This is a genomic window from Paenalcaligenes sp. Me52 (genome assembly GCF_050487965.1).
Taxonomy (GTDB): domain Bacteria; phylum Pseudomonadota; class Gammaproteobacteria; order Burkholderiales; family Burkholderiaceae_B; genus Paenalcaligenes.
The window spans coordinates 978,913-1,901,658 of sequence record NZ_JBKQFO010000001.1 but is presented as its reverse complement, the minus strand read 5'-3'; the positions used below and the strand labels follow the sequence as shown (position 1 = coordinate 1,901,658).

Here is a 922,746-nt window from a genome sequence, read left to right as displayed (position 1 = left end):
AATACTTTTCGCAGTGCTAGCTATGGCAGCCAATTGCTGGCGAGTAGTAGCTCTGTGGGCGTAAGAGTATGTTGGCAGGTTAGTGCTCATTGCATTCATCGCATGCGCTGGGGGACTGCAGGAAAGCTTTTTGTGATTTGAGACACCAAATCAAAAAAGTTTCCTCTCCGTCCCCCGGTTGTGTTGAACGTGGTGAGGTTTACAGCCCTTTCTTTAGGACTGTATGTTCTCAGCTGTTAGTTGAGCCAGAAATTGCTCAAATGATTCCGCTACTACGTCTACCTTCTCGAACTCCGGCTCTAGTCCCATGACAACACGGCCAAAGTGTTCAACGGAGGTATCAATCGCGTAATAGCCATACCCATCAGAGACTGAAAGCATAAAGGGGAAGTGACGGTCCCAGAACGAAACAACAGCAGACCTCAGTACGCAGTCGTCACCAGCGGACTCTAGCGAGATCAGTTCCCACTCATTCCACCGGAAGGTGGATGCATCTGTGTTGTGGAAGTCAGCTTCGCATAAGAACCAAGCCGTTTCTGCGTGGTTCACGCATGAGACTAGGCTACCCAGGAAGTGCAGCAATGCGGTAGGTAACTGAGGATGCCTAGCTGAGATTTCTTTAGGGAGCTGAAATTGTTGGGCGTGTCGTTCTTCAATAGCCCAACCAAGGCGCGTTAATTCAGCAATAGGGTTCATGGGTTGTGGCGTAGACATATAGCTTTGTGATTGGATGCACTGTGGTGACGCGATATCGTATCGCTCAGACTGCAGCATCACAAATAAAAAACCCTTCGTACATACGAAGGGTTTAAACGATACACCAATCCCTGTACTCAAACAGGGAAGTCGTAAAGTCGCTTAGTTTGCCACCAACGCGAGCACACGCAATGGGCTACCTGAGCCTGCCTCAATCTTCAATGGTGCAGAAATAATCAGTGCTCCTGTAGGAGGCAACTGATCAAGGTTTTGCATGCATTGCAGACCGTAGCGGTTGGCGCCGTGCATCAGTGTGTGGCAGGGGAAGGGCATAGGCCACGCGTAAGATTGTCCGGCGTCGGTATTGATGGTTTCTACCCCAAAACCGTGCACGTTACGTTCTTTGAGCATCCACTCCACTGCTTCTTGGCTAGGGCCTGGCGTGTGGGGGCCGTCTTCTTTCATGTTGACGTAGCTGGCAGGATCTTTGGCTAGACGTTTGTACCAGTCGGTACGTAAAAATACCCAACTGTGTTCTGGAATACGGCCATGTTTGGCTTCCCATGCTTTAAGGAAGTCGCTAGTCAGTACCCAGTCTTCATTCGCGGCAACTTCGGCAGATGCGTCGATCACGACCGCAGGGCGTATGAAGTTTTGCGCAGGAATGGTGTCTACGGTGTTTTGTGGCTGATCTTTGCCCGACACCCAATGCACAGGTGCATCAAAGTGTGTGCCGGTATGCTCACCACAGGTGAAATTGTTCCAATACCACGCCGGGCCTTGCTCGTTGTATTGGCTGATGGTTTGTTTGCTGAACCCTGCTGTTTGGCCAAACTCAGGTGGCAATTGTAGGGCAGGGAAGCTTTCGCTTAGTGTGTGGGTGAGGTCAATGACCTTTACCTGTTGGCTATTCAGCGCTTGTACAAGCTGGCTGATGCTGTTCTGTGTACTCATCCCGGTGTCTCCTCGTTGTACTCGTACCTGCCGCTATTACTGGAATAGCGACAGGTAGGTACAGATCATTCTTTAGTTTTCGGGTTGTTCATCCAGACCTGCGGGTGCCGGGTTGAGCTCGGCGGCGCAGAAGTCATCATTCACAAAGGTGGCAGCACTTAAGGAACGTCGATTGACTTGCAGATTGAAGATGTCAAAACGGTTGTAGTGGCCGGTGATGTCATGCATTTGTCGTGGCTGTATGCAGCGTGACAAATCAATCTCACCGTAAGCAATACCGTCATCATCAATCAGCGGTGTGCCTATAGTGCGACCATCAGGCCCGATCACACCAGAGAACGCGCTGTTTTTACGTTCCAGCAAAGCACGGGCATCAGGGTGTACGGTGCTCATTTGTTCGATGATTTCTTCCGAAATCGTAGAGCACGCAATCACTGTAAACACTTTGCCTTCAAAGCAGTGGGCCGCAGCACGCAGACGGATGGCTTCAGCCATGTCGTAGTCTTTAGGTGCCACAGGCAAACCAATGTAGTTAGCCACGTGTACCAGTTCACCTTGTGACAGCAAGCTAAAGCGTGCCAAGGTGTTGGTGTTCTCACCGCAAGCCAACGCACCCAATGGACCAACGCTGGTTTTGTGTACGCGTAAGGACGACGCATCGCCAGGCGACCATGTCAGTTTTTCAGCCCATGTAGGTACCAGCTTACGATGGCGGCCCAACAGGCGACCTTCGTCGCTGATAGTCACTACCGTGTTGTAGATGGTAGCGATACTGTTTGGGTTGCGTTCGTTAACACCAATCACCACGTTTACTTTGCGCTGACGAGCTACTTCGGCGATTTTCTGGATTTCAGGGCCTGGTACTTCAATGGCGGACTTCACCAGTTTTTCAAACCAAGGGCTACCGTCTACTGGATTCAGAATCCAGCTCCAGTAAGGGTAGGCCGAAATAAACACTTCAGGAAAAGCCACCAGTCGGGCACCGTTATCGGCAGCTTCGTGGATCAGCTTGCATGCTTTTTCTACGGTGGCATCCGTATTCAGGAATACAGGTGCTGTCTGTACGGCAGCAGCCTTGAACACTGGAAGATCTAGCATGTGACTACTCCTTAGTTGTTGGGCGTAACGTCAACAATAGGGTGACGCAGTGTACCGATGTGCTCTACGTAGGCTTCTACTACGTCGCCTGGCCACATCCATTCTTGTGGGCTACGGCCTGCGCCTACGCCTTCAGGCGTACCGGTTGCGATGATGTCGCCGGGTTCCAGTGTGATGCCTGCGCTGATGTCAGCAATCAGGTGGTTCACGTTGAACAGCATGTGACGTGTGTTGGAGCTTTGTTTGGTCACGCCATTCAGTGTCAGGCTCAGGTTGATGTTGTGTGGGTCTGGCAGTTCGTCAGCAGTAATGATGACTGGGCCAAATGGTGCGTAGGTGTCTTGGCCTTTGGAGTAAATCCACTGACCAGCACGACGGCAGTCACGTGCGCTTACGTCAATCATGGCGCTGTAGCCAAACACGTATTTCAGCGCATCTTCTTTGCTGACACGTTTAGCGCGTGTACCCATGATTACGGCCAACTCAACTTCCCAGTCCATTTGTTGGGTGATGTTTTTGTTGTGCTCGATAGCATCGCCAGGGCCTACAACCGTGGTTGGTGGCTTGGAGAAAATGACTGGCTCTTTAGGCAGCTCTTTGGAGGTATCCAAAGTGCGGCTGGATTCGGCTACGTGTTCTACGTAGTTCAAACCAATACCAAAGATGTTTTTGCGTGGGCGAGGAATAGGGGCCAGCAGTTTTACGTTAGCCAGCGGTACGGCGATGCCAACAGGCATGTCGTCGCTGTATTCGTTCAGCAAGCGGGAAACGGCTGTGACTGTAGCAGGACCCATGTCGATGAAGTCCAGCATGTTGTCTGGCAATGGGGTGCCAGTCACAACGCCAAAATCGTGCAGGTCAACAACCAAGTCGTTAACGATAGCGCCTAAACGGCCTGCTGCTGCGGGTTCACTGCGGTAAGTTACGAGACGCATTTTCTTCTCCAGAGTTACGAACATGCTTCATGGAGCATGTAGTGATGCAAAGGTGTTAGTTAGTAATGATTTGATGCCCGCCGTTATCGGCCAAGGCTTCTTCACGATAAAGATTCAGTGCACGCATGGTAGGTAGATCATGGAACGAGAACAAGCAGGCGTCTTCACTGCTAGAGCCGTTGACGTGCTCGTGGAACATCCATGAAGGCACGCAGAAAATGTCGTGCTCGTTCCAGTCATAGCGTTTGCCATTGATGATGGAGTGACCATGACCTTTGGCAACGTGATAAATGATGCTACCGGTGTGGCGGTGGGCTTTGGTGTGTTGACCAGGCAGCAGCATCTGCATGCTGGCACCCATCGTGGCCATCACTGGGCCGCCTGTCAGCGGGTTCAAGTAATCCATGATCAGGCCATCAAATGGGCTGCCTTCAGATGCTTTGGCATAACGCTGCAAGGCTTCGTACGTAGGCTCCCATTCGTATTTCAACAAAGGTGAGTATGGTTTTTGCCAGTCGTGCAACGTAGGTCTTAAACCTGGGCCACCCCAAATGTTGGTGGCATCATTCACTGGATAGGTCACGGCTTGCTGCAAGTCTGGATGCACAGCGTAAAAGCCGGCTTCCAGCGCATTCACCAGAGGAATATCCAAACCGTCTTGCCAGATGCAGGTAGTGCCGTCTGAGCTAACACCGTGTTCGTGCCACGAGCCATTGGGTGTGAGGACGAAGTCGTTCGCACCCAGTGTCATTTTGTGGCCATCTACCACGGTGTAAGCACCAGAACCTTCCATGATGAAGCGCAACGCTGACGATGAGTGAGCGTGAGCAGAGGCGGCTTCACCTGGATGCATGACTTGCAGGCCCGAGTACAGCCAACCCACGGCGGCTGCGAAATCGCGGCGACCAGGGTTGTTCAGGTAAATTACACGGCGACCTGCTTGTTCTGGGGTAACCAAGTCTACAGAGCGCAGTACGTAGTCACGCAGGTCTTTAAAGCGCCATACCACGGGTACGGAATCAGACTTAGGTTCCCACGGCTCAATTTTATTGGCTACGTTCCACAGCGCACCCGTCTCGAACTTTTCCAGCTCACGGTAGTACGCCACCAGTTCTGGTGTGTCGGTGACGTTGGCTCGGCCAATCACATCTTCGCGGTAGGCGTCATAGCGTTCTTGTGTCATTGTTGTCTCCTTTGATCTTCTGCCATGTTGCTTAGTGTGGGGTGTCTAGCGTGTAAGCCAGTCCTTTCCCCACTGATAAGGGGCAGGCCATGGCATGTCTTGATAGCCTAGCTTGGCGGCTTCATGTAAGGGCCAAGCGGGGTTAGCAAGGAAGCCACGGGAGAGCGCACATAAATCGGCACGGCCTGCGGCGATAATGCTGTTTGCATGGTCTGCTTCAAGAATCGCACCCACTGCCATGGTAGGGATGGATGCTTCATTACGGATGCGGTCAGCAAACGGTGTTTGGAACATACGGCCATACACCGGTTTTTGATGAGCAACGACCTCACCACTGGACACATCCACCAGATCTGCACCTGCTGCCTTGAAGTGGCGAGCAATTTCTACGGCATCGTCTGGGGTAATACCGCCTTCAGCCCAATCATGTGCTGAAATGCGTACCATCAACGGTTTGTCTGCAGACAGTGCAGCGCGCATGGCTTTCAGCACTTCTACGGGGTAACGCAGACGGTTTTCTAAGCTGCCACCAAATTCATCGGTGCGCTGGTTTGTTAGCGGAGAGATAAAACTGGACAGCAAGTAGCCGTGACCGGCTTGTAGTTCAATGCAGTCAAAGCCAGCAGCATCAGCACGTTTGGTTGCCGACACAAACGCATCGCGTATGGTTTGCATTTGTGCTGCAGTGATGGCGCTAGGGGTAGCGCTATCTGCGTTATAGGCAATAGCAGAGGCCGAGACTAGATCCCAGTTGCCGGATGCTAAAGGTTTATTAGCCTTTTCCCAGCCTACTTGGGTAGAACCGCGACGACCAGCGTGACCCAACTGAATACCAATGCGAGCATCTAAGCTGTGCACGTGGTCTACGACTTTTTTCCAAGCAGATGTTTGGTCGTCATTCCACAAACCAGCGCAACCGGGGGTTATGCGGCCTTCAGGAGTGACGGCAGTCATTTCTGCCATCAGCAAGGCTGCACCGCCCAAGGCTCTGGCACCGTAATGCGTGTGATGGAAGTCGTTAACCAGACCGTCTTTAGCGGAATACATCAGCGTAGGCGCAAAGACGATACGGTTTTTCAATGTCATGTTACGCAGTTTGAAGGGCGTAAACATAGGTGGGGGCGCTTGTTTGCCTGTTTCCAGTTTCAGACCAGCGTCGGTAGCAAACCAGCGTTCAAACTCGGCAATGCCTTCAGGATCACGCAAACGCAGGTTCTCGTGGGAGATACGCTGTGAGCGGGTGAGCATGGAGTAGGTGAATTGCTCCGGAGCCATATCGGCATAGCGGGCAACGTTTTCGAACCACTCGGTAGAGTTACGGGCAGCATTCTGGATGCGCAGCACATCAATACCGCGAGCTGTTTCGTACTCTTTCAGGGCAGTTTCTAGATTGATGTCATGTTTCAGGTGCTGGGCTAAAGAAATAGCATCCTCCAAGGCCAACTTGGTGCCTGAACCAATAGAGAAGTGGGCTGTATGAGCCGCATCACCCATCAATACAAACGGTGTTTGCTTGCCGTCTACATTTTCCCAATGTACCCAGTTACGGCAGATTACACGTGGGAAACGAATCCAGATGGCAGAGCCACGTAGGTGGGAGGCATTGCTGATCAGCTTGTTGCCATCCAAATGAGGGGCAAAAAGTTTTTCGCAGTAGGCAATGCCTTCTTCCTGGCTCATATTCTCGATGCCAGCTTTTTCCCATACTTCATGCGGTGTTTCTACGATGAATGTGGAAAGCCCGTTTTCAAAACGGTAAGCGTGAGCTTGGAACCAGCCATGCTCGTTCTCAACAAAAATGAAGTTGAAAGCATCGAATTTTTTCTCTGTACCTAGCCATACAAAACGGCATTGGCGTTCGTCAATGTCTGGCTGGTAGCTTTGCGCGTATTTTGTACGAATGCGGCTATTAATACCGTCGGAAGCGATGACTAAATCGGCTTGGTATTTGCGGGCGATTTCAAGTTCATCTTCGACGAAGGTTTCAAACACCAGTTTGACGCCGATTTCTTCGCAACGTGCTTGCAAGATATTCAGCAGTTTTTTACGACCAATACCAACGAAACCATGCCCACGGCTGCGCAGTGCGCTGCCTTTGAAGTGCGTTTCTATGTCGTCCCAGTGGTTGAACGCATCACCGATGGTTTGAGCGGAAACTGGGTCAGCTTCGCGCAGGTTTTCCATGGTGGCATCTGAGAAGACCACACCCCAGCCAAAGGTATCGTAGGGGCGGTTACGCTCCACCACAATGATCTCGTTGCTAGGGTCTTGCAACTTCATAAGTAGACCGAAATACAGGCCGGCGGGGCCTCCTCCTATGCATACGATCTTCATGTCTGCTCCCTTATTGGTATGTACCACGCTGAATTAGATGCAGAGTAGTATGTTTATTAATAAATAATATACAAATAAAGTATTTAGGTACAGGAAAAAACGCGATTTATTTTGCGCTATCCATTACTGCGGCTTCTTTCTGAACGTAAGCCTGCATGGGTGTACGTAAAAACTCTGGAATATCAATGGCTTTGTGCGTTACCAATGATGTGGTCACAATAACTTGGTTGATCTCCATGCGTAGCTGACCCTCCAAGTCGGTGCACTGCAAATGCAGCTGTATGGAGCGTCCACCTAAGCGTTCAATGCTGAGGCTAAGAATGACGTCGTCCCCCATTTTGCTGATGGCACGGAAGTCGGCATCCAAATGCACGGTAGGCAGGCCAACTTTACGATCGGCAATAACGCCGTGAAAACCAATGGTGGGGACGATGTCGTCAATCCACTTTTCGAGCAGATCGTTAAACATCACAAAGTACTGCGGATAGAACACAATGCCTGCAGGGTCGCATTCCGAGAAACGGATTCGGTGTTTTTGCATGTATGGCTTTGATTCCATGCGTTTTCCTTTTTATTTATAGTGACGCCATAAAGCGCTAGGTCTAGGTGGAGCCAGACTGGATGCGTGTAGTGTCTAGTCTGGCCTGTTTAGGATTATCTGTAATTAGCCGAGGTTCTTTTGCAAATGCACACGCAATTGCCCCAGTTGTTGCAGTGCTTGTACGATCACGTCGTGGTCCAGACCTTCAAACAACTCGCTTAGCCACTGGTTATGTTGGCTAGCCATTTTTTCAAACGCCGTTTTGCCTTTTGGGGTCAGGTGCAACAACCAGGTTCTGCGGTCAGTTGGGCTACTAACACGTGAAACCAGACCTTCGCGGGATAGCTCGTCGGTGAGGCCTGTAATATTGCCGCTGGTGACCATCAGATAACGGGATAGCTCACCCATTTTCAGGCCTTGGGGATAGCGGTATAGCTGAGCCATGTAATCGAAACGTGCCAACGAAATATCGAAATTGGTACGTAGGCGTTTACGTATTTCGTCCTCAATCTGCTTGGTGCAGGTCATGAGTCGTAGCCATAGCCGCACAGTGGCAGGATCTTTAGGGCTAATGCGTCCTTCGTAGCCGCTGTCTTGTGCTAATTCAGTAGACAGATCTAAGTCTGTGGTTGGTTGCATTTTCTGATTCCAAGCGCACCCTTAAATGAGGACGCAGTACGTTAACAATAAAGACCAAGCCGTCGCATACGCACGTAGTCAAATTACATTCTACACTATATTGTTTAGTAGTAAAGTATCTGACACCGACTTACCATAATTGCTCACATAAAGTGCTTAAACTAAGGCGTACGCCTGTCTAGTTTCGTCTAGTTTCTTCCCATGTTCATCAGCAAGCGCCGCATCACGTAGGGCATGCAGCATCTCAGGCGAAACGCGATCAGCGTGTTGATCCAGAATTTGCATTAGGGCCGAGAAATTGCGCAAGCCGCGTTGATGGGTATCGCCGTAACCTTTCACCAAGCGTTGTGTACGGGTAATTTCCAGTGCCAAAGCAGGGTGGCTAGAGGCTTGTTTAGCAATACGTTGCAGCCATTCATCAATGCGCAGTTGTTCTGCTTCGTAGCGCAAGGTTTTGCGACGCCAGCGTTTCATGCCACTTAAAGTGTTCAGCAATAAGAAACCACGTAACGAGCTGGTTTGGACGATTCTGCCTTTGCCAGTCATACTGCGCAGCAAACGATGTCCCCATGATTTACTGTTTAATAACCAACGGGCAAGACGTTTACAGGGCAAGATCTCGCTGATTTCTTCTACACGAGGGTGCATGTATTCGTTGATGGCCAATATTTGACCGGACTCAAGCTGTACCTCTTGGCTGACGCGCTCAAAACGTGTGGCACGGGTTTTGAGTTCAGCAACACGTATGGCGTCCTCAAAAGACATCCATAGCGCTAGGTAACGAGCAGCTTCACTCAATAGCAAGTGATCATCAGCACGCATGTTCTGTTGCAATGCGGCCAGCCTGTCTACATACAGTTCACCGTACTCCACGTCTTGGAAGTCGATGAGTCGTCGTGTGCCTTCCAGAATAATGGGTTGGGTACTGGCAGGGAATGTCTGACGAATGCGTTCTACCAGTGTGGCCACACGAGGGTGCTTTGGATTGACGGTGGCAGGGTCGGGTAGAGCCGGTTTGTCGTCATCTGTGCTTTCTTCTTGTGCAGCATTAACGCGGCTGTAGGCAGCATCAAAGGCGCGTAAGCTAGGTTTGACACCTACGCCACCGCGCTCAATGGTTTGTTCAAACTGTTCGCGACTAAAGGGCAGTACGCCTGCGGCAGATAGCGCACCAAACATGACAGCGCTGATCACACTACCAGCATCTTCTGCGGCTTTGGCCATATTGAAATGGATAAAGCGCTTTGCTGCCTTCTTAGCGTGCTGAATCAGAGTGTCACTGTCTACACGGCCATCGCCCATGGCTGTTTTTTCAGCAATGGAATAGACACGGTGTGTGGAGGCAATCAGGGTGGTGCGGTCATCGGTCACAATACCGCGTTGTACCGCACGACCAGCTTCCATCAGCTCAGAGGCCAAGACTATATCAACATCGCCGGGCATAGGCATGAGCGATAGCACCGGTTTTTTGTCTTGTGGCGCAGCACTAATAGGAAATAGCTCTACATAGTAGATAGTGGCGCCGGTACGTTGAGCTACGCCAGGTACCGACGTGGTTTGTGCAAAATAGCCGTTGTGTTCGCCTAGGCTGACTACCCAGTCGGCCAACACGCCACCACCTTCACCGCCCATCGCCAAAATAGCAATTTTTATGGGTTTTACTTGCATGATTCTTTATTCCCTAATGTTCAGAATGCGTAACGCTCGCGCTTAGCGGCGCTACGACGCTGGAACCAACCGATCACGTTGCGGCGTAGTTTTTCGCGCCAACGATCCCAGCCAGTAGGGTTGTTAATGATTTGTGCGCGGTAGAACGATGGGCACAAAATGGCAGCGTGTGATACTTCACCACACAGGCCACAGCCCACACAACTGTTCATCACCGTTGCTACGGGGTCAGTACGCAGTGCATCAGGGTTGGGGCGAATAGATAAAGAAGGGCAGCCCGATAACCGTATGCAAGAGTGATCGCCCGTGCAGGTATCTGAATCTACGCCAAAGCGTTCACGCACTACACGTTGGCCATCAGACAGGGCTTTACGCACTTGGCCACGCTCGCGACGCTGTCGGTTCAGCATGCACTCACTTTGTGCAATCAGTACTTTGGGGCCTTTTTCTTCTGTAGTTAAGGCATCACGTAGCGTTTCCGTCATGGCCTTGAGGTCATAGGTGCGACGAATAGTACGCATCCATTCCACACCTACACCTTTAACGGCTTTTTCAATAGGATGGTTGGTGCTGCGAGTGATGTTCTGCGCACGCGATGACAAGATATCTTGCCCGCCAGTGGCCGAGGTGTAGTTGTTGTCGATAATGATGGTGAGGTTATCGCTCTTGTTGAACACCGCATTCGCCACGCCGCTGGTTAAACCGTTGTGCCAGAAACCGCCATCACCCATGACAGAAATAGCGCGCTTGTTGCTGGCGCTGGTGTTTAAGGCGGCGGCACCGGCACCACCCAAGCCGTAGCCCATGGTGGTGTTGCCTAGATGGAATGGCGGCAGAATAGAGAACAAGTGACAGCCAATATCAGCACTCACGTGGTGAGGGCCTAGTTCACGCTCTACCAGTTTCATCGCTGTGAAAATAGGGCGCTCAGGGCAACCAGTACAAAAACCCGGTGGTCTTCCGTGCACGTTGTCATTCAACGAACCGGCGGGTAGCACTTCGGCGGCTACAGCAGTTGTAGTAGCTGGTTGCTGTTGTACGTTTTCTGCTTTAAGTGGAATAACGCGTGGTTTACGAGCGGGCTGCGGCTCAATGCGACCATAGTGCTCTAAATACGCACGTAGGCCTTTTAGCATGGTGAGGGTGTTGTACTCACCAGCCATAGGCAGAAAGTCTTTGCCATGCAGTTCGGTTGTGCTTTTGGCTTTACGCAAAATAGCCGAGATGTTTTGTTCTACGAAGTTAGGTTGGCCTTCTTCTAACACCAGAACGGCCCGCTTGCCTTCACAGAAACGCAAGATTTCAGACTCTATCAGTGGATAGGCCACGTTCATTACGTACATAGGAATCTTGGATTCGCCAAATACGTCAGCCAGATCCAAGTGTTCTAGCGCGCGGATGACGTTGTTGTAGCCACCTCCTTGAACGATCAACCCTATATCGTCGTGGTTGTCACCGAAGAACTCATTTAGTTGACGCGATTCAATGAACTGTACCGCAGCAGGCCAGCGCTGTTCGATTTTTTCTTTTTCATGCAAGAAGCTAGCAGGAGGCAGCACAATGCGATCCAAGTCGCGTTGTGGGTTTTCCATGGCTTCTTTAAGCGAAAATTTGGCGCGTTTATTGTCAGAGGCAACGAATTGGCCGTGTACGTGACAAGCACGTATGCGCAATTGCAGCATCACGGGCGTATTGCTGGCCTCAGACAGATCAAAGCCATCTTTTACCGCTTGCACAATACAGGGCAGGTTAGGGCGCGGGTCTAGCATCCACATTTGCGACTTCATCGCAAAGGCGTGGCTACGTTCTTGCATAATAGAAGAGCCTTCACCGTAATCTTCACCCACGATGATCAACGCGCCACCTTTCACGCCGCCAGAAGCCAAGTTTGCTAAAGCATCAGAGGCCACGTTAGTGCCTACAGTGGCTTTAAACGTGACAGCACCGCGCAGCGGGTAGTTAACAGAGGCGGCTAAGGACGCAGCAGCAGTGGCTTCACTGGCGCTGTTCTCAAAACGTATGCCGTTTTCGGTCAAGATATCTTGGGCATCTGCCAACACGTCCATTAAATGGGAAATGGGTGCGCCTTGATAACCGGCCACGTATGAGACACCGGACTCTAATAGTGCTTTGGTAACGGCAAGAATACCTTCGCCGCTAAACACATCGCCTGCGCCTAAACGTAACAGCTCAACCTCTTTGACAAATGAACGCTCTGCCATTGTGTCCTCCTAGTGCTACTGCTTATGTATATTGGAATATTATTATTTTCATATGAATATGTTTAGTTCTCAATATATTATTTGTGATGGTTTTCCCTGATAAGGAAAACGGCATACCGCGGTGCGATGAGTAAAGTTTGGTATATTAGGCGAACTTTTAGACTCTATTGGCCACGTAATGACCGCCTCTACAACCGATAAATTTGTATTCGTTGATGATTATTTGCCTGCCTTACTGGCGCAAGCGAGTTTGATTATTTCAACGGAATTTCACCAAGTCGTACTGAAAAAGGGTTTGTCCATTACTGAGTGGCGCGTGCTGTCTACGCTATCAGGTGCGGGTGTGGTGAGCGTAGGGCATTTAGCACGTATTGCGACCAGTAAGCAGCCTACAGTCACGCGTGTGGTAGATAAGATGGTGGGGGCGGGCTATATATGTAGGGTGCCGCATTCGGGCGACAGGCGTGTCACATTAGTGGAAATCACTGAGGAAGGGCAGGTGCTGATTTCGGGCTTGATTCAAGAAGCTAAGCACCACGAGTCTGAAGTGATTCGACGTTTGCAGCCTTTAGATATAGATATGCTCAAAGACACGTTGCGTAGCTTGATTGCGGAAACGCGTAATGATGATTGATGCGGTATTTATCGCCCACGCTGGGGAACTGCAGGAAAGCTTTTTGTGATTTGAGACACCAAATCAAAAAAGTTTCCTCTCCGTCCCCCTGATACCTCTGAATCTGGCGGGTTCACAGTGCTTTTTTTTGTGGCATGTTAGGTTCATACAGCGAAAACATACTTTCTCACGTGTTCATCTTGTAGGCCGAATTTGTCTGGGCACACCTGAGAGGTACTAGCAGGAAATCTTTGTTTTCTGCTAACCAAGTTGAGCTGTTTCTGGCTTGTCACAGAAGTAGAACAACCATCAGTAATTATCAAAACAAATCCCTTTATATCCGCCTTGGGCTACGACAGACAGTCGTTGAACAGTGGGCTTTTGCGAGCATACACAACTATAGCTACGCTGCTGCGCTACTAGAGAAAGAGGGAGTCTGAAACCGCTTGAAATCATCCAAGCGGTTTTCAAGCATGATTAAGCTTCAGGAGCCTGTTTTTGCTGTTCGGCAATTTCAGCATGCACTTGCTGCATATCTACCGCTTTAACTTGAGAAACCAATTCTTCCAATTGTGACTCAGACAGAGCACCAGAGTGGGAGAACAGCAGTACGCGTTCACGAAATACCATGATGGTAGGAATAGAACGAATGCGCAATGCGGCGGCCAGTTCTTGCTCTTCTTCGGTGTTTACTTTGGCGAAAACGATATCATCGTGTTTCTCGGACACCTTTTCAAAGGTTGGGCCAAATTGGCGGCAAGGGCCACACCATGGCGCCCAGAAATCGATAATCAGTGGCTTTTCGCCTTCGATGCTGGATTGAAATGTGTTTTGCGTGAGTTCTACAGTGCTCATGAGCCGGACCTTCTAAAATGAGAGCAAACAGTCGCTGGGACAGTGAGTAAGGTTCCAGTGTAGCGCGTTTAAGTGCTATTGCAACGCCTTGCAGTTACAAAAACGGCAACAGAATATAAGCTTCTGTTGCCGTTAGAGACCGAGGAATAAAGGACTTATTCGAAGGTGTATTTCGCGATAAACAAGGCCGCTACGATGATGGTAGCAGGGTGCATGTCACGGAATTTGCCGGTGACAGCCTTAATCACGACGTAGCTGATAAAGCCAAATGCCAAGCCGTTTGCAATGGAATATGTAAATGGCATTGCCAGTGCAGTCAGTGCAGCAGGAGCCGCTTCAGTGACGTCATTCCAGTCAATATCGCCCAACTCACGTAGCATCAAACATGCGACATATAGCAATGCTGGGGCAGTAGCGTAAGCAGGTACGACACCAGCCAGTGGTGAGAAGAAGAGCGCCAGTAAGAACATGGCGGCGATCACCAAGGCGGTCAAACCTGTGCGACCACCAGCCTGTACGCCAGAGGCGCTTTCTACGTAAGCCGTTGTACTGCTGGTACCGATCATGGAACCGGCCACAATCGCGGTACTGTCAGCCAGCAAGGCACGGTTCAAACGGTTAGGTTTACCTTCTTGAATCAGGTTGGCGCGTTTAGCTACGCCAATCATGGTGCCGGTGGCATCAAAAATCTCTACTAACACCAATACCAGAATCACGTGAACTACACCCATGGACAGTGCGCCCATGATGTCTAGTTGCAGGAAGGTAGGAGCAATGCTGGGTGGCAAGGACATCAGGCCATGAAATTCACTGTGACCCAACTGGATGGACAGTAGCGTAATCACCAAAATACCGATCAAGATGGCGCCGCGTACTTTCAGGGCATCCAACGCAGCGATGATGAAAAAGCCCAAAATGGCGTATAGCGCAGCAGGCTCAGTCAAGCTACCCAAGCCTACTTTGGTGGCAGGGTTGGCAACCACGATTTGGGCGTTGGACAGTGCAATCAAACCCAAGAACAAACCAATACCCGCCACAATGGCAGAGCGTAAGGAGCGGGGGATGCCATCTACAATCCAGCTACGTATGCCGGATACCGTCAGAATCAGGAAGATAATCCCCGATATAAATACGGCCCCCAGTGCTTGTTGCCACGTAAAGCCTAGCGTACCGACGATAGTGAAGGCAAAGAAGGCGTTTAGCCCCATGCCTGGTGCCATACCAATAGGCCAGTTGGCGACAAAAGCCATAATCAGCGAACCAATGATGGCGGCCGCACAAGTTGCCACGAAAATGGCGTTGCGGTCCATGCCGGTGGAGGACAGAATCTCCGGGTTCACAAAAATAATGTAGGACATGGTCAGGAAGGTAGTCACCCCTGCCAGTATTTCTGTTCTGATATTGGTTCCGTGCTCTCTTAGTTTGAATAGCTGTTCAAACATAAGGCTCCCCTGTGAAATAAAAATGTGTGTTGCGCTTGAGCAATTTGCTGCGAGGCAGATTTTAGACCTTTTGGCCGCATTATGGTTGGGAATGCAGGGTATATCATCATGTGGGGATACTGATAAGGCTTATGTGCCTCAATAGAGAAGCGTGACGGAGCAGTACGCTTTCGCAGTACAATAGAAGGCTATGAAAATACTTGGTTATGAAAGCTCTTGCGATGAAACGGGCGTCGCAATAGTCTGCACAGAAAAAGGGCTGCTGGGCCATGCGCTGCACAGCCAAATCGCTATGCACCAACATTATGGTGGCGTGGTGCCTGAGCTCGCCTCTAGAGACCACATTCGTCGTGCGTTACCGCTCACACAAGAAGTGTTGGATCAAACCGGCTTGAGCTTGTCTGATATTGATGCCGTAGCGTACACCGCAGGGCCGGGCTTGGCTGGTGCGTTGTTGGTAGGTGCCAGTGTGGCGCGATCCTTAGCGTGGGCGCTGGATTTGCCGGCTATCCCTGTGCACCACTTAGAAGGCCACTTGTTGTCGCCATTGCTGGCTGAGCCTAGACCAGACTTCCCCTTTGTGGCGCTGCTGGTATCAGGCGGTCACACACAGTTGATGCGAGTGGATGGCGTGGGTCAATACGAACTACTAGGCGAAACACTGGATGATGCTGCAGGCGAGGCGTTTGATAAAAGCGCCAAGCTGATGGGCTTGGGGTATCCCGGTGGGCCTGCTCTGTCCAACATGGCACAAAAAGGCAATGCCGACGCCGTTGTGCTGCCGCGTCCTATGTTGCACAGTAAAGACTTAGATTTCAGCTTCAGCGGTCTGAAAACAGCCGTGCTGCTCAAGATGAAAGAATTAAAAGCACAGTACGACGAGGTTCCAGAAGAGCAGTTGGCCAATCTGGCCGCCGGTACCGAGGCTGCTATTGTGGATGTGTTGGCAGCTAAAGCGATACGCGCTTTAAAAGAAACAGGCTTGAAGCGTTTAGTGGTGGCTGGGGGAGTAGGGGCTAATTTGCCGTTGCGTAACCGTTTGCTGACACAAGCAGCCAAGCTCAAAGCGGAAGTGTTCTTTCCACCTGTGGCGTTGTGTACGGATAACGGTGCAATGATTGCGTTTGCGGCAGCGATGCGAGCTAATGCAGGGTTGTTGCCTGAGAACCTGAAAAAGCCCGGCTTTACGGTGCGCCCGCGTTGGGAGTTAAGTAAGGCGGGCGAGCTGTACTAGGTAGGACTGGTTGGAGTGCGAACAGCTCAGAGAGTAGGCCGCTGAGAGATTCATCGCCCATGCTGGGGACTGCAGGAATACTTTTTGTGATTTGAGACACCAAATCAAAAAAGTTTCCTCTCCGTCCCCCGGTTGGTCTGAATGGGGCTAGGTTTACTACTCTTTCTTCTGACCCACTTTAGGTTCAGTGCCCTGAATTAGTCTGCGAATGTTGGCACTGTGACGCCAGAGCAACAATGCGCAAATTAAAATTAAGCACAATGCGATCACGCCGTTCAGTGGCCACAAGGTGCCAGCCCCTAGGAAGTAATACATAGGGCTAAGCACAGCAGCAGTCAGGGCAGACAGTGACGAATAACGGCTGGCATAAAACACTACTAACCATGTAGCCGCCGTGAGCAATCCCAACCAAATATTCAACGCCAACAGCACACCTAGTGCCGTGGCAACCCCTTTGCCGCCTTTGAATTTCAGGGTGCAAGGGAAAATATGTCCCAAGAAAGCAGCCAGCGCGGCAATGCCAGGTAAGCCGGTAGACAGTCCCCAGTGACGCACGGCATACTGAGCCAGAAGTACAGCTACTACGCCTTTCAGCATGTCACCCAATAAGGTGTATATCGCGGCTTTCTTATTTCCCGTACGTAAAACGTTGGTCGCTCCTGGGTTTCCGGAGCCGAAGCTGCGCGGATCCGCTAGCCCCATGAACTTGCTGACAATCACAGCAAAAGGCAGTGAGCCCAGAAGATAGGCAATAAGAGCGGTCAGAATAACGCTGGGTAACATGGTTGTTTTGGGAAATGGTTGAAGAAGAAAATACTAAAATGGTGATTCTACTGGCTTGATGATAAAAAACCAAAGCAGCAGGTACAATGTGAGCTGTGCCTCACTCTGTTTTTCGGGTTGAACAATGAAAATACTAATTTCCAACGATGATGGGTATAACGCAGAAGGCATTGAGGCTTTGTATGCGGCCCTGAAAAACTTGGGAGAACTGGTGGTGGTGGCACCAGAAACCAACTGCAGCGCATCGTCTAATGCGCTGACGCTAAATAGGCCACTGTTTGTGCGCCAAGCCTCTAACGGCTTTTACTACGTCAATGGTACTCCGTCAGATAGCGTGCATGTTGCGCTAACGGGCTTACTGGATTTCAAACCTGACTTAATCGTATCTGGCATTAATAACGGTGCCAATATGGGTGACGATACCTTGTACTCAGGCACGGTAGCTGCCGCAATGGAAGGTCATTTGTTTGGTATCCCGTCTATTGCTTTTTCGTTGATTGAAAAAGGCTGGCAACATCTGGATAGTGCTGCGCGCGTTGCTCGCGATATCGTAGAAAAAGTTGCGAAACAACCGCTGGCAGCCGGTACGTTGTTGAACGTGAATATTCCTAATGTGCCTTACGAGGCCCTAAAAGGTACACGTGTGACGCGTTTGGGTAAGCGTCATCCATCAGAACCCGTGATCAAAAGCGCCACACCTTATGGTGAGCCGGTGTACTGGATTGGGCCAGTAGGTAAAATCCGTGACTCTGCTAGCGATACGGATTTTGGTGCGGTAGCCGATCTGGCTGTGTCATTGACACCATTACGTTTCGATCTGACTAGTTATGACAGCATCGAAGCCATGAAACGTTGGGTGAGCGATGAGCAAGAATCCCAATAACAACCGATTTTCGTGGGCAGATGGCACTACCAATAGGTTTGGTCGTTCCAGACTAGGTAAGGGCTTAACTACCTCGAACAGTAATGCAAAGGTCATCCAGCCTGGCCAATTGCGTGTGCCACTCAGCACACCTATAGAAACAGTGGCAAGGAATGTAAATCTGGGTTTGAACTCAGAGCGTTCGCGTGGCATGATGATCGAACGTTTGCGCAGACAGGGCATAAAAGACGAGCGCGTGCTGCAAGCCATGATGGCTGTACCACGACATTTATTCGTCGATGAAGGCTTGGCAAGCCGAGCCTATGAAGAAGATGCTCTACCTATAGGCTACGCGCAAACTATCTCGCAACCTTGGGTGGTGGCACGCATGATTGCCACCTTATGTGAGGTGCGCGTTCCTACCAAAGTTCTGGAAGTGGGTGCTGGTTGCGGCTATCAGACGGCTGTGCTCGCCCAATTGGCAAATGAAGTGTATGCCATAGAACGAATACAGGGACTATACGATCTCGCTCGTATTAAAATGCGTGATTTAGGCTTAACAAGCCGCGTAAGATTGAACTTTGCGGACGGTATGCTGGGTGTGCCCCATGCCGCGCCGTTTGATGGAATTATTGTGGCAGCAGCCGGACTGAAAATTCCTCAGGCTTTACTGGAACAGTTAGCCGTGGGAGGGCGCTTGATCGCCCCGGAAGGCTCTGCCTCACAACGATTGGTATTGATTGAGCGTACCAGCATGAAAACGTGGCAACGTAAGGAGTTAGAATCCGTACGTTTTGTGCCGTTACGTGCCGGTACTCAGCTTTAAAAAACTCAGGAGAGGGATATGCAGCATTCAGGCGGTAGGTTGATGGCCGTTGCTGAAAATGGCTTGAGCAAGTCGGCAAGCCGTAGTGTAGTAAGCGTTGTCTTGCTATCAGTAGTGTTAGCAGGTTGTGCTTCCAGAATGGATAAAGCACCCATAGTGGATGGTTCCGCTGGTGGTCCTACTGGTACCATGCAAACTGCACAAAATGCTGGTGGTACGTATCAAGTAAAAGCCGGCGATACGCTCTACAAAATTGCACAAGCTCATGGGATGAGCGTGTCTAATTTGAGCCGTATCAACAACATTACTGATCCTTCGCAATTGCGTGTGGGGCAAGTATTGCAATTGGGTGAGGGTGCTACACAAGTGGCCGTTACTACTCCAGTAACCCCACCGCCTACAAAAGCACCTGCACAACCAGCGCAAGTACCGCCAACTAGCGGTACCACGACTACACCAGCCGCCACAGGCACAGTACAGCGTGCTAGTGACGCTAACCTGGTTTCGTGGGCATGGCCTGCTAATGGTCCTGTGATTCAGTCCTTTACGACCGCAACTAAAGGTATAGACCTGTCCGGTGCTATCGGCGATCCTATTCGTGCCGCTGCAGATGGTAAAGTGATGTACGCTGGTAATGGTGTGCGTGGCTTGGGTAATCTGATCCTGTTAGGTCATAGCAATGGCTTCATTACTGCCTATGCACACAACGACAAGTTGTCCGTAAAAACTGGCGATGAAGTGAAAAAAGGCCAAACTATTGCATCGTTGGGTGAAAGTGATACAACGTCCCCACGCTTGCACTTCGAGATTCGCCGCAGAGGTACTCCGGTCAATCCACTGGCATATCTGCCCGCACGCTGATATGATTTTCAGCCGAATGGCATAACGTGAACGAATGCGTTGCTTGTTCATACAGGCAGCGCATTTTTAATTTAGACATCCTCATGACAACAGCATACGAGTTGGAAATAGAGTCTCTCGATATAGAGGGACGTGGTGTAGGCCACTACGATGGAAAAGTGGTATTTGTAGATGGTGTATTACCAGGTGAACGCGCGTTAGTGGAAAACGTACGCAGCAAATCATCCTATGACAAAGCTCGCGTGGTGCAGCTGTTGACGCAGTCCCCTCAACGACAAACGCCTCCCTGTCCTAGCTTTGGTGTGTGTGGCGGCTGTGCCATGCAACACCTAGAGCCATCGGCGCAGGTGGCGGTTAAACAGCGCGTGCTGGAAGATGCGCTGAACCATATTGGTGGTGTCAAAGCAGAAAGCTACTTGGCACCTATGCATGGCCCGTATTGGCAGTATCGCCATCGAGCCCGTTTGTCCGTGCGCAATGTGATGAAAAAAGGCACAGCGTTAGTGGGTTTCCGCGAGAAAGGTAGCCACTACGTTGTAGATATGGCCGATTGCCATATTCTGCCTCCGCAGGTGTCGGCGTTGTTATTGCCGCTACGCGAACTGATTAGCGGCATGTCTATTCCCCACCGCATTCCACAAATCGAAGTGTCGGTGGGTGAAGATTGTTTGTCTTTGGCATTGCGCCATATTGAGCCGTTGCAAGACAGTGATATACAGAAATTACGAGAATTTGCTAAACGCTATAACGTGAGCTGGTGGCTGCAACCCAAAGGGCCAGAAACCATGCACCCATTAGAGCGCGAAGACGAAGATAGCTTGTATTACGACCTGCCAGATTACGATCTGCGCATGCCGTTTAAGCCTATTGATTTCACACAGGTGAATCCTAGCATCAACCGTAGTTTGATCCGTTTGGCACTGAACCTGCTGCAGATTAAACAAGGCGAGCGTGTGGCAGACTTGTTCTGTGGTCTGGGTAACTTCAGCTTGCCATTGGCGCGTGTGGCATCTTCAGTGGTGGGTATTGAAGGTAGTTCTACCTTAACTAAGCGTGCGGGCGAAGCAGCGGCGTTACATGGCCTGCAAGATAAAGCCAGCTTTACGACCTTGAATTTGTTTGAGGTGGACGTATCGTGGTTGCGTCAGTTGGGCTATTTTGATCGTATCCTGATTGACCCACCACGTGATGGTGCACAAGCTGTAGCGCAAGCACTAAGCGAGTTAAGCGAGCACGAAAAGCCTAAACGTATTGTGTACGTATCCTGTAACCCCGCAACCTTGGCACGTGATGCCGGTATCTTGTTGAAAGAGGGTGGTTACCGTTTGCTGAATGCAGGCGTGTTGAACATGTTCCCGCACACCGCACACGTAGAATCTATTGCTGTGTTTGAGCCGGTTTCAGCCGGCGCAGTACAAAGCACCGTAGAGGCGTAACAGCACGATCGTTGTGTTGCCGTGTGGGTGGAATGGCTACTGTTGAGTTTCTCACAGTAGCCATTGTTTTATGTGTTGCCGCGGCGTTTACAGCGCTAGTGTAGCGAGGCGGCCCGCCGTGTAGTTTTGTCGGCAGTAAGCCTAGCTATTTGCTAATAAGGTTGCATTCCACTGTGCTACAGCCGTCTTGCTGCTGTGCGCAGCACTCTGCCATCAAGAAGTTCACTAACCCCATCATTTCGGTCAGGTTCGCTCTATAACGCTGGTAGCGTCCTTCTTGGGTAGCAGTAATCAGCCCGGCATGGTTAAGGGCTTTGAGGTGAAAGGACAGATTGGTAGAGGGAATTTGCAAGGTGGTGGCAATATCGCCTGCGACCAAACCATCTTCGCCAAACTTCACGAGTAGCTTAAATACATCTAACCTGACTTCTGAGGCTAGGGAATCGAACATTTGTACGGCTGTTTTGGTGTCCATAAATTGACTATTCAATTATAGTTGAACTATTGTAATGATATCGTTAATACGGAATCTGATCTACTCATGGATACTACCATCACCATCTATCACAACCCTAATTGTGGGACGTCACGCAACGTACTGGGGCTAATTCGCAATAGTGGGAAAGAGCCTCGTGTCATTGAGTATTTGGTGAATACGCCTAGCAAAGCAGAGTTGCAGGGGCTTATAGAAAAAATGGGCTGTAGTGTTCGTGACCTGTTGCGTACCAACACGGCGCCTTATGCAGACTTAGGGCTAGAACATGCGACGTTGAATGATGATCAGTTACTCGACGTGATGCTGGAGCATCCTATCTTGATCAATAGGCCGATCGTGGTCACGCCCTTAGGGGTTAAGTTGTGCCGACCCTCAGAAACAGTGCTGGATATCTTGCCTGATCCGCAGATTGGAGCGTTTAGTAAAGAAGATGGCGAAGTGGTGGTCAATGATGCGGGCCAACGTGTGAGTGCCGCAGTTTTGCCATCGCAAGTCATACCAGAACTGTTTGACGTACCCGATTTACAGCGTTTATTGCAGCCAACGCAACGAAAGACACACGCACCACGCTTTTTACTGCTTTATGGCTCGTTGCGAGAGCGCTCATATAGCCGCTTCGTGATAGAAGAAAGCGCACGTTTGTTGCAGGCGTTTGGCGCTGAAGTACGTATTTTTAACCCCAAAGGCTTACCGCTGGTGGATGACAGTTCGGAGCAACACCCTAAAGTGCAAGAGCTACGATCCTTAGCGCAGTGGGCAGAGGGAATGATTTGGTGCTCTCCTGAGCGACACGGCGCTATGACGGGGGTGATGAAAACACAAATAGATTGGATTCCGCTATCCGAAGGTGCGGTGCGACCTACACAAGGTAAAACATTGGCCGTGATGCAGGTTTCAGGAGGTTCGCAATCCTTTAATGCGGTGAATCAGATGCGGGTGTTAGGGCGTTGGATGCGCATGCTGACTATTCCAAATCAGTCTTCTGTGGCCAAAGCGTATTTGGAGTTTGACGAGGATGGTCGTATGAAGCCGTCGGCGTATTACGATCGCATTGTGGATGTCGTGGAAGAACTGGTGAAATTTACACTGCTTACACGCGATGTAGGGGCTTACTTGGTGGACCGTTATAGTGAGCGCAAAGAAAGTGCTGAAGCACTAAGCGCTAGAGTCAACCAACGTTCTATTTAAGGGCGTAGATCATGTTTACTGCAGTAGGTATTTTTATCCTTACATTAGTACTGGTGATCTGGCAGCCTAAGGGGTTGTCCATAGGGTGGAGTGCGAGCATTGGTGCTGTGTTGTCCTTGCTGCTCGGTACCGTCAGTGTGGCTGATATTCCAGTGGTATGGAGCATAGTATGGAATGCAACCGCTACATTTATCGCCATTATTATTATCAGTTTGCTTTTAGATGAGGCGGGCTTCTTTAAATGGGCTGCCCTGCACGTGGCTCGTTGGGGGAGGGGCAACGGCTTAGCCTTGTTTGTGTTGATTATCTTGCTAGGGGCAGCGGTTGCGACGTTATTTGCCAATGATGGCGCGGCGCTGATTTTGACACCCATTGTGATGGCAATGCTCTTAGCCTTAGGTGTGAATGCAGGGGCAACATTAGCGTTTGTGATGGCCGCGGGGTTCATAGCAGATACCGCCAGTTTGCCTTTGGTCGTCTCCAACTTAGTCAACATTGTTTCGGCTGACTTTTTTGCCATAGGTTTCACCGATTATGCGGCGGTAATGGTGCCTGTAGCTATTGTTGCTGTAGTGGCATCTTTAGTGATGTTGGTGCTGTATTTTTGTCATGCTATTCCTAAACACTATGGCCAAGAGTCATTGCAACAACCCCACGAAGCTATCGTTGACCCCATTACCTTCCGCTTTGGTTGGCTAGTATTACTGTTATTGCTGGTGGGCTTTTTTGCATTAGAGCCTATGGGAGTACCCGTGAGCGCTGTGGCGGCAACGGGGGCGTTATTGCTCTATGCAGTGGCAACGCGTCAGCACATCATCAATACGCATAACGTTATTAAGGCTGCGCCGTGGGCCATCGTTATATTCTCTTTGGGTATGTACTTGGTAGTCTATGGCTTACGTAACCAAGGCCTAACAGATTATCTGGTACGCCTACTGAATTACTTCGCTGAGCAAGGGCTGTGGGTAGCGACATTGGGCACAGGGCTGCTGACAGCACTGTTGTCTTCAATCATGAATAACATGCCTACAGTCTTGGTGGGGGCACTGTCTATTGAGGCATCCAGCGCCACAGGTGTGGTGAAAGAGGCCATGATTTACGCCAACATCATAGGCAGTGATCTGGGCCCCAAAATCACACCCATAGGTTCACTTGCGACACTGCTGTGGCTGCACGTGTTGGCACGTAAAGGTATGGTGATTAGCTGGGGCTATTATTTCCGCGTAGGTATAGTGCTGACGCTTCCCGTATTGGTGCTGACGTTAGTGGCGTTGGGGCTGCGGCTTAGTGTTGGGGGTTAGTGGTAACGGCTAGCAGCTCGGAGATTTCGGTAGCGGCTTGCGACATCATGGCTCGGTATGACAGCAGTTTGCGCAGGTCGGTTCTAGCCGTCACCGCGTGACAGGCTATGGCAGCAATAACTTGAGAACTGTCTGTAGCAGCAAATATGGGTACAGCAATAGCGATCATGCCTGTCACGAACTCTTCATTGTCTACGCCAAATCCTTGCCTACGTGTGCTTTCTAGTTCTGTTTTTAGACGTTGCATGTCGGTGATAGAGTTCTCGCCATAGGTAGCGAAATTCAGCCTATTTAAGTATTTTTTCTGCTCTATATAGGGTAAATAGGCCAAAAATAACTTACCACTTGCGGTGCAGTGCAAGGGTACAGGGGCATTGGGCTGTACATGCAGGCGCAAGCTCCACGGCGCATTGCTGTCTTCCCGCACTAGATATTGCACAGAGTCCTCGGACAGCATCGTGAGGTTGCAGGCCTCACTGGTACTTTGCACCAGTCGTTTTAGGGTTTTACGTGCTGCATTCAGAAACCACGATGAGCGTAATGCATTGACGCTTAGCCGTAGACTGCGTGCGCCTACGGTATATCCCAATTGCCCGGGTAAGCGGATCACGTAACCCGCTTGTACCAGCAGTGAGATATTCCTCAATAAGCTGGTTTTGGGAATTTTTGAGTAGTGCATTAACTCCGTTAACGTCAGTGGCTCAGTAGAGTTGGTTAACGTTTCCAGTATGCATAATGCCCGCAATGCACTAGGTGTGCTGCCCATGTCTATGTCTCCGGTGGTAGGGGCTGATACCGCTACGATGTTTTTATGTGCTCTTGGCGTTATTCGGTGCTAAGTGGATCTTAAAATAGCATAAAAACAAAACCATTTTTGATACTGTAAGTTCCGAAAATGGTTTTTCAAGCGAAAACCCTATGCCGATTAGGTACACAACTCCCTACATTGTTTAGAACAAAAACAGCGAGGAGTTGAACGTGCAGGAAACTTATGACTACATCATTGTGGGTGCAGGGTCTGCGGGTTGTGTCTTGGCAAATAGACTCACGGAAAACGGTAAATACTCTGTATGTTTGATAGAGGCAGGTCCGGCCGATAAGAATATATGGATCCATATTCCTATTGGCTACGGCAAAACCATGTTCAACAAAAAATTGAACTGGGGCTTTGAAACGCAAGCCGATCCGCACATGAACCAGCGCCAGTTTTATTGGCCCAGAGGTAAAACACTAGGCGGAAGTAGTTCCATCAATGGACTGATCTACATCCGTGGTCAAAAAGAGGATTATGACCGTTGGGGTGCCTTAGGCAATGAAGGCTGGAGTTGGGAAGACTGCCTACCGTATTTTCGCAAACTGGAATCCAATGATTTACCAGAAGCCGATACACGCGGCAAACATGGGCCACTGAGTGCAACGTCTATTCCTGCCAAGCATGAGCTCGTTGACGCGTTTATCCATGCAGCGCAAAAAGAGCATATTCCCTACATCAAAGACTTCAATACGGGTAATCAGCATGGCGTGGGCTACTACCAGCTCACTACCAAAAATGGGTTGCGCCAATCTACAGCAGTCGCGTATTTGAATCCTGCTCGACAACGCATGAATCTCACAATCAAAACTGAGCATTTAGTGCATCGTGTGTTGTTCAAGAATAAAAAAGTGGTGGGTATAGAGCTGAGTAACAAAGGTGGAGAGCCGTTTGTTATTCGTGCTAATCACGAAGTGATTTTGAGTGCAGGGGCTATTCAAAGCCCTCAGGTCTTGATGCTTTCCGGTATAGGGCCTGCAGATCACCTGCAAGCAATGGGTATTCCTGTGCAACAACACGCACCAGGTGTGGGCCAGAACCTTCAAGATCACTTGCAGTTGCGCTTGATTTATGAGGTCGCGAAGCCCATCACCAATAATGACCAACTGCGAACGGTCTGGAGCAAAAGCAAAATTGGGTTGCAGTGGTTATTTACGCGCTCAGGCCCGTTGGCTATAGGCATTAATCAAGGGGGTGCATTTGCCTATGCCTTGCCCGAAGAGGCTAAGACTCCCGATGTGCAATTTCACTTTGGAACGCTATCTGCCGACCAAGCGGGCGGACAAGTACATGAGTTTTCTGGCTGCACGATTTCCGTGTGTCAGCTAAGACCAGAGTCGCGGGGTTATATGCATCTGCAAAGCACAAATCCCGCTCAGCCTATGGCGATACAGCCCAATTATTTGAGTACCGATTTAGATCGGCGTACGGCGGTAGCATCTATTCGCTTAGCCCGACGTATCGCGAGCACGCAACCTTTAGCAGATTTGTTGGTGAAGGAGTATAGGCCGGGCTTGGATCAGCAAAGCGATGAGGAAATTTTAGAGTTTTGTCGCAATTACGGTGCCACGATTTTCCATCCGGCAGGCACAGCAAAGATGGGAGTGGAAAGCGACGAAATGGCAGTGGTGGATGAGCAATTACGCGTCTATGGCGTGGAGGGCCTACGGGTAGTCGATGCTTCCATCATGCCTACCTTGGTATCCGGAAATACCAATGTGCCAGTAGTCATGATTGCTGAAAAAGCGGCAGACATGATTCTTCAACATCAAAAAACACAATCAAAAAATGTAGCGCTCACCTAACTCAGAAATGAGGAGACAAGCAATGAGTACGACGCATAAACAAGAAGTGTCCAGAGTCATACGAGCCTCAGTCATAGGAGCCACCATAGAGTGGTATGACTTCTTTTTATACGGTGTGATTGCTGGACTGGTATTTAACAAACTGTATTTTCCCAGTGATGATGCCTTTATTGGCACCATGCTGGCGTACACCACTTTTGCTATAGGTTTTGTAGCACGGCCTTTAGGGGGCGTAATTTTCGGCCACATCGGCGATAGAGTAAGTCGCAAAGGTGCACTGATCGCTACGTTGGTCTTGATGGGGGCCTCCACCGTCGCCATAGGGTTGATTCCTTCCTATGACAGCATAGGCGTTTGGGCACCTATTCTTTTGCTGCTATGCCGTATTTTGCAAGGTATAGGCTTAGGTGGGGAGTGGGGTGGTGCTGTATTGATGGCCTATGAATACGCTCCAAAAGAGAAGCGCGGACTTTATGCTTCATGGCCACAAGTGGGCTTGGCCCTAGGCTTATGTTTGGCCTCGGGTGTGGTCGCCATACTCACGGCTGTACTCACACCAGAGGATTTCTATACATGGGGTTGGCGCGTGGCCTTTTTGTTATCGGCATTATTGGTCTTTCTTGGGCTGTATATACGGGTAGCTATTAAAGAAAGCCCTGAGTTTGAGAAGCTCAAAGCCAGTAACGCAGAAAATAAGCAGCCTTTTGTGAGCATGATTAAGCAGTACCCCGGCAATATTATTAGGGGGATGGGTGCGCGTTATATAGATGGTGTGCTGTTTAATATCTTTGGTGTGTTTAGTATTAGTTACCTAAGCAACGATCTGAACATGGACAGAACCACCGCTTTAACCGGGGTGTTGATCGCATCGTTCATTATGTGCTTTTCTATCCCTTTCTTTGGGGCGTTATCGGACAAAGTAGGGCGCACTAAAACCTATTTCTGGGGTTCAATCATCACTGGGTTCTCTGCTGTACCCGCCTTGTATTTTATGACGGCGCACTCAGACAATACCTTGGTGGTGTGGCTGTCTATCATCATTCCTTTCGGCATTCTGTACGCATCAGTTTATGGTCCCGAGGCAGCCTTGTTTTGCGAGTTATTTGATACGGATGTGCGTTATACCGGTATCTCGTTTGTGTACCAATTCTCGGGTATTTTTGCCTCGGGCATTACACCTATGATTGCTACTGCGCTGTTGCATGCCAACGATGGACAGCCTTGGTACGTGGCAGGTTATGTGGTGTTTGCTGGGCTGGTATCGGCGTACAGTGCGTGGTCTATTAAGAAGTCTAAGCAGCAAAAAGAAAGCGTGCCAACTCCGGTTTTGCGCAGTCGGTATTCGTAAGATAACAGAGTCATCGTAGCGATTTGGCCATGCGTGGATGCATGGCCTTTTTTGCATAATCCTCTAGCAGTAACTGTGGCCACCGTACCTTTAGGATATCTATCACCTGCCGCCTATCTAGGATTGGTAGTATGAGGGTGAGCCATACAAAAAGGGGTAGAACATCACTGTTCTACCCCTTTATCAACGCTGTCTATGCTACTTATTCAGCCAGAATGCGCTCTGCTTCAAAGCGTACACGTTCGGGGGCTGTGCCACCGATGTGGTTACGCGAAGCCACAGAACCTTCCAGAGTCAGTACACCGTAGATGTCTTCTTCAATGCTGGCGTGGAAAGCTTTAAGCTCGTCCAAGCTCAGGTCAGCTAAGTCGCAGCCTTTTTCTTCGCATTTACGTACAGCCAATGCCACGGTTTCGTGTGCATCACGGAAAGGCAGGCCTTTTTTCACCAAGTAGTCAGCCAAGTCAGTGGCTGTGGCAAAGCCTTGCAGTGCAGCAGCACGCATGGCTTCTGGGTGAACGCGAATGCCATCAACCATGTCTACAAAAATAGTCAGTGTGTCGCGAATGGTATCAGCGGAGTCAAACAGACCTTCTTTGTCTTCTTGGTTGTCTTTGTTGTAAGCCAAAGGCTGGCCTTTCATCAAGGTTAACAAAGCCATCAGGTGACCGGTTACGCGGCCTGTTTTACCACGAGCCAACTCAGGCACGTCTGGGTTTTTCTTCTGAGGCATGATGGAGCTACCTGTGCAGAAGCGGTCAGCAATGTCGATGAAGCCTACGCGTGGGCTAACCCATAGCACTAACTCTTCGGAGAAGCGCGAGATGTGAGTCATGACCAGTGCAGCGGCAGCGCAGAATTCGATGGCGAAATCGCGGTCAGAGACTGCATCCAGAGAGTTGCGGCACACGCCATCAAAGGCCAACAGGCTGGCAACTTGCTCGCGGTCTATAGGGTAGCTAGTACCAGCCAAGGCGGCAGCACCCAAAGGTAGGCGGTTTACACGCTTGCGGCAGTCAGCCAAGCGCTCGGCATCACGACCAAACATTTCAGCGTAAGCCAACAAGTGGTGACCGAAGGTCACAGGCTGAGCCACTTGCAGGTGGGTGAAGCCGGGTAGAATAGTGTCTGCATGTTTGAGCGCCAAGGTAGCCAAACCTTTACGCAACTGTTGCAGCAGTGTAATTGCAGTGTCGATTTCTGCGCGCAGCCATAGGCGAATATCGGTGGCAACTTGGTCGTTACGTGAACGGCCTGTGTGCAGGCGTTTACCGGCATCACCGATGATTTCTACTAAGCGCTTTTCGATGTTCAGGTGCACGTCTTCTAGGTCGATGGACCATTCAAACTGCTGTTGTTCGATTTCGCCCAGAATTTGTGCCATGCCGCGCTCAATCGCTTGCAGGTCGTCTTTGCTGATAACACCAACCGTGGCCAGCATAGTGGCGTGAGCCAAGGAGCCTTGAATATCAAAGGCAGCCAAACGTTTGTCGAAATTGACGGAAGCCGTGTAGCGCTTGACGAGATCAGACACTGGTTCTGTAAAGCGCGCCGACCAGGCTTGGGCTTTGTTCGCGAATTGGTTTTGCATGGAAGATGAAGAGTTATCAGACATAATTGATTGCTTTTGTAGGTCAGCCAGGCTTACGTGTAGCCAGGTCAATAGGCTATATTAAACGGTTATTTAGGACGTGATGGCAAGTTTGACGATCAACGCGCTCTGGCGTCCGACAAGATTATAGAAATAAGGTATACATGATTATGTTAGACGAATGGGTAGATCAAAGTTTATTAACGCAGTATTTGCCAGAGGTTTGGATGCGAGTTCTGGCAGGGCTGCTACTGTTGATCGTGCTCTACAGTATTATAAGCTGGGGTGTGCGTGCAGGGATGGCCGTTATTGTTGGCAGAGCCTTGCAAGCAATACGTAAAGGGTCGTGGCAGGAGCCATTGCGCAAACGTCGTGTGGCGGCCTATCTCAGCCACATGGTGGCACTGTTGTTCTTGGCCCTAAATCTGCAGTTAATGCCCATGAGTGAGACCGTCACCGAGGTCTTGCAACGTATTGTGCTGACGCTGTCATGTTTTTATGCCTTGCGCTGTTTGAGTGCTGCGTTGTCAGCGACTCAAGATATCTACGAAGAAAGCACTCGTTCTGGCCGCGCTTCGATTAAGGGCTACATCGAAGTCGCACGCAGCATTATGTGGGCGCTAGGTACGGTGGTAGGGGTTTCCATTCTGCTGGATAAATCACCTATCCTGATGCTGTCTGGTCTGGGGGCGATCTCAGCCGTACTGCTGTTGGTGTTTAAGGATACGTTGCTGTCCATGGTGGCCAGCGCGCAAATTAGTAGCAACGACCTGTTGCGTATCGGCGACTGGATCAGCATGCCGCAGGCCAATGCAGACGGTACGGTGATTGATATTTCTTTGCACACGGTAAAAGTAGAGAACTTCGATAAAACCGTGACCAGCGTACCGACATACAAGCTGTTTTCTGAAAGCTACAAAAACTGGCGTCATATGTTTGAGTCGGGTGGTCGTCGTATCAAACGTACGTTGAGCATTGATGCTTCTACCATCCGTTTCCTGAATGATGAAGAGGTAGAAGGATTGCGTAGGTTTTCGCTGCTGGACGAGTATTTGGTGGAAAAGCAGTTAGAACTAGAAGAAAGCAATAGACAATTAAAAGCGGAAGGGCGTGATGTGATTAATCGCCGTCGCTTGACCAACATTGGTACTTTCAGGGCGTATGCCATGCAGTACTTGAAGCACAAGAAAGGTATTCATCATCAGATGTTGATGATGGTGCGCATGATGGAACCCAGCAGCGAAGGTGTGCCCGTCGAAATCTACTGCTTTACCGATGATACAGCGTGGGTAAATTACGAGCGTATTCAGGGCGATGTGTTTGACCACTTCTTGTCTATCTTGCCTGAAATGGGTCTGCGCTTGTACCAGTCGCCGTCTGGCGTAGACATGCGTGAAGCCTTTGCGCAGGGAGCAAACCTTAAAGAGGTGTTGCAGGCAGAGCGTTCAGACACCGAAAAACGTGCAGGTAGTGCGTTGGACAGTTAAGATGTAGCGGGTGGCAATTTTCAGAGTTATCGCTTTGGTTATATAGATGAAACAAATTACCGCAATTATTAAGCCTTTCAAATTGGATGAAGTGCGTGAGGCTCTAGGCGAGCTGGATGTAAACGGGCTGACGGTTACCGAGGTGAAAGGCTTTGGCAGACAAAAAGGGCATACCGAGCTGTACCGTGGCTCCGAGTATGTAGTGGATTTTTTACCTAAAATCCGTATTGATATTGTGGTGCCAGCAGACCGCTGTGATGCTGTGATCGAAGCCATTATCAAAGCCGCTCGTACCGGAAAAATTGGTGACGGCAAAATCTTCGTTACCAACGTAGAGCAAGTCGTGCGTATACGTACTGGCGAAGCCGGAGCAGCAGCGATCTAAGGAGTACAGGGTGCAGTCGTATTTTTCACTGGATAATTCTACGTTCTCTAGAATTGGGCAGGGTTCTTGGTATTTAGATAATGCAGCCGATAGAGCGCAAGCCATTCGTGCCGTACAAACAGGTCTAGATGCCGGGTTGACCCACATAGATACCGCAGAAATGTACGGTGATGGCGATGCTGAAACCCTGTTGGGCGAGGCGTTACGTGATCGTAGAGACGAAGCATTTCTAGTGTCTAAGGTGCTGCCGTTTAATGCCGGATACGACGACACTATTGCTGCCTGTGAACGCAGTTTGCGGCGTTTGCAAACCGACTACTTGGATAGCTACTTGTTGCATTGGCGTGGGCAAGTCCCGCTGGAAGAAACCGTTGCAGCGATGGAGCAACTACAGCAGTCCGGTAAAATCCGTAGCTGGGGCGTTAGTAACTTCGATGTGAATGACCTGGTAGAGCTGTATGCCATCACTGGCGCAGGCAAAATCGCCTGTAATCAAGTGCTCTACCATTTAGAAGAGCGCACCATTGAGCACGAGCTTATAGGTTGGTGCGCTGCTCACGGTATCAAAGTTGTAGCCTATAGCCCGTTTGGGCATGACCAGTTTCCATTGGAAAACAGTGCAGAAGGCCAGTTGTTAGTGCAGATAGGCCAGCAGTACGATGCCAGTGCGCGTCAGGTGGCATTAGCGTTTTTATGTCGTAGGCCAGACGTATTTGCGATTCCTAAGGCATCTACGATGCGGCATGTGTTGGATAATGCTGGCGCGCTGGATTTAACCCTTAGCCAAGACGATATCGCCAATATTGATGCAGCGTTTCCGCTGCAACCTCATCCGGGTTATTTACCCATGATCTAAAGGCCGCAGCGGTAGGCGCTTAGTCTGCCGCTACGCCAGCTTGGCTGCGCTCATGAAACCACAGCCACATCAATGCAATCACTACCACCCCTACGATAGGGAAGGTCCAGGTGTTGATGCCATCCCAGCCATGCGTGACCAGTAATTGGCCCGAAGAAAATGATGAAATCGCGACCGAGCCAAACACTAAGAAGTCGTTAAAGGCTTGTACGCGGTTACGTTCTTCGTTGCGGTAGCAGTCGGTGACCATAGCGGTGGCACCAATAAAGCCAAAATTCCAACCCAAGCCCAGTAGAATTAGGCTGATCCAGAAGTGCTCTACTGATAAGCCGCCTAGGGCGACTACGCTAGCCAAAGCAATCAAGAGCAGGCCGCTGAGCGTGACGGCAATTTTGCCGAAACGACGAATGAGCGTACCCGTGAAGAAGCTAGGGCCAAACATGGCCAGAATATGCCACTGAATACCTAGAGTAGAGTCGCGCATGCTATGGCCGCAGCCCACCATCGCCAAAGGGGAGGCGGTCATCATGAAGCTCATCAAGCTGTATGAACTGGTACCAGCAATTACTGCCACGATGAATTTGGGTTGTTTGATGATCTCTAACAGAGGGCGCCCGTGAGAAGCATTGGCCTGTGCCGCTGGCGTGCTGTGTGTGACAGCAGGGTCATTGCGCAAAAATGCAATTAACGGAAGAGCGCACAGGGCCAGTATAGCCTGAGCGATGAATGTGCCACCAAAGGGGAGGCTAGGGATAATTTCGCTGGTATGAAGGATGACTTGGGTCGCCAGTACGGCAGCTACCAACCCCCCAATCATGACCCAAGAGATGGCTTTAGGCTTGAGAGGGCCTTCTACAGAGTCAGCCGCTGCAAAGCGGTAGCTCTGCACGTAGGAGGCGTACAGCCCAGCCAGAATAGTACCCAGACAAAATAGCAGGAACGAGCCGATGGCGATGCCGTAGAAGGCAATCATGCCGCCAGAAGCACCTAACAAGCTGCCTAATACATACCCGAATCGGCGGCCTTTTTGACGCATGACAAAAGCAGCGGGTAGCACACCTAACGCCAGCCCAATGTTAAACAAGCTGACAGGCAGTGTTGCCATCTCAGTAGAAGGTGCCAGCTGCGAGCCCACCAACCCCCCCAGAGCCACAACAACGGCAGGGTTGGCACCTCCAAGAGCTTGCAGTCCGGACAGCACTAGGGCGTTACGACGCCCGTTGCCTGTAAGTGAGGAGTTCATGCGTTAAGTACTTTGTTAGTAAAATTAATTGTTACGAGGAATATACAAAGAACTTAACGTAATTTATCTTTTTAAGCTAGAAGCTGGCTGTTGGGGTAACGCGTCCAAAACTCGGGATGAAAGCACTCAATCACAATCAAAGCCTGATTTTGTCTCATAAAACGTGAGCATCGCGCATACAGCGGTTGTAGGGCTTGAGTGTGAAAGGTGTGTTGCGCTAAAGGTGCAAGTGCACTATCTGTTTCGGTATTTAAGCGATAGCAGAAGTTAGAGCGGCTAACTTCTGGATCGTTGTATAGAATATCGGCCAGTGGTTTAGTACCTAGATTCTTAATGCTGCCCCACTGGTCGTCAGAGGCTGCTACAGTACAGAAGCTGCGCGCGCAGACCATGGGCTGTTCATCCAAACTCATGACAATTTCTCTCACCCACGCTTGTGGTTGATCCAACATCCAGCTTTCCTCTTCATGCAGCGTAGTAGCACGTTCGGCTTGTACGGCCAGCGTGAGCTGACCTAGGTTACGCAGCGACGCTGTCAAAGCGCCGGGCTTATCTAGCCAGAAGGCAGGCAAGGGAGCCAAGTCGGAGGGCAATTGGGATGTCCAGGAGTTCTCAGCAGGCGGACAGAATTTCATAGGGAATTACGCAAACAACGCTTAAAATAGCAAAACTATGGAACAGATCAGAATTTCAAAACTCATGGCAGAGCGCGGCCTTTGTTCGCGCCGGGAAGCCGATGCTTTTATAGAGCGTGGCTGGGTAAAGGTTAACGGCCGCGTTGCGGTATTGGGACAAAAAGCATCACCAAACGACAAAATTGTACTGGATAAAACCGCTCAACAACGTCAAACAGAGCGTGTAACCATTATTTTGCATAAACCGGTAGGTATTGTCTCCGGTCAGGCAGAAAAAGGGTATAGGAACGCGGTGTCGTTGATTCAGGCCAGTACACAGTACAAGCCAGGTGTCTCAGGGCAAGGTAAATTTAGCCCTGCGCACTTGCGTGGTTTGGCGCCGGCAGGTCGTTTGGATATTGATTCGCAAGGCTTGTTGGTACTGACTCAGGATGGTCGTATCGCCAGACAACTGATTGGTGAAGACTCACCTATAGATAAAGAATATCTAGTGCGTGTGAGTGGCAAGCTGGATGACCGTAATTTGGCTATGTTGCGTCACGGCTTAAGCTTGGATGGCAAGCCCTTGCTGCCTGCAGAAGTGCGCTGGCAAAACGACGATCAGCTGCATTTTGTGCTGCGTGAGGGTAAAAAACGTCAGATTCGCCGTATGTGTGAGATGGTGGGGCTGAAAGTTGTAGGCCTGAAGCGTGTACGTATGGGACGCGTTGTACTGGGTGATTTGCCTCCAGGCAAATGGCGCTACCTGCGCCCCGGTGAGAAGTTCTATTAATCTGAATTCTTGTCAGCACAGAGATGTGTATACGCTGCCGAGTTGTATTGCATGGGGTGTTGTTACACCCCATTTTTTGTATTAGGCCTGATGTCTAGCGTAGATAGGGTTCAAAGCCATGTTGGCAGCAGAGCATCAATGATGCCCCGCATGAACTGGTAAAACGTTATTCGTATTCGTTTTGTGTAGTGCGACGCACAGGTTTAGCGGCTTGGTGGCGGAAAGTAAACGAGGCATCTTTATCTTGTGCCAAGGTTTTAGCCAACCATTTCATGGTGGATGGTAGCTCTTTAGTCAGCACCCAAGGTGGGTTGATCACAAACATACCACTGCCATGTAAACCAAAGCCGTCCTTTTGTGGTGCTTTCACGGTTAGTGATGCGTGTAGCCATTCCACTTTCAGCTGTTCTAAGCGACGTTGCAGACTGCGCACTTCTTCGCGCTGAACAATGGGATACCAAATGACAATGCAGCATTGCGCAAAGCGTTTCAGTATTTCCGTGAGGCTATCAAAGACCTTTTTGTAATCGGTTTTTGCCTCATACGATGGGTCGATAATCACAATGCCGCGACGTGTATGAGGTGGCATCAAACGCAACACTTCTTTAAAACCATCTTCAGCATGTACGTGCACGCGACGTTTTGCTGGTGTGCGTATTAATTGAAGGTTGTGTTGCAGCAAAGGGTATTCGTTAGGGTGTAGTTCAAAACCGTGAAAGCTGTCTTGCTTACGAAGTTTGCTAACGGCTAGCCATGGTGAACCAGGATAGTAGCGGGCTAAACCATCAGGGTTTAACTCGGCAATCGCATCCAAATAGCCTTCCACCATCTCAGGCACGTTTTCGGCCTCAATAACTCTATCCAAACCATCTACACACTCACCGCTTTGCTGTGACCATTCATGCTCCAGATCGTAAAGTCCGGCGCCGGCGTGTGTATCGATAACGGTAAAGCCGGTTTCCTTTTGCAGGTAATAGTCCAGAATGCGTGTGTAAATCACATGCTTCAGTACATCTGCGTGATTGGCGGCGTGAAAAGCGTGTCTATAGCTGAACAAAGTACTATCCGATGGAAGTAAGCGGTTAATCGATGAAATAGAAGGTGAGGGTAGCATTTAACGCTTCAGAAAGCTAAGTGCTTGTGCTAGAAGAGTTTTATACCGCATTTCTAGGTAATAAGGCGTAGACCAATCTATGATTTTAAAGGTTTATGCAGGCTAGAGGCGATTCAGCAATGAAAGCAGACCAAAAGTTCAGTAGAATAGGGGATTATTTTATTCTCTGGCCAGCAGTCCGGTCTTTGGTTTTGATCATAGATTAGGCCGTTGTGCTGTTCTAAACACGCAAGAATAGGTGTTTAATGTTCAATTTTTTCCGAACGCATCAACGTTTGATGCAGGTGGTTTTGCTGATCCTGGTTCTGCCTTCTTTTGTGCTGATCGGGGTGAGTGGTTACAGCAGCTATACCTCTAATGACACCGAATTGGTGAAAATTGGGGATACAGCGCTTACTGTTGAAGAGTTTGATCAAGCTCGTCGTGTACAGCTACAAAACATGCAGCAAGAGCAAGGCAGTGCCTTTGACTTAGCTGCGGTGGATTCACCTGAAGCGCGTCGCAAGTTGTTAGACGCTATGGTGAACCGTAATGTCTTGGTAGAAATAGCCACCAAAGAAGGGTTGAGTGTATCGGATGGTGTTCTGCGCCAAGCTATTGCTGCTATTCCTGACTTCCAAGTAAATGGTGTGTTCTCGCCTGAGCGCTACAACACATTGTTAAGCACATCTGGCATTTCCCTGCGTGCGTTTGAGCAGTCTCAGCGTGCCGATCTGACCTTGGGCCGCGTATTGGGCCCTGTCGCTCAAACAGCTGAGCTGCCTGCATCTGTTGCAAACCTGGTAGATAAAGCCCTGACTACAACTCGCAAAGTTGAGCTGCTGAATTTCGAAGTCGCTGACTATGTGAAGCCAGAGTCTATTACTGATGAAGAAGTACAAGCATGGTACGAGAAAAACCAAGATGCATTGCGTTTGCCTCAGTATGTAGATGTGTCGTACTTGGTTCTGGATGAAGACGCAGCACGCAAAAGCGTACCAGCGCCTTCTGCTGAAGATGTGCAGAACTATTACGACCAGAACAAATCTCGTTTTGGCCGTGCAGAGCGTATCAACCTGAGCCATATCTTGATTGCCGTGAAATCGGATGCCTCAGAAGAAGAGCGCAATGCTGCACGTGAGCGTGCTGAGAAAATCGCTGCAGAAGCTAAACAAGACGGAGCAGACTTTGCTGCTTTGGCACAGCAGAACTCCGACGATAAAGGTACAGCGCGTAACGGCGGTAACTTAAGCTGGATTAGCCGTGGTGCATTGCCAGAGATGGAAACCGCAATTTTTGCTTTGCGTACTGGTGATGTATCGCCAGCCGTACAAAGTGTAGACGGTTACCACATCTTTAAAGCTAATGCCTACGAAGAAGAGGCGGTGCAGCCTTTAGAAGAACTGGCAACGCAGCTTGATCAGGAAATCCGCCAGCAACTGGCAGCACAACGATTTGCTGATATGGCAACACAGCTGACAAGCTTGGTGTATGAAAGTCCAGAGTCCTTGCAAGCTACTGCAGATGCGTTGGGCCTGACTATTCGTCAGGCTAAGGGTGTATCTCGCGAAGGTTTGTTGGATGCCGTCATTATTGGCGAAGGTTCCGCTCAGAACTCGGCGGATGCTGAGTTGTTGAATGATCCTCGCGTGCGTCGTGCTTTGTTTAGCCCGCAATCGTTGTCACAGCGCCAAAACGCTGGTGTGATTGAAGTAGCTGCTGACAACATCGTGGCAGTTCGTGCTGAAGAAATTCACGAGTCTTCTGTACCAGCATTGGCTCAGGTGAAAGATGCCATCGTTGAACGTTTGGCTGTAGAGAAAGCTCGTCAGCAAGTGAAAGACGCTGGCGAAAAAGCACTGGCTAGCCTGAAAGTAGGCCAAGAAGTGGCTGATGCTACATTCGGTTGGGAGCGCTCCATTAACCGCCTGAATAACGCTGGTTTGCCTGAAGTGGTTGTGAACGCAGCGATGTCTGCCGATATCACGACACTGCCTGGCTACGCTGGCGTCAATACAGATACCGGTTACAGTGTGATCAAAGTAACAGGTGAAAGCGTTGCTGATCTGGACCCAGCGCTGAAAGACTTCATGCAGCAGCAAATGCGTGCATTGCTAGCTAATGCTGAAGAGCAAGCTGCAATGACGGCTCTACGCACTGAGTTGAAAGTGGCGGAACAGCCTGCAGTGCAAGAGGCTTTGCAAAGCAGTGACGAAGAAGAGCAGTAATTTTCATCTATGATGTAAATAGCCCCATCTGAGCAGTTAGGTGGGGCTTTTTAATATGTGACGCAATGATAAAAAAATACGTAAAACTGATGATGGTGGGCTGCGCATTCTGGGCGGGTGCAGCGATGGCGCAAGAGACAGGCTATATACAGCGACAGTTGCATAATGCTGTACCAGGTGGGGTGGCAGTATTGGCGCTGGGTAACCAGGAGGCAGCGCCTAAGGCTAGTTATGAAGGCAAACCTGTATTGGTGGTTCGTGATAGTAACGAGCAATGGATTGCTATCGTGGGGTTGGATCTTAAAACCTCACAAGGCCCGCATGAGGTGGTAACGGATCAGGGGCAAAGCTTGGGTTTCAACGTGGGTCATAAGCAGTACCGCGAACAGCATATTAAGCTGAAAAATAATTCGCATGTGAACCCTAGCGCCGAGCAGTTAGCTCGTTACGAGCGTGAATATAACGAACAGATAGATGCGTATCAGCAGTTTAGTGATCGTTACCCTAGTAACGTGATTTTCGACTTACCAGTACAAGGGCGGTTCAGCAGTCCTTTTGGTTTACGTAGATTCTTTAATGGCGAAGAGCGCAACCCACACTCTGGTTTGGATATCGCTGCAGCCAGTGGCACGCTAGTGCGTGCACCTGCTAATGGCAAAGTGATACTAGTGGGTGATTACTTTTTTAATGGCAAGACGGTGTTCCTAGACCATGGACAAGGTTTGATTACCATGTACTGCCACCTGTCCGAAATTATGGTGCAACCTGGTGATGAAGTCGCTCGTGGTTCATCTTTTGCCAAGGTAGGGGCGACTGGCCGTGCGACTGGCCCGCACTTGCATTGGAACGTTAGTTTAAATAATGCGCGCGTAGATCCTCAGATCTTTATTGCTAAGCCATGAGTAAAGCGTTATGTAGAGGCTTGAAAGATAGCCTATCCATAGCGGTTGGCTATGTGCCTGTTGCGATCTCGTTTGGTTTGGCGGCTGTGGCTGCAGATGTACCAGCATGGGCCGCCATCATGTTTTCGGTACTGGTTTATGCCGGAGCTAGTCAATTCGTACTGGTAAGTTTAATTTCGCAGCAAGCGTGGTTTCTTACCGTGGTGGCAGTGGTGTGGCTGATGAACTTACGGCACTTATTTTATGGGCCTGCGCTATTGAATGCCGCCCAGCCTTGTCAGCCTAAACGTCCTACGCTGTTGTGGGGAGCAGGCCTAACGGATGAGGTATTTGCTACAGCAGTGGGGCGGTTGGCTAAACAGCCAGATAGCGATAAAGAAGATTGGTATTTAGGCTTGCAGTTGGGAGCCTACTTGTCATGGGTGGGCGGTACAGCCATTGGTGCATTGTTTGGTGCAGATTGGCTAGGGCGTTGGGAAGTGTTGGATAAAAGTTTGGGTTTTGTTTTGCCGGCTTTGTTCTTTACGTTGCTGCTAGAAATTGCCGATGCAGTACCTCGCCCGGTGTTGTGGGCGGCCGCGCTTGGAGCCGGGCTAAGTTTACTTGTGGTGCCTGTGTATATGGCCATCATTGTAGGTATGTTCACCGGATGTGTGGCCGTCTTGGTTGGAGCTAAACATGAGCACAACTGATTTTATTCTTGTGGCAGTGTTGGGTGGCTTGGGTACGCTATTAATACGTTACGTGCCATTACGGTTGCATGGTCAGCGGCGTTCAGGACAAGGGCGTAGGGTATTGCATCAAATGCTTGCAGCAATAGGTCCTGCGGCCATTGTGTCGCTATTAACAGTATCGCTCATTGCTGAAGTAGCCCCCGACGCACCTATACGTAGCTTGCTGCCGGGCTTGTGCGGATTGCTGGGGGTATGGTTAGGCCGCAAACTGTTTAGGAACAGCATTGCCGCCGGTACCATCATGGGTGTGCTAGCGTATGCTGCTTGTACTGCGGTAGTAGGGTAGAAATGAAAACCGCCTTGTAGAATACAAGGCGGTGATGAATGCAATTACGAGTTTGCGCCTTTCACGCGTACGATTTTCTGTACTTGCGGAATCTGGCGTATAGCGCGAATCACTCTGGCTAAGTGAGTACGGCTATCTACCTGTACGGTAAGGTGTAGCAGGTTTGTGGCTGCACCTTCGTCAGGCATGGTTAGGTGCAGAATGTTAGAGTCTGCATCGTTAATGGTGGCGGCTAGTCGGCCCAATACGCCACGCTCATTCAGTACAGTAACGTCTAACTTGGTGTTCAAGTGGCGTGCTGTATTGGTATCCCATACCACTGGAATCCAGCGCTCAGGCTCTTTTATTTGCTGACGTTGTGCAACCTGACATTCCGCCATGTGCACGACTAGGCCGTGACCCATACGAATACCGCCAATAATGGCATCGCCAGGAAGCGGGCCGCAACATGGAGCCAACTGTACTGCTTGACCTTCGTTGCCATGAATCACAATGGGTGCAGCGCCACTAGAGGTGTAGTCATCCACTTGCGCGGCAGTCGTGGCCAGAATCGCATGTTCAGGCGCAAATCGGCGAGCCACTACGGCTGCCAAACGTTTACCTAAACCAATATCTGCCAAAATTTCTTCACGCGAAGCCGCGCCAGAGCTCTTGGCCAGTTTTTCCCATTCTGGGTGGTCGTCGTCAGGGTAAGGAATGTGAATGCTTTCAAACGCTTGTTTCAGCAGACGCTTACCGAAGGCAACAGACTCTTCGTATTTTACGGTGCGCAAGTAATGGCGAATCTCAGAACGGGCGCGACCGGTGCGTACGTAGTTCAGCCATTGGATGCTAGGTCTAGCGGCAGGTGAGGTGACAATCTCAACCGAGTCACCACTCTTCATCTCGGTGCGTAGCGCAACAAACTCGCCGTTGATTTTGGCGGCCACAGCTTGGTTACCGATGTCGGTATGGATGCTGTATGCAAAATCAATAGGTGTAGCACCACGTGGCAACGAGATAATTTTGCCGCGAGGGGTATATACATAGACCGCGTCGGGGAACAGATCCACCTTAACGTGATCCAGAAATTCACTGGAGTCTCCAGTTTGGCTTTGAATGTCTAACAAAGACTGCAACCAGTGGTGGGTGCGTTTTTGTAGATCGTTCAGTGTGACGTTTTCGTCTTTATACAACCAGTGCGAAGCCACGCCTTCTTCCGCTACGTGATCCATTTCATGGGTGCGGAACTGGAACTCTATAGGGGTTCCATAAGGGCCAATCAAGGTGGTGTGCAGAGATTGGTAGCCATTGATCTTAGGAATGGCAATATAGTCTTTGAACTTACCAGGAATAGGGCGGTACAACTGGTGCAGGGTGCCAAGTGCTAAATAACACTCAGGCAAGGTGTTCACGACTATACGAAAACCGTAAATATCCAGCACATCAGAAAAGGACTTTTTCTGTTCCTGCATCTTACAGAAAATGCTGTACAGCGATTTTTCGCGGCCACTTACCTCGGCTTCTATGCCGGCAGCAGGTAAGGCAACCGTGACGGCCTCTGTGATTTTGCTTAGCACCTCTCGTCTGTTTCCACGAGCAGCCAACAAAGCCTTATGGAGCACTTGGTAGCGGTTTGGGTGTATAGCTTTAAAGCAGCGGTCTTGCAACTCGCGAAACAAGGCATTTAGCCCCAAGCGATGAGCAATGGGAGCATAAATCTCTAAGGTTTCTTGAGCAACACGGCGACGTTTTTCTGGGCTAACAGCATCCAGTGTGCGCATGTTGTGCAGACGGTCGGCCAGTTTGATCAGGATGACCCGAACATCTTTGGACATAGCCAAAAGCATTTTTCTGAAGCTTTCGGCTTGTTGCTGGCTTTTGGTCTGGAATTGCAAACGCTCTAGCTTGGAAACCCCATCCACGATTTCAGCAACGTCAGTGCCGAATTTTTCCGCTAATTCTTGCTTAGTGACATCTTGGTCTTCAATGACGTCATGCAGCAAAGCAGCCATTAGTGAATCGGCGTCTAGCTTCCAGCCAGCGCAGATTTCAGTAACTGCTATAGGGTGAGTGATGTAAGGTTCGCCGCTAGTGCGAAATTGCCCCAAGTGAGCGTTGTCAGCCAGTTTATAGGCTTCACGTACACGTTCTACGTCCTTGGGGTCAAGGTAGGTGCTGATGATCTTGTTCAGCGGAGCGAGTGAAGCGATGGGAGCTTTAGCAGGTTTTAGCGTAGGAACCGTAACTACATCTTTATTCCTGCGCCCAAGACGGGAGCCTTTTTTAAGCACGGCCAACAGGCCGGATGAAGCGCCACGTAAACCTGTAAATGCCATAAAACTTCCTCGCTAGATCATTGCTTATCAGGTGGGTACTTTACGCAACATTTCTACGCCAGTTGTACCGGCAGCAACTTCACGCAGCGCAGTAACGGTAGGCTTGTTACGGCTGTCTACGCGAGCTTCGTGGCCTTGGGCCAGTTCACGTGCGCGGTAAGCAGCAGCAAGAGTCAGGTTAAAACGATTGGGGATTTTATCCAGACAATCTTCAACAGTAATACGTGCCATAAATAGAACCTGTATGACTAAAATTTAGGAATTGAATTCAGTGCGAATGCCCAGTTGGCTAAACAACTCGGCGTGCCTATGCGCTTGTTTTGGCAAGCTTAAGCGGCTGGCTTTTACTACAGCGGCAAGCTCTGCAAGTGCAAAGTTAAATTCTTGATTAATAATAACATATTGAAACTCGGAAATATGCGACATTTCGCTGCCAGCAGCTAGCAGGCGGCGAGCAATTACCTGAGCGGAGTCTTGACCACGCTGGTTTAGACGACTTTCCAAAGCTTCAATAGAAGGGGGAAGGATAAAGATGCCAATGGCTTCAGGGAAGAAGCGACGCACTTGACGTGCCCCTTGCCAATCAATTTCCAACAACACATCGCGACCTGCCTCTAGGGCTTCATGAATGGGTTGTACTGGTGTGCCATAAAAATTGCCATGCACTTCAGCCCATTCCAGCAACTGATCGTCTGCGCGCAATGTCTGGAAATCCTCAACAGACACAAATCGGTAGTGCTCACCATCTTGCTCACCTGGGCGCGGAGCGCGCGTAGTGCAAGAGATGGAAAGTTGGATATCGGGTTCTTGTGTCAGCAAAGCGTTGATCAGGCTGGATTTGCCTGCACCGCTAGGCGCGGCGACAATGAAAATATTGCCGGGATGTTGTGTGCTCATGATGATCTAATAGCTAATCAGCGGGTTGAAAGCATAACAAAAAAGCGCTGTAACGAGGCAAAATATTGCAGGCTACTTAGGCCAGTTTGTCGAAATCCAGCTCCACAATCACGGGAGTGTGGTCAGAAGGCTGCTCATTGCCGCGCGGTTGTCTATCTATAGTGCAAGCAACGGTAGCAGGCTTTAAGGCATCAGAAACCAAAATATGATCAATACGTAGCCCCGCATTACGGCGGTAGGCCATGCGTCGGTAGTCCCACCAGCTAAAGCTTTTCTCTTCTTGGGGGAAAAGCCGGAACGAATCGTGTAAACCCAAACCTAGCAGTGTTTGGAAGGCGGCGCGTTCTGGCTCGGAAACATGTACTTCACCTTCCCAGCGGGCGGGATCATGCACGTCTTCATCAGCAGGGGCAATGTTGTAATCACCAACCACAACTAAGTTAGGGTAGCGCTCTAGCTCGGTTTTCAACCATGTAGTCAACGCTTGAAACCATTCCAGCTTATAAGCGAATTTGTCGCTGCCAATAGCTTGGCCATTAGGGCAGTACAGGTTGATGACACGTACAGGGCCTGCGGCCGTGTCAAAGGTGGCTGCAATAGCGCGTTGTTGTGGGTCTTCATACGTAGGCAGGTTGCGTTGTATATCTTGGCCTTCCAGCTTGGTAATGAGTGCCACGCCGTTATACGTAGGCTGCCCAGCCCATTGTGCATCCCAGCCTGCTTCACGCAGTTCCTCAATAGGGAATTTATCTTGCGCCAATTTGAGTTCTTGCAGGCACAGCACATCAATAGGATTTTGCTCTAACCAGTCCAATACTTGCGGCAAACGTACGCGCAGAGAGTTCACATTCCACGTGGCAATTTTCATTGTTAAAGCATTCCCTTTATTTATGCAGCTTACAAGGGGTGGGTTTGGTTTTTTGTGTTCTAGGCTACCCACCTGACTACCCAAACACAACATTGTATAGGTAGTGTACCCCGGGCAATGGTGTAGCCAAAGTTAACACCTGACAACTTCAAGGTGGCGAAGCTATGTGCGGCTTGTACACGTAAGCAGACGCGCTCATAAAGCCAAAGCAAAGGCCGTTATTTTTGCAAAGTAGTTCAGTTTGTCGGCATAGTTTGCTCAAATAGCACATTCATCTCTTCACGACGGCAGGGGGCTCTCTTAACAAGACAGGCCCGCCGCTTATTACTCGCGCTAGAAATCTTCATTCCCTATGAACGCTCAAGACATAGATACACTCATCGCCAGCCACCCAATACTCAGCGAACATGCCGATTTTGTGCGCAGTTTGGTGCGCCCTAACGTGAGAATCACCATTAGCCAAGACGCTGCTACCGGCGTGCAAAGTAAGTTTGGTGGGCCTGCGATGGTTCCTGCTGATTTTGAGTGGCCAGAACACGATGTGGGTTTGTATTATTTTCTGGGGCAGATCAACTTTGCTGAAATTGAGAATAGACCAGACTCATTACCCGCTACCGGGCTATTAGCGTTATTTAATGCAGATTACGATCCTAAGTCTGAAAGCGACGAGGAAGTGTTTTGGGGTGACGAGGGCTATCTGAAAGCTTGGTACTTTGAGGACGTCGATACCTTGAGACCCATGGCAGCACCTCACGGTAGGGATGTGCAAGGGAAACGCCTCACATTGGTAGGTGAGTTGGATATCCCCCGTCATCAGGACATGCTGAAAGGGTGCCCGTTTGATTCGGAGATTCTTGAGGATCTATTGGACGTAGAGGGCGAGTGTCCAGGGCCATCGGCCACGGTGGATATGCTGGCTACGGATTATTTGTTGGGCTATCCCTCGTATTACAGCCTTGGCTACAACCCAACACCAGGGCCGGAGTGGGTCTCTTTGCTGACGGTGGACTCGTACGAGCAGTTCAACTGGTGTTGGCAAGATGGGGCTAAGTTGATGGTGTTTATTGAGCAAGAAAAATTGTTGGCTCGCGATTTTAGCAATTTAATGTGTGATGCTGGTTAAGTGAATGCTGCAGTGTGTATAGGACGCACTATAGTAGGACGGCGGTCAAACCGGGCAGGGTTTGGCAAAAGCGCTTATGATGCAGGGCGGGCGTCTAACGACGTGATAGATCAAGCTGGGAAATAGAGGGCCATGGATCAAGAATGGGAAGACGATAGTCTGTACGACGAAGATGATGTGACGATGTCGGAAAGTGACGGCATCCGTTATTTGCACTTTGGAACAGAGTGGATTCAAGGTGCGATGCGTATGTCAAAACCACATGATTTGGTATTGGCGTATACGCAGCAAATGATGACATGGCTCTTATTTCATGAACCGCACGAGTCTGATCGTATTGCCATGTTGGGATTGGGGGCAGGTTCGTTATTGCGTTATTGCCTGAGGCAAACCCCTTCTTATTGCGTCACGGTAGAGATTAATCCCCAAGTAACAGCGATGTGCCGTGCCTTCTTTAGACTGCCAGATCACGTGCGCTCTGAAATAGTGCATGAGGATGCTGCTGACTGGGTAGAGAATACCGAAAACCATAACCAGCATGCTGTGTTGATGGTGGATATATACGATGCTGCCGCTCAAGGGCCGGTATGTTCGTCAGTGGAGTTTTACGAAGGCTGTAAGCAATGCCTAGATCAAGACGGCATTATGGTTGTGAATTTGTTTGGCTCTCACCCGAGTTTTGAGTTAAACCTACGTAACATTCGTCAGGTATTTAATGGGCAGGTCTTGGTGTTACCTGAAATTGATGAGGGCAATACCATTGTTGTGGCGTTTAAAGGGCGCGGTTTAGAAACCACCACACAACAGCTATTAAATAGGGCAGAGTCAGTGCAAAGCCGTTATAAATTGGAAGCGCGTCGTTGGGCTAAAGCGCTTTTGGCTACACGGTCTGTTGATACTGCGTTTACAATTAGTGAAATCTAGCAGGGAAATTCACTAGAGTTTTTTTCAGGCCTGTAGTTCAGACTACTCGTTGTCTGGTTTATTGATTCTTTTTTCCAGGAGCTTCGCATGAAGTTAAGAAATACAACGGCACTTCTGGCCAGCGTTCTGGCTGGTATCAGCATGATGGGTGCGAGTGTGGCAGGTGCGCAAACGGTTTCTGTCTCCTCCATTGTCGAACACCCAGCGCTGGATTCTATCCGTGATGGCGTGAAACAGGCTCTGGAAGAGGCCGGTTATACCGAAGCAAACGGTCTGAAATGGCAGTTTCAAACCGCTCAAGGTAATACTGCAATCGCCTCGCAAATTGCCAAAAAATTCGTAGGTGATAATTCGGATGTGATTGTTGCTATCTCTACGCCTTCTGCTCAAGCAGCAGTAGCCGCAACTAAATCTATTCCTATTGTGTACTCAGCCGTGACTGATCCTGTGGCTGCACAACTGGTTCCTTCGTTTGATGCTAGCGGTACGAACGTGACAGGTATGTCTGATGCATTGGCATTAGAAAAGCAAGTTGATCTGATCAAGCGTATTGTTCCTGACGCTAAAAACGTAGGTATGGTGTACAACCCAGGCGAAGCTAACTCTGTGGTAGTAGTAGAACGCATGCGCGAACTGCTGTCCGAGCAAGGCATGAGCTTGGTAGAAGCGACAGCGGCTCGTACCGTAGACGTACGTGCTGCAGGTAGCAGCTTGATTGGCAAAGTGGATGTGTTCTACACCAATACCGACAACAACGTTGTGTCGGCATACGAAGCTCTGGTGAAAGTGGCTAACGACGCCAAAATTCCATTGATTGCTTCTGATACGGGCAGTGTTGAACGTGGCGCTATTGCGGCATTGGGTGTGAACTATTTCAATCTGGGTAAACAAACCGGTGAGAAAGTGGTGCGCATTCTTAAAGGTGAGAAGCCGGGCGATATTGCTTCCTCTACCAGTGAAAACCTGGAGTTGTTTGTTAACCCAGGTGCAGCCGCCAAACAAGGGCTGACGTTAGATGATGCATTCATCAAGTCAGCCACTACCATCGTTGAGTAATTTTTAATCACGCTAGCGGTGCCCTAAACAGGCACCGCTTATTCTTGTCTGACTACGCATGTCCTTATATTCTCTGTGGGGCGCTCTAGAAATCGGCCTAATTTTTGGTCTGGTTGCACTGGGAGTGCTGATCTCGTTTCGTATTCTTCGTTTCCCTGATTTAACGGTTGATGGCAGTTTTCCTCTTGGGGGCGCCTGTGCAGCAGTGCTGATTAGCCAAGGGGTAGATCCATTTATCTCTACGTTTGTTGCCATGTGCGCAGGGGCGTTCGCGGGGATGATTACTGGCTGGTTGAACGTACGACTGAAGATCATGGATCTGCTGGCCAGTATTTTGATGATGACAGCGTTGTACTCCATTAACTTGCGCGTGATGGGTAGACCTAACGTTCCGTTAATTAACGACGATACTGTCTTTACGATTTTGCAGCCTTCTGGCTGGTCAGACGACTATATTTTCCGTCCATTGCTGCTGGTGTTGATTGTGATCATCGCCAAGTTGCTGTTGGATTGGTTTTTCTCTACCCAAAAAGGTTTGGGTATGCGTGCTACTGGTTCTAATCCACGTATGGCCAGAGCGCAGGGCGTTGCGACTGGCGGCATGATCTTGCTGGGTATGGCTATTTCCAATGCATTAGTAGCCTTGGCTGGCGCGTTGTTCGCACAGTCACAGGGTGGTGCTGATATCTCTATGGGTATTGGGACTATCGTGATTGGTTTGGCCGCCGTAATTGTGGGTGAAAGTATTTTGCCATCACGCCGTTTGGTGTGGGCAACGCTGGCAGTGATTTTAGGTGCGATCCTGTATCGCTTCTTTATTGCGCTGGCGTTGAATGCAGATTTCATTGGCCTGCAAGCGCAGGATCTCAACTTGGTGACGGCGGTTCTAGTAACCATCGCACTGGTGATCCCGCTGTTGAAGAAACGTAAAAAAGCTATTCGTAAGTCGTAGTACTAAAGGGAAGAGTCATGCTTGAAGCAAAAAACCTGCAATTAACTTTTAACCCTGGTACTCCGATTGAAACTCGTGCGTTGCGCGGGGCGTCACTGACTATTCCTAGCGGTCAGTTTGTGACAGTGATTGGGTCTAATGGTGCTGGTAAATCCACATTTTTGAATGCGGTGTCCGGCGACCAAAGCGTAGATGATGGTCAGATTCTCATCGATGGTAAGGATGTGACCCGACTGCCTGTATGGAAGCGTGCCGACATGGTGGCCCGTGTATTCCAAGATCCTATGGCGGGTACGTGTGAAGACTTAACGATTGAAGAAAACATGGCATTGGCCTCTAGACGAGGTCTTAGCCGTAGTTTGTCGCGTGCCGTACAGCTCAGTATGCGTGACGAATTTAAAACCAAACTAGAAACTCTAGGGTTGGGTTTAGAGAACCGTCTGACGGATCGTATTGGGTTGTTATCGGGTGGTCAACGACAGGCTGTTAGTTTGCTGATGGCAGCATTACGCCCTTCGCGTATTTTGCTGCTGGATGAGCATACGGCTGCTTTAGACCCACGCACAGCCGATTTCGTGTTGGAGCTTACTGCACGCATCGTGGAAGAGGGCAAACTCACTACCATGATGGTCACGCATAGTATGCGTCAGGCCTTAGATGTGGGTGACCGAACTGTGATGCTGCACCAAGGGCAAGTAGTGTTAGATGTGAGTGGTGAAGAGCGTAAAGGTATGGAGGTAACCGATCTACTCCATATGTTTGAAAAAGTACGTGGAGAAAAAATCACCGACGACGCTTTGCTTCTAGGGTGATGGGTTAAGTTTTTGTTGCAAAAGACCCTATACGACTGTGTGGTCGTTTTTGTGAAAAACAAATAATCCATATATACTTTACGTCTCACTATCCACGTCTACTGGCGCGGTGTGTCTATAGTCTATTGAGATTCAGGAGTTTTTCATGCTGAAATCCCGCCCTAAGGCGTGGCGTCCGCTACGAGTATTATTCTTAACTAGTGTGGTTCTGCTTGCAGCATGCGGTGATAAAGAACCACAACAGCAAGCCGGAGGCGGCATGAAGGTTCCAGTCAGCGTCGTTACGGTGAATACAACACCAACGACGCTGTATCAGGACTTGCCAGGCCGTGTGGAAGCCATCAAAGAAGCACAGATCCGTGCTCGAGTAACAGGTATTCTTGAGGAAATTAACTTCAAGCAAGGTACTGACGTTACTGAAGGCCAACACCTATTCAGTATTGACCCGGACACCTATCAAGCATTACGTGACCAAGCTGCTGCACAATTGCAAAACGCACAAGCTGATGCAAAAGCAGCCGCCTCATTGGCACAACGCTACCAGATCCTGATTAAAGAAAACGCGGTCAGCCGCCAAGAGTACGATAACGCGATGGCGCGTAACGCTCAGGCACAAGCGGCTATTGCTGCTGCGCAAGCGAACCTGAAAACAGCTGAAATTAACCTAGGTTACACCAAGGTGACATCACCGATTAACGGACGCATTGGTAAAGCCATTGTGACTGAAGGTGCTTTGGTGAATGCGAATGAAGGTACGCAATTGGCTGTGGTTCAACAGTTGGATCGCGTGTATGTAGATATTCGACGTCCTGCTAGTGAATTGATGTCCTTGCGTAATGCCATGGCCGCCGGAGAACTGACGCAAGACGCTGAAGGCGCCAAAGTGACAGCCTTGTTTGATGACAATACGCAATACGACCAAACAGGCGAACTCTTGTTCTCTGGTGTGTCGGTAGATCCATCTACAGGCCAAATTAATCTGCGTGCTGAGTTCGCTAACCCAGATAATATTTTGCTGCCAGGCATGTTTGTGCGTGTGCGTTTGCAAAACGGGGTAGATGAAAAAGCGATTCTGGTGCCTACACAAGCGGTTCAATACTCTAACGCTGGTGCGACCTCTGTGTTCGTAGTGAAAGAAGGTGTTGTTGCTGCAGTTCCTGTGAAAGTAGGAACTACATACGGCGACAAAATTCTGGTGAACACTGGTTTGGCTGAAGGTGACGAGCTTATCGTTGCTGGTTTCCAGAAAATTGGCCCAGGGGTACCTGTAGAGCCAATGCCTTGGAACTCAGGCCCTACCAGTACTGAAAACGCAGAAGAGTCTGCTGAAGCTGCACCCGCAGAAGATAGCGGTGCAGAGCAAGCTCCAGCTCAGGATGACGCTAAAGCAAGCGAGTAAAGTTTATGCCACAGTTTTTTATTGAACGCCCCATTTTTGCATGGGTGGTAGCGTTAGGGATAACGCTGCTCGGGCTACTGTCGCTACCGCTAATGCCGGTTGCACAGTACCCGGATGTCGCGCCACCTTCTGTCACTATTAGTGCTACTTACCCAGGTGCAACTGCAGAAGACGTGGCCAGTAACGTTGCTAACGTTATTGAAAACGAGCTGAACGGTGCCAAAGGTCTGTTGTACTACGAGTCTGTTAGTGACTCCTTTGGTCAAACCCAAATTACAGCGACCTTCAAACCTGGTACCGACCCTGACATGGCTCAGGTGGACGTGCAGAACCGTATCTCCAACGTACAGGCAGCCTTGCCTACGGCGGTGGTTCAGCAAGGTTTGAAAGTAGAGCAGGGTAATGACAGCTTCTTGCTGGTGGTTACGCTGTCGTCGGAAGACGGTAGCTTGGACCAAACAGAACTGGCTGACTACATCAAACGTAACGTGCAAAACACTATTTCACGTGTACCAGGTGTAGGTAAGTTCCAGCTGTTTGCGTCTGGTAAAGCCATGCGTATTTGGGTAGACCCCGAAAAGCTGGTTAGCTATAACTTGAGCATGGCTGAAGTGAATGCTGCTGTTGCTGCGCAAAACAACCTGATTTCAGGTGGTATTTTGGGTGCTCCACCAAACCCAGATAGTCAGCGTGTAGCATCGCCTATCATCGTTAATGGTCAGCTAAGCAAGCCAGAAGAGTTTGAGAACATCATTCTGCGCGCTAACCTAGACGGTTCTAGCGTGAAAATGTCTGACATTGCTCGTGTAGAAGTAGGCTCTGATAACTACCAGTTTGGTGCTAGGCTGAATGGTAAATCTACGGCAGCGTTTGCGGTGTCGTTGACACCAGATGCTAACGCGCTGGAAACAGCTGAAGGCATTAAATCTCAGATGAAAGAACTGTCTCAGTTCTTCCCTGATCAAGTTAGTTATGCCATCCCTTACGATACCTCCCCCTACATTCAAACCTCTATTCAGCAGGTGGTCGAAACACTGCTAGAAGCGATGTTGCTGGTGTTTGTGGTGATGTACGTATTCTTGCAGAACATTCGCTATACCGTCATTCCTGCTTTGGTGGTGCCTGTTGCTATTCTGGGCTCACTGGGTGTGATGAATGCCATGGGCTTCTCCGTGAACGTACTAACCATGTTCGCGATGGTGCTGGTGATTGGTATTCTGGTGGATGATGCGATCGTGGTGGTTGAAAACGTCGAACGTATCATGGCGGAAGATGGCTTGTCTCCTAAAGAGGCGACCGAAAAAGCCATGCCGCAGATTACTGGCGCGATTGTAGGTATCACACTGGTTCTGACCGTGGTGTTCTTGCCGCTGGCCTTTATGTCCGGTTCGGTAGGGGTGATCTACAGACAGTTCTCCGTCGCGATGGCGGTGTCCATTGCCTTCTCTGCGTTCTTGGCATTGAGCTTTACGCCTGCGCTTTGTGCAACCATTTTGAAACCTGTGCCTAAGGGTGAGCATGGCGATAACCGTCGTGGTTTCTTCGGTATGTTTAACCGTGGCTTTAACAAGCTGACGAACGGTTACGAAGGCTTTATTAAAGGCAGCTTGAAACGTACAGGTCGCATGATGCTGGTGTATCTGGCATTGGTAGTGGCTGTAGTGTTTATGTACATGCGTATGCCTACTGCTTTCTTGCCAGAAGAAGACCAAGGTTTTGCATTTGCGAACATCGAGTTGCCAGCAGGTTCTACTGCGAACCGTACGATGGATACCATTAAAGAAGTGGAGGACTACTTCTTTAAACAGCCACAGGTAGAAAACCTGGTGACTGTGCGTGGTTTCAGTTTCAACGGTAACGGTCTGAATGCTGCATTGGCATTCGTAACGCTGAAAGACTTTAAAGAGCGTAAAGGGCCAGAAAACTCAGCACAAGCGGTAGCAGGTCGTGCAACCGGTGCATTGTTGATGGGCTTGCCTGACTCTATCGTGTTCTCTATTGTTCCTCCAGCCATTATGTCGTTGGGTAACTCCTCCGGTTTTGATGTGCGATTGGAAGATCGTGCAGAACTGGGCACGAGCGCACTGTTAAATGCGACCCAAGAGTTGTTGGACAAAGCAGGTAAAAGCCCAGTCTTGAAAGATGTGCGCTTGACAGGTTTGTCACCTGGCCAACAGTGGCAAGTGACTATTGACCGCGAGAAAGCAGCAATTCAAGGTGTGGACTTCGAGGAAGTTGCTAACTTGCTAAGTACTGCACTGGGTTCTTCGTACTTGGGTAAATACACCAGCGAAGGTTGGGTGCAAAACGTCTGGGTACAGGCTGATGAACGTTTCCGTATGAATATCGAAAACGTGATGAGCCTACAAGCGAAAAACAACAAAGGTGAAATGGTACCGCTGCGTACTGTAGTAACTGCTGAGCCTATTAAAGGCCCAGTACAGATTGTTCGCTATAACAGTTACCCTGCAACACGTATCAGTGGTGCCGCTCAAGAGGGTTACACCAGTGGTGACGCGATGGCTGAAATCGAGCGTTTGATTTCTGAGTTGCCAAGTGGTTTCGGTTACGAGTGGACAGGTTTGTCCTACCAGGAAATTCAAGCTTCAGGTCAAAGCATGATCTTGATGGGCTTGTCGGTACTGGTGGTGTTCATGGTGTTGGCGGCATTGTATGAAAGCTGGGCTATCCCGCTGTCTGTAATGTTGTCTGTGCCGTTAGGGGTGCTGGGCTCAGTACTGTTAACGAGCGCTATGGGCATGGCAAATGACGTGTACTTCCAGGTGGGTATTGTGACCATTATTGGTTTGGCGGCGAAGAACGCGATTCTGATTGTGGAGTTTGCTAAAGATGCGGTCGCCCGAGGCGACGATCTGATCGAAGCCACGGTGGAAGCAGCGCGCCTACGTTTCCGTCCAATTCTGATGACCTCGTTCGCCTTTATTCTGGGTGTAGTACCTCTGGCTATTGCTAGTGGTGCAGGTGCAGCCAGCCAGAACGCGGTAGGTATTGGTGTGCTGGGCGGTATGTTGGCCGCTACCCCATTGGCCGTGCTGTTTGTGCCTACCTTCTTTGTTGTGATTCTGAAATTGTTTAAAACGCAGCCCAAGTTATTTGGTGCAGCAGCTGCAGCCGCAGCGGCAGAAAAAGCCGCACACGCTCAGCCTAGTACCGGGGAGCAAAAATGATAAAAGCTAAGCTCAGTACACTTAGCGCAGCATTGCTGCTGGCAGGGTGCTCCTTCGCTCCTAAATATGAGCAACCTGAAATGCCTGTTTCTGTTGATTACCCTGCCTATGTGCAGGGTGCCGCAGAGGCAAGTTCCGACGCTAGTTTAGAAACGTTGGGTTGGAAAGAGTTTTTCAACGACCCACGTTTGCAAGCGTTGATCGCTCTATCGCTGGAAAATAACCGCGATATGCGTATTGCAGTAGCGCGTGTTGATGAAGCGCGCGCGCAGTACGGCATCGCCAGAGGGGAGCAGTTCCCCTCTATAGGTGCTGCGGCAAATGGTCAGGTAACACGCAATCCAGAAAATATGCGTTTGCCTGGCTCATCTTCAGTCAGCAAAACTTTCCAGACAGGGGCGGCTGTGACCTCCTTTGATCTGGACTTCTTTGGCAAGTTGCGCAACTTAAGCGAAGCCGCTTTTGAGCAATACTTGGCAACAGAAGAAGCGCAACGTGCGGTACGTATTAACGTTGTAGCTCAAGTGGCTGAAGCGTATTTCCGCTTGCGCGCCGCACAAGAGCTGCAGAGCGTGATGCGCAGCACTGAAAAGAGCCGTTTAGAAAGCCTGCGTCTGACCAAAGTGTCGTTTGACGCCGGTAGCACATCTGAGCTGGACTTAAACCAAGCTACTTTGCAGTTGGAAACAGTACGTGCCGACCTAGAAGAAGCTAAGCGTAACGAAATGCAGGCATTGAATGCCTTGACGCTGTTGGTAGGTACACAGTTGCCAGAGGATCTGCCTAAAGAAAAGGCATTTGGTCACGAGCAGTTGGTCAGCAATATCCCAGTGGGTTTGCCTTCAGACTTACTGCAACGACGCCCTGATATTATCGCGGCTGAACACGTATTACGTGCGTCTAACGCTAACATTGGTGCAGCTCGTGCCGCATTCTTCCCCTCTATTTCCATCACAGGTTTGCTAGGTTTTGCTAGCCCATCTTTGGATAATCTAGTGGGTTCATCGCACCGTTTCTGGCAGTACTCACCACAAATTTCCTTGCCGATTTTTGCGGGTGGTAGCATTCAAGCTGCCTTGGACGTAGCTGAAGCTAGAAAAATTATCTCGGTAGCTGAGTACGAGCAAAGTATTCAAAACGCGTTCCGTGAAGTGGCTGATGCATTGGCGGGTGAGGCAACCTACAGTTCACAGTTAGATGCGACTAAACGTATGATTGCTTCGGCAGACCGTACGCTAGAGTTGGCTAACCTGCGCTACAAAACAGGTGTAGATAGCTTCTTGCAAGTGCAGAGTGCGGAAGTGAATTTATATGGTGCCCAACAAGCTGGTATTCAGATTAGCCTAGCTTCGTTGATTAACCGCATTTCGCTGTACAAAGCGTTAGGCGGTGGCTGGCAGTTGGACGAGGAGGTTGTAGAAGCCAATGATTGAGTTGGGTGTAAATATTGATCATGTGGCAACGCTGCGTCAGCAGCGTTTGACCACATATCCTGATCCGTTACTCGCCGCGCAACGCGCCGAAGATGCAGGTGCAGACTTGATTACCTTGCACCTGCGCGAAGACAGACGTCATATCCAAGATGCCGATGTATTTGCAATGCGTCCATTGCTGCGTACCAGGATGAATCTGGAATGCGCGATCACTACAGAAATGCTAGAGATCGCCTGCAAGGTTAAACCGGATGACGTGTGTTTGGTACCTGAAAAACGCCATGAACTGACTACTGAAGGTGGTTTGGATGTGGTGGGGCATTTTGAGCAGGTGAGTGCAGCGGTTAAACAATTGCAAGACGCTGGTATTCGCGTGTCCTTGTTTATTGATGCCGACACAGCACAAATTGCAGCAGCTCAGAAATCAGGGGCAACCGTTATTGAATTGCACACCGGCGCGTTTGCAGATGCAGTGGGCCCTGAAGAGCAAGCTATACAGTTGCAACGTATCCGTGAAGGGGCAGCGCAAGGTGTGGCATTGGGATTGCGTGTGAATGCGGGCCACGGTTTGCATTACGGTAATGTACAAGAAGTTGCCGCTATTCCTGGTATTGCAGAGCTTAATATTGGCCATGCCATTGTTGCCCAAGCGGTATTTGATGGTTGGGAAAAAGCAGTACGTGATATGAAAGCATTGATTATCACAACCGCCCAGCAACGCCCTTAAGCGCTGCGGTGTATTGAGTTTTTGTAAGGAGCTGATGTGTCTGTCATCTCAACACTTTTGAGCCGTAATTCGGTAAAAATGGTGCAAGGCCCAGGCCCTAGCCAAGAACAGCTAGAGCAGATTTTGCAAACGGCAATGGTGGCACCTGACCATGGTAAGTTGCGCCCTTGGCGCTTCAAACTGATTCGTGGTGAGGCTGTTGAACAGCTAGGCGATTTGTCAGTGCAGGCAATGGCCGAAGAGGGCATGGCTGTGGCGCCTACAAAAGAGGCATCTATTCGTGCATGGCTGAAAGATGTGCCGTTATTGATTGCAGTGGCTTGCCATTTGGATCACAGCAACGAGCGTATCCCAGAGCATGAGCGTTTGCTTGCAACGGGCGCAGCAGTGATGAATATGCTGAATGCTGCTCACGCTTTAGGTTTAGGCGCGTACTGGAGCACTGGTTTAGGAACGTACACGCACAAAGTGCCTGAGGCCTTGGGTTTTGACTCCTTAGACTACAGCTTTATGGGTTTCGTTGTAGTGGGTTCTTTGCCTGATAATGTACCTGTGAAAGAGCGTCCTAATTTCAGCGATTACGTAGGTGAGTGGAAAGGGCTATAACGCCAACGGACTTCTGACTTGCTAAAGCATGAAAGAAAAACAGCCCCTGATGATTCAGGGGCTGTTTTTTTATGCGTACGGTTTGTGTCACAGTACTGTATCTGTCTGGAGCGTGCGGCGCGTCGGGTAGAGCTAGAGTGCCAAGCACGTATTGGCTAGCTGTGGCTTTAACAGGGTAGTTGATGATGAGCCGATTAACTAGCTTGAGAGCCTAAATTATCCAAAATAGGGCATTCAGGACGTTCATCGCCGTGACAGCACTGGGTTAAGTGTTTAAGCGTGTTAGCCATGTCTTGCAGCTCTGCTGCTTTACGTTCTAGTTCATCTATATGTTGCTGCGCCAATTGTTTGACTTCAGCGCTGCTGCGGTCTTGGTTATGCCAGAGGGCGAGTAGTTCTTTTATCTGCGCCAGCGAAAACCCTAAACTTCTGGCTCGTTGAATAAAGCGTAAGCCATGGAGGTCGCGTTCTGTGTACAGTCTGTAGCCGCCTTCTGAGCGTGCACTAGGCTGCAGTAAGCCCTCGCTTTCATAGTAGCGAATCATTTTGCTGCTGAGTTGGCTGCGTTCTGCAGCAACGCCTATGGTGACTGCGTGATTCATAGTTGAACTCCTTGTACTGGCAGCCTTGTAAGGTATGCCGCTATAGAGTTATGCGCCTGCTGTGTAAGCTCGTTGATCGCTTAATGTAGGATGGCGAGTCTGTGGCAGCGCAGAGGGTAGTGGGGCGATAAAAAGCTGTTCTGAATAGAGTATGAACCTTACCATAATGTTAAGGTCAAACCACAAAGCCGTTGTGCTGCGAAATGCCATCAAAGCACTGGTTCAGGCTGTGATGTCACTATTTTTACAGTACTCTACAGTAGTGTAGAACAGCTTTTTTATATATCTTGGAGTCAGTTATGAAGCATGAGTTCACAGTAGCCGACATGACATGTGGTCATTGCGTGAAAACTATTACTACAGCGATCCAGAAAGAGTGGCCAGCTGCGGTAGTCGTGGCAGATACAGCAACGCATCGTTTGAGCGTTGACGTAGAGGCTGATAGCGCCGCCGTTGCAGCAGTGGTAAAAGAAGAAGGTTATACCCCTGTTGCAGCATAAAAGGGCTAGTCAGATGTAGTGAGCAGTATCTTAGGATGGCGATATAACAGCAGAGGAAAGCATGAATATACTGAACGTTGATGTGGCAATCATTGGTGCAGGAACCGCAGGCATGACGGCATACCGTCAAGTGCTACGACGGGGTAAAACCGCTGTGCTTATAGAAGATTCGCATTACGGTACTACCTGCGCTCGAGTGGGCTGCATGCCTTCTAAATTGCTTATTTCTGCTGCTGATCATCGCCATGCTATTGATGAAGCTCCAAAATTTGGTATTAACGTAGATACCACTACCGTCGAAGTAGATGGTGTGGCGGTCATGGATAGGGTAAAACGCGAGCGAGATAGATTTGTGTCGTTTGTGGTAAGCGATGTGGAAGGTTTTGATGCTGATACCAAGTTATGGGGTACGGCTCGCTTTATAGATACTAATACGCTAGAAGTGGGGGATCACTCGCAGGTGAAGGCTAAAGCCTTTGTGATTGCTACAGGTACCAGCCCACGCACACCGGCAGCTCTGAAAAGCTTAGGCGATAAGCTTTTAACCACGGACGAGATTTTCTACTGGAATGATTTACCCAAAAGCATTGCTATTTTAGGCACGGGCGTGATTGGTATGGAGATAGGTCAAGCCTTGCACCGTCTGGGTGTGAAGGTGACGATCATCAACCGTAGCCAACGTATCGCAGGCATTCAAGACCCTAAAGTGGCCGAGAATGCACGTAGTGTATTTGCCGAGGAAATGGACATACGCTTCAATACGCAAATCCAGCATGCAGAGCGTCAAGGCAACGATGTGCAATTGACCTTGCAAGACGAGCAGGGTGTAGAGAGTTTACTGACGGTAGAGTGCGTGCTCAATGCAGCAGGCAGGCAGCCAAATGTTGAAAAGCTGAATCTGGCCGCGGCAGGTGTGACAGAAGATGCCAAAGGCAAGCTTAGCTTTAATGAGCAAACCCTACAGGTAGAAAATAAGCCTATCTTCTTAGCTGGTGATGTGAATGGTTTACACCCCATTTTGCACGAGGCGGCTGATGATGGGCGTATTGCTGCCGATAATGCTGTGAACTGGCCTATAGCGCCTCAAGCGCCCGCTAGACGTTGTCCTATGAAGGTGGTGTTTAGCAACCCACAAGTAATGTCGGTAGGGCTGGCGTTTTCGCAGTTACCCGCTGATGTGCGTATAGGCGAGGTTAGCTTTACAAACCAAGGGCGCTCACGTGTGATGTTAGAAAACAAAGGTATGCTACGGGTGTACGCGGATAAAAACAGCGATGTGTTTCTAGGTGCTGAAATGGTGGGGCCTTCTGCCGAGCATTTGGCTCACTTGTTGGCATGGTCTGCGCAACAGCAACTCACCATCAAAGAAATGCTGGGAATGCCGTTCTACCATCCGGTGGTAGAAGAGGGCTTGCGTACTGCATTGCGCAATACGCATTCCGCCTAATAGTTACAGCAGCTTGCGTACGGCTTCGGTCAAGTCTTCTACAGATTCGGAGTCGGACGCCAGCACACGTGCTTTGCCACGTTTATCAAAAATATAAACCCCACGGCTATGGGCTACTTCGTAGTAGTCAGAGTCGGCTTCTGTGGGTTTTTCTATTTGGAAAGCTACGCGATAACGTCTAGCGAGATCAGCAATGGTTTTCTCGTTGCCGGTCAACCCTATGGCATTGGTGTCGAAAGCATCTACGTAAGCTTTGAGAATTTCCGGTGTATCGCGGTGAGGGTCTACGCTCACAAATACCACCTGTACTTTCTCGCCATCATCGCCCAAGTTGTCTACCACGGCAGAAAGCTGTGCCATGGTGGTAGGACAGATGTCAGGGCAATTCGCATAACCGAAAAACATGAGCACGACTTTGCCTTTAAGGTCATCTTGCGTCACGTGTTGATTATCTACGGATTGCAGATCAAATTTCAGATCGGGCAGAAAGCCCGTCACGGGGTGAATTTGTGATTCGGCAGCCAGTAAGGGGCCAGCAAAAAGTACGCTGCTGCCTAATACTAGGCTTGCTGCTACGCGTTTGCCCAGAGAACGAAGAGTGAACTTTGTCATAAGCCTATACAAACACCCCCACCAAAAGGTGGGGGATAAAGGGATTAGGATTGTGCCAACATACCACTGTGGCGCAGCAAGGCGTCAATAGACGGATCGCGGCCACGGAAAGCTTTGAATGAATCAGCAGCTGGGCGTTCGCCGCCTACAGCCAAGATTTCATCCAAGAACTTGCGTCCGGTTTCCGGGTTCAGCGTATTGCGGCTATCACCCTCTTGCAGTGCAGTTTCTTCAAACGCGCTGTATGCATCAGAAGACAATACCTCAGCCCATTTGTAGCTATAGTAGCCTGCGCCATAACCACCAGCGAATAAGTGTGAGAACGCATGTGGGAAACGGTGCCATTCTGGTGGGAAGATTACCGCTACTTCTTTGCGTACCTGATCCAATGTACCCAATACATCTTTAATGGATAGGCCTTGATCTTGCTGGTGAATCAGCATGTCAAACAGCGAGAATTCGATCTGACGCACCATTTGCATACCGCTTTGGAAGTTCTTAGCGGCAAGCAGTTTGTCGTACAGTGCGCGTGGCAGAGGTTCGCCAGTTTCTACGTGGTGAGACAGTTTCTGTACTACCGGCCATTCCCAGCAGAAGTTTTCCATGAACTGCGAAGGCAGCTCAATGGCATCCCACTCTACGGCAGAAAAAGCAGACACAGCAGGCTCATCTACACGGGACAGCAAGGCGTGCAACGCATGGCCACTTTCGTGGAAGAGGGTGATCACTTCATCGTGTGTCAACAAAGATGGTCTACCTTCTTGCGGTTGTGCGAAGTTGCACACCAAGTAGACAACGGGTACTTGGGTAGAAGCACCCAACAGTTTGCGGTCACGTTCGCCGTTTACCCATGCACCGCCTTGTTTGCCAGCACGCGCATACAAGTCTACGTATAAGTAGCCAAGAGTATTGGCCTCTTTGTCTTGTACAGCATAGGCCTGCACATCAGGGTGCCAACCGGGTTCTTGCGTAGGTACAAACTGTACGCCGTACAGGGTATGCACAACGTCAAACAAGCCTTTCATGACTTGTGGCTCGGTGAAGTACTGACGCACTTCATCTTCGGAGTAAGCGTAGCGGTTTTCGCGCAGGCGTTCGGCTACAAATGCCATATCCCACGGCTTCAGTTCGTCCATGTGTAAGCTGACACGAGCAAATTCTTTCAGTTGCTCTAAGTCAGTGCGGGCAAAGCTGATGGATTTTTGTGCCAGAGTACGCAGGAATTCCAACACTTGCTCTGGGGTGTCGGCCATGCGTGTTTCTAGGCGCATGTGCGCGAAACTGTCATAGCCTAGCAAACGTGCTTCTTCGGCACGCAAGCTCAGCAATTGTTCGATGGTTTCCGAGTTATCCCATTCAGGCTTGCTGCTTTGCTCGGAAGCAATGGTGGCATAGCCTTTGTACATTTTTGCACGCAGGTCTGCATTTTTAGCGTATTGCATTACAGGTAGGTAGCATGGCATTTTCAGCGTCAGCAACCAGCCTGTTTTACCTGCTTGAGTCGCGGCATCCTTAGCTGCTGTCAGTACATCTGCAGGGATACCTTCTAACTCGCTTTCGTTTTCTACTAGCAAGCTCCAGTGATCAATACTATCCATCACATGTTCAGAAAAACGCTGTGATGCGGCAGCTTGCTGCTCAGAAATTTCGGCGTAACGTTCACGTTTTTCGCCTTGCAGCTCTACACCACTCAGGCGGAAATTACGCAGCGCGAGTTCGATGACGCGTTGGCGTGCAGGGCTAAGGGTAGCGAACTCAGCACTGGCGGCCAAGTTCTTGTATTGCGTGAACAACTGCTCGTTCAGCCCCAACCACGTGGAGAACTCCGTCACTTTGGGTAGGCACTGATTGTAGGCCTCACGCAGTTCTGGCGTGTTCACGACAGAATTCAGGTGTCCTACGATAGTCCATGCGCGCCACAGCGGTTCTACGGCGTCTTCCAAGGGGGTAACCACGTTATCCCAAGAGCTGTCGCTCACGTGCTCTACAGCTTGCACAGCGCTTTTGGCGCTTTCCAGCAGTTGATCAATAGCGGGTGTAACGTGTTCGGGCAGAATGGCCGAGTAGTCAACCAGTTGGTTGACTGGCCCAAGCAGGGGATTCGTCATTTAACTCTCTTTGTTTGCGCGGCGCTCAGCAGCTTCCAACGTATTGACCAGCAACATCGCAATGGTCATTGGGCCCACACCACCTGGTACAGGGGTGATAGCAGAAGCAACTTGGCTAGCACTAGCGAACTCTACGTCGCCGGCCAGTTTTCCGTCGTCTAGGCGATTGATGCCCACGTCGATGACTACGGCGCCAGGTTTGATCATGTCACCCTTAATCATATTGGGTCTACCTACCGCAACTACAAGTACGTCGGCTCGGCGAGTATGTGCAGCCAAGTCACGAGTCTTGGAATTACAGAGGGTTACGGTCGCGCCAGCTGCCAGCAGCATCATTGCCATGGGTTTGCCAACAATGTTGCTAGCACCCACGATTACCGCTTCAGCACCACGCAAGGAAACCTGTTCGGATTCCAGCATTTTCATGACACCGTAAGGGGTGCAAGGGCGAAACAGTGGTTGGCCAGTCATAAGCAAACCGGCGTTGCTGATGTGAAAACCGTCTACGTCTTTAGCGGGCGAGATACTTTCAATCACCAGATGCTCATCTAAATGAGCAGGCAGGGGCAATTGCACCAAAATACCGTCTACGCCATCGTCTTGATTGAGTTTCTCAATCAATGCCAGCAGCTCGTCTTGAGTGGTGCTGGCAGGTAAGCGGATGACATCAGAGTTGATACCGGCTTTTTCGCAAGCCAGAGCTTTGTTGCGTACGTAGACTTGAGAGGCAGGATCTTCACCAATCAATACTACGGTCAGGCCAGGATGAATGCCTTTGGCTTGTAGCTGCTTGACGTTCTCGGCAACTTGCTCGCGAACGCTTTGTGCTAAGGCTGTGCCCGAAATGATCCTGGCTGGTGTACTGCTCATGCTAGTTTTCTCCGCTTTGTACCAAGGCAATCTTCATTAGATCTGCCACAGTGGTAACTTCAAGTTTTTCCATAATATTTGCCCGGTGTGCCTCAACAGTTTTGATACTAATGTTCAGGTCTCCGGCGATTTGTTTGTTCAGGCGGCCTGCCACAATGCGCTCTAGCACTTGTTGTTCGCGAGCAGTCAAGCGTGACAGTACCTCAGCGTGTGTGCGTTTAGCGTGTGCCTGATCGGCCATAAGGCTGGCTTGCTCCATCATGCGTACTACAACGGCACGCAGGTCAGCTTCGTTAAACGGTTTCTCTAGGAAGTCTACGGCACCTTTTTTCATGGTGCTGACAGCCATAGGTACATCACCGTGACCGGTGATGAATACGATAGGAATAGGGGAGTTGCGTGCAATCAGCGCTTCTTGTAGCTCAAGACCGCTCATGCCAGGCATACGTACGTCAGCAATCAGTACGCTAAGTTGTGTGGTGTCGTATGAACTGAGGAATTCTTCAGCAGACGCAAAACACTGCACTCGGTAACCATTAGCCTCAAGCAGCCACCGCAAGGAGTCACGAACGGCTTCATCATCATCCACAATAAAAATCGTGCAGGGAATCGGGGTACTACTCATGCTTGTATCTCCTTGGGACTATCGGTGGTTGGTTGCACTACGTCTTGCGCACAGGGCAAAGAGAATCGGAAGATTGTTCCACCCTCTGGATTCTCCACTGCCCACAAACGACCATGGTGTGATTCTATAATGGTTCTACAGATGTTTAAGCCCATCCCCAGACCTTCTGACTTGGTGCTGTAGAAAGGCTCGAAAAGTCGCTCGGGGTTTTTGAGTCCATAGCCCCTGTCGATGACGGCGACCTCTAACATTTGATCGTAAAGTGAAATGTTCACATGAAGGATATGATAATCGCTTCCTTCCATCGCTTCTACGCCATTTTTTAGCAAATTGAGTAGTACTTGCTCAATAAGGATGGGGTCAGCTAACACCATAGGAAGGTGCTCAGGAAGCTCAACGGCTATTTCTATACGACGTTTGCGCGCATCTATGTCTGCAAAGCTTACCGCATTATCAATGATTTGCGTAATGGGAACCGCTTGGCGACGTGGTTCGCTGCGTTTCACAAACTCGCGTATACGGCTAATAATTTTGCCAGCACGTTCAGCTTGGGCAGCGGCTTTTTCTAGTGCCTCTAGTAACTGTTCTGGTTTGGCTTTGCCACTACGCACCATCGCTACAGCACCCATGCTGTAGTTATTAATAGCTGTCAATGGCTGATTAAGTTCATGTGCCAACGATGACGCCATTTCACCCATGGTGGTTAACCTACTGGTGAGTTGGATTTTATCTTGTTGTACACGCGAAGCTTCTTCATGTTTGCGACGTTCGGTGATGTCTCGGGCCACCTGCAATCGCACACGACGACCATCCGTCCAAGCCAGCATACGGTGATGTACTTCGAACCAGCGTTGAGCTTGTGCTGAATAGGTTTCTACCGTTTCGTCGGTGAAGCGCCCTAAGCGACCACCCAATAGCTCTTCGTGTCCATGTCCTTGGGCACCGAAAAAGCGTCGGTAGGTGCGGTTAGCAAATAGCAGCTCTAGACCCTCAGGCGTATCGGCAGTCACCGAGATCGCATCATCCAGACCTTCTAGTACGGTCATAAAGCGTTCGTGGGCAGCCGTCATGGCTTCACGTATACGCTTAGGTTCGGTGATGTCTGTCATGGACGTCATCCAACCTATTTGTTCACCATTAGGGTCGCGTAAAGGGGATACGTACATGCGGGCTGTAAAGCGCGAGCCATCGCGGCGCTGTGCTTCCACTTCTAAGCCACTATTAGGTGTGCGCCCAGACAAGATAAGGTCCAGCACCTCTTGATGATGAGAGTGTCGCCCAGGTACCCAGTACGGGAAGGGGGCGGTGCGTCCTATTAAGTCGGCCTCGTTCCAGCCTATCATTCGGCAGAAAGCAGGGTTGACGTAAGCAATGCGTCCGCTCAGATCAAATACACGCATGCCCGTAGACATGGAGTTTTCCATGGCTCGTCGGAAACCGGTTTCTGCAATCAGTGCGGCTTCAGCACGCGTACGAAAGCGTGTATAGCGCCATAGGGCTAGCAAGCTAAATACAATCACTAGAGATAGTGCGGCAATCACCATAGTCAGGCGCTGCTGGCGAGTCTCTTGGTCTATAGGGACCACCATCACACTATCGTGCTGCAGGCGTTGCAACCAGATAAATACGCCCATCACACATAAGTAGAGAATCAGTACGATTACAGGCGTGAGCCAGTATAGGCCGCGTCTATTTTGACGTGCCTGATCGTAAAACGTATTAGGTATAAGTGATTTTTTTACGGAGTTTGCCATAACAGTAATCGTAAAAAGCTGGGAGCATTGTAAACCTTAACGCTCGATGATATTTTTCACATTATAAAAACTATTACCATAAAATGAAATTTTGCTTGAGATAACCTTTTTTCTTTCCTAGAATAGAATTGATAAATAGGCATGATCTGCCTAAAAACTGTACGGGTCCGGTCAATCTGTTATGGTCTGAAAAGCAAACATTACAACGCAGATGAACATCGCAGCACGGACTTCTATCAATAAAACTGGAGACGCTATATGTCCTCTCTTGACCAAAACAGTAATCCAGCCAGCGCCAATCCCGACGCAGCTCTTGAAACACAAGAATGGCTAGAAGCTTTAGAGGCCGTGCTTGATCGTGAGGGCCCACAACGTGCCCATTACCTGTTGGAACGCCTAACTGACTTGGCGCGCCGTTCAGGTTCTAACATCCCTTACTCTCCGCACACGGCTTACTTGAACACCATCCCTGTAGGGTTGGAGCCAAATAATCCTGGTGATTTGGCGATTGAGGAACGTATTCGCTCGTATATTCGCTGGAACGCGATGGCAATGGTGGTAAAAGCCAACCAAGAAACGCCTGCCGATGGCGGCAGCTTGGGTGGTCACATTGCATCGTTTGCTTCCTTAGCAACCATGATTGAGTGTGGTCAGAACCACTTCTGGCACGCTGAAAACGAAAACCACGGTGGCGACTTGGTGTACTTCCAAGGTCATACCTCTCCTGGTATGTACGCCCGTGCGTTTTTGGAAGGCTCTTTGACTGAAGAGCAAATGGATAATTTCCGTCAAGAAGTAGACGGCAAAGGTTTGTCCTCCTATCCTCACCCTAAATTGATGCCAGAGTTCTGGCAGTTCCCTACTGTATCCATGGGTCTTGGCCCGCTGATGGGTATTTATCAGGCTCGTTTCCTGAAATACCTGCATGCGCGCGGCATTCAAGACACTAGTGGCCGTAAAGTATGGGTGTTCTTGGGTGATGGCGAGATGGACGAGCCAGAATCCTTGGGCGCTATTGGTGTAGCAGCGCGCGAAGGTCTGGATAACCTGATCTTTGTAGTGAATTGCAACCTGCAGCGTCTAGATGGTCCTGTGCGTGGTAACGGCAAGATCATTCAAGAATTGGAAGGCACCTTCCGTGGTGCTGGCTGGAACGTGATCAAACTGATCTGGGGCGGCTACTGGGATCCATTGTTGGCTCGCGACAAAGAGGGTGTGTTGCGTCAAGTAATGGAAGACACCATCGACGGTGAGTACCAAGCGTACAAAGCCAATGATGGTGCTTACGTTCGTGAGAACTTCTTCGGTAAAGATCCTCGTCTGCTAGAAATGGTAAGCCGTATGAGCGACCAAGATATTTGGCGCTTGAACCGTGGCGGTCACGATCCAAACAAAGTGTATGCCGCATTTGACGCTGCCGTGAAACACGAAGGTCAGCCTACTGTGATCTTGGCCAAAACCATTAAAGGTTACGGTATGGGTCATATTGGTCAGGCTAAAAACCCGACTCACCAGCAAAAGAGCTTGGATATCGATTCCATCCGCGAATTCCGCGATAGATTCAATATTCCTATTTCTGACGACAAACTGGAAGACTTGCCGTACTTCAAACCTGCAGACGATTCTCCAGAAATGCAGTACATGCAAGCTCGTCGTAAAGCGTTGGGCGGTTACTTGCCTAAGCGTCGTGCAAAGGCTAGCGAACAACTGAAAGCGCCTGAGCTGGAAGTATTCAAAGCGGTATTGGAGCCTACAGCCGAAGGCCGTGAAATCTCCACTACACAAGCCTTTGTACGTGTACTGAACCAGTTACTGCGCGATAAAGAATTGGGCCCACGTGTAGTACCTATTTTGGCTGACGAATCCCGTACATTTGGTATGGAAGGTTTGTTCCGTCAGATCGGTATTTACTCGGCAGTAGGCCAAAAGTACACACCAGTCGATAAAGACCAGGTGATGTACTACCGTGAAGACAAAAAAGGTCAGTTGTTGCAAGAGGGTATCAACGAACTGGGCGCGTTTAGCTCCTGGGTGGCTGCTGCTACGTCGTACTCCAGCAATAACAAGATCATGATTCCGTTCTTCATCTACTACTCCATGTTCGGTTTCCAACGTTTTGGCGACTTGGCATGGGCAGCAGGTGATATGCAAGCTCGTGGTTTCATCTTGGGTGGTACCGCTGGTCGTACTACGCTGAACGGTGAAGGTTTGCAGCACGAAGACGGTCAAAGCCATATTCAAGCTTCTGTGATTCCAAACTGCGTGTCTTATGACCCTGCGTTTGCTCACGAAGTGGCAGTAATCATGCGTGACGGTCTGCGTCGTATGGTTCAAGAGCAAGAAGATGTGTACTACTACATCACGCTGATGAACGAAAACTACGCACAACCAGGTCTGAAATCTGGCGATGAAGACGGCATCCTGCGCGGTATGTACAAATTCAAGTCTGTTGATGCAGGCAAACTGAAAGTACAACTGATGGGTTCCGGTACGATCTTGCGCGAAGTGATCGCTGCTCAAGAGCTGCTAGAAAAAGACTGGGGTGTAGGTTCCGATGTATGGAGCGTGACCAGCTTTACAGAATTGCGTCGTGAAGGTTTGGATTGTGAGCGTTACAGCTTGCTGAACCCTGCTGATAAGAAAGCACCAGTACCTTACGTGACACAGAAGTTGGCTGAAACCGATGGTCCAATCGTCGCTTCTACTGACTACATCAAAGCATTTGCTGACCAAATCCGTGCCTTTGTACCTGAAGGTCGTATTTACCGTGTATTGGGTACTGACGGTTACGGTCGTTCTGATTATCGCTACAAACTGCGTGAGCACTTTGAGGTTGATCGTCATTTTGTTGTATTGAGCGCGCTGCGTGCATTGGCCGATGAAGGCAAACTGCCACGCGAGAAAGTGCTGGAAGCAATCAAAAAGTACGGCATCAATCCCGAGAAAGCCAATCCGCATCACGCCTAAGGAGTAGATAAATGAGCAATTTGATTGAAGTCACTGTTCCTGACATTGGCGACGACGGTGAAGTGGATGTGATTGAGCTGCTGGTTGCCGTTGGCGACACCGTAGAGGTTGAGCAAAGCTTGATCACCGTTGAGTCCGATAAGGCTTCGATGGAAATCCCATCGTCACACGCTGGTGTGGTGAAGTCGCTGAAAGTAAAAATCGGCGATAAAGTAAAACATGGTTCCTTGATTCTGGAGCTGGACGCTGCGGGTGCTGCTGAAGCACCTAAGGCAGAAGTTGCCGCTGCGCCAGCGGCGGCTCCTGCAGCCGCAGAAAAACCTGCTGCAGCACCAGCTGCTCCAGCAGCGCCTGCCGCTGCAGAAGCGACCACATCCATCATTACTGTGCGTGTGCCAGATATTGGCGATGCACGTGATGTAGACGTGATTGAAGTGCTGGTTGCTGTGGGTGACACCATTGAAGCGGATCAAAGCCTGATCACACTGGAAACTGAAAAAGCGTCTATGGAAGTACCTTCCAGTCACGCTGGTGTGATTACTGCGCTGAAAGTGAAAGTGGGCGACACAGTTAGCGAAGGCTCCGACATTCTTGAGCTGCAAGTAAGCTCTGCTGCTCCAGCCGCTGCGCCTGCAGTGCAAGCGGCTCCAGCAGCTGAAGCTCCTAAAGCGGCAGCGGTTGCCTCTACAACGACAGAAGTGGTGAGTTCTGCTGCTGGTGTGGCTGCATCTCAGTCACCAGTGCGTGAATCGCCTACAGCTGCTTTTGCTGAAGCGGCTGTGCCTCTGCGTAATTTGCCTCACGCATCCCCATCCGTGCGTAAATTTGCACGTGAGTTGGGCGTGAACCTGACTAAAGTGAATGGCTCTGGTAACAAAGGCCGTATCACTGCTGACGACGTACGTCAGTTTGTGAAAGCGGCGTTGGCCGGTGGTGCTGCGCCTGCAGCAGCGGGTGCATCGTTGTCTGGTGGTGGCTTGGATCTGTTGCCATGGCCAAAAGTCGATTTCAGTCGCTTTGGCGAAGTGGAAGCGGCTCCGCTGTCACGCATCAAGAAAATTTCTGGTGCAAACTTGCATCGTAACTGGGTCATGATTCCTCATGTCACCAACAACGAGCAAGCAGATATCACTAGCCTAGAAGAGTTCCGCAAACAGCTGAATGAAGAAGGCAAAAAAGCAGGTACACGTGTGACCATGCTGGCGTTCTTCATCAAGGCAGTGGTTGCCGCACTGAAGAAATTCCCAGAATTCAACGCATCGCTGGATGGCGATAACCTGATTCTGAAGAAATACTTCCACATTGGTTTTGCTGCCGATACGCCAAATGGGTTGGTAGTTCCCGTAATCCGTGACGCTGATAAAAAAGGCGTACTGGAAATTGCTAAAGAAACCGGTGAATTGGCTGGTTTGGCTCGCGAAGGCAAACTGGGCGCTGCTCAGATGCAAGGTGGTTGTTTCACCATTTCGTCCTTGGGCGGTATTGGTGGTACAGACTTCACACCTATCATCAATGCCCCTGAAGTGGCCATCATGGGCTTATCACGCTCTAGCGTACAGCCTATCTGGAATGGCAAAGAGTTTGAGCCACGCCTGATGTTGCCAATGTCGCTGTCTTATGACCACCGTGTGATTGATGGTGCATCGGCTGCTCGCTTCAACGCTTACATAGCGACATTGCTGGCAGACTACCGTCGCATCTTGCTGTAAGGAGCCGCTATGAGCATGATTGATTTGAAAGTGCCTGATATCGGTGATTCCGGTGAAGTGACAGTGATTGAACTGTTGGTGAACGTTGGCGATACCATCGAACTGGAACAAAGCCTGATTACGGTTGAATCCGACAAAGCATCTATGGAAATCCCAGCTGCAGAAGCTGGGGTGGTCAAAGAAGTGTTGGTCAAACTGGGCGACAAAGTAAAAGAAGGCTCTGCCATCGTACGTATAGAAGCGACAGGTGCAGCAACTGAGGCAGCGCCTGCTGCCGCTGCAGCACCTGTAGCAGCGGCTCCGGCCGCCGCGCCAGCGCCTGTACAAGCTCCTCAAGCTGCGCAGCACAGCGGTGCTGCCGATGGTGAGTACGATGTAGTGGTGTTGGGTGCGGGCCCTGGCGGATACTCCGCTGCGTTCCGTGCTGCTGACTTGGGCATGAAAGTAGCCTTGGTTGAGCGTTACAGCACCTTGGGTGGCGTTTGCTTGAACGTAGGGTGTATTCCATCTAAAGCATTGCTGCACAGCGTGGGTGTGTTTGAGGCGGCTAAAGCCTTGGCTGATCATGGTATTCGTTTTGGCGAAGCCAAGATCGAGCTAGACGCACTGCGCGACTACAAAACATCCGTCATTGGTAAATTGACAGGTGGTTTGGCTGGTATGGCTAAAGCCCGCAAAGTCACTGTAGTGAACGGCGTGGGTGAGTTTGTAGACCCTCACCACATTGCAGTGCGTGCTGCTGATGGTAAAGAGCAAGTGTTGAAATTTGCCTCGGCCATCATTGCTGCAGGTAGCCAGTCTGTGAAACTGCCATTCTTGCCTGAAGACCCACGCATTGTGGATTCCACAGGTGCGTTGGAGCTGCCATTCCTGCCTAAGAAAATGCTGATCGTTGGTGGTGGCATTATTGGTTTGGAAATGGGTACGGTGTACTCAGCGTTAGGCGCACGTTTAGACGTGGTAGAGATGCAATCCGGCCTGATGCAAGGTGCAGACCGCGAAGCCGTAAAAGTTTGGCAGAAAATGAACGAACATCGTTTCGATCACATTATGCTGAACACCAAAACGGTTTCTGCTGAAGCGCGCGAAGACGGTATTTGGGTCAAGTTTGAGGGTGATAAAGCCCCTGCAGAAGCTCAACGCTACGACCTGGTATTGCAAGCCGTAGGCCGTACGCCTAATGGCAACAAGATTGGTGCAGACAAAGCAGGTATCGCTGTGACTGACCGTGGTTTCATCAACGTAGACACTCAGCAGCGCACCAACGTGCCGCACATCTACGCGATTGGTGACATCGTAGGTCAACCAATGTTGGCGCACAAAGCTGTACACGAGGCGCATGTGGCAGCAGAGGTCATTCATGGCGAAAAAGCCTTCTTTGATGCACGTGTGATTCCTTCTGTTGCGTACACTGACCCAGAAGTGGCTTGGGTAGGTATGACTGAAGAAGAAGCCAAGAAAGAGGGCATTGCCATTGAGAAAGGGCATTTCCCATGGCAGGCTTCTGGTCGTGCGATTGCTAACGCACGCGACGAAGGCTTCACTAAGCTGATTTTCGACGCAGAAAGCAAACGTATCCTGGGTGGAACCATCGTAGGTACGGGTGCTGGCGATTTGATCAGCGAAGTGGCGTTGGCCATTGAAATGGGTGCGGATGCTGTTGATATCGGCAAAACCATCCACCCACATCCTACCTTGGGTGAGTCTGTGGGTATGGCGGCAGAGGCTTCATTGGGTGCATGCACCGATTTGCCACCTGTACGTCGCAAGTAGTTTTTTCGTCATTAACCTGACGTCAGTAATGGCAGGTGCTATCATTAGCACCTGCTGTTTTTTTGTGTGCTTTGACCATGTTGAATCATTCTTTGACAGCCACCAGCTCGCTGGAACAATGGCTGACATATCTGGAAACCCTACATCCTACCGAAATCGACTTAGGGTTGGATCGCATCAAACAAGTCGCAAAAAATCTTGCACTGCAAACACCGTTTGTCACCATCACGGTAGCAGGCACCAACGGTAAGGGTTCTACCTGTACCATTTTGGATGCTATTTTGCGTGCTGCTGGTTATAAAACTGGCCTCTATACTTCCCCCCATCTCGTGCATTACAACGAGCGCATTCAATTGAATGGCGAGTTGGCAACTGACGCGCAGATTACCCAGCAATTTTTCCGCATTGAACAAGCCCGTGGCGAGGTATCGCTGAGCTATTTTGAGTTCGCGACCTTAGCGGCGCTGTTAATGTTTGAACAAGAAAAAGTAGACGTAGCTATTCTGGAAGTAGGGCTGGGCGGCCGTTTAGACGCCGTGAACATGGTTGATGCTGATTGCTCTATCCTCACCAGCGTAGACATTGATCACATTGCTTATCTGGGTGATTCTCGCGAGGCCGTAGGCTGGGAAAAAGCGCACGTATTCAGACCAGGTAGGCCTGCTATTTGTGCAGATCCTTTGCCGCCAGAGTCTGTAGAGCGCTACGCCAGCGAAATTGGTGCTGACCTGTGGCTGTTTGGAAAAGATTTTAATTACTCTGGCGATAGCCAGCAGTGGGCCTACGGTGGCCGGGAGCAACGTCGTGCGGGCTTAGCCTACCCATCGCTGCGCGGTGTGAACCAACTGTTGAATGCATCGGCAGCCCTGGCGGCCCTTGAAGCGTTGAACATGAAGTTGGTGGTTTCGGCCCAAGCCGTGCGCAGCGGCTTGAACCGTGCTTCCATTCCTGGTCGTTTGCAGATTTTGCCAGGTGAGCCATTGGTAGTGTTAGATGTAGCTCATAATCCGCATGCAGCGGGTGCGTTGGCGCAGAATCTGGATCAAATGCCATGCACAGGTCGTACATTGGCCGTGTTAGGTATGTTGAATGACAAAGATGCAGCGGGTGTATTGCGCTTGCTGATCGATAGAATTGATAGTTGGTATGTTGCCTCTCTAGAAGGCCCTCGCGGCTTAAGTAGCCGTGATTTGGCAGCGCTACTTAATGGCGTGAAAAAAATGGGGGCAGTACAGAGTAATCCTCAAGAGGTTGGTGCATCAGATGGTGATCGTAAGCCCGGTGTGCGTCCCGCAGCCGGTAAACGTGTAAACTATTTTGAAACAACTGTTAGAGAGTGTGAAAATCCGGTTAAAGCCTTCGAGCAAGCACTAACAGATGCCCAACCGAATGATAGAATTCTTGTATTTGGTTCATTCGCCACAGTTGGCCCGGTTCTCAAGCATTTAGGTAGAGATCCTCGCTAATTGTGTAGTGCAAGCGGTTCTTACTTAGTGGGTTTCAGATACATGGGGTTGTTCTCAAACAAAGAAACAGGTGGTGCATCACGACGTCAGTCCAGTGATGCGCAATTGCGCGAAATGCGTACGCGAGCACGCCGTCGATTAGTAGGCGCGTTGGTTCTTGTATTGGCAGCGGTGGTGATTGTTCCGTTTCTCACCAGTAACGATTCTGAGAACATGCCTGAACCGGTGATGGCTGTGATTCCAGCTATTGTTCCACCCGTGATTGAAGCTGAGCCCACACAAGGTACTGCAGGCGAGCAAGATACTGGTGAAGCAACTGGCGACGAAGGTACGGTAGTTGCTATGCAGCAGCCTACGCCTGTGACACCAGGTAATACAGCTAGCCAGCCTCCTGCAGCAGGGTCTTCTACACCTGCTACGCAGCAGCCTGCGGCTGTAGAGCCTCCTAAGCCGGTAGTGGCGCAGCCTACACGTCCAGCAACACAGCCTTCTACACCTCCGCCACCACCTCCTCGTCGTGACAATAATCAGCGTACTGATGATGGCGCGGTAGCGTTGGCATTATTGGAAGGGCGTACCCCGCCTAGCAGCAATTCAGCAACTGCATCGGGTAGCAATAATGCACAGCGTGGTAACTTTATCTTGCAGATTGCAGCCTATTCGTCGGAAAATGATGCACAGACACGTCGCAGACAGTTAGTAAACGCAGGTGTTACTAACGCTTATGTGGAAAGCACCACATCTGGCGGCAAAACTGCGTACAGGCTGCGCGTAGGGGCTTTCCCTACACGAGAAGCCGCGCAGGCAGCCCAAACGCGCTTACGCTCGTTAGGGTATGCAAATAGTTTTATTTCTACCAAGTGACAAGCTTTGATTATTTACTGTTAGCACTACTAGGACTCTCCAGTATCCTAGGATTAATCAGGGGGCTGCTCAAAGAGCTGCTCTCCTTGATTGCTTACATCGCTGCATTTCTGGTTGCTATATGGTGGGGACCTTCGCTCTCCGTCTTGCTAACCGACTATCTGAATAACGATTTGCTTCGCACCGCTGTGTCCTACGCGGTGCTTTTTATTGCTGCTTTATTGACCCTTGGCCTATTGAATATGATGCTGGCGACCTTGATAGATCGCAGTGGCTTGGGGTCTGCTGATCATGCATTTGGCGCGCTCTTTGGCCTCTTGAGGGGCGTGGTATTTGCATTGTTGCTGGTCATATTGGCCGGCTATACCGAGTTGCCTAAAGAGCCCTGGTGGCAAGAGGCGCGACTATCAAAAGCCTGCGTGAATGCCGTGCAGCAGTTAAAGCAGTTACTGCCACCTTCTTTAGCATCTTGGTTACCTTACTAAACTAGCACTGGAACATTATTATGTGTGGAATCGTTGGGGCGTACGCGTACAGTCCCGTAAACCAATTGATCTACGATAGTTTGCTGCTTTTGCAGCACCGTGGTCAGGATGCCGCTGGCATCACTACTTTTAACGATAGCTTTTTTCACACACACCGGGGCAAGGGACTAGTTAGAGACGTGTTCCGCACACGCAATATGCGTGCGCTGCCAGGTAATAGTGGTCTAGGGCATGTGCGTTATCCCTGCGAAGGTGATAGCGATAGCATCGAAGAGGCACAGCCTTTCTATGTGAATGCTCCATTTGGTATCAGTTTTGTGCATAACGGCAATCTGTCCAACTGGCGTGAGCTGCGTGAGGAATTGTTCAGCGTAGACAGACGCCACATGAACACGCGCTCTGATTCCGAAGTGTTGCTGAACGTGTTTGCGCACGAGGTACAGCAAGCATCCAACCAAGGCTCAGACGCTGAAAGCATTATTTTTTCAGCGGTAAATGCGGTGTATACCCGTGCCCGAGGCTCCTATTCGGTGATTGCTCAAGTTGCTAGCTTGGGTATGGTGGCTTTCCGTGACCCTAACGGCATCCGTCCGTTGTGTATGGGTAAACGTGAAACCGCACAAGGTACAGAATGGATGTTTGCTTCGGAGTCGGTAGCTCTTACAGGCTGTGGCTTTGATTTGGTGCGCGATGTTAAACCTGGCGAAGCCATTTGGATCGACTTAAATGGTGAGCCTCACAGCCGCCAATGCATGGAATCCGCTAAGTTGATGCCATGTTTGTTCGAATTCGTATACTTTGCACGTCCTGACTCTACGGTTGACGGTATTTCTGTCTACGATGCTCGTTTGAATATGGGTGAGTACTTGGGCGATAAAGTGGCAAAAACCGTGCGCCTAAGTGATATCGACGTGGTGATGCCTATTCCAGACTCCTCACGTCCATCGGCTATGCAGTTGGCTGACAGACTGAACCTGCCATACCGCGAAGGCCTGATCAAAAACCGTTACATTGGTCGTACCTTCATCATGCCAGGTCAGGCTGTACGTAAGAAATCTGTACGCCAGAAGCTGAGTCCTATTCCTATGGAGTTCAAAGGCAAGAACGTCTTGCTGGTGGACGACTCCATTGTGCGTGGTACTACCAGTAAAGAAATCGTCGAAATGGCGCGTTCGGCTGGCGCAAACAAGGTGTATTTGGCGTCTGCTGCGCCACCAGTACGTTATCCAAACGTATACGGTGTGAGCATGCCTACTTATGGTGAGTTGATCGCACATAACCGCGATGTAGATGAGATCGCCAAAGAAATCGGCGTAGATGGTCTAATTTTCCAAGATTTGGAAGATTTGGAACAAGCCTTGCGTGATTTGAACCCTGAAATTAAAGAGTTCGAAGGTTCTTGTTTCCACGGCGAGTACGTAACAGGCGACATTGACGAGGCCTACTTGCTGCGTTTGTGCCAAGAGAAAGAAGAGGCTAAAAAGCGTAAAAGCTCTATGCCAGCAGACGATTAATGCACATCTAATGTGCAGTAACGACTGACAAAGTGCCATAACCTTGAAAGGGGTTATGGCACTTTGCTTTTAGTCCATGCCTTTTAGCAAAATACAACCTTGATTGTATTTTTCAATAGATCTTAGCAATAGGTTTTTGTGTATGCCGAACTTGGTAGATAGTCTATTGAGAATATCGTCGTTAAGCTTGAACGGCTGATTTTCTATTTCTAAGTACTCAGCGATGTCCAGATTCATTTTCTTGGCCATGTATTCGCTGCTTAAGTACAAATACTCTCGCCAAGCGCGTATAGGGTTCCAAAAATGCTTTTCCATGCTGGTGGAGACTTCTACGGGTATATCCATACTGGGCTTGGGCAGTTGGATAATTTCGTTCAGTACTTTACAGACTCTGCTGTCTAATAATGCACCACTGGTCAAAAAGCCGGTTTTCTTATCTTTGGTAGATAAATTTTTACTCTTAAGCAACTGCGAGGGCGAGTAGAAGAAGCCATCAATGTCATGAATGCTGGTTTGGGTATGAGACACAGTAGTACTCCGAACATGGTCATGCCGCCCAGAATAGCAATCGCCTAGACGCAGTGGTATCAGAGCTGTCTGTATCAGCTTCAGATAATTCTCATAGTCGTGTTTGTTTGCGCCTGCGGTGCCTCTTTTACGTTGAGAGCCTACTGTTCAGGATGAGTGTGGCTCCTCATGCTCATCAGTGATGTGGGGGCTGATGAGCATGAGGTGCACATTACTGTGGGTTTATACCTTTCATAAAAGCCCAGGCATGGTTGTATTTTTCTATGGATTTCATCAGTAATCGTTTGTGAATCCCAAGCTTGGCAGAAATGTTATGTATAGCTTCGTCATCAAGCTGAGCAGGCTGATCTTCGATCTCAAGATATTCGGCTACATCCAAATTCATTTTCTTAGCCATGCATTCGCTGCTTAGGCACAGATACTCTCTCCAGGCGCGTATAGGATTCCACAGATGTTTCTCCATGCTGAAGGGCACTTGTGCAGGGATAGCAGAACCAGGTTTGGGTAATTGTGTGATTTCATTTAACGCTTGGCAGACCCTGCTATCTAATAGAGCGCCGATGGTCAAAAAGCCTAGTTTGTTATCTGTGCTCAATATGTTTTTATTTTTGAGCTCTGCCGAAGGTGAGAAGAAAAAACTGTCAATGTTGTGCATGCTGATTTGAGTTTGGGTCATAGGTGTACTCCGAACGTGGTTTATGTGTTCCAGAATAACCAGCACAGCCGCTCGTCTATATCAGACGCGTCCTTATCTACTTCAGACAAGTCTCATAGGATTTTTCTATTTGTAAATACAATGCATTAGCTCTCTATAAGGGCTGCTCAAGCAAGGCGTTGCAGACGCATGGTGGTGGGGTGAAAAAAGCTTAATGAGCATGGAAGGAACTCAAACAAGGCTGATCTAGTAGTTGGGCTAAAGCATCGTGACGCAAGGCTGGTGAGATCAGAAAGCCCTGAATAATGTCACCACCCATGTGGTGAAGGAACTCGGCTTCTTGCTGGGTTTCTACGCCTTCGGCAACCACCGTTAATCCTAGATCATTTCCTAAGCGGATAAGGCTGTGTAAGGCTGTATGAAAGTGTTCATGCTTAAGAGCGTTGTGGAGCAGGGTGCGGTCTAGTTTGAACTCGTTAAACGGCGTAGAAAGTAGTCTATAAAATGAGCTGTAGCCTGTGCTGAAGTCATCTTGTGATAGCGAGAAGCCCATCATACGTAACCGGGTGGTGCCACTGTAGTAGTGCCCGGCCTCGGCAGTGGTTGTGTTTTCGGTTAACTCAAAAGTTATAGCGGCCGGTTTGGCATTGCGCGAGAGGGTCAACTCGTAAAGCCGCTCGGGCAGTGTTAAATCGTTCAAAAGGTGGGTGTGTAGGTTGATGGACACGTTTAGCTCATGGCCTAATGTGTGCCAGTACTGCTGGGCGGAAATGACTTGCTGCAGCATGTTGTACAGCAGTGTTTCGTGTAAAGCTGCGCGTTCTATATCTGCTAGGAAGGCGCTAGGGGGAAGTAGCCCAAGATTGGGATGCTCCCACCGTGCCAGTGCTTCTACCCCCACAATTTTTTGTTCAACCATAGAGTACTGGGGTTGATACCAGGCCTGAATAGCATGGGAGGCGAGTGCCGTTTGCATTATTTGATTGGTATGTGTGTGGCAAGGTGGGCAAACGACGGGTGTGAGCTGCTGTTGATATGCATGTAAGTCGCGTAAAAGCGAACTGGCACAGCATTGGGTAAAGGGTTTGGTATAGGTGCCTAGTACGTTAATTCCCCGTGCTTTAGCCGCTTGGGCAACCCCAGACAATATCGCTAAAGTATCGCCGCTAATGAGGGCAAGTGCTGGATACGGTGAGTGTGTTGTAGGCCATTGCTCTACCAATGAAAGCCCATCTACATCAGGCATATGCAAATCGCTAAGCACTAGATCATAGGCAACCTCTGAGAGCAGGCATAATGCCTCGCCACCGCTACTCACGCCCTCAACGAGATGAGGGCCTAAGCTGGCCAAGGTATGGGTAATGTCAGTGAGTAAGAGAGGGTGGTCTTCTACGACCAGAATGCGGTAGTGCATTGATATGACTCCAGCGCGCGTTGCGCCTTTCTAATAGGTGTGTCACCACGAAAACAGTGCGTTATGACAGTAGAAACGAAATCAATTACGTCATGTGGCCAACGTAATGTGTTCGTCATAGAGTAGAAATGCGGAAGGATCAGATGGCGCTGTGGTTTTGTCTGTAATCTTCGTGTAGTGCCTAACCCCACAGAAACATAGCTAAGAGCCACAAGACGGTTTTAGCGCATCGTAGCGGTGCGAATAGCGAAGGGGCTTTGTGGGATGTTATGAAGTTATAAGAAGTATCTGACACAGTGGGTGTGTGATTTCGGTTGGAACGCGAGAGAAATCTGATCTGGTTTAACTCCTGAATCAGATACATTGAAAGCTTCTGGAGGGTAGCGAATGCACTGTGTAGCGTGCTCGGTGGCGAAGCCTGAGTAGAAGAGTAGCGCGATGTGATCTAGCGTTCTGTGGGTAGTAACGAATGTGGCCGACTCTATAACAGCGACAGTACTGGAGAATCTTGAAAGCTCATGCACACTGGTATTGCCCAGTATTGCAGGGATAGTTGTGGCTGTATTTGTGGCGTGGGTACTGTACTTGCGTAAGCAGGTGGCCAAGCGTATTGCCTCAGAAAAAGCCTTAAATGATCAGCTAGAGTTTTTTGACACCTTAAGTGAGGCCACACCCCAACCTATTTATGTGCGGGATATCACCGGGAAGTTTATTAGTGGTACGCGCAGCTATTTGGAAGCCGTAGGGGCTAAAGCAGAAGACTTGTATGGGAAAACTGTTTTGCAAGGGCCTCCAAAGTTTGGAGCGGCGCAAGCCATGCATCAGGCCTATATGCACGCTATCGCAAGCAATCAAGCGTTACGTATGCGGCGTGCCACTGTCATGAATGGAGAAGAGCGCTGGATAGATCATTGGATTCAACCGTTTCACGATACGAATGGCGTGATGCAAGGTGTGATTTGTGGCTGGTTGGATGTCACTGAGCAGCAGCGACTGATTGCCGAGTTAGAGCAGGTGGTCACAGAATTAGAGGTTGCTCGTAAGCAAGCAGAGCAAGCCAATAGAGAAAAGACCAGTTTCCTAGCCACGATGAGTCATGAAATCCGCACCCCACTGAGTGCTGTGATTGGGACCTTGGAACTCGTGCAATATCAAGCGGAACAAGGGGTATTAGATAAAAAGGGCATACAGATTGCGTATAGCTGTGCCCATGGTGTGCAAGATCTGATCGGGGATGTGCTGGATATCTCCCGAATAGAGTCGGGCAGGGTGGTATTCACTCCTGAACGCATGAGCTTCAAAAGCTTGATAGAGTCCGTAGCCTTGTCGTTTGAGGGATTAGCCAAAGAAAAAGGGCTAGCACTGCTGCTGGAGTTAGATACGTATGAGTCTAAAGCTGTGCTGTCAGACCCTGTTAGGGTGAGGCAAATGCTGTTTAATTTAGTGAGCAATGCCATCAAGTTCACCGTAGCTGGTCATGTAAAGATTAGTGCCGTGGGGCAGAGTGTAGGCAACGACACATTGCGTATGCAATTAACGGTGAGTGATACGGGTATAGGGGTATCTGAAAATGAGCAGAAACGTTTGTTTTTGCCGTTTACACAGTTAAATAAAAGCGCAGACTCGTCAGGCTCTGGGCTGGGTTTAGCAATTACGCGTTCATTGTGTGAGTTAATGGGCGGTACTTTAACTATGCGTAGTTCGCTGAATGTGGGTACCAGTATGGTGATAGCGCTAGAGGTACCTCTAGCGCAGGGGAAGGAGACAACCGTACAGAACAAAGCACTAGGTTCCTTAACACGGCACGCATCCGTACAGCCTTTGCATGTTTTAGTGGTAGATGATTACGCTATACACCGTCAATTACTGTGCCAGCAATTGGAGTTTCTGGGCCATACCTTTAGCGAAGCTATCACAGGGCAGCAGGCGCTGACGCTATGGCGCACCACGGCGTTTGATGTGGTGATTACCGACTGTAGAATGCCTGGTATGTCAGGCGTGGAGCTTACCGAGGCCATACGTCGCGAAGAGCACATGATGCAACAATCCCCTTGTTTGATTTTGGGTCTAACGGCTGACGCACAGCGCGAAGAAATGCAGCGAGCCTTAGCGGCGGGTATGGATGACTGCATGGTTAAGCCTTTAGGGCTAGAGGCATTGCAAGAGAAGCTCGCATCATTATCCCGTGTGTATAGCGAACGTCTAGCATCAGGCAATCCTGACGAGGCATGTCACGTAAGCGGAGTGCATGCTGTAGAAGCAGCATGGGAGGCTAAAGACTTTGCGACCTTGCTGTCGTTGACGGGCGGAAGCAGAGAAAAAGCCTGGCATTTAGCTAGGGAAGTTCTAAAGTCAGTCAACGATGCTAGGCAGCAGTTACAACAGCCTCGTGAGCAACAAGATTGTCGCCATCTGGCTGAGCTAGCCCATCAAATCTTAGGTGTGGCACGTATGTTGGGCTATCAAGAGTTAGTACAGGCTTGTCAGCAGGTAGAGTTGGTATGTCAGTGCTATAGGTTGGATGATAGTAGGGCGCTGAACTCCATACAAAAATTAGATAGTGTTTTAGATGAAATGAGCAACCGTTATAGACAATTGTTTGCAGTGCTCCCTTGCGTATAGAGTGCGGATTAGGTTGTGGCAATATCATTGCGTTGAGCTATTTTTACCAACTCAACCATATTGGGGGCATTCAGTTTATTCATCAGCCGTATTTTGTAGGTGCTGATGGTTTTGTGACTAAGCATCAAGGTATGACTAATTTCTTGGTTGTTCATGCCTTTCACCAGCAGTCCAAATACCGTGAGCTCTCTGTCGGTTAAGAGTGATAACTCAGAGGCATGTGTTGAGGTGGTTTTGCGGGCAGTCATGAACGCATTTTCACGTAGCTGGTCGGTGACCTCTTTTTGGAAGTAAGAATACCCTGCAAGTACCGCTTTTACGGCTTGGGTTAACTCTTCCAGCTTATCGTCTTTACACACAAAGCCCGAGGCACCCGCTTGCAGACAACGGAAAGCATAGTGGTTAGAGTCACTAGAGGTCAGAATCAGAATACTGGTTTTGACGTTAGAGCTACGCAGCCTATCAATAACAGAAAACCCATCCAGTTTGGGAATGCTTAAATCCAGTACCACTAAGTCTGGTTCTAAGCTACGTACTGTTTGTATGCAGTCAGCACCGGTATGGCATTCGGCAACGATCTCATAGCCTTCGCGTTCCAGAACAAGACGTACAGCGATGCACATTAATGGGTGGTCATCAACAATTACAATGCGCGGTTGCATGCGTTAATCCAGTGTAAAAAGTACAGTTAGCCTATGTGGTGCCAGGCTTATCTCGGCGGGCGTAATGAGTGAGCGTATGATTGGCACAGATGGAGATTACCAAAAAATGATGAGAGCAATGGTGAGGACCGCAGAGCGAAATATTCAGCAGAGTCAGGGGCAGAGTTTTTGGCATGATCCTATGCTTCCGTTCGTGGAAACACGCCGTGCTTGCCATAGTAGAGCCTGCTATAAACCGCATTCTCACCCTACGTTTTCTATTGGAGCGGTAGATGGCGGCAGCAGTGTGTTTACGGGAGCAGAGGGCGGCCCGGTAGCCTTACGTCCCGGCTCATTGGTGTTTGTGCCAGCAGAGCGTGTGCATGCTTGTAATCCAGCGCCTGACAGCGCGTGGAGCTATCAGATGTTGCATCTGGATGTGCAGTGGTTGTGTACGGTGCGACAAGAGTACGTTGATGATGGCTCTCGTAAGGTAGAGCCAGTTCGTGTGGTGTCGGATGCGGCGTTGTACGTGCAGTTCTGTCAGCTTAATGATGTCTTGTTTTCGGTGGCAACAGCGGATGAAAAAGAGGCTGCACTCATAGAGTTTGTGGGGGATTACGACGTATCACAAAGTGTGTGGGTAGAGTCGGTTAGCGATACGTCACTTGTTGCGAAGAAAATCCAACCAGCACTAGAGTACCTACGCAACGTACCTACAGAAAAAGTGTCGTTAGTAGAGTTGGCTACGTTAACTAGCATGAGCCGGTATCAGCTCATCCGTGCATTCAGAACGGTAACGGGTATGACACCGCACGTATGGCAACTGAATTTGCGTATTAATGTTGCTCGATCACTGATGCATCAAGGCGATAGCTTAGCTGATCTGGCCCAGCATTTAGGGTTCGCCGATCAGGCGCATTTCCAACGTGTATTTAAAGCCTATACCGGAGTGACGCCAGGTTGTTATAAGGCGTGATGCCACAAGGCATGAGCACTGCAATTTTCTTCAATACACCCATCAGGCTCTTAGGCAGACTACACCTAACTTTTTTTAAGGTGTGTTTCTGTCAATGCAGCTGTTTTTAGTGATAGCCGCAGCGCATTTTTTGGCGCTGCTTTCTCCTGGTCCTGATTTCTTTCTTGTTGCACGAACCTCGTTAACGGCTGGGTGGAAGGTTGCCAGCGGGGCAAGCCTAGGCATAGCGTTAGCAAATGGTGTGTTCATCGTTGTAGCCTTTGCCGGTGTAGAGGCCATGCACCCAGACAGCGTCTGGTTTGTGATCTTGCAGATGGCAGGGTGTATTTACCTGTTTTACTTAGGCGTACTGTTTATCTGCTATGCAGGAGATGGTACGTTACATGTACCGATGTCTACACAAAAAACATCGGCAACGACGGCATATAGGGCATGGTGGCGAGCGCTAGGCATGGGGTTTTTGTCAGGTATTCTGAACCCTAAGAATGCTTTGTTTTACGCCAGCTTAGTGAGCCTTCTCACAGAGCCCTATGCCATCAGCGTAGGCTGGAAAGTGTTTTATGGCCTATGGATGTTTAGCATCGTGGCGCTATGGGATACGCTGGTGGCTGTGCTCATCGGTAATCAACGTGTATTACAGCGTTTTGCCAGAATACAGCCGTGGTTAGAGCGTGTGTCGGGTGTGATGCTGATTCTGCTCGCGATGGCCGTGTTGGGCGCCATGATATTGCACAGGTAACCAGCTACCTACCTAGACTGACAGGATTAGCGTTTTAGGAAAGGTGGCCGTAAGGAGCCCTCAGCTACCTTTAAGGCTTGTTGGACGAAACCAGTAAAACGTGGCGCATCGTGACGCAGCCCCGTCTGTTGACCACCTATTAAACAAAGATGCGCTGCTTGGCCTATAAGGTTAGCGAGGGCTGGAGAGGCTCCCCAGCGTTGGCTGGTGTTCACAGCAAAATCTAACCTAGTTTGGTCTACACGTTTCTGAAAGCTGGCAACTAAAGGGTCTATTAATGACCACGCTCTAATCGCCACTTCTATGTGTGGGCGTTTTTCTGACGCAATGTCTACATAACGTAATAGGGTGTCTGCAGAATTAGTGCCCTGTGAGGCATAGGCCAGCATCCTGTGTGTGTAGTCTTCTTCCCAGTAGCTAAGCAAGGCTGTCACGTAGTCTGACTTACTGCGAAAGTGGTGGTAAAACGAGCCACGCGTCACATTTAAACGGCGGGCTAGGTTTTCAGCTGATACACCAGCGTGGCCGTTGTGTTCTAACGCATGAAAGCCAGCTTCTATCCAGTGGTGACGAGTGAGAGTAGTCATGGCGAGTGACCATACAGGCTGTGTATGGCGTTATCCGTGTTGATAAATTGCGAATTCTACCTACGTATTATCACCGCATTTAATGTGCGGTGAGTGGACTAAGGAGTTCGTTTTGAAAACTATTGCGCTAGTAACATTTGATCAATTTACCGATCTGGATCTGTTTTTGATGTGGGATGTCTTGGGTCGTAATCAGCAAGATTGGTCGGTACGTATTTTGGCAACCAGCCCTACGATTACCTCTGCTCATGGGCTGAAAATTGACGTGCATGGCCCAGTGTCGGAAGCCAATACAGCGGATGCCGTGCTTTTCTCTAGCGGTAAACAAGGTATACCTGCTGCGTTACAGAATCCCGAATTTTTACCGTCGCTAAAATTAGATAGTCGTAAGCAATACATAGGCTCTATTTGCGCAGGGGCCTTTATTCTTGAACGTTTGGGTTTGCTGGCACAGTCACAGGCCACTACGCATCCAGAAGCGCAAGCAGCTTTGCACGCACGTGGTGTAGAGGTTGTAGAGCAGGCGTTGGTATGCCGTGAGAGGGTAGCGACAGCTGGGGGCTGTTTGGCTGCGATGTATTTAGTAGGGTGGCTGGTAGAGTCTTTATTTGGTGTGACCAAGCGTCAAGAAACCTTGTTGCCTGTATTACCTGCTGGGCAACAAGAGCACTATGAGCAATTGATTTCAAAGAGTATTCAGCAAGCTAGGGGATTGCTGTAGTAAGGATTGGATAGGTCATACAATTCATCTGTATACAGGCCGTCAGCATCTTCTACAATGGCGCATGGTAATGCAAGGTAGCAGAGAAAAACTATGCAGATTTGGGTAGATGCCGACGCCTGTCCGGTGGTGGTTAAAGAGATTTTATTCAGAGCCTCACAACGCTGGCAAAAACCATTAACGTTGGTAGCGAATCAAATGCTGCGTACACCGCCTTTTCACTTGATCAAGGCAGTACAAGTACCACGAGGTTTTGACGTGGCTGATGATTACATTGTGCAGCATGCTAGTGCTGGTGATTTGGTTATTACGGGTGATATTCCGTTGGCGGCACAATTGGTAGAAAACGGTGTGCATGTGCTTAGCACGCGTGGCGAGCGTTTTACACCTGACAACATACGTGAACGTTTGTCCATGCGCGATATGCTGGAAGAACTGCGTAATTCAGGTGTAGAGGTAGGTGGGCCTGCGGCGTTTAGTCAGTCAGATCGACGAGAGTTTGCCAATGCCTTGGATGCCTTGATGATGCGGTTGGCACGAACACCAGCAGTTGGTTAATGCTTTTCATGATTTTCAGTGTGGCAATGCCTGCATTTTTAGCAAAATTGCGTTAACCTTTCAGGTCGATTGTTTAGGAGCATACTATGGCACAAGCATCCGCAAGCCACATCTTGGTGAGCAGCGCAGAAAGAGCGCAAGAACTGAAAACTGAAATTGAAAACGGCGCAGATTTCGCGCAGTTGGCACAAGCTAACTCTAGCTGCCCTTCATCCCGTCAAGGTGGTGCTTTGGGTACATTTGGCCGTGGTCAAATGGTTCCTGAGTTCGACGCAGTGGTATTCAGCGCCCCCGTTGGTGTTGTTCAAGGCCCAGTGCAAACACAATTTGGCTACCACTTGGTTCTAGTGACCGAGCGTAACGACTAAGATAGTTGTTATCCGTAGTCTGAAAAAAGCCAGCATTATGCTGGCTTTTTTTGTGGCTATAGGGGTAGGGGAGTTACAGGTCTTCCTGCATGACTCCCCACCACGCTAAGGTTTGTGAGAAATGGTGCTGCACCATACTGGCAGCCGCGGTTTCGTCTCCAGAGGCAATGGCATCCAAAATAGCGATGTGTTCATTCATGGCCAAGTTAATACGTGTATTCAGTGGGGGGCGGTATTTCTGCAATACATGTATGCGATCACAGTTCTCGCTGTAGTTCTTGGCAACGATGGGGTTTTTGAGGGTATTGGCCAAATAGTGATGCAGGCGCCAGTCTAGCTCCATCGCCTCTAACTGCAATTGGCGCGTCAGCGGCGTGTTTTGCAGTTTTTCTATGACGTCTACGTGTGCTTGTTTTAGTGCTGATAGAGTGGTTTGATCTGGTTGTTGTGCCGTGAGCCGAGCGCCTTCTACGTCAATCAAATAACGAAAATGAAAGTTGGCGTAGAGTTCTTGAGGGCTAAGTTCTAGCACCACAATGCCCCGCTGAGGGTACACCGTGACTAAGCCTACAGCCGCTGCTTTTTTGATGGCATCGCGTATGGGGGCGGTAGCGAAGCCTAGTTTCTCGCATAGTTCAGAAATAGACACCATTTGCCCTGAGCGTATTTCGCCTGAGATCAGTATCTCGCGTAACGCTTCAAAAGCTTGTTCACTTAGCAGGGCGTGACTGCGGTTTGTTTTTGTTGTCACTAAGAGGCCTCGTTGTTGCGGGTGTTCTACCTTGGTTGATAAGGGTAAGTGCCCTGTGTGTGCTGATTCGCAAATCACTTATATTAGGAATGCCACATCTAATATTAACTAAGATTTCAGTTGTATAACTTTTGCTTTGTAACTGAAATTTCAGTTGGAATTTTAAATAATAAAACAAGTGAGAGAGGTGACTATGCGGTTCTTTAAAAGTTTATTTGGGCAGGTGATTATTGCCTTAGTGTTGGGTGTGATTGCTGGCGTTGTATGGCCAGACACTGCGGTAGCGTTAAAGCCTTTTGGCGATGGTTTTATCAAACTGATCAAGATGATTATTGCGCCCTTGGTGTTTTGTGTGGTGGTGCATGGTATTTGCGGCACGAGCGACATCAAGAAAGTAGGGCGCGTGGGTGTCAAAGCACTCATTTATTTTGAGGTGGTCACTACTTTTGCGCTGGTATTAGGTATTAGCTTGGCGTATTTCTTTGCGCCTGGCGGTGGCATGAATGTGGACCCTAGCACCTTAGATGCGAGTGCGATGGATGCATACACATCACGCGTAGCGGGGGCGACAGACACCACAGGGTTCTTGATGAACATCATTCCTACTACCTTTGTGGATGCCTTTGCTAGTGGTGATATTTTGCAGGTGCTGTTGATCGCCATCTTGTTTGGTTTGGCAGTAGCCATGTTGGGTGAGAAAGGTCGTCCCATCGCTCAGCTTATAGACTTGTTGTCGCATGTGTTCTTTAAGCTGATTGGCTTTATTGTGCGTTTAGCGCCAGTGGGCGTGTTGGGGGCCGTCGCCTTTACCGTTGGTAAGTATGGAATTGGCACCTTAGGCAAGCTGGGCATGTTGGTGGCGCTGTTCTACGTGACCTGCTTTATTTTCGTAGTGGTAGTGTTGGGTGCTATTTTGCGATTGGCCGGCTTCAATATCTTCAAATTCATCCGCTATTTGCGTGAGGAGCTGTTGGTGGTGCTAGGCACCGCCTCGTCTGATGCCGTATTACCGCAGGTGATGCGTAAACTTGAGCGTTTGGGCGTAAAAAACACCACGGTGGGTTTGGTGATTCCTACAGGCTATTCCTTTAACTTGGATGGTTTCTCTATCTACTTAACGTTAGCCGCTGTGTTTATTGCCCAAGCCACCAATACGCCGTTAAGTTTTGTGGATCTGATGACTATCTTGCTGATTTCTATGCTGACATCCAAAGGTGCGCATGGTGTACCCGGGTCGGCCATTGTAATTTTGGCGGCAACGCTTAGTGCAGTGCCCGCGATTCCTGCTATTGGCTTGGTATTGGTGCTGTCTGTGGACTGGTTTATGGGCATGGCTAGAGCGTTGACCAACATGATCGGTAACTGCGTAGGTACGGTAGTGATCGGTGCGTGGGAGGGCGACGTAGATAAAGAACGTGCTCATGCGGTCTTAAATGGTGAGTTGATCGTGGATTTGAGTAAAGCTGAAGACTAATCATTTGTTATTGATACAGCCATAGCAGCTAGAGAATAAAGCCCCAATAGGCTCTATTGGGGCTTTTTGCCGCGTGGATTCCTACAAAGGGTGGACGTGATTTCCAGCATGTTTGACTGTGATGCGCGACAATAATGCAGTTGTAGGTGATGGCTGTGTGTCATCAGCACCGCAACGAAAAACAGATAGATCTAGATAACCAGAAGCATCAAGGAGCACGCATGGCACGAAATGTAGAAATCAAAGCATATATAGACAGTATTGCTGCCGTGCTGCCCAAAGCATTGACGGTAGCAACGGCTGCTCCAGTCGAGATACAGCAAGACGATACGTTTTTTCAGTGCGCAAATGGGCGATTGAAATTGCGGGCTTTTGATGCTCAACGGGGTGAGCTGATTTTTTATAGTCGTGCTAATCAGGCTGGCCCTAAAGAGTCTTTTTACCTAATCAGTACCACCACGCAACCCCAGCAATTACGAGAGGTGTTGGCAGCGGCACATGGCGTCGTGGGGCGAGTCATTAAGCACCGTACATTGGTGATTGCCGGCCGTACTCGTATTCATTTGGATCGCGTAGAGAATTTAGGTGAGTTTTTAGAGTTGGAAGTGGTGTTAGAAGACGGTGAGACCTCTGAAGCAGGCATGAAAGAAGCCTATACGTTGATGCAGCAGTTGGGCGTAGGGGAAGAGCAGCTTATTGAGGGTGCTTACGTAGATTTGTTAGCACAGAAACCCTAGCAATATGGCATAGCGGTAGGGCCGCTAGGCCTTTAAAATAAGGCGTTACCACTTTCTGATCAGAGTAATTTATGGCGACATCAGCAGAGATTATGGATTTTTTGCTGGATCAACTTTCTAGTGTGAACCAGCTCAGCACCAGACGTATGTTTGGTGAGTACTGCGTGTATGTGTCTGGCAAGCCTGTGGGGTTTGTGTGCGATGATCAGCTGTATATGAAAATCACGCCTGCAGGTCGTCATGTTGCACCACAATTGGAAGAGGGGTTTCCGTATCCCGGTGCTAAACCATACCTACTGGTTACCGCAGATAGGTGGGAAGATCGAGACTGGTTGATTGAGCTTGTTCTGGCAACGTATGGTGATTTACCCGATCCTAAGCCACGTAAAAAACGTAAGGCTTGAAGGTGCATTAATGAGGTTTAGGGATAGCCCCCAGATGCGTCAAGAGGCTTTGTAGTGGCGGGCCTAAAGCATCCCAGTCCTGATAGCACACACACAGTTGGCGTGTGGCCCACTCATCGGTCAACGCCAGTTTTTTATAGGTATAACGACGCTGGTATTGGGTGGCAATCGCTTTGGGTAGAATAGCGACGCCTATGCCGTGTTGCACCATCTCGCACATGCCCTCAAACGTTTTCATCTGTATGCGCGATTGCAGCACATGACCTAAGGTTCGTGCTTGCATGTCTATGTGATCTTGTAGTGCATTGCCGGGGCTAAGACCCACAAAGGTTTCAGTGACCACATCAGCAAACGACAGTTTTGTGTGTTGAGCCAATCTATGGTCAGGCGGCACAATCAGCAGCAGATGATCGGCAGCTACGGGCTGCAAGTGTAGGTGAGGGGCCGCTATGGCATCAGACACAATACCAGCGTCCGCCACACCTACCGTAATACTCTGCACGATTTCTTCACTGGTGCGCTCTTTGAGTTCTACACGTAATTGCGGGCGTGAGCTTAGCCATACTGCTAAGCGTTGCGGCAGAAAGTGGCTGAGTGCGGCGGTGTTGGCATACAGCGTTAACGTCCCACGCGTACCCGTCGCAAAATCGTGCAGCTCACCTTTGAGCAGATCTTGTTGGCGCAGTATCAGACGAGCGTGGTGCGCTAAGGCTTCACCCGCTTCGGTGGTGATGACTCCGCGAGGCTGGCGTATCAACAAGGGCACGCCTACTTCATCTTCGATTTTACGCAGCCGTTCACTGGCAGAGGCCAGTGCTAAGTGTGCACGTATAGCCCCTTGAGTGATGCTTCCTGCATCAATAATGCATAAGAAAAGACGTAAGTCAGAGAGATCAAGGCGCATTTTATAGTTTCCTATGCTTCGGGTTTTCCGAAGGCTGCTGCGAAGAATCCTCATTGTGCACCAGGGCTGGATTGGCTTCAATACAGTCATGAATACAGAACTTTCTTTTTACGTTTTAATCACGGCTACCTTCTTTGCCGCGGGCATGGTGAAGGGTGTGACCGGTATGGGGCTGCCTACGGTAGCGATGGGTATATTAGGTACCACGATGCCTGCTTCCATGGCGGCGGCAATGCTGGTGTTGCCTTCGTTTATCACGAATGTCTGGCAGTTGTTAGCAGGGCCAGCCATGCTGAAGCTGCTGCGTCGTTTGTGGCCATTGTTAGCGACTATTTGTGTGGGGACGGTAGGGGGCTCACTGCTGCTGGTGCATGTAAACCCATTGTGGTCGGGCTTCGCTTTGGGCGTAGCGTTGATGGTGTATGCCGTCTATGCATTGGTGGCGCCAGTGTTCGTCGTACCTGTTAACACAGAGCGCTGGGCGTCGCCGCTAGTCGGACTACTGACGGGAATCATCACGGGGGCAACGGGTGTGTTTGTGATGCCTGCGGTGCCGTACATCAGTGCCTTGAACCTTAACAAAGATGAGCTAGTGCAAGCCTTGGGGCTGTCGTTTACCGTGTCTACTGTGGCATTAGCTGTAGGGCTGCTTGTGCACGGGGCATTTAGGTTAGAGCAATTAGGCCTATCTACGTGGGCTGTATTTCCTGCCTTGCTGGGTATGTGGTTAGGAGGGCATGTGCGTGCGCGCATTAGTCCCAAGCGTTTTAAGCAGTTTTTCTTGGTGTTCTTGGTGGTGCTAGGCGTAGAGTTGGCTTCGCAGCCTTTTTTCTAGCGTGTTATAAAAAAACGGCACTTTATAGCAAGTGCCGTTTTGTTTACGAAGACGCCAGGTAGGGCTTAGAACTTCGCGCGTAGGTTCAGCATAAAGCTGCGTGGTTCACCGTAGATCAAGCCATCATAAAACCCGAATTGTCGGTAGTAGGTTTTATCAAAGAGGTTATTGATGTGAGCGCTCACGCTGAAGTTTTTGTTCAGATCGTAGCGGGCCATGACGTTGGTAAGCATGTAGCCAGACTGGCGTATGGGGCTGTTGTCAAACTTGCCATTACCTAACGGACGACCGGGCATGGGTGTGCTCGTAGTAGCGCTGTTGTAGCTGATGCTAGTACCTAAGGTCAGTTTGTCGGACAGTATGTCAGGTCGGTAGGTGGTGCTTAGGCGAACACTGTGTCGTGGGTCTTCGCGTGGGCTACCGTTAGCGTTGGGGTCTACAACGTTCATATAGGTATAGCCTGCGTAGATATTCCAGCGACTGCTCAGCGCACCCGCTACTTGCAAATCTATACCAGTAGACTTCACGCCTGTTGCATTGGCTACATAGGCTTGGTCGCCGGTATCCAATACCGTGTTGTCATCATCTGCTTTTGCAACGTTTTTCTGTTGAGCATGGAAAATGGCGACTGTTGTAGACAGCTTGTCATCTAACCAGCTGCTTTTGATACCAGCTTCATAGCTAGCGCCACGTATAGGCTTAATAATGTTGCCCGACACATCGCGTTGGTTTTGCGGTTTGAAAACGTCTGTGTAGCTGGTGTACAGCGTGTGATTAGGGGTGATGTCAAAGGTCAAGCCTAGGTATGGCGTCCAGACTTTTTTGTCTAACTCAGCACGGCGGGCACTACGTAGGTTGTCTTTGTCGTAGTCGTGGGCGTAGGTTTTGTAGTAGCTGTAGCGAGAGCCTAGGATCACTTTGAGTTGATCCGTAAGTTCTAGCCTAGTAGCAAGGTACGCGCCATAGTTGCTAGTGGTGGTGACGCCGCGTGCGTTGGTTCTGAAGGTTTGTGGTGCACCGTATTCGTTCCCGCTCCAGGTTTGCCAATTGGCTGGCAGGTCTAGACGGTACTGGCAACCACGAGCAGGCACGATGCCATCAATATTGCAGTTGCCTAAAGCACCGCTAAATTGGTATGAGGTTTCCTCGGTGCGTTGGCCGTTAAACCCTACAATCAGTTCATGTTCTCGACCCAATAACTGGAAGGGGCCATTCACGTTTACCGAGAACGCATGTTGTCGGGTTTCACTCTCAGAATGCAGGCTATTGAGGTAGGCAAGGCCAGTATCTTTATCAAAAAAGCCCCACGTGGAACCAGCACTGTTCGCTTTCAGAACCCCAAAGTTGTTGACGCTGTCTAAGTGGCTGTAGCTGTAATTGGCGCCCAGATTCCAACCGCCCCCTAAGTTTTGATCTAGGTTCGCAAACCACGTCGAGCTTTTACGTTGGGTGTAGCTCCAGTCTGCAACGGGATGAAAGCGTCTATCAAAGTTGGTTTCGCTGCCATCCGCAAACCAAATAGGGACGTTAGTGCCCCATGAGGTGCCTTTGTGTTTTTTGTAATCGTACTCATAACCGGCAGTGATGCTGGTGTTGGGTGATAAATCGTAGGTCAGCGTGGCTAGTACACCCAGAGTTCTGGGGTTTTCGTTATTACGGAAGGTGTTGCTGTCATCGCCACTAACAATTAAGCGTGCTCGCAAGTCACCGTCTGTAGACAGCGGGGTGTTGATGTCCCCCATGACGCGCTGCTTGCGCCAGCTACCTACTTCTATCTCACCGATGACTTGGAAGTCTCGTAGGGCTTTTTTACGCGATAAGCTCACCGTTGCTGATGGATCACCTGTGCCACCCAATAAGCCATTAGCCCCACGTAGGATCGTGACATTCTCGTAGAGATCCATGTTGATGGTGCCGCCAATGCCAGAAAAGCCTGACTCGCCATTAAACTCCAACCCATCAATGCGGTAGTTGGTGATGTTAAAGCCGCGTGCTCTGTAGGTAGTACGCGAACCAATATCGACTTCATTGACCGAAATACCCGATACAGAGAGTAGGGCGTCATCCAAGGTTTGGATGTTTTCGTCTTCGATTTGCTGCCTAGTGATATTGGTGATGGCCTGAGGGGTTTCTTTTTCTTCTAACTTCAAACCTATAGCGCTGCGGCTGTAGGTTTGTTGGTAGCTGTCTTCCGCATCAATAGTCTCATGCCCTTTAACAGTAATGCTTTTAAGGGTGTGCGTAGACTCTTGAGCCAGAACGCTGTGGCCAGACATGGCCAACATAACCAAGGCGGCCAGTGGTTTTAGCGTAGTGCTAGATAAGGGTGACGGCAAAGCTAAACTCCTAATTTAATAATGAGAATAATTCTTGTTTGCCGTAAGATTAGCGTGTATGGTTTTAGGCTGTGTTTTGTCGTGTGTTGAGAAGCAGCAGAATTGTATTGGTATGTAATGGACGAGCAAAAAAAACTACCGCGTAGCGTATTAATTATTGAGGATGATCTGGAGTTAGCCGAGTTAGTGGCGCAAGAGCTTCGAGTTGGAGGCTTCACAACCTATATTGCGCAAAGTGGCAGGGAAGCGGCCAAGATACTAAAAGAATCTACCATTTCGTTGGTGTTGCTGGACTTGATGCTGCCAGGAGAAGATGGCCTAGAAATATGCAAACAGATTCGTCGCCACGAACACTCGCCGGCGATCATTATGGTGACGGCGCGTGGGGAACTGGCCGACAAAGTAGCTGGTTTAGAGCTGGGTGCTGATGACTATGTAGTCAAACCTTTTGAAGCGCGTGAGTTACTCGCACGTTGCAAGGCAGTGATGCGCAGGCAGGGTGGGGCCTCTACTAACCAAGTTATATCGGCACCGCACATGGCTGAGCCTGTGCGTTATGGCTTTCTGGGATGGCAGTTAGACATGAAGGCAAGGCTGCTGTATTCGCCAGAAGGGGTAACAATTTCATTGCCCAATTCAGACTTTCACGTTTTAGTTACACTGATCGAGGCACCTAACAAGGTGCTGCCTAGGGCTTTGCTGTTAGAAAGAGCTTTTAGCCGTAGCATGAGTTATGAAGACCGTGCGGTGGACGTATGTATTAGCCGCTTACGTCAGCATTTAGAAAAAGATAGGTCCAAGCCAGAACTCATACGCACAGTACGTAATGAGGGTTATGTACTGTATGTAGACCCTGCACAGGTGTCCGTGCAGTAATGGGTTCTACCTTGTCAGCAAAAGCGAGAAGCCTAGGGGCTGTGCTGTATAAAATCGCCTACTTCTTTTACCCCGAGCGTCTACGTAGCAAGATTACTGTGGTGGCTGTGATGGGTTTGTTTTTGGCTCAGGCACTCACCAGCACTATGTGGTCGCAGATGCGGCATCAAGCGCTGGTAGAAACGCCTGCACGCATTGCAGCTGTACGTTTTTCTGACTGGTACTTACATGCAGAGTCACAGCTAAAGCTTGGGCAATCTATTAGCCACGAATGGTTAAATGGCGTCTATGCCGTAGAGCGTAACCAGCCTGTCTCACCCAATTATGAGTCGAACATACACGATGATCTGGTGTCATTCTTTGGCAATATCATCCAGGAAAGAACGGGCGCGTGTGATGATTTTCGCCTGATTTCTGCCAACAAAATACAGACTACTAAAGCCGATAGTAATGGCTTTTTTGCACTGTTCTCTGACGGGCTAGCTCTGGTAGATGTGTCCTTTGTGGCGGTGTTTAGGTTATCTAATGGGCAATTGTGGCAACTGCAGGTGACCGAGAACCAGGGTTGGAGCTCTATAGGTACGGTAGAACTTATCTACGATTACTTTCTGCGTATCTATTTTGTTAGGCTGATTCTGGTCGTGCTGGCATTGACGCTGTGTCTGAACTTCATCTTTAGACCCTTAAAAAAGCTAGAAAAAAGCGTCAAGGAAATGGACGTAAACAGGCACCAGGAAACCATCCAGCTAGGAGGCTCTAAAGAGTTCAAACACTTAGGAGATGCCTTTAATAGCATGGTTGAGCGCTTACAGAAGCATATAGAAGAGCGTTCGTATTTCTTCAGTGCTGTCTCGCATGATCTACGTACTCCCATCACACGCTTAGGCTTACGGGTGCAACAAGTGGATGATGTGGTGCTACGGAAAAATCTCAGCCGCGATATTGAGCAGCTCAATGAACTGGTGAACTCTACGCTAGAACTGATGCGTTTTCAGACCTCTACAGAAGAAGCCGTGGCCGTGGATGTAGGGGCGTTGGTGACGGCAGTGAGCGTGAATAGGCAAGATCTAGGTGAGCATATTGTGTTGGGTGAGGTGGAGCCGGTTACGCTGAAAGTACAAATTCAACGATTACGACGTTGCGTGGAAAACCTGATCTCCAATGGCCTGCGCTATGGGTCTACAGTACATGTGTATGCGCATAAACGTGCGCAGGAATATGTCATTACAGTAGCCGATGAAGGGCCGGGTATTCCGCAGGACGAGTACGCTAAGGTACTGCGTCCGTACTATCGTGTTGAGACCTCACGAAACCGTGAGACGGGTGGTTATGGATTAGGGTTGAGCATTTGCGATGAGGTCATGCGAGCGCATGGCGGGCATATTCAATTCACCCACGATAACCAGCGCTTTTGTGTGTGTTTGCATTTACCCTTGCCCTAGCCAGAGCGACAACCGTACACTGAATTTCTATAACCCTTTTTGCTACTTTCATTATGATCGTCCGCCCAGCCTCTCGTTCACCGTGGTTGCTGCTTTTTACCTTAAAAGGCTCCATCGTTTCCATTGTTTGGCGACGTGTAGTAGCGATGATGCTGCTCGCAACCTTAGTGGTGTTTTTCGAATATAAATACTCTATGGATGCCGCTGGCTTAGGGGCTGTTCCATTGATGTTGGTGGGTTTGACGCTAGCGATTTTCTTGGGCTTCAGAAACAGTGTGGCCTATGAGCGTTGGTGGGAAGCACGCACCTTGTGGGGTGAGCTGCTGATCGTGACGCGCAATCTGACACGTCAAACCTTAAGCTTTACCGATAATCTCCCCGAAGATCAAAAACGCGTATTAGCACACCGTTTGGTAGCTTTTTCCCATGCCTTGCGCCATAAGCTACGTGGCAGTAATGCGACTGCGGATTTAACCCGTTGGTTGGGGGAAGATAATGCGCAGCGTTGCTTGGCGTCGTCTAACCCACCTAATGTGCTGTTAGGCGAGCTAGGGCAGGCCTACGCGCAACTACGACGTGATGGGCAGATAGATAACATCTTGTTTGCTGACATCGATAAACAGCTAAATAGGCTGTCTTACATTGCGGGGGGCTGCGAACGCATCACCAGCACGCCTATGCCTTTTGCCTATATTTTGCTGCTGCACCGCACAGTTTATATCTATTGCTTGTTACTGCCGTTTTGCTTGGTGGGTAGTTTGGGCTGGATGACACCTATTATGGTGGGCGTGTTGTCGTATACCTTCTTTGGGCTAGATGCCTTGGGCGAGCAAATTGAAGAGCCGTTTGGCCTGCAAGCAAACAACCTGCCTTTGGATGCGCTATGCCGCAGCATAGAGATTAGTGTGGCAGAGTTATTAGGCGATGAAGAAGTGCCTGCACCTATACGTCCATTTGATGGCGTGTTGATGTGAGTTTGGCGGCGCGAGTACTGGGTGCGTTGCGGCTGTCTTAGTTAGGCTGTGTTTTTGCTTCACTTAGTAGCCATTCTTTAGCCCAGCGCTTGGGTGGCATACCTATTTGTTGGCTGAAGGTTTTACTGAAATGGCTGATATTAGAAAACCCCACACTTTGCGCGGTGTGGGTGACAGAAAAGCCATGCGCCAACATCGCCAAGGCCACATCTATGCGTATGCGCGTAAGACACTCGTGCACAGAGTAACCAAATAAGGTTTGAAAGCCTGCTTGCAAGCGTTTCTCGTTGAGCCCTACGGCTTGCGCCAATGCGGCGACGGTCCACGTATCGGTGTAGGTGTTTTCGAGTAAGGCTTTGGCGCGTACCAGTTTGGGTCTGTCGGTAGGTAAGGCACGCTGTGTACTGATGTTGCCGTTGCTCGTGATCTTGCTATGAATGATGGTGGCTAAGGCTTCGGTCGCTTTGGCACACAAAAACATGTTTTTGAGTGGAGAGTCTGCATAGCGGTGTTGGCAGTGCACGATCTCTGCAGCTAAGCGGCGCAAGCTGCTGCTTAGGGGCAGGGTACTCATGCATACATCCAAATGCGGCATGTCAAGTTTGGCAGAGCGCATTTGTTGCAATATGTCGGACATGGCTAAGCCGGTTAAGCCTTCCAGTGCACTGGCGGTGATATGCACATTGACCAATTTGAAGTCTTTTTCTGCTGAGAATACATCCCAGCCACTGATAGGCTGATTCGATGCCATCAACAACACCTGCTCATTGCTCAGGCGTAGGTCAACCCCATCCTCAATGGCGGCTTCTATGCGTCCTTCTAGCAAAAAGCTCATGGACAGCGCTTGCTCAGTTTCGGATTGGAACACCCATTGGTCGCTAGGGCTGCCGTACATGCTGCAAATATTGACCCCAGCGTTGGGGCGTTCTAGCAGCATGGTTTGACGCCAGGTGTCGGGCACGCCATCTAGCTTGCTTTCCACCATCTTGGCCGGGTTGTGCGAGAGCACGCTTGATGGTCTTTCTAAAGACAGCCCATTCATACAAAAAATTCCGTATTTGACAAGTTTTGTCCGTAAAGCGTGAGCCTTAAACCGCGCTATCGCTCATGCTTACACTCTTATTGTATCGCTAAATGATAGTGATAATGATTGTCAATTATTATGACTGACTGTGTACTGATATGGGTCAGTAAAGACCATTCATATTCCCTGATTTTTCTCGTAGAAGGTTTGAGTTTCAATGGCTACCCACATGGCTGATCGTGCTGCCCGTTTAGGTTTACGCCAGTTATTACCGGCAGTGGCGGGCATCTATGTGACCCAGTCCATCATCACGGTGTTAATTACCCAGGCCTTACCCACGTTACTACGTGACCAAGGGGCATCCTTAGAGATCGCAGGGTTGACCGCATTGTTGTGGTTACCGTGGGGCGTCCGCTTTCTGTGGGCGCCGTATATAGAGCGGTGGCGTTTGCCATTAGGTACAGCCGAAAGGCAGTCCAGAAAAATTGTGCTGTTAGGCCAGTGGATGATGGCATTTATCTTATTTGCCATCGGGGTGGTGTGTTGGTACGAACAACTGTCACTGGTCACGCATATAGGGTGGATTTTAGGCACGCTATTGTTGGCAGCACTGGTAGCTGCAACGGCCGATATTGCCTGCGATGGTTTTGTGGTGGATCAACTGTCTGAAGGACGACGAGGCTGGGGCAACAGCATACAAGTAGGGGGCGCTTACGTAGGAGCCATGCTGGGTTCAGGTGGCTTCTTGTTGTTGGTGCGCTGGTGGGGATGGGAACAAGCACTTATGGCCACGGGGTTGGTTATTTTGTTGTTGACGGTGCCCATGTTGATGGTGAAAGAGCCAGCCAGAGCGCACAGTACAGAAAAAGACCACCATCCCAGTTTGTGGTACGCCTTTCGCCGACCCGAAGTGCGCTTGGGGTTAGTGATGCTCTTGCTATCCAGTGTGGGCATACGGTTGTCCTTAGGCATGTTCGGACCCTTTCTGCTGGATAAAGGTATGGACCTAGATCAGGTGGGTTGGTTGTTTGGCTCGTTGTACATAGGGGCTGGGTTGGGTGGGGCCATCGTGGGTGGATTTGTTGTGCGCGTTGCGCCAGGTTGGCGTGCAGTATGGATAGCTGTAGCGCTTAAAGCCTGCATTTTGGCATTGTTGGCGGTGGCGGCTCCCGTGGCGTCTTTGTCGGTGGTGACTTTCTTGATTGTGGCAATGTTTGCCGTGATGGGTGTGCTGTGGGTGGCGTTGTATTCCAAACTGATGAGTTTGGCGTCCCCGTTGCAAGCCGGGGTGGATTTCACCTTGTTCCAAAGTGGTGATGCGTTGTTGGCTGGTGTGGCCGGCGTGCTGGGTGGCTGGTTATCGCAGCATTTTGGGTATGCCACCTGCTTTGGCTTGGCGGCTGTGTTGACGCTGATCGCAACCGTGTTGGTACGTCATCAAGATCAATCAGGCCGTGCCACAACGGCGGCTACGCCTAGTCAGGGTTAAGGGTCTGGCATGTCTACCAAAATGAGTAAAAAACCTGACAGTGCTTGGGCCATTATGGACCCAGTTCGCGGACAAATACGCGTGTCTATGGTGTTGGCCGGTATTAGTGCGGCAGCGGCATTAGGTGTGGCGGTGGCATTGGCGTGGGCCGCACAGGCGTTGTTGCAAGAGACAACGCAGTATCCGTGGTGGCCTTTATCGTTGGCATTGGTTTTGACGGTGCTGGCACTAGTATTGCGACTGGCGGCTTTTAACCAGTCGCACTTTGCTGCCTTCAGACTGGAAACCTTACTGCGTACGCAATTGGCTACTCATTTAGCTAGCGTGTCGTTAGGTTATGTACAGAAAATGGGGGCGGGGGCTTTGTCTAAAGTCATGATGGAGGACGTCAAAGCCTTACATGTGTTTGTCGCCGACTCTTCGCCGTTGTATGCGCGTGCCTACATTTCGCCCATTCTGACGTTTGTGTTGCTGTGTGCGTTGGACTGGCGGTTGGCGCTGGCAGCAACTGCAGTATTAGTCATCGGTGTTGCCGCGGTATCGCTAGCGTGGCGCGGTGGTGACGAAATGATGCGCCAGTATAACGAGGCTACAGAAAACGTCAGTGCAGCGGTGGTGGAGTATGTGCAGGCCATGCCGGTAGTACGTACTTTTGACAGTGGAACGGCTACCTTTGGGCGCTATCAGCGTGCGTTAGAAGCCTATAGAGATGTAGTCACGCGCTGGTACAAAAGCGCGGGAACGTCCTCCAGGCTGTCGCAAATTATTCTAAGCCCGCTACCTACCTTGGCTGCTTTGCTGTGGCTAGGTGCATGGATGTTTAGCCAGTCATGGCTAGACGCTGCAACGTGGATCGCAGTGTTGCTGGTGGGTACGGGTATGGCGGAGTCCTTACTGCCGTTGATGTCGTTAAAACACTTGGTGGGTAAAACCCAAATTAGCATCCAGCGTATTCAAGAGGTCTTGGCGGAGCCTGCGTTACCTACCGTCAATGAGGCACACAGTGCTACGCCTGCAGACGCGAGCTTACGCTTTAATAACGTGAGTTTTTCTTATGCGGAAAATGAAGCCTTGGTGTTAACCGATGTGAGCTTTGACGCCCCCCAAGGCAGCGTAACGGCATTGGTGGGTGCCAGTGGTGCCGGCAAAACGACGGTGGCGCGTTTGATCTTACGTTTTTGGGACGTTAGCGAAGGCAGCATACAGATAGGTGGTGTCGATATACGTACTATGTCGCCACACACCTTAATGCAGCAAGTCGCATTTGTATTCCAAGACACGTTTTTGTTTTCTGGCAGCATCGCCGACAACATACGTTTAGGTATGCCAGAGGCGAGCATGGATCAGATTGTGGCGGCGGCTACAGCAGCGCAAGCACATGAGTTCATCATGAGTTTGCCGCAAGGCTATGACACACCTACTGGTGAGCGTGGTGCTTTTTTGTCTGGAGGGCAGCGTCAACGTATCACCATTGCGCGCGCTATTTTGCAGAACCGACCTATTTTGGTGCTAGACGAAGCCACTGCTTTTGCTGATCCTGAGAACGAAGCTGCGCTGATTGCTGCCTTGTCTCACTTGATGCGTGGCAAAACAGTGGTGATGGTGGCGCATCGATTAAATACCATCCGCCATGCCGACCAGATCGTGGTGTTTGAACGTGGGCATGTAGTGGAAAACGGTAAGCACGACGTGTTGGTAGAGCAGGGTGGTATGTATGCACAGTTATGGCAGCACTACGAGCAAGCGCAGCAGTGGGCATTTAAAGGAGCGGCGCGATGAGCACACCAGCATCTCGTACACAAACAGTGACGTCATTACGCGAAACTTGGCATCAATTACTGCGCAGTGCTCGCAGTCGTGCTCCCCGTTTGCGGGCAAGTTTGATAGGTTTAGCGGTATCTGCGGCAGTACAAGGGTTGGCGTTGGCGTGTGTACTACCGCTATTTCAGGCTTTGATTCCTAGTAAAAACTGGGTAACAGCCTGGCCGTGGCTGGCTGCTTTATCACTGTTAATGTTGTTAAGCATGGTGATACGTTGGTGGGCAATGGGTTTTGATTACCGCGGCGACATGGTGCAAAACACGCACGAATTGCGCTCTGCGTTGGGCGAGCAATTACGTCGTATTCCGTTGGAGAAGCTACAAGACAAACGTGCGGGCGAAATCAACGCAACATTGCTGGGTGGGGTAGACGAAAACCTAAGCTATTTGCTCACGGTAGCCAACATCATGGCGAATGCCTTGATCATGCCACTGGTAGTAGCGCTGGTAGTGTTATGTGTGCAATGGGAAGTAGGGGTAGTGTTGCTGTGTGTGTTCCCGTTGCTGATACCTTTGTATCGTTGGCGACGTCCGGCCTATGGTCGTGGCATGCGTATCTTGGCTGAAGCAAATGAGCGCGTGAGCGCCGATATTTTGGAGTACACCCAGGGGTTACCTGTACTGCGCGCGGCATGTTGTACCGGCGAAAAAGCGCAGCACTTACATGATAGTTTCGCCTATGTAGAAGCTGTGCAAACCATAGGGCAGAAAAAAGGGGCGAAGCCTAATCTGGTGTTGTCGGCCGTGATGGAACTAGCCATTTTGGTGGTGGTGTTTGTGGGGGCATTTCTGGTCACACAGGGCCACGTAGACAGTGCTCTATTTGCGGCGGTGATGGTATTGGTAGTGCGCTTTGGGGAACCGCTGGGCGTGTTCATCCTGAGTACCAAAATGCTAGACATGGTAGAGGCATCGCTACATAAGATCACGGCGTTGATGCAGACTCAGCCTTTAGCGCAACAACAGCCAGCAGCCGCACCTACACGCTACGACGTGCAGTTTCAGGATGTGCATTTTAGCTATGCCGGGGGTAACAAGCCTGTGGTGGATGGCGTTTCTGCTACCTTTTCGGCTCGTAGCTTAACGGCATTGGTAGGCCCTTCTGGCAGTGGGAAAAGCACCTTAACGCGTTTACTGATGCGCCATGCTGATCCACAAACTGGAAGCATTCAGATTGGCGGTATAGACCTACGTGCGATAGCGCCAGAAAAACTCAATGCACTGATTTCTATTGTGTTCCAAGACGTGTACTTATTTGACGATACCGTGTTGGCCAATATACGTATGGCTAAACCCGAGGCTTCCGATGCCGAGGTAGAGGCTGCTGCGCGTGCGGCGCATTGCCATGATTTTATTAGCTGCTTGCCACAAGGCTATATGACCCGCGTGGGGGATATAGGAAGCCGTTTATCGGGTGGTGAGCGTCAACGTATCAGCATTGCGCGCGCCATGCTGAAAGATGCCCCTATTGTGATCTTGGACGAGCCTACTGCAGCGTTGGATACGCAAAGTGAAGTTGCTGTGCAGGCCGCCATTGATGCTTTGGTAAAAGAGCGCACCGTCATTGTGATTGCGCATAGGCTATCCACGATAGTGGGGGCAGACCAGATAGTAGTGATTAACGAGGGAAAGGTGGCTGAAAAGGGTACACATGCCGAGCTAATCGCTCACCAAGGTGTGTATGCCTGTATGTGGCAGGCCAGCGAAAGCGTTAAAGAGTGGCATGGCGTATGAGACCACATCACCACGGCTTTTATTAAACAGGGTATTACTTCATCATGAATCCTATGATTCCATCATTCAAGCTATGTTGCTTAAGCGTGGCGTTGATGTCCGTGCAAGCGGCTTACGCTGCAGAAAATGAGACGAACGACAATGACGTACAGTCGCTTTCGGCGATTGTGATCTCAGCATCCAAACAAGGCGAAAAACTAGAGAAATTCAATGGCGCGGCAAGTGTGGTCGAGCGCTATGAATTAGACGATGCGCAAGTCAACGATACGGTAGATTTGGGTCGAGTATTCCCCGATTTGCAGATGTCGTACAGTGGCTCGCCTTTGTTTCCGCAGGTCACTATTCGTGGCGTTACCTCAGCACAAGATTTCTATAACCCAGCGCTGACGGTGTATGTGGATGGTGTGCCGCAACTACCTGTGGCAGCGTTGCAGTCCTTGGTGGATGTAGAGCGTGTAGAGCTACTAAAAGGTCCGCAAGGTACCTTGTACGGTAAAAGTGCTCAAGGTGGCGTGCTGAATATTGTGACGCGCCAGCCAGATAACGATTTTCAAGCGCAGATTAAAACGGGCATCTCTAACCGTCATGGTTACCAAGTACAAGCCAACGTATCGGGCCCGTTAGTGGAAGACCTGTTGTATGGCTCAGTGTCGCTGCTGAAGAACCAAACACCATATTGGTTAGAAAGCGATGTGTTGGGCAATAAACTGGGCCGTACGCAAGCCGAGGCAGGTACGTTTAAGCTTAGGCTGGCGCCTACTGGCAGCCCTTGGGAAATGGGTATCGCGGGTGGCCGTGATTGCGCTAAAGGAGCGCACGATGTGTACACGCCCTACGATAATATTGATGATAGAACCGCCTTTGCTTGGTCTGATTTGCCTGAGGCCTATCGCGAGGTATACCAGCGCCGTTGTGTTAACTCATTAACTGGGTCGGGCCAATATCAATGGGACGATTGGCAGCTAAACGTCATTCTGAACACGCAGCATTTGCGTTTGGAGCGCGAGTATCCCTTTGCCATGCAATACTCTTGGCAGCCTGAACAGTGGCGTCAAGACGTACAAGAGTTGCGCCTATCAACGCGCCCGCAAGAGGCCGGTACCCTGCACAGTCGTAACTGGGATGGGGTATTCGGCTTATATAGACAAAAAGTGAAGCAAGCACGCCAGTACAAAATTGACATGGTAGTGCCTAACTACATGCCCTATCTGGAAAGTAATTCTAGGAATGAAAGCGAGTCCTTAGCGGCCTACGGTAACGTGACATGGCATGTGACGCCCAAGCTAGATCTGACAGGTGGTTTACGCTTGTCGCGTGACTCGGCTAAAACGGACTTTGGTGGCCACATGGGCGGTGTGCCTGTGCGCGGGGATAAATCCATACACGAAAACACATGGCTGACGCATGTGGCGGCAGGGTATCAATTTACCGATGCGTGGCGTGGTTATGTGAACGTGGCGCAAGGTTATAAACCAGCAGGTTATAACTTGGCACCTACCAGCATGGCAGATGCTGAAGGCTTTGGTAGAGAGCGTTCTACTAGCTACGAAATTGGCGCTCGTTATACCACTGACGATGTACGCTTCAGTGTGGCGGCGTACCGTGTGAACAGCAAAGATACACAGTTGTATGGTGATAGCCAGATGGGGTACCAAACACTGAAAAACGTCGGTAAAACACGCTCTACCGGTTTGGAGTTTAATGCTGAGTGGGATGTGTCACAGTCCTTAACGTTGGCAGCCTCAGGCTTTATTAACGATGCCAAGTTTGTGAAGTATGTGGCGAACACCTGCACGGGTTGCGAGAACAATCGCGTACCTTTCACGCCTAGCCATGGGCTGACGATTGCGGCGAAAGGCAACGTGCGCGTGGGCAATACTAGCTTGCGTCCACAAGTGGCTGTACGTCGTACGGGTTCACTGTATTTCGATAGTGCCAATACACTGAAGCAAGAAAGCTATACCTTAATTGACACGTCGATAGCGTGGAACGTGAGCGATAACGTAGAGCTAGCCGCGTATATCCATAACCTGACTGATAGAAAATACCGCACTTACGGTTTTTCCTACGGTGCGTTAGGGAATTTTGCTCAGGTAGCGCCAGGCCGAGTGTTTGGTTTGACGGCTACATGGATGTACTGATGAACATGTAGCGTTAGGTCGGGGTTGCAGCCTAACTGTTTATCATTACTAATAAAAAAAGGCCGCACTGAGCCATACAGTACGGCCTTTTTACTACTGTGAACGTGCTTAGAAACGAATGCGTACTACGCTTTCTTTAGCGCCTTCAGGTGTGTCAGCCTCATTTTTGATGGTGACATACAGGTCGCCCGTGGCAGGGTTGAGTGCCAAGCTATTGGGGTGAGCAGGTAGGGCGATGGTTTGCAGCAGTGTATTGTCAGTGCTGTTATATACGGTTAGGGTTCCCTCGCCGCGGTTGGTGACATATAAGCGTTGGCGCTGTTCATCAACCAACAGATCCAAAGGCTCTTTGCCGGTAGCGATGCTTTGTTCTACGTTACCGGTTTCAGGGTTAATGACCACAACGCGATTTCCAGCCCCTCTGGGTGTGTAGTCCACTAATTTTCCGGCGTTTTTACGCATGCCATCAGTGCGTTCGTCACCTACATCGGTGGCAAGCAGTCGCTTGCTTTGTGCGTTAAAGGCTAAGTTAATAAGCTGATCTGCTTGTACTTCAGCCGTTTTCGTAACGTTAAGTGTTGCTGTGTCTACGGTGATGACTTGGCCTTGGAAATTGGACACATACAGCTTGTTGTCTTCGCTATCCAGTGCTGCACCCCTAGCGACGAAACCAAACCCAGGAATTGTTTTTTCTACGGCTAGTGTGTTGAGGTTAACCACGTACAGCACACTGTCTTGGAACCATAAACCCGGCGCAAAAATACGCTGATTTTTTTTGTCCAGCACTAGCTCTCGGGGGTAATGCGTATAGAACTCTCGCTCCGTGCCATCAGGCGCTTTGCGCATGATTTTCTCAGCTAACTGAACGGTGGTGAGCACTTTATTGCTAGCGGTATCCACTACAGTGATAGAGCTGTCTACGGCATTACCCACATAAAGGCGATTGGCTTCATCGTCTAAGGTGAGCGCAAATCCTTTGCGTTCTAGAGGAATTTCACCTTTAACAGTGAGGGTGGCGGGATCTAACAGGAAGATGGTGCTGGGGGCAGAGCCTTCCTCAAAACTGCCCGCAGATGCGACGTAGAGCGTGTTGTGACGCGGGCTGAAAGTCAGTTGATACAGACCCTGTGCCAGTTCTACGCGTTGAACGTCTGGGGTTGAGCGTTGTGCGGAGGTGGCAGCAGCAGTAGTCGTGGAGGCTGACGTACTGTTATGGCTACTTTCTAAGGTGTTGCAGGCACTCAGAAAAAGTACGGCACATAACACGGTATTGAGTTTGAAAAGTGTGCGTTTCACAGAAGACTCCTTGATAAAAGACGAATGATTCAATAACGAACTAGCGCGAGTTCTGTATACGGCCCAGTACGACTAGGCCAAGAAAAACCAGACCAGCAGCAAAGCTGGTGTGCCCGCTGTAAGCGACAAAGCCAAACCCAACTCCCATGGTGTAAATGGCCACTGCTAGGCTGACGAGTAATAGCATCCACCCCAACATGCGTAGGGCGCGTAGGGTGAAGGATGAAAACTCTTTGTCGAAGACATCCATTTGATGCCTATAGAGCGAAAAGGCGAGGCAAGCAAAGCCCAATAGTGCGGGTAGAAAAATTAGGCAGTGCGCAAGCACATCACTACTTGCAGGGCTCATGAGGCCTCTCCTTGCGACCCACTGGTAGTTGGAATATTCACGTCGGCAGTTTTGGCCACCATGCTGTGGCGGGAGCTGGCGGGCTTGGATGATGGCACCGCTTTATGCTTGCTGCGGTGGTGCGTGACACGCCATGCTAAATAGCCGTGCAGCACAGCCAATAGCCAGAGGCTGATGTCAAACCAGAAGAACAACCAATCTCCTGTTGTGATGCTGTGTAACAAGTGCTTATCGGTAATAAAGAAGTTGAGTACCGGCAGCAAGACTAGCAGCAGGGTGGCGGTGTAGAGCAGCTCTACCCAGGCGCGTTTAGCTGGCCGTACGCAAGCCCATACCAGTGTGAGTAGCCACGTGATAAAAAAGCCATGTATTTCCCAGCTAGCTCGTTGTGCCATGTCTAGTGGGAGTAAGCGGTTCAGCCATAGGAATGCCGTCATGGCGATAGAAAGTCCAGCAATACTGGCAATGTTGAGCCGCTCTACCAGAGCAAAACCAAAGTAGGGCTGAGTAGGATTAGGAAGTTTGGTGCGGCGCTTTACCGTCCAGAGCACTAAGCCAGTGCCTACCATAGCGGTGCCTGCTAGACTGACCAAGAAGTAAAACCAACGCGTCACAATGTCGGCAAAACGTCCTAGGTGTAAGCCATAGAGCACCCCTTGGGTGGTGGCTGCCGCGCCGGAGGACTCTTTGGCGAATAACAGCTCTCCATTCGTACCATCAAATAACAAGTATTGAGGGGTGATGGAAATTCGTTGAGATTGCTGTCTTGCAACGGCTACGCGAGCATTACTGTCATTGGCAAGGTTGACTTGTACGGCCCCCACGCTATTTGGCCCCCAGCGCTCTTCGGCTTGCTGCACCAGTTGACTAATAGGCACTAAGGTGGCGGGTGTACCTGAGGCTTCGCCCATAGGTAGGAAGAAACGCATTTCACTGTTGACCGCAGCGCGGTCGGACATTGAAGGCAGTTGCTGCATACCCCAAGGCATGTAGAGCAGCATTAAGGTGATGAGTCCGCTCCACGTAATCATGAAGTGAAACGGCAGTCCTAATACGGATAAAGCGTTATGGGCATCTAGCCACGAACGCTGTCCCTTGCCCCATCTGAAGGTAAAGAAATCTATAAAGATTTTCTTATGCGTAATCACGCCGCTGATGATGGCCACCAGCATGAACATAGCGCAGATGCCTGCTATCCAACGTCCCCATAAGGGTGACATGTAATGCAAGTTAAAGTGAAAACCAAAAAAGAAATCTCCGCCCTCGGTATCTCGAATAGCGAGACGTTGGCCAGTTTCTGGATCAAAAATGGCACGCCCAAAAGCAGGAGAGCCAGGGGCTGCGGTAGGTGGGTTACGCCAGAAGGCACTGGCAAGAGGGTTGCGGTCGGTAGGCAAAGTTAGCAAGGCTAACGGTGCATTGGGTGCTTCCTCAAAAATAGTGTCGACTATACGTTGACTGACTGCGGGGGCAGGAATCGCAGAGTCAATCTGCAGCTCTGGACGCATATAGGCCGAGATTTCATCCCTGAAATACGAGACCGTACCGGTAAGGAAAATAGCGTAAAGAATCCAACCCGCCAGTAATCCCGTCCAGATGTGTACATTGGACATGATTTGGCGTACACCTTGGGGCTTGCTGGTGGGAGGGCGTTTGGCAGTTTTTACAGCAGTGTTCATAGGGCGCTACCATTCAAGTAGTGCCACAAAATGGCGCTTAAACATAACAGACTAGAAAGCACTAAAAAAACCCATGCACGAGTGGCGGTACGTGCAAGAAAAACGCCAAGCACAGCAATACCCCAAACGAGAAAGCTGAGTTGTGCGCCCCACAGCACCGCTTCGGAGGACGCAATGGGCAGTGCCAACGTGGCGACGGAGAAGAGGGCTGCCAGTACATAGCAGCCCACTGTGGCGGCAAGAATTCTAGAGAGCAACGGAAGTTGCTCTCGTAATGAAGTCCATTGCCGCACAAAGAAAGAAGAGTGCTTCATGGCTGGCAATTAGAAGTCTATTTGCATAGACAGTCTGAAGCTTCTTGGTGCGCCAATAGAGGCGGAGCCATTCCAGACGCTAGACCAATAGCGTTTGTCGGTAGCATTAATCACGTTTGCTCTGAATGTGACTTTGTTGCTGGCGATTTTGGTAACGTATCGCAAGCCCAGGTCTAGGCGTGTCCAGCTGGGGATTTTCTGTGTGTTTTGCACATCTACCCATTGGGAACCGGAATACAGCGCCGAGGCAGACAGCGTCAGGTTATTCACCCACGGGGTATCCCACTCTAAACCTAGAGTAGAGTTCCAGCGGGGTACACCAATAGCCTTTTTGCCATTGAGCAAACCACCATTGGATTTAGTGGCTACGGCATCGGTGTACACCACCCCTCCTAGCACACGCAGTCTAGGGTGCAGTTCGCCAGCTATAGCCCACTCAATACCGCGGTTTCGTTGTTCGCCATCAGGGCTGTAGCTGTTGGTGGCAGCATTCTTTATCAGGCTAGGTTTAGCAATCTGAAAAAAGCTGATTGTATTGAGCAGGGTGTCGGTATCCCATTTCAAACCTACTTCGTACTGTTTGGTTTTATAGGGAGCAAACATCTCTCCGTAGTTGGCCGCTGATGCGTCGGACACTGTACCGCCTTGAGACAAGCCCTCTATGTAGTTAGCGTAGAGGGAGATAGGGGCTTCCCACGGTTTGACGACTACAGCGATAGCAGGAGTTAGCGCTTGTTCGTCGTAGTTGTCGGTGACTTGTCCTGCTGCATTAAAGCCTTTTTGCTGTACGCGCTGTAAACGCATACCTAAGGTCAACAGCACACGATCGTCTAAGGCAGATAGGGTATCGGCTAAAGCCACACTGCTTAAAGTGGTTTCCCCCGTTTTGTATACGTCGGGCTCAGCAACGTCTAAAGGGGTTGCAGGGTTATACAGATTGGATTGCCACGCTTTAGAGGCCGCTACCGCACCTGACTTTTGAGCAATAGCATTGGCGCTTAGCACCACATTATGGTTAATAGAGCCTGTAGAGAAATCACCTCGTATACCGAGATCTACGGCATTAACATCGAAATAGTTGTTGATAGCCATGCCCAAGGCGGTGAAATCACCATTAGGTTGGGCACGTTGTCCAAACGCATTATTCAAATAGCCGGAGCCCTTTTGACGTTTGGTGCCGCCCATAATAAATGCGGTCCATTGATCGGTGAGATCGTACTCCACAGAGCCAATGATCGCTTTGCTGGATGAGTTGCTGTAGGCATTGGTCAGTTGATTCAGAGTGGGGTCTGGTGGGCGTGGGATGTCGGAAGAGGCGAAGCTGGTGAGCAAGGGTGCACCACCACGTTGCTTTTCACGTATGTCGTATAAGTCTAGCGACGCACGCAGGCGTTCACCTTGGTAGTCCAGTGCAACGGAACCCAGTGTACGGTCTTCCTTTTGGCCATCTATATCTAAGTCGCCATGCGCTTTGGCCGCGTTTACGCGTATACCAAAACTTTGATCTTCACCAAAGCGTCGACCTAGGTCTATGTGTCCGCCTACATTGCTATCAGATTTCAATGTGGCAGTGAAACGCGTGATAGGGTCGTCGGTCGCTCGTTTAGGAACTAGGTTAATCACGCCGCCTATAGAACCACTAATAGACATGCCGGTTAACAGAGCACCAGGGCCCTTAATAATTTCTACCCTGTCTAGCAGTTCTGTTGACGTACGATTATGCGGTACTAAACCAAACAAGCCATTCCATGCCAGCTCATGGCTTTGCGTCCAGAAACCACGTACATAGGTGTGTTCGCCTACACCTCCTTGGGGAAAAACGCTGCGTACAGCAGGGTCATTGCGCAGTACTTCAGCGACAGACGTGGCTTGCTGGTTTTCAATGTACTCAGAGGTAAAGCTGGTGGTGCTAAAAGGGGTGTCCATCACGTCCTTATTGCCCAGCAAGCCAAGGCGGCTTCCCGAAGCAATTTGACCGCCAGCATAGGCCGCTGGCATAGCATGCTTAGTACCTGTGACTGTTACTACCCCCAATGTGGTGGCCGCACTCTCAGAGTCAGCGGTGTTGCCACGTAGGGTGTAAATGTTATTGCCAGAAGGCACGATCTGAATGTTTGAACCAGCCAGTATTTTTTCTAACGCAGCATAGGCTGTATAGGTTCCTGTGACAGCGGTTGACTGCTTGCCTTCCACGATACTGTCCGAAAACAGTAATTGGCTGCCTGATTGTTGTGAAAAGGCTTGCAGCGCGCTGGATAGAGTTTGCGCTGGGATCGTAAAGCTGTGTTGGCTTTCTTGTGCGATAACAGGCTGCATAGCAGCTATGGCACACAAAGCACTGGCTACCAAGCTGTTGGCGAGGGTAGGTCTATTGCCTAATAAGGGTTGGGCAGGCGACATGGCTGTACTGACGGCGGCACGCCACAAATGAAATGACTTCATGTGATCTCAACTATCAAAATGAACGACACAGTAACGCCGCGTAGGGCGAAGCTTCTTATTTTTGTATGGCACTAGCCAAGAACAGGGAGGGCATCTACGTTATTCGTAAACGCACCGATCCGCCTGTGTATGGGCTAGTGCCAAATACAGGGAGCGATAGTGGAGATGACAGCCATTTATATATTCTCTATAGGTAATAAACAGTCTTCTTGGTGCGTGATAACACCAAGCCGTACCGAAGGCCAAAAAAGTAGGCCATATCTATAAAGAGTGGTTCTAGCGAAAACAGGCTACAGCAATACCCTGTTTAATTGTAACTAGATGTTATTTTGGGGTGATCAAATAGGTATTTTGTTCGGTTTCACGCACGTCCACGGGCAGTAGCTGGGTGAGAGCATTGAGAAAACCAACGGGGTTAGTGGTGTTAGCAAAGCCTGAAACTTTGTGGTGGCCTAAGCGCGGGTTAGCCAGTGAGATGGGTTTATCCGCATAGGGTTGTAGCGCCTCAATTACTTCGTATAGCGGCGTGTTCTTGAAGCTTAGCTGTCCTGTTTTCCATGAGCCTACAAGCTCTGGGGGTAGGGTGCTGTGTTGCTGTTGGCCGGTTTGTAGATTGATGGTTACCGCATGGCCTGCTCGCAATGTCGTGGTCTGGTTAGGGCTACTAACTTCAACAACCCCTTCGTTGACAGCGATGTAAGTGTTAGAGGGGGCTGCACGTACATTAAAGGCTGTGCCTACCACACGTATTTCGGTATTTGCTGCTTTCACGATAAAGCTGTGGTCACCTTGGGGAGCCACTGCAAAATAGGCTTCCCCTTGCAGTAGTTGCACTTCACGCTGATGCGGATAAAACTGCACACGTAGGTTACTGTCAGTGTTCACCGTTACGACCGTGCCATCCGGCAGTGTGACTGCTCGCTGTTCTGCACGAGCCGTTTGTATGGATTCACTAAATTCGGGCATAGAGGCGTACCAATAGTAGCCAGCTACACCAAGTATGACTGTTAGCGAGAGGGCGGCACCCATTGTCGTTCGTACGGGCAGTCGCAGGCTTGCACACCACTGACGCAAGCGCTGCCCAAGGCCTGTATTTTGGCGTGGATGGGAAAATGTGAGAGATGGCTGCGGTTCAGTTTGCAGGGAGGTAGATGCCGTCAGAGGTTCTGGACGTGGCACGTAGTCAAATAGTTGCCATGTTTGAGTGACTTCCTCATACGCCTTTTGATGGCGTGGGTCGGCATGTAGCCATTGTTCCAGTGCATGCTGATCATGGGCGGACCAGTGTTCGCTGTCTTGTTGACGAGCTAACCATTCAGAGGCTATTTCGTAGAAGTCCGCTACAGAAGAATCATGCGTCATCGTCTGTGCCTTTGGAGGAAAGAATGGACATCGCTTGCTCTGGGGAGTGCTCGATCCGTAATCGGCAATAGGCCACTGTTCTTGCTATATATCGGCTGACTAATGCACGGGATATGTTCAATTTTATTGCGATTTGTTCGTAGGTTAAGTGATCAAAGCGATGCAAAGAAAATGCCTCGCGCTGACGAGCGGGCAGCTCTTGTAGCGCCTGTTCTATTCGACTAAGCAATTGAGTGTTTTCCGCATGCTGTTGTGGGCATGAGTTACTGGGCGCAGCCGCGTACTGATCTTCAGACGCATCGTCAGAAAGAGAGAGTAGCACAGGAGCTTGCGCACGTTTTAGCCCTGTTTCACGTACGATGTTGACGGCAATTTTTGTAACGTAGGCTTTTGCGTTATCTGGTGGGGTTTCGTTTTTAGAGGCTGACCAGCGGGCAAAGGACTCTTGAGTGATGTCTTCTGCATCAGCATCATTACCTAATCTACGTTTTAAAAATCGAAATAACGGTAGTCGTAGCTTTAGGTAGGCTTGCTCTATGAACTCGTCACGCATGTCTAGTACTGAGCAGTAGAAACCAATATGGCGTTTCTTCGTAGGCAAAGTAACAGAGTAAAGCGGCTGAAAACAGAGGCTCTGCGTGTAGAGAACATGTGAGGGAGTGTGATGATAGAGGAAAACGAGAATTGTTTAATAATAACAATTATTCTCATTTCTATATAGAGAAATTCATCAACATCACATAGCACTCATTGCACGTTCACTTACGGAACTTACTTAATGCTGAATATCAGGCTCTTTAGCGGCGGCGTCAAACCATTCCTGCATCGCAGCTAAGGCTAAGATGCGATCAATCCATGCTTGGCATGCAGCGCTAACTGGCAGTTTATAGCGATGAATGCGGATAGCAACAGGAGCAAAAAATGCGTCCACAATAGTGAAGCTATTTCCAGCTAAGAAGGGGCCAGAAAAGCGCGTTAGCCCCATTTCCCAGAGTTGGTTGATGCGTTCCACGTCTTTAGTCAGCGCAGCATCCATGTGCTGCACAGGTGATTGTGGTTTGCAGTTCATGGGGCACTGATTACGTAATGCATGAAAACCTGAATGCATCTCGGCAGCAGCACTTCGTGCCCAGGCGCGAGCAACTTTGTCTTGTGGCCATGCAGCGGGATGGGACTCAGCAATATATTCGCAAATCGCTAAGGAGTCCCAAATTAGGGTGTCGCCGTCTTTCAGGCAGGGTACTAGACCTGTAGGTGAGAATTTTTTGAATCTCTCGTAGCTGCTTTTGCCGTGGGCGTCAAAACTCTCTACCGTTTCCTGAAAAGGAATGCCTAATGCTTTCAATAAAATCCAAGGGCGTAGTGACCAAGAGGAAAAGTTCTTGTTAGCGATATAGAGAGTCAGCATCATTACCTTTGTGCAGTGCAAACAGAAAGACGAATTTCAGTATAAAGTGCTCAATGCTGAAGAACGATGCGCTTTTTGCGTGAGTGTCAGACATCCAACAAAATGCGCTAGAACGCCTGAGTTCATAGCAGGTGTTCTAGAGCATTTTGGATGATGGCAGCATGTCTTACGATTACTTGCCTTGGTGTGCTTTGAGCTGCTGGTCACGCTCAATAACTGCTTGTTTTTGATTGTCAGGGTTACGGGCGTACTCTAACCATTCGACAATAATGGGGTGGTTGTCTAAGGCTTGTGCTTCGCGGGCTAATTGCAGTGCTTTTTCTACATTGATAGGCCCACAGATGCCGTTGAAGTAATGCTGAGACAGCGCAACCTTAGCATGCGGTAAGTTTAAATCACTACCGCGTTGTAGCCAGTTTTGGCCGGTGCGAACCACACTGCAATTGGTGTAGTAATGGCCTATTTCGTAATAGATGCGTCCCAGCGCCATAATAGAACCTTCGTCACCATTTTCTGCCGCTTTAGCTACTTCCAGCAGTTTTTCCTGACTAATAGGCATATCAGGATAGAAACTTTGCATGGCCGTTAAATAGCGAATGTCAGCGTTGCCACCCGTCAGCTCACGGCTCAAGACTATTTCACCCGTTGGCCCTTTATAGTTTACCCCGCAGGATGCCGGGTAAGGACCTTGTGGGTTTAAGCACTCGGCTTGTTCATTCACATAATCAGGAAGCGAGCAGCCTGCTATGGTGAAGAGCGTAAGGGCGGTGACTAAGGCGAATCTAGATAAAGAATGGCGCACAAGAATACGGTGTTATGAAGACGTAGAGACCAACTAGTCTACAGGCCTTAGGCTGATAGGGGATGGTATTTTTAATACCAGTCAGTGGTAATAAAGAGAGCTGGGCTAGAATGGCGATCACTTCAGGCAGGTTATCAGGGAGCAGAAATGAAAAATAGTAAAAACGTTTTGTATTCCGGGGTAGTGGCAATAGCGGCCATGTGTTTTAGTGTGAATGCTCATGCACTCGATATGTGGCATTCGAATACGGTATGGGCAAATCAAGGCATGTGCGCTGCTAATTTCACGTTTGATAGCGGGATGGAACTCGTAGGTAATTTAAAGGTTTCTATTGTTGCCGTAGAGAAAGGCACCAATAAAATAAAGGGCCAAGGAGTCATAGAACTAGAAGACTTCGGTGAATCCAGCGCTGATCGTTACGCTATAGGGTATTGGGAAAGTGAACTAGCGTGTGACGACAATTTATATTTGGTAGTGACTGAAGCCAAGGCAGATATTGATGGGGTTAGAGAGGATCTGCTAGAAAAAGGGCTGCTGAGAGCACGCGAATTTGCCCCTTACCAAATTAGAATTGAACGCTAAGCGAGACAAAGAAAAAGCCCCTAAAAGGGGCTTGTCGCACGCACAGTAATCTTGCTTACGCTCTGGCGGTTAGGCTCGCGTTTGCCTGCACCTCACGCTGACGCTGTTCGAACTCACGGCGTAATTCGCGTCGTACTTGCGCCGCTAAAAAGCGGCGTTTCTCGTCATCGGTTTGAGGCTGTAGAGAGGGTACGGCAATAGGTTTGCCATTTTCAACCGCGACCATCGTGAAGAAGCAGCTATTCACGTGACGTACAATGCCGCTGCGTATGTCTTCGGCAATCACCTTGATACCAATTTCCATAGACGATGTACCGGTGTGATTCACGCTGGCTAGAAAGGTCACCAGTTCGCCCACATGAATAGGCTGTTTAAAGGTTACTTGATCCACGCTCAGTGTCACGACGTAGCTTTTGGCGTAACGGCTAGCACAGGCGTAGGCCACTTGGTCCAGCAGTTTAAGAATGGTGCCACCATGCACGTTTCCGGAAAAGTTCGCTGTATCGGGAGTCATCAATACAGTCATGCTTAATTGGTGGGCGGGCAAATCCATTGTGTAACGTCCTTGTTTGGATACAAATAACGATGCCATACACAAGAGTAAAGGCACCGTTGAAAGAAATCAGTAGTAGGGTAAAACGCAGAAAGCAGGCTACGTAGTAGGCTGCTTCGTGTTGCTCATTATATGCCACGGCTTGAGTAGACTGGCTTGAAATGGCCGTTATAAGCAGATGAGTGATGTGAAAAATCCTCAGCAGGGCTGAGGATTTCCATAAGCTGATAACCAGTAGCGTTACGGTATTAGTTTTCTACGATCAATACGGTGCTTTCTACTGTCGTTGCTTTGATGTCATCCACGGTTGAGCTGACAGGTTTGCAACCAAAGTTTTGGTATAGGGCGAGTTGATCATCGTAGTGCGGGCTTTTCTTACCATGCCTGTCGATGAAACCGCTTTGGCCCGGAGGCATCGCGTCGCAAAACTCGACTTTGTCCTCATAGAACACAATGCGGTTGTTCTCTGTGCCTCGGTTTTGATAACCCGTGAAGCTGAACGTATTACCCGCTGTGGTTTGTGGGGTGCCGGTAAAGTTGCGATCGCTAAACTTATGAACTGAACTGCTCATTTTCCAGTTAGCCATATCGTCACCTTGCTCCGCTTTTAAGCGTTGGTAGGTATTTTCTAAGGCTTGCTGCATGACCTCGGTAGAGGGTTTTTGCGCAAAGAAGTTATGGCGTTGTGGGTCGGGGTTTTGTTCTAAATCCAGTGCGCGCAGCAGGACTTTAGTACCCATGCTGAGGTTGATAGAGCCTGGGTTAGGGCCATTGGTGCTCGCAAAGCCGGTGTTGGTGTAGCTGGCTTGATGGGCTTCTGGCAAGACTGGTACCAGCACTAGCTTGTACATTTCCTCCAGCCACGTTTTGAAAATCAAACGTTCAGGGCCAACGTTAACGCCGTTGCCGTCATCCGTTTCCAAACCATCCCACTGCAGCAGAAGCGCTGTCATGTCGTGCGTAGGTGTATTGGTTGCCTGTTTGTTGGCAGCCGCTTGTAAGTGCGGCTGGAAGTAGCGCCAGTTCACGTCGTGGTAGGAAGCAGGGCGATTGAAGTCCCAAATTTCTTGCAGCGTGAATTTATCTTTTTGCGCAAACTGCACATTTAATTCGTTGACCCTATCACCGTAGGTCCAGTAGTAGGCATCGGTATTGGTCTTGTCGGGTGCGGGGCGATTATTCCAGTTGCTTAGGTAGCCTTGCTGAGGGTTGTAAGCCTTAGGCGTGGCGCTAAAGTCATGTATACCTTCCCATTCCATGCTGCCATCGCCCAAGGCGGGAATGCGCATGTCTTGGTTTGCGGGGCGTTTAGGCAGAAAGCCGGGCGATACATAGCCTATGTTGCCGTTTTTGTCGGCGTAATACCAGTTGATGGAAATGGCCATTTTCTCGGCTTGTGCTAAGAAATCTTCCCAATTTTGCGCTTTGGCGATATTCAGCCATGCCAATAAGGATTGCACTTCGTAGCCGTCCCAACTGCGTTTCTTACTGTATGCCACCTTGTTTTGATTATCTACAGCCATAACGGGGCCATGCACCGTGCGCTGTAACGTCACGACGGTATCTGGCTGGCCTTTTACTTTAATGGTTTCTTGACGCTCTTCTATGTCTAGGTATTCGTTGTTGTAGCGATACTGAGCAGGATTATTGGGGTTTAGTTGCTCTTGGTAGATATCAACCACATCTTGCGGGCCGGCGGTTGCTCCCCAAGCGATTTGGTTATTGGTACCAAACAGCACGATAGGGTATGCAAAGGGTGTGTTACCCGACACGTTGAAGCCCGCACCGTGTAAGCCTATGCCATAGGTGTAGCTAGGGTTATACCAGCCGAACTGAGGGCCATTAATCAAAATGGTGGCGTTCTCTTCTACGCGATGCGGTTGGGTAGACCAGAGGTTACTGGCTTTGGGTACAAAGTCTGGCCCTGTACCGCCCCAGCGTGTAGCGGTGTCTTGCAAAATGGATTGCGCTGTTTCTGTGGAGAGGGCAACCAATTGTTGTGGCGCAGGCTGGTGGTAGGACACCGGTTTTTCAGTGGCTGATTTAGGCACTGTAGTGGGGGAGTTGGGATCATTCACCCACAGCAGTTCATTGAAAATGCGTTCAGCCTCGGCTTTGTCGTGTTTGGCTTCCAGATCGTTTAGCAAACTTAACGACCCCATTTCCAAGTTCACGTCAGAAAAGCGGTTCGCCATAGAGCCTACCCAAATCATGGCCACATCAAAGGCCGAGATAGGCGTAGGAGCAAAGTCGAAGTCTACATACTCTTTGGGCAGCAGCTCTGGCTTTTTGAGCACTTGAGCCAGATACGCGTTATAGCCGTCGGCGTAGCCTTTGAAAATGCTGGCATCCTCTTCGGGCAAGGCAGCAAGCTGTTTGTTGATAGATTCGGGGTTGAAGTTGCGGCGTACATTGATGTCGTAATTCAAGTAGACGTTGTTATCACCAGCACCTAATACTTCTGCAGTCGTCCCTACAAAGGATCGGCGTGCCATGTCCAATTGAAAGAGGCGATCTTGTGCGACCGCGTAGCCATAGCCGTAAAACAGACCGTAGTTACTGTCGGCGAACACGTGAGGTACGCCGTAGGCATCCCGATTTATTTCTACCGTTACGGGGGCGGCATGGGCCACAGAAAGTAGGGCACTGGCTAATAAACTCAAACTAAAAGCTGTTTTTTTCAAAGCAGAGGATCGCACTCGTTGTCTCCTGGCGCTATACGCATATAGCGGTTAATACATTACTTATTTTTGATTTATTAGAGTAATTCTGTAATGTTTAAACTTGAAATAAGGGCTTGTCCTAGTTGTTCAACGATTGTGTGTCGCGTGGTGGTTTGTGTTTGCCGCCTTTTAGAAGCTGGATTAAGCTAGTGAATCAACCCCTTACTGTGTTACGAGCACCCTATGAGCCACGCCTATTTCGCCCGCGTTCACTGGCAACGCCAGCCTGATGAAGATTTTCTGATAACAAATACAGCAGATTGCATCAATGGACCTTCGATGAGGGGGTGAGCATTCCTGCTTCATCGTCTGTACATTCTGTTCCGCTACCATACTCAACCTTAGCGGCAGTGGACCCAGAAGAGGCCTTGGTGGCTGCGGTTTCCAGTTGTCATATGTTGTGGTTCTTGGGCTTAGCGGCCAAGAAAAGATGGGTGGTAGAGAGTTACGATGACAACCCGCAGGGCACGATGGGAAAGAACAGTCACGGTAAAATGGCCATCACGGAAATAGTCTTAAAACCGAAGATTGTGTTTTCGGGCAGTCACCAACCTAGCGAAGATGAAATTGCTAAAAATCATGAGCAGGCGCACGAGAACTGCTATATTGCGCACTCTATTTTGGCAACCGTTACCGTGGATGGTGAAAATCACTACGCAGGCTAAGGAAGCTAAATACCTATTCTGTAGGTTGTATAAGTGGGGGCGAACGGCGCTTTCGCATTAGGCAATAGGGTCTAGTATCAACACAGTTATGTCTGAATCTAAAAAAACGGCGCGCCCTATGTGCGAGCGTTGTGCACGGCCTGTTTCACATTGTTTGTGTGCACACATAAGCGTAGTGCCAAATCGCATTAGCGTACTGGTACTACAGCACCCAGATGAGCAAAAACATCCCTTAAATACTGCACGTTTGGCTGTATTAGGCTTAGAGCAGGCCGAGCTGTGGGTAGGAGAGCATTTCCCCCAATTGGAAGAAAAGCTTGCAACGGTGGATGCGGCGTTTCTACTGTTCCCAGCAAAGGAACACAACGTGATGCAGCCTTTAGTGGCTATAGATGCAACGAAGGCTGCATTGCTGATTGTGCCCGATGGCACGTGGCGTAATGCGCGGAAAATCATTCAGTCCAACCCCTTGTTAAGCGGCTTGCCGCATCTTAGCTTGCCAGTTGGAGAGCCGTCTTTGTATAGAGTGCGTAAAGCAACAGAAGTGGCAGCGGTAGCGACCATCGAAGCTATTGTTCGCTCATTGACGGTATTAGAGCCAGAAAGTGATTTTCAGCCTTTATTAAAGCCGTTCAACGTTTTGGTAGAGCAGCAGATTGAGGCGATGGGGGCAGAGGTGTACGCGCGTAACTATGGGCGCAGAGGCAGCTGAAAACAGAGCAGTAGTATATAAAAAGGACTTATAGCCATGACGCTGTAAGTCCTTTTTTACTAGCAAGGTCACGTGCGAATGCTACGCATGGGCCTCATAGTCTTATTTCTGATGTTTGCGTACCCAGTCGGCGTAACGATTGACCCAGTTTTGCAGGAAGTCTTTGCTTGCCGGCCCAATGTTGCCATCCGCATCGAAAAAGCCATCTTTGTGCTGGAGGAAAATCTCAGGTTGTTGAAGCGTCGGGACGTCAAGGAACGTGAGCACGTTACGTAGGTGCTGCTGCGCTAAGGCTGTACCAATAGCACCAATGGAGATCCCCAAAACACCAGCAGGTAGGCCAGCCCAGACGTTCTGACCATAAGGGCGTGAACCTTGGTCTAGCGCGTTCTTCAATACACCAGGTATGGAGCGATTGTATTCAGGGGTGACAAACAGCAGCCCATTGGCAGCCTGTATTTTTGCTTTGAACGCCAACACAGCGTCTGACGGTTGAGCGTCAGCATCTTGGTTGTACAGTGGCAGGTTACCAATATCTATAAATTCACAAACGAAATCGGCAGGAGCCAAACGAACAAGCGCTTGAGCGAGCTGACGATTAAAAGAGTCCTTTCTCAGGCTACCTACTACTACTGCAATTTTAAATTGATTCATATTACTGGTATCCATGTTCTGAGTGCTCGCCTAGCGATGCTAAACACTCTGGGTTAAGAAATGATGTGCTTATGTTTGGAAAATATACGTTAAAGAATGTGTTGTTTAGGTTTGTTAATTATGGACGATCTTGGCATTCAATGCGTTGAGATAATGCATAAAAGAATGGTTTTGCCTTATTCTACCTTGCCCTAGATGACATTTTTTAGAACTGTGAACGGACAATGGGCGCTAGTTGCGAAGGCGCTTTTACAATGGTAGGTGACAAGGCTGCTGTGTCGTGGGGCAGCAGCCTTGTGTGGCGAGAGCCTGCTTGTTAGCGTGAACGTGTCACTTCCAACGTGGCAATACGTCGGTTAGCGATGCCCGTAATCGTGATATGTAGATCGTCTATTTCTGTTGTAGCACCAACCTCAGGCAAGTTACCAAAGACGTCTAGCAGTAGTCCAGCAATAGAGCTAAACCCGTTAGCCCGTGCCAGTAGCGTGTCACTTTCAAGCGTTTGGGCAAGGTAGTGTAAGTCGGTGGTGCCGTCTACACGCCATGTGTCGGGAGCTATGCATTCAATCGTCGGGTGTTCGTCTTCATCCGGGAACTCACCTGCAATGGCTTCAAGAATATCTATAGGCGTAAGCAAACCTTGAATGGTGCCGTATTCGTCGGTCACCAGTACTAACTGACCACGGGATTTCTTAAGTATATCCATGGCCTGCAAGACGCCTGTGGCCTCGTGAACAATAATAGGTTCGCGCAAAGAAGGCAGCTTTTGCAGATCGGCGTTATCAAGCATGTCGGCCATCAGATCCTTAGCCCGCGCAACGCCTAAGGTGTTGTCTAGTTGGCCCCGACTTACAGGGAAAAAGCTGTGTGGCGTTTCGCGTAAAAGCTGTTGTATGACGGTGGGGTCATCATCCAAGTTGATCCACGATATTTCAGCACGTGGGGTCATGATGGAACGAATGGAGCGAGCACCCAATGTCAGTACACCGCTGACCATATTTCGTTCCTCAGGGCCAAAGGCTGTTTGGCCGCTGTTTTGTTCGTCGTGGGCATCTTCTTCTGTACTTTCAGAGCGTTTGCGATCACCCAACAAACGTAGAACGGCGTCAGCGGTACGATCACGCAACGGTAGACGAGCTTCATTTTTAAGTGAACTGCGACGTGCCCATTGGTTGAAGAACTCAATCACAATAGAAAAACCGATGGCAGCGTATAAGTAGCCCTTAGGAATCTTGAAGCCCAAGCCTTCGGCGGTTAGCGTCAAACCTATCATCAAGAGAAAGCTTAAACACAGCACCACAACGGTAGGATGCGCGCTAACGAAACGTGTCAGTGGCTTAGAGGCCCACATCATCATTGCCATAGAAATCACAACGGCTGCCATCATGACAGGTAGCTCATCCACCATACCGATGGCGGTAATGACCGCATCTAACGAGAATACGGCATCCAACACAATGATTTGAGCCACGACCACGGCAAAGCTAGCATAGGTTTTAGAGCTACTTTGTTGATGGGGTGTGCCTTCTAAGCGTTCATGCAGTTCAGAGGTGGCTTTTAGCAAAAGGAAAAGGCCGCCTAACAGCAGAATTAAGTCTCGTCCTGAGAATGAATAGGACGCGATAGAAAATAAGGGCGTGGTGAGTGTCACCAACCACGAGACGATGGTGAGCAAACCCAAACGCATCACCAGTGCGAGCGATAGGCCTATTAAGCGTGCTTTATCACGTTGATGCGGGGGCAGTTTATCAGCCAGGATGGCGATAAAAATAAGATTATCTATACCCAGTACTATTTCTAGTACAACCAGAGTCAGCAGACCCACCCATATATTAGGGTCTAAAAACCATTCCATATTATGCCTACAAAATTAAGTAAAACCTGATGCAATACCATCGTCAGAAAAAGAGATGGGCAAAACCTACAACGCATACAAAATGCATGTTGAGTGGGGTTAAATGCGGGGCGGTTTTCGTCGTGGCGGATACGCTAACGGAGAGGCTTGAGCACTATAGCTAGGCCATTGCTCAAACAAGAGTGGAGTGTGTAAGTACAGTTCTGCACTGTTCACAGAATCACTAATATCAGCATGCACCGTTTGTTGGCCCTTAGGTTTATCTAAGAAAAGCGTGGTGCTTTTGATGATGCTTCTGTCTGTGGTGGTTGCCGTTTCAGCGACCTCGGTAGCCGTGCTGGTATGAGGTACCGTAGGTAAGTCTGCTAGAGACTCAGCTAATACTTGAATGGGCAGAATGAACAGTAAAAAGAGGACGATAAATCGTCGCATACGGGCAGAAAGAAGTTTTGATTTGTTCAGTATAACGTAAGAGATAGTCAGTTTTTGTTTTTTTATAGACTAGAGACGGGTGCCCCGTTTAAGGGGCACTCGCACGTCAAGACAATGCCAGCCAGAGACCAGCAACAATAACGATGGCGACAGTGGCCCAACCTAAGCGGTCTACATAGCGATGTAACAAGCCTTCCATACGAGGGCCGCCCCATGCGAGTAAACCTGCCACCAAAAAGAAGCGCATGCCCCTACCAATCATCGCCGCCAGAACAAAGGGGGCAAATGCCATGGCCATAGCACCGCCCGCTAGCGTAAAGACTTTAAAGGGGATGGGGGAGAAGCCAGCCACAAAAATAGCCCAGAAACCGTAGTCTTTAAACCAAGCAATAGCAGTTTCATAAGCAGGCCAGTAACTGCTGCTTTCTAACCAGGGCTGTATAGCACTAAAGGCATAGTAGCCAATCAAGTAGCCCAGTATGCCGCCTATAACAGACGCTAATGTCGTGATTAAAGCAAACCACCATGCACGCTTAGGTGTTGCCATACACATGGGGGCGAGCATGACATCCGGCGGGACGGGGAAGAATATGGACTCAAAAAAACTGAGTGTGCCAAGGATAAAAGGCGCTTTAGGGTCACGGGACCACGTCATTGCGCGAGCATACAACGGTGAGAATATCTTCATGCAAGAAGGTAGGGACGTAGGTCTATAAGTAAAGGTGGCATAGCGTAGCAGAAACTGCTTACGATGAGGCGTTCTCGGATAGTGTCTTGGCTAATTCGGATGGTGACATGGGGATATTGGGGTTGCACTGTATCAGTTCCCGCGACCAATCCACAAAGCAGCGCACACGTTTGGAAAGGTGCTTGTTGGTGGGGTACAGGATATGTATGGGGCGGGCTTTGAAACTCCAAAGTGGCAAGACAGGTATTAGAGCACCTGTTTGTATAAAAGTTCTGACGGCAAAGGGGGATCCTGGGCAGATGCCTGCGCCCGAGATGCACGATGTAATGGCAATGTCGGGGTCATCAAACAGCAGGCCCGCATTGTGAGGCACGTTAAACACGTCTGTGTCAGAGTAAAGCTCCCAAGCCAAGGGGTGACGTTGCCCAGCAAACCAAGAGAGTCGATGGTGAGCAGACAGTTCTTTGGGGTGTTTAGGTACGCCTGCTTTTTGAAGATAATTAGGCGCGGCATATAGCCCAAACTGTACATCAGCAAGGTGTATTCCGATGTGGCTGGAGTCTTCTAATGGCCCACCCCTAAAGGCGCAATCTATACCGTCTTCCAACAAATGGCTGACGCGGTCGCTGGCACCTAGCTGTATAGCAATATCGGGGTAGCGCGTTTGAAAGTCGTGCAAGTGTGGGGCAAGAATCCAACGTGCAACTGACACTAAGGCCTCAACGCGTAATTTACCTTTGGGCTCGGTATTGGCGACTTTTAGCGTGTTTTCTAAGGCGTCAATATCGCGCAGTATTTCTTGGCATTTGGCGTAATAGACTTTGCCATCTTCAGTGAGCCTTAATGACCTTGTAGTGCGATGCAGTAGCCTGACGTGTAGGTGGCGTTCTAAGTCAGACACCCGTTGTGATACACGCGCCTTAGGCAGAGCGAGAAGATCAGCAGCCTTGGTGAAGCTACCGGTTTCTACAACCAGCGCAAAGGCCTCCATAGCGGCAAGTTTATCCATATGTCATTAGTAATGAATATTGAACAATTACTGTATTTAAGCACACTCTAGCACTTGCTTTATTAGTTTGCAGATAGCTTGGTAAAGAGTTGTAATCCTTTATGGATAAAGCATTGAGTGGATATTTGAGTTTTTTTATTGTTCAGTATTATTGAACAATGAAATCACAATAAGCCTCTTACTGATTCAGGGCAGGTTGCGTAGACTGTACAGAGCTAATCCAGAAGGAGTCTGTACAAATGATGAATTGCGATCCTGTTACCGGTGCGTGTTTATTACCCGAGTTAGATACAGCCACCAGCGTGAAGCCGACGTTACGTCAAGGCTTAGCGGTGCGCTACGTTGGCGACCCTATGTGTTCATGGTGTTGGGGTATTTCACCTACGGTTAAAGTATTAGCTGATTTTTGTGCGGCAGAAGGTATAGCGTTTTCTATCACCATGGGTGGTTTGCGGGCCGGCGGCGGCGACCCATGGAGCCCGCAGTTCAAAGATTTTCTGCGTAATGAATGGCAGCACATTGCTAAGGTTACAGGCCAGCCTTTTGGCTTTACGTTGTTAGAGGCGCCGCATTTTAACTACGATACCGAGCCCGCCTGCCGTGCGGTGGCAACGGTAAAGCTGCTTCAAGCAAAACATAATCTGCCAGAAGCTGTAGTTCTGCAGTTTTTCTCTGCGATCCAACAGAAATTTTATGTAGAAGGGCAAGACACCACCAAGCTAGATTTCTACGCTGAAATTTGTGTGCGTTTAGGGCTGGATGTGGTTGAGTTCAATGCGTTGTTTGAGTCGCCAGAAGCCAAGCAAGCGGTACATCAAGAGTTCGTGCGTTGCAGGCAATGGGGAGTACGTTCTTTCCCTACGATTTTGTTGGAACGTAATGGTGAAATGTCTGCGTTAGCGGTGGGTATGGTGAAGGCAGACCAATTGCTGACGGCACTCAAACAAGCAATAGCCGCCTAAGCCTTTAGGCGGTACACGATACAAGGAGCACGCAATGCACTACATCCTTCAAGTTGATTTCCCGTACACCGGCCCGTGGGGCAACGACATGGTTCCCGCGATGGAAGGCTTGGCGCAGTCTATCGCCAAAGAGGCAGGACTGATTTGGAAAATATGGACTGAGAACGCCGCAGAGAATGAGGCAGGGGGGATCTATCTGTTTGCTGATAAAGCCAATGCTGAGCGTTATTTGGCATTGCATGCAGATCGTTTAAAGCAAGCAGGCATCCCTCATGTGAATGCCAAGATATTTGCAGTGAACGAAGCGCTTTCCAACATAGATGGCTGGAGCGCCTAAGCGTAGAAAACTACGTCACAACACATTCAATGGAGTATGAAATGCAGGACAATCACGAGCGTTATGGTTTGGTTTCTAGGGTATTGCACTGGGGAATGGCCGCTATCCTCCTATGGCAGTTCTTGGGTATGGTGCTATTGATTATCCTGGGCGAGACACCGCTTACGTATTTCTTCCTAGGTACACACGGGCCGCTGGGGGCTGTGCTTTTTGTGTTGATTGTGATCCGTTTGGGATGGGTTGGTCGTAATGCAAGCAACCGTCCTCAGCCAGAAGATTCCTGTAGTGGGAAGTTGGCCAGTATTGGTCACAAGCTGCTGTATATGCTGATGATTGTTGTGCCGTTACTGGCCTTGTTGCGTAGCTATGGTTCGGGTCGTGCTTTTGCCCCCTTTGGCATTTCCCTTTGGGAAGCCAGTGAACAGAAAATTGGCTGGATGATTTCCGTAGGTAATGCAGCACATGGTATTTTGGCTTGGGTATTGTTGGCCATGATTGCTGGGCATGTGGGTTTTGCCATCTGGCATAAAGCTATCAAGCGCGATCAGGTATGGAGTCGCATGGTGTAAATGCCTACCTACTGAGTGTGTAGAAAAACGGGTTGCCATCCGATTGCAGAGGCGTTTACTCAGGATTTACACTTGTCATGAATCACGAAGTAATGAACAGCTTGAGGATGTGGCTGTCAAAACAGTAGGAATGACATGAGAGTAAAAGCAGTAAGCAGTTCTGTAGTCGGATTATCTGCCGCGGTGTGTTTGTCGTTGATGGGAGCTACCGCTCATGCGAATGGTCACTCGCTGTTGCTAGATGGTGGGCCAGAGGCGTTAATCAGCACCATAGATACCTTCCACGTTAAAGTACAAGAGCAAGTTGCAGATGGGTGTTTGGCTAATGCTTCAGCCTTGAAAGACACGATGGAAGCCGAACTTAAGCAAAATGGTTTTCAAATTGCTGACAGCGTAGGGTCAAGAGCAAAAGGGCTGCTTGTTAGCGCAATTGGGTATCAACTGACGCCTGCTTCTCTGTGTGCGGTGAGTGTGACGGTAGCCATTGAGCTTCCGCTGGTAGTGCCCGTACCGTATGCTGACAGCACTCCTTCTGGGGATACTACTCTGGTTGTATATAAATACGATGTGCGCAAAGAGCTGTTAACAGGCCCTAAGAGTGATATGCAAAAACGCGTTGAAGGTGCGATGCAAGCAGCGGCAAATACGGTAGTCACCGATATATCACACGCTAGAAGCAGTATTTTCACGAAATTCCCCGAGATTAAGCAGGAGTTTGAGAATCAGGCTAGATAGCACGGTTTGTTCTCAGCTTGTCAGTAAACCGCCTTAGGGCGGTTTTTTGTTGGATGGTAACTAGAGAGGGATAGAAAGCCTATAAAACTCCCGAGCAGACTGCTCATAATGGGTATATTATACTGGTTAAATACACAGTTAATTTATCTGTAGGGGCTCAATCATGACTACGCGCTATTGGATAGGCGTTGCTTCTAAAGACCACGTAGGTGTTGGCGTTGGGGGCGGATTCAGCCAGCTATGTCACGGTAAGGCTCAACCGCTTAAACGCATGGCGGTAGGTGATTGGCTGATTTATTACTCGCCAAAAGAGAAGTTCGAGTCCACAGAACCTTGCCAGAAGTTCACGGCCATAGGCAGGGTAGTGGGTGAAAACGTGTATTCCTTTGAGATGTTCAAAGGTTTTGTGCCGTATAGGCGAGATATCGCGTTTTTAGATGCTAAGGAAGCACCCATTCGCCCACTTTTAGAACAGCTCTCTTTTATAAAAGATAAGAGCCGATGGGGATACTCATTTCGCTTTGGGCATCTGGAAATTCCCAAAGCGGATTTTGAAATCATTGCGGGAGCAATGTTAGGTAGTGGTTTTGTAGCGTAGATTACGGCACGATCACTTTCATTAGCGGCAACAAGCGTTGAGGGTCAACGCTTGAAGCGATTCGCCCTATAGTGGTGGCTCCCATTTTTTGATAAAAGCCTTCGGCATGTGGATCGGCATCCAGAGTGAATTCGATCATACCCTGGTGTTTAGCTGTTTCCAGTATGTGAGCCCACAATAGTTTGCCCAGTCCGTGGCCAATATAGGTGGGCCGAATAAACAGCGTATCCAGTTTTTGTTCGCGCACACAAAAACCATAAAAAGCCAGCAGCTCACAGTTATCTTCCACTACATATACGGGATTTTTTTTGATGAACTCGGCAGAAACTGTCAGATCTGCTTTGCAAGCTTGCAGAAATGCTTCGGAGTAATTCCAATGAGCTTTAGATTCATAAGCCAAGAGGCTTATTGCATCGCTGTCTTGAGGTATGGCTGCTCTGATTTTCATATTCGTTGTTTTGGGTTATTGCCCTAATTCAAAAACCAAGCGAGTAGCAGGAATGCGATCAGGTATGGAGCTGCATGGTCTAGTTATATAGCAGAGCATAAAGCATGAACAGTAGGTGAAAAGCGCATCGTTACAGTGCTATTTTGGTGATATGCTCGGAATCCAACGACTCTGCCTAGCAGATAACCAAAGGTTCATATTATGGAACACCTACAGCAGCTTTTGATGGTTTATACGGCCTATGTGATTGCAACAGCAAGCCCAGGGCCCAGTAATATGGCCATCATGGGGATAGCGATGAGCCAAGGCCGAGGCTCTGCTTTGCTATTGGCGTTCGGTGTGATCACTGGCAGTTTGTTTTGGGCGGTGATGGCGGCTACAGGGATTTCAGCAATACTTGCTACCTATGCTAATGCACTGTTCGTCATCAAAATAGCGGGTGGTCTGTACCTGCTGTATTTGGCTTACAAAGCCGCAAAGTCTGCACTCAGCGCCAAAATGCCTTCCTCGGTAGTGGCCCGATTACCTGCCAATAAGTGGCAAATTTATAGACGAGGTCTTTTACTTCATCTGACCAATCCTAAAGCGGTATTGGCATGGATAGCAATTATGTCTCTAGGGCTTAGACCGGACTCTCCCACTACTACATTGCTGGCGATAGTCTTGGGTTGCGCGATGTTAAGTGTAGTGGTGTTTGGGGGGTATGCCATGGTGTTTTCTACAGCACCTATGATTCGTTCGTATTTAAAAGCACGCCGTTGGATTGAGGGTGTGCTGGCGATAGCATTTGGTTATGCTGGTATACGGTTGTTGTTAGCTAAAGCTATATAATTGGTGGCATGTTTTTCCTTCCCCGTCTCTCGCAAAACCTAAGTTGGGTCACGCAACGTTCGTTGCTGTGGCTGCTACTGCTTGCGATTGTGGCGCGAGGGCTAGTGCCTGCAGGCTATATGCCCGATGCAGCAGCTGCTCAAAACGGGCAGTTGGCACTGACTTTTTGTACGGCTGATGGCGCAGTAAGCACACTGCGTTTTGCTCCCGAATCAGGTCATGATGACTCGTCGTCAGCAAGTGGCGACATGGATTGTGTGTTTGGTGTGTTGTCGCTGCAAGCAACGATGACGCCACCTGAGGGCGTAGTGCAGCCTAAGCCTGTATTGCGGCAGTCACCGCTGTTGGTGCGTGCTGAGCAGATACAGGCTCCTATTCTTCTTACTCAAGGGCCTCCTTTAGGTTCTAGAGCTCCCCCTGTTGTTCGCTAACGTTGCACATTTTGTGCAGCCTACGTTTTTGTGCCATCAGCGGTTGTTGGGGCACGCTTGGCGTACTGCCAACGCTAGAGAAAACGTGGCTGTCAGGTTGTGATGTATCCGTGTTTTACGCGTGTGCTGTTCGTCCTTGAGGGTGAGCAACTGGCGTAGGCGTGGCTATGTCTATTTCATACTGGATGACACCATCTTGTGGTGCATCCCTGCGTTGGCTACAACATGCAAAGATATATTCATCAAATTGGCACGGCGGCGATGCTGGCTTCGTGTCCGGTAGCGGCTGTTTATGCGGCTACCTCAGAACATCCACCTAATGCGGATCAAGGAGTGCAGGCATCCACACTGGCCCCTATACAGGTACGTGGCTTACAAACACATGTAGCGAATGGGCCTGTGGATTTTCAGGCGATTACTTCAACGGCGAGTCGATTAGGATTAAGCATCAGCGAAACACCCGCAACAGTGACGGTGATAGACCGAGAAACCATTGAACAGCGTGGGGCTGACAATACCCAAGAAATGTTGCGTGGCGTACCGGGTATCAGTGCGTCGTCGCCCCCTGGTGCGATAAATGTCAGCTACAGGGGCTTTACTTCTGGCCAAGTAGCCGTTTTGTATAACGGCATTAATCTTCAAGATACCAGCCAAGCTACACGTCCTGTAGATAGCTGGATCTATGACCGCGTAGAGGTTATGGGCGGGCCATCAGGCTTTTTGTATGGGGCTGGGGCAGTAGGCGGCACCATTAACTACATTAGCAAGCTAGCCCAGAGGGATGATTTCTATGACGCACAGTTGCGAGTAGGGTCGTATGGCTTACGCAGTGTAGGCATAGGGCTGAATAAACAGCTAAGCGGTCAAGAGGGTGGGCCTGCGCATTATGTGCGTATTGATGCGTTACACCGAGCAGGAGATGGTTGGGTGGATAGGAATGCAGCACGTGCCAATCAAGTGGCGTTATCGCTGTTGTCAGATTTCACCCCTAGGCTATCGCACACGTTGGCTTATGAATATCAAACAGAAGTAGAGCGTAGCCCTTACTTCGGTACACCCGTATTGAATCCCAAGGTAGGCGAACTCAAAATAGATCGCAAAACGCGCTATAAGAATTACAACAGTCGTGATGCTCGCTACGAACAGCGTGTGCAGTGGTTGCGGTCCATCGTTGATTACACTGTTTCAGATGCGTGGAAATTTCAAAACACGGCGTATTGGTATGACGCGAGGCGTGATTTTCGTAATCTAGAAAACTATAACTACACGCCAGATAATAGTGCTGTGATACGTAGTGGCCCCTATCTACAGCGGCATGAACATCAACTGTATGGCAATAGAATGGTAGCCACCTATAACGGCAATCTAGGCCAACTAAAAAGTGATTGGGCCTTCGCGTTGGATGCCAGTATGAGCTACCGGACTAATTTTCCCAGTAGTGCGACCTACGAGAGCATCGTGGACCCCTATGATTTTGACGTAGAGGATTTCTTCGATATACCGGGTATGTACGACAGTTTTCAACGAGATAGACGTACTCGGTTGCGCACGATAGCTGTATCAGCGGAAAACCGCACCGAGCTGTTGCCTAACCTACAGTTAATTACCGCCTTACGCTATGAGCGTTTGAAACTGGATCTGAATAACTACCGCACAGTGACTGTGACGAACCCTGCGCATTTTGGGCGTAGTTACTCGGCGACCACTGGGCGAGTAGGGCTAGTGTGGGACCCTGCGCCAGGTATTAATCTTTACGCGCAATACGCCACATCAGCCGATGCACCTGCGGGTGGTTTAACCACTACCAGCTACGCCAATCTTAATGATAACGCGAAGCTTAGTACGGGTAAGCAAGTTGAAGTAGGGGGGCGGTTTAGCTTTTGGGATGACCGTGTCACCGTAGGGTTAGCCGCGTATGAAATCCAACGTAAAAATGTAGCTACCCCTGATCCACAAAACCCACGTACAACCATTCAAGCGGGTAAGCAGTCTTCACGAGGTGTAGAGCTTTCCGTGGGTATGCAGCCCATTTCCGCGTTGAGGTTACAGGCCAATCTTGCTTACGTAGATGCTCAATACGACACGTTTAACCAAAAAGTGGGCAACGAGATTGTGTCTATGGCGGGGAAAAGGCCTGTAAATGTGCCTAACGTTGTGGCCAACCTATGGGTAGATTACGACTTTCTGCCGCAATGGACCGCCAGTGCAGCGGTACGTCATGTGAGTAAGGTGTATGGCAATGTGGCCAACACCTACTACGTCCCAGCCTACACGTTATTGGATGTGGGCGTGTCGTATAAGCTGAATTCCAGCCTGACGTTAGTGGGGCGTGTACGCAATCTAACCAATGAAACCTACGCCGTAGGCACCAACAGTATTTCCTACTATTACGCAGGTGCTCCTAGAACATACGAGCTCACATTGCGTGCAGCATTCTAGGGGCTAAGAATGCGGCTACGTAACCCAAAGGGTTTTGTGTATTGGTTGCACCGTTGGAGTGGGGTGGCGGTTGCCATCCTTATGGTGCTTTGGTTTTTTAGCGGCATAGTCATGCTGTTTGTGGGGTATCCCAAGCTGTATCCTTGGGAGCACATGGCTAGACTGCAGCCTTTGAGGCAAGCGTCGTGCTGTGTGTCACTGCATACGGCGTTAGATGCAGTACCGCACACAGATGGCACCGTGAGTAGTGTGCGCATCGTTGCAGTAGGAGGGAAGCCGCAATATCAGATCGTGCAGGGAGCAAACGTTTATGCGGTAGATGCGCAATCAGGTACCTTGTTAGCGCTTATAGGTGAAGAACAGGCGCTAGACTCCGTTGCTCACTATCTACAGGGCAGCTCACCCACGTATGAAGCCTTGGTTGAAGCAGATATTTGGACACGATCAGGTGCATTACACCCGCATCGGCCCTTGCATAAGGTGCGGGCAAATGATGCCGCCGATACCGTGGTCTATGTCTCGTCCCGCACGGGGGAAATAGTGTTGCTTGCGGACGCTCACACACGTAGTTGGAACTACGTAGGAGCATGGCTGCATTGGCTATACATGTTTAGAGGGCCTACGCCTGACCCTATCTGGCACTGGCTAGTGGTGGTGCTTTCAGCAGTGGCGGTGGTGAGCACTATAGCGGGTACGGTAGTAGGCATATGGCGTTGGCGTTTTCGTAAACCTTACCGCTCGGGTGCGCGAACACCGTATCCCTCCAGAGCAATGCGCTGGCATCATATTGCTGGTTTATTGTTTTGTGGTGTGACTTTAACGTGGATAGTGAGCGGATTACTTTCCATGAACCCATTTGGTGTGTTTTCACCAGGCCAAGTTGCCAATAAAGCTGCCTACCAAGGCAAAGCCTTAAGCGCTGCGTGGTTTGATAAAACCGCACAAGACTTTATTGCTGCGATGACACCAGATAGCCTACGAGAAATACAGTGGGTACTGATAGACAGCCACCCGTATTTGATTGGGCGTACAGCCGACAACCTCCCTGTAGTTATGCCTGCAGTAGAGGGATTGCCGTCAACGGTTGCTCACCACATAGACGAGCATCAATTGCTGGCAGCAGCCAAGCATATATTTGATTCCCCTATAGTGTCTGTTCAACGGTTAGAACAATACGACACCTATTACTACGCCAGAGCACCGCAAGCTATGCGTGGCGCACGAGAAAAACCACTGCCTATTTTGCGCATTCAGTTTGCGGATCCGGACAGCAACTGGGTACACCTAGACTCACGTACGGGCGCAATAGAAAGCATCATGGATAAGCATCAACGTTCAGGCCGGTGGTGGTTTGAGTTGCTGCATAGCTGGGATTTACCGGCAATGCTGCGGTTTGCAACGCTACGCGATGTAGTGTTGATCGTGCTGAGCGTGGGTGGATTGCTAGCCAGTGCAACGGGGGTGTTGATTGGGTATAGGCGTATACGCAGCACGATGGCAGCGAGGTGTGCGCGGGCGAGAAGAAAGGGCAAATAGTGTGGTTTTGCCTACGCAGTAAACACGGTGTGTGGCTGCACACATAAGAATTTTGGCTGACGTTGCTGTAAAGGCTCGTAGTGCTAGCGGCGCTACGGGCTTTTTTTCTGCTTTTTTGGGGTGATCCGTACATTCCCTAGTAGTTTCTAAATAAATACAAAACTACACTTCATGTACATTATTTATATTTTGTATACAAAACGATGGATAGCACACAAAAACCTCTTACGGGACAGTCCGTATACGAAGATGTCAGTGCGTTATTGCGCGACATGATGTCAGACCTTACTGAGCCAGTTCGACTCAGAGAAGAAGATCTGGCTAATCAGCTGGGCGTTAGTCGTACACCGGTGCGTGAGGCCTTAATCCGACTTGAAAGCACAGGCATGGTAAGCCTGCGACCAGGTCGCGGTGCGTTGCTCAGTCCAGTGACGGATGAGGAATACATTGAGTGGTTGCAACTGCGCGAAGTATTGGAAGGTTTTGCCACACGTGAAGCTGCACTGAATGCATCGCAGCGCGATGTTGAACGGCTTTATGCAATTTTCGAACCGTTTGTGAATATTGATGAGTCGGAGTTTTCTGCTGAAGCATACGCACAGGCCAATGTGGCTTTCCATAAAGAGATCATCACTCTTGCCAATAATCTGTTACTGGAGCGTGTATGGGCGGCATTTGGTCACCGTCAAACCACTTATAGACGACAAACCATTAAGCGCCTACATCGTTGTAGCGATTCTTTACGCGAGCATTTGGCCATTATTGACGCCATCCAACGACGTGATGCGGACTTAGCGGAAAGTCTAGCTAAAGAGCACGTACGTGAGTTGCATGTGGCATTTAGAAAATCCTTTACAGGCGCATAAGGCGTTTTGCCTCGTTACGCCCGTTACGTAACAACCCATATTTGAGTACGGTATGAAATTCTTAAGTTTTACTGACCATGGGCAGCCTCGCCTTGGCGTGTTGACTGACGCTGCAAAGGTAATAGATCTGAGCACGCTGCTGGCCACAAATCCAGATCATGGGTTGGCGTTCATTCCTGTGAACGTGAATCAACTGATTTGTTTGGGCGATGAAGCCTTAGCTCGCATAAGCGCTTGTCTGCAAGCACATCATATTGCAGAGCAAGATTTACCGTCACTGGATGACGTTGAGCTGCTTCCGCCTTTGCAGATGACTAAAAATGTCTTCTGTGTGGGACGCAACTATAGAGAACACATTATCGAAGGCAATCTTGCCCGCGGTAGGCCAGCTGAAGAGTTTCCTAAAGCTATAGAGTTTTTCTCTAAACCACCTAGTGCTGTGGTTGGGCATGGTGCGAATGTCTTGCGTCATGCTGACCTGACAAATAGTTTGGACTACGAAGTTGAGCTAGCCATTGTGATAGGGCGTCGCGGTTCAAATATCTCGCGAGAAGACGCACTTCAATACGTATTTGGCTACACCATCGTCAATGACGTGACAGCGCGTAACTTACAGCAACTCCATGGCCAGTGGTTAAAGGGTAAAAGCCTAGACACTACATGCCCAATGGGTCCAGTGGTGGTGCATCACTCAGCAATAGAAAATGCCAACGATCTAACTATTTCGCTAACCGTGAATGGAGAGCTTAGACAAAGTGATAACACGGCTTCCATGATTTTCAGCGTGCAAACCATTATTGAGCAGCTTTCAGCAGGAATGACATTGGAGCCCGGTGACGTGATTGCGACTGGAACACCTAAAGGCGTTGGCTTTGCACAGAACCCACCCCGTTGTTTGGACGTGGGCGATGTAGTGTCAGCATCGGTTCAACATATCGGCACACTTACTAACACCATCGTGGCTTGAGGCTGGCATACGCGTGTTTCAGCACTGATCGAGGAGACTTTTATGACTATACCTAAAGACCTTTTACCGTTTGCGAGTGGGGAGCTCGCCTCTCGCTATGTGAATGTAGAAGAGCTGCCTTGGAAGGCGACGCCTACACCGGGCATTGATATGAAAATTTTGCTGGATGTGCCAGAAACAGGGCTGTTAACGGCATTGTTTAGATGGCAACCCGGCACCGAGCTTCCATTGCATGAGCACGTAGAGATTGAACAAACCTACGTATTAAGCGGAAGTATTGTGGATGACGAAGGGGAGGTATGTGAAGGTAACTACGTTTGGCGTCCAAAAGGGAATAGGCATATTGCACGTTCGCCTAATGGTGCACTCGTACTGTCATTTTTTCTCAAACCTAACAAGTTTCTTGAAGGCCCATTAGCGGGTCAAGAACTGAAATAACGCGTCTTGCACGTTCATCATCTACACGCATAGAAAAAGCATAGAGGAGACATAACATGTCATTCAAAATGAAGACAGTTGCTACGTACACTGCAGCAGCATTGCTGGCCGGTTTGTCCTATCAGGTAGCGGCGGCGGACGTTCAAGAACGTCGTATGAAATTCAGTTACCCAGTCAGTCAGACTAACCCTATTGGTCTGGCCACAAAGAAATTTATCGAGATTGTTGATAAAAACACAGACGGTAAATTTAAGGTGACGGGTTATGCCGACGCTCAGTTGGGCAATGAAATCCAGGCCATGTCCTCAGCACAGGGGGGAACCATCGAACTGACCGTGGTTTCTACAGCGGGTGCGGCTAATAACGTCAAAGAATTGGGTGTGTTTGATTTGCCCTTTTTGTTTCAGACGGTAGAAGAGGCCGATGCGGTGATTGATGGCCCGGTAGGCAGTGGGTTGCTGGAGAAGTTCGAAGACAAGAACTTGGTAGGGCTGTGTTACTGGGATTACGGCTTTAGACAAGTCACCAACAGCAAACACCCCATCAAAACACTTGAGGATTTTCAAGGCTTAAAGCTGCGTGCTCTGCAGAACAGTATTTATCTGGATACCTTCAAAGCATTAGGTGCGAATCCGCTGCCATTGCCGTACCCAGAAACCTATACTGCGCTGGAAACTAAAGCCATTGATGGTCAGGAAAGTGCTTACTTAGTGACCCAAAGTAGTGGTTACCAAGAAATCCAGAAGTACTTAACTGAAACCCAGCATGTGTACTTACCAGCAGTAGTGATGGCAAGTAAGCGTTTTTGGGATCGCTTAAGTAGCGATGAACAGACCATCTTGCGTGAAGCCTGCACCGAGTCCCAAGCCTACCACCGCCAAGTGAGCCGTGAGATGGAGAAAGACGTTGTGCAAGAGCTGATTGCATCTGGTCTAGAGTTCAACACCATTACGCCGGAAGAGCGTGCTCGTATGGTGGCTGCTACGGAAGCGGTGACTGAAAAGTACAAAGCTGAGTTAGGTGCTGAATTAGTGGATCAAGTCTTTGCAGAAATTCAGCAGGTACGAGCTAAACAGTAATGAGGCATGGCGAGGGGTGTCACTTATCAACCCCTCGCTGCTTCAGCGTGCTGTCTCACGCCTCAGTATGACGGCGCACTTGCGTCATTAATGAAGGACATCAGAGATGTCAAAAATCGTTCAAGCCTATTTCAGGCTATTAAAAATAATTATTGTCACATGTTTGGCTGCCATGGTGGTCATGGTGTTTTCAAACGTTGTAATGCGCTATGCCTTCAATAGTGGGCTTCCGGTCTCTGAGGAGCTGTCACGATGGTGCTTTGTATGGCTAACCTTTCTTGGGTCCATTTTGGTCCTGCATGAACGCGCTCACTTAGGGGTGGATATCGTCATTCAGGCCTTAAAACCAACGGCTCGCAAGGCGTGCTTAATCCTTGCCACTTTACTGATGTTATATGCGACATGGCTGATTCTAGTAGGTAGCTATGAGCAGACCATGCTGAATATGGGGGCGACTGCGCCAGCAACGGGCTTTTCCCAAGCCTGGTTCTTTGGGGTAGGGGTGGTGTTTGCGGTATCAACGGGAGGCATTTTGCTGCATCAGCTTTATGTGCTCGTGAAAACACCGGCAGAGGCGATTGACACTATCGTCAGTACTACGCAGACGAGGGCCGAATAATGACTTTAGTGATATTTATTGCTGTGCTGTTTGGTAGCTTGGCGATTGGCTTGCCGGTAGCCTATGCACTGATATTGACTGGTGTTGCCATGATGTATCAGCTGGATTTTTTTGATGCGCAAATTGTGGCCCAGAACTTGCTCAATGGTGCAGACAGTTTTCCATTGATGGCCGTGCCATTTTTCATGCTGGCGGGTGCCATTATGAATGCGGGTGGTCTATCACGACGTATTGTCGATCTGGCGCTCGCCTTGGTAGGGCACATTAAGGGCGGGCTTGGCTACGTCACTATCTTGGCGGCCTGCGTCTTGGCAAGCTTGTCTGGTTCTGCGGCGGCTGATGCAGCAGCATTGTCAGCACTGTTGGTGCCCATGATGATGAAAGCAGGTCATTCAAGAGGCCGATCTGGTGGGCTTGTAGCATCGTCAGGGATTATTGCACTGGTGATTCCTCCCTCTATTGGGCTGGTGATTATTGGTGTGACAGGAAATATCTCGATCACACGTCTGTTTATGGCCGGTATTTTCCCGGGCATTTTGATGGGGTTGTCGTTGTGCGTGACATGGTGGTTGCTGTCGCGTAAAGAGCAGGTTCAGCCATTGCCCCGTGTGAAGTCTAGCGAGGTGCTGAAAACCGTACGCGAAAGCTTTTGGGCGTTGCTGTTGCCGGTCATTATTATCGTGGGCCTACGCTTTGGTGTGTTCACACCTACAGAGGCAGGGGTTGTGGCTGCCGTATATGCGTTGGTGATTGCTACCTGCGTGTATCGTGAGCTGCGTTTACCTGACCTGTATTCGGTGTTTTTAGAGTCCGCCAAGATGAGTGCCATGGTGATGTTTATGGTTGCCGCCGCATTGGTCTCCGGTTGGATGATTACTATTGCTGGTTTACCACAGCAAGTGACTGAAATTGTTGAGCCTTTTAAAGACTCACCTACGTTGCTCATGCTGGTGATTGCAGGCTTAGTATTGGTGATTGGTACAGCGATGGACATGATTCCCATCATTTTGATTCTGATCCCGGTATTACTGCCTTCTATTGTTGCTGCGGGTATAGACCCTGTGTACTTCGGCATAGTCTTCATGCTGGCATGTTCTATTGGCTTGATTACTCCACCAGTGGGCGCCGTACTGAACGTTGTGGCTGGGGTAACGCGTTCAAGGATGATTGAACTGATTGTGGGGGTATGGCCTTTTCTATTGACGCAGTGCATCACGTTGCTGATGTTGATCCTCTTTCCTCAACTGATCTTGACCCCCCTTAAATGGATCATGGGGTAAGTCATACACCAAGCCTTATGACTTGTAGTCATCAAGGCGTAGGGCTTGGAACGTTTTTGGTTTAAGGAAACTATCACCATGCAAAAGGATTTGGCAGGTTGCCGAGTAATGATTTCCGCCGGTGCTTCAGGTATTGGTCTTGCGATTGCCAGAGCCTTTGTGGAGGCTGGTGCACAGGTTCATATTTGTGATGTTTCAGAAGAAATGTTGCACACCGCTCAGGCTGATCTAGCGGGTATAGGCATATTCAAGGCGGATGTATCCGACGCAGCACAGGTAGATGCGTGGTTTACCCACGCTCTGGCGGAACTAGGGGGCTTGGATGTGCTGGTGAATAACGCCGGTATTGCAGGCCCAACAGCAGGTATTGCTGAGGTGTCGGTTGAGGATTGGGACCGTGTGATGGCAGTGAATGTACGGGGGCAATTTCTGTGCATACGCCGCGCAATGCCTGCCTTACAGGCATCAAGCAGGGCAGCCATTATTAACCTAAGTTCAGTAGCGGGTAGGCTGGGTTACCCCTTACGTACACCCTATGCAGCATCTAAGTGGGCAGTCATCGGCTTGATGCAAAGTTTGGCCATAGAGCTAGGCGAATACGACATTACAGTGAACGCAATCTTACCGGGAATTGTTGAAAGCGAACGCGTGAAAGAGGTGGTAGCCGCTAAAGCACGGACGCGAGGTATATCTGACGAGGCAATGCAAGCAGAGGTGTTATCACACGTCTCGTTGCAGCGCATGGTGCCCACCGCAGATATTGCAGAAACAACCTTGTTTTTAGCATCCCGAGCGGGTCGTAGCATTACCGGTCAGTGCATGAATATTTGTGCTGGTGTACAGACATTGCGCTAAGCCCGTCTTTTTATTTACAGATAATAATTACTTTGAGGAGCCAAGAAATGGCGGCTGATTATTTAACAGCGACGTTTGGGTTAGAAGGGCGCACAGCGCTGATTACCGGAGCAGCATCAGGTTTGGGCTACTCCATTGCTTGCGCTCTTGGTCAGGCAGGCGCTCGCATTATTGTGAATGACTTGTCCGAGGCATTGTGTACCGAGGCGGTAGAGAAACTGAACGCACAAGGCATTGCGGCGTGCGGTAAGGCGTTTGATGTCTCGGACGCCAACTCGGTGAATGCAGCGGTTGCGCATTTGGCCCAGGATGGCTGGCAACCCGATGTGCTGGTCAGCAATGCCGGTAATCAAAGTCGCATGCCTGTGGTGGAGCAACCCCCAGAAATGTGGCAGTCGCTCTTTAATGTGCACGTGAATGGCGCGTTTAACTGTGCGCGTGCTGTGCTGCCGAATATGATCGAGAAAGGGGATGGCAGGATTATTCTGATGTCGTCAGTTGCTGCCTTAGCAAGCATGCCAGGCATCTCGGCCTATGCGGCCGCAAAAGGAGCATTAGCTTCATTCACGCGCTCTTTGGCCGTGGAGTATGGTGGCAAAGGAATAACCACCAATGCGTTGGCTCCAGGCTTTGTACGTACAAAATTCACCGTAGCACTACAAGAGCGTGATCAGTTTAACGACTTCTTGCACGACTCTGTACCGTTGGGGCGTTGGGCACAACCCGAAGATATTGCTCCAGCCGTGGTGTATCTGGCGTCGCGTGCGGGCAGCTTTGTGAATGGCCACTTGCTCGCTATTGATGGCGGCTTGTTGGCACAGATGTAATGAATTGAGTGATTCGTGTCGTAGGAGTTTTTATGTTTCAGCATCTAGTCATGATGAAGCTGAATGATCGTGTGGATGCACACTTCTTCAGTAGGGTTCAGCAGTATGTTCAACGTGTAAAAAATGAGTGTGATGGCGTATTGCTGTATCACTTTGGTGAGAACATTTCTGATCGTTCCCAAGGATTTACGCATGCAACCAGCTCTTCATTTATTGACCCGGAAGCACATGATCGCTATCAGGTAAGCCCAGCGCACGTGGCCATGAAAGCGTTCATGACAGAGTATATTGAGCAAGTAGTTGTATACGATGGTGTTGTGGCAGAGTGATTAGGCAATGCAACCCTAAGGTTTAAGACGTAGTTGATGCTGGTTGAAAAAAAGGACTTAACGCTGCAAAGCGCTAAGTCCTTTTTTGTGGGAGGCGTTTTTAGCATAACAAGAGGGTGCGTGTATTCACACCCTTAGCTCTCTTATTTATGAGCCAAATGCTTTTAGACGAATCGCTCACATCCTAGGGCTTGTTATAAGGCCTAAGCGTAAGGCGCAAAGGAGAATCAGGCCGTAGCGTGACGCGAAGAGTCGGTTTTGGAGGCTTCGTAGTAGGGGGGATAGAGAACGTGCAGCGCTGCAAGATTATCGTGGCGACCGCTCTAATTTCTGCTACTGCTAGATGCTGTCCTAGGCACACACGTGGTCCCATACCAAATGGGGCGTATGCGCCACGCGGTGCATTGTTGTGATCTTTAGCAAAATGCGCAGGGCAGAATTTCTGCGGGTCGCTATACCATTTCTCATCCGTTTGAATATGCTGCAGTGGAATCATAAAAAGAGTGCGAGCAGGAAAATGCTATGGCCCTAAGCTCAAAGGTGGCACAGCGCGGCGTGTCATGAGTAACGGTGCAGCAGGATACAGACGTATAGTCTCTTCTATGGTTTGTGTAAGGTAGGGGGGGGCGGCTAGTCGATCGTACGTAGGCAGCACGCCTTGCAACACACGAGAAATTTCCTCTTGAGGTGTTGTCTGCTGTTCGGGGTTAGCAGCCATACACCATGCCCACCACGTTAATGTGGCGATTAATCAATTGCGTTAAGTGCTGTATCGCTTTCTTCTTCTTTCCGGGCATCCCGTGTGCTCACTACTGAGAAGCAGCCATCAACGGCTCTATATCTAGACAAGGACATAGGGTGTGATGCTGTTGTGGCAGTGGTTAGCCGAGACACTGACGATGTCATGCTTAGCGAAGCGCAGCGGCTATCTCACTTTCCTGCGTCTTCATTTGTCAGTCTTTCTTGGCACAATAATATTGCTATAAGCGTTTTCGATAGGCTGGAAAAGGGTGGCTCTTGGAAGGGAACTAACGAGAATGTTCAGATATCTGGAAGTCAGTCGCAGCCAACTGTAAGTTGGTCAGTACGTGGGGGCCGTGGAGGCATGATGTGCTTCACGGTCAGTGTGGCTCAGACGTTATTCGACTTTGACGTAACCACAATCAAAAATCAGCGGTCCTGGCGACATCTGGAAGTTGCTTGGCAAAACCTGCAGTCTTTATGTAGACAACGACGATGGGTTCAATCTTGCTGTCGATGCTTGCTGGAATCCCGAACATGGGCTGACTGTGACGGTCAAGCAGTGGTGCATCGAGCAGTAGCGCAATTTGAAGTCGGTTTTCTACGGTGATGAATTAATCCACTTTGAGGGTGTCATTGAACGAACAGAGTCACAACAGCCCCATTTGAGGGGCTGAAAGTTGCGTGCATAGAGGCAAGCTGTTTTTGCTAAATTATTTTATATGATTGAGCTCAACATAATCACCTTGAGTGTTTAGCGTAACGGTAACGTCTTGCTCGGTTCGATTGCGCCAAAACCAGCCATGGTTGCCATCGAAGGCTGCCACAAGCGTCCCATTGTCTGATGCTACACCTCTACCTTTCTCGTAAGAGACAGATTGGCCGCCGCCATCACCATGAGTGTCATAGTTAAGAATGGAACCATTTGCAGTCCATGAGAAGTTGGCCTGTGCACCTGCTTTCATAACCATTTTGACTTCTGTGCCTTGTCCTGGTGCGAGGGTGATACTAAGTTGGTCTGTTCGGTTCTGTAGCGCAGGGTTAATGTTGGATGGAGCGATAGCAGGAGGGTTAGCCGCTATAGGAGTGGGTTGTTGTATCGGAGTTGGCTGAGTAACTACTTGTGGTTGGGAGAGAGGCATAGCAGCAGCTTTGGCATCTGCAGCAGCTTCCTCAGCTAACTGCGCTTTAATTTCCCCCATTTGAGTGAGCCCCATAGCACGTCCTATACCTGTAGGATCGATTGAGTATTCAGAGGGCAAGACAACAGTTATGAGGATCACTAATGATGCTATGGCAGCGATAAAAGTAGACTTTCTTAACTGTTGAGAAGTTGGGAGTTCGGCGCGTGATGGAAGATCTGAGTTGTACATAAAGAACCTTTTACGAAACAAAATAACCAGTGACTTGGTAGCCAATTAGAGTAAAACCAGCGCACATCATCATGACGTTAGCTGTGTAGGCGTGATGCCAAAAGCTTGGTGTACGCCGCCAATAGCTCATAACAATAAGAATGGCACCTAAGGCAAGTAACTGGCCAATTTCGACGCCGACATTAAATGCAAGTAGGTTAGGGACTAGGCCATCAGGCGAGATGTTGTATTCGATGATTTTTGTTGATAACCCAAATCCGTGGAAGAAACCAAAAATCAGTGTTGCCACCTTTGTGTTTGGTTGAAAACCAAACCACCTTTGGTAGGCACCCATATTGTCTAAGGCCTTGTACACCACGGAGAAACCTATTATGGCGTCGATGATGTAGCTATTGATTCCTATGTTGAAATACACGCCTAGCAGCATGGTTGTAGAGTGGCCTATCGCAAACAAGCTTACATATAAGCCTATGTGCTTCATGCGATATAGGAAAAAAATGACGCCAAGCAAGAACAGGATGTGGTCGTATCCTGTCACCATATGTTTTGCACCTAGATAGATGAAGGGCAAGATATTTACGCCAGTGATTTCCTGAATATAACCTTTGTCACCTTCAGCTACGGCATGGGCAAGAGCCAGCTTGGGGAAGATAAACAAAAATAGCAGCGTAAGGCATACAGAGATGGTTATTCGCTTGGTGATAGGCGTGCGAATCCATCCCCACAAGGAGGGGTTGAACATGTGTTCTCCAGTAGTTATAGAGTTTGATCAATAAGTGATCTAGCTATGGAACTAGGAGAGCAGTTTGGGAGGGCGCTCAAGAGGCGCGTTAAGATTTATAGGTTTAGCTTGTGCGGGAGCTAATACCCAAAGCTGAGGTGTGCTTTTAGTTATGTAGCAAAATTCTGCCGCAAAACTTTTGGTTTCATGAGAATGGTCAGCAGGGTTATGTCCATGCTGATGCCCGGAGTATGTCTCTTCGTTGAGGCCTACCTCATGCGTGTGGGTTTCTTCACTGGCTGCTGTAGCAGCAAGTTCAGAGTGCCTTTGTTTTTCGGCAAAAGCTAATGCGAGAGGATTATGAGAGTTGGTTTGACCAACCGAGGGCACGGCGAGTAGGCTCAGTATAATTAAAAATACTGAAAACAATCTAAAAGTTGGTTTGTAAAACCAATTAAACATGTTTTTCTAAGCCTGACTACGGGTTGATGCAAAGGCATGGATGAGAATTTATACATCCACCCTAGGGGGATTATTATATCCCCTAATCGAGTGATTGCCTGCGTTTTTTATTCTAAAAAATGTTCTTGGATGGGCTTAGGGCCAGTGGCGATGCAAGTCATCAATGATCAGAGTGTGCTTGTGTTGGCCATCTTGAGAGTGTTGGCGTAGATGAGGATGGTCGTGAGGTAACTCTGGGTGCGTATGTACTAAATCGGAAGGATCACCAGCGGGCCAGAGTTTGACTGTTAGAAAGATGGAGAGCAATGTCATCATCGACATGATGATAAAAGTAGTAGGCATACCTAGTGCAGCGCCTAGTATCCCTACTAGGGGATAGCAGACAAGCCAGCATGCATGAGATAGCGCGAATTGGGCAGCAAAAAGAGCGGGACGATCTTCGGGGTGGGAGGATCTACGCAATAGACGGCCTGAAGGCGTTTGAGCAGTACTATAACCTACGCCGATGATGAACCATATGATGACTAGATGCGCGTAGCTGGACGTGATGGCACCTGCTAGGGTACCTGCAGTGAGTAGGGATACACCTGCAAGCATAACAGTACGGTCGCTCACCTTTTCTAGCAGCGGCGGCAGAGAAAATGCAGCAAGCATAGAGCCACCGCCGAAGGCGGCCAGAGCCCATGCAACTTCAGTTTGGCTAAGCCCCATATTTGCTTTCACAATGACTACAGTATTGATAATAACGATTGCACCAGCAGCAGCAACAGCGAGGTTTATGGAAAGTAATCCGCGTAGCCGAGGGGTTGCTAGGTAAAGCTGAAAGCCCCTGGTGGTCCGTTCCCATATGCTCCTGCGTTGTTGGGCGATGGGCGATGGGAGAGTGACGCTAATAACAAGCGCAGCAGAGAGTAGAAAGCCAATACCTGTACCAGCAAAAAGGTTCTCAAAGCTAATAACAGTCAGTAGTGCTGCGGCTATGACCGGTGAGACTAGACTCTCTATGTCGTAGGCCAGTCTGGATAGTGATAATGCTTTTGTATAGTCTTCTTCATTAGGCAGTATGTCAGGAATGGTTGCTTGGAATGCTGGTGTAAAACCTGCTGATGCAGACTGCAGCAGAAAGATTAATACATAGATCTGCCATGTTTCTGTTACGAATGGAAGGCATAAGGCAACACTTGCACGTACCAAATCTAGAAGCACTAGCAAAGTGCGACGTGGTAGGTGGTTAGCAAAGGCTTGGGCGATAGGAGAGATGCCTACATATGCAATCATCTTAATTGCAAATGCAGTGCCTAGAACAGTTCCCGCACTTTCACCTGCAAGTTCGTATGCAAGCAGAGCTAAAGCAACAGTCATTAAGCCTGTACCAAGCAGAGCAATTACTTGGGCTGCCAGCAGGTGGCGATAGGACCGGTTTTTTAGAATGCTGAGCATAGGAGGAAGGTCTTACAGTAATTTAGAGAGGGCTTTCATTTCTTCAAGAACTTGAGCAGTGTCGTGATTTAAACAGTGGTCAATATGGTCATGAATAAGTACTCGTTTAGCGGCTGTGATAGCGCTTTCAACGGCACTGAGCTGTTGAGCGATATTTAGACACGGTTGTTCAGTCTCTATCATGCTAATGACGTGTCGAAGGTGACCCTCTGCACGCTTGAGACGCTTGATGAGGGCAGGGTGTGTGGCGTGAGTGTGTGATTTATTCATATGCTGATATTATCCCCCTAGGGGGGATGTAGGCAAGTGAAAAAAATATGGCGATAACTGTTTCTATGGCTTTAGGTATCACTGTGAGGGAGTGTGTCTAAATACTCTTGATTGGTGCACGTTTGATAGACGTTGATTGTTCAACGGGTTTATGACACAGATAGGTAAAAATATAGCCCCATATATGGGGCTATATAGAGAGTCTGGAAAACTAACGTTTTCTAGACATAATGCTTATGTTGATTCTTACTGTGTAGTAGTCAGGAACTGTATGAGTCTTCAATTGAGGCAAGGATGACGGCACAAACTTGGGGGAGAAGGAAAAGGAAAATATTAACGCCCTAATTTTTTATCTAGGCTGTGAGCGAAGCATTTCAGAGTTAGCGAAAGGAGCTTAAAGTGACATTGTTTTAATGGCTACAAGTTTTTTCTTACATAGGGAACTTGAGCTGCTGTCATGATTGCTATGCAACGGTCGGCGAAGGCAGTTGGTACAGCAAGTGCGCCGAGCTGCTTGGCGCGAGTTAGCCCAACATAAAGTACCCGCTTGGCTTCTGCATCGGCAAGAGTTTCCCAAGATGAAAATAGAGCTTCAGTTCGATTTTTGGGAGCACGATTGGGGGGGATGACGAGGCATACGGCATCAAACTCATGGCCTTTGACTTCATGGATTTTCGCGCATTTGAGAGGGGAGTCTGTCGGGGTTTGAAGGTGTTTTGACCATTGAGCACTGGTTGGACGACGAAAAAAATTACGCACGGTCACACCAGTAGGTAGTGGAAGTGCTAACTGCTCGACTGTTTCATGCGCAGAAGCTATCCACGCAAGCCGATCTGCATCGCTGTCTTCGCACTCCTTAGGAAGACCCATAAGTAGACTCAGTGCCTGTCTTCGGTGTGCTCGACGATCAAGAGCAAGCCGCTCTACTGTTCTCAATAAGTGCTCATTAGGCTGGCGTAATCCCATGAGATCCAGTAATGTTGTCTCCGCAGCTTGAAGTATGGTCTCTCTGGATCGAGCTGTTGCTGCTGGCGACCAGAACGCCGCTACTTGCCGCGCCAGTAATTCAATACGTGAGCTTCCTTTGGAATCATTAATAGTTGCGCCAACAGCTCGCTGCGCAAATTTTCCTGAGTGTGCCAAGATAATTGCATTTTTAGCATCTAAGCCAAATTCAGTAACACTATCAAGGAAGGCCTGACCTATTGCCGCAGTTGGGCTTTGGCCTTTATATGCTAGAAGACATATTGGGTGTTCTACTGTAGAAGTGTCACCAACAGACTGATCTTCTTGGCCACTATTTCTAAGTGTGGCTGCTAGTCGGCAGATTACCGGGCTACTACGAAAATTACCGGTTAACTTTAGATGGGATTCAATAGGGTACGCTCCCTTGAATTCATGAATCCCCGCAGGATTGCTGTTACGAAACTCGTAAATAGCTTGATCTGGATCGCATACAAAGGTGATATTTACACCGTATGCTTTAAGCCAGGTGAGAATTTGCAGATCGAGAGGGTTGCAGTCCTGTCCTTCGTCCACCATGATTTCGTGGAAACGAGCTGCTAATGAACGACCTAAGGCTCCTCCAACTACTGGGTTCTGGATCAACTCTAGCGTTCGGGTGCGGGCATCATGAGCGCTCATGTAGCCTGCCTGCAATAAACCACGTCGCTTGTTTGCAGCAACTCGTTGGTATCGTGTTTGGTGCAAACGCACATGTTTTTTTAATTCAGAATGTTCGATTCTTTCTGGGTCAATGATATTGGTTTCAGGATCAAATAAGTCTAAACTTACAGCATCACCTCGAAAGGCGAATTCTCCAGCTAGCCTGATTTCAATACCAAGAGTGTCCCAGCTATCTAGGATGATTGGTCGTATGGTGCTTGTCGCTACACAGTTTGGTAAGACTACGAAATGTCTGACGAAAGAATCAAGGGTTCCCATAAAACTAGGATGTTTCAAGAGCTGGTCGAGTCCTGCTATTTGGCAGCGTTTACGAAACTCATCTACGGCTGAGTTTGTGAACGAGAGTATCGCAACACCATGGCGTGGTGGTAATGTAGTGGCTATTCTTGCTAGGCGTGCAAGAATCGTATGTGTTTTTCCAGCGCCGGGACATGCATGGACGAAGGTACCGCCAACGTGAGCGACGAATGCTTTCTGTTCTTCTGTCAGGCTTTGATAATCGCTCATAATTGTGATGCACCGCGGATTGCGTCAGCGAGGTAGGGCGGTACAATAAATGGTTCGCTAGCTTCAATATATGAAGCCATTGCTTGGGCTAAATCGCCTTTTCGGGTATTTTTTGCTTCAATTAATTTGAGAAAAGCATTAGGACGGTCTCGTTCTTCTACTCCCTCGATTCGACTTTCCCAGTCGCGACGCGAGTTACGATGTAGACGAAGAAAAACCTTCTTCAGAAAGGCCTCGTTCCCAGCGCTAAAAATCTCGTGTTCTAAGGTGTGTTGATTGGTTAGTACGGTTAGTGCTTGTGGTGCGCCGTATCTCGTGGCTAGGTTTTCTAGATCTACCTTCCTATTTCCCAACACGCTAGGATCAGCGTCTGTGACCACAATGAGGTGATCTGCTATACGTGCTTCTCTGTGTGGACGTAACAGCACCTCTACGTAGGGGCGGAAGTCAACACCGTCGATCGGCACAATGACGGCCCCCTTGAAACGGAGCCATTGATCGGCATTGTTGGCGAGAACGATTTTCTGTGCCAATATAGGTAACAGAAGAGCTTCTGCAATTCCTTCCACTAGAATGGCCCTGTTACCGAACAGCAGTGCTGAGCGAGTGACGTCTAGATAACGACTAATCTTGTCCAAAGTTTTTGGTTTGAGTCCTATTTCCGCAATAGGCACGCTTACCGACTCTGAAACTACCACTCCGTTTTGCTCACGACGACACGAGCGCATGACCACTAGATGGATTGGAGAGACCCATGCCGTTAAATTTGGCGAGTGGGTTGTCACAATAATCTGGATACGCCCTTCCGGCTTGCCAGACTCAATGGCGCGATCCGTTGATTGACGTGCTTGTTCTAGTAGAAATTCGAGTACCAGTACTTGTAATTGAGGGTGTAGGTGTGCCTCAGGCTCTTCGACGAGGAAAATCGTGAGGTCAGCCTCCTTGGCCTTGGCTAGCTCAACTACCACTGTGGCCATATATAGTAGGTTGGAGTAGCCTAGACCTGAGGCTCGGATGTCTTCAGGTATCAAGCCTGAGTCGGCTAGACGGAATCTTAAGTCGCGAGCGATATCAAATAGAGTCTCCTCACTAAAGTCCAATACTGCAGTTTGCGGTCGGACGCCATTAGTCAATAAACCTAAGGCAGTACCGATTTCTGCGTTCATTGTGTTTAAAATATCGGGCCGTTGATCGGCGCGCCTCACGTTGGTGAGAAAGCTTTCTTCTTGATCTTTTGGTAGAAAATTACGCAGTAGTGCCATGACACGTGTACCGCTACTTGTTCCCAGGGCTTGATGCGCATCTCGTAAAGCAGGTAGATAGACATGTCTAATTAACTCAGATGACCCGGCTTCTGGTTCGTTAGTATCGAAGCGACCAGCCCAAGAAGTGACTTTACCGCGTGGAGCACGTTCGGAACGCGACTCATAACGATAGCCAAAGATGGCTTCGTTCTTGTTGGGGTCTGGGACTGCTGAAATTAGTAGTCCTTTTAGAGTGTCACTTAGGTCTTGAAAAACACCTTCAATTTGGAAGTTGGGTGTCGTTGAGTGGCGTCGTATATCCTCATCCTCTGGATAACGTTCCCGTCGCCCGCTTAATGGCAAAGTTAGTAATCGAATTGCGTCTATGACATTGGATTTTCCACCGTTATTCTCACCAACTAAAACTGTTAAGTCTGGGCGTAAACTTACTGTGACGTTATCGCAAGATCTGAAACGCGAGATTGTCATGTCTTTTAGATACATACTCTACTCACTATATGTTGCATGCTTTGTACTTTATTCATGATGATTCGTAAAATGTATGTCTGCAGTATTTGCAACTGAGTCAATTGGCTCTTGCAATACATATTGATGCACACACATATATTCTCTTTTCAAAAGCTTAATAAGTAAGCATAGGAGCTATTTTTTGTTCTTCTGCTTATAGAAGTAATAGAGTTATGATAATCGAGATACCTTTCCGCGTCCCCATTATGGGATCGCTAGAGTTTATCTCCACCAACCTCATGAATTGTTGATATCAATCTTAATATTTACAACTAATGTGGATGGGTTGGCTATTTTTTTGATCTAGCATGTAATCTGGTTTTCTAAAAATGGGACTGAATTATTTGTCATTTTTGAAAACATTTAAGTTTATTAACTCAGGCCAAATCTGATCCCAGTCATTGGGACGAAGCATTTGGCGAGTCACAGTGCCTTTCGTCATTTTCTCAATTTCCACGCACCGAATGATAGGGACTTCTTGAGCGCCAGTGGCCCAGCGGTGGACGATAGAGGGGGATACGTTGAGATGCTTGGCTAGGTAAACAAGCCCCCCAGCAAGCTCACACGCTAATCGTACAGGTAGAAAATCGCTCATAGGATTCGACTATAGTTGTTAGTTATAAGTGTAGGAGTTGCATAATTTTCACTCGCAGTGAATAATAGCATCGAACACTGACTACCAGTGGATGCTCATTAACAACCTGGTCGATGAATACCGGCTCATGCATAGAGTTATTGATTTGTGCAGAGTAGGCCGGCTGCCCGATTACATAGGGGCAGAAGTAAATCCTATGAAAAACCAGTCAATCTTCAGGCATGTAGAGTATGCGTTAAGAGAAGATGTGGCTGGCGACCCTACGAAGGGCTGTCTCATTTCGATGTGACACCCAGAGGGCGCCCATTGTCGTGAGACAACCACCGCGGGGATGGCGGGTAATTCCCGACAAACAGCAGTAACTTGATCAGTGTTTTATGAACCTCATTGTTGACGCAATGAATCTCTTACTGAATCAAGGTTGATACAGCCGCTTAACCAGTAAGCTGTATCTCAAAGCGGGATGTTTTTACATCCTGCTTTGGTTAGTCATCTCTAGGGTAGAGGAGGCTAACCAAAGCATTTGATTTTCTGTCGCCCAAAACGGAAAAAGCCATGGTATTGCTACCATAGCTTTTTGCCTTAAAGGCGTGTTCTGAATCGTTAAAGAACCAGTACTACCTTGGGGAATTCTTTGGTCGGAACGGAAGGATTTGAACCTTCGACCCCTTGCACCCCATGCAAGTGCGCTACCAGGCTGCGCTACGCCCCGAGAGAAATAAACTATAGCCTATGTAACAGACTTTTGTCAACTAATCAGGGAGTGCTATACGCTGTTTGCTAGAGGCGATTTTCGTGTGATGCCTCAATGGTGAGATCTTTAATTAGTACCGCAAAACGGTCTGAAGCGGGCAGGTTACAACTGCCTATACGCACATTAACGGTTTCACCGTAAAGTTCGGATAGCGCCTGGGCGATGACTTGTTCGGTTTCAGCGATGGACTTGGACTTGAACAGTTTTCCTACTGCTGGTAATTCAACCAACTGATCCAAGATGCTTTGATTGGGCCTGTTTTCATACATAATTGTCTCCCGATAGCACAATAGGTTATGTAGCCTCATGGTAGGGGCTTATATAACGCGGTGATTTGTGTCACATCAATAAATGCGTATATTTCACGGACAATCTGTAGGGTTTTATAGAAATTCTGTACTCACCGTTAATACAGAGCTACTGCGATAGTGATTCGCACAGTAGAATAACGGCTGAGCTATTACAGGAGGTGAATTGCTATGAGGTTGGTGATTGCGCTGTTGTTGCCTTGGTTGGTGTTTTTTACGATCAAGCGCCCTGTTTCTGGCATTATTTGCCTGATTTTACAGATCACGATTATTGGTTGGGTGCCGGCTGCTATTTGGGCAGTATATGCACTAAGCCAATACGATACAGATAAGAAAATCGCTGAGGCGTTTGGACGTAAGTAATGAGTACTAAAGTTATGACAGAAGTGAAGTGGAATATTGGTGATGTGGTGCAGCTTAGAAGTGGCGGACCACGCATGACAGTGACTCAACTAGGGCTGACGCACGGAAGAGTAGAGTGTTCGTGGTTTGTTGCAGATACAGAATTACGTTCTGCCTTTATCCACTCGCAAGCCGTAGTCCGTGTGAGCGACGCGCAGTAGTGATAAAAATAGCCAGCAAATTGCTGGCTATTTTTTTGTCTAGAAATTGGCTTGTACCGCCATTTTGACATAAGGGTCTAGGCCGTCTTGGCGCAGCAGCCATGCTTTGTAGTCTGGTGGTAGATCAGCAATAGGCATGCCTCGGTGTTTGCCAAAAGGCATGATGGTTGGTACACGGGCTTGGTCAGAGTAACGCCAGAGTTCTTCCCAACTGTTGACTGGGGTAGGCATCGCGTTTAGCAAGGCGCGCAGTAGGTCTAGGCAGTTGCGTACATCGGCTAATGCGGAGTGCGCATTTTTTAGGCGTTCACGCGCGTTAGCTCTGTCTATGTAATAGATCAGCGCGGATTGGCTATGGCTGTCTAGCTGCGGAAATAGCTGCTTGCTTAACGCCAAGGTGCAGATACGTTTAACGTCAGGTTTGCCAGCGACTTCCCAGTCGTAGTCCACGTTGTGCCCAATGATGTATTGCGTATCAGCAGGTAATTGGAAAGTAGTGTGTGAAGGGCAGGAGGCCAGCTCTTCGTCGTAGATATGGTGCACAGCGAGTGCGCCTAAGGTGATGGCTTCGCTGGGTTTGTAGCGCTGCTCAAACTCTTCCAAGATGGTGAGGTTAGCTGGCGTATCCAGTTTGAGCCAGGCGGCTTCAATGACTTGCGGGGCGCGTGTGCCCGTGGTTTCTGTATCAAATAATAGCGCGCTCATCAGCCTTTTCCTGTGTGGTGATTCATTCAAAAGCACCGCCCCCGTAAGAGGGCGGCCTGATCAGGAATTGTAGACTGCTTATAGGTGCTTTTGCTAGGGCAGGTATTAACCCACTTGGAAGGGGGTTTCTGGGTAGCGGATGCGGCTACGTGTGCGTCTAGCAATGGTATAGACCAGTGTGAGCGGGCCTAGCCTACCTACGAACATCAGCACGGCCAACATGGCTTGGCTTGGTCTGGTGAGTTCAGGGGTAATACCGTGACCCATACCGGTAGTGGTAATGGCGGACATGACTTCAAACAGCACGCTGCGGAAGGGTTGATGGCCATCAAAAATGGTGACAAACATTACGCCAAACACAAACCAAACACTGGTAATGAAGGCCAAGGCCAAGGCTTTTTGTGTAATGGCAGGTGAGATGGTGCGCCCACCAATGACCACCTCTTCGCGGTGACGTATGTACGAAAATACGGCCGCCACTAGAACTATAAAGGTCCCTAACTTAATACCGCTGGCGGTACTGAGCGAACCGCCGCCAATGAACATATACATCATCATCAGCATGGTAGAGCTGTCGTGCATATCCACGACGCTCATGGTGCTAAAACCAGCGGTTCGAGTGGCAATGGCTTGGAACCAGGCAGCGGTAGCTTGTTCACCTATAGGCAGAGGCTCAAGGGTGGCGGGGTTATTGGCTTCAAAGGCCCAGATTGCTAAGAAGCCGACGACGTTCAGCGCCAAGGTGCCCAGCAGAATCAAACGGGTGTATAGCTGCAGTTTGGTCCAACGACGTTTTTGCAGTATGTCCAGTAGTACTGGGAAGCCTAAACCGCCCAGAATGATCATCAACGATAAGGTCAGAATGCTGAAGGTGTCAGGCACCATGCTGCGCAAGCTTTGATCGTAGAGCGAGATACCGGCATTGTTAAACGCCATGCTCACGTGAAAGTAGGCTTGGTAGAAAGCTTCTCTCCACGGATCATGACGCGTCCACCAAAGGCCTAGAATCAAAATGGTGATTATCTGTATGGCAGCCGATATCTTGATTACCGCCAGCGCCGTTTGGTGAATTTTCCCCACGTTGGTTTGGTTGAAGGCTTCTAAGGCCAATGCCTGCTGATTGAGGCTAATACGTTTTTGTATGCTTTGTGCGGCAAGCACAGCAAAAGTGATAATCCCTAAGCCGCCCAACTGAACCAAGATAGTCAGAATGACTTGGCCAGTGGTGGTAAAGGTGGTGGCAGGCTCAACGACCGCTAGGCCGCTCACGGTCACCGCTGATGTCGCCATGAATAGGGCATCAAACCAGCCTATGGGGCGTTGGGTGGAAACCGGCAGAGACAGCAGTACAGAGCCAAGTAAGATCAGCAACAAAAAACCTAATGCCAGTACTGCTGGAGGACTGGCATTCAGGGTGGTGCGACGATCTACCTGAAAGGGAAACCGGTCGCGAGAGGGACGTATTTTCATTAGATCAATTTAGGCGCAATCGTACGCAAGGCCGTTAATGGGCCAAACAATACAATCACGTCTTTGGCTTCTAGTAGAAACTCGTGTTCTGGCCGAATGGTGACTTGGCCACGTCGCTTGATCAGTAACACCTCTACATTCGGCTTGTTTTGCAGAATGGATTTGATGGCTACATCTTCCAAATTATCGCTGGCAATAATTTCAACGATAAATTCTCCATTTCCTAGAGAGATATAATCGTTTACCATTGGGTAGCTGAGCATTTGTGCGACGCGTATACCCATTTCTTCTTCTGGGTGCACAATGCGTTGAACACCTAGCTTGCCCAAGATAAGGTGCTGGGCATGAGATACGGCCTTCACCCAGATGTTTTGCAGCCCCATGGATTTCAAGTGCACTACGCACACCAGACAGGCTTGCACGTCATCGCCAATAGCAATGAGCACGGCATCGTAGTTTTCTAAGCCCAACTCTTCCAGCGCTGCTTTGTCGGTTACATCTACGATAACGGCGCGGGAAATGTCGTCGGCATAGCGCTCTACCAATTTGGGGTCATTATCTACGCCAAGGACGGCGTGCCCCATTTTTGTTAGCTCCAGCGATGCGGCGGAGCCAAAACGTCCCAGGCCGATGACGGCGAACTGTGCCATTTTTTGTCCTGAATGTTGCGGTTCTAGAAAAGATTTAGAATAAGAGATTGGTAGTCTACTCCAATTTCTGGTAAAAAAACCTTATACGGGAAACTACGGATATCATGTCTACAGCTGATATTTTTACTCTGTGGGTGGCAGTGTTGTAATGGTAAGTTTGTTTGATGCTTGTAAAGCAGGGGATCTAACGATGTCAAATCGCATCGTTATGGCCCCCATGACGCGTACGCGTGCTACCGATGCTCGCGTACCTAGCGATCTAATGCGCAATTATTATTGCCAACGATCCAGTGCGGGTTTGATTATTTCAGAAGCTACTTCTGTTTCACCTCAAGGCGTGGGCTATTTGCGCACGCCGGGCATTTGGAGCTCAGCCCAAGTAGAAGCGTGGAAAAATATTGTGCAAGCAGTGCACGCACGCGAGGGTAAGATCTTCTTGCAACTGTGGCATGTGGGGCGTGTTTCTGACCCTGAGCTGTTAAACGGGCAAATGCCGGTGGCACCTAGTGCTATTGCGTGCCAAGGTAATGTCAGCTTGCTGCGCCCACCTCGTGAATATGTGGTACCTCGAGCTCTAAGCGTAGAAGAAATTGCTGGTATCGTTAAGGATTTCAAAAATGCAGCGCAAAATGCCATGGTGGCAGGTTTTGATGGTGTAGAAATCCATGCGGCAAATGGTTATCTGATTGACCAATTCCTTAACGATAGCAGTAATCACAGACAAGACGACTACGGCGGCAGCATCGCAAACCGTAGTCGTTTTCTTTTTGAAGTCGTAGACGCGTGTGCCGAAGTGTGGGGGCATGGCAGAGTGGGTGTGCACTTATCTCCGCGCGGAACAGTGCATTCTATGCATGACTCTGCGCCTGCGAGTCTGTACACGCATGTGGCAGCAGAATTAGAGCGTCGTAAAGTGGCGTTTGTGTGTTGCCGTGAAGCGAACGGCAGCCAAGATATCACGGCTGTAGTGCGTCAAGCATACAGCGGGCTGTTGATCGTGAATGAAAGCTATGACTTAGAGCGCGCAGAACGTACGGTGAGTTCTGGGCGTGCTGATGCGGTTGCTTTTGGCCGCTTGTTTATCGCTAACCCTGATTTGGTTGAGCGCTTTAGACAGCGTGCCACCTTGTCCGAGGCTGACAGCAGTTCGTTCTATTCGGATGGCCCCAGAGGCTATACCGACTACTCCAGCTTGGAGCAGTAGCAATACACAGCAGCCCTGATTTCTCAGGGCTGCAGCGTTTTAGACGCGAGTGTTGCGGTCTCGTTTACGTACTACTTTGAAGCTGGCAGAGGCAGTGGCCACCAAACGCTGTTTGGCATCACGGGCTTCTGCAGTGCAATACGCAATCTCATCAATGATCTGCAAGCAGGTGGCAGTGAAATCTATGTCGCCCCTAGCAGGGTTCAGAAACTGCGTAGACATTTCAATGGTTGCCATGCCTGATTCAGGAATATGCGCACGAGCGGCAGCGCTTAAGGTGTAGTCCAGCGCACTCATTAATGCACCACCGTGTACATCGCCACGGCTATTGGTATTGTCTTCACGCCACGGCAGTCTAGTGACGGCGCTTTGGTGATCAGAGGTCAGCGAGAGCAAGCCAATGGCTTCCATAAATGGAATATGCAAGCCAAAGTGCTTACCCGTTAGTGGAGCAGCTACTACTTGGGTCATGCTTGCAAAGACTGTTTTACCTGTGCAGCAACGGCAGCCATGTCTGCTCGACCAGCCAATTTAGTGCGTACACCAGTCATCACAGCGCCCATCAGTGCAGGGCCTTGAATGCCTTTGGCAGTTGCTTCGTCCAATACGGCTTTAATAACCGCTTGGATTTCTTGCTCGTCAGCTTGGGCTGGCAGGTACTCTTGCAGAATCAGCAGTTCGGCCTGTTCTTTCTCGGCGTGTTCAGTGCGGCCGGCTTGTTCAAACGCAACGATGGATTCGCGGCGTTGTTTCACTTGCTTTTCGATAATGCTCTGAACTTCGCTGTCATTTAATTCGCTTTGGCTATCAATTTCACGACTTTTGATCGCGGCCTGCAAAAAGCGCAGGGTGCTTAGGCGCACTTGTTCGCGGGCGCGCATAGCGGATTTGATGTCATCGTTGATTCGTGTTTTAAGCGTTTGGCTCATGATGGTTTTGCTATAGAGGTGTGAAATCGGGATGGCGTTAAGGTTTTGCCGACCAGTTCAGATCAAGTGCTGTGTTTTTATTTTCTTGAATCGTGATCTTACGGGTTTGGGTAACGCCTTCATAGGTGCTGTGCAGTGTGTAGCTGCCAGCAGGAAGTTGGATCAGGCAGAAGGGGGCGTCACTGGTGATATTTAGTACAGTGTTGCTGTCATTTTGATCACGCACTACGACTTGTACATCGCTGACAAAGGCAGCACGGCCATCGTTAGTGTGGGCAGAAAAATTCAAGCTTAGCGAGTACTTAGAACGTACGCGTCGGAATGCCGCTGTTTCATCACTACCAATACCACCGGTCACATACACGATAGAACCGTGGTACTGAGGAGGAGGCAGGGCTGTAGGTGTTTCTTGTGCCTGAATAGCTGTGCTGGACAGTGCTGCAGAAAAGAACCAAGCAAATAACAGGGAGAATTTTTTCATGGTCGCAATAACACAGGAGTACAGGCAGGGGATCTGCCTGTGATGCGACTATTGTAGCGTCATCTTAGAGCATCGCTAGTTGTGAACTGCCTTCGACCAAATTGCGTAGTCGCACAGCATCACCAATGCGAGAGTAGCGACCCTGCGCATTCAACAAAACGATAGCTACATCACGACCATCAATTTTGGTGAGCATGACCAAGCATTCGCCAGCTTCATTGATAAAGCCAGTTTTAGAGATTTGGATATCCCATTTCTCGTTTTGTACCAGCCTATTGGTGTTATTAAACTGCAATTCGCGGCCACGACTAGGTTGCACAGAGTAGTGCTCGCTGGTGGTGTAGCGATGAATAATAGGATGTTGGGATGTGGCTTGTAGCAGCTTGACTAAGTCTTGCGGGCTAGACACGTTCTGGCTATTCAAGCCTGTAGGCTCAACAAAATGTGTTTGACGCATACCCAGTGCGCGAGCTTTGTCGTTCATGGCACGCGTAAATGCAGGTAAGCCACCAGGGTAATGACGACCTAGCGAGTTAGCAGCACGGTTCTCGGATGACATGAGAGCCAAGTGCAACATGTCAGTACGACTAAGTTTGCTACCAATAGCCAAACGAGAGCTAGAGTTTTTGAGGGTGTCTACGTCTTCGCGAGAAATTTCCAGCATCTCATCCATATCTTGACCAGACTCTGCCACGATCAATGCGGTCATGAGTTTGGTAATCGAAGCGATGGGGCGAATTTCTTCGCTGTTTTTCTCGTACAGAATCGTAGAGCTTTCCAAGTCTTGTACCAGCGCAATTTCAGAATGCAATGCAGCTGATTTGCTTTGGCTCAAGGGTAAAATAGATGGGAGCTCAGCAGGGGCCATCCCTACTGGGCGTAAATTTTGCTGGAAACTCAAGTAGGGCTGGTTGTAAACCAAGCTGTTCGCTGGGTTCATTGCTGTTTCCGCCAAGACTGCAACAGAGCTTAGGCTTAAACCAATGCATGTAACCAGAGAAGCTGGAAATTTGGTGAGGAAGCGGGCAGATGTTTTTAGTGTCATGGCCAGTCTGTGCGTAGAGCGTATGGTGCAGCAATAATAGCAGAGTTTTTTGATTTAAATTAGGGGCTTACGAGCTAAACTTGAAAAAAAATTCAAGTGACGTAACAAGGTGTTTTATATAATGAAAAAAGCTGATTTTTCATACAGTGGTTTTACGTTAAAAGAGGCTGTGGTTAGAAAAATTTTGGTAATCAGTGTTTTAGCGCTGCTGGTTCAGCCTGCAATCAGTTGGGCAAAAGATGCACGTGCGTACTCAGCCGTAAGCCCTGGCATAGAGCGCTTGGATTCTGTCATGGCATACCCTGTTGCGAATGACAACGAGGTAGGGAAAATCGCTGAGGTATACATAGACGTGTCGTATGCGGGTAATGCAGCGGTACACAGCGAGCTATGCCACGCCAGTGGTAGCCCATGTATACAGGTAGGCTCTGTAGGTAGGCAAAGCACCGTATTTGAGGGGTTGGATGCCGCCGTGGGCTTTGTCTTAAAGCACAACGTACAACGCTGGGGAAGCAGCCCGCGCCCGTTATTCATCCAAAGTAACCTTGGTGTGTGGACAGAGTAACTCGTTGTTTTTGTAGTATTCATTGATACAAATCAGACGGCAAACCTAAACTAAACGTAACAAATGCCGATACCAGAGGGTTGTCTTGTTGCCTGAATATTCTGTTTGGGCTGCTTTGGTGAGTATTATGAATCCCTCCACACTGATAGGAATTGTGGCCAGCGTATTGTTGTTGGCCGTTGTGTTGTTCTTTTCGGCAGAAGATGCATCACTGTTTCTGGATTGGCCAAGCTTAGGCATTGTGCTGATAGGTACGCTGGCAGCAACCTTTATTAGCTATCCATTAAGTGAAGTGGTGCGAATTTTTGGGTTGATTGGCACCGTTTTGCGTAACGAAAAGCTGTACACCCAACACGATATTGATGAGCTAGTGAACATTTCCCGTCTTTGGATAGCGGGTGATATACGCGCTGTAGAAAATGCGTTGGAGAACGTGTCCAACCCATTTCTCAAAACAGGCGTGCAACTGGTCATTGATATGACTCCTGAAGAAGAAATCATCGAATTACTACAGTGGCGCATTTCCCGTATGCGTGCGCGTGAGCATGCCGAGGCACAGCTATTTAGAGTGATGGCAAGCTATGCGCCAGCTTTCGGTATGGTGGGTACGCTCATTGGTTTGGTGAACTTGATGTTCTTGCTGGGCGATGGAGATATGACGGCCATTGGCCAGCAGATGGCATTGGCCTTGATGACCACGTTTTATGGTGTGTTGTTTGCCAACCTGCTATTCAAGCCTGTGGCGGTGAAGCTAGAGCGTCGTACCGAGCAACGTGTGGTGCTGATGAACATGGTGCTGCAAGGCATCTCGCTGATGAGCCAGAAACGTGGCCCTGCTGTGATGCGCGAAACGTTGAATTCATTTATGGCGCAATACCAAGATGAAATTAACGACTCCGATATACGCCATGAGTACGCAGAGTAATGATGAATCGCATAACGAATAGTCAGGAGCGTACCCATGAGTCAAGGTGATTCACTGAGCGTTAATCAACTGGCGGCGCGTGCTAAAGCGCTAGAGGCCGAGCTGCAACAAGCTAGACGCCTACAGGGCCATCATAAAGGTCCACGCAGTACTAAAGATTGGTTGAATGAAACCGCTAATCCCATCAAGGAAGATGAGGATGCATGGTTTGTGACCTATTTAGACATGATGACTCTGTTACTGGTACTGATGCTAGTGATGTTGGCGTTTGCAGGCAATTCCAGCGGTTCTGACGGCAAAGGATCAGGGGCAGGAGGCAGTGCCTCGGTGCAGGCGAATGGAGTGGCCACAGGCGGCGGTGCAGTGGGTGAGGGTGGTGCTGGTACGGGTGGAGCAGGAAGCGGTGGCTTATTGACAGCCGATGGCGAGCACTCCGGCAAGCCGGGGCGTAGTTTGGCTGATTTAGGTCTAGATGGGCTTGGTGACGATATTGATGTGCTGCTGAATGACCAATCTGTGAGCTTTAGGATCAACAGTGAAATTCTATTTCCATCCGGTCAGGCCGATTTAAGTTTGGCGGGTATGGGCGTGCTGCGTAAGCTGAGTCATGTGTTGAACCAGAATATCTATCCTATTGCTGTAGAAGGGCATACGGACTCCATTCCTATGCGTAGCTCTCGTTATCCGTCTAACTGGGAGTTATCTGGGGCGCGTGCAGGTAGCGTGGTACGTTATTTCGAGGCCAATGGTGTGGCGAAGGATCGGTTACGTGCAGTAGGCTACGCCGATACACGCCCCATCGCCGATAACGCCTCTGCGACAGGGCGTGCAAGCAATAGGCGGGTGGAGTTAGTAATGGATATACCAGCGGCTAAGCCCTAAGGCAGCAGAGAGAAAAAAAGACGTAGGGCGGAGAAGCCCTACGTCTAAAAAGGTGGTGTACTAAAATTCGCATTCGCGCTCTTGAGCAACCACCTTGCCACAACTGGTCAGGTGCAGATCGGTTATGTTAGATCCGCACTGCGATCAATACCTCTGATTTTAAACTTTAAACTGTCTAGATCAAATTGATGGTTGCTACTTATAGACTTTAGTATAAGCCACGTTACTCCAACGGGGACCATAGCAGCAAGCAAAAATGATTCTAAAAGATAGTCCATGGCAGCGCCTGGAGCCGGAAAAACCACGAGTCCAGCAACCAGTCCGCATAGCGTACTAATGGTGGCTGTCTTACCCGATATTTTTCGGCTATAAAGCCCGTAAAACACTGGAAAAGCAGCGGCAGAGCATAACAGATCAGCCAGAAGAAAAAGGTATAAAACGCTATATCCTTGCGCTGACGCAATAAAAACCGGAACCATCAACACAATAACCAGCCAACGTGATAGTTGTCTCAAAGTTTGAGCTTGCGTGTTAGGACGTAACCGTTGCAAATCTACAGCAATGATGCTCGCGATGGCACTAATTGCGGTGTCGGCACTGCTCATTACTAAAGATAAACCTAAAGGAATAAGCACAATAACGAACCATGTGGGTAGCACGGGCATAATCACATTGAACAGGGCTACAGAGCTGTCACCAGTAGGTGTGAAGGCCATGAAAGCCAAGCCAAATAAGCCCATGACGAAAATGAAGGGGGCTACTAATAAGCCGCCCAGCAGAAAACCACGCCGCATGGAGCGTGTGTCTTTCGCGGAATAAACCCGTTGCCAGTTGCCTTGATGGAAGAGTCCAGTCAGCAAAATAGCCACAAAAAAGGTTAAACCAGCTTTAATCCCCATAGGGTCAGTGAATGACAGTAATTGTGGGGCGCTTTGTTGCAATGCATTGACGGTGGGCGTAATGCCGCCAATAGCCTGCCAACCAAAAGCCACCAAAATCACTAATGCTGGAACAATGATCAGCATTTGTACCTTGTCGGTGAAAATGCTGGCACGTAAGCCGCCGTATGAGGTGTAGATCAGAGTAGAGACCAGCACGATCCCTGCTGTGACCCACAACGGTATGGGGGCGATGAGTTGTACTAGCTTTGCCATCGCGGTGAGTTCCGCTGTCAGGGCAATGAAAATGTAGAACAACATAATAAGTAAGGTCAGTGCATACATGGGCTTGCCATAGCGGCTGAGCACGAACTCGCTAAGCGTGTGGCCTTCAGGTATTAGTTCACGCATACGTTGACCCAAGGGGATCATTGCTAAACGCGGTGACATAGAGCCAATGGCGTAACCGGTGACAGCGGCTAACCCCCCCCACGTAGCAGCTTGAGCGGGAGAAAATAGAATCCATGCACCTAAAGACGATGCTAGCAAGGTAAGAATGGTGGCCGTTGAGCTTTGACTATTTCGTGCAACCACGAAATCTTCCAAACTTTCACGGGCATGGCGCGCATAGAGCACACCTGCTAATGCAAAGACGGCTGCAAAAGCGATAAGCCACAAGAGGGTGGCAGTAGAGGGTAACAACACGAAAACAGCTTCCTGTAACAGTGACTCCAGCATCTGGAGGGACCGGCAGGCAAGCGAATAGGAGAGGGCACAGAAAGAGTGCGAGGTGATTATCCTTCCCTTCGCCGGCATTACCCGGATCAGGTTCAAAGGGTTACGGTATAACCGAATCTCAGCCTACAAAAAGGCCCCCCTAGGAACAGCAGCTAGCTTAGTAGATGGTGCTTTATTCGTCAAATAATGCGGGGGTGTATTGTGTAAATACTAGAGTGTGCTAACCTTTCTAGTCTTGACGCGGGGTGCTTCGCTAACAGCGATGCTGAGATCATACCCGTATAACCTGAACCAGATAATGCTGGCGTAGGGATGTCTCTAGCTTTAGTCATAAAGCCTATAGCCTCCTCGCGCCGTAGTGGAGGCTTTTTCATGTCTGCAGTTGTTTCTCTTCCCTTGAATCAACAAGTTGTGCTGGTCACTGGCGGTGCTCGCGGTTTGGGCGCTGAGTTATCTAGAGCCTTCTTGGAGCAAGGTGCCAAAGTGGTGGTGAACTACTTTCAAAGCGCAGAAGCGGCGCGTGCTTTGGTGCAGGAGTACCCAGATAGTGCATTGGCATGGCAAGCAGATGTGTGCGACCCCAAGCAAGTCAAAGCCATGGTAGCGGCTGCCGCACTGCATTTTGGTCAGCCTGTCACCACTATTGTGAACAACGCGTTGCCTCAGTTTTCGTTTAACGGAGATGCTCGTCCCCATGCGGACACCATTAGCTGGGCGCAGATGCAGCAACAGTTGGAAGGCATCGTGGCTGGCGCTTTACATACAGTACAGGCGTGTTTGCCTGGCATGGAAAAACTGCGTTTTGGTCGCGTGGTGAATATTGGTACTAACTTGTTCCAAAACCCTGTGGTGCCGTACCACGATTACACTGCTGCAAAAGCGGCGTTGCTGTCCTTAACGCGTACGCTAGCAAACGATCTAGGCCCTAAAGGCGTTACGGTTAACATGATTTCAGGCGGCTTGCTGCGCACTACTGATGCGTCTGCTGCCACGCCCGAAGCAGTGTTTGATTTGATTGCGGCCAATACACCATTGCGCCGCGTGACTACACCGCGCGAATTTGCTGAAACAGCACTGTTCTTTGCGTCACCATGGTCTAGCGCAGTCAGCGGACAGAACCTGATTGTAGATGGCGGGATGGTGAAGAACTAATGAAGCGCCAACTGCATTTAAACCTGTTTATTTATGGCTGCGGGCATCACCGCGCAGCGTGGCGTCATCCTAACTCTAGCGTGGACCAGCTGGGTGATATCCGCTATTACCAGTCGTTAGCGCAATTGGCGGAGCGCGGTAAATTCGATGCGATTTTCTTTGCTGATGGCCAATACACCGATAGCGTGTCAGATGGTCCTCGTTGGTTTGTAGAGCCACTGACTACCTTATCGGCATTGGCGGTAGCGACGGAGCGAGTAGGGCTGATTACGACGGTGTCCAGCACGTTCTATACGCCATTTCATGCGGCTCGTATGCTGTCGTCGTTGGATCATATTTCCAATGGACGCATAGGTTGGAACGTGGTGACCTCTATGTACGATGCCGAGGCACGTAATCATGGTCATGAGTCTATGCCCGATCACGCATGGCGTTATGCGCGAGCAGCCGAGTTCATCGAGGTTACCAAACGCTTATGGGATTCTTGGCCAGATGCGGCGTTGAAAATAGACAAAGCAGGCGTGTATGCCGATGAAAGCTTGGTGCACCAGATTAACCACCATGGCGATCATTTCTTGGTGGATGGCCCATTGACGTTGCCACGTTCCCCACAAGGTCATCCGGTGCTATTCCAAGCGGGTGCATCAGAACAAGGGCGTAATTTGGCCGCTTTGGAAGCAGAAGCTATCTATGCTGTGGCGTACGACTTAGCCGCCTCGCAAGCCTATTACCGCGACATTAAAAAGCGTGTGAAAGCGGCAGGTAGGACTGTGGATATGCCCATCATGCCGGGTTTAGTGACATACGTTGCGTCTAGCCAAGCAGAAGTGTTGGCCAAGCAGCGTGAGTTGGATGTGTTGTTGCCTGCCGATGCGTCATTACGCCAATTAAGCATGTTCGTAGGGCAAGACTGCATGGACTGGGAGCTGGATGCCCCAGTGCCTGATCTACCACCCCTAGAAAGCTTTACGGGCCCTAAAGGGCGATACGGCACGATTCTGCGCATTATCGAGAAAGAGCAGCCCACCGTGCGCCAATTATTAGGCCGCTTAGCTGCTGGGGGCGGGCACTGCACCATGGTGGGTACCCCTGATGTGATTGCTGACCAAATGGAGCAATGGTTCCTTAATGAAGGGGCAGATGGCTTTAACTTGATGCCACCTGCATTGCCCAGCAGTATCGAGGATTTCATCGAGCAGGTAGTACCGATTCTGCAGAAGCGAGGATTATTCCGTAAAGAGTATCTAGGTCGCACATTGCGCGATCATTTAGGTCTAAATAGACCTGCTGCCTAAATGATTTGGCCGTCTTTAGGGAAAACCCCTAGGATGGCCTATCTGTAAACAGGATGAAGTCTATTTTTTTATTATTTATCATATAGTTAGTTGAGTATATAACGCTGTAATAGGTGTCTAAAAAATAGCGTTACATGGGTGCTGTGTGCCCCGTTAACGTTGATTTGCCCGCGAAACGCGGCAATAATTTCTGCTCGCGAAATTTCAGTTAGGCTTTTTTGCGCAAGCTGCTACTGATGATTTTCGCCTATCGTGTGGAACACTTTGCGCGTGTTTACCCACCGATTTATGTTTGTTTACCTACCGCAGAGTGGCATCTGTGTAGTGTGAGCACTTTCTCCTAGTGATACACGGACAACCTCCGTGCTTGATAGCGATCGGTCTTGATTGGGCTCAATCTGATCGTGAGGGTATGTTATGCAGTCTACAAATGTAGCAACTGCTGCCGAATCGTCGGCGGTAGAGGCAGCTCCTACACGTAAATCCCTAACCTTCTGGGAAGGGGTGGCAATGATCGTAGGTACCAATATTGGTGCTGGCGTTTTGTCTATCGCGTATGCATCGCGTAAATCTGGTTTTATGCCATTGTTGTTTTGGCTGATTCTAGCAGGGTGTTTAACCACCATTACTATGCTGTATGTCGCCGAAACCACCTTGCGCACCAAAGCGCATTTGCAGTTAAGTGGCTTGGCTAAACGTTACGTGGGTAATTTCGGCTCGTGGCTGATTTTTGCATCCGTATGCGTGAACTCGGTGGGTGCCTTGATTGCCTACATGGATGGTAGCGGTAAATTGCTGGCCTCTTTGTTGGGTATTTCTCCCATGTTGGGCAGTGTGCTTTTCTTCATTCCTGCTGCAGGGGTGTTGTACCTGGGCTTGAAAGCCATTGGTAGAGGCGAAAAATACATCAGTATCGGTATGGTAACCATGCTGACAGTGCTGATCATTGCCACAGCGTTACACGAGTACACCGACATCGCACGTGCGATGGATGGCGAGTGGAAGTACATGATCCCCGTGTTTAACGTCGCGGTATTTTGTTTCTCTGCACAGTACATCGTGCCGGAAATGGCTCGAGGCTTTACGGATAAACCAGCGAAGCTGCCTAAAGCCGTGATGACCGGTATGTTGATTACCTTCATCTTGCTGTCTTTGGTGCCGTTTTCGGTCATCACTCTGAACGGTCTGGACAACATCTCTGACGTGGCCACCATTAACTGGGGCCAAGCCTTGGGTGAGTGGGCATTCTTCTCAGCTAACATTTTCGCGCTGTGCGCGATGTTGACCTCGTATTGGGGGTTGGGTGGCAGTTTCTTCACAAATATTTTTGACAAGTTCAACTTGGGTGAAGAAGACAGAGCACCTGCTAAGCGTCGCTTTATTGTACTGATGATTGTGACCTTGCCACCATTTATCATGGCGTACAGTGGTTTGGTATCGTTTGTGAATGCGCTGTACATCGCAGGTACATTTAGTGGTGTGGTGCTGTCGATTATGCCTATTTTGATGTTGCGCGGTGCTCGTAAACGCGGTGACATCACTCCTGCATGGCAATGTGGTTGGATTACCCATCCTATTTTGCAAATCAGCATTGTGGTGTTGTACCTATGTAGCGCGGCCTATGCGATTGCGTCACTGTTTGGGTATTTGCCTGCAGGTTGGTAAGTAGTAGCTTGCGCAGATAACAAAAAAACCGCCTCATAACGAGGCGGTTTTTTTATGGGACAAAGCCCATTACACCGGGCTGTAAATATGGCTAATGCTTTGGTAGGCGGCTAGCCCCCATGGGCCTAGCTCTCTACCTATGCCGCTGCGTTTGTAGCCGCCCCAAGAGCCTGCTGCGGGCACAAACTGATGGCTATTAATCCATGTCACGCCACTGACCAATTGTTGGGCAATGTTGTGTGCGTTTTCTTGATCAGCGGAAATCACCGTTGCAGCCAAACCGAAGTGCTGTTGGTTAGCCAGATCAATAGCTTGATCGACTTCATCAAATTCCTGTACGCACAGAACCGGCCCAAAGATTTCTTTTTGCCATAGATCGTGTTCACTAGGCACGTTCAGGAAAATGCTAGGGCGTACATAGAAGCCTTCTTCAGGCACCGTAATAGGTACTAAAGCCAATAAGTCTACGATGCCATCCCGTAAGCCTTGATTCTGAAATGCCTGTACCTGTTTTTGCTGAATGGCACTAATTAACGGTGCTAAGGTGCTAGTAGGCACAGCAGGATCACCTAGCACAAAGTCATGGGCACGCTGTTTCAGCGCAGCGTACAAAGCCGGAGCAATACTGCTATGTACCAACAGCCGTGACGTGGCCGAACACATTTGCCCGCTATTGCTGAAAATCCCACTACATACCCAGTCGCAGGCATTTTCAATATCGCTATCTGCCATCACGATAATAGGGGACTTGCCACCCAGTTCTAACGACACGGGACGTGTACCTTGCGCCGCCGCTCGCATCACTTCCTCACCCACTTTATTGCTGCCCGTGAACGAGATCTTATTGACCAGAGGGTGTGCGCAGAGTGGAGCACCTACATGTAGGCCATCGCCATGCACAAGATTCAGGACACCAGCAGGCAAACCGCTAGCCAAGACGCAGGAAGCAATGTGTTGTTCAGGTAAGGGAATCAGCTCTGAAGGCTTCCAAACGACCGTACAACCGGCTGCTAGAGCGGGAGCAAGTTTCCATGCCGCCGTCACCAGAGGGAAATTCCATGGCGTAATCAGGGCAACCACGCCTAAGGGCTGGTGATAACAGTAGGCTTGAAAACCAGGTGCTTGAATGTCACGTAATTGGCCTTGTTGTGCATCCAACTGCGTAGCTAATTCAGCGTAGTATCTAAAGCAGGCCACAGCGTCTTCCACGTCTAGATAGGCTTCGGCTAGTAGTTTGCCAGAGAAACGTACGCTATCGGCTGCCAGAATATCAGCCCGTTCTTCTAGCTGGTCGGCGATTGTCAGCAGGTACTGAGCACGTTTGGTGCCGCTCAAGGCTTTCCACGAGTTAAAGGCAGTAGCAGCAGCTTGCACGGCCTTATCTACATCGCTGGCATCACCACGAGTGAGTACCGCATGCAGTTGTCCCGTTGCCGGGTGATAGAGGTTTAGCGTTTCCGAGGATGCGCTATCTACCCATTGGTTTTGAATAAAGTGCTTTTGTAGTGTCAGCATAGCTAAGGTTTACAACGTTGCGATCCACGCGTGAGCGTCGATTTCTATGATGAGCGGAGCAGCCTGCTGCCAGTGTTGTAGTTGTTCAGACAACTGGGCAGGGTTTTGTACATGTTCGTAGGCGGCACTAATGCTTTGGCTAAGTGCTTGGAAATCTGGTGGTGGAATGTTCACGCCTATTCTGGCAACGGATGCTCTATCCATGGCACGACGAATTTCGTCGTAGCCTGTGTTGTTCCAGATCAGTACCAGAACATTGAGCTGCTCATCCACCATCGTTGCTAACTCGGCGACGGTGAACATGATGCCGCCGTCACCCATCAAGGCAACCACAGGGCCATGAGGACGCCCAAGCTTAGCGCCTAAGGCTGCAGGCAGTGCGTAGCCCAACGTGCCATACCCCGTGGAGGCATTAAAGTAATGACGCGCCGCAGGCAAGTTGCAGATATGGTTGCCTGCATAAACAGTAGCCGTTGAGTCGCCTACGAACGTGGCGTTAGGCAAGTGCTGTTCCAGCGTTTTATACAGAGGGTAGAAAGGCGTGAAAGCGGGATCAGACTCTAGTGCTAGCGCAGCCCGTACTTCGGCCACGACGCTAGCGCCAGCGTTGGGTAATGATTGAGGGAAATGCGTGAGCAGTGCGCGAGCAAACTCTCCCGCATCAGACACTAAAGCGATATGAGGACGTTGATTGCCTACTAATTGTGACGCATCTATATCAACACGTATCAGCTTGCCTTGCAGGATAAAGCCGTCATCAAACACCACGTCATAGTCGGTTTCGCCCAACTCTGTGCCCAATGCCAAAATGACATCGGCCTGTGCTGCGAGTTTGCGCACGGCAGGGAAGGCCGCATTGGCGCCTAAATCTAACGGATGAGGTTGATGCAGGCTACCTGGCAATACACCTTTAGCATTGATGGTCGTGACTGTAGGGATATTCAGCGTTTCTGCCAAACGTTGAATAGTGTCAGCACTGTCCACGCAACCACCACCCACTAACAGTAAAGGCTGTTTGGCCGCTTGCAGCAGTTGTGCACAGTGGGCTACGGCGTCGGGGTGCGGGCCAGCTTTATAGAAAGTAGGCAAGGCTTGTACCGGCGTGTTGAGTGGCGCGGTGAGCAAGTCTATGGGAATCTCTAGGTGCACCGGGCCAGGTTTGCCCGAGCTAAAGATGGCCATCGCGCGTTCCAACGCATGAGGCAGTTGCAGTGGGTCCAGAATGGTTTGGCTAAAGCGTGCTACTTGGCTTACCAAGGCTTGCTGCGAGCTGAGCTCGTGCAGCCTACCTTGTTGGCTACCTAAGGTATCGCGTCGCCCCACGCTGGAAATCACCAGCATGGGAATGGAGTCTGCCAAGGCTTGCCCCATGGCCGTCAAAATATTGCTCATGCCGGGGCCGGTGATAATAAAACATACCCCCGGTTTGCCTGTGGCTCGGGCGTAGCCGTCTGCCATGAACCCTGCGCCTTGTTCATGGCGTGGGGTGACGTGGCGAACACGGCTATTTTCCAACCCTCTATACAACTCAATGGTATGCACGCCGGGGATGCCAAATACCTGTTCAACTCCCCAATGCTCCAATTGTCGAACCAGATATTCACTACAGCTTTGCATAATCATTATTCTCCAGAAACAGGGCTAGGGGTTGGCACAACGTTGGTACGGCGCGGGTTAGGGTCTGTAAGGCTAAACACAATAAAGGTAATTAGCCCGATGCTCAAACTGAAATAGATAGGGGTATTAGCGAGCAAGCCATCTTTAAGCATAAATACCGAGGCTGTAATTGCACCCGTTGCCATGCTCACAATGGCACCACGTGTCGTGGCACGCTTCCAGAATATCCCACCAATCAGTGGAATCAACATACCGCCAACCAGGAGGTTGTAAGCCATGGTCAGAGCACTAATCACATCACCAATGGTAGGAGCGATTGCCAGCATCAGTAAACCGAAGAGTAGAGTGAATACACGGTTTAAGGTCACAGAATCGCTTTCACGGTGATGTTTACCGCGTAGCAGTGGCCACAGGTCTTGAGCGACTGTTGTAGAGGCGGCAAGTAAACCTGCACTTGCGGTAGACATCAATGCAGCTAAGCTGGCAGCAATCACTAGACCACGCAAGCCTACAGGCAAGACTTCGTTGATCATGGCGGCAAAAGCGGTATCAGGGGCATCTAGCTCTGGAAGCACCAATCTGGCGGCCATACCAATTACCGCCATGGCGATACCGTACAAAATGCAGTACAACCCGCTAAGCATACCTGCACGTTTGGCAACGTTTTCGCTGCGTGCAGTAAACACACGCTGCCAAATATCTTGACCAATAAACACACCTAAAAAGTAGATGAGGAAATAGGTCAGAATAGTGTCGTAGCCTATGTTGCTGAACGAGAAAAACGCATCTGGCAATTGCTGTGTCATGGCAGACCAGCCGCCAGCGTTGTACACCGATGCAGGTAGCAAGATGAATACCAAGCCTACCGTCATGATGATGAACTGAATCATGTCAGTCAGCGTGAGTGACCACATACCGCCGATGGTGGCGTACAGCACGACCAAACCACCGCCCAGAATAATGCCGGTGATAAAAGGCAAATCAAAGATCACGGCCAAAATGGTGCCTGTAGCAATGGTGGAGGTCACACCAATCATCAAGGCATAGACCAGCATGATTACGGCGCTGGCATTACGGGTAGCAGGGCTGTAGTAGCGTTCTAGCACCTGGGTCACGGTGTACACACGCAAACGCAGCAACGGTTTAGCTAACAACCAGCTCAAGCCCATGATGCCTAAGCCTAGTGTGGCACAGAGCCAAAGCCCTGAGATACCATACAGGTAGCCTAAGCGTACCGAGCCTATGGTGGCGGCTCCACCTAATACGGTGGCCGCCATGGTGCCGGTATAGAAGCCTGAACCCAAGTTTCTACCCGCCACTAAAAAGTCGTCTTTATTTTGTATACGACGCATGCCTATCCAGCCAAACGACAGGATAAGCAGCGCATAAAGAATGACGACACCCAGATCTATACTGACTTCCATAGTTGTCTCCTTGTTATAGCTCTATTGATGCAGGAGTAAAGATTATTTGGTGGCGTAATGCACACCGGGGAACACGCACAGCATTTCGTAGGCCAAGTTAGCACCCAGCAACGCTGTAGTACCGCTTTGGTCGTAAGGTGGGCTAACTTCTACTACGTCAGCACCGATTAGGTTGACGCCACGTAGACCACGCACAATCTCCAACGCTTGAGGAACCGTTAAACCGCCAATTTCTGGTGTGCCAGTGCCTGGTGCGTAAGCAGGGTCAATGCCGTCAATATCAAAGGAGAAGTAGACGGGGCCATCACCTAAGCGGGCGCGTACTTCGGCCATGATGGGTTCCATAGTGCGGTGCCAGCATTCATGTGCTTGGTAGATGGTGAAACCTTGTTTGGTGCACCAGTCGAAATCTTCTGCGGCGTAACCTGTGCCTCGTAAACCAATTTGCACCACGCGATCGCAATCCAACAGGTCTTCTTCCGCAGCGCGTCTAAACGGTGTGCCGTGAGCAATCTTTTCACCATTCATTGTGTCGTTTACATCAGCGTGTGCATCGATGTGTACCAAGCCTACTTTGCCGTATTTCTTTTTAATGGCGCGCAAGATAGGCAATGTCATGGTGTGATCGCCGCCCAAGGCGATCAGCTTACAGCCCGATTCAATCAGTTTGCTGTAGCCTTCTTCGATCAACCGTACAGAGTCTTTCAGGTCGTAAGGGTTGATAGCGATATCGCCTACGTCAGCCACTTGCAGACTATCAAAAGGAGCGGCACGCGTAGCCATGTTATAGGGGCGCAGCAATGAGGACTCAAAGCGAATGGCTTTGGCACCAAAACGTGTGCCAGAACGGTTGGACGTACCAATATCCAGCGGAATGCCAGTGAAGGCTACATCTAGACCTTCAGTACTTTGCACGTAGGGCAGACGCATCATGGTGGCGATGCCGCCAGAGCGTGGCATATCGTTACCGCTAAGAGGCTGATTGAAGGTAGTCATAACCGGGTACTCCTAAAAATTAAAACAAATGTGATGGCTACCAGAGTAAATCGTAGAGCAGGGGGCTACCATGAGAAGCTGTGAATTGATACATTGATGTTTATCAATGTAATGATTTCAATATTAGGGTTTCTACTATGTTGGTCAATGTAAGAGATTTGGATTTACGACTGATACGGGTGTTCTTGGCCATTGTTGATGCCAATGGTATTTCAGCGGCGCAGGAGCGTTTGGGTATTAGTCAGTCCACCATCAGTACGCAGTTAGCGACCTTAGAGGTGCGATTGGGCTTTAAACTCTGTGAACGGGGTCGTACCGGCTTTAGGCTTACCGCCAAAGGTGAGCGTTTTACCAATTTAGCGCGTCGTTTGCTGTCTAATCTGAGCGAGTTTGCGGTAGAAACCCAGCATCTAGAGAAGAAGCTTATTGGCCAATTAAACGTGGGGTTGATCGGTCACTTGTCTCGCAGTGACAGCTGGCGTTTAAGCCAAGTAGTGGCTCGATTTAGAAAGCGCGATGAAGCTGTTCGTTTGAACTTCTATATACACTCGCCTGATCAACAAGAAGAAATGCTGCTATATGGCAGACTGCATTTGGCGATTGGGTATTTTCTGCGTCGCACGCAAAACTTGCGTTACACCACCTTGCTAAGCGAAAAGCAGGTGGCTTACTGCGGACGTGGTCATGCGTTGTTTGAGCAAGCGGGAAAGGTAGAGGTGAATGACGCGATTAACTACTCATGGGTGAGCCGAGGCTACACGCCACCTAAGGCGCACTTGCAAGTGCCGCAGCAAAACATCAGGGCGACGGCTAACAATATGGAGGCTGTCGCTATTCTGGTGATGTCAGGCGAGCATTTAGGCTATTTACCGCAAGAGGTAGGGGAGGAATATGTGCAGCAGGGGCTAATGCGGGCGTTGAATCCGGCACAAATGCATTACGACGTGACCTTACACACGGTAGTCAATAGGGTGACGGAGCATGATGACGAAGCGTTACAGGCGTTTCAGCAAGATCTCAAAGCAGTGTTTAGTCTGCCGCAGTCTGAGCCCTACCTGCTCTAAAAGCAGAAAGAAAAAGCGCCACGAGTGTGGCGCTTAGTGTGGTGATCTTAGTAGGTTTTATAGGGCAAAAATTTGCCGCTCATAGTGATCTTCACACGGTCGCCATTCGGGTCAGGCTGGCGTGACAAATCCATATTGAAGTCGATGGCGCTCATGATGCCATCACCAAACTCTTCGTGGATTAGCTCTTTAAACGTAGTGCCGTACACGTTGATCAGCTCGTAAAAACGGTAAATCAGCGGGTCGGTAGGGACAGAGGTAGGCAAGGAACCTTTGTACGGCACAACTTGCAGCAACTCTACCGCTTCATCGGGCAGTTCTAGCGCTGCTACGACTGCCTGAGCTTGTTTTTCATTGAGCGTCATTTGCCCGAGTAGCGCGGCTGTAGACCATTCTTTGCTGTGGCCGATAATGTCAGCCAGTTGTTGCCAACTTAGCTTATGACGACGTTTGGCGAGCAGAATTTCTTGAGTTAGCTCTTGGCGATTCATGGTGAAGCTCCTCTAGTAAAAGCAGTTCAGACAGTACTGTTGAGTATAGGCAAAAAGCCCTAGAGAAAGAAGTCGCCATCCTGACTAGATATAAAGAACTAGGATGGCGATCTCTATGAGGTACTAGCGTGTTATTGCTTGACAGCCTGGGCCAACTAAACGGCTGCGACCACCTGATTGGGGTAGCACTTGAATCTGTGTGCTAATACGTTCTTTAAGCACTGTTACGTGCGAAATAATACCGATGAGCTTACCGTGTTGCTGCAGTTCAGACAGGGTTTCTAAGGCCACATCCAAGGCGTCTTCATCTAAGGTGCCAAAGCCTTCATCCAAGAACAGCGAGTCCACACGTATACGGTGGCTGGCCATGTTAGACAGCCCTAGGGCCAAGGCCAAACTTACGATAAAGCTTTCGCCGCCGGATAAGTTTTTAGTGGACCGCACTTCGCCAGCTTGATCGTTATCGATAACGTTTAATTCCAAGGGCTGCTGCATATCGCGGATTAGCACATAACGACTGCTCATTTTTTGCAACTGCTCGTTGGCGTGTGCCACCATAATCTCAAAGGTTAAACCTTGGGCAAAGTTACGGTATTTTTTACCGTCTGAAGAACCTATAAGATCGTGCAGCATAGACCAGTGTTCACAACGTTGCTGTTGCGTACGTATCTGCTCCAGTTGCTGTGCTTGTTGCTGTAGATTCTTTTGATGGCTTTCTAATCTATTGTTTAGCGCCCCCAAGCGCTGTTGCAGTTGCTGTAACTGCGACTGAGTATCGTGTTCTTGGGCTTGTAAGGCTTGTATAGGTTCAGTACTAAGAGCACGAAGTTTCTCACGTTCCAGTTGTTGCTGCTTATTGCGTATCAGGCTGTGTAGGGCTGTGGTCTCTTCGTGCAGGGCTTGTGCCTGCTGCTCTAGACGTTGACGTTCGTGTTCAGGCAACAGCACCGCTAAGAAGCTGGCTTCATCCTCAAAGCCTTGTGCGTGGCAGCGTTTTATAAACTCTTGAGTAGCGAGTTCAAGGGCAGGGGTCAGTTGTTGCGTTTTTTGACTCAGCTCCTCAATACGCTGCTGCTGTGTGTGCAGATTGTGCTGTACGGTACGCCAATGCTGTTGCTGGGCCTCTTGCTCGTGTTGTGCGCTGTTTAGTGCTGCCTGTAGGGCTGCTTCTACTTGATCAGGCTGCTGCTCACCAAAGAGTGCCTGACGTTTCTCGTGCAAGGCTTGCAGGGCACCAGTTAATGTTTTGACATGAGCTTGTTGTTGCTCTTGCGTGCGCCACACGGTGTTTAGCTGTTCTGACAGCTCTTGCAATTGTATGTCAGTTGCTTGAATGGACTGGCTAAGCGTTTGTACGGCATGATTGCGCTCCATCCGTTGTGTACGGCGTTGGTGTAGTTGCAGGTACAGGCTTTCTAACGCGGTGGGGCTGCTATCTAATTCGTGAATGCCATAGGGCTGCAACTCTGTAAGCAAGCTGCGCTGAATCTGCTGTTGCTCTGCTTGTAGTGTCGCTAGATGGGTATTGGCTTCAGTCAGTCGCGTTTTTGCGTAGGTATATTCTTTTTCTGCTAGATCTTTGGCGTGGCTGTGTTGGGTACGTTCGTGACTGGCCAGTTCATGTTGTTTTTGTTGTTCTATAAGCTGGGCCTGCAACTGCTCCAGATGAACAACTTTATGGGAAAGCTCGGTCAAGCTTTGTGTATGAGCCAGTTGCAAGGCTTGGAATGCGGCTACAGTGAATTCAGGCAGCTCCTGCAAGGCTAAGCTGTGTGCTAGCTCTGTCACCTCAGCCACAATCTCCTGTTGCTGTTCGGTAATTTGGTCCAGCAATTGGGTCGCATGATGTGTTTTTTCTTGTAGCTGGCCTGCGAGTATACGTTGATCGGTATGCTGTTGACGCAAATCGCGTAGGCGCTGCTCGGTAGACGCAATGTCCGAGCTTAGGCTGTCATTTATGGTGGGCGATTGGTCGGCATAGGGGTGTTCGGTTGCACCACATAAGGGACAGGGTTCACCATCGTGTAGTTGAGTACGTGCCGCCTCTAAAGAAAGCAACTGTTGCTGCAGTTGCTGCTGTTTGAGCAACAAAGCATGGTGCGCTTCCTGCTCTATTACTTGTTGAGCAAGCTGTTGCGAGTGTGCTTGCGACTGGCTGAAGGCCTGTTGCTGCAAAGCGTGTTCATTTTGCAGGCTGTGTTGGCGTTGTGCTAAGTCGTTCTGTTTGTTCAGCCATTGCAAAATAGCGACGTAGCTTTGTCGATGCGCTTTGCTGTCAGCTAATTGTTGTTGCCAGTAAGCCAGCGTGTGACCAGACAAAGCGGTTTGCCACTGCTGCTCGTGGGCAGCTAGTAGCTTAGCGCTGTGTTCAATACGCTCTTGAGAGCGAATGTAGGCGTCGTGTTGTGTGGCTACCGTTGTTTTATGTTGCTGTACTTCGGTGTGTGCGGACTCCACCTGTTGCTTGGCTTGCTGCTGTAAGCGTAGCTGTGTGGTCAGCGCATCAAAGCGGCTTTTTAAACCAGCGAGCTCACCAATTAATGCTTCATCACACTGACTTTGTTCTTGTTGTGTGGCGAGCGTTTGCTGTTGCTCACGTTGCTGCGCTTGTGTGTTGGTAAGTGCTTGCTGTTTATCCTGCAAGTGTTTATGCAACTGCTGTTGCTCGGTGAGCGTTGCTTGTTCACGCGCTAGGGTAGTCTGGCGTTCACGGATTTGCGTATCTAGCTCACGTACCTGGCGCAATTCAGGCAAGGCCTTATGTTGTGCTGCACTGGCTTCCGTATACCGTTTTTTAGCAGCCTCTAGCGTAGCAGTAGCCTGTGCTAATTGAGCGTTTAGCTCAGGCAGTTGCTGCTGTCGTTGCGTTAGCTCTTGGGCAATAGCCTGTTGTTGCCCGCGTTGGCTGCTCAGTGCTGTATAGCCAGCGTGTAGTGTCAATGCGCGTTGCGCTTGTTGCAGTGTTTGCTGTTGGGGGGCGAAGGCAGTAGTGCGTTGCTCTAGCTGTAGTTTTGACTCAGCCAATTGAGTCAGTTCGGTTTCTAGGGTCTCTAGCCCTACACGCCATTGCAACTGCTGCCGTGTTTGGAGCAACTGTTGTTCAAGCATTTCAGCTTGTTGCTGAGCGTTTTTGTGTTCTTGCTTAAGTTCAGCCTCTTCATCGGCACTTAAAATTTGTAGGCCAGATACGCTGCTTTGTAATTGCTCTAACTCACGCTGTGCTTGGCCACGGGCCTCGTGCACACGAATAGATATTTGGCTGTAAATCTCTGTACCAGTAATTTGCTCCAGAATAGGGGCGCGCTCATCTGGGGGCGCTTGTAAGAACGCAGCAAATTGGCCTTGAGCCAGCATCATTGAGCGTGTGAAACGCTCAAAATCCATACCAGACAACGCTTCTACTTGTTCAGCTACGCCGCGCAAATTAGACGCCAAAATAGCACCGGTTTGGGCATTGGCAATCTCATGCTTAGGCGTCTGTAATTCTCCATCGGCTTTACGACGAGATCGGTGTTGACTCCAATGGCATCTAAACACCCCTTGCGAGCACTCAAAGGTGACCTCGGCAAAGCATTCACCTGTTTGGCGTGACAGTATTTCATTACTGCTTTTGCTGAGCTTTCCTAGTCTAGGCGTCTGGCCGTACAAAGCTAAACAAATGGCATCCAATAACGTGGTTTTACCAGCACCAGTAGGCCCGGTAATGGCAAAAATACCGCTGTTTTCATAGGCAGGATCGGTAAGGTCTATACGCCACTCACCCACCAGCGAGTTCAGGTTCTGGAAATGTATATGTAGAATTCGCATGACTAGCCCTTACGCACTGTGGTTATCGTTTTCTTCCAGCGATTGCACGATATGCTGGTAATGTTCCCGCAGCAGGGGGCGTTGTTCTTCAGGGATTTCATGCGCTGTTAAACAACGTTCAAACACTTCCGTCACGCTCATTTCTTCTAAAGTTTCAGTTTGATGGGTACGTTGCAATAGGCGCTCTATCACGCGTTGATTTTGCACGCGTAGTACGTCAACAGCAGACCCTTCAATGGTGTGATCTATACGTTCCCGTAAATTGCTGATCAACTCGTCGCCGTCATAGATTACTTCCACCCAAACAGGTAGCTCAGAAGGCGTAAGTTGTTGCAGTGCATTGTGTATGTGTGGCCAGTCGCCACGTATGGAAACCAGTTTTTGAAAGACGGGAATGGGCAGGAGCGACACTGTTGCTTGGCCAGCTAGCAGTTGCACTATACATAAAGATTTCTGCTGCCTTGCCTCACCAAAGCCCATGGGCAACGGTGAACCGCTATAGCGAATGTTAGGATTCTGATCCACCATTTGTGGCACGTGTAAGTGTCCCAGTGCTACGTAGGAAAAGGCCGGTGAAAAAGCTGCAGCCGGTACGCGGTTTAAGGAGCCTACGTATAACTCACGCACGCCATCGCCATCTATGGTTTGTCCGCCAGTCGCAAATAGGTGCCCTGTAGCGATGATGGGTGGGTGTGAAGCATGTTGGGCTTGTAGTTGCTCGGCACGCTCGGCAATCGCGTGATAGTGGGCATGAATGTTTTGCAGCAAGTGCTGGTTTTTTTCTTCTGGGCTTTCCCCTGCTTGCGTGGTGCGTATATCTTTATCGCGCAAATAAGGCACGGCACACACAATCAGTTCAGCCTGTTTATGGGCATCATAGAGCACCAACACATCGTCCTCTATATTGGCACTAGGGCTACCTACCACATGTATTTGCAGTGCTCTGAGCAGCGTTTTTGGTGCTTCTAAAAACGATGGTGAATCGTGGTTGCCAGCAATAATCACTACATGTCGGCAAGGTGACTGCGCTACTTGCTGTAGAAAATGGTAGTACAGCTCTTGAGCCTTATTGCTAGGCGTGGTGGTATCAAATACATCACCGGCAATTAACAATACATCTACCTGTTGCTCATGCAACTGCGTCAACATCCAGTTTAGAAAATCCTCAAACTCCTGATAGCGTTTCTTGCCATACAGTGACCGCCCCAAGTGCCAGTCAGAGGTATGCAAAATAGTTAATGGGGTAGAGGACATAAGCAGAGCACCAACGAGGTTTAGCTAGGAAAGTAGCTATGGTAACAAGCGGCAGAGAAAAGTGAAGCCTTGCTCAAAAGTACACTACTATTTCAACTCTACGTCACGACAATTAAGCACAGACTTTAAGGAAACATGTATGAAAACCATAGGGTTGATTGGGGGGATGAGCTGGGAATCCACCATTCCTTACTATAGGCAGATTAACGAAACTATTAAGCAGCGATTGGGTGGTCTGCATTCTGCAAAAATCGTGCTCTACAGCGTGGATTTTCAGGAGGTGGAAGCCTTGCAGCATGCAGGGCAATGGGAACAAGCCGGGCTATTATTGGCTGATGTTGCTCATCGACTGGAAACTGCTGGCGCTGAGGGCTTGGTGCTTTGTACGAATACGATGCATAAGGTGGCTGCGGCCATAGAAAGCGCAACCCGTGTTCCGTTGCTGCATATTGCTGATCCTACTGCTGAAGCGATCAAACGCGCAGGTGTATCAACCGTTGGGTTACTTGGTACTCGCTTTACGATGGAACAGGACTTCTACCGTGCTAGGCTGGAAGATAAGCATGGCCTTACAGTGTTGACGCCGAACACAGAAGACCGTGATACCGTGCATCGCATCATCTATGATGAGCTGTGTTTGGGGCGTATTGATGCCGACTCACGAGCTACCTACATTGAGATTATCAAAAGCTTAGTTGAAAATGGAGCTGAGGCTGTCATTCTTGGGTGCACAGAAATATCGCTGCTGATAGAGCCGCAACACGTCAATATTCTGTTGTTTGATACGACACAATTGCATGCGGTGCATGCCGCAGAATGGATGTTGCGCTAAGCGCAAGAAAACAACTACGGTGTGGATAGTGCAGAGCCTAAGGCGCACTTACTCTCAGGAGCTTTTATGTTAGTGACTATTTGCCGATACAGTTTTCCCTACGAAGCGCATGTGGCACGTGCGTTGTTAGAGTCCGAGGGGATTCCGGTTTTTTTAGCCGACGAACATACCATTAACATGCAATGGCTTTACTCAGATGCGTTGGGTGGAGTGCGTTTGCAGGTGCCTGAAGCCTTTGTAGAGAAAGCGGTGGCACTGTTATCAGAGCAGACTGATGATAAGGGCTCAAGCGACGAGCAGTAATACCTTGGTGGGGCAGAAGGCAGAGGTCTCAGGCCCGTTCCTCTAACTAGGCACGGTAGAAATCAGCGTGTAGAGCTATTTTCAGCTATATGCTAATTTTCTAACCGGTTATATAGCCATCAACTTTAAATGGTTTGGTTGTAGGCGGTCTCTACCTAGAATGCATTCAACAATGTTTGTTTTCGGGCTGTGAAGTAAGTCATCTGTTGACTTATATCGTAGTCATTGCACGTGACGCATAGCGGTCTGGTGGCAGTAGAAAACAGCACCAAGTAATAACGAGCGTGGTGTGTTGAATGCGACTATTTCTACAAAGTAAAGCAGTGTGGCGACGTAAGTTGATTGCCTTTCTGAAGTGGGCGAAAAGCGTGAACCTGCCGCATTATTAAAAAGAAAGGCCACCCAAACTGGATGGCCTTTTCTTTAGTCTTGCTCGTTGCTGGGAATGTTAACGAACGGAACCGGCGATGCTACTTACTTGGCTGGGCGTGACTGCGGTGGCTTGGCCACCCCATTGTGCTCGCATCCATGTAGACAGATCGGCGATTTCTTCATCGCTAAGTTCGTGAGCAAACGGAGGCATGGCGTACATGCGCTGATTACCCGTGAATGTCTGGGTAGGAATACCGTTTAGCACCACACGTATCAGGTTCTGGGCACTGTCCATCGCCAAGGTGGCATTGCCGTACATGGCGGGCGCTACATTAGGAATACCTTCACCTTTACTGCCGTGACAACCCGCACAAGCGGCTAAGTAGGTGCGTCTGCCGATGGCCATATTGCTGTCAGCAGTAGGGTTCTCAGCTTCAGGTAAGGGCGTGGGAGCCGATGCTGCAGGAGGAATTGAACCGTTAGCATCTGTGAGCAAGTAGGTAGCAACCGCTTCTACGTCGTCTACTTTCATCGCGCTAGTCGAGAAGTGCGTGACTGTATGCATGTCCGCAAATGACGTGCCTTGAGGTGCAATACCTGTGCTTAGGTATTGGGTCAGCGTGGCTACATCAAAACCATGCTTGGCTAAGGAGCTAGCCGTGATGTTAGGAATAGCCCAGCCGTTGATCTCACCACCTTGGAAATCACGCGCAAAGTCCACACCCATCATGAAATTCTGTGGGGTATGGCAGCTTGCGCAGTGGCCTACACCTTGTACCAAGTACGCACCACGCAACCATTGCGCAGAGCGTTCTGCGTTTTCGGGTACGCTGCGATCAGGGAAGTTCAGCAGGTTCCAGAAGTTCATGAACGGACGCACTGGCAACGAGAAAGCACCACTATTGCTCTTGTTCGCTACAGCAATAGGAGGAATGCTCATCAGGTAGGCGTACAGCGCATCAATATCTTCAGGCGTGGTGATGTGCGTGAAGATGTATGGCATGGCCGGGTACAAGTTGCCTTTAGGGGCTACACCATCTTTTAATGCACGGTGGAAGTCCGCACGCGTGTACTTGCCTATGCCGTAAGTAGGGTCGGGAGTAATGTTGGTGGAATACAGCGTACCAAAAGGCGTATCAATGGCCACACCACCGGCAGCTTTAGGGCCTTGAGGTTGAGAGTGACAGCCAAAACAGTCGCCCGCCATGGCCAGTTCGCGGCCACGAGGAATCAACTGCTGCATTTCATCCGCACTTAACGGCTTATCGACGCCGGGGGCAACGCTGGTGCTGCGAAATGCACCCAGCAAGATGGCTATACAGACCACCACAGCCACCAGAATCACGGTAATGATTACTTTACGTAGCATGTTGCCTCCTTAGTCAATCACACAGCCAGGCGTTGCCAGAGCAACTTCCTTCACGGCTTCGTAATAACGTACATAGCCAGTGCAACGACAGATGTGGTCGTTTAAGGCTTCTTCGATGGCACTTTCCAGATTGGCACGTTGCACGGGTTTGCGTTTGAGGCCATCTAAAAACACTGTGGCCCCAGCGACAAAACCGGGCGTACAGTAGCCACACTGGAACGAGAAGTGATCAATAAAGGCTTGCTGTACCGGCGTTAAGGCTTCTACCTTACCCAGCTTGTCGTATTTGGCTTGGCCTTCAATAGTTGTGATGGACTTGTTATTGAAGTAATGCGCGCTAAACACACAGGTGCGGCTCTCTGTTGTGGAACCATCTGGGTGGTTTTCTACGATGGTACAGGCGTGGCAAATGCCTTGGCCGCAGCCAAAGCGTGTGCCGGTAAGGTTTAAGTGCTCATGTAGAAAGTCGATCATGGGCATATCCAGTGGTACATCCACGGGGCCAATAGTCTTGCCGTTGATCGTGAGCGTGAGAGGTTGTTTTTCTAAGCTCATGCCAGGGCTTCCTTGATTTTTTTAGGCGTAATAGGGAATTCGTAAAAACGTTTGTCTACCGCATGCGTAATGGCATTGCTGATTGCTGCTACCACGGGAATCATGCCTAGTTCAGCCATCCCTTTAGGGGGAGAGGTTTCAGACAAGGGTGGTAGGTAATCTGCCGTTTGCTTCCATACGGCTACATCTTTAGCGCGTGGCAACATATAACGGTTGAAGTTCCACGTACCGTTACCGGGGCCATCTTCATAGAGCGGCAATTCTTCCATCAGAGCGTGGCCTATACCCATGGCAGCACCGCCTTGTAGCTGGCCTGAGACCAGTTCTGGAACAATCATCGTGCCAGGGTCCATCAGAGAGTGGTGATTCATCACTTCAACCTGTCCGGTGAAGGTGTTCACATTAAGCTCTACGATGTACGCGGCAGGTGTGTAGGTGGTTGGACCCGCGCTACTGCGTTGGGTAGGAGGGTAGGTGGCGCTATTACGTTTGATGAAGTCGTAGCCAGCCGTTGTCATTCGCTGCTTCAATGAGTCAGGGGCACCGTCACCGTAACGTATAGCCAAAGCATCTATAGGTAGAGTGCGTACCCCGATGCCGGGAATATCGAACTCAGCACTCGCCCATTCCCAACGGCTGAAAGTATGTAGCGCTACGCCTGTGATCAATCCCATTTCGTGCGCTTTTTTAGCAAGCTGCTCGAAAGCAATGGGCTTCATACCTGCACCGCCTAAGCCGTCAGGTCCAATGCGTAGATCAGAGAATTGCACATTGAAACTGGAAAGCGGGCCTCCGCCTGCTCCCTGACTCCAGATGGCTTGTGCAGCAGGCCAAAGGGTGAACTCCAGTAAAAAGCGTGCTGCTTGGCGTGTAGCAAAACCAATGTAATACACACTGGAAGAGGAACTCATGTCTGGAATAATGGACGGTACCCAATACGGGTCGTTTTTAGAGTACTCGTCTTGCAGTTTTTGATCGGCCCATGAGCTGGTCAATGGTAATTCAGGGAATTCAGTGACACCAAAGTCTACGTGATCAGGGGCTTTGCCTAAGGCCTGCCACACCATGACCTGTTGTGCCGTGGTGGCGCCTGTACCAATTTCTTGGGCGCAATGTCGCATGTTTAGTTTGCCGTCGCTGTCGAACTCCAGCACCAATAAACTAGGGTCACCACTGGAACCATAAACCTGCTGAACTTGTGCAAAACCTACGCCATAACGTTTGCCCGGATTAGCGGCATCGTATTCGGCTTTGGCTTTATCTCTATTGGCCCATAATGGGTGTTTGGCAGCTAAATCCAGCATTTCTTCGATGCGAGGGTCACCAGCCTGCACGCCACCTTGTGTATTCTGAGCGCCTTCGCGCAACGCGTTACGACGGCGTAGTTCGATGGGGTCTATACCCAGTTCGTCGGCAAGTTCATCTACCATGACTTCGGTGATGGACATGGATTGCAACGAGCCAAAGCCACGCATAGAGCCAGCTTCTACGGCCTGCGTAGCCATCGCCACGGTTGCCAAGTCAGACTTAGGGAAGTAGTAGACAGACTGCGCACCACGGGCGGCAACGTGAGAAACAGCAACCGATAAGTTTTCCCTGCCGCCGCCGTTACAGTTGTAGAAACCTTTTAGAATTTCAAACTGTCCCGTTTTTCTATCCGCCGTAATGCTGACGTCCATTGCAATAGAATGGCGTTTCATGCCTAGCTGAAACTGTTCGTAGCGGTCATTGGCAATACGAACAGGCATGCCACCACTGTATAAACAGGCGGCAATGGCGTAATAGGGGAATACGGAATAATCCTTGGAGCCATAACCCACGGTAGAGCCAGTCAGCAAGATGATGCGTTCTACCGGAACCTGGGTATTGTCTTTCACCATCGCTGCCGCAGCACTGGCCACACCTGCTGGCGACTGCGTAGCAGTCATAATATGCAGGCTACGGGTCTTTGCATCGTACCAAGCCGTACAGTTATCAGGCTCCATTGCACAGGGGTCAATAGATTGTGAAAAACCATGACGCTCTAGCACGATTTTATCCGGGTTATGACGCGCTTGTTCTATATCTTCGGCAATGATCATCGCCGCATCCATAGCTTGTTCTGGTACCGTAGGATCTAGGCTAGAGGCATGTAAAGAGTCTTCAAAGCCACTGCCGCGTTTGCGTTTGATGACTTCTGGAATGAAAAGCGCATTATCAGGCTTAAAGGGTGGCCAGACAACGTCATTGCCATGGAACCCGCCCTTAAGTGAACCATTCTGGAATGGTGCAAATTTAGGTGGGTCATAGGGGGTTTCTCCGCCTATACGCACAAAGCGGCCAGCACCGTAATTAGCCGGTGGCTTGGGGCCTGTAAACTCGCCGTACTTTACGACGGTAGTATCAAAACGCAGCTTGCGTTTAGCGGCTTGGAAACGGTCGTAGTCTTTATAAAAAAGAATAGCAACTGGATGCCCAAGAAGCGGCGCGGTTTCGCCTACAGGCAGCAGAATATGCTCACCATAAAAACCTTTACCCATACTCTTAGGTGCTTCTAGACCGTGTTCAGCCAAGTCTTTTTGCAGCAGTAGTCTGTCAGGCTGTAAGTCATCGCCTAAGATGGAAATGTCTACGCCTTCAAAGCGGTGTTCGGCATCGCTGGCTTTCAACATGAAGGCATAACCCTGCTGTTGGGGCCAGCCTGGTAGGTCGCTGGAACGGAAGTCAAAAGAAAAGTTCTTTTGACCAGTTACTTTACGTATGGCATCCCAGCGAAATTTGGCCTTACCGTCGCGACCAATCCAGTCGGTAGAGCTAGCGCCAGAGTTAACTTCCAGCGCATGGGCAGTAGGTAAACGACCCAACAGTAGGGTGATACCACCTACTGTACCTAGCTTGATGAAATCCCTACGGGAAAATCCAGTTTGATGTGTACTCATTACAGCCAACTCCTGAGCGTGAGGTGGGGCTAATTTGTTGTTATGTCAGACCCGAAACACATGAAGCAATGAAGGTCAGAAGCTATGATCCAACCCTACAATGGCTTGCTGGCCTCTAACGTTTTGGAAGGCAAAGCCTGTGGCATAGCCTGCTAATGCGTAAAGCGTTGTGCGCTTGGACAGGTTGTAGGAATAGCCGGCGCTAAAAATATTCTGCTGACGCTTGTCTAGATTGTGGGTGTCGTTGAAGGTGCTGCTGGCACGCGAAACACTCCAACCCACCATTGCGCTAGAAGCAGGGGTGATAGGCACTGTGGCGTTGATCGTAAAGCTGGTAGTTTTGAAATCTTTGGTGTAGCCAGAGTTCCAAAACTTGAACGAGGAAGAGGGCGCATAAGAGCCAAACCCTGATTGTCGGCCATTAATATCTTGGCCCACCGCTACACCAAGTTGCAGTGCACTGAAATCGTAACCACCGATCAGCACCCATGAGTGTACTTTTTTAGCCCAGTCTTTTGATTGCAAGCGGTCGTAGCCCAAGGATAGACTCAATGGGCCATTGGAGTAGCCTACGGCAGAGGTGATGAGTTTAGTATTCTCACTACTATTCCAACTTTGTTGGCCTTTAGTATTAAAAGAATAACCAATAGAAAAATCTAAGCCATTGAATGTAGGCGATTTATAAACCATCGTGTTGTCAGCTTTATTAGAACCAGCAGCACTAAAAGTATTGGTAATATCAGACAGATTTTCCTCATCGTCTGGGCCGGCAATATAACTGGCGTAGTCTTGAATGGCATTGCCTACACGACCGAAACTAATGCTACCCCAATTATCACTGCTTAGACCTAGTGTGGTAGTTTTAAATAACCGATCACTAGACGAGGTTCCGGTGAGCACATTAAAGCCGCTTTCCAGTTTAAAGATGGCTCGTAAGCCATCACCTAGGTCTTCGCTGCCTTTCAGGCCCCAGGAACTACTGGACCATACGCCGTTAAACAGGCCGGTTTGCGAGGCTTTGACACCATCGTCTCTATTTTTGAAAGATTGGAAACCGATACCAGTGTCTATAGTGCCGTATAGGGTTACGGAGGTTTCTGCATGTGCAATAGAAGTAGCGCCCATGAGCATGCTCACGGCAAATAGTGTTTTCTTCACGAGACTGTCCCCTTGTGCTTGTGCTGAGTGTTATTTGTGGTTGTTTACTAAGTGCTGCGATGTAAGCATGGTCCTTAGTGTCTAATGGTGCTTGCTTATTTCTATGCCTCATTTGACGGTGTATGCAGTGACTGGTGCTGTCCTTAATGCTCTGGTGCATACGGCAATAAGATGCTCATGGAAAACGCGAATAAGACATAAAAACTTTGTTTTACGTAATTCAGGCGGTACAGCAATCAGAAACATCTTTTGAGATAAATGAGGAATTGTATGAGTCTGCCATTAGTGAAATATTTTAGGATTTATTTTTACATATTTTAAGTATTGTGTTGATATTTGGCGACGAGCAGGTAAACCATTAATATGTATATTTTCAGATATTTAGTATGTGGAGTTATGCGGGTTATCGGTAAACCGCATAACATATGGTTAGATAACCGAAGTTAAAAATAACGGCAGGAGCTAGAGCAGAATATGGGTCAACAAAAAAAATCGTACGCTGCATTTTTCGCAGCCCCAGCAGTCTTGATAGCACTGTCCCTTTGTACTGGAAGTGCAGTCGCAGAGAGCGCAGCAGTGAGCTTCTCTCATAAAGACTGGGATTTGACCTGTGATAACACGCTAACCTGCAGGGCGGCAGGTTATGCAGAATACGATGCCGAGGATGGTGCAACGGTGTTACTGACGCGACAGGCGGGTAGGGGAGCGCCAGTTACAAATAGAGTCATGCTGGCGCATTTCTACGATGAGCCTTGGCAGGCAAACCCACCAGTTGAGCTCATCATTGCCGGTCGCGCAGTGGGCACCTTAAGCGTGGCCGAAGACGAATCATGGCAAATGAGTGATGCTCAGTTGGCATTGTTTCTTGACGCACTGAAAAAAGATAAGCCTATTACTTTTCGTGAGCAGGGCAGTGATTATGTGCTGTCAGGGGCAGGCTCAAGTGCCGTGCTGCTCAAGATGGATGATGCTCAAGGGCGTGTGAATACAGCCAGCGCTATTCTTCGCAAAGGAAAAGCAAATGAGGCATCCGTTAAGTCGCCCATTGCAGCCCCCGTTATTGTTCGTGCGCCAGTGGTAGATCAACGCTTGCGCCCTATGACTGCGCAAGAAGAAGCACTCATAAAGCCAGAGCTATTGCGAATATTAGCGGCGGACTCAGATAACTCTTGCAGTGATGACAGATTAGATGAGCCGTGGACTATCGCACAGCTTAATCAGCACTCATCAGTAGTGAGTGCACCGTGCTGGATGGCAGCCTACAACGGAGGGGAAGCTTACTTTGTTATCAGTAACGATATGCAGTCAGCACCGGAGTGGGTGAGTGACAGCGGAAACTACTACGAAAATGGCGTAATTTCTTCAGGTATGAAAGGGCGTGGCGTAGGAGATTGCTGGAGTTATCAGGAATGGGTCTGGGACGGCAAAGAGTTTATGGAAAGCTCACGAGGCGACACGGGGCGCTGTAGAGCCATCCGAGTAGGCGGTGCATGGGATATTCCTGAAGTTGTTAGCCAGGTTGTAGAGCCGTAATGGGACAAGAAAACAGACCATCGTGGGTGGCCTGTTTTTCTATGCTGAATACTAAGGTTAGGGCTTAAATAAGCATGGACTTGAGGTGTGAAAGACGGGAGGGGCTGCGAGGGCTATGTTCTCTATTGTCATTTCACCGCGGCATTGCCACCATCAGCAAAAAGAGCTGAGCCTGTCACGAAACTAGACATAGGGCTAGCAAGAAACAGTGCGGCAGATGCAATTTCTTCAGGCAATGCAATGCGCTTCATTGCGTGTAATCCAGCAGCCCACTCCTTAGTCTCCTGGTCTCCCGCTATGTCGGTATCAGTTCCGCCCGGTAGCAGAGCATTGGCACGTATGCCTTGGCTGGCATATTCCGCAGTGATGCCCTTTACCAGACCCATTAGTGCTGCTTTAGAAGCACCATAGGCCGTCATGTTGGGTAGACCTACGCTAGTGCCTACGAAACTCGAGGTGAAAACAATAGACCCGCCACCACGTTGAAGCATGGCAGGTATCTGACTACGAGCACCAAGAAAAGCGGCGGTGAGATTAGTGTCCAGCGTCTCTTGCCATTCCTCTAGCGTTAATTCAGTCAAAGGTTTAACGGCACCTACAATACCTGCGTTGTTGATTGCAATATCTAGTCCGCCAAACTTACTGAGAGCGGTTTCGATTAGCTGATCGTGCGTGTGGGTACAAGAAATATCTCCCGCCACAACTTCGGCGCGGCCGCCACTATCGTGGATTGAATGGGCCACCTCGTTGAGCAAGGTTTTGCGTCTTGCGGTGAGAACTACCGCGGCCCCGTGTGCAGCAAACATTATTGCTATAGCGCGGCCTATCCCCGAGGATGCTCCTGTAATAATGGCAACCTTTCCATCAAGCAAAGCCATATGTGACATCTCCTTTGTTTTCTATCGAGAACTCACATCGTATGTGCGCTAGCTAAGCTAGGAACTCTGTTTCTTGCTGCAAAGTCTGTCTCAGAGCATTGAAGAGTATCTCGAAACAAAGTATCTGCCATTACACCTGTTGAGGGAAAGAAGAGGCCGCTTGCATCTTTAGAGTTACTAAATAATCTACAGATTAGGATTTGATATAAAGCAGAACGGCTATTTCAATGAGATAGAAAAAAAGAATGCATGTAAGGGATAGGCATGAGGCGTAGAATGCGGTCCTTTTACCTGAGTGCTCACCCTCCAGTCGTATACTGAAAACGATGATGCCAACAATAAAAAAGCAAAGATAATAGGGTGGCACTACATTGATAGAGGTTGAAACGACAGATGATACGGCTATTTGTGGTGCAGCAAAAAATAGCCGCACAACCAGAGCCAGCCCTGCGACTAGGTACACACTCAAGAAAGGGCGGTGTATTTTGATGGTGGGGGAGCGTTTCCCCAGCCAAGAAAGGCCTAGTCCTATGATAAAAGTAATCACAATAAATGCTACAGCAAATATCACACCGACTAAAAAGAGCGGGGGGGCTGCTGTCATCAATACGCCTTTAACATCAGATGTGCGACTAAGTACACAAAAAATACCCACCAAAATTATAGTGGTGGGTATTCGTTGAGCTTATTGACCTTTAGTCGGTATTACTCGATATTCTGCGCCTGAATAATCATTCAAAATAAATAATTATTAAAAATCAATAGATTATGGTTTGTTTTTTGAGGTTTATATAATTGTACTCACCAATATACTCACCGTTTGGTTTCAAGGCATGATTGTGGGTTGATGAGCGACTGTGTGTGCATACATTAAAAATTACAGCTTTGTTAAGCTCCGGTCCATTCTTCATGTTTTTGGTTGTGCCTTGCCTCTGGGGTGTTCTGCAGCAAAGTCGGAAATTCTTAGTCTAAAACACGTCGCGCTCGTGCGCGTTCTCGATTAGCAATTCAATTAGCTCAGTTTTGGTCATTCGTCTCCTCTTCGCGAGAGAGTCTAGTTTTTTTCTAGCATCATCAGATAAGGATAGGTTGGTTTGCTTTTTGTCCTTACGCTTAGCTGCGATCTGTTGAGCTTTGAATTTTTTCTTAATTTCTTCTAAATGAAAACGCTTTTCGTCCAGGCTAAAGCTGGTGTCGTCGAGAAACTCTAAAACGTCTGTTGGTTTGGAAAAAGCTTCGGCATAGCTGGCTTCTCTTCTGTGGTTGTCTTGATACCATTGCCATGCAATCCGGCATTTTTGTTTTTCTTCGCCACCAATGGAGTACCAGTTGAAATACCTATCTTCGACTTGGTGCTGCACCCATGCGGCTTGCCAATCTTTCAGAGCCTCTTGTTTTGTGGATATTGTTGTATCGGACAAGCCTACTATTGCCATCACGCTTTCTCTGGTAGAGAGGTCTGGCTGTGGTTGTGGGGAGAGACCGATAGTGTCTTGTTTTCTGGGGACTATTCCATCACAAAAGTCTAGTAATGTAATCAGTCGTTCTCTGGTGGTGAGGTGTGATGGTAATTGTGGGGGCTGGGGGATAGTGTCGAGATGTTGTTTCAGAAGCCAGGCGGGCTGACGTCCGGATTTGTCGATCCAACGGAGGTCATGCTCTGGGATGAAAGCGCTCTTCTGAGCTCTTTCGATCCTTCTAATAAGGTCTTCGTTATCAGCAAGGTAATCGGCCATTTCCTCTCGGATATCTAGTGTATTGAAATCATCCTCATGAAAACCAGCACCATACTTATTTAGCTGAAGCCACAGCCATACGAGGGAACGATCATCCAAGATCCAGCTAGAAAAAAAACTCTGTAGACGATCATCAGTGTGAAGAGCCATGTTTTAGATTCTCTGGTTTGTGATAGCAACAGACATACACTTAATGTACAAAAATATAGTAGAGAACTATATATTAACTATTCAGTAGCTTCAATGTAACTATGTATATTCTATGTCAAAACTATACTAGAACTATATGGCTTGTATTTGCTTATTTATAATGAGATAGCAAGCTTTCAGAGGATTAACCTTCTCTATCAGAGTAACCTCTAGGATTTTGATCGGCTAGTGTTGACTGACGTGATTTATCTAAAGCAAGTTGCTGCTGATAGTTGGGGTGGGGGCAGAAAGCTAGCTGTCAGTCGATAACTTAAGAGTTAATTCTGCTACTCAAAACGTACAGGTATTCATTATTGGCTTGTTAGGGTATGTGATTTTCGTGTACTGCTACTTGTAATTGTTGTTGGTTTAGTAATAGAAGGAACGAAGACCTGCGCTGACAAGAGTCACAGAGCCTAGTCATGCTACTGAGAAGCGCTCATGGCATAAGGGTGATGCCTATGTCACCGATGAAAGTAAAAAATAAACAGTACTGATCTTCCTATGTGATTAATAAACATAGGAGAAGGTCATGCCACAAAGTCGCTATAACGCTGGGTACCAATCCATCATCAGGAACACTATCTCAAAAGCATTGGAGGCTCATTCAAGGTCTATGGTTTTCCGTTGTGATTTGCGCTTTCCAGATATTGAAACCTACGCTGAGTATGACTCCAGAGTCATCACTCGATTCTTCTCTTCATTGAAAGCGAAGATCAGGTCAGATCTAGAAAGAAAAACAAGAGCCTGGGGGCGAGAATATCCATGCGCAGTGAACTATGTCTGGGTGCGTGAGTATGGGGATGAGCGTGGAAGAAAGCACTACCACGTGCTGATATTTGTGAACAAGGATGTGTATCACGCGTTAGGCGAATACAAGGAAGGTGCTCACTGCCTAGCAACGATGGTGAGGGGGGCTTGGTGTAGTGCTACTGGACTGCATCATTCAGACTTTGAGTCACTTGTTCACTTTGGCCAGAGGTTTTATGTAGACCGTAATAGTCCTGAACTGAACCACCAGATTCAGGCCATAGAGAGGCGTGCCGGTTACTTAACAAAGCATGCTACCAAGCGTTATGGAGATGGTGAGCGTTCGATAGGTAGTAGTCTGTAATTTATTACGCAGTGGATTCATGTTGTAGAAGAAGTGCCGGTTCATTTGGCTGGCATTGCCTTCTGCCTTTTATCAAGACAGGAGAACAACATGAATACCACGGCCACACAAAATATAGACCACGCTGTACAGATGGCTTATGAGCACACTTCGCTACTGAAAGATCAGTTTGTGAATATGGATTTTATTACTCAGTACACGGGTTTAACAGACAAGTGGTTCTACAAGCAGATACAGGAAGGGGAGTTTCCACGACCAGTTAAGTTCGGGCGCAGTTCACGTTGGTTAAAAAGTGAAGTAGAAAGGTGGGTTCAGGTGCGCATCGATAAGGCGCGTGCAAGGTGAGAGGAATGTATGGGCTAGGAGCTCTAGCTAGCAAGGAGCACTTGGGTTATCGATAAAAGATTACTATGTATCTGATACGGTACACAAATCAGGAGAGAAAGCTCAAACCAACAGACAACTCTCGTCCTCTGAGCGTATTGTGCAATCTAGGGGTTTAAGGATTTGATGAGGCCCTTCACGCGGTGCCGTATATGTCATAGGTTGGATATCGTTTTTATTGGCTTACCATTCACAACTTTCAGTTTAATTGGAGATCTTCACATGCCTCATTGGATGCTCAACTGTCAGTATAGAGGGGCTTTGCGAAAGCAATTCTTGCAATGGTCAGTACCAACAGGAATTTGTGGGGATTTGGTTGATGGAGATAAGTGTCATGTGGCTATTCGTATCCTAGACTATCACTATGCTAGTGTGTTTAAACTGACTAGCGGCAGGGAGTTTCGTCTGCCAAGCGGGGTTGCTGATGAAATCTCAAAACGAGCATACAAGAACCCAAATGCCGCTATTGAATTTGCATTATCGGTTGTTCCGCTTTTGGAAACACTTGAAAGCGCTCTCCTCGTCAAAACTCGAGAGGCAATGGCAATGTCCAGTGAGGAGCGGAAAAGAGAACTTAGGAATAGTCATGCATTGCCACAGCGTGTAGAAGTCAGAACTACGGCCTTTATCCGAAATCCGATCGTTGTTGCAGAGGTATTGATACGGGCAAATGGAAAATGCGAACTATGCCAATGCAATGCGCCTTTTTTTCGAGCCTCAGATGGCACCCCGTACTTAGAAGTACATCATGTGAAACGTTTAGCTGATGGCGGATATGACACTGTCAAAAATGCAGTCGCACTTTGTCCTAACTGTCATCGAAAAGCGCACTTTGGGTAAGTAACTAACAGCTCACAAAGTACGACGGAGTTTGATGATTGCCATACAGCATCAACTAGCAGCTCAGAGTCTATTCCATTGTGAGTTTAAAGGCGTCTACTCAAAGTTTGCGATACTATCAGTGGCTTATAGTTGCTGTTTCTGTGAAGGGATCAGATCATGGCTAGACCCAAAAAACAAGACACATTAACAGGCTCATTCTTCGAAGAAGACTATTTGATTCGAACGCTGGGGCCTATCGCGAATGATCCCACGGTCGCGCTGACAGAACTGGTTGCTAACGCATGGGATGCCGGTGCGTCTTTGGTTGATATAACTGTGCCCAGTGTAAGAGGTACAGTCCTTACTGTTCAAGACGATGGACATGGTATGAGCGATGATCAGTTTAGGGGGCGCTGGATGCGGTTGGGCTACGATCGAATCAAACACCAAGGAGCACACGTAGAGTTTCCTCCAGAACGATCTGACTGGCGCCGTAAAGCTTATGGCCGTAATGGCATAGGCAGGCACGGTCTACTGTGCTTTGCCGACCACTACGAAGTCAAAACTTGGCGCAATGGGCAGGGTTCAGGTTTCAAAATTGGTACGCAGAGCAGTGAGACACCCTTTAAAATCATAATGCAAACATCGTTTCCGCAGTCTGGTCATGGCACGCGGCTATCGGTTGTTGTGGAGAGACATCTACCTGACGAAGCGCACATTCGTGAGATTCTATCTGCCAGATTTCTCCACGATCCGCAGTTTATCGTAAGGGTAAATGGTCAATCGGTGTCACTGGCAGACCAATCAGGACTGATCGAGCGGACTACGTTAAATATTCCGGGCTGTCCTGCGGCTGAGGCCTTTTTGGTCGATTCGTCACAAGCAGCTAAATCGACGATTTATCAAGGTGTCTCATTTTGGGTGAATGGTCGGTTGGTAGGCTGGCCAAGTTGGCTGATTGGTTCTGAGAGTGTTATTGACGGCCGTGCTAGGTTTGCTAAGCGCTATTCCATCGTTATCAAAGCTGACGATAACTGGGCTAACGAGATCGAGCCAGATTGGACTCGCTTCAAGCATGGCCCAAGAGTCGATGCAATGTTCACGGCGGTACAACAATATGTGAAGCAGGTCTTTAGTAAACTGTCCTCTGATTGGGTGGAGGAGAGTTCAGAGGAGGCTCTAGTACGAAACCGAGAGGGGTTTAAGGGGCTCTCACCACTAGGGCGTATTGATGTCGCCAGTTTCGTGCGTGAATTAGTTACCGCCAATCCGACGGTACATCCGGATACTTTGTCTGCGGCCATCCAAGCATTGATCAATTTGGAGAAGTCGAGAGGAGGGGCAGGTTTGCTCGAGAAGCTGGTCAAACTCGATGATTCAGACATCGAGGGGCTTGATCGATTGCTTAGTCAATGGACAGTCCGGGATGCCCTGTCGGTACTAGACGAAATTGATAACCGGCTAGCGGTTATCACAGCCATCGAGAAGCTTTGCGGAGATCCGTCAACTGATGAGCTGCATACATTGCATCCACTGGTTACTCAGGCCCGTTGGCTGTTTGGTCCTGAGTTCGATAGCAGTGAGTACGCTTCCAACGTAAGTCTGAGAACGGCCACAGCAAAGATCTTCAGTAAGCGTGTCGCGCATACTGCTTTCGCTAACGCTAGACAACGGCCCGATATAGTGTCGCTAGCTGATGCGACATGCTCAGTAGTGGGCACAGAGGCGTTTGACTTAGCAAACTCCAGTTTGATGCGTATTCAGGACGTTTTGATCATAGAACTCAAAAAAGGTAAATCGATCATAGGGCGTGAGGAAATGAACCAGGCCGACGGTTACATACAAGATTTTCTCGGCAGTGGGGCACTGGATGGCACCCCCGTATTCAGAGCCTTTGTTGTTGGTTACGAGATAGCCCCAAAGACTGCTAGGGAGAAAGAGATTAGGGAGGATGGTGTTCTTCGTGGAAGGGTGATTGCAACCACCTATGGGCAACTCACAAGAACAGCACATCAGCGCTTATTCCGCCTCAAAGAGCGAATTCCAGCGCGATATGAGGATGTATCAGGAGCTGATTTGTCCGCTAGGGTTATGCAAACTGCGACCCAAGCCCCACTGTTACTGGTCGACACGAAATTAAATGCGGCAATTGAAATGCCTCGCAGTTAATCATTACCAAAGAACAAAACGGCAAATACATACATCGTGGACGAGTACGCCTTTCGCCAGTAAACTGCAGATGCTATTGTTTTTCCTTGAAAAATCCCCTTTTGCAAGCCTAATCGGTTCAGTAATTATTCGCTTATGGTTTGATAAAAAAATCATCTTTAGACTATATAGCCCTCACGAATTAAGGGCTAAAGCCATCTATATATTAATAACGTATCGAATAGGAGCTTGAGTGCTGTGGAGTTTTGGTTATTTTTGGCGGTTGTTTACATCGTCTTTCTGCTTCTTAAGCAATCCAAAAGAAAAAAAGAACTTCTAGCTATACAGGCTCAGGTAATGCTTGGTCGAGATGAGTTAAGTGATCGTAACTCAAAGATCGATGAGCTAAATCTACAGTTAGTCAATATGAGCGAGCAACTTAAGCGGCTTGAAAGGTTCTCACAGGTGGCCGATGCCAGCGAAGAAGCAAAACGTCTTTTGCAGGAGGCAAATGAAACTTGTGATCGTATGAAGGAGCAGATTCAAAAAGACTGTGATGAACTGATTGCGCAGGGGCAAGCTGAGCGAGATGAAGTGCAGCGCCAAGTACGAGATCGCAGAGCTCGTATTGAGCAGCTGATCAAGGACTCTAATGAGCAAGCAGCCCAAATTATCGCAGCAGCCAAAGATAGTGCTGAGCGTATTGGTGGGGATGCCTATAGGGCGCTCAAAGAAGCTGACTCTTTGCAAGCGACTGCTACGGCAATGAGCAATATTATTAGAGGCTATGGTGATAAGTACCTGAAGCCTACGTTTGGTTTGTTGGATGAGCTAGCAGAGCTGTATTCGTTTGATGATGCTGGAAAGCAACTCAAACTGGCGCGTGAGCGTACTCTTATGTTGACCGAGGACTTAAAGGCAGCAAGTTGTGACTATGTAGAAGCGCATCGACGTTCGACAGCAATTCATTTTGTTGTGGATGCTTTCAATGGCAAGGTGGATAGTATCCTTACACGAGCTAAACAAGATAACTACGGCATCTTAGAGCAACAAATTAAAGATGCGTTTGCCGTGGTAAATCATCACGGTTCCGCTTTCCGCAATGCTCGCATTACAGATGAGTACTTAAACTCGCGGATGCAGGAGTTGCGTTGGGCTGTGGCTGTGCATGCGGTGCGTGAGCGAGAACGCGAAGAGCAGCGCGAGATACGTGAGCGTATCAGGGAAGAAGAGCGCGCACGCAGAGAAATTGATAAAGCGCTAAAGGATGCAGCAAAAGAAGAAGAAAGCATCGAAAAGGCAATGGCTAAGATGCGTCAGCAGATTGACAAGGCGGGTGCTGAACAAAAGGCGAAGTACGAGGCGCAACTCGCAGAGTTGCAAGCGCGCTTAGCAGAGGCTGAAGCGAAGAGCCAACGAGCATTATCTATGGCGCAGCAAACACGTGCTGGCCATGTTTATATCATTTCAAATGAAGGTTCGTTTGGCGAGAATGTTTTTAAAGTTGGTATGACTCGTAGGCTTGAGCCATCTGATCGTGTGCGTGAGTTAAGTGATGCTAGTGTACCTTTCCCCTTTGATATTCATGCAATGATTTGGTCTGAGGATGCACCGGCTTTAGAGCGTGAGTTACATACGGAGTTTGTGAAAGCACAAGTTAATAAAGTTAATCCGCGTAAGGAGTTTTTCCGTGTGGGAATTAAAAATTTACGCGAGGCAATTGAAACACGAGGTATTGAAACCTCTTGGACTATGAGGGCTGTTGCTGCTGAGTTTCGAGAATCGTTGGCGATAGAGGAGCGAATGAAATCCAGCCCTCTATTGGAGGATGATTGGGTCCGACAGCAAGCTAAATACGAAATTCAGAAAGAGACAGAGCTGGTAGAGGACTAAAGTTGTTGGTGATTTAGGGCTAATGTAGAGAGTTAATTGCGTGCGGATGGTTTTTGTTCTACGTCCTGACTCATGGACAAGGTTTTGAGAGCGATGTTTATGAGTCAGGTCAACTTTAGGCGTAATGCGCATTAAGCCACTATCTCAATCCAGCAGTCGAATACGCGAAACATGTACGTATCCTGTTTGCTTTCCTTTTGTTTGAACCTTCCACCAGCGCCCCTCTTGCTCATAGGTGTAAAACTGTTCTCCTTCAACAATCCGTGAAACTACATGGCTCTTCGCATTTGCTTGACTGCGAATGTTGGTATATCCGTCAGGATCATTGATAACCGCTATACGGTTAAATGCTATGTCAGCCTCTTCATTTTGATCTGTGCTTGCTGTTTCGGTGAGAGGTGTACCAGGTAGCAAAAAGTTAAGCACATTTTGAAACCTGTAAGTAGGATTGTCTTGGCAGTAGCCAAGAACCAGTGACACTATACGTAAACTATCGTTGTGCAAGCTAGATATGAGAGCTTGCTGTCGATCTGATTCAAAATTCAATCGAGTAATGGCATCTTCGAATGTTTTTAATAAGCCTGTCTTAGAGTCATTGTTTCTTGAAGCTATATACGCCTGTTCACTCACGTCACGACATACCACGTCTGATTCTGGATTGTCATATAGGCTCTTGAACTTCAGGTTTTCCTCCTGTTCAAATTGGAGTTGTTCTTGCTCTTGCTGGTAACGGGCTTGTTCTTGTAGTTCTATTTCTCGTTTCGCATTATGTTCAGCCGTTGCTTGGGCACTAGCCTCGGCTCTAGCTGTGTCAATTGTTTTATGGGCAGAAGTAAACATGACCTCTAGGGCTGGTTGCATAGGGTCCAGAGCACATTGCTGAGAAATGATTGCCTCCAAGTGTGCATCACCATACGCTGGCTCTCTTTGAACTAAGGCAACTCCAGCAAGCTGACTCGATATAGTTGAGTCAAGTGCAAGTGCAATTAATGAATTATAGGTAATAGTGCCTTTGTTATAGGCGTTACAGAGAGCATAAAAAGGGGTTGTAGTCGTCAGCTGATATGTTTCATTAAGTGCGTTCGTAGCAGCCTCAAGAACACCTAAGTTAGGTGTTTCTATGCAGGTATCTATGATTTTTTGCGAATACAACTCTTTGTATCGTTGAAGTCCACCAATTCCACGAGAGGTAGCATGATCCATAAAGGCTGTGTTGGGGTAACGCGGAATCTCCCCTCGTAACCGTACTTGATAAAACCGCTCGATAGTACTGTCATCCGTATAAGTTTTGTCTAGTTGACGTAGCGATAGCTCTATCATTTCGTTAACGGCACGGTAATCACGGCTACCTGCAGCTTGATTAATTTGGGAGCATTGGAATGCAGATTCAGCTTTAACTGGAGCTACTTTCTCATCACTACTTTGTGAGCCACCAAAAAACAGCAGTAACGAAGCTGCTGCAGTGGAAAGTTCATTAATCATATTAAATTCTCTTTATTAAAAAACTCAAAACAAAGGCATCCTTGTTTTGAGGCTGGTTAGGTGTGCGTAATGCCTTTACTGTTTCCGTACTTTACTCTTTTATAAATAATTGATGAGGTAAGTTTACCAACTCAAAAGGTTGTTTACCAACTTATTAAGCACTTCATCTCAAAAAGATGATACCTGACCATATGGGTTGATATGGGAGATGGTATGGTTGAAACAGAGATGAAGCTCTTGAGTAGTTTAGTGGGTAGAGCAATAGCAAAACGACGCATGGCTAGCGAGCTAACGCAAGAGCAAGTGGCAGAACGCCTAGGAGTTGGTGTTGAGGCTGTGTCTCGGTTGGAGCGTGGTGTGGCTTTGCCTACCGTAATACGTTTGGGAGAGTTGGCTGATATTTTTCAGTGCAAAATAGAAGACCTAGTGACTGAAGCCAGTCCAAGAGTATCGGATCAAGCTAAACACATTGAGCAATTGTTGTTTTCGCTGGAAAGTGATGACCGATTGATGGTGTTAGAACTGGTTGAGAAGTTAGCTTATCGGTTAAGTAAAAAGTAAAAGCGCACCTAAGCTCTATTTTGGTTCTCATCACAATCCAGCAAACTCGTGCTGAGTCTTTGATTGACTACATGAGAGGAGAGCGCTTCCATCGCTCACGCAAACACTCATTCTCCAACTTCAGTCGCTGATACTTTACGTAGTGTTTATAGCTAGCTCGTAGCATCACAATAAAGCCTATTACTGCCAATAATAAAAACATCTTAATCTCCTAACAGTGATTACGCACACGCAACGTCGGTTTCTACCTCACCAGTCAATTGCGTAAGTTTGTCAGTAAGTGATGGCTTGCTCTGCATGCTGTCAGCATAGGGGTTTTGATCTGAGTAAAACTCTTCTACCACCTCTGTTGCTTCATCTACGCTGTCTTCAAAGGCTCCGTTAGCAAAGCCAGTACGCGCAATGGCATCCAGTGCTTGTTGATCAAATCCCATGGCCTTACGCTGTGCGTGTGTTTGTTGTGCTTGGGTCAACGCTTCTTCTAGCGTCATGACTTCGCGTATGGTGAGGTCTACGTAGTAAATAGGTGTGCCGCGTGATTGAGCGGTACTTTTGCCTCGTAGCCGTAACTCCAGTGGCAAGCAAGCGAGCAGATCACCTGATACGGCTTGGAAGTAATGCAATCTCGCCTCTAAGGTGCGAATGCTGTTGTAGCCGGTTGTTCTAAAGATAAACGAACCCAGTTCATCGTCGTCAGTGAGTTTGACGTTTAAGCGTCCATAAGGCTTACATGCACCGCCTTTCGCTAGCTCACAGTTATCGCTACCAGGGCAAGGCAGGCTTTGTATGCCACTGGTGGTAAGCCGTCGGCACGTATCCCCATTGCCAACACATACCGGACGCCCCGAACTGCGATCAAACAATGAGTACTCTGCACGTAGATTCAAATCGGGATCATTAAAAAGTAATGTGACAGGAATAGAGCGCAACTTACCGTTAGGGCTTTGTTTACGTAACGTTTCATCTAGGGGGTGAGCAATCCAGCCATCTTTCGTATGAATCTGGCTGGTAATCGTGAATTGGTCATCTTTCTCGGGTAGACGTTTACCGTTACGTTCAACAACACGGCCAATAGAGATACGACCAAGCACGGGAGGAGTGATGGCTAAACCTTTAATCATGATGAACTCCAAATAAAAAGAGCCCACTGCATGTACAGAGGGCTCTAGAAAAGGGTGATAACAACAGTACTAAGTAATGCGCTATATCTGGCCACGTTCAGCTAAAGACGTGCAGCCTTCAGTCCCTACAACGATATGGTCCACCACTTGCACAGCAACGAGATCTAGTGTGTTTTTTAAGGTGCGGGTGAGGTCAACATCCACTTGGCTAGGTTCAGGATTACCGGAAGGATGGTTGTGTACCAAAATAGCAGCGGCAGCATTGTGTTTGAGGGCCAGCTTCACGACTTCGCGCGGATGCACTACAGCCGAACTGATCGTGCCACGAAAGAGTTCATGCAGACCAATGACACGGTAGGTATTATCGAGAAGCAAGATGCTAAACACCTCATGCTCATAATGCGCATACAGGGTTTGTAAGTGAGCTTTGACGTCGCTGGGATTAGCAAGGCTTCGGCCTTTAGCAAAACGCTTACGTGCGAGTTGTCTCGCCATAGTGAGAATATCGTGTTCGGTCACAAGAGCGCTTTCCATGACGTAAGTGCCTGGCTCAGGGCCCGCTTTAAGTTTGTGGTAACGCATGGGGATTCCTTGATAATGCAAAATGCCGCTCCTAATGAGCGGCATCTATGCGGGTGAGAGTAATAGGAGGGCTAAGGTAGTAGAGACGACTACGCACTGATCACGAAACGTCTACTACCAGGGCAAGTCAGGCTGAACTGATTGAGTAGTTCAGGTTGCTCACTGAGTAAGCGTTTGCTATCGAGCACAATGCTGTCTTTGCTACGTTTCCAAGTCACTGAGCCCGTTTCAAAGATAGCTTTACTGGCATCCCCCATAGACTGCTGAATTTTTTGTTTGTATTGCTCCTCTAAGGCTTTGTATTTATCAGCATGGAACCGTGCCTCTTGCAGATCCGTAAACAGTGCGGACATTTGACTGTCTTGGCTAAAGTCCACGTGTTGGCCGCTATCTACAGGGTACAAGTACTGCAATGCAGTAGCGGCAGAGTGTGGGCCGTCTGTAGGTGGTGGCGTATCCGTTGTAACGTATTGCCAGAAGCGTTCTTGTAAAGCGATGAGCTTCGTGATGAGTTCCTCATCACGTGTTATGCGGTATACCTGCAATTGTTGACCGCATAACAGCACCGCAACATCGGCGGCTTGTTTCCCGGTGACAGCTAACTGGTGCTGGACTTGTAGCTGTATATATTCTGGTACACCCTCTTTCCATAAGCGAGCCCCGAACTCCCCCGCTGTTTTGCACTCTAGGATTTGTACATCACTGGTTCCAACGACCTCGCGGTCTATATTGGCGAGCATCCACGGTTTTTCTGGGTGTTGTAGTACGGCATTGATCTTGCGTGCTTTACGGCCTGTTTGTTTGGTGTAGGCCATCGCCACAATGGGTTCCAGTAGCGTTCCCCAATACACTGGAGCTGTTGTGTCATCAGGATCAGGTTTTGGTAAGCCTGCATCGCGCCCTGTCTTTTCCATCCAGAGCTCTAATTGGCTTTTGTAAGGGCTTAAACCTACCGCTGCGGCTGCATCGGAGCTGCCAATGCCATGCTTACGTACAGTTAACTATTCATCACGTGTAAGGGTGTTGGTTTTGACTAGGCGTAAAGCAGGACGTAGTGTGGGTGGTGAAGTATAGGTTTGTGCGAGATTTGTCATGGTTTTTGACCCCATAAATAGCATAAGGCCCAGCGCAATGAAGTCGCTGGGCCTTATGCTGTAATCGTAGAAAAGGAAGATGGTGTTAGGTGAGCATGAGTAGGGTTTGCTCTAAGGCGCTTTGTTTAAGTGTGGCTCCTTGTCCGAACCAGGCTGAGTCTAAGCGGTAGTCACTGTTACGGGCTCGGCGTTCATGATCCACAAACTCTGTGACCGAGTTAAGTAACCCCAGTGCCGTACCTTTGGCTGATCCCAACTCTGCACCACGGCCATGACCGTTATAGATGCTAAACGTCTTACGCATGGCATGTTCATTGGTTGTTTGTGTGGCAGGCTGCTTGCTACCCGAAAATAGCTGCCTGAAGAATTGCTCGGCTTCAGCGTGTTTCACTTTACGTTCACTCAACTGCTTCATGCGATACATAAAGCTATCCCAACTAGAGACAGAGATGCCTAATTTCTGCTTTACCGCTTGAGCATCAAAGGCTGTACTGTGCGGGACTTTAACGGCTCCTTTGTTATCATCTAGTGCGACCGCTAGCGTGTTATTGCAGACTACACGAATTGCTGTAAATTGTGCGGTGGTCGCCAATGTGCCATCACAGGCTGTGGCTAACAGTACATAGGCATTGGTGACGTCGTTGCCTTGCAAAGTGGCTGAGTGACCCGTACGAGCCAAAGCCCATACCTTACGGCCACCTTTTAATACACCAGCTGTTTCCAACTGAAAACCCGACACTTCGGTGAGATCCCTATAAAACTCCAAAATCTCGCGAGGCTGTACGACTTGATAGCGCTGGCTCACGACAGATAACGGTGCATTCGTATCTGAGCGGTACAAGGCCTTATTCTGCGGAAAGGTAATGAGACGGCTTTGGGTATCATCCACCGAGTCCATGAACTGTACCGGCGCTTCTTTTATGTCCCAGTCCATACCGGCTTGCTGTTGCCAGACCTCAATAGGCTGATTGGCTGATAATTGATTGCCCAAGCCATGCCAAGGAGTTTGGCCTACATAGGCCATCTGTTCAACGTGATGTGACATTGTGACTCTCCTGTAGGTGTTAGGTGGCTTGAAATGAGTGGTGACAACGTAAACACTGGTGGTTGTTTAAGATGGTGTTATCAATCACTTGCCCAAAAGCAGCACCAGTAGCGCAGCCTATTGCCCCACCGATGAGGGCTCCGAGTACGGCTGCTGAGATACGAGTAAGAGGTTGTGTAGATGGGGTAAAGCGAAAAGCCAGTGCAGCACCACTGCTGGCTCCCTGGGCTGCACCAGATAAGCTACTTACTACTCCCATGCCAGCACCTAGCGTACCGCCGAGTTTTTGTGCATGGTTTTTAGTGTGAATAGAAGAAGAACCGCAGGCTGGGCAATGGATAGGCTTGTTGGTGTGACGAGCAGGCTGCTCATCATTAGTGAACGATTCAGACATAGAGAATCCTTGATGTAGGTAAATGGCATACATGAGCAAGCTGTTGCTCGCTCTCATCAAGGTGATATATGTCTGAAAATTTCTTGAATACAGTGTGTTGTCCGTTGTTTTAAACGGTGTAGTGCAGGGAATAAATTGCTATGGCGTACTCAAAAATGAAAGAGGGTTTCTCTAGCGTTCAGAAAACGGTGGTTTTCTGGGCATTTCAAGAATGACATCCGAGACTATCCGAACCCCAATTGTCGAGTTAACATTCTCGTCAATTTTTCAATGTCTCGGTTGTGTCAATGAAACAGCGAATCGGCTACGCACGGGTCTCCACGGAGGACCAGCATCTGGACTTGCAGCGCGATGCGCTTCAACAGGCCGGGTGCCAGGTGATCTATGAAGAGGCGGCAAGCGGTAAAACGTTGCTCGGCTAGAGCTGGAGCAGTGCCGCAAAGCGCTGCGGATTGGCGACACGCTGGTGGTGTGGCGGTTGGACCGGCTCGGGCGCAGCCTACCTGATCTCGTGCAGATTATTGCCGAGTTGGAGCGCGGCCTGATCCGAGAGTGCACTCATGCAGGGCTTGCCGCAGCTCGCGCGAGAGGCCGTTCTGGCGGCCGTAAACCCAAGCTGGGAGAGAAGCAGGTTCGGGAGATTAGAGCACTCCTGCGTGACCCGGACATTCAGGTGGCCGATGTTGCCCGTCGCTACGGAGTTTCACGAACAACTCTCTACAAACATGTAGGGGTTGTTTTTCCTTGTCATGCGTAGTTTAATCCAAGAAAAAATATAGAATCAGAAATAGCGCTGCTTTTGATCACAAGGACAATAGATGCAAAAACATGATCCGGTTCGGCAAGTCAGTTTTATACAGCAGGCTTTGTCCCAAAATCGTAAGCCTATCGGTTTCTTTATCGGCGCGGGCTGCCCTCTCTCAGTACGGGTCAATCAACGCGAGGAGGGAGGGAATACGGTTTCCGATCCGCTCATATGGGACGTTGCCGGGCTGACACGGATCATTGCGGAGCGATTGACAAGTCCGGATAAAACATCCCCGTCCACATGGGACAAGATCGTAAAGATTGTTGTCGATGACGGTGGAAATGGAGCAAATATCGAATTGATCTTAAGTCGAATTCGAGTGTTTGCGAGCGTTGCAGGTAACGGCGACGTTCGAGGATTGTCCGCAGCGGAACTTGTGAAGCTCGACGAAGAAGTCTGCAAAGTTATATCGACGGAAGTGACGAGGTCCCTCCCGTCAAAAGACAGTCCATATCATAATTTGGCCATATGGAGTCGTGCGATCCGTCGTGAGCGACCCGTGCACGTATTTACGACCAATTACGATCTTCTGATGGAGCAGGCATTAGAAGAAAGCTCGGCTCCATATTTCGACGGATTTATAGGGGCCCGGAAGGCGTTCTTTGATCTAGGTGCTGTTGAAGATGAAGATCTATTGCCGCCGCGCTGGACGCGACTTTGGAAAATCCATGGATCGTTAAACTGGCGCTTGGAGAACGGTACATCCGTAGTGCGAAGCGATCAAAAAACTGAAGAACAAAGCTATCTTATTTATCCATCGCATCTCAAGTACGATCAGAGCCGCAAGATGCCTTATCTTGCGATGCTCGATCGACTAAAAGCATTTCTACTTTCACCATCGGCGTTGTTATTCATTTGCGGATATTCCTTTGCCGATGAGCATATAAACGACGTTATTTGCCGGAGCCTTGATACCAACCCAACTGCACACGTATTTGCCTGCGTGCATGGCGACCTCGAGGATGAGCGATATGCACTTGCGCGCCAGTGCGCATCGGCAACCCCTAACTTAAGCCTGTTAGGGTTTGACAAGGCAATCATAGGACGAAATTTAGGGAATTGGGTTAGCGACGATATCGACGCACTTCCCTTGCCTCCGGGTGTTTTGGTGAAAAGCGGGGACGAAATTAAGCTGCGGCTTGGTGATTTCGCCGCTCTCGGGGAGCTTCTGCGGGGATTGGCCGGTACCGGAGTAGCCGATGATGAAGCCTGAACTAGCGAGCAGGGCGACGGTAATCGGAACGGTTCAGGATGTCAGCGGTACCTCAGTGAGTGTCACGCTAATCTCCGACCGATTTTCTGGATTGAGTTTCGTCCACGGGCAGGGCCATAAAATTGGCCAGATAGGTAGCTTCGTCAAGATACCGGTCGGCTATGTCGATTTATATGGGATTGTCTCGCAGGTTGGTGCCAGTGCCGTCCCGGAAAAGGCACTCCAGACGATGCCGAATGGACTTCGCTGGATAACAATTCAGCTTATCGGAGAGGGCTATCGATCAGGAAAATTCCAACGCGGGATATCTCAATACCCAACCTTTGAAGACGAAGTTCATCTCGTCTCCGAGGCAGATCTGCAAGCCATTTATGGTAGGTCAGACAAGCAAAATCACCTGGTCCGCGTCGGGTATGTCGCTGGAAGCGAGTCGATTGATGCTTTAGTTGATGTGAACAAACTGGTCACACGGCATTCTGCGGTAGTCGGAACAACTGGTTCTGGTAAGTCGACGACGGTAGCAGGTCTGCTCAATGTCCTTTCTGATCAATCTCGCTTTCCATCTGCACGAATTATTGTCCTTGACTTACATGGTGAGTACGGGAAGGCATTGGGCGATCGAGCAAACATTTTTAAGATCAATCCAGATAGTCGCAGAGACAATGAGCATCGGCTGTCTATCCCGTTCTGGGCTTTGAACTTTGACGAGTTAATGCGCGTAACGTTCGGGGTTCTTCCTGCCGATGGCAAAGCGCGTAATATCATTCTTGAGCGCGTGCTTGCGGCCAAAATCCAATCGTTAACGGCGCAACCAATCGACGGCGTAGACCCGAGCAGTATCACAGCGGACAGTCCCGTTCCGTTCTCTCTAAACAAGCTTTGGTATGAACTTTACTGCCATGAGTTCGGTACATATCTCAGTGCCGGTGGTGCGAATCCTTCCGATCAGACAACTTGGGCTTATGAGCTTGATGGTGCAGGAAAGAAAATTGTCGGGGATGCCCAATTAGGCATTCCTCCACGATTCCGAAAAGTAAAAAATGTTGCCGCCGACCCGGAGAAAATCAATTACCTCCCGGACCCATTGAACATCCGCGGTGCTCTTGAGGCTTTGGGTGCAAAATTGCGTGTCGCTCGATACGATTTTCTACTGAAGCCCGATGGCTGGCATCCTGAGCTCAATGGAAAAACAGAGCGAGGTCTTGCGGATCTGGTACGGCAATGGCTGGGAACTGAGCGTCCGGTCACAATATTAGACTTGTCTGGTATTCCGTCACCGGTCACCAATGATATCATCGGCAACATTTTGCGAGTTCTTTATGATTGCCTTTTTTGGTCAAGGAATCTTTCCGAGGGCGGGCGAGAAAGACCGTTGCTGATTGTGATGGAAGAGGCCCACAGCTACTTAGGTGATAGCGGGAATAGCGCCGCATCGATTGCGACCCAGCGTATCGTAAAGGAAGGCCGGAAATACGGTATTGGAGCGATGATCGTAAGCCAACGCCCGGCAGAAATTAATGCAACGATCTTATCGCAATGCGGTACTTTTTTTGCCATGCGCTTGAGCAATGGGACCGATCGTTCCCACGTCACAAGTGCTCTCTCAGACAACTTGGAAGGGCTGACAAGCATGCTGCCGGTTTTGCGTACCGGTGAAGCAATCATACTTGGCGAAGCTGTTGGTTTGCCGATGCGAACGATGATCCAAGCCCCACCGAAGGATCGACGACCAGATAGTCAAGATCCTCTCATCTGCGATGAAGCATTGCCTGAAGAGTCGATGTCCCCGGGCGGGTGGAACCTAAGAAATCATATCGAACCCGACTATCGATATTTTGTTGAGACCTGGCTTCAGCAGAATCCCGTCATACGTACACCTGAGAAAGGATAATTTTATGGCTTGGCACGAGTTTCCTCCCTTCACGTCCTCCAACGTAGCCGCAATTCGCTATGAGTCGGAGCAAAGCCTACTGGAAGTCGAGTTTCTCAATGGCGGCCGCTATCAATATTATGATGTTCCTGAACAAGTTGCCCAAGAGTTTGAGCAAGCCGAGTCGAAGGGAGTATTTCTCGCACAGCGAATTAAAGGGTATTTTCGCTACAGCAGAGTTTAAATATGGCCATTGTCAATCTTGACCAGAGAAGCAATCGAATTCAAATTTCTGCCTTTGAAGTAGAAAATAAGATTTTATTTGAGTTTTTTAATAAGCTTCCTTCTTCTGACCGTGATGGTCAACTCCACAAGGCTCTGTATATCGGGGTTCTGGCGTTGATGGAGGATAGGCTATCTAGCTTTCTTGCACGGACGAGCAACGAGCTAGGCACCGAATTGGAAAGCCTGAAGATCATATTCGATATGAAGAAAGAGCTCTTCTATCGATCGTCAGTGAAAGGTGTATTAGCTGAAGCCGATATCGCCGATTATTTGATGGATTTCATTGCGAAGCAGAAGCTGCCTGATAAGGTTGAGCTAACAGGCGACCGTGCCGGTGCCATCCGCAGGAATAAGACTGGTGACATCGTTTGTCATTTGAATGGTGATGGCGGAAAGCGAATCGCGATCGAATGTAAATTTGATAAAAGTATCCGATTGGGTGACATTCAGACAAAGGATGTTTTTACCAAAAAGTCCGATACGGCTTGGAGCCAATTACTCGAAGCTCAGGCCAATCGAGATGGCCAAGCAGGCATAATTGTGTTCGACATTTCGATTGTCGATGGAAGCGTTTTGAACGCGGTCCAGGATGTTCGGTTTATTCCGGGAATCGGACTGATCGCTATCATAGACTCTCAAAAGGGCGATTATCGGAATTTATCGATTGCTTATATGCTCGCTCGAGACATTGCTTTAAACGCTAAAGTCGTTGATCTTGACGTCGATGTTTTAAAGGCCATCGTGAATCGTTTGATCAAGGACGCGCGGGAAATAACTCTCGTAAAGAATTTGATTGCAGTAAATATAGACAATTTGAAGCAAATTCTTCATCAGATAGAAAAAAGTATCCTCCTTGCTGAATTTAATCAGCGCTATCTTTCAAAATTTTTGTCGGAAGGCACCCTCACGAAAGAAGATATGCTCGCGTTCTATGCCGGCGATGAGGTCAAGGATCGATTTCGGTTGATTGAACGTGAGATCGCAGAGCTGGGCACATAGACTGTTCCTGTGTGGCTTCGGCTGCTGGATTAATCTTGGGAAAGAGTGGACTATAAGGGTGGATATGGTATTGATCGTGGTATTTTAAAAATTTGGATTTTTAAATCGTTGATTTTTAATGGATAAAAGTTTATATCAACAATTAGTGGGAATCATAAATGGTGGGCGCTGTTTGTAGCTGCCAAGTCAGTGCTGTGATGGCCTTGTTTTGGTAGAATTCATAAGATCCTGCTGGGAAAATTCAAACGGATTAACGGCTTTCTCTCTGTTCGCATCTAAAAAATCAGCCCACCACTGCATCATCAGTCTGCGTTCATCCAAATGTTCGGCCTTATGAATATATGCGGCTCGGACAGAGTTTCTCTCTTGGTGGCTCATCTGCCGTTCTACGGCATCTCTGGACCACAGTTTTGATTCAATGAGTGCACTCTACAGGCCATGGTCCTAAAACCGTGGCAACAGACCTCTGTTTTCGTGTCATAACCCATTGTCCGTAAAGCGCTATTAACCGTATTTTCACTCATGACTTTCTTGGAGTTATTGTCATTGGTGAAAATAAGCTCTTTATCACCAGTCCAGTTATAAATGCGTCTCAATATTATTATTGATTGAGTGCTGAGTGGTACAAGGTGAGGGGTACGCATTTTAGAGCCGCGGTGAGAGAAGCGCATGCCTTCTATTGGTTCTCGTTCTGCGGGAATTGTCCAAAGCGCTCGCTCAAAATCTATCTCGTCCCAACGAGCAAACCGCATTTCCCTTGAACGTACAAAAACACGTAGTGCGAGCTCAACAGCCAGGGTGGTAAGTACTCTACCTTTGTAATTACTAATCCTTTCTAAAAGCTCAGGTATGCGCTCAAAAGGTAAGGCTGGACGGTGCTTTTCTTTACTGGTCGGAACTGCGCCAGCGATATCTTGTGCTGGATTGAAGTCAATCAGGCCGCTTTGAACAGCAAAACGCATAATCGATGTGATGCGTTGCTGTAAGCGGGAGGCTACCTCCAAGCGGTCAGAGTCTACAACAGTACGAATGGGTACGAGTAGATCACGTGTTTTAAGATCTTTAATGTCTGTTTTGCCGATAACTGGAAAAATATCAGCTACTAGGCTTTGCAGCACCCTATCTCGGTGAGATTCAGACCATGTTCTATTGTTGGCGTGCCACGCTCTGGCAATATCCTCAAAGGTAGTGCCATTGCACTCTTCAAATCGTTCTTGTTTTTTTTGCTCACTTGGATCTACGCCTTCAGCCAATAGTTGTTTGGCATCGGTGCGTTTAGTCCGAGCTGCTGCAAGTGTGGTAGCTGGATAGACTCCCAGTGCTAGGGTTTTTTGTTTGCCGTTAAATCTATAACTAAGTCGCCAATACTTGGAGCCGTTAGGATGAACAAGTAAGTGCATGCCTTCGCCATCGGTTAGCTTATGGTTTATCGGCAGACTTTGCTGCGCGTATCTGCGTATCACTGAGAGCCATGACTGTTGGTACATTCTTTGATGAGTAGAGGTTGTACCAGCATATACCAACACTTATACCAACAACAAATGCTTGATGTGGGTAGACTTCAGTTGATCTGGGGAGAGTGTAAATGCTTGGAAAGCCTTGTAAATGCTGGGTTTTAGGCAAAAAAATAGACCTCAAATGAGGTCTGTGGTCGGGGCCAGAGCCATACGATGACTGAAAACCCTGTGTTCATGAGGTTTTTTGGGATTTCTTGTTTTTAGAGGTACAGTCCTAGGAATACACGGGGTAAAAGTTGCGCATAAGCGACGTGCTTGCAACAATGTTTCGAGGAGTGCAGCCGTTCCATCTGAGATACATCAGTTGGTCGGAGTGGTATTCAAGTGCTGTTCCAAATCTGCAATGGCCTAAAAGACATTATCAACTCGGGGGGGGGGCTGTTCGACAACCATCTCACTCATTGCATCGTAGGTGCGGGCCAGCTCACTCTACATTATGTCAGATGGCATCAGTATAAAAGACTAGTGTACAGCCACGTCCAGTCGCAGGTTTACACAGGCAAAGAAGAGCTGAGCATACTGTGGCAGTCCAATGCTCCAAAGTAGGTGGCATGTGATGATAGAGGCACGTATGCATCAGGGTCGTAGCTGGATGGTTAGTAGTTGATTGCTTCTCTGTTACACTCATTGGTCATTCAAAGGGTATTGTAGAGCCGCCAAGACACTTAAGTTTATCAAGAGGAGCAATGGGAAGTGGCATGCATTTTTCTTGAGCCGATGGAATTTCACTCATATTCCACCTTGGCGATCTTGGGTCATTATCAATGAGCGTGGTCTTGTCTGCACCAGTCGCGCACAGCGCCCCGGGACAGTATCTTGGTTTTGCTCTGCAGCCAGTGCGAATGTGTTTTTATTTGATGCGCGAAGGTAATGGCAGTCATGTTTCTCTTGAGCACTTGGATGATGTTGCTATTCATTACGCTGATGGTTCTGTCGTTGTTGAGCAGGCAAAAAGTGCGTTGACGCACAATCCCATTTCCAACTGGTCAGATGATTTATGGAAGACGATCGCCAACTGGCTCCGAGCGATTCATGCCAAACAGTTGGATCTTCAAAAAACACATTTTATTCTATATGTGACGCCAGCGAAGACTGGGAAATTCGCCAGTCTGCTCAATGAGGCTACAACCACCGAACAAGTACGTACCCTGACAGAACAAATTCAGAAAAGTCTAGCATCCAATAAAACAGTACCTGCCTGTATGCCTTATCTCAAAGTTTTTCTCAATGCTACTGAGGAACAGAGAGCCGGGCTCGTTAAACGGATGTCTATTGTCAGTGTTGATGATGATCCACTAAATGCGCTGCGTGCTCTCTTAGCAGTGACCGTTCCAGATTCGTTGATTGATTCCATTTGTCAGGCTGCCATTGGGATGGTCAAAGAGCGAGCAGATAAATGCATACGCAATAATGAGCCGGCCGTCATTAATGTGACGGATTTCAAAAGGATATTTCATGCCTTTGTTCAGCAGCACAATCTGTCTGGCTATCTTTCTTCATTCACCGCAAAGCCGGGCGATAAGGTGCTGGAGCAAACCTTGCGCGGACGGCCGGGCTTTGTCCGACAATTGCAGTTCGTTGAGGCATCAATGCAGGATCAGTTGCGCGCAGTGAGCGATTTTCTTCGTACGTCAGCGGATAAGGCCGACTGGGCCGAACGTGGCTTGGTGTTTGATGGAAGCTTCTCCGATCTAGACGACACGCTGTTGCGCCACCATAGCGCATTACAAGGGGAGGTTAATGACTTGCATCCAACATTGAGTGATATAGTTAGGGGCCGTACAGTTTACCGCCGTTGTTCTACTCTACAGATTCCCATGGACGGGCGTGAGTTGCCGGGGCATTTTACGCACGGCTGCTTCAATGCGTTGGCCGACGAGGGGACGCTTGGTTGGCATCCGCACTATAAAGAGCTGCTGGACAAGTTATGAGCTTGATTTCCCTTCTGCATCGTCCTGCGTTGACTGAAATGGCCTTGATTCAGAATCCGGCGTTAGGTGCTTTCGCGTTATGGAAATTCGGTTTGGCCTACCAAGGTCGGGAGGGACATCATGTCGAACTGCCTCTGATGTTCCTGGTCTTGCCATTGGTGCTCCATAAGCCTACTCGTGAACTGATTGTAGGGACAAATAGGACATCGGGCCTCGCCTTGTTTGCAGGTAAGCTCGCTGAAAACCGTGAAAATCTACTTGCAGTTCATGAGCGGGCATTAACTCTTCGGCATTTGACTCTGGAGTCGATCGTCCTGGGTGAGCAGTCGCAGTTGTTGAGTATCGATGCAACGCGGGCTACGGTAAGGGCCAACGCACTGAGCGGCACGCTAAAGGTACCTATACTTCCAGAGCAAATCAACTGGCTTATTCCTTCCTGTGAACGGCTTGGCTATTGGTTTGCGGGTCTGTCGAATCAACAAGTGGCGCGTACGCTTAACGTGGAATTCTGATGTATTTTCAGCTTTTGAAAGTGGTTCTATGGCCAAGGACGGAGGGGGAGCCTCGGGAAGTCCTTTTTGAGCCGGGCATGGTCAACGTGATCAGCGGAGCGTCCAAGACAGGGAAGTCGGCCATGATCCCCATCATTGACTATTGCTTGGGATCGGAGAAGTGTACCGTTCCTGTCGGAGTAATACGCGAGTCGTGCTCATGGTTTGGGATTGTGGTCGACACTGCTGAAGGGCAAAAACTGTTGGCTCGTCGTGAACCCGGTATTCAGCAAAGCACTGGAGATATGGTGCTGCTTGAAGCGCGAGAAATCGAGCTCCCTAAGAAAATTGATACCAAGACAACTAACGTGGATTATGTGAAAGCGGTGCTGAACCGCCTTGCTGGCCTGTCTAACCTTGAGTTCGAGCCGGGGACGGAGGATCGGTATAAGTACCGGCCTAGCTTTCGGGACTTGATGGCTTTTACGTTTCAGCCACAAAACATCGTGGCCAATCCGAATGTGATGTTCTTTAAGGCGGACATAACGGAGCATCGTGAGAAGCTTAAGACGATTTTCCCCTATGTGTTGGGCGCGGTTAGCTCGGATATTTTGCAAGCTCGCCATGAGTTGGATCGGTTATCACGTCAATTGAGGCGTAAGGAGTCGGAGCTGCGCGCACGTCAGGCTTCTGGTGCCGTCTGGCAGGGGGAGGCTCAAGTTTGGGTGAGACAGGCCATTGAGTATGGCTTGTTACCTCCCTATTACGAGGTGCCAGATGATTGGTCGACAATCATTGATACGCTTCGAGACGTGCTCGGTAGCGATGTGCGCGGAGCGGTGCCGACACTGGGTGGCATGGACGTGGTCATGGCACGCCTTGCCGAATTGCGTGGAATGGAAACAGCTCTTGCTGTCCAGTTGAATCAAAGCCGTCAACGATTGCACGAGCTTGGGCGTTTAGATGAGAGTAGTGATGCCTACGGTACGGCATTGAGGGTACAGCGTGATCGCCTAGCGCTTTCCAAATGGATACGCGGGCTGATACAGGAAGAATCAGATGTGGTGTTTGAATTAAACGAAGCAGGGCGTGAGCGTTTAGGGCAATTGTGTGGAGCTTTAGATGCCATTGAGGTTCGACTGCGATCGCATCCAGGCATTACTGAGACCCTCGGTAAGGAAACACTGCGGCAGCGCGAAACAACGCAAGTGGTGCTCGAGAAGTTGCATGCTGTTCGCCAGGAAATTCGAGCGTTGGAGGGCAAGTCTAACGAGGCCACCGAGGTGAGAGAACGGGGCGAGCGCGTTGAGCGTTTCCTTGGTCGGCTTGAAGAATCACTGCGCCTCTACGACGCTGCTGATCTTTCTTCTGGTTTGAGTCGTGAAATCGCTGAGCTGCAAGTAGAAATCGAGCGTTTGAAGGCATTGGTGGCGGAACATGAAATAGCTAGAAAGCTGACGAATGCGCTGGACACTCTCCAGAAGTTTGCTGGGCTACTCGTTCCTAAACTGGATGGCGAATGGCCCGAGGCACCGGTGAGACTCATCATTTCCGAACTCACCGTGAAGGTGATACGCGGCACGCGTGATGATTATCTTTGGGAGATCGGTAGCGGCGCAAATTGGCTAGCCTATCATGTGGCCATCACGCTTGCTCTTCAAGCCTACTTTTTGAAAACCCCCAATCATCCGGTGCCAGGCTTACTGATTTATGATCAACCCAGTCAGGTCTATTTTCCTGTGAGTCGTGCTGGTGATAAAGGACTGGTTCAAGGCGATCCGAAGTGGCATGATGAGGATGTGATTGCGGTGCGCAAGGTATTTGATCTGCTGGCTAAAGTTACACAAAAAGCGGCGGGGAAGATGCAGGTTATTGTATTGGATCATGCCAATGAGGACGTATGGGGCAAGCTGCCCAATACTCGTTTAGTCGAGGAGTGGCGTGGTGATGCGCTTGTTCCCGCTGCTTGGATGTCGGGTAGCCAAGAGAATGCCTAGCCGAAACTGATAAGCGGGACGCTACGGGGCTAGTGGAGTGGCGTTTAATGCCTTAAAGATGATTTCGGGCCATTTCTCGAGAAATGCGATAGAGCGATTGGTCCGCAGCAATGCCCATTTTGATTTGTTTATAGGGTGGAGCAAGTTCCGTGTGTCGCGTATTTCATGGACATCCTTGGCGGGATGTGGTTGGTTTGCGTAGTGCTGACGTGTGGTGGAGTGTGTCCCTGAGGTGACTTCACTTTCATTGCTATGGTGTATCAACAAGGGTTTCAGGATTAAAGACTGTTTGGCCTGACTAGCTGCTCTTGTTCATATAATCCTCGACCAATGCCTTGGCTTTGATCTGGTCAATGAGAGGTGGCGAGTAGGGGCGTGCTGTCATGATGTCGCGTAGCTGTTCCGGCGTGATGCAGTCGAAGGTGGCGGGTACTGTGACGCCTAAGCCCTTTGTCAGTTCCCAGTTCATGCCTTTAACGACGGCACAGCAGTCCATGCAAATAAGTTGTATGTGGCGCCATAATTCGCTTCGATAGGTGGGAGCATGGGTTTGAAATCCTACTTTCCCCTTCTCAAACTTGACTGTTTGATGCTTCGGACGCATGCAGATCGGGCAGTGCCAATCGCCCCCTAACTCCTTCCACATTTGGGCCGAGCCCGCCTGAGATAAGAGAATCGCTTCGTAGTTCTTGGGCGGCGTGTCGCGCGGCTTTTTTTGCTCTGTTCGCCAACGGCTCCTGTTTGCGCGATGAACGACTGTCTCTTGCTTTAGAGCGTGTTGTAATGCATCGGCTGAGAGCCATTCGAAGCCAGCTTGCGTCCGACGGTTGTGGCGATTCGCCAGCGTAGGGACCGGTATGAACCCTAGAGGATATTTTTCATACCAGTGGTCCTGGGTAACGGCTGCTTTGGCGACCTCAAAGATCAACTTCATTCGAGCGATATAAGCTGGGCGTACGACTACCCAAAGGTCTTTTAACTTGCTTTCATTGATCTGATGAGGGACGTGAGGCCGAGGTAGGATGAATTGTTGGAGCTGGCCAATGGAAAACGATTGATGTGTGAGGTTTATCGCGTCGTGTTGCGACAGTAAGGCTTTAGCAGCCGTGTCCGCGTTATTGCAATCCTCACACACTAGTACGGGGGCGTATGCAGCAAAGGCACCCGCCATGTGTTCGACCATAGACAAACCGGTATCGGTGGGGCGGTTTGTACCCGTCTCGATGAATACCTTGTTGAATGCTGCTTCGAGCGCATCACTCATGTGATCGTGGTGCTCAACCAGTTTGGCCAGAATCTGGCCTTTATTGCCCGTTCGGGATATTTCAAACTTATTGCGGTCGCAGCATGGACAGTGCCAGTTTTGTGCAGAACCTATCCAGGAGCTGTTCATTTCGAACAGTTCCTGACCGTGATGTGATTTGATCCGAAGAGATAATGGCGAATCGGGGCCGTCAAGTAAGGTCAGCGTCCCATCGTTGATGCACTGAATGGCGAGCTCCAAGGCGCGTGCATGGCGAGCGATTATCTCGTCATGGTCTGGCTGATACTGTTGTGCCCATTCGGCCAGCGCGTTGAACGTGATGCTGCTTGCATTAGGTGAGTCCCTGTGGTTCGTCACGGTGGCTTCTCCTATAGACTACTCTGACGGCCCGGCATGAGAACAAAATCTTTCTATTGCCGTACCATCACGAAACGCTAACATGATTTGCATGCGCAAACTTTTATTGGCTTTCTCCCGTAAGCCGTTTACCAACAGGTTGGGTAAACTATTTTGGCGGCAGCCTTCTTCTAGAACTGCGAATTCTGAATCCTTCTGGAACGGGTTTAAACGGGTCATTTTTTTCTGGCCACCGTTTAGCGCGGCTTTGGAAGGCCCTCAACGAATCAATGTCCAGATCGACAACTACACAAAAGTCATTTGCTCCGCCTCGTACACGAGCAAGATCTCTCCGAAACGATTCTTTGCTTGGGGCACGAACACGGCTATCTCCATACTTTCGATTATTTACAAGAATGGTGTAGGCGTGCACATCCAGCGCGGCCGACTCAATTAGGGATGCAAAGGTGTCTAGATCCTGATTCCAAGACAGTACCATCAGGGCATCGATTTCTCCTTGGAACTGAATCCGTGCTTGGCTATTCTGCAATTCAGAGCAGACCATTACACCCAGGTGAACGTCGTTATGAATGTAGATTGGTTTTCTGCGTGAGTAGGGGGGCTTCCAAGTTTTTCCAAGCTTTGACGTTAGCTCACGATCCTCTCCGACCGCTGGTTCAATTTTCGGTTGCCATATTCGGACAGAGGAAGGAAAACCTAAGCGATCATCTGTGAGTACTAAGCAGGCCTCACTGCGGATCTTATTGCCACCATAGTGACGGTATTCTGTGCCCGCAATGAGGCTGATGCCAGCCCCAAGTAACCTACTCGCAATACTATTAACCCATTCGAGTGGGAGTGATAGTTCAGGAAGAATAAGATAGTCCGGTTTAGGCCGTACCGTTAGCGCCTGATTAACTAAATCGCATATACGTTTGTAGCGTTCAAGTGTCAATTCCGGTTTCCCTGAGGCAGTGCCCCCCCACGAACTGTCTTCAGTCAATAGATTGGTAATCGCAACAACTACCGATTTCTTTTTCTGCGTTCCAATGCGAAGCCGCTTACGAGATTGAGGCTTAGTTTGGAGTTTTCTATCATTTAGTACGATTTCATCATCGAGCAGTGCAGGTTTGACCCAAACACCTCTAACAGCCCGTACATACTTTGCCCAGATTGACTGAGGTTTAGCGGAAGTGGTTGTCTCAAGGCCGACGCATTGAGGAGCCAACTCAGCAACTTCAGTCGCTGAGTATGGACGTGTAGGGAAAAGATAAGGCAGATCGATGCTCTCGTCAGTACTTTTGTTTGCGGAAACTGTTGGTAAACGTTTTTCTTTTGAGACATGCAAAAACTGCTTGAGGCTGTCGACATCAATCAATGATGTTCTTTTAAATTTTTTTAGTATTTCTTGTTCTTTTTTCTTGTCTCGTTTTTTTATTAGCGCAGTGGCGAACTTGCCCTTTAGGAGCTCTTTGTATGGCATCCTAGCAAGGTCACTTTGTGCAAGAAGCGGAGCAATTTCATAGAAGGTGTCACTATTTATGGGGAACTCGAGAAAATTTACACTGTTAAGCTCGTTCCAAAGTTGAGCCATAAAAATTTCCGCAAGTTTAGATTCTTTCCAATGCGGCTTGTTAGATAAAAGACTGCTAGGGTTGTAATGCTTAGCTGCTGCATCTATAAAAGCCGCGGCTAGAGAGCCGCGGACGCAGTTCCAGATGAGGTTACTAGCTAAGCAGTCGTAGCCGTTGATCTTGACCTTGCTTTTTGTTGGTAGTTGTTCAAGTTGATCAATACAGTGGAACGAGCGCTTCACGATAGCTTCTGCCTGACCCCACTCACCCATACCGACTGCAAATCCCAGCAATCTTGGTAGATACATGTAATGAGCGAAAATCTGCTCAGGCCGAAGAATGTGGTTATGCGCGAACTGATAAAACTCATGACGTTGCTTATGCCAAGTCCCTGCTGGCAAGTCATGAGCCAAGGTTTCAACATGTCTAAGTTGTAAAGACCAGCCCAGGCGTCTTACAGTGAGCCCATCAGCACGTCGTAATGAGTCAGCACCTTCACCTATAGAGCCTGCGGCCGATAGCACTCTTGCTGCAGTAGAGTGTTCGAGTTGATCGGGGGAGGGCATTAATCGTTGTTCACTGGATAGCTCACTGATCTCCTTCTCAATGCTATCTAGTAAGTCACAACCTCCTTGCCCGTCTAGCATAAAAAGCTTCTGTTTCTGTGCTTGCAGTTCAATCAGAGATTTTTTCTGGTATTTTTTACCGAGCTCTATACGCCATGTATCAGTAAGCTTATTACCTACAACAGCTTGGGTGAGTCTTTTTTTACCAAGTCTTTCCTGAATAAAACTCATTAACAATGCTGAGCTGCGAATAGTACCTGGGTCTCTTAGCACCAGAAACATGTCATCAATGTAACGGCCGTAGTGTATAGGAGTAATCTTTTCCCTGATCAGTTTATCCCATTTATGCAAAACGACATTTGCAATAATTCTTGATGCGGTTAAGCCAATCACAAGCCCACCATTAACCTTGCCAAGCTTACATCCGAGCTGTTCAGCAAACTTTCCAGCTTGTTTGGCCCAGTTGTCCATCAGGCGCCCTAGATGTTTGGTGAAGTCGCGCTCCTCATCAGATAATGACTTTTCGCCCTGCAAACCAATTTCTTCCTGAAAGGCATCGGAGGTCACCATCATCGGATCGAGCAAGTGATAGTAGCTTCTAAGGTCTAGTGAAACTGCGACTACTTTTCGATCCTGCTCCAATTCATTCCGGATAGCATTCAAACCATCTGCACGCCACTTCTGATAGTGTTGATAATATGGGGCAAAAGAGCCGATAGCTGTGATGTGAAAAGGTTTTTCTGCTTTCTTGTCAATAACCTCCTCATTGCGAATACGACGTAAGCGAGCGCCATAGCAGCTATCGTCTAAACAGGCATCAAACTTGTGTCCCACCATATTGATCCACAGAGCGGATATAATATGCGTGTCAACAGGGAAATCGCCAACGATACGGAACTCAAGTTCAATGTCATAGGACTCTTTAAGATGTTCAAACTCCCGATCATGGTCCGAAAAATGAGTATGCCCATTCGAAACCTCTTCTTTTGGCTCTCGCGATAATTTTTTTGGTAGTAGGCGACAGTCACCAAGTAAGTGCTGGGTTTTGTGGAACCCACGGTTTTTCTGTAATTTAGCTAGCAATAATTTGAGATTATTGAGCAAGTCCTGTTCGTACTCAGCGAACTTTGCAGCTGTTGGAAAGCTGTTCTCAAAAAACTGGTCAGCTTTGGCTTTGCGATAAGCCACAATCAAATCGGACAGGGTGAGTTGATTCCAGCCCTTGAATTCTGCTTTGTAGTTCACCTGCTGCTACTCCTTCTACCTAACTTGAGCGTTTGGCGGTTTATGTTCGGTCATTTTCGATGCGCCACAGTACCAATGTTTCTTATTAAAGCACCTGGAATGCCATAAATTTCTAGGTGCTTAAAACCAACCTGTTAACGCATTTGTTAGTCTTCTTCGGTATTATCCAGATATACATAGAATCCTGTTGTATTCTGGCTATCCGTATTTGTTATTCCTTGATATGAGAATTGCGCGAAAAAAGGGTAAGAGTTAACTGAGTAGTAAACGCTGGTATCTTTTGCATATTTTTCATGCAACTTAGCCTTTATTTTTTCCGGTACTTCCGGGTTCAAACCAAAGCCTACGATTTGACCGCGTTTTTCTTTGGCCGAAAGAAGCCCCTTTAGCTCGCTTACAGAGATTAATGGAATACCAAGATTTTGCGCTGGCTGCAAAGCGAAGTTTCCGGAATTCAGCATATTTGATCCGCTAAGTCTTTCGATAACTATTTTGTCGTTACCGTCATAAATATCTACGGCGAGCTTTTGGGCAGGGCCTTTCGAATTATTCTCGAAGTGGAGGGTCAGGAATGGTTCAGATTCGCCTAGCCACTTCTCCAATGTTACCCCCATCAATTGCACTTTAGGTCGATATTCCTCTTGCGCAACTTGCTCCAAAACACTTTGTTTTGGGAATAAGGAAATCACCAATGCAATAATTCCTACAACCAACCCCCACAACGAATACTTGCTTGGAAGAGACCACTTTTTGTACTGACTTGATTTTGGTAACAATTCTAAAGCCTTCAAAAACGTTATCGAAGATCGGCTAACTGGGTTTAGACTACAGACAAAAAGTCTTGTCATTCTCATAAAACCGAATTTATTCGCATTTATGAGAGTGGGAAGTAGCAAGTAAACTTTTGAGGAAAACTTGTCCTGAATCACCTACGTCTACGGATTTTACCACCCAGACAAAGTCGTGAAGTAGTGTGTGGCTACAATTACTTCGTATTAGCTGTCTGGTAGATAACTTGATAGCAGTTCGTCCTTATATGGCTCCTAGACCGAAAAACGACTTTCTGCCTCATAACGATAAAAACTTTAAAATCCTTGCCTGGTACGGGTTTTGAAAAGTTTTTAGTGGTCTGTATATGGTGGAAGTAATTATTTTTGAGTTGCCTGTTGTCATTGGGGGGGTTATTAGATGGTTCTTTCAAGCTTTCTTGCAAGGGCTATTAGTGCATCTCGCCTCTCATCAAAATAATCATGCCGATTATAAATGCCCTCTACACCTTTAAGCTTATGGTTCAGGCATCGCTCAGCCACATGGCTAGGTACACCTATAGCAGCTAATAAGCTTCTACAAGTACGCCGTAAGTCGTGCACAGTAAAGTACTCCAGATCTCCCATCTTGTTTTCAGGCTGTACAGTTTTACCTGACTCTTTGCCAAATAGTTTAGCTATTGCCCGGTTTAGGGTGTCTTTACCCATATGGGGTACTTTGCTTGGTCTTCTGTTAGGGAAGACATAAGGAGAGCCAAAGGCACGAACTTTGAGTTCGTGTAGCCATTCAAGTGCCAGGTCGGGTAAGGGGATATCAATGGCTACACCTGATTTGCTACGTTCGCTAGGCAAGTACCAAACTTTTGCATCTAGATCGAATTCGCTCCATGCTGCTTCAGTTAACTCACCTTTGCGCACGCCGAGCAGCACCAAAAGAGCGCAAGCTAAGTAGTTGTCGCGGGTAAAGCTTTCTATTTCTTCTCTGAACTTTTTAAACACAAAAGAGAGCTCATCTAGCGTCAGGGCTCTATCTCTGCTGTTTTCTACGCCCCCGGCATCCACTACATCAAAAGCACTCGCAGGGTTGTGAGTGACGATATCCAGTTTGATTGCATGGTTAAAGAGTTGTTTGCAATAGAGTAGGGCATCGTTAGCAATAGTGGGCCTATTGCTTTCAGCTATATTTCGCAGAATTTGCCTAATGTCTCGCCCTGTGACAGTTGTTGGCTGCATTTGACCGATTACGGGGGCGATGTCTTTGGTGTAAACACGGAAGGGGGTGTGATGGTGCTTAAGCCGTTTTATATTGCCTTCATGCCAGTCGGCAAAAAGCTCATCTACGGTATCCATAGGGCCGTATATGGCTCTTTTTTTCTCTATAAGTGGATCAAGGCCTTCACGGTGCTGCTTCATCTTCAGCGCAGCCTCGGTTCGAGCATCGGCAAGAGATAGGTCATCCACTTTGCCTAGCGTCATTTGCTTACGCTTTCCACTAGAGGTGAAGCGTAGTGCCCAATAAGCGCGGCCTCTGCTTGGTACTACTAGGTAAAGACCATTGCCATCGGCGAAGTGCCCAGGGCTACCTCGAAGCTTTGCGCTAACTTCTTTGCTTGTAAGTGCTGACATAGAAACCTTACTCCAAATGTACTCACCACTGATGGAAGTGAATTGTACTATGTACTCACCATTGTACTCACCGTTTATTTCTTGATATGGGTGGGTGTTGGTGGAGTTGTGTGGAGTAAGGTTTTGTTTATCTTATTGAACTTATTGGGATAATTGAGTTTGATTGATTTCTGTGGGCATCACTCGATATTCTGCGCCTGTTCACGCATCTGCTCAATCAGAAGCTTCAAATCAATCGCTGCTTCAGTCACCGTCAACGAACCTGCTTTAGAACCCAGAGTATTAGCTTCACGGTTCATTTCTTGGAACAGAAAGTCCAGGCGCTTGCCGCTACTGCCCTTACGCTGGCGTTTATTGCCAGTGTCTTTGCCTTGCAGAATGTGTTGCAGTTCTTTTAGGTGAGAGCGCAGGCGAGTCAATTCTTCAGCAACGTCAGAACGCAAGGAGAACAATGAGGCTTCTTGCGCAATACGTGCTGACAACTCTTCGCCAGAGATATGGCTAAAGCCTTCTGGATTAGCAAGGTTCAAGCTCTCGCGCAAACGGTCACTGATTTTGTTTTGCTGGTCTTGCAGCATTTGCGGAATGTGCTGTTCTACGTCAGCCACGATGCGCTGAATGTCTTCTGCAATGGTGAGCATATCAGCGGCCAAGCGCTCACCTTCGCGCAAACGCGCTGCTTGGAAGTCTTGAAGGGCTTGCCCCAAGGCTTCTAAACAAGTCGCTTGCCACTGTTCCGCTTTTTCTTGAGTTTGCTCTTGCTGTTGCGATTGCATTAACTCTTGTAGTTTTGGGGCAGGGGTATCCGGAATAAAACTGCGAGCCAAGGCCAGTTCAGCGGCGAGCTTTTCTAGGTACGCCGGGTCTAAGCGGCTTTTCTGCACCAGCAGGTTTTTATGGAAAGAAAGACGCAGCTCGATTTTCCCACGCTGCAATGACTCGCTTAAGCGCTCACGAACTTGGGCCTCAAGAAAGCGTAATTCTTCAGGAATGCGTAGATTCAGGTCTAGGTAGCGATTGTTGACGCTGCGCAGATCAATGGTGATACTGCCTAGTTCTGACTCGGCGCGCGCGCTACCGAAAGCGGTCATACTGCTGATCATAGGATAAGGTACCGTGTGTATGCTTGAATTAGAGTATTGTAGCCTGTTCTAATAGCGACTTCGGGCGAAGTCGTCTAAATCAGTAGGAGAAACAAGTTGTCAGGTTTGCAGAATTACGAACGTCATGCCGCGCGTGCGCATGATGCATTGCGCAGCATAGAGTTTGAAGTGAATTTCAGCAAACACGCTGAGGGTTCAGTACTGATTAAAGCGGGCGATACCCATGTGCTGTGTACAGCCAGTGTAGTGGATAAAGTGCCTGGTTTCTTGAAGGGTAAAGAGCAAGGCTGGGTAACGGCCGAATACGGTATGTTGCCTCGCTCTACGCATACACGTATGGATAGAGAGGCCGCCCGAGGCAAACAAAGTGGCCGTACTCAAGAAATTCAACGTTTGATTGGCCGCAGCTTGCGTGCTGTGGTGGATCTTAAGGCGTTAGGCGAGCGTTCCGTGCATTTGGATTGCGACGTACTGCAAGCGGATGGCGGCACACGTTGTGCGAGCATCACTGGTGCGTGGGTGGCGTTGGCGATTGCCTTGAAGCGTGTGGGTCTAGAGCAAGCGTTAACTGGTCAAGTGGCGGCTGTCTCAGTAGGTAAATTGGGCGATAGCTTACTGTTGGATTTGGATTACGACGAAGATTCCGGCTGCGATGCTGACGTGAACGTCGTGATGACGGATGCTGATCAACTGGTAGAGATTCAAGGCACGGCGGAAGGCAACACCTTTAGTCGTCAAGAATTGAATGCGCTATTAGATAACGCACAAGCTGGTATTCAACAATTGCACCGTGCACAACGTGCAGCGGTAGAGCGTGCTTAAGCAGGTGAGATAATTATGGCACTACATAAAGTCGTACTGGCATCGAACAACGCCGGTAAGTTGCGTGAGTTTTCTGCGATGCTGGAGCCCGTTGGGCTGCAGATGATTGCGCAGGGCGAGTTAGGTGTCCCAGAAGCGGCTGAGCCGTTTCATACCTTTGTGGAAAATGCCTTGGCTAAAGCTAGGCACGCGAGTGCGATCACGGGTTTGCCTGCTTTGGCGGATGATTCAGGCTTATCAGTGCGTGCTTTGGATGGTGCTCCGGGTGTGTATTCGGCTCGTTTTGCCAGTATGGCTGGCGGTGAGAAGTCCGATGCGGCGAACAACGCGCATTTGGTTTCCAAGCTACAGGGCGTAAGCCAGCGTGAAGCCCGTTACGTGGCCTTGTTGGTGTTCGTGCGTCATGCGGAAGACCCCTGTCCCATTATTTGTGAAGGGTTCTGGGAAGGTGAGATTGTGGATCAGCCTCAAGGCGAAAACGGTTTTGGCTACGACCCGCACTTCTTCCTGCCTGATCTGGGCAAAACTGCGGCGCAATTAAGTTCTGCAGAAAAAAACAGTTTGAGCCACCGTGCTATTGCTTTGAAGCAGTTGCTACAGCGCTTGCAGCATGAAGGATGGACGAGTTAATGATCTCCATTCAGCCTTTGCAACGCGTACAACCACGCAAAGCGGATGAATTCAGATTTAGCACGCTGCCGCCACTTGCACTGTATATACATGTGCCGTGGTGCGTGCGCAAATGCCCGTACTGTGATTTTAATTCCCACAAAGCGCCGCAAACATTGCCTGAAGAGCAGTATTTGTCAGCACTGAGAGCCGATTTAGAGCAATCTTTGCCCTTGATCTGGGGACGTCAGCTGATTTCCGTGTTTATTGGGGGTGGTACGCCCAGTTTGTTATCTGAGCAAACGGTAGACGCCATGCTCTCTATGATCCGGGCCTATTTGCCTCTGCTGCCGGATGCAGAAATTACGCTTGAAGCTAACCCCGGTACGGCTGAGGCTTCTCGCTTTAAGGCGTATGCGCAAAGCGGTGTAAACCGTATTTCGTTAGGTATACAAAGTTTTGACGACAATGCGTTGAAAGCTTTGGGCCGTATTCACGATGGTCAGCAAGCCCGCTTAGCCATTGAGATGGCGCAGCAAGCCGTAGAGCGTGTGAACTTGGATGTGATGTTTGCGTTGCCAGATCAAACGCCAGAGCTAGCGATTAAGGATGTACAACAAGCGCTTAGTTTTGGTACTGAACACTTATCGCTGTATCACCTGACGTTAGAGCCCAATACGGTATTTGCGAAGTATCCGCCGGTGCTGCCAGATGAAGATCAAAGCGCTGTGATGCAAGATGCGATGATACAAACGGTGCAAGAGCACGGTTTCGAGCAATATGAAATCTCCGCCTACAGCAAACCGGGCCGACGCAGTAGGCACAATATGAACTATTGGGAGTTCGGTGACTACTTGGGTATAGGCCCGGGGGCGCACAGCAAATTATCGTTTCCCGATAGAATCGTACGTCGCGCGGTATTGCGAAACCCGCAGTCGTGGATGGAAGCTGCAGAAAAACGTGATGGTAGCCACTTAGCTGAAGATGTAAGCGTTGCGTTTCACGACGTGCCGTTTGAGTTTATGTTGAATGCATTGCGTTTGAAACAGGGTGTGCCGGTAGGGCTCTACGAAGAGCACACAGGCCAGCCACTAAGTTATGTACTGTCAGCGTTGCGTCGCTGCCGTGATAAAGGCTTATTGGCTGACGACCCACTGCGTATTCGTGCATCAGAAATGGGCTGGCGTTTCCTAAATGATCTGCAAGCGGAATTTTTACACGATCAGTAGTTGTTTTCCTGTTGTTGTTGCAGGTTTTTTTAACGGCTGCCTAGCCCTTGAATTACAATAAAACAGGCCCTTTGCAGCACGGGCGTGCTGTAAGGTGGCCTTTATCTCTGCTTTTTAGCCTTATTCTGGAGTCATAATGTCTACCCCCGAAGAGCTGGTCAAACTCATTGCGGAACGTAATGTTGCCTTCGTCGACTGCCGTTTCACGGATACGCTGGGCCGTGAACACCACCTGACTGTGCCAGCGCACAGCTTTGATGAAGAGCGCATAGAAGGGGGGGTAGCGTTCGATGCATCGTCTTTGCCTGGATGGAAAGGAGTGGAATGCTCCGACATGCTATTGCTGCCAGACGCTAGCTCTGCCCGCTTAGATCCATTCCGCGAAGAAAGCACGCTTATTGTGACGTGCGATGTAGCAGAACCTACCGATTTGAATGGTTACGATCGTGATCCACGTTCGTTGGCCAAACGTGCTGAAATTTACCTGCAAGCCAGCGGCTTGGGCGACACCGCCTATTTTGGTCCTGAGCCTGAGTTTTTCGTTTTCGACAATATTCGTTGGAACGATCAAATGAATGGCTGTATGGTTGAAATTGGTGCTGAGCATGCCCCTTGGTCTACCGCTGCTGCGTTGAATGGTCATAACTTGGGCCACCGTCTGCGTGTTAAAGGCGGCTACGCACCCGTACCACCCGTTGATAGCTTCCACGATCTGCGCTCAGAAATGTGCGTACTGATGGAACAGCAGGGCGTGCCAGTTGAAGTGCACCACCACGAAGTGGGTGGTGGCGGTCAGTTGGAAATCGGTACACGTTTTTCCACGTTGGTGCAGCGCGCCGACTGGAACCAGATCATGAAATACACCATCATGAACGTGGCTCACGTGTACGGTAAAACAGCGACCTTCATGCCTAAACCCATCTTGGGCGATAACGGCTCTGGTATGCACGTGCACCAATCCATCTGGAAAGACGGTCAGAACTTGTTTGCCGGTAATGGTTACGGTGGTTTGTCTGATATGGCCTTGTTCTACATTGGCGGTATCATCAAACACGCTCGTGCACTGAACGCCATTACGAACCCAACTACTAACTCCTACAAGCGCTTGGTACCTCACTACGAAGCACCTGTGAAGTTGGCGTACTCGGCTCGTAACCGTTCAGCGTCTATTCGTATCCCTTACGTGAGCAGCCCTAAAGCACGCCGTGTAGAGGTACGTTTCCCAGATCCAATGGCTAACCCATACTTGGCATTCTCTGCCATGTTGATGGCTGGTCTAGACGGTATTCAGAACCGCATCCACCCTGGTGATGCTGCTGACAAAAACTTGTACGACTTGCCACCGGAAGAGGATGCAAAAATCCCAACCGTGTGTAGCTCGCTGGAACAAGCGTTGGAAGCACTGGATAACGACAGAGAATTCTTAACTCGTGGCGGTGTATTTAGCAACGACATGCTGGATGCCTACATCGAGTTGAAACAAGCCGAAGTGAATAGGTTGCGTATGACGCCACACCCGGTTGAATTCGACATGTACTACAGCCTATAAGCGTAGCTAAGGCTGTACCGCCCCTGTCTGCATGGCAGGGGCTTTTTTTTCTTTGTTGGTAGGAGTGGGATCTATGTTTTCTGGGCTGGTTTCATTTCCCTTAACCCCGTTGCTCAATGATAGTGCCATTGATGTTCATACCTTTGAGCGCCTGATTCAGCGTCAAGTGCAGGCTCAGGTGAATATGATTACGGTGTTGGGTTCTACAGGAAGTTACGCCTACCTGAACCGAGAGGAGCGGGCAATGGTTGTGACGCTAGCTGTGGCTCAAGCTTCTTCTGTGCCTGTTATGGCGGGTATTGGTTCGGTACGCACTCGTGATGTGTTGAAGCTTGCGGAAGATGCTCAGCGTGCTGGAGCAAAAGCCGTGTTGATGGCTCCAGTGTCGTATCAGAAGCTGCAGCCTGATGAAGTGTATGGCTTGTTTGAAATGGTCACGCGTGAGTTGTCGGTACCATTGTGTGTGTACGATAACCCGGCCACCACACAGTTCCATTTCAGTGATGAGTTGCTGGTGGCATTAGCAGCATTGCCGCACGTGGCATCCATCAAAATCCCCGCTCTGACTGGTAGTTTGGATGAGGCTACAGCACGAGTGAGTGCGCTGAAGGCGCGTTTGCCTGCACAGTGCAGTTTGGGTGTGAGTGGTGACCATGCGGCAAGTTTGGGGCTGCAAGCGGGCTGTGATGGCTGGTATTCAGTATTAGGTGGTTTGCTGCCGCAATTGTGCATGCGTTTGCTAGCAGAAGCTAAGCAGCCTAACGCTGACGGCGAGTCATTATCTGCTGCGATGCAACCATTGTGGGCATTATTTAAGCAGCACGGTAGTGTGCGTGTGGTGGCGGCTGTTGCAGAGTTGCTCGGCCTAGTGCAAACACCGTGCCTACCACTACCGTTGCATAGCTTGCAAGGCGAAGAGCGTGCCAAAGTGGCCGCATGGTTAGCATCGCTACCAGAAGGCTGTGCTTGCTGATAGCGGTTGCTACTTAGTCGTCCGAAGGGCTGCCACGCAAAAACGCTTGCGCGCGTTGGTGTAGCAGTGCTTCGCGGCGAATAAATTCCGACACGAAGTTATTGGCAGGGTTGTGATGCAGGTTGTAGGCAGTATCCCATTGGGCAATGCGGCCTTCGTGCATGACACCGATGCGATCAGCAATCGCAAACGCTTCGGCTTGGTTGTGCGTGACTAGTAAGGCCGTTAAGCCAGCAGTTTTTAGAATATCGCGTACTTCAAAGGCTAAGCGTTCACGCGTATCTATATCTAGATTGGAAAAAGGTTCGTCCAGCAACAGTAAAGCAGGCTCAGGAGCCAGTGCGCGTGCTAAGGCTACTCGCTGTTGTTGGCCACCTGAAAGCTCGTGAGGGTAACGTTTAGCATGACCTGCCAAATCCACCAGTTCTAGCATTTCCTCTACGCGTTGGCGTCGGTAGGCTTTTTCAGATTTACGTAGGCCAAAGGCGATGTTCTGGGCGACAGTTAGATGAGGGAATAGGGCGTAATCCTGAAACATCATGCCCACATTACGGTTCTCAGGCAGTACTACATGCTCAGGTGTAGATAGGGTGACGGAGCCCAACTGTATGCTGCCAGCTTGCAAGGGTTCAAAGCCAGCAATGCTACGCAAAACTGTGGTTTTACCACAGCCAGAAGAACCCAATAAGCAGCCAATATGGCCCTGATTTAGCGACAGGCTTAAATCGTCTACTACTGTTTTTCTACCCTCGGGTGCGGGGTAACTAATGGACAGGTGTTCTAAACGCAGAAAAGCAGTCATGTTGATTTAATGATTTTTGAATTGGGTGCGTGCAAGCAAAATGACGGGCAGCAAACCTGCTACCACAATGGCTAGTGCTGCAATCGCACCTTCTTCATAAGTGCCGCGAGCCGCTTCGGCATAAAGCCAGGTAGCCAGCGTGTCAAAATTCATGGGGCGCAGCAATAGGGTGGCAGGCAGCTCTTTCATGGCATCCACAAATACCAGCAACGCAGCTGCGCCTATGGCAGGGCGTAATAATGGTAGATGTACACGTCGCAATGTGCCGCTTGCGCTTTCACCTAGCAGTCTAGACGCTTGTTCTAGTGAGGGAGGAATACGCGATAAGCCGGCTTGCAAACTGCCCGATGAAATCGCTAAAAACCGTATGCTGTACGCAATAATAAGAGCACCCATGGAACCCATCAGAATGAGTTGCTGCGGTGCGCCCCATAACTGGCCAATACGATTCAGCAAGCCATCTACAAAGACCAAGGGGCCAAGTAAACCGATGGCTAGTACAGTACCTGGGATGGCATAACCAATAGAAGCTATGCCCGCGAGCATATTAGGCAATGCACGACTGCCATGCTGATGATGATTGCCGCGAGCGGACCACGCTAAGATTAGCCCTGCGACTAAAGTGACGATGGTTGCAATCAGCGCTAAGCTCAAGGTGTTCCAAGCACTGCTCAGCAACTGAGCAGACACAGTGCCATTCAAATTCAAATATTTAACGCTGGCATTGATCAGATATAACGCTGGTGCTACAAAGCCAATCACAATAGGAGCCCAACCTAAAGCACACGCAATCAGTGCTGGCACGCCTTTAAGGGCTTGGGGGCGTACAGGGTGTGAGCGTTGATTGCTGCTATAACGTTGATGACGGCGGCCTAAGCGTTCAATCCAAATTAGGCTTACCACCATAACCAACATCGTCAGGGCAATTTGTGCTGCACCTGCCAAGTTAGAGCGTGTGACCCACGTGGAGTAAATGGAAACCGTCAGCGTTTGTATGCCTAGGAATTCAGATGCGCCTATGTCGTTTAAGGTTTCTAGCAGCGTTAGGCTCAAGCCTACTGCAATAGCCGGTCTGGCCATAGGTAGGGCAACGCGGAAAAATACCGATCTACGGCTTTCGCCCAAAATACGAGCGGCTTCAATCAAGCTAGCGGCTTGGGTGGCAAACATGGCGCGGGTGCTCAAATACACATAAGGGTAGAGCACAAAGCCTAGCAAGAAGATGGCACCGGGCAAAGACCGCAAATCGGGCAGACGGAATTGTCTGGGGCTGGTATAGCCAAGAATATCGCGGATAACGCCTTGAACAGGGCCTATAGGATGTAGCAAGTCCAGATACGCAAAGGCCACTATATAGGTGGGAACGGCTAAAGGCAGCAATAGTGCCCACGACACAATACGCCGTCCGGGGAATTCATAGGCGGTAATCAGCCATGCAGCCCCTACACCTAAGCAACCAGCTAGCACGGCCACGCCGGCTAACAGCAATACAGTATTCAGAAACGCGCCAGGCAACACATAGTCAATCAGGTGTACCCAGTGATCAACGGCACCAAAGGATTCCCAGAACAGCATGCCTACGGGGGCCAGCACAATCAGGGCGATCACAAAGGAAACCAGCAGCCAGCCGTTCTTTTGGAAAAACACACGAATAGGGGAGCGAGACGCGACAACAGGCCATTGCCCTGCAGCAATGGCCTGTTGTGTGTGCTTGCGGTTTGTCGTTTTAGTTGTTGAATCCAACTTTATCTACCAGTTCACTTGCCTCTTTACGGTGCTTAGCGATTTCGGTCAGTGGCAGAGGATCAATCACCAACTCACCAAAACTGGCGACTACTGGATCAAGTTCTACACCCGCTTTAACTGGGTATTCGTAATTCGCTTTCGCATACAGGCTTTGTGCGGAATCAGACACCAAGTATTCCAACAATTTGACAGCGTTATCTTTGTTAGGAGCATGCTTGGCTACTGCTGCGCCAGAGATATTAACATGAGTACCATTGCTGTCAGAGTTTGCAAAGGTAGGACGAATTACCTTGATGGCTTCACCCCATGCGTAGTCGTCTGTGCCAGGAGCGGCGTTTTTCATGCGGCCTACATAGTACGCGTTGGCAATACCTACATCGCAAATGCCGCCCAAGATATCGCGGGCAACGTCACGGTCACCGCCAGCTGCTTTACGTGCTAGGTTGTCTTTCACGCCTTTCAGCCATGCTTCAGTAGCTTCCAAACCATCGTGCGCAATTTTGGCAGCAATCAGAGCTGTGTTGTAAGGGTGTTGGCCAGAGCGGATGCACACCTTGCCTTTAAACTCTGGGTTAGCAAAGTCTTCATAGGTTAGGGTGGTGATTTCTTCCATGTCTTTGGCTACATAAGCCACGCGATCACGCAAAGACAACGTAAACCATTGGTTATCTGTACCACGCAGGTTGGCAGGAATAGCGGTTTGCAATGTGGAGGATTCCACAGGCTGAGTCACGCCAGCTTCTACCAGATCCAGCAAGTTGCCGATATCAACAGTCATCAGCAAATCAGCAGGGGATTTGTCGCCTTCCGTGCGTACACGCTCAATCAATCCGTCCTTCACAAAAACCGTGTTCACCTTGATATTGCTTTCATTGGTGAAGGCTTCAAGGATGGGCAGTATTAACTGCGGTTCACGAGTGGTGTAAAGATTAACCTCTTCGGCTGCATAGGCGTTGAATGCCATGGTGCCAAAAACTAGACCTGCCAAAATAGAAAGACGATTACGTGCAAAACGCATAGTGAAGCTCCTACTAGTTAGGAATTTTCATCAGAATGACAATCATTATTGATAGCCGCGAGAGCGACCATAGCAGACTACGACAAGCCTAACAATAGTGCAGTGAAAGAGGGTTACAGATTTGACGAAAACTTGATGGGCCGGACATATTTTGAAGGACAAATGTCATCATCTTGATACAGATCAGGGGGGGATAAGCTTATTTCTGTGATGATAAGTAAACCCAGTTTTGCATAAGGATATCAGGATTTACACTATAAAACGCGCTAAACTGGTGCGGTAAATCTCTTTTTCCTGTCCTGCTGAGGCTGGCAGATTCCTTACATACTCTGAAACTGATACATGGCTGCTTTTAATACTGAAAAAGTCCTGAGCGTGCATCACTGGAATGACACGCTTTTTTCATTCACTACAACGCGCGATCAGGCTCTACGTTTTACCAACGGACACTTTGTCATGATTGGTTTGGAAGTAGAAGGTAAGCCACTGATGCGTGCTTACAGTATCGCTAGCGCGAACTACGAAGAAAACCTCGAGTTTCTGAGCATTAAAGTGCAAGATGGTCCGTTGACCTCTAAGTTGCAGCACTTGCAAGTGGGCGATTCTATTCTGGTCAGCCGCAAACCGGTGGGTACACTGGTGGTAGATGACTTGCGTGATGGGCGCAACTTGTATTTGCTGGGTACAGGCACAGGTTTGGCTCCGTTTATGAGCATTATCAAAGACCCAGAAACATACGAGCGTTTCGAAAAAGTGATCTTGGTACATGGTGTGCGTTTCGTCAGTGAGTTGGCGTACGCTGACTTCATTGAAAATGAACTGCCAAATAACGAGTTCTTCGGTGACATCGTGCGTGAAAAACTGTTGTACTACCCAACCGTAACTCGTGAAGCTTACCGTAACGAAGGCCGTATTACATCGGTGATCGAATCCGGCAAGATCTTTGCTGATTTGGGTATAGATGCTTTGGATCCCGAGAAAGATCGTGTCATGTTGTGCGGTAGTCCAGCCATGCTGGAAGACCTGAGCAGTATGTTGGATGCTCGTGGTTTCAAAGTTTCTCCAGGAGTGGGTCAACCTGGCGATTACGTGATTGAACGTGCGTTTGTAGAGAAATAACAGACTACGTTTGTGCGCAAAGGGCTTGTGTAGCCTTTTGCGGCACGATTAGAATGGTGCGGTTTTCAGCATTTATATAACGTACCCATGATTAAAGATATTATCCAGACAAGTGCAGCTCCTGCAGCTGTAGGCCCTTATTCTCAAGCCGTAGCGGTACAAGGTAGCAAGACAGTCTATCTGTCTGGCCAAATTGGTCTGAGCCCAACGACTGGTGACTTGGTTTCTGACAACTTCGAAGCGCAAGCACGTCAGTGTTTTGCCAATATGGAAGCTGTGATTACAGAAGCGGGCGGTACGCTGGAAAATATTGCAAAACTGACGCTATACCTGACAGACCTGAGCAAGTTCGCGACGGTGAACGCTATTATGGCTGATGTGATTCCTCAGCCATTTCCTGCGCGTTCTACACTGGGCGTGGCAAGTTTGCCTAAAGGTGCTCAGGTTGAAGTAGAGGCCATTCTGGTTCTCTAATCGCTATGGCATCTGCATCATCCTCACGGCCCAGCAAGGGCCGCGCAGATGCCGCGGCAACTACTCTGGCACGAAAATTCAGCCAATTAGGCTTGGAAACTGATGCCGATTTCGTGGTGCATTTACCCTTACGCTACGAAGACGAAACCGCTGTTCACGCCATTGCGGATGCCCGATCGGGCTTATCTCAGCAATTCGAAGGTGAGGTGGTTGAGCAAATCATTACTCAACGCCCGCGCAAGCAACTGCAAGTGATTTTGCAGGATGAGAGCGGCAGAATTACGCTGCGTTGGCTGCATTTCTATCCCTCACAACTCAAACAATTGGCAGAAGGCCAGCGCGTGCGTGTGCGTGGCGAGGTGCGCCGTGGTTTTCATGGTTTAGAGCTAGTACACCCTAAGGTTACGAAGCCAGATCAGGGATTGTCGGATACGTTAACACCGGTGTATCCGGCGAGTGACGGATTGCGTCAACAGCAAATACTGAATCGTATTAACCAAGCCTTAGAGCGCTTGCCTTTAAAAGATACGTTGCCAGAAGCCCTGCGTGAACAGTTTGAGTTACCTGATTTTGCGCAGTCCTTACGCTTGCTTCATCATCCTCCTAGAGATGTAGATGCTTATGCGTTGATGCAGAAAACGCATCCTGCGTGGCAGCGTATTAAATTTGATGAACTGTTGGCTCAGCAGTTGAGTTTGGCGGCAGCAAGAGCGGCACGACGCAAACAGAAATCATGGCCATTGAAAAAGAAAAAGGGCCAGTTAGAGCAACGTCTGCGTGAGCGTTTGGGTTTTAGCTTAACCAATGCTCAAGAGCGTGTAGTAGCTGAAATTGCTGAAGACCTGACCTTGTCACACCCTATGCATCGTCTATTACAGGGGGATGTGGGGAGCGGTAAAACTGTGGTGGCGGCTATGGCGGCAGCACAGGCCATAGAAAGTGGTTACCAAGTCGCCCTGATGGCACCAACTGAATTATTGGCCGAGCAGCATTACCAGAAAATGCAGCAGTGGTTTGACCCTTTGGGTATTGCGGTGGGGTGGTTAAGTGGTAGCCAGACAGCGAAGCAACGAGCACCTGTTTTAGAGGGCGTGCAGAACGGTAATTGTGCGCTGGTTGTGGGCACACAAGCCTTAATTCAAGAAGGTGTAGAGTTCCACAAACTGGGGCTGGTGATCTTGGATGAGCAGCACAGATTTGGTGTGGGACAACGATTAAGCCTAAGCCGTAAGGGTGAGCAAGGCGAAAAGCAGGCTCGTACTATTCCTCATCAACTGAATATGAGTGCCACGCCTATCCCCCGTACTTTGGCGATGAGTTTTCTTGCTGATCTAGATGTATCAGTGATTGATGAACTACCGGCAGGGCGTACACCCGTCATCACGAAATTGTTGTCTGAGCATAGACGCGAAGAGGTGATCGCCCATATTTATGCGCAAATCCAAGAAGGTAGGCAGGTGTATTGGGTGTGTCCTCTGGTAGAGGAAAGTGAAGCCCTACAATTGCAAACCGCTGTAGATACATATCAGCATTTGGCTGAGCAATTGCCTGGCGTCAAAGTAGGCTTGTTGCATGGCAAATTGCCTACGCAAGAAAAGGCCCACATTATGGAAGCATTTCGGGCGGGTGAAGTGCAGGTGTTGGTGGCTACTACAGTGATTGAGGTAGGGGTGGATGTGCCTAACGCCAACTTGATGGTGATTGAGCACGCTGAGCGCTTTGGGTTAGCGCAATTACACCAGTTGCGCGGTCGAGTAGGGCGCGGATCGCACCAGGCTGTATGTGTACTGTTGTACCAACAACCATTGTCAGCCATTGCGCGTGAGCGCTTAAAGGCAATGTACGAAACCACAGATGGTTTTGAGATTGCACGTCGCGACTTGTCACTGCGAGGTCCAGGCGAGTTTTTGGGCGTACGGCAATCTGGGCAGGCATTATTGCGTTTTGCCAGTTTGGATAGTGATGAGTATATGATTGAGAAAGCACAAGAATGTGCTGTCTTGTTGCGAGAACACTATCCGGAGCATGCCCATGCGCATGTGCAGCGCTGGCTCAAAGGACGTGAAGAATTTTTGCGTACCTGATATAACTGTCAGGACACGCTATCTAAGGGCTGAACATGACACTGACTGAGTTGAAATACATTGTGGCGGTTGCGCGAGAACGTCACTTTGGCCGGGCCGCAGAAGCTTGTTTTGTAAGCCAGCCTACCTTATCGGTAGCTATTAAAAAGCTGGAAGAAGAGCTGGGTATCGTGATCTTCGAGCGTGGCGGTCCTGAAATAGGTATCACCCCCATAGGGCTGCGTATTATTGAACAGGCGCAGCGCGTATTGGAAGAGGGTGCTAAGGTGCAAGAAATTGCGCGCCAAGGTAATGATCCGTTAGCAGGGCCATTACGCGTGGGTATTATCTATACGGTAGCACCATATCTACTGCCTAAACTGGTGCCTGAACAAATACGCCAAACTCCGCAAATGCCACTGTTGCTGCAAGAAAATTTCACCGTGAAATTAATTGAGTTGCTTAAACAAGGTGAAGTGGATTGCGCTATTGTGGCCTTACCCATTCCTGACACAGGTTTCATGGTGCGTGATCTGTACGATGAACCTTTTGTGGTGGCAGTGCCCAGCATGCATGCTTGGGCAGATAAAGAAGCGATTGACCCTGAGGCTTTAAAATCAGAAACCATGTTGCTTTTAGGAGCGGGGCATTGCTTTAGGGATCAGGTGTTAGGTGTATGTCCAGAGTTATCACGTTTTTCAGCCAGTAGTGAAGGCATACAGCGCACTTTTGAAGGCTCATCGTTAGAGACTATCCGTCATATGGTGGCTACAGGTATAGGTGTAACGGTTATGCCATCTAGCGCGCTCGCTGCTCCCGGTCAAGAAGGTGCTTTGCTGCGCTATATTCCTTTTACTAAACCGGCACCCGATAGACGCATAGCTTTAATTTGGCGTAAAAGTTTTCCCCGTATTGAAGCCATTAATGCATTAACCAAAGCCATCATGAATTGCGGCTTGGAAAATGTTAATTTTTTGTTAGATAAAAGCGTTATTTACAGTAATCTTGATGGATTACAGTAAACTGTTTGACTTGAAATACAAGGTTCGTAGGTTTTATTTAGTCCAACCTCAAGGAGCGATGTATGGCTAAAGCGGTAAAAGCTGTGAAAAAAGTGGCAAGCAAAAAAGTTGCAACCAAAAAGGCTGCACCTAAAACGGTAGCCCCAAAAGCAGTAGCACCAAAAACAGTCAAGGCAGCACCAGGTATTCTGGCTGTAAACATCGGTATTAGTGATGCTGACCGTGCCCGTATTGCCGAAGAGCTATCTAAGGTATTGGCTGATTCCTACACGGTGTACCTGATGACGCACAATTTCCATTGGAACGTCACTGGTCCTATGTTCAATACCTTGCATGACATGTTCATGGGGCAATACACCGAAACATGGCAAGCTCTGGACGCTATTGCTGAACGTATGCGCGCATTGGGGCACTATGCTCCAGGTACCTACGCTCAGTTTGCAGCGTTGAGCTCTATCCAAGAACCTAAAGGCGTGCCAGATGCACAGCAAATGATTGCTATGCTATTGTCTGCCAATGAGGCGTTGTCTCGCACAGCAAGACAAGCATTTGATTGTGCCGATGCCGCAGACGATCAGCCTACTGCTGACTTGTTAACGCAGCGTTTGGATGTACACGAGAAAAATGCGTGGATGCTGCGTAGCCTCTTACAATAAGTACTATGAGGTAAGGGCTTGATGAGCTATCAAGCTCTTATAGTGGGTGACTGCCTGCGCCGGGTAGGGTAGGCAGTCATGTCATTTATCAGGAGATCACATTTATGAAAATCCGTTTTACCCCTGTTGCCAGTGCTCTGGCCTTGGCTACTGGCATGATGATGGCTACAGCCGCTCATGCGGATAACATCAAAATTGCCGTAGCAGGTCCAACCACAGGTCCCGTAACACAGTATGGCGATATGGTTCGTGAAGGGGTGTATACCGCTATCGAACAAATCAATGCTAGTGGTGGCGTATTGGGTAAGCAGCTGGAACTGGTAGTCATCGATGATGGCTGTGAACCTAAACAAGGTCCAGTTGTAGCGAACCGTGTGATCAATGATGGTATTAACTACGTTGTTGGCCACGTATGTTCCGGTGCAACCATTGCTGCTACCGACATCTACAACAGCGAAGGTATCGTGATGGTGAGCCCATCCGCTACAGCTCCTGCTGTAACTGATGGCAAAGGCTACGACAGCATTTTCCGTACTATTGGCCGTGATGACCAGCAAGGTCCTGCTGCTGCCGCATTTATCGCCGCTAACATCAAGCCAACTAAAGTGGCTGTGCTGCACGACAAACAATCCTACGGCCAAGGTATTGCAACAGCCGTTCGTGACGGTTTGAAAGATGCTGGCTACGAAATCGTGATGTTTGAAGGTATTAATGCCGGCGACACCGATTACTCGGCTGTGATCACTAAACTGAAATCTACTGGTGCTGATTTTATTTACTACGGTGGTTACCACCCAGAAATGGGCTTGTTGTTGCGTCAAGGCGCAGAGCAAGGTCTGAAAGTTACTATGATGGGCCCTGAAGGTTCTGGTAACCCAGACATCAACGCTATCGCTGGTGAGGCAGTTGAAGGCATGCTGCTGACATTGCCAGCTGACTTTACGCAAGATGCAGAAAACGCTGAAATCGTTAAAGCCTTCCAAGCTAAAGGCCGTGACGCAGCAGGCGCATTCCAGATGACATCTTACGCAGCAACTAAAGCCATTGCTGATGGTATCGCTGGTGCTGGTGTAGACGATCCAGTCAAAGTGGCTGAGTACTTGCACGCTAACGAAGTGAAAACACCTATTGGTGTGATCTCTTGGAACGAGCAAGGCGATTTGAATGAGTTCAAATTTGACGTGTACGTATGGCACAAAGATGGTTCCAAAACACTGTACGGTAAATAATTAACGTATAGATGGTTCCAAAAGAGGGCGGCGATAAGCCGCCTTCTTTTATGTGGGCAAGGGCTCTGCTACAGTGTTGAATGCGCATCTTGGAGCGCAGTAATAAGAAAGAAATTCTAGGAGTTAAATAGATGGTGAACGAGGCTTACCAAATGACGCTGGCATTTATCGGTGGGGGCAACATGGCTTCCGCTTTGTCGGCAGGTTTAATCGGTAAACGATGTGCTGCATCGGATGTGCTGGTAGTAGAACCCCATGCAGAATTGCGTGATAAATGGGCAGAGCAAGGCGTATTGACGCAACCTCATGCACAAGAGCAACTGCGCCACCATCGTGTGTGGGTGTTTGCCGTGAAGCCTCAGGTAATGAAAGAGGTAGTGCAACAGTGCAAGCCTTTCTTGCAAGCTGATACATTGATCATCAGTGTGGCGGCTGGCATTGCTGCTACTGATATTGCTCGCTGGTTGGGTGACGATTCACCTTACGACCGTGTGATTCGTTGCATGCCTAATACGCCAGCTTTCATCGGTTGTGGTGCCACCGGCTTGTTAGCATTGCCAGCAGTGCCTGAGCGCGATAAAAACATCGCTAATCAGCTGCTGGGTACGGTAGGCGAAGTGGTATGGGTAGATAGCGATGACCAGTTAGATGCCGTAACAGCATTGTCTGGTAGTGGCCCTGCATACGTGTTCTTGTTCTTAGAGGCGTTGATTGCTGGCGGTACAGAGTTGGGGTTGTCGCCAGAACAAGCAAGAAAACTTGCTTTGGCAACCTTGAACGGCGCTACTCAGTTGGCTGGACTGTCACCGGAAACACCAGAAACTCTGCGTAAACGAGTGACCTCTCAGGGTGGTACAACAGCAGCAGCATTGGACGTACTGTTTGCTGAGAATTTTGAGAAAACGGTGAAAACGGCAATGGCTGCGGCCAAACGCCGAGCAGCTGAGTTGTCTGTGGAATTTGCATGAAAGCAGTAGGTGAAACGGGCCGCCTTGAGGCGGTCCGACCTATACATTATGGTGTGGCCATCGTTGCGATGATTATCATCGTTGTGGCCTCTAATGTATTGGTGCAGTACCCCATTAACCCATGGCTGACATGGGGGGCGCTCACATACCCAGTCTCCTTCTTAGTGTCTGACCTACTGAATAGGCGGTTTGGGCCGCTCACAGCGCGTAAAGTGGCGCTGTGGGGGTTTATTGCAGCCTTGATCGTGTCGGCATGGCTGGCAACTCCCCGTATTGCCATTGCTTCAGGTTTGGCATTTCTCATTGCCCAACTCGCTGACATACATGTGTTTGATAGATTGCGTGATGGTAAATGGTGGCAAGCACCTTTTATAGGTGGTATTGCAGGTGCAGCAGTTGATACCTTTGTTTTCTTTTGCATTGCATTTGTGGGCACTGATATGCCATGGCACACATTAATGCTTGGCGATTTCGCCATTAAGATTCTATTGAACACCTTTATGCTTGCACCCTTCAGGGCATTAATGTGGAATCTTGCTAGACCAAAGGATAAGTAAAAAAACAGTAAATTCACTCCTTCGCTAGGGCTTATACGTAGTGACACCTCATGGTTGGCTGTAGAAAATACATGAACTTTGTTCACTTTGTTTCTACAAATCATGTCCGTAGCAATTAAGCGTATTTTCTGAAAGCAGCGGCTTCATAGGGGGTGGTAGCAATGAAATTAACAGCTTTAGGGTTGAGTCTAGCAATAGCAATGGGTGCTGGATGGGGTGTGGCTTACGCCGCTGATGACACCATCAAAATTGGTATTGTGCAGCCCATGACCGGGCCTTCTACGCAGTATGGCGATCAAATTCAAGCAGGGGCACTAACAGCCATTGATGCGATCAATGCCAAAGGTGGTGTGAACAACCGCCAATTAGAAGCTGTACTGATTGATGATGCTTGCGAACCTAAGCAGGCCGTTGCTTCCGCTAACCGAGTGATGACAGCCGGCGCAAACTTTGCGGTAGCACACGCTTGCTCTGGCACTGCTGTGCCAGCCGTGAATATTTACGAACAAGAGGGTATTGTGGCCATCACGCCGGGGGCTACATCGCCTGCCGTGACTGACACCATCAAGCCGCATTATTTCTTCCGTACCATTGGCAGAGATGATCAGCAGGGGCCATTTGCAGCTGCCTACATCTTGGAGCAAATCAAACCAGCTAGTATTGCCATTCTGCATGACAAACAGACATATGGTTCGGGTGTGGCTAACCAGGTGCGTGATGCACTGACAAAAGGCGGTGCCAATATTATTTTCTACGAGGGTATTAACGTAGGCGACACGGACTACTCTGCTGTGATCACTAAACTGCGCAGCATGAACCCAGACTTGATCTATTTTGGCGGCTATCACGCTGAATTAGGGCTATTACTGCGTCAAGCGCGTGAACAGGGCGTTACTACGCAGTTTATGGGGCCTGAGGGCGTAGCAAACCAAGATTTAGTGGCTATCGCAGGTGACGCAGTAGAGGGTTTGCTGGTAACCTTGCCGGCTGACTTCGCCAAGATGGACAGCAATAAGCAGGTCATGGAAGAGTTTAAAACCTATGGACGTAGTCCTGACGGCGCCTTTACTTTCCCGGCCTACGCTGCTGTGCAGATCATTGCGGATACCTTAACAGCAGTGGGTGATGATGCCGCTAAAGGCGCAGATCACATGCATGGGAACAACTTCGAAACCGCCATTGGCAATGTTGCTTATGACGATAAAGGTGATCTCAAACATTTTGAGTTTTCAGTTTACAAATGGGACAAAGAGAAAGGTTTCTCTGAGGTCAATTAAACGTTAATTAGGTCTGGCGTCATGAAATTTACTGACGCCAGACAGAATAAGCATCTAGCTACGGGTTACAATCCCTGCCAAAGCTTTATTCGGAATCCCAAATTCAATGTCTGATTTATTACCACAATTAATTCAGCAGCTGTTTAACGGGCTGTCGCTGGGTGCTATTTACGCGTTGATTGCCATTGGCTATACCATGGTTTACGGCATCATTGGAATGATCAACTTTGCGCATGGCGAGATCTATATGATCGGTGCTTATGCAGGGTTGGTGACGTTATCTATTATCGGAATGAACTCTGGCTTACCAGTACTTTTGATCGTGCTGATCATGATCCTGGTTGCTGTGGCCATTACAGCCGCTTATGGCTTTGCCGTAGAAAAAGTGGCCTACGCGCCATTACGGGGTAGTCCTCGTTTAGTCCCGTTGATTTCTGCAATTGGTATGTCCATTTTCTTGCAGAACTGGGTAGCGTTGGGCCAAGGTGCACGCGATATGGCGGTGCCTGCGCTGGTAACGGGTGCTGTGCAGATCCCTATGGGGGACGATTTCACAGTAACTGCGGCGTATTCGCGTATTTTGATCATCGTGGTGACGGTGGTCTTGATGGTTGCGCTGAGCTTCTACATCAAATATTCCCGCATGGGCCGTGCTTCGCGAGCTTGTTCTCAAGATTTACGTATGGCAAATCTGCTGGGTATTGATACCAATAAGGTGATCTCTTTCACGTTTGTGATTGGTGCCATGCTTGCCGCTGTAGGTGGGGTCTTGATCGCATTGGCCATCGGTAAATTGAATCCTTATATCGGGTTCATCGCCGGTATCAAGGCTTTTACCGCTGCTGTGCTGGGTGGTATTGGCAGCATTCCTGGCGCTATGCTGGGTGGCGTTCTGCTAGGGCTAGCAGAGACCTTTGCCGCTGCTTATATCTCATCGCAGTACAAGGACATCGTAGCGTTCAGCTTGCTAGTGCTGATTCTACTGTTCCGTCCTACGGGCCTGCTTGGTAAACCAGAAGTGGAAAAAGTTTAATGGCAAGTCGAATTAAACAAGCATTATTCGCCGCATTTATTGCAGGCGTGATTGTCGCCCCAGTCTTTGGTTTTCAGATTCTACGCTCAGGGATGAACACCACAGTTCAACCCGAGTGGCCATTGATTTTTTATGGCATGGCGGCTGTTTTCATTGTGCAACTGCTGCGCCCTGCATTGGCGGGAAAGCTCTCTAAAGGTGGGGTGTCGTTCAAAATCCCAGTAATGGGGGACCGCACACGACAAGTATTGATTGGTGCCTTAATCATTCTGGCCGTAGTATGGCCTTTCTTTTCCGGACGCTCGCAGATTGATATTGCGACCTTAGTGCTGATTTATGTGATGTTGGCATTGGGGTTGAATATTGTGGTGGGCTACGCTGGTCTGCTGGATTTAGGCTTTGTGGGCTTTTACGCTGTGGGTGCTTATACCTACGCATTGATGTACCACTGGCTAGGCCTAGGCTTCTGGTGGGCGCTGCCATTTTCTGGTGTGATGGCCGGTATCTTTGGTTATTTGCTGGGCTTCCCCGTTTTGCGTTTGCGCGGAGACTACCTAGCTATCGTGACCTTAGGTTTTGGTGAGATCATTCGCTTGCTGTTAATCAACCTGTACGACTTTACAGGTGGTCCTGATGGTATTTCCGGTATTCCCAAACCTACCGTATTTGGTTACCCCATGGTGCGCCGTGCGCCAGAAGGTGAGACTAGCTTCCACGAGCTGATGGGCTGGGCCTTTAATAACCAAGACATGACCACGTATTTGTATATTTTGGCGTTGGTGTTGGCGTTGATTACCTTCTTCGTCTCTAACCGTCTGCTACGTATGCCTATTGGTCGTGCTTGGGAGGCGCTGCGCGAAGATGAAATCGCGTGCCGTTCATTGGGCCTGAATCCTACCGGTATCAAGCTGTCTGCCTTTACTATTGGTGCAACCTTTGCTGGTTTCGGCGGCGCGTTCTTTGCTGCACGACAAGGGATTGTTAACCCTGAGTCCTTTACCTTTATTGAGTCCGCGTTAATCCTAGCGATTGTTGTGCTGGGGGGTATGGGTTCACAGATAGGGGTGATCCTGGCGGCAATATTGTTAACCGTATTGCCTGAGTTTGCCCGTCAGTTTGCAGAATATAGAATGCTGGTTTTTGGTTTGGTAATGGTGTTGATGATGATTTGGCGTCCACAAGGATTGTTGCCTGCTAAACGTCCACATGTGGAGCTAAAACCATGACACAAGCTAAGAAGATATTAGAAGTAGACGGCTTGCGCATGCGTTTTGGCGGTCTGTTGGCCGTAGACGGTGTGAAGTTCGACTTAGAGCCTCAAGAAGTATTCGCTATTATTGGGCCTAATGGCGCAGGTAAAACCACTGTTTTTAACTGTATCAGTGGGTTCTATAAGCCTAGCGAAGGCAATATCCGCCTAGACGGTGAATCCATTCAAGGGTTGCCTAGTCACATGGTGGCGCGCAAAGGTATTGTGCGTACTTTCCAAAACGTACGTTTGTTTAAAAACCTAACGGTATTGGAAAACTTGATGGTGGCGCAGCACACCCGTATTTATACAGGCTTGTTGGGTGGTTTACTCAAGCTGCCTAAACATAGGCATTCTGAGGAGAAAGCCCTTGAGCGTGCGGCGCATTGGTTAGATTACTTAGATCTGCGCGAGTTTGCGAACCGCGAAGCAGGTAACTTAGCCTATGGTTTGCAACGACGTTTAGAGATCGCGCGTTGCATGATCACAGATCCACGTATTTTGTTGTTGGATGAGCCCGCTGCAGGCCTTAACCCGCAAGAAAAGCGTGATCTGCAAGTGCTGATCAACGATTTACGTAGTAAGTACAATGTGGCTGTGCTGTTAATCGAGCATGATATGAGCCTAGTAATGGGTATTTCAGATCGTGTGATGGTAATGGAGTACGGTAGACCTATTGCGTCAGGCTTACCTACAGAAGTGCAGAGTGATCCGCGCGTGATTAAAGCGTATCTGGGAGAAGAATAGCGTGCTTAAGCTTGAGAATGTCAGTACATATTACGGTGCTATTCAGGCTCTGGATGAGGTAACACTGGAAGTTAATAAGGGCGAAATTGTTACGCTAATCGGTGCGAACGGTGCTGGTAAAACCACGATGCTAATGACAGTATGTGGTTCGCCATGTGCTAAAAGCGGTCGTATTAGCTTTGAAGGGGATGACATCACCAACTTGCCTACGCATGACATTATGCAGCGAGGCATTGCGATTTCCCCTGAGGGGCGTCGAGTATTTCCCGATTTAACGGTATCTGAAAACCTAAAAATGGGCGGTTTCTTTCTAAGTAAGAGCCAAATCGCAGAAGGGGAGGAGCACGTATACGAACTGTTCCCTAGATTACGTGAACGAGCCTCTCAGCGTGCAGGAACGATGTCTGGCGGTGAGCAGCAGATGCTTGCCATTGGACGCGCATTGATGAGTAAACCTAGACTGCTGTTGCTGGATGAACCTACTTTGGGGTTGGCACCGCTGATCATTGCGCAGATATTCGATATTATTCGCACAATCAGAGAAGAGGGCGTGACGGTGTTTCTGGTTGAACAGAATGCGAATAAGGCGCTACAAGTGGCAGATCGAGGTTACGTAATCGAAACAGGTAAAGTGGTTATGCAAGATACAGGCGCTAATCTTTTAGCGAATCCTGATGTGCGTAAAGCTTATCTAGGCGCGTAAGCGAAAAGAAGACAAAGATAGCCGGTTAAATACCGGCTTCTTTAGGTATAATTAATGCAACTAACGGAAGATATAAGTTTCACTTAAACAAAGAGTTAACAGTAGGTGAGAAGTGGCTGAATCTAAAACTTTACGTCACAAAGAAGCCATCAACCTTTTTGAGCGTTGGATGGATAGTCAGCATCCGCCTTTCAGGTTATCCAGTAAACGGATTTACCAAGTATTATGGCGGCGTTTTCTAGATTGGCTGCCCACACAACGGCTGAATATTAATACGGTTAATGAAACCCATATCAGCAACTTCTTAAGTAGTTTAGAAGATACCAATAGACAGCAGCGAGAGCGCTATCAATTAGTGATTTTACGTGCTTATGAAGCATTGCAAGCTCAAATCCCAGAACTAATTAATCCTACAGCATCACAGCAACTACAAGATATGCATGCTACGTCCTGGCGTGACTCTAGCAGCAATCAAAGTAAGCAATTCCTAACCCCTGAGCAATGCGATGAAATGGTAGAGATGTTAGAGGCGGAACAGAAGCGTTTAGCGCTGGAACATCATAGTCTGACTGCTGCCGCGCTTTGGAAAGCGCATAGAAATGCAGCAGTTGTAGCACTGCTATTAGGATGCGGGCTGAAAGCCTTAGAAGTACTGTCTCTACGTATAGATGCCGTGCACCCGAACGAAGATGGTGAGTATTGCCTAGATACTGGCTGCTTTATTAGTTTTTCATTGCAAGAGCAATTGGCGTTAAACCGTAGTAACCCCGAAGACTCTACTATTCATTCCTATATACAAGACTACGGTGGCAAACATAGAGTATTAGCTCTACCAGAATGGGCAGTAGAAATTGTGTTGAACTGGAAGCAGCGTTTAGAGCATGCTGTGGGCCACCAACTGCTTTTCCCGTCCAATAGAGTGCCATCTGAGTTTAGAGCCAAAGAAACCATGAACCCAGCTACATTGGCCAGGATTGTTTCAGGATGGGGAAATGAGCATGGGTTTGCGGGACTAACTGCGCAGAAGCTACGTAATAGCTATGGCGGAATGCTGCTAGAAGAGGGGGCAAGTTTGTCAGACTTAGATAGCCGTATGGGCTTTGTAGCGGCGGCTGCCGGAAGTTCCAGGCTAGCCGCCGAATGGCGTCACTTCAAAAGCTATAACTGTTAAATTACGCCAAACCTTCCGCTTTCAGCGCGGCTTGAACACCAGCATCAGCTTCCATGTTTTTGAAGAAACGTTGCAGGTTAGGCAAGTCGCTCAAATCAATCTTCTGAATAGGTGCCCAACGCATGACCACATACAGGTATGGGTCAGCGATAGAGCGTGTGCCGGTCAGCCAGTCTTTACCTTCTAACTGTTTATCCAGCAACTCAAAGTAGCCACGCAAACGCTTAGCTGTGTTCTCTTTGACTTCTTTCTGGGCTTCTTCATTTTGTGTATAGCCCTGAATACCAAACATCACGCCAAAGTTTTTGTGTACGTCAGAATTCAAGAAAGCCAATGAACGACGAGTCTCAGCACGCTGTTGTGGTGTGGTTCCTAGCAAGTTTTGTTCTGGAGCACTTTCCGCCAAGTATTCCAAAATGGCCATACTTTGTGTCAGCAACATATCGCCATCTACAAACGCAGGCACAGAGCCCAATGGGTTTAGGGCCAGAAAAGCTGGTTCTTTAAGTTCTTTGCGACTAACGGCTTGAGCTTGGTAGGGTTTACCAATCCACTCCAGCACAATATGTGATACCAAAGCACAAGAACCAGCCATGTAATACAGTTTCATAAGAGCCCCTTCACGGAAAAAGACAAAAAACCTAGATGTTTATAGCATGCAATAACCCCGTTTTTCACACAGGGAACTGCAGTGTCACACATTACTACGGTAGACTAGATGACTATGATACGCGTACTCATACGCGTCATGTTTGATCCTACTATGAGTGTCATATGTTAAATCAGCCTCTACGCATTGTTTTTCTCGATAGCGAGACACTAGGCCCGCATACGCAATTGCAGGCATTTTCTTTCCCGCATGAATTGGTTTGCTACGAAAAAAGCACCGAAGCACAAGCCATAGAGCGCTGTAAAACAGCCGATATCATTATTAGCAATAAAGCGCCGGTCAGTCCAGCGGTGATAGAGGCCGCTACTTCATTGAAATTGGTGGCCATAGCCGCGACCGGCTATAACAACGTGGCTCTGGATACCTGTAAGAATCGCAACATCGTCGTGTGCAATGTGCGTAATTACGCAGAACATACAGTGCCAGAACATACGTTAGCCCTGATTTTCGCACTACGACGCAGTTTGCTTGCCTATCACCAATCCGTTGCTCGTGGGCGCTGGCAAGAATCACAGCAGTTTTGCTATTTTGACTACCCCATACGTGACTTAGCTGGTAGCACACTGGGTATTATTGGCTCAGGAGCGTTGGGGCAGTCAGTCGCGAAGTTGGCGCAAGGGCTAGGGATGACAGTGCAGTTTGCTGCTCGCAAAGGCAGTAATGATGTCAGCGATGGCAAAGTATCGTTTGAACACATGCTGCGTACCTCGGACATCATCAGTTTGCATTGCCCGTTAACGCCCGAAACCGCCAATTTGCTTACTGCCAAAGAATTTGCCATGATGGATAAGCGTCCTTTGGTGATTAATACCGCTAGAGGCGGGCTAATTTGTGAAGAAGATTTGGCTATTGCCTTACGTAGTGGGCAAATCAGTGGTGCTGGCATAGATGTGACCACGCCTGAACCGCCGCGCGATGATAATGTGCTCTTTAGCTTGATGGATTTACCTAACTTTATCTTCACACCACACGTCGCGTGGGCAAGCCAAGAAGCGGTTCAAGCCTTAGCCGATCAGTTGGTGGGCAATATAGAAGCTTTTATCGCTGGTACGCCACGTAACGTGGTGATGTGAGCTAGGTAGTAGCATGCAAACTATAGAGTCATTTATTCCTTCGTTTGATCTGCATGGTCAAACGGCGTTGATTACAGGATCCGCTCAAGGCTTAGGCTGGGCGATTGCCGCAGCGTATGCAGGTTTAGGTGCGCATGTAATCTTAAATGGTAGAAGCTTGGCGCCACTACAGGCCGCCCAAAAACGCTTGCACGATGCTGGTTATCAGGCATCTATATGGTGCCAAGACATTTCTGATCTCAATACACTAGAAGCTTCCTATGCAACCCTAAGCGTACAGCCAGATATTTTGGTGAACACGGTAGGTGGTCGTTTGCGCCGCCCATTTAGTGAATTGAGCGCGCTCGAAATTGCGCAACACATACAAGATAATCTGACGGCTACGGTGGTGTTATCTAAGCTTGCGGCAATGGGAATGGCAGCTAAAGGCTATGGTCGTATCATCACCTTTAGTTCTATCGCCGGCCGCATAGCCAGAGCAGGGGATGCGGTGTATCCTGTTGCTAAACAGGGCTTAGAAGCACTGGTGCGCTCCTTAGCGGTTGAATTTGGTTCTCAGGGCATTACCAGTAATGGGATTGCGCCAGGCACCTTTGCTACTGAATCCAATCAAGCATTGGCTAGCGATCCTATTAAAGGCGCACATGTGATTGGCAGGAATCCGTTGGCGAGATGGGCTCAGCCAGCTGAAATTACACCTGCTGCCGTATTTTTAGCATCAAAATCTGCCAGTTACGTCAACGGCCATATCGTGGTGGTTGATGGTGGTTTTTCTATTACTTTTTAAACAAGGATGGGCATGGGAACGCCTGTGACACGCATAGCAATCAATGGATACGGTCGCATAGGGCGATGTGTTTTACGTGCTATTTATGAGCGCAAATTGCAGGATTCACTGCAAGTAGTTGCTATTAATGAGCCAGCGGATATGGAAAGCATGGCTTACCTAACTCGTTTTGACTCCACGCACGGCCCGTTTCCTGCTGCCCAAATCAGTCACGATGAGCAGTCTCTGGTGATTGATGGCCATACTATTGCTGTCACCCACGCCCAGAACCCCGAAGACGTAGACTGGAAAAGCCTAAATCTAGACTTGGTCATTGAGTGTTCCGGCGTCTATGGCAAACGTGAGCAGTTACAGCGCTTTATAGACAGCGGCTGCCCGCGTGTGCTGGTGTCTCATCCTGCCGATGGTGCAGCCGACGTAGATTACACAGCCGTGCTGGATATTAATGATGCAGGCTTAGCGGCACATCACCGTATTGTGTCTAACGCATCCTGTACCACGAATGCCATTATTCCTGTGCTGGCGGTGCTAGATAAAGCATTTGGCATAGAGCATTGCTTTCTGACTACCTTGCACTCGGTCATGAATGACCAGCCTATGATTGATGGCTACCACCACAAAGATTTGCGCCGCACTCGCTCGGCGATGCAATCTATAGTGCCGGTGGCCACTGGCTTAGCCCAAGGGGTAGAGCGCTTGTTACCGCAACTGCAGGGTAAAGTTCAGGCCAAAGCTATACGTGTTCCCATTTTGAACGTATCAGCCATCGATCTGATGGTGAATCTGCGCACTGAAACGACGCCTGAAGCGATCAATCAACTGTTTAAAGATGCCGCTGAAAAGTCCTGTACTACCATCGCCTTCACGAATCAGCCACATGCTTCCGTGGACTTCAATCATGATCCGCACTCTGTGATTGTAGATGGCAGTCAAACACGTACCAATAACGATGGCTTTGCCAATCTTTTTGTCTGGTTTGACAACGAGTGGGGCTTTGCCAATAGATTAGTAGATATTGCACAAGTCTGGGTGCAGCGCTTGGCAGAAGCCAATGAGCTGGCCTGTACTAAATAATTTTTCTCTGTAGGAGCAAAGCATGTCTGATACACGTATAGAACAGGATTCGATGGGCGACATTGCTGTCCCAGCAAATCATTACTGGGGTGCGCAAACCCAGCGCTCTATCATTAACTTCCCGATTGGAAGAGAGCGTTTCGTGTGGCAAGCACCCATGATTCAGGCATTGGGTTATCTGAAAAAAGCAGCAGCAATGGCCAACAAAGAGTTGGGCGAATTACCTGCTGAGATCGCAGACCCTATCGTGGCAGCCGCACAGTTAGTGGTTGAAAACAAATTAGATGCAGAATTCCCGTTGGTTGTGTTCCAGACTGGTTCTGGAACACAAAGCAACATGAACACGAACGAGGTAATCTCCAACAAAGCGATTGAGTTGGTAGGTGGTGTGATTGGTAGCAAAAGCCCCATTCACCCTAATGATCACGTGAACCGTGGCCAGTCCTCAAACGACACCTTCCCAACAGCCATGCACATTGCTGTGGCTTTGCAGGTTAAAGAGCGCTTGTTGCCTAGCGTGGCACAACTGCGTGACACCTTTAAAACACTGGCTGCTCGTTACGAAACACTGGTCAAAACTGGCCGTACCCACTTGCAAGATGCAACGCCAATCACGTTGGGTCAAGAAATTGGTAGTTGGGCAGCACAGTTAGATTTCGCGTTGGAACATGTTGAAGCGCAATTACCCGGTATTTACGACTTGGCTATTGGTGGTACAGCTGTTGGTACGGGTTTGAATGCTCATCCTAAATTTGGTGATACGGTTGCGCGTCATTTGAAAGAGTTGACTGGCTTGCCATTCCGCAGTGCTGAGAATAAATTCTTTGCCTTATCTGCTCACGACGCCTTGGTAAATATGTCTGCATCGTTGCGTACGCTAGCCGGTGCATTGATGAAAATTGCAAACGACGTGCGTTGGTTGGCCAGCGGCCCTCGTTGCGGTATTGGCGAGATCCAAATCCCAGAAAATGAGCCAGGTTCTTCCATCATGCCAGGCAAAGTTAACCCTACACAATGTGAAGCCATGACAATGGTGTGCGTACAGGTGTTTGGTAACGATGCTGCGGTAGCGTTTGCTGGCTCACAAGGTAACTTCCAGTTGAACGTTTACAAGCCAGTGATGGTGCACAACGTCATGGAAAGTATCGCGTTGATCAGCGATGCGTGTTTGTCTTTTGATGAACACTGCGCCGTCGGTATCTTGCCTCATGAAGAACGCATTCGTGAGAATCTAGAGAAAAACCTAATGCTGGTGACTGCTCTGAACAAACATATTGGCTACGACAAAGCAGCCAAAATTGCGAAAACAGCTCACCTGAAAGGACAAAGCCTGAAAGAAGCAGCGCTTGAATCAGGCTTTTTAACCGAAGCGGAATACGATAGCTGGATCAACCCATTGGCCATGACACAACCATCGGTATAACGCGATGAAATCCGGTAGGTGGTTTTATTTGCACCTACCGGATTCTTTATTTGATCAACGTTACTGGCACGCTTACTAAGCTCAGTACTTTAGTGGTAACAGAACCCAGCACCAATCCTGGAATAGCACCCAAACCACGGCTACCCATAATGATGTGGTCACAGTGGTGCAGTTGTACGTATTCTTCAATAGTCTCAGCAACCGAACCCGTCAGCACGCTTTTCTGAAACTTTACTCCCGACTGAGTAGCCAGTTCTACTGCTGGTGTGAGTGCAGCATTGCCTTCGTCCTGATAATATTCGTTCAGAACTTCAGGAGCAAAAAAGCGAGATACATTGCGCGACACGATAGGGGCCTGCACAGTCACAATGTGCAATTCGCCGTCCGGAATGGATTTCAGCATCGTAATTGCCATTTGCACCGCACGGGTAGAAGCGTCGGAACCATCAACTGGTACTAAAATTTTACGCATAATATATCCTCAGTGTAGGGGGAACATAATGACTATTGTAATGTGAGAATATCTACATAATGTTAAGTCGATACAGCTTTATTGCTCTTTGTTTGATACTTGCCCCGCAGCAAGCTGTAGTAGCTCAAACCTCTGCACACGACGTTCTAGAACTACTCAAGAAAAACACCTGCCTTGCCTGCCACCGCGTCGATAAAAAACTGCTTGGGCCTTCTTTCCAAAGCATTTCTGAGGCAGCGCCTGCCAGTGCAGAACGTATAGCATTACTCAAAACGCATATACGCCGTGGTAGCCAAGGTGTATGGGGGCCTGTTGCCATGCCACCCAACACCAAAATAAGTGATGCTGATCTAGAGATTATCGTAGAGTGGATAGTATCTGGGGCCACAGAGCACTAATATCAAGCGGCCTGTAACACCTGCTGTAGTTGCTTGCGTAATGCGGTATCCGCAGAGAAGTCCAGCATACGTTTTAAGCTTTTCTCTGCTGCAAACCGAATAGACTCCTCTACCTGAATCTCGTTTTGATTGCCTGTTAGGCTACCTAGCAATGCGGGCAAATTATTGAGGCTCATCCACGGGCAAAACGCACAACTTTTACAGGTAGCTCCAACACCGCCCGTAGGCGCGGGCATAAATTTCTTATGCGGTAAGAGTTGCTTGAGCTTATGTTGTAGCCGCTGGTCGGTGGCTACAATAAATAACGTGTTTGGAAACCTAGCGGCTGCTGCCAAAATCTGCGATGTGGAGCCAATAAAATCAGCATGCTCTAGTACATTGGCGGGTGCTTCTGGATGCGCCAATACACAAGCTTCTGGATAGCGTTTTTTCATCACCAAAAGCTCATCGGCTTGGAACTCATCGTGTACCAGACACGAGCCTTGCCATAACACCATATCAGCGCCGGTTGTGTGCTGTATGTAGGAACCCAAGTGTCTATCGGGGGCCCACAGTATCTTTTTGCCTTGCTGGTGCAAGTGTAGGACGATTTCTTGACCCACGGCTGAGGTGACCACCCAATCTGCGCGAGCTTTGACGGCTGCGCTGGTATTGGCATAGACCACAACTTCTCGGTCTGGGTGTTGATCACAAAAGGCCTCGAAAGCAGAGATCTCACACCCTAAGTCTAGTGAGCAAGTGGCCTGCATATCTGCCATTAATACGCGTTTTTGCGGGCTTAGGATTTTGGCGCTTTCACCCATAAACCGTACGCCAGCAACCAGAAGGGTAGAGCTGTCGCAATCACGGCCGAACCTCGCCATTTCTAAGGAATCAGCCACACAGCCACCTGTTTCTTCTGCCAAATCTTGAATCACAGGGTCTACGTAGTAATGGGCCACTAACGTAGCGTCTTGTGCCTTTAACTGTTCACGTATTTGGTTTTTGTAGGTTTCTACGTCAGTATCGGCAATAGGCTCTGGCACATTGGCCCATGCCGTGGCTAACCGCACCGAACCAGACGTGGCGTCGGGCAAGTCAAAATAGATTTCTTTTAGGCTCTCCACCTGACGTTCTCCTTATATGCTCAAATTGAGCTTAATTAATGTAGAACATAGGGCTAGAAAAAACAAGCCATAGCCTTAAAATCGTTGCATTAACTGCTTTTACAGGCTGTAATGCGACGAAAATAGCGTCTAAACCGAATATTGCCTACGGCTAACAAGGTTGCGTTTACAATGCTTCTTTGTGAATTTATTGTATTTGAGTCTGTTATACCGGAGTCACTCATGAAGCCATTAGGTACACCGCTAAGTCCTGCTGCAACTCGCGTCATGCTTTTAGGCGCAGGAGAGTTGGGTAAGGAAGTCATTATTGCCTTGCAACGTCTAGGCGTAGAAACCATTGCGGTTGATCGCTATGAGAATGCTCCTGGTCACCAAGTAGCGCACCATGCTTTTGTCACGGATATGCGTGATGCCAACGCGCTAACTGCGCTGATTGAGCAGGTTAAACCGCACATTATTGTGCCTGAGATCGAAGCTATCGCTACCGATGCACTCGCTGCGGTAGAAGCTGCAGGTAAAGCGCGTGTTGTGCCTATGGCGCGTGCCACACAGCTCACGATGGACCGCGAGGGTATTCGTCGCTTAGCCGCTGAAACACTAGGTTTGGCAACTAGCCCCTACAAATTCTGCAACACCCTAGATGAGCTGAAAGCGGCGATTCAAGACCATATTGGCTACCCTTGTGTGATCAAGCCGCTAATGAGTAGTTCTGGCAAAGGTCAAAGCAAGATCAGTGGCCCTGAAGACATTGAAAAAGCGTGGAATTACGCTATGGAAGGCGGTCGTGTTAGCCAACAGCGCGTGATCGTAGAAGGCTTTATTGATTTCGATTATGAAATCACGCTATTGACGGTACGTAGTCTAGATGCTCAAGGTGCTGTGCAGACCAGTTTCTGCGCACCAATCGGCCACAAGCAAGTGGATGGTGACTATGTAGAAAGCTGGCAACCACACCCTATGAGCAATGCAGCGCTGGAATCTGCGCAGCATATTGCGGCGTCTATCACGCAAGATTTGGGGGGGCAAGGCATTTTTGGCGTTGAGTTGTTCGTCAAGGGTGATCAAGTGTGGTTCAGTGAAGTAAGCCCACGCCCACACGATACTGGCATGGTCACCATGGTGACACAGCGTCAAAACGAATTTGAACTGCATGCGCGTGCGATTCTGGGTCTTCCTGTTTCTACAGCCTTGTTGGCTCCTGGCGCTAGCGCTGTAATTTATGGTGGCGTGGACAGTAAAAACGTAACGTTTGATGGTGTAGCCGAAGCGCTAAGTATTCCGCAATCAGACCTACGTTTGTTTGGTAAACCAGAAAGCTTTACTAAACGTCGTATGGGTGTCGCATTGGCCTACGACGAAACTGTAGAAGCAGCACGTGAACGTGCGAAGAAAATCGCTGCAACTGTACGCGTCAGCGCTGCAGAATAAGTTAGACGAAAAAAAGGCTGCCGGGGAGGGCAGCCTTAAATCTGGCTTGAAGGGAGATTAATTTCTTATATTAGTAACGTGCATCCTTTGGTTTTTTACCATTAGGCCAATCGTTCACTTTGCCGGCAAAGTCAGGTCTAGGCATATGGGTGAAGTATTCCGCAATATCTACTGCGTCCTGATCATCCAACACACCACCTTGCCCCCATGCGCCATGATCTTCAACGCTCATGGGCATGTTGTACTTGATGAAAGCAGCGGCTTTGTAAGTACGTGCTAGACCCGCACCAATATTGAAAGACTCATCACCCCATAGTGGTGGGAACACAATATTGCCACGTTCATCTTTTAGGCCTTCGCCATTCGCACCATGACAGGTTGCACATTGTGCGGCGTATAAGTCACGACCACGTTCAGTATTAGGTACTAAGCTTTCATCCACAGCACCAGCAATAGGCACCTGCGCTTTTTGGCCTGGCTCCATACCTTGTGACAACCATTTCATGTAGTCCAGCATACCTACCATTTCTGCGGAATCTACTGGTAATGGCTTACCGTTCATCGAGCGCATAAAACACCCGTTAATACGGCCAGCCAAATCTACCATCTTGCCAGAACGCGGCATGACTTTAGGGTAGGTCACAAAACTGTTGATGTAGTGTGCGCCCAAAGGTGCTTTACCTTCAGCGATGTGGCAGCTACTACAGTTCATCATTGCGCCCACATTGTCAGGCAATAAACGACGTGTTTCATTCAACAAACGTTTACCGTACAAAATGGATTCTGCGTTAGGTTCGTTTGCAATCAACAGATCGGACGGTATTTGGTACTGGCCAACCACCTGCTTGGTTTCTACGTCAATAATAGGGTAGCTAGTTTCTGTTGGGCCTGTCAGGGTAGGGCTTGCAAGGCTATACCAAGAAGCACCTGCAATACCAGCAATCGCCAAGGCTACTACAGAAAGGGTTTTGGCTTTACTCATGGCTGGCTCCTTCAGGAAGGATGTTAGGCGATTTTTTCGCAACGAACTGACGAATATGAGCTACGTCTTCAGCGTTCACCGTAGGCGCTTCGTTAGTCCAGCTGGTGCGGATGAAATTCACCACATCAGCCACTTCCTGATCGCCTAAATGACGGAATGCAGGCATGGTGAATGTCATTGCATCTACTTCGTTTTCTGGCATGCGGCCACCTTCCAAAGTCACTTGGATGACGGATTGCGCATTGTTAGCAAATACAGCGGAGTTACCATCCAACGCAGGGAATATACGTGGCACACCTTTACCATCAGCACGGTGACAGGTTACGCAGTGTTCAGCGTACAGCCACGCGCCTGGAGTAGTGTATTGGCCATCCAATTGTGCTTGGGTAGTGGTATCAACTTGATGTGGGATCTCTGGGTTACGGCCTTTTACCGGAGGCAATGCCTTCAAGTATTGCGCCATCGCACGTTGATCTTCTGGGGTCATGTACTGAGTACTGTGTTCCACTACATCAGCCATCGCACCAAATGCGGCTACTTTGTCTGTTCTACCGGTGGCAAAGAAATCTACCAGCTCATCTTCTGTCCAACTCGCTAGACCACGGCCTTCACCACGCAAGCTTTTTGCACGCCAACCATCAATCACGGCACCAGACAAGAAGTCATCACCGTCATTCAGGCTCATGGCTAGTTCTTGGTAAGCCAAACCGCGAGGGGTGTGACAGGCTCCACAATGGCCAGGGCCTTGCACTAAGTAAGCGCCGCGGTTTTTGATGCTATCTACGGCATCATCAGCGATGAATTTCTGATCTTTAGGAGCAAACATCCATTGCCACCACGCAATAGTCCAGCGCATCTGGAACAACTTGGGCAATGTAGGCTCTGCATTTTCTTGTTTAACTGCCGGCACACCACGCATGAAGTACGCATACAGCGCATTCATGTCGTCATCGCTCATGATGGCGTAGGAAGGGTAAGGCATAGCAGGGTACAAGGCTGCACCATCTTTACGCACGCCATGTTGTACTGCTGTCTTGAATTCGTCTAGGGTGTAGCTACCAATACCAGTATCTACATCGGGCGTGATGTTTGTTGAGTAAATCGCCCCCAGCGGTGTTTGCATTGCCAGACCACCGGCATACTCTTTACCACCAGGAACGGTATGACAGGCCACGCAGTCACCGGTACGGGATACATAGGATCCTTGCTTGATGAGTTTTTCATCATCCAAGTTCAAGTTGCTCGCAGAAGAGGACGTTATGCTACGTTGCGAAAGAATAAGCTGTGATCCGCCATAACCGACCCCCAGCGCAACCAGTGCAACAATCAGGGTTTTAGACAAGGCTTTCATAAACACTACCCATAATTAATAAAGAAATGTGTCAATTAACTTCAATGTCACACTCAATACTCATGGTATAGAGAGCCTATATGGGTAGAAACCCTTATCGAATTCATGTTTGATCTAGCGCAAGACCTATATAGATAAGGCTATAACGGCATGAAAATCGTACGCTCAGGGCAACAAATACACTAAATGATCTATTGCTATAGCGCTTTGCTAGACTAAACCGTGTAACGAAAAATTCATGCCTAAAATACGCATAACTATTTGATAATTATACTATTTATTTAATTTAGGCTTATAATGTTTCTCAAGAATGTATTAAGAAGATAAGCAAAAAAGGCGTAAGAAAGGCTGATTTTCTAGCATAAAGAATACTTTTAGGGACAGTCGTAGCATTAATGCGTTACGGCAAAGTTACTTTACCTACAGCGCCCACAAGCACGCTAAATTCGTGCCACTTCAAGAGGGGCAATGCGCTCTAAAGCTATTTACCACTGAATTTTATGGTGTTGCTCTGTCTCTTGGTGTCTCGCATCATCAGCGGAGTGCAGGTAAATATTGGTAGTGGTCAGCGATTCATGGCCCAAGTTGTCACGCACATGACGTAAGTCCACCTGTTTATTGGCCATATGTGATCCTGCTGTATGACGCAGCCAGTGCGCAGAGGCTTGTTCTAACTGCCGCGCTTGCCACTCTAAGTCTGGATTGCTGCTGCGAATTCTTTCTGCTGTAGCGTTAAAGACTGATTTCACAATGCCGTGCACCCCCGCACGTGTTAATGCTCTCTGCTGATGGCCTATAGGCAGCAGCAGCGGTGTAGTCTCTGTGGCGTTTGGGTAGGGTGGCAGCGATTTTTCACGTCTATAACGCAATAACTCAGCCATTAATTCAGTGGTAGCCGGCACAATGCGTGTTTTATTGCCTTTACCTGTAATTTCCAGCCACCAACGCTCTACGCCATCATTGCCACGTCTACAAAAGAAACCAGACATCTGGTTCTCTATTACCTCAGAAATACGCAAACCACACACGTATAACAACGAAAACAACCAACGTAAACGCGCATAGTGTTCACGCTCTCTATCGGTGTCTTGAGGTAGATAGGTGATAGTACGTTTCACTTCTAACCAAATATCGTCATCTAAGTACCGGCTGACGCGAGGGGCCGCATTACGAGACCGTTGTTTGGTTAATGACAATGGATTTCCTGCCAAGTAGCCGGCAGCGACCAGCCAGGAAAACATGGAATTTAGGATGATGACAGCTTGCCGTTGACTCGCTTGAGATAACGGCCCAGCAAAAGGACACCATTCAGGGTGCGATCTAGGCACTTTACGGCCAGCAGGCATTACCCATTGTGCGGCGGGTTGTGGGTCCGTTAAGAAATACTGATAGAGCACAAGATCTTCGTGCGTGAGCGAAGAAATAGGCTTACGCATGGCGATAGTGGCCCATAACAATAAACGCTCAGCTTCTTTACGGTAATTGCTAAAGGTGTGAGGGGAGTTCACGAAACGGGCTAACCATGCCTTGATGGCATCAATGTCTGTGGCTGCACTGATCTGTGAACGGCCGCCTATCGCTCTATTTGTGCCGTTGCTTCCATCTATTTGCGCAGATCGTGGGAGATGCTCAAGGGGAGGGAAGCGCATTAGCGCCGTTGAATTGCTCTCAGACATGATTTCCCCCTATACCCATCTAGTAATTTGACATTATAAGAGTAATGTCAAATTTTAATCAATAATAATTGTATTCTTAACATATTACGTTGTATTATCAATTATCGAATAAGGAATAATGATGAATACAGCAAATACCAGCGAAATAAGCCTAAATGCCGAGGTTGAGGCGCTTAAAGAGCGTTTCTCAAACACACAAGAGCTTTATAGGGAAGTCTGTGCCTTGTTATTCTTCAGATACGGCACTACGCCCACCGCTAACAAGCTTTATCAGCTAGTTCGTAAGGGCAGCATGAGTGCGCCATCACAGGCATTGGTCACATTCTGGGAGGAATTGCGCGAAAAAAGCCGTACACGCATCGAGCATCCTGATCTACCCGAAGCACTCACATCTGCCGCCGGTGAGCTTATTGCTACTTTGTGGCGTCAGGCTCAGGAAGCTGCGCAAGAATCCTTAGAAACATTCAAGGCCGAAGCACAAGCTACAGTCGATAACGCCAGAATGGATGTGGCGGCGTTTGAACTAGAACGCGATAGAGCCTTACAAAGAGAGCAGGCCACGCAACAAACTCTTGCTGCTGCAGAGCAAGAAATTATTAGCTATAGAGAAGAACTAGCCGCTGCTAACGAAGCCAGACTGGCGCTCACCAAGGCCATAGAACAAACGCAGTACGATAACCAGGCCTTGCAGCAGCAGTTGCACGACGTCAGAAAAGAGTTCAGTACAGAATTGGAAAAACTGCATCACGCTGCACAGCTATCCGAAACGCGCTCCAGAGACACTGAAAAGCGCCTCATGTTGGATGTAGATAGAGAAAGGCTCGCTACCGTTAAGGCACAGCGAGAAACAGATGCGGTACGTGCGGCAGCCAAAGCCGCAGAAGACGAACAACTTGCCGCGCTAAAACAGCTAGAGCAACAATTGCAGAGCAGTCAACACGAGAACGGGAAACTAGAAGGCGCCTTACAAACGTTAAATCTTAATCTTGAGCGTTCTGATAGCGAGCTCAAAGCGCTATATCAACAAATAGCTCAGGCAAACGCTGAAATAGTCATGCTAAGAGAACAACACGCATCAAGTGGCGTGCAGAAAACAGCCAAGCGTAAAGGCATGAAGGTTTTAGAGGGTAGGGCACGACGCACACCTACCGCTAAGCCTTAAGCTATGTAGATACCGCTACAATTTAGCCATATAGCCGCCCATACAGTACGTACCACGTACTACCTAGATACTCTACAGAACCCACTCATGTTTACTGCCGCTACACTACGCACGCTTTTAGAACCTTTTGGCCAACTACACTCACAGACAGCAGTTGAGTGGACCGATCTCAACGCCTTGCCCGCAGCTATCGCTGATTTTTATCTGCACGTAGGGCCTTTGGGTAAGACCTACTATGAAAAAGTAGGCCCAGTAGGTTGCACCTTAACCGTTGGCGGCAACCCAGTGTGTATTCCTCCACTTAGCAAACTTGCTTCACTGCAGGCTGGATACGCCTGGTCAGAGAGCCCCGAACACGCGCTTGAGGATTGGGACTCCAATTGGCTTGTTATCGCCGAGCAAGGTGGTGATCCCTTTATTTACGACAAAAGCACAGGGCATGTCTTATTTGCTTTCCATGGTGCGGGAAAATGGGAACCTACTTTCTTTGCTAAAGACTTGAACACCGCAATAGGTGCTTTAGCGACCGTCGCCACCAGCTATTGCGCATTGGATGACGATCAATTTGACGATGAAGCACTGGTTGAAACGGGCTATCACAGCATACGTACAGACCTTGCTACGGCTTTAGGTAGCATAGATGAAGCCCAACGAATGCTAGATGCTTGGGAATTCAACCAATAGATCATGTAGGGGTGTCTATATCATCCCAGGCTGTACCAATATCATTTTGAAAGTTAGTCAGCCAATTTAGCGCATAGTGCCTTTCCATCACCACGCCTGAAATTAACCCCTCAACGTCAGCATCACTTTGCGCAGCCTGCCTAGTAATCCAATGCTGGCGCCACGTTAGATCAAGTTGATCCAAAATTTCAGCCGTGGGACGCAATGTAAATACATGGCCAGTATTGTTGAGCTCAATCAGTCTCATTGCTTTATCAAACATCACTTGAGACTCTACAACGTCTGAGGCGGGTGACAATGGCTCAGGCTGCTTAGATAACGCCCACAACAAAACATTCAACGCCTCATGCCGCCAGCTCATCTGTATTGCCATATGCTCATCTGGCTCTTCAGCAGAAATAAAGGCTTTCTCTTGCGGGCTTAGCATCGCCAACCCAACAGGGTTGTGCTCAGCCATAAACGGCAAACTACTGTCTTCCTTATCTAAAATAACCAGCCCTTCAGACGCTACGCAAAACAAGCTAAGTGCGCGGTGTACGACATCGGATACCGATCGCAGATGAACCTCAGCCTCAGCCAATACGGGAGGCATAGAAGCGGGCGGGGTAGGGTTTAGCTGAGCCAACTGCTTCAGACTTTTTTCACGTCGTGCTAAAGCGTCAGGCAGATACGGCAAGGCTTCATGTTCAAAAAACAAGCCATCAGCAGTCATTAACAAAGTCAGATCTGGCGTTCGCACGGAACCATCTGGCATAAACAGCAACGCATTAGCACGCGCCGCCCAGGCGCTCATTGCTGATAAATCCTGTTGCTTCACCTTCATGCTAATGTGATTTTGCACACGCTGAAGATGACGCCATAGGTGATAACGCATGGCAGTCATTTGACCATCGCCACGGCTCATTACATACCCAATAAAGCCATCTAAATGTTCTGCTAAATCAGGGTCAGAAAGATCGCGCTGACCCAGTAGCTCGTGCGGGAAGTCCAATTCTGGAATGTCTGTAACGGTTGCATAGGCATTGACGAGTACTACTTCCTCGCTCGTATCAGCGCTAGTTTCTGTCGTCGTTGCTTGTCGTTTGCCTAGAATGCGTTTCAGTAAGCCCACTTGCGTCTCCCATAATGATGCAAAACTATACTACAGCGCGCACGGTGCCATCGGCTCTCTAGGCTTATATATCGCAAACAATTGTTAGGCAAAACATGACTGGTCTCGTACGGTTAGCCACCTTTCTTAGCACGAGTGCATAACAAAAAAGCCGCCACATACTGGCGGCTTTTTGCTTGCTTAGGCTTTCAGCGTATAACGCAAAATTTCCACTACTTGTTCAGGCGTTGTCGCCCAGGCTTGAGCATTGGCATCCACCTCTTTAAGTGGGTGGATAATGTCTTCTGCGTGCAGGGTAATATAGGGCTTACCCAAGGCGGCACAGAAACCAGCATCAAAAGCGGCATTCCATTGCTTGTACTTATCACCAAAACGTACTACTACCAGATCGGCTTTCTCGATCAAGGTACGCGTACGAATGGCATTTACTTTGGATGACTTGTGATCACGCCAAAACGACTCGCTTTCAGGACCTAAATGGTCGCCTGCCGCGTCACTGGCCTCATGATCAGTCACTGGTGCGGTGAAAAGAATGTCCAATCCGGCCGCGCGGGCACCGTTGGCGATCTGCTCACGCCAATCCGTGTGAATCTCGCCAGACAAATAGACGGTAAAGCTCATGTAAATCTCCATAAATAAAAAGTCGGGCTAGCCCCGAGGGGAGCGCCCGACTCACTCAAGCAGACTACACCATAGCATGCTGTGCTAGATAAGGAACCTACACAGCATGATGCGCAGTATTTAAGACTGTAATACCACTTAGGTCCAGAAGCCGTGATGTGGAACAGCAGCTTCCTCTTCGATCAAAGGGCCTATGACTGTAACGGGTCTTTGGCCACGAGCAAACACCTCTCTACATGGCAACGAAAATGTAGGGTTTTCGGGATGATCGCCAGTTAACTCTAATAGTTTTTCTTCGGCTAATGCATAGACTACACGCCCTATACCGCACCAATAAATTGCTCCAGAACACATGCAGCAAGGCTCAGCACTAGTATATAAGGTGCATTTGGCGAGCTCTTCAGGAGACAGCAACTTAGCAGCTTCTGCAGCAGCACGTAATTCTGCGTGTTGTGTTGGATCTCCCTCAGGTGGCATAGAGTTATTTCCAGCCATGCAGACTATTGTTCCATTACCATCTGCCACTAGTGCGGCAAAAGGGTGTCTACCGCTGTTCTTAGATTGCTCAGAGAGCACAATGGTTTGACGTAGCAGTTTCATATCTCTGGGACTGAGCTCTGTACTGTCAACGTAAGTATTAGTCATGATTAACTCCTTTCTGGTGTGCAAGAATAGGGGCCGCAGAGTCTTCTTTGCCGGCCGCTAGCGTTTCTTTGGTATTGAGTAATAGGTTCAACAAAATGGCGGTGATCGCGGCTAAAAAGATGCCGCTTTCCACAAACAGTTTTAGTGGGCCATCTACGCGTTGAAATAGGGCAGGGAATGACATGGGCAATACCCCCACACTGATGGAAACAGCCACAATCAAGCCGTTTCGTGTTCCTTCGAACCTCACCCTACTCAGCTCTTGAATACCCGCAACCGTTGTCATGCCAAACATCACAATGGCGCAACCACCTAACACCGGACGAGGGATGGTCGCAATTAAGGCGCCGAGTTTAGGGAAAAGCCCCATCAAAATCATAATGACGCCAGCTGCTGCCACGACAAACCGACTACGCACATTCGACATGGCGATTAAGCCAGTATTCTGAGTAAAAGCGTTATACGGAAAGCTGTTAAATACACCGCCAAGCATGGTAGATAAACCATCTGCCCGGAAGGCATCGCCTAGTGTGGTTTGATTGGCTGGTTTACCCGTTATTTTTCCAATAGCCAGTACATTGCCGGTGGTCTCAGCCATGATGACTAGCATCGCCATCATCATGACCAGTGTGGGGGCTAATGCGAATTGCGGCATCCCAAAAGCAAAAGGTGGGCTTAATTCAAACCATGCCGCCTCACCAACACGTGTGAAATCGGTGTATCCCATTGCCATGGCGAGAGCAGTACCAAACAACAAGCCAATTAACACTGACAGGTTGCCTACAAAGCCTGAGAACTTCGCATGAATGAACAAAATAATGGCGATGGTAGCTAAGCCCAACAGTAAATTCTCGGGCGCACCAAAATCTGCTGCATCTGGATTACCCCCTCCTAGCCATATAGCTGCAGCCGGCATCAGCGAGATACCAATAACGCTAATCAGACTTCCTATGACTACTGGCGGGAAGAACTTCAATAAACGACTAAATAAGGGAGCAATCACTATGGTTAATGCACCTGCTGCAATCACAGCACCGAACACAGTCGTTAGACCATATTGCTGACCAATCATGATCATGGGGGCAATAGCAATAAACGAGCAGCCTTGGATTAAGGGCAGACGAGCACCAAAGCGCCAAAAGCCTAAGGTTTGAATTAACGTGGCAACGCCAGAGGTCAGTAAGTTGGCATTGATCAACGTAATCATTTGCTCAGTAGTCAGCCCTAAGGCGCTACCTAAAATAAGCGGTACGGCTACGGCGCCGGCGTACATAACGAGCACGTGTTGCAAGCCAAAGCTAGCCAACTGCCGTAAGGGTAGAACCTCATCTACTGGATGAACTGAATCGCTGTTTTTCATACTTGTCTCCTTTGTGGTGGATGCCACGTAGTACTCTTTTTGTTAGAGCTTGCTGCTATCATCAATCAGCTTTGCAATTGAACATAATTAATATTCATCGGAAAATCCGATAGATGAGAGAGACATGCGTTTTTCAATCGAGCAGCTAGAAATGTTTAGCGCAGTAGCTAGACAAGGATCTTTTTCAGCAGCCGCACGCGCCATCAGTAAAAGCCAATCAACAGTGAGTGCCGCTGTCGCCAACTTAGAGGTAGATCTAGGTGTAGAGCTTTTTGATAGACAAGCAAAACTGCCCGTTTTAACCCCTGCTGGGGTGCAGTTGTTGCGTCAAGCAGAACTAGTTTTGGATAGATGCAGCAACCTGGAAATGCATGCGCATCAGCTATTGGATATTCCGCAGTCAGAGCTTTTGTTAGCGATAGAAATTCCGTACCCAGTGCTTGCCCAACCTTTACAAGCGCTGTCTACGCAATTTCCTTATTTAGATGTGACGATTCGCCATCCAATGGACGGCGATGTGGCTGTACTGGTGCAGAAGGGGGAGGTAGATCTTGGGATCACTTTTTCGCAACCGGCGTATGCTCGCGGTATAGCATTCAGACAAATGGGTAAGTTGATATTGACTCACGTCGCGCATAAAGACCACCCATTAGCGTACTATGCATCCATTAGCTTTGCTGAGCTACGAGCCCATCGCCGATTAACATTTTCAGCCTATGGGCATAGATTGCCTTCCACTGAGTATTTAACCGCAGGGAATAGCTGGCAGGCGGAAAGCTATTCAGCGCTACTAGAAATGACTAGAGCCGGTTTAGGCTGGACTACATTGCCAAGGCAGTCGATTCTGCGAGAAATTGAGTCTGGGGAATTAGTAGAATTACCACTAGAGGCCTACCCACATACAGACTGGGTTGTGGGTGTGGATTTGCTATGGTCACAACAAGCACAACTAGGCCAAGCTTCTACGTGGTTAAAGCATTACCTACAGGAATTTAAGGTGTTTGAACTGGATAGAAATGGAAATAAAACCATTTTGTAGCGCCAAGGCTCTCACTACTCAATGAGTGTCTGAGCTTGTTTATAGCGTTTTGACCTGTCATAACGAAACTTGCCCCAATAGGGGCAAGTAGTCATGTGGCAATAGCGTGAGTAATCGCTTACCTATCTTCCAAAAAACGCATGCGGAAACGACGACCTTTGATGTTGCTGTTAGCAATGCGATCAAAGTACTTTCTGGCGATTTTTCTATCTAAGGCCACGTAGCTGCTGTACTCAGTAATGGCTATTTTGCCTACTTGATCGCCTCTCAAACCTACGTCGCGAGTGAGCGCACCCAATAAGTCGCCAGGGCGTAGTTTGTCTTTCTTACCGCCTTGTATTTGCAAGGTCATCATCGGTGCTAACAAAGGCTCTTGAGACTTAGCACGCAAACCTTTTGCTTGGCCCCATTTCACTGGGCTGCCTTGGTACTCTTCAATCTGTTTTACCCAGCGCATTTCGCTGCCGGATACCAAGCTCAACGCTAGACCTTTTTGATCGCCTCGGCCACTACGTCCCACACGGTGTACGTGTACTTCCGCGTCTTTGGTCACATCTACGTTGATCACTGCCTCAAGGTTCTGAATGTCCAAACCTCGAGATGCCACATCGGTAGCCACCAATACGGCACAACTTTTGTTCGCAAACTGAATGAGGATTTCGTCTCTATCACGCTGATCTAAATCACCCGTCAGTGTTTCAGCGCTAATGCCTTCGGAGCGCAGTTCCTCTACCACCTCTTGGCAACGCATTTTGGTATTACAGAACACCAAGGTAGAAGCAGGGCGGAAGTGCTTCAGTAGAGTCACGACCGTGCTGAGTCTATTGTCAAAACTAACTTCGTAGAAGATCTGTTCGATCTGGCTAGAGCTATGCAGAGCTTCAACTTTGATCTCTACAGGGTTCTTTAAGAATCTAGCGCTGATTTTACGGATGTTGTCAGGGTACGTAGCCGAAAACAGCAGGGTTTGGCGACGGGTAGGGCAATGCGATGCAATGGCAATCATGTCGTCTTTGAAACCCATGTCTACCATGCGATCGGCTTCATCCAGCACCAGAGTTTTTAAGGCGGTGAGATCTAAATTGCCTCTGTCCAAGTGGTCTTGAATACGGCCTGGTGTACCCACAACAACGTGAGCACCATTACGTAGTGCTTCAGTTTGCGGTCTAGAAGGTACGCCACCATATAACGTCAGCATACGAACGTTAGGGATTTGGCGGGCCAAACGACGTAGTTCAGTCGTGACTTGATCAGCCAACTCACGAGTAGGGCAGACCACGAGGGCTTGAGGTTCTAATTTGCTAGGGTCTAACGTTTGCAGTAGCCCCAAGCCAAACGCAGCGGTTTTACCACTACCGGTTTTGGCTTGGGCTATCAGGTCTTTACCGTCCAGAATCAAAGGCAAACTTTGCTCCTGAATAGCAGTCATGTTTTCAAAACCCAAACCTTGCAGGGTTTCAAGCAAAACAGGCAACAGGGGGAGCGTATTAAAAGATGTAGTGGACATAAAAGCCAGATAAAAAGTACTGCAAAATAAAAATATACCTACAGTTTACCTTTAGCTGGCCCTTCGCTGTGAAATATGAGGATAGCTAGCACCTAATTGCTTCACTCTGCTGCCACGGTTGGCACAGTGGCAGGGGCGCGTGCGAAAGCAGCATATACCACTGAAGCGATCACAATCGTTACGGGAGCAGAAAAACTGCTGTACGCACCGCCTACATGCATAATCGTGATCCCCGTTAAGGCTGCCAACAACCACGCCATTACAGCCCCAACTCGTAGAAAGGTTACATGCTCAAGTTGCTGTTGTATGTAGGTTGCCGAGGTCTGTTTATGCGTTAGGGCAATGTGCGTTAAGGCCATAGCTACCCAAGCCACAACGAAAATACCTTGATAGGCTAAGGCTTGCAGCAAATAGCTAAAGACGTCGGCCAACATCAAGACGTACACAAGGCCCGCTACCACAAGCGCCCACAACAGATAGTGTCCTCTGACGCCGATGAGTTGGGTCATACAGGCTTGCATATTTGTAGCGGCCAAATAGAAGTTCGCGGTATTGATACGGGTTTGTGTGGCCCAGACAAACAGCAATCCCAACACACCCATCATTTTTAACAGCGCCAACAAAACCGAAACTTCGCTTAGACCACCGTCCAAAGGCACACTCGCCACTAAGAAAATACCGGCTAGGCCACTGAGGAAAAACGCCACAAAATAAAAAGGCATCCCAAAGTTAACACGTGCATGAAAGCGGCTGTCTTCTTTTTTGCCATAACGTGCATAGTCAAAGGTGTACATCATCAGTACCCAAATGCCCATGTAATACACAAAGGTATGCCACCACCCGTATGGGCTAGGTTCTGCCGGACCTAAGGCCAGCCACTGATCGTTATAGCCATACAAACTGATGGCCAAGACAATGGCAGCCACTAAACCAATAATGTAGACGGGCAACAAGATAGCGTTGAGTCGGTCTAGCCAGCGCATTGCATTACCAAACATTAATGGCACACTCAGCAGCACGACAACTAATGCCGCTAACGGGTAGCTCACACTAGGAAAGACGGTAGTAATACCTACTGCGATGACTGAGCCTTCAAAAATGGCGTAGTACATGGCGGTGGCAAAGAAGATTAAGGTAGCGATGACAGATCCTGTTCTGCCCAAGAGAATTTGTGAAAACAAAGCTACTGATAGCCCCGTTTTAATGGCATAGCGTGCAATGACAGCATTAATCAAGCCGTATACCACTACAGACATGGCCATACCGATAATGGCGTTGATAGCACCAAAATTTAAAGCCAAACTTGCCGCGACCACTAAATAAAACATAGCACTACAGACTCCCCACCATGCCATCATCAAGTTGTTTCTTGATAAGCGAGCGCTAGGGGGAACAAGCATTTCAGCGATGGTTGTTGATCCAGTTTGTTGCGTCATAATTGTCTCCTTGGTCTTTTTGTAAACACGTTACGCCACTGAATTACGGATGCGTAAAGTAAGCCTTTTCACGAGATTGCTGACTGAGTGAGTCCTCCTGTGTACGCCGTGCCATTTACTGCTAGCAGCTAGCGTTGAGATAAATGTCCCTCATTCTAGTGAGCAGAAAGAATGGCCTACAAGCGAGCGCTTTTTGCTGAGCGCACAAAAGCTTCCCCGTATGCGCAATACTAGGGAAATCAAGTAGTTAAAGACTGATTTAAGGCGTAAATCTAGGCGTTATTTCTAGCTGTTTTACGGCTCGAATAGCGGCACGTTATGATTAACGCCTCTGAAAATAGCGGCTTGGTACTTCGCCTAGCACAGACTTAAAAGCAGAGGTAAAAGCACTAGAACTGCTATAGCCAAGCTCCATGGCGACGCGAGTAATGGATTGCCCATTTCCCAACCGAACCACGGCCGCTAATAAGCACGCTTGTTGTCGCCACTCTATAAAACTAATCCCCGTATGCATACGGAATAGTCGTGTGAAAGTTCGTCTGCTCATGGCAGCGAGTTTCGCCATATCATCAATACTCATTTCTAATGATGGCGCAGCCAGAAATGCATTACACGCGTAGGCCAATCTAGGTTCAGAAGGCAAGGGAGCGTTAAGCGATAAGGCAGGCATCACCGCAATTTCATGCAATAGCAGCCCCATTAAAAAGCTCTCACGCCCATCCTGCTCATAGCGTAAGGGAACGTCTACGGCTTTTTCTAGTAGCTGTTGCAACAGTGTAGAAACCCCAAACACCTGACAATAGGTGGGTAATCCTACGCGCTGTGCGGCAGTAGGGCTGATATAGCTATTAAGCATCGTGACAGGCCCACGCATTTGCATCGCATGCCCCATATCAGCAGGTACCCAAATAGCTCGCAAAGGTGGAACTGCCCAGTTTCCCGCTTCTGTTTCTACCGTAATAACACCACACGCCGCATACGCAAATTGGCCACGACCATGCGTATGCCAAGGAAATAGCTCCCCGTCCACATAGTCTCGCCGTGTCACCGTGACATCGTGCGGCGTGTGCTCATAAGGTAGGTCGTGTGTGTCTTTCATGGCCCAATTTTATTTCTATTTGACCTTAAATTGAAAGCGGGCCAAACAAGCTACGCGCATAGTGTCGTGGTCATCAAGGCATTCTGCCGCGATTCAGCACAGAGATGAAGATCATGCTCACAAAACACCTAGTTTTAGCCATTCTTGTAACCGCTGTATGGGGGCTTAACTTTCCCATTACGAAGCTTGGTTTAGCGCATATAGACCCCATACTACTTACAGCCATACGCTTTACCTTCGCTGCATTACCGTGGGTGTTCTTTATTAAACGTCCCGCTGTGGCAACTCGCTGGTTAGTGGCCTACGGTTTGATCTTTGGAGTAGCAATGTGGGCACTGATTAATGTGGGGATTGCTTTAGGTGTGCCACCGGGTAACGCCGCATTACTCATTCAATTCAGTGCATTTTTTACAGTAGGGTGGGGCGTTTTACTGTTTCGTGAACGCCTTACGTGGCCACAAGTGATAGGGGTAGTCTTTGCAGCAATCGGGCTGCTGGGTACTTTGGTTAGCAGTCCGAGTAAAGCAACAACGATAGGTTTAGTTCTGGTATTGATTAGTGCCGTTGCATGGAGTATAGGCAACATCATCATCAAGCTATCCAAGGTAAAAGAAATTTTCGCTTTCGTTATATGGGCTAGTCTTTTCCCGCCATTACCTTTACTGCTGATCTCATGGTGGTTACACGGCACAACACCATTTACTACCTTAGCCTTGCACATTGATGCAGTAGCAATTTTTTCCCTTGCCTTTCAAACCTATGCGGCTACCCATTTCTGCTATTGGGGCTGGAATCTGCTGTTGCGTGAATACCCCGCATCCAAAGTAGCACCGTTATCGCTATTAATCCCGGTCTTTGCCACGATTAGCTCTGTTTTTATTGTTAATCAAACTCCTAGCCTTACAGATTGGCTATGTCTTGCTATGATTTTGTCAGCATTAGGGGTTGGCACGAAAAAAGGCTCATCTGTGATGAAAGCCACACATTCTCCAGCCTCATGAACCAACACTATTTTTGTAATCGATACACTACGGCGATAAATATGTACGTAGTTTCGCATCCATCACACATCAGAGATTGATATGAAAGTTGCTTCGTTTCTATTCCTGCTGGTTTTACCAGTGAGCGTACTTGCCAATAATGAATGTACGAGCCCAAATGCACCATTAGCAATCTGTAAAGCAGAAGCGGAAGCAGGGCACGCCATAGCCCAAGTGGCCTTGGGCACAAAATATATGTATGGCGAGGAACTACCGCGAGATGAAGAGCAAGCCTTTAGTTGGTATTTAAAAGCAGCCGAACAAGGTGTGGCGCCTGGCTCTGTAGCGTATATGTATGCCACAGGTACAGGCGTTGAACAAAATGACCAAGAAGCCGCCGTATGGTATGCAAAAGGTGCTGAACAAGGCGATGCCGTATCTCAAGTCAACCTAGGCAGATATTATGAGAATGGCGCAGGCGTTGAGCAGGATATAGATAAAGCCAAGGCTCTCTATAAAGCATCCTGTGAAGGCGGTAATTACTCAGGGTGTGATGAATACAAGCGACTGCAGACACCATAAAAAGGGGACTTAGCTAGATATATGATCGAGCAATACGTAGCACAACAAGTTGCTATGGCGTGCGTCTCTAGGTTTGCTCGATCAATTTGCGTAAGGCATCACAAATCTCAAGCGCCGTTTGATGTCGCGTTTCTGGTTGTTCGGTATTGTCTTTGAAGCTTTGTTCCAGCTCTTTGATTCTATCGGCTATGTCATGCAGTCCCATCACCACCAGAGCACCCGCCATACGATGCAAGACAGCCTGACTTTGGGCCGCATTATCTTCCTGTAAAGCTATTTCCAGCGCCTGCAAATCACTACTCATAGTGCTGCGGAAAATGGCTTTATAACGTTGAGGAACAGGCGAACGACTCAGCGATTTCAGCAGATTATCCAGCGTGGCCAAATCCATTGGCTTCACGAGACAAGCATTCATGCCGCTTTCTATACAGCGCTGAGCCTCATCGCGCATGGCGTTTGCAGTAATGCCAATAATAGGGGCGGTCACTCCCTGTGCTCGTAAGCGTCGAGCCAGTTCCTCGCCGGTCACATTAGGCATATTCACGTCAGTCAGCAACAGATCATGACTGTTGCTATCCCACAGGCTAAGCGCCTCTGCACCATCTTGAGCAAGGGTAACCAGACACCCCAAGCTCTCTAGCTGCTCACATAGCGTGGCCTGATTAAGAGGGTTATCCTCTGCCACCATCACATGCAATCCAGGACTACTATGCGCTTTGATGGCTGCCTTTTTCGGTGGTGGGGTATCCTCAACAACGGGTTCTGTCGTTGTGATTTGTTGCTTCATCCAACGCTCTAGCGCACGAGCAGTACTTTCAGGATTAGTGCCATCAGCCTCAGGCAATGTAGAACTACCATCTCGTGCAGAAACACTGATATAAGGACCAGACCACTGAGGCGCTGGATTACTGCTAGGCATCATTACGTCGAACAAAATATCGTCGGCGCCACCAGTTAACGGTGAGTTTGGCAATATCACGCGCGCCTGAGCATTCCAACGATTAAGCCAAGCGCAAAGGGATTCCGATAACTCAACATGCGGCGTGCGTACATGCAGCCGTAGCCCTTGCAAATTAGGGGGAGGGCAGCGTTCTACGTCTACAGGTTCTATGGTGGTATTCAACGTAAAAGAGAAACTACTGCCTAAGCCTGGCTCACTGGTTAATTGGATCTGACTGCCCATTAACTCTGCGAGTCTGGCGCAAATGGACAAACCTAAACCAGCGCCATGTATGGTGTGCTCGCCAGAGTGAGCAACATAAAAAGGCGTAAACAGATTGTCTTGGCGTTCGTGCGGAATACCTACACCACTATCAGCCACTTGGAACAACAAACTCGTGCGTCCCTGGGCTGCTTGTTCCTGTCGTAGCCGAACAATGATATGCCCGGCCTGGGTGAATTTAACGGCATTACTAATTAAGTTGTTCAGAATCTGGCGTATGTGTAGGGGATCACCCAAGATACTGCGCGGTATGTCTGGATCTACATGGCAGAATAACAGTAAGTTTTTCTGCTGCGCCATGGCCGTATACGTGGCTGTGCAATCTTGCACCAAGGCAACAGGGTCTAAAGGAACTGACTGCACATGCGTTTGACCTGCCTCGATGCGACTGATATCAAGAATATCACTGATGATTTGCAGCAGTTGGCGCGAGGCCCCTTGAATTCGGTCTACCTGTTGTTGCTGTTGAGCGCTAAGCTCGGTCATGGACAGCAACTCCAGCGAGCCCAATACGCCATACAAAGGGGTGCGGATTTCATGGCTCATCGTAGCCAAGAAAGCAGACTTAGCTGTGCTTGCTTCATCAGCCGCTATGCGCGCACGTTCTAACTCACGTTGAATCTCTTCTTGTGCCGTCAGATCCATCAACACACAAAGCAAAACATCTTGTTCCTGGTAGCGACTAGGCGCGCAAGCCAAATGTAAGCTACGACCATCAGCTAAATCCACCTTACCTTCGGTGTTGCTAGGCCACTGCTGCTGTAGTGTGTTGAGGGCAAGGGATAGTGGCGCTTGATCGGGTAAGGTGTCTCCCACCTCGAGTTCCAGCCACTCCAACGCTTGGGCGTTACCAAAAATCACCTGTCTTTCATCTTTGCTGATCACGCACAATGCGACTGGCGACGTATTAATAATGCTGCGGTTGAAGTCTTGGCTTTCCAGCAATGCACGCTGTGCTTGATGCGCAGGCTCTACCACGCCACGCCCATACCAGCGGGCATAAGCTACTCCGCCCAGAAGGCTTAAGAATAGAAAAATCACTGTGCCCAAAGGCACCCAAGAACTATCCAGTAATTGGCTAGGGCTGATCAGATAGCGACCTATCCATGTGCCCGAGGGGTCTTGAATCTGGAAAGCTAGCCCTTGTAGGCTGATGGTGAAGCCGTCCTGACCCAAATCGGGAGAGTCGTCTTTGCCAACTAACAAGCCTTGATCAGCATGATGCAACCAGAACCTATAACCTACTGGCGCTTCAGTTTGATTAAAAAACTCACGTAACCTACCTTTATCAAAGAGGCTCATTGCCTGAAACTGGGTAGGGTCTACACCCGGTAAAGGAAAACCCGGTAAAGAAATCTGCATCATGCCCAGCATATGCAAAGGATGTTTTGGCAACGAGAACCATTGCACCATTGACGCACCAGGCTTGGGCTTTCTGAAAGGTTGAATTTGCTGGCGTGCCTCTTTATACGAAGCAATGGGCAACACCGTATCCGTACGAGAAGACTCCAACTCAGGGATGCTCAAACTGTCTTCCAGATCAGGGTGAAATAGGAAAAAGTAACCTGATGGAAAATAGGAGCGAGCCCAGAACGATGCAAAACTGTCAGCAAGGTCTGCTCCTAACGTGCCGTAAGCCTCTTTAGGAGTATGGCAATCTAGGTCGCAAATCATCGAAAAAGAGACGCTTGCCGTGGGACGCCAGATACTGACAGAACGGCCACTTTCTACAGGTGGGGGTTCAGGTTCTGTACCCGCCTCAAGTTTGGTTGCATCAGCTCTTAGCTGAGCTAGGAAACTTTCCTGCTCATGAATATACGCCAACGTTAAGGTGAAATCTGACTCTAATCTGTAGCGCTCATTGCTGAAAAAATGCTGTCCAGCGACTAGTAATGCACCGAAAAAAATGAGCAAAACGGGGATAGCACTAAGCAATAGCCACGTGTGCCCACGCGAGTGTTGCGTCATGCGATTAAAGGGTGATTTGGCTATGGTTTTCACTGTTCACCGTGTAGTGCTAGTCCTGCCGTATCATACCACCGCACACCACGATGACTGCTCAGAGATTGTCAAGAATGAGCAGTAAAATCAGAGGATTGCACGTGTAGGCTATCGCGCAAAGCCGCCATGTGTAGTGGTTTTATCAACAAAGCATCCATGCCTGCTGCAGACCACTCATTGTCTTTGTCCAAAATGGCATTAGCCGTAACACCAATAATGCGTTGCTTATAACCCTGCGCACGCAAAGCATGGGCAAAAGAGTAGCCATCCATACCGGGCATGAATAAATCGGTGAAGATAATATCAAAACGATTTTTATCGGGTAGTGCCAACGCAGCTTCAGCATTAGATTCCAGATGCACAAGGCACCCCAACAAAGTAAGCTGTTCTTGCAGAATTAGCCGGTTGACAGGGTTATCGTCAACGACCAACACCTGTTGTGTGCGTGCTGGGGGGCTCATAAACTCTACTGTAGTTTGTGTGTTGCCTTCCAACGCCTGAGCCCGCTGTACCGCTTGCATGATGTCGTGCACAGAAATAGAGGCCGTATAAAAAAAGTTGGGCTGTTCAATCAAAGAGATAGACGTTGGGGCGGTGGGCTGCACCACCACTTGATGCCCAGTCCACTCGTTAACAGTACTAGCAACACAAGGCCAACTATGAACCAAGACGGATCCAGGTTGAGCTTGCTGCCCAGTATAGGGAAGAGCATAAGCCCCCCAATGACGCAGCCATTTACAAACATTGGACACAATCTCAGGAATATCCCCCATCACATAAACCGGCCTAAATGCCAGTAAAGATTGTGGAGTGGGTGACATTCCTAACGATGCAGCGACCGGAAGAGTCACTTCAAAAGTCATGCTGGTGCCTAAACCTGGCTCACTGACCACAGACAAAGCCCCTCCCATCAAGCTTGCCAACCTCTGACAAATGGGTAAACCCAGCCCAGTCCCCGGCTCCTTACTCACGCCACCTTCATTCAAACTGAAATAGGGTAAGAATAGCTTAGGTAAAATATCCGCACTGATGCCGTGGCCTGAGTCGGTAATCTGAAAACGTAAAGCTAAGCGGTTGCCAGCCTGAGGCTCAGTATGTAAACGCAGTACCACGTGACCAGAGGTAGTAAATTTAATAGCATTGCTAACTAAATTACTAAGAATCTGACGAATCTTCTGTGGGTCACCAATAGTCGTCAGCAAGGCGTTAATAGGCGTCACGGAGTACAATAACAACCCCTTATTCTGTGAGGTAGCTGCAAAAGCAGCAATCACTTCATCCACTAACTCTTGCACCGAAAACTCACGCGGCTCTAGTGTGACGTGTCCTGCCTCGATACGTGATAAATCTAAGGATTCGCCCACCACTCTGAACAGCGTTTCCGCTGAGCGTCGTAGGGTGTCTAGGTATGGTGACTGCTGATGTTGTTCAGACAAAGCAAGCAGTTCTAAGGTACCTAAAATGCCATATAAGGGCGTGCGTATCTCATGACTCATTGTGGTCAAGAATTGGGTCTTAGCAATATTAGCGTTCTCGGCCATTTGTCGAGCATGGCGCAGAGCCGCTTCTTCCGCTTTCTCTGTAGTGACATCAACAATAGAGCACAGAGCTGCTCGATTACCGCGGTAGTTCAAGCTAATAGCTTGTACACGTACACTACTACCATTTTTTAACGTGACATCCGTGGAAGCACTTTGATCGTGCTCACCCGGCAAACGTGAACGCCATTGATCATCACCTTGCATCCACATACGTGCTTGGGGATTTTCTTGGAAAATCACATCACCACTCGCATCGACCAAGGCCAAACCCACAGGAGCCATCGCAACAAGCTTGCGATTAAGGGTCACACTATCTACTAAGCTTTGCTGTTGTTGGCGTGCGGGCACAAGCAAACGTCGCCTAATCAGGTAGGAGCCGACCAGAACAATGGTCGTGAAAATGGTGAGCGTCAACAAAGCCGTAATGATGGCGCCACGACTATCTAGCAGCAATTTTTGCATTGGCAAAGCATAGAGTACGCGCAGACCTCCTGTGCCAATAGATTTGCTCAGAATAATGTGTTGAGGCCAGCCTTTATTATCAAAACCAAAATAGTCTTGTTGTATCCACTGTAATTCAGCCGAGTCCGGTGGGGCGCTACTGTACAGCACCGCTTGCCCACGTATATCGAACAAAATATATTCAGTGCTAGGCGGTGGTGGAGTCAGCGTTAACGCACGATCTATTTCTTTTAGCTCCAGCCCCAGCCACGCACCTTGGCTATTGTCTCTATCTATAGGGGTATATGCCACCAGCCTTGATGGGGAGTCATCATCTTGATGCAACCAAATCACTGGGATTTGGCGCGCATCCGGTTCGCTGTTAATACTACGTAGGCGTGAAGCCAGCGCATCAGCCTGCGGCTCCCACAATAGACCATCATTGGTTTTATTCAAACGAAAATCACGGGCTGGATTCAGTTCGCTGTAACGCAGAGCACCCGTGCGATGGATAGCATTCCAATGCCTACGTGTCAAAAGCAACATGTATTGATCAAGAGACCCACTGTCTGGCGTGTTGATTGCTTCAAGATTACTACTGATGGGCGATAAGACTAGAGCCTCTGGCGTGACAGCGCTAGCCGCTACAGCACGTAGTAGGACTTCACGCTGATCAAAATACAGTTGAGCATGGTCTGCTGCACTATTAAGTTGGCGACGGTACTCGGAAATTAAGTGCGTGGCTGAAGCATAGAGATATGCCCCAGCCCCTAGAGCTGCACATAAAATCAAAATCAAAGACAAAGCAGCCAATAAAACACTGGGAAAGCGTGGCGCTTGCATAGCCGGAAGGTTTTCACGCATAGTCTCTGCGGCTAACTGAGCTGTTTTCATACAGTACCGTCTTCAGCATCGTTTAGTTTAGCCAAATGTCCAGGCATCACAGGGTCAGCGTCACGTTTAACGCAACGTAGACGAATCAACTGATAATTCTTACCCTCAGTTTCCTCTGACAGCTCATAGTGAGCTCGGCACAACTGACCATCACGGCTGATATCCAAATGGCCGCGCATTTTTTCAGGGGACATCATGGTCAAAATACGCCCACGAGGATCTGTCATACCCAGCTGATTCCCCAAAGCATCGTGCACCATTGCACCAAAGGGTAGGGTAGTGCCTTGCTCATCATGCAGCTCAAACTGCACGCGATGACCTACTTCCGCTTTGAAAGTAACCAGAGCAATCGCCCCACGAGTGGGAACAACTTGCTGCACAGCGTTATCAAACTCAGCATTGCGCGGGGCACGACGAGTGTCCAGGCTGACATGGTTGCTGCGGTACGGTGTAGCGTTAGGAATAATGGCATAGCCATTGGCACCTGTTTCAACGCCTGCGTGGCTAGACACGCCTACACCCGCAACCGTTGGTTCCACTTTGGCCAGCATAATAGTTTCACCTAAGGCTTGGCCTAAGTTCACGCCACCACTGTGTACTACGATCGAACCATTAGCTGAGAAGTTACCAGAGCGATATTTGCTGCCGTGGGAGTACCCGGCATTCAAGCGAGCAAAAGATGTCGCCGTCCCTACGTTGATAGAAGCTGTGTTTTCCCCTGTAGCACTACGGCCCCCAGAGACGGCATAGCTGATTTCACGCTCGGTTGGCAATAATCCATTAACACCCACCTGCACAGCATTACCGTTCTTATCATGGTTAAAAGTGGTGAAGCTTTGTGGTGCCTTAGGGCCACTGCCTAACGGAATGCTCAGGGTCAGCATGATGACATTATCTTGCGAACGCGAACCGCCAAACGAAGACTGTAGGTTTCGTGTACGCGTGTACGACAAGTTGTAATTCACCTTACCTATATTGTTGCTATAGCCTACTGAGAGGCTATTGGAAGAATTGTTCTCCCAGCCTTTGTTGTACGAGGCATTAAGGTACAAATTACCACCCGCTATGGGTTGGCTGATGTTTGCATCAAGGCGTTGACGTGTATCTCGCTGACCATATAGACGGAAATGCTCAGGCACGTCTACCGCCTCAATATGATCAGACAATGTACGGTAACCCCGGCTCAGATCACGGCGCAGATTGACGGAGACATTCGAACCGGTAGCCTCAATGAACTTGCTATAACGCACGTTCATACTGGTACCTTGTGTTTGCTCGCCCTGAACTCGACTCGTGGATCGAATGGCATCAAGAGATACAGCGCCTAACTGGGTATTCATGCCCACGCCAACGGAATAGGCATTGAAGTCTTTAGAGACTTGAGCGCCTGCAGCCACAGAGGTGTTGGCACTCATGCCATAGAGCATAGTGCCGCTCACAAAATTGGGGCGTTCTTCTATATCGTTACTCAGTCGCAGTTGACCAACAGCAATGTCATAACGCAAGCGTCCTTCACGCACCATCAAAGGAGGGGCTGAAAAGGCTTGACGCAGCGTGCGACGCGAACCATCAGCTTCAATAATGGTGATTTCCAAATCACCATTTGAGCCAGATGGAGACAAATCCGTGATCGCGAAAGGGCCAGGTGCAACGTTGGTGGTGTAGATTACGTAGCCATTCTGTCTTACTTCCACAGTGGCATTGCTTTCTGCAGTACCACGGATAACAGGCGCATAACCTTGCTCGCTATCCGGGCGCATGGCATCGTCAGAAAACATTTGCACACCCAGAAAACGTACGCTGTCAAAAAGCGGCGAGCGAGTGTATGTTTCTCCCGCTAATACTTGGCTTTTCAAGCTAACGATATCGCGTTGTACATAGGTATTCTGACTAGTGAAAGAGCTAGAACGGTTACTACCGGCTGTGTAGTACGAGTTATTACGCAAGCGCCAAGGACCAATATTCACCCCCATGCGTAAATCCACACTGACGTGATTACTGGAAGACATCTCTTTGCTTTGGTCGCGGCGCATATTCACGCCATAATTCACAAAAGCAGCGGCTTGGCCAGCATCCCAGAAAGCAGGGTCTATATACCCACGCTTGCTAGGGCTTAAGTAAATCTGTGGAATGCTCAGCATCAAGCGTAATTGAGCACTTTCATAGATTACTGAAGCATCTGGAATAACTTCTGGCAACCGTAGACAGGCAGCTTCATCCGACACAGGGGTTGGCAGCTTACTCAAATCTATCCCTAGCTGATCCAACATTTCCTTATCAAAACAAGGCTCGTTCTCGTCGGTGCGCGGGTTACGCTTAAAAACAATATCTCGTCTTCCGGTGCGCTCCTGATTCACATATAAGTCCACGCGCTGCACACCCTCTGGCACGTTGCTGTTAGACAGTAGGGCACGCAGATCAGCGGTGGAAGCACTTCCGTGCAGAAAGGCAGTATTAAAGCCTAAGGACTCAGCATTATCCAATGCAGCCACTTGTACAGGTTCAGCGGTAGTGCTCTCGGCCTTTATTGGTGTCGTCAGTTGAGTTTCCGCCTGTGCAGTGGCAGCGGCAATAACCATACTGGGAAGCAAAGCAAGTCGCAACACGACCAGCGGTTGATGGCTGATAGTGCGAACGCTATGGCTGAACAGATGGTTTTTTGTAAACATGACTCTGCACCCTAGGGGCGTAATTGACGATTTAAAGACGTACAAGGGCTCCTGCTACTGAATTACGACCAGTAGCCGAAAGGGGGGCAAACGTGAAGGGAGAGGAGGGGGCGGCAAACTAGGCCGCCTTTTTTAAGGAGTGTCGACGCTCACAGCGCGACCTTGAACCTTAGTCGGTCCATTCAAGCGGACTTCATAAGCATCGGCGCTGCCATAGTCACTGATAGCACTAAACTGTAAAGTGGCCTGAGAAGCCGTGCGGCCTAATGGCAGTAGACGAGTCTGGCCAGGAGCAATCATGCCAGGGTCTTCCAGTTCCTGCCCTGCAGCATTTTGCAGAGTAGACATAGACACGTGATAAGCGCTGGGGTTATGAATTTCCAGCTGATTATTTACCACTGCCCACTGTAATTGCTCAGGGGCTTCGGCTGCCGAGCCAGGCAATCCATCAGGACGGAAAAAGAGTTTGATTCGTTGGCGAATAGCAATTTGCAACTGATTTTCGCCAGGCCCCTGTTGGGGGATTTCCTGAACATTTAACCAGAGCACAGTTTCACGGTCCGTAGGCAGACCTTGATCTCCACCTGCGTATAACACACGCATAACCTGTTGCCCATTAGGAGCAACTTTCACCAATGCAGGTGTAATGGCAAATGGCAATTCTGCTTGATCGTGATCAGTATTAGTTTCTAGCCAAGACTGCACCAAAATGGGTGAGTTTTCGTTACGAACAACGATGGACGCCTCTTGTTGTTTCTCGGGAAGAATCAGACGAGTACCGCTCAAGGAGATGGCTGCTTGCGCTTGGCTATTCAACAAAACAGCACTCAGGGCCAAACACCCAACAGCCAGTTTCTTTAACGTTAAGATCGACATGGTTTATTCTCCTTGAGGGTAGAGCTGCCAGAGGGCGTCACCCTTTGGCAGCTACTTAAGCGGGGCTTATTCGTAAGACAGCTCGTAAGCAACAGTAGCGTTGGCTTGACCACCGACAACATCAGCCACATCAGAACCAGCTTTACGGGTGTAGTACGCAGTCAGAGGGATGCTAATAGCGCCATCAGCGTAAGGAGCATCCAACGTGGTGCTACCACTTGTGAAGTCCAAGATTTTGTCGTTGCTGACCAACATGATCTGCACGTTTTGCGCGCCACCAGTTACCGCAATGCCTTTACCAGAAACAGCAGTAGGAGCCAGCTTCAAGGACACTTTAGTGCCAGTAGCACATTCAACTTGCATGTCGATGTTTTTAGAAATGGCTGTCAGACCACCAGCAGATGTGGCTGGAGCAGCTTCGGTACCCAGTGTTTTAGCAGTAACAGGACCCATATCTACCAACATGTTGGCACCAGTACTGGATGCGCCTGGTGAACGTACGGTACAACTGTCAGCGTTGATACTACCTACAAAGTTGATGTTACCGCGAGCACCGATAGTAGATTCTGCTTGAGCACCAGTAGCAGCGAAAGCGGAAAGGATAGTGAGGCCTAAAAGGATCTTTTTCATGATTGATTTAACTTCCGATTGTTGAACAAACGAAGCAACCTTGTTATACGCCTTGGGGCGCTCAAAGGTTCCCTAATATGTGCATTGTTGTTTAAGCACAATTGAAGTTTAGGAAATTAATCAACGAAAAGATTTAGGAGGATTCTTAAAAAGAAATATTATTAAATTTCTGTATTAATTATGTAATAAAAAATCAATCAACAATAATTTTTATAAATTGACAATTATTAACAGTTTTGAAATTTATACGTATATGTAAGTATCTAGAAAATATTTCCAAACAAACTCGGAATAGTCTTAAACAACTAAAGGGCTTGTGCTTTTAACATCCTATTTTGTTTTGCCTGCCTATATGCGTACAGCAAATAGTGATGTGCAAGGAGCACGATAATGTTGAACATTCTAATGAAGAGCCAGAACGTACTACGTATGCGATACAGCGGGTCTACGGTACTGGCATTGTCCTTTGCATTACTTATAGGAGTTAGCCCGGCTAAAGCCCAAACAGAAGTTTGCTTTAGATCTCGAGACTTAACACCCAGCACTACTTGGTCTATGGCACCAGACGGAAGTACTTTTAAAAATGGCGATATAGTAGGCCGAACTTCAGCCTATACCCAGTTCTTTATGCCCATTGGACATCGAGAAACCGTCCACGTTGATGCTAATGGTATACCTGTTAGCAACGCCTATAATGCAGTGCCCTTGGGTGGTATGCCAGGGCTAGGTTTGATTGTTCGCTGGGGAGGATACAACGCCACCGTCACCTTAACACCTACAGCTCCAAGCGCAGCACCAGGAACAATTATTTCAAATAGAACCTGGTTTTCTGTACTTAAGGCCAGGGCCACATCAAACTACACCCTGACACATTTCTACACTTTTGAACTAGTGGTGATTGATGAAAAACTCTACAAAGGCGGAAAGCTAAATTTTGTTGAAACTGGAAAAACATTGGTCCAAACAGCTAGCCAAAAAGGGGCTGGTGTCCCCCAACTTTGCTATAACGGTTTTGTTGATCCAATGGCTGCATTGCTTGGTACTGTTCAAGTACCTGAGCTGCCTAAGCCCGTGACTCCTACCTGCAGGTTTACTACCAATACATTGAATCAACGTGTAGAGTTGGAGCCAGTAGATCCAGGACAAATCACACCAGCCGGCAGTGCTCGCCCCACAGGATCAGAGGGTCAATCTTTCTTTTATGTTAATGCGACAAACTGCAATAAGGGAGCAAAAATAAAGCTCTACTTTACAGATACCCGTGATACCTCAACGCCTAAAGAGTACATACGCACCAATAATCCGGCCGTTGGTATACGTTTATATTATTCAGGTGAGTATGAGACTATGCCTTTTGGGCCAGCACCAGTAGGCTCATGGGTGCCTTCACGATATGCCCCCACTCTAGGGCCTGCTACATATGAAGGGGGCAGCTTATCGGCTGGATTTACCGCACAATATGTACGACTGCCAAATAAAACCGAAGCAGACATCAAGCCAGGTCCTGTAGACGCTTCAGCGACGCTTGTGATTGTCTACCCTTAAGATGCAAGCATAAAAAACGGAGCTTAATAGCTCCGTTTTTTATGCTCGACTGTTTTTTGCTAGAGGCAGGTTTGAGGCCAACTGTGCAAGAATTTAGTAGCCCTCAATCAGGCGAGTTTGCTGCATTCATTGCAATTGTTCAGGCTGGATCATTCTCTGCCGCTGCACGTAAACTGCAACGCCACCCATCTATTATCTCCAAACGCATCGCATCACTAGAAGAGCGACTAGGCGTAAGGCTGATTGAACGATCAACTAGAAGTATTAAGTTGACCGATGCAGGTGAACGGTTCTATGAAAGATTGTATACCGCAGCGCAAATACTTGAAGAAGCAGAGTTGGAAGCAGGGCACCTATCTAAAGAAATAGTGGGTAGCCTCAAGATCAGCCTTCCTGGTGCACTGGGACGGCTATGGCTAAGCCCTGTTATTGCCAATTTGCTCAAACGCATCCTCAGTTGAAGATTTATACCGACTATTCAGATAAGTACGTTGACGTAATTTCTGAGGGGTACGATGCCTGTATCCGAGTAGGGGCCTTAGAAGATAGCCGGCTAATCGCTAACAGACTCTGTAGCCACAGCAGAATATTGTGTGCATCGCCACGCTATATAGAAAGAAATACGCCACCTGCGCATCCCAACGATTTAATCGATCACAACTGCCTTGGTCACACGGGACTTCGTACGTATCCCGAATGGATCTTGTATCGAGGCGAAGAGGCTGTCACTGTTAACGCTCGTGGAAGTTTTATCAGTAACGATGGAGAAGCCTTACTAGATGCCGCACGACAAGGGCTAGGCATACTTGGATCTAGTAATTGGCTGGTTGCTAAAGACATCGCGGCAGGGACTTTAGTACCCGTGTTACCTGGTTGGAAATTTGATAGGCAATCAGCTATTTATTTAATTCGTCCATCCATTAAGTTCACACCATCAAAAACCGCTGCATTCAAAGCGTGGGTAGAAAAGGCATTTGCTGATGGAGCACCTTGGGAAAAGCTTCTACGGTAACTAACGACTTGGACACATGTCGCCTTTTATGTACGGAAGGGGAGCGTTATTGAAAAGCCATGGAATCAAAATCAAGTCTGCTTGATATCTCCAACTCTTACGCCAGCTTGTTTATGCCAGAATCATCCCGTACAAGTACCTGGTACTCAGCACAGTAGAGCCTTACGCGACAAAGGCTCGCAAACGAAGGGGAGCGTCATCACGAAACTTTTGCGCTGAGACTATGACATATTCTGGTAAAGAATTTTGGAGACCTCACTAAAGAGTCTTTCCATGCAGCTACGGATTGGGCTCCCCATGTGTGTAATGACTCAAGATCAGCGTCCTCCCAGTTAACGCTTGTTCTATCCGTCGAAATTGTGTCCTGCTTTAACTCATCAATCCAGTCTGCCTCAACTACTGCATACATGTATCTTGAGAAAATCTCACGTCCTTTAACGCCAAAGAAAAATGGCCTATCTTGGGCAATTTTACCGTGAGCATAAACTCCTACCCCTGCCTCTTCGTGAGGCCAGCTTGCAGATTTAACGAACCCGACCCAAAATTTTACTAAACGATTGCCAACTGGCGTGTTCAAGACATGCTCTGACATGCCTTGTTCTGGTATTCGAAGCTCCCACTCTGGAAACACATCAGCCTCAGTGAGTATGTCGCCATTTACATGAACATTAAAGTCTGGGCGTGCTAGGGTTACAGTGAAACGACGACCGAGAGATTCTCGAAGTTTTTTTATTGATATTTGTTTCTTAATGGTTAACGAAGTAGAGTAGATTAAAGTTCCTGAACCTGAAGTGAGAATAGCATCTTTAAACTTTTGAAAGATACCATTCATGGTTGAGTTTTTTTCAATCACAAGATCATTGATTGAAATTTCGTCTGCTAGTACTTCGGGAGCATAAACAGCAGTAGTTGATGCATCCTGCTGCTCCGAGGCTAGCATGGCTGTATAATCAAATTTAAGCCACATCGCAGTGCCCTCATGCACAGTTATGAGGTGAACGATCTGAGCAATTCCGAATGGTGCTAACTTCCCAATCCCTTTTCTTCCCATTGGATATCGGTCGCTATGCTCATTATTAGCTGTATTTGGCCTTGGTTTAGGCTGCCCGACTACTAAATAGTTTTTTATCAGTCCCTCCTTGCTCATCCCTTGACCATTATCATAAATGCTAATGGCTATGGGAGTTTCTTGTTCGGAAACGCTGAGGTCAATGAATACATTCGAAGCCATAGCGTCCCAGGAATTGGAAACCAATTCTGCCAGTACGTTAGTTGGCTTGTTTTGATAAAGCTTCAAACCGAGATGCTCAATTACGTTATGAGCAAATCTAAGGGTAAGCGGAGATGAGTTAGATTTTAATTGATCCATGAGATCCCTTGAGTCAATAGCTCATTTTATTGAAGTCTAGCCATGACAATCATAATTTCTTTGTAAGTACTCTCTAGTGTTCTTATTGTTGCATAGTTTTATTATTGCGTCTGCGGTTGTTGCCGACAAGTTCACACAGTCGAGCCGCATAGCGAGATTTCCGTTGCTATATTTAGAGCTCGAATAGGGGAGTTTTAGTCCCCCCCTAGTAACTACTAGGGAATATTTTTTGATTATGGCTTTAATATTCGCAATATAAAAGAAGATACTAAATAAAGATTTTTTTTAGCGAAAATATTCGCCAATACCATGGAATACTTATCTCACTTTCTGCACAGATCAACTGCATCTGCACTCTGTTAGATACTCCCCATCACACCAATGTTTTACATTCCTCGCTGGCCAACCAAAAATCGCATAATGTATATTATGTAAAGTCAGTAATAGGCGTCTTATACAAGCGGATACCCCTTTCCCAAATCACTACCAGTACACTAGCAATCAAAGCAGCATTTTTTGGGTTGTAGAGATGATTTCATACATAGCGACTAATAGTGTCTATTCTATTCAGCAACTAGGTCTTTCTGCCGCTGCCGGCGGCATCTTTGCCATTCCTTATGTGATGGCGCTGACAGCCATTATTCTCGCTATTACATTGTCGTTATGGGGACTATGGCGCTATACAAAAGCAAAACAAGGCGAACCACGTCCGCCACTATCATTGCCTACACGCCTGATCGTGACGCTTATTGCTATTTACCCAATTTGGTTTGGCATAACGTACGCCCAAATCTGGTACTCAAATTATCAACTAGAGCAGTCTCGTCTAGCTGAGAACCTGCGTCGTTTTGGACCTTTAGAGCAAACCACGCAATTTGGTGAAATGCAGCTTGTAGCCGGTACGCTGATTAATAGAGGCGATCCCTGGCGCTTCAAAGAGCTTCCCCAACAAGATCCTTTACTAGATTTGGAAGCAGTACGTTTTCAAGAACCTACTGCTGTAGCTGGTGTATTAGCCTATGCCATGTCCATTGAAGGTTCTAGTCTTACGATTGAATTAGCGCAAGAATATCAACTAGATACACCCGAACTATCCAGGCATTGTCCCGTAGGTTATGTGTTGATGTTTCCCTTTCCTGATAGACGCATCCGTGCAAAGCAACGCCTTGAGCCACCATACACATGGTTTACGCCCAGCCAATGGGAGCCTACCAGCTGTTTTCAATCCACAAACGGTGTGATGGTAATGGATATGAATCAGCACGGTATCTACTTTCCTAAAGATGGTGCGCCTTACACGCCTAGAAAGTAACTTTTCCGTTCCTAGCTCGCAGATTGCGCGCGATAATGCTTATTCTGCCCTCTTTCATCTGTAAACTTTTTTTACGGATGAATACACCTCTTCCGTTAGTTGCATTATTTACACCAGCCAATACAGTATAAACTTCTTTTTATCGTCTTATTTTTAGCAGAGTTGATAGTAGCTACGATTACTATCTGATGCAAAAACACATGCCACATCAGCCTAATACACTCAATGTACCTGTATGGGTGCATTGGATTCCACGCTCTCAGGTGGTAGGCAAATACTGCCACAAGCACAAGGTGGCTTGTACTACGTGATTACGCCGCCTCTTCCTAGTACGCTGCCCGAGCCTTGTTCATGGTCTTTAGTGCTGCAAATTACGCAGAATGATGATGCTGATACTAACGGCGCTCGCTACAGTTTAGGATACGCACATTTTCTGATGGATGAAGCTCCTAGTGATTTGCTTAAACCAGGATTCACCGTAGACATATATGAAGGCCCACGTAAGGTTGGGCTGGTAGAGGTCATCTGAATAGATGCTCTACCCTGCTTCGCTGCTACAGCACGCTTTTACGCTGAAATGCGGCGGGTAAGTTCTCCAGTAAATATTCCAGCAAAATACGCACACGTTGCGGAATGTAGTGATTACTAGGCAAGACGGCATAAATGCCTAAACTGCTGTGACAATACTCATCCAACACTGAAACTAAAGAACCGTTTTCAAGGTATTCCCACGCGATAAAATCAGGCAGCAAGGTTAACCCCAGACCGTGTACAGCAGCCTGTGCCAAAGCATCACCATTATTTGCCTGCACACGCCCGGATGTACTGATACCTATGGTTTTTCCATCTACCTCAAATACCCAGCGGCTGTCTTGCCTGTACTGCAAACAGATATGTTCGGTTAAATCGCTAGGATGTTTAGGCATGCCATAGCGTTTCAAATAATCGATGGATCCCACCATCATCAACCTACATTCACCAAGACGGCGCACAATATCGTTTGGCGCAGGTTCTTTGGTGACCCGTATGGCGACATCCAACCCTTGCTCACTGGTATTCACTAGATTATCGTCATACTCCAACTGCAGATTCACCTCTGGATACTCTGCCACAAAACGCGCCAACACTGGTGCTAAGTGACGTACACCAAAACTGAGCGGCAGACTGATGCGAATCATCCCCTTGGGTAATAAACGCTCTTCTTGTATTTCACTCTCTGCACTTTCTACCAAATCCACGATGGCTTTTGCGCGCTCTAAGTACAAACGCCCAGCTGAGGTCAGTGCTTGCTTACGTGTGCTACGAATTATTAATTGCACACCCAACTGCTTCTCCAACGCTGCAATTTGACGTGTAACCACCGAGCGATCCACTCCCATTTGCTCTGCCACCGCTGCAAAACTTCCTTGCTCGGCAACCTGAATGAAGAGAGTTATAAAGTCCAATCTGCTCATTGTTGTAATAAATGCAATTGATAATTGTTGAACTAAACTGTTTTACATCAATCAAACAGGCTAAAGTAGATATCTCACCAAATTTTACGAGGTTTACATGGTTCAACGCTATGCGTGGTCATTGCGACTATTGCATTGGCTCATGGCAGCTCTGCTGATTGGCATGCTAGCACTGGGCTTATACATGAAGGCACTACCGTTCTCTCCAGCCAAATTACAGTTGTACTCATGGCATAAGTGGATTGGTATCACATTGATAGGCTTGGTAGTGCTTCGCCTTGCGGCCCGCTTCCTAACAGCAAAACCTCGTTACCCCTCACATATGGGCCCTACTTCTAGAATGTTGGCTCATCTGGGACACTGGCTATTGTACGTGCTAATGCTCTGCATCCCGCTATCTGGCTGGTTGATGAGCTCGGCCAAAGGTTTCCAAACCGTATGGTTTGGTGTATTGCCTTTACCCGATCTAATTCAAAAAGACCTGCCATTAGGTGAGCAGTTAGTCGTTGTGCACGGCTGGCTTAACTGGCTGTTTATTGCCGTATTAGCTGGACATATTTTGGCTGCGCTTAAACACCAGTTTATGGATCGTGACGCGATCTTTCACAGAATTTCTCTGTCTCCCTCTAAAAAGGACTAAGACCATGAACAAAAAAATACTTGGTGCCTGCTTATTAGCATTCAGCCCGCTGTGGGCGCATGCTGCCACCTTTGATAAATTCGTTCCAGCCGATAGCAAAATTGGCTTCACCTACTCGCAAATGGGCGTCAGCCTTGATGGTGAATTCAAAAAATTTGACGGTACATTGTCGTTTGACCCAGCAAATGCTGAGGCCGCTAAAGTGACACTGTCTGTACCTCTGTCTGATATAGACACCGGCAGTGCAGAAGGCAACGATGAAGTCGCAAATAAAGACTGGTTCAATACCGCAGCACATCCTGCTGCAAGCTTTGAAAGCACCGCCGTCACCGTTGATGGCGATGGTTATAAAGTCGAGGGTAACCTCACTATTAAAGGCGTAAGCAAAGCAATTAGCTTCCCCGCCACCTTCGTTGAGAACGGTAATACCGGTACTTTTGAAGGCAAATTTGTCGTACAACGAGGCGACTTCAACGTAGGTGAAGGCGCTTGGTCTACATTTGATATCGTCGCTAACGATGTCAACGTTAACTTTTCTATTGTGGCAGCACAGTAATTTCTCTTAGGAGCTCATTTCATGTTGAAAAAAACACTGCGTACTACCGCCCTGACAACATTGGCTGCCCTGCTGAGCAGCGCTGCAATCGCTGCCCCAGTAACTTTTGGCGTTGATGATTCCCATACTTTCTCTCGTATCTCTTACGATCACATGGGCTTCAGCACACAGCTAAACCGTTTTGATAAAACCAGCGGTACCGTTGTTCTGGATCAAGAAGCCAAAGATGGCAAAGTGGATATCGAAATCGATACACGCAGCATCAGCACTGGCCACGATGGTTTTAACCAGCACATCCAAGGCCCAGACTTCTTGGATACAGCGAACTTCCCAACCGCTACGTTCAAATCCAGCAAAATCAACTTTGACGGCGACAAACCTGTATCCGTTGAAGGTGACTTGACCATCAAAGGCGTGACTAAGCCTGTTACTCTGGAAATCACTCGCTTTGTGCGCAAAGAGCACCCAATGATGAAGAAAGACACCATTGGTGCAGACGCTCAAGTTGTCATCAAACGCTCTGATTTCAACGCCGGTAAATTTGCTCCAGGCGTAGGTGACGAAGTCACTATCGGTATCGCGTTGGAAGCAATGGCTAAGTAAGCCTACGTTTCTAGCATAAAAAATGGGCCTTTCGGGGCCCATTTTTGTACTAGCCTACACAGCAATTAAAGAATTTCTTCTACTATTTCTTTAGGTCTGCACAAACGTGTACCTTTCTTGGTGATCACAAACGGCCTATTCATCAAGATAGGGTGTGCAGCCATCGCCTCAAGCAACTGTTCATCGGTCGCCGTTTCAAGGCCCAACTCGCTGTATAGGCTTTCTTTAGCACGAACAGCATCTTTTACTGACAAATTCGCATCGGCAATGAGTTTACGTAGACCCTCTTTATCCAGCGGGGTTTTCAGGTATTCAATAACAGTTACCTTATGCCCTGCTTCCTCTAAACGCGCCAAGGTATTGCGCGACGTACCGCAACGCGGGTTATGGTAAATTGTGCTCATATTCCGGTTATGTGTAGTGATCTGTAGACTAGCCATTGTAGCCAAATCACCCGCCTCTGACCTCAGCGTCTTATTTTGAAGGTAAATCAATGATTGACTTGTATTACTGGACAACACCCAACGGCCACAAAATCACGCTTTTTCTCGAAGAATGTGGTTTGGAATATAAGATCAAACCCATCAATATAGGTAAAGGCGATCAGTTCGAGCCGTCTTTTCTACGCATCGCCCCCAACAACCGCATTCCAGCCATCGTGGATCACTCCCCCACTGATGGTGGAGACGCCATTTCAGTCTTTGAATCCGGCGCAATTTTGCAGTATTTAGCTGAAAAAACCGGTAAATTCTTACCTACAGACCTGCGTCAACGTACTCAAGTCATGGAATGGTTATTTTGGCAGATGGCAGGTTTAGGCCCTATGGCGGGTCAAAACCACCATTTCAACGTCTACGCCCCCGTCAAACTGGAATACGCCATAGACCGATATGTGCGTGAAACAGCGAGGCTCTACAACGTGCTGAATACTCGTCTTGCAGGCAGAGATTACATCGTAGACGAGTACTCTATTGCTGACATGGCCTGCTACCCATGGATCAAGCCACATGTACAACAACAGCAAGATTTGAATGACTTCCCGCATCTCAAAGCGTGGTTTGAGCGCATTAGCGCACGTCCTGCCACACAGCGTGCTTACGCGCTCGTAGACAGCATTAACCCTGCTGCAGGTACTCACGATGATGCCGCTAAAAAAATCTTGTTTGGCCAAGATGGCAAATCCATACAACCCTAACGGATCTCTTGCATGACACGTTCTTCCAAATCCCTGTTTTGTGTTCTCGCGTTAAGTGCTGCGTTGGCTGGGTGTGCCAGCACTGACCAACAAAGTCGTATCCCTTCATTTACCGATGATGTCACCAGCGCTGATGGCGTGTTTAGTCAGCCGGTGAAATGGTCTAAAAAACAGCCAGACTGTAAAGGCCAATGCGCTACCTTGAGCGTAGACAGCTTAGTGTTCCCTGGTAATAGAGAGCTCACCGAACTGGTAGATACTGCTCTGGCCACCATGACGGGGATGGGAGAAACCACACTACAAACCTCTATTGAGGATTTCGAACAGCATTATTGGAAAACCGCTGGCCCACGTGATGAAGTCTTATTAGCAGCCAAAACGCGCTACCGCAACAAAGACATCACGACGTTAGAGTTGGGCTCATGGCAGTACTTCACGGGCGCAGCACATGGTATGTCGGCCACCCAATTCATTAATTGGGACAATCAACGCAAAACACCTATCTCGTTAGAGCAAATGCTGCAACGAGGCGAGAAAGATGCGTTTATCAGCGCACTACGTCAGGCCCACACACAATGGTTGGCTACGCAAGAAGATGCCATTGAGAACCCCGAGCGTTACCGACGCCTGTGGCCATTTCAACCTAGCGATAATGCCGGTATTACCGATAAAGGCATTGTGGTGAAATATAACGCCTATGAGATTGCCCCCTACTCTTCAGGGCAACCAGAGTTGCTTATCCCCTATTCAGCGTTGCGCGGTATCCTGAAACCCGCCTACCTACCTGAATAAACAAAAAACCGCTTGGGAAGTCTCAAGCGGTTTTTTTATGACTGACGTACCAGCACTCACTGCTACATGCCTCTAAGTAAGGCTATTTCAATCGCCATTTCTTCATGGACTTTAGGGTCAACTCTGCCAAATAGCGTACAGACTCATCACTGTCTGCTTGAGTTAACGCCATCAGCTTTTCCTGCATAGGTTTCACTGCCTGCGCCCCTATAGACTCGCCTACAGCTCTCTCATCCAACACACAAGCTGCATGACGGCGAATCACCGCATAAGGTGATGACAGACCTCTGAGCGCCTCAGGAATATCACTCGCTCCAATGATGCAGTAACTGGAACCAGGTTCTAGCTCTTCTTCCGCTTCTCGTTGCATGGTTGGATACGCGGCGATCAACCTTTCCAGTGGTGCATAATCCAACTGCACAGGCTTTGCACCTCGATTTCTAAAAGCTCGTAATGGCGCACAAAAACCACCTACGACATGTTCAGCGTACTTATCGGACGATGCGAGCGACAGTAACCAGTCAAAATCCCCCAGATAGCCTAGAGCCGAAGCACTCCAACTCACTGTACTAGGCTCTTTCGCTTTCATCACCAACTGACGTAATGCCTCTATAACCTTAGCATCAGCCTCACCTATTAGCCCCAAAATCATGGCGACTTTCCATGCGTGATTGCGCTGCGTTAACGTATCCAGCAATGCAGGGATCGCCGCTGTACCACATGCAATCAACCACTTTTCCGCTTCTTCGCAGTCTATGCCCTCATAGCTACCCAAGCGCTGCGTATAGCACACTGCTTGCTCAGTAATAGGCAAGGTAGCAATACGCTGACGTTCTTGCTCCGTCGCATCCAACTCTGGGAAATGATGGAAAAATAGTGCTTTAGGAATGCTCAGCCGTGCCAGATCTGCACTGCCATACTCATCTTGGAAATACACCACAAAGTCTTTAGCAACACGGCTATCTTTGGCAAAGTGTTTACGCAACGCCGACGCAACCTGTGCAACAGCCATCATGAAGCGTTTCTCGGCATTGTCCCACATGGCAACGCTACCGCGATTTGCATAGGTCTCAAGCTCAGTCTCATAGGCTTCTAGCTGCTCGCCCCCATACTCGTCGACATCCCAGTTCCAATGCCAATCTACGGGATTCCATTTCAAGCCATCAAAGCAGTCGTCACTGGCTCGTCGATGAGGGTGATCTTCATCCAACATTGCCATACTGTTAGCGGCCAATGAGGGCATACCTATGACGCTTTCTTGCTCTCTATAACTGGCGAAGAAAGCAGCGGCATACAGTGGCTCTACCCCTTCAGATAGCAGCTCTTCTAATTTGCTCTTGGCCGCTTCAAACAAGCATGTTTTAAACGCTTTCCAATCCATTGAATCCCTTCATCGTAGAACGCTACCACGTACACCTGTGACTACAGTACTACTCTATTTTCTTACCCAAAAACACCAAAGCCGCTTAACACACTGGTAAGCGGCTTTGGGATCAATGCATAGCACTATTCAGCTACTGCTTTACAGCTCGCTGCATTAATCGTCAAAACGACCTAAGTCAAAATACTGGCTGTTACTACTACCACCTGTATTTTGTGTAGTCGAAGATGCTGAAGGTGCGCTTGGAGCACTGGTACTAGCCTCAGCAGCAGCGGGCGCTGCAGCAGGATTACTGATCTGCTCTAAATAGCTAGCTAAACCCGTATGACCGTTTTCGCGCGCCCAATCTGCAGCTGTTAACTGCTGCAAGTTCACCGCTTTAGGATCAGCACCAGCAGCAATCAACAGGTCTACTACCTCGCGTCTACCCGATCTAGCAGCCATCATTAATGGACTCGTACCATCTGCAGATGGCGAGTTTGGTAATGCACCCTCTGCCAACAGCATTCTGGCCATATCTGTTTGCCCTGTAGATGCGGCATAGTGCAGCGGCGTCCAGCCCAATCTACGTACTTGAGCGCCACGTTTGATCAGGTCTTCCGCACGTTTGGTTTCGCCTAACAGCGCCAAGTACATCAGAGGGGTTTCATCATGAGCATTCGTGATATTCACATCAATAGCACGGTGTGCGCTTAGCACGTCGTACACATCCCACGACTTATTCTGTATAGACAGCATGATCGTAGGCTGACCTTGCTCTGTTTTCTGATTAGGATCAGCACCCGTAGCCAGCTCTTGCAGCACATCGCTTTTACGGTTGTTGATGACATCATTCCACCACCCCTCACCTGCCCAAACAGGTGATACCAGGGCAGAGCTTAATGCTATTCCAGCCAGCAATGCGGACCACGACGGTTTTCTCATCCTTATTTCCTTTTTATTTACGCCAGCACCTTAGGCGCTTTCTTAAACAAAGCATAGAAGTTTTCACGTGTTGCTTGCGCTATTTCTGCACTGCTGCACTGGCGCAACTCAGCAATTTTCTCAGCAACATGCACCACAAGTGAAGGGTCATTCTGTTTCCCTCTGTAAGGCACAGGGGCCAAATACGGGGAATCGGTTTCTATCAGCAGTCTATCCAGAGGCACCTTAGCAGCAACCTCTTGTATGTCTTTGGCGCTTTTGAAGGTCACGATACCGGAAATGGAAATATAGAACCCCATCTCCATAGCGGCTTCGGCCATTTCCCACGACTCTGTAAAGCAGTGCATCACACCACCCACTTCGGCAGCACCCTCTTCTTGCATAATACGAATGGTGTCAGCCGAGGCATTACGGGTATGAATAATCAAAGGCAACCCGCTTTCTTTGGCTGCCCGTATATGAATGCGGAAACGCTCACGCTGCCAATCCAACGGCTCGGACTGATAGTAGTAATCTAGGCCTGTTTCGCCAATAGCAATCACTTTAGAATGCGCGGCACGCTCACACAAATCCGCTACCGTAGGTTGCACGATATTATCGTAACCTGGGTGCACGCCCACCGACGCCTGTAAATGCGGATGCTGCTCTACTAACGCCATCAGTCTAGGCCAGTCATCTAATGTGACACTAACAACTAACGCCTGCCCCACCTGATTTTGCTTCATGCGCTCTAAGATGCTCTCTAGGTTAACGGAGAGATCTGGGAAATCAAGGTGACAATGGGAATCTATAAACATAATGGCGACATCAACTAAAACACTGCATTAAACGATCCAGCAAATGCTGTACAAACAACTTGGCATTCAAGGGGTGCTGGGCCCATCTAGACTGCTCATTCAACCATTTTAACAACTGCGCCAACGCCACAGGTTGAGCACGCGGGACCAGTTTCTCATACAAGCCCTGCAACCCCGGATAATAACAAACCGGCTGCGCATGCTGTACCAACTGCATATCTAAACAACTACGTTGCAAAATTGGAATCCAATGGGCAGCACCTAGTTTTTCTAGCTCATCCATGACAACCATGGCATCTTCAGCATTGCGTGCTGCAAGCGCCTGCCATAGCGTATTTACCCACTCGGGGTACGGTGTACGTTGTTGCTGCGACAAAGCCAAGGCCGCAACAGGCCCGCCCCCAGCGGCAGCCAGCCAGTCTTGTGCATCGCCTTCCACTTGCCCACTTAACCAATCCAAAGCAACCTGCGTATCAGGTCTAGGCAACACCAAACGTCTACAACGCGACACAATGGTAGGCAATAAGCGATCTGGTGCATCAGCCACCAACAAGAAGATCGTAGAGGCCGACGGCTCCTCCAACACCTTCAACAGCGCGTTAGCTGAAATCTGATTCAAACTTTCAGCAGGATACAACACCGCTACTCTATAGCCACCACGGTGTGTAGCCGTATTGAACCAGGTATGTAATTGGCGTAGCTGCTCTACCTTGATCTCTTTGGACGGAGCTTGTTTGCTTTCTGAAACTGTACCGTCCTCTTGTTGGGCAACACTTTCTGGGCGTATCACACGCAAGTCGGGGTGGTTACCATGCTGACACCACAAGCACGCATCACAATGGCCACAAGCACGTGACTGCACCGGCTGAGTACACAGCAACGATGCGGCAGCAGCTCGAGCAAATTGTGTTTTCCCTATACCCGGTACACCATGCAACAACCATGCATGCGCAAAACGCTCACGCTGACTTAACCACTCACTGGCACGCTCTTCTTGCCAAGGGTAGAAAGTCGTTATGGGTAAGCTCATGACTATTTCCTAGATGCTTGATGCAAATGCTGTAGATCTGCCTCTAATTCCAAACGTATCTGCTCAATGCTTTGGCTACTATCAATCACACAAAAGCGTTGGCTGTCATTGGCTGCTCGGTGCAAGTATGCTGCACGCGTGCGTTCAAAGAAATCGCTTTGCTCTTTCTCGAACCTATCCAAATCGCGCGTACGTTCTAAACGCTCTCTGGCAACCTCTAAGGGCAGATCAAACAACCATGTTCTGTCAGGCTGCATGCTAGGATGCACCCATTGCTCTAGCTGCTCTATAGCTACGCCGCCCAACTGACGGCCACCGCCCTGATAGGCGTAAGAGGCATCACTAAATCTATCGCACAACACCCACTTACCAGCCGACAACGCCGGTAGAATCACTTGCTGCAAATGCTCATTACGCGCCGCAAACATTAACAAGGCTTCGGTTTTCAAGTGCATGGGCTCGTGCAGCAAAAGTTCGCGTAACTTTTCACCCAACACGGTACCGCCAGGCTCACGCGTCACCACCACTTCATAACCTAATTGCTGTATAGCTTCCTGTAACCACGCGATGTGACTACTTTTGCCTGCCCCATCTACACCCTCTACCGTTAAAAACAGCCCTTTTTGCATGTTAATTCCTGCGCAAAATATACGTTGATACGGCTCTATTATGTTCAGCCAAATTGCGGGAGAACTCACTAGTTCCATCACCGCGCGATACAAAATAGTAAAAATTATGTTGTTCTGGATGCAATACAGCTTCTAATGCAGCTTTGCCTGCATTAGCAATAGGCGTAGGAGGCAACCCCCTGCGAGTGTACGTATTCCATGGTGTATCAGTTTGCAGATCACGTTTACGAATTCTGCCCTCGTACTTCTCACCCATGCCGTAAATCACTGTTGGGTCTGTTTGTAGCGGCATACCCACTTTGAGTCTATTGATGAACACACCCGCTACTCTGAATCTATCTGGCCCGTGCCCAGTTTCTTTTTCGACTATAGAGGCCAAAATTAACGCCTCATACGGAGTCTTAAGCGGCAAGTTAGGGTCACGACCGTCCCACATCTCTTGCAACAAGGTTTGCTGTGCTTGGTAAGCACGACGCAAAATATCCATATCGCTGGTACCACGTGTGAACACATAGGTATCGGGGTAAAACAACCCTTCTGGATGACTAAGATCACTGCCTAATTGCGTCAGCAACTCGGCATCAGTCATATCGCCCAAGGTTTGTTTGACGTTAGGATCAGCTTTTAAGGTGTCGCGCAAACGTTTGTAAGCCCACCCTTCCACAAAGGTCAGCCTAGTTTGCGTCATATCACCACTGGCCATACGCTGAATAATGCGCCATAGGGTATCGCCATCACGCGCTTCATACGCACCGGCCTGCAACAATTTATCTTGTTTGCTAAGTCTGCTAACTGCCACAAACACGTCGGGTTGTACATCTATCCCTGCTTCTCGCATAGCTAACGCGATCTGCCTAGGGCCACTGCCCTGCTCAATAATGTAATCCACCGTTGGCGCACTAAGCTCTACGGGGCGTTTCATCACCCACCACCATGCGCCGCCTGCCGCTGCTCCGCCTAATAGAATGAGCAACAACAGTAGCCAAAGAAGAAGAGAAAAGATTTTTTTCATAGACTCAGAGTGTAAACCGGAAGCAGTACCCACTGCTACGACAAGGTTGAGCAGTGCGAGATTCATCAAGGCTCGTTATCATAGTGTCATTCCCTCTTATTTTGCAGAATTTCGTTGTTTTGTTTAGCGCCATGAGTCTTCCTACGTTTACCTCCCTAGTCACGCTTCCCCACTACGTAGTGCTGGATGCTACCGGCCCCGACGCCCTGTCGTTTCTGCAAGGTCAGTTCAGCAATGATCTGCAAACCTTGGGAAACACACAAGCCAGCTTTGGTGTGTACTGCGCAGCTAACGGCCGTATGTTGGCCTCGGCACTGTTGTGGCAAAACGATGCCCAAACCATCAGTCTATTAGTGCACCAAAGCCTCGCAGAGTTTCTGCTTAAACGCCTGCGTATGTTTGTACTGCGCGCTAAAGTAACATTGAGCCAACGCGATGCAACGGTATACGGCGCCTACGCTGAAACCGCTACAAGCCTTGAGAACACGTTTGAGGTTTTGCACCCCGATGACCGTACTGTATTGGTGCAAGCACCATCCAGCCATGAAACACCACGCTGGTGGATGATCACTAGCACCACTACAGCCGAGCCAGTAGACGATAGTACCGAGGCACAGCAGCGCTGGGAGGCACAAACATTGCAACAAGGTGTTGCTCATATAGAGCAAGCTACCCAAGACTTGTTTATTCCTCAAACCCTGAATATGGAACTGATTAACGCCATCAGTTTTAGCAAAGGCTGTTTCCCTGGGCAAGAAGTAGTAGCTCGAAGCCATTACCGTGGCACTATTCGCCGTCGGAGCGCTCTATTCAGTATTGCCGTCACCTCAGAGCTTGATACTAATGCGCTGACACCTGCTCAAGATATTTTCGGTACAGATGCCGATAACCAACCCATAGGCCGCATCGTTAACAGTGCGCTGATGAATGGTCGTTACTATTTGCTGGCCGAGGTACTGCTAGATGAGTGGAGTAGTGAACAAAGCTATCACCTGCAGCACAGTAATGGACCGCAGTTACAGCGTGAGCCATTGCCTTATGACATTACCCAACAACGGGATAACAAGCGCCCTAAGCTCTAAGCCAAGAATGTGGCATCAAGCATGCACTACTCTATAACGCAAAAACCCAGCCTAGGCTGGGTTTTTATATACATCACAAACAGGCCACTAGCCTTCTGCCTAAGTGTATTGGCTAAAACTAATCTGGCAAGCTTAATGCTAATGCAGGGGATTCCCACGCAGGCTGCCAGTACTGACGCACGTCATGCTCCAAAGGCTGCCACTGCGGGTTTTTATCTTTATCAATCAGCAAAGCACGCACACCTTCTTTAAAGTCGCCATGCGCACAACACTGTATAGCTACCCATAAATCACGGCCCAGAGTTTGCGCAATGTTTTTACTACGATTTTGCTGCACCAATGCCAAGCTAATCGTACGCGACAGCATTGATCCTTTGCTACCCAAAGCCAAGCCCTGCTCAAACCATGGCGATTTCTGCTGCGATATTAGCTCTTCTGCATCCTGAAAAAAGCTTTCTACTGATACTGGATTTGCCAGTTTACGTAGCACATCATAGTTCTGCCATACTGCCGACTCCTCGAACTGGTAAGGCGTACTCAAACTACGCAAAGCAGCATTCAAGGCTAACGTAGGATTACCCAAATCCGTGGGTAATAAGCTAGGCAGGATTTCTACGATTTTCTTGGCATCCAAATCTTGTATATACCAATCAGCCAAGCCCAAAAACCCACAATCTTGCGCGGTAATGCTACTACCGGTAAGCGTTAGGAACTCACCCACACCACCCGCCAAACGCCCTAACAGGTAGGTACCCGCCACATCAGGGAACAAGCCTATACCCACTTCAGGCATGGCATAACGTGTAGTGGGGAAAACCACGCGATGACTAGCCCCCATAAAAAGGCCCACACCACCGCCCATGACTACACCCTGCCCCAATGCTACGACTGGCTTCGTGTAGTAATGCAGCAAGTGATTTACGCTGTATTCAGCGCGGAAAAACTGATAGGCGTAGTGATCGCCATTTTGTGCTACATCAGGATGCTCAGTTAACGAACGGTAGATGGACACAATATCGCCACCAGCACAAAAAGCACGTTCGCCTTCGCCTCGCATAACCACAAAGGCAATTCGATCATCATGTTGCCAAGCCAACAACTGCTTGCTTAGCAACTCTGCCATTTCTAGATTGGTACTGTTTAAGGCCTGCGGCCTGTTTAAAACCAATTCACCAAAAGCATGCTTGCCATCACCCAAGTCATGCGTAAACGTTAATAACGGCATATCAATTCTTTCTGGAACTGTGCAACAACATACTTGCTGCGGCACTCAATGATTTTTTACCTTGTTTCTCGGCAAGACTACGTGCTTTGTGCTCAGCGCGTCGTCGCCTGGAATCTGTGGGATCGAAGCTAAGTTCTCTGTAGAACTCTAGCCTATCGCCGTCTTGCAGTACTTGCGTGCCACTCACTAGCTCACCGAAAATGCCATACGGCAGCCCCTGAAGTTCGGGGCACTCTTCTTGCCAAGCAACGTTAGCGAGCACATCCTCTACCGTAGAGCCCTCTGCTACCTGTACTATTTTCTTCCATTGGCGCTCAGGCGCCAAATACAACAGTTCTACCGTAATCATCATCGCAGCGTGTGTATCAGTCATACAAATCGTGTGCTCTGCGAGTAAAAGAATCAATGAAGCTATTCGCCACACGATTAAAAATAGGGCCTACTACCATTTCTAAGGTACGGCTGGAAAACGCGTAGTCCATCACGTAATTCACCTTACAGCCATCTTCGCCCAATGCAATAAACTCCCATACGCCAGTAAGCTCCGAGAACGGGCCATCCACCAAACTCAATTGGATACGATTGGGATAATCATGCTTGTTACGCGTGCTGAAAGTATGCTTTAGACCAGCAATACTGATGGTTACCGAGGCTTCCATCCCATGCTCATCTTGCTGTTTAACCTCTGTACCACCACACCATGGCATGAACTCTGGATAGCGTGCTACATCCGCAACCAGATCAAACATTTGAGAACAAGTGAAGGGAACCAAGACAGAACGTTTTACTGTATGCATCGAACAAGGGATAATAAGAGAATAATACTGATTAAATCATTCAAGGTTGGACCATAACTACATGAGCATCGTCGACAATCGTAAAGCAAGACACGATTACTTCATCGAAGAAACCTATGAAGCCGGACTGGTACTGCAGGGCTGGGAAGTGAAAGCCATTCGCGCCGGCCATATTCAGCTTGCAGAAAGCTACATTATCATCCGCAATGCAGAACTTTGGGTAATCGGCATGCATATCAGCCCCTTACCTACAGTGTCGACCCATATTGTCCCCGACGCTACACGTACACGCAAACTTTTATTAAAAGAGGAAGAAATCAGCAAGCTAATCGGGCGCGTAGAACAGCGCGGTTACGCACTGATTCCTCTGAACTTACACTTTACGCGTGGGCGCATCAAAATGGATGTGGGCTTGGGTAAAGGTAAAAAGCACCACGATAAACGTGATGCTTCGCGTGATCGTGACTGGGCGCGTGAACAAGAGCGTTTAATGAAGCACGACACCCGTCGTCGCCGTACTGAGCAGGACTGATTCTCGCAGTCCTGCCTCTGGTTTAATGCAGTTTGACGCGCGGCGCAGAGCGTTTTAACAACAACCTACCCAACGCCATCGATGCCGTGCGCAGCACACCCAAAATAGCCATGTGATGCATCAAGTGCAGACTCATATACATGGTTCTGGCTACCAAGCCTTCCACAAACCAGCTACGGCCCTGCAAAACTCCCATTAGGCTGCCTACGCCCTTGCTGTGCCCCACCGAGACCAACGACCCATAGTCCTTGTAGTCAAAGGCTTCGGTGTGCGCTGGAAGCCCCTTAAGCTGCTTCGCTAATACCTTAATGAGGTAAGCGGCTTGTTGGTGAGCCACCTGCGCCCTTGCAGGTAAATACTGGCCAGCTTCTTCCCCCCATGGGGCTTGAGCACAATCCCCCAATGCATAGATATACGGGTCTGCTGTTTGCAGATGATCGTTCACCACCAGTTGGTTAATGCGATTTACCTCTAAGCCCAGCTCTGTCAGGAAAGCAGGCGCTTTAATCCCTGCCGCCCACACGCATAAATCAGCCGGGTACTCTGTGCCATTAGTGTCCTGCAGAAAACCTTTACGCACCTCACTAACGCGCACGCTAGTATGTACTGTGACACCACGCTTTTGCAGCAGTTGTGTGGCGCGTAATGACACTTTAGGTGGCAGCGCCGCCAACACACGATCAGCGCCTTCAATCAGCGTGATATGTAATGATCTAGCTTGGTCTAAGGTGTGTGTGCCGTAGGCCTGCAAACTGGCATTGGCCTCCATTAGCTCTGCCGCTAACTCTACCCCTGTAGCTCCACCACCTACGATAGCAATTTCTAAGGGGCCAACGTCGTCATCGGCACTTTTCACACGAGAAGATTTAGTCAATTCATACAGCAGACGCATACGAAAACGTTCTGCTTGATGTGTGGAATCCAGTGCAATGGCAAACTCTTCCGCACCTGGCGTATTGAAGAAATTAGATTTGCTTCCTACTGCCATCACTAGCACACCATACTCAACCGTGCGTGCAGGCAACATCTCTTCGCCTTCAGCATTACGTACCGCTTGAAGCGAAATGGTTTTATTCTCTTTATCTAGCGCGTGCATGCGCCCCGGTACAAACGTAAACCCGTTATCACGCGCCAGCATGAAATACGACAAGCCTTCACGGTGAATATCTAGCGTACCGGCTGCCACCTCGTGCAACGAGGGCTTCCAAATATGCTCATCCATCTTGTCTATTAAATACACTTTTTCCGGGCCAAAGCGACGTCCTAATTTAGCCGCTAACTCAAGCCCACCTGCCCCACCACCAACTACGACTACTGGCGCGATTTTGTTCATCGTTCACCCTTTAAAAGTACACCATCACTCACTCATCTAGCTGTGTCATCACTAGCATAATCTATCTTTTCTACTCAACGATTACATCGTATCAGCATAGTGCTCATATGTTTTTTACCGTTGCACAGACAAACATTCTTTACTTTAACAAACTACCTTACAGCCTACCGTGTATTCAGCATCGTCATAACTCGCCACAATCTGTAGGCATAAAAAAAGAGCCTCATAAAGAGGCTCTTTTTAACGGGATAGATACACCCTAGAAACGCTTTTGCTAATTACTTAGCCAAACGCTGCCATGTATCAACCACAGTATCAGGGTTCAGCGACAAGGATTGGATACCTTCGTCACGCAACCACTCAGCCAAGTCTGGGTGATCGCTAGGACCTTGACCACAAATACCTACGTATTTGCCTGCTTTGTTGCACGCTTGAATAGCACGGCTCAGCATGAATTTCACTGCAGCATCGCGCTCGTCGAAGTCAGCAGCCAACAGTTCCATACCGGAGTCACGGTCCAGACCCAGAGTCAACTGAGTCATGTCGTTAGAACCGATGGAGAAACCATCAAAGTACTGCAGGAACTCGTCAGCCAAGATAGCGTTAGAAGGCACTTCACACATCATAATGACGCGCAAACCGTTCTTACCACGTTCCAAACCGTTAGCAGCCAACATGTTCACTACACGCTCTGCTTGAGACAGTGTACGTACGAATGGCACCATGATTTCCACGTTGGTCAGGCCCATTTCATCACGTACTTTCTTCAGTGCTTCACACTCCATGCGGAAACACTCTTCGAAGTCGTCAGAGATGTAACGTGCTGCACCACGGAAGCCCAACATTGGGTTCTCTTCCTCTGGCTCGTAACGGGAACCACCAACCAATTTGCGATATTCGTTGGATTTGAAATCGGACAAACGTACGATCACTGGTTTTGGATAGAAAGCAGCGCCCAATGTCGCTACACCTTCAGCCAATTTTTCAACGAAGAAAGCACGTGGGCTAGCGTAACCACGCGCAGCAGATTCAACTGCTTTTTTCAGCTCGCTGTCTACATTGGGGTAATCCAACACAGCTTTAGGGTGAATCGCGATGTTGTTATTGATGATGAACTCTAGACGAGCCAGGCCAATACCAGCATTAGGAATCTGAGCGAAGTCAAAAGCCAATTGTGGGTTACCCACGTTCATCATGACTTTCAAGCCCACTTCAGGCATTTCACCCCAGCGTACTTCTTCAATCTGTGTTTCCAGCAAACCGTCGTAAATACGGCCTTCGTCGCCTTCTGCACACGATACAGTCACTTCTTGACCTGCTTTCAGCACGTCAGTCGCGTTGCCACAACCCACTACCGCAGGAATACCCAATTCACGCGCAATAATCGCAGCGTGACATGTACGGCCACCACGGTTTGTTACGATAGCAGAAGCCAACTTCATCACAGGTTCCCAGTTAGGGTCTGTCATGTCGGTAACCAAGATATCGCCGGCTTTAACTTGATCCATTTCGCTGGCATCGCCAACCAAACGCACCGTACCCGAACCAATTTTCTGACCAATAGCACGGCCAGTTACTAGTACGTCACCAGTTGCTTTCAAGCTGTAGCGCTCTTGTACATCGTTTGCGCTTTGCTGAGACTTAACGGTTTCTGGACGAGCTTGCAGAATGTAAATTTTGCCATCAATACCATCACGGCCCCACTCAACGTCCATTGGGCGTTGGTAGTGTTTTTCGATGATGGTGGCGTATTTTGCCAATTCAATTACTTCGTCGTCGCTCAGGGAGTAACGGTTACGCTCGTTCACAGGTACATCAACGGTACGTACGGACTCACCGCTTTCACGCAGTGGATCGAATTCCATTTTCAACAGTTTGGAACCGATACGACGGCTAATGATAGGGTAGTGACCCGCAGCCAAGGATGGTTTGAACACGTAGAATTCGTCAGGGTTCACAGCACCCTGCACAACGGTTTCGCCCAAGCCGTAGGATGAAGTGATAAACACTACATCTTGGAAACCAGACTCGGTATCGATGGTGAACATCACACCAGCGCTGCCCTTGTCAGAGCGCACCATACGTTGGATACCCGCAGACAATGCCACTTCAGCGTGAGCAAAGCCTTTGTGTACACGGTAAGAAATCGCACGGTCGTTGTACAAGGAAGCAAATACCAAGTGGATTTTTTCCAGTACGTCGTCCATACCTACCACGTTCAGGTAGCTTTCTTGCTGACCAGCGAAAGACGCGTCAGGCAAGTCTTCTGCCGTAGCGGAAGAACGCACAGCGAAAGAGCCTTTACCGTCTGCATCCAACTTAGCGAAAGCATCGCGGATTTGCTGTTCCAGTTCTGCTGGGAAAGGTGTTTCGATGATCCATTTACGGATTTCCGCACCAGCTACTGCTAGTTCACGTACATCGTCAGCATCCAATTTGCTCAGACGGTCAGCAATACGCTGATCCAAACCATCGGCTTTCAGGAACACACGGAAGGCTTCCGCTGTGGTCGCGAAACCGCCTGGCACGCGCACCCCAGCACCAGCCAACTGGCTAATCATTTCCCCTAGGGAGGCGTTTTTGCCCCCTACGGTGTCCACATCCGTCATACGGAGTGTTTCAAATGGCAAAACATAAGACATAAAAGTCACCTTAATAGTAAAAAAGCGTGTTTGCTTAATGTGCTGCACCGCAGCGCGCACTAAGCAAACTTGCCTTGCTCGGATTTGAGGTCACTGTTAATCTCTGGAATTGTACCTTTTAATAGGCTTTTGTGTGCCCTTTTAGTTATGACATCGTCACTGATCAAACGTACCGTTTTTATAGTTTCGGATAGCACTGGTATCACAGCAGAAACCTTCGGGCATTCCGTCCTCTCCCAGTTCGACCAGTTCAATTTCGAGGCGGTGCGTATGCCTTTCATTGACACCATCGAAAAGGCTCAGGATGTCGCTGAACGCATTAATCGCTGTGCCGAAGAGAAGAATGTGAAGCCCTTGGTGTTTAGCACCTTGGTAGACCCTAAAATGGCCAAAATCGTGGGTGCATCCAACTGCACTTTCTTAGATTTATTCGGTTCATTTTTGCGCCACATTGAGCGTGCTCTGGGTGTGAAATCCAGCCGTTCCGTTGGCCGCTCTCACAGCAATGGACTGTCTAAACAATACAACAACCGTATCGAAGCCATTAACTTCACATTGGCACACGACGACGGACAATATGTACAGGGTTTAGAACAGGCTGATGTGATCTTGGTTGGCGTATCCCGTTGCGGTAAAACACCTACCAGTTTGTACTTGGCCATGCAGTACGCCGTTAAGGCCGCCAACTACCCTCTTATCCCTGAAGACTTCGAGCGCGACACGTTGCCTGCTACGCTGGCTCCTTACCGCAACAAACTGTTTGGTTTGTCTATTCAACCTGAACGCTTGGCCGAAGTACGTAACGAACGCCGCCCCAACAGCAAATACGCGTCCATACAACAATGCATTGATGAAGTAGCTGATGCTGAACGTATGATGCGCATGGAAGCCATCCCCTGGCTATCTACCACCAGTCGTTCTATTGAGGAAATTTCCAGCAAAATCCTGGAAGAGATCGGCCTTAACCGCCGTATGTTGTACTAAGGCTTTTAGCCTTGCAGATGCTGGCGGCGTTGCTCAAACAGACAAATAGCCGCCGCAACTGCCACATTCAATGACTCCACAGCCGCTTCCTGCGGTATGAATACCTGATGGCGTGATTGCGCCACCAAGTCAGGATGCACTCCTCTACCTTCATTGCCAAACAACCACGCCCCTTCTTTGGCAATCTCCAAAGCAAATAGCGACTGAGCCTTATCACTTAGCATCGTTGTATATACAGGCACCTCGGCATTTTTCAACAATGCCTGCAAGTCTTGGTTTTCGTGAATGGCTAACGCGAAATGTGCGCCTTGCCCACTACGCAAGCTTTTTTGCGACCATGCATCAGCACAACCCACTGACAAAAACACATCGCCTATGCCAGCAGCCGCCGCCGTGCGCAACAACGTACCCAAATTACCGGGATCTTGCACTCTATCCAACAACAATGCCGCTTTCTTCAGCACAGGTTGCGCAGGCACTACTGGGCGTTGCACTACAAATGCTATGCCCTGCCCTTGCTCTACGCTAGAGAGGCCTTTCATGAGGCTAGAACTCAGCATCAGTTGCTGACGTATAGGCACCGCATCCACTAAACGTTGCACCGAGTCTGAAAGCGGTTCGCGCTCCGCATCTACCACTACCATTTCAGGCGTGCCGTAATGTTGCAACCAGCTTTGGCACAGGTTGGGACCTTCCAGCCACAAGACAGGTAGATCGCCCTCAGCAGGACGTTTACCTTCCACCACGCGTTGCAAACGTTTATAGGTAGGATTCTGGCGCGACTCAATAATCATGATGATGCTTTATCGTTTAATGCCCGCTGCACCGGAGCAAAACTACGTCGGTGTTCAGGACATGGCCCGTGCTCACGCAACAACTCGCTATGCAGCGCTGTACCGTAGCCTTTATGTTGATCAAATGCATACTGGGGGTAACGCTCATGCATCTGCAAACACGCGGCATCACGCGCCGTTTTAGCCAGAATAGACGCTGCAGAGATAGCTTGTACTTGGCTATCGCCCTTGATCACCGCACGTGCAGGAGCGTTTAAGCCCTCAGGTACACGATTACCATCAATCAAGATCAGTTCAGGTTGTGCCGGCAGTGCTTCACACGCACGACGCATGGCCAGCATAGTGGCCTGCAAAATATTGATCTCATCAATTTCTTCACGGCTAGCGCTACTAATGCTCCACGCTAAGGCTTGCTCTCGAATAAGCTCGGCCAAATAGTCGCGTTTTTTAGCGGTGAGTTTTTTAGAATCTGTTAGCCCGTCTATAGGACGATTCGGATCTAGGATAACAGCGGCAGCAAAAACTGGACCAGCTAATGGCCCACGCCCTGCTTCATCTACCCCTGCTACCAACGACCCTGACTGCAATAGCTGCGATAAATCAGCGTTCACGTGCCACCTGCATAATCACTTCAGCCGCCAGTTTTGGCGTGTCTAAGCGCAATACTTCATGTAAATGCTGGAATTTCTGCTCTACGCCTTGGCGCCATGAGCTATCATTCAACGCTTTTTCACATGCTTTGGCCAATTTTTCGGGTTCTGCATCATCTTGCAGCAACTCAGGAACCACAAAATCTTGGCTCAAGATATTAGGTAACCCTATCCAATCAAGCAACGGTTTCTCTTGGCCTGACTGCCACGCCATGAGTCGTTTCATCATGGGAGTCAACACGTAAGAAATCACCATGGGTTTCTTATACAGTGCCGCTTCCAACGTTGCTGTTCCACTGGCCACCAACAGAGCATCACTGGCTTCCATCACATCCCACGCCACAGGCTTACTACCGCCGTCTTGCAGTAACGTAGGTGCTTGTGTGTCTGCCGTGACAATGCGCAGATTGTCTACGGGATTATCACGTAGGATTTCTAGAAACTGCTGATGTCTAGCCTCATTCACTACCGGCACAATCACATGCAAAGTAGGGTCGTCTTTTTGCAACCGCTGTACGGTTTGCAGAAAACGAGGGGCCAACTGCATAATTTCTGATTTTCTACTGCCTGGTAGTACCCCAAGAATTTTCACATCCTCAGGAATATTCAATCGTTGCCGCGCCGCTTTCTGGTCTGGAACCAAAGGAATATTTTGCGCCAACGGATGACCAACATACGTAACTGGTATGCCCTCTTTCTGGTAGATTTCAACCTCGAAAGGGAATAACACCAGCATATGGGATACGGCTTTACGAATGGTATGAATACGTTCGTAGCGCCACGCCCAAATAGACGGGCTCACGAACTGCACAGTTGCAATACCTGCTTTACGCAGATCTGATTCCATGCGTAAGTTGAAATCAGGCGCATCAATGCCTACGAACACATCCGGCCGTTGTTTCAGCCAGCGTCGTCGCACACCGTAATACGTATTGAGTAATCGAGGCAGGCTTTTTAAGGCATCCACATAACCGAACACCGATAAGGCGTCCATGGGATACCAAGCATTAAACCCTGCCGCAGTCATTTCAGGACCGCCAATACCGTTAAACACGGCATTGGGATCCTCGTGTTGCAACCCTCGCTGAATACGCGAGGCCAGCAGGTCACCAGAAGGCTCCCCTGCTACCATCCCAATATTCAGGCCGCTCATGGGCGAACGATACCTCGATGTGACTGCTCCAAGAAGTCAACCATAATGGCTGTTTCTGGCGTTTGATCTAAGGCCTTTATTTGCGCTAACGCTTCTTCTACTTTGAGATCACGGCGATACAGCAACTTGTAGAGATTTTTAACATTGGACACAGCCGCTGCATCAAAACCTCGGCGGTTCAGGCCCTCAGAGTTCACCCCCACAGGGCGGAACGGATCACCCGCACCAATCACATAAGGAGGTACATCCTGACGTATGGAGCTAGTGCCACCAATCATGCAATGCGCACCAATACGTACGAACTGATGTATGGCAGTCAGCCCGCCAATAATGGCCCAATCACCCACATGAATATGACCCGCAAACTGGACACTGTTTGCAATCACGGTATGACTGGCGATCTGGCAGTCGTGTGCAATATGCACATACGCCATGATCCAGTTATCGTCGCCCACACGAGTCACGCCTACGTCTTGGGTAGTACCGGTGTTGATGGTCACATACTCACGTATGGTATTGCCATCACCGATTTCCAAGCGTGTAGGTTCACCCGCATATTTTTTGTCTTGAGGCATCCCACCAATAGAGCAAAAACGGTAAAAATTATTGTTTTTACCTATAGTGGTATGACCGTCGATAACACAGTGTGAACCCACCACTGTGCCGGCGCCGATTTCTACGTTTTCACCAATAATGCTGTATGCACCTACTTGAACGTCATCTGCAAGACGCGCTCCAGGTGCAATGATTGCGGTAGGATGTATTAGACTCATTGGTCGTCTTTTTCCAAAATACGGATGGCACACATCAACTTAGCTTCGGCCACGACTTGACCCTCTACCAAGGTTCTTGCTGTGTATTTACACATAGTGCGGCTGATGCGGTCTGCAGTCACTTCCAAACGCAGCTGATCGCCTGGCACAACAGGTTTACGGAAACGTGCGCCATCCACACCTACCAAGTAGTAAGCGATTTTTTGGCTGGCTGGATTAATTTCCGGATGCCCTTCAAAAGAAAACAGAGCAGCTGCTTGCGCCATTGCTTCGATAATCAGCACGCCAGGCATAACTGGATGATGTGGGAAATGGCCAGTAAAGAAAGGCTCATTCAGTGTGACGTTTTTGATAGCCACAATGCTTTTGCCCGGCACCATTTCTAACACTCGGTCTACCAGCAGCATCGGGTAACGATGCGGTAGACGTTCCATAATTTGTTTAATATCCAGTTCCATGACTTATCCTATATTTGCTATTCGTTATTGTTTTCACGTTCCAACGCACGTAGGCGGCGTCGTAAAGTCGCGAGTTGCGTCAATACGGCTGCATTGCGTTGCCAGTGTTGGTGGTCCGCAAACGGGAACACACCTGTGTAATGACCAGGCTCTTTGATATCTGCCGTAATGGCAGTACCACCCGAAACTTGTACTTCGTCAGTAATGTGTAAATGACCAGAGAACATAGCTGCACCACCGATAATGCAACGCTCGCCAATATGTGTAGAGCCCGCAATACCTGTACACGCAGCAATCGCCGTATGTTCACCAATGTGAACGTTATGGCCTACCATGATCTGGTTATCCAGTTTCACGCCATTAGCAATAACTGTGTTGTCTAGCGCACCACGATCAACAGTCGTGTTCGCGCCTATTTCCACATCATTGCCCAGTTCTACAGCACCAATCTGCGAGATCTTTGCCCAAGCACCGGCTTGTCGTGGGTCTGGCGCAAAGCCAAAACCATCAGCACCAAGCACCGCACCAGAGTGCAGAATGCAGCGATCGCCCATGCGCACTTGATGATACAAGACTACGCGTGCATGCAATAAACAATGCTCACCGATGACGCTATCCGCACCAATGCTGCAGCCTGCGCCAATTCGTGTTCCTTTGCCTATTTGCACACCGGCTTCAATCACGGTGTAAGCACCAATAGTGACGTTTTCACCCACGACTGCTGACGGATCAACCACTGCAGTAGGATGAATGCCTTTGGGCAGATTATTCAGTCTATGCTCGTCAAACCACTGCGCCAGCAACGCGTACATCGCGTACGGCTGCTCACACAACACCACCGCAAAACGTGGTTCACTATCCAAAGACTGGTAGTCTGCAGTCGTTAGAATGACCGCAGCGGCCTCTGTAGTGGCTAGTTGCCCTTTTAGCTTCTGGTTCGACAAGAAGCTTAACTCGCTAGGCCCGGCATGAAGCAAAGAGCCCAGTCCCTGTATACGTGGAACGGGCTCTTTGCTGGGAGCCAGACTACAAGGTAGTCCGGCTTTTTGTACGATGCCGAGTAGCTGTTCTAATGAAGGCGCCCTATCGGACGCTAACAATACTGGCATTATGTATTAATTACCCAATGCGGTCAGTACTTCTTCCGTGATGTCTACACGTGGGTTTACTGTCACTGCATCTTGGATGATCAGATCGTAACCTTGGGTCTCAGCAATACGCTGGATAGCGGCATCCGCTTTTTCCACGATCGCAGAAAACTCTTCGTTACGGCGACGGTTGAAATCCTCTTGGAATTCACGACGTTTGCGCTGCAGATCTGCATCCATGTCTGTAAGCTGACGCTCACGACGAATACGGTCTGTTTCGGACATTACTGGCGCATCTTTGTCGAATTTCACTGCATCATCACGCAGTTGGTTCGCCAAACGCTGCAACTCTTCGTCACGACGCTTGAATTCAGATTCGATTTTTTGCTGTGCAGCCAATGCTGGTTTGGAGTCACGCAGAATGCGCTCTGTACTCACAAAACCAATTTTGGTTTGCGCTTGCACTACAGGTGTAGCCACGATGGCCGACACACCCAAGACAGCAGCCATAAGCGCAGTACGATTGCGGCGAACCAATTGGCTGCCAACTGCTGAAAGTTTAAACGCGAATTTAGACGACATGTAAATCTACCTTGCTAATAACGCTGCTAAAAAGTTAATTGTGCCATTAATTACAGGAATTTAAAACGCGGTACCAATCTGGAACTGGAACGCTTGTTTATCATCACCTGGTTTGGAGTTCAGTGCTCTACCGTATGACAACTGCAATGGACCCATAGGGGATTGCCACGACAAACCAATACCAGCGGAGTATTTCCAACCGCATGGATCCTCTGCCGTATGGCCCTTAGAGCCTTTCATGCATGAGCCATCGGAGTTATCTACCCTACCCACGTCACCAAAGATGAACCAGCGCAATGTACGATCACGAGATGCTCCTGGGAACGGCAGATACAACTGTACGTTACCAACAATACGTCGTGAGCCACCCAGATAGTCGTTTGTTAAGCTATCACGTGGGCCCAAAGACGCACCTTCGTAACCACGTACCGAACCTATACCACCACCATACATGGATTTAATGATTGGGAACGCTTTACTACCATATGACCTACCGTAGTCAACCATACCGTTAAAGGCCAGTGTAGTAGATCGGCTAAGCGGCAGGTAGTACTGCTGTTGAGCACTTAACAAATAATAACGCAAGTCTAGCGTAGAGAAGTCAGCAGACAAGCGAGTGTAACCACCTCGAGTAGGTGCCAAAGCGCTGTCACGCGTATCTTTGGACCAACCCAAGTTAAAGATCAATGCATTCGTGCCTTTGCCATACTCTTTTACAAAGTCTTGGTAAGCCTGTGGCATGTATTTCTCGTCATACCTACCGATCTTGTTGTGCTCGAAGTTCATACCAACAAAGATACGATCGTATTCGGAAATAGGCACACCAAAGTTCATACCCAAACCGTAGGCGGTCACCTGGTAATCACCATCACTATAGCCACGTGTGTCGTAAGGGGTGGTACGGCGGTAGTACAACGATGTAGTTTTACTAACACCGTCTTGTGTCCAGTAAGGATCAGTGTGCGAAATAATGGCAGAACGGTTGGTCTTGCTGGTATTTACCTGCAACGACAAGCTATTACCGCTACCAAAAATATTGTCTTGGCTAATACCCGCAGACAACATTACTTTATCTGTAGAGCCGTAACCCACACCCAGGTTAATCATACCGGTGGGTTTTTCTTTCACGTTAACGTTTACGTCTACCTGGTCAGGTGAACCAGGCACTGGCGATGTAGTAACGTCTACTTCGTTAAAGTAACCCAAACGGTCAATACGATCGCGGGAGGCGCTAATACTGTCGGAATCGTACCAAGCGGCTTCGCTTTGACGCATTTCACGACGCACAACTTCGTCACGGGTACGAACGTTACCACCCACTTGAATACGGCGCACATATACACGGCGGCCAGGATCCACGTAGAAGGTCAAATCAGTAGTGTTATTTTCGCGATCCAATACAGGGTGAGGGTTCACGTTAGCAAACGCATAACCCAATGTGCCCAAGTAGTCGCTAATCGCTTTAGCCGTTTCGTTGGTTTTCTCAGCAGAGAAACGCTCATTGGCCTTTACTGTCACCAGTTGCTGGATTTCGTCTTCCATACCCAGCAAATCACCGGCTAATTTCACATCCGTTACAGTGTAAGGTTTGCCTTCGTTCACGGTCAGCGTAACGAAAATACCTTCACGATCTGGGGAAATCGAAACCTGTGGAGGCTCAGAAGAAAATTCCAAATAACCTTCGTCTAGGTAATAAGAACGGATACGCTCCATATCACCTTCCAGTTTTTCTCTGGAATACTTATCACTGCCGGTATACCAAGTCATCATGCCTGGAGTTGTCAAATCCATCAGATCTAGCAAGGTGCCAGTGCTGACTTCTTTGTTACCAACAATGTTGATCTCTTGAATCTTCGCCAGATCACCTTCAAACACGTCAAAACTGATACCTACGCGGTTACGTGGCAAAGGTGTAATGATTGGCGTAATTTCAACGCTGTATTTACCTTTACTCAGGTATTGCTGCTTCAATTCGAATTCGGCGCGCTCCAGCATAGAGCGGTCGAAAATACGACCTTCACCAAAACCAACCTGCGACAACGACTGTGTAATCGCCTTGGCATCAAACTCACGCATACCGTTAAAGGTCACCGACGCGATGGTAGGACGCTCAGCAACGGTAATCACCAACACATCACCGTTAGTATCCACAGTCACATCACTAAAGAAACCTGAAGCATACAGACGCTGAATAGCTTCACTTGCTTTAGTTTCATCGAACTCTTCACCCACTTTCACTGGCAGGTAGCTAAACACCGCACCGGGATCTACCCGTTGAATACCTTCCACCTGAATGTCGCGCACAACAAAAGGGGTAAAAGCATTTGCCAAAGCGGGAGCCAGCAGCGAGGCCACCAAAAAAGGCAAAGTACGCAAAGTAAATTTTGGTTTACGGCGTAACGACATCCTGTGAATCCTTGGTTGATCTTAATGGGGTTGAATTTTAAGCTATGGACGGCTAACTGAAAAGGCGCGTAAAGTCATTTGTAAACGCCAGCACCATAAAGAATGCAAGTATACCCAATCCTATGGCTCTTCCGCGAGCTTGCCACTCCTCTGATAGAGGACGGCCTCGGACAGCTTCGATCGCATAATACAGCAAATGCCCCCCATCCAGCATGGGTATGGGCAAAAGATTTAACAATCCTATACTAATACTGATCAATGCTAGGAAATTTAAGTAGGCAATTGCGCCAATACTCGCACTCTGACCAGCATAATCTGCAATAGAGACTGGGCCACTGAGGTTTTTCACTGAAACCTCACCCACCAGCATACGGCCAATCATCTTGATAGACATCCATAAGGTGTCTACTGTACGGCTAAAACCGCGCTGTATGCTGTCTAACACACCATAACGCACCGTTACCATTGGCAACGCATTGCCCACACGCAATCCCACGCGACCAACTGTCGTGCCATCAGCATCATATGCATCAACGACGACTGGTATACGGACAGTGTCATCACCACGCTGAATCGTGAACGTAATGGTTTGGCCTGGCACTTTCTGAATGGCTGCAACGAATTGGTCCGCAGTTTGATAGCGCTGATCATTAACCGCTAAGATCAAATCTCCTGCCTGCACACCGGCATCACCTGCGCTACTACCCTCTTTCACCACACTTTTAACAACGGGCGTACCTGGCATCAATACAAAGCCTGCCTCACCTAACACATCAGGCTTATCAGGATCAATTTGTACTTTAGGCAAATCAATGTCGTACGCTGCACTTGCTCCTGATGGGTCGGTCGCTTCTAGACTAATACGTCGCCCAGAGGACAACGCATCCATCATTTGCCAGCGAAACTGCGTCCAAGAAGCAATAGCATGGCCATCCACGGCAGTAATCACACTACCCTCTGGTATATGCGCTGAGGCAGCAACACTATGCTCAGGCGCAGCCCCCATAATGGGCGCAGGCTCTTCGCTACCCACTGCACCTATAACTGCATAGAGAATGATTGCTAGCAGCAAGTTGGCTACAGGCCCAGCTACGGTAATCGCCGAACGCTGCAACAAACTTTTATTGTTATAGGCAGATGCTTCTTCAGCCGCTGTAGCGTGCTCAGGTGGCTCATTACGCATCATGACATAGCCGCCTAGCGGCAAGGCTGAAAATGCCCATTCGCAGCCGTTCTTATCTGTGCGCTTAAAGAGTACTTTGCCGAAACCAAACGAAAAGCGCTCTACATGTACGCCACACCAGCGTGCCACCCAATAATGGCCTAGCTCATGAATAGTGACCAATAAGCCAATGGCAACAATAAAAGCAATAACAGTGACCACTCAACGCAATCCTAGTTCGTCAACCCGCTAGACTGTCACAGCGCACAAACTACGTGCCTGTTCACGTGCTCGCTGGTCTATATGCAAAATAGCTTCCAACGAGTCCAATACCACATTTGGTAATGCCGTAATTTTTTCTATGCTTTCGGCGATAATTTTCACGATATCGGTATAAGCAATCTTACGGTTTAAGAAATGTTCTACAGCCACTTCGTTTGCCGCATTCAGCGTAATACAGGCCACCTGCGAACTACGCAACGCATCAAACGCCAGCTTCAAACAAGGGAAGCGTTGAAAGTCAGGTTCCTCGAAGTCTAAACGCCCCAAGGTAGACAGTTCTAGCAGGCCTACACCGCTCTGTATACGCTCAGCACACCCTAACCCATAGGCAATTGGTGTACGCATGTCAGGTTGCCCCAACTGAGCCAACACTGAGCCATCCACATACTCCACCATAGAGTGGATCATGCTTTGTGGATGCACTAACACTTGAATTTGATCGGCAGGCATACCAAACAGCCAATGCGCTTCTATAACTTCCAAGCCCTTATTGACCATAGTTGCGGAGTCTACAGAAATCTTCCTGCCCATACTCCAATTCGGGTGAGCACACGCCTGCTCTGGTGTAACCGACGACAACAGTTCAGGCGCCCATGTTCTAAATGGTCCACCGGAAGCGGTAACTAACAACCTGCGAATGGTTTGATCTGCGGGGGCCGGCACATCTTTGCGTATGCGCTCAGGCAAGCACTGGTAAATAGCGCTGTGTTCGCTATCAATAGGAATGAGCTCAGCTTTACCCGTTTTTACGGCGTCGATAAAGAGCTGACCCGCTGTGATCAGCGCTTCTTTATTCGCCAGCAAAATACGCTTGCCCGCATACGCCGCCGCTAATACAGGCTCTAAACACGCCGCACCAACAATCGCCGCCATCACTGTAGTAACAGAAGCATCGGATGCTGTTTGCACCAACGCTTGGCTACCAATACGCACCTCAGGTTTAGCTACTCCCTGCCCCAAATACTGCACAAACTCAGCCGCAGCTTCGTCAGTAGGCACTACCACGACTGCAGGCTGATATTTTCTGACCTGCTCGGCTAATTGCTGCATGCTGCGATGCGCTGTTAACGCATACACAGCCATCTTTTCCGGATGACGAGCAATCACGTCCAAGGTGCTACAACCTATGGAGCCGGTAGAGCCCAACACACACACACGTTGAAATTCCATAATCAATGCACCAGCTTAGCAACTTCCAAGAATGGACCACCCAGCAGCAAAGCGACTGGTGCCACGGGAATCAACGCATCAATACGGTCAAATACACCACCATGTCCGGGTAACAGATTGCTGGAGTCTTTTACGCCTGCACGACGTTTCAACAATGACTCAAACAAGTCACCCATTACAGATAGCGCAGCCAATCCTGCTGCAATCAGAATAACCAGCGGCCACGACCAACGCACGGTTAGAGCATGCGCATAACTGCCATCAATTTGGGCAGTCAACACGATGTAAATCACCACACCAATCACGCCACCCACGAAGCCTGCCCACGTTTTTCCGGGGCTAATACGCACCGCCAATTTTGCCTTCCCAAAGGCACGACCACAAAAATACGCAGCAATATCTGCCACCCAAACGATGGCCATCATGGACAGCAAATACCAGGCATTACGGTATTGCAGCATTTCGTTCAGTGACGCCCAGGCCACCAACACCGCCACCACACCAAAGACGCTTAGCGCTGGCTTCGCAGATGGATGATCCACTTGGGCGAAACCCAGCATCAAACTTACCCCTATCACCCAATAGAGCACCACCAAGGGAAGCAGGATCATAAAGAACTGCGCGCGTATTGCATCAGCCCATGGCTGCAACTCCACAGGCTGCCAACCCACCAAGAGGGCCAACATCGCGAGAAAAGAGAGAAAACCTAAGCCAGGCGCCAACCACGCTGAATGCTCAGGCCACGACAAACGCAACCACTCCCAGACAGCGCTGGCAGCAATAATGGTTAACAGCAAGGCTAGCGGCCATTTGGACGGTAAGATCATGGCCACCAACAGTACAGCAATCAGCACGACAGCTGTTATTACCCGCTGCTTCAACATAATCTCTACACCTTTAAAAGATTAGCGCCCTGCCAGTTGGGCACTTGTGCGGCCGAAGCGACGCTCTCTACCAGCGTACCATTCAAAGGCACGGGTTAACGCATCGGCATCAAAATCTGGCCAATAACTATCTGTAAAGTACAGCTCGGTATAAGCCAACTGCCAGATTAGAAAATTAGAAATACGTTGCTCACCACCTGTACGGACGAACAAATCCGGTTCGGGAGCAAAAGACATGGAAAGATAGGGGGATAGCATTTCTTCATCCAAAGACTCTGGCGACTGTGCCAGTTCAGGATGCTCGGCCAATAAGCGGCGAGTTGCTTGAAGAATATCCCAACGACCACCGTAGTTGGCCGCAATAGTAAGTTGTAACGCTGTATTATGTTGCGTGCTTTCTTCGGCTTGACGAATCAGCTCTTGCAGACGTGGTTCGAAGGCAGACAAATCGCCAATCACGCGCAAGCGCACACCTTGTTTGCGGAGCTTGCCTACTTCTTTTTCCAGCGTTTGCACAAAAAGTCGCATCAATAGGGATACTTCTTCCTGTGGTCGGCGCCAGTTTTCGGAACTGAAAGCAAACAGCGTTAGATACTCCACACCAGCTTTACCACAAGCTTCTACCGCACGGCGTACTGCCTGCATGCCACGTATGTGACCTGCTGTGCGGGGAAGCATGCGGCGGGTGGCCCACCTACCATTGCCATCCATGATAATCGCCAAATGGCGCGGGACAGCACTGTAGTCCGGTATGGATTGCGTAGAGCTTTTAGACATGGGCCACACCTGTATAACGGTTTAAACCGTCATGACTTCTTGTTCTTTTGCTGCAATCAACTTATCGATTTCAGCAATGAACTTATCCGTCAACTTCTGAATTTCATCTTGGAAACGACGATCATCATCCTCAGAAATCTCTTTGTCTTTCAGAAGACGTTTAGCCGCATCGTTAGCTTCGCGACGCAGGTTGCGTACAGCAACTTTAGAGTCTTCGCCATCACCACGAACCACTTTGGTCAGGTCACGACGACGCTCTTCGGTCAATGCTGGTAGAGGTACACGAATAGTTTCACCCAACAGAATTGGGTTCAGACCTAAATCAGATTCACGTATGGCTTTGTCCACTGCTTGAGCCATATGCTTTTCCCAAACTTGCAGGCTCAATGTACGAGCATCCGCAACGCTAACGTTAGCGACTTGCCCTACTGGTACATCCGAACCATAGTATTCAACCATCACGTGATCCAACAAACCTGCGTGAGCACGGCCTGTACGAATCTTACCCAAACTAACTTGCAGCGCCTCCAAAGAGCGCTTCATGCGACTCTCGGCCGAACTACGAATTTCAGACAAACTCATTGTTGAATTCCTGTATCAAACGTGTACCAAAGTACCCTCGTCTTCACCACATACTGCGCGAGTCAGCGCGCCAAGTTTGTTGATGGAGAACACTTTGATAGGAAGTTTTCGATCACGACACAACGCAAAAGCTGTAGCATCCATGACTTCAAGACGACGCACAATAGCTTCATCAAAGCTAATACGCGCATAACGCGTAGCACCGGGGTCTTTGTTCGGGTCTGCGCTGTAAATACCGTCTACTTTGGTTGCTTTCAGCACAATTTCCGCACCCACTTCTGCGCCACGCAACGCTGCAGCAGTATCCGTTGTAAAGAACGGGTTACCGGTACCAGCAGCAAATACCACCACCTTGCCTTCTTCTAGATAGCGCAAGGCTTTGGGACGGATGTAAGGCTCTACCACCTGCTCGATATTCAGAGCGGATTGTACGCGCGCATCCAGACCACGATTTTTCAACGCATCTTGCAAAGCCAGTGCGTTCATTACGGTGGCCATCATTCCCATGTAATCAGCAGTGGCACGGTCCATACCTTGCGCACCTGCAGCAATACCTCGGAAGATATTACCGCCACCAATTACGATACCAACCTGAACACCCATCGCAACGACTTCGGAGATTTCCTCTGTCATGCGCATGATGGTGGCGCGGTTAATGCCAAAGGCATCTTCCCCCATTAGCGCTTCACCAGATAATTTAAGCAGAATACGTTTATAGAGAGGGGTATTCATGGCAGGGCTTCCAGACATAGGTACTGATGAAATTTAATGCAGTAAAACACAATGGCAGGCGCCAGTCTATGGCGCCTGCCGAAAAAAACGAAACAGAATTAAAATCTGTCACTGTTTCGTATTAGTTGCCAGCTTGAGCAGCAGCAACTTCAGCAGCGAAGTCTTCGTTACGACGTTCGATACCTTCACCTACTACAAACAAAGCGTAGCCAGTGATTTGAGCGCCCTGCTCTTTCAGCATTTGCTCTACAGTCAGTTTGTCGTTTTTCACGAAAGGCTGGGACAACAGAGTCACTTCTTTCAAGAATTTGGCAACGGAACCTTCTACCATTTTCTTAACGATTTCTTCTGGCTTGCCGGATTCAGCAGCTTTCTGAGAAGCAACGGAACGCTCTGTTTCGATGTCAGCAGCGTCAACACCGGATGCATCCAATGCTTTAGGACGTGTTGCAGCGATGTGCATAGCCAAGTCTTTACCAACTTCGTCGTCACCGGCGAATTCAACCAATGTAGCGATACGGCCACCGTGCACGTATTGAGCCAGCTTGTTCGCTGTTTCAAAACGTTTGAAGCGACGGATAGTCATGTTTTCGCCAATACGGCCGATCAACTCTGCACGTACGCTTTCAACTGTAGCGCCATTCAGAGGCAATGCAGCCAAAGCTTCTACGTCTGCTGGGTTGTTTTCTGCAACCAACTTAGCCACTTCGTTTACGAAGTTGATGAAGTCATCGTTTTTGGCTACGAAGTCGGTTTCGCAGTTAACTTCAACTACGGCACCTTTTTTGGCGTCTTCAGCAATGAATACAGTTACCAAGCCTTCAGCTGTCACACGGGATGCGGCTTTGCTTGCTTTGCTGCCCAGTTTTACACGTAGCAGCTCTTCAGCTTTGGCCATATCGCCATCAGTTTCAACCAGCGCTTTTTTGCACTCCATCATTGGCGCGTCAGTTTTTTCGCGCAGTTCTTTAACCATCGATGCTGAGATTTGAGCCACGATATTCTCCAATTCGGTAAACACGAGCCCTGGCGAACCAGGGCCGATGAAATTCTAAGCGGCGACCATTCAGGGATCAGGATTCGAACAGTCGCCACCTGCACGAGGCAGGGTTTAGGTGAAGAGATTACTCTTCGTTGCCGGCTTCTTCGACAACTTCAACTTCTTCCACTTCAACGAATTCTTCGTTTTCGCGGATGCCTTCAACCAAACCACTCAGAGCTTGATTACGGCCTTCCAGAACGGCATCAGCCATGCCACGTGCGTACAACGCAATAGCTTTGGCGGAGTCATCGTTACCAGGAATAACTTTAGTCAAGCCATCTGGGGAGTGGTTGGTATCAACAACTGCCACAACTGGGATACCCAGTGTGCGAGCTTCTGCCACAGCAATTTTGTGGTAACCAACGTCGATCACGAACAGTGCGTCAGGCAGCTTGTTCATGTCTTTGATACCGCCGATGGATTTGTGCAGTTTTTCCAACTCACGCTCAAACAGCAGACCTTCTTTCTTAGTCATGCGCTCCAGTGCGCCATCGGCCACTTGAGCTTCCATGTCTTTCAGACGTTTGATAGAAGTTTTAACTGTTTTGAAGTTGGTCATCATACCGCCCAGCCAACGGCTGTCTACGTATGGCATACCGCAACGTTCAGCTTCAGCAGCTACCAATTCACGCGCAGCGCGTTTAGTACCTACGAACAGAACGCTACCACCACGAGCTACCAGTTGAGTGATGAACTTCTGAGAGTCGATGAAGTTGACAACCGTTTTTTCCAGGTTGATGATGTGGATACGGTTACGTTGACCAAAAATGTACTGAGCCATTTTTGGGTTCCAGAAACGGGTTTGGTGGCCGAAGTGTACGCCGGCTTCCAACATTTCACGCATTAAAGACATGCTGTTCTCACAAGGGTTAGGTCTTGTACCCATTCAGTATCCGGCAGGGATCTTGCACTAAAGCTTAGGCAATCTTCCAGACACCCCGAGACAAATGGGCACGCGATTTACATAAATAAAAGTCTTACCTGTTGCCGCCGCAAGACTCTCTCAAAAGCTATACAATAAGTAAAGACTAGTGGCGAAATACGGGTAAGTCCGTAATTTTACTATTTTTAAACGCTTTAATTCAAGTCATCATGAGTATTATTGTTTCCGATCCCGCTGATTTAGATAAAATGCGCGCTGCCTGCCAGGCCGCAGCAGCCACCCTGGACTTCCTAGGTACACACGTACGTGCTGGCATTACTACGGCTGAATTGGACGCGCTCTGCAAAGACTTCATCACCAACACCCTACATGTAGAGTCAGCCACCGTGGGCTACGCGCCCCCTGGCTATCCGCCCTTCCCTGGCGCCATCTGCACCTCTGTTAACCATGTTATTTGTCACGGCATCCCCGGCGATAAAGCGTTGAAAAACGGCGACATTCTGAATATTGACGTTACGGTTATCAAAGATGGTTGGTTTGGTGATACAAGCCGTATGTATTACATTGGCGAGCCTTCCATTTTGGCAAAACGCTTGGTAGAAACCACATACGAATGCATGTGGCTGGGTATTGATATGGTCAAACCCGGCATACGTTTGGGCGATATTGGTCATGCAATTCAACAACACGCCGAGTCTAAAAACTACTCTGTAGTGCGTGAATATTGCGGTCACGGCATTGGCCAAAAATTCCACCAAGATCCACAAGTGTTGCATTACGGCAAACCCGGTACTGGTGTAGAGCTGAAACCCGGCATGATTTTCACTATTGAGCCCATGATCAACGCTGGTCGTCGCGATATTCGTACCCTGCCTGACCAATGGACTGTAGTGACTCGTGACCGCAGCCTGTCGGCACAGTGGGAGCACAGCATTCTGGTTACCGAAACTGGCTACGAAGTTCTGACCATTTCGCCTGATATGCCAGCCCCACCAGCCTTTGTAAAAGGCCACCAAGCTTAAGCACATCATGGCCATCGCCGCTATACGCGCACGTCATCAGCAACGACGCCGTAAAGCCATAGAACGGTTTCAGCGCAATCATCGCGCTGAGCCGTTGCTGCGCCGACTAAGTCAAATCGCAGACCAAACGCTCAAAAAGCTTTTTGCACGCGCCGCCCTACCTGAAGAGTGCGCTGTCTGCGCCGTAGGCGGTTACGGCCGCAAAGAGTTATACCCAGAGTCTGATCTGGATATTCTTATACTACTCCCCAGCACTCCTACGCCTAACATGGCTGCAGGCGTTGAGCAGTTAATTGCCTCGCTGTGGGACACCGGCCTTAAAGCGGCGCACGCTGTACGCACGGTTGCGCAATGTGTCAGTGAAGCACGCACAGACATCACCACCCAAACATCACTATTAGATGCTCGTTGGGTGTGTGGGTCTGTGCCTCTAGTGAGAGAGCTGCAGCAGCAATTGCATGATGCGTTAAATCCCCAAGCCTTCTTTTTGGCCAAACGGGCTGAAATGCGTCAACGTCACCTGCGCTATCAAGGTACCGCCTACGCATTAGAGCCCAACTGCAAAGAATCGCCTGGCGCCTTACGCGACTTACAAGTATTGTTTTGGATAGCTAAAGCGGCGGGCTTGGGCGATACCTGGTCAGATATTGCACATTCAGGTTTATTAGATGACGCTGAACTGCGCGCTATTAAACGAGTCAGTATTGCCTTTATGCGGTTGCGTGTAGAGCTACATCTACTTTGCGAACGCCGTGAAGACCGATTGCTGTTTGATTTACAGCCTAGATTGGCCAAACTCTATGGTTTTCAAGATACCGATGGGCGGTTAGCCAGCGAAGTGCTGATGCAGCGTTATTACTGGGCTGCTCGCGTGGTGTCGCAGTTAAATCTGATCTTCATGCAAGAACTTGAAGAGCATTTATTACCAGCACCAGACGCCTTACCTCAGTTTCTAGATAATGATTTCGAGATTCTGAACCACCGCTTACACCTGCGTGAGCCAGAGTTATTGCCACAGCAACCCGCTTTGCTGTTTCGCAGCTTCTTACACTTACAGCAGCAACCTCAGTTGCAGGGCATGACCGCTTCTACACTGAGAGCCATCTGGCATCATCGTAGGCTGATTGACGAGCGTTTCCGCAGCCAGCCTGAACATCGCCAACTGTTTATACAGATTTTGCAGCAACCTCGCGGCATGTTACACGCGCTGCGTTTGATGACCATGCTGAACATTTTGCCGCGCTATCTGCCTCCCTTTAGGCGTATCGTCGGGCAAATGCAGCATGATCTGTTCCACACGTACACGGTGGATCAACATACGCTGATGGTGATTCGTAATCTGCGTCGATTCACCATGGCTGACCATGCCAATGAACATCCTTTAGCAGCCGAACTGGCTACCGATTTCCAAGATTATTGGGTACTGTACATTGCAGCCCTTTTTCATGACATTGCCAAAGGGCGTGGCGGCAATCATTCTGAGCTAGGCGCGGACGACGCACTGCAGTTTTGTCGCGAACATGAACTAACCGAAGAGCAAACCACCCTAGTCGTATTTTTGGTACAAGAACATTTGCAAATGTCGCTAGTTGCTCAAAAGCGGGACATCTACGACCCTACCGTCGTGCAAGAGTTTGCCAGCCATCTGCCTAATATGCATACGCTAGATGCGTTATACATGCTGACAATTGCCGATATTAAAGGCACCAACCCAAATATTTGGAATACCTGGAAAGCCAAACTTCTGGATGACCTGTACCACCTGACACATAAAGCCTTACGTCATCAAAACACCTTGCCTGCTGGCAGCTTCCTCGCACAGCGTAAACAAGCAGCACAAAATCAGCTACTGGAACGCGGCCTAGAACTAGACGCTGTTCAACGCTTCTGGGGTGTATTGGATACCGATTACTTCCTACGCCACGATAGTGAAGACATTATTTGGCACAGTCATGAGCTATGTCCCATTTGGGAGCAGGCCAATTTTGCCTATGCGTCGGTGCACGCATTGGGCAATGACCATCTACATCAGGTCATGGTTTATGCCCCTGACAGATCTGATTTATTCATGCAGTTGTGCCAGTTTTTCGATCAAAATGGCTTAGGTATTCAAGACGCTCGCATCTATACCACCCAGCATCACTGGGCTCTAGACACCTTCGTAGTAGAAGTGCCTGCCGAAACTGCTCAGCAACCAGGTTTCGCACAACGTTTAAAACACAGCTTAGAGCATTGGCTGCAACAAACACCTACAGCCGAAGAGCCAGAACCTACGGATTACATTGCCCCCTACGAAGCACAGGCTAGGGCCTTCCCCATTACGCCCACCTTCGAGCTGAGCTTGCGCGGCAATCATCTATGGAAACTGACAATAGTCACTAGCGATCGCAAAGGACTGTTGTATAGTCTCGCTAAAGTCTTTGTCAGCAACGGTATCAATCTAAAATCCGCCAAAATTATGACCTTAGGCCAACGGGTAGAAGACAGCTTTTTGCTTTACAGCGAAAACTTACAACAACAAACACACTTCAAGAATTTCGAGCGGCAACTCGCCGAAACGCTTTAATCATCAGGTTTTTACGTAAATGACCGATTCAGTCTTATGGTTGGATTTTGGCAGAAGTTTTCTGTTTACTATTGCCACCCTGCTACCCATGCTTAATCCACCGGCCGCGGCACCTATTTTTTTGACGCTGACCGAAGGTGCCTCCACGCCCGCTCGTAATGAGTTGGCAAAACGCGTATGCGTGAACATTTTCATCATGCTGGCTATCGCATTGGTTGCTGGTAACTTGGTACTGGATTTGTTTGGTATTTCATTGCCTATCATCCGCATAGGCGGTGGGCTGCTGGTGATTGTGACTGCGTGGAATCTAGTGGTTGCGACCGACCCAGATACTAGCCACGCCCAAGATATGGTGGAGCAATATTCATTTGAAAAAGTGCGCTCCAAAGCATTTTATCCGCTCACATTCCCCATGCTATGTGGACCAGGCTCTATTTCTGCCGCATTAACTGTGGGCGTAACGCTGCACGACTCCACCACTATCCTAACCGCCAGCAAACTAACGGGTTCCATTACAGCCATCGCTGCCGCCGCCATAATCGTATACATGTGCTTACGTTTTGCATCGCAGTTTCTTTATAAGCTAGGCACCACCGGCACTGCGGTACTCATGCGCTTATCTGCATTCATCCTACTTTGCTTGGGTGTGCAAATTGTGTGGGACGGCGTGCATGATCTGGTGTTAAATCTACTTATTGAAGCCGCCAAAGCTACCCAGTGACCTCTTTCAGCCTTTTCTTGATTCAATAATGAACAATACCTCTACTAAACTGCTGTTCCTGCTATCTGGACTGTGTTTCTTGGCACTGGCTATAGCTCTGGTTTCTCAACACATGTTCGGCATGCGCCCTTGCGCGTGGTGCGTACTACAACGTTTGATGCTTATTGCTGTAGGCGTAGGCTGCTTATTTGCAGGCATAGCGGCGAAGCTCAATATTAACGTTATCGCTAAACTGCTCACGCTACTCAGTGCATTGCTCGCAGCAAGCGGCATTTGGGCCGCATGGCACCAATACAGCGTGGCATCGTTAAGCTTCTCTTGCGATCAAACCTTAGCAGACCGCATCATGACCCAATCGGGCTTGGAAAGCCAATTCCCATCACTGTTCGGCATTTACGCTACCTGCATGGATGCACGCGTAGAACTGCTAGGTGTGGAATATGCGCTCTGGGGCATGGGTTTGTTTGCTGTGTGCGTAGTTGCCTTGTTGTATGTATTGTTCAAAAAGCCAGCACGCATGTTCTAGGCCTCTTGCCTAACTTTCGTTGCTTATTATTAGCCCCTACTCTGAAAAGAACAGGGGCTTTTTTACGGCTCAACGCAAGTCAAATCCATCACTCCAGCCGCAGATGACCTGAAACCGCACACTTGATAAAACCCCTGCAAATGGGGTTCATAATCCACATGCAGCCAATGCGCACCTCGTTGCTTTGCCACCGCAGTAGCCATTCTCACTAATCCAGTTGCCACACCCTGCCTACGACAGTCTGGATGTACACATGTGTCTAAAATAAAAGCGTGTATACCACCATCCCAAGCCACGTTCACAAAACCCACTAACACGCCCTCACGGTATGCCCCCACATGCGTAAGGCTACGCAACAATATACGCTTGATCTCAGCGGGCACCTCAGTTTTCCATGCCGCTAACCACAGCCTATTCATTTCTGCATAAGAGGGGTGTGGGTCCACTTGATAGTCCAAAATGTATGCCTTCTAAATGAGTAATCAAAACACCGACACCGTAAATTAACACACGACTTAGCGAGCCACACAGGTTACCTACCGTCACGCAGAAGCATGACCCGGCGACTACAAATCACCTATACTTGAGCCAGAACTCAACTCTGCTTAGGTGAAAAAATGGATATTGATAACTTTGACTTTGAACTAGACGAAGAGACCGAAAGAAAGCTCAATCAGAAACACCAAGAGTTCATTGAAAATCAGGAAGAAATAGAGCCTAGCAATGATTGTGAGGGTGGTGCTTGCATCATCTAAGCCCATCGCAACACCTTTTCTTTGACTATTTTCTACCTGCTTATTTATGGATCAACTGATAGAGCTATTCACCGTCGTCGGGCTTGGCCTTACCCTTATGCTGCCCTTGGCCAACCCGTTAACCTCTATGACATTGCTGCTATCGCTAGGCCGTCATATCCCCCTTCAAGAACGTAACAGGCAAATCAATCAAGCGGCTATTTATGTAGTCATGATTATGCTGGTGACGTACTTTGCAGGGCAGTGGGTCATGCATTCGTTTGGGATTTCTATCCCCGGCTTGCGTATTGCTGGTGGCCTGATTGTGGCCTTTATTGGCTTCACTATGCTGTTCCCCACGCAAGACACCAATGACATGCCTGAAGCCGAAGCCAATGCCGATGCGTTGGCACAGCGTAAAGCCGTCAACATTGCTTTTGTTCCCTTGGCATTACCTGGTACTGCTGGCCCCGGCACCATCGCATTTATTATCAGCGCCACCGCTACAATGCAGTCCGATGCAGTGCACTACAGCACACTGACATTAATACTGGCTCCTATCATCGTATTTTTGCTCTTGGGCTTGTTGTTCTGGGTGTGCTTACGCAGCGCTAACAGCATCAACAAATTCTTGGGTGAAGGTGGTGTGCAGGCGATTGCTCGTGTTATGGGCTTTTTGCTGGTCTGCATGGGGATCCAATTCGTGATCAACGGCATACTGGAAATCATCACCCAGCATGGTGCACCAGTTATCTAAGCGTTTACTACTGTAGTACCTACTAGTTATCCGCTAAAAAACGGGGTCAGATGATAGTATCTGACCCCGTTTTCTATGATGCTGCCTTACGGTGTACTCAAGCGTTTTCACCGCCTATCTCAGGCCCTGCACCGCTGCATCCGTAGACAACACACTGTATTTATACAAACTCAAAAACCGCCCGTCTTTACACTCCACATCGCGCAGCATGCCTTCACGGGTAAATCCCAACTTTTCTAGTAATTGCCAGCTAGCTGGGTTTTCAGTTTCTACGTCAGCATGTATGCGATGCACCTTCATCACATCCAAGGCATAGCGCATGATGACGGGCAAACTCGCTTTCATAATACCGTTGCCCCAATAGGCTGGCAGTAACCAATAACCTAGCTCAGTACTGCGATGTGTGTGATCCCAATCGTAGAAGCCACACGCTCCTACTAACTCGTTGTTGTCTGCGCGAGCAATCCCCCACCAGATACCCTGATCTTCAGCCACAATCTGCTCAAACCACTGCATTTGCACTTCAGTAGCTTCTAGGCTGTCATAACTCAATGCATAGTATTTGATGACCTCAGGATCAGAAAGCCCTTGGTAAACGACGCCTATATCGTCCGCTTGAATTTGTCTAAGCGTATAGTGAGGTACACTGAATTCTGGAAATGATGCAGCTATTTTTGACATACAGTTTCTTAAAAAATCGGCCGTACGATGACGGTATAGTTGACCAAATTTTACCAAACTCCTTTCTATTGCCACATAAATACTTTCCAAGACATGCCTCAGCACTCACCACTCTCTTTTTCTTCTATTTTGCCCTGCTCTGATGGCTCTATTTGCATTCGTACTATGCAAGACAGCGATGCCGAGGCTTATGCAGCGGGCACCGAAGATGCATCAGTCAAACGTTTTGCCCACTTACCCTTAGACCACTACACACCAGAGATTGTGCGCGACATGATTCAAGGTGTGATTGCAGAAGGTTTACAAGCTGGCTTTTTAGCCGTACTAAGTATTGCCGACGCCAACAATGATGAGTTTCTGGGCAGCATGGTGTTCTTTGATATCACCGCCACAGATGCCGAAATAGGTTACTGGGTTGCCCCCAATCATCGTGGTCGTAAAGTATCTAAACATGCCCTACTATTGGCGATGGAAATTTCTCGACAGTTAGGCTTAACGCATTTACGCGCACGCACCGTAATAGACAACCCTGCCTCAGCCTATGTGCTAACAACGGTGGGCTTCGCTCAGCAAGGTGAACCTACTGCTGAAACCGTGCCCTCTGGCAAGACAGAAATGAGCGTCAAATACCAAATAGCACTATAGCTATAGCAAGATAACGCTAAGAAAACCTAAAAAGCCCATCATGTGATGGGCTTTTGACATTGCTATACTACATGCGCAAATACTTAGCTAGCATGCTCCTGCTTGAGTACTGCCGACACCCGTATCGCACTAAAGACTGCCAGCAACGGAGCCGCGGCCAACACCCAAAACAACCACCCTGCTGCACTGGACGTACCCGCTACACCGCCAGGTACATTCAAACCACCTACGTTTGCCAGCATACCTGCCAAAGCAGAACCCAATGCCGTCGCAAACAACTGTACGGTGGTAATAGATGTTGCTGCGGCATCTTTGTCATCACTAGGCGCGACTTGCAAAATACGTGTCAGCATATGTGGCCAGCCCAACCCTATACCAAAACCCACCAACGATAAGCCCACACAAATGGCCGCTAATATCAACCAGTCGCCTTGACCATGCAAGGGCACACTACACGCCAACAGCACCATACCCACTAGCACCACCACGGGGCCGTTAACGATTGCTGCACGTATACCACGGCCTTGCCAACCAGAACTCCAGATTTCTGCTACCGTCCACCCAGCAGCCATTAGCGCCGCCAAATAACCCGAGATCAAGGGCGACTGGCCGTGCAATAGCTGCAAGAAATACGGCACAAACGTTTCGCTAGTCATACCGATTACGAGTAACCCCATCGTCAGGTACAACATTAACAACGGTGAATGCATACGCAACGCATCCTTAGGCAATAAGCGCAGGTTACTGGTGAACTCTTGACGCACTAACATGGCCACCATGACAGCAGCCACTGCTACCCCCAGTAAGTTCCAAACTGGATCATGCGACATACTGCCTACACTCACCGCTAAAACAGCTACTGTCAGCAACAACAACTGAGGCACAGGAAGCGCTTTCGCCGCTAGCCTCTCTTGACTGCGAGCCGGTAAAACTAGCCATACCAGCACCATATACACCAAGGTCACCGGCACCAGCATCCCAAACGCCCAGCGCCATGCATCCAGTTGCGCAAAAATGCCGCCTATAGCAGGCCCAAACAAGGTGGCTACACCCCACATCCCCGAAATCAGTGCCATTGCTCTAGGCCATAGCCGCTGCTCAAAGACGCTATTAATCATCGCGTAGCCCAACGCGAATAAAAAGCCGCCCCCTACACCTTGTAATGTGCGCCCCAATAACATCACCGCTATAGTAGGCGCTGCCGCACAGATCACACTACCAGCCATAAATAGCACAGCCGCTATGGCGTAAGCCCCTCTAGAGCCAGCCGTCGCTAAGAGTTTTGCGGTCAATGCGGAACCTAAGATTGACGCCACTACAAATAGCGTCGTGTTCCACGCATACAGATCCAAACCGCCTATGTCCTTTACCACTGAAGGCAAGACGGTAGTTGCTATATAAATATTGATGGCATGCAAAGCCACCCCACCCGCCAACGCAATGGATCCAGCGAGGTTCTTGCCAGATAGCAAATCCCCCCAACTACCGTCATGAACTGACATATATTCTCCAGGCAACATAACGCCCCTATGCAACGTTGCCTAGGACACTGTAATGCGCTACATTAATTAAACAAGCATTTGCTTTGAATATTAAAAACGCACCTTTAATTTGTCAAGAAAACCCTTGGAAAATACCGTACAACCTACTCAATCTACTGCCGATCGCTTACTGCACCTGCTAAAAACACGCGGCCCGCAACAAGCTGCCGATGCGGGTAAGCAGTTGGGTATTACGGCTGAAGCCGCACGACAGCAATTTGTAAAACTGGCTGCTGCCGAACTAGTCGTCGTGGAAACTGATTCAAACAGCAAAGGCGTAGGTCGCCCTAGTCAGTATTGGCGATTGACCGAAGCCGGCCACCAGCGTTTTCCAGATACCCATTCTGAGCTCACCATACAACTGCTCAACACCGTGAGGCAGGCATTTGGTGAACAAGCTATAGATCGCTTGATAGATATGCGCGAGCAACAAAGCCGTGAGTTGTATCACCGTGAATTGCAGGGTTTGACTACGCTCAAAGACCGCATTGCCAAACTTGCGCAGTTACGCTCGCATGAAGGCTATATGGCTGAATATGAAGAGTGCGAAGATGGCAGCTTTGTATTGATAGAGAACCACTGCCCCATTTGCGCTGCGGCATCTACTTGTCAGAGCTTCTGTAGAGCGGAGTTGGCCGTTTTTAGGGAAGTCTTGCAGGCCAAGGTAGAACGCACCGAGCACATACTCCATCAAGCACGGCGCTGTGCGTACCGCGTGCAGCCGCTATGACCGCTACTGGCGCAAGACTGGCCAAACCTCAGCGTCGCATTACTACACACTGTGACGGACAGTTTATGGGCGGCTTCATCCGTTCTAGAGCAGCTACCTGAAGGCATATATACTCACGCACAAACTGCCTCTATATCAGGGCTTCATGCTATGGCTATTATTAATGCAGGCGGTATTACTATTCTTGCTATTATTTCTGCTAAAGCATTACGGAATACAAAATAGATATTTTTTATTCTTAATTAATAAAAATGAAAAAAGCGCATAAATTAAAAATTTATGCGCTTCTAATTATTTTGTATTATTTATTTTTTCAAACCTTTTACACCGTTCAGCAATAGGCCCAGACCCAATGCCAATGCCAAGCCCATCAAGAACATGTAGATCATGTGGCTGCCAGTGTCACTTTGGTTAGCTGAGCTAATGGCTTGAGCCATTTCACCAGCAGAGCTTGCACCACCAGAACGTGCATTCATCATAGCAATAAAGCCTACGCTAGTTTTGCATTGTCCGATCAGGGCATCAGCACTGCTACCATAGTTAGCCAGTACTTGTTTTTCGCAATTAGCTTGCTCGGCTGCACTGATACCGGAATCTTGGCTTTTCCAGTAGATCAATGCGCTCAATACCAATAGAACAATCCCAAGTATCAGCGATGTTTTTGGACTTAATTTTTTCACTCTATCTTCCCACTCTATATTTAATTTTTTAATTAATAATTATTAATCAAAAATTTTGTTTAATAAATTTTGAGCAGGGATTATAAACCAGCCATGTTGGAAAAATTATCGATAAAATTGTCAAATTTGAAAAACTTATTTCAAATTGAAACAAAGAATTCCGCATCCACCCACATAGCTAACTCACCCAAACAGCACAGTTCAAAATCAATGTGCTTACGGCCGCAAGGCGTGCTCACACCCTACAGCCGTATCTAACTACACCTTTTCAACCGCTGCAGTTGATGCCGTTCCTTGGCCTCGCAAAAGCATAAACACTAACACCGCGATGACTATCGCCAATCCTGCCAACGCGTACAACACATACACAAAGGACTCTGCGTAGCTATGCGCCAATGCTAGCTCTGCTCCGGGCAATAATTCGGCTGCTGCGCGTAGTTCTCCTAATGCAGCAAGGCCTGCCCCTTTAATTACAGCCTCTGCTGGTAACGCACCTACATCTAACACCAAATTATGCTGTATCAGGGTAGCCAACAACACGCTGACCACCGCAATGGCTACACCATCCGCCGACACTCGCACGGTATTAAAGATACCCGTCGCCATACCGACTCTATCAGCGCTCACCACACTGACCGCCATCGCATCCATTAAGCCCCACGGCAAACCAATGCCTATGCCTATGAGCAATAACGGCAGTTGTACTTGATGCGCACCCTCTGCAGCAAATGCTTGTGCCAACCATAACAAGCCCATCGCCACGATAATCAACCCGGCTCCAGATAAGACTCCGGGAGTAAACCAACGAGTCAACATTGCCGCGATGACAGGAACCACCAGCAAGGGGGCCGCCAACCACACCATCATCTGACCAGCTTGCAAAGCACTGTAGCCATCAATACCAATAAACCTGCCTGGTAACACCACAATCAAGGCTATAAACAAAAATGCAGGGGATGCCGCCAAGGCTTGTACACCTACAAAAGACGGCTGTTTAAAAAAGCTCAGATCCAACATGGGGTTGGCGACTTTTTTCTCTATGATCACAAAAACAGAGAACACAATTACCGAGGCTACCAAGGTGCTGATAACCGTCGTATCCAACCAGCCTTTTTCGGGAATCAACAACATGCCATACGTGAACAAACCCAACGCCAAGGTAAAGCTGATCGCCCCCGGCCAGTCTAATGCACCACTGGTGTTTTCATGTGTGGTAGAAGTACTCACCATCACCATCACAATACTCACCAGCCCTACTGAGCCCGTCACATAAAACACGCCCTGCCAATTGCTAATCTCTACAATCCAGCCAGCCACCCATGGGCCGAATGCCAGACCCAAACCAAAGGTGGTACCTAATAGGCTAAAAGCTCTGGCGCGTGCCTGTCCTTCAAACAGCGGTGCTAAGGAAGTCATGGCTGCAGCAAAAGCAGCTGCACCACCCAACCCCTGCAACAACCGCAAAATGTCGATCCAAAACACCGATGGCATGAAAGGGATGGCAAAGGTTACGGCGCAAAACCAGCCTAAGCCCAACAACCAAATACGTCGACGCCCATAAATATCCGTCAAACTACCTGAGACCATCACCGCGCCACCATAACTCAGGATGTACGCGTTCATAATCCAACTAAGCTGGGTGGCGGTTCCGCCTAAATCTGCACTGATAGACGGCAGCACAACTGCTGGCCCAGTGAAGCATAAAGGAATAAGCAGCCCAGTCAAACAGGCTGCTGCCAATTGAAGCCACCGCATAGACGATGGCTGTGAAAGATCAGACATGGTTTCTCTACTGTAAAAATCACGTAGTACGGAACAGCACTGGCGTTCACGCACTACTAAAGCAAGATCAGTAGCTTACGATCAAAAACAGATAAGAAAAATATGCTAGAGTAATCAACACTTCGGACTAATTTGTCTTAAATAGAATCGCATATGATCGATAACTTGGGCAGTATGGGTGTATTTGTACGTGTAGCAGAACGACTAGGGTTTTCTGCGGTTGCGCGTGAACTGGGGTTATCGCCCTCGGCCGTAGGCAAAGCGATTGCCCGACTAGAAGAACGATTAGGCGTACGTTTATTTCACCGCAGCACGCGTACCTTAGCCTTAACCGCCGATGGCGAGCGTTTTCTTGAACGCTGCTTGCGAATTTTGGCTGAAGTAGAAGCTGCTGAGTTAGAAATGTCCAACGCCAGCGAAACCCCGCATGGCAAATTACGTGTCAGCCTGCCCAAATACAGTGGTTTGTTCCAACCCGCGATTGCCAGTTTTATGAAGCACTATCCCGCAGTGGAACTGGACTTAGATTTTTCTGACCACATCGTTGATGTGATTGGTGATGGTTTTGATGCAGCGGTACGCACAGGAAAACTCACAGACTCTAGTTTAAAACGCCGCAAAATCGGAGCACTACAACGCGTATTAGTGGGCTCGCCTGCCTACTTTGAACAGCATGGCCGCCCACAGCAACCTGCGGACTTACTTGCTCATACCTGCTTGCATTACCGCTTTCCTACCAACGGCAGACTAGAGCCGTGGCCCCTACCTATGAATGACGAGGAAGAAACCATAGAGCTGCCACGCTCATTTGTGTGCAACAGCATAGAGATGCGCCTACACCTAACCCTGAATGGCCAAGGCATTGCCTGCCTGCCAGACTTTAGCGTTGCCGATTACGTGCAGCAAGGGCAGCTACAAACCATCTTAGAAGACTGCACCCAAAACTCTATTCCTATCTGGATAGTATGGCCATCTAGCCGAGACTTATCCCCTAAGTTACGCGCTTTTATTGATTGTTTAGGGCAAACCAGCTTAGGTATAAAAAAGGGGCAGTTTGATGCCCCTTAGCAGCGCATTAACTGTGCTGTATCACTAACTCAACCACTAATGCCCCCGCAATCGCCATCATGCAGAAACCCGACACTTGGCTAACACGTTGAGCCATTTCAGGTCGCGTTTGCAATACGGCTTGTGAGCTATAACCCACCAGTAAATACACGGCACCACAACTCACCAAATGAATCCCACCTAAGGTCAGCATTTGTACTGATAAGGGCCACGAGCTGGCTGGGTCAGCAAACTGCGGGAACAACGCTAAAAACAGCAAAAACACCTTGGGATTCAGACCGCTTACTCCTATGCCTTTCACTATCCACTGCATGCTGCGATCTGGCGCATTACTGAACTCTGCAAGTGGTGAAACTGGGTGGCGAATCATCCCTATGCCTAACCAAAGCAAATACCCAGCGCCAACCAGCGTAACCGCATCTAGCGCATAAGGAATATCGGCCACAATCGCCCCCACTCCTGCCGCCACCAAACCCGTTACTGCCAAGTGGCCTAACAACATCCCACTCACCGCAGGAGCGACCACCGTCTTACCTCGTATACCCGCCGAAATGGCATAGGCCCAATCCATACCAGGCACAATCACCAACAAAAACGACACCAGCCAAAACGACGCCAAAATGCTGAACGACACACTAACCTCTATTGATTAAACATACTCAAAAATCAATAGGAAGAATATCCCCAATCTATTAGAATGTGCTTTCAAATAAAGACTATATAAGGTCCATTTTTGGAAGAAAATTACGAATGGATGACTTTGATAAGAAGATTCTTGCTGAACTTCAATCGGATGGCCGTTTAACCATCACCGAACTGGCCGAACGGGTAGGTTTAAGCCTGTCTCCCTGCCACCGTCGCTTGAAGGCATTAGAGCAATCTGGAGCCATACGAGACTACCGTGCGCAGTTGAATCCGCTCGCCTTAGGGTTAGGATTTTCAGCTGTAGTATTTGTGACCATGCGCGATGGCAACCAAGAAAACATCAACCGTTTTGAAGCAGCCGTGATCGACATTCCGCAGATCATCGAAGCCAAGCGCTTGTTTGGTGACCCCGACTATATGCTGCAGATTGTCGTTAAAGATCTAGAGGCCTACCAAGTGCTGTATGACCGCCAGCTTTCTGCCATGCCGGGGGTGCAGCGGTTAACGTCTACGTTGGTGATGAAGAATCTGGTGCAGAATCGGGAATTGCCTTTGTAAGTACCATAAGAAATGGCCCACATTTGTGGGCCATTTTCCTACTTACTGCCATACCCCTTATACAGCGGCATTTACCAACGCATGCACTAACTCATCTTTACGCACGTGCGGTGAGGGATAAGCATGCCTACTGTGGGTCAGTTTTAAGCTTAGCAACGTTTCCGCCAACTTATAACTGAATGGTCCTGGATTAATCAACGGCACTGGCAAATGCTCGGCCAAGTACTTTGCTGCTAGGTGCATGGTAGTAGAACCCAGACAAATCACCTCTGCACCATCTTCTTCCACGCAACGCATTGCTGTTTCCAGCATACGTGGAAATACCGTATCTTCTTTGCCCTCGGTAAGATTGACAAAGTCAGGCTCAATATCAAAGGAACGTACAGAAGCGCATTGGCGTTCTAAGCCATACTCTCTGATTACTTTCTTATAACGTGGCAAGGCGGGTTTCCATTGAGCCAACACGGAAAAACTATTACCTAAGGTCAAGGCATACAACATAGACGCTTTACCTGGGCCTATGACAGGAATACTCAATACAGAGCGTAGTGCGGCCATACCTGAATCACTCATGGTATCGATCACTACCGCATCAAAACCTTCTTTTTCTGCATCCACAGCCGCTTCATAAATACCTATATCTGCCAATAGCCAATCGTGGTGCGACATAAATGAAGTAGAGCCTACACGCACAGGCCTATAGACCAGCTCTGTACTGGGGTCTAGCTCTACGTGCTGACCTTGTGCTGCGCGACGCGCGACACCTTCCTCATCCAAAGGGAAGGGATTAATTACCAATATTCTGGACATAATCTGCTCCTGCGTTATAGCGCTAGGCCCATGGCTTTATAGGTATCTAAGCGCGGTGCCAATGGTTCAGGGTATGTTGCACGGCTGTGTGACAACCCCAACTGCAGCGCATTCTGCGCTAAGCGGTATGACAAGGGCCCCGGGTTGATCACCGGCACTGGCAGTTGCTGAGCCAAGTAGGCGTGGGCCTCATGCATAGTCGTCGAGCCCAGCACAATCACGTCTGCACCATCTTCTTCTATACAGCGTAAGGCCACATCACGTAGTACTGGAAACACTTCCGCTTCCCTACCACCCAACAACACCTGATTGTTAGGTACTAGATTCGCGGCTCGCATCGATGCACATTTATGCGCCAAGCCTAACTCAGCCAGTATTTTTCGATACAGTGGATTCCATCTGTCCCACATAGAGAGGATAGAAAAGCTATCGCCTAGCATCAGGGCAGTTAGTATGGCGTGGCGCCCTGCACCAATCACAGGAATCGTGAGTACCGACCGCAATACAGCCATACCTGCATCACTCACCGTATCAATACACAGCGCATCATAGCCGGCCTCTTCCGCAGCCAACCCCGCTTCCATCATGCCTATATCCGCCAACAACGCATCTTGTTGGCTCACATAGTTGGCAGGCGCAATACGTACTGCGTTGAATTCAAACTGTATGCCCGGCCCCAAACTCACCGCTTGCAGTTGTTGCTCACGCTTACGCAGGTTGGTGTCATCCATCGGAAATGGCACTAATACCAGAACTTTATACATGGTTGTCTCCACTGTTATGGTGCTGTTATCCGTTATTGCGCGTTAGCCTCGAAACGCTTACCGTGCTCCAACATTTCAGGCGTGCCAATCAATGCATTCAAACCATTCAAGTCCAACATGCGATCTTTAAAAGGCATGTTGCTTAAATTTAGGTGCAGTGAGTCATAGTATTGATCGGCTGTTTTGGCGAGAGCCCTAGCAATACCACCCGGGAAAATCACAATCTGGAAGCCCAGTTCACCCAACTCAGGCGCCGTATACATAGGCGTTGAACCACCCTCTACCATGTTGGCTAACAAGGGCAATCTCGTACCAAAACGCTGGCAAATAGCGTGCAGTTGTTCTTGATTCGCTGGTGCCTCCACAAACAACACATCGGCACCCGCTTCCACATAACGCTCAGCCCGTTCTAATGCTGCCCCAAACCCCTCTACCGCGATTGCATCTGTGCGAGCAATGATCAGTGTCTGATCACTGTGTCTCGCATCGACTGCGGCTTTAATTTTCCCCACCATTTCCGCACTGCTCACCACGGCTTTACCCGCCAAATGACCGCAACGCTTGGGTAAACTTTGGTCTTCTAGCTGTAGTGCATTCGCACCCGCTCTTTCATACATGCGTACTGTGCGCTGCACATTCAACGCGTTACCGTGACCATTATCAGCATCTACAATTAAGGGGCTACTCACACGGTCGCGTATCAACTCTATGGTCGACACCACTTCGGTCATGGTGACTAAGCCTATGTCAGGCCTCCCCAACTTACTGTAGGCAATACCTGCACCAGACAGGTACAAGGCTTTAAAACCGTAGCGCTCAGCGATCAAAGCCGTCAACGCATCGTACACACCCGGCGCAATGATTTGCTCGCCACGTTGCAAAATCTGTTTTAGTGTCATGATTCTTCCTTTTTTTTGGTCTTACAAACCAAGATAAGTACGTCTAAGCTCAGGGTCCATTGCTACGGACTCGGCATCACCAGACAAGGCCACGCGCCCATTCTCGATAATGTAAGCACGGTGCGCTAACTCTAATGACTGCACCACATTCTGCTCTACCAACATGATGGTCAGTCCGTCTTGATTCAGGCGCTGTATGAGGGCAAACATTTCTTCCACCAATAAAGGGGACAGCCCCAATGACGGCTCATCCAGTATGAGAAAGTCCGGCTCGGCCATCATGCCCCTACCTATGGCCAACATCTGCTGCTCACCACCGGATAACGTGCCTGCTTTCTGGTTAATACGTTCGCGCAACCGAGGAAATAAATCATAGATGCGCTCAAGATTGCGTTGCTTATTGGCTTGCCCACGCAGGTAAGCACCCAGCTCTAAGTTTTCATGTACCGCCAGATTAGGAAATATCTTTCTACCCTCAGGCACATGAATCAAACCCGCTTTAACAATGTGCTCACTGCTTTTGGGTAATGCTGCACCTTTGAAATCAATGCTTCCTGCATTCACCTTCAACATGCCAGACAGCACCATATTTAATGTGGTTTTGCCTACGCCGTTTGCCCCCAAAACGGCCACTATTTCACCGGTTTTTACCTGCAGATCGATTCCGCGCAGCACTTCCACGGTGCCATATCCCGCTTTTAGCGCTTTAATTTCAAGCATGCTGTTGCTCCTGCTTCGCCAATCGGTTTGCAGCACCGTGGCCCAAATACGCCTCTATCACCAAAGGATCACTCACCACCGCACGTGGCTCACCTTGTGACACGATTTTCCCTTGCGCTAGTACGTAGAGGTAGTCACACAAACTCATCACTGCCTGCATGACATGCTCAATCATCAAAACGGAGATGCCTTCTGCCCTAATGCCTTCAATGACCGGAATGATGTCGCGAATTTCTGAAGGGTTTAAACCGGCCAACACCTCATCTAGCAGCAATAACTTAGGTTCCGTAGCCAGTGCCTTGGCAAGTTCTAAGCGTTTACGACCCGCCACGGTTAACCCTGCCGCAGGACGATGCAGTGCATGTTCCAGCCCTACTCTATGCGCCACATCACGAGCGACGGCTTCGGCTTCGTCTCTATCTTTATGACGAAGAAAAGCGCCCACCACAATATTTTCTAAGGTGCTTAAACCAGCAAAAGGCTGCACGATCTGAAAAGTACGCCCCATCCCCATCTCGGCACGACGATGCGGCGGCATAGCGGTAATATCCACCCCGTCGTACATGACTCGGCCGGTTGAGCACTTTAAAAATCCGGAAGCAACCGAAAACAGCGTGGTTTTACCCGCTCCGTTAGGGCCAATTAAGCCAGTGATAGAGCCTTTCTTAACCTCTAGCGATGCATCATTAATAGCGACTAAACCGCCAAATCGCATCGTGATTGATTGTGCTTGCAAAATCATGTGCGTTGCTCCTGTTCAGTTTTAGCAGAACGAATACGCCACTTACGCCCCAAGCCCAACAAGCCTTGCGGCAAGAAACACACCGCCACAATCAATACACCACCGTAAATCGCCATATCCACACCGGGAATTTCGCCAGTAAAGCTTTTGACCGCTTCGCCCAACAGATGCAATCCCAGCACACCTACCAAGGGGCCAAACACCGTACCCAGGCCACCGACCATACTGGCCAGCAATACTTCCACAGATACCTTAGGCCCAAACGCCAAGCTCGCATCTATATAGAGAAAATATTGCACATACAAACACCCTGCTGCTGCTGCCAATCCACCAGACAGCGTAATGGCCTTCAATTTGACCTTCAGCACGTTGATGCCCAATGCTTTTGCAGCATCTTCGTTCTCGCGCACAGCGGCCAATTGCGCACCAAAGCGGGAGAATGAAATTTTGCGCACCACGATCAAACCCACACTTAACACCGCAACCGTTAACCAGTAAAAGTACGTACGCTTGGAAAACTGTAAATGTTCAAAACCATAGTTAATCGGCAGCAACAGACCTGAGGCACCACCCATTAACGGTGAAGCGTTGGTGAGCACTCTGAACACTTCGGCAAATGCCAATGTCACCAGCGCAAAATAAGAACCTCGTAACCCAGCACGGAACGATAAGAACCCCACCAGCCAGCCTACTAAAGCACCCGCTGCAATCCCCACCAACAGACCACTCCACGCCCCCAAGCCCAAATTCAATTGCCACAAACTAATGACATAAGCGCCTGTGCCAAAAAATGCCGCATGACCAAACGAAATTTGCCCTGCCATCCCACCCAGCACGTTCCAGCCCTGAGCGGCAATAGCAATAATCAGGGTGTAAATCATGAAGCTGATCACTACGTTTGAGGAGGAAAACCACGGTAGTGCGATCAACAACACAATCACGGCGGCGATAGAGGAATACGCACTCAATTTCATGCTTTAGCTCCAAAAAAACCGGTGGGCTTAAACAGTAGCACTAGGATAAATGTGATGAAAATCCCAATCTGGCCTAGGCTTTCACCTAGAAACAGGCCACATAAACTTTCTACAATGCCAATAAAAATACCGCCTACCAGAGCCCCCACAATGGAGCCCATACCACCCAGTACCACCACCGTGAATGCGACTAATACAAAGGCACTACCAATGCTGGGGTACACATAAAACGTGGGGAGCAATAACGATGCAGACACCGCCAAGCATGCGCACCCAATACCAAAGGTGACAGCATAAATATGCTTCACGTTGATCCCAACCAAACTCGCGCCTAACTTCTCTTTAGAAACAGCACGTATGGCTTTGCCTGTATTGGTTTTTGCCAGGAACACCCATAACAAGGCAGCCGTCAGTACCGAGGCAAACAACCCAAACACTCGAGCTTGCGAGAAAATAAAGGGGCCAAACTCAAATACATCAAAGGAGTAATCCGAGCTCAACGAACGCACATCTGATCTAAAAATCGCCAGCAACACGTTTTCAATCACAATGGATAAACCCAAGGTGATAATCAGAATGTTTTCATCCCTACCGTGACTGCCTGGGCCAATTAGAAAACGCTGAATCACATAACCCACGATGAACAACGCGGGCACAATGATAGGAAGCTGTATATACGGGTCTAAATTGAAATGCTGGTTCAACGATAGAACCAAGAACATGGATGCCGCTAATATGGCACCATGCGAAAAATTGATGATGTGCAATACGCCATACACCAACGTTAAGCCCAAGGCGATCAAAGCATAAATAGAGCCAGTCAGCACACCATTTAAAACTGCCTCGATTACGATACTCATTGAGTACATAATTTTTGTCTCTCATTGATGGGGATCCGTAGATACCCAGACCACTCTCACTTACAACGGATAATTAGGTTTGGCATCCGCAAATTCCGACGGATAAATAACCTTGATATCACCTTGCTGAACCTGTGTCACAACGGGTGCGCCACCCATATTCTGGCCATCCACAAAGCGTGTTGGGCCATATGGCATGATGTGACCATCAAACTGAGACGTCTGCAGTGCTTCAATCACCGCAATGCGATCCGCCTTGCCTGCACGCTCCAATGCGTCAGCCAGCAGCAAAACGTTGGAGTAATTTAGTGCAATGTTGTATGTCCACGTAGTGCCACTGTCTTCCACGTGTTTACGTAGCGCTTGAGCTTGCTCGTTACGTGGATCGCTCCAGTGGTTGCAGTCCATAATGTTCTCGGCTGCTTGTGGGAACTCTTTCACAAACCTGAAATTGGACGCAGCGCCATTCAACACCGCATAAATCCCTTTGGCGCGTACTCGCTGTTGCTGCAACGTACGCATCAACAACACGGTTTCACCGTAGTATGACGATGGGATAATCAGATCAGGACGTAATGATCGAATGCGCAATGCCACGTTGGACATGTCTCTGGCGGGTGTTGGGTGCGCGATCACATCCAAGATTTCAAAGCCGTGTTTAGGCAGTTCTGTTTGCATTAACTTAGCCAAGCCTGAACCAAACAAACCGTCTTCGTGCACCAGTACCACCGTTTTGGCGGGGCTACCAGCATACTCGTTCATATTGACCAAACTATCTATTGCTGACTGCGAACAAATGCCAAAGCCTGGTGCAAACCTAAAGGTGTTTTTTAAGCCGCGTTGTACGATTTGGTCTGACACCCCCACATCCACCAAATAAGGGATGTCGTAGCGTGAGGCTGCTTGTGTCGCTGCCAAGCAAATGGGGCTAGCGAAGCCGCCCACAATTGCCACTACGCCTTGATTGTGCAGTTGCTCTACTTCTTGCACTGCAACCTCCGGGTTAGAACGCGCATCAGCAAATACCATTTCCAATGGCGCACCACCTAATGCCTTAATACCACCCTGTGCATTAATGTGTGCAATAGCGAGCTCTGCGCCTAAGCGGCCCAAACCACCATCTTGCGCAAATGTGCCCGTGACGGGCTGTAGAATACCTACCTTAATGGGCTGTACAGACTGCGCTCTGGAAAAACCTGGAACGCCTAACATCACAGCGCTGGCCATACCGTACTTCAACACTTGTCTGCGTTTTTGATCAAATGCATTCATTGTCTTATCTCCTGATTGGGTGCTTTGTAGCGCACACACCCAGCTTTTTAATTGTCGTCACGTTGTTGTAGCTGACTGCAGGCGCTTAAACCTGCCAACCGCCCCAACACCACGGCTGTCAACAAACCATTACCCGATAAGTAACCATCGGCCCCCGGCCCACAAAATCCACGTGCAGCGCCGCCTCCAGCATAAAGATTAGGCAAGACCTCACCATTTGGCTTCAATACACGGGCATGACTATCCACCGTCAGCCCACCCTGGGTATGAAACAGAGCACCACTTACTTTGGCCGCTCTATAGGGTGCTTGCAGAGCCTGCTCTGACGTAAAGCTTCTACCCAGCGGATCCTGTTGCTGACCTTGGGTATAGCTATGCACCTGCTCCAATTGCTCACGTAGTACCGCTAACGGCAGACCGGTAACCACCGCAAGTTCTTCTATGCTGTCTGCGTGACGTATGCCACCCAAAGCCTGCACTTCTTTGTAATCATGAAAAGCTAAGGCAGGCTGTTCGCAGCGGGCATCATAAATACTCCATGCGTATTGCCCGGGCTGTTTCAGGACTTCTTCGGCGTGCTCAGAGTAACCACGCATTTCGTTAGCGAAACGTTTGCCCAACTGGTTAACCTGAATGCCCCCTAGTGACACCACCGCCCACGTTAATGGCGAACCATGCGGCACCGACACCGAACCATGTCCTTGATATGAGCCTAAATCCTCCGCCTGTGCGCCCAACGCCAACCCCCAGTCCAACGCATCACCTGTGTTGGATGTATGGCCGCAGTACTCGGCCTCTGCCATCTCGGGAATAAATTGCGCTATTTTTTCTGGATTACCGCCAAAACCGTTGCACGCCAAAATCAGGGCTTCGCAACCTACTGTCTCTACCAAACCATCCGGACGTTTAAATGAAACCGCAACGACTTCACCTGACTCGGTGGCGTATAAATCCTCCACTGAAGCGCTGGTCATGATGTCTATCTGTGCCTGTGAGGCCGCAGCCAACAACATACTTTCTAAATCCGCCCCCGATTGCGAGCGCGGCCCGTGCATGCGGTACTGTGAATGCCCGGGGTAACGAAACCCCTCTACCAAGTGCAAATCTAGCTTGTGTTCACGCATTAACCAATCAATGGTCTTCCCCGAAGCAGTTGCTACGGCGTTAACAACTACCGCATCATTTCTGTAATGCGCTTTAGCCATTAAGTCTTCCGCAAACTGCTCTGCCGTATCCACTATGCCCTTTTCTTTTTGCAGTTGCGTACCTGCTGCTGGAATCAATCCCGCCGATAACGACGTGCTACCACTAGGGTGCTCATCGCGCTCCAGTACCAGCACCTCTACACCTTGTTCTGCCACGGACAATGCCGCTGTCAGCCCACAGGCTCCAGCACCTACAATGACTACGGGCACACTGAACTCAAACTCTGCCTCTATTGCTGGCTTTATCGCCATATTCTGTCTCCCCAAACCCATTCACCACCTTGACCAGCCAAGTAGCTGGGCACGCCTGTACTACAGCTTTGCCCAAGGGTAGCGTTGGTAATAGTTGTCTTCAAAATTGCTAATACTGTCTTGGTGGCTTAAGGTAAGCTCCAACTCATCCATACCCTGAAGCAAACAGGTGCGCCAAAATGCATCCACATGAAAGGGGTAAGCGGTACCGTCGGGTAACCTCACCTGTTGATTTTCCAGATCCACTACCACGCTGTGGTATTGCTGGGTACGCAATGCCTCGCCGATTTGGGAAACCAGATGCTCGGGTAAACACACTGGCAAAATCCCGTTTTTCAGGCAGTTATTATGGAAAATGTCCCCAAAACTGGGGGCAATCACAGCACGTATGCCGTAGTCGGCTAAAGCATAAACGGCGGCTTCTCGCGAGGAGCCACAACCAAAATTTTCGCCAGTGACTAAAATTGTGGCATCACGATACGCGGGCTGGTTTAGCACAAACTCTGCAATTTCTTCACCCTGCTCGGTGAAACGCAGGTCATGAAATAGCACGGCTCCATACCCCAGTGCGCGATCTCGTTTCAGGAAACGCCCCGGCACAATTTGATCTGTGTCCACATTGCGTTGCTCAAAGGGCACCGCTACGCCTTCCACACATACAAAAGCTTTCATGTCTGCACCTCGGTTGAAAGGCGACGCACATCGGTCAACTTACCGTATAGCGCTGCTGCAGCCGCCATCGCGGGGCTTAACAAATGCGTGCGAGCTCCTTTACCTTGGCGACCCACAAAATTACGATTAGACGTTGAAGCACAGCGCTTACCTGCCGGTACCACATCACCATTCATGGCTGCACAACTAGAGCACCCTGGCTCCAACCACTGTGCTCCTGCCTCTTGAAATACACGCCCTAAACCCTCTGCTTCTGCTGCTTTTTTCACTACCCCTGAACCGGGCACCACAATAGTAGGAACGCGCACCTTTTTGCCACGTAATACGTTTGCCGCTTCGCGTAAGTCTTCCAAGCGGCTATTGGTACAGGAGCCTATAAACACCATGTCTATCGCTATCGCATCCAACGCCATGCCGGGTTGCAAATCCATGTACTGCAATGCAGCCTCTACTGCTTGTTGACGCGACACATCGCCAAAGGACAAAGGGTCCGGCACCTGCGCTGAAATTGAGCTGACATCTTCAGGGCTGGTCCCCCAACTCACCATCGGCGTAATAGCATTGCCATCTATGAGTACTTCTTTATCAAAAACCGCTTCTGCATCACTGGCTAGACTGCGCCAATCGTCTACGGCTTGCTCCCACAAGACACCTGCAGGTGCGTACGCGCGGCCTTTTATATAAGCAAAGGTCGTGTCATCCGGCGCCACCATACCGCAGCGCGCACCCGCCTCTATAGACATATTGCAGACAGTCAGGCGCTCCTCAATACTCATATCGCGTATGACAGACCCTGCATATTCAATGGCGTAACCAGTGGCACCGGATGCCCCTATACGGGCAATGATGGCTAACACCACATCTTTGGCTGACACCCCTTGAGCACGTATCCCGTCTACCGTAATACGCATGACTTTAGGGCGCGATTGCCATAGAGTCTGCGTTGCCATCACATGCGCGTTTTCAGACTGGCCTATACCAAAAGCAATGGCTCCCAACGCCCCGTTGGTAGAAGTATGACTATCACTACACACTACCAAGAGCCCAGGCAACGTAATCCCTTGCTCGGGTGCCACCACATGCACAATGCCTTGCCGCGGATCTTGCAACGAGAAATGGTTCACACCACTCCACTGCATGTTGCGATCAAACTGCTGAATCATGTGCGTGAGCTCTATGGTTGCCGCACCTTCTGCCGTGCGCGAACGTGTAGGCACATAATGGTCTGGCATCCCAAATACTTGTTTGGGCTTACGAACAGTTAAACCACGACGCTGTAGATCAGCAAAAGCATGGAAAGAACCCTCATGAATAAGATCTCTGTCCACGTACAGCAAATCCGGCCCATCCGGTTGGGACAAGATCACGTGCCTGTCCCAAATCTTGTCAAACATGGTGCGCGCCACAACGGCCTTCTTGCTGCTGGACATTAACGCTCTCCAGCCTTCGCAACTGAAGCGCAATACGCATCTAAAATGTCTGTTCCCGTCGCCGCCCACACGCCGCTGTGTCCCAACATATATTCCAACGCCTCTCGTACTTTAGCTATACGAAATGGCACGCCAGACACCCACGCATGCAGCGGTACACTCATCACGCGTCCACCATACTGCTGTGACTCGCGATACAACACATCAAAACGATCTTTGATTTGTGTGAGCCACTCATCTTCGTTTTGATGAAACTCTTGGAAAATAACTCGGTCGTCTGTTTCAAATGCCAAAGGCATAGCGTAGTGCTCGCCACTGGTTACCTTCATGGCATAAGGCAAGTCATCGTTTGCCCAGTCGCAGGAATAACGCACGCCTTGCGCTGCTAGCAAGTCCATCGTATTAGCGGACTGGCTCCGTGCCGGTGACAGCCAACCCGTAATAGCTTGACCACTCATACGGCTCAACAACTCTACGCTAGAGCTTATAAGTTGTGCTTCGTCTTGCTCACTCAGTTCAGCATGATGCACATGCCCCATGTCTTTACCATGTGCGATGAGCTCTACATCCTGTTTAAGCAGGCTTTGTACTAATGCAGGGTATCGCTCTGCCACTGCCGCATTCAGCGCCACAGATGCCGGTATACCCAATTCCTTTAGCACTCGCATAATGCGGAATATGCCAACTCTGTTGCCATAGTCACGACTAGAGTAATGACGAAAATCGGGATAAGGCATCGTCAAACCACCCGGCGCACGGAATGGTTTAGCGGGTGCATTCAACGGAAACCATTGCAATATAGGCGTAACCCATAGCGCTACGCGTGCCTGATTAGGCCATTGCACGGGAGCTCTCTCAAACAGATCAGACCATTCATAACGATCGTGATCCATGCCGTAATGTCTGTGGGGATAGCTCAAATACGTCGCATCAATTGTCATTTTGTCACCTCTGCAGCCTGTTTGATGCCCGCAATCTGGGCTGATACGTCGTCGTAATAATGCGCTAAGTAGTGATGTGCAATCTCGCGCCCTGTGGTTTGCCACACACCTTCATGCCCTGCGATGTAGGCCAGTGCTTCCGCAAAAGCATCGATACGATGTGGCTGCCCCACAAGATAGGGGTGTAAGGGAATACACATTACCGTTCCTGACTCTGCCCCCTCGGCATACAACTGATCGAACTGGCGCTTAATCATTTCCCCATAGTGACGCGGTGTGAACTGATTGCCGTTATAGACAATCACATCGTTCATTTCTAACGAATACGGCATGCTAATCATGCGTCCATTCGCGACATTCACGGGTGTGGGCTGATCATCATGAAATAAATCGCAGGTATATAGCACCCCTTCCTCGGCCAGTACATCTAGGCTCCAAGGATTATTTGACAATGCAGGTGACAACCACCCATCCAACGACTGCCCTGTCCACTTATGAATGGTCTGACGTGAATCGCGGATAATCGCACGCTCTTGCTCTTTATCCATGCCATACACGTAGCGCGTGTTGTAGATACCGTGCGAGAAAAACTCCCATCCACGATCTGCGCATGCTTTAATGATTTCTGGATGGTGATCACACAGGGCCACGTTTAACGACACCGAACCTTTAAAGTTGGTTTCGTCCATCGCTCTCATCATGCGCTGCCATCCGGCACGATTACCGTAATCTCTATGTGAGTAACCTTGCACATCAGGATGTGGGCGCGGCCAAGCCGCTCTGGAGGCATTCGCCGCAGGGTTTAACTCATAGAACTCGATATTGGGCGCAATCCATACGGCAATACGCGACTCGCCCGGCCACACCAGTTTAGGGCGTTGGTCATAAGGCAAATAATCGTAGAGCTGAAGGTCACTGACTTGTGTATGGCTCATGCCTTACCCCTTCATGCTCTGTACATGAGCCAGTACCTCTGCGGTAGGCACTACGTCACCGTACTTAATCGCGATGTCATACAGACTGGCAAAGTGAGGGCTTTCATGTTTATCAGCCACGCACTCCTCGGCCACAATCATGCGATACCCGTTGGAAATACCATCTACCACTGTTGCACGTACACAGCCTGATGTAGACCCGCCCGTCAAAATGACGCTATCACAACCGTGCCACGTCATTAATGAACGCAAATTAGTCTCAAAAAACGCTGACGCCATACGTTTATTGATGATGATGTCTTTCACATGATCAATCTTCAATCTGTCGTCAAACTCAGCACGTCTTGACCCTACTTTGATGTTCTGTAATGAGTCAGGCGTATCACTACGGGTACCCCATACACCACAATCTTCGCCCGATTCCATGTACGCCACATACGTCCATACCACTGGCAAACCTGCTGCACGGAATGCACCTGCCAAAGCATTTACATGCTCCATCTGCTTTGGATCTGTTTCGTAAGCCGTCGCAAACTCACCCACGTTGGTGTACGACTTCTGCAAATCGATGTTCACCAAAATAGGTTTTTTGCCAAAACCAAAACGTGGACGAACAGGTTTAGCTTTAATTTGTTCGTATAGTTCGCGCGCTGTTTTCCCAGATGCTTCCATGTCTAGAGCCTCGTTACATTTCCAAAGTATTAATGTTATATTAATAATACATTTAAAAAAATAACTATCAGCACTAGGGGTTTCCCTTAGGTGAAAACAGAAGTAGATTCGTTATCTTGCTGATTACCAAGACACCTTTTAGGATGCTATGACTTCCAATACATCTCTTCTTAACAAGACGCCCGAAGGCCTCTTAAACACACTGGATGACAAGTCACCGCTACCGCTTTACCACCGCTTGTATGTCTTGCTGCGTGAGCAAATTATTAGTGGCAGCTATAGAAATGGCGAAAGTTTGCCGCCTGAAAATGATTTGGTACAGAACTTTGGTGTAAGCCGAATTACCGTGCGACGTGCCTTAAATGACTTAGCAGCAGAGGGCTTAATTACCCGTGCTCGCGGGCGTGGCACACAAGTCACCTATAGCGAAAACACTGCCATCATGGGCCGCCCGGTTATTGCCAGTATTGATGGTTTAATGGCCAACCTATCCATTATTGGTCACAACACCTCAGTAGAAGTAAAGTCGTTGGACTACATTCCAGCAGCAGCTGGCATTGCTGAGCAACTCAACATTGAACTGGGTACAACCATCCAATATGTGTCTCGTGTACGCTATCTCAAGAACGAACCTTTTTCTCACTCGCAGAGTTACCTGCTTGAAGACATAGGACGCTCTTTCTGCACCGAAGACTTAATTAATCATGCTCTAGTAGACCTCATACAAAAAGCAGGCATTACCATTGAGCACGTACAACAAGCTATTACCTGCACACTTGCCGATGAGCACTCTGCTCGCCTACTAAAAACCTCTATTGGATCCCCCTTACTCAAGCTACGCCGGCTGTTTATAGATGCAGACGAACGCCCTATCAACTACTCAGAGATCCTGTACACGCCTGATCGTTTTGAATACCGAATGAACTGGTCTAGAGGCAACAATAACAACCTAGAGCTTGCACAGGATTTTCAACGCTAACGTCTTTACCAATAGAAGCCGTAAAACACCAGCACAGCAAATAACGCGTAACCACCACTCACCACCAGTAGCTCACGCCCTTGTACTGATCCACGTTTGAAGATTCACCATAAGTAAACGATGGCCAACGCAGTGATCACTCCTGATAACAACAATGGCCCATCAAATAACCAAGGGATGAAAAAGAGGCCTAGGGCGCTAGGGATGGTGGCTTGAATCATCATGGCACCCGAGATATTGGCGAGGGCTAAGCCTGTGAGGTTTCACTACCAATGGGCGTATTTTTAGAGGCTCTAGTTCCTCTTCTTCAGGTACCACATCAGTTCGCACCTCTGCAGAGCCTCGTGCTAATTTCTTGCGATTCAGTAATAAGGCTAGCACCACGACAGCATAGAGCAGAGTGGCCAAAGGTCTCGCCTGACAAACTTTGCTAGTGCAACGGCTGAGCACGCTATGAAGGAAGGCTCTTCAAGTTTGTTGACGTGGACTCCCTAACACGCTGTTAGAAATCGCTACTCCCCAATGACAATGGGCCAAGGTGTAGCAGTCGATATAGCTACTGTCACGACAAATACTCAACGCTGTAGGGCATATGTCCCAATAAATTGTCACAAGACCTTAGATAATTTTACTTAGTAGCCTCACGCCTTTCTTGTTACCGTGTAATCAAGAAAGCAGCAAAAAGGTGTACCCGTTGTCCTCCCCTAAGATCAGCAACACAGACTCGCTAGTACTGGATTATGTGAAAGCATTAGGCATTATTGCAGTGGTAATAGGCCACTACCCCGGTGACCCATTTACCTTTCTAAAGCCCTATGTCTATCACATGCCACTATTTTTCTTTCTGGGTGGTCTGCTGCTCAACACCCGTCGCAGCGTAGCGTCGCACGCACTAGGCATTGTTAAAAAACACCTGTTCTACATCGCAGCAGTCTATGTATTGATCGCGTTGGTCTTTGCCATCTTGCATCAGTTGTATCCCATTGCCTATACCAGCATGTGGCGAGGCTCACTACTAAATTCAGTGCTTTACCCTATAGAGCAAAGCTTTCATGGTGGTAGCTATTTCTTTGTAGGCTGGTTTTTATTTGCCTACGCCATTGCGTCCCTGCTGTGCTTTCTGGTTGTTCTACTACTAGATAAAACTGTTCGCCACACTAGCGTTCACTATAGTCTCGTACTGAGCGCCGCTTTGCTAATGGGGCTGCTAGGCATGGACGTCATTGGCCCGTTATATCAAGCCAATAAAATCTTCTACTACAACCTGCTATCACAGGTATTAGTAGGTTCATCGTTTTTCTTATTGGGGTACTGCGCTAAAGGTTTTATTTTCAAACTGGCTGGCTTATACAGCTTTGTAGGTTCATTCGTGTTTCTTTACCTGATGCAGCAATACGATGCACTGCAACCTCTGGTCATTGCATGGAGTAAATACAGTTTGGGCTTTGCGCGTCAAACCCTAACAGCCTTAGCGGGCATCGTCGCTATTTTTTCTATTGCTAAGATACTGGCGCATTACCAGAACATGGCTGCACTTAAAAAAATAGGTCAGCACTCTAAACCCATTATGTCGTACCACATACTGGCCTTTGTACTGCTGGATATTGTGTTTTCATGGCTAGGACTCTGGGATCTGCACCACACCAAAGCCCTTAATCACTACTACAGCCCATTTACATGGCCTATCTACATAGGCTTAGGCGTAGCCATTCCTATGCTGTTGCATAACCTGTTTACGCGTGCCAAACGTAACTTACCAGTTCTTGCTACGTAGCCAGCCTATATGACGCAACGTCTGAAGCTCACATCGCTGCGGCCTCAGCCGAAACCCACTCAATAAAAGCTTGAACCTCTGCTCGCTTCGCAGCGCCTGGTCGCGTGACGATGTAGTAAGCGAATCGCGCAGGCCACGGCTTATCTAGCACTTGCACCAATCTACCCGCTTTGATTTCCTCACGCGCATAGGCCTCTGGAATCAAGGCTATGCCTTGTCCTGATTCCGCGGCACGTATGAGTAAATAGTCATCTTCAAACACACCGCCCGATCGCGCACGTTCATCTACCTGTACACCATGCGCACGTAACCATAACGACCAGTCTGCGCGGTCTACATCGTGCAATAACGGATAATTCAAGCAATCTATTGGCTCACGCAGGGCATGTCCTTGCAGCAAGCTATCCGCTGCCACAGGCACCAAGACGGGCGCCATCAAGGGCAACACATCTAGCTCGGGGTAGTCGCCCAACCCATGCCGCAACGCGATATCTACTCGATCTTTACGCATGTCTACAAGATCAGAGCCTGTTTCCACTCGTACCTCTATATGCGGATACTGCTGCGTAAAACGGCCTAAACGCGGCACCAACCACGACGCTGCAAATGCAGCCACTGTGCTGATAGTGAGTGTTCTGGTGCTCGCGTGTGCCGCCACCATATCCATCGCTCTATCAACTTGTGCGAACGCATCATTCAGCATGGGGTAGAGTTTTTCGCCCATGTAGGTCAGGCGCATACCTAAGCGCTCACGTTGTAATAGCTCGGTATTTAAGCGTTCTTCCAGTAAACGCATTTGCTGACTCACAGCACCCGGCGTCACGTGTAGTGCCTCAGCAGCACCTTTGATACTGCCCTGTTTGGCGACTTCTACAAACGTACGTAGCGCCTGCAAAGGTGGCATTACACTCATTTTAGTTTTCCTAAACTCTAAAGTTAGTATAAATCGCTTTATTTACAAGCTAATAACGACCGAAAATTACCTAACTTAAGCCCTATTCTACCTTTAGAAAATTCAAAGATTGTTATGTTACAGCTTTATACCGACAGCTCACCTAACGGCTTTAAAATCACCATCGCTTTAGAAGAGTTAGGCATACCCTACACCCTGCACCATATTCGTATAGAAGAAGGTGAACATCGTCAGCCTGATTTTTTAGCACTGAACCCACATGGCCGTATTCCCGTGCTCAAAGACGATAGCAACGGCGTAGTGCTATTTGAGTCAGCAGCCATTTTGCTTTATCTGGCAGAGAAAACCGGAAAGCTCTTACCCAGCGACGTGCAACAACGTTAGGATGCCATTAAATGGCTGCAATTTCATGCCTCCAGTGTTGGTCCTATTATTGGTCAACGTGTGCATTTTGAATTATTTGATAGCACGCCTAACCCCGTCGCTATTGGGCGCTACCAACGCATGACAGATCAGGTTTTTAGTGTGCTTGATCAACAGCTAGCGCAACACCCTTATTTGGCAGGTGATGACTACTCTATTGCGGATATTGCCCATTTTGGTTGGTCGCATATCGCACGTATTATTAACTTCGATTTCAGCCACCATACTCACCTGAGTGCGTGGCATGATCGTATTGCTGCACGCCCTGCTGTCCAAAAAGGGATTACCTTGCCAGAACCCGCCACAGGGGCGTAACTATTTTTCTCTATCTTCGCAACTTGAGCCATTTTTTAGTAGACTGAGACGGCGCTACCATGTGGTAGGCGTCGTCAACGGCTTTCACGATAGCTCGTGGGCTCACGCGTCTCGCTACTCTCATATTGCTGAATCATCATGACTAGACAGGGATACTTTTCACCGCGCAATGCGTTGTTGCTGCTTTCTGCGGGAATTCTGTCTGCCTGCCATTTACCCGCCACGCCAGATAAAACGGTTTCAGAAGCCTGCCTGCAACACGACACCCACGATACATTGCTGGGAAAAAGTGTGCAGCCCCAAGTGGCACAACACCCCCTACTTTCTGGTGTGGTACCACTGCCTGATGCGCTAGACGCTTTTGCTGCACGCATTTTGATGATTTCGACTGCGCAGCGCAGCGTAGATGTTCAGTACTACATTTGGCGGGATGACATTACTGGCAATCTGCTGCTGCATGCTCTGCATGAGGCCGCTAAACGTGATGTGCGGGTGCGCTTGCTGATTGATGACAACGGCACCAGTGGTCTGGATGCAAAGTTGGCGTTGCTCAATGCCGAACCCAATGTGGAAGTACGACTTTTTAACCCCTTCCCATTTCGCACCTTCAAACAATTAGGTTTTTTAACCGATTTCAGTCGCCTGAATAGGCGCATGCACAACAAGTCGCTCACCGTAGATGGTCAAGCGACCATTGTAGGTGGACGCAATATTGGTGATGAGTATTTTGGCGCGACCCAAGACGTAGCCTTTGCCGATTTAGATGTCATGGTAGTAGGCCCCGTCGTTGATGAGGTCTCTAAGGATTTTGACCGCTACTGGAACCACCAAGCGGCGTATCCCATAGAACTGCTGGTTGATGCACCAGACCAAAAAACAGCTGAGGCACTACTATCAGAAGAACGCAACGCCTCGCTTATTCCACAAGCACAAGCGTATGTAGAAACTATTGCCACCTCTACCTTTGTAGAAAATCTATTGGCTGGCCAATTAGCCTTTCAATGGGTTCCCGTCACCATGGTCAGTGACGATCCAGACAAGGTATTAGGCAAAGCACAGCCCACCGCCATGTTAATGCCTAGGCTGTTGGAGATATTGGGAGAACCCACGCAATCTATAGATTTGGTATCGCCCTACTTCGTTCCTACTCAGCAAGGAGTAGATGCATTTTCCGCACTCACCAAACAAGGTGTGCGCTTACGCATTCTCACCAATGCGATGGAAGCAACCGACGTGCTAGCGGTGCACGCAGGCTATGCCAAATACCGGCTCCCCTTGCTTCAACAAGGTATAGAGCTATTTGAAATGCGCAGAGAAGGCGACAAAGATCGGGCCAAAGAGAAAGCGGGGCCATTTGGTAGTTCAGGTTCTAGCCTACATGCAAAAACCTTTGCGGTAGATGGCAAGAGAGTTTTTGTAGGGTCGTTTAACTTTGACCCTCGCTCTGCCGTGTTGAACACCGAGCTAGGCTTTGTGATTGAAAGCGAAGACATGGCCAAAGCAATTACCGACACATTTGACCATACCGTCCCCTACTACGCGTATAAACTCGCGCTAGAAAAAAACAATGATTTAGTGTGGATTAGCCAAAGCTCTCAAGGTACACAGACACAAACCACAGAGCCTGCATCATCGTTTTGGAAGCGTTTATACGTGGGCTTTCTGTCTTGGTTGCCCATAGAATCACTACTCTAAGTCCCTAAACAGCAAACCCCTACTACCTCATGCAAAACGGCCTAGACAATCACGCTGTCTAGGCCGTTTTACGCTTGTGGCAAGATGATTAACGTTGGTGTGTTTATCGTGTATGAACAACCTCACTCACACTCATTACGCCTCACTGCTTTTGGCTTTACGGTGCGAGAAGTGTCGCAACACCATAGGCCCTACGCTCACTAAAATAGCCGCAACCCACAAACCTATAGAGACAGGGCTGCTAAACAAGATACCAATATCACCGTCTGTGATGGACAAGGCGCGACGTAGGTTTTGCTCCATCATGTTGCCTAGCACTACCCCCAGCACCATAGGTGCCATGGGTACGTCCAGCTTGCGCAGGAAGTAACCGATCACACCTATACCTACCACCATGCCCAAATCAAAGACCGTGCCGTTTAAGGCATACACACCAATGTAGCTGATGGCCAATACACCAGGCACCAACAAACGTGGAGGAATGGCAAGCATCGCTGCAAACACACGCACCATTGGCACGTTCATCAGGAACAGCATAACGTTAGCCACCATCAAGGATGCAATCAGCCCCCAGACGATTTGTGGTTGTGCTTCGAACAGAATGGGACCCGGTGTGATGTTATAGAGGGTAAGCGCCCCCATCATCACGGCAGTTGTACCTGAACCCGGCACACCTAAGGTCAACATAGGAATGAAAGACCCCGTAGCAGCGCTGTTATTGGCGGACTCTGGCGCAGCCAAACCGCGCATATCGCCTTTACCAAAACACGCATTAGGGTCTTTGCCTTCAATGTATTTTTTCTCGTTGGCGTAGGCTACAGCGGATGCCACACTGGCCCCTGCACCAGGAAGAATCCCAATAAAGAAACCCATCACACCACCACGAAGAGTGCTCCACCACGTAAAGGCTAGCTCTTTAAAATTAAAGAGTTTACGTTTGCTCTTAGGCACTTCAATGGATAACCCACCTAGCAGGTTTTCTAGCATTTGCATCATTTCAGCGACCGCAAACAACCCAATCACGACCACAACAAAATCGATGCCATCAGCAAGGTTAGGAATATCAAAGCTGTAGCGGTACACACCAGAGTTAGCATCCACACCTATCGTGGAAATGAACAGCCCCAGCATGGCTGCCAAAATACCTTTGACGGGTTCATCACCCAGTAAGCTAGTCAGCGCGCAGAAGGCAAACACCATCAGTACGAAATATTCAGCTGGCCCAAACGCTACCGCCCAATTCGCCAACAACGGCGCGAGTAACACAATCCCAAAAATCGCAATTGCCGAACCAATAAAAGACGCAAACGCCGACAATGACAGCGCTACACTGGCCATCCCTTTACGTGCCAACGGGTAACCATCCAAGGTGGTCATGACCGCTGCAGCCTCACCCGGCACGTTAATCAGAATAGACGTAATACGCCCACCGTACTCTGCCCCCACGTACACCGCAGCCAGCAGAATCAATGCCGACTCTGGTGGTAACTTCATGGCAAAGGCAATAGGCACCAGCATAGCAACGCCATTAATGGGACCTAAGCCGGGCAACACACCAACAATGGTGCCAATGAACGAGCCAATCGCTGCCACCAGCAGATTCAGCCCTGAAAATGCCACCCCAAAACCTATGCCCAGATACGTCAAAGTATCACTCATAGCCATTCTCCCAAGATGCCATGCGGCAGGACCACATCTAAAGCCAAGTCAAACAACAGAAAAAGCCCTATACCCATGCCTACACCACCGATGATGGATTGCTTCCATGAGGCACCAAACAAGCGCCCCACACAGATCGCCATCAATGCTGTTGCAACGATAAAACCTAACCATTGGAATAACCAGGCATAACCGGCCAATACTCCCACCATCACTACAATACGAGCCGTAGCACCAGGGGGGTTGGGCGCCACTTCACCACCGCCTTTGAGTATGAGCCTCAACCCGCACAGCGCGATAATGAACGCCAGCAACAACGGGAAAGCTTTAGGACCTACAGGCTCATAGGAAAACGGTGGTTCCAAGTCATAGCCAAAAGCCGTGATTAGGGCGGCAAAAACCAGCGCGCTCACTCCTAGCACGCGATTATTTAGCGTCATCATGAAGTCTCCTGAATCTCCTGCATCAAACAGGCAGGAAAAAGATGCCCGGTAAATCGTTACCGGGCTAAAGAGGGGATCAAAGCATTATTTTTTGATTAGGCCAAAGGAGTCGGCGAGTTCGCGGTACTCCACTACTTTGCCTTTTACATACGTATCCAACTCAGCACCGGTCATGTTGAACGGAAACAACCCTTGCTGTTGCTGCAATTGAGCAAACTCGGGGGTTTGCATCAATTTATCGAATGCAGCTACCCACCATTGATACTGCTCGTCTGACACTTTAGGGCCTACGTAGAAGCCACGAATAATAGGCCACTCAATGTCAAAGCCTTGCTCTTTAGCCGTAGGAACATCGGCCAAAGCACCATCCAAACGTTTGTCGTTGAAGACGGCCAGCACTCGTATAGGAGCACCACCCTCCAACATAGTGTAGGCTTCTGCCGCATCACCCATATAGGCTTGAATATGACCGCCGCGCAAAGCAGTCATGGCTTCACCACCACCTTCAAACGCCACAAAACGCATTCTGCGGAAGTCTACATCGGCTGCCCGCGCCGTTAAGGCTGCTTTCATCCAATCTTGACCACCTACAGAACCACCTGCCCCTAATACTATTTTTGTGGGATCGGCTTTAAACGCCTCCATCAACGAATTCAAATCTTGAAAAGGAGAATCGTTACGTACAATCGCCACACCATAATCACTACCGATAGACGCTACCCAGCGCACATCATTTTCAGAATACTTACCAAACTTCCCTTGTGCGAGGTTCAATAACGAACCACCGGAAAAAGCTGTGATCGCATTGGCATCACTGGCACGCTGTGCAACCACGTGGTTATACGCCACCGCCCCTACGCCACCTGGCATATAGATGGTGCGCATAGGCTGGTCCAAACCGCCTGTTTCCAGAAAACCGTTTACTGCAACCCGGCAAGTCAGATCAAAACCGCCCCCTGGTTGTGCAGGAGCAATACATTCAGGCTTAGTAGGTTGTTGAGCTTGTACGGTCATTGCCAAACCACTCAAGCCAATCATGCTACTCACCAACAGCGTACGAAGCGTAGTGCGTGTCATCATGTCACCTCTCCAGAAAGTCCATCCTTGTTGTAGTACACGCACCTTAACGTAGCGAAGCTTTCACTCACCTTTCAGTTTATGCAGTTTTTGCACACATCAAGGGTATTCCCCAGTTATTTGGGTAATAACGCCGCGCTGCTAAAACGCAACTCCACCACTAATCCGGTGTTGTTCTCGCCCGTTGCTAGATGCATGCTGGCCTTATGAATTTGTGCTGTAGCTTGCACAATAGCTAACCCTAATCCTGACCCTTGCTGCGCCTTGCCTGCCTCGCCGCGCCTAAATCTATGCCCTGCTTTAGCCCTATCTGCCTCGCTCATACCCGGGCCATTATCTTCCACTCGCAAAATGCAATCACGCCCGTTTACCACGACTGACACCGTAATCGTTGCACCCTTTGGGCAATATTTGATGGCATTACTCACTACATTGCTCACGGCCTGCAAGAGCAACCAGTGCACCCCTCTAATACGTACAGGAACATCCGGTAGTTCTAACCCTAAGTCTTGTTTTTTGGATCGTGCTAACCGCCAGAGCTCATCCACTACCTCTGCCGCTACCTGACACAGATCCACCGACTCAAATTCGGCTTTAGTACGCAACTGGTCTGCCGCATCATGCACTCTGGATAACGCCACTAACTGGTGCGTCATCTGTACGGTATTGTTCAGGCGTGTTTGTATTGCCGCTAGCACCTCTTTCATCTCATCGGTTTTCGCAATGGAACGGGCAAAGTCCACTTGGGTCAGCAACACGGCTAAGGGAGTTTTAAGCTGGTGTGACGCATCATCTAAGAACTGCTGCTGTTCTCTGGATTTCAGCGCGTAACGTTCCATATGCAGATTAATGGTCTGCACCAGCGGGCGTACCTCACGCGGCAAGCTGGTTTCATCTATAGGCTGCAAGTTATCGGACGATCGTAATCGTACCGCTTCACTGGTTTTGCGCAGCGGACGCAACGCCAGCAACGTACCACCCAGAATTAATAGAATGAACAAGATAAGGGTGATGACGTCTTGCACCAAATTTTGTAGCACCACCTTACTAATAAAGGCATTGCGATCACTCACATTTTCGCCTGCCTGAATAATGATGCGACTGTCTTGAAAGGTATTTAAACGCCCTCCTGAACGCATCACCACTGCCGCAATACGTAAAGGCTCGCCTAAGTATTCAGCGTTGTAAAACACAGGCTTATTGTTTTCTAATTTTTCAGCGGGCAACGGCATGCCGGCAAAACCAATTTCCGATAAACCATCTTCGGTGACTGCACGAAAATACACTTGGCTACTGATGGTGTATTCCATGAACTCCATCATGTAATAGGACTGCTCCATCGCCAGCCCACCGCTAATGGTGCGTACATTGGCTTCCATGGATTTCAACGCCCCCGCCAACGCCCTATCAAAGGCGGCATTCACTTGCTCGGTAAGCTCTAAGCTGGAAATCACCAACGACACGCCGGAGGTCACCACCGCCGCAGGAATCAAAATAGAAAGCAGCGTAGAACGCAGGCTTTTTAACATGCGTCAGTACCTCCAGCATTAGCCATATTGCGATTACACGCCATCATCATCCACCGGCTCTAAGCAATACCCCACACCACGTAAGGTGCTGATCTGCACGTCCGAATGCTGCAGCTTTTTGCGTAGTCTATGGATAAGCACCTCAATAGCCTCAATGTTGATTTCCTCTACATCTTGGTCGTTTAGGCGCTCCAGAATGTACTTTTTATTCACCGGTTCACCACTACGACTTACCAATAAGCGCAGCACTTCCGCTTCTCTAGGTGACACGGAAAGCGCCACGCCATCCAAGCTGAAACGCTGCGATGATAAGTCGTACACCAACCCCGCACAGGCCATACGCGGCTTATCTTTGCCGCGGCTACGTCGAATCAACGCATTAATACGCGCCACCAGTTCTTCTATTTGAAAAGGCTTGGGCAAGAAGTCATCTGCTCCGCACTCTAAGGTCTCCACACGCTCTTGCAAGGAGTCTCGTGCCGTCAAAATGAGTACGGGCGTACGATTATCGTTAGAGCGCAATCGTTGCAACAATGCTCTGCCATCCAGACTGGGTAGCCCCAAATCCAGCACCAATGCCTCGAACTCTTCTACTTGTAAGCGGTGATGAGCAACCAAGCCATCGTTTGCCCATTCCACCGCGAACCCTTTTTTTTCTAGGCTACGCGTCAGCCATAGCGCCAGATCTGGCTCGTCCTCAATCAGTAAAATACGCATGATGTAGATTCACAAACCCCTCTCAAGATTACGTTTTTGTTAGCGCTATCATAGCCAACTCACAAAAAACGGCACGCACCTTATTGCTTCATTTCTTGACAGCGTCTTGAGCACGCTAAGGTTTTCACACCGCCTGAAGGCTGCTGTTCTGTGCTCGTTATCTAGCCTTTTCTCGCCTACACACAACGGCAACAATTAGCCCACAGAAGGCCAACAATAGGCACGCATAATGCAGGCTACCTTGGCACTATCCTGCCATGATCTGATCTACACCGAGGATGTTCCATGCTGCGGACCCAGCAACTCAAAACAAAAACAACCATTCTTCTTGTGGCTCTTTGTGCTGCCTTATCCGGCGCTGCACACGCTCAAACTATGGCTCACACCGCCACCTTTCAAGACAGTCGCACTACGTTGGCACTCGATCGTTTTGCCAAAACCTTAGCCGAAAACCTAGTGCAAAGCTCGGATTACACCAGCGTGCAATATGCACTCATTGATGTAGATACCATCTTGGTTTCTGGACAAGTAGGTGAGAACGTAAAACCACTGAATCATGACACTGTCTATGGCATAGGATCGGTCAGCAAAATATTCGCCGCAGCCAGTGTGATGAAACTGGCTGAAACTAATGCGTTGAATCTAGACACACCTATTTATCGTTATTTGCCTGACTTCACCATGGCAGACCCACGATATAAGCGCATCACAGCGCGTATGTTGTTGAACCATTCAGCAGGCTTACGTGGTGACGATTACGTCAACGATGCCTTGATTAGTGGTGATAATTCTACTGACGGCTACGACAACTTTTTAACCATTCTGTCTACGCAAGAACTGAATGCCGACCCTGGTGCGTACTCGGTGTACTGCAACAGCTGTTTCACCCTGTCCGAAAAATTGGTGGAACGTGTGAGTGGCAAAAGCTTCACGCAATACATCACCGACACTTTCCTACGTCCCTTGCGGATGACGCACAGCAGCACGCCCGAAAACACATCGGCCACGGCTGACTATGCCTACTTTAAACCTGAAGACCCGTCCAGCTACTGGCCTTGGATACACTACAACGTCATCGCTTCTGGTGGTATCAACTCTACGGCAGAAGACATGGCCTCGTTTGCTCGTGTATTCATGCAAAATGGCGCAGGCATATTGTCTGAAGACTCCTTAGCCCAAATGCAAGCCGCTGAGTACCGTCGCGGCTTATGGCCTGCTGAAGCAGATGATAGCGGCAACTACGGGTTGGGATGGGATAGCGTCAAGCTGTACCCTTTTAATGACCTACGCATCCAAGCATTAGCCAAAGGCGGTGACATCACCTCACACCATGCCTCACTCGTTGTACTACCACAGCAAAACATGGCTGCCGTGGTACTCAGCACAGGTGGCAGCAGCAGCCTCAATCAACAACTGGCCACCAAACTGCTATTGCAAGCGTTGGCAACCAAAGGCATCGCTACAACCTCGTTGGTCGAGAAAAGCTTTCCCGTATTAGCTGGCGTCATCATGCCCCAACAGTTGGCCTCTTACGCGGGGGAGTACGCCCATAGCGATGGTCGCTTAACCATCACCATTAGCCAAGCAGGCGAACTCAATGTTGATGTACCTGATGCCGACATGCAAAGCTTTCAATACGCCGGTAACCAAGGGTTTGTGAGCCCTGACCGCAGTACACGCATAGAGTTTGTAGACGCCGCCAATGGCCGCACCTATTTATGGGTACGCCGCTACGGTACACACCCTCTTTTAGGGCAAGAAGCCACCTCTGAGTTTCAAGCTCAGAAGCTACAACCCAACCCATTAAACGCTAGCACTAAGGCAGCATGGGCGGCCCGCAATGGTGTGCGCTACTACCCCGTAAAATTGGTTTATAACTCAGAGCGTTTCTTAACGGGCTTACCGCCTGAAGAAGTACAGGTTACTAAAGACTTCGAGGGCTATTGGGGAGCCAAACGCATACGTGATGCCAAGAGTGCCGTCAGCGAAGTGCAAATTCCCGGCCAAGCAGGACGAGAAACACAACTAGCCACCTTTGAAACACGCGGCAGGAAGGAGTATCTGCACCTAAACGATGATGTGTTGATCAGCCAGCAATCCATCACCGCCTTAACGCTTGATACACAGCACGTAGAAATTGCCGCTGATGGCTTAGCAACATGGTTTGGTTTGACGCCCGCAACCGCTGGCTATGAGCCTCAGATCACGGTGCCAGATAAGGGTGCATACGCTATTTACGACGGTGAAGCCAACACCCTGCACTACAGTGTGGTGGATGGCGCTACCCCTATTACTCTGCCCGAACAAGGCGCCTTGGTATTTGCTGGGTTACCCGGCAGCACATTCCAGATTCGTATGGTCAAACGCTAAGCAAAGCTTCTGCCATACAACTAGCTAAACTACCTCCATTTACTACTCCCTGTTTACAGCGCTTGCTGTGACAGCTCTCTGATCTTCCCTGATGGATTAGAGAGCTGTTTTTTTATTACTGCTAAAGGATGGTAAAGGCCAAGATTGTTTTTCAAATAATCTGACTACAATACAAAGAGTAACTCTGCAGGAAAATTACTTTAGCCGTTTTTAACTGATCAAACAGGAGTCACGCATGTCCCAATCCGTAGCACAAGTCATTGTCGACACTCTGGAACAAGCTGGCGTAAAACGCTGGTATGGCGTTCCCGGTGACACCTTAAATTACATTACTGACGCCATTCGTACCAACAAGAATATGCGTTGGATTCATGTACGACACGAAGAAGTTGGCGGCTTTGCTGCTGGTGCTGATTCTATGCTCACCGGCGAACTCACTGCCTGCGCTGGCTCATGTGGCCCTGGCAGTTTGCACTTCATCAACGGTTTGATGGAAAGCCATCGTAACCGCGCGCCCGTAGTCTTAATCGCCAGCCAGATTGTTCGCGACGAACTGGGTTTTGACTTCCCCCAAGAAGTAGATTTCAAATCGGTATACGAAAGCTGCTCGGTATTTTGTGAAGAAATCCGTACACCCGAGCAAGCACAACGACTGACAGTCATGGCAGCCCAAGCGGCCTTAGCTAAACGTGGAGTAGCCGTGTTGATTGTGCCAGCCGATGTGTCGATGGCGCCTGCGCCTAAAACACCCTACCACTACACCGTTCATCATGCTCAGCCTCGTGTTTTGCCTTCAGAGTCTGAAGTGCAACGCATCGCCGACCTGCTAAATGCCGGTAAGAAAATTGCTATCTATGGTGGTTCTGGCTGCGAACTGGCGCACGATCACGTCGTGGCGCTAGCCGAAAAGTTACGTGCTCCGGTAGTACACACATCACGTGCCACAGACTTCTTGGCTCACGATAACCCCTTTGATGTAGGTATGGCCGGCATGTTGGGCTACTACGCCGGGGTTCATACACTTGCCAACTGCGACACCTTGCTACTGCTGGGTTGTGACTTTGCATGGCGCCAGTTCTACCCCGAAAACGCCAAAATCATCCAAGTGGACATTGATAACACCCACATTGGCAGACGTCACCCCGTTGACGTGGGTGTAGTGGGTAATATTCCAGATACCCTGCAAGCTTTGCTACCACTGGTCAATGCACGCCAAGACGACACTTTCCTTAAAGCTGCTTTGGATCTCTACACCAAAGATAAAGCCAAAGAAGAAAAGCACAACATCGACCAGTCAGGCCGCCCTATCCATCCACAATACTTGGTGGAAACTATTGCCAAACACGCGGCTGACGATGCTATCTATACGGCAGACGGTGGTACGGCCATGTTGTGGTGCTTACGTCATGTACCTTCTACTGGTAAAAACCGCCGCGTGATTTCCTTAACGCATGGCACGATGGCCGGTGCGATGCCGCAAGCGCTAGGTGCTAAAGCAGCATTCCCAGAAAGACAAGTGATCTCATTATCGGGTGACGGTGGCTTGGCCATGCTCATGGGTGATTTGCTGACTGCTATACAAGAACGCTTGCCCATTAAGGTTTGCATCATTAACAACGGCGCACTGGGCTTTGTGGATCTGGAGCAAAAAGTAGAAGGCCTGATCAGTGCCTTTACAGACCTGCACAACCCAGACTTTGCGAAAGTGGCTGAAGCCATTGGCTTCTGGTCGCGCCGTGTAGAAAAAAGTGCCGATGTGGACCAAGCTGTTCGCGACTGGATCAACGAGCCAGGCCCCGCTCTGCTGGATGTAGTCACCGACCGCTTTGAACTGATCATGCCACCGAAGGTAGGTGCAGACCAAGTCTTTGGCACTGCACTGTATTCGGCCAAAGCCATTTTGGCAGGGGAAGGTAAAGACGTATTAGCGATGGCACGTAACCTGCTGACCTAATCGCCCATTACTGCAGCACCTACAAACGCCGCCTTCAAAATGCGGCGTTTGTGTTTAGTGGTTCAGTCGTCACAGAGATAGCCGTATAAAGTTGTAACGTTCTATACTTGGCACTATATCGTCTCGTCATAAACAAAAACAATAGTGCTTTGACGTCCCAACGCCTCACCCATCTGCTAGGTAACCGCTACCTGTGGCTGCCCTTTTTATTCTGCGCTCTGCTGTTGCGTAGCGCACTGCCTATGGGCTATATGCCCAGCGCTGATGCATGGCGAGACGGCACCTTTGAACTTACGTTCTGTACTGCAGACGGCAGCTATAGCTCACAACGCTTAGAACTGCTTTTTGCCGCTGAATCTTCTAGCGACGAGACACACCAAGCCCCCGGCCATGCCACCTGTCCGGCTTTTCTCGTTCACATAGAATTACTACCCGATGCGCTAGATAGCACACTCGCTGTGGTCGCCAAGAGCTGGTACAGCTACCCGTGGTTAGCTCTTGGAACACAAACGGAACACTGCGCCCACGGCATCTGCGGCCCACCGCTAGGTGCCCGTGCCCCACCTGAATGGACCTGACCGCACTTTCTTCGTACGTTCAACGTTTACTTCAGGATATGTATGTCACCCTTTTTCTACCTGCGACCTTGCGCCGCAGCGGTGGCGCTGTGCTGCGCCTACCCATACGCTTACGCTGCTGATACGCACACACCACCTACCAAACTCTTTGATCCATTGGTGGTCACTAGTGTGAAGCCAAACCAAACGCCACTACATTTCGTGACTGACCCTAAACAGCCTCGACAACCCTTGCCTGCCAGTGACGGCTCTGATTATTTATCGACGATTGCTGGCTTTAGCGCTATTCGCAATGGCGGCAGTAATGGCGACCCTATATTTCGTGGCATGTTCGGTTCGCGCCTGGCTATTTTGGCCAATAACAGCTATATGCCCGGTGCCTGCCCTAGCCGCATGGATAACCCCACCTCGTACATTTCCCCACAAAACTTTGATGAGCTAGAAGTCATCAAAGGACCGCAAACCGTACTGTGGGGGCCAGGTGCATCAGCCGGTACCATTAGATTTGATAGAAAAGCCCCTGTATTTGACGAGGGCCAACCTGTACAGTTTGATGGCAGTTTGACAGGAGGTTCGTGGGGGCGTAATGACCAGTCTGCCGACTTAGCCGTTGGTAACTCACAGTACTACGCCCGCATTACGGCCAATAACTCCCACTCCCAAGACTACGAAGATGGTAATGCTGACAAGGTGCCATCCAAATGGAAAAAGTGGAATACGGATGTCGCAGTAGGTTTAACGCCTAATGACGACACTCGCATAGAGCTATCTGCCGGTGCTGGCGATGGTGAAGCCCGTTACGCCGGTCGCGGCATGGATGGCGTGAAGTTCAAACGCCAAAGCGTTGCCTTACGCTTTGAGCAAGAAAACCTCAACGACAACTGGCACAAAGTTGAAGCACAGGTGTACTACAACTACGCCGACCATGACATGGACAACTTCAGCCTGCGCGAGTTTAGTCCTTCGGGCGGCATGAAAATGCCCATGACCTCTAACGTAGATCGAGCCACATGGGGCGGTAGATTGGCAACTCAATTCAGTTTGTCTGACGACGTAAAAATGGATGTAGGCCTAGACACACAGCGCAGCCGACATCGTGCACGCCGTGGCATGCTCAACACCCACCGTGACAAACCTCGCGTCAAAGATGCACAGTTTGAAAATACTGGTGTGTTCTCAGAGTTGCATTGGCAAACTACGGACACCCAGAAGATCATTGCTGGCATGCGTGTTGATTTCGCTAGCGTGAAAGACTACCGAGAAGCCAGCCTAACCCATAACCAACGCCGTACTGATACCTTATATAGTGGCTTCTTACGCTTAGAGCAAAAGCTAGGCGACTCCACTAGCTTCTATGCCGGATTGGGTCATGTACAACGTATGCCAGATTACTGGGAACTGTTCTCTCCTAATATGGGTACACCTGGCAGCAAAAATGCCTTTGATAGCATTAAGCCAGAGAAAACCACACAGGTAGATATTGGGCTTCAGCACAAAACGGATGCGTGGGATATCTGGGCCTCGGCATACGTAGGTCACGTGCAAGACTTCATCCTGTTTAACTACCGTACTGGCGGCATGATGGGCAGTATGAGCCAAGTTTCTAACGTGAATGCACGTATTTTTGGGGGCGAATTAGGTGTGGAATACGCTTTGTCCTCAGAATGGAAGCTGGGCACCACCGTTGCGTACTCTTGGGGTAAAAACACTAGCGATCACCAAGCGCTACCGCAAATCCCCCCGCTAGAAACGCGTCTAAGCCTAGGCTACGAGTCAGGTAAATGGTCTGCTGGTGCTTTGTGGCGCATTGTGTCCAGACAAAGTCGCTATGCGTTGAACCAAGGTAACGTAGTAGGTAAAGACTTCGGGCCTAGTAACGGCTTTAGCACCTTAGCACTGCACACGGCTTATCAAGCCAACAAAAACCTAACCTTCAGCGTCGGGGTAGATAACGTGTTTAACCGCACCTATAGCGAACACCTGAATTTAGCGGGTAATGCAGGCTTCGGTTATGCCTCTAACACATCTATCAATAACCCGGGCCGCACGTTCTGGGCCACCATGCGGGTGACCTTCTAGACCCTTTATGCTTAGGGCTGGCCCTACATCAGCCCTAAGCTGGCTTCTCATGCACAACACTACCTGCTGCAATGCCCCCTACCTCTTGACGTAAAAGGCGCAGGTATTCCCTGCTACCATACTGATGTTTTTTTGCTGCGTTCAAGGCTTGACCTTAACCTTATGGCAATGTTTATGCTTCAGGTTATGCGTTATTAAACTATTGGGAGCCACATATGAGTGAGTCCAGAAGCAAGCAGGATTCAGCCCCTGCCACAACCATTAGCCTACCTATTGAAGGCATGAGTTGTGCAAGCTGTGTAGGTCGCGTTGAAGCCGCACTCTCTAAGGTGGAAGGCGTAAGCACCGTGTCTGTAAACCTTGCTACCGAACGTGCTGATATACAGGCTTCAGGCCAAATTGATAGACAAGCCTTGGTGCAAGCCGTTGAGAAATCCGGCTACACCGTACCCGCCGGTAGCGTAGAACTATCTGTAGAAGGCATGACATGCGCCTCTTGTGTGGGCAGAGTAGAACGTGCGCTTAAAGCGGTTCCGGGTGTTAATGAGGCCGTCGTCAACTTAGCCACAGAGCGTGCCACCATACGTGGTGTAGCCAGCACAGACGACCTTATTGCAGCGGTAGCTAAAGCTGGTTATGACGCCAAGCTTATTGATACCTCATTGCAAAATGACGATGAAAATGCTGAAAAGAAAGACGCTGAACGCGCTGCGTTAAAACGCGATCTGATGCTGGCTACGGTATTAGCACTGCCTGTATTTGTACTGGAAATGGGATCACACTTAATTCCCGGTATGCACGAATGGGTAGCACGCACTATTGGTATTCAAGAAAGCTGGTACCTGCAATTTGTACTGACTGCCTTAGTACTGTTGATCCCAGGCCGCCGCTTTTACACCAAAGGTTTTCCGGCACTGTTTCGCTTGGCTCCAGACATGAACTCACTGGTTGCCGTGGGTACAGCTGCCGCTTTTGCTTACTCGGTAGTAGCCACCTTCATGCCGTCGGTACTACCCGCTGGTACTGTTAATGTGTATTACGAAGCTGCTGCGGTCATCGTCGCTCTGATTTTATTAGGTCGTTACCTAGAAGCCCGCGCTAAAGGCCGAACCTCTGAAGCTATCAAGCGCTTAGTAGGCTTACAAGCCAAAGTGGCTCACGTCTTACGTGACGGCAACATGGTAGATATTCCTATCGCCGAAGTGGTCACTGGAGACCTAGTAGAAGTACGCCCTGGTGAACGTATTCCTGTAGATGGTGAAGTCACACAAGGCAACAGCTATGTAGACGAGTCCATGATTACGGGCGAGCCTATTCCCGTAGAAAAAACAGCGGGTAGCACTGTAGTAGGCGGTACGGTGAACCAGACAGGTGCCTTCTCTCTGCGTGCGACTGCCGTAGGTGGGCAAACCATGCTGGCGCAAATCATCAGGCTAGTGGAACAAGCGCAGGGCTCTAAGCTGCCTATACAAGCCGTGGTAGACAAAGTCACGCTGTGGTTTGTACCCGCTGTGATGGTGGCTGCGCTGTTAACCTTCTTAATTTGGCTGATTTTTGGCCCATCACCAGCGCTTACCTTTGCATTGGTGAATGCCGTAGCCGTGCTGATCATTGCTTGCCCTTGCGCTATGGGCTTGGCCACACCTACCTCTATTATGGTGGGTACAGGTCGTGGTGCTGAAATGGGCGTATTGTTCCGTAAAGGCGAAGCGCTACAACTGCTTAAAGATGCTAGCGTTGTAGCAGTAGATAAAACCGGTACGTTAACGGAAGGCCATCCATCCCTCACTGATCTAGAAGTTGCTGAAGGCTTTGATCGCCAACACGTACTGGCTCAAGTTGCTGCCGTAGAAGCGCGTTCTGAGCACCCTATTGCCCGCGCCATTGTTGACGCCGCTAATGCAGAGGGGCTGACACTTCCTGCCTTGGATGACTTCAACTCGGTCACTGGTATGGGGGTACGCGCCATGGTGGGTGAAAACACCTGTGTGGAAATCGGTGCCGACCGCTATATGCGTGAATTAGGTTTAGACGTGAGCAGCTTTAGCCAGACAGCACAACGTCTGGGCAGTGAAGGTAAATCACCTCTGTATGCAGCGATTAACGGTCGCTTGGCAGCCATTATCGCCGTCGCCGATCCCATTAAGGCCTCCACGCCTGCTGCTATAGAGGCCTTGCACCAGTTAGGCTTAAAAGTAGCGATGATTACGGGCGATAACGAACATACTGCCCGCGCTATTGCTAAACAACTGGGTATAGATGAAGTCGTGGCAGAGGTGCTGCCTGAAGGCAAAGTAGATGCAGTACGTAAACTCAAAGCCAATTACGGCAAGGTGGCCTTCGTGGGTGACGGCATTAACGATGCCCCAGCTTTAGCCGAAGCCGATGTAGGTTTGGCCATTGGTACCGGTACAGACGTAGCGGTAGAGTCTGCAGACGTAGTGCTGATGTCTGGTAGTCTGCAAGGTGTGCCTAACGCTATTGCCCTATCTAAAGCCACCATTGGCAATATTCGTCAGAACTTGTTCTGGGCATTTGCCTACAACACAGCGCTGATTCCCGTCGCAGCTGGTGCTCTGTACCCAGCATGGGGGGTACTACTGTCACCAATTTTTGCGGCCGGCGCCATGGCATTGTCTAGCGTGTTTGTCTTGGGTAATGCACTGCGCTTGCGTAGCTTCCAACCCCCACTGCGGGACAGCAACCACTAAACCAAATAATGTGAGTACAGCAATGGCTCACCAATTCCCATAAAACATCACGCCCTGCACGCTAAAACGTGTAGGGCGTGATGTTTTTTGCAACACAATCCGCACCACCTATTGCCCCTAACGCAACGTAAGGCTTTAGAGTAAGCTCCATGTAGTCGTGAATGAGCGGAGCGAAGATGTACTGGAAAGTCGGCGAACTGGTAAAAATAGCTGTGCCACGTGTTAACTCGTAGTGAAGTAGCAAAAGGAAGAAAATGACTATACGCATAGATACTGCATCTACAGCAGATTACCCATGTTTGTTAGAGATATGGTCCACCTCAGTGTTGGCGACTCATGATTTCTTAAAATCAGAAGACTATGAAGAAATTAAACAGCAATTGATTCCGGCATATTTTCCGGCGGTCAGCTTATATAAGGCTACGCATAACCAGAGCCAGAAAACCCTAGGCTTTCTAGGCGTGTTAGAGGGCTGCGTAGAAATGCTATTTATTGATGCCAGTGCTCGGGGGCATGGTGTGGGTACTACGTTGCTGAACTACGCAGTGCATGAGTTAGGAGCGACTAAGCTGGATGTAAATGAGCAAAATACCCAAGCCGTAGGTTTTTATATGCATTACGGTTTCGTACAAACGGGCCGCAGCGACTTGGATGCGGCGGGAAAACCATATCCTACGCTGCACTTACATTTACCTAAGCATATCTAGTGTAGAGGCTCAGGCAGGCTACGTCTTTCACCGCATAGCAGCAGTTCCACGCAGCCTTAGGTGTTAAACAGACGACGTAGCAATTCCACATCCACCGTGCCATCCTGGTCTAGCGAAATAAAGTATCTACACTGCCATCGTTGCGTGACTATTGCGGCCTTCGCTGTTAGCTGTACCCACGGCGGGTAGACACGCATAGCACGCTTACCACCTTCGCCAGCACTAGAGAAAACACCTTTAGCGACCAACACAGCTTGATCGAACACAAACAGCCCTTTATGCATTGCATCGCTCACGCCTACCAGTACAAAAGCTATACCATCGCGGCTATCTAACGGAGCAATATCACCGTCAGCTGTAGGACGTTTCCAGATTGTCACAAACTGCCCTAGCTTGGTAGGCGTTGTTTTGGCTGTACGAAAGACAACTTTATGACCATTCAATGCAAAGCGCGCAGCGCCGTACTCCGCGCTTTCAGCCTCGCGTACAACCATCTCGGTCAAATGCAGACCTGCAGGCTCAAATACCTGCTCTATAGCCACCAGCACATCGCCAGGAAGAGATTCTGCAGTATCTAGCTTCCTCGCTGCTATGCTGGCAGTACCTATCTTCGTGTTATCGCGTTTCAAGAAAACCTGCTTATATTTTTCGTCAGGCTGTATTTGATCACGAAGACACTTTCTACTGCCAAAAAACATCACGCCCCACACGTTTTACCGTGCAGGGCGTGATGATGAGCGGGTTTAAAACAGCTTATAGCGCTTTAGGCGGATAGCCTGCGGCTGTTAAGGCCGACACAATTTGCTCTTGCGATGCAGAGCTTTGAATCGTCACTACTTTAGCAGCCACGTCAGCCTCTACCGTGGCAGCAGGATCCAATGCCTGTACTGTTTTAGTCACTCGCGTTGCGCAGCCACCGCACGTCATATCTTGAATCTGGAATTTCATCGTTTTACTCCTTAGAAGAACCTATCACTATCCTAAGGATTCCCACGGTTGTAAGGTCAACCGTTTTTTCACTACTACGTTAGCGAGTTGATGAAACTGCCTCTTTAACCGGTGCTGAGCGCAACCTATGCAGCAACGTTAAAGGACTACTCTGTTGATGCGTATAGGTTTTTGCTGCCTCTGCCCATCGTTCTGCTGGAAACGTTGTACTGCTGGCCACACTACTAATGCCGCACTGCAATAGCATGACGAACTGGTCTGGCAGCAGCGGCCCAACTGCCCGTATATCACCTGTAAAACCATGCCGCTCACGCAATAACTTAGCCAAGGTAAAGCCTCGGCCATCACGGGTTTGGGCAAAGCCTATAGCAACTATTTGTACCTTAGCCAACACAGGTAGCAGCTCCGCTATGTTGTGGTAGCTGTTTACCCATACTCCCGCCGCATATTCACCTGTTTCGGCATGATGCGCTTCCCAGTTTTCAAGCGCAACAATACGTTGTGACGAGGGCTGCTCTGCCGCCCCTTCTTGCTCTGGGTACCACCATGTTTCTTTTTTAACCTGACCTGTAGCATCAAACAGCATGAGTAAGCGCCTCCTTAAATACCGTAATACCTACGCGGTTGTACGTGTCAATAAAGCGTTCTGTCCCTTCACGCTCTTTAAGATAAATGTCCACTAACGCTTCTATCACTTCGGGCACTTCATCGTAAGACACTGATGGCCCTAAAATTTTTCCTAGCGCAGCATCTTGGTCAGAGCGACCGCCCAAGGTGATTTGATAACTTTCTTGCCCGCCTTTATCTAAGCCTAAAATCCCTATATGCGCCACATGATGGTGAGCACAGGCATTAATACAGCCCGATACGTTAATGCTTAACGGTCCCACTTCACGCTGCTTTTCCTCCGAAAAACGTAAAGCAATGCGCTGCGCTACTGGCACTGATCTAGCTGTAGCCAAGCTGCAATAATCCATACCTGGGCAAGCAATAGAGTCCGATACCAAGCCTATGTTGGAGGTTGCCAAACTGGCTTCGCATAAGGCTTGCCACACGCTATAAACATCGTCTTGCTTCACGTGTGGCAACACCAAGTTTTGGCGGTGTGTAACACGCACTTCATTTAAGGAGTACTGTTCTGCCAAACGAGCAACCAACTCCATTTGCTCAGCACTGGCATCGCCAGGAATACCACCATTAGGTTTAAGCGAAATCACCACGCTGATATAGCCGGGCTGTTTATGTGGGTGCGAGTTGTTCGCCACCCAGTGTGAAAACGCGGCATTCTCTGATTTAGCAGTCGTAAAGGCAGCAGACTGCGCCGGCAAGTTAAGCTCTAGTGCGGGTGCTACAAAGCGTGCTTGTACAGCCTCTATAATCTCGGTATCCAGTGGTGGTCTATCAGACAACAAGGCAGCAAACTCAGTATCGATCATCTCAATAAAGGTTTCAGGTTTCAGCTCCCTAACCAGAATTTTGATACGCGCTTTATAGATATTGTCTCGTCTGCCTAAGGCATTGTAGACACGCAAAATAGCTTCTATGTAGCGCAGTAAATCACGCTCAGGCAACCACTCACGCACCAAGGTTCCCACTACAGGAGTACGGCCTAATCCGCCCCCTGCATAGATGTGGAAAGCTACCTCACCCGCTTCGTTCTTGTCAGCAATAATGCCTATATCGTGAAAACGTATGGCTGCCCTGTCGTCGGCACTGCCCGTAATCGCAATTTTGAATTTACGTGGCAAGTAGGTAAATTCAGGGTGCTCAGTAGACCACTGACGCATGATCTCGGCATACACACGGGGATCTACACGCTCGTCTGCGGCTGCACCAGCAAACTCGTCCGTTGTGACGTTACGAATACAGTTACCGCTGGTTTGAATACAATGCAAATCGGCATCAGCCAATACCGATAAAATCTCGGCCGCATCCGATAATTTAGGCCAGTTGTACTGCAAGTTTTGGCGCGTAGTGAAGTGGCCATAGCCCTTATCAAAGCGTCTGGCCACGTACGCCAACTGAGAAAGCTGCACCGCACTTAAAGTGCCATAAGGAATCGCCACACGCAGCATGTAGCCATGCAATTGCAGATATAGGCCATTCATCAGCCTATACACCTTGAACTGTTCTTCAGTCAGCTCACCAGACAAACGACGTTGCACCTGCTGCGAGAATGCTTGTGCGCGCTCTTTCAAGAAAGTACGTTCGCTATTGTCGTATTGGTAAATGCCAGCATGAGGAGCAAACTCGCCAGCCGCAGGCGCTAACGACCCAATGTGCTGATTCTGCTCTACGCCTGCTTGTTTCCCTAAATCAGCCCGCACCGAAGGCCCACGTGCGCGCAGTTGTTCTCTGAACGTTACAGGCACAATGCCGTTAGGCGTACGCTCGGCTTGCTGCGGCACTGGGTCTACAATTTCATTGTTGGCCACGCTTTCTTGCGCAGCCTGCTGTGCAGCTACCAACGCTTCCTCATCAAAGGCATGGGCGTGCGCTAAGGCCTCCACCCAGTGATAGCCGCTATCTAGCCATACCACTGCCCCATCGTGCAGCCTATTGGCAGAAATCAAATGGTAGTCACTCATCGTATACCTGTAGGATTGAAGGCAACGTACACCTAACCGTAGCCATATCCTTGCTACCGTTACCTAGTCAAAAAACAGACCCCGCACGTGGCAGGGTCATAGCCATCATGCTGTTTATTGTGACCAGACAACCTATAGCTGACAAAGTATAAAAAGGCATATGCAAATGCTTGATGCGTTACTGAGCTTGTCCTAGCAACTCTAACGGATGCCCCGCGGCGACCCATGCATCTATACCACCATGCAACGGCCGTACATGCGTATACCCCAATGATTTCAGGCGTTGCACCACCCTAGCCGCTGACGCGTCATTCGGGCAAGAACAATACACTACTACCTCGTGGCCTAGCTCAATACTGAGCGATTGTGGGCCTTGTAGATTTTGTTCATCCAACAACACAGACCCCGGAATACTGCCGTCAGTTCGGTAGAAATCGCTGCGTACATCCAGAATTAAAGGGTTAGCCCCATCTTGGATTAAGCAATACAGCTCATCTGCACTGATACGAATTTGACGAATCATTCTCAAAAACGCATGCCGCTGCCATGCTTTGCGTGCAATAAACAAAGCCAGCAATACCGCCAAAATCAGTAAGCCCCAACGTCCCAAGGCATCTAAAGTAGCTAAGAGCTCACCAATGGTAGAACTGAATAAACTGCCAAGCAGCAACGCCGAGCCTATCCATATGGTCGCGCCTAGCATGTCATACCACATAAACTTACGTATGTCCGTACCTAGCGCCCCTGCCATCGCACTCGCAACCGATGCAAAGCCGGGGATAAACTTGGCCACCAACAGCGACTTAGCCCCCCAGCGTAAGTACACGCCCTCGGTTTGCCTCACGCAGGAGTCTGGCGATAGCGATACCCTGCATAGCGTTGCCATCACCTTTCTGCCGTATCGTCGCCCAGCATAAAACCACAATACGTCGGCAATTAATGCGGCCAAGACGGCTAAACCCAATAGCCCGGGTATAGAAAAGCGCCCCGCCTGCGCCAAAGCGCTGGTCACCACTAAGGTGGGGTAAGCGGGGATGGGAGCTCCTAACTGCTCTATTAATACATTCAGGAATACCAGCCCCAAGCCGTGCTGTTCAATGATATTCATCAGCCACTGCATGTTCTCATTCCTTGATTCAACCAGTGTGTTGCAACATCTGCCTCTATTATCCCCTGCTCTCTACCTGCTGTGAATCCCACGAAAATCCCCTACTTTCTGTCGTGGTTTATGCCTTAAACAGTATGATACGATACCGTATCGTATTAATCCATGAGAACTGCCATGAATGCAAAAACAGCTGCTGCCCTCGCTACAGTACTGTGGGGCTTTACCTATGTTGTGACTACCCTCATGCTGCCACCTCACCCTTTTTTGATTTCCGCCGTACGCGCAATGGGTGGGGCAATTATTTTGCTGCTGATTGCGCGACAACTGCCTGCTCCCGGCTGGCTAGGACGTCTGGTGATTTTAGGCACGCTCAATACCAGCTTATTTTTCTCACTGTTATTTATCTCAGCGCTACGTTTACCCGGCGGTGTGGCGGCTATTTTCCAAGCCTTAGGCCCGCTATTTATCATTTTGCTAGGATGGGCCATTCTGGGCGCGAGACCCACTGCCTTAAAAATTATCAGCGTAATTATTGGTGTAGTAGGCGTTGCATTGGTAGTACTGAAAGGCGATGCTCAAGTTGATCTCTGGGGTGTAGTAGCCGCATTAGGCAGCACCTTATCACTCGCGTTGGGCGGCATCTTGATGAATCGCTGGGGTAGACCACCCATGAGTATGGTGAGCTTTACGGGCTGGCAGTTATTTATTGCTGGCGTGGAACTTACACTGCTTACCGTGTTGATGGGCGACTTCCCAGCAGAGCTAACTAGCACACACATAACGGGTTTCTTTATACTAGCCTTAGCCTTAACCGCCATACCTTTTGTGTTATGGTTCAGAGCAATTGCCCATGCAGGTGCTGTCACCATTGCCCCCTTCTTCTTGCTGGTTCCCATTACGGCCTTTGCCTTGGATGCCATCATCAAGTCGGTAGTACCCACACCCTTTCAGTTGCTGGGCATTGGCATTGTGATACTGGGTTTATTGCTTAGCCAAAAGAAAGTACCTTCCCCAACCGCCCCTTGATTACTCACTATGACAGATCACCGCCCCACTTCTGAAACCGGCAGCCGCCTTACTTACCGAGGGGCAGCCAGACGCTTGCAGATTCTGGAAGTCGCGTCCGAGCGCTTTCTGGAAGAAGGCTACGCCGGAGTAAGCGTGGATCAAATCATCGCTGAAGTGGGTGGGTCTAAAACCAACGTGTACAAACAATTTGGTGGCAAACAAGGGTTGTTTTTAGCTGTTGTGCAGAATCTGTCGGATGCATTCATCCACGATCTAGAGCATATAGACCTACGCGATCAAGCCCCTGAGCAAGGCCTACGCACATTGGCTAAGGTCTTACTGGCTATCTTGCTGCAAGATAAGCATTTAGCCTTCCAGCGTTTAATCATTGCAGAATCTAACCGCTTTCCTGAAATGGGGCGGGTATGGCTAGAAAGCGGCCCGCAACGCACACGCAAAGTCGTGGCTAGCTATTTGCAGCAACAACAAGAACAAGGGCATTTGCACGTCAACGACCCGTTACGCGCCGCCCTGTTCTTTCATGACATGATTACCTTCAACCCAGTGCACCTTGCCATGCTAGGCATAGGCTACGACGCCGATGCTTTAAATGGCTTTATTGATGACGCTATCACTACCTTTTTGCAGGGGCATTTACCCCGCAACTAAGATAGCTTTTCAGCATCACTAACAGGCTTACTCTACAGCGTCATCCGCCATAGATGCGCCTTCTGTGTAGTGCAGAATATCTCCGGGTTGACAGGCCAAATACTGACAAATAGCTTCTAAGGTGGAAAAGCGCACCCCTTTCACTTTACCTTGCTTGAGTAACGAAAGATTTTGCTCCGTAATACCCACTGCAGCAGCTAAGTCCTTAGACTTCACCTTACGCTTCGCGAAATCACATCCAAAGTTACTTCTATAGGCATATACGTTACACAAACTGTTGATTTTCTTGATGAATGGTTGCAGCTCTGCGCAGAATTCTAGCAATAATAATCACACACGCTGCCGCAATATTGCATAAGTTATCGTATAACAATCATCTCCATCATTACGATTGCCATGAAAAACGTCATCAAGTCACTACCGCTTTTACTCACTTTTCTCTGTGGCTTACTACTACCAAACGCCGTACAGGCCAACCGTGTAGAACTCAACATCGCTACACGCCCAGATAGCAGCGAGATGTACTGGACTCTAGACCTACCCCAACAGAGCCCCCCCACAGGCATTCTGCTATTGGCCCAAGGCTCGGGCTGCCTGTCAGCCACGAAAAATGAGAACCTGCTTTTAGCGCGCTCGTACTTTCCTAATCTGGCATCGTTAATGGTAGAAAAATACGGTGTGCTTCCTGGTGATACTCCTGAAAACGACCACGAAAATTGCAGCGATAGCTTCTATGCCCACCATACTGTCTCACAGCGTGTTGCTGATTACAGCCAAGTGCTGGAATCTTTACGGCAAGCACCATGGTGGAATGGTGAGCTGGTACTCTTAGGTGGCTCTGAAGGTGGTTTGGTTGTGTCTCTATTAGCTGAGCAACATAACCCCGATGCAACTATTTTGCTCTCTACCGCAGGCGGCATGAGTTTTGGTGACATGGTCATACAGTCAATGCCTAAGGAGTTCCACCCACAGATACTTGAGGGGTTCCAAAAGGCCCGACACAACCCATACAGTACAGAAAAACTAGCAGGTCAAAGTCTACGCTTCTGGGCAGACGCTATTGACCTCAATGTCACAGAAAACCTCCTGCGATCCACCTCAAACATCCTATTACTGCAAGGTTCAGCAGACTCTCTTGCTCCAGTAGAGGCCGCCAGACGCTTACAAGAACAATTTACGGCAGCGGGACACTGCAACCTCACCTACTGGGAATTTCCGCACTACGATCACGGTATGGAAGATCAATCTGGGCACTCACATATGCCCGAAGTACTCAAGCGTGCAGCCAATTGGTGGCTATCAGTACGAGGCACCGAAAATACTTTTTGCACCCCAAAATAGCCTGCAAAGCATGCTTTATACTGCTGGCTACTTTAGCCCCATACGCCTTGCTTTTATGTCTGATACGCAGTTGCTTTCTACACTTCCTGTTCCGCTGCCTGCCGCATGGCAATCGCAATTTGCCGCTTATACCTGGACAGCACAAACTGAAGGCTGCTCCGACGCTGCTGTGTATCGTTTAGAAGCACCAGGACACGATACGGTTTTTATCAAAACTGAGCGCATGCATGCCAATGCTGAACTGGCAGATGAAGAAATCCGCTTACGCTGGCTGGCCGCCCAAGGCGTATCATGCCCTATCGTCATCGATGCGCACTACCAACCTGAGCGTGGCTGGTTACTACTTAGTGCCGTAGCAGGTAAAGATTTGTACTCTGCTTCCTTACCTGCTCACGAAAAAGTGAAAATGATGGCGCTAGCCTTGCGTGATTTGCATCAACTAGGTGTAGCCCACTGCCCCTTTGATCACAACGCCTCACAACGCGTTGCTCATGCTAAAGCGCGTATGCAAGCTGGGCTGATTGAACTAGACAATGTAGACGACGAAAACCAAGGCTTAAGCGTAGAACAGTTGTTCCAAAAACTACTGGCTACACAGCCGCTACAAGAAGATAAGGTGCTCACACACGGTGATGCCTGCTTGCCCAACTTCATGGCTGAAGATGGTGTATTTACTGGATATATAGACTGCGGCCGTCTGGGTGTGGCTGATCGCTACCAAGATCTAGCCCTTGCCATACGTGACATTAGCGATGACCTAGGCGCTGAGTATGTACCTTTATTTTTGCAGCATTATGGTTTAGCGCAGCTAGACACAGAAAAAGTAGCATTCTACAAACTGCTGGATGAGTTTTTCTAAGCCTAACGCTACGAAATACTTGCCCTATACTCGGTAGGCCCCATTCCCGTGTGGCGACTAAAGTACTTGCCTAAGTACGACGGGTCTGCAAAGTTCAGGGCATCGGCAATCTGTTGAATACTATGCTGAGGCTGCCTAAGCTCTTTTTTAATTTCCAGCACCACTTGTCTATCAATTAAGGTTTTGGGCGAGTCATTAAAGAAGCGTTTAGTCAGTTGTGACAGATAGTAGGGCGTGATGTGTAAGGCATCGGCATAAAACGCTACCTCTCTGTGCTGCCTGCACTGCACACTCAACATTTCCCAGAATTTCCAACAAATCATTTCCTGCCTGCTGTAATCATTACGCAGTTGCTGTTTCTGGTTATCAGCTTGTTCGCTAAGAAATAAAAATAAGTTTTGGAACGCATTAATCAGCATCTGCCGTCTATACCCAGAGGATCGTGCAAAGACTTGCCTCACATGTTGTTCCCACACCGATACAAACGCTTTGCACTCTAGCGTAGCGGCAAAATAGGGGTGCTTGTTCAAATAGGAGAACAAGTGATTGGGTAGTAGGTAAGCGACATCTGCCGCACTGGAGCGCTTTAATAAATAAAACGAGCACAGTAAGTCTGGGCTGCGCTGTTTTAACAGAGCGATAGAATCTTCAGCCAAGACCAGAAAGTCATGCTTTTTTAGGTGGTATGACTGAAAGTTCACCTCGAACTCAACCTCACCTTGCTGACAAATCACCACCACTACATAAGCCAACGCCAACGGATGCTCTGGCACGGCCTGCAAGGTAGCCAAACCATGCGTGATTTCCTGATCCCCTGCCCCTAACAAAATGGCATCAGTTTCAATTACTACTTTAGGAATAGCCATAAAACCTAATTTTATCCAATTTTGTTTTCAAAATTACCTTTTTCACCCAAGTCTGTACCTTAGCATAGTCCGCTATTCTTTCTACACTTCTCTCTGTTCAGTCATTACATACACAGGAGAAAAACATGTTAAATACAGAACGCCTGATTCTCAGGCCGTGGCGAGACAGCGATGCAGCCAGCCTTTACCACTACGCTAAAGACGAGCGTGTAGGCCCTATCGCAGGTTGGCCGCCACACCGTAGCGAAGCAGAAAGTTTGGAAATCATTCAAACCATTTTTTCGGGCGAAGACATCTACGCTGTTGCCTTAAGTACCGACGACGTCGCTATTGGCATGATTGGTTTGCTAAAAGGGAAAAACAGCAACTTCCCACTGCCAGAGACTGAGGCTGAAGTTGCTTACTGGATAGGCGTACCATTTTGGGGACAAGGCTTAATCCCTGAAGCGCTGCGCACAATCATGCAGCACTCGTTTCAAACACTACAACTAGAGGCGTTGTGGTGCGGCTACTTTTCTGACAATGAGCAGTCGTTCAAAGCGCAGGCCAAATGCGGCTTTCTTCATCACCATACCGAAGAAAAGCAGTTTAACCAATTCATGAACGACTACCGCACTGAGCACATCAGTCGCATCACCAAGGAAGAATGGCTGCAACAGCAGGCTTAAGCTTCCACCCTATTTCTGCCGTTGTGTTTAGCTTGATAGAGTTTCTCGTCCGCCTGCTTCAACACAATGGCAGGATCTGTACCGTCTGCTGCCGAAACAGCCACGCCCAATGAAATAGTAATGTGCCCAACTTCTGGCATCTCTGTAGATTCCACTTGAGCACGCAACCGCTCAGCAACTTCCACGGCCATCTCAACAGTGGTATCTGGCAACAAAATCAAGAACTCTTCACCACCTATACGGCAGGCCCAATCACCGGAACGTATGCTGTTACGCATCTGCACGGCGAGCTCTTTCAGCACGATGTCGCCCGTATCATGACCGTAGGTGTCATTCACTTGCTTGAAGCAATCAATATCCACGGAAATCACCGCAAACATGCGCCGCATATGTCCACACACACGTAGCTCTTGATCTAAGCCACGACGATTCAACAATCCGGTTAAGGGGTCTGTGCGGTTATCTTTATCTAACTTTTCAATATTGCGCTTTAAAAAGCCCATGCCCATCAAGAGTGCTTTTTTCAACTCATGAGCCTCAAAATACCAAGAGCGTACATGGCTGATTTCACTTTCTGTGCCGGAAGAATGCATCATACGAGCGTTTTCCGCCAACTGCCGTAGAGGTTTAGCAATCTTGCGTGCCCCCCACCACACCAGTAACAATGAGATCACGGCAACCGGCAGAGTTTTATTAATGACCTGATGCATTAAGCCTTCCAACGGCTCTAACGTAGCCGACTCTGGCCGCTGCGCCACAATTCCCCAACCGCTTAATGGTACAGGCGCATAACCTGCCAGCATCCTAATACCTTGGCTATTGGTTAACGCCATACTGCCTGACTGCGCTTGCACCACGCGATCAATCACCTCATTACCTTCTACAACGTTTCCAACTCGTGACGTATCGGGGTGATAGATGATCTCTTTCTCGGCCGACACCACATACAGGTAGGAGCCATCTCTATAAGGATGATGACCTAATAACCTATTCAAAATACTTTCTTTTTTCAGGTATAAACTGCCACCCACCAGCCCACGGTATTTACCGCTTTTATCAAAAATGGGATGCGAAATGAAGACGATGAAATTACCAACTGTAGACAGGTAGGGAGTACTAATCACGGGCGCTTTTTGTGCTAATGCGTCTTGCACGCCTGGGCTGTCTAAACTTAGGCCTGTTAACTGTAAGCTTTCGGGTGACGTAGCTTGCACGGCACCATTCTGATCAATAATCAGTACGGAATTAAAGCTATCTGTTTGTAACCGCAGCCGTTCGGCCTCTACTTGTAACCGCTGCTCATCGCCCAGCATATCTTCCAACAACATCGCACTAACTTTCAGTTGTTGTAGAGCAGAATGTAGAAATTCATCTGTACTATTGGCAAGCTTTTGCGCATAGATCAAATTGCTTTCTAGCGTATTTTGCACAAGCTGCTGACGTTGCACCTTGTAGCCTGCGTAAAAAGTATTTACAAGCGTGACCAAGCAACTGAGAATAGTCACCAGCAGGATAAGCCGCAACAAATCTATTTTTTTAAACAATTTTGCAAACCATCAATCTGAAATATTGCACCATACTAGCGTCATTATATTCTGCCATTGATAACGCGAATGTCATAGAAAACCGCTAAAACACCGCTTAATCTCTCATAACAGCGTTGCTTTCCGTACTGGTCGCGTACAGACCAATCACTAGATCCTCGCTACTCGTAGGGCAAAACCTACGCTTTATGTTCTCGCCTTGCATTGGCGTTGACCCTAAAATAGAGTTCACTTATCATCTATTTCTTGTAACAGTTGCCCTGCCCACGTGTCATGGCCAACACTGTATCGTTCACCTTATACGCCCATAGCAATTACAAACGGCGACAAAAGGATAGGTCATGACATCTGTATGGCGTAAAAGCACCTGGATCATGCTGGGGGCATCGCTGGTTTTGTTTTTATCGTTAGGAATACGACACGGCTTTGGCCTATTCCTAACCCCCATGAGTAGCGAGTTTGGCTGGGGACGTGAGGTCTTTGCTTTTGCCATGGCATTGCAAAACCTGATCTGGGGGCTGACTCAACCTTTTACCGGCGCATTAGCTGATAAGTTTGGTGCCAAACTCACCGTAGTCGTAGGTGGCTTACTCTATACCGTAGGCCTAATACTCATGGGCTTTGCCGACTCCTCCTTATCGCTCTCACTCAGCGCGGGAATCTTGGTAGGCATAGGGTTATCTGGCACATCATTTTCAGTGATCTTAGGCGTGGTAGGTCGCGCCGTACCACCTGAAAAACGCAGTATGGCGATGGGCATAGCTGCCGCCGCAGGGTCATTTGGCCAGTTTGCGATGCTACCTGGTTCGCTGGGCCTGATTCAATGGCTGGGTTGGTCATCGGCTTTGATCGCACTGGGCTTGCTGGTGGCATTGATTATGCCTTTAGCGGCCATGATTAAAGACACGCCGCCCGTCGACTTGGGGCCGCAGCAAACCATGATGGAAGCCCTGCGTGAAGCCTGTAGCCATTCTGACTTTAGGCTCTTAGCTCTAGGCTTTTTTGTGTGCGGATTCCAAGTATTGTTCATTGGCGTGCACTTACCCAGCTACTTAGTCGATAAAGGCTTGCCTGTGGTTGTCGGTACTACAGTACTGGCCTTAGTCGGGCTGTTTAACGTGTTCGGTACCTACTTTGCAGGCTGGTTAGGGACTACACGTTCCAAACCGCACCTACTCTGCATCTTGTATTTGGTGCGTGCGGTGATCATTGCCCTCTTTATTTGGCTGCCTCTTTCTACATGGACCGCATACGCGTTCGGTATTTTGATGGGCTTGTTGTGGCTGTCTACCGTACCACTGACTAACGGCACCATTGCCACAATGTTTGGCGTGCGTAACCTGTCTATGCTAGGCGGCGTGGTCTTCTTGTTGCACCAACTGGGATCTTTTCTTGGCGGCTGGTTAGGTGGTTATATGTTTGATAAAACCGGCAGCTACGACATGGTCTGGTATATTTCTATCGTGCTCAGTTTAGTTGCCGCAGCACTGAATTTACCTATCAAAGAAAAACCCGTAGCACGACTCCCTAAGGTAGCCCACGCATGAAACGTAGACTATGGCTAATTTTGGCAGCATGCGCTGCCACAGCCATTGCCCTTCTCTTGCTATACAGTTGGCGTCAGGCAGGCTTTGCTCTGATGCCCATTCAACTGCCTATGTGCTAACTGCTGCTTATTTAGATTGCAGCAATTGCGTGCGAGCCGCCAGCAACAGTTCATCAGACAGTGCCGTGCCTTCGGTTGCACGCGCCAACAACATCGCCCCCACCAACGTAGACAACTGTTCTAGCGCCTGTTTGCGCGCGGCTTCTGAGGTATTAGCTTCAGGCTGTAAGGTACTGAGTACATCCACCAACTGCTCCAAACCTTGGTGAAATGCATCACGAACCGGCTTACTGCTGTCTTCACGAGACACATCCACCACCAGCGACGCTAAGGGACAGCCAGTGCTAGGTTCAGTACGGTGCTTATCGTGCAAATAGCCCTTGATGAGTGCATGGCGTGCAGCCACAGCATCATCCATAGCCGCTACCCGCTCTTTCCACTTGGCAGCGGAACCCTCAAAGGCTTTAGCGCATGCAATAGCTGCTAGCTCGTCTTTGGATTTGAAATGCCCATAAAAACCGCCGTGCGTTAGCCCTGCTGCTCGCATCACATCGGCAACACTCACACTTAACCCTCGCTCTCTAAAGAGCTTAGAAGAAGCTTCTTCAATAGCAAGACGGTTTTTTTCGGTTTCAGCTCTGGAGACTCGTGGCATAGCAAATCTATAGAAGACAATAACGTACAGCCGCAGCGCTTACTGCGGCAGCACACGTAGAAGAATAAATACCAGCAAAATAAGGATGCCTAACCCTATGTGTGCGAACCATGCCGCACAACCCAAGTATCTTAACTGCTTATAGTTAGGAAAGGCTTGCGCGACCTCAAGCGGTGGCTCAGTGGTTCTATAGAGAGCACGGGCGGGCGCATAACGACAGCGCGATAAGGCAAACACGAAATACCAATCTGGCACCGCTGATGTTAAGCCAAACTGTTGCTTATGCTGATTCATGGCATCTAATAAATCGCCTACTTTTGTCTGCACAAACACAGAAAACAGCAGCAATAACACGGCGTAGCCAAGTACAAAATAGCCCAGATGCTCTCTCATTTCTTACCTAGAGTCAGTTAGCACCGCCAGTGTGAGCCATGCTTGCCCATAAGTGTAGCAGGCTCACACTGTTGCTTAACCTTCTCTGTGATCGGCTTTGCCTACTTTCCAATACCCTTCGGTACGAACACGATGACGCTCCAAATAGCGTTCACGTAAATAATGCGCACGTAACTCTTTAGCGATACGTGATTCACCTGCCACCCATACATACCCCGGCCCTAAAGGAAACGGTCTGTACAACACGCGTTGCCCTAATGCCAATCCTGGTCGCTGACGTGGCTCTAACCACACCACACTCAGCGCTGCAGGGCTTTGAATGGTTTGTTGGTCTTCTGGTGTAGGCACTTCCACATACACTCTTGCTCGCACAGTAGCAGGCAAGTTAGCTGCAATATTTTGTATAGCAGGTAATGCGGTGACATCCCCTGCCAAAATCACCCACGCCGCATCGTCTGGCAGCGCAAAACCACCTGCTCTTGGACCGGCCAAGGTAATGCGTTCGCCTTTTTGCGCATGAAATGCCCAGCTAGAGGCCGGGCTGTAGGAATCCTCGTTGTGGTGCAACACAAAGTCCAGATCCAGTGTTTGGTTTTCTCGGTTAATTTGCCTAATAGTGTAGGCTCGCCCTTCCCCGCTAGGTAAAAACACTTTCACCCATGCAGCGGGAGTTTCCACATCCTCGGTACGTAAGAAGCTCTCCAATGCCGCACCACCTACGGTAATACGTTGCATATGGGGAGTCAGGTGTTTTACCGCGACCACCTCGGCTTCAACGCGAGGAATGATGGGTTTAACCATGTCATCCATCGCTCACTCCTTCATAAAAACAAATATGAGTAATTGCTCAGCCCCTCTATAATATAAGCCTTTACTCGCATTTAATACTCGCATTCCTCTACGTGCATGAAAAGCCCATTACAGCCTAGAAAGTCCCCACGACAAGCACGCTCCAAAGCGCTGGTTACCGCCATTCTGGACGCCACCGCTCAGGTTTTGGTAGAACGCGGCTATGCAGGCACGAGCACAAACTTAATAGCCGCTCGCGCAGGGGTAAGCATTGGCTCGGTTTACCAATACTTTCCTAACAAAGATTCCTTAATTGCCGCATTACGAGAAAGGCATGCGACAGACTTGTATGACACGCTAGAGTCGGTACTTTCTAGTCGTAACCCGCAAACTTTAGACGAAAAGCTAGCGGCCATCGTGCACGGCTGGATGATTGCACATCAACTAGAGCCTGATCTGCACCGTGTGGTAGAACAAGAGTTTCCTTTCTTCGAGCGGGCTAATCATGACGAGCTGCCTATTTATCGCAGCATTGTGGAGCGTGTGCGCCAGCTACTGGAAGAGCATCGCGAGCACTTGCTGCCCGATGACTTAGACCTTGCTACATGGATGGTGCTGCAAACCATAGAATCCTTGATTCATGCTGCCACCACTACCACGCCGTTGCCGCCCCATGCCCCTGCGGCCATAGAACAGCAAATCGTCAATTTATTAGCCCGATACTTACAAGTCCAAGCTGTGCCAGTGGCTGCCACATAACGCATTATCTGGCAGCCATGTGGCGCTACGGCGTAGAGGACGTCTTTTTTATTTGCTGCTGGATAATCTGCAGCGCCCGTTCTGAGGATGCAATAAATACCAGTTGCGTCATTGCTGGAGGCGGATCACAAGGCGTTAACCTGCATTGCCCACCGGTATAGTGCAACACATAAGCTTTGCCATCTTGCTCATCAATAAGCCGCCCTTTCACCCTATACAATACGGCAGCCCACTCCTCTAAGCACTCTAACAAGGATGACAACACAATAGGTTGGCGACTTTCTATGGTGCAACTATGCCACCCTCCGGCTTGCAGTGGCGTCGGTGTGATAGCCGCAGAAAAAGCTATCTCGTCAGAGGCTGTGTGCGTGTCGTAATGCAATACGGCCTCACTGGTTTTCAAGACCGTTCCCAATGCGGCGGGTAAACATTCGCGATCTGCATATCTATTCAACACCAACTGCGTGGCGCTTTGTATTTGCTGACGCCACACCGTATTGACCTGTGAGTCTTCGCTGTAACGCTGCGCTTGTGAGACATCCACAAAACACCAGATATCTTGCAAGCGCAACCTAGACGACACACGTACCATGTCAGCCACTCGCCCCGCGTTGGCCACGCCACTCACTTCCATATACAGAGCGCCAGGCGCAGGCTGCATACGGCTGATTTCGGCTAGTTTTTCAGCCATACTGCCCCCCAAGGTGCAGCATACACAGCCGTTATTTAGACGCACAATTTTATCGTCTTGATAAGCAATCAGCGATGCATCAATATTGATCTGCCCAAAATCATTCACCACCACCAAACTGTTATCCGGTACACCCTCTTGCAGTAGGCGGTTTAACCAGGTGGTTTTACCCGCCCCCAAGAAACCGGTCAGAATGATGGTGGGTATAGTGTCACGCAGTGATGTTCTCATGCACGCGCCCTCCTACTACCGTCGCTCGCACCTGCATGTCTGGCAATGCATCTGCATCGCTATCAAACAGGTCATGATCCAACACCACCATATCGGCATATTTACCTACTTCTAAACTGCCCACTTTGTCATCCATACGCAAGGTATAGGCTGCACCTAATGTGGCCGCATACAGGGCTTGCTCCATCGTTAGGCCTTCATGTGCCCCCAGCTTATGACCGCTTGCAGTATGTCTGCGTATGGCACACCACATGGAAAACAATGGCCCTAACGGTGTGACCGGTGCATCGGAGTGCATGGCGACTGGGATACCCAACTCTAACGCCGAACGTAATGGCTGCATGCGGCGGCTACGGCTATAGCCCAGCGTTTTACTGCGGTGTACATCACCCCAGTAATAGATGTGATTCACAAACATGTTCAAACACACACCTAATTTGGCTGCTCTACGCATTTGCGCTTGGCTAATAAACTGGCAGTGCTGCAAGGTATGACGATGATCAGCTCGATACCACAGCGTTTGAGCCTCTTCAATAGCATCCAAAATCAGCTCTACAGCTTCGTCACCATTGGTATGTATATGCAGTTGCAAACCAGACTGGTGGTAATCCAGCACCATCTGTTTCAGGCTTTCTGGTGGCGCATTCCAAATACCGTTCTCATGGCCATTGTGATAGCCCGGCCACAACATACGGGCAGAGAACCCCTGTATAGATCCATCCGTCATGATTTTGACTAAGCCAAAATGCAGCTTGTCATTATTGTCACGTTGGCACGCTTGCACTCTGGCAATGCCCTCTTGGTTTTCCCATTCAAGCGCTGCCATTGCTGGCACTAAACGTACCGCGTAATCAGCTTGCGCCGAGGCATCCCGCAGCACCTGCACCCCTGCATCGCTTAATGGGTTGTACAAATCGGTGATGGTAGTAATACCCGTACGTTGTGCTGCACGCGCATAGCGCTCTAAGGTTTGCGGGCTATCTACCTCTGAAAACAAACTGCTGCCCAGTGCTTCGAACACAGCAAACATGGCCGCCATTTCGCGCAACTCGCCATTAGGCTTGCCCTCTTTATCGAGCATCACCCCTTCAATCGTCGTGTTTTGCTCAAGTGTAGTTTGGCCCAGCATGGCACTGTTCACGGTCATCAAATGCAGGTTGGCATGCATGATGACTACAGGCCTGTCACTGATTACCGCATCAATCACCTGCCTATCTAACCTGTCACCCTCAAAATAAACCGGGTCAAAGCCCCATGCCACCAACGGCTCACCCGCAGGTAATTGCTTGGCATACTCTGCTAGGGTCTGCTGTATTTGCGTCAAACTTTGGCACCCTGGCCAACGCTTGCCTTCAGGGTCGTGGCGTGGAAAATACCCCAAATACAGGTATTTCCACATCGCCCCTTCTAGTGCATGACTATGGCCTTCTACAAAACCGGGGTATATGTACTGATTCGCGAACCGCGTATCTACTGTTGCCTCACCCAGATCTTTCAATTCCTCTAACGGCCCTACACCTAGTACCTTGCCGTCTTTCACCGCTATGTGTGTAGCCGTGGGTAAAGAAGGATCCATCGTGATAATACGTTTTGCGGCAAAAATAGTTAGCATGGTTTTCTTACTCTCCTACAACAACATTGGATTTAGCAAAGCCTACTGAAGACGATTTCTTTTTCAGCATCAATAAGGGCATTAACGCCAGTGGGATAAACGTAGTCGCTGCAAACACCAACAAATACGTGTTTGGGCTCAAACTTGGTGCAATAGGCGTCACGATATACAGCACGGGCAAATTGATAAGTACGATGGCCAAGTTGAAAAAAGCCAGCTCTTTACCTACCGACGTGCTGAAATCGGCATCGACTAAGCGTAGTAGTAATAGCCCTGTTCCCGTAGAACCTGTGCAGCAACCAAATGAGGTAATTGCGCGCTCTGGCCCCAGCTTGCCGCTGAGTTTGCCGCAGTACCAGCACAAAATAAATGTAGCGATAGTTACTGCTGCTGACACCAATAGAATCGGTACTAACAGGGAATACAGCACGGCAAACGCAATACTCATGATGGTGCCTACCACCATGAAATCCACCGAAGCCCCAGTAATACGCTTCATGGTTTCATCGTCTACAAAATGTGCCCAGCCCATTTTGTCTATCACCATGCGCATCAAGACGCACACGATCATGCCGTGCACAAAAAACATGTTGTGACTGAACAGAACCTCTAGACTCAACCCCCATGGTGCTTTACCTGCCACAACACCTTGCATGAAATTCAGCCATACATAGGTAATGCCATAGGCCACACCCAATAACCCCAAGTGCCAACCAAAGCTATCCATATTGGCGCTATGGCTCACTTCGCGCGTCGTGGTATGTCCGGTTTCTTTCTGATAGAAACCCTGCAGAAATGTCTGGTCTATAGACGACTTTTTGTTCAGATTCATGCCTTTACGAATGATGCGCTGTGCAGCCGGCACACCCACCACAAACGCCGCCAAGAATCCCAAAGACGCATAAATCAACCCTACCTGTGCTGCATTGGTAATGCCGTACTCTTGCTCCCAGATTGTTCCGTATGTCAGCGCTTGGCCTGGACCTTGTGTAAAGCCATGGGTAATCAACGCCCCCAACATAGGCCCTACTTGGCTACCAGTGACCTGGTCATACAGCACAATCATGCCGTAGCCAATTAAGACCTGTAAGCCTAGGCTAGAGGTCCAAATCAGGCTCAACCACATTCCGCCCTTGGCAATACTGCCGCCAGACAGCGATTTATCTTTACTGCTCCCGGTTAAGCATAAAGACATAAAACTAAGCGTGAAAAAATGAAAGGTAAGGCTATTAAAGTCTGATGGTGTATACCCCGGAATCCAGCCTAGACTCAGCAACACAAAACCTATCAAACCTCCCAGAATACTGGCTGGAATCAATGTCTTTTGCAGTATGGGAATATGTCGGCGCAATATCCCCCCTAAGGCCAGCATTCCCGCTAAGAGCGCAAATGCAATAATGCCGTGAAATGAGTTTCCCATACTGCCTCCTTATTATTTATCGAGATATTTTGTTTTGTTATTTTGTTTTCGACACCATTATGAGTACTAAACTCCCTGACTTACACACGTAATAACCCCAACATTTCTCACTTAGCAGAACAATCAGTCTCTATATATAAGAATTGATAATAAAAAGCCAAGGCTTATAGACAGCAATAACTCTGCATCTATCTGAAACCATGGTTATTTTTCAAATAGCCCCATCGCCATAGCGTAAATTCACTGCGCACAAGATCAGCCCACATCTATTTTGTATCTAAATATGTATTCCACTATCCCTAGATAACAATCCGCTATTGTCATAGGGCAAGCAAGTCTGCCGTACTGAGGTTTCAGCTCGTTTTACACCTCAATCAGCACCTGCCACACATTCTTTTTGTGTATCACTTCTGCTCTTAAAGGTTTATGTTATGCGTGCGCACGATTACCCCACTCCTACCATTGAAGAATGCACAGTCGTTGATCACTACTTTGCTAACCGACTTGCACCCACTGACAGTGTTTTAGAACGTGTGTTAGCAGCCAATCAAGCGGCAGGTATGCCTCCCCACGATGTAGCCCCTGTACAAGGAAAATTCTTAGCTGTCATGGTGCAAATCACTCAAGCTAAGCGAGTACTAGAAATTGGCACTTTAGGGGGCTATAGCACCATTTGTATGGCACGAGCCCTATCTGAAGGCGGCCACATTACTACCATTGATAACAATGCTGATTTTGCTCTGGTAGCTGCTCAAAACTTTGAGCTTGCAGGCGTTACTGAACGCATAGAGCAACGGGTAGGTACCGCGCTAGAAGTACTCGCTACCTTGCAAGGCCCCTTTGATTTGATTTTTATTGATGCAGACAAACCCAACAACCCTGCTTATTTAGATGCGGTACTCAAACTGAGTCGAGTAGGTACTACGATTATTGGTGACAACGTAGTGCGTGGCGGTGCTGTATCCAACCCCAACAGCGCCGACCCTAATGTATTAGGTGTGCAGCGTTTTCTACAAAAACTTGCCACTAACCCCAACCTGAATAGCACGGCTCTGCAAACCGTAGGAGAAAAAGGCTGGGATGGTTTTTCGCTCACTGTTGTCAATGCATTGCCATAACACTGTGCCGCACTACCTGATTTAAGCATCACGGCGGCGCATGATGAAATACGTCAGCCCGCCGCCCACCATGCCCCAAAAAGCAGAGCTAATGCCCCATAAACTTAGTCCTGAGGCTGTAATCAAAAAGGTCATGGCTGCTGCATCGCGGCGCTCTTCATCTTTCATCGCCAACGTCACACTGCTGGTGAATGTGCCTAACAGCGCTAAACCTGCAATGCTTTTAATAAAGGCTTCGGGCAGGTTGCTAAATAGCACGCCAATAGACGCACCAAATATCCCAGCCAATAAGTAGAAAACACCTGCACATGCCGCCGCCATATAACGACGCGATTGATCTGCATGCGCTTCAGGGCCTAAACAAAATGCCGCAGAAATAGCCGCGATACACACACTAAATCCCCCCAACGGCGACAATACTAATGACAGCAATGCCGTAATAGAAATTAAGGGCGAAATACGTGGTGTATAGCCAAAGGCCTGCAACGTTGCTATGCCAGGTGCATTTTGTGATCCCATGCTCACAATAAAAAAGGGAATACCCACACCGACTAGCGATGCCCACTCAAATTTAGGTGTGACCCAGCTAGGCCAGCTCACCAGCGCTTGATGGCTGAAATCCATGCCCTGCATTTTCCCAGCGGCCAACACTATCCCCACCAACAGCGTCAATACAATGGCGTATCGCGGTGCATAGCGTCTGGACACCAAAAACACCAAACACATCAGGCCACTCATCAGCAAATCCAGCTCGAATGCCAAGAAGGCTTCCAAACAAAAACGCAGCAAAATCCCCGCTAACATGGCGGCAGCTAGCGATTGTGGAATACGCTGCATGATGCGCGCAAAAATACCCGTAACGCCACACAGCAACATCAAACCCGCTGCAAAAATGAAGATACCTACGACTTCGTTTAGCGGCACCCCTACGGCACTGGTTGCTAACACCGCCATACCAGGAGTAGACCATGCCGTAAGGATAGGAATACGGTAATACAGTGATAAGCCTAAAGAGCTGATCCCCATCGCCAGCCCTAGCATGGTCAACCACCCACCTATTTCTGATGCCGGAACGCTAGAGGCACTCAACGCCTGCACCACAATAGCAATAGAGCCGGTGTAGCCCACTAAAACGGATACAAAGCCTGCCACGACAGCAGAAAACGACAAATGGCGCAAAGAAAGATGTGGTTGCATGGGTAGCCTTGATTGGACGTTATAACGCACGAACAAAGTATATAACACTGTGCGTTATAACGTACAATGCTTTTTATTTCCCACCGAACAAGGAGCTTAAGTCATGCAAAACATGGCGCTTTATCTAGCTCAAACCTTAAAAGACCTGCGACAAGAAAAGCAGTGGAGCCTTAGCCAAGCCGCCGAACACACGGGTGTTAGTAAGGCCATGTTGGGGCAAATAGAGCGTGGCGAATCCAGCCCTACAGTAGCTACACTTTGGAAAATCGCCACCGGTTTTAATGTACCTTTTTCTACTTTTTTGGAAGAAGAACAGTCCAAATCGCCTTTGCTACTGCATAGACAAGGCGCATTACCTGTGTACGATCAAGCGAATCACTACATGCGCGTCACGCCGCTGTTTCCTTTTGATCCGCAGTTAGGCTTTGATATTTTCCGAATCGAACTGGCCGCTGGTGCCTACAGTGAATCCACCGCACATGAAGCAGGTGTGATTGAACACGTTATCGTGTTGGAGGGAGAGTTGGAGTTGCTTGCTGAAGGCGTATGGCACAACCTCAAAACCGGTGAGGCGGTACGCTTTCAAGCCGACCAACCTCATGCCTATCGCAATAGCAGCGCACAAACAGTGGTGCTGCATGACCTGATTCACTATCCGTCGCGCAGCACCACGCTATAAGCTATTACGCCAGTTTCTGTGAGCAGGTTGCCATAAAAGTAGGCAAGAAGTGATCCACTACAAAGCGTGGATTAGGTTGTTTGTCTTCATAAAAGCCAGTAAGCACCAAGCCGGCTTGCAATTGCCCACCAATTTGATCAGTCAAACTATGACCAAACACCAGAGCCTGCCCTTGATCCATTTTCTGCTGCAAGCTAGCCGCATCTAAATCTTTGACGTCAGCATACGGCACACTATAACGAGGACGAATTAAGCCTTCTTCCATCAGTTTGGGGTCGCGGTCGCCAATAAATACAACCGGGTTATAAAAACTGGACAACAACTTGCCGCCGGTTTTTAGTACGCGATAGCACTCTTTCCATACCGGCAACACGCTAGGCACATACAAATTGGAAATGGGGTGCACAATCAGATCAAAACTGTTGTCGGCAAAAGCAGATAAGTCCGCCATGTCGCTACGTACCAGTTCTAGCGTTAAACCGTCACGCTCGGCCACCATACGATCTTGATCTAGCTGGCCTTCAGAAATATCGACAACCGTCACGTCGGCCCCAGCAGCGGCTAGCACAGGAGCCTGTTGCCCGCCCCCTGATGCCAAGCACAGAATTTTGAGCCCAGCTACAGAAGTTGGTAACCAGCCCTCAGGCATAGGCTGAGGAGTGATGTATACCGTCCACTGCCCTTTCTTGGCCTGTTCAATCACCTCTGACGATACGGGTTGCGACCAGGGGCACTGTTGCTGTACCAGCTTGTTCCATGCTCCACGATTATGTTGCCCCAACTCGTGTTGATCCATGGATGTGTTAGCTTCTGTCATATTTTTTGGTTCCTACTTAATAAGCGGTTACGGATCTACGCCGTGCAGTTTGTGCTGCGCAGAGCAAGCACGACTGTGATTTTTCCGTTGACCATCATACGCTTTTCAGCTCGTCGCACGAAAACCACCTTAAGCAGAGTATGGGTTTAATCACGGTCGGTAGCCTTATCACCGACCAATACAACCATCAGCGACCACTCCTTTACCGCAGCCCTAGAACGATTGCTGGCCACTACGCCCACTGCGACATAGCAAGAAACAGAGTGTAGACCTTCACCTCTATGCACTATAAGCTCTTGATACACTACTGCACTGATGATGTTTTTACCCCTGCACGGCTATGTCTACTTCGAATCTGGATCTCTTCGATACCCCACTGCAGCACACTAACTTACTGCCCTATGACGGTGAGGTGTATTACTACGGAGTAGTGATGGATGCCGCACGTGCCCAAGCGTATTACCAGACATTGTTAGACACGCTGGAATGGAAGCAAGATGAAGCCCTGATCATGGGGGAAACGGTATTTACCAAACGCAAAGTGGCTTGGTATGCCGATCATCCGTTTCAGTACACCTACTCCAAAAAAACCAAAACGGCGTTGCCATGGCTGCCCGTTCTAGAAGAGCTTAAAGCGCTGGTGGAAACACAGAGTGGCGAACGCTACAACGCCTGCTTAGCCAACCTGTACCACTCAGGCGAAGAAGGTATGGCGTGGCACAGTGATGCCGAACGTGATCTAAAGAAAAACGGCGCTATTGCTTCGCTCAGTTTAGGCGCGCAGCGTAAGTTCAGCTTCAAGCACAAAGTCACGGGGCAAACACAGTCTATCGTGTTGGAGCACGGTAGCTTATTGATCATGACGGGGACCACGCAAACGCATTGGCTGCACCGCCTTCCACCTACACGCACGGTGCATCAGCCACGTGTCAACCTCACCTTTAGAACCATAGAAGCTGCTTCGCAACCACGCTAGAAGCCCTGCTAGGCTAACGCACGCCTAAACGCGAACTGCCCTACCAAACTAGAAATCAACAAGGTCAGCGCAGCTAACAGCGCATGGTTTGCACCTAAGCCTGTCACCACGGTACAGACAGCCCCTATCATCATCTGACCAAAACCATACAACCCCGAGGCGGCACCGGATAACTCTGGCTGCACACTAATCACCTGCGTCGCGGCAGCGGGACTGGTCAACCCAGCGGCAATAGAAAACACAATAGCAGGCCCGATAAATAGCCCTACGTTCAGCTCTACGCTCACACACACTACGAACAGAAACACAGCGCTCACGATGCTCAGCGCATTCGCCCCCAGTAACACCTGACGCAAGGGTAAACGGCGCAACAAAAACCGGGCCAACAAGTTGCCCAAAGCCATCGCCCCAATCACCAGCGACAAATAGCCCCCTACCTCGGAAGCTGGCTTATGCAATTGCTCCATAAACACAAACGGGGCTGCTGCCACTACCGCATAAATAGAGGTGGTCGCCAAACCTCCCCCTACGGCATAGCCTAAGAATACAGGCGAGCGCAGCAAACTCCCATATTCACGCGCCACAGAACGTTTGCGTACAGAGGGCTGACGTGTTTCAGGCAACAGAAAAATGGTGTAGGCCATATTGGCAATGCCTAGCAAACACAAAAACACGAATACAGAACGCCAACCCAAATGGTGTACCAGCACCCCACCCAATAACGGTGCTAAACCTGGGCCTATCACCACCATCACATTCATCAGCGCCAACCGGCTGGCTACATCTTGGGCTACACGTGTGGTATCGCGCACAATGACACGCCCTAGCACCATCCCCGCACAACCACCCAAGGCAGCTAATAAACGCAACGCAATCAGGCTGTTTACACCATCTACAAACAGCGCAGAAAAACTCGCCAAAATATACAGCGCCAACCCTACCAATAACGGTTTGCGTCTACCGTATCGGTCGGAAAGAGGACCATATATCAGTTGCCCTACCGCCAAACCTACGATGTAAAAACTGATGGTCATTTGCATTTGTGCTGGTGTAGCCGCTAGGCTTGCACCCGCATCGGGCAACGCCGGCACAAAGATATGCATGGCCAAGGTACCGCTGAACGTCAGCATAGCCAGCCCCCACAAGGGTGGCATGTGCGCATCTGGGATGAACCACTGTTTAAGTGAGCGCATGGCGAGTCTCCGCAGGCTTAACGAGGTTGGCTAAGTAGCTTCAAAATCTGCTGCAACCCCGACTGCGTGCTCGAGAGCAGATCATCCGGAATCGCATCAAATACTTGCTGTAACACCTGCTGCGATGCCTTTTTAACTTGCAATGCCACATCAGTACCTGCTTGCGTCAAATGCAAACGCTTAATACGCCGGTCTTGAGTGTCTTCCTGCCGTGTGACATACCCCGCGCGCTGTAATACATCTAGCAATCGCACAACGGATGACCTGTCTAAGCCCATGAGTTCGGCCAAGTCATTTTGCGATAACGGCTCAACGGCTCTAAACAGATAAATCAGTGGGCGCCACGTACCTTCCGTCAAACCGAACTCAGCCAAGCTTTCATTCATGGCTTTACGCCATACTCGAGTCACCTGCCCCAGCAACGAACCGAAAGCCTCGTACTCCTGGATCATACTCATGATGCATACCAATAGTTGTTATACAAACAGTTTACATTACAACAAATAGAAAAATGGAATGCAACACGCACGGCTCTCGTGATTGCGCTGCTACTACATAGTACGAAAAACACACTACGTACTGCGGTAGACACAAAAAAAGCGGGCTTTATAGCCCGCTCATCAGCTCAGGAATTAGGCTATGGCGTAAACCGCTGCACCACCATAACACCTGCAAAAATCATCACCACACCTATCACACGGCCTAGGTTCACTTCTTTAATAGGCAAGCCCATCAATCCAAAGTGATCAATCAACATCGCAATTAATATCTGCCCCGCAATGGCACTGATCATAAAACCGGTTGCCCCTAGCCTAGGTGTAATCAATAGCGCTGCCGTAATAAATATCACCCCAGATAACCCGCCCGTCCATACCCAAAATGGCGCTTGCAATGCCTGCTCTATTTTTGGAAACGGCGCGCGGAACAACAACAGCAACGGTATCACTGCCAGCAAGCTCACGCACAAAGACGTCACCGTCGCCCACAGCGGATGCCCTAGCATGCGCCCTAGCAATGCATTACTTCCCGACTGAAATGGCACTACTGCGCCTGCAATTAACGCAGCACCTAACAACAACGCATGATAGAGAGAAGCATTCATTTTGCTCTAAACCCTTACAGAATGTTCATATGTTGAATACAGTCTAAGATATATATAATATGAATTGAAATTCTAATTATCTAGTAACCATTATTCTTACAATGAATAATTTACGCCGCATAGACCTAAATCTCTTACTATGCCTGCATGCCTTACTGGAAGAAAAGCACGTATCACGTGCCGCCAGTAGGTTGCATAAAAGCCAACCCGCTATGAGCCATGCGTTGGCACACCTGCGTCGCATTTTTAATGATCCTTTATTGGTGCGTCGGGCAGGAAAACTCACGTTAACCAGTACAGCAACGGATCTGTTGCCGTTGCTAGACCAGGCACTCAATCAGCTTGAAACCCTATTCCAAGCCCCTACTTTTGATCCCACACACGAAGCACGTAGTTTTAGGCTAGCCATGTCAGATTATGGCGCGCGTATTATTTTACCCGCACTGGTACGTAGCTTACGTCAGCAAGCACCTCATATTGAGTTGCTGATTAGCCAAGGTAGCCGTGAAGCCATGTTGGCGCAGGTGATGGATGCGGAAGTCGATATAGCTTTAGGAGTGTTCCCCACTGGGGTAACACCAGCCCTCAAACAGCAGATACTGTTTGAAGAAGCCTTTACCTGCGTCGCTGATGCCTCTACCTTAAATGGCACAGGCACACTGACGTTGGATGAATGGCTTGCCCGCCCCCATGTGAGCGTCGCCATGCAGCCGCATTTAAACAATGAAATAGATGTGGCCTTACAAGCGTTGGGGGCCAAACGCCACGTGATGGTGTCTTTGCCGCACTGGGGTGTTGCTAACACTCTGATTGCTGGCACCGATTTAATCTTAACCGTGGCGAAGGGAAACCTGAGCCCTGAGGGGTTGATACCACCACTATGCAGCTTTGCGCCGCCGTTGGATATCGCCTCGTTTAACTTTGTACAGGTGTGGCACACACGTAGAGATGCTGATCCAGCCCATCATTGGTTACGCCAACAAATAGCACGCATTGCTCAACGGCAAACGTAGCTCTGGATGTTTTATGCCAGAGCGCGGCGAGTCAGTAATCGTGCAACCAGTGGTGAGGTCACCATCTGCACAATGGCAAAAAATACAGCAGGAATAGCGATTTCAGATGGCAAACCTGATGCTGCGACAAAGGCTGCAGCAATGCTGAATTCTTTTTTACTTACTGTAAACAGATACGCAATCAGCTCTTGCCTGTCGCTGATCCAGATTTTGGCGCACATGCCCACGGCGTACCCTGCCAGATTCAAGCACAGCGCGGCTGCCGCAATCACCCATGCATACCACCCATAGTCCAACATCGTTTGTGCATTAGGCCCTATCACCGCTAATAAAATCAGCAAATACAACAGCGAGCCTGCCCCGGCGTACACCGAATCGTAACGTGCAACAGTGGCCGTAAACCGTGTACGTAACCCTACCCCCACTAATGTAGGTACTAATACGATTAAAACGAGTTCAGCGACAATATTCCCTAGCGGAACATCCAACTCTACGCCCGTGAGCCCTAGGAATAAAAATGGAATAATAAAGGGTGCTAAAGCTGTATTCACAGCATTCAAGACTGCTGCTAAGGCAACATTTCCCTGTGCCATCAACACCAGTAACGGCGCAGAAACATCGGTAGGCAACATACCCAGTAGAGTCTGGCCATCGGCTAATGCCCCTTGACCAAAAAACCAGCGGCCAGTCAGCCAACCCAATAAAGACATGGGTACATAGACCAAAAACAACGCTAGAAACTGCTTCGCTGGGTGACGCAATACGACGCTAACGGCTCGCGCATCAAAAGTTAAGCTGATGACCAGCATCAACAGCGCAAGCAAAGCACTAATACCGGGAGCCAACCACTGCCCCGGTGTAGGCCACAGTAAACCCACTACAGCCACCACCAGCACCCACACCACCAAGTGGGACTCTATGCTTTGAAAGAGTTTACGCATACTGCAAGTGACCAGAGACAGCTACGCCCTGATTGACATCAAGCGCCAGTATTAGACAACGGCACGCTATCAGGACGGCAATCGTCCAACCCATCCTTAGCGTTTACATCGCACGTAACGCCAGGCATGTCTTCTAATTCTTTGATGATTTTCTTTTCTTGTGCGGTGCAGCCAGCTAACACGATGCCACACACTAACGACATGCCTAAAAACAGGTTTTTCATGATGCAGTTCAGGAAAGGATTGTGATGGCGCATTATACATGCATTGCGATAGCCCTCTGCCCGCCCTAAGCGTAGCAACACATCAAAAACATCGCATACTTCACAAAAATTGCTTGATCATCTTCGTAAATATACTGTATAAATACACAGCATTAAGGAGATTACCATGCTATATATTATCCGCTTAGAAGATGCCCCAAAAGACTTAGCTGAACGCAACAAACGCGATGCTGAATCACGCTTTCAACGCACACTGGAACGCAAACTAGGCGGGCCAGATGCGGTAATCCAAGCCTATCAAGCCTGGCGTAATGCCGAAGAAACCTCAGAGTACGAGCTAAACGAATCACAAATCAGCTTAGTGAAACAATGGTTATCTGCCGCATCACAAGCGCAAACAGATGGCTTTCGAGAACTAGGCGAAAGCGAAGCCTATTTCGATATACGCTTGCAATGCTAACACAACCCGCCACCAACTACTGTTGTTTTAACCAGTCCTCATATTTCACTCGGTACAGCACATGGTGACGCAGCGGGTGATCTGCTGGCAATGCCGGATGCATGAAATCTTCGCCTTCGGCATAGCTCAAGCCTATACGCTGCATCACCGCTTGCGATCGCTGATTCGTCAGCGTCGTGAACGCCACCACTTCTGGTAGTTTTAACGCAGTGAATGCATGGGCTAACACGACGCGTGCCGCCTCACTCGCATACCCTTTACCCCACGCTTGCTGACATAACCGCCAACCTATTTCCACAGTAGGCATAAAAGGCAATCCTGCACTGCCGGGCACGGACAATCCAACAAAGCCTGCAAAAGGTAGCACACTGGGTATTTCTAATGCCCAAAAACCAAAGCCGTTGTTCTCAAAACCTGCTTGTATGCGTTTCGCTAAATCATCACTCTGCTCGGTATCCAACACCGATGGAAAATATTCCATCACGGCAGGATCAGCATTTAGCTGAGCAAATGCTGCCAAATCATCGGTACGCCACGGGCGTAGTAACACGCGCGGCCCACGCAAGGTCATTGCGCTTTCCATACTGCTTTCCTTAAAACTGTAGCTTTCTAGTATAGAACGAAGCGGCCCTCAGCTACTGTATAGCGAGTGGTTTTATACTACGTAACATCACCCTAAACGTTGTCATGCACTACCTTTTATTGCGCATTAGGCGTGTAAAACAGCGACTCTCACCAGCCATTTACACGGAGACATTCATGGTTGCGACATCCCCTTGGCTAGCCCCGGTCACACTACAAGGCACCACCGTCACATTACGCCCCCTTCAGCCTAGCGATCGCGATGCACTATTGTTAGCCGCCAGTGATGGGGAGCTATGGAAACTGTGGTTTACTAGCGTACCTAGCACAGAGAGTATTGATGCCTACTTAAACAAAGCGTTTGCAGACCAAGCCTCCGGTGTTGCCCTGCCCTTTGCTGTGATAGATAACGCTACCGGTGAGTTGGTAGGCAGCACTCGTTTCTGTAATGCCGATGTGGTAAATCACCGTGTAGAAATTGGCTATACCTGGTATGCCAAACGCTGCCAACGTACTGCCATCAACACTGAAAGCAAGCTATTACTCTTAACGCATGCCTTTGAGCGCTGCGAGGCTATTGCCGTCGAGTTTAGAACCAATTGGCATAATCTAGCCTCTAGGCAGGCCATTGCTCGTTTAGGCGCAAAACAAGATGGCGTACTGCGTAATCACCAAAAAATGCCCAATGGCGGATATAGAGATACGGTTGTGTTCTCTATACTGAATCACGAATGGCCTTCCGCTAAACAAGCACTCTCCAGCCGCTTACTGTAATTCCCCTTTAACCTTTTGCTCTAGTCTTTCATACGCTTATGGAATTCCTTTTGGCGGGTAATTACGCCCACTACGTGCTGATGCTGTCCACTCTGATCTTATTAATGGGCGCTGCTTTTCTGGGTAAGCGCATAGGCAAACGGCGTCAAGCCCAAGATCTACCCGTAGATGACGAGCTCAAGATCGTTCTGGGTGCCATCTTGTCACTCTTTGGTTTATTGGTGGGTTTTACTTTTTCTTTTGCGATCAACGGTTATCAAGCCCGTATACAAGCAGAAGAAAACGAAGCTATCGCTATTGGTAATGCTTTTCAGCGCATTTCGGTGTTAGAAGAAAAATACCAGCCTAGAGCTGAGTCTATGCTGCAAGATTATCTAGCACTGCGTATTCATTTCTTTGAAACCACCGACGAGACAAACCGAGCTGAAACCCGCATGGCAGCTATACAGCTACAAACCCATATGTGGAAGCTCATTAGCCAACTGGCACAACAAAACCCCAATGCCGTCATGGTGACCGCACTTAACGCGAGTAATGAACTCTATACCGCACAACAAAAAACCATGTCCAGTTGGCAGCGCCAAGTACCAGGCGCGGCATGGATACTTTTGCTCTTTTTTGCGGTGTGCTCCAACTTTTTGTTAGGCCACAACATTCGCGGCATACACGGTAACAACACAATTATTATGTTGCTCCCCGCGCTAATCTCACTCGCGCTATTGATGATTTCAGAGATAGACTCCCCCGGAGCAGGCCTAATTTACGTCACTCCTGAAAACCTTAATGCCTTACGCCATACGCTAGAAGTGGGTGGGCTTGCTCCTTAGATAAAGCAATACCATCACTAGCTACGTTTTTGCACAGTTACGCTTAGTTGTTACTAAAACCTACAAACATTGCGTAGCCAAAAAACTGCATTACCCTGTCCTATAGTGAGCTAAATGCTCACTATAGAATGAGTGCCCCTAGACTGTACACGCCCCGTATCTAAACACAGGCGCGGCATACCAACCACCACAGAGGCTACCGCCCCTGCTTTCATCTTTCTGATTTGTATAGATGGCAAAAACCGTAGCGTCCAACCAGCCTCGTCCAGCTTCCTTTGCCCACCCCGTAGCGTGGATTCGACAGTTAACACGTCTGCAACCTGCCAAATGGAATTGGTCCCGTTCAACCAGAGCGGCATTAGGCATGGGCATACCCTTAGCCATAGGTACGCTGTCAGGCAACCTAGGCGTTTATCTCTGGGTGGCCATGGGCTTCCTACTGCAAATGGGTGGTGAGCGCGACAACCCCTACCATATCCTGTTCCAGCGCATGCTGATCACCACGCCGCTCAGTTTGCTGGGTATATTGCTGGGCTATTTAAGCTATCTACCTTGGGAAGTGGTCATACTGTGCTTTACTGTCTTGGCTTTTATCTCGGCCATTTTAAGTAGCTATAACTCCGCACTGTCCATTGGCACTATGCAGATGCTGATGATGGGCACTGTCGCCGTCGGCAACCCTGCTATTAATCATTACTGGCATGTAGCGCTGTTAGCATTTACAGGCATTGTGTTTTACGCCGCCTTATTAGGTTTAGAAGCCTTAATACTTAGGCATAGACCTGAAGATCAAGCCTCAGAAAACCTACTACGCGCACTGGCATCGTTAGCGCTACATCGCGCCAAAAAGCAACCTATAGAGCAAGACGAACAACAGATCACCACTAACTTAAACACCTTGTACACGCTAATGTTTCACACCCGTTCGTTGTCGCAAGGTAGAAACTTAGGGTCTGAACACACCGCCGCAGTGCTACAACGTTTTGATAGTTTATTTGCGTCTATAGTGGGTTGCGCAGACAGCACCCAACTTAATGCCATAGCCACCACCTTAGAGCAAGCTGCCACGGCGTATGCCTCTAAGTCTAAGCATATTCCCGTTGTTAACGAAACACCAGGCTGCAACGCCAGCCTAAACAAAGACGCCAACGAGCTATTTCAAACTTTATGGCAACGTTCAAGCACCCTGCCCGATAACAGTATTACGGCTACGCAACCCGCTGCTAAACGTAAACAGTTAGCCGCCATTTTGGGCGAACTAAGCCCTGGAAGAGAGGTTCTGCTGGCTGCCGCTGCACTCGCCCTATGTACCTTTATTGCCTATGCTTTGCGTTGGAAAGACGATTACAGTCACTGGTACTGGATCCCCATGACAGTCATTCTTGTCATGAAACCTGATATGGGTTCGGTGTTTTCGCGCAGCATGTTACGTAGTATAGGTACTAGTTTTGGCGTCATTATCGGTGGTGTAATCCTGTACTTTGTCAGCCCCGGCCCTTTGTTTGTGATCATTATGGCGGCGCTGGCCTTTGTCTTGCCATGGGCATCACAACGCTCCTACGCCATGATGTCGCTGATTATCACTCCACTGGTGTTGGTCTTAATCGATTACGTCAGCCCAGAAAAAAATGGCGTTAATTACGCGCTGCTGCGTTTTGAGGACACCTTGTTAGGTGGTGCTATTGCTTTGGTATTTGGCTATTTGTTATGGCCCAAAACCAATCACCGCCAGCTATACCAGAATTTCCAGCAGATTCGCTTAGCTCTGGCCCACTACTTGCATGCCACGTTGCCTCAACCAAATACTTCTGAGCAACAAAACCAATTACATAGCGCACGCCATGCTGCCTATGGGCAAATCGCTAACATACGCACCAACCTGCAAAAACAGCTCTCTGACCCGCCACCAGCGAGCCAAGAAGCCTTGTCATGGTTTCCACTCATTTCCAGTGCAGCACGTATGGCGAATAGCATCACCACTTACTCCATTAACAACACTGGCAACCTTAGTACACACGATTTGCAGTACCTACAGAAACTTGCCGACCTGATAGCACATGGCACGCCGGCCGATTTCCCTAAAGAAGCATGGCAAAGTGATACACCAGGCTCTGCTGAGGATCAATTGCTACGTGCAGCCATGAATGAGCTACAACATGTGAATGGCATGGTGGACATACGCCCTGCTTCTACGACTAACGAAACCACTACTGCTTAACAAGCGTAGTGGCTAATTATTAGTAAAACCAGTGTGCTAAATGGATATCGTCGGGCTCTTTTTCATAGAGTTCACGATCAGGCGGCAGACTTAGCTCTGCACCACGGCTGAGGTAAAACTCCACGGTGCGCTGCGTAGACGTTGCAGAAATATAAAAGCCAGCAATACCCATGGCTTGCGCTTCTGCTCTAGTGCGAGCATACAGTTCAGAAGCCAGCCCTTGGCCACGCCAACCATGGCTGACATGTAGAAAGGCCAATTGATGCAGCTTAGGGTAATCCGTGACTGGACGACTATCCATCACGCTGACAGCGGCTAACTCATCCCCCTCAAAAGCACCTAAGAAGAGGCCACCACGCGCAAAACAGGCGCGTAAAATCGGGCCATATTCTTTTTCCTCACCTTCTGGCCACCCTCGTGTATCGTAAAACTGCTCACGTAGCTGCAAACGGTCATTTACCATCACGTAGACATGTTGAACGATCTCACGTCGCTCAATTTCCCATACTCTATCTACTTCTTGTTCTGTTAACCGTCTGTACTGCATTCAACCCCCTTCATCACCTACGTAGTTAATTTCACAAACACCGTCGCTGCTATGGTCACTGATGCCCACAACGCTGCTGATCCACAGTACGCCATCCCTATGCTGTGCCTGTAGAGAGGGCTAATCGTGTTTGCCTTTGACAATAAAAAACCGAGTCTACGACTCGGTTTTTAGTATTACAACATACCTAGCTGTAATCGAGCGGATTCGCTCATCATGTCACGACTCCATGGCGGATCCCACACTAGATCCACATCCACCTGCTCAACGCCTTGGATGGATTGCAGTTTAAAACGTGCTTCATCTGCAATCATCGTACCCATGCCGCAACCAGGAGCGGTCAAGGTCATTTCCATACGGATGGCATAATCACCTGACTCTAACTTGCTCACCGCGCAGGTATAAACCAAGCCCAAATTCACGATATCAACGGGAATTTCTGGGTCAAACACCTGCGTCAGCACGATCCACGCAGCGTCTTCTATGGTTTTCTCGCTCAACGGCTGCTCAGGAACAAACACCTCGCGCTCTACCACGTCTTGACCAAGTGCATCGGCATCAGAGCCTTCTACACGGTATAGGTTGCCCTCTACCAAGACGGTAAAACTGCCACCCAAGCGCTGCGTGATGGTTGCCATGCAACCCGCTTCAATAGTGACCGGTGAGCCATAAGGAATGGTTACAGCCGGACAATCACGACTTACTACTACATCTTCACGGTCGAAGTAACTCAACGTCTGCCCCTATTCTGTTTTCGCGGTTTCTTGGGCTTTGGAAATAGCATTATGCAAGGTGTGCCAAGCCAAAGACGCACACTTCACACGTGCAGGGAATTCTTTTACACCAGACAATACTTCCAACTTGCCCAAGTCACGGTCAGGGTGCTCTTGGGTCAACATGGCATGCACATCCTCAAACAGCTGCTCTACATCTGCTTTGCTTTTACCTTTACAGGCTTCCGTCATCAACGAGGCTGATGCCTTAGAAATCGCACAGCCGTGACCAATAAAGCTCACTTCCTCTACAACGCCTTCGTCATTCAGACGTGCATAAACAGTTAACTGGTCACCACACAACGGGTTATGCCCATCAGCCTGATGTGTAGCAGGATCCAACGCTTTAAAATTTCGTGGATTGCGGTTATGGTCAAAAATTACTTCTTGATAGAGTTCGCGCAGACCATCAAATGCATTACTCATCACTTACCCCAAAGAGTTTCTGTGCTTTTTTCAAACTAGCTACCAATGCATCTACATCGGCAAATGTGTTGTACACGCCAAAAGACGCACGAGCGGTACCGGGAATACCCAGCTCAGTCATCAACGGCATCGCGCAATGATGCCCAGCACGAATGGCCACACCATCCATATCCAAGATCGTACCCAAATCGTGAGGGTGAATCCCGTCAACCATGAATGACACCACTCCTGCTTTATGCGGTGCTGTGCCAATGATCTTAATGCCTGGCAACGCCTGCAATTGTTCCGTAGCATAGGCTAGCAGCGCTTGTTCGTGCTCGGTAATGGCGTCAAAGCCAATACTTTGTACATACTTCAGAGCCTCAGCCAATACCACCACACCCGCAATATTGGGCGTACCAGCTTCAAAACGTTGTGGTGCTGGTGCAAAGGTACTGCCAGAAAAGCTCACGGTATGAATCATGTCGCCGCCGCCTTTCCAAGGTGGCATGGCATCCAAAATCGCGTATTTACCGTACAACACGCCCACACCTGTAGGACCATAGATTTTGTGACCTGAAAAAGCGTAAAAATCACAATCCAAATCTTGTACATCTACCACTTGGTGCGCCACAGCCTGGGCACCATCTAACAGCACTACCGCACCCACGGCATGCGCTTGTGCAATCATCTCTTTCACGGGGTTCACAGTACCCAACGCATTAGACACATGCACAAGGCCCACAAACTTTGTACGTGGGCTTAACAAACGACTGTACTCAGCCTGATCCAAAGTGCCATCTTCTAGCATAGGCACGACTTTGATCACTGCGCCTTTCTCATCCGCCAACAGTTGCCACGGTACGATATTGGAGTGGTGCTCTAGCATGGTGAGCAAAATCTCATCGCCCGCCTTGATATTGGCACGCCCCCACGTCGCTGCTACCAAGTTGATGCTATCGGTAGTGCCGCTGGTGAAAACGATTTCTTCTGTACGCGCCGCATTCAAAAATGCACGTGTGCACTCACGACTGCGATCGTACAAGTCGGTCGCATGTTGCGAGAGCCAATGCACACCGCGGTGTATATTGGCGTTCTCACGTTCGTAGAATTCGCGCTCAGCCTGAATAACACACTGAGGTTTCTGCGTGGTGGCTCCGTTATCCAGATACACCAGTCGCTTATCACGGATGGGGTTCTGCAGAATGGGGAAATCCCCTTGCACATCCAGTTTGATTTCAGTAACGGCAGAAGCGCTCATCATTTATTCCTCAACCAAAGCCAAGCCGCCGGGCAGCAAGGCAGAAATACTAGCGGTTGCTCGAGCACGCAGAGCATCATTGCGAATGCGCTCCAAACTGGAGGCTGCGAACGCATAAATCAGCAGGTTGCGGGCTTCCTCTTCACTCAGACCACGAGAACGCAAGTAGAACAGGCTTTCTTCGTCTAGCTGACCCACGGTAGCACCGTGCGCACATTTCACGTCATCAGCATAGATTTCCAGCTCTGGACGTGCATCGCTACGTGCCAGTTTGGACAACAACAAGCTGTCTGAACGTTGAATAGCATCGGTACCATCTGCCCCCTTGCCCACCACAATACGGCCGCTAAACACACCGCGAGCCATATCAGTCAAAATACCGCGATAGTATTCGTGGCTAATGCAATTAGGTACGGCGTGGTCAATAACCGTGTTGTGGTCTACATGGCGCTTGCCATCAACGTAGTACAAACCGTTGAACAGCGTCTCGCAACGTTCGCCCAAGAATGTGGTACGAATATTGTGACGTGCCAACTTAGCACCAAAAGACAGCGAGTGCGATTCAAAGCGCGAGGCTTTTTCCTGTGTCACACTGATATCAGCCAAGTGCAACGCTTGCGTATTTTCTTGCTGGAATTTCAGGTGTGTCAGGTTTGCATCTGCCGCCACAAACGCTTGCGTGACCACGTTATTCAGTGAGGCCACATCGTCGCTCACGCTAACGTGATGCTCTACTACAGTCGCCGCTGCACCCGCTTCCACACGCACTACGTTACGAGGAAAGCTAGCACCTTGCGACGCCGTATTCATGAACACCATATGTACAGGCTGTTCTAGCATGACGCCTTTAGCAACGTGCACGTAAGCACCGTCTTCCGCCAATGCCAAGTTCAATGCACTAACGCTAGTACCAGCATCTGCAGCACCGTAGAACTGTTCTAGATCAGCATCATTTAGATGGGCAGCCAATGCGCCCAGTGTCACACCAGCAGGCACGTTATCCAGTTGCGATAACTGACTTGCATACTTGCCATCTACAAACACCAACCAGTAGCCAGCTTCGGCGTGTTGCAACGCTTTAACTTGTGCGGCTGCATCAACGCTGACTGGACGCTGATAAGCAGCCTGCTCCAGAAATGCCAATGAGGTGTGGTGCCAGTTTTCTTGTTTGGTGGTTGGCCAACCTTCTGCTGCAAAACGCTCCAAGGCCTGCTGTCGCTGGCTATTCAGCCATGCGGGTGCTTCTGCCAGTGTCTGCGCATACTCCGTGACCCATGCAGGGAGCTTGCTCATACAGCGGCTCCTTTAGCAGCCTGTTCCGCAGCCAATTCTTTTACCCAGCCGTAACCGCGTTTTTCCAGTTCCAGCGCCAAGCTAGCATCGCCAGACTTGATGATCTGACCATTAGCCAAAACGTGTACGTGATCAGGAACGATGTAATCCAACAGACGCTGATAGTGAGTAATCACGATCATGGCGCGATCTGGCGCACGCAGACGGTTCACACCATCAGCCACCACACGCAGCGCGTCAATATCCAAACCGGAGTCGGTTTCGTCCAGGATGGCCAGTTTAGGTTCCAGCAGGCTCATCTGCAGAACTTCATTGCGTTTTTTCTCGCCGCCAGAGAAACCTTCGTTCACAGAGCGGTACAAGAACTCTTCGCGCATACCTACGGTTTTCATTTCAGCTTTTACCAGCTTCAAGAAATCCATGGCATCCAGTTCAGGCTCACCGCGTTGGCGGCGAATAGCGTTCAAGGATGCACGCAAGAAGTAAGCGTTAGACACGCCAGGAATTTCGATGGGGTATTGGAACGCCAAGAACACGCCGTTACGGGCACGCTCTTCAATGGCCATATCCAACAAATCTTTACCATCAAACTCTACCGAACCGCCGTTGATGGTGTAGTCATCACGACCCGCCAACACTTGCGACAACGTACTTTTACCGGAGCCGTTAGGGCCCATGATGGCATGGACTTCACCCGCTTTAACTTCCAGATTCAGACCGCGCAAAATTTGTTTGTCTTCAATAGAAGCACGTAAATCTTTAATACTCAACATGATGAAGCTCTCCTTAACCTACACTGCCTTCCAAACTTACGCCGAGCAGGTTTTGGGCCTCGACTGCAAATTCCATTGGCAACTCTTTAATGACATCCTTGCAAAAACCGTTCACGATCATGGACACGGCATCTTCAGCAGAAATCCCACGCTGCATGGCATAGAACAACTGATCCTCGCCAATGCGGGATGCGGTTGCTTCGTGCTCTACGCTTGCCGTAGGGTTTTGCACTTCCATGGTTGGGAAAGTATGTGCTGAACAACGCTTGCCAATCAGCAAGGAGTCACACTGGGTAAAATTCCGGGCATTTTCTGCTTTAGGGGTAATACGCACCAAACCACGGTACGTGTTCATACCTTCACCAGCCGAAATACCTTTAGAAATGATGGTGCTACGGGTGTTCTTACCCATATGGATCATTTTGGTACCGGTATCTGCCTGCTGACGGTGATTACTCAACGCTACCGAGTAGAACTCGCCTACGGAGTCATCACCACGCAAGACCACACTTGGGTATTTCCAAGTGATCGCAGACCCTGTTTCTACCTGAGTCCAAGAGATGCGTGAACGCGGACCGCGGCATTCGCCACGCTTCGTCACGAAGTTGTAAATACCACCTACCCCATCTTTATCGCCGGGGTACCAGTTTTGCACGGTGGAGTACTTAATGTTTGCATCATCCAACGCGACCAGTTCAACCACTGCCGCATGCAACTGGTTTTCATCTCGCATGGGCGCCGTACAGCCTTCCAGGTAGCTTACCGAAGCACCTTCCTCTGCAATAATCAGGGTGCGCTCAAACTGCCCTGTATTGGCCGCGTTGATACGGAAGTATGTGGAAAGTTCCATCGGGCAACGTACACCCTTAGGTACAAACACAAACGAACCGTCTGAGAACACAGCGGAGTTCAGCGCTGCATAGAAGTTGTCCGTAGGAGGAACCACAGTACCCAAATACTTACGAATCAGTTCAGGGTACTTATGTACGGCCTCAGAGAAGGCACAGAAAATTACGCCTACATCTTCTAGCTGCTTTTTAAAGGTGGTCGCCACGGACACGGAATCAAATACCGCATCAACTGCCACACCTGCCAAGCGCGCGCGCTCATGCAGAGGCACACCTAGTTTCTCATAGGTACGCAGCAATTCTGGATCGACCTCATCCAGACTTTTAGGGCCATCATCTTTGCTTTTTGGGGCCGCATAATAGCTGATGTCTTGGAAGTCTATAGGCGGATAATTCACCACCGACCACGTCGGCGCCTTCATTTCCAACCATTGGCGATAAGCAGCCAAACGCCATTCGAGCATAAACTCGGGCTCCTGCTTTTTAGCAGAAATCAGGCGGATGGTATCCTCATTTAGCCCCTTAGGGATGATGACAGATTCAATATCCGTCACAAAACCTGCTTCGTATTCTCTATCGAGAAACGTATCGAGGTGTTCGTTGACAGTACTCATTCAAGAAAGCTCCACTTTGGAAGTGCGTGCTGTGAAGGGTGTTTGGTCTTGCAAGACCGTGCGTTTAAGAGGAAATTCTGAGGGCGAAGGCCGAATCATGTCTGCGACGCTGACATCTTCAAGCGTTCGACGTACAATATCGTTGATTCGTTGCCAGTTGCTACGAATGTGGCAATCTGATTCCACATTACAGGCGCCTGGAGTCGCCACACACTCGGTAATACCGAATGGTTGATCGTCCAGAGCATCAATAATCTGCGCAACGCTAATCTCATTAGCTGGCCGCGCGAGCGTATAACCACCACGCGCACCACGAGTACTGATGACCAGCTCATCCTGACTTAGCAGCTTCAACACTTTACTGACTGTAGGTTGCCCCAACCCCAGTAGTGTAGCGAGCTCCGATGCGCTGAATACACGGCTGGGGTCTCCCGCCATGTGGGTCAGAACAAGGGTTCCATAGTCTATAATTTTGCTGATCCGCAGCATATCGCGATCTCTTGCAAGCCTCAAATAAGGATATGGTACTGCTTTGGTACTATATGCGTCAAATCACCTAGCTAGGCAGATCGCAGTTACCCCCACCCTGCACAAGATTTAGCACTTTTAAACAACAGTTTCCCCTACAATAGATGTTTCGTTTACATTTTCTGGCACGCAGCATCTCTCATGGTTTCCCGTCACGTCGATCTCAACACCGCCTTGCAGCTTTGTGCCAAAGGCGACCAACGCGCTTTTGCTGACCTTTACACACAAGAAATGCCCCGCATCATGGCGTATTCCTTGTCTATGTTGGGCAGTCCTTCTGCAGCAGAAAACCTTGCTTGCGAAACGTTTGTGCTAGCGTGGAAAAACTCGTTGGGCTTTGACGCATCGCTAGGCAGTGCTCAAGCATGGCTATACAGCATCTTGCGTTACCGTGCTCGTGCACACCAACAACGCGGAGCCAGCAGTGCGGGAGACTTACCAAACAGCACGCCAGGACATCGTTACAGCAGTGGGCTACTGGCCTATTTCCCCCGTTTGGACCAAACCTCCAAACAGGTAGTGCTGATGGCTTATCTGCAAGGTAAAAACTATACAGACATTGCTCAGATAGAAAATACACCTGCCAGTCAATTGCGTAGACGTACCCGCTTGGGCATCGCCTTGCTGCGTAAACTGCTGCATGGCCAAAGCACCTCACTGGATGAGCAACAGCTACAAATTGCTGAATACACCTTGGGTTTGCTATCTGATACTGAGCAAAAAACCATACAAGCTTTGTTACAGCATGATGACCAAGTAGCACACGATGCACTAAGCTGGGAACAAGACCTGATTGCTTTGTGTGATTTGTTGCCGCAACAGCAACCACCTTCCGAAACATTATTCGTGCGCATTCAGGAAATGCTGGGGCTAAATCCCATTGCATTGACCGTTGACCAGACATCAGATCACCAGCACTTCCAACCTAAACTGTACCGCGCAGACGTGGCATCGACGTTTGCAATTCCCGCAAAAGAACAAGAAACAGCGGCAGTTGTTGAACCTGAGCCCGAGCCTCAGCCCGACCCCGAAACCGTTGAAGACCTACATCACATCAGCTTTTCTGCACGAGATGACGAGCCTAGCCACGGCAACCATCGCTATGCTGCAGCACCTACTGCTGCCAACAATACGCACGATGACTTCTCTCCGGCCCCCACAGAAAGCTTCACCGCTCAGCGTGATGAACCTAGAACAGAAACGCGCGCTAAGAAACAGAAGCCAGTAAAAATTAAAAAGACTCTCACGCTGAAGCTCCCTAAACCATGGCGCATTGCGGCTATCGCTTTAGCTGTGATTGCCGTGGCATTGATTGTGATTAGTCTTTTGCCTACCAAGCCGCCCATCACCGTCATTGAAATGGCACCACGCTATGGCGCTATCTTGATGGCTCCTGGTCAGTCTTCCACTCCAGGCTGGGTCATGACCTCTGACCCAGAGGGCAACCTACTATTAGAGCCTAAAGTACACACGCAACTGGATACCAATCAAAGTGCCCAACTGTGGACACAGCGCCCTTTTGACCCAAAACCCACTTCGCTAGGGTTAATTGACCCTAACAAACCTGTAGCACTGCCCGTATCCCTCATAGGCACTGTAGAAAACGATCAGGTATTTGAGATCACATTAGAAAATGCCCAAGGCGCAGCAGCCGGACAACCACAGGGTCCGGTGCTCTTTATTGGGCGTATTGTGCGCTTTGGTGAAGTACCGTCCATGCAAGCCCCCGGCGCTGCCAGCGAGGCTTCATAAACGGCTAGTGTCGTTTTAGCGATCGCGCTTACGGGCGGTATTATCCTGCTGTTCCAACCAGTCCAACTCCGCCTGCTCAAAACCGGCCTCCAGACGTGCCGGGATATTAAACGGCCCTTTTAGTGTAGGGGCACGAAATTTTTCAGCCATGATTGGATACATAGCAATGGGGTCTACACCCTGCTGTGCACATTGCCAACGGTACCAATAATTACCTAGCGCCACATGCCCTACCTCGTCGCGCAAAATAATATCCAAAATAGCAGCACCCTTTTCATCACCCACTTGGGCTAGCCTATTACGTACGATTGGGCAGGCATCCAAGCCCCTAGCTTCTAAGGTTCTGGGCACTAGGGCTAAGCGCGCTAATAAATCGTCCTCTGTGCGTTCTGCCATATCCCATAAACCATCATGCGCAGGGAAAGCCCCATAATCAAAACCCAACTCACGCAAGTAATCACGCAACAAGTTGAAGTGGTAAACCTCTTCTGCGGCCACATTAAGCCATCCACCATAAAAGGCCTCGGGCATACCCGCGAACCGCCACATAATATCTAACGCCAAATTAATGGCGTTGAATTCAATATGCGCCAACGCGTGCAATAGACCCGCCCTGCCCTCTATCGAACCCAGCCCGCGGTGTGGCACATTTTGAGGTGACACAATGAGTGGCGCATCCGGTCTGCCCGGTACGCCTGCCGGAGCCACATAACACGCAGCGATGTCTACCAAGGGCGCCTGAATGCCTTGTATGTGGCGTACCAGTTCAGATTTATTTTGTGGGTCTGGCTCTAGCAGCGCCGCTAACGCCTGCTGTCGTATACATGTTTTTTGCATAGAAAAAGTCCGGCTAGAAGCCGGACCCTTTTTGTATTCAGAAAAGCATTTTAATGCGTCGTTGCTGTCTTAGTCAGCACGTGATCCAACGCATTCGCAACGTTTTCCAACTCTTGGCGTAAGCCCTGCAGCTCTACACCACTTAAACGAACTGCCGCTTCGCTATCGTAAGGAACCTCTACGCCATCACCCAAACGATTACGTGCACCGCTGATAGTGAAACCTTCTTCGTATAGCAGTTTACGAATACGACGAATCAGCAATACTTCGTGGTGCTGGTAGTAGCGTCTATTACCCCTACGCTTTACTGGCTTCAGTTGCATGAACTCCTGTTCCCAGTACCGCAATACATGCGGTTTCACACAACACAACTCGCTTACCTCACCAATAGTGAAATAGCGTTTGGCGGGAATAGGAGGCAGATTTGCCGTATTTTCTACATTCGTCATGATGCGTTCTTAATCAATGCGAGAGACAAAAAGCATGGACCTGCGATCAGGCTTCAACCACCTGTTCTACATCTTCCACTACCGCTTTCAATTTCTGACTGGCATGGAATGTCACCACACGGCGAGCTGAAATAGGAATCACCTCGCCAGTTTTTGGGTTACGACCAGGGCGCGGTGGTTTATTGCGCACCTGGAAATTACCAAACCCAGACAGTTTCACTTCATCACCTTGCTCCAGCGTATTACGGATCTCGGCAAAAAACGTATCAACAATGTCTTTTGCTTCCCGCTTATTCAACCCCACGTGGTCAAATAACAATTCGGTCAGTTCTGCTTTAGTAAGCGTGCTGCTGACATTCATGAATACCTCTCCCCTTCCTTATGCGCGCTGACGTACTTGGTGATTATCAACCAGCGCTTTTAACAACTGTTGCATTGCTTGTTCTACTGTAGCGTCGTCCAGTGTGCTGTCAGGCGATTGTAGCCAGAAACGCATTGCCAAACTCTGCTCCGCAGGGTCTGCTGGATCGCGCCAAATATCAAACAAACGAATATCCTTAACGATAGCAAGATTTTCATGCTGGCGCACGGTTTCTTGCAAGGTATCCACTAAGCTTTGGTAACTAACTTGACTGTTCACCCAGAATGCCAGGTCACGCTGCACTATTGGCTGTCTGGACAACGCTTTAGCTTCAGGCAAATCTTTGTGTGACAAGGCTTCTACATCCACCTCAAACACCACTGGTGCTGTAGTAATATCCATATTTTGCAACCATGCCGGGTGCACTTCACCAATGAAACCTACGGCTTTGCCGTCCATCTCGATACGTGCACTGCGGCCCGGGTGTAATGCTGGATGCTCAGCCGCTACAAAACGCAAGTCTTGAGCTTTAGCGCCAAACAGCGTTTCCAAATCTTTTTTAACGTCAAAGAAATCAACGTGGCGCTTCGCCATCCCCCACTGCTCTGGGAAAGCTTGCCCCCAAGCTGCACCGGCTAAGTGTGTAGGTTGGCAAATACCTGCCACTTCCAAATCACTGCTTTGCACACTGGCATCACGACGAAACACGCGACCCAACTCAAACACACGCACACGCGGTTGACGATGTTTAGCGTTGTACTCAATATTAGCCAGCAAGCCGCCCAACAGCGAAGAACGCATCACAGCCAGATGGCTAGCAATAGGGTTCAACAAACGCACTGGGTCTTGGTTTCCGTGGTAATTTTTTTCCCACTCTTCTTCTACGAACGAGTAGTTAATGACCTCTTGGAAATCCAATGCAGCCATAGTGGCTCGCAATGCGTGAGGGCCGCGCAAAGATTCCGGTTTCTCGTACATGGCGGCGCGCGCTACAGGCGGCACATCAGGCAGATTTTCAAAACCATAGATACGAGCCACTTCTTCGATCAGATCTTCTTCGATCTGCATATCGAAACGGTAGCTAGGTGGCACAACCGTAAACACCTGATCTTTGCACTGGAATTCGAAACCCAAGCGCTGGAAAATGCGTGTCACTTCTTCTTCGGACACAGGCACACCCAATACTTTATGGCACCGAGCCAAACGCATAGAGACAGGAGCACGTGTAGGCAGTTTGCGCTGAATGTCATCAACTGGGCCTGCTTGACCACCACAAATCTCTAGGATCAACGCTGTGATGCGTTCTACATGCTCAGTAATGTGATCGAAATCTACACCACGCTCAAAACGGTGACTAGCATCAGACGAGAATTTATATTCGCGCGCGCGACCCATAATGGCTTCTGGCCACCAGAACGCAGACTCCAAGAACACATCTGTAGTGTCCAGAGTTACCGCAGTATCTTCACCGCCCATGATCCCTGCCAAGCTTTCGATCTTGCCGTTGCAAGCGATCACGCCTACTTTTTCGTTCAGATCAATAACTTTGCCGCTTAGCAGTTCTAATTTTTCGCCTTCTTTAGCCCAACGCACTTCCAAACCGCCTTGCAGTTTGGCCAAATCAAACACGTGGGAAGGACGCCCCATTTCCAACATCACGTAGTTGGAGATATCTACCAATGCAGACACTGGACGCTGACCGGAACGCTCCAAACGACGTTTCATCCAGTCTGGTGTTTCAGCACGTGCGTTCACACCTTTAATCACACGCCCCACAAAGCGACCACACAAGTCAGGAGCTTGTACATCTACGGCAACGTGATCATTGATGCTAACCGCCACTGGCTCGCAACTAGGAACGTTTAGAGGCAGCTCATTAAGCGCAGCTACTTCACGCGCCACACCCAATACAGACAAACAATCTGCACGGTTAGGCGTCATCTTTAGTTCGAATACGGTGTCGTCTAGATCTAGGTATTCGCGAATGTCTGTGCCTACTGGTGCATTAGCTGGTAGCTCCATCAGACCTTCGTGATCGGTAGACAAACCCAACTCACGAGCAGAACACAACATACCGGCAGACGGTACACCGCGCATTTTTACAGCAGCTATGGTCATGCCACCTGGCAATTCTGCGCCAATACGTGCCACTGGAATGCGCAAACCTTGCGCTGCATTTGGTGCACCGCACACAATTTGCAGCAACTCACCTGAGCCGTCGTCCACTTTGCACACGCGCAAACGGTCTGCATCTGGGTGAGGAGCCACTTCAACAATATGCCCTACCACTACACCAGTAAACGCGGGTGCTGCGGTAAAGACATCCTCTACCTCCAGCCCTGCCATAGTCAACTGGTGAGCCAGTGCATCGGCATCCAAAGTGGTATTAACAAAAGAACGAAGCCAGGATTCTGAAATTAACATGATGAATACGTAAGCGTAAAAAGTTGCCGTAGCGTTTGGAGGTGAAGGGCCTTCAGTGTCTTATCAGGCGAATTGGCGCAAGAAACGCAAATCACCCTCATAGAACAGACGCAAGTCGTTAACACCATAACGCAACATCGTCAGGCGTTCCAAGCCGGAGCCAAAAGCAAAACCAATGTATTGCTCAGGGTCTAGTCCAAAATTACGCACTACGTTGGGGTGTACCTGTCCGCAACCGGAAATCTCCAGCCATTTACCTTGGTTAGGACCACTGGTAAACATCATGTCGATTTCAGCAGAAGGTTCAGTGAACGGGAAGAAAGATGGTCGGAAACGCACCACCAGATCATCGCTTTCAAAGAAGGTACGCAAAAAGTCGGTATACACGCCTTTAAGGTCAGCAAAAGAAATATCTTCTGCAATCCATAAACCTTCCACTTGGTGGAACATTGGCGAGTGTGTTGCATCGCTGTCCACACGGTAGGTGCGGCCAGGAGCAATCACTTTAATTGGGGGTTTATGCATACGTGCGTAGCGCACCTGCATAGGGCTGGTATGAGTACGCAGCAACAGTGGCTGACCCTTCTCATCGTTCATATCGATGTAGAAAGTATCGTGCATGGAGCGTGCTGGGTGATTTTCCGGGCTGTTTAGCGCGGTAAAGTTAGTCCAGTCGTTTTCGATTTCGGGGCCATTCGCCACACCAAAACCAATAGAACCAAAAATCTGCTCTACACGTTGCCACGTTTGGATCACAGGGTGAATACCACCCATAGCGCGACCACGGCCCGGTAACGTGACATCAATCGCTTCTGCTGTCAGTTTTTTGTTCAGCTCAGCCTGTGCCAATTCGGCACGACGAGCATTTAATAAATCTTCAACCTGACGTTTTAACTGATTAATTCTTGCCCCTTCTTCTTTTTTTTCTTCGGGAGACAAGGTTGCTAGCCCTTTCAGCAATGCTGTAATTTCGCCTTGCTTGCCCAAGAAACGGGCTTTGGCATTTTCCAGCGATGCAGCATCCTGAGCCTCAGCAAATTGAGACTGAGCACGCGCAATAAAATCTTCTACAGAGAACGTCATGGTGTGTTTTGCCTTTACCAAAAACAAACGGAGCCCATGCAGAGCCCCGTTTGCCATCTATACTAAACGACGATAAGCCGATTAAGCTGCCAGAGCGGTTTTAGCCTGAGCTACCACAGCGGCGAAGCCTGCTTTGTCATTTACAGCCATATCAGCCAGAACTTTACGATCCAACTCGATATTAGCTTTATTCATGCCTGCGATAAACTGGCTGTATGTTACACCCAACTCACGGCATGCTGCGTTGATACGAGCAATCCACAATGCGCGGAATACACGTTTGCGATTACGACGGTCGCGGTATGCATATTGACCGGCCTTCATCACAGCCTGTTTGGCTACGCGATAAGACGTACCGCGGCGACCACGGAAACCTTTGGCTTCAGCCAAAACCTTTTTATGACGAGCGTGGGCTGTTACACCACCTTTAACACGTGACATAGTAGTAGTTCTCCGTTATCAGGCGAAAGGAAGCATCGCTTTTACAGCGGACACATCAGATTTATGAACTTCAACTGCACCACGCAATTGACGTTTGTTTTTAGTAGTTTTCTTGGTAAGGATGTGACGCTTGAACGCCTGACCCCGTTTAATGGAGCCACTACCACGAACAATAAAGCGCTTGGAAGCACTTTTTTTCGTTTTCATTTTAGGCATGATGACACTCTAGTAAAGTTGTGACTGGCGGTGACAGAGCCAAACTGATAGCGCTGCACTTGATAACCGACATGACACTTATTGTTTTTTCTAGGGGGAACCACATTGGCCAAAGCCAAACCCTTGAAAAGCTAATAATTATAGAAAGATACCGAAAAAATGTCTAGCCAATTCAAACTTTAGCCACGATATTGTATGGCCATCGCCAGATGCTCGGTTTGTATATGTTCTACCCCCGCCAGATCAGCAATGGTGCGCGCCACTTTTCTGGCCCGCTGCACGCTGCGCCCCGACCAGCCCCAACGTCTTACGCACTGGCGCAACAACTGTTCTGCATCACCACCCAATACCGCATAAAGCGCCACGCCCTCATCATCTAGCCGGCTATTTAGACAACCTTGGCGTTGATGCTGTATCGCCTGAGCACACTCCACTCGCTTACGTATTTGCACTGAACTTTCCATCACAGCAGTAGCATCCAACACGTCGGCCTCTACCTTTAAATTGATGCATAAATCCAACCTATCCATGAAAGGCCCTGATAATTTGGCTCTATAACGCTCTATACGCTCAGGCGTGCACAAGCAATGTTGTACCGCATGCCCCAACCATCCGCACGGACAAGGATTCATCGCTGCCACTAATTGAAAGTCTGCCGGAAACCATACACTGCGCCCTGCTCTAGCAATAGTAACTCCACCAGTTTCTAAAGGCTCACGCAAGGCTTCCAACGCGCGCCCAGTGAATTCCGCCACCTCATCTAGAAACAATACACCGTGATGCGCTAATGAGATTTCACCTGGCTTAGGTGGTGAGCTACCTCCCACCAACGCAACAGTAGATGCCGAGTGATGTGGAGACCTAAAAGGCGGCAACGTATCTACTGGTTCAGACCTACCCGCCACACCGGCCAACACCGCCACATCCAAACGCTGGGGTTCTGATAACTCAGGCAATACGGTAATTAAGCGCTGCGCCAACATACTCTTACCCACGCCCGGCGTACCACGCAGCAGCACGTTGTGCCTACCCGCCGCCGCAATTTCTATAGCATGCCTCGCCTGCTGCTGTCCTTTCACCTCTGACATGCATAGTCCTACAGCATCGGAACCAGCCATGATTGCTTGCTCTGGTAGCGCACACACCAGCTCATGAGCAAGTAAAGCCTCTACCAACTGAGGCAAGCTACTTGCCCCATAGACTTGCACCTCACTGACTTGAGCCGCCGCCTCTGCACATACCTGCGGCACAACCACTTGCCTGAACCCCAGCTTTGCTGCACTCCACGTCACCGCCACAGGTGCAGCCAAACGCAACAACGCCCCAGTGAGAGACAACTCACCAGCAAACATATACTGATCTATGCATAACGGCACCGAAGGCGAGTGCTCGCTTTCCACCGCCAACTGGCCCGATGCCAGCAAAATGCCCATCGCAATAGGCAAATCAAAATGCGCAGCGTCTTTAGGGAGATCGGCAGGTGCCAGATTCACCGTAATGCGTGCCACGGGAAAATTGAAACCGCTACTTTGCAGGGCTGAACGCACCCTTTCACGACTTTCTCGAACGCCAGTATCAGGCAAACCCACCACACTAAAAGCAGGCAATCCCGCCCCTATATGCACTTCCACCTGTACTGCGTGAGGTTGCATGCCCATCAGGACACAACTATTCACCACTGCTAACGACATAGCGCACACCCACAAACCAAAGTTAGAGTGTGCCGCTACATCGCTTCATCACGTACGGATACTCACTCTTTTAACCATCCGTCGTGTTACCTACCTAGCTGGTTATTTACCCGCTGCAGCATCTTCCAATGCTTGCACGCGTGCTTCCAGCGCCGCAATACGTTGCAAGGCGCGATCCAACAAAGCGCTTTGTGTGTCGAACTCTTCACGAGTCAGTAAATCCATACGCGAAAAAGCTTGGGTCATCATCGCACGCACATTTTTTTCTATGTCTGCTGCAGGGCTTTTGGCGATAAGGTCGGAAACGTTTTTCTGTAGATCATTCAACCAATCGGTACGAGGATTCATGCTTATTCCTTTGATTCATATTGCAATGACATCAGTGTATAAAAAAATGGCTGCCTAGGGCAGCCATTTTCTATTCCTGCAAAAAAACAGGATTATTTTTTGTCGCCGTTACCAACAGCATTTTGGATAGCTTGGTCAGCTTTAGCGGTACCACTTTCGATGGCATCGCCTACATCTTTAGCAGCCTCAGCAGTAGCGTCTTTCAGCTCATCAGCTTTTTTGCCAACACCTTCCATTGCTTCGTCTACTTTGCTTTTAGTAGCGTCAGCTTCGCCTTCGGCTGCTTGAGCGCTTTCCTCAGCTTTCTCTTCGGCTTTATCAGCCTCTTGTTTCACTGTTTCTGCTGCGTTATCAGCAGACTCTTTTACCACTTCCACGGATTCCTCAACTACAACCTCTGCCTGCTGTGCAGTAGGAGCAGCTGCAGGAGTTGGAGCAGCTTTATCCTCACCTTCCGAGCACGCAGCCAGCAGGCTCAGTGAAGCAATAGCGGCAAATACGGCAAGATGCGAACGAGTCTTTTTCATAACTATCCTTACATGATCCATGTCGTGTAACAACCATCTCCAAACCAGACGCGACAAACAGGTTTGGGGCGAAAACAATTCTCATTCTACTGGTGAGCTACGCTATAAACCAGTCTTATATTCGAAACAAAATTTAAAAATGGTAAAAAGTTACGTAAATCTTTTTACCATTCACATGAAGCCTGAAACGTATAGCAATTTGCGTAATAACGCGCAGCTACTGTCTACGTTCTTTAATTCAAAATTGCTAAATCCAAACGCTCTGCTCTATTCAATGCACCAGCCACTTTAGTACGTAGCGCATTAGAGTGTGCCGTGACGATTTCGCGCTTTACATCCAGCAATTGCGCTGCATGCATAGAGAAACGCGTTAACCCTAAACCTAGCAACAAGCGCGTTAAGGTAGGGTCGCCCGCCATTTCACCACATACCGACACTGGGGTATTAAAACGCTCACCCGCATTAATAGTCTGAGCAATCACGCGCAACACAGCCGGGTGCTGCGGATCATACAAATCGGCCACCTCAGAGTCGCCTCTATCAACGGCCATAATGTACTGGATTAGGTCATTTGTACCTATAGACAAAAAGTCTAAGGTTTCAGCAAAAGGCTCTATCGCAATCGCAATTGCCGGAACCTCTACCATTGCACCCAACTGTATGTTGTCGGCAATAGTAACGCCCTGTGCAAGTAACGACTGCTTCGCTTCGCTAATTGCCTGGCGTACGGCAATCACTTCTTTGATGCTGGAAATCATCGGCACCAAAATACGTAATGAGCCGTGCACAGAAGCACGCAGTAACGCACGCAACTGCGTTTGGAATAAATCAGGATTCGCTAAACAATAACGTACGGCGCGCAAACCCAAAGCCGGATTTGTCGCCACGGTTTGCTCGCCATCCAACACCTTATCCGCACCAATATCCAAGGTACGGATGGTCACGGGTTTACCTTGCATAGCTTCCAGCACAGCCTTATAGGCTTGATACTGCTCTTCTTCATCAGGCAATGTGCTACGCCCCATGAATAAAAACTCACTGCGGAACAAACCTATACCTTGCGCACCAGCGGCCAAAGCATGCTCAGCTTCTTCAGGCAGCTCAATATTGGCTTCCAAATGCACGGCTATACCATCCAAGGTTACGGATGGCGCATCACGTAAAGAAGCAAGATTCGCTCTCGCCAATGCAAATTCAGCCTGTTTTTGGCGGTATTCTTCCAGCACCAGTTCAGATGGATTCACCATCACAGCACCAGTGAAGCCGTCAGCGATTAGCACGTCGCCATCTCGTACCAAAGAGCGGAAGTTACCCAAACCTACCACCGCTGGTACAGCCATACTGCGCGCCACAATGGCTGTATGCGAGGTGGGCCCGCCCAAGTCTGTCAAAAAAGCCGCAAACTTGGCTTCGCGTAACCCCATCATGTCAGCAGGGGCGATGTCTCGCGCCACCACAATCAGCGGCTCGTCGCCGGCTTGGGCCAATGCATTCAGCGTCAACGGCTTACCGCCAGACAACAAGAGCAACACACGTTCTATCACTTGGCGTATATCAGCACCGCGCTCACGCAGGTACTCGTCTTCCATCGCTGAGAACTGCTCTTGCAGCAATTGACCTTGAGTAGTTAGCGCCCACTCCGCGTTATAAAAACGCTCGCGTATCAGGGACATGGTTTGCAAGCGCAACTGCGGGTCATCCAACAGCAGCACATGCACGCCCAGTAGCGATGCCATTTCTTTTGGCGCATCAGCAGGCAAACCCGCCGCTAAGGCGTTGACTTCGTCTCGCGCCTTATCCATGGCCGCACACAGTCGCACACACTCCTGCTCTACTTCTTCTGCCGCCACTCGGTAATGCGGCACTTCCAGCGCCGCCGCTCCCATTACTACCGCTCTACCTATGGCATAGCCACGCACCACGCCCTGTCCTTGCGCACAGAACATGGCCGATGGTGTAGTACAGATGCTCTGTGTTGCCTCTTGCATCCCCTGTGCTCCTCTTTTGGCTATTGCTCTTCGCCAAACTTCTGTTCAAACAACTGCTTGATTTCCACCAATGCTTGCTCGGCATCATCGCCTTCTGCATCAATGGTAACTGCCACACCCAGCCCTGCTGCCAGCATCATTACACCCATAATACTTTTGGCATTCACACGATGGGTTTGACGAGAAATAAAGATTTCACTTTTAAAGCGTGACGCCATTTGCGTCAATTTTGCTGCTGCTCGGGCATGCAACCCTAGTTTGTTGCTAATCACTATTTCTATAGATGGCATGACTATCTACCTTTCTCTTTATACTTTGTCTTTATCTAGGTCTGCGTTAAACACAGCAATGGCTTTGCTAGCACTTTGCATGACGGCGTCAACAAACCGCTCTGGAGCCGTCTGGCGGTCACAAACCGACTTCAACACCATCCCCAAATTGGCACCTACAATCACATCCGCATGACCGCCCTCATGGGCCATTGCGGTTTGCGCCAATCTGGCAATATTAAACGGTGTGGCACCCACCACATCGCACAATATTAATACCGGGGCATCAGCCTCTTCACGATAAAACGAGACGAGTCTTTGCACCCAAGTGGGCACATCATCGTCAGCGTGTATATCAAAAACCCGGAAGGAAGCACCTGCTGAAAGCACGTGCTCCACACAAGCCTGAAATGCCTGACCCAATGGCGCATGCATAACCAGCGCCAAACGCGGGTACTTAGCCACTGACAGCCTCTTCCAGCGCCACGGCAAAACGCTCAGCAACGTTATAGCCTGTTTGCTCGGTGATTTCTACAAAACAAGTGGGGCTAGTGACGTTAATTTCCGTTAAATACTCACCAATCACATCCAGCCCCACCAGCAACAAACCACGTTTTACCAGTTCAGGCCCTATGCTTTCGGCGATATGACGATCATGATCCGTCAGAGGTTGTGCCACACCACGACCACCTGCAGCCAAGTTACCGCGCGTTTCGCCGGCTAAGGGAATACGTGCCAAGCAATAAGGCACTGGCTCACCGTTAATCAGCAAAATGCGCTTATCACCATTAACGATTTCAGGGATATAGCGCTGCGCCATAATGGTTTGCGTCCCCATTTGCGTCAACGCCTCCAAAATAGAGCCTACGTTTGGATCGTCAGACTTAATACGAAAAATACCGCTACCACCCATGCCATCCAAAGGCTTAACGATTACATCGCTATGTTCAGCATGGAAGGCACGCAATTGCGCCATATTACGGCTTACCAGCGTAGGAACCGTAAATTGAGAAAACTCGGTAATAGCGAGTTTTTCAGGATGGTTACGCAATGCGCTGCCGCTATTGAACACCTTGGCCCCCTGCTGCTCGGCGTAGCTAAGCAAGTGCGTGGAGTAATTAAACTCCATATCAAACGGCGGATCTTTACGCATCACGATGGAATCGAAGTGGTTTAGTTCCACATCAAACGATTCGCCAGACTCTTGCCACCAGTTAGCGGCACGCAAATTCGCATCTGCTGCGATAGTAATAGTTTGCGCCTTACACCGTACGCGGCCCTTGATTATGTATAAATCTGGTTGCAAGGCCACGCTCACTGTATGCCCGCGCGCTAATAACGCACGCATCATGGCTACAGAAGTGTCCTTGTACGCCGACAAGGCTGGCAATGGATCAATGATAAATAAGCTATGCATAATCAACTCTGAAACAAAGCCCTTCATGAAGCAAAGTCATGAAGGGCTTATTGCCGCGACTCAGGCCGCAAAAATCAGCATTACACTGACGGACAGTTAAGCTAGATCAGCTTACACTGCCTTCTTTTTAGGTGCCAAGACCATAATCATCTGACGACCTTCCAGCTTAGGCATGGACTCGACTTGGCAGATTTCCTCTACTTCGTCACGCACGCGTTCCAACACGCGCATACCCAGCTCTTGGTGAGCCATCTCACGACCACGGAATCGCAAAGAAACCTTGACCTTGTCCCCATCTTCGATAAAGCGTCGAACGTTACGCAGCTTGACGTTAAAGTCGCCATCATCCGTACCGGGGCGGAATTTCACTTCCTTGATCTGGATTATCTTTTGTTTAGAACGCGCCTCTTGTTGGCGTTTCTGTTCCTGGTAACGGAACTTACCATAATCCATCAACCGGCATACGGGCGGCTCAGCCTGCGGAGCGATCTCGACCAAATCAACATCGTGTTCCTCGGCCATATCCAGCGCGTCGGCTACTTTAACAACCCCTAATTGTTCACCCTCAATTCCAATGAGTCGCACCTCAGGGATACGGATTTCTCCGTTGATGCGATGTTTTCTTTCGGTTGCGATATCTAGAACTCCCAAAAAATTAAATATAAACAGCCTCAGTCACTTACTGACGGCTTTCGATTTCATCTTGTAAGCGTTGGGCAAAATCATCCAAGGACATTACGCCCAGATCCACACCACCACGACCACGCACGGCGACGGAACCTGCTTCCGCTTCTTTGTCCCCTACCACAAGTATATAAGGGACTTTTTGCATACTGTGTTCTCGGATTTTACGAGTGATTTTTTCACCACGCAAATCAGCCGTTACACGCATGCCCAGTTTAACCAGCTTTTGCGCAACAGCTTGCGCATAATCGGCTGACGATTCGGCAATACAACACACCACGGCTTGCTGTGGCGACAACCATGCGGGCAATGCCCCTGCATAGTTTTCGATCAACATTCCGATAAAACGTTCAAAAGAACCCAAAATAGCTCGGTGCAGCATTACTGGTGTCCGACGCTGATCTTGCGCATCCACGTATTCAGCACCTAAGCGCTGAGGCATGGAGAAGTCCACCTGAATGGTGCCGCACTGCCAATGACGACCAATAGCGTCTTTCAGTGTGTATTCAATTTTAGGGCCGTAGAATGCGCCATCGCCTTCAGCAACGGTGAATTCACACCCTGTACGGCGCAGACTTTCCATCAACGCGGCTTCGGATTTGTCCCACACATCGTCGCTACCAATACGTTTTTCAGGACGTGTAGCCACTTTGTACAGAATCTCGGTAAAACCAAACTCTTTGTATACCTGCTGCAGCAACGCGGTGAAGTTCGCGCACTCTTCTTGCAACTGATCTTCAGTACAGAAAATGTGGCCATCATCTTGCGTAAAACCACGCACACGCATCATGCCATGCAACGCGCCAGAAGGCTCATTACGGTGACACTGACCGAACTCGCCGTAACGAATAGGCAATTCGCGGTAAGAATGCAAGTTAGCGTTGAAAATCTGTACGTGACCAGGACAGTTCATAGGCTTCAAACCGTACATACGGTTCTCAGACTCTGTGGTGAACATGTTGTCGCTGTAGTTATCCCAGTGGCCAGTTTTCTTCCACATGGACAAATCTAAGATTTGCGGTGCTTTCACTTCTTGGTAGCCGTTGTCACGGTATACCTGACGCATGAACTGCTCTACTTGCTGCCAAATCACCCAACCTTTGGGGTGCCAGAAGATCAAGCCTGGAGCTTCGTCTTGGAAATGGAACAGATCAAGCTCACGACCTAGGCGGCGGTGATCACGTTTCTCAGCCTCTTCCAACATATGCAAGTAAGCGGCTTGCTCATCTTTGCTTGCCCATGCTGTACCGTAAATACGCTGCAGCATTTCGTTTTTGCTGTCGCCGCGCCAGTAGGCACCGGCCACTTTCATCAGCTTGAATACTTTCAACTTGCCAGTGGAAGGCACGTGAGGACCACGACACAAATCTACAAACTTACCTTCACGGTACAGCGAGATTTTTTGCTCAGCGGGAATAGAAGCAATGATTTCTGCTTTGTATTCTTCGCCAATACTGCGGAAGAACTCTACCGCTTTATCGCGTTCCCATTCTTCACGCACCACTTGCTCGTCTAGCTTGGCCAGCTCAGCCATTTTTTTCTCAATGGCTTGTAAATCTTCAGGTGTGAAGGGACGTTTGTAGGAAAAGTCGTAGTAAAAACCGTTGTCGATCACAGGGCCAATAGTGACCTGTGCCTCAGGGAACAATTCTTTTACTGCATATGCCAGCAAGTGAGCGGTGGAGTGACGAATCACATCCAACCCATCTGCGTCTTTAGCTGTCACAATCGCCAACTGGGCGTCTTTATCGATCACGAAACTGGTGTCTACCAGTTCTGGCTCTGCACCATCAAACGTCACCTTACCGGCCAGTGCTGCGCGCCCCAGTCCGGTGCCAATAGAGTAGGCAATATCGTTAATAGAAACCGGATTTTCGAACTCTCGTTTCGAACCATCAGGTAAGGTGATTTGAATCATAAATGCTTCCTAAAACAAAAAACGCGGCATACAAGCCGCGTTTCGGTATTTGGTCTGATGTTATCAGCGTATGAACACAATGCGGCTACGGCTAGTTGGGCCAGGTAGTAGTTCGCGTTGTGGTCATAATGTTTTTCCAATAACTAATCATCAATAAGAATACGGTTTGATTTTAGCATCAAGTTTAACAAGCATGAAAACTATTGCTCTCCCTACAGCAATTTAAGGGGCGCAATTCACAAAGCTTTGATTCTGTGCGGCATAAACACAACAAGCCCTGACACCATTACTAATTTTTAGTAAAGCTTTGCAAGCAAATGAGGAAGTCACATAGCTTTTGCATACTATGAACATGACTGAGAGAGCGATGAGTCAGCTCTTTCATAACTACAAAAACGCAAGCAGCAAATCAAAACTCTACACAGGGAGATACCTATGGCATCAGGATTTACCCGCCGTGACTTCATCAAACTAGGCACGTTTGCTGGCATTACGGTCACCTTGGCACGCCTGCCCTTTGCACACGCAATAGAAGTACATTCCGGCCTTGGTGCATCAGGCTGGATGAACAACGATGGACAAGCCCGCTATCGCTGGGATGCTATACGTAAAGTCACCGGCCAAAAAGTCTTTGCGCGCGACTTCCGCGCCATGAACCTGCCCGGTTGGCCCAAGCAACAAGCACATGCTTTTTTTGTGAAAGCCACACAAGCTGACAAAACCTTTGAAGGCTTAGCATTAGATAGACTAGGCGATGACTTACAGCCTGATAGACTGCTTTTTCATGAAGACCTAGAGCGCGATGGTATACAAGTACCTAAACCCGCCGATTTAGGCCCTGACTTCTACGGCCAAAGCTTCCTGACACCAAAAGGCACTACGCCTACCATGCTGGGCCACCCTGTAGCCCTCTTGGTCTATCACGATTTTGACAAATTCGAAGCTGCTAAGCGCCAACTGCGTTTTGACACTGAATTTGTACTGTATGGCAAAACCACTGGCCCTAACCCTCCTCCTAACTTTGGTGCAGCACGCTATGTGCGTATTGGTGGCGAGTCACCTACCGGCACACCTGAGTTCTCACCCATTCAAGACGCCGTCATTTGGGGTAGCTTTGATGGCGCTACACCCGTATGGCCTCCAGCTGATCCGGACGGTATATTTGTACCGCAATCCGTCATGCACAAACACCGAGGCGGCGGCACAGGTAATCGCGATCCACAACAGGTCGCACAAGAAACTTACAAGCCTATGCAGCGTGGCATGGAAGCCGCTGCACTCATTGCTGCCGACATCGAAGCCGCGCGCCAAGACCCAGACAAAATTGTGATTGAGCGCCATGGCTATTCGCAATCCATAGACCCGTCTGCAATGGAGCCTGATAACGGCAATGCTTGGTACGATGCACAAACACGTACCCTGCATATTTTGGCAGCAGCACAGTCCCCCTATGAGGTCGCACGCGTTGCCGCCTTTATGGTGAAAGACAACAAACGCTTCCCCGTAGAACATATTGAAATTCTCACCGGCACGACTGTTGGGTATGGGTCCAAAGACCACTCTATTTTCCCCTTCTATGTGATTGCTGCCTGTTTTTACGGCGACGGCTTGCCTGTTCGCTTAGCCAACGATCGCTACGAACAATTCCAGATGGGCATTAAACGCCACGCCTTTGATATGGACGTGAGCATTACTGCTGATAGGAAAACTGGCCAGTTTGAGACTCTTAAAGGCCAATACACCTGTGATGGCGGCGGGCGAGCTAACTTCTCGTTCTCGGTGGCCCAAGTAGGCGCCACGGCCGCTCAATCTATTTACTACTTCCCTAAATCAGACTTGGCGAGCACAGCCTTATCCAGCCGTGCCGTAGAGGCTGGCTCCATGCGTGGTTATGGCACCATCCAAACCATGACCATGACAGAGATGCTAGTAGACGAGTTGGCCTCTGAGCTAAACATAGATGCCATTGAGTTACGTCGTCGCAATGCGTTGCTCCCCAACTACCCCAACACGCAGGGCGCAGTACAACTAGGCGAGCCGCGTTTGGTAGAAATGCTGGATATCGCTAGCAAGCACTCGCTTTGGGTGAACAAAGATAAAGCAAAAGCTGAGTTTGATGCCGCTAACCCCGGTAAAAGCTATGGTGTAGGTTTTGCCCAAGTCCAAAAAGACTACGGCACCGGCGCCGACACCAGTGCACTTGTGCTGGAGTTTGATGCTGATGGCAACATCACCATGCGCCACTGCTTGCAAGAGATTGGCACGGGTGCCACCACTGCCCAGCAAGTCATGATTCAACAAATGCTAGGGCAAGCCCCCGAAACGGTAGAGTTCGGTGTGACAGAGTTTGATCAATTGCCATTAGTCAGCAACTGGTCGCCCTACACCACTACGCAAGAAGAGCAAGATAAGCTTGCCGCCAACCCTTTCTGGGTACCATTCATGCTGCCAGCGATGAGTGCCTCTAACAGCGTGTACTTCATTGGTTTCGGCACACGCCAAGCCGCTAACTTCCTGTTGGAACATAGCTTGTGGCCAGCGGCCAAGGCCATTTGGAGTGATGGCCCTGCTGGTGGTGAAATCGCCCCAGGCGATGTGGCGTTGTCTGATCTGCGCGCTTATCCCGGCGGCATTGGTGGCGCAGGTATGACCCCTATTCCTTTTGCTCAATTGGCCCGTAAGGCCCACGAAATGGGGTTGATTACAGGCGTAGCGCTGCACTGCTTTAGTCGCTGGGAATGGGCTCGTGGCAGCTTTGACATTCCCGGTGTAGGCGAACGCACCTTGCCTCTGGATGCCTTAGCCGTACGCTATGGCGAAGGTGCCCCTGAGTCACTCAAAAAACGTATGGATACCGGCGGCTACGACTATCTAAAACGCAGCAAAATCGCCTACCCACCCGTGCAACGTAACAATGCAGGCGTTACCACCTACACCCCTGCGGCCTGTTTAGTAGAGCTCAACGTCAATACTTTTACCGGTGATGTTGAGGTCATGCGCCTACATAGCCTGATTGATCCTGGCAAAATTGTTGTTCCTGCCTTGGTCTCTGGCCAACAACAAGGAGGGCTGGCGATGGGTATAGGCCACGCGCTGATGGAAGAACTACCACTCTATGAGGATGGCCCCGGTAACGGCACGTGGAACTTCAACCGTTACACCTTACCTCGCGCTAAAAACGTTGCAGTTTGGAACCAGACCGTGGATTACCTACCCCCACTGTCGGAGACCTCGCCACCTAAAGGGATGGCTGAAGTGGTCATGATTCCCGTAGTTTCGGCCATTAGCAATGCTGTGGCACACGCCATAGGCAAACGTTTTTACGAACTCCCCATCACCGCAGAGAAAATTAAGGAAGCCTTAGCATGAGCTTAGAAAAACAACCTCTCACGCTCACGATCAACGGCAAGACTATTGGCCCAGTGGATGTACCACTGGATATGCCCATGATCGATTTTCTGCATGAGCACTTAAACCTTACCGGCACACGCTTTGGCTGCGGCCAAGGCATTTGCCACGCCTGTACCATCGTAGAAAACCACCCAGATGGTTCCACAACAGAGAGCCGCACCTGTGTGTTTAGCGCGCATTACTTCAATAACAAGTCCATCACGACTATTGAAGGCCAAGCCAAATACGACAAGCTGGGCAAGGTAGAAGCCTTAACACCAGTACAGCAAGCCTTTATTGATCACTTCTCGTTCCAGTGTGGCTACTGCACGCCTGGTTTTGTGGCCGGTGCCACAGTGTTTTTAGATGGCCTCAAGCGCAAACCCGTACAACGTGCCAATCTGGAAAGTGCCATCGAAGAAGCCTTAAACGACCACATCTGTCGTTGCACTGGCTATGTACGTTATTACGAAGCCGTAAAGGAAGTTGCTCTGGCAACGCCTGGCTGTGTGATTGACTAAGGAGGCAACATGCTACGTAAAGTAATCATTACCGTGATTCTGGTGGCTGTGGTGGTCTGTATAGCCATCTTGCTGGGTGCATTTCGCAGCACCAGCGTTGCCCCCGGCGTCGATAAGCCGTTAAGCGCCGATGAGATGCAGCAGTTGATTCCTCGTGGCCGCGAACTGGCCATGGCGGGCGACTGCTTTGGCTGTCACTCTCAACCTCAAGGCCCTAAAGCGGCCGGTGGTGTGGCCATTGATACGCCGTTTGGTACGCTGTATTCCACCAACATCACTCCCGCCCCTACCTACGGTATAGGCAAGTACACTCGCGCAGACTTTCACCGTGCATTAAAAGATGGTGTGGCACCAAAAGGCAACTTATACCCAGCCATGCCGTACATCTTCACGCACATCACCACGCCTGAAGATATTGATGCGCTGTATGCCTACCTGATGAGCATTCCGCCTATTGCTGTAGCGAACAAGAGCAATAGTGGTGCTTTCTCGTTGCCCGTGCGTCCGTTCATGAACTTCTGGAACTTGCTGAACTTCCCCGATCGCAGCGTACCCGAGAATGCAGAACGTTCTGCGCAATGGTTGCGTGGTGCGTACTTGGTGCAAGGTGTAGGCCACTGTGCAAGCTGCCACACCCCGCAGAATTTCATGATGGGCGTGGACTTTGCGCGTGATTTCCAAGGTGGCGAGATCAACGGCTGGGCGATTCCTAACATCACGGCTAGCGCCTTAGCCAAGCATGGTTTTGATGTGGCCACGCTGACCCAATACCTAAGCACCGGTATGGCACCACAAGGCACGTCATTTGCGGATATGCATACAGTCACGCACTTCTCGACTAGCGCGATGAAAGTAGAGGACGTAGAAGCGGTTGCTACCTACCTGCTCACAGATGCTAACGGTTCAATTCCTCCTGCAGCATCGGCTCCCACGCCCTTACCTGAAGCTGAGAACCCTACTGCCGACAGCAATATGGCCATCGGCAGACGCACGTACTTAGCTGCATGTGCGGGCTGTCACGGCAGTAAAGGGGAAGGTATTCCTAATGTAGCGCCCGCCATGTACGGCAATGCCACCTTGGCGATGGACAGTGCTCAGAACCTGATACGTGTGGTGCTAAACGGTATTCCTACCCAGACATTCACAGGTAATCAGCGCATGTACGCCATGCCTCCGTTTGCTCACGAACTTAGCGATGAAGAAATCGCCGATCTGTCTACATGGATGCGAGCACAATGGGGTGGTCAAGCCACCGCTGTTACCACCGAGCAAGTACAACAAATCTCGCGCGCCGTTCACTAACCTTTAGCTCTTGCGGCACTGGCCTAAAAAGCCTGTGCCGCACTCTTTTTTATGCATCAGTTAGGTATATTGTTAGCTGCTGGATATGGTCGTCGCTTTCAAGCACGGCAACCTCAAGGCAATAAACTGCTAGCTCCCTTGGCAAACCACCATAGTGTCGCCGCGACTAGCCTGCACAACTTACGACAAGCTGTAGATCACGTCATCGTCGTAATGCGCCCAGACAGCCCCGAGCTGTATGAGCAACTAGCACAACCCAACTGCACCATCGTAGAAAGCGAGCTTGCGCATACCGGCATGGGAGCCAGTCTTGCTGATGCTGCACGCGCCGCCTTACAGTGTTATGCCCAATCCCCTGCGTCCACAGTTTTAGTCACCTTGGCTGATATGCCGTGCATTTCTGCATATAGCTTTCAGCAAGTGCAACAAGCGCTACAAACCCACACTATTGCCGCCCCCCTTTACCAAGGGCAACGCGGACACCCTGTAGGCTTTCAATGGCATTTACTCCCAGAACTAACCACCTTATCTGGGGACGAAGGTGCACGCAGCCTACTGCAACGCCACGGTATTCAATTACTGCCTTGTGATGATGCCGGCGTATGTTTTGACATTGATGAGCCTGACGACTTACAACACCCCACTCTTCACACCTTTTTGCGGAGCCACACATGAACGCCATGGACCTAGACGTACTGCAACACGCCCACGATTGGGTCATGGCCGGCCATACCGTGCACCTAGTCACCGTGGTACAAACTTGGGGATCCGCTCCACGCCAAGCCGGAGCCATGCTAGTCGTACGTGAAGACGGCAGACTAATGGGATCAGTCTCAGGCGGCTGCATAGAAGACGACCTAATCCGCAAAGCCAAAAGCAATGGTTTGGGCAGCAAACCCGCCCCTTTGTTATACGGCGTATCCCAAGCCGAAGCCGCACGCTTTGGCCTACCCTGCGGCGGCACATTAAAGCTAATGGTAGAACCCATCGCTGACACACAATGGTTGGATAAGGTCTTAGAGGCTATACGCCAGCACCGTTTGCTACTGCGCACCGTCAACCTAACAGATGGTTCCTACCAGCTGGCACCTGCCACCCCAGACATGCAGACCGCGTTAAGCGATACACACTTTCAAAGTGTCTACGGCCCGCACTGGCACTTACTGATCATAGGCGCCAACCAAACTGCCCGTACCCTCTGCGCCATCGCCAACGCCCTAGACTTTCATGTCACCGTATGCGACCCCCGCCAAGAATTCTTTGCAGATTGGGACGTGCCTTACGCTACGCTGGTGACCACCATGCCTGACGACACCATCGTAGAAATGGGCGTCAACCACCGCACCGCCATCGTTGCCCTTACTCACGACCCTAAACTGGACGACATGGCCTTGTTAGAAGCCCTAATCTCGCCTGCGTTTTACGTAGGCGCATTAGGTTCTAAAGCCAACCAAGCCAAACGCAGAGAAAGACTAAAACTCTTTGACCTAACCGATGCAGATATAGACAGACTACACGGCCCGGTGGGGCTGCCTATCTCTAGCCGCACACCTGCAGAAATAGCCGTGGCGATAGCGGCAGAGCTTATACAAGTGCGCAATAGACTGCCGGCAGAGTCACAGAAATCTAGCACTTAGCATCAAGGGGGAATGATTAGACCCCCACCACTTGACGCCGTTACAAAAACCATCGTATTATTACGTTCTTTAGGCGGTTAGCTCAGTTGGTTAGAGCGCTACGTTGACATCGTAGAGGTCGCTGGTTCGACTCCAGTACCGCCTACCAAAGCACTTCCAAACAGTGCCTAGGACTGCCAAGCAAAGCCGCATATCACAACGATCTGCGGCTTTTTTGTTGCCCAGAGTTACCAGCCCTGCCCAGAACTTTTGGGGGCATTTTTGGGGGCATCCTAAAACTGGATGGGGGCATCGTATTTTGACGTTTTTCCGAAAACGACCAAAAATAGCCCTAAAACTCTTTATTGACACATTTATTAACAACAAAGTCGATTTGTGCCACAAAGAGCAGCGGACACATAATCCGCAGGCCCCCTGTTCGAATCAGGGATGAGCCACCAAGATACAAAACGGTCTACAGCGATATAGGCCGTTTTTTTTATGCTCTGCAATTATAGGGGCGCTCCGCAAAAGCCTACTAGCATCAAGTCAAGCGCCACCGCTACCAGCTAACCGAAACCCTCACCATATTGCCGGTAAGGATGTATTCGACCAATACATGATTTCAGCTATCTAATCTATTGATCCATATGATTTTTATTATTTATTCTGTCTAATATAAAGTGGTTACCTAAAGCCTGTAAGCCTTTGTTTTGTAAAGATCACAAATCGAAGTATTAGACAGCACCCTCCCGTCATTTCACAATATGGCAACTCGTTATCCTCCTACTCATGTCAATCATAACGTTGCGAAAAACATATTGAAACAAAGCATGCCGCTCTTCTATCGCCTCATACGGATACATTAGTCACGACTATGTTGCATAAGCCTTCAACTTAAATTTCCGTTTAATAAGGACTTAGTGATGAACTTACTTGAAACCACACAAAAACAGTACCGGCATATTTGTTTAGCTATTTATATAGGTGTAGTTGCAGGTATTTTTTCAGCCCTAGTTAAATCTGGCTTTGAAACACTCATTCCACCTAGAACCCCAGAAACCACACCGCCACCAGTCGTCTTGCTTGAGAAACTAGGGTTTCACGTTGACTCTATGACATACGAATGGTTAGGCTCCTCCATTAATTGGGGTGGGAATGGTGTTCATATACTATTTTCAATCACCATAGCTATTATCTACTGCGTTCTTGCCGAATACTTGCCAAAGGTAAAACTACTTCACGGTATTGTTTTTGGGTTCTTCGTCTCTGTGTTTGCTCATGGTTTAGTGGTCCCTTTGTTAGGCCTATCCGGTTGGTTATGGATTTCAGGCTCTGAGGCTTTAATCTCGGAATTCATCGGCACAGCATTTTGGATATGGTCTATCGAGGCTGTGCGTAGCAACCTTAGATACAGCTTCACAAAAGAGTTAGAGACTCAATAGTTAAACTCACCCTAGGGATACGATACTGTCCAAAAAATTAAGGCAGTATCGTAGATGCTCTTCCATCTTCTCCATATACCCTCTAATTGCTGTTATATACCTCTGTAACTCGTTTACTATGTCTGCATACTTTGCAGTGCTTGTATAGCCCAAACCAAATCAACAATCGCTGGAGTAAAAATGGAAAACCCAAATAAAACGATATCTCCATCACCATCCAACTCAAGAGACATGAAAGCTTATTGACATACCATCTTAGAGATATCTTATTTGTTGACCAATGAAGATTTTGGTTTAACGCTTTTCATGGGAAATTATCGTACACATATTGAATCAAGAAGGTTCCTTAAAACTGAAAAGGTTTCAAGCCATCTGAAAATTGGCATCATTATTTCTGCCAAAGACTCCATAAGAAGAAAGTGTCACAACTAGAGGTAATAGGCGTGATGCAAAACATTCTCGCACCAACTACACCTCTTGGTTAGGAACGGATCACAATGCCTTAAGTTTACTTTGAGAGTTTCAGGTATAAAAAGGCGACAATAGTCGTCTATTTAACACTCCCTTTCTCATTCTCATGCCTCTCCGAAAGACACTGAAAAGATAGCAATATATTTCCTTCTTTTCTTCTTGCTACTTTAGTCTGTCTGTTTTTTCATCCAGTTTAATAACTATGAGCTAAATGCTAGATTACGACATCACTCTATAACGATAAAAATTCAATGAAATTTTCTGGCCGTGGTTTAATTGCCGTTATTTTCCTAGTTGTTATTGCGAAAACTTGCGGTTCCGACAGTTCATCCAGTAAGGTTCGGTCAACAATTCCTGTTGCTGTAGCTCCGCCACAGAGCTCTTTTGTAACCCCCTCGCCTACTACTCTACCTGCGATCGCACAAAGGCCCACACGCTACATTGGACCGAAATCACTTAATGTCCGCTCCTCTGCAAATGGCAGGGTGCTAAGCAGCCTTCCTCACGGTCAAGCTGTGACTATTTATGAGGAGCTCAACGGGTGGAGCAGAATCAGCACAGACACCGAGACTGCAAAATGGATTTCTAGTGATCATCTTTGTGTAGAAAAAGACTGTAGTGATATAAAAAAGTGGATGGCACCGCCTGCTCCACCGCCTAGGCCTACCGTCTCTCGAAGCTACAGCCCCTCATCAACCCGATCAAGCTGCCCATGCTCCTCAAACAGTAACTGCTACGGCCCCAGAGGGGGCAGGTACTGTATTACATCAGGTGGGAACAAAAGGTATAGATAACTACGTTGCAGCACAAATACATAGGTACAAAAAAACCCACCGACGTGGGCTCTATATAAATTCTTTTGAAAAACTAATCTTCTGACTCATCAAAAATACGATGATCGTATCCGAATAGCTTTTCTAGCATTTTCCGCTGCTTGTTTTTCCTCATCAACCACTCTTTCATCGTCGCCCTGATCTGTGGCTGAGTAGGATATAAACGAGCCAGCTAAAACCAAAATAATACCCGCTGAGATTATCAACCCACGACCAAGTGCTGTCTTCTTAGTGCTAGCGAACACCAAGGGCCATAGCAGCACTGCACCCACTATCGCGATCACCTCACCAATCACAGACCGTCTCCTGATAATCTTAAAAAATCTCTAGCATAGAAAACATACTCTCATGCAGTACTGCAGCCGTCCAAAAGAACACAGGGATAATAACAGCACAATCAAGTAGCGAGAATGCAGGCTATTTCCTCGTCTGTAGTTTGCTTCGCGATTATTGAGCCACTCTGCAAGATCATATCTGCTCAAGGTAAATCATCTCTGAAACCACGCGTCACTGCACTCTATACGCTATATTGATATGATCCGTTTTCACCAACCACTCTTTAGCGAATTGCGTAGCACTACTGGGGTTAAAAATGACAAAAGCATGGGGGCCGTTTTTCACTGTGCTGATACTATCACTTTGCACTGGCGTTAATGCTAACTCTCTTTCTACTGCCAAGACATCCATAACTTTTGACCAAAACCTTTTTGATCAATGGCTTAGTTCAGCACAATTAAAAGCAGAACAAGGAGATGCTGTTTATCAAAACGAATTAGGTATCGTATACCTAAGAGGCGAAGGTGTTGAGCAAGACTACACGCAAGCGCAAGAGTGGTTTAAAAAGGCCTGTGATAATGGCAACCAAAATGGCTGTAAGAACTATCGGAACCTTCATGAGCACCGTGAGTAAATCTCAACACTATAGTCTTCGTGCAATCCTAGATGCGTAGTCAAACTCCGCCTTACAGCCCTGGGCGAACACGCCCATACGAGACCTTACAAGCGCACCTTGCTACTCTCACCTGTCAGCTTCTGCTGACTCGGTCTCTACAGCAGCAGCCGTAGTAAGCGCTGCATCTCACGACTAATGTATTCTTTTGCTGCGCCCCTCTCGCACTGATTAGCAGCACCAAATAATGGGCATCGTATTTTTAGGCTTTACATAAAACGTCAAAATAGCCCTAAACGCCAAATAAGGTAGCCAAATAACAAAGTTCACTTTTGTCGGACGTATCAGCAAAAAAACCAGCGTGATTTCTCATACTGAGATTTTCTCTTGCCTACAGAAACACGCGTCTAAAGCATCTACGATACGGTGTATATCAGGCAGCTATAGCTAATGCATCTACTCCGGAAATATGGCTACATCACTAGACTTCAAGCCTCATTTATCACAATCCAACCCACCTCCCATAATATACAAAATCTGGTCTAGCCTATTTTTCCAAGTCAAATAGTATGTATAACCCTGATATTCAGTGAGTTCGTCTCCAACTTGATTTAACTCAACCAAAAGCACAGCACTATCCCTAGTGAACCCAGGTATATAAGTTGTAAAACGTGCTTTCCTTGGATCTGATGGATTAACCGCAAGCGGTGTCCCTGTTGTGCTGCACTTATCGCCATAATCATAGAGAGCCTGCTGAATCTGCGGGATAGACTTCTCTATCGTCCCAGATTTTCGTAAGTTCTCCGGAGTTCTAAGTTGATCGATCTTGACGTTTTGAAACATCGCACACCCTGACAGCGCCACAACACATACACCTATCATGAGCTTTCTCATGCCTACCCCCTTTCAATAAGGTGCTGAAATAATAGCAGCATAAATAACCACAGCGAAGGGTAGCTAAAATCAAATGCTCTATAGCTTTTATTTTTGCTTAACTTTGACATGTCAATGATTCAAATTTTTTCACAAGCAAAAATTTTTAGATATAAAAAATCAACACTCTCAAGAAGGAGTAGCATCACCCGCACTATTCACTTAACATTTAGAACATCGACCTCGTGGTTAGCCAAGTACATTGCTACAGACTGGCAATATAATTACAAAACATCACCCTGAGAGTTCTATTTCATATGAGGATATGATGGGTTTTCATACTATGAACAAAATTTTCACGAAAACTGCGGTTGTGCTCGGTGCTGTTCTTTTAGTCGGCTGTGCTAAAAACACGCATATGACACTCCAAGACCTTGATGCCTCACTGGTTAATAATGAAGAGGCTGCTGTACGAATGTACCCAGGAAAATCCATTGCTGATGTAAGGCAAGCGGCACATAAAGTACTGTATTTACTTGATCCAGATGACATCGTGTTTGACGCTCAGAGTGATGCGCTGTTAGCAACTCGATGGTCCACCTTTTTTGCGGTGTTTAGTGCTACCTTTGGAAGAGATTGGTATAGCGTAGATTTAGAACAAACAGACAAAGGAACAATCGCTAGATTTGGATTTACTGGAGAGCAACAAACAGGTATATGGATAAGTCAAATACCCATTAGCTTTAAACCTAAAATATCGATTAGTGCTTATCAGAATCCCGCTGACTTCCAACTATTCCACGACCGGGTAGAGTATTTTTTAGGCCTAAGGGATGAGTGGAAAACATGCTCTATAGCAAAGAGCAATCAAACCAATCCTGAAAATTCACTCTTCTTATGTGATACTCTTGGTTTAGAAAATAAGCCTCCGCAAGAAGCTGAAAAGCTAAAGAACTCTGCGGGAAGACTAGAAGATCGCAGACATTAACTCTAACACTGAATCTTGAACACACAGTTCCTCCACCGAGGGAGGGACTGTTTGCCCCTCATCACATAGTAGTTTGCTAAAGTCAGTCATTCAGAACTAGAAAAACACCCACAACAGAAGCCCCTTTCTTAGTAGGTTTCATTACGTAAACCAAACAAGGGGAAATATGTTTAGCGTTAGCGTCTTGTTGACTACTCACTATAGAAAATCAGCTAAAAACAGACCACTCAGGCTCTTAGACACTCAAGCCTCCAAGATAAGTGGCTTTGCTTCCCTATATCACCTCATTCAAAAAAAACGCCACCAAGCTCAGGCAAGCTATGGTGGCGTAAAGCTTTTCCATTACCTTAATGTATGAAAAAACATGCACCCTAAAGATAGCCTGCAAATTACGCTAATCACATAAGAAGTTTCTGAATTCCTATGCGCTGACCAACGCCAGCTACCTAGTAAGCACACCCATAGGGACTCACACACTGTATAGAAACCAGCGCTGTAGACCCTGAACCTCATACCCCATACTCAAGAGTTCATTCCTAAATTCTTTAAGATGGCGGTGGCTTTCACTCAATAGCGTTGGTATGCTTACCAGCTACGTGTTTTTGACTGAACGACCATTTCTCTTATGGAGCTCCAAAAGCACCGAACATTAGCCCTCACCTTACTAAGCGTGCAGGCAGTTGCTTCCACATACACTAACAATAATTTTTTAGCTCCTCGGAGAGAGATGCATGTCGAATATCAAAAACATCCTTGGCATAGCAATGGCTTTTGTAGGAGTCGTTGTGGGTGCTGGTTTTGCATCGGGCCAAGAAGTCCTGCAATTTTTTAGTAGTTTTGGCTACTGGGGGCTTCTAGGGGGAGTGATCAGTGGCTTGTGTTTTGCACTACTAGGAATGGCGGTTGGTGAGTTAAGCCAAGTATCGGCATCGCATTCGTTTAAAGAAGGGTTGTATTTGATTTGTGGGCCACGACTCGGCATTGTGGCTGACATCATGATCACTTTCTTTATGTATGCCATTGCTGTGGTGATGTTTGCGGGTGGCGGCTCGTTGATGGAGCAGCAATGGGGGGTACCTGCAGAATACGGCAGCATCGCGGTAATGTTGGTCACGGTATTGATCGTGTTTTTGCGCGTAAACCGAGTCTTGGCCTTTATTGGTAGCATTACTCCTCTATTGGTATTGATGGTGGTTTTTCTGTGTATTTACAGCTTAAATACACGCAGCCTACCTTTAGAAGAACTGGATATTATTGCCAACACAAAACCACAAGGAGCAGGCAATTGGTTAGTAGCCGCCCTACTCTATGTGTCTTACAACATGGTGGTGGGTGCGCCGTTTCTGATGATTGCGTGTTCGCAAGCCACATCTAAACGTAATGCGCTACTAGGCGGTCTAGTGGGCGGTTTGCTGCTGGGCGGGTTGATTGTTTTGATTAGCGTCAGCGTGTTTGGACGTATTGACACCATTGGCTCAGCGGCATTGCCTATGTTGATGCTTGCTACCGAGCAGTCCAGACTTTTGGGGACGCTGATCTCAGTCGTGATTTTTGCGATGATCCTGACCACATCGGTGGGGGTTTTATACTCTTTCTCAGCGCGTATTTTTACCCCTAACACACTTAAATTCAATATTGGTACGGCTGTTGCGGCCTGCTTGGGCCTAATCGGTACAAAGGTTGGTTTCATTAACTTGGTAGGCACTGTCTATCCATTTTTTGGCTACTTTGGCTTTGTGCTAATGGCCTGGATTCTGATTGCTTGGATACGTTTACGTTATGTAGGCAGTCATCCTGCTTGATCGCCCACAGTAAACGTTATGCTCTTCATTCAAACACTGTGGCAGCGATTGGGGCCTGTGGCCTCACGTCCTTCTTGGAAGGAGCTCGCACGCTCCAGTATTGGCGTTGGACTAGGCGTTGCGCTCGCCTGTTTGCTGGTAGTGCTGGCCGATTATGTTCACCCCCACCTTCTGTTTTTATTTGCTCCACTAGGCGCCAGCGCAGTACTGGTGTTTGCTGTGCCCAGCAGTCCGTTGGCACAACCGTGGAACTGCATCATTGGCAACAGCGTATCCGCGCTTTATACCTTACTGCTACTCTGGGTGCTTCCCTTTCTGCCTCATACCGTTCTGGCCACACTGGCCGTAGCGGGTGCGGTGGCGTTGATGCTTCTGCTGCGCGCCCTGCATCCACCCGGTGGTGCTGTGGCCTTGATGATGGTGTTAGCGGCAGAACAGCTTTTACCCGTAGATTGGCTGCTGCTACTCCCCGTGACAATGCTTTCTGCTGCTGTCGTCGCGGTAGGTGTGCTCTATCATCGCGCTTGCGGTCGTAGCTATCTGCAGCACTCCCTCGCTGCAACCAAAACCCAACGCCCCAGCACTCGTCTAGCGCTAAGCGAGGATGATCTTCAACAACTGCTACAACGCTTTGAACAGAGCTACAACCTGACCCCTGAGGACTTGGGTGATCTGCTTGCTGCCGCCGAAGAAGACGCGATCAAACGCCGTATGTCCAGTGTGAACTGCGGCACGGTGATGTCCTCTACCCTACTCACCATTGGCGTAAAGACCCCGCTTGAAGAGGTCGCTGAGCTCTTTCATCGTCATCTGATTAAAAGCTTACCCGTAGTTGATAATCAGGGAGAATTGATTGGGCGTGTGTTGCGTGCCGATCTGTTCGACTGGCTCTGGCAAGACCACCATGCGCGGCAGCAGCAAACGCTGTGGAAACGTCTGCGCAATAAATCAGCTAAAGAGCAATCAACCGCTAAAGATCTGATGCGCATGCCTGAGATGAGTGTGCAAGAGGACACACCTATGGGGGATCTTTTACAAGAACTTGCTTCGCATGACGTGCAGTTTATTGCCGTATTACGCGAGAAAGTTCTGGTTGGTGTGATCACGCGCTCTGACGTTATTCGTACGCTGCTCGCCCTTAACCAATAGATTGATAGCATGGCAAGCTAGGCTGCAACGACAGCCTAGACGCCATTAGAAATCAGCCATCCAAAGCTAGCATACCTACTAGCGATCACTTGGTAGGCGTAAAAACCACCTTACTAAACAGAACCCAAAAAACTCCAATTGCAACTACGACCACACCAACCACGGCTATGCCCATCACATAAGTATCAGTCGTGGCTAGCATCAATGCCGTAATAGTACTCACCCAATACGTAAGCACTGCTGCAGAGACGATAAACGCCATCTGCATCGCAGCTTTTGCTTTACCGGTTTTCCAGAGGACTATCGCTAGTAGCGCTACCGCTGTAGAAAGCAAAATAGGCGCTACGAGTGCTGCACCACATACCAGAACTAGAAAAATAGCTATCTGCACCTTAAAGCCTCACAGGTTTTATTGCTGTTCATAATGATAGCGCCCTATAGGCATGTCTCGCTGATCTATTTCATACGCGAGCCCTTGCCAAGGCTAACACTACCAGTACACTGATAGAGCACCTCCGCCCCCCTATCCCCTTGCACAGTGACACGCCCAATCATGACTGACATCACTCTCCGAACAGCCCGTTTCCCTAGCGATCAACCCGCAGTACTTGAGATTTTTAGAGAGTATGTCAAAAGCCCTAAACAAGATCTGTCCTACCAGAATTTTGAAACCGAGTTTGCCTTACTACCAGGCGACTATGCAGAACCTGCTGGTCGTATTCTATTAGCGTGGCACAAGGGTAATGTCGTTGGGTGTGCCGCTATTCGTAAGGTTGATCACTCAGCATGCGAGCTAAAACGGGTGTATGTTCGCCCTGTTGCCAGAGGCTTAAATATCGGCAGATTATTAGTTGAGAAGTTAATCGCTGAAGCTACGTTGATTGGCTATTCGCGTATGTGCTTAGATGTGTTGCCTGAGTTTCTTACCGCGCAAAAACTCTACGAATCCTTAGGCTTTCTGCCTGCTAATCCCGTTAGCTACAACCCCGTTCCTGGTACTAAATTTTTAGCCTTAGAACTGTAAGCACAGCATGGGGGAGTTCACACGGTTCAGTACTAGCATCACATTTAGCAGACACAAAAAAACCGACAGTGTTTATACATGCCGGTTTTTTAGAGCTATCTCTTCTTACATGGCGATGTAAGAAATGAGATTACACAACTTGGATATTCGTCGCGCAAGGTCCTTTTTGACCCATGCCAGCAACAAAAGACACTCGTTGGTTCTCTTCAAGAGACTTAAAACCTGTCCCTTGGATTTCGCTATGGTGCACGAAAAGATCTTGGCCTCCATTCTCCGGAGCAATAAAACCGAAGCCTTTTTCGTTATTAAACCATTTAACAATGCCGATTTCTGTATTCAATGTAAATCCTAAATTATCAAGGGAAACATATCCCTCTGAACACTATCGCAGTTATCGTTGACGATAGATAGCTCTGTTACAAAGTAAACGTAGGCCACGCCCTTGTACCACTCCTCTTTTTGCGCGCAACACCGCTTGTTTGGCGGAAACGTGCCAAATACGTTGTCATAGTTTGCATAGCTACTCTCAAAATCGCTGTTACAAAGTATAGGTGTACTTTGATGTCTTAAAGCCCCATAGTAAATAAGTGCGTTAACACCACACAACTACAACAATCATAAATACGGCCAGCATCCTCGCTCGCCTATAACTTTTTACTACGCGTTCACTTTTTTCTACGCTACGCTTTTGGCAGCACCTGCTCCCAACCGCTCTCACTGATCAATATGAAGAAGCGTTGGAGATCTTAAATGATTTACCACAAACTGAATCAGGGTGGCCTGAGCCCCCTGCACGTCTCCCCTTTGCTTGAACCTCAAAAAACAGCTAAACAGCAAGAAAAACAGGCACAGGAAAGACGACTTTCTGAAATACGCCGCAATTTTGCTAGAACCCTAAAAAGCAGATTTGCTTAACTGTTCTACAAACAAGTAAGCCAGCCTACATGAGTAGTCTGGCCACTGCGAACAGCCCCCATACATACTTGTCTAGACCTAGGTTGATTAGCTACTCACTCCTGACATAGCTAATTTTACTGACGTGTATTGCCACGCAATATGCAAGTAAAAACATAGGAGTCCTAGGCTATTTCACAGAGACGACTACAATGTAGGTTCATTTAAGGAGTCTTATGTTGAAATTTGAGCCCAATGAACGGGCGTATCTGTCAGAAATCCGTGCCCTGTCTACCGATCAGGACGACAATGAAATCTTTGTAGGCATGACGGTCAGTGAGTCCGTCTGGTATGCCAACTACGTACAAGAGTCATTCAACGGCACGGTTACTCGAGATGATGCAGCGCAAGATCGCTATATCTCACTACACACTCAACATGAAGAAATGCGTAGAACCATCTTGGCAGCAGAGTCTTTGGCATGGCCATCAAACACTGCTTTGTCATAAGTTCTGTGACGCGTAGGCATTTATGCCTAACCTACAAAAACGCCACCATACACAATTATGGTGGCGTTTTTTTGCTCTATCTTTACTATTTATACGCACTACTTCGATGTTTCATGCACTTATCGTTCCAGTAACTCTGAAAGCTTGCACTCAGCGCGTAACGTCTGATCCTCATTACTTTTGGCTGAAACGGAAAAAGCAGTACAGCACACCGCTACAAGCATATTTATTCGCGTTATCTTCCCTGTTTTACACAGCGTAGATTTCAAACCAATCTTGCTAGATACCCCCTACTAGAACCACTGCGCAATCAATGGCATCAACAATGCAGCCAGCAGCACTTGTAGACTTAATGCCAGCCCCGCAAACGCTCCAGCATCCGCATTGACCTGCAAAGCACGAGCAGCACCAATACCGTGTGATGCCGTCCCTAGACTAAAGCCACGCGCCACCCAGTCCGCATCTTTAGTACCCACGCCCAAAAATCGGAATAGAAAACTGCCCGACAATGCGCCCACCAAGCCTGTTAACACCGCAAAAACAGCCGCCAATGCTGGCACACCACCTATTTTTTCAGCGATACCCATCGCCACTGGTGCTGTCACTGATTTCGGCGCTAAGGAACGCAACACATCATCCGGTAAACCCAATGCCCAGCCCAATACTACGGCAACTATCGCCGCGGTTGCTCCACCGGCTAAGGCGGCTATGACATAGCGCCCCCAGCCTCGGCGTAATTCTTCACGACGTTCCCATAAAGGAAATCCCAGCGCGACAACGGCTGGCCCTAACAGAAAGTGTATAAATTGCGCGCCAGCAAAATAGGTGGGATATGGCACCTGTGTAATCATCAACCCAGAGCCCAACACAATCACTGACCACAGTACCGGATTTGCTAAGGGAGCCTGACCTAAATGGACATACACACTATGGGCCAGCACATACACTGTGATCGTGGCACTTAAACCAAACAGAGGTTCCGATGAGAGATAAACCCAAAGCTCAACAAAATTAGGCATCACGATTCAGCTCCTCTTCAGTGGTTTCGTACTGATTACGGATTAAACCGCGCACCAGCAGCACTGTCACAACCATACCGGCCCACGTTGACAGCAAAATAACCAAGCCTAGTTTGAAACCATGATCGCGTATCAAGCCTAAGTGCGTGATGACCCCCACCCCTACCGGTACAAACAATAAAGACAGGTGCGACAACAAAAAACCCGCTGCCACTTTGACTGGCTCTCGTATAAGAGGAAAGTGCAGAGCAAAAACCAGCAGCAACATGCCAACCACAGGCCCAGGAAATGGCAACTGCAATACACGAGCTAAGGCTTCACCCGCTAATTGCAGCAACATCAACCACATGATTCCTTTTAACGCTTGCATAAAATCTGGCCTTTTCTAAGTAAATTCAACGTTAGCGAATCCAAACAACAAGGAAAATATACCCCTACTTCTGCATATAAAACCGGTCTTCAGCCTGCCACTCGACAAGGATAATCTGGCGTATTGCTATAAGCCAACAATTGCACTTTTTTACTTCATGACAGCAATCGCATAACAAGGTGCAGAATGCTTTATACCAAATATCAGTGATAGGCAAGCATATCGCAAATCCGCATAATTGCCACTCAAGGTCACGATGCACGCGAGACCGCTATCTCCCCCACTGTTTTCAGGGGGAACAATAACAATAAGGCTACGGGTCATTATGAATCGCATGTATAAATTGGTGTTTAACTACAGCACAGGCCAATGGCAAGTTACCAGCGAATTAGCTAAAGGACGCGGCAAGAGTCGTGCGCGAAGCGTGGTGCACACGGCCTTCTTAACAGTAGTCTGCGCCACACCTACCGCACAGGCTCTGGCTGGTGTAGTGGCGATCGGCGACGTAACCCCCTCGGCGAACTGGAACCTATCCAATGACATGGTCGTCGGCAATTCAGCGTACGGTTCGCTGTTGATTGAGTCTCCGGCGACGATCCTGCGCAGCGCCAGTGGCTGGCTGGGGGCGGCGCCGGACGGCGAGGGCACGGTGACGGTCTCGGGTCCGGGCGCGTCCTGGGAGGTCAACGGCCGTCTGGTCATCGGCGCCAACGGCAGCGGCACGCTGACGCTCGCCAATCAAGGTGTAGTCTCGGTGGGTCTCAACGGCCAGGGGAGTGTCGAGCTGGCCAGCAATCGCGACGCTGTCGGCGTCATCAACATCGGCAACGCACCCGGCGGCGCTGCCGCTGATGCCGCCGGCATTCTGGACGCATCAGAGGTGCGCTTTGGTGCAGGCAGCGGCACGCTGAACTTCAATACATCGGGTGCCCAAATCTTCGCATCCGCCCTGAACAGCGGCCAGGGGGGGCAACACCAGCTCAATCACTACGCCGGCACCACGTTATTGCTGGGCGACAGCTCACGTTTCGACGGCGACACTACTATCACAGGCGGATCCCTGCAGATCGCCAACAGGCTGGGCACCGAGCAGGGCCGGATCGATGCCGGTGCGGCGCCTGACGCCTCGGCCCGGGTCAACGTATACAACGCGGGCGCCACTTGGGCTCTGACCGGCAACCTGTTCGTTGGCGGCAGTGGGCTCGGCGAACTAAGTATCTTTTATCAAGGCACGGTCTCGAACCAGTTCGCCACGGTTGATGCACAGCAGAACGGTGTAGCGACCGTCACGGTTTCGGATGTGGGGACGCTCTGGAACAATCGCGCGGCGTTGCTGGTCGGTTCGGAGGGCGGCAAGGGCGCCGTGTCGGTTCTGTCAGGCGGATATGTCGCTAGCGTCGATGGCGTCGTCGGGCGCAAGCAAAACGGCAGCGGAAATTTTCTGGTGTCGGGGTATGGGTCGACCTGGGCCAATACCGGCGAGCTAAGGGTGGGCGACGTATCCGGCCAGGGCACCCTGAACATCGAATCGGGCGGCACCGTCTCGAACCGCGACAGCTATGTGGGTAGCATGAGTGGCTCCGGCGACGTCGTAGTACGTGGCTCCGGCTCCACGTGGAATAACAGCGGTGCGATGACCCTGGGCTTTGGTGTTGGAACCGCCTCGGGCACCCTAACGATAGCCCAAGGTGGCACTGTCAATGTCGGCACATCCGGCACAGGGGTTGTTTCGCTGGCAACGGACCGGTTCCTAATCTTTCCTACCAGCGGCACCCTCAACATAGGTGCCGCTTCAGGATTACCTGCCGTAGGCGCGGGCACACTCAACGCCGGTGCGGTCCAGTTCGGCGCGGGCATTGCCACGCTGAACTTCAACCATACCGATAGCGCCTACCGGTTCGCGACACCGTTGCTCAGTACAGGCAGCGGCGCGCACAGCCTGAATCAGATCGCCGGCACCACGTTCCTAACGGGCGCTAATGATGCCTTCCTAGGCAAGACTACGGTGTCTGGTGGCAAACTGGTGGTGCTGGGGCAATTGGGCGGCTCGGCACACGTAACTGGCGGGACTCTACAGTATGGCGATGGCACTACTGGCGCTGCCAGTAGCTTGTCTGGAGATCTGAAGATATCAGGCGCGGGGAGCACGCTGGCTGTGCAGGGACCTGCGACGCTGGGGACCACGGGTAATATAGAAATGGCTGACCACACTATTCTCGATCTCACGGCAGGCGCGAACGGTGTTGCACTTCGCGCCAATACCATGACGCTAGGCAATGATGTCACATTCAACATAGACGGTATCAGTAGCACAAACCCAGCTGAGCTTGTACTGATCGATACTAGCAACGGCATCACCGGAGACTTTGCCACAATAACGACTGGCGGCTTCAACGGCTCCGTGGATTACCTCACTCTCAATACACGCAAGTCGGCGAACAATCTCCAATATCTGGCCCGATATGATCTAAGCTGGAGCGCCAACAACAACCTATCACACGGTACCTTCACGCTAACCGACGCTTCCGATAAATTCACCGTAGGCGTGGCCCTGAACGACGAATCGGCCAATAGCACATGGAATGGCAAAGCACTCACAAAAACCGGAGCAGGAACGCTGATACTCAATGGTGCTAACACTTACAGCGGTGACACCCTAATCACAGGCGGCACTCTACAATATGGCGATGGTATGACTGGCTCAACCAGCCACTTAGCGGGTGAGCTCACTGTATCAGGCGTAGGCAGCACTCTTGCTGTAGAAGGGCCGTCAAAGCTTGAGCTATCTGGCGATATGACTCTGGCTGACCATACTGCGCTCCGACTCGCTATCGATGCCAATAGCACACCATTGCACGCAAAATCTATCACGCTAGGTACCGATGTAGCACTCAAACTGAGCGGCATCCACAGCACTACCCCAGTAGAGACATTGCTCATAGATACGGTCAACGGTATCAACGGTGACTTCACTACCGTCAATTCCAATGGGGTTGGCACAGTAGACTACCTGAATCTCAACACACGTAAATCAGCCGATAACCGCCAATATTTCGCCCGTTATGGCCTGACATGGAGTGCCAACAACAACTTATCACATGGCACCTTCACCCTCGCAAATGCTTCAGACTATTTCACGGTTGGTGTTGCACTGACCGACGAGTCTGCTAATTCCGTGACAGGCTGGAATGGCACTACCCTGACCAAGGCAGGAGACGGCACACTCGCTCTGAGCGGCACGAATAGCTACAGTGGTGGAACCTTAATCACTGGCGGTACGCTACAGATTGAGCACGATGCAAATCTGGGTGCAGCAACGGGAGGGTTACTGTTAGAGGGCGGCACACTCGCAACGACAGCCTCGTTCGAGACAGCAAGGACTATTTCTATTACGCAGTCTGGTGGCATTAATGTAGCCGCCAATACTGCCCTACTCTTAACTGGCCCACTGACCGGCAATGGCGATTTCACCAAGTCAGGCAACGGCCTACTGACCTTGCAAGGCGATCACTCCAGTTTCTCAGGCCAAACACTCGTAAACAATGGGCAGTTGGTCGTCAACGGCCAACTGGGTGGTTCCCTCACACTGGGTAATGGCAGTGTACTGGGGGGTAATGCCAGCATTGGGTCACACCCAGGCTCAACCTTAACCGTTGCAGCAGGCGGTACGCTCTCGCCAGGCAACTCTATAGGCTTACTTACTGTTAAGGGCGATCTGGTCATGCAACCGGATGCCCGCTTTGTGGTAGAAACAGACCCTACCAGTACCGCAACCGATCGTGTCCACGTCACGGGCAACGCCCTACTCAACGGCGGATCAGTCATACATGTAGGTGCAGCGGGCCATTACCAACCACACAGCAGCTATACCATCATGGAGGTAGAGGGCACCTTATCAGGTCGCTTCGATAAAGTCGCCTCAGATTTTGCCTTCCTCACGCCTAGTTTGGACTATGACTATGGTCAAGGCCGCGTCTCATTGAATCTAGACCGCAACGATGTAGTGATGGCGCTCACCGGCGTCACGCCTAATCAACGTGCCACTGCTGCTGCCATTGACAGCATGGGCATAAACAGCGGGCATGCTCTCTACAATGCAGTAGTCAGCCTACCCGACGACGCAGCGCTATTGCATGCCAGTTTTGACCAACTATCCGGTGAAATTCACGCATCGGCTAAAACGGTACTTCTGCAAGACAGTCTCTATCTGCGAAATGCGATGGGCGATAGGCTGCACAATATATCCAACACACCGACTAGTTGGCTACAAGCCATAGGCAACTGGAATCATGTTGATGGCAATCACAATACTGGTAGCCTTAAGAGTTCAAATGGCGGCTTCCTGATGGGAGTCGATGCACCAATCGCTAACAACTGGCAACTTGGCCTATTAGCGGGCTATAGCCGAACCAGCTTTGATGTAAACAGTCGTTCCTCTTCCGGCCACAGTAACAATTACCACGCAGGGATTTACACAGGCGCACAATGGGGAGCATTACAACTACAGGGTGGACTTGCTTATAGTTGGCATAATCTCTCCACGCGTCGTTCGGTGAACATGCCTAGCTTGAATGAGCAGCTCAACTCTGATTACCGAGGCCGCACCGCTCAAGCTTTTGTCGACCTAGGTTATGGCCTGAAAGCTGCTAGCGTTACCGTAGAGCCATTCGTCAATCTGGCTTACGTGAATCTACACACTAACCACTACAGCGAAAGCGGTGGTGCTGCCGCACTACAAGCCTCTGGCCAAACCTCACACACCACGTTCTCAACACTGGGATTACGCGCTTCCTCTTCTATAGAGATAGGCAGTACCTCAGTGATTGCGCGTGGCTCACTGGGTTGGCGCCATGCAATGGGTACTATCACACCATCCACGACACAGTCATTCTCAGCCGGTACTGCATTCAATATCGAAGGTGCCGCAGTAGCAAGAGATAGCGCAGTACTAGAACTAGGCGTGGCCATGCAACTTCAACCCCGCACTTCGCTAGGCCTAAGCTACCAAGGACAACTCTCTGATACAGTGCAAAATCATGGTGTAAAAGCCAATCTACTCGTACGCTTTTAATAGAAAAAGGGCTCACAGAATTGTGAGCCCTACTCTACGTAGTACTCGTATAAGCCGATGTGACGCTTATTTCGCAAAAGTGCTGTAGCTAGTCATCAGATTGCGGTAGTCAGGGATATGGTTAGAGAACAACTGCCCCAAACCTTCCACGTCATTACGCCAGTCACGGTGCAGTTCACACGCCACACCAAACCATGTCATCAACTGAGCGCCTGCTTGAGACATACGATCCAAGGCGGAATCACGTGTTAGCTCGTTGAAAGTACCGGAAGCATCGGTCACCACAAACACATCAAAACCTGCTTCTAGTGCAGACAAGGCTGGGAAAGCCACGCACACTTCAGTCACCACACCCGCGATGATCAATTGTTTTTTACCCGTGGCTTTTACTGCATCCACAAACTCTTGGTTGTCCCATGCATTGATTTGACCAGGACGAGCAATATATGGTGCATCAGGAAACTGAGCTTTGAGTTCTGGCACCAATGGGCCATTAGGGCCTTGTTCAAAACTGGTGGTCAAAATGGTAGGCAAGTTGAAGTACTTCGCCAAATCCCCCAACGCCAATACGTTGTTTTTGAACTTGTCTGGATCTATATCTCGTACCAAGGACAATAAACCAGCTTGGTGGTCTACCAACAATACAGCAGCGTTGTCTTTATCTAAACGTACATAAGGTTTGCTCATGAGAAACTCCTCAAATTAACAGGGAAGTAGAACCTTTACGCAATGTCTTGCACATTCATGTTGATGTACGGGGTTTTGAGTAAAAGTGCCATGTACTCATAGTAAAAGCTGCCACACTGCTGTACTAGTCGTTCATTTTGAGCATCATCGTCCTATTTTTAGAACGACAAATACCAATCTACAGACCACAAACCTGTTTTCATGTCTATGTATAGATCTGAAAACTAGCCTTCAGCGGCTGCCAAATACGCTTGTGTAGATGTCACCTTACCGTATCCAAACACAAATGCTGCCATCAGCGCCGCATGCACATGTTCTGCTGGCACAGTAACCTCACCAAAACGCAGCTCTAGCGTAGCGCACGCATCATGCAACACGGTGACAGGATATCCCATATCCACGGCAGCACGTACCACGGCATCCACACACATATGGCTCATCGCCCCCACTACAACCAACTCGTCCACGCCCTGCGCATCCAACTGCTGCTTAAGGTCGGTTTCTCTAAACGCATTGATGTAGTGCTTCACAATCACCGGTTCGCCAGTCATGGGTGCTACAACCGTTTGAATGTCAGCACCGTCAGAACCAGGCACAAAAATAGGAGCCGTTTCACTAGTCGCTTCGTGCCGTATATGAAAAACAGGCATCGCTTTTTGCCTCGCATCTGCGATCACGCGTTCAGCATTCGCTACTGCTGCCTCAATACCCGATAAAGGGAGTTTGCCTGTTGGTAGATATTCGTTTTGTAGGTCAACAACGATTAAGCCGCGTTTTGTCATGGTTTCATGCTCCGTAGATAATCACTTCAGAAGCTCTATGATCGTCAAAAACACACAATGTGCGAAGTGGCGGTACTGACAATATAAAGGCCAATAACGACATCATCCTATACTCGCCATGATCATAACCACCGCACAACTACGCTTCAGAGGCTGATGTGGTTGTAGTGCTAAAACGGCGTCTATAGTCGCTAGGCGCTAAGCCCACAATGCGTGTAAATACCTTACGAAAAGCGCTAGGATCGCTATACCCTACTTCCCACGCAACTCTATCGATGGATGCATTGCCAAACTGCAGTAACTCGCGTGCCCTGCCCACCCGTAAACGCTGGCAATACTCGGTGGTAGTCATCCCCGTTGCTTTCTGGAATCGGCGTAAAAAGGTACGTTCTTCTAAGCCAGCTTCACGCGCTAACGTGGCCAGAGCCGTATCATGGGCTTGGGTCGCTTGCAGCCAATGCTGTACCTTTAACACAGCGGCGTCACCATGCGTCAGCCTAGGCGAAAACACACTATAAAAACGCTGCTCACGCCCTGCTGGGTCCACCAATAAAATGCGCGCAGTAGCAATCATCACAGACGGCCCCAGCAACCTATCGACTAATCTCAGCCCCAGATCCGTCCACGCCATTAAGCCGCCTGCAGTGATGATATCCCCATCATCAATGATGAGTTGATCTGCATCCACCACCACATTGCCAAATTGTTGACGCAGTAATTCCGCATGGGACCAATGTGTGGTCATGCGCCTATTGGCCATCAACCCGGTCGCGGCTAAAGGAAATGCCCCCGCACACACCGACGCCAACACGACACCCTCTGCGTGCCGTTCACGTAACCATGCCAGCAACGCAGGCATGTCTTGCGATGACAAGGGGTCTCCTAAGGCAGGCGGCAAGATCAACGCTGCTAACGCATCAGAGGCAATGGCAGCATAACTATCAAACGTTTTCTGTGGTACCGCGGCTGTTGCCTCGTAATGCCAGTGCGAGACTTTAATGGCTGGAACATCTGTTCCAACGTGTGCCGCAGCGACTCTGTTTGCTACTGCAAACAAGTCCGTCAGCCCCAAGATAGCTGCCTGTTGTGAGCCTGGATACATCACAATCCCAATTTCTTGCACGCTGTAGCTCCTACTGTCCCGCACGTCATAGTACTGACAGTATAAATTGGCTACCTATCTACTTGGGGGATCACCCTGCCTACCCCTGGTAGAAAGATCAGCGACTGCTTCAACATAGAGAAGACACGCGTGATCAGGCGTATCTAGCTAACCACTACGCTAGTTATAATCACGACTAAGGCGAATTAAAAAGGGAATTATTCATGCGTAGAACACTAGCTCTGTTGGGACTGCTCCTGACCCTATGTATAGGCGGACTTTCAACGTCACATGCGCAAACGCATCGCTACAACCCAGAGCAGTTAGAAGAAATGAAACAGTTAGCCAGAGATGGTGTAGCCGTAGCGCAAGCCACATTAGGTATGGTTTATTCAGACGGCAAAGACCTACCCCAAGATTATGAAAAAGCACGTTATTGGTTAACCTTGGCCTCGGATCAAGACTACGCCTTAGCTCATGTGCAATTGGGCTTTATCTACTTACAAGGCTTGGGTGTCGACGCCGATCAAGCTACAGCGCTGGAGTGGTTTAACAAAGCTTGCACAGCGGGTCTTGATGGTGGCTGCAAACTGCATGAACGCTACTCCAAATAACACTCATGGACTCTGCGTTCACTGTATTACGTAAGCAAACTCCATAAAAAAAGCCGCAACCAGTAGGTATGCGGCTTTTCTATTAACTGTATAAGAATTACAGCAAAGACGACGCGTTATCCAACACGTAATCGCAAGCTTTTTCTTTAAGATCGTCTTTGACTTTGCTGATGTCGAAAGATGAACCATCGCTACCCGACAACATGCCAGTCAGACCTTGCTGATAGCCAGCATCTTGCTGTTGTTTAGCAGGGGTATCCATACCCAACTTGCCCATTAACTGACCTTTAATATTGTCAGCATTCGTCGCGTTCAGGTATTTGTTTTTTAGGCAATACTCCAAAATACCCGCCACGTTACTGGCTGCGCCACTACCAATGCTGGGTAGGCCCATTGATGCACCGATGCCTCCTAAACCGGCAGCACCAGAACTTCCACCGCCTAGGCTACTACCAAGGCTTTCTGTAGCTTGGCTTTTCAAACCGCCCAACATATCTGCTGATACAGGTGCGGAAAGAGCCACGCCTACTGCAGCGGCTGCCAGCAGTTTTACCCCTAAGAATTGACGCATTAGTTTCTCCTGAGTTTATGGTTTTCCACCGGCCTACCCGGTATGTAAAATCGTACCCCAAGCTTTATGGCTACAGGAAAAAGTATGCGACTATTTGTTAATTCTTAGTATTTCACCCGAAGACACCAACGAATAGTAAGACGCTCTTTCACTAGGGTGCTTTGACGTTATGGCGATGAGTAGCGCGATCTAGCAATACAGCTTTTAAGACGCTTAAGTATGAAGTGCTGGCATCTTTGGTAGCCGTTAGCAGTGTGATATCACCATTATTCAGTAATGTCAGCAACGGATCCAAACATGACGCCTCAGACAGCAACTGCTTTGTATACGCTATTTGAAATGCCGGCACATCCAACTCTCCAGCGTGAAAAGCCTTACGCAGTTCGGTACTGGGGCTGGCCTCTTTGTACCACTGTATATCGCCTAACGCCTCTTTACGTAAGCCGCGTGGCCAAAGCCTATCGGTCAGAACACGTGGGTGATCTACGGCCGGATGATGTATAGCATGTTGAATACGATCCAAAAAAACCCTCCCCACCATATGTCCTCCTTTCCCTTCCTAATTCAGGTCAAACTATTCCCTGCCATAGCAAAAGCATAAAACTTGGAATCGCTATCACATACTTAATAGCTACCGCTTTGCACGACCATACCGCAAGTACATCGCAACAATAGCAACCGCTAGCCCGATAAACAAAAAGGCGTAACCAAACACAACCAAAAAGAATGGTTCATGCAAAAAACCTTGTTCATCCACGCTATCGCCCAACCATGCTCGCAGCCCAAAGCACAGCAATGACAACGCTAAACATACTCTATACACATATCTACACACGCTTAAATACCTCACAACCAACTCACACTTCATATCATAACCTTAGGACACTAGCGCTGATTCCAACGCATCGATATCGGCATCACATAACAAAGGTTTAATACGCTCAAACTGCTCAGCAGAGAGCTCGTATACGCGCAACGCCAATAGGCGCTCAATGGTGGTGTCACTAAAGCGTTTTTTCACAACCTTGGCTGGATTGCCTGCAACAATGGCGTAAGGTTCTACGTCTTTGGTCACAATAGCACCTGACGCAATAATGGCTCCTTCACCTATGCAGATTCCCGGCATAATCATGGCACGCATGCCTATCCATGCGCCATTACCAATAATCGTATCGCCCTTAGCTTGGTAAGAATGCTCAATGTTTTCCATAAACGGGTATAATGAGAACCAGTCTGTACGGTGCGTATGATTGCCACCCATTAAAATGACTGCCTCTGCCCCTATGCACACATAGTCGCCCACATAGAGTTGGTCAACTTCCCAAGCGGGTTGCCAAGCTTGCAAACTATAGGCATCACCATACAGATACCGCACCACACTGTGCTCAAAACTCTCTGACCATGCATTGCTGTAATAGCTATGCGTACCGGTGTGATGAATATTGGGATTGCTATGAGTTTGGTGCAAAAGCTCTACTTTTGACCAATGCTTGATATCTGACATATGCACGAAGACCTTTTACGTATTTTTATACGTATGCAGTGTACTTGTGCAGCATCACAGCAAGCAATGTTGTCACGAACGCTTAAACGCTACCTGTAATTACCCACGGATGCCGGTAATATTTGTAGTGTTATTGATCTTGAATGGTGCTGCAGTATTTTCTAGATCAGGCGTTACACGCGGGGAATCGCTCACGCCACCCAACCCCTGTGTAGTCATCAACTGATTATTCACGTGGTTTTGTTGATTCATCCATCCATCGTTACTGGCCACATCTTTATACTGTGCTTGTAATGCAATGCCCCATGGGCTATTACTTGCCCATAAAAGTAATAACAAAATAACGAAAGTGACACGGTTTGTGCTAACGGTTTGTTTCCACCCATATAAACACTCACTAACCACACGCCACAACACATACCCAGACTCGCCTCTGGTTTTATATACGTTACGCATTGGTGCTCCCAGATAGCGATAAATAACGTTTTTTGACACTCCTATTTACATGATACGTAAGCAAATGTCGTTGCGCTATCACTGAAAACTGGTAGTTCCTACGTTTATACCTCACTGTTTTTTATTGAGTAATTTACGTCTTTACCTAGATATCCAGGGATAATCCTTTATTTACATAAACGTAAATAAATTGCTAAATAGTTACATCCTCAGCATATACATCAGGGCCATAAAGCCTCATAGTGCTGAACTGAAAACTAATTCACAAAACAATCACAAATAAAAGCTAGTATTAATTACTCGCTTATAACTTTTAAACGCATTTATTTATATATGCTACGCAAGGGAAACTAACCCAACCATTGCTCAGAGCAAGAAAACTAAAGATGCGTTGGAGATCACCATGATTTACCAAAAATGCAATCAAGAAACTAATAACACGCTGCATGTAGCCTCTGTCATCGGCGCCGACAAACGTTCACCAGAACAAAAACAGGCCCAAGAACAACAGCTCACAGAAATACGCAGAAATTTTGTGCGAAATATCAAATACAGAGCATCTAGATAAATAAAAAAACCGCTAACTATAGCGGTTTTTTATTTCTATATATTTAGCTCAATGTTCAGCCTATAAGTTGTAAAGCGTTCATTTTCAGAATCGGTACGTCAATCCCAGAACAGGCCCTTTCATACGCACGTCGTATACATGACCACGGTGCTGATAATCCACATCCAGCACTTTGTAGCCTACTGAGGCAGAAAGATTGTCTGAGAACACATAGTTCACGGTCCCCAAGGCAGACCACGTATGTTTGGAACCCATTCCAAAGCCCCCTATATCGGCTTGCATTTGCAGTGACCAGTTATCTGTCACAGGCACAAATGCCCGTACGCCTAACAGCGGGTCCACCCAATTAAAGCTTTCTTTTTGACTGGCCGAGATTGAGCCTATACCTGGATGGCTAGCGGTCACCCTAACATCCGTAGAGATATGCCAAAAGCGCACACCGCCCAACGCATCTAAGGTGAAACCTGGTGTGTCTAACACCCTATAGCCTGCTTGCAGGGTAGCCATAAACTGTTTGCTTTTTACCTTAGCTTTAGTATCTGCACCAGCGGGGATCGTCACGCCAAAACCCGGTAGTTGAAATGCCGATAGCGGGCCACTGGCCTCCGCACCTCTCGTGCTGATGTACATCATGTCGCCCGAGAACACGAAGCGATCACGACGCCCCCACGCATTAATAAAGCCGCCCATGCTGAAGTCACTCATCACATCAGAGAAAGACTTTTCTACACTCATCGTGGGCCCATGCTTAAACGGTGACATATGGCCTTTGATTCCAGCCGCCCACACATAAGGCGTAATCTGCCATGTCCAAGCACTATTCGTTTCGTTCAGCCACGGTGATGATTCTGTATTATCCGCAGCCTGGCTTGGTGCAGAAACAGCCGCACTGCATAACGCAATCGTCAAAGAATGAAGGTATTTATTCACCGTGCGGGATTCCTGAAAGATAGGGAGTTCTTTTTATACCTTGATCGACTTTCTCAGGGCAAATATCAGCATCAGAATGAGTGCTACAGCATGTGTTTAGCTGTAGCCACCTGCCTACAAACATGTAGCACAGAGGTATTAGGCATAAAAACCTAGCAGGCGTTCTTGTTCGTCGCTCTAAACGAGTGCTATTATCATTTCATAGTTCTATGGAAGGTGCCTTCTTGTGCCTTACCACATACTGTAGAACCGTAAGCGTTTACGTTAACCAACGCGCACTGCTTTTTAGTTAGCAGGGCGTCCGTATGCGTAATCGATTCGGTACCCTGCTCTTATTTGGGTACCACATGCAATCTTCTCGCTCCACCTTACTAGACCTCATCCGCATACAAGGCGCTATTGTCTGCTGCTTTTTTGTAGTGGGTTTATCGTTGGGCGCCCTACCGCTCTATATCTCTAAAGACCTTGCTGCCAGCGACACCATCGTAGGTGTCGTCATTGGCTCGCAGTTTATTGCCTCGTTAGTCAGCCGTGTTTTTGTAGGACAGCTCTTAAGCACCGTAGGTGTGCGGCGTTGCGTGATGACCAGTTTGATTGGACTAAGCTTATATGGTCTGATCTTAGCCACCACCAACTTTATGTCTAGCGGCACCATCACCATTTTAATCGTCGCCCGGTTAATGCAAGGCTTGGCTGTGGGCGTACTCACGACTGGCGCCATTATGTGGGCCATACATAAACTGGGCGAGTCCAGCACAGCACGCGTGCTATCTATGACTGGCATATCCATCTATGGTGCGGTAGCGTGTGGTGCTCCTATTGGCATTTTGCTCTTCACCTACGTAGGATTAGGCGGTGTGGCGCTGTGTATTGTCATACACGCTATTGCATCGGCCTTATCGCTCCTAAGTGTAGAAAATAGCCAAGCCCCTACCAACAAGAAAGCAGCAGGGAAAGCCGTATTGGCTAAGGTGGCTCTACCTGGCAGTATCTTGTTTTTGCATGGTGTGGGATTTGTATCTATAGAAGCGTTTATCTCGCTGTACTTCTCAGTATCAGGATGGTCTGCCGTCACGCTCGCCCTCTCCTTATTTGGTATTGCCTTTGTGGTGGTGCGATTAGTCGTAGGCCACTTATTGCAAGGTCAGCACCTAGCCAGACTGGTAATGATGTCCTTAAGTGTGCAGGCAATAGGCTTAGTCTCACTGGCTTTTGCACCCACCCAGTATTTGGCATTGTTGTGTGTAGCTGTTATTGGCGGTAGCTGCTCACTTACCTTCCCTGCATTAGGAGCTATCGCTGCTGGACGCTGCGCCGTACATGAACGCGGTACCGCGATGGGCTTTTACTCTGGTTTTCAGGATGCTTCGTATGCAGTGACAGCACCAGTGATCGGCATGGCTATTCATCAGTTTGGTTACAGCACTGGTTTCATACTTGCCGGCGCATGCGCATTGCTTGGCCTGCTATTGTTAAGCAAAATTCATCGCTAGAGCCTGCTGCCGCTGCTACACACCATGCTAGGTCTACATACTGCAACCCTATGGCTGTTTGGTGCCGGCTTACCCCTTACTACGACGCATGGTGTAGTGTAATGACTCCCCGCTGCTTTTTTTACACTGTAGTTATGACTATTGAACTTGACCGCGACACCAAGGCTAGAGCCATCGAGTCCATCCAACGATACTTCGATGAAAACATGGAGGAATCCATAGGTAACATTACAGCGAATGCGTTGCTGAACTTTTTCCTGCAAGATATAGCACCAAGCGTCTACAACCAAGCGGTACAAGACGTGCAAGCCAAAATTCAGCAACACGTGGAAGATGTAGACATTGAAGTTCATGCTGAAGAATTCCAGTATTGGCCCAGCCAAAAACGCTAAGCACTGCGCCACCATCGTAGACAACACCTACCCGCAGCACTCTGGCTACCGGATTGTTGCGGAGCATGGTACTACACGGCTTAGCTAAGCCTTATCTAGCCGTGTCTTTAGCCGCTTTCTGGTTGTTGCAAATTTCACAGCAAGCACCTCTATTTCTCTCTGCACAATGCAAAAAAATATTTTCGTGAATTTCGCTTTTCTATAAAATTAATTTTGCTATTTTTTGACACTCACAGACCTGTCCCTGACTTTCAAAAAGTAGAGTAATTACTCTTTTGACTTATAAAGTACGGACCTCATTCATGAGTACTCTCACCACCTCTTTGCTTGATTTCCAAGAAGAGCGTCAAAAACTTCAGAGCGACACATCGCAGTCCAAACCCGAACGCCAAAACCCCTGTTACGCCTGTGGTGTGTGCTGCCAGCATTTCCGCATTTCGTTTTACAGCGGCGAACTGATGGGCGAAACGGGCGGCTGGGTCCCTGTAGAGCTAACTACCCAGATCGGGCCACTGCGCGCCTGTATGAAAGGAACCGAAAAAGGTTCAGGGCGCTGCATTGGTTTACGCGGTGAAATTGGCGACCCCTCTATACGGTGTGGTGTATACGAGCAACGCCCTTCAGTATGCCGAGAGTTTCAAGCCTACGATGTTCATGGCACCCCTAATCCAGACTGCCAACGCTTACGATTAGCGGCCGGATTACCTCCACTGGATGATATTCCTCCTAACGATAACGATTTAGCAGCGTAATAATTAATCGTTATTCGGGTTTGCTAGAGTTGTAATTTTTTATAAAGCCCGTAAACTTGAGGCCGTCATTCTAAATGGTTCAGGAAAGAGACTTCTTACGAAGCGCCGACGGAGCAACCGCCCCGGAATCTCTCAGGCAAAAGGATCCTGAAACCATGACAATCTGGAGAGAGGCAAACCGTGTTTTGCCCACCGAAGGGGACCACGATCTCAGTGGAACAAGCTCTCAGGTAACCGGACAGATGGGGTGTAGCCGCTATGTAGCGGGCTACCCCTATTTCTATATCTGGAGCATTCCCCCATGACTACCATTGCTGTTATTGGTGCCGGTATTACTGGCGTGACCACAGCGTACGCCCTTAGAGAACAAGGCTATGACGTTATTGTCATGGACCGCCAACGTTACCCAGCCATGGAAACCTCGTTTGCTAACGGTGGTCAATTGTCGGCATGTAACGCTGAAGTCTGGAACAACACTGGGACCGTACTTAAAGGCCTGAAATGGATGTTCAAGCGCGACGCTCCGTTGCTGCTGAACCCAGCCCCTACCTGGCACAAATACTCGTGGATGGGCGAGTTCCTGTACAACATCCGTAATTACGAAAAAAACACCGTAGACACAGTCAAACTGGCTATTGCTGCGCGTGAGCCTTTCCATCGTTGGGCTAAACAAGAAAACATCGACTACGATTTGGAAGAACGCGGCATCTTGCACGTGTACCAAAGCAAAAAAGGCTTTGAGGCAGGTATTAAAGTAAGTGAACTGCTGGCTAAAGGCGGCCTAGAGCGCAGCACCGTCACGCCTGAAGAAATCCGCACTATTGAGCCTACATTGCAAGGTAAATACTACGGTGGTTTCTTTACACCTAGCGACTCTACCGGCGATATTCATAAGTACACTCGTGGCTTAGCTGAGGCGTGCGAGCGCAAAGGCGTAACGTTCATGATGGACGTAGAAGTTAGCAGCATTGCTCAAGCTGGCTCCAAACACCGCATTCAATACATCTCTAAACTCACTGGCGCGCCACAACACCCTGAGTCTGTTGAGGTAGATGCATTGGTAATTTGTGCCGGTGTAGGTAGCCGTAAATTGGCTGCTATGGTGGGCGACCGCATCAACATTTACCCTGTTAAAGGCTACTCCATCACTATTCCTTTGGAAGATGAAATCAGCCAGACTTCTGCCCCTTGGGTCAGTTTGCTGGATGAAGAAGCCAAGATTGTGACTAGCCGTTTAGGTAACTCCCGTTTCCGTATTGCTGGTACTGCCGAATACAATGGTGAAAACCGTAATATTCGTGCTGACCGCGTCAACCCTCTGACCGAATGGGTACGCTACAACTTCTCAGGTGTTAGCACAGAAAACGCTATTCCTTGGGCTGGCTTGCGCCCAATGATGCCTGACATGATGCCTCGCATTCAAACAGGCAAACAGCCTGGCGTGTTCTACAACACTGGCCACGGCCACTTGGGCTGGACCTTGTCTGCCGCTACTGCCGAAGCCGTTACTGCCTTGGTACACAGCAGTATCAAACCCTAAGCCTGTCGTTAAAAACAAAAAAGCCCTGCCTCATCATGAAGCAGGGCTTTTTCTATGGTGCCAATGCTCTACACGGATAACGGCATTGAGGCACAAGCATATGCTAGCCATCTGAACACATAAAAAGCACTACGCTACAGGTTCAGTGATGCAGACAATGCCGAATAGCTATCAAAACGCAGAGTTTGTGATGACGCTGGAGTAGATACAAGGGATGACGCTGGAGTAGATACAAGGGATGACGCTTGTGGCACTTCCAGCAGATGCAAGATACGCCCTTGCTCTAAGGGCTGACCGTCACGCTGTAATGTGCCTACGCGCACACCAGGCGCTGTTGACAGCACTACCCTACGATCAGCATTCACCACCACAACCGGATTATTAATCGCTGCTAATAGCGGTGCTAGCAAGCGATCCAAAGTGGACACCAACATATCAACCGCCGCCACACCCACGAAAACACCGTCCACCAGCACTGGATGTGCCGTGGTAATGGTGTAGTCGCCATTACACACATAATCCACATACGGACCATCTACGTAGGCCTGATGATCATTGGCTGGCAGGCCAAACCAATCAAACACGCGGAAATCTAAGCGTTTACGTATTTCTTGGTTACGATCCAGTTGCGCGTGCTCAATCGTACCCGCCTCTTGGTACCACCATTCTAATGACCAGACTTCCTCGCCAGCCTGAGCATTACTGTAGCTGGCAAACCCGGCACCATTGCACCACGGATGGTCGTGTAATACGGCTTGTATAGGCGCTTGCAACTGCTGTCGTTGCTCAGCACCTAGCTGTATGCCTTCTTTGTTTGCAGAAACGGTATGCGCCAAAATGCGCTGGGTTTCTTCTGCTAGATTAGCCGCCGCACTACACGCAGATTGCGTGATCTCGTGCAGCATGGCCTTTGCTTTTTCTACTGGAGTATCGCTATACATGGTTGTCTCCTGCAGGCTATGCCCACCTAGGATCAAGCCAGATGGGACTGTTGTAATGATGTGTCTGCATCTAGCTTTACTTTACAGGCCAGCAGTTGATCTGTCAGCAGATAAATCATGTGTTGAGCCTGCATACAGGCTTGATCTGCATCGTTTTGACGTAACGCCAGCACCAGTTGCTGATACGCTACTACCACTTGCTCATGCGCATTCGTGTATTGGTATAGCGCGGCCACCAAGGGTGCCCATTCCGCTTGTATCATCAATACCTGATTGGCCAACCTAGCCGATTGCGCATTCGCTGCCAATGCCAACAAACAGCGCATATCGGCGTGCGCCCGTTCTTCGGCTTGTTCAGTAGCGCCAAACGCATCAACTGCTTTTTCAAAACGCAGTAGGTCTTGGTTGGTAGAGCGCTGCGCGGCCAGCCTTGCGCTGTGACTAATCACAGCACAATGCCACTCACCCAAGTCAGCCAAATACGCCGAACTGGCCAGCTTCAGCGGGTGCTGCGCTAGCAGCATGCCCGCCGACATTTTGCAGACAAAGCTTCCACCATTACGGCCACGGCGCGTATCAATCAGATTACGCATGCGCAAGGTATTTAATGCCTCGCGCACTGTCACAGGGGACACGCCCAACATACGCGACAAATCTGCCTCATTGGGCAATTGCTCATCGGCCTCAAGCAAACCAGCCAGGATGGCGTTACTTAATCGTTCCACCACCAATTCAGACCGGCTTGCTTGACCTATGGGCGCGTAAACAATGGCATGCGCCGTCATGCTGCTACTCCCCAATTCCGTAGACAAATCGGGAATCGTAGCACTTCTGATCAAAAAATCCCATGCTTATGCAAGGCTTGATCATCTTCTGGTACTGGTGCAATGGCATCCCACAGCTCGGCCACTTTGCCATTTTCAACGCGCCACAGTTCAAAATACGCATGACGCTCACCAGCAATACTGCCCTCGGAGTGTGTCAGCACAAACTCGCCTTCCGCCACACTACGGTGAATGCGTGCGTACTCTAAACCATGGCCGTCTGTGCGCAGTTGTTCTAGGAACGCGATCACTGCTTTGACGCCATCGGCAATATCAGGGCTATGCTGATGGAAGTCTTCGCCATTAGCGTAACGCTCAAACCCCGTGTAATCACCCTTAATGAGCGTCTCGGTAAAGAACCGCCACACCAACCCACGGTTCTTTTCTTTGTTACCTTTGCCGGGTTCTACAGGACCATCCAATTGTGTGCGACCGCTGGCATTAGGTGCTGCCTCTGGTACCAAACCATCCCAATGCTCAACAATTTTCCCGTCACGTACGCGGTATAAATCAAAACCTACCAAGGGCTGCTCATCCAAGCCTACAAAACGCCCATGAATGGCCACTAAATCACCATCCTGTAGTACACGACGAGCTTCATGCTTTAGATCAGGACACGATTGCACCAGCTCGCGCAACCCACTTAGCCCATCAGCCACTAGCGGTGAGTGTTCAATAAAATCCGTAGCAAAGTACTTCTCTAATGCGCTGGTGTCGCGCAGCGTAAAGAGTTCATAGTGTGCTTTCGCCACCAAATCACGGTTTGACAATGTTTGGCTCATAATCCCTCCCTTATTCGTGTGCGCTCATCACATGTTTAACGCGGGTGTACTCTTCGAAACCGTAGGCCGACAAGTCTTTGCCGTAGCCGGATTTTTTGAAGCCACCGTGCGGCATTTCTGCTGTCAATGGAATGTGAGTGTTGATCCATACCGTACCGAAATCCAACTCACGAGACAGGCGCTGCGTGCGGGCATGGTTGGTGGTCCATACGCTAGAAGCCAAACCATATTCCACGCCGTTAGCTTTGGCGATCGCATCGGCCTCGTCGCTAAAGGTTTGTACGGTAATCACTGGCCCGAAGATTTCGGTTTGGATTGCTTCGTCATCTTGCTTCAAACCTGTGATCACAGTAGGTTCAAAGTAGAAACCGTCACGATCAGCGGCTTTACCACCTGTTTGGATTTTGGCATGTGCTGGCAAGCGCTTCATAAAGCCACTTACACGCTCTAATTGGCTGGCATTATTCAAGGCGCCGTACAAAGCCTCGGTGTCGTCTGGATCACCAAATTTAATCGCTTTCACCTGCTCTACCAATTTTTGTACAAACTTATCGTGCACAGACGCCGCCACTAACACTCGCGTCGCTGCCGTGCAGTCTTGCCCTGCATTGAACAGGCCAGCGATGGAAATGGTGCTGGCCGCTTTATCCAGATCAGCATCTTCAAACACCACTACTGGGGCCTTACCACCTAATTCCAAGTGAGCGCGAGCAAGGTTAGCAGCAGCGGATGCTGCAACTTGTAAACCTGCACGTACTGAGCCTGTAATGGAAACCAGCGCGGGGGTGGGGTGTGACACCACCATAGAGCCAGCATTAGCCTGTCCTAGCACCACGTTAAACACACCTTCAGGGAATAACGGTGCGACCAGCTCCGCCAATAGCAAGGTACTTTCTGGGGTGGTGTCGCTAGGTTTTAGAACGATGGTGTTACCAGCTGCCAGTGCAGGAGCAATTTTCCATACCGCCATCATCAATGGGTAGTTCCATGGCGTGACCTGCCCTACTACACCCAGCGGCTCGCGGCGGATGCTTGAGGTCAACCCTTCCATGTATTCTGCGGTGGCTTTACCTTCCAAAAAGCGCGCTGCACCGGCAAAGAAACGAATCTGATCAGCACAAACAGCGACCTCTTCAGACGCAATCAAATGCTTAAGTTGGCCAGTGTTACGGCTTTGTGCTTCCACCAGTCTGTCACTGTTTTTCTCAATTTGATCTGCCAACGCCAGCAAGGCTTTTTGACGTGCTGATGGTGTGCTGCGCCCCCATACTTTGAACGCAGCACGCGCTGCTGCATAAGCAGCATCTACATCTTGCTGTGTCGCGTTAGGTGAGCGTGCGTAGATTTTGCCAGTCACTGGGCTAATCAGGTCAAAAGTGTCTGTGCCGGTGGATGCCACAAACTTGCCATTAATGAAGTGTTTAAGTGTTGGGTGAGTCATCACAATCTCCTTGGTGAACGGAATATAAATATATCCTATGAAGTTATAGGTATTAGCAGTATCCGTAATTACCCTAGCCTAGAAAAGAAGCAGCCGTTTCCACTAGTGTGAAAACGGCTGCTTACCACGCTACAACTGGCGTAAAGATTAGGTTCTAAATACCGAGACCGCTTCAGACAATTGACGCGCTTGATCTTGCAATGACGAGGCTGCGGCAGAGGCTTCTTCTACCATGGCAGCGTTTTGCTGTGTCACCGCATCCATCTGCACAATGGCCGTATTGATCTGTGCAAGACCATCGCTTTGCTGACTGGATGCGGAAGCTATTTCGTCCATTAGTCTAGCCACATCTGTAATCGCACCTGCTGCCTGGCGGATAATGCCACTGGCTCTATCCACTTTCTGCGTGCTGCCTTGCGCTAATTGCACCGAGTTTTCGATCAGCTCTTTGATCTCGTGTGCAGACACAGCACTGCGCTGCGCCAAGGTTCGTACCTCTGCTGCCACCACAGCAAAGCCTCTACCATTCTCACCGGCTCGTGCCGCTTCTACTGCCGCGTTCAACGCCAAAATGTTAGTTTGGAAGGCAATACTTTCAATCGTAGTGATGATGTCATTCATCTTCTGCGAGCTTTGGCTAAGTGCCGTCATGGATTGCACAATCTCACCCACCGCACCGTCACTGGCCACTGCCAACGACGAGGCATCTGCCGCCAAGTCATTCGCTTGATGCGCGTGATCCGCATTCTGTTTTACGGTGACTGACAGCTCCTCTAGGCTCGCCGCTGTTTCTTGCAATGCTGCGGCCTGTTCCTCAGTACGCTGGGACAAATCGATGTTGCCTTGTGCGATCTGGTGGGCGGCCTGCGAAACGGACTCACTGTTTTCACGGATGCCACTGATGATGCCCACCAACTGCGTTTGCATACTATCCATAGCATGTAGCACGCTATATTCATCGCCCTCATGCAAACGAATATCAGAGCGCAAATCGCCCTGGGCAATGCTTTCAGCCACATGCAGCGCTTGTGCAGGCTCACCACCCAAGGGGCGAATCACCATACGGTTTAGCGCCACACCCAGCACTAAGGACACCACCACAATACTAATGGCACCCAGAATTAGGGATGTATTACGTAATTCGTAGACTTCAGCTAATACTTTGGCTTGCGGCACAGTCACCGATAATGCCCATTTTCCCTCAGTAGTTGGCAAAGCAATAGGCACGACCACCGTATAGCTATCCTCTCCAAGCAGCGGGTCTACACTTTCAAAACTTTGTGTTTTGCCTGTCCTTGCTGCATCCAGACTTTGCTTCTGGTCAGCATCCATTCTCGCGCCTACACGCTCTGCATCGCGATGGCCGATGTAAATACCGCCTTCTGAAAACAAACTGGCATAACCAATTTCATAAGGACGAATCTGGCTGATCTGGTTCTGGAAGGCCGACAACGCAATATCCACCCCTACGACTGCAATCACTTGGTCGTTATGCAGTATAGGCACCGAGATACTCGTCAATAACGTCGAAATACCGCCTATATAGTCACGGTAAGGTTCAGACAGGATCGTTCTCTTGGTATTGCGGGCATTGAGGTAGTAATCGCCCTCGCCTGCCTGGTGGTAGTTACGGATCACATCTACTGATAATGCACCATCAGTACGACTCCAGTAGGGAGTAAATCTACCTGTACCATCGTGCGCATCGGCATGAGCAAAATCTTCGTCACGGCCGTCAAAAGCGTTGGGTTCCCATACTGCCCACACGGTTAGGAAATTGGAGTTATTCGCGAGAATTTCACGCATCATAGCCATGGCGGCATAGCGATCTGTAATACCGCTTTGGCGCACACCATACAACATTTGGGCTAAGGTTCGTGCGGCATTTAAGGCTTTCTCCGTTTCCTTCATCACCTCTTGCGCTTCGCCTTTTACCGCTTCTTCAACATACATATGAGCAGCTTTGGTCTGCATCGCAGAGCCTTGCTGCACCACTACTCCGATGATGGCCGTAAACCCAACTACGATCATACCCACCACAACCATCAACATACGAGCACGTAGGCTCAAGTTTGAAAACATCAAGTTCTCCAATCATATAAATACAGCGCAAAAGGGTTTACGGCCTGATCTCGGAGAAATTTATTGAGGCTTCAAAAGTTCACATACTGGTTAACGATAATAGAAGGGGTTTTTCACTTATTTATAAAATGCGATGGTCAACAAATGGTTCAGGAGAGAGTCTTTATTCTCCATGAAGCGCCGACGGAGCAACCACCCCGGAAACTCTCAGGCAAAAGAATCCTGAAACCGTGACAATCTGGAGAGAGGCATTACAATATGCCCACCGAAGGGGATCATGACACAATCATGGATAAGCTCTCAGGTAAACGGACAGATGGGGTACAGCTGCTGCATGGCAACTGTTCACCTACTACGTCCGGAGAGTCTGCCATGACCATTTCCTCACTGTACGCGTAATAGCTGGGCGGCTATTTACGCCTACCAAAGCATACTTTCTGGCACACACATCCTATGTTGATACGCGCAATCAACATGTTGAGTTATGTCGTGCGCTTGTGAGCTTACTCTGGTTTGCAACTGTTACTTCCGTTTCTGCAGAACGGCGGTATGCCCGTGTTTTTTTCTTGTAGCACAGTAACACCCACTTCATAGTGATATAACAAATTACGGAGAAACGCGTGAGTCAACAACACTCATCAGGATTGCAACGCTCGTTAAAAAACCGACACCTGCAACTTATCGCGATTGGAGGCGCGATTGGTACAGGTCTATTCATGGGTTCTGGCCGCACCATCAGCTTGGCCGGCCCTTCGGTTTTATTTACCTACGTCATCATCGGCTTTTTCCTCTTTTTCGTGATGCGAGCAATGGGAGAATTGCTTCTTCACAATCTGGAATACAAATCCTTTGTTGATTTTGCTACGGATATTCTTGGCCCTACGATGGGGTATTTCACCGGCTGGAGCTATTGGTTCTGCTGGGTAGTTATTGGTGTGGCCGATATTGTTGCCATCACTGGATACACCCAGTTCTGGTGGCCTGACGTACCGCTTTGGCTACCTGGCATTCTATGTATCGCATTCTTATTGGCCTTTAACCTGCTATCTGCCAAGCTTTTTGGTGAGCTGGAATTCTGGTTTGCCTTGATCAAAATCGTCGCTATTCTGGCCTTGATCGCTGTAGGTGCGTATTTGCTGTTTACCGGCTTTGTTGGCCCTACAGGCGATAAAGCGAGCCTGTCCCATCTTTGGGATAGAGGTGGTGTATTTCCTAACGGCATCATGGGCTTTTTTGCTGCATTCCAGATTGCGATCTTTGCCTTCGTAGGGATTGAGCTGGTAGGTACAGCGTCTGCTGAAACGGCAGATCCAACCAAAAATCTGCCTAAAGCCATCAACAAGATCCCTGTACGCGTAATTATTTTCTATGTGCTGGCACTGACCGTCATCATGACCGTTACACCATGGGATGTAGTTGCCCCCAACAAGAGCCCATTTGTGAACATGTTCTTGTTGATTGGCGTGGGTGCAGCGGCTGCGATTATTAACTTTGTAGTGCTAACTTCTGCTTTGTCATCAGCAAACAGCGGTATGTTCTCAACGGGCCGTATGTTGTATGGCTTGTCTAAAAACGATCTAGCACCAGAGTCATTTGGCAAACTGTCACGCAGCGGCACACCACGTAATGGCTTGCTGTACTCATGCGCCCTGCTGTTAAGCAGCGTATTTCTGTTGTACGCAGAAGGTGACGTGATGCGCGTGTTCACCATCGTGACCACCGTATCCAGCATTTGCTTTATTTTTGTGTGGGCTGTGATTTTGGTGTCTTACCTGAAATACCGCCGCACTCGCCCTGAAGCACATGCGAAATCCAGCTACAAAATGCCTTTTGCTATTCCTATGTGCTACGCCACCTTAGTGTTCTTTGCTTTTGCTCTGTACCTATTCAGCCAAGAAGAAGAGACATTAATTGGTTTGATCGCTACTCCTTTCTGGTTCTTAGCCTTATTTTTGTGCTTGCCTTTGTACAAAAAACGCTTGAAACGCATTCAGCAGCAACCTGCTGCAGTGCCTCACGCTGCAGAATAAGTACCCTTGGCACTACCCTTTCTAGGGGTAGTGCCTCTCTTGATGGTTTGGCATAAAAATCCATACAAAAAACCATACAAGAAAAAACATTCACATCTCCCCACACAAACAAAACAGCTCAAATCTTAAGCGTAGTTATCGCTAAGATCGTAGCAGTGTTGCTATAAATAGCCACAACCACCATACAACACCCATACAAAACAAGATTGATAATCCATACAAAATAACCTATATTACGCATACAAATTAATGTTATGTATGCATACAATATAAATCTTGTATGGTTTACGGCTTTCATGGGTTGTTGCTGAACTCACACTGGTATGCGGCAGCCCCTTCTTCCATTGGCTGTACTCGGAGGTCTGCGCATGTTCGGCCTAGATGCACTAGAACTGGCCCGCATTCAGTTCGGCTTTACCATAAGCTTTCATATTATTTTCCCCGCGATCACCATAGGATTGGCTTCGTACCTCGCTGTACTGGAAGGCATGTGGTTATGGAAAAAAAATCCGGTTTATCAAACTCTCTACCATTTTTGGTCCAAAGTTTTTGCCGTTAACTTCGGTATGGGCGTGGTGTCTGGCTTAGTCATGGCCTACCAATTCGGCACTAACTGGAGCTTTTACTCTGAGTTTGCCGGTAGCATCACTGGCCCCTTGTTGACCTATGAGGTGCTCACTGCCTTTTTCCTAGAGGCTGGTTTCTTAGGGGTCATGCTGTTTGGCTGGAATAAAGTAGGCCCCAGATTGCACTGGTTTGCCACCATCATGGTTGCCATTGGCACGCTGATTTCTGCCACATGGATTCTGGCCTCTAATAGCTGGATGCAAACCCCTCAAGGCTACGAAATCGTGAATAACGTGGTCATCCCTACCGATTGGATTGCGATCATTTTCAATCCTTCTTTCCCGTACCGTTTGGTCCACATGGTATTGGCTGCCTTTATCTGTACGGCCTTGTTGGTAGGGGCTTCTGCTGCGTGGCATCTGCTTAAAGGCAAACAAGAACCTGCTATACGCACCATGTTCTCCATGGCAATGTGGATGCTGTTGGCCACGATCCCAGTACAGATCTTCGTAGGTGACTTACATGGTCTGAATACGCTGAAACATCAGCCTGCCAAAATTGCCGCAATTGAAGGTCACTGGGAAAACAAACCCGGTGAAGGGGTTCCGCTAATCCTATTTGGTTTACCAGACATGGAAACCGAAACCACGCGTTACGCCCTCTCTATCCCTAATTTGGGTGGCTTAATCCTTACCCATGAATGGGATGGCCAATACCCTGGTTTAAAAGAATTTCCCGCTGCCGATAGACCTCCGACTGCCGTCGTGTTCTGGACTTTCCGCATCATGGTGGGTCTGGGCCTATTGATGCTGCTCTTGGCACTGTGGAGCGCCACTGCCTTATGGCGTCGCAAAGCCTTTCAATCAAAAGCGTTACAGCGCTTTGCGCTATGGATGGGGCCATCTGGGCTAATCGCCTTACTTGCCGGTTGGTACACCACTGAAATAGGCCGACAGCCTTGGATAGTCTATGGCCTGATGCGTACCAAAGATGCGGTGTCCACGCACTCTACTGCCACCATGTCAGTCACCTTAGTAGTTCTGGTCGTGATGTATATGGCGGTGTTTGGGCTAGGTATTCTCTATATGCTGCGCCTGATTAGCCATGGCCCTGATGACCCTTCCACACAAAAAGAAACACCTATAAAACCACTGCGCGCGAGCCACCTTGCCACAACAGGCGCATCGTCCGCACACTCAGCACCCTCTACACATAACAAGGAGTAGTCATGGGCATAGATTTACCCTTGATCTGGTTATTGATCATTGGCTTCGGCATCATGATGTACGTGATTACCGATGGCTTTGACTTGGGCATAGGCATCTTGTTTGCTTTTATTCCCGATCGCCAACATCGCGATACCATGGTGAATAGTGTCGCCCCCGTTTGGGATGGTAATGAAACCTGGTTAGTGCTGGGCGGTGCAGGTTTAATGGCGGCCTTTCCTAAGGCATACGCCGTAGTATTAAGCGCGCTGTATATACCGCTGCTGTTGATGCTGGCAGGCCTAATTTGGCGCGGCGTTTCATTTGAGTTCCGATTTAAAGCCGATGAAGCACACAAAGCCTTTTGGGACAAAGCCTTCATGCTGGGCTCCATTGTGGCCACTTTTTTCCAAGGTGTGACCTTGGGGGCTTTTATTGACGGTATCCCACTGGGTGACAGCAGCTACGCCGTCGCCGGATGGATTACCCCATTCTCTATCTTCACGGGCATCGGCACGCTCATTGCCTATGCCTTGTTGGGAGTCACGTGGTTAATCTTGAAAACCAGCGGCCCGCTACAGCAAAACATGATACGCATCACCCGCCCTATTACGCTGGCATTACTAGCCTCTATCGCTATAGTCAGCTTCTGGACACCCTTGCGTCACCCCGACATTGCCGAGCGCTGGTTTAGCTTTCCTAACCTCTGGTTCTTTCTACCCGTACCGTTTTTAGTGTTGCTGGCCTGTTTCGCTATTTTCCGCTGCCTGCGTGGTGTTCCGCATGCTGGTCCATTTGTCTGGTCATTACTATTGATATTCCTAGGCTACACCGGCTTTGTGATCAGCGTATGGCCCCATATTATTCCGCCAGATCTCACTATTTATGAAGCTGCCGCACCAGTACAAAGCTTGGGCTTTACCTTAGTAGGTGCGTTGCTGATTATCCCCATTATTTTGTGCTACTCAGCATGGTCTTACTACGTATTTCGCGGCAAAACACAGGATGGGTATCACTAATGAATGACACAACAAGTACCAACACTTCCGGAACATTACTGCAACGCTTAGGCTGGCTAGTCCTTATTTGGGTATGCAGTATTGCCAGCTTAGGCGCAGTGGCTGGGCTTATGAGATTACTGATGGGCTTCGCTGGCATGACCCCCAGCGCCTAAGCACTCAAAAAGTTTTCTATATTCCTAACAATTCATTATATTTTTTTGCCAATGCCTGAGTACAATATGCGCACTTTCTTACTACTCAGAGAACCTTGACATAATGAAGCTCTCGACTATTTTTGCAGCCATTCTTGGCGCAGCCATCGCTGGTGGTGGTACTGCTTACTACTACCAGCAACACCAAGGCACAGCACAGCAAGCAGCTTTTACTGCTTTGCCGTTGGACACAGCTAAAGCCGGTGAAATCAACAGCACCAGCTTGGTCAACTTGAGCAATGGTGTACGTAGCGTACCGTTCACATTGACTGCTGAAGCCGGCCAGTTCTACAAAATTGCTGTAGCTGGTGCGTTGCGTGCCCAAATCAGCGTGCTGCAAAATGGTCTGCTGATTGCCAGCTCCACGACAAACAGCAGCAGTTGCAATGACTGCAGCAGTAGCTCTAACACAGCTACAGCGCCTGCTGTATTGGCCTTTAAAGCCGAAACCGCTGGCAAATACGACGTAGTAGTAAGCGGCTTAGACTCCAATGCCTACGGCCCATTCAGTGTTACTGCAACACCATTGAAAAGCTACGTAGGTGGCATAGTTAAAGCCGGTATGGACATTACCGAAATTGCTATGGGCCGTCAGCAAAGTTTCACTCTGGAAGTAGAAGAAAACGCGATTTACACCATCGACATGAAAGCCGACCAAGGCCGACTGGACCCTTATCTGACTCTGTTGGATAAAAACGGTCAAGAATTGGTTGCTGACGATGACGGTGGCGATAACTACGACGCCAAGATTCAAGCGTATTTGGAAGCCGGCACTTACACTATCCAAACTAGTTCTGCTGTAGGCGCTGACACCTTCCAAGGTACTTACCGTTTGATTATCGCTAAAGAAGCCTTAACCAGCGAAATCACGCTGGAATCTGGCGCAACCTTGAACACTGATGGCGCAAAGCAAACAGGTTTGCATAACGGCCAAGCACAAGAGTTCAGCTTTGAACTGCCAGAAACCATGTTGGTTAACCTTGATGTGCGCGCATTGGGCTTTGACCCAGACGTCACCGTAGACGGCGCTAGCATCAACTACCAAAGCCGTGGTGTGTACACACTACGTGCTGTATTGGAAGCAGGTACCCACACTATCGGCATTGAAAGCCAACAAGGCGGTGTATTTGACCTGACATTGGCTGCGAGTTCCGTACCGGCTAACGCTGGTGGTGGCGCCATTCGTGTAGGCGATAGCCGTCAGGCTGTAATGCTGTCGGGCGTTACCCGTATCAACTACAGCCTGAACATTACTCAAGCTGGCACCTATGTTATCGATATGGCTTCCCCTGTTTTCGATACATCGCTGTCTCTGAACCAAAACGGTTACACCATTGCTGAAAACGATGACATTGATTACAGCAACGGCAACACCAACTCCCGCATTGAAATGTCGCTGGAGCCAGGTCAGTACCAAATCCAAGCTATGGCACTGAGCGAAGCTTCTCGCAACCGTGACTACAGCTTAAGCGTAAAACGTAAATAAACGTTTGAGACGTCAAGATGAAAAAGCTGCTCTACGGAGCAGCTTTTTTTATGCCTACTTGGTACAAACTCCAGATAACCCAACCCACGCCATCACTCTGTACGTCGTGCATTTGGCTATGTCCGTCTAGCGATCATTTTCTTCGCCGCTAACAACGGTTTGACTATACGTATTTACAATTAATTACACAGTAAGGCACTGGATTCACCCTTCTTAACAATACAACGCCTTGTTTAGGGAATGCCCTAGTACAATGAAGACACTTATACTACTTAGAGATCCCTATACACATGAAGCTCTCGACTATCTTTGCCGCCATTATCGGGGCGGTTATCGCTGGTGGTGGTACCGCTTACTATTATCAACAAGACCAAAACCCTGCAGTCTCTCAGTCTGCTTTCCCAGTACTGGCCTTAGATAAAGCCCACCCAGGTGAAATCAACAGCACAAGTTTGGTTAACTTGAGCAACGGCGTACGCAGCGTTCCTTACACCTTGGATGCTGAAGCCGGTTTGTTCTACAAAATTGACGTAACTGGTGCATTACGCGCGCAAATCAGCGTGCTGCAAAATGGCATGCTAGTTGCCAACTCCAAACAAGGTGATGCCAAAGCATCAGCCTCTGTATTGGCTTTCAAAGCCGAAACAGGTGGTAAGTACGACGTAATCGTCAGCGGTATAGACGCTAATGCTTATGGCCCCTTCAGCGTTACTGCTACACCACTGAAGAGCTACGTAGGTGGCGTAGTTGAAGCTGGCATGGATATCACTGAAATTGCCATGGGTCGCAAGCAAAGCTTCACCCTGGAAGTGAAAGAGCCAGCCATCTACACCATCGACATGAAAGCCGATCAAGGTCAGGTTGACCCTTACTTGGATCTGCTGGATCGTGCTGGTCGTGAAATTGCCTCGGATGATGATGGCGGCGACAACTATGATGCCAAAATCCAAACATACCTAGAGCCCGGTACCTACACCATTCAAACTAGCTCTGCGCTGGGCGCTGATACCTTTAACGGTACTTACCGCTTGCTCATCAATAAAGCAGACATCCCTGAAGTCAGCCTGAAATCTGGTGATGTACTGACTGTTAATGGCGAAAAACAAGCTGGTTTGTACATAGGTGATCAACAAAACTTCAGCTTTGTTCTGGAGCAACCTACCTTCGTTCACCTGAAAGTAGATGCGCTAGGCTTCGAGGCTGATGTAGAACTGGACGGTTTGCCTATTAGCTTCCCACGTCGCCAAAACGATGGCAGCACACGTGCAATCCTACCTGCTGGCACACACACAGTGTCTATTGATGGCTCACAACAAGGTGTATACGAGCTGACATTAGGTGGCAACAACCTGCCTCCTAACGTTGATGATCCACGTATCACCCCCGGTCAATCTATACACGCCATCATGCAATCCGGCGCAGATCGTGTTACCCATAACTTGACTATCGCACAAGCGGGTAACTATGTGATTGATCTAGGCTCTCCTTCTTTTGACACGTACCTGTCACTGCAAAAAGACGGTTATGTGATTGCCGAGAACGACGACATTGACTACAACAATGACAATCTGGACTCTCGCGTAGAAGTAGCGTTGCAACCTGGTGAGTACCAAATTCAGGTCACCATGTGGAACCAACCTAATCGCAGCCGTGATTACACATTGGCTGTAGAACGCAAGTAATGCTGTAGTAATGGCATACGAAAAAGGCAGCTCAATCGAGCTGCCTTTTTTATGTTCCAGCGATGACGTAACCGCCACCCAACCTCACGCACTTATTGTGCTGGCTTATTCGCTGATGCCGAGACACCCATTGCCTGCGCATAACCTTTAGGTGCGAACTGCCACACCAGAACACTCACTACCGTTACACAGCCTACATGCCACATCCAACCGGCCATATAGCTTTCGGTAGCATCGTACAAAGTGGCCACAATCCATGGCGCCACAGCGGCTAACAAGAAACCACCGCCTTGCATCAAGGCTGCCAACGCACCCGCTTGTGCTGGATCTTTTAAATGCTCTAAAGCCACCACCATCGTGAGTGAGAAGCAACCACCCAGGCCCGCCCCCACCACGATCGCCCAGAGTAGCGGTGCTGCTGCTGGCCAAAATGCTAAGCCAGCGAAGCCCACTAGCTGCAGACCTAAGGTAAACCACAGCCACGGCCTGAAGTCAGGCTTCCTGCACGCGATAGCAGGCAGCACCAAAGCAGCTACTGCTTGAGCAATCGCCATCACGGCCAACAAACTACCACTGTACGCCGCACTCCACCCCAAGCTTTGATACGCAGGCGCAAGCCACGCTACAGCAGACGAATAGCCACCATTCACCAAGCCGAAACACAACATCAATAACCATGTTCGGCGACGGCGTAATAAGGGTTTTATAGAGACTCGCCTACCCGCACTACGTGGTGGATCCATGGGCAATAACTTCATGGCTAGTAACAATGCAAGCAAAGCGGGCACCACTAACCATGCCAAGCCTATTTGCCAACTACCCGTCGCCTGCGCCACCCAGGGCGACAACTGAGCCCCCAAGGCACCGCCCCCCATCATCATGGCTGAGTACAAGCCCATCACAACACTACTGCGTTGCATGAACTGACGCTTGATGATACCGGGGAATACAGCCTGAATAATGGCCACGCCAAAGCCCATAATGGCGGCCGTGAGTAGCAGCACGCCACCCGAACTAGTGACCCAGCGCAATATCGCCCCTATAGCGATCACCAACAAGGCTAATAGTACGAGCAATCTCGCACCCAACTTACCTTGCAACGCAGGCCCAGCAAAGGCGACCACACCCATTAACGCCATAGGAATTAAGGTCAGCATGGATAGCCCTTGCTGACTTAACCCCGTGGCCTCACGCAAGGATTCTGCCAATGGCCCAATCCCTGTCATAAACGGACGTAAATTTAGTCCTACGATGGCCACTACCACCAGCAACCACACCGTAGATTGGTGTTTATGCGTTACGTTTACATCCATACTGCCCTACTACTTTTGTTTTAATTTCCACTCCGTATACAAGCCTGTATAAGGCTCAGGACGCAATGGCTCATACTGTATATGCATGCTTTGTTCCGAGAAAGGTAAGGCTAACTCTGCATAAATAGCTGCAGTAGAGAGCCCATATTGTTCGGCTTCCTCGTTAGAATAGGCATAAATCACTTCCCCCACTCCCGCCATACGCATTGCTGCCATGCACATAGGGCAAGGATGCCCACTGGCAAAGACACTGCATCCCGATAAATTAGGGGATTGCAGCTTCTGACTTGCGGCTCGCAATGCCGTCAGTTCAGCATGAGCAGTTGGGTCATGTGTGGCATGAATTTCATTCACGCCGGTTGCCACTATACGCCCATCTTTGACTACTACGGCACCAAAAGGCCTACCGCCCTGTTGTTGGTTGGTATAGGCCAACGCAATGGCTTCACGCAAAAACCCTGCTTTTTCTGTACTGATTGTCATGTTCTAGGCTCCTTATCGCGCACCGGCTGCGAGCAACAATGCAGCGATTTCGTTATACCCTCGGCGTTCTGCATGCTGCAGGGGTGTTACCCCCTTATCGTCAGCCAGATTCACATTGGCACCACCGTCAATCAGGCGTTTAACGATGTCCTGATGCACAGGACCACCGTTGCTAAGCACGATAGCTTCCAGTAACGCCGTCCAGCCCAAGCGGTTAACGTGGTCCACTGCCACACCAGCATCCAGCAAGATACTTACCGTATCGGCATGGCCTTTTTCAGCGGCAGGAATCAGCGCTGTGCCACCATATCTATTGGTGCTTTGCAGATCAGCACCATGCGCAAGGGTTAGCAAGAGAATATCATTTAAGCCTTGGGCGCCCGCATACAAATACGGACTATCCTCTATATTGTCTTTTGCATTGACATCAGCACCCGCCTCTATCAGAAGAGTAGCTGCCTGCACATGATTAGCACGTGTAGCACGCATTAATGCTGTCCTGCCTTGCCCGTCACGGGCTTCTAAATCAGCGCCGTTAGCAAGTAACTGCCGAAGCTCAGCCGTGTCGCCTTGCGCTGCTGCACTCTGCAGCGACATTGCCGACAACGACGCCAGCGCTGGCTTTTGCATCATCACCACTGCCAATGACAGCAGCATTCCAACCGTCAAAAATCTACGCATTTCCACACCTTATAAAACAGGTTTTCACTCACACTGCACGTCCGGCAGTGGCACAAGCTTATATAGGGTAGCGCGCTCACCCCACGACTCGCAAAGGTAAGACTGACTAGAAATTCCGTAGTTCTACGTAGTAGGCCAACGCTCAAGACGCTGCTTTAATAGTTTTGACCACGCCATTGTCACACACCACGGTCAAGGACTCTTGCCACCACTCCACCATGAAAATCGTATGTAGCTGCTCGAAGCCAGCTTGATGCAATTGCGTCTCTAGCCACGCCGCGTCTTTGTCTAGACTTTCAAGCAGGCTAGAAAAGATAGTGCCATTCATCAGCACAATAAACGCCGGCCTAGGCCCACCCTCTTTTTTCTCAATAACGGTTAACTGCCCACCAGGTTCTATTTGCAAGAACTCTAATCCCGAGAATGAGAAGTGCCCCATGCTGCGCAATAAGCTAGCGACGATGCTGAGATCAATTTTATTTTTCTTGTCATTAATCGCCGCCACACAAAATTTACCGTCTGCAATCAACGTGATAGGACAACCCACTGCAAATGATCTAAAGAAATTGGTGCGGTTCACCAGATAGTTCAAACCATCAATCAATCCTATACCTATTAACAAGCAAACTATGTAGGTAAGAAAGCTGATGTCTTTGTTATAGATAATGCCGCCTACTACCCCACCCAGCACAAAGTTGCCCACCAAATCGATGGCATTCATCTGCGACAACTTGGTTTTACCGGTCCAGTTCATGTTGGCAATAATAATGACCAACCCTACCAGTAGCTTCACAGCTAGCACCACATAGACCAGCAGTGATTCAGCGTAAAAATTCCATTCCATCACTAGTTCCTCGATGTGGGTGTGGGGTAAGACGGATAGCCTCGGTCACTGCTGCTACGCTAGAATCAACAATGTTCTAAAAGCTATCCCACTCACGCAATGGGCGAGTGACGTTAGCCATTATGCCCACTTCTATTTCTAATTATTGTTAGCAAGGATTACTATGATTCACGAACTCACCAGTATCCAGATTCAACCCGGTAAGCAAAAAGAATTTGAGGCTGCTGTAGCACAAGGCGTTGAGAGCGTTATCCGCCACTCCAAAGGCTACATTCGCTACAACCTCAACCACAGTTTAGCTAAGCCTGAACACTACCTGCTGCATATAGAATGGGAGACTCTGGAAAACCACATGGTGGATTTCCGTGAGTCTCCCGCTTTCCCTAAGTGGAGAGGCTTTATCAGCGAGTTCTTCGCTGAAGCCCCCTCCACAGAGCATTTCGAGACGGTTACAACCTCAGCCTAAGCTGATTAATAACCCGAGGACGACCTGCTTTTTACTTCGGCAGGTCTGTCCAACGCGTCTTCTTGCTCTTCATACAAGACGCCGCCCATTGCCGCTACCAGTACCATAAAACCTGTACCTAGCAACCACGACAAATACCAAGGGCCGTAATCTCCGAGGATGACCGTCAGCAAAATAGCGATAACAGCCAAAATCAGGAGCACAATAAAACGCATAAACACCGACATAATGTGACTCCTCTTATAAAGCGTGTTCTGAACTATCGACTTGCTCAGTCGTCACTTTGCCGCGCATCACCCAGAATGCCCAGCTGGTGTAAGCAATAATCAGCGGCATAAAGATGATGGTGAAGCCAAGCATCCAGCTCATGGTCAATGAGCTAGCACCCGAGTTCCACACGGTCAGACTGTGCGAAGGGTTTGTGCTGGAAGGCATGATGAATGGGAACATGGCTGCACCAGCAGTACCCAACACACCAATCCAAGCCAACGCGCCCATCCACCAGCCAAATACCGAACGGCCCGCTTTCAGCGCTAGCATACCTACGATCAAACCTATGTAGCCCAATGCAGGCACTGCCCACAAGATAGGGTAGTTGCGGAAATTATTCAGCAAACCACCTTCTACTACTGCTACGGTCTGGTGCAAAGGAATCTGTGCCATGCCAGGTTCAGGTGAGGAGGTAATTTGGTAGAAGTCCATGTTAGCCACCCAAATACCGCACAAGGTGAACAACACTATCGCTACGGTACCGCCCAGCAATGAAGCTTTGCGAGCACGTTTAGCAATATCGCCCACACTACCGTTCATCAAGATGGCACCGCCCATGTAAATGGACAGGGATACCGACACCAAACCACACAGTACAGCAAAAGGATTCAGTAGCTCTAAGAAGCTACCTGTGTAGTAAGACGTCATACGCCAGTCGAAATGGAAAGGCACGCCTTGCAGCACGTTACCAATCGCTGCACCGTAAATCACCATAGGGATTAAACCGGAAGCAAACAAACTCCAATCCCAGGCGTTACGCCATGCAGCATGAGGCAACTTGCTACGGTACTCAAAGCCCAGTGGGCGAATGATCATGCTCCACAGCAACACCAGCATCACAATGTAAAAGCCAGAGAACGCTGTTGCATATACCAGTGGCCAAGCAGCAAAAATCGCACCACCACCCAGAATAAACCACACCTGATTACCATCCCAGTGTGGGCCGATAATGTTCAGGGCTACACGGCGCTCAGCGTCAGTACGACCCACAAAGCGCAGTAGTGTACCTACGCCCATGTCCATACCGACCATTATCCCGAGTCCCATCAGCAGCACGCCTAAGAGCAGCCACCAAACTATTTGAAGTACGTAATAAACATCCATGGTTGACTCCCTAAATTATGACGCTGTCGCGGCAGTGGTTTGGGTAGCCGGAGTCGTTGGCTCGTCATCCGGTCCTTTACGAATACTGCGGATCATCAAGTACATCTCGATCAGCGCAAAAATCGTGTAGAACAACAAGAAGCCTGCTAACGATACGATCATGTAAGTGACACTATGTGTGGATGCCGACAACCAAGTAGGCAGCATTTCGTACACGGTCCATGGCTGTCTACCCACCTCGGCCACAATCCAACCCATTTCACACGCGATGAAAGGAACTGGAATCATCCATACAGAGCATCGCAAGAACCAACGGTTGTTTTGCACTTTGTTGGATAGTGTGAGCACCAAAGCACCGACGAAGTACGCCAGCATCAGCAGACCCAGTGCCACCATGATACGGAATGACCAGAAAATTACCCATACTTCAGGAATAGTGTCATTGGCTGCTTTCGCAATATCCTCTTCGGTAATTAAGGATAAATCACCATCTGGAGCATAGCGTTGTACCAGTAAGCCATAACCTATATCTGCTTTATGCGCTTCAAACTGTGCCAAGGCGGCAGTATCTAGCGGGTTAGCACTTAAGGTCTTCATGGCCTCTACTGCAGGCATACCATTACGGATACGCACCTTAGCCTGTTCTTCTAACTGATCGATGGCTGGTACCGTACCATCCAACGAGTGCGTGACCAATATAGAAAGTAAGGCTGGGATTTGTATTTCGCCAAGGTTGCGCTGCTCTTCTTGCGAAGGGAAGGCAATGGCGTTAAATGGCATTGGTGCTTTTTCTTCTTTCCATAGGGCTTCCATGGCAGCCAGTTTGGTAGGCTGTGCATGGCCACCAATCAAGCCCAAAGCATCCCCTAGGGTCAGAACACCTGCCGTACCCAACACCCCGAACAGGGCTGCAATACGGAAGGAACGACGTGCAATATCCATATGACGATTACGTAGCATATAGAATGCACTGACCCCACAGACGAATACAGCAGCGGTTACGTAGCCTGCCAAAACGGTATGCACAAATTTAGCTTGCGCATCGGGGTTGAAGAACATGGCCGAGAAGTTGGATAACTCCATACGCATGGTAATGGGGTTGAACTCGGCTCCCAATGGGCTCTGCATAAAGCTGTTGGCCACCAGAATCCACAACGCCGACAAGTTAGAACCCAGCGCAACCAAGTAGGTTACGACCAAGTGCTTACCTTTGGACATGCGATCCCAGCCCAACACCATCAAGCCAATGAAGGTGGACTCCATAAAGAAAGCCATTAGGCCCTCTACCGCCAGTAAGGTACCAAACGCATCCCCTACAAAGCTGGAGTAAAACGACCAGTTCGTCCCAAACTGAAATTCCATGGTCAACCCTGTTGCTACACCTAGCGCAAAGTTGATCATGAAAAGCTTGGCCCAGAACTGTGTCATACGTCTGTAGACTTCACGCCCTGTGGTGACGTATACCGTCTCCATCACAGCGATCAGAATGGACAGACCCAAAGTTAAAGGAACAAATAAGAAGTGATAAAGTGCTGTAGCCGCAAACTGCAAGCGGGACAGATCAACGACGGTTTCATTTACCATAATAATTATCTAGGTGAAAACCAACTGTTTTATCCTGCACCACGTCTTTTGCTGCAACAACCAAGACGTGGACAGAACAGAAAAACCAGCAAACCACACCAGCCTGGCACCAGATTATTAGCGGTCCAAAAGATTGGTTTTGGCCAAATCCAACACATTGTGCATTTGACCATCCATCACCGCCCTTAACCCCCACAGCCCAAAACCTTTGACTTGCTCTAGACCAATGGTAGGAGGTAGCACCAACTCCTGCTTCGCCGTTACTACATCTAGCAAAGCAGGCCCCTCGTGCTGTAGAACTTCTTCTATCGCTGCAGGAAGATCATCAGGATGCTCTACGCGCACCCCATGAATGCCTACGGCACGAGCCACAGCAGAAAAATCTGGATTATCCAGATCAACCCCTGTATTCACAAAGCCAGCCGCTTTCATTTCCAGTGCCACAAAACCCAGCACACCGTTATTGAAAACTACTACTTTCACCGGAATATTGTGTTGTTTCAGGCTGATTAAATCCCCCATCAGCATGGACAAGCCACCGTCTCCCGAAAATGTAATTACTTGACGCTCTGGCAATGCATGCTTGATACCCAAAGCTTGGGGCATCGCATTGGCCATTGAGCCGTGTGTTAATGAGCCCACTAAACGGCGTTTGCCATTCATTTTCAGATAGCGGGCAGCCCACACAGTCGCCGTACCCACGTCGGCAGTAAAAATCGCATCTTCAGATGCTTTTTCACTCAACATACGTGCTAAATACTGCGGGTGTATGACGCCATGCTTACCTGGCTGCGCCAACTCATCTAAGCCTTTACGGGCTTCTTGATAATGTTTGCGTGCGGAATCCAGGAAACTATTGTCTGTACGTGCTTTAAGCTTAGGTAGCAGGCGCTGAATGGTCAGTTTGACGTCGCCCACCACACCCAACTCCAACTTCGCACGTCTACCCAGATTTTCTGGGCGTATATCAACTTGCACCACTTTAACGTGGCTAGGCAGGAATTGTTTATAGGGAAAATCGGTGCCCAACATTAGCAAGGTGTCGCAGGCGTGCATAGCAGCATAGCCAGACGAGAAACCGATGAAACCAGTCATCCCTACATCGTAAGGGTTGTCGTATTCCACATGCTCTTTACCACCCAAGGCATGAACCATAGGGCTTTTTAGTGCATCAGCCAGTTTCAGTAATTCATCGTGTGCACCAGCACAACCACGGCCCGTAAACAAGGCAACGCGGCCAGAGTTATTCAACAACTCTGCCAAAGCATCAATTTGGGCCGCTGCAGGCTGTACTTCAGGTACAGGAGGAATCAAACCCAAATGTGGAGTTACTGTGCTCACTGGCGACGCCGCCAACGCCACGTCACCCGGCAAAACGATAACAGCCACCCCTTTTTGGCCTACCGCTGCGCGAATAGCGTTATCCAATACGTAAGGCAACTGTTTAGGATCTGAGACCATTTCGCAGTAGTGACTGCACTCTTGGAACAGATTTTGTGGATGCGTTTCTTGGAAGTATCCGCTGCCAATTTCCGCAGAGGGAATGTGTGCTGCAATCGCCAACACCGGTGTACGGCTACGGTGTGCATCAAACAAACCGTTGATCAAGTGCAAGTTACCTGGCCCGCACGACCCCGCACACACAGCCAACTCACCGGTTACTTGTGATTCGCCACTGGCCGCAAATGCCGCTACCTCTTCGTGACGCACACCTACCCATTCCAACTCAGGGCGTTGACGGATGGACTCAGTCACCCCGTTCAAGCTATCCCCCACCACGCCATAAATGCGCTTCACCCCAGCTTCAATTAGGGTTTCGGTCAACAAGTCGGCAACATTCTTAATCTTCATGGAGGACTTCCTTAAATATTTTCCAGTTTCAATACAGCAGCCGTTTCGGCACGAATGGCTTTACATGCAGCAGCATCCACTTTCAGGTCAATACCGTAGGTAGGGATAATGCTCTTCAGTTTGTTCAGCCACCCATCAGGAGTCAGCTTGTCAGCGAAACACTTCTGCAGAATCTCCAAGGAAATAAACGCTGCTGTTGACGCACCTGGAGACGCTCCCAGCAAAGCTGCAATAGAGCTATCCGATGCTGTGATCAACTCAGTACCGAACTCCAGCATGCCGCCATCGTGGTGATGCGTGGGCTTAATAATCTGAACGCGCTGACCCGCTACCGCTTTGGTCCACTGGTGTGGGCGTACTTCAGGATAGAATTCGCGCAGCATTTCAAATTGGTGTGCTTCACTTTGCAGCACTTGAGACACCAAGTACTCGCACAGTTGCCAGTTATCTTTGGCCACATCCAACATAGGCACTACGTTGCCTGGACGTACGGACTTTGCCAAATCCAGCAAAGAACCATGTTTCAGGAAGCGTGAAGAAAAGCCCGCGTAAGGCCCGAACAAAATGGATTTTTTGCCACCGATAATACGTGTATCCAAATGCGGTACTGACATAGGTGGCGAACCGTGCGGTGCTTTACCGTAGACTTTAGCGTGATGACGCTCGCTGACGTCATCGACGTCGCAACGCAACCAAATACCGCTAACAGGGAAACCACCGTAACCGTGCCCTTCAGGAATACCGGATTTTTGCAGCAGCTCTAATGCACCGCCACCCGCACCGATAAACACAAACTTAGCCGTCACCGATTGTTTTTCACCACTGTGTGCATTGCGCACATCTACCTGCCACTTACCATCTGCTGCACGCTTCAAATCGTGCACACGGCTGAGGTAGTTCACCGAAACACCAGTTTCTTGGGCTAGGCTTTTAAACAAAATGTGCGTCAACGCACCATAGTCAACGTCAGACCCCGTAATAATGCGCGTCGCCGCAATAGGCTCGCTAGGATCACGGCCCTCCATCACCAGCGGTACCCATTCAGCAATTTGTTTAGGGTCTTCGCTGTACTCCATGCCGTGATAACAATGGTGCGCTGACATTTGTTTGAAACGTTCGCGCAAGTACTTCACGTTATCGTCACCCCACACAAAGCTCATGTGTGGGCAAGGATGAATAAAGGCACGTGGGTCAGGAATGGATCCTTTGCGGATCAGGTATGTCCACAACTGGCGGGACAAATCGAATTCAGTATTAACTTCCAAGGCTTTGGAAATGTCCACGCTGCCATCTGGGCGCTGGGGTGTGTAATTCATTTCGCAGTTGGCCGCATGACCTGTACCTGCGTTATTCCACCCATCAGAACTTTCTTGTGCGCAGTCTTCCAGCGCTTCCAGTACAACAATGTTCAGTGAGGGTTCTAGCTCTTTTAGCAATGTTCCCAGCGTGGCACTCATGATGCCCGCGCCAATCATCACTATATCGGCATTAGCGGGCAAGCGTTGATTCGTCATAACTACTCCTGTTCAGCAACTTCTTATTTAGCAGGTACAAACGGTACGGTCTCACCCAACGGGAGAATCACGTACGCACGACGCCACGGATCGTTATTTAATAAGCGCCACTTATGACCACCGCCTACGGTGTCTTCGGCTAACAATACGTCGCCAGGGCTTAATTGAAAGCACTCTCCTGTGCGGGTTTCAAACTCCAGCACACCACTGAGGGTCAGCACATATTGGCGAGCGGGTGCGGTATGCCAGTCAAAGCTACCGCCTTCGCTAGTTTCCCTAAACGAAATGCTCACTGCATTCGTCGGTACGCCCACCAAATCTCCACGTTCGCCGCCGGGCAAGTCTATGAAACCTTCTTCGATTTTTGATTGACCATGCTCATCTGTTGAGAGCCTTACACAACGAATCATCTTTTCCCCTTGAGCTTAAATTTCCCATCAGATTTTGGTGCAATTTAAATCATAATCCACTTATGAAAAATAAAACCAAAACTATTGAAATGGGATCCAGAAAAACCACTACTTAACCCTATATTAAATACTTCTTTACAATTGTTTTACCCAGTAACAGAGGAATATGATCAAGTATTTATTTTTTACCAAACCAGAAAGTTATAATTAATTTTTTCCGTAAAAAAGAAACCCAACTTTTTATTGCATAAATATTTCTTTTCTTTATTTAACAAACTCGTTTGGAATAGGATCATAAAAATATGTTAGTGCACACCATTTTGGAGGCGTTAGGCCCAATCACACTGGGCATAGCGGTTGGTTGGGGATGCGGGAAAACAGGTTTTGTAAAACAAGACTACTCGCAGGCTTTTGCTGATTACGTAGTAAAAATCGCCCTGCCCTTGGCACTATTTTTGGCGGCTCTTAGTTCATCGCCAAAAAATATTCTGAATATTGATTACGCACTCGCATTAGCGGTAGGTTTAGTTGTTACCTACATATTGGGCTACATTGCTGGCCGCGTGATGTTCAAACACAACAAGGCCGATGCCACCATGCAAGCGCTGGCAGTGTCGTTCCCTGATATGGCGTACTGCGGGCCACCAGTGCTGATCGCTGCAGTGGGTTCATCCGGCTTGATCGCCATGGTAATTGGTAACCTGATTTACACCGTTCTGATTCTGCCGTTGGCATTGGCCTTGTTAGGTGGCGGTGCTGCGGGCACCAGCCCTGCCAAAGCCTTAGCAAAAGCGGTATCCCAACCCTTAGTCATCCTGCCTATCTTAGGCGCGGTACTGGCCGTGTGCGGTGTGCGTTTGCCCGAAATCCTTAGCTCCTCCATTAACGAGCTGGGTAAAACGGCGGGCGGTGTAGCGCTGTTCTTCTTGGGTTTATTTATTTCGAAATCCAAGTTCTCGCTGAACAAAGAGATTATCTTTAACGTGGTGGTAAAGAACATCGTACAAGCGCTTTTAATTCTTGGGGTAGGGATTGCCCTAGGATTACGCGGAGAACTATTAGCCTCGGCATTTTTGATTGGGGTTATTCCTACCGCTACTGCCGTTCCTGCATTAGCCGTTGGCAATAAAGCATATATGGATGAATCGGCTTCTACTGTTGTAATTAGTACTTTTTGTGCCCTAATTTCTATTCCAGCGGGTTTAGCGGTAGTTTCCACTTTCTACCCGTAATTTCCATTTAAAATCTTTTATCCTCTCCCATCATGTAACAACTACATGATGGGATTTTTTATGCTTGTACGTGGACGGATGGCGCTTCCTCTACATCAGTGTGAACGTCTAAATGGCACATGCAATACAACATGCGCGAACAGGCCTATCACCAGTCCCCAAAACGCCCCACCTATGCCCAAGAATTGAATGTTGGCAGCTGCAGCTAAAAAGGTGATGAGCGATGCTTCCCGTGTTTTAGGTTCCGCCAACGCACTGGCCAAACTACCGCCAATGGTACCCAATAACGCCAACCCAGCTAATGTCGTAATGAAGGTAGCTGGCAAGGCCATGAATACGGCAGCCAACGTCACACCAAACACACCCACCAATATATAGAAAATACCGGCAGCCACCCCTGCTATCCAGCGTTTAGAAGGGTTCTCGTGTGCTTCTGGCCCTGTACAGATGGCGGCAGTAATGGCAGCCAGATTAAAAGCGTGCGAACCAAATGGAGCCATCAGCAACGAACCAAAGCCGGTCATGCTGACTATAGGGCTAGCCTTGGTGTGATAACCATCATTACGCAATACCAACATACCCGGCATGTATTGCCCCGTCAGCGTGATCAAAAAGAGTGGCAAGGCCACACTTAACAGTGCATTGACCGAGAAAGCAGGCATTGTGAATACGGGCGTCGCAAACTGCAGGCTTACTCCTTGCAGTTCTACCCTATCCAGCACAAACAACAAACCTAGCCCTAGCACCAACAACCCCACCACCGCATACCGTGCTGTAAACCGCTTCAGAAGCACATAAGCGACGACCAAAGTGCCCACTAGCCATGGGTCCACACTCATGCCGCCAAAGGCTTGTATGCCGAACTGCAGCAAAATACCCGCCAACAAACCCGCCGCAATACCAGGCGGAATCCAGCGTATCAATCGCTCGAACCAGCCTGACAAGCCCAACAGCACAAACAAGGCAGCAGAGATCACATAGGCGCCTACTGCCTGCTCATAAGGGGTAGTAGCTAGAGCCGTCACCAAGAAGGCCGCAGCAGGCGTAGACCACGCTGTGATAACCGGTACTTTGGTGCGCCAACTTAGGACTAGACCCGTCACCCCCACCCCTATAGATACTGACCACACCCAAGACGCTGTGAGCTCAGGGCTTAAGCCAGCCACCTTGGCGGCTTGAAACACCAAAATAAAGGTACCCCCATAGTTCACCAACACGGAAATCAAACCGGCTACCACTGGATGTACCCAGTCGCGCCAAGAAAAAGAGGAAGAATATGTCGCGGTAGACATGTGTAGCTCCAGCACCTATAAGAATAAAAACAGCAGAGCTTCTTTTATAACGACATAATGGTCTACTTTGATCTACCACTTTTTAATACATAGCCAGACCATTTAGCACTCACACAGCCAAAAAAAAGCACCCCGTCAGGGGTGCAAACTTGTTGTGGCAAGGGATTGCTTAATCGCGCTTGTCCTGAGCAAAGGCTAGTGCTTCGTTCAACAGTGACTTGATTAAGGGTTGCACATTCACGGCAACTTCTTCTTGATACTCAAACGGCCACTTTTCTTCCATGTAGCAACACTGCGCCATTTCCAGTTGTACCGCGTGGATATTTCTGGCTGGGTTGCCATAGTTTCTGGTGATATAACCACCTTTAAAGCGGCCATTCAGAACACTGCTATAGCGTTCATCTTGCTGCGCTACACGCAGCAAGCGTTGTGCTAATTCTGGATCACAACTAGCACCATCAGCTGTACCAAAGTTCAGGTCGGGTAATTTTCCTTCAAAGAACCTAGGCACAATAGAGCGAATAGAATGCGCATCCCACAGCACTACACGACCAAACTGGGCATGCAAACGCTCAAGTTCTTGCTGCAATTGCTGGTGATAAGGGCGCCAAATCGCTTCGCGTCGTGCAGCAACTTCTGCATCGTTTGGCTCGGCACCTGGCTGATACAACGGCTCATCACCAAAAGTATCCAACGGGCATAAGCCAGTAACGCTTTGCCCCGGATACAAACTGGCGTTATCGGGCGGACGGTTCTGGTCCACCACATAACGGGAGTACTTAGCAATTAGGATGGAAGCGCCCAACTCACGGGCACATGCGTATAAGCGTGGCAAATGCCAGTCAGTGTCTTGCAGCTGACGGGCTTCCGGACTCATGCGCGCCAACACGTCGTCTGGCACATACGTGCCCACGTGCGGCATGGAAATCAGCAAAGGGCTAGTCCCTGCATGAAACTCAAAAACGGCATTGGTTGCTTCAGTCATCCTTTACTCCACTATCTGTTTACTGCTGAATTGGGTACAAATCACCACGGCGGTGATCCCAAGCAGGCAACGACTCACGCAGACGGGCTACACGAGCAGGATCAATGTCTGCACAGATATAGCCAGACTGATCTGGCATACATGCCAGAACGGTGCCCCAAGGATCAATAATCATGCTGCGGCCTAAACATGGCATGGCTGGGCCTGGCCCACCAATTTGTGCTGCGGCCAACACGTAACACTGATTTTCGATTGCACGGGCGCGCAACAACACTTCCCAATGATCTCTGCCAGTATGTACATTGAAAGCAGCAGGAACCACCAACACGTTCGCACCACGCGCACGAAGCGTACGGAAAAGCTCTGCAAAACGCATGTCGTAGCAAATACTCAAACCTAAATTTAGATCACCGATTTGTACGTTTTGCAGATGCTCGCCGTGACAAAACTCGTCCGATTCACGATACGTCACGCCATTAACCACAGCGTCATACAAGTGCATTTTTCTATAGGTAGCAGCAATGCTGCCATCTGGCGAAAACACTACACTGGTGTTACCTAGACGTTGGCCATCAGCACCTTTTTCGTGCATAGACCCCAACTGTATCCACGCACCTGTTTGACGTGCCAATGCAGCGAAACGTTCTGTGACCATGCCAGGAATAGGTGTTGCCTGCGCACTCACCCACTCTTTGTCACCGCGCACATCACTGTACTCTGGTGTAATGATCAACTTGGCACCGTCGTTGGCTGCCGCCAGCACCCAACGCTCTAGCTCAACCAGATTGGCCTCACGATCTCGCCCACTATCGACCTGAACCAGTGCGACGCGTGTTGTTGTCATGGCTATTCCTTATTTTTAGACCCGGCTCAATCCTGCAAGCCGGGTAATTCATCATTACTACAATCTCAGGCTCTAAGTACATCAGCCACGGTTGCTGCCAATTTGGACAACACAGCTGCACCTTCACCACCATACAAGGTGGAACTGGTACGCGCATCCGTAAAACCATCAGCCAACACAGCCAATACCACACTGCGTTTGCCTACGGTCATGATGCCCGCATCGTGACGTAAACCTGGCAAAGAACCTGTTTTATGAGCCAACTCTACGTCGGCAGGCAATATAGCGGCAAAGTGGCCACGCTCGCGCTGATCAGCCAACATTTGCAAACCTTCCTGACGCAGGGCCTCTGGCAACACAGGCGACTGCAGCAAGTACAACAAGGTCGTGCACGCATCGGCAGCACTGGTCCAGTTATCTTTGCCTTGTGCACGTGCTTGCGCATCCATCATGTGACGTTGCAGCTCGGTGTACGCCAAGCCAGCTTGTCGGCACCACTGATTAATTCGATCCATACCCAAAACATCGATCAGGGCATTGGTCGCGACGTTATCGCTCAGCACAATCATCAAGTGCGCCAGTTCGCGCAGGCTTAACGCTTGCACGCCAGGTAATTGACTCAAAATGCCTGTACCACCTGCACGATTGCTGTCAGGCAAAGCGCGAACATCGTCCAAGCTCACACGCCCTTTGGCCACTTCTTCCAGCAAACAAAGCAACATGGGTACCTTGATTAAGCTGGCAGACGGCATCGCGCGCTGTACATGCCAATCAAACAGGCTAACGCCATCCAGAGTCCGCACCGCCATAGAAATGCGTGCAGGCTCTTTTTCCAACAATGGTGTCAGGCTACTCTCTAGTTGCAGACGTACTTCCTGCACATCCAGTGTTTCGCTACCCAAAGTAAACATCGTTACGCCTCGCTTCTTACTCTAGAATCATGAACAAGCCAGCGAACATCAACAAGTTGATCGCCATGACTGCCCAACCGTTATAGAGCATGTATTTAAGTTGTGTGGATCGTGCCAAGCCCATCTGACCAAACATGTCAGACGATGGGAAAGGACCAAACCAGTCAATCTGAGAACTACCCAAAATCACCGCAGTAGTGGCTGCTGGGCCTACGCCGGCTGCTGCCAACACAGGGCCAAAGATTTTGGCGGTAAAGGTCATCTGCGCCACGGCTGCACCGGGGATGTGACCAATCACGTTAAAGCCCACAATAATCATACATAGTGCAGCACCACTCACACCGATCAGGTACGGCTGAACAGCATCCAACAACGCGTGGTACGCATTCAACTGATCTACCAGCACTAACACAGGGTTAAACAGCCAGAACAGGAAGAAAATCCAGATCAGCTTGCCTGCACCTTTGTACATAGCTTCCAAAATTTCACGTGGGTTCAAGCCGCCGGCCAAACCGGTTACTGCACCCAACGACACCATCACGATAATCGCAAACGCAAAACCCGCTTTCGCCAACACACCTACTACAGCCAATGTGATGATGGTCAAGCAGAAACCCCATGCTGCGCGAACAGCTTTAGGAGAAGCCTTAGCATTGATATCAAATGCTGCTGCACCTTTTGCTGCCTCTTCGTATTGGAAGTCGTCTGCTGTCATTTTCTGGATGCGACCAGACATGAACCAACCAGTCAGCAATGTGGCAGCCGCCATAGGCAGACCAGCAACCATCAAGTAGTCGCCGTAGCTCAAGCCAGTCAAACCAGTCACCGTCACAACGTTAGGGGTAAATGGCCCCAACACCAGACCAGCGGAACCCGCGCTCTGGAACAATGCCGCTACTGCAGGTGGAGACAAACGCACCGCTGCAGCGATAGGGATCACCACAGCCGCAATAATGGCGTTACCACCAGCTAACGTACCCAGAGCACCACAGATCAGCGTAGACGCGACCATGATCCCCAAACGTACACGCACTGGGTTAGACAAACCAATACGCTTCACAATGGCGCGCACCAGCTGTTCCGCAGCACCTGTTCGGGCGGCTACTTCACCTACCCCAGCGCCCAAAACAATGATCAAACCCACTACGGCAATAAATGAACCCAGTGAGTCAGCCAGCAATTTACCCATCGCAATGGGCGTGGTGCTGGTCATAATAGCGCCCAGCACAATCGCACCGATGGTCGCCAATACGATGTCAACACCCAGCAAGGCGATGACAGCAAACACGACTACTGGCGTCAAACCCCACAAGGAAGTTTCACCAGGCATGTAGAAGTGTGTGTACAGAGCTATTGCTAGCCCCAGTATGTACACCAGCATCGCGGCATTGCGCTTGCCAGTGGGTTGTTGCGTGAAGGTCATGGGGTCTCCTTAACTGTCCTTCGGGAGCGGCTTGTTAATCTGTACCGTTCCTATTGTGATGCTGACAGTCATGATCACGCGTGTAAAAACATCACAGATCATGACTAGATAATGAAATTAGAACGATGGCGATGAACTGCCTTGTTCCACACTTTTTGCTTTGGCGGCAAAGGCCCGGTTCAACACCTGACCAGGTCGTTGTGCTGGCGCCTGAGGAAATACCTGTACGCCATTCACAAATACAGCTTCCACACCCTCTGAAGGCAGTGTTGGCTGCTCCCAGGTTGCGCAGTCTGTGACGGTTTCCGGATCGAAAACCACCACATCGGCCCACGCACCCTCTTGAAGTACGCCACGGTCTTTCAGGCCAAATACCGATGCGGGTAAGGCTGTCATTTTGGCGACAGCTTGTTCCAACGGCATCAATCCAGCTTCACGCACATAAGGTCCTAAAATGCGTGTAAAGCTCCCCCACAAACGTGGGTGCGGCTGCGCATCTGCTGGTAAACCGTCAGAACCCACCATGCAGCATGGATGACTGAAAATACGGTGTACTTCGGACTCATCCATTGCAAAATAGATAGCACCGGCAGGCAGCAATTTACGGGCAGCCGTTTCACGGTCGCATCCCCACTGCTCTGCAACGTCGGACAAATCCATGCCGTTGCACTCAGGGTGTGGTTCTGACCAAGTGATACGAATACGATCAATAGTGTGGGCGCGCTCAGGAATCAAGATGGTGGAACTGCCCGAGTACGGGTAGATATCCAACGTAGCTTCCATGCCTTCGGCACGTGCACGATCAATGTTCGCCAGCGTATGGCGACTACGGCCCCAGTTAGCGGGCAACATGCATTTATGGTGGGACACCAAGGTGGCACACTGGCTGTCTCTACCTACAGACAATACCTCTTCAACAGACTCTTCTACGGTATCGCCTTCATTACGAATATGGCTGGTATGCAAAGAACCATGCTTAGCTGCAACCGCCGCTAACCCTTCCAATTCACTAGGTTGAGCCATGCAACCAGGTTCATACGCCAAACCGGTACTAAAACCTACAGCACCACTCGTCAAAGCGTTATCCAGCAAACGCTCCATCGCTTGTTGTTCTTCTTCTGTGGGCGTTGCCATAGGATCAGCCATCACCGCCATACGCAAGTTGGCGTGACCTACCAACGCCGCAACGTTGATCATAGGGCTAAGCTTTTGTACGGCTTGTGTGTAGTCCGTCATGCTGTCAAACAGCGGAGAATCGCCCAACAGGGCCAACGCCGCAGCATGGTTACCTGGCAACGGTGCAGGAAATGCACTCACGCCGCAATTACCTACGACTACCGAGGTAATACCTTGGCTGGTTTTCCAATCTAGAGCGGGCTTCTCGATAAACATCAAATCATCGTGACCATGTGTATCAATAAACCCAGGTGCTACGACTTTTGCAGTAGCATCAATTGTGGTGTCAGCTGTCCAGTCACTCAAATCACCTAGAGCCACTACACGCCCGGCACGAATACCCACATCACCTTGTTGGCGCGGGGTAGCGGTTCCATCAATAATCCAACCATTTGCGATTTTGACGTCTAACCGGCGGTCGTCCTGTTGCATTCTTTACTCCTGAGACCTCCCCAAATAACGGGAGTTTGGCGTATTATCCAAAAGGATTATTGATATGAAAAATTGTTTAAGTTAATCGATCAATCACAAATTGAGATGAATAGACTTCCCAAACACATCACGTTAAAGCACTTGAATGCCTTTGTTGCCGTAGCCCAAGAGGCGAGTTTCACACGGGCGGCACGCCGTTTATTCCAAACTCAGTCGTCGGTTACGGGGCTCATTCAGCAGCTAGAAACAGCCCTAGAAATACCCCTTTTTATACGCACAAGCCGTAGGGTAGTACTTTCCCCTATTGGCAAAGAGTTTTTACCTAGAATTACACGTCTTTTGGCTGATTTCGATGGCGCTATTGATGACGTGATGCGCTACGGGGCCTTGAAAAGCGGACGTGTCAGCGTATCGGCCGCCCCATCAGCCATTACCGATTTGATCGCACCAGCTGCTGCTGTGTTTTCAGAACACTACCCTGGCGTACGTTTGTACTTACGTGATGCCAACTCGGGGCCTATTCAGCGTCAAGTTGTAGCGGGTGAAGTGGATTTTGGCTTAACCAGTAGATGGGCGGATATGCATGGTTTGGAAAGTGAGCCGCTACTGGAGGATCAGTTCGGCGTGCTCTACCGTACTGATGACACACATATACACCCTGATGCGCGTAACAGTGTCGGTTGGAAAACCCTGCAAAACCGTAAGCTAGTAGGTGTGATTGATGAAACCGGAATTATGGCCGTGCTGCAATCTAGGCCCGATCTGCCAATCGAAGTCTCTGCCCCTTTCTACGAAGCCTCTAGTACTACCTCGCAAGCTGCTATCGTACAAAGCGGTTTAGCCATTGCCCTCATGCCCTCGTTAGCGGCTCAGCGTGTATTGGTTCCTGGCTTGTCATTTTCATTATTGCGATCACCCAAACTGGTGCGTACCTTGTGCCTGATGTTTCCCCAAGACCATGCCCCTACTCCGGCGGCTACGGCATTGGCTGATGAAATACGCCGCTATGTGAAACAAGCAGAGCTGCCTGCTGGCTGCAAAGTGCTCTAAATACCGTACATCACCGCCAGCCAAAGTCTAGGCCAAAACACAAAGGGGAGCGATTTCTACGCCCCTCTCTCTATATATAGAGAGTAGTCATGCCGTGTTCTACAGCACTACGGCAACCATAACCTTAGTCTTCTTTAAAGACCAATACGGCCTCTACCTCTGCTTCGCCGTAGTGATGACTTCATCGCAGGCTGACATCATTTACAGCGCCAACCCCAACTGCCAGTAATGTAAGAGATCGTTAAGCAAACTTGCCATCACAGCGCTATGGACTGACAATGCAAGTCTACGTTTCGCGAAACTCTCGCTTTGCCTCGCTGAAAAAGGAAAGACTATGAAGAAAAAATTTGCGCTAACTGCTGGTTTTGTTGCCATGATGGGCTTGGCAGCTTGCTCTAGCTCCCCTTCTGCTAACACTGACTCTGCACAGCAATCTTCGATGACCACCGAAACGACACTTCAAGCCTACAACTGGACGTTGGAATCTGTAGCGGCGAAAGGGCAAAAACCACAAGCTGCTCCTGCTGGCATCAACGGCTCCCCCATTGTGCTGCATTTTGCGGACAACCAAGTCTCGGTAGAAGGGCTATGTAACTTGATGAATGGTGGCTACAACGTCAACGGTTCACATATTTCCGTTAGCAACCCTGCCTCCACCATGAAAATGTGCTCGGACCAAAAACTGATGAGTTTTGAGCATGAAGTTGGCCAACTTTTGCCTACAGTTAGCCAATGGGCAATTAACGCTAACGATGCCAACCCCACACTGACACTCACCTTTACTGATGGCGCCAAATGGCTGATGCAAGGTGAACCTACTCCTGAAACGCTATACGGCGGTGAGCCTGAGCGTATTTTCTTGGAAGTCGCACCACAGCGCGAAGCATGCTCGCATGCCATGATCCCGAACTACCAATGCTTGAAAGTGCGTGAAATCACGTATGACAGTAACGGTATCAAAACCAAAACAGGCGACTGGGGCTATTACTACGGTGATATTCAAGGCTACGAACACCAACCCGGTATTCGTAATGTCTTGCGCATCAACCGCTACACACGCCAAAACGTGCCTGCTGATGCGTCCAAATATGTAGATATTCTGGATATGGTGGTTGAAAGCGAACAAACCAAGCAGCTCTAATCTATAGCTAGCACTTGCTACAAAAAAGTCCGTATGGTGATTCATACGGACTTTTTTATGCCTACTCGTAATACTGATGTGCATCCAGTCATCGCATGCATCGTGTTCTAGCGTGCTGCCCTACCACGCGCTTAGGGCTCCAGCCACAACACCACAACCTAGCACCACTAACCACGGCGGCAATTTCCAATACATCAATGCCACCAAGGCCAGCAGAGCGAATGCAAAATCATAGGGAGTATGTATAGCGCTGGTCCATACAGGATCGTAAAACGCGGCCACTAACAAACCCACTACAGCCGCATTAACAGCCATCAACGCAGCTTGAGCAGCCGTGCTGCGTCGCCATTTTTCCCAAAATGGTAATGCGCCAACAATCAGCAAAAATGACGGAATAAAAATAGAGATAAGTGCGATCACGCCACCTAACCAACCATTCATCGCTGCGCCCAAAAAGGCGGCAAAGGTGAACAATGGTCCAGGCACAGCTTGAGTTGCCCCATAGCCAGCCACGAAAGTTTCGTTGCTTAGCCAACCAGTAGAGACCACTTCGGTTTGCAGCAAGGGCAGCACCACGTGGCCGCCCCCAAACACCAGCGATCCAGCTCTATAAAATGCGTCTACTAGCATCAAGAATGGTGTGGTAGGCCAGAGCCACGCCAACAACGGCAAGCCCAGTAATAGCACAAGAAATAGAAGTAGCCACGCACCACCAGCGCGTGGTGTGATCCCCAACGGCAGCACATCAGGCACAGAACGCGACAACGGCTTGCACACCCACAGCCCCAGTACTGCGGCCACAGCAATGATCGCTACTTGTATAAAAGCGAAGGGCAACCATAACGCCACACAACTGGACGCCACCATGATCGTGATACGTAATGCACCTGCGCATAATGTGCGCGCCATACCCCACACTGCTTGGGCTACCACGGCTACCGCCACAATTTTCAAGCCATGTAATACCCCTGCTGGCACCACATGCCCAAACTGAGTGAGCCCTATGGCAAACAGAATTAAGACCAATGCCGAGGGCAACGTAAAACCCAACCACGCAGCCAATGCTCCTGCATAGCCTGCTCTGCTCAACCCTATAGCCATGCCCACTTGGCTACTAGCAGGGCCGGGTAAGAATTGGCATAACGCCACCAGATCCACATAGCTGCGCTCACTTAGCCAACGCCGTTTGCCTACAAACTCAGCATGAAAATAACCCAAATGCGCTACTGGCCCGCCAAAAGAGGTGAGCCCCAGTCGTAGAAAAGCCCAGAACACTACCCACGCACTTTTATCAACCTCTGAGGCATACGCCATGACCGCATCCTAATTTAATAACAGCCGCATACTACTGGAAATTCATGACGTTCTTGCGCTGTGATACCCCGCTATTGACGCCATGCCCACAGCATCAGCAACACCGGTGTACCTACTACTGCTCCCACTATGACAAACAGAGGCCCATACAATAGAGCACTCATAGGAATCCACGAGAAGCACACGCCTATGCCCTCATTCAGGCAACTAAACTCTGGCCCTTGAAATACGCTAACCACAGGCAAAAACAAACCTGCCACCACCACACTGAGGGCTACAGCAACAAGTAAGGCCAGCAAGGTACGTACTAGAGTTTGCATAAGAGGAAGTGAAATCACATCGTGATAAAGGAGAAACGGCATCGCCTTTAACAACCACACCGTTGACTACACGTCGCCATTGTAAAGCAATGACTTCTTCGGCAAACGTAGCGCGTTGTGATCAACGTTTTATCATACTGATGGCAACTAGCGCAGCGACCAATGCAATCACTGTCGCTACGTAGCTAATGTATTGCACCCCAAAAGCAGGAATCACGAGTCCTCCTATCATCGCCCCCAAACCCGTACCTGCGTTCGCCGCAGACACATTGAGAGTACCAGCCAAGGCTTGTGCATGCGATGCGGCCTTCATCACCCTCACCTGACAGATAGGAAATAGTGCCGTGTAGGCAATCCCCCATATTGCTAATGCCCCCGCCAACCCTACGCATGAAGACACCATAGACACACTACTTAGCATTCCTAGCCCCAGCACGACCACGCAGACTATGGTAGCGCCCAGAGGGTTGTGATCCACATAACGCCCACCCAACCAGTTTCCTACCAAACCTACCGCACCAAAGCCCATTAGCCACCATCCTACGTGTACAGCATCAACCTTAGCGATAGTTTCCAGAAAATCAGCTAAATAGGTATAGGCCGTGAACATGGCGGTAAACACGAGTACCGACAATAAGATTTGCAGCAAAAACCGTTTGTCCTGCAAGATACGCAGTTGCTCTGTCATACGTAATCTAGCGGGTTGTGCCACCCTAGGCATGAAAACAGCTAAGGCAATCGCCATGACTAGCGATAATCCAGACAACAACCAAAAAGTGCTGCGCCATCCAAAATGGGTAGCCGCTACAGTGCCTAGCGGAATACCGAACAGTAACGCCGCCGAAATACCTAAGTACACACGCGATACGGCCTGACCTGCTTTTTTAGGCCCTACAATTTGGCCGGCTGTCTCACTCGCTGTCCCCCAAAATACAGGTAAGACCAAAGCGGGAATGAATCTGGCCAGCGCTAACACCCAGATAGATGTTGCCATTGCCGCCAATGCATTCGCCGCCGCAAATACCAGCAGAATCATCACAAATAATCGTTTGCGCTCTACGTGCGATAACCATGCCGTTAGCAATGGCCCACACAGCATTACCGTGAATGCAAATAGCGTCACCAACTGCCCTGCCATCGCTATAGATACCTGCAGATCACGTGCCAAGGCCGGTAATAAACCGACGATCACATACTCTGTAGTCACAATCACAAAAGCCGCGATCGCTAACAGTGCAATAGACAAAGTGTTTCTTTCTGTAGGCTCCGCCACGTTGCCTGCCACATACGCCGACATTTCACTTACTCCATGAAGCATTTACCATGGAGCTCAGTCTATTTAAGAATTAAAATCCTATCCCAGATATAAATTCTTATTATTTTTGAATATTAATCACCAATTAAGGCATGCGCGATGAACCAAACAGAGCGCCTTAAAGGCATAGAGCATTTTGTGGTCACGGCCGATGCTGGCAGCTTTACCGCAGCGGCAGATCAACTGCATCTCACTAGTTCTGCAGTCAGTAAAAGCGTAGCGCGTTTAGAAAGCCGTCTGGGCATACGTTTATTTGAACGTACCACTAGACGGTTATCACTTACGGATGCCGGCGCAGCGTTCTACACCACCTGCCAACGGGTGTTGCGTGAGCTAAAAGAAGCTGAGTCTGTCTTGGCCAGCCACCATCATGAACCAACTGGTCGCTTGCGCTTAGACGCCCCTGCCACCTTTGGGCGTCTACATGTATGGCCAGCGGTGTTGGCATTTGCTAAACAATACCCTCACCTACGACCACAGGTCTCATTCACTGACCGGTTCTCTGACTTGCACGATGACAACATAGACATCGCTGTGCGCATAGGCGGCCCCGAACAATGGCCAGAATCCATTGGGCATCATTACCTAGGTAAAGAGCGCCTAGTATTCTGTGCCTCACCCCACCACATCGCCACCCACGGCACACCGAACACTCTCGCCGACCTACTCACACACGACGCTGTGTTGTATGGCAAAGCAGATGGCAGCACCAGCCCGTGGCTACTGGCTCATAGCACGGGCAATGTAGAACGCCGCTTTAGGGAAGGTCGTATCGTCGTTGCCAATGGCGAGGCACAAGTCGAAGCCGTCAAAGCAGGTTTAGGTATAGCCCAACTTGCCACGTGGCTCATCAAAGACGAACTCGCTCGTGGAGAGCTTGTTACCCTACTGCCCGAACTGGCCACCGACGGCTTAGCACTGCACCTGCTGTGGCCCATAGGACGACAATTGCAGCCCAAGGTACATGCCCTACTCTGCATGTTTATGAATGAACTCAGCGTAGCGTGATATTCATAAAGTAGGTATACTGGTCTACCTACTTTTTACGTTTATGATGATGAGCACTCTCTCTACCGCCAAAAAAGAAAGCGCACGCGACAAATTACTGAATGCAGCCGCGACCTTGTTTTACAACGAGGGAATTGCCGCTACGGGCATTGATGCCATTGTCAAAAAAGCCGATGTCGCCAAAAAAAGTCTCTATAACAATTTCGCGTCAAAAGCCGACCTCATCGCGGCGTACATAGAGAATCGCCATGCAGAGTGGCTGTCGCTGTATGCCACGCGCTTACAACAGGCCACCACACCTGCGGAACGCGTATTGGCCGTTTTTGATGCCTATACCGATCATGCTGAGGATGCGTATGAACGGGGCTTTAGAGGCTGCGGCCTGTTAAATGCCGCCGCCGAGTTTCCGGCTGGTGACAACGCTAGAGTAGCGGTGCGCGCCCACAAAGAAGAAGTAGAAGCCTTATTGCAGCAGCACGTGTCTGAGCTATTACCTGAGCAGCCTGAGCGTAGCACTGCGTTAGCACAACACCTCGCCTTCATACTGGAAGGTGCCATGGTACGTGCGGGTTTAGAAGGTCATAGTGCCCGCTCAGCACAAGCCAGAGCCATCGCTACTGCCCTGTTAGAAAACGCGTAATCGCACCTACAGATACCTAGCTGCTGTATCCCTGACAGCACCCCACTTTATTCTTTTACCGCTCACAGCCTTAGCGCTGGTTTTTACCCTTGGAGCCCACCGGCATGAACACCATTACTTGGGATGATTTTGAAAAAGTAGAACTGCGCGTAGGCCGCATTATCCAAGCCGACACCTTTCCCGAGGCTCGCCGCCCTGCATATAAACTGGTAGTGGATTTTGGCCCTGAGATTGGACAACGTAAATCCAGCGCGCAAATCACAGATCTCTACACGCTAGACGAGTTAGTAGGTAAACATGTGGTGGCAGTGGTGAATTTCCCACCTAAACAAATAGGCCCCATCATGTCTGAATGCTTGGTCACAGGTTTCCCTGATGAACAAGGTCGCGTGGTGCTGTGCACGCCTGACAAAGCAGTACCACTGGGTGGCAAACTGTACTAATCACACTACCGAAGTAGAGGGGCTTGCCCCTCTACTGACTATCGGTGTAAGCCACGCCCTAACGCGTGAAACGCTGCCTCTTGTAAGGCTTCGCCCAATGAGGGGTGTGCATGTATGGTGCCAGCAATATCTTCTAGACGGCTTTGCATTTCTAGCGATAGGCCAAAGGTGCTGACCAACTCAGCTACCCCTTCCCCCACGGCTTGCCAGCCCAGAATGGCGTGATTGTCGCGTCTAGCAACCACACGTACAAAACCGGTTGAGGCTTCCATCGTCATCGCTCTGCCGTTTGCCGCAAAGAGGAAAATACCCGTGATGCAATCAATGCCCAAAGCCGTTGCCTGCTCTGGCGTGATACCCGCCGTGACAATTTCAGGATCAGTAAAACATACGGCAGGAATGCTAGCTGGCATAAAGTGGCGATTTTTACCCGCAATCACATCCACAGCCACCTCAGCCTGAGCCATCGCCCTATGCGCCAACATAGGCTCACCAGTGACATCACCAATTGCCCATACCTGATGCATAGAGGTACGGCATTGATCGTCTACACGTATGGCCTTGCCATTCATCGCCAACTGCAAGCTTTCTAGCCCAAAGCCTTTGGTAAACGGGTGTCTACCTACCGCCACTAGCACCTTATCAAACTGCCCTCTGCCCTCAGCGCTGTCTGGCCCTGTCCAGCTTAGGGTATTGGTTTGTGCCTCAAACCCTTTAACTGAACACGACAACTGCAATTGCACACCTAACGCTTTCAGACTGGCCTCTACCGGTTTCACCAAGTCTGCATCGTAGCCTGGCAATAGTCTATTGCTGGCCTCGACAATCGTGACCTGACTACCCAAACGGGCGTAGGCCATTCCCAACTCTAAGCCTATATATCCGGCACCAATCACTGCAAAACGCGTAGGGACCTGCGCCAAAGACAAGGCTTGAGTGGACGACAACACGTCACCACCAAACGGTAAATGCGGTAACGCCACAGCTTGTGAGCCCGTTGCCAACATCAAGTGCTCACACTGCACGCGCATTAGCCCTTCGCTGTGCTCTACCTCTACAGTTTTGCCATCCAAGATACAAGCCCAACCTTGAATTAGCTCTACACCCGCTTTTCGCAGCAATCCGTTTACGCCCGACGTAAGCTTACTCACCATGGCATCTTTCCATGCCACCGTTTGCCCCAAATCAATGCTAGGCGCTGCAGTAGTAATACCTAAGGGCGACGTCTTTTGACCGTAGCGGGTAGCACGATGGAATTCTGCCGATGCATGGATCAATGCTTTAGAGGGAATGCACCCTACATTCAAACATGTGCCCCCTACGCCACTGCCTTCCACCAATACTGTGGCAATACCCTGTTGGGCGGCCCGTAAAGCGGCGACATAGCCGCCTGGACCACCACCAACAATCAGCAATGTCGTGCTTTTTTGTAGCGTCATAGTGCCTCCACAAACAATAAGGCTGGGCACTCTATTAGGCTGCGTATACGTTGAATAAACAGTGCAGCATCCATACCATCAACCACTCGGTGATCAAAGGACGATGACAGATTCATCATTTTTCGCACCACTATCGCGCCATCTTTAACAACCGGACGTTCTACGATGCGGTTCACACCCACAATCGCTACCTCTGGATGGTTAATGACGGGGGTAGCCATAATGCCGCCCAACGGCCCCAAGCTAGTCAGCGTAATGGTAGAGCCTGATAGTTCGTCGCGTGCTGCACGCCCTTCTCTGGCCACTCGTGCTAACCGCACAGTTTCTTGCGAAGCCTGCCACAAATCCAACTGATCAACATGGCGCACTACCGGCACCATCAACCCCGTTTCAGTTTGCGTGGCAACCCCCATGTGTACGGCACCATAACGATGGATGATTTCAGCCTCATCGTCATAACGGGCATTCATTTGCGGAAACTCTCGAAGCGCGACTACCATCGCCCGCATGATGAATGGCAATAGTGTTAGCTTGCCTTTGTCTTCCCCATACTCGTGATTCAGCTTGGTTCGTAGGTTTTCTAGCTCGGTCACGTCTAATTCTTCCACATAGGTGAAGTGCGGAATGCGCCGTTTAGCTTCCTGCATTTTTTGAGCGATTTTTCTACGTAACCCAATAACTGGAATGTCGTCTATACGTTCGTCATCGTGCAATAAGGGCTGGCTATGCGCATGTACACCGCTACTCGCTGCAGACGACTGCTGCATGTAGGCATCTAAATCTTGGTGTGTAATCTGCCCTACTGGCCCGGTGGCAGGTACATATTGCAATTCAATGCCCAGTTCCCACGCTCGTTGGCGTACGGCTGGCGATGCCAAAGGCTTAGCGCCATCCTGTCTCGCTGCTCCAACTGGTGCTGACACTGTACGTGCAGCTTTGGGAGGGCTGCTGACTGGTGGCGTTGTCTTGGCTGGTGCCACAGCGGCGGTTGTTGAAGGTGCTGGCTGTGTGGTGGTGGAAGCGACTGATACAGCAGCCACTGCTGGTGCCGAAGTAGGTGCATCCGTCGCTACCGATTGTGCTGCACTGGCAGGTACTGGGGTAGGTGCTGCCGAAGCCGTCGCACTCACGTTGCCTGCTCCTTCCACCTCTAAGCGTATAAGCTCAGACCCTACCGCCATCACTTCACCTATCTCGCCCCCCAGCGCGACCACCACCCCACTCACCGGAGACGGTACTTCTACTGTGGCTTTATCGGTCATCACATCAGCCAGGATTTGGTCTTCAACCACGGTATCACCCGCTTTGACATGCCAACCCACCAACTCAACTTCTGCAATGCCCTCGCCTATGTCTGGCATTTTAATGACATGTATACCCATTATTGACCTCCTGTGTGGCATTGTCTGGCGGTAGGCAAACTACCTAATACGCGTTTGTAAGCGTCGTGTACACGTTGAGGGCTAGGGAAATAATGCCACTCGTGCAAGTGCGGGTAAGGTACATCCCACCCCGCCACGCGCTCTATGGGCGCTTCCAGATGATAGAAACAATGCTCTTGCACCAAGGTTGCCAACTCAGCCCCAAACCCGCTGGTTTGCGTAGCCTCGTGCACAATCACACATCGACCGGTTTTACGTACCGACTCGGTAATGGCATCTAAATCGACTGGCCACAAAGTGCGTAAATCGAGGATTTCAGCATCAATACCTGCCGCGTTCGCCGCCTCTAAAGCCACATGCACCATCGTGCCGTAGGTTAAAACCGTCAAGGCTTCGCCGGGTCGCACAATGGCGGCTTTATCCAAAGGAATACTGTAATAACCCGCTGGCACTTTGCCTTTTTCATGCTTGGACCACGGCACGATAGGTCTATCGTGATGACCATCAAAAGGACCGTTATACAAACGTTTGGGCTCCAAGAAAATAATAGGGTCGTTATTTTCTATGGATGCAATCAACAACCCTTTGGCATCGTAAGGGTTACTTGGCATTACCGTACGTATACCGCTTACATGGGTAAAGAACGCCTCTGGGCTTTGGCTGTGCGTTTGGCCACCAAAAATCCCGCCCCCGCACGGCATGCGTATGGTTAACGGTGCTGTAAACTCACCCGCCGATCTATAGCGCAAACGAGCCGCTTCCGACACGATTTGATCAGTAGCTGGGTAAAAATAGTCAGCAAACTGAATTTCTACCACGGGGCGCAAACCATAAGCCCCCATCCCTACTGCCGCTCCTACAATGCCGCTTTCAGAGATAGGGGCATCAAACACGCGGTTTTTACCATATTTAGCCTGCAAGCCTTCAGTACAGCGAAATACGCCACCGAAATAGCCCACGTCCTGCCCAAAAACCACCACATTATTGTCGCGCTCTAGCATGACGTCCATGGCTGAGCGCAACGCTTGGATCATGGTCATATCGACCAGATCATGTTCTTGTTTGTGCTGTTCCATGATTACACCCCCGCCTGTTGACGCTGATGATGCAAATGCCACGGTGCATGTTCGTACACATCCTCAAACATGCTGGCTGCACTAATGACCTGTTCGTTAGCCATGGTCCCAAAAGCTTCTGCTTCTTTCTGGGCAGCCATGACCTCTTCCAATGCCGCTTTTTCAGCCGCTTCATGCTCGGCATCAGACCAGATAGCGCGCTTGATCATGTGCTGTTTTAAGCGAGCAATGGGATCCCCTAATGGAAAATGCGACCAGTCATCGGCAGGCCGGTATTTACTCGGGTCATCTGACGTAGAATGCGGGCCTGCACGGTACGTGACCCATTCAATTAAGGTTGGACCCAAGTTGGCGCGAGCACGCTCTGCCGCCCATTTGGCCACCTCGTATGTCGCGATAAAGTCGTTACCATCCGCCCGTATAGACACAATACCACTGCCCACGCCACGCGCTGCAAAGGTGTTATTTTCACCGCCAGCAATGCCTTGAAACGAGGAAATAGCCCATTGGTTATTCACGACATTAAGTAGCACCGGGGCTTGGTAAACGTGCGCAAACGTCAGAGCCGTCTGGAAATCAGATGCTGCGGTAGCACCGTCACCAATCCATGCAGACGCAATGCTGGTGTCGTTCTTAATGGCAGAAGCCATGGCCCAGCCCACTGCTTGAATCATCTGTGTGGCCAAGTTTCCTGACAGCGAGAAAAAACCCGCATCACGCACCGAATACAACACCGGCAACTGACGGCCTTTCAACCTATCTTTCTCGTTGGAAAACAGCTGACACATCATGTCTACCAACGACACACCTTGCGTGATTAGCAGGTTTTGCTGTCGGTACGAGGGGAAACACATATCGCCTTTGGCCAGCACCATAGACTGGGCTACACCAATGGCTTCCTCACCCAAACTTTGGGTGTAAAAAGACATTTTTTTCTGTCGCTGGGCATTCACCATACGCGCATCAAACACACGCGTTTTGATCATGGCTAGCATGCCTTTGCGCAGCAGCTCTGGCGCAAGCTCTGCGGCCCACGGGCCTACCGCTGCGCCGTCATCGTCTAACACACGAACCAAGCCATACGCCAAATCGACAGTATCGCGTGCGGACACATCTAACGGGGGTTTTGCTGCTGCACCAGCAGGTTGTAAATGCAGATAAGAGAAGTCAGTAGCATGACCTGGACGGCCAGAGGGCTCGGGCACATGCAACCGTAATGCGGGAGTTTGTCTCATATTTTTCTCGCCTTCGAAAAAACTTGTGGATTTTTCGTTGCTGCTTTTATGCACTGCTTGGTGAGCAGTAAATCAATCATCGCTCATCTTTGAAAATTTCTCAAATCGACCATAGTTGGCAAAAAATGACGCGATCACACTCCGCTTGATTCCTTAGGTTTTTAACGCAGTAGTTCCTCCCACTACCACTGCTACACACCCCTACTAAAAAACACTTGTATAGTTAGTTCGTTCAGCTTAGACTGAACGGTCTATTTTTAGAATACAGAATATCTGATCAGCGCTCACTGCCTCCACCTTGCCCACTATGCCATCACATAACAACCCGGCATCCGCAGATGAGCAGTCCACCCCACCATCGTGGCCTGATCCTGAAGTTTTTATAAAAGACACCATGACACGATTTGCCGAAGCCATTTATCAATACTGGCAAGAGCCCTTCATGGGCCACACTGTGTATAGCGATGAACACCTCAGTATTGTCATTAATCCTCAGTTGGATGAAGACGAAGGCGTCACGATTCTTCACACACTTAGCAATGCACACACCCACGTCGCCCTGCTACCCAGCATTGCGGAAGCCTTACAAAGCAAGGGCGCACTGGATGACAGTGGACTAGTCACTGAAAGCCACTTGCGTGTCGCGCTGTCAGAGCTAGGCATCGTGATGCACGGCGCAGACCACCTGTATTACGTCCCCGATGAGGTTCGTCAGAGCTGGCTTAGCGAGCCTGACAGCCCCGCTATTCGCAAACTGACCGCAGACGATGCCATGTCATTTTCCGAGTTGGAATACCACACTAGCGATGACGATTTGGACATGGCCCAAGTGGCGATAGACGACTGGGCGGCCTTTGGTGTCTGGGAGCAAAGCGGCACACTTATCGGTGCAGCCAGCATCTACCCATGGGGTAATGAACACATCGTAGACCTAGGTGTGTTCACCCTTGCTACGGTGCGCGGTCAAGGACACGCCACCAAGTTAGTGCGTGCTGTAGGCCGTTATGCCATGGCACAGCACTACGAGCTGCAATACCGCAGCCAAGCCGACAACCATGCTTCTATTGCGCTAGCAGAAGCGGCCGGATTAGCGCTATTTGGATACTGGGAAATCCCCACCCCCAGCGACTCCCCCTAACCACATCAACAACAATGACAACATCCATCACACTGAAGCACCGTGTGTCCGTATCACCGATTGTGCGATTACCTGAACATGTTGCAGGACTGCAGTGGCGTCGTGTGCAGCACGCCGATATCCCCTTGCTGGTAGAACTGGCACATGCCTGCAATACCGTGGACTCCCCTTGGGAATCTACCAGTGCCAATGACTACACCCTTACTTTTGAAGAACCCAGCATCAACTTAGAGCACGATTCTGCCATAGGCTTGGATGCACAAGGGCGTGCTGTGGCTTACGGTTTGGTGTTTGGTAGCCCTACACACAACACCATTATCTGGGTAGATTTAGAGGGTATGGTGCACCCAGATAGGCGTGGCGAAGGCATAGGTTCAGCCTTACTGGCGTGGCAAGAAGAACGTGGGCAGCAGTTTCTTGCAGAGTTAGATGCTTACGCCCCCGCCCTACTTGCTGTCGCCGCATGGGACTCCGTTCAATCCAGTTGTAAGCTAGTAGAAGCACACGGCTATAGAAGCATTCGCTCATGGTTAGAGTTAGAACGCAGCCTTGCACACGCCCTACCTACTCGTCCTTTACCAGTGGGTTATCGTATAGAGAGCTACATAGGCAACGAAGAGGCCGCACGTGGTGTACATAACGATGCCTTCCGAGACCACTGGGGATCGCAACCTGTCAGCCAAGAGGAATGGCTGCGCGATAACCAGCGAGGCCCTACACGCACCGATTTATCGTTCGTGATTAAAGCGCCTACTGCTGAGGGCAGTGAGGCCGTCGTTGCCACCATCATCTGCGCCGTCCCCAAAGAGGATTGGCCAGCTCGCAGATGTCGTTTTGGCTACATACAAGTGGTAGGCGTGACATCTACCGCTAGGGGCAGAGGCCTTGCCAGTGCATTAATTGCGCATGCACTGCACGCTTTTAAAGCTGAAGGTCTGGAAGTAGCCGTATTAAGCGTGGACTCGCAAAGCCTTACTGGCGCCGTAGCGCTGTATGAACGACTGGGTTTTCACACGGTGCGCACCTCGCTCACCTTAGTCAAAGAGTATTAACGAACAGCACACTATGAGTAACTTGATCATACGCCGCGCCAGCGCGGCTGATGCACCCGCCGTATTAGCCATTTTCGATGAGGTAGTGGCCTGGTTTCTGACTATTGGCAATGAACAGCAATGGGGTGTAGAACCGTGGTCAGCACAACCACATCAACAAGCCAGAGTTTCCGAAGCCTGTTCTCTGCCCGGCGCATGGGTAGTTGAAGACCCTAACGGCACTATCTTGGCTGCCTTGGTGTTGGGCGATGCGATGCCTTACGTACCCGCAGCCACCGAACCTGAACTCTACGTGCGACTACTGATTGCCTCCCGCAACGCTAAAGCGCGCGGCGTAGGCAAACGGTTGCTGGCTTTCGCAGATGATCAAGCCCGCGTCGCCAAGCTCACACACTTGCGTGTGGATTGCTATGGCGGCGGCACTGGTGCCTTAATACGATTTTATGAATCCTGTGGCTACAAGCGCCTTGCCACCTTTGAGGTAGAAGGCTGGCCGGGACAGATTTTAGGACGTGCGCTGTAAAGAATTTACCCCTTTAGCATCGCTTGCAGCCGTAACGCTCTGTCCGTCCTCTACCTTAAAGATAGTTAGCGTCAACGGGTGATGTGAGTAGGTGCTAAGGCTCGTCGTACACAAGAAGCACCGTTGCTGAACGCTGAAATTACGGTTTAGTGGAAGCGGCTGGCACAGACCAGCCCGTTTCCACTAACTTCGTTTTTAACTCTTCTAATGCTTTCACCGTTTCTATATGGAAGTCTTTGGCTGCTTGCACACGTGCGGTGGCTTCCGGCGGTAAATCGCCGTGCTCTAACAGTTCGTCTACATAACCATTAAAGCGTACCGATTCGCGTATGCTGTGCTCTACCGCCAATGCAAACGGGTTGTTCTGCAACTGAAAAAAATCTTGGCGCTTTCCACGTATAGAGACACGCTCTATGATGCCCACGCGTTCTAGTAAGCGTGTATTGGTGCTGATACTTGCCCTACTGGCTTGCAAACGTTCGGCCAATTCAGCAAAGCTTATAGGGCCACCATCCAACAGAAAAATGCCTATTAAGCGGCCTGCAATACGCGGCATGCCGCTAGCCTCAGCTTGTAGGCCATTACGCTCTATAAACTGCTCCCTAGCATGTTGGCTGGCAGAAATTTCTTCAGTCATATCGTCACTCTTTGTTCAGTGAGACAAGTTTATCCCAAACACGAGAAGTAAGAGTGCGTTATGACCAATTACTTGCTGTAGGGCAGAAATAAGCACTCTACTGCTGTAAATAGAGTTGGTATAAACGCTTATTTGCTTCCATCGCCCACGCCACATCCAAGTCAGTCAGTATGTCAGGGAAAAAAGTCGAGCTTACTTCTATGCTGACACCTCCTACCACCAGTTTTGGGGCTTGCATGCCCAACACCTCGGACGGGTCTAACGTTGTATACGGAAACCATACCCATGCATTATCAAACGGCTCACCCATCACCTCGTGGGCAGTACCTGCTGCGATGGCATCTTCTTTGCTAGGTAATGCGGGATCACGCTTAATCTCAGCGGTAAGCAACCCTATGCTGGCAGCATAATCTTTCGCGGTGATCAGCTCTTTTCCTGCCATATTCAGCTTCCAGATACATAACCTACCTTCACCACGAGGCGTATTAAAGTACCCCTCTGTTGCCTCTGGATTCACTATTTCTATCATGCTAGTGACCGGTGCACCGATGCTATATGCCATCACCGTACAGTCTGGAAAATCCACTGCTGCGGCCTGTACATTGCCGCCCACACATAACATCCCCACCCCTAGCACTTTTTTCAACGGCTTCACTTCCACCCACCTCTTTTACCTGCTTGGTCATAACGCTCAGCACCTCTATGCTTGCTCCCTTATCGTTATGCCAGACACCACCACCAACGACGACAGACTACTCGCCATCGCCACGTTATTTGTTGTTCTTAGTACAGTAAAGCCAAAGCTGCTTTGGCTTGATCCGTTAATGGTTTTTTCTGACGTGTTTGTTTATCCGCCAACACAATCACTGTTTTCGCTACAGCGGCACATACGTCACCTGAAAAAATCACCTGTTCAGTCGTGAAGGAGCTATTGCCTATGTGGGTGACTTTGGTGCCTATCACCACTGAACCTGGCCAGTTGATTTCTGCCAAATAGTCCACGGAGATATGCGCCAACATGAACATACTGTTTTCATGATCCAACCCGTACTTGGGGTCGAACAAGATGTCTACCCTACCCATCTCAATCAACGTGACATAGACCGCATTATTCAAATGCCCTTGCGAGTCCGTATCGCGAAAACGCAATTTTTCTACGGTATGAACGGGATAATCTTTTAAATCATAATTTTTTTTCATTGTCTCTTTACATCCGTACAACAGCCACTATCTATAACAGATAGACCAAACTTTAGGGCTACATCCCCTGATTTTCTATGCATACTCAAAAGGCTGACGTCTGCACTCGTAGACCTCCCTTGCATCTGCAAATCAAGCATCGCCCTTTATACTACAAAGCAACCCCATTACGTTGCCGCATCCATAGGGAAAAATCATGAGCGCTGTCAGCATACACACCGTGCTAGATCAATTACTGAATCAACAAGATCTACCTCTAAAGGACGTGATAAATCGTCACTTCAGCCCACACTACCGACAACGCACCAATGGCGTTTGGGATGATCATGCCGCTTTCAGTCAGCACATACGTAAACTGCGTGAAGTGGTAGAGTCCGCACGTATTGAGGTACTAGACGAATTACACGATGGCAATCGTTACGCTGATAGGCACTGCGTCTATGTGACTAAGCGCGATGGTTCCACCGTGGTGCAAGAGGTATATTTGTTTGGCGAGTTAGATAGCGATGGTCGTTTTCTACGCATAGAAGAAACAACGCTAATGCTAGAAGGTGCGGAGGCTGACAGAAATATAGGCAGTGTGAAATAACATGACAGACGACAACTCATTACTCTATGCCTGCGTCATCAACGACCTAGCCTTAATCAAAGAGCGACTAGTAAACGTAAAACCCGCGCAGCTCAAAAAGAGTACACAAGAAACCGGCACGCCATTACATGCCGCTGCTCTGAATGAAAACAAAGAAGCCGTTCGCCTGTTACTTGCCGCCGGTGCAGACATCGAACTGGGTAATTTTCTACGCAATAACGCCATGCTGACATGTATAGCCGCAGGCAAACTGGACATGGCCAAGTTCTTGATAGAACAAGGCTCTGACATCAATAAAAAAGGCTGCCAAAACCGCAATGCCTTAAGCCAATTGTTGTGCTATGCGTGGGATAGAGACTTTGCCAACTACTTGGTAGAGCAAGGGTGTGATGCCACCCAAACCTCACGCGACAACTACAGTTTGCTAAACGATGCGGCGTGCCAGAACAATGGCGATGCCATCGAGTTTTTTCTGCAATTTCCGGTAGAGCCTACACATCTGAGTTCTGCTCTGTGCTGGGGAATCATCAAAAATGCTCCCACAGCCGTCAACATGCTCATAGTAAACGGTGCCAATCTAGACGAAATGTACGCCACCCGAAAAGGCTTAGAAAAAGGGGCGTACCACTTAGCTGCACTATACGAGAATGGTGTTGAGCTCATTCAACTGCTGCAACGTCATGGCATAGATTTCTCTAAAGCGCCAGAACGCGCCACAGTAGTCAGGTTAGATAAAACCAAACTCAGCCCCTTGGAATACGCAAAAGCGCATTTCGCCAAATGGCCTGAGGCTAGCTATTTGGCGGCGAATATTGCGGCGATGGAAGCGTAACGGCTTGCGCATTACTGGTTACGCAACAAAGCTTCTGTACTCACACCCACACTATGGCGCACTCTGCATGACAACACGAACGCAAACAGTACGCCTAATGTTAAGGCACTCAGCATAGTTACGTGACCAAAGTGATCTAAGATCACACCGGCCAGAATAGGGACCGCCATGCGTGCAAGGGTAAAAATGGTTGATTGCAAGCCATAGTCAGAGGCATTGCGTTGACGACGTGTGAAAAACATCGTTAGCCCAAATAACAATGCTGACACCGCCCCCATACTGGCAGCAATACTCAGCGCAATCACCACTAGCCATGTAGTCCCCCACTCTGCCCATACGGCTACCGTCAACAGTGATAATGACAACAACGCGGCCAATAGATAAATAGGAATGGCGCGTGCGGCCCCTAAAAATGAGGCCAGACGCCCTCCTAACAAGCTAAATACGGCTCCGGTGATACCACCCGCTATCCCTACTGTCCACGCCACCTCTTCTAATGGCATGTTTTGATCCAGCATCAAGGGTTTCAAATAAAACCACACTGCGCCGATAAATGGAAAGCTAGTCAGAAGTAGACTAGTCCATTGTTTAGCGCCCTCTTGTCCAAAAAAGCTGGCCCAGTCAGCCACGAAGCCTGTAGGTGCGTGTGTCGTTGCCTCGCTCTGCAATCCGGCTTTGGAGCGTAAAAATGCAAAGGGTATGCACCCTAGTAGCAGCGCTACGCCCATCATGACAAACGGTGCTTGCCACCCCCACTTAGCCTGTACCAGCACCATCACACCCGCCCCGATGATAGCGCCCAAAAACAAGGCTGCCGACCGTATGCTGCCTGCTCGTAACTGTTCAGCGCGAGGTAAGTACTGAACCGCCAACGCATTCAATGGAATATCCATCCAAGTCGCCACAATACTGATGCCAAAGGTTAATGCGAACAGGGACACACGGTCATTAATCAGGTTGGCCTTGCCTATACCCACGTACAACATCAACAGCAAGACGGCCATCACCCATAGCCAATTCACAAAATGTGCAGTACCTAGTCGTACTCGCTGCACAGGCATAGCCAGCAACAACTTAAAAATAGCTGGCAATGCGGCCAACTGGAACAACCCTATTTCAGTGCCAGACCAACCATGCTGACGCATCACTAATGGCATGCCCAACAGTAAATAAATACTGGGTACAGCCAATACCAAATTCATCCAACCAAACAGTAGCTGTGCGCCCCACATTCTCCACGCTGTCATTGTTCCTACCCTCATTCCTTACGTGCAATCACAGCCGCTACCGGTGCGACAGGAAAGCGCACGGCGTCGTACTGCTGTATTTGTGTAAATCCCACCTGTTGCAACTTCTGAGCTAATTGCCCCTCTGGCCAAACCTGTCGGCCTTGCATACGCATATGCAAGTAGTAATGCAATACAGCGGTAGCCTTATGCGCTTCTGCAGGCACTTCGGCATGGCAACACACCAGCACACCACCAGAACGTAAAGCCTGATACAAGCGCTGTAGTACCGTCTCTATATCTGGCACAAAATGCAAAACCGACGAACACCAGATAATGTCGTAATCCGCCCCAAACCCATCCGTGAGTAAATCACCCGCCATAGTGTGTACGCGGCGCTCTAGGCCTGCAGCCACAATGCGTTGCTGCGCCACCTCTGCTGCTTCGGGATATTCAAATACCACGGCCTGCAACTCGGGTTGCTGCTGCGCTAAAGCAATGGCAACCAAACCAGGGCCACCGCCCAAATCCAATAAGCGTTGCGCTTTCTCATACTCCGGCAAGCCTGCCACTAACTCACACGCCACCTCTGTGGTCACGGCGAGTTGTTCTTGTGCAATTTGTAGGCGTGCGGCCTCTGCCCACCCTTTTTGTACTCGTTCTGGCTCGGGCACATCCACGACTCCTGTTGTGAGCAAGCCCTCTAGCTGTGTACCCACACGTCGCAAAATCGTGTGTCTAAATAACAAAGCATCCCCGCAATACAACGGTGATGCAGCATTGAGATAACGTCTACTGTCAGAGGTATTCCGGTATAGTCTGACAGTGCCACCTTGACACTCCACCAGCCCTAAACCACTCAATAGCTCCAGGAAATAATCCGTATTGGTGGCATCGAACCCCAATCGCAGGGCCAACTCTGCTGCTGACAGCCATTGATCTAGCTGTGTAAATACACCGTGCTGCAATGCCAGTTGCAAGGCATCAGCACTCAATCCTGCCAATTGCATATCCCAACAGGGCTGTAAGGCATGTGGTTTACCCAATGACTCTATAGAAACGGCTGGTTCTGTTGCGTGGTACGACATCATTTCTTACCTCTACTCGTTACTTTTCAATCGCTATCGCTACATCAGAGAGAAATGATATACACTAAATGAGAATAATTCACATTAAGATCTATGCAAAACGTAGAGATTCATATGCGAGACGTTATGACTAGGGGAAATCATGAGTACGCGTAAACAGGGCTATCGTTTAACCACTGAAGAGCCCAGATCTAGGCATGTACTTCAGGATGGCAGAGTACGGCTGCAACTGCCTGATGAGTTAGGCCATTGTTACGCTGACTCAGTAGAGCTAGAACCCGGTTTTTCATTGGGACGACTGCACTATCACCCTAGCTTTTCTCTGGTAGAAGAAAGCCAAGGCCCGCATGCAGGCCGTGTCATGGTCATTACCGTAGGCTTACAAGGGGAGTCCGCTTATCAGGGAGAACGCACCCCCGACCTACTGTTCAAAGCCGGTCACACCACGGTGACAGCCTTTCACTCACTACGCGGTGAGCGCCACTATCAAGAAGATCAGTCTGTATCGCAGCTACGTTTAATCATCAGTGAATCAGCACTACATAAATATGTGGGCTCAGAACGAGCGACTCAGCTCTTGGATTGTGCCGGCCTACATAGGCTCTCTTTCCACAGCAGCAGCCAAGCCACGATGGCACATGCCGCTGCGTTGACTCGCTATATGCAGCCTAGCAATCACGACCAACCACTGCATACACAAAAACTGAATCTGCATATTCATGCTCTCAGCTTACTCGCTGAGCAATTCAATCGTCTTACCCCCACTACTCCCCAACCCGCAGCACCACTCTCGGTAGAAGACATACAACGAGTAGAACGCGCACGCGACCTGCTCAGTTCGCAGTTGGACCAAGCCATTACCGTCGAATACTTAGCCACAACCGTGGGGATCAACGAGCACAAACTCAAAGAGGGTTTTCGTTATTTGTATGACAACACGCCCATAGGCTTGCTACTCGAACTACGTATGCGCAAAGCCTATACCCTACTGGAATCGGGCCTACAGGTTGCTCAAACGGCTTGGCAAGTGGGCTACAAATACCCCAACAACTTCTCCGTTGCATTCACTCGGTATTTTGGTCGATCTCCTAAATCTATTTTTGGCAATAAACGCCTATAACAGCACCTTTATCTAGACGACTACGCGTGACCAACATCCCTCATCCACACTGCTCGCGCATCTAAAGTCGTAGCGTGTCACCCCGCATTGACACCCTCGTTATGCCGCAGCATAGAAATTGCTCCGTCACGCATACAAATCTAAGTGATAACTATTCTTATTGATAAGCATAATATCCCGGTGCCAAGCAGCATCGATGGGTATAGCCCTCAACTTGCCTGGTCACCACATCAAAAAGCGCCCTCTAGGCGCACGGGGATTTTTGTTTAACACACGGGGCTGGGGTTCGTTTTATGTACGCCGTTTCATCACCATTAGAAAAAAAACACACGCTTAAACCGCTGGTATACGCCATGATTTTGGCATTTTATGCTGGGCATGTGCAGGCACAACCAGTAGGGATTCCAGGTAGCGCATCTAGCAGTACAGACCGTACATCAAAACTGCAAACCATTACGGTTAAAGGCAATCAGGAAACGCCTGATGAGGTAGGAAAATCGGATGTATACGCCAAAGACATCTCTAATGTGTATGCGGGTAAAGACGAAATAGAACTGTACAAAGGTAGCTCAGCGGGCGATTTATTCAAAGGTTTAAACGGTGTCTATGCAGGTGATTCGCGCAATAGCGGTGCGTTAGACCCGAACATCCGCGGTATCCAAGGTGAAGGCCGTATTCCCTTAACGGTAGATGGAACAGAACAAGCCACCTCTGTCTGGTTAGGGCCAGCGGGCGTGGCCAACCGCAACTATGTTGATCCCAATATGATCAGCAGTATTTTGGTGGAAAAAGGCGTGTCCGGTAGCACGGGCCCCGTTGGTATGGGGGGTACGGTACAAATCCGCACACTACAGGTGGACGATATCATCAAACACGGCGAGAGTTTTGGGATTGAGCTGAAAGCAGAGACAGCGACAAACTCCACCAAACCCAATGAGCGCTCTTTTGGGGTATTTGGTAAAGACTATAGGGATATACCGGGTGCTGTGTTTGATAAAGGCGGTACCAATGGCGTGATTTTGCCTAGTGATATTGCTCAAGCTCGCTTACCTAAAACTGGGAATGGCGGCAAAGATTTCAATTTAGAAGATCACTCTTACCGCCTTGCCATTGCCAATAAAAGTGAGCACCTAGACGTACTGGCCGCTTACAGTTACAGAACCCGTGGCAATTACTTTAGTGGTAAAAACAATAGCGACAAATACGAGCACGACAGTTGGCAAGAACAAGCGAAGCAAGATAATCACCCCTCTTACACCTTCCCTAGGGTGAGCTACATTGCAAAATACTACCAGCCGGGTGATGAGATATTAAACACATCTAGCGAACTAGAAACCACGCTGCTCAAAGGCACGCTGCGCCTGCCTCATGATCAAACCATCGACATGGGTTATATGCGCAGTAACCACAAATTTGGAGAAAACGTCCCTTGGAATGTGGTCTGGGCCGTGCATGCTTTAGATGGTTATGGCAATAAAACCATCGCTCAAAATGAAAACCCTTATAGCAGAGTTAAACAAGACACGTGGAACCTGAATTACGCGTGGAACCCTGAGGGCAACCCCTACATTAACTTCAAAGCCGGCGTCTGGCTTACACAAAGTGATAGCGCACGACATCAGAATGGTGATGTTATTTTTGGCACCCAAGGGGATGGCTGGAATGGCCGAGATAACGACTGGGATAACTATACCGACTGCCATATAAACGGTAGAGATATGCCTGCGTGCGCCAATATACCTAACACGCCACCAGATAAAGCCCCTAACGAAGATGGCCGTTACAACATCACTGCGCGCGCCTTACAAATTACCGACCACCGCCGTACTGGCTTTAACCTTAGCAATGCCATGACCTTACATCCCACCTTGGATTTGAGTGTGTCGGCAGATTTCACCAGAGAAAAGTTGAAACAGCGCGATGCCTCAGAAGATCTGAAGCATTTAACTGAGCTCACATGGGGGATTAATCACATGGGGCCACGATCGGGGACGCGCCAACAATGGAATTTTGGCTTTAACTTCGATTGGCGCCCTACTGACTGGCTACAAGTCAATGCAGGAGCCAGATATAGCGACTACTGGTCTTACGATGACAAGCTGGCCGACATGCGTAGCCAGCAACATCCTCACTGGGCTACTCAACCAACCCTGAAGGGGTACAACTACCGTGTACAACGTTTAATGAGCGATCAGGAGGTGACTGAATATGAAAACAAAGTTATTCAGGATCTCCTTCCTAGCTACGAAAAGTACAAAGAAGACTGGCAAGTCGCGTACGACTTCGACCCAAGCTTTGTTGATGGCCCACTCATGGACATTGAAACGTTCAGTGGTGATCAGCTACAGCAAGGAAAAATCAACGGATACCGCTACACCGAAGAAAGCGTCTATGTGCCCTCTGGCGACAACCACAGAGGTTATGCCGCCAACAACCCTTTTACTAACGGTGAGATAGACTCCACTGAGCAAGTCACAAATGCCCAAGGCCAAGAAGGCACTGTCAACAAATACATCCCCGTCACAAGCGGCGGCGGTCGCAAACCGGTGTACCAAGACGAGTCCGAAATTAAGGACAAATGGGAGAAACCCAAAAAACAAAAAGACCACGCTTGGGTACCGCATATTGGGCTCACTGCCTTCATTACCGACGATATACGCGTTTACGCCCGCTATAACGAATTTGTGCGGTTCCCCAGCCTATTTGAATCATCACTAGCAATGGCGGGCAGCAATAAGCGCTCTACGGGTGTGGCCGGTAACCCTGAACACGCTTACAACTGGGAAATAGGTTATGTGCATGATTTGTCAAGCTTTTTCCCTAGCCTAGAATATGCTGACCTGAAGGTTAACTACTTCCACAACCGCATCAAAAACTACATAGATAGAGATTGGGACTTCAATATTACGCAGTTTGCCGAAAAAACCATGTCAGGGATTGAGCTGCAAACGCGTATAGATACAGGTAAATACTTTGCCAATTTTGGTGGTACCTACCGCATTAAACAACAATTGTGCGACCACGATTACGCTCAAACCTTTACCCCCATTCCTGGTTTTTCTACTGGGGGTGAAATGCCTAGTTGCGTGGATGGCGGCTTTCCTCGAACGTTTGCCCGTACTAGCTTGCAACCCAAGTACTCACTCAACCTAGATGTAGGGGCTCGTTTATTCAATGAAGACCTATTGATAGGTGCTAGGGCCGTGTACCACAGTGAAGCCAAAAACAAGGATGAAACGGCCATGAACTCTTGGGGCTTCAATAAAAGCAACTACTGGAACCCCATCCTAGTCTTTGATGCCTACGCCAGCTACCAAATTCACGAAAACCTGAATGTAGACCTTGCCGTGAGCAACATCACCAATCAGTACTACCTAGACCCTATGGCGCGCACCGCCCTGCCCGCTCCAGGTCGCACCATACGTATGGGATTAACCGCCCGTTTCTAGGTGCATAGAGTAAGTGTGTGACGTTAGGCCGCTCTGAGAAAGCGGCCTTTTTTTACGGCTTTAAGGCCTGCAGCACATGCGCCAGTTTTTTAACCCCCACCTCCATCTCACCCGGAGTGTGCGCAGCAAAGCCCATTAGAAACCCGGCCTTATGCTTGGTTGATGCATGCAAAGCCGTTAAGCCCAACAGATCTATACCCGCGCGTTTGGCGGTTTCTACCGCAACCGCTTCAGGAATATCCTGAGTCAGTATGCACGGCATTTGCATGCCCCCTTTAGGCACGCGAGGCTCTAGAAAATCAACCAGATAGGTACGTACCAAACGTTCTAGTACATCGCGCCGCTCGGCATAGACAGCACGCATGGTACGTATGTGTGCGCTGAAATGTCCGCCCTCTATAAAGCGCGCTAGCGTTAGCTGTGGCAAGGGTGCGCTATGCCCATCCAATAAGGTACGGGCAACAGTCATCGGGGCCACCAATTGCGGCGGCAGCACCATATAGCCTATGCGTAAGCCTGGGAATAACGACTTGCTGAATGTGCCTATGTAAATGGTGCGTTCATGCGGGTCTAAGCCTTGTACGCAAGCCGTGGGTTTACTGGCGTAGTGAAACTCACTGTCGTAATCGTCTTCGATAATCCATGCCTGCTCACGCTGCGCCCACTCGATAATGGCCAAGCGCCTTTCTAGTGCTAACGTCGCCCCCGTGGGAAACTGATGCGATGGCGTTAGAAACACGGCTTTGGCGGCAACCTCAGCTTGGGCTGCCTGTAGCTGCTCTACTTTCATCCCATCTGCATCCAAGGGCACAGGTACGCACTGCAACCCTGCCGCATCAAAGGCTTTACGCGCCCCGTGATATACCGGATCTTCCACAAAGATTCGGTCTCCGGCATCCAACAGCACCGTGGCGCATAGCGTGAGGGCTTGCTGCGAACTGGTCAGCACCAGAACTCGATCTGGCGTAGCGTGTGCTCCGCGCTCTAAATTAACGTAATCCGCAATCGCACGGCGCAATGACTCTACGCCCTGCGGCTCACTGTGCAACAAGGCTTGGGTGCCATATTCTTTAATCTCTAAGCGCTGTAAACGCTCCCACGTATGCAAGGGGAAATTGCGCGTTTCCGGTACGCCAGGCGCAAAGGCTCGAGGCGCCACAAAGTCTCGCAAACCACCGCTGCTAAACATCGCACTGCCACGTTGGCTTAAGCGTAAAGCCGGTTTGGGAGCACTAGAGCGTCTGACCAAACCTCGCCCAGGTAAGCGCTGTACTTGCTCAGAGATAAAGGTACCACTGCCTACGCGCCGCTCAATGAACCCTTCGGTATGCAATTGGCTGTAGGCCTCTTCTACGGTTCCGCGCGATACACCTAAGGATTTTGCTAAGGCGCGTGAGGCTGGCAGCGGGTGCCCTGCTTTCAATGCCCCATCCAAAATGAGCTGTCTTACGGCCAAGCGTATGCGCACATGCAGCGGCAAGGCTTCATGTACAGGATCATTCATCCATACTTTGACTGACTCTAGTTGGGCATGCTTAAACAATGGTCTATACACCTTGAAAAAAGTGGCTATGAATACTGGTCCATTTACGATGTATAAAACAGTTAGGTCTTTGTCGCAATGCCATGTTTCTAGCCAGCCACACCTAGACCAATTCTTTGCTCTCTATCGTCTGCGCACGGTAGCTGTTTCATCCTTGATCAAAAAGGGGTAAGTAATGTCGGAAGCTATAGGCACTCAAACCCGCCACGACAAACACGGGCTATATCCTCAAGCTACTTCGGTAGATGATTTCAAACACAACATTGCCGCGGTACAAGCCCGCATTGCCGCCGCCTGCCATCGCGTAGGACGCGACCCAGCCAGCGTGCGCTTGCTACCCGTTAGCAAAACCAAACCTGAGTCCAGCTTGCGCCTGGCCCATGCTGCTGGTTGTACGCTATTAGGCGAAAACAAGGTGCAAGAGGCCTACCGTAAATGGGAAGCCATGCAAGACCTCACCGATTTGCACTGGTCTGTGATCGGGCATTTACAAACCAACAAAGCTAAGCTGGTGGCCAAATTTGCCAGTGAATTCCAAGCCCTAGATAGCTTGCGTGTGGCCGAAGCCTTAGACCGCCGCTTGCAAGCCGAAGGTCGATCCTTGGATGTGTTTGTGCAGGTCAATACCTCGGGCGAAGCCAGTAAATACGGCTTAGAGCCAGATAATGTGCAGGCCTTTGTAGAGCAACTTCCGGCTTTTTCTGCTCTACGGGTACGCGGCTTGATGACCTTGGCGTTGTTTTCTGCCGAGGCAGAACGGGTACGACAGTGCTTTATCTTGCTGCGCAATTTACGTGACCAGCTACGACAAACTGCCCCCGCTGGCATCAGCATGGACGAGCTTTCTATGGGGATGTCAGGTGACTTTGAAATTGCCATCGAAGAAGGTGCAACCGTGGTGCGTGTAGGCCAAGCTATTTTTGGTGCCAGACCCTTACCGGATAGTTACTACTGGCCCACTGCTGGCGCCAGCGATACCGATGATGCCCCGCCGCAGGAGCTGCCATGAAACCGCTACCCATTGATGTGGTGTCCGTACAGTCGCAAGTGGTGTATGGCCGCGTGGGCAATAATGTCGCCGTTCCCACACTAGAGGCGTTAGGACTATCCGTTGCTGCTGTGCCCACCGTGCTGTTTAGCAATACGCCACACTACCCGTCTATGCACGGCGGTCCTATACCCATAGAGTGGTTTGAGGGCTACTTACAGGATCTGGCTGCCAGAGGAGCTTTACGTTCGTTACGAGCGCTATTAGTAGGCTACCTAGGCGATCCTACACAAGCGCTGACCTTGCTGCGCTGGGCTCATAACTTGTCCAGAGCCGGCATGAATCCGCGTATCGTCATTGACCCAGTACTGGGTGATCACGACCACGGCATTTACGTGGACGATAGACTCGTACAAACCTATAGCCGCGACTTACTACCCATGGCTGATGGGCTCACACCCAACGGCTTTGAGCTAGAGCAGCTCAGTGGCTTACCCGTGCATGACGTAGAAAGCGTCATCAAAGCCGCTCGCAGTTTGCTCTCGGCTAAGACCCAATGGATTGCCGTCACCAGCGCCGCACCTGATACGTGGGTACCTGGCGAGATGAAAGTGATTCTAGTCACTCACACCGACACCGAGGTCATCACACATCCGCGTATTGATGCCGCCCCTAAGGGAACTGGCGATTTGTTCTGTGCCTGCCTGACAGGACATTGGCTAAACGGCACCAGTTTGGCTAAAGCCGTGTTCTTAGCCTGTCAGCAAGTGGTGCTGGCATTAAGCCATACCCAGCAAGCCCAGTGCGCTGAGCTAGTGCTCTCACCACTGGTTCGCTACCCCACTATGGCTGACATGCACATGTAGCACAGGGCGTGCTATCGCTCACTATTGATACCGCTATTGCACAGATCAGACGCTGTGCACAGGAGTACCGCATGACCACATATTCGCACAGCGACCCGCTGGCTAAAGAAGGTTTTTTTGGCCCTTTTGGTGGCTGTTTTATCAGCGAAACCTTATCGCAAGCCGTAGAAGAATTACGTCTGGCCTATGAGCACTATAGTCACGACCCTGCGTTTATCGCAGAGTTCACGGAAGAGTTGGCTAGCTACGTAGGTAGGCCCTCCCCTATTTATTACGCCAAACGACTGAGTGAAGAAACCGGTGGTGCGCGTATTTTTCTAAAGCGCGAAGACCTAAACCACACTGGCGCACACAAGATCAATAACGTAATAGGCCAAGCCATGCTGGCATTACGTATGGGGAAACGACGCATCATCGCCGAAACTGGTGCCGGACAACACGGCGTAGCAGTAGCCACCATTTGTGCGCGCTATGGTTTGGAGTGTGTCATCTATATGGGCAGCGAAGACATACAACGCCAAAACCCCAACGTACAGCGCATGAAATTGCTAGGTGCTACGGTGGTGCCTGTGTCTACGGGTAGCTGCACCCTTAAAGACGCCATGAACGATGCCATACGCGACTGGGTGGCCAACGTAGACGACACTTTTTACCTTATTGGTTCGGTAGCAGGCATGCACCCCTACCCCACCATGGTGCGTGATTTTCAAACCGTCATCGGTAAAGAATGCCTACAACAAATGCCTACGCTTTTTCAGCGGCTGGGTATGGCTCAGCAACAGCCCGATGTGGTGATTGCTTGCGTGGGAGGTGGCAGTAACGCCATAGGCATTTTCCATCCTTATCTGGACCATGAAACGGTGCGCTTAATTGGCGTAGAAGCTGCTGGTTTAGGATTGGACTCTGACCAACATGCCGCTTCCATTCAACGCGGTAGCATAGGTGTGCTGCACGGCAGCCGCTCGTTGATCTTGCAAGATGATCTGGGCCAAGTGCAGCCCACGCACAGCATCAGTGCTGGTCTGGACTATCCCGGTGTTGGTCCTGAACATGCTTGGCTACATGAAATAGGTAGGGCTGAATACGTAGGCATTACCGATGCTGAAGCCCTAAGTGCCTTTCACCAGCTTTGCCGGGTAGAAGGCATTATTCCCGCGCTAGAAGCCAGCCATGCCGTAGCCTATGCCATCAAGCTGGCCGCTACGCTTACGCCTGAACAAGCCATCTTGGTCAACTTATCGGGTCGCGGTGATAAGGATATGGAAACCGTCATGGCTAGCTCTACCACGCAGGAGGGCCAACATGAGTAGAATCGCTGCCACTTTTGAACGGCTACAGGCACAGTCCCGCAAAGCCTTAATTCCCTACGTAACCGCAGGCTACCCTTATGCTGACATCACCCCTGCCCTGATGCACGTCTTGGTAGAGGCTGGTGCGGATGTTATAGAGTTAGGTGTACCGTTTTCAGACCCCTCTGCGGATGGGCCAACCATCCAAGCGGCTGGCGAACAGGCATTACGCCAAGGCATAGGGCTACCCACCGTATTAAAACAAGTCAGCCAATTCAGGCAGACCAATAACGACACGCCTGTAGTGTTAATGGGCTACGCCAACCCTATAGAACGCTACGACGCCTTACGCCATGCCGGTGCCTTTGCCGAAGACGCAGCCAAGGCCGGTGTGGATGGCGTGTTGGTGGTGGATTACCCACCCCAGGCATCCGAAACACTAGCTGCACAACTGCGCCAGCACAGCATAGATTTGATCTTCTTGTTAGCCCCAACCTCTACCGAGGCACGTATACAGCAAGTGGCTGAACGTGCGAGTGGCTACGTCTATGGCGTGTCCATGAAAGGCGTCACGGGCGCCAAAACCTTAGACACCACGTTGGTACAGCAGATGTTGTCACGCCTACGTCGTCACGTACACATTCCCATCGGCATAGGCTTTGGCATACGCGATGCCAGTACGGCCCGAACCATTGCTCAAACAGCTGACGCCGTTGTCATCGGTTCGTGGCTCATTGAAAGCCTAGCCAACAAACCCGCTGCCGAAGCACTAGCCGTCGCCAGTGACATGATTCGCGACATACGCCATCAGTTGGATCTGGATATGCCTGAGCCCGTGCGCAGCACTAAACAACCTTCTTTACGAACCTAGGATCATCACATGTACGATACCTCTCTCACCCTCGCAGAGTTTGACCCCACGCTTGCTACGGCCCTACAAAAAGAACAACGCCGCCAAGAAGATCACGTAGAGCTGATTGCCTCGGAAAACTATGCCAGCCCATTGGTGATGGCGATACAAAACTCTGTCTTCACCAACAAATACGCTGAAGGCTACCCCGGCAAGCGCTACTACAGTGGCTGCGAGAATGTAGACGTCGCAGAAGCGCTTGCCATCGAACGCCTCAAACAACTGTTTGATTGCGACTACGTCAACGTACAACCACACGCTGGCGCACAAGCCAACGCTGCTGTATTTCTAGCCTTGGCTCAACCCGGCGACACCGTGATGGGCATGAACTTGGCACAGGGTGGTCACCTGACCCACGGCAACCCCTCTAACTTTTCAGGGCGCCACTACAAGATCGTGCCTTACGGCCTAGACCCCAAAACAGGCCTCATTGACTACGACGACATGGAGCGCATCGCCCTAGAAACCCGCCCCCGCATGTTGATTGGTGGTTTCTCGGCCTATTCCCGTTACAAAGACTGGGCACGTATGCGCGAAATTGCTGACAAAGTAGGCGCAATATTCTGGGTAGACATGGCTCACGTTGCGGGCTTGGTCGCGGCAGGCGAATACCCGAACCCCATTCCCCATGCTCACGTTGTCACCAGCACCACCCACAAAACCTTACGCGGCCCTCGTGGTGGAATTATCTTGGCTAAAGGGCAAAGTGAAGAGTTCTACAAAAAACTGGATTCAGCCGTCTTCCCTGGCATTCAAGGTGGTCCCTTGATGCACACCATCGCGGCCAAAGCCATTGCCTTCAAAGAGGCCTTACAGCCCGACTTCAAAGTCTATCAACGTCAAGTCGTCACCAACGCCCGTGCCATGGCCGCCGTGCTCATGAAGCGTGGCTACCAAATCGTATCTGGTGGGACCGACAATCACCTGATGCTCATAGACTTGTCCAGCAAACCCTACACTGGTAAAGATGCCGATGCCGCGTTAAGCGATGCCTACATCACTACCAACAAAAACTCCGTCCCTAACGACCCACGCTCACCGTTTGTAACGTCAGGCGTGCGTATAGGTACGCCAGCAGTCACCACACGCGGTTTTGGTGTAGCGGAATGTGAAGAATTAGCTGGCTGGCTGTGTGATGTGCTGGATGCGCTAGAGAACGGTAATCTGGAGCAGGTAACCGCACGGGTACAGAAGCAAATTGTGGAACTGTGCCGTAGATTCCCGGTGTATGGCCGCTAATGTATTAGAGGGGAGGAAACTCCCCTTTTATTCACTTAACACTCGAACGAACTCGCCAACCACACGATATTGGTGGCTGTTTCCTTCATTAAGCTCTATAGCCGCGAAGCTGGAATCTGTGGATCTAGGTTTGAGCACAATTCGTGTATGCCGCCACTCGTCTTCGGTACTCGCTTTAGTACTCTCATACTCTTTCACGGTATAGCGCGAACCCTCACCCACATCCTGTGTATCCATACACTCTACAAGAACAATTTTCCCATTTCGACTGCCTGCAGGGTTCACAGTAAACAAGCACATAGCCCCATTCGGAATCACTTGATTCATGGAATCCCCTACTACCTGACACGCAAAGAGATTCTTGTGTACGCTCGTTCCTTCAGGAACAGCCACCCATTTGTCATGCTCCACCTGCTGTAGCTCACTAAACCCACCAGCAGCAGCTTGTAAATCATAAACAGGTACAGCATTCACATAGGGGATCAAGGTTATTGCAGGCTTAACTGCTGGGATGACTACAACGCTATAGCTAGGGATATGCTCCCTTAAATAGTCCCTTAATCCCGCATCACATGCGTACACAAAGGTGCCTTTAATGCCCCGCAACATGATGGTTCTGTAGATGTTCAGTATGTACTGTTTAAGCTCAGCATCGTTTTTAACCGTTTGCTTACCATTAGCATCTAGATAGTTCTCTTTATCTATATAGATCTGATCGCGTTCCCGGTCATAACGAATCTCATGACCAAAAATCAGCCCGGTATAGTTCAGGTCATAGCCTTGAGTCGTGTGTATACAGCCCACCTCAACAGCCGAGCCTTTTGAGTTGATCCAGTCCACATTGGTACTATTCCAACGTAACTGCACCCCATCAATCTCTATATCGTATTTTGTGTGATCTTTTTTAGAATGCCATGGCCACGCATACCCAGCCACCAACCTAGATAAGCCATAACGCTGGTTCCTTAGGTCAATTTCTTTGACTAGGGCCGACATATCATCAAACAATAAAAATTCATATTTACTTGATATGAATTTCTGATTGTTTTCTAGCTGCTGATTTAACAATGCATCAATAAATCGCACATAAGGCATTCCACCTTGCACACGAAACTGCGACTCTAGCTTCATGAGCTTGGTCAATGGCGAGGCTTTTATCGCAATGAAATCAGATTCATCAGCATCAGAGGGTTTAATGGACTGGTTGGCATCATAGAAGAAAATGGCTTTGCTCGACTGTTGCATCACCCAATCCACTTCACTGCAATGATGTTTATCCAAGCCTAGTGCCAAGCAGGCCTTGTCAAAAGCACCGTAATAAGCACCCAGGTTCACACGTTTACGCAATCTATGTGACTCATCCACTAACACGATGTCATAGCGTTGTCGCGCCAGTTCAGCGGGGCCAATCACCATATCCGGGTGCAGGCCCACAACGTTTCTAAATGCTTTTTTGAGTGTTGCCCTGAAAGATGACATGGGCACCACCAGAGCCATACGTGGTTCTGGATAGCGCTCCTTAACCTGGGCAAGTAACTCGCGAAGCTCGCTTTCTTCTTCGTCGAACTCCCTCAGATTTAGGTCGTTTTCTTCCGAATGAATGAGCTTAAAGAGGAAAATAGCCAATACAGACTTTCCTGTACCCGCCCCACCCTCTACAACCAAACTCTTTACTTCTGAGTCCAACAACGATCGCATAATCTCGATCAGGCTTTGACGCTGATCAGGGGACAAAGACTTATAGGGCGAATACTTGAACACATCAGAGTTATCAATGGACTCCAGCGAATGCTTGGTCAGCCCCTGAGCCGTTAACTTATCCCAGACCTGTTTGAATATCTGCGAATACAGCTCTTCTTTTTGATAATAATTATGGTCTACCAAACCCAAATTACCATTCAGCAAGTCGAAGCTACCATCGGCGGCCATGTACTTAATCAACGCCGACTCAATATCTAACGTCGCTGACTTATTAAACTTGTCGCTACTCACCACATGCACCGTGGTTAACGACTGTTTTTCTATGTGTTTCAAGTGCGTACTAAACCGCATCAAAGCGCTGGTGGTCTCGCCCACATAAGCACGACGCGTACTTCTATCGCTCAGTATATAAACCAGCGGCCAGTTACTAGAGGCATAGGCGTTAGAGCGAATTTCACTCAGGCTTTCTTGAGAAAACCTGTACTCATTCACTTCCACAAGCGACTGTTGGCTCATAATTCCGTATATTTTTTAGCGCTACCTTTGGCTTTACCCACTGGATACTTTTGTTCGTTTTTTCTTATTTTATCCAGAATAATTTCTTGTATATCAAAACCATACGAGTCAGATAACAGCAAAGCATAGGCTAATACGTCGGCTAGCTCCTCTTTCACCCTATCTACATCAGCCTCTTCGGGTGTTTTCCAAAGGAAAACCTCTAATAACTCACTTGCTTCAATGCTAAGTGCAGCAGCTAAATCCTTAGGATTATGAAACTGCTGCCAATCACGATCATCCCTAAATTGGCGCAACTTTTGTATGACCTGATCCATTATTCGACCACCTTTGCATAACGTATAGAAAACGATAGTAACTGGTATAGAGGCAAGTTGCAGCGCTTAAACTTTTGCTCTTACTGCTCTACCCCAAACTACGCTTAATATCCTGCGCCAATTTTTCGCATTGCTCAGGCGTGATATCAGAAATAGTAATGCGCAGGCCATTCACTGCATCGTCTACAGCAAGGCTTGCACCGTGCCTGACCAACCAACCACGTCGTGCCAAGGCTAAGGCAATAGACTGATCATCCACCTGCAAAGGTATCCACAGATTCAGGCCATCGCCCTGCATCTGGCACGCTATACCGTGCTGGTGTAACGCTTGCTCTAGCAACTGTCGGCGTTGGTGGTAATCGTGTTTGGCCTTGGCTAATAATTCGTTAGTCTGTGGCTGCGTGACGATAGCAGCTACGATGCCTTGCAATAAGTGGCTGACCCAACTAGTGCCTGAGGTTAAACGCAACCCTAACGCTTTAGAGGTAGCGCTATCACTCGCCACCGCGGCCACGCGCATATCAGGCCCCAGTGCTTTGGAAAATGATCTGACTAATGCCCAACGTATGGCATCGTTAGGGATCACCGAGTAATAGGTTGCGTTAGACAGCAGCGCAAAGTGGTCATCCACAATAATCAGCACGTTAGGATACTTAGCCAATACTTTGGACAAAGCTTGTGCGCGTTGTTGACTAAGGCTGCACCCAGTAGGATTATGCGCACGCGGGGTGATGATGACGGCTCTAGCGCCTTTGCTCAGTACCGCCTCTAGCTCATCAGCCAACATGCCTTCGCTGTCTACACTCACACCGGCCGCTTGAAAGCCAAGCGCCCCCAACGTATGAATGCTGCTTAAGAAACACGGGTTCTCTACGGCTACTTTGTCACCCGCCACCAAGTAGGCGCTGAGCAATCGCTCTATGCCATCCACGGCACCGTGCGTTAGATCCACCTCGAAGTTAGGCGGGCAGTCTGGTGCCATCCACTGCTGTATGTAGGCCTTTAGCTCTGCATTTACCGTAGGTTCACCATAGAGTTTGGGTGTGTACGCCGTACGCTGCAAGGCCGCCGCCACATCTGGCAACCAGGCAACGTTAGGGTTGCCGCTAGCCAAGTCTGTCAGTGGGGAATCTGTCTGCGCCCCTTCTTGTTCACTAGGCTCATACTGGTTACGGATGATGGTGCCAAGGCGGCCATGCGTCGTGGCGATACCGGCAACAACCAAGCGCCTATAGGCAGACGCTACCGTATTTCTAGCCACTCCCAATTGCGCCGCTAAGTCGCGCACGGGGGGCAACGAGTCGCCTGAACGCAAGGTTTGGGATTGTGCCAAGGCACGTACACACTCGAAGATTTCCGCAGCTGTTTTGCCTTGTATCACTATGGTGTTCCAAAAGAAGGGGCAGGTCTGAATGGGCCAGAATAGCTATTGTCTGCTCTGGTAGTAATACAGAATTTTGCCATAGCCGCGCGGTGGATGCGACCTAAGCAGCGTCTACCTTATTTCTCTAGTGAACGAATGCAATCAGCGTTATGCGGATTTTTTAATGCACGTCGTACGTAATACTGGAAGGAAATGCTATTACGTTTGGGGCGCAACACCCAGTCGTGTGCCTCTTTACCTAAAGCTGGGTCTATGGCTTTAATTTCCCCGGCGCTACTGGCTAACAACTGCATACGAGCAGCGCGCTCAAAGGCTAATGCCAGCACACAGGCTTGTTCTACACTGGCACCCGCCACCAACAACCCGTGGTGCGACAGCATCAAAGCACGCTTATCACCCAGTGCCGTGGCGATCAGTTCGCCCTCTTCGTTGCCTACAGGCACACCCGGCCATTTCGCGACAAATGCCACATCGTCATACAGCACACAGTTATCCATGTGCGAGATGATTAACGGCTGCTCCAACATACCCAACGCCGCTGTGTGTACCGCATGCGTATGGATGATGCACTGCACGTCTGGCCTAGCCCTATACACCCACGAATGAAATCGGTTAGCGGGGTTAGGAATGCCCTTGCCCTCGAGCACGTTTAAATCCTCATCCACCAACAGCAAATTATCTTCGGTGATCTCATCAAACCCCAACCCCAATTGTTGGGTATAGAACTCACCAGGTTTATCTGTTCTGCCTGTAATCTGCCCCGCTAGCCCAGAGTCATGGCCGTTATCAAACAGTATGCGACACGTAAGCGCCAACTTTTGTCGTAGCGAATACGTGCTATCTGCGAATTGGTGATCGATTTGGATAGACGATTGCTCCACTAGCGTGGCTTTGTCTAATTGGAAAGTTGTGGGCTGGGTCATTGCGAGTCCTTAGAAAAACATTTCAAGACGATTACGGCAATTGACCTGCTGAAAGATGGAGGCGCGGGCTGGAATTAAACCAACCTACATGGATTTGCAGTCCACCGCATAGTCACTCTGCCACCGCGCCATATTTTGTATTGGTACAAAATCAATTATGATCTAAGTCAAAATAATTAGCAAGCATTCTGCCGTGTGATTACTACACCGTTGCCACATTGCTGAACACTTGTTGTTGCCTTAGCCCTTTTTCTACAGGACACGCCATGCAGTTTCATTTCCCTATCGTCATCATTGACGAAGACTTTCGCTCCGAGAACACCTCTGGCCTAGGCATACGCGCGCTGGCACAAGCCATTCAATCTGAAGGCTTTGATGCGCTGGGTGTCACTAGCTACCACGACCTTAGCCAGTTCGCCCAACAACAAAGCCGTGCCAGTACCTTCATTTTGTCTATCGATGATGAAGAATTCACCACTGACACGGAAACCTCACCTGCCTTACAAAACATTCGCACCTTTATCAGTGAAGTTAGACGTCGCAATGTGGACGTACCTATTTATGTGTACGGCGAAACCAAAACGGCACGTCACATGCCCAACGACATTTTGCGTGAGCTACAGGGCGTAATTCACATGTTTGAAGACACCCCAGAATTTGTCGCCCGCCATCTGATACGTGAAGCAAAGAACTACCTAAACGGCATCAAACCACCGTTTTTGAAGGCCTTACTGGATTACGCAGAGGACGGATCCTACTCGTGGCACTGCCCCGGGCATTCTGGTGGCGTCGCCTTTTTGAAAAGCCCTGTAGGCCAAGTGTTTCACCAATTCTTTGGCGAAAACATGCTGCGCGCTGACGTCTGCAACGCCGTAGAAGAACTAGGGCAACTGCTGGATCACAATGGCGCCATTGGGGCCAGCGAACGCAATGCCGCACGTATTTTTAACGCCGATCACTGCTTTTTCGTGACCAACGGCACCAGTACCAGCAACAAAATTGTGTGGCAACACGTAGTCGCTCCCGGCGATGTGGTCGTCGTCGATAGAAACTGCCATAAATCGTTGTTGCACAGCATTGTGCTAACTGGAGCTATTCCGGTGTTTTTACGCCCTACTCGCAACCATCTAGGCTTGATTGGCCCCATAGCGCGAGAAGAGTTTTCAACTGAAGCCATCAAAGCCAAAATCGCTGCACACCCACTGTTAGCCCATGTAGACCCTGACAGCATCAAACCCCGTATTTTGGTGCTCACGCAATCTACCTACGATGGCATTCTGTACGACACCGAGGTCATTAAATCTGCTCTAGATGGCTACGTAGAAGCGCTGCATTTTGATGAAGCATGGATTCCCCACGCTGCGTTTCACCCTTTTTATGGCAGCTACCATGCCATGGGTAAAAAGCGCCCACGCCCTCAGCACTCGTTGGTGTACTCCACACAGTCCACCCACAAACTGTTGGCAGGACTAAGCCAAGCCAGCCATATTTTGGTGCAAGATTCTGGCACGCCACAATTCGATAAACACTTGTTTAACGAAGCCTACTTAATGCACACCTCTACCTCGCCGCAATACGCGATTATTGCGAGTTGCGACGTGGCAGCGGCAATGATGGAGCCACCCGGTGGACAAACCTTAGTAGAAGAAAGCATTGTGGAAGCACTGGATTTTCGCCGTGCCATGCGTCAAGTAGGCGAGCAGTTTACTGACGACGACTGGTGGTTCACCGTATGGGGGCCAGACAAACTCGATGAAGAAGGCATAGGCGCTACCGCAGATTGGAAGCTTTATGGCAGCGGAGCAGAAGCCACTTGGCATGGTTTTGGTGCACTGACAGATGGTTTCAACATGCTAGACCCCATCAAAGCCACTATTGTCACCCCCGGCTTAAACTTGGATGGCCGTTTTGACGCCACTGGCATACCCGCACCCATCGTGACTAAGTTTTTGGCTGAGCATGGCGTGATCATTGAAAAAACTGGCTTATACAGTTTCTTCATTATGTTCACTATAGGCATCACCAAAGGCCGCTGGAACTCGCTAGTCACCGCCTTACAGCAGTTTAAAGACGACTATGAGCGCAACGTGCCGGTATGGCGAATTTTGCCTAGCTTCTGCAAAAAGTACCCACGCTATGAAGAAATGGGCCTGCGCGATTTATGCGAACACGTACATTCCATTTACGCGACGCACAATATTGCACGCCTGACTACCGAGATGTACTTGGAAGAAGCCGTGCCTGTCATGAAACCTAGCGATGCCTATGCGCACATTGCCACCCATCGCACAGAGCGCGTAGAAATAGACCAGCTAGAAGGTCGTATCACCACCAGCTTAATTACGCCCTACCCGCCCGGCATTCCCTTGCTTATCCCTGGTGAGCGCTTTACTCGCAACATCGTAGAATACTTAAAATTCTCGCGCGAACTGAATCGTTTAGCCCCTGGTTTTGGTACCGACATTCATGGCTTTGTAGAACTCAAAGATGCGGAAGGTAATCCACGCTATTACGTGGACTGCGTCGCCTAAGCCTCTTATCTACGCCCTACTTCAGATTCTCTATTCACAAAAAAATACCGCAGCGTGACTGCGGTATTTTTCTTCCAGCCAACTGTGATTACGCGTCTTTACGTAGCTTCACAGCGGGGAAATCTACGGGCACATCAAACACCACGTTGATATAGTTCGTGAACAAATTCAATGCCACATGCGCCAGTATTTCTACAATTTGTTCGTCACTAAACCCTGCATCACGCACTGCTTTGACATCCGCATCCGTCACTTGACCTCTGTCATCCACGACTTTCAACACAAAGCCTAAGGCCACAGCCGTTTTAGGCACAGCCGACTCACCTGCTTGCGCGGCAGCCAACTCGGCATCTGACGCACCCGCTTTACGCCCCAGCATCGTGTGTGCCGCCAAGCAGTATTCGCAAGCATTACGATCCGCCACAGCCACGGCAATCAGCTCACCAAGTTTGGGATCAATGGTCCCGTTACTCAACGCACCAAACGATCCCCACATACTTTGCAGGGCCGCCGTGGAATTTGCTACGGCCTTAAACATGGCAGGTGTCGCACCAAATGCACCGTGAATCTGTTTCAACAACAGTTGACGATCACCAATGGCAGTGCTGGGTTCAATAAGAGGAACTCTAGACATGTTGGAACTCCTTAACGTGGGAACAAAACTGACGCAGACATTGCGTGCAGTCACAACAAATACAGCTTAGGCATCCTGCTGACCCAGCAGATGCTCTAACACTTTCACTAAATACGTCGCTTGCTGGTCCGTACCGATGGAAATGCGCAAATATTGAGCCACCCGCTCTTGGCGGAAATGACGTACTAAAATTCTGGCTTCACGCAATCTGGAGGCCAGTTGTGCCGCGTTATGCTGCGGGTGACGCACAAATAAAAAGTTAGCTTTGGAAGGCAGCACCTCAAAACCTAAACCAGCCAAACCTTGTGCCAACCTCTCTCGCGTCGCCATCACCGCCTGACGCGTTTGCTCAAAATAAGCCTTGTCATCAAACGCCGCGACCGCCCCGGCTTGCGCCAAACAGCCCAACGGAAACGAGTTAAAACTATTTTTGACTCTGTTGAGTGCACTGATCAGCGCTGGCTGACCAATGGCAAACCCAACACGTAACCCGGCCAGTGAGCGCGACTTAGACAGCGTTTGTACAATCAATAGATTGGGATGCTCCTGCACCAGCGACACCGCCGATTGCCCACCAAAATCCACATAAGCCTCATCCACCAACACCACACGCTGCGGATTCAACGCCAACAAATCGCGCACGGTATCCAACGACAAGCTTTCCCCAGTGGGCGCGTTAGGGTTAGACACCACTATTCCTGCAATGGGTGTATTGGCCTGCGCGGCCGCCGAAAAAGCCGCCACATCAATACATAAATTCGTGTCCAGAGGCACCAGTTCGGCCTCTATACCAAACAAACGGCAGTACACGCTGTAGAAGTTGTAGGTCACATCGGGAAACAATAACTTCGCGTGATCGTGCTGAAAAAAAGCACAGAAAGCATGTGCGAGCACTTCGTCCGATCCATTCCCCACAAACACCTGTTCACGTGGCACCCCGTGATAGGCCGCAATGGTGTCGCACAACTGATCCGACTCAGGGTCTGGATACAGCTTCAAGCTTTTGGCGGCTACCTCTGCAATAGCATCAATCACCTGCGGTGATGGCGGGTAGGGGTTTTCATTGGTGTTGAGCTTCACCAATCCGCCCACCTTTGGCTGCTCACCCGGCTGGTAGGGTTGCAGATTTTGTATGCGCGGGCTCATAAAGGATTCGTTCACGACAGTCATGCTATGCACTTCCATTTAATATGTCTTGCGACAATATAAATTATGTATTGGTACAATAAATACAATACCACAATGTTTAGGCAATCATGACTATCACGACTTTCCTACAACACCTGAGCCCGCTGCGTCTACTCACACGCTGCGCCGGCGTCGTGGCACAAAGCCGCTACTCGGTTATTGCACAGCCGTTAATACGCCGCTTCATTCGTCAACACGGCATAGACCTAAGCGAAGCAGTACGCTGTCATCCCAGTGACTATGAAAGTTTTAATGATTTTTTCACTAGAAGTTTGCTACCTAGCGCTCGCCCTATTGCCGACACTGAATGGGTCAGCCCGGCAGACGGTGTCATTAGTCAGCGAGGAGAAATTGCCGCTGGGCAACTGATTCAAGCCAAACAACAGGCCTACAGTATCAACGGGTTGTTAGGCGACCCCGCTTTGGCCCACTATTTGGAAGGTGGGTGCTTTACGACGGTGTACTTAAGCCCACGCGACTACCACCGTGTACATATGCCATGCGCAGGCCGTTTGCTGGGTATGCGTTACATACCGGGAAAACTCTTTTCCGTCAGGCCGGATATCGTGAACGCCATGGATGGGCTGCTTGCACGTAATGAGAGGTTGGTGTGCTGGTTTCATCATCCCCACTGCGGAATCTTTGCCATGGTGCTGGTAGGTGCAGCCATTGTTGGCAGTATCCATACCGTGTGGCATGGTGCCGTTAACGCCTCTGACCGTCGCTCCATACAAGAATGGCGCTATGCAGAACAGAACCACGCGGTACGTTTTGTCAAAGGCGAAGAGATGGGTCACTTCCAGCTAGGTTCTACCGTTATTGTGTTGCTGCCCCAAACGGCGGTGACGTGGCATCCAGAATGGTGTGTTGAAAGCACCGTCAAACAAGGCCAGGCAATGATTGCCAACCCGCCCCCATTGCCTTATACAAGGCAATCGCTACTTGAACTTCAGCAGGCTTACTCAACGCCAACGCACTCTTAGCTTAATGGGAAGAACGCTGCGCCAGTTCACACTCTGCCTTGGCTTGCCGTCAGAGTAAAACACAGAATGTAGGAGGTTATAAGCGGGGCCAAATAAGCTTTTTACCCGCCACACACAAACGCCCTCGGCATCAGCCGAAGGCGTTTTCGCACTGTGCTGCTCACTTACTCTTTGAATCGTTGGCAAGGCCCCCAGTACTGCATCAGCACGTAGTACACCACTCCTGCCGGTATCAAACTTGCATACCAAGATATCGTAGAGAAGTACAAGGCAATCACCGCACCCACAGCCGAAGCAATAAAGCCTGCGTAATTCACCCCTTTATAGGCCCCGTTTTCATCGTAGTATTTTTCCAGATTCAAACGACGTTTACGGATGATGTAATAGTCCACCACCATCACAGCAAATATAGGGCCCAAGAACGCTGAATACGTCTGTACAAAAACCTGCAAACCAGCAGCGGATTCATCTTTCACTAATTCCCACGGGAACGTTAAAAAGGCGGCTAAACCCACAATAACGGTAGCGGCTTTAAAGGGAATCTTAAAGACATCCATCAATACATACGTAGGTGGCACCACGTTATTCAAAACATTAGTGGTCACTTGAGCAAAGGTAATGAAGAGCAGCGTCGCTATCAACAAGGGTTTGTTATCGACAGCGCTAGAAAAGACGGCAATAGGATCTGCATGACCTGTTGCGCCTGACACCATCAAACCAATTAGCCCCATGAATAATGTGCAAGGCAAGATAGACATGGCATATAACGTAGTCAGTGGCCCACGTTTCATACCTGTTTGCAGTTCGCGTGAGTAATCACTAACGTTCAACATCATGGTGCTATAAATACCCAGGAACAACATAGTCGCCCCCCAGAATTCTAGGCCCCATGTACCCTCAATACCCACTAGATTGGCATTGATTTCGTCACCGTATTTATTGATGACGCTAAAGAACATATAGACCAGCGACACCAAAATAAAGACGCTACCTATGTTTTCCAGCCACTTAATCCCTTGAAAACCTAAGGTAGACAAGGCGATCTGCAAGAATTGAAAGACCACAAACCAAAACACAATGCTTTCAAAACCAAACAGTGATGCCGACACGGCATTCAATGCTCCTGCACCAACCCAACTCTGAAAGCCGTACCACACGATAGCGGGTATAGCGCGCACCAGTCCCGGAAACTTTGTTCCGGAAAAACCGAATGCCCCACGGGCTTGCACCACAAACGGAATGCCGTATTTGTAGCCTGCTGCACCGTTCAGCGTTAAGGCAATCCCAATGACAAAACACCCAATAGCAATCGCTAACGTCGCTTGTAAAAGATTAAGTGTTCCTACAATGCTGGACCCCATAGCAAACGTCCCTATGGAGACACATCCCCCAAACCAAGCCAGCAAATACGACCACTTCCCCATGATTCGTACACCCTGCGGGGCTAGCGACTCTTCTCCTGCGGCTTTAGTTTGTACTTCTTGCTGCTGGGTCGTCTGCCCCGTTTTTTCTATTGATTGAGTCATGTCTCTCTCCTTTTTAATGGTCTTACGCCATGTCTATATCGCTCAAATATGCATACTTACCTGTAAACTTTTTACGTAATGGAAAATTCAAATCACCAAACTTGCTGGTGTGTACACCTAGACCTACTAATGCCTCAGCCAACTTAACTGCGGCAGTTACTCCTTCAATTACTGGCATTTGCACGGCCTCACTGATGCGATGCCGTAAATCCGCCATACCACCACACCCCAACACCACCGCGCCAATCCCATCTTCGGCCTTGGCCCGCAAACACTCTTCTACGATTAAGCGAAATGCGGCATCGCCTTCTTCCTCTAGCGCCAGCACAGGGATCTCGGCAGCACGCACTTTTCTACAGTGCTCTTTAAAGCCGTACTGCTCTAACAAATGCTCGGCAATGATTCCTGTACGACTTAAGGTAGTCACGATGGAAAAGCGTGTACTCACCATCGCCGCCACATGGAAAGCGGCTTCAGCAATACCAATAACGGGAGCGCGTGTCATTTCACGTGCCGCCAATAAGCCGGGATCACCAAAACACGCAATGATGTAAGCATCTACCCCCTCTTGTTCACCTTTGCGTATTTCTTCCAACACCCCCACCGCCGCAATCGCCTCGTCGTAATGAGACTCTATGGACACTGGTCCATCGGCAGGATTCGTGGCTGAAATAATCGTGCCTGCACTGGCTACCTCCTTTCCCGCCTCCCCAATTTTGGAAGTCATGGGAGCTGTAGTGTTAGGGTTAATCAAACGAATATGCATGCTTACGTCCTTACAATAAGTGCTAAGAATCTCGCTGACCGACTCGGCTGAGAATAGCTTTCAAATCCAGACTGCCTGTATCGCTACGTTCCAGAATCACACTGCGCTCAATATCGCGTAAATGTGAATCCATCCATTGCTGAGCGGCTTCCATATCCTTCTCACGCAATAACTTCAAAATCTCTTTATGCTGACTAGGCGGACAACTGCATGACTGTGAGCCGCCAAAGGTAGCAATCACTAGCGATGTTCTGGCTACTAAATCCTCCAAAATATCGGCCACCACATCATTGCCGGACAATCGTGCTAACCGTATGTGGAATTGGCCCGATAGAAAAATAGATTGGCGCCTATTTTGGCTCTGCACAGCTTGGTCTTCTTGATGAGCAATATCTTCGATCTCTTGCCAACTTTCTTCCGTGGCATTTTTTAGTACACACGGCAGCGCACCCACTTCAATCATGCGTCGCGCCGCAAACAGATCTCTGGCTTCTTTGATACTGGGCTGAGCCACTGAAGCACCGTGATGCATACGTATATCCACCAATTTGTCATGCGCTAACGACTGAAATACCTTGCGTATGCTGGTTCTACTCACCCCATAACTTTCGGCCAATACATCTTCTGGCAGCCTAGTACCTGGCTCCAGATGATGTTCAACAATGGCCTGATACAGGTGCTCGTAGATAGCCTCATCTTTGCTTTCACGTCGTTTCAAACTTGAAGGTTTGATCACTGACGACACCTTACGTTTGGCGTCACTCATAGCCGTCCTTTATATGCTTTCAGTTATGCAGATCATTCAAACAACCACCTGTACAAACTGATATTTTCATGATTTCTATAACTGCTAGTTTATAGTTGTATACGATGTTGTATACAAAAATATCTTGAGTATTTACCCTAAACAAAAAATAAAATCGTTATATTTCAATCAATTAACAAAAACCACATAATTCGCAAGCGTAGAAATAGACGCAAAACCACGTAAATAACCACCATTTCATGTACAACATCAAAAACAATATCAATGTCCTAACGCACAACACCTGATTGAACGAGCCGCTATAGATGCCATGCCTATAGCCGCAAAAAAGCCCGCATAATGCGGGCTTGTTACGCGCTACAAAAACGACCTATTACTCAGTGTCACTCACCAACTGCCCCTGATCCGCCAACAGAGGCAAACGCTCATTCAACACTTCCACAAATGCTTGTGCCGCAGCACTTAAAGGCTGACGACGCAGTTGCAGCACACCCAACAAGCGTCGCAAACTGCTACCTGCTACAGGCCTATATTCCAGCCCTTCGCAAGACGCTGCCTGTAAGGTAGATAGCGGCAAGACGGCTACCCCCAACCCCGCCCGCACCATACTGATGGCCGTAGACAAATACGCCACTTCACAGGCAATTTCTATATCCACACCTTCGGCCTCTAACGCACGGTGTACCGACTGACGAACACTAGACCCTCTGGAGGTCAGCACATGCGGGTACTGCGTCAGTTGCTTCCAACTTGGGCAAGTCTCTTGTTGCAACGGATGCTCTGGCGGAAAAAACACCACCATTTGATCTTCCATTAACGGCGTAAACGCGAGCGTTCTATCCCGGTTCCCCCACGGGCCTAAGCCTATGTCCACCTGCTCTTCACGCACCAGCGTAATGATGCTGTCTGCTGACACGTCATCAATTTGTATATCTATACCCGGATAACGCTGCCTATAAGTACGCATCACCTCGGGCAACCACGCTGCCGCGATAGATGGCAACGACGCAATGGCTAACCTACCACTTTTGAGATCAGCAATATCTTGCCCCTGCTGCACCGCCCCATCAAACTCATCCAAAATACGTTGCATAGCAGGTAATAACCGGCGCCCAGCTTCGGTTAACGAGACTTGCCGCCTATCTCTATCAAACAAACGGGTGCCCAACTCGTCTTCCAACTGCTTGATCTGTACCGTGAGCGCAGGCTGAGACACATGCAACTGACCTGCTGCCTGCGTAAAGCTAGAGTGTCTTGCCACCGCCAAAAATGCCCGTATGTGTCTAAAACCTTGCTTCATTTGAAAAACAAATCACAGAGATAATAAAAATTCAATTTTCTAATAATAGCGCCAATCGTATGCTTGGGGCACGTCCGCTTCACGCCTTGCGAGCCAGAAAGCGGTCTTAACCAAGAAGCCTGCTTATAGTCAGGCCGTTATTTTCAGGAGACATCCTATGCTCGCTCTGCTTGGGCTATTAACTGTACTGGTGCTACTAGCCGGTATTATGAGTAACCGCCTTTCCCCCTTGGTGGCCTTAATTGCCATCCCTGTGGTTGCCGCATTAATTGGTGGCTTCGCCCCTGAGCTGGGCGGTTTTATGGTCAATGGCGTGAAAAACATTGCTCCCGTCGCGGGTATGTTTGTATTTGCCATTCTGTTTTTTGGCATTCTGACGGATGCCGGCACCTTAGACCCCATCATTAATCGCATTCTGAGAATCGTCGGCAACAACCCCGTGCGTATCGTCATGGGTACGGCAGTATTGGCTGCTATTGTGCACTTAGATGGCTCGGGCGCCGTGACCTTTATGGTGACTATTCCTGCCCTACTTCCTCTATACGAGCGCTTAAACATAGACCGACGCATCTTGGCATGCGTGGTAGCTATGGCTGCCGGTGTAGGCAATATGCTGCCGTGGGGTGGCCCTGTATTGCGTGCCGCCGCCGCATTGCAAGTACCAGTCATGGACTTGTACCTACCTTTGCTACCTGTACAGTTAACCGGCTTTGCCTTTGTGCTGCTGTGTGCATGGTGGTTGGGTAAACGCGCCAGTACCTCGGTAGATTTCCAAAGCGTGGCCTCAGGCCATGCCACGGTAATCCCCGCAGCGGAAAACAAAGAAAGTACCCCAGAAAACGACGTACGTCGTCCCCATTTATTTTGGATCAACATCGCACTGATCATTGTGGTGATTGGCACCATGATCTCTAGCCTGCTTGAGCCTGTAGTGTGCTTTATGCTGGGTACCATCATTGCCTTACTGATTAACTACCCTAACTCTAAACAACAACGCGAACGTATTGATGCGCACTCCAAAGCTGCCCTATTAATGGCCAGCGTGCTGTTTGCTGCGGGTGTGTTCACTGGCATTATGAACGGTACCGGCATGCTTAAAGCCATGGCTACTTTTGCTGCCGACCACATTCCCTCTAGCGCTGCTACTCACCTGCCTTTCTTGCTGGGTTTGGTCTCCCCCCCTTAAGCTTGCTGTTTGATCCTGACTCCTTCTACTTCGGTGTCATGCCTGTACTGGGTCAAGTGGTACAAGCACATGGTGGCTCAGCAATAGAAGTGGCCTACGCTGCAACCATGGGCCAAATGACAGTGGGCTTCCCTATCAGCCCCCTCACACCAGCCACTTTCTTACTCGTGGGCTTATGCAAAATTGAACTGGGTGCGCACCAACGCTTCACCATACCCTTCCTCATGGCTACCTCTATCTTGATGACCTTCGTTGCCGTGGCCTTGGGTTTGTTCCCCCTTTAACGTGCGAGAGTATTTGTCATGACTAACGCCCACTCTTCTTACCTACGCTTAGGTTCAGGTGCCGGTTACTCTGGTGACCGCATCGACCCGGCTGTAGAGCTGGCCCGCGATGGGCAGATTGATTATTTGATTTTTGAATGCTTGGCGGAACGCACCATCGCCTTGGCACAGCAAGAACGCCTGCATCATCCAGACAAAGGCTATGACCCTTTGCTAACCGATCGCATGCAAAGTGTGCTGCCTTTAATGTTTGATACTGATGGTCAACGGCGCTTTAGAATTATCAGCAACATGGGGGCAGCCAACCCCATTGCTGCCGCTAAACACGTCAGCCACATTGCTAAAACACTAGGCTTACATGGCCTAAAAGTAGCCGCCGTTGTAGGCGACGATGTACTAGAGCAAATACGCACCAGCAACGACCTGCTGGATAACGGTCAAACCCCAGCACAGTTGGGAGATAAGCTGGTATCGGCCAATGCGTATTTGGGTGCAGCGGGCATGGTAGAAGCCATAGAGGCAGGCGCAGACATCATACTGACCGGCCGAGTTGCTGACCCCGCCCTTTTCCTTGCGCCGTTAATCGCTGAATTTAAATGGTCATGGAACGACTGGGAAAAACTGGGCACCGGTACCTTGGTAGGCCACTTATTAGAATGCGCAGGCCAAGTCAGCGGTGGCTACTTTGCAGACCCTGGCGTCAAAGACGTGAAGAACTTGGCAAGGCTAGGTTTCCCCATTGCCCAAGTATCTGCCGACGGCAACGTGATCATCACCAAAGTCAAAGGATCAGGCGGTCAAATCACCGTACAAACCTGCACCGAACAACTGCTGTACGAAATTCACGACCCCAGCCGCTACCTCACCCCTGATGTCATCGCCGATTTTTCTAAGGTGCGCTTTACCGAACAGGCTGTAGATGAAATCCACGCCGAAGGCGCATACGGCCAAGAAAAGTCTGGTTTATTCAAAGTGAGCGTAGGCTACTTAGACGGCTACTTGGGTGAAGGACAACTTTCCTACGGCGGCCCTAATGCCTTGGCACGCGCCACGCTAGCGAGAGACATCGTGCTAGAGCGCATCGCCATATTAGGGCTAGAGGTAGAGGACTTACGCGCTGAACTCATCGGCATGAACTCCCTTTACGGCAATGCACAACCACCTGCCACAACAGAGCCACAAGAGCTACGCTTACGCATTGCCGGCCGCTGTGCCAACCCCGCCCACGCTAAACAACTGGGCAATGAAGTTGAGGCCCTATACACCAACGGCCCAGCCGGCGGAGGTGGCGCGAGCAAGTCTACTCGCCAAGTGGTTGCGGTTGCCTCGTTGCTATGGCCATCAGACCGTATTCCTCATGCCGTACATATGGAGACCGTGGAATGAAACTACACCAACTTGCTCACTCCCGTACTGGCGACAAAGGGGATACCTCTAACATATCGGTCATCGCTTATGATGCCCAAGACTACGACTACTTATGCCAACAACTTAGCCCTGAACGTGTGCAAGCACATCTGCAAGGCTTAATGCCCGAAGTACCACCAGCAGAGTGGCGCATCACACGCTACGAGCTGCCACAACTGCAGGCACTGAACTTTGTGATTTCAGGCGTGCTACGCGGTGGCGTGACTAGATCTACTGCCTTAGATGCGCATGGAAAAAGCTTAAGCAGCTTGATGTTGGATCTAGAACTAACTGAAAGATAAATACAAGGTGGCGTTAAGCCACCTTTTTTATTGCCCCGCCCTAGGCACTTCGCTAACCCCTGCTTAAAAGTTACCGCATATTACTCCTGAAGAACGACCATATTTTTAACGCTACTATTAAAGGCGGGCTACATGCCTTCAGCGAAAAATAACAATGCAGGAGCAACACAGCATGACAGCAGACATTGCGGTAGTTTTGGGTTTAGCTTTCATAGCCATTATTTTATTTGCCACGGAAAAGCTCAGAATAGATGCTATTGCCTTATTGGTGTTAGGCACTCTAGCCATTCTAGGGTTGATCTCCCCTGAACAAGCGGTAGCGGGGTTTAGCAATGCCGCCACCATTACTGTCGCTGCCATGTTCGTACTGGCAGCCGGTCTGCAAAACAGCGGTGCGCTATCCGGCATTGGTGACTTATTAAGCAAAGCCAAATCCCCCTTTCAGTTTCTTCTTGTTCTCTTTCTGATTCTGGCTGCCATTGCCCCTTTCGTAAACAATACTGCCGTAGTTGCCGTCTTTATCCCCATTGTGATGACGGCTACCGCGCGCATAGGCATGTCGGCCTCTAAAGCCCTTATCCCGTTATCGTATGTGTCACAAATGGCGGGGGTATGTACGCTAGTAGGTACATCAACCAACCTATTAGTAAACGCCATTGCCCGCGACATGGGGCACCCAGGCTTTAGCATGTTTGAATTCACCTCCTTAGGGGTGATTTGCATGGCCGTAGGCTGTGTGTACCTGCTGACTGTAGGGCGCTGGTTATTACCAGACACTCGTGGTAGCGAACTGGTAGAAGAATACGAACTGGGCAAATACATCACCGAATTGCGCGTCATGCCCGACTCATCCTTAATTGGGCAATCCGTTGGCGACGCCAAACTGGGTGAAGAATACGGTGTATTTGTACTAGAGCTATTACGCGATGGGCGTAAAGTCTGGGGACCACGTGAGCAAAAACTAGAGCAAGACGACATCTTACTGGCCCGCGGAGACTGGACACAGCTAGACGAACTACGCAAGCAAACAGGTCTAGAAGTAGACCCTCAATTCAAACTAGAACAAAAATCCTTTGAACAAGTGGAGCAAGTGCTCACCGAGGTGATGATTGCACCACGCTCGCGTATTAGTGGCGGCACATTGAGCGCCTTAGGCCATGTTGGCTGGTACAAAAACGTGACTGTACTTGGCATCCATAGACGCGGACAAGTACTGCGCGAACAGCTTAAAACCGTACGTTTACGGGTAGGTGACATACTGCTATTGCTCATCCCTGAGTCTGAAAAATCCGACCTACGTGCCGACAAAAATCTCATCGTATTGTCTGAGCGTGAAGCAGAGAAAAAAATGGGCTGGCGCGCGCCTTTTGCCTTACTCACTATGGCACTAGTCATTGCCCTTCCCGCCCTAGGCTGGGTGCCCATTAGCATCACCTCATTACTAGGTGCTGTTGCCATGACACTGGCGGGCTGCTTACAAGCTGATGAAGTTTACGACTCTATAGACTGGCGCATCATTATCCTCATGGCAGGTTTATTACCACTGGGGATGGCCATGAGCGAAACGGGTGCCGCCGCCTTTTTAGTAGAGAACACCGTAGGTTTAGTGCAGTCCTACGGGCCATTAACCGTGTTGGCGGTGGTGTACTTAATGGCATTATTACTCACCGAGTTCATGAGTAATGCCGCCGCTGCCGTGCTACTTACCCCCATCGGTATGTCCACTGCACAAATGCTAGATGTAGATGCCACCCCCTTCCTTATCGCGGTCACCTTTGCAGCCTCTACAAGCTTTGCTACCCCAGTAGGCTATCAAACCAACACCATGGTGTATGGTGCTGGCGGCTATAAATTCACGGATTTCATTAAGGTGGGCTTGCCACTGAACTTGCTGTTCTGGGTATTAGGCGTCGTCTTTATTCCAGTGTTTTGGCCTTTTTAACCCTGCTCACGTTGCAACAATTGCGTAGCGGGCACTGTGACGCGCTGGCCATTTTCAACCACTACTATCGCTGTCGTGGTTTGAATGGCGATGTGTTTGGCCGACTCAGCCGCTCGCTGCAACGCTATGAAAGAGGCTGGTAAGTCCGGGTTGCCTGCTTGGTCTAGGTTAAGCGTACTGCTACGCCCTGCCTCTCCCCACTCCAGCAGCCTAGGCGGATGCACAGAGTTATCATAAAGCACCCAGTCATCCACATGGTGACGGTACTGCTGCGTCAAGTTTTTAATACCAGCTTCGAAACGCCTACGTATTACCGCTTCTGGAATATGGTGCCCGCCTTGACGCACACGTTGCGCGACACGCTCTACTGCCATATCCGCTTGCGGCAAACCTAGAAAGTACAAACTGACGCGATAGCCTTGCGCCCGCCACTGCGGAATATGACGGATGTAGCCCTGACCTGACAACGTGGTTTCTATTGCAAAGCTTTGGTTTTGTTCTACTGCCTGCGCCACCTCGTCCAGCATCAAGCGCCCTGCTTTTATCGCTACCGTCTCTGGTGCAAAAGGTGATAAACCCGCCGCGATTAAGTCCGCATTAATAAAACGCAAAACACCCGCTTCCGCAGGTAAGAAAGCACGGGCAAACGTGGTCTTCCCTGCTCCATTTGGTCCTGCCAAGATAAGGATTTTTTTGTTGCTCGTTGTCATCGCTGCATCCATATGACTAGTAGAACAAAATTTATACCATGCCTCAGCACAAGAGACTCAGCAACGATCTACCAACACAAAAAAGCCAGAACCCAGCACAAACTGGATTCTGGCTTTAGGCCGTAACTTCTCTCACACTCATTGTTGAGGAGAAGTTACTAAGCAGGCTTCTCTACAACGACTATTACTTACCCGCCAACTCTTTACGGATAATTTCTGCACCGGCGCTTAGTGCGTGCATTTTGCCGCGCGCTACATTACGTGGCAGTGGAGCCATACCGCAGTTGGTGGATGGGTACAGGTTCTCTGCATCTACAAACTGCAAGGCTTTACGCAAGGTGTTGGCGACTTCTTCTGGCGTTTCAATGTTGTTAGTAGCCACATCAATCGCCCCTACCATCACTTTCTTGCCGCGAATCAGTTCAATCAAATCCATTGGTACGTGCGAGTTTTGGCACTCCAAGGACACGATATCAATCTTAGATTGCTGCAGTTTAGGGAAAGACTCTTCGTACTGGCGCCACTCAGAACCCAGTGTTTTCTTCCAGTCGGTATTGGCTTTAATGCCATAGCCATAACAAATGTGCACGGCTGTTTCGCATTTCAGACCTTCGATAGCGCGTTCCAGAGTAGCAATACCCCACTCATTTACTTCATCAAAGAACACGTTAAAAGCAGGCTCATCAAACTGGATAATATCCACACCAGCAGCTTCCAGCTCTTTAGCTTCTTGGTTCAGAATTTTGGCGAATTCCCATGCCAGTTTCTCGCGGCTTTTGTAGTGGTTATCGTAAAGCGTGTCGATCATGGTCATAGGACCAGGCAACGCCCATTTGATAGGCTGTTTGGTCAATTGACGCAGGAATTTAGCGTCTTCAACAAACACCGGTTTAGTGCGCGATACGGCACTTACTACGGTAGGAACGCTTGCATCGTAACGGTCACGGATTCTAACGGTTTCACGTTTCTCGAAATCCACACCCGCTAAGTGCTCAATAAAAGTAGTCACAAAGTGCTGACGAGTTTGCTCACCATCACTAATGATGTCGATGCCAGCATGCTCTTGTTCTTTTAGAGCCAAACGCAGTGCATCTTGTTTACCTTCAACTAGCTCATCACCCTCTAGTTTCCAAGGGGACCACAGTTTCTCTGGCTCAGCCAGCCAAGACGGTTTAGGCAGGCTGCCTGCAGTAGACGTGGGTAACAGTTTTTTCATAATAGATGTCGTCGTTTTTATCGTTAATCAAAGAGCGTAGTTGGTCGCCCATTGTTCCAGAATAGCTTTGTATGGCTTGATGAATTTTTCTTCAGTGAACTTACCTTGCTCAACAGCCAATTGGCTACGCTCTTCTCTATCGTAGACAATTTGCGTGAAGGAGTGGTCTTGGTTCGTCAAGCGCGGTTGGTAAACCTTCCCTGCAGCAGAGTTCGCATTGTAAATTTCAGGGCGGTAAATACGCTGGAACGTTTCCATCGTACTGATAGTACTAATAAGCTCAAGATTTGTGTAATCGTTAAGCAAATCGCCACTGAAATAAAAGGCAAACGGTGCTGCACTGTTTTTAGGCATAAAGTACCTAACCTTCAAACCCATCTTCTCGAAGTACTGATCGGTAGAAGAAAATTCATCCTGCCTGTATTCCACACCCAGTATAGGATGAGAGTTCTCAGTGCGGTGATAAGTCTTGCTACTGGATACGCTTAAGCAAATAACGGGAGCTTTGCTGAAGTTCTCTTTATAAGTATCAGAGTTCACGAAATACTGGAACAGTTTCCCGTGCAAGTCACCAAAGCCTTCTGGCATGCTAAAACCATTTTTATTCTTATTGTGTTCTAGCAGCACAACGCTGAAATCGTAATCGCGTACGTAAGACGAGAAGTTATTCCCCACGATCCCTTCAATGCGTTGATTCGTCTTATGATCCACCACATTGGTTTTCAGTATTTCAATCACAGGAAAAGTCGAACCGTTGCCTTCAACATCAAGATCAACCGACACAATATCCAACTCAATGGAGTAACGGTCACCATTTGGGTTATCCCAATCCGCTAAGTTATTGAAACGGTTATTCATCATTTTCAGAGTGTTGAGCAAGTTTTCTTTTCTGCTCTCGCCTCTGGCCAAGTTTGCGAAGTTGGTGGTGATGCGCGTATTGTCAGAAGGATGGTAGTTCTCATCAAATCTGAGCGTCTTAATACTAAAGGCAAACTCTTTACTCATTTTCTTCTTGAACCCTAAATTTATTAGCCAAACCCTAATCGGGTTTTATGCGTATCCGGCGATTGAGTTAATGTGATTACTCTCATTGAACTAGTAGGTGTACTCATTTCGTGATGTACAGTCAGAAAACCCTAGGCAACTACGCCAAGTTTTTCTGCGAAAACCACTCCTTATTTGTCTACACCCTGCGCGTAACGCGGCAACGGCGACATGCACTGACTTCACAGGCAAGAACAAGGAGAGACATGCATTGTAGGTAAGCCAACCAATGAAGTAAAATGGCTTTATCTCACCTATTGATGAATATTATTCATAACATGTTAGAACGCATCCATTTAGCCATCGTGCAGCAAGTAGAACAGCAAGGTTCCTTAACCGCCGCCGCAGGCGTACTGCATGTTACGCAGTCTGCGCTCAGCCACAGCATGCGTAAGCTAGAGCAACAATTAGGCACTGAAATTTGGCGACGCGAAGGTCGTAGCCTACAGCTCACACAGGCCGGACAATATCTATTAGCCGTGGCCAACCGTGTGCTACCACAGTTGGATTTAGCCGAAGAAAGGTTGCAACAGTTTGCTCAAGGCGAGCGAGGTTCTTTGCGTATAGGTATGGAATGCCATCCCTGCTACCAATGGCTACTGAAGATCGTGGCACCGTACCTCAGCGCTTGGCCCGATGTGGATGTGGACGTAAAACAAAAATTCCAATTTAGTGGCATTGGTGCGCTCTATGGTTATGAGGTAGACCTACTCGTCACGCCTGATCCTATCTACAAACCCGGCCTCACCTTTGAACCGGTGTTTGACTACGAACAAGTGCTGGTGGTCGCTAAAGGGCATTCTCTTGCCAACGAGACGTACGTCAAGCCGCACCACATCACCAAAGAGGTACTGATCACCTACCCGGTGGATGTAGATCGTCTCGATATTTACAACCATTTTCTACTACCCGCTGGCGTCACCCCTAAACGCCACAAGACCATAGAAACCACGGATATCATGCTGCAAATGGTGGCAAGTGGCCGTGGCGTAGCTGCCCTGCCGCGCTGGTTAGTAGAAGAATATGCAGAAAAACTCGCTATAGTGCCGGTGCGCTTAGGGCCTAAAGGGATTGCCAAGCACATTTACTTAGGCGCACGAGAGACAGATACTGCCATTGATTATGTACGAGCATTTATAGAGTTGGCGCGCGGCCCGTCTACTACGGTATCAGGCTAGCCTAAACCCGTTGATTAATGGTACAAAACAGCCCATCTCACTCTAACTGCACACTACCTAAACTCTGGCTCCCTTATGCACATTAACATCCAAGAATTCCCGCGTGTCTGGTTCTCAAACATCGCCCCCTCTAACTGGCAACAAGAACTGGAAGCCCTACTCGCTAAAGGCCAGCGCTTTGTACTACTCACACGTGAGCTGCCTGGTGCTAATGAGGAACAAGCCAAGGCCCAAGAAGAATTCGGACAATGGGTAAAAGAGAATCACCGCAATTTTCGTAACACCTGCGCTGGCTGTGTGGTCGTCGTCAATAACGCGTTACTCGCTTTTTCTATAGGCTTTTTTGTAGCGCCCTTAAGTAAGAAGCTAGGTATTCCAGTACTGGTAGCGCAAGAAGATAATTTAGACGAACAAGTTGCCACCTGTTTAGCAGCTAACACGACTACCGAAAACACCTAAAAAATAGCCCAGCCTGCAACTTTATGTAGGCTGGGCAGTCTTAGTAGAGTCTGTTTTTATCCTTGCTGTAATACCGTTGATTCTACCTACACCTTCATCCGATTTACCTCCGGTATTAGCCGGTCCAATACTACGCCGACTAGAACCACAGCGTTTGGTTTTATGGCTAGTAGGCAGTGAGCCTTTATCGTTAAGTCTATTACTCAAGCCTGCTGGCGCAGCCTCTCAGCGTCTTGATCTGGACGACACACACTGCCGTATTGTGCCTATAGGCCTGCACGCCCACATACATTTGATAGATGTGGAGCTGGATAGCCCGCTACCCAGCGAAACGGTGATTCACTATGACCTCATTACCCGTGCAGCCGATGGTCAGGAACAAGGCATAGCAAACTGGGCTCCTCATCTACTGCACGATGGTGAGCCACTGCCTAGCATGGAGCTGTCTACTCGTACTGACAACATTATGTTTGGCTCCTGCCGCAAGCCGCACCATGCGTCTAAAGATGGCCTTGCTCACGCAGATAGCGTCTTAGCCCCACACATTGCTGACTCACAAGCCAGACCTGCCTTGTTAATGCTGTGCGGCGATCAAGTTTATGCCGATGATGTGGCGGGCCCCATGCTGGCCACCATACATGCGTTGATTCAGCGCTTAGGATTGTTTGGTGAGTACTTAGAGGGTGCCGTAGTGTCAGACAGTGACGCACTGTATCGCCACCCAGCTAGCTACTACCAACGAGCGGATTTACTGCCCGCTTTTAAATCCAATGAAGACCTACGCGAACGTTTTTTTGGTGGCGTAGAAAAACCCATCTTCACTACCAGCAGTGCACATAACCACCTTGTCACACTCGCCGAAGTACTGGCCATGTACTTGCTGGTATGGTCGCCCATACCGTGGCGAATCATCCCCGACGTACAGGTGCCGCCATTCGACCCAAAACATCAAAACCGGTGGCAGAAAGAACTACAAGCCTTGGAGGTTTTTAGGCAAGAGCTTCCTCGCGCTGCGCGTACCTTAGCGCATCTACAAACGTTAATGATTTTTGATGATCACGACGTTACTGACGACTGGAACCTGTCCGCCAAGTGGGAAAGCACCGCTTATGGTCATCCTTTTTCGCGACGTATAGTGGGCAATGCGCTGGCCGCCTATATGCTGTGCCAAGGCTGGGGCAATAGGCCCGAAGTCTTTCAAAACGTGCTGGATGATGTTACGAGTTGGACATCGACCACGGATGAGCATCATAGATTAGCGCCCCAAACCCAAGACGCCATCATCACGCAATTACTGGCTTTCCAGCAATGGGATTATGTACTGCGAACCCAACCCACGCTGATTGTGCTGGACACCCGTACACGACGCTGGCACAGACGCAGCTTGCCCAATAGGCCATCGGGTTTGATGGATTGGGAGTCGCTAATAGAGTTGCAGCATGAACTGCTGGATGAGCGCTCGGCCATTATTGTTTCGCCCACCCCTATGTTCGGCGTCAAGTTGATTGAGGTCATACAAAGCATTTGTACCTATGCTGGCTTTGCGCTAACAGTCGATGCCGAAAACTGGATGGCGCACCCTGGAGCCGCCAATACCATGCTGAATATATTTAGGCACTCACGCACCCCCGGCAACTATGTGATCTTGTCTGGCGACGTGCACTATTCCTTTGCCTACGACGTCAAAGTACGCCACAGCAAAGAAATGCCGCATATCTGGCAGATCACCAGCAGTGGCATCAAAAATGAATTCCCACGCAGGCTCTTAGACTGGCTAGATAGACTCAACCGTTGGCTCTACTCACCACGCTCCCCTCTAAACTGGTTTACCCAGCGCCGCGACCTCAGCATCACCCCTAGGCTACCCGATCAGCGTAAGCGCGGTGAGCGCGTGTGGAATGGTTCGGGAATGGGACAAATCTGGCTGGACGAGCAAGGTCGTCCAGCGCGGATTTTGCAGCACAATGCTGACGGGACACCTGCTACGGAGTTTTTGCCTACGGAATCTGAAAGTTAAACAACGCTGTTACGTAAAAAAGCCCGCTTTATGCGGGCTTTTTCTTCTAAGGCACCAAGCTTCAGTGCCTTAGATAGACAAACGCTAGGTTCATCCATTAACCGACCAACTTCTCGTGCACCATGCTGTGTTCTAGCACATTGCCTGCGGCATCCATCACGCGCATCGCATCGGCAGAAATTTCGTCAATCACGACAACGGCACCATCCACCAGACCCAGCTCAATCTTCATGTCGACCAGCGTTAGGCCTTTGCTAGCCAAGTCGGCTTCAACGATACGGCATACGCGACGTGTAATGTCTTTAGCTTGTGCCAGATGCTCTGTGCTCACCAAACCAATCGCTACGATAGAATCATCGTTGATGAGGGGGTCGCCGCGCTCATCGTCTTTAACGGTGATTTCTACCAAGTAGTCTAGTTTTTGCTCGGTGTTGCGAATGTACTGTTTGTAACGACGGATGAAGCTGCCCCATGGTCTAGTACGGCATACGAATTCTAGGCCACCTGCACCGTTCAGATCTTTACCCAAAGGTACAGCACGGCGTACTTCCATGGTGCCTTTTTCAAGATCAAGGTCCACCAAGTGTGTGGCGATGTCAGCAGCGTGCAAACGCTTAAAGAAGTAATCAGTCATAGCAAGAGACTTACGACCCTTACCTTCTACCTGACCAATAACGGTGTTTGCACCGGGGTCAATCACACCGTTCTCGCCGGTTACGTCATCCTTGAAAACAAGGAGAACATTATTGTTCGGCAAGAGGAATAAGTCTTTAGTTTTGCCGGAATAGATTTTTTCGTTGCTGCTCATCAATTTACTCGCTGGTGATCCCACTATCTTGTTACTAGGTAATCTTGGTGCACCTGTTACAGAGCCCTGCACGCTAGACGCCCTGTAGTTTAACAAAATACACAACAGCATGAGCGTTACACTTTCCCCTGCTAGCGATTTTTCACAGAAAAATTTTGACCCAGCACCACCAACACCAAAAATTACAGATCTTACTGATTCATCACTACTTTTATCTTTAGATATCAGAGAGCGGTAGACGGTTGATCGCATCAATCGTATGATTACCCCCATTTCATCGAAAGCTCGATTTCAATTTAAGATTCAACTAAAAATTCAAAAAACCAATTAATCATGCATATAAAAAACAAACTCTCAATAAGAAAAATAACACTATTAACAAAAATATTATTCGGTAGTTTGTTATTTTTTCTTATGGCTACACCAAGCCATGCTACTTGCTGGGCCCCAAATTGCTTTGGTGCTGTAGGATTTGATCCGAACACAGGCCAAACATCCTACGCCACTGATTATCCAACAGAGTATCAGGTTAAAGAAGTTCTACAAAAAGATTGCCCTAGCTGCACATACCTCACATTTAATAACGCTTGCGGTGCAATCGTTTTTTCCGAGAAGCACAATTTCAGCTTGAGATTCTACGGCTCCTACGAGAGAGATCTAACAGCCCATGCCTTAGGTGAATGCAGAACAAAAATTAACGAGATAGGCTTAAATGAATCTAGAAATGATAGACGCAGATCTAGAGTTCGTAGCGGCGTAGAATCAGATTGCAAAATTGCTGTCTTGGCTTGCACATACAGAATGTACTAAACATTAAAGAATCATTAAAAACTTAGCGATTATTAAAAATGCTTAAAAAACTCAAACCAAAAATACTGCTGTTGATATTACCTATTGCCATAACCGGATGTGCTACCACAGACTTTACTGATCTTTTGGGTATCTCTAGCACACCACAAAGCTCACCGTTTGACGCTGCCGACTATAGACAATACGGTAAGCCAATAACGTGCTCTGAGATAGGCAATGCCATATCAAAAGCTTATCAACTTAAATCCAAGGGTAAGAACAAAGAAGAAATATATTGGGAAATCACCCCTGAAGATAGCTCCTATGTTCAACAGGATGTTTATACCATCATGATTGAAACAGGTATGTCAGCCGATGCGAAGACACACAATTTATTCACGCAGGCTTGCCAACAAAACGTCGAAACCTATCAATCTATCTTTGATGAAACATCTAAAGATTTATACACCCGCGTCGATCTACTTTATTCCACTGCCTATGGCATTGAGTTAAAAGCTTACCGCGCAAGTTTATCAACGAGTTTTAGGGCGTCTAGATACTACTACGGTAGATCGAAAATGGATATAAAGCGAGATTTCGTCAATGCTGAAAGTCGCGGAGGTCTAGATAATGTGAGTGATGAAATCAATAAATTGGTTTATGAAGAATTAATAGAAATTCTATACAAACCTGAATACATGGACGCCTCAAGTCACCCAAACAAAATCATGCCATCACTAGATAGCGTGAGAATGCAAATGGCACCTGAACTTATACTGAAAGTCGTGAGATAAAAGCCATCCATAGGTAATCTATATTTATATATGAAAGCATTTAAATGAAATTTCATATATAAAATTACGCATTGACTAGAATCTGAGTACCTTATGTCTGAGCCGCCCTGTGTGACGGCTCAGGCTGCCAATCACCTCCCAACGCACGAAAAAGGCTCACTGCCGCCAATAAGCGCTCAGCCTGACGCCGTGCAATGGCATCTTGCGCTGCATATAGGGAACGCTGTGCATCCAACAACGTCAGCACGGTTTCCGCGCCCTCTTTGTATCGTGCCTGAGCCAAAGAAAAAGCACGATTCGCCTGACTCAACACATCGCTTTGTGCATCCCATTGCTGCTGAGTACCCGCAACAGCATCCAGCGACATCTGCACATCGGCAAACCCGTGAAGAATGGCTTGCCTATACTGCGCCAGCATTTGCTGACGCTGCGCCTGAGCAACGTCGTGCCCCGCCGCCAAACGCCCTGCGTTGAAGATAGGTGCAAGCAGACCACTCGCCACCGAATAAACCGGATTAGCGAGCACACGTGATAACTCGCCATCTACACCGCCCACTTTCGCCGAGAGCATCAAGCTAGGCAGCATCGCCGCACGCGCAACAGCCACATTGCCATCTGCTGCCAATAATCGTGCTTCGGCAGCTTTGATGTCGGGTCGTTGCACTAACAGCTCGGACGGCACTCCTACTTCCAGAGTTGGTACGCTCATCACCATCAGATCCATAGCGGTGGAATCAGGCTTCGTGCTTGTTCCCAACCACAGCGCAAGCAACACCTCTGCCTGTGCCACTTGCTGGCGTAGCAACGCGATACTCACACGCTGATTCGCTACCAGCGTTTCTTGTTGCGCCAACGCCAGTGGCGACTCTAACCCCTCCTGTACGCGTGCACGTACCAAAGCGGACACACGCTGCGCGCTGTCCAAGTCAGACATGGCAATCGCAAGCTGTTGTCGCAAGCTCTGCATCGTTATCCATGCAGTTGCTGTCTCGGCGCTCACTGTCAACGCCACCGTCGTAGCATCCAACTCACTGGCCACCGCAGTGAGTACTGCCGACTCTCGCTCGGCCTGTAGACCGCCCCATAGATCCACTTCGTAACTGGCCGTCAAACCCAGTGCAAAATTTGTTCCAGCCGTTTCAGCCCGCCCGCCTATACGATCCTGACGAGAGGCGTCTAGACTAGCAGATACGGTAGGCCAACGTGACGCCCCCACCATACGCGCCATTGCCCACGCCTGTTCTAGCCGTGCAGCAGACGCCGCAATATCTTGATTATTTGCCAATGCTTGTTCTACCACCGCCGATAACTCTGGGCTACCGAATTGCTCCCACCAATGCAGGGAAACCGATGGGCTTATAGGCTCGCTATGTTGAGGCGTCGGCACCCTATGCCATTCTTCGGGTAACGTGGGTAGTGTGTGGTCCGCCGTCGGAGGAACAGCACACCCCGCCAGCAAGACAGAAGCAGCGATAAGCGGATGCCAGAAAAAAGAAGTCTGCATGTTATTCCCCCGCCAATGCCACAACGGGATCAAGCTTCGCCGCCTGACGAGCAGGCATGATGCCAAAGATCATGCCCGTTCCCAGCGCGCAGAAAAACGCCACCAACATGGCTCGCACAGAGAAAATCACAGGCACGCTCCACAACATCAGCAAAGCACCTATTGCCAGCCCAATCACGACTCCAGCCACACCACCGGTACAAGACACCACCACCGCCTCACTCAAGAACTGTAGACGTATGTCACGCTGACGCCCGCCTGTTGCCATACGAATACCGATTTCCCGCGTGCGCTCTTTCACCGACATCAACATGATATTCATCACCCCAAGCCCACCCACCACCAGCGATATACCGGCGATCAACGCGAGCAGCATTGTTTGCTGTCGCATGACTTCTTTTTTGCCCTGAACCACGGCTGCACTATTGCTCACTCGAAAATCGTCTGCCCGCCTGGTCTGACGCATCACATGCTCTATGTCTTTCACCGTCTGATCCAATGCATCTAAATCATCCACCACCACTGAAACATAGCTCAACTGAGGTTTCCCAAAGATGCGCTGACTGGCGGTGGAGTACGGCACCAGCACCAGATCGTCGTCATGACTACTACCACTGACCAAGCCCTTTTCGGCTAGCTCGCCAATCACCCGCAACGGCGTGTTATTCAGCAAAAGGTACTGACCAATGACATCCTGCGGGAGCACATCGGGAAACAGTCGCTCTCTAGCCACTTTGCCCAATACCACAACGGGTGCAAGCGCCTCGTCATCCTCGGGCGTAAAGAACACCCCATACTGAACGTCCCAATTCAATACCACAGGGGCATCGGCGGTGACGCTCCACACGTCTGTGGCAAAGATTTCCCCACCTGCTCGCAGCAACGCCGACTCGGCCAGATAAGGCATCGCAATGCGTACGTTAGCGACCTGCTCCAACACCTTCGCATCCCGTTCGTAAAACTCCCCTCGTAATCCTGTTGTCGCATCCACATCTGGGCCTACGTACATACGGTGTGTTCCCCAGAGGGCGATTTGCTGCAGCAGTTTCTCGTTATTTCCCTGCCCTACAGCCACCAGAACAATCACCGAGGCCACGCCGATAATGAAGCTCAACAACGTCAGGAAGGTACGAAAACGACTCACCCAAAGGGCTCGCCATGCGCTAGATAAGGTAGTTCCTATGTCTTGCAACCATGATGCTGACAACGCTTGTGTTCCTATACGACCAAAAGGCACACAAGATAAAGAACCCACAGCAGCCGCACTCGCGGTAGTAGGCATCGCTGTTTCCGCTGTGGCCAAACTGGGTTGCTCTTGCCGCGTTGGCTGTACGGCATCCTCAACAATCTCACCATCGCTAATACGCACAATACGCTGCGCCTGCGCTGCCACCTTGTCATCGTGAGTGATCAGAATCACCGTATGACCCGCCGCGGCCAACTCATTGAGCAACACCATGACTTGCGCACCGCTACGGCTGTCTAAGGCCCCCGTGGGTTCGTCGGCCAATATGACCTGACCACCATTCATCAAGGCCCGCGCAATCGATACGCGTTGCTGCTGTCCCCCCGAAAGCTGCTGGGGCCTAGAAGTGGTTTTGTCGGCTAACCCAAGTAATGCTAGTAGCCCTGTCGCCCGCTCTTCTCGTGCGTGTGCTGGCACACCTGCATACACTGCGGGCATCTGCACATTGTGCAGTACATCCAACGTAGGAATCAGGTGATAGCCTTGGAACACAAAACCAAAGGCCTCTCGGCGTAACCCAGCCAGTTCATCAGCCGACATTTGCGACACATCACGGCCCAGAAAACGGTAGCTACCTGAGGTGGGTTTATCCAAGCAGCCCAGAATATTCATTAGGGTGGATTTTCCCGAGCCCGATGCCCCTACAATCGCCACGAACTCTCCGGCCTGTATGGTCAACGAAATCCCGTGTAACACCTCCACCGCAGGGGAACCCTCTTTGCCACCGTACTGCTTGCGAATGTCAGTCAGCGCTATGAGTGTAGCCCTAGCTTCCGTATCACTCACCATCGTAACCTCTTGGCGCCGCTTTCCTCGGTAATACGCATCACCAATTCATCGCCCTCTTCCAAGCCAGAAACAATCTCAGCATACAAGCGATCTTTCATACCAATGTTGACCATGCGAGTTTGCAGGCTATCGCCCCCCGTCCACACTTGGGTGGTAAACACACCGTAATCTGCGGTAGGCCGTAGCGCCGCTAAAGGCGCAAGCACTACATTCTGTGCACTGGCTTCAACGAAGAACACACGAGCACTCATCTGCGGCATCAAGCTGCCATCAGCATTATCTACATCAAACAAGGCGGTATAGCTCACGGCCTTACTGGCAGACGCCCCCTCCACACTGCTTTCACCACTTTTCACCGGCGGCGCAGGCAATACCTGACGCAGTTCACTTTCCCAACGGCGAGGCTCTCCATTTGTATCCAGCAAACCTAATGTCATGAAATACACAGGCATAGCAGGCTTCAACCTGCCCACATCGGCCTCTGAGGCCTCCGTCCAAACGGTCATGCTGGTCAGATCTGCCAAGCGCAACAGATTAGGAGTTTGGTACGTGGCATTGAGCGTCTGGCCCTCACGCGCCTCTAGCGTAATGATTGTGCCGTCCATGGGGGCATAAATACGGGTATAGCCCAACAACGCCTCATTCCCTTCTAGCGTGGACTGCGCACCCGCAAGCTGCGCCGTTAAGCTTGCAACACGCGCTTGGGTGATACGTACATGGGCTTGCGCTTCTTGCAGCAGCTCAATACTGGTGGCTTCTTGTCGCTGCAACCGCTGTTGACGAGCCGACTTAAAGGTAGCCAACTCTAACTCAGCCTCCTGCTCTGTTAACTGGGCACGCAGGCTTTCTAGTGTGGCGCGGTTGGCATTGACTGTCGCCATCTGCACGGTAGGATCAATTTCCAACAACAAATCGCCTTTGGATACGGTATCGCCCACTTCCACAGCAATATGCTTAATCTGGCCAGACACTTGCGCGCCCACATCCACGTAACGGTGTGGCTGTATTGTCCCCAAGGCCGAGACAGACAGCTCTAGACTGCCGCGTCGTACCGGCTCGGTTTCAATAGTCAGCTCGGTGCGCCACAACGTTCGCCAGAACAACAGCAACAACAAGCCCAGGGCAAGCGCCGTCAGCAGGCGACGCGCCATGCGACGAGAAGGTATACCCATTTACATCATGCTCCATCAAATATCGTGTAAAGCTCGGGCACGTAGTAACGCAGACCATTGCTCGCTTGCCGCGCAACTGGTCTAACAGAAATACGCAGCACCCAATAAACGGGCGACAGTAAAACTGCCGCCCTGTTGGCTACATCACTATTACTATTGCGTAGAAGGGTTACTGCCCCACTACGGTCACAGTGCGTCTAGATCCACACGAACCACCTGCTCCAGACCTTCTGGCTGCTTCACACTGACATACAGTCGTTGACCATCAGGCGTCACAGCGATGCTGTTGGGGTACACAGGCAGCGCGATACTATGTTTGATGGCGTAGCTTGTCGCGTCAATCACGCTTAGCGTGCCGCTTTCTCGACTCGCCACATACACTTCATCGCGAATGGGGTTATAGCGAATCCCTACCGGTGTTTCTCCTGTAGGAATGGTGTGCAAGATGGCACCTGTTTTCATATCAAACACTAAGGTGCCTTCGCCATTATTCAACTGGTTAGCAAACAGTCGCTCACCCTTGCTATCCAACGCGGTGTTGACCAGAAAGCGTCGTTTGCCATCGGTTGACAACAGTTTTTCAGGAATACGGTTTTCGCCTACTTGCTCCCAACTCTGTGTGTCAAACACGGCATACGCGGCGGTGCCACTGACCAGCAACTTATGATTCGCCGCATCCAAAGTCAAACCCGCCGTAGGTGCATCCATGCCGTGCAGAATGCGACTGGTTGAGAAGTTCTTACCGTCTATCACCCAGATAAAACCACCATCGGTCACACCACTCACGATGATTTCATTGGCAGCTTCGTCCACCACGATCTGACGTGTATGCACTGCCTTGCCTTTAGCATTATTCACGCCATGACGCAGGGTTCCTTTAACCTCACCCGTAGTGGCATTAATAGCTGTCACAGCGCCATCCAGCGTATGGCCGGCGTAAAGCGTATTGCTGCGTGTGTCCAGTGCCAGCGCAAAGGGTTTTAGTGGCAGGTCGATTTGTCTCTGTACAGCCAGTGTGTTGGGATCTAACTGATAAATCGCACCGCCCCCATTGCTAGAAAAATCAGCGGTACTCGCCACGAAAACCGCATTAGACACGGGGCTATACACCAGCTCGTAAAGCCCTTCCGCAATATCTTGTCGCAAGATAGGGCCTGACACTGGAGCAGAGACAACAGAAGGCGCCGCATTCTGTCTGTCTGATGGTTGCGATGTGCAACCCAGAACAAACAACGGGAACAATGCCACGGGAAGGTAACGCATACCACGCGTTAAAAGCGTAAATTTCTCAGCCATATAAACCTCTTCAACTTAACTCTGATATAAAAATTCGGAACAATGCTGAACGCACGCAGGGAGTACTGCCGGGCTACAACTGCCCCCTACGCCGCGCACGTTCACTCTCATGCTTAGAGACACTACTAGGGTGTTTAGTACTTCCAACGCAGATTCAACATCACACTACGTGGCGCGCCGTAGAAGTTACCGAAACCCGCAGACCCTATCTGACGCAGATAGGTACGGTTGAACACGTTGTCTACCAGTAAATCCACATTCCAATGAGGATTGATCTGATAGCCTACTTTGGCCGCTACGGTGGCGTAGCCCCCTTGGGTATAGATGCCGTTATACGTATCACTTTGCAGATTCAAGCCTGCGCCTACCGTCCAACCTTGCAGCGCACCGTCTAACACCTTGCTGTTGAAGCGGTACTGAGTCCACAGCTTGACCATATGCACTGGCACTCTGGAGTCTAGTGGCGTACCAACTTTGGCCGCGTTGGAGTCTTTAACAATCTTGGACCTATTCCAGGTGTAGCTGGCGCTAATATCCCAGCCTGGTGTGGGGCTGCCCATCACCTCTAGTTCTACACCCTTACTTCTCACCTTACCGGCGCTGAGGTAGCAGGTACCTGTAGAGCTACCACCGCAGCCTACATGAGCGTCATCGACCATCGCGCGGTTCTTATCTTCCAGATAGAAAAACGCTAGGGTGGCATTCAGCTTGCCATCCATGAACTCGCCTTTCAGGCCGGTTTCAGCCTGCCAACCTACGCGAGGGTCCAGTATGTTGCCCGAGTAATCAAAGTTGGTTTGTGGTACGAAGGTATCCGCATAGCTGGCATACCACGTCATGTCAGGATGGAAGTCCCACACCAAGCCGCCATAAGGGGTGAACTCATTGCTGGCTTTGGCATTACTGGTTTTCCAGCTGGTCTGCATTGGCCACGTCGTCCTACTCTTACTGGAATAATCCGTCCAACGGCTACCCAGTATCAGTCTGAAGTCATCAGTGATGCTAAAACGAGCCGCCGCATATAAACCCGACTGCTTGGTGATGGTCTGACTACGGTCGGTAGGTGAACCAAACTCATAGGAGCCATGATCATCCAGCACATAGTGAGGGGCTGGAGAGGTATAGGCTTGGCCTGAGCGGTAGTCGCGCTGAGAGATGTTGTACCCAAGGGTTAGCTCATGCGTCTGGCCTAGCAACTCAAACGGGCCACTCGCGCTTAGGTCCGCGCCTTGAAAGATACGAGACTCATCCAAATAGCCCAGACTACCGCCGCTGGATAAACCCGTGTTCTCATCAATACGTGTATTGAAAAATGAGTACTGTTCTATGTTCACTCTGCCGTAGTTATAGATCAATTTAGTTTCCCAACCATTATCAAAACGGTGGGTTAAATCGGCAGACAGCTCTGGGCTCTCTCTGGTCGACGGTTTATCAGAGCCCACAAAAGAATCACGACCGGGTAGCTCACCATTCATATAACGCGGCAACCCCCAGTTCACGATGGTTTTCTGATACCCATATGTCCCTGTCAGGCCCAGCGTTGTATTAGGCGTCAGGTCATACTCAATTGCCCCATAGAGCAAGGTATAGCGGTTAAACCACGTCTCATAAAACGTGTCTTTGTCATCGTGTGATAAGACCCCGCGAGCGCGTAATCGCCCACCTTCTGTCAACGGGCCGCTGACATCTAACTCAACACCCTTATTGCTCCATGAACCAGCACGCACCGCACCTGAGAAAGCAAACTCTTTAAGCGGGCGTTTACGCACGTAATTGATGGTGCCGCCGGGCTCGCCGCTACCTGACAATAAAGCGGAAGGCCCACGCAACACTTCTAGGCGATCATATTGTGCGATCGTACTGTTGCCCGGTGCCCCGGTATAACTACTTTGTATAGGTACGCCATCCGCTTGAACGTTAGCCGCAAAGCCACGAATGCTGGCCGCTTCTTGGCCTTCATAGCCCGACAATGTCACCCCTGTAACTTGCCTAAGGGCATCAGCCGAGGTGGTCCACCCTCTATCTTCAATCTGCTGGCGAGTCATTACCGAAACAGACTGCGGGATCTCGCGCAGAGAGGTCACGCCCCTAAACATGGTGACGGCATCCGTCGCATACGAGCCGCTACCGTCGGTCTCCGCACCTCTGCTGCCAATCACAGACACTGGCGCTAATTGTGCAGCTTCCGCTAACGGCGACAAGATGACATTTTTGCCTTCTCGTTTATATTGCACCGGCGCCCCCTGCAACAAGCGCTGTAGCGCCTGCTCTGGCGTCATCGCCCCCTGTACGGGTGGAGCCTGTATACCGGCCACCACTTGCTGCATATAGAAAAACTGCAGATCAGTCTGTCGCCCTAGCTGAATCAGCGAATCCTCAAGCGGCTGCGCGGGAAGGCTAATTTGTACGACCTCCCCTTGTGCATGCACACTCATGGGCATACTCAAAGAAAACGTGCCCATTACGGCCATGGCTGTCAGGTTAAGACACAATGCAGAGCGGGAAGCCAGCCGTCTGCTAGCAGAGTGAAATGGACGGTTGTCCATGGTCGTTCATCCTTCAAGAAAAAAGACTGCTGTGAAGCGTCTAACCCTTTGGCCAAAGGTAGGTTGCATGAATACATAAAGTGCTCGCCAAAGAAGCGGCATTTTCATGAGTAAAGCGCTTTGGCCACCTCAGCTCCTGAATGGATTTCTAAATATAAATTGTAACTATTTGCAATAACCAAAATAAGCCCACCCATAGGCGTGAGCATGCCTCGCCACACGGCGAATACAAGAAAAAGGAAAAGTGCCCTATGGCTTGAAGCCATGGGATAGAAGCTGCTAGCGCGCTAGGATATCCACCGCACTACCGTCAGGCCGTCGCTGCACGATTACTGGCGCAAACTGAGGCAACGCTGCCAGAAAAGACTCTGGGTCGTCGATATTAAACACGCCCGACACACGCAACTCACCTATACGAGCATCGCGCACCAGCATACGTTGATCGCTGTAACGGTTCAGCTCCTGAATGGCCTTGGCCAATGGAGTCCCTCTAAAGACCACCTTGCCCTCACGCCACGCCACAGCGCTTTCAACATCGGCACCTTTGCCCGACGTCAGCTCACCAGATGGCGAGACGCGTGCGATATCGTTTGATCGCAACATCGCCGTTTGCCGACTCCACCACGGGCCAGCACTGACCTCTACCGAACCCTGCAAGACATCGACCGAGAATGCCTGCTCATTACGGCGCACATTGAATTGCGTACCCGTCACGCGTACATTGCCGCTTTCTAACTCAACAATAAACGGCGTACCCTGCTTGCCATCCACATGGAAAAATACTTCGCCCTGGTCTAGACGAACCGTGCGCTGATTGGCATAAAGCTGTACCGAAACCGTAGTATCGGTATTCAGCAAAAGCGTGGAGCCATCTGGCAAAGTAACCTCAGTACGCTCGCCATGCGCCGTAGAAAGCTGCGCCTGATATTCAGGGGTGGCACGCCACTGCATAGGATCAACAATGGCAAACGTGACTGCCGCCGCACAAACCATTCCTAACCCATAACTCCAGAATGCACGTCGTGATGGCTTGTGAACCACATTCGGCTTAGGTATTGCACCTAGCTTTTTCACTTCGCTTTTTGGCAGCGCAGCCGCCATGTTCCAGATATGTTGTACGTGTTGGTAGCGCTCTTCGTTTTTTGGATCAGCCTGATGCCATTGCTCAAAAGCCCTACGTTCTGCAGCGGTCACATCATCTGAACACATGCGTTCGTACCAATAGGCAGCCTGATCGTATGGATCAGCCGCCGTAGCAGGATCTATATGGTCAGTCATGATCGTCAGCCCTCCAGAACCAAGGCACGAAAAAAACATGCCCCCTCATAAGACAAGACGTTTGGCTAGACTGCACTCCTGAACAACTAGTGAGCATTTTTCTGTAACTGAACTTGTAAATGACGCAACGTTCGCATCATATAGCGCTCGACCATATTGCGAGAAACGCCCATCTTATCGGCTATTTCAGCGTTTGATAAGCCCTCTACTTGGCGCAGTTGAAAGGCAATCTGACATGCTTGTGGAAGGTCATTCAGAGCAGCCAACATAATGCGGGCAGTTTCATCGGCCTCATACAACTCATGGGAACTTGGTTCCATCGGATGGCTTTCCTCAGGTAAAGCATCCAGCGACTGTGTTTGTCGCACCTGTTCGGAGCGATAAATACTAATGGCACGATTTGAGGCGGCACGCTGAAAATAATACGGCTCATAATCCCGTAATACCGCCGTGTCCTGCTCCAACATCTTCAATGCCACATCTTGCAGCGCATCTTCGGCATCCTGCCGGTTATTCCATTTGCGAGCCCATGAGCCCACCAACTCGCTGTAGTGAGCGAGCCAATTCTTTTTGGGCATAGATGAGCGAGACATGGCAAATACAAAAAGACCAAATTGCAGCAACTCGCAATAATAACAATAATTCTCATTTGTATATAGAGAAATGAAACATTAGCTTTTTATCGTTGTAGATTAGTGCCTCGGGCTGGTTGCTCACCCATCGCATGAGGAATACCGGTAGCTAATCCAACCTCAAATCAGTCTGGTATTTCAATCTCTTTTTTACGATCAAACACAACATTACATTGAAGCCTCTGCCGCAGCCTAACTGGCTGATAGCCGTTTGTGACTATACTAAGCACTATCTTAATAAACCCCTGTTGTAAGCCACTCTGCTGCTCATAGTAGCCCAGCAAAAGAAACAGACTGGCGTACGTGTTTTCGACGGTCTTTTATTACGCGTCATTATGTTGTGTTGATCTCTTATGATTCCTTTCGCCCCATTTCCTGTCGTTCTCTTACTGCTTCTGACGCTAGGCCAGTTGGCGGTGGCTGTTGTGCTGATCTGGGCTATTTTGCTCGTAGTACAGCCAAAACGCCGCGCTGACTTTAAAAACAGACCATGGCCACGAATACTGTTTTTGCTGCTCTTGCTAGCACTGGCTGGCTACTACGGTTCGTTTCAATGGGATCTCTATCAATACAAAAAAAACTATCAAGAAGAAATCCGTAGTCGACAGCACGTATTAAAAGAGCCAGGGCGCTACGCTGGCATAGACATGCCTACAGGAACGGAATTAGAACTAGAGGTTTGGGGCGACCCAGACAGCGTCTCTTGGGCCCGTTTTCCAGAGCCTGTGATGGTAGGCAATGCCCCCGTGCTGTCTTTCGAGCGCCCCCGCCCTGACCTACAAGACTCCAGTTGGAGACTGCATCTGGCACATGATACTAAGCTAGACGGCTGGCAGTGCGATGGCAGCAAACTGCTGGAAATGGAACAAGACTATATGTCTGAGAGCGGCTTTAGATTTGTAAGCTGCTTTTTAGCCGAAGGAAATCAGATCACCGGTTGGAGCCCATTGGCTGCGGCGTCCAATAGAAGTACTGCACCGGATTTTGTGCTGGATATTCCTGCTGGTACGTTGGTGCAATCCAGGCCTGAGGGGACCCTTTACGTCAACGGAGAGCGAGACCAAGATCGTTGGATGGTACGCGTTGAAGAGGATGGCTTACAGATTAATGCGTGGGGATTGCCTTTGGAACGCGCTTATTTTGCCGTCGATAACAATAAAGCGCTGCTTTATCTATCGCATGCTGACTTGGCTCAAGACACTGAACTTGGTGGAGTTAGCTATGCAGCGGGGACTCGCGTGTCTACACCGAACTATAGGTTTTACCCGCAATGGCCGCTGCTAGTGAGTATGACATTGCCTGATAAGGATGATTCGGGTCGAAGCAAAAAGCAGTTGCATGAGCTGGGAAGCGGGGAGATTTGGACAGAGGGGCAGGAGGAATGATCGCACGCAGTAAGCCCGCAGCCTAAGCCCTCACGTAAACACTCACTCTTTTGATATCATAAAAGTGATATTAAAAAAATGCCCACAGCTACGTGGGCATTTTATATGTCAAGCATAATTATAAGCTTCGTTCAGTTGCCATACTATGACAGCTATTAGCAATCAAAAATCTCCAAAAAAAACACTGCGCCTAAATTATCTGAGCATATTATTTTTATACTAAACTATGCTAAGTAAAAACAAATTAAATCTCATCAGAAATTTAACCTGAAATAAATCGTAGGAATTTTTTCATCTTCGAATCCTTATAACCGTCATTTATCAATTTCCGCACGCTACTGCGAAAATTTACTGAGATTAAATAGAAAGTATCAACCTCTTTTTCCGCACTTAATTCTAGGTAGCCTTCAGAAACCAACTTATGAAAAGCTTTAGGTCGTAGCCCAGGAATATGATTCGAAAATCTCATATGTACTTTGTTATTATCCCGAAACCCACTATTTCGGTAGAAGCTCTCTAGAAACTTCCTTGCCTCTTCTATAATTAAATTTTCGTTAGCTTCTGAGCTGAGACTCAGCATCGCAATTGACTCTTTAAGATCACCAACATTACAAGTACTTTGATCAATATTTGCTTTTAGAAGTGAAGATTTCTTATAACTATCGTTATGACAAGATATAAATTCAGAGTATAGAAAAGATGCACCGCTAAAATCGGAAGAAAGAAATTTCGGATAGTTTCTAAATCTACTATTTACAACTGTAATATTAGTGAAATCCAAAGCAGGTAAATCACCCATAATAAATAAACCATCTAGAGTGTCAGTAGCGTTATAAATCTCTTTTACATCATTAGTAAAGGATTCCTTAGTTGAGTTTTTTATAAGAAAAGCAACTGATAACAAGTTCTCTATTGCATTTATATATATATTTCGCTCTAGAGTGTTAGTATTATCTCGAGTGAACAGCTTGAACTTACTAATAATTTTTCCTGCAAGTACAAAAAACTCATCTTTTCCATCTTTGAAGAAACTCACTAAATCTCGCACCTCTGCTGACTCTATCGTAGGACGAGAAAGACATTTAGCAAAACTCAGACCTGTCTCTGCGTTAATCAAACCCTGAAAAAGACGTAGAGAATTAAGGTACGCATGCAAAAAATCGTATTTAAATCTGATTTTATTTTTTTCAAATTTAACGAGTGGGTTCTTCTTAATAAGCTCTGGAATTCCTCTTCCATTATCCCCATATAATCCTTCTGAAGTTTCAGAAACAATCTGAAAATCCCACTCCTCTCCCTGCTCTTGATTTAAGTATGTAAACAACTCAACATACTCATCAGTTTCAAGATTAAACTTATGTCGAGTCTTTTCCCTATCAAAAATCGAGTATATTATATGATCAGTAATCTCATTCAATGAAGGATAAGGTGTTTGAGAAAAATCTAACTCAAAACCAAATTGATCATTATCTTCATTCAATTCCTCCTCTGCAATATTAGATATTACATCTACGAAAAACGGTACAATTCTATTTTCATAATTAAATAGGCTAGAATTGATTTTTTTTGCTATTTTCTTACAAATTGCCTCGCTATTTTCGTACGCACTGAAACGTCTATTTAAATACTTAATGTAATTTGATTCTTTAAATCCTAGAAGTTCATATCTAACAAAATCCAATTTCTCTAAAACCTCCTGGTTTATTAGCGATGTATCCCGTGATGTTAACACCACACGCCCATAGCCCAGCTCTTTATAGTGAGATGAAATTGAATCTAAAAAAAGGCTCAGATCAAATTTTTCTTTAAATATAGATGCCAGCTCATCCAATCCGTCAATAATTATCGCTATATTTCCACTAACAATCGACAAATCAAAAGTTTTTCTATCTATTAAATTACTATGACCAAGATGGTTTGCCTGTAACACATACAAATCATAAATTGTATTAATCTCAGGAAGAACCCTACTTGTTGAATCAAGATATTTTCTTATATCTTCAGACCTAATAAGTACAGTCAGAACATTTTCATTATGCCTAATGATAAGCTCTTTAGCTAATGACAAACATAGTGAAGTCTTACCGATACCACCACTCCCTATAACAAGTTGAGGTATACAACTCGCATCATTTGTTAGTTCTTCGAGCAGGTGCTTAACTGCTGACTCATAGGTTTTTTCTTCAGACTGAAGTTCTTGAGTAGTATAAAAATCTATAGCATCAGGAGGCTGAACACTTTTAAAACTCTCATCGATACAATAGTTCCAAACATATTCTTCGTATGTTATCTCTGTTAAAACAAAACTTGATCCCTTGTTTTTATCTAAAAGAATTTTATCTATAGATGAAGTATTTTTTCTTTTTTCTTTTGGTCTCAATATTGTTAGATTGGAAATTTCTATTTTCTTCTCAATTATCATTTCCACAGCACGTGTCAGTGTTTGAGATATATTAATATTATTATGCAATGCTAATATATGCATGAGAGCAGGGCTTTTTGTTTCCCACAGCTCATATTTAATCCTGTACCCTCCAGAAAAATCCGTTCCTTCCTGAGAAGATATCAAGCATTTTCTATTTCTTGCTCCAATTCCTATTATTTCTGAAGCCTTTGTTAGCTGATACACTTTCATTTCTGTTTGAACTACACTCTTAGGAGGTCTTTTATATTTTTGTTTTTCTAGAATTTTTTTTACCAATTCCTGAACATTTTCCATAAAACAACTATCATTTGTAAAGTCTATGTATAAATGACCTTTCAAATATGTTGGCGTACTATCTTCTTCCCTTAAAACCACTATGCTATTAGTACGCTTAGTTTCTAATAACGCCTCCCAATGTTTCGCACTATTTAGATAAGTCTCAATCCCAACCCCACCCTCTCTTTCATTTGCTTTTTTAAAATATTTTTTTGTTGCAACAACGATTGTATAGTCAGCATTTCCCACTGACTCTTCCATATATAAATTTTTATCAATAAATGAATCTAGGTCATAGCCATCCCAAAAGACGTGTAGCTCAGGATTTCTCTCTAACTCCTCTGCTAACTTTGCTACCCACTCACGATGCTCATTTGAATCCCAGCTATAGGATATAAAAACCTTCTTCTGCTCCATGAACTCCCTTCCCTTTATCGTGATTTATATAGATAGTTCATTACAATTATCAGCTTTAATTACCTCATCTCATGAAGAATCTCTTACTCTAACTGTTATTCGTCTATCATAAGTGACTTAATTTATACCATTATGCCATCTTCATGTTTGATTTTGTCATTTTGAGAGATAATAATCTCGGTAAACAAAACTATCACCTAGTATACAATTCTCAAACCCAATCAAAATCATCTGTAATTCATACCGAAAAAATAGAGAAGATTTATTTTCCTCCATTGCTCCTCAAGAACTTCCATATCTTTCTAACGCATCTACTCACTAACTTGCTACTTCATTTCAACCCACATATCAGTTTGATGCTTAGCCCGTACCTTTCCACCTAAAATATACTTAGGTACAAACTACTCGAACAAATGTAGCAATTTTTACCGTAGAAAATTTAGTGGCATTGATTACCCATATTATCCCCTGAGGGGCATAGAGATCGGCAGTCATTTCCTGTAGAGGTGCTACAGCATACTTTCTACGTGCAATACGCAAAGCGTTCATAATCTCCCTAAAATCATCTTCGCACCCGTCTCTACCTAAGTAGAAAATAGCCATAAAGCATTAGCAACAATATCTACCAAAGAGGCTGACTTCTTGCCCCTCTCATTCGATCTTGTAACTTTTCTCACTTGAGATCAACTCTCCTCACCTATTCACCTACTATGCCTATAAACAATTGTGCTGACTTAGGAAAACTATTACCGTTACTACCCTGTGTACTATCTAGTCCTGCCGCCTCAGGGAAAAGAGATACGTCCGAGTCAAGCCCTCTCTCGTTGCGTTCAGCCCCCCCATACTTGGCATATCCATCATATTGGCAGAAGCTTGAGGGCAATACTCAATATGCTTCTAAAATAGTTAATTTCCATATCCGATATCCCTCAGGCACAACCTAACTCCTGAAACAAAAAAGCCCGCACTTAAGCGGGCTTTTTTGTTCCTACGACGAGCCGTCTAGCTATGCCAGACGCAGGATCATTCCCACTCAGTCATAAATAAGAAATTATTAATCTTAAAAAACAATAACTTGCATATCACAAATCATCTAATACCATTAAAAAAACCATACTCAAAAAAGCGCATAAAAGTATGCGCAACATCTTGACTAATCATCAACTGCCTTATCGAGCCCAGTCTCACAGTTTCATCAATGATGTGAATTAGAATCAAAGCTCAAATGTGCGGACTAGGCTGAGGCTTTATAAAAACACTGCCCTGACGTTTATCCAAATTTAAAGCAATAGCATCTGTATTTTGAGGTTGGTGCAATATGATGTGTGTTTAATCGAAGGTGAATGTCGAGAGCAGCCCATGCTGCTGCCAGCGGAACCGACTATGAGCAGGCCCAGCAGTACGACATCGATTTTGATAAAGTGCACGACTCAAGTTATAGGCGCCCCGGCTAAAGACAGCGCTCAATGCAGCCTTCACAGTTTGCAAGAAGCTGTTGCAGACCCTACGCGGCGCAGCCAGGCCACGCACCTCCCGAGCAAAGGTAGCTTTTCATACAGTTCTTCAGCTGTTCCAATAATTACGGTGGTCTAGCACAAGACCTTGAGCGTTTAGCCGCAAGAACGTCCCTCCACGAATGCACTGCGGCACACTTTTGCGCCAGCGACGCATACGAAAGTGGAACTCCCAAGCCAAAAACGCTCGTTGCCCTTGCGCCAGTTGCTCCGTCACTATACGATTCGGTATTTCAACAACAAAAAAGGTAGTTTATGAAACGTTTGCTCAAGGCTACAGTCGCGGGGGTACTGGTGGTTGGATTGACTGGTTGCGCGCAGATCGGCAGTGCTGTCAATATGCAGATACACAAGGCCAGGATTCGTGGCGAACCCGTTGACAAATTCGTGGATTATTTCGGCCGCAATATCGCAGTTGCCACTGTTCTGAACGGGAATCCTGCTTACACGTGGAATGCGTCCTATACAGAAGCCCGTACTGTTGAAGTGGACAGTTATGCGTACTACAACCAGGATCGCCCAGGCATGACCACAGGCATCGTCTACGGAACGCGTACGTTTGACCGTGATTGCAAATTGACGATCGCCTACGATGAAAGCACACGCTTGGTGACAGACCTGGAGCTGACAAATGAATTCGAATGCACGCAAGTTCGCGCGGAACTCGCGAAGCTTCAGCCAGTGTGGGGCTTCTAAGCAAGTATGCTCCCACCCGGTCGGTACCAGGTGAGCTAACGACCCAAAGTTACCTGCAGAAGGTAACGCAAGATGTCCTGAAGGAATGCTCGTTTTGACACTGTAGACGCAAGATCAATATCAACTCGAAGATGATCCTAACATTGCTAATAGCATTGGGGGCTTTGGCTTCTCTGTTCTTCAACTCAGGGAGCTATTACCACCCTTTTCCCTCTAACGCAGAATAAGTCTGCAACTCTGCGTTAACTGTCTACTGTTGATAGTACGGCAACGTACCCTAGTCCCTAACGTCACCCACGAGCAAACCAAGTGCACAGCTTGTACTAAGCAATAGTTGATTAAATTAAACTCAAAGAGAACAACATGAAAAATAAAAAATCTTCATGGTACTGGCTACATCTGCCGTTTTATGTCTCGGTGTTCGCCATACGGGAAACTGCCTGACAATGAGCATCTACAAGGTAAAGCCATAAATCAACAACTCGCTGAAGCTCAAGAACAGAACTTAGGCATTGTATTAACGCCTATCCTCCACGTCCGAGACATTGAAAAGTGAAATCTTGCTTTAGACGATGCAATGAATCAACGTGTGCTAACAAGCTTATGCACGCAAGTAACAAGCAACCGAACTCTAAACGTTCTCTTTGAAAAAACCGTTCAAGCAGCTACTCAATCAGTAACAGCAAACCAAAATAACTGTTGTAAAATGCAAGATTCTCACTAAGAATCTAATTGGGCAGTAAATATATTTACTGCCCATTCAATTGCTTTATCTATTGCACAACAAGCTCAACCCGCCTATTGCGAGAGCGACCAGCTTCCTGCGCATTACTTGCTACTGGCGAAAAAGAAGCTACCCCTTTAGCAACCAACCTTGCCACATCAATACTATACGAGTCACGTAAAGCCTCAACAACCGCTTGTGCTCTACTCTGAGACAATGCAAGATTTGTATCAAGTGAACCTTGGTTATCCGTATGGCCTACTACATACACTTTCAGACCAGCATTACTGGTCAGTAATTTAGCCATTTCTGACAAAGCCGCACTAGACTCCGGCTTAATCTCTGCTTTAGCGCTATCAAAGTAAATACCTGGAATAGCAACATACCCGTGACGCTCAAGTGATTGCTGCAACTCATCAGCTTGGAGAGTTTTTATTTGATCTAGCTCCAACTCTGTACCTTCTATAATTTGCTGATAGAGATACGTTCTATTGTTAGGAGTATCCTCCACTACGTGTAGAAACACGTGCACCTCCCCTGTTTCATCGCTACGACGCGACAGTACAATCCGCTCACTTGCACTACCAAAGACAGCATCACCAAAGCTTTGCGGTCGTACACGCCCCTCCAAAGAAATAAAAGGCATCATGTCCGTTCCACATGCTTCTGGACCGTGACAAGCAAACAATGTTTCAAAACCTCCTTGCTGCAGTGCCTTTTCATAGTTTCGAAAAACTTCTAGGGCGGAGTGTTCACCCGGGATTCTGTAAGAGATACTAGTAACCTTACCTTCCAGCTCAAGCAGCTCACTCGGTGCTTTTCTATCATCAATCTTAGCTCTTGGCAAAGACGCTGCATCGTAATTTTTTTGCAAGTAACTACGAATCTCTGCTCCAGGAAACCGATTTAATAGCTGATGATCCGATGAGCCTTTCACATCAGCAGCTAAGACAGTAGTTACACCCCCAGCTAATAATACTAAAAGCATTGATGAAATCGTTTTTTTCAACATATTCTTAAATAACCCGCAAAAAACTTAATCGCTAGAAATTGCTCTTTACAAGAGCCAACTACTACACACTCTTATACATAAAAACTTTACAGATCTTTTGGAAAGCCTATATTTTACGGAATGCACTACGCACCGCCCCACACTTCGTTAGGGCGGTAAGCTCAAAATTCGTAACCAAACGCGTCTGCGGATCATATAACATGGTCAACTGACACAAACGTAATACGTCTCTATCTTCATAAATAATACCTGTCCTCATTCCTGGGCGATCCAAATTATGATACGCATAAGTATCAACTTCTACAGTCACTCTTTGATAATAGGAAAGATCCCATGTGTAGGCAGCCTCTCCATTCAAAACTGTTTCAGCCTCAACGCTACGACCAAACACACCGCGATATTTCTCTATTCTCTCGCCTCGCACCATAGGTTTCTCTATGAGGAGAGAACACCAAGAGCAGAACCAATCTCAGCTGCGCAACCACTCAAGCTTAGTGCCACAAACACTGTTAAAACTATTATATAAAACGTGTCATTTTTAGATCAAAAACATCAATTAAATAAAATTTTATCTTAAATAAAAACACGGAATTCTAACAATAATTAATAACGTTCACAATTACAAATCACATCAATTTCCAGATCGATAAAAGCCACAGAGAAAATAACTGCCACAGATAGATTTTTTAACCTCGAATAAAGCGTTAAATTTCTCTCAGAATCGTTATTCAAGTAAAAACTGTTCGCTTTCGTAAAAAACGCAGAAAAAACTTTCAATAATAAAAATTATATTGTCGTGTGAGTATTATTGATCTTTAACAGCACAGTTTTGCCATTCAAATTTCCCTGAATGGTAACACCAGCCGGCAGTCTCCATCGCATCTTCCAAGACGAATAATGGTGCAATACTGGTTTGGTTATCCGACTGGCAGGTAAAAGAGGCAATATTTTCATCCCCTTTTGATACATTAACACCAGCCTGTAACTCAGCCTCTTCGTCCAGACGGTCGAAGCTTTGCCACACATGGTATTGATATCCCTGATGGTTAAATACAACACTTGAGTTGATAGCTCTGCCAACGCCTTTCCATGGCGACACCGTTTTGGCGGAGAAATTTTCGCTTAGCGAAAGTCCCTTCTTTTCTTTCTCACTGAACTTATAGGTAAATTTCGGCTCTGCGTTGTCAGTGGCAGGCTCTATGCAAACCTGTAAATGTTTATTCTTAGCAACATTGCAAGAAACGAATACCTCTCCGATACAACTTTCTGCTGATAATGCCGAAACAGGATAATTAATAAGGAAACCAGCAGCCAATACTTTCATGCAGAAAATTGAAGCACAAAATCTATAACTTTTCATCAACTCACACCAAATCGCTATAATGCATCGACAAGTTAATCGGTGAGTGTACAGATTAACGCATTAGGCATATAGAATATTTTTAAACATTTTGAAACAAAAATCAGGATAGGCATGAAAAAAAATGCACTCATAGTACTATCTGGCCTTATCCTTGGGGGCATATTCGGTTTACTTGATGTCAGCAGCATGATCGCTGATCAGAACGTAAACCCTGTGATTGGCTACGGCTCTGCTGGCGCTGTATTAACCATTCTTGCAACAGCCGGAATGATACAGTTGCCATGGGTCATTGCTGGTGCTGTTCTCAACGGACTGATCATCAGTTTTTTAGCTTCTTTTGCCACAAGCGGCATTCTCACCGGCGAATATTCGGGGCAAACGGTCAATGCAACCCCCATGCTGATGATCATCCTATTGCCACTGCCGTTTTTAGTGGCTTACGTACAGACCCGTCGTTTTGATTATGCCATCATCTATCAGTCCGCATGGAATATCTGCTGGCGCGTCTTCGCAGCGCTTGCCTGCCTTTTTTGGGTCGCTATTTATTCTACGGCTTCGGGCATCGGTACCGATATTGTCGATCCTGAATTGATGCGCTTCATTTCCTGGCTCATTGCTGGCGCGATAGCAGGTGTCGTTGCCATATTAACAGATCGTCTTGAACCGTCTTTTACATCACCAAGATCACGTTTTATTGCTCATCTGATAGGGCCACAGCTATTGTTGCCGCTCATGGCGCTAATGATGCTCATCGTGTTTTTTGGCACGGAGTCGAATTCCGACTCCCAGCTTTCAATCAGCCTCACCGTGTGGGCAATGTTAAGCTGCTCTATTATTGCAACCATCATTAGTGAGCGTAATGAAACTGAGCGCCTGCAAGGAGCTTACGACAAATTAGGAAAAATCGCAGCGATTGCTGTATTAGTGTTCGGTTTCCTGTCCGCACAGCTGTTTTATGAAGACTTTCAAAACTTTGGCCTTGCGCCCGTTGATGTCACATTCATTTACCTGACAACCATCGGCCTCGTATACGGATTTTCCTATCTATGGGCGCTCACAGGCGGAGCAGTCTGGACACAGCGTTTACGGCGCATCAATCTTGTCATGGTGCTTCCTGTTTACGGTATCTTTGCTCTAGCATTGACTGACGCGCTATCGCCATTGCGTATTGCTGCTCAACAACAAGTAGCGATGGCTCTTTCCAGCGATAAGCGTTTTACTGAAAACAATGTACGCCAGCTTATAAAATGGGGGGAGCCCGGTAAAAATGCATTAAAACAATTAAGAGAGGCAGCCGTTGATAAGCGTGACCTTGCAATCACCTTGGGCACACTGCTCCCCAAAAAACCTACAGCCCTCTCCGTGCCTGCTCAAGTTATCACGCCAGAACAAGGACTAAAATTACGTGATGAGTTAATCAATCAAACCGTTTTTGTGCCTAACACTGAGCAAACCCGCCTGGTTACCCGCGACGCGTTTTCACTGATGCCTGATTATTTATTCCAAGAGTATGCTCATGCCTGCAAAAGCACCGACACACATAAAGGCTGCACGATTTATCTTGCTAATTTCTTGCCGCAAGTACAAGGCGTCACGATATTGATCGATACTCACAAAGCCGATCCGTTTCGTTTTCAGGCCTTACAAGTCAATGAGAAAAATTCGGCTTCCCTGCAAGTCTTTGTTAATGGTGACATTACCGATCAAGACAAAGGCAGCACCATGGTTCCTGTTGCGGGATGCAATGTTAATGCCATGCAATTTGGCAAGTCACTGGTTTTGGTATTGGATGGATTGGATAAGAAAAAGGCATGTCAACTATGAGCAAACCATTAACTTCTCTTTTTCGATCAGGATTTATCCTAGTCGCTGCTTTGAGCCTGTCCCAACCATTATCAGCGATCGCTAGTGAAGCAAACGGCGATCTGAAAGGAGCAAAACTACGCGAGCTACTGGATCAATCTGGCATTCAATGTCATGATGAAAAAACTTTCGACTGCGCCACAGGCCCCTACAAGGTCAATATTCATAGTGACTGTTCTGTTGCACCTTACTATGGGGCAGTTTACGGTCAACCTACCAAACTCTACACAAAAGCAGACAGTGTTGAGAATGATCCGAATACTCTCACCAGTCTCGCTGAAGATCAGCTCATTTGCATCAAGGCTACCGCCAAATACGGTATTTCTGATGTGGCATATTTCATTATGGCGATGCCAGATGATCGATTCGAAAACTGCAACACAGCAGATATTTTATGTCGCGTCTCTGCCCCCTTGCCTGAGCCGTATAGCACGGCTATGAAACACTGTAAGCGCTTAGAAAATGGGGAAATTACATCCTGCCCGCAAGGTTGGGTAAAAGCGGACGCTATCGAGCCTTACCCGAATGGACTGCAATAGATAAGAGCAAAAGAAAATGTTGCTATATACCGATCAGGTTGGGGGCAATGCTTAGCCCAATGAAAAACAGCCCTCCTTGCATAAAAAAAGTTGATTGCCTCTATTTCTCGACCAGGCAAAGCGTATATGAACGCAGTTTGAAACCATCATCAATACGAAAACGATCCTGCAAAACGATTTTTAGCTGTGCTTCATTTAAAAACTCAGCGCGCAGTTCGGGTTGTGCGCATGTTGCCTTCAATGAATACTCTCCGTCACCGATTAATGTTGGCTCGGAAAATTCACATCGACTTTCAGCTATGCTGATATGTTGATTACTCAGCAAAGCCGTATTGATATTGTCAACCGCTTCACACTGTGTGCCCTCAACTGTATAGCGCCCTTCTTTCAAGGGCAAACGATCATCAGCAAGACTTGGAAAAGAAAAAAGGCAGAAAATTAGCAAACTGCGTATCGTAAAACTCATCATCAGATATTAGTCCCATTTATGCGGGGGCTGCGGTGGCGGTGAAAAATTTTCTGGTCCTAATATCCTATATCGCTCAGCCAGCATGGCAAGCTCTTTACATTCAGAAATCAACAGGGGCAGTAGTGTGCCGCCTCCAGTTTCTGTATCTACTTGGCAGCGAGATTGCAGTTGCTCCTTCCACACCATATAGTCACCAGCAGTCTTAGCGTTGGTCGTTTCAATCGTATCATCTAGCAACAATTCTGCCCAAATAGCACGCTGAAAAGCACATAAATTCAGCGTGCTTTGGTTTAACTCACAATCTTTGAGCGCAAGCTCTAAATCACCAACACCAATACCGTTTCGGTTTACCATCTCGATCAACACACGCTGTTCCATATTTTCCGAAGGATGTTCGGCCAATACGTTTGATGACAACAAAGTCAGTGCGGTGATACAGCTTATTATCATACGCATGATACGCCCCTCAAATGCCCTATATTTATACACACATGCTGATCGAAACGAAGCGCCATTTGCAACGGCAGGCAATGCATGATCAACGCAAGTAAAAGCTAGACTTACACCCTAGTAAACTTGTTTGACAATTCCAAAAATAATTTAACCCGGAATCGAACCTACAGGCCAATCGCCAAAGCTGGCACTGATTTCTCCAGCCTCAGATGAGCCCATCAAACTTAGAGCAAAAGCTTTTTTACCATTCGTAAACCAACTAGCTTCTGGAATATTTTTGTCGGTAAATTGTGAATAGCAAACAGCTGCTACTTTTCCAGCAACGACGATTCAGCCGTCACACCACCATACCATCCTCTGTCCGCAGCGCCTTACGCCACTGCTCAAGCTTTGGACGCACAGCGTTCTTGCCACTAATTGCTTTCATAGATTATCTGCACCCAGCTTGCGAAAGCGCGTCGCGCTGCAGGTCTAGGTTCTGATCGTCAGTTGATACGCGAGCGTACCCTACACGTTGACTCATGGACATATGCAGGACATTGAAAACTTGACGAATATATTAACACTTGTAAACCATTCTCACGGCGTGTGCATGCGATGCTTTCCCCCGTCCAGACAACCACCGTTTGCTGAACACGCATTAACTGTTACTTATAACAAACTATTTTCTTTTTGGTGCCTCTTCCTTCTCCATAAATCCCTACCCTGGTCAAAAGCGACCAACTAGGGGTTTTATAAGTTTTAATAGTTTTAGCTGTGAGCAACCCGAAAAATACATTTAAAATCAATGCATTGCAAGTTCCCTCGTTCCCCAATGTACGGGTTTTAGCCCCTAATGTACGGAAAACAGCCCCCAATGTATGCGCTTTGGTCCCTAATGTACGGACCATTCACACAACTAAAACACTAGAGTTAGTTCGCATAACCAGGCTTAACTCTCTCTAAACCACCTCAATAACGCGGGCCCTTTAAGGCCTTGCTCATCAAGTCCATCATCTTCTTTTGAAGTAATCGAAAATCATTCATCAAAACTTCAACCGAATGTGCCGGAGCACCATGACCACGCTTTTCCAGCAACCAGAGTTTCAATAAGCCTGCCACCCTACCCAGATCTCCATTCACTTTCACCATGTCCGTTACAGCGTGCAGGTCTAAAACAGAACGTACTTTCTGATTCAAGGCAAGCGCTCGCAGAAAGGCAGACATCGATAAGCCTGACATCTTTGCCTTTTCTTGAATTTCTGACATTTCTTCTGACGTTACAAAAACTTTGATGTACTTCCCCCTTGGTCTTGTGCCATAGGTTCCACTTCTTTTTTCTTCCATATTTTCCTCTCTGGTGCGGTAGCACCCGTATGCCTCGCAGAGCAAGTGTGTCGTCGAGCTACAGCGAGTCGATCAGGTGTTGGAGGACGACAAGCGCAGCTTGTGGGCCCACAACACACATCTTGCCATCAGATTTAGTGCGATTATGTGCAACATCCCAGTATCTAAAGCCTGTTTTTCACCAAATTGCATAAAATCGCATTAAGTCGCGTTTAATCGCACATAATCGCGTAGCGTCGCATTAATCAATCCATTCGATCGCATAAAATCGCATAAAATCGCATACATTCGCATAAAATCGTCTTTACACTTAAGTTCCCAATATCTTCGAATGAATGGGCACCAAAAAGAAGGCTTTTTCAACGCCAGCGACGTATTTGCCAAATGGACGAGTCGTGACGGACTCAATAGCCGTGTCTTGCATGTAGAACACGTACGACTTTTTTGGCTCAAAATATGACTGATCTACCTTCACTTAACAATAAACCTAACTCCGCTTTGATCAAGCGAGCTTTGTTAAACGCGCAAGCCACACAAATACCCCAGAAATAAGCCATACTCGATGTATTTATTGTGAGTCCTTTTTTTCTTTTGGTGTCCTGACGGCCGTAGGCCGACTGGCAAGGCTTGACTGCACTTAAGTGCGGGCAATGCCGCGCAGATAACTGAATATCCTGAATATCCTGCTAACTCCGGGCGGGTGTGCCACGTTTCGGGCGGCTGTGCCACGCTACCGGGCGGGTGTGCCACGCCATCGGGCGCCTGTGCCACGCTTCGGGCGTTGTAGACGTCATTTTTTTGATGCGTTCACCGTCGAGCACAATCCCAATTTCCCGTAAGTTTTGATTTTCTTCCTTGAGCCTTCTTCTTGCATCGCGCATAGCTTGACTTGATACTTGTCCCGCAACCGCCACAATAACAGTGTCAAAATACCAACCGCCTGTTGGCTCTACTTTATGACTCAAGATATGCCGTGCTACCGCTTGGCTGATACCATACTTCAGACGAGCGATGGGGGCTGGATCGTAATACAGGCATAGGTCATGCTCAAGCAACATTACCAGCGCTACACCAAGACGCACTCGCCATAGATTTCGCATCCCTCCACTCAGAGGATCTGGACGCGTCATAAGCGAAGGGATAACATGATCAATCAATCCACCAATAATCGGAAAATCAAATTGTGGGGTATCAATTGTGATCGTCGCTGCTCGCAGTTCAGCCAACAACTTTTCGATCTGCGTAAAGCTGTAGCGGCTATCAGACAGCGTCTTTCTCAACCGAGCAGGGTCCACAAGAAGTTCTACGCCGCCATCTGAAACATCTCGACGACGTTCTGCACAATACAGAATAGCCTCCACTATGTCGGCATGCCTCTGACCAAGCCTGCCCTTCACGCGGCAACGCCCAAATGATGTATCCATCCAATCACCTTCTAGTAATCGCGGGCGCTGACTGGACTGATAGAGCATTACTCGTGCCTGTACGCTAGTACTAGTAGGCGTGACAGCGTTACCACGACTCATCATCTGCCCCATTAACGCTCGTCAGGGCATTTTCCTTTCTCGTACTCACCAACTTCACTGGTACAAGGACACCACCGTCATAACGCTTGTACCAGCGATCGATCGGAATGGCATCATAGTTCTGCTTACTAACACCAAAACGGACAAAAAAACCTCTTCGATCGCCACCTATAGGCTGTCGGCTAAATTCCTGATCACTAAGACTTTTAGCCTCTTTTTCTGTCATTTTGGCAATGAAGCCGCACCAGCGAGCATTGTCGATTAAAGCAGATGCGCCTCGTGCCGCCTGCTGTTGATCCGTTCCTCCCTCACGAGCGCTACCTTTGCTGACGTGATGCAGATACAAAACCGAGGCCCCAGTACACGCTGCAATATGCTCCAACATAGCGATAAGTTTGGCCATGTCACTGTTGCTATTCTCATCTCGATCATGAATCCGACTTAGTGTATCCAACACGATCAGACGAGCACCGGAACAAAAGCTGATTAGATCTGCTCGTTGAACATCATCCAACACGTTCATTAGAGTCCCCATAACGGGCTTGAGAATCAAATTCTCTACGATAGCTCCACGAGCCTGTTTATTTAGATGTTGGCCGATAGCATGAATACGACGTACCAATGCAAGTTCTGGATCCTCTCCTGCGTAATAAACAACGCGGCCAGCACGAGTAGGAGAAAGCCCCACTAGATCACCTCCAGCAACGCTACATGCGATAGCCATTGCCGCTTCTAACGCCCAGAAACTTTTACCCGTAGCCCCAGGAGCCACTAATGCTCCTACTGTCCCTGCTAAGAAACCGGGCCAAATAAAATCTAATGTTGGAGGCTCGCTCTCGAATGCTGCATGCAAGTCAATTGCCACAATTCAGCCCCCCATTCCAGGTCTAGGGGCAGAGCCGGAATGCTTACATGCATCAATCCATGCCTCGACCTCAGCTAAATCCCAGACAACTTTACGACTGCTGAGTGCAATACGGCGCGGGAACTTCCCTTGCTTTTCAAAGTTATAAATCGTGCGCTCACTCAAGGGAATGATTGAGAGTAACTGTTTCTTGGTAATAAGAACTTTTTTCACTTTACTAAATTCATTTGCCACACCGAATACCTCATTTTGTTTATTTGATGTTTTATTATTGCCCTACAATTCATGGTGTTTCCAGCATTTAAAAGAAAATAAAACAAACAAAATCAACGACTTACTGTCCGTAAATTCACTATTTACGGACAGTTTAGTTATTACAAACCACAGATTTACTTGGATTTAGGAAAGAGATCCCAAACCTATTGTTTTTGTCCGTCAAACACACCTTTTCCGGACATAAAAAAAGCCCACTAAAGTGGGCTTTTCACTACAAAAACAGGTTGCAATACTCAAAATCAGTGCGCTGTGAGTACTTTTCCAGCCGTCCACCCATCAATCATATTCGCCCAATCCTGCAACATCTCAGTCCGCTGTTCCCTATACTCCGCCTTGTTATAAACCGCTCTCACACCTCGCTGTTCGTGTGCTAAGCACTTTTCAATCCAGTCTGTGTTATACCCAGCCTCGTGTAGCAAAGTGCTTGCTGTGCGTCTTAAATCATGTGGCCCAAACTTCGCTAGCGGCTGCCCTTCTTTTTGTGCCAGCCGGTAGGTTAAGGTCAGCACCTGATTCAGAGTTGCGCTGCTCATGGGTTTATCAGTGTCATAGCGGGATGGCAGAACGTATTCCGATCCGCCCGCAAAGGTTTTTAACGCAATGAAGATATCCAAGGCCTGTCGGGATAAGAACACCAAATGGGGATTACGGCGTTTCATACGTTCTTTGGGAATGGTCCATAGCGCCTCGGTGAAATTAATCTCGCTCCATGTGGCATTGGTTAGCTCACTCTTGCGTACCATGGTCAACAATAAGAGCTTAGCGGCAGCTCGTATAGAGGGAGATGTACCGATTCTTTCTATGTATTGATACATCAGGTCAATTTCTTCTGGTGTTAAGGCCCTATCACGCGGCTCAAATCGGGCAATACTGGCTGGACGTACTAGCTCTGCCGGATTCTCTACTTGCTGGCCGCGTTCAATAGCCCAACGGAAGATTTGTAGCACCAACTCACGCGCATGTACGGCGGTTGCCGGTGCGCCGCGCTCTACGATGTGGTCCGTCAAGGCGCGTAGATCCTCGTGGCCAATTTCTTGTAGCTTCATTTTTCCAAATCTAGGCAGCAGCTCGCGCTCATAGACTGAACGGCGCATATCACGTGTGGAGTCGGCCATCTGATAGCCACGCAACCACTTTTGTGCCCACGCATCGAAAGTATCGGCATCTTTGACCCGCGCCTTGGCACGGGCTTTTTCTTTGGCTGGGGATTTTCCTGCGGCGATCATCTTTTTGGCTTCGCCTAGTTGCTCGCGCGCCTCGGCCAGCGTGATGCCTCCCAAGCCGTAACGGCCAAAGGTAATGGTCTCTTGCCTGCCATGGATACTGTAGTTGTAGCGAAACGAAATGGTACCTGCAGGGGTGACAGCAGCATACAGCCCATCCCTATCGTTGACTTTGTAGAGTTTCTCTTGTGGTTTTAGATTTCTTAGCTTGGTATCGGTTAGCATTAGAGGTGGCTCCATATCCATTCTGATACCATGACTCAAAACCACGTCAAAAATCAGAAAAAGATGATTAAAAACAATACACTATAATTTTTCAATACCATGACCCAGAAAATAAACCTTGCATGGTATTTGCTTTAATCATGGCATTACCGATCCATAATACCAAGTTTCATACCACAAATAAATCGTGCTTGAGGCTGCCAAACAGTGCCAGACCCTACCACCCATAAAAACAAAAAAGCCCGCAATTACGCGGGCTTATCGGCTTTTTATGCCATGTACTTCCGGACTATTCCAGACGCGGGATTATTCCCACTCAATCGTCGCTGGTGGTTTGCTGCTTACATCGTAAGTCACACGGTTGATACCGCGCACTTCGTTGATGATGCGGCCAGACACGCGTTTCAGCAGTGAGTATGGCAATTCTGCCCAGTCGGCTGTCATGAAGTCGGTGGTTTCTACGGCACGCAGTGCAACTACGTATTCGTAGGTACGGGCATCGCCCATCACACCCACGCTTTTCACTGGCAAGAATACAGTGAAAGCTTGGGAAGTCAGGTCGTACCAGTTTTTACCGGTGGCTTCGTCTACGGTGTTACGCAGCTCTTCGATGAAGATTGCATCGGCTTGGCGCAGCAAATCAGCGTATTCACGTTTGATTTCGCCCAAGATACGCACGCCTAAGCCTGGGCCTGGGAATGGGTGGCGGTACACCATTTGCGGTGGCAAGCCCAATGCTACGCCCAGTTTGCGCACTTCGTCTTTGAACAGTTCGCGCAGTGGCTCTAGCAACTTCAGGTTCAGTGTTTCTGGCAGGCCGCCTACGTTGTGGTGCGATTTAATACCAGTTGCTTTGCCGGATTTAGCTGCAGCGGATTCGATCACGTCTGGGTAGATGGTGCCTTGTGCCAACCAGCGGGCGTTGCTGAGTTTCGCGGCTTCTTCTTGGAAGATTTCTACGAACTCGCGGCCGATGATTTTACGTTTAGCTTCTGGATCGGTAACACCAGCCAGTTTGCCTAAGAATCGATCGGAGGCATCAATATGGATGATTTTCAGACCCATATTGTCAGCGAAGGTGCTCATTACCTGTGTAGCTTCGTTCAAGCGCAGTAGGCCGTGGTCTACAAATACACAAGTCAGTTTTTCACCAATAGCACGGTGAATCAATGCAGCCGCTACAGAGGAGTCCACACCGCCGGACAAGGCCAAGATAACTTCTTCGTCACCCACTTGTTCGCGAATGTTCGCAATGGCTTCTTCTACGTAGTCAGGCATGTTCCAGTCACCTACGCAACCGCAGATGTCGCGCACAAAGCGTTGGAACAAGGCGCCGCCTTGTACGGTATGGGTAACTTCTGGGTGGAACTGTACAGCGTAGAAATTACGCGCTTCGTCAGCCATACCAGCGATTGCGCAGGTAGGTGTGGAAGCCATCAGTTTGAAGCCTGGAGGCAATGCGGTCACTTTGTCGCCGTGGCTCATCCATACTTTCAGCATGCCATGCCCTTCTGGGGTGGCGAAGTCTTGGATGCCATCTAGCAATTTGGTGTGGCCGTGTGCACGTACTTCGGCGTAACCGAATTCACGTTTGTCTGCACCTTCGGTAGTACCACCCAATTGGCGCGCCATGGCTTGCATACCGTAGCAAATACCCAGTACAGGTATGTTCATCTCGAATACGGCGGCAGGCACTTGCAAGGCGTCGTCGGCGTACACAGAAGCGTGACTGCCTGACAGAATAATCCCTTTCAGGCCTTCTTGCGAACGGATGAATTCGTCGCTCACATCGCCAGGGTGGATTTCGCAGTAAGCGCCCACTTCGCGCACGCGGCGTGCGATCAATTGGGTAACTTGTGAACCGTAATCAAGAATAAGTATGCGTTGATGCATGATGACTGATAGATAAATGGTGCTTGCTGTTAAGGGGTAACTCTACAGCCAGCGATAGAACGAATACGGCCACGTTGCTGTGCAACGCGGCCGTCTGAATTATAAACCGCAGCAGAATAGTAAATTAGTCTGCACGGTAATTCGGTGCTTCTTTGGTAATCTGCACATCGTGTACGTGAGACTCACGTACACCTGCTGCCGTGATTTCCACGAACTCTGCTTTCTCATGCAGTTCGTCAATGGAAGAACAACCGCAGTAACCCAACGAGGCACGTACACCACCAACCAACTGATGGATAATGGCGATCACGCTACCTTTATAAGGCACACGACCTTCAATACCTTCAGGCACCAGCTTGTCGGAGTTGCTGGAGGCGTCTTGGAAGTAACGGTCAGCTGAGCCTTCCACCATCGCACCCAAGCTACCCATACCGCGGTAAGACTTGTAGGAACGACCTTGGAACAATACGACTTCGCCCGGCGCTTCTTCTGTACCAGCAAACATACCGCCCATCATGCAAGTGGATGCGCCTGCTGCCAAGGCTTTAGATACGTCACCCGAGAAACGGATACCACCGTCAGCAATCAGAGGTACGCCTGTACCTTCCAATGCTTTAGCCACATCAGCAATTGCGCTGATTTGCGGTACACCCACACCAGCCACGATACGTGTAGTGCAGATAGAACCTGGGCCAATACCCACTTTCACACCGTCAGCGCCGGCTTCAACTAACGCCCTAGCCGCAGCGGCTGTAGCGATGTTGCCACCAATAACTTGGATGTGAGGGAAGTTCTTTTTCACCCAACGTACGCGATCGATTACACCTTTGGTGTGACCGTGTGCAGTATCCACAATGATGGCATCTACGCCAGCGCGGGACAGTTTTTCTACGCGTTCGTCAGTATCGCCACCCACACCTACCGCAGCACCTACGCGCAACTGACCGTGTTGGTCTTTAGCTGCCAGAGGGTGAGTGGTGTTTTTAACGATATCTTTAACAGTAGCCAAACCACGCAGCTCGAACTGGTCGTTAACGATCAGCACGCGCTCTAGGCGGTGTTTGTGCATCAATGCTTGGGCTTCATCCAGTGTAGCGCCCTCTTTCATGGTTACCAGACGCTCTTGAGGCGTCATGATTTCACGAATAGGCAGCTCGAAACGATCTTCAAAGCGCAAGTCACGGTTGGTGACTATACCCACCAACTTACCTTCTTTAACCACTGGCAAACCGGACACACCATGCTGGCGCTGCAAATTGATTGCATCACGCACCGTCATTTCTGGTGTCACGGTAACGGGGTCGATCACAATACCGAACTCGTGACGTTTCACACGGGATACTTCACGTGCTTGTACATCAGCAGTCAGGTTTTTGTGGATGATACCCATACCGCCCTCTTGTGCCATAGCGATGGCCAAGCCGGATTCGGTCACGGTGTCCATTGCGGCGGACACCAGTGGGATGTTCAGGGAAATGTCGCGGCTGAATCGTGCTGTCAACGATGCATCGCGAGGAAGAATTTCTGAATATGCAGGCACTAACAATACATCATCGAATGTTAGTGCTCGTTTGATAAGACGCATGCTTTTTACTCCGTCCAAAGCAAGATTATACGCTGTTGCCCTTAACCAATCCAGACCCTAGCGTTCTGGAAGAAACGCATCCAAGGACTAAACCCACCATTTGTTGCCTGTGCGCCACCCTGATCTTGCTCGCCCCAGCTTTCTGGCGCCCACGACAACATGACGTTGCGTGTTACACGCTCTGGGTGAGGCATCAATACAGTGAAACGACCGTCAGCAGTGGTAGCACCCGCCAAACCGTTGGGGCTGCCGTTAGGGTTGAACGGGTATTGCTCTGTAGGCTTACCGTAGTTATCTGCATAATTGGCCACGGCCAATACGCTGCTGGCATCACCTTGTGAAGCAAAGTTAGCAAAGCCTTCACCGTGTGCTACAGCGATAGGCAAACGTGCACCTTCCATACCTTTGAAGAAGATAGAAGGAGAATCAGCCACGCTCAATGTTGCCAAACGGGCTTCGTATTTCTCGGACAAGTTACGGGTAAATCTAGGCCATGCTTCCGCACCTGGAATCATAGGAGCCAAGGCAGCCATCATCTGGCAACCGTTACATACGCCCAGTGCAAAGGTGTCTTCTCTGCCAAAGAAGCCAGCGAACTGGTCATTCAACATGGCGTTGAAGCGGATAGTACGTGCCCAACCCTCACCCGCACCCAATACGTCACCATAGCTGAAACCACCAGCAGCGACTATACCTTTGAATTGCTCCAAAGTTACGCGACCGCTCAGCAGATCAGTCATGTGCACGTCGGTCACATCAAAGCCGGCTGTATCAAAGGCCCATGCCATTTCTACTTGGCTGTTACACCCTTGCTCACGCATCACAGCGATACGTGGACGTGCGCCAGTGTTAATGAATGGTGCGGCAACGTTTTCTTGTGGGTTGAACGGCACCACAGGGCTAATACCTGGGTCTTTTGCATCGTTCCACAGCGCGAATTCTGCTTCAGCACTGGCTGGGTTATCACGCAAGTTCATGATGCGACGTGTAACTTCGCTCCACTCTTTACCCAACTCGGCACGCGGTGCTTGGTATACGCAAGCGCCATCGCGGAAGATTTCCACTTGGTCACGGTTGTTCAAGCTACCCACTACGTGTGCGTAAGGTGACAGACCTGCGTCACGCAAACGTTGCAACACGTTGTCGCGGTCAGCTTGTTTCACCTGAATCACAGCACCAATTTCTTCGTTGAACAGCGCTTTCAGCGTGAGTTCTTCACGTTGAACCGCTACTTGTTCTGGACGGATTTTGTAGTCGCCCCAGTCAGCCGCATGCGGATCAATAGTCAGCATGTCTACGTTCAAGGACACACCTACGTGACCCGCAAACGCCATTTCGGCAACTGTCGCCAACAAACCGCCATCAGAACGGTCGTGGTACGCGTGTACCAAACCATCGTTGTACAAGGAACGTACCGCATGGAAGAACGCCAACATCAGTTCAGCGTTGTCCATATCAGGGGCTTCGTCGCCCACTTGGTTAAAGGCTTGCGCCAGTACAGATGTACCCATGCGCTGTTTACCCAAGCCCATATCCAACAAGATCAAGCAGCTTTCGCCGATATCGGTACGCAACTGAGGAGTCAGTGTTTTACGTACATCGCCCACTTGCGCAAAGGCTGTCACGATCAGGGAAACAGGCGATACCACGTTGATGGACTCACCGTCTTGTTCCCACGAGGTACGCATAGACAAGGAGTCTTTACCTACAGGGATAGACAAGCCCAGTTTCTGACACCAGTGGCTTACGGCCTCTACCGTGTCGAACAAAGCTGCATCTTGACCGGCTGTACCGCAAGCTGCCATCCAGTTAGCAGACAACTTAACATCTTTCATGCTGCTGACATCCGCAGCAGCCAAGTTAGACAAGGCTTCTGCTACGGCCATACGGCCAGAAGCGGCGGCATCCAACACTGCCACAGGTGTACGTTCACCCATGGACATGGCTTCACCACGTACGCCTTCAAAGTCAGCCAAGGTAACCGCACAATCCGCCACAGGGATTTGCCATGGGCCAACCAACTGGTCGCGGCTGCACAGCCCGCCCACAGTACGGTCACCAATGGTGATCAGGAAGTTTTTGTTAGCTACGGTTGGGTGACGCAATACGCGCGTTACCGCTTCTGCCAATGGAATCAATGGCAGATCTACGGGTTCCGTAGGCAGCTCTACGTGCTCTACATCACGCAACATGCGTGGTGCTTTACCCAGAATCACGCTCATTGGTACATCAACAGGGCGTTCTGCTGCAGGTTTGATGTCAGCATCAACACCTGGCAGGCCTTCGCCTACGACTACACGCAATTGACGCTCTTCAGTTGCCACACCGACAACGGCCCATGGGCAACGTTCGCGGTCAGCAATGGCAGTAAAGCGCTGCAAATCGGCTGGCGAAATCGCCAATACATAACGCTCTTGAGATTCGTTACTCCAGATCTCGGCTGGAGACAAACCAGACTCTTCCAACTGCACGTGGGTCAGATCAAAGATCGCACCACGCTCAGCATCGTTTACCAGTTCAGGGAAGGCATTAGACAAACCACCCGCACCCACGTCGTGGATAGCGATAATGGGGTTTTCAGCGCCTTGCTGCCAGCAGCGATCGATAACCTCTTGTGCACGGCGTTCCATTTCTGGGTTGCCACGTTGCACAGAGTCGAAATCCAGTTCGGCCAAGTTCACGCCAGAGCTCATACTGGATGCAGCGCCACCGCCCATACCAATACGCATACCTGGACCACCAATTTGCACCAACAAGGCGCCTACTGGCAGTGGATCTTTGTGTGTTTGGCTAGCGTCTATAGAGCCCAAACCACCGGCAATCATGATGGGTTTGTGGTAGCCCCAACGTACGCCACCTGCCGTTTGTTCAAACGTACGGAAATAACCCAACAGGTTAGGACGGCCAAATTCGTTGTTGAATGCAGCGCCCCCAATAGGGCCTTCGATCATGATGCCCAAAGGCGAGGCGATACGGCTGCAATCACCATGAGAGTCTTGCTCCCAAGGCTCTGGAAAATCAGCAAATTTCAGGTTAGAAACAGTAAAACCTGTCAAACCTGCTTTAGGCTTAGAACCACGACCGGTTGCACCTTCGTCACGGATCTCACCACCAGAACCTGTGGATGCGCCGGGGAACGGTGCAATCGCTGTAGGGTGGTTGTGTGTTTCCACTTTCATCAAGGTGTGCAGCGTGGTGTCCATACGCTGGTATGTGCCCTTGCCTTCTGAATCAGGCAACGTAGCACGGAACACTTGTGCTGGACCGCCTTCCATAATGGCGGCGTTATCCGAGTAAGCAACAACAGTTTTTTCTGGCTGCGCCGCGTGCGTGTCGCGGATCATGCCAAACAGTGTCTTGTCTTGTGGTTTGCCATCAATCACCCACTGGGCGTTGAAGATTTTGTGACGGCAATGTTCACTGTTTGCTTGCGCAAACATCATGAGCTCTACGTCGGTAGGATTGCGTTTCAAGCCTACGAAGGCTTCCAGCAAGTACTCTACTTCGTCCTCAGACAGCGCCAAACCCATAGTACGGTTGGCTTCTTCCAGTGCCGCTTGGCCATTGGCCATCACGTCTACGTATTGCATGGCTTTGCCTTGCAACTCTACGAACAACTGCTCTGGTGCAAAATTGACGTCTACAACGGTTTCCGTCATTTTGTCGTGCAGCATGGCCGAAATTTGGGCCAACTGCGCTTCATTGATGTTCTTGCTACCCAACAAACCGCGCTCTGGTGTGATCACATAACGCACACCACGCTCTATACGTCGTACCCCTTGGATACCACAGTTACGGGCGATGTCAGTGGCTTTACTTGCCCACGGAGAAATCGTGCCAATACGCGGGATGACTCGCAATACCAAGGCGTTTTTGGCTTGATCCTGTGCATCAAAACATGGACGAGAATCATCCAGCAACGCTTCCAACTGGCTCAGGTTTTGCTCATTTTGCGCACTGTCATCTGCCCAGACGTAGTGCTCATAAAAACCCTGTACATCAGCAACAGGGAGATCCAATGCCTTCAAGCGTTGCAGCAAGCGCTCGCGGCGGAAATCGGAAAGGAAAGAGGAGCCGGGATAATGCAAGAAAGAGTTCACGGTTCTGTGGGAGAAGTAAAAAGAAGACAAGAAATGTGACTATTTTAACCACAAGCGCGGGAAGAATCCCGCGCTTGTGGTTTTACGGTTAATGTCCTAGCTCGTCATCTGGCGGGGCTGGTTCGGTGGGATAGTGCACTTCCAAAATATCCAATTCTTCCTTGCCGCCCGGTGTACGCAAAGTAATGGTGTCGCCCTCGCGCGCTTTGAGCAAGGCACGAGCCACGGGAGATATCCAACTAATTTTGCCGTTTAGCGGTTCGGCTTCATCTATACCCACAATGGTAATGGTGGTTTCTTCACCACTAAGGTTGGCGTACACCACGGTTGCCCCAAAGAATATTTGATCTTTATTGGGCTGCAACGCGGGATCCACCACTTCGGCAATTTGGATGCGCTTAGTCAAAAAACGGATGCGGCGGTCTATTTCGCGCAAACGTTTTTTACCGTATAAGTAGTCGCCGTTTTCAGAACGGTCGCCATTAGACGCAGCCCACGACACCACCTGCACCACTTCAGGGCGCTCTACGTTCATCAAGTGATTAAATTCGCGGCGCAAGGCGCGGTAGCCCTCTACCGTAATGTAGTTCTTGGTACCCGCCGGTATGCTAACAGCGGGGGCTTCCAAGTCATCATCAAGGTCTTCGGTGTCTTCTTTAACAAAAGCTTTATTCATTTTCTGTACTCCACTTCAACTGGTTAGCCCAGCCACTCATCCCACACGGTAGGCAAATCGGTGGGCGAAGGCGGCAACTTGCCTAAGTCCAAACGCCCTTCACCTGGTGCATGAAAATCTGAACCGCAGGAAATCTCAAACCCATAATGGCGTGCTACCTGCGCATATTCCGCATATTGGTCGGCTCGGTGGCTGCCTGTGACCACCTCAATCCCTACCCCACCCAATGCTTTGAACTCATCAAACAATGCCCCAAATTGCACCGGCGTAAATTCGTAGCGTCCGGGGTGCGCAATAATCGCCTTGCCACCTGCTTCACGTATCCAATTGACGGACTGCGCAAGCGTCGCCCATTGCATAGGTACATAGGCCGCCTTATGGTCACCCAAGTAGCGTTTAAACACCTCGCCCACGTTGGCGCAATGCCCTTCTTCCACCAGAAAACGAGCAAAGTGAGTACGACTAATGAGCGACGGATTAGACACATAACGCAAGGCACCTTCATAAGCATTAGGAATACCTAAGCCACCTAGCTTTTGCCCTATTTCTTGCGCACGCTGCTCCCGCCCTGACCGTATATACGCCAGCTCGTCATTAAGCTGCGTTTGGTGATCATCTACATTTAATCCCACGATGTGTACGGTACGCCCCGCCCACGTCACGGAAATTTCCACACCGGGAATAAACTGCATACCCAAACGTGTAGCCTCGGCCCGCGCTTCTTCTAGACCGCTAAGCTCATCGTGGTCGGTCAATGCCCACAACTGCACGCCATTGGCGGCCGCGCGCTGTGCTACTTCCTTGGGTGGCAACAAACCATCAGACGCTGTGGAATGGCAATGTAAGTCCACATTAAGTGTTTGGTTTCTCATGCCTTACTACCCCATCAAAAACTGTTCTACTATCGCGATTTGATCTGCATGACGCAACGTGGGCGCATGCCCTACTCCGGCCACTTCCACACTATGCGCCGCAGGATGCCTAGCAACCATCTCTTGTACTGTGCTGGCTCCTAATAAGTCAGATTGTTGCCCACGCATGATCAATACCTGATGTGGCCAACTTTGGTACGACTGCCATAGCATCTGCTCTGCTAACTGCATGGCGGCTTCAGTTTGCGTTGTAAAAGGCAGTGCGATACGTAAATCATAATGCTTAATCCACGGCCCCTCTGCTGTACGCACAAAGGCAATACGCGTCATGTCTTCCCACTCAGCATCCGTATGTGGCCCGAAACCAGCCAAGGTTTGGCGCACGTAGGCTACGGCTTCCGCGAAGCTCGCAAACTGCACTGGAATACCGACGTAATCCCCGATGCGCTGTAAGCCCTCCCAGCTTAGGGCTGGCCCCACATCATTCAGCACCAATTTACCTAGTGGGATTTGCTGCAATACTGGCAGACTCAACGGGTGCGACAACCGCAGTTGGGCGGACACTGCCACGCTACCTGCCAACCCCATACCTATTAGCCCGCCCATAGAAGTCCCCACCCAATCCAACGTAGCGGGTTTCAGGCGAGCAATTAAGGTCAACATATCGGCCACGTACTGGGGAATAGCGTAATACGTAGGGTCTAGCAGCCAATCAGATGCACCGCGCCCCACCACATCAGGGCAGACCACGCGATAATGGCTAGATAAGGCTTGCGCTAAGGCATCGAAGTCTCTGCCGCTACGGGTTAAACCATGCACACACAACAGAATATTGTGATTATCAGGGTCGCCCCATTCCCAATACGCCATACGATGCGTACCGGCAGGTGATGCGCACATCACATAATCCAAACGAGGTTCAGAGCACATAGCAGAATGGCTGTTCATGGGCAGGCTGCGCCAAAGTAGGAAAAGAGTAATGTTCATTCTACACGCATCATTGGCTCTCTCTAAGCGTCTGATCGCAGGATGTTTGTAGTGCAGAACTTGGATGCTGCCAATAACGTGCACGCACTTGGCGTTGACACTGCACCTGTATACCTGAACCTTCCGTTACGATGCGTACTGCCCCTGCATAGTCGGTACGAATAAACACCGATTTAAATCGCTGCCAACGCCGTACTACTTCGGTATGTGGATGCCCAAACCTATTTCCCCACCCTACTTGTGCGATTGCCCAAGTCGCCTGCATGGACTGCACCCAGTTTACTGAGGATGAGGTACGGGAACCATGATGCCCCACGACTACTACATCGTGTGGCTCTAGGCCTTGTCTTAACAGTGCAGCTTCTTGAGCCACACCTATATCCCCCGTTAGTAGCAGGCTTTTGCCTTGCGCACTGCGAATGCTCAACACACAACTACGTGCATTGCTATCCTTATTCCTTAATGCCGACGCATCTGGCCACACAAAGCTAAACTGCACACCATCCACCAGCCATGAAACACCTTGTTGGCAGAGATGTTGCGCAGTTGTAGGCAACAACGGGGACACCATCCCTAGCAATGCCGCTTCACGCCCAAAATACGCTCGCGCCGAAAAGCTCGTATAAAGAGCACGCACCGGCACAGCTTGCAGCACACTCAACGCGCCACCGGTATGGTCTAAATCGTCGTGGGACAATACCAACCAATCTAGTGCAGTAATGCCTTTGGCCCGCAAGAACGGCACAATTACCCTATCGCCCACATCACTCTGATGGCTTAAACGCAGCCCCGTATCAAAGAGCAAGGCATGATGGCGCGTTTGCACCAACACCGCACCACCTTGCCCTATGTCCAAGACGTCCGCTCGCCACTCACCTTCAGCGATAGGTGTACGCCCCCATAGCAAACACGGCAGTAATCCTATCCAGCCCCAATGTCTGCCAGGCAACCCCTTAGGCAAGAAGGCATACCCCATTCCTAACGCCGCCACTCCATACGTCCACCATGGTGCCCACGCTACGGCCATACTGGCAGCCGGAAGTTCACACAGCCACTCTGTGGGTCGCATCATGAGCTCCAACAGCACATGAGCTAACCACGCCACGCCTTGTGCCACCGTAGAAAGAGCCTCTATAGGTGCAACCAACATCAACAACAAAGACAGGGGCGTAATCACCATCCCTATAAGCGGAATGGCATAGGCATTACTAAAGGGCGAGATGAGTGAAATCTCATGAAACTGCCAGCCCAATGCTGGAAAGAGCGCCAAGCTAATCACTACTTGCCAAGCCAACACCTGCAGTACATAACTACCAATGGCCGCCCACCCTTGTTTGGGTTGCATAGCATGCCCCTGCCAGTGATAGCACAACAACAGTACGGTCACGGCCCCAAACGATAGCCAAAACCCACTGGCTACAACCGTCCATGGGTCTAAGCACACCACCAAAACGGCGGCTAACGCTAAAGTTTGCGACGGTTGCCACGACACACTGGCTAAACGGGTACCTACCACCACCGCTAACATTAAAAAAGTACGTTGTGCAGGCACACCCCAGCCAGCCACCGTGCAATACAAGGCGGCCACCAACAACGCTACACACGCCGCTATTTTTTGAGCAGGCCAATACTCTGCCAAAGCCACCCGTTTATAGCGCAAGCGTCGCCAACACCACGAGATAACGGTGGCCACCAGTACCGCCATCAGCGTGACATGCGAGCCACTAATAGACACTAAATGCGTGAGCCCCGCTCGGTTAAACACCAACCAGTCTTGGCTTTGTATGCTGTTTTGATCACCCACACTCAACGCCAACAGCACACCGCCATAACGATAGGACTGTACATAGGGCAACATAGCCTTACGTAATTCATAACGCAGGCTTTGCGCCATCACTGACCACGATCGCTGCCACCACGGAAGTGTGAATAACAGCTTAGGTTCACCGCGCACGCTACCTAAGGCCCGAACCCCATGACTAAAACTGTATTGTTCGTAGTCAAAACCCTGTTCGTTCTGATAACCATGCGGTGTTTTGACTAGCATATTGCTTTGCCAAACCTGCCCGGGTGACACCGTAGGAAAATCCACCTTCACGGGCTTGCTATAAGGCCCCAACCACGTCGCGGCCGACCAATTCACCTGTATGGTACTAGGCAAAGCTTCTGGTTTGCTCTGACGAACTCGTGCGGTGAAATGCAGGCTGCTTGGCGTTTGCTGCGGTAAACCTATGACCTCAAACTCCACACGTGAGACTCTATTTTCATCTGTCGTAGGTAAAGTTTCCGCCAAGCGCTGGTCAGCAGCCGCGCTTACCCACCACAAGGTTATAGCGGCTGCCATCAACGGCACCATCACATAGGCGGATGCTGGGATGCGCCAACACACTACGCCCCCCAACACAACCAACAACCATAGGCTGTACCACAGCCAGTCTGCCGGCAACTCAGAAAATGTGTGTACCCATACGGCAGCAGCCACTATGGCTAACGCGGTAATACGTCCGAAAAATTGTCGTTGTAGCAATCGCATAGACGCTATGCAAAAGCTTTAGGCTACTGCCGAGCAGCAGCAACCAGACTCCCGCACACACCGTTATGTCTGTGCGATTATGTACGTAGGTAATAACAAAAAAATGCTGTGTTTTACTGCGCTAGTCTAGGCAAGACTTCCAGTGCATTATTGCCAGTCTGCTGGGTAATGTTCTCTAGCGGCACACCACGTAACTCTGCCAGCACTTGGGCCATACGCGCCAAGTGGGCTGGTTCATTACGCCGCGCCAATGGGGAGTCATCCTCTTCCCCCGCTTTACCTAACCATGCAGGTGGAATATCGGGCGCATCAGTTTCCAGCACAATGACCGTGAGCGGCAAATCACTGGCCAAACGGCGTATTTGCTTAGCGCGTTCAAAGGTCATAGCACCGCCAAAACCTAATTTAAAGCCCAAATCCAGCAAAATTTCAGCCTGTTGCTGGCTGCCATTAAAGGCATGCGCTATGCCGCGTAGCGTAGGGTGCTGACGCAGGTGTTTGGTGATGACATCCACCGAGCGACGCACATGCAAGATCACCGGCAGGTTATAACGCACAGCAAGTTTTAGCTGTTGCTCATAGAACGCTAATTGGCGCTCACGCATCTCAGGTGTACACAGTTCGGGCACGAAGAAATCTAGCCCTATTTCACCGATGCCCACAAAACAGGAATCCTCTAGGGCCTGCTGTACGGTTTCTTCTAATAATCTTAGGTCGCTCGGCTGCGCGCGCGGTACATATAAGGGATGTATGCCTAGGGCGTAGTACACGCCGTCGTGTTGCCGAGCCAAATCGCGTACAGTCTGGAAGTTACTTGCCTCTACCGCTGGCACGACCACTTTTTGCACCCCTGCTGTCTGTGCTCGACGCCACACCTGATCGCGGTCCGCATCAAACTCTGGTGCATCCAAATGGCAATGACTATCTATCAGCATGGCTTCCCCCGTGATACGACCTACGCAGTGCCATACGTACAGAGTATTGATAACACCCTGTACGCATGCTTATGCGGTTTAGCTTATTGTAGATTGCCATCCACCATGTTCAACTGCCTGTGCGCGAGGGACGCCAAGGCTACGTCGTGGGTCACGATTACAAAAGCTGTGCCCAACTCACGATTCACTTCCTGCAACAAGCCAAACATTTCATCAGCAGTGTGGCGATCTAAGTTACCCGTAGGTTCGTCAGCCAACACACATGCCGGGTTAGACACCAACGCACGTGCCAAAGCCACGCGCTGACGCTCACCGCCTGACAATTGCCCGGGGAAATGATCCAAGCGCTCACCCAAACCCACTCGTTCTAGCAACGCCTGGGCTTGTGCTCGTGCTTCATCGCGTTTCAAACCACGCACAATCAATGGCATGGCAGCGTTATCCAACGCATGGAACTCCGGCAGCAGATGATGAAACTGGTACACAAACCCTAGCGCCTGATTACGCAAGCGACTACGCTGCTTTTCGTTCATGTCTTCGGTAGCTTGCCCCTGTACCCATACTTGGCCAGTCGTGGGTTTATCCAGCAAACCTAGTATGTGCAACAGCGTACTTTTGCCCGAACCAGACGCCCCCACAATAGCAACCATCTCGCCTGCCTGCACCTGTAAAGACACGTCATGCAAAATACTGATATCGCGACCCGCTTCGCTATAGCGCACGCCCAAGTCGCGGGCTTCAATCACGGGAGTAGAAGACATTACAGAATCAGTCATGACGCAATACCTGTGCGGGTTGCAAACGCGAGGCACGCCAGCTGGGGTACAGCGTTGCCAAGAACGACAAAATCAACGAAGTCACCGCAATAATGACAATATCAGCCACTTGCGGATTAGAGGGTAAAGAGCTGATGAAATAGATTTGCTCAGGCAAGAACTGCAGGCCAATCAGGTTTTCAATAAAGGGAACAATGACATCTACGTTATAGGCGATCAACACACCTAACAGCACGCCAAGACCCGTTCCCAAGAAACCAATTAAGCTGCCTTGCACCAAGAAGATACGAGCAATCTCAGCAGGAGTCGCACCTAATGTGCGCAAGATCGCAATATCACTGCGCTTATCTTTCACCGCCATCACTAACGACGACAACAAGTTAAACGCCGCCACTGCCACAATCAGCGTCAAGATCAAGAACATCATGCGCTTTTCAGTTTGCACAGCCGCAAACCATGTACGGTTATTACGAGTCCAGTCACTAGCAATCACACCGCTAGGCAATTGCCCTTGCAGCTCTACCGCTACCTCAGGGGCTTTTTGCATGTCTTTAATACGTAAACGCACACCACTCACACCGCTGTCACGGAAAATGCGCGCTGCATCTTGTACATTCACAAATGCCAATGACGCATCGTACTCATAGTGACCGGATGAAAACAGCCCCACTACGGTGAACTGGCGCATACGTGGCGAAAATCCGGCAGGGGATATTGTGCCTTGCGGCGCCATCACCATTAAGGTGTCTCCCTGCCCCACACCCAACGTCTTCGCCAGTTTCTGACCTAACACAATGCCAAAACTGCCATCTTTTAAGGCATCCAAACTACCAGCATATAGCTGATCTGCCAGCTCAGACACTTGCGTTTCAACGCTAGAATCTATGCCTCGAATCTGTGCACCACTCAATACGTTATTGCGCACCAACATGCCTTGTGCGCCCACAAATGGTGCAGCACCTTGCACAGCAGAGTTTTGTTTAGCATCTGCGGCAATATCAGGCCACATTTCCAGTACACGTTGATGTGGCTGCCCAGGATAAAACAACTCTATATGCGGCAAAACCGACAGCATTCGGTCACGTACCTGCGTTTGGAAGCCATTCATGACTGAAAGCACTACAATAAGAGCCGCAACCCCTAGAGCGATACCAGCCATAGAGCTTCCAGCGATAAACGAGACAAACCTGTCCCCTCGCTGTCCCGCTTTACGCTTAGATCGGGTTAACCCCGCATAACGCGCTCCAACCCACCATTCAAACGACATAAACTTTGCCACCGCACGTGTATTAGACAGAAAACTTCTATGCAAATAGTACTCTCAGGCGCCTTGCCTGAACCACCCTATGCTTCAAAACTTTTGCCTGAGTTGGAAAAAGTCGCCCCCACTCTGGTTCATTGGCTTAATCAAAGCCAAAGTACATTGCAGGTTCTGGATAGCAATCAAGAACGCTGTACTGCTCTGGAGTATTGGCAACTGCAACAGGCAGGATTCCAACCCAAACCCGCTCAGCATAGTAGCGCAGGTCTAGGGGTTTTGTGGATGCAATCGCAACAAAACCTAACTTTAGCCCCTGAAGAGTCCGTTTGGTTAGGTGAGCTAGTACATATCTCTCCGTCGCGAGATGGCGCAGCACTGATACCCGCCTCTGATCTGGCTATCACGCCAGAAGAAAGCGAAGCATTGTTCAGCAGTAGCGTGGCATGGTTTGAAGGCACTGGCTTTGCTGCTGAATACATGAATACCCACTATTGGCGCATTCAGCCACCTGAAGATTTTCACGCACGTACGGTAAGTTCTGCCTTAGTCAGCCAAAGCGCGGTTAACCACTGGTGGGAACAAGATGCCGAAACGCGCCCATGGCGCAGGCTCGTGAATGAACTGCAAATGTTCTGGTTCAACCACCCCGTTAACCAACAACGTTCCGCTGAAGGCAAACTACCTATCAATAGCTTGTGGCTACAAGGTGGCGGTTCTGCAGCGCAATTCACTAATGCGCATGCCGCCCCCTATCAGCTCTTTACAGACCTGGAAGACGCTTTACAGCAACAAGACTGGTCGCGTTGGCTAGAGGCTTGGCAGCTCTTAGAAAAGAATTGCTTCGCCCCTCTGCAACAGCAGCCACCTTCTATTGTGTTGTGCGGTCAAAGCCGCTTGTTGAGTGTGAACCCGCGACCTGCTGGTTTTCTGCGTAAACTCTTTGCCTCCAAGCAAAACGATTGGAAGAAACAATGGTCATCCCAGTAATACAAGATCGTACGGTCAACCCTGACTACGTCAACACACTTACCAGTGCAGGCACACACCCGCTGCTGGCAAAACTGATGGCAGCCAGAGGGGTATCCAGCACAGAAGAGCTCGCTACCGATTGGGCGCAAATGCTTTCACCAGCCCTGTTGCGTGACCTGCAACATGCGGCACGCTTTTTGGCCGATGCCATTGCCGCCAACAAACGACTGCTGGTCGTCGCAGACTACGACTGTGACGGCGCCACGGCATGCGCCGTAGCCGTACGCGCATTACGCATGATGGGTGCCACAGTTAGCTTCTTAGTACCCAACCGTTTTGAAACCGGCTACGGCTTATCGCCCGCCATTGTGGATCTAGCCTTAGTACACGAAGACGGCAAACCTGATGTACTCATCACCGTAGATAACGGTATTGCTAGCGTAAGCGGTGTGGAAGCAGCCAAAGCGGCAGGCATGGAGGTCATCATTACCGACCACCACTTACCCGGCGACGAACTGCCTGATGCATCCGCCATCGTGAACCCCAACCACCCCGACTGCAATTTCGCCTCTAAAAATTTGGCCGGTGTGGGCGTGGTGTTTTATCTGATGTTGGGTTTGCGCGCCGAATTACGCCAACGCGGCGTGTTTGATGCCAAAACTCAGCCTCGCTTGAACCGCCTAAGCGATCTAGTCGCTTTGGGTACCGTCGCCGACGTGGTGCGCCTAGACAGCAATAACCGTTTGCTGGTGAATCAAGGCTTACAGCAAATACGCTCTGGCATCATGCAGCCCGGCATTGAAGCGCTATTTCGCGTTGCCGCGCGCCATCCAGGCTTAGCCAGCACCTTTGATTTGGGCTTTGCACTAGGCCCCCGCATTAATGCCGCCGGCCGCTTAGCTGATATGGCATTAGGGATACGCTGCCTACTTAGCGATGACCCCGCCGAGGCCATGTCATTGGCACAAGAGCTGGAGGACATGAACCAAGATCGCCGCCAGATCGAACAACACATGCGCCAAGAAGCGTTAGTCGCTGTTGAACAGCATGTGAGCCACAACCCTGAACAGCGGGCCAGTCTGTGCGTGTATCACCCTGACTGGCATCAGGGCGTAGTGGGCTTGGTAGCCTCTAGACTCAAAGAGCAATTCTGGCGCCCTGTGCTCGCTTTTGCTCGCAGCGACGATGGCATCATGCTGAAAGGCTCTGGTCGTTCCGTACCCGATGTACACCTGCGTGATGTGTTGGACTTAGTCTCTAAGCGCCAACCCGGCATTATTGCCCAATTCGGCGGCCACGCCATGGCAGCAGGTCTAAGCATCAAAGAAGAAAACTACGCAGACTTCATGCTGCTCTTTGATGATGCCGTGCGTACCTTAAGCGGGCGCGAATACTTTGAGCCCATCATTGAAACGGATGGCAGCTTATCGTTGGATCATTACAGCGTGGAAACGGCTTATTTATTGCAATCGCAAGTGTGGGGCGCAGGCTTTCCTGCCCCACTCTTCCGCGACCGCTTTATTATTCGTCAGCAGCGTTTACTGAAAGATCGTCACTTGAAGCTGCAATTGGAGCGTGGCACCCAAGTCTTAGATGCCATCTGGTTTAATCACGATCAATTGCTAGATGGTGTGATTGAGGTGGTGTACAGTTTGGCCCCCAATACGTGGAATGGCCAAACCTCATTGCAATTGATTGTGGAGTACGCCGCCAGCGTTAATTCTTAAGCGATGTTCCGTTTGCGGGATGCCAACATAATCCCGCCCACAATCAAAGCAAACGCAATAGCGTGGAAGGTTTTAGGCAGCTCATTCAAGAACACCGTGGACAGCAACGCCGCAAACAGGGGAATAAAGTTGGTAAAGAATCCGGCGGTTGCGGCGCCAGCGCGCTGCACCCCTTCCCCCCAACAGTACAAAGCCACAATGGCAGGGCCTATCGCCACATACGCCATCGCCCAATACAGCTCAGTTCCCCAGTGAATCTGCACGTCAAAAGCAACCCACTCGCCCCACGCAAACAAGCCAGACCACACTGTACCAAACGCCACTTGCGACATCAGCAAAGTGGCCCAGTTACGGCGCACATCGTCAGGGTGTTTTTTCGCCAACAACAGCCAACTGTAAAATGCCCACGCGATGGTGGATAGGATCATGTAGAAATCCCCTATCACTAAGCGCATAGACATGATCTGTGTCAGGTCGCCACGCGTCAGAATAATCACCACACCGCATAACGACACGATGCCGCCCAGCAATTGCCAACGGTTCATCAGCGCACCAAAAAATACGCGCCCAATCAGCAGCATCCAGATAGGCATGCTGGCCCCTACTAGGGTCACGTTGATGGGAGTAGAACTTTGCAATGCCATGTACTGCAAAGTGTTGTAAAGACCAATACTCAGCAGACCTAAAATGGAATAACGTTTCCACTCTTTCCATAATTGGCTGCTAGGTCGCAAAACCGAATAACCAAACGGCAACAAAATAATCAGCGCAATAATCCAACGCACAAAATTCAGCGTCACCGGCGGAATCATATCGCTCACGATACGCCCTACAATGGCATTGCCCGCCCAGAGCATGGTTGGAATAACAAGAAACGCCACCGTGGCTGGGGTAAGTTTTGACTGACTCATTACGACATATATGCCCCATTATGTCTCCGTAACAGGGCTGGTTTTTTATAGTTAAAAACTTAGTATAGTGAAAGCCTCTTCTAAAAACGAATGATAATAATTCCTTAAAATCAGCTGAATGCATACAAAAAGCCGCATTCACCCTGCCCTTATATGATCTAACAGGTTAAAATTATTCCTTTTGACCGAATTTTTGGCATAGCACTAATCATGGCTATGCCGCCACACAGGAAGTACATCGCTATGGAAGCCGAACGTCAAAACGCCATTGAATCGCACCTGGAAGATTACATCAGGCGCGAGGCTGAACTACGGAGGTATCTTTGACTACGATGAAAAAGCACACCGCTTAATCGTAGTTAATGCTGAGCTAGAAAGCCCAGACGTCTGGAACGACCCCCAACACGCCCAAGAACTGGGTCGTGAAAAGAAAAGCCTAGAAGGCGTGGTAACCGAACTGGACGAAATCCGTAGTGCGTTACACGACAGCAAAGAGCTGTTTGACTTGGCTGCCATTGATGATGACGATGACACCCTGCAAGCCGTAGAAGAAGACATTGCCAAAGCATGTGAACGTATTGAAGAACTAGAGTTCCGTCGCATGTTCTCCAACCCTGCCGATCCGTCCAACTGCTTTATGGACATTCAGGCGGGTGCTGGCGGCACAGAAGCTCAAGACTGGGCTTCTATTTTGCTGCGCCAATACTTGCGCTATGCCGAACACAAAGGTTTCAAAGCTGAAGTCTTAGAGATTTCCGATGGCGAGGTAGCAGGTATTAAATCCGCCACCATCAAAATCGAAGGCGAATACGCTTACGGTTTGCTGCGTACCGAAACTGGCGTGCACCGTCTAGTACGTAAAAGCCCATTTGACTCCAATAATGGCCGTCACACCTCGTTCAGTAGTGTGTTCGTCTACCCCGAAGTAGACGATTCCTTTGAAATCGAAGTGAACCCTGCCGACTTGCGCGTAGACACCTACCGCGCCAGTGGTGCGGGTGGTCAGCACGTGAATAAGACCGACTCTGCGGTACGTTTGACTCACTTGCCTTCCGGTATTGTGGTGCAGTGTCAGAACGATCGTTCCCAGCACCGTAACCGTGCAGAAGCGATGCAAATGCTGCGCTCTAAACTGTACGAAAAAGAGCTGCGCGAACGTATGGCTGACCAACAGAAACTGGAAGACTCAAAAAGCGATGTGGGTTGGGGTCACCAGATTCGTTCCTACGTGCTGGATCAAAGCCGTATTAAAGATTTGCGTACCAACTTGGAAGTCTCCAACACTCAGAAAGTGCTGGATGGCGACCTTGACCCCTTTATTCAGGCCAGCCTGAAACAAGGTCTATAACACCATGAGTACACAGCGCGTTGTTATCATCACCGGCACCTCAAAAGGCTTAGGTGCAGCAATGGCACAGCAAGTGCTAGATGCCAACACTACGCTCTTTGCAATTGCCCGACGTGACAACCCCTCCTTGGCTGCCCTTGCTGATCAGCAAGGTGCCACGCTACACGCCTTGCAAGCAGATTTATCCTCTGCTGCAGGTATGCAAACCACACAAGAATGGTTGCAACACGCGCTGCCCCGTACCGCACAGCACTATTGGCTTATCAATAATGCTGGCACCGTGGAACCTATTGCCCAAGCCAATCAGCTCAATGACGCAATGGCTATACAACAAGCCCTGCAGTTAAATGTAGGCAGTGCCATCGCCTTATGTGCCACGCTATTGGCTGCTACAGATGCCAGTGCTGCCGAACGCCGCATCTTGAACATTTCTTCAGGTGCGGGCAGACGCAGCGTCGCTGGCTGGGGCGTTTATGGTGCAACCAAAGCTGCGTTAGATTTCTACACGCAAACTCTGGCGATGGAAAACCACCCTCGCCTACGTTGTGCCTCGCTCGCCCCCGGTGTCATTGATAGCCCAATGCAAAGCGTTATACGTCAACAGAAAGTCTCTGACTTTCCCGACCTACAACGCTTTCTTAACCTACATGCCGAGCAACAACTCAGCTCCCCAGAGGAAACGGCTGCACACATTCTGCGCCACATGGGCAGTGATGTGTTCGGCAGCACCCTCCTGGATGATATCCGTCGTTATTTGTAAAGTTTACTGAAACCATGACTCAACCTACTCCTGCCCCGCATGCCGACGAAAACCATTTGATTACCGAGCGTCGTGGCAAGCTTCAACAACTTCGTGAAAATGGTGTGGCTTACCCCAACAATTTTCGCCCTGCCGACCAAGCCGACGCTTTGCACGCCACCTTCAGCGAGCACGAAAAAGAAGCGCTGGCCGAATTGAAACACCCTGCCTCCGTTGCAGGGCGCATGATGCTGAAGCGAGTAATGGGTAAGGCCAGTTTTGCCACACTGCAAGACGGTAGCGGCCGCATCCAGATTTATCTGGATAAAAACTCGGTAGGCGAAGAAGTCTACGAACAATTCAAAACTTGGGATATTGGTGACATGCTGGCCGTTGAAGGCATCATGTTCAAAACCAATAAAGGCGAACTGTCCATTCACGCAAGCAGCATTCGCCTGCTGGCTAAATCGTTGCGCCCACTACCCGATAAATTCCACGGCTTGGCTGACCAAGAACTACGTTACCGCCAACGTTACGTAGACCTCATCATGAATGAAGAGGTACGTGGCACATTCTTGGCACGTAGTAAGATCATCAACAGCATCCGTCAGAATATGCTGCAAGAGCGTTTCCTAGAAGTGGAAACTCCCATGTTGCACCCTATTCCAGGTGGCGCATCAGCTAAACCTTTTGTGACCCACCACAACGCGCTGGACATGGAAATGTACCTGCGTATTGCACCAGAACTGTACTTAAAACGTCTGGTAGTGGGTGGCTTTGAGCGTGTATTCGAAATTAACCGCAACTTCCGTAACGAAGGGGTGAGCCCACGCCACAACCCTGAGTTCACCATGATGGAGTTCTACGCGGCTTACACCGACTACCGCTGGTTGATGGACTTTACCGAAGAACTGATCCGTAATGCAGCAATTGCCGCACACGGCACAGCCGTATTGACGTACCAAGACCAAGAGCTGGATCTGAGCAAACCGTTTGAGCGTTTGACCATCATCCAAGCTATTCAAAAGTACGCCGAAGGCTATCAAGAAAGCCAGCTGCAAGACATCGCTTTCTTACGCACGGAGTTGAAACGCCTGAAAGTTGATGTAGACAACCCACCATTATCCAATGCTGGTCTGGGTGCACTGCAATTGGCTCTGTTTGAAGAAGTGGCTGAGTCCAAACTGTGGAATCCTACGTACATCATCGACTACCCTGTTGAAGTATCTCCATTGGCTCGCGCATCGGATTCTGAAGCAGGTATTACTGAGCGTTTTGAACTGTTCATCACAGGCCGCGAAATTGCTAACGGTTTCTCTGAGCTGAACGACCCTGAAGACCAAGCACAACGCTTCCAAGCTCAAGTAGCGGCCAAAGATGCTGGTGACGAAGAAGCCATGTACTACGATGCCGACTACATCCGCGCCTTGGAATACGGTATGCCTCCTACAGGTGGTTGTGGTATCGGTATTGACCGTTTGGTGATGCTGCTGACAAACAGCCCAAGCATCCGTGACGTGATTCTGTTCCCGCACCTACGTCGCGAGTAATCCATGCCGCGCCAGCCTCGTGCTGGCGGCAATAAAAAAGGCTCAATGTGTTTCAACATTGAGCCTTTTTCTTATACGTAGCACTTAAATGGTGAAGGACTCACCGCAGCCACAACTTGCCGCTTCATTAGGATTATGAAACTTAAAACTGCTGCTTAAGCCTTCGCGTACAAAATCAATTTCCGTGCCATCAATAAACGGCAAAGCTTTAGGATCTACGTACACGGTAATGCCGTGCTCTTCAAAGACTTGATCGCCTTCGTTGCCAGCACTCACGTAGTCCCACTTATAGGCCATGCCGGAGCACCCTGTTAGTCGCACGCTCAAACGCATCGCTTGCGCATCATTTTTGCTTAAATGATGGTTGATATGTTTAGCCGCACTTTCAGTTAATGTAATCGCCATTTTTTACCTCATTCACCCTGTGACGGTACAATTTTGCTACCCGCATCGCGTAGCACCTCTACAGCCAAAATTGCACTGTGCAACTTCACGGCTGGCAAATCCAAGGCCTGCATCAGCTCAGCGCTGGTTAAGGATGCCAATTGCTCTACAGGCTTACCTTCTGCCCATCTACAGGCATATTCTGCCGCAGCAATAGTGGCACCACAACCATAAGCTTGAAACCTAGCTTGCTGGATCACACCGCTTTCATCTACACCTAACGACAACTTAATTGCCGCACCTTCCTGCACCGAGCCTGCCAGTGCACTGCCCGCTTTTGCCGTAGCAATCGCGATCACACCCGCATGTTCGGGCTGTTTGAAATATGACTCTACCTGCGCGTTATACCGCATGATATCCCTTTACCTACGACACCAACGAGCTGCTTTGCTCGTGTTCCCAGAAGGGAGACAAGTTACGCAAACGCTCTACACTGTGGCGTATGGCCGCAATCGTAGTCTCTACATCTTCTTTTGTAGTTTGACGCCCTAAGGAAATACGCAACGAGCTATGTGCTTGTTGATCCGTGCGACCTATGGCTTTCAACACAAAAGAAGGCTCCAAACTGGCGGATGTACAGGCTGAGCCGCTTGATAACGCCAAGCCAGACAAATCCATCATTAAGGCCTCGCCTTCTACCCCATCAAAGCTCACACTCAAGTTGTGAGGCACACGTTGAGATAACGAACCATTAATGTAAATATTGGGTATGGTCTGCAAGCCCTGCAACAACTGCTGATGCAATTGTTGTATGCGTTGGCACTCTTCTTCACGCAGTTGCTCGGCCAACTCAAATGCTGCACCCATACCTACAATTTGGTGAGTCGCCAACGTACCAGAACGCATGCCACGTTCGTGTCCACCACCGTGCATTTGCGCTTCTAACCGTACACGCGGTTTACGGCGCACATACAGCGCCCCCATACCTTTGGGGCCATACACCTTATGCGCTGACATAGACAACAAATCAATGCCCATGGCGTCTACATCTATAGGTAGCTTACCTACAGCCTGAGCCGCATCCACATGCAACAACGTACCGTTTTCATGGCATAACGCGGAAATAGCCGCCACATCTTGCACCACACCAATTTCGTTGTTCACCAACATAATGCTGACCAACGTGGTGTCAGGACGCAAATGCGTACGTAGTAATTCTAAATCCAGCAAACCATCTGCCTGCACGGGCAAATAGCTCACTTCAAAACCTTGCTGCTCTAGCGCATGACAGGTATCCAGCACTGCTTTGTGCTCGGTTTGCAGCGTAATAAGGTGTTTACCTTTGCTCTGATACGCTTGCATCACACCTTTGATAGCCAAGTTATCAGACTCGGTAGCTCCTGATGTCCACACAATATCGCGTGCCTGCGCACCGATGGCGTTAGCCACCTGAGTACGCGCACGTTCTACGGCTTCTTCTGCATCCCAACCATAGCTATGGCTGCTGGATGCCGCATTACCATAACCGTCTTGCAACCAGTACATCATCTGCTCTAACACACGCCCATCCAAGGGCGTGGTAGCCGCATAATCCAAATACAGTGGTCTAGATTGTTTCTGCACGTCAGCCACCAAAGTTGAAAACACTGGAGGCTACGGGTGTGCTAGTTTTTTGCACAGAAATGACTTCCTCATCGTTATGAGCCGCTTCTTCTAGCTGACGCAAACGCTGCTGGTCTACTAAATCCTGTAGCGACACTGAGTCTAAGTAGTCCACCATTTTACGGCTTAAGTTGGCCCACAGATCATGCGTCATGCACTGACCTCGGCTACCACCGGCACCCAACTTACAATTGCCTTTGCCCTTGCAGTTTGTGGCATCAACCGGCTCATCTACCGCGAAAATAATATCGGCTACCGTAATGTATCTAGCCAGCCTGGCCAGTGAATAACCACCGCCAGGTCCGCGCGTACTTTCCACCAACTCATGGCGGCGCAGCTTTCCAAATAACTGTTCTAGATACGACAACGAAATATGCTGACGCTCACTAATTTTAGCCAAAGTGACTGGCCCACTTTGTTGTCGTAACGCCAGATCTATCATGGCCGTTACAGCAAAGCGGCCCTTTGTCGTCAAACGCATACTGAAACTCCTCAGCTTATGGCGGGCACGCTTATGGCTGTTTATACCCGACTGATTTAGTCCAGTATAGCAAACAACACAACCTAAAATAAGGGTTTTCCCACAACACAATACACCATTTCGTACCGTGAAAACAACGCGAATTGTTTACAGTCCCAATAGCGCTTTCTCTTTCAACTGGCGCAACTGGTCGCGTGCTTTAGCTGCCTGCTCAAACTCTAGATTCTTTGCGTGATCCATCATTTGTTTTTCTAGACGTTTAATTTCTTTGGCCAGTTTTTTCTCGTCACCCAACACATCACTACCAATAATGCTGTATTCGGTTTCAACCACAGGCGCTGCCGACACGCCATCAATCAGGTCGCGTACCGCTTTATTCACACCACGAGCCGTAATACCGTGCTCTAGGTTGAACGCCACTTGTTTTTCACGACGACGCTCTGTTTCGCTCATCGCTTTATGCATAGAGTCTGTAATTCTGTCTGCATACAAAATAGCGTGACCATTTAAGTTACGTGCCGCCCTGCCAATGGTCTGAATCAAACTACGCTCGGAACGCAAGAAACCCTCTTTATCAGCATCCAGAATGGCCACTAAAGAGACCTCTGGGATATCCAAACCCTCGCGCAGTAAGTTAATGCCCACCAGAACATCAAACATACCCAAACGTAAATCGCGGATAATTTCCACGCGCTCTACCGTATCAATATCAGAGTGCAAATAGCGCACGCGTATACCGTTTTCGGCCAAGTAATCGGTTAAGTCTTCCGACATACGCTTGGTCAACGTGGTGACTAAAATTCTTTCTTGAGCGGCAACACGAAGTTTAATCTCGCCCAGCAGGTCATCCACCTGCGTAGTGGCCGGACGCACCTCTACCAACGGATCCACCAAGCCTGTAGGTCGCACCACCTGCTCTACCACCGCATCGGCGTGCTCTTGCTCGTAGGCCGCTGGTGTTGCCGACACAAACACGGTTTGTGGCATACGCTGCTCGAATTCTTCTAACTTCAGCGGGCGGTTATCCAACGCTGATGGCAAGCGGAAGCCAAACTGCACTAAAGTTTGTTTTCGAGAGCGGTCGCCCCGGTACATGCCCCCTATCTGGCCCATGGTGACGTGACTTTCATCAATAAACATCAAGGCGTCTTTAGGCAGGTAGTCGATCAAGGTGGGCGGTGGGTCACCAGGAGCTGCCCCCGACAAGTGCCTGGAGTAGTTTTCAATGCCTTTGCAAAAGCCCAACTCGTTCATCATTTCCAGATCGAAACGTGTGCGCTGCTCAATACGTTGAGCCTCTACCAGTTCGCCAGCTTTCACAAACTGATCCACTCGTTCACGCAGTTCGTCTTTGATGGTTTCCATCGCACGCAAAATAGTTTCGCGCGGTGTCACAAAGTGCGACCCAGGGAACACGGTATAGCGACGTACATCTTGCTGAATCTTGCCAGTCAGCGGATCAAACAACGCCAAGGACTCGATTTCATCATCAAACATGGTGATGCGTAGAGCTTGCTCCGCGTTCTCCGCCGGGAACACATCAATGACCTCGCCTCTTGCCCGGAAAATACCCCGTGCAAAATCAGCATCGTTACGTTCGTACTGCATCGCCACCAACCGCGCTAACAGCTCTTGCCTAGGAACCGTATCCCCTACACGCAAGGTCAGCACCATCGAGTGATAATCGCCGGGGTTACCAATACCGTAGATACTGGACACCGAGGCCACAATGATGGTGTCGCGACGCTCTAACAAGCTTTTGGTGGCTGACAAACGCATCTGTTCTATATGTTCATTGATAGACGAGTCTTTCTCAATAAACATATCGCGTGATGGTACGTACGCTTCAGGCTGATAGTAATCGTAGTACGACACGAAGTATTCCACCGCATTACGGGGGAAAAACTCGCGCATCTCGGCGTACAACTGCGCCGCCAAGGTTTTGTTTGGCGCCATCACAATGGCCGGTCTACCCGTGCGAGCAATGACGTTTGCCATGGTGTACGTTTTACCTGACCCCGTCACCCCCAACAGAGTTTGGTACATCAAACCATCGTCTAGCCCCTCTACCAGCTTTTCAATTGCCGCAGGCTGATCGCCCGCTGGCGGGTACGGCTCGTACAGTGAAAAAGGACTATCGGGGAAATTGACAAAACGCGGAGCAAACTCTGACATAGGATAGGTGACACGAAGTCCTGAAGAAACAGCCAGCACAAAAATGTGCCCAGATCAGCCCAAAGGCCCATACGGCTTGATTTTTCTTGTATTTTAACGCAAAATCATTGCTGTATAAATAAACAGCATCCAATATATCATGGCCGTCAAACTTACCATCAGGCAACAACAGGTGCTTGACATCATACGTCAAGAGATACAGCGCACCGGTTTTCCTCCCACCAGAGCGGAAATCGCTCAGACGTTGGGCTTTAGGTCGGCCAATGCTGCCGAAGATCACCTTAAGGCATTGGCAAAAAAAGGCGCCATTGAGTTAACCGCTGGCGCATCGCGTGGTATTCGTCTTGTTCAAGACGACACCCTGCCCGCTGCCGCTAACGACCACGACATTGCCAGCAATCACTTGCAACTACCTATTATTGGTAGAGTAGCAGCAGGTAGCCCAATACTGGCTAGTGCCCATGTAGAACAAGAAATTGGTGTTGCCCCTAACCTGTTTAGCCAAACACCCGATTACTTGCTGCGCGTACGCGGCCTCAGTATGCGTGACATTGGTATTCTGGAAGGCGACTTGCTTGCCGTAAAGAAAACCACCGAAGCTCGCCACGGCCAAGTGATTGTGGCCCGGCTGGGTGACGATGTAACCGTTAAGCGCCTGCACATAGACGGCAAAACCATCAACCTGATGCCTGAAAACCCAGATTTCGACCCTATTCCTGTGTCTGACGAAGACAGCTTTAGTGTAGAAGGTATCGCTGTAGGCCTGATCCGCAACACACCCATACACTGATCATTCGTTTCACAGCGATAAAAAAACAGCCCAGTACTAACTGGGCTGTTTTTATTGCAACACTAGATTTAGTGCGTAGTACTCAAACCACCTGCACTGCTAACTGCTTTGTTAGCAACAGCGGCTTCCGCTGCCAGTCTGGCAACTTCTTCATCGCTTAATGGCACAGGCATTTTTTCCAACGCCACTTCCAGCACTCTATCAATCCAACGCACTGGAATAATCTCCAAGTGGTTTTTGACGTTGTCTGGAATCTCAGCCAAATCCTTCACGTTTTGCTCTGGAATCATGACAGTTTTGATACCACCACGCAGCGCCGCCAGCAGTTTCTCTTTCAAACCACCGATTTCCAGCACCTCACCACGCAGTGTGATCTCGCCAGTCATGGCAACATCAGCACGGATAGGAATACCGGTCAACGACGACACAATAGCTGTAGTGATCGCAATACCTGCAGATGGACCATCTTTAGGTGTAGCCCCATCAGGGAAGTGCACGTGCAAGTCACGTTTCTCAAAAGTGGTATCAGGAATACCCCACTTCTGAGCGCGTGAACGAACTACCGTACGAGCGGCTTCCACCGACTCTTTCATCACGTCACCGATAGAACCAGTACGCTGTACGTTACCTTTACCGGGCATGTCAGCAACTTCGATGGTGAGCAAATCGCCGCCCACTTCAGTCCATGCCAAACCAGTCACTTGGCCTACTTTGTTTTCGGTTTCAGCCACACCAAAGGTATAACGACGCACGCCCAAGAACTCTTCTAAGTTCTCTGAGTTCACCACTACAGTTGTTGGTTTAGCATCCGATTTAGCGGCTTCCAAGAACTTACGCACTACCTTGCGGCAGATTTTGCTGATTTCACGTTCTAGCGAACGCACACCAGCTTCGCGTGTGTAGTAGCGAATCATGTCGCGTACAGCGTCTTCAGTGACTTCTAACTCGCCATCTTTAACACCGTTGTGTTTCACCAGCTTAGGAATCAAGTGATCAAACGCAATACGTACTTTTTCGTCTTCGGTATAACCAGACAAACGAATCACTTCCATACGGTCTAACAGCGCCGGTGGAATATTCAGCGTATTGCTGGTGGCCACGAACATCACGTCGGACAAATCGAAGTCCACTTCCAAGTAGTGATCTTGGAAAGTGTGGTTTTGTTCTGGATCTAGTACTTCCAACAGGGCCGATGACGGATCACCACGGAAGTCCATGCCCAACTTGTCGATTTCATCCAGCAGGAACAGCGGGTTACGCACCCCTACTTTGGACATGTTTTGCAGCACTTTACCTGGCATGGAGCCAATGTAGGTACGACGGTGACCACGAATTTCGGCCTCGTCACGTACACCACCTAGCGCCATACGCACGTACTTGCGGTTAGTCGCGCGTGCAATAGACTGACCCAACGAGGTTTTACCCACGCCCGGGGGCCCTACCAAACACAAGATAGGTGATTTCAGTTTGCTCACACGTTGTTGAACAGCCAAATATTCAACAATGCGTTCTTTCACTTTTTCCAGACCAAAGTGATCACTATCCAGCACTTCTTGAGCGTTCACCAGCGAATTGCTGATTCGACTCTTCTTGCGCCATGGCATACCCACCAAGGTATCCAGATAGTTACGCACCACGGTAGCCTCTGCCGACATAGGCGACATCAGCTTCAGTTTTTTCAGTTCAGCTTCCGCTTTCTTCTGCGCTTCTTTAGGTAGCTTGGCTTCTTCGATGCGTTTTTCCAGTTCTTCTAGATCAGCACCCTCTTCGCCTTCGCCCAACTCTTTCTGAATGGCTTTTACTTGCTCGTTCAGATAATAGTCGCGCTGGCTTTTTTCCATTTGTTTCTTCACGCGGCCGCGAATGCGTTTTTCCACTTGAAGAATATCAATTTCAGATTCCAGCTGAGCCAACAGTGCTTCTAAACGACTGCCTACAGCAGCCATTTCCAGCATTTCCTGTTTCTGTTCCAGCTTCAAGCTCAAGTGAGCAGCCACGGTATCGGCCAACCTACCTGGCTCTTCGATGCCAGTCAGAGAAGTCAGAATTTCTTGCGGTATCTTTTTATTCAGTTTGACGTACTGCTCAAACTGCGCCAACACAGCACGACGCAAAGCTTCGTGCTCTGATGCCGACGCTGCAGATTCGATTTCTGCAGCCACAACCTTAGCTTTGAAACACTCGTCGGTTTCCGTCACATCAACCGCACGCGCACGCTGCATACCTTCGACCAACACCTTCACGGTGCCATCGGGCAGTTTCAGCATTTGCAGAATGTTCGCTACACAACCTATTTCGTATAGGTCATCTTTGGAAGGCTCATCTTTGCTGGCAGTTTTCTGGGCAACCAACATAATGTGGTTGCCATCTTCCATTGCCAATTCCAACGCCTTAATGGATCGTGGACGCCCCACGAACAGGGGAATCACCATATGCGGAAACACCACCACATCGCGCAATGGCAACAGCGGTAGCTCCATGGGTTCCGTAGTAAGAATCTGGCTCGCAGACATAGCAAATTCCTTTTAATAAGCCCGTCATCCGCAAAAGGGAAGCATGAAGCTTCCCTTTTTAGATGCACTTCTTAACTGTAAGGTTGCGGCTATTTTGAATATTTCAAGAGCCAAGGAAGCAATGAGTCTGTTATTTATAACAGAAAGTTTCCCAATTAGGCGGCTGCAGTGTCAGATGTTGCTGCCGTTTTTTCTTCCTCGCTGCGTTCCACCATGATGGGCTCACCTTTGCCACTCACAGCATCTGCTGTCAGTATCACTTTGCCCACATCAGGACGCGATGGCAACTCATACATTGTGTTCAACAGTGACTGTTCCACAATAGAGCGCAAACCTCGTGCGCCCGTCTTACGAGTAATCGCGCGCTTAGCAATAGCACGCAGTGCAGCATCTTCCACTTCCAAGCTCACGTCTTCCATTGCAAACAGTTGCTGGAACTGTTTAACCAAGGCATTACGTGGTTGAGTCAGAATTTGAATCAGAGAATCTTCATCCAACTCTTGCAAGGTTGTGACCACAGGCAACCTACCAACCAGTTCAGGAATAATACCGAACTTGATCAAGTCCTCTGGTTCTACTTCAGTAAACAGCTCGCCCACACCACGCTCAGATTTAGAGCTCACGGATGCAGAGAAACCAATACCGGATTTTTCTGTACGATCCAGAATGACCTTATCCAGACCCGCAAACGCACCACCCACAATAAACAAGATGTTTGTGGTGTCTACTTGCACGAAGTCTTGGTTAGGATGCTTACGACCACCTTGTGGCGGCACCGAGGCAACCGTACCTTCAATCAATTTCAGTAAAGCCTGCTGCACACCCTCACCCGATACGTCACGGGTAATGGATGGGTTGTCAGACTTACGGGAAATTTTGTCAATTTCGTCGATGTAGACAATCGCTTGCTGCGCTTTTTCCACATCGTATTCGCAGCTTTGTAGCAGTTTTTGGATGATATTTTCTACATCCTCACCCACATACCCAGCTTCGGTTAGTGTCGTAGCATCGGCCATCACAAACGGCACATTCAGCATGCGCGCCAATGTTTGGGCCAGCAGTGTTTTACCTGAGCCGGTAGGCCCAATCAGTAAAATATTACTCTTGGAAAGCTCTACACCATCATCAGTGGTGCTCGCATAACGAATACGCTTGTAGTGGTTGTACACCGCCACAGCCAAGCTACGTTTAGGAGACTCTTGACCAATCACATACTGATCAAGAAACCCGGTAATTTCTTTGGGTTTAGGAAGTTCAGTTTTGATGGCTTCCTTAGCTTTTTCCTGTGACTCTTCGTGAATAATGTCACTGCACAAGGTAATGCATTCATCACAAATGAATACTGAAGCAGGTCCAGCTATCAGCTTGCCGACTTCGCTCTGGCTCTTGTTGCAAAACGAACAATGCAGGACTTTGTCATCGGACGAGTTTTTATCGGACATAAGACTCTGTCAAAAATAGAGAGAAAAAGCATTTTCCCTACAAAACATCAAGTGCCCACGCTGCCAGCACATTTGCATGACAGCGTGGTCACACCCATTAAGCTGTTTCGTCTGAACGGTGCATTAAGACTTGGTCAATCAGACCATAGCTTTTTGCATCATCAGAAGACATAAAACGATCACGCTCTGTATCAAGCGCAACTTGCTCAATGGTCTGGCCAGTATTTTTAGCCAGAATACCATTCAGCCTATCACGCAAGCTCAGGATCTCTTGAGCATGGATTTGAATATCCGATGCTTGACCCTGCGCACCACCCGATGGCTGATGAATCATGATGCGAGAATTAGGCAAGGCAAAGCGCTTGCCCTTTTCTCCCGCTGACAACAGAAAAGCCCCCATACTGGCTGCCATCCCGGTGCACAGCGTTGAAACCTGAGGTTTCACGAACTGCATGGTGTCATAAATGCCCATCCCTGCGTACACACCGCCACCAGGCGAGTTGATGTACAAAGAGATGTCTTTGTCTGGGTTTTCCGACTCCAAGAACAGCAGTTGCGCCACAATCAGGTTAGCGGACTGGTCATTAACCGGCCCAACCAAAAACACCAAGCGCTCACGCAACAAGCGTGAGTAGATATCGTAAGAACGCTCACCGCGACCAGACTGCTCTACAACCATAGGAATGTAGCCCAAACCGGACGGTGTTACTGAGTGCCCCCCATGCATCGAAGCATAGAAGTCGATAAAACTAGACGACATTTAGTTAGTTCCCCATGATTTCGTTGAATGGCACGTCCTCTTCTGTAACTTTAGCGTTAGAAAGTACGTGTTCAACCACGTTATCTTCCAGCACCACAGCTTCAATTTCGGCACGGCGTTGACGATCTGACAGGTAGTATGTCACAACCTGAGCAGGTTGTTCGTAGTTCTGTGCAAACTCTTCAATACGAGTGCGAACTTGCTCTGGCTTAGCTTGCAGTTCAGCAGCTTTAACCAATTCGGACAGCAACAGGCCCAAACGTACACGACGCTCGGCTTCTTCTTTGAAGCTATCTTCAGGGATTGGGAAGTTCTCAGCATTTGGCAAACCACGTGCTTTCAACTCTTCACGAGTTGCAGCGATACGGTTTTGCACTTCTGCATCGATCAGTGCTTTAGGCAGCTCGAATGTAGAGGCACCAGCCAATGCATCCATTACGCTTGCTTTGGTGCGAGCTTGCACGCGAGCTTTAACTTCGCGCTCAACGTTGCTACGGATATCCGCTTTCAACGCTTCTACATCACCTTCGGCTTGACCCAGCATTTTTGCAAAGTCAGCGTTCAGTTCTGGCAGAACAGCTTCAGCAACTTCAGTTACTTTGATTTCGAATTGAGCTGTTTTACCAGCGACTTCTGTGCCACCGTAATCGGCTGGGAATGCCAGCGGGAAGGTTTTCTCTTCACCAGCTTTCATGCCTTGCACAGCTGTTTCGAACTCAGGCAACATACGGCCTTCGCCCAACACGAAGGAGAAACCTTCGGCGGTACCACCCTCAAAAGCCACGTCATCAATCGTGCCTTTGAAGTCCAATGTAATACGATCGCCGTCTTGAGCAGCGTGATCTTCGCGAGCTTCAAACTGGGCACGTTGTTTACGCAGGATATCGATAGTTGTTTGGATTTCTTCGTCGCCAACGTTTGCTGTGCTACGAGTGATTTCCAGTGCGGACAGATCAGGCACAGCCACTTCTGGGTACACTTCGAAAGTGGCGCTAAACGCCATAGTACCTTCAGCAGGCTCACCTTCTTTAGGTTCGATGCTAGGTGTACCAGCAACACGTACGTCTGCAGCTTTCAGAGCCGCATCCATCGCTTTACCTAATTCAGCATTGATCACATCGTAACGGACGCTAGGACCGTGGCTGCGCTCAATCATGGCTAGTGGTGCTTTACCGGGGCGGAAGCCCTGAATTTTTGCGGTACGCGCCACACGTTTAAGTTGTGCCTGGACTTCTTTTTCGACATCGGCCACAGAAACGACCAGATCGACACGGCGCTCCAAACCGGACAGAATTTCAACCTCGGGCTGCATTAGAGACCTATTTGAGTGAGTTAGTGAATGAAAATAATCGGTTATTTTACTGCAAAAGCCGTCATCAATAACCGGCCAACCCTCTATTCAATAGCAAGCATAGTACCTATGTCTAGCAATTTTTTAGGGTAAATCGAGTGATTGTACGCATAGAGGGCCATGCATACAATCTCCGGCCCCACCCTTTACCCTGCATTTTTACTTACTTTTACTAGGTGTAGAGGCTAATGCAAAATATCTTGCAAAAATTTTAAAGTCGCTCTATACTTCAATGCTTGTCTGTGCGAACGTGGCGGAATTGGTAGACGCACCAGGTTTAGGTTCTGGCGCCGAGAGGTGTGGGAGTTCGAGTCTCCCCGTTCGCACCAACAGATTGATAAGCATTGAGTCTATTGAATCAACATTCAACAGAATCAATGCTTTATCTTTTTGTGCTGTAGATTTCTGATAGCCTGTTTTCAATTATTAAACACCGTTAGCCCCATAAAGGCCCCACGGTAAGCCCCACGAAAACAGACTATGGCAAGTATCACAAAACATCCTCAGGGCTATCGCGCCCATATCAAAGTTATCCCCTCACTAGGTCAGCCCCCACACAGGGAAAGCAAGGTCTTTCGCACAAAACGCGAAGCTCACGTATGGGCCACGCAACGCGAACCTAGATGGCTTTGTTTGACATGACACTAGACACACCGCCGCCAAAATGCTGCCCAAGAAAGTGAATGCCTTGGACCTTTGCAAAATTTTGGATGGGCTGACCCAAAATGGCGATGGTTTACTACAACCCACACGCCTCTACCTTGGCTGACCTACTCAATTAGTGGGCGGCGGTAATTGAACCCGCGTCCAGCGCATTTAACACCAATAGTTAACACTTGAATTTCAAGGGCTTGCGTGGACACGTTTTACCGCTTTACACCTTCGGTGTGAAATCGGTGTGATTTAGGGTAACTAACAAATGAACTAACATCATTGCTCACTACCGCAATTGATAACAGCAAGGGACCTCCATGTCGAATAAAGGCCGCAGAGACCTTCCGGAAATATTAAAAACGCTCTGCTTCCTACCGCTGAACTATTAGAGCCTGTACTAAAACACTTATCCAAAGCTAGTTCACCTCTGCCCACCAACAAGTCCCCCCAACACCAGCACCTATAGCCATGGTCTTGTTGGCTGCTGATATCCCAGTTTCCTCTACTGCAACCTCTCTCAAACTCATGGTTTTAATCCTTTGGGGCCGCATAGTGGCCTCCAATAAAAAAAACCACTACAAAAGTAATGGGCGTAAAAAATCCGGCTTTAACCGGATCAAAACGAGCAATGATTTATCGTTAATTTTCACCATAACGAAACTATGGGAGTGGAGCGCGTCAAACTGTAATTAACAGGAGGTCATATAACCAATAAGACTGTTTTGAATGACGAGCAGATAGCCGAAATAGCTATACAAAACTGCATTCTTCTAAATGGCTGATGGTCTCATGAAAACGGCACCCGAATACTACGTCCCGGCCCGGTCAGCCAAACCCCAGGCCACCAGCGTCCCTAGCTCGACATGCGCTGGCTTATCAGCAACCAAGTCGGCAGAAGGATGCTGGTGGCGAACCGCTCCTATCGGTGACGCTTTCCGGGGTTTTTCTTGTGGTGGGTATGCGGGCCACGCTCCCTGCTCACATTTGCGACTTTTGTGGAAATGGACATGCCCTTAGGCAGTGCGGGACGCGGAGTGCGCTTGCGGTCAGCTTCAGTAACGATTTTGGTACTCATGGAAATCTCCCTAGTTTGTAGGTTGCTAAAGCCCCCATTGTTACACATCCGCTTGAGCGCTGGTAGCCCATCAAGAAAGAGCGCGGCCCGTTCAAAACTATATCACCCCTACCGGCGAGCAAAAGAAAGGCTGGACGTGCCAAACAGGGGAGAGGATCGCTCTTTTTCTTGATGGTTAATTTCATTTTGGAACATGCCACATGCTTCCCGCATCTATGAGGGAACCAAAACAGTTGTACGGAACTAGCGCACTACTCAGCCTGCTCCTCATAGGCCCCTACCCAGGACACTAATCCATGGCTTCAGTTAACAAAGCAATTCTGGTGAGCAACTTAGGCCGCGATCCAGAAGTACGCTATGGCGCAGAAAGTAACGTCATCTGTAATATCTCAATCGCCACCACGTCTACACACAAAGACAGAAACTCCTAACTAGCAACTCTGTGGCGATAAAGTGATCACTTCGCTATACCGCCCATTAGCAGTGGTCACACTTAAACACATGTTTAGCTCTTCATTTTTCCAGACCGTTGTCAGACCTCGTGTTTCCACAGGAACAAACCCTGAATTCATTAATTTCATTTCCCCGCCAGCTGCACGAGCCCCTTTTAAGTCCTCAGCGCTGAAAGTTTTCTGATCCTTAGGCTGTACATTGAGATCCTGGGCAACTTGCTCTGCCTCAATGGTAATAACTCCATTTTTCTCTGTAATTAGCGCCTCATCAACATGAAGGTTGGAGTTCTTCCCTGAAATAACTACGTTCCCCTTTGCTCTTAAGCTTGTGGGGGTAAGCATTTCAATAGATTCCGCTGTCACAGAGAAACTTCCCAATTCTGTCTTATCCGTTTGCCCCATCACAGAGGCAGAGGCAGAGGCAGAGGCAGAGGCAGACACAGCAGCCACACCGAGCAACATTGCTACAAAATTCGTTTTCATCGCTAATCCCAAAAATAGACCTACTTCTGTTTTATAGCACACCGAATAAAAACATTTCTCAAATAGATAGTTAACATTTCCAAGGCCAAACATGCAAATTAAAAACCCACGGATCTACCGTTTAGATCCATCGTGGGCGCTCGATGATGCCAAGCTTCACGAACTATTTGAACAACACCACTTTCCATCAGGCACCAGCCAATTGCTCCATCGATCAAGACACCAAGCTCCGATCCACCACCTAAAATCGAGCATTAGTGAAGTACGTTCGCTGCAGTGTAGAGCCTGAAGAGCTTGATCGGCACATTCAGTCAGGCAAGCAATGTACACGCCTGATACTCGCATGGGACGACCGAATCAGCTTTGTTCTGACCGACGGATTAGAGCTGAAGCGCATCACCCTTTTGGACGTTATCAAAGAGCAAGAAATGTCCATTTCCGGCAATGATGGAGCGTGCGGCTCACCAAAGAGCGCAGAGCTAGGGCGCTATCTGGAATTGAGCAATTCGGCGGAAAGAAAACAAAAGCCCTATTTAAGCCCCACTTTGCATATAAGGCTCTGACTTATATGAAAAGCCGTTTCCCCGTTCGCACCAAAAGATTGAAAAAGCACTGATTCCAAAGAATCAATGCTTTTTTTATTTCTAGCGTCTATTTTTAGCCTATGCCTCAGATAGAGACGCCTTACAGTCACCAAACCTACTTACCAGCAATCGTAATAGTTATCTGACTCTCGGAAACTGAGTACTCCTCAGCTAGCGCACAGATTGCCTCGTTTAGCGTCAAACGTAGTGGTGGCTTATCCACCCACATCCCCTCATATTTTTTCTCGTCCAACATTCGTATCAGTTGGTCTTCACTAGTAAGCATTCTCTGTTGCGATGAAAAGCTACCAAGCGCCGGTGAATCTTCACAGCAAATCTCTAGCTTTCGCTTTACCTTATAGCGCAACAAAAGAGAAAATCCCCCGCTGTCGCTTTCTTCGTATTCAGCCTTAGACCCCAAGCGTATGCTTGCACTCTCCAACTCAGCCACCACCGAATCACCCTGCTTCGTGCTAAAGAACAGGTAACTCATCTCAGTGAACTCAAGTGGATCCAATGCAGTATTTTGCAAATAACTAGGAAGGTTTCGATTCACCTTCAGCTTAACCTCACCTTCCCAGCGTTCTACATACCCACCAATCTCAGAGGGCTCACACACCACCATCAACCCTTTGAGCCCCTGCTTTCTCGCGCCAATCGCCCAATAAAAACCCATGATGAAGCCCTAAAAAACGGCTAGTAAATAATAGCTATATGCAACACAAGCTTCCCTCTGTCCTTACTTACAAATTAACAGCTTCCACTAGGGGATATGTCATTCTTGCCTACAAAATGTAAAGCTCTAATGCATACCTCATAGACTCCGCTGCAGCAACACTAACTAGGTAATTAGTTTCAAGGTCCTTTACAACTACGTTACGGGTAACAATCATATGAACGCAAAAAAACCCGCAAAAGGCAGCAACCTTTGCGGGTTTTGGCTCTGAGTGAAAGCAGCCTTACAACGTATTATTTACACATACGATTTAGCGGCTTGCAAACTCACTGCAAGTCTATTAAATAAAATCCTGACCAGTAATATGCAATACCGTAACTCTGTGCTCCTGAGGGTCAACAATACATCTGGCATATTGCGCCACACTAGAACCATAGCGATTTTTGACACTAAACGACCCCTGTGGCCAAACGAAGTGCCAGAGCTTCTCTGCTGATTTCACTCCATTAGTATATGGCGGCTTTTCCTGCTGAGTTGGAGGCAACTGTTTTGCTATTGCCTGCTGGCACAATGCTAAAGCGGCTGTTTCTTCTAGTCGCTCTGCCTGTAGCCTCCCTCTTTCACGCGCCTTTTCTGCTTGCCCCACACCACCAGAAAAACACCACGCTACGCCCCCTACAATCACCACAAGAGCAAACACTAACGAGATATGTCTTACCCCCTGCTTTAGGGTAGTTTTTTTGATTACTGTTTTTGGCATTCTCTGTATTTTTGCACGCGATTGAGGCTTGTATTCCTGTCGCAAACCCACCATCTTATGGTCCGGCAGAAGAACCACTGTAATATCGCATGCCCTGTATCGTCTAACTCAACTCGCTTACACGCACCCAAAAAGGCTCTTTAGCACCTTGCTTATGCTTTCTTAAGACCACACGATGGATAGCAACACTATGCTCTCTGTAAGCATCTAGGCAGTTTTCCTCACCTAGCCACTTTCCAGCCAACGCCTCTAGTGCATCGAGCGACACATTACCATGCATACGCTCACCAGCTTCAGTCAAAAAAGCAAATGCCACACCCGATGGATGAACCCGGTATTCAGCAAACTCAATATTCATTTTGTCCCTTTGAATGCAAATAAAAAAACCTATGGATTTTCTGTCTTGCTGCACATTGGTGACCTTGCGCCACCAACTTGAGAACTACTTGAACATCTACTACTTTTTGGCTCTGTTCACCCTAAGATGCAACCCTTCCAGGCACACAAGATCTAGGACGTAGACCCGATTTAACCTAACAGCATACCAAACAAATCTTACAATCCACACAAAACAAATACGTTACAAAAACCTGCCCCCTATAGCCATGCTGTATATCTGTCTTTTTTTGATGCTATTTATGCCTGCACTAACGGCAGTAACTCACGTAAATGAGCTATTTCATAGGTAGGCTGGATAGCAGAGGTGTTTTTTGCTTTGCTGGGGTTAAACCAACAACTAGAAATAGAAAAATTATTACCGCCGAGAATGTCGGCATCCAGACGATCCCCAATAATGAGCGTGCTGTCTTGACTAAACTCTTTTGCTTGAATAACAGCAAAATCGAAAAGCCTTTTATCCGGCTTGGCATGGCCACATACCTCGGAAGATGCCACAAAAGAAATGTAGTCTTGCAAGCCCGCATTGCGTATACGCTGCCGCTGCACAGCATCAAAGCCGTTGGTGATCACACCAACCTCGCCCACCGCTGCCAAGGCCTGACAGACCTCTAATGCGCCATCTATTAACGCAACATGCTCGGCCAAACCTTGTACATATAAAGCGTTGGCATGCTCAGCACACTCTCTTACATCATGGCGCGCAAAGGTTCGAGCGAAACGCTCTACTTTGAGCTGATCCCTGGTAACTAAGCCCTGCTCAAATTGTTTCCATAACCCAGTGTCGATGGCCAGAAACTCAGCAAAAATATCCTCTGCGCACACCTCTACTCCGATACGCTCAAGCATGCGCTTAAACGCCCATTCATTTGAGATTGAAAAATCAAAAAGAGTGTCGTCCAAATCAAAAAGAAAAAGGCGATATTTCATACGTAGCTACAACCTACTGAAAAGTAGAAAATCAATCACTACTAGTTTAGCAACCACTACCGCTAATAAAAAAGCGAGGCCCATAATATGAGTCCTCGCTATAACTTTTGTCGCACATGCCATCATGCTAGAAACCTAGTTACCTACAGCAGTGTGATCCGTGTAGCACAAGGGCCTTTTTGCCCCTGCCCAACCACATATGACACGCGTTGATTTTCGCTTAATGTGCTGTATGACTCATTACTTTGGATTTCGCTCTGATGTGCAAAAAGGTCCTTCCCTCCATTTTCCGGCATGATAAAACCAAAGCCTCTGTCGTTATCGAACCATTTCACAATACCAGTTTCTATTTTCAATGTATTTCCTAAATAGTGAGAAAAATTTCCGTAACCCACTATGACAGAAATGCACTACTAAAGATACCCATGACACTGCGTTAAGCAGTAAAGCCTCCATCTACGCTCAAACTAGCACCTGTAATAAATGCAGCTTCAGGGCTTGCCAAGTACATCACGAAAGAGGCAATTTCTTCCTCTTTAGCGTACCGCTTTAAGGCCATAATTTTCTTAAGCTCATCCGCGAATTCGCTACCATCCGGGTTGAGATCGGTATCCACAGGACCAGGCTGTACATTATTAACAGTGATCCCCCTATCGCCCAAGTCACGCGCCATCGCTTTAGTTAAGCCCACCAATGCCGCTTTACTCATGGCGTAGGCTGCACCACCGACAAACGGCACGCGTTCTGCATTCACACTGCCTATATGGATGATGCGCCCCTGATTATTCATATGTTGACTGGCTATCTGACTCGCTACAAAGGCACTACGCACATTAATAGCATAGCTACGATCAAAATCTTCTATGCTCAACTCGCCAATATGACCCAACGCTAAAACCCCGGCGTTATTCACCAAGATGTCAATATTGCCCCATGCTTGCACGGTTTGCATAATCACCGCCTCTACCGCGGACGCATCTGCGCTATCAGCATGAAGCGCCATAGCATTACCTCCCGCTGCACGAATGCTCTCTTGTAGAGCCAACGCTTTCTCTGTGGACTGCACATAGCTAAATGCAACGCTTGCCCCCTCGGCTGCCGCCAAGCGCACAATGGCCGCTCCTATGCCCCGCGCACCGCCCTGAACAAACACCACCTTGCCTGCCAACTTTCCTGAACGCATATCAAACTCTCGCCATAAGCGTATTGCCGCCAAGGCATATTACGCATTGATGTGTGTACTGCCGGCGCTCACCTGCACGGCATCCTCACATCATGCTAGGACTTACACCCCCTATAGACTAGCCCTTGGTTTTGATCAACTGTGTCCTAAATCTAGAACAATCACCCCGCCTAGGCACAGTTGACGCCAGCTAAAGCTTAAACCTACTATCTACCATATAGTTCATAACTAAACTAAGGGGACAACTGTGCTGGTACCTATAACCAAACCCAAAACTGGTGTATTTCGCTATCTGGAAGACTTCAAGATTGGGGAGACAATAGAAACAGAGGCATTTTCACTGGATCGCGACATGATTGTTTCTTTTGCCGAGCAATATGATCCACAAGATATGCATATAGACGAAGAGTTAGCCAAAAACACGATCTTTGGCGAACTGGTGGGTAGCGGTTGGCAAACGTTGTTGATTACCTTAAAGCTGATTTTGAACTCCAAGCGCTTTGGTGACACTCCACTGATTGGCGCTGGGTTTAAGGAGGTGCGCTTTCATCACCCCATGTACCCAGGCGATAGCCTGAAAGTGTGCGCTGAAATCATGGATATACGTCCCTCCAAGAACAAAGCAGATCGCGGTTTACTAGACATTCACGTCACCACCAAAACCACCACTGGGACTGTGCTCATTACTCAGACATGGACACTGGCCCTCCCTACTAAAGCCAGCGTCACCGCCGCTGCCGCTAGTCACTAAGTGCCACAGCCATACACCACACACAAAAAAAGCCCGCTGGTTTATTAACCTACGGGCTGCGCGTGGGATGGCTGGTTACTCATCTGCAATCAGTCTACGCCCCAAGCTCACCACATCGTCTGGCGTATAGCCCAGTTCTTTATAGAACTGAATCACCTGCGCATTGCTGCTGCGTACTAATAAATTGATTTTTGGGCAGCCTCGCTCTATCAACAATTGCTCAGCTTCGCGCATCAATTGTTTGCCATAAGATAGGCGCTGGTAGTCAGGATCAACGGCTACGTAATACACCCAGCCCCGATGCCCATCAAAGCCCACCATCGCCGTAGCAATCACTTTATTGCGCTCTACTCCCACCAGAAAAAGCTCTGGCTGAGCCGTCAACTTGCGAGCAATATCCTTACGAGGATCATTCCAAGGGCGCGTTAGGCCACAAGTTTCCCAAAGAGCAATTACCGCCGTTTCATCCGCAGGTTGGTAAGAACGAATTTCCATAGTATTTCTACAAAAAGAGTACAGCACTAAACACCACACCGTAGCAGCCTTATGCGTCACCCCCATGACGCCGCTTCTCTGGCAACATTGCAGACATATGATTGGGCTGCACGCCCCCCCCCCCCCCTAACTACCCACACACTCCAAAAACCCTCGTAAACACGGGTTCTGATTGGTAGGTGACCATGCCAACACCTGTTCAATCAATGGCGCATTATCTAACGGCAAATACCGCACCCCTGCCACCTGCGCTTTTTGCATAGACGCAGGCACTAACGCAATGCCAACGCCTTCTGCCACCAGACTCAATACCGTTTGCTGTAACTGCACCTCAAAACGTATATTGGGATTAAATCCATTTTTCTGGCAATGCGTCACAATCGCGGCATATAGCGATGAGGCGGCACTCTCTGCTGCCACCACAAATGCCTCATTTTGCAACTGAGTAATGGCAAGGCTAGACTCTGAAGCCAATGCGTGTGTGCTGGCCAGCGCCACACACAACGACTCCGCAACCACAGTTTGCGTATTCAACCCCTGCTCATCTTCCGAAGGTAAAAGCACAGCGGCATCAATATCCCCTCTACGTACCTGCTCCAACAGGTTGTTAGAGACCACCTCTCGCAGTTGCAAGGTAACGTCTGGCCACGCCGCACTAAACAACCTCGTGTAACGCGGAATCACACTGTAGGCCGCACACATCGTAAAACCTATAGTCAACACGCCTGCCTCTCCGGCAGCAACGGCTCTCGCGTTGTGAACCGCTTGCTCTAGTGTGTTTAAAACGTTTTTCGCATCTTGATAGAAACGCTCTCCAGCAACAGTAAGCGTGACATTACGCGAATTACGTTCTATCAACTTCACCCCAATACTTTGCTCTAACGCCGCCAACTGTCGGCTAAGCGGTGGTTGCGATATATGTAGGCGGGCGGCAGCCTGACCAAAATGTAGAGTCTCGGCCAACATCACAAAATAGCGTAATGGTTTAACGTCCATCATTAATATAAAAAGGGTATTAATCAGTCAGAAAAATAGCATTGGTAAGCAACAATCTAAGTTTCTACACTATACGCTTTAGCAGCCTCATCACCCACCTATGCTCTCCGTTCTTGCCATTATTTTGCCCATTTTCGCCCTCATTACCACAGGGTGGTTAGCTCGTAAAGCCGGTGCATTAGGGCCTCGCGCAACAGGAGAGATTAATAATTTTGTGGTCTACCTAGCGCTACCAGCTCTATTATTTGACATCGTTGCCAACGCAGATTGGCACACCCTGTGGCAACCGGAATTTGTAGCCACTTTTGGAATAGGCACCGCCCTACTCTTTGTCACCGCTTTATGCCTACAACGGTTACGCACAAAAAAACTCGCTGATGCCGCTATAGATGCGTTAAATGCCTCCTATGCCAACACGGGCTTCCTAGGCATTCCGCTGGCATTGGCAGTGCTTGGGTCGCCTGCGTTAATCCCCGCATTGATTTCAACCATTCTGACCGTCTGCGTGCTGTTTGCCGTCGCCATAGTGATAATCGAAGTAGGCTTACAACCCAATCGCAAGATCACGCAGATGTTGCTCAACATCGCCAAACAACTCGCCCGCAACCCTTTGCTGGTCGCGCCTGTTGCCGGTGCTGTGGTAATGCTGTCGGGTATACACCTTCCCGCCCCCATCAACAGTTTTCTGAAACTTCTGGGTGGCGCAGCATCCCCCTGTGCGTTGATTGCATTGGGACTCTTTCTGGCACAACGCCGCCGCTCTACTGGCACATTACAAGGGCTAAGCACTTTAGTTGCGCTCAAGCTTGTCATACACCCTGTAATCGTTTGGTTACTTGCGACGCAACTGTTTGATCTGCCTGAGTCACTCGTTCACGCGGCAGTATTATTAGCCGCTTTACCTACTGGTACCGGGCCATTTATGGTGACCCAGTACTATAAAAGAGATGGCAACCTGACCTCTGCCGCCATCTTAGTGTCTACCGTATTATCACTATTCAGCATCACCGCTTACCTGATGCTAACTCGCCTCTAAGCGTGTAAACACTAGGTCAGGCCCACATCAGACGCTACACTTTATGCAGATAAATAAAGGAGGCTGCATGACTGAACCTATCCACGCACTATGCTTTAGAACAGCACATCATGACGATTTACCTTCTATTATTGCGCTGCTTTCTGACGACACATTAGGTGCCGCTCGTGAAGGTAATGAATACGAAGCCGCCTACCATGCTGCCTTTATGGCCATACAAGCGCAAAGCGGTAACTCGCTGATTGTGGCCGAACATCAAGATCAGATCATTGGTGTATTACAGTTAACGCTCATCCCTGGCTTATCACGCGGTGGCATGCTCAGAGCTCAAATAGAAAGTGTACGCGTTAGCAGCCAGCATCGCGGGCTACGTGTGGGTAGAAAACTGTTGGAGTATGCGATTGAGCAAGCCCGCTCTGCAGGGTGCGGCATGGTGCAATTGACTAGCGATAAGCAACGCATCGATGCACTGCGTTTTTATGAAGGACTGGGATTTAAGCCCTCTCACGAAGGCTTCAAACTCATGCTGTAAATCACATGGCCATGTCAGCCATACACAAGCATATGGGTCACTACGCACTCATTAGCGCATAGTCTAGTCCTCGTCTATTTCGATGATGAGCAAATGCTCTCTGGCTCCCTCTGCTGCAGTCAGCACAGCCCACAAGCCACACAACGCTACAACCACAGCTTTCTTCGTACTAGATCTTCAATAATGTCGAGCACATCGCTCACATGTCACTATGTAGCATAGTGACAGGCTGTTGATGTTAAGCATTGCAAGAGGCTAATACCGTGTATTTTTTACCTAAGTGGCATCTTTAACCAGAAAGATTTCAGCGACTGTTTGTAAGGCTCCGAATTGCACGGCCCCTGCTTCGCTAAAACCATTTCGTTTATGCCATGCTAAAGGCGCTGGCTCATCTGCCTGGGCAGAGGTCATCAATAACGTCGCACCGTTATCGCGCATTAACACTTCCCAATGCTGGAGCAGTGCAACGCCCACGCCACGACACCGGTGTTCTGGACGCACCCGAATCATATCCATGAAAGGAATTTTTCCCCAGAATAGGCTGTATCGCAAAAAGCCTACTGGGTGCCCCTGCCATTCAGCAATGACATACTCGCTCTGTAACAGGCAACGCTGTACCCAAGCGTCGGTTACTTCTGTGTCGTGCGCCACCAGCCAATCCTGATGTGCTGCAGTCGCGATGGTCACAACTAAGGTCATGTGATCCTTTACGTAAATATGCTTATGGAACCAGAATGCATCATAGCCCCAGCTAACGTAATCACGCTGACTTATTTGAAAATAGGTTTTTCTCTACGCTACGACGGTGATCTGCACCAACCAGACCACCCGGCTTCAACTATTATGCGTAAGACACCTGAGCAGCACGAATTGTGCGTTCTGCGAAGCGCTGAGCCTCCGCCAAAGCATCTTCAATACGACCAAATGCCCCACTAATTGCCATATGCTCATGTGGAGCAGGAACAATTCTTGTCTCAACCTGACCGTTATCCAGAGTTCTAATCTCTACTTCGTACTTCCAACCCTCAGAGGATCCCTGAGCTACAACTGTCCACTCTTCCATATCATCCCCACGTACTATGTAATAGTCATACAACCCTTATTGCCTGATTTAAGCGTCGTATAACGTTGTAAGACATATTACGGCTTTACAACTTACACAATATTGCTATTGCTCAGACAATTCACAATTTGCCAAGTCTACCAGCACAATACGTTATTTTTTCTGTAGAGACGAAACCAAAAGAAACAGCCGCTAACGCTTACCCCGTAAGGTTTTGGATAAAAAAACCCCCGCATTCTCATCTAGAATCGGGGCAACAAGTAACCTGATTTGTTAGAGTAAAGCTCTGTATTGATATTTAGGTAAATCCTTATCTGTCACTCAACTGATGATTACTCAATCATCATCTCTACCTTTGTAGAGAAATGGCAAAACAAAGGAAAAAAACACTGCTACCCAGTAGACGGGCTTCATAAAATACATAATCATTCCACGTTTAAGAATGCCTTTATTATACAAAACACAATCAGTAAAAGTGTTAACAATCAATAAGTTACATTTAGGTTACATAACCTTTCTATCGTTACCATGACCACTCAATCCAACCCACACAAAGACTCCTATCAGGCTGCCTGTCACTGTGGCACAGTACGTTTCCGTGTAAAACTTAGTGACGGTTTGAATAGCGCTAGACGTTGTAATTGCTCCTACTGTTGCATGCGTGGTGCAGTGGCCGTATCTGCCAAGTTGGACGACATCCACATTGAACAAGGCAAAGAAGCCTTAACGCTGTACCAATTCAATACCCACGAAGCCAAGCACTACTTTTGTTCCACATGTGGCATCTACACCTTTCACCAGCGACGCTCTAACCCCAATCAATATGGTGTGAATGTGGCTTGCTTAGAAGGGATGAGCCCTTTTGATTTTGCCGAAGTCCCTGTCAATGAAGGTAAGGTACACCCGAACGATAGACCCGCTGGTAGCTCCAACATTGCTGGCTGGTTACGCTACACAGCCAACACCGATACTACTAACTAAGCGCTACCACACGCATGAAAACCAACAGCTTGGCGAATAGCATCAAATCAGGAACGCTTCCCTCAGCGCAACGATGGCTGGTTGCGCTGATTCTGCTACTACCTATCATCAATATATGCATGATTGGTTATTGGTTGTATAACGGCTTAAAGCCTGCCGCACGTGCAACACTCTGGAAAGGATTACTGTTGTTCGTGGCGACAGCGTTCTTACTGTATATGCTGTTTTTACTGATCGTGGTGGGGATGCATAGAGATCTATAATCTACGTTCATCAACCATTAGTACCTTCCACCTAGCCTAGAGCTCCCACATGAATACAAAAAGTAGACTGATAGCGATACTGTTGGCACTGAATTTGTATGCCAGTGTTGGAACCCCTGTTTACGCTCAGCCGACGGCAACAGAAACAGCCACTACGCCCAGCAGTAGTCAAACCCAATTCGACTTAGGGTTGCTGTATTACGGCGGTGATAACTTCCCCCAGAATTTCGTAAAAGCACGCACGCTCTTTGAATTGGCGGCAGCACAAAATCATGCCGAAGCCCAATACATGCTGGGGCTGATGTATTTAAATGGTGAAGGCGTGGCTCAAAGCTTTAGTCAGGCTTTGCCTTGGCTAGAAAAAGCGGCCGAGCAAGGGCATGCCAGCGCACAATATAACGCTGCTATTTTGTACGACATGGGCGATGGCACAGAACAAGATTTGCACAAAGCATTTGAGCTTTACACCAAAGCAGCGGAACAAAATTTCCCTGGGGCGCTCTTTAATCTCGCCACCATGTATGCCAAAGGCGAGGTAGTGCAACAAGATCTAAAGCGTGCGCAAGACCTATTCCTAAAAGCATGCGAGCAAGACGTAGCATCAGGGTGTCAGGAATACGAAAGGCTACTGCTTAACACAGAAAACTAAGCTCTGTACTCTTACGCTATAGAGCTGTGCTCTAGCCAAGAGTGCTTATGGATGCCTTTATAGCGCAGACAAATCTCGTAAACAGATGGTTTTCCACTGGCTCGCGAACTCGCTACTAAGATGCTGCCTCTGTTTTGGGTTACTCACACGATTAGTGCTGTAAGCCTCTTGCACCATAATCTCAAACAGCAAGGATATATCTGGTTCGCCCGGCACCTGCACTTTCTCTAAGACAGCATTCTTGTCGGCTCCCGCCTGCCTACCTTGCATAATAGACTCTGCTACTGCAGCAATGATGGTGCATTTTTCCTCCGTGGTCTGCGCTGACACTATTGCAGGTAACAGCGCGCCACTGATCAGAGTCACTACTACCGCCACAAGCCTCATACTCATTCTCATCCTCTCTATATCGTGTAGTTGCCATCACAATCACTCTATGGACTGCATGACCCTAGGCTACCGCGCCGATCTCGCTCTATCGCACTACCTATATTCTACTGTTCTACGCGCGGCCCCTACCCAAGCTTTTTCGAGCAAAGACGAGTCGCGTTCTTAAGGCATAAAAAAACACGCCTATGGCGTGTTTTTTAAAGGTGAATTTTGATTATAGCTTGCTAGAGAGTGGCTTATCTTTAGCCATGATTTTCTCCAACACACCCAACATCACCGCTGAGACCACAAACGCCAAATGTATGATGGTGTACCACATTAGCTTGTCGTTCTCGTACTTGTTGGCATTCAAGAAAATCTGCAGCAGATGTATAGAGGAAATGGCGACGATAGAAGACGCCACTTTGATTTTCAAACTACCAGCATCCAGCTTGCCCAAGAAGGATACATCGGTGTTCGCATCATCAAATCGGCTGACGAAGTTCTCATAACCGGAAATCATCACCATCACGATTAGGCTGGCAACTAACGCCGCATCAATCAAGCTCAACATGGCCAAAATCATGTCGGACTCATCGTATACAAAGACGTTCTGCGCAACTTTAAAGAACTTCACGCCAAACGAAATGGCATACATCGCCAAAGCCAAGACCAACCCTATGTAAAACGCCACCAGCAACCAACGGCTGGACAGGATAATGCGCTCAATCAGTATTTCTAGCGATTTCATGTATAAATAGTAGGTATTTCTGCAAAATAAAAACTTCCTGGTGCTTCACAGGAAAAACTAAGGACTTTAGCAAAGGTTAGTGACCCTGCTATGACTAGCACCGAGTGTAGACACCACTACACACAAGGAGTTCCCTGCATATTTTAGGCAGCAAAAAAGCCAGCACTATTACATAGGTCTGGCTTTTAAATTCGATGATTACTAACGCCTGGGCGTTAGGCATGCATTAAATTTTTTGGATGTTCGTAGCGCAAGGACCTTTTTGGCCTTGACCAACTTCGAATGATACACGTTGGTTTTCGTCAAGAGACTTGTATCCTGCCCCTTGGATTTCGCTGTGGTGAGCAAAGAGATCTTTACCACCGTTTTCAGGTGTAATGAAGCCGTAGCCTTTCTCGTTATTGAACCACTTTACGATACCAGTTTCTGTTTTCAATGTCTTTCCTAAATGTACTCAGGGAAAAATATCCCTCCATAATCATCGCAGATAAGCAGAATGAACGAAAGCCCCCACACTCAAAAAACTACTACAAGCACTGTAAAGGCTGGTATTTCGTGCACACAACGCAACAATTTTAATCACTACACGAAACAGATTTACGTAGACATAATCCTGTAAAAAACGCTATGATTCTTCTTGATGATGAGTCGGCATAGAACGACTACTGCATTTTCAGTCTCTGACAATCGGTAGTCGCGCCTCAAAGAGGGCTTCCTTAGGGAAGCCCTCTTTGTATATATGTTCTTGTCAGGCAACTGCCCTGTACTTTATGGTGATATTTTTTATCCCTCAAGGCATACAAGAATGCTGTTACGTGCCCTGCCCTTACTACTCTTGTTTCCTACTGCCTCTCAGGTTAGCGCCCAACCGCCAACCACCGCAGCACATCAATACAGCACAAACAACGATACCGCCGTCGTAACATCGCCTTCCCCTACTGACAAAAACAGCTGGATTACTGGCCGAAGCGTAGATCCTTACACCGGACAAAGCTTTCCTTACGCAAGCCTGCAGTCATCCTCTACCACCCTACGCAACCCCGTTATATTGACGCTGTTATGTAGTCGGTATCAGACCATCGTTAACCTGTACTGGGGACAGCCCCTCGCTGGTGAGCGCATGACAATACGCTACATCACGACGCCCGCTAACGAAACAGTAGAAGAAAACTGGGAAGTTTCATCAGACCAACGCACGCTTATCTATCCGTCTGACGGTAATCAACTTTTTGCCAGCCTACTTAACGCCCCCATCATTACTATCGAAGCACAAGCAGAGAATGGTCCTCTATGGGTAGCAAGTTTTACTACGCAAGGGGCCGACACCGCACTCAATGAGCTGATTAAGGTCTGCGGAGAATAACGTCTCAACGCTCTACAAGAAGGCTGCCCACACAGGCATGCCACACCAGAAACAGTGCGGTATAGTGACGGTTTATTCATCAAGCCGCTATGGCTCACAGCGTAAAGGAATCACCATGAAGAAAACTCTGTCGGCACTGGCTCTGGTACTACTGTGGGTTCCTGCCGCACACGCTACCGATATACAAGAAGCCTTAGCCAACTGCTCCGCTATGGAAGACGGCACTAAACGCTTAGCCTGTTTTGATCAGCTCGCCAAAGACTTTCAAGAAACGGTAGATGCCAGTGGTTCTGAAAACAAAACAGATCACAGCACCTCGCCCAGCAAATAAACACCATGCTCTACCGTACACGTATAGTTCTTATTGATTGTACGTGCGCGCTGTACAACCCCAACACCTCTTCTCATGCGACAACAATACCATTTTCGTCACCAAGGCTCTGATGTCTTGATCTGGGACGTCAACAAACTGCTAGCACTTACCCAGCATTTGCCTATCGAAGAAATTCCTCTGGCGCATATTACTGAGTTGGATGAAGCCTATTGGTATGACTTGGGTGGCGATAGCCCTACTTGCCGATCCATCGCCAACCATATGGCACTCGTGCAAGCTGCTGACCTAGCCTATCCAATTATTGTATGCCCAGAGGGTAAAGTGATTGATGGTATGCATAGAGCCGTTAAAGCACTGCTACTTCAGCAGCACAGCATCAAAGCGTATAGGCTCCCCATACTGCCCGAGCCTGATTATCGCAATGTCTCGCCTGACGACTTACACTACGACGACTGAGCCAAATCCTCCGTATGCCCAATAAAAAAAGCTGCCTAGTGGGCAGCTTTTTTCGGTATAGGTATAGTCTCATGCATTTTGTTCTCATCACGTTACAACGCTGTGCCGTATTGCCATGAAGCATTCATAGCTACGATGCTCTACAGCATTAGTGTCTTTTTCTGCTGATTTTCACAATACCGGCAAGGGTGAACACCGTCAGCAGCACTACTACATCAAACGCAATGATATGCATCCACAACGACCACCAGCCTGAGGATAGAAACATGTTTCCTCCTAATAATGTACAAGTACAATCAATCCATGATTAGGACTCTACCACCCATATTAAAATTATTTTTGACAAATCACAATAAATCTCACAAAAACAGTAACAAGAAATTGTAAATATCTCTTAAGGTTTTTTTAAAATAGAAAACAGATCAAATTGTAACAACACGATTTTAAAAGACCATCGAACAGATGATCAAAAAACAGAACAAAACATATAATTAATTAACATAAAAAACGATATATCCCCCTACCACTCTTTACTATGTCAGGAACAGCGCTGTGACCCGTATCAACTGTGTACCCGTAGAAGAACTCAGTGGCCCTCACTTGGTTGCTGAATACCGAGAACTGCCCCGCGTGTTTGCATTAGCCGAAAAATCCACAAAACGAACAAAGCTATTACAACCAGATACTTACACTCTTGGGAAAGGCCATGTGCTCTTCTTTTACACACGACTAGGCTATCTACAGAAACGCCATGCCGCCCTCATTGCCGAGATGAAAAAGCGAGGGTACAACCCATCGTTTACAGGGATAGAACGTAAAGATTTCCCACTTATACCTGACCATTACTGGAATGATTGGACTCCAACCGAAGAAGCCCTAACCATCAATAGGCAGCGTATTCAGGAAAGAGAAAGAGCCTCTTTAGCTAAACAAAACAGCAAAACAAGAGAGTAAAATCAATAGCAATATTAGTAATATGGTTATAAAAAATAATAGAATTTAAAATATCATTTTTTATAAATAACCATAGTTAAAAACTAAAAACCCTCTATTATCTCTTCTGCTGACAAACGAGCCAAATACGGTGAAAAAATAATGCCCGGATGCGCCACCAAGGTATACACATTGGTAAGGTTTGATAGTTTCTTTCTATAAGGCATACCGCCCTCTACTAGAGGGCGTCTCGCACCGGCCATACCGCGCAGCTCCAGACTAGGAGCCGGTGTAATTAACTGCTGCAATCGTGCTTTGACCGTTTGCACCAATGCCTCTAAACCTGCCTCTCCTTCTTCTGGATAATCTGTCGCAATGACGATACCCCCTTGTAAATCAGGTCTAAGCTCTAGGTCATTAGCGCACACCAAGTGGCGTACACCGGCATTATCGGTTTTCCACCGCATCAAAACGGCTGGTGCCTCATACACTGGCGCATCCACACCCACATCACTTAGCAATGTTTTGACTGCAGCCCCATTGGCGAGCACTACAGCCTGAGCTTGAATGTCACCCTGCGGGGTAACAACGCCTACGACAGTGCCTCCTTGCACCAGCAAACGCTCTACAACCGCGTTATATCGCACCTCTGCACCCAACCCCTTAGCGGCATCTAAAAGCTGCTGAGTCAGCATAATAGGCTCTATCGCAAAATCATCAGGAGCCCAAGCTGCGCACTGAGGAAGAGTAGCCAACTGCGGTTCTAACTGACGAATAGCATCTTGACCTACTAGTGACATGTTGACACTCACCGCCTGCTGCTCCGCCACGAGTTGGCGGGTTTCTTCATCGTTTTCACCCCAGACCAAAGCACCACGTGTCGCATAGGGCAATGCGCCTAACTCTTTTTCCAATGCCGCAAACTCACGCAAGGCCGTCTGTTTAAGCGCAAAAGCCTGAGGTCCCTCACTAGGCAACACGCTAGCAGTTCCTACCCAACCATAAGACCACTGCGTGGCACCTCTAGCTGGCTCTGCATGCTGCTCTAGCACCAGTACCTTCGCACCCGCTTTGGCCAGATTCCACGCTATACAAGCCCCCATAATCCCGCCACCTACCACCACAACTTTTGGAGCTGGATGTATCATGCTATGTATTCCTTTGTAGTCATCATTAACGATCAGGCTGGCATTCTAAAAAGCCCGCCGAATCCGGTCAACGCCCTTTAGATAACGCTCACGCTGATCTACCGCCAGCCCTCGTAGTTTGTTCATACGCTCACAACCATTCGCTGCTTTTTACTGCTTCCATGACTCTTGCCCAGCTTGGCCCTCGCATCTGCATCATAGGCCCGTCAAACAGCGGAAAGTCTACGTTAGCCGCTGCTATCAGCCAGCAACAGAGTCTTCCGCTGACACATCTGGATCAGTTGTATCACCAACCTCACAGCAACTGGGTACCTAGACCCACCTACGAGTTTCTGGCCTTGCACGATGCAGCCATAGAAGCAGACCGCTGGATCATGGAAGGTAATTACTCAGTCAGCATGCCACAACGCTTAGATCGCGCTACAGGGATCATTGTGATGGAGGTTTCTACGGCGCTGAGTCTAGCTAGATATCTACGCCGATGCTTGTTTGAACCCGGACACATAGGCTCGTTAGAGGGCGCTCAAGACAGCATCAAGTGGAGCATGATTAAACATCTGCTGATTGCCACGCCTAAAAATAGAAAGCGTTATCAGCAGCTTTATCAGGATTGGAATGGGCCTAAAGTGCTGCTCAATGGTGCTCGCGATTTGCAGGCTATTTACAAGGAATGGGGGCTAACGCACCCTACTCAGTCAACGTAACCTTTGTACACCTCATCTCACTCATAATCTGCTCGCTGCTACGCTAAGAGAAACACCACACCGTCTTTTCCCGCGGGCGAATCCTGAATACAAAAAAGCCTCCAAGAAACCTTGGAGGCTTTTTACTGCTGGGCAACCTAAGTTGCCCATCTGATCAGCATTGCTATCGTTAAAATTAACGCAGCAAGGACAGAACAGTTTGTGGAACTTGGTTAGCTTGAGCCAACACAGAAGTACCAGCTTGTTGCAGAATCTGTGAGCGTGTCATGTTGGACACTTCAACAGCGTAGTCTGCGTCTTCGATACGTGAACGTGCTGCGGACAAGTTGTTCACAGTGTTGTTCAGGTTAGCGATAGTGGACTGGAAGCGGTTTTGAATCGCACCCAGGTGGCTACGTAGATCGTCAACTTGCTGCAACGCAGAGTCAAGAGTTGCCAAAGGATCTTCTGTAGTAGGAGTTGTACTCAACTCTGCACCACGAGTAACTTTGCCTTCGTTATCCAATTTAGCTTCAAAGAACTTGTCGCCCTCTTTGATAACGTAATCACGGCCTGAACCACTGTATGCAAACAATTTGTCTGCATCTGCTCCTGTAGGAGCAATATCCGCGCTATAAGTGCTTGTGCTTTTAGTCGCGCCAGCAGGTGCTGTTTCTGCCCCCAGTTCCAGAGAACCATCTGCTTTTACTGTTACAGCATAAGTTTTAGCAGCAACATCAACGCCAGCATCCTTACCACCAGAGTAAGTGACAAAATAATCACCGGCAGTATCTTGAAGCAAAGAGCCAAAGCTACCTGTGCCATCAACGTCAGCAGCATCAGATGCAAATGCACCAACTTGACTGCCTACTTCTTTAGTAACAGCTACAGTAGTAGCTGCTGTAGCATCAACTTTACCTGTGCTAATGCTTTTAGTAACGTTGAAGTTAGCCAAATTCAACTCATGACTATCAATTTTCTTCAAATCGATAGTAATAGTTTCATTGTCATTAGCACCAACTTGTACAGTCAGTTTAGAAGCATCTTCGCCCAACACATACTTACCGTTGAACTGAGTTTCTTTGGAAACACGGTTGATTTCGCTCAAGCGTTCGTTAATCTCATTCTGAATAGATTGCAAGTCAGAATCAGAGTTAGAACCTGTAGATGCTTGTACAGTCAATGTACGGATACGCTGCAAGTTTTCGTTGATTTCGTTCAACGAACCTTCAGTTGTTTGAGCGATAGAGATACCGTCGTTCGCGTTACGAGCCGCTTGTGTCAGACCATTGATGTTGGCGGTGAAACGGTTAGCAATCGCTTGACCAGCAGCGTCGTCTTTTGCGCTGTTGATACGCAGACCGGAGGACAAACGCTCAATAGCGGTGCCCAGGGAGTTTTGGGATTTGGTCAGGTTGTTCTGAGAAACCAGCGCCAAGTAGTTAGTATTAATAACAGACATGAATGACTCCTGTTTGAGGAAAATTGCAGCACTTAACTGCTAGTTAATCAGGAAAGCCCTGGTTAGGTAGCGCCTTAACCATCACGGTAGTGGTGGGTGCTGCGCTATTTCCTGTATTAACTTGTTTACGACATACATCACTAAAGCTTTAGGGGGCATCACAAAAATTTTTGCTCCCATCACGTGATCAACCTGTTAAAACCCAGCCTGAGCACGTTGCTGTTGTGATAACGGCAGCCGTTTTTTTTTCTTAAGTGCTGCTGAAAAATTCCTAGCCACTTTAGGAGCATTCCTACAATGGGGCTCTGCTCTGGGAAGACCGAGGCTGCTGTCATATTCATCGCACACGCTAGGGGACTGCAGGAATACTTTTTGTGATTTGAGACACCAAATCAAAAAAGTTTCCTCTCCGTCCCCCGATGATGCTGATACTGATAGATTTACTGCCCTTTCTTGAGAACGATGCTCTTTGTATGAGTCGCTACATATGGGCTTACTAACGTCGAGAGTTGGGCATTCTTGCGTGAGGCCCTATGCAGCACTACTCAAGAGGGCTTTCCATCAGCTCTAACTAGGGGCGCTAACAGTTACAACGCCCCCCCTCCTCATGTCTCTACTACAGAAATACACTTCACCCCCAGTAGCGACCTATCTAAAGCTCGTGGCAAGCCATGAAGGGAAGGCGGAGGGAAGTATTTTTTTTATTTGGTGTACAAATTAAAAAATACTTTCGCAGCCTAAGGCTACGGCAGACAGTCGTTAATAAGCGGGCTTTCACTCTCAACGTAGACTGCTTCCTCTTGCTATAGAGAGCCTATAACAACAGCACTCTCACCTCGATGAGCTGCCACATGAACATCATAAAAAACAAAACGGGGAAGTCGACTCTCTCAACTTCCCCGCGTAGCCAACCTGAACACCCTACCCTTAAATAATGCCCCAGAAGTTCAACAACGCAGGCATCAACGCCGTCGTAATCCCTTGCGCTGCAGTAACTACACCGGTCAACCTACCTATAGGCAACTGGCACACTAACAGCAAAAAGAACATGAACCACAGCACTGACCAGGCCAGCCAGCTAAACACCATCCAATAATCAAAGCCCGTCACCGCCGACAAGAAGGTCAAAATGGCTACAGGGATACCGATAAATGGCACCAATAGACAGAACCAGCCAAACGCTTTACCGTCTGCCCCCGTAAACGCATTAATGGCCAACCAGATATAGGTCAACACAAACAATCCCGAATAAGCAGCCGGTGCTAGGCTATCTCCTGTGGTGGTTGAACGCACCACCATGACTGTCAGCAACACCACACCCATAATGCCGGTAAATAGATTCACCACGGCGGCATCTTTAATGCCTATATGTTTGCTCGTATCCGCAGCGTAACTGTTATAGATCCGTACACCGTTCACGAACAACGTAATGCCTACAAATACTAAATAGAATTGCAGCATGGCAGCATCCTTAAGGTCTTTATTGCTGGTTAATGTAAATACGTCTGCCTCAACACCAAGGTTTGGGTAAAGCATGTGCCCTGCGGTGAAACCGCGACTTTCTCTTTCCGGCATGATGCTACGAGCAAAACTACACTTTCGGTATAAGGGATTCCCTTGGCTACCTATCAGCATTCACAGATTGACTTTTACAAACAAAAAAAGCCCACAACATTGTTGTGGACCTTCTTGTACTGCAAACAGAATACTAGCTTATGCGGAGCAGGTTGCCTGTACAAATCGGGACTGGTTTTGGCGCCCCAACACTTGGCTAATGTACTGCCCTGCTCTGAGCATGGCTTCTTTGTTAACGCCGGTTTGTAGACCTAAGCCTTCTAACAAATACACCACATCTTCAGTCGCCACGTTGCCGGATGCGCCTTTGGCATAGGGGCAACCGCCCAAGCCAGCGACAGAAGCATCAAAGCTACGCAAACCTAAGTCTAGCGACGCATAGATGTTCGCAATCGCCATGCCGTAGGTGTCGTGGTAATGACCAGCTAAGGCAGCGACGGGGATCACATCACTACAGTGCTTTAAGACTGTACGAATGCGTTCTGGCGTACCCGTACCGATGGTGTCACCCAGCGACACTTCGTAGCAACCCATGTCGTACAGTTTTTTAGCCACGTAAGCGACTTTGGCTGGGTCGGTTGGGCCATCGTAAGGGCAGTCCACAATGGTAGAGACATAACCACGCACTTTGATGCCCAGCTCTTTGGCTTGTGCAGCGATATCTGCAAAACGCGCCAAGCTGTCTTCAATGGTGCTGTTGATGTTCTTTTGTACAAAGCTCTCGGAAGCCGCTGTAAAGATAGACACCTCTTTACATTGCACGGCTACCGCTGCCTCAAAGCCTTTTTGATTGGGTGTAAGCAAGCTGAAGTCTATACCTTCGGGCTTTACCAGCCGTTGGTATAGTTCATCGCTTTGTGCCATTTGTGGCACCCACTTAGGCGACACACACGCGCCCACTTCTATAGCTGGAAAACCGCACTCTACTAGATGCTCTAGAAAGGTCAGTCGTTGTTCCAAGGTGATGACGGCTTTCTCGTTTTGCAAGCCGTCTCTCGCGCCCACTTCAGTGAGTCTAACGTATGTATCGCTCATCTCATCCTACCAATGCCAATAAAGCCGGAACTGTCAAAATCGCCATGTAGTAACCCATGAACTGGCAGCCAGTATTAAAGCCAAAATGGCGTGATAGCATGCCGCCCACTAGACCCATGGTCAGAATAACCAACAGACCAAGAATACCACCTTCCCACAAACTGATGACCACAATCAGGCCAACAAAGGTAGCAATAATGGCTTCATGGCTAATGCGCTTGGACACGAACAACGCCGCACGACGAGCATAGTTCATGGCAAATGGGTAGGCCACAATCGCCGCGATCAACACCGACAACATGCCGTAGCCTAGGAACTCCCATTGGCTTAACAAGTTGTGCAAGTTAAACGGCTCTACGCCATCGCCCCCAACGGTGTATACCGGTGGTGCGTTAAACAAGGGTGCTGCAGGGCCAGCCGCTACTGGGCTTAGTGGCAAACCGAAGGCAACCAGCGGAATCAGCGCTTCGGCAATATAGGTGGACTCGGTCACACCGTTTTTAACAGCCAAGCTGGTGGTTAAACGTTGGTAGATTTGTTTGAAGCGCGATGCCACAAACTCACCCAGAGCTACCGTCATGGCCACAGGGCTGAACACAAAGGTCGCACTGGAAATGACTGAGGTAATACCTGTCCATTTGATTTGCTGTTTATCCAGCACTTTGAATGGGCTAGGGAAGTAACCATCCCAGCTTTTCAGTTCTGGTGCGATAGACAACTGGTTCACGCGATCACGACGCATGTGTTTTTTACCTTGGGGTGAAAACACAGTGAACAAATCTGCAATCAGTGGACCAATCGCAATACCCAAGAAGTAGCTCACCGACAATTTAACGTCGAATTTTGCAGTGAAACTTTGTAGTGCAATGATCAAGCACACAAAGGGGATCAACAGCATGGTGGAGGCTATTTTACCTGGTGAGAACCATGTAATCAGAATGGCCGCAAAGGCAAAAATCCAAGGAGCGAATTTGGTGATGGTGCCGCCAAAGGGTGCCAACAAGGATGCAAACAGCATGGCGCTAGGCACAGCGATGAAGGCTGAGATAATCGCCCCTGAAATCATCTTACGCAACGCAATGTGCGGAGCCCCCAACTGACGCATGGCATTGGCATCCGATACCAGCGGTGTTGCCAAGGTATCGCCAGGAATACCCAGCAACGCCGTAGGAATCGCGTGCGTCATGTGCTTGGCAATGGCTGCCGACATCCAGAAGGTGAACACACCTACAGGAGGTGCACCCAACAAAATCACCAATAAGGTCAGCGGCGCTAAGGTGGTGGTTTCATCCGTACCGGAAATTAAACCGATGGCTGAAAACAGTACGGCACCCGCCAAACCAAAGGCAAAGGCATAGAGAAACTGCTCAATAAAAACTTCCATGTAAGCCTCCTGTTATTGTTCTTTTTGTTTTTGAAGAAATGCGTCGTAGAGATTGAGCTCTTTTAGCTCTTGTTTGACAGACTCAGGTACCTGCGTCACATCACCCAACTCTCTACCCTCTTCTTTCCATTGAGCAACTAGATGGTCAAACCACTCCATGCTTTGCTCGTCAGGTTGCAGAATTTCGCGTTTAGGGCTGAACATTTTGGCGCATACAAAACCCGCCAACAAACATCCAAACAAACCAAACAGCATGCTGTATGCATGCGCTAAAGCAGGTTCAGATACGCGTGGCAGCAAGAACCAACGCCCTAAATAAAAGGTGGCTGTACTTAGCACAATACCGATCAGAATGGCCTTTACTAACTGGGCATAACTAACGGTATCACCCCAAACCTCGACCAGATCCCCTGGTACCTGCGTTGCCGTGGATGCAGACTTTAGGTCTGCACTGTTATTGTTCATGGTCTTCTCCACGATGACTCTCCTTAAAATGGCAGGCCGACCTTGTGAGCCGACCCACCAACAAGCACCTATAGGCTATTAACGCGCGCGCAGCTGCTCCAACAACTCACGAGCACGGTCATTACGTACGTCTTTTTCTGCCACCATTTGCTCTACGATCTCGTCTACTTCGTGCGCTTCTGCACCAGCAACCACGGCAATATTACGGGCATGTAGTGCCATGTGACCACGTTGGATACCTTCTGTTGCCAAAGCACGCATCGCAGCCATGTTTTGAGCTAAACCAACGGCTGCCACAATTTCGCCCAATTCATTGGCGGACTTCACGCCCAACAATTTCAAGGACAACTGTGCCAGTGGGTGAGTTTTTGTTGCACCACCTACCAGACCTACAGCCATAGGCAATTCGATACGGCCTACCAAGTTGCCGTTCTCGTCTTTACGCCATTGGCTCAAGGAGGTGTAGCGACCGTCTTTTACAGCGTAAGCATGAGCGCCTGCTTCAACAGCACGCCAGTCATTACCAGTAGCCACGATCACAGGATCAATACCGTTCATGATGCCTTTGTTGTGAGTCGCTGCACGGTATGGGTCAATCGCTGCAAACTCATAGGCTTCCAACATGCGATCAATCACTTCTTCGCCAGAGAAGGCTTCTTGCTTCAACTGGTCTGGGCGCACTGTCATTTCTGCTGTCGCCAAACGCAAGTCAGCCAAGTTAGACAAGATACGCAGACGCACTTGGCCGCCTGTCAGTTTCTCGACCAACGGTGTCACAGTTTCAGCCATGGTGTTCACGGTGTTTGCACCCATGGCATCACACACGTTCACGATCAAGTGCATCACCACCATTGGGCCTACAGCACTGTTCTCGAACACATGTACTTCAATATCTTTACAACCGCCGCCCAAGCTAATCAGGAACTTGTCTTTAGTGTTAGCCAGTTCGATGATCTGTTCGCGGTTTGCCAACAAGGCTTCACGTGCTTTTTGTACGGACTCTACGCCTACGATCTGCACTTGCGCACGCATCATAGGTTCTGTGCTACTAGTACGGAAACCACCGTTATCGCGAGCCAGTTTCGCCATGTAGGACGCCGCAGCCACGATAGAAGGCTCTTCCACCACCATAGGGATCAAGCAATCACGGCCGTTCACGGTGAAGTTAGCAGCAATACCCATAGGCAGTTCAAACTTGCCCACGACGTTCTCAATCATGCTGCTAGCCAGTTGCATAGGCAGTGCGCCATCTTCAGCCAACAAGGCTTTTTCTGCTGCAGACAGGTCTGCAATTTTGCAGATTTCGTCCAGACGTTCCGCAACGGACAGGGAACGGAAATTAGGTAGTTTGGAATTCATAAGCAGCTCCGATCTTCTTGTTACTATTAACAGCCAGTAATGTAAGATGCAGAATATTGGCAAACAAGGTACAGTTTTTGCAGACAGATTTACGATCAGGGCTAGCTAATGGCGACGCAACACAAGCAGTTATACGAGAAAATTCACCAAACCCTGGCCTACCAAATTAAGTCCGGACTGTATAAGGACAACGAGAAACTTCCCTCTATTCGAATACTGGCAGAACAGTACTCGGTCTCTAAGAACACCATCATCACCGTATTGGAAAAACTGGTAGATGATGGGCTGATTCACTCTCGTTCGCGATCCGGTTTTTTCATCACCGAACAGCACTCAGAAAGCACGGCGCACTTCGCTACCATCGACATTGATGACATAGACGAGCTATGGCTAATGCGCCGTCAGCTAGAGAATTTTGGGGACGTATTGCACGTGGGCGATGGCTATCCCAGCAAAGAGTGGTTTAGGGATTTACCCCTAAACCGTTTGTTGCAAAGCGCACTACAGGAAGAAAACGAAAAGCTGCTGCGCTACGGCAATAAGTACGGTTTTCTGCCCTTGCGTGAAAAGCTAGCAAAAACACTAGGCACACTAAAGATGAGCCTCACCCCTGACAACATTCTGCTGAATAACGGGGTGAATGATGCGATTGACCTGATCATCCGCTTCTTTGTACGTAGCAATACACCGGTGCTGGTGGACTCCCCCGTGTATTACCCGCTACTCAAGAAGCTGCAGTTAGCACACTGCAAAATCATTGATATTCCACGCTTGGCCGATGGGCCTGATTGCCAAGTATTAGAAGAACGCTTGCGACAACACCCCAAAGCGATGTTCTTCACGCAAAGTATTGCGCATAACCCTACTGGCACTCACATCAGCGACGAGAAACTACAGCGCATCAATGCGCTTTGCGCCCAGTACAACTGCTTGCTGATTGAGAACGACATATTTTCTGCCTATACCCAAAGTAAGCGTCGTTTATGTTCGGGCAGTGACTTCAGTCACCATCTTTATGTAGGCGGTTTTTCCAAGATCATTAGCCCCTCTATTCGAGTTGGCTTTATCGTGGGTAACCATGAGCTTATTAATAGGTTGGCAGACTTCAAGGCCATCATCCATATTAATAGCTCTGAATATTCCGAGCGTTTTATTCATAGGATTCTGGCCAGTAAATCGTATCCACAGCACTTGCGCCATTTCACAAAACAGTTGAGTACCGTCTGCCAGAAAAGCCGTGATCACATCGAGGCATTAGGTGGCGAGATTTTCCACTACTCGGATAACAGCTTGTATTTTTGGGTGCGTTTTCCCAGCTTGCGCTTTGATAAAAAGACCATACGTAAGGGCATGGAAAAGAAAATCATTTTCGCACCAGGCTACTTCTTTAGCCAGAGTGGGGGCCAATTTAGGGACTGGACGCGCATCAACAATCACATTGCGGCCAATCCCCAATTCTTACAAGCCATGAAGAACTTGCTGTCCTAGCCAGAGAACGCTGTCCACCACAGCACCAAGGCGTGCAACAGTAAACCAATCACACCACCGACTAAGGTGCCGCTAAAGCGTATGTATTGCAGGTCGCTACCTACGCTTAACTCTAGCTCACGCACTAGATGTTTTTCATCCCAATTTCGCACGGTACGGGTAATGTGCTCCGTCACACCAATACGCAAGCTTCCCGCCATGCTAGCCGCGCTTTCCAGCAAATGTTGATTCAATGCGTCACGCAATGCATCATCGGCTTGCAAGCGCTTCCCCAGCCCTTGAAATAGCGTTTCTAAATGTTGGGAGATTGTAGATTGCTCACTAGAAAGATCATCTTTCAGCAATTGCATAATGTCGCGCCACACACTATCCAAATAGGCTTGTACGTGTTGATGCTCTAGTATTTGCTGCTTGATATTATCTATTTGGTGGATGAGATCGGGATCACTGCCCAAACGCTCTATATATTCCCCCACCCATTTCTCGTAATCACGACGCAGAGGATGATCAGGCTCTTGCAGTACATCTTGTAGCTCAGTCACTAAGGCGGCCGCTAAACGCTCAGAAAGTTTTGCAGAAATCTCGTCCACCGATTTGACCACATCTACCATTTTTAGCAGTTTGGGCCATTCACGTTCGGCGTGTCGGGTCATCATGTTTGCAATGCGAGACTTGACATCACTACTGTCTAAATAACCGCCTAACTGTCGCAAACTTTCGTCCAACAATACTTGATGGCGACCGTCCTTGGTCAATAAGCTCAACACTTCATGTGCTGTACCCGCCATATTCCAGTTGGCTAGACGCGACCGTAACGCATCCAACAAGGCAGCTTTCACAGCACGTTCGTCCAACAAATCTAAAGCGGGTAATAGACTTTGGCGCGTCCAGCGGCTTAAGCGCTGTGCTTGCTCTGGTTGGCTTAGCCACTGCCCCACTCGCATCGCAGGGTCTAATGCTTTAAGCCTATCTAATAACTGTTGTGGATCTAAGAAATGGTCCCGCACAAAGGCCGCCAAGCTCTGGCCTAAGTTGTCTTTCTTACGCGGAATAATCGCAGTATGGGGAAAGGGAATACCTAAAGGATGTTTAAACAGCGCCACCACCGCAAACCAGTCTGCCAGTGCACCAACGGTTGCTGCCTCACAGAAGGCTCGCACCCATGCCCAAATACCCTGACCACCCATATGATGACTAAGTATGAAGCCCGATAACGTACTGGCCAATAATGCCAATGCGATGATTTTCATACGTCGTAACTGCTGTACTTCCCTAGCCTGTTTACTCACGCTAGCACTCCCTGCTGTACTTCAAGTAGCCATACTACCACTACCTTTGTCACGGTAAAACTGTGCAAGTTCCCCTTGTAAGGCATTATTGCAACCCTAAAAAAAACAGCGTTGCGACTGATGACCGCAACGCTGTTCTCTACCATGCACTAACACTTATTTCGCTAGATTTTCATTCACTACTACGTAGCGTACAAACCCGCTGTGTGGTGTGTATTTATCGTATAGCCCTCTAGCGCGGTAATTGTTTTCTTTGGTCAACCAATACAGACGAGCCCAACCTTGTTCGGTCATCTGTGCTTTCAACCAATCCAACATCGCTTCGCCTGTGCCGTTCGCCCGCACATCAGGCTTCACAAACATGTCTTGCAAGTAGCAAATAGGCTCTATCGCCCAGGTGCTGTCATGCAAGATGTAATTGGCCATTCCTATCACCCCTTCTTTTGCACTGTCTGCCACAATGCACTGTACGGGGCTGTTTTCATCCATGATGCGCAACCATGTATGCTGCGTTACCTCATCACTGATGTTGTTCTGATAGAAATCATGGTACCCAGCCCATAATTGGCGCCAAGCGGGATAATCCTCGCTGGTAATTCTGCGTATATGCAATGACATAAATGTGCCCAAGAAGAACAGTGAAAAAGGTGTTACACCTCAATCATACCGTTATCTTTTGCCAGCAAAACACTGTCGCATAAGGTTTCAGGGTTTTCCATCAACCAGACGTCTACCTGATGGCTGATATGGGTGAGTACTAGGTGCTTTACGGTCAGTTGCTGACCTATGGCTAACGCCATATTGAGGTCATTATGATTGCGCGGTGGCGTGTCTTGAGGCGGATGTGAGCAATCCACAATACAGTAGTCCAACGCTAAGGTTTGCAGATACGCCAGACTGTCTGGTGGCAACCCCACTGTATCGGTCAAATAGGCGATATGTTTACCTTCATGGCTAAACACATAGCCCAAGCAAGGTTTGGAATGCTGCAGCGGAATAGCCGTTACCTGCATAGCACCCAATTGGCGTTGTTCAAACGCCGACCACGTCGCTGAAAAATCCAAAATCCCCGAATGCTTAAACAGATCGGCAAAGCCTTTTTCGTCCTCTGGACCATACACCGGAATGCGGCAATTCACACCCCAACGCAAATGCAAAAGACCTTGGGCGTGATCTGCATGGTAATGCGTTTGCAAAATGCCATTTAGGCTACCAGGAGGAAACAGCTCGGTGAGGTCCATACGGCCAGAATCTATCAGCCAGCGTTGATCGCCGCATTCTATTACCGCGCTGCACGGACGCCTATACCAACTGTGATCTTGCTGCGCACGCACACATGCTGGGCAATCACAGTTATAGACTGGCACCTGAGCCGAATCTCCCGTACCTAAAAACCGCAACTTCATCCTACTTTCCTCATCACACATTGCTTATGCCATTGCTGTAACTGTACTCGCAAATTGGCGACGGTTTGATCCAAGGCCTGCGAGTTATCCAGCATATACACATTATGTGAGGGATTCGCGCCTAAGCGGTGACGAAATTGCTGCTCCATTTGCTGATTGCGCTGCACACGCAAGGTAATGGCGTCCATGGACTCCCTACCCCGCATCTGTAAACGTTGTAGCAATAGCTCGGGGGCGACAGTCAGCCATACTAATGAAGCCTGTTCATAGCGTTGTTTCACCTGTTCCCAATGCTCTCGGGAACCGTTCACCAGCACTAACTTCCCTGCCTGCAAATGCGTATCTAGCTCGGAGCGTATGCCATAAATCAGGCCATGAGCTTCCCAGCTCAACGCAAACGCACCTTGCCGTTGCTGCTGACGGAATACCTCGTGACTGAGGTATTCCGCATAGGCATTGGCAGGGCTTTCCTCGCGCGTGACCGCACGCTTCATGATGACCCAGTCCGGCGGTAAATCGGCTGCCAATGCTGCTAGCACACTGTCCTTACCACTACCGGATGGCCCCACCATGTAGACCAATTTCCCTTGCATTAGTACACCCTTTGACCTTGGCTGAACACTTGCTTAACGATGTACTGTTTACCCAAATCTTTGACTTGAATTAAATCAGCGCGTTTGCCTACAGCAATCTCACCACGGTCATGCAAGCCCACTGCTGTCGCAGGTGCCAAACTCACGGTAGATACCGCGCGCGGCAAACTATAGCCCTGCTCCATCGTGGCAAGTCCGTGTACTGCTTGCAGCAAACTGGAAGGGTAGTAATCGCTGGATAAGATATCCAACACACCATGACGAGCCAACTCTGCGGCGGCAATATTGCCAGAATGCGAACCACCACGCACAATGTTCGGCGCCCCCATCAACACGTTTAACCCTAGCTTGTGACTCAGGTCAGCGGCTTCACGTGTAGTTGGAAACTCAGCAATAGTCATACCAGCTGCTGCGGACTCATGCACATGATCAGCTGTAGCGTCGTCGTGACTTGCCAAAGCGATGCCTTTGCTTTGGCACATGCCTACAATAGATTTTCTAAACTCTTCGCTGTACTTGGCTGCGTTAGTCGTTTGCTTATGAATAAAGGCTTCCATTTCAGCATCGCTTAAATGGTATTTACCTTGGTAGTACTCACGGTATTTTTCTATCTTCACGAACTGACGTTGGCCTGGTGTGTGATCCATCACCGACACCAATCGCACCAACTCGTGATCCACCAATTCTTCAAACATTTGTAGTGTGAGTTCATGGCTCACCTCACAACGCAAATGCAGCAAGTGATCCGAACGTGTTAGCCCATCACGCACACCTTGCCCGATGGCTTCAATCATCTTAGGCAACTGCGCCAAGCGTGTTTGCTTAGGGCTTACATCGCCAATAGACAAAGCATCGAACACCGTTGTGATACCTGAGCTTACTAGCTGCGCATCATGGGCTAACACAGCAGCACTAGATGGCCAATCCACACCAGGGCGTGGGTTCATGTAACGCTCTAGGTTATCGGTATGCAGTTCAATAAAGCCAGGCATCAGAAAATCGCCCTGCATATCCTCTGCGGCGGGTGACTGGCTAAGCGTTGTGCTGATATCGCGTATACGACCGTTTTCTAACACTACACAACCGCGTACTACTTCATCGGCCAACACAATCTGTGCATTATTGAGTATCTGCTCACGCGACATGACTGGACTCCTGTACATTCAGCTCTACATAACGATCCATGACCGCTTCGCGGGCGATGGCATCATGGAAAATTCCTACAATGGCCGAACCGGCCTGCTTAGCTTCAGCGATAAGCTCCAATACCACCTGACGGTTTTTATCGTCCAATGAAGCGGTAGGCTCATCCAACAGCAACAACGGCCAAAACACCATAAAGCCACGCGCAATATTGACACGCTGCTGCTCACCACCAGAGAAAGTTCCAGGAGCCAATGACCACAGGCGTTGAGGAATATTCAAGCGTGTTAACAACTGCTCGGCTCGAGCTTGTGCTTGCTCGCTAGGTTCACCGCGCAACAATGCTGGCTCCATCACCACATCCAAGCACGACACACGAGGAATCACCCGCAAGAACTGGCTCACATAACCAATGGTTTGTTTGCGCAACTGCATGATCAAGCGAGGATCCGCTTGTACCAGTTCCACTGTTTTATTCTGATGACGCACAGCAATACTGCCGTGCTCAGCTTGGTAGTTACCGTAAAGCGTACGCATCAACGTAGACTTACCAGCACCGGACTGGCCAGCTAATACCACACACTCACCCGGCTGCACGGCAAAGCTCACATCATGCAAAACTTGCAGCACTACGCCTTGTTGTTGGTGCAAGGTGAACTGTTTGGACAAATGACTAACTTCAAGAATGGGACTCACAACTGACTCCTAGGGCTGCAGAACAGAAGACACCAACAATTGGCTATAGGGGTGCTGAGGGTCGTCCAGAATTTGATCGGTCAAACCACTTTCCACCACATGCGAGCGTCGCATCACCAACAATCTGTCTGCTAACAAACGGGCTACTGCTAAATCATGCGTGACAATTACTACGGCCAAATTAAGCTCACGCACTAAACGTCGTAGCATGTCCAATAACCGTGCCTGCACCGACACATCCAAGCCACCTGTAGGTTCATCCATAAACACTAGACGCGGGCCGGACACCAAGTTGCGAGCGATCTGCAAACGTTGCTGCATACCACCCGAAAAAGTGCGCGGTAAGTCATCAATACGTGAGCCATCAATTTCTACGTTTTGCAGCCACTCCAAAGCGCGAGCACGCAACTCGCTGTAATTGCGTACGCCTTGTGCCATCAGTCGCTCACCAATGTTGGCGCCCGCCGATACACTCATACGCAAACCATCACGTGGGTTCTGTTCTACAAAGCCCCATTGCGTACGCAACAAGGTGCGGCGTTCAGCTTCAGTACTGTCGTACAGGCTTTGCTGTGTGCCTTCTGGTGTAGAAAACAACACTTGACCATCAGTAGGAGCACAACGACCAGACAGTACGCTTAACAACGTGGACTTACCGGACCCCGACTCCCCCACAATGCCCAACACTTCACCTGGGTATAAATCGAAAGATACGTTTTGGCAGCCTTTCTCATGACCAAACAATCTGGACACTTGACGGGCCTGTAACAGAGGCACCGCCTCATGGTTTTGCAACGTTGTCATACCTGCTGCTCCTGCTCTGCCACACGCTGGGCACAATAATCAGTATCGGAACACACCAGTTCACGCGTACCGTTGTCATCCACAATAATTTCGTCCAAGTAAGAATCGTGGCTACCGCAAATGACGCAGCCACCATCCCAGGTAGGCAAACTAAAGGGGTGATCCTCAAAATCCAAACTCTGCACATCGGTGTACGGCGGCAAAGCATAAATACGCTTTTCACGCCCTGCACCAAACAGCATCAACGCTGGGCTTTGGTTCAGTTTGGGGTTATCGAATTTAGGAATGGGGGATGGATCCATCACATAACGATCATCCACCAGCACGGGGTAGGCGTAGGCCGTCGCAATGTGACCGTAGGTTGCAATGTCTTCGTACAACTTCACGTGCATCACACCGTAGTCGTTCAAAGCATGCATGGTTTTGGTTTCAGTTTCCGAGGGCTCGATAAAACGTAGCGGCTCGGGGATAGGCACCTGAAACACCATAATTTGCCCTGCTTGCAACGCGTACTCAGGAATACGGTGACGCGTCTGAATAATGGTGGCGGCCTGTGTTTGTTCCGTGGTGCTCACACCAGCTGTAGCGGCAAAGAAGCGTCGGATAGAGACCGCGTTCGTGGTGTCATCGGCACCTTGGTCAATCACTTTCAATACATCGTCTTGACCCAAAATTGCAGCCGTCACTTGAATACCACCCGTACCCCAGCCGTATGGCAGTGGCATTTCGCGACCGCCAAATGGTACTTGGTAACCAGGAATAGCAATGGCTTTCAGCAAAGCACGACGAATCATGCGTTTGCTTTGCTCATCTAAGTAGGCAAAGTTATAGCCTTCGCTTTGTGCGGCCATTTCTTGAGAAGTTACTGCATTCATGCTTCTTGCTCCTGCTGTGCTACGTCCGAAGCTTCGGGTTTGTGCATTTTGCGAATCAGTTCAAGTTCAGACTGGAAGTCCACGTAGTGCGGCAACTTCAGGTGAGCCACAAACCCTGCTGCTTCCACGTTATCGCTGTGCATCAGCACAAACTCTTCTTGCTGTGCCGGCGACAGAATTTCCTCACCCAACTCTTCACCACACAGTGCGCGATCTACCAGAGCCATGCTCATGGCTTTACGCTCGTTGTAGCCAAAGGCCAAACCGTAGCCACGAGTGAACTGTGGGGCTTGCTCAGCGGTACCAATAAACTGGTTCACCATTTCGCATTCGGTCACTTCCACATCGCCCACACATATGGCAAAACCCAGCTCTTCTGGCTCAATCCACAGCTCTACTTCACCGATACGAATCTCGCCTGCAAAGGGGTGATTACGGCCATAACCACGCTGTGTGGAATACGCCAGCGCCATCATGAAACCCTCATCGCCACGAGCCAGCATTTGCAAACGCTGTTGACGGTTACTTGGGAAATCCAAGGGTTCACGCGTCACGTCCGGCACAATGGTGGTGCTTGATTGCTCAGTACGCATCAAGCCTTCTTGTTCCAACCACGCTAATACGCGTGGGCAATGCCCTACTTCGGCTGTGCTATCTTCGGATACCGCTGCAGGGGTAGAACGTGTTTCGTCCAGCAACGAAAAATCCAACAGACGATGGGTGTAATCGAAGGTAGGGCCTAAGATTTGCCCACCAGGCAGGTCTTTATAGGTGGCTGAAATACGGCGTTCAATCACCATGCCTGCGGTCTCTAGTGGCACGCTATTCATGAAACGTGGCAAGGTAGTACGGTACGCACGCAGCAAGAAAATCGCTTCCAGCAAATCACCAGCGGCTTGTTTGATGGCCAATGCGGCCAGCTGACGGTCGTACAGCGAGGCTTCTGTCATCACGCGCGATACCGCGAATGGCATCTGCTCTTGAATTTGGCGCACGCTAAGCTCAGGAACCGCCGTGTCACCACGACGCTTTTGTGCCAACAGACGGTGTGCATGATCAATGGCTTTCTCGCCACCTTTAACTGCTACATACATGACTTACTCCTTAGTCTGCAGGCCAACGCGGGTGCTACGTGGCAACCCCATCATGTCCTGTCCCGCTACAAAACAAATATCTACGCCGCGTGGAAAGGCGGTAATGGCATCACGCTGTTGCCACAATTCGGCGCTCACCGGCAACTGCACATCGCGACTATGCTGAATGCCTGGGCCCGACCACGTGGTAGTCGTGCCGCTCTGTAACGAAGGCACTTGTAAAAACACCGTGCAAGAAAACTCAGGATCTCTGTCTGTACCCACATCCAAACGGCTCAACACGGCTGTGTCATTGGCACCCATAAAGACGAATTGCGCCTCTTCAGGTTGCTCCACAATGGGGCACGCACAATGAAAGATCAGATGTCGGCGCAAGGCTGCGGAATCCAACTCAGGGCTAATCCAAATAGGGGTATCGCTATCCAACAGCGTCAAGGCGCTGGCGTGACTGGCTGCATCCAAGGCTTCCATGCTGTCCACCAGAGCGATACGCTCTACCAAACCTGGCTCTGCAAACGCTTGGGCAATGAGTCGGAAGCACTGCTGTGCTTGATGTACGGGATTACTGAATGCGGCTTGTAAGGAAGGTTGTGTCATCCTAGTCTCCTCGTACCATGGTGAAGAAATCGACTTTGGATGTAGCCACATCCTGTTGATGCGCATGACGCGCCTGTTGCTGCGCTTGCTCTAAGGGTTGAATCAGCGTGCTCAACCAATGGGCTTGCTGCTCGCCTTGCAATAAGGCATCCGCAATGGCGGCCAACTTTGCGACCAACATATGGCGGCCCAGCACATAGCTGTAGCCTTCACAGCCATTGCTCAAACGCACTACGCAACGGCTAACAGTGGTTTCGCCTACGTTAAACGCCATGCCAGTACCGCCTGCTCGGCCGCGTACCATCACCATGCCGGTTTCGGGGGTGCGAATAAACTCGTGTGGTGTAGCTAACAGCTGCTCTTGAAATGGCAGCAGAGCCTTACCTGCTCGTGACAACACTTTCATCCAGTGCTGTCGTGTACTTACTGTGTTCTGTTCCATTTTCTTCCTACTATCCTCATGCTCACATCACTACGTGATAACGGAAACGATCTGATCGACTGACAGTGAACGCCAGCTCTATGGGGTGTCCATGTTGATCTCTAGACAAGGTTTCTACGGTCAATACCGGTTGGTTCACGGCCATACGCAAGCGAGCAGCTTCATCCACGTTGGGCAAACGTGCGCCAATGGCACTAAAGTCACGCTCCAACTCATGGCCATAACGCCGTAAGTGGTCTCGCATAGAGCCTTTTTGGTACTGCTCTAGCATCAGTTGATGGCGCATAGCAAAACAGTGACTAATCAGGCTTACCGCCTCACCTTTTAAAAAACGTAGCGTTTTGTACTCCAGCACGTAGTCCCCTTCTTGCAATGCCAAATGCGTGACCTCAACGGTGGTAGCCAGTCTGGAGCGTTTGGCCACCAAGCAAGTACGTACATCATGGCCATTCGCTTCAAACCAACTGCTGTACGCACTGCTTTGTGAAAGCGGATACGACAGCAAACTACCCAGCACCTGCGCACCCTTTCCTTTGATGCGCAAGATGCAAGCCTCCTGCTCCAGCACTTGCAATGCACCGCGTACGGTGTGCCTATTTACCTCAAAGCGTTCTGCTAATCGCATTTCACTAGGTAAAAAATCACCTGGCTGATACTGACCCAGCTCTGCTCGCAATACCGCCGCGATTTGCTGGTAAATGGGCCCATCCTGTCTAGACAAGTTCATGTAACGTAAAAGGCAGTTTCCTGCCTTTTCCTGTGTGATCAGGTAAACAAACGTCTAAGGCGCTGCGAAATCATGTCAATCAAGCTCACCACCACGATGATGATCAACAAAATGGCTGCACTCTGCGTGAATTGAAAACCTCGAATGGCTTCCCACAGCATCACCCCAATCCCACCGGCCCCTACCATGCCTACTACCGTGGCAGAGCGCACATTGGACTCAAAGCGATACAACACATAGGAAATCCACAGCGGCAATACCTGCGGAATCACACCGTAAATAATTTCCTGTAAGGCGCTCGCACCACTGGCGCGTATACCTTCAATTGGTCCATGATCAATGGCTTCTACTGCTTCTGCGAAAAGCTTTGCCAGCACACCTGTAGTGCCCATGAACAACGCTAACGCCCCTGCAAAAGGCCCCAAACCCACCGCCACCACAAACAACATGGCAAATACCATCTCGTTAATGGAGCGCAAGGCGTCCATTAAGCGGCGTACAGGCTGGTAAACCCACCAAGGCACAATATTGGAAGAAGACATCAGCCCTAACGGCACGCCAGCAATAACCGCCAGCACCGTACCCCACACCGCAATCTGTACCGTTACCACCATTTCACGCAGGTAGTAGCTCAGATCAGTGAAGTCGGGGGGAAAGAAATCAGCGGCAAACTGCTTCATGTTTTCCGCATCTTTCCAGAGCTTGAGAGGGGCCATCTCAGCCCCCTCCCAGGACCACGCAAGAAACGCTAGAAACAGCCCCCAGCCCAACAGACTCAGATACCAATTCTTTTTGGGCTTGAGTAATACTGTTTGCGAAACAAGTGTCGTCATGCTCTGTGTACCTGAAATTACGATTTAGCTTGGCTGGCCAAGACTGCTAACTGATCATCTACTGCTTTCAGTTTTTCAGCTTTTTCGGCTTCGCTCAGGCTGCTGTCGTTAGCAACTTGCGTACGTGTTTTGAACAGTTCCAACTGACGAATAGGGATCAACTGATCATTGCTGGATTTTTCAAATTTGCCCCAAGCCAAGTTTTCCAATACTTGTGCTTCTTCAGGTTTGTCACCGTAGTTTTCAAAGAAAGCCGTGATTTTTACTTTGGCATCTTCTGGCAAGTTGTTACGCCATACGATTGGATCCGCAGGGATCAACGGGGAGCGCCAGATCTCTTTAATTTGAGAGGCTTTTTCTGGGTTTACCGCTTGCAAACGCACGGTGGCTTCTGTGTTGTTAGTTGCAACGTCTACTTGCTTGTTTGCTACCGACAACGCGTTAACTTCGTGGTTGGCATTCAACGTACGTTTGAAGATCTGTTTAGGATCAACGTTGTTCTGTGCAAACACGTAGTAGCTAGGTACCAAGAAACCCGATGTAGAGTTTGGATCACCATTGCCGAATGTCAGGTTGCCAGCATTTGCCAACATGTCTTCTACGCTGTTGATTGGGCTGTCTTTGTGTGCAATCAACAAGCTGTAGTAGCCTTTAGTACCGTCAGCGTTGGTAGTTTGGAAGATCACTTCACCGTTAGCGCGATCCACTGCTTCCATTGCTGATTTATTGCCATACCAGGCCACATCAACTTTGTCGAAACGCATGCCTTGGATAATGCCGGCATAGTCAGAAGAGAAGAAAGCATTTACTTTGTAGCCAGTCTGCTCGGACATATCTTCCAAGAAGGGCTCCCACAGCTGCTTCAGGTTTTGAGAAGACTCTGTAGAGATAATGCCGAAGTTCAACTCTTTCATTTCTTCAGCACTAACCGAACCCATGGCCAACGCACTAAACAAGGCCGTTGTAGCAAACGTTTTCACGATAGATTTCATGTTCATTTCCTGCGTACAGTAAAAATCAGGCAGCGACAAAATTCAGAAAAGGAGCACTCTCTTCTTCAGTGCTTTTTTCTGCGATAAAACTCGATTCCATGCTGGAACCGTAGAGTTTGTTTAAGAAGCTATTACTCAAATCAGACACCGGGCCGTCAAAGTGCTTCACACCATCTTTAAGGGCGATGGCATGGCGGCAATATTTCACGGCGTAGTCGACCTGATGCAGCGTCACAATGACGGTTTTGCCGTCTTGTTGATTAATTCGACGCAGACTTTCCATCACTTTGCGTGCGGATTCAGGGTCTAGAGAAGCAATAGGTTCATCAGCCAAAATCACATCTGCCTGCTGGCAGAGTGTGCGAGCAATGGCCACGCGCTGTTGTTGACCACCCGACAGAGTGGAAGCACGTCTGTATGCATGTTCCAGTAGGCCAACACGCTCCAACGCCTGCAACGCACGCTCTTTATCCTCTTGGCTGAATAAGCCCAGAGTGCCACGCAGTCTGGGCATACGCCCCAAACAGCCTAAAAGCACGTTCTGCAGTACGCTTAAACGTCCTACTAAATTGAATTGCTGGAATACGTAACCGATATTGGCGCGCAAACGGCGAACGTCACGGCTCAAGATGCCGTTGCTCTGCATGGTTTGTCCCAGCACCTCTACGCGGCAATCCTGCCCGGAGTCTGCTTTGGTCAAACCTGCCAAATGGCGCAATAGTGTAGATTTCCCCGAACCGGAGGCTCCGATCAGTGCCACCATGGCACCGCGAGGAATAGAGAGATCAAGAGCTGTTAGTACTTTCTTAGTATGAAAGGTCTTATTCAGCGCCTGTACCTGAATTGCCGACATTGTGGTTCATCCTTTTCTGGCAAGAAAAGTCTTGCAATGCCGACATAGTAGAGAGTGTGTATTTCAGGGGGGTTACGCTTTTATGACGTTTTTCTTAAATGCCATAAAAGCGTGCCCTGTTTTTCTTATCCCTTATACATATTGCAGATTCAAGATTACATAAACTTTTTCTGCAGCAGGAGTGGGTTGGCCAGCAGCATCGTTATAACGTATGCCCAATGGCGTCACTTTATTTTCCCCACCGATGTGAAAACTCATACGCTCTTGATGCACCTTGCCCTGTTGCGCTGCTGGGCTTACCACGATATCCACACCTGAGCGTAAAGAGTTCATCGCAACATTCAAAGCATCTCCATTTGCATGTTTGGCATCAACAAACACTTGGACTGCTTGCTGGATTTCACCCAAGCAATCATTGAACTGTAACTCAAAGTTAAGCCTTTCCTTGCCTGCGTACGTCCCCGATGCCTGCTCTGCGGGGCTGCAGCTTCCATTCACGATTTCACCAAAAAAACGTATTTCGCCTGTTTGTTTTGCTAAAGCGCTAGAAGCACCCATAGTCATTAATAGAGTTGCCACTATTGCTGAAAAATATGTTTTTGCTTTCATTTTGTACGCCTAGTTACTAAATTATTTGATTCAAAAGATCACACCTGATGTCTATTTGTAATTTAGGGCCTATAACGCTAACTTCAAGATATGAACAAACGCCAAAACACCTTACAAATCAGGCTTATCCCTGATAGGAGTAGCTATTTTAGTAACTAAGAAAATCCAAAAATCTAAGACAACTCCTAATAGCAATAGTGATAAAGAAACAATATGTAAGTAAATAGGCATAAAAAAGCACGCCCTAAGGCGTGCTGTACTTCAGAAGGCTACTAAAACTTATTCAACCAGTAAGTTAGCCATCATGCCTAAGTCCTCATGTTCCAGAATGTGGCAGTGGAACATGCGCAAACCAGGCATGTCTTGTTTCACCAAGAATGTCACCGTCTCATAGGGGCGTAAATTCACTGTGTCACGCCACGCCTTGAATGGCTCAGGCTGTTTTCTCCCATTACTTTCCCGTGCTGTCACCATGAACTGCGTACCATGCACGTGAAAAGGATGATCCATGTGAGAGTTATTAAAGATGCGCCACTCCTCCACATCGCCCACACGGCTACGCAGATCAACACGATCCATCTCAAAACTCTTGCCATTCACGAGAAACATGTTTTGCATCATGCTGTTAGACATACCCTGCCCCATATCATGTGGCATCTCGTGCTCACTGAACTCCACATTTTTGGTAGCAACGGGTAGCCCTAACTCGGCAAATGCCCTCAATTGGTCGGGTAGCAACACTGGCGCTTCTTTTTTCACGCTAAGGTGTGCCAACGTTATATCGCTAGGATCGTCACGCACCATCATCTTCGACCTATCGTAATAACGACTAAGCAGCTCAACCTGCATATCAGCCGGTGCCAGCAACAGTACTTCCACCCGCTCAGCAGGTGCTAAAAACAATGTATCTGTTGGCGGCTGCGCATGCTCCAACAGCCCTCCATCCGTCCCCAACAACTGCCACTGACATCCAGGAGCTACCAACTGCAAATAGCGGGCTGCACAGTTGTTCCAAACACGTATACGAGTTCGGGTGCTCACTGTAATGGCTGGCTCACGCTGTCCATTAATGAGCACAAACTGGCCTTCTCTACCATCCATCCAGTCCATCATCGTGTTGGGTGGAATGCCTGCTTGCTGATCCAAACGTAAATCTGAAATCATCCAGTGCTGCTCAGGCAGATCTTTTAGCGGATCATTTTTAGCTTTGACCACAAAGGTGCCAGCCAAGCCGCGAGCTACCTGCATAGCGGTTTTACCATGTGGATGAGGGTGGTACCAATACGTGCCAGCACTCCCCTCAGGTAGCCTAAACTTGTACACGCGCTGCGCGCCTGGGGCCACACCGTTCTGAGGATTACCATCTTGATCTGAAGGCACAGGCATGCCATGCCAATGAATAGTAGAGGTTTCAGGCAGATTATTGATGAATGTGATTTCTACCTCATCCCCCTCATATACCTCTATCTGCGGTCCAGGCAATTGACCGTTATACAACCAAAACTCGGTAGGTTTACGCGTTGCAACCGTCAGTGTGGTGGGAGCAGCCTCGATAGTTGCTTTAAACACACCTGCTTGTGAGCTTTGATTTACTAGTTTCGGTAACGCCTCTAGCGGCAATCCTGACGGCATACGATCTATAGGTAGCAAATTTCGCCCTGCCCCATGCGCCCTCATGCCATCCCCCATAGCGGGCATTGTATGACTCGCCCCCATTCGATGATGTTGCCCCATCATTTCCTGATGATTCATCATCTGTGCGCGTACTACAGGATGGGCCAGCAACAAGCTAGCAGCGGTTGCTTTCAATACATGTCTGCGTTTCATCTAAAACTCCTAGAGTCACCATGGCCTTCATACCATGATGAAAAATACATAGATTTAATCTGGGAAAAGACAAACGCTATCGCGGGGGCGGTAGATCAGGACAATAGAAAGCCGATACAGTAACCGGCCTAAGCAGAGATGACTGCTCGTGACTAAGGTTAAGCGGGAAGAAAGAAGCTGAAGACACAGCCCCTCTGTGCAAGTTGCACATCATGCTAGTACAAGCCTGTACCTCGCATAAAGCGGCGTGCTCGTCTGGCGTGCAGTCTGAGCACGGAGCATCAGGACTTTGGTGTGAGGTGTGCGACGAAGCCAATGCAGGCTCAGCAGACAGCGCCGCGGCCGTTGGCATTCCCACAGCGGACAGCGCCAACATAATCCCCAAAAACACGCACACACAACGCCTCCAGAGAGACATCATGAAAGGTGTTTGAGAAAAGCCGTGGGAAATACGCACAATACCCTTTGGTAGCAATACGTTAAGTGACTAGTATAACGCGCTTCGCCTAGGCAGCTAACAAAACAGGCGCCATGAAGGCGCCTGTTTTAATGTGGATTAACGAGTATGGTCGTTAATCAGCAAACCAAACATGGGTTGGTGATTGGTAGTGCGCACAGCCTGTGTAGAAGAGGTGCGACGTTTTTTCAGTCCCAAAGAAAGGGCACTCACTTTACGTAGAGCGGAGGGACGAAATGTATTGAAAGAGATTTTTTTAATCATGATTCTTCTCCTTTGTACCCACTCAAACAACGGGTACATATAAAGCTTAGGGCAACAAAAAACCCTTAGCGTTTCGCTAAAAATATAAGCGTGAGCAGGAAAAGAGTCAGGCCAGAGTTAATGCGCAGTCTGGTCTGCAATACAGTCGCAGTTAGCGCATGCCATCACTAGCCTGACCCAGTCCTATTCGAGGACCTGATAGTTCAGGCATGACGTGCTCCTGATGGATAGCATGTATGAGGACAAATACAACACCAAAACACGAGGTGTACTTGACATTATATCAAAACATATTAATAAATCAACCCCAGCCGTCCAAAACCCACGAACAAGCCATTGATTTATCATTGTTTTACATTATTTTTATATACAACGTGGCGTGACAAAAACAATACTGTCACGCCACTCAACTTCTTTAGCGCATCACCATCCCGTATACGCTCTCTGACCTATAGGCAGGCCAGAAACGCCTCGCAATGTTTAGGCTTTTTTCGCCGCCACAATCACACTGGATGCTTTGAAGATAGCTGTGACAACTGAACCTACTGCAATGCCTAACTCATCTACGCTGGTATTCGTAATCACCGCACTGAGTGTAACGCCCTGCCCTGCGTTCATTTGCACTTCAGAATTCACTGCACCTTTATGCAACGCCGTCACGGTGCCTTTGCACTGATTTCGTGCCGAGAACAGCAAATCATCCACATTGGTTGCCAAAGCAATGGACGATGCCTTAATCAGAGCAACCACGTTAGCTCCTACTTTCAACCCCAGGCTTTTAGTGCTGTTGTCGGTAATGATGGCAACTACATTAAGTGCGGGAGATACAGCAATAACAATCTCGTCATTCACTGCACCAGTATGAATCTCTTTAACGGTGCCAGACAATTTATTGCGGGTACTGATATTCATATACGCTCCTGATTAAGACTAATTTTCATCATACACCGCTTAGCACCAGTCGCACAGAAGGCGCGTCACCGCTTGATGACACACCTTCAGGCGCATGCGTTACGCCGATTTCACTAGGCGTATAGGCACGCCTTTTGAAGCTGGCGTATTGCTTTGTGGATCGTGGTCGTACAACGGCACCAACGGGTTAGTTTCTGGGTAATACGCAGCACAACTACCATCGGGAAACGGATACGCCACAATCTGGAAGTTATTCACCCTACGCTCCAAACCATCTTTAGAATTAGTCACTAAGTCCACCCTATCACCAGACTTGAAACCCAATCGCGCAATCTCGTTCTCGTTAATGAACAACACATCCCTCGCGTTATGTATACCTCTATAACGGTCTGAGTGCGAGTACAGCGTTGTGTTGTACTGATCATGACTACGTACTGTCGATAGCCACAACACCTCAGGATTTGATTGTTGCGTATCTTCGCACAGACCTACACTAATCAAAAAGTTAGCTTTGCCTGTGCTGGTAGACCACACACGTTCACGCGCCGCAGAGGGCAAGTGAAAGCCACCTGGCTGTTGAATTCGCTGGTTATAAGCCTGGAACAATGCAGGGAAAACAGCTTCAATATCATCACGTATGCGTGAGTAATCAGCAATTAGGTACTCCCAGTCCACTTTAGTTTTCGCCCCCAAGGCCGCTTTGGCCATGCCAGCCACAATGGCCGGCTCACTACGCAAATGTTCTGATGCGGGCTCAAACGAACCTTTGGTCGCGTGCACCATAGACATGGAGTCTTCCACCGTCATAGCTTGCAAACCCGTTTCCTGCTCATCGCGCTCAGTGCGCCCCAAACAGGGCAGAATCAGGGCATCTTTACCATGAATTAAGTGGCTACGATTTAACTTGGTAGAAATATGCACAGTGAGATTTAACTTACGCATAGCTTCCTGCGTTTGATCCCAATCAGGAATCGCCACCGAGAAGTTTCCACCCAAGCCTATAAACACACGACTCTCACCTCTCACCATTGCCTCTAACGCTGACACCACGTTATGGCCTGGCTCACGCGGCGGCTCAAAACCGTAATGTGCTTGCAGCCTATCCAGAAAATCTTTTGCGGGGATTTCTGTAATACCTACCGTACGATCACCCTGCACGTTAGAGTGACCACGCACCGGACAGATACCCGCCCCCTCTTTACCTACGTTACCCCGCAGCAACGCCAAGTTCGCCACCTGACGCACATTATGCGTACCGTGTCGGTGCTGAGTAATCCCCATGCCATACACTAAGATCGCACTATCCGCCTTGGCATAGGCCTCGGCAGCCACTTGCAAATCAGCTTGTGACAGACCTGACACCCGTTCTATATCCGCCCAGTCAGTGCCTTCCACATCGGCAGCCATCTCTGCAAAACCACTAGTGTGGCCATTGATAAAAGTCCAATCCAATACGGCTGGCTGGTTATTTGCCTTGGCTTGTTTGTCCATCGCCAGCAAACATTTGATGATGCCCTTGATTGCTGCCACGTCACCACCCACTTTGACCTGGAACAATCTTGAAGAAATTGGCGTGGAACTAAAGGTAGCCATTTCCACTGGATCCTGTGGTGCTTGAAAACGCTCTAGAGCCCGCTCCCTAAAGGGGTTAAATGACATGATAGTAGCGCCTCGTCTGGCAGCATTACGCAGCGACGTCATCATACGCGGGCTATTGGTACCTGGGTTTTGGCCAAAAATAAAAATACATTCCGTTTTATCAAAATCCTCAAGCAGCACCGTACCTTTGCCTACACCAATAGACTGTGGCAGCCCTACACTAGTAGGTTCATGGCACATATTGGAGCAGTCAGGAAAGTTGTTCGTACCGTACTCACGTGCAAACAACTGGAACAAATACGCCGCTTCGTTGGATGCACGACCAGAGGTATAGAACTCCGCCTGATTAGGATCATCCAACGCCTGCAAATGCGAGGCCACCAAAGCAAAAGCGGCATCCCAACTCACCGCCTTATAACTGTCGCTTTGTGCGTCATATTGCATAGGGTGCGTCAAACGCCCCACCATTTCCAAATCGTAATCATCCCATGTCGCCAACTCGGTCACGGTATGCTGCGCAAAGAACTCGGGGGTGCACCGTTTTTTTGTGGACTCCCACGCAATCGCTTTACCACCATTCTCACAGTACTCAAATTTGGAGGTCTGTTTAGGGTCTGCCCATCCACACCCAGGACAGTCAAAACCATCATGCTGATTCATTTTGGATAGAATCCGCATTCCTTCAGCGGGAATATCTTGCTTCAGTAATGCTGCTTCCATAGCTTTAAGCGCATCCCAACCGCCCGCTGGGTGCTCATAGGGCTTGTACGTGTCCATAACTACTCCGCGTTAAATTTAGAATTTAAATAGAGGAAGCTAGTGCTTGCTGTATATGTTTTTATGCATTGATACTACATACAGTTCAACGCTTATCATTATTACTTTCTAACATTGAATGAATTTTTATTGATCTCTTTCTCTAGCTTTATTATTTATCTGTTTGTAAGCAAAAAAATAAGGCGTAGCAAATTGCTACGCCTTACTCATACTTAATCATTTGTTTTATAAGCCATTTACGTATCACATTCACTATTGTCGACTTGTGTCAGCTCTACATAATAGCCTGATTCGACTTTAGTATTTAGGCATACTTTTTTATCGGGATTCCACCAATAAGTTTCACCTTGTGATGAGTTCATTGGTAAAAAACCCTCTTTATAGAGTTTAATCTCACCATCCATAGCTGTTTTGCCTTTCAGTATAGAGGCATCAAACAGATCAGACTTAGCAGGCACCTTAATCTGTGCTTCATCTGTTGTGATTTCTGAGTTACCTTGGGTAATGACCACATTACCCTTAGCATGCAATAACGTAGGCTCCAGCACCTCTATGCTGTCCGCTCTTACTTCTAAATCACCCACGCTATAACGCTGTGCCTCTGCCTGCGCACCCACTGAAAAACTGGCCACACAGCCGGCCACTACAAGCATGTTATTCACCCACTTCATACAATCTCCTTGCTGCTGTAACACCCAGAATACCATTTACCTTTACTACTACAACAGCAAAAATGGGCTTTTCTTCGTAACCACATTCGACCTAACCGCTTCATACGACTAGGCCATGATCCACATTAACCGCAGGCTAAACGCGTCACAAAACCTTCGTCATTCACATAGATATTTAAACGCATAGGATTAAAGTCCATGGTAACAGCCGAATAAGGATAAATCACACGCGTCATAGGCGGCAATGTTTCTGGATTCAGACTTTGTGCTGGCATGCCCACTAAGTATTGGAAAGTAGGAGCACCACATTCCTCACTTTGCAGTTGAGCTTCTTGCTCTGGCGTCAATGGCACCGTTTTACATGCTGCCAAAGCCAGCAATGGCATGGCGAAAGCAATCACTTTTACTGTTTTTGCAATATTCATCCCTGCTCCTTGTTCAATTCTTTAAAGACAGTGGTAATGCTCTGCATTTTACACAGCAACAGCACTACTGCAGCCTTATTTCAACCTGCTAAAATGCCTTATTTCAAGCAGCAGGCCCTGCCCTGATTTTTCGGAATATTCATGAGTCAAACCACCTCCACCCAAGATCATCAAACGCTACTGGGCATTGCGCTCGCTGACCAAGCCCTGTTGTCAGCACATTTGGCGATGTTTGCTGCCAAAACAGGCCAAGCACAAGAAACGCTCAACTTGCTGTATGCCATTGCTGACGAAATTTCCGACCGTTACTCCTTGCCAGATACTGCCAGAAAAACAATGAAATCCCGTATCAAGGAAACGATTGAATTAGCAAGAGCGGTATTGGGCAAGCAAGACGGTTCCGCCCCTAAGAAAACCACACACTAAGAAAAAAGGCCTGCAACCACAACGGTTACAGGCCTTTTTAACTAATACTGCTTAGCGGTAGCGATGACGCCCCTCTGCGTGAGGCATCGATTGCAAATCTTCCATCTCAGCTTGTAAGTCTGCCAATTTCTGGCGTTTACGCTCTAGCTTGCGCTGCAGTCGCTCTACTTTATCCACGCGCCCCTCAGTCTGCTTTTCCTGAATCTCTTCAAGAATATCGTCTATATCTTCTTGTTGATCATCAATATCTTCTTGCAGATCGCGTAACAAATACGCATCAGTACAATGTGTTTGCACATTGGCTATGGCTCGTTCCAAACCGCGTTGGCGATGCACATTCCCATGCTGTTTGGCATAGTTCAGCTGTGTTTCCAGCGACTGCATTTTACGATCACAGCCATAATTCTGCGCCGAAGCAGAATAGGCCAAACTGGATAGCACAACGACCATCGCCAATTGTAGTTTTTTCATTGCTTATATTCTCCCTCAATAAGGCACCCTCTATCATGCCACATCCAGCAGGTAGCTCATCCAAGAGTGTGTTACCAAAGCTGAACCCTCACACTACTGTGAAGGTAGCACCTGAGGCAATAAATGCAGGCCTGTACGTTGCACAAACTCAGCATAGCTAATGGGTGGCCCCACTTTAGTTTCCGGTTTGTTTTCATGCCAGTGAACCCATGAACGACCTGTAGTGGCATCGTAAACCACCTTATACAGATGCGTAGGCACCACTACCCTGCCTTCCCCTACAACGTTTTGTTGGTTGGCGTAGTAAGGCCCTGTGAATACATAGACATCACCCTGTGCGCGGCTCACATATTTGCGGGTATCACTTTCAATACGGCTCCACGCCCCCGCATTATGACGCTGATCCTGGGGCACCATATTAGCCAGCGAAAAGCTTTGTGCCATCGCATCGCTATCATGCATATCGCCTGCTGGCGCCATATGACCGCGCGAATACCCTGAACGTCTGTAGTCATCAAGTTTGGCCCGCTCCACACGAGGTAAACGCGCCTCTTCGTAGAACCTATCCGTACGCGCCTGACCCTTGGCACGGTTGATCATCTGCCGACTCAAGCGCTGTACAACAAATACAGGGGTTTTAGTTTGCCCATTATGCAAAATTGCAAATGCACTGAAACACAACTCACGTAATTTCTCGCCATTAGGCACAATGGGGCGCGGCCCGGGGAACATCTGGGTGCACTGAGAAAAAGAAGTCTGTACATGTTGTGAGACATTAGGCGTCTCTGGCGTGTAGTCAGCCACCTCTACTGGTTGGAGCATGGTCTGCAACTCAGCCCACTTTTGCACCAACTCGTCTTTAAGATATCTACCATCAGCATGCCACAGCACACTACTGATACTGAATACCGCTATTGCTGTTAGGCTTACCGTGCGCCAAAACTTACTTAGCCCACCCTGACTGGCGCCCTGCGATGCGCGACGCTTAGACGCGGCGCGCGATGCCACTGGTTTTTTCCGTTCTGCCATACTACCTGCTACTACCTTACTACCGTAGCCCTACTCGGGCCATGTACTTACTCTGTCTTACGCAACTTCTCTACGCGGCGTAAAAAAACCTGCATGATCTTTTCGGCTTGCTTATCGCCTTTGGCTTGCGCCACCGATATACCTTTTTCCCATGCTTGACTAGCGAGCGCTATATCACCTGAGTCTAAATAGGCTTGCCCTAATATTTGCCATGCAGCCGAATAGTGCGGATCCTGTGTCACACACTGCTGTAAATGCTCTATTGCTAGGGCTGTATCCTGCTGATCCAAATACGCCTTACCCAAACCAAAACGCAATAACGGCGTATCCATTCCCTTGTTCAGCATTGCTTCCAATGCATCTACATTCATAGCCTTACCCTTTCTTCATACATGCTGCGTAGTTATCCCCACCCTCTGTGCATAACGCTGGGGGAAACCCTTGAATGCATTGCGCCAACATAGCATCTATGCGGCTCTTAACTTGCCTGAGCAGTTTCTGCTCACGGCCATAAACGTTCTTTAACCCAGGCCTGACCAGTAGGCTCTGAACGTCTATAACGTAACCGCCCATGATTACGCTGGATATCGCCCTGCCAGAACTCAACCTCATGCGCCTCTACCCTATACACCACCCAATCCGGGTTAGATAGCGTAGGATCTTGCATTCAACAGCACACCACTTTGGCGTCCCAATAACGCACCGCCATACCTAGGACAACATTGCCCACCGTTATAGATTGTAACGAGATCATCGTAAAACAGGGGTAACGTAACATCTTGCAACACCCATAAAGCACCAGATTGTCACATGCGTATAATTTAGGATTATTGCAGTTGCGTTACAAAAAGGTTGTTTGTTGTGGAAGCGTTTAATCAAAAACTATTTTTATGGATCAATGCCAGTGCTGATGCCCCGTTATGGCTTATAGACAGCGCACGTTTTTTAGCTGAATGGCCCTTGATCATCGCTGCATTGTTAGCGCTACTCACGTTACCAATGCATCCCAAACAAGCTCCCCTTATTATTCTACGCGTAGGTTGCACACTGGTTTTAGCCCTTACCGTTGCCTACCTATTCCGCTACAACATGGAACACGCCCGCCCCTTTGTGATGGGTTTAGGACGTACCTTAACGGAACATGCGGCGACCTCATCCTTCCCTAGCATTCACATGACTTTAGTTTTGGCTACGGGATTTCCACTGCTTTTAATCAGCGTTACACGCGCCACTGGCGGCATGATTCTCTTTATGTCAGCACTAGTAGCATGGGCACGCATTTACTTAGGCGTGCACTTTCCCTTTGATATGTTGGGAGCGCTGGTGGTCTCGCTATTGTCTGCACTGATTGTGCAACGCCTGCCACTAGAAAAGCTGTTACCTACACGTTTTTCTTCCTGATCTAGAGCCTAGAGCCAGTACAATAGGGCATTGTCAGTTTTTGCCTCACCCTTAGCCATAAGGGTGCAATGGCCTGCCCTATTCTAGGATCGATAGTGTCACATTCCTCTTTCACAGAACACTGCCATAACGCGGTAGACGAACTACGTACCCTGCGCGATGTATTACGCTGGTCAGTAAGCCAGTTCAACGCCCACCAACTCAGCTTCGGCCACGGCAGCGATAACGCGTGGGATGAGGCCGTGTATTTGGTGCTATTCAGCCTGAACCTGCCCCCTGATACGCTAGAGCCTTTTCTAGACTGCCGCCTCACCAAGCAAGAACGTCAACGCTGCATAGACATGGTTGCACGTCGTTGCTCTGAGCGTTTACCTGCCGCTTACCTGACTGGTGAGGCCTGGCTGCAGGGCTACAAATTCAAAGTAGATCAGCGCTGCATTGTGCCACGCTCGCCTATTTCCGAACTACTGATGCAACAGCTCACTCCATGGATAGAAGAGCCTGAAGATGTCAGCAGCGTATTGGATCTCTGCACGGGTAGTGGTTGCTTGGCCATTATTGCCGCAAACATGTTTGAGAATGCATTGGTAGATGCGGTAGACCTATCACCCGATGCATTGGCTATTGCTCAAGAGAACGTACAAAACTACGAGTTAGAAGACCGCTTGCAGTTATTTCAAGGCGACTTATACGAGGCCTTGCCTCCTAGCCGCTACCAGCTGATTATCAGTAACCCTCCCTACGTAAATGAAGGCTCCATGCAAGCCCTGCCTGAAGAATACCTGCACGAGCCCAGACTGGCGTTCGCTGGCGGTGACGACGGCATGGTGTTGGTGCGCCGCATTATTGAAGGTGCAGCAGAACGCCTCACAGACAATGGCATTCTGGTACTAGAAATTGGTAACGAGTATGCCAACTTCGTCGAAGCCTTCCCTCATTTAGACCCTGTATGGCTCAGTACTGAAAACGCAGAAGACCAAATTCTGCTACTGACCAAGGAGCAGTTGGAAGCGTGATCAGAGCCTCTAATCTTTCCTTACGTCGCGGCATCAAAGTCCTACTCGATCAAGCAGAATTCACCATACACCCCGGTGAGCGTGTTGGTGTTGTGGGTCGTAATGGCGCCGGAAAATCCACACTATTTGCACTACTCAAAGGCGAGTTGGATGCCGATAGCGGCCAACTAGACATGCCCGAAAGCTGGCGTATGGCTAGCGTAGAGCAAGAGATCAACGATAGAGATCGCCCTGCTCGCGAATTTGTTATTGATGGCGACACGCACTTGCGTGAGCTACAACAACAACGTGCTGACTGTAAAGAGTCTGAGGGTGAGCGCATTGCCGAGTTGGAAGCCTTACTCATCGAGGCAGACGCATGGTCAGCACCTTCTAGAGCCGAACAGTTGCTGGCTGGCTTGGGCTTTAAACCCGATCAGTGGATGCGCCCTGTAGGCGAATTCTCAGGTGGCTGGCAAATGCGTCTGGCACTGGCGCGTGCGCTGATGGCTCCATCTGATCTGCTATTACTGGATGAGCCTACCAACCACTTAGATTTGGATGCCATGCTCTGGTTAGAGCGTTGGTTAAGCTCTTACCCTGGCACCGTGCTGATTATTTCTCACGATACCGAGTTTCTGGATGCCGTCGCACGCATTATTTTGCACTTCGATCACCAGAAGCTAGAGCGCTATCGTGGTACCTATCAAGACTTCCTGACGCAGCGTGCTGAAAAAGCGCGCCAGCTTAGTATTGCGCATGAACGCCAAGGCCGCGAAACCGCCAAGCTGCAAGCGTTTATTGACCGCTTCAAAGCTAAAGCCAGCAAAGCCAAACAAGCGCAAAGTCGTGTGAAAGCGTTGGCACGTATGCAATCGCTAGCACCGCTAAAAACTGACAGCACGCTAGACATACATCTGCCAGAACCACAGTCCATGCCAGACCCGTTACTACGACTGGTGGATGCCAATCTAGGCTATGTCGCTGAACAGGCGGATGAAGCCCCACGCGTCATCTTGAAGCAAATCAAGCTGGATGTACGTGGCGGTGCACGCATTGGTATTCTAGGTGTGAACGGTGCCGGTAAATCCACCCTGATCAAAACCCTAGCGCAAGAGCTTAAGCCCTTGTCTGGCGAATTGATTTGCTCCAGCCGTTTGGAAGTAGGTTACTTTGCCCAGCACCAGCTGGACATGATTGACGCCAACGCCTCCCCCATTCTGCATCTGCAACGCATTGCCCCCGAAGTACGCGAACAAGAACTGCGTAACTACCTAGGTAGGTTTGGTTTTAGTGGCAACATGGCCATGGATACCACCGCCGGTTTCTCTGGGGGTGAAAAAGCCCGTTTAGCCTTGGCGCTCATCGTGTGGCGCAAACCTAACTTGCTGCTACTGGATGAACCAACCAACCACTTGGACGTAGAAACACGCGAGGCACTGAGCCAAGCTCTAGCCGAGTACGAAGGTAGCGTCATTATTGTTTCGCACGATAGGCAACTTTTGCGTAGCACCGTCGATGACTTCTGGATTGTGGCTGACGGCCAAGTACAAGAGTTCGATGGTGACTTAGAAGACTACCGCGAATGGCTACAGAAACGCCAGAGCACATCCTCAAGCGCTGCAAATGAACAAGGCGATGGTAGTGACACCCCTGCTATAGATAGGCGTCAGCAGCGCAAAAACGATGCGCAGGAACGCCAACGTTTGGCCGTACTACGCAAGCCGTTAGAAAAACAGGTGCAAAAAATTGAAGCCAACATGGAAAAACTGGCGACACGCATAGAAGAACTGGATGCGTTAATTGCCGATCCTGACTTCTATACTGATGCCTACAAGGCTCAACGCCCCGCTCTGCTTGCTGAGCATGGTGAGTGCAGCCAAAAGCACGCTAGCCTTGAAGAAGAATGGCTAGAACTGCAAGAGCAGATTGAAGCACTAGTCTAAAGCACTGCAGACCTAGTCACACCCAACACAATCGGGTGAGACCACAGCCTTTCTACAGCACACAAAAAAGCTTCACATAGATACTCCATGTGAAGCTTTTTTCAACACTACTCTAGCAGCAACAATCAGCCAGCAATAATCTCAATCTTGGCTATACCCAAAGCCAGCGTCTTCATCCCCGCATCTCGGAACTGAATTTGAGCCTGTGCCTCATTGCCGCTGCCGCTTAAGTTCAAAATTGTGCCATCGCCAAACTTCTGATGACGCACGCCTTGCCCTACACGGAAATGTTTATCACCCACCACCACACCACCGCTGGCACTGAAATTAGGCGTATTTACACGTAAGCTACTACCCTGCTGACCTTGCCAGCTAGAGCCACGTCTAAATGCCCCACCGCCCCAGCTAGTACCAGAAGAAGGCATGCTTTCTTGCACGCGAACTTGAGGTGTTAGCCACTTCATATGCTGTTCTGGTACTTCATCTAAGAAACGAGAACGCATGGCGTAACGCGTTTGGCCATGTAGCATACGGCTTTGAGCCAAAGTAATGTACAAACGCTTGCGTGCACGGGTAATAGCCACGTACATCAAACGTCGCTCTTCCTCTAGACCACCAGGTTCACCAATACTGTTGTCGTGTGGGAATAGACCTTCTTCTAGGCCTGTCACAAACACAGCATCAAACTCCAAACCTTTGGCCGCGTGCGTAGTCATCAACTGGATAGCATCTTCGCCTGTTTGCGCTTGATTATCACCCGCCTCTAGCGAAGCGTGTGTCAGAAAAGCCCCCAATGCTGACATAGGCGCCAGTGCTGGCAAGCCACTTTCAGTTTCAGGCACTGACCCTGGTACAGCTTCCGGGATACGACCTGCTGGTGTACCAGCAAAGTTTTCTTCCTGCTCAAACACCGTTGCCGCGTTGACCAACTCTTGCAAGTTTTCCAGACGCTCGGCACCCTCTCTGTCAGCCTGATAATGTGCCAACAAACCGCTTTCGTGTACCACCAACTCAATCAGTTCAGGTAGCGAGACTACCTGTGCCTCACTCGCCAACCGATGAATCAGCTCAACAAATGCCTGCAAACTGCTGGCAGCTCTACCGCTCATGTACGGCACCGCCTGATACAGACTAATGCCGTACTGTCTGGCATGATCGCCTAGCGTTTCCAGCGAACGAGCACCAATACCGCGCGTAGGGAAGTTCACCACACGTAGCCATGATGTGTCATCAAAGGGGTTATGTATGAGTCGCAGATACGCCAAGACGTGTTTAATTTCCTGACGCTCAAAGAAGCGTTGGCCACCATACACTTTGTACGGAATACCAGAACTAAACAAATGATGCTCAAGCACGCGAGACTGCGCATTACTGCGGTACAGAATCGCAATTTGATCTCTGGCCCAACCATCACGAATTAAGGCGCGGATCTCATCCACCACCCATTGCGCTTCCAACGTATCAGAAGCTTGCTCTGACACTCTAATCTGTTCGCCTTCACCAGAATCCGTCCATAGGTTTTTACCTAGGCGATTCTTGTTCTGGGAGATCAGCGCGTTCGCCGCATCCAGAATATGTGCACTAGATCGGTAGTTTTGCTCCAGGCGGATCACATTACCATGCGCATACTGGCGCTCGAAGTCGGCCATATTGCCCACGTTCGCACCACGGAATGCATAGATGGACTGGTCATCATCACCCACCGCAAAAATAGCAGCGCCATCGCCCGCCAACAGTTGCAGCCATTTGTACTGTAAACGGTTAGTATCTTGGAACTCATCCACCAGAATATGACGGAAACGTCGCTGGTAATGCTTACGTACAGGCTCATTACGTTGCAGCAGCTCATAGGCGCGCAACAGCAATTCGGCGAAGTCTACTACGCCTTCACGCTCACATTGTTCTTGATATTGTCGGTACAAACCCACCAGCATTGTCTGGTGCGGATCAAACTCATCCAAATCGTCAGGCCTAAAGCCATCTTCTTTGCTGGAGTTGATAAAGCGCTGCACATCGCGAGGTGGATATTTTTCATCATCCACATTACTCGCTTTAATCAGGCGCTTGATCGCAGACAACTGGTCTGCACTGTCTAGAATTTGAAAGCTTTGTGGCAATCCAGCGTCACGGTGATGCGCGCGCAGTAAACGATTACACAAGCCGTGAAAGGTACCTACCCACATGCCACGCGTATCGATGGGCATCTGCGCTTGCAGACGCGTCAGCATCTCGCGAGCCGCTTTATTGGTAAAGGTTACCGCCATTAAAGCAAAAGGGCTTAGTTGCTGCGTTTGCATCAACCAAGCCATTCGGGTAGTCAGGACTCGCGTTTTTCCGCTGCCTGCTCCCGCCAACACTAAGGTATGGACGGGAGCTTGTGTGACTGCCTGTTGCTGTTGAGGGTTCAGGCCATGCATCATGCCGCGTAGCGGCGCAGACGCTGCGCAAATTGTTCCAAACTCTCAATACCGCTTTGCTGTGCACGCTGGCACCAGCCGCGCAAATCAGCCAACAACTGTTCACTGGATGCGGTGGAGCTTTCCCAAATGCGGGACAGTTCCATTTGCATACGCACTACGGTAGACAGGCGTGTATCTTCTTCCAACACGGTTTGCAACTGAGCGCGCTGTTCTGGATCCAGAACTTCGTCACCACGACCAATCCAGTCGCCGCAACGTTTTAGCAAACTCCATTTGCAGTTAGGGTCTGCCGGATTCAGAGAGGGCTTCAAACGCGCCAACTCTTCTTTAGCTGTATTGCTGATGATGTCAGCATAACGTGCCAGGATTTCGTAGCGGTGTGTAATCACACCCTGCAAAGTAGACAAACTAATGCTGCTGTCTGCCAGTGCTTTGTTCTCAGGTTCCAACTTCAACTTAGGAGCCACTTTTTTAACTTGTGCCAGCTTGAAGAACTTAAGCACGCTGATGTAACACCAGCCCAAGTCAAACTCGTACCACTTGCTAGAGAACTTCGCAGAAGTACCGTAAGCGTGGTGGTTATTGTGCAGCTCTTCGCCACCAATGATGATCCCGATTGGGAACACGTTGGTGCTGGTATCAGGGCTAGCAAAGTTACGGTAGCCCACAGCGTGACCCAAACCGTTCACAACACCAGCAGCCCAGAATGGAATCCATGCCATCTGTACTGCCCACACTGCCAAGCCTTCTAGGCCAAACAGCAGGATGTCTATAACCAGCATGATCAAAATGCCAAGCAGGTTATGTTTGGAGTACACATTGCGCTCCATCCAGTCATCCGGCGTGCCGTGACCAAAGCGTTTCAATGTTTCTTCGTTTGTTGCTTCCAAGCGATACAGTTCAGCACCGCGGAAAAACACCATACCCAAACCAAATACTACGGGCGAGTGGGGATCACCTTCGCGTTCGCAGCGCGCATGGTGTTTACGGTGAATAGCCACCCACTCTTTGGTGACCATGCCGGTGGTCATCCAAAGCCAAAAACGGAAAAAGTGCATCACTGCCGGATGCAAATCCAAGCCACGGTGGGCCTGACTACGGTGAAGGAATACTGTCACCGACACAATAGTGATATGAGTAAGCACAAGGGTAATCAGTACAACTTGCCACCAAGACAATTGCAGAAACCCACCAGCCAGAAAATTCAGAAAATTTTGCATAGACCTTTTATAGATGATCCATGAAGATAAAGACACGAAAAGTGTAGCTCAGTTGAGGCCTATAAGACAGCAATATTTCAATTGCAATGTCAACCCCATTAAGAAGCGGCCGCCGTTCGCACGAGAACTGCTGCAAAAAAACCGTCCGTCCCATGCAGATCCGGACGCAGGCTTAAATAATCACCCTGCATGAGTAAATTAGGTATACGAGCTTTAAGCACCTCATTTACCGGCACCACTTGAAAGTCTGGACATGCCTGCAGGAAGGCCTGGATCTGTTGCTCATTTTCCTGCGGCAGCACACTACACGTAGCGTAGACCAGTCTACCACCCGGAGCCACGCACTTTGCTGCTCTTTGCAGGATCACTTGCTGTAGCTCAACATATTGCGTGATTTCTTCTGGTCGTAAACGCCATTTTAGATCAGGATTGCGGCGTAAAGTTCCCAAACCGCTACATGGCGCATCCACTAAAACGCGCTGAGCTTTGCCATAAAAACGCTGCAAACGTGCATCATCGTTTTCAGGAATCGCAATGCTGTTCACGTTGTCGATACCGCAACGTGCATATCTAGGCTTGGCGCGCTCTAAGCGTGCAGCCGAAACGTCCATGGCATACAACTTACCTGTGCCGCGCATCAATGCACCCAACAACAGGCTTTTGCCCCCTGCCCCGGCACAAAAGTCGATAATGATTTCATTGCGACGCGGGGCCATCAAGGCTGCCAGAATCTGACTACCTTCGTCTTGTACCTCTAGCTCACCTTTATCGAACTCAGGCCAATGACGCAAAGTAGGACGCCCTTCCAAGCGTATGCCCCAAGGCGAATAGGTCATCGCTTCAGGCTTAAATGCAGCTCGCTCATCTTGCTGTAAGGCTTTCAACATTTTTTTGCGATCCGCACGCAACGGATTCACACGTATATCAATGCTGGCCTCAACGTTAAGTGCGGCAGCTAAGGCCTCTGGATTGTCTTGCTTTTGCAGTTCTTCAGCCAACCAATCAGGCAAGCTAAAATGCTGAGCAAAAGGCAGACTATCTTTATTAGCTGCATAGGCTTGTTGCAACCACTGCTGCTCTTCCGCTTCCAGCCCTTGGCTAACTGCTTCCAAACCGTGCAACTCTACCAATGCCAACAGTGCCATTCTACGGCTCTGCTGCTCGCCAGAATCTGCAGTCAATTGCTCAAACAAACGCCACTGACGCACCAGTGCGAACACAGCATCACTGAGCTCTGCTCGGTCGCGACCACCTAACGATGGCTGGTTCTTCATCCATTGCGCCAACACGGCATCAGCTGGTTGCTGCCAATCTTTCAGCAAAGGCATAACTTCCTGCAATTGCTGGACACGCTGAGGAACACGGATAAAACGAGAAGGAGAAACCTGAGACATAGCCACCTAACAGCAAATTACAACAAATTTAGATAAAAGCACGAGAGGACACGCCCGTAACCTGCACGCGCTTATCGTCCTCACATTGTACGCGGCCTTCCACCAACCAGCGCACTACTTCGGTATAGACCCTATGCTCTACTGGCAATAAGCGTTCTGCCAGCTTTTGGGCATCATCCCCCTCGCATACCGGCACAACACCCTGCGCAATGGTTGGGCCACTATCCAGCTCAGGGGTGACAAAATGCACCGTGCATCCATGCCATTGCACGCCAGCGTCCAACGCCTGCTGATGCGTATGCAAACCAGGGAATAACGGTAGCAAGGATGGGTGAACATTAATAAGACGCCCCAGATAATGGCGCACAAAACCCGGGGTCAACACACGCATAAATCCGGCCAGCAGTACGTAATCGGGCGCATACATATCTATGGTTTCTTGCAGCACCGCATCAAAGTGCTCTCGGCTTTGGTATTCTGTATGGTTAATATAGTGGGTTGCGATGCCTTTTTGCTCTGCCCACTGCAAGCCTTCAGAGTTTGCTCTGTGCGTGATCACAGCACAAACCTCTGCTGGCCAACCGTTGTGACGTATTGCGTCTACAATAGCCTGCATATTTGAACCGCGACCTGAGATTAAAATAACCAGCCTGCGCGCTGTTGCACTCTCTGTCAAAACTTTTCCTTTACTCAAACTGGCTTAACCTTCATCAAACCGTGAAATCCGCTTTATCCATTTATCGCACACTGCCACGCTTTGACTCATCGCGGCCCAGCGCCGTCACCATTGGCAACTTTGATGGTGTACACCTAGGTCATCAGGCCATACTGGAAAAGGTACGCAGCGAAGCAGCCACTCGTGAACTTACCCCTACAGCCATCACATTCACCCCGCACCCTAGAGCATATTTTGCTCAGCGGGGGAACAGGCCTGAGCTAGCCCCTACCCAAATCAGCAGTCTGCGTGACAAGTTATCGTTGCTCGCATGCCACGGAATGGCGCAAATTGTACTGGCAAAATTCAATCATGCGTTTGCCGATATGCGCGCCGAGCAGTTTATACAACAACTTCTAGTAGACGGCCTAAACACGCGTTGGTTATTGGTAGGCAAAGACTTCCGCTTCGGCCATCAACGCCAAGGCAATGTAGAACTACTCATGGACTATGGACAGCGCTTAGGCTTTGAGGTGCAAACCATAGAAGACATTGCCGACGCACAAGGCCACCGCATTTCCAGCAGTGAACTGCGCTCGTTACTAGCCGTAGGCAATATGACGCGTAGCGCTGAGTTGCTAGGTCAACCCTACCAACTGAGCGGCCACGTTATCCACGGTCAGAAACTCGGCCGCACGCTGAATTTCCCCACTCTAAATATTGCTGTACCTGAGCACTGCGCTGCGCGTTCAGGTATATATATTGTACGCGTACATGGCCTTGGCCCTACGCCATTACCTGGTGTGGCTAGCCTAGGTGTACGCCCAACTGTCACCGACACCGGCGCGCTATTACTGGAAGTGCATTTACTCGACATCAACATCGACGCTTACGGTAAACTGGTACAGGTTGATTTTCTAAACTTTGTACGGGAAGAAGAAAAATTCCCTGATCTCCAAACTTTGACTGCTGCCATCGAAAATGATGCGCAACAGGCTCGCGAGTATTTTGTTGTCAATGGACTATAAAAACACCTTAAACCTGCCCAACACCCCCTTTCCAATGCGGGGAGACCTCCCTAAACGTGAACCCGGCTGGATTGCCGACTGGGAGGAGAAAAAAGTCTATGAGGCCATTCGTGCCGCCAGCAAAGGACGTCCAAAATTCGTATTGCACGATGGGCCTCCTTACGCCAACGGGTCTTTGCACCTGGGCCACGCTGCCAACAAAATTCTTAAAGATATTATTGTTAAAAGCCACAACATGGCTGGCTTTGATGCGCAATACGTACCTGGCTGGGATTGCCACGGTATGCCTATCGAAGTGCAAATTGAAAAACTATATGGCAAAAACCTGCCTGTAGCCGAAACCCAAGCCAAAGCTCGCGCTTACGCGCTTGAGCAAATCGACCACCAACGCAAAGACTTTAAACGTCTGGGCGTATTGGGCGAATGGGATAACCCTTACCTGACCATGAACTACAGCAACGAAGCAGACGAACTGCGCGTGCTGTCCAGAATCATGCAAAAGGGGTTTGTATTCCGTGGCTTGAAACCAGTGAACTGGTGTTTCGACTGTCAATCTGCCTTAGCTGAGGCCGAAGTAGAATACGCCAACCGTACTGACCCCTCCATTTACGTAGCATTCCGCTTTGATCAGCCTGAGCTGGTTGCTAAAGCCTTCAAACTTTCCGCTGCAGTAGACGGTGCTATTGTTATCTGGACCACCACGCCATGGACCATCCCGTCTAACCAAGCTCTGAACATTCACCCAGAAGAAGAATACGCTCTGGTAGAACTGGACGAAGCGCGCAGCACCGGTAAATACCTGCTGTTGGCTTCCGACTTGGTGGAAAGCTGCCTAACAAACTGGAAGCTGAGCGGCAAGATTGTGGCTCGTGCCATAGGTAGCGAGCTAGAAGGCTTGGAGTTCCGTCATCCTCTGTACGACGTAGACCCTGGTTACGCACGCGTGTCGCCTGCGTACTGTGCAGAATACGTAACCTTGGATTCCGGTACTGGCGTCGTGCACTCTGCACCTGCTTACGGTATTGATGACTTCCAAATCTGCAAAAAACACGGCTTAGACGACAAAGACATCATCAGCCCAGTCATGGGTAATGGCGTGTACGCCAGCACTCTGCCTTTGTTTGGCGGCATGATGATCTGGGACGCTAACCCTAAAATCGTTGAAGCACTGCAAGAAGCAGGTTCTTTGCTGAAATTTGAAAAGAACACGCACAGCTACATGCACTGCTGGCGCCACAAAACACCCATTATCTACCGCGCAACCAGCCAATGGTTTGCGGGTATGGATAAAGCCAACAGCACTGGCCGTACACTGCGCGAAATGGCACTAGAAGCCGTAGACGCTACAAAATTCTACCCTTCTTGGGGCCATGCTCGTTTGCACGCCATGATTGCCAACCGCCCTGACTGGACTCTGTCCAGACAGCGTCAGTGGGGTGTGCCTATGGCTTTCTTCGTACACAAAGAAACAGGTGAGTTGCACCCACGCACACCTGAACTGATGGAAGAAATTGCCAAACTGGTTGAGGTAAAAGGTATAGAAGCTTGGCAAGAACTGGATATCAACACCTTCCTGGGTGAAGATGCGCAGTTCTACGAGAAAAACCGCGACACATTGGATGTCTGGTTTGACTCTGGCTCTACCCACGCTACGGTATTAGGCGGCGACCACGATGATCAAATCAAAGGTTCGCATTCCGACCAATTAAGCTGGCCTGCTGATCTGTACTTGGAAGGCTCCGACCAGCACCGCGGTTGGTTCCACTCTTCCCTGTTAACGGGTTGCATGCTCTATGGTCGTGCTCCTTACAAAGCCTTGCTGACCCACGGTTTCGTGGTAGATGGCGAAGGCCGTAAGATGAGTAAGTCCATCGGTAACATCATTCTGCCGCAAACCGTGGCCGACAAGATGGGTGCTGAAATCCTACGTTTGTGGACGGCGTCTACGGATTACTCTGGCGAGCTATCCATTTCAGATGAAATTCTGAAACGCGTGGTAGAAAGCTACCGTCGTATCCGCAATACCTTGAAATTTTTGTTGGGTAACGTAGCTGATTTCGACATCACTAAAGATGGCGTTGATCTAGACAAGATGCTGGAAATCGACCGTTACGCGCTGGATATGACTGCCAGCATGCAGGCCGAAGTTCAAGCCAACTACAAAGTATACGAATTCCACCCTATCGTTTCTCGTTTGCAGATTTTCTGCTCCGAAGACTTGGGCGCGTTCTACTTGGATATTCTAAAAGACCGTCTGTATACAGCCGCACCAACCAGCTTGGCACGCCGCTCTGCACAGACTGCAATTTGGCATATCACACACGCTCTGCTGAAACTGATGGCCCCTATTCTGTCCTTTACAGCAGAAGAGGCTTGGAAAGATTTACATACCAACGAAGCTGCTCAACCTCTGACCATCTTCACTGAGTTGTTCCACACTTTCCCAGAAATGGCTGACAACGATGCACTGAGCCAAAAATGGTTGCGTCTACGCGCCATCCGCGCTGATGTGATGAAACACATTGAAGACCTGCGCAGTGCTGGCAAAATCGGCTCATCTCTCGCTGCTGAGTTGGATATCTACGCTGACGCAACGGATTACCCAATTTTGGCAAGCTTGGGTGAAGACCTACGCTTTGTCATGATGGTATCGCGTGCATCCCTGCACCAAGCAGATGCTATGCGTATTGAGGTATCCGCTAGCGAAGCTGAGAAATGTGAGCGTTGCTGGCACCACCGTGAAGACGTTGGTAGCCATACCGATCACCCTACCTTGTGCGGTCGTTGTGTAGAAAACCTATTTGGTGATGGCGAACCTAGACACTATGCCTGAGCCAGTAGCTAACAACCTCAGCAACCCCAGCAAGCCGGCAGACCGCCGGCTGTTCTGGGGTTGGCTTTTACTTGCGCTGGTCATCATCGTGCTTGACCAGCAAAGCAAAAGCTATTTCAACCAGAACCTGCTTTATGCAGAACGCTGGCCTGTTTTCCCCTTTTTTGACTTCACTCTGCTTTACAACCCTGGTGCGGCTTTTAGCTTCCTAGCAGGCGGCTCGGGTTGGCAGAAATGGTTCTTCTTGGGTATTGCCGCTGTAGCCTGCACACTGATTCTGTATTGGTTACGTCGCAATCCCGGTCAACGCACCTTCTGCGCATCACTCAGTCTTATTCTTGGTGGTGCATTGGGTAATGTAATCGACAGATTGCTACACGGTCATGTGGTCGACTTCCTGTTGTTCCATTGGAAAGGTTGGTACTTTCCTGCATTCAACATTGCCGACGTCGCCATTACATGCGGTGCTATTCTATTGTTGATTGACGAATTCCTTCGCGTTCGCAAGCAGCGTCAATCCCAAGACGACTAATCTTTCAGGACATGTAACCATGCGCGAGCTAACCCAGAAAAACCTGGTTTTTGGCCTCACTGGAGGCGTTGCCTGTTACAAAATTGCCGAGCTAGTACGCCGCAGCAAAGACCTAGGTGCAAACGTTGATGTGGTCATGACCGCTGCTGCCGAGCAGTTCATTACCCCCGTTACCATGCAAGCGCTGTCTGGGCGCCCCGTATTCAGTAGTCTGTGGGACCCTCGCCCCAATGACAACATGGCACACATCCAACTTAGCCGCCAAGCTGATGCGATCTTGATCGCCCCTGCTAGCACCGACTTTATCGCTAAATTGGCACACGGTTTTGCTGATGATCTGCTAAGCACCCTTTGCGTTGCCCGTGGAAACTGCCCGTTGCTAGTTGCTCCTGCCATGAATCGCGAAATGTGGGCCCACCCCGCTACGCAGCGTAATATTCAACAGCTACGTGAAGACGGGGTCATCATCTTAGGTCCTGGCCATGGCGATCAAGCCTGCGGTGAGTTTGGTGATGGTCGCATGCTGGAACCAGATCAGTTGCTCAGTGAAATTCGTGCGTTCTTTCAACCTAAGTTACTGAAAGGCAAAAAAGTCCTGATTACAGCAGGCCCCACCAGCGAAGCCATTGATCCTATACGCGTCATCACCAACCGCTCTTCTGGAAAAATGGGCTATGCACTAGCCCAAGCGGCTAGAGAAGCCGGTGCAGACGTAGAGTTAGTCTCTGGCCCTGTGAACTTAGCTGCCCCCTATGGTGTACACCGCATAAGCGTGGAAAGCGCGCGTGATATGCACAGAGCAGTTATGCAGCGCGCCTCTCAAAGCGATGTATTCATTGGTGTTGCCGCTGTGGCCGACTGGTATGTCAGTAATGCCAGTGATCAAAAACTAAAGAAAAACCAAACCCAAGATAGCCCGCAATTGGAGTTCGCCCCCAACCCAGACATTCTGGCTGAGGTGGCAGCCCTTACTGATAGGCCTTTCTGCGTAGGATTTGCTGCCGAAACCGAGCAGCTACTCACCTTTGCTGAAGCCAAGCGTCGTCGTAAAAACATTCCTTTGCTCGTTGGTAACTTAGCGCAGCGCGCCATGCATGCTGACGACACTGAACTGGTTATTTTTGATGAACAAGGTCATGACGCGTGGCCGGCTACGGACAAGCTCACTGCTGCCCGCAAGCTAATACAGCGCATTGCCCTGCAACTGGAACACTAACTCTTAACTATGCAAACAGTTAATATTAAGATTCTCGACGAGCGCCTGCGCTCTGAGCTGCCCACTTACGCCACTCCAGGCTCTGCAGGCCTAGATCTACGAGCATGCTTAGATCAACCCTTAGAATTAGCCCCTGGCGCCTGCGAATTGATTCCTACAGGTATGGCCATGCACATTGCCAACCCTGCTTACGCAGCCATGATCCTGCCACGCTCTGGTTTGGGGCATAAACATGGTGTAGTACTGGGGAATTTGGTGGGCTTAATTGACTCAGACTACCAAGGCCCATTGATGGTTTCCGTATGGAACCGCGGCCAAACCACATTTACCATTAACCCTATGGAGCGCATTGCTCAAATGGTTGTGGTTCCGGTAGTTCAGCTGGATCTGAATATTGTTGAAGACTTTGAAGACAGTTCACGCGGCGCTGGCGGCTTTGGCAGCACTGGCCGCGCATAACTATTAGTTCACACACTGCAGGCTTTGGATATTTCCTCCAGCCTGCGGTGCACTCCCCTGCTGCATCTGTTGCATCATCACTTGGCTAAACTGCTGCACCAACTCTTGGTGAGCTTGCGCTAAACCCTCTACCCCCGGACCTGCTGGCTGCTGCAAACTAATGCGGCATAAGGTTGTTGTACCCTGAAAACGCACAGGGCTCAGACGCCATGAATACTCTTGGCGCACAGATTCCCCATACTTTGACTCAAAGCGCTGTACGTCCACATCAATGCGCCAATAAGGAATTTTATCCTCTTGGCGGCTGAGTTCGGCACTAGGCACACCCAGACTTTGCGTTAAGTTAACGCTTAGTGCCTGCTGTAGCTCTTCGCTCAACGCCGCTGCCCACTGGTAGTCATTAAGCAATTGCACCTCTTGGCCAGCCCCTAAATCCAGCACAATCTGCTTTCTATCTAACTGGGCCGGTACTCTTACCGTTTGCACAAATACGGCTTTATTGGCCATAGACTGCGGTGCAGTAATTTGCCCTACCTGCACTAGGCTAAAGAAACGCGGCGCAGGCACAGAAGAGCAAGCTGCCAAGAACAAGCAAGATGACATCAAGCCAAGTTTTGTTTTCATTAGCGGGACTCCGGTAACTTATCTGCTGCTCTGCCACGCCATAGCGATGAAGGCTGACTTTGCAGTTCCTCTACCAATCCATTCACAGATCGCAGAGTACGATTCATCTCTAGCATCAGTTGCTCTGCCCCTCCGGTTACAGGAGAGTTTTCAGACAACAGCATATTGGCACGCTCTAACGCTTGCTGCGCTGCTCGTAAGGTATCAGCAGCAACAGGCACCAAACCGTTCTCTAAGCGCTTCGTTAGCTCAGTCAGTTGACGCAAGCTTGTATTCAAGGATTTCACCGTCTCATCCAGCGGCAAAGCTTCCAGCTTATTCACGATCGACAGTATCTGCTGCTGCAACCTATCAAAGTCACCTTTGATAACAGGAATTTCCAATGGAGTGCTATGTTCGTTGAACTCAACGCTCTCGGCACTTGGGAAGAAATCTAAGGCAATAAACTGTTGCCCTGTGAGTAGGTTTGCTGTTTGCATTTGAGCACGTAAACCATTTTTCACAAGCGTAGAAATAAAACCGCGCACAGGCTCATCATCACCAGCTAGGTTCTTTTTAATATGCTCATAAATAGAACCCAAACGCATCGGGTAAATATTCCCACGCACGACCGTATAGAAACGTCGGTTATCAGCATCCAGATCCATTTCAATGCTGGTTACACGCCCTAATTCCATACCTTGGAAATCAATGGCTGCACCTACTTTCAAACCGCGTACGCTTTGGTATAGATGGAACTCTAGTTCAAATGGCTCACCATCTGGTCTTGCCTGTGCTTGAGCCTCACCCGAGTACAAGACAAACTCATCGCCCGACTTAGCTCTAGGCGCGTTTTCCTCGTCACCCATGTTAAATGCGACACCACCAGACAACAGAGAAATCAGCGATGCTGTATTCACCGCAAAACCATCAGCATTAAATGACATATTGATGCCGCTGACGTTCCAGAATCGTGATGCTTGCGTAACGAACCTATCATTAGGCGCGTTGATGAACACTTGAATGTTCACCCCCCTACCTTGATCATCCAAACTATAGCCTAGTACTTGCCCAACATTGATCTCGCGGAAATACACAGGCGAACCTATTTCTAGCGAACCCAATTCTGGTGCCAATAAGCTAAAACGCGTGCCTGGGCTGCTACTGCTGATTTCCGGCGGAACTTCCACCCCCACAAAGGAGGTTACGGCATCTGCTTTGGTATCCAACTTAGACGGTGCATCTACACTAATAAACGCACCTGACAAAATTGTCCCTAGCCCTGAAACTCCACTAATACCTAGACGTGGACGCACCACCCAGAATTTAGAATCCGCTTGGGTAATGTACTCAGCACCTTCTTTATGCAGTTGTATGTGTACCAGCACTTGCTGACGATCAGGAGCCACACTCACTCCCGTCACATTACCTACCACTACATCCTTATAGCGCAACTCAGTTTGACCAGCTTGGATACCTTCTGCGGCAATAAAACTCACCGTAATCACCGGGCCAGTATTAATCCAGTGACGCACCAGCACAGACGCCCCCACCACCAGCGCCACAATAGGCACTAGCCATATCCACGAGAATCGTCTTTTCTCACGCTGAATACGCGTAGGCTCGCGCACTGGCCTTGCTGTAGGCGCTTCCTGCTGCGAAGCAGCGGTGTCCTGGTCATCTGTTTGCATAGTTACTCTACCTTCAGATCGCTATTTTCCCGAATCGCTTTAACAGATCGCTGCTGTGCTGTACGGGCATCCCAGCCTACTCTAGGGTCAAAACTTAATGCTGATAGCATGGTCAACACCACTACCAAGCCAAAACTTAGGGCTGCAGAACCTGGAATAATTTGTGACAACCCGGGGAAATTGCCCATCGCCCCTAAAAGCAGCACCACAAACACATCCAACATGGACCACTGGCCAATAAACTCTACCAACTCATAGATACGAGTGCGTTGTCGCTGGACTACCCGCCCTTTCCAACGATGCGCGCCACATAATAGCACTACCAACGCTACAAACTTCGTAAAGGGCACTACGATACTCGCCGTGAAAACAATTAATGCCAGATCAGCAGAACCGCTTTCCCAAAGCTCAATCACACCACCTAAAATCGTGTGAGCTGACGACCCCATAGGCGTAGTCAGCACCATGATAGGCAAAATATTTGCAGGCACATATAACAACATCGCCGTGATCAAAAATGCCCACGCTCGATTTTGCATATCTGGTTTACGCTTATGCAACGTAGCATTGCAACGCAGACATGGAGCGTCTTCATCTGGTGTTTGCACTAAACCACATGCGCTACAACCGATAAAATCATCAGAGCTCATCGGTGCACTCGCTATCACCATGCCTTTTTCTGCTGCCATATTCCACAGCTTTTGCACGCTTAATCGCGAGGCCGAAGTATACACCAGCATCAATACCGCGTACGCCCACAAGCCGTAAGCAGGTGTCACCTGTGCCAAGCCGGCAAACTTCACTAGCGCCACAATCATGGCCAAAAACACCACGGGCACTAATGACCAATGTTGCAAAATGCCTAAGACCCTCAATCCCAATGAGAAGTCCAAAGGTAAACGCCCACTACGTATCACCAGCAGCGCCCACAACCGGTATAACAGCATCAATAACGGAAACACCACGCCCAGCAAGCCACCCATGATGGCGAGGGAGTAGTGTCCTTGCTGCCAACTTAAGGCTATAGCTTCAGGGAAGTTGGGGCTGATTCGATGCCCCTGTAGCGTGATATGTACTACCGGCGCTATGTTGGCCGATAGAAATAAAATGATGGCGCCCAATACTAACGCCAACCACCCCGACACAGTTAGGGAGGAGGCTTTATCCAGCACGGAGGCGCACTGCCCGCACACTGCGGACTCACCTGCTTGCAAGTCCACGTCTGTGTGCAACGCATCGCATTGTGGGCATGCATGCAGATGATTCATGCTTATTGAGGGTTAATTAGTCAATCAACTCTGCTTCGGTATCAGAAGGCTGAGCATGTTCTGATCTAGGCTTTTCTGTATCGCCAAACTTCAGCACCACAGCACCTGTATCGTCCAGATCTACTTCTACCTGCCCACCGTCACTCAAGCGACCAAACAACAGTTCATCAGCCAAAGCTCTACGTATAGTATCTTGGATCAGTCGTTGCATAGGTCTGGCCCCCATTGCTGGGTCAAAGCCATTAGCAGCCAGATGCTCACGCAACGCATCACTAAAGACCACATCCACTCGACGCTCGTTTAACTGATGCTCAAGCTGCAGCAGGAATTTATCCACAACTTTCAAGATAACGTCACGAGACAGCGGCTTGAAGTTCACAATAGCATCCAGCCTGTTACGGAACTCAGGTGTAAACAGACGTTTGATATCCGCCATTTCGTCACCAGCGGATTGGCTCTTCATAAACCCGATACTGGACTTACTGAGTGTTTCCGCACCAGCGTTGGTAGTCATAACCAAAATCACATTACGGAAATCAGCCTTGCGGCCATTGTTATCCGTTAACGTGCCGTGATCCATTACCTGCAGCAGAATATTGAAAATATCGGGATGCGCTTTTTCAATTTCATCCAGCAGCAATACGCAATGCGGTTGTTTGGTTACGGCTTCGGTCAACAAGCCACCCTGCTCAAAGCCCACATAGCCCGGTGGCGCGCCGATCAGGCGTGACACAGCATGACGCTCCATGTACTCGGACATATCGAAGCGCAACAGCTCTATACCTAGCACAAAGGCTAACTGACGAGCCACCTCGGTCTTGCCCACGCCTGTAGGGCCAGAGAACAAGAACGAACCAATAGGCTTGTCAGGTCGCCCCAAACCAGAACGCGACATTTTAATGGCGCTGGACAAGGCCTCGATCGCTGCACTTTGCCCAAAAACCATGGATTTCAAATCACGCTCAAGCGTAGCCAGCTTGTGTTTGTCGTCCGTAGAAACGTTTTGAGGCGGTATACGTGCAATTTGAGCTACCGTTGCTTGTATATCTTGCTTGCCTATGGTTTTTTTCTGACGCGACTTTGGTAGCAGACGCTGCGCCGCACCAGCCTCGTCAATCACGTCAATAGCCTTATCGGGTAAGAATCTATCGGTAATATGACGTGCCGATAGCTCGGCGGCCGCTGCAATTGCCGCATTGGTATAACGCACGCCGTGGTGTGCTTCAAAGTGACCTTTCAAACCACGCAAAATTTGCACAGTTTCAGCAACCGTAGGCTCTACCACGTCGATTTTCTGGAAACGTCTAGATAGCGCGTGATCTTTTTCAAAAATCCCACGGTATTCCGTATAGGTAGTGGCACCCATACATTTTAATTTACCAGACGACAAGGCAGGTTTTAATAAATTGGACGCATCTAAGGTACCGCCTGATGCCGACCCTGCACCAATTAAGGTGTGAATTTCATCAATGAACAAAATACCTTGTTTTTGTTCACTTAAATCTTTTAGTACCGCTTTTAAACGCTGTTCAAAATCGCCGCGATATTTAGTACCAGCTAATAAGGCACCCATATCCAACGAATAAACAATAGCGTCTTCTAACAAATCAGGCACGGAGCCTTGCACTATACGTAACGCCAAGCCTTCGGCAATGGCGGTTTTACCCACGCCAGCCTCACCCACCAGCAACGGATTATTTTTACGACGACGGCATAACACTTGAATGACGCGCTCTACCTCTTTCTCGCGCCCAATCAGTGGGTCTATGCGCCCTAAACCGGCCTCAGCATTAAGGTTGGTGGTGTACAAATCCAAAGGAGATTTTTGCGCATCAGACGTACTACGCTGCGCACCAGCATCGGTAGGGCCACTAGTTTTGTTTGCAGCTTGTGCTGTAGGCTCTGTTGCTGCTCCCGACTTAGCAATACCGTGCGATAAGTAATTCACCACATCTAAGCGGCTAATACCTTGCTGCTGCAAGTAATACACGGCATGGGAGTCTTTCTCACCATACATTGCAACTAGCACATTGGCACCGGTCACTTCGGTTTTGGTTTGCCCACTCGATGATACGTGCATGATGGCACGTTGTATGACTCGCTGAAAACCTAGAGTAGGCTGGGTATCTACATCGCCCTCACCTGGGTGTATAGGCGTATTTTCGGCAATAAATTTCTTTAGATTCTGCCGTAATGTCTCTAGGTTGGCGGCACATGCACGCAGAACTTCAACTGCCGCGGCATTATCTAGTAATGCCAATAACAGGTGTTCTACCGTGATGAATTCATGGCGTGCCGCACGGGCCTCGACAAAAGCCATATGTAAACTAACTTCAAGTTCTTCGGAGATCACGCTTCCTCCTGCACGGCAAAAATTAACACTGCATCAGACCTTATTCTATGACCAAACCAGCCTAAAGATAAACATCCATGATGTGCATCAAAGATCAGACACTGGTTCCATAATACATTGAAGTGGATGCTCATGTGCAACAGCTAGCTGTCTAACCATTTCCACGCGAGTGGCAGCAATATCTCGTGTGTAGACCCCACAGATGCCACGCCCCTCATGATGAACCTTCAACATGATACTTTCGGCTTCTGAATTGGTTTTATGGAAAACTCTGCGCAACACAGCCACAACAAAATCCATGGGCGTGTAATCATCATTCAACAATACAACCTGATACTTGTGAGGTGGTGCTAAATCAGTATGTTCTCTTTCTAGCACCGTTTCTTTCTGATTTTCTAAATGTGTAACCATAAAGCTAGGTAATTTCCATAATTGATTATTTATTAATTTTTAATCTACTATGCAACTATTCCAAGATTTGAATTAATATATCAATTTCTTGATTAGGTTCTCTGCCCGAATTATCGGGTATGTAGTATGTAACTTACTTGTTTGAGAGGCATTAGCAATGTCTGATTTAACCACATCAACTCCTTCTGAAGCACCCAAACTGTCTGGTACCGTAAAATGGTTCAACGATGCTAAGGGCTTCGGTTTCATTACCCCCGACAACGGCGGTGAAGACCTGTTCGCTCACTTCTCATCGATCCAGATGAATGGTTTCAAAACCCTGAAGGAAGGTCAAAAGGTCCTCTTTGAGATTGCCCAAGGCCCTAAAGGTCAGCAAGCGCTAAACATCACAGCAGGCTAACGCCTCATAAACAATAATAGCTACTAGCATTATGAAACAAGACTACTCAGGGCGACACCGCCCTGTTTTTTATTTCTTATTTTTTGTTATTTGTTTATTACTAACTCAATCAGGCATATCTTTTGCCAAACAAACAAATCCAATTCAAGAAATTACAATTAATAACAAAACAATTAATGTAGAGATAGCTGATACACCAGAAACTAGTGCGTTAGGATTAATGTATAGGGAAAACCTAGCCCCTGATAATGGAATGTTATTTGTTTTCAACCAAGCGTCTTACCATTGCTTCTGGATGAAAAACACCTTAATCCCACTCAGTATTGCCTTCATTTCTTCCGACGGCATTATCACTGATATTCTGGATATGGCTCCGTTAGACTTAACCTCACACTGCCCTACCCAACCAGCTCTGTACGCCCTTGAAATGAATCAAGGCTGGTTCGCACAACAGCAGATCAAGGTAGGCGATAGCGTCACTGGTATCGCTCGCTAACATAGTCTGTCGCACAGCTATTGTATAACCTGCTAGCAGCACTCAAACAAAAAGGCCCTGATCACAACACGATCAGGGCCTTTCTTGTTGGACAAATGCTATGAAAGCATTAAGCAGCTAAGTTTTTTGCTGCGAAGTCCCAGTTCACCAAGTTCCAGAAGTTTTCCAGGTACTTAGGACGAGCATTGCGGTAATCGATGTAGTACGCGTGTTCCCATACATCACAGGTCAGCAGTGCTACGTCTGTAGTGGTCAATGTAGTACCAGCATTGCTAGTGTTTACGATGTCCAGGCTACCGTCAGCTTTTTTCACCAACCATGTCCAACCGGAACCGAAGTTACCAGCGGCGGATTTGGAGAATGCATCTTTGAACGCCTCTACGCTACCCCATTTTGCATTGATAGCATCAGCCAATGCACCAGCAGGAGCGCCACCACCGTTGGGGGACAGGCTGTTCCAGTAGAAAGTGTGGTTCCATACCTGAGCAGCGTTGTTAAATACGCCACCGGAGGATTTTTTCACCACTTCTTCCAAAGAAGCGTTCTCGAACTCAGTGCCTGCAACCAGATTGTTCAGGTTAGTCACGTAAGTTTGGTGGTGCTTGCCATAGTGATACTCCAGCGTTTCTTTGGAGATGTGTGGCTCCAGAGCGGACATATCGTATGGAAGAGATGGAAGAGTAAAAGCCATGATCTATTCCCTATTGATGTTATATAGAAAAAAGGGTGAACATTCACCCGATTAGAAGCTCAAAACAGAACTCGAGTTTGTTTCACCTCGGCCTGTAAACTGCCTTGAGCCAGCTGAATATCAAGCTGTTCTTTATTGCTCAAGTCTAGCGCATTTTTTACAATTTGCCCTGCTTCATTGCGAACAATAGCATAGCCGCGCTCTAAAACATGCATTGGGCTTAATGCTTGCAGGGTTTGTTGTAAGGCCGTGACTCGCTGCTGCTGACGCTTCAATTCAGCAGGCATATGCTGTATCAAACGACTTTCCAATGTCGTCAATAACCGCTGCTGCCACTCCACTTTAGGAGCCGCCTGCTGCAATTGATTCACTACTTTAGTGACTCGCCATCCGTCAGCCTGCAATTGTGTTTGAACACGCTGTTTTAACCTGTGCTGCAACGCGTCCAACCGCTGTTGCTGTTGACGCAATTTTTGCTCGGGCGATATCAAGCCTGCCCGTGTACGATCTAAGCGCAACCACGCACGCTCCAATATACGCCCCTGCCTATGCTGCAACGCATTGAGCAGGCCTTGCAACTGCTGCATACACTGCACTTGGCTGTGCCCAGCAAGCTCGGCAGCCGCAGTAGGAGTAGGCGCCCGTAGATCGGCAACAAAATCAGCAATAGTGAAATCGGTTTCGTGCCCAACTCCACTAATAATAGGTATAGGCGCAGCAGCAATGAGTCTCGCTAAGGCTTCATCGTTGAAACACCACAAGTCTTCTAAGCTACCACCACCACGCACCAGCAACAAGGTATCTACTTCGTTACGCTGCACTGCTGTTTCCAAGGCTTTGCACAAACTTGCCGCCGCCGCTTCACCTTGCACTAACGCCGGGTAAATAATGACCTCAACATGCGGCAACCGGCGTTCCACAGCGGTGAGCACATCACGCAATGCCGCCGCCCCCAACGACGTAATCACGCCCAATTTTCGCGGCATCGTAGGAATAGATTTTTTACGCTCAGGATCAAATAACCCCTCATCTTGCAGCTTCTGCTTACGCTGCAAGAATGCCTCATGCAAATTACCAACCCCAGCTCTACGCATGGCTTCAACTTGCAGTTGGAAATCACCACGCGGCTCATAAAGGCTTGCTGCAGCCAAAAGCTCTACTTTTTCGCCCACTACAGGCGTAAAAGAAACCATAGAGGCCCGGCCTCTGAACATCACCGCTTTTACCGCCGCCTGATCATCTTTAATGGTGAAATACCAGTGGCCAGACGCTGCGCGTGTGAAATTAGAGATCTCACCTTTTACCCATACACGCGAAAAGTACTCGCCCAGCACATTACTCACCTGACGAGCCAATGCCCCTACCGTAATCACGGATTCCATACCCTATCCTTTTCATCAGAGCTTGACAGATGCATTTTTTTCCACATTTACCTGTTATCGCATTATTTGCTTATATTGCATCCATATGACTCATCATTTGCAGAGCCTGCCACAATTATCAAGAATAACTCATTGATATAAAACAAAAAAAACAAACCCCATGAAAATGGGACTTTTTTAACCACTGAACTTCCAAGCCTTATCAGAGCAGCCTTTAGCCACTCTTATGCACATAATTATCCACAGATTTTGTGGATAGACACGCTAAGCCACTGAACTCTCATCACTTCTTTATAAAACGCAGCAATCCACACCAAAACTCCCCCACCCCTATAGCGTCCCATTATAATAAAAAGTGTTTTGGGCTTCACCGCCCGCCACCGCTACGCAGGAAAACTAACGTGTCTTCTATTCTGGCTGCTGCTGGCTGGCCTATATGGCTACTGATTGCCACTTCCATTATCGGTTTAGCACTGATCTTCGAACGTAGCCTAGCTTTACGTCGTCGTTACTACCTGTCTGAACGCTCTATTCAGCGCGCATTTGATTTAGCGGCCCAACCCATCGTGGCGCAAAACCAGCTTAGTGAACTACAGCAAGACAGTGGTTTTGGCATGTTAAGCGCGCAAATCCTCAGTCTACAGAATCAACCACTAAGCACCCGACAAGAAGCCGCTGAACAAGTAGGTCGAGATCTAGCTTTTAGACTACACCGTTACTTAGGTGCCTTAGCGACTGTTGCCGTGATCGCCCCCTTACTTGGACTGTTTGGCACGGTCATTGGCATGATTGAGCTTTTTGGCGCTTACCAACCCCAAGGCAGCGACCCGTCGCAACTGGCGCACGGCATTTCCATTGCCTTATATAACACTGGCTTTGGCATTTTGATTGCTATTGTTGCCTTGATTGCTCATCGTTTCTTTAGCGCTCGCGCAGATTTTATTTTGCACCGCCTAGAGTACGAAGCCAGCCGTCTTAACCGCCTGATTGAGTCGCGACAGCCATGAACTTCAAGCGCCGTTTTACACCCTCAGCCTCACCCATAGACATCAATCTCATCCCTCTGATTGATGTACTACTGGTAGTGTTGATTTTCTTAACGGCAACCACAACATTCACACAAATACAAAAGCTAGACTTAAGCCTGCCACAAGTCTCCAGCGCAACCGAACTAGAAAACAGCAACATCCTGGCCATTAGCCAAGACGGGCTGTACGCGTTAAATGGCCTAAGTATTGACGGCCATACAGCCCAAGCACTGGAAGTAGCCCTACGCGATCTGCCGCTACATCAACCCTTATTGATTTACGCAGACAGCGCCACACCACATGCTGCGGTAGTACGCGTCTTGGAAGCCGCCCAGCGCTTACAACTAGGCAAAGTAAGCTTTGCCACACAGCCATCGCCATGAGCATTCATAGCTTCCTCGTTAAACGTATACATAAAGCATGGCAGCACAAAGGGTTACTTAGCACCCTACTGCTGCCTTTGTCATGCATTACTAAACGCATCGTCGAAGGTAAGCGGCGCCATTACCAACAGCACCCCGAAGACATCTACAGCAGCCACACACCCGTTATTGTCGTAGGCAATCTCATCGTAGGTGGCGCTGGTAAAACTCCAGTTACCTTAGCCCTGATTGACATACTACGATCCCACGGCTACCAGCCCGGCGTCATCAGCCGAGGGTATGGCGTACGCATAAGGGAACAAGCCCATACGTCCGCACACAGCGCTGAAGCCAATTACTTAGGTGACGAACCCTCTCTGATTGCACGAGAAACAGGCGTTCCCGTAGCCGCACACCCCAAACGGGCCCAAGCACTGCAAGCGTTAAATAATCAATTTCCTGATGTAGATGTTGTAATCGCCGACGACGGCCTGCAACATCTACAGTTAGGACGTCAAGCACAAATTATTGTGCAAGATGAGCGCGGCTTAGGTAATGGTCGCCTGTTGCCGGCGGGCCCTTTGCGTGATTTACCCTCTCAACTGCAACACGCCGATCTGATTGTGACGCAACAAACAGGCTCTGACATCACCACATCGCCTGAGTACATACAGGGTGTACCACACGTCACTATGCAGCTTTGGCCTAGCGCATTTCGCAATTTAGAGACTGGTCAATGCATCACGCCAGACGAGGCCCTAGCCTTATTTAACCGCAAGACGGTTAGCGCCGTAGCGGCTATAGGACAACCGCAGCGTTTTTTTGCCATGCTCAGAAAATTTGGGGTTAACCCTCAGTCCCCATTGTCTTTACCAGACCACTACGACTATAGTTACAGCCCTTTTGGGAAAATTGACGCAGATTTCATACTAATCACCCCAAAAGATGCCGTAAAATGTAAAAAGTTTGCTGATAAACGCATCTGGATCACCGAAGTTTCTGCACTTTTTTCCAGAGCTGACTGGTACGCCCCCCTGTTAGAAAAGCTGCAACGGCATTAATATGCTCATTGCCAGCATTACTGCTGGGTTACTGTTTGATTACTTGTTTTGCTGTATAGCCGGAGCCCATATGGAACGCCGCCTCTTCGATATTCTGGTCTGCCCGCAATGTAAGGCCCAATTGCGGTATCAACCCGAGGATCAGGAATTGATCTGCGATGCTGATCAATTGGCTTTTCCTGTACGTGACGGTATACCCGTCATGCTGATCAACGAAGCCCGCTCTCTGGATACCCAGACTGATAACGCATGAGCTTTATCGCCGTTATCCCCGCTAGACTAGCTTCTACGCGACTCCCCAACAAAGCTCTGCTAGATATAGGCGGTAAAGCCATGGTGGTACGTACCGCCGAGCAAGCGCTTAAATCTGGCGCTAGCCGCGTTATTGTTGCCACCGACGCTGAAGAAATTGCACTGGTCACGCGTTCTGCGGGACTAGAAACTGTACTCACCAGCCCAGATCACCCTACCGGTACCGATCGCCTGTCAGAGGTTGTGCGCACGCTTAATGTCGCGCCTGAGCAAATTGTGGTGAATGTACAAGGCGACGAGCCGCTGATTAACCCCTCTTTGATTGATCAGGTTGCACAAACCTTGGCACAGAACCCTAGTGCCAGCATCGCCACACTAGGCGTACCAATCACCGAGGCAGATACCTTATTCAACGCCAACACCGTCAAAATCGTAGTGGATCACACTGATCACGCTCTGTATTTTTCACGCGCTCCCATCCCTTGGGCTCGTGAGGCATTAGCCGATGGCGTACAACGTTTAGCGCCAGAGCTTCCAGCTCTGCAGCACATAGGTCTTTACGCATACCGCACCAGTTTTCTGCAAGTATTTCCCACCCTGTCCCGTGGCAGTCTGGAGCAAATCGAATTACTGGAGCAATTGCGTGCTCTTGAGCATGGCTATCGCATTGTTGTTAGTCGCTCCGCTCACCCTCCAGCTCCCGGCATAGATACCGCCGAGGACCTGGCAAAAGTACGGGATATCGTGAGGAATAGCCTATAGGCCTTCCGTTAGCGCATATTATTTAGTTTATTGCTGCATTTATGCAGCTACCCACAATCAAAAAATCACTTTCCTCAGGAGGAACGTATGCGACTGATACTGCTCGGTCCACCCGGTGCCGGGAAAGGCACCCAGGCCACTTTCATCACTCAGGAATTCTCTATTCCTCAGATTTCCACGGGCGATATGCTTCGTGCAGCCGTTAAAGCCCAGACTCCATTAGGTCTGGAAGCCAAAGCGGTGATGGATGCCGGCAAACTAGTATCGGACGACATCATTATTGGTCTAGTACAAGACCGTCTCACTCAGAATGACTGTGCCAGCGGTTATCTGTTCGACGGCTTCCCACGTACGATCCCCCAAGCTGATGCGTTGAAAAATGCCGGAGTATCATTGGACTACGTCATTGAAATTGATGTGCCAAGCGAAGATATTATTGAGCGCATCAGTGGCCGTCGCGTACACCCCGCAAGCGGACGCTCTTACCACGTGCGATTCAACCCTCCAAAAACTGAAGGTGTGGACGACATTACGGGCGAAGCACTGATTCAACGCGATGATGATTGCGAAGAAACAGTACGCAACCGTTTGGATGTATACGCCAATCAAACACGTCCCTTGGTTGATTATTATTCTAGCTGGGCGGACTCAGGTGACGCCAACGCGCCTAAATACCGTAAAATCTCCGGAGTAGGCTCGGTAGAGGAAATCAAGGCACGTATTCTGGCAGCCCTAAACAGCTAAACCAGAGAACGTTACATTCATAAATCCGGCACTGGCAAGCCGGATTTTTTTGTAATTAACGGAGACTTTCATGCAGGTAAAAAATCATACTTTTGTTGTAACGGGCGGAGCATCGGGTCTGGGAGCAGGCACGGTCAGAAAGCTTTGCGCGCAAGGCGCCCGAGTAGTGATTGCAGACGTACAAGATGAGGCTGGCCAAGCACTAGCCAAAGAACTGAACCAGCACTTCGTGCATTGTGATGTAACTAACCCTGACGACGCTCAGCGTGTGATTGATAAAGCAGTAGAGCTAGGTAATTTCTACGGCCTGATCAACTGCGCCGGTATCGCTCCAGCATCACGTATTGTGGGCCGCGAAGGTGCGCATGATTTAGCACTGTTCCAAAAGGTGATTGGCATCAACCTGATCGGTACATTCAACATGAACCGTTTGGCTGCTCAGGCCATGAGCAACAATGAGCCTCTGTCCACAAAAGAGCGCGGCGTGCTGATCAACACAGCCTCCGTAGCCGCTTACGAAGGTCAAATTGGTCAAGCCGCTTACGCAGCCTCTAAAGGCGGTGTAGTAGGTATGACATTGCCTATCGCACGCGACTTAGCAAAACTGGGCATTCGTTGCGTGACCATTGCCCCCGGTATTTTTGGCACCCCTATGATGTTCGGCTTCCCACAAGAAGTACAAGACTCTCTGGCAGCCAGCGTACCTTTCCCATCCAGACTGGGCACACCAGAAGATTACGCTAAACTGGCACTGAGCATCATAGATAACGATATGATCAACGGCGAAACCATTCGCTTGGATGGCGCTATTCGCATGGCACCTCGCTAATGGGTTTACTTAAGTCAGCAGCAACGGTCAGCAGCTTTACGCTGCTGTCCCGCATTACCGGCCTCGCACGCGACATCCTTATTGCTCGCTCATTCGGGGCCGGGCCACTTACAGACGCTTTCTGGGTGGCTTTCCGTATCCCTAACCTGTTGCGTAGGCTCTTTGCCGAAGGCGCGTTCTCGCAAGCTTTTGTTCCTATCCTAGGTAATGCCCGCAAGAACAGCAGCCACGATGAAGTTCGTACGTTACTGGATCAAGTTGCGCTTCTACTTACTGCCATTTTGATGCTGGTCAGCCTCATAGGTATCCTGGCAGCACCATGGGTAGTCAGCCTCATGGCCAGTGGCCTACGCGCCGCAGAACGCCAAACCGAATTTAATGCCGCCATTTGGATGACACGCATGATGTTCCCTTACATCTTATGCATGTCTTTGGTCGCTTTTGCCTCAGGTGTACTAAACACCTGGAGCCGTTTTGCTGTACCAGCTTTTACACCTATTTTGCTGAATATCAGCATGATTGGTGCCAGTCTATTACTAGCCCCCTACTTCGCCACCCCTATTTATGCATTGGCAGTAGGGGTGATGATAGGCGGTGTGCTGCAATTACTGGTGCAATGGCATGCTCTGCATCGCCTAGGTTTATTGCCCCGCTTTAGCATAAATATACGTGCAGCATGGCGGAACAGCACCGTGCAGCACATTATGAAGCAAATGATTCCAGCTATTGTGGGGGTATCAGTTGCACAAATATCACTACTGATCAACACTAACATTGCGACTTGGCTGACACCCGGGAGCGTGACCTGGCTGTCTTTTGCTGACCGCTTAATGGAGTTCCCCACCGCATTACTTGGCGTGGCGTTAGGTACCGTATTACTACCTAAACTTTCCGCCGCTTACGCCGGTGACTCTACGCAACAGTACCAACAACTGCTAGATTGGGGCCTGAAGCTCATTATTCTATTTGGCCTACCCTGTGCCTTAGCCTTGGCATTAATTGCTGATGCCTTGGTCGCCAGCCTGTTTCACTACGGTGAATTCAACAGTTACGACGTAGCCCAGACGCGCACAGCCGTGGCTGCCTACTCCGTAGGGTTATTGGGTTTACTTGCTGTTAAAATTCTGGCTCCAGCATTCTATGCACGCCAAGACATACGTACACCGGTTAGAATAGCCATTGTGGTACTGATACTGACGCAATTATTGAACCTAGTCTTGGTACCTTTATTTGCTCATGCAGGCCTTGCCCTTTCCATTGGTATAGGCGCAAGCATCAATGCGCTGGTGCTACTGACCTTGCTTTACAAACGTGGACTATACAAACCCGGCCCAGGCTGGGGGCTGTTTATAGTACGCGTACTTCCCGCGTTGGCATTATTAGGCTTTGTGTTGTGGGCAGGCTCCCACTACATAAGCTGGACTGAGTTAAACGCCCAACCCGCAATACGCTTGCTGTATCTGTTAGGGTTGATGCTGGCATGCGCCATTAGCTATTTTGTACCCCTGCTACTGTGCGGATTCCGGCTCAGGCACTTTACAAGGCCTAATTAAGGCTTTAGAATATTAGTCTTTGCCAATTAAACTTACTAATCAATTTATATATATGGCTAATTCCGCACAAGCTCGCAAACGTGCCCGCCAAGCAGTGGCACGTAACAAACACAATTCCAGCATCCGCTCCATGCTGCGCACATCTATCAAACGTGTGCGTCAAGCTGTAGAAGCTGGCGATCAGACAGCTGCTAACGAAGTGCTGCGCAAAGCATCCAGCGTGATCGATCGCGTTGCTGACAAAAACATCATTCACAAAAACAAGGCCGCTCGTCATAAAAGCCGCCTGGCTGCTGCCGTTAAGGCAATGGCTGCCTAATGATTGAAAGTTGGGTTTAATTGGCAGCGACCTGGTCGTAAAAAAGGGTGCTTAAGCACCCTTTTTTTATTGCCAAATTCTTTATAAGCCCAACTTCTTTCTTTCCGTACTGTATAAAAGACTAGCGCCACTTTCTCATAAAAATAAAGGGCCACTTATTTCGGTCGGATTAATCCGTTGGCATGCCGGATGTTTTTAAATTATTGTCTTGCGCAAAGCCAACCACAAATTTCCATGCTAGTGGTTCTAGCTCTCTCAGACGTGCATCCACCACCACGCAACGCACCCCATCGATTAAACGAGGTACCACGTAAGGGGAATAGGTTAAGTGTCCGCCAGCTGCGCCTGCTGGTCTGAACTGTGACATCACACCGGCCAAACGCTCTGCCCAATCGCTGGGTCTAAAACGCTGGCCTTCATTCGTTGTTCCGTGAATAATAAGCTGGAGTTGCCCTGTCATGCTAATTCAAAATGCCCAATAGCCTTTAGCTTAATCATAAAAAATTTTCGTCATCGGCATTGTATCGCATTGCATGCAACACTACACCTTTATGCACACAATTTCATAAGCCATGGTTTTATGCCTGTCATACACAGCAAATTTTGCTCAATAGTCGCTGACAGGGTAATATGTTTTCTTTTGCCTAGGGTTTTTTATGAGTACCACGGTTCAAGCAGCGCCGATACGGCATTTCCTACAGTTTAGTGATCTGAACAAAGAAGAAATCCTTTATCTTCTGCACCGAGCTCGCGTCATCAAAGACCACTTCAAAAATTACCAGCCCCATCACACACTGCATGACCGCACTCTGGCCATGGTGTTTGAAAAAGCCAGTACACGCACCCGCGTTTCATTTGAAGCCGGCATGTACCAACTAGGTGGCGAAGTCATTAACCTAACAGCCAATGACTCACAACTAGGCCGCTCTGAGCCCATTGAAGATACCGCACGCGTGATTTCACGCATGGTAGATATCGTGATGATCCGTACCTTTGAACAAAGCCGCCTAGAGCGTTTTGCTGAGTTCTCTCGCGTACCCGTGATCAACGGCCTTACCAACGAATTTCACCCCTGCCAGATCTTGGCTGACATCTTTACCTATATCGAACACCGCGGCAGCATTCAAGGCAAAACCGTGGCATGGATAGGCGACGGCAACAACATGGCCTACACCTGGCTGCAAGCTGCTGAACTGCTAGGCTTCAAGCTGCATATTTCCGCACCACAAGGCTACACACTAGACCAAAACCTGATTGGTACCCCAGACCCCGCCGTATTCCAAGAGTTTGCAGACCCTATGCAAGCCTGCAAAGGCGCTGACTTGGTCACCACAGACGTTTGGACCAGCATGGGCTTTGAGGCCGAGAACGAAGAGCGCCGCAAAGCGTTTGCCGACTGGTGCGTAGATAGCGAAATGATGGCCGAAGCTAATGCTGATGCCCTCTTTATGCACTGCTTACCTGCTCACCGTGGCGAAGAAGTTAGCGCTGACGTGATCGACGGCGCCCAAAGCGTAGTATGGGATGAGGCTGAAAACCGCATGCACGTACAAAAAGCATTGATGGAGTTCTTACTTCTAGGGCAACTAGACGATTAAGCACTAGTGCTGGATGCAAAAAAGCCACCCATTGGGTGGCTTTTTTATTACTTAAGCAGTACAGATGGACAACCACTGGCTGCCCATCTCTTGTAATACTTAGTCTTTCAGCTTAGGCATTTCAGCACCAGAGCTGGATGTCAGCAAGCCTGCATCAGCGTACGTGAATAACTTACCACGGGTATCAACGATATCCATGTTACGCATCGTCAACTGGCCAATACGATCGCGTGGAGAGAAGGTACCATCACCCTCTTTTTCCATCGTCAAACGCTCTGGTTTGTAGGTCAGATTAGGCGACTCTGTATTCAAGATAGAGTAGTCATTACCACGACGCAGTTCCAGTGTAACTTCGCCAGTCACAGCCTTAGCAATCCAACGCTGCGCTGATTCGCGTAGCATAATGGCTTGAGGATCGAACCAACGGCCTTGGTACAACAAACGACCCAAGCGCAAGCCGTTAATACGGTATTGCTCGATAGTGTCTTCGTTGTGAATACCAGATACCAAACGCTCGTAGGCGATGTGTAGCAATGCCATACCTGGCGCTTCGTAAATACCGCGGCTCTTCGCTTCAATAATACGGTTTTCGATCTGATCACTCATACCCAAGCCATGACGGCCACCAATGCGGTTAGCTTCCAGCATCAGCTCAACAGGGTTAGCAAACTCTTTACCATTCAGTGCTACAGGCTGCCCTTCTTCAAAGCGCACTGTAACCACTTCAGCTTTCACTTCAACGTCATCACGCCAGAACGCTACGCCCATGATAGGTTTCACAATCTTGATGCCGCTGTTCAGGAATTCCAAGTCTTTGGCTTCGTGTGTAGCGCCCAGCATGTTGGAATCGGTGGAGTATGCTTTTTCAGCAGACATTTTGTAGTCAAAGCCATGCTCTTGCATGTACTGAGACATTTCCGAACGACCACCCAGTTCGTCGATGAACTGTTGATCCAACCAAGGTTTGTAAATACGCAATTGTGGGTTGGTCAGCAAACCATAACGGTAGAAACGCTCGATGTCGTTACCTTTATAAGTACTGCCATCACCCCAGATGTTGACGTCGTCTTCTTTCATTGCCGCTACCAACATGGTGCCAGTTACTGCGCGACCAATAGGGGTAGTGTTGAAGTAGGTAACGCCAGCAGTGGAAACGTGGAATGCGCCACTTTGCAATGCTGCAATCCCTTCGGCAACCAATTGCATACGACAATCCACCAAGCGAGCATCCTTGGCGCCGTAGCTCATGGCAGCGCGCGGAATAGCATCGTAGTCCGACTCGTCAGGCTGACCCAGGTTGGCGGTGTAAGCATAAGGGATCGCGCCTTTGTTACGCATCCACAGTAAAGCCGCGCTGGTGTCCAGACCACCAGAGAAGGCAATACCTACTTTTTGACCTACTGGAAGATTTTCAATAATAGTCGTTGTCATATGAAAGGACCGGTACGCTAAATAAACAATCTTCCATTATATCCCCCTAGCACACATACGTGGGCTTCTGCTTGCCGGAAGATGCGAAAACAGGCGATACACGGCATAATGTGCACTTGTCACAACTTTCACTGTTATTTTGATCACCCAATGAGCACCCTGTCGGCCTCCTGTACCCTGCAATCTTTTACTTTGCCGCAATTGCGTGCTGCCACCCAAGCGGGCGGCGTCACCAATGTCATTGTGAAAGGGCAAGGTGACGCATTCTTTATCCAGATCCAAATGCGCTCTGCCCAGACTGCTATTCTGATCACCAGCAAAAGTCGCCAGCCGCGACAGTTCCGCAATCCTGTACAGGCTTTTGCCGTATTACGTGAAATCGGTATTATGACGGGGCAATTTGATGTCGCGCATTACTCCCCGGAGCAAAAGCAGACACCATCACGCGCGTTGCGCAAAACTATTGAAACCCCAAAGCCTGTATCCCAACCCTGGGAAAGCTTTTTACAGAAAATGGCCAACAGCCCTCAGGCCACGTTTGACGACCCTAATTTCAAACTGGACTCCACACAAGCCCAGCAACTGTACGAGCGCGGTAGTCCAGCAGAGGCTACTACTGCCCCACACGAGACAGTAATAGCCAAATAGCAACTTAGGCGTGCGCAGGTACGCCCACACGCACTGCTTGCAACAAAAATTCCATCAGGTCACGCACAGAGCGAATTTGATCGCCAAATGGTAGTTTTTCCGAGCTACGGAAGAACAGCCCACGATCAACGTCACCCTCTAGTGCGTAGGCCAAACGTCTATCAATGCAAAACTGGCCACTGCGTGCAACCCCGTCACGCAGACCACAATGCGCCAAGCAATCAAAGCCCTCAGAGCACGCACGCTCTTGTGCTACCGCTTGCAGCTTGGACTCTTTATGTAAGTAGGAGTCCAACCAAGGCGTGCGCACAGCACGTGCTGGCAAACCTGCCACACTCATAAAGGTCACGATATCTTCAGGCTTAGCCTGTGCCAATACTTGCTTGAAACGGATGTCAGCATCACCCTCTTCCGTTACTGCGAACGCTGTGCCCAACTGAATCGCATCAGCACCTTGTCCTAGCAAAGTTTTGACCTGCTCTGGATTATTAATACCGCCTGCCACGATCAACGAGATGTTTTCTTTCTCTACATCCAGCTTTTTGAATACTTCACGTGTTTCTTCCAGCACGCGCGGGAACGCATACATGGGGTCATTCATCTGTTCAATATCAGCCAGACCTAAGTGGCCCGCTGCAAATTTTGGGTTCTCGATCACGATGGCGTCTGGCAAACGGTTTTTACGCATCCATTTACGCAGCACCAACTGAATACCCCTAGCATCTGACAAAATAGGGATCAACGCCACGTTAGGGTGATCAGCAGTAAGTTCCGGTAAGTCTAGCGGCAAACCTGCACCTACCACCACCGCATCAGCACCACTTTCGCACGCTTGTTTCACATACGCTGCGTACTGCGATACTGCACGCATGATATTGACAGCCACTGCACCACACTCTTTGGCCAGCGCCTTAGCCTTGCGAACCTCTCTGTCTAGAGCCTCTAAGTTCACCATATCAATCAGGCTACTATCTTTGCTCTTGTGTGTACGAGCCATCAAATCGGGATGATGGCGGCGCAAGTCCACGCTAGAGATTGTTCCCATACCCCCTAACGCAGCCACGCTGCCTGCTAAACGGTGTGCCGACACACCGACCCCCATCCCGCCCTGAACCACAGGCAGCAATGCCTTACCCTTTAACCGTAACCGCTCAACAATGGTTTCTAACACAGGGAGTCCTTTAACTTTTAACAATCAAATAAGCCGCGAGTAAGTCGCGGTAGTACGTTTATGCAGGTGAGCATCAAACACCATACTGATACCTCGCACAAACAAACGCCCCGTGTCTGTGACACGCAGCATACGCTCATCAACAATGATCAGCCCAGCATCTTCAAACAAGCTCAAACGCTGCAATTCATCGCCAAAATACGCATCAAAATCTATACCGTGACGCTGCGACACTAGCGCTTTGTCTACGGGCATACTGCACATCAACTGCATAATCACTTCAGCGCGTAGTTCATCATCGGCCGTCATCTGGATACCACGACTGACGGGCAAACGGTCCTCATCCAAACAGGCGTAGTACGCTTTTAAGGACCTATCGTTTTGCACATGTGTACCTTGCACTTTACCTATAGCCGACACACCGAATGCCACCAAATCACTGTCTGCACGTGTGGTATAGCCTTGGAAATTTCTATGCAAACTCTGATCCAAGCGTGCGCGACTCAGTTCATCTTCTGGCAATGCAAAGTGATCCAAACCTATGTAGTCATACCCCGCATCCAACAGCCGCTGCGTTGCCATCAAGAAGATTTGCAGACGTGTTTCGGCATCGGGCAAATCTTGCTCATTGATTAAACGCTGCGCCTTGAAGCGCTGCGGCAAGTGCGCGTAGTTGTACAAGGCAATACGATCAGGGCGCAGCGCAATCAACTGGTCCAAGGTTGCACTGAAGCTTTGCACGCTTTGTTTTGGCAGGCCATAAATCAAATCGGTATTAATGGACTCAAAACCCACCGCCCTACTGGTCTCTATTGCTTTAGCCACCATGTCATAAGGCTGGATGCGGTGAATAGCCTCTTGCACCGCCACATCAAAATCCTGCACACCAAAACTGGTGCGGTTGAAACCTAAACTCGCCAAATGCGCCAGCATCTGGTCATCAATAGTACGTGGATCAATTTCCACACTGATTTCTGCATCATCGGTAAAGTCAAAATGCTTTCTGACTTCTTGCATCAACAACGACATTTGATCGTTGGATAAAAACGTAGGTGACCCACCACCTAGGTGCAACTGGCCCGTTTTTCGGTCGTCTCCCAAATGGGGCACCACCATCGCCATTTCTTTAAACAAGTACTGTAAGTACTCTGCCGAGCGTGATTTGTCTTGCGTGATGATCTTATTGCACGCACAGAAATAGCACAGTGACGTACAGAAAGGCAGGTGGAAGTACAGCGACAAAGGCATTTGCTGTTTGCTACTGGCTCGTGCTTCCAAAGCATTCACATAATGCTGTTGGGCGAACTCTTCCAAAAAACGGTCTGCTGTAGGGTACGAGGTGTAGCGTGGGCCCGAACTATTGAAACGTCGGATTAGTGCCTCTGGAACTTGAAATGAAGCAGCTGCCTCGTTGATGGCACGCTGTTGTTGGGGTTGTGCCAGTGCAATATCCATGAAACTCTCCAGAAACCTACAAAATCTTTGCAACCATCAACTATTTTGACTGCAATAGGACAATTCCTCATTGACCTTTATCAAGCACGTTCAGGGCAATTTCATTTTTTTTAGCAGATTATGTGTGGAAATTACCAGTAATATCGTATTATTAGAACATCGCCCTTTCTCCCGATTTAAACATCTCGTCTTCCCCGGAGCCCGATGTCTTTGCTTGTCATCCTAGCCCTCCCTTTCGTTGGTGGGCTGATCTCATCATTATTGTCTGCCGAATCCCGAAAACTTCAGGCTCCGCTTGCCGGGATGGTTGCCTTAACCTGCGCGCTTTTCACTTTAGTCAATTTTCCGGCTATATCCCGTAATGAGGTGTTACTGTTCTCCTCTGACTGGATTCCTGCCTATAACATCTATTTCAATTTGCGCATGGATGGCCTGGCTTGGCTATTCAGCATCATCATCACGGGGATGGGCGCATTAATCGCGCTCTACGCTCACTACTACCTTTCTGCTCAAGAACCTGTACGGCGCTTCTTCGCGTTTTTGCAAATCTTCATGGGTGCGATGCTGGGTGTGGTGTTATCAGGAAACGTCATACAGCTAGTGGTGTTCTGGGAACTGACTAGTTTGTCGTCCTTCATGCTGATCGCCTACTGGTACCACCGCCGTGATGCGCGTCGTGGTGCTCGTATGTCGCTGATCATTACAGGTGGTGGCGGCCTCTGTTTGCTGGCAGGCGTATTGATGATGGGACAAGTTGCTGGCACCTACGACTTGGGTGAAATCCTAGTTTCTGGCGATCGCATTCGTCAAAGCGCCTGGTACCCCTTCTTGCTCTTGATGGTGGCTGCTGGCGCATTAAGTAAAAGTGCACAATTCCCTTTCCATATTTGGCTGCCTAGAGCGATGGCCGCCCCTACACCCGTTTCAGCGTACTTGCACTCTGCCACGATGGTTAAAGCAGGCGTGTTCGTCTTGGCACGTTTTTGGCCTGTGCTGTCGGGCACTACAGAGTGGGCGATTTTAATTGGTGGTTCAGGGCTAATCACCTTGCTGCTGGGTGCCTACCTCGCTACCTTCCAGCGCGATATGAAAGGGGTTCTAGCCTACTCCACCATCAGCCACCTAGGTTTGATTACCTTGCTGCTGGGCATGAACAGTGCCATGGCGCTGATTGCAGCGATTTTCCACATCATTAACCACGCCACCTTTAAAGCTTCGCTATTTATGGCGACAGGTATTGTGGATCATGAAACAGGTACACGTAACCTAAATAGGCTGTCAGGGCTACGCTATGCCATGCCCATCACCGCATTATTGGCCAGTGTGGCTGCGGCAGCCATGGCGGGCGTTCCCTTGCTTAACGGCTTTCTTTCCAAAGAAATGTTCTTTGCTGAAGCAGTTGATACAGCCAATGGTAACTCGTGGGATTACGTTATCCCGCTGATTGCTGTGATAGCAAGCGCCTTCAGCGTGGCCTACTCATTGCGTTTCATTGTGCAGGTGTTTTTCGGCCCACCAGCCAAAAACCTGCCTCGCGAACCACATGAGCCACCTATACAAATGCTGATCCCCAGCATCATCTTGGTGCTGATCTGTTTGGCTGTAGGGATACTGCCGGGTTATACCGTTGCGCCATTCTTAGACGTAGCCGCTCACTCCATTCTGAATCTGCAAATGCCAGACTTCAGCTTGCGCATATGGCACGGTTTCAACCTGCCACTGGTGATGAGTATCATCGCTATGCTGGGCGGCGTCATGCTGGTGTTCTTACTGGATAATTACCGACAAGGTCGCTCTGACCGCGCGCCCCTACTGTACCGAATCGATGGCCAGCGTATTTTTGAAGCCTTCTTGGGCTGGACAGAAACTGCTGCTGACTTCCTGATCGACAAAACCTACTCTCCACGACTGCAGCGCCAAGTACTACTAATTCTGCTGTCCACCCTAGTCGTTACAGCCTTGCCGCTGTTCCGTGGAACATGGTTCGTGCCAGAGCAATCCACCTTTATGGATCCTCTGTTTGCACTGATGTGGATCGCCGGCGCTGCCTGCGCCATTGGTGCTGCGTATCAAGCAAAATTCCACCGACCTGCCGCGCTACTGCTATCTGGAGCCGCTGGCTTAATCACCAGCCTAACCTACGCATGGTTGTCAGCGCCTGACTTGGCGCTCACCCAGTTGGCCGTTGAAGTAGTAACCGTAGTGCTGATTCTTCTTGGCCTACGTTGGTTGCCCAAGCGTTTGCCTACTGACGAAGATGATCTATCACCGCTATCACGCTTTAAAGCATTACGCCGTCGAGGCCGTGACTTAACCATTGCTGTGCTATCCGGTGCGGGCCTATCTGTATTGGCCTACACCATCATGACCAGACCACCTGTTGAGGATGGCGTGTCGCCCTTCTTGGTACAGCAAGCGCTGCCACTAGGTGGGGGCGCAAACGTGGTGAACGTGATTCTTGTGGACTTCCGTGGTTTTGATACCTTTGGTGAAATCACTGTATTGGGTATTGTGGCACTAAGCGTCTATGCCCTGCTGCGTCGATTCCGCCCTCCAGTTGAAACCATAACCACACCGCTTGAAATACGTCACAAATACGGTCAACTTATACAGAACGCTGATGAACTGTCCCCGCTTGAGACAGCGACATTTGAAGAGCCTGATCCTGACCAACACGTACCCTATGGGGTAACGAAAGTTCCCGCTATATTGATGCGTATCTTGCTGCCTATTGCTGCATTGATCTCCATCTACTTCTTGCTGCGTGGTCACAATCTACCTGGTGGTGGTTTTGTGGGTGGTTTGATTATGGCCACGGCTATTTTGATTCAATACATGGTGAACGGCATTGTCTGGGTTGAGTCCCGCCCCTTGCTGCATCCACAAACTTGGATCTCGCTGGGCATGCTACTGGCTGGTTTTGCTGCCATGATAGTTTGGTGGTTTAACCGCCCCTTCTTGGCAGCGCTAGAGTGGGATCTTTCCCTGCCATGGGTAGGTGAAATTCACACCAGCAGCGCACTGCTCTTTGATATTGGCGTCTACATGCTGGTTGTAGGTTCTACCATCTTGATGTTGCTGGCATTGGCTCACCAGTCACTGCGTTTCTACCGGAAACTGCCCGCTCCCCAAAACTCACTAAATACCGAAGAATAATGGAAATCGTTCTCTCTTTAGCTATAGGTATTTTGGCCGGCTCAGGCGTCTGGTTACTGCTACGTCCCCGTACGTTCCAGGTCATCATGGGTCTTTCCCTGTTGTCCTATGCCGTTAACTTATTCATTTTTTCCATGGGGCGCATCACCCTCAATGCGCCTGCAGTGATTGGAACTGAATTGGGCTCTGACCCAAGCAACTACGCCGACCCCCTGCCCCAAGCTTTAGTTCTAACAGCTATTGTGATCGGTTTTGCCACCACTGCCCTTTTTCTAGTAGTACTACTGGCCAACCGCGGCTTAAGCGGCACAGACCACGTAGACGGCCGCGAGGAAAATGAGCTGTGATGCTGTTGAAACACCTGCCAATTTTCCCCATTATCATTCCGCTGATTGCAGCGGGCTTGATGCTGTTACGCCAGGATAAATACCGTCGGTACAAAATAGCGCTTAGCGTTATCTCTTTTACGTTGCAATTACTGGTCGCGGTGCTGCTGCTCAACATGGCTGACGGCACCATCGAAACCTCATGGCCTGAGGGGGTAGGTGTCTACCTATTAGGTGACTGGCCTGCGCCATTTGGCATCGTTGTAGTTGTAGACCGTCTATCCGCCTTAATGTTGTTGCTCACTGCGGTATTAGGAGCCACAACCTGGATTTACGCTACGGCACGCTGGGACCGTTCAGGGGTGCACTTCCACCCTCTGTTCCAATTGCTGTTGATGGGCCTGAACGGCGCTTTCCTGACCGGTGACTTGTTTAACCTGTTCGTATTCTTTGAAGTACTGCTCGCCGCGTCCTATGGCTTGATGCTACACGGCTCAGGCCGAGCCCGTGTTAATGCAGGTTTGCACTATATTGCGGTTAACCTGATTGCCTCTTTCCTGCTGTTGATTGCACTGGCGCTGATTTACGGCGTAACCGGCACATTGAACATGGCAGACTTAGCAGTCAAAGCCGGCCACCTCTCTGGCCCTGACCGCTTGCTGTTTGAAAGTGCAGCGGCCGTTTTAGGCATAGCCTTCCTGATCAAAGCAGCTGCATGGCCTTTGAATTACTGGTTAATCGACGGATACGCCAACAGTAGTCCGCCCGTAGCCGGTATGTTTTCTATCATGACCAAAGTAGGTATCTACGCACTGCTACGCATAGGTACCTTGCTAGAACCTACTGGTGCACCCGCTGCCTTTGGTGGGGCTTGGATGTTCCCCGCCGGTATTGCCACGTTGATCTTTGGTGCTGTTGGTACCTTGGCTGCCCACAACACACAACGTATGGCTGGCTACTGTGTGATCCTATCATCCGGTACGCTGTTAGCTGCCCTAGGTATGCCAGGTGTGATCCTAACTGGCCCAGCCCTGTACTACATGATTAGTTCAGTATTGGGCTTAGGCGCTTTCTTTATGCTGCTGGAAATGGTGAACCGCGCACAAAGCTTTGGTTCTGACTTTTTGGCGGCCAGTGCCGAGGCCTTTGCGCTAACCGACGACGAGGATGACGAAAACACCTCTGACGTCGTTGGTAGAGCCATTCCTGCTGCCTTGGTGTTTCTAGGCATGAGCTTTATTGCTTGCGCCTTAATTATTATTGGCTTGCCTCCACTTTCAGGTTTTGTAGCCAAGTTCTCATTAATTTTGGCAGCGCTACAAGCTTCTAGCTATACGCCAGACCCATTAAACGCGTGGATATTCACCGCCACTATATTACTGGCTGGCTTTATCGGCATTATTGCCTTGTCACGTACTGGTATTCGCTTGTTCTGGAGTCACAACAACATCAGTGTGCCTCGTTTGCGTCCTACCGAAGCATTACCTGTGACAGTACTGATCACTATCTGCGTATGGCTGAGTATTCAAGCTGGCCCCATCACTAGTTACCTGGAAGGTACTGCCCGTTACTTGGATCGTCCTAGCGCCTACATTAATGCCGTACTCATGAAAAATGCGGATCGCCCTGTGCACACAGGAGAAACACCATGAGAAAAAAACTCAGCTTTCTGATTCTGCCCGTGTTTTTATTGGTGTTTTGGCTGCTACTCAATAGCTCCCTGTCTCCCGGCAATATTGCTCTAGGTGCAGTACTGGCTATTTTATTGTCTTTGGCTGCTATCCCGTTCAGACCTGTACGCGCTAGCTTACGTCGCCCCTTTACTGCTCTACGTTTGATGTTCAACGTATTCGTTGATATTGTGAACTCCAACATCGAGGTAGGAAAAATCGTACTGAAAGGCGATAAATCAGGAGCCACTCCCGGCTTTTTGGATATCCCCCTGACTATCACTGACCCGCATGGGTTAAGTGCCCTCGCCTGCATCGTGACGTATACGCCTGGCACAGTGTGGTCTGGTTTCAACGAGGAAAAGAATATTCTGACACTGCATGTGTTGGACCTCAAAGATGAACAGCAGTGGCTGGACACCATACAGAAACGCTATCAACAGCCGCTTATAGAGATTTTTGAATGAACAGCATCATTTATTGGTCTAGCCTTTTTGCTTTGGCTTGTTTTGTAATTGGCATGAGCGTTGCGGCCTATAGAATATCTACCGGCCCTACCGCCTGCGACCGTGTGTTGGCGCTGGATACCATGTACGTCAACGGCATGCTGGCGCTTTTAGCGCTAGGCATGCGTTTTGACTCACGCCTGTATTTTGATATTGCGTTGCTGATTGCACTGTTTGGCTTTGTAGGCTCTGCTGCCATGGCCAAGTTCTTGTTACGTGGTGAGGTAATTGAGCCATGAACGATATTCCACTCTGGATTAGCATCCCTACAGCCCTACTACTGATACTCAGCGGTATCATTACACTAGTAGGATCGTTAGGACTTATACGCCTACGTCATTTCTTTAGCCGTATGCACGCCCCTACATTGGGTAACACCTTAGGTGTGTTTTTTATGCTGCTAGCAATGGTGTTGATGTATTCTTACCTAAGCGATCACGTTATTGTTCATCCGCTGCTGATTACGCTATTGCTAGTAATCACTTCCCCAGTTACTGCTATTTTGCTGATGCGTGCAGCCATCAAACGCGAACTTAGCCAACGTACGGTTACTTATGCCCCCAACGAGCCCGGTCACATGGATTTACCGCATAAATCTCCTCCCATAGAGGAGCAGGATGCCGAACCCAAGCTCTAATGACATGACTGTCATATAAAGACCCTATTATTTTTCTTTTTCTCTTCAATCAACATCATGGAATGGCTTGTAGACCCGAACATATGGGCGGGCTTAATTACCCTCGTCGTACTTGAAATAGTACTGGGTATAGACAACCTAATTTTTATCGCCATCCTGGCTGATAAACTGCCTCCGCACCAGCGGGACCGTGCACGTATTATCGGCCTCTCACTGGCTCTGGTGATGCGGCTCATTCTGCTTAGCGTCATCTCGTGGCTGGTCACACTGAAAACCCCGCTATTTTCCATCGGCTCCTTCGGATTCTCCGGACGCGATCTTATTTTGCTGATGGGCGGTATATTCTTGCTATTTAAAGCCACCAGCGAATTGCACGAGCGCCTAGAAGGCCCGCCGATGGTGCGTGAGAAAAACAAAGCCTACGCCAGCTTCGGTATAGTCGTAGCGCAGATTGTGGTGCTAGACGCCGTATTCTCGCTAGACGCCGTCATTACAGCGGTAGGTATGGTAGACCACCTGCCTGTCATGATGGCCGCCGTCATCATCTCTATTGGCTTGATGATGTGGGCTTCCAAGCCTCTGACACGCTTTGTGAACGCTCACCCTACCGTTGTGGTGCTGTGTTTAAGCTTCTTGCTAATGATCGGCCTGGCCTTAGCTGCTGAAGGCTTAGGCTTAACGATTCCTAAAGGCTATTTGTATGCCGCTATCGGTTTCTCTATTGTTATCGAGTTCTTCAACCAGCTAGCACGTCGTAGCGTATTGCGTCATCAAGCACGCATTCCTATGCGTGATCGTACGGCAGACGCTGTAATGCGTTTGCTTAGCAGCAAACCTACTGATGACGAAAACGAAGGTACTGCCGATAGCCATGCGGTAAATGATCTTGTGGATTCCGCTTTCAAGGCTGAAGAACGCAAAATGGTTAGCGGTGTATTGAACCTGAGTCAGCGCCCTATACGTTCGCTGATGACACCCAGAAACGAAATCACCTGGGTGAATACGGAAGACTCCGCCGAAAACATCCGCCAGTTGTTGCGTGATACACCACACAGTTTCTTGCCAGTCTGTAACGGTCAGCTAGATCACATTATTGGTGTAGCCAAAAGCAAAGACTTGCTGGCCGACCTTAAAGACAACGATGTGGTCACCCAATGGTCTGAATTACGTGCGCCCATTATTGCTCATGAGCACACTGACCCACTGATGGTTATTCAGATGCTGAAACAATCTAAAGGGCAGTTTGTTTTGGTGGCTGACGAGTACGGCACTATTGAAGGCCTACTCACACCTATAGATATTCTGGAAGCGATTGCTGGTGAGTTCCCCGATGAAGACGAGCAACCCGCCATACGTAAAGTCGATGACAATGAATGGCTAGTAGAAGGCAGTACCGACTTGTTCCATTTGGCACAAGAACTGAACCTACCTAACCACTTAAGCATTGCCCGCAACTTCAATTCAGTTGCCAGCTTTATGCTAGAAAGCTTAGATGCTTTGCCTAAAGTTGGTGATGTTATTGAAAGTGAAGGCCTACGCTTCGAGATCGTGGAAATGGTAGACCGACGCGTGGGTGAAGTACGTGTGAGCCGCATAGACTCAGACGATCACCCAGCTGATGACGACGAATCTGCTCAGTCTACAGACTGAAAACGCTGACGTCGTAAACGTGTACCAATACGGGGACCCGGAAAGATCACCATGATCTGGGTTCCCGGAAAATGCGGTCTACTGTTCAATTTGACCCATGCGCCGTGTACCACGGCAATTTCCCTCACAATAGCCAACCCCAAGCCAGCTCCACGGCCTTTATGCGCTTGTGATGGTGCGCGATAAAAAGCCTCAAACACTTGTTGCGCATCTTGCTCTTGAATACCTACACCATTGTCTTCCACGGCTAACGAAGGCGGGTTGGTATTAATGCGTATGGAAAGCTGGTTATTGCCCCCCACACCATAATTCAACGCATTATCGATGAGGTTAGAGAGCAGCTCGCCCAATAAAATGGGGTCAGCATCAATCCATACAGGTTGATCAGGCGCGATTAACTGCAGTTGCATGCCCTTTTCGCGTGCATTCGCCAACCATTCCCCACCGGTATTTCTGGACCATTCGCATAAATCTAGGCGTTCCAAGCTGTCTCTGGGGCTGGTAGAGGCATCGGCCTTAGCAAGTACCAGCAACTGCTCACCCAAACGAATCATACGATCTGAGATGCGTTTAATACGCTCAGCACGCGTACGTACATCCAATGGTAGATCTTGCGCCAACATGAGTTCAGACTCTAATCGCAAGCTACTGAGCGGAGTACGAAACTGGTGTGCTGCATGGCCTATGAATCGTTTCTGAGCCTGCAGCGTATCATCCAACTGCGCAAGCAGGGTATTCATGTGCAACACCAGTGGCAAGACCTCTTGAGGTACGCCTGACACATTTAAGGGGCTCAGAGTATCGTCTTCATCACGCTCGGTGATCTGTTCTGCTAAGTCATGGATAGCCGCCAAGCCGCTACGCACACCACGTACTAACACCCACGTAAACAACCCCACCAAAATCAGTTGGGTCAGCGCCATCGTCCAAAAAATATCACGCAGCATCCACTCTTCTATCTGCATTTTCCGCGTGAGTACCCAGGTGACGGCCAAATCCAGAATCACCAACATGACAATGGGGGGCATCAAGCGCACCACCAAATGTCGAGCCAAACTATTTTGCTGCCAGAATGCAGGAATGCCTTTTCGTTTTGTCATTGTCATGTGCGCTCCTGATCCACAGCACCGTCAGCTTTTACTACTCGCTTTGCAATTCCAGCGAATACCCAAACCCTCGTACAGTTTGTATTTGCAACGGTAAGCCCTCTAGACGTTTGCGCAGACGGTACACATAGACTTCTACCGCATTCTCACTAAAGTCAGCATCATTCGCAGATAACGATGCCACGATCTGCTGTTTAGTTACCACCTTACCTACTCTAGCCATGAGCATTTCCAACACGGAAAGCTCTCGCACAGATAAAGCCAAACGTTGGTCATGCACGCGTAGCTCGCGGCTCACCATATCAAATAGCAATGGCCCCACTTCCAACACCGATTGCGCTTGCCCTACACTGCGTCTAGCAAAGGCACGTATGCGCGCTGCTAATTCGGCCAGTTCAAAGGGCTTGACCACGTAATCATCTGCGCCCGCATCTAACCCGGCCACCCTATCTTCCAACTCATCACGTGCAGTCAGAATCAATACCGGTACCGCCATACCTTTTTGGCGTATGGTACGCAGCCAATCCAAACCACTAATATCTGGCAAATTTAAATCCAGAATCACCAGTTCATACTCCACTGCGGACAATGCACCCAAGCCACCTGTGCCATCTGCCTGCAAATCAACGGCATAGCCTTGGCTCATCAAGTACTCCTGCAATGCAGGCCCTAAACTGACATCATCTTCTATAAGTAATAGACGCATACGCGGATTTCACAGTGATTCGTTGGTACTAAAAAAGAAAAACCCCGCTGAGGCGTAAGCTTCAACGGGGTGAATGCTGCCGCTGCTCTGCGGCTTAACAGCATAACGGATTTTACGGCGTAGCGGTATTACCCGCTGGCTTATCCGTTGCCGCAGCTGGTGCAGGAGTAGCGGCTCCTTGCTCTGCGCCTGGGCGAGTGACAAAGCCCAAACGTACCATCCCAGCCGCTTTGGCTTTGCTCATTACCTGAGCCAAGATTTCATAACGTGTTTCTTGATCTGCACGAATACGAATTTCTGGCTGCGGCTTCTCTTGAGCATAAATAGCCAAGGTTTGCGTTAAGTCTTCCATTGCCACTGGGTCATTGTTTAAGAACAATGCACCATCTAGCGTGACGGCCAAATCCAATGACTTGGCGTCTTTTTCCACAGGCTGAGCAGTAGCCTGTGGCAATTGCACTTTGATGCTATGCGTTAGCAACGGTGCGGTAATCAGAAAAATCACCAGCAGCACCAACATCACGTCGATCAGCGGCACCATATTAATCTCGGCGGCTGTCTGTGATGAGGAACGGCTATCAAAGCTTCCAAAAGACATGATTACTCACCCCCTGCAGGTACAGGTGCTACTGATGCGCCCACGCCTACAGGTTCATCAACGCGTGGTGCTGTACCGATTGGACCACGACCATTGCCATTTGAATCAGGCACTTGCTGGCCTGTAGTCAAGAAGGTAAACAAGTCATGAGCAAAAGCATCCAGCTTAGCCAAGTACACACGGTTTGTACGTACAAAAGCGTTGTACGCCAATACCGCTGGAATCGCTACAGCCAAACCCAAACCAGTCATGATCAGTGCTTCGCCCACAGGGCCAGCAATCTTGTTCAATGCCACTTCTTCGGATAGACCGATGTTGATCAGCGCATGGTACACACCCCATACCGTACCGAACAGACCCACAAACGGTGCAGTAGAACCCACAGACGCCAACAGCGTTAAGCCATTTTCCAAGCGAGCGGTTTCTTCATCAATGACTTTACGCATAATGCGCATCACAAATGAGTCTGTAGAGCCTTTTTCTTCCAGTTTCAATGCACCGTAACGCGCATGGTGGTTACGGGAATGAATAGCGTGGCTAGCCAAATGCGCGAATGGCTCGTTAGCGCCATGCGTAGCAATTTCGTTTTCTACTTGTTCCAACGAACTAGCTGCCCAGAACTCACGCAGGAAGTTGTTAGAACGACGTTTTAAGCGGTAGGACACAAAGGCTTTGGCAAAAATCAAATACCAACTCGCCAGTGACATAATCAGCAAAATCACAAATAGGCTTTTACCTACCATGTCACTTTGCGCGATGAAGTGCAGCATACCGGTAGAAGCGGCTTCTTGCGTCATCACTGGAACGTCGCCAGCACCAGCCAAAGCGGGGGCAAGCATTTCTGTTGTTTGAGACAACTCCACAGCCGCACCCGCCAGCGGTTGTGCTGCCTGAGCCGCAGCATCTACTACAGGCTGGGCTACATTCTGTGTCTGTATTGCCGCATCAACAAGGGGTTGAGCATCTGCTGTCGCTGCGCTCACCTGCGCCAGTCCTAGCAGAGCAGCCTCAAGAAGCTCCTGCATCATATTTACGTCCTATAAAACAAAGTCAAATGGGATATCGGCCATAGCACGATATGCCACGCCATTTTCGGTATAAGGTTTGAACTGCGCACGACGTACCGCACTAATAGCGGCTTCATCCAATCGGCTATGCCCTGATGATGTACGTACACTCACATCAATCACCGAACCTTCGGTAGAAATCAGTACACGCACAATCACACGCCCCTGTTCACGACGTCTCTCTGACGCACGTGGGTATACAGGTTGTGGTGGTGGCCCCAAGTAATTCACTTGGCTAATCACTCTAGGTCTATTCGGGTCTACAGTTTGTGCGGCTTGCTGACCACCCGCTTGTGTTGTGCTAGGGGTTTCAGTTGCCACATTACGTGTAGCGGGTGCAGCCGGTTGTTCCGCAGGCTCTGGCCTAGGTGTAGGCTCAGGACGAGGCTGCGGTTTTGGTTTAGGCTTTGGTTTGGGTTTAGGCTGAACAACTGGCTCAGGGATCACCGGGTCTTCCACCACAGGCTCTGGCTCAGGTTCCGGTTCAACTTCTTCTTCCGGCTCGGGTTCAGGCTCTTCTTCTACAATTTCTTCGGGCTCTGGCGGTTGTTCAATTTCCGCTTGTGCCAATTGAGGTTCGCCGGGATCAGGATCAGGGAACTCTAGTAAATCCACACCAACGATTTGTTCCATGGCTGGCTCACCAACCATTTTAGGCTCATCACTCATGAACACGGTGGCCAATACACCTGCATGTAAACCCAGAGCTATAGCGAGCGCTGTGCCTTTGAGGATCCAGCGTGAGCTACCGGTATAAGAGGTGTGAAGCTGCTGCATAATCAATTCAGGAAATGTTAGCCCACAAAGTTGGGGAACCTGCTTAAAAGCAAAACGCCATAGTAACAGTAATGCTAACTATTCTCAATAACAGAATAAAGAAAAGCGAGACAAGTAAACCTCATCTCGCTCAATCAATAATCGTTAGGCCGGGAAAACTTTAAACTTCCTTGGCCTAGCAACCGCTTGCATGCCTTCTTTCAGTGCCAAACCTGCCCAGGTTAACTGATCGAACTCGGCTTCCCACGATTGATCTTGGTGTGGCAATTTTAATTCAGCACGTACCATCCCACCCAAGGGAATCACACGATCTATCTGTACTGACACCCCTGGTGCTGAGGTGGTATTCAACAAATCAATGTCATGCGGCCGAACAAAACCCACTACATTTCCTTCTTTCTGGGTAGTGCCAAACTCCATAGAGAACTGGCCTAGATCTGGGTCAGCTTTAAAGGTACCAGACTGCACCACACCAGGCAGACGGTTAGCAGCCCCCAAGAACTCATACACAAATGGCGAGGCAGGATGCTCATACACATCTTGCGGATTACCCTGTTGCTCTACATGTCCTTTGTTCAACACCACAATACGGTCAGCCACCTCGATGGCCTCTTCCTGATCGTGTGTCACAAACAACGTACTAATATGTAACTCATCGTGTAATCGTCGTAACCAACTACGCAGCTCTTTGCGGACTTTGGCATCCAGCGCACCAAAAGGCTCATCCAACAACAGCACTTTAGGTTCAACAGCTAAGGCTCTGGCCAATGCGATACGTTGACGCTGCCCACCCGATAAAGCAGCGGGGTATCTATCGCCTAACCAGTCCAGTTGTACCAGTTCAAGCAAGGCTTTCACGCGACGTTTAATCTCGGTTTCATCTAAGCGCTCTTTACGCGGTTTCACACGCAATCCAAATGCCACGTTGTCAAACACTGTCATGTGTCTGAACAATGCATAATGCTGAAACACAAAGCCTACTTGGCGCTCGCGCGTACCCACAGAGGCCATGTTCTGGCCGTTGATTACCACCTGCCCGGCATCTGCATGCTCTAAACCCGCTACGATGCGCAACAACGTCGTTTTACCGCAGCCTGACGGCCCAAGTAAGGCCACCAACTCGCCATCAGGGAAGTCCAGCGTGACATCGTGCAGCGCCGTAAATGAACCAAACTGTTTGCGTAAATTCCGTACTTCTATACTCATGAGTACATCTCGGTGAGCGTGATGATAAAAGCCAAGTCTATCAAGCCCCTTCATATACAAGAACGAATAAATAAATTTTTGCTTATTACTTTTGATTATTTAAGAATACGCAGAAAAATCTCTTACAAATAAAAAAACCTTAACATAACAAAGCGAATTACGGGTCGCTTTGCAGTATAAAACACGGTAAGATAAGGCTCTACGATCAGAGCGTGGCGACCTATAGGTATGCCCTCTGTCCATATTCATTGACCGTATTCCTTATCTATCATGTCTGTATTCTCATCTGCGCGCAAAACACTGCTGTGCTCTACCGCAGCAATCACTTTAGGTTTACTTTCTACTGGGCTACACGCCAAAAACACCATTGGTGTAGGTGTAGGTTTTATTCCTAAATACGAAGGCTCTGAAGACTACCGCGCTTTGCCCTCCCCCATCATTGATTACAAGAACGGTAATTTCTTTATCTCCCCTCGTGCTGGCTTGCCCAGTGCTGGCTGGCAGACAGAAATTACCAATGATTGGAGCGCTGGTGTATTTCTAGGTATGGGCCTTGGCCGTCGTGCCAGCATGTCGTCCCATCTGACTGGTACAGACCGCATCAAATTCCACGGTAACGCTGGTGTGTTTACCGAATGGCGTCCAGGCAACTGGGCCTTGGGTGCCGCCTATTACCAAGCCCTGCATAACGGTTACGGTGGCGTAGCTGAGTTCCGTGGCTCCTACCAAGTATGGTCGGCAGCAGGCACTACATTCCGCGTAGGTGCGAACACTGAATGGGCTAGCGGCGATTCCATGAAAACCTTTTTTGGCGTGAAGCAGCATGAAGCTAATGCTAGCGGTGGCCGCCTAACTCGCTACAACCCTTCCTCTGGCTTCAAATCTGCTTCACTGTTTGGTACGTGGAATCAAGAGCTGAGCCAAAACTGGAACCTAGTTGGCGTGCTGGGCTTTAAACGTTTGCTGGGTGACGCGGCTGATAGCCCAATCGTGGAAGACAAAACCAGCGTGTTTGGTAGCGTAGGTGTGACCTACTCGTTCTAAGCCGTTAGCGACTTCTCTGCGGCGCAGAGAAGCGCATTAACAGCTCTAGAGAAGAAGAGCCTCTTTATGGGGCTCTTTTTTTATGCCTAGCTAACACAGAACGGGGCAGAACTGCTGTCACTATAGTTACGGCTTTAAGAATACTTATAGCCGCTCAGAAAACAAAAAAGCCCTGACGCTTTCACGTTAGGGCTTCTCGTTGCGAGGTTTGTCACATTAAACAAATGGTGGGTGCTGAGGGGATCGAACCCCCGACCTACGCCTTGTAAGGGCGCCGCTCTACCAGCTGAGCTAAGCACCCATTTGGTTTTCTGTGTACCGAACCAAGAACATAAGTATAGGATGCTTTTGCAAAATCTGTCAACAGCTATTTGATAGATTTACTAACATTTATCTATACAGTATGTTTTTATCGTTTCAGGCACGCATCACAAGCCTTGCTGGCATTTATGAGTCTGCCCTACTCGTAAAGTGAGTAACTAGCAATCGTATGACAACAGTATCAACTCTTTCTATGCAGCCTAACCGCCATGAGAAAGCAGCTTCAATGCTTCCGCAAAACCCAAAACGATAGAAAACAAAAAAGCCCTGACGCTTTCACGTTAGGGCTTCATTTTGCTTGGTTTTCACTTCAAATCAAATGGTGGGTGCTGAGGGGATCGAACCCCCGACCTACGCCTTGTAAGGGCGCCGCTCTACCAGCTGAGCTAAGCACCCATTTGGTTTGTTGTGTTCCGAACCAGAAACAGAAGTATAGGATCGTTTTTAAAACCTTGCAAGTACTTTTTGAAAGATTTATTAATTTACTGCATCTTTCAGTGCTTTACCTGGACGGAACTTAGGCACAACGGCTTTTTCGATCTCGATTGTTTCGCCTGTACGTGGGTTACGGCCTGTGCGAGCAGCGCGCTCGGACACAGCAAAAGTACCGAAACCTACCAGCGTTACGGTGTCCTTTTCTTTTAATGTGGTGGTAACCGCATCGATGAACGCATCCAATGCGCGTCCAGCATCTGCTTTGGACAGGTCAGCCTTGTTAGAAATGAAGTCGATAAGCTCGGTTTTGTTCATTTAAGGAATACCCCTGATGTTTGTAATTGCCGCCCACAAAATTCGGAACAGCTTAAGCTAAAAAATAGCCACGCCTTTCAAGTGCACATAGCGCTCTAATTTAGTGAGCGCTGTACCTGACGGTTCATGATGTGTCTCGTAGCGAGCTAAGCCGTATTAAGCCTTTGAATCAGTACCCTGTCAAGCAATTAGTGCTCTGTAACCCGCATATTTACTGATGTTTTCACTTTTCTCATATTCATGGAACGATTTTTCAGCCTAACCCTTAACTCACGTCCAAAAATATGCTAAAAGCCCTATCGCTGCTCTAGAGCCTGCGAGAAATCGCCTTCCAGATCGGCATAGTCTTCAATTCCGATCGAAATCCGTAAAAGATTATCGGCAATTCCCATCAACGCACGCTGCTCTGCACCCATTTCATAGTAGATGGTATGAGCCACAGGGAGAGTGAGACTACGCGTATCCCCCAAGTGCGTAGCCAAGGCTACTACCCTCAAGCGATTTAAGAAATCAAAGACATCAATATCCGCCGCCAGCTCTACCGCCAAAAGTGCCCCAAAACGCCCATCAAAGAGCTGCTGAGCACGTTCATGCTGAGGGTGAGAGTCTAGACCTGGGTACTTCACCGCTGTCACACGAGGATGCTGTGCTAAGAAATGCGCCAAACGGTTGGCGTTGTCACAGGCCTTTTGCATGCGTAGCGGTAAGGTCTCTGCCCCCACCGAGATACGATGCGCAGCATCTGAAGACAAGGTGCCCCCCATATCACGCAAACCTTTTTTCTTGATCTGGGTAAGCCCCCAAGACTGCGGATTGCCCTGTCTATAGGCCGGAGAAATATTCGGATAATCAGACCAATCAAACAGACCCGTATCCGTTACCATGCCACCCAGCGCCTGACCATGCCCTGCAATGTATTTGGACAGCGAATTCATGACTAACGACGCCCCCACACGGCGCCCTGTCAGCAACCACGGCGTGGAGAGCGTGTTATCCAAGACATACAGCAAGCCCTCTTGGTTACACCATTCACCTATACCCTGCAGATCGGCAATTTGCGTCCCAGGGTTAGCAATAGTCTCGGTAAACACCATGCGAGTATTGGCTTTGCGGGCTGCACGTACGTGCTCTACATCGGTAGCATCTACCAACGTAACCTCTACACCAAAGCCCTGCAGTGTTAACAACAGGCTGTTGGTATTGCCAAAAATATACTTACTGGAAATCAGGTGGTCGCCCGCTTTAAGCAGGGTCAAGAAAATAGCGCTGAGCGCAGCCATGCCAGACGCAAAACTGACGCTTGCTGTGCCCTGCTCCATTTTGGTGACTTGTTTTTCTAGCGCCGCTGTAGTGGGCGTGCCTTGGCGAGCATAACTAAACCCCGCCTTTCCTTGAAATACCGCTGCCAACTCTCGTGCATCAGAAAACGCATACTCGGTAGAGGGATGCAGCGGTTGATGTACTGCACCGCACTCACTACCTTGGCGGCGATCGGAATGTATTACTTCGGTTGTAAACCCATTTGCAGACATATATGCACTCAACTAGTACATGCAAGCACACCCTATGCCTGCATGTGGACGTCATCAAACTATTTATTATGACGGCTTATCTGCAAAGGGTTGGTTAGTTACTTATACATTATGGCTATATATGTATATGGCCGGTTACACACCTACCTGACGCTGACGCACCGTCTCATACAAGCATACCGCACTGGCCACACTCACGTTTAAGCTCTCCACAGAACCTAGCATAGGGATGGAAACCAGCTCATCACATGTTTCACGCACCAAGCGACGCATACCTTCGCCCTCTGCCCCCATCACCCATGCCATTGCGGCTCGCGCATCGACAGCATGCAAACTGTGTGTGGCTTCGTCGTCGGTGCCCACTAACCAAATGTCACGATCTTTAAGCTCGCGCATGGTGCGAGCCAAGTTCGTCACCGTCAAGTAAGGGACCGTTTCAGCTGCCCCGCAGGCCACACGACGCACCGTAGCATTCAAACCCACAGCGCGATCACGCGGTGCGATTACTGCATGACAACCAGCGGCATCTGCCGTACGTAGACAAGCGCCCAAGTTATGCGGATCTGTTACGCCATCCAATAACAATAAGAAGGCTTTTTCTTTACGGTCTTCTACTTGATCAAGTAACTCGTCTAGATCCAATGCTAGTGCCACTTCTTTGGCCAATGCCACAACACCCTGATGGCGCACACCCTGACTAATGCCATCTAAGCGTTTTTTATCCACGAACATGACACGAATGCCACGCCCTTGAGCCTGATCCACAAAGGCCTGCATGCGCTTGTCACGCCTACCCTCTTCTACATAGAGTTCTTGAATAGACTCAAGCGCATGGCGCATGCGCGATTGTATGGCATGAAAACCCGCCAATACCTGCAATGACATACTGTTCCTTCAACTAGCGTTTAACCCGCTTTTTTGCAGCGCGGGCTTTGATGTTTTTTTCGCGCGCGGCCGCTTTGGCGGCTTTGCGTGCTGTAGCACGTCGTTCACTAGACGTGCCTTTTAATGCTTTAGGTTTGGCTGGCGCTGCTTTTTTCTGTGGTTTACCACGAGCATTTTCGTTAGACGGTGACATCAAGGCTTCGTAGCCTGTACCTTTCACCAAACGAAAATCAATGCGGCGCGCTTCCAGATCAACACGAGCGACCTGCACTTGCACAGCATCTGTCAATTTGTAGCGTATACCTGTACGCTCGCCGCGCAGATCATGGCTGGCTTCGTTAAAGACAAAGTAATCTGCCCCTAACTCAGAGATATGCACCAAGCCTTCCACATACAGCGCATCCAGCGTGATAAACAAGCCGAAGTTAGCAACGCCGGTGATCTTCCCGCTGAACTCTTCACCTATATGCTCTTTGACAAAGTAGCATTTCAGCCAAGCCTGCACATCGTAAGACGCCTCATCAGCACGACGCTCACGCGCAGACAGCATCACACCAAGACGTTCCCACTTAGATTGCTGACGCTTAGCCGCGCTAAGCGTAGACTCACCCGCTTCATCTGGCAGATCAGGCTCGTAAGGCTTACCTTGCAAAATGCTCTTGATGACACGATGCGTCAGCAAATCGGGGTAACGGCGAATAGGTGACGTAAAGTGCGTATAAAGCTTATAGGCCAAACCAAAGTGTCCCAGCTTCTCAGGGCTGTAGACCGCCTGCTGCATAGAGCGCAAGCACATAGTTTGAATAATCCCGAAATCGCTACGACCACGCACACTTTGCATGAGCTTGGCGTAATCCTCAGTGCCTGGCTCATCGCCACCCTCTAAGTACAAGCCCAACGTACGCAAGAAATCACGCAATTTCTGTAGTTTTTCAGGCGTAGGTCCTTCGTGTACGCGATAGAGACCTTGTCGACGGTGACGACTCATGAAGTCAGCTGCACATGTATTAGCAGCCAACATAAATTCTTCAATCAGTTTGTGTGCATCATTACGCACCAACGGCTCGATGCGCTCAATGCGACCCAATGGGTTACATACGATTTTAGTTTCTACCGTATCAAACTCTATAGCGCCACGCACACGACGCTGCTCTGCCAACTTACGATACAGCTCATAAGCGGTATGCAGTTGCGGCAAGACCTCAGCCATTTCTTGGGCGGCAGGACCATCAGGCTGTTGCAACGCTCCCCACACGCCAGTGTAGGTAGTACGTGCATGCGAATGAATCACGGCTTCGTAAAACTGATAGGCAGTAACCGTACCGGCCGTTGCTCCATCAGCAGGGATAATCATGTCGCACACTAACACCAAGCGATCAACGCCAGGATTCAGCGAGCAAATACCGTTGGACAGCGATTCCGGCAACATAGGAATCACACGACGCGGGAAGTACACACTGGTACCACGCTCGATCGCATCGCCATCTATGCCATCACCAGGTCGCACATAGTGACTTACGTCAGCAATTGCCACCAACAAACGCCAACCCGCACGTGGACGCTTACCTTGACCAATGTCTACTGATTCACAGTACACGGCGTCATCAAAGTCGCGCGCATCTTCACCATCAATAGTAATGAAAGGTAGATCACGTAAATCTACTCGGCCTTTAAGGTCATTAGGGCGCACCTCATCAGGTAAACGCTCTGCTTGACGACTAGCGGCATCACTAAACTCAAAAGGCACATTGAACTTGCGCACAGCAATTTCAATTTCCATGCCTGGATCATCGACCTCCCCTAGCACCTCTACCACTTTAGCCATAGGCTGCGTGTGGCGTGCAGGTTGTCTAGTGATCTCTACTACAACCACCTGCCCTGGCTTGGCATTCGCCAAATCAGCAGGCGCTACATAAATATCGTGCTTGATACGCTGATCTTCTGGCACCACGGTGTAATTACCGTGTTCCATAACCAAGCGCCCCACCAATCTATTGGTATGACGCTCTAGCACCTCAACAATCACTGCTTCTGGTTTACCGCGATACTCACCATCTGCACGCACCAACACACGGTCGCCATGCAGTACACGCAACATTTCACGTTGCGACAAATAGAGATCCGGACCACCCTCATCTCGAATAAGAAAACCGAAACCATCTCGATGCCCCTGCACTACCCCCGCAATAAATTGCGAACGAGTATTCAGAGAAATATGACCAGAATCATCAATCATAATTTGCTCATCACGTTGCATTGCTGCCAAGCGGCGCTCTGCACCCACAGGTAAAGGAAAACTCATGCCCAGTTTTTTTGCCAATGCATTAACGGCAATACCCTTTGGACATGTTCGCAAGAACTGCAAGAATTGTTCCCGACTGGGAATCTGAGGATCGAAATCAGGAGGTGGCGCGTATGCGCCTTGCTCTGACACAGACTCAGGGGCTTTACCCTGATGAGGAGTTTTTTGATTTTTTTTCAGCAAAAGGCTTCCCGTTCAAATTAAGTACTGGAAGGCGGATGCAGCGTATGACTCACCCAGCTTCCTCGCGTTGAAGTCGCTCATCAAAGTGATAGCATACAATGGTTACCCAGCCTAGTCGGTGAAATTTGCATGGCAATCACACCCACTCACGGGAATCTCAATACAAAAAAGCCGACTGTTATAAAAACAATCGGCTTTTTTAGGAATTTGGTGCCCAGAAGAGGACTCGAACCTCCACACCTTGCGGCACATGGACCTGAACCATGCGCGTCTACCAATTCCGCCACCTGGGCATTTTTACTACACTACCTCTTTGAAACTAAGCAAATAACATAACTATGTTATGCGGCCAAAAGACTAATCTTTTGATTGGTGCCCAGGAGAGGACTCGAACCTCCACACCTCGCGGCACATGGACCTGAACCATGCGCGTCTACCAATTCCGCCACCTGGGCTTATCTTTGCTTTCTCAAAGAAGAAAGGATTATAGCAACGCAATTTATGTAAAGCAAGAACTATCACTAAGGCCATTCACAAATCTGTCACATCTTTTAAAATGAGCAAATGCTTACAAAAGACCACCCGCTTGCTCAGGCTTTAATTACCCAAATAGAGCCATTAGTACCACAAAAGCCCATGAGGCCCATCGTACTGCATCACGACGACACTCCCTATGTCGTCAAATTTGCGCGCAAAGAACCAGGTCGTAAGCTACGTGAAATTAGCAGCGCATTATTTGGCTCTCTACTTTTTAAGGTCTGGATCAACCCACGCCAATTACGCCTGGGTGGCATTGCCTACGAGGCCAAACGCTTACAGGCACTGAAACAACACGGCATAGCGGTTCCCGAAGTCTTGTTGCTGACCCCAGAGTATTTGGTCATGACACACACAGGCGAGTCTGTGCAAAATAGGCTTTCTCAAGCCCCAAAAAACCTAGAACTATTACAAAGCGTAGTGGACTCATTAGTTGAACTACATACACACCATCAATGGCATGGTGGCGCACAAGTACGCAATCTCACCGTCAAAGACCACAAAGTTTATCGTATCGATTTTGAGGAAAACACCGGCAACGCCATGCCCCTACATTTAGCGCAGGCTTATGATGTGTTGCTTTGTTTTAACTCACTACTGCACTATCTGAAAGACGATCTAGACATGGGCAGCACCTTATTGGCCAGTTATCTGCGTAAAGCCCCGAACGCACGGGTTCTACAAGCCCTGCAACAGGTAAATCGTCATCTACAACGATTACAACGCGTGCTTCTGCCGCTGATGACGAGCAAACTTCGCCAAAGCAAAGACGTGCGTCGCACTGTATTTTTCGCACAAATACTGCAACAAGCACTATCCCTCTAGCCCCGCCTTCCTATACACTTAGCAGATCTTATTTATACTCAAAGTGAGTTTATATGTCTGTAGCGGCTTTTTTACGTTCACGGAACATTGAGTTCTCCCTGCAGCGATACGGTATTCAAACCCTGAATTACATGACCCTTGGGTTGTTCAGCTCGCTGATTATTGGACTGATTTTAAAAACCGTAGGCAACTGGACGGATTTACCTTGGCTGATAGAAGTAGGCGCCATAGCTCAATCTGGTATGGGGGCCGCTATTGGCGTAGGGATTGCCTATGGCCTGCAAGCACCACCCATGGTGTTATTTGCCAGCGCTATTGTTGGCACCTTAGCCGTAAAAGTGGGCGGCGGCCCTGTAGGATGTTTTGTAGCCGTTGCCATTAGCACCGAGCTCAGTAAACTGGTACATAAAAGCACGCCTGTAGATATTATTGCTACGCCTGCCAGCGCTCTGATCAGTGGCGCGCTCATTGCGTCATGGGTAGCCCCATGGCTAGGCGATATGATGCGCACCACAGGTGAAACCATCGAGTGGGCCATTACCCTACAGCCCTTCTTTATGAGCATCATTATTGCTGTAGTCATGGGCATTATCCTGACCAGCCCCATGTCCAGTGCTGCGCTCGCTATTTCCCTTCAACTAGGAGGACTAGCTGGCGGGGCAGCCACCATTGGCTGTTGCGCACAAATGGTGGGCTTTGCAGCGATGAGCTATAAAGAAAATGGCACATCAGGCTTATTGGGTATTGGTTTAGGCACCAGCATGTTGCAGCTACCTAATATAGTACGCAACCCGTTTATTTTGATTCCACCCGTTTTAGCGTCGGCTATTCTGGCCCCTATAGGCGCATTGGTTTTTGACATGCGCAATATCCCTACTGGCTCAGGTATGGGCACCAGTGGTTTAGTAGGCCAGGTGGGTACATTAGAAGCGATGGGTTACAGCAGTTCGGTATGGATTTCCATTGCGCTGCTGCACTTCATTTTGCCTGCAACGCTATGCTTGCTGTTTGCCTGGCTATGCAGGCGTTTGGACTGGATTAAAGCAGGCGACTTAACACTGCACACTGATAAATAAGCCGCCTACCATACTGGCGTTGCGTTATTCGTCGCGACGCCAGTAACTAGACACTTTGACTCGGGATGCATCTAAGTCAAAGTGCTGCATCAAGGCCTCACGCACAGGCCCCACTTGAGAGTACTCTACAGCGCCCCACGCAAAACCTTCGCCTTGCTTAGCTGCTGCCAGCGACTGCAAGGTAGCGAGTATTTTTTGACGGGCGACATCACCGTTAGGCTCCACCACCCAATGCACATCAATATCCGCTGCACTAGACAATGGCATGCGGGCTTCTTCATGGTTGATCGCTACTACAACGCTTACTTTTGTACCTTGTTTGAGTTCGCGTAGTCGGCGAGTGATCGCTGGCAATGCCGTTTCATCACCCACCAATACCTGCCAATCAAAAACAGTAGGGATCAGCATTGAACCACGCGGGCCTGCCATCAACAGTCTATCGCCTTCTTTGGCTTGTTCTGCCCATGTGGATGCTACGCCCGTGCCGTGCAAGACAAAATCAATCACCATTTCGCAAGCTTGATTGTCATACGCCAGTGGCGTGTAGTCGCGCATAACCGGCTTAGCCTGACCCTCATCAAACACCAAGCCACGCTCACCTACTTGTGGTACAGCCAATTCTTGCCCAGCTTGCTCTGAGAACAGCAGTTTTACGTGATCATCAAAGCCCGGGGAGTAAAAATCGTGCAGATCATCACCCTGCAGCGTAATACGCGCCATGTGCGGCGTAGGTCGGGTAATAGACTTTACCCACGCGCTGCGTACTTTAATAGGATGGATCTGTTTTTCTATGTGATACGATGATTCTTGCACAATAATTTTCCTTACAAATCGCGGCACACACAATCTGCATGCCGCTGTCTCTTTCTAGTCCTTGATCGTGATCACAAATAGTAAACTATTCTCATTCTCGATTCAAACTTACCCTTACTTTGCGGAGCCTGCCTCATGCTAGCGCTGGTACAACGCGTTAAGTCTGCCAGCGTCACTATTGCTGACACCGAAGTAGCCCGCATTCAGGCCGGCATGATGGTATTAGTTTGCGCAGAACCCTCAGACACTCCAGAAACCGCAGACAACTTGCTAAATAAGCTGCTCAAATTGCGCATCTTTGATGATGAAGACGGCAAAATGAATCTTAGCTTGCAGCAAACCCAAGGCGGTCTCTTATTAGTAAGCCAGTTTACGCTAGCAGCAGACACTAGCCGAGGGAATCGCCCTAGCTTTATGCGCGCAGCGCCTCCTGAATTAGGACGCTTCCTTTTTACCTACTTGGTAGACAAAGCCAAAACCATGCATCACACCGTAGGTGCAGGCGTTTTTGGTGCCGACATGCAGGTAGCATTAGTCAACAACGGTCCCGTCACCCTTCCTTTGCATATTCAATAGGGCTTTCATTCATGTTTACGTTACACCCCACACTGGCTGCAGACACACTGGAAATTGGAGACCTGCCGCTGTGCAAAGTACTGCTCATGAATGATCAACACTACCCGTGGGTCATTCTGGTACCTAGACAAGCCGATATACGCGAGACCTTTGATCTTTCTAGCGCAGATCAACAACGCCTGTGGGAAGAAACCAATCACGTTGCACAACGCATGCATACGTACTACCAAGCCAATAAAATGAATATCGCCACGCTGGGAAATATGGTGCCCCAATTGCACATGCACGTAATTGCTAGACACCATCAAGATCCTGCTTGGCCTAGCCCAGTTTGGGGTAAACAACCTGCTTTGCCCTACCCCCCTTCCAATCACCAAACACTGCTCGACACGCTACGCAATCTTTTGCTGAAATCCTGATTTTTTGCTGCATCGCAATAATAGATTCTGTAATTATTTTTATAATTTCATAACTTTTTTTCCTGATTAGAAAAAAGAGCCACTTTGTAAAAATTGTACAGAGCCAGTGTCGTTTTAACGCTCTTCACACGGCGTGATGCCACCTCACAACCGTAGAAGTTTGCGTGGCTTTTACAAAACTCATAAAATCCATTGATAACAAATAGTTATACAGGAAGTATGCAACTTATTCGTATCGCTTTTGTCTATGCTTTACGTTGTACTGGCATTGCCAAGGGTAGACCCGCTGTCTTCCGTTAATCATTCCTGTATATACTTTATTTTCTGTACTTTAGTCTCACCAAAACCGCTGTAAATTTACTAGGAAGCTTGGAGCTTTTTTCATGCATCGCTTACTGACGCGCTACACCGCCCTTTACGTCGTATTTCTGGGCACCGTCGTGTTCACTATCTTGTCTATCACCAATACGGCATGGTGGCTTATTTTGGCCCTGCCATTTATTGGTCTATCCATCCTAGGTCTAGTCGACCTAAAACAAACGCGTCATGCCATCCGCAGAAATTACCCTGTGATTGGTAACTTGCGCTTCCTATTCGAATTCATCCGTCCAGAAATCCGCCAGTACTTTATTGAAGGTGACAACCAAGAGTCCCCCTTCTCTCGTGCTGAACGCTCTCTGGTGTACCAACGTGCTAAGCAACAAGAAGATAAGTTGCCCTTTGGTACGCAACAAGAAATCTACGGCAGCGGCTACGAGTGGATTAACCACTCTATGCAGCCCTGTCAGATCCCTGATAGCAATTTCCGCACACTGGTGGGCGGCCCTGATTGCACCAAGCCTTACTCCATGTCGGTATTTAATATCTCTGCCATGAGCTTTGGTGCGCTATCGGCTAACGCTGTGATGGCGCTGAACAAAGGTGCCGTGATCGGTAACTTTGCTCACGACACCGGTGAAGGCGGTATCAGTCGCTACCACACTATGTATGGTGGCGACTTGGTATGGAACATTGGTTCCGGCTACTTCGGCTGTAGGGACGACAAAGGCAACTTCTCGCCTGAGCGTTTTGCTGAGCGTGCCCGCCAAGACAACGTCAAAATGATTGAGATCAAGTTGTCTCAAGGTGCCAAACCTGGCCAAGGCGGTATTTTGCCTGGCGCTAAAGTAACACCTGAGATCGCGGCTGCACGTGAAGTTCCGGTATGGCAAGATTGCTTGTCACCCGCTAAACACAGCGCCTTCTCTACGCCTGTTGAACTGCTAGAGTTCGTCGCCAAACTGCGCGAACTGTCTGGCGGTAAACCTGTGGGCTTCAAACTAACCATTGGCCACCCATGGGAGTGGTTCGCTATCGCTAAAGCCATGTTGAAAACAGGTATCACGCCTGACTTCATCGTGGTTGACGGTGCTGAAGGCGGTACAGGTGCTGCACCAGTAGAGTTTATTGACCACGTCGGTACGCCACTGCGCGAATCCCTACGTTTGGTACACAACACACTGGTAGGTATTGGCCTGCGTGAGCGTATCCGTATTGGTGCATCTGGTAAGATCATCAGTGCTTTTGATATGGCTCGTATCATGGCATTGGGTGCAGACTGGTGTAACAGCGCCCGTGGCTTTATGTTTGCCATCGGTTGTATCCAAGCCCTGACTTGCCACACTGGCCGTTGCCCAGTGGGTGTGACTACCCAAGATCCACGCCGCCAAGAAGCGCTGGTGGTATCTGATAAATCACGCCGTGCTGCTAACTACCATAACAACACCCTGAAAGCGTTGGCAGACCTGCTGAAAGCCGCTGGTTTGCACCACCCTAACGAACTACGCCCACACCACATTGCTAAGCGTATTCCTAACGGTGAGATTCGCGTGTTGTCCGCCATGTTCCCTGATCTGGAAAAAGGCGAACTGCTGGAAGGCAACTACCGACAAACTATTTTCCGTGTGGGTTGGCCTATGGCCCAAGCCGAGTCCTTTGAGCCTCTGTACAGCTTGAGTGCTGCATTGTCCGGCCTAGGCACAAAGCACCGCCCTGCTAGCATGAATAGCAACGCAGAAGGCCCAACAGTAAAGCCTAGAGACGTAGACGATAGCGCTAAAACTGAACAAGCCTAAGCAGCCAAAAAGCCCCTTCATCTAATCGAAGGGGCTTTTTTTATATCTTTTTTCATCTTTTGTAATATTTCTTCAAAAAGTGCTTGCCAAGAAGAAAGTCATGGTGCTATATTAACGTTCTTGGCTCATTAGCTCAGCCGGTTAGAGCGACGGAATCATAATCCGCAGGTCCCCTGTTCGAATCAGGGATGAGCCACCAAGATAAAGAAAAACGGCCTACAGCAATGTAGGCCGTTTTTTTATGCTCCTCAATTATAAGAGCGCTCCGCAAATCTTCATTTGCACACGGGATACGACCTGTAACCCAGAACGATGAAGCCACCCACACTACAGGGTGGCTTTTTTTGTTTTCTGCTGCATGGGAACAAAACTTCATTGGCGGCACAAAGCCGTAGCAGATTAGAATCTGCCTACAACAGCCTTCGCACAAAAGCCCAGCAGCAGCACCACACATATAAAACCAAGCCCATCTAGCACAACCACCATGCCCCTCTCATTCAAACAACGATTCTGCGCCGGACTGCCGCAAACACCTCCTGAGTTAGATCTTCCACTTGATGCGTTTATTGTTTTCGAGAGCGAGTCTTTGCCGGATGATATGGGTGCCGATGCTAAGCAACTACTGTTAGCCGAAGGCTTACCGGAAAGTGCACCGCCCTTTCTAAGCTTTTCCACTTACTCTACTGACGATATAGAAAGCCTGCGCGCATTTGGCGATATCCCTGCATCGTTCTTTCCACTTGGGCAAACGGCCTATGGTGACCTACTAGGTATAGATACTGACACCAAAGAGATCGTCTACTTTAATCATGACAATAATAATCAGCGGGTTTTTATTAACACCAGCTTGGCACAATTTTTAGAATGCTTGTGTGCCTATCAGGAACACCTGCATGCTGAAACTCGCACCTCTCCACTGGATGCCATTGAACAAGTCGATGCACCTGCCGCACAACCAGGCACTATGTGGCATACCGAGGCGCTATCCGATTAACGACTTGGAAACGCAGCCCTCTAACCAATACCATCACAACACACCATGCTCAAAATCGTGCTGAAGTTTATTCCCTACGCTGTAGCACTACTCTGTGGCCTGCTTATTATTCCTTGGGTACTAGGCGTGCCAGGTAATTTCACGCCTAGAACACAGTTAGGGTGGACGACTGGATTAATTGCAATGGTCGTCTATTTAGTGCTGTACCAAATCGCCAAATCCACCACTAAGTTTTCCTCGCCCAATAAAACAAGCCTAGCTACAAAAATAGATAGCCTATTGCTCATTGCTGCCTGCTGCGTACTTCCTGTTATGGCATTTGCTTTAGTGCTGTTAGTGTGTGAGTAGGCGCTACAGCTTTTTGAAGCCTGATATACCCCAACCACTCACCCAGCGCCACACCCTCACGTTCGTTGTAAACTCCTATCATTGCGGCGCTTAATTATCCCTCACTAGCACTCACACCAGCAACGAACTTCCACTCATGACCACCCTACGCATCCGCGAACTGCGAGAGCACAAAAAACTCTCTCTACGCAAGCTAGCCGAATTGGCCCAAGTGTCTCCTGGTTTGATTAGCCAAGTAGAACGTGGGCTGACGCAACCTAGTTTGGATACGTTGCGTCAAATCGCTAAGGCCTTGGATACCCCTATTTTCTCGCTACTGGGCGATAGTTTGCAGCAAGTTTCTGTTGTGCGTGAGGCTGATCGTATGCGCCTGCAATCAGCCTCTGGTGTGCAATACAGTCGCATTTCACCGGGGCTGGGTAAGATTGAGATGTTGGAAGGTTTTTTACCACCAGGCGGCGCATCGGTTGGTGAGCGTTGGAGCCACCCTGCCGAGGAATGTGTAGTGGTGACGCAAGGTCGCTTGTTGGTGGATGTGGATACACAAACTCACTCACTTGAGGTGGGGGATAGCTGTTATTTTGACTCCAGCTTACCCCACGCCTATCGCAACCCTTATGATGCCGATGTGCGATTTATCGTCGCCATCACACCACCTAGTTACTAAAGCGATTTAGCGACGCCAACCGCTATGCAATTGTGACTGGATCATATCCAGCTCGGTTTCGTGGCAACGCTGCAATCGCTGCCAACGCTCTTCACTCATATCATTACTGCGCGTGGCCATCATCACTAGCACGCAAGACTGCTCATCTATTGCCTGCACCCACGCACTAATACGCGGACTACGCGTTTCCACACTACCCACCCAATAGCGCACCAAACCCTGCTCTGGTAACACCTCTACGCTGACGTGCGTTTGCCCACCATCGAATAAGGATGTGCCTACCACCACGCCTTCGGCCACCTCTTTGGTGTCAAAGCAGCCTAGAGACCATTGCCCTAACAACTTTAAGTCAGCCATAAAAGCCATTACGTCCGAAGCCGGCTTTTCTATACGACGACTAGCTTGGTGTGCCCATGTTTTTTCCATTGCTGCTCCTTGCATTACCAGCCCGCCTGTAAGGTATCGCACAGACGCAGTACATCTTGTTCACGGCATACGTTGCCAGGTGATAAGCGCAGCACTGCATCACGATGATCGCAATACAGCTCTTGTTCACGTAGCGTGTCCACCAAGGCCTTCGCTCGTGCTGCACTGCTCGCTTTCAACATGACGCTGCCGCCCCGCTCTGATACGGATAGCGGCGTTAGCACCTGCCACCCCTGCTGTTTAGCACGCTCATAGATGATGCTAGTTAGGGCTTGGTTTTGTTCCCACAAACTATGCACGCCGGTATTTTGTACAAACTGCAGACCCGGTAACGATGCAATGCTGGCCAATACAGATGGTGTGCCATGATCAAAACGACGCGCATCTGGTGCGTAGCTAAACTGATCTAAGTTCCAATTAAAGGGGTTATCTTGGCTAAACCAACCACGGAACTCTGGCTCACACTGCGCTATTAAATCTGGCCGCACATGCAGCAAACTCGCACCAGCCACACCGCACACCCACTTCAATGAGGCCGACAACGTAAAGGCCACATCGTTATGCACTTGAAAGGGTACTAAACCTGCAGCCTGCGTTAGATCCAACGCCATCAAGCTGCCATGATCACGCGCGCATTGCGCCATGCGATCCACATCCACTCGATGCGACGAGGTTGAACTCACCCAGGTCACTAAGGCCAACCCCACGGTGTCATCCCATGCCTTGATGAAATCATCGTCCGACACATAAGCCAACCCCGAGCTTAGTGGCACAGTACGCAAGGTAAAACCTAAGCGCTGCGACAGTTTCTGCAGCAAAAAGTGCAAGCTAGGGAAACAGTCGCCCGCTACTAATAACGTACGACCTTTACGCACATGGTCTGGCAAGGAACCCAAAATACTGTACAGCCCGCCCGTCACGTTTTCACTCAGAGCGATATCTTGTGGGCGCGCACCAATGAGCTCCGCCCAACCGTTGATAAACGCCTGCTTTTGGCCTAACGCATAACCCCACTGCCCATCATCCAGCGCAGACCAGCTCTTAGTGAACTCATCTAACTGCGCTTGCATGGCAGCATGTTTGCCTTCAAACATACCAATGGAGTGATAGAGAAAATAACCTGACATTGTTGTAGATCCTTAGTAATCAATCAGCCAGCGCGCGGCCAGAGGTTTCTTGCACACTTCGTAATGCGATGATGCCCACCAATGCGGCAGCCATGACATAGAAGGCTGGCGCCATGCTGGAACCGGTTTGCGTGCTAAGCCACGAAGCAATGAAGGGGGCGGTCGCGCCACCCAGAATGGTGGCAATGTTGAAACCCAGCGATACGCCGCTGTAGCGCACTCGAGTAGGGAACAATTCGGCATACAGCGGGTAACCCACTGACTGCACAATAATGAAAGGGATGATGGAAATAGCCACTGCTACAGCAGCAATAGCAAAACTTCCCCACGATGCCACCCACATCGTGACTGGTACCAAAACCATGTACCCCAACAAACCGATGGTAAGTAGTGGTTTACGCCCAAAACGATCGGACAACCCACCTGCAAACGGCATGATGAAAGCAGAGATTAATGTCACCAACGACACCAACCAAAACACCGCTGAAGCATCGTATTTCAAGGTGCGGGTCAGGTGCGTACTCAAATACACCACCCCTACATAGCCTGCAGCATTTTGTGCGAAGCCAATAGCAATCACCTGCATCAGCGGGCGGCTGTGTTCACGCAAAATCACCGAGATAGGAGAATGCTCTGGCCTATGCGCTTTAAGTAGCTCTTGAAAGCGTGGAGAATCCTCAATGCGCGAACGCGCCCACACACACAACAAGATCAATGGAATAGACAGTAAAAAAGGAATACGCCATGCCCACTCTTGCATGGCCTCTTTACCAAATACCGTGCTCACCAACCCCGCAACACCGGTGGCCAATGACAACCCCAAGGTAGCCGCTGCCGGATTAAATGCACCGAAAAAACCGCGCTTATTCGCTGGCGAACACTCGGCCACATACGTCGCTGCCCCAGTGATTTCACCACCCGCAAAAAAGCCCTGCAGCAATCTGCACAGTAGTAATAAAGCTGGTGCCATCAACCCTAAGGTGGCGTAGGTAGGTAGCATCCCCATCAATGCGCTGGCCACACCTATACCGATGATGGTGACCATCAGCGCTGCTGTACGGCCATGCCTATCCCCAAACCAACCGAAGAAAATACCACCCAGCGGTCTGGCCAAAAATGCACCACCAAAAATCGCCAAGGTAGAAAGCAATGCCGCGTTTTCATTTTCACCCACAAAGAACAGCAGGCTTAGCGTGACCGCTAAAACGCCATAAAGCTGAAAGTCGTAATACTCGATCATCGTGCCCAAGCCCGCAGCACTCGCTGCCCGCCACGGTGACACCTCTGACCGCACAGGGTCTGTGTGTTGGTTCTGCATGCCTCATCCGTCCTGTCGCGCTTTTGCGCTTTATTGTTTAGTGTGACTAAACAAAGTATACGGAGGAATGCTTTAGCCCTCAACTACGCATTTACACTAGGTATGTAGGTCAGCAAACCATAAAAAAGTCTGGGGCTGCTGTCTATGCAGCCCCAGACTTTTAAACACCAGAACGCATCACACGATGCCGCTTTATGCCCGACTTAACTGCACATAAAGCGCATAGAGCAATGCGCTACGACTCCTATTTTGCAAGCTGACCTAATACCGTCAGCGTCATGGCTTTAACACCAGTAGTAATAGTGGGCTCAGGCACTGGCGCAAAAAATGGTGAGTGCTGAGTAGGCACAGGCTTACCACCCGGCAGACGTGATGCCTCTACTAATTTAGGATCTAGCGCACCAAGAAAGAAGAACAAGCTTGGGATTCCTTCTTTGCCATAAAGCGCAAAGTCCTCAGAAGGTGCAGCCATCGGGATACGTACAACAGTTTCGGCAGGCAATGCTTGCTGCAAAATTTGCTCTGTCTGATCCACTAACGCCTTGTCGTTGATGGTTGGAGGCACATCACCAGCAAACTTTATCTCTGGCTCTTCAGCACCAGAAATTTGTGCAACTCCTTTCGCGGTACGCACAACACCGTCATGAATGACTTTACGAGTTTCATCATTCGTGAACCGCATACTTGCCATCAACGTAGCCTGATTAGGAATCACGTTTCCAGCTTGCCCGCTGTGCACTGCCCCCACCGTAAATACACCGAAGTCTCCGGGGTTTTTAGCACGACTAATAACCGATTGAACGGTAGTAATAAACTGGGCCGCCTGAACAATAGGATCTATACCCGTATGAGGCATAGAACCATGCGCCCCCACACCATGAAACACAATTTCAACTTGCGTGCTACCAGTCAGCACAGGCCCTTCAGTAAGCCCGATAAGACCCGCTGCATCATTCCACGTATGCAGTGCTATGGCGACATCTGGTTTGGTGAAACGCTTAAATAAACCATCATCAATCATTGCTTTAGCACCAGACAATGACTCTTCCGCTGGTTGCGCAATGAACATCAACGTACCCTGCCAGCTATCTTTTAGACTGACTAATGTTTTGGCTGTACCCAACCATGTCGCCATATGAATATCATGACCGCATGCATGCATGACCGCAGTTTCAGCACCATTAAAGGTGGATACAGCATTACTGGAGTACGGTAAGCCGGTATTTTCTTGAACAGGTAAAGCATCCAGTTCGGTACGAACCATCACTACAGGGCCATCACCATTACGGAAAATAGCCACCACACCGGTACCACCAACCCCTTCCGTCACCTCAAACCCCAAGGCCTTCATTTGTTCAGCCATCACCTTAGCAGTACGCGTTTCTTGAAACCCTAGCTCTGGATGCTGATGCAAGTCTTTATAGATGGCATCCCATTGCGAATAGTTCTGCGAAATTACTTGATCTATACGCGGGCCAACATCGGTAATTGTTTCATTCGCGTACACACTGCTAGAGCCCATCAGCGCCCAAGCCACACACACTGAACCCGTGGCTAGACGAGCCGCATTCGATAAACGCATGTTTGTCTCCTTAACATTAGCTACACATGATGGTCCATTCCCATCCCTTCTTTATTATCAGCAGATATGCTTATGCAGGGATGAGCAAACCCACAAAAACTATGCCACTCCCCTTTTAGCCGCGTCAATCCAATCCACCCAGCGAACCTCAACCCCGTAAACCTTACACCCTACCCACCATCGCCATTCGCGATAGCACGTTGACCGAATGGCGCTTTACCCTTCTTCCCCGCCCTCGCAAAATAGATGCATAACTATTCATCTAGTCGAGGACACAACATGAAAACCTACCGTATCGGACAAGTCGTTCCTAGTTCTAACACCACCATGGAAACTGAAATTCCAGCGATGCTGCAAGCGCGCTATGCTGAGTTTCCTGACGAGCGTTTTACTTTTCACTCATCACGTATGCGCATGATGAAAGTAACACCAGAAGAACTAAAAGCTATGGACATTGCCAGCGACCGCTGCGTGTTAGAGCTTAGCGATGCCCGCATGGATGTGATGGCCTACGCCTGCTTGGTTGCCATCATGGCTCAAGGCGATGGTTACCACCGCGTATCCCAAGAACGCCTACAAAAAGTCGTTACCGATAACGGCGTGGATATTCCTGTGCTGAGTTCTGCGGGTGCCTTGGTTGAAACTTTAAAAGAGTTCAACTTCAACAAAGTATCTATCATCACACCCTACATGAAACCATTGACGCAACGTGTGGCCGATTACATCCGCGCAGAAGGCGTTGAAGTGCTAGACACCATCAGCCTAGAAGTAGCTGATAACCTGGAAGTTGGTTTGCTGAACCCTGAAAATCTGCTGGAACACGTTAAACGCTTGGACTACAAAGATGCAGATGCCGTCGTGTTATCAGCTTGCGTACAAATGCCATCACTTGCAGCCATTCAACGTGCACAAGATATGATTGGCAAACCTGTACTGTCAGCCGCGGTATGTACGGTTTACCAAATGCTGAAAACACTGGGCTTGGAAACACGTGTACCTAATGCTGGCCACATTTTGTCTGGCGTTAAACCCTAATCTCTGCCACTGAAAACGGCGAAAAAACGCTATGATGTCATGCATGAAACTGGACTTGCTGACATTAAAGCTATTCGTTCGTGTTTTAGAGGAAGGGACCATCAGTAAGGCGGCAGAGCTGGAACATATAGCCAGCGCCGCCGTCAGTCGCCGTCTTGCTGATCTTGAGCATCACCTAGATACTCCCCTGCTTCATCGCACCAACAAAGGTATTAGCCCCACCCCCGCCGGGGTAGAGCTGTTGTACCGTGCGCGTGCGTTATTGAACAACGCCTATGATCTGGAAACGCGTTTACATGCCTACGCCAAGGGCCAACACGGCCAAGTGCATATCATGGCGAATACCTCGGCAGTCACGCAATTTCTGCCTGCCGTACTGGGGCAATTTGCGCAGCAGTTTCCGCAAGTACAGTTGCAGCTAGAAGAAAAAAGCAGCTTGGATATTATCAATGCATTGTCTGAAGGCAAAACCGAGATAGGCATCTTCACGCGCCTACCCTTTCAAGCCAGCATTGAAACTTTCACCTTTAGGCATGACGAACTGGTAGCTCTGGTGCCGCAGTCGCACCCATTGGCTCAGTTCACTGAGATAGACTTTATCCAAACGCTGGATTACGCCCACATTTCGCTGTTTGCAGGCACGCACATTCATTATCAAATCAGCAAGATTGCGATGGAGCACAATCGTGCGTTATCCATCCAAACCGAAGTATCTGGCTACGATGCCATGTGCTTGCTGATTAATGCCGGTATAGGGATTGGAATTTTGCCGCGTGAAAGTACGCAGATTTACCATATACCCAATACCCGCACCATCGCGTTACGTGACGCCTGGCGCTCACGTGAATTGCTAGTAGGCGTACGTAAACAAAGTGAGCTATCCCCTAGCGCGGCCAGCCTGCTGGCGCTGCTTTTAGCCGAAGCGCCCACTCAAGCACAATAATGCAGCGCAACCACCGCTTGCACTACGGCTCGCAAAATCACGGATTACTCACGCCTATCTAACGTGGTCGGTACAGACCAAATAATGTGTCGTCGGTGATTTCGTAATAGTCTTTAGGGCCACCGCCCCGTAAAACCGGATGCGCAGAGGCGCAATGATAAACGCCATCCTTTATGTGCTCGGTAGCAATGTGCACGGCCACCACTTCACCCAACACCATCCACGAACCAGCACCCACACCATCGCTGCCTGTTAGCTCAAAATGCTGTGACACCTTGCACTCTAACGACACCGGGCTTTCGGCCACATAAGGAGCTACCACCCGCTCACCCAGTTGTAGAGTTAAACCCGTTAGATCGAACTCATCTACTGGCTGCTCAATGCTGCTTAGATTCACTTGTTCAGCCAAAGATCGTGTTGCCAAGTTCCATGTAAACACACCTGTTTCTATGGCATTACGCGCGCTATCTTTATAGCCCACACTCGCAAACCCAATAATGGGTGGGCGGTAATTGAACATAGTACAGAAACTGTAAGGCGCTAAATTGAATACGCCCTGCGCCGACCGTGTACCAATCCAGCCAATCACACGCGGCCCCACAATAGAACTCATAGGATCATGCTTTAAGCCATGGCCCAACTTGGGTTCGTAGAAATGTTTATGTTGCACCTTCGTTTTATCCTTACGATGACGTTGCACCATCACACAATCTACCACAACGATGCAACGACACAGCTACCCTCTTAGCCTTCGCTCATGGCACTAGCAGTCACAGCCATAAACGTGCCCACCGCCACTCCCAAGAAACCCGGACGGTTATAAATGCCCTGGTTGCTGCCTGATGCTTTGCACCTTGGTTTGAATATTTTCCCACGGTTTTTTATCCGGTGCGTATTGCTTACGTAAGTAGTGCAGTAAATCTTCCATTTGCTGATTATTTAAGCTGTGTTTGAAGGCAGGCATATTCCCTAAAGCAGGGGAAGACGGCCTTGTAATGCCATGCAGAATCACCTGAATTAAGTTATCGGGCGAATCACTTTGTATAGACGTATTCACCGCCAACGAAGGGCGCGCCCCAAACAACGCTGGTCCCGATTGGCTGTCATGGCACACCATACAGGCTCCTTCATAGATACTTCTGCCCGGCATCAGCCATACATCTGTTAGCTGTGTCTGCGCTTGCTGCTCAACCTGCTGAAGCTGTACGTTTGCTGCCGCTATTTGCGGTTCAGCCGCCACGGACTCAGCACGCCCTTGTAGATTCAGTAGGTAATGCGACATCGCCCGAACATCATATTCAGGCAACTCCGCTAACCCTTCGATAATAGGCCCCATCGGCCCTGCCGCCACACCGTGCTGTACAGACTGCCCCGTACGTAAATAGGTATAAAGCGCTTCTTCGGTCCACGGCACATCAGCCGTAGCCAAGGCATTTAACGCTGGGGCTTCCCAACCGTCTACTTCACCACCCGCAAGGAAATATTTACCTTTTTTCTCGCCACCCAAACTATTACGTGGCGAATGACAGGCCATGCAATGCCCGCTGCTATTGACCAAGTACGCACCTCGGTTCCAGAGCTCTGTTTGCCCCTCGTCGTATTGGTATGCCTGTCTATCAGTATGAAATAACGTATTCCAACCAGCTAACGCTGGTCTGAAATTAAATGGAAAACCTAACTCATGCGGCTTATTGGGGGCATGCACGGGCTCTTGCGTCATCAAGTACGCATACAAAGACTGCAAGTCCTCATCACTTAGCTTGGCATACGAGGTGTAAGGGAAAGCCGGGTATAAATGCGATCCATCACGGTGAATACCATCACGCATGGCGCGCTCAAAGGCCTTGTACGACCATGCGCCTATGCCGGTCTCTGGATCTGGAGTGATGTTCGTGGTGAAGATTTTCCCAAAGGGTGTGTCCAAGGCCAAACCACCCGCATTGGTTGCCTGACCATCCGCCGTATGGCACACCATACAATCACCCGCCAGAGCCACCAAACGCCCACGTTCTATGGCGATATCCGAAAAAATAGAGGTATCAATTCTAGGTACAGGCGGAATAGCGGGACGCCATGGTGAGGCCACCACTAGCAGCCCCGCAGCAGCACTAGCGGCTCCTGCCAACCAACCTAGCCAACGCTTTGATGATTTTGCTTTTGCCTGCGTAGCGATAGCCCAACGCTGTGTTGCCAACGATAAATCCAATGGAGCATGGTGCAGCCTGACTTGTGTTGCATCCTTTACCGCATTCGCAATAGCGGCGGCAGCGGGCAACTCTGCTGTGGCACTCCACGCCAATGCCTGCCCTACTAGCGCACTCTGATTTACAACCTGTATGTCTGTACCCACAGGCTGAGGGGATGATGTGCTGTCACTAGCCTGTGCCGCCCTTTCTTCTAACCCAGCGCTATGTCCCAATAACTTGCCTGCCCACTGGGAGATACGATGCTTAATCTGCGTCTGCTGCACATCACTTTGCGGAATGTGCTGATCGCTATCAAAAGCCACCGTCACTTTCTGTAGACTCAACTGTTGCGACTGCGTATCCAACGCTAACTCTACCGCCCACGCCGACCATACCGCTTGCGCCGGTTTTTGCTCATAGTCATAGGCTTTCACATACGCAAAGCCATACCCATGATTCTGCTTTTTAGGCGTGTAGGCAATGCCGTCATCATTCACCCATCCCGCTTGTTCGGCAGCTCGCTGTATTAACCTGCGACCACGCTCATCCTGCACTTGCACCAGTCGCTCTTGCAGAGGGTCTACCCCATGCGTGCGCAAAGACTCATCAAAGTCAGATTCAGCCGCAAAGGTTAATGCCGCAGCATAATCACGCTGCGCGCCTACAGGTGCCAACCACTGCGCATGGTTATAACGACGATCTCCCACATACTCTGTAGCTAGTTGCACGCCTTGCTTATCTTTAGTCTGCCAACCCAACAACTTCGCCGCCACAGACGTACCCAAGCCGGGTACCACGTTGCTCTCCCATGCTCCACTCTCAGACGCCAGAGAAACAAGCTTAATGGTTTGCAATCCTGACTCTGCACGCATTACAACTGGCTGCTTTACCTGCAGTGCCAGCACAGCCGCTTGCACGGCTTCGTCATAGGCCTCAGTTAGAGGCTCTACACTCTGGTATATCTGTATACGTTCTGCTGGTAATGACGCCAGCACCATCAGTTCATCACGCAGTTGATGCGGATACGCCGTGCTTAGCCATACATGCAATGTTTCGTGCTCGTATTGCGCAACCGACCACGCCAAGCCATTATCCACCGACGCATCCCAGCTATACCCTTCAGCGTCATTAAAAGCAGGCGCTTGCGATGCTGCACCCACCCATGACACACGCACCAAAGCTTTAGCTTGTTTAGCCGTCGTTTCTTGAGCCGCCAACACCGCTAAAAAATTTTGCTGCGCCACACACTTCACTACACCGGGGACTTTTTGCGCAGCAGACCAATCCACATCCGAATACAGAGGCTGATGATTCGCCAACAACGGTTGCTGCAAAAGCGAAAGCGGTGGATACACCACCGCCCCATACAACGCATGCTCTAACGCTGGTAACGCTACTGTTCTTGTTTCTACCGTGACTGCCTGATTGCCTGGTACTACCGTATACATACTGCCACCCTACGCCACTTGAGCCGCAGCACGCGCTGCCGCAAGAATTTCCATATGCGTGCCACAGCGACAAAGGTTGTGACGTAGCTCGTTGCGTATTTCTTCTTCTGTGGGGTGCGCATTACGCAGTAGCAAAGCCTGTATGGTCATAATCATGCCGTTTAGACAATACCCGCATTGCGCCGCTTGATGATCAATAAATGCCTGCTGTACATGGTTAGGCTCACCCTCCGTCGCCAAACCCTCTAAGGTAGTAATGGCATAGCCCTGCACCGCTGAACAGGTGGTCACACAAGAGCGTGCCGCCACCCCACTCACCAATACTGTGCAAGCACCACACTCACCCAAACCGCAACCAAATTTAGGGCTTTTTAACCCAAGATCATTACGCAATACGTATAGCAATGGCGTGTCAGGACTGACCTGCACTTCACGCTCTTGATTATTCACTCTTAACTGCATTGAAACCGGAGTAGACATTGACACACCAAAAAAGTCTATACGCTCTAAAAAAACCATAAACTAAAAAATTGCTTAAAATATAAACAATCTCAGTTCAAATGCATACTCAATACCAGTAAGGGTTTATACCTAAAATAATTTTTATAAGCGCCACCGACAAAAGTTTTCCCTATAATCAATATAAAGTGTATACGCTCTAATTTACAGAAATGAGCAACGTTTTCACCCCAGGAACATACATGCTTGAGCACTCCCCCAAGCTTCTGCAGAAAAATCTCTTTGAAAACAACGATAGTTTGTTGATTCTGCGTGCCCCCAGCCTGCCACCACAACCGGTAGCAGGCCAACCCGGAGTGGTCTCAACCTATCTGCAAGCACATGACGATATTTTTGTTGCCATTACTGCAGCACAGATTTATGCCTTCAATGGTCACGTAGACCTAGGTACGGGCATACAAACAGCTTTGGGGCAGATCGTTGCCGATGAGCTAGACATACAACCTGAGCAACTGCGTATGGTGCTGGGCCACACCGAGGCCTCCCCCAATCAAGGCCCCACCATTGCCAGCGCCTCTATACAGATCTCGGCCATCCCTCTGCGCAAAGCGGCCGCTCAAGCCAAACAGTTACTGCTGCAGCATCAAGCCGAAAAGTGGCAAACCGAAGCTCATCTGCTACACGTTAAAAATGGTCTGATAAACGGGCCGAACGGCTTACAGATTTCGTATCACGATGCCGTCAAAGGTACACAGTTACGCGCCTATCTGGATCTAGACACCCAGACCAAACCACGTGAGCTGCTTACTATAGTAGGGACCTCTACACCACGTGTGGATATCCCTAAAAAAGCAGTTGGGCAATTTACCTACGTACACGATGTTGAAGTACCTGGCATGTGGCATGCTCGAGTCGTGCGCCCTCCTTATGCTGGTCGTGATAGCGGCGATTTTATTGGCCGTAGTTTGGAGTCTATTGATGCCTCTTCTATTCAGCACATCAGCCCTGATGTACTGATCGTACAAGAAGGAGATTTTGTTGCTGTCGTTGCTCAACGAGAAGAACACGCCATTCAGGCAGCCCGCGAATTAAAGGTGCAGTGGCGCACCATCCCCCCCTTACCCTCCCTACATGATTTGGGGGCTGCTATTAAAGCCCACCCCCACACCCCGCGCCTATTAAAAGACAACACCGACGAACACACCGCGCCCCACCCCGCTGGCAGTATCACCCTACAAAATGAGTATGTATGGCCGTTCCAACTGCATGCCTCTATTGGTCCCTCTTGCGCGGTTGCACATTACACCCCGCAACGTTCACGCCTGTGGTCAGGCACACAAAACCCGCACATGCTGCGTACTCAGTTGTCTGAACTGTTTGAGCTAGAAGAAGGCAGCATTGAAATTATTCGCCATGAAGCCTCGGGCTGCTACGGGCGCAACTGCGCAGATGACGTATGCGCCGATGCACTGCTGATTTCAAAGCTCACGAATAGACCCATACGTGTACAACTGAGTCGCGAGCAAGAACACGCTTGGGAACCCAAAGGCGCAGCACAGTTGATGCTAAATACCGCATCCGTCAGCCCTGAGGGTGAACTACTGCACTATGACTTTGCCACGCACTACCCTTCTAACGACTCCCCCTTGTTAGCCGCACTACTGATTGGCAAACTCGCCGCTAACCCACGCACGTTGCAAATGGGTGACCGTACTGCTGTGCCGCCCTACCAATACCTTAGTCAACGCATTGTCTGCAATGACACGCCACCTATAGTTAGAGCCTCTTGGCTGCGCGGCGTTTCAGCCTTGCCGAATAGCTTTGCGCACGAATGCATGATCGACGAGTTAGCTACTGCTGTTGCCCACGATCAAGTCGCCTTCAGAATCATGCATTTGCATAACGATAGTCGTGCCCAAGAACTACTGACCGCCATTGCCGAAAAAGCCCAGTGGGTACCGCATCAACAAGGCTCACGCGGAAAGGCTGATAGCGATGGCTGGATGCATGGTCGTGGCGTGGGTTATGCCCGCTATATACATAGCCGCTTTCCTGGTTTTGGCGCCGCGTGGGCAGCATGGATTCTGGACCTTAAAGTGCATGCGCAAAGCGGCAAGATAATCATTAAACACATCGTAGTGGGGCAAGACACCGGACAGATGGTTAACCCCGCTGGCGTACGCCACCAACTGCATGGCAATGTCATTCAATCGCTCAGCCGCAGCCTGTATGAGTCTGTGCAATTTAACGCGCAAGGCTCAACCACACTTGAGTGGGGGGCGTATCCCATTCTGAAATTCACAGACCTTCCACCTATAGACATCATTTTGATGGATAGGCAAAACGAAGATCCATTAGGGGCTGGCGAATCTGGCTCATTACCCTGTGCACCCGCTATTGCGAACGCACTTTTTGATGCTACCAACATTCGCTTTTACGAAGCACCTTTCACGCCGCAGCGTGTTAGCCAGCGCCTACAGTCATCACTCACAAATTCTAGAGGAGCAAACACACAATGAGCACCTATCTTTATGGCGGCAACGTGCATGCCAATGGCATTAGACAACACTATTTACGCTATGGCATTCCTACGGATGCCGCACAACAAAAACGCGAAGCCATCATCATTATTCCCGGCATCACCAGCCCTGCCGTGACATGGGGGTTTGTGGCGGAACGCTTTGGTAAATACTTTGACACCTACGTATTGGATGTACGTGGTCGTGGCCTAAGCTCTGCTGAGGATGGGCTGGATTACGGCCTTACCGCACAGGCCGAAGACGTAATTGCCTTTGCTAAAGCGCTGGGCTTGGATCGCTACAGCCTAGTAGGACACTCTATGGGTGGACGCATTGGCGCCCGCGCTGCAGCCTTATACCCTACCGCCGTGACTCGCTTAGTCATGGTTGACCCACCTGTATCAGGCCCAGATCGCCGCCCTTACCCTGCCAAACTACCGTGGTACGTAGACTCGATGGCTATGGCTCGCAAAGGCTGCAACGCCGATGATATGCGCGCGTTCTGCCCTACGTGGACAGAAGAGCAACTACAGTTGCGTGCGCAGTGGCTACACACCTGCAATGAAAGCGCCGTCATTCAAAGTTTCAATGATTTCCAGAACGATGACGTGCACCAAAACTTTGCTGCCCTGACGCTACCCACCATGCTGATGATCGCCGAGCGCGGTGATGTAGTGCGTCCCGAGGATGCCGAAGAAATCCAAGGCCTGATCAAGAACCTCACAATTAGCCATGTTGCCAATGCTGGCCACATGATTCCTTGGGATAACGAAGAAGGCTTCTACCAAGCTTTTGGCGATTTCCTAGGCGCAACCCTTAATCCATAAAGAGACTCAACATGGCTGTAAGTGACTATCAACTTATCAATGCTTGGCTAGAAGTCCTGACATTATCCAAGCTGGAAAAAAACCAAGTCGTTACTATTTTGACCAGTAACTCTACCAACGAACAAACCATGCGCTGCGCCACCATTGCTGCACAAATGAAAGGCGCTATTGTTAATCGCTTGGACTTGCCACCCGTCAACGCTGAAAAAGCCTTGAGCAGAGACTCGCTGTCTTACTTGGGTACCACGCCTATTACCAACAACCCCGCCGCTATCGCCAACCTTAAGGCCAGCGACTTGGTGTTGGATTTGATGACACTGCTGTTCTCGCCAGAACAAAGCGAAATACTCGAAACAGGCACAAAAATCCTGCTCGCTGTTGAGCCGCCAGAAATTCTGGTGCGTACCGTTCCTAGTGCACAAGATCGCACCCGCGTATTGAAAGCCGCCAAGCTCATTGAGCAAGCTAAAGCCATGCGCGTGACCTCCCCCGGCGGTACCAACCTGTATTGCCCTATTGGTGATTTCCCCGCCATTAGTGAATACGGTTTTGTAGATGAACCCGGTCGTTGGGATCACTGGCCTAGCGGTTTTGTACTGACATGGCCCAATGAGGGTGGCGCTACCGGCACGATTGTGATCGACAAAGGCGACATTTTATTGCCGCAGAAAAAATACGCATCTGAGCCTATTACGTTGACCGTAGAAAACGGCTACGCCACCAAAATTGAAGGCGGCATTGATGCTGAGCTGCTAAACGAATACATGCACAGCTTCAAAGACCCTGAGGGTTTTGCTATCTCGCACATTGGCTGGGGCCTGCAACCACGCGCCTACTGGTCCACCCTTGAGCTGTACGACAAAGAGCAAACCATAGGCATGGATGCCCGCGCGTTTGAAGGCAACTTCTTGTTCTCATTAGGCCCCAACAACGAAGCAGGCGGTGATCGCACTACAGCCTGCCATATTGATATTCCTTTGCGTCGTTGCGATGTGTATTTGGATGACTTATGCGTCGTCAAAGCCGGCCAAGTTCAGGACGGAGAAAACAATGAGTAGTAATGATGTGTACGCTAAACAAGGCTTTGGTGCGGCGCTAGAACCTGTAGCCCCTTTTGGCTTGTTGATTATTGACTTGGTTAATGGCTTTGCTGACCCTGAGGTATTTGGTGGCGGGAACATCCCACAGGCCATTGAAAAAACCCAAGAGCTTCTTGCTATTGCCCGCAAGAAAAACTGGCCTGTCGCACACACGCGTATTGTGTTTGCCGACGACCAGTCTGATAACAACATCTTCAGTATCAAAGTACCTAGCATGCTGACCTTGTTAGAAGATGCAGAAATCAGCCATATCGTTCCCGAACTTACTCCAGTAGCGGGCGAGCTGGTAGTACGAAAAACGGTGCCTTCTGCCTTTTTTGGCACATCGTTGGCTGCATGGTTAACTCAACGCGGTGTGCAAACGCTAGTCGTAGCTGGCGCCGTAACCAGTGGCTGCGTACGCGCGTCTGTCGTTGACGCCATGCAGCTAGGCTTTAGACCCTTAGTCGTATCAGATTGCGTGGGCGATCGAGCCATTGATCCGCACAACGCTAATCTGTTCGACATGAAACAGAAGTACGCCTACGTGGCCACACTGGAAGAAACCAAAGCCTTACTGGGTTAAGCTCATCTATTCAGGCGCACAAAAAAGCCCAGGGCAATTGCTCTGGGCTTTAGTGTCTAGGCAAAGGCAAACGTCGTGCCACCAATTGCGATTTCACAATCGAGCTGTTCGTTTCAGCCTTATCCCGAACACCCTCTAGAATAAAATCCAGATGCTCAATAGAGCGCAAGCACAATCGCGCAATAAAACAATCGTCGCCCGTCACCTTATCGCATTCAATTAGTTCCGGAATAGCCTCTAGCAACTTCTGCACAGCCTGCAGTTTACCCGGCAACGGTTTGACGCGAACTATTGCCTGTAGCGAATAGCCCAACGCGTGCAAATCCACCTCTAGGATGAAGCCCCGGATTACCCCCCTCTCTTCCAAGCGACGCAACCTATCAGAAGTACCTGGCGCTGAGAGCCCGATGTGATCAGCCAACGTCTTAATAGGCATGCGCGCATCCGCTTGCAAGAGCGCAATAATGTGACGGTCAATATCATCCAAAGCCATTAAGATATTTCTCCATATTTATCTTTTTAAAAAAGATCTTTTATCTATTCTATCTTCTTTATAGTGGATGAAATATTGTAAATTCTCTATAAACTGAACACCGTTATACAACGGGAGGTTCAATGAAGGACAACATGCGCGGCACCATCGAAATGACTACAGCCATGGTGATTTCCGGCACCATAGGCTGGTTGGTCGTATTATCTGGGCGACCAGTCACTGAGGTAGTGTTCTGGCGCTGCCTATTTGCTACGGCAACCTTGCTGGCTGTCTGTGCCGCAATGGGGCTACTGCGACGCGGGCAAATCACGCATCAGCAACTACTGCTAGCCGCATTGGGTGGCGTAGCCATCGTCGCCAATTGGCTATTACTGTTTGCCGCCTATTCGCGCGCATCCATTTCTATTGCCACAGCAGTCTACAACACGCAGCCGTTTATGCTGGTAGGACTGGGCGCCCTGCTGCTACGCGAAGAACTCACACGCTCCAAAGTGGGCTGGCTGGTGCTATCATTTGGTGGCGTACTATTGATTGTTCTGGCCCGCCCCGATGCGGATATGGGTGGCAGCAATTATCTAACCGGTATTTTGATGTCTCTAGGTGCAGCATTTTGTTATGCCGTGGCTGCCATGATTACCAAAAAACTTAAAGGCATACCGCCTCACCTCATTGCCCTGATACAAGTACTGGTAGGTACGCTGCTGTTACTGCCCTTTGCGTTTAGCAGTTACGATATGATTGCTCCCGCCAGTTGGGCCTACTTAGTCACACTCGGCATTGTGCATACTGGGATCATGTACATTTTGCTGTACGGCGCCATACAACGTTTGCCCACCTCATTGACTGGAGCACTCTCGTTTATTTATCCGGTTGTTGCATTTCTTGTGGATGCTCTGGCCTTTGGACACCGTTTACATCCCCTACAGATACTGGGTATCACTGCTATTTTGTTGGCTGCGGCCGGCATGGTGCTAGGATGGAAATGGCCTAAGTTCACTGCACAACAGCACTGATGCACAACTTACGTCGCTGAGCCATAAAAAAGCCCAAAGCAATTGCCTTGGGCTTTTTTACTTCATCACCACAAACTGATTAGCGATTCACCACCTTAGCGGGGAAAGCCAACGCCAACAACCCACTACCTACCAAGCACACCGAGAAGAACCACAATGCTGCATGGCTGGTACCGGTTAAGTCTGTCGCCACCCCAATTAAGGAGTTACTGACCAAACCTGCGATGTTTGCCAAGGAACATGCCAGCGCAAAACCAGTTGCAGCCGCTGTACCTTTAAGGAAAGTGGCAGGCACACTAAAGAACACCGGCACCGCACCCAGCAATACGCCAGAAGCAATGGTGAACATTAATACGGTTAGCACCAAGTTATCAGAAACAAAGGTACTGGTTGCCAACGCCACCGCCCCCACTAACAGCGGAATGCACAAGTGCCAGCGTCGCTCACGATGGCGATCAGAACTTGCACCAATCGCCAACATACCAATCACCCCAGCAATGCTAGGAATCGCCGATAGCAACCCTATATGGAAAGTATCCACCACCCCTGTATTGCGGATAAAGGTAGGCATCCAAAAACCAATCGCATAGGCCCCTAACAAGATAGAGAAGTCGATGGCACCCAACATCCAAATTTTGACGTTAAAAAAGCCATCTTTGAAACTGGTTTTAACCCCTTTGCCTTCCTTATCGTCGTTTTCCAAATCTTTACGCAGCAGCTCCTTTTCTTCTGCTGTCAGCCACTTGGCTTTGTCGTAATGATTAGGTAACGCCCAGAAGGTCAGAATACCCAACAAGACACTTGGCACCGCTTCAATCATGAATAACCACTGCCAGCCACGGAAATCGTACAGACCATCAAAATGGTGCATGATCCAACCAGAAATTGGACCACCAATCACGCTGGATAATGGCAAACCAATCATGAACAACGCGATAATTTTTCCGCGTCGGTAGGTTGGGAACCATGTGGTCAAGTAGTACAAAACACCAGGCAAGAAGCCTGCCTCTGCCGCACCCAACAAAAATCTAATGGTATAGAACTGAGCCGGTGTACTCACTAACATGGTCAGACCCGACAGAATCCCCCATGAAATCATGATACGAGCAATCCAAACTCGCGCCCCTACCTTTTCCAAGGCCAAATTACTGGGTACTTCAAACAGGATGTAGCCCACGAAAAACAGGCCAGCACCCAGCCCGTAAACGGTTTCACTGAATTGCAGATCTTCCAACATCTGCAACTTAGCAAAGCCCACATTAATCCTATCCAGATAAGCAGCTAAATAACAAAAACATAAAAATGGAATTAGTTTCCACGTTATCTTTTTGTATAAATCACCGTTATTTTTATCAATATTTTTTGCGAAAACTGTGGCAGTTTCTGTGTGCATTATTTGTCCCCTAATGCTGCAAAATCATGAACGCACTCCTAGCAGGGAGTGCGTGTGTTTTTTTATTGAGCTTGTAAATCAGCTACTTTCAGTGGGTCAGCGTAGACATCGTAGCCATACACCCATGCTGGATCTTCCTGTTGCAGCAAGAAAGTATTGCCGTTAGAAACCGCCTGTACTTTGGTGGCACGTTCTTTACGTGTGCCTTCGTACAATGAAAATGCGGTGGCGTAATCTTCAACGCCGGTTTCTTCCAAACATCTGGCCAAAATAGCTGCATCTTCAATAGCCATACATGCACCTTGTGCCATATGTGGTCGCATAGGGTGACAAGCATCGCCCAACATTACCAAACGACCACGACTCCATAGCGGCAGCGGGTTACGGTTCAGCAATGGCCATTTTGTAATGTTCTCAGTAGAACGAATCAGGTTCTGAACGGTAGAGTGGTAACCATCGAAAGCTTGCAGCATTTCTTCTTGGCTACTGTCTACAAACGGCCCTTTGAAATCCCACGCCTCATGCGGCACACCTGTCACGAAGTAGTATTCGTCACGCTTACCGGTGGTGTAGTACACCATCATGTGGCTATCAGGACGCCACCACTTCACACAAGGCTCAAACTCATCGGCAAATTTACGCAAGCTTTCACCACGGATCAATGCACGGTGAGCTACCCAACCACTGTAGGTAGGCACTTCAGCGCCCAACAACGTTTCACGCACTTTGGAGTGAATACCATCTGCACCAATCACGAGGTCAGCATGCACTTCGGTACCGTCTTTAAAGGTCAGACGCACATAACCATCTTCTTCTTGCAACGACTCTAAACGTTTGCCGTAATGCACTGAACCTGGTTTCAAGCTATTGATTTGCAGCTCGTGCATATCACCGCGGTGAATAGTGATGTAAGCCGCACCATATTCTTTCTTAGCAAACTCGCCCAAGGGAATGCGCGCTAAGTAGTCACCACTCACACCATCACGACTGAACCAGAAATCGGGGTGAGAGCCCATGTCTTCCAATTGCTTTTCCAAACCAATTCTTCTGAAGATGCGCATGGCGTTAGGGCCGATGTGAATGCCTGCCCCCAAACGGGAGAACGCATCTGCTTGCTCGAAAAGCTCTACATCCAACCCCGCCTTTTGCAACAACGCCGCCGCTGCCGCACCACCAATGCCAGCGCCCACAATCGCTATGCCAACTTTTTTAACCATTTGATATGTACTCCGATAACTGTCTATGCTTCAAACATCCGCATTTAAAGTGTACACACTATTTATATTGATTTACATCAAATGATATTAGGGGTTTTCTCTAATAAAACTACAGTTTTTGAAGCGCACACACTTATTACGGCTTGTGTTAGCACACCCCTAGGCAACGCGCTATACTTAGTCTCTGTCTCACTCCAACACCAAAAAAATGCAGATGGCAGAAGAAAATCAACCTATAGATACCCGCGCTGACTATGACGTTACAGAGCAAATTGGCCACCTATTACGTCGGGCTACGCAACGGCATACTGCAATTTTTCAGAACAATATTGGCGACCCACAACTCACCGCCATACAGTTCGTTACGCTGTGCGCGCTGTACGACCGAGGCCCCAGCTCGCAAATAGAACTGGTAGAAGCAACAGCAGTAGACCAAGCCACTATCCGAGGCATTATTAACAGGCTTAAAGCTCGTGGGCTGGTACTGCTATCCACCAGTGATGACGACAAACGCAAAGTGATTATTAGCCTAAGCGCGGAAGGCCTGGCCTTGATTCAATCCCTGATCCCTAAAGCCCAACGGATCAGTCAATTAACCGTTGAACGGCTCAACCCAGCAGAACAAGTCGCCATCATTTATCTACTGAAAAAAATGAGCGATGAAGGCGAAGAAATCAGCTAGTACACTCGTGTTCACCACGCTACAACTTGTCTCTAGATGTAGAGACCAATGCAAAAAGGCCTCCTAAACGGAGGCCTTTTTGCTGGCATTATTACTACTCTTTCAACGCCATAGACTATGGCATAACAAGGCTATATTGCCCTTGTAAATAATTCCAACACCTTTGTTTCATATCAACGATTCGTCACACCTTCACCCTGCCCTGTGTTTCCTCAATCCGGCAGATCAATCTATACTGCTAGTATTGTCAAATAAATCATCGTTTTGGAGCGTATATGCAAGGCCACCCGGAAATCATCGCATGTTTGAATGAACTGCTGCGTGGCGAGCTGGCGGCTCGTGATCAGTATTTTGTGCACTCACGTCAGTACGAGGATCAGGGTTTCCTGAAGCTCTACGAGCGTATTAACCATGAAATGGAAGAAGAAACGCAACACGCCGATGCGATTTTGCGCCGTATTCTGTTCTTGGGTGGCAAAGCTGACATGCGCCCTCACGCCTTCACTCCTGGCGATACCGTAGAACAGATGCTGCAAAAGGATCTAGAAACCGAATACAGCGTGCGCGATAACCTGAAAGCCGCGATGGCTCTGTGCGAAAGCCTAGGTGACTTCAACAGCCGCGATATTTTGCTGGCTCAGTTGCGCGACACTGAAGAAGACCACACATACTGGTTGGAAAAACAACTGAACCTGATCAAGCAAGTAGGTTTGCAAAACTACCTGCAAGCCAAAATGGGCACAGAAGCCCAAGGCTAATCGCCCCACGGCGCTTGTCTGTACAAGCACCCGTGCAAACATAGGCCACACTCACCTAGCGGCGTGTGGCCTAGTTTTTTGTCCCTTCCACACTGATCAGTTCATCACTGCTTTGCGGGGCTCGACCATACTCATAGCCACCTGACACCACCACATTCGTGAAACCCGCTAACTGCAGCGCCATGCTGATTTCGCTTGGGCTCCACCAACGCAACACGAACTCTTCCAGCTCAGTACGTTGCAATTGGCCGTTTTCCCATAACTCGTAACGGTGCAACTCTGTACTGACTTGATTGGCGTAATCTACGTTCAACGGTGTGCTAGAAAGTGTCACTATACTGCCCCCGCCCACCTGCCATTTACGCATTGATGGCTGGCTAGTGAAGATAGCTTGAGCCGCATCCAGATCTAGCATTAATCTACCGCCTACGTTCAATTGCTGATAGAAATTACCCAGCACCGTACAGGCTGTCTCAAAAGAGTCTATAAGCTGGAAGGTACCCGCGGGAATAACGATGGCATCAAAACGTGGCGCTGACTGATAACTAGCAAAGTCACTCTGCACTAATTCGGCAGTTAACTGGTGCTGCTGCAGTGTAGAACGGGCAACCTCTAGCATGTGTGCTGAGGCATCGTAGCCCACCACTGTTTTATTGGCTTGCAACAATGGAACAAGAAACCTGCCGTTACCCACACCAGGCTCCAAGATAGGGCCGTTCACGTCACGCAAACGTTCTAGGTAATACGCCACATCACCAAAAGACACGCCTACAGGCTTATCGGTTTCATAGACTAGCGTAGACAACTGCCCGTACTTATTTTTCATTGTATTTTTTTACCCAAAGCTCACGCCTACGTCACCGTAGACGTAATGGCTATATTCTAGAAAGCTGGAATTATATCCCCTCGTTGTGCCTTAACGCGCGCTCATCAATGATCTACCTATGAGCATACGTTGAATATCGTTTGCTCCCTCGTAGATCTGCGATACCCGCACATCACGATAGATTCGTTCTACGGCATAGCTTTTGGTGTAACCACTACCGCCATGAACTTGTATCGCGTCTGAACATATTTTTGCCGCTGCCTCAGACGCAAAGACTTTCGCCATAGAGGCCTCGGTTAAACATGGTCTGCCGGCATCTTTAAGCTGGGCTGCACGCCATACCATTAACCGTGCAGCATCCAACTGGATCGCCATATCAGCCAAACGGAAATTAACCGCTTGATGCTCGATGATAGGCTTACCAAAGGTGATACGTTCGCGTGCATAGGCGGTAGCGGCCTCAAGTGCTGCACGTGCCATGCCAACAGATTGGGCGGCAATACCTATTCTGCCTTCTTCTAAATTCGACAGCGCAATACGATAGCCATCACCCTCTTTACCCACCAAAGCATCTAACGGTACGCGACAGTTCTCAAAGACTATCTGGGCAGTATCCGAGGCATTTTGGCCCATTTTCTCTTCAATGCTAGACACGATATAGCCGGGCGTAGAAGTAGGCACTAAAAAGCAAGAAATACCCTTTTTACCGGCTGTTTTATCAGTGACCGCAAAAACAATCGCCACGTCTGCATTTTTTCCCGACGTAATAAACTGCTTTACGCCATTCAAGACCCAGCTATCGCCGTCCTTCACTGCGGTAGTCAGCAAAGCGGAAGCATCAGAACCCGCCTGAGGTTCAGTCAAACAAAAACATCCTAGTTTTTGACCGCTGGCTAACGGTCTGAGCCACGTTCTTTTTTGTTCGTCTGACCCATACTTATACGGTATGCCGCACACTAGCGAATTCTGTACTGACACGATGGTAGAGGTGGAACCATCGCCAGCCGCGATTTCTTCCAGTACCAACACCAAGGTCATGTAGTCCATACCAGCACCACCCAGCTCCTCTGGAATGGCCACCCCTAATGCCCCTAATGCTCCCAACCCATCCAGCGCTGATTTAGGGAAGGTATAGTCTCGATCCCACTGTGCGGCAAAAGGGGTAATTTTCTGGTGTACAAACTCACGAATGGAATCTCGAACCATTTCGTGTTCGGGCGTTAGAAGCATGATTTAACCTTTACTCTGTATTCAAAATTAAAAAACACTGGCGCAATTTATTGCAGAACAACGTATTAGTGTTGCATTAACAAAGTAACGAATCTAGCTAGTAGATACCACAAGGTTATCCACCGCTACTGTTGATAAGGTTGGGGATACCGTTTTAACAGCTAGCGCCAAACCGCGAATCATAAGGCTTTGCCACAACCTGAGCAGTTTTTATACACATGCCTCACAACCTCTCTAGTTGCTCTTGGTAACACCTCACTTTGCGTCGACAATAAAAAAGAGGACAAGGAAATTACTTCCTTGCCCTCACAGTCCGCTATGCATTCGTCGTTACGCGGTCACTTGCAAAGCGGTTTGCTCCAAATGCTCTTTCAAACCCGGCTCTAACTGTAGCTGTCTGGATAGCTCGTCCAAATAGGCTTTTTCCATAAAAGAATCTGCTGAGGTGATTAACACACTAACTAAATACACCTCAGCTTTTTCTTCGGGAGTAGTCGCTAATTTCGCAATCGCAGAAGGGTCAGCAGGGCCTTCCAACTGCGCCGTAATCCATTGTTGCTCTGCTGCCCCTGCGGGTAGTTTTGCAAACTCAGTATCCAATAACGCTTGTTCTTCTTGATTGATATGACCATCTGCTTTGGCTGCAGAAATCATAGCTGCCAACACCAAACGGCTTTGATGCTCTAACACGGGGGCGGGTAGTTGCGCAAACTGGCTCGGTGTAGTCGGCGCTGATACCTCAGCAGGCTGACCACCTTTCTGCTTCCAATCACCATAAGCACGGTAGGCTAACGCGCCAATCGCGGCCACGCCACCATACATAGCTACTTTACCACCTACTTTTCTAAACTTCTTATTACCCAATAGCAGTGCCAATGCACCACCGGACAATGCCCCACCTGCAAAGCTCTTCACCGAAAAAGGATTAGAAGAAGCCTCGTCATTTTTAGGGGTGGTAGCTGATTTGGTATAAGCCTGAGCGGATTGCATCAATTGCTGCAAAACATTCTGTAGCGACATAAGGCTTGTACTCCAAAAAAATCGTAAGAAGTAATTAGATAAACATTACTGTATTTAGTTCAACTACCCCTACGGATTTACTCTGGTATTTACATAGGCACTACAAGGCTTAAACCTAGTTAGGCTATGATCAATGCTGCGTTCTGCACGTATTCATACATCTATAAACACCAAGAGACAAACATGCAAACACGACTAAAGCAAAGCATTATTGTGACGGGAGGCTCACGCGGCATTGGCGCTGAAATCGTTAAGCTCTGCACGCAAGCAGGCTATGACGTGTGCTTCACGTACCAACAGCAACGTGACAAAGCGGCGGCTCTAGTTGAGCACTGCCACGCTCACGCTGGCAAAGCTATTGCCGTACAAGCTGATAGCAATGTGCCTAGCGATATGGTGCATGTATTTCACAGCGCGCAGCAGCTTTCCCCCTTGTATGGGTTAGTCAACAATGTAGGAATCACCAGCCCAATACAGCCCTTTCACCTTATCGATGAGGCCACACTACGCCATGTATTTGATGTGAATGTCATCAGCACCATGTTGATGAGCCAACACGCTATACGCTACTGGCTACAGCATCAGTTGGCCGGCAATATTGTGAATATATCTTCTATTGCCGCCAAGACAGGCTCACCGCATGAATATGTACACTACGCTGCATCCAAAGCAGCCATTGAGACTTTCACAGTAGGACTGGCTAAAGAGGTTGCCACACAAAACATTCGTGTGAACGCCGTTTCACCCGGTATTACCCATACGGATATTCACGCTCTATCAGGCGAGCCAGATAGAGCTCATCGCCTTGCATCTAGAATACCTATGCAGCGCTCTGCCCACGCTACTGAAATCGCTGAAGCCGCGTTATGGCTACTGTTACCCGCTTCGTCGTATGTGACGGGGGCGGTGATTCCGGTGTCGGGTGGGTTATAAGCATTTATCCCCATAAACTGTGCATAAGGTTGGGGATTGTTGGGTAACAGCTTGCTGCGACCCAACAAATGCGCGCCCCTTAGGTACATGGAGCAATTTTTATACAGTTACTCTATATGTTCATCATGCCTGAGCACGGCAGCAAAACAGTCCTGTAGACATGGTGAAGCTACCTTCAGACTCGTAGTACAACGCTTCATGCACTTGCTTAGGTGCGCCTTGCTGTAAGGCACGTATGGCTTGTACGTTCAACTCTGGCGTACGCATACGTGTCACCCAACTGCTGAACTCTAAACGTACTGGCCATGCTTGCTTGTCTTGTACCTCAAAACCGGCTGCTGCCAACATACGTCGCCATTCTGTTTCTGCGTAATCACGCACATGCGAGGTGTCGCGCAACAACTCAATGGTTTGGAAATGCGTGTCTACCAATGGGTTCTCGTAACCTAACACATCAATCACCAACAAGATGCCGCCAGGTTTCAGAACGCGCTTAGCTTCGGACAAGGCGGCAGGTACATCACCCCAATGGTGCGCGCTGTATCGCGTGGCCACTACATCAAACGAGGCATCGGCAAAAGGCAAACTCTCTACTAAGGTTTGCAAGGTTTCAATGTTGTTGAAATCACGTTGTTTAGCGGCTTCTGCTACAACCTCCAACATACTAGGTGAGGCATCAGCAGCCACCACTTTAGAGAGCACTGGAGCCAATGCAAAGCTCAAATGCCCTGCTCCACAGCCCAGATCCAACCCCACGCCAGAGGCTGGCATATGTTGTGCTACATACGCTGCGGCGGTTTTCAGATCGTCGCCTTGTGCGTGTACGGCACTGCTCAAATAAGCACTAGCCTGTGAGTCGAACTGGTTAACAACGGATTCACTATGGGTACGCATATTCATTCTCCTGATAAACAGTGTCTACCCTACCAGCTCTATAAACCAGTACAAGATCATTGCTGATACTGGTATAAAAAATACCTGCAAAGCCCTTTTTCCTACTCGCCGTACCACACGGGGTACACTCACGCTGTTTATATCGGTATTTTCTTGGAGAGTATGGCGATGTATGAAAGTAAAGGAAGCCCTCTTTTAACCAGAAAGGACTTTCTGAAACGTATGCTTTGGCATATAGGCATTGCGCTACTATTAATTTTAGTGGTGTTTATGTTTGGTGTATTAGGACAGGTAGCCGTAGAAGATATCTCTTTGCATGACGCTTTTCTAAATACGGCTCTTTTGCTGGGCGGCATAGGTACACACAGCATGCCTCAAAGCGTTGCTGGAAAGCTGTTTATTGCTATTTATGGCTTTATTACTGGGTTACTTTTTCTTGCTTCTATAGGTGTCATTCTTGCCCCAGTAGCGCATAGAATTATGCATAAATTTCATTTAGATGAAGACTAAAACCTTTCCACTTTGATAGCGCAGTATTTTTATATTTTCTTTTATCTATAACTCTCTACACTATTCCTCAGGAAATTATGATGAATCCGCAATTCAGCACCCTGCAATTAAAATCCGAGCTCACCATTACTGAAATCATTGGCCACGGCATTATCTGGATTTTGCTGAGTATTGTGACCTTTGGCTTGGCGCTGTTTGTGTTTCCCTACTACATGCAGAAATTTATTATTAGCCAAACCTATGCTTATGATCAGCAAGGAAATCGCGTAGGCAGGCTGGTATGCACTATCGACTTGGCCAGCATTATTGGCAATATTGTGTTGTGGGCCATTATTAGTGTGCTGACGCTGGGTTTGGGATATTTGATTTTCATGTACAAAATCAACGCCCACTGCATGAGCCACACCAAGCTGGTGGATAGCAATCTGGTGTACTAAGCGCTACCACATGAACACAACGCTGATACCACTGCTACGGCAGACAGGTATCAGCGTTTTTTATCGCTCAACAGGTATAAGGCTGTAAGGCTTCCATTAAGCAAGCCCTGAACTCTGTCGATAATAACGACAGCGGTTTATCCATAGGCCTAACCAGCCCCAATGGAAACGGAATCACAGGCTCAAACGGAATAGCTACCAAGCCATTCTTGCTATGTGCTTGTGCTGAAATAGGGTCTACCACCGCCACCCCAGCCCCACTCGCTACTAGCACGCACGCTGGTGAAAACAACTGCGCATGAATACGTACGTTAAAGTGGGCTCTGGCGCGCTGGAATGCAGCAGCCAATAACGAATAAGTCATATGACTGGCATCTAAGGCGATAAAGGGTTCGCCATCTAAGTCGGCAGGAGTGAGTACTGAGCGATCAGCCAAAGGATGCGATTCTGGCACCACGCACACGCAACGCATGGTCATTAAATCGTAGTCCAAGCCCTGCGTATCAAAGGGCTGTTCCACTAACCCCAAATCCATATAACCGGATGCGATCCACTCACGCACCTCAACTGAAGGCCTAATGTGCAAATGCACTTTGACCTCTGGTTTGTCTTCTACAAACTTGGCAATCACTTGAGGGATAAATGCCAACCCTGGCCCCGGCAGCGTCGCAATCTTTAGCTCGCCCGCTTTGAGCTCGCCCATCCGTTTTGCACGCGCTTCCATTCTGGAAAAACCCGACAGCACGCTGTTTGCCTCATCCGCCAAACGCAACGCCTCTGGCGTGGGTAATAACCTGCCTTTCACCCTCGAAAACAGTCGCAAATTCAACGTCTTTTCTAAGCTAGAAATCAAACCACTCACCGCTGGCTGTGTTAGCCCCATTTTCTCGGCTGCTCTGGTGGTGGTGTGCGTTTCTATCACGGCTTTCAAGGCTTGTAACTGACGGATATTCATAGAGTTATTCCAATTTTCGGCCTATTTTCGCTAGGGGTTTTCCCCCGAATTTTCACACTATACCAAGCTCTATCCCCCAAAAATCAATAACTATAAATTTTTGTTATAGAAAAGGCCTTTTATCTTATTGGATTTTTAGGTTTTACAGATTCATACTTTCCTCCACATCCCCATCAAGAGGGAAATGACCTCACTAATCATTAGGAGACAGCTCATGAATCACTCTGATCAACGCAAAAAACAGGTCAACACCACCCGCAGAAATTTCCTGAAAACAGCCAGTGTGCTTTCTGGTGCAGCACTACTAGGTGCCCCTGCCATTGTGCGTGCAAAAGAATACCGTCTGTACACTCGCGACCCAGGTGGCCCATTCAGCGAGGCCTTCAGTAAAGCCTTTTACGAACCCTTCAAAAAAGCCACCGGCATTACTGTGATAGGCCAAGCGTCAGAATCTGAACCCAGTGGCATGGTCAAAGCCATGGTGGAGTCTAAAAACTATCGCTGGGATATGGCCCACCTGAGCAACTCCACACACTTGTCATTGGTAGAGCTGGGGTACTTAGAACCCGTTGCTCCAGCCAGTGGCCCCGGCCCAGCCCTAAGCAAAATCCCAGAAAACATGCGTGGGGAGTTTATTGCCGGTGTCGATATTTACGCCACGGTGATTGGCTACCGTGAAGACAGCGTACGCAAAGCACCCACCAGCTGGAAAGACTTTTTCGATCTGTCTGGCTACCCCGGTTTGCGTGGTTTGCGCCGCAACCCCTACGACACACTGGAAGAAGCCTTGCTCGCTGATGGTGTTAAACCTGTAGACCTTTACCCACTGGATGTGGAACGTGCTTTCAAAAAGCTGGATAGCCTGAAAAAAGAGGTCGGTGCATGGTGGGAAAACGGGGCCCAAAGCTCACAGTTCTTACGCACGGGCGAAGTAGACATGTTGCCGCTATGGAATGGTCGAGCACAGGTAGCGATTGATGATGGCGCCCCTGCCAAACTGGTGTGGAATGAAGCGCTATGGACCTACGAAGGATTCACCATTTTGAAAGGTGGCCCCAATGTGGACATGTGCCGTGAGTTTATTGAGTTCTGCTCGCAGCCTGAGCAACAAGCCATCTTCACAGAAACGCTGGCTTACGGCCCTACCGCCCCCGGTGCTTTTGACTTTATTTCGCCAGAACGCGCTGCGCTACTGCCGAACAACCCTACCTATTTCCCTCACATGATCCGCATTGATTCGGAGTATTGGGGCAAAAACAAAAACGCCATCACCGAGCAATTCAACAACTGGTTGTTGTCTTGATGGGTTTCCCCCACCAGCACTTTCTGAATCATTAGTTTGATAGCGACACACAGCATGAACCAACATTACAAATTACAGGTCAAGGACGTACGCAAGTCATACGGAGCCGTGACAGCCCTTGAAAACACAAGTCTAGAGATGCGTGAAGGGGAGTTTTTAACGCTGCTAGGCCCATCAGGCTCTGGGAAATCCACCTTATTGATGGCCATTGCAGGGTTGAATAATCCAGACAACGGCGAAATTTGGATTGATGGCAAGCTGGCCACGTACCTTCCTCCATTCCAACGAGATATAGGCATGGTGTTTCAAAACTATGCCTTGTTTCCTCACATGACCATTATGGAGAACATTGCGTTTCCTCTGCGCATGCGTGGTGAGAGCAAAGACAGCATCAACCAGAAAGTGAAAGAAGTACTGGAAAAAGTGCAGCTTTCTCACGTGGCTGAACGCTTCCCACGTGAGCTTTCTGGTGGGCAGCAGCAGCGTATTGCCTTAGCCCGCTGCTTTGTCTATAAACCGTCGATTATTTTGATGGATGAACCCTTAGGGGCGCTGGATAAAAAGCTGCGCGAAGCCCTACAACTTGAGATCAAACATCTGCATGAAGAATTAGGCATCACGGTGCTGTACGTGACCCATGACCAAGAAGAAGCCATGGTCATGTCCGACCGTATTTGTCTGATGAACAATGCCCGTATAGAACAAATAGGCACCCCCGACGAACTGTACCATCGCCCCAAAACCATCTTTGCTGCTGACTTCTTGGGGGAGTCCAACTTTATTGATGTACGTGTCAAAGCCCTGCAAGACGATACCGTCACAACAGAAACCAGCACCGGCACACTGCTGCACGCCCCCGCGTCGCCCTCTGTAGCCACCGGCACATCAGCCAAGATCATGGTCCGCCCCGAAAGTATTAGGGTGCTAGCCGATACAGAAACTGCTCACAACATACTGACGGGTGAAGTCACTGATGTGATTGTGGCGGGTGGCGTCACCAAGTCTTTTGTACGTACTGCCGACCACCCTATGCTGAAAGTTTCCCAGCTAACAGGCAGCAATAAGCTGCACAAAGGTCAGCAGGTACGTCTAGGTTGGACCACCTGCTCTGCAGTAGTGCTCACCAACGGAGGCAAACCATGAGTAGCCTAGCCTCTAGCGCACACTTGCCCTCTAAATGGCGGCTGGCGATGCCTATTTACCCCGTTGTGATTTTTCTGGCGGTGTTTTTTCTCGTACCCATAGGCACGCTGCTTGGGCTAAGCGCCTTGGACAGTGATGGCAGTATCACTAGCGAACATTACGTACGCTTATTGTCCAACGCGGTGTACCTCAAAGTATTGTTTGTCACCCTGAAGATTGCAGCGTGGACCACGCTCATTACCTTATTGGGTGCATACCCTATTGCGTACCTAATAGCCACGCTGCCCGCCTCTAAACGCAACTCGTTAATCATTTGGGTATTGATGCCCATGTGGACCAGTTTTTTGGTGCGCGCCTTTTCATGGATGGTCTTACTAGGCCGTAAAGGGGTGCTCAATGAGCTGCTGCTTTCCTTAGGCATTTTGGAAATGCCAGCCCGGCTGATCTACAACTTCACCGGCGTCATGGTGGGTACCGTACACGCCATGCTGCCTCTGTGCGTCATGGTGATGCTACCTGTGATGCAAGGCATAGATCAGAACTTGGTCAAAGCAGCATCCACCTTGGGGGCGAGAAAAGGCCAAGCCTTTTGGCAAGTGTATTTCCCCTTATCCATGCCAGGCATCACCGCCAGCGGATTACTGATTTTCATCACGACGTTAGGCTTCTTTATTACGCCCGCCCTGTTAGGTGGGGCTGACGACGCAATGATCGTACAGCTGATTATTTTCCAAATTAATCAGATGTTGGACTGGAGTTTTGCGGGTGCTATCGCCCTGCTATTTCTGATTACCACACTGGTCATTTTCTATTTCTACGATCAGCTCTTTGGCTTATCCAGCCTAACGGGTAGCAGCGGCAACCAGAAAAAACGCCTCATCAACAGCATGGGCAAACACGTAGGTAACTTCATATTGAAGGTGCTATCCGCCGTGTGCACGCTGCTAGGAAAACTCTACAACATGGTATTCCCGCTATGCGGTCACAAAGCTCAAAAAGAGCATTCACGCACCGTGCTATGGGTATGCAGTTTGTTGGTTCTTCTATTTCTGTGCTTGCCCGTGCTGTTCCTGATTCCGGTGTCCTTTACCGAAGATGGCTTTATGGCGTGGCCTCCCAAAGGGTTCTCTCTGCAGTGGTATGAGTCTGTGCTGTATTCAGAAGAATGGTTAATGGCGATTGCTAGGTCTTTCATCATTGCCATTTGTGCCGCCTCGTTGGGCATGCTGATTGGTGTACCTGCCGCCTTCTTTTTATCCAGACAACGTTTCTCGGGGAAAAGTGCACTGCTGGCCTTCATTTTGGCCCCTATCATCATCCCCAATATCGTGATTGCGGTTGCCCTGTTCTACCTGTTTTCCAAGTTGGATTTGGTAGGCACCATGACCGGCATGGTGATTGGCCATACGGTGCTGACGATCCCCTATATCGTCATTACGGTGATGTCTATTTTGAAAACCTATGACGTGCGGCTGGACCAAGCCGCCTGGACCTTAGGTGCCAACAAACGGCGCACGTTACTGCACATCACACTGCCCATCATTAAGGCTGGTCTGATTGCATCCTTTATGTTTGCTTTCATCATCTCGTTTGATGAGCTAACCATTGCCCTGTTTGTGACTGGCGGTGAGTTCACTACCCTACCCAAACTGATGTGGGATGGTGCCTTGCTGAAAGTTAGCCCTGCTTTAGCAGCCATTGCCTCGTTACTGCTGCTGTTCATGACTGCCTTTATCTTGATTACTGAATACATACGTCGTCGTGCGAAATCCTCACTATGAAACAAGCCTCTTCTTTTACCCCCAGCGCTGACAAACCTGCTATTACCATCATCGGCGCTGGCGTTATTGGTGTAGTCACGGCGCGCACGTTGCAACAACAAGGTCATTCGGTAACGCTGATAGATAAAGACGACCCTGCCGAAGCCTGCTCAAGCGGTAACGCAGGCATTTTGGCTGCCTATGGCGTAGTCCCATTATCCTTGCCTGGGATTTTGAAAAAAGCACCAGGAATGCTGTTGAACCCATCTGGCCCTTTGTCTATACGTAGGCAATATTTGCTGCGCATCATGCCGTGGTTATGGCAGTTCTGGCGCGCTAGTCAGCCTGAGCGCGTGGAGCATATTGCCTCAGCCTTATCCCCCTTACTGCGACATACCGTAAGAGACTATCAACAGCTTACCCGCGACACTAGCGCTCAACCCTTGATTGTGTCGTCCCCGGTGCTGTGCGCCTATAAGGACGAAGCTGCCTACCTGAATGACAAAATGGTGTGGGACTTACGGGCAAAACATGGCGTCACATGGCATACCCTATCGGGCTCCGCCGTACAGGAAATGGAGCCCGCCTTAACAAAAGACTGCCAGTTTGCGGCCGTGTTTGAGAACTGCGGCTACACCCTAAACCCTAAACGCTTAGTCAAAAGTCTATTTGAGGATTTCATGCACGAGGGTGGATCCTTTATACGTTCCGCCGTACAACACATACGTCCCGTCAATGCCACTGAGATCCGCTTGCAGCTCGCCAATAACGAAAGCTATAAGGCATCACGTTTGATCGTGGCGTGTGGTGCATGGTCTGGCCAGTTCACCAAAGCGTTGGGCGAGCCTGTGCCTTTGGAGCAAGAGCGTGGCTATCACCTGACGTTATCAAACTTTGACGGCACAGCCCCACGCTACCCCATTATGTCGCCCTCCCATAAAGTGATCGCAACACCAATGGAAACGGGGTTACGCATTGCTGGCATGGTTGAGTTTGGGGGCTTTCTTCCCCCTGACCCTAGCCGCGCCACCGCCTTGCACCAGCATCTACGCAGTTTATTCCCCCACATCAGCGCAGGCACGCCTTCATCATGGATGGGACACCGCCCATCCTTGCCAGATAGCCTGCCAGTCATCGGCGCTTCTAAAAAGCACGCCTCGGTGTTCTATGCCTTTGGTCATCAACATGTGGGTTTATCCAGCGCCCCGATGACCGCCCGTGTCATGAGTGAACTCATCGCCAACCAACCTACCTCCATTGATATCACGCCCTTTAGGGTAGATCGATTTTAGGATGCGCTCCCATCATGGCCTATGACCCGCTGACCGCCGACTTACCCACACAGCCACGCCCCTACCCTGCTACGTATTGGTGTGCTACCGCAGGTACCCCGCCCACCGATGACGGGCCATTGCTACATGCTCAGGACACCGATATCGCCATTATTGGTGCGGGTTACACCGGACTCAGTTGCGCCTACCATTTGGCAAAACATTACCGCAGCACCGTACACGTACTGGAAGCCCATCAACCAGGATGGGGATGCAGTGGCCGCAACGGTAGTTTCATGCGCCCTGCCATTGGCCGACTATCATGGACAGACAGTGTGCAGCGCTTTGGCCCTGAGCTCGCAAAAGCGCATTTCACAGAAGCACATCGTGCGCTGGCCACCATGCGCGAACTGATACTACAAGGAAACATAGACTGTGACATACAGCCTGATGGTTGGTTGAAAACAGCCCATCAACCTAGTCGTGTTTCTAGCTTGCTTACCGAGCAACAGGTCATGCGCGATCATTTCAACTATGACACACAGCTACTGCATCAGTCTGAGTTAGAAGAATACGGATTAGGGGGAGCAGAAGCCTCGGCAGCCTTACGCTTCCCCGATGCATTCAGCGCCCACCCGTTAAAGATTATTTTCTCGCTAGTGAAACAGGCCAGACAAGCTGGTGCGGTAGTGCATTCAAAGTCACCCGTTATCTCGTGGCATAAAGAAGGGGCTACCCATTACCTACGCACACCTACTGGCACCTTGCGCGCTAAACACGTAGTGATTGCCACTAATGGCTATTCCACCGAGCAGCTACACCCCTGTTTGAAGTCGCGCTTAATGCCTGTGCTGTCTAGCATTATTGTGACTCGTCCGTTAAGTGAGGATGAAATCCACCATAGCGGGTTTCGCACCACCAACATCATCACTGACACGCGCAAGGTGCTGAATTTCTATAGGCGTTTACCGGATAACCGCATCTTGTTGGGTAGCCGGGGGGCGATTACAGAAAGCCATCAAAGCCAACAAAAAATCCAAGACCACTTGCTTGCTACCTTGCAGAAAAAATTTAACGGACTAGAAAATCTGACCGTGGATTATGGTTGGAGCGGATGGGTAGCATTAAGTATGGACTCTATGCCTCGCGTACACACCGTAAACACAGACCGCAGCATTTCGTATGCCATAGGTTATAACGGCAGCGGCACCACAGCGTCGGTCTATGCAGGGAAGGTTCTGGCTCATCATCTTAAAAGCAACGCAGCCATTTCACCCTTATTGAACTCGCCACTACCTGCCTTCCCTTTTGCTCCGTTTAGGCGTTTAGGGCAACGTGCCATGTTTGCGTACTATAGGCACCTAGACAATAAAACCGGCTAAGTTGCTTCGCTAGGTTTATCACTCACGCTCTAGGGAATAACTCTTTTATTTTTATCGTTATCTACAGTACCCTATAGCGTTAAACCTTTTACTGTTGAGGTAGCCGCTTATGAGTCTAGCCCCTGTATATTTTGACAACGCCATGTTGGAAGACTGGCTTCAGGAAGACATAGGCTACGTAGACCTCACCAGCACCCTACTGCAATTGGGAAACAAGCCTGCCCGCATAACGTGGCGTACTCGTGGCGCTACGGTCAGCGCTTGCACCGAAGAGGTAGTACGCCTACTGCAATCGCGTCAGGTTACACACATCAAACACTTACCCAGCGGTCAACATGCCGCTGATGGTGACATACTGGTAGAAGCAGAAGGCCCTGCTCAGGCCTTATTAGATGTCTGGAAAGTTGGTCAAAACCTGCTGGAATACGCCTGCTCGGTTGCTCTGCGTACCCATCAACTGGTGGAAACCGTTAAACAACTCAACCCCCATGTGGGCATACTGACTACCCGTAAACATCCTCCGGGTTTGCGACGCATCGCCGTTAAATCCACAATGGCTGGCGGTGCCTGGCCGCATCGCCTAGGGCTATCTGAGACCATCTTAGTGTTCCCCCAACACCGTGCGCTCTTGGCTGAAAATGGTTGGGCAGAGGTCAAAGAAAAGCTACGCCAAAACGCTAACGGCTTGGCGGAAAAGAAAGTGGTGATAGAAGCCGCTACATTAGAAGAAGCGCTACTGGCTGTAGAGGCGGGTGCGGATGTCATCCAATTCGATAAGGTTGCGCCTGCACAATTACGCGAATGGTGCACTCCTTTACGTGAGCGCTACCCGTCGTTAACACTATTGGCTGCTGGTGGCATCAACAAAACGAATGCCGCAGACTATGCTAACTGTGGTGTGGATGGGTTGGTGACCAGTAGCTTGTACTACGGCCCACCCGCCGATATCAGTGTGAGTATGCAGAAAATTTAACGTGCATCGCGTGATGCTTACCGTCCACACCAGCGCTCTAACAATTACGCATACAACATGCGTATCTGTTGCGATACCTCACGCATGAAAAAGGGCTGTCACTGACAGCCCTTTTTAGCGTTTAGAGTTTACTGATTGCCTCTTGGAATCGCTGGCGCGCCTCTAGCCATTGCTGATTCTGCTTTTCTGACAACTGACGAAGTTCAGCAATACGGTCTTCTAGACCTTCTAGCTGTTGAGCAAATCGTTGTCCCAGATTACTTTGGTCACTCACTGCCCCAAGATTCTCACGTACACGAGCTTGTTCTTCAACTTGCTCTTCCAACAGCGACTGCGTGTGCTGCCAATCTTGTTGCGCAAGGCTTTGTTTCTCACGCAACGCAATTAACTCAGGCATCGCCGCTTTCCACTGAGCATTCAACCCGCCTTGATTCCAGTTGTACAGCACACTTTCACTCACATCATCCAGTCGCAACTCTTCCGCATCTAAACGACTAAAGGTGGCCTGTACTTGCAATGTTTCCCCGGCAGGTACTGTCAGCCGTAACCTGTAGCTCTGACTGGTTTGTTCCGTCTTGGCTGCACTGGTGAACTCCCAACCTTCCTGACGTGGGATGTCGATAATAATCTGACGCTCTTCTTGTGCTGCCCCCTGCACGTTATACGTCCATAGTTGGCTTTGCTTCCATGTACTTAAGGCTACACCATTCGCCACTTGTGTTTGCGTAATCTCACGAGCGGTTGTGCGCTCTTGATGAATTTGTACTTTGTTATCCCTAGCAAAATAAATCAGTCGTGCCTCACCACTAGGCAAGCCGCTAAGTTGCGCATCACCTATGTGGCCTAGCTGACGATCAAACACCGTGATGATGCCTGGAGGCAGGCTGCTATCTAGCGTGTTCTTCAAATAAATAGCGGCACTAGGGTGAGGGCTGCTTTGATTCTGAAAGTAAACAGACACATCCTCGGCTTGTACCTGCTGGTCTTGGAAAGGCACTGAAATAGTTTGGCCACTGGCTGCTGTAACAGGATCCGGAATGGTAAAACGCACGACGGTTTGGCCCTCATCCGTCATTGCTGCCGTACCACCGGCAACCCCAGCAGAATTTGCTCTTCCCCGTTCCAGCATTCTTTCTTCCCTCACCACCGCTGACTGTACTGCCCGCTTCGCCATCATGGGGGCTGCAACAGGCGCAGGCGCATAATCTGCAAAACTCGCTGAGTAATTATCTGGTTCAGGGGCTGTACTACTTCCTACCGCAATAGGTAGTTCTGGACGTGTATGCCAATACTGCTGCAACAATGCCTGCTGATACACCACTGGCGAACCAGAGCTAAGAGTCAGGCTGATGTTTTCCCAATTCTCGCCCGTTGTATTCTCTACCACTGCCCAAGCTTGAAGTCTGGCTTTATTATCGTTGTCTAACAAAAGTCTATACGTGGTTTTCCAAATAGGGGCAGCAATCAAGTAGCGCAGCTCTAGCTCTTTAGCTTTGGTAGGGGCCAAAGACAGGTGCAATTCGCGACTGTTATCGTTAGTCTGCCGTGCCAGAATTTGGCTGGCTTGCTGCAATTGCTCTTGAATACGAGCATCCAGTACCTGCAAGCTGCTGTCTGGGCCTAGCTCTACCGTTTGCACTTGCCCTTCGGTACTCAGCAACGATAAGGAATATACGGTTTTTTTCTCTTGTTCTTGCGCGTCTACGCCTAGCAAGGTGCCTCGAATGCTGCGCCCTTGCGAATAGGCCTGCACCTCTACTCCACGCAAACTGCTGGCCAACGCATGGATAGAACTAAGGCTATATTCGTTAAACGGTAGCCCCGCCAAACTGCTGTCTAGAGGCGCTTGCCCCGCTAGCGTTAAGCTTTGAATGCGCTGCTCAGCATCCGTAATCAGCAGAGTTTTGAGCACATCATCAACTTGACTCAGAGGCACGGTTAAGCTGACCGGGCCTTGTTCTGGAATAGTGACTTGCCTCACTACCTCAGCAATACCTGCCGTAGACAAACTGATTTCACGTATGGAATCCGCCCATGTTGCACCACCCCACAAGCAAAGACTAAGAGTAAGGCTAAGACGAGTGGTAGCACCAAGCCTAGCAACAGACAAAGGTAGAGCAGACATAAACATATTCCTAGTAAAAACAGTACGAGAATTATGTAGTATTGATCTGCCTAGGGTGACATGGCAAGGTAAGCAAAGCTAACAATGGTGAAATGAGAGGGAGCTACCGCTTCAGATCAGAGTGAAATCGGTGTGAAACAATCACGAAAACCCAGAAGTATTTGCTAGATTGTGCTTTCCCGAAAACAAAAAGGGCACACTTTTCAGTGTGCCCTTCTGTTTACTGGTGGAGCCGGCGGGAATTGAACCCGCGTCCGCAAGCCCTCTACAGGCAGTTCTACATGTTTAGTTGATATATTTTAGAATTTAACCTCGGATTATGCCCATCAACAGGCCTTTCCTCAGCGATTCGCTTAGATTTAAAACTTGATTGAGCGAACCAACCAAATTCGATTTCTTGTAAGTGACGCTGCTGTTAGTTTCCTAACCTAACCCAAGAACAAATTAGTGCAGCGGCAAAGCCGCTTAAGCGGCTAGTGCGAAACGCTCTTCGTTTGCGTTTAAAGTTTTCCAGTGGATTTACGAGCTTACTGGTGCTCGACATGCCCTGCTCTGCTTCGCGACCCACGTCGAAGCCAGATCGGCCCCAAATGTTCGTTTATGCAGTTCTTCCTAGTATACATGCTTAGCCCTATTGGCGCCAAACTCTGCAACAATATTTTTACTCTGTTGCCGCACCACTATCTTGCCAATCCAGACTCATCATCTCCCAGGCATCGTCGTCTTTGCGGTAACGCACATTGGCAGTAAATACAGCTTTGTCACTACGACCTGTTTCAATGATGACGCGGTCTGCTGGCGCTTGAATGATGAACTCACACTCTCTGACCATTTTGGAATCATGCGTAGGAACAAACGCAAACGATAAAGTCATGGTGGATTTGCTGGCATCACGCACCAGAATTTGCGTAGCTTTATACGCTTCTAGTACATCGGTACAGCGTGTTTCTTGCACCGCTAAGGCGCGTTCTTGTTGTGCTTCTGGACTGTCGTAATACATGTTGTACCAAAGCACACAGAGCAATAACGCCAGTGCTGCAACACCGCAGTGCATCCACGCACGTTTACGTTGTTCAGCATTTATATCGGCCACACCGAACAGGATACCGCCAGAGCGTATCAAGACATAGATAGAGTACAACCCTATCGCACCCGCCACTATTAGACCAATCATAAATCACCAAAATTCAAAAAAGGAATCGTAGCAGGTAGTTTACCTGTGTCTCTGCCCGTACCACCACCATCGCTATTTATTCTCGCGTTTCTTGCGCCAGCGCAAATAGTCTCACCCAATATAGGGGTGATTATTGCGGTAATACTTAAAAATAGTTACAACTCTTTTAGATATAAAACGTTAACGAAAGCAAAGTTTTCTGATGTAATGCAAACATCTACCAATGCAACGTTATGTAGACATTTGTAGCCCCTGCAGACCCTATGTAGCACCTTAGTATTTATTGCTCCACCTTGGAAACACTGTTAAATATTTGGGGAACATCATGATGGATCTTATTCACCTCAGCACAGATCTGCTCCCAGTTATTCTGATTGCTTCAGGTTCCACAATCGTTCTAGTCTTACTGCTCAGCCGGGATTACTGACCTATAGGTCAACTGCGTTTTACTTACGCACACACACTAGCATCGGCTACCTGTACAGCAACATTTGCTTGCTTCATCGCATCAGCTAGCCACACTGGTAAGGCCTCATTACAAATGAAGCCATCAAACGCTATTGCTTTGCATACCCTGATATTAGCTTTAGCGTCTTGCCTTACTTGAGAAGATAAAGCGATGACTTTATCTGTTAGCTCCATGACTCCCTGCTTTAATGCTACGTCGCTAAGATCTTCTTGCATGACGGTGCCCTCGTCATCAAACGCATGTACGCTCATAAACGCAATATCGTAGTGAAACATCCGCACGATACTCATGACTAAATCGCCGTGAGCGATAAACATGTCACGTTTTGCCATGCGTTTTACGGAACCACCAGGGATAATCGCTTCTATTACAGGACTAGCACTTAGGCGCTGCGCAATGTCTAAGTTATTGCTGACTACCCTGCAACGTTTCTGACTGGCCAATAACGCTGAAGCAACGGCATTACTTTCTTCCCCTGAGTCTAAATAGACCGTCATACCTGACTGTATATGATTCACTGCTAGTTCTGCCAAATGGCGTAAGGAACAAGCGCGTTCAGCGGGTAATTGTTGAAAGGTCTTAGCAGCCATCATGGCACCACCATGACAACGCTCTACCAAGCCACGCTCAGCCAAATAACTGAAGTCACGGCGAATCGTTTGCTGCGACGTATTAAAATGCGCGGCCAATGCCTCTATCGTTACGTAACCGCGATGTTGGATCATCTCCAAGATGCTAGCACGACGAAGATTTAACGAAGGAGGAACAGCAGGCAACATAACAAACCCAGATCTTCAAAATTAGTAGGTCTATCACAACCTACCTCTTGGCTTAATTCTCTACAGAATAGCACCTGGGTTTTGCTTTAACTTCATCAATCAAGCGCCAACATCCCGCACTCTTTACGTAAATGCCCCCTGAATCAGCGCCTTGAGCGCCAATAACGGCCCTGAGAAACGTAAATACTCAGGGCCGCTCTGGCTGATCTCTATACGGAATTAGGCTATGTGTGGGCCGCTATCACCCCAAAATCTGCTGGTCTAACGCTAGTATGCTTTGCATCAACACCTTCAACCCTGCCTCTAGCTCGTCTAGCTTTATGCCCTCTTCTGGGCAATGACTACGACCATTCAGGCAAGGAATAAACACCATGCCTGCTGGAGCAATCGCCGCCAAATATACGGCGTCATGACCGGCACCGCTGGGTAAACGTAGCGAGTTATAGCCCAACACTGCTGCTGAGTGCTCGATGACATCCACCACCTGCGGTGCAAACTGTGTAGGTTTGCCATAACTAACCGATTCAGTCTGCAGTTGTAGACCTAATGCCTGCAGATCTGGCTGCACCGCTGTAAACAGTTGCTCGCCATACTGTGCTAAGACCTCTGCGTCATTACTACGTATTTCAAGCATGAGCTCCACTTTGCCAGGCACGGCATTCGAGGAATTCGGTGTGACAGCAAGGTACCCCACCGTAGAGACCACGTAGCGCTGATCTGAGTTTATCTGGCTTGCTTTATGATAAGTAGCCTGTATCAGCATCGCCGCCCCCACCAACGCATCTTTACGATGTGTCATGGGAGTGGTGCCAGAGTGGTCTGGCTGCCCCGTAACAATCACTCTAAAGCGTCGTATTCCTACTAGATCCGTCACCACGCCAATAGGAATATGCTGCCTTTCTAATACCGGCCCTTGCTCTATATGCAGCTCTACAAATGCATGCAGATCGCCCGCTTGATACAGTGGCACATCTAGTTTGTCTGGCGCTCCACCCACTAAGGCTATAGCCTGCGCTAACGTACCGCCGGCTGGGGCACGCTGTGCCAACATATCAGCACTCAACGCCCCCACCATTGCACGGCTGCCTACGCATGACACACCAAAATCACTGGGCTCCTCAGATAAGAAATCCACCACCTCAAATGGGTGATCTAGCTGTTCCCCACTGTCATGCAAGGCTTTAGCTACCTCAATGCCTGCCAGCACACCAATGATGCCGTCATACCTACCGCCATCAAACACGGTATCGGAATGTGATCCCGTCATAATCGCTTTGGCCTGAAGCTGCTTGCCTTCTAAGCGTCCGATCAAATTTCCGCCGCTGTCTATACGCACAGACAATCCGGCCTGTTGCATTTGCTCGGTCAGCCATTGCCGTGAAGCAATAAAACGGGGGCTGAATGCACGACGCGTCCACGGTCGTTCTGGGTCGGTAAAGGTAGATAACGTCTCTAAACATTGCCATAGGCGCTGGCTATTTAGCGCTTGCAAGGCGGCATGTTGACTACTCATGACACGGCTCCAGCACGGTGTGGTCGTATGAACTGACCGTCACCTGCCTGATTACAAATTTTGCGACCATCCCAGACCAGTTGCCCGCGCAAGAATGTCGCCGCCACCTTCACCATAAACTCACGGCCTTCAAACGAGCTCCACGTCACAGCCGATAAGCTCGTTGATGGATCAAAAGCATAACGCTCTTGATCAAGAATCACGAAGTCTGCATCGGCACCAGGGTTCAAATGTCCTTTACGATGCTCTAACAAGAAATGCTTCGCAGGCCCTTCGCACAACAATTGCACTACCATCGTGGGGGATAAACCGTGCTCTATACATCCTGTCCATAACGCCGGCAGCAAGGTTTCCAAACCTGGACCACCCGAGGAGTTCTTAAACACATTAGGATTAGACTTACGTTCTAAGCCCCAACTCACGTGATCAGACGACACAAACGTACATTCGCCATTACCAATATGCGTCCACAGCTTTTCTACCTCGGCTTTAGGGCGTATAGGCGGGTAATGCTTGGTCAATGCACCAAAGCGCTTGGTGTGCTCTTCATGGTTCAGCATTAAATACTGCACGCAGGTTTCTATACTGGCCGCTGTACCCGCACGCTTATACATATTGCAGAGTTCAAAGCCTCGTGACAACGATACGTGTACCGCATGAGCACGGGCCCCCGTCAATGCGCCCAGCTCATAAATCGTTGCTGTAGCCAGGTTCTCCACCAATGGTGGATGTGCACGTAAGAATGCATCCCAACCGGTATCGCCTTCTTCGGTCATGCGCAGGATATTTTTACGGGTAATTTCCTGATTTTGATTATGCACCCCGCAGGCCAAGCCCGAAGGTACAATCAATCGGAAAGCCTCATAGAGCACGTCTTCCTCTACACGAGGGAAACGATTGGGACTGGCCTCAAACGTAGAGAACTTAAACGCGCATGCTCCACCTTCAATCAGCCCTGGAATCGCTTCTAATCCATGCTCATTATTTAAGGTGGCGTACGCCGCTACATCCACATGACTATCTTGTTCAATAAGCTGTATTTTTCTATCTAGCTGAGGGCGTGAGGCCACGGGCTCTGGATCGTCATAAGGCATTTCCACCATTGTCGTCACACCACCCGCCGCCGCCGCTCTAGAAGCCATACCTATGCCTTCTTGATTCGCTTGGCTGCCGGAATGCACCTGACCATCTAACACGCCGGGGATTACCCACCTACCACGCGCATCGATAAATTCACATGCAGACGGCACGTTGTCAGCCTCGCCAGTAGCAACTACTTTGCCCTCGCGTACCGCAAACCAGCCATCAAACCGAATGCGATCCGCACCCACAATATTGCCCTGTACCACTACATCAAAATCACTCATGTCTGTCTCCTGATTAGTATGTTTGGCTTAGCGTGGTGCGCGTAATGAAGGCAAAGCTGCATTGCTGGCTAGCAAGCGCTCCCATGCTTGGGCAGTCGCTAGTTCAGCCTGTTCCAATACGTCTGACTCATTCATGCTCAAGACCTTTCCGTCGCGCATCAGGAACTTCCCACCCACCATGACCGAATCCACTACACCGGGGTCGGCATAGTGCACGATGTTGGATACGATTTGATTCACTGGACGCATACGCGCATGTTCCAAGCTAATAAAGGTCAGGTCTGCCAACTTGCCTTCCTCTATAGAACCTAGCTCGTTCAACCGTCCTAAGGCCTTTGCCCCATTGCGTGTGGCGCAATCGAGGATTTCTTGTGGTTGAGGTGTCACGCCACCGCCTGCACTACCCCTATGCACCACAATGCCGAACTGCATCGCTTTGAACATGTCTTCGGTCATGTTGTCGGTACCAAAGGCGATATTCACCCCCTGTTTCATGGCATACCCCACCTTCACTTGGTGTGGACCACGTCGGGATGAGTTAGCGGGACAATGCGCCATGTGTACGCCTTGGCGAGCCAAAACATCGATATCTTCTTCTGTGCAATGGGACCAATGCGCTGCTGTCAGATCACTGTCCAACCACCCGTTATCCAACAAATACCCCACCGATGTTTTGCCAGTCAGCTGATGTATTTGTTTAAGCTCGGCTCGCGACTGCGCTAAATGCACATTGCGTTTTACGTCATGCTTATGTGCAATGGCCAATAGCTCTTTCAGCATCCATGGCGAACAGTTATCAGGCGCATGCGACGCCACCTGACAATGAATGCGCCCCCCTTCTGCACCGTGATAACGCTCAATCAGCGCTTCAGTTCTGTCTAAGTATTGCTGCCCCCAATCACGATCATAGTGATATTCGCCCGTCGCCATTTTGAGGTTATGCGCATCGGCACCCAGTTCACTAAACACCACGCGCAATCCGGTATTCACAACCGCATCAGCATAACTGCCTACAAATCGGCTGGAATCGCTTACCGTTGTGGTGCCTGAACGCAAGGCCTCCAATGCCCCTAACTTCGCCATGGCGGCACGTTCCTCGGGGGTCATGATGAAGGTAATAGGCCCCATATAGCCATAAATCACCTCTCCCATGTAGTCCTCGATCGTGCCACGCATCACCGTCAACACCAAGTGCGTGTGTGAGTTAATAAACCCTGGCAACAGGGCTTTACCAGTGGCGTCCACGCGTTCTACGTTAGGGTAGCGCGCCAAAACATCGTCAGACTTACCTACCGCGGCGATCTTACCGTCTACTACGGCTACCGCGCCGTCATTAATAATGCTGCCCTGCTGATCACACTGAACTAAGGTTGCCCCATGAATTACGTATGCCATGTCTGTCTCCTTTTTTAGGGCGCAAAACGCCCTCCCGCCTTTTTTTGGGATATCTATGCTTCAAAAAATCAGTACCGCTAGGAAAGATTAGGAAGGGGGGTGTACCGCCATCCAATGTCGTGCAATGTCTGCACGCCTACATACCCACACATCAGGTTTAGTAGCGATGTAATCCAGAAAACGCGCCAAACCTGCTGCACGACCCGCGTGTCCTACCACACGCAAGTGCAGCCCTACCGACATCATCCGTGGTGTATGCGCAGATTCTTCATACAGAAAATCAAACGCATCACGTAATGCCGTATAAAAATCCAACCCCGATGCTAATGCTCCGCGCATGAACTTAGTGTCGTTATTCACCAAGCTATAAGGCACCACCAGATGCGGTTGTTGCTGCACCGTTACCCAATAGGGCAAATCATCGTTATAAGCATCGGAGTCATATATCAACCCACCCTGCTCTACGACAAGGCGTCTGGTATTTGGACTGGGGCCATAACGGCAATACCAGCCCTCTGCATCCCTACCCAAACTTTGCTGTATTAACGCCAATGCCTGCTGAATACGAGCACGCTCATCTTCTGCCGATAAGCCTTGATGGTGCTCCCAGCGCAGGCCATGCGCGCATACGTCGTAGCCACGCTCATTAATACGTTCACACGCTTGAGGATGTCTGGCCAACGCTTGTGCACAGGCCATTACCGTGGCTGTCATGCCGCGATCTGCCAGTATCCTATCCAAACGCCAAAACCCTACACGGCTGCCATACTCAAACATGGATTCAGCGGCTAAATCACGCTGCCCTGCCACACCTGCACCACCTTCCGTTAGTGCAGATTCCGTAATGCTGTCGCCATCCAGAACGGAAAGCTCCGCCCCTTCTTCGAAGTTCAAACAAAAATTAATCGCTAACCGTGCACCACCAGGCCACTGCGCTTGCGGTGGCTGTGCGCCGTAACCTATAAAGTCTCGAACTGCCTCATGCTCGTTCATGTACTTTTGCCTCCCGCAACAAGCCCGACTGGTCATGGATTTCTATAGGCTGTGCCAAGTCCATAAACACGTCGTCCTCACCTTTACCGGTCAGGCTCATCACCACAATAAAGTCAGCTTCATCATCCAAAATAGTCAGGCCGTGATGCCACACATTGCGGGCATAACACACCCCCTGACCGGGGCCTGCCGCAAATACTTTCAAGGTAGATAAATCTGGGCTGCCATCCCCTTGTGCCGCACACACCACCACCAAATGGCGAAATTCACGTGTAGGCAAAAAGGTTTGCGCAGAATACGGATGGCGCTCTAAGTGACGCACCAACATCGGTAAATCTCTACGCCCTTTCACACGACGCAACCATAAGCTGGGCGAGGTTAAATCGCAGGCCCGGTCAAACGCCTCTGGCACATAATGCCTGCCCGGTACGCCACCGTACTCAATCACCCGACCATAAGGGCGAAACAGCTCTGCGGATAAGGGCTCTACTTGTACTGCTCGCAATTTATCTGTCATGTTGTACGCCCACTCCAAAAGCAGCTAAAAACCCATCCCGTATATTGTCCAAGTGCTTCAGCACACTGGTATGTACGGCTTCGCGATTGCGATCAATCATGGCCTGTACGATGCTCAAGTGTTCATCATCGGCATGATCACCACGCCCAGGCACACGTTCAATGTTGGACACGCGTATACGTTTTCTGGCCTGCTCCAGCACATCAGCCAATGAACGATTACTGCAAAACTCGGTGATCAGATCATGCACGTCATCCCCCTTGCGCCAACTTTCTGGACCACCTTGATCCATCACATGTGGGTTGCTTAGCTCTTCCTTCAAGTTATGTAAGCGTTGTTGCGGAATACGCTCTACGGCCAGCATGGCGGCTTCGGGCTCTAGCAAACGTCTGATGTACAGCAGCTCTAGAACTTCGCCCACACCAATTTCCCGCACCACCATTGCACCATTGGCCAAACGCACCAGATAGCCCTCCCCTAACAGTCGACTCAATGCGCTGCGTAGCGGAGTGCGTGACACACTCAATGCCTCAGACAACCGGCGTTCATCCAACACGTCACCCGGAACCAATTCGCGATTTTCAATCCAGCTCAACACATCGCGATAAGTACGTTCCGTAGCGCTTACGGTTGCCGTCGGCACAATTTTGGGTTTTTCACTCACTACTTTCTCTCTTTTTCTTGAGGTCCCATCTACACTGGGAAATTATTCTGATCTGTCTCTGTCAGCCCCACATGCCTTGATTTCCCTACTCAATCAATGGCTCGATAAGGCCAGTGTTTTTTTCCACAATCCGCACAGTAGTGCGCATAAAACTTCTGCACATGCGGCAACAATGCCTCGGACAACGCATGACGCTCTTGTTCTGCCTGAGTGAGCGGTTGCTTGAGTTGCTCGGCCAAGGTCTGTAGCACAGCTTGCTGATCCACATTCACGAAACGCTTGCCCGCGTAAATCACCTGACCATTCACCACCACAGTGTCTACTGCTTCACGCTGTGCTCGATGAATAACGGCATCCACCACACTCGTTACCGGATCCAAATACGGATAGCGCAGCATCGCATCGTTAATAAGCACCACATCAGCCGCCTTCCCTACTGCCAACACACCGATTTCTGATGCAAACGGTGTGCTGTTTGCCCCCCCTTGCGTTGCCATCTGCAAGACATCTTCCGCACTAGGTACATCGTTGTTATCCATGCCAGCCACTCGGTGCAAATGCTTCACCAACCTCATTTCTTGCAGCATGTCACGATCTTCGTTGATACCCGCTTCGTCTATACCCAAGGCAACCGAAATACCCCGTTTGTGGAATTGTCTCCAGGGGGCAATGCCACTGCGCAAACGCAAGTTAGAGCTAGCATTGGTGCAGATGCCCACGCCACGCTCAGCGAGTAAGTCTAGCTCGTCTTCCTCTAGCCATACGCCATGACCCAACGTCATCCGTGGATTCAGCAAACCGAACTTATCCAGATATTTGACGGCGGAGCCGCCAGTCCGGCGTCGCGCATACTCCCACTGATAGCGGCTTTCCAACAAGTGCATATGCATACCTGCCTGGTGCGTTTCCGAGCAGGCAGCAACACGTTCCAACGCCTGATCTGAACACCAATGTAAGTTTACTGGCGCTAGCTGTATACGTGCCAAAGGATGTTGTTTATAACGCTGAAGCAGGGTTTCAAAAAGCCTAAAGTTGTCTTCCAATGGCATTTGCTGCGCGTGCGACCACTGTCGGAATGAGTCCGCCAACCCCGCTGGTAGCCGTTGTGCAAATTGCTCGTCAGCCTCATACACCAAACGGTTTTGATCCCGTATGCCATAGGAGTACGACACTCGCATACCTAGCTTGGCATACGCACCTATGACCTTATCGGCATACTCTCCTATCTGGCTAATGGGCGGCAACACCCGACCATGCAAGTGCTGCACAGTCGTCACGCCAGATGCCACCAGTTCAAAAGCGGAATACAAGGTATCCAGTTCAATATCTACGGTACGAGCCCGTATACGATGCGCCAGCCATAACTCTAGCGGCAGATCAGGCGACCCTAGCTGAAAAGGCGTCATACCCACATGATGATGCCCATTCACAAGCCCAGGAATCACCACATGGCTACCATCGCCCACCACTGGAACCTCTGGATAACGTGCGCGTAATTGCTCCCAAGAGCCCAGGGCGACAATGCGCCCTGACTCTTGATACAGCGCAGCATTTTCCAGTAGCTCCACCTGATTGCGACCCGTTACCTTACAAATAATGTAACGTCCGCGCACCAATGAGGCTGATGAAAAAGTCTGTGCAGTCGTCATTTTTTCTTAACCGTTTCCAAATGCCATGCCAACCCGAAAGAGGAAGGAGTCCAGCTTTTCACTCTCGGCCCCACTGCTGTCACTTCGTAACGCAGTGCCACGGGATAACTATTGAACTCACCATACAGCTGATGGTTCAACTGCTTAAGCTCGGCATCCAGTTCTTCTAACGTGGTCAACGAGATAAGCGTGTCCCATTCCGCATCTATCTTCGGTAAGTTCCAGTACCCCTGAATCAAACCACCTTTTTCTTGGCTAATAATCCCTACACGTAGCGCTGGAATCACTGAAGGACGTGGCGCGCCAGCATCTAAGTACAAGTGCGCACCGTAATTGGTTTCCCACTGCTGCGGACTAGAGGCATAACGCGGTCTAAACGCACCAAACTCCATGGGAGTGACCTCTGTTTTGAAACCCGCCGCACGCAAGTAACCATCCACCAAATCCATAATTTCCGGTGCTTCCGGCATCGCATTGGTACGCACCGACCACAACTTCACAGGCGTACCGTCGTAGCCGATTTTCTTGAGTAGCTCGGCAGCACGTTGCGGATCGTACTTGTAAGGCTCAAGCGCAGGGTCATAGCCCAGTGAGCCTTCTGTCCAATACGCTGTAGCCAAGCGCTCTGCCGTGCCTTCTGGATAGATGCTTTTCATGATGGCATCCATGTCGATGGCTCGTACCAAAGCCTCGCGGAAGTCTTGCTGATGGCACAGCATTTCTTCCTGCCAGCATCCATAGAACGACAACCCACCTTTGGATGAACCACGATTGGTCAGAATATCCAGCTTGGCCGCTTTGGCATCAATCACCTGACGAGGATCGATAAACGCCATATCTGCTTCACCGGCACGCACCATGGACAAACGAGTGCTGGCCTGACTACGAGGAATCAAACGCAATTCGGCAAATTCAGGAATGCGCTCTGGGTCCCAGTACGACTCATTAGCAGTCAACAGCATATCCACACCGCGATTGAACTCGGCGAACTTCCATGGCCCAGTACCTATAGGCCCCTCTATCATCTCAAACCCCTCTGCGGTGGGCTTATAGTTGTGGCGAGGTAGTATGCGGATGTCGCCATCACGCGCGCTGAGCACAGCCATAAACGACGGGTCTGGCTCTTTTAAAACAATTTTGACGGTGTGATCATCTACAGCCGTCACACTGTCTATGACTTGCAGCAAGCGGCAGAACGTACAAATGGCATCTTTGGCCACATAACGTTCGCCCAAACTAAAGACCACGTCGTCTGCCGTAAAGGGTTTGCCATCATGCCACTGCACATTAGGGCGTAAGTGGATGGTGAACACTTTCGCGCCGTCTTCCATTTCCCACGACTCAGCCAATCCGCGCTCGGCAGCCAACTGCCCATTCGGAGCGGTACCAATCAAGGGTTCATTGGTATGGCCGGTATATTGCAAATCTTGGGTAGAGGTTTTGCCCATATCCAGCATTTCTCTACCAAAGTTGGGAACCACTACCGTCAGCGTACCTTCTGGAGCAGCCACGACTGGCGAGGCTTGCATCAAGGCGCCTAGCGTTAAGACCGTCGCCCCTAAGAGCTTGCTCAACATAGTTAGATGTGTATTCATTTGTCTCTTCCGTATCGTTGATTTTGATTTATTTCGCATCATTGCGACGTACGGTTTCAAGGTGCCAAGCAAATCCATAAGGCGTAGGCGCCCAGCTCTGTACTCGCGGTCCGGCTACTGCTACTTGGTTACGCATCACGACGGGGTGAAAGCTGTATTCGCTGTACACCTGGCGATTCAGATCGCGCAAGGCAGTGTCTAGTTCGTCCAATGAGGTCAACGTGGTTAAGTGATCCCATTGCTGATCCATCCACGGCATATTCCAGTAGCTTTGGATTAACCCTCCTTTTTCATGGCTGATCATGCCCACTTTCAAGTTAGGCATAATGGTGGGACGCGGGCCTGCACCGTTCAAATACAGGTGAGCCGCATAGTTGGTTTCCCAACGTTGTGGGCTAGACGCATAACGCGGTCTAAAGGCACCAAACTCCATCGGTGTGACTTCGGTTTTGAACCCTGCCGCACGTAGATAACCATCCACCAACTCGATGATTTCTGGTGCTTCAGGCATGGCATTGGTACGCACTGACCACAACTTCACAGGCGTACCGGTATAGCCAATTTCTTTGAGTAGTTCTGCCGCGCGTGCTGGATCATAGGCATAGGGTTTAAGATCAGGATCCTCTCCCAATGAGCCTTCAGTCCAATACACCGTCGTTAACCTCTCTCCGGTGCCTTCGGGGTAAATGCTCTTGATGATGGCATCCATATCAATGGCCTTCACCATGGCCTCTCTAAAGGCTTGTTGGTGGCACAGCATTTGTTCTTGCCAACAGCCGTAGAAAGACAAGGTCCCCAATGCCGAGCCTTTGGCAACCAACACATTGAGCCCTGCATTTTTAGCCTCTATCACCTGACGCGGATCCACAAAAGCCATATCGGCCTCACCCGCACGAACCATGGCTAAACGAGTGCTAGGTTGACTACGAGGCACCAACATCAAGGTTTCAAAATCAGGTACACGCTCTGCGTCCCAGTAGTCGGTATTGGCTGTCAGCTGCATTTCCATACCGCGCTCAAAAGACTTGAACTTCCACGGCCCCGTGCCTATGGGCTGGCCTACCATCTCGTAGCCACCCTCTACTTTCTGATAGCCGTGACGCGGCAGCATACGTATGTCACCATCACGCGCCGTTAACACCGCCAGAAAAGCCGGGTCTGACTCTTTAAGTGTGATTTTTACCGTGTGGTCATCCACCGCCTCTACGGTCTCAATTTGCTCTAGCTGTTTGCAAAATGTGCACACTGCATCGTTGGCGACAAAACGCTCGCCCAAACTAAACACCACGTCATCAGCCGTAAAAGGTTTGCCATCGTGCCAAGTCACCCCTTCACGCAAACTCAACGTGTAGGTACGAGCGTCTTCACTCATGGACCAGCTTTTTGCCAAGCCACGTTCTGCTGATAATTTCCCTTCTACATCAGCCCCAATCAACGGCTCATGTATATGGCCGGTATATTGCAAATCTTGGGTAGAGGTTTTACCGAGGTCTAGCACTTCACGGCCAAAGTTGGGCACCACAACCGTTAAGGTACCTTCGGGTGCGGCCTGCACACCTGCTGCACTGAACGAAAGGCCTGCAAAGAACAGCGCTGTAGATAGTTTTTTAAGTTTCATTGTCATGTTGTCTCCTACACCATACTGATTAGGACAATGCCTTGTCCTGCGCACCACAACGGTGGCAAGCCACCTCATAATCTGTAGCAATAGGCAAAAGTTCTGGACGCTCTTCCCAGCACTTAGGCATTACTACCGAACATCGCTCTGCAAACATGCAGCCTGCTTTAGCCACGCCTGGAGGCGGGCTATTGTGTAGGGGGGCTGCCGAGGTGATATCCCCCGGTTTACGTATTCGCGCCGCTTCAATCAATCGTGCGGTATAGGGGTGTTGCGGCGCCTTAAAAATGGCTTCGGACTCCCCCTGCTCTACGATTCGCCCCTTGTACATCACCACCACACGTGTCGCCAGAAAACGCACTGTCGCTAAATCGTGCGAGATCAGCACATACCCCATACCTAATGACTGTTGCAGGTCTTTAAGCAAATTCATGATCTGGGCTCGTACGGATACATCCAGCGCAGACACTGGCTCATCCAGAACAATGGCACGTGGTCGCAGCGCTACGGCACGAGCAATGGCAATACGCTGACGCTGACCACCACTGAACTCATGCGGAAAGTTGTTAGCTGCCGCTTTTTCTAGCCCTACTTCGTCCAAGCTCTGAAATATCGCTTTATCAATGTGCTCCTTATCAAAGCCATTGATACGCATAGGCTCAGCGATAATGTCGTATACCCGCATACGAGGGTTTAACGAGCTCCATGGGTCTTGAAAAACAGCCTGTACACCAGAGCGATAACGTCGACGTAACTCGGCATTGGCACCTGCTAGGTTTTCACCTTCGAAATACACTTCTCCGGCGCTGAGGTCCTCCAACCCCAACAGCATTTTGGCCGTCGTACTTTTACCGCAACCCGACTCACCTACTACGGCCACGGTTTCTTTACTAGCTACCGAAAGCGACATCTCTTCTACTGCACGGATTTCTGCCCCCTTCGTAAACACCCCTTTTCGACGGTAGGTTTTTTGTAGCTTTCTACCTTCCAGCAACGCGACTTGAGTCATAGCGCCTCCTCGTACAACCAGCAACTTACTTTTCTATCCCCTATTTGCACCTGCTCTGGCCGTTCTTTACGACAACGATCTGTCGCCTGCGGACAGCGTGGTGCAAAGGCGCACCCTGGTAATGGTGCAAACACTGATGGCGGCTGCCCTTCAATAGAGAACAAGCGCTCTTCACGGCTAGAGACATCCGGCACAGATTTCAACAAGGCTTGGGTATAGGGATGCAAAGGCTTATCAAACAACTCGCCCGTTTCCGCCAGTTCAACAATGCGCCCGGCATACATCACAGCCACTTTGTCGCACATGCGGGTCACCACCCCAAAGTCGTGCGTGACCAGCAGCACACCCAATCCGGCCTCATTCTGCAGTTGCTTTAATAAGGCCAAAAACTCTTCTTGAACGGTCACATCCAGCGCTGTGGTAGGTTCATCCGCAATGATGACTTGCGGATTACCGGCCATCGCCATCGCCCCCACCACACGCTGTCGCATCCCGCCACTGAAATGGTGCGGGTAAGCTCTTAGACCTTGCGCAGGGTTAGGAATGCGCACTTTCTCTAGCAGCTCACACGCCGCTGTATGTAGTGCCTCTCCTTGCAGTTGTCGGTGCAAAATCAGTGCCTCATTCATTTGCTCACCAATAGTGAGCACCGGATTTAAGGCACGCATAGGGTCCTGCAAAATCATGGCTATATGTTTGCCACGATAGGAACGCAGTTCGTCATCGCTCATTTTCAGCAAGTCATTGCCATTGAACAGTGCTTTACCGCCCGTGACTTTAGATGCAGGCTGCGGGTTCAAACGCAGCACCGACAAACAGGTCAAACTTTTACCTGAGCCAGACTCCCCCACCAGCCCTAAGGTTTGGCCGGCATACAGCTCAAAACTAACGTCATTCACTGCATAGCCCACACCACGTTTGCTATAGAGTCGGGTCTGCAAGTTTTCTACCGCCAATACTGGCGCTGATTTATGTTGTGTAGTCATGTCAGATATTCCGCAATTGAGGATCAAGCACGTCACGTACCCAATCGCCTACGATGTTGTAGGAGAACACCACAAACAAAATGGCTAACCCAGGCATTGTGGAAATCCACCATGCTGACTCTACGTAATCCAAACCTTCAGCAACCATCCCGCCCCATGTAGGTGTAGGCGGTGGCACACCAGCGCCCAAGAAGGTCAGAGATGCTTCCACGATAATGGCCCAGCCCACCTGCAGCGTCGCCAACACCAACAAGGTGTTCGCTACGTTAGGCAAGATATGTTTGAACACAATACGGAAACCACCTGCACCCGCTACTCTGGCCAAGAGCACAAAGTCTCTGTCTTTCAGTGCTAGCACATCGCCACGTACCAAGCGTGCAAAACGTGCCCATAACACCAAGGCCAATACAATCACCACCACCCAGAAACTAGGGCCTACAGTAACGGCCAACACCAGCGCCAACAGAATGCTAGGGAAAGCCAAGAAACCATCGGCGGTACGCATAATCAAGGCATCTATCCAACCACCGCGATAACCCGCCAATAACCCCAAGCCAGTTCCCAATGCACCACCCAAAATAATGGTGACGATAGCAATACTAAGAGAGACTTGCGTACCTAAAATGATGCGGCTCAATACGTCACGCCCTAAGCGATCAGTACCCAAGGGGTAGGTCCAATCGCCCCCTTCCAAAAACACCGGTGCACGTAATGCGGCAGCGGGATTAATTGCTAATGGATCGTGCAACACCAAATGGTCTGCAAAAATAGCCACCAGCATGGTGATCAACACCATCAGCAACCCTATCCACGGCGCTTTGCTTTGTCGTACCTGGGTCACCATCTTGCGCAGACGGCCCACAGGTGCAGTTTTTTGAGTCATAGAGGCTTGCACAATCAGCTCCTTACGCGGGGATCAATCAGGCCATAAGCCATATCCACCAGAAAGTTGATACCCACAATTAAAACGGTGTAGACCAGAACGGAAAGCTGCAACACAGGGAAATCGCGCCACAACGTAGACTCGTAGGCTAAATACCCCAGCCCAGGCCACCCAAACACCACCTCAATTACCACGCCTGATGCAATGATGACGCCGTACATGAAGCCGATAAACGTCACCACAGGAATCAGCGCATTACGTAAGGCGTGTTTCCACACCACTTTGTTTTCTTTCAAGCCTTTAGCTCGCGCCAACTTCACAAACTCAGCACCCAACACTTCCAGCATGGAGGAACGTAACAAGCGCACAATCCCCGCACTGATACTCCACCCCAAAACCAAGCTAGGCAGCACAAAGTGTTTCCACGACCCCGCTCCCGAACTGGGTAACCACCTCAGATGCACGGCAAAAATCAGGATCAACATCACACTGAGCCAGAATGCCGGTGTGGATTGCCCTAACAAGGCAAAACTCATGCTGAACTTATCCCACCCTTTGCCTCTATTCGTCGCCGCTAACACCCCTAACGGGATACTAATGACAATGGCTACTACCAACCCTGCTGTTGCCAGAATGAGCGTGCGTCCTATACGTTCAAACACCAGCTCAGTAGCTGGAGCACCGGTACGGATGGAACGACCAAAGTCCCCTTGTAAGGCATCACCCAAAAAGATGAGGTACTGCTGCGCCAGCGGTTTATCCAAACCCATGCGCTCTATATATTCCGTACGTTCTGCTGGCGTAGAATCCGCCGGCAGCACCAAGTCAGCGGGGCTACCTGATGATCTCGCCAACACAAAAATAATGAGGCTGGTCATCAATACCGTCATGAACGCCTGAAACAGACGAACCAGAATCAACTTAATCATCGTCGCTCCCCTTCGGTCGTGAAGCTTGAAGGTGACACATTCGCATCGCGTATCTGTACACCGCTTAGATCTATGCCACCGCTAGGATGGGGCGTGAACCCTGTCACACGAGGCGACCAGCCCACCATGTTGTCCATGGCAAACAATGAGAAAAACGGTAGCTCGACCTGCACTTTATGTTGAATACGGGCATAGGCTTGCTGCCGTTTCTGCGCATCCACTTCGCCTCGTACAGCATCAATCAAGCTATCCATTTCTGCGCAGGCATAGCCACCAGCGTTAAAGCCACCTTGGCTATGCAGTTCGCGCACCAACAACGTATCCAGATGCGGTCTGGCTGGTGTGCCTTGCAAGCAGATATCCCAACCACCGCGCAAGTACATATACGGCCACCATGGCGGGTCGTCATAACCAGCAAACTGCACCGTCAGGCCTATCGCGCGCAGGTCCTTGCCCACCTGCTCAGCCACTTGTGAAAACGGTGCAGTATTGGTGGTCACCATACGAAATACGTGTTCGCTACTGACACCCGCTTCTTTCAACAGCTGACGAGCACGGTCAGGGTCATAAGCAATCGTTGGTGTAGCGACAAAAGCAGGATCAGAGGCTGCCAACATGCCATCCACCACTTCGCCTGTACCGCCTGTCACCGTGTGCATCAGCGCTTCACGATTAATCGCGTGCGCTAATGCCAGACGTACTTTGGGAGTAGTCAGCGCACCCTTTTTGCAGTTGAAATACATCACACTGCGATGCTTGGAAGCAGTCAAAGCGGAATGTAGTAAGCCCTCCGCGGCCAACGCCTCGGCAGCCGACGATGGAACGCTTTCTACAATATCAATATCACCCTGACGGATTCTGGCTACACGCTGTTCTATACCGGGAGCAAACTCTAAGCGCACCTCATCCACATCAGGAGCAGCATGCACACCTTGATAGCCTTCAAAACGGCTAAGCAGCACATGACTACCACGTTGCCATGTTTGTAGACGCAAAGGTCCTGTGCCACAGGGCTGATCATAGGTGTCGTCTACGATGTAGGTTCGCCATGCCAGATTGGGCAAAAATGCCGAGTTGGGCCGTTTAAGCACAAACTCCAACTCATGCTCGCTCAGCACATTAACGGCCTCAATATCTTGATAATCACGCGTGAGCAAACTATCTGTGCCACCGTTAAACAAACGCGTGAAATTCCATGCCACCTTATGCGCATTGCACGCATTGCCATTGTGAAATTTCAGCCCTTTGCGTAGCTGAAAGGTATAGCGACGCAAGTCATCCGATACGCTCCAGCTTTGCGCTAGGTCGGGCACCAACTTGCCATCAAAATCCTGCTTCAATAAACCTTGGCAGGTGAGGCGCAAAATAGCCGTAGAACTACTTGAGTCTGAGTTAAACCCATTGGGTACCAACGCTATGGTTTCGTGCTTTAGCAATACCCTCAAACGGCGTGCTTTTTTGTCTCTTTCCATCCTTACTCCCCATCGCACTTTTATGTATTTTCTTGGTATACCAAGATTACACCAAAAAAATTTAGACAGGAAAATAAAACGGATCAGGAAAACCCTTACCGCTTGTATTGCATTGATAAATAATAGATTTTTATAAAAAATAACAGCACAAAACCCATAAAAAACACGCATAAAAAAACGCCTGAAACGGTATTACCGTCTTCAGGCGTTTCTTAACTACTGTATTTTTTAGGTATGACTGCCTATCCCAAGATAGTCACTCAACCTACTGCTTACTACTCGCTTACCACCAGTTCTGGAACCAGATTTTTATAGTAGTTAGGCAAAGCAAACAATGCACCATGAATCTCGCTGTTGTAGTACTGCAGATCAGTGATATCACGATCAACCAAGCGCTGCTCAATCACCTCGGCGGCTACCGCTTTAGGTGCCAAACTGTCTGACACTACTACCAACCCCCAGTACGAACCGTACAAAGGAATATGCAAACCAAAGGGGCTAACTTGCTCAAACACACTACCCAACTTGCTGAGCATGCTGCGGATTTGTTCTGGTTCGTAGAATGGCGCACCGATGTGTAGCACTACTGCGCCACCGGGTTTTAGCACTGCTTTGCAGGACTCAAAGAACTCTGTGGTGTACAGCGGGCCTGCAGGCGTTTCTGGATCGGTAAGATCTAACAGCACCACGTCAAAACGCTGATCTGTAGTACGCACGAACTCAGCACCATCACCCACCAATATATGGGCACGTGGGCTATCTAAAGAGCCACGGTTAATGTTACGTAGGTGCTTGCGAGCTACCTCAATAACATCACCATCTAAGTCAACAAGCGTTGCCTGTTGTACCGTGTCGTGTTTCAGGATCTCTTCTAATGCACCGCCATCACCCCCACCAATAATCAATACAGAACGGGGATCAGGGTGACTGAGCATTGCTGGGTGCACCAGCGCTTCGTGATAGAAGAACTCGTCGTTTTCAGAGGTCATCAAACAGCCATCCAAACGCAGGGTGGTACCCAGCTCAGGTGACTGCAACAGCTCTAAATATTGGTATTGGGTTTGTTTAGCCAATAAGCGCTCTGGAAAACGGAAACCATACACCGCGTGTTGGTTCAGATTTTCTAGCAACAACTCACCACTACCGACTGGGCCATGCTCATCACCACGCAATAGATTATTGCGTTGTACTTGGCCAGGTTTGAAGGCTTCGATAAGGCCATCAATCAACAATTGCGCTTTAGCGGAGTTATCAGCACTAAAGTTACAGACATACACATCCAATGTCACACCGGCACGTTCAGGCCATGTATGCAAAGCCAGATGGGATTCTGCTAATAGCAATGTTCCGGTTACACCACCGGGTTCGCCTTGATATTCGGGAAACGTTACCCATTTCTCACCAACGATGGTGAGCGTGGAAAGCTCTGTCAGTTGACGACATAAAGCGGCTAAAGCATTCTCGTCTACGAAGAATGCGCGGTCACCAGCGCACTGGTACAAATCTGCTGTAAGGTGCAGGCCTTGCATAAGACAATCGCTCCTTGGGGAAAGGAATCCAACCCGAAGATAGGGTTGAAAAAAGGCCGAAGCCAGCCGCTAGATCGCTAACATTGGCTTCACGTGAAAAACACATCACTATACAACAACATATAGCGAAATAAATATAAGTTTATTCAAAAAAAACAGCTTAACAGCAATTACATTCTTTTCCGTTGGAAATAGTACGCAATAACCGCAAATAAGCCTCAGATATCGCAAGATAGGGGGAGCAAATCCCCTATCTTTTTTAAGGTTGTTTTAGCCTTGTATCGCACTGTATAGGGCGATTACACCCAAAATCAAAAACACACAGGCGGCTACCGCATGCACCATTTTGACGGGCAATCGCTCAGCCAATTTTTGACCAATAAAAATAGCGGGTACATTGGCAATCATCATGCCTAGTGTTGTGCCAATCACAACAGACCAGAAGGCCTCATATTGAGCCGCCAACGCAACTGTGGCCAATTGGGTTTTGTCACCCATTTCAGCCAAAAAGAAGGTACAGACGGTAGTAATGAATACACCATGCTTGGCAGTAATACGAGTGTCTTCATCCAGCTTATCCGGAATCAGCATCCAGCCTGCCATCAGCAAGAATGAAATAGCTAAAATCCATGTAAGTACTTGGGGATTCAATGCATCAGATAACCAAGCACCCAGACCGCCAGCCAAACCATGGTTCAGCAGTGTCGCTACCAGTACACCGGCAATAATAGGAAAAGGTCGTTTGAATCGTGCGGCAAGAATGAATGCCAAGAGTTGGGTTTTATCACCGATTTCGGCTAAAGCCACAATACCGGTAGAAACAAGAAAAGCCTGCATGATACATATTCCTGGCCGGATTTAGGACGATTGACTACGCCACCCCTCCGGCCATTCCGGGGATGGTGTAGTCAAAGGTCTTGCCAGGCTATGCGCTGCACATGCCATGCAAGTGAACTTGCAAGTGTGTTGACATGTACCTCTAGAAGAAGAGCGGCTACTCCCCAATGACGAGCGTCATCATAGCAGCTATTATCTGCAAAGGCCAACCCTCACTAGAGTTTTTTATTGTTGCAATAAAATCAATTTCCAATTGTTATTGCAGATATAAATCATCACTTAGAAAAATTGCATAATGAAGCCATCTATCATTATTGGTTTCCTACATCATGCAAACACTGCTTCACATTGACTCCAGCATCAACGGCGAAAAATCCGTATCGCGCCAACTGAGTGCATTCATCGTTCAGCAATGGCTAGAGCGCCACCCTGATACTCGCGTGGATTACTTGGACCTCGCTGTCTCAGCTCCCAATCATTTAAGCAAACTTGCAACAGGCTTCCGCACCCCTGATATGCCAGCCTCTCAATTGGAAGAAGCCGTACGAGAAGACGCTGTGTCAGAGCAATTGGTGAGCCAGTTTTTGGCTGCTGATGTGATCGTGATAGGCGCGCCGTTTTATAACTTCACTATCGCTAGCCAACTCAAAGCCTGGGTAGATAGAATTTTGCAACCTAGACGCACCTTCCACTACACCGCAAATGGCCCGGAAGGCTTAGCCGGCGGGAAGAAAGTAATTGTGGCTTCTTCTCGAGGTGGCGTGTATTCCACGTCTGAACAAGGCATGGCCATGGAACACCAAGAAAGCTTCTTACGCGTTATTTTCGGTTTCGTCGGCATTACCGATGTACAGTTCGTACACGCAGAAGGCACCGCAATGGGTCCAGATGCTGCAGCGACTGCTTTGCAAGCCGCTAAAGAGCAAAGCCTGTTTGTCTTAGACAGTATGGCTACTGCGTAATCGGCCTAGCTTCTGCCATCAAAAAAAGCCTTGGGTTCATACCTAAGGCTTTTTTTTATGCACCACCACATTGCCACCCTATTATGCTGTTTGGCGGCTATGTCCTCTACGCATGGCAACAGCAGCTAGCAACATAGCGGCAAACACTAAACTGAGCCCAACTACAAACAGCGTAGACAAAGTATTTCCTAGCAACAATACCGACGCCACAATCCCAATAATCGGTACACCTAACGTAAAGTTAGACATCCCAAATGTACTGATGCGCCGCCCGTATTCAGCAGAAATCACAAAGCAGGCAGACGTGGCGATAGGGCCTATAAAAAACAACAACTCTACTAGTCGTTGATCAAAAATAATGACTGTGGGAGCCCCCTCTAGCACAAAGGCAAACGCAGCCAAGGGGACTGTCGCCAACAGCATCTGCCAAGGTGCCAATGCCAACGGTGAAGCCGACCAACTATGTTGCTTCACATGCAAGATCACCACGGCCCAACAGATAGCCCCTATCAACAAGAATGCAGAGCCCATCACCGCACCTGGCGCCTGCCAATTCATCTCCCAAGGGGAGCAAATGGCTGCAATACCTACCAACCCCACGATCAATGCCAGCAATTGCAACCGTGTGGGAGCGTGTTTGAACAACAACCAACTGGCCAATACGCCCCACAACGGTGTGGTGTACGCCAACAGCACTGCCCTGCTCGTATCCACATGCGTCATCGCAATCATGCCTAAGCCCGTGAAGGTCATCATCTGCAACAACCCCACACTGGCAACTATTGGCCAGTCAGCACGTGTAGGCAGCCTAAAAACGCCACGCACCACAGCCACCGCAAACAAACACACGGCCGCACTACCAAAACGTAAGGCCGCCAGCCACAAGGGTGGCACCACATCCAATGCCAGCTTTGTGGCTGGCCAGCTTAGCCCCCATAAAACCACCATCAGCAATAGCCATGCTACGGTTCCTGCCCCAGCTAATGGGGTAGCAGTTTTAGAAGATAAAAGACTAGGATGCGCGGTACTCATGACTACAGCTAAACAGTTGATTAATAAGGCGATAAACCAGCGAATAGTCTACCTATAAGCATGCGAAATTAATCTTCTCATTTTCTGCGATTAGCTTTAATATCAGTATATCTATCCTTATAAAAACCAAACACAGGAACAATTAACCTTGAACGATATAGTGCTAGACAAAGCCAGCCTGCGCATACTGGATGAACTACAAAAAAATGCTGAGTTAAGTAATGCCGAATTAGCCGAACGTGTAGGGTTATCAGCCTCGCCATGCTGGCGTCGTGTTGCAGACCTTAAACAAGCCGGTGTGCTTAGAGGCTCTGTCTCATTGGTAGACCCGCTAAAGCTCGGCTTAGCGGTAAACGTATTTGTACACGTCACTCTGAAAAACCAAGATAAGAAATCACTAGAAGTCTTTACAGATGCCATCAGCCAACGACCCGAGGTGATGGAATGCTACTTAATGAGTGGCGATGCCGACTTCATGCTGCGTGTGGTCATCCAAGATTTACAGCGTTTCCAAGCGCTATTGCTAGAGTGCCTGACACAAATATCTAGCGTCGCCAGCATCCGCTCTAGCTTCGCCTTAAGCCAAGTAAAATACACTACTGCCTTGCCTACTGAACACTTGCGTGGCTAGCTTTTGGCCGCATAGCACTGCAACGCTTTGGGAATACACATCACCCATAAAAAAAAGCCCTGTATTAAACAGGGCTTTTAGGGCAATGCATGCACTGCTTATTCTGTGGTGGCGTCAGAAGCCAGCAAGTGGCCTAGTTTTTCAGCCTTTGTTTGCAAGTATCCACTATTAAACGGGTTACTTACGATCTGATGCGGTACGCGCTCTACCACGTTATACCCCAGCTCTTCTAGGGCTTTGGTTTTGCGAGGGTTATTGGTCATCACGCGCAGATCTTTAATGCCGAAGTGATCCAGCATGGGTTTACAGATATCGTAGCGGCGCATGTCGGCCTCAAAGCCCAACTGTTCGTTCGCCTGTACGGTATCAGCACCTTGATCTTGCAATTGGTAGGCACGGATTTTGTTCACCAAACCAATGCCTCTACCCTCTTGTCGCAAGTACAGCACCGCACCACGACCGGCTTCGGCTACGCGCTCTAGCGCTTTACGCAACTGAGGGCCGCAATCACAGCGTTGGCTAAACAGAGCATCGCCTGTTAAACACTCAGAATGCACACGTACCAACACAGGTTCTGGTGTACTAATGTCACCAAAAGCGATCAACAAGTGTTCTTTATTCGTTTGATCATCAACAAAAACATGCAGATCAAACACGCCCCACGGCATGGGTAATTTACTGGAAGTAATATGGTTCAACAAAACAGGAAACCCGCAAAAAGACGTGTAGGCGAACTATTCTACCCAGCCCTACGTCATAGAAATGCCAAGCTATAAGAATACCATTCTTACTCTTTCATCGCACTGCACGATTACGCCTTCTACCCTTTAGATAGAGCATTGACACTTTTTTGCGGTTCTAGACTTGGCGCGCCCACAACGTACTGCGTATGATACGCAGCAACCTCTCTTTTTATGGAGCATGCTCTAATGAAACTATTGTCCTTATGTGTAGCTGGTACCGCATTACTGCTTAGTGCTTGCTCCACAACAACTCCCGACATCATCGATCCCCGTACATTCAGAGCACAAGGCAATGAGCCAGGTTGGCACATAGACCTTCAAAACGGCCATGCAAACATCTCACTAGATTATGGTGACATACGCTATTCCAGTTCCGCCGTACAAAAACCCATAGGCTCTACCCAAACACGCTACACAGGCCAAGGCCCTAACGGTGACTGGACATTAACGGTTATCAAGCAAGAATGTTCTGACACCATGAGCGATGAAGAGTACGAATACACCAGCATCCTCAACACTGAGGGACGTACCCTACGCGGCTGCGGCAAATATTTACCTCAGCCTTAAACGCAATAAGCCCTGTACTAGACAGGGCTTATTTTTTGGCCTTGGCTGCATTCTATGCTGCAACTAGGCTGATACGCTGACTTTAAGCCAGTTTTGCCAACTTCTCGGCAATACCGATGTAGGTACGTGGAGTCAGTGCCAGCAATTGCTGTTTAGGCTCTTCAGGCAATTCTAGGCCTTCAATGAACGTGCGCAACGCCGCTTCGGTAATACCAGCACCGCGTGTCAGCTCTTTCAAACGCTCGTAAGGCTGCGGCAAACCAAATCTACGCATCACAGTTTGCACAGGCTCAGCCAACACTTCCCAACATGCATCGATGTCTGCATCAATTGCTTTAGCATTCAGCTCCAATTTACCCAAACCACGCAAACACGAATCGTACGCCACGATGCTGTAACCCAAACCTACGCCCAAGTTACGCAATACAGTGGAGTCGGTCAGGTCACGCTGCCAACGGGATACTGGTAGTTTTTCGGACAAGTGACGCAACACCGCATTTGCCAGACCCAAGTTACCTTCAGAGTTTTCAAAGTCAATTGGGTTAACTTTGTGTGGCATGGTGGAAGAACCGATCTCACCTGCTTTCAATTTTTGTTTGAAGTAACCCAGCGAGATATAACCCCAGATATCGCGGTTGAAATCCAGCAAAATGGTGTTCGCACGGCCAATAGCGTCAAACAAAGCCGCCATCCAATCGTGTGGTTCGATCTGAATAGTCAGTGGGTTTTGTGTCAGACCCAACGATGCTAATACTTTTGCACTAAACGCTGCCCAGTCTGTTTCTGGGTAAGCGGACAAGTGGGCGTTGTAGTTGCCGGTCGCACCGTTCATTTTAGCCAAAGGCTCAACCGCCTCTATCGCAGTGATAGCACGTTGCAGACGGTAAGCGACGTTGGCAAACTCTTTACCCATAGTGGATGGGCTAGCTGGCTGGCCATGTGTACGAGACAGCAACGGCTGATCAGCAAACTGGTGCGCATAGCTACTAATAGAAGCGTGTACTTGTTTCAGTGTAGGGACAATCACCTGCTCACGAGCGCGTGTCAGCATCAATGCATGTGAGGTGTTGTTAATGTCTTCAGACGTACATGCAAAGTGGATGAATTCTGCTGCTTTTTCCAAGTTAGCATCACCTGCTACTTGTTCTTTCAGCCAGTACTCTACCGCTTTCACGTCGTGATTAGTGGTGCGTTCGATTTCTTTGATGCGTGTCGCATCTGCTTCGGAAAAATCACGTACCAGCTTCAGCAGTTTTTCTTGTGTTTCAGCACTAAAAGCAGGCAGCTCAGCAAACCCAGCTTGTGACAATGCGATCAACCACGCAATCTCTACCTCAACACGATGCGCCATAAAAGCAGCTTCGGACAACAAGCCACGTAAAGCATTACAGCGAGAGCCGTAGCGCCCATCCAAAGGAGAAAGCGCATTCAGCGCAGAAAGATGATCAGCAATTTGCATGGTGTGATGTCAACGAAAAATAGCAAAACGCTATTCTACCATTGCCTGAGCATGGCTTTATCTACTCATCCCACAACCACCCACTCGGTCTACCCGAAAGCATCGACATTCACAAGATGATATACGTTCAGGGTGCTTTTCTAGACATATAAACCACACTCTCCATTAGTTACTCGATGCTGTATGCCCAGACAGGTGATTTAACATGTTTTCGCGTCCCTTCCTGCTATACTTTTCTCGGATTAGATTGATGTAATACCTATGAAACTTCTCGGTTCTCTAACAAGCCCCTATACCCGCAAAGTTCGGGTAGTGATGGCAGAAAAAAAATTGGATCATGAGCTCATACTGGAAAACGTATGGTCAGCTGATTCCGACATTAGTCGTTATAACCCCCTAGGCAAAATTCCTTGCCTGTTGGCTGACGACGATAGTTCCCTGTTCGATTCACGCGTAATCGTTGAATATCTGGATACGCTTTCCCCCGTTGGTAGACTGATTCCACAATCAGGTCGTGAGCGTGCGGCTACCAAATGCTGGGAAGCTATTGCTGACGGTCTGCTTGATGCAGCTGTTGCTATTCATATAGAGCGCAATCGTCGCCCACCTGAGCTGTACTATGCAGATTGGGTTACCCGACAAGAAGGCAAAATTCATGCCGCTCTTGAGCACATGAACACGGCATTAGGCGAGCAGCCATTTTGCACCGGCATCAGCTTCACCTTAGCTGATATTGCTGTAGGCTGTGCATTGGGTTTTCTGGATCTTCGACTACCCAGCATCAACTGGCGCGAGTCCTTCCCAAACCTAGATCGTCTGCACGAGAAACTGTTAGAACGCCCATCGTTCTCCAGCACAGTTCCTCCGCAACAAGCCTAAAAAAAAAGCACTGTATTTACACAGTGCTTTTTTCTGTACTAGCGCTTTAGCCTATTAGGCCACCGCCCAAACACACATCACCGTCATACATCACCACCGATTGGCCGGGAGTGACGGCCCACTGTGGTTCTGTGAATTCCAGCGACAACGTTTGGTCATCGCCTTGCATCAACATGCATTCAGCATCTGGTTGTCTGTAGCGTGTTTTAGCAGCGTACATACCTTTGGCGGGTGCTTCCCCGGAAATCCAGCTCACATGATCTGCTTTTAATTGACGATCCAACAACCACGGGTGATCGTGTCCTTGCACCACGTAAAGGGTGTTGTTCTCCAGATCTTTGCGCGCGGCGTACCATGCATCAGCCGTACCATCTGCATTCTGATGGCCTTTGATACCACCTATACCTAAGCCTTTGCGTTGCCCGAAGGTATAGAAAGCCAATCCTACGTGCTGCCCCAAGACCTGCCCTTCTGGGGTTTTGATAGGGCCTGGTGCTGTAGGTAGATAGCGATTCAAAAACTCTCTGAAAGGACGCTCACCAATAAAACAAATACCGGTAGAGTCTTTTTTCTTAGCATTTGGCAATTGCAGTTCTTCAGCAATACGACGCACCTCGGTTTTAGGCAGTTCACCTAAGGGGAACAAGGTACGCGACAATTGCGCCTGATTTAGCCTATGCAAGAAATAGCTTTGATCTTTGCTGCTATCTAAGCCTTTCAACAACTGGTACTGCGTACGGCCAGCTTCCTCAACCGCTCTCACACGAGCGTAATGCCCAGTCGCGATGAGGTCTGCCCCTAGGGACATAGCATGGTCCAAAAACGCTTTGAACTTAATTTCCGCATTACACAGCACATCGGGATTAGGTGTGCGACCAGCCGAGTATTCACGCAGAAACTCTGCAAATACTCGGTCTTTATATTCCGCAGCAAAGTTTACGGCTTCAATATCAACGCCAACCAGGTCTGCTACGCTGGCGGCGTCTAGCCAATCCTGCCTAGACGAGCAATATTCAGAATCGTCATCGTCTTCCCAATTTTTCATGAAGAGGCCGATCACTTCATAGCCCTGCTGCTTCAACAGCCAAGCACTTACCGAGGAGTCCACACCACCGGACATCCCCACTACTACACGACCTTTTTTCATGGATGAATGCTGCATAACACCTTACCGTTTCCTATTTAGGCTGTTGCACCAGCCTCTTGTTTGGCTGCCAACACGCTACGACGTGTACGACGTGCTTGTGCCAAACGCTCCATTACTGCAATGGAGCTTTCCCAACCAATACAACCATCAGTAATACTTTTACCGTAGGTCAACTCTTGGCCCTCTACCAAATCTTGACGGCCTTCCACCAAGTGGCTTTCTACCATCACACCAAAGATACGCTCGTCGCCATTTTCGATTTGTTCGCAAATCTCGTTAATGACTTCAGGCTGACGACGGTAGTCTTTGTTGCTGTTCGCGTGGCTAGCATCAATCATAATACGAGCACGCAAACCGTTGGACTCCATTTCTTGGCTGGTTTTTTCTACGCTTTCTGCATCGTAGTTAGCGGTTTTACCACCACGCAAAATGATGTGGCAATCTTGGTTGCCAGTAGTAGACACAATGGCAGAGTGACCGCCTTTAGTTACGGACAAGAAATGGTGTGGTGATGCTGCGGCTTTAATAGCGTCCACAGCAATACGAGTGCTACCGCCTGTACCGTTTTTGAAACCTACTGGGCAAGACAAACCAGAAGACAACTCACGGTGAACCTGGCTTTCTGTAGTACGAGCACCAATCGCGCCCCACGACACTAAATCAGCAATGTACTGCGGAGTGATCATGTCCAAGAACTCGCAACCAGCAGGCAAACCTAACGAGTTCACCTCTAACAACAACTCACGTGCAGTGCGCAGACCCTGGTTGATGTTGAAGCTACCATCCATATTGGGGTCATTGATCAAGCCTTTCCAACCCACGGTGGTACGAGGCTTCTCAAAGTACACACGCATGATAATCAGCAAATCATCTTTGAAACGTTGCTGCTCTACCTGCAAACGACGAGCGTAGTCCATAGCGGCTGCAGTGTCGTGAATGGAGCAAGGCCCAATCACTACTACCAGTCGGTCATCTTTGTCATGCAAGATGTCGTGAACCTCACGGCGTGTTTTGTGCACGGTAGAGGCCACTTCGGTAGAACATGGGAACTCGCGCATGACATGGGCAGGCGGGCAAAGCTCTTTAATTTCTTTAATACGCAGATCATCTGTATTGTGCGACACGATTTCACTCCATTGAACAGTGCCGGTAGCAAATAAATGCGGCACAAAAAAAGCCGCCTTTTTTGCTGGCGGCTTTTTTAAGGATTTCGTTTACTAGTTTGCGTGTGTAGCAGACATCCTTCCTAGCGCCAGCGGCCTCGGAAAAGCAAAAAAGTAAGCGAAAAAATAAGATTTCTGTAAAAGCATTCAATCATGCTAGCACAAAGAAAAAAGCACTACAACGATAAATTGAACAAAGCGCAACACCCTTCTGCAGAAAAGTGTACGCGCTGGCGCGTGGTTCATTTACGCACACTATGTCAACCCTAATTATTATCTATACATACAATTTGAACTGAAATCATTTTTTACTGTACGATTGCAGTGGAAACCATTTGCATATCTTGCTTGATCTGCATGAATACTTACAAGGAGTTTGCAATGAAACGTCCTCTCTTTCGCTCAGCTTTGGCCCTATCACTTGCTTTGGGTAGTGCCGCCCTACTTCCTGCTCACGCTGTCAGCGTGGAAGACCTACAAAAACGCGGCACTGTGCGTATTGCCGTCGCCAACGAAATCCCGTACGGCTATATGGACATGAACGGTGAAGCCAAAGGCCCTGGCCCGGAGGTTGCCGCCGCCATCATGAAAAACTTGGGTGTAGAACGCATTGAATGGGTCACCACCAACTTCGGCTCGCTTATCCCTGGCCTGCAAGCAAACCGTTTCGATATGGTGGCAGCCGAAATGGCCATCTTGCCTGAGCGCTGCAAACAAGTGCTGTACTCCAACCCCAACAGCTCGTATGGCGAAGGCTTACTGGTTGCTAAAGGCAACCCGAAAGATGTGCATACCTACGAGGAATTCGCAAACGGTGATCACACTATTGCCATCATGGCCGGCGCTGACCAATTAGAAATGATGCAAGCTTTAGGGGTAGATGAAAGCCGTTTGGTGACACTGGCTAATAATGCTGATGCTATTTCTGCCGTTTCCACTGGGCGCGCTGATGCCTATGCCGCCACCAGCTTAACCGTCAGTGAACTTGCCTCCAAAAGCGATAAAGTCGAACCAGCGGCCGAATTTAAAGATCCCATTGTTGATGGCGAACCAGTGCGTAGCTGGGGGGGCTTTGCTTTTGCCCAAGATTCCGAAAGCCTACGTGATGCAGTGAATGACGAACTGCGTTCATTTAAAAACACACCAGAATGGCAAGACATACTCTCGCGCTACGGGTTCAGCGATACCGACATGAGTCAATCTAACGAGCGCACTACTGAACAGTTGTGCGCTGGCTGACATGGATTGGCTTAGTTATTTGCCCCCGTTACTTGAAGGGGCTTGGGTTACGGTACAGCTAACGCTGTACTCCAGTGTATTGGGGCTGATCTTTGCCTTTGCTTTTGGGCTAGGCAAGCTCTCCTCAAACTGGGTACTGAAAAGCGTTTCCATCGCCTTTATAGAAATATTCCGAGGCACCTCACTACTGGTGCAATTATTTTGGCTCTATTTCGCTTTACCCGTGCTAGGCGATTATCTAGGCATGGATCTACGCCTTCCTGCCGTGGTGGCTGGCACCTTAGCCCTATCGTTGAATATAGGCGCTTACGGTGCTGAAGTCGTGCGTGGCGCTATACAAGCGGTACCCCCTACTCAATTGGAAGCCGCCCTCGCCTTAGACTTCACACCACGCCAAACCCTATGGCGCATTAGCGTACCCCAAGCCATCCCTGAAATGATGCCCAGTTTTGGCAACTTAGCGGTTCAAAACCTTAAAGACACAGCATTGGTATCCCTCATTAGTTTGGGCGATCTCGTGTTCAGAGCCGAACAAATACGCAATTTCACTCAAGACAGCACCACCATCTACAGCCTACTGCTATTGATGTATTTTGGAATGGCCTTGGTCTTAACGGCAGGCATCAAGCTGGTAGAACGCTACGTTTCGCGTTGGCGTCAGGGGGAACTCTAATGTTATTTGGTTATACCTGGGACACCAGCTCCAACTGGGCTTTTGCCGAATCTATTCTGCCCATTCTATTGCAAGGGATGGTGGTCACACTACAAGCCACACTCTTAGGCTTTGTTGTCGCGGCACTGTTAGGGTTGGTACTCGCTGGCCTGAAAAGCGCTCCCTTCAAATGGATATCATGGCCCGCCACCTTTCTGACGGAATTCATACGTGACACCCCTTTATTGGTGCAACTATTCTTTCTGTATTACGTGCTACCTGACTACGGCCTAGTGCTACCTGCTTTTCTAACAGGTGCCTTAGCGTTGGGCTTGCAGTACAGCGCCTATACCGCCGAAGTCTATAGAGCAGGCATTCAATCGCTGGCTAAAGGACAACTAGAAGCGGCCCGCGCACTGGATATTGCACCACTGCGCACCTTTGTTATTGTGGTGCTACCCCAAGCGATCCCTCGGGTCATTCCAGCCTTAGGTAACTATTTAGTTTCGATTATGAAAGACGTGCCGGTGCTATCGGTAGTATCGGTATTAGAAATGTTGAACGTCGCCAAAATCATAGGTGACCGCACGTTTAACTATCTGATCCCCCTCTCTATGGTGGGAGGCCTATACCTGTTGATGACGTTGGTAGCCTCATGGTTGATACGGCTACTGGATCAACGTTTACCAAAAGAAGGAATTCCACTGAAATGACTATCTCTATCCCCGCCCCCGACGACATCATACGATTTGAAGGTGTCAGCAAACGCTTTGGCGACCACACCGTATTGGACCAATTAGACTTTACGGTCAAGCGCGGCGAGAAGGTCACCATCATTGGTCCCTCTGGTTCAGGGAAATCCACCGTCTTACGCATACTAATGACGCTAGAAAACATACAAGATGGCGTAATCTGGGTAGCTGGAAAACCTTTATGGCACCAACTACACAATGATCAGCTGCAACCAGCCGGTGCCCCTCACCTACGAGAGATGCGTAAAGAAATGGGGATGGTGTTCCAGCAGTTCAACCTCTTCCCCCACATGACTGTGAAACGCAATATCACTGAAGCACCAAGGCACGTATTGGGTCTTAGCAAAGAGAAAGCGGACAAACGAGCAGAAGAGTATTTAGAGCTAGTAGGACTGTCTGATCACGCCCATAAATTTCCCTGCCAACTATCAGGTGGACAGCAACAACGGGTAGCCATCGCCAGAGCCTTAGCCATGCGCCCTAACATCATGCTATTTGATGAGCCCACGTCTGCGCTAGACCCTGAGTTAGTAGGTGAAGTACTGAACGTGATTCAACGCCTGAGTACTAAGCATGATCTGACCATTTTATTGGTCACGCACGAAATGCAGTTTGCCAAAGAGGTATCAGATCGTGTGTGCTTTTTTGATCAAGGGAAAATGGTAGAAGAAGGCCCGCCAGAGCAAATCTTTGGCGCGCCACAGCAAGCCCGTACACAAGAGTTTTTAAGCAGTTTTTTGCAACACGCGTAATCTCTTACCATTACCCACAAAAAGAACAGGCCCGATTGTCGGGCCTGTTCTTTTTTCAGCATCGTACTAACTGCTACATCAATGGCTGCACATGCTTTCTAGCAGCCACATATTCAGGACGTGGTGCCAAACCATACTTAGGCTGGCGTAGCTGATTTTCTACGCTGTTATACACCACGAATACATTGGCTCGCGGCCATGGCGATAAATTCCCCGCTGAGGCATGCAGCGTATTGCAATCAAAGAACACCACTGAGCCTGCTTTAGCTTCTACCGCCTGCAGTCCGCCTTGATCCGTAAGCAAGCGCAGACTCAGCTCGTCCGGAACGCCTACCTCTTGCTGGCGCAAAGAGGTTTTGTAGTTTTCCTCTGGTGTTTCCCCTTGGCAACTCACAAACTGTCTATGAGATTGCGGAATCAACATCAAAGGTCCATTACACGCCGTATTATCCGTCAGCAGTACCGAGCAACTCACTGCCCGCATAGCTGGCATACCATCTTCTACGTGCCATGTTTCAAAATCAGAATGCCAGTAGAACTCTTTGCCATTTAGCGCCGGCTTTAAATTAATGCGTGACTGATGCACATACACTTCCGACCCCAAAATCTGCTTAGCCACATCCAGTACCCTAGGATCCCGGACCATCTGTGCTACAGCTTCGGCCAAATAATGCACACCAAATACGGATCGTAGTATTTGGCTATTCGGCTCTCGCACGCATTCAGGGCGTTTGCGTAGTTGAGGATCGCTCTCTAGCTGCTGCAAGGTTTGCCAGAGTTGCTGCACTTCGTCAGCATCAAACACCCCATCCAGAACCAGAAACCCCTGCTCTTCGTAGCGCTGTAATTGTTGCGCGGTCAGCCCTTGAGCATACTCGCCTTGCTCGTACACCACCGGTTCCTGACGCACAATCAGCGCACCACCGCGGTCCGTTCGTGACACATAAGGATCTGCTACCAACACATTCATCACATCACCTCCACTGGCTACTTAGGAAGACTGCAAGGGGTATACCCCCTTCTCATCGTGTACTTCTTGACCTGTTAGGGGCGGGTTAAATACACAAATTACCCGCAGCGGTTTTTCACCACCACGCAGCCAATGCTCGTCGTGCTCATTCAAGGCATACACCACGCCATCGTGCAGCGCGTACTTCTTGCCATCTTTGATGGTTTCTATTTCCCCATCACCTTCTATGCACCACACTGCTTCCAAGTGATTCTGATAATGAATGTGTGTTTCGGTACCTGGAAAAATCACCGTTTCATGAAACGAGAATCCCATACCATCTTTGCTGAGCAAGACGCGTCGGCTTACCCAATTGTCGGTACGTACCTCATCAGCAGTGCCTTTTACATCCTCTACATTTCTCACAATCATGTTCTTTCTCCTTAGGTTAGTGGGTTAAGACAGCGCAGCGGTCACGCTGTTTTCAAGAATGGCCAGGCCTTGTTGCAATACCTCATGTTCAATAGTGAGTGCTGGCAACACCTTCACCACTTCGTCTTGCGCACCGGCGGTTTCAATCACCAAACCTCGCTCAAAACATCCTTGCGTAATACGTTCAGCCAAGCCATTTGGCGTACACACCAAGCCCTGTATCAGTCCACGCCCACGTACACTCAGCCCCGCTTCAGGGTGACTCTGCACAATGTTTTCCAAGAAATCCGCTACGCGATCGGCCTTTTGCTGTGTTTGTTGCACAAACTGCCCATCAGACCAGTAGTGTTCTAACGCATGGGTGGCCCCTACAAACGCTAAGTTATTCCCTCTAAAGGTGCCACTGTGCGCACCCGGTTTCCACACATCCAGTTCAGGCTTTAAAAGTAGCAGCGACATAGGCAAACCAAAACCCGATAGCGATTTGGATAGCGTGATCATGTCAGGCTCTATGCCCATACCATCGAAACTAAAGAAGTTACCGGTACGACCGCAGCCTACTTGTATGTCATCAATGATCAACAACATATCGTGCTGCTTGCATAAACCTGCCAGTTCTTGCAGCCACGCTTTGGTCGCCACATTGACACCGCCTTCACCTTGCACGGTTTCCACAATCACCGCCGCAGGCTTATCTAAACCACTGCTAGGATCGGTGAGCATGCGCTCGAAGTAGGCTAGCGTATTCACATCTGGGCCCAGGTAACCGTCATAAGGCAAAAAAGTCACATTACCCAGCGCCACACCAGCAGCCTCACGGAATTTTCTATTGGCAGTCACTGCCAGCGAACCACTGCTCACCCCATGAAAACCATGCGTGAATGACACCACATTGCTCCTACCTTTGACCTGTCGTGCCAGTTTTAACGCGGCCTCCACCACGTTGGTTCCTGTAGGTCCAGTGAATTGCAGTACATAGTCCCATCCACGTGGCTGCAACAAATGGCGCTCTACCGCCTGCATGAACGCACGTTTAGCACTAGTTGCCATATCCAAACCGTGCAATACACCATCAGCGGCAATGTAGTCGATAATTTTCTGTTTCAGAAAAGGGTTGTTATGGCCGTAATTCAGCGTGCCAGCACCGCTAAAAAAGTCCACATACTGTTTGCCTTGCTCATCAAAGAGTATGGAACCTTTTGCTTTGCTAAATACCACGGGAAAAGACCGTACATAACCACGTACCTCGGACTCCATCGTTTCAAAAATTTTAAGATCGGTCACAAGTTCGTTCTCCTTTTTTAGGGTGCATGTTTCCCTCCCACCTGATAGCCAGGTAGGTCTTACACACACCGTGATAAATGTCACCCTCTAACGGGGTGCCTTAGATTGCTGTACGCGTTGGCAAGGGGCCAATGCGCAGCAGCGGTTCTTCTGCATGTTGCTGTGGTCCAAAATGCTCTGTACCAAACCAAGCCTCTTCATTGATGGCGGTGGAGTAATGCTCTGCTACCCGTGCGAACATGGCACGAGAAGCGGGATTATCAGGACTAACCGTCGTTTCCACGTACTGAATGCGCGCAAGTGCAGCCCGCCGCAGCAATCGTTTGAGCATACGTATACCCAACGCGTGACCGCGACACTGCTCATGCACAGCAACTTGCCATACAAACAGCACATCAGATTTAGAGGGAGGAATGTAGGCAGACACAAATCCGACGATGCGGCCCTGCTGCTCTGCTACTAGACTGGTTTGCGAAAAATGCGTGGTGAGAAGAAGATAGGCGTACAGTGAATTTACGTCCAAGGGTGGACACGCCTTGATGAGTTGATGAATGCGTGCCCCGTCTTTCTCTGACGGGGCACGCAGAACAAAATCTGCGTCTGTCTCCGCCGATTTAGCCGGCGACGCCGACTTGGCTGATGTTACGAATGTAGTAGTGGTATCACTCACACGACCAACCCGGATTCGGGAGGAACACCCCCGACCGGGACCTCCAGAATTGGTGTGATGGAATCCAACGGCTCAGAGGCCACTTCAGGATCCGAATCAATTAAGTGAACAATGCGCTCTAATGACAAGGTAATAGTCGCCCTTTCTTGCTCAGGCAAATCATTGAGCGCATCCGCTAATTTCTTCTGCAATGGGGAAGGTGTGTCTTTCGCTAACTGAATACCTTCTTCAGTAGGGGTGACATACACGATACGACGGTCTTCTTTACCGCGTTCACGACGGATTAGATTTTTGTCTTCCAATCTATCCAGAATGCCAACAACCGTACTAGGGCTGACATGCATTTCACGGCTAATAGCCGTAGCCGTCAGTGGCGCCTTATCAATAACCGCACGTAAACAGATCAACTGCGGAGCAGTGATTTTGTTGTACGCCGACAATTGACGTGAGTGCAGTGCAATAGAACGAGTAATCATGCGCAGTGCACGTAGAATGCGCAAATCGTATCCATCTTCAGTCTTCATTGACAACACATAACCCAAAACAAAAAAATAGTTTGAACTGAAATAATATGACTTCTAATAATTTTAGTCAAATGGTACCGCCTAAACGGTTCAAAAAAATGCCGAACATATAGATGCTCGGCATTCTGTACTACACAGACCAAGCGCTATTGTTAGCCGCCGGTACCGCCAACGGTCAGACCGTCAATACGCAGTGTTGGCATCCCCACCCCCACTGGCACGCTTTGTCCTTCTTTACCGCATGTACCCACGCCTGAATCCAGCGCCATGTTATTACCAATCATGCTGACTTTATTCATGGCATCAAAACCGTTACCAATCAGCGTTGCACCTTTAACTGGGCACACCAACTTACCGTTTTCAATGAGCCACGCTTCTGAAGTAGAGAATACAAATCGGCCGCTGGTGATATCTACTTGGCCGCCACCAAAGTTAGAGGCATAAATACCGTTTTTCACCGATGCAATAATTTCATCGTGCTCATGCTGACCACTGAGCATGTAGGTATTGGTCATACGCGGCATAGGTACATGAGCGTAAGACTCGCGTCTGCCATTGCCGGTTAACGGGGCATTCATGAAGCGCGCATTGCGGCTGTCTTGCATGTAGCCTTTCAAAATACCATCTTCAATCAATACGGTTCGTTGGGTGGGATTACCTTCGTCATCCACATTCAAGGAACCACGTCTATCAGCCAAAGTACCGTCATCAATGACCGTTACACCAGAGGCAGCGACTTTTTCACCGATACGGCCCGAGAACATGCTGGAGCCTTTGTGGTTGAAGTCACCCTCTAGACCGTGGCCTACTGCTTCATGCAGCAAGATTCCGGGCCAGCCCGAGCCCAACACTACCGTCATCTGCCCTGCTGGTGCAGCCACAGCCTCTAACGAGCGCATGGCGGAACCCACAGCTTGCTCTACGTATTGATCAATAATCTCATCAGAGAAATACGCCAGACCAAAACGACCACCGCCACCGGATGAGCCCATTTCGCGTCTACCGTCTCGCTCCACTACTACGTTCAGCGATAAACGCACCAAAGGACGAACATCAGCCACCAAGCGACCATCACTGCCTGCAATTAGCACGACATCGTATTCAGCCCCCAAACTGGCCATCACTTGAATCACAGCGGAATCTGCTGCACGAGCACGCTTTTCTACGCGCTCTAATAAAGCCACTTTTTCAGCAGCACTCATGGTAAGCAGAGGATCTTGCGCAGGATACAACAAGGCTTGCGCCTGCGTTGGCGCCACATATCCTTTTACACGTTTGTTTTGACCTTGACGGCCAATGCTACGCACAACACGAGCAGAAGACAGCAACGCATCTGGACTCAAGGTGTCAGAATACGCAAACGCAGTTTTTTCTCCAGACAACGCACGAACACCGACGCCCTGCTCAATAGAGAAGCTACCTGCTTTAACAATGCCTTCTTCCAGACTCCAACCTTCGCTGCGCGTATATTGAAAATACAAATCGGCATAGTCCACTTTATGCTCAAAGATTTCGGACAACGCTTGATCCAGAGTTGCTTCGTTTAACCCCCAGGGCTCCAACAAAACAGATCGGGCAATTCCTAACGCTTCAGTGGTTGGATTACTCGGTTTCATATATGCTGCACATCCTTTAAACAACTTGATTACATAACACGGTGTGCCAACGCTGGCAGGTTTTCCCGTATTTGTCGTAAATAATCCAGGTCAAGTACGCCAGAAACACATCCCGGCCCCTCACCCAATACATTTTGCACCTCACCCCACGGAGTAATCAACATAGAATGCCCCCATGTACGACGGCCATTTTCATGTTTTCCGCCCTGAGCTGGTGCCAATACATAACATTGATTTTCTATAGCACGCGCACGCAGCAAAATCTCCCAATGCGCCTGCCCAGTAGTATAGGTAAAAGCAGAGGGTATCACTAATAATTGTATGTCGCCCATCGCCCTGAACAGCTCAGGAAAACGCAGGTCATAACACACCGCTACCCCCACTCGACCAAACGGTGCCTCAAACACATGGGGCTCCGGTTTTCCAGGCTGAATAGAAATCGCTTCGTTATAGGATTCAGCGCCTTTGCTGAAACTAAATAAGTGTATTTTGTCGTAGCGCGTAATTCGTTGACCATCCGGGCCATAAACCAATAATGAATTGTAAATACGATTTGGATCATCCGTTTCTATAGGTAATGTTCCGGCGATTATCCAAATAGCATATTTTTTGGATATTTGATGTAGAAAATTCTGAATTTTCCCATTGCCATCCGACTCTTTCAGCGCAAGTTTGTCACGGTCCTTATGCCCCATAAAGCAGAAGTACTCAGGCAGTGATACCAATTGGCAACCAGACTCCGCTGCCTCGCGAATCAACTTTTCGGCTTGGTACAAATTATCATCTAGTAAAGATGATGAAACCATTTGCAAAGCTGCAACTTGAAATGAAGAAAGCATGACTACGGGTTTCCTAAACGAAAACAAATTAAGTATTTACAGCGCTCAAAAAAAAACTATAATTTCATACTAGTGCAAAAAATCTCAGAATTAAAAAAGCTTCATTTTAAGATTGCACTAGATTCAAATCCCTAACTAACAAAGGAACTATAATGCCACAAGAGTCCTTCACAGCTGAAAAGCAAAAAATTGAGAAAGAAATTCTCAAGCTACAGCGTCAAATGCGCACACTGCAAACACGCCAGCGTCGCCCTGTAATCAACTCCATCATCCGTTCTATGGTGGATTACGATATTACTTTGGAAGAAATCACCGAAGCTTATAGCCGTCGCGGTACCCGCAGCGCTACAGCCGGTGAAGGTGCGAACAAAAGCGCACTGCCTCCAAAATTTCATAATCCAGCAACAGGTGAAACATGGACTGGCCGTGGTCGCCCACCACGTTGGATTACTGACGCTGAAGCAGCTGGTAAAAGCCGAGACAGCTTTTTGATTAAAGATTAAATCAAATTAGCTGTCTGACTTTACCAAAGCGCAAGTATTCATTTACTTGCGCTTTATTTTTACCTCTCGCACCTGGCCATTACTACCAGGAAAATCTTCAAATATCGCTTGTGCCAAACTGGCCATTTCTGCCAACAGACCACGACCATCATCGTCGGTTACGGCCGTAGCGCGATACACCTCTTTATTGTCTTGAGTAGTATCCAGAATCAGCACACTCAAACTGTACTCTTTATACTCGACAGGCACATTCACGACGCGCGGGCTGTAATAAATACCACCACCCCAGCCGCCATAGTAGCCCATATAACCGCCCCAACCTGGCCAGAAAGGCCCCCAGCCATCCACATATGGATCGGCAAATCGTTGCGCCCACCCTTTTTTGTTTTGATCGCTGTAGTCTAAATGCACAATAAAGCGTGCATTTTCAGCCCCTTCAACTAAACCCGTAGGCCCCATTGCGGCACGTACCGTGTCAGCAATAGACTCATATTCTATTTTGCCGGCCTGCGCTGGACCAGGTTCAATACGATAAGTTTGTCCCATCGTATTTTCCGGCCAAAACTCAAAGCTAGACACCTTGGCTGACCATGTATTTGCACAACCCGTCAATAGCAGGCCAGCAAATACCCAGATCAGGGAGCGCATTCCACTAAAAATCCGTTTGCCCATTTTCAGCCTCTTTTAATGTAAATGGTTCCTAAAAAACCAGCACAAAATTAGCAAATTCTCATCACGCACATCATACCGTCAAAATACAGCTGAATGCGGTTACAGTTAGCAATACTGAAGAACTTAGCTATTCGCACTACAATTAAGGCTGACCCACACCTGTTTCACTTCATCCGTCATGCGTACTGAAATCAGCCCTACTATTAATCGCCACGATTGGAAGGCTTTTGCGTTCCAAATCCCAGATATCAGCCTGACGCTGGAACTGGATAACGACCTCACTACCGTCACCACACAATTCACCGCATCTATGCTGCAAGCAGGCTCTCAGGTCTTGGAATTGCACGGTGAAGAACTGACACTGGTCAGCCTTAAAGTGAACGGCAAGCTTTGTGATGCATCGCGTTATTCGCTTGATGCTCAAATGCTGCGCATCCCACTAGAAGAACAACACTCCCAGATAGAAATCGTCAGCCAATGCTCCCCATCGCAAAACAGTGCCTTGATGGGGCTATATGTATCCAGTCAACAGCTATTCACACAATGTGAACCTGAAGGCTTTAGGCGCATCACATGGTTTGCAGACCGCCCCGACGTCATGTCGCGCTATCGCGTAACTCTGATTGGCGACGCTACCCACTACCCCATGATGCTGTCTAACGGCAACCTGATTGATTCTCAGACGTTGCCTGACGGTCGCCAACAAGTGGTATGGGAAGACCCCTTTCCAAAACCCTCTTATCTATTTGCCGTCGTTGCCGGTAACTTTGATTGCCGCGAGAAACGCCTCAATACGATTTCCGGTCGTGAAGTGCTATTGCAAGTGTATAGCGACCCCGGTGATGGCGATAAAACCGCTTGGGCACTAGAAAGTCTAGAGCGCTCACTGCGCTGGGACGAACAACGTTTTGGCTTAGAACTGGACCTAGATCGTTACATGGTAGTTGCCGCCCGTGATTTCAATATGGGTGCAATGGAAAATAAAGGGCTGAATGTTTTTAACTCTGCCTATGTATTAGCTGATCCACAAACCACTACGGATGCTAGCTACAGAGACATAGAAGCAGTCATTGGTCACGAATACTTCCATAACTGGACAGGCAACCGTGTAACCTGCCGTGATTGGTTCCAACTATCGCTAAAAGAAGGTCTGACCGTTTTCCGTGAACAAGAGTTCTCGGCAGATATGTTGGCCGCAGGCTTAGACAGTGCAGAAGCTGCCAGCGCTAAAGCCGTCAAACGCATTGATGATGTGTGCACCTTGCGTGTTGCCCAATTCAGTGAAGACCGCGGCCCAATGGCCCACCCTATTCGCCCAGAGAGCTACGAAGAAATCAGCAACTTCTACACCGCCACCATTTATGAAAAAGGCGCAGAAGTGATTCGCATGCAGCACACACTGTTAGGCGAAGAAGACTTCCAAGCTGGTATTAAAGAATACTTTCATCGCCACGATGGCCAAGCCGTTACCTGCGATGATTTCATTGCCGCCATGGATTCGGTATATAGCCGTACTCACCCTGGCAAAAACTTAGAGGTATTCCGTCGTTGGTATCAGCAAGCCGGCACACCTACCGTTGCGGTACAAGAGCACTACAACGCTGAGACACGTCAATACCGTCTACAACTACGTCAGCATAACCCTGCCGTGGGTATAGAGCGTTTGAATGCAGCAGAGACACCCAAACTGCCTTTACTGATTCCTATCAAGATGGGCTTGTTAGATCGTCAAGGCAACGAATTACGCGTAGAGCTAAATGGTGAGCGTCATACAGAGTTCTTACTAGAACTGGACAAAGAAGAGCAAAGCTGGACCTTTGATCACGTGGAAAGCCAACCCGTGTTGTCCATATTGCGTGATTTTTCAGCTCCCGTACAACTGCAATACGAACAGAGCCTAGACACCTTAAAACTATTGGCACGTTTTGACAGCAATAGTTTTGGTCGCTGGGAAGCAGCACAACAACTGGCCCGTATGGCTTTGCTGGAGCTATCTACTGACACCTCAGCACCACTGACGCACGCAAGCGTACAAGCTGTTGTGCAAGTATGGGAAGAATTGCTGCAAGACCACAGCCTATCGCCTGCTTACTTGGCTCGTATTTTGTCGCTGCCGTCGGTACGCGAACTGCAAACCTTACAAGACCCAATGCGCCCTTTGGACTTGGCACAAGCGCGTCATCGTTTGCAGGTTCATTTGGGTGAACGCTTGGCCTCCTTGTGGCAACAACGTTTTACGCAACATCAATTGCCACAGCAGCCTTACTCACCTGATGCCTTGTCAGCTGGCCACAGAGCATTGAAAAATCTGGCGTTGCATTACCTGTGCGCAACAACGGATGCTCAAGCCTTGGCTGCCGCACAGCAGCAATACGAAAACGCCAACAACATGACAGACTCTCTAGCGGCATTGCAAGCTATAGTCTATTATGCGAAGCCTTCGGTCAGTAAACCCTATCTTGATAGCTTTTACACCAAATGGCAGCACAACCCCTTGGTGGTAGACCGCTGGTTTAGCGTACAAGCCTGCTCCCCCCAAACGGACGTTGCCGCCTTACGTGCATTGATGCAGCACCCAGCATTCACGCTGCGTAATCCTAACCGTGCCCGTTCTCTGATTTTCCAATTCTGCTTGAATAACAGCACTGCTATACATCAAGTAGAAGGCTACGAGTTCTGGGCCGAGCAAGTGATTGCTTTGGATGCGCTGAATCCTGAAATTGCCGCGCGCCTTGCACGTGCTTTTGACAACTGGGCGCACTATGCTGAGCCCCAACGCCATGCCTTGCACACCGCCTTTTTGCGACTGCAAGAGCAGGCACAATCTGCCAACGTGACTGAGATCGTTGGCAAAGCACTAAATATCTGATCCCTCGGAGCACTACGTTGAAAAAAAACCTGACTCAATATCTGATTGAACAAGAACGTCAGACCCAAAGCGTTCCTACCGAACTGCGTCTGCTGATTGAAACCATCGCCCGCACCTGCAAAGCTATTGCTCAAGCGGTGAACAAGGGTGCTTTGGGCAATGTGCTGGGTAGCCAAGATACCGAAAACGTACAAGGCGAAATCCAGAAAAAACTGGATGTGATTTCCAACCAAATGCTGCTGGATGCCAACGAGTGGATCGGTTGCTTGGCAGGTATGGCATCAGAAGAAATGGAATTACCTCACCCTATTCCTGCGCACTACCCTACAGGCGATTACCTGCTGTTGTTTGATCCTCTGGATGGTTCTTCCAACATCGACGTCAACGTCTCCATCGGTACTATTTTTTCTATTCTGCGTCAGCCTGAAGCCGCTAAAGGCCGTGTGGCCACTGAGCAAGATTTCTTGCAAGCTGGTACACAACAAGTAGCTGCTGGTTACGCTGTCTACGGCCCACAAACCATGCTGATCTTGTCTATTGGCCAAGGCGTAGTAGGCTTTACGCTAGACCGTGAAACAGGCTCGTGGTTGTTGACGCAAGAAAGCATCCGTATCCCTGAAGAAACTCAAGAATTCGCCATCAACATGTCGAATATGCGTCACTGGGAAGCCCCTGTAAAACGCTACATCGACGAGTGCTTGGCTGGTAAAGAAGGCCCTCTGGGTAAAAACTACAATACCCGCTGGATTGCTTCCATGGTGGCTGATGTACATCGCATTCTGAACCGTGGTGGTATTTTTATGTACCCACGCGACCACCGCGAGTCCGTGCGTCACGGCAAGCTGCGTTTGATGTACGAAGCTAATCCAATGAGCTTCTTGGTAGAACAAGCAGGTGGCGCATCGGTAGATGGCAGCCGCCGTATTCTGGATCTGCAACCTGAACATCTACACCAACGTACCGGTGTAATTTTGGGTTCCAAGAAAGAAGTTGAGCGCTTGCAAAAATACCACCAAGAAGCCAACTAATAATGCTTCATGGGTAGTAAGTACGTCACGCTGCATTCATCTCTATAAAGCGTGGCAACTTATAAAAAAAGCCGGATCTCTTATTGAGCATCCGGCTTTTTTGTATGTTGCTGGTTTAGTCCAGCGTCAAGATAGTAGAACCTACTGTTTTACGTGATGCCAATGCCTCATGTGCTTTGGCCACGTCACGCAATGGGAAGCGCTGACCGATATCCACCTTGATATTGCCAGCCAAAATCTGCGCAAACAAGTCATCTGCTGCTGCTTGCATGGTTTCTAGCGTAGGCACAAAGCTCGCCAAGATAGGACGTGTCACATACAACGAACCGTGCTGTGCCAATACGCCCAGATTCACCCCTGTTACCGCCCCCGACGCATTACCAAAGCTCACCATCAGACCACGAGGTCGCAGGCACTTCAGTGATGTTTCCCACGTTGCTTTACCCACACCGTCGTACACCACAGGAACCATTGCACCGTCGGTAAGCTCGCGTACGCGCTGCACCACATCTTCAGTGCTGTAGTTGATCGTTGCCCACGCACCGTTGTCTTTGGCCATCTGCATTTTTTCAGCGCTAGATGCCGTACCAATCACACGCACACCCATTGCATTTGCCCATTGGCATGCCAACGAGCCTACGCCACCGGCTGCCGCGTGAAACAGAATGGTGTCGCCTTTTTTCACGTCATACACTTGGCGCAGCAAATACTGAACGGTTAGCCCTTTCAGCATGATAGCGGCACCTTCTTCAAAGCTAATGCCCTCAGGCAGGCGCACAACGCGATCAGCGGGAATATTACGAGCTTCGGCATAGGCACCCAGAGGCCCCTGGCCATACGCAACCCTATCGCCTACTTTGACGTGATGTACATCTTTACCAACAGCCTCAACAATACCGGCGGCCTCAAAACCCAAGCCATGAGGCAATGGACTAGGATACAAACCATCACGGAAATAAATATCAATAAAATTGAGACCTATGGCTTTGTGGCGAATGCATACTTCATTGTCAGCCGGAGCTGATAGAGGTACGGATACCCACTTCAACACCTCTGGACCACCATTTTTCTCTATACGTATTGCGTTGACTTCTGTTCCCATGACGAACTCCTTCTGTCTCTACGTTATGATTTAAGCATCACTAACTGTTCAACCCTTAAATCTACCCTGTTCACCTATATTCGACAATGACCCATCAACGTGCCTTACTTCAGAGCCATCTGGCCGCTGTACTTTTTGGTCTTACCGGTATTCTGGGGGAGTTGATCAAAAGCGATCCCATCATGATCACCACCTTCCGTGCTTTTTTTGCGGCAATGGTGCTGTTTTTGATCATTCGCTCTCAAGGCAGACGATTAAGTGAGGGGTTGAACAAGAAAGATGCAGGCATGTTGTTGCTGGCCTCTATTATGTTGGCCATACACTGGGTCAGTTTTTTTATTGCGGTCAAAACAGGCGGCATTGCAATCGCCACCTTAGGGTTTGCCAGTTTCCCAGCATTCATCACGCTTAGTGAATGGTTAGTGCTGCGTGAGCGCGTTCGTACAGATGAATGGTTGATTCTGGGATTGGTCTCATTCGGATTGATCCTTGTGCCCCCAGAATTCGATTTAGCCGCCGAAGCCACTATAGGCTTACTGTGGGCAGTCTTATCAGGCTTTACCTTCGCGCTTTTTACGATCATCAATAGACGTACGGCGTCACACATGCCCGCACTACAAGTGGCCTATTGGGAAAACCTCTTTGTCACACTCTTGTGCTTGCCCTTTGCTTTGCCCTACTTGGGGCAACCTAGTGCCGCAGACTGGTTCTGGATGGCCATGCTGGGTATATTCTGCACAGCACTGTCGCACTACTTATTGGTATCTAGCCTAACGCGTATTAATGCTCGTAGCGCTGGCATTATCATTGCATTAGAACCCATTTACGCTATTGCCTTTGCGGCCTTACTGTTTGCTCAATACCCTAGCATTCAAGCCATATTAGGCGGAACCATCATTGTGGGCGCCATAGTTTGGTCAGGCATGCGCAAACAGCCTGACCAAAGCTAAGTCTTATTTACTGCGTAACAACGAACCCAGCACACCACGTAAAAACTTCGTAGCACCACGTCTGGCCTCTGTTTTGATAGTGGCTTGCACCAGGCCATCTTTACGACCACCTCTAGGCCCAGTAGAACCAAACAGGAAGTCATTCAGCATACCCACCACCCCAGAGCTCTTTTCAGTGGACTCTTGCGCTTGCTGAGAGGCTTCTTGCTCTTGCTTTGTCAAAACCTCATACGCCGACTCTCTATCGATGCTGGTATCGTATTTCAGGCCAAATAACGAAGCAGCCAGAATTTGCTTTTTCTCGGCATCAGACGCTGGCCCAATACGACTGCCCGGTGCATACATCCATACGCGCTCAGTCGGTGTAGGAATCCCTTTAGCATCCAACATAGAAACCAACGCCTCGCCTACCCCTAGCTCGGTAATAGCAGCCTCAATATCCAGCCCCTGATTAGGACGCATGGTTTGTGCAGCGGTTTTCACTGCTTTCTGATCGCGTGGCGTGTAAGCACGTAAGGCATGCTGCACTCTATGGCCTAGCTGCCCCAATACCGCTTCAGGAATATCCAATGGGTTTTGGGTCACAAAATAAATGCCTACCCCTTTGGAACGAACCAAACGCACCACTTGTTCGATTTTTTCCACCAAGGCTTTGGGTGCTTCATTGAATAGCAAATGTGCTTCGTCAAAGAAAAACACAAACTTAGGCTTATCCAAATCGCCTACTTCAGGCAAACGCTCGTACAATTCCGCCAGCATCCACAGCAGAAACACGGAATACAAACGGGGCGACTGTATTAAACGGTCAGCCATCAGCACGTTGACCATACCTTTGCCTTGCGCATCCGTACGAATCCAGTCGGCAATATCTAGAGCAGGTTCACCAAAAAACTGCTCTGCACCTTCACTTTCTAATCGCAGTAACGCACGTTGAATTGCCCCCACTGACGCGGCCGACACATTCCCATATTTGGCACGCAGCTCGGTGGCTCGCTTAGTCACGTGATTCAACATGGCACGCAGATCTTTCATGTCCAACAATAGTTGGCCTTCATCATCTGCTAACCGGAAGGCAATATTCAAAATACCTTCTTGGGTGTCATTGAGCTCTAGGATACGAGCCAACAACATAGGGCCCATGTCGGACACCGTCGCGCGTATGGCATGCCCTGACTGACCAAAAACATCCCAAAACACCACCGAGTTTGCGGAGAACTCGGGGGCAGGTAGCCCCAACTCTTGTAACCTGGCTTCCAACTTGGGGTTGGATTCGCCTTTCATGGCAATACCGCTTAAGTCGCCTTTTACATCGGCCACAAAAACCGCAGTGCCTTGACGGGAAAAAGCCTCAGCCATTAACTGTAGACTAATAGTTTTCCCTGTGCCCGTCGCGCCGGTAATACAGCCGTGCCTATTTGCCATACGCGGCAACAGCACAACCTCAGCCGCCTTTCCTCGTGCAAGATTGATTGTTTCTGCCATGACTCTATCCCAGATAAAAAATAGCCTGCTATATACTACAGGTACCTGATGCTGCCAGTGTAGTGCAGGCGAAGTTTTGCGCACAGGTTAAAATAGTGATCTGAAACGAAATTTTCTAATTTTTAAATTGGTACGAAGTTATGGCCGGACATAGTAAATGGGCGAATATTCAGCACCGCAAAGGGCGTCAAGATGCCAGACGCGGCAAGCTGTGGACTAAAATCATCCGTGAAGTCACCGTTGCAGCACGCGAAGGTGGGCCCGACCCCGACTCCAATCCCCGTCTACGTTTGGCCGCTGAGAAAGCTGCTGCAGCGAACATGCCAAAAGACAACGTTAACCGTGCGATTCAGCGCGGTGCCGGTGGTGCAGATGGCGCGAACTTCGAAGAAATCCGATTTGAAGGTTATGGCATTGGTGGTGCTGCAGTTATTGTGGACTGCATGACCGATAACCGTCAGCGCAGCGTATCCGATGTACGTCACGCATTCAGCAAACATGGTGGAAATCTGGGTATTGATGGCTCAGTTGTGTTCCAATTCCAACACTGTGGGCAGTTTCTCTTTGCCCCCGGTGCTGATGAAGACAAAATTATGGAAGTCGGCCTAGAGGCCGGAGCAGATGACATCATGACCGACGAAGAAGGTCTAATCGAAGTAGTCTGCACACCCTCCAACTACGCAGCAGTCAAACAAGCATTTACCGATGCTGGACTAGAACCTGAAGTCAGTGACGTCATCATGAAAGCATTGAGCGAAACTGAACTAGAAGGTGATGACGCTAAAAAAATGCAAAAAATGCTAGATGCCCTAGAGGGCCTAGACGACGTGCAAGAGGTCTACACCACTGCCGTCATGGATGAAACCGAATAATCCTGTTAACCCTGTGGGGCGTCTAGCCCCTTTTTCTCAGAAATCCTATGAAGTTACTCGTCATTGGCGGCGGGGGCCGTGAACATGCCCTAGCCTGGCGCCTCGCCCAATCACAACGTGTCAGCACGGTGTTTGTTGCTCCTGGTAATGGGGGCACGGCAACTGCCGAACGTCTACAAAACGTACCTATTACCGATGTAGACCAGTTGGTAGAGTTTGCCCGCAACGAAGACATTGAACTGGCCGTTGTTGGCCCTGAGGCCCCTCTGGCGGCTGGTGTAGTAGATGCTTTTCGTGCAGCAGGGTTAAAAATCTTTGGTGCCACCAAAGCTGCAGCTCAGCTAGAAAGCTCTAAAGACTACGCCAAAGCATTCATGGTACGTCACCAGATTCCTACGGCTGAATACCAAACCTTTACCGATCTGGAAGCCGCTAAAGCGTACGTACGCGAAAAAGGCGCTCCTATTGTTGTAAAAGCTGACGGCTTGGCAGCAGGTAAAGGCGTAATCGTCGCCATGACTGAAGACGAAGCACTGACAGCTATCGACGATATGTTGGGCGGTGGCATGTTTGGTAATGCGGGTGCTCGTGTGGTGATCGAAGAGTTCCTCACAGGTGAAGAAGCCAGCTTCATCATCATGTGTGATGGCAAAAACGTACTGCCATTGGCCACAAGCCAAGACCACAAACGTCTGAAAGACGGTGACGAAGGCCCGAACACTGGTGGTATGGGAGCATACTCCCCCGCCCCTATCGTTTCGCCCACCTTGCACAACCGCATCATGCGCGAAGTCATTCTGCCTTCCATCCAAGGTATGGCAAAAGACGGTATTCCTTACACTGGTTTCCTGTACGCCGGTCTAATGATTGGCGATGGCCCAGACAGTACTCGTACACTGAAAGTCTTGGAATACAACTGCCGTCTGGGCGACCCTGAAGCGCAACCTATCATGATGCGCATCAAGAACGACTTTAGCGAAGTGTTGGAACAAGCTATTGCAGGCGAACTGGATACAGCCAACATCGATTGGGACCGTCGCACCGCGTTGGGCGTAGTCATGGCTGCTGCCAACTACCCAGAAAACCCGCGCAAAGGCGATGTCATCCAACAATTGCCTGAAGACACCGACAACTGCATGGTATTTCATGCTGGTACCGAACTGGTAGATGGCCAACTGCTGACCTCTGGTGGCCGTGTGCTGTGCGTAACGGCATTAGGTGATTCTATTCGTCGTGCCCAAGACAAAGCCTATGCGGCGGCTGCTCAAATCCAATTTGATGGCAAACAGTTCCGCAGCGATATTGGCTGGCGCGCCATCCCTAGTACCGACGAGTCCTAAGCCGTAAAAGAGGATATTGCATGAACCATTCCGTCGCCGACGTCCGTGACTATTTCTTGGACCTACAACAGCGTATTGTTAAACATCTGGAGCTTGCTGATGGTTGCAAGTTCCAAGCTGATAAGTGGGAACGTGAAGAAGGAGGCGGCGGTCTGTCGCGTTACTTGGAAGCAGGTAATCTGTTCGAACGTGGTGCAGTATTGTTTAGCCATGTTAAAGGCAAAACACTGCCCCCGTCCGCCACAGCACAGCGTCCTGAACTGGCTGGACGTCCATGGGAAGCCATGGGTGTGTCGTTGGTTCTGCACCCTCATAATCCCTATGTCCCCACCACTCACATGAATGTGCGCTTGTTTATTGCCGAATCTAGGCATGAAAGCGAACCCACCATATTCTGGTTTGGTGGTGGTCTGGATCTCACCCCCTATTATGCTTTTGAAGAAGATGCTCGTCATTTTCACCAAAAGTGTGCCGATGCCTTAGCGCCATTTGGCGAGCAGAAATACCCCGCCTATAAAAAGTGGTGTGATGAGTATTTCTACCTGAAACACCGTGACGAAACTCGCGGCATTGGTGGTATTTTCTTTGATGACTTGAACGAGGAAGGTTTTGATCGCAGTTTTGAGCTGGTTAAATCTGTAGGCGATCATTTCCTTAAAGCGTACATTCCTATTGTGGAACAACGCCGTCACCTCAGCTACGGCGAGCGCGAGCGCGACTTCCAAGCATACCGACGTGGCCGTTACGTAGAGTTCAACTTAGTCTTTGACCGAGGCACCTTGTTTGGACTGCAATCAGGCGGTCGTACCGAGTCCATCCTGCTTTCCATGCCACCTATAGTGAAATGGCGTTACCAATGGGCGCCTGAAGCTGACTCCCCAGAGGCCAAACTGGCTGACTTTCTAAAACCACGCGAATGGCTGAGCAACAACACATAGGATTGCTCGGTGGCAGTTTTGATCCTGTACACCGAGCCCACATCGCTCTGGCAGAACGTGCTCTGGCAGAGCTAAAACTGGATACTCTGCAGCTAATTCCTGCAGCTAATCCATGGCAACGCGCGCCATTAGCAGCAAGCCCTGAACAACGTGTACACATGCTGGAATTAGCATGCGTGCACAACCCAAAACTACACATTAACCGTAGTGAAATTAACCGCGGCGGTGCAACATATACGATTGACACCTTGCGACAGCTACCCAAAGGACCGGTATACTACTGGATATTGGGTGCTGATCAATTACAGAACTTCTGCAGCTGGAATCACTGGCAAGAAATTCTGGAACATGTTGAGCTGGCTGTAGCCAAGCGCCCCGGGTCCTCTTACAACACACCAGCAGCCTTAGCTGCGGAACTGCAACAACAACACAAAACCCTGCATCAGCTGAACTTCCCTCCTATGGATATTTCGGCCAGTCACATTCGCCACATACTGGCACTACACCAAGATCCTACCGATTTACTGGATCCTGCCGTGGCTCATTACATACAGGCTGAGGGGCTTTATCGCCAAACGGCCAACTCAACAGATACTGATTTATGAAAGATTTAGAAAAACAGCAACGCGTTGTGATCGACGCTTTGGAAGATGTCAAAGCACAAGACATTCGCGTCTTTGACAGCACCCACCTGACAGGCTTGTTTGATCGTGTGGTCATCGCTAGCGGTACCTCTAACCGTCAAACCCGTTCTATGGCTAGCCATATCATTGCAAAAGCCAAGAAAAACGGCATGGAAGTTCTGGCTCACGAAGGTGAAGACACCGGTGAATGGGTGCTGATAGATTTGGGCGATATCGTGGTGCATTGTATGCAGCCTACTATTCGCCAGTACTACAACCTGGAAGAAATCTGGGGTGACAAACCCGTGGCTGTGACTCTGCTACCAGAATCCACACGTCCCGTACTGCACGAACCCTTCCAGCACGATCAGTCTGACGAAGACTAATCCCTACTCTTGGAGCATCCCTAGCGGATGCTCCAGTCATATTCGCTCATGAAAATCCATGTTATTGCTGTAGGCACGCGTATGCCGGCCTGGGTAGAACAGGCTTGGGACGACTATGCGCGCCGCATGCCTGCTGATTACGCTGTCGTACTCAAAGAAATCAAACCCGAACCTCGCACCAGTGGCAAAACGCCTGCACAAATGATGCAAGCTGAAGCTAAACGCATACAAGCCGCTATCCCTGAACGAGCATGGTGCATTGCGCTGGACGAACGCGGTAAAGACCTCACTACCGAACACCTCAAAACTCAACTGGAAACCTGGCGTGATAAGACAGGCGATATAGCGCTTATCATTGGCGGCCCAGATGGTTTGGACCCTAGCTTTAAGGCACAATGTCAGCAGCAGATACGCATCTCGTCGCTGACCTTACCGCACCCTATGGTGCGTATCTTGCTGGTAGAACAACTCTACCGAGCATGGTCTATGCTCACTGGTCATCCCTATCATCGCAGTTGAGGAGCGCTTGTGTCCAAACGTCGTACCAAAATTGTAGCCACCCTAGGGCCGGCTTCAGAGTCCGCCACCATTATTGAACAACTGATTCTGGCAGGCATGGATGTAGCCCGTCTGAATTTTTCACACGGTAGCGCAGACGACCACCGACGCAAAGCCAAACTGGTACGCGAGATTGCGACACGACATCAACGCTATGTCGCCATCATGGGCGATTTGCAAGGCCCAAAAATTCGTATTGCCCGCTTTGCCAATACTCGCGTAGAGCTGACAAATGGCCAAGCCTTTGTGCTGTCTAATGACCACCCTGCCGACGCCGGTAATGAAAATATCGTAGGCATTGATTACCCGCCATTAGTGCAAGATTGCGCCCCCGGCGACGAATTACTGTTGGATGACGGCAGAATCATTCTGCAGGTAGATAAAGTCGAAAACAATGCGGTCTACACCACCGTAACAGCGGGTGGAGAGCTATCCAACCATAAAGGCATTAATCGACGTGGCGGCGGTATTTCGGCCCCTAGCCTCACCGACAAAGACCGCGCTGACATTCTGCTGGCAGCCGAACTAGAAGTGGACTACATCGCTGTATCCTTCCCCCGCTACGGCCGCGACATGCAACAAGCACGCGAGCTAGTACAACAAGCGGGCAGCAACGCATGGATCATTGCCAAGATTGAACGCGCTGAAGCCGTTGCCGATGACGAAGCGCTAGATGACATTATCTCCGCCAGCGATGGCGTGATGGTAGCCCGTGGTGACTTAGGTGTTGAAGTTGGCGATGCTCGCTTGGTAGGCATTCAAAAACGTATCATCCAACATGCTCGCACCCTGAACAAACTGGTCATTACCGCTACGCAGATGATGGAATCTATGGTGAGCAGCCCCATTCCGACACGAGCCGAAGTATCGGACGTCGCGAATGCTGTGCTGGATCACACGGATGCAGTCATGCTGTCGGGTGAAAGCGCCGCCGGTAAATACCCCGTAGAAGCAGTAGCAGCCATGGCACGCATTTGTGTGGGTGCTGAGCAAGAGCCCGTCAACAAACGCTCACAACACCGTTTATGGGAACGTTTTGACCGCTGCGATGACACCATTGCACTCTCTGCCATGTACGCTGCTAACCACTTCCCCGGCATCAAGGCCATCATCAGCCTAAGTGAAAGCGGTAGAACACCGTTAATCATGTCACGCATACGTTCCAGCGTACCCATTTTTTGCTTTACCCGACACATATCCACCCAAAACCGTGCAGCACTATTCAGAGGTGTTTACAGCATGCCATTTGATGCTGCTGCCCATGCCCCTGAGGCTGTCAATCAAGCAGCCATTAACTGCTTGATTGAGCACCATATTGTGCAATCAGGAGACTGGGTAATTTTGACGCAAGGCGATCTGTATCACCCGCAAGGTGGCACAAACGGCATGCAAATACTGCAAGTACACTAACCGCATGTATAAACTCGCACACCCTTTACTACTGGCCTCTGCCAGCCCTAGACGCCACGAGCTACTGCAACAAGCCGGTATTGCTCATAACGTGGTAGACATACCCTCTCCCCCAGGTGAGGACGAGCCACACTACGCCAATGAGTCCCCTCTAGACTATGTTTGCCGTACCGCTCAAGAAAAAGCGCAACGTGCTACGGTGCACTTACACGCTCAACAACTCATCGTTCCAGGGCAAGCTATTTTATGTGCCGACACCACCGTAGAGTTGCAAGGTGAGGTCTTAGGTAAGCCAGATAGCCGAGAACACGCCGCCAGCATACTGGCGCGCTTATCAGGCCATACTCATCAAGTACATACAGCTATTGTGCTGGTACATGGCCAATTAGAGTTTCGTAGCATTTCCACCAGCCACGTACGCTTTAAAACACTCTCTGTAGATGAAATTCGTGCCTACTGCGCTAGTGGCGATTGCATGGGTAAAGCTGGCGCTTATGGCATACAAGGCTTAGCGGCAACGTTTGTAGAACATTTAGACGGTAGCTACAGCGGTGTCATGGGGTTACCTCTGTACGAAACAGCTCAGTTACTACAAGAGGCAGGTTTGGTGTCTTTTGACTAATTACCTTGATCGCTAACTGACTACACAACGCCGTAATCAAGTCCAAAAAAACCTGCTGGTGAATACTATCCAGCAGGTTTTTTTATCTTCACTACCAAGGGCTTATTTCAACGCTTTGCCCAAGTCAGAGCCTCTTAACAAGCGAGAAAACTCTTCAAAACTCATGATTTTATCATTCAGCACCACGCTACCGGTTGCAGAGTTGTAGTTCAGCGCTATAGTCGCCTTGCTTCCGTCGTACTGAACCAAACCCAACTTGGCATACTGTTGCGCCCCTTTAGTAAAGATTCTATCTACCATGGTACGCATCACGGCTTCTGTGGGTTTAACTATCGAACCAATCATCTCCCTAGACAATGAAGCGTTCAATGACAAATTCTTAATCATAGGCCAAGGCGCTGCCTCATCCTCTATGGGCTGAAAAGCAATCATGGCATTGACCTCGCTTACACCCCCACTATTTTTCCAAGCCAACGGGCTAATGGATACCTCAGGGCTAGTTTTCAGGAAATCCTGTGCATACCGTTTAAGCACTTCAGGATTATCCTTAAACTCTATTCTGGCCTGCTTCCATGCTCGCTCTGCTTGTAGGTCTAAATTTTTCAACTCAACGCCAAGCGTGATACCGCCAAAATCATAACCATTAAGCTGTACCGCCTCTAAATCATAGTTAACTGCCGCATGACTGATGAGCTTATCGGTCCATGCCCCAGACATTTGGACAGCGGAATTATCCATTACCACGGCCACACTTTCTGTAGGAGAACTGAACTCAAAACGCTTGCTGCTACTTTCATACTGCCCAGAAACTACGCCATTCTCTTGCTCTGTGCGCTCTACCCTCACGTGAATACCATCAAAGTGCAAACTTCTACCTGGCAACGTATCGGTGATCCCTAGCTTGTCTATATCCAGTGAACCATTCACTGAACTAAGGTCTTTGCTCACATCCACATAGAGGTAAGCCGCTGAAGTTTTCAACGTTGTGCCTTTAGCTGACTCTACCTTCACAGGTGCAAAAGTGATGTGGCTTTTTACAGTGCCGTTAAACCCCACTTGGCTATCAGCCTTAACCGGCACCTCGCCATTCGCTGCCTGATACCACTCAGTACCCTCTGCTTCGTTCATCACGATGATCTGGCTATAGTTCAGCATTGGCGAGAACACGCCTGCCGATAATGCCGCGATGGGGAATGGGCCATGACTGTACTCTGCAGCAAAATGCATTTCACTGCTCCGCTTCTCTGTGCTCACTTTCAACACATATACCGCTGACGATGAAAACACACCGCGCTCATAACTGACTTGTTCCAAGCGAGCAAATTCGTTGTCATTGGTGATTTGCTCCGCCAGTTTCTCGTTCACGGACACCAAACGCTTTGCAATCATGGCTTCTGTCTTGGTACCTATATACCAACTCGCCCCCACATACACGGCACCCAATACCACTACTGCACCTAGGACTATTTTCTTTTTACTCATCACTCACCTTGATGAAATACGCGTGTTAACCGTCGTTACACCGCCGTCATGTCATGCTAGAACACACTCTATCTGGCTAGACTGAGCGTAGTTCACTTGTGGACACCACACCCTAAACCCATAAAAAAACCTGCTGGAAAACTTACCAGCAGGTTTTTTAAGCATCTGTATTTAACAGATTACATCAACAGATTGCCCAAGCCGGATTCCATCAACAGCATAAAGAACTCTTCAAAGCTCATTGTTTTGCCGTTCAACACCACTGTACCGTCAGCGGAGTTATATTTCAGATCCATTTTGGTGGTTTTACCGTCGTAGCTCACCAAGCCCATGCCTGCGTATTCTTTGGAGCCTTCGTCAAACGCCATGTCGATCATGGAGCGCATGAAACCTTCTTCGGTACCAAAGATTGCACTAACCATGCTACGGGACAAAGAAGCATCGATAGTCAGGTTGTTCACAGCAGCCAATGGATCTTCTTCATCCAAGGCTGGTTGCAAAGCCACCAAAGCGTTAACTACGCTCTCGCCACCTGTGTTTTTCCAGGAAGCAGGTTTGATACTGATTTCTGGTTTGCTTTCCAACAAGCGCAGCAAGTAAGTTTCAGCAACTTCTGGGTTGTCATCCAACTCATCGCTTACTTCACCCAATTCTTGCAGTGTTTTGATATCGATGTTTTTCAGACCAAAACCGAAATCAAAACTGCCGTAGTCGCCGCCATTGATCTGCAATTTGCTCAGGCCGTAGTTCACAGTGGCTTCGTTCAGCATTGTGCCTGTTTGAACGCCTTCACCATCAAAGCTCAGGTTATCCAACACTACCACTACGTCTTCAGCCGCTGCACTGTACTCTGTGCGCTTTACTGTACCTTTATACGTGCTAGAAACTACGTCTTCTTTATCGGTGCTAGCAGCCTCTAAAGTGATGTCGCTCAGCAGCATGCGTTCGCCTTTGCCGGCTTCGCTGATACCAACCCATGCCAAATCAGCAACGCTATCTGTGCTGACGTAGTTTTTGCCAATGTTCAAGTACACGTTAGCCAAAGAAGTCTCTAGCAACACACCTCGTTTGGACTCTACTTTGATAGGAGCAAACACCAGATGACTTTTTACAGCACCGCTAAATTTCACTTGGCTGTCGGCTTTAACAGGCACTTCGCCGTTAGCCACTTTGTACCATTCAGTACCATCAGCTTCGTTCATCAAGATGGTCTGGCTGTAGCTCAACATTGGCGAGAAAATACCAGAAGACAGTGCGGCCATAGGGAATGGACCGTGGCTGTACTTATCAGCAAAGCGGAACTCACCTTCTTTACCGTTCAGGCTTACTTTCAGAGCATACACAGCAGACGAGGAAAACACGCCACGCTCGTAGCTGATTTTTTCCATGCGCATGTAGTCTGAGCCAGTCACTTGTTGAGCCAGCTTAGCATTGCCTTTTTCTAGCTGTTCAGTGATGACTTGTTCTGTTTTGGAACCTACATACCAGCTTGCGCCTACGTATGCCGCACCCAATACGACCACCGCACCTACGACTATTTTAGTTTTACTCATTGATCACCTTGATGGAGCAATAATTTAGATTAAAGATTCAAAACTGTATCATCATAACGAAATTCCAGTATAAACCCTGATGTTTTCTGCCACGATTTGAGTTATTTAACACTTTGAAACCATGGCCCAATCAGAGCAACATCTTGAAACTTAAAATTTCGTTACTTGGTTTCGATTTTTCGGGACAACTCTCGAGGCAGAGGGAAAGAAATTGTTTCTTCCACGCCATCCAAGGTACGCACCGAACGAGCACCTAGTTCTTGCAAACGATCCAACACTTTAGCGACCAACTCTTCGGGAGCCGACGCACCTGCGGTCACACCAATACGCTTGCTACCATCCAACCACTCAGGTTGAATCATTGCAGGGTCATCCAGCAAGTAGGCTCGTGCGCCCTTGCGTTCTGCCACTTCACGTAAACGATTAGAGTTGGAACTATTCACACTACCCACTACCAAGACCACATCACATTGTGGTGCCATAAATTTCACTGCATCTTGGCGGTTTTGTGTGGCATAACAAATATCGCTTTTCTTCGGCTCTACAATGTTCGGGAAGCGCTCACGCAGAGCCTGAGCCACTTGTGCCGCATCATCCACCGACAACGTGGTTTGGGTCACAAACGCCAAGTTATCAGGGTTAGTAACTTCTAGGCCCAGTACGTCTTCTACTGTTTCTACTAGGTACATACCGCTATCTGCTTGACCCAATGTACCTTCTACCTCGGGATGCCCCTTGTGACCAATCATGATGATCTCGCGACCATCTTTACGCATACGAGAGACTTCCACGTGCACTTTGGTCACTAATGGACAGGTAGCATCAAATACTTTCAGCCCGCGCTGCTCGGCCTCTTCACGTACTTGCAGCGACACACCATGGGCAGAAAACACCACGATGGAACCAGCTGGTGCCTCGTCCAACTCAGCAATGAAAATCGCGCCTTTGTTACGCAGGTTTTCTACCACGTAGCGGTTATGCACAATTTCATGACGCACATAGATGGGACGGCCATGCAATTCCAAGGCTCGTTCCACAATATCAATAGCTCTATCTACCCCAGCACAAAAGCCACGCGGCTGTGCCAAGACTATATCTAGTTCAGTCAGTGACTCGTGTTGTGTAGTAGTCATAACACTCCCAAAATCTTTGCATCCAGACGGATTTTCGCCCCCGCTAAGGGGTGATTAAAATCAAACAAGGCAGCATGTTCATCCAACTGCTTCAACACGCCAGAATAGCGCATGCCATTAACCGCTTTAAACTCGACCATGTCGCCAGGTGCAAAGTGTTCGTCTTGCGCGACATTCTCGGCCAGCATTTCGCGGCTAATCCACTGCAACAAAGCAGGATTACGTTCGCCATAGGCATCTTCAGGCGTTAAATCAGCATGCAAGGTGGCGCCTTCAGGCTTACCTAGCAGCACAGCTTCTAACCCGGCAGACCATTGCCCTACTCCCATCTGCAAGGTAGCTGGGTGGCCATCAAAGGTGTTGGCGAACATGGTTCCCGCGGCGGGACCCGACATAATCTGAATGCAATAGTGCAGTGTCAGGTAAGAGTCCTCACGGACAATCACATCACTGGCATCGGTTTGAGCGTCCAAAGCCTGTCATCCTATCTGTAATTCAACAATCAACCTGCTATTTTAGTGCTACTCATGGCATCAAGCGTCAAATCCTTAAATAATTTACGGCCTAGAGAACGACTATTGCGTCACGGGGCCACTACACTCTCGGATGCTGAGTTGCTCGCCATTGTACTTCGCACCGGCTCAAGGCAGGGAAATGTGCTGCACTTGGCCCACGCTCTGTTACAGCACTTCCATGGTTTCCAAGGGCTACTAGCTAGTAGCGCAGACCAACTACAAACGCTACACGGCATAGGTCAGGCTAAAAGCTGCGAGGTCTTGGCCATTAGTGAAATTAGCCGACGTGCCTTACAAGAACAGTTACAGCGCGGTCCCACCCTTAATCAACCACAAACCGTCAAACAATATTGCATCGCCCGTATAGGCCACCAACCTATAGAGCATTGCCTAGCACTCTATCTAGATAACCAACTACAACTGATCACTGCCGAAGAAATCGCTAAAGGCACAATCAACCAAGCCTCGGTCTACCCACGAGAACTCGTACGCGCGGCATTACAACACCACGCCTGCGCCATTATCTTGGCGCACAACCATCCCTCAGGAATCAGCACGCCCAGCCAAGCCGATATCTCATTGACGCAACATTTAAAACAAGCCCTACAACTGGTAGACATCCAGCTAGTGGATCACTTAATTATTACCCCCGGATACGCCACATCCATGGCTGAAAACCACTTGTTGTAACAAGCCAGCCATCACCGTAAAACAACATCCTGTATTTCTTATTCGGTATAAACTGCTTTTTTTGTTGGCTGTACTTTATTAAAAAAGCAGTCAATGCTAGAATTTTGTGATTATTTAGGGCACGTGGCAGATCATTTTATACATCTGTTGGCGATCCGTTTACGAACAACAGGAAGGCATCATGAAAAAAGGCATCCACCCAGAATACCGCGACGTTGTATTCCTGGATCAACAAACAGGTAACAGCTTCATCTCTCGTTCTACTGTTAACACACGTGACACAATTGAACGCGATGGCAAAACATACCCACTGTTTAAGTGTGACGTAACATCCGAGTCCCACCCATTCTACACAGGTGCTCAAACTCGTATCGTTGAAACAGGCCGCGTTGAACAGTTCCGCGCCCGTTTTGCTCGCACAGCTGGCACACGCAAAAGCAGCTAATCTGCTTTGCATGGGTAAAAAAGGCAGCCACGGCTGCCTTTTTTTATGTCCTGCACATCCCCGTCTACGCCTCCGCTATAATTCTTGTCACGAATCATTCATTCCGCCTGACTTGTGCATACCTCACAACCATACTCCCCCGCGCGCTTAACCTCACCCGGTGCCGCCAAGCTCCCTCGCAGTATTCTGATTGCTGTAGGCCTGATCTATATACTTTCGGGGCTGATTTTCCGTGACCCATGGAAAACCGATGACGTGATTGGTTTAGCCACCATGCTAACCGCCATGAACAACGATGGCGTGCTATCAGTATTACTACCTCAGGTTGGCAGTCTGGCTTATGCAGAAAATGGCCCACTCGTTACGTGGGTAGGCTTAGCGTGCATGACACTATTTGCACCTATTTTTGCGCTATTCACCACCGAATTAAATAGTCTGATTCTTGCCTCTCGTGTACCCAACCTGCTTTGGTTTGGTCTCATGAGTTATTGCGTGTGGCACGGCACCTTACGCTTAGCCAAACGCCGAGAAGCCCAGCCTCTACCATTACCCTTTGGTGGTGAGCCCACCCCTGCTGAATATGGCCGCATGCTGGCAGATGCCACCTTGCTGTTCCTGATTGCGACGGTAGGTATTTTATGGCGCATGCATGAAACCTCGCATGTGCCTGCCATCATGGCATTTCAGGCGCTGGCATTTTTTGCCTTAAGTTTGCAACTGTATAGACCCGCCGCCGGCACATTGCTACTGGGTATTGCCTTGGCTTGCGCCCTGTTGACTCGTGGTGCAGTAGGTGCCACGCCTATTTTCCTAGCCAGCCTGTTATTACCTCTATTCCATAGCCCTTTCCGCTCCATTTTTAAATGGCAGATCGTAGCTATTGTGCTTGGTATCGCCTTATTTTTACTCTGGTGGTTCCCTGCTCGCGCTTTCAGCCTGTACTGGACTCAACAATGGCTGCTATGGAATCACTCCAGCTTTGGCTGGCCTAACGTAACTGGCCTATACAAAGCCCTGCGTGATTTACTGTGGTTCTTGTGGCCCACATGGCCCATGGCACTACTCGCCGTATGGAACTGGAGACACTGGCTGCGTGCACCGCATTTGCTGCTGCCCGGCTGCTTATTTATTACTGCGCTACTGACACTACTGGTACAGACCAATCCATCTGAGCCAGAACTAGCTCTGTTAGCAATTCCTAGCGCTGTACTCGCCGCCTTTGCATTACCCACACTACGACGTAGCATTATCAACACGCTAGACTGGTTTGCCGTCATGTGTTTTTCACTCACTGCTGCGACCGTCTGGTTGGGCTGGGTGGCACAACAAAGCGGCTGGCCACCAAAAATTGCGAAAAGCATTGCACGCCAAACGGTGGGGTTTGAAACCTTTATTTCCGTTCCTGCCTTAACACTCGCGGTTCTAGGCTCTCTTGGCTGGATTGCCTTAGTTGTATGGCGTACTCGTCGCCATCCGCCGGGCTTATGGCGCGGCACGGTGCTGTCGGCTGGTGGGTTGCTGGTCACGTGGTTGCTACTAGTCACATTGTGGCTGCCATCGCTGGATTACGCCCGCAGTTACCGCAGTGTTTCCAATGAGCTCTCTACCGCCTTACAAACCCATCAAGCCGCAAACGGATGCGTACGTGGACAAGGTGTAGGCCTAGGCCAACGCGCCTCATTTTATGCGTTCAGTAATGTAGATCTAGTGTTTGACCAACGTTGTGATTTGATTCTTCAACAGTTAAACCGCCGTGATCTTGAGAAAGGTGAGCTGCCCCCACCTAACAACACTGAAGTACTATGGATAGGCCATAGAGGTGGTGATAGACATGAAGCATTCCGCCTGTTGCGCCTGCTACCTGCTAGCCGCAACACACAGTAAATCACCCGTGCAGCCTACTCCCATGGCTGCACTTTTTCATTTGTATTGAGGAGAACAATCGATGATCACCCGTTTGCATAGCAATGCTCGTATGAGCCAAGTCGTTAGCTTTCCCCTAAGTGGTGAAATGGTTGTTTTGGCTGGTCAAGTCGCCAAAACCCAACGTGATGGTGATACGGCTGCTCAGGCCACAGAAATTCTGGCAAATATTGATCAGTTGTTGGCTGATGCTGGCACCGACAAAAAAGCTGTAGTTTCTGCCTATGTATGGCTAACAGACATGGCTGACTTTGCTGCGTTTAACGCGGTATGGGATGCCTGGGTTCCAGCGGGTCACGCCCCCGCTCGTGCTTGCGTAGAAGCCAAACTGGCTGCACCAGAACTGACTGTAGAAATTCAAGTCATTGCAGTGAAGAGCTAATTGCACTCGCCGCCATTGCACCTCGCTATGGCGGCCTTCTTCTTCTTCTTCTTCTTCTTCTTCTTCTTCTTCTTCTTCTTCTTCTTCTTCTTCTTCTTCTTCTGCCGTCCTCCGGCATTTACCGATCCCTTTTAGCTACTCACCACACCACCATTTGTGGGGAATACGCACATCACAACACCTTAATTGAGAATAGTTATCATTAGTGATAGAATCCCCAAGATTTTCATTTCATAATAATCATTATTATTCTTATTAACATTACAAGGTAGTTTATGTTGTACTCCACTTCGGTTCTTGCCACGACCGATAGCTCTAAGTCACACCCTCAGCTTGCTAAACAATTACTAAAGCACTCCCTACTGTTTGCCGCATTATTTAGCATCCAAAGTAGCGCCACATTGTGGGCTCAAACCGCCGTTCAGTTAGACAAGATCGTTGTGTCTTCTAGCCAGCGTGAGCAACAGGCCATTGATGCGCTGGATAACGTATCCGGTTTAGATCAGCACGATATCAACCTGCTAAACGCTTCTAGCCCAGCTACGCTGTTGAACCAGATTCCAGGCGTGAATGCCGCGAATACCGGTGATGACCCAGGCGCAGTCGTAAACATTCGTGGCTTGCAAGAATATGGCCGAGTGGTTGTGACCATTGATGGCGTACGACAAGACTTTGGTAGACCTAGCCACGCTGGTAATGGCTCGTTCTACATTGACCCTGACATGCTTAAAGCCGTCACCGTAATACGTGGGCCTGTTGCTGGCGTTTACGGCTCAGGCGGTATTGGTGGCTCCATCAGCTTTGAAACCATCGATGGGCGTGACTACCTTGAAGATGATGAAGATGTAGCCGTTGGCGTTAAAGGCGGCTACGAAAGTAACGGCAAAGGCTGGGTCGCCCGCACAATTGGTGCTGTGCGCGTCACCGACAACGCAGAAATTTTGGTGAGCACTGTTAACCGCGGCCGCGACGACCAAAAAGACGGCGACGGCAATAAGATTCTGTATAGCGACCAAAACCAGAACTCTCAGTTGGTGAAAGCCAGCTACCGCCCCGCCCCCGGTCACGAAATTAAAGCAGGTTGGTTGCGTTATGGTAGTGGCTACAAAAGCAGCCGCTCTGCAGGCTCTAGCAGCTCTACCCTAAGTGTGGATGACACCGATACCGACACCTACACAGCCAACCTGCGCTACAGTTTTAACAGCCCAACCAATCCACTCATTAACTTACAGGCCGAACTCTACCGCAGCGCTACCACTAGCGACCAAAGCCGCGTCACCGACGGCGATAGCCGTGAGTACCGTGTACGCACCAACGGCTGGGCGTTAAAAAACCTCTCCACTATTGCTGCAGGCAGCTGGAATCACACGCTGAACTACGGTGGTGATGGCTTTGAGATCAAAGGTAGATCTGACCACGAAAACTTTGGTTCAGGCGACAGCAAAGCTTTTGGTGTGTATGGCCAATGGGAAGCAGATTACAACCAATGGATTCAAGTGATTGGTGCACTTCGCTATGACCGCTTCAAACTGCGTGGTCAAGATACAGACCAAGTCACCCACAGTTTCACCAAAGATCGCGTTTCACCGCGATTGACCTTAGGTATCACACCTATAGAAGGCGTTACCACCTACATTACGTATGCAGAAGGCTTTAGAGCGCCATCGTTGGCCGAGGCTTTCCGCGTGGGCGGGCACGGTTCCAGACTAGAGTATCTGCCCAACTTCAACTTAAAACCTGAAAGCGCTTCTACTGTAGAGCTGGGAGTAAACCTCAAGCACAATGCCGTCTTCATGCCTAATGATGCACTGCGCACTAAGCTGTCGTTCTACCACACTCGTGTACGTGACTACATTGACCGCGAACAGTTCAAGGTAGGTAAACAAAGCTATAGCCAATACCAGAACGTAGGCAAAGTAACCCTGAAAGGGATTGAACTGGACAGCAGCTACGACACTGGTAACTTCTATGCTGGTTTGAATGGTTCACTGGCCACAGCGGATACCTACAGTGGCCGCCCACTGAATAACGCACCACTCAAACGTGTAGTATTCACCGTGGGTGCTCGCGCATTAGATAACGATTTGGATTACGGTGTACGCTGGTCGTCCACTGCTTCTACCGAACGCTCTTCCGCAACAGCACCTCGTGCCGCTGGGTATAGCTTGCTTGACCTGTACGCCTCATGGCAGATCAACAAACAAGTTAGCGTGAACTTCGGCATTGATAACCTGCTAAACAAAGCCTACACCGACCCACAAGCCGGTTACGCCACCACCAACCCTAGCTCATGGCAAGGCACTGGCCGTAACGTCAAACTGAACGTAGGCTGGCGCTTTGGCAACTAAACGCTGAACGTAGCCCACTAGCCGTAGAGGCTTCTTTCTTGACAAAAACAGGTCGCAGATTTAAAACCTTCTTTTTTCTGCGACCTGTTTTTTAATCTTGGCACAGTAGCTGCCCTATTCCCCACTATGCAAATCACATCCCTACAGTTGGGCGTTGATATCGCCACCAGCTTGGCCATTCTTGCATCCGCGATTACCTTCTTGATTAATCAGCGACTGAAGAACAGAGAGACCAAACGTAGACAGCTAGATGAGTCGGTGCGCGCTGTCACCGTGAATGAGTTTCAGGCAGCACTGGGCACACTCTCTACGCTATACATCAAGCAGATTGTGGTGCAGGCCTCGCCACTGCATAACGCAACGAGCCGTGGCACAGAGAAGCTGTCTGCCATGCTGGAAAACCGTCCCGAATACCTAGACACATTAAAGCAGTCACTTAAAAACACCTCGAACAACATCAGTGATTTTTTCCACACTATTTGTGCTTACAACTATCAAATCACGCCATTGTTAGACAGCATTGAGGATGGTCAAAAACAGATTACTGAGTTTAGAGAGGGGTTAGCGCAACTGATGCATAGCTATAACCACCTAAACGCCAGCCATATGGCGTTGCTGGATGAGGTTTGTACCTTAGCCACTTACTGCCACGAGCATCCTATTGAGTCAGCTGATCAAGATGTTCTGCGCCAAATGGTACTCTCGATCTTGACAGATACCGACTATAGACAGTGGGTAGATTCTTTCATCCCTGCGGGCAAAGAAGACCTGTATTGGCAGCACATTAGTCAAAAAGACTTTGGTGAACACGCCAGCTTGCTCTCTCAAGTACACACAAATTTGCTACAGCACTTCTATACAGAGCCTAATCTGATGAAAGCTCAAGTGCTGGGAATTGCCTACCACGCTACCAGCCAAGCACGACAACACTGTAAAGATTTTCTTATTAAGATGTCGGCGTTGAACTACTGGTTGATACGTAAAGGTGGCAGCGATGAAACGCTAGAAGACGTGATTGCACGCTACCGCAGCCCGGATGTTTTTGCTGCGACGACTGAAATACGCTAATCAAAAATAAGGCCCCGCGTGGGAGTTCACGATCGGGGCCTTTGCTTACATCAACGAACAGGCAAGTTCACTTTGAGTAAACGCTCTTTTGCACCCGCTACAAAATCACCTGTAGACGAGTTAGGGCTATACACTTCTTTCAGCCCCACAAACAACTGATTGTTGTCGCTATCCAAAGCCATTTCATTAGGCAGTGGCCCTATAGTAAATTGACGGCTCACTTGGTAGTCTTTGCCGTTGATCACACTAATAGTACCCGCACGGAAATTCGCTACATACGCTTGGTCGCGAATAGGGTCGTAGCTGATGCTGATACTGCCACGGCCAGTGCGCACAAACGCCAATTGTTTGCCAGTTTTCAAATCAAACACATACACGCCATCATCCTCGCCTTCAGAGCGGAAGATATTGTGAGCGGCAAATACACGATTATTGGCACTGTCTACAGCCAACCCCAGAATATTAGTAATAGTTGGATCAGCTTTTGCTACATCTACTGAACCTACTACTTTGCGGCTAATAGGATCAATTTTGTTGATGAACTGGCCTGCGGTGTACAGCATTTTCTCTGCAGGATCGTAAGACAATGCATAACCCGTAGAAGGATAAGCACCCTCTACTTCACCGATCACTTCTAAGCTTTGTGGATCTACCACCAACAACTTATGCGTTTTCTGTTTGCCGGTTTGCTCTGAACTGGTAGAGCTGTACACCACAAACAGAGCATTAGCCTCTGGCACATATACCATGTGGCGCAGACCTTCGGTGCCCTCAAAACCTTCTGGCTGTACTTTCAAGCGCTCACCCGTTTGCTCCAACTCACCCGTTGTCACATTAATACGGCTGATACGCAAAGGCTTGTTCTTACCATGCCCAACGAACAACTTATTATTGGCGGTGTCTTGAGCCAATGAAAAAGACTGATGAGGCATCGCTGTTTTCCAACGAGGCTCCATAGTCTGTATATCAAACGCATACACAAAACCCAGATCGTCACTCGCTTTGGCTCTGTCTATCACAGCAGTCATCACTAACGAGTTTTCTGGATTCACCTGCACTTCATACAAACCTTCACCAGCATCCTGCAAATATCCCACTTGCAGAGCATATTCTGGGCTAGGCATCGGTGCGGGAGTGACCGCTAATGCAGGTTGAGAAAAAACACCACACAACACAAATGCTGTGCTACACAACCATTGACGCGGCAGACTACGCACGGATGATGCGACAAACATAAACTTCCTTTAGCTATATCAAAAATCTAGGTACATACACCTCTAGCAAAGATTATAAATGATAATAATTCTCATAACCATGTTTTTTAATAATAAATTACACCACATCCTACAGACATAAAAAATGGGAATAATGCCACGCCTTAACGTTTGCATTACTCCCATCTACTCACACCCACACAGCAGGTGTGATTACTCTGTTGCGACTTATCTCACACCGATAAATGGCAAGGCTGAGCCTGGCACTTGTGTCGTTGGCAAGGCACCATCCCATTTTTCTGCAGCAATCAAATCCACCAAACCACGGTTGGCGGCCAATGCACGACCACGGGCCTCAATCGCTTCCGCTTCCGCATCACCGCGCATACGGATGGAATCTGCTTCTGCCTTGGCATGCTCACGTTGTGCATCAGCTTCTGCTCTGGCTTGCACTACACGAATATTGGCTTGAATTTCTGCTGTTTGCTCTTGCTGGCGTGTGGTTTCAATTTGCACCTGCGCCAACATACGCTGTTCAATAGACTGTTCGTAAGCTTTAGAGAAACCCACCTCTTCCACCTGCACACCCACCACTTGCACAGGCGCATCACGCATCACGGCAGACACCGCTTGCACTGTTTCTACGCCCAGCTTTTCACGTTCCTGAATAGCACGTGCCGCTGTAAATTTACCGAATACGTTTTTAGCTGCATCCGGAGTACGACGCTCAATCACACGAGCCTGTAAATTTTCCAGTGTGCCGTATTCACTGTACAAATCAGCCACACGATCAACAGGTACACGATAGGTAACGGAAACCTTCATATTGGCGGGCTGCTGGTCAAATGAGTAGGCTTCCAGTGGCATGGTTACGTTGTGATCACGTACAGAAATAAAGCGCACAGAATCCAATATTGGGGTCTTAAACCCTAAACCTGGTTCAGCCACATTCACAATTTTCCCGTTACGTAGCACTACACCACGCTCACCCTGGTCCACCTGAAAGAAGGCATCAAAGGCTACCAACATCACAACGACAAACAACACTGCCACCACACCGAGAAAGCCCAACACTTTCCCAGACTTCGCCTGGATACTCATTATTAATCCCTACTTACTTATGTTTTTTATAAAAAATGGCCCATAAACCCTTGGCCAACAAATAGGCTACTACCGCAGCCCCTATAACGATGAAGACTGTTTTCATACTCCACCTATCACGCAAAAAAAACGTTCCGCTGCGATCATACGAAGCTCACACCTATATGACAAGCCGCTTTTGCAGAAAATAACGCTTACTGCTCAGCTTACAAATTAAAACAAAAAGGCATGCAAACTCTGCATGCCTTTTGTCTTCTTAGCCTTGTCGTACTTAGAAACGTACGCCTAAGCCTAACCAGTAACGGCGACCATCTTCTACGTATTCGTAGTCATCGTAGGTCACTTGTTTATCAAACACGTTATAAATACCGGCATACAAGTCTACGTTTTTGTTTAACTTGTAGCTCGCACCCAGATCCACAAAGGTGTAGGACGGTGCTCTGAAATCAGACGAAGAAGCAGTCAACACCGGCTGGCTTTCTTTACCACGGTAGTTCAAGCGCGCCCATGTATTGATTTGCTCTGTCGGTGTCCAGTCCACACTCACGCTCGCCATATGCTTAGGCAATTGGTTCAGAGGCTGACCTTCATTAGGACCACTCTTCTGTTTGGAGTGGGTGAAGGTGTAGGTACCTTTCAGCGTCCAGTCCTCAGCCATATCCCAGCTGAAGTTGGTTTCAATACCACGAGTAATCGCTTTATCTACGTTCTCGTAAGTGGTGGGGTCTGAACCAAACTGGTTAGGGCCATCCGTACACTTGGTAGCTGGACACGCCACACGAGTGATCTTGTCTTTGAAATCATTATTAAACAGAGTCGCACCAGCGGAGAAACCTTCCAAGGTGTCATACATCACCGACAACTCTTGAGATACCGATTTCTCAGCTTTCAAGTCCGGGTTACCGTACATGTTGCCACCACGGCTAACCTGTCCCCAACCCGCTACGGTTTGACGCAAGTCTGGCGCACGGAAACCAGTAGATACACCACCTTTCACTGTCCAGAAATCATTCACAGACCACACGCCATAAATACGTGGGCTAAAGTGCTCACCAAAGTTTTCATCGTGATCAAAGCGCAAGCCACCAGTCAGCGCAAAGCTGTTGGTTAAGCTCCATTCGTCTTCTACGAACAATGCCCACTGTGTACGATCAATTTTCTGGATGCCGGTCTTCAACTGATTACCGGTTTTATCGGTCAGTTTCTGGTACTGATACATACCACCTACTGTCAGCAGGTGATCACCTAGCGGAACTACCCACGACGTACGAGCATCGGTGTTTTTGATGCGCATAGAGCGAGACTTATTGTTAAAGTCCTCTTGCTGCACATAGCTATCCGATGTAGCAAAACCCCAGTCACCATTATGTGTCAGCGAGGCCTTCTCACCACGGTAATCAGTTTCAGAACTGCTAGGACAACCGTTACGACCGCAAGGTGTTGTCGGGTCTACCGTTTTGCCCAGCGTGTTGTTGTACTGCTGGCGTTTAGAGCTGCCTTCCAATACAAAGCTATGATTGGCTGATGGTGTAAAGCTTAGCTTCGCACCTACTTCGTAGGCATTACGTTTACGGTAACCGTTGTAGATATTATCTTCATCGCGGTGCGTGTACTGACCGTACATTTGCAAGCCCAACAAACCCTCTTGAATAGGGCCGCCTACCGTAAAGTTACCTTGGTTAATATCACCTGAACGGCTGTGCGATTGCAAAGTAGTGTCTAAACGGATAGAACCGCCCCACTGCTCTGGTACTTTACGAGTGATGATGTTGATCACACCACCCATGGCGTCAGAGCCATACAACGACGACATAGGGCCACGCACCACTTCAATACGTTCAATCTCTGACAATGGAGGAGTCCAACCGCCCTCTACACCTGAAGAATCCGAGTTAGTACGTGTTTCAGTAGAACTTTGACGTTTACCGTCAATCAAGATTAGCGTGTATTTAGAGCTCATACCGCGAATGCTGATATCGCGTCTGTCACCACCACCGGTCACGATCACGCCAGGCACATCCTGCAACGCATCGTAAGCATCGCGATAAAACTTGTTTTCTAAGTCTTCACGGGTGATCACAGAAATGGAAGCTGGTGCTTCCTTGATGTCCTGCTCAAAGCCAGTAGCCGTCACCACGACGGAATTCAGCTGAACTGCACGATTTTCTTGAGCCACAGCTCCGCTGGCAACAAATACACCAGCCACGAGTAGCGGCAAACGCTTGACGGTAAATATAGATTTCATTGACCACTTCCAATTTTTTTCTGGGTTTAGCCTTTGCTGTTGGCCTTCTGCTCTTTTGGCAGCGTTCCTCTTACAGCGGAACTAATGATACCTATTCTCATTCCCAATTCAAATCAAGAACTTAGTATTAGTAACAATAATGAGAATAATTCTTAAATTAGTAGTGGAAAAGCTACGATACCCCTCTTTCTTCAAAGGAGATAAAAAACAACTCTGAATGAAAACGATTTGCATTTGTATTTTCATGTTAATAGAATCTGTGTCACAAATTAATACAGAAATCTATCAACAGGGAAGTTAATCAAATGTCACACCCTACCCTTGCCCTCACACCCAACACCGTGAGGCAACTGCTTCGTTTCGCCCTATTGGGGGCCACTGCATTAAGCACCACTCAGCTCTATGCCCAAACAGTGACAGCAGAAACCGAGGAGACTAAGCAGGAAGCAACCGTCAGCCAGTTGAACAACATTGTGGTGACAGCCACAGGTACCGACGTTGATATCAAAGATGCGCCGGCTAGCATCAGCGTGATTACCCGCGAGGAAATCGAGCGCAAGCCTGTTTCGTCACTCGCTGAAATACTGAGCACCCTACCCGGCGTGACTGGCGGCTATGCCTCTACTGGCGCACAATCCAAGATCAAATTGCGTGGTCTGCCTGAGGCCTACACCTTGATTCTGGTTGATGGTAAACGCCAAGGCTCTTCTGCCCATACCAACTATCGTCCTGACTTAGGCCAGCAAGACATAGACTGGATCACCCCCGAAATGATTGAGCGCATCGAAGTGGTGCGTGGCCCTATGTCATCGCTATACGGTTCAGATGCGATGGGTGGTGTGATCAATATCATTACCAGAAAAACCTCTAAAGTATGGAGCGGTAGTGCTTCTAGCGACTACAGCAAACCCGACAGTTCCAAACGTGGCGATGAGTTCAAACTGGGCATGAACTTAAGCGGCCCTATTAGTGAAAATCTGGGCCTACGTGTGGGCGGTAGTGTGTCTCGTCGTTCGGCCGATGATCTGGCAGGCGGTTCTTCTGGTAGCCGTAAACAAAACGCCAACGTATTGTTGAACTGGGATATCACTGCAAACCAGTCCATCTCTGTTGAAGCAGCACAAGGCGTACAGCGCTCACTGGCTTCCTCCGAAACCAATGCCAATGGCAACCCCGTAGTGAGCGCATGGGGCTCATCCAAACTGGTACACACTTACTACGGCTTGAGTCACAACGGCACCTATGGTCAGTACTCGTCCAAACTGAACCTCTATCACAATAAATACGAAAACAAAGGTAGCTCGGTAGGCAGCAACTCCAGCGAAACTGTTTTTGATGGCAGCGTGGATATTCCCTACACGCTAGGCGTAGATGGCCTACTCACTACTGGCTTCCAGTGGAAACGCGAAGAGTTAGATAACGCCGATACTATTGGTGGTTCTAGCGGTGTAGTCACAAATAGCTCATCAAAACTCAATCGTAACAACTGGTCTGCCTTTGCTGAAAGCCAATCGTACTTGTTAGATAACCTGACTATGACCATGGGCTTACGTCTAGACCATGACTCCAAGTTCGGCTCGCACTGGTCTCCTCGTGGTTATCTGGTGTATCACCCAACCTCCAACTGGACTGTTAAAGGTGGTGTATCCCGAGGCTTCCGCGCCCCCAACCTGAAAGAAAGCTCTCCGAATGCCGCCACGCAATCTGGTGGTAACGGTTGCCGAGGCTTAGCCGGTATGGGCTGGAACTCCAGCAGCACCAACGCTGATGGATCCCGCGGTTGCTACATGATTGGTAATGCCAACCTGTCACCCGAAACCAGCACCAACTATGAGCTGAACATTGGCTACGACTACGAAGGTTGGGCCGCTGAAGCAACGTACTTCCATACCGACTTCAAAAACAAAATTGATTACCAGCCGCTGGGCTACATCAATGGCTACTGGCTAACTCGCATGGAAAATGCACAAAAAGCCAGAACACGTGGTTTGGAAGCCAGCGTCAGAATGCCTATCCTGCCTAACTTGAGCTGGAACACCAACCTGACACGCATGTTCGAGTCCAAGAACCTGACCACAGGCAACGACTTGTTGGTAGTACCTAAAATGACCGTGAACTCCAATATCAATTGGCGCATCACGGACAAATGGTCTACCAACTTCAGCGCTCAATACATTGGTAAGCAGTTAACCATGCCTGCCCCAGGTGCTCGTGGTGGCCCAACTTTCGCGGGTGGCTACACCACTTACGACTGGACCACGCACTACAACGTCAGCAAAGACCTGACTTTACGCGCTGGTGTGCTGAACCTAACCGGTAAGAGCACGTTAGAAGGTGACAACAACTACGACAACGGCGACCGCGTCTACTTTGTTGGTCTAACCACTCGCTTCTAAAATCTGGTAAGTAAATAAAAGCCCCTATTTGGATAACCAAACAGGGGCTTTTTAACGCACTTTTCTTACTCTATCCTTCAAGCGCTTCCACCACAGGTAGTAGTGGAGAAAAAGACGCATTACTTGTAGATGTAGTCTCTACGCCATGGGTAAGCCAAGTCAGCGGGATTATCCAACTCATCTGCTCGCCCTGTAGGTGTATGTTGTGCCAACACCTGATGCAGCGCAATCCAACCGTACTCAAACCCCATTGCACATCCTGCTAAATAGACACGGTATGCTCGCAATGACTTCAAGCCCTGCTCACCCGACAAAATAGTACTGGCTTCGCTGAGTTGCTCTTCTAGCGCATCACTCCACGCCCACAATGTTCGAGCGTAATGCGGACGTAGGTTTTCCACATCTAGATCTTCTAACCCACCCTCGGCCAAATGACGCAACACATAGCTAATGTGGGTCAGCTCACCACCGGGGAAGATGTATTTCTCGATGAACTCGCCCATACCAGCACCTAGCTGATCGTGCTCTACCCCACCCGAGGTAATACCATGATTCAGTATCAAGCCGCCGGGCTTCAACAGGCTGCGCAACGTAGAAAAGTAGCTGCCCAATTGCGCCCTGCCCACGTGTTCAAACATGCCTACAGACGCAATTTTGTCGAACTCTCTGGTGCCTACCAACTTACGGTAGTCCAACAGCTCCATGCGCACTCTACCACCCAAGCCTTTTTGTTCTATCAACTTGTTTACGTACGCATGCTGGTTCTTGGATAGGGTAATACCCGTGGCATCAACATCGTAATGCTCCGCTGCCCACAGCAGTAGACCACCCCAACCTGCCCCCACGTCTAAAAATTGCTCACCAGACTGTAATTTCAATTTTCGGCAAATATGATCTAGCTTTGCTTCTTGTGCTTGCGCTAACGTGAAATCCTGCTCTTTATAGTAGGCGCATGAATACACACGCCGTGGATCTAGCCACAACCCATAAAAATCATCGGATAAATCGTAGTGGAACTGTATCTGCTTGGCATCGCGCTCAAGCGTATGTCGCCAGATGGAACGTAAGCGACTGATCAGTCCTGTAAATGCACCAGCTTTGGCTTGATTAATAGGGGTGTCAGGCAAAATAGCCGCTGCGGCTATCATCAGATCACGAATGGATCCTTTGAAATCAAAGGTTCCTTCTACATATGCCTCACCCAGACTACCTACTTGCCCCGTTGATAACAACGCTAAAGTGGCCATATCTTTTACATGCAGAGCCAACTGCGCGTCTTCTGGCCCCACTCTGCTGCCGTCTGGCAACGTAAGACTCACCACTACTGGCAACTTTGCCAGTTTTGACTCAACCATCGCTGAAATAGAGCTCAAACCCGCCTCCCAAGTTCTGTTTTTAACTGAAGAATGCGTTACGCCTGCTACCTCTATGGCGCCTCGAACACTACAGCCTCGTGCTACACTTGGCCGCAGCATCTATGCAGAATTACTGTAGCATCTAACTCTGCTTTTGTGCTCTCCTTCCTCGGTGTGTACGTCTCTTTCACCCTCCTCAAGCCTATCTACATGTCTGCAGCATCTTCTCGTTCAAGCCTCAATAAAAACATACCTAAATGGTTGATACTACTAGGATTGCTTACTGCCCTTGGCCCCTTAGCCATTGACATGTATTTGCCCGCATTTCCGTCTATTGCGCGTGACTTGAACACCACGGAAGGCGATGTAGAACGCACACTTGCTAGCTATCTAATTGGTATTGCCTGTGCACAACTAATCTATGGCCCTGTTGCCGATAGATTTGGCAGAAAAATCCCTTTAGTTTTTGGGGTTACCCTGTTCTCACTAGCATCATTTGGCTGCGCACTCAGCACATCCATTGAAGAACTCAGCATGTGGCGCATTGTTCAAGCCTTTGGTGGCGCAGCCGGTATGGCTATTCCACGCGCTATTATTCGCGACAAATTCGAAACCCGTGATGCCGCCAAGGCGCTCTCCATGATTATGCTAGTGATGGGAGCCATGCCCATCTTGGCGCCTATTATTGGCGGGCAGTTACTACGTTTAGGTAGTTGGTCATTAATTTTTGTACTGATGGGTGTTGCCAGCCTTTGCCTATGCATTGCGACTATTGTTAGCCTGAAAGAAAGCCTGACACCAGATCGAGTCAACCCTCTACGCCCTGGATTCATCGCACGCACCTATGTAGAGCTACTAGGTGATCGTAGCTTTATCTTTTACAGTCTAGCTGCAGCCTTGGGCTCAGCAAGCATGTTCGCCTACATCAGTGGCTCAGCGCGCGTATTTATCAGTCAGATGAATATAGACCCCGCCTACTTTGGCCTGTTGTTTGGCTTGAATGCGCTGTCATTCATCATTGCATCGCAATTCAGCGCACGGTTACTGAGCCGCTATACACCATCACAGTTGTTGTTGGCAGCTGAAAACACATTAGTGGGCTTCATTTTTATTTCACTTGCCCTCACGCTAGTGGGATGGATCAATTTGTATAGCTTAATGTTCTGTTTGATGGGCTTTATGGCGAGCTTGGGGTTCATTTACCCCAACGCCTCAGCACTAGCCCTCAACAAACAAGGACATCGCTTAGGCATTGCCTCGGCCTGCATGGGCACACTGCAAATGTTGGGCGGTGCATTAGCGGGTTTGTCCATGAGCGTCTGGCATAGCGACAATGTGCTTCCTATGGTGAGCGTATTGGCCTGTTGTGCCTCTTTGTCGTGGCTTTCAAGCCGCATCGCTCACAGACTCAATCCGGAAACTTGATTTAGCAGCTTTATTCATATTAGAATATTCTGCTTTAGAACGATTTTATTAGTCCTGCAGTTTTTGTTTGGGCTTTGAAGTGCTTAAACCGCGTTACTAACAGTTCAGCATCTCTTATTTTTGACTGGCTTATGGTGCGGTAGCCGAATTAGACTCTTAAGGGGTATTACCATGGCACGCGTATGCCGAGTTACCGGAAAAGGCCCAATGTCGGGCAACAATGTTTCACACGCTAACAACAAAACTAGACGTCGTTTTCTTCCAAACCTGCAATCCCGTCGTTTCTGGGTTGAAAGTGAAAACCGTTGGGTTCGTCTGCGTCTCTCCACTCAAGCTGTTCGTCTGATCGACAAAAACGGCATTGATGCTGTATTGGCAGATTTGCGCGCTCGTGGCGAACGCGTTTAAGCGTTAGCCTGCACTGATTAAAAGGAGCCCATAATGGCCAAAGGCATTCGTGAGAAAATCAAACTGGAATCCACAGCGGGTACCGGTCACTTCTACACAACAACTAAAAACAAACGTAATACACCAGAAAAAATGGTGATCAAAAAGTTTGATCCAGTTGTACGTAAACACGTAGAGTACAAAGAAACACGACTGAAATAAGTCTGTTTCGGTACGGTTCACCCCGTATCCGTGAGCTACTACGGCACGAAAAAGCTCTGTTTTCACAGAGCTTTTTTTGCGTCTATCGCTTCCGCTACCCCTTAAGGTACTCTCTGGGTGTACTGCCCAGCATCCCTTTAAAAAATGCTACAAAGGCACTTTCACTCTGAAAACCCAACATTGTTGCGGTATAGCCGTAGCTTTTACCAATCGCCAATAGCTCTATAGCACGCACCACTCGCCACTGCTGCCGCCACTGCTGATAATTCATACCTGTTTCTTTACTGAAAATACGGCTGATGGTTCTTGCACTCGCTCCAACCTCCTGTTCCAGTTCCTGCAATTCGGGTGGCAAACGCTCCGGTTGATCCACAAGCATCTTCAACCGTCTATCGCGCGGCAACGGCAATAATGTAGGCTGCCTAGACGCCTCACGCATTTCATACAAACATAAGCCCAATAAGTGCGCATAGCGCCCTTCTGACCAATCTTGATCAAAAGCAGCCTGCGCCATAGGCTCAAGCACCGCCGCTAATAACGGACTCACCGTTATCACACATACCGTTGTGCCTAATGCGTAGCTCAACTCATTAGAGAAATACAACGAACGGTAATCCACCACCTCTTTCATCACTGCTCGGTGAGCTGTTGAGGGAGGAATCCATGCCGCACGCGATGGCGGTAATAAACACACTTGATCCTCCAAGGTAATACGTATGCAACCCTTACGCGCATAGAGCAACTGCCCACGTCCATGCTGATGCACACCCGAGTCATGCTGACCCAACGTGGCCGCTATACCCACCACATCTGCCTTATGCGCATCCGCATCAAAATAGTCATTCGCTTGCAACCAGGCCATTTGTCTTATTTCATTGATAAATTGTCATTAAATCGATAATAGGACAAACAAAAAATACTCACAATACGGTCATTACTTTTTATTTACACAAAAAATGATGACCACAAACAAAGCCCCTCTTGCGCTATTGATTGTGTTGCTAATGTTTCCACAACTGGCACAAACACTATATAGCCCCGCCCTCACCGACTTCAGCAAAGCCTTTAATGTGCCTGCAGAAGCCGCCTCACAAGCCATGACTGTGTATTTTCTAGCCTTTGCCGCCGGCGTTATGCTGTGGGGCTACGTGAGTGACAGAGTTGGCCGCCGACCAGCTATGCTGGCAGCCCTGCTGCTATACAGTGCCGCCACAATCGCGGCTCTGATGGTGAGTTCTTTCACTCAGCTATTGCTGACACAAGCCGTCGCCGCCATAGGCGCTGCCGCTGGCTCAGTCGTTAGCCAAACCATTTTGCGCGACCATTACAAAGGCCCTGAACTGGCCAAGGTTTTTTCATTGGTAGGCATGGCATTAGCACTTAGCCCCGCGATTGGTTTATTTACTGGCGCTGGACTAACACGCTGGTTCGGTTACAGCGGCGTGATGATCAGCCTGCTGACTTTAGCCATAGTGCTTGTCAGTTGGAGTGGCGTATCACTTGCTGAAAGCCGCCCTGTAAATCAAGCCAAAGTCTCGTTTTATAAAACGCTACGCACAATGTTGATAGACCTAAACATTTGGCGCTCCGCCTTGTTAGTCGCTGCATTTAATATTGCTTTGCTTAGCTATTACGCGATTGGCCCATTCTTGTTTCAACGCGCGGGCTTAGATGCTGCCCTGTATGGATACAGTGGTGCCGCCTTAGCTGCTGGCTCCGCCCTAGGAGCATGGCTAAATCGACAACTCTTGCAGCGCCATTACACCAGCAACCAACTACAAGCTCTAGCCGCGTTCTTAGTTGCGATAGGTGGTGCTGGCGTGCTCGTATTACAGCAGTCGTTGTGGCTCTTAGCCCCTATGACCGTCGTTGTCATCGCCTTTGGCATGGCTATCCCTAACGTTTTGGGCCAAGCTCTCACAGCCTATGCCGGGCAACTAGGTAGCGCCGGCGCGGTATTCGGGTTGATGTATTACCTACTAATAGGCTTTGGTTTATTACTCACAGGTTGGTATCAAGCGCTGGGCTACACCATTTTGCTATGCGGCCTGCTCTGCTGCCTACTATGTGGCTGGCCACGCCGCACCTTAAGCCGCTAACGGGGGCGTCTACCGGGTATTAGCACAACAAAAGCACACATATCTGGTCGCTCCCCCTGTCCACCTTGATAATGCAGCATATAATGAGGGTTTGCCCACCATTTTTTTGGTCATATACATGCAGGAACGTTATAGTCACACCGAAGTCGAGCATCGCGCCCAGGAAAACTGGCAATCACGCGATGCATACCGTGTCAGTGAACATGCCACGAATGCTGATGGATCGCTAAAGCCCAAGTTTTATGCGTGCTCCATGCTACCTTACCCAAGCGGTAAGCTACACATGGGCCACGTACGTAACTACACCATCAACGACGTAATGGCTCGCCAGCTACGCATGCGTGGCTATAACGTGCTAATGCCTATGGGCTGGGATGCTTTTGGTATGCCCGCTGAAAACGCGGCTATCAAATCCAAAGTCCCGCCCGCAAAATGGACATACGACAACATCGCTTACATGAAGAAGCAGATGCAGTCCATGGGCTTGGCCATAGACTGGTCCCGCGAAATGTGTGCGTGCGACCCAGACTACTACAAGTGGAACCAATGGCTATTCCTGAAAATGCTGGAAAAAGGCATTGCCTACCGCAAAACTCAGGTAGTGAACTGGGACCCTGTAGACCAAACCGTACTGGCTAACGAGCAAGTTATTGATGGTCGCGGCTGGCGCTCTGGTGCTCCCGTTGAAAAACGTGAGATCCCTGGCTACTACCTGCGCATCACCGATTACGCTGAAGAATTGCTGGATCACGTACAACACAAACTGCCAGGCTGGCCTGAGCGTGTACGTCTGATGCAAGAAAACTGGATTGGTAAGAGTGAAGGTGTACGCTTTGCGTTCACACACGACATCAAAGGCGACGATGGCAAACTCATCCAAGATGGCCGCATGTATGTATTTACTACACGCGTTGACACCATCATGGGCGTTACCTTCTGCGCGGTGGCTCCTGAGCACCCGCTGGCTAGCCATGCCGCACGTAACAACCCAGATCTGACTGCTTTTATTGAGCAATGCAAACTGGGTGGCACATCCGAAGTGGATATTGCCAACCGTGAAAAAGAAGGTATGCCTACAGGCCTGTTTGTTACGCATCCATTAACTGGCGAACAAGTCGCCATCTGGGTGGGTAACTATGTATTAATGAGCTACGGCGACGGCGCCGTTATGGGCGTACCTGCTCACGACGAACGCGACTTTGCTTTTGCGCTGAAATACGATCTGCCTATCAAGCAAGTTATTGCCGTAGAGGGCAAAGAATACAGCACCACTCAATGGGACGACTGGTATGGCGACAAGCAACAAGGCCAAACCATTGAGTCGGGTAAATACAATGGCTTAAATCATAAAGCTGCTGTAGATGCAATTGCTGCTGACTTGAATGCTAAAGGCTTGGGTGAGAAACAAACCACCTACCGCCTGCGCGACTGGGGTATTTCCCGTCAGCGTTACTGGGGTACACCTATCCCTATCATTCATTGTGAGTCCTGCGGCCCCGTACCCGTGCCAGAGAAAGATCTGCCCGTCGTACTGCCTGAGCACCTGATTCCTGATGGTAGCGGCAACCCGCTGAACAAAGACGAAGCCTTCCTGAAATGCGCTTGCCCATCCTGCGGCAAGCCAGCACGTCGCGAAACCGACACCATGGATACCTTCGTGGATTCCTCCTGGTATTTCATGCGCTATGCATCGGCTAAAAATCCTGATGCCATGGTAGATGCTCGCAATGATTACTGGATGCCAATGGACCAGTACATCGGTGGTATTGAGCACGCCGTATTGCACTTGCTGTATGCACGTTTCTGGACCAAAGTCATGCGTGACTTGGGCATGCTCAACTTTGACGAGCCCTTTACCAAGCTGCTGTGCCAAGGGATGGTTCTGAACCATATTTACTCTCGCCGCACCGAAAAAGGCGGTATTGAGTATTTCTGGCCTGAAGACGTAGAAGACGTACACGACGCCAAGGGTGCCGTGATTGGTGCCAAACTGAAATCTGACGGCTCTGCTGTGGATTACGGTGGCATTGGCACCATGTCCAAATCCAAAAACAACGGTGTAGACCCACAATCACTGATTGACAGCATGGGTGCTGATACAGCCCGTTTGTTTGTGATGTTTGCCAGTCCTCCAGAGCAAACGCTAGAGTGGGCAGACTCTGGTGTAGACGGTGCTAACCGCTTCTTGCGCAGACTTTGGTCGTTTGTACACAAACACAACGCCAACTTGCGTACAGGGTTGCAACAACCAGTTGACGCTGCTGGCCTTAGCTCTGCTGCGAAAAAACTGCGTTTAGAAGTACATGGTCTGCTGAAACAGATCGAATACGATTACCAGCGCATTCAATACAATACCGTGGTTTCCGGCTGCATGAAAATGCTGAACACGCTGGAAGACGCCACACTGGAAAACACTGCTGCTGATCACAGCGCTCTAGCTGAAACCACCTCTATCTTGTTGCGTGTGCTCTACCCCGTTGTGCCACACATTTGCTGGTTACTCTGGAATGAGCTGGGCTACGCTGCCCAACACGGCGACCTGCTGGATACCGCTTGGCCTTCCGTTGATGAAAAAGCACTGATTGCTGACGAAATCGAATTGCCATTGCAGGTAAATGGCAAATTGCGTGGCAACATCACTGTTGCTAATGGCGCCAGCAAAACAGACATAGAACAATTGGCTGCTGCACATCCTGCTGTTGCTAAGTTCTTAGAAGGCCGTGAGCCCAAGCGCATCATTGTGGTGCCTGGTCGTATGGTCAACGTTGTAGGATAACCCTCATGGCAAACCTTCACTCCATGTCGTTCTTTTCTGCCAGACAACGCGTCCTCTGGGTGGGGGTTTGCTTAATGGCGGTCATGCTGCTTAGCGCATGTGGTTTTAAGCTGAAAGGCGCGACACCGCTACCGTTTCAAGTGATGTATACCAACATCCCTGAAAACTCAGCGTTCGGCTCTCAGCTTAGACGTGTACTGCAAGCCAATACCCCCGGTTTGCAGTTCGTTAACGACCCAGCCCAAGCACAAGCTCAACTGATTCAGTTAAGCAACCAACGCCTCACTCGTGAACTGGCGCTGGATCCTAAAGGCCAAGTGGAAGAATACGAGTTGACCGTTAGACTGCAATATCAGTTAAGCGATGCTAGTGGCCACTTGATTATTCCTCCCACTATTTTGCAAACCGTACGTGACATGCCGTACAACCCTGATGCCGTACAGGCTAAACAGGGTGAGATCGCCACGTTGTTTGCTAGCATGGAGCAATCACTCATCGACCGACTGGTACGTCGTTTGACGGCCCCCGATGTGGCTGAACGCTTCCGCAATCCGGACGATTTACCGTTGGCACCTGAACTACTGGCTGATCCTAACCAGCCACAACAGTTGCCACCAGAAGAACTTCTGCTGAACAACATCCCAACTACTGAGGTGTTCTAGTATGGGGCAGACGCTAGATGCTGATGGCTTGCAGCGACTGCTGCAGGCGTCTGCAACGCCGTTAGCGCAATGCTTTGTACTCTGTGGTGATGAAATCCTGCTACAGGTAGAAAGTGCTGATACCATCCGTGCGCGAGCTCGCGAACAAGGCTATGTGGAACGCCACCGCTTTGACATGGATGGTCGCAGCGACTGGGCTCCAGTATTTGCCACCACACAGACTGTTTCCTTGTTTGGCGACAAACAGCTAATAGAAATCAGCATTCCCACTGGCAAGCCCGGTAAGGCTGGCGGCGACGCCATACAAGAACTCAGCACCCAGTTAGCGAATCAACAACTACCTGACTCGCTCTTTATTTTGCAGCTCCCCCGCTTGGATCGCGCCACCCGCAACAGCAAATGGGCTCAAGCTCTGGCGAACCAAGCCGTATGGGTAGATGTTCCGTTGGTAGAGCGTCGCGCACTGCCAAACTGGATACAGCAACGCTTAAAACGCCAACAGCAACACGCCGAGCCTGAAGCACTGGAATGGCTGGCCGAGAAAGTGGAGGGCAACCTGTTAGCGGCCTTCCAAGAAATCGCTAAATTGGGGCTGTTATATCCAGAAGGCGCTCTCAGTATAGAAAATGTGCAAACCGCTGTACTGAACGTTGCGCGCTACAACATTTTCGATTTACGCGACGCCATGCTTGCCGGCCAAGCACAGCGCGCACTGACCATTTTGCGTGGCTTGCAAGGTGAAGGCGAAGCCCTACCCTTAGTGCTGTGGGCTGTAGGTGATGAAATACGTTTACTTGCACGCCTAGCCGCTTTACAAGCCAGTGGCGGCGATGTCTCTGCTGCCATGCGTGCGAACCGAGTCTTTGGCCCCCGCGAACAACTGTTGCGCCAAACCTTACAACGCACACCGGCCCGAGCGTGGCCACAAGCATTGAAACACGCTCACGAGATAGACAGGCTGATTAAAGGGCTGGCTCCTGCTGATTTACTGGATGATGCATGGGAAGAAATGGCCCGCCTCACCCTACGCATAGCCTTAGCTGGACAACGCGCCACACGCCCCTAACGCTCACTGTCATACTACGATATAGTAACGAGTAGGCACCCGCCTAATCTTTAGTGAATCACACGTTTATGTCTGCCCATACCTCTACCTCTTCCGCTCAGCAGTCTACTCTGCAAGAGCACATGAACCTATTGGGACAACAAGCCCGACTCGCTGCCCGTTTGATGCGCAGCGCTTCTGGTAGCGCCAAAGCCTTAGCGTTGCGCAGCATGGCCGACGCCATCCAAGAGCAAAAAGCCCAACTACAAGCTGCTAATGCTTTGGATATTACTGCAGCACAAGAGCGTGGTTTAGAGCCCGCTATGCTGGAACGCCTAAAGCTGTCTGATCGCGCCTTGGAAATCATGGCTACTGGCTTGCGTCAAATTGCTGACATGCCAGACCCAGTAGGCACGGTAGGCCCTAGCACCACACGCCCTAATGGTATGCAGGTAGCCCAAATGCGTGTACCACTAGGTGTTATTGGCATCATTTACGAATCACGCCCCAACGTCACTATAGATGCGGCTGCGTTGTGTTTGAAATCAGGCAACGCCACTATCTTGCGTGGCGGCAGTGAAGCCTTTCACTCCAACGTTGCCCTAGGGAAAATCATTCGCCACGGTCTAGACGTTGCTGGTCTACCCGCTGACGCTGTACAAGTGGTAGACACCACAGACCGTGCTGCGGTAGGCATGATGGTGCGCCTCACCGATTACATTGACGTAATCGTTCCTCGTGGCGGCAAAGGCCTGATTCAACGCCTAAACGAAGAAGCCAAAGTACCTTTGATCAAGCACTTAGATGGTAATTGCCATCTGTACTTAGATAAAGCAGCCGATCCTACTAAAGCACTGCCTATAGTGATCAATGCCAAAACCTATCGCTATGGTATTTGCGGCACTACAGAAACCTTACTGGTGCACAGTGATGTAGCACCTGCCCTATTACCCGATATCGCTAAAGCCCTGTCTGATAAAGGCGTGGAGCTGCGTGGTTGCGAGCGCACCTGTGCCCTCATTAGCCAAGCCATTCCAGCCACCGAAGAAGACTGGGAAACCGAATTCTTGGCACCGATTTTGGCCGTGCGCATTGTGGATTCACTAGATGAAGCCATGGAACACATCAACCGCTACAGTTCCGAGCACACCGAATCCATCGTCACCGAAGATCTGCACGCTGCACGACGCTTCCAACGCGAAGTAGATTCCAGTTCGGTTTATGTGAATCTGCCTACCTGTTTTGCAGATGGTTTTGAATATGGTCTGGGCGCCGAAATTGGCATTTCCACCAACCGCTTGCATGCTCGCGGCCCTGTAGGCTTAGAAGGCCTGACCACACAAAAATGGGTACTAATGGGGGATGGCCAGCTTCGTGGCTAAACGCGCATGTTAATGCTCTGGACTAAAGTTTTTCATATTCTTTTTGTGACGTCCTGGTTTGCAGGGCTGTTTTATCTGCCTCGCATTTATGTGAACCTCGCACAATCACAAGAGCCGGCCGCCACTACCGTGCTACTGGGAATGGCTAAACGCTTATACCGTTTCATGTTCCCGCTGGCCGTGCTAACCATTGCCACCGGTCTTGTACTATTTCTGTATTACGGCATAGGTACCGGCCAAGGCTGGATTCATGCCAAGCTGCTGTTAGTCGCCATACTAGTTATTTACCATGTCTGGTGTGGACGACTGTTGCAACACTTTCAAGCGGGTACTAACCGTCATTCGCACGTGTACTACCGCTGGTTCAACGAAATTCCTGTACTGCTACTGCTGCTGGTGCTGATACTCGTTGTACTAAAACCTTTTTGATCTTCCTACATGTCAGAACAAGACAAACCTAAAAAAACGCTGTCACTCAAGAAAACCACTACGGCCGACGTAGACCCCGCTGCGCCCCCAAAACTGCGCAGTGGCGCACGCGCCAAAGTGGCATTGAACAGACTGCGTCAACAAGCTGCGGATACGCCTGCTCAAGAAGAGCCTACACGCCCAACATCGCGCTCCGCAGCAAGCAAACGTCCAGCAGGCCGCTCTAACAGTGGCCCACAAGGCGACAGAGACCGTTCAGACCGTCCTCGCCGCCCCGCAGCAGCCGGTGAACAACGAGATCGCTCTGAGCGTCCCAGTCGTCGCCCTACTGAGGGAGCATCCTTCAGCCGCAATGATCGCAACGAAGAACGCCCTCAACGACGATCAGCTGCTTACGATGCCCCAGCACGTACACGCAATGATGATGAGCGCCCAACTCGACGCCCTCACCCGCGCGATGACGCTCCTCGCTCAGGCGGCAGTTTCCGACGCAAACCTGAGTCCGGTTTCTCTACCACTCAACAATTTCCTGTGTTTGCCCCTTGCCCACAAGGCATGGAAGAAGTACTGGAAGCCGAATTGCAAGCATTGGGCTATGAGAATGCCAAAATGGGTAAAGGTGGCTGTCATTTCACCACCGACTGGCAAGGCGTACTAAAAGCCAACTTGTATTCCCGTATCGCTACACGCATTTTGATACAACTGGCCAAAGCCCCTGTACATAACGAAGACGATATTTATGCTTTGGCCCATGCCACACCATGGGAGCAATGGTTTGGCCCGGATGACACCTTACGTGTAGACACCTCCGCCATTCGCAGCCCTATGCAAAGCTTGCAGTTCTGCAACCTGCGCACCAAAGATGCGATTTGCGACCGCTTACGTGAACGCGAAGGCGCTCGCCCCAGCATTGATACAGTACGCCCCGACGCTAAAGTACATCTATTCTTAGATGCCACCAGCGCTACGTTGTACTTGGACACCAGTGGCGAGTCCTTATTCAAACGTGGCTGGCGCCACAACAAAGGTGAAGCGCCTTTACGTGAAAACTTGGCCGCTGGCCTGTTAGCACTATCAGACTGGGACCCGTCTGCCCCATTAATGGATCCATTCTGCGGTAGCGGTACCATCTTAATTGAAGCTGCATGGATTGCCTTGGGAGCCCCTCCCGGTATCTGGCGTCCTTTCCACTTTGAACGCCTACGCATACACGATGACCGTATGTGGCGCGATCTCAAAGAAGATGCCCGCTCGCGTATTGCCCCTAAGCTGGAAGCACCGCTAGTAGGTTACGACCTAGATCCAGCCGTCATTGATGCTGCCAAACGCAACTTAGAACGCGCTCACCTTACCCCTGACACGGTACGTTTCGAGGTAGGTAACGCATTAGAAGCTCTGCCTATAGCCGAAGAAGGCTGGCTGATCAGTAACCCACCTTACGGTGAGCGTTTAGAAGGCAACCAAGAAGCCTTCTGGCGTGATTGGTCCGCTTGGTTGAAACAACACTACGCCGGTTGGAATATCAACGTTATCACCAGCGATCTCACCCTGCCCAACCAAATGCGCCTCAAGCCAAAACGCCGTATTCCCCTGTATAACGGCTCGCTGGAATGTCGCTTGTTCTCATTTGAAATGGTCGCTGCCGGGTATCGGTAACAAAGCATAGCGGTTGTACAACAACTGCTTTCATAAGACTTGGCGAAGTTAAGGGTTAACCCTATAATAGGGTTAACCCTTAACCAACTGTGAGTACTATCATGACTCATTACAACGCTCAAGCTGCTATGTCCGACGAACTGGAACGCCAACTGCTAAACGAAGCAATGGCAGAGCAAATGCGTTTTCGCCCATTGTTGGCATTGAAAAACCTGTTCCGTTTCTTCTTCAAGTAATCAGAACATGGATGTTTGGGTGACAGTAAATTGCTATTGTCACCACACTCCCTTTAGTGCCATATTTGCGGGATAATAGTGTCTTTACGCTTATTAGGTTACACCGTGTAATGGCCTCCTCAGCAGTACCCGTTTCGCTTCCTGTTCCTAGCCGTCGCCGCCTCTTTGCCTCCATGATGTATGAAAGCATTTTGCTTTTCGGCATCGTTTTTTTGGTTGGCTTAATTTTTGACTACGCGACCAAAAGCTATCACGCTCTGTATTTGCGGCATAGTCGGCAATTCCTCATATTTCTCGCTATTGGCCTCTATTTCATGTTGGCATGGCGTCGTGCGGGCCAGACTCTCCCCATGAAGACTTGGTATATCAGGCTGGAAACCAAACAAGGTACCAAACCTGGCTATGTGCAGTTGCTGCTACGCTACCTCTTGATGTGGCCCATCCCTTTGGCTTGTGCACTGCTTGTACAGTACTTGTCCACGCTAACCGGTTATGCCTCCACGGATCTTCTTATTGTTGCCGCTCCTTTCAGTATTTTTGTATGGAGCTGGTTCGACAAAGATGGGCTTTTCATGCATGACCGCCTAGCCGGTACGCGTTTGGTAGACCTGCAAGCTCGAATCACCAAACAACAAGCCAAGACAGCCTAACCTCATACGTATTCACTGCTTTACCCCATTCTGAGCATTTTCATGAACGACGAGTTAAAAAAATATCTATTTGCCGACCGTAGCACCAGAGTACAAACCGTCTATGTAGAAGAAGCCTGGCAAACAGGCTTAGAGCATCAAACCCTACCTGCTGCTGTACGCACTCTGCTTGGTGAGTTGACTGCTGCTGCCATTTTGCTGGCCAGCAACCTAAAGTTCGACGGCTCGTTAGTATTGCAAGTTCAAGGGGATGGCCCCGTAGCATTGCTCGTTGTTGAATGCACGGCCGACCTGAATATCCGTGCCACAGCCTCGTTGCGTGAGGATGCGGTCATTGCTGATCAAGCCACCATGCAAGAGTTGATCAACCAAACAGGCCAAGGGCGTTTCATTGTAGTGCTGGATCCATCCGCTCACAACCCGCACATGCAACCCTATCAGGGCATTGTGCCGTTGACTGGTGAAAACATTGCCCAAGCTCTAGAAGACTACATGCTGCACTCTGAGCAATTGGACACCCGTATTTGGTTAAATGCGTCTGACCATCGCTTAGTAGGCTTGCTGCTACAAAAACTGCCTGGCCAAGGCGGTACGCCAGCGGAAGCCAACGTAGAACAAAGCTGGGAACGTGCCCTGCACTTGGCTGCCACCATACAACCCGAAGAATTACGCGACTTACACCCACAAACTCTGATTCATAGATTGTTCTGGGAAGAAGAATTACTAGAACTAGAAGGCTTGTCCATACAATGGCATTGCCCTTGCTCCAGAGAAAAAGTCGCCAACATGCTGCACATGCTAGGCAAAGCAGAAGTCGAAGATATACTGCAAGAACGCGACGTAGTAGAGATCTCTTGCAACTTCTGCGGCAAACCCTACCAGTTTGATCCCGTAGATTGCGCCAGCCTTTTCATTGATAATCCAGATAATCTACAGTCTGGCGATAAAACCCTGCATTAAATATGAATTCTCCTTATAAAAGTAGCGGTGGTATGCAACGCGTATTTAAAGCCTTTATGTATTCCATACAAGGCTTGCGCGCGGCCGTCCAATATGAAGCCGCCTTTAGGCAAGAGCTTTTCTTAGCCATTATCTTGCTACCCACAGCGTTTTTCCTGGGCCGCAACATCACCGAAGTATTTCTACTGTGTGCCTGCGTTGTCATCGTCTTGATTGTTGAACTGATCAACAGCGCTATAGAAGCTCTGGCAGACAGCATCAGCCTAGAACACAACCCTTTACTGGGGAGAGCCAAAGATTTGGGCAGTGCCGCTGTACTGTTAAGTCTTATCCTCACTGGCGCATGGTGGTTATACGTGGTGTGTGACCGCTTCTTTTTCTAAGCAGTATTAGCCACGGCTAAAACCTGCCCTCGCCTCACTGAACGGCGATCTTTGCAGGAATACTGAATAGGCTTTTGTCTATTTCACTATTCCTGCTATGTCTTCCCCACTTCCCCCAGCTACTAAACAATCCGGTGCCAGCAGCGTAGAGTTCCTGCTAATGGCAACGGTAATCTGCACGCTGCTTGTAGTAGGCTACGACGCCACTCGCGCGTGGATGCTGCGCCAAGTATTGCTGCTAGCCCTTCAAGAAAGCAACAGAGCAGGCATTACGCTTAATCTGCAACCCAAAGCAATGCAGCAACAGTTTGATCGTACGGCTGCAGCGTGGTGGGGTTCTGAACAACGCCAACAACACTATTACCAACGCTTCTCATCGCGTTATGGGTTTGATGTATGGCGGCTTTGGCAGCTATCCCCCAGCGATCAAGACTTCTCTCAACACGAAGATAAAATCCTGACGCGACGCAGCAGCACAGGCTATAAACACATCAATACGCAGCATCAGCTAGTACAGCACTTGAATAACAAAGGTCGCCATACCCAGCAAAGCATCTTTGGCGCCAACACACTGCACACACAGTTAATCTTCTGGTATGAACCGTCCCTAGCATTTAGCCGCGCCCTGGTGCGTTTACTGTGGCCTACGGATACCAACACCTATCTGCAACAAGGTAAGGCGCAAGGACTGGTACCTATACGTCTGCATGCCAGCCTACCTATGCAAAGCCATCCCATACAATGGCCGCTGCCTGAGCACAGCCCTATACAGCGTGTCAGTAGCACAGCAATAGGTTCGCTCGCATGGCACCCAGAACTGCCGCGCAGCTTTATGTCTGGTGAGCACCAAAACGCCCCGCACACACCGGAAAAAGGAACAGGAACAGAAACACCTCCCTCTACACCCTCATCACCTGAACCCATCATAGATGAGCCCACGCTTACGCCTTCCGAGCCCACGGAATCCGGTGATTTACTGTCAGAAGAAACGGCCTGTAAAGGAGCTACGTGCTGCTATTAAGGCGTATTGTCTGGCGGCAGGATTTGCACATAGATTTCATTATTGTGCAGCAAACCCAACTCTGATCTAGCACGCTCTTCAATCGCTTGCGTACCACTTTTAAGATCTTGGACTTCAGCCAATAGCGCATTGTTACGCGCTTGTAGTGCAGCATTAATTTCTTGCTGTTCTTCTAGTCTGGCCTGCATATCATGCACCCGCTCCCAGCCACTCTTACCAAACCACAACGCATATTGCGTAACGAGGTTCAGCACAATCAGAATAAGCAGAAGCAGGCGCATGGGTGTTTCCTATAAGGGGAATGAGAGTGTACCTCATCCCCTTGTGGCGCTTAACGTAAGTTATAGAAAGCGCTACGGCCTGGGTAGGACGCTACATCAGCCAGCTCTTCTTCGATACGCAGCAACTGGTTGTACTTAGCCATACGATCGGAACGAGACAAGGAGCCTGTTTTGATCTGCATAGCGTTAGTCGCTACAGCGATATCGGCAATGGTGGAGTCTTCGGTTTCACCGGAACGGTGGGAAATCACCGCAGTGTAACCATGACGTTTTGCCATTTCGATAGCGGCGAAAGTTTCTGTCAGTGTACCGATTTGGTTGATTTTGATCAGGATGGAGTTTGCCACACCCAGATCAATACCTTCTTTCAGGATTTTGGTGTTGGTCACGAACAGATCATCACCCACCAACTGTACTTTTTTGCCCAGTTGGTTAGTCAGAATTTTCCAACCTTCCCAATCGTCTTCAGCCATACCATCTTCGATAGAGATGATGGGGTACTTATCGCACCAGCTTTCCAGCAGGTTAACGAATTCTTGTGCTGTCAGCGATACACCACCTTCGCCTGCCAGATGGTATTTGCCATCGCGGAAGAATTCGGAGCTTGCGCAATCCAGACCCAAAGCGATTTGTGAGCCAGCTTCGTAGCCCGCATCGTTGATCGCTTGCAGAATCATTTGGATAGCTGCTTCATGGTTAGCTACGTTAGGGGCAAAACCACCTTCGTCACCCACCGCTGTAGACATACCTTGTTTGTCGATGATTTTTTTCAGTGCGTGGAATACTTCAGCACCCATGCGCAATGCATCACGGAAACTACGAGCACCTATAGGCAGAATCATGAACTCTTGCATATCCAAGGTGTTGTTAGCGTGTGCACCACCGTTGATTACGTTCATCATAGGCACAGGCATTTGCATTGGGCCGCTACCACCGAAGTAACGGTACAAGGACAAACCTGAATCGTCTGCAGCAGCACGTGCTACAGCCATACTAGCTGCCAACATCGCGTTAGCACCTAAACGGCTTTTATCTTCAGTACCGTCCAAGTCGATCAGAGTACGGTCGATAAATGTTTGTTCTTGTGCGTCCAAACCAATCAACGCTTCAGAAATCTCTGTATTCAGGTTTTCAACAGCGCGCAATACGCCTTTACCCAAATAACGGCTAGCATCGCCATCGCGCAGTTCCAGAGCTTCACGCGCACCGGTAGAGGCGCCTGAAGGTACGGAGGCACGCCCCATTGCACCAGATTCTAGTAATACGTCACATTCAACGGTTGGGTTGCCACGTGAATCCAGAATTTCACGGCCGATAATATCTACGATAGCACTCATGTTTTGACAGTCCTGCTTTGGTGTTAGCGATAACGCTGATAAAAACGAACCGGATCTGTTGCTATTGCCACAAATCCGGCAAGAATGTTCATGCTGGTATAAGAATTATAAAGTACCTGACCCACCTAACTCTTTATGGTGTGTATGTATTAAAAGTACCTACTCAGTCAGTTTCTTTCATCTTATAGTGGGATGGTTATACCCCTTGCACCACATACATAGTCATGTGTGCGACGTTTTCCCGTGCTTGGCGAGCAGCCAAGTATTCGGGTGAGTTATAGAAAGCTTCTGCAGCTTCCATCGTTTCAAACTCAATGATTACTGTACGCTTGGGGGCATTGCCTTCCAAGGCCAGAGTTTCCCCACCTCGTGCCAACAACTTCACGTTATGCGTTTTCATCGCATGTGTAGAAAGCTGCTGGTAGGCTTTGTATTGCTCCGGATCAGTTACATCCACATTGGCAATAATATAAGCTGCCATGCTGTCTCCTTGGTTACTTCCAGTTGGCTTCCAACAAGCCACCTTCCTGCTTCACAATCTGATCAATCTCTTTAAGACTGCGCAGCAATGCAGGCATCAAATGTAGGGGCACGGCATTAGGGCCATCAGAGAGCGCTTTGCTTGGGTCTGGGTGTGTTTCCATAAACAACCCAGACACACCTACCGCTACTGCGGCGCGTGCTAATACCGGAACAAATTCGCTTTGTCCGCCTGATTTACTGCCTTGCCCCCCCGGTAACTGTACCGAGTGCGTCGCATCAAATACCACCGGACATTCTGTTTCACGCATGATCGCTAACGAACGCATGTCAGACACCAGATTGTTGTACCCAAACGATGCCCCACGTTCGCACACCATGATGGTGTCGCCATCGCCACCCACTTCTCGGGCAGCCGCACGCGCTTTTTCTACCACATGCACCATGTCATGCGGAGCCAGAAATTGGCCTTTTTTGATATTGACCGGCTTTAAGGTCGCTGCACAGGCTTGAATGAAATCTGTTTGGCGGCACAAAAATGCAGGCGTTTGCAGCACATCCACAATGGCTGCCACATCATCCACTTGCTCTTTATCGTGTACATCGGTCAGTACAGGCACGCCGTAGTGTGCACGCACATCCGCCAAAATCTGCAAACCTTCTTGCATACCTGGGCCACGAAACGAACTTCCGGAGCTGCGGTTCGCTTTATCAAACGAACTTTTATAAATGAATGGAATCCCCAATTCATCTGTGATTTCTTTCAGCACACCGGCTGTATCAAACGCCATTTGGCGTGACTCAATCACACATGGACCAGCGATCAGGAAGAAAGGTCTATTGAGACCAACCTGAAAACCACATAATTCCATAGCAGCTCCTGATAAACAAAACTTGACTCACCAGACTCAGTCCAGTGACGTCTGTTAGCTCGCCATGCAAGCTAACAGACACATACCGCCTTAGCGTGAATTTGCCAAAGCAGCCTTAACAAAACTGATGAACAGCGGGTGACCATCACGTGGTGTAGAGGTGAACTCTGGGTGGAACTGCACACCCATGAACCATGGATGAGTCGGAATTTCCATGATTTCAGGCAAGTTCTCAGTAGGAGTACGTGCGCTGATCACCAAACCAGCCTCTTCCAGTCTAGGCACATAAGCGTTGTTCACTTCGTAGCGGTGACGGTGACGCTCGTTAACCTCTGGGCCATAGATGCTAGCAGCACGAGTACCCTCTTTAACTGGGCAACGTTGTGCGCCTTTACGCATGGTGCCGCCCAAGTCGTCTTCTTGACTACGGTGCTCTACCTTGCCATCGCGATCTTGCCATTCGGTGATCAATGCCACTACTGGGTGCGCTGCAGAAGGATCGAACTCTGTACTGTTCGCACCACCCAAACCAGCCACATGACGAGCAAACTCAATCACCGCCAATTGCATACCCAAACAAATACCCAAGTAAGGCACCTTGTTTTCACGGGCATAACGAATAGCGGTAATTTTGCCTTCTGTACCACGCTTACCAAAACCACCAGGCACCAGAATGGCGCTCAGGCCTTCCAAGCAGGCTGTGCCATCACGCTCGATGTCTTCGGAATCGATGTACTGAATTTTAACTTTGGTACGTGTGTGAATACCGGCGTGAATCAACGCTTCGCTTAGCGATTTGTAGGACTCTGTCAGCTCAACATACTTACCTACCATACCGATGGTAATTTCGTGCTCTGGGTGCTCCAACGCATCAACCAAGTTGTCCCACATGGTCAAATCGGCTGGTGGTGGAGAAATTGACAATGCATCACATACCAACTGATCCAAGCCTTGTTTGTGCAACATAGCTGGGATTTTGTAGATGGAGGTGGCATCCCATACAGAAATCACGGCATCCAATGGCACGTTGGAGAACATGGAAATTTTCGCGCGCTCATCGGGCGGAATTTCACGGTCTGCACGGCACAACAATGCGTTAGGGAACAAACCAATTTCACGCAGCTTCTGTACAGAATGCTGAGTAGGTTTGGTTTTCAATTCGCCAGCGGATTGAATGAATGGCACCAGAGTCAGGTGCACCAATGCTGTGTGGTTACGTCCCAGACGCAAGCCCATCTGACGCACAGCTTCCAAGAACGGCAAGGATTCAATATCCCCTACAGTGCCGCCAATTTCAACAATCGCAACATCGGCCTCACCGTTGTAGGCCGCTTTGGCGCCACGCATGATGAAGTCTTGAATTTCATTGGTGATATGAGGAATAACCTGAACGGTTTTACCCAAGTAATCGCCACGACGCTCTTTACGCAGAACGGATTCATAGATCTTACCGGTGGTGAAGTTATTCACCTTGCGCATTTTGGTAGAGATGAATCGTTCGTAGTGTCCTAAGTCCAGATCAGTTTCCGCACCATCTTCGGTCACGAAGACTTCGCCGTGCTGGAAAGGGCTCATGGTGCCTGGGTCCACGTTGATATAAGGATCCAGCTTGAGCATGGTGACACGCAAACCGCGAGATTCGAGTAACGCGGCCAGTGATGCCGCTGCAATGCCTTTACCCAGAGAGGAGACTACCCCCCCTGTTACAAATACATATTTGGTGGTCATTTCGATAGACGCCTGAGGGTTAGATCAGGCAGTAGCGGGAAATTTGGATTATAACGGCAACCATGGGTCAGGTGAAACAAACTGACCCGGCTGCACCTGTTTTACAACAAGGCTTGCGTCTGCTGTTGCAGCCACTCTAAAGCCTCGCCTTGCAAGAGCGGAGACAGGCGTTCACGTACCTCAGCGTGGTACGTATTTAGCCACTGCACTTCCTCTTGCGTTAATAAAGAACGTTCTATACAACGCGTATCGATGGGGCATAGCGTTAGGGTCTCAAAGCGTAGGAAATCGCCAAACTCAGTACTAAGCGCAGGCTGCGCCACCACTAAGTTTTCTATACGAATCCCCCACTGCCCTGCCCTATACAAACCAGGCTCATTCGAGGTCACCATACCTTGCTGCATGGCTACAGGTTTGGCTGGCCTACCACGCCATGAAATGGATTGTGGACCTTCATGCACGTTCAGGAAATAGCCTACACCATGCCCTGTTCCATGTCCAAACTCTAGACCTTCACGCCATAATGGCAATCGCGCTAAAACATCCAGTTGTTGCCCTGTAACCCCTATAGGGAATACAGCTTGAGACAACTGAATCATGCCTTTCAGTACCAGGGTGAAATCCCGTTTTTCTGCAGCGCTAATCTGCCCTACCGGCACCACCCTAGTGATGTCTGTTGTACCACCCCAGTACTGGCCACCAGAATCTATCAGCAACAAACCATTGCCTTGTATCCATGCATAGCTTTTTTCTGTAGCTTGGTAATGAGGCATAGCACCATTAGGGCCAAAGGCTGCAATAGTGCCAAAGCTTGGGCTCACAAAACCGGGCTTCGCTGCACGTCTAGCGGTGAGTTCTACATCCACGTCGATTTCTGACACGGGACGCTCACGCACGGTGCGCTCAAACCATGCAAAAAACTCGCACAATGCCGCACCGTCTTGCTCCATGGCATCACGTATATGGGCAATCGCCTGTTCGCCTTTAATGGCCTTCAAACTTTGCGATGGGTTCAGGGCTTGCAGCCACTGGGCTTGCGGTGCAGCCAACAACGTACCTACCGTGACGCGCTGAGGGTCTACCAAGATAGCAATGTCGTCTGGCAAATGAGCAAGATCATCAGCCACTTGGGTGTAATCACGCAGTTCAACACCATCTGCTCGTAATGCTTTGACTAGCTCTGGCGGCACTTTGCCCGCAGCCACATACAAAATAGCACGGTCAGCATCTAGCCAGAAATGTGCTAAAAACACGGGGTTATACGGCACATCACCACCGCGCAAATTCAGCAACCACGCGATGTCATCTAGGCTGGAGATTAAATGTCCCTCTACCGCTAATGCCTGCATCTGCTCACGCACTTGCTGCAACTTCTGGGTACGCGACTCAATAGCGTACTCCAACGCATGCTCATACACGGGCGCATGAGGCAAAATTGGACGTTCAGCCCAAATCTGACCCGGCAAATCCAGCGAAGTCTCTAGGCTCAAACCGCTGTCATGAATACGGCTCCAGCTTTCAAAGCTCTGCATGGACAACACATTGCCATCTATAGCAACAACGTCACCTTCTGCCAAGTGCGCTTCCACCCAAGGCAGGGGATCCAGCACACCTGTATCACCTTGACGCATCAATGCTATGCCTGAGTCACGTAGATCACTCTCGGCTTGCACCCAGTAACGACTATCCGTCCAAAGGCCTGCAAAATCCTGCGTGACCAGCAAACTACCTGCTGAGCCACCAAAACCGCTCAGCCACGCTCGCGCTTGCCAGTGTTCTGGCAAATATTCAGATAGATGGGGATCGGCAGAAGGAATAAAACATGCCTGCACAGCTGCCTGCTGCATCACGGCACGTAGCGCCTGAATACGGTCACTAATAGAGTGGGAAGCCTTGAGTTTATTCATTTTCCTGACAATCTTGTGCGCTCTGGTAACGAAGTAATCTCTGCGTTACGCTTAAACCAACAGTATAGCGTTCTAAAACAAACTGTTTAACGATTCTGAAGTTGCTTTTAGTCCCGCAAACGGCTGCCTACCCTATAATTGGCAGCATCTTAATACTTTTGTTGCATCACCCCATGCTTTGGCACGAATGTTGCAACACTATACCTATATCCGGAGGACCTCTTACATGTCTGAACGCGAATCGATGGAATACGATGTGGTAATCGTAGGCGGTGGGCCTGCTGGCTTAGCCACTGCTATCCGCATCAAACAACGAGCAGCCACAGCCAACCAAGACATTAGCGTTTGCGTGTTGGAAAAAGGGGCAGAAATTGGTGCTCACATCCTATCCGGCGCAGTGATGGATCCCCAAGCTCTGACCGAGCTGATTCCAGACTGGAAAGACAAAGGCGCACCCTTAAATATAGAAGTCAACGCAGACAAATTTGTTTTCTTGGACGAAAAAGGCGCCAAAGAAACCCCTATGTGGATGCTGCCTGACTGTTTTAAAAACCACGGCAACTACATCGTACGACTGGGTGATGTCACCAAATGGTTGGGCGAACAAGCTGAAGCACTGGGCGTGGATATTTTCCCCGGTTTTGCTGCTGCCACTCTGCTTTACACCGAAGACGGCTCCGCTGTTCGCGGCGTTATCACGGGCGATATGGGTGTGGCCCGCGACGGCACACACACCGCACATTACCAACCCGGTATGGAACTGCTAGCGAAATACACCATTTTTGCAGAAGGCTCCCGTGGCCACTTAGGCCGTCAGCTCATCGAGAAATTCAAACTTGATGAAGGCAAAAACGCGCAAAACTACGGTATTGGTATTAAAGAAATGTGGGAAGTTGATCCTTCCCAATCCCAACCTGGCTTGGTAATGCACTTGGCTGGCTGGCCTTTGGATTCCGACACCTATGGTGGCGCTTTCTTGTACCACTTGGATAACAACATCGTTGTAGTAGGTTTGGTCGTAGGCTTGGATTACGCTAACCCATGGCTGTCACCGTTTGAAGAGTTCCAACGCTTCAAAACCCATCCTTATGTACGCTCCACCTTTGAAGGCGGCAAACGCTTGGCTTATGGCGCACGCGCCCTGACTGCTGGCGGCCTGCTGTCTTTACCTAAACTGGTATTCCCAGGTGGTGCACTGGTAGGCTGTGAAGCAGGTTTCTTGAATGCGTCACGCATCAAGGGAAGCCACGCAGCAATCAAATCCGGCATGATGGCCGCTGATGCCATCGTTGACGCCCTGAGCAACAACCGTGAATACGATGAGCTTAGCGCCTACCCTGCAGCATTTGAAGACTCTTGGTTGCACTCTGAACTGAACAAAGCACGTAACTTTAAGCTGTGGTTCAAAAAAGGCCGCACCATGGGTACGTTGATGACAGGTATAGAACAGTTGGTACTGAAAGGGAAAATGCCATGGTCACTGCGTAACACCAAACCAGACCACGCGTTCCTGCAACCCGCCGCATCGTGTCAGCGTATTGAGTATCCAAAACCAGATGGCAAACTCACCTTTGACCGCCTAAGCTCCGTCTTTATCTCTAACACCAACCACGAGGAAGACGAGCCTATTCACCTGACACTTAAAGATGCCGCGATTCCGGTCAAACTGAATCTGGCCACTTACGCAGGCCCAGAAGCACGCTACTGTCCTGCTGGCGTGTACGAGTTCATCAAAAATGACTCGGGTGAAGACCAACTGCAAATCAATGCACAAAACTGCGTGCACTGTAAAACCTGTGATATTAAAGACCCTTCCCAAAATATTGTTTGGGTACCACCGCAAGGCGGTGAAGGGCCTGTTTATAACGGGATGTAAGACCTTTTGTCCTAGACTGCTGTACTAAGCGCTACGACAAATGCTTGGGGGCGGTGAAGCTGGATACATAATCCACACTCACCGCCCCCAGTTTTATGAGCCATCACACTATAGCCACACCTATCTCGGCATGGCTAAGTAGAAGCTAGACCTTCTTACGCCCTGGCAGGTTGATCACCACCAAACCAGTTACCACCAAGACCACACCCAGCTTCGTTAAGGTATCGGGCACTTCACCCAAAATCACCCACGCCAACAAAATAGCTAATACAGGCACACCCAAACTAGACATACCCGCAACCGTAGCAGAGACGCGCTGAATCACGCTTAGCCATAACAACCAACCCACACCCGAAGCCAGCGCCCCCATGTATAGCAAACCTATCACTAGCTCAGGGCCAATCACCCACGGCTGTTGTGGTACGAGCAAGCCCATAGGGATGGTAATAACCGCCCCCATCAGCAGTTGCCATACTGTCAGGTTAATAATGTTTGGTTGGTATTTTTCGAACATCACTTTGGACCATACCGCACCAATACCCCAGCAAGCACCGGACAACAAGGCCAACAACGAGCTTGCCATTCCGCCCATGCCCTGCCATGGCTTCAACACCATCAACAAACCCACCAGACCAAACCCTAGTGCGATTAAGTACTTAGCATCAGGTTTATTACCCATGATGCGCCATGAGAAAAACACCACCCAAAATGGCATGGTGTAAGCCAACAGTACAACCTGCCCTGCCCCGCCACTCATCAGCGCAAACTGAGCCAACACCTGGAACCCTACCGTTTGCATCACGGCTATACCTAAGCACAACCAAAATGGCGGCATGCTAAAAGGAATACGCCGCCAGCACTGCACTGCAAATAAGAAGAAAAATGCAATGACGTAACGTGTGGCCACTAAATCAATGGGGCCAATGAGCTTGGTCATGGATTTCATTACAATCCAGCTCACCCCCCACAGCACTATCGTTAGCCCCATCAACAATAGGGCATTACGGCTTGACTCACTTTGTTCCAACCTATTCTCCCGCATGCGTAGCTTGTCGCACACCACGCACAAAATCTACTTTTCTCAACCACATCAACGCAACAATAAAGAATAATCCCGTACACAGTAAGGCCAAACGTTGATTGCCTTGGCTTACCCACGCCACTACGCCATAAGACAATGGCCCCACTACCGCTGCCAGTTGTACCGCAAAGCTCCACAGCGCATAAAACTCACCTTGCCTACCGGGCGGCGTTAAGGCTCCTACCATCGCCCTGCCTGCACTTTGACTACTACCTATGCATACGCCTGCCAGTGCTGCCGCAATCCAAAAACCAGTCATTGACGTAGTTGCACTTGCCACAATCACCATCACCAGCCACCCCAACAAGGTGAGGGTCAGTGCTATTTTGTGGCCAATGGCATCTTGCACTGAACCAAACGTAAGTGCACCTACTGCCGCCGCAATATTGACGGTAAAAATCAACATCATGGTCTGGCCCATGTTAAAGCCCATGACCTGCGTGGCATACACTGACGATAACGTGATCACTACCGAAATACCGGCTTGATAGCAGGCACAACAACACAGCAATCTATAGAGATCAGGAAAGTGCTTGCGGCTTTCTTTGTATGCATGCTGTATATGTGCAAACCAATGCTGTGATGCCACGACGTCTGTTGCGGCAGCTGGTTCTTTTAGCCACAAAAAAGCAGGTATGGCCGCCACACTAAACACCGTTGCCGTTAACACCATCACCCACGGCACATACTGTGATGCTACCCAGCCGTTGTCCTCGCCCATCACCACAATCGCCAGTGACAGCCCTAAGGTCAACATGCCTCCAAAATAGCCAAAACCCCAGCCCCAACCAGACACCCTGCCCAACGCTTCAGGCTTGGCAATGGTAGGTAAGAAAGACGCCACCACCGCTTCGCCCACACAATAGCAATAGTTGGACAGCACTAAAAACACCATCGCCCACAACAACGTTCCCTGGCCAGCCCCTGCCAGAAACAGCGTACCTACCACACACCCTATCGTGCTGGTAAACAATAAAAATCGTTTTCGGCCATGCCTATCTACCCATGCCCCTAACGCAGGCATGCTCAGCATGATCAATAAATAAGAAAAAGATAGCGTGGTTGTCCACGCCAAGGTGCCCCATGCAGCACCTTCAGCCACTACACCTACAAAATAAGCACCAAATACCGAAGTCAGCACAACGGTTGTGTAACCCGAGTTGGCAAAGTCATACATCGCCCATGCCCAGAACTCTCGTTTTTTCACCTGCGGCTGTAGGGTATGCGTCAAGCGCCCAGTGGTGTTTTGCATGCCTGCTCGTTGTATGTGAAGTAAGGAGTAACTATATTGCCTGAAAACAGAACACCCTGTTGGCAACAACATGATGCCAACAGGGTGTTTAGCCTGCGTCAAATCAGGTTAAGCGTTCGGCGTGAAAACGCAAATGATCATCCATAAAGGTAGCAATAAAATAATAGCCATGATCATAGCCAGCGTGCCGACGTAAGGTCAGAGGTTGACCTGCTGCGTGGCAAGCTGCCTCGAGCTCTTCTGGGTAAAGCTGCTCAGCCAGAAACTGGTCACTTAAGCCTTGATCTACCAAGATTCCAGCGGGGAAAGGTTGTTGAGACTGACGCATCAATGCCGACGCATCATGCTGTTCCCATATGGCGCGGTCTTCACCCAAATAGCCGCTAAACGCTTTATGCCCCCAGGGGCACTTTGTTGGTGCCGCAATAGGAGCAAATGCGGATACGCTGCGGTATTTTTCAGGATGACGTAGCGCCAACACCAATGCACCGTGCCCACCCATAGAGTGACCAAAGACCCCTACCTTGCTGGCATCACCTGACAACTGCGTTGTGACGATAGTAAATAGCTCATCCGTCACATAGCTTTCCATACGGTAATGCGTAGACCATGGAGCCTGCGTAGCATCCACATAGAAACCAGCACCTGTACCGAAATCCCAATGATCAGCCTCGCCAGGGACTTCAGCCCCACGAGGACTAGTATCAGGCGTTACCAACATCACGCCCAACTGTGCAGCCAACCGTTGGGCTGCACCTTTGATCATGAAGGTTTCTTCAGTACAAGTTAGCCCGGCCAAATAAAACAGCACAGGCACCTTGCCCTGCTTGGCTTGTGGCGGTTCAAACACCGAAAACCGCATAGGTAGCCCAATTGCTTGGGAAGCATGTTTATAAAAGCGTTGCACCCCATCAAAACAACGATGCTCGCTAATTACTTCAAGCTCTACCGACATAAGGCCACATCCTCCAACTACGAATTAGTACACCACTACTGAACGAATAGACTCACCACGTTTCATTAAATCAAAACCTTCGTTGATTTGATCCAACGACAACTTATGCGTGATCAAGTCATCAATATTCAGCTTACCTTCCATGTACCAATCTACCAATTTAGGTACATCAGTACGACCACGAGCACCACCAAACGCGGAACCTTTCCATACGCGGCCAGTAACCAACTGGAATGGACGAGTAGAGATTTCTGCACCGGCTTCCGCCACACCAATAATGATGGACTGCCCCCAACCACGGTGGCAGCACTCCAATGCTTGACGCATGACTTTGGTGTTACCGATACACTCGAACGAGTAATCTGCACCGCCATCAGTCAATTGGATAATGTGATCCACGACGTTTTCTACTTCACTAGGATTAATGAAGTGGGTCATACCGAACTGTCTAGCCATGGCTTCACGCTCAGGGTTCAGGTCTACACCGATGATCTTATCGGCACCTACCATTTTGGCACCCTGAATCACGTTCAGACCAATACCACCCAAACCAAATACCACCACATTGGCACCGGCTTCTACATTCGCTGTAAACAGTACCGCACCCACGCCTGTCGTTACACCACAACCTATGTAGCAAACTTTATCAAAAGGCGCGTCAGGACGAATTTTTGCCAACGCAATTTCAGGTACTACGATGTGGTTCGCAAAGGTAGACGTACCCATGTAATGGAAAATAGGTTTGCCATCAATAGAAAAGCGAGATGTGCTGTCTGGCATCAAGCCTTTACCTTGTGTAGCGCGAATGGCTGTACACAAGTTTGTTTTGCGGGACAAACAGGATTTGCACTGACGGCACTCAGGGGTATACAGCGGCACCACATGATCACCGGCTTTCAACGATGTCACGCCAGGCCCTGTTTCTAATACCACACCGGCGCCTTCGTGACCCAAAATAGCAGGGAACAACCCTTCAGGATCGGCACCCGACAAGGTGTAGTAATCTGTATGGCAAATACCAGTGGCTTTAATTTCCACCAATACTTCGCCCGCTTTAGGGCCTTCCAAAGTAACTTCTTCAATAGTAAGAGGCTCCCCCGCTTTCCAGGCTACGGCTGCGCGTGTTTTCATCATTTTTTCAACTCCCAATGTAATGCTAGTGTCAGCTGTTCAGGCAGTCTATTCTGCCCCCGCCTCCAGCACAAGCCCTATAGACAGCCTGCGTAAAAGGCTTTTTACTGCGTATTGTCAACGCACTGAAATTTTTATTACGTAATATCTCATTACTAACTGATCTCAGACTGCGGTTTACTCGTCCAGAATCTTTGGCTAAACTCTTTTTTTGTTGCTTGTTCAAGTTGCTGCACCCCACCAATTGCGGTAAGCCATAACAATACAGCCATCATGTCTACTAAAAACAATAGAACCTTTCAAATTCGCTCACTTCTTCCTAATCGTGTACTTGGTGCCGCTGCTGTAGGCGCTATGGTATTGCTGAGCGGATGTGCTACCAAACAATCCCCCCCTGGTGATCAGGCCAGTCTAGACGAGTTATTTGTCAGTCTGAGCGCTACGGATAACCAACGTTACCGTACTCAATCAGACCCATTAGGTGCCTACCTCAAGAACCGAGCGCAAAGCGATATTTATCTTGCCGAACGCCAAGAGCAACCCAGCACTAGTGATTTTGCTGAAGCGGCTTTAGATTTTCTAGGTACTAAATATCGTTATGGTGGTTCCGTACCCGAAACCGGTTTTGATTGCAGTGGCTTGGTGGGCTACGCCGCTGAAAAGTCTCTAGGTCTGAAACTTCCCAGACAATCAGCTGATATTGCTAAAGAAGGCGAATCTGTTAGACGCAACGAATTACAAAAAGGCGACTTGGTCTTTTTTAATACACGTGGCGCTCGCTTCTCTCATGTAGGCATTTATATAGGCAACAATAAATTTGTACATGCTCCCCGCACCGGCGCTGTGGTTCGTGTAGAAGATATGAGCGTATCGTACTGGACTAAACGTTATAACGGTGCTCGCCGCCTTACTGCCAGTAACTAAGCTTGTTAGAACACTAAAAAGCCAGCTCGATTGAGCTGGCTTTTTTGTTTCCGGAGCAAACGTTGTCAGGACTTAATGCGTCTTCCCGCTGTACGGGCATGACTCACAAAAACCGCCCTGCGTCAGCGCCAGTTTCATGCTGCATACAGAGCGCCTACAAGCAACCACTTTCACACCGGAGCGTTGTGCGGCGGCCCTAAAAGTTTTCATTACGTTGTGGCCCAAGAAGTCAGTCAAAAGAATCAGCAACTCAGTGCCTGAAGGCAGTTGCAAGGTCTTTTTTTGATGAGAGGGGTCTCTACCACTAATGTGTTGTTTGATCTTAATATTGTGCAGGTTGAGCAGGTCAGGAATGTTCCCCAATCTATCTGCTCCTACCACCACGGCTGTTACCTGATTAGACATGCTTACTCCTTAAAATTGAAAACATGATAAACGATAATCATTATCATTAAGATTGTCAATCTTGAGTATGTAAGAACCGTTACACTCTGCCATTATTTCGCTATAAACATATAAAAAAACCCCTGTTGTATAGACATCAGGGGTTTATCTTATGCAGTCTCATCGCGAAAAGCTCACTCTTACACTGAGCTTTCGCCATCCAAAGCATCTTGCACTACATCACGTGTTAGTGCTGGGGCTAACATCTCTAGCAGCACATACACATAATCGCGTAAGAACGACCCAGCTTTCACAGCCACACGAGTTTGATGCTTACCAAACAAGTGTCCTGCAGACAAACCAACCAGACCTTTATCACGACGCGGATCAAAGGCAACGCCAGCGATAATCCCGATACCCAAGCCTACATCAACGTAGGTTTTAATCACGTCGGCGTCCAACGCTTCCAACACGATATCTGGGGTGAGATTTTCATTAGCAAATGCTTCATCTATAGAACGTCTACCCGAGAACGCATGGTCGTACGTCACGATGGGGTACTTAGCCAGCAACTTCAAACTCAGGTTCTTAGAAGCCGGTGTAGGCAGTTCGGCCAACTCGTGATCAGGCTTTACTACAATAGTGTGTTCCCACTCATACACTGGCAATGCGACCAACCCAGGCGTTTTAGACAGTGTTTCAGTCGCAATCGCCACATCAGCCTGCTCGTGCAACACCATAGATGCCAAATGCGCAGGGCTGCCCTCTGCCAAGGATAAATGCACCTTAGGAAAACGTTTTCTGAAAGCAGGAATCACTTTAGGCAGCAAATAACGAGCTTGAGCGTGGGTACATGCGATCACCAGCGTACCTTCGTCGTCACGCGCAAAGTCATCACTGACTTTTTTCAGATTATCCACTTCGAGCATAATGCGCTCGATGATCTTGGCCACATCCGCACCAGGACGAGTAAGCCCTTTAATGCGTTTGCCATGTCGTTCGAAAATTTTGATGCCCAGTTCATCTTCAAGCTCAATAATGGCTTTGGATACACCTGGTTGTGAGGTATAGAGTGAACGAGCCGCTTCAGTCAAATTGTACTGACGGCGTATTGTCTCCCGCACAAATCGGAATTGTTGAAGATTCATAGTAAGCCCCTGTTGTTAGCTCATTATATGGAATAAGGAAGGGGCTTAATATTAATTATAGTAATATACTTAGAGTCTACAACTAGAAGCCTAGGACTGCTTCGGACGCTTAATACGCATTTTTTGCCAGAACAAAAATACCACTAATAAGCTAAAAGCTGCGTGCACTAATAGCGTACCCACGGGGAAGCTCAAACTACCGCTGGCAATCCAACCACGCGACAAGTTGATTAAGTTCATATAGAGCAATGCAAGCAAACCGGCAATTAAGATATTACCCGAGCGCCCTAGACGCGGATTCACCGCCCCCAATGGGATTGCCAATAACGCCAAATTTAAAGCTGCCAATGGCAAGGCTGATCGCCACATCACCTGCGATCGCGCCCTATTTGTATCGTCGCCTAACAACTGTGCAGTAGGTCTAGCCTTAATTTGTTGTTCAGCCCGCGCTCGTATCTGCTCACTGCTGGTGCCCTGCTCATCTCGGTTCTCTAAGCGCACACCATAGTTCTCAAACTCTGTAATGCGGAACCAAGGTGTTTTAGGCTTCATGTCATAACGGTAACCTTCGTTCAGCACTAAGAAACGGTCGCCATTATCTTCGTTTTGTACATGTGCGCTTTTAGCCGTAATCACGCTAAACCACTGCGGATCAATCACACGCGCCACCACCTTACCCAGCTCTGCCCCCTCACCCAATGGCTCTTCAGTAAAGAATACGCGGGCACCATCTTCTACTTCGATAAACTCACCAGGAGATACTTTGCTTAGGTCGGAACGCAACTCAAAGCGCTGACGGTATTCAGATATTTGCAGGTACGCCCAAGGGGATGCAAAAAATGTCAGCACCGCAATGAGCAAAGCAATAGGAATCGCACAGGACAGTACAGGGCTAATCCAGCTACGTAATGACAACCCACTGGCAAACCACACCACCATCTCAGACTCTCTGAAACAGCGCGTGATAGTCGTTAGTACGGCAATGAATAGCGAGACCGATAAGATCACTGGCAACGCCGTGATGGAAGAGAACAGCGCCATGCCCAGCACCACGTCGGCACCGATACTACCACCAGCCGCCTCGCCTACTAGCCTAACCAGCAGTACACTAAGCCATACCACTAGCAAAGTGGATAGCACAACACCTGCGTGGCTCAGGATTTCGGATATAGAACTACGTTTGAACAAAAACATGGGACAATAAGCAGGTTAATGCGACAACAGGCCTGTACTCATAGGAAAATCGTATGGAATTTAGCACACAAAGTTCAGCTTCTTTACATCAGATCAAAACTTCAGCTTTAGCGATCGGTGTATTTACCAATCAGGTTCTTACCCCCGCTGCGGACGTTATTGATCGCGCCTCTAATGGTGCTATCCGTAAAGTCCTCAAAAGCGAGTTTAGCGCAAAGTCTGGCTCACACTTGGTATTGCGTAATCTAGAGGGCATCAAAGCAGAGCGTATCGTACTGGTTGGCCTAGGTGATCAAGAAAAATACCAAGCCGCACAGCATAAAACCGCTGAAAGCACGTTTGCCCAGTACTGCATCCAAGCAAAACTGAGTGAAGCTGTATCCACACTAGCCGGAGTAGACTGCAACGGCACCACACTGCGTCAACGCAGCAGCGGTGCAGCACAAGCTGTTCTGGCTGCCAGCTACCGTTTTGATGCCACATTGAGCACCAAAGCAGAAGCTCTGAAACTTACCAAATACCTACAGTGGGTGCCTCGCACGCTGGTTAGCGAGTCCAAAGCAGGTTTGGAAGAAGGCACCGCCATCGGTAAAGGGGTTAATTTTACCCGTTTGCTGGCCGATCTGCCTCCCAATATCTGCACACCTAGCTATTTAGCTGAGCAAGCCAAGCAATTAGGCAAAACCTATCCCTCTTTGAAAGTGGAAGTACTACAACGCAAACAGATGGAAGCGTTGAAAATGGGCTCTTTCCTTTCCGTGGCTAAGGGTTCTGTAGAACCACCCGTCTTTATCATCATCAAACACAAACCAGCCAAAAAAGCAGCAGCGGAATCTGCACCACTGGTATTGGTAGGTAAAGGTCTGACCTTTGATGCGGGTGGTATTTCGCTGAAACCTGCTGCCAACATGGACGAAATGAAATACGACATGGGTGGGGCTGCCAGCGTTATGGGCAGCATGATGGCCGTGGCTGAGCTGAACGTTGATCACGAAGTAATTGGCGTGATCGCATCGTGCGAAAACATGCCTAGCGGTGCCGCCAACAAACCTGGTGACGTAGTAACCAGCATGGCAGGCAAAACCATCGAAATCCTGAACACCGACGCTGAAGGTCGTTTGGTACTGTGCGATGCGCTGACCTATGTTGAACGCTTCAAACCGGCTGCTGTTGTTGATATTGCTACACTGACTGGTGCTTGCGTTGTGGCATTGGGTCACATCAACAGCGGTTTGTTTAGCCCTGACGACAGCCTAGCCGAAGAACTGCTGAATGCCGCCAAACAAAGTGGTGACAGTGCATGGCGCATGCCTTTGGATGAACGCTACCAAGAACAGCTGAAATCCAACTTTGCAGACATCGCTAACATTGGTGGCCCTGCTGCGGGTTCCGTAACTGCTGCATGCTTCTTGCAACGCTTTACGTCTGCCTACCCATGGGCTCACTTGGATGTGGCCGGCACAGCATGGCGCAGCGGTAAAGATAAAGGCGCTACAGGCCGCCCTGTACCTCTGTTGGTACAGTTTGTGCTGGATCGTTGCCAACAGGCCAAATGATTCGCGTAGATTTCGCCTTTGATGCCAGAGACCGGCTACGCACCGCTTGCGATGTTATTCGCAAGCATTACGTGCGTGGCCGACGAGTCATCGTTTATCTAAACGATGACCGTGCTCTGGCACGCTTTGAACACTTGCTGTGGGGCTTTGAGCCCACGGCGTTTATCCCGCATGTACGTGCTGAAGATCCTTTAGCCAGCACCACACCGGTGATTCTCTGCCACACAGATCCCGACCCTTCTCTTAGTCAAGCAGGTAGTGAACCGGCATGGCTAATCAACCTCGCTGCCACCTGCCCGCCTAACAGTGAGCAATTCACCCGTATTCTTGAAATTGTGTCCGATGAACACAAAGATAAAGAAGCGGCGCGGAACCGTTGGCGCTGGTATCAATCTAAAGGTTATGACCTGCATGCACACAGCTTGCAACGCTAAAAATCTTGCGTGTTCAGGTAGTTGTCAGTTAATCTTTAGCCATTTCCCGTATTTTCTTAAGGATGCATCATGAGCGACTTTCGTCAATCAAGCCTGCCTGAGCATTCCGGCTCAAGGGCTTCGCAGTCAGCACTGGCTCAAAACCGTGTACTGCGCAACACCTACTTGCTGCTGGCTCTCTCCATGGTTCCCACCATTCTGGGTGCCTTGATTGGCCTGCGCACTGGCATTAACCAAATCATGGGCAGCAGCCCAGGCATGAGTGCTGTAGTATTCCTAGTGGGTGCTTTCGGCCTGATGTTCATGGTAGAACGTAACAAAAACAGCTCATTGGGTATTGTGTTCCTGATGGCCTTCACCTTCTTCATGGGCTTGATGCTGTCTCGCTTGCTAGGCTTTGTGCTGGGCATGCAAAACGGCTCGCAGCTGATCATGATGGCTTTTGGTGGTACTGCCGCTGTGTTTGCCGTAATGGCCAGCGTTGCCGCTACAGCCAAACGTGATTTCAGCGGTATGCAGAAGTTTCTGTTTATCGGCGCAGTGATCCTGATCTTGGCTGCTCTGGGCAACATCTTCTTTCAGATGACAGCCCTGACCCTAGTGATCTCCACTATGGCCATCGGTATCTTCTCTGCTTTCTTGCTGATCGACTTGCAACGCATTATGCGCGGCGGCGAAACCAACTACATCAGTGCAACCTTGGCGGTATATCTGGATGTGTACAACATCTTCAGTAACCTGCTGGTGCTGTTGGGTATTACTGGTGGCAACAACGACTAATCAACGTTGATGACTCACCGCAGAGGCTATGACTAGTCTCTAGAAAACCCTCCCGTAAAACGGAGGGTTTTTTGTTATATACATGCTGCTGTTATGGCTAGCACCATACACATGAAGTAGTCTTTCCGGGATACATGCAGAAGAGCGCTTGCACACAGCACCAACGTACTCACCACTGACTGAATTAGCTAGCACTGCGAAAAGTATTTTTTAATTTGACCACCAAATAAAAAAATACTTTCCTCCGTTTTCCCTTCATAGCTTGCCACGGTTTTTAGTGTGGTTGCTGTTGAAGATGGCGAGTACTTCTGTGGCCAATGAAAGAGGCATGTTTACCAATTTCTGAAGATGCCTACTTATCCTGTGTTCTGATAATCTCGGCTCTTTCTGCCTTCATCAAACTAACTAAGCTGTATTTTCTGATGGTACAGCTGACATTACAGGCAGTCTAAAAGTTTGCTTTTCAACTGAATCAGCCACGCCAACACCCTACAAGAAAGGGCTGTAAACCTCGTACATTCAAAACAACCGGGGGACGGAGAGGAAACTTTTTTGATTTGGTGTCTCAAATCACAAAAAGTATTCCTGCAGTTCCCAGCATGTGCGATGAATACCGCATCAACCTATCCATCATTGCTGCCCTAGCCTAAGGCGATCTCCCCAGCCAGTAGCCGTGCAACTCATACACAGCAACTACTTCCCTGTAGCCTCTTTGGCTTTCTGATCTTTACGCCACGCCAAGAAGCCCTCTACGGCCACCAATAGCACCGCCAGCCAAATAGGTATGTAGGTGTACCACTCATGGCTTTGTACAGGCTCTCCTAGCAGCAGAAAAGCCACCCAGAACAGCAAGACAGGTTCCACATAACCCAAGATGCCAAATAAGCCCAAGGGCAGCAGCCGACTTGCCGTTAAATAGCCCAGCAATGCCAAGGCGCTGATGGCACCAAAAATGGGCACCTGCCAATACAAGCGCGCATACTCACCAAACTTCTGTGCCACGCTAATATCTTGGGTATACAGAATATAAAAGGAAGGAATCAGCAGAAAGCCGAAATCAAAGAATAACGAGCTTAACGATCCCACCTTCAAATAACGTCGAATCACAAAGTACGGCGGATAACCAAACGCCACCAGTGCCGTTGCCCATGAAAAGGAGTACGTCCGCAGTAACTCGTGCAACACCCCAACAAACGCTAATGCCACAGCAATACGCTGCAACGTACTCAACTGCTCTTTGTAGAACACACGGCCAGTTAATACCATCATTAAGGGCAACAGAAAGTAGCCCATAGAAACCTCTAAGGCTTTGCCATGCAATGGTGCCCACACAAACACCCACATTTGCAGGCCAAACAAGATGGCACATATTACTTGCAAGACCATATAGCGTATGTCGCTAAACATACGCCGTATCATCAGCCCTACTTCTGCCCAGCGCTTTAAACGCGTGATGAAGACCGCAAGTACAGGAAAGCCCAGCAATACACGCCACGCAAAAATCTCTGTGCCTTCAAGTGGTCGCAGCAGCGTTGCATAGTAATACAGTAGCGCAAACAAAACGGATGCGCCTACCGACAACCCCACCCCTTTTTTCATTACTCACCTATGAGAATCTGTTGCTCATAACAGCGATTAAAGCGATATAAACGCTCACGCTTTAGTAACGCACTCACACTCAATAACGGCTTATCCGGTGCTCGCACTGCAGCCGGCATAGCCTCTAGCAAGGACAATAGCAAATGCGCATGTTCTGCCCATAGCCCTTCTAAAAATAGATCTGGTGCCCACAACACTAACCCCAAGCGCCGCAACTCGGATTTATTAAAATCTTTGAGATTCTTGGTTAGTACACCAATGGGACGTTCAGCAAAGTTTTCTTGCGCAGCTCTGGCCGCCGCAATGACGTGCCAGTCTTTGGGATCACTGTAGCGTAAACCCTCTTTGAAGAGCTGTACATTACCTTGATCCGCCAAGGGGAATTCAAGCTGCCACGCATCCCAATCCAGTTGTAGTTGCGCTTCAGGCACTTCCCACAACCTAGATGCATTACGCCTCCATTCGTCGGCAATGACAGGGCTCCATGCTGGTTGAAATACCTTAGCACGCGCTAACCCCAAACACAGGTAGCGCAGCACATTGGAGATCATGATACATGCATCCAACACCACCACAGGTGTTGAGTCCGTAGTTGATAGGTTTTCTGTGGTCATGACTGCAAATGCAGTAGATCCATCATCACCCCACGCGTACGCAAGGGGCGCCCTAACAACTCATCTAATCGTTCACGCAATACAGTACGCAAAAAAGGTTCTTGTTCTGCGTCGTCAAAATCTGGGTACTGCTGATCTAAGCCGTAGCCAGTTTCTTGAAGCAAAATCCATTCAAACTTTCGCAAGGCCAACGAGGCCTGTTTAGGATTTCGCACTAACTGCGTTAATGCCTGCTCATAGGCTTCAAACAGTACATCGTGTGGATCTTCTTTGGGCAATAAACGCAACAACAACTCGTTCATATACCAGACCGACATCATCGCTCGCCCAGACAGCACATGCAAACCAGCGCACTCAGCATGGGTCAGGGTTTTAACTTCATTCGCCCCAGACCAGCCCACCTGCAACGGTTGAAAAACAGACAGCACAGCACGTAATGCCGAATAGGGGCGCTTGGCCCCTTTGGCTACCAACGACACCGTGCCGTATTGTTGGGTAAAAACCTGTATTAATAATGAGGTTTCGCGCCAAGCCATACTGTGCAGCACATACGCCCGTTCATGCTGCACACGTTGACGCTGTTTACTCATACCCCAGCTCGCGCAGCGATGCCTCCCGGTCAGACCAGCCTTTGCGTACTTTCACGTACACATTCAAAAACACAGGCTTTTCCAACATGCGCTCTATATCCTGACGTGCTTCACTGGCGATACGCTTCATGTGCTCACCACCCGCCCCCAAAAGGATTGGTTTGTGGCCTTCGCGCTCTACTAGTACGCAAGCAGCAATGCGTGCACCTTTTTCGTTCTCTTCCCACTCTTCGATCATGACGGTACAGCTGTATGGCAGTTCGTCACCTACCAAGCGGAAGATTTTCTCGCGCATCAACTCTGCCGCGATGAACTTCATGGAACGATCGGTAAGCGTATCCTCTTCGAACATAGGCTCACCTTCAGGCAAGTGTGCTGCCACTTCGTCTAGCAGCACATCTAGCTGCAAACCTTTGGCTGCACTCAACGGAACCACCGCTGTGTAGTTGAATTTTTGGCTAACCTGCGCAATAAATGGCAGTAAGTCGGCCTTGTTTTTCAACATATCAACTTTGTTGATCACCAAAATCACTTTGGCATTTTTAGGCAGCAAAGGGATCAACTGTTCGTCGCCCGGTGTCCATTTACCGGCTTCCACTACCTGAATCACTACGTCTACATCAGCCAAAGCTTGTGTCACTACGCGGTTCATCATACGGTTCATGGCACCGCCATGACGTGTTTGAAAGCCTGGTGTATCTACAAACACAAACTGCGCATCATCACGCGTCAGTACGCTATGAATACGGTGACGAGTGGTTTGCGCTTTACGCGAAACGATAGAAACTTTGGCGCCAACCAGAGCATTCGTTAACGTAGACTTGCCCACGTTGGGACGCCCAACTACGGCGATAAAACCGCAACGAAAGTCTTGCGTAGTGTTCATGACTGCTCCTGGCTGACAGCAACCGGCAGGCTCAACTGCGGATTACGGCTGCGTTTTTGACGTCCGGCCTTGTTATCTATGTAGGCGGACACGTGTTCTATGGCCTGCACGGCGGCGGCTTGTTCGGCAGCGCGTCTGCTGCTGCCACTCGCCATAATCGTGATATCCAATTTTTCTATGTAGCACTGCACATCAAAGGTTTGATTGTGTGCAGCACCATGTGTAGCGACTACGGTGTATAGCGGCAATGCCAATCTATGGCCCTGCAGCAGTTCTTGCAATAAGGTTTTAGGATCTTTACCCAAGGTCTTGGGATCTATATCCACCATGATGTCTTCAAATTGCCCAGTAATCACCTTAGCGGCTAGCTCAAAGCCACCATCTAGGTAGACAGCACCAAAGATTGCCTCTAGCGCATCGGACAAAATTGAAGGGCGTCTAAACCCACCGCTTTTCAGCTCACCTTCACCTAAACGCAGGTATTCGGATAGCTCAAGTTTTTGAGCAATTTCAGCCAGCGTTGCTTGTTTTACCAAATTGGCACGCAATCGGGACAAGTCGCCTTCATCAATTTTCTGAAAGCGCTTGAACAGCAGAGAAGCCACCACAAAGTTCAACACCGAGTCGCCTAAAAACTCTAAGCGCTCGTTATGCTTCGCACTATGGCTACGATGCGTCAGTGCCTGTTCAAGCAGTGCTTGATCAGAGAACTGATAATTAATCCGCTGTTCTAGCTTTTGCAAGCGTACTGCCATTATTGAAATCTTCCTATACGGCCAAACTCACCGAAGTTCATCCAGATCAGGAAGGCTCGGCCCACAATGTTTTCATCTGGCACAAAACCCCAATAACGACTGTCTTGGCTGTTATCGCGGTTGTCGCCCATCACGAAGTAATTACCTTCGGGTACGGTACAACGTAAACCTGCTGGGAAGTACTCACAGCGATCGCGATAAGGGAAGTCAACAATAGGCCGGTAATACTGAGGCGCACGTTTATCCAACAAGATATCGTGTTTTACCTTGCCCAATTGCTCTACGTACTTACCGGTATAGCGACTGTGATCGGGCTCAAAATAATCACCATCTCGTACTTCACTGACTTTATTACCATTGATGTACAACGACTTATCGCGATACTCCACCACATCACCAGGCAAACCTACTACACGCTTAATGTAATCGGTGTCGGGTTCTACAGGGTAACGGAATACCAATACATCACCACGCTCCGGAGAACCAGTATCGATAATTTTTGTATTCAGTATGGGCAATCTAATACCGTACTCGTATTTATTCACCAGAATAAAGTCACCATTTTGCAAAGTGGGCAACATAGAGCCTGATGGTATGCGGAAAGGTTCAAAAATGAACGAACGCAAAATAAACACAAACAAGATGACGGGGAAGAAGCTCACACCATACTCTACCCACCATGGCATTTTCATGGCTTTGGCATAAGCATCTTTACGCAGCTTTTCGATTTCAGCTGCATCCACACCCGGCAAATCGGGAATGGACGACATAGCCTCGCGTGCGCGCTGGCGGCGTTTCGCGGACAAGGAAAACTTATTCCATGCCCACACCACACCGGTCAGCAATAACAAAATGAATAAAATCAGGGAAAAATCCCAGCGCATGGTTAGTAATCCTTTGTCTATTACTTTTCGTCAACTTGCAGAATTGCCAAGAACGCCTCTTGAGGGATCTCTACGTTCCCTACTTGTTTCATGCGTTTCTTACCTGCTTTCTGTTTTTCCAGCAGTTTTTTCTTACGGGAAATATCACCACCGTAACACTTAGCCAACACGTTTTTACGCAAGGCTTTCACGTTCTCACGGGAAATAATTTCCGCACCAATCGCTGCTTGAATCGCAATATCAAACATCTGACGTGGAATCAGGCTACGCATCTTAGATACTACTTCACGACCACGGAAGCGCGCATTCGCACGGTGCACAATCACCGACAAGGCATCGACTCTGTCGCCGTTAATCAGCACATCTACTTTCACCACATCAGCAGAACGGTACTCGATGAACTCGTAGTCCATGGAAGCATAGCCACGCGACACTGATTTCAGTCTGTCGAAGAAATCCAGAACAATTTCCGCCAAGGGCATTTCGTAAACCAAGCTTACTTGGCGCCCTAAATACGTCATGTTCTTCTGTACACCACGCTTGTTGTTACAGAGCGTCATCACAGGGCCTACGTAGTCTTGTGGCATCAACAATGACACCTCAACGATAGGCTCACGTATTTCAGCGATATGGCCCACTTCTGGCATACGTGATGGACTTTCAATCATCAAGACTTCGCCATCATTACGCTGAACTTCGTACACAACTGATGGGGCGGTTGTGATGATGTCCATGTCGAACTCGCGCTCTAAGCGCTCTTGCACAATTTCCATGTGCAACAGCCCCAAGAAACCGCATCGGAAACCAAAGCCCAACGCTTGGGAAACTTCGGGTTCAAACATCAACGAGGCATCGTTTAACTTCAGTTTTTCTAGCGAATCACGTAGCTGATCGTACTCACTACTTTCCACAGGGTACAAACCAGCAAATACCTGCGGTTTCACTTCTACAAAGCCAGGCAATGGGGCACTTGCAGGTTTACCTGCATGCGTCACCGTATCACCGACTTTGGCATGCTCTAACTCTTTCATGCCTGTGATAATGAAACCTACTTCACCTGCGGACAATACATCACGTGGTGTAGATTTGGGCGTAAACACACCGATCTGATCTGCGTGATGAGTCGCAGCGGTAGACATCAACAGTACTTTATCCTTTTGTCTGAGCGTGCCGTTCACAATACGAACCAGCATCACTACGCCAACGTAGTTATCAAACCAGGAGTCAATAATTAATGCCTGCAATGGTGCGTCAGGATCACCTGTAGGTGCAGGAATCTTGTGTACCACTGCTTCTAGAATATCGTCTATGCCCATGCCTGTTTTAGCACTGGCAGGAATAGCTTCAGAAGCGTCAATACCGATGACGTCTTCTACTTCTTGACGGGCTGCTTCCGGATCTGCTGAGGGCAAATCCATTTTATTCAGCACCGGAATAACTTCCAGATCTTGCTCAAGAGCGGTATAGCAGGTTGCTACCGTTTGTGCTTCCACACCTTGTGATGCATCTACAACGAGCAACGCGCCTTCACACGCGGATAGCGAGCGGGAAACTTCGTAGGAGAAGTCAACGTGCCCGGGGGTATCAATCAGGTTCAGATTGTAGACCTTGCCGTCTCTAGCTTTGTAGTGCAAGGCAGCCGTCTGGGCTTTGATCGTAATCCCCCGCTCACGTTCAATATCCATGGAGTCCAAAACCTGTGTGGACATTTCACGATCTTCCAGGCCACCACAACGCTGGATCAGTCTGTCTGCCAGCGTGGATTTACCATGATCAATGTGAGCAATAATGGAGAAGTTGCGAATATGGTCCATAGGCCCAAAAACAAAAAAACAGCGGTTAAAGAAATGCTGCCTGAAACACTAAATGACTTTGTTTCACGGCAAAAAAGAGGGGCGCTCAGGGCGCCCCCATCTGCATAACAGTTATTTTACCTTTTTACGGCACATTATTCTTCTGGCGTGATTAATACCCATTGTGAGTTGCTGTCACGCACCACCAACACAGCAGCAGCCTTGTCTTTCGCCAAGCCTTTTACCACTTTGTTGTATTGCGAGGGGCTATCAATATCTTGATCGTTGATGCGAACAATCACATCGCCTTCCATGATACCTGTTTCAGCCGCAGCACCTGAAGCCTCTGTCACAATCACACCGGCTTCCAGCCCAAACAGCTCTGCTTCAGCTTTGCTCATTGCTTTTACGCTTAAGCCCAGACTGTCTACATTGCTAGGAGCTGGTGTGCTGGTATCACTTGTTGCTGGTGCGCCAGGAATTTCTTCCACAGTGGCTTTCACCGTCATGGACTTACCTTTACGCCATACTTCCACAGGGACTTCCGTACCCGGTTTTACGGCACCTACGATACGAGGCAAGTCACTCATTTGCTCGACGCGTCTGTCACCAAATTTCAGAATCACGTCACCAGAGCGAATGCCTGCTTTTGCTGCAGGACCATCAGGCTCTACTGCACTCACGAGTGCCCCTTTACTGTCTTCCAAGCCCAGAGCTTTAGCAACACCTTCATCGACTTGAGTGATTTGCACACCAATACGACCACGCGTTACTTTACCGTGCTCTTTCAGTTGAGCAACAACCTGCATCACTTCATCAATAGGAATGGCCAAGGAAATACCCATGAAGCCACCACTACGGGAAACAATCTGGGAGTTTATCCCTACCACTTCACCATGCAGGTTTAACAAAGGACCACCAGAGTTACCTGGGTTCACGGCCACGTCTGTTTGAATGAAAGGCAGGTAATCACCCGTATCACGATTGATCGCACTGACCACACCCACGGTCACGGTAGAGTCCAAACCAAACGGAGAACCAATCGCTACCACCCATTCACCTTTTTTCAAGGCAGCTGGATCACCAATAACTAATGGAGGCAAAGACTTGGCTTCAATTTTGATCAATGCCACGTCTGTGCGCTCATCGCGACCCACTATGCTGGCTTTGTATTCTTTACCATCAGTCATGGTCACGAAAATTTCGTTAGCATCCGCAACCACGTGGTTGTTCGTCAGAATATAACCATCATCTGAAATGATGAAGCCCGAGCCTACACCACGAGGTACAACACGCTCACGCTGTTGTGGCACTGCCTGTCTAGGACCTCCACGCTGTTGCGGAGGTGCCATGCCGGGAGGTGCCATATCAGGGCCAAAGAACCAACGGAACAAATCGTAAGGATCACCTTCACCACCTGCGCCTTGGTACACAGGCACGACTTCTGTAGTACGAATATTGACCACAGACTTCTCTGTTTTTTCTACGATGCTAGAGAAATCAGGTAGAGTAATTGTGGGAACGGGGCGAGACTCTTCAGCTTGCGCGAAGGCCTGCGGCGTCGCCATTGCCACTGCCAGCCCAGCTGCCACAGCAGCCAAAGGAGCGGCCAATTTTTGGTATCCAGAACGAATGACTTGCATCATTAACTCCTATTGAATGAGCGTCAATTTTTTTTGTTAAATGGCACATATTCCACGTTTGCTGCCAAATCGCGCAATGTACTCAACGGGACTTCGCCCGTAGCTGTGACCCAGTACTCTGCCACTTGAGTACGGTATAAATTCATACTGCCACGGCTAGAGCCATGATCTTCTTTCATGTATGAACCGTGGTTAGTCACTGGCTCAATAAACACAGAAATAGCAGCCAGCCCGTCAGACATCACCAATTGCACTACTTTTCTGGTGGCCCTCATCGAGCGTACTACTTGTGTCACAGGTTCAAAACCATTGGGATAAGGAATAGCCCACCCCTCAGACACCAAATCAATGTCTTCCATGTAGGCATTCAGGGTGCGCCAGCCATCAGTATTGAAGGCAGACTCTAATCCCGACATAGGCATACGACTGCCATAGGCAATATTGGCAAACGCAATCTGATTGATCACATCGCCATTAGCATTCAAGGTTTCAGCCTGCAGCAACAACGAGTTAGCTACATCAGCACAAAAACGATAGCCATAGCGCAATGTATCTTTAGGATGTAGCTCATACACGCGACACTCACGGCCTGCGATGCGCTGCACTTCATCAATAACACTTGCTGAATAGTATGTAGGTAGATTGTCCACGCTACCTAATAAGATGGCAGGGAAACGATCTGGTCTACGCTTTTCTACAACAATCAATTTACGCTCTGGCACAAGGCACAGCACTTCATCGTTATGACGTAGATACTCACGCGGTGTACCGTCTAATAACTCTAAACGTTCACGCTCGCCAGTACCATCTACCATATGCACTACATTGATCGCTTGCGTAGAGCCATCTTGGGTATAGGTAACAATGCCAGCGTAATCCAGATCACGTGCAGCCTGCTGAATATCTTGCAAAAAGAGGAAGCTCTCTGGTGTAGACACACCCGGCTCTAGTGCAGCGTGCGCTGCCTGTGGCAAGAATGAAAGGCCCAACACAGCAGAGTAGAGCAATATGCCCATACCACGTGCTGTACGTCCTGATCTGGCAGAAAAAACCCAGCCCCTCACCATTACTGCAATGCTCCTTGATCATAGGACACCTGACGCACAGGCCCCAAACCAGACATATCACGGTGAGCATCCATGTAATCCCACCATACATCATCAGCAGCAATAGCCAACACAGGTTCAGATGGAGTATCACTCAACATACTAGTTGGTGTAGCCACCCACGCAACAGCCGCTACTGCAGCGGCAGCCGCCAAGCTAGACAGCCCCACACTGACCGACTTTCTAAAGCGTTTGTGCTGCGGAGCAAACACTATAGGCTCTTCATCAATAGCCTTAGAGAGTCGTGCATAAAACTTATCCGAAGGGGTAAGCGCTAGTTCTTCGCTGCGTAACACATCACCAATCAAGTGATAGGTATCCCAGATTTGTCGCCCATATGGCGTATCTAGCTCATCAGCGCGAACTTCCCCATCGCCATCCACCCAAGCAGAAACCGTGGCTTCCCAACTAGCCGTTTCAGTTTCCTCTGTAATGATCAACTGTGAATTCTTCACCATGACGTATTCCTTCTACCAACCTCGATCTGTACTACCCGCTTCCCGCACTGGGCGCAATTCATTAGCAATTGCCTCCCTTGCACGGAAGATCCGTGAACGCACCGTACCTATAGGGCAGCTCATCGTTTGAGCAATGTCCTCGTAGCTCATGCCTTCTATCTCACGCAGAACAATGGCAGTACGCAACTCTTCAGGTAAGGCTGCAATTGCTGCATTAACCGTCTCTACAACCTGCTTGCTTACCATTTCAGACTCAGGGGTGCTGATGTCTGTTAGGTTATCAATTTGGTCAAAAGTTTCACCTTCGTCGTTTTCTGCTGGATTAATTAACAAAGGTCTACGATTTGCCGACGCTTGCCAGTTGCGTGCTGTATTAATAGCAATACGATATAGCCATGTATAAAACGCACTTTCACCACGAAACTGGGCGAGTGCTCTATAGGCTTTGATAAACGTTTCCTGCGTTACATCCTCAACTTCAGCGGGGTCACGCACCATCCGTGACAACAAACGCATGATGCGACGCTGATACTTCAGCACCAACAAATCAAACGCACGTTTATCGCCTTGTTGTACCCGCTTAACTAGATCAGCATCGACATCACGTTCACTCATGTCGCATCCTTTGATGTGGCTATGTATCCAAGCATCAAATCACGGTTCAGCTTTTTATTTAAAGCGCGCCATAACGCAGGGCTACAGGTAGAACGCCAAACACTGAAACAGCCACGTTCGGGCTTTGCATCGCACTTATTCAGAGAAAAACTCAATACTATCCACCACGGTGTTCGCCATATTTTCTGCAGGGAACCTATACAGTTTTCCGTATGGTGCTGTCGCTGCAGTTGCAATTGCCACTGCATGCCCTGCCACCCCATCTCTACTATATGGGCATCATTTCCGCGCAAACAATAGCCATATACCACAGCAGCAACTAAAAACGCTGCCACTAGGGCATACTCTACCGCAGCGACCTGACACACAACAGTGAATACACAATAGGACACAAAAACAGGCAACAAAAAACCCGAGCACCACACCCAGACCGGAGTCTGGGATGCAATAGCTCGGGTTTTAGAAATAACCGACGTTGCCCGTGGCACGGTGTTAGGCGAGACGCTTCACAATCATCGAGCCGTTGGTTCCACCGAAACCAAAGGAGTTCGACAACGCAACATCAATCTTCATCTCACGCGCTACATTCGCGCAGTAATCCAGATCACACGCAGGATCTTGATTAAAGATATTGATAGTAGGCGGAGAAATTTGGTTGTACACAGCCAAAGTTGTGAACACTGCCTCAATACCACCCGCGGCACCTAACAAGTGACCGGTCATGGATTTAGTAGAGTTCACTACCAGTTTTTTAGCGTGATCACCAAAAGCCAGCTTGATCGCTTCACTTTCGTTCAAATCACCCAAAGGTGTGGACGTACCATGCGCATTCACATAGTCCACAGCAGAAGCATCTAAGCCTGCATTACGCAACGCATTTTGCATACCGCGTTTAGGACCATCTTTGTCTGGTGTAGTGATATGGTGAGCATCAGAGCTCATACCGTAACCTACAAACTCACCGTAAATGCGAGCGCCACGACGACGTGCGTGTTCGTACTCTTCCAATACCAACACACCAGCGCCTTCACCCAGCACAAAACCATCACGATCTTTATCCCATGGGCGAGAAGCCGTTGTAGGATCATCGTTGCGTGTGGACAATGCGCGCATGGCAGCAAAGCCGCCAATACCCAGTGGGGACACTGTGGACTCAGCACCACCGGCTACCATCACATCAGCGTCACCGTACTCGATCAAACGAGCGGCATCACCAATGGAGTGCAAGCCTGTTGTACATGCAGACACTACCGCATAGCTTGGGCCTTTAGCACCCAAGATAATAGATAGCTGACCTGAAATCAGGTTAATCAAAGAACCTGGCACAAAGAACGGCGAAATGCGTCGTGCACCACGTTCCAAATAATCTTTTTGTGTATCTTCAATGCGGGGCAAACCACCGATACCGGAGCTCACGATAATACCGATACGTTCGGCGTTTTCCTCGCTAAGCTCTAACCCGGAGTCTTTCCATGCCTGCATACCTGCTGCCACACCATAATGGATAAAGGTATCCATTTGCTTGGCTTCTTTAGCAGTCATGTATTCGGTAACGTCAAAATTCTTAACTTCACCTGCAATCTGAGCATTGATTTCGGATGCATCAAAACGGCTAATGCGCCCAATACCGGAACGACCGTTAGTGATGTTATCCCATGCAGTAGCAATATCGTTGCCGACTGGGGAGATAATGCCCAGTCCAGTAATCACGACACGTCGCTTCACGGATGACTCCTAAAAACAAAAAAAGCGGTCTGGCCAGAACATCAGTGATGTTCTGAGCTGGTTACCAGTACAGAACTGCTCAGCGATGTCCGCCAAAAACCGCCTAAGCGGGGCAAGCAGCTACCTGCCCACACCCTTGATTGTAAATTACTGCTTGCTGTTAGCGTTGATGTAGTCAACAGCTTGCTGAACCGTCGTGATTTTCTCAGCTTCTTCGTCTGGGATTTCGGTTTCGAATTCATCTTCGAGCGCCATCACGAGCTCGACCATGTCGAGCGAGTCGGCACCGAGGTCGTCAAGAAAAGAAGATTCGTTCTTGATCTCGGCTTCGTTAACGCCAAGTTGTTCAGCGACTATCTTCTTGACGCGCTGTTCGATGCTTTCCATGCGGATTCTCCAATTTGGGGATTGCTACCCACGAATTATAGTCAAACACTATGTAAATGTGGGTGTAGGCTATGATAAAAAAATGGCAGCACTAGTAGTGAATAATCAAAATACTGCTTCGATATCTACTAATACGCCCCTTACAAATCAAATAATTTTACCTTAGAACTGAGAACTTCCAAGCTCTTTACATATACATTCCGCCATTTACATGGACTGTTGTCCCTGTAATGTAGGCAGCATGCGGGCTAGCAAGGAAACTCACAGCGTGGGCAATATCTTCTGGAGCACCTAAACGGCCCAGAGGAATTTGGCTACGTAGTGCGTCAGTTTGTGTTTCACTCAACGCTTTAGTCATATCGGTCTCAATGAAACCTGGCGCTACGCAATTCACCGTAATATTACGACTGCCAAGCTCCCTTGCCAAGGCTCGGGACATTCCTGCCACACCTGCTTTAGCTGCAGCATAATTTGCTTGACCTGCGTTGCCAGAGTAACCCACCACCGACGTGATATTGATGATGCGACCCCAGCGTGCTTTAACCATTGGTTTGATTACTGCACGACTCAAGCGGAAAACCGCTTTCAGGTTGGTGTCCATCACCACATCGTAATCTTCATCTTTCATGCGCATGGTGAGGTTATCACGCGTAATACCGGCGTTATTCACCAGAATATGCGGACCACCATACTGCTCGGTCAGCTCTGCAATCAAAGCATCGCAAGCTTGCGCATCAGTCACATCCAACACCACGCCACGACCACCGCCAGCAGCCAGGTTATCGCTAATTGTTTTAGCACCAGCCTCGGATGTAGCTGTACCAATAACAATAGCGCCTTGTGCTTGCAGTTGCTCGGCAATCGCTTTACCCAAGCCACGGGTTGCCCCAGTGACCAGTGCTACTTTGGATTCTAACAATGCACTCATGATTTATCCTTTTAATGTCGCAATAGCCTGAGCCAGCGAATCGGGGTCGTTCACAGACAGCACTTCCAAGTCACGATCAATACGCTTGATCAGACCAGCTAGCACTTTGCCTGGACCGCATTCCACCACATGGGTAATACCCATGGCTTTCATTTTCTGAATAGTTTCTACCCAACGCACAGCGTGCCATGCCTGACGCACCAAAGCAGAGCGGATAGCCGCAACATCTGCTGGCTCATCTACGTCTACGTTGTTAATCACAGGCACAGAAGGCTCTTGCATGGCCACATCAGCCAATGCACCTTCCAATACGTTCGCCGCAGGCTCCAGCAAGCTAGAGTGGAAAGGAGCAGAAACAGGCAGCAACAGCGCACGTTTAGCGCCTTTTGCTTTAGCCAACTCACATGCACGCTCAACTGCAGCTTTATGACCAGCGATCACAACTTGCGCAGGAGCATTGAAGTTAACGGCCTCTACCACTTCAGACTGAGCCGCTTCAGCACATACGTCGCGTACTGTATCGTCATCCAAGCCCAAAATAGCAGCCATTGCACCCACACCTACGGGTACTGCATCTTGCATAGCGTTGGCACGTATACGCACTAAACGCACAGCATCAGCCAAGCTGAACACGCCAGCGGCTGCCAATGCAGAGTACTCACCCAAGCTGTGACCAGCCATTACTGCTGGAACTGGACCACCCTCTTCTACCCACGCTTTGTACATCGCCAATGAGGCGCTTAACATGGCGGGCTGAGTATTGGTAGTCAGATTTAAATCTTCTGCAGGACCTTCTGCGATCAAGGCACTCAATGACTGCCCTAGCGCCTGATCCGCTTCTGCCATAACCGCTTGTACGGCAGCGTTATCACGCCACGCGTCCAGCATGCCCACAGTTTGCGAACCTTGTCCGGGAAAAACCAAAGCAAATTTCATAGTTGTTTGTCGTAGAGAGTAGTTATTCACTGCGTGTACAGCACGCCGTACAGGCATCTTATTATAGGTTTACATGCGCACCAGCACAGAACCCCACGTAAAACCACCGCCCACGCCTTGCAGCAAGGCCAGTTTACCCGGCACTAGACGACCATCTTTACGGGCCGCATCTAACGCCAACGGTACACTGGCAGCAGAGGTATTCGCATGCTTGTCCAGTGTCACAACTATCTTATCGTCCGACACACCTAACTTGCGACCCAAGAAGCTCAGGATACGCAGGTTTGCTTGGTGAGGGATCATGTAATCAATTTCTTCTAGCGCCACACCCGCTTCTTCGCACACCTGGTGTGCAGATTGGGTTAACGCGTTCACGGCAAATTTAAATACTGCTTGCCCATCCATGCGCAAGAAAGGATCGCCCACCACTTCACCGTAGGAGACATTACCTGCTGCGCTCAAAATAGGCATTTTGGTACCATCAGCATGCAGTTTTGCTGCCAAGATACCTGGTTCTTCGCTAGCACTTAGCACAACCGCACCCGCACCATCACCAAACAACACGCAGGTGCTGCGGTCATTCCAATCAAGGATGCTAGAGAAGGTTTCTGCACCAATCACCAATACTTTTTTGGCTCTACCTGCTTTGATGTAAACCTCAGCAGTAGTCAGCGCATAAACAAAGCCACTACAAACAGCTTGCACATCAAAGGCAGCTGCATTTACGGCTTCAATATTGGCTTGCACCAGACAAGCGGTGCTAGGAAATACAAAATCAGGCGTAGAAGTGGCCAACACGATTAGATCGATGTCTGCGGCTTGAACGCCAGCATCTTCTAAAGCAGCTTTAGCTGCTAATGTTGCCAACTCACTGGTTTTTACGCCCCGCTCTGCCAAGTGACGCTGCTGTATACCAGTGCGCTCACGTATCCACTGATCGGATGTTTCCACGCCACGGGTAGCCAGATCGGCCGCCAAATCATCGTTGGAAACCACCTTGGGAGGCAGATAGCTACCTGACCCAATTATTTTGGCATAGGGCATATACATAAATTCCTGAATACGTTACTGAGGACTTACCGTAGATGAGTGTACATCAAGAACAGGCTCATCCATCTTGTCTTCATTTGAGCACTGTAGACGTGCAATTGCTGCAGCCGTCCCTTCCAACAAACCGTTTTTCACGGCTTGGCGTGCTCGCTCTAACGCATAACCATAGGCATAAGCATCTGCCGAGCCATGGCTTTTAATAACAATACCGCGCAAACCCAGCAAGGCCGCGCCATTGTATTGCCGGTTATCAACCCGTTTACCCAAACGTTTCAATACCGGTTTGGCAACTAGACCTGCAGTCATGCTCAGTGCATCACGCGTAAATTCTTCACGCAACATACTGGCTACCATTTTAGCCAGCCCTTCCATAGACTTCAGAACCACATTCCCAACAAAACCATCACAGACCACAATATCTACACTACCTTTACAGATATCGTCACCTTCCACGTTACCTTGGAAGTTCAGTCCGCTATGGCGTAGCAACTCTGCCGCTTGTTTCACGACATCGTTGCCTTTAATCACTTCTTCACCGATATTAAGCAGCCCCACTGTAGGACGCTCTCGCCCCTCTACAGCGGCCACCAATGCTGTACCCATGATCGCAAACTGCAATAAGTGCTCTGCACTACAGTCTACGTTAGCACCCAAATCCAATACAGTGGTTGCCCCACCCTTGGAGTTTGGGATAGGCGCCGCTATAGCTGGCCTATCAATGCCTTCCAGAGTTTTCAGCACATACCGGCTGATTGCCATCCATGCACCCGTATTTCCCGCAGAAATACAGGCACCTGCCAAACCGTCTTTAACGGCCTGAGCAGCTACACGCATGGAGGAATCTTTTTTACGGCGCAAAGCCACCTCAACAGAGTCGTCCATAGTGACGACTTCTGAAGCAGGCAGGATTTGATACCAGTCATCTGACCGGTTACCTTCAGCGGCAAGCTGAGCCTTGATAGCATCAGCATCACCCACCAGCAGGCATAGAGTATCCAAGTGCCGTTGCGAAAACTGCATGGCAGCAGGAATAGTTACAGGTAAACCTGTATCCCCGCCCATGCAGTCAATGGCGATACGTATTGTTTTTTGTGACATCAAGCGCGCAAACTAGGTGATTGCGAAGCACTCAACAACGCATTAATCGTCGTTTTTAGTATTCAGAACTTTACGGCCACGGTATACGCCGTTAGGGCTGATGTGGTGACGCAAGTGCATTTCACCTGTAGTTGGCTCGATAGCCGTTGCTGGCCCAGTCAACGAATCGTGTGAACGACGCATGCCACGACGTGAAGGGCTCTTTTTGTTTTGCTGAACAGCCATGATGACTCCTGTATACAGGGCAAACCATAAAAAGGCGGTCTACCCTACAAAAAAAATAAATACAAAAAATGAGCTAAGACTTTTTAAGCTTGCCCAACACTGCAAATGGATTGGGTTTCTCTGTTTCCAGCCCGGACGCATCCTCTTCGGACAACTCTCCAGGTAAAGACGGACATACATCATGGCGCGGAATATACGGCAACGCCAAAATGACCTCGTCTTCAATCAATCCAAACAAATCTAGATTTAGCGACGCCAAGACACGATCAGGTGTCTCTACATCATCCTCATCCTCATCCAGCTCGGCTTCCGTGTTCACCACTTCAAAAAGAGTGTCCACCACCACTGGATATTCGTAATCTTGCAGACAACGTTGACACTGCAAGAACATGGAACCGTTCACACTCAAACGAATAAAACGGCGTTCTGTCGTGTCTACACTACCCGAAGCAGACCAATTAAACACCTGGCCCCGCTGCGGCACAAGACCTTCTATGGCGCGAGCAAGCTTTTCTGCAGCTATCTGCCCCGTTTTAGTCTCGTGTTGTTGTGTAAATGTAAAGGTATCCAGAAGGTATTGCTCGGTACTCACAATGGCCTCCGGCATTCCAATAGTAAGGAAAACGTTAGATAATACAGTGCGTAGAGCAGAACCGTCAAACTTTTCACACCAAAAATCACTTATGCGTCTGATTCTGGCATCCAGTTCCCCCTATCGTCGCGAGATGCTTCAGCGACTCGCCCTTAACTTCGACATTATCGCACCAAACATAGACGAAACGCCACTATCAGGTGAACTCCCCGATGCCTTGGCATTGCGCCTTGCCAAAGAAAAAGCACTGGCCATTGCTCAGCAGCATCCTGAGGCTGTAGTAATAGGCTGTGACCAAGTTGCCACGTTAGGAACACTACCTATCGGCAAAGCAGGTTCGCACGACAAGGCTTTTGCACAGCTACAGCAACTAAGCGGCAAAACTATTGTGTTCCACAGCGCGCTCTGTGTTGTTCACCGCGACACCATACTCATTGATAGCGTGCCTACACATTGCGCATTTCGTACGCTAAGCGATGACGAGATTACACATTACTTGCTGCACGACAAACCTTACGATACCGCCGGCAGCGCCAAAGCCGAAAGCCTAGGTATCGCGCTGATGGATAGCATGCAGTCTGACGATCCCACCGCCATTATTGGCTTGCCGCTGATACGCTTGAACCAATTCCTGCGCCAAGTAGGCATCAACCCCCTTAACCCCACACGCTAACTTACTGGGAACTTATTGTGACTACAGGTCAACTTCACCTCATCCCCGTCGGTTTAGGCGACAGCCCCATACAAAATTGGCTGCCGGCTCAAACCCAGCAGCTTGCGCAATCGCTGACTATTTATATTGCAGAAAATGCCAAAACCGCCCGTGCTTTCCTGAAGCAAGTGGAAACCACCACGCCCATACAAGAAATCACCATTCATACGCTAGATAAGCGCGGCACATCTGCGCAACAAATTCGTGAATGGCTGCAACCACTAAAAGACGGTGCAAATATAGGTTTGGTATCCGAGGCTGGCTGCCCTGCAGTAGCTGACCCTGGCGCTGCCGTAGTTGCTGCAGCACATACCATGGGTATTGAAGTCGTACCCCACGTAGGGCCATCTTCTATTTTGCTAGGCCTAATGGCCAGCGGCCTAGATGGGCAACAATTCGCATTTCACGGCTACCCACCAGTAAATGCCGCTGAGCGCAGCAAAACACTAAAAGACTGGGAAGCCAACTCGCGCAAACACCACCAGACCCAGCTATTTATTGAAACCCCTTACCGAAACGAAGCGGTATTCAGCGCCCTACTTAGTACGCTACAACCCACCACTCGTTTGTGTATAGGTCGCGCCCTAACCACAGCCGATCAGTGGATTTGCACACGCACTGTTGCGCAGTGGGCCAAAGCCAGCCCACCCGAGTTCAACAAACAACCTACTATCTTTTTGTTTCTAGCGTAGGCCAACCCTAGACACGCGCTAACAGCAATTCACGCATGGCGGCTACCTTATCCACTTGGAACGTAGGAGTCGCTTTGCTAAGCGTATCGGGGTCATGCGCCCCATAACTTACGGCTAGACTATCCATACCCGCATTTTGCGCCATATGCACATCATGCGTGGTATCACCCACCATAATCACCTGATCCACAGGCAGTTGCATTTCATCCAACAACTCATGCAACATTTGTGGATGCGGTTTACTTTGCGTTTCGTCCGCACAACGTGTGGCGTAGAAGTACTTATCCAACCCCACATTAACCAGCAATCTATCCAAGCCGGGACGACTTTTACCGGTAGCCACCGCCAGCAGCACATCACGCTCTTTAAGCTCATCCATCATGCTTTGCATGCCATCGAACAATTTCAACTGCAAATCACGTTGGAAAAAATGATGACGGTAACGCTCGATAAAATCAGGCATCTGTTCAGCATTCAGGTCTGGCACCACTCTATATAGAGCAGCCTCTAAAGATAGACCAATCACCCAGCTTGCAATAGCACCACTAGGCACTGGCAGACCCAGATCAGCACTCGCCAACTGAATAGCCGTCACAATGGCGTGGGTAGAATCCATCACCGTACCATCCCAATCGAACACCACTGCGCGGTACTGCTTCATTCTGCTTTCTCCAAAATTTTCATAATTGCCAAACACTCGGCAGGCAACGGCGCTTCCAGCTCTAACAACTCACCCGACACCGGATGCGCCATCTCTACCCTACCTGCGTGCAAGAACATACGTTTAAAGCCCAATCTAGAAAAATGCTCACGCACCTCATCTGAGCCGTACTTATCATCGCCCACCAATGGGAAACCGGCGTTAGCCAAGTGCACACGAATCTGGTGGGTGCGCCCTGTACGCAAATCAGCCTCCACCAAACTATAGCGCCCAAAACGTTTCAATAAATTGACAATGGTATGCGAAGGCTTACCTTCCGGATCCACACGCACACGTCGCTCACCCGATGCCGTCATCCAACGCAACAACGGTTCACGCAAGTGCTGCCTATCATTCACCCAATCACCGGTCACCAGCGCTTGATAGTATTTACGTACTACACCTTCACGGAACATGTCGTGCAAACGCACCAACGCTTTACGACTCTTGGCAATCACCAACAAACCAGAGGTATCTCTATCCAGCCTGTGCGCCAACTCCAAAACACGCTCTTCTGGACGCGCCGCTCGCAGTTGCTCAATCACACCAAACGACACACCGCTACCGCCGTGAACCGCTACACCTTCTGGTTTATCGATCACCAGAATATCGCGATCCTCAAACACAATAGGAAACACCGCTGGAGGAACCGGTCTAGGTGCATCCGCTTGTGGCAAACGCATGGGGGGCACACGCAACACATCGCCCGCCTCCAACCTGTACTCGCTGCTTACCCGTCCTTTATTCACGCGTACTTGCCCACTACGTATGGCGCGGTAAATATGGCTTTTGGGAACACCCTTACAAAGGCGCAGCAGATAATTATCAACGCGCTGCCCCGCTTCCTCCGCCTCAATTTCCACGAAACGGACGGCTACAACGCCTTTTTCACTATCTAATGGTTTGCTCATGCACAAAAGAGGCATATAATCGCCTCAGCCTATGAAAACTGTGACACCGTCATACGTAGAGATGCAAAGGGTGCGTCTCCGTAGACGACAAAGGTCTAATTGTACTGCCTTAGTGCCAGTTTTCGGGGTCATTTAGTCGCCGGGGCGAGCTCACTGTTCCTGCAAGCACAGAATCTGCATGGCAAACATGACTGCTTGTGTCCCGCGTGCGGCACTGAATTATCTGCGAAAAGTCGTCGCTCTTTAGAATTTAGCACCAGACACGAGCAAAACCCGGGTCTGGCCATTGTTCCAGCAAATATTTTTTGTCAACCACACACGTGATCCTGACCATCCTGCTGCCTGAACCTCGCTCATACATGGGCTCATTGCCCCCACGACAGATTATGGTGGGCACGGCCTGACTCATCTTGGCCCTAGCCCCCTTGCAGTGACAGTGCTACACACTGAGTGACCCGCGGTCGTGCGTTAGCAATAGCGCACCATGACTACGGAGAATTACTCATGAAACGCATGTTGTTCAATGCAACGCATCAAGAAGAATTACGCGTTGCCATTGTCGACGGTCAGAAACTGATTGACCTCGATATAGAAGCCGCCGGCCGCGAACAGCGTAAAGGCAACATCTACAAAGGGGTGATTACCCGCATTGAACCCGGTCTGGAAGCTTGCTTTGTCAGCTACGGGGAAGAGCGCCACGGTTTTCTGCCCTTCAAAGAAGTTGCCCGCACCTACTTCAAGGAAGGTGTAGACGTACGTACAGCCCGCATTCAAGATGCGCTGCACGAAGGCCAAGAACTGATCATTCAAGTAGAAAAAGAAGAACGTGGGAACAAGGGCGCAGCCCTCACCACGTTTATCTCTCTGGCTGGTCGTTACTTGGTCTTGATGCCTAACAATCCACGCGGAGGCGGTGTTTCCCGTCGCGTGGAAGGCGAAGACCGTCAAGAGCTACGCGAAGCCATCGACCAACTGTCTATTCCTGGCGGCATGAGCATCATTGCTCGTACAGCCGGTATTGGTCGTAGCGTAGAAGAGCTGCAATGGGATTTAAACTACCTACTGCAACTCTGGACCGCCATTGACACAGCTGCACGCGATAACCGTGCACCTATACTGATTTACTTGGAATCCAGCTTGGTAATCCGCGCTATTCGCGATTACTTCTCCCAAGATATCGGTGAAATCCTGATCGATACCGATGACATTTACGAGCAAGCCACTGCCTTTATGAGCGTAGTGATGCCCGATAATGTGCAGCGTGTAAAACGCTATCGTGATGACATTCCGCTGTTCTCACGCTTCCAAATCGAAAACCAAATCGAAACCGCGTACTCTCGTACCGTGCAACTGCCATCCGGTGGTGCTGTGGTTATCGACCACACCGAAGCACTAGTTGCCATCGACGTGAACTCGGCACGCTCCACTCGTGGCGCAGACATCGAGGAAACCGCTCTACGCACCAACCAAGAAGCAGCAGATGAAGTTGCCCGCCAGTTACGTTTGCGTGACTTGGGTGGTCTGATCGTTATCGACTTTATCGATATGGAAGACAGCAAAAACCAGCGTGCCGTTGAGCAACGTCTGCGTGATGCGCTGCACTTGGATCGAGCCCGTGTACAAATGGGCAAAATTTCGCGCTTTGGCTTGATGGAGCTTTCCCGTCAGCGTCTGCGCCCTGCCTTGAACGAAGGCTCCCATATCACTTGCCCTCGCTGTACAGGTACTGGCGTGATTCGCGATGCCGAATCCAGCGCTCTGCACGTACTACGTCTGCTGCAAGAAGAGGCCATGAAAGAAGGTACGGCCGCCATCAACGCCCAAGTGCCTGTTGATGTGGCCACCTACCTGCTGAACGAAAAACGCGCTGATGTTTCCAAAATTGAATCTCGCTTGAACATCAAGCTGACATTGATTCCAAACAAAAACCTGGAAACGCCTCACCACATTATCGAACGCCTGCGTCACGATGACACACGCCTTGATGATGTAGTGTCTAGCTACCAGCAAGTACAGCAAGCTGAACAAACCACAGCACAACCTGCTACGCGCGCACAAGAAACCAAGAGTCGCCCTGAAGCACTGGTTAAAGGCATTACACCTGCCCAACCAGCGCCTACACCAGCTCCTGTTGCTAAAGCCGCACCAAGCTTCTGGAAACGTCTGGCCACATGGTTATTTGGTGAGAAAACACCAGAGCCCGATGCCAGCACCGCTAAGAACGCTAAGAAAACAGGCCGTCGCCCAGCGAATGCTTCCACCAAAGGTGGCGAGCGCAATCCTGAGCAACAACGCCAACGTCAACGCCAACGTCGCTCATCCCGACCAAACAGCGATGAGCGCGCCGACAAAACAGTAAGCACCACAGCTAACAACAACCCTCAAGGTCGCCGCAACGCACCTAAAGAAGAGAAAAACGACGAACAGTTGGCAACACCAGTAGCTGCCGTCAGCGCACCAGCTGCCGACCAAGCCTCTGGCGAAACCTCTACAGGTTCCCGTCGTCGCCGTGGTAGCCGTGGTCGTCGTCGTGACAACAACGCTGAGGCAAACAAAGCTAACGAACAAGATTTGGATCTGCAAGAGGGTACAACTTCCGAAGCTGAAACCGCAGTTGCCCCTAGCCCAGTAATTGCTAAAGACACTGCACAAGACGCCGATACCAATACAGATAGCATCGATAACGAAGAAGGAGCAGAAGGCGATGGTAGCGATACTGAGCGCCGTCGCAGCCGTCGTCGTCGCAGCCGTCGTGGCCGTCGTGGTACAGAGCAAAACGCTAACAGTACAGATGCTGTTGAAAGTGAGGATAGCGTCGTTACAGATGGTGAAACTGTGGTGACTTATGTACCACATCAAACACCAAGCTTTGATGCCAACGCATTGATTGACACCCCTCAAGACGAGGCTGCTGCTGAGACTGCCGTTGCTACTGAAGTTGCACAACCTAGCGATAACAATCCTGCAATCGCTGCTACACAACAAGCTGAGTTGCCTTTGGCTACAGAGGCCTCTGACACCGTAGTTGCTGATGAGCCTGTTAAAGTACAAGCAGCTCCTGTTGCTGTGGCCGAGCTGGCACAATCATCCGGTCTGACCATGATTGAAACTCGCGCAGAAAGCCTAGCCGATGCAGCCAACGCACAAGCCGAGGTTGAGTCTGCTCCTAAACGCGCTCCACGCACTCGTAAAGCTACTGCTGCTGTTGTTGCTGAACCATTGGTACAGATCGAAACACAAGCTGACGAACCCGCTGCAGAACTTAACGCTGAGCCAGCCCCAATCGCTGACGATGTAGCTCCTGCAGTTGCTGACGCTGATGTTTCAACAGAAACCGTAACAGCGACTGACATCTCTGCGGCTGCTGAGTCTGTAGCTGAAGTAGTAGAACACGCTACTGATGCTGTAGAGCCTACATCTACAGACGTAGCATCTGTAGAAGAAAGCCATGCAGCGATAGAGCCTGCTCAAACTGAAGCCACTGAGGTAGAAAGCCCAGCCATCGTTGCAGAAGTGGCTCCTGTCGTTGCTGAAGTACATGCAGAGGAACAACAAGTCGCTGCAACAGAGACCAGCTCTATTGCACACAACAACGTTGCCCTGGATACACAGCTAGAACAAGCTGGTCTACAGTTGGTAGAGACATCCGTCACCACTAGCTTTAGTTACCAAGCAGCTCCCGTAAAACTGGGGCGTCCACGTAAATCTGCTGCACAAGCTCCTGCTGCAGAACCACTGGAACAGGTTGAAACCAGCCATTCCTAAGACGTAGCACGCTGTACAAAAAACCCTCTTTGCAAAACAAAGAGGGTTTTTTTATTGGCTATGACAGAACGGTGTACTCACGCATCCCGGAAATAGCGCTGAAACTAGGCCAGCCCATCGCTCTTAGCGCACACACCTCAGCGCATGCTTCTTCCACTCTGCGCACCACCACTACCTACAGCCAAGTGAGCAGAAGCCTTCAATACCCCCCTTAGCCATCAGACAGCCGCTTTTACCCTGAACACACAAGAAGAGACCTCGCCACCAAATACAAAAAGGGCTGAGAAGCTCAGAATCGCGCGCTACACGCATTCTTCACCTACTCAACCCTTTGATGTGTAGCAGAGCATTATCGCCCTGCCACGGCATTCTTAATGGCGTTTACGCCTTATGCACAGCCTCTGCCGGCTGACGCGTCAACAAGGCAATCAAACTAGCAATCTCGTTTTGCATCTCGCGTCTATCTACAACCATATCGATAGCGCCTTTTTGCATCAAGAACTCAGCACGCTGGAAACCTTCTGGCAATTTCTCACGTACAGTTTGCTCAATCACACGCGGACCCGCAAAACCGATCAAGGCATTAGGTTCAGCCATCACCACATCGCCCATAAAGGCAAAACTGGCTGATACACCGCCCATAGTTGGGTCAGTGAGAACACTAATGAATGGCAAACCAGCTTCAGATAGTTTGCACAACATGGCATTTGTTTTCGCCATCTGCATCAACGAGAACAGACTCTCTTGCATACGTGCACCGCCAGAGGCAGTCACACACACAAACGCAGAACGGGATTCAATAGCCGCCTGAACACCGCGCACAAAACGCTCACCCACTACAGACCCCATGGAACCAGCCATGAAATCGAAGTTAAATACAGCAGCTACGGCTGGCACGCCCAAAATCGTACCTTGCATAACTACCATGGCTTCGCTTTCGCCTGTATCACGGGTAGCTTGAGCAATACGATCAGGGTATTTTTTGGAGTCGCGGAACTTCAGCGGATCCATTGGACGGGTATTGGAACCGATTTCTACCCTACCCTCTGCATCCAGCAGCACGTCGATACGATCGCGTGCATTGATACGCATATGGTGTGAGCACTTAGGACATACATGCGATGTGGCCTGCAAGTCTTCTTTGTACAGCACCACCTCACACGACGGGCATTTCACCCATAGCCCTTCGGGAACCCGACGACTGCTTTCGTTGTTACGATTAATGCGTGGAGGCAGAATTTTCTGGAGCCAACTCATGGTGTGATCCTGATAGTAGACGACGCCGCTCACGCCGCCAGCAAATTTTTAACAACATGCACGAATGCAAAAACACAAGTGCATGATTCTATACGGAGAAGCCCTTGTTACGCTAGTTCAATGCTTGTCGAACTTGCGCTAACCACTGTGATGCAGCCTGAATAGCTTGGTCATCACTGTTGTTTTGGGCGTAAGCTGCCTCCATGGTTTCAATCAGCTTGCTGCCGATTACCACAGCGTCCGCACACTCCCCTACTCGCTTGGCGCTTTCAGCATCGCGTATACCGAACCCTACGCCTACAGGAATATGTACGTGCTTACGAATAACTTCCAATTGGCGTGCTACGGCATCGGTATCCAAACTACCAGAACCGGTCACACCTTTTAGAGACACATAATACACGTAACCCCTCGCTACCTTAGCGGTGCTTTGCATACGCGCTTCAGTAGAAGTAGGGGCTAATAGGAAAATCGGATCTACACCTGCTTTGCTCAACATGCCAGCAAACTCTTGGCATTCCTCAGGCGGGTAATCCACGGTCAACACACCGTCCACCCCAGCTTCACCAGCGGCTTGCGCAAAATGCTCTTGCCCCATGGCTTCTATAGGATTGGCATAGCCCATCAAGACTATAGGCGTAGTGTTATCTTGTTTACGGAACTCACGCACCATATCCAACACCATGCTCAGACTAACGCCACGCGCCACAGCGCGCTCTGCTGCACGTTGGATAACGGGGCCGTCAGCCATAGGATCAGAGAAAGGCACGCCCATCTCGATCACATCAGCTCCTGCCTTAACCAGCTCATGCATCAAAGGGACCGTTACGGTCAAAGAAGGATCACCAGCAGTGATATAAGGAATCAAGGCTGCGCGGTCTTCCAGCTTCGCAAAACAATTGGCCAGGCGTATATTTTTTGTTTCTGACATAGTTAAATCCCGAACCTTACAAGGTGATACCGCTGAACTCAGCAACGGTATGCATATCTTTATCACCACGGCCGGACAAGCTGACCAGAATGATTTTGTCGGACGACAATGTAGGTGCCATACGCGCTGCACATGCCAAAGCATGCGAGGACTCTAGCGCGGGCATAATACCCTCTACACGGCAGCAATGATGAAAGGCTTGCAGTGCTTCGTCGTCGTTCACAATTTGATAGTTCGCACGGCCACTATCCTTCAACCACGCATGCTCAGGCCCCACACCGGGGTAATCCAAACCTGCCGAGATTGAGTGCGTTGCTTGAATTTGGCCAGCAGCATCTTGCAGCACATAGGTACGGTTACCGTGCAACACACCCACCGTGCCAGCATTTAGAGACGCTGCATGCTCTGGGGTATCGATACCACGACCACCTGCCTCTACGCCTACTAACTTCACATCGTCGTAGTTGATGTAAGGATAAAAGATCCCCATGGCATTAGAACCACCACCTACCGCCGCCACCACATAATCAGGTTGGCGACCAGCATCTACTGGCATCTGCTCAATACACTCTTCGCCAATCACACTCTGGAAATCGCGAACCATCATGGGATAAGGGTGTGGACCAGCCACAGTACCAATAATGTAGAAAGTATTTTCTACATTGGTTACCCAATCGCGCATGGCTTCATTCAGCGCATCTTTAAGCGTACGGGAACCAGACTCTACAGGCACTACAGTTGCACCCAGCAGTTTCATGCGGTAGACGTTGGCGGCTTGTCGGCGTACGTCTTCGCTGCCCATGTACACTACACATTCCAAACCATAGCGAGCAGCAACAGTCGCTGTCGCAACGCCGTGTTGACCAGCGCCGGTTTCAGCAATGATGCGGGTTTTGCCCATACGCTTGGCCAACAAAATTTGGCCAATACAGTTATTTACCTTGTGTGCACCAGTATGGTTCAAGTCTTCGCGTTTAAACCAAATCTGTGCACCACCAAGCTCTTCCGACCATCGACGTGCGTGATACACCGGAGACGGACGCCCTACAAAGTGCTTAAGCTCGTAAGCAAACTCCCGTTGGAATTCGGGATCTTCTTTGTAACGGTCGTAGGCCTCGCGCAATTCATCCAGCGCATGTACCAATGTTTCAGAGACGAAAGAACCACCAAACTTGCCAAAATGGCCGGTGCTGTCAGGTAAGGTATACGATTTCAAGGGTTTACTCGCTTTTATCAGAACCACAGCAATACGAGCCTGCTCCAGACTCGTAGCCAAACAATTATTCTACCAGTACAACCGCACTATTGCCGCACCGCTTCTACGCCAGGAATCTCATTCAAGGCTGTTAGGGCACGTTGAATCTGCTCGCCACTATTTACCTCTACGGTAAAGACCATTTGGCTAAGCGATCGGCGGCTTTGCGTATTCACGCCCACTACGTTTAAACGTAGCCGGGCAAATACTTCGGATACATCTCTAAGCAGATTAGGATTTTCTTGTGCTTGTATAAAGAGGTCGACGGGATACAGGGCTTCGCCTGTTGCCCCCCATGTCACATCTATCACCCGTTCAGGTTGTGTCGCTGACAGCCCCAAAAACGAGTGACAATCACGCCGGTGTATAGACACACCACGACCGCGGGTCACAAACCCCACGATCTCATCGGGTGGTGCAGGGCGACAGCAACGGGCTAATTGCGTAAGCAAAGAGTCTACGCCCACCACCAACACACCACTTTTTCCGGTACGCGTCACACTGGACGTCGCACTATTGAACACACGCGATGAGTTGTCTTCTTGTACTGGCGCCTCAGATGGCTGCTTAAAGGCCTGCTCTATATGGCGCAGACTAAATTCATCTTTGGCAACCGCGACGTATAAGTCATCAGCCTGAGCAAAACCTAAGCGTTGAGCCAGTTGTTCTAAATTCGTGGCTGTCTTGCCCAACCGCTGCAATTCTTTCTCGACCATAGTCTGGCCTTGGCTCATGCGCTGCTGCAGCTCTACCGCATTAAACCAAGCCCGCACTTTGGCTCTAGAACGAGGGCTAGCCAAGAAACCTAACTGTGCATTTAACCAATCACGCGATGGCCCGCCCGATTTGGCAGCAATAATTTCTACCGTTTGCCCCGTTTGCAGGCGTGTCAACAACGGCACCATCAGCCCATCAACTTTGGCACCACGACAACGGTGGCCCAAGTCTGTGTGCAAGTGATAAGCAAAATCAACCGGAGTCGCCCCCACAGGAAGCTCAATCACACGCGCTTGTGGTGTTAACACATAGACATGCTCAGCCTGCAGGCTTTCTGTTGCGGGTGCGGCCTCTGGCGCAGCCGTAGTGCTATCGGCAGTGGGTGTGCTTTTATCCCAAGCCAACAGTTGGCGCATCCACGCAATTTTCTGCTCATCTGCAGTCGCCGCAACTTTGCCACCAGCGGCACCCGCTTCTTTGTAGCGCCAGTGTGCCGCCATCCCGTATTCGGCAAATTCGTGCATTTCTTGCGTACGAATCTGCACTTCAAAGCAACGCCCCTGCTCGTCTGCTACTACTGTGTGCAGCGAACGGTAGCCATTGGGCTTAGGACGGGAAATGTAATCATCAAACTCTGCCGGCACAGGCGTCCACATAGCGTGAATCAAGGCCAAGGCAGCATAGCAACTGCGCTCGTCATCCACAATTACACGCAATGCACGCAAATCAAAGAGCTGATCAAAGTCCAGATGCTTATTACGCATCTTGTTCCAAATGCTATAGATGTGTTTTGGCCTGCCATACACTTCGGCATCTACACCTTCAGCTTTGAGCGCTTCGGATAGCTGTTGCACTACATTGGTGATGAAACTCTCACGCTCGGTGCGTTTTTCTTCCAACTGTTTTGCTATTTGCTTATACACATCTGGCTTGAGAAAACGGAAAGCGAAGTCTTCCATTTCCCACTTCACCTGCCAAATCCCCAGTCTATTTGCCAAGGGTGTGTATAACTCCATGGTCTCTTTGGCAAAAGCCTCAGGACAAGGAGTTTTGCTGATGGCATACCAGCTTAACGACTGCAATCTAGAGGCTAGGCGCAGCAACACAATACGCAAGTCAACGGCCATCGCCAGCAACATGCGTCGTTTCATTTCTTTTTGATCGCTACCTGGCGCACCTATGTCGCCTGACTGCGCCGTCAACGTACCTAATCGGTATAAGGCTCGTGTGCCTTGCACCAGCTTAGCAACTTCAGGGCCAAACTCACGTGATAAGGTTTCGGGACGGGTGTTGTTCTCGTTGTCTTCCAGCTCAGGCATCACTGCCAACAAGGCACTGGCTCGCGTTACCGCATCAGAACCCAGCCCTACCAATACCGTCACCATCATGGCCGCGTGGCTATCTAAAGGCTCACCCGTGCTGGCGATACGCCCTGGTAGCACCTTGACCACCTTATCTCTCGCCGCAGTTACCAGCTTCTTCCCAGCCTCATCCAAATCTGCCGTGCAGGATTCTAACCACACAGCATCAGATAATAGATCGTGAGTATCAGCAGAAGGGAGTAACGGGGAGTGCATAAAATGGGGCCAATGTTCAGAAGCACACTTAAGACCCATATACTAGCGTGGATACCGTTTCACTGCGAGACCCCTTGATGTTATATAGCCCTAAAAAAAAGACATTACTGATGGTCTGGCACTCTAGAACAGGGGCCAGTCAACAAGCCATGCAAGCCGCATATGGTGCCGCCCAACGAGCCCTACATGCGCTTGAAAGCACTGACAGTGCTCAGGTACGCAGTGTGCCTGCGGCTGAAGCCACAGCTGAAGACTTTCTACTCGCTGATGCCTACCTGTTTTGCGCACCAGAGAATCTGGCTAGCCTGAGCGGTACGATGAAGGAATGCTTTGATAGGCTCTATTACGCATTAATAGAGCAGCTTAATGGCCGCCCTTATGCCGCAATCATTAGTGCCGGCACAGACGGGCACAGCGCCCTACGACAATTACAGCGCATTTGTACTGGCTGGCGGCTTGAGCAAGCCTGTGACCCCGTCATTGTTCTCACAAACGCCAGCAACGCTGACGAAATCTTGGCACCCAAACAATTAACGAGTGCGCAACTCGCTTCTGCCGAACGTTGCGGAGAGAACCTAGCCGCCCTACTGTGCTTATAATGGCGGATGCTCTGAATCTTCTGACCCAGAGCAAAGACATGCTTAGACAGATACATTACGCTTGCAAGTAATTTATAGCTATGTACTTACTACCCATAATCTAGGTATGTTGCGCGGGGTTTTGCAGGCTTATTGCAAAATTTTCGTTAAAATCGATTCATTAACCTTAAGACACCACAAAATAAGGCGCTTTTATCGCCCGGTGTCCAGTTTCGCTTTCTCTAGCCGGAGTCTCATTACCATGACCCACGTTGTCACCGAAAACTGTATCAAATGCAAATACACTGACTGTGTTGATGTCTGTCCGGTAGACTGTTTCCGTGAAGGTCCGAACTTCTTGGTAATTGATCCTGATGAGTGTATTGACTGTGCTGTCTGTATTCCAGAGTGCCCGGCCAACGCCATTTTTGCAGAAGAAGACGTACCCGAAGATCAAGTGAAGTTTATTGCGCTAAACGCCGAGCTCAGCCCTGAGTTTGGTATGATCAACCGCTCCAAAAAACCTTTGGAAGATGCCGACGAATGGAATGGCGTTGAAGGTAAACTGGAGCATTTAGAGCGATAAACTGTTGTTTGAAAACAGCTTTCAAGCCCCTAAAAGAAGCCTATGGCTTCTTTTTTTTGTCTCTAATATTGCTGCAATGCAGCACAAGGATAATACTAAGTATCACAGCAGATAAGCTTCGCATACACTGACGACTTATCGCTCAGCGGGTCAGCCACAAGGCCCGTTTAGTGCACAAGCGTTTCATCTCAATAAAAAAGAATATCTATGCTTTACGACCTACATGAATGGCAAAGGTCCATGCTGGCTCCACTGGTGAACCTCTCCAGTCAGGGCTCTGAGTTGTTTTCTAGCCCTTATAGCCCTTGGTCTTACACCCCAGTCTCACGTCAAATTGCAGCAGGCTATGAATTACTTTATAGACTTGGCAAAGAGTACGAGAAACCTCAATGGCAGATCCCCGAGGTCAAGGTAGGCAATAAGCTAGTTGCAGTGAGCGAAAGCACCGTTTTGCGTCTGCCTTTTTGCCAGTTGGTACATTTTGAGCGTGAAGGCATTACTGAACCCGCACCCAAAATGCTAGTGGTAGCGCCCATGTCGGGCCACCACGCAACGCTATTGCGCGATACTGTACGCACCCTACTGCGTGATCACGATGTGTACGTAACGGATTGGATAGACGCACGCATGGTGCCGCTGTCCGCCGGCTCATTCCATTTGAATGACTACGTACACTACGTACAGCACTTTTTACATGAGCTAGGTCCAGACACTCACGTCATCGCTGTGTGCCAACCTACGGTTCCTGTATTGGCTGCCGTATCGCTAATGGCGGCGGCCCGCGATGCCAGCCAACCTCGCAGCATGATTTTGATGGGCGGCCCTATTGACCCCCGTCAGTCTCCAACAGCCGTGAACTCTTTGGCCACTACCAAACCATATTCATGGTTTGAGAACAACCTGATTCACCGTGTTCCCCCTCGGTACGCCGGTGTAGGTCGTAAGGTGTATCCAGGCTTCTTGCAGCACACTGGGTTTATTTCCATGAACCCTGACAGACACATGATGTCTCACTACGAGTTCTATCAACACCTGCTTAAAGGTGATGATGAAGACGCCGAGGCACACCGTCGTTTCTATGACGAATACAACGCTGTCATGGACATGAGTGCCGAGTTCTATCTGGACACCATCAAAACAGTATTCCAAGACTACGCCTTACCGCGTGGCCTATGGGAGGTAGATAACGTTGCGGTACAACCAGAAAAAATCCAAAACCTGCACCTACTGACTATTGAAGGTGAATTGGATGATATTTCTGGCTTGGGCCAAACCCGTGCCGCACAAAAACTATGCTCTGGCTTGAATGAAGCGCATAAGCAACACTACACTGTGAGTGGCGCAGGACATTACGGTATATTTTCCGGTCGTCGCTGGCGTAATCAGGTATATCCTAAAATACGTGACTTCGTAAAAGCCGCAGAGGCTCACGCCAAAAGCGTCTGACCTTATATCCTTTCTATGCCACACACTTCCAGGGGCCTAAGGGCCCCTGATTGATGTTTATGACCGATCAAATTCTCGCCCTTACTGAGCGTATTAATGCGCTGCTGCCACAAACCCAATGCACACGCTGCGGCTACGACGCCTGTTTGCCTTATGCCGAAGCCATTGCCCAGAAAGGTGAGGCCATTAACCGCTGCCCTCCTGGTGGTGAATCGGGCATACAACAATTAGCCGCGCTCACGGGCCAAGCTGTGCAAGCGCTCAACCCTGAGTGCGGTACGCATGAAGCCCCTACGGTAGCGTGGATTGATGAGAAACACTGCATAGGCTGTACACTCTGTATTCAAGCCTGTCCGGTGGATGCCATTCTCGGCGCGAACAAACGCATGCATACCGTGATCAGCGACCGCTGCACTGGCTGTGACCTGTGTTTAGCCCCCTGTCCTGTAGATTGCATCACAATGTTGCCCGCCAACCGCGAGTGGACACCTGAGCTCGCAGCAGAAGCCAAGCAACACTACGAAACCCGTAGTAGACGCCTGCAACATAAACACGATGAGTCAGGCTCTATGGCTAGCCGACTACTGGCCAACAAACCTAAGGTCGCACTGGAAGCGGACGACCCTGAGCGCCGCAAAGCCAGTATTGCTCAAGCCTTAGCACAAGCCCGAGCACGCCGCGCCCAACAACCCACTTCGTGAGTGCTGCATGAATAACGCTATTCGTACTGAGATTTTCACGCGCTTACAAGCGGCTAACCCTCACCCCACTACAGAGCTGGAATACGAAAGCACGTTTCAGTTGTTGATTGCGGTGATCCTGTCAGCACAGGCAACCGATGTGTCGGTAAACATTGCAACGCGACGCTTCTTCCCTACCCACGGTACACCTGCAGGTATTTTGGAGCTAGGCGAAGAAGGCTTAATGGACAAGATCAAAACCATTGGCCTGTTTAGAACCAAAGCCAAGAACGTGATCCGTACCTGTGAAATCTTGCTGGAAAAATACCAAGGCGAAGTTCCAGCAGACCGAGACAGCTTAGAAGCCTTACCCGGCGTAGGTAGAAAAACAGCTAACGTGGTGTTGAATACCGCTTTTGGCTTTCCTACTATTGCTGTAGACACGCATATTTTCCGTGTCAGCAATCGTACTGGTATCGCTAAAGGCAAAAACGTGGTGGAAGTGGAGCAGCGCTTAGAACGACTCATTCCTAAACAGTTCTTGCTGGATGCCCACCATTGGTTGATTTTGCATGGTCGCTACATTTGCGTGGCCCGCAAACCCAAATGCCCTCAGTGCGGTATTTCGGATCTGTGTGAGTTTAAAGATAAGACGCCAATTGGGAAGTAAAAGCGAAAACACTCTCTGCTTCCACAAGAGAGCTTCTCTTTCGCAACAACCACCAAAGCAAAAACCCCCCACATCTACGCGGAGGGTTTTTACGTTTACACAGCCATTAGAAGCTGCTTACTGCTCTTGCTTATCCTGCCCTAAGCCCAAGTAGCTTTCGATGATACGTGGATCATCACTCAGCTCTCGTGCAGGCCCTTGCATGATCAGCTCGGAAGTTTCCAGTACATAGCCGTAGTCAGCCACCTGCAACGCCGCACGGGCATTTTGCTCCACCAACAAGATAGATACCCCAGTGGAACGCAAACGGCTAATGATCTTGAAGATTTCACGTACCACTCGTGGCGCCAAACCCAAGCTAGGTTCATCCAGCATCAAGACCGTAGGCCTAGCCATTAGTGCACGCCCTACTGCCAACATTTGACGCTCACCACCGGACAAAGTGCCTGCTTGCTGTGTACGACGCTCTTTCAAGCGTGGAAACAACTCGTAGACCTCATCCATGATGCCGCGCCAGTTGGCCACTTTTTGTCGATGTAGCCTGAAACCACCCAACAACAAGTTATCTTCCACCGACATACTGCTGAAAAGTTCGCGACGTTCTGGCACCAAAGACAAACCTTCAGCAACACGGCGCTCTACGCCCCACGCAGAAATATCTTTGCCTTGTAGCAGTACATTACCCGTGCTGCGGCCATTAGTGGGCAGCGCGCCCATGATGGCATTCAGCATAGTGGACTTACCCGCACCGTTAGCACCAATCACCGTAACAATGCTGCCTTTTTCTAGCTGTATAGACGCATTATTCAATGCACCTACTTTGCCATAGCGTGCTGACAGCCCTTGTACTTCCAGCAACACAGAGGTTTTTTCCTGATTCATGGCGGTCATTACACGCCCTCCCCGTTGTTTTGCTGGGACTCGTCATCCAAGTCTAGGTCTTCATCCAAGCCACCCAAGTAAGCTTGCAATACCGCAGGGCTCTGCTGCACTTCTTGAGGGGTACCCTCGGCAATACGTGTACCGAAATCCATTACCACTAGGTGATCGGTTAAACGCATGACGAAGTCCATATCGTGCTCTACCAGCAGGATACTCATGCCTTCATCGCGCAGTTGCGACAACACACGTGCTAACTCTTGCTTTTCCAGATAGCGCAAACCGGCTGCTGGCTCATCTAGCAACAGCAATACTGGGTCGGCGGCCAATGCACGAGCGATTTCCAGAATACGCTGTTGGCCCAACGCCAAGTTACCAGCCTCTTCGTACAGGTAGTCACCCAAGCCCACACGAATCAACTGTTTCTTAGCATCGTGTAGTAGCTCTGCTTCACTGCGTCTGTCCCAATGCAACAAGGCAGACAAAATACCCACACGACGACGCAAGTGAGCACCCAGTGCTACGTTTTCTAGCACGGTCATATCAGGGATCAGCTGCACGTGTTGGAAGGTCCTAGCCATACCCAACCTAGCGATATCTCTAGCACGCAGTTTTTCTATGGCTTTGCCAGCAAAACGTACCACACCACCGCTCAGCGGCAACACGCCACTGATCAGGTTAAAAGTCGTACTTTTACCCGCACCGTTAGGGCCAATCAACCCCATGATCTCGCCCGCTTTGAGTTTGAAGCTGATATCGTTTACCGCTACCAAACCACCAAACTGTTTACGTGCTTTATCCACTTCCAGTACCAGAGAACCACGCTCCGGTTTAGCACGTTGCGGCAAAGGCTCTGCCTGACGTTGCAAAGCGTTCTGCACATCAGCCACTACCTGTGCTTTATTACGTGTGCCGGTAATACGTTGCCATGCTGCAGACAGGTACGGCCAAAGGCCGCCTGTAGCGTACTGCAACACGAAGATCATCAAGAGACCAAATACGATCAACTCGAAGTTGGTATCCATAGCAAAGAACTTAGGCAACCAGTTCTGAATCTGATCTTTTAGCGTCAAAATCACGGTGGAGCCCAACACAGCTCCCCACACGCTACCTGCTCCCCCAACCACAGCCATAAACAGGTATTCAATGCTGTAGTTCAAACCAAAGGGGCTAGGGCTAACCGCACGCTGGAAGTGTGCATACAACCAACCCGAGATACATGCCAACACTGCGGCGTATACAAAGATAATGGTTTTGTACGCTGGCATGTTCACGCCAAAAGACTCCGCCATGTGTTTACCATGACGCAATGCACGAATTGCACGACCTGGACGGGAGTACAACAGGTTATGAGTAAGCCACAATGCCAACAGCAAAATCACCCAGATCAGATAGTAGATATGCCTATCTGCCCCCAGGCTTATTCCAAACAGGCTTAACGGCTGAATGCCAGAAATACCATCGTGCTGACCCAAGAAGCTCAAATTACCAAACAGGTAGTACAACGACAGTGACCAAGCAATAGTGCCCAAAGGTAAATAGTGGCCCGACAAACGCAGCGTGATCATGCCGATCAATGCAGAGAATGCTAGGGTCAGCGCAATGGCTACCCACAAGCTCACCCAGGGCGACAAGCCCAAGCGGGCAGTCATGTATGCGGTAGTGTAAGCACCAATCCCCACGAACGCA

The 922,746-nt window shown here is 49.3% G+C and carries 857 protein-coding genes, 9 tRNA genes, 1 other RNA gene, 10 pseudogenes and 5 riboswitches (1 of these 882 only partly in view); of the genes and pseudogenes, 376 read left to right on the top strand and 501 right to left on the bottom strand.

The features are described 5' to 3' along the window. Positions 1–213: 213 nt before the first annotated feature. The 10 genes from ACLO87_RS08935 to ACLO87_RS08890 form a co-directional block, all read right to left on the bottom strand. A complete protein-coding gene (locus ACLO87_RS08935; protein WP_430223433.1) occupies positions 214–714 on the bottom strand; it encodes an SMI1/KNR4 family protein in 501 nt (166 codons plus the stop codon). 144 nt (positions 715–858) lie between these two features. After that, positions 859–1,650: a cyclase family protein gene (locus ACLO87_RS08930; RefSeq protein ID WP_430223432.1), complete on the bottom strand. Its 792-nt coding sequence runs from the start codon at positions 1,648–1,650 to the stop codon at positions 859–861. Positions 1,651–1,722: 72 nt separating this feature from the next. Next, positions 1,723–2,748 (bottom strand): carbon-nitrogen hydrolase family protein, encoded by a 1,026-nt coding sequence (locus ACLO87_RS08925; RefSeq protein WP_135865841.1) that lies wholly within the window; start codon positions 2,746–2,748, stop codon positions 1,723–1,725. Positions 2,749–2,759: 11 nt separating this feature from the next. Beyond that, positions 2,760–3,683, bottom strand: a complete 924-nt coding sequence (locus ACLO87_RS08920) for a fumarylacetoacetate hydrolase family protein (RefSeq protein WP_135865839.1) — start codon at positions 3,681–3,683, stop codon at positions 2,760–2,762. A gap of 55 nt (positions 3,684–3,738) precedes the next feature. Further along, positions 3,739–4,866, bottom strand: a complete 1,128-nt coding sequence (locus ACLO87_RS08915) for a cupin domain-containing protein (protein ID WP_430223431.1) — start codon at positions 4,864–4,866, stop codon at positions 3,739–3,741. 45 nt (positions 4,867–4,911) lie between these two features. Further along, complete coding sequence (locus tag ACLO87_RS08910) at positions 4,912–7,200, bottom strand: bifunctional salicylyl-CoA 5-hydroxylase/oxidoreductase (RefSeq protein ID WP_430223430.1); 2,289 nt, start codon at positions 7,198–7,200, stop codon at positions 4,912–4,914. A 106-nt stretch (positions 7,201–7,306) separates the two neighbouring features. Then, positions 7,307–7,759: an acyl-CoA thioesterase gene (locus ACLO87_RS08905; protein WP_135866999.1), complete on the bottom strand. Its 453-nt coding sequence runs from the start codon at positions 7,757–7,759 to the stop codon at positions 7,307–7,309. A 105-nt stretch (positions 7,760–7,864) separates the two neighbouring features. Further along, positions 7,865–8,380, bottom strand: a complete 516-nt coding sequence (locus tag ACLO87_RS08900; RefSeq protein WP_135867001.1) for a MarR family winged helix-turn-helix transcriptional regulator — start codon at positions 8,378–8,380, stop codon at positions 7,865–7,867. A 156-nt stretch (positions 8,381–8,536) separates the two neighbouring features. Then, entirely contained in the window at positions 8,537–10,048 is a 1,512-nt protein-coding gene (locus ACLO87_RS08895; protein ID WP_430223429.1) for an indolepyruvate oxidoreductase subunit beta family protein, read from the bottom strand. Positions 10,049–10,068: 20 nt separating this feature from the next. Then, positions 10,069–12,270: a thiamine pyrophosphate-dependent enzyme gene (locus tag ACLO87_RS08890; protein WP_430223428.1), complete on the bottom strand. Its 2,202-nt coding sequence runs from the start codon at positions 12,268–12,270 to the stop codon at positions 10,069–10,071. Between the two features lie 178 nt (positions 12,271–12,448). On the opposite strand from ACLO87_RS08890, the gene ACLO87_RS08885 reads away from it, so the two are divergent. Then, on the top strand, positions 12,449–12,904 hold the full coding sequence (locus ACLO87_RS08885; RefSeq protein ID WP_430223427.1) for a MarR family winged helix-turn-helix transcriptional regulator: 456 nt from the start codon (positions 12,449–12,451) through the stop codon (positions 12,902–12,904). A 456-nt stretch (positions 12,905–13,360) separates the two neighbouring features. On the opposite strand, the gene trxA is transcribed toward ACLO87_RS08885, so the two are convergent. Together trxA and ACLO87_RS08875 are read right to left on the bottom strand one after the other, a co-directional pair. Next, a complete protein-coding gene (gene trxA, locus ACLO87_RS08880; protein ID WP_135861521.1) occupies positions 13,361–13,738 on the bottom strand; it encodes a thioredoxin in 378 nt (125 codons plus the stop codon). A 155-nt stretch (positions 13,739–13,893) separates the two neighbouring features. Then, positions 13,894–15,180: an NCS2 family permease gene (locus tag ACLO87_RS08875; protein ID WP_430223426.1), complete on the bottom strand. Its 1,287-nt coding sequence runs from the start codon at positions 15,178–15,180 to the stop codon at positions 13,894–13,896. A gap of 190 nt (positions 15,181–15,370) precedes the next feature. On the opposite strand from ACLO87_RS08875, the gene tsaD reads away from it, so the two are divergent. Beyond that, complete coding sequence (gene tsaD / locus ACLO87_RS08870; RefSeq protein WP_135861519.1) at positions 15,371–16,414, top strand: tRNA (adenosine(37)-N6)-threonylcarbamoyltransferase complex transferase subunit TsaD; 1,044 nt, start codon at positions 15,371–15,373, stop codon at positions 16,412–16,414. Between the two features lie 156 nt (positions 16,415–16,570). Here the strand turns inward: tsaD and plsY are convergent, their stop codons facing one another. Next, complete coding sequence (gene plsY / locus ACLO87_RS08865) at positions 16,571–17,197, bottom strand: glycerol-3-phosphate 1-O-acyltransferase PlsY (RefSeq protein ID WP_135861518.1); 627 nt, start codon at positions 17,195–17,197, stop codon at positions 16,571–16,573. 124 nt (positions 17,198–17,321) lie between these two features. On the opposite strand from plsY, the gene surE reads away from it, so the two are divergent. The 4 genes from surE to rlmD all read left to right on the top strand — a co-directional run bounded on the left by surE (position 17,322) and on the right by rlmD (position 21,182). Further along, a complete protein-coding gene (gene surE, locus ACLO87_RS08860; RefSeq protein WP_135861517.1) occupies positions 17,322–18,080 on the top strand; it encodes a 5'/3'-nucleotidase SurE in 759 nt (252 codons plus the stop codon). Next, positions 18,061–18,885: a protein-L-isoaspartate(D-aspartate) O-methyltransferase gene (locus ACLO87_RS08855; RefSeq protein ID WP_135861516.1), complete on the top strand. Its 825-nt coding sequence runs from the start codon at positions 18,061–18,063 to the stop codon at positions 18,883–18,885. Before surE ends, ACLO87_RS08855 begins: the two co-directional genes overlap by 20 nt. Before the next feature lie 18 nt (positions 18,886–18,903). Then, positions 18,904–19,746, top strand: a complete 843-nt coding sequence (locus tag ACLO87_RS08850; RefSeq protein ID WP_430223425.1) for a peptidoglycan DD-metalloendopeptidase family protein — start codon at positions 18,904–18,906, stop codon at positions 19,744–19,746. Between the two features lie 83 nt (positions 19,747–19,829). Next, complete coding sequence (gene rlmD, locus ACLO87_RS08845) at positions 19,830–21,182, top strand: 23S rRNA (uracil(1939)-C(5))-methyltransferase RlmD (RefSeq protein ID WP_430223424.1); 1,353 nt, start codon at positions 19,830–19,832, stop codon at positions 21,180–21,182. Positions 21,183–21,327: 145 nt separating this feature from the next. On the opposite strand, the gene ACLO87_RS08840 is transcribed toward rlmD, so the two are convergent. Beyond that, positions 21,328–21,657 carry an ArsR/SmtB family transcription factor gene (locus ACLO87_RS08840; protein ID WP_430223423.1) on the bottom strand — a complete coding sequence of 110 codons (330 nt, stop codon included), beginning with the start codon at positions 21,655–21,657 and terminating at the stop codon, positions 21,328–21,330. A 66-nt stretch (positions 21,658–21,723) separates the two neighbouring features. Between ACLO87_RS08840 and arsC (ACLO87_RS08835) the strand changes: the two are divergent. The 3 genes and pseudogenes from arsC (ACLO87_RS08835) to ACLO87_RS08825 form a co-directional block, all read left to right on the top strand. Then, positions 21,724–22,062: pseudogene (gene arsC, locus ACLO87_RS08835) on the top strand (arsenate reductase (glutaredoxin)); the annotation flags it as partial. A gap of 81 nt (positions 22,063–22,143) precedes the next feature. Further along, positions 22,144–22,866 (top strand): arsenical resistance protein ArsH, encoded by a 723-nt coding sequence (arsH, locus tag ACLO87_RS08830; RefSeq protein WP_430223744.1) that lies wholly within the window; start codon positions 22,144–22,146, stop codon positions 22,864–22,866. A gap of 11 nt (positions 22,867–22,877) precedes the next feature. After that, entirely contained in the window at positions 22,878–24,167 is a 1,290-nt protein-coding gene (locus ACLO87_RS08825; protein ID WP_430223422.1) for an arsenic transporter, read from the top strand. Here ACLO87_RS08825 and ACLO87_RS08820 read toward each other — a convergent pair. Continuing rightward, positions 24,151–24,933, bottom strand: a complete 783-nt coding sequence (locus ACLO87_RS08820) for an IclR family transcriptional regulator (RefSeq protein WP_430223421.1) — start codon at positions 24,931–24,933, stop codon at positions 24,151–24,153. The two genes, ACLO87_RS08825 and ACLO87_RS08820, sit on opposite strands and share 17 nt — an antisense overlap. A 212-nt stretch (positions 24,934–25,145) precedes the next feature. On the opposite strand from ACLO87_RS08820, the gene ACLO87_RS08815 reads away from it, so the two are divergent. Together ACLO87_RS08815 and ACLO87_RS08810 are read left to right on the top strand one after the other, a co-directional pair. Further along, positions 25,146–26,783 carry a GMC family oxidoreductase gene (locus ACLO87_RS08815; protein WP_430223420.1) on the top strand — a complete coding sequence of 546 codons (1,638 nt, stop codon included), beginning with the start codon at positions 25,146–25,148 and terminating at the stop codon, positions 26,781–26,783. A 22-nt stretch (positions 26,784–26,805) separates the two neighbouring features. After that, positions 26,806–28,131, top strand: coding sequence for an MFS transporter (locus tag ACLO87_RS08810; protein ID WP_135861508.1), 1,326 nt, complete (start codon positions 26,806–26,808; stop codon positions 28,129–28,131). A gap of 202 nt (positions 28,132–28,333) precedes the next feature. On the opposite strand, the gene argH is transcribed toward ACLO87_RS08810, so the two are convergent. After that, positions 28,334–29,746 (bottom strand): argininosuccinate lyase, encoded by a 1,413-nt coding sequence (gene argH, locus ACLO87_RS08805; RefSeq protein WP_430223419.1) that lies wholly within the window; start codon positions 29,744–29,746, stop codon positions 28,334–28,336. 146 nt (positions 29,747–29,892) lie between these two features. On the opposite strand from argH, the gene ACLO87_RS08800 reads away from it, so the two are divergent. From ACLO87_RS08800 to ACLO87_RS08790, 3 genes are read left to right on the top strand one after another with little or no spacing between them, the layout of a single operon-like run. Next, positions 29,893–31,209 carry a mechanosensitive ion channel family protein gene (locus ACLO87_RS08800; RefSeq protein ID WP_430223418.1) on the top strand — a complete coding sequence of 439 codons (1,317 nt, stop codon included), beginning with the start codon at positions 29,893–29,895 and terminating at the stop codon, positions 31,207–31,209. A gap of 46 nt (positions 31,210–31,255) precedes the next feature. Then, complete coding sequence (locus tag ACLO87_RS08795; RefSeq protein WP_135861505.1) at positions 31,256–31,594, top strand: P-II family nitrogen regulator; 339 nt, start codon at positions 31,256–31,258, stop codon at positions 31,592–31,594. Between the two features lie 10 nt (positions 31,595–31,604). After that, the gene (locus tag ACLO87_RS08790) at positions 31,605–32,450 is read left to right on the top strand and encodes an aldo/keto reductase (protein ID WP_430223417.1); all 846 of its coding nucleotides are present in this window, start codon (positions 31,605–31,607) and stop codon (positions 32,448–32,450) included. Positions 32,451–32,469: 19 nt separating this feature from the next. Here the strand turns inward: ACLO87_RS08790 and ACLO87_RS08785 are convergent, their stop codons facing one another. After that, positions 32,470–33,693 carry an MFS transporter gene (locus ACLO87_RS08785; protein ID WP_135861503.1) on the bottom strand — a complete coding sequence of 408 codons (1,224 nt, stop codon included), beginning with the start codon at positions 33,691–33,693 and terminating at the stop codon, positions 32,470–32,472. 71 nt (positions 33,694–33,764) lie between these two features. Continuing rightward, the gene (locus ACLO87_RS08780; RefSeq protein WP_135861502.1) at positions 33,765–34,328 is read right to left on the bottom strand and encodes a chorismate--pyruvate lyase family protein; all 564 of its coding nucleotides are present in this window, start codon (positions 34,326–34,328) and stop codon (positions 33,765–33,767) included. Between the two features lie 37 nt (positions 34,329–34,365). Between ACLO87_RS08780 and ACLO87_RS08775 the strand changes: the two genes are divergently transcribed. Next, entirely contained in the window at positions 34,366–35,100 is a 735-nt protein-coding gene (locus ACLO87_RS08775; RefSeq protein ID WP_135861501.1) for a pseudouridine synthase, read from the top strand. A gap of 166 nt (positions 35,101–35,266) precedes the next feature. Here ACLO87_RS08775 and ACLO87_RS08770 read toward each other — a convergent pair whose 3' ends face one another. Next, positions 35,267–36,214, bottom strand: a complete 948-nt coding sequence (locus ACLO87_RS08770; RefSeq protein ID WP_430223416.1) for a 23S rRNA (adenine(2030)-N(6))-methyltransferase RlmJ — start codon at positions 36,212–36,214, stop codon at positions 35,267–35,269. A 245-nt stretch (positions 36,215–36,459) separates the two neighbouring features. On the opposite strand from ACLO87_RS08770, the gene ACLO87_RS08765 reads away from it, so the two are divergent. The 4 genes from ACLO87_RS08765 to ACLO87_RS08750 all read left to right on the top strand — a co-directional run bounded on the left by ACLO87_RS08765 (position 36,460) and on the right by ACLO87_RS08750 (position 40,343). After that, positions 36,460–38,421 (top strand): SurA N-terminal domain-containing protein, encoded by a 1,962-nt coding sequence (locus ACLO87_RS08765; protein WP_430223415.1) that lies wholly within the window; start codon positions 36,460–36,462, stop codon positions 38,419–38,421. Between the two features lie 89 nt (positions 38,422–38,510). Continuing rightward, a complete protein-coding gene (locus ACLO87_RS08760; RefSeq protein WP_430223743.1) occupies positions 38,511–39,323 on the top strand; it encodes a peptidoglycan DD-metalloendopeptidase family protein in 813 nt (270 codons plus the stop codon). After that, positions 39,320–40,015 (top strand): AzlC family ABC transporter permease, encoded by a 696-nt coding sequence (locus ACLO87_RS08755; RefSeq protein WP_135861497.1) that lies wholly within the window; start codon positions 39,320–39,322, stop codon positions 40,013–40,015. The genes ACLO87_RS08760 and ACLO87_RS08755 overlap by 4 nt, the downstream gene beginning before the upstream one ends. Beyond that, complete coding sequence (locus tag ACLO87_RS08750) at positions 40,002–40,343, top strand: AzlD domain-containing protein (RefSeq protein WP_430223414.1); 342 nt, start codon at positions 40,002–40,004, stop codon at positions 40,341–40,343. The genes ACLO87_RS08755 and ACLO87_RS08750 overlap by 14 nt, the downstream gene beginning before the upstream one ends. A 44-nt stretch (positions 40,344–40,387) precedes the next feature. Here ACLO87_RS08750 and ACLO87_RS08745 read toward each other — a convergent pair whose 3' ends face one another. The 4 genes from ACLO87_RS08745 to xth all read right to left on the bottom strand — a co-directional run bounded on the left by ACLO87_RS08745 (position 40,388) and on the right by xth (position 44,426). Further along, complete coding sequence (locus ACLO87_RS08745; RefSeq protein ID WP_135861496.1) at positions 40,388–42,661, bottom strand: RelA/SpoT family protein; 2,274 nt, start codon at positions 42,659–42,661, stop codon at positions 40,388–40,390. A 27-nt stretch (positions 42,662–42,688) separates the two neighbouring features. Further along, the gene (gene rpoZ, locus ACLO87_RS08740; protein WP_135861495.1) at positions 42,689–42,892 is read right to left on the bottom strand and encodes a DNA-directed RNA polymerase subunit omega; all 204 of its coding nucleotides are present in this window, start codon (positions 42,890–42,892) and stop codon (positions 42,689–42,691) included. A 24-nt stretch (positions 42,893–42,916) separates the two neighbouring features. Further along, on the bottom strand, positions 42,917–43,558 hold the full coding sequence (gene gmk, locus ACLO87_RS08735) for a guanylate kinase (protein WP_135861494.1): 642 nt from the start codon (positions 43,556–43,558) through the stop codon (positions 42,917–42,919). Between the two features lie 76 nt (positions 43,559–43,634). Further along, positions 43,635–44,426, bottom strand: a complete 792-nt coding sequence (xth, locus tag ACLO87_RS08730) for an exodeoxyribonuclease III (protein ID WP_430223413.1) — start codon at positions 44,424–44,426, stop codon at positions 43,635–43,637. A gap of 352 nt (positions 44,427–44,778) precedes the next feature. Between xth and ACLO87_RS08725 the strand changes: the two genes are divergently transcribed. From ACLO87_RS08725 to ACLO87_RS08680, 10 genes are all read left to right on the top strand, one after another. Beyond that, complete coding sequence (locus ACLO87_RS08725; RefSeq protein ID WP_430223412.1) at positions 44,779–45,549, top strand: YwqG family protein; 771 nt, start codon at positions 44,779–44,781, stop codon at positions 45,547–45,549. A 132-nt stretch (positions 45,550–45,681) separates the two neighbouring features. Next, positions 45,682–46,473 (top strand): fused MFS/spermidine synthase, encoded by a 792-nt coding sequence (locus ACLO87_RS08720; protein WP_430223411.1) that lies wholly within the window; start codon positions 45,682–45,684, stop codon positions 46,471–46,473. 141 nt (positions 46,474–46,614) lie between these two features. Continuing rightward, the gene (locus ACLO87_RS08715) at positions 46,615–47,529 is read left to right on the top strand and encodes an ABC transporter substrate-binding protein (protein WP_430223742.1); all 915 of its coding nucleotides are present in this window, start codon (positions 46,615–46,617) and stop codon (positions 47,527–47,529) included. A gap of 58 nt (positions 47,530–47,587) precedes the next feature. After that, positions 47,588–48,481, top strand: a complete 894-nt coding sequence (locus ACLO87_RS08710) for an ABC transporter permease (protein WP_135861489.1) — start codon at positions 47,588–47,590, stop codon at positions 48,479–48,481. Positions 48,482–48,498: 17 nt separating this feature from the next. After that, positions 48,499–49,293, top strand: coding sequence for an ABC transporter ATP-binding protein (locus ACLO87_RS08705; RefSeq protein ID WP_135861488.1), 795 nt, complete (start codon positions 48,499–48,501; stop codon positions 49,291–49,293). 145 nt (positions 49,294–49,438) lie between these two features. Next, positions 49,439–50,692: an efflux RND transporter periplasmic adaptor subunit gene (locus ACLO87_RS08700; RefSeq protein ID WP_135861487.1), complete on the top strand. Its 1,254-nt coding sequence runs from the start codon at positions 49,439–49,441 to the stop codon at positions 50,690–50,692. Positions 50,693–50,697: 5 nt separating this feature from the next. Next, positions 50,698–53,880 carry a multidrug efflux RND transporter permease subunit gene (locus tag ACLO87_RS08695; protein ID WP_135861486.1) on the top strand — a complete coding sequence of 1,061 codons (3,183 nt, stop codon included), beginning with the start codon at positions 50,698–50,700 and terminating at the stop codon, positions 53,878–53,880. Next, on the top strand, positions 53,877–55,313 hold the full coding sequence (locus tag ACLO87_RS08690; RefSeq protein ID WP_430223410.1) for an efflux transporter outer membrane subunit: 1,437 nt from the start codon (positions 53,877–53,879) through the stop codon (positions 55,311–55,313). The genes ACLO87_RS08695 and ACLO87_RS08690 overlap by 4 nt, the downstream gene beginning before the upstream one ends. Continuing rightward, positions 55,306–56,040, top strand: coding sequence for a pyridoxine 5'-phosphate synthase (locus tag ACLO87_RS08685; protein ID WP_430223409.1), 735 nt, complete (start codon positions 55,306–55,308; stop codon positions 56,038–56,040). The genes ACLO87_RS08690 and ACLO87_RS08685 overlap by 8 nt, the downstream gene beginning before the upstream one ends. A gap of 36 nt (positions 56,041–56,076) precedes the next feature. Beyond that, complete coding sequence (locus ACLO87_RS08680; protein ID WP_430223408.1) at positions 56,077–56,646, top strand: nitroreductase family protein; 570 nt, start codon at positions 56,077–56,079, stop codon at positions 56,644–56,646. 194 nt (positions 56,647–56,840) lie between these two features. Here ACLO87_RS08680 and cueR read toward each other — a convergent pair whose 3' ends face one another. Continuing rightward, positions 56,841–57,248, bottom strand: a complete 408-nt coding sequence (gene cueR / locus ACLO87_RS08675; RefSeq protein WP_135865036.1) for a Cu(I)-responsive transcriptional regulator — start codon at positions 57,246–57,248, stop codon at positions 56,841–56,843. Between the two features lie 299 nt (positions 57,249–57,547). Here cueR and ACLO87_RS08670 point away from each other — a divergent pair, with 299 nt between their 5' ends. Then, a complete protein-coding gene (locus tag ACLO87_RS08670) occupies positions 57,548–57,748 on the top strand; it encodes a heavy-metal-associated domain-containing protein (RefSeq protein ID WP_135865034.1) in 201 nt (66 codons plus the stop codon). Between the two features lie 61 nt (positions 57,749–57,809). Then, a complete protein-coding gene (locus ACLO87_RS08665; protein ID WP_430223407.1) occupies positions 57,810–59,195 on the top strand; it encodes a dihydrolipoyl dehydrogenase in 1,386 nt (461 codons plus the stop codon). Positions 59,196–59,198: 3 nt separating this feature from the next. Here ACLO87_RS08665 and ACLO87_RS08660 read toward each other — a convergent pair whose 3' ends face one another. From ACLO87_RS08660 to ACLO87_RS08640, 5 genes are read right to left on the bottom strand one after another with little or no spacing between them, the layout of a single operon-like run. Continuing rightward, entirely contained in the window at positions 59,199–59,807 is a 609-nt protein-coding gene (locus ACLO87_RS08660; RefSeq protein WP_430223406.1) for an SCO family protein, read from the bottom strand. Between the two features lie 44 nt (positions 59,808–59,851). Beyond that, positions 59,852–61,915, bottom strand: coding sequence for a M3 family metallopeptidase (locus ACLO87_RS08655; RefSeq protein WP_135865029.1), 2,064 nt, complete (start codon positions 61,913–61,915; stop codon positions 59,852–59,854). Beyond that, entirely contained in the window at positions 61,916–62,785 is an 870-nt protein-coding gene (gene folD / locus ACLO87_RS08650) for a bifunctional methylenetetrahydrofolate dehydrogenase/methenyltetrahydrofolate cyclohydrolase FolD (RefSeq protein ID WP_135865024.1), read from the bottom strand. It abuts the gene before it with no gap. A gap of 1 nt (position 62,786) precedes the next feature. Continuing rightward, positions 62,787–63,410, bottom strand: coding sequence for a response regulator transcription factor (locus tag ACLO87_RS08645; RefSeq protein WP_135865022.1), 624 nt, complete (start codon positions 63,408–63,410; stop codon positions 62,787–62,789). Further along, positions 63,407–65,164, bottom strand: a complete 1,758-nt coding sequence (locus ACLO87_RS08640) for a PAS domain-containing sensor histidine kinase (protein WP_135865020.1) — start codon at positions 65,162–65,164, stop codon at positions 63,407–63,409. The genes ACLO87_RS08645 and ACLO87_RS08640 overlap by 4 nt, the downstream gene beginning before the upstream one ends. A 258-nt stretch (positions 65,165–65,422) precedes the next feature. Between ACLO87_RS08640 and aceE the strand changes: the two genes are divergently transcribed. The 7 genes from aceE (at position 65,423) to purF (ending at position 75,942) form a co-directional block, all read left to right on the top strand. Continuing rightward, entirely contained in the window at positions 65,423–68,131 is a 2,709-nt protein-coding gene (gene aceE, locus ACLO87_RS08635; RefSeq protein WP_135863649.1) for a pyruvate dehydrogenase (acetyl-transferring), homodimeric type, read from the top strand. Positions 68,132–68,142: 11 nt separating this feature from the next. Then, on the top strand, positions 68,143–69,840 hold the full coding sequence (aceF, locus tag ACLO87_RS08630; RefSeq protein ID WP_430223405.1) for a dihydrolipoyllysine-residue acetyltransferase: 1,698 nt from the start codon (positions 68,143–68,145) through the stop codon (positions 69,838–69,840). A gap of 9 nt (positions 69,841–69,849) precedes the next feature. Then, positions 69,850–71,613, top strand: a complete 1,764-nt coding sequence (lpdA, locus tag ACLO87_RS08625) for a dihydrolipoyl dehydrogenase (RefSeq protein ID WP_430223404.1) — start codon at positions 69,850–69,852, stop codon at positions 71,611–71,613. 77 nt (positions 71,614–71,690) lie between these two features. After that, on the top strand, positions 71,691–73,079 hold the full coding sequence (gene folC / locus ACLO87_RS08620; RefSeq protein WP_135863655.1) for a bifunctional tetrahydrofolate synthase/dihydrofolate synthase: 1,389 nt from the start codon (positions 71,691–71,693) through the stop codon (positions 73,077–73,079). 42 nt (positions 73,080–73,121) lie between these two features. Continuing rightward, on the top strand, positions 73,122–73,943 hold the full coding sequence (locus tag ACLO87_RS08615) for an SPOR domain-containing protein (RefSeq protein ID WP_135863657.1): 822 nt from the start codon (positions 73,122–73,124) through the stop codon (positions 73,941–73,943). Continuing rightward, positions 73,940–74,428, top strand: coding sequence for a CvpA family protein (locus ACLO87_RS08610; RefSeq protein ID WP_135863659.1), 489 nt, complete (start codon positions 73,940–73,942; stop codon positions 74,426–74,428). Before ACLO87_RS08615 ends, ACLO87_RS08610 begins: the two co-directional genes overlap by 4 nt. 20 nt (positions 74,429–74,448) lie before the next feature. Next, positions 74,449–75,942: an amidophosphoribosyltransferase gene (gene purF / locus ACLO87_RS08605; RefSeq protein WP_135863660.1), complete on the top strand. Its 1,494-nt coding sequence runs from the start codon at positions 74,449–74,451 to the stop codon at positions 75,940–75,942. Positions 75,943–76,011: 69 nt separating this feature from the next. On the opposite strand, the gene ACLO87_RS08600 is transcribed toward purF, so the two are convergent. The 3 genes from ACLO87_RS08600 to ACLO87_RS08590 all read right to left on the bottom strand — a co-directional run bounded on the left by ACLO87_RS08600 (position 76,012) and on the right by ACLO87_RS08590 (position 78,539). Further along, a complete protein-coding gene (locus ACLO87_RS08600; RefSeq protein WP_135863663.1) occupies positions 76,012–76,470 on the bottom strand; it encodes a hypothetical protein in 459 nt (152 codons plus the stop codon). A 211-nt stretch (positions 76,471–76,681) separates the two neighbouring features. Next, positions 76,682–77,146, bottom strand: coding sequence for a hypothetical protein (locus ACLO87_RS08595; RefSeq protein ID WP_430223403.1), 465 nt, complete (start codon positions 77,144–77,146; stop codon positions 76,682–76,684). A 190-nt stretch (positions 77,147–77,336) separates the two neighbouring features. After that, positions 77,337–78,539 (bottom strand): EAL domain-containing response regulator, encoded by a 1,203-nt coding sequence (locus ACLO87_RS08590; RefSeq protein ID WP_430223402.1) that lies wholly within the window; start codon positions 78,537–78,539, stop codon positions 77,337–77,339. A 471-nt stretch (positions 78,540–79,010) separates the two neighbouring features. Here ACLO87_RS08590 and ACLO87_RS08585 point away from each other — a divergent pair, with 471 nt between their 5' ends. Beyond that, entirely contained in the window at positions 79,011–81,161 is a 2,151-nt protein-coding gene (locus tag ACLO87_RS08585) for an ATP-binding protein (protein WP_430223401.1), read from the top strand. Positions 81,162–81,169: 8 nt separating this feature from the next. On the opposite strand, the gene ACLO87_RS08580 is transcribed toward ACLO87_RS08585, so the two are convergent. Further along, complete coding sequence (locus ACLO87_RS08580; RefSeq protein ID WP_135863671.1) at positions 81,170–81,823, bottom strand: response regulator transcription factor; 654 nt, start codon at positions 81,821–81,823, stop codon at positions 81,170–81,172. 181 nt (positions 81,824–82,004) lie between these two features. Here ACLO87_RS08580 and ACLO87_RS08575 point away from each other — a divergent pair, with 181 nt between their 5' ends. Together ACLO87_RS08575 and ACLO87_RS08570 are read left to right on the top strand one after the other, a co-directional pair. After that, complete coding sequence (locus ACLO87_RS08575) at positions 82,005–82,781, top strand: AraC family transcriptional regulator (protein WP_430223400.1); 777 nt, start codon at positions 82,005–82,007, stop codon at positions 82,779–82,781. Between the two features lie 94 nt (positions 82,782–82,875). Next, positions 82,876–83,520 (top strand): LysE family translocator, encoded by a 645-nt coding sequence (locus tag ACLO87_RS08570; protein WP_430223399.1) that lies wholly within the window; start codon positions 82,876–82,878, stop codon positions 83,518–83,520. A gap of 26 nt (positions 83,521–83,546) precedes the next feature. Here the strand turns inward: ACLO87_RS08570 and ACLO87_RS08565 are convergent, their stop codons facing one another. Next, the gene (locus ACLO87_RS08565) at positions 83,547–84,107 is read right to left on the bottom strand and encodes a TetR/AcrR family transcriptional regulator (protein ID WP_430223398.1); all 561 of its coding nucleotides are present in this window, start codon (positions 84,105–84,107) and stop codon (positions 83,547–83,549) included. 112 nt (positions 84,108–84,219) lie between these two features. On the opposite strand from ACLO87_RS08565, the gene ACLO87_RS08560 reads away from it, so the two are divergent. From ACLO87_RS08560 to ACLO87_RS08550, 3 genes are all read left to right on the top strand, one after another. After that, positions 84,220–84,828, top strand: a complete 609-nt coding sequence (locus tag ACLO87_RS08560; RefSeq protein WP_430223397.1) for a DJ-1/PfpI family protein — start codon at positions 84,220–84,222, stop codon at positions 84,826–84,828. Between the two features lie 93 nt (positions 84,829–84,921). Continuing rightward, positions 84,922–85,386 (top strand): YaiI/YqxD family protein, encoded by a 465-nt coding sequence (locus ACLO87_RS08555; protein ID WP_135866922.1) that lies wholly within the window; start codon positions 84,922–84,924, stop codon positions 85,384–85,386. A gap of 86 nt (positions 85,387–85,472) precedes the next feature. Beyond that, positions 85,473–85,754 carry a peptidylprolyl isomerase gene (locus ACLO87_RS08550; RefSeq protein ID WP_135866920.1) on the top strand — a complete coding sequence of 94 codons (282 nt, stop codon included), beginning with the start codon at positions 85,473–85,475 and terminating at the stop codon, positions 85,752–85,754. A 73-nt stretch (positions 85,755–85,827) separates the two neighbouring features. Here ACLO87_RS08550 and ACLO87_RS08545 read toward each other — a convergent pair whose 3' ends face one another. Next, positions 85,828–86,505 (bottom strand): GntR family transcriptional regulator, encoded by a 678-nt coding sequence (locus ACLO87_RS08545; RefSeq protein ID WP_430223396.1) that lies wholly within the window; start codon positions 86,503–86,505, stop codon positions 85,828–85,830. A gap of 193 nt (positions 86,506–86,698) precedes the next feature. Between ACLO87_RS08545 and ACLO87_RS08540 the strand changes: the two genes are divergently transcribed. The 3 genes from ACLO87_RS08540 to ACLO87_RS08530 all read left to right on the top strand — a co-directional run bounded on the left by ACLO87_RS08540 (position 86,699) and on the right by ACLO87_RS08530 (position 89,120). After that, positions 86,699–87,979: a dicarboxylate/amino acid:cation symporter gene (locus tag ACLO87_RS08540; protein ID WP_430223395.1), complete on the top strand. Its 1,281-nt coding sequence runs from the start codon at positions 86,699–86,701 to the stop codon at positions 87,977–87,979. A 221-nt stretch (positions 87,980–88,200) separates the two neighbouring features. Then, positions 88,201–88,716, top strand: a complete 516-nt coding sequence (locus tag ACLO87_RS08535; protein WP_430223394.1) for a class IV adenylate cyclase — start codon at positions 88,201–88,203, stop codon at positions 88,714–88,716. Positions 88,717–88,787: 71 nt separating this feature from the next. Continuing rightward, the gene (locus ACLO87_RS08530) at positions 88,788–89,120 is read left to right on the top strand and encodes a TfoX/Sxy family protein (RefSeq protein WP_430223393.1); all 333 of its coding nucleotides are present in this window, start codon (positions 88,788–88,790) and stop codon (positions 89,118–89,120) included. Positions 89,121–89,127: 7 nt separating this feature from the next. On the opposite strand, the gene ACLO87_RS08525 is transcribed toward ACLO87_RS08530, so the two are convergent. Beyond that, on the bottom strand, positions 89,128–90,024 hold the full coding sequence (locus ACLO87_RS08525) for a LysR substrate-binding domain-containing protein (protein WP_430223392.1): 897 nt from the start codon (positions 90,022–90,024) through the stop codon (positions 89,128–89,130). An 88-nt stretch (positions 90,025–90,112) separates the two neighbouring features. On the opposite strand from ACLO87_RS08525, the gene ACLO87_RS08520 reads away from it, so the two are divergent. Next, on the top strand, positions 90,113–90,859 hold the full coding sequence (locus ACLO87_RS08520) for a sulfite exporter TauE/SafE family protein (protein ID WP_430223391.1): 747 nt from the start codon (positions 90,113–90,115) through the stop codon (positions 90,857–90,859). Between the two features lie 65 nt (positions 90,860–90,924). Here the strand turns inward: ACLO87_RS08520 and ACLO87_RS08515 are convergent, their stop codons facing one another. Next, a complete protein-coding gene (locus tag ACLO87_RS08515) occupies positions 90,925–93,195 on the bottom strand; it encodes a TonB-dependent siderophore receptor (RefSeq protein WP_430223390.1) in 2,271 nt (756 codons plus the stop codon). Between the two features lie 117 nt (positions 93,196–93,312). Here ACLO87_RS08515 and ACLO87_RS08510 point away from each other — a divergent pair, with 117 nt between their 5' ends. The 3 genes from ACLO87_RS08510 to ACLO87_RS08500 are packed head-to-tail and all read left to right on the top strand — an operon-like array spanning position 93,313 to position 96,487. Continuing rightward, positions 93,313–94,071 carry a response regulator transcription factor gene (locus tag ACLO87_RS08510; protein WP_430223389.1) on the top strand — a complete coding sequence of 253 codons (759 nt, stop codon included), beginning with the start codon at positions 93,313–93,315 and terminating at the stop codon, positions 94,069–94,071. Next, positions 94,071–95,513, top strand: coding sequence for a sensor histidine kinase (locus tag ACLO87_RS08505; protein WP_430223388.1), 1,443 nt, complete (start codon positions 94,071–94,073; stop codon positions 95,511–95,513). The genes ACLO87_RS08510 and ACLO87_RS08505 overlap by 1 nt, the downstream gene beginning before the upstream one ends. Positions 95,514–95,566: 53 nt before the next feature. Next, on the top strand, positions 95,567–96,487 hold the full coding sequence (locus ACLO87_RS08500) for a bestrophin family protein (RefSeq protein WP_430223387.1): 921 nt from the start codon (positions 95,567–95,569) through the stop codon (positions 96,485–96,487). Between the two features lie 37 nt (positions 96,488–96,524). Here ACLO87_RS08500 and ACLO87_RS08495 read toward each other — a convergent pair whose 3' ends face one another. After that, on the bottom strand, positions 96,525–97,529 hold the full coding sequence (locus ACLO87_RS08495) for a helix-turn-helix transcriptional regulator (RefSeq protein WP_430223386.1): 1,005 nt from the start codon (positions 97,527–97,529) through the stop codon (positions 96,525–96,527). Positions 97,530–97,728: 199 nt separating this feature from the next. Between ACLO87_RS08495 and ACLO87_RS08490 the strand changes: the two genes are divergently transcribed. The 4 genes from ACLO87_RS08490 to ACLO87_RS08475 are packed head-to-tail and all read left to right on the top strand — an operon-like array spanning position 97,729 to position 104,695. After that, a complete protein-coding gene (locus ACLO87_RS08490; protein ID WP_430223385.1) occupies positions 97,729–99,000 on the top strand; it encodes an MFS transporter in 1,272 nt (423 codons plus the stop codon). 9 nt (positions 99,001–99,009) lie between these two features. Then, positions 99,010–100,779, top strand: a complete 1,770-nt coding sequence (locus tag ACLO87_RS08485) for an ABC transporter ATP-binding protein (protein WP_430223384.1) — start codon at positions 99,010–99,012, stop codon at positions 100,777–100,779. Further along, positions 100,776–102,554 (top strand): ABC transporter ATP-binding protein, encoded by a 1,779-nt coding sequence (locus ACLO87_RS08480; protein ID WP_430223383.1) that lies wholly within the window; start codon positions 100,776–100,778, stop codon positions 102,552–102,554. Before ACLO87_RS08485 ends, ACLO87_RS08480 begins: the two co-directional genes overlap by 4 nt. 44 nt (positions 102,555–102,598) lie before the next feature. Further along, positions 102,599–104,695 carry a TonB-dependent receptor gene (locus ACLO87_RS08475; RefSeq protein ID WP_430223382.1) on the top strand — a complete coding sequence of 699 codons (2,097 nt, stop codon included), beginning with the start codon at positions 102,599–102,601 and terminating at the stop codon, positions 104,693–104,695. A 108-nt stretch (positions 104,696–104,803) separates the two neighbouring features. Here the strand turns inward: ACLO87_RS08475 and ACLO87_RS08470 are convergent, their stop codons facing one another. From ACLO87_RS08470 to ACLO87_RS08430, 9 genes are all read right to left on the bottom strand, one after another. Next, positions 104,804–105,991 carry a YncE family protein gene (locus ACLO87_RS08470; protein WP_430223381.1) on the bottom strand — a complete coding sequence of 396 codons (1,188 nt, stop codon included), beginning with the start codon at positions 105,989–105,991 and terminating at the stop codon, positions 104,804–104,806. Positions 105,992–106,031: 40 nt separating this feature from the next. Next, a complete protein-coding gene (locus tag ACLO87_RS08465; RefSeq protein ID WP_168246811.1) occupies positions 106,032–106,340 on the bottom strand; it encodes a DUF3325 domain-containing protein in 309 nt (102 codons plus the stop codon). After that, positions 106,337–108,019: a PepSY-associated TM helix domain-containing protein gene (locus ACLO87_RS08460; RefSeq protein WP_430223380.1), complete on the bottom strand. Its 1,683-nt coding sequence runs from the start codon at positions 108,017–108,019 to the stop codon at positions 106,337–106,339. Before ACLO87_RS08460 ends, ACLO87_RS08465 begins: the two co-directional genes overlap by 4 nt. Further along, the gene (locus tag ACLO87_RS08455; protein WP_430223379.1) at positions 108,016–108,333 is read right to left on the bottom strand and encodes a DUF3649 domain-containing protein; all 318 of its coding nucleotides are present in this window, start codon (positions 108,331–108,333) and stop codon (positions 108,016–108,018) included. The genes ACLO87_RS08460 and ACLO87_RS08455 overlap by 4 nt, the downstream gene beginning before the upstream one ends. A 9-nt stretch (positions 108,334–108,342) precedes the next feature. Next, positions 108,343–110,775 carry a TonB-dependent receptor gene (locus ACLO87_RS08450; protein WP_135862475.1) on the bottom strand — a complete coding sequence of 811 codons (2,433 nt, stop codon included), beginning with the start codon at positions 110,773–110,775 and terminating at the stop codon, positions 108,343–108,345. 324 nt (positions 110,776–111,099) lie between these two features. Then, a complete protein-coding gene (locus ACLO87_RS08445; RefSeq protein WP_135862474.1) occupies positions 111,100–112,137 on the bottom strand; it encodes a FecR family protein in 1,038 nt (345 codons plus the stop codon). Beyond that, the gene (locus tag ACLO87_RS08440; protein ID WP_430223378.1) at positions 112,127–112,690 is read right to left on the bottom strand and encodes an RNA polymerase sigma factor; all 564 of its coding nucleotides are present in this window, start codon (positions 112,688–112,690) and stop codon (positions 112,127–112,129) included. The genes ACLO87_RS08445 and ACLO87_RS08440 overlap by 11 nt, the downstream gene beginning before the upstream one ends. 222 nt (positions 112,691–112,912) lie before the next feature. Next, entirely contained in the window at positions 112,913–113,548 is a 636-nt protein-coding gene (locus ACLO87_RS08435; protein ID WP_430223377.1) for a glutathione S-transferase family protein, read from the bottom strand. Between the two features lie 169 nt (positions 113,549–113,717). Next, positions 113,718–114,176 (bottom strand): SEL1-like repeat protein, encoded by a 459-nt coding sequence (locus tag ACLO87_RS08430; protein ID WP_430223376.1) that lies wholly within the window; start codon positions 114,174–114,176, stop codon positions 113,718–113,720. Between the two features lie 318 nt (positions 114,177–114,494). Between ACLO87_RS08430 and ACLO87_RS08425 the strand changes: the two genes are divergently transcribed. Continuing rightward, positions 114,495–114,929, top strand: a complete 435-nt coding sequence (locus ACLO87_RS08425) for an IrmA family protein (protein WP_135864502.1) — start codon at positions 114,495–114,497, stop codon at positions 114,927–114,929. Positions 114,930–114,984: 55 nt separating this feature from the next. On the opposite strand, the gene ACLO87_RS08420 is transcribed toward ACLO87_RS08425, so the two are convergent. Together ACLO87_RS08420 and ACLO87_RS08415 are read right to left on the bottom strand one after the other, a co-directional pair. Beyond that, positions 114,985–115,482 carry an acyl-CoA thioesterase gene (locus tag ACLO87_RS08420; RefSeq protein WP_430223375.1) on the bottom strand — a complete coding sequence of 166 codons (498 nt, stop codon included), beginning with the start codon at positions 115,480–115,482 and terminating at the stop codon, positions 114,985–114,987. Positions 115,483–115,730: 248 nt separating this feature from the next. Next, positions 115,731–118,181, bottom strand: a complete 2,451-nt coding sequence (locus ACLO87_RS08415) for a penicillin acylase family protein (RefSeq protein WP_430223374.1) — start codon at positions 118,179–118,181, stop codon at positions 115,731–115,733. Between the two features lie 207 nt (positions 118,182–118,388). Between ACLO87_RS08415 and ACLO87_RS08410 the strand changes: the two are divergent. Together ACLO87_RS08410 and ACLO87_RS08405 are read left to right on the top strand one after the other, a co-directional pair. Continuing rightward, positions 118,389–118,870 (top strand): annotated as a pseudogene (locus ACLO87_RS08410) (OsmC family protein). A gap of 88 nt (positions 118,871–118,958) precedes the next feature. Continuing rightward, complete coding sequence (locus ACLO87_RS08405; protein WP_430223373.1) at positions 118,959–119,582, top strand: tRNA-uridine aminocarboxypropyltransferase; 624 nt, start codon at positions 118,959–118,961, stop codon at positions 119,580–119,582. A gap of 102 nt (positions 119,583–119,684) precedes the next feature. Here the strand turns inward: ACLO87_RS08405 and ACLO87_RS08400 are convergent, their stop codons facing one another. From ACLO87_RS08400 to ACLO87_RS08380, 5 genes are all read right to left on the bottom strand, one after another. Beyond that, positions 119,685–120,236 carry an NADPH-dependent FMN reductase gene (locus ACLO87_RS08400; protein WP_430223372.1) on the bottom strand — a complete coding sequence of 184 codons (552 nt, stop codon included), beginning with the start codon at positions 120,234–120,236 and terminating at the stop codon, positions 119,685–119,687. 316 nt (positions 120,237–120,552) lie between these two features. Beyond that, a complete protein-coding gene (locus tag ACLO87_RS08395; protein WP_430223371.1) occupies positions 120,553–122,091 on the bottom strand; it encodes a TerC family protein in 1,539 nt (512 codons plus the stop codon). 99 nt (positions 122,092–122,190) lie between these two features. Further along, positions 122,191–122,523, bottom strand: a complete 333-nt coding sequence (locus tag ACLO87_RS08390; RefSeq protein ID WP_135866202.1) for a hypothetical protein — start codon at positions 122,521–122,523, stop codon at positions 122,191–122,193. Between the two features lie 106 nt (positions 122,524–122,629). Beyond that, positions 122,630–123,178, bottom strand: coding sequence for a YqaA family protein (locus ACLO87_RS08385; RefSeq protein ID WP_430223370.1), 549 nt, complete (start codon positions 123,176–123,178; stop codon positions 122,630–122,632). A 91-nt stretch (positions 123,179–123,269) separates the two neighbouring features. Next, positions 123,270–124,220 (bottom strand): LysR family transcriptional regulator, encoded by a 951-nt coding sequence (locus tag ACLO87_RS08380; protein ID WP_430223369.1) that lies wholly within the window; start codon positions 124,218–124,220, stop codon positions 123,270–123,272. A 239-nt stretch (positions 124,221–124,459) separates the two neighbouring features. Between ACLO87_RS08380 and ACLO87_RS08375 the strand changes: the two genes are divergently transcribed. From ACLO87_RS08375 to ACLO87_RS08355, 5 genes are all read left to right on the top strand, one after another. After that, entirely contained in the window at positions 124,460–125,182 is a 723-nt protein-coding gene (locus ACLO87_RS08375) for a DsbA family protein (RefSeq protein ID WP_430223368.1), read from the top strand. Between the two features lie 34 nt (positions 125,183–125,216). After that, on the top strand, positions 125,217–125,519 hold the full coding sequence (locus ACLO87_RS08370) for a monooxygenase (protein WP_135866878.1): 303 nt from the start codon (positions 125,217–125,219) through the stop codon (positions 125,517–125,519). Positions 125,520–125,560: 41 nt separating this feature from the next. Then, on the top strand, positions 125,561–126,088 hold the full coding sequence (locus tag ACLO87_RS08365; protein ID WP_430223367.1) for a cytochrome b: 528 nt from the start codon (positions 125,561–125,563) through the stop codon (positions 126,086–126,088). Between the two features lie 135 nt (positions 126,089–126,223). Beyond that, positions 126,224–126,823: a hypothetical protein gene (locus tag ACLO87_RS08360; RefSeq protein ID WP_135866882.1), complete on the top strand. Its 600-nt coding sequence runs from the start codon at positions 126,224–126,226 to the stop codon at positions 126,821–126,823. A gap of 163 nt (positions 126,824–126,986) precedes the next feature. Beyond that, the gene (locus tag ACLO87_RS08355; protein ID WP_430223366.1) at positions 126,987–127,421 is read left to right on the top strand and encodes an EVE domain-containing protein; all 435 of its coding nucleotides are present in this window, start codon (positions 126,987–126,989) and stop codon (positions 127,419–127,421) included. 1 nt (position 127,422) lies between these two features. Here ACLO87_RS08355 and ACLO87_RS08350 read toward each other — a convergent pair whose 3' ends face one another. Continuing rightward, positions 127,423–127,869: a GNAT family N-acetyltransferase gene (locus ACLO87_RS08350; protein ID WP_430223365.1), complete on the bottom strand. Its 447-nt coding sequence runs from the start codon at positions 127,867–127,869 to the stop codon at positions 127,423–127,425. Between the two features lie 201 nt (positions 127,870–128,070). Between ACLO87_RS08350 and ACLO87_RS08345 the strand changes: the two genes are divergently transcribed. The 13 genes from ACLO87_RS08345 (at position 128,071) to ACLO87_RS08285 (ending at position 140,366) form a co-directional block, all read left to right on the top strand. After that, a complete protein-coding gene (locus ACLO87_RS08345) occupies positions 128,071–128,700 on the top strand; it encodes a LysE family translocator (protein WP_430223364.1) in 630 nt (209 codons plus the stop codon). An 8-nt stretch (positions 128,701–128,708) separates the two neighbouring features. Next, positions 128,709–129,131, top strand: a complete 423-nt coding sequence (locus ACLO87_RS08340) for a DUF2946 family protein (protein WP_430223363.1) — start codon at positions 128,709–128,711, stop codon at positions 129,129–129,131. 225 nt (positions 129,132–129,356) lie between these two features. Continuing rightward, the gene (locus tag ACLO87_RS08335) at positions 129,357–131,570 is read left to right on the top strand and encodes a TonB-dependent receptor (RefSeq protein WP_430223362.1); all 2,214 of its coding nucleotides are present in this window, start codon (positions 129,357–129,359) and stop codon (positions 131,568–131,570) included. Positions 131,571–131,579: 9 nt separating this feature from the next. After that, entirely contained in the window at positions 131,580–133,106 is a 1,527-nt protein-coding gene (locus ACLO87_RS08330) for a PepSY domain-containing protein (protein WP_430223361.1), read from the top strand. A gap of 203 nt (positions 133,107–133,309) precedes the next feature. Beyond that, complete coding sequence (locus ACLO87_RS08325; protein ID WP_430223360.1) at positions 133,310–133,972, top strand: GntR family transcriptional regulator; 663 nt, start codon at positions 133,310–133,312, stop codon at positions 133,970–133,972. Between the two features lie 52 nt (positions 133,973–134,024). Beyond that, entirely contained in the window at positions 134,025–134,939 is a 915-nt protein-coding gene (locus tag ACLO87_RS08320; protein WP_430223359.1) for a fumarylacetoacetate hydrolase family protein, read from the top strand. A gap of 42 nt (positions 134,940–134,981) precedes the next feature. After that, the gene (locus ACLO87_RS08315; RefSeq protein WP_430223358.1) at positions 134,982–135,377 is read left to right on the top strand and encodes a cupin domain-containing protein; all 396 of its coding nucleotides are present in this window, start codon (positions 134,982–134,984) and stop codon (positions 135,375–135,377) included. A 56-nt stretch (positions 135,378–135,433) separates the two neighbouring features. Beyond that, positions 135,434–136,456, top strand: a complete 1,023-nt coding sequence (locus tag ACLO87_RS08310) for a TRAP transporter substrate-binding protein (RefSeq protein ID WP_430223357.1) — start codon at positions 135,434–135,436, stop codon at positions 136,454–136,456. Between the two features lie 106 nt (positions 136,457–136,562). Next, positions 136,563–137,075 carry a TRAP transporter small permease gene (locus tag ACLO87_RS08305; protein WP_135864414.1) on the top strand — a complete coding sequence of 171 codons (513 nt, stop codon included), beginning with the start codon at positions 136,563–136,565 and terminating at the stop codon, positions 137,073–137,075. Then, a complete protein-coding gene (locus ACLO87_RS08300) occupies positions 137,075–138,355 on the top strand; it encodes a TRAP transporter large permease (protein ID WP_430223356.1) in 1,281 nt (426 codons plus the stop codon). The genes ACLO87_RS08305 and ACLO87_RS08300 overlap by 1 nt, the downstream gene beginning before the upstream one ends. A 78-nt stretch (positions 138,356–138,433) precedes the next feature. Next, on the top strand, positions 138,434–139,210 hold the full coding sequence (locus tag ACLO87_RS08295) for an SDR family oxidoreductase (protein WP_430223355.1): 777 nt from the start codon (positions 138,434–138,436) through the stop codon (positions 139,208–139,210). A 47-nt stretch (positions 139,211–139,257) separates the two neighbouring features. Next, entirely contained in the window at positions 139,258–140,037 is a 780-nt protein-coding gene (locus tag ACLO87_RS08290; RefSeq protein WP_430223354.1) for an SDR family NAD(P)-dependent oxidoreductase, read from the top strand. A gap of 32 nt (positions 140,038–140,069) precedes the next feature. Next, positions 140,070–140,366 (top strand): Dabb family protein, encoded by a 297-nt coding sequence (locus ACLO87_RS08285; protein ID WP_430223353.1) that lies wholly within the window; start codon positions 140,070–140,072, stop codon positions 140,364–140,366. A gap of 184 nt (positions 140,367–140,550) precedes the next feature. Here ACLO87_RS08285 and ACLO87_RS08280 read toward each other — a convergent pair. The 11 genes and pseudogenes from ACLO87_RS08280 to ACLO87_RS08230 all read right to left on the bottom strand — a co-directional run bounded on the left by ACLO87_RS08280 (position 140,551) and on the right by ACLO87_RS08230 (position 150,956). Then, a pseudogene (locus tag ACLO87_RS08280) lies at positions 140,551–141,114 on the bottom strand (cytochrome P450). Positions 141,115–141,820: 706 nt separating this feature from the next. Further along, positions 141,821–142,480: a transmembrane anchor protein gene (locus tag ACLO87_RS08275; protein WP_430223352.1), complete on the bottom strand. Its 660-nt coding sequence runs from the start codon at positions 142,478–142,480 to the stop codon at positions 141,821–141,823. A gap of 10 nt (positions 142,481–142,490) precedes the next feature. Continuing rightward, a complete protein-coding gene (locus ACLO87_RS08270) occupies positions 142,491–143,222 on the bottom strand; it encodes a HupE/UreJ family protein (protein WP_430223351.1) in 732 nt (243 codons plus the stop codon). Between the two features lie 51 nt (positions 143,223–143,273). Then, a complete protein-coding gene (locus tag ACLO87_RS08265; RefSeq protein WP_430223350.1) occupies positions 143,274–143,663 on the bottom strand; it encodes a hypothetical protein in 390 nt (129 codons plus the stop codon). Positions 143,664–143,798: 135 nt separating this feature from the next. Beyond that, positions 143,799–145,103, bottom strand: a complete 1,305-nt coding sequence (locus ACLO87_RS08260) for an MFS transporter (protein WP_430223349.1) — start codon at positions 145,101–145,103, stop codon at positions 143,799–143,801. Positions 145,104–145,115: 12 nt separating this feature from the next. Continuing rightward, on the bottom strand, positions 145,116–145,286 hold the full coding sequence (locus tag ACLO87_RS08255) for a metal-sensing transcriptional repressor (RefSeq protein WP_430223741.1): 171 nt from the start codon (positions 145,284–145,286) through the stop codon (positions 145,116–145,118). A gap of 504 nt (positions 145,287–145,790) precedes the next feature. Next, the gene (locus ACLO87_RS08250) at positions 145,791–147,566 is read right to left on the bottom strand and encodes a UvrD-helicase domain-containing protein (RefSeq protein WP_430223348.1); all 1,776 of its coding nucleotides are present in this window, start codon (positions 147,564–147,566) and stop codon (positions 145,791–145,793) included. Then, a complete protein-coding gene (locus ACLO87_RS08245) occupies positions 147,563–149,314 on the bottom strand; it encodes an ATP-dependent nuclease (protein ID WP_430223347.1) in 1,752 nt (583 codons plus the stop codon). The genes ACLO87_RS08250 and ACLO87_RS08245 overlap by 4 nt, the downstream gene beginning before the upstream one ends. A gap of 364 nt (positions 149,315–149,678) precedes the next feature. Next, the gene (locus ACLO87_RS08240) at positions 149,679–149,933 is read right to left on the bottom strand and encodes a transcriptional regulator (protein ID WP_430223346.1); all 255 of its coding nucleotides are present in this window, start codon (positions 149,931–149,933) and stop codon (positions 149,679–149,681) included. Between the two features lie 635 nt (positions 149,934–150,568). After that, positions 150,569–150,645 (bottom strand) — tRNA-Pro (locus ACLO87_RS08235). Between the two features lie 68 nt (positions 150,646–150,713). Next, a complete protein-coding gene (locus ACLO87_RS08230) occupies positions 150,714–150,956 on the bottom strand; it encodes a hypothetical protein (protein WP_135867088.1) in 243 nt (80 codons plus the stop codon). Between the two features lie 210 nt (positions 150,957–151,166). On the opposite strand from ACLO87_RS08230, the gene ACLO87_RS08225 reads away from it, so the two are divergent. Both ACLO87_RS08225 and ACLO87_RS08220 read left to right on the top strand, forming a co-directional pair. Further along, positions 151,167–151,358 carry a YqaE/Pmp3 family membrane protein gene (locus ACLO87_RS08225; RefSeq protein WP_135867086.1) on the top strand — a complete coding sequence of 64 codons (192 nt, stop codon included), beginning with the start codon at positions 151,167–151,169 and terminating at the stop codon, positions 151,356–151,358. Beyond that, on the top strand, positions 151,358–151,558 hold the full coding sequence (locus ACLO87_RS08220) for a YodC family protein (RefSeq protein ID WP_430219780.1): 201 nt from the start codon (positions 151,358–151,360) through the stop codon (positions 151,556–151,558). Before ACLO87_RS08225 ends, ACLO87_RS08220 begins: the two co-directional genes overlap by 1 nt. Positions 151,559–151,597: 39 nt before the next feature. Here the strand turns inward: ACLO87_RS08220 and ACLO87_RS08215 are convergent, their stop codons facing one another. The 3 genes from ACLO87_RS08215 to ACLO87_RS08205 form a co-directional block, all read right to left on the bottom strand. Then, complete coding sequence (locus ACLO87_RS08215; RefSeq protein WP_430223345.1) at positions 151,598–152,263, bottom strand: putative quorum-sensing-regulated virulence factor; 666 nt, start codon at positions 152,261–152,263, stop codon at positions 151,598–151,600. Between the two features lie 105 nt (positions 152,264–152,368). Next, complete coding sequence (locus ACLO87_RS08210) at positions 152,369–153,733, bottom strand: TrkH family potassium uptake protein (RefSeq protein WP_135863137.1); 1,365 nt, start codon at positions 153,731–153,733, stop codon at positions 152,369–152,371. Continuing rightward, positions 153,733–154,383: a potassium channel family protein gene (locus ACLO87_RS08205; RefSeq protein WP_135863139.1), complete on the bottom strand. Its 651-nt coding sequence runs from the start codon at positions 154,381–154,383 to the stop codon at positions 153,733–153,735. Before ACLO87_RS08205 ends, ACLO87_RS08210 begins: the two co-directional genes overlap by 1 nt. A 148-nt stretch (positions 154,384–154,531) precedes the next feature. Here ACLO87_RS08205 and ACLO87_RS08200 point away from each other — a divergent pair, with 148 nt between their 5' ends. Then, positions 154,532–155,587, top strand: coding sequence for an alkene reductase (locus ACLO87_RS08200; protein WP_430223344.1), 1,056 nt, complete (start codon positions 154,532–154,534; stop codon positions 155,585–155,587). Between the two features lie 39 nt (positions 155,588–155,626). On the opposite strand, the gene ACLO87_RS08195 is transcribed toward ACLO87_RS08200, so the two are convergent. The 4 genes from ACLO87_RS08195 to pbpG all read right to left on the bottom strand — a co-directional run bounded on the left by ACLO87_RS08195 (position 155,627) and on the right by pbpG (position 158,042). After that, the gene (locus tag ACLO87_RS08195; RefSeq protein WP_430223343.1) at positions 155,627–156,058 is read right to left on the bottom strand and encodes a PaaI family thioesterase; all 432 of its coding nucleotides are present in this window, start codon (positions 156,056–156,058) and stop codon (positions 155,627–155,629) included. Continuing rightward, positions 156,055–156,516 carry a GatB/YqeY domain-containing protein gene (locus ACLO87_RS08190; RefSeq protein ID WP_430223342.1) on the bottom strand — a complete coding sequence of 154 codons (462 nt, stop codon included), beginning with the start codon at positions 156,514–156,516 and terminating at the stop codon, positions 156,055–156,057. Before ACLO87_RS08190 ends, ACLO87_RS08195 begins: the two co-directional genes overlap by 4 nt. Positions 156,517–156,553: 37 nt before the next feature. After that, positions 156,554–156,997 carry a carboxypeptidase-like regulatory domain-containing protein gene (locus tag ACLO87_RS08185; RefSeq protein ID WP_430223341.1) on the bottom strand — a complete coding sequence of 148 codons (444 nt, stop codon included), beginning with the start codon at positions 156,995–156,997 and terminating at the stop codon, positions 156,554–156,556. A gap of 64 nt (positions 156,998–157,061) precedes the next feature. Continuing rightward, the gene (gene pbpG, locus ACLO87_RS08180) at positions 157,062–158,042 is read right to left on the bottom strand and encodes a D-alanyl-D-alanine endopeptidase (RefSeq protein WP_135863149.1); all 981 of its coding nucleotides are present in this window, start codon (positions 158,040–158,042) and stop codon (positions 157,062–157,064) included. A gap of 121 nt (positions 158,043–158,163) precedes the next feature. On the opposite strand from pbpG, the gene ACLO87_RS08175 reads away from it, so the two are divergent. The 3 genes from ACLO87_RS08175 to ACLO87_RS08165 all read left to right on the top strand — a co-directional run bounded on the left by ACLO87_RS08175 (position 158,164) and on the right by ACLO87_RS08165 (position 160,414). After that, positions 158,164–158,607, top strand: coding sequence for a hypothetical protein (locus ACLO87_RS08175; RefSeq protein WP_430223340.1), 444 nt, complete (start codon positions 158,164–158,166; stop codon positions 158,605–158,607). A gap of 127 nt (positions 158,608–158,734) precedes the next feature. After that, entirely contained in the window at positions 158,735–159,532 is a 798-nt protein-coding gene (locus ACLO87_RS08170; protein ID WP_135863153.1) for a motility protein A, read from the top strand. A gap of 36 nt (positions 159,533–159,568) precedes the next feature. Continuing rightward, entirely contained in the window at positions 159,569–160,414 is an 846-nt protein-coding gene (locus tag ACLO87_RS08165; protein ID WP_135863154.1) for an OmpA/MotB family protein, read from the top strand. A 122-nt stretch (positions 160,415–160,536) separates the two neighbouring features. Here ACLO87_RS08165 and ACLO87_RS08160 read toward each other — a convergent pair whose 3' ends face one another. Further along, a complete protein-coding gene (locus ACLO87_RS08160; protein WP_430223740.1) occupies positions 160,537–161,994 on the bottom strand; it encodes a sodium:solute symporter family transporter in 1,458 nt (485 codons plus the stop codon). Positions 161,995–162,076: 82 nt separating this feature from the next. Then, positions 162,077–162,181, bottom strand: a riboswitch (TPP riboswitch). An 80-nt stretch (positions 162,182–162,261) separates the two neighbouring features. After that, positions 162,262–162,360, top strand: a riboswitch (TPP riboswitch). 42 nt (positions 162,361–162,402) lie between these two features. On the opposite strand from ACLO87_RS08160, the gene ACLO87_RS08155 reads away from it, so the two are divergent. From ACLO87_RS08155 to ACLO87_RS08145, 3 genes are all read left to right on the top strand, one after another. After that, positions 162,403–163,182, top strand: coding sequence for a 3-oxoacyl-ACP reductase (locus ACLO87_RS08155; RefSeq protein ID WP_135863158.1), 780 nt, complete (start codon positions 162,403–162,405; stop codon positions 163,180–163,182). Then, the gene (locus ACLO87_RS08150) at positions 163,182–164,477 is read left to right on the top strand and encodes an LLM class flavin-dependent oxidoreductase (protein ID WP_430223339.1); all 1,296 of its coding nucleotides are present in this window, start codon (positions 163,182–163,184) and stop codon (positions 164,475–164,477) included. Before ACLO87_RS08155 ends, ACLO87_RS08150 begins: the two co-directional genes overlap by 1 nt. 417 nt (positions 164,478–164,894) lie before the next feature. Next, entirely contained in the window at positions 164,895–166,142 is a 1,248-nt protein-coding gene (locus tag ACLO87_RS08145; RefSeq protein WP_135863161.1) for an aromatic amino acid transport family protein, read from the top strand. A gap of 69 nt (positions 166,143–166,211) precedes the next feature. Here ACLO87_RS08145 and ACLO87_RS08140 read toward each other — a convergent pair whose 3' ends face one another. Genes ACLO87_RS08140 through speB form a run of 4 tightly spaced genes read right to left on the bottom strand, consistent with a single transcriptional unit; the run spans position 166,212 to position 171,694 of the window. Then, a complete protein-coding gene (locus ACLO87_RS08140; protein WP_430223338.1) occupies positions 166,212–167,657 on the bottom strand; it encodes an aldehyde dehydrogenase family protein in 1,446 nt (481 codons plus the stop codon). Between the two features lie 9 nt (positions 167,658–167,666). Further along, positions 167,667–169,274: a 5-guanidino-2-oxopentanoate decarboxylase gene (locus tag ACLO87_RS08135; protein ID WP_430223337.1), complete on the bottom strand. Its 1,608-nt coding sequence runs from the start codon at positions 169,272–169,274 to the stop codon at positions 167,667–167,669. Between the two features lie 5 nt (positions 169,275–169,279). Continuing rightward, positions 169,280–170,698 carry a sodium:solute symporter family protein gene (locus ACLO87_RS08130; protein WP_135863167.1) on the bottom strand — a complete coding sequence of 473 codons (1,419 nt, stop codon included), beginning with the start codon at positions 170,696–170,698 and terminating at the stop codon, positions 169,280–169,282. 42 nt (positions 170,699–170,740) lie between these two features. Beyond that, entirely contained in the window at positions 170,741–171,694 is a 954-nt protein-coding gene (gene speB, locus ACLO87_RS08125) for an agmatinase (protein WP_135863169.1), read from the bottom strand. Between the two features lie 137 nt (positions 171,695–171,831). Here speB and ACLO87_RS08120 point away from each other — a divergent pair, with 137 nt between their 5' ends. Continuing rightward, positions 171,832–172,758 carry a LysR family transcriptional regulator gene (locus ACLO87_RS08120; RefSeq protein WP_430223336.1) on the top strand — a complete coding sequence of 309 codons (927 nt, stop codon included), beginning with the start codon at positions 171,832–171,834 and terminating at the stop codon, positions 172,756–172,758. Positions 172,759–172,805: 47 nt separating this feature from the next. On the opposite strand, the gene cynS is transcribed toward ACLO87_RS08120, so the two are convergent. From cynS to ACLO87_RS08105, 3 genes are all read right to left on the bottom strand, one after another. Further along, positions 172,806–173,249 (bottom strand): cyanase, encoded by a 444-nt coding sequence (gene cynS / locus ACLO87_RS08115; RefSeq protein ID WP_430223335.1) that lies wholly within the window; start codon positions 173,247–173,249, stop codon positions 172,806–172,808. A 123-nt stretch (positions 173,250–173,372) separates the two neighbouring features. Further along, positions 173,373–177,056: an AAA family ATPase gene (locus ACLO87_RS08110; RefSeq protein WP_430223334.1), complete on the bottom strand. Its 3,684-nt coding sequence runs from the start codon at positions 177,054–177,056 to the stop codon at positions 173,373–173,375. A gap of 9 nt (positions 177,057–177,065) precedes the next feature. Beyond that, positions 177,066–178,310, bottom strand: coding sequence for an exonuclease SbcCD subunit D C-terminal domain-containing protein (locus tag ACLO87_RS08105; RefSeq protein ID WP_430223333.1), 1,245 nt, complete (start codon positions 178,308–178,310; stop codon positions 177,066–177,068). Positions 178,311–178,449: 139 nt separating this feature from the next. Between ACLO87_RS08105 and ACLO87_RS08100 the strand changes: the two genes are divergently transcribed. Continuing rightward, positions 178,450–179,142 carry an aspartate/glutamate racemase family protein gene (locus ACLO87_RS08100; RefSeq protein WP_430223332.1) on the top strand — a complete coding sequence of 231 codons (693 nt, stop codon included), beginning with the start codon at positions 178,450–178,452 and terminating at the stop codon, positions 179,140–179,142. A 66-nt stretch (positions 179,143–179,208) separates the two neighbouring features. Next, positions 179,209–179,445 (top strand): putative signal transducing protein, encoded by a 237-nt coding sequence (locus ACLO87_RS08095; RefSeq protein ID WP_135861916.1) that lies wholly within the window; start codon positions 179,209–179,211, stop codon positions 179,443–179,445. A gap of 448 nt (positions 179,446–179,893) precedes the next feature. On the opposite strand, the gene ACLO87_RS08090 is transcribed toward ACLO87_RS08095, so the two are convergent. The 4 genes from ACLO87_RS08090 to ACLO87_RS08075 all read right to left on the bottom strand — a co-directional run bounded on the left by ACLO87_RS08090 (position 179,894) and on the right by ACLO87_RS08075 (position 185,817). Then, the gene (locus tag ACLO87_RS08090) at positions 179,894–181,186 is read right to left on the bottom strand and encodes a cytochrome c (RefSeq protein ID WP_430223331.1); all 1,293 of its coding nucleotides are present in this window, start codon (positions 181,184–181,186) and stop codon (positions 179,894–179,896) included. A 9-nt stretch (positions 181,187–181,195) separates the two neighbouring features. Next, a complete protein-coding gene (locus ACLO87_RS08085; protein WP_430223170.1) occupies positions 181,196–181,741 on the bottom strand; it encodes a (2Fe-2S)-binding protein in 546 nt (181 codons plus the stop codon). Further along, positions 181,738–184,659 carry a xanthine dehydrogenase family protein molybdopterin-binding subunit gene (locus ACLO87_RS08080; RefSeq protein WP_430223330.1) on the bottom strand — a complete coding sequence of 974 codons (2,922 nt, stop codon included), beginning with the start codon at positions 184,657–184,659 and terminating at the stop codon, positions 181,738–181,740. Before ACLO87_RS08080 ends, ACLO87_RS08085 begins: the two co-directional genes overlap by 4 nt. Positions 184,660–184,734: 75 nt before the next feature. Then, on the bottom strand, positions 184,735–185,817 hold the full coding sequence (locus ACLO87_RS08075) for a porin (protein WP_430223329.1): 1,083 nt from the start codon (positions 185,815–185,817) through the stop codon (positions 184,735–184,737). A gap of 576 nt (positions 185,818–186,393) precedes the next feature. Between ACLO87_RS08075 and ACLO87_RS08070 the strand changes: the two genes are divergently transcribed. Next, entirely contained in the window at positions 186,394–187,350 is a 957-nt protein-coding gene (locus ACLO87_RS08070) for a DUF1176 domain-containing protein (RefSeq protein WP_430223328.1), read from the top strand. Between the two features lie 128 nt (positions 187,351–187,478). On the opposite strand, the gene ACLO87_RS08065 is transcribed toward ACLO87_RS08070, so the two are convergent. Further along, positions 187,479–188,228, bottom strand: a complete 750-nt coding sequence (locus tag ACLO87_RS08065) for an SDR family oxidoreductase (RefSeq protein ID WP_430223327.1) — start codon at positions 188,226–188,228, stop codon at positions 187,479–187,481. A 968-nt stretch (positions 188,229–189,196) separates the two neighbouring features. Beyond that, positions 189,197–190,114, bottom strand: coding sequence for a ribbon-helix-helix domain-containing protein (locus ACLO87_RS08060; protein ID WP_430223326.1), 918 nt, complete (start codon positions 190,112–190,114; stop codon positions 189,197–189,199). A 571-nt stretch (positions 190,115–190,685) separates the two neighbouring features. Between ACLO87_RS08060 and ACLO87_RS08055 the strand changes: the two genes are divergently transcribed. From ACLO87_RS08055 to ACLO87_RS08035, 5 genes are all read left to right on the top strand, one after another. Next, positions 190,686–191,267 (top strand): inovirus Gp2 family protein, encoded by a 582-nt coding sequence (locus ACLO87_RS08055; protein ID WP_430223325.1) that lies wholly within the window; start codon positions 190,686–190,688, stop codon positions 191,265–191,267. A gap of 90 nt (positions 191,268–191,357) precedes the next feature. Then, a complete protein-coding gene (locus tag ACLO87_RS08050; protein WP_430223324.1) occupies positions 191,358–191,612 on the top strand; it encodes a helix-turn-helix transcriptional regulator in 255 nt (84 codons plus the stop codon). A gap of 261 nt (positions 191,613–191,873) precedes the next feature. Next, on the top strand, positions 191,874–192,491 hold the full coding sequence (locus tag ACLO87_RS08045; protein ID WP_430223323.1) for an HNH endonuclease: 618 nt from the start codon (positions 191,874–191,876) through the stop codon (positions 192,489–192,491). 159 nt (positions 192,492–192,650) lie between these two features. Next, positions 192,651–194,642 (top strand): ATP-binding protein, encoded by a 1,992-nt coding sequence (locus ACLO87_RS08040; RefSeq protein ID WP_430223322.1) that lies wholly within the window; start codon positions 192,651–192,653, stop codon positions 194,640–194,642. Between the two features lie 237 nt (positions 194,643–194,879). After that, positions 194,880–196,514: a DUF4041 domain-containing protein gene (locus tag ACLO87_RS08035; protein WP_430223321.1), complete on the top strand. Its 1,635-nt coding sequence runs from the start codon at positions 194,880–194,882 to the stop codon at positions 196,512–196,514. A 144-nt stretch (positions 196,515–196,658) separates the two neighbouring features. On the opposite strand, the gene ACLO87_RS08030 is transcribed toward ACLO87_RS08035, so the two are convergent. Next, a complete protein-coding gene (locus ACLO87_RS08030; protein WP_430223320.1) occupies positions 196,659–197,996 on the bottom strand; it encodes an SH3 domain-containing protein in 1,338 nt (445 codons plus the stop codon). Positions 197,997–198,209: 213 nt separating this feature from the next. On the opposite strand from ACLO87_RS08030, the gene ACLO87_RS08025 reads away from it, so the two are divergent. Continuing rightward, entirely contained in the window at positions 198,210–198,557 is a 348-nt protein-coding gene (locus ACLO87_RS08025) for a helix-turn-helix domain-containing protein (RefSeq protein WP_430223319.1), read from the top strand. A gap of 221 nt (positions 198,558–198,778) precedes the next feature. Here the strand turns inward: ACLO87_RS08025 and ACLO87_RS08020 are convergent, their stop codons facing one another. From ACLO87_RS08020 to ACLO87_RS08000, 5 genes and pseudogenes are all read right to left on the bottom strand, one after another. Then, positions 198,779–199,678, bottom strand: a complete 900-nt coding sequence (locus ACLO87_RS08020) for a recombination directionality factor (protein WP_430223318.1) — start codon at positions 199,676–199,678, stop codon at positions 198,779–198,781. Between the two features lie 81 nt (positions 199,679–199,759). Further along, the gene (locus ACLO87_RS08015) at positions 199,760–200,260 is read right to left on the bottom strand and encodes a JAB domain-containing protein (protein WP_430223317.1); all 501 of its coding nucleotides are present in this window, start codon (positions 200,258–200,260) and stop codon (positions 199,760–199,762) included. Between the two features lie 89 nt (positions 200,261–200,349). Next, positions 200,350–201,354: pseudogene (locus tag ACLO87_RS08010) on the bottom strand (YqaJ viral recombinase family nuclease). A gap of 85 nt (positions 201,355–201,439) precedes the next feature. Next, the gene (locus ACLO87_RS08005) at positions 201,440–202,399 is read right to left on the bottom strand and encodes a DUF932 domain-containing protein (RefSeq protein ID WP_430223316.1); all 960 of its coding nucleotides are present in this window, start codon (positions 202,397–202,399) and stop codon (positions 201,440–201,442) included. Between the two features lie 19 nt (positions 202,400–202,418). Then, positions 202,419–202,793, bottom strand: a complete 375-nt coding sequence (locus ACLO87_RS08000) for a hypothetical protein (RefSeq protein ID WP_430223315.1) — start codon at positions 202,791–202,793, stop codon at positions 202,419–202,421. Positions 202,794–203,080: 287 nt separating this feature from the next. On the opposite strand from ACLO87_RS08000, the pseudogene ACLO87_RS07995 reads away from it, so the two are divergent. The 5 genes and pseudogenes from ACLO87_RS07995 (at position 203,081) to ACLO87_RS07975 (ending at position 207,968) form a co-directional block, all read left to right on the top strand. Then, positions 203,081–203,550 (top strand): annotated as a pseudogene (locus ACLO87_RS07995) (recombinase family protein). 61 nt (positions 203,551–203,611) lie between these two features. After that, positions 203,612–204,814 (top strand): SIR2 family NAD-dependent protein deacylase, encoded by a 1,203-nt coding sequence (locus ACLO87_RS07990; protein ID WP_430223314.1) that lies wholly within the window; start codon positions 203,612–203,614, stop codon positions 204,812–204,814. Then, on the top strand, positions 204,801–206,705 hold the full coding sequence (locus tag ACLO87_RS07985; RefSeq protein ID WP_430223313.1) for an ATP-binding protein: 1,905 nt from the start codon (positions 204,801–204,803) through the stop codon (positions 206,703–206,705). Before ACLO87_RS07990 ends, ACLO87_RS07985 begins: the two co-directional genes overlap by 14 nt. Before the next feature lie 4 nt (positions 206,706–206,709). Then, complete coding sequence (locus ACLO87_RS07980) at positions 206,710–206,928, top strand: KTSC domain-containing protein (RefSeq protein WP_430223312.1); 219 nt, start codon at positions 206,710–206,712, stop codon at positions 206,926–206,928. Between the two features lie 2 nt (positions 206,929–206,930). Beyond that, the gene (locus tag ACLO87_RS07975) at positions 206,931–207,968 is read left to right on the top strand and encodes a hypothetical protein (protein ID WP_430223311.1); all 1,038 of its coding nucleotides are present in this window, start codon (positions 206,931–206,933) and stop codon (positions 207,966–207,968) included. A 386-nt stretch (positions 207,969–208,354) separates the two neighbouring features. Here the strand turns inward: ACLO87_RS07975 and ACLO87_RS07970 are convergent, their stop codons facing one another. Then, a complete protein-coding gene (locus tag ACLO87_RS07970; RefSeq protein ID WP_430223310.1) occupies positions 208,355–209,455 on the bottom strand; it encodes a tyrosine-type recombinase/integrase in 1,101 nt (366 codons plus the stop codon). A gap of 806 nt (positions 209,456–210,261) precedes the next feature. Here ACLO87_RS07970 and ACLO87_RS07965 point away from each other — a divergent pair. From ACLO87_RS07965 to ACLO87_RS07955, 3 genes are all read left to right on the top strand, one after another. Next, positions 210,262–211,416 (top strand): ABC-three component system protein, encoded by a 1,155-nt coding sequence (locus ACLO87_RS07965; RefSeq protein WP_430223309.1) that lies wholly within the window; start codon positions 210,262–210,264, stop codon positions 211,414–211,416. Then, on the top strand, positions 211,413–211,928 hold the full coding sequence (locus ACLO87_RS07960; RefSeq protein ID WP_430223308.1) for a three component ABC system middle component: 516 nt from the start codon (positions 211,413–211,415) through the stop codon (positions 211,926–211,928). Before ACLO87_RS07965 ends, ACLO87_RS07960 begins: the two co-directional genes overlap by 4 nt. 77 nt (positions 211,929–212,005) lie before the next feature. After that, the gene (locus ACLO87_RS07955; protein ID WP_430223307.1) at positions 212,006–213,904 is read left to right on the top strand and encodes a DUF3732 domain-containing protein; all 1,899 of its coding nucleotides are present in this window, start codon (positions 212,006–212,008) and stop codon (positions 213,902–213,904) included. A 298-nt stretch (positions 213,905–214,202) separates the two neighbouring features. On the opposite strand, the gene ACLO87_RS07950 is transcribed toward ACLO87_RS07955, so the two are convergent. From ACLO87_RS07950 to ACLO87_RS07930, 5 genes are all read right to left on the bottom strand, one after another. Then, on the bottom strand, positions 214,203–215,525 hold the full coding sequence (locus ACLO87_RS07950; RefSeq protein ID WP_430223306.1) for a hypothetical protein: 1,323 nt from the start codon (positions 215,523–215,525) through the stop codon (positions 214,203–214,205). 148 nt (positions 215,526–215,673) lie between these two features. Continuing rightward, entirely contained in the window at positions 215,674–218,889 is a 3,216-nt protein-coding gene (locus ACLO87_RS07945; protein WP_430223305.1) for an RNA-directed DNA polymerase, read from the bottom strand. Between the two features lie 146 nt (positions 218,890–219,035). Further along, positions 219,036–219,680, bottom strand: coding sequence for a hypothetical protein (locus tag ACLO87_RS07940; RefSeq protein WP_430223304.1), 645 nt, complete (start codon positions 219,678–219,680; stop codon positions 219,036–219,038). A gap of 393 nt (positions 219,681–220,073) precedes the next feature. Further along, positions 220,074–221,282 (bottom strand): tyrosine-type recombinase/integrase, encoded by a 1,209-nt coding sequence (locus ACLO87_RS07935; protein WP_430223303.1) that lies wholly within the window; start codon positions 221,280–221,282, stop codon positions 220,074–220,076. A 179-nt stretch (positions 221,283–221,461) separates the two neighbouring features. Next, positions 221,462–222,385 (bottom strand): YicC/YloC family endoribonuclease, encoded by a 924-nt coding sequence (locus ACLO87_RS07930; protein ID WP_135861593.1) that lies wholly within the window; start codon positions 222,383–222,385, stop codon positions 221,462–221,464. A 96-nt stretch (positions 222,386–222,481) separates the two neighbouring features. On the opposite strand from ACLO87_RS07930, the gene rph reads away from it, so the two are divergent. From rph to ACLO87_RS07905, 5 genes are all read left to right on the top strand, one after another. Further along, a complete protein-coding gene (gene rph, locus ACLO87_RS07925; protein WP_430223302.1) occupies positions 222,482–223,207 on the top strand; it encodes a ribonuclease PH in 726 nt (241 codons plus the stop codon). 15 nt (positions 223,208–223,222) lie between these two features. After that, on the top strand, positions 223,223–223,837 hold the full coding sequence (gene rdgB / locus ACLO87_RS07920) for an RdgB/HAM1 family non-canonical purine NTP pyrophosphatase (protein ID WP_135861595.1): 615 nt from the start codon (positions 223,223–223,225) through the stop codon (positions 223,835–223,837). Then, on the top strand, positions 223,837–225,045 hold the full coding sequence (gene hemW, locus ACLO87_RS07915; RefSeq protein ID WP_430223301.1) for a radical SAM family heme chaperone HemW: 1,209 nt from the start codon (positions 223,837–223,839) through the stop codon (positions 225,043–225,045). The genes rdgB and hemW overlap by 1 nt, the downstream gene beginning before the upstream one ends. A 136-nt stretch (positions 225,046–225,181) precedes the next feature. Then, entirely contained in the window at positions 225,182–226,594 is a 1,413-nt protein-coding gene (gene glnA, locus ACLO87_RS07910) for a type I glutamate--ammonia ligase (RefSeq protein WP_135861597.1), read from the top strand. Positions 226,595–226,667: 73 nt separating this feature from the next. Further along, entirely contained in the window at positions 226,668–227,567 is a 900-nt protein-coding gene (locus ACLO87_RS07905; RefSeq protein ID WP_430223300.1) for a dihydrodipicolinate synthase family protein, read from the top strand. A gap of 13 nt (positions 227,568–227,580) precedes the next feature. On the opposite strand, the gene ACLO87_RS07900 is transcribed toward ACLO87_RS07905, so the two are convergent. From ACLO87_RS07900 to ACLO87_RS07890, 3 genes are all read right to left on the bottom strand, one after another. Continuing rightward, complete coding sequence (locus ACLO87_RS07900) at positions 227,581–228,369, bottom strand: ABC transporter ATP-binding protein (protein ID WP_135861599.1); 789 nt, start codon at positions 228,367–228,369, stop codon at positions 227,581–227,583. Between the two features lie 6 nt (positions 228,370–228,375). Next, positions 228,376–230,016 (bottom strand): ABC transporter permease, encoded by a 1,641-nt coding sequence (locus ACLO87_RS07895; RefSeq protein ID WP_430223739.1) that lies wholly within the window; start codon positions 230,014–230,016, stop codon positions 228,376–228,378. A gap of 79 nt (positions 230,017–230,095) precedes the next feature. After that, on the bottom strand, positions 230,096–231,133 hold the full coding sequence (locus tag ACLO87_RS07890; protein WP_430223299.1) for a Fe(3+) ABC transporter substrate-binding protein: 1,038 nt from the start codon (positions 231,131–231,133) through the stop codon (positions 230,096–230,098). Between the two features lie 342 nt (positions 231,134–231,475). Between ACLO87_RS07890 and ACLO87_RS07885 the strand changes: the two genes are divergently transcribed. The 14 genes from ACLO87_RS07885 to ACLO87_RS07820 all read left to right on the top strand — a co-directional run bounded on the left by ACLO87_RS07885 (position 231,476) and on the right by ACLO87_RS07820 (position 245,401). Further along, the gene (locus ACLO87_RS07885) at positions 231,476–232,252 is read left to right on the top strand and encodes a ferredoxin--NADP reductase (protein WP_135861601.1); all 777 of its coding nucleotides are present in this window, start codon (positions 231,476–231,478) and stop codon (positions 232,250–232,252) included. An 87-nt stretch (positions 232,253–232,339) separates the two neighbouring features. Next, positions 232,340–232,726 carry a Rid family detoxifying hydrolase gene (locus tag ACLO87_RS07880; RefSeq protein ID WP_135861602.1) on the top strand — a complete coding sequence of 129 codons (387 nt, stop codon included), beginning with the start codon at positions 232,340–232,342 and terminating at the stop codon, positions 232,724–232,726. A 5-nt stretch (positions 232,727–232,731) separates the two neighbouring features. After that, complete coding sequence (gene recG / locus ACLO87_RS07875; protein ID WP_135861603.1) at positions 232,732–234,810, top strand: ATP-dependent DNA helicase RecG; 2,079 nt, start codon at positions 232,732–232,734, stop codon at positions 234,808–234,810. A 35-nt stretch (positions 234,811–234,845) separates the two neighbouring features. Continuing rightward, positions 234,846–235,811, top strand: coding sequence for a LysR substrate-binding domain-containing protein (locus ACLO87_RS07870; RefSeq protein ID WP_135861604.1), 966 nt, complete (start codon positions 234,846–234,848; stop codon positions 235,809–235,811). A gap of 62 nt (positions 235,812–235,873) precedes the next feature. After that, complete coding sequence (locus tag ACLO87_RS07865) at positions 235,874–236,467, top strand: Dps family protein (RefSeq protein ID WP_135861605.1); 594 nt, start codon at positions 235,874–235,876, stop codon at positions 236,465–236,467. A gap of 104 nt (positions 236,468–236,571) precedes the next feature. Next, positions 236,572–237,696: a high-affinity branched-chain amino acid ABC transporter substrate-binding protein gene (locus tag ACLO87_RS07860; RefSeq protein WP_430223297.1), complete on the top strand. Its 1,125-nt coding sequence runs from the start codon at positions 236,572–236,574 to the stop codon at positions 237,694–237,696. A gap of 131 nt (positions 237,697–237,827) precedes the next feature. Next, positions 237,828–238,664, top strand: coding sequence for a pyrroline-5-carboxylate reductase (proC, locus tag ACLO87_RS07855; protein ID WP_430223296.1), 837 nt, complete (start codon positions 237,828–237,830; stop codon positions 238,662–238,664). A 68-nt stretch (positions 238,665–238,732) separates the two neighbouring features. Beyond that, positions 238,733–239,221: a VUT family protein gene (locus ACLO87_RS07850; protein ID WP_430223738.1), complete on the top strand. Its 489-nt coding sequence runs from the start codon at positions 238,733–238,735 to the stop codon at positions 239,219–239,221. 161 nt (positions 239,222–239,382) lie between these two features. Then, a complete protein-coding gene (locus ACLO87_RS07845) occupies positions 239,383–240,498 on the top strand; it encodes a high-affinity branched-chain amino acid ABC transporter substrate-binding protein (protein ID WP_430223295.1) in 1,116 nt (371 codons plus the stop codon). 106 nt (positions 240,499–240,604) lie between these two features. After that, complete coding sequence (gene livH, locus ACLO87_RS07840) at positions 240,605–241,531, top strand: high-affinity branched-chain amino acid ABC transporter permease LivH (RefSeq protein ID WP_135861610.1); 927 nt, start codon at positions 240,605–240,607, stop codon at positions 241,529–241,531. Next, positions 241,531–242,757, top strand: a complete 1,227-nt coding sequence (locus ACLO87_RS07835) for a high-affinity branched-chain amino acid ABC transporter permease LivM (protein ID WP_430223294.1) — start codon at positions 241,531–241,533, stop codon at positions 242,755–242,757. The genes livH and ACLO87_RS07835 overlap by 1 nt, the downstream gene beginning before the upstream one ends. Then, on the top strand, positions 242,754–243,527 hold the full coding sequence (gene livG / locus ACLO87_RS07830) for a high-affinity branched-chain amino acid ABC transporter ATP-binding protein LivG (RefSeq protein ID WP_135861612.1): 774 nt from the start codon (positions 242,754–242,756) through the stop codon (positions 243,525–243,527). The genes ACLO87_RS07835 and livG overlap by 4 nt, the downstream gene beginning before the upstream one ends. A 1-nt stretch (position 243,528) precedes the next feature. After that, positions 243,529–244,230 (top strand): ABC transporter ATP-binding protein, encoded by a 702-nt coding sequence (locus ACLO87_RS07825; protein WP_430223293.1) that lies wholly within the window; start codon positions 243,529–243,531, stop codon positions 244,228–244,230. 112 nt (positions 244,231–244,342) lie between these two features. After that, positions 244,343–245,401, top strand: a complete 1,059-nt coding sequence (locus tag ACLO87_RS07820) for a tyrosine-type recombinase/integrase (RefSeq protein WP_430223292.1) — start codon at positions 244,343–244,345, stop codon at positions 245,399–245,401. A gap of 1 nt (position 245,402) precedes the next feature. Here ACLO87_RS07820 and ACLO87_RS07815 read toward each other — a convergent pair whose 3' ends face one another. Beyond that, positions 245,403–246,011, bottom strand: a complete 609-nt coding sequence (locus ACLO87_RS07815) for a glutathione S-transferase family protein (RefSeq protein ID WP_135861615.1) — start codon at positions 246,009–246,011, stop codon at positions 245,403–245,405. A gap of 164 nt (positions 246,012–246,175) precedes the next feature. Here ACLO87_RS07815 and ACLO87_RS07810 point away from each other — a divergent pair, with 164 nt between their 5' ends. The 4 genes from ACLO87_RS07810 to fumC are packed head-to-tail and all read left to right on the top strand — an operon-like array spanning position 246,176 to position 250,428. After that, positions 246,176–247,144: a D-2-hydroxyacid dehydrogenase gene (locus tag ACLO87_RS07810; protein ID WP_430223291.1), complete on the top strand. Its 969-nt coding sequence runs from the start codon at positions 246,176–246,178 to the stop codon at positions 247,142–247,144. Positions 247,145–247,157: 13 nt separating this feature from the next. Next, positions 247,158–247,931: an SDR family oxidoreductase gene (locus tag ACLO87_RS07805; RefSeq protein ID WP_430223290.1), complete on the top strand. Its 774-nt coding sequence runs from the start codon at positions 247,158–247,160 to the stop codon at positions 247,929–247,931. Positions 247,932–247,955: 24 nt separating this feature from the next. Next, positions 247,956–249,005 (top strand): type I glyceraldehyde-3-phosphate dehydrogenase, encoded by a 1,050-nt coding sequence (locus ACLO87_RS07800; RefSeq protein WP_430223289.1) that lies wholly within the window; start codon positions 247,956–247,958, stop codon positions 249,003–249,005. A gap of 22 nt (positions 249,006–249,027) precedes the next feature. Beyond that, positions 249,028–250,428 (top strand): class II fumarate hydratase, encoded by a 1,401-nt coding sequence (gene fumC / locus ACLO87_RS07795; RefSeq protein WP_430219861.1) that lies wholly within the window; start codon positions 249,028–249,030, stop codon positions 250,426–250,428. A 46-nt stretch (positions 250,429–250,474) separates the two neighbouring features. Here the strand turns inward: fumC and ACLO87_RS07790 are convergent, their stop codons facing one another. Further along, positions 250,475–250,900, bottom strand: coding sequence for a universal stress protein (locus ACLO87_RS07790; RefSeq protein ID WP_135861620.1), 426 nt, complete (start codon positions 250,898–250,900; stop codon positions 250,475–250,477). 59 nt (positions 250,901–250,959) lie between these two features. On the opposite strand from ACLO87_RS07790, the gene ACLO87_RS07785 reads away from it, so the two are divergent. After that, positions 250,960–251,298, top strand: coding sequence for a c-type cytochrome (locus ACLO87_RS07785; protein WP_135861621.1), 339 nt, complete (start codon positions 250,960–250,962; stop codon positions 251,296–251,298). A gap of 2 nt (positions 251,299–251,300) precedes the next feature. Here ACLO87_RS07785 and nadA read toward each other — a convergent pair whose 3' ends face one another. Continuing rightward, a complete protein-coding gene (nadA, locus tag ACLO87_RS07780) occupies positions 251,301–252,404 on the bottom strand; it encodes a quinolinate synthase NadA (RefSeq protein ID WP_135861622.1) in 1,104 nt (367 codons plus the stop codon). A gap of 222 nt (positions 252,405–252,626) precedes the next feature. Between nadA and purT the strand changes: the two genes are divergently transcribed. Beyond that, a complete protein-coding gene (purT, locus tag ACLO87_RS07775; RefSeq protein WP_430223288.1) occupies positions 252,627–253,832 on the top strand; it encodes a formate-dependent phosphoribosylglycinamide formyltransferase in 1,206 nt (401 codons plus the stop codon). Positions 253,833–253,902: 70 nt separating this feature from the next. Here purT and ACLO87_RS07770 read toward each other — a convergent pair whose 3' ends face one another. From ACLO87_RS07770 to ACLO87_RS07760, 3 genes are all read right to left on the bottom strand, one after another. Then, positions 253,903–254,814 (bottom strand): c-type cytochrome, encoded by a 912-nt coding sequence (locus ACLO87_RS07770; protein WP_135861624.1) that lies wholly within the window; start codon positions 254,812–254,814, stop codon positions 253,903–253,905. Beyond that, complete coding sequence (locus tag ACLO87_RS07765) at positions 254,807–256,165, bottom strand: c-type cytochrome (RefSeq protein ID WP_430223287.1); 1,359 nt, start codon at positions 256,163–256,165, stop codon at positions 254,807–254,809. Before ACLO87_RS07765 ends, ACLO87_RS07770 begins: the two co-directional genes overlap by 8 nt. A gap of 485 nt (positions 256,166–256,650) precedes the next feature. Next, the gene (locus ACLO87_RS07760; RefSeq protein WP_430223286.1) at positions 256,651–257,841 is read right to left on the bottom strand and encodes a tyrosine-type recombinase/integrase; all 1,191 of its coding nucleotides are present in this window, start codon (positions 257,839–257,841) and stop codon (positions 256,651–256,653) included. 121 nt (positions 257,842–257,962) lie between these two features. On the opposite strand from ACLO87_RS07760, the gene ACLO87_RS07755 reads away from it, so the two are divergent. Together ACLO87_RS07755 and ACLO87_RS07750 are read left to right on the top strand one after the other, a co-directional pair. Beyond that, positions 257,963–259,003: a DNA-binding protein gene (locus tag ACLO87_RS07755; RefSeq protein WP_430223285.1), complete on the top strand. Its 1,041-nt coding sequence runs from the start codon at positions 257,963–257,965 to the stop codon at positions 259,001–259,003. An 87-nt stretch (positions 259,004–259,090) separates the two neighbouring features. Next, complete coding sequence (locus tag ACLO87_RS07750) at positions 259,091–259,687, top strand: hypothetical protein (RefSeq protein ID WP_135862875.1); 597 nt, start codon at positions 259,091–259,093, stop codon at positions 259,685–259,687. 1 nt (position 259,688) lies between these two features. Here the strand turns inward: ACLO87_RS07750 and ACLO87_RS07745 are convergent, their stop codons facing one another. The 4 genes from ACLO87_RS07745 to ACLO87_RS07730 all read right to left on the bottom strand — a co-directional run bounded on the left by ACLO87_RS07745 (position 259,689) and on the right by ACLO87_RS07730 (position 263,424). After that, positions 259,689–260,798 (bottom strand): DUF4272 domain-containing protein, encoded by a 1,110-nt coding sequence (locus ACLO87_RS07745; protein WP_430223284.1) that lies wholly within the window; start codon positions 260,796–260,798, stop codon positions 259,689–259,691. A gap of 180 nt (positions 260,799–260,978) precedes the next feature. After that, positions 260,979–261,419, bottom strand: a complete 441-nt coding sequence (locus ACLO87_RS07740) for a YtoQ family protein (protein WP_430223283.1) — start codon at positions 261,417–261,419, stop codon at positions 260,979–260,981. 138 nt (positions 261,420–261,557) lie between these two features. Then, positions 261,558–262,064 carry a nucleoside deaminase gene (locus tag ACLO87_RS07735; protein WP_135862871.1) on the bottom strand — a complete coding sequence of 169 codons (507 nt, stop codon included), beginning with the start codon at positions 262,062–262,064 and terminating at the stop codon, positions 261,558–261,560. After that, a complete protein-coding gene (locus tag ACLO87_RS07730; RefSeq protein WP_430223282.1) occupies positions 262,057–263,424 on the bottom strand; it encodes a nucleobase:cation symporter-2 family protein in 1,368 nt (455 codons plus the stop codon). The genes ACLO87_RS07735 and ACLO87_RS07730 overlap by 8 nt, the downstream gene beginning before the upstream one ends. 124 nt (positions 263,425–263,548) lie before the next feature. On the opposite strand from ACLO87_RS07730, the gene ACLO87_RS07725 reads away from it, so the two are divergent. Then, positions 263,549–264,463, top strand: a complete 915-nt coding sequence (locus ACLO87_RS07725) for a LysR family transcriptional regulator (protein WP_430223281.1) — start codon at positions 263,549–263,551, stop codon at positions 264,461–264,463. Between the two features lie 118 nt (positions 264,464–264,581). On the opposite strand, the gene dbpA is transcribed toward ACLO87_RS07725, so the two are convergent. From dbpA to ACLO87_RS07710, 3 genes are all read right to left on the bottom strand, one after another. Then, positions 264,582–265,970, bottom strand: coding sequence for an ATP-dependent RNA helicase DbpA (dbpA, locus tag ACLO87_RS07720; protein WP_430223280.1), 1,389 nt, complete (start codon positions 265,968–265,970; stop codon positions 264,582–264,584). 101 nt (positions 265,971–266,071) lie between these two features. Beyond that, on the bottom strand, positions 266,072–267,406 hold the full coding sequence (locus tag ACLO87_RS07715; RefSeq protein ID WP_430223279.1) for a purine-cytosine permease family protein: 1,335 nt from the start codon (positions 267,404–267,406) through the stop codon (positions 266,072–266,074). Positions 267,407–267,728: 322 nt separating this feature from the next. Then, complete coding sequence (locus ACLO87_RS07710) at positions 267,729–268,505, bottom strand: AraC family transcriptional regulator (RefSeq protein WP_430223278.1); 777 nt, start codon at positions 268,503–268,505, stop codon at positions 267,729–267,731. A gap of 113 nt (positions 268,506–268,618) precedes the next feature. Between ACLO87_RS07710 and ACLO87_RS07705 the strand changes: the two genes are divergently transcribed. Together ACLO87_RS07705 and ACLO87_RS07700 are read left to right on the top strand one after the other, a co-directional pair. Further along, positions 268,619–269,506, top strand: coding sequence for an EamA family transporter (locus ACLO87_RS07705; protein ID WP_430223277.1), 888 nt, complete (start codon positions 268,619–268,621; stop codon positions 269,504–269,506). An 81-nt stretch (positions 269,507–269,587) separates the two neighbouring features. Continuing rightward, positions 269,588–270,067, top strand: a complete 480-nt coding sequence (locus tag ACLO87_RS07700) for a tetratricopeptide repeat protein (protein WP_430223276.1) — start codon at positions 269,588–269,590, stop codon at positions 270,065–270,067. Between the two features lie 67 nt (positions 270,068–270,134). Here the strand turns inward: ACLO87_RS07700 and ACLO87_RS07695 are convergent, their stop codons facing one another. The 5 genes from ACLO87_RS07695 to ACLO87_RS07675 form a co-directional block, all read right to left on the bottom strand. Continuing rightward, a complete protein-coding gene (locus tag ACLO87_RS07695) occupies positions 270,135–273,290 on the bottom strand; it encodes a hybrid sensor histidine kinase/response regulator (RefSeq protein ID WP_430223275.1) in 3,156 nt (1,051 codons plus the stop codon). 68 nt (positions 273,291–273,358) lie between these two features. Next, entirely contained in the window at positions 273,359–276,166 is a 2,808-nt protein-coding gene (locus tag ACLO87_RS07690) for an ATP-binding protein (protein ID WP_430223274.1), read from the bottom strand. Then, complete coding sequence (locus tag ACLO87_RS07685) at positions 276,163–278,835, bottom strand: fimbria/pilus outer membrane usher protein (protein WP_430223273.1); 2,673 nt, start codon at positions 278,833–278,835, stop codon at positions 276,163–276,165. Before ACLO87_RS07685 ends, ACLO87_RS07690 begins: the two co-directional genes overlap by 4 nt. 132 nt (positions 278,836–278,967) lie before the next feature. Beyond that, positions 278,968–279,711 carry a fimbrial biogenesis chaperone gene (locus ACLO87_RS07680; RefSeq protein WP_430223272.1) on the bottom strand — a complete coding sequence of 248 codons (744 nt, stop codon included), beginning with the start codon at positions 279,709–279,711 and terminating at the stop codon, positions 278,968–278,970. A gap of 66 nt (positions 279,712–279,777) precedes the next feature. After that, complete coding sequence (locus ACLO87_RS07675) at positions 279,778–280,341, bottom strand: fimbrial protein (protein ID WP_430223271.1); 564 nt, start codon at positions 280,339–280,341, stop codon at positions 279,778–279,780. A gap of 390 nt (positions 280,342–280,731) precedes the next feature. Here ACLO87_RS07675 and ACLO87_RS07670 point away from each other — a divergent pair, with 390 nt between their 5' ends. The 3 genes from ACLO87_RS07670 (at position 280,732) to ACLO87_RS07660 (ending at position 282,898) form a co-directional block, all read left to right on the top strand. Then, on the top strand, positions 280,732–281,886 hold the full coding sequence (locus ACLO87_RS07670) for a fimbrial protein (RefSeq protein WP_430223270.1): 1,155 nt from the start codon (positions 280,732–280,734) through the stop codon (positions 281,884–281,886). Positions 281,887–281,969: 83 nt separating this feature from the next. Continuing rightward, positions 281,970–282,347 (top strand): LysR family transcriptional regulator, encoded by a 378-nt coding sequence (locus ACLO87_RS07665; protein ID WP_430223269.1) that lies wholly within the window; start codon positions 281,970–281,972, stop codon positions 282,345–282,347. Further along, positions 282,299–282,898 carry a substrate binding domain-containing protein gene (locus tag ACLO87_RS07660; protein ID WP_430223268.1) on the top strand — a complete coding sequence of 200 codons (600 nt, stop codon included), beginning with the start codon at positions 282,299–282,301 and terminating at the stop codon, positions 282,896–282,898. The genes ACLO87_RS07665 and ACLO87_RS07660 overlap by 49 nt, the downstream gene beginning before the upstream one ends. A gap of 199 nt (positions 282,899–283,097) precedes the next feature. On the opposite strand, the gene ACLO87_RS07655 is transcribed toward ACLO87_RS07660, so the two are convergent. Further along, complete coding sequence (locus tag ACLO87_RS07655) at positions 283,098–284,267, bottom strand: ATP-binding protein (protein ID WP_430223267.1); 1,170 nt, start codon at positions 284,265–284,267, stop codon at positions 283,098–283,100. 529 nt (positions 284,268–284,796) lie between these two features. Between ACLO87_RS07655 and ACLO87_RS07650 the strand changes: the two genes are divergently transcribed. Then, the gene (locus tag ACLO87_RS07650) at positions 284,797–285,579 is read left to right on the top strand and encodes a hypothetical protein (protein ID WP_430223266.1); all 783 of its coding nucleotides are present in this window, start codon (positions 284,797–284,799) and stop codon (positions 285,577–285,579) included. 235 nt (positions 285,580–285,814) lie between these two features. Then, positions 285,815–286,108, top strand: coding sequence for a hypothetical protein (locus ACLO87_RS07645; protein ID WP_430223265.1), 294 nt, complete (start codon positions 285,815–285,817; stop codon positions 286,106–286,108). A gap of 25 nt (positions 286,109–286,133) precedes the next feature. Here ACLO87_RS07645 and ACLO87_RS07640 read toward each other — a convergent pair whose 3' ends face one another. Next, on the bottom strand, positions 286,134–287,033 hold the full coding sequence (locus ACLO87_RS07640; protein ID WP_135866868.1) for a LysR family transcriptional regulator: 900 nt from the start codon (positions 287,031–287,033) through the stop codon (positions 286,134–286,136). 97 nt (positions 287,034–287,130) lie between these two features. Here ACLO87_RS07640 and ACLO87_RS07635 point away from each other — a divergent pair, with 97 nt between their 5' ends. Genes ACLO87_RS07635 through ACLO87_RS07625 form a run of 3 tightly spaced genes read left to right on the top strand, consistent with a single transcriptional unit; the run spans position 287,131 to position 288,832 of the window. Then, a complete protein-coding gene (locus ACLO87_RS07635) occupies positions 287,131–287,673 on the top strand; it encodes a cytochrome b (protein WP_135866870.1) in 543 nt (180 codons plus the stop codon). Positions 287,674–287,677: 4 nt separating this feature from the next. Further along, positions 287,678–288,229, top strand: a complete 552-nt coding sequence (locus ACLO87_RS07630; protein WP_430223264.1) for a YceI family protein — start codon at positions 287,678–287,680, stop codon at positions 288,227–288,229. Positions 288,230–288,250: 21 nt separating this feature from the next. After that, the gene (locus ACLO87_RS07625) at positions 288,251–288,832 is read left to right on the top strand and encodes a YceI family protein (RefSeq protein ID WP_135862919.1); all 582 of its coding nucleotides are present in this window, start codon (positions 288,251–288,253) and stop codon (positions 288,830–288,832) included. Between the two features lie 65 nt (positions 288,833–288,897). Here ACLO87_RS07625 and arsC (ACLO87_RS07620) read toward each other — a convergent pair whose 3' ends face one another. Further along, complete coding sequence (gene arsC, locus ACLO87_RS07620) at positions 288,898–289,236, bottom strand: arsenate reductase (glutaredoxin) (protein ID WP_430223263.1); 339 nt, start codon at positions 289,234–289,236, stop codon at positions 288,898–288,900. An 89-nt stretch (positions 289,237–289,325) separates the two neighbouring features. On the opposite strand from arsC (ACLO87_RS07620), the gene ACLO87_RS07615 reads away from it, so the two are divergent. Continuing rightward, a complete protein-coding gene (locus ACLO87_RS07615) occupies positions 289,326–290,027 on the top strand; it encodes a glutathione binding-like protein (protein ID WP_430223262.1) in 702 nt (233 codons plus the stop codon). A gap of 12 nt (positions 290,028–290,039) precedes the next feature. Beyond that, a complete protein-coding gene (locus ACLO87_RS07610; protein WP_135862924.1) occupies positions 290,040–290,819 on the top strand; it encodes an RsiV family protein in 780 nt (259 codons plus the stop codon). Positions 290,820–290,901: 82 nt separating this feature from the next. Here ACLO87_RS07610 and ACLO87_RS07605 read toward each other — a convergent pair whose 3' ends face one another. The 6 genes from ACLO87_RS07605 to mltG all read right to left on the bottom strand — a co-directional run bounded on the left by ACLO87_RS07605 (position 290,902) and on the right by mltG (position 296,592). Beyond that, positions 290,902–292,200 (bottom strand): DUF4303 domain-containing protein, encoded by a 1,299-nt coding sequence (locus ACLO87_RS07605; protein ID WP_430223261.1) that lies wholly within the window; start codon positions 292,198–292,200, stop codon positions 290,902–290,904. 156 nt (positions 292,201–292,356) lie between these two features. Beyond that, positions 292,357–293,124, bottom strand: a complete 768-nt coding sequence (locus tag ACLO87_RS07600) for an ankyrin repeat domain-containing protein (protein WP_430223260.1) — start codon at positions 293,122–293,124, stop codon at positions 292,357–292,359. Between the two features lie 17 nt (positions 293,125–293,141). Next, positions 293,142–293,921, bottom strand: coding sequence for a TatD family hydrolase (locus ACLO87_RS07595; protein ID WP_430223259.1), 780 nt, complete (start codon positions 293,919–293,921; stop codon positions 293,142–293,144). 10 nt (positions 293,922–293,931) lie between these two features. Beyond that, the gene (gene holB, locus ACLO87_RS07590) at positions 293,932–294,951 is read right to left on the bottom strand and encodes a DNA polymerase III subunit delta' (protein WP_430223258.1); all 1,020 of its coding nucleotides are present in this window, start codon (positions 294,949–294,951) and stop codon (positions 293,932–293,934) included. A 2-nt stretch (positions 294,952–294,953) separates the two neighbouring features. Then, positions 294,954–295,580, bottom strand: coding sequence for a dTMP kinase (gene tmk / locus ACLO87_RS07585; RefSeq protein ID WP_430223257.1), 627 nt, complete (start codon positions 295,578–295,580; stop codon positions 294,954–294,956). A gap of 1 nt (position 295,581) precedes the next feature. Further along, a complete protein-coding gene (mltG, locus tag ACLO87_RS07580; RefSeq protein ID WP_430223737.1) occupies positions 295,582–296,592 on the bottom strand; it encodes an endolytic transglycosylase MltG in 1,011 nt (336 codons plus the stop codon). A 131-nt stretch (positions 296,593–296,723) separates the two neighbouring features. Between mltG and ygfZ the strand changes: the two genes are divergently transcribed. Next, the gene (gene ygfZ / locus ACLO87_RS07575; protein ID WP_430223256.1) at positions 296,724–297,674 is read left to right on the top strand and encodes a CAF17-like 4Fe-4S cluster assembly/insertion protein YgfZ; all 951 of its coding nucleotides are present in this window, start codon (positions 296,724–296,726) and stop codon (positions 297,672–297,674) included. Between the two features lie 118 nt (positions 297,675–297,792). Here ygfZ and ACLO87_RS07570 read toward each other — a convergent pair whose 3' ends face one another. From ACLO87_RS07570 to ACLO87_RS07560, 3 genes are read right to left on the bottom strand one after another with little or no spacing between them, the layout of a single operon-like run. Further along, a complete protein-coding gene (locus tag ACLO87_RS07570) occupies positions 297,793–298,899 on the bottom strand; it encodes an enoyl-CoA hydratase/isomerase family protein (RefSeq protein ID WP_430223255.1) in 1,107 nt (368 codons plus the stop codon). Position 298,900: 1 nt separating this feature from the next. Next, positions 298,901–299,272, bottom strand: coding sequence for an RnfH family protein (locus tag ACLO87_RS07565; protein ID WP_430223254.1), 372 nt, complete (start codon positions 299,270–299,272; stop codon positions 298,901–298,903). After that, complete coding sequence (locus tag ACLO87_RS07560) at positions 299,265–299,696, bottom strand: type II toxin-antitoxin system RatA family toxin (protein WP_135862942.1); 432 nt, start codon at positions 299,694–299,696, stop codon at positions 299,265–299,267. Before ACLO87_RS07560 ends, ACLO87_RS07565 begins: the two co-directional genes overlap by 8 nt. Positions 299,697–299,757: 61 nt before the next feature. Here ACLO87_RS07560 and smpB point away from each other — a divergent pair, with 61 nt between their 5' ends. After that, positions 299,758–300,228 (top strand): SsrA-binding protein SmpB, encoded by a 471-nt coding sequence (gene smpB / locus ACLO87_RS07555; protein WP_135862944.1) that lies wholly within the window; start codon positions 299,758–299,760, stop codon positions 300,226–300,228. A 22-nt stretch (positions 300,229–300,250) separates the two neighbouring features. On the opposite strand, the gene ACLO87_RS07550 is transcribed toward smpB, so the two are convergent. Further along, positions 300,251–301,561, bottom strand: a complete 1,311-nt coding sequence (locus ACLO87_RS07550; RefSeq protein WP_430223253.1) for an NAD(P)/FAD-dependent oxidoreductase — start codon at positions 301,559–301,561, stop codon at positions 300,251–300,253. A 278-nt stretch (positions 301,562–301,839) separates the two neighbouring features. Then, the gene (gene ppsA / locus ACLO87_RS07545; RefSeq protein WP_135862948.1) at positions 301,840–304,203 is read right to left on the bottom strand and encodes a phosphoenolpyruvate synthase; all 2,364 of its coding nucleotides are present in this window, start codon (positions 304,201–304,203) and stop codon (positions 301,840–301,842) included. Between the two features lie 147 nt (positions 304,204–304,350). On the opposite strand from ppsA, the gene ppsR reads away from it, so the two are divergent. After that, complete coding sequence (gene ppsR, locus ACLO87_RS07540) at positions 304,351–305,187, top strand: posphoenolpyruvate synthetase regulatory kinase/phosphorylase PpsR (RefSeq protein WP_135862950.1); 837 nt, start codon at positions 304,351–304,353, stop codon at positions 305,185–305,187. 5 nt (positions 305,188–305,192) lie between these two features. Here ppsR and ACLO87_RS07535 read toward each other — a convergent pair whose 3' ends face one another. The 16 genes from ACLO87_RS07535 to rpsB form a co-directional block, all read right to left on the bottom strand. Next, complete coding sequence (locus tag ACLO87_RS07535) at positions 305,193–305,981, bottom strand: TrmH family RNA methyltransferase (RefSeq protein WP_430223252.1); 789 nt, start codon at positions 305,979–305,981, stop codon at positions 305,193–305,195. Beyond that, positions 305,978–306,592, bottom strand: coding sequence for a ribonuclease HII (rnhB, locus tag ACLO87_RS07530; protein ID WP_135862953.1), 615 nt, complete (start codon positions 306,590–306,592; stop codon positions 305,978–305,980). Before rnhB ends, ACLO87_RS07535 begins: the two co-directional genes overlap by 4 nt. After that, entirely contained in the window at positions 306,582–307,784 is a 1,203-nt protein-coding gene (gene lpxB, locus ACLO87_RS07525) for a lipid-A-disaccharide synthase (protein ID WP_430223251.1), read from the bottom strand. Before lpxB ends, rnhB begins: the two co-directional genes overlap by 11 nt. Continuing rightward, positions 307,781–308,557 (bottom strand): acyl-ACP--UDP-N-acetylglucosamine O-acyltransferase, encoded by a 777-nt coding sequence (gene lpxA, locus ACLO87_RS07520; RefSeq protein WP_430223250.1) that lies wholly within the window; start codon positions 308,555–308,557, stop codon positions 307,781–307,783. The genes lpxB and lpxA overlap by 4 nt, the downstream gene beginning before the upstream one ends. Next, entirely contained in the window at positions 308,554–309,015 is a 462-nt protein-coding gene (gene fabZ, locus ACLO87_RS07515; protein ID WP_135862957.1) for a 3-hydroxyacyl-ACP dehydratase FabZ, read from the bottom strand. Before fabZ ends, lpxA begins: the two co-directional genes overlap by 4 nt. A gap of 17 nt (positions 309,016–309,032) precedes the next feature. Next, entirely contained in the window at positions 309,033–310,124 is a 1,092-nt protein-coding gene (gene lpxD / locus ACLO87_RS07510; protein WP_430223249.1) for a UDP-3-O-(3-hydroxymyristoyl)glucosamine N-acyltransferase, read from the bottom strand. 6 nt (positions 310,125–310,130) lie between these two features. Further along, a complete protein-coding gene (locus tag ACLO87_RS07505) occupies positions 310,131–310,685 on the bottom strand; it encodes an OmpH/Skp family outer membrane protein (protein WP_135865576.1) in 555 nt (184 codons plus the stop codon). A 60-nt stretch (positions 310,686–310,745) separates the two neighbouring features. Further along, entirely contained in the window at positions 310,746–313,091 is a 2,346-nt protein-coding gene (gene bamA / locus ACLO87_RS07500; RefSeq protein ID WP_430223248.1) for an outer membrane protein assembly factor BamA, read from the bottom strand. A gap of 52 nt (positions 313,092–313,143) precedes the next feature. Beyond that, positions 313,144–314,475 carry an RIP metalloprotease RseP gene (rseP, locus tag ACLO87_RS07495; protein WP_430223247.1) on the bottom strand — a complete coding sequence of 444 codons (1,332 nt, stop codon included), beginning with the start codon at positions 314,473–314,475 and terminating at the stop codon, positions 313,144–313,146. A 27-nt stretch (positions 314,476–314,502) separates the two neighbouring features. Continuing rightward, positions 314,503–315,705: a 1-deoxy-D-xylulose-5-phosphate reductoisomerase gene (gene ispC / locus ACLO87_RS07490; RefSeq protein ID WP_430223246.1), complete on the bottom strand. Its 1,203-nt coding sequence runs from the start codon at positions 315,703–315,705 to the stop codon at positions 314,503–314,505. Between the two features lie 2 nt (positions 315,706–315,707). Further along, positions 315,708–316,589, bottom strand: coding sequence for a phosphatidate cytidylyltransferase (locus tag ACLO87_RS07485; RefSeq protein WP_430223245.1), 882 nt, complete (start codon positions 316,587–316,589; stop codon positions 315,708–315,710). A gap of 21 nt (positions 316,590–316,610) precedes the next feature. Beyond that, entirely contained in the window at positions 316,611–317,366 is a 756-nt protein-coding gene (gene uppS, locus ACLO87_RS07480; RefSeq protein WP_430223244.1) for a polyprenyl diphosphate synthase, read from the bottom strand. 21 nt (positions 317,367–317,387) lie between these two features. Beyond that, the gene (gene frr / locus ACLO87_RS07475; RefSeq protein WP_135865566.1) at positions 317,388–317,948 is read right to left on the bottom strand and encodes a ribosome recycling factor; all 561 of its coding nucleotides are present in this window, start codon (positions 317,946–317,948) and stop codon (positions 317,388–317,390) included. A gap of 15 nt (positions 317,949–317,963) precedes the next feature. Further along, a complete protein-coding gene (pyrH, locus tag ACLO87_RS07470; protein WP_135865564.1) occupies positions 317,964–318,680 on the bottom strand; it encodes a UMP kinase in 717 nt (238 codons plus the stop codon). 121 nt (positions 318,681–318,801) lie between these two features. Then, positions 318,802–319,677 (bottom strand): translation elongation factor Ts, encoded by an 876-nt coding sequence (gene tsf / locus ACLO87_RS07465; RefSeq protein WP_430223243.1) that lies wholly within the window; start codon positions 319,675–319,677, stop codon positions 318,802–318,804. A 127-nt stretch (positions 319,678–319,804) separates the two neighbouring features. Continuing rightward, the gene (gene rpsB / locus ACLO87_RS07460) at positions 319,805–320,575 is read right to left on the bottom strand and encodes a 30S ribosomal protein S2 (RefSeq protein ID WP_135864944.1); all 771 of its coding nucleotides are present in this window, start codon (positions 320,573–320,575) and stop codon (positions 319,805–319,807) included. A gap of 239 nt (positions 320,576–320,814) precedes the next feature. Here rpsB and map point away from each other — a divergent pair, with 239 nt between their 5' ends. The 4 genes from map to ACLO87_RS07440 are packed head-to-tail and all read left to right on the top strand — an operon-like array spanning position 320,815 to position 325,440. Beyond that, positions 320,815–321,627 carry a type I methionyl aminopeptidase gene (gene map / locus ACLO87_RS07455; RefSeq protein WP_135864946.1) on the top strand — a complete coding sequence of 271 codons (813 nt, stop codon included), beginning with the start codon at positions 320,815–320,817 and terminating at the stop codon, positions 321,625–321,627. 7 nt (positions 321,628–321,634) lie between these two features. Continuing rightward, complete coding sequence (locus ACLO87_RS07450) at positions 321,635–324,193, top strand: [protein-PII] uridylyltransferase (protein ID WP_430223242.1); 2,559 nt, start codon at positions 321,635–321,637, stop codon at positions 324,191–324,193. 19 nt (positions 324,194–324,212) lie between these two features. Continuing rightward, the gene (locus ACLO87_RS07445) at positions 324,213–324,914 is read left to right on the top strand and encodes a MarC family protein (RefSeq protein ID WP_135864951.1); all 702 of its coding nucleotides are present in this window, start codon (positions 324,213–324,215) and stop codon (positions 324,912–324,914) included. 28 nt (positions 324,915–324,942) lie between these two features. Continuing rightward, positions 324,943–325,440, top strand: a complete 498-nt coding sequence (locus tag ACLO87_RS07440; RefSeq protein ID WP_135864952.1) for a disulfide bond formation protein B — start codon at positions 324,943–324,945, stop codon at positions 325,438–325,440. Between the two features lie 62 nt (positions 325,441–325,502). On the opposite strand, the gene ACLO87_RS07435 is transcribed toward ACLO87_RS07440, so the two are convergent. Further along, complete coding sequence (locus tag ACLO87_RS07435; protein WP_212737090.1) at positions 325,503–325,898, bottom strand: GNAT family N-acetyltransferase; 396 nt, start codon at positions 325,896–325,898, stop codon at positions 325,503–325,505. Positions 325,899–326,057: 159 nt separating this feature from the next. Between ACLO87_RS07435 and ACLO87_RS07430 the strand changes: the two genes are divergently transcribed. Together ACLO87_RS07430 and ACLO87_RS07425 are read left to right on the top strand one after the other, a co-directional pair. Then, positions 326,058–326,195, top strand: coding sequence for a hypothetical protein (locus ACLO87_RS07430; protein WP_430223241.1), 138 nt, complete (start codon positions 326,058–326,060; stop codon positions 326,193–326,195). Positions 326,196–326,241: 46 nt separating this feature from the next. Then, the gene (locus ACLO87_RS07425) at positions 326,242–326,931 is read left to right on the top strand and encodes a MarC family NAAT transporter (protein ID WP_430223239.1); all 690 of its coding nucleotides are present in this window, start codon (positions 326,242–326,244) and stop codon (positions 326,929–326,931) included. 114 nt (positions 326,932–327,045) lie between these two features. On the opposite strand, the gene ACLO87_RS07420 is transcribed toward ACLO87_RS07425, so the two are convergent. Continuing rightward, complete coding sequence (locus ACLO87_RS07420) at positions 327,046–327,612, bottom strand: GNAT family N-acetyltransferase (protein WP_135864953.1); 567 nt, start codon at positions 327,610–327,612, stop codon at positions 327,046–327,048. A 93-nt stretch (positions 327,613–327,705) separates the two neighbouring features. Here ACLO87_RS07420 and ACLO87_RS07415 point away from each other — a divergent pair, with 93 nt between their 5' ends. Further along, complete coding sequence (locus ACLO87_RS07415; protein ID WP_135864955.1) at positions 327,706–328,257, top strand: GNAT family N-acetyltransferase; 552 nt, start codon at positions 327,706–327,708, stop codon at positions 328,255–328,257. A gap of 83 nt (positions 328,258–328,340) precedes the next feature. Here ACLO87_RS07415 and ACLO87_RS07410 read toward each other — a convergent pair whose 3' ends face one another. After that, positions 328,341–329,759: an MFS transporter gene (locus ACLO87_RS07410; RefSeq protein WP_430223238.1), complete on the bottom strand. Its 1,419-nt coding sequence runs from the start codon at positions 329,757–329,759 to the stop codon at positions 328,341–328,343. Between the two features lie 124 nt (positions 329,760–329,883). Between ACLO87_RS07410 and ACLO87_RS07405 the strand changes: the two genes are divergently transcribed. Continuing rightward, the gene (locus tag ACLO87_RS07405) at positions 329,884–330,528 is read left to right on the top strand and encodes a helix-turn-helix transcriptional regulator (RefSeq protein ID WP_430223237.1); all 645 of its coding nucleotides are present in this window, start codon (positions 329,884–329,886) and stop codon (positions 330,526–330,528) included. A 305-nt stretch (positions 330,529–330,833) separates the two neighbouring features. Here ACLO87_RS07405 and ACLO87_RS07400 read toward each other — a convergent pair whose 3' ends face one another. Further along, a complete protein-coding gene (locus ACLO87_RS07400; protein ID WP_430223236.1) occupies positions 330,834–331,208 on the bottom strand; it encodes a hypothetical protein in 375 nt (124 codons plus the stop codon). A gap of 258 nt (positions 331,209–331,466) precedes the next feature. Next, the gene (locus ACLO87_RS07395) at positions 331,467–332,990 is read right to left on the bottom strand and encodes an MFS transporter (RefSeq protein WP_430223235.1); all 1,524 of its coding nucleotides are present in this window, start codon (positions 332,988–332,990) and stop codon (positions 331,467–331,469) included. Between the two features lie 156 nt (positions 332,991–333,146). Here ACLO87_RS07395 and ACLO87_RS07390 point away from each other — a divergent pair, with 156 nt between their 5' ends. Beyond that, entirely contained in the window at positions 333,147–334,058 is a 912-nt protein-coding gene (locus ACLO87_RS07390; RefSeq protein WP_430223736.1) for a LysR family transcriptional regulator, read from the top strand. A 7-nt stretch (positions 334,059–334,065) separates the two neighbouring features. Here the strand turns inward: ACLO87_RS07390 and ACLO87_RS07385 are convergent, their stop codons facing one another. Then, the gene (locus ACLO87_RS07385) at positions 334,066–334,692 is read right to left on the bottom strand and encodes a LysE family translocator (protein WP_135863417.1); all 627 of its coding nucleotides are present in this window, start codon (positions 334,690–334,692) and stop codon (positions 334,066–334,068) included. Between the two features lie 116 nt (positions 334,693–334,808). Between ACLO87_RS07385 and ACLO87_RS07380 the strand changes: the two genes are divergently transcribed. Continuing rightward, the gene (locus tag ACLO87_RS07380; protein ID WP_135863419.1) at positions 334,809–335,261 is read left to right on the top strand and encodes an Lrp/AsnC family transcriptional regulator; all 453 of its coding nucleotides are present in this window, start codon (positions 334,809–334,811) and stop codon (positions 335,259–335,261) included. 57 nt (positions 335,262–335,318) lie between these two features. Here the strand turns inward: ACLO87_RS07380 and ACLO87_RS07375 are convergent, their stop codons facing one another. Genes ACLO87_RS07375 through ACLO87_RS07310 form a run of 14 tightly spaced genes read right to left on the bottom strand, consistent with a single transcriptional unit; the run spans position 335,319 to position 348,409 of the window. Next, positions 335,319–336,071 carry an aspartate/glutamate racemase family protein gene (locus tag ACLO87_RS07375; RefSeq protein WP_430223234.1) on the bottom strand — a complete coding sequence of 251 codons (753 nt, stop codon included), beginning with the start codon at positions 336,069–336,071 and terminating at the stop codon, positions 335,319–335,321. A gap of 14 nt (positions 336,072–336,085) precedes the next feature. Further along, positions 336,086–336,835, bottom strand: a complete 750-nt coding sequence (locus ACLO87_RS07370) for an aspartate/glutamate racemase family protein (RefSeq protein ID WP_430223233.1) — start codon at positions 336,833–336,835, stop codon at positions 336,086–336,088. A gap of 32 nt (positions 336,836–336,867) precedes the next feature. Then, positions 336,868–337,734, bottom strand: coding sequence for an isocitrate lyase/PEP mutase family protein (locus ACLO87_RS07365; RefSeq protein WP_430223232.1), 867 nt, complete (start codon positions 337,732–337,734; stop codon positions 336,868–336,870). Positions 337,735–337,755: 21 nt separating this feature from the next. Then, a complete protein-coding gene (locus ACLO87_RS07360; protein ID WP_430223231.1) occupies positions 337,756–338,454 on the bottom strand; it encodes an ABC transporter ATP-binding protein in 699 nt (232 codons plus the stop codon). After that, entirely contained in the window at positions 338,447–339,196 is a 750-nt protein-coding gene (locus ACLO87_RS07355; RefSeq protein ID WP_207625597.1) for an ABC transporter ATP-binding protein, read from the bottom strand. Before ACLO87_RS07355 ends, ACLO87_RS07360 begins: the two co-directional genes overlap by 8 nt. Continuing rightward, positions 339,193–340,170, bottom strand: coding sequence for a branched-chain amino acid ABC transporter permease (locus ACLO87_RS07350; protein ID WP_430223230.1), 978 nt, complete (start codon positions 340,168–340,170; stop codon positions 339,193–339,195). The genes ACLO87_RS07355 and ACLO87_RS07350 overlap by 4 nt, the downstream gene beginning before the upstream one ends. After that, complete coding sequence (locus ACLO87_RS07345) at positions 340,167–341,039, bottom strand: branched-chain amino acid ABC transporter permease (protein WP_430223229.1); 873 nt, start codon at positions 341,037–341,039, stop codon at positions 340,167–340,169. The genes ACLO87_RS07350 and ACLO87_RS07345 overlap by 4 nt, the downstream gene beginning before the upstream one ends. A gap of 51 nt (positions 341,040–341,090) precedes the next feature. Beyond that, the gene (locus tag ACLO87_RS07340; RefSeq protein WP_430223228.1) at positions 341,091–342,302 is read right to left on the bottom strand and encodes an ABC transporter substrate-binding protein; all 1,212 of its coding nucleotides are present in this window, start codon (positions 342,300–342,302) and stop codon (positions 341,091–341,093) included. 47 nt (positions 342,303–342,349) lie between these two features. Further along, positions 342,350–343,759 carry an FAD-dependent oxidoreductase gene (locus ACLO87_RS07335; RefSeq protein WP_430223227.1) on the bottom strand — a complete coding sequence of 470 codons (1,410 nt, stop codon included), beginning with the start codon at positions 343,757–343,759 and terminating at the stop codon, positions 342,350–342,352. A 60-nt stretch (positions 343,760–343,819) separates the two neighbouring features. Next, entirely contained in the window at positions 343,820–344,431 is a 612-nt protein-coding gene (gene leuD / locus ACLO87_RS07330) for a 3-isopropylmalate dehydratase small subunit (RefSeq protein WP_430223226.1), read from the bottom strand. After that, positions 344,428–345,861 (bottom strand): 3-isopropylmalate dehydratase large subunit, encoded by a 1,434-nt coding sequence (gene leuC, locus ACLO87_RS07325; RefSeq protein WP_430223225.1) that lies wholly within the window; start codon positions 345,859–345,861, stop codon positions 344,428–344,430. Before leuC ends, leuD begins: the two co-directional genes overlap by 4 nt. Beyond that, entirely contained in the window at positions 345,861–346,802 is a 942-nt protein-coding gene (locus tag ACLO87_RS07320) for a polysaccharide deacetylase family protein (RefSeq protein ID WP_430223223.1), read from the bottom strand. Before ACLO87_RS07320 ends, leuC begins: the two co-directional genes overlap by 1 nt. Then, positions 346,799–347,737, bottom strand: coding sequence for a polysaccharide deacetylase family protein (locus tag ACLO87_RS07315; protein ID WP_135863443.1), 939 nt, complete (start codon positions 347,735–347,737; stop codon positions 346,799–346,801). The genes ACLO87_RS07320 and ACLO87_RS07315 overlap by 4 nt, the downstream gene beginning before the upstream one ends. A gap of 3 nt (positions 347,738–347,740) precedes the next feature. Next, entirely contained in the window at positions 347,741–348,409 is a 669-nt protein-coding gene (locus ACLO87_RS07310; RefSeq protein WP_430223222.1) for an isochorismatase family protein, read from the bottom strand. 148 nt (positions 348,410–348,557) lie between these two features. Between ACLO87_RS07310 and ACLO87_RS07305 the strand changes: the two genes are divergently transcribed. Both ACLO87_RS07305 and ACLO87_RS07300 read left to right on the top strand, forming a co-directional pair. Then, a complete protein-coding gene (locus tag ACLO87_RS07305) occupies positions 348,558–349,388 on the top strand; it encodes a GntR family transcriptional regulator (RefSeq protein WP_135866167.1) in 831 nt (276 codons plus the stop codon). A gap of 694 nt (positions 349,389–350,082) precedes the next feature. Then, positions 350,083–351,162: an acyltransferase family protein gene (locus ACLO87_RS07300; protein WP_430223221.1), complete on the top strand. Its 1,080-nt coding sequence runs from the start codon at positions 350,083–350,085 to the stop codon at positions 351,160–351,162. 28 nt (positions 351,163–351,190) lie between these two features. On the opposite strand, the gene ACLO87_RS07295 is transcribed toward ACLO87_RS07300, so the two are convergent. Beyond that, positions 351,191–352,075, bottom strand: a complete 885-nt coding sequence (locus ACLO87_RS07295) for a LysR substrate-binding domain-containing protein (protein WP_135866163.1) — start codon at positions 352,073–352,075, stop codon at positions 351,191–351,193. A 114-nt stretch (positions 352,076–352,189) separates the two neighbouring features. Here ACLO87_RS07295 and ACLO87_RS07290 point away from each other — a divergent pair. Together ACLO87_RS07290 and ACLO87_RS07285 are read left to right on the top strand one after the other, a co-directional pair. Then, positions 352,190–352,813 (top strand): annotated as a pseudogene (locus ACLO87_RS07290) (glutathione S-transferase family protein). 138 nt (positions 352,814–352,951) lie between these two features. Then, the gene (locus tag ACLO87_RS07285) at positions 352,952–354,508 is read left to right on the top strand and encodes a phospholipase D family protein (protein ID WP_430223220.1); all 1,557 of its coding nucleotides are present in this window, start codon (positions 352,952–352,954) and stop codon (positions 354,506–354,508) included. A gap of 135 nt (positions 354,509–354,643) precedes the next feature. On the opposite strand, the gene ACLO87_RS07280 is transcribed toward ACLO87_RS07285, so the two are convergent. The 5 genes from ACLO87_RS07280 to ACLO87_RS07260 form a co-directional block, all read right to left on the bottom strand. Further along, a complete protein-coding gene (locus tag ACLO87_RS07280; RefSeq protein WP_430223219.1) occupies positions 354,644–356,167 on the bottom strand; it encodes a tripartite tricarboxylate transporter permease in 1,524 nt (507 codons plus the stop codon). Then, positions 356,164–356,607, bottom strand: coding sequence for a tripartite tricarboxylate transporter TctB family protein (locus ACLO87_RS07275; protein ID WP_430223735.1), 444 nt, complete (start codon positions 356,605–356,607; stop codon positions 356,164–356,166). Before ACLO87_RS07275 ends, ACLO87_RS07280 begins: the two co-directional genes overlap by 4 nt. A gap of 87 nt (positions 356,608–356,694) precedes the next feature. After that, positions 356,695–357,648, bottom strand: coding sequence for a Bug family tripartite tricarboxylate transporter substrate binding protein (locus ACLO87_RS07270; RefSeq protein ID WP_430223734.1), 954 nt, complete (start codon positions 357,646–357,648; stop codon positions 356,695–356,697). Between the two features lie 155 nt (positions 357,649–357,803). After that, positions 357,804–359,216 (bottom strand): sensor histidine kinase, encoded by a 1,413-nt coding sequence (locus tag ACLO87_RS07265; RefSeq protein ID WP_430223218.1) that lies wholly within the window; start codon positions 359,214–359,216, stop codon positions 357,804–357,806. Positions 359,217–359,249: 33 nt separating this feature from the next. After that, positions 359,250–359,933, bottom strand: coding sequence for a response regulator (locus tag ACLO87_RS07260; protein WP_135864245.1), 684 nt, complete (start codon positions 359,931–359,933; stop codon positions 359,250–359,252). A gap of 285 nt (positions 359,934–360,218) precedes the next feature. Between ACLO87_RS07260 and ACLO87_RS07255 the strand changes: the two genes are divergently transcribed. From ACLO87_RS07255 to ACLO87_RS07230, 6 genes are all read left to right on the top strand, one after another. Then, entirely contained in the window at positions 360,219–362,303 is a 2,085-nt protein-coding gene (locus ACLO87_RS07255; protein ID WP_430223217.1) for a serine hydrolase domain-containing protein, read from the top strand. 235 nt (positions 362,304–362,538) lie between these two features. Beyond that, the gene (locus ACLO87_RS07250; RefSeq protein WP_430223215.1) at positions 362,539–364,257 is read left to right on the top strand and encodes a thiamine pyrophosphate-dependent enzyme; all 1,719 of its coding nucleotides are present in this window, start codon (positions 362,539–362,541) and stop codon (positions 364,255–364,257) included. A 149-nt stretch (positions 364,258–364,406) separates the two neighbouring features. Continuing rightward, the gene (locus ACLO87_RS07245) at positions 364,407–364,835 is read left to right on the top strand and encodes a hypothetical protein (protein ID WP_135864250.1); all 429 of its coding nucleotides are present in this window, start codon (positions 364,407–364,409) and stop codon (positions 364,833–364,835) included. A gap of 42 nt (positions 364,836–364,877) precedes the next feature. Further along, positions 364,878–366,914 carry a TonB-dependent copper receptor gene (locus tag ACLO87_RS07240; protein ID WP_430223214.1) on the top strand — a complete coding sequence of 679 codons (2,037 nt, stop codon included), beginning with the start codon at positions 364,878–364,880 and terminating at the stop codon, positions 366,912–366,914. 215 nt (positions 366,915–367,129) lie between these two features. Then, a complete protein-coding gene (locus tag ACLO87_RS07235) occupies positions 367,130–369,625 on the top strand; it encodes a heavy metal translocating P-type ATPase (RefSeq protein ID WP_430223213.1) in 2,496 nt (831 codons plus the stop codon). A 254-nt stretch (positions 369,626–369,879) separates the two neighbouring features. Next, positions 369,880–370,332 carry an acetyltransferase gene (locus tag ACLO87_RS07230; RefSeq protein ID WP_430223212.1) on the top strand — a complete coding sequence of 151 codons (453 nt, stop codon included), beginning with the start codon at positions 369,880–369,882 and terminating at the stop codon, positions 370,330–370,332. Positions 370,333–370,388: 56 nt separating this feature from the next. On the opposite strand, the gene ACLO87_RS07225 is transcribed toward ACLO87_RS07230, so the two are convergent. From ACLO87_RS07225 to ACLO87_RS07205, 5 genes are all read right to left on the bottom strand, one after another. Further along, positions 370,389–370,961: a MepB family protein gene (locus ACLO87_RS07225; RefSeq protein ID WP_430223211.1), complete on the bottom strand. Its 573-nt coding sequence runs from the start codon at positions 370,959–370,961 to the stop codon at positions 370,389–370,391. 124 nt (positions 370,962–371,085) lie between these two features. Continuing rightward, positions 371,086–371,280, bottom strand: coding sequence for a heavy-metal-associated domain-containing protein (locus ACLO87_RS07220; protein WP_430223210.1), 195 nt, complete (start codon positions 371,278–371,280; stop codon positions 371,086–371,088). A gap of 79 nt (positions 371,281–371,359) precedes the next feature. Beyond that, on the bottom strand, positions 371,360–371,866 hold the full coding sequence (locus ACLO87_RS07215; RefSeq protein WP_135863639.1) for a DUF934 domain-containing protein: 507 nt from the start codon (positions 371,864–371,866) through the stop codon (positions 371,360–371,362). Continuing rightward, positions 371,856–373,868 carry a DUF2849 domain-containing protein gene (locus ACLO87_RS07210; protein ID WP_430223209.1) on the bottom strand — a complete coding sequence of 671 codons (2,013 nt, stop codon included), beginning with the start codon at positions 373,866–373,868 and terminating at the stop codon, positions 371,856–371,858. The genes ACLO87_RS07215 and ACLO87_RS07210 overlap by 11 nt, the downstream gene beginning before the upstream one ends. 178 nt (positions 373,869–374,046) lie before the next feature. After that, positions 374,047–374,988, bottom strand: a complete 942-nt coding sequence (locus ACLO87_RS07205; protein WP_135863636.1) for a rhodanese-like domain-containing protein — start codon at positions 374,986–374,988, stop codon at positions 374,047–374,049. Positions 374,989–375,150: 162 nt separating this feature from the next. Here ACLO87_RS07205 and ACLO87_RS07200 point away from each other — a divergent pair, with 162 nt between their 5' ends. Further along, positions 375,151–376,002 carry a DMT family transporter gene (locus ACLO87_RS07200; RefSeq protein ID WP_430223208.1) on the top strand — a complete coding sequence of 284 codons (852 nt, stop codon included), beginning with the start codon at positions 375,151–375,153 and terminating at the stop codon, positions 376,000–376,002. Positions 376,003–376,011: 9 nt separating this feature from the next. Continuing rightward, positions 376,012–376,653, top strand: a complete 642-nt coding sequence (locus ACLO87_RS07195) for a TetR/AcrR family transcriptional regulator (protein WP_430223207.1) — start codon at positions 376,012–376,014, stop codon at positions 376,651–376,653. A 27-nt stretch (positions 376,654–376,680) separates the two neighbouring features. Here the strand turns inward: ACLO87_RS07195 and ACLO87_RS07190 are convergent. Continuing rightward, positions 376,681–376,913, bottom strand: a pseudogene (locus ACLO87_RS07190) (helix-turn-helix domain-containing protein). A gap of 136 nt (positions 376,914–377,049) precedes the next feature. Between ACLO87_RS07190 and ACLO87_RS07185 the strand changes: the two are divergent. Both ACLO87_RS07185 and ACLO87_RS07180 read left to right on the top strand, forming a co-directional pair. Beyond that, positions 377,050–377,994 (top strand): alpha/beta hydrolase, encoded by a 945-nt coding sequence (locus tag ACLO87_RS07185; protein WP_430223206.1) that lies wholly within the window; start codon positions 377,050–377,052, stop codon positions 377,992–377,994. Positions 377,995–378,049: 55 nt separating this feature from the next. After that, on the top strand, positions 378,050–378,853 hold the full coding sequence (locus ACLO87_RS07180) for an APH(3') family aminoglycoside O-phosphotransferase (protein WP_430223733.1): 804 nt from the start codon (positions 378,050–378,052) through the stop codon (positions 378,851–378,853). An 8-nt stretch (positions 378,854–378,861) separates the two neighbouring features. Here the strand turns inward: ACLO87_RS07180 and ACLO87_RS07175 are convergent, their stop codons facing one another. Next, positions 378,862–379,719, bottom strand: a complete 858-nt coding sequence (locus ACLO87_RS07175; protein ID WP_430223205.1) for a helix-turn-helix domain-containing protein — start codon at positions 379,717–379,719, stop codon at positions 378,862–378,864. 125 nt (positions 379,720–379,844) lie between these two features. On the opposite strand from ACLO87_RS07175, the gene ACLO87_RS07170 reads away from it, so the two are divergent. After that, positions 379,845–380,387, top strand: coding sequence for a GNAT family N-acetyltransferase (locus ACLO87_RS07170; protein WP_430223204.1), 543 nt, complete (start codon positions 379,845–379,847; stop codon positions 380,385–380,387). On the opposite strand, the gene ACLO87_RS07165 is transcribed toward ACLO87_RS07170, so the two are convergent. Further along, a complete protein-coding gene (locus ACLO87_RS07165; protein ID WP_430223203.1) occupies positions 380,384–381,835 on the bottom strand; it encodes a sensor domain-containing diguanylate cyclase in 1,452 nt (483 codons plus the stop codon). The two genes, ACLO87_RS07170 and ACLO87_RS07165, sit on opposite strands and share 4 nt — an antisense overlap. Positions 381,836–382,272: 437 nt before the next feature. Between ACLO87_RS07165 and ACLO87_RS07160 the strand changes: the two genes are divergently transcribed. Together ACLO87_RS07160 and ACLO87_RS07155 are read left to right on the top strand one after the other, a co-directional pair. After that, a complete protein-coding gene (locus ACLO87_RS07160) occupies positions 382,273–383,478 on the top strand; it encodes an MFS transporter (protein ID WP_135863623.1) in 1,206 nt (401 codons plus the stop codon). Beyond that, the gene (locus ACLO87_RS07155; RefSeq protein ID WP_430223202.1) at positions 383,475–383,597 is read left to right on the top strand and encodes a hypothetical protein; all 123 of its coding nucleotides are present in this window, start codon (positions 383,475–383,477) and stop codon (positions 383,595–383,597) included. Before ACLO87_RS07160 ends, ACLO87_RS07155 begins: the two co-directional genes overlap by 4 nt. A 7-nt stretch (positions 383,598–383,604) precedes the next feature. Here ACLO87_RS07155 and ACLO87_RS07150 read toward each other — a convergent pair whose 3' ends face one another. From ACLO87_RS07150 to ACLO87_RS07140, 3 genes are all read right to left on the bottom strand, one after another. Next, on the bottom strand, positions 383,605–384,192 hold the full coding sequence (locus ACLO87_RS07150) for a TetR/AcrR family transcriptional regulator (protein WP_430223201.1): 588 nt from the start codon (positions 384,190–384,192) through the stop codon (positions 383,605–383,607). A 39-nt stretch (positions 384,193–384,231) separates the two neighbouring features. After that, a complete protein-coding gene (locus ACLO87_RS07145) occupies positions 384,232–384,585 on the bottom strand; it encodes a hypothetical protein (RefSeq protein WP_430223200.1) in 354 nt (117 codons plus the stop codon). Between the two features lie 75 nt (positions 384,586–384,660). Continuing rightward, complete coding sequence (locus ACLO87_RS07140; protein WP_135863618.1) at positions 384,661–385,395, bottom strand: siderophore-interacting protein; 735 nt, start codon at positions 385,393–385,395, stop codon at positions 384,661–384,663. A gap of 96 nt (positions 385,396–385,491) precedes the next feature. Between ACLO87_RS07140 and ACLO87_RS07135 the strand changes: the two genes are divergently transcribed. Next, complete coding sequence (locus ACLO87_RS07135) at positions 385,492–386,133, top strand: TetR/AcrR family transcriptional regulator (protein WP_430223199.1); 642 nt, start codon at positions 385,492–385,494, stop codon at positions 386,131–386,133. 25 nt (positions 386,134–386,158) lie between these two features. Here ACLO87_RS07135 and ACLO87_RS07130 read toward each other — a convergent pair whose 3' ends face one another. From ACLO87_RS07130 to ACLO87_RS07120, 3 genes are read right to left on the bottom strand one after another with little or no spacing between them, the layout of a single operon-like run. Continuing rightward, entirely contained in the window at positions 386,159–387,055 is an 897-nt protein-coding gene (locus ACLO87_RS07130; RefSeq protein WP_430223198.1) for a CobW family GTP-binding protein, read from the bottom strand. After that, the gene (locus ACLO87_RS07125) at positions 387,036–388,667 is read right to left on the bottom strand and encodes an amidohydrolase (RefSeq protein ID WP_430223197.1); all 1,632 of its coding nucleotides are present in this window, start codon (positions 388,665–388,667) and stop codon (positions 387,036–387,038) included. The genes ACLO87_RS07130 and ACLO87_RS07125 overlap by 20 nt, the downstream gene beginning before the upstream one ends. A 7-nt stretch (positions 388,668–388,674) precedes the next feature. Further along, complete coding sequence (locus ACLO87_RS07120; RefSeq protein WP_135865353.1) at positions 388,675–390,087, bottom strand: sodium/glutamate symporter; 1,413 nt, start codon at positions 390,085–390,087, stop codon at positions 388,675–388,677. Positions 390,088–390,518: 431 nt separating this feature from the next. Here ACLO87_RS07120 and ACLO87_RS07115 point away from each other — a divergent pair, with 431 nt between their 5' ends. Then, positions 390,519–391,205, top strand: coding sequence for an O-methyltransferase (locus ACLO87_RS07115; protein WP_135865354.1), 687 nt, complete (start codon positions 390,519–390,521; stop codon positions 391,203–391,205). Between the two features lie 21 nt (positions 391,206–391,226). Here ACLO87_RS07115 and ACLO87_RS07110 read toward each other — a convergent pair whose 3' ends face one another. Further along, positions 391,227–392,402 (bottom strand): benzoate/H(+) symporter BenE family transporter, encoded by a 1,176-nt coding sequence (locus tag ACLO87_RS07110; RefSeq protein WP_430223196.1) that lies wholly within the window; start codon positions 392,400–392,402, stop codon positions 391,227–391,229. Between the two features lie 103 nt (positions 392,403–392,505). On the opposite strand from ACLO87_RS07110, the gene ACLO87_RS07105 reads away from it, so the two are divergent. Further along, positions 392,506–393,081: a helix-turn-helix domain-containing protein gene (locus ACLO87_RS07105; RefSeq protein WP_135865358.1), complete on the top strand. Its 576-nt coding sequence runs from the start codon at positions 392,506–392,508 to the stop codon at positions 393,079–393,081. A gap of 4 nt (positions 393,082–393,085) precedes the next feature. On the opposite strand, the gene ACLO87_RS07100 is transcribed toward ACLO87_RS07105, so the two are convergent. Further along, positions 393,086–393,898: a class I SAM-dependent methyltransferase gene (locus tag ACLO87_RS07100; RefSeq protein WP_135865360.1), complete on the bottom strand. Its 813-nt coding sequence runs from the start codon at positions 393,896–393,898 to the stop codon at positions 393,086–393,088. 340 nt (positions 393,899–394,238) lie between these two features. Between ACLO87_RS07100 and ACLO87_RS07095 the strand changes: the two genes are divergently transcribed. Next, on the top strand, positions 394,239–394,874 hold the full coding sequence (locus ACLO87_RS07095; RefSeq protein ID WP_430223195.1) for an alpha-ketoglutarate-dependent dioxygenase AlkB family protein: 636 nt from the start codon (positions 394,239–394,241) through the stop codon (positions 394,872–394,874). Between the two features lie 8 nt (positions 394,875–394,882). Here ACLO87_RS07095 and ACLO87_RS07090 read toward each other — a convergent pair whose 3' ends face one another. From ACLO87_RS07090 to ACLO87_RS07080, 3 genes are all read right to left on the bottom strand, one after another. Then, positions 394,883–396,067 (bottom strand): multidrug effflux MFS transporter, encoded by a 1,185-nt coding sequence (locus ACLO87_RS07090; RefSeq protein WP_430223194.1) that lies wholly within the window; start codon positions 396,065–396,067, stop codon positions 394,883–394,885. A 17-nt stretch (positions 396,068–396,084) separates the two neighbouring features. Then, on the bottom strand, positions 396,085–396,525 hold the full coding sequence (locus ACLO87_RS07085) for a MarR family winged helix-turn-helix transcriptional regulator (RefSeq protein ID WP_430223193.1): 441 nt from the start codon (positions 396,523–396,525) through the stop codon (positions 396,085–396,087). 179 nt (positions 396,526–396,704) lie between these two features. Then, positions 396,705–397,169, bottom strand: coding sequence for a DMT family transporter (locus ACLO87_RS07080; protein WP_135865364.1), 465 nt, complete (start codon positions 397,167–397,169; stop codon positions 396,705–396,707). Between the two features lie 101 nt (positions 397,170–397,270). Between ACLO87_RS07080 and ACLO87_RS07075 the strand changes: the two genes are divergently transcribed. Further along, on the top strand, positions 397,271–398,182 hold the full coding sequence (locus ACLO87_RS07075) for a LysR family transcriptional regulator (RefSeq protein WP_430223192.1): 912 nt from the start codon (positions 397,271–397,273) through the stop codon (positions 398,180–398,182). Positions 398,183–398,193: 11 nt separating this feature from the next. On the opposite strand, the gene ACLO87_RS07070 is transcribed toward ACLO87_RS07075, so the two are convergent. Together ACLO87_RS07070 and ACLO87_RS07065 are read right to left on the bottom strand one after the other, a co-directional pair. Further along, the gene (locus ACLO87_RS07070; protein WP_430223191.1) at positions 398,194–399,123 is read right to left on the bottom strand and encodes a bile acid:sodium symporter family protein; all 930 of its coding nucleotides are present in this window, start codon (positions 399,121–399,123) and stop codon (positions 398,194–398,196) included. A 38-nt stretch (positions 399,124–399,161) separates the two neighbouring features. Then, complete coding sequence (locus ACLO87_RS07065) at positions 399,162–399,347, bottom strand: hypothetical protein (protein ID WP_135864725.1); 186 nt, start codon at positions 399,345–399,347, stop codon at positions 399,162–399,164. 166 nt (positions 399,348–399,513) lie between these two features. On the opposite strand from ACLO87_RS07065, the gene ACLO87_RS07060 reads away from it, so the two are divergent. After that, positions 399,514–399,807, top strand: a complete 294-nt coding sequence (locus tag ACLO87_RS07060; RefSeq protein WP_135864723.1) for a hypothetical protein — start codon at positions 399,514–399,516, stop codon at positions 399,805–399,807. Between the two features lie 16 nt (positions 399,808–399,823). On the opposite strand, the gene ACLO87_RS07055 is transcribed toward ACLO87_RS07060, so the two are convergent. After that, positions 399,824–400,390: a GNAT family N-acetyltransferase gene (locus ACLO87_RS07055; protein WP_430223190.1), complete on the bottom strand. Its 567-nt coding sequence runs from the start codon at positions 400,388–400,390 to the stop codon at positions 399,824–399,826. A 176-nt stretch (positions 400,391–400,566) separates the two neighbouring features. Between ACLO87_RS07055 and ACLO87_RS07050 the strand changes: the two genes are divergently transcribed. The 3 genes from ACLO87_RS07050 to ACLO87_RS07040 all read left to right on the top strand — a co-directional run bounded on the left by ACLO87_RS07050 (position 400,567) and on the right by ACLO87_RS07040 (position 404,208). Then, complete coding sequence (locus tag ACLO87_RS07050; RefSeq protein ID WP_430223189.1) at positions 400,567–401,163, top strand: GNAT family N-acetyltransferase; 597 nt, start codon at positions 400,567–400,569, stop codon at positions 401,161–401,163. A gap of 38 nt (positions 401,164–401,201) precedes the next feature. Beyond that, the gene (locus tag ACLO87_RS07045) at positions 401,202–401,990 is read left to right on the top strand and encodes a bestrophin-like domain (protein WP_430223188.1); all 789 of its coding nucleotides are present in this window, start codon (positions 401,202–401,204) and stop codon (positions 401,988–401,990) included. 232 nt (positions 401,991–402,222) lie between these two features. Continuing rightward, a complete protein-coding gene (locus tag ACLO87_RS07040) occupies positions 402,223–404,208 on the top strand; it encodes an FUSC family protein (protein ID WP_430223187.1) in 1,986 nt (661 codons plus the stop codon). A 19-nt stretch (positions 404,209–404,227) separates the two neighbouring features. On the opposite strand, the gene ACLO87_RS07035 is transcribed toward ACLO87_RS07040, so the two are convergent. The 8 genes from ACLO87_RS07035 to ACLO87_RS07000 form a co-directional block, all read right to left on the bottom strand. Beyond that, positions 404,228–404,755, bottom strand: a complete 528-nt coding sequence (locus ACLO87_RS07035; protein WP_430223186.1) for a GNAT family N-acetyltransferase — start codon at positions 404,753–404,755, stop codon at positions 404,228–404,230. A 176-nt stretch (positions 404,756–404,931) separates the two neighbouring features. Then, positions 404,932–405,489 (bottom strand): putative Fe-S cluster assembly protein SufT, encoded by a 558-nt coding sequence (sufT, locus tag ACLO87_RS07030; RefSeq protein WP_135864714.1) that lies wholly within the window; start codon positions 405,487–405,489, stop codon positions 404,932–404,934. 9 nt (positions 405,490–405,498) lie between these two features. Next, complete coding sequence (gene sufU, locus ACLO87_RS07025; RefSeq protein ID WP_135864712.1) at positions 405,499–405,954, bottom strand: Fe-S cluster assembly sulfur transfer protein SufU; 456 nt, start codon at positions 405,952–405,954, stop codon at positions 405,499–405,501. Further along, positions 405,947–407,197 carry a cysteine desulfurase gene (locus tag ACLO87_RS07020; protein WP_430223185.1) on the bottom strand — a complete coding sequence of 417 codons (1,251 nt, stop codon included), beginning with the start codon at positions 407,195–407,197 and terminating at the stop codon, positions 405,947–405,949. The genes sufU and ACLO87_RS07020 overlap by 8 nt, the downstream gene beginning before the upstream one ends. Next, positions 407,198–408,487 carry a Fe-S cluster assembly protein SufD gene (sufD, locus tag ACLO87_RS07015; protein WP_430223184.1) on the bottom strand — a complete coding sequence of 430 codons (1,290 nt, stop codon included), beginning with the start codon at positions 408,485–408,487 and terminating at the stop codon, positions 407,198–407,200. It lies immediately after the preceding gene. Beyond that, positions 408,484–409,260, bottom strand: coding sequence for a Fe-S cluster assembly ATPase SufC (gene sufC / locus ACLO87_RS07010; protein ID WP_135864709.1), 777 nt, complete (start codon positions 409,258–409,260; stop codon positions 408,484–408,486). Before sufC ends, sufD begins: the two co-directional genes overlap by 4 nt. A 13-nt stretch (positions 409,261–409,273) precedes the next feature. After that, positions 409,274–410,722, bottom strand: coding sequence for a Fe-S cluster assembly protein SufB (gene sufB, locus ACLO87_RS07005; protein ID WP_430223183.1), 1,449 nt, complete (start codon positions 410,720–410,722; stop codon positions 409,274–409,276). Further along, entirely contained in the window at positions 410,723–411,160 is a 438-nt protein-coding gene (locus ACLO87_RS07000) for an SUF system Fe-S cluster assembly regulator (protein ID WP_430223182.1), read from the bottom strand. A gap of 231 nt (positions 411,161–411,391) precedes the next feature. Between ACLO87_RS07000 and ACLO87_RS06995 the strand changes: the two genes are divergently transcribed. Then, the gene (locus ACLO87_RS06995; protein ID WP_430223181.1) at positions 411,392–413,002 is read left to right on the top strand and encodes an anti-sigma factor domain-containing protein; all 1,611 of its coding nucleotides are present in this window, start codon (positions 411,392–411,394) and stop codon (positions 413,000–413,002) included. A 15-nt stretch (positions 413,003–413,017) separates the two neighbouring features. Here the strand turns inward: ACLO87_RS06995 and ACLO87_RS06990 are convergent, their stop codons facing one another. From ACLO87_RS06990 to thrS, 16 genes are all read right to left on the bottom strand, one after another. Beyond that, positions 413,018–413,839, bottom strand: coding sequence for a ferritin-like domain-containing protein (locus ACLO87_RS06990; RefSeq protein WP_430223180.1), 822 nt, complete (start codon positions 413,837–413,839; stop codon positions 413,018–413,020). Positions 413,840–413,889: 50 nt separating this feature from the next. After that, on the bottom strand, positions 413,890–414,288 hold the full coding sequence (locus tag ACLO87_RS06985; protein WP_430223179.1) for a MerR family transcriptional regulator: 399 nt from the start codon (positions 414,286–414,288) through the stop codon (positions 413,890–413,892). Between the two features lie 46 nt (positions 414,289–414,334). Next, positions 414,335–414,649: an integration host factor subunit alpha gene (locus tag ACLO87_RS06980; RefSeq protein WP_135866268.1), complete on the bottom strand. Its 315-nt coding sequence runs from the start codon at positions 414,647–414,649 to the stop codon at positions 414,335–414,337. Between the two features lie 18 nt (positions 414,650–414,667). Further along, the gene (pheT, locus tag ACLO87_RS06975; RefSeq protein ID WP_430223178.1) at positions 414,668–417,073 is read right to left on the bottom strand and encodes a phenylalanine--tRNA ligase subunit beta; all 2,406 of its coding nucleotides are present in this window, start codon (positions 417,071–417,073) and stop codon (positions 414,668–414,670) included. Positions 417,074–417,136: 63 nt separating this feature from the next. Then, the gene (pheS, locus tag ACLO87_RS06970) at positions 417,137–418,156 is read right to left on the bottom strand and encodes a phenylalanine--tRNA ligase subunit alpha (protein WP_430223177.1); all 1,020 of its coding nucleotides are present in this window, start codon (positions 418,154–418,156) and stop codon (positions 417,137–417,139) included. Between the two features lie 81 nt (positions 418,157–418,237). Next, the gene (rplT, locus tag ACLO87_RS06965) at positions 418,238–418,597 is read right to left on the bottom strand and encodes a 50S ribosomal protein L20 (protein WP_135864434.1); all 360 of its coding nucleotides are present in this window, start codon (positions 418,595–418,597) and stop codon (positions 418,238–418,240) included. Between the two features lie 18 nt (positions 418,598–418,615). After that, on the bottom strand, positions 418,616–418,813 hold the full coding sequence (gene rpmI, locus ACLO87_RS06960) for a 50S ribosomal protein L35 (RefSeq protein ID WP_135864436.1): 198 nt from the start codon (positions 418,811–418,813) through the stop codon (positions 418,616–418,618). A gap of 179 nt (positions 418,814–418,992) precedes the next feature. Further along, positions 418,993–420,504: a YifB family Mg chelatase-like AAA ATPase gene (locus ACLO87_RS06955; protein ID WP_430223176.1), complete on the bottom strand. Its 1,512-nt coding sequence runs from the start codon at positions 420,502–420,504 to the stop codon at positions 418,993–418,995. Between the two features lie 102 nt (positions 420,505–420,606). After that, positions 420,607–420,852, bottom strand: a complete 246-nt coding sequence (locus ACLO87_RS06950; protein ID WP_135864440.1) for an accessory factor UbiK family protein — start codon at positions 420,850–420,852, stop codon at positions 420,607–420,609. A gap of 92 nt (positions 420,853–420,944) precedes the next feature. Continuing rightward, the gene (locus ACLO87_RS06945) at positions 420,945–421,379 is read right to left on the bottom strand and encodes a hypothetical protein (protein WP_430223175.1); all 435 of its coding nucleotides are present in this window, start codon (positions 421,377–421,379) and stop codon (positions 420,945–420,947) included. Positions 421,380–421,612: 233 nt separating this feature from the next. Next, on the bottom strand, positions 421,613–423,367 hold the full coding sequence (gene ptsP, locus ACLO87_RS06940; protein ID WP_135864444.1) for a phosphoenolpyruvate--protein phosphotransferase: 1,755 nt from the start codon (positions 423,365–423,367) through the stop codon (positions 421,613–421,615). A gap of 20 nt (positions 423,368–423,387) precedes the next feature. After that, positions 423,388–423,657 (bottom strand): HPr family phosphocarrier protein, encoded by a 270-nt coding sequence (locus ACLO87_RS06935; protein WP_135864446.1) that lies wholly within the window; start codon positions 423,655–423,657, stop codon positions 423,388–423,390. Between the two features lie 18 nt (positions 423,658–423,675). Next, positions 423,676–424,101: a PTS sugar transporter subunit IIA gene (locus tag ACLO87_RS06930; protein WP_430223174.1), complete on the bottom strand. Its 426-nt coding sequence runs from the start codon at positions 424,099–424,101 to the stop codon at positions 423,676–423,678. Then, complete coding sequence (gshB, locus tag ACLO87_RS06925; RefSeq protein WP_430223173.1) at positions 424,094–425,053, bottom strand: glutathione synthase; 960 nt, start codon at positions 425,051–425,053, stop codon at positions 424,094–424,096. The genes ACLO87_RS06930 and gshB overlap by 8 nt, the downstream gene beginning before the upstream one ends. Positions 425,054–425,164: 111 nt before the next feature. Then, positions 425,165–425,704 (bottom strand): translation initiation factor IF-3, encoded by a 540-nt coding sequence (gene infC / locus ACLO87_RS06920; RefSeq protein ID WP_207625602.1) that lies wholly within the window; start codon positions 425,702–425,704, stop codon positions 425,165–425,167. A gap of 28 nt (positions 425,705–425,732) precedes the next feature. Beyond that, positions 425,733–427,655: a threonine--tRNA ligase gene (thrS, locus tag ACLO87_RS06915; RefSeq protein ID WP_430223172.1), complete on the bottom strand. Its 1,923-nt coding sequence runs from the start codon at positions 427,653–427,655 to the stop codon at positions 425,733–425,735. A gap of 435 nt (positions 427,656–428,090) precedes the next feature. Between thrS and ACLO87_RS06910 the strand changes: the two genes are divergently transcribed. The 9 genes from ACLO87_RS06910 (at position 428,091) to ACLO87_RS06870 (ending at position 438,143) form a co-directional block, all read left to right on the top strand. After that, positions 428,091–431,024 (top strand): xanthine dehydrogenase family protein molybdopterin-binding subunit, encoded by a 2,934-nt coding sequence (locus ACLO87_RS06910; RefSeq protein ID WP_430223171.1) that lies wholly within the window; start codon positions 428,091–428,093, stop codon positions 431,022–431,024. Then, the gene (locus ACLO87_RS06905) at positions 431,021–431,566 is read left to right on the top strand and encodes a (2Fe-2S)-binding protein (RefSeq protein ID WP_430223170.1); all 546 of its coding nucleotides are present in this window, start codon (positions 431,021–431,023) and stop codon (positions 431,564–431,566) included. The genes ACLO87_RS06910 and ACLO87_RS06905 overlap by 4 nt, the downstream gene beginning before the upstream one ends. A 9-nt stretch (positions 431,567–431,575) precedes the next feature. Then, a complete protein-coding gene (locus ACLO87_RS06900) occupies positions 431,576–432,868 on the top strand; it encodes a cytochrome c (RefSeq protein WP_430223169.1) in 1,293 nt (430 codons plus the stop codon). 51 nt (positions 432,869–432,919) lie between these two features. Further along, positions 432,920–433,543, top strand: coding sequence for a nucleotidyltransferase family protein (locus ACLO87_RS06895; RefSeq protein ID WP_430223168.1), 624 nt, complete (start codon positions 432,920–432,922; stop codon positions 433,541–433,543). Then, the gene (locus ACLO87_RS06890) at positions 433,540–434,505 is read left to right on the top strand and encodes an XdhC family protein (protein ID WP_430223166.1); all 966 of its coding nucleotides are present in this window, start codon (positions 433,540–433,542) and stop codon (positions 434,503–434,505) included. The genes ACLO87_RS06895 and ACLO87_RS06890 overlap by 4 nt, the downstream gene beginning before the upstream one ends. A gap of 71 nt (positions 434,506–434,576) precedes the next feature. Beyond that, positions 434,577–434,653: transfer RNA gene (locus ACLO87_RS06885), tRNA-Val, on the top strand. Between the two features lie 757 nt (positions 434,654–435,410). Next, the gene (locus ACLO87_RS06880) at positions 435,411–435,929 is read left to right on the top strand and encodes a DUF1440 domain-containing protein (protein WP_430223165.1); all 519 of its coding nucleotides are present in this window, start codon (positions 435,411–435,413) and stop codon (positions 435,927–435,929) included. A gap of 722 nt (positions 435,930–436,651) precedes the next feature. Next, positions 436,652–437,194: an SH3 domain-containing protein gene (locus ACLO87_RS06875; protein ID WP_430223164.1), complete on the top strand. Its 543-nt coding sequence runs from the start codon at positions 436,652–436,654 to the stop codon at positions 437,192–437,194. Between the two features lie 631 nt (positions 437,195–437,825). Continuing rightward, positions 437,826–438,143, top strand: coding sequence for a tetratricopeptide repeat protein (locus ACLO87_RS06870; protein WP_430223163.1), 318 nt, complete (start codon positions 437,826–437,828; stop codon positions 438,141–438,143). A 474-nt stretch (positions 438,144–438,617) separates the two neighbouring features. Here ACLO87_RS06870 and ACLO87_RS06865 read toward each other — a convergent pair whose 3' ends face one another. Next, positions 438,618–439,016 carry a hypothetical protein gene (locus ACLO87_RS06865; RefSeq protein WP_430223162.1) on the bottom strand — a complete coding sequence of 133 codons (399 nt, stop codon included), beginning with the start codon at positions 439,014–439,016 and terminating at the stop codon, positions 438,618–438,620. 322 nt (positions 439,017–439,338) lie between these two features. Here ACLO87_RS06865 and ACLO87_RS06860 point away from each other — a divergent pair, with 322 nt between their 5' ends. The 3 genes from ACLO87_RS06860 (at position 439,339) to ACLO87_RS06850 (ending at position 442,934) form a co-directional block, all read left to right on the top strand. Then, positions 439,339–439,983: a hypothetical protein gene (locus ACLO87_RS06860; protein WP_430223161.1), complete on the top strand. Its 645-nt coding sequence runs from the start codon at positions 439,339–439,341 to the stop codon at positions 439,981–439,983. Between the two features lie 731 nt (positions 439,984–440,714). Next, positions 440,715–441,785 (top strand): YkvI family membrane protein, encoded by a 1,071-nt coding sequence (locus ACLO87_RS06855; protein WP_430223160.1) that lies wholly within the window; start codon positions 440,715–440,717, stop codon positions 441,783–441,785. Between the two features lie 18 nt (positions 441,786–441,803). Next, positions 441,804–442,934 carry an HPP family protein gene (locus ACLO87_RS06850; protein ID WP_430223159.1) on the top strand — a complete coding sequence of 377 codons (1,131 nt, stop codon included), beginning with the start codon at positions 441,804–441,806 and terminating at the stop codon, positions 442,932–442,934. A gap of 85 nt (positions 442,935–443,019) precedes the next feature. On the opposite strand, the gene ACLO87_RS06845 is transcribed toward ACLO87_RS06850, so the two are convergent. Next, positions 443,020–443,325, bottom strand: coding sequence for a hypothetical protein (locus ACLO87_RS06845; RefSeq protein ID WP_430223158.1), 306 nt, complete (start codon positions 443,323–443,325; stop codon positions 443,020–443,022). 162 nt (positions 443,326–443,487) lie between these two features. Between ACLO87_RS06845 and ACLO87_RS06840 the strand changes: the two genes are divergently transcribed. Then, positions 443,488–443,958: a GNAT family N-acetyltransferase gene (locus ACLO87_RS06840; protein ID WP_430223157.1), complete on the top strand. Its 471-nt coding sequence runs from the start codon at positions 443,488–443,490 to the stop codon at positions 443,956–443,958. Between the two features lie 130 nt (positions 443,959–444,088). Here ACLO87_RS06840 and ACLO87_RS06835 read toward each other — a convergent pair whose 3' ends face one another. Beyond that, a complete protein-coding gene (locus tag ACLO87_RS06835; protein WP_430220026.1) occupies positions 444,089–444,298 on the bottom strand; it encodes a cold-shock protein in 210 nt (69 codons plus the stop codon). Positions 444,299–445,088: 790 nt separating this feature from the next. On the opposite strand from ACLO87_RS06835, the gene ACLO87_RS06830 reads away from it, so the two are divergent. Next, the gene (locus tag ACLO87_RS06830; protein WP_135865447.1) at positions 445,089–445,361 is read left to right on the top strand and encodes a hypothetical protein; all 273 of its coding nucleotides are present in this window, start codon (positions 445,089–445,091) and stop codon (positions 445,359–445,361) included. A gap of 293 nt (positions 445,362–445,654) precedes the next feature. Here the strand turns inward: ACLO87_RS06830 and ACLO87_RS06825 are convergent, their stop codons facing one another. Both ACLO87_RS06825 and ACLO87_RS06820 read right to left on the bottom strand, forming a co-directional pair. Beyond that, positions 445,655–446,380: an LrgB family protein gene (locus tag ACLO87_RS06825; protein ID WP_430223156.1), complete on the bottom strand. Its 726-nt coding sequence runs from the start codon at positions 446,378–446,380 to the stop codon at positions 445,655–445,657. Then, on the bottom strand, positions 446,373–446,750 hold the full coding sequence (locus ACLO87_RS06820; RefSeq protein WP_430223155.1) for a CidA/LrgA family protein: 378 nt from the start codon (positions 446,748–446,750) through the stop codon (positions 446,373–446,375). The genes ACLO87_RS06825 and ACLO87_RS06820 overlap by 8 nt, the downstream gene beginning before the upstream one ends. A 325-nt stretch (positions 446,751–447,075) precedes the next feature. On the opposite strand from ACLO87_RS06820, the gene ACLO87_RS06815 reads away from it, so the two are divergent. After that, entirely contained in the window at positions 447,076–451,821 is a 4,746-nt protein-coding gene (locus ACLO87_RS06815) for an autotransporter domain-containing protein (RefSeq protein WP_430223154.1), read from the top strand. 66 nt (positions 451,822–451,887) lie between these two features. Here ACLO87_RS06815 and ycaC read toward each other — a convergent pair whose 3' ends face one another. The 3 genes from ycaC to ACLO87_RS06800 form a co-directional block, all read right to left on the bottom strand. Beyond that, on the bottom strand, positions 451,888–452,508 hold the full coding sequence (gene ycaC / locus ACLO87_RS06810) for an isochorismate family cysteine hydrolase YcaC (RefSeq protein ID WP_135865442.1): 621 nt from the start codon (positions 452,506–452,508) through the stop codon (positions 451,888–451,890). A 224-nt stretch (positions 452,509–452,732) separates the two neighbouring features. Next, entirely contained in the window at positions 452,733–453,290 is a 558-nt protein-coding gene (locus tag ACLO87_RS06805; protein WP_430223153.1) for a cysteine hydrolase family protein, read from the bottom strand. A gap of 139 nt (positions 453,291–453,429) precedes the next feature. Beyond that, positions 453,430–454,413, bottom strand: a complete 984-nt coding sequence (locus ACLO87_RS06800) for a GlxA family transcriptional regulator (RefSeq protein WP_430223152.1) — start codon at positions 454,411–454,413, stop codon at positions 453,430–453,432. A gap of 203 nt (positions 454,414–454,616) precedes the next feature. On the opposite strand from ACLO87_RS06800, the gene ACLO87_RS06795 reads away from it, so the two are divergent. After that, positions 454,617–455,006 (top strand): tetratricopeptide repeat protein, encoded by a 390-nt coding sequence (locus ACLO87_RS06795; protein ID WP_135865439.1) that lies wholly within the window; start codon positions 454,617–454,619, stop codon positions 455,004–455,006. A 97-nt stretch (positions 455,007–455,103) separates the two neighbouring features. Here the strand turns inward: ACLO87_RS06795 and ACLO87_RS06790 are convergent, their stop codons facing one another. From ACLO87_RS06790 to ACLO87_RS06765, 6 genes are all read right to left on the bottom strand, one after another. After that, entirely contained in the window at positions 455,104–455,577 is a 474-nt protein-coding gene (locus ACLO87_RS06790) for a DUF2501 domain-containing protein (RefSeq protein WP_135865437.1), read from the bottom strand. Between the two features lie 151 nt (positions 455,578–455,728). Beyond that, positions 455,729–456,118, bottom strand: a complete 390-nt coding sequence (locus ACLO87_RS06785; protein WP_430223151.1) for a DUF488 domain-containing protein — start codon at positions 456,116–456,118, stop codon at positions 455,729–455,731. Positions 456,119–456,208: 90 nt separating this feature from the next. Then, positions 456,209–456,445: a DUF3955 domain-containing protein gene (locus ACLO87_RS06780; RefSeq protein WP_430223150.1), complete on the bottom strand. Its 237-nt coding sequence runs from the start codon at positions 456,443–456,445 to the stop codon at positions 456,209–456,211. Between the two features lie 9 nt (positions 456,446–456,454). Then, complete coding sequence (locus ACLO87_RS06775) at positions 456,455–457,081, bottom strand: CatB-related O-acetyltransferase (RefSeq protein ID WP_430223149.1); 627 nt, start codon at positions 457,079–457,081, stop codon at positions 456,455–456,457. 99 nt (positions 457,082–457,180) lie between these two features. Then, on the bottom strand, positions 457,181–457,537 hold the full coding sequence (locus ACLO87_RS06770; RefSeq protein WP_430223148.1) for a hypothetical protein: 357 nt from the start codon (positions 457,535–457,537) through the stop codon (positions 457,181–457,183). Positions 457,538–458,189: 652 nt separating this feature from the next. After that, positions 458,190–459,035, bottom strand: a complete 846-nt coding sequence (locus ACLO87_RS06765) for a hypothetical protein (RefSeq protein ID WP_430223147.1) — start codon at positions 459,033–459,035, stop codon at positions 458,190–458,192. A 347-nt stretch (positions 459,036–459,382) separates the two neighbouring features. Between ACLO87_RS06765 and ACLO87_RS06760 the strand changes: the two genes are divergently transcribed. The 4 genes from ACLO87_RS06760 to ACLO87_RS06745 all read left to right on the top strand — a co-directional run bounded on the left by ACLO87_RS06760 (position 459,383) and on the right by ACLO87_RS06745 (position 463,212). Beyond that, positions 459,383–460,528: an MFS transporter gene (locus ACLO87_RS06760; protein WP_430223146.1), complete on the top strand. Its 1,146-nt coding sequence runs from the start codon at positions 459,383–459,385 to the stop codon at positions 460,526–460,528. A gap of 134 nt (positions 460,529–460,662) precedes the next feature. Next, positions 460,663–460,920 carry a DUF2164 domain-containing protein gene (locus ACLO87_RS06755; protein WP_135864494.1) on the top strand — a complete coding sequence of 86 codons (258 nt, stop codon included), beginning with the start codon at positions 460,663–460,665 and terminating at the stop codon, positions 460,918–460,920. Between the two features lie 302 nt (positions 460,921–461,222). After that, positions 461,223–461,672, top strand: coding sequence for a YkgJ family cysteine cluster protein (locus tag ACLO87_RS06750; protein WP_135864492.1), 450 nt, complete (start codon positions 461,223–461,225; stop codon positions 461,670–461,672). Positions 461,673–461,744: 72 nt separating this feature from the next. Next, a riboswitch (glycine riboswitch) is annotated at positions 461,745–461,830 on the top strand. Positions 461,831–461,973: 143 nt separating this feature from the next. Continuing rightward, positions 461,974–463,212, top strand: a complete 1,239-nt coding sequence (locus ACLO87_RS06745) for a D-amino acid dehydrogenase (protein ID WP_135864490.1) — start codon at positions 461,974–461,976, stop codon at positions 463,210–463,212. A gap of 134 nt (positions 463,213–463,346) precedes the next feature. Here the strand turns inward: ACLO87_RS06745 and ACLO87_RS06740 are convergent, their stop codons facing one another. The 5 genes from ACLO87_RS06740 to ACLO87_RS06720 all read right to left on the bottom strand — a co-directional run bounded on the left by ACLO87_RS06740 (position 463,347) and on the right by ACLO87_RS06720 (position 469,282). Then, positions 463,347–464,153, bottom strand: coding sequence for a cache domain-containing protein (locus tag ACLO87_RS06740; RefSeq protein ID WP_430223145.1), 807 nt, complete (start codon positions 464,151–464,153; stop codon positions 463,347–463,349). A gap of 32 nt (positions 464,154–464,185) precedes the next feature. After that, positions 464,186–464,938 (bottom strand): FadR/GntR family transcriptional regulator, encoded by a 753-nt coding sequence (locus ACLO87_RS06735; RefSeq protein WP_135864487.1) that lies wholly within the window; start codon positions 464,936–464,938, stop codon positions 464,186–464,188. A 50-nt stretch (positions 464,939–464,988) separates the two neighbouring features. Continuing rightward, positions 464,989–465,759 carry a nuclear transport factor 2 family protein gene (locus ACLO87_RS06730; protein WP_430223144.1) on the bottom strand — a complete coding sequence of 257 codons (771 nt, stop codon included), beginning with the start codon at positions 465,757–465,759 and terminating at the stop codon, positions 464,989–464,991. A 10-nt stretch (positions 465,760–465,769) separates the two neighbouring features. After that, entirely contained in the window at positions 465,770–467,200 is a 1,431-nt protein-coding gene (locus ACLO87_RS06725) for a gamma-aminobutyraldehyde dehydrogenase (protein ID WP_430223143.1), read from the bottom strand. 147 nt (positions 467,201–467,347) lie between these two features. Continuing rightward, positions 467,348–469,282, bottom strand: a complete 1,935-nt coding sequence (locus ACLO87_RS06720; RefSeq protein ID WP_430223142.1) for a methyl-accepting chemotaxis protein — start codon at positions 469,280–469,282, stop codon at positions 467,348–467,350. 142 nt (positions 469,283–469,424) lie between these two features. Then, positions 469,425–469,515: riboswitch (glycine riboswitch) on the top strand. Between the two features lie 387 nt (positions 469,516–469,902). Here ACLO87_RS06720 and ACLO87_RS06715 point away from each other — a divergent pair. From ACLO87_RS06715 to ACLO87_RS06690, 6 genes are all read left to right on the top strand, one after another. Next, positions 469,903–471,312 carry an amino acid permease gene (locus ACLO87_RS06715; protein WP_135864481.1) on the top strand — a complete coding sequence of 470 codons (1,410 nt, stop codon included), beginning with the start codon at positions 469,903–469,905 and terminating at the stop codon, positions 471,310–471,312. Positions 471,313–471,680: 368 nt separating this feature from the next. After that, positions 471,681–473,105 (top strand): cytochrome ubiquinol oxidase subunit I, encoded by a 1,425-nt coding sequence (locus ACLO87_RS06710; protein WP_430223141.1) that lies wholly within the window; start codon positions 471,681–471,683, stop codon positions 473,103–473,105. 2 nt (positions 473,106–473,107) lie between these two features. Then, entirely contained in the window at positions 473,108–474,103 is a 996-nt protein-coding gene (gene cydB / locus ACLO87_RS06705; protein WP_430223140.1) for a cytochrome d ubiquinol oxidase subunit II, read from the top strand. Continuing rightward, the gene (locus tag ACLO87_RS06700) at positions 474,055–474,258 is read left to right on the top strand and encodes a DUF2474 domain-containing protein (protein ID WP_430223139.1); all 204 of its coding nucleotides are present in this window, start codon (positions 474,055–474,057) and stop codon (positions 474,256–474,258) included. The genes cydB (ACLO87_RS06705) and ACLO87_RS06700 overlap by 49 nt, the downstream gene beginning before the upstream one ends. Positions 474,259–474,361: 103 nt before the next feature. Continuing rightward, positions 474,362–475,783 (top strand): hypothetical protein, encoded by a 1,422-nt coding sequence (locus tag ACLO87_RS06695; RefSeq protein WP_135866308.1) that lies wholly within the window; start codon positions 474,362–474,364, stop codon positions 475,781–475,783. Between the two features lie 290 nt (positions 475,784–476,073). After that, entirely contained in the window at positions 476,074–477,465 is a 1,392-nt protein-coding gene (locus tag ACLO87_RS06690; RefSeq protein ID WP_430223138.1) for a hypothetical protein, read from the top strand. 92 nt (positions 477,466–477,557) lie between these two features. On the opposite strand, the gene ACLO87_RS06685 is transcribed toward ACLO87_RS06690, so the two are convergent. The 4 genes from ACLO87_RS06685 to ACLO87_RS06670 form a co-directional block, all read right to left on the bottom strand. Beyond that, on the bottom strand, positions 477,558–478,778 hold the full coding sequence (locus ACLO87_RS06685) for a cyanate transporter (RefSeq protein ID WP_430223137.1): 1,221 nt from the start codon (positions 478,776–478,778) through the stop codon (positions 477,558–477,560). A 9-nt stretch (positions 478,779–478,787) separates the two neighbouring features. Beyond that, positions 478,788–479,261: a nucleoside deaminase gene (locus ACLO87_RS06680; protein ID WP_430223136.1), complete on the bottom strand. Its 474-nt coding sequence runs from the start codon at positions 479,259–479,261 to the stop codon at positions 478,788–478,790. Positions 479,262–479,273: 12 nt separating this feature from the next. Next, a complete protein-coding gene (locus tag ACLO87_RS06675) occupies positions 479,274–479,942 on the bottom strand; it encodes an ankyrin repeat domain-containing protein (protein ID WP_430223135.1) in 669 nt (222 codons plus the stop codon). A 142-nt stretch (positions 479,943–480,084) separates the two neighbouring features. Next, entirely contained in the window at positions 480,085–480,786 is a 702-nt protein-coding gene (locus tag ACLO87_RS06670) for a DUF421 domain-containing protein (RefSeq protein WP_135866450.1), read from the bottom strand. Between the two features lie 163 nt (positions 480,787–480,949). Here ACLO87_RS06670 and ACLO87_RS06665 point away from each other — a divergent pair, with 163 nt between their 5' ends. After that, positions 480,950–481,252 carry an antibiotic biosynthesis monooxygenase family protein gene (locus tag ACLO87_RS06665; RefSeq protein WP_135866451.1) on the top strand — a complete coding sequence of 101 codons (303 nt, stop codon included), beginning with the start codon at positions 480,950–480,952 and terminating at the stop codon, positions 481,250–481,252. A gap of 5 nt (positions 481,253–481,257) precedes the next feature. Here the strand turns inward: ACLO87_RS06665 and ACLO87_RS06660 are convergent, their stop codons facing one another. The 6 genes from ACLO87_RS06660 to ACLO87_RS06635 form a co-directional block, all read right to left on the bottom strand. Continuing rightward, complete coding sequence (locus tag ACLO87_RS06660) at positions 481,258–481,479, bottom strand: hypothetical protein (RefSeq protein WP_135866453.1); 222 nt, start codon at positions 481,477–481,479, stop codon at positions 481,258–481,260. A gap of 13 nt (positions 481,480–481,492) precedes the next feature. After that, positions 481,493–482,626, bottom strand: a complete 1,134-nt coding sequence (gene cydB, locus ACLO87_RS06655; protein WP_430223134.1) for a cytochrome d ubiquinol oxidase subunit II — start codon at positions 482,624–482,626, stop codon at positions 481,493–481,495. Positions 482,627–482,641: 15 nt separating this feature from the next. After that, entirely contained in the window at positions 482,642–484,210 is a 1,569-nt protein-coding gene (locus tag ACLO87_RS06650; RefSeq protein WP_430223133.1) for a cytochrome ubiquinol oxidase subunit I, read from the bottom strand. A gap of 117 nt (positions 484,211–484,327) precedes the next feature. Next, positions 484,328–486,061, bottom strand: coding sequence for a ubiquinone-dependent pyruvate dehydrogenase (poxB, locus tag ACLO87_RS06645; RefSeq protein ID WP_430223132.1), 1,734 nt, complete (start codon positions 486,059–486,061; stop codon positions 484,328–484,330). A gap of 11 nt (positions 486,062–486,072) precedes the next feature. Then, a complete protein-coding gene (gene mqo / locus ACLO87_RS06640; RefSeq protein WP_430223131.1) occupies positions 486,073–487,575 on the bottom strand; it encodes a malate dehydrogenase (quinone) in 1,503 nt (500 codons plus the stop codon). Between the two features lie 23 nt (positions 487,576–487,598). Further along, positions 487,599–487,985, bottom strand: coding sequence for a cupin domain-containing protein (locus ACLO87_RS06635; RefSeq protein WP_135866221.1), 387 nt, complete (start codon positions 487,983–487,985; stop codon positions 487,599–487,601). A 302-nt stretch (positions 487,986–488,287) separates the two neighbouring features. Between ACLO87_RS06635 and ACLO87_RS06630 the strand changes: the two genes are divergently transcribed. After that, on the top strand, positions 488,288–489,217 hold the full coding sequence (locus tag ACLO87_RS06630) for an AEC family transporter (protein WP_135864602.1): 930 nt from the start codon (positions 488,288–488,290) through the stop codon (positions 489,215–489,217). Between the two features lie 95 nt (positions 489,218–489,312). Here ACLO87_RS06630 and ACLO87_RS06625 read toward each other — a convergent pair whose 3' ends face one another. From ACLO87_RS06625 to ACLO87_RS06600, 6 genes are all read right to left on the bottom strand, one after another. Next, positions 489,313–490,509: a benzoate/H(+) symporter BenE family transporter gene (locus ACLO87_RS06625; RefSeq protein WP_135864604.1), complete on the bottom strand. Its 1,197-nt coding sequence runs from the start codon at positions 490,507–490,509 to the stop codon at positions 489,313–489,315. Positions 490,510–490,678: 169 nt separating this feature from the next. After that, positions 490,679–491,494 carry an N-formylglutamate deformylase gene (gene hutG / locus ACLO87_RS06620; RefSeq protein WP_135864606.1) on the bottom strand — a complete coding sequence of 272 codons (816 nt, stop codon included), beginning with the start codon at positions 491,492–491,494 and terminating at the stop codon, positions 490,679–490,681. A 19-nt stretch (positions 491,495–491,513) separates the two neighbouring features. Next, positions 491,514–492,338, bottom strand: a complete 825-nt coding sequence (locus tag ACLO87_RS06615; protein WP_135864608.1) for a carbon-nitrogen hydrolase family protein — start codon at positions 492,336–492,338, stop codon at positions 491,514–491,516. A 65-nt stretch (positions 492,339–492,403) separates the two neighbouring features. After that, positions 492,404–493,249 (bottom strand): serine hydrolase, encoded by an 846-nt coding sequence (locus tag ACLO87_RS06610; RefSeq protein ID WP_135864610.1) that lies wholly within the window; start codon positions 493,247–493,249, stop codon positions 492,404–492,406. Between the two features lie 16 nt (positions 493,250–493,265). After that, positions 493,266–494,672: a gluconate:proton symporter gene (locus tag ACLO87_RS06605; protein WP_135864612.1), complete on the bottom strand. Its 1,407-nt coding sequence runs from the start codon at positions 494,670–494,672 to the stop codon at positions 493,266–493,268. A 117-nt stretch (positions 494,673–494,789) separates the two neighbouring features. Beyond that, positions 494,790–496,280, bottom strand: a complete 1,491-nt coding sequence (locus tag ACLO87_RS06600; protein ID WP_135864614.1) for an N-acyl-D-amino-acid deacylase family protein — start codon at positions 496,278–496,280, stop codon at positions 494,790–494,792. A gap of 105 nt (positions 496,281–496,385) precedes the next feature. On the opposite strand from ACLO87_RS06600, the gene ACLO87_RS06595 reads away from it, so the two are divergent. Both ACLO87_RS06595 and ACLO87_RS06590 read left to right on the top strand, forming a co-directional pair. Beyond that, positions 496,386–497,330 carry a LysR family transcriptional regulator gene (locus tag ACLO87_RS06595; protein ID WP_135864615.1) on the top strand — a complete coding sequence of 315 codons (945 nt, stop codon included), beginning with the start codon at positions 496,386–496,388 and terminating at the stop codon, positions 497,328–497,330. A 334-nt stretch (positions 497,331–497,664) separates the two neighbouring features. Then, positions 497,665–498,471: an META domain-containing protein gene (locus ACLO87_RS06590; protein ID WP_430223130.1), complete on the top strand. Its 807-nt coding sequence runs from the start codon at positions 497,665–497,667 to the stop codon at positions 498,469–498,471. A gap of 120 nt (positions 498,472–498,591) precedes the next feature. Here ACLO87_RS06590 and chrA read toward each other — a convergent pair whose 3' ends face one another. From chrA to ACLO87_RS06575, 3 genes are all read right to left on the bottom strand, one after another. Further along, the gene (gene chrA / locus ACLO87_RS06585) at positions 498,592–499,785 is read right to left on the bottom strand and encodes a chromate efflux transporter (RefSeq protein ID WP_430223129.1); all 1,194 of its coding nucleotides are present in this window, start codon (positions 499,783–499,785) and stop codon (positions 498,592–498,594) included. Between the two features lie 71 nt (positions 499,786–499,856). Next, the gene (locus ACLO87_RS06580; protein WP_135864621.1) at positions 499,857–500,105 is read right to left on the bottom strand and encodes a hypothetical protein; all 249 of its coding nucleotides are present in this window, start codon (positions 500,103–500,105) and stop codon (positions 499,857–499,859) included. A gap of 121 nt (positions 500,106–500,226) precedes the next feature. After that, entirely contained in the window at positions 500,227–501,402 is a 1,176-nt protein-coding gene (locus ACLO87_RS06575) for an MFS transporter (RefSeq protein ID WP_430223128.1), read from the bottom strand. Positions 501,403–501,519: 117 nt separating this feature from the next. Between ACLO87_RS06575 and ACLO87_RS06570 the strand changes: the two genes are divergently transcribed. From ACLO87_RS06570 to ACLO87_RS06560, 3 genes are all read left to right on the top strand, one after another. Further along, positions 501,520–502,428 (top strand): LysR family transcriptional regulator, encoded by a 909-nt coding sequence (locus tag ACLO87_RS06570; RefSeq protein WP_430223127.1) that lies wholly within the window; start codon positions 501,520–501,522, stop codon positions 502,426–502,428. Positions 502,429–502,477: 49 nt separating this feature from the next. Then, the gene (locus ACLO87_RS06565; protein ID WP_430223126.1) at positions 502,478–503,068 is read left to right on the top strand and encodes a TetR/AcrR family transcriptional regulator; all 591 of its coding nucleotides are present in this window, start codon (positions 502,478–502,480) and stop codon (positions 503,066–503,068) included. 104 nt (positions 503,069–503,172) lie between these two features. Then, entirely contained in the window at positions 503,173–503,511 is a 339-nt protein-coding gene (locus ACLO87_RS06560) for a tRNA-binding protein (RefSeq protein WP_135866766.1), read from the top strand. A gap of 38 nt (positions 503,512–503,549) precedes the next feature. On the opposite strand, the gene lpdA (ACLO87_RS06555) is transcribed toward ACLO87_RS06560, so the two are convergent. From lpdA (ACLO87_RS06555) to ACLO87_RS06540, 4 genes are read right to left on the bottom strand one after another with little or no spacing between them, the layout of a single operon-like run. Continuing rightward, a complete protein-coding gene (gene lpdA, locus ACLO87_RS06555; RefSeq protein WP_430223125.1) occupies positions 503,550–504,950 on the bottom strand; it encodes a dihydrolipoyl dehydrogenase in 1,401 nt (466 codons plus the stop codon). Further along, positions 504,947–506,332 (bottom strand): dihydrolipoamide acetyltransferase family protein, encoded by a 1,386-nt coding sequence (locus ACLO87_RS06550; RefSeq protein ID WP_430223124.1) that lies wholly within the window; start codon positions 506,330–506,332, stop codon positions 504,947–504,949. Before ACLO87_RS06550 ends, lpdA (ACLO87_RS06555) begins: the two co-directional genes overlap by 4 nt. Then, positions 506,332–507,372 carry an alpha-ketoacid dehydrogenase subunit beta gene (locus ACLO87_RS06545; protein WP_430223732.1) on the bottom strand — a complete coding sequence of 347 codons (1,041 nt, stop codon included), beginning with the start codon at positions 507,370–507,372 and terminating at the stop codon, positions 506,332–506,334. The genes ACLO87_RS06550 and ACLO87_RS06545 overlap by 1 nt, the downstream gene beginning before the upstream one ends. Before the next feature lie 38 nt (positions 507,373–507,410). After that, positions 507,411–508,643, bottom strand: a complete 1,233-nt coding sequence (locus tag ACLO87_RS06540; protein ID WP_430223123.1) for a 3-methyl-2-oxobutanoate dehydrogenase (2-methylpropanoyl-transferring) subunit alpha — start codon at positions 508,641–508,643, stop codon at positions 507,411–507,413. A gap of 394 nt (positions 508,644–509,037) precedes the next feature. On the opposite strand from ACLO87_RS06540, the gene ACLO87_RS06535 reads away from it, so the two are divergent. From ACLO87_RS06535 to ACLO87_RS06525, 3 genes are read left to right on the top strand one after another with little or no spacing between them, the layout of a single operon-like run. Beyond that, positions 509,038–509,781, top strand: coding sequence for a GNAT family N-acetyltransferase (locus ACLO87_RS06535; protein WP_430223122.1), 744 nt, complete (start codon positions 509,038–509,040; stop codon positions 509,779–509,781). A 14-nt stretch (positions 509,782–509,795) separates the two neighbouring features. Beyond that, positions 509,796–510,833, top strand: a complete 1,038-nt coding sequence (locus ACLO87_RS06530; protein ID WP_430223121.1) for a GNAT family N-acetyltransferase — start codon at positions 509,796–509,798, stop codon at positions 510,831–510,833. Between the two features lie 13 nt (positions 510,834–510,846). Next, positions 510,847–511,356 carry a GNAT family N-acetyltransferase gene (locus ACLO87_RS06525; protein ID WP_430223120.1) on the top strand — a complete coding sequence of 170 codons (510 nt, stop codon included), beginning with the start codon at positions 510,847–510,849 and terminating at the stop codon, positions 511,354–511,356. A 139-nt stretch (positions 511,357–511,495) separates the two neighbouring features. Here the strand turns inward: ACLO87_RS06525 and ACLO87_RS06520 are convergent, their stop codons facing one another. The 3 genes from ACLO87_RS06520 to ACLO87_RS06510 all read right to left on the bottom strand — a co-directional run bounded on the left by ACLO87_RS06520 (position 511,496) and on the right by ACLO87_RS06510 (position 513,193). Continuing rightward, a complete protein-coding gene (locus tag ACLO87_RS06520) occupies positions 511,496–511,993 on the bottom strand; it encodes a GbsR/MarR family transcriptional regulator (RefSeq protein WP_430223119.1) in 498 nt (165 codons plus the stop codon). A gap of 97 nt (positions 511,994–512,090) precedes the next feature. After that, complete coding sequence (locus ACLO87_RS06515; RefSeq protein ID WP_430223118.1) at positions 512,091–512,648, bottom strand: hypothetical protein; 558 nt, start codon at positions 512,646–512,648, stop codon at positions 512,091–512,093. A gap of 128 nt (positions 512,649–512,776) precedes the next feature. Continuing rightward, positions 512,777–513,193: an acyl-CoA thioesterase gene (locus ACLO87_RS06510; RefSeq protein WP_135864799.1), complete on the bottom strand. Its 417-nt coding sequence runs from the start codon at positions 513,191–513,193 to the stop codon at positions 512,777–512,779. A 196-nt stretch (positions 513,194–513,389) separates the two neighbouring features. On the opposite strand from ACLO87_RS06510, the gene ACLO87_RS06505 reads away from it, so the two are divergent. Both ACLO87_RS06505 and ACLO87_RS06500 read left to right on the top strand, forming a co-directional pair. Beyond that, positions 513,390–513,782, top strand: a complete 393-nt coding sequence (locus ACLO87_RS06505) for a nuclear transport factor 2 family protein (RefSeq protein WP_430223117.1) — start codon at positions 513,390–513,392, stop codon at positions 513,780–513,782. 1 nt (position 513,783) lies between these two features. Continuing rightward, positions 513,784–514,614 carry an ankyrin repeat domain-containing protein gene (locus ACLO87_RS06500; RefSeq protein WP_430223116.1) on the top strand — a complete coding sequence of 277 codons (831 nt, stop codon included), beginning with the start codon at positions 513,784–513,786 and terminating at the stop codon, positions 514,612–514,614. An 11-nt stretch (positions 514,615–514,625) separates the two neighbouring features. Here ACLO87_RS06500 and ACLO87_RS06495 read toward each other — a convergent pair whose 3' ends face one another. Then, complete coding sequence (locus ACLO87_RS06495; protein WP_430223115.1) at positions 514,626–515,861, bottom strand: MFS transporter; 1,236 nt, start codon at positions 515,859–515,861, stop codon at positions 514,626–514,628. An 11-nt stretch (positions 515,862–515,872) separates the two neighbouring features. Further along, the gene (locus ACLO87_RS06490) at positions 515,873–516,931 is read right to left on the bottom strand and encodes a methyltransferase (protein WP_430223114.1); all 1,059 of its coding nucleotides are present in this window, start codon (positions 516,929–516,931) and stop codon (positions 515,873–515,875) included. 139 nt (positions 516,932–517,070) lie between these two features. On the opposite strand from ACLO87_RS06490, the gene ACLO87_RS06485 reads away from it, so the two are divergent. Together ACLO87_RS06485 and ACLO87_RS06480 are read left to right on the top strand one after the other, a co-directional pair. Next, positions 517,071–518,048, top strand: a complete 978-nt coding sequence (locus ACLO87_RS06485) for a helix-turn-helix domain-containing protein (RefSeq protein ID WP_135864806.1) — start codon at positions 517,071–517,073, stop codon at positions 518,046–518,048. Between the two features lie 293 nt (positions 518,049–518,341). Then, the gene (locus ACLO87_RS06480) at positions 518,342–521,497 is read left to right on the top strand and encodes a TonB-dependent receptor domain-containing protein (protein ID WP_430223113.1); all 3,156 of its coding nucleotides are present in this window, start codon (positions 518,342–518,344) and stop codon (positions 521,495–521,497) included. 52 nt (positions 521,498–521,549) lie between these two features. Here the strand turns inward: ACLO87_RS06480 and pdxR are convergent, their stop codons facing one another. Continuing rightward, positions 521,550–523,040 carry a MocR-like pyridoxine biosynthesis transcription factor PdxR gene (pdxR, locus tag ACLO87_RS06475; protein WP_430223111.1) on the bottom strand — a complete coding sequence of 497 codons (1,491 nt, stop codon included), beginning with the start codon at positions 523,038–523,040 and terminating at the stop codon, positions 521,550–521,552. A gap of 175 nt (positions 523,041–523,215) precedes the next feature. Between pdxR and ACLO87_RS06470 the strand changes: the two genes are divergently transcribed. The 5 genes from ACLO87_RS06470 to glyA all read left to right on the top strand — a co-directional run bounded on the left by ACLO87_RS06470 (position 523,216) and on the right by glyA (position 528,332). Next, positions 523,216–524,049 carry a YggS family pyridoxal phosphate-dependent enzyme gene (locus tag ACLO87_RS06470; protein ID WP_135865897.1) on the top strand — a complete coding sequence of 278 codons (834 nt, stop codon included), beginning with the start codon at positions 523,216–523,218 and terminating at the stop codon, positions 524,047–524,049. Further along, positions 524,046–524,894 carry a pyridoxine/pyridoxal/pyridoxamine kinase gene (pdxK, locus tag ACLO87_RS06465; RefSeq protein WP_430223110.1) on the top strand — a complete coding sequence of 283 codons (849 nt, stop codon included), beginning with the start codon at positions 524,046–524,048 and terminating at the stop codon, positions 524,892–524,894. Before ACLO87_RS06470 ends, pdxK begins: the two co-directional genes overlap by 4 nt. Positions 524,895–524,965: 71 nt before the next feature. After that, positions 524,966–526,204: a tryptophan synthase subunit beta gene (gene trpB / locus ACLO87_RS06460; protein WP_430223109.1), complete on the top strand. Its 1,239-nt coding sequence runs from the start codon at positions 524,966–524,968 to the stop codon at positions 526,202–526,204. Continuing rightward, entirely contained in the window at positions 526,197–527,054 is an 858-nt protein-coding gene (gene trpA, locus ACLO87_RS06455) for a tryptophan synthase subunit alpha (RefSeq protein ID WP_430223108.1), read from the top strand. The genes trpB (ACLO87_RS06460) and trpA (ACLO87_RS06455) overlap by 8 nt, the downstream gene beginning before the upstream one ends. Positions 527,055–527,063: 9 nt before the next feature. Further along, positions 527,064–528,332: a serine hydroxymethyltransferase gene (gene glyA / locus ACLO87_RS06450; RefSeq protein WP_430223107.1), complete on the top strand. Its 1,269-nt coding sequence runs from the start codon at positions 527,064–527,066 to the stop codon at positions 528,330–528,332. A gap of 27 nt (positions 528,333–528,359) precedes the next feature. On the opposite strand, the gene ACLO87_RS06445 is transcribed toward glyA, so the two are convergent. From ACLO87_RS06445 to ACLO87_RS06425, 5 genes are all read right to left on the bottom strand, one after another. Beyond that, positions 528,360–530,549: a DNA/RNA helicase domain-containing protein gene (locus tag ACLO87_RS06445; protein ID WP_430223106.1), complete on the bottom strand. Its 2,190-nt coding sequence runs from the start codon at positions 530,547–530,549 to the stop codon at positions 528,360–528,362. Beyond that, entirely contained in the window at positions 530,546–530,866 is a 321-nt protein-coding gene (locus tag ACLO87_RS06440) for a nucleotide pyrophosphohydrolase (protein ID WP_430223105.1), read from the bottom strand. The genes ACLO87_RS06445 and ACLO87_RS06440 overlap by 4 nt, the downstream gene beginning before the upstream one ends. An 88-nt stretch (positions 530,867–530,954) precedes the next feature. Beyond that, complete coding sequence (gene ptsJ / locus ACLO87_RS06435; RefSeq protein ID WP_430223731.1) at positions 530,955–532,250, bottom strand: MocR-like B6 salvage transcription factor PtsJ; 1,296 nt, start codon at positions 532,248–532,250, stop codon at positions 530,955–530,957. A 116-nt stretch (positions 532,251–532,366) separates the two neighbouring features. Next, positions 532,367–533,173, bottom strand: coding sequence for an aldolase (locus ACLO87_RS06430; RefSeq protein ID WP_430223104.1), 807 nt, complete (start codon positions 533,171–533,173; stop codon positions 532,367–532,369). A 56-nt stretch (positions 533,174–533,229) separates the two neighbouring features. After that, positions 533,230–533,303: transfer RNA gene (locus tag ACLO87_RS06425), tRNA-Cys, on the bottom strand. 136 nt (positions 533,304–533,439) lie between these two features. Here ACLO87_RS06425 and ACLO87_RS06420 point away from each other — a divergent pair. Beyond that, entirely contained in the window at positions 533,440–535,704 is a 2,265-nt protein-coding gene (locus ACLO87_RS06420) for an Orn/Lys/Arg family decarboxylase (protein WP_430223103.1), read from the top strand. A gap of 88 nt (positions 535,705–535,792) precedes the next feature. Here ACLO87_RS06420 and ACLO87_RS06415 read toward each other — a convergent pair whose 3' ends face one another. Together ACLO87_RS06415 and hisC are read right to left on the bottom strand one after the other, a co-directional pair. Continuing rightward, a complete protein-coding gene (locus tag ACLO87_RS06415; RefSeq protein WP_135864779.1) occupies positions 535,793–536,338 on the bottom strand; it encodes a carboxymuconolactone decarboxylase family protein in 546 nt (181 codons plus the stop codon). 66 nt (positions 536,339–536,404) lie between these two features. After that, positions 536,405–537,508 carry a histidinol-phosphate transaminase gene (gene hisC, locus ACLO87_RS06410; RefSeq protein WP_430223102.1) on the bottom strand — a complete coding sequence of 368 codons (1,104 nt, stop codon included), beginning with the start codon at positions 537,506–537,508 and terminating at the stop codon, positions 536,405–536,407. Between the two features lie 86 nt (positions 537,509–537,594). On the opposite strand from hisC, the gene asd reads away from it, so the two are divergent. Then, positions 537,595–538,509 (top strand): archaetidylserine decarboxylase, encoded by a 915-nt coding sequence (asd, locus tag ACLO87_RS06405; protein ID WP_430223101.1) that lies wholly within the window; start codon positions 537,595–537,597, stop codon positions 538,507–538,509. A 164-nt stretch (positions 538,510–538,673) separates the two neighbouring features. Here the strand turns inward: asd and ACLO87_RS06400 are convergent, their stop codons facing one another. The 4 genes from ACLO87_RS06400 to ACLO87_RS06385 all read right to left on the bottom strand — a co-directional run bounded on the left by ACLO87_RS06400 (position 538,674) and on the right by ACLO87_RS06385 (position 542,867). Beyond that, a complete protein-coding gene (locus ACLO87_RS06400) occupies positions 538,674–540,035 on the bottom strand; it encodes an NCS1 family transporter (protein ID WP_430223100.1) in 1,362 nt (453 codons plus the stop codon). Between the two features lie 22 nt (positions 540,036–540,057). After that, complete coding sequence (locus ACLO87_RS06395; RefSeq protein ID WP_430220110.1) at positions 540,058–540,801, bottom strand: aspartate/glutamate racemase family protein; 744 nt, start codon at positions 540,799–540,801, stop codon at positions 540,058–540,060. A gap of 22 nt (positions 540,802–540,823) precedes the next feature. Next, positions 540,824–541,567: a GntR family transcriptional regulator gene (locus ACLO87_RS06390; protein WP_135864771.1), complete on the bottom strand. Its 744-nt coding sequence runs from the start codon at positions 541,565–541,567 to the stop codon at positions 540,824–540,826. 373 nt (positions 541,568–541,940) lie between these two features. Further along, the gene (locus tag ACLO87_RS06385) at positions 541,941–542,867 is read right to left on the bottom strand and encodes a LysR family transcriptional regulator (RefSeq protein WP_430223099.1); all 927 of its coding nucleotides are present in this window, start codon (positions 542,865–542,867) and stop codon (positions 541,941–541,943) included. A 157-nt stretch (positions 542,868–543,024) separates the two neighbouring features. Between ACLO87_RS06385 and ACLO87_RS06380 the strand changes: the two are divergent. The 4 genes and pseudogenes from ACLO87_RS06380 (at position 543,025) to ACLO87_RS06365 (ending at position 547,988) form a co-directional block, all read left to right on the top strand. Then, positions 543,025–544,337, top strand: a pseudogene (locus tag ACLO87_RS06380) (CitMHS family transporter). An 18-nt stretch (positions 544,338–544,355) separates the two neighbouring features. After that, positions 544,356–545,723 carry an acyclic terpene utilization AtuA family protein gene (locus ACLO87_RS06375; protein ID WP_430223098.1) on the top strand — a complete coding sequence of 456 codons (1,368 nt, stop codon included), beginning with the start codon at positions 544,356–544,358 and terminating at the stop codon, positions 545,721–545,723. Continuing rightward, positions 545,720–546,046, top strand: coding sequence for an AtuA-related protein (locus ACLO87_RS06370; protein ID WP_430223097.1), 327 nt, complete (start codon positions 545,720–545,722; stop codon positions 546,044–546,046). Before ACLO87_RS06375 ends, ACLO87_RS06370 begins: the two co-directional genes overlap by 4 nt. Before the next feature lie 172 nt (positions 546,047–546,218). Continuing rightward, complete coding sequence (locus tag ACLO87_RS06365; protein WP_135864877.1) at positions 546,219–547,988, top strand: SLC13 family permease; 1,770 nt, start codon at positions 546,219–546,221, stop codon at positions 547,986–547,988. Between the two features lie 191 nt (positions 547,989–548,179). On the opposite strand, the pseudogene ACLO87_RS06360 reads toward ACLO87_RS06365, so the two are convergent. The 3 genes and pseudogenes from ACLO87_RS06360 to ACLO87_RS06350 form a co-directional block, all read right to left on the bottom strand. Next, positions 548,180–548,710 (bottom strand): annotated as a pseudogene (locus tag ACLO87_RS06360) (zeta toxin family protein); the annotation flags it as partial. 172 nt (positions 548,711–548,882) lie between these two features. Further along, entirely contained in the window at positions 548,883–549,914 is a 1,032-nt protein-coding gene (locus ACLO87_RS06355; protein WP_135864881.1) for a methionine synthase, read from the bottom strand. Between the two features lie 27 nt (positions 549,915–549,941). Further along, positions 549,942–550,919: a DUF1852 domain-containing protein gene (locus ACLO87_RS06350; protein WP_430223096.1), complete on the bottom strand. Its 978-nt coding sequence runs from the start codon at positions 550,917–550,919 to the stop codon at positions 549,942–549,944. Between the two features lie 317 nt (positions 550,920–551,236). Between ACLO87_RS06350 and ACLO87_RS06345 the strand changes: the two genes are divergently transcribed. From ACLO87_RS06345 to ACLO87_RS06335, 3 genes are all read left to right on the top strand, one after another. Beyond that, on the top strand, positions 551,237–552,136 hold the full coding sequence (locus tag ACLO87_RS06345; protein ID WP_430223730.1) for a LysR family transcriptional regulator: 900 nt from the start codon (positions 551,237–551,239) through the stop codon (positions 552,134–552,136). 75 nt (positions 552,137–552,211) lie between these two features. Further along, positions 552,212–552,595, top strand: coding sequence for a hypothetical protein (locus ACLO87_RS06340; protein WP_430223095.1), 384 nt, complete (start codon positions 552,212–552,214; stop codon positions 552,593–552,595). Between the two features lie 76 nt (positions 552,596–552,671). Then, positions 552,672–554,612 (top strand): metallophosphoesterase family protein, encoded by a 1,941-nt coding sequence (locus ACLO87_RS06335; RefSeq protein WP_430223094.1) that lies wholly within the window; start codon positions 552,672–552,674, stop codon positions 554,610–554,612. Between the two features lie 97 nt (positions 554,613–554,709). Here the strand turns inward: ACLO87_RS06335 and ACLO87_RS06330 are convergent, their stop codons facing one another. Next, positions 554,710–555,420, bottom strand: a complete 711-nt coding sequence (locus tag ACLO87_RS06330) for a phosphoribosylaminoimidazolesuccinocarboxamide synthase (protein WP_430223093.1) — start codon at positions 555,418–555,420, stop codon at positions 554,710–554,712. 333 nt (positions 555,421–555,753) lie between these two features. Here ACLO87_RS06330 and ACLO87_RS06325 point away from each other — a divergent pair, with 333 nt between their 5' ends. Together ACLO87_RS06325 and ACLO87_RS06320 are read left to right on the top strand one after the other, a co-directional pair. Beyond that, positions 555,754–556,230 (top strand): DUF4189 domain-containing protein, encoded by a 477-nt coding sequence (locus ACLO87_RS06325; protein WP_430223092.1) that lies wholly within the window; start codon positions 555,754–555,756, stop codon positions 556,228–556,230. Between the two features lie 38 nt (positions 556,231–556,268). Next, positions 556,269–557,003, top strand: coding sequence for a hypothetical protein (locus ACLO87_RS06320; RefSeq protein WP_430223091.1), 735 nt, complete (start codon positions 556,269–556,271; stop codon positions 557,001–557,003). Positions 557,004–557,094: 91 nt separating this feature from the next. On the opposite strand, the gene ACLO87_RS06315 is transcribed toward ACLO87_RS06320, so the two are convergent. The 7 genes from ACLO87_RS06315 to ACLO87_RS06285 form a co-directional block, all read right to left on the bottom strand. Beyond that, positions 557,095–558,507: an efflux transporter outer membrane subunit gene (locus tag ACLO87_RS06315; protein ID WP_430223090.1), complete on the bottom strand. Its 1,413-nt coding sequence runs from the start codon at positions 558,505–558,507 to the stop codon at positions 557,095–557,097. A gap of 1 nt (position 558,508) precedes the next feature. Beyond that, positions 558,509–560,542: an ABC transporter permease gene (locus tag ACLO87_RS06310; RefSeq protein WP_430223089.1), complete on the bottom strand. Its 2,034-nt coding sequence runs from the start codon at positions 560,540–560,542 to the stop codon at positions 558,509–558,511. Then, on the bottom strand, positions 560,536–561,714 hold the full coding sequence (locus ACLO87_RS06305) for an efflux RND transporter periplasmic adaptor subunit (RefSeq protein ID WP_430223088.1): 1,179 nt from the start codon (positions 561,712–561,714) through the stop codon (positions 560,536–560,538). The genes ACLO87_RS06310 and ACLO87_RS06305 overlap by 7 nt, the downstream gene beginning before the upstream one ends. Positions 561,715–561,900: 186 nt before the next feature. Beyond that, entirely contained in the window at positions 561,901–563,010 is a 1,110-nt protein-coding gene (locus ACLO87_RS06300; RefSeq protein WP_430223087.1) for a YncE family protein, read from the bottom strand. Between the two features lie 134 nt (positions 563,011–563,144). Beyond that, on the bottom strand, positions 563,145–565,556 hold the full coding sequence (locus ACLO87_RS06295; protein WP_135866528.1) for a TonB-dependent siderophore receptor: 2,412 nt from the start codon (positions 565,554–565,556) through the stop codon (positions 563,145–563,147). A 279-nt stretch (positions 565,557–565,835) separates the two neighbouring features. Continuing rightward, positions 565,836–566,834 carry a FecR family protein gene (locus ACLO87_RS06290; RefSeq protein ID WP_430223086.1) on the bottom strand — a complete coding sequence of 333 codons (999 nt, stop codon included), beginning with the start codon at positions 566,832–566,834 and terminating at the stop codon, positions 565,836–565,838. A gap of 86 nt (positions 566,835–566,920) precedes the next feature. After that, entirely contained in the window at positions 566,921–567,427 is a 507-nt protein-coding gene (locus tag ACLO87_RS06285; RefSeq protein WP_135866524.1) for a sigma-70 family RNA polymerase sigma factor, read from the bottom strand. Between the two features lie 392 nt (positions 567,428–567,819). Between ACLO87_RS06285 and ACLO87_RS06280 the strand changes: the two genes are divergently transcribed. Further along, the gene (locus ACLO87_RS06280) at positions 567,820–568,851 is read left to right on the top strand and encodes a hypothetical protein (protein WP_430223085.1); all 1,032 of its coding nucleotides are present in this window, start codon (positions 567,820–567,822) and stop codon (positions 568,849–568,851) included. Positions 568,852–569,113: 262 nt separating this feature from the next. On the opposite strand, the gene ACLO87_RS06275 is transcribed toward ACLO87_RS06280, so the two are convergent. Continuing rightward, a complete protein-coding gene (locus ACLO87_RS06275) occupies positions 569,114–571,969 on the bottom strand; it encodes a toll/interleukin-1 receptor domain-containing protein (RefSeq protein ID WP_430223084.1) in 2,856 nt (951 codons plus the stop codon). Positions 571,970–573,738: 1,769 nt separating this feature from the next. On the opposite strand from ACLO87_RS06275, the gene ACLO87_RS06270 reads away from it, so the two are divergent. After that, positions 573,739–574,179, top strand: coding sequence for a hypothetical protein (locus tag ACLO87_RS06270; RefSeq protein ID WP_430223083.1), 441 nt, complete (start codon positions 573,739–573,741; stop codon positions 574,177–574,179). Positions 574,180–574,952: 773 nt separating this feature from the next. Here the strand turns inward: ACLO87_RS06270 and ACLO87_RS06265 are convergent. The 3 genes from ACLO87_RS06265 to ACLO87_RS06255 all read right to left on the bottom strand — a co-directional run bounded on the left by ACLO87_RS06265 (position 574,953) and on the right by ACLO87_RS06255 (position 577,275). Beyond that, on the bottom strand, positions 574,953–575,915 hold the full coding sequence (locus ACLO87_RS06265) for an OmpA family protein (protein WP_430223082.1): 963 nt from the start codon (positions 575,913–575,915) through the stop codon (positions 574,953–574,955). Between the two features lie 106 nt (positions 575,916–576,021). Continuing rightward, the gene (locus tag ACLO87_RS06260) at positions 576,022–576,342 is read right to left on the bottom strand and encodes a hypothetical protein (RefSeq protein WP_430223081.1); all 321 of its coding nucleotides are present in this window, start codon (positions 576,340–576,342) and stop codon (positions 576,022–576,024) included. Positions 576,343–576,720: 378 nt separating this feature from the next. Next, on the bottom strand, positions 576,721–577,275 hold the full coding sequence (locus ACLO87_RS06255) for a hypothetical protein (protein ID WP_430223080.1): 555 nt from the start codon (positions 577,273–577,275) through the stop codon (positions 576,721–576,723). A 114-nt stretch (positions 577,276–577,389) separates the two neighbouring features. Here ACLO87_RS06255 and ACLO87_RS06250 point away from each other — a divergent pair, with 114 nt between their 5' ends. Both ACLO87_RS06250 and ACLO87_RS06245 read left to right on the top strand, forming a co-directional pair. Next, positions 577,390–579,102, top strand: coding sequence for a hypothetical protein (locus ACLO87_RS06250; RefSeq protein ID WP_430223079.1), 1,713 nt, complete (start codon positions 577,390–577,392; stop codon positions 579,100–579,102). Continuing rightward, complete coding sequence (locus ACLO87_RS06245) at positions 579,099–579,680, top strand: hypothetical protein (RefSeq protein WP_430223078.1); 582 nt, start codon at positions 579,099–579,101, stop codon at positions 579,678–579,680. Before ACLO87_RS06250 ends, ACLO87_RS06245 begins: the two co-directional genes overlap by 4 nt. 100 nt (positions 579,681–579,780) lie before the next feature. Here the strand turns inward: ACLO87_RS06245 and ACLO87_RS06240 are convergent, their stop codons facing one another. The 18 genes from ACLO87_RS06240 to ACLO87_RS06155 form a co-directional block, all read right to left on the bottom strand. Continuing rightward, positions 579,781–580,149, bottom strand: a complete 369-nt coding sequence (locus ACLO87_RS06240; RefSeq protein ID WP_157664275.1) for a hypothetical protein — start codon at positions 580,147–580,149, stop codon at positions 579,781–579,783. Between the two features lie 6 nt (positions 580,150–580,155). Next, positions 580,156–580,605 (bottom strand): hypothetical protein, encoded by a 450-nt coding sequence (locus ACLO87_RS06235; RefSeq protein ID WP_430223077.1) that lies wholly within the window; start codon positions 580,603–580,605, stop codon positions 580,156–580,158. Between the two features lie 427 nt (positions 580,606–581,032). Next, positions 581,033–581,125, bottom strand: a complete 93-nt coding sequence (locus ACLO87_RS06230; RefSeq protein WP_430223076.1) for a recombinase family protein — start codon at positions 581,123–581,125, stop codon at positions 581,033–581,035. 428 nt (positions 581,126–581,553) lie between these two features. Beyond that, the gene (locus tag ACLO87_RS06225) at positions 581,554–581,928 is read right to left on the bottom strand and encodes a plasmid mobilization protein (RefSeq protein WP_430223075.1); all 375 of its coding nucleotides are present in this window, start codon (positions 581,926–581,928) and stop codon (positions 581,554–581,556) included. 686 nt (positions 581,929–582,614) lie between these two features. Next, positions 582,615–583,352 carry an ABC transporter ATPase gene (locus ACLO87_RS06220; protein ID WP_336972278.1) on the bottom strand — a complete coding sequence of 246 codons (738 nt, stop codon included), beginning with the start codon at positions 583,350–583,352 and terminating at the stop codon, positions 582,615–582,617. A gap of 88 nt (positions 583,353–583,440) precedes the next feature. Continuing rightward, on the bottom strand, positions 583,441–584,319 hold the full coding sequence (locus tag ACLO87_RS06215; protein ID WP_430223074.1) for a helicase RepA family protein: 879 nt from the start codon (positions 584,317–584,319) through the stop codon (positions 583,441–583,443). A 3-nt stretch (positions 584,320–584,322) separates the two neighbouring features. Continuing rightward, positions 584,323–584,553 carry a helix-turn-helix transcriptional regulator gene (locus ACLO87_RS06210; RefSeq protein ID WP_349480456.1) on the bottom strand — a complete coding sequence of 77 codons (231 nt, stop codon included), beginning with the start codon at positions 584,551–584,553 and terminating at the stop codon, positions 584,323–584,325. A gap of 281 nt (positions 584,554–584,834) precedes the next feature. Then, a complete protein-coding gene (locus ACLO87_RS06205; protein ID WP_430223073.1) occupies positions 584,835–586,043 on the bottom strand; it encodes a tyrosine-type recombinase/integrase in 1,209 nt (402 codons plus the stop codon). Between the two features lie 306 nt (positions 586,044–586,349). Next, the gene (gene guaA / locus ACLO87_RS06200) at positions 586,350–587,936 is read right to left on the bottom strand and encodes a glutamine-hydrolyzing GMP synthase (RefSeq protein ID WP_135864841.1); all 1,587 of its coding nucleotides are present in this window, start codon (positions 587,934–587,936) and stop codon (positions 586,350–586,352) included. 124 nt (positions 587,937–588,060) lie between these two features. After that, complete coding sequence (guaB, locus tag ACLO87_RS06195; protein WP_135864839.1) at positions 588,061–589,521, bottom strand: IMP dehydrogenase; 1,461 nt, start codon at positions 589,519–589,521, stop codon at positions 588,061–588,063. A 41-nt stretch (positions 589,522–589,562) separates the two neighbouring features. After that, positions 589,563–593,621 (bottom strand): phosphoribosylformylglycinamidine synthase, encoded by a 4,059-nt coding sequence (purL, locus tag ACLO87_RS06190; RefSeq protein WP_430223072.1) that lies wholly within the window; start codon positions 593,619–593,621, stop codon positions 589,563–589,565. A gap of 88 nt (positions 593,622–593,709) precedes the next feature. Next, positions 593,710–594,297 carry a transcription elongation factor GreB gene (greB, locus tag ACLO87_RS06185; protein WP_135864832.1) on the bottom strand — a complete coding sequence of 196 codons (588 nt, stop codon included), beginning with the start codon at positions 594,295–594,297 and terminating at the stop codon, positions 593,710–593,712. A gap of 23 nt (positions 594,298–594,320) precedes the next feature. Then, entirely contained in the window at positions 594,321–595,169 is an 849-nt protein-coding gene (locus tag ACLO87_RS06180; protein ID WP_430223071.1) for a 3',5'-nucleoside bisphosphate phosphatase, read from the bottom strand. A gap of 6 nt (positions 595,170–595,175) precedes the next feature. Next, positions 595,176–596,117, bottom strand: a complete 942-nt coding sequence (locus ACLO87_RS06175) for an alpha/beta fold hydrolase (protein WP_430223070.1) — start codon at positions 596,115–596,117, stop codon at positions 595,176–595,178. Positions 596,118–596,166: 49 nt separating this feature from the next. Continuing rightward, entirely contained in the window at positions 596,167–598,689 is a 2,523-nt protein-coding gene (locus ACLO87_RS06170; protein ID WP_430223069.1) for a DNA internalization-related competence protein ComEC/Rec2, read from the bottom strand. Between the two features lie 113 nt (positions 598,690–598,802). Next, the gene (locus tag ACLO87_RS06165) at positions 598,803–599,624 is read right to left on the bottom strand and encodes a TatD family hydrolase (RefSeq protein WP_430223068.1); all 822 of its coding nucleotides are present in this window, start codon (positions 599,622–599,624) and stop codon (positions 598,803–598,805) included. A gap of 83 nt (positions 599,625–599,707) precedes the next feature. Continuing rightward, positions 599,708–600,400 carry an ABC transporter ATP-binding protein gene (locus tag ACLO87_RS06160; protein ID WP_430223067.1) on the bottom strand — a complete coding sequence of 231 codons (693 nt, stop codon included), beginning with the start codon at positions 600,398–600,400 and terminating at the stop codon, positions 599,708–599,710. Then, the gene (locus tag ACLO87_RS06155; RefSeq protein ID WP_430223066.1) at positions 600,393–601,667 is read right to left on the bottom strand and encodes a lipoprotein-releasing ABC transporter permease subunit; all 1,275 of its coding nucleotides are present in this window, start codon (positions 601,665–601,667) and stop codon (positions 600,393–600,395) included. The genes ACLO87_RS06160 and ACLO87_RS06155 overlap by 8 nt, the downstream gene beginning before the upstream one ends. Positions 601,668–601,706: 39 nt before the next feature. Here ACLO87_RS06155 and ACLO87_RS06150 point away from each other — a divergent pair, with 39 nt between their 5' ends. Both ACLO87_RS06150 and recJ read left to right on the top strand, forming a co-directional pair. Further along, on the top strand, positions 601,707–602,648 hold the full coding sequence (locus ACLO87_RS06150; protein ID WP_430223065.1) for a hypothetical protein: 942 nt from the start codon (positions 601,707–601,709) through the stop codon (positions 602,646–602,648). Then, positions 602,633–604,357 carry a single-stranded-DNA-specific exonuclease RecJ gene (gene recJ, locus ACLO87_RS06145; RefSeq protein ID WP_430223064.1) on the top strand — a complete coding sequence of 575 codons (1,725 nt, stop codon included), beginning with the start codon at positions 602,633–602,635 and terminating at the stop codon, positions 604,355–604,357. Before ACLO87_RS06150 ends, recJ begins: the two co-directional genes overlap by 16 nt. Here the strand turns inward: recJ and ACLO87_RS06140 are convergent. Beyond that, a complete protein-coding gene (locus ACLO87_RS06140; RefSeq protein ID WP_430223063.1) occupies positions 604,354–605,268 on the bottom strand; it encodes a DMT family transporter in 915 nt (304 codons plus the stop codon). The genes recJ and ACLO87_RS06140 overlap by 4 nt on opposite strands. A 243-nt stretch (positions 605,269–605,511) precedes the next feature. On the opposite strand from ACLO87_RS06140, the gene prfB reads away from it, so the two are divergent. The 3 genes from prfB (at position 605,512) to lysS (ending at position 608,905) form a co-directional block, all read left to right on the top strand. Next, a protein-coding gene (gene prfB, locus ACLO87_RS06135) for a peptide chain release factor 2 (RefSeq protein ID WP_430223062.1) occupies positions 605,512–606,616 on the top strand; the annotation gives its coding sequence in 2 pieces (ribosomal slippage) (positions 605,512–605,592 and positions 605,594–606,616; 1,104 coding nt in all). A gap of 4 nt (positions 606,617–606,620) precedes the next feature. Next, positions 606,621–607,376, top strand: a complete 756-nt coding sequence (locus ACLO87_RS06130; protein WP_430223061.1) for an SDR family NAD(P)-dependent oxidoreductase — start codon at positions 606,621–606,623, stop codon at positions 607,374–607,376. Positions 607,377–607,390: 14 nt separating this feature from the next. Beyond that, entirely contained in the window at positions 607,391–608,905 is a 1,515-nt protein-coding gene (gene lysS / locus ACLO87_RS06125; protein WP_430223060.1) for a lysine--tRNA ligase, read from the top strand. Positions 608,906–608,989: 84 nt separating this feature from the next. Here the strand turns inward: lysS and ACLO87_RS06120 are convergent, their stop codons facing one another. The 5 genes from ACLO87_RS06120 to uvrB form a co-directional block, all read right to left on the bottom strand. Beyond that, positions 608,990–609,310: a HesB/IscA family protein gene (locus ACLO87_RS06120; protein ID WP_135865514.1), complete on the bottom strand. Its 321-nt coding sequence runs from the start codon at positions 609,308–609,310 to the stop codon at positions 608,990–608,992. 8 nt (positions 609,311–609,318) lie between these two features. Beyond that, positions 609,319–609,702, bottom strand: coding sequence for an iron-sulfur cluster assembly scaffold protein (locus ACLO87_RS06115; protein WP_135865512.1), 384 nt, complete (start codon positions 609,700–609,702; stop codon positions 609,319–609,321). 13 nt (positions 609,703–609,715) lie between these two features. After that, positions 609,716–610,912: an IscS subfamily cysteine desulfurase gene (locus ACLO87_RS06110; RefSeq protein ID WP_135865509.1), complete on the bottom strand. Its 1,197-nt coding sequence runs from the start codon at positions 610,910–610,912 to the stop codon at positions 609,716–609,718. Position 610,913: 1 nt separating this feature from the next. Next, positions 610,914–611,432, bottom strand: a complete 519-nt coding sequence (gene iscR / locus ACLO87_RS06105) for a Fe-S cluster assembly transcriptional regulator IscR (RefSeq protein WP_430223059.1) — start codon at positions 611,430–611,432, stop codon at positions 610,914–610,916. A 147-nt stretch (positions 611,433–611,579) separates the two neighbouring features. Then, the gene (gene uvrB / locus ACLO87_RS06100) at positions 611,580–613,607 is read right to left on the bottom strand and encodes an excinuclease ABC subunit UvrB (protein WP_430223058.1); all 2,028 of its coding nucleotides are present in this window, start codon (positions 613,605–613,607) and stop codon (positions 611,580–611,582) included. Between the two features lie 139 nt (positions 613,608–613,746). Between uvrB and lexA the strand changes: the two genes are divergently transcribed. Continuing rightward, positions 613,747–614,397, top strand: a complete 651-nt coding sequence (lexA, locus tag ACLO87_RS06095; protein WP_430223057.1) for a transcriptional repressor LexA — start codon at positions 613,747–613,749, stop codon at positions 614,395–614,397. Between the two features lie 68 nt (positions 614,398–614,465). Here lexA and lon read toward each other — a convergent pair whose 3' ends face one another. The 4 genes from lon to tig all read right to left on the bottom strand — a co-directional run bounded on the left by lon (position 614,466) and on the right by tig (position 620,424). Further along, the gene (gene lon / locus ACLO87_RS06090; RefSeq protein ID WP_430223056.1) at positions 614,466–616,910 is read right to left on the bottom strand and encodes an endopeptidase La; all 2,445 of its coding nucleotides are present in this window, start codon (positions 616,908–616,910) and stop codon (positions 614,466–614,468) included. Between the two features lie 155 nt (positions 616,911–617,065). After that, positions 617,066–618,352, bottom strand: a complete 1,287-nt coding sequence (gene clpX / locus ACLO87_RS06085; protein WP_135863476.1) for an ATP-dependent Clp protease ATP-binding subunit ClpX — start codon at positions 618,350–618,352, stop codon at positions 617,066–617,068. A gap of 97 nt (positions 618,353–618,449) precedes the next feature. Beyond that, positions 618,450–619,112, bottom strand: a complete 663-nt coding sequence (gene clpP, locus ACLO87_RS06080; protein WP_135863478.1) for an ATP-dependent Clp endopeptidase proteolytic subunit ClpP — start codon at positions 619,110–619,112, stop codon at positions 618,450–618,452. Positions 619,113–619,116: 4 nt separating this feature from the next. After that, the gene (gene tig, locus ACLO87_RS06075; protein ID WP_430223055.1) at positions 619,117–620,424 is read right to left on the bottom strand and encodes a trigger factor; all 1,308 of its coding nucleotides are present in this window, start codon (positions 620,422–620,424) and stop codon (positions 619,117–619,119) included. 283 nt (positions 620,425–620,707) lie between these two features. Here tig and ACLO87_RS06070 point away from each other — a divergent pair. After that, positions 620,708–620,792, top strand: a tRNA-Leu gene (locus tag ACLO87_RS06070). A gap of 1,244 nt (positions 620,793–622,036) precedes the next feature. Here the strand turns inward: ACLO87_RS06070 and ACLO87_RS06065 are convergent. After that, positions 622,037–622,192, bottom strand: coding sequence for a hypothetical protein (locus tag ACLO87_RS06065; protein WP_168246831.1), 156 nt, complete (start codon positions 622,190–622,192; stop codon positions 622,037–622,039). 296 nt (positions 622,193–622,488) lie between these two features. Between ACLO87_RS06065 and ACLO87_RS06060 the strand changes: the two are divergent. After that, a pseudogene (locus ACLO87_RS06060) lies at positions 622,489–622,620 on the top strand (single-stranded DNA-binding protein); the annotation flags it as partial. A 3-nt stretch (positions 622,621–622,623) separates the two neighbouring features. Here ACLO87_RS06060 and ACLO87_RS06055 read toward each other — a convergent pair. Continuing rightward, positions 622,624–623,220, bottom strand: a complete 597-nt coding sequence (locus tag ACLO87_RS06055) for a hypothetical protein (protein ID WP_430223054.1) — start codon at positions 623,218–623,220, stop codon at positions 622,624–622,626. Positions 623,221–623,384: 164 nt separating this feature from the next. Here ACLO87_RS06055 and rdgC point away from each other — a divergent pair, with 164 nt between their 5' ends. After that, positions 623,385–623,690, top strand: a complete 306-nt coding sequence (gene rdgC, locus ACLO87_RS06050) for a recombination-associated protein RdgC (RefSeq protein WP_430223053.1) — start codon at positions 623,385–623,387, stop codon at positions 623,688–623,690. Positions 623,691–623,826: 136 nt separating this feature from the next. On the opposite strand, the gene ACLO87_RS06045 is transcribed toward rdgC, so the two are convergent. The 6 genes from ACLO87_RS06045 to ACLO87_RS06020 form a co-directional block, all read right to left on the bottom strand. Continuing rightward, positions 623,827–624,387, bottom strand: a complete 561-nt coding sequence (locus ACLO87_RS06045) for a hypothetical protein (RefSeq protein WP_430223052.1) — start codon at positions 624,385–624,387, stop codon at positions 623,827–623,829. Between the two features lie 340 nt (positions 624,388–624,727). Next, entirely contained in the window at positions 624,728–625,201 is a 474-nt protein-coding gene (locus ACLO87_RS06040; protein WP_430223051.1) for a hypothetical protein, read from the bottom strand. Between the two features lie 49 nt (positions 625,202–625,250). Continuing rightward, entirely contained in the window at positions 625,251–625,505 is a 255-nt protein-coding gene (locus tag ACLO87_RS06035) for a hypothetical protein (protein WP_135863489.1), read from the bottom strand. 278 nt (positions 625,506–625,783) lie between these two features. After that, positions 625,784–626,473 carry a YjjG family noncanonical pyrimidine nucleotidase gene (locus ACLO87_RS06030; protein ID WP_430223050.1) on the bottom strand — a complete coding sequence of 230 codons (690 nt, stop codon included), beginning with the start codon at positions 626,471–626,473 and terminating at the stop codon, positions 625,784–625,786. A 143-nt stretch (positions 626,474–626,616) separates the two neighbouring features. Then, positions 626,617–626,829 carry a cold-shock protein gene (locus tag ACLO87_RS06025; RefSeq protein ID WP_430223049.1) on the bottom strand — a complete coding sequence of 71 codons (213 nt, stop codon included), beginning with the start codon at positions 626,827–626,829 and terminating at the stop codon, positions 626,617–626,619. Positions 626,830–626,909: 80 nt separating this feature from the next. Next, the gene (locus tag ACLO87_RS06020; protein WP_430223048.1) at positions 626,910–627,656 is read right to left on the bottom strand and encodes a 3-oxoacyl-ACP reductase family protein; all 747 of its coding nucleotides are present in this window, start codon (positions 627,654–627,656) and stop codon (positions 626,910–626,912) included. Positions 627,657–627,903: 247 nt separating this feature from the next. Here ACLO87_RS06020 and ACLO87_RS06015 point away from each other — a divergent pair, with 247 nt between their 5' ends. Beyond that, positions 627,904–628,407, top strand: a complete 504-nt coding sequence (locus tag ACLO87_RS06015) for a MaoC/PaaZ C-terminal domain-containing protein (RefSeq protein ID WP_430223047.1) — start codon at positions 627,904–627,906, stop codon at positions 628,405–628,407. Positions 628,408–628,482: 75 nt separating this feature from the next. Here the strand turns inward: ACLO87_RS06015 and ACLO87_RS06010 are convergent, their stop codons facing one another. Together ACLO87_RS06010 and ACLO87_RS06005 are read right to left on the bottom strand one after the other, a co-directional pair. Continuing rightward, complete coding sequence (locus ACLO87_RS06010; protein WP_430223046.1) at positions 628,483–628,902, bottom strand: GNAT family acetyltransferase; 420 nt, start codon at positions 628,900–628,902, stop codon at positions 628,483–628,485. 126 nt (positions 628,903–629,028) lie between these two features. Beyond that, on the bottom strand, positions 629,029–629,901 hold the full coding sequence (locus ACLO87_RS06005; RefSeq protein WP_430223045.1) for a LysR substrate-binding domain-containing protein: 873 nt from the start codon (positions 629,899–629,901) through the stop codon (positions 629,029–629,031). A 97-nt stretch (positions 629,902–629,998) separates the two neighbouring features. On the opposite strand from ACLO87_RS06005, the gene ACLO87_RS06000 reads away from it, so the two are divergent. Together ACLO87_RS06000 and ACLO87_RS05995 are read left to right on the top strand one after the other, a co-directional pair. After that, positions 629,999–630,934, top strand: coding sequence for an AEC family transporter (locus ACLO87_RS06000; protein WP_430223044.1), 936 nt, complete (start codon positions 629,999–630,001; stop codon positions 630,932–630,934). Positions 630,935–631,001: 67 nt separating this feature from the next. Beyond that, positions 631,002–631,466 (top strand): GNAT family N-acetyltransferase, encoded by a 465-nt coding sequence (locus ACLO87_RS05995; RefSeq protein WP_135863504.1) that lies wholly within the window; start codon positions 631,002–631,004, stop codon positions 631,464–631,466. A 276-nt stretch (positions 631,467–631,742) separates the two neighbouring features. Here the strand turns inward: ACLO87_RS05995 and ACLO87_RS05990 are convergent, their stop codons facing one another. After that, positions 631,743–632,165: a GNAT family N-acetyltransferase gene (locus tag ACLO87_RS05990; RefSeq protein WP_430223043.1), complete on the bottom strand. Its 423-nt coding sequence runs from the start codon at positions 632,163–632,165 to the stop codon at positions 631,743–631,745. A 142-nt stretch (positions 632,166–632,307) separates the two neighbouring features. Beyond that, entirely contained in the window at positions 632,308–632,529 is a 222-nt protein-coding gene (locus tag ACLO87_RS05985; RefSeq protein WP_135863508.1) for a hypothetical protein, read from the bottom strand. Positions 632,530–633,057: 528 nt separating this feature from the next. Between ACLO87_RS05985 and ACLO87_RS05980 the strand changes: the two genes are divergently transcribed. The 3 genes from ACLO87_RS05980 to ACLO87_RS05970 are packed head-to-tail and all read left to right on the top strand — an operon-like array spanning position 633,058 to position 634,422. Then, entirely contained in the window at positions 633,058–633,510 is a 453-nt protein-coding gene (locus ACLO87_RS05980; RefSeq protein ID WP_135863510.1) for a GFA family protein, read from the top strand. 14 nt (positions 633,511–633,524) lie between these two features. After that, positions 633,525–633,773 carry a hypothetical protein gene (locus ACLO87_RS05975; protein ID WP_430223042.1) on the top strand — a complete coding sequence of 83 codons (249 nt, stop codon included), beginning with the start codon at positions 633,525–633,527 and terminating at the stop codon, positions 633,771–633,773. Between the two features lie 49 nt (positions 633,774–633,822). Next, positions 633,823–634,422, top strand: a complete 600-nt coding sequence (locus tag ACLO87_RS05970; protein ID WP_430223041.1) for a tetratricopeptide repeat protein — start codon at positions 633,823–633,825, stop codon at positions 634,420–634,422. Between the two features lie 57 nt (positions 634,423–634,479). Here the strand turns inward: ACLO87_RS05970 and ACLO87_RS05965 are convergent, their stop codons facing one another. From ACLO87_RS05965 to ACLO87_RS05955, 3 genes are all read right to left on the bottom strand, one after another. After that, the gene (locus tag ACLO87_RS05965) at positions 634,480–634,815 is read right to left on the bottom strand and encodes a hypothetical protein (protein ID WP_135863516.1); all 336 of its coding nucleotides are present in this window, start codon (positions 634,813–634,815) and stop codon (positions 634,480–634,482) included. Positions 634,816–635,026: 211 nt separating this feature from the next. After that, a complete protein-coding gene (locus ACLO87_RS05960) occupies positions 635,027–635,542 on the bottom strand; it encodes a TIGR00645 family protein (RefSeq protein WP_135863517.1) in 516 nt (171 codons plus the stop codon). A 226-nt stretch (positions 635,543–635,768) separates the two neighbouring features. Continuing rightward, positions 635,769–635,978 carry a cold-shock protein gene (locus tag ACLO87_RS05955; RefSeq protein ID WP_135867011.1) on the bottom strand — a complete coding sequence of 70 codons (210 nt, stop codon included), beginning with the start codon at positions 635,976–635,978 and terminating at the stop codon, positions 635,769–635,771. 369 nt (positions 635,979–636,347) lie between these two features. On the opposite strand from ACLO87_RS05955, the gene ACLO87_RS05950 reads away from it, so the two are divergent. The 4 genes from ACLO87_RS05950 (at position 636,348) to ACLO87_RS05935 (ending at position 638,649) form a co-directional block, all read left to right on the top strand. Next, positions 636,348–636,905 carry a hypothetical protein gene (locus tag ACLO87_RS05950; protein WP_430223040.1) on the top strand — a complete coding sequence of 186 codons (558 nt, stop codon included), beginning with the start codon at positions 636,348–636,350 and terminating at the stop codon, positions 636,903–636,905. A gap of 115 nt (positions 636,906–637,020) precedes the next feature. After that, positions 637,021–637,236 carry a hypothetical protein gene (locus ACLO87_RS05945; protein WP_135867015.1) on the top strand — a complete coding sequence of 72 codons (216 nt, stop codon included), beginning with the start codon at positions 637,021–637,023 and terminating at the stop codon, positions 637,234–637,236. 75 nt (positions 637,237–637,311) lie between these two features. Next, positions 637,312–637,695: a hypothetical protein gene (locus tag ACLO87_RS05940; RefSeq protein WP_430223039.1), complete on the top strand. Its 384-nt coding sequence runs from the start codon at positions 637,312–637,314 to the stop codon at positions 637,693–637,695. 552 nt (positions 637,696–638,247) lie between these two features. Then, on the top strand, positions 638,248–638,649 hold the full coding sequence (locus ACLO87_RS05935; RefSeq protein ID WP_430223038.1) for a pyrimidine dimer DNA glycosylase/endonuclease V: 402 nt from the start codon (positions 638,248–638,250) through the stop codon (positions 638,647–638,649). 83 nt (positions 638,650–638,732) lie between these two features. On the opposite strand, the gene ACLO87_RS05930 is transcribed toward ACLO87_RS05935, so the two are convergent. Beyond that, positions 638,733–639,776 (bottom strand): NAD(P)/FAD-dependent oxidoreductase, encoded by a 1,044-nt coding sequence (locus tag ACLO87_RS05930; RefSeq protein WP_430223037.1) that lies wholly within the window; start codon positions 639,774–639,776, stop codon positions 638,733–638,735. A gap of 161 nt (positions 639,777–639,937) precedes the next feature. On the opposite strand from ACLO87_RS05930, the gene ACLO87_RS05925 reads away from it, so the two are divergent. Continuing rightward, positions 639,938–640,480 (top strand): P-loop NTPase family protein, encoded by a 543-nt coding sequence (locus ACLO87_RS05925; RefSeq protein WP_430223036.1) that lies wholly within the window; start codon positions 639,938–639,940, stop codon positions 640,478–640,480. Positions 640,481–640,655: 175 nt separating this feature from the next. Here the strand turns inward: ACLO87_RS05925 and ACLO87_RS05920 are convergent, their stop codons facing one another. The 6 genes from ACLO87_RS05920 to ACLO87_RS05895 all read right to left on the bottom strand — a co-directional run bounded on the left by ACLO87_RS05920 (position 640,656) and on the right by ACLO87_RS05895 (position 647,745). Continuing rightward, entirely contained in the window at positions 640,656–641,921 is a 1,266-nt protein-coding gene (locus tag ACLO87_RS05920) for a FliC/FljB family flagellin (protein ID WP_430223035.1), read from the bottom strand. Positions 641,922–642,848: 927 nt separating this feature from the next. Beyond that, complete coding sequence (locus ACLO87_RS05915) at positions 642,849–643,382, bottom strand: AmiS/UreI family transporter (protein ID WP_430223034.1); 534 nt, start codon at positions 643,380–643,382, stop codon at positions 642,849–642,851. A 252-nt stretch (positions 643,383–643,634) separates the two neighbouring features. Further along, positions 643,635–644,531 (bottom strand): hydroxymethylglutaryl-CoA lyase, encoded by an 897-nt coding sequence (locus tag ACLO87_RS05910; RefSeq protein WP_135862119.1) that lies wholly within the window; start codon positions 644,529–644,531, stop codon positions 643,635–643,637. A 1-nt stretch (position 644,532) separates the two neighbouring features. After that, positions 644,533–645,915, bottom strand: coding sequence for a tripartite tricarboxylate transporter permease (locus ACLO87_RS05905; RefSeq protein ID WP_430223033.1), 1,383 nt, complete (start codon positions 645,913–645,915; stop codon positions 644,533–644,535). Positions 645,916–645,927: 12 nt separating this feature from the next. Further along, entirely contained in the window at positions 645,928–646,380 is a 453-nt protein-coding gene (locus tag ACLO87_RS05900) for an NnrS family protein (RefSeq protein ID WP_135862122.1), read from the bottom strand. A 78-nt stretch (positions 646,381–646,458) separates the two neighbouring features. Next, positions 646,459–647,745: a hydroxymethylglutaryl-CoA reductase, degradative gene (locus ACLO87_RS05895; RefSeq protein ID WP_430223729.1), complete on the bottom strand. Its 1,287-nt coding sequence runs from the start codon at positions 647,743–647,745 to the stop codon at positions 646,459–646,461. Between the two features lie 102 nt (positions 647,746–647,847). Between ACLO87_RS05895 and ACLO87_RS05890 the strand changes: the two genes are divergently transcribed. After that, positions 647,848–649,227: an aminotransferase-like domain-containing protein gene (locus ACLO87_RS05890; RefSeq protein ID WP_430223032.1), complete on the top strand. Its 1,380-nt coding sequence runs from the start codon at positions 647,848–647,850 to the stop codon at positions 649,225–649,227. On the opposite strand, the gene ACLO87_RS05885 is transcribed toward ACLO87_RS05890, so the two are convergent. From ACLO87_RS05885 to ACLO87_RS05780, 22 genes are all read right to left on the bottom strand, one after another. Then, on the bottom strand, positions 649,224–650,477 hold the full coding sequence (locus ACLO87_RS05885; RefSeq protein ID WP_135862154.1) for a DUF445 domain-containing protein: 1,254 nt from the start codon (positions 650,475–650,477) through the stop codon (positions 649,224–649,226). The two genes, ACLO87_RS05890 and ACLO87_RS05885, sit on opposite strands and share 4 nt — an antisense overlap. Positions 650,478–650,672: 195 nt before the next feature. After that, on the bottom strand, positions 650,673–651,134 hold the full coding sequence (locus ACLO87_RS05880; RefSeq protein ID WP_135862128.1) for a GNAT family N-acetyltransferase: 462 nt from the start codon (positions 651,132–651,134) through the stop codon (positions 650,673–650,675). Positions 651,135–651,166: 32 nt separating this feature from the next. Continuing rightward, positions 651,167–651,922 (bottom strand): phosphonate metabolism protein PhnP, encoded by a 756-nt coding sequence (phnP, locus tag ACLO87_RS05875; protein ID WP_430223031.1) that lies wholly within the window; start codon positions 651,920–651,922, stop codon positions 651,167–651,169. Next, positions 651,919–652,515 carry a phosphonate metabolism protein/1,5-bisphosphokinase (PRPP-forming) PhnN gene (gene phnN / locus ACLO87_RS05870; protein ID WP_135862132.1) on the bottom strand — a complete coding sequence of 199 codons (597 nt, stop codon included), beginning with the start codon at positions 652,513–652,515 and terminating at the stop codon, positions 651,919–651,921. The genes phnP and phnN overlap by 4 nt, the downstream gene beginning before the upstream one ends. Next, the gene (locus ACLO87_RS05865; protein WP_135862134.1) at positions 652,515–653,660 is read right to left on the bottom strand and encodes an alpha-D-ribose 1-methylphosphonate 5-triphosphate diphosphatase; all 1,146 of its coding nucleotides are present in this window, start codon (positions 653,658–653,660) and stop codon (positions 652,515–652,517) included. Before ACLO87_RS05865 ends, phnN begins: the two co-directional genes overlap by 1 nt. Beyond that, on the bottom strand, positions 653,650–654,354 hold the full coding sequence (phnL, locus tag ACLO87_RS05860) for a phosphonate C-P lyase system protein PhnL (protein WP_135862136.1): 705 nt from the start codon (positions 654,352–654,354) through the stop codon (positions 653,650–653,652). The genes ACLO87_RS05865 and phnL overlap by 11 nt, the downstream gene beginning before the upstream one ends. A 9-nt stretch (positions 654,355–654,363) precedes the next feature. Further along, positions 654,364–655,158: a phosphonate C-P lyase system protein PhnK gene (gene phnK / locus ACLO87_RS05855; RefSeq protein WP_135862138.1), complete on the bottom strand. Its 795-nt coding sequence runs from the start codon at positions 655,156–655,158 to the stop codon at positions 654,364–654,366. Continuing rightward, positions 655,155–656,033, bottom strand: coding sequence for an alpha-D-ribose 1-methylphosphonate 5-phosphate C-P-lyase PhnJ (locus ACLO87_RS05850; RefSeq protein WP_135862139.1), 879 nt, complete (start codon positions 656,031–656,033; stop codon positions 655,155–655,157). Before ACLO87_RS05850 ends, phnK begins: the two co-directional genes overlap by 4 nt. After that, complete coding sequence (locus tag ACLO87_RS05845) at positions 656,030–657,127, bottom strand: carbon-phosphorus lyase complex subunit PhnI (RefSeq protein WP_135862141.1); 1,098 nt, start codon at positions 657,125–657,127, stop codon at positions 656,030–656,032. Before ACLO87_RS05845 ends, ACLO87_RS05850 begins: the two co-directional genes overlap by 4 nt. Positions 657,128–657,130: 3 nt before the next feature. Beyond that, a complete protein-coding gene (gene phnH, locus ACLO87_RS05840) occupies positions 657,131–657,724 on the bottom strand; it encodes a phosphonate C-P lyase system protein PhnH (protein WP_430223030.1) in 594 nt (197 codons plus the stop codon). A 1-nt stretch (position 657,725) separates the two neighbouring features. After that, positions 657,726–658,166, bottom strand: coding sequence for a phosphonate C-P lyase system protein PhnG (gene phnG / locus ACLO87_RS05835; RefSeq protein ID WP_430223029.1), 441 nt, complete (start codon positions 658,164–658,166; stop codon positions 657,726–657,728). A 22-nt stretch (positions 658,167–658,188) separates the two neighbouring features. Next, positions 658,189–658,893 carry a GntR family transcriptional regulator gene (locus ACLO87_RS05830; RefSeq protein WP_430223028.1) on the bottom strand — a complete coding sequence of 235 codons (705 nt, stop codon included), beginning with the start codon at positions 658,891–658,893 and terminating at the stop codon, positions 658,189–658,191. 38 nt (positions 658,894–658,931) lie between these two features. Further along, positions 658,932–659,726, bottom strand: a complete 795-nt coding sequence (gene phnE / locus ACLO87_RS05825; protein ID WP_135862147.1) for a phosphonate ABC transporter, permease protein PhnE — start codon at positions 659,724–659,726, stop codon at positions 658,932–658,934. Positions 659,727–659,743: 17 nt separating this feature from the next. Beyond that, entirely contained in the window at positions 659,744–660,718 is a 975-nt protein-coding gene (phnD, locus tag ACLO87_RS05820; RefSeq protein WP_135862149.1) for a phosphonate ABC transporter substrate-binding protein, read from the bottom strand. 25 nt (positions 660,719–660,743) lie between these two features. Continuing rightward, positions 660,744–661,571, bottom strand: coding sequence for a phosphonate ABC transporter ATP-binding protein (gene phnC, locus ACLO87_RS05815; RefSeq protein WP_135862151.1), 828 nt, complete (start codon positions 661,569–661,571; stop codon positions 660,744–660,746). Between the two features lie 132 nt (positions 661,572–661,703). Next, a complete protein-coding gene (locus tag ACLO87_RS05810) occupies positions 661,704–662,180 on the bottom strand; it encodes a hypothetical protein (RefSeq protein ID WP_430223027.1) in 477 nt (158 codons plus the stop codon). A 279-nt stretch (positions 662,181–662,459) separates the two neighbouring features. After that, positions 662,460–664,007 (bottom strand): multicopper oxidase family protein, encoded by a 1,548-nt coding sequence (locus tag ACLO87_RS05805; RefSeq protein ID WP_430223026.1) that lies wholly within the window; start codon positions 664,005–664,007, stop codon positions 662,460–662,462. 556 nt (positions 664,008–664,563) lie between these two features. Next, a complete protein-coding gene (locus ACLO87_RS05800; RefSeq protein WP_168246799.1) occupies positions 664,564–664,728 on the bottom strand; it encodes a hypothetical protein in 165 nt (54 codons plus the stop codon). Between the two features lie 480 nt (positions 664,729–665,208). After that, a complete protein-coding gene (locus ACLO87_RS05795) occupies positions 665,209–665,640 on the bottom strand; it encodes a TOBE domain-containing protein (protein ID WP_135867199.1) in 432 nt (143 codons plus the stop codon). Between the two features lie 99 nt (positions 665,641–665,739). Next, positions 665,740–668,016 (bottom strand): FdhF/YdeP family oxidoreductase, encoded by a 2,277-nt coding sequence (locus ACLO87_RS05790; protein WP_430223025.1) that lies wholly within the window; start codon positions 668,014–668,016, stop codon positions 665,740–665,742. Positions 668,017–668,252: 236 nt separating this feature from the next. Next, positions 668,253–668,687: an LptA/OstA family protein gene (locus ACLO87_RS05785; protein ID WP_430223024.1), complete on the bottom strand. Its 435-nt coding sequence runs from the start codon at positions 668,685–668,687 to the stop codon at positions 668,253–668,255. Positions 668,688–668,812: 125 nt separating this feature from the next. Next, positions 668,813–669,112, bottom strand: a complete 300-nt coding sequence (locus ACLO87_RS05780) for an I78 family peptidase inhibitor (RefSeq protein ID WP_430223023.1) — start codon at positions 669,110–669,112, stop codon at positions 668,813–668,815. A gap of 141 nt (positions 669,113–669,253) precedes the next feature. Between ACLO87_RS05780 and ACLO87_RS05775 the strand changes: the two genes are divergently transcribed. Then, positions 669,254–669,538: a hypothetical protein gene (locus ACLO87_RS05775; protein WP_135862306.1), complete on the top strand. Its 285-nt coding sequence runs from the start codon at positions 669,254–669,256 to the stop codon at positions 669,536–669,538. Positions 669,539–669,589: 51 nt separating this feature from the next. Here ACLO87_RS05775 and ACLO87_RS05770 read toward each other — a convergent pair whose 3' ends face one another. The 4 genes from ACLO87_RS05770 to ACLO87_RS05755 all read right to left on the bottom strand — a co-directional run bounded on the left by ACLO87_RS05770 (position 669,590) and on the right by ACLO87_RS05755 (position 671,705). After that, the gene (locus ACLO87_RS05770) at positions 669,590–670,009 is read right to left on the bottom strand and encodes a DUF1090 domain-containing protein (protein ID WP_135862308.1); all 420 of its coding nucleotides are present in this window, start codon (positions 670,007–670,009) and stop codon (positions 669,590–669,592) included. A 93-nt stretch (positions 670,010–670,102) separates the two neighbouring features. Continuing rightward, positions 670,103–671,038, bottom strand: coding sequence for a DNA/RNA non-specific endonuclease (locus ACLO87_RS05765; RefSeq protein WP_135862309.1), 936 nt, complete (start codon positions 671,036–671,038; stop codon positions 670,103–670,105). A gap of 47 nt (positions 671,039–671,085) precedes the next feature. Further along, positions 671,086–671,409 carry a tetratricopeptide repeat protein gene (locus tag ACLO87_RS05760; protein ID WP_135862311.1) on the bottom strand — a complete coding sequence of 108 codons (324 nt, stop codon included), beginning with the start codon at positions 671,407–671,409 and terminating at the stop codon, positions 671,086–671,088. Between the two features lie 131 nt (positions 671,410–671,540). Then, entirely contained in the window at positions 671,541–671,705 is a 165-nt protein-coding gene (locus ACLO87_RS05755; RefSeq protein ID WP_430223022.1) for a pyridoxine 5'-phosphate oxidase C-terminal domain-containing protein, read from the bottom strand. A gap of 194 nt (positions 671,706–671,899) precedes the next feature. Between ACLO87_RS05755 and ACLO87_RS05750 the strand changes: the two genes are divergently transcribed. From ACLO87_RS05750 to ACLO87_RS05740, 3 genes are all read left to right on the top strand, one after another. Beyond that, entirely contained in the window at positions 671,900–672,439 is a 540-nt protein-coding gene (locus ACLO87_RS05750) for a phosphatase PAP2 family protein (protein ID WP_430223021.1), read from the top strand. 68 nt (positions 672,440–672,507) lie between these two features. Beyond that, on the top strand, positions 672,508–673,455 hold the full coding sequence (gene prmB, locus ACLO87_RS05745) for a 50S ribosomal protein L3 N(5)-glutamine methyltransferase (protein ID WP_430223020.1): 948 nt from the start codon (positions 672,508–672,510) through the stop codon (positions 673,453–673,455). Next, entirely contained in the window at positions 673,452–675,380 is a 1,929-nt protein-coding gene (locus tag ACLO87_RS05740) for an ABC-F family ATP-binding cassette domain-containing protein (protein ID WP_430223019.1), read from the top strand. Before prmB ends, ACLO87_RS05740 begins: the two co-directional genes overlap by 4 nt. Positions 675,381–675,505: 125 nt before the next feature. Here ACLO87_RS05740 and ACLO87_RS05735 read toward each other — a convergent pair whose 3' ends face one another. From ACLO87_RS05735 to purN, 4 genes are all read right to left on the bottom strand, one after another. Then, positions 675,506–677,800: a UvrD-helicase domain-containing protein gene (locus tag ACLO87_RS05735; protein WP_430223018.1), complete on the bottom strand. Its 2,295-nt coding sequence runs from the start codon at positions 677,798–677,800 to the stop codon at positions 675,506–675,508. Continuing rightward, the gene (locus tag ACLO87_RS05730) at positions 677,797–679,020 is read right to left on the bottom strand and encodes a DesA family fatty acid desaturase (RefSeq protein ID WP_135862321.1); all 1,224 of its coding nucleotides are present in this window, start codon (positions 679,018–679,020) and stop codon (positions 677,797–677,799) included. Before ACLO87_RS05730 ends, ACLO87_RS05735 begins: the two co-directional genes overlap by 4 nt. A gap of 98 nt (positions 679,021–679,118) precedes the next feature. Further along, positions 679,119–680,414, bottom strand: coding sequence for an RsmB/NOP family class I SAM-dependent RNA methyltransferase (locus ACLO87_RS05725; protein ID WP_430223017.1), 1,296 nt, complete (start codon positions 680,412–680,414; stop codon positions 679,119–679,121). 28 nt (positions 680,415–680,442) lie between these two features. Then, positions 680,443–681,090: a phosphoribosylglycinamide formyltransferase gene (gene purN / locus ACLO87_RS05720; RefSeq protein WP_430223016.1), complete on the bottom strand. Its 648-nt coding sequence runs from the start codon at positions 681,088–681,090 to the stop codon at positions 680,443–680,445. A 41-nt stretch (positions 681,091–681,131) separates the two neighbouring features. Here purN and ACLO87_RS05715 point away from each other — a divergent pair, with 41 nt between their 5' ends. The 5 genes from ACLO87_RS05715 to dut are packed head-to-tail and all read left to right on the top strand — an operon-like array spanning position 681,132 to position 687,137. Then, the gene (locus tag ACLO87_RS05715; protein WP_135862327.1) at positions 681,132–682,097 is read left to right on the top strand and encodes a bifunctional riboflavin kinase/FAD synthetase; all 966 of its coding nucleotides are present in this window, start codon (positions 681,132–681,134) and stop codon (positions 682,095–682,097) included. Next, positions 682,087–684,930: an isoleucine--tRNA ligase gene (ileS, locus tag ACLO87_RS05710; RefSeq protein WP_430223015.1), complete on the top strand. Its 2,844-nt coding sequence runs from the start codon at positions 682,087–682,089 to the stop codon at positions 684,928–684,930. The genes ACLO87_RS05715 and ileS overlap by 11 nt, the downstream gene beginning before the upstream one ends. Continuing rightward, complete coding sequence (gene lspA / locus ACLO87_RS05705; protein WP_135862331.1) at positions 684,923–685,462, top strand: signal peptidase II; 540 nt, start codon at positions 684,923–684,925, stop codon at positions 685,460–685,462. The genes ileS and lspA overlap by 8 nt, the downstream gene beginning before the upstream one ends. A 19-nt stretch (positions 685,463–685,481) precedes the next feature. Then, positions 685,482–686,678, top strand: coding sequence for a bifunctional phosphopantothenoylcysteine decarboxylase/phosphopantothenate--cysteine ligase CoaBC (coaBC, locus tag ACLO87_RS05700; RefSeq protein ID WP_135862333.1), 1,197 nt, complete (start codon positions 685,482–685,484; stop codon positions 686,676–686,678). A gap of 9 nt (positions 686,679–686,687) precedes the next feature. Continuing rightward, entirely contained in the window at positions 686,688–687,137 is a 450-nt protein-coding gene (dut, locus tag ACLO87_RS05695; RefSeq protein WP_135862335.1) for a dUTP diphosphatase, read from the top strand. 3 nt (positions 687,138–687,140) lie between these two features. On the opposite strand, the gene ACLO87_RS05690 is transcribed toward dut, so the two are convergent. From ACLO87_RS05690 to clpS, 5 genes are all read right to left on the bottom strand, one after another. After that, positions 687,141–687,761 carry a PqiC family protein gene (locus ACLO87_RS05690; protein ID WP_430223014.1) on the bottom strand — a complete coding sequence of 207 codons (621 nt, stop codon included), beginning with the start codon at positions 687,759–687,761 and terminating at the stop codon, positions 687,141–687,143. Continuing rightward, on the bottom strand, positions 687,761–689,431 hold the full coding sequence (locus ACLO87_RS05685; RefSeq protein WP_135862339.1) for a PqiB family protein: 1,671 nt from the start codon (positions 689,429–689,431) through the stop codon (positions 687,761–687,763). Before ACLO87_RS05685 ends, ACLO87_RS05690 begins: the two co-directional genes overlap by 1 nt. A 2-nt stretch (positions 689,432–689,433) precedes the next feature. Next, positions 689,434–690,699 (bottom strand): paraquat-inducible protein A, encoded by a 1,266-nt coding sequence (locus tag ACLO87_RS05680; RefSeq protein ID WP_430223013.1) that lies wholly within the window; start codon positions 690,697–690,699, stop codon positions 689,434–689,436. A gap of 16 nt (positions 690,700–690,715) precedes the next feature. Beyond that, a complete protein-coding gene (clpA, locus tag ACLO87_RS05675) occupies positions 690,716–693,052 on the bottom strand; it encodes an ATP-dependent Clp protease ATP-binding subunit ClpA (RefSeq protein WP_430223012.1) in 2,337 nt (778 codons plus the stop codon). Positions 693,053–693,139: 87 nt separating this feature from the next. Continuing rightward, positions 693,140–693,463 carry an ATP-dependent Clp protease adapter ClpS gene (gene clpS, locus ACLO87_RS05670; RefSeq protein ID WP_135862345.1) on the bottom strand — a complete coding sequence of 108 codons (324 nt, stop codon included), beginning with the start codon at positions 693,461–693,463 and terminating at the stop codon, positions 693,140–693,142. A gap of 157 nt (positions 693,464–693,620) precedes the next feature. On the opposite strand from clpS, the gene ACLO87_RS05665 reads away from it, so the two are divergent. Continuing rightward, entirely contained in the window at positions 693,621–693,863 is a 243-nt protein-coding gene (locus ACLO87_RS05665) for a cold-shock protein (RefSeq protein ID WP_430223011.1), read from the top strand. A gap of 31 nt (positions 693,864–693,894) precedes the next feature. Continuing rightward, the gene (locus ACLO87_RS05660) at positions 693,895–694,359 is read left to right on the top strand and encodes a DUF192 domain-containing protein (protein ID WP_430223010.1); all 465 of its coding nucleotides are present in this window, start codon (positions 693,895–693,897) and stop codon (positions 694,357–694,359) included. A gap of 109 nt (positions 694,360–694,468) precedes the next feature. Here the strand turns inward: ACLO87_RS05660 and sodB are convergent, their stop codons facing one another. Together sodB and xseA are read right to left on the bottom strand one after the other, a co-directional pair. Continuing rightward, positions 694,469–695,050, bottom strand: coding sequence for a superoxide dismutase [Fe] (gene sodB, locus ACLO87_RS05655; RefSeq protein WP_430223009.1), 582 nt, complete (start codon positions 695,048–695,050; stop codon positions 694,469–694,471). Positions 695,051–695,109: 59 nt separating this feature from the next. Beyond that, positions 695,110–696,432, bottom strand: a complete 1,323-nt coding sequence (gene xseA / locus ACLO87_RS05650; RefSeq protein ID WP_430223008.1) for an exodeoxyribonuclease VII large subunit — start codon at positions 696,430–696,432, stop codon at positions 695,110–695,112. Positions 696,433–696,833: 401 nt separating this feature from the next. Here xseA and ACLO87_RS05645 point away from each other — a divergent pair, with 401 nt between their 5' ends. From ACLO87_RS05645 to rpsT, 9 genes are all read left to right on the top strand, one after another. Next, entirely contained in the window at positions 696,834–697,439 is a 606-nt protein-coding gene (locus ACLO87_RS05645) for a MotA/TolQ/ExbB proton channel family protein (RefSeq protein WP_135865498.1), read from the top strand. Next, positions 697,436–697,843, top strand: coding sequence for an ExbD/TolR family protein (locus ACLO87_RS05640; RefSeq protein WP_135865497.1), 408 nt, complete (start codon positions 697,436–697,438; stop codon positions 697,841–697,843). The genes ACLO87_RS05645 and ACLO87_RS05640 overlap by 4 nt, the downstream gene beginning before the upstream one ends. Further along, the gene (gene lpxK, locus ACLO87_RS05635; RefSeq protein ID WP_135865495.1) at positions 697,840–698,883 is read left to right on the top strand and encodes a tetraacyldisaccharide 4'-kinase; all 1,044 of its coding nucleotides are present in this window, start codon (positions 697,840–697,842) and stop codon (positions 698,881–698,883) included. Before ACLO87_RS05640 ends, lpxK begins: the two co-directional genes overlap by 4 nt. Before the next feature lie 70 nt (positions 698,884–698,953). Continuing rightward, the gene (locus tag ACLO87_RS05630) at positions 698,954–699,136 is read left to right on the top strand and encodes a Trm112 family protein (RefSeq protein ID WP_135865493.1); all 183 of its coding nucleotides are present in this window, start codon (positions 698,954–698,956) and stop codon (positions 699,134–699,136) included. Then, complete coding sequence (gene kdsB / locus ACLO87_RS05625) at positions 699,133–699,897, top strand: 3-deoxy-manno-octulosonate cytidylyltransferase (protein WP_430223007.1); 765 nt, start codon at positions 699,133–699,135, stop codon at positions 699,895–699,897. Before ACLO87_RS05630 ends, kdsB begins: the two co-directional genes overlap by 4 nt. 87 nt (positions 699,898–699,984) lie before the next feature. Continuing rightward, complete coding sequence (gene adk / locus ACLO87_RS05620) at positions 699,985–700,641, top strand: adenylate kinase (RefSeq protein ID WP_135865489.1); 657 nt, start codon at positions 699,985–699,987, stop codon at positions 700,639–700,641. A 70-nt stretch (positions 700,642–700,711) separates the two neighbouring features. Next, a complete protein-coding gene (locus tag ACLO87_RS05615) occupies positions 700,712–701,470 on the top strand; it encodes a 3-hydroxyacyl-CoA dehydrogenase (protein ID WP_135865487.1) in 759 nt (252 codons plus the stop codon). Further along, positions 701,470–703,023 carry a murein biosynthesis integral membrane protein MurJ gene (gene murJ, locus ACLO87_RS05610; RefSeq protein WP_135865485.1) on the top strand — a complete coding sequence of 518 codons (1,554 nt, stop codon included), beginning with the start codon at positions 701,470–701,472 and terminating at the stop codon, positions 703,021–703,023. Before ACLO87_RS05615 ends, murJ begins: the two co-directional genes overlap by 1 nt. 52 nt (positions 703,024–703,075) lie before the next feature. Next, a complete protein-coding gene (gene rpsT, locus ACLO87_RS05605) occupies positions 703,076–703,342 on the top strand; it encodes a 30S ribosomal protein S20 (RefSeq protein WP_166407616.1) in 267 nt (88 codons plus the stop codon). A 169-nt stretch (positions 703,343–703,511) separates the two neighbouring features. Here the strand turns inward: rpsT and ACLO87_RS05600 are convergent, their stop codons facing one another. Further along, on the bottom strand, positions 703,512–703,802 hold the full coding sequence (locus ACLO87_RS05600; protein ID WP_135867137.1) for a DUF3579 domain-containing protein: 291 nt from the start codon (positions 703,800–703,802) through the stop codon (positions 703,512–703,514). Positions 703,803–703,998: 196 nt separating this feature from the next. Between ACLO87_RS05600 and argF the strand changes: the two genes are divergently transcribed. Beyond that, entirely contained in the window at positions 703,999–704,940 is a 942-nt protein-coding gene (gene argF / locus ACLO87_RS05595; RefSeq protein WP_135867135.1) for an ornithine carbamoyltransferase, read from the top strand. A gap of 99 nt (positions 704,941–705,039) precedes the next feature. Here the strand turns inward: argF and argG are convergent, their stop codons facing one another. Next, the gene (gene argG / locus ACLO87_RS05590; RefSeq protein WP_430223006.1) at positions 705,040–706,371 is read right to left on the bottom strand and encodes an argininosuccinate synthase; all 1,332 of its coding nucleotides are present in this window, start codon (positions 706,369–706,371) and stop codon (positions 705,040–705,042) included. 150 nt (positions 706,372–706,521) lie between these two features. On the opposite strand from argG, the gene ACLO87_RS05585 reads away from it, so the two are divergent. After that, positions 706,522–707,019 (top strand): hypothetical protein, encoded by a 498-nt coding sequence (locus tag ACLO87_RS05585; RefSeq protein WP_430223005.1) that lies wholly within the window; start codon positions 706,522–706,524, stop codon positions 707,017–707,019. A 4-nt stretch (positions 707,020–707,023) separates the two neighbouring features. On the opposite strand, the gene ACLO87_RS05580 is transcribed toward ACLO87_RS05585, so the two are convergent. Next, complete coding sequence (locus tag ACLO87_RS05580; protein ID WP_430223004.1) at positions 707,024–708,190, bottom strand: NAD(P)H-dependent flavin oxidoreductase; 1,167 nt, start codon at positions 708,188–708,190, stop codon at positions 707,024–707,026. 24 nt (positions 708,191–708,214) lie between these two features. Further along, positions 708,215–709,645 carry an oxygen-independent coproporphyrinogen III oxidase gene (gene hemN / locus ACLO87_RS05575; RefSeq protein WP_430223003.1) on the bottom strand — a complete coding sequence of 477 codons (1,431 nt, stop codon included), beginning with the start codon at positions 709,643–709,645 and terminating at the stop codon, positions 708,215–708,217. 204 nt (positions 709,646–709,849) lie between these two features. Between hemN and ACLO87_RS05570 the strand changes: the two genes are divergently transcribed. From ACLO87_RS05570 to ACLO87_RS05540, 7 genes are read left to right on the top strand one after another with little or no spacing between them, the layout of a single operon-like run. Then, positions 709,850–712,801 (top strand): monovalent cation/H+ antiporter subunit A, encoded by a 2,952-nt coding sequence (locus tag ACLO87_RS05570; RefSeq protein ID WP_135866424.1) that lies wholly within the window; start codon positions 709,850–709,852, stop codon positions 712,799–712,801. After that, the gene (locus tag ACLO87_RS05565) at positions 712,801–713,148 is read left to right on the top strand and encodes a Na+/H+ antiporter subunit C (protein WP_135866426.1); all 348 of its coding nucleotides are present in this window, start codon (positions 712,801–712,803) and stop codon (positions 713,146–713,148) included. The genes ACLO87_RS05570 and ACLO87_RS05565 overlap by 1 nt, the downstream gene beginning before the upstream one ends. Continuing rightward, entirely contained in the window at positions 713,148–714,779 is a 1,632-nt protein-coding gene (locus ACLO87_RS05560) for a monovalent cation/H+ antiporter subunit D (RefSeq protein ID WP_430223002.1), read from the top strand. The genes ACLO87_RS05565 and ACLO87_RS05560 overlap by 1 nt, the downstream gene beginning before the upstream one ends. Continuing rightward, complete coding sequence (locus ACLO87_RS05555; protein WP_135866851.1) at positions 714,776–715,264, top strand: Na+/H+ antiporter subunit E; 489 nt, start codon at positions 714,776–714,778, stop codon at positions 715,262–715,264. Before ACLO87_RS05560 ends, ACLO87_RS05555 begins: the two co-directional genes overlap by 4 nt. Beyond that, the gene (locus ACLO87_RS05550) at positions 715,261–715,542 is read left to right on the top strand and encodes a K+/H+ antiporter subunit F (protein ID WP_135866849.1); all 282 of its coding nucleotides are present in this window, start codon (positions 715,261–715,263) and stop codon (positions 715,540–715,542) included. The genes ACLO87_RS05555 and ACLO87_RS05550 overlap by 4 nt, the downstream gene beginning before the upstream one ends. Next, positions 715,539–715,940, top strand: coding sequence for a monovalent cation/H(+) antiporter subunit G (mnhG, locus tag ACLO87_RS05545; protein ID WP_430223001.1), 402 nt, complete (start codon positions 715,539–715,541; stop codon positions 715,938–715,940). Before ACLO87_RS05550 ends, mnhG begins: the two co-directional genes overlap by 4 nt. 57 nt (positions 715,941–715,997) lie before the next feature. Then, positions 715,998–717,590, top strand: coding sequence for a TerC family protein (locus ACLO87_RS05540; protein ID WP_135866846.1), 1,593 nt, complete (start codon positions 715,998–716,000; stop codon positions 717,588–717,590). On the opposite strand, the gene ACLO87_RS05535 is transcribed toward ACLO87_RS05540, so the two are convergent. The 6 genes from ACLO87_RS05535 to ACLO87_RS05510 form a co-directional block, all read right to left on the bottom strand. Then, positions 717,575–718,696 carry a sensor histidine kinase gene (locus tag ACLO87_RS05535; protein ID WP_135866251.1) on the bottom strand — a complete coding sequence of 374 codons (1,122 nt, stop codon included), beginning with the start codon at positions 718,694–718,696 and terminating at the stop codon, positions 717,575–717,577. The genes ACLO87_RS05540 and ACLO87_RS05535 overlap by 16 nt on opposite strands. Positions 718,697–718,730: 34 nt before the next feature. After that, entirely contained in the window at positions 718,731–719,402 is a 672-nt protein-coding gene (locus ACLO87_RS05530) for a response regulator (protein ID WP_430223000.1), read from the bottom strand. A 112-nt stretch (positions 719,403–719,514) separates the two neighbouring features. Beyond that, on the bottom strand, positions 719,515–720,000 hold the full coding sequence (locus ACLO87_RS05525) for an ExbD/TolR family protein (RefSeq protein ID WP_430222999.1): 486 nt from the start codon (positions 719,998–720,000) through the stop codon (positions 719,515–719,517). 2 nt (positions 720,001–720,002) lie between these two features. After that, positions 720,003–721,025 carry a MotA/TolQ/ExbB proton channel family protein gene (locus tag ACLO87_RS05520; RefSeq protein ID WP_430223728.1) on the bottom strand — a complete coding sequence of 341 codons (1,023 nt, stop codon included), beginning with the start codon at positions 721,023–721,025 and terminating at the stop codon, positions 720,003–720,005. A 12-nt stretch (positions 721,026–721,037) separates the two neighbouring features. Further along, positions 721,038–721,844 (bottom strand): energy transducer TonB, encoded by an 807-nt coding sequence (locus tag ACLO87_RS05515; RefSeq protein WP_135866256.1) that lies wholly within the window; start codon positions 721,842–721,844, stop codon positions 721,038–721,040. A gap of 144 nt (positions 721,845–721,988) precedes the next feature. Beyond that, complete coding sequence (locus ACLO87_RS05510) at positions 721,989–723,050, bottom strand: sulfate/molybdate ABC transporter ATP-binding protein (protein WP_430222998.1); 1,062 nt, start codon at positions 723,048–723,050, stop codon at positions 721,989–721,991. 270 nt (positions 723,051–723,320) lie between these two features. Between ACLO87_RS05510 and ACLO87_RS05505 the strand changes: the two genes are divergently transcribed. Continuing rightward, entirely contained in the window at positions 723,321–724,094 is a 774-nt protein-coding gene (locus tag ACLO87_RS05505) for a MipA/OmpV family protein (RefSeq protein ID WP_430222997.1), read from the top strand. A gap of 225 nt (positions 724,095–724,319) precedes the next feature. Here ACLO87_RS05505 and ACLO87_RS05500 read toward each other — a convergent pair. From ACLO87_RS05500 to ACLO87_RS05465, 8 genes are all read right to left on the bottom strand, one after another. Beyond that, positions 724,320–724,395: transfer RNA gene (locus ACLO87_RS05500), tRNA-Val, on the bottom strand. 340 nt (positions 724,396–724,735) lie between these two features. Then, a tRNA-Val gene (locus ACLO87_RS05495) sits at positions 724,736–724,811 on the bottom strand. Between the two features lie 81 nt (positions 724,812–724,892). Continuing rightward, positions 724,893–725,165, bottom strand: coding sequence for an HU family DNA-binding protein (locus ACLO87_RS05490; protein ID WP_135864891.1), 273 nt, complete (start codon positions 725,163–725,165; stop codon positions 724,893–724,895). Positions 725,166–725,461: 296 nt separating this feature from the next. Then, positions 725,462–726,697 carry a cystathionine gamma-synthase family protein gene (locus tag ACLO87_RS05485; RefSeq protein WP_430222996.1) on the bottom strand — a complete coding sequence of 412 codons (1,236 nt, stop codon included), beginning with the start codon at positions 726,695–726,697 and terminating at the stop codon, positions 725,462–725,464. 135 nt (positions 726,698–726,832) lie between these two features. Next, positions 726,833–727,582, bottom strand: coding sequence for a 23S rRNA (guanosine(2251)-2'-O)-methyltransferase RlmB (gene rlmB, locus ACLO87_RS05480; protein WP_135864895.1), 750 nt, complete (start codon positions 727,580–727,582; stop codon positions 726,833–726,835). Positions 727,583–727,595: 13 nt separating this feature from the next. Continuing rightward, positions 727,596–730,016 carry a ribonuclease R gene (gene rnr / locus ACLO87_RS05475; protein WP_135864904.1) on the bottom strand — a complete coding sequence of 807 codons (2,421 nt, stop codon included), beginning with the start codon at positions 730,014–730,016 and terminating at the stop codon, positions 727,596–727,598. Positions 730,017–730,275: 259 nt separating this feature from the next. Then, positions 730,276–730,360: transfer RNA gene (locus tag ACLO87_RS05470), tRNA-Leu, on the bottom strand. Between the two features lie 77 nt (positions 730,361–730,437). Beyond that, a tRNA-Leu gene (locus ACLO87_RS05465) sits at positions 730,438–730,522 on the bottom strand. 181 nt (positions 730,523–730,703) lie between these two features. Between ACLO87_RS05465 and ACLO87_RS05460 the strand changes: the two genes are divergently transcribed. Together ACLO87_RS05460 and ACLO87_RS05455 are read left to right on the top strand one after the other, a co-directional pair. Further along, positions 730,704–731,429 carry an RIO1 family regulatory kinase/ATPase domain-containing protein gene (locus ACLO87_RS05460; RefSeq protein ID WP_430222995.1) on the top strand — a complete coding sequence of 242 codons (726 nt, stop codon included), beginning with the start codon at positions 730,704–730,706 and terminating at the stop codon, positions 731,427–731,429. A 53-nt stretch (positions 731,430–731,482) separates the two neighbouring features. Further along, positions 731,483–732,505: a PTS transporter subunit IIC gene (locus tag ACLO87_RS05455; protein ID WP_430222994.1), complete on the top strand. Its 1,023-nt coding sequence runs from the start codon at positions 731,483–731,485 to the stop codon at positions 732,503–732,505. 24 nt (positions 732,506–732,529) lie between these two features. Here the strand turns inward: ACLO87_RS05455 and ACLO87_RS05450 are convergent, their stop codons facing one another. Beyond that, a complete protein-coding gene (locus tag ACLO87_RS05450) occupies positions 732,530–733,318 on the bottom strand; it encodes a siderophore-interacting protein (protein WP_135864899.1) in 789 nt (262 codons plus the stop codon). 135 nt (positions 733,319–733,453) lie between these two features. On the opposite strand from ACLO87_RS05450, the gene dtd reads away from it, so the two are divergent. From dtd to ACLO87_RS05415, 7 genes are all read left to right on the top strand, one after another. Next, positions 733,454–733,894 (top strand): D-aminoacyl-tRNA deacylase, encoded by a 441-nt coding sequence (dtd, locus tag ACLO87_RS05445; RefSeq protein WP_135864901.1) that lies wholly within the window; start codon positions 733,454–733,456, stop codon positions 733,892–733,894. An 11-nt stretch (positions 733,895–733,905) separates the two neighbouring features. Continuing rightward, positions 733,906–734,313: an HIT domain-containing protein gene (locus ACLO87_RS05440; RefSeq protein WP_135864902.1), complete on the top strand. Its 408-nt coding sequence runs from the start codon at positions 733,906–733,908 to the stop codon at positions 734,311–734,313. A 383-nt stretch (positions 734,314–734,696) separates the two neighbouring features. Then, on the top strand, positions 734,697–736,427 hold the full coding sequence (locus ACLO87_RS05435) for an FMN-binding glutamate synthase family protein (protein WP_430222993.1): 1,731 nt from the start codon (positions 734,697–734,699) through the stop codon (positions 736,425–736,427). A 122-nt stretch (positions 736,428–736,549) separates the two neighbouring features. Next, a tRNA-Met gene (locus ACLO87_RS05430) sits at positions 736,550–736,626 on the top strand. 285 nt (positions 736,627–736,911) lie between these two features. Next, positions 736,912–737,421: an SUKH-4 family immunity protein gene (locus tag ACLO87_RS05425; protein WP_430222992.1), complete on the top strand. Its 510-nt coding sequence runs from the start codon at positions 736,912–736,914 to the stop codon at positions 737,419–737,421. A gap of 45 nt (positions 737,422–737,466) precedes the next feature. Beyond that, on the top strand, positions 737,467–737,769 hold the full coding sequence (locus tag ACLO87_RS05420; protein ID WP_430222991.1) for a hypothetical protein: 303 nt from the start codon (positions 737,467–737,469) through the stop codon (positions 737,767–737,769). A gap of 136 nt (positions 737,770–737,905) precedes the next feature. Next, positions 737,906–738,436 carry a helix-turn-helix domain-containing protein gene (locus ACLO87_RS05415; RefSeq protein WP_430222990.1) on the top strand — a complete coding sequence of 177 codons (531 nt, stop codon included), beginning with the start codon at positions 737,906–737,908 and terminating at the stop codon, positions 738,434–738,436. 6 nt (positions 738,437–738,442) lie between these two features. Here ACLO87_RS05415 and ACLO87_RS05410 read toward each other — a convergent pair whose 3' ends face one another. The 4 genes from ACLO87_RS05410 to ACLO87_RS05395 form a co-directional block, all read right to left on the bottom strand. Then, the gene (locus ACLO87_RS05410) at positions 738,443–738,862 is read right to left on the bottom strand and encodes a hypothetical protein (RefSeq protein ID WP_430222989.1); all 420 of its coding nucleotides are present in this window, start codon (positions 738,860–738,862) and stop codon (positions 738,443–738,445) included. A 14-nt stretch (positions 738,863–738,876) separates the two neighbouring features. Continuing rightward, positions 738,877–739,989, bottom strand: coding sequence for an aminotransferase class V-fold PLP-dependent enzyme (locus tag ACLO87_RS05405; protein ID WP_430222988.1), 1,113 nt, complete (start codon positions 739,987–739,989; stop codon positions 738,877–738,879). A 19-nt stretch (positions 739,990–740,008) separates the two neighbouring features. Next, positions 740,009–741,307 carry an MFS transporter gene (locus ACLO87_RS05400; protein ID WP_135865726.1) on the bottom strand — a complete coding sequence of 433 codons (1,299 nt, stop codon included), beginning with the start codon at positions 741,305–741,307 and terminating at the stop codon, positions 740,009–740,011. 244 nt (positions 741,308–741,551) lie between these two features. Further along, positions 741,552–742,889 (bottom strand): amidohydrolase, encoded by a 1,338-nt coding sequence (locus ACLO87_RS05395; protein ID WP_430222987.1) that lies wholly within the window; start codon positions 742,887–742,889, stop codon positions 741,552–741,554. A 279-nt stretch (positions 742,890–743,168) separates the two neighbouring features. On the opposite strand from ACLO87_RS05395, the gene ACLO87_RS05390 reads away from it, so the two are divergent. Further along, positions 743,169–743,924 (top strand): maleate cis-trans isomerase family protein, encoded by a 756-nt coding sequence (locus ACLO87_RS05390; RefSeq protein ID WP_166407652.1) that lies wholly within the window; start codon positions 743,169–743,171, stop codon positions 743,922–743,924. 43 nt (positions 743,925–743,967) lie between these two features. Next, the gene (locus tag ACLO87_RS05385) at positions 743,968–744,867 is read left to right on the top strand and encodes a LysR substrate-binding domain-containing protein (protein WP_430222986.1); all 900 of its coding nucleotides are present in this window, start codon (positions 743,968–743,970) and stop codon (positions 744,865–744,867) included. A 58-nt stretch (positions 744,868–744,925) separates the two neighbouring features. On the opposite strand, the gene ACLO87_RS05380 is transcribed toward ACLO87_RS05385, so the two are convergent. The 3 genes from ACLO87_RS05380 to ACLO87_RS05370 all read right to left on the bottom strand — a co-directional run bounded on the left by ACLO87_RS05380 (position 744,926) and on the right by ACLO87_RS05370 (position 748,981). Beyond that, positions 744,926–745,480, bottom strand: coding sequence for a flavin reductase family protein (locus ACLO87_RS05380; RefSeq protein ID WP_430223727.1), 555 nt, complete (start codon positions 745,478–745,480; stop codon positions 744,926–744,928). A gap of 204 nt (positions 745,481–745,684) precedes the next feature. Beyond that, positions 745,685–748,501, bottom strand: coding sequence for a cytochrome c (locus tag ACLO87_RS05375; RefSeq protein WP_430222985.1), 2,817 nt, complete (start codon positions 748,499–748,501; stop codon positions 745,685–745,687). Positions 748,502–748,510: 9 nt separating this feature from the next. After that, the gene (locus tag ACLO87_RS05370; protein ID WP_430222984.1) at positions 748,511–748,981 is read right to left on the bottom strand and encodes a (2Fe-2S)-binding protein; all 471 of its coding nucleotides are present in this window, start codon (positions 748,979–748,981) and stop codon (positions 748,511–748,513) included. Positions 748,982–749,202: 221 nt separating this feature from the next. Here ACLO87_RS05370 and ACLO87_RS05365 point away from each other — a divergent pair, with 221 nt between their 5' ends. The 4 genes from ACLO87_RS05365 to ACLO87_RS05350 are packed head-to-tail and all read left to right on the top strand — an operon-like array spanning position 749,203 to position 753,971. Then, positions 749,203–751,479 (top strand): xanthine dehydrogenase family protein molybdopterin-binding subunit, encoded by a 2,277-nt coding sequence (locus ACLO87_RS05365; RefSeq protein ID WP_430222982.1) that lies wholly within the window; start codon positions 749,203–749,205, stop codon positions 751,477–751,479. Further along, positions 751,476–752,306: an alpha/beta fold hydrolase gene (locus ACLO87_RS05360; RefSeq protein ID WP_430222981.1), complete on the top strand. Its 831-nt coding sequence runs from the start codon at positions 751,476–751,478 to the stop codon at positions 752,304–752,306. The genes ACLO87_RS05365 and ACLO87_RS05360 overlap by 4 nt, the downstream gene beginning before the upstream one ends. An 11-nt stretch (positions 752,307–752,317) precedes the next feature. Next, entirely contained in the window at positions 752,318–753,364 is a 1,047-nt protein-coding gene (locus ACLO87_RS05355) for a M29 family metallopeptidase (protein ID WP_430222980.1), read from the top strand. Continuing rightward, positions 753,357–753,971: an isochorismatase family protein gene (locus ACLO87_RS05350; RefSeq protein WP_430222979.1), complete on the top strand. Its 615-nt coding sequence runs from the start codon at positions 753,357–753,359 to the stop codon at positions 753,969–753,971. The genes ACLO87_RS05355 and ACLO87_RS05350 overlap by 8 nt, the downstream gene beginning before the upstream one ends. Positions 753,972–754,020: 49 nt before the next feature. Here ACLO87_RS05350 and ACLO87_RS05345 read toward each other — a convergent pair whose 3' ends face one another. After that, on the bottom strand, positions 754,021–754,464 hold the full coding sequence (locus ACLO87_RS05345; protein WP_430222978.1) for an Lrp/AsnC family transcriptional regulator: 444 nt from the start codon (positions 754,462–754,464) through the stop codon (positions 754,021–754,023). 122 nt (positions 754,465–754,586) lie between these two features. On the opposite strand from ACLO87_RS05345, the gene ACLO87_RS05340 reads away from it, so the two are divergent. Then, a complete protein-coding gene (locus tag ACLO87_RS05340) occupies positions 754,587–755,477 on the top strand; it encodes a DMT family transporter (RefSeq protein ID WP_430222977.1) in 891 nt (296 codons plus the stop codon). A gap of 79 nt (positions 755,478–755,556) precedes the next feature. Here the strand turns inward: ACLO87_RS05340 and ACLO87_RS05335 are convergent, their stop codons facing one another. Further along, positions 755,557–756,870: an MFS transporter gene (locus ACLO87_RS05335; RefSeq protein ID WP_430222976.1), complete on the bottom strand. Its 1,314-nt coding sequence runs from the start codon at positions 756,868–756,870 to the stop codon at positions 755,557–755,559. Positions 756,871–756,932: 62 nt separating this feature from the next. Next, the gene (locus ACLO87_RS05330; protein WP_135867174.1) at positions 756,933–758,087 is read right to left on the bottom strand and encodes an FAD-dependent monooxygenase; all 1,155 of its coding nucleotides are present in this window, start codon (positions 758,085–758,087) and stop codon (positions 756,933–756,935) included. 214 nt (positions 758,088–758,301) lie between these two features. Between ACLO87_RS05330 and ACLO87_RS05325 the strand changes: the two genes are divergently transcribed. Together ACLO87_RS05325 and bfr are read left to right on the top strand one after the other, a co-directional pair. Further along, on the top strand, positions 758,302–758,769 hold the full coding sequence (locus ACLO87_RS05325) for a MarR family winged helix-turn-helix transcriptional regulator (protein WP_430222975.1): 468 nt from the start codon (positions 758,302–758,304) through the stop codon (positions 758,767–758,769). 275 nt (positions 758,770–759,044) lie between these two features. Next, entirely contained in the window at positions 759,045–759,527 is a 483-nt protein-coding gene (bfr, locus tag ACLO87_RS05320) for a bacterioferritin (protein ID WP_135866379.1), read from the top strand. Positions 759,528–759,597: 70 nt separating this feature from the next. Here bfr and ACLO87_RS05315 read toward each other — a convergent pair whose 3' ends face one another. The 3 genes from ACLO87_RS05315 to ACLO87_RS05305 all read right to left on the bottom strand — a co-directional run bounded on the left by ACLO87_RS05315 (position 759,598) and on the right by ACLO87_RS05305 (position 762,603). Then, complete coding sequence (locus ACLO87_RS05315) at positions 759,598–760,353, bottom strand: class I SAM-dependent methyltransferase (RefSeq protein WP_430222974.1); 756 nt, start codon at positions 760,351–760,353, stop codon at positions 759,598–759,600. Positions 760,354–760,443: 90 nt separating this feature from the next. After that, a complete protein-coding gene (locus ACLO87_RS05310) occupies positions 760,444–761,583 on the bottom strand; it encodes an acyl-CoA dehydrogenase family protein (RefSeq protein WP_430222973.1) in 1,140 nt (379 codons plus the stop codon). Positions 761,584–761,913: 330 nt separating this feature from the next. Continuing rightward, the gene (locus ACLO87_RS05305) at positions 761,914–762,603 is read right to left on the bottom strand and encodes a tellurite resistance TerB family protein (RefSeq protein ID WP_430222972.1); all 690 of its coding nucleotides are present in this window, start codon (positions 762,601–762,603) and stop codon (positions 761,914–761,916) included. A 183-nt stretch (positions 762,604–762,786) separates the two neighbouring features. On the opposite strand from ACLO87_RS05305, the gene ACLO87_RS05300 reads away from it, so the two are divergent. After that, positions 762,787–763,536, top strand: a complete 750-nt coding sequence (locus ACLO87_RS05300) for an SDR family oxidoreductase (protein WP_430222971.1) — start codon at positions 762,787–762,789, stop codon at positions 763,534–763,536. Between the two features lie 123 nt (positions 763,537–763,659). On the opposite strand, the gene ACLO87_RS05295 is transcribed toward ACLO87_RS05300, so the two are convergent. Continuing rightward, complete coding sequence (locus tag ACLO87_RS05295; protein WP_135867156.1) at positions 763,660–764,430, bottom strand: class I SAM-dependent methyltransferase; 771 nt, start codon at positions 764,428–764,430, stop codon at positions 763,660–763,662. A 162-nt stretch (positions 764,431–764,592) separates the two neighbouring features. Here ACLO87_RS05295 and ACLO87_RS05290 point away from each other — a divergent pair, with 162 nt between their 5' ends. Both ACLO87_RS05290 and ACLO87_RS05285 read left to right on the top strand, forming a co-directional pair. After that, a complete protein-coding gene (locus ACLO87_RS05290) occupies positions 764,593–764,940 on the top strand; it encodes a two pore domain potassium channel family protein (RefSeq protein ID WP_430222970.1) in 348 nt (115 codons plus the stop codon). Between the two features lie 80 nt (positions 764,941–765,020). After that, positions 765,021–765,377 (top strand): DUF6693 family protein, encoded by a 357-nt coding sequence (locus ACLO87_RS05285; RefSeq protein WP_430222969.1) that lies wholly within the window; start codon positions 765,021–765,023, stop codon positions 765,375–765,377. A gap of 67 nt (positions 765,378–765,444) precedes the next feature. Here the strand turns inward: ACLO87_RS05285 and ACLO87_RS05280 are convergent, their stop codons facing one another. Continuing rightward, entirely contained in the window at positions 765,445–766,332 is an 888-nt protein-coding gene (locus ACLO87_RS05280) for a LysR family transcriptional regulator (RefSeq protein WP_430222968.1), read from the bottom strand. Between the two features lie 214 nt (positions 766,333–766,546). Between ACLO87_RS05280 and ACLO87_RS05275 the strand changes: the two genes are divergently transcribed. The 6 genes from ACLO87_RS05275 (at position 766,547) to modD (ending at position 774,164) form a co-directional block, all read left to right on the top strand. After that, complete coding sequence (locus ACLO87_RS05275) at positions 766,547–767,635, top strand: extracellular solute-binding protein (protein ID WP_430222967.1); 1,089 nt, start codon at positions 766,547–766,549, stop codon at positions 767,633–767,635. Between the two features lie 54 nt (positions 767,636–767,689). Continuing rightward, a complete protein-coding gene (locus tag ACLO87_RS05270; RefSeq protein WP_135865135.1) occupies positions 767,690–768,778 on the top strand; it encodes an ABC transporter ATP-binding protein in 1,089 nt (362 codons plus the stop codon). Further along, positions 768,775–770,559 (top strand): ABC transporter permease subunit, encoded by a 1,785-nt coding sequence (locus tag ACLO87_RS05265; protein WP_430222965.1) that lies wholly within the window; start codon positions 768,775–768,777, stop codon positions 770,557–770,559. Before ACLO87_RS05270 ends, ACLO87_RS05265 begins: the two co-directional genes overlap by 4 nt. Beyond that, positions 770,556–771,830, top strand: coding sequence for an NAD(P)/FAD-dependent oxidoreductase (locus tag ACLO87_RS05260; RefSeq protein ID WP_430222964.1), 1,275 nt, complete (start codon positions 770,556–770,558; stop codon positions 771,828–771,830). The genes ACLO87_RS05265 and ACLO87_RS05260 overlap by 4 nt, the downstream gene beginning before the upstream one ends. 14 nt (positions 771,831–771,844) lie before the next feature. Then, positions 771,845–773,191 (top strand): NAD(P)/FAD-dependent oxidoreductase, encoded by a 1,347-nt coding sequence (locus tag ACLO87_RS05255; protein ID WP_430222963.1) that lies wholly within the window; start codon positions 771,845–771,847, stop codon positions 773,189–773,191. A gap of 109 nt (positions 773,192–773,300) precedes the next feature. Beyond that, a complete protein-coding gene (gene modD, locus ACLO87_RS05250; RefSeq protein WP_430222962.1) occupies positions 773,301–774,164 on the top strand; it encodes a ModD protein in 864 nt (287 codons plus the stop codon). Between the two features lie 121 nt (positions 774,165–774,285). Here the strand turns inward: modD and ACLO87_RS05245 are convergent, their stop codons facing one another. The 20 genes from ACLO87_RS05245 to ACLO87_RS05150 form a co-directional block, all read right to left on the bottom strand. Continuing rightward, positions 774,286–776,289: a DUF4139 domain-containing protein gene (locus ACLO87_RS05245; RefSeq protein ID WP_430222961.1), complete on the bottom strand. Its 2,004-nt coding sequence runs from the start codon at positions 776,287–776,289 to the stop codon at positions 774,286–774,288. Positions 776,290–776,513: 224 nt separating this feature from the next. Continuing rightward, positions 776,514–776,877, bottom strand: a transfer-messenger RNA (tmRNA) gene (gene ssrA / locus ACLO87_RS05240). Positions 776,878–776,950: 73 nt separating this feature from the next. Further along, positions 776,951–777,463, bottom strand: a complete 513-nt coding sequence (locus ACLO87_RS05235; RefSeq protein ID WP_430222960.1) for a hypothetical protein — start codon at positions 777,461–777,463, stop codon at positions 776,951–776,953. Between the two features lie 450 nt (positions 777,464–777,913). Further along, complete coding sequence (locus ACLO87_RS05230) at positions 777,914–778,711, bottom strand: DeoR/GlpR family DNA-binding transcription regulator (protein ID WP_135864233.1); 798 nt, start codon at positions 778,709–778,711, stop codon at positions 777,914–777,916. Between the two features lie 241 nt (positions 778,712–778,952). Continuing rightward, complete coding sequence (locus tag ACLO87_RS05225) at positions 778,953–780,224, bottom strand: Zn-dependent hydrolase (protein ID WP_430222959.1); 1,272 nt, start codon at positions 780,222–780,224, stop codon at positions 778,953–778,955. After that, positions 780,221–781,591, bottom strand: a complete 1,371-nt coding sequence (locus ACLO87_RS05220) for a dihydroorotase (RefSeq protein ID WP_430222958.1) — start codon at positions 781,589–781,591, stop codon at positions 780,221–780,223. Before ACLO87_RS05220 ends, ACLO87_RS05225 begins: the two co-directional genes overlap by 4 nt. Before the next feature lie 27 nt (positions 781,592–781,618). After that, positions 781,619–782,986: an amidohydrolase family protein gene (locus ACLO87_RS05215; RefSeq protein ID WP_430222957.1), complete on the bottom strand. Its 1,368-nt coding sequence runs from the start codon at positions 782,984–782,986 to the stop codon at positions 781,619–781,621. Between the two features lie 87 nt (positions 782,987–783,073). Then, positions 783,074–783,979, bottom strand: a complete 906-nt coding sequence (locus ACLO87_RS05210) for a polysaccharide deacetylase family protein (protein ID WP_430222956.1) — start codon at positions 783,977–783,979, stop codon at positions 783,074–783,076. Continuing rightward, positions 783,966–784,496 (bottom strand): ureidoglycolate lyase, encoded by a 531-nt coding sequence (locus ACLO87_RS05205; RefSeq protein WP_430220363.1) that lies wholly within the window; start codon positions 784,494–784,496, stop codon positions 783,966–783,968. The genes ACLO87_RS05210 and ACLO87_RS05205 overlap by 14 nt, the downstream gene beginning before the upstream one ends. After that, positions 784,486–785,160 carry a GntR family transcriptional regulator gene (locus ACLO87_RS05200; RefSeq protein ID WP_430222955.1) on the bottom strand — a complete coding sequence of 225 codons (675 nt, stop codon included), beginning with the start codon at positions 785,158–785,160 and terminating at the stop codon, positions 784,486–784,488. The genes ACLO87_RS05205 and ACLO87_RS05200 overlap by 11 nt, the downstream gene beginning before the upstream one ends. An 89-nt stretch (positions 785,161–785,249) precedes the next feature. After that, complete coding sequence (locus ACLO87_RS05195) at positions 785,250–786,809, bottom strand: amidohydrolase family protein (protein WP_430222954.1); 1,560 nt, start codon at positions 786,807–786,809, stop codon at positions 785,250–785,252. Next, positions 786,806–788,404, bottom strand: coding sequence for an ABC transporter substrate-binding protein (locus ACLO87_RS05190; protein ID WP_430222953.1), 1,599 nt, complete (start codon positions 788,402–788,404; stop codon positions 786,806–786,808). The genes ACLO87_RS05195 and ACLO87_RS05190 overlap by 4 nt, the downstream gene beginning before the upstream one ends. A 28-nt stretch (positions 788,405–788,432) precedes the next feature. Next, positions 788,433–790,028 (bottom strand): ABC transporter substrate-binding protein, encoded by a 1,596-nt coding sequence (locus tag ACLO87_RS05185; RefSeq protein WP_430222952.1) that lies wholly within the window; start codon positions 790,026–790,028, stop codon positions 788,433–788,435. Between the two features lie 22 nt (positions 790,029–790,050). After that, positions 790,051–791,031, bottom strand: a complete 981-nt coding sequence (locus ACLO87_RS05180) for an oligopeptide/dipeptide ABC transporter ATP-binding protein (protein WP_430222951.1) — start codon at positions 791,029–791,031, stop codon at positions 790,051–790,053. Next, entirely contained in the window at positions 791,028–792,017 is a 990-nt protein-coding gene (locus ACLO87_RS05175; RefSeq protein WP_430222950.1) for an ABC transporter ATP-binding protein, read from the bottom strand. The genes ACLO87_RS05180 and ACLO87_RS05175 overlap by 4 nt, the downstream gene beginning before the upstream one ends. Position 792,018: 1 nt before the next feature. After that, positions 792,019–792,900: an ABC transporter permease gene (locus ACLO87_RS05170; protein ID WP_430222949.1), complete on the bottom strand. Its 882-nt coding sequence runs from the start codon at positions 792,898–792,900 to the stop codon at positions 792,019–792,021. A 14-nt stretch (positions 792,901–792,914) separates the two neighbouring features. Continuing rightward, entirely contained in the window at positions 792,915–793,829 is a 915-nt protein-coding gene (locus ACLO87_RS05165; RefSeq protein WP_430220371.1) for an ABC transporter permease, read from the bottom strand. After that, entirely contained in the window at positions 793,826–795,301 is a 1,476-nt protein-coding gene (locus ACLO87_RS05160; protein WP_430222948.1) for an ABC transporter substrate-binding protein, read from the bottom strand. Before ACLO87_RS05160 ends, ACLO87_RS05165 begins: the two co-directional genes overlap by 4 nt. A 275-nt stretch (positions 795,302–795,576) precedes the next feature. Further along, entirely contained in the window at positions 795,577–796,830 is a 1,254-nt protein-coding gene (gene speE / locus ACLO87_RS05155; RefSeq protein ID WP_430222947.1) for a polyamine aminopropyltransferase, read from the bottom strand. 270 nt (positions 796,831–797,100) lie between these two features. Beyond that, complete coding sequence (locus ACLO87_RS05150) at positions 797,101–797,667, bottom strand: TMEM165/GDT1 family protein (protein ID WP_430222946.1); 567 nt, start codon at positions 797,665–797,667, stop codon at positions 797,101–797,103. 10 nt (positions 797,668–797,677) lie between these two features. Next, a riboswitch (yybP-ykoY riboswitch) is annotated at positions 797,678–797,845 on the bottom strand. Positions 797,846–797,996: 151 nt separating this feature from the next. Between ACLO87_RS05150 and ACLO87_RS05145 the strand changes: the two genes are divergently transcribed. Beyond that, positions 797,997–798,629 carry an FMN-dependent NADH-azoreductase gene (locus ACLO87_RS05145; RefSeq protein WP_430222945.1) on the top strand — a complete coding sequence of 211 codons (633 nt, stop codon included), beginning with the start codon at positions 797,997–797,999 and terminating at the stop codon, positions 798,627–798,629. A gap of 81 nt (positions 798,630–798,710) precedes the next feature. Here the strand turns inward: ACLO87_RS05145 and ACLO87_RS05140 are convergent, their stop codons facing one another. Beyond that, positions 798,711–799,661, bottom strand: a complete 951-nt coding sequence (locus tag ACLO87_RS05140; RefSeq protein WP_430222944.1) for a DMT family transporter — start codon at positions 799,659–799,661, stop codon at positions 798,711–798,713. 148 nt (positions 799,662–799,809) lie between these two features. Here ACLO87_RS05140 and ACLO87_RS05135 point away from each other — a divergent pair, with 148 nt between their 5' ends. Beyond that, positions 799,810–800,292 (top strand): Lrp/AsnC family transcriptional regulator, encoded by a 483-nt coding sequence (locus ACLO87_RS05135; protein WP_430222943.1) that lies wholly within the window; start codon positions 799,810–799,812, stop codon positions 800,290–800,292. Positions 800,293–800,390: 98 nt separating this feature from the next. Here ACLO87_RS05135 and ribA read toward each other — a convergent pair whose 3' ends face one another. After that, positions 800,391–800,993 carry a GTP cyclohydrolase II gene (gene ribA / locus ACLO87_RS05130; protein ID WP_430222942.1) on the bottom strand — a complete coding sequence of 201 codons (603 nt, stop codon included), beginning with the start codon at positions 800,991–800,993 and terminating at the stop codon, positions 800,391–800,393. A 228-nt stretch (positions 800,994–801,221) separates the two neighbouring features. Between ribA and ACLO87_RS05125 the strand changes: the two genes are divergently transcribed. Beyond that, the gene (locus ACLO87_RS05125) at positions 801,222–801,602 is read left to right on the top strand and encodes a COG3650 family protein (RefSeq protein ID WP_135865668.1); all 381 of its coding nucleotides are present in this window, start codon (positions 801,222–801,224) and stop codon (positions 801,600–801,602) included. A gap of 82 nt (positions 801,603–801,684) precedes the next feature. Here the strand turns inward: ACLO87_RS05125 and purB are convergent, their stop codons facing one another. Further along, a complete protein-coding gene (gene purB, locus ACLO87_RS05120) occupies positions 801,685–803,061 on the bottom strand; it encodes an adenylosuccinate lyase (RefSeq protein ID WP_430222941.1) in 1,377 nt (458 codons plus the stop codon). A gap of 261 nt (positions 803,062–803,322) precedes the next feature. Between purB and ACLO87_RS05115 the strand changes: the two genes are divergently transcribed. Next, a complete protein-coding gene (locus tag ACLO87_RS05115; protein WP_135865665.1) occupies positions 803,323–803,940 on the top strand; it encodes a glutathione S-transferase C-terminal domain-containing protein in 618 nt (205 codons plus the stop codon). Positions 803,941–803,986: 46 nt separating this feature from the next. On the opposite strand, the gene mnmA is transcribed toward ACLO87_RS05115, so the two are convergent. Then, complete coding sequence (gene mnmA / locus ACLO87_RS05110; RefSeq protein ID WP_430222940.1) at positions 803,987–805,102, bottom strand: tRNA 2-thiouridine(34) synthase MnmA; 1,116 nt, start codon at positions 805,100–805,102, stop codon at positions 803,987–803,989. A 20-nt stretch (positions 805,103–805,122) separates the two neighbouring features. After that, a complete protein-coding gene (aroG, locus tag ACLO87_RS05105) occupies positions 805,123–806,214 on the bottom strand; it encodes a 3-deoxy-7-phosphoheptulonate synthase AroG (RefSeq protein ID WP_430223726.1) in 1,092 nt (363 codons plus the stop codon). A gap of 417 nt (positions 806,215–806,631) precedes the next feature. On the opposite strand from aroG, the gene ehuB reads away from it, so the two are divergent. The 4 genes from ehuB to ehuA are packed head-to-tail and all read left to right on the top strand — an operon-like array spanning position 806,632 to position 809,645. Then, on the top strand, positions 806,632–807,489 hold the full coding sequence (gene ehuB / locus ACLO87_RS05100) for an ectoine/hydroxyectoine ABC transporter substrate-binding protein EhuB (RefSeq protein ID WP_135865410.1): 858 nt from the start codon (positions 806,632–806,634) through the stop codon (positions 807,487–807,489). Position 807,490: 1 nt separating this feature from the next. Continuing rightward, entirely contained in the window at positions 807,491–808,162 is a 672-nt protein-coding gene (ehuC, locus tag ACLO87_RS05095; protein ID WP_135865409.1) for an ectoine/hydroxyectoine ABC transporter permease subunit EhuC, read from the top strand. Beyond that, positions 808,162–808,854, top strand: coding sequence for an ectoine/hydroxyectoine ABC transporter permease subunit EhuD (ehuD, locus tag ACLO87_RS05090; protein WP_135865407.1), 693 nt, complete (start codon positions 808,162–808,164; stop codon positions 808,852–808,854). Before ehuC ends, ehuD begins: the two co-directional genes overlap by 1 nt. Next, complete coding sequence (gene ehuA / locus ACLO87_RS05085; RefSeq protein ID WP_135865404.1) at positions 808,851–809,645, top strand: ectoine/hydroxyectoine ABC transporter ATP-binding protein EhuA; 795 nt, start codon at positions 808,851–808,853, stop codon at positions 809,643–809,645. The genes ehuD and ehuA overlap by 4 nt, the downstream gene beginning before the upstream one ends. Before the next feature lie 73 nt (positions 809,646–809,718). Here ehuA and thpD read toward each other — a convergent pair whose 3' ends face one another. The 7 genes from thpD to ACLO87_RS05050 all read right to left on the bottom strand — a co-directional run bounded on the left by thpD (position 809,719) and on the right by ACLO87_RS05050 (position 815,959). Then, positions 809,719–810,615 (bottom strand): ectoine hydroxylase, encoded by an 897-nt coding sequence (thpD, locus tag ACLO87_RS05080; RefSeq protein WP_135865402.1) that lies wholly within the window; start codon positions 810,613–810,615, stop codon positions 809,719–809,721. A gap of 21 nt (positions 810,616–810,636) precedes the next feature. Next, complete coding sequence (locus ACLO87_RS05075) at positions 810,637–811,026, bottom strand: ectoine synthase (protein ID WP_135865401.1); 390 nt, start codon at positions 811,024–811,026, stop codon at positions 810,637–810,639. Positions 811,027–811,050: 24 nt separating this feature from the next. Beyond that, complete coding sequence (gene ectB, locus ACLO87_RS05070) at positions 811,051–812,310, bottom strand: diaminobutyrate--2-oxoglutarate transaminase (RefSeq protein WP_430222939.1); 1,260 nt, start codon at positions 812,308–812,310, stop codon at positions 811,051–811,053. Positions 812,311–812,410: 100 nt separating this feature from the next. Further along, the gene (gene ectA, locus ACLO87_RS05065) at positions 812,411–812,896 is read right to left on the bottom strand and encodes a diaminobutyrate acetyltransferase (protein WP_430223725.1); all 486 of its coding nucleotides are present in this window, start codon (positions 812,894–812,896) and stop codon (positions 812,411–812,413) included. 80 nt (positions 812,897–812,976) lie between these two features. Further along, complete coding sequence (locus ACLO87_RS05060; protein ID WP_135865395.1) at positions 812,977–813,504, bottom strand: MarR family winged helix-turn-helix transcriptional regulator; 528 nt, start codon at positions 813,502–813,504, stop codon at positions 812,977–812,979. 152 nt (positions 813,505–813,656) lie between these two features. Further along, positions 813,657–815,120 (bottom strand): metalloprotease TldD, encoded by a 1,464-nt coding sequence (gene tldD / locus ACLO87_RS05055; RefSeq protein WP_430222938.1) that lies wholly within the window; start codon positions 815,118–815,120, stop codon positions 813,657–813,659. Between the two features lie 29 nt (positions 815,121–815,149). Continuing rightward, positions 815,150–815,959: a carbon-nitrogen hydrolase family protein gene (locus ACLO87_RS05050; protein ID WP_430222937.1), complete on the bottom strand. Its 810-nt coding sequence runs from the start codon at positions 815,957–815,959 to the stop codon at positions 815,150–815,152. 152 nt (positions 815,960–816,111) lie between these two features. On the opposite strand from ACLO87_RS05050, the gene ACLO87_RS05045 reads away from it, so the two are divergent. Beyond that, positions 816,112–816,462 (top strand): H-NS histone family protein, encoded by a 351-nt coding sequence (locus ACLO87_RS05045; protein WP_430222936.1) that lies wholly within the window; start codon positions 816,112–816,114, stop codon positions 816,460–816,462. A gap of 42 nt (positions 816,463–816,504) precedes the next feature. On the opposite strand, the gene ACLO87_RS05040 is transcribed toward ACLO87_RS05045, so the two are convergent. Continuing rightward, entirely contained in the window at positions 816,505–817,110 is a 606-nt protein-coding gene (locus tag ACLO87_RS05040; protein WP_430223724.1) for a DUF4136 domain-containing protein, read from the bottom strand. 202 nt (positions 817,111–817,312) lie between these two features. Between ACLO87_RS05040 and pepN the strand changes: the two genes are divergently transcribed. Continuing rightward, entirely contained in the window at positions 817,313–820,003 is a 2,691-nt protein-coding gene (gene pepN / locus ACLO87_RS05035; RefSeq protein WP_135864691.1) for an aminopeptidase N, read from the top strand. Between the two features lie 17 nt (positions 820,004–820,020). Further along, complete coding sequence (locus ACLO87_RS05030; protein WP_430222935.1) at positions 820,021–821,031, top strand: class 1 fructose-bisphosphatase; 1,011 nt, start codon at positions 820,021–820,023, stop codon at positions 821,029–821,031. Positions 821,032–821,146: 115 nt separating this feature from the next. Here the strand turns inward: ACLO87_RS05030 and ACLO87_RS05025 are convergent, their stop codons facing one another. Beyond that, complete coding sequence (locus tag ACLO87_RS05025; protein ID WP_135864694.1) at positions 821,147–822,133, bottom strand: quinone oxidoreductase family protein; 987 nt, start codon at positions 822,131–822,133, stop codon at positions 821,147–821,149. Between the two features lie 86 nt (positions 822,134–822,219). Here ACLO87_RS05025 and ACLO87_RS05020 point away from each other — a divergent pair, with 86 nt between their 5' ends. Continuing rightward, positions 822,220–823,083: a DMT family transporter gene (locus ACLO87_RS05020; RefSeq protein ID WP_430222934.1), complete on the top strand. Its 864-nt coding sequence runs from the start codon at positions 822,220–822,222 to the stop codon at positions 823,081–823,083. A gap of 3 nt (positions 823,084–823,086) precedes the next feature. Here the strand turns inward: ACLO87_RS05020 and ACLO87_RS05015 are convergent, their stop codons facing one another. Beyond that, positions 823,087–824,565 carry a helicase HerA-like domain-containing protein gene (locus ACLO87_RS05015; RefSeq protein ID WP_135864698.1) on the bottom strand — a complete coding sequence of 493 codons (1,479 nt, stop codon included), beginning with the start codon at positions 824,563–824,565 and terminating at the stop codon, positions 823,087–823,089. A 140-nt stretch (positions 824,566–824,705) separates the two neighbouring features. Between ACLO87_RS05015 and ACLO87_RS05010 the strand changes: the two genes are divergently transcribed. The 8 genes from ACLO87_RS05010 to ACLO87_RS04975 are packed head-to-tail and all read left to right on the top strand — an operon-like array spanning position 824,706 to position 831,314. After that, a complete protein-coding gene (locus ACLO87_RS05010; RefSeq protein ID WP_135864700.1) occupies positions 824,706–825,437 on the top strand; it encodes a YebC/PmpR family DNA-binding transcriptional regulator in 732 nt (243 codons plus the stop codon). Between the two features lie 47 nt (positions 825,438–825,484). Further along, the gene (purD, locus tag ACLO87_RS05005) at positions 825,485–826,777 is read left to right on the top strand and encodes a phosphoribosylamine--glycine ligase (protein ID WP_135864702.1); all 1,293 of its coding nucleotides are present in this window, start codon (positions 825,485–825,487) and stop codon (positions 826,775–826,777) included. 20 nt (positions 826,778–826,797) lie between these two features. After that, positions 826,798–827,715, top strand: coding sequence for an oxygen-dependent coproporphyrinogen oxidase (hemF, locus tag ACLO87_RS05000; RefSeq protein ID WP_430222933.1), 918 nt, complete (start codon positions 826,798–826,800; stop codon positions 827,713–827,715). Further along, positions 827,694–828,320, top strand: a complete 627-nt coding sequence (gene nadD, locus ACLO87_RS04995) for a nicotinate (nicotinamide) nucleotide adenylyltransferase (protein ID WP_135864706.1) — start codon at positions 827,694–827,696, stop codon at positions 828,318–828,320. The genes hemF and nadD overlap by 22 nt, the downstream gene beginning before the upstream one ends. Then, positions 828,317–828,724: a ribosome silencing factor gene (gene rsfS / locus ACLO87_RS04990; protein ID WP_430222932.1), complete on the top strand. Its 408-nt coding sequence runs from the start codon at positions 828,317–828,319 to the stop codon at positions 828,722–828,724. Before nadD ends, rsfS begins: the two co-directional genes overlap by 4 nt. Positions 828,725–828,772: 48 nt before the next feature. Further along, complete coding sequence (rlmH, locus tag ACLO87_RS04985) at positions 828,773–829,243, top strand: 23S rRNA (pseudouridine(1915)-N(3))-methyltransferase RlmH (protein WP_135865592.1); 471 nt, start codon at positions 828,773–828,775, stop codon at positions 829,241–829,243. A gap of 9 nt (positions 829,244–829,252) precedes the next feature. Continuing rightward, positions 829,253–830,692 (top strand): pyruvate kinase, encoded by a 1,440-nt coding sequence (gene pyk / locus ACLO87_RS04980; RefSeq protein WP_135865590.1) that lies wholly within the window; start codon positions 829,253–829,255, stop codon positions 830,690–830,692. 4 nt (positions 830,693–830,696) lie between these two features. Then, positions 830,697–831,314 (top strand): Maf family protein, encoded by a 618-nt coding sequence (locus ACLO87_RS04975; RefSeq protein WP_135865588.1) that lies wholly within the window; start codon positions 830,697–830,699, stop codon positions 831,312–831,314. 102 nt (positions 831,315–831,416) lie between these two features. Here ACLO87_RS04975 and ACLO87_RS04970 read toward each other — a convergent pair whose 3' ends face one another. The 4 genes from ACLO87_RS04970 to ACLO87_RS04955 all read right to left on the bottom strand — a co-directional run bounded on the left by ACLO87_RS04970 (position 831,417) and on the right by ACLO87_RS04955 (position 835,955). Beyond that, entirely contained in the window at positions 831,417–832,796 is a 1,380-nt protein-coding gene (locus tag ACLO87_RS04970) for a YdgA family protein (RefSeq protein WP_430222931.1), read from the bottom strand. A 179-nt stretch (positions 832,797–832,975) separates the two neighbouring features. Next, the gene (locus ACLO87_RS04965; RefSeq protein ID WP_430222930.1) at positions 832,976–834,349 is read right to left on the bottom strand and encodes a YdgA family protein; all 1,374 of its coding nucleotides are present in this window, start codon (positions 834,347–834,349) and stop codon (positions 832,976–832,978) included. A 161-nt stretch (positions 834,350–834,510) separates the two neighbouring features. Continuing rightward, positions 834,511–835,482, bottom strand: coding sequence for a 4-hydroxy-3-methylbut-2-enyl diphosphate reductase (gene ispH, locus ACLO87_RS04960; RefSeq protein WP_135865584.1), 972 nt, complete (start codon positions 835,480–835,482; stop codon positions 834,511–834,513). Further along, a complete protein-coding gene (locus ACLO87_RS04955; RefSeq protein ID WP_135865582.1) occupies positions 835,479–835,955 on the bottom strand; it encodes an FKBP-type peptidyl-prolyl cis-trans isomerase in 477 nt (158 codons plus the stop codon). The genes ispH and ACLO87_RS04955 overlap by 4 nt, the downstream gene beginning before the upstream one ends. A gap of 54 nt (positions 835,956–836,009) precedes the next feature. Here ACLO87_RS04955 and radC point away from each other — a divergent pair, with 54 nt between their 5' ends. From radC to ACLO87_RS04925, 6 genes are all read left to right on the top strand, one after another. Further along, positions 836,010–836,687 (top strand): RadC family protein, encoded by a 678-nt coding sequence (gene radC, locus ACLO87_RS04950; RefSeq protein ID WP_135865581.1) that lies wholly within the window; start codon positions 836,010–836,012, stop codon positions 836,685–836,687. Positions 836,688–836,868: 181 nt separating this feature from the next. Further along, the gene (locus ACLO87_RS04945) at positions 836,869–837,132 is read left to right on the top strand and encodes a type B 50S ribosomal protein L31 (RefSeq protein WP_135865579.1); all 264 of its coding nucleotides are present in this window, start codon (positions 836,869–836,871) and stop codon (positions 837,130–837,132) included. A gap of 114 nt (positions 837,133–837,246) precedes the next feature. Further along, entirely contained in the window at positions 837,247–839,016 is a 1,770-nt protein-coding gene (locus tag ACLO87_RS04940) for an ArnT family glycosyltransferase (RefSeq protein WP_430222929.1), read from the top strand. A gap of 61 nt (positions 839,017–839,077) precedes the next feature. Next, entirely contained in the window at positions 839,078–839,437 is a 360-nt protein-coding gene (locus ACLO87_RS04935) for a RidA family protein (protein ID WP_135867007.1), read from the top strand. Between the two features lie 275 nt (positions 839,438–839,712). After that, positions 839,713–841,785, top strand: a complete 2,073-nt coding sequence (locus ACLO87_RS04930) for a TonB-dependent hemoglobin/transferrin/lactoferrin family receptor (RefSeq protein WP_430222928.1) — start codon at positions 839,713–839,715, stop codon at positions 841,783–841,785. 126 nt (positions 841,786–841,911) lie between these two features. Continuing rightward, a complete protein-coding gene (locus ACLO87_RS04925; RefSeq protein WP_135866593.1) occupies positions 841,912–842,853 on the top strand; it encodes a hypothetical protein in 942 nt (313 codons plus the stop codon). Positions 842,854–842,903: 50 nt separating this feature from the next. Here ACLO87_RS04925 and ACLO87_RS04920 read toward each other — a convergent pair whose 3' ends face one another. The 3 genes from ACLO87_RS04920 to ACLO87_RS04910 form a co-directional block, all read right to left on the bottom strand. After that, a complete protein-coding gene (locus ACLO87_RS04920; RefSeq protein WP_135866591.1) occupies positions 842,904–844,088 on the bottom strand; it encodes a YncE family protein in 1,185 nt (394 codons plus the stop codon). A gap of 207 nt (positions 844,089–844,295) precedes the next feature. Further along, positions 844,296–845,168 carry a prohibitin family protein gene (locus ACLO87_RS04915; protein WP_135866811.1) on the bottom strand — a complete coding sequence of 291 codons (873 nt, stop codon included), beginning with the start codon at positions 845,166–845,168 and terminating at the stop codon, positions 844,296–844,298. Between the two features lie 271 nt (positions 845,169–845,439). After that, complete coding sequence (locus tag ACLO87_RS04910) at positions 845,440–847,413, bottom strand: ligand-gated channel protein (protein ID WP_135866809.1); 1,974 nt, start codon at positions 847,411–847,413, stop codon at positions 845,440–845,442. 305 nt (positions 847,414–847,718) lie between these two features. Between ACLO87_RS04910 and ACLO87_RS04905 the strand changes: the two genes are divergently transcribed. After that, complete coding sequence (locus tag ACLO87_RS04905; RefSeq protein ID WP_430222927.1) at positions 847,719–849,809, top strand: TonB-dependent receptor domain-containing protein; 2,091 nt, start codon at positions 847,719–847,721, stop codon at positions 849,807–849,809. Between the two features lie 119 nt (positions 849,810–849,928). Here ACLO87_RS04905 and ACLO87_RS04900 read toward each other — a convergent pair whose 3' ends face one another. Next, the gene (locus tag ACLO87_RS04900; protein WP_430222926.1) at positions 849,929–851,182 is read right to left on the bottom strand and encodes a class I SAM-dependent methyltransferase; all 1,254 of its coding nucleotides are present in this window, start codon (positions 851,180–851,182) and stop codon (positions 849,929–849,931) included. 192 nt (positions 851,183–851,374) lie between these two features. Between ACLO87_RS04900 and ACLO87_RS04895 the strand changes: the two genes are divergently transcribed. The 3 genes from ACLO87_RS04895 (at position 851,375) to rpmG (ending at position 853,198) form a co-directional block, all read left to right on the top strand. Further along, positions 851,375–852,589, top strand: coding sequence for a multidrug effflux MFS transporter (locus ACLO87_RS04895; protein WP_430222925.1), 1,215 nt, complete (start codon positions 851,375–851,377; stop codon positions 852,587–852,589). 171 nt (positions 852,590–852,760) lie between these two features. Next, entirely contained in the window at positions 852,761–852,997 is a 237-nt protein-coding gene (rpmB, locus tag ACLO87_RS04890; RefSeq protein ID WP_135865095.1) for a 50S ribosomal protein L28, read from the top strand. 33 nt (positions 852,998–853,030) lie between these two features. Continuing rightward, on the top strand, positions 853,031–853,198 hold the full coding sequence (rpmG, locus tag ACLO87_RS04885) for a 50S ribosomal protein L33 (RefSeq protein ID WP_135865097.1): 168 nt from the start codon (positions 853,031–853,033) through the stop codon (positions 853,196–853,198). Between the two features lie 94 nt (positions 853,199–853,292). On the opposite strand, the gene ACLO87_RS04880 is transcribed toward rpmG, so the two are convergent. After that, a complete protein-coding gene (locus ACLO87_RS04880; protein ID WP_135865099.1) occupies positions 853,293–854,060 on the bottom strand; it encodes an AraC family transcriptional regulator in 768 nt (255 codons plus the stop codon). Between the two features lie 97 nt (positions 854,061–854,157). On the opposite strand from ACLO87_RS04880, the gene ACLO87_RS04875 reads away from it, so the two are divergent. The 12 genes from ACLO87_RS04875 (at position 854,158) to ACLO87_RS04820 (ending at position 866,497) form a co-directional block, all read left to right on the top strand. Then, the gene (locus ACLO87_RS04875; protein ID WP_135865108.1) at positions 854,158–855,297 is read left to right on the top strand and encodes an MFS transporter; all 1,140 of its coding nucleotides are present in this window, start codon (positions 854,158–854,160) and stop codon (positions 855,295–855,297) included. A gap of 118 nt (positions 855,298–855,415) precedes the next feature. Continuing rightward, on the top strand, positions 855,416–858,073 hold the full coding sequence (leuS, locus tag ACLO87_RS04870; protein ID WP_430222924.1) for a leucine--tRNA ligase: 2,658 nt from the start codon (positions 855,416–855,418) through the stop codon (positions 858,071–858,073). A gap of 5 nt (positions 858,074–858,078) precedes the next feature. Further along, entirely contained in the window at positions 858,079–858,735 is a 657-nt protein-coding gene (locus ACLO87_RS04865; protein ID WP_135865102.1) for an LPS-assembly lipoprotein LptE, read from the top strand. A 1-nt stretch (position 858,736) separates the two neighbouring features. After that, on the top strand, positions 858,737–859,801 hold the full coding sequence (gene holA, locus ACLO87_RS04860) for a DNA polymerase III subunit delta (RefSeq protein ID WP_430222923.1): 1,065 nt from the start codon (positions 858,737–858,739) through the stop codon (positions 859,799–859,801). A gap of 122 nt (positions 859,802–859,923) precedes the next feature. Further along, the gene (locus ACLO87_RS04855; RefSeq protein ID WP_430223723.1) at positions 859,924–861,162 is read left to right on the top strand and encodes a glutamate-5-semialdehyde dehydrogenase; all 1,239 of its coding nucleotides are present in this window, start codon (positions 859,924–859,926) and stop codon (positions 861,160–861,162) included. A 12-nt stretch (positions 861,163–861,174) separates the two neighbouring features. After that, positions 861,175–861,591: a CopD family protein gene (locus tag ACLO87_RS04850; RefSeq protein ID WP_430222922.1), complete on the top strand. Its 417-nt coding sequence runs from the start codon at positions 861,175–861,177 to the stop codon at positions 861,589–861,591. Positions 861,592–861,600: 9 nt separating this feature from the next. Continuing rightward, positions 861,601–863,247: a THUMP domain-containing class I SAM-dependent RNA methyltransferase gene (locus ACLO87_RS04845; RefSeq protein WP_430222921.1), complete on the top strand. Its 1,647-nt coding sequence runs from the start codon at positions 861,601–861,603 to the stop codon at positions 863,245–863,247. Positions 863,248–863,348: 101 nt separating this feature from the next. Then, entirely contained in the window at positions 863,349–863,483 is a 135-nt protein-coding gene (locus tag ACLO87_RS04840) for a hypothetical protein (RefSeq protein WP_278249020.1), read from the top strand. A gap of 110 nt (positions 863,484–863,593) precedes the next feature. After that, the gene (locus ACLO87_RS04835) at positions 863,594–864,133 is read left to right on the top strand and encodes an RDD family protein (protein ID WP_430222920.1); all 540 of its coding nucleotides are present in this window, start codon (positions 863,594–863,596) and stop codon (positions 864,131–864,133) included. A 42-nt stretch (positions 864,134–864,175) separates the two neighbouring features. Next, positions 864,176–865,093, top strand: a complete 918-nt coding sequence (gene hslO / locus ACLO87_RS04830) for an Hsp33 family molecular chaperone HslO (RefSeq protein WP_135862903.1) — start codon at positions 864,176–864,178, stop codon at positions 865,091–865,093. A gap of 2 nt (positions 865,094–865,095) precedes the next feature. Continuing rightward, on the top strand, positions 865,096–865,476 hold the full coding sequence (locus tag ACLO87_RS04825) for a diacylglycerol kinase (RefSeq protein ID WP_135862901.1): 381 nt from the start codon (positions 865,096–865,098) through the stop codon (positions 865,474–865,476). A gap of 97 nt (positions 865,477–865,573) precedes the next feature. Then, positions 865,574–866,497, top strand: a complete 924-nt coding sequence (locus ACLO87_RS04820; protein ID WP_430222919.1) for a TadE/TadG family type IV pilus assembly protein — start codon at positions 865,574–865,576, stop codon at positions 866,495–866,497. On the opposite strand, the gene ftsB is transcribed toward ACLO87_RS04820, so the two are convergent. From ftsB to ACLO87_RS04790, 6 genes are all read right to left on the bottom strand, one after another. Further along, positions 866,494–866,778, bottom strand: a complete 285-nt coding sequence (gene ftsB, locus ACLO87_RS04815; protein WP_430220434.1) for a cell division protein FtsB — start codon at positions 866,776–866,778, stop codon at positions 866,494–866,496. The genes ACLO87_RS04820 and ftsB overlap by 4 nt on opposite strands. Before the next feature lie 50 nt (positions 866,779–866,828). Further along, positions 866,829–868,115 carry a phosphopyruvate hydratase gene (eno, locus tag ACLO87_RS04810; RefSeq protein ID WP_135862895.1) on the bottom strand — a complete coding sequence of 429 codons (1,287 nt, stop codon included), beginning with the start codon at positions 868,113–868,115 and terminating at the stop codon, positions 866,829–866,831. A gap of 196 nt (positions 868,116–868,311) precedes the next feature. Further along, positions 868,312–868,596: a DUF1330 domain-containing protein gene (locus tag ACLO87_RS04805; RefSeq protein WP_430222918.1), complete on the bottom strand. Its 285-nt coding sequence runs from the start codon at positions 868,594–868,596 to the stop codon at positions 868,312–868,314. A gap of 13 nt (positions 868,597–868,609) precedes the next feature. After that, positions 868,610–869,467, bottom strand: a complete 858-nt coding sequence (gene kdsA, locus ACLO87_RS04800) for a 3-deoxy-8-phosphooctulonate synthase (protein ID WP_135862891.1) — start codon at positions 869,465–869,467, stop codon at positions 868,610–868,612. Between the two features lie 90 nt (positions 869,468–869,557). Further along, positions 869,558–871,195, bottom strand: a complete 1,638-nt coding sequence (locus ACLO87_RS04795; RefSeq protein WP_135862890.1) for a CTP synthase — start codon at positions 871,193–871,195, stop codon at positions 869,558–869,560. A 101-nt stretch (positions 871,196–871,296) separates the two neighbouring features. After that, positions 871,297–873,102: an aminopeptidase P family protein gene (locus ACLO87_RS04790; protein ID WP_430222917.1), complete on the bottom strand. Its 1,806-nt coding sequence runs from the start codon at positions 873,100–873,102 to the stop codon at positions 871,297–871,299. Positions 873,103–873,328: 226 nt separating this feature from the next. On the opposite strand from ACLO87_RS04790, the gene ACLO87_RS04785 reads away from it, so the two are divergent. Next, entirely contained in the window at positions 873,329–874,978 is a 1,650-nt protein-coding gene (locus ACLO87_RS04785) for an electron transfer flavoprotein-ubiquinone oxidoreductase (protein ID WP_430222916.1), read from the top strand. Between the two features lie 145 nt (positions 874,979–875,123). Here ACLO87_RS04785 and ACLO87_RS04780 read toward each other — a convergent pair whose 3' ends face one another. The 4 genes from ACLO87_RS04780 to ACLO87_RS04765 form a co-directional block, all read right to left on the bottom strand. After that, on the bottom strand, positions 875,124–876,005 hold the full coding sequence (locus ACLO87_RS04780; RefSeq protein WP_430222915.1) for a DMT family transporter: 882 nt from the start codon (positions 876,003–876,005) through the stop codon (positions 875,124–875,126). Between the two features lies 1 nt (position 876,006). Further along, on the bottom strand, positions 876,007–877,311 hold the full coding sequence (locus tag ACLO87_RS04775; protein ID WP_430222914.1) for an MFS transporter: 1,305 nt from the start codon (positions 877,309–877,311) through the stop codon (positions 876,007–876,009). 103 nt (positions 877,312–877,414) lie between these two features. After that, the gene (gene fghA / locus ACLO87_RS04770) at positions 877,415–878,266 is read right to left on the bottom strand and encodes an S-formylglutathione hydrolase (RefSeq protein WP_430222913.1); all 852 of its coding nucleotides are present in this window, start codon (positions 878,264–878,266) and stop codon (positions 877,415–877,417) included. A gap of 24 nt (positions 878,267–878,290) precedes the next feature. Beyond that, positions 878,291–879,397: an S-(hydroxymethyl)glutathione dehydrogenase/class III alcohol dehydrogenase gene (locus ACLO87_RS04765; protein WP_430223722.1), complete on the bottom strand. Its 1,107-nt coding sequence runs from the start codon at positions 879,395–879,397 to the stop codon at positions 878,291–878,293. Positions 879,398–879,670: 273 nt separating this feature from the next. On the opposite strand from ACLO87_RS04765, the gene ACLO87_RS04760 reads away from it, so the two are divergent. Next, positions 879,671–880,321 carry a C40 family peptidase gene (locus ACLO87_RS04760; RefSeq protein WP_430222912.1) on the top strand — a complete coding sequence of 217 codons (651 nt, stop codon included), beginning with the start codon at positions 879,671–879,673 and terminating at the stop codon, positions 880,319–880,321. Positions 880,322–880,393: 72 nt separating this feature from the next. On the opposite strand, the gene ACLO87_RS04755 is transcribed toward ACLO87_RS04760, so the two are convergent. The 3 genes from ACLO87_RS04755 to lptF form a co-directional block, all read right to left on the bottom strand. Beyond that, positions 880,394–880,726, bottom strand: coding sequence for a DUF2325 domain-containing protein (locus tag ACLO87_RS04755; protein WP_135862881.1), 333 nt, complete (start codon positions 880,724–880,726; stop codon positions 880,394–880,396). Between the two features lie 179 nt (positions 880,727–880,905). Beyond that, positions 880,906–881,853, bottom strand: coding sequence for a CysB family HTH-type transcriptional regulator (locus ACLO87_RS04750; protein WP_135862879.1), 948 nt, complete (start codon positions 881,851–881,853; stop codon positions 880,906–880,908). Between the two features lie 90 nt (positions 881,854–881,943). After that, positions 881,944–883,047, bottom strand: a complete 1,104-nt coding sequence (gene lptF / locus ACLO87_RS04745; protein WP_430222911.1) for an LPS export ABC transporter permease LptF — start codon at positions 883,045–883,047, stop codon at positions 881,944–881,946. 53 nt (positions 883,048–883,100) lie between these two features. On the opposite strand from lptF, the gene ACLO87_RS04740 reads away from it, so the two are divergent. The 3 genes from ACLO87_RS04740 to ACLO87_RS04730 all read left to right on the top strand — a co-directional run bounded on the left by ACLO87_RS04740 (position 883,101) and on the right by ACLO87_RS04730 (position 885,817). Next, the gene (locus ACLO87_RS04740; protein ID WP_430222910.1) at positions 883,101–884,603 is read left to right on the top strand and encodes a leucyl aminopeptidase; all 1,503 of its coding nucleotides are present in this window, start codon (positions 883,101–883,103) and stop codon (positions 884,601–884,603) included. Continuing rightward, on the top strand, positions 884,600–885,037 hold the full coding sequence (locus tag ACLO87_RS04735) for a DNA polymerase III subunit chi (protein ID WP_135861721.1): 438 nt from the start codon (positions 884,600–884,602) through the stop codon (positions 885,035–885,037). The genes ACLO87_RS04740 and ACLO87_RS04735 overlap by 4 nt, the downstream gene beginning before the upstream one ends. 69 nt (positions 885,038–885,106) lie before the next feature. After that, positions 885,107–885,817 carry a Bax inhibitor-1/YccA family protein gene (locus tag ACLO87_RS04730; protein ID WP_135861720.1) on the top strand — a complete coding sequence of 237 codons (711 nt, stop codon included), beginning with the start codon at positions 885,107–885,109 and terminating at the stop codon, positions 885,815–885,817. A 693-nt stretch (positions 885,818–886,510) separates the two neighbouring features. Here ACLO87_RS04730 and rarD read toward each other — a convergent pair. The 19 genes from rarD to ACLO87_RS04635 form a co-directional block, all read right to left on the bottom strand. After that, positions 886,511–887,416, bottom strand: coding sequence for an EamA family transporter RarD (gene rarD, locus ACLO87_RS04725; protein WP_135861719.1), 906 nt, complete (start codon positions 887,414–887,416; stop codon positions 886,511–886,513). Further along, positions 887,416–888,030 carry a PIN domain-containing protein gene (locus tag ACLO87_RS04720; protein ID WP_135861718.1) on the bottom strand — a complete coding sequence of 205 codons (615 nt, stop codon included), beginning with the start codon at positions 888,028–888,030 and terminating at the stop codon, positions 887,416–887,418. The genes rarD and ACLO87_RS04720 overlap by 1 nt, the downstream gene beginning before the upstream one ends. Continuing rightward, a complete protein-coding gene (gene recO / locus ACLO87_RS04715) occupies positions 888,027–888,620 on the bottom strand; it encodes a DNA repair protein RecO (protein ID WP_135861717.1) in 594 nt (197 codons plus the stop codon). The genes ACLO87_RS04720 and recO overlap by 4 nt, the downstream gene beginning before the upstream one ends. After that, positions 888,613–889,506 (bottom strand): GTPase Era, encoded by an 894-nt coding sequence (gene era / locus ACLO87_RS04710; RefSeq protein ID WP_135861716.1) that lies wholly within the window; start codon positions 889,504–889,506, stop codon positions 888,613–888,615. The genes recO and era overlap by 8 nt, the downstream gene beginning before the upstream one ends. After that, the gene (gene rnc, locus ACLO87_RS04705) at positions 889,503–890,261 is read right to left on the bottom strand and encodes a ribonuclease III (protein WP_430222908.1); all 759 of its coding nucleotides are present in this window, start codon (positions 890,259–890,261) and stop codon (positions 889,503–889,505) included. The genes era and rnc overlap by 4 nt, the downstream gene beginning before the upstream one ends. After that, positions 890,261–891,145 (bottom strand): signal peptidase I, encoded by an 885-nt coding sequence (lepB, locus tag ACLO87_RS04700; protein WP_135861714.1) that lies wholly within the window; start codon positions 891,143–891,145, stop codon positions 890,261–890,263. The genes rnc and lepB overlap by 1 nt, the downstream gene beginning before the upstream one ends. Positions 891,146–891,165: 20 nt before the next feature. Beyond that, on the bottom strand, positions 891,166–892,959 hold the full coding sequence (lepA, locus tag ACLO87_RS04695; RefSeq protein WP_135861713.1) for a translation elongation factor 4: 1,794 nt from the start codon (positions 892,957–892,959) through the stop codon (positions 891,166–891,168). Positions 892,960–893,093: 134 nt separating this feature from the next. After that, the gene (locus tag ACLO87_RS04690) at positions 893,094–894,581 is read right to left on the bottom strand and encodes a DegQ family serine endoprotease (RefSeq protein ID WP_430222907.1); all 1,488 of its coding nucleotides are present in this window, start codon (positions 894,579–894,581) and stop codon (positions 893,094–893,096) included. A 23-nt stretch (positions 894,582–894,604) separates the two neighbouring features. After that, positions 894,605–895,597: a MucB/RseB C-terminal domain-containing protein gene (locus tag ACLO87_RS04685; protein ID WP_168246785.1), complete on the bottom strand. Its 993-nt coding sequence runs from the start codon at positions 895,595–895,597 to the stop codon at positions 894,605–894,607. Between the two features lie 50 nt (positions 895,598–895,647). Next, positions 895,648–896,145 (bottom strand): sigma-E factor negative regulatory protein, encoded by a 498-nt coding sequence (locus ACLO87_RS04680; protein WP_135861711.1) that lies wholly within the window; start codon positions 896,143–896,145, stop codon positions 895,648–895,650. 12 nt (positions 896,146–896,157) lie between these two features. After that, complete coding sequence (gene rpoE / locus ACLO87_RS04675) at positions 896,158–896,760, bottom strand: RNA polymerase sigma factor RpoE (RefSeq protein ID WP_135861710.1); 603 nt, start codon at positions 896,758–896,760, stop codon at positions 896,158–896,160. A 492-nt stretch (positions 896,761–897,252) separates the two neighbouring features. Then, entirely contained in the window at positions 897,253–898,485 is a 1,233-nt protein-coding gene (gene fabF, locus ACLO87_RS04670) for a beta-ketoacyl-ACP synthase II (RefSeq protein ID WP_135861709.1), read from the bottom strand. Positions 898,486–898,632: 147 nt separating this feature from the next. Further along, positions 898,633–898,872 (bottom strand): acyl carrier protein, encoded by a 240-nt coding sequence (acpP, locus tag ACLO87_RS04665; protein WP_135861708.1) that lies wholly within the window; start codon positions 898,870–898,872, stop codon positions 898,633–898,635. Positions 898,873–899,059: 187 nt separating this feature from the next. Next, complete coding sequence (fabG, locus tag ACLO87_RS04660) at positions 899,060–899,800, bottom strand: 3-oxoacyl-ACP reductase FabG (RefSeq protein ID WP_135861707.1); 741 nt, start codon at positions 899,798–899,800, stop codon at positions 899,060–899,062. Positions 899,801–899,803: 3 nt separating this feature from the next. Next, complete coding sequence (gene fabD, locus ACLO87_RS04655) at positions 899,804–900,736, bottom strand: ACP S-malonyltransferase (protein WP_135861706.1); 933 nt, start codon at positions 900,734–900,736, stop codon at positions 899,804–899,806. A 69-nt stretch (positions 900,737–900,805) separates the two neighbouring features. Next, a complete protein-coding gene (locus tag ACLO87_RS04650; RefSeq protein ID WP_430222906.1) occupies positions 900,806–901,780 on the bottom strand; it encodes a beta-ketoacyl-ACP synthase III in 975 nt (324 codons plus the stop codon). 21 nt (positions 901,781–901,801) lie between these two features. Next, the gene (plsX, locus tag ACLO87_RS04645; protein WP_135861704.1) at positions 901,802–902,884 is read right to left on the bottom strand and encodes a phosphate acyltransferase PlsX; all 1,083 of its coding nucleotides are present in this window, start codon (positions 902,882–902,884) and stop codon (positions 901,802–901,804) included. A 42-nt stretch (positions 902,885–902,926) separates the two neighbouring features. Then, the gene (rpmF, locus tag ACLO87_RS04640) at positions 902,927–903,109 is read right to left on the bottom strand and encodes a 50S ribosomal protein L32 (RefSeq protein ID WP_135861703.1); all 183 of its coding nucleotides are present in this window, start codon (positions 903,107–903,109) and stop codon (positions 902,927–902,929) included. A gap of 73 nt (positions 903,110–903,182) precedes the next feature. Then, a complete protein-coding gene (locus tag ACLO87_RS04635; RefSeq protein ID WP_168246784.1) occupies positions 903,183–903,701 on the bottom strand; it encodes a YceD family protein in 519 nt (172 codons plus the stop codon). 91 nt (positions 903,702–903,792) lie between these two features. Here ACLO87_RS04635 and ACLO87_RS04630 point away from each other — a divergent pair, with 91 nt between their 5' ends. Together ACLO87_RS04630 and ACLO87_RS04625 are read left to right on the top strand one after the other, a co-directional pair. Beyond that, the gene (locus ACLO87_RS04630) at positions 903,793–904,374 is read left to right on the top strand and encodes a Maf family nucleotide pyrophosphatase (protein ID WP_430222905.1); all 582 of its coding nucleotides are present in this window, start codon (positions 903,793–903,795) and stop codon (positions 904,372–904,374) included. 17 nt (positions 904,375–904,391) lie between these two features. After that, positions 904,392–905,105 carry an SAM-dependent methyltransferase gene (locus ACLO87_RS04625; protein ID WP_430222904.1) on the top strand — a complete coding sequence of 238 codons (714 nt, stop codon included), beginning with the start codon at positions 904,392–904,394 and terminating at the stop codon, positions 905,103–905,105. Between the two features lie 7 nt (positions 905,106–905,112). Here ACLO87_RS04625 and ACLO87_RS04620 read toward each other — a convergent pair whose 3' ends face one another. Both ACLO87_RS04620 and ACLO87_RS04615 read right to left on the bottom strand, forming a co-directional pair. Continuing rightward, positions 905,113–905,766: an HAD family hydrolase gene (locus ACLO87_RS04620; RefSeq protein WP_135861699.1), complete on the bottom strand. Its 654-nt coding sequence runs from the start codon at positions 905,764–905,766 to the stop codon at positions 905,113–905,115. Beyond that, positions 905,763–906,731 carry an RluA family pseudouridine synthase gene (locus ACLO87_RS04615; RefSeq protein ID WP_430222903.1) on the bottom strand — a complete coding sequence of 323 codons (969 nt, stop codon included), beginning with the start codon at positions 906,729–906,731 and terminating at the stop codon, positions 905,763–905,765. The genes ACLO87_RS04620 and ACLO87_RS04615 overlap by 4 nt, the downstream gene beginning before the upstream one ends. Before the next feature lie 489 nt (positions 906,732–907,220). On the opposite strand from ACLO87_RS04615, the gene ACLO87_RS04610 reads away from it, so the two are divergent. After that, complete coding sequence (locus tag ACLO87_RS04610; RefSeq protein ID WP_430222902.1) at positions 907,221–910,481, top strand: ribonuclease E/G; 3,261 nt, start codon at positions 907,221–907,223, stop codon at positions 910,479–910,481. 381 nt (positions 910,482–910,862) lie between these two features. Here ACLO87_RS04610 and accD read toward each other — a convergent pair whose 3' ends face one another. From accD to ACLO87_RS04590, 4 genes are all read right to left on the bottom strand, one after another. Then, the gene (gene accD / locus ACLO87_RS04605; RefSeq protein WP_135861696.1) at positions 910,863–911,738 is read right to left on the bottom strand and encodes an acetyl-CoA carboxylase, carboxyltransferase subunit beta; all 876 of its coding nucleotides are present in this window, start codon (positions 911,736–911,738) and stop codon (positions 910,863–910,865) included. A gap of 112 nt (positions 911,739–911,850) precedes the next feature. Next, on the bottom strand, positions 911,851–912,669 hold the full coding sequence (gene trpA, locus ACLO87_RS04600) for a tryptophan synthase subunit alpha (RefSeq protein ID WP_135861695.1): 819 nt from the start codon (positions 912,667–912,669) through the stop codon (positions 911,851–911,853). Between the two features lie 16 nt (positions 912,670–912,685). Beyond that, positions 912,686–913,885 carry a tryptophan synthase subunit beta gene (gene trpB / locus ACLO87_RS04595; protein ID WP_135861724.1) on the bottom strand — a complete coding sequence of 400 codons (1,200 nt, stop codon included), beginning with the start codon at positions 913,883–913,885 and terminating at the stop codon, positions 912,686–912,688. Between the two features lie 86 nt (positions 913,886–913,971). After that, a complete protein-coding gene (locus ACLO87_RS04590; RefSeq protein ID WP_135861694.1) occupies positions 913,972–916,218 on the bottom strand; it encodes a RelA/SpoT family protein in 2,247 nt (748 codons plus the stop codon). A 149-nt stretch (positions 916,219–916,367) separates the two neighbouring features. On the opposite strand from ACLO87_RS04590, the gene ACLO87_RS04585 reads away from it, so the two are divergent. The 5 genes from ACLO87_RS04585 to nth all read left to right on the top strand — a co-directional run bounded on the left by ACLO87_RS04585 (position 916,368) and on the right by nth (position 920,178). Then, positions 916,368–916,817: a flavodoxin family protein gene (locus ACLO87_RS04585; RefSeq protein ID WP_430222901.1), complete on the top strand. Its 450-nt coding sequence runs from the start codon at positions 916,368–916,370 to the stop codon at positions 916,815–916,817. Positions 916,818–917,058: 241 nt separating this feature from the next. Continuing rightward, complete coding sequence (gene fdxA / locus ACLO87_RS04580; protein ID WP_135861693.1) at positions 917,059–917,382, top strand: ferredoxin FdxA; 324 nt, start codon at positions 917,059–917,061, stop codon at positions 917,380–917,382. A 207-nt stretch (positions 917,383–917,589) separates the two neighbouring features. Then, positions 917,590–918,828 carry a polyhydroxyalkanoate depolymerase gene (locus ACLO87_RS04575; RefSeq protein WP_430222900.1) on the top strand — a complete coding sequence of 413 codons (1,239 nt, stop codon included), beginning with the start codon at positions 917,590–917,592 and terminating at the stop codon, positions 918,826–918,828. Positions 918,829–918,887: 59 nt separating this feature from the next. Next, positions 918,888–919,529 carry an RnfABCDGE type electron transport complex subunit B gene (locus tag ACLO87_RS04570; RefSeq protein WP_430222899.1) on the top strand — a complete coding sequence of 214 codons (642 nt, stop codon included), beginning with the start codon at positions 918,888–918,890 and terminating at the stop codon, positions 919,527–919,529. A gap of 7 nt (positions 919,530–919,536) precedes the next feature. Then, entirely contained in the window at positions 919,537–920,178 is a 642-nt protein-coding gene (nth, locus tag ACLO87_RS04565; protein WP_135864460.1) for an endonuclease III, read from the top strand. 117 nt (positions 920,179–920,295) lie between these two features. Here the strand turns inward: nth and ACLO87_RS04560 are convergent, their stop codons facing one another. Both ACLO87_RS04560 and ACLO87_RS04555 read right to left on the bottom strand, forming a co-directional pair. Then, a complete protein-coding gene (locus tag ACLO87_RS04560; RefSeq protein ID WP_135864479.1) occupies positions 920,296–921,060 on the bottom strand; it encodes an ABC transporter ATP-binding protein in 765 nt (254 codons plus the stop codon). Between the two features lie 8 nt (positions 921,061–921,068). Further along, positions 921,069–922,746: the 3' portion of a branched-chain amino acid ABC transporter ATP-binding protein/permease gene (locus ACLO87_RS04555; protein ID WP_430222898.1), read on the bottom strand. The gene runs 173 nt beyond the window's last position; only the last 1,678 of its 1,851 coding nucleotides appear in the window; its start codon lies beyond the right edge, outside the window — the gene reads right to left on this strand; it ends in the stop codon at positions 921,069–921,071.

Bases quoted from the DNA above. Each gene is read 5' to 3' on its own strand.
- ACLO87_RS08935 (WP_430223433.1), bottom strand. From the start codon at position 714: ATGTCTACGCCACAACCCATGAACCCTATTGCTGAATTAACGCGCCTT.
- ACLO87_RS08930 (WP_430223432.1), bottom strand. From the start codon at position 1,650: ATGAGTACACAGAACAGCATCAGCCAGCTTGTACAAGCGCTGAATAGC.
- ACLO87_RS08925 (WP_135865841.1), bottom strand. From the start codon at position 2,748: ATGCTAGATCTTCCAGTGTTCAAGGCTGCTGCCGTACAGACAGCACCT.
- ACLO87_RS08920 (WP_135865839.1), bottom strand. From the start codon at position 3,683: ATGCGTCTCGTAACTTACCGCAGTGAACCCGCAGCAGCAGGCCGTTTA.
- ACLO87_RS08915 (WP_430223431.1), bottom strand. From the start codon at position 4,866: ATGACACAAGAACGCTATGACGCCTACCGCGAAGATGTGATTGGCCGA.
- ACLO87_RS08910 (WP_430223430.1), bottom strand. From the start codon at position 7,200: ATGAAGATCGTATGCATAGGAGGAGGCCCCGCCGGCCTGTATTTCGGT.
- ACLO87_RS08905 (WP_135866999.1), bottom strand. From the start codon at position 7,759: ATGGAATCAAAGCCATACATGCAAAAACACCGAATCCGTTTCTCGGAA.
- ACLO87_RS08900 (WP_135867001.1), bottom strand. From the start codon at position 8,380: ATGCAACCAACCACAGACTTAGATCTGTCTACTGAATTAGCACAAGAC.
- ACLO87_RS08895 (WP_430223429.1), bottom strand. From the start codon at position 10,048: ATGCAAGTAAAACCCATAAAAATTGCTATTTTGGCGATGGGCGGTGAA.
- ACLO87_RS08890 (WP_430223428.1), bottom strand. From the start codon at position 12,270: ATGGCAGAGCGTTCATTTGTCAAAGAGGTTGAGCTGTTACGTTTAGGC.
- ACLO87_RS08885 (WP_430223427.1), top strand. From the start codon at position 12,449: ATGACCGCCTCTACAACCGATAAATTTGTATTCGTTGATGATTATTTG.
- trxA (WP_135861521.1), bottom strand. From the start codon at position 13,738: ATGAGCACTGTAGAACTCACGCAAAACACATTTCAATCCAGCATCGAA.
- ACLO87_RS08875 (WP_430223426.1), bottom strand. From the start codon at position 15,180: ATGTTTGAACAGCTATTCAAACTAAGAGAGCACGGAACCAATATCAGA.
- tsaD (WP_135861519.1), top strand. From the start codon at position 15,371: ATGAAAATACTTGGTTATGAAAGCTCTTGCGATGAAACGGGCGTCGCA.
- plsY (WP_135861518.1), bottom strand. From the start codon at position 17,197: ATGTTACCCAGCGTTATTCTGACCGCTCTTATTGCCTATCTTCTGGGC.
- surE (WP_135861517.1), top strand. From the start codon at position 17,322: ATGAAAATACTAATTTCCAACGATGATGGGTATAACGCAGAAGGCATT.
- ACLO87_RS08855 (WP_135861516.1), top strand. From the start codon at position 18,061: ATGAGCAAGAATCCCAATAACAACCGATTTTCGTGGGCAGATGGCACT.
- ACLO87_RS08850 (WP_430223425.1), top strand. From the start codon at position 18,904: ATGCAGCATTCAGGCGGTAGGTTGATGGCCGTTGCTGAAAATGGCTTG.
- rlmD (WP_430223424.1), top strand. From the start codon at position 19,830: ATGACAACAGCATACGAGTTGGAAATAGAGTCTCTCGATATAGAGGGA.
- ACLO87_RS08840 (WP_430223423.1), bottom strand. From the start codon at position 21,657: ATGGACACCAAAACAGCCGTACAAATGTTCGATTCCCTAGCCTCAGAA.
- ACLO87_RS08825 (WP_430223422.1), top strand. From the start codon at position 22,878: ATGTTTACTGCAGTAGGTATTTTTATCCTTACATTAGTACTGGTGATC.
- ACLO87_RS08820 (WP_430223421.1), bottom strand. From the start codon at position 24,933: ATGGGCAGCACACCTAGTGCATTGCGGGCATTATGCATACTGGAAACG.
- ACLO87_RS08810 (WP_135861508.1), top strand. From the start codon at position 26,806: ATGAGTACGACGCATAAACAAGAAGTGTCCAGAGTCATACGAGCCTCA.
- argH (WP_430223419.1), bottom strand. From the start codon at position 29,746: ATGTCTGATAACTCTTCATCTTCCATGCAAAACCAATTCGCGAACAAA.
- ACLO87_RS08800 (WP_430223418.1), top strand. From the start codon at position 29,893: ATGTTAGACGAATGGGTAGATCAAAGTTTATTAACGCAGTATTTGCCA.
- ACLO87_RS08795 (WP_135861505.1), top strand. From the start codon at position 31,256: ATGAAACAAATTACCGCAATTATTAAGCCTTTCAAATTGGATGAAGTG.
- ACLO87_RS08785 (WP_135861503.1), bottom strand. From the start codon at position 33,693: ATGAACTCCTCACTTACAGGCAACGGGCGTCGTAACGCCCTAGTGCTG.
- ACLO87_RS08780 (WP_135861502.1), bottom strand. From the start codon at position 34,328: ATGAAATTCTGTCCGCCTGCTGAGAACTCCTGGACATCCCAATTGCCC.
- ACLO87_RS08775 (WP_135861501.1), top strand. From the start codon at position 34,366: ATGGAACAGATCAGAATTTCAAAACTCATGGCAGAGCGCGGCCTTTGT.
- ACLO87_RS08770 (WP_430223416.1), bottom strand. From the start codon at position 36,214: ATGCTACCCTCACCTTCTATTTCATCGATTAACCGCTTACTTCCATCG.
- ACLO87_RS08765 (WP_430223415.1), top strand. From the start codon at position 36,460: ATGTTCAATTTTTTCCGAACGCATCAACGTTTGATGCAGGTGGTTTTG.
- ACLO87_RS08760 (WP_430223743.1), top strand. From the start codon at position 38,511: ATGATGGTGGGCTGCGCATTCTGGGCGGGTGCAGCGATGGCGCAAGAG.
- ACLO87_RS08755 (WP_135861497.1), top strand. From the start codon at position 39,320: ATGAGTAAAGCGTTATGTAGAGGCTTGAAAGATAGCCTATCCATAGCG.
- ACLO87_RS08750 (WP_430223414.1), top strand. From the start codon at position 40,002: ATGAGCACAACTGATTTTATTCTTGTGGCAGTGTTGGGTGGCTTGGGT.
- ACLO87_RS08745 (WP_135861496.1), bottom strand. From the start codon at position 42,661: ATGGCATTTACAGGTTTACGTGGCGCTTCATCCGGCCTGTTGGCCGTG.
- rpoZ (WP_135861495.1), bottom strand. From the start codon at position 42,892: ATGGCACGTATTACTGTTGAAGATTGTCTGGATAAAATCCCCAATCGT.
- gmk (WP_135861494.1), bottom strand. From the start codon at position 43,558: ATGAGCACACAACATCCCGGCAATATTTTCATTGTCGCCGCGCCTAGC.
- xth (WP_430223413.1), bottom strand. From the start codon at position 44,426: ATGAAAATTGCCACGTGGAATGTGAACTCTCTGCGCGTACGTTTGCCG.
- ACLO87_RS08725 (WP_430223412.1), top strand. From the start codon at position 44,779: ATGAACGCTCAAGACATAGATACACTCATCGCCAGCCACCCAATACTC.
- ACLO87_RS08720 (WP_430223411.1), top strand. From the start codon at position 45,682: ATGGATCAAGAATGGGAAGACGATAGTCTGTACGACGAAGATGATGTG.
- ACLO87_RS08715 (WP_430223742.1), top strand. From the start codon at position 46,615: ATGATGGGTGCGAGTGTGGCAGGTGCGCAAACGGTTTCTGTCTCCTCC.
- ACLO87_RS08710 (WP_135861489.1), top strand. From the start codon at position 47,588: ATGTCCTTATATTCTCTGTGGGGCGCTCTAGAAATCGGCCTAATTTTT.
- ACLO87_RS08705 (WP_135861488.1), top strand. From the start codon at position 48,499: ATGCTTGAAGCAAAAAACCTGCAATTAACTTTTAACCCTGGTACTCCG.
- ACLO87_RS08700 (WP_135861487.1), top strand. From the start codon at position 49,439: ATGCTGAAATCCCGCCCTAAGGCGTGGCGTCCGCTACGAGTATTATTC.
- ACLO87_RS08695 (WP_135861486.1), top strand. From the start codon at position 50,698: ATGCCACAGTTTTTTATTGAACGCCCCATTTTTGCATGGGTGGTAGCG.
- ACLO87_RS08690 (WP_430223410.1), top strand. From the start codon at position 53,877: ATGATAAAAGCTAAGCTCAGTACACTTAGCGCAGCATTGCTGCTGGCA.
- ACLO87_RS08685 (WP_430223409.1), top strand. From the start codon at position 55,306: ATGATTGAGTTGGGTGTAAATATTGATCATGTGGCAACGCTGCGTCAG.
- cueR (WP_135865036.1), bottom strand. From the start codon at position 57,248: ATGAATCACGCAGTCACCATAGGCGTTGCTGCAGAACGCAGCCAACTC.
- ACLO87_RS08670 (WP_135865034.1), top strand. From the start codon at position 57,548: ATGAAGCATGAGTTCACAGTAGCCGACATGACATGTGGTCATTGCGTG.
- ACLO87_RS08665 (WP_430223407.1), top strand. From the start codon at position 57,810: ATGAATATACTGAACGTTGATGTGGCAATCATTGGTGCAGGAACCGCA.
- ACLO87_RS08660 (WP_430223406.1), bottom strand. From the start codon at position 59,807: ATGACAAAGTTCACTCTTCGTTCTCTGGGCAAACGCGTAGCAGCAAGC.
- ACLO87_RS08655 (WP_135865029.1), bottom strand. From the start codon at position 61,915: ATGACGAATCCCCTGCTTGGGCCAGTCAACCAACTGGTTGACTACTCG.
- folD (WP_135865024.1), bottom strand. From the start codon at position 62,785: ATGAGCAGTACACCAGCCAGGATCATTTCGGGCACAGCCTTAGCACAA.
- ACLO87_RS08645 (WP_135865022.1), bottom strand. From the start codon at position 63,410: ATGAGTAGTACCCCGATTCCCTGCACGATTTTTATTGTGGATGATGAT.
- ACLO87_RS08640 (WP_135865020.1), bottom strand. From the start codon at position 65,164: ATGGCAAACTCCGTAAAAAAATCACTTATACCTAATACGTTTTACGAT.
- aceE (WP_135863649.1), top strand. From the start codon at position 65,423: ATGTCCTCTCTTGACCAAAACAGTAATCCAGCCAGCGCCAATCCCGAC.
- aceF (WP_430223405.1), top strand. From the start codon at position 68,143: ATGAGCAATTTGATTGAAGTCACTGTTCCTGACATTGGCGACGACGGT.
- lpdA (WP_430223404.1), top strand. From the start codon at position 69,850: ATGAGCATGATTGATTTGAAAGTGCCTGATATCGGTGATTCCGGTGAA.
- folC (WP_135863655.1), top strand. From the start codon at position 71,691: ATGTTGAATCATTCTTTGACAGCCACCAGCTCGCTGGAACAATGGCTG.
- ACLO87_RS08615 (WP_135863657.1), top strand. From the start codon at position 73,122: ATGGGGTTGTTCTCAAACAAAGAAACAGGTGGTGCATCACGACGTCAG.
- purF (WP_135863660.1), top strand. From the start codon at position 74,449: ATGTGTGGAATCGTTGGGGCGTACGCGTACAGTCCCGTAAACCAATTG.
- ACLO87_RS08595 (WP_430223403.1), bottom strand. From the start codon at position 77,146: ATGACCCAAACTCAAATCAGCATGCACAACATTGACAGTTTTTTCTTC.
- ACLO87_RS08590 (WP_430223402.1), bottom strand. From the start codon at position 78,539: ATGCACTACCGCATTCTGGTCGTAGAAGACCACCCTCTCTTACTCACT.
- ACLO87_RS08580 (WP_135863671.1), bottom strand. From the start codon at position 81,823: ATGCAACCGCGCATTGTAATTGTTGATGACCACCCATTAATGTGCATC.
- ACLO87_RS08575 (WP_430223400.1), top strand. From the start codon at position 82,005: ATGCTTCCGTTCGTGGAAACACGCCGTGCTTGCCATAGTAGAGCCTGC.
- ACLO87_RS08570 (WP_430223399.1), top strand. From the start codon at position 82,876: ATGCAGCTGTTTTTAGTGATAGCCGCAGCGCATTTTTTGGCGCTGCTT.
- ACLO87_RS08565 (WP_430223398.1), bottom strand. From the start codon at position 84,107: ATGACTACTCTCACTCGTCACCACTGGATAGAAGCTGGCTTTCATGCG.
- ACLO87_RS08555 (WP_135866922.1), top strand. From the start codon at position 84,922: ATGCAGATTTGGGTAGATGCCGACGCCTGTCCGGTGGTGGTTAAAGAG.
- ACLO87_RS08550 (WP_135866920.1), top strand. From the start codon at position 85,473: ATGGCACAAGCATCCGCAAGCCACATCTTGGTGAGCAGCGCAGAAAGA.
- ACLO87_RS08540 (WP_430223395.1), top strand. From the start codon at position 86,699: ATGCGGTTCTTTAAAAGTTTATTTGGGCAGGTGATTATTGCCTTAGTG.
- ACLO87_RS08535 (WP_430223394.1), top strand. From the start codon at position 88,201: ATGGCACGAAATGTAGAAATCAAAGCATATATAGACAGTATTGCTGCC.
- ACLO87_RS08530 (WP_430223393.1), top strand. From the start codon at position 88,788: ATGGCGACATCAGCAGAGATTATGGATTTTTTGCTGGATCAACTTTCT.
- ACLO87_RS08525 (WP_430223392.1), bottom strand. From the start codon at position 90,024: ATGCGCCTTGATCTCTCTGACTTACGTCTTTTCTTATGCATTATTGAT.
- ACLO87_RS08520 (WP_430223391.1), top strand. From the start codon at position 90,113: ATGAATACAGAACTTTCTTTTTACGTTTTAATCACGGCTACCTTCTTT.
- ACLO87_RS08510 (WP_430223389.1), top strand. From the start codon at position 93,313: ATGGACGAGCAAAAAAAACTACCGCGTAGCGTATTAATTATTGAGGAT.
- ACLO87_RS08505 (WP_430223388.1), top strand. From the start codon at position 94,071: ATGGGTTCTACCTTGTCAGCAAAAGCGAGAAGCCTAGGGGCTGTGCTG.
- ACLO87_RS08500 (WP_430223387.1), top strand. From the start codon at position 95,567: ATGATCGTCCGCCCAGCCTCTCGTTCACCGTGGTTGCTGCTTTTTACC.
- ACLO87_RS08495 (WP_430223386.1), bottom strand. From the start codon at position 97,529: ATGAATGGGCTGTCTTTAGAAAGACCATCAAGCGTGCTCTCGCACAAC.
- ACLO87_RS08490 (WP_430223385.1), top strand. From the start codon at position 97,729: ATGGCTACCCACATGGCTGATCGTGCTGCCCGTTTAGGTTTACGCCAG.
- ACLO87_RS08485 (WP_430223384.1), top strand. From the start codon at position 99,010: ATGTCTACCAAAATGAGTAAAAAACCTGACAGTGCTTGGGCCATTATG.
- ACLO87_RS08480 (WP_430223383.1), top strand. From the start codon at position 100,776: ATGAGCACACCAGCATCTCGTACACAAACAGTGACGTCATTACGCGAA.
- ACLO87_RS08475 (WP_430223382.1), top strand. From the start codon at position 102,599: ATGAATCCTATGATTCCATCATTCAAGCTATGTTGCTTAAGCGTGGCG.
- ACLO87_RS08465 (WP_168246811.1), bottom strand. From the start codon at position 106,340: ATGAGCCCTGCAAGTAGTGATGTGCTTGCGCACTGCCTAATTTTTCTA.
- ACLO87_RS08460 (WP_430223380.1), bottom strand. From the start codon at position 108,019: ATGAACACTGCTGTAAAAACTGCCAAACGCCCTCCCACCAGCAAGCCC.
- ACLO87_RS08455 (WP_430223379.1), bottom strand. From the start codon at position 108,333: ATGAAGCACTCTTCTTTCTTTGTGCGGCAATGGACTTCATTACGAGAG.
- ACLO87_RS08450 (WP_135862475.1), bottom strand. From the start codon at position 110,775: ATGAAGTCATTTCATTTGTGGCGTGCCGCCGTCAGTACAGCCATGTCG.
- ACLO87_RS08445 (WP_135862474.1), bottom strand. From the start codon at position 112,137: ATGACGCATGATTCTTCTGTAGCGGACTTCTACGAAATAGCCTCTGAA.
- ACLO87_RS08440 (WP_430223378.1), bottom strand. From the start codon at position 112,690: ATGCGTGACGAGTTCATAGAGCAAGCCTACCTAAAGCTACGACTACCG.
- ACLO87_RS08435 (WP_430223377.1), bottom strand. From the start codon at position 113,548: ATGATGCTGACTCTCTATATCGCTAACAAGAACTTTTCCTCTTGGTCA.
- ACLO87_RS08425 (WP_135864502.1), top strand. From the start codon at position 114,495: ATGAAAAATAGTAAAAACGTTTTGTATTCCGGGGTAGTGGCAATAGCG.
- ACLO87_RS08420 (WP_430223375.1), bottom strand. From the start codon at position 115,482: ATGGATTTGCCCGCCCACCAATTAAGCATGACTGTATTGATGACTCCC.
- ACLO87_RS08405 (WP_430223373.1), top strand. From the start codon at position 118,959: ATGTCTGAATCTAAAAAAACGGCGCGCCCTATGTGCGAGCGTTGTGCA.
- ACLO87_RS08400 (WP_430223372.1), bottom strand. From the start codon at position 120,236: ATGAATCAATTTAAAATTGCAGTAGTAGTAGGTAGCCTGAGAAAGGAC.
- ACLO87_RS08395 (WP_430223371.1), bottom strand. From the start codon at position 122,091: ATGGAATGGTTTTTAGACCCTAATATATGGGTGGGTCTGCTGACTCTG.
- ACLO87_RS08390 (WP_135866202.1), bottom strand. From the start codon at position 122,523: ATGCGACGATTTATCGTCCTCTTTTTACTGTTCATTCTGCCCATTCAA.
- ACLO87_RS08385 (WP_430223370.1), bottom strand. From the start codon at position 123,178: ATGACGTGGTCCCGTGACCCTAAAGCGCCTTTTATCCTTGGCACACTC.
- ACLO87_RS08380 (WP_430223369.1), bottom strand. From the start codon at position 124,220: ATGGATAAACTTGCCGCTATGGAGGCCTTTGCGCTGGTTGTAGAAACC.
- ACLO87_RS08375 (WP_430223368.1), top strand. From the start codon at position 124,460: ATGATGAATTGCGATCCTGTTACCGGTGCGTGTTTATTACCCGAGTTA.
- ACLO87_RS08370 (WP_135866878.1), top strand. From the start codon at position 125,217: ATGCACTACATCCTTCAAGTTGATTTCCCGTACACCGGCCCGTGGGGC.
- ACLO87_RS08365 (WP_430223367.1), top strand. From the start codon at position 125,561: ATGCAGGACAATCACGAGCGTTATGGTTTGGTTTCTAGGGTATTGCAC.
- ACLO87_RS08360 (WP_135866882.1), top strand. From the start codon at position 126,224: ATGAGAGTAAAAGCAGTAAGCAGTTCTGTAGTCGGATTATCTGCCGCG.
- ACLO87_RS08355 (WP_430223366.1), top strand. From the start codon at position 126,987: ATGACTACGCGCTATTGGATAGGCGTTGCTTCTAAAGACCACGTAGGT.
- ACLO87_RS08350 (WP_430223365.1), bottom strand. From the start codon at position 127,869: ATGAAAATCAGAGCAGCCATACCTCAAGACAGCGATGCAATAAGCCTC.
- ACLO87_RS08345 (WP_430223364.1), top strand. From the start codon at position 128,071: ATGGAACACCTACAGCAGCTTTTGATGGTTTATACGGCCTATGTGATT.
- ACLO87_RS08340 (WP_430223363.1), top strand. From the start codon at position 128,709: ATGTTTTTCCTTCCCCGTCTCTCGCAAAACCTAAGTTGGGTCACGCAA.
- ACLO87_RS08335 (WP_430223362.1), top strand. From the start codon at position 129,357: ATGCAAAGATATATTCATCAAATTGGCACGGCGGCGATGCTGGCTTCG.
- ACLO87_RS08330 (WP_430223361.1), top strand. From the start codon at position 131,580: ATGCGGCTACGTAACCCAAAGGGTTTTGTGTATTGGTTGCACCGTTGG.
- ACLO87_RS08325 (WP_430223360.1), top strand. From the start codon at position 133,310: ATGGATAGCACACAAAAACCTCTTACGGGACAGTCCGTATACGAAGAT.
- ACLO87_RS08320 (WP_430223359.1), top strand. From the start codon at position 134,025: ATGAAATTCTTAAGTTTTACTGACCATGGGCAGCCTCGCCTTGGCGTG.
- ACLO87_RS08315 (WP_430223358.1), top strand. From the start codon at position 134,982: ATGACTATACCTAAAGACCTTTTACCGTTTGCGAGTGGGGAGCTCGCC.
- ACLO87_RS08310 (WP_430223357.1), top strand. From the start codon at position 135,434: ATGTCATTCAAAATGAAGACAGTTGCTACGTACACTGCAGCAGCATTG.
- ACLO87_RS08305 (WP_135864414.1), top strand. From the start codon at position 136,563: ATGTCAAAAATCGTTCAAGCCTATTTCAGGCTATTAAAAATAATTATT.
- ACLO87_RS08300 (WP_430223356.1), top strand. From the start codon at position 137,075: ATGACTTTAGTGATATTTATTGCTGTGCTGTTTGGTAGCTTGGCGATT.
- ACLO87_RS08295 (WP_430223355.1), top strand. From the start codon at position 138,434: ATGCAAAAGGATTTGGCAGGTTGCCGAGTAATGATTTCCGCCGGTGCT.
- ACLO87_RS08290 (WP_430223354.1), top strand. From the start codon at position 139,258: ATGGCGGCTGATTATTTAACAGCGACGTTTGGGTTAGAAGGGCGCACA.
- ACLO87_RS08285 (WP_430223353.1), top strand. From the start codon at position 140,070: ATGTTTCAGCATCTAGTCATGATGAAGCTGAATGATCGTGTGGATGCA.
- ACLO87_RS08275 (WP_430223352.1), bottom strand. From the start codon at position 142,480: ATGTACAACTCAGATCTTCCATCACGCGCCGAACTCCCAACTTCTCAA.
- ACLO87_RS08270 (WP_430223351.1), bottom strand. From the start codon at position 143,222: ATGTTCAACCCCTCCTTGTGGGGATGGATTCGCACGCCTATCACCAAG.
- ACLO87_RS08265 (WP_430223350.1), bottom strand. From the start codon at position 143,663: ATGTTTAATTGGTTTTACAAACCAACTTTTAGATTGTTTTCAGTATTT.
- ACLO87_RS08260 (WP_430223349.1), bottom strand. From the start codon at position 145,103: ATGCTCAGCATTCTAAAAAACCGGTCCTATCGCCACCTGCTGGCAGCC.
- ACLO87_RS08255 (WP_430223741.1), bottom strand. From the start codon at position 145,286: ATGATAGAGACTGAACAACCGTGTCTAAATATCGCTCAACAGCTCAGT.
- ACLO87_RS08250 (WP_430223348.1), bottom strand. From the start codon at position 147,566: ATGAGCGATTATCAAAGCCTGACAGAAGAACAGAAAGCATTCGTCGCT.
- ACLO87_RS08245 (WP_430223347.1), bottom strand. From the start codon at position 149,314: ATGTATCTAAAAGACATGACAATCTCGCGTTTCAGATCTTGCGATAAC.
- ACLO87_RS08240 (WP_430223346.1), bottom strand. From the start codon at position 149,933: ATGAGCGATTTTCTACCTGTACGATTAGCGTGTGAGCTTGCTGGGGGG.
- ACLO87_RS08230 (WP_135867088.1), bottom strand. From the start codon at position 150,956: ATGTATGAAAACAGGCCCAATCAAAGCATCTTGGATCAGTTGGTTGAA.
- ACLO87_RS08225 (WP_135867086.1), top strand. From the start codon at position 151,167: ATGAGGTTGGTGATTGCGCTGTTGTTGCCTTGGTTGGTGTTTTTTACG.
- ACLO87_RS08220 (WP_430219780.1), top strand. From the start codon at position 151,358: ATGAGTACTAAAGTTATGACAGAAGTGAAGTGGAATATTGGTGATGTG.
- ACLO87_RS08215 (WP_430223345.1), bottom strand. From the start codon at position 152,263: ATGAGCGCGCTATTATTTGATACAGAAACCACGGGCACACGCGCCCCG.
- ACLO87_RS08210 (WP_135863137.1), bottom strand. From the start codon at position 153,733: ATGAAAATACGTCCCTCTCGCGACCGGTTTCCCTTTCAGGTAGATCGT.
- ACLO87_RS08205 (WP_135863139.1), bottom strand. From the start codon at position 154,383: ATGGCACAGTTCGCCGTCATCGGCCTGGGACGTTTTGGCTCCGCCGCA.
- ACLO87_RS08200 (WP_430223344.1), top strand. From the start codon at position 154,532: ATGGTAAGTTTGTTTGATGCTTGTAAAGCAGGGGATCTAACGATGTCA.
- ACLO87_RS08195 (WP_430223343.1), bottom strand. From the start codon at position 156,058: ATGACCCAAGTAGTAGCTGCTCCACTAACGGGTAAGCACTTTGGCTTG.
- ACLO87_RS08190 (WP_430223342.1), bottom strand. From the start codon at position 156,516: ATGAGCCAAACGCTTAAAACACGAATCAACGATGACATCAAATCCGCT.
- ACLO87_RS08185 (WP_430223341.1), bottom strand. From the start codon at position 156,997: ATGAAAAAATTCTCCCTGTTATTTGCTTGGTTCTTTTCTGCAGCACTG.
- pbpG (WP_135863149.1), bottom strand. From the start codon at position 158,042: ATGACACTAAAAACATCTGCCCGCTTCCTCACCAAATTTCCAGCTTCT.
- ACLO87_RS08175 (WP_430223340.1), top strand. From the start codon at position 158,164: ATGAAAAAAGCTGATTTTTCATACAGTGGTTTTACGTTAAAAGAGGCT.
- ACLO87_RS08170 (WP_135863153.1), top strand. From the start codon at position 158,735: ATGAATCCCTCCACACTGATAGGAATTGTGGCCAGCGTATTGTTGTTG.
- ACLO87_RS08165 (WP_135863154.1), top strand. From the start codon at position 159,569: ATGAGTCAAGGTGATTCACTGAGCGTTAATCAACTGGCGGCGCGTGCT.
- ACLO87_RS08155 (WP_135863158.1), top strand. From the start codon at position 162,403: ATGTCTGCAGTTGTTTCTCTTCCCTTGAATCAACAAGTTGTGCTGGTC.
- ACLO87_RS08150 (WP_430223339.1), top strand. From the start codon at position 163,182: ATGAAGCGCCAACTGCATTTAAACCTGTTTATTTATGGCTGCGGGCAT.
- ACLO87_RS08145 (WP_135863161.1), top strand. From the start codon at position 164,895: ATGCAGTCTACAAATGTAGCAACTGCTGCCGAATCGTCGGCGGTAGAG.
- ACLO87_RS08140 (WP_430223338.1), bottom strand. From the start codon at position 167,657: ATGCTGACACTACAAAAGCACTTTATTCAAAACCAATGGGTAGATAGC.
- ACLO87_RS08135 (WP_430223337.1), bottom strand. From the start codon at position 169,274: ATGCAAAGCTGTAGTGAATATCTGGTTCGACAATTGGAGCATTGGGGA.
- ACLO87_RS08130 (WP_135863167.1), bottom strand. From the start codon at position 170,698: ATGGAAGTCAGTATAGATCTGGGTGTCGTCATTCTTTATGCGCTGCTT.
- speB (WP_135863169.1), bottom strand. From the start codon at position 171,694: ATGACTACCTTCAATCAGCCTCTTAGCGGTAACGATATGCCACGCTCT.
- ACLO87_RS08120 (WP_430223336.1), top strand. From the start codon at position 171,832: ATGTTGGTCAATGTAAGAGATTTGGATTTACGACTGATACGGGTGTTC.
- cynS (WP_430223335.1), bottom strand. From the start codon at position 173,249: ATGAATCGCCAAGAGCTAACTCAAGAAATTCTGCTCGCCAAACGTCGT.
- ACLO87_RS08110 (WP_430223334.1), bottom strand. From the start codon at position 177,056: ATGCGAATTCTACATATACATTTCCAGAACCTGAACTCGCTGGTGGGT.
- ACLO87_RS08105 (WP_430223333.1), bottom strand. From the start codon at position 178,310: ATGTCCTCTACCCCATTAACTATTTTGCATACCTCTGACTGGCACTTG.
- ACLO87_RS08100 (WP_430223332.1), top strand. From the start codon at position 178,450: ATGAAAACCATAGGGTTGATTGGGGGGATGAGCTGGGAATCCACCATT.
- ACLO87_RS08095 (WP_135861916.1), top strand. From the start codon at position 179,209: ATGTTAGTGACTATTTGCCGATACAGTTTTCCCTACGAAGCGCATGTG.
- ACLO87_RS08090 (WP_430223331.1), bottom strand. From the start codon at position 181,186: ATGCTACGTAAAGTAATCATTACCGTGATTCTGGTGGCTGTGGTGGTC.
- ACLO87_RS08085 (WP_430223170.1), bottom strand. From the start codon at position 181,741: ATGAGCTTAGAAAAACAACCTCTCACGCTCACGATCAACGGCAAGACT.
- ACLO87_RS08080 (WP_430223330.1), bottom strand. From the start codon at position 184,659: ATGAGTACACATCAAACTGGATTTTCCCGTAGGGATTTCATCAAGCTA.
- ACLO87_RS08065 (WP_430223327.1), bottom strand. From the start codon at position 188,228: ATGGCTTTGCTTGATGGAAAGGTTGCCATTATTACAGGAGCATCCTCG.
- ACLO87_RS08060 (WP_430223326.1), bottom strand. From the start codon at position 190,114: ATGGCTCTTCACACTGATGATCGTCTACAGAGTTTTTTTTCTAGCTGG.
- ACLO87_RS08055 (WP_430223325.1), top strand. From the start codon at position 190,686: ATGCCACAAAGTCGCTATAACGCTGGGTACCAATCCATCATCAGGAAC.
- ACLO87_RS08050 (WP_430223324.1), top strand. From the start codon at position 191,358: ATGAATACCACGGCCACACAAAATATAGACCACGCTGTACAGATGGCT.
- ACLO87_RS08045 (WP_430223323.1), top strand. From the start codon at position 191,874: ATGCCTCATTGGATGCTCAACTGTCAGTATAGAGGGGCTTTGCGAAAG.
- ACLO87_RS08040 (WP_430223322.1), top strand. From the start codon at position 192,651: ATGGCTAGACCCAAAAAACAAGACACATTAACAGGCTCATTCTTCGAA.
- ACLO87_RS08030 (WP_430223320.1), bottom strand. From the start codon at position 197,996: ATGATTAATGAACTTTCCACTGCAGCAGCTTCGTTACTGCTGTTTTTT.
- ACLO87_RS08025 (WP_430223319.1), top strand. From the start codon at position 198,210: ATGGTTGAAACAGAGATGAAGCTCTTGAGTAGTTTAGTGGGTAGAGCA.
- ACLO87_RS08020 (WP_430223318.1), bottom strand. From the start codon at position 199,678: ATGATTAAAGGTTTAGCCATCACTCCTCCCGTGCTTGGTCGTATCTCT.
- ACLO87_RS08015 (WP_430223317.1), bottom strand. From the start codon at position 200,260: ATGCGTTACCACAAACTTAAAGCGGGCCCTGAGCCAGGCACTTACGTC.
- ACLO87_RS08005 (WP_430223316.1), bottom strand. From the start codon at position 202,399: ATGTCACATCACGTTGAACAGATGGCCTATGTAGGCCAAACTCCTTGG.
- ACLO87_RS08000 (WP_430223315.1), bottom strand. From the start codon at position 202,793: ATGTCTGAATCGTTCACTAATGATGAGCAGCCTGCTCGTCACACCAAC.
- ACLO87_RS07990 (WP_430223314.1), top strand. From the start codon at position 203,612: ATGCAAAAACATGATCCGGTTCGGCAAGTCAGTTTTATACAGCAGGCT.
- ACLO87_RS07985 (WP_430223313.1), top strand. From the start codon at position 204,801: ATGATGAAGCCTGAACTAGCGAGCAGGGCGACGGTAATCGGAACGGTT.
- ACLO87_RS07980 (WP_430223312.1), top strand. From the start codon at position 206,710: ATGGCTTGGCACGAGTTTCCTCCCTTCACGTCCTCCAACGTAGCCGCA.
- ACLO87_RS07975 (WP_430223311.1), top strand. From the start codon at position 206,931: ATGGCCATTGTCAATCTTGACCAGAGAAGCAATCGAATTCAAATTTCT.
- ACLO87_RS07970 (WP_430223310.1), bottom strand. From the start codon at position 209,455: ATGTACCAACAGTCATGGCTCTCAGTGATACGCAGATACGCGCAGCAA.
- ACLO87_RS07960 (WP_430223308.1), top strand. From the start codon at position 211,413: ATGAGCTTGATTTCCCTTCTGCATCGTCCTGCGTTGACTGAAATGGCC.
- ACLO87_RS07955 (WP_430223307.1), top strand. From the start codon at position 212,006: ATGGTCAACGTGATCAGCGGAGCGTCCAAGACAGGGAAGTCGGCCATG.
- ACLO87_RS07935 (WP_430223303.1), bottom strand. From the start codon at position 221,282: ATGTCAGCACTTACAAGCAAAGAAGTTAGCGCAAAGCTTCGAGGTAGC.
- ACLO87_RS07930 (WP_135861593.1), bottom strand. From the start codon at position 222,385: ATGATCAGCAGTATGACCGCTTTCGGTAGCGCGCGCGCCGAGTCAGAA.
- rdgB (WP_135861595.1), top strand. From the start codon at position 223,223: ATGGCACTACATAAAGTCGTACTGGCATCGAACAACGCCGGTAAGTTG.
- hemW (WP_430223301.1), top strand. From the start codon at position 223,837: ATGATCTCCATTCAGCCTTTGCAACGCGTACAACCACGCAAAGCGGAT.
- glnA (WP_135861597.1), top strand. From the start codon at position 225,182: ATGTCTACCCCCGAAGAGCTGGTCAAACTCATTGCGGAACGTAATGTT.
- ACLO87_RS07905 (WP_430223300.1), top strand. From the start codon at position 226,668: ATGTTTTCTGGGCTGGTTTCATTTCCCTTAACCCCGTTGCTCAATGAT.
- ACLO87_RS07900 (WP_135861599.1), bottom strand. From the start codon at position 228,369: ATGACTGCTTTTCTGCGTTTAGAACACCTGTCCATTAGTTACCCCGCA.
- ACLO87_RS07890 (WP_430223299.1), bottom strand. From the start codon at position 231,133: ATGCGTTTTGCACGTAATCGTCTTTCTATTTTGGCAGGTCTAGTTTTT.
- ACLO87_RS07885 (WP_135861601.1), top strand. From the start codon at position 231,476: ATGGCTGCTTTTAATACTGAAAAAGTCCTGAGCGTGCATCACTGGAAT.
- ACLO87_RS07880 (WP_135861602.1), top strand. From the start codon at position 232,340: ATGATTAAAGATATTATCCAGACAAGTGCAGCTCCTGCAGCTGTAGGC.
- recG (WP_135861603.1), top strand. From the start codon at position 232,732: ATGGCATCTGCATCATCCTCACGGCCCAGCAAGGGCCGCGCAGATGCC.
- ACLO87_RS07870 (WP_135861604.1), top strand. From the start codon at position 234,846: ATGACACTGACTGAGTTGAAATACATTGTGGCGGTTGCGCGAGAACGT.
- ACLO87_RS07865 (WP_135861605.1), top strand. From the start codon at position 235,874: ATGGCTAAAGCGGTAAAAGCTGTGAAAAAAGTGGCAAGCAAAAAAGTT.
- ACLO87_RS07860 (WP_430223297.1), top strand. From the start codon at position 236,572: ATGAAAATCCGTTTTACCCCTGTTGCCAGTGCTCTGGCCTTGGCTACT.
- proC (WP_430223296.1), top strand. From the start codon at position 237,828: ATGGTGAACGAGGCTTACCAAATGACGCTGGCATTTATCGGTGGGGGC.
- ACLO87_RS07850 (WP_430223738.1), top strand. From the start codon at position 238,733: ATGATTATCATCGTTGTGGCCTCTAATGTATTGGTGCAGTACCCCATT.
- ACLO87_RS07845 (WP_430223295.1), top strand. From the start codon at position 239,383: ATGAAATTAACAGCTTTAGGGTTGAGTCTAGCAATAGCAATGGGTGCT.
- livH (WP_135861610.1), top strand. From the start codon at position 240,605: ATGTCTGATTTATTACCACAATTAATTCAGCAGCTGTTTAACGGGCTG.
- ACLO87_RS07835 (WP_430223294.1), top strand. From the start codon at position 241,531: ATGGCAAGTCGAATTAAACAAGCATTATTCGCCGCATTTATTGCAGGC.
- livG (WP_135861612.1), top strand. From the start codon at position 242,754: ATGACACAAGCTAAGAAGATATTAGAAGTAGACGGCTTGCGCATGCGT.
- ACLO87_RS07815 (WP_135861615.1), bottom strand. From the start codon at position 246,011: ATGAAACTGTATTACATGGCTGGTTCTTGTGCTTTGGTATCACATATT.
- ACLO87_RS07810 (WP_430223291.1), top strand. From the start codon at position 246,176: ATGTTAAATCAGCCTCTACGCATTGTTTTTCTCGATAGCGAGACACTA.
- ACLO87_RS07805 (WP_430223290.1), top strand. From the start codon at position 247,158: ATGCAAACTATAGAGTCATTTATTCCTTCGTTTGATCTGCATGGTCAA.
- fumC (WP_430219861.1), top strand. From the start codon at position 249,028: ATGTCTGATACACGTATAGAACAGGATTCGATGGGCGACATTGCTGTC.
- ACLO87_RS07790 (WP_135861620.1), bottom strand. From the start codon at position 250,900: ATGCGTAAAATTTTAGTACCAGTTGATGGTTCCGACGCTTCTACCCGT.
- ACLO87_RS07785 (WP_135861621.1), top strand. From the start codon at position 250,960: ATGTTAAGTCGATACAGCTTTATTGCTCTTTGTTTGATACTTGCCCCG.
- purT (WP_430223288.1), top strand. From the start codon at position 252,627: ATGAAGCCATTAGGTACACCGCTAAGTCCTGCTGCAACTCGCGTCATG.
- ACLO87_RS07770 (WP_135861624.1), bottom strand. From the start codon at position 254,814: ATGAGTAAAGCCAAAACCCTTTCTGTAGTAGCCTTGGCGATTGCTGGT.
- ACLO87_RS07765 (WP_430223287.1), bottom strand. From the start codon at position 256,165: ATGAAAGCCTTGTCTAAAACCCTGATTGTTGCACTGGTTGCGCTGGGG.
- ACLO87_RS07760 (WP_430223286.1), bottom strand. From the start codon at position 257,841: ATGTCTGAGAGCAATTCAACGGCGCTAATGCGCTTCCCTCCCCTTGAG.
- ACLO87_RS07755 (WP_430223285.1), top strand. From the start codon at position 257,963: ATGAATACAGCAAATACCAGCGAAATAAGCCTAAATGCCGAGGTTGAG.
- ACLO87_RS07750 (WP_135862875.1), top strand. From the start codon at position 259,091: ATGTTTACTGCCGCTACACTACGCACGCTTTTAGAACCTTTTGGCCAA.
- ACLO87_RS07740 (WP_430223283.1), bottom strand. From the start codon at position 261,419: ATGAGCTTTACCGTCTATTTGTCTGGCGAGATTCACACGGATTGGCGT.
- ACLO87_RS07735 (WP_135862871.1), bottom strand. From the start codon at position 262,064: ATGACTAATACTTACGTTGACAGTACAGAGCTCAGTCCCAGAGATATG.
- ACLO87_RS07730 (WP_430223282.1), bottom strand. From the start codon at position 263,424: ATGAAAAACAGCGATTCAGTTCATCCAGTAGATGAGGTTCTACCCTTA.
- ACLO87_RS07725 (WP_430223281.1), top strand. From the start codon at position 263,549: ATGCGTTTTTCAATCGAGCAGCTAGAAATGTTTAGCGCAGTAGCTAGA.
- dbpA (WP_430223280.1), bottom strand. From the start codon at position 265,970: ATGTCCACTACATCTTTTAATACGCTCCCCCTGTTGCCTGTTTTGCTT.
- ACLO87_RS07715 (WP_430223279.1), bottom strand. From the start codon at position 267,406: ATGACGCAACAAACTGGATCAACAACCATCGCTGAAATGCTTGTTCCC.
- ACLO87_RS07710 (WP_430223278.1), bottom strand. From the start codon at position 268,505: ATGAAAGACACACACGACCTACCTTATGAGCACACGCCGCACGATGTC.
- ACLO87_RS07705 (WP_430223277.1), top strand. From the start codon at position 268,619: ATGCTCACAAAACACCTAGTTTTAGCCATTCTTGTAACCGCTGTATGG.
- ACLO87_RS07700 (WP_430223276.1), top strand. From the start codon at position 269,588: ATGAAAGTTGCTTCGTTTCTATTCCTGCTGGTTTTACCAGTGAGCGTA.
- ACLO87_RS07690 (WP_430223274.1), bottom strand. From the start codon at position 276,166: ATGAAAACAGCTCAGTTAGCCGCAGAGACTATGCGTGAAAACCTTCCG.
- ACLO87_RS07685 (WP_430223273.1), bottom strand. From the start codon at position 278,835: ATGTTTACAAAAAACCATCTGTTCAGCCATAGCGTTCGCACTATCAGC.
- ACLO87_RS07680 (WP_430223272.1), bottom strand. From the start codon at position 279,711: ATGTCGATCTTAACGTTAAAGAAACTGGCTGTTGGGTGTTTGGCCCTG.
- ACLO87_RS07675 (WP_430223271.1), bottom strand. From the start codon at position 280,341: ATGAAAAAGATCCTTTTAGGCCTCACTATCCTTTCCGCTTTCGCTGCT.
- ACLO87_RS07670 (WP_430223270.1), top strand. From the start codon at position 280,732: ATGTTGAACATTCTAATGAAGAGCCAGAACGTACTACGTATGCGATAC.
- ACLO87_RS07660 (WP_430223268.1), top strand. From the start codon at position 282,299: ATGGCTAAGCCCTGTTATTGCCAATTTGCTCAAACGCATCCTCAGTTG.
- ACLO87_RS07655 (WP_430223267.1), bottom strand. From the start codon at position 284,267: ATGGATCAATTAAAATCTAACTCATCTCCGCTTACCCTTAGATTTGCT.
- ACLO87_RS07650 (WP_430223266.1), top strand. From the start codon at position 284,797: ATGATTTCATACATAGCGACTAATAGTGTCTATTCTATTCAGCAACTA.
- ACLO87_RS07645 (WP_430223265.1), top strand. From the start codon at position 285,815: ATGGGTGCATTGGATTCCACGCTCTCAGGTGGTAGGCAAATACTGCCA.
- ACLO87_RS07640 (WP_135866868.1), bottom strand. From the start codon at position 287,033: ATGAGCAGATTGGACTTTATAACTCTCTTCATTCAGGTTGCCGAGCAA.
- ACLO87_RS07635 (WP_135866870.1), top strand. From the start codon at position 287,131: ATGGTTCAACGCTATGCGTGGTCATTGCGACTATTGCATTGGCTCATG.
- ACLO87_RS07630 (WP_430223264.1), top strand. From the start codon at position 287,678: ATGAACAAAAAAATACTTGGTGCCTGCTTATTAGCATTCAGCCCGCTG.
- ACLO87_RS07625 (WP_135862919.1), top strand. From the start codon at position 288,251: ATGTTGAAAAAAACACTGCGTACTACCGCCCTGACAACATTGGCTGCC.
- arsC (WP_430223263.1), bottom strand. From the start codon at position 289,236: ATGAGCACAATTTACCATAACCCGCGTTGCGGTACGTCGCGCAATACC.
- ACLO87_RS07615 (WP_430223262.1), top strand. From the start codon at position 289,326: ATGATTGACTTGTATTACTGGACAACACCCAACGGCCACAAAATCACG.
- ACLO87_RS07610 (WP_135862924.1), top strand. From the start codon at position 290,040: ATGACACGTTCTTCCAAATCCCTGTTTTGTGTTCTCGCGTTAAGTGCT.
- ACLO87_RS07605 (WP_430223261.1), bottom strand. From the start codon at position 292,200: ATGGATTGGAAAGCGTTTAAAACATGCTTGTTTGAAGCGGCCAAGAGC.
- ACLO87_RS07600 (WP_430223260.1), bottom strand. From the start codon at position 293,124: ATGAGAAAACCGTCGTGGTCCGCATTGCTGGCTGGAATAGCATTAAGC.
- ACLO87_RS07595 (WP_430223259.1), bottom strand. From the start codon at position 293,921: ATGTTTATAGATTCCCATTGTCACCTTGATTTCCCAGATCTCTCCGTT.
- holB (WP_430223258.1), bottom strand. From the start codon at position 294,951: ATGAGCTTACCCATAACGACTTTCTACCCTTGGCAAGAAGAGCGTGCC.
- tmk (WP_430223257.1), bottom strand. From the start codon at position 295,580: ATGCAAAAAGGGCTGTTTTTAACGGTAGAGGGTGTAGATGGGGCAGGC.
- mltG (WP_430223737.1), bottom strand. From the start codon at position 296,592: ATGAAAAAAATCTTTTCTCTTCTTCTTTGGCTACTGTTGTTGCTCATT.
- ygfZ (WP_430223256.1), top strand. From the start codon at position 296,724: ATGAGTCTTCCTACGTTTACCTCCCTAGTCACGCTTCCCCACTACGTA.
- ACLO87_RS07570 (WP_430223255.1), bottom strand. From the start codon at position 298,899: ATGCCGTTATTAACGTTTACGCATGACTTGGGTGATGGCAAGCATGCT.
- ACLO87_RS07565 (WP_430223254.1), bottom strand. From the start codon at position 299,272: ATGACTGATACACACGCTGCGATGATGATTACGGTAGAACTGTTGTAT.
- ACLO87_RS07560 (WP_135862942.1), bottom strand. From the start codon at position 299,696: ATGCATACAGTAAAACGTTCTGTCTTGGTTCCCTTCACTTGTTCTCAA.
- smpB (WP_135862944.1), top strand. From the start codon at position 299,758: ATGAGCATCGTCGACAATCGTAAAGCAAGACACGATTACTTCATCGAA.
- ACLO87_RS07550 (WP_430223253.1), bottom strand. From the start codon at position 301,561: ATGAACAAAATCGCGCCAGTAGTCGTAGTTGGTGGTGGGGCAGGTGGG.
- ppsA (WP_135862948.1), bottom strand. From the start codon at position 304,203: ATGTCTTATGTTTTGCCATTTGAAACACTCCGTATGACGGATGTGGAC.
- ppsR (WP_135862950.1), top strand. From the start codon at position 304,351: ATGACATCGTCACTGATCAAACGTACCGTTTTTATAGTTTCGGATAGC.
- ACLO87_RS07535 (WP_430223252.1), bottom strand. From the start codon at position 305,981: ATGATTATTGAGTCGCGCCAGAATCCTACCTATAAACGTTTGCAACGC.
- lpxB (WP_430223251.1), bottom strand. From the start codon at position 307,784: ATGAGCGGCCTGAATATTGGGATGGTAGCAGGGGAGCCTTCTGGTGAC.
- lpxA (WP_430223250.1), bottom strand. From the start codon at position 308,557: ATGAGTCTAATACATCCTACCGCAATCATTGCACCTGGAGCGCGTCTT.
- fabZ (WP_135862957.1), bottom strand. From the start codon at position 309,015: ATGGAACTGGATATTAAACAAATTATGGAACGTCTACCGCATCGTTAC.
- lpxD (WP_430223249.1), bottom strand. From the start codon at position 310,124: ATGCCAGTATTGTTAGCGTCCGATAGGGCGCCTTCATTAGAACAGCTA.
- ACLO87_RS07505 (WP_135865576.1), bottom strand. From the start codon at position 310,685: ATGTCGTCTAAATTCGCGTTTAAACTTTCAGCAGTTGGCAGCCAATTG.
- bamA (WP_430223248.1), bottom strand. From the start codon at position 313,091: ATGTCGTTACGCCGTAAACCAAAATTTACTTTGCGTACTTTGCCTTTT.
- ispC (WP_430223246.1), bottom strand. From the start codon at position 315,705: ATGGAATTTCAACGTGTGTGTGTGTTGGGCTCTACCGGCTCCATAGGT.
- ACLO87_RS07485 (WP_430223245.1), bottom strand. From the start codon at position 316,589: ATGTTGAAGCAGCGGGTAATAACAGCTGTCGTGCTGATTGCTGTACTG.
- uppS (WP_430223244.1), bottom strand. From the start codon at position 317,366: ATGTCTAAAAGCTCTACGCAATCCATACCGGACTACAGTGCTGTCCCG.
- frr (WP_135865566.1), bottom strand. From the start codon at position 317,948: ATGAGTTTGTCTGAAATTCGTAGTTCGGCCGAGAGTCGCATGAAGCGC.
- pyrH (WP_135865564.1), bottom strand. From the start codon at position 318,680: ATGAATACCCCTCTCTATAAACGTATTCTGCTTAAATTATCTGGTGAA.
- rpsB (WP_135864944.1), bottom strand. From the start codon at position 320,575: ATGTCTTTAATGCGTGAAATGTTGGAAGCCGGCGTACACTTCGGCCAC.
- map (WP_135864946.1), top strand. From the start codon at position 320,815: ATGAGTATTATTGTTTCCGATCCCGCTGATTTAGATAAAATGCGCGCT.
- ACLO87_RS07450 (WP_430223242.1), top strand. From the start codon at position 321,635: ATGGCCATCGCCGCTATACGCGCACGTCATCAGCAACGACGCCGTAAA.
- ACLO87_RS07445 (WP_135864951.1), top strand. From the start codon at position 324,213: ATGACCGATTCAGTCTTATGGTTGGATTTTGGCAGAAGTTTTCTGTTT.
- ACLO87_RS07440 (WP_135864952.1), top strand. From the start codon at position 324,943: ATGAACAATACCTCTACTAAACTGCTGTTCCTGCTATCTGGACTGTGT.
- ACLO87_RS07430 (WP_430223241.1), top strand. From the start codon at position 326,058: ATGGATATTGATAACTTTGACTTTGAACTAGACGAAGAGACCGAAAGA.
- ACLO87_RS07425 (WP_430223239.1), top strand. From the start codon at position 326,242: ATGGATCAACTGATAGAGCTATTCACCGTCGTCGGGCTTGGCCTTACC.
- ACLO87_RS07420 (WP_135864953.1), bottom strand. From the start codon at position 327,612: ATGTCAAAAATAGCTGCATCATTTCCAGAATTCAGTGTACCTCACTAT.
- ACLO87_RS07415 (WP_135864955.1), top strand. From the start codon at position 327,706: ATGCCTCAGCACTCACCACTCTCTTTTTCTTCTATTTTGCCCTGCTCT.
- ACLO87_RS07410 (WP_430223238.1), bottom strand. From the start codon at position 329,759: ATGTCAGTTCATGACGGTAGTTGGGGGGATTTGCTATCTGGCAAGAAC.
- ACLO87_RS07395 (WP_430223235.1), bottom strand. From the start codon at position 332,990: ATGTCTGATCTTTCACAGCCATCGTCTATGCGGTGGCTTCAATTGGCA.
- ACLO87_RS07380 (WP_135863419.1), top strand. From the start codon at position 334,809: ATGGATGACTTTGATAAGAAGATTCTTGCTGAACTTCAATCGGATGGC.
- ACLO87_RS07375 (WP_430223234.1), bottom strand. From the start codon at position 336,071: ATGTCCAGAATATTGGTAATTAATCCCTTCCCTTTGGATGAGGAAGGT.
- ACLO87_RS07370 (WP_430223233.1), bottom strand. From the start codon at position 336,835: ATGTATAAAGTTCTGGTATTAGTGCCATTTCCGATGGATGACACCAAC.
- ACLO87_RS07365 (WP_430223232.1), bottom strand. From the start codon at position 337,734: ATGACACTAAAACAGATTTTGCAACGTGGCGAGCAAATCATTGCGCCG.
- ACLO87_RS07360 (WP_430223231.1), bottom strand. From the start codon at position 338,454: ATGCTTGAAATTAAAGCGCTAAAAGCGGGATATGGCACCGTGGAAGTG.
- ACLO87_RS07355 (WP_207625597.1), bottom strand. From the start codon at position 339,196: ATGATTTTGCAAGCACAATCAATCACGATGCGATTTGGCGGTTTAGTC.
- ACLO87_RS07350 (WP_430223230.1), bottom strand. From the start codon at position 340,170: ATGAAATTGAGTGCGTATTCCTCTATCGCCGCCGTGATTGTGTTGTTG.
- ACLO87_RS07345 (WP_430223229.1), bottom strand. From the start codon at position 341,039: ATGTACTCAATGAGTATCGTAATCGAGGCAGTTTTAAATGGTGTGCTG.
- ACLO87_RS07340 (WP_430223228.1), bottom strand. From the start codon at position 342,302: ATGAATGCATTTGATCAAAAACGCAGACAAGTGTTGAAGTACGGTATG.
- ACLO87_RS07335 (WP_430223227.1), bottom strand. From the start codon at position 343,759: ATGGCGATAAAGCCAGCAATAGAGGCAGAGTTTGAGTTCAGTGTGCCC.
- leuD (WP_430223226.1), bottom strand. From the start codon at position 344,431: ATGAAAGCTTTTGTATGTGTGGAAGGCGTAGCGGTGCCCTTTGAGCAA.
- leuC (WP_430223225.1), bottom strand. From the start codon at position 345,861: ATGTCCAGCAGCAAGAAGGCCGTTGTGGCGCGCACCATGTTTGACAAG.
- ACLO87_RS07320 (WP_430223223.1), bottom strand. From the start codon at position 346,802: ATGACAATTGATGCGACGTATTTGAGCTATCCCCACAGACATTACGGC.
- ACLO87_RS07315 (WP_135863443.1), bottom strand. From the start codon at position 347,737: ATGAGCCATACACAAGTCAGTGACCTTCAGCTCTACGATTATTTGCCT.
- ACLO87_RS07310 (WP_430223222.1), bottom strand. From the start codon at position 348,409: ATGGAAGCATCTGGGAAAACAGCGCGCGAACTATACGAACAAATTAAA.
- ACLO87_RS07305 (WP_135866167.1), top strand. From the start codon at position 348,558: ATGACTTCCAATACATCTCTTCTTAACAAGACGCCCGAAGGCCTCTTA.
- ACLO87_RS07295 (WP_135866163.1), bottom strand. From the start codon at position 352,075: ATGAGTGTAATGCCACCTTTGCAGGCGCTACGTACGTTTGTAGAAGTC.
- ACLO87_RS07285 (WP_430223220.1), top strand. From the start codon at position 352,952: ATGACTAGACAGGGATACTTTTCACCGCGCAATGCGTTGTTGCTGCTT.
- ACLO87_RS07280 (WP_430223219.1), bottom strand. From the start codon at position 356,167: ATGAGTGATACTTTGACGTATCTGGGCATAGGTTTTGGGGTGGCATTT.
- ACLO87_RS07275 (WP_430223735.1), bottom strand. From the start codon at position 356,607: ATGACGCTAAATAATCGCGTGCTAGGAGTGAGCGCGCTGGTTTTTGCC.
- ACLO87_RS07270 (WP_430223734.1), bottom strand. From the start codon at position 357,648: ATGATTGGCTTGAGTGGTTTGGCAATGACCGTACAAGCTCAACAACCT.
- ACLO87_RS07265 (WP_430223218.1), bottom strand. From the start codon at position 359,216: ATGTTAAAAAGCCTGCGTTCTACGCTGCTTTCTATTTTGATTCCTGCG.
- ACLO87_RS07260 (WP_135864245.1), bottom strand. From the start codon at position 359,933: ATGCGTATTTTACTGATTGAGGACGAGCCAGATCTGGCGCTATGGCTG.
- ACLO87_RS07255 (WP_430223217.1), top strand. From the start codon at position 360,219: ATGCTGCGGACCCAGCAACTCAAAACAAAAACAACCATTCTTCTTGTG.
- ACLO87_RS07250 (WP_430223215.1), top strand. From the start codon at position 362,539: ATGTCCCAATCCGTAGCACAAGTCATTGTCGACACTCTGGAACAAGCT.
- ACLO87_RS07240 (WP_430223214.1), top strand. From the start codon at position 364,878: ATGTCACCCTTTTTCTACCTGCGACCTTGCGCCGCAGCGGTGGCGCTG.
- ACLO87_RS07235 (WP_430223213.1), top strand. From the start codon at position 367,130: ATGAGTGAGTCCAGAAGCAAGCAGGATTCAGCCCCTGCCACAACCATT.
- ACLO87_RS07230 (WP_430223212.1), top strand. From the start codon at position 369,880: ATGACTATACGCATAGATACTGCATCTACAGCAGATTACCCATGTTTG.
- ACLO87_RS07220 (WP_430223210.1), bottom strand. From the start codon at position 371,280: ATGAAATTCCAGATTCAAGATATGACGTGCGGTGGCTGCGCAACGCGA.
- ACLO87_RS07215 (WP_135863639.1), bottom strand. From the start codon at position 371,866: ATGCTGTTTGATGCTACAGGTCAGGTTAAAAAAGAAACATGGTGGTAC.
- ACLO87_RS07210 (WP_430223209.1), bottom strand. From the start codon at position 373,868: ATGAGTGACTACCATTTGATTTCTGCCAATAGGCTGCACGATGGGGCA.
- ACLO87_RS07205 (WP_135863636.1), bottom strand. From the start codon at position 374,988: ATGCAGTGGCTGATGAATATCATTGAACAGCACGGCTTGGGGCTGGTA.
- ACLO87_RS07200 (WP_430223208.1), top strand. From the start codon at position 375,151: ATGAATGCAAAAACAGCTGCTGCCCTCGCTACAGTACTGTGGGGCTTT.
- ACLO87_RS07195 (WP_430223207.1), top strand. From the start codon at position 376,012: ATGACAGATCACCGCCCCACTTCTGAAACCGGCAGCCGCCTTACTTAC.
- ACLO87_RS07185 (WP_430223206.1), top strand. From the start codon at position 377,050: ATGAAAAACGTCATCAAGTCACTACCGCTTTTACTCACTTTTCTCTGT.
- ACLO87_RS07180 (WP_430223733.1), top strand. From the start codon at position 378,050: ATGTCTGATACGCAGTTGCTTTCTACACTTCCTGTTCCGCTGCCTGCC.
- ACLO87_RS07175 (WP_430223205.1), bottom strand. From the start codon at position 379,719: ATGGCTATTCCTAAAGTAGTAATTGAAACTGATGCCATTTTGTTAGGG.
- ACLO87_RS07170 (WP_430223204.1), top strand. From the start codon at position 379,845: ATGTTAAATACAGAACGCCTGATTCTCAGGCCGTGGCGAGACAGCGAT.
- ACLO87_RS07160 (WP_135863623.1), top strand. From the start codon at position 382,273: ATGACATCTGTATGGCGTAAAAGCACCTGGATCATGCTGGGGGCATCG.
- ACLO87_RS07155 (WP_430223202.1), top strand. From the start codon at position 383,475: ATGAAACGTAGACTATGGCTAATTTTGGCAGCATGCGCTGCCACAGCC.
- ACLO87_RS07150 (WP_430223201.1), bottom strand. From the start codon at position 384,192: ATGCCACGAGTCTCCAGAGCTGAAACCGAAAAAAACCGTCTTGCTATT.
- ACLO87_RS07145 (WP_430223200.1), bottom strand. From the start codon at position 384,585: ATGAGAGAGCATCTGGGCTATTTTGTACTTGGCTACGCCGTGTTATTG.
- ACLO87_RS07140 (WP_135863618.1), bottom strand. From the start codon at position 385,395: ATGGATGACATGGTTAAACCCATCATTCCTCGCGTTGAAGCCGAGGTG.
- ACLO87_RS07135 (WP_430223199.1), top strand. From the start codon at position 385,492: ATGAAAAGCCCATTACAGCCTAGAAAGTCCCCACGACAAGCACGCTCC.
- ACLO87_RS07130 (WP_430223198.1), bottom strand. From the start codon at position 387,055: ATGAGAACATCACTGCGTGACACTATACCCACCATCATTCTGACCGGT.
- ACLO87_RS07125 (WP_430223197.1), bottom strand. From the start codon at position 388,667: ATGCTAACTATTTTTGCCGCAAAACGTATTATCACGATGGATCCTTCT.
- ACLO87_RS07120 (WP_135865353.1), bottom strand. From the start codon at position 390,087: ATGGGAAACTCATTTCACGGCATTATTGCATTTGCGCTCTTAGCGGGA.
- ACLO87_RS07115 (WP_135865354.1), top strand. From the start codon at position 390,519: ATGCGTGCGCACGATTACCCCACTCCTACCATTGAAGAATGCACAGTC.
- ACLO87_RS07110 (WP_430223196.1), bottom strand. From the start codon at position 392,402: ATGCAACCACATCTTTCTTTGCGCCATTTGTCGTTTTCTGCTGTCGTG.
- ACLO87_RS07105 (WP_135865358.1), top strand. From the start codon at position 392,506: ATGCAAAACATGGCGCTTTATCTAGCTCAAACCTTAAAAGACCTGCGA.
- ACLO87_RS07100 (WP_135865360.1), bottom strand. From the start codon at position 393,898: ATGACAGAAGCTAACACATCCATGGATCAACACGAGTTGGGGCAACAT.
- ACLO87_RS07095 (WP_430223195.1), top strand. From the start codon at position 394,239: ATGTCTACTTCGAATCTGGATCTCTTCGATACCCCACTGCAGCACACT.
- ACLO87_RS07090 (WP_430223194.1), bottom strand. From the start codon at position 396,067: ATGCGCTCACTTAAACAGTGGTTCATCCCAGATGCGCACATGCCACCC.
- ACLO87_RS07085 (WP_430223193.1), bottom strand. From the start codon at position 396,525: ATGAGTATGATCCAGGAGTACGAGGCTTTCGGTTCGTTGCTGGGGCAG.
- ACLO87_RS07080 (WP_135865364.1), bottom strand. From the start codon at position 397,169: ATGAATGCTTCTCTCTATCATGCGTTGTTGTTAGGTGCTGCGTTAATT.
- ACLO87_RS07075 (WP_430223192.1), top strand. From the start codon at position 397,271: ATGAATAATTTACGCCGCATAGACCTAAATCTCTTACTATGCCTGCAT.
- ACLO87_RS07070 (WP_430223191.1), bottom strand. From the start codon at position 399,123: ATGCGTAAACTCTTTCAAAGCATAGAGTCCCACTTGGTGGTGTGGGTG.
- ACLO87_RS07065 (WP_135864725.1), bottom strand. From the start codon at position 399,347: ATGAAAAACCTGTTTTTAGGCATGTCGTTAGTGTGTGGCATCGTGTTA.
- ACLO87_RS07060 (WP_135864723.1), top strand. From the start codon at position 399,514: ATGCTATATATTATCCGCTTAGAAGATGCCCCAAAAGACTTAGCTGAA.
- ACLO87_RS07055 (WP_430223190.1), bottom strand. From the start codon at position 400,390: ATGGAAAGCGCAATGACCTTGCGTGGGCCGCGCGTGTTACTACGCCCG.
- ACLO87_RS07050 (WP_430223189.1), top strand. From the start codon at position 400,567: ATGGTTGCGACATCCCCTTGGCTAGCCCCGGTCACACTACAAGGCACC.
- ACLO87_RS07045 (WP_430223188.1), top strand. From the start codon at position 401,202: ATGGAATTCCTTTTGGCGGGTAATTACGCCCACTACGTGCTGATGCTG.
- ACLO87_RS07040 (WP_430223187.1), top strand. From the start codon at position 402,223: ATGGCAAAAACCGTAGCGTCCAACCAGCCTCGTCCAGCTTCCTTTGCC.
- ACLO87_RS07035 (WP_430223186.1), bottom strand. From the start codon at position 404,755: ATGCAGTACAGACGGTTAACAGAACAAGAAGTAGATAGAGTATGGGAA.
- sufU (WP_135864712.1), bottom strand. From the start codon at position 405,954: ATGAGTAATGCATTTGATGGTCTGCGCGAACTCTATCAAGAAGTAATT.
- ACLO87_RS07020 (WP_430223185.1), bottom strand. From the start codon at position 407,197: ATGATGAGCGCTTCTGCCGTTACTGAAATCAAACTGGATGTGCAAGGG.
- sufD (WP_430223184.1), bottom strand. From the start codon at position 408,487: ATGAGCAAGCTCCCTGCATGGGTCACGGAGTATGCGCAGACACTGGCA.
- sufC (WP_135864709.1), bottom strand. From the start codon at position 409,260: ATGTTGAGTATTAAAGATTTACGTGCTTCTATTGAAGACAAACAAATT.
- sufB (WP_430223183.1), bottom strand. From the start codon at position 410,722: ATGAGTACTGTCAACGAACACCTCGATACGTTTCTCGATAGAGAATAC.
- ACLO87_RS07000 (WP_430223182.1), bottom strand. From the start codon at position 411,160: ATGGCGGGAGACCCCAGCCGTGTATTCAGCGCATCGGAGCTCGCTACA.
- ACLO87_RS06995 (WP_430223181.1), top strand. From the start codon at position 411,392: ATGGTTTCCCGTCACGTCGATCTCAACACCGCCTTGCAGCTTTGTGCC.
- ACLO87_RS06990 (WP_430223180.1), bottom strand. From the start codon at position 413,839: ATGCAAAAAACATGTATACGACAGCAGGCGTTAGCGGCGCTGCTAGAG.
- ACLO87_RS06985 (WP_430223179.1), bottom strand. From the start codon at position 414,288: ATGACGAATGTAGAAAATACGGCAAATCTGCCTCCTATTCCCGCCAAA.
- ACLO87_RS06980 (WP_135866268.1), bottom strand. From the start codon at position 414,649: ATGAATGTCAGCAGCACGCTTACTAAAGCAGAACTGACCGAATTGTTA.
- pheT (WP_430223178.1), bottom strand. From the start codon at position 417,073: ATGTTAATTTCAGAATCCTGGCTTCGTTCTTTTGTTAATACCACTTTG.
- pheS (WP_430223177.1), bottom strand. From the start codon at position 418,156: ATGACGTTCTCTGTAGAAGATTTTATTGCGCGTGCTCAGTCTCAATTT.
- rplT (WP_135864434.1), bottom strand. From the start codon at position 418,597: ATGTCACGTGTTAAAGGTGGTGTAACAGCCCACGCTCGTCATAAAAAG.
- rpmI (WP_135864436.1), bottom strand. From the start codon at position 418,813: ATGCCTAAAATGAAAACGAAAAAAAGTGCTTCCAAGCGCTTTATTGTT.
- ACLO87_RS06955 (WP_430223176.1), bottom strand. From the start codon at position 420,504: ATGTCGTTAGCAGTGGTGAATAGTTGTGTCCTGATGGGCATGCAACCT.
- ACLO87_RS06950 (WP_135864440.1), bottom strand. From the start codon at position 420,852: ATGAATCCTCGTACCGATTGGTTGAATGATCTACAGAAAAACGTTTCC.
- ACLO87_RS06945 (WP_430223175.1), bottom strand. From the start codon at position 421,379: ATGAAAAAGACTCGTTCGCATCTTGCCGTATTTGCCGCTATTGCTTCA.
- ptsP (WP_135864444.1), bottom strand. From the start codon at position 423,367: ATGCAAGAGGCAACACAGAGCATCTGTACTACACCATCGGCCATGTTC.
- ACLO87_RS06935 (WP_135864446.1), bottom strand. From the start codon at position 423,657: ATGCCATCTATAGAAATAGTGATTAGCAACAAACTAGGGTTGCATGCC.
- gshB (WP_430223173.1), bottom strand. From the start codon at position 425,053: ATGCATAGCTTATTTATCATTGATCCATTGCCAGCCTTGTCGGCGTAC.
- thrS (WP_430223172.1), bottom strand. From the start codon at position 427,655: ATGATTCAAATCACCTTACCTGATGGTTCGAAACGAGAGTTCGAAAAT.
- ACLO87_RS06910 (WP_430223171.1), top strand. From the start codon at position 428,091: ATGGCATCAGGATTTACCCGCCGTGACTTCATCAAACTAGGCACGTTT.
- ACLO87_RS06905 (WP_430223170.1), top strand. From the start codon at position 431,021: ATGAGCTTAGAAAAACAACCTCTCACGCTCACGATCAACGGCAAGACT.
- ACLO87_RS06900 (WP_430223169.1), top strand. From the start codon at position 431,576: ATGCTACGTAAAGTAATCATTACCGTGATTCTGGTGGCTGTGGTGGTC.
- ACLO87_RS06895 (WP_430223168.1), top strand. From the start codon at position 432,920: ATGCATCAGTTAGGTATATTGTTAGCTGCTGGATATGGTCGTCGCTTT.
- ACLO87_RS06890 (WP_430223166.1), top strand. From the start codon at position 433,540: ATGAACGCCATGGACCTAGACGTACTGCAACACGCCCACGATTGGGTC.
- ACLO87_RS06880 (WP_430223165.1), top strand. From the start codon at position 435,411: ATGAACTTACTTGAAACCACACAAAAACAGTACCGGCATATTTGTTTA.
- ACLO87_RS06875 (WP_430223164.1), top strand. From the start codon at position 436,652: ATGAAATTTTCTGGCCGTGGTTTAATTGCCGTTATTTTCCTAGTTGTT.
- ACLO87_RS06870 (WP_430223163.1), top strand. From the start codon at position 437,826: ATGACAAAAGCATGGGGGCCGTTTTTCACTGTGCTGATACTATCACTT.
- ACLO87_RS06865 (WP_430223162.1), bottom strand. From the start codon at position 439,016: ATGAGAAAGCTCATGATAGGTGTATGTGTTGTGGCGCTGTCAGGGTGT.
- ACLO87_RS06860 (WP_430223161.1), top strand. From the start codon at position 439,339: ATGAACAAAATTTTCACGAAAACTGCGGTTGTGCTCGGTGCTGTTCTT.
- ACLO87_RS06855 (WP_430223160.1), top strand. From the start codon at position 440,715: ATGTCGAATATCAAAAACATCCTTGGCATAGCAATGGCTTTTGTAGGA.
- ACLO87_RS06850 (WP_430223159.1), top strand. From the start codon at position 441,804: ATGCTCTTCATTCAAACACTGTGGCAGCGATTGGGGCCTGTGGCCTCA.
- ACLO87_RS06840 (WP_430223157.1), top strand. From the start codon at position 443,488: ATGACTGACATCACTCTCCGAACAGCCCGTTTCCCTAGCGATCAACCC.
- ACLO87_RS06830 (WP_135865447.1), top strand. From the start codon at position 445,089: ATGTTGAAATTTGAGCCCAATGAACGGGCGTATCTGTCAGAAATCCGT.
- ACLO87_RS06825 (WP_430223156.1), bottom strand. From the start codon at position 446,380: ATGCCTAATTTTGTTGAGCTTTGGGTTTATCTCTCATCGGAACCTCTG.
- ACLO87_RS06820 (WP_430223155.1), bottom strand. From the start codon at position 446,750: ATGCAAGCGTTAAAAGGAATCATGTGGTTGATGTTGCTGCAATTAGCG.
- ACLO87_RS06815 (WP_430223154.1), top strand. From the start codon at position 447,076: ATGAATCGCATGTATAAATTGGTGTTTAACTACAGCACAGGCCAATGG.
- ycaC (WP_135865442.1), bottom strand. From the start codon at position 452,508: ATGAGCAAACCTTATGTACGTTTAGATAAAGACAACGCTGCTGTATTG.
- ACLO87_RS06805 (WP_430223153.1), bottom strand. From the start codon at position 453,290: ATGACAAAACGCGGCTTAATCGTTGTTGACCTACAAAACGAATATCTA.
- ACLO87_RS06795 (WP_135865439.1), top strand. From the start codon at position 454,617: ATGCGTAGAACACTAGCTCTGTTGGGACTGCTCCTGACCCTATGTATA.
- ACLO87_RS06790 (WP_135865437.1), bottom strand. From the start codon at position 455,577: ATGCGTCAATTCTTAGGGGTAAAACTGCTGGCAGCCGCTGCAGTAGGC.
- ACLO87_RS06785 (WP_430223151.1), bottom strand. From the start codon at position 456,118: ATGGTGGGGAGGGTTTTTTTGGATCGTATTCAACATGCTATACATCAT.
- ACLO87_RS06780 (WP_430223150.1), bottom strand. From the start codon at position 456,445: ATGAAGTGTGAGTTGGTTGTGAGGTATTTAAGCGTGTGTAGATATGTG.
- ACLO87_RS06775 (WP_430223149.1), bottom strand. From the start codon at position 457,081: ATGTCAGATATCAAGCATTGGTCAAAAGTAGAGCTTTTGCACCAAACT.
- ACLO87_RS06770 (WP_430223148.1), bottom strand. From the start codon at position 457,537: ATGCGTAACGTATATAAAACCAGAGGCGAGTCTGGGTATGTGTTGTGG.
- ACLO87_RS06760 (WP_430223146.1), top strand. From the start codon at position 459,383: ATGCAATCTTCTCGCTCCACCTTACTAGACCTCATCCGCATACAAGGC.
- ACLO87_RS06755 (WP_135864494.1), top strand. From the start codon at position 460,663: ATGACTATTGAACTTGACCGCGACACCAAGGCTAGAGCCATCGAGTCC.
- ACLO87_RS06750 (WP_135864492.1), top strand. From the start codon at position 461,223: ATGAGTACTCTCACCACCTCTTTGCTTGATTTCCAAGAAGAGCGTCAA.
- ACLO87_RS06745 (WP_135864490.1), top strand. From the start codon at position 461,974: ATGACTACCATTGCTGTTATTGGTGCCGGTATTACTGGCGTGACCACA.
- ACLO87_RS06740 (WP_430223145.1), bottom strand. From the start codon at position 464,153: ATGTATAGCGATACTCCAGTAGAAAAAGCAAAGGCCATGCTGCACGAG.
- ACLO87_RS06735 (WP_135864487.1), bottom strand. From the start codon at position 464,938: ATGACGGCGCATGCCATTGTTTACGCGCCCATAGGTCAAGCAAGCCGG.
- ACLO87_RS06730 (WP_430223144.1), bottom strand. From the start codon at position 465,759: ATGAGCCAAACATTGTCAAACCGTGATTTGGTGGCGAAAGCACACTAT.
- ACLO87_RS06725 (WP_430223143.1), bottom strand. From the start codon at position 467,200: ATGACTCACCCAACACTTAAACACTTCATTAATGGCAAGTTTGTGGCA.
- ACLO87_RS06720 (WP_430223142.1), bottom strand. From the start codon at position 469,282: ATGTTTTCAAACTTGAGCCTACGTGCTCGTATGTTGATGGTTGTGGTG.
- ACLO87_RS06710 (WP_430223141.1), top strand. From the start codon at position 471,681: ATGTTCGGCCTAGATGCACTAGAACTGGCCCGCATTCAGTTCGGCTTT.
- cydB (WP_430223140.1), top strand. From the start codon at position 473,108: ATGGGCATAGATTTACCCTTGATCTGGTTATTGATCATTGGCTTCGGC.
- ACLO87_RS06700 (WP_430223139.1), top strand. From the start codon at position 474,055: ATGGTCTTACTACGTATTTCGCGGCAAAACACAGGATGGGTATCACTA.
- ACLO87_RS06695 (WP_135866308.1), top strand. From the start codon at position 474,362: ATGAAGCTCTCGACTATTTTTGCAGCCATTCTTGGCGCAGCCATCGCT.
- ACLO87_RS06690 (WP_430223138.1), top strand. From the start codon at position 476,074: ATGAAGCTCTCGACTATCTTTGCCGCCATTATCGGGGCGGTTATCGCT.
- ACLO87_RS06685 (WP_430223137.1), bottom strand. From the start codon at position 478,778: ATGGATGTAAACGTAACGCATAAACACCAATCTACGGTGTGGTTGCTG.
- ACLO87_RS06680 (WP_430223136.1), bottom strand. From the start codon at position 479,261: ATGACAATCAGTACAGAAAAAGCAGGGTTTTTGCGTGAAGCCATTGCG.
- ACLO87_RS06675 (WP_430223135.1), bottom strand. From the start codon at position 479,942: ATGCGTAGATTTTTGACGGTTGGAATGCTGCTGTCATTGGCAGTGGTG.
- ACLO87_RS06670 (WP_135866450.1), bottom strand. From the start codon at position 480,786: ATGGAATGGAATTTTTACGCTGAATCACTGCTGGTCTATGTGGTGCTA.
- ACLO87_RS06665 (WP_135866451.1), top strand. From the start codon at position 480,950: ATGATTCACGAACTCACCAGTATCCAGATTCAACCCGGTAAGCAAAAA.
- ACLO87_RS06660 (WP_135866453.1), bottom strand. From the start codon at position 481,479: ATGTCGGTGTTTATGCGTTTTATTGTGCTCCTGATTTTGGCTGTTATC.
- cydB (WP_430223134.1), bottom strand. From the start codon at position 482,626: ATGGATGTTTATTACGTACTTCAAATAGTTTGGTGGCTGCTCTTAGGC.
- ACLO87_RS06650 (WP_430223133.1), bottom strand. From the start codon at position 484,210: ATGGTAAATGAAACCGTCGTTGATCTGTCCCGCTTGCAGTTTGCGGCT.
- poxB (WP_430223132.1), bottom strand. From the start codon at position 486,061: ATGAAGATTAAGAATGTTGCCGACTTGTTGACCGAAACCCTAATTGAA.
- mqo (WP_430223131.1), bottom strand. From the start codon at position 487,575: ATGACGAATCAACGCTTGCCCGCTAATGCCGATATAGTGATGATTGGC.
- ACLO87_RS06635 (WP_135866221.1), bottom strand. From the start codon at position 487,985: ATGATTCGTTGTGTAAGGCTCTCAACAGATGAGCATGGTCAATCAAAA.
- ACLO87_RS06630 (WP_135864602.1), top strand. From the start codon at position 488,288: ATGTTAGTGCACACCATTTTGGAGGCGTTAGGCCCAATCACACTGGGC.
- ACLO87_RS06625 (WP_135864604.1), bottom strand. From the start codon at position 490,509: ATGTCTACCGCGACATATTCTTCCTCTTTTTCTTGGCGCGACTGGGTA.
- hutG (WP_135864606.1), bottom strand. From the start codon at position 491,494: ATGACTGAAGCAACCAATGCCGTTTTTGAGTTTCATGCAGGGACTAGC.
- ACLO87_RS06615 (WP_135864608.1), bottom strand. From the start codon at position 492,338: ATGACAACAACACGCGTCGCACTGGTTCAGGTCGATAGTGGGCGAGAT.
- ACLO87_RS06610 (WP_135864610.1), bottom strand. From the start codon at position 493,249: ATGTTTACTTTGGGTAGCGAAACACTGGATGTGCAGGAAGTACGTCTG.
- ACLO87_RS06605 (WP_135864612.1), bottom strand. From the start codon at position 494,672: ATGACCTTCACGCAACAACCCACTGGCAAGCGCAATGCCGCGATGCTG.
- ACLO87_RS06600 (WP_135864614.1), bottom strand. From the start codon at position 496,280: ATGCAACAGGACGACCGCCGGTTAGACGTCAAAATCGCAAATGGTTGG.
- ACLO87_RS06595 (WP_135864615.1), top strand. From the start codon at position 496,386: ATGAATAGACTTCCCAAACACATCACGTTAAAGCACTTGAATGCCTTT.
- ACLO87_RS06590 (WP_430223130.1), top strand. From the start codon at position 497,665: ATGAAGAAAAAATTTGCGCTAACTGCTGGTTTTGTTGCCATGATGGGC.
- chrA (WP_430223129.1), bottom strand. From the start codon at position 499,785: ATGGCGTATGCCTCAGAGGTTGATAAAAGTGCGTGGGTAGTGTTCTGG.
- ACLO87_RS06580 (WP_135864621.1), bottom strand. From the start codon at position 500,105: ATGCAAACTCTAGTACGTACCTTGCTGGCCTTACTTGTTGCTGTAGCC.
- ACLO87_RS06575 (WP_430223128.1), bottom strand. From the start codon at position 501,402: ATGTCGGCGTATGTGGCAGGCAACGTGGCGGAGCCTACAGAAAGAAAC.
- ACLO87_RS06570 (WP_430223127.1), top strand. From the start codon at position 501,520: ATGAACCAAACAGAGCGCCTTAAAGGCATAGAGCATTTTGTGGTCACG.
- ACLO87_RS06565 (WP_430223126.1), top strand. From the start codon at position 502,478: ATGAGCACTCTCTCTACCGCCAAAAAAGAAAGCGCACGCGACAAATTA.
- ACLO87_RS06560 (WP_135866766.1), top strand. From the start codon at position 503,173: ATGAACACCATTACTTGGGATGATTTTGAAAAAGTAGAACTGCGCGTA.
- lpdA (WP_430223125.1), bottom strand. From the start codon at position 504,950: ATGACGCTACAAAAAAGCACGACATTGCTGATTGTTGGTGGTGGTCCA.
- ACLO87_RS06550 (WP_430223124.1), bottom strand. From the start codon at position 506,332: ATGGGTATACATGTCATTAAAATGCCAGACATAGGCGAGGGCATTGCA.
- ACLO87_RS06545 (WP_430223732.1), bottom strand. From the start codon at position 507,372: ATGACCATGATCCAAGCGTTGCGCTCAGCCATGGACGTCATGCTAGAG.
- ACLO87_RS06540 (WP_430223123.1), bottom strand. From the start codon at position 508,643: ATGAGACAAACTCCCGCATTACGGTTGCATGTGCCCGAGCCCTCTGGC.
- ACLO87_RS06535 (WP_430223122.1), top strand. From the start codon at position 509,038: ATGACACGATTTGCCGAAGCCATTTATCAATACTGGCAAGAGCCCTTC.
- ACLO87_RS06530 (WP_430223121.1), top strand. From the start codon at position 509,796: ATGACAACATCCATCACACTGAAGCACCGTGTGTCCGTATCACCGATT.
- ACLO87_RS06525 (WP_430223120.1), top strand. From the start codon at position 510,847: ATGAGTAACTTGATCATACGCCGCGCCAGCGCGGCTGATGCACCCGCC.
- ACLO87_RS06520 (WP_430223119.1), bottom strand. From the start codon at position 511,993: ATGACTGAAGAAATTTCTGCCAGCCAACATGCTAGGGAGCAGTTTATA.
- ACLO87_RS06510 (WP_135864799.1), bottom strand. From the start codon at position 513,193: ATGAAAAAAAATTATGATTTAAAAGATTATCCCGTTCATACCGTAGAA.
- ACLO87_RS06505 (WP_430223117.1), top strand. From the start codon at position 513,390: ATGAGCGCTGTCAGCATACACACCGTGCTAGATCAATTACTGAATCAA.
- ACLO87_RS06500 (WP_430223116.1), top strand. From the start codon at position 513,784: ATGACAGACGACAACTCATTACTCTATGCCTGCGTCATCAACGACCTA.
- ACLO87_RS06495 (WP_430223115.1), bottom strand. From the start codon at position 515,861: ATGACAGCGTGGAGAATGTGGGGCGCACAGCTACTGTTTGGTTGGATG.
- ACLO87_RS06490 (WP_430223114.1), bottom strand. From the start codon at position 516,931: ATGATGTCGTACCACGCAACAGAACCAGCCGTTTCTATAGAGTCATTG.
- ACLO87_RS06485 (WP_135864806.1), top strand. From the start codon at position 517,071: ATGAGTACGCGTAAACAGGGCTATCGTTTAACCACTGAAGAGCCCAGA.
- ACLO87_RS06480 (WP_430223113.1), top strand. From the start codon at position 518,342: ATGTACGCCGTTTCATCACCATTAGAAAAAAAACACACGCTTAAACCG.
- ACLO87_RS06470 (WP_135865897.1), top strand. From the start codon at position 523,216: ATGTCGGAAGCTATAGGCACTCAAACCCGCCACGACAAACACGGGCTA.
- pdxK (WP_430223110.1), top strand. From the start codon at position 524,046: ATGAAACCGCTACCCATTGATGTGGTGTCCGTACAGTCGCAAGTGGTG.
- trpB (WP_430223109.1), top strand. From the start codon at position 524,966: ATGACCACATATTCGCACAGCGACCCGCTGGCTAAAGAAGGTTTTTTT.
- trpA (WP_430223108.1), top strand. From the start codon at position 526,197: ATGAGTAGAATCGCTGCCACTTTTGAACGGCTACAGGCACAGTCCCGC.
- glyA (WP_430223107.1), top strand. From the start codon at position 527,064: ATGTACGATACCTCTCTCACCCTCGCAGAGTTTGACCCCACGCTTGCT.
- ACLO87_RS06445 (WP_430223106.1), bottom strand. From the start codon at position 530,549: ATGAGCCAACAGTCGCTTGTGGAAGTGAATGAGTACAGGTTTTCTCAA.
- ACLO87_RS06440 (WP_430223105.1), bottom strand. From the start codon at position 530,866: ATGGATCAGGTCATACAAAAGTTGCGCCAATTTAGGGATGATCGTGAT.
- ACLO87_RS06430 (WP_430223104.1), bottom strand. From the start codon at position 533,173: ATGACCCAGCCCACAACTTTCCAATTAGACAAAGCCACGCTAGTGGAG.
- ACLO87_RS06420 (WP_430223103.1), top strand. From the start codon at position 533,440: ATGCAGTTTCATTTCCCTATCGTCATCATTGACGAAGACTTTCGCTCC.
- ACLO87_RS06415 (WP_135864779.1), bottom strand. From the start codon at position 536,338: ATGTCTAGAGTTCCTCTTATTGAACCCAGCACTGCCATTGGTGATCGT.
- hisC (WP_430223102.1), bottom strand. From the start codon at position 537,508: ATGACTGTCGTGAACGAATCCTTTATGAGCCCGCGCATACAAAATCTG.
- asd (WP_430223101.1), top strand. From the start codon at position 537,595: ATGACTATCACGACTTTCCTACAACACCTGAGCCCGCTGCGTCTACTC.
- ACLO87_RS06400 (WP_430223100.1), bottom strand. From the start codon at position 540,035: ATGACTCAATCAATAGAAAAAACGGGGCAGACGACCCAGCAGCAAGAA.
- ACLO87_RS06395 (WP_430220110.1), bottom strand. From the start codon at position 540,801: ATGCATATTCGTTTGATTAACCCTAACACTACAGCTCCCATGACTTCC.
- ACLO87_RS06390 (WP_135864771.1), bottom strand. From the start codon at position 541,567: ATGAGTGACGCCAAACGTAAGGTGTCGTCAGTGATCAAACCTTCAAGT.
- ACLO87_RS06385 (WP_430223099.1), bottom strand. From the start codon at position 542,867: ATGAAGCAAGGTTTTAGACACATACGGGCATTTTTGGCGGTGGCAAGA.
- ACLO87_RS06375 (WP_430223098.1), top strand. From the start codon at position 544,356: ATGACTAACGCCCACTCTTCTTACCTACGCTTAGGTTCAGGTGCCGGT.
- ACLO87_RS06370 (WP_430223097.1), top strand. From the start codon at position 545,720: ATGAAACTACACCAACTTGCTCACTCCCGTACTGGCGACAAAGGGGAT.
- ACLO87_RS06365 (WP_135864877.1), top strand. From the start codon at position 546,219: ATGACAGCAGACATTGCGGTAGTTTTGGGTTTAGCTTTCATAGCCATT.
- ACLO87_RS06355 (WP_135864881.1), bottom strand. From the start codon at position 549,914: ATGAAAAAACTGTTACCCACGTCTACTGCAGGCAGCCTGCCTAAACCG.
- ACLO87_RS06350 (WP_430223096.1), bottom strand. From the start codon at position 550,919: ATGAGTAAAGAGTTTGCCTTTAGTATTAAGACGCTCAGATTTGATGAG.
- ACLO87_RS06345 (WP_430223730.1), top strand. From the start codon at position 551,237: ATGTTAGAACGCATCCATTTAGCCATCGTGCAGCAAGTAGAACAGCAA.
- ACLO87_RS06340 (WP_430223095.1), top strand. From the start codon at position 552,212: ATGCACATTAACATCCAAGAATTCCCGCGTGTCTGGTTCTCAAACATC.
- ACLO87_RS06330 (WP_430223093.1), bottom strand. From the start codon at position 555,420: ATGAGCAGCAACGAAAAAATCTATTCCGGCAAAACTAAAGACTTATTC.
- ACLO87_RS06325 (WP_430223092.1), top strand. From the start codon at position 555,754: ATGCATATAAAAAACAAACTCTCAATAAGAAAAATAACACTATTAACA.
- ACLO87_RS06320 (WP_430223091.1), top strand. From the start codon at position 556,269: ATGCTTAAAAAACTCAAACCAAAAATACTGCTGTTGATATTACCTATT.
- ACLO87_RS06315 (WP_430223090.1), bottom strand. From the start codon at position 558,507: ATGCAGACTTCTTTTTTCTGGCATCCGCTTATCGCTGCTTCTGTCTTG.
- ACLO87_RS06310 (WP_430223089.1), bottom strand. From the start codon at position 560,542: ATGGTGAGTGATACGGAAGCTAGGGCTACACTCATAGCGCTGACTGAC.
- ACLO87_RS06305 (WP_430223088.1), bottom strand. From the start codon at position 561,714: ATGGGTATACCTTCTCGTCGCATGGCGCGTCGCCTGCTGACGGCGCTT.
- ACLO87_RS06300 (WP_430223087.1), bottom strand. From the start codon at position 563,010: ATGGCTGAGAAATTTACGCTTTTAACGCGTGGTATGCGTTACCTTCCC.
- ACLO87_RS06295 (WP_135866528.1), bottom strand. From the start codon at position 565,556: ATGGACAACCGTCCATTTCACTCTGCTAGCAGACGGCTGGCTTCCCGC.
- ACLO87_RS06290 (WP_430223086.1), bottom strand. From the start codon at position 566,834: ATGACTGACCATATAGATCCTGCTACGGCGGCTGATCCATACGATCAG.
- ACLO87_RS06285 (WP_135866524.1), bottom strand. From the start codon at position 567,427: ATGTCTCGCTCATCTATGCCCAAAAAGAATTGGCTCGCTCACTACAGC.
- ACLO87_RS06280 (WP_430223085.1), top strand. From the start codon at position 567,820: ATGATTCCTTTCGCCCCATTTCCTGTCGTTCTCTTACTGCTTCTGACG.
- ACLO87_RS06275 (WP_430223084.1), bottom strand. From the start codon at position 571,969: ATGGAGCAGAAGAAGGTTTTTATATCCTATAGCTGGGATTCAAATGAG.
- ACLO87_RS06270 (WP_430223083.1), top strand. From the start codon at position 573,739: ATGAAACGTTTGCTCAAGGCTACAGTCGCGGGGGTACTGGTGGTTGGA.
- ACLO87_RS06265 (WP_430223082.1), bottom strand. From the start codon at position 575,915: ATGTTGAAAAAAACGATTTCATCAATGCTTTTAGTATTATTAGCTGGG.
- ACLO87_RS06260 (WP_430223081.1), bottom strand. From the start codon at position 576,342: ATGGTGCGAGGCGAGAGAATAGAGAAATATCGCGGTGTGTTTGGTCGT.
- ACLO87_RS06255 (WP_430223080.1), bottom strand. From the start codon at position 577,275: ATGAAAAGTTATAGATTTTGTGCTTCAATTTTCTGCATGAAAGTATTG.
- ACLO87_RS06250 (WP_430223079.1), top strand. From the start codon at position 577,390: ATGAAAAAAAATGCACTCATAGTACTATCTGGCCTTATCCTTGGGGGC.
- ACLO87_RS06245 (WP_430223078.1), top strand. From the start codon at position 579,099: ATGAGCAAACCATTAACTTCTCTTTTTCGATCAGGATTTATCCTAGTC.
- ACLO87_RS06240 (WP_157664275.1), bottom strand. From the start codon at position 580,149: ATGATGAGTTTTACGATACGCAGTTTGCTAATTTTCTGCCTTTTTTCT.
- ACLO87_RS06235 (WP_430223077.1), bottom strand. From the start codon at position 580,605: ATGCGTATGATAATAAGCTGTATCACCGCACTGACTTTGTTGTCATCA.
- ACLO87_RS06230 (WP_430223076.1), bottom strand. From the start codon at position 581,125: ATGAGTCAACGTGTAGGGTACGCTCGCGTATCAACTGACGATCAGAAC.
- ACLO87_RS06225 (WP_430223075.1), bottom strand. From the start codon at position 581,928: ATGGAAGAAAAAAGAAGTGGAACCTATGGCACAAGACCAAGGGGGAAG.
- ACLO87_RS06220 (WP_336972278.1), bottom strand. From the start codon at position 583,352: ATGGATACATCATTTGGGCGTTGCCGCGTGAAGGGCAGGCTTGGTCAG.
- ACLO87_RS06205 (WP_430223073.1), bottom strand. From the start codon at position 586,043: ATGCTAACCGATACCAAGCTAAGAAATCTAAAACCACAAGAGAAACTC.
- guaA (WP_135864841.1), bottom strand. From the start codon at position 587,936: ATGCATCAACGCATACTTATTCTTGATTACGGTTCACAAGTTACCCAA.
- guaB (WP_135864839.1), bottom strand. From the start codon at position 589,521: ATGCGTCTTATCAAACGAGCACTAACATTCGATGATGTATTGTTAGTG.
- greB (WP_135864832.1), bottom strand. From the start codon at position 594,297: ATGAATAAAGCTTTTGTTAAAGAAGACACCGAAGACCTTGATGATGAC.
- ACLO87_RS06180 (WP_430223071.1), bottom strand. From the start codon at position 595,169: ATGAGAAACCAAACACTTAATGTGGACTTACATTGCCATTCCACAGCG.
- ACLO87_RS06175 (WP_430223070.1), bottom strand. From the start codon at position 596,117: ATGAACAGCCATTCTGCTATGTGCTCTGAACCTCGTTTGGATTATGTG.
- ACLO87_RS06170 (WP_430223069.1), bottom strand. From the start codon at position 598,689: ATGCGATTGCTACAACGACAATTTTTCGGACGTATTACCGCGTTAGCC.
- ACLO87_RS06165 (WP_430223068.1), bottom strand. From the start codon at position 599,624: ATGCTGATAGATAGTCATTGCCATTTGGATGCACCAGAGTTTGATGCG.
- ACLO87_RS06160 (WP_430223067.1), bottom strand. From the start codon at position 600,400: ATGACTGATTCTGTAATGTCTTCTACTCCCGTGATTGAAGCCCGCGAC.
- ACLO87_RS06155 (WP_430223066.1), bottom strand. From the start codon at position 601,667: ATGTCGTTTGAATGGTGGGTTGGAGCGCGTTATGCGGGGTTAACCCGA.
- ACLO87_RS06150 (WP_430223065.1), top strand. From the start codon at position 601,707: ATGCAAATAGTACTCTCAGGCGCCTTGCCTGAACCACCCTATGCTTCA.
- recJ (WP_430223064.1), top strand. From the start codon at position 602,633: ATGGTCATCCCAGTAATACAAGATCGTACGGTCAACCCTGACTACGTC.
- ACLO87_RS06140 (WP_430223063.1), bottom strand. From the start codon at position 605,268: ATGAGTCAGTCAAAACTTACCCCAGCCACGGTGGCGTTTCTTGTTATT.
- ACLO87_RS06130 (WP_430223061.1), top strand. From the start codon at position 606,621: ATGAGTACACAGCGCGTTGTTATCATCACCGGCACCTCAAAAGGCTTA.
- lysS (WP_430223060.1), top strand. From the start codon at position 607,391: ATGACTCAACCTACTCCTGCCCCGCATGCCGACGAAAACCATTTGATT.
- ACLO87_RS06120 (WP_135865514.1), bottom strand. From the start codon at position 609,310: ATGGCGATTACATTAACTGAAAGTGCGGCTAAACATATCAACCATCAT.
- ACLO87_RS06115 (WP_135865512.1), bottom strand. From the start codon at position 609,702: ATGCGGTATAACGCGCAGGTAGAGTCATATTTCAAACAGCCCGAACAT.
- iscR (WP_430223059.1), bottom strand. From the start codon at position 611,432: ATGCGTTTGACGACAAAGGGCCGCTTTGCTGTAACGGCCATGATAGAT.
- uvrB (WP_430223058.1), bottom strand. From the start codon at position 613,607: ATGTCAGAGTTTGCTCCGCGTTTTGTCAATTTCCCCGATAGTCCTTTT.
- lexA (WP_430223057.1), top strand. From the start codon at position 613,747: ATGGCCGTCAAACTTACCATCAGGCAACAACAGGTGCTTGACATCATA.
- lon (WP_430223056.1), bottom strand. From the start codon at position 616,910: ATGTCTGCGAGCCAGATTCTTACTACGGAACCCATGGAGCTACCGCTG.
- clpX (WP_135863476.1), bottom strand. From the start codon at position 618,352: ATGTCCGATAAAAACTCGTCCGATGACAAAGTCCTGCATTGTTCGTTT.
- clpP (WP_135863478.1), bottom strand. From the start codon at position 619,112: ATGTCGTCTAGTTTTATCGACTTCTATGCTTCGATGCATGGGGGGCAC.
- tig (WP_430223055.1), bottom strand. From the start codon at position 620,424: ATGCAGCCCGAGGTTGAAATTCTGTCCGGTTTGGAGCGCCGTGTCGAT.
- ACLO87_RS06065 (WP_168246831.1), bottom strand. From the start codon at position 622,192: ATGAGTACCAAAATCGTTACTGAAGCTGACCGCAAGCGCACTCCGCGT.
- ACLO87_RS06055 (WP_430223054.1), bottom strand. From the start codon at position 623,220: ATGTTTGGCCTTGGAAATGTTAACTATCTATTTGAGAAATGTTTTTAT.
- ACLO87_RS06045 (WP_430223052.1), bottom strand. From the start codon at position 624,387: ATGGGTTTTTATTGGGCGATTGGCGCGAGAAAGCAGGGGCTCAAAGGG.
- ACLO87_RS06040 (WP_430223051.1), bottom strand. From the start codon at position 625,201: ATGGTGGGTTTGCGACAGGAATACAAGCCTCAATCGCGTGCAAAAATA.
- ACLO87_RS06035 (WP_135863489.1), bottom strand. From the start codon at position 625,505: ATGAATATTGAGTTTGCTGAATACCGGGTTCATCCATCGGGTGTGGCA.
- ACLO87_RS06030 (WP_430223050.1), bottom strand. From the start codon at position 626,473: ATGAAATATCGCCTTTTTCTTTTTGATTTGGACGACACTCTTTTTGAT.
- ACLO87_RS06020 (WP_430223048.1), bottom strand. From the start codon at position 627,656: ATGCGTTCAGGAAAGTTGGCAGGCAAGGTGGTGTTTGTTCAGGGCGGT.
- ACLO87_RS06010 (WP_430223046.1), bottom strand. From the start codon at position 628,902: ATGGAAATTCGTTCTTACCAACCTGCGGATGAAACGGCGGTAATTGCT.
- ACLO87_RS06005 (WP_430223045.1), bottom strand. From the start codon at position 629,901: ATGATGGACGTTAAACCATTACGCTATTTTGTGATGTTGGCCGAGACT.
- ACLO87_RS06000 (WP_430223044.1), top strand. From the start codon at position 629,999: ATGCTCTCCGTTCTTGCCATTATTTTGCCCATTTTCGCCCTCATTACC.
- ACLO87_RS05995 (WP_135863504.1), top strand. From the start codon at position 631,002: ATGACTGAACCTATCCACGCACTATGCTTTAGAACAGCACATCATGAC.
- ACLO87_RS05990 (WP_430223043.1), bottom strand. From the start codon at position 632,165: ATGACCTTAGTTGTGACCATCGCGACTGCAGCACATCAGGATTGGCTG.
- ACLO87_RS05985 (WP_135863508.1), bottom strand. From the start codon at position 632,529: ATGGAAGAGTGGACAGTTGTAGCTCAGGGATCCTCTGAGGGTTGGAAG.
- ACLO87_RS05980 (WP_135863510.1), top strand. From the start codon at position 633,058: ATGACCACTCAATCCAACCCACACAAAGACTCCTATCAGGCTGCCTGT.
- ACLO87_RS05975 (WP_430223042.1), top strand. From the start codon at position 633,525: ATGAAAACCAACAGCTTGGCGAATAGCATCAAATCAGGAACGCTTCCC.
- ACLO87_RS05970 (WP_430223041.1), top strand. From the start codon at position 633,823: ATGAATACAAAAAGTAGACTGATAGCGATACTGTTGGCACTGAATTTG.
- ACLO87_RS05965 (WP_135863516.1), bottom strand. From the start codon at position 634,815: ATGAGTATGAGGCTTGTGGCGGTAGTAGTGACTCTGATCAGTGGCGCG.
- ACLO87_RS05960 (WP_135863517.1), bottom strand. From the start codon at position 635,542: ATGAAATCGCTAGAAATACTGATTGAGCGCATTATCCTGTCCAGCCGT.
- ACLO87_RS05950 (WP_430223040.1), top strand. From the start codon at position 636,348: ATGCTGTTACGTGCCCTGCCCTTACTACTCTTGTTTCCTACTGCCTCT.
- ACLO87_RS05945 (WP_135867015.1), top strand. From the start codon at position 637,021: ATGAAGAAAACTCTGTCGGCACTGGCTCTGGTACTACTGTGGGTTCCT.
- ACLO87_RS05940 (WP_430223039.1), top strand. From the start codon at position 637,312: ATGCGACAACAATACCATTTTCGTCACCAAGGCTCTGATGTCTTGATC.
- ACLO87_RS05930 (WP_430223037.1), bottom strand. From the start codon at position 639,776: ATGATACATCCAGCTCCAAAAGTTGTGGTGGTAGGTGGCGGGATTATG.
- ACLO87_RS05925 (WP_430223036.1), top strand. From the start codon at position 639,938: ATGACTCTTGCCCAGCTTGGCCCTCGCATCTGCATCATAGGCCCGTCA.
- ACLO87_RS05920 (WP_430223035.1), bottom strand. From the start codon at position 641,921: ATGTCTGTTATTAATACTAACTACTTGGCGCTGGTTTCTCAGAACAAC.
- ACLO87_RS05915 (WP_430223034.1), bottom strand. From the start codon at position 643,382: ATGCTGCAATTCTATTTAGTATTTGTAGGCATTACGTTGTTCGTGAAC.
- ACLO87_RS05910 (WP_135862119.1), bottom strand. From the start codon at position 644,531: ATGAGCGATACATACGTTAGACTCACTGAAGTGGGCGCGAGAGACGGC.
- ACLO87_RS05905 (WP_430223033.1), bottom strand. From the start codon at position 645,915: ATGGAAGTTTTTATTGAGCAGTTTCTCTATGCCTTTGCCTTTGGTTTG.
- ACLO87_RS05900 (WP_135862122.1), bottom strand. From the start codon at position 646,380: ATGAACAATAACAGTGCAGACCTAAAGTCTGCATCCACGGCAACGCAG.
- ACLO87_RS05890 (WP_430223032.1), top strand. From the start codon at position 647,848: ATGGCGACGCAACACAAGCAGTTATACGAGAAAATTCACCAAACCCTG.
- ACLO87_RS05885 (WP_135862154.1), bottom strand. From the start codon at position 650,477: ATGAAAATCATCGCATTGGCATTATTGGCCAGTACGTTATCGGGCTTC.
- ACLO87_RS05880 (WP_135862128.1), bottom strand. From the start codon at position 651,134: ATGTCATTGCATATACGCAGAATTACCAGCGAGGATTATCCCGCTTGG.
- phnP (WP_430223031.1), bottom strand. From the start codon at position 651,922: ATGAAGTTGCGGTTTTTAGGTACGGGAGATTCGGCTCAGGTGCCAGTC.
- phnN (WP_135862132.1), bottom strand. From the start codon at position 652,515: ATGCAAGGGAAATTGGTCTACATGGTGGGGCCATCCGGTAGTGGTAAG.
- ACLO87_RS05865 (WP_135862134.1), bottom strand. From the start codon at position 653,660: ATGTCGCGTGAGCAGATACTCAATAATGCACAGATTGTGTTGGCCGAT.
- phnK (WP_135862138.1), bottom strand. From the start codon at position 655,158: ATGACAACGTTGCAAAACCATGAGGCGGTGCCTCTGTTACAGGCCCGT.
- ACLO87_RS05850 (WP_135862139.1), bottom strand. From the start codon at position 656,033: ATGAATGCAGTAACTTCTCAAGAAATGGCCGCACAAAGCGAAGGCTAT.
- ACLO87_RS05845 (WP_135862141.1), bottom strand. From the start codon at position 657,127: ATGTATGTAGCAGTTAAAGGTGGCGAGAAAGCCATTGATCATGCACAC.
- phnH (WP_430223030.1), bottom strand. From the start codon at position 657,724: ATGACACAACCTTCCTTACAAGCCGCATTCAGTAATCCCGTACATCAA.
- phnG (WP_430223029.1), bottom strand. From the start codon at position 658,166: ATGGAACAGAACACAGTAAGTACACGACAGCACTGGATGAAAGTGTTG.
- ACLO87_RS05830 (WP_430223028.1), bottom strand. From the start codon at position 658,893: ATGAACTTGTCTAGACAGGATGGGCCCATTTACCAGCAAATCGCGGCG.
- phnE (WP_135862147.1), bottom strand. From the start codon at position 659,726: ATGACGACACTTGTTTCGCAAACAGTATTACTCAAGCCCAAAAAGAAT.
- phnD (WP_135862149.1), bottom strand. From the start codon at position 660,718: ATGAAATCTATCGTGAAAACGTTTGCTACAACGGCCTTGTTTAGTGCG.
- phnC (WP_135862151.1), bottom strand. From the start codon at position 661,571: ATGTCGGCAATTCAGGTACAGGCGCTGAATAAGACCTTTCATACTAAG.
- ACLO87_RS05810 (WP_430223027.1), bottom strand. From the start codon at position 662,180: ATGAAAGCAAAAACATATTTTTCAGCAATAGTGGCAACTCTATTAATG.
- ACLO87_RS05805 (WP_430223026.1), bottom strand. From the start codon at position 664,007: ATGAAACGCAGACATGTATTGAAAGCAACCGCTGCTAGCTTGTTGCTG.
- ACLO87_RS05800 (WP_168246799.1), bottom strand. From the start codon at position 664,728: ATGATTAAAAAAATCTCTTTCAATACATTTCGTCCCTCCGCTCTACGT.
- ACLO87_RS05795 (WP_135867199.1), bottom strand. From the start codon at position 665,640: ATGAATATCAGTACCCGCAATAAATTGTCTGGCACCGTTAAAGAGATT.
- ACLO87_RS05790 (WP_430223025.1), bottom strand. From the start codon at position 668,016: ATGGACACGTACAAGCCCTATGAGCACCCAGCGGGCGGTTGGGATGCG.
- ACLO87_RS05785 (WP_430223024.1), bottom strand. From the start codon at position 668,687: ATGAAGTGGGTGAATAACATGCTTGTAGTGGCCGGCTGTGTGGCCAGT.
- ACLO87_RS05780 (WP_430223023.1), bottom strand. From the start codon at position 669,112: ATGAATATTGCAAAAACAGTAAAAGTGATTGCTTTCGCCATGCCATTG.
- ACLO87_RS05775 (WP_135862306.1), top strand. From the start codon at position 669,254: ATGAGTCAAACCACCTCCACCCAAGATCATCAAACGCTACTGGGCATT.
- ACLO87_RS05770 (WP_135862308.1), bottom strand. From the start codon at position 670,009: ATGAAAAAACTACAATTGGCGATGGTCGTTGTGCTATCCAGTTTGGCC.
- ACLO87_RS05765 (WP_135862309.1), bottom strand. From the start codon at position 671,038: ATGGCAGAACGGAAAAAACCAGTGGCATCGCGCGCCGCGTCTAAGCGT.
- ACLO87_RS05760 (WP_135862311.1), bottom strand. From the start codon at position 671,409: ATGAATGTAGATGCATTGGAAGCAATGCTGAACAAGGGAATGGATACG.
- ACLO87_RS05755 (WP_430223022.1), bottom strand. From the start codon at position 671,705: ATGCAAGATCCTACGCTATCTAACCCGGATTGGGTGGTGTATAGGGTA.
- prmB (WP_430223020.1), top strand. From the start codon at position 672,508: ATGGCCTGCCCTATTCTAGGATCGATAGTGTCACATTCCTCTTTCACA.
- ACLO87_RS05735 (WP_430223018.1), bottom strand. From the start codon at position 677,800: ATGATGCATGGCCTGAACCCTCAACAGCAACAGGCAGTCACACAAGCT.
- ACLO87_RS05730 (WP_135862321.1), bottom strand. From the start codon at position 679,020: ATGCAAAATTTTCTGAATTTTCTGGCTGGTGGGTTTCTGCAATTGTCT.
- ACLO87_RS05725 (WP_430223017.1), bottom strand. From the start codon at position 680,414: ATGTCTCAGGTTTCTCCTTCTCGTTTTATCCGTGTTCCTCAGCGTGTC.
- ileS (WP_430223015.1), top strand. From the start codon at position 682,087: ATGGACTATAAAAACACCTTAAACCTGCCCAACACCCCCTTTCCAATG.
- lspA (WP_135862331.1), top strand. From the start codon at position 684,923: ATGCCTGAGCCAGTAGCTAACAACCTCAGCAACCCCAGCAAGCCGGCA.
- coaBC (WP_135862333.1), top strand. From the start codon at position 685,482: ATGCGCGAGCTAACCCAGAAAAACCTGGTTTTTGGCCTCACTGGAGGC.
- dut (WP_135862335.1), top strand. From the start codon at position 686,688: ATGCAAACAGTTAATATTAAGATTCTCGACGAGCGCCTGCGCTCTGAG.
- ACLO87_RS05690 (WP_430223014.1), bottom strand. From the start codon at position 687,761: ATGAAAACAAAACTTGGCTTGATGTCATCTTGCTTGTTCTTGGCAGCT.
- ACLO87_RS05685 (WP_135862339.1), bottom strand. From the start codon at position 689,431: ATGCAAACAGATGACCAGGACACCGCTGCTTCGCAGCAGGAAGCGCCT.
- ACLO87_RS05680 (WP_430223013.1), bottom strand. From the start codon at position 690,699: ATGAATCATCTGCATGCATGCCCACAATGCGATGCGTTGCACACAGAC.
- clpS (WP_135862345.1), bottom strand. From the start codon at position 693,463: ATGGTTACACATTTAGAAAATCAGAAAGAAACGGTGCTAGAAAGAGAA.
- ACLO87_RS05665 (WP_430223011.1), top strand. From the start codon at position 693,621: ATGTCTGATTTAACCACATCAACTCCTTCTGAAGCACCCAAACTGTCT.
- ACLO87_RS05660 (WP_430223010.1), top strand. From the start codon at position 693,895: ATGAAACAAGACTACTCAGGGCGACACCGCCCTGTTTTTTATTTCTTA.
- sodB (WP_430223009.1), bottom strand. From the start codon at position 695,050: ATGGCTTTTACTCTTCCATCTCTTCCATACGATATGTCCGCTCTGGAG.
- xseA (WP_430223008.1), bottom strand. From the start codon at position 696,432: ATGGAATCCGTGATTACGGTAGGGGCATTGGCTCGTCAGGTGAGTAAT.
- ACLO87_RS05640 (WP_135865497.1), top strand. From the start codon at position 697,436: ATGAACTTCAAGCGCCGTTTTACACCCTCAGCCTCACCCATAGACATC.
- lpxK (WP_135865495.1), top strand. From the start codon at position 697,840: ATGAGCATTCATAGCTTCCTCGTTAAACGTATACATAAAGCATGGCAG.
- ACLO87_RS05630 (WP_135865493.1), top strand. From the start codon at position 698,954: ATGGAACGCCGCCTCTTCGATATTCTGGTCTGCCCGCAATGTAAGGCC.
- kdsB (WP_430223007.1), top strand. From the start codon at position 699,133: ATGAGCTTTATCGCCGTTATCCCCGCTAGACTAGCTTCTACGCGACTC.
- adk (WP_135865489.1), top strand. From the start codon at position 699,985: ATGCGACTGATACTGCTCGGTCCACCCGGTGCCGGGAAAGGCACCCAG.
- ACLO87_RS05615 (WP_135865487.1), top strand. From the start codon at position 700,712: ATGCAGGTAAAAAATCATACTTTTGTTGTAACGGGCGGAGCATCGGGT.
- murJ (WP_135865485.1), top strand. From the start codon at position 701,470: ATGGGTTTACTTAAGTCAGCAGCAACGGTCAGCAGCTTTACGCTGCTG.
- rpsT (WP_166407616.1), top strand. From the start codon at position 703,076: ATGGCTAATTCCGCACAAGCTCGCAAACGTGCCCGCCAAGCAGTGGCA.
- ACLO87_RS05600 (WP_135867137.1), bottom strand. From the start codon at position 703,802: ATGACAGGGCAACTCCAGCTTATTATTCACGGAACAACGAATGAAGGC.
- argF (WP_135867135.1), top strand. From the start codon at position 703,999: ATGAGTACCACGGTTCAAGCAGCGCCGATACGGCATTTCCTACAGTTT.
- argG (WP_430223006.1), bottom strand. From the start codon at position 706,371: ATGACAACGACTATTATTGAAAATCTTCCAGTAGGTCAAAAAGTAGGT.
- ACLO87_RS05585 (WP_430223005.1), top strand. From the start codon at position 706,522: ATGAGCACCCTGTCGGCCTCCTGTACCCTGCAATCTTTTACTTTGCCG.
- hemN (WP_430223003.1), bottom strand. From the start codon at position 709,645: ATGGATATTGCACTGGCACAACCCCAACAACAGCGTGCCATCAACGAG.
- ACLO87_RS05570 (WP_135866424.1), top strand. From the start codon at position 709,850: ATGTCTTTGCTTGTCATCCTAGCCCTCCCTTTCGTTGGTGGGCTGATC.
- ACLO87_RS05565 (WP_135866426.1), top strand. From the start codon at position 712,801: ATGGAAATCGTTCTCTCTTTAGCTATAGGTATTTTGGCCGGCTCAGGC.
- ACLO87_RS05560 (WP_430223002.1), top strand. From the start codon at position 713,148: ATGCTGTTGAAACACCTGCCAATTTTCCCCATTATCATTCCGCTGATT.
- ACLO87_RS05555 (WP_135866851.1), top strand. From the start codon at position 714,776: ATGAGAAAAAAACTCAGCTTTCTGATTCTGCCCGTGTTTTTATTGGTG.
- ACLO87_RS05550 (WP_135866849.1), top strand. From the start codon at position 715,261: ATGAACAGCATCATTTATTGGTCTAGCCTTTTTGCTTTGGCTTGTTTT.
- mnhG (WP_430223001.1), top strand. From the start codon at position 715,539: ATGAACGATATTCCACTCTGGATTAGCATCCCTACAGCCCTACTACTG.
- ACLO87_RS05540 (WP_135866846.1), top strand. From the start codon at position 715,998: ATGGAATGGCTTGTAGACCCGAACATATGGGCGGGCTTAATTACCCTC.
- ACLO87_RS05535 (WP_135866251.1), bottom strand. From the start codon at position 718,696: ATGACAATGACAAAACGAAAAGGCATTCCTGCATTCTGGCAGCAAAAT.
- ACLO87_RS05530 (WP_430223000.1), bottom strand. From the start codon at position 719,402: ATGCGTCTATTACTTATAGAAGATGATGTCAGTTTAGGGCCTGCATTG.
- ACLO87_RS05525 (WP_430222999.1), bottom strand. From the start codon at position 720,000: ATGTCTTTTGGAAGCTTTGATAGCCGTTCCTCATCACAGACAGCCGCC.
- ACLO87_RS05520 (WP_430223728.1), bottom strand. From the start codon at position 721,025: ATGCAGGAGCTTCTTGAGGCTGCTCTGCTAGGACTGGCGCAGGTGAGC.
- ACLO87_RS05515 (WP_135866256.1), bottom strand. From the start codon at position 721,844: ATGCAGCAGCTTCACACCTCTTATACCGGTAGCTCACGCTGGATCCTC.
- ACLO87_RS05510 (WP_430222998.1), bottom strand. From the start codon at position 723,050: ATGAGTATAGAAGTACGGAATTTACGCAAACAGTTTGGTTCATTTACG.
- ACLO87_RS05505 (WP_430222997.1), top strand. From the start codon at position 723,321: ATGTCTGTATTCTCATCTGCGCGCAAAACACTGCTGTGCTCTACCGCA.
- ACLO87_RS05490 (WP_135864891.1), bottom strand. From the start codon at position 725,165: ATGAACAAAACCGAGCTTATCGACTTCATTTCTAACAAGGCTGACCTG.
- ACLO87_RS05485 (WP_430222996.1), bottom strand. From the start codon at position 726,697: ATGTCTGCAAATGGGTTTACAACCGAAGTAATACATTCCGATCGCCGC.
- rlmB (WP_135864895.1), bottom strand. From the start codon at position 727,582: ATGTCATTGCAGGTATTGGCGGGTTTTCATGCCATACAATCGCGCATG.
- ACLO87_RS05460 (WP_430222995.1), top strand. From the start codon at position 730,704: ATGAGGCCCATCGTACTGCATCACGACGACACTCCCTATGTCGTCAAA.
- ACLO87_RS05455 (WP_430222994.1), top strand. From the start codon at position 731,483: ATGTCTGTAGCGGCTTTTTTACGTTCACGGAACATTGAGTTCTCCCTG.
- dtd (WP_135864901.1), top strand. From the start codon at position 733,454: ATGCTAGCGCTGGTACAACGCGTTAAGTCTGCCAGCGTCACTATTGCT.
- ACLO87_RS05440 (WP_135864902.1), top strand. From the start codon at position 733,906: ATGTTTACGTTACACCCCACACTGGCTGCAGACACACTGGAAATTGGA.
- ACLO87_RS05435 (WP_430222993.1), top strand. From the start codon at position 734,697: ATGCATCGCTTACTGACGCGCTACACCGCCCTTTACGTCGTATTTCTG.
- ACLO87_RS05425 (WP_430222992.1), top strand. From the start codon at position 736,912: ATGCCCCTCTCATTCAAACAACGATTCTGCGCCGGACTGCCGCAAACA.
- ACLO87_RS05420 (WP_430222991.1), top strand. From the start codon at position 737,467: ATGCTCAAAATCGTGCTGAAGTTTATTCCCTACGCTGTAGCACTACTC.
- ACLO87_RS05415 (WP_430222990.1), top strand. From the start codon at position 737,906: ATGACCACCCTACGCATCCGCGAACTGCGAGAGCACAAAAAACTCTCT.
- ACLO87_RS05410 (WP_430222989.1), bottom strand. From the start codon at position 738,862: ATGGAAAAAACATGGGCACACCAAGCTAGTCGTCGTATAGAAAAGCCG.
- ACLO87_RS05405 (WP_430222988.1), bottom strand. From the start codon at position 739,989: ATGTCAGGTTATTTTCTCTATCACTCCATTGGTATGTTTGAAGGCAAA.
- ACLO87_RS05400 (WP_135865726.1), bottom strand. From the start codon at position 741,307: ATGCAGAACCAACACACAGACCCTGTGCGGTCAGAGGTGTCACCGTGG.
- ACLO87_RS05395 (WP_430222987.1), bottom strand. From the start codon at position 742,889: ATGCGTTTATCGAATGCGGCTCGTCTAGCCACGGGTTCAGTGTGTGTG.
- ACLO87_RS05390 (WP_166407652.1), top strand. From the start codon at position 743,169: ATGAAAACCTACCGTATCGGACAAGTCGTTCCTAGTTCTAACACCACC.
- ACLO87_RS05385 (WP_430222986.1), top strand. From the start codon at position 743,968: ATGAAACTGGACTTGCTGACATTAAAGCTATTCGTTCGTGTTTTAGAG.
- ACLO87_RS05380 (WP_430223727.1), bottom strand. From the start codon at position 745,480: ATGAGTTCTATTGTGGGGCCGCGTGTGATTGGCTGGATTGGTACACGG.
- ACLO87_RS05375 (WP_430222985.1), bottom strand. From the start codon at position 748,501: ATGTATACGGTAGTACCAGGCAATCAGGCAGTCACGGTAGAAACAAGA.
- ACLO87_RS05370 (WP_430222984.1), bottom strand. From the start codon at position 748,981: ATGTCTACTCCGGTTTCAATGCAGTTAAGAGTGAATAATCAAGAGCGT.
- ACLO87_RS05365 (WP_430222982.1), top strand. From the start codon at position 749,203: ATGCTTGAGCACTCCCCCAAGCTTCTGCAGAAAAATCTCTTTGAAAAC.
- ACLO87_RS05360 (WP_430222981.1), top strand. From the start codon at position 751,476: ATGAGCACCTATCTTTATGGCGGCAACGTGCATGCCAATGGCATTAGA.
- ACLO87_RS05355 (WP_430222980.1), top strand. From the start codon at position 752,318: ATGGCTGTAAGTGACTATCAACTTATCAATGCTTGGCTAGAAGTCCTG.
- ACLO87_RS05350 (WP_430222979.1), top strand. From the start codon at position 753,357: ATGAGTAGTAATGATGTGTACGCTAAACAAGGCTTTGGTGCGGCGCTA.
- ACLO87_RS05345 (WP_430222978.1), bottom strand. From the start codon at position 754,464: ATGGCTTTGGATGATATTGACCGTCACATTATTGCGCTCTTGCAAGCG.
- ACLO87_RS05340 (WP_430222977.1), top strand. From the start codon at position 754,587: ATGAAGGACAACATGCGCGGCACCATCGAAATGACTACAGCCATGGTG.
- ACLO87_RS05335 (WP_430222976.1), bottom strand. From the start codon at position 756,870: ATGCACACAGAAACTGCCACAGTTTTCGCAAAAAATATTGATAAAAAT.
- ACLO87_RS05330 (WP_135867174.1), bottom strand. From the start codon at position 758,087: ATGGTTAAAAAAGTTGGCATAGCGATTGTGGGCGCTGGCATTGGTGGT.
- ACLO87_RS05325 (WP_430222975.1), top strand. From the start codon at position 758,302: ATGGCAGAAGAAAATCAACCTATAGATACCCGCGCTGACTATGACGTT.
- bfr (WP_135866379.1), top strand. From the start codon at position 759,045: ATGCAAGGCCACCCGGAAATCATCGCATGTTTGAATGAACTGCTGCGT.
- ACLO87_RS05315 (WP_430222974.1), bottom strand. From the start codon at position 760,353: ATGAAAAATAAGTACGGGCAGTTGTCTACGCTAGTCTATGAAACCGAT.
- ACLO87_RS05310 (WP_430222973.1), bottom strand. From the start codon at position 761,583: ATGCTTCTAACGCCCGAACACGAAATGGTTCGAGATTCCATTCGTGAG.
- ACLO87_RS05305 (WP_430222972.1), bottom strand. From the start codon at position 762,603: ATGTCGCTACAGAATGTTTTGCAGCAATTGATGCAATCCGCTCAGGCT.
- ACLO87_RS05300 (WP_430222971.1), top strand. From the start codon at position 762,787: ATGCAAACACGACTAAAGCAAAGCATTATTGTGACGGGAGGCTCACGC.
- ACLO87_RS05295 (WP_135867156.1), bottom strand. From the start codon at position 764,430: ATGCGTACCCATAGTGAATCCGTTGTTAACCAGTTCGACTCACAGGCT.
- ACLO87_RS05290 (WP_430222970.1), top strand. From the start codon at position 764,593: ATGGCGATGTATGAAAGTAAAGGAAGCCCTCTTTTAACCAGAAAGGAC.
- ACLO87_RS05285 (WP_430222969.1), top strand. From the start codon at position 765,021: ATGAATCCGCAATTCAGCACCCTGCAATTAAAATCCGAGCTCACCATT.
- ACLO87_RS05280 (WP_430222968.1), bottom strand. From the start codon at position 766,332: ATGAATATCCGTCAGTTACAAGCCTTGAAAGCCGTGATAGAAACGCAC.
- ACLO87_RS05275 (WP_430222967.1), top strand. From the start codon at position 766,547: ATGAATCACTCTGATCAACGCAAAAAACAGGTCAACACCACCCGCAGA.
- ACLO87_RS05270 (WP_135865135.1), top strand. From the start codon at position 767,690: ATGAACCAACATTACAAATTACAGGTCAAGGACGTACGCAAGTCATAC.
- ACLO87_RS05265 (WP_430222965.1), top strand. From the start codon at position 768,775: ATGAGTAGCCTAGCCTCTAGCGCACACTTGCCCTCTAAATGGCGGCTG.
- ACLO87_RS05260 (WP_430222964.1), top strand. From the start codon at position 770,556: ATGAAACAAGCCTCTTCTTTTACCCCCAGCGCTGACAAACCTGCTATT.
- ACLO87_RS05255 (WP_430222963.1), top strand. From the start codon at position 771,845: ATGGCCTATGACCCGCTGACCGCCGACTTACCCACACAGCCACGCCCC.
- modD (WP_430222962.1), top strand. From the start codon at position 773,301: ATGAGTCTAGCCCCTGTATATTTTGACAACGCCATGTTGGAAGACTGG.
- ACLO87_RS05245 (WP_430222961.1), bottom strand. From the start codon at position 776,289: ATGTCTGCTCTACCTTTGTCTGTTGCTAGGCTTGGTGCTACCACTCGT.
- ACLO87_RS05235 (WP_430222960.1), bottom strand. From the start codon at position 777,463: ATGATTGGTCTAATAGTGGCGGGTGCGATAGGGTTGTACTCTATCTAT.
- ACLO87_RS05230 (WP_135864233.1), bottom strand. From the start codon at position 778,711: ATGTTGCCTGCTGTTCCTCCTTCGTTAAATCTTCGTCGTGCTAGCATC.
- ACLO87_RS05225 (WP_430222959.1), bottom strand. From the start codon at position 780,224: ATGAGTAGTCAACATGCCGCCTTGCAAGCGCTAAATAGCCAGCGCCTA.
- ACLO87_RS05220 (WP_430222958.1), bottom strand. From the start codon at position 781,591: ATGAGTGATTTTGATGTAGTGGTACAGGGCAATATTGTGGGTGCGGAT.
- ACLO87_RS05215 (WP_430222957.1), bottom strand. From the start codon at position 782,986: ATGGCATACGTAATTCATGGGGCAACCTTAGTTCAGTGTGATCAGCAG.
- ACLO87_RS05210 (WP_430222956.1), bottom strand. From the start codon at position 783,979: ATGAACGAGCATGAGGCAGTTCGAGACTTTATAGGTTACGGCGCACAG.
- ACLO87_RS05205 (WP_430220363.1), bottom strand. From the start codon at position 784,496: ATGACAGATAAATTGCGAGCAGTACAAGTAGAGCCCTTATCCGCAGAG.
- ACLO87_RS05195 (WP_430222954.1), bottom strand. From the start codon at position 786,809: ATGACGACTGCACAGACTTTTTCATCAGCCTCATTGGTGCGCGGACGT.
- ACLO87_RS05190 (WP_430222953.1), bottom strand. From the start codon at position 788,404: ATGAATACACATCTAACTATGTTGAGCAAGCTCTTAGGGGCGACGGTC.
- ACLO87_RS05185 (WP_430222952.1), bottom strand. From the start codon at position 790,028: ATGACAATGAAACTTAAAAAACTATCTACAGCGCTGTTCTTTGCAGGC.
- ACLO87_RS05180 (WP_430222951.1), bottom strand. From the start codon at position 791,031: ATGACTCAAGTCGCGTTGCTGGAAGGTAGAAAGCTACAAAAAACCTAC.
- ACLO87_RS05175 (WP_430222950.1), bottom strand. From the start codon at position 792,017: ATGACTACACAACATAAATCAGCGCCAGTATTGGCGGTAGAAAACTTG.
- ACLO87_RS05170 (WP_430222949.1), bottom strand. From the start codon at position 792,900: ATGACTCAAAAAACTGCACCTGTGGGCCGTCTGCGCAAGATGGTGACC.
- ACLO87_RS05165 (WP_430220371.1), bottom strand. From the start codon at position 793,829: ATGATTAAGTTGATTCTGGTTCGTCTGTTTCAGGCGTTCATGACGGTA.
- ACLO87_RS05160 (WP_430222948.1), bottom strand. From the start codon at position 795,301: ATGGAAAGAGACAAAAAAGCACGCCGTTTGAGGGTATTGCTAAAGCAC.
- speE (WP_430222947.1), bottom strand. From the start codon at position 796,830: ATGCAAGGCCTGCACCTTACAGCAGATTTGTACCAGTGCGCTGGTGAC.
- ACLO87_RS05150 (WP_430222946.1), bottom strand. From the start codon at position 797,667: ATGCAGGCTTTTCTTGTTTCTACCGGTATTGTGGCTTTAGCCGAAATC.
- ACLO87_RS05145 (WP_430222945.1), top strand. From the start codon at position 797,997: ATGCAAACACTGCTTCACATTGACTCCAGCATCAACGGCGAAAAATCC.
- ACLO87_RS05140 (WP_430222944.1), bottom strand. From the start codon at position 799,661: ATGAGTACCGCGCATCCTAGTCTTTTATCTTCTAAAACTGCTACCCCA.
- ACLO87_RS05125 (WP_135865668.1), top strand. From the start codon at position 801,222: ATGAAACTATTGTCCTTATGTGTAGCTGGTACCGCATTACTGCTTAGT.
- purB (WP_430222941.1), bottom strand. From the start codon at position 803,061: ATGCAAATTGCTGATCATCTTTCTGCGCTGAATGCGCTTTCTCCTTTG.
- ACLO87_RS05115 (WP_135865665.1), top strand. From the start codon at position 803,323: ATGAAACTTCTCGGTTCTCTAACAAGCCCCTATACCCGCAAAGTTCGG.
- mnmA (WP_430222940.1), bottom strand. From the start codon at position 805,102: ATGCAGCATTCATCCATGAAAAAAGGTCGTGTAGTAGTGGGGATGTCC.
- ehuB (WP_135865410.1), top strand. From the start codon at position 806,632: ATGAAACGTCCTCTCTTTCGCTCAGCTTTGGCCCTATCACTTGCTTTG.
- ehuC (WP_135865409.1), top strand. From the start codon at position 807,491: ATGGATTGGCTTAGTTATTTGCCCCCGTTACTTGAAGGGGCTTGGGTT.
- ehuD (WP_135865407.1), top strand. From the start codon at position 808,162: ATGTTATTTGGTTATACCTGGGACACCAGCTCCAACTGGGCTTTTGCC.
- ehuA (WP_135865404.1), top strand. From the start codon at position 808,851: ATGACTATCTCTATCCCCGCCCCCGACGACATCATACGATTTGAAGGT.
- thpD (WP_135865402.1), bottom strand. From the start codon at position 810,615: ATGAATGTGTTGGTAGCAGATCCTTATGTGTCACGAACGGACCGCGGT.
- ACLO87_RS05075 (WP_135865401.1), bottom strand. From the start codon at position 811,026: ATGATTGTGAGAAATGTAGAGGATGTAAAAGGCACTGCTGATGAGGTA.
- ACLO87_RS05060 (WP_135865395.1), bottom strand. From the start codon at position 813,504: ATGAAGACTGAAGATGGATACGATTTGCGCATTCTACGTGCACTGCGC.
- tldD (WP_430222938.1), bottom strand. From the start codon at position 815,120: ATGAAACCGAGTAATCCAACCACTGAAGCGTTAGGAATTGCCCGATCT.
- ACLO87_RS05050 (WP_430222937.1), bottom strand. From the start codon at position 815,959: ATGCTTTCTTCATTTCAAGTTGCAGCTTTGCAAATGGTTTCATCATCT.
- ACLO87_RS05045 (WP_430222936.1), top strand. From the start codon at position 816,112: ATGCCACAAGAGTCCTTCACAGCTGAAAAGCAAAAAATTGAGAAAGAA.
- ACLO87_RS05040 (WP_430223724.1), bottom strand. From the start codon at position 817,110: ATGCGCTCCCTGATCTGGGTATTTGCTGGCCTGCTATTGACGGGTTGT.
- pepN (WP_135864691.1), top strand. From the start codon at position 817,313: ATGCGTACTGAAATCAGCCCTACTATTAATCGCCACGATTGGAAGGCT.
- ACLO87_RS05025 (WP_135864694.1), bottom strand. From the start codon at position 822,133: ATGGGAACAGAAGTCAACGCAATACGTATAGAGAAAAATGGTGGTCCA.
- ACLO87_RS05020 (WP_430222934.1), top strand. From the start codon at position 822,220: ATGACCCATCAACGTGCCTTACTTCAGAGCCATCTGGCCGCTGTACTT.
- ACLO87_RS05015 (WP_135864698.1), bottom strand. From the start codon at position 824,565: ATGGCAGAAACAATCAATCTTGCACGAGGAAAGGCGGCTGAGGTTGTG.
- ACLO87_RS05010 (WP_135864700.1), top strand. From the start codon at position 824,706: ATGGCCGGACATAGTAAATGGGCGAATATTCAGCACCGCAAAGGGCGT.
- purD (WP_135864702.1), top strand. From the start codon at position 825,485: ATGAAGTTACTCGTCATTGGCGGCGGGGGCCGTGAACATGCCCTAGCC.
- hemF (WP_430222933.1), top strand. From the start codon at position 826,798: ATGAACCATTCCGTCGCCGACGTCCGTGACTATTTCTTGGACCTACAA.
- nadD (WP_135864706.1), top strand. From the start codon at position 827,694: ATGGCTGAGCAACAACACATAGGATTGCTCGGTGGCAGTTTTGATCCT.
- rsfS (WP_430222932.1), top strand. From the start codon at position 828,317: ATGAAAGATTTAGAAAAACAGCAACGCGTTGTGATCGACGCTTTGGAA.
- rlmH (WP_135865592.1), top strand. From the start codon at position 828,773: ATGAAAATCCATGTTATTGCTGTAGGCACGCGTATGCCGGCCTGGGTA.
- ACLO87_RS04975 (WP_135865588.1), top strand. From the start codon at position 830,697: ATGTATAAACTCGCACACCCTTTACTACTGGCCTCTGCCAGCCCTAGA.
- ACLO87_RS04970 (WP_430222931.1), bottom strand. From the start codon at position 832,796: ATGAGTAAAAAGAAAATAGTCCTAGGTGCAGTAGTGGTATTGGGTGCC.
- ACLO87_RS04965 (WP_430222930.1), bottom strand. From the start codon at position 834,349: ATGAGTAAAACTAAAATAGTCGTAGGTGCGGTGGTCGTATTGGGTGCG.
- ispH (WP_135865584.1), bottom strand. From the start codon at position 835,482: ATGACTACTACACAACACGAGTCACTGACTGAACTAGATATAGTCTTG.
- radC (WP_135865581.1), top strand. From the start codon at position 836,010: ATGGCATCAAGCGTCAAATCCTTAAATAATTTACGGCCTAGAGAACGA.
- ACLO87_RS04945 (WP_135865579.1), top strand. From the start codon at position 836,869: ATGAAAAAAGGCATCCACCCAGAATACCGCGACGTTGTATTCCTGGAT.
- ACLO87_RS04935 (WP_135867007.1), top strand. From the start codon at position 839,078: ATGATCACCCGTTTGCATAGCAATGCTCGTATGAGCCAAGTCGTTAGC.
- ACLO87_RS04930 (WP_430222928.1), top strand. From the start codon at position 839,713: ATGTTGTACTCCACTTCGGTTCTTGCCACGACCGATAGCTCTAAGTCA.
- ACLO87_RS04925 (WP_135866593.1), top strand. From the start codon at position 841,912: ATGCAAATCACATCCCTACAGTTGGGCGTTGATATCGCCACCAGCTTG.
- ACLO87_RS04920 (WP_135866591.1), bottom strand. From the start codon at position 844,088: ATGTTTGTCGCATCATCCGTGCGTAGTCTGCCGCGTCAATGGTTGTGT.
- ACLO87_RS04915 (WP_135866811.1), bottom strand. From the start codon at position 845,168: ATGAGTATCCAGGCGAAGTCTGGGAAAGTGTTGGGCTTTCTCGGTGTG.
- ACLO87_RS04910 (WP_135866809.1), bottom strand. From the start codon at position 847,413: ATGAAATCTATATTTACCGTCAAGCGTTTGCCGCTACTCGTGGCTGGT.
- ACLO87_RS04905 (WP_430222927.1), top strand. From the start codon at position 847,719: ATGTCACACCCTACCCTTGCCCTCACACCCAACACCGTGAGGCAACTG.
- ACLO87_RS04895 (WP_430222925.1), top strand. From the start codon at position 851,375: ATGTCTGCAGCATCTTCTCGTTCAAGCCTCAATAAAAACATACCTAAA.
- rpmB (WP_135865095.1), top strand. From the start codon at position 852,761: ATGGCACGCGTATGCCGAGTTACCGGAAAAGGCCCAATGTCGGGCAAC.
- rpmG (WP_135865097.1), top strand. From the start codon at position 853,031: ATGGCCAAAGGCATTCGTGAGAAAATCAAACTGGAATCCACAGCGGGT.
- ACLO87_RS04880 (WP_135865099.1), bottom strand. From the start codon at position 854,060: ATGGCCTGGTTGCAAGCGAATGACTATTTTGATGCGGATGCGCATAAG.
- ACLO87_RS04875 (WP_135865108.1), top strand. From the start codon at position 854,158: ATGACCACAAACAAAGCCCCTCTTGCGCTATTGATTGTGTTGCTAATG.
- leuS (WP_430222924.1), top strand. From the start codon at position 855,416: ATGCAGGAACGTTATAGTCACACCGAAGTCGAGCATCGCGCCCAGGAA.
- ACLO87_RS04865 (WP_135865102.1), top strand. From the start codon at position 858,079: ATGGCAAACCTTCACTCCATGTCGTTCTTTTCTGCCAGACAACGCGTC.
- holA (WP_430222923.1), top strand. From the start codon at position 858,737: ATGGGGCAGACGCTAGATGCTGATGGCTTGCAGCGACTGCTGCAGGCG.
- ACLO87_RS04855 (WP_430223723.1), top strand. From the start codon at position 859,924: ATGAACCTATTGGGACAACAAGCCCGACTCGCTGCCCGTTTGATGCGC.
- ACLO87_RS04850 (WP_430222922.1), top strand. From the start codon at position 861,175: ATGCTCTGGACTAAAGTTTTTCATATTCTTTTTGTGACGTCCTGGTTT.
- ACLO87_RS04845 (WP_430222921.1), top strand. From the start codon at position 861,601: ATGTCAGAACAAGACAAACCTAAAAAAACGCTGTCACTCAAGAAAACC.
- ACLO87_RS04840 (WP_278249020.1), top strand. From the start codon at position 863,349: ATGACTCATTACAACGCTCAAGCTGCTATGTCCGACGAACTGGAACGC.
- ACLO87_RS04835 (WP_430222920.1), top strand. From the start codon at position 863,594: ATGGCCTCCTCAGCAGTACCCGTTTCGCTTCCTGTTCCTAGCCGTCGC.
- hslO (WP_135862903.1), top strand. From the start codon at position 864,176: ATGAACGACGAGTTAAAAAAATATCTATTTGCCGACCGTAGCACCAGA.
- ACLO87_RS04825 (WP_135862901.1), top strand. From the start codon at position 865,096: ATGAATTCTCCTTATAAAAGTAGCGGTGGTATGCAACGCGTATTTAAA.
- ACLO87_RS04820 (WP_430222919.1), top strand. From the start codon at position 865,574: ATGTCTTCCCCACTTCCCCCAGCTACTAAACAATCCGGTGCCAGCAGC.
- ftsB (WP_430220434.1), bottom strand. From the start codon at position 866,778: ATGCGCCTGCTTCTGCTTATTCTGATTGTGCTGAACCTCGTTACGCAA.
- eno (WP_135862895.1), bottom strand. From the start codon at position 868,115: ATGAGTGCTATCGTAGATATTATCGGCCGTGAAATTCTGGATTCACGT.
- ACLO87_RS04805 (WP_430222918.1), bottom strand. From the start codon at position 868,596: ATGGCAGCTTATATTATTGCCAATGTGGATGTAACTGATCCGGAGCAA.
- kdsA (WP_135862891.1), bottom strand. From the start codon at position 869,467: ATGGAATTATGTGGTTTTCAGGTTGGTCTCAATAGACCTTTCTTCCTG.
- ACLO87_RS04795 (WP_135862890.1), bottom strand. From the start codon at position 871,195: ATGACCACCAAATATGTATTTGTAACAGGGGGGGTAGTCTCCTCTCTG.
- ACLO87_RS04790 (WP_430222917.1), bottom strand. From the start codon at position 873,102: ATGAATAAACTCAAGGCTTCCCACTCTATTAGTGACCGTATTCAGGCG.
- ACLO87_RS04785 (WP_430222916.1), top strand. From the start codon at position 873,329: ATGTCTGAACGCGAATCGATGGAATACGATGTGGTAATCGTAGGCGGT.
- ACLO87_RS04775 (WP_430222914.1), bottom strand. From the start codon at position 877,311: ATGCAAAACACCACTGGGCGCTTGACGCATACCCTACAGCCGCAGGTG.
- fghA (WP_430222913.1), bottom strand. From the start codon at position 878,266: ATGTCGGTAGAGCTTGAAGTAATTAGCGAGCATCGTTGTTTTGATGGG.
- ACLO87_RS04765 (WP_430223722.1), bottom strand. From the start codon at position 879,397: ATGAAAACACGCGCAGCCGTAGCCTGGAAAGCGGGGGAGCCTCTTACT.
- ACLO87_RS04760 (WP_430222912.1), top strand. From the start codon at position 879,671: ATGTCTACTAAAAACAATAGAACCTTTCAAATTCGCTCACTTCTTCCT.
- ACLO87_RS04755 (WP_135862881.1), bottom strand. From the start codon at position 880,726: ATGTCTAATCAGGTAACAGCCGTGGTGGTAGGAGCAGATAGATTGGGG.
- ACLO87_RS04750 (WP_135862879.1), bottom strand. From the start codon at position 881,853: ATGAATCTTCAACAATTCCGATTTGTGCGGGAGACAATACGCCGTCAG.
- lptF (WP_430222911.1), bottom strand. From the start codon at position 883,047: ATGTTTTTGTTCAAACGTAGTTCTATATCCGAAATCCTGAGCCACGCA.
- ACLO87_RS04740 (WP_430222910.1), top strand. From the start codon at position 883,101: ATGGAATTTAGCACACAAAGTTCAGCTTCTTTACATCAGATCAAAACT.
- ACLO87_RS04735 (WP_135861721.1), top strand. From the start codon at position 884,600: ATGATTCGCGTAGATTTCGCCTTTGATGCCAGAGACCGGCTACGCACC.
- ACLO87_RS04730 (WP_135861720.1), top strand. From the start codon at position 885,107: ATGAGCGACTTTCGTCAATCAAGCCTGCCTGAGCATTCCGGCTCAAGG.
- rarD (WP_135861719.1), bottom strand. From the start codon at position 887,416: ATGAAAAAAGGGGTGGGGTTGTCGGTAGGCGCATCCGTTTTGTTTGCG.
- ACLO87_RS04720 (WP_135861718.1), bottom strand. From the start codon at position 888,030: ATGACCACAGAAAACCTATCAACTACGGACTCAACACCTGTGGTGGTG.
- recO (WP_135861717.1), bottom strand. From the start codon at position 888,620: ATGAGTAAACAGCGTCAACGTGTGCAGCATGAACGGGCGTATGTGCTG.
- era (WP_135861716.1), bottom strand. From the start codon at position 889,506: ATGAACACTACGCAAGACTTTCGTTGCGGTTTTATCGCCGTAGTTGGG.
- rnc (WP_430222908.1), bottom strand. From the start codon at position 890,261: ATGGCAGTACGCTTGCAAAAGCTAGAACAGCGGATTAATTATCAGTTC.
- lepB (WP_135861714.1), bottom strand. From the start codon at position 891,145: ATGCGCTGGGATTTTTCCCTGATTTTATTCATTTTGTTATTGCTGACC.
- lepA (WP_135861713.1), bottom strand. From the start codon at position 892,959: ATGGACCATATTCGCAACTTCTCCATTATTGCTCACATTGATCATGGT.
- ACLO87_RS04690 (WP_430222907.1), bottom strand. From the start codon at position 894,581: ATGCAAGTCATTCGTTCTGGATACCAAAAATTGGCCGCTCCTTTGGCT.
- ACLO87_RS04685 (WP_168246785.1), bottom strand. From the start codon at position 895,597: ATGGGCATATTGCTCTACTCTGCTGTGTTGGGCCTTTCATTCTTGCCA.
- ACLO87_RS04680 (WP_135861711.1), bottom strand. From the start codon at position 896,145: ATGGTGAAGAATTCACAGTTGATCATTACAGAGGAAACTGAAACGGCT.
- rpoE (WP_135861710.1), bottom strand. From the start codon at position 896,760: ATGAGTGAACGTGATGTCGATGCTGATCTAGTTAAGCGGGTACAACAA.
- acpP (WP_135861708.1), bottom strand. From the start codon at position 898,872: ATGGAAAGCATCGAACAGCGCGTCAAGAAGATAGTCGCTGAACAACTT.
- fabG (WP_135861707.1), bottom strand. From the start codon at position 899,800: ATGAGTGCATTGTTAGAATCCAAAGTAGCACTGGTCACTGGGGCAACC.
- fabD (WP_135861706.1), bottom strand. From the start codon at position 900,736: ATGAAATTTGCTTTGGTTTTTCCCGGACAAGGTTCGCAAACTGTGGGC.
- ACLO87_RS04650 (WP_430222906.1), bottom strand. From the start codon at position 901,780: ATGCCCTATGCCAAAATAATTGGGTCAGGTAGCTATCTGCCTCCCAAG.
- plsX (WP_135861704.1), bottom strand. From the start codon at position 902,884: ATGTCACAAAAAACAATACGTATCGCCATTGACTGCATGGGCGGGGAT.
- rpmF (WP_135861703.1), bottom strand. From the start codon at position 903,109: ATGGCTGTTCAGCAAAACAAAAAGAGCCCTTCACGTCGTGGCATGCGT.
- ACLO87_RS04630 (WP_430222905.1), top strand. From the start codon at position 903,793: ATGCGTCTGATTCTGGCATCCAGTTCCCCCTATCGTCGCGAGATGCTT.
- ACLO87_RS04620 (WP_135861699.1), bottom strand. From the start codon at position 905,766: ATGAAGCAGTACCGCGCAGTGGTGTTCGATTGGGATGGTACGGTGATG.
- ACLO87_RS04615 (WP_430222903.1), bottom strand. From the start codon at position 906,731: ATGCCTCTTTTGTGCATGAGCAAACCATTAGATAGTGAAAAAGGCGTT.
- ACLO87_RS04610 (WP_430222902.1), top strand. From the start codon at position 907,221: ATGAAACGCATGTTGTTCAATGCAACGCATCAAGAAGAATTACGCGTT.
- accD (WP_135861696.1), bottom strand. From the start codon at position 911,738: ATGAGTTGGCTCCAGAAAATTCTGCCTCCACGCATTAATCGTAACAAC.
- trpA (WP_135861695.1), bottom strand. From the start codon at position 912,669: ATGTCAGAAACAAAAAATATACGCCTGGCCAATTGTTTTGCGAAGCTG.
- ACLO87_RS04590 (WP_135861694.1), bottom strand. From the start codon at position 916,218: ATGCACTCCCCGTTACTCCCTTCTGCTGATACTCACGATCTATTATCT.
- ACLO87_RS04585 (WP_430222901.1), top strand. From the start codon at position 916,368: ATGCAAGCCGCATATGGTGCCGCCCAACGAGCCCTACATGCGCTTGAA.
- fdxA (WP_135861693.1), top strand. From the start codon at position 917,059: ATGACCCACGTTGTCACCGAAAACTGTATCAAATGCAAATACACTGAC.
- ACLO87_RS04575 (WP_430222900.1), top strand. From the start codon at position 917,590: ATGCTTTACGACCTACATGAATGGCAAAGGTCCATGCTGGCTCCACTG.
- ACLO87_RS04570 (WP_430222899.1), top strand. From the start codon at position 918,888: ATGACCGATCAAATTCTCGCCCTTACTGAGCGTATTAATGCGCTGCTG.
- nth (WP_135864460.1), top strand. From the start codon at position 919,537: ATGAATAACGCTATTCGTACTGAGATTTTCACGCGCTTACAAGCGGCT.
- ACLO87_RS04560 (WP_135864479.1), bottom strand. From the start codon at position 921,060: ATGAATCAGGAAAAAACCTCTGTGTTGCTGGAAGTACAAGGGCTGTCA.